The sequence below is a fragment of the Alteriqipengyuania lutimaris genome, assembly GCF_003363135.1.
GTDB classification, from domain to species: domain Bacteria; phylum Pseudomonadota; class Alphaproteobacteria; order Sphingomonadales; family Sphingomonadaceae; genus Alteriqipengyuania; species Alteriqipengyuania lutimaris.
The window spans coordinates 228,299-1,126,849 of record NZ_QRBB01000001.1; the positions used below are offsets into that span (position 1 = coordinate 228,299).

The window sequence follows — 898,551 nt, forward strand, 5'->3', positions numbered from 1 at the left end:
TGCTGTTCGCGCAGCACAACCTGCTCAGCGATCCGCCCTTCTCGCGGCTCGACCTGATCAGCTGCCGCAACCTGCTGATCTACCTCGACAACAAGCATCAGGAGCAAGTGCTCGAAAGCTTCCACTTCGCGCTCAAGGAAGGCGGGATGCTGGTGCTCGGCGCGTCGGAAACCCACGGTTCGCGCCAACGTGAATTTAGCACCATCGATTCGAAGGCGCATATCTACGGCCGCAAGCCCGGTCGATCGCTCGCCAGGCTGAGCCCGCGTGCGGGACGCACGCCAGGGGAGACCAATGCCGATCCCGCACGCCCCAGCCGCAGGGACAGGGAGCGCGACCTCAGCGGGCAGATACGCAGGTCGCTGCTCGATCGCTATGCCCCCGCCTCGGTCGCGGTGAAGCGGGACGGCGAAATTGCCTACTTCCACGGTCCCGTACGCCGGTTCATCGACCAGCCCGAAGGGTCGCCGACGCATTCGATCTTCGACATCCTGCCAACGCCCCTGCGCAGCCGCGCACGCGAGGCGATCAAGGAAGTCGGGTCGGGAGAGACGGCAAGGCACCGCAGCGCGCGCATTCACGATCCCGATCGCGACGGGTCGGTGTGTCTCGAATGCGTCAAGCTCGAGTCCGACGAAGGCGAGTTGTTCCTGCTCAGCTTCATCGAGCAGGAGGAAAGCCAGGCCGACCGCCCCCCGCCTCCGACCGACGACAGTTCCAAATATGTCCGCCAGCTCGAGAACGAACTGGCGATCGTGCAGGAAGACCTGCAGACGACGGTGGAGGAGCTGGAAACCTCGAACGAGGAACTGAAGGCGAGCCACGAGGAAGCGGTGGCCGCCAACGAAGAGCTGCAATCCGCCAACGAGGAGCTCGAAACCAGCCGCGAGGAGCTGCAGTCGCTCAACGAGGAGCTGGTGACGGTCAACAACCAGCTGGAAGAGAAGATCGACGAGATCGAGAAGACCAGCGACGACCTGCGCAACCTGCTCACCAGCACCAAACTGCCGGTGCTGTTCCTCGGCCCCGAACTGACCATCAGCGGCTTCACGCCGAGCGTGCGCGAGCTGGTCGAACTGCGCGAAACCGATATCGGGCGCCCCGTATCCGAACTGGCCTTCAAGGCCGATGATCCGACGCTGTTCGAGGATATCGAGCTCACGCTCGACAATCTCTCCGCGACCGAGAAGCAGATCAGGTCCGACGAGGGCAAGACCTATGTCCGCAGGGTGCAGCCCCACCGGACGTCGGACGAGCGCATTCACGGCGTCGTGGTGACCTATGCGGACATTACCGAGCAGGCCGAGATCGCCGCGCGGCTGACCGAGCGCGAACGGCAGCAGCGGATCATCGCCGAACTGGGCCAGAAGGGGCTGGCGGCGCGCAACACGCAAGCCTTCCTGAACGAATTGTGCGCGACCCTGCGCGTCGCCTACGACTGCGATTACTCGAAGGTCCTCGTATAGGAGCAGGACAGGTCGCAGTTTTTCCTCGCCGCGGGCGCGGGGTGGGACGATGGCGTGATCGGCAAGGCGACCGTGCCCGACAGCGTTCAGAGCCAGGCCGGCTTCACGATCCAGGACAAAGCGGTGCTGGTCACCGACTTCGCCAGCGAGCGCCGGTTCGAGGCCCCGCCCCTGCTCAAGGCGCACCACGTCTCTTCGGGCATCAGCTGCGTGATCGAGATCGGCGGCAAGCCGTGGGGCGTGCTGGGGCTGCACGATCGCGATCCCGATCATTTCCGCGAAGAGGATCTCCTGATCGTGCAGGCCGCCGCCAATGTGGCCGCGGCGACGATCAAGCAGGTCCAGCGCGAACAGCAGACCGCGCGCGAAGGCCTGATCCTGTCGATGGCGATCAAGACCGCCGAGATGGGCGTGTGGCAGTACGACGCAACGACCGGCGCAGTCGTATGGGACGAACGGCTGCGCGAGATCATCGGTCGCAGCGGATCGCGCGAGAAACCGTCGGCGGCCGATTTCTTCGCGATGATCCATCCCGACGACGTCGAACGGGTTCGTGCGGCGCTGGACGAGACGATCGCCAACGGCGCGCCCTTCGACGAGGACTTCAGGCTCACCCGCGCAGACGGCAAGCTGGCCTGGCTCGACGGGCGCGGCGAACGCATCGTCGAGGGCGACACCACGCGGGTGATCGGCATCAATGCCGACATCACCGAACGCAAGCTGGCCGAGGAACAGAACAGCTTCATCATGCGCGAGCTCGATCATCGCGTGAAGAACGTCCTCGCCATCATCCTCTCGATCGCGAAGATCACGGGCGCGAACGCACCCGATTTCAAGACCTTCAGCGATGCGTTCGAGAAACGCCTCTACGCGATGGCGCGCACCCACAGCCTGCTCGCCGAATCGCGCTGGCAGGGCGCCGACCTGCGCTCCCTCGTCACCGACGAGCTCGGCCATTCGGGCGACAAGGACGCGATCGAGATCACGGGGCCGAGCGTGAACCTCACGCCCAGCGCGGCGCAGAACATCTCGATGGCGCTGCACGAATTGACCACCAACGCGATCAAGTACGGCTCGCTGTCGGTGACCGGCGGGGTCCTGCGGGTCGCGTGGGACTGGCGCACGCAGGACGGGGGCGATCGCGTCCTCGCCCTCCGGTGGGAGGAATCGGGCGGCCCCCGGGTCGAGAAGCCCGACCGAAGGGGCTTCGGCTCGACCGTGATCGAGCGGATCCTGCGCGCGCAGCTGAGCGCCAGGACCGAGATCGACTACGCCCCCGAAGGCCTCAAGGTGCTGTGCGAAATCCCGGCCGGGCGGATCCTGCCCGGCTCGGCAAGCGAGGGCAAACCGACCGCAACGCCCACATCGGCGCTGCCGCGGGTCGATCTCGACCTGCTCGAAGGCTCGCGGATCCTCGTCCTCGACGACGAGTGGCTGGTGGCCGAACAATACGCCAATTCGCTGGTCGGCGCGGGTTGCGAGGTGGTCGGCCCGTTCCACGATATCGCGCAGGCGCGGCAGGCGGTCGAAACCGGCAAGCTCGATTTCGCGGTCGTCGATTTCAATATCGACGGCGAGGAAGCGACCCCGCTGCTCGAACTGCTCGAGGAGCGCGAGGTCCCCTTCCTCGTCGTCTCGGGTTACGGGACTGACCTCAACCTGACCGAGAAACTGGGCGAGCGTGCCTTTCTCGCCAAGCCCGCCTCGCCTGCGGCGATGCTGGCGCGCGTGGCGCAGGTGCTCGATCGCCGCGATGGGTGACGGGGACCATCGCCGCGACCTGATCGGCATCGGGGGCAGCGCGGGCGGCCTGCCCGCTTTGCTCGAATTGCTCGACAGCTTCCGGCCGCAGGAGCCCGCGTCGCTCTTCGTCGTGCTGCACCGAGCGAAAGAGGCCGGTCATCTGTTCGAGATCCTGCGGCGCCGGTCCCCCATCGACGTGATCGAGCCGGAGGATGGCACCCCCATCCGTCACGGCTGCCTCCACCTGGCGCCGCCCGATGCGCATATGTTGATCGGCGACGATCACGTGCACCTGCGGCGCGGCCCGAAGGAGAACAATTTCCGCCCCGCCATCGACCCGCTTTTCCGGTCGCTGGCGGTCTTCGGCGGATCGCGTGCAACGGCCGTGATCCTGTCGGGCTACCTCGACGACGGGGCGGCCGGGAGCCGCGCGATCGCGCGCGTGGGTGGGGGCGTGATCGTGCAGGACCCGAACGACGCGACCTCGCCCAACATGCCGCGCGCCGCGATCAGCGCGGTGGGCGAGCCGGAGACGATCGCGAGCGCGCGCGCAATCGGCGAGGCGCTGTCGGGCATCGTGGCGCAGCCCGCGGGCCCCGCGCACGATGCGCCGCAGAGCGTCCGGGTGGAGATGATGATCGCGGGACTGGAGAAGGCCAGCATGACGAGCGAGGATCGGCTGGGCGAACTCTCGCCCTATAATTGCCCCGACTGCAACGGGGTCCTGTGGCGGATCGAGGACGGCCCGCTCAGCCGCTTCCGCTGCCACACCGGCCATGCCTACACGCAGAGCGCGCTGGCCGAACGGCAGGACGAACTGCTCGAGCAGAGCATGTACGACACGCTGCGTTCGCTGAGGGAAAAGGCGCGGATGATGCGCGATCTGGCCGAGCGCGACGACATCAACCGCAAGACCTACCTGCAGCGCGCAACCGACGCCGACACCGATGCCGCCAATGTCGAACAGCTGATCCTGACACGCGGCAGACGCGCGTCCTAGGCGGGCGCCCGAGCGCCGCCCGCCACCGGGCATGTGGCCGGAGCGGTCGGGTCGTCTGCAAAAAAGCTGGATGCCCCGTGAGGATTCGAACCTCAATTGACGGAGTCAGAGTCCGTAGTCTTACCATTAGACGACGGGGCAATGCCTGCGCGCGGTAAGGCTCGTGGACGAGTCTTGCGCGCTTGCGGAGCGGCGCATCTAGAAAGCCGGGGGCGCAGCGTCAAGCGTTGAGATTGCGGGCGGCCTTGCCGGAATGCGCCCTTCCGGGTAGCATGTGCGACAGGTCCCCGCAGGATATCCGCTGCGGGCGGAATGGAAAAAGTATTATGGCGGACTTCGTGCCGCCGGACGATAGCAAGAGGGCTTGCAACACGGGGGGCAATAAGTCCGGCGAGGTAGCAAAGGATCGCTACCACCACTCTCCGAAGCCCAAGGGTTCGCACACGCGCCAGCGCCCCATCGATGCCAAGGTCGATGGCCGCGGCGATGGCAGGCGGCGCAATAGCGCATCGAACCATCGCCCCGCCCCGCGCAAACCCGAACGCCATGGTCGCCAGGCCTACGCGGCGCTCGACCTGGGCACCAACAATTGCCGCCTCCTCATCGCGCGCCCTTCGGGCCAGGATTTCACTGTCATCGACGCCTTCAGCCGGGTGGTGCGGCTGGGCGAAGGGCTCGCGCTGACGGGCAGGCTGTCTGACGAGGCGATGGACCGCGCGCTCGGCGCGTTGCAGGTCTGCGCGGAAAAGCTGCGCCGGCGCAACGTCTTCCTCGCCCGCTCGGTCGCGACCGAGGCATGCCGCCGCGCCGCCAACGGCGCCGATTTCATCGAACGGGTGCGCCAGGAAACGGGCATCGTGCTCGACATCATCTCGGCGCAGGAGGAAGCGCGCCTCGCGGTGCTCGGCTGCCACGTCCTGCTCGAACAGGGCGAGGGGCCCGCGCTCATCTTCGACATCGGCGGCGGCTCGACCGAGCTCATCCTCGTCGGGCCCGGCGACGGCGCGGTCCCGCGTATCCTCGACTGGCAGAGCGTGCCGTGGGGCGTCGTCTCGCTGACCGACACGATCATGCGCGAATGCGAACCCGCGCACGACGAGGCGGGGCGGCTTGCGCACTATGCCGCGATGCGCGCGAGGGTGGACGAGAGCTTCGCCCCCTTCGCGAGCCGCATCGAAGACGCCTCGCGCGAGGAGGATATCCGCCTGCTGGGGACCAGCGGCACGGTGACCACGCTGGCCAGCCTGCATCTCGAGCTGCCGCACTATGATCGCCGCGCGGTCGACGGGCTGATCGTGCCCTCGCATTCGATGCGCGCGATCTCCACCCGCCTCTCGCGCCTGAGCGAGCGCGAACGCGGGCAGGTGCCCTGCATCGGGCAGGACCGCGCCGAACTGGTGGTGGCGGGCTGCGCGATCCTCGAATCGATCCTCGACCTGTGGCCGGCGGACCGCCTCGGCGTTGCCGACCGGGGCATTCGCGAAGGCATCCTGCGCAGCCTGATGGCGGCCGACTCCGGCGGCGAGCAACCCCGTTCGCGCGCCGGCAACCCCTAGAATGGACCTGACAGCATGAGCCGATCCAGAGGCGACCCCGACAAGCGCGTGAAGACCGCGCGCGGCCGCACCGCGTCCTCGACCCGGTGGCTGGAGCGGCAGCTGAACGACCCCTACGTGCGCGAGGCGAAGGCCGCGGGCTATCGCAGCCGCGCGGCGTTCAAGCTGATCGAGCTGGACGAGAAATTCGGCATCCTGCGCGGATCGTCGCGGATCGTGGATCTCGGCATCGCGCCCGGCGGCTGGGCGCAGGTTGCGCGCAAGAAGCGCCCGCAGGCGACGATCGTGGGGATCGACCTTCTGCCGACCGAAGCGATCGAGGGGGTCACGATCCTCGAAATGGATTTCATGGCCGACGAGGCACCCGATGCCATCATGGGCCATCTGGGCGGTCCGCCCGATCTCGTGATGTCGGACATGGCGGCGAACACGGTCGGCCACAAGCAGACCGATCACCTGCGCACGATGGGCCTCGTCGAAACGGCGGCGGACTTCGCGATCCAGACGCTGGCCCCCGGCGGGCAATTCCTCGCCAAGGTGCTGGCAGGCGGCACCGATGCCGAGCTGCTCACGCTGCTCAAGAAGAACTTCAAGACGGTGAAGCACGCCAAGCCACCCGCGAGCCGCAAGGGCTCGTCCGAATGGTACGTCGTCGCCCAGGGTTTCAAGGGCTAGCGATCTCAGAATGCGGGGCGGGGCATGATGCCGCCGCCCTCGCCCGAAAGGCTTTGGTCTTCGCTGCCTCTAGTCCTCGCTGGACGTGGCTGCGGCCTGCTCGGCCACGGGCTGGTCGGCGCCCATCGCGCCGGCGGCCTCGGCTTCACCCGACTCGGCGCCTTCGACCGCGCCAGGGCCTTCGCCCGCACCGTCGACGTCATCGCCCTCGGCAGGCGCTTCTTCGGCTTCGGGCTCGGGCAGCGGCGGGCCGCCGCCGTTTTCGAGCAGGTAGAGAATCACGTTGGCGCGATCCTCGGGATTGGAAAGGCCAGCGAAGCTCATCTTGGTGCCGCTGGCGAAGGCGCGCGGGCTGGCGAGCCAGGCGTCCATGTTCTCGTAATTCCATTCGCCGCCATGGCCCGACAGCGCGGAGCTGTAGGCGAAGCCGGGCGCGTGCTGGCCGATGCCGGTGCCCAGCACACCGTAAAGATTGGGGCCGATACCATTGCCGCCGCCCTGCGCGATCGTGTGGCAGGCGGAGCACTTGGCGAACACACCTTCGCCCGCCGATGCGCTGCCCGAAGCGAGCAGATTGGCAAGCGAGGGTCCGCTTTCGGCGGCGCCTTCTTCCTCGGCACCTTCGATGAAGAAGCCCGGCTCTTCCGGAGCTTCCGGATCGTCGCCGTGGAAGTACTTCGCGCTGATGCTCGAAAGGCCGAGCGCCACCACGCCGGAAAACAGGATCCACCCGAAAGCGGTATTGCGATCGTCTTTCATCGAAATTTGCCTGGCCACATCTGCTGGGGAAGGTTGCGTGGGCGATCTAGCCACACGGCTTTGTGTGCGCAAGTGCCACGCGCCCGATAGGAACGAAGGTCCTATGTCCGCAATGCCTTGCGACGCAAGTGACCGCGTGCAATCCCTCGCCCCCGTGACGATAGGCGCAGGCACCGATGACGCGGCGGCGGACGCGTGGCGCAGCGTGCGCGACGATAGCGATATCCAGTTCGCACCCATCGAACCGCCCGCGCCGCGCGAAATGCCCGAGTGGCTGCGGGCCGTCGGCGAATTCCTGGTGGATGTTTTCGGTCCGCTCGCCCGCGCCTTCGTGGCCGCGTGGCCGGTGCTGCAATGGGTGCTGGTCGGCGTCGGAGTGATTCTGCTGGCGCTGCTGATCGCAAGGATCGCGGGGCTCGAGGTTTTCGCGAAGCGCGATGCCGCCCCGGACGAGGGCGCCGAGCCGGCGATCGATCCGGCCGAGGCGCGCGCGCTGCTCGACGATGCCGACGCGCTGGCGGCCAAGGGGCTCTACGGCGAGGCGGTCCGCCTGCTGCTCGCGCGCAGCATCGGCCAGATCGCCACGCGGCGCCCCGACCTCGTCCAGCCGTCGAGCACGGCGCGCGAACTCGCCCGGCTCGACGGCCTGCCCGAGGCGGCGCGAACCGCCTTCGCCGCGATCGCGCGCGCGGTGGAACGCGCGCTCTTTGCGCTCGAGGACCTGAGCGAGCCGGACTGGCGCACGGCGCGCGCCGCCTATGCCGATTTCGCGCAGGAGCGTGGCTGAGATGGCCGCATCCACCGATCGCGCCGCCTTCGGCAAGCGCGGCACCTTCGCGCTCGTCGTCTTCGCGGTCCTCGCCTTCGTCGCGTTCCTGTTCCTGGTCGGTCAGGGCGGGCTTTCGGGGAATGCCAATAATGGCCGCGCCCATGCCGCAGGCACGGGATTGACGGGCTTCGCCGCGCTGACCCGCATGCTCGAGGCGCAGGACGTGCCGGTGGTCCGCTCGCGCGACCGGGGCGCGATGGACACGCCCGGGCTGCTGGTGCTGACCCCGCCGCCCGAAGTCGACACCGACGAGCTGGCCGAGATCGTCGACCGGCGGCGCACCATCGGGCCGACGATGATCGTAGCGCCCAAATGGGCTACGTTTCCTGCACAGGGACGCGGCGTGAAACCCGGATGGGTCAACATTGTCAGGCCATCTGGCCGGTGGGATCTCACGATCGACACGCATGATCTGCTCGTCGACTTGGTCGACGTCGATCCGGGCGAGGGCCGGATGCGCGGCGCGACCGTCGCGGATGGAAACGCACGCTGGCGCGGTTTGGGATCGGCCGGCGGACTGCCCAGCCCCCGCTTCCTCACCGCGCTCCGCGCTCGCGATGCCGAAGGGGTCCTCAGCCCCGTGGTGGTCGACGACCAGAACCGCATGCTGGCCGCCCATCTTGCCGACGACGGCAGCTATCTCGACGGCGATCTCTACCTCGATCCCGAGCGCGGCGATGGCCGCCCAGTCTACAACGTGCTGATCGTGGCGGAGCCCGACCTGCTGAACAACTGGGGCCTCGCGGACGCGACCCGCGCCGCGCTGGCCTCGGATCTCGTCGCGCTCGCACGGCAGGGGACGGAAGCGCCGGTGCACTTCGACATGACGCTGAACGGGCTCGGCGCCTCGCGCAACCTCCTGACGCTCGCGTTCGAGCCGCCCTTCCTCGCCGCCACGTTGACGCTGCTGCTGGCGCTCGCCATCGCGATGTGGCGCGCCTTTGCGCGCTTCGGCCCGGCGCTGCGCCCGGCCCCCGCGATCCAGCCGGGCAAGAGCCAGCTGGTCGCCAATGGCGCGGATGTGATCGCGCGCAGCCGTCGCCTGCGGCTGCTGAAGACCCCGTACGAGGCGCTGGCGCGCGCGCGCATCGCGCGGCGTCTGGGCCTGCACGAAGCCGATGCCGAGGATATCGACCGCGCGCTCGCCGCGCGGGGGCACCCCGGCCTCGAACAACAGCTCGAACCCCTTCGCGGGGCACGGCGCAGCACCGAGATCGTCCGTGCCGCCCGCTCGCTCCGCGACCTCGAAAGGACCTTATGACACAGCCGCTGGAAACGCTTCGCACCCTCGCCGCCGACGTGAAGGCGCAAGTCGGCAAGGCCATTATCGGCCAGGAAGAGACGATCGATCACCTGCTCGTCGCGCTGATCGCGCAGGGCCACGTGCTGCTGGAGGGGCCGCCGGGCACCGCCAAGACCTTCCTCGCGCAGTGCTTCGCGCGCGCCACCGGGCTCGACTATGGCCGCATCCAGTTCACGCCCGACCTGCTGCCGGGCGATATCCTCGGCTCCAACCTGTTCAACTTCCAGACCAGCCAGTTCACGCTGACGCGCGGCGCGATCTTCACCGAGCTGCTGCTGGCGGACGAGATCAACCGCACCCCGCCCAAGACGCAGGCCGCGCTGCTCGAGGCGATGCAGGAACGCCGCGTGACGCTGGACGGCGAAACGCACGTGCTGCCCGACCGCTTCATGGTGATCGCGACGCAGAACCCGATCGAGAGCCAGGGCGTCTACCCGCTGCCCGAGGCGCAGCTCGACCGCTTTCTGTTCAAGCTGATGGCCGCCTATCCGAGCGCGGAGGAAGAGGCGAATATCGTCGCGCGCTTCGGTGCCGAGCAGGGCCCGCCCCGGCCCGAGACCTTCGGGATCGAGGCGGTGACGGGGCGCGACGCGCTGCAGGAGAGCATTGCTGCGGTGAAGGCGGTCACCCTCGCGCCCGAGAATGTCGACTATGTCGTGCGGCTGGTGCGCGCGACGCGCGACCACGCCGATCTCGCGACCGGCGCATCCCCGCGTGCCGCCGTGCTGCTGGGCAATGCCGCCCGCGTCCGCGCCGCGATCGACGGGCGCGACTACGTGGTGCCCGACGATATCAAGGCGCTGGCGACAGGCGTGCTGCGCCACCGCCTGATCCTGTCGGCCGCCGCCGAGATCGAGGGGCGCGAGGTCGAGGCGATCGTCGCCGACCTGATCGAAAGCACGCAGGCGCCGCGGTGAACCCGAACCACCAGATCCTCCCCGCTTTTGCCCGAAGGGCACAAGTGGGGAGGGGGACCACCCGCAGGGTGGTGGAGGGGTGTTTCCCTTCAAGCCCCCCTCCGTCAGACGCCTTCGGCGCCTGCCACCTCCCCATTTGCGCTTCGCGAAAACGGGGAGGAATGCGGGCGTGACCGCGCTGCTCCCCACCACCCGCACCGCGCGGATCGTGGCGCTCGCCGCGCCGCTCGCGCTGGCGGTCGCGCTGCTGGCGCCGGCGGCATGGCTCGCCGTGCCCGTCGCGGCGGCGGTGCTGCTGGTGCTGGTGCTGGTCGATGCGGCGCGCGCCGGAAACCTCGCGGACTGGAAGCTGGAGCACGAGAGCGATGTCGAGATCGGCCAGCCGACGCTGCTATCGGTGTCCGCCGACCTCACCGGTCGCGCAGGCGCGGTGCAGGCCGCGCTGGCGGCCGAGCCGCGGCTTGCCCCCGGCGGACGCATCACGCTCGATCTCGAACCCGCGCACGGCATCTGGCGGGGCGAGGCGGAGCTTGCCGCGACCCGGCGCGGCACCGCCGAGATCGATGCGCTATGGCTCGCGTGGGAAGGGCCGTGGGGCCTCGGCTCGCGCCAGAAGCGCATCGCGCTCGACCGCGAGGTCCGCATCTGGCCCGACCTCTCCCCGATCCGATCGCGCCCGCTGCAGGCGCTGCTGCGCGATGCCGAGCTGGGCGTCACCAGCCGCCGCCGCCGCGGCGAAGGCACGCAGTTCGAGGCGCTGGCGGAGTACCAGCCGGGCATGGACCGCCGCCGGATCGACTGGAAGGCCAGCGCCCGCCACGCGGCGCTCTATGCGCGCGAGAACGAGGCGGAGCGCAACAACCAGATCGTCTTCGCCTTCGACTGCGGGCAGGCGATGTGCGAGCCGATCGACGGCCTACCCCGGCTCGACCGTGCCGTCAGCGCGGGCCTGACCGCAGCTTACGTGGCGCTCAAGGGCGGCGACCGCACGATGCTGTTCGGCTTTGCGCGCAAGCCCCTGCTCGCCAGCCCCTTCGTGAGCGAGACGCGCAGCTTCGTGCGCCTGCAGCAGGCGGCGGCCGGGCTCGATTACATGCCGGGCGAGGAAGCGAACTACACGCTGGCGCTCGCCACCCTCAGCGCCCGGCTCAAGCGGCGTTCGCTGGTCGTGCTGTTCTCCGATTTCAGCGACACGACCGCGGCGGAGCTGATGATCGAGAGCCTCGGGCGGTTGCGGCAGCGCCATGCGGTGATCTTCGTGACGCTCGAGGACCGCGAGCTGGCCGCCTTCACCGATGCGCAGCCCGATTCGATCGACGCGCTCGCCCGCGCGGTCACCGCCGACGCGCTCGCCCGACAGCGCCAGCTGGTCATCACCCGCCTGCGCCGGATGGGTATCGACGTGATCGAGGCACCGCATGACAAGCTCGGCTTCGCGCTGATCGACCGTTACCTCGCCCTGCGCGCGCAGGAGGCGATCGCAGGATGAAGCCGCCCGTCATCCGCAACCCCTTCCGCGCGGCCCCCCCGCCCGAGGTGCCCGCGATCGAGGCGGCTGCCCTGCGCTCGGACCGGTTTCGGCTGGAGCGCGAGGGCGACTGGCGCCGGCTCGACCGGATTGTCAAGCGGCTCGAGCGCGGCAGCATCCGGCGCCTGTCGGACGAGGATATTGCCGACCTGCCGGTGCTCTACCGCCAAGCCGCCTCGAGCCTCGCCGTGGCCCGCGAAACCTCGCTCGACGCAGCGACGCTCGGCTTTCTCGAAAATCTGGTCGAGCGCGCATGGTACCAGGTCTACGGCCCGCGCAGCGGCGTCTTCCGCTGGCTCGCGGGCTTCCTGCGCGGCGGATGGAGCCGCGCGGTCCGCGCCATCGGCATCGACATCGCGCTCGCCTTCGCCGCCATGGCGGCCGGGGTGGCCGCCGGCTGGCTGCTCGTCGCGCGCAATCTCGACTGGTATTTCGCGCTGGTGCCCGGCGGCATGGCGGGGGGCCGCGTACCGGGCGCCAGCCGCGCGGAGCTGGCGCAGACGCTGGGCATAGCCGACAGCGCGGGCGGCCTTTCCGCCTTCGCCGCCTACCTGTTCTACAACAATGCCACCGTGTGCATCCTCGCCTTCGCGCTCGGCTTCGCCTTCGGCGTGCCGACGCTCCTGCTGCTGATCTACAACATGGCGATGCTCGGCGCGATGGCGTGGCTGTTCCATTCGGTCGGCCTGCTGCCCGAATTCATCGCCTGGCTGAGCGTGCACGGCACGACCGAGTTCGGCGCGATCCTGCTCGCGGGCGCGGCGGGCGTCCATGTCGGGCGCAGCATGGCCTTCCCCGGTAATGCCAGCATCCTCGCCGCGACCGCCGCGGCCGGGCGACGCGCCGCGCTGGTGATGCTCGGCTGCGTCATCATGTTGATCTTCGCCGCCGTGCTCGAGGCCTTCCCGCGCCAGCTCGCCGGGTTCGAGGCGCGCGTCGTCATCGGCGTCTTCATGCTGCTGGTGTGGACCGCGCTGTTCACGCTCGTGGGCCGCCGCGCGCCATCCTCGTCCGGGGAGGCCGCATGACCGCGCTGGCGGCCCCGGACAGCAAACGGCTGCGGCAGGTGATCACGCCCGAGGGCGTGCCGCTGCGGATCGTGCTCGCGACGCGCGGAGCCCGGCTGCTCGCGCTCGTCCTCGACTATGCGATCATCTTCGCCACCGTCCTGGCGGTCGCCATCGCGCTGATCCTGATCGGGATCAATCTGGGCACGCTCGAGCAGCTCGACAACGGGCCGGGCGAATTCCTTATCGTGATCTTCTTCATCGCGATGTTCGTGCTGCTGAACGGCTATTTCATCTTCTTCGAAATGGGGCCGAGAGGGGCGACGCCGGGCAAGCGGCTGGTCGGCATCCGGGTCGCCGCGCGGCCGCAGGGCCAGGCGGGCGAACGCCTGACCGCCGAAGCGATCATCGCGCGCAACCTGTTGCGCCAGATCGAGATCTTCCTGCCGCTGACCTTCTTCCAGAGCGCGGGCGACGGCGGCGCGGCGTGGATCGCCGGATCGCTGTGGTTCGCGACCTTCATGCTGTTCCCCTTCTTCAACCGCGATGCGCTGCGCGCGGGCGACGTCGTCGCGGGGACCTGGGTGGTCGTGGCGCCGCGGCGCAAGCTGGCCGACGTGCTCTCGCTCGCATCGGCGCAGGACAGCGCCGCCACGCCCGTCTACCGCTTCGGACCCGAAGAGCTGACGGTCTACGGCGAGTACGAGCTGCAATCGCTCGAACGCGTGCTGCGCGACGGCGATGAGGCGACGCTCGCCGCGGTCCACCGCGCGATCGTCCGCAAGATCGGCTGGGAAGCCGGATCGGGCGACGAGCGCGCATTTCTCGAAGCCTTCTACACCGCGCTGCGCGCCAAGCTGGAAGGCGACCTGCGCTTCGGCCAGCGAAAGGCGGACAAGCACTCGGCGCTGGAAGGCTAGCGCGCGGGCTAGCGCGCGCCATCGGCGCCGATTGCACGCTTGGCCCGGCTCCGGTATTATCCTTGCCGGAGAGAGACATGAAACACGCCCCCGCCATCGGCGAATACATCACCCGCGCAGAGATCGCCGAACTCAGCGCCAAGTCCGATGCACGCGCCGCCGCGACCGTGCTGTTCCAGAGCGCGCTTGCAGTGGCGGCCTTTGCGGTGGCGATCGTGTGGCCCAACCCGCTGACGATCCTCGCCGCGATCATCGTGCTGGGCGGGCGCATCCAGGCCTTCGGGATCATCACGCATGATTGCGCGCATGGCGCGTTCTTCCGCACGCCGAAGCTGAACGTGTTCGTCGGCAAGTGGGTGAGCGGCGCGGCGGCGCATGTCCCGCTCGACCTCTATCGCCGCTATCACCTCAACCACCACAAGTACGCGGGCACGCCCGACGATCCGGACAAGTGGATGGTGAAGTCCTACCCCGTCACGCGCGCCTCGCTGAAGCGCAAGCTGGTCCGCGACGTGACCGGCCAGACCGGCTTTCGCGACCTGCTGGGCGAGATCAAAAACTTCAAGTGGAGCCAGACCGGGCCGTCGGTGCTGTTCCACACGCTGCTCTTCGTGGCGCTGCTCGCGGTCGGTGCGCCGTGGGCCTACCCGATGTGGTGGGCCGCGCGGATCTTCGTCTATCCGCTGACGATGCGGCTGCGGCAGATTTCCGAGCATGGCGTGGCGAAGGACCGCGATGCGATGGATGCCCGCATCAACACCGGCACCACGATCCCGCGCTGGTGGGAGGCGCTGCTGCTGTCACCCTGCAACGTGAACTACCACTTGGAGCATCACATTTTCGCGGGCGTCCCGCCCTACCGGCTGGCGCGGTTGCACCACCTGCTTTCGGAGCGCGGCTACTACCGCGACCATGACTGCATCGCGCACGGCTTCGGCGACGTACTGCGCCGCGCGACGCGCCCGGCCTGACGCTCCAGATCCTCCCCGCTTTTCCCGGAGGGACAAGCGGGGAGGGGGACCGCCGGACCGCTAGGTCCGGGGGTGGAGGGGCCCAATCTGAGGCCGCAGCGCCTCACCCCCGCCCCTCCGTCAGATGCCTGACGGCATCTGCCACCTCCCCATTTGGCGCTCCGCGCAAAACGGGGAGGAACCTGCAGGCCTTCTGCTGTCCTACACGCGCCGCTCGCGCTAGCGTGGCGGCGGCTCTTTCCCATCGTCGTCCCTGCGTTTCCCTTCCGCGCGCCTCATGGAAAAAAGAGGCGCAAACCGGCAAAGTGTCACCCGGCCGGAAATATGTCTTTGTAAAACAGAGGCTTCCCGAGGTTTTTCGAGGGTGACACCAGGGTGACACGTGTCACCCTCGTCACCCCTGTCCGACAGGGAAGCAGGCCGCTATTCGCCCTCGCCGTAGATCGCGATCTCGCGCAGCCCTTCGCTGGTCGAGCGGGCGCGGTACATGCCGGGCGTGTTGAAGCTGAAGATCGCATCGCCTGCGGGCGTGACGAGGATCACGCCGCCGTCGCCGCCCAGCTCCTTCACCTCGGCCAGAACCTCATCGGCGACATTCTGAGACTTGGCACGGGTCCAGACCGGATGCGGTTCCACACCCGCTGCCAGCAGATCGAGGATTTCTTCCTGAAGCCGCAACCGCGTGCAGATCTCCTGCGCCACGCCGACGCGGATGAAGAACTCGCCCCAGCCGGTCGCGGAGACCGCGCAAGCGCGGTTGTCGGCATAGGTCCCGGCGCCGATCACCGGGGCATCGCCGATCCGGCCCCAGCGCTTGCCGGTCATCCCGCCGGTCGAAGTCCCCGCCGCAAGGTTGCCTTCCCTATCGAGCGCAACCGCGCCGACCGTCCCGAACTTGAGGTCGACGTCCAGCGCCGAAAGCGCCTCCGCCTTCATCCGTTCGAGCGACTCCCGGCGTGCCTCGGTCGCGAACCATTCGTTTTCCACTCGCTCCAGATCCGTGCCGTCGGCGAAGGTTTCCGCCCCCGCCCCGCTCAGGAAGACATGCCGCCCGTCGCGCATCACTTCTTGAGCGAGCAGGATCGGGTGGCGCACCGTGCTGGTGCCCGTCACCGCGCCCGCCGCGCGGTCGCGCCCATCCATCAGCGCGGCGTCATGCTCGATCGTGCCGTCCCAGGTAAACACCGCCCCGCGCCCGGCGTTGAACCTCGGCTCGTCTTCCATCAGCGTGATCGCGGCGGTCACCGCGTCCATCGCGCTGCCGCCATCGCGCAGGATGTCTTCGCCCGCTTTCAGTGCCGCATCGAGCGCGGCGCGATACTCGGTCTCCTGCTCTGCCGTCATGTTCGCACGCTCGATCGTCCCCGCCCCGCCGTGGATCGCGAAGGACCAGCGCGGTTCGCCCGGGTCGTAACCGTCCTGTGCAGCGGCGGGTGCGGCAAGCATGAAGGAAAGAGCGAGTGCGATGATCGCGCGCATGAAGGAAATCCCCTTGTTCTGGTCGGCGCCGTTCTGCCCTGTCGCCACCGCACGGTCCAGCGCTTCCCCGACGCGGATCCACGCGCTAGGCACCTCACCCATGATCCTGCGCCCCGCCACCCTCGACGATGCGCCCGCGCTGGCCGCGCTCGGCCGGGAGAGTTTCTGCGCCGCCTTCGCGCATCTCTACAAGAAGCAAGACCTCGATGCCTTTCTGGAAGAGGTCTATTCGCAAGCCGCGGTGGCCGAAGAAATCGCCGATGATTTCTGCATCCACCGGCTGGCGGATGATGGCGAGAGGCTGCTCGGCTTCGTCAAGCTGCGCGCGCCCAGCTGGTACGCGGAATATTCCGACGCGGCGAACCCGATCGCGCTCGGCCAGCTCTACACCCAGCCGGACCTCGTCGGGCAGGGCATCGGCGCCGCGCTGATGGACTGGGCGATGGCGGAGGCGCGCGAGCGTGCCCACGACGCGGTCCAGCTTTCGGTCTGGAGCGAGAACACGCGCGCGCAGAAGTTCTACCAGCGCTACGGCTTCGCGAAGATCGCCGATATCGACTTCTGGGTGGGCGACCACCGCGACGACGAGTTCCTCTACGAGCTGCGCCTGTAGGCGATCTCTCTCGCCCTTTCGTCGAGCGGACTCTTGCCAATCCGCGCCCGGCGGCGCACTCCTGCCCGCGACAATCCACACCGGGGAAACCGCCGCCAATGAAGACCTTCGCCGCCGCCATCGCACTCGTCGCGCTGCTGCCAGCCGCGCCCGCTTTCGCCCAGGCCACCGAAGCTGCAACGCCTGCCGCCCAGCCCGACTGGGTCGAGACCAGCAATGCCTACACGCAGAAGCTGATCGACTTCGAAGCGCAGTTCTACCCCGAAGGCGCCTCGTCCTCCGGCTACGAGCAGTATGACGGCCAGACCTTCGATTATTCGCTCGACGCGGACGAGCGCTACGTCGCGGGCGCGAAGGAACTGAAGGCCGAATTCACCGCAGCGATGGCGCGAGAGAGCAATCCCTTCGTCAAGCAGGACCTCGCCATCCTGATCGACAATCTCGACCGCAGTATCGCCTCGAACGAGCTGAACGAGCAATACATGCTCGAATGGACCGAGCTGCCGCAGAACATCTTCTATTCGATCGGCAGCATCCTGTCCGACCAGACCGCCGAGAACCGCCGCGCCTCGGCGCTGGAACTGCTGCGCAAATATACTGGCGTAGCGGACGGCTACGAGCCCTATACCGAGCAAGCCAAGACGCATTTCGAAGCCAGCCGGGGGGACGGGAAGATCGGGCCCTATCGGGTCGAGGTCGCGGAATCGATCGGCAAGATCCCGACCTTCGTCGCAGGCATTCGCGAGCTGTTCGACAAGTACGAGATCGAAGGCGCGGACGAAGCGCTCGACGCGATGGAAACGCAGTTCGCCGATTACGGCGAGTGGACCCAGGAAGAAGTTCTGCCGGAAGCCCGCGACACCGCCCGCCTCCCCGAAGAACTTTACGCGCTCAACCTGCGCAATGTCGGAATCGACATGGACCCGCGCGAGGCGATGAGCCAGGCGCGCCGCGGCTTCTACGAAATCCGCGCCCAGATGGAGGCGCTCGCCCCGCAGATCGCGGAGAAGAACGGCTGGCCCGAGACCGACATGGCCGGGGTGATGAAGCAGTTGAAGCAGCAGACCATCCCCAACGACGAGATCGAGGAATTCTATCGCGGCGTGAACCGCGAACTCGAAGCCAAGGCGCGCGAGAACGACATCGTCAGCATTCCGGACACCGAGTTGCAGATGCGCGTCGCGAGCGAGGCGGAAAGCGCCGCGCAGCCCGCGCCGCACATGCGCCCGCCGCGCCTGATCGGGAACACCGGCGAACAGGGCACTTTCGTGCTCACCGTCGGCAATCCGACCGCCAGCGCGGACGACGCCTACGACGATTTCAACTTCCCCGCCGCCGCGTGGACGTTGAGCGCGCACGAGGCGCGCCCCGGTCACGAGATGCAGTTCGCCGCGCTGGTCGAGCAGGGCGTGTCGCTCGCCCGCATGCTCTACGCCTTCAACAGCGTGAACGTCGAAGGCTGGGCGCTCTATGCCGAGGCGGAGATGATGCCGCACGAGCCCATCGAGGGCCAGTTCATCGCCCAGCAGTTCCGACTGCTGCGCGCGGCCCGCGCCTTCCTCGACCCCGCGCTCAACCTCGGCCTGATGACCCGCGACGAGGCCGAATACGTGCTGCGCGATGAAGCGCTGTTCTCGCCCGGCATGACCAAGCAGGAGCTCGACCGCTACCAGTTCCGCATGCCCGGCCAGGCTGGCGCGTACTACTACGGCTATCGCAAGCTGATCGACCTGCGCGTCGAGACCGAACTGGCGCTGGGCGAAGCGTTCGACGAGAAGGAATTCAACGACTTCCTGCTGGCGCAGGGGATCATCCCGCTCGAACTGATCGCACAGGCGGTGCGCGAGGGATTCATCCCCGCGCACCGGCCGGCGTCCGGCGGCGCCGGATGATCGCGGCGGGCCTGGCGCGAGCCGTCGTGTAACCGCTGGCAATGTCCGCGCGAAAGGCCGGGCATGATCGCCGAGGAAAGCACGCTGGCCGACCTGATGCGCCGCTCGCAGCGCGGCGACCGGCAGGCGTACAACGTCCTGCTCACCGAGAGCCGGATGTGGCTGGAGCGGTTCTTCCGCCGCCGGGTGCCCCCTTCGCAGATCGACGATCTGGTGCAGGACGTGCTGATGGCGGTGCATCGCAAGCGCGCCACCTGGGACCCGGCGCGCGCCTACCTGCCGTGGCTGGCCGCGATCGCGCGCTATCGCTGGGTCGATCACCTGCGCAAGGCCTACCGGTCCGCGACGAGCGAACTGGGGGACCACGATGTGGCGGAGGATAGCGAGGAAGACAGCACGATCGCGCGGCTCAGCCTCGACCGCCTGTTCATCGAGCTTCCCGAAAAGCAGGCCGAAGCGATCGAACTGGTCAAGATCGACGGCCTCTCGATCCGCGAGGCGTCCGAAAGGACCGGGCAGAGCGAGAGCCTGGTCAAAGTGAATATCCATCGCGGGCTCAAGAAGCTCGGCAAGATTATCGAGAAGGCAGACTGACAGTGTCCACGCAGAACCTGATCGCGCGGCTATCCGACGAGCTCGAACCGCGCACGCCGATGCGCCGCCGGCAGGGCCTCGCGCTGGTCGCCGCCGGGCTGGGGCTGACCGTGATCCTCGTCGCCGGGGTTCTGGGGTCGTGGCGCGCGGCCCTGGCGGGCCATGCGTCGCCCGAGTTCTACATCGTCAACGCCATGCTCCTGGTGCTCGGCGCAGCCGCTGCGAGCGCGGCGGTGGCAATGGCTGCGCCGCAGGTCGGCAACCGACAGGATGGCGCGCGCTGGGGCCTCGCGATGGTCGCGATCCTGCCGCTGGTCGCAATCGGCGTTGCCCTTTCGCAAGGCCTGAGCGCGCGCGAGATGATCGACGAGCACGCGGCCCGTTGCGTCGCATGGGGCACCGCCAGCGGCCTGCTCGTATTTGCCGCGCTCGGCGGGTGGCTGCGCCGCGGCGCGCCGGTCTCGATCGAGGCGGCGGGGCTTTACTCGGGTGTTGCCGCCGGGGCTCTGGGCAGCTTCGCCTGCGGCCTGTCTTGCCCGATCGACGATATGGTCCATCTCGGCCTGTGGCATGTCGCGCCGATCCCGCTCGCCGGGCTGGCGGGTCGGCTGATCCTCCCTCGCCTCATCCGGTGGTGAAAGTCTAGAGCCACTTCAATCGTTTGAAGATCGTCAGCAGCACCACGATGATCGCGATGCAGACCGCGGCAACCCACCAGAAGGCGTCACTGTCGTTCACCCCGGGCATCCCGCCGACATTGATGCCGAGCAGCCCGGTGAGGAAGCCCAGCGGCAGGAAGATGCCCGCGACGATGGTGAGCATGTAGGTCGCGCGTTCGTTGCTCGCGAGCGCGCGGGCGCGCAGCTCGTCCATCAGCACCACCGCGCTTTCCTTGCTGACGTCGATATCGTCGAGATAGCGGCGCAGGCGGTCGATCGTCTCGGCGATCTCGCGCCGGTCGTGCTCCTCGAACCAGGGCGGCGCGTCGCGGCTGATGGCCTCGAGCGCGACATGCTGGGGCCCCATGTGGCGTTGCAGGCCAAGGCAATTGCGCCGGATGGTGGCGATCTTCTGGAGCATTTCCTCGGGATCGTCGTCCATGTCCTGCGCTTCCAGCTCGTCGATATGGTCGTTCATATCGACGATCGAGGCGTTCATCCGCGCCACCATCGCCTCGGTCAGCGCGGTAACGATCGCACCCACGTCGCCCGGTCCCGCCCCGCGATCGATCCGGGCGAGGATCTGGCGCGGCGTCTGCAGCGGATGGCGGCGCAGCGTGATCAGCCGCACGCCGTCGCTCCACACCTGCATGCTGATCATGTCCTCGGGCTCGGCTCCGGGGTTGAAGTTGATCCCCCTGAGAGTCGCGACCAGCGTATTGCCCTCGCGGAAGGCGCGCGGGCGGGTCTCGTCGCTGGTCAGAAGTTCGGCGGTCGGTTCGGGAATGCCGAGCCGTTCCTGCAGCCATTCATAGACGCCGGGCGTGTTGCGACACAGGTGCAGCCACAGCACCTCCCCGCCAGCGCCCGCATCGCCCGGCTGCCAATGCTGGATCGCCGCCCAGTCGATCGGGCGGCCACCGCCATTGCCGTCGAGCACCCGTGCGAAAAGCAGCGGAGTGCCGGGTTCGGTATCGTTCAGTTCGGCCATCGCCCCCATCTGGTCTAAAGTGTCGCCAATAGACAATACCCGAGTACGGAACGCCGATCCTGCGGCAGACCCGTCTCTCGGAACGAGGAAAACTCGAAATTTACTATTGCAGCTCTGATCGTGTTGGCGTTTCAGGGCCGAAAGATTCCGGTAGGACACAGAAAGCATCATGACCAAATTCCTCGTTCACGGCCTGCGTGCCGCATCGGCGCTCGCGCTTGTCGGGGCTGCCAGCCCGAGCCTTGCCGGAGGCTTTCTCATCAACGAACAGTCGACCACCGCCACCGGCCGCGCGCTGTCCGGCGCAGCCGTGGCCGCCGATGGCCCGGGCGCAATTTTCTTCAATCCCGCCATCATGACCGAGCTCGAAGGCATTCAGCTCGAAGCGGGCGGCCAGATACTGCTGGCCAAGGCAGAGCAGATCGATCGCGGCAGCACGCGGACCATTCCCGGCTTGCCCGTCACGGCGCCGGTCGGAGGCAATGGCGGTGGCAATCCATTTCCCCAGCCGCTGCTCGTGCCCAATGCATCCGCCAGCGTGCAGGTGAGCGACCGCGTGTGGCTGGGCGTCAGCGTCAATGGCCCATTCGGCCTGATCAGCGATTACGACGAGGGGTTTTTCGGCCGTTACGACGCCGACCGCTCGAAGCTCTTCACGCTCAACGTACAGCCGAGTGCGGCGGTCAAGCTGTCCGACAACGTCTCGATCGGTGCCGGTCTCGACGTCCAATATGCCGATGTCGAACTGACCAACGCCCTGCCCAATCTTGCCCCGGGGTCGCCGGACGGACTGCTCGACGTGCAGGGCGACGATATCTCGTTCGGCTGGAATGCCGGGGCTACGGTCACCTTCGCTCCGGTTCGCTTCGGCGTCCATTACCGGTCGCAGATCAAGCACGATCTGGAAGGAACGCTCGAGATTTCCGGCCTCGGCGGACCACTTGCCGCGAACAACCGCACGGACGACGCGTCGGCGCCGCTCGACCTGCCCGATATCGCGACGGTCAGCATGCAGATCGGCATCGACACGCCCTACCGTTTCTACGCGACGTGGCGTCATTACGGCTGGAGCAGCTTCGAAGAGGTCCGGGTTCAACCCGCGACCGGTCCCGCATTGGTGGACGAGCAGGATTATCGCGATACGTGGTCTATGGCGCTCGGTGCCGATTACGACGTCTCGGACAAGCTGACCGTGCGCGCCGGGACCATGTTCGACCAGACCCCTGTGACCGACGAGCACCGCGGTTTTCGCATCCCCGATGGCGATCGCACCTGGCTGTCTGCCGGAGCCAGCTACGACCTCGGCCATTTCACCGCCAATCTCTCCTACGCGCATGTGTGGGTCGCCAGCGCCAGTGTCGATGTGACCGAGACGGTCTATGCCGGCTCGCCCGCAGCGATCGACATCCGCCGGCTCGCCCGATCGACCGGGTCGGTCAATATCCTCGCTGCATCGATCGCCAGCCGCTTCTGACCTTTCGCTTGTAACCTTCAGACCCTATAACGGGGTCATGTCGGTACGCCCCTGGAGAGACATCGAACGCCGCCAGTCGCGGCAGATCATGGTCGGTTCGGTCCCGGTCGGCGGCGATGCGCCGATTTCGGTCCAGACCATGACCAACACCCCGACCGAGGATGTGGGCGCCACGCTCGACCAGATCCGGCGGTGCGAGGATGCGGGCGCGGACATTATCCGAGTCTCCTGCCCGACCGAGGAAGCGACGCGGCATTTCGACAAGATCACCCGCGCGGCGAATGTGCCGATCGTTGCGGACATCCATTTCCACTACAAGCGCGCGCTCGAAGCGGCCGACAAGGGCGCGGCGTGCCTTCGGATCAATCCGGGCAATATCGGCTCCAGCGAGCGGGTGGCCGAGGTCGTGCGCGCGGCTAAAGCCAACGGCTGTGCGATCCGCATCGGCGTGAACGCGGGCAGCCTCGAGAAGGATCTGCTCGAGAAATACGGCGAGCCCTGCCCCGAGGCGCTGATCGAAAGCGCGCTCGACCATATCAAGCTGCTGCAGGACCACGACTTCCACGAGTACAAGGTGGCGGTGAAGGCCTCCGATGTGTTCCTCGCGGTCGCGGCCTATCACGGCCTGGCCGACGCGGTGGACTGCCCGCTGCATCTCGGCATCACCGAGGCGGGTGGGCTGATCGGTGGGACGGTGAAGTCCTCGATCGGCATGGGCAGCCTGCTGTGGGCGGGGATCGGCGACACGATCCGCGTCTCGCTCTCTGCCGAGCCCGAGCAGGAAGTGCGCGTCGGCTACGAAATGCTCAAGGCGCTCGGCCTGCGCACCCGCGGTGTCCGCGTCGTCTCCTGCCCCAGCTGCTCGCGCCAGGGCTTCGACGTGATCCGCACGGTGGAGGCGCTGGAGAAGCGGCTTGAGCACATCAAGACGCCGATGAGCCTCTCGGTCCTCGGCTGCGTCGTGAACGGCCCGGGCGAAGCGCGCGAGACCGATATCGGCATCACCGGCGGCGGCAAGGGCAAGCACATGGTGTACCTCTCAGGCGTGACCGACCACCACGTCGAAGACGAGAGCATGCTCGACCACATCGTACGGCTGGTGGAAGAGAAAGCCGCGAAGATCGAGGCGGGCGAGGCGACCGCCTTCGATCCGCATGCCGCGGCCGAGGCCGTAGCGGCGGAGTGACCCAGTTGGACTGGCTGACCGCGATACCGCTCTGGACGATATTGGCGGTATGGCTGGGATCGATCGTTATTCTCGGCATTCGTCGCACCCCGATCATGCCCCGTCATGACGGGGAGCCACTGCCGGCTTTTCAGCGTGGCCTGGTCGACACGCTGGCGTGGCTCGTCTTCGCCCTTGGGCCCTGCGTCACCGTCGTCCGGGTGACATTCGGCCCCGCAATGCTTGGCCATCCCGGCTTCGCTTTCATGAGTGCCCTGGCCATCATGTGCATGATGCCGGGTCTCGGCGGGCTCCTTCAGCACCTCATCTCAGCGCGCATGCCTGCGCCGCCGCCGCCCGGTTTCACGGTCGAGGGGGCGACGCTCAATGGAAAGCCGCTCGACTAGAACGTGCTCCACGTCGTCCACCACGTCGATTACATGGCCCCACGCCCAGAGCGCGGCACGTTCAAGTTCGACAAGTATTACCTCGTGATGGAAGCGCTGCGCGAAAGCGGCGAGGCGATCACCGAACACGCGCCCGAGCCCTGCCCTCGCGAATGGCTCGAGGCGGTGCATTGCCCCGACTACGTCGAGCAGGTCTTCACCGCCACCGTTCCGCGCGAGAAGGAGCGGCGGATCGGCTTTCCCGTCACGCCGCATATCGCCAGCAGGGTGCGCCATACCAATGGCGGCACGTGGCTCGCTGCGCAGCTCGCGATGGAGCACGGCTATGCCGCCAACAGCGCGGCGGGCAGCCACCACGCGCTTTACGATACCGGCGCGGGTTTCTGCGTGTTCAACGATCTGGCGGTGTGCGCCAACCGGCTGATTGCCGAAGGTGACGCACGCCGCGTGCTGATCGTCGACTGCGATGTCCACCAGGGCGACGGCACTGCGAGCCTCACCGCCGGGCGCGACGAGATCTTCACGCTCTCTATCCATGCGGAGAAGAATTTCCCGGTCAGGAAGGCCCGCTCGACACTCGACATCGCGCTTCGCGACGGGACCGACGACGAAGGCTATCTGGCGGTGCTCGACCAGCACCTGCCACGTGCGCTCGACGAATTCGAGCCCGATATCGTGCTCTACCAGGCAGGCGTCGATCCGCACGAACGCGACAAGCTGGGCCGGCTGGCGCTGACCGACGATGGGTTGGAGCGGCGCGACCGCTTCGTGATTTCAGAGGCCCGCCGGCGCGGCCTGCCCGTCGCCAGCGCCCTCGGCGGAGGCTATGGCGAGGACCAGCGCGAGGTGGCGGGGCGCCACGCGCGCTCGATGCTCGCGATGGCGCGGGAGAACGCAGCCGCCCCGTCCTCAAGAACGCAAACCGCCTGATTTACGACCGGCGGCGTCCGCCACCGGCGTGATCCACACGTCCGGTCAGAAATAGATATCGATATAGTCGGTCAGTTCGTCGCACCATTCGAACTCGCGCAGCCGGTAGTATTGCCGGTTGCCCGTGACCGCGAAGTGCCAAGGCTTGTCGGCCCGGCAGTTCCGTCCGGCATCGGGCGCCCCGCGGATCGACACCACGCCGTCGAGCGTGAAATAGCCTTGGCCGATCTCCAGTATCTGCCCTTCGACAAGGACCTGCTCTCCCCCCGGGCCGGACTGTCGGCCTGAAAGCCACCAGACGCCGCGCCGGTCCGGATAGACCGAGACCGGGCCCCGATCGTCCCACCCGATCCATTGCAGGGTCATCCCGCTCGAACCCAGCAGGCGATCCGCATCGGCCTGGCTGAGGATGCGCGTTTCCCGGAGCGGTTCGGGAGCGGCAGGGGCGGGCGGCGCAACGACAGCCGGTGCAGAGACGGAGGTGCCCGTATCGGGCGCCCCATGGTCCGCCACGCACCCGCCCAAGGCGAGCGCCATCGTCAAACCCATCAAGGCAATCTGTCGCATTCCGGAACCCCCCTGTCGCCCGGGCCGTAATTCAGCTTCAAGCATTCATTCAGCTCGGTTATATCACATGTCGAATATGAAACGTCGCGAACTTATCAAGACGGGCCTCGGCACCGGCATCGCGCTGGGCGCGGCGGCGAGCCTGCCGAGCCGGGTCTTTGCCCAGCCCATGGCGGGCAATCCGCGCGACCGCGAGCTGTTCGCGATCGCCAAGCGCGAGCTCGACAAGGCGGGCGACGTCATCTGGCGCAAGGACATCGTCGGGATCGCCGATTTCGGCCTCCACTCGGCCGAGCGGCGGTTCCACTTCGTGAACCTCGACCGGCAGGAAGTAAAAAGCTTCCACGTCAGCCATGGGACCGGATCGGACCCGGAGCACGACGGCTGGCTCAATACGTTCTCCAATGTCGAAGGCTCCAACGCGACCAGCCGCGGCGCCTATGTGACATGGGAATGGTACACGGGGCAGTTCGGCACTTCGGTGCGGCTGGGCGGGCTCGACCCGACCAACAATCATGCCCTGCAGCGCTACATCGTCATGCACCGCGCCACCTATGCCGAACCGTCGCATGTCGAGCGCTGGGGCCGGCTGGGCCGGTCGAACGGCTGCTTCGCGCTGGGCGAGGAGCAGTTCAAGATCGCGCTGCTGAATCTCTCGGGCGGACGACTGCTCTACGCCGAAGCGCTGGGTCTCAAGGAAGACGGCACGCAGGCCTATCCGCCGCAGGCGATCGTTGGCGAGCCGGAGAACGGCTATCACATCCTGCGCCAGCCGCAGCAGGGCACGTTCGAGCAGACCAACCCGGGCGTTTACTAGGGCAATGCCCTACCGACCGAGCTTCGATCGCGGGCATTTGTGGCCTCCGATTGCAGCCATGATCCCCGCGAGTGGATGCGCTGCCATTTTCGTTGCGCTTTCGGTATGGCCGGTAGCGCTTCTGGAACCCCTGTTAAAGGGTGCGACCCCTTTGGTTCCGCTGCCGGGATCACCTGGCGAGATTGCTGGGTTCGCAATGACGGCGGGCATGGTGCTGATGGCGACTGCCATAATCGCCTTCGTCACGATTGCGGCCGCGCTGCTGGTCGTGGGCGTGCCTACCGCATTGGTGATCGGTAAGCACATCGGTCACCCCGCCTCGCTGGTCCCCGCCATGCTAGCCGCAACGCTGGCCTTCTGGCTTGCGTTTGGCAGGACGGGGTCACTGACCGAGCAGCCGTATGTGTTGGCGCTAGGCCTTTGGTGTGCTTTCGGTTCGGCGATGATCTATCGTCATTTTCTCATCCGCTTTCGCGAAGAGATATTCGAGTAGATCGTCCCAGTTCACGCAATATCGCGCGGGTCGTTTACGATCTCGATGATTTCCTCGTCGGTCACGCGGCTGCGGTTGGCCTTGCGCGGTGCTTCGAACGACGCGAGCACAGCGCCGTCGCGTTCGTAGATGTCGTTGAAGGTCGTCATCTTGCCGTCGATGTTCGTCGCCATCGTGAAATAGGTGATGTAGGCGGGCATCTTGGAATTGAAGCCGACCCGCGTGTACTCGCCGCTGGCGAGGATTTCGGTCGCTTCGTCCGCGGTAATCCCGGCCTGCAGGATGGCGAGCGTGAAGGCGAGTTCGGTCGCGCGCTCGGTCCGGATGCAGCCGTGGCTGAGCGCCCGGTTCGCCTGTCCGAAGAGATTGCGCGACGGCGTGTCGTGGAAAAAGATCGCATGGCGGTTGGGCATGTCGAGCTTCATCCGGCCCAGCGCATTGCCCTCGCCTGGGCCCTGCACGACCGAAATCCAGCCATTGGCCCCGCGGGTGGCGGTGTAGCCCTTCGATTTCGCCCAGCCCGGATTGGCGAGCACGCGCGCGCCCAGCCCTTCGCCCTGCACGATCGACTGCGGGACGGTCCAGTTGGGGTTGAGGATCACGCCTTCGACCTGCTCGGCCAGCTGCGGCGTTGCGGTCCGCCCGGGCTTGCCCACGATCGTGCGGTAGGTCCGCATGATCTTGTCGTTGACCGTCAGGCGCAGCTGATACTCGGGCACGTTGGTGATGAGGTATTGCTTGCCAAGATCGCGCGGCAGCCACCGCCAGCGGTCCATGTTCGCCTGGATCAGCTTGTAACGCTTGGAGCCCGGCTGGGCCTTGGCGAGTTCATTGCGCAGCGCTTCGTAATCGGGATGAAGCGGGGCCACACTCTGGAGCGCGCCCATGATGTCACCGTCGGCCAGCGCCTGCTTGAGGATGGTCCCGCTGCGATAGCGATCGGCGTCCGGGTCCATCACGAACCACTGCTTGCGCGCGTCCATCGGAGTGCGACCGTCGCGCATGTCCTCGACCAGCCAGACGAAGCGCTGGCTCGCTTCTTCGTCGAGCATCGCCCCCGCGCCGCCGGCGATGGCCGCACGGAGCCCCGGCAGATCGTAATCGACGGGGAAGAGCCCCTCGGCCCCGATACCCTCGATCACGGCAGCCAGAGCTTCGGCCTGGCCGACCGTCCACTGCTGCACGACGGGGTCGAACTGCTGCACCACCGGCTCGCGAACCATCTCGACCGGCCCGCTCATGCTCGAGCTTACCGCGTCGTCGGCCTCGGGAGCATCCTCACGCGGTTCCTGCTCGCCCGGCAAGAGGTTGGCCGGCGCATTCTGAGCGACCAGCGATGCGGGCACCGCGAGCGCGGTACCTGCGAGTAGGGCAAACGGGAAAGCAAGCTTTTTCATAACGATCGTAGGATCCTGTTGTCGATCACGCAGCGAAGATAGGCGCTCATTCAGACGGACGCATTTGTCGTCAATTTGTGCCCGATCATCAAGGCGCAAGGCTTTATCCAGCCTGAATTGGCGACCATCTGCGGCGAAAGAGTGACGCTTGCCGTGCGCGTGGGCTAATGCGGCCCCGACATGCGCCAGGCCGACACGCTCGCTCCTTTCCTGATCGCGCTTGCTGGCGTCGCCATGCTGTCGCTCATGGACGCCTTCATGAAGGAGGCCGCTCTTGCTGTCGGCGCTTTTTCCGCTGCGCTCCTACGCGCCGTGATCGCAACCGCGATCGCCGCACCCTTGTGGCTCGCGCGGCGCACCCCTTGGCCCGACGCCGCAACCTTGCGGCTCCACGTGCTGCGCGGGGTGTGTTCGGCTCTGATGGGCCTCACCTTCTTCTATGCGCTGACCAAGCTGCCGATTGCCGAAACGATCGCGATCTCCTTCGTCGCACCGCTGATCGCACTTTATCTCGCCGCCATCCTGCTTGGGGAACGCGTGAGCCGCCGCGCGGTCCTCGCCTCGCTGGTCAGCTTTGCGGGCACACTGGTCATCGTAGGCGCGCGGCTGGGCCGGGGACGTATGAATGACGATGCGTGGCTGGGCCTCGCCGCGATCCTGACCTCGACCGTGCTCTACGCGCTCAACTTCATCATCATCCGCCAGCAATCGCAGCGGGCCGGGCCGCTCGAAGTCGCGGCGTTCCACGGCGGCGTATCAGCCCTGGTCCTGGGCGTGGCGGCCCCGTGGTTCTTCGTCGCCCCTCCCCTATCGATCCAGCCGGACCTGCTGGCTGCCGGCGCGCTGACCGTAGGCGGCGCGATGGCGATCGCCTGGGCCTATGCGCGCGCCGAAGCCCAGGCACTGCTGCCGGTCGAGTATTCGGGCTTCTGCTGGGCGGCGCTGTTCGGCTGGCTGTTCTTCGCCGAAAGCGTGAGCACGGGCACGCTGATCGGCGTCGTGCTGATCGTGATCGGAACCTATATCGCGGCCACCCGGGGCGATGCCCCGGCGCGCGCGGCGGGTGGGGCAGACACCGCCGCGCCCTGAAACGCCGCTGCGAAACTTGATTTTCACGCCGTATCGCGCCAAGCGCGGCACATCTTGGCGGCCCACCCGTTCATCGGGTGAACAGGACGCACGCAGCAGCAATAACAGAAAGGACCGCCCCGCTATGACCCAGGTCGGCAAGGACACCCTCGGCACCCGCAGCACCCTCACCGTTGATGGCAAGGATTACGCCTATTATTCGCTCGCCAAGGCGGCAGAGCAGCTCGGCGACGTTTCCCGCCTCCCCTTCAGCCTCAAGGTTCTGCTGGAGAACATGCTCCGGTTCGAGGATGGCGGGCATACCGTTTCGGTCGACAATGCGAAGGAAGTGGCGAGCCGGGTCGACAACCCGACCACGGGCGGCGAAATCCAGTACCGGCCGGCGCGCGTGCTGCTGCAGGATTTCACCGGCGTGCCCTGCGTGGTCGACCTTGCCGCGATGCGCGACGCGATCAAGTCGCTGGGCGGCGATACGCAGAAGATCAATCCGCAGGTTCCCGTGAACCTCGTCATCGACCACTCGGTGATGGTCGACGAGTTCGGCCATCCCAAGGCGATGGAAAAGAACGTCGAGCTCGAATATGCCCGCAATGCGGAGCGTTACGACTTCCTCAAGTGGGGTTCGAAGAGCTTCGAGAACTTCACCGCCGTGCCTCCGGGCACCGGCATCTGCCACCAGGTGAACCTCGAGTATTTCGCGCGTTGCACCTGGTCGAGCGAAGATCCGGACGGCCAGATGGTCGCCTATCCTGATACCTGCGTCGGCACCGACAGCCACACCACGATGGTCAACGGCCTGGGCGTGCTGGGCTGGGGCGTCGGCGGGATCGAAGCCGAAGCCGCGATGCTCGGCCAGCCGATCTCGATGCTGATCCCCGAAGTCGTCGGCTTCAAGTTCACCGGCAAGCTCGCCGAAGGCGTCACCGCGACCGACCTCGTGCTCACCGCCACGCAGATGCTGCGCGCGCATGGCGTGGTCGGCAAGTTCGTCGAATATTTCGGCCCCGGCCTCGAATCGCTCAGCCTCGCCGACCGCGCGACGCTCTCCAACATGTCGCCCGAATATGGCGCGACCTGCGGCTTCTTCGGGATCGACAACAAGACGCTCGACTACCTGCGCCTGACCGGCCGCGACGAGCACGAGATCGCGCTCGCCGAAGCCTATGCCAAGGAACAGGGCCTGTGGGTCTCGCCCGATGTCGAGCCGGTCTTCTCGAGCACGCTCGAACTCGACCTGTCGAAGGTCGTCCCCAGCCTGGCGGGGCCCAAGCGCCCGCAGGACAAGGTCGCGCTTCCCGAGGTGGACGAGCTGTTCAACCGCGACCTCAAGGAGGTTTACGGCAAGGACAAACCGCACCGCGTCGATGTCGAGAACACGCATCACGACGTGGGCGATGGCGACGTCGTGATCGCCGCGATCACCAGCTGCACCAACACGTCCAACCCGGACGTGCTGATCGCAGCTGGGCTGGTTGCCAAAAAGGCGCGCGAAAAGGGCCTCAAGCCCGCACCGTGGGTCAAGACTTCGCTCGCTCCCGGGTCGCAGGTGGTCACCGACTACCTCGTGAAGTCGGGCCTGCAGGACGATCTCAATGCGATGGGCTTTGACCTTGTCGGCTACGGCTGCACCACCTGCATCGGCAACTCGGGCCCGCTCGCCCCGCCGATCAGCAATGCGATCAACAGCAACGACATCGTCGCTGCCTCGGTCCTTTCGGGCAACCGCAACTTCGAAGGCCGGGTTTCGCCCGACGTGCGCGCGAATTTCCTCGCCTCGCCCCCGCTCGTGGTCGCCTATGCCATCAAGGGCACGGTGACCGAGGATATCACCGAAACCCCGCTCGGCCTCGACGAGCAGGGCAAGCCGGTGATGCTGGCCGATGTCTGGCCGACCAGCCAGGAAATTGCTGATCTGCGCGCTGCCAATGTCAGCCGCGACATGTTCGTCGACCGCTACGCCAACGTCTATGACGGCGACGAACACTGGCGGGCGATCACCGTCGAAGCCTCGGACACCTACCGGTGGAACCCGGGCAGCACCTACATCGCCAGCCCGCCGTTCTTCGAGGGGATGAAGATGGACCCGGAACCGGTGGCGGACATCGCGGATGCGAAGCCGCTGGCGATCCTGGGCGATTCGGTCACCACCGATCACATCAGCCCGGCCGGTTCGATCAAGGAAGACAGCCCGGCGGGCGACTACCTGAAGAGCCACCAGGTCGCGAAGGCGGACTTCAACTCCTACGGCTCGCGCCGCGGCAACCACGACGTGATGATGCGCGGCACCTTCGCCAATATCCGCATCAAGAACGAGATGGTTCCGGGGGTCGAGGGTGGCTACACCACCTACAAAGGCGAACAGATGCCGATCTACGACGCAGCGATGCGTCACAAGGAAGACGGCACGCCGCTGGTCGTGGTCGGGGGCAAGGAATACGGCACCGGCTCCAGCCGCGACTGGGCTGCGAAGGGCACGATCCTGCTCGGCGTGCGCGCCGTGATCGTCGAAAGCTACGAGCGTATCCACCGCTCCAACCTTGTCGGGATGGGCGTGCTCCCGCTGCAGTTCAAGAACGGTGACACGCGCGAGACGCTGGGCCTGACCAGCACCGACAGCTTCACCATCCGCGGCCTTGCCGACCTCAAACCCGCACAGGACGTGACGGTGGATGTGACGCGCGAAGACGGCAGCACCTTCAGCTTCACCGCCAAGTGCCGCATCGATACCGAGAACGAGCTGGACTACTACCGCAACGGCGGCATCCTCCAGTATGTGATCCGCAAGCTGGCCAGCCAGTAAGCGCATTCACGAACCGAACAGAGAAAAGGCCCGGTCGCGCGAAGCGATCGGGCCTTTTTCTATGAGCGGAATCGAAAGGGCGGTGGCTCCTGGCAGGCCGCCTCCGCCGAGGTCACAGCGTTTTTCGGCCTTGTGGCCGTGCGCCGATCAGTCTTCGCTGTTGCCGGTCCATTTGCGGCGGGTCAGAACCGCCAGCGCGGCTGCGCCGAACAGCAGGGTGATCGGCGGTGCCGGAACCGGCGTGCCACCGCTGCCGCCCGAGCTGGAATGGCCGCTGGTGCTCGAATAACTCCCACTCGTCGAATTATCGTTGTGATTGTTGTTTTCGTTATTGTTTTCATTCGAGTTGTTATTCTCGTTCGAGTTGTTATTCTCGTTCGAATTGTTGTTCTCGTTTGAGTTGTTGTTCTCATTCGAGTTATTGTTTTCGTTGTTATTATTGTTGTTGTTAGTGCTGTCCTGATTCTGTTCCTGCTCCTGGTTCTGCTCCTGGCTCTGCTCGTTCGAATTGTTGTTCTCGTTCGAGTTGTCGATATCGACATTTCCCGAACTGGAGCTGCTGGTAGAACTGGAAACATCACCGGAGGAAGAGCTGGACACATCGCCGGACGAAGAACTGGTGGTGGTAGAGGTCAGTCCCCCGGTCGAGGTCGAGGTCGAACCGCCCGACGTCGACGTGGAGGTCGATCCACCGGACGTCGAAGAGGTGGAGGAATTCTCGACGTCGATATCGATCACGATACCGCTGCTGCCGCTGGTGGTACCGGGGACGCCGGTCGTGCCGATGCCGCTCGTCGTCGTGCTGATCGAGATATTGCCGCCGCTGCCACCGCCGCCGAAGAAACCTCCGAAGAAGCCACCGCCGAACCCGCCGCCGCCATTGCCGCCGCCGATGACGGTCACGCCGCCACCCTGGCCACCGCCGCCGCCCGAGAAGCCGCCGCCGCGTGCCGCTGGCGGAGCGACCGCCACGACCGTGCGCGATGCGCCGTCGCCGAACTGCGCACAGGCTTCCGCCGCGGCGCGAAGATCGGCATCGTCGCTTGCGACGCGGGCGCGGCCTTCGCGCGCATCGTAGATGATTTGCTCGCCCGCATCGACGCCGCCGGCATAGGCATCTCCGTAGAGGCCGCCTTCCGCCAGGCTTGCCGGGACGCATTCGACAGTACGCTTGACCACGCGGCGCTTGCGCAGCGTGGTGCGCGGGATCTCGCGTTCGACGACGCGATCCTCCTTGATGTAGCGCAATGCGGGCGCCGGGGCCGAAGCCTCTTTCGCCGACTTGTAGTCGACATCCGCCACCTGCTCTTCGGCCACATGGAGCGCTCCGCCGGCGAGCACCACGGTGCCCGCGGCTACAGCGGAGAGTTTTGCGAGGGCAATTTTCATCGACATAAGTCAGGCTCTTTAATTGCGGATCGCTTTAAAAACCGTTGCCGTCGGCGACTCCGAGGGCAGGGGCAGGCTTTCCTGAGTGCCTTAGACCTTGATCGCCCCGGGCGGGGCAACGCGATTAACCACGATAAAGCATCGGCTTGCGTAGATTCATGCCATCAGGGCCCGCAGCGCGCCCTACCTGTCCCACGCTGGCACCCCGCTTGGCCGAAAGTTACCTGCCGGGCCTCAGGAATCGCCGCCGAAGAGATCGCCGGACCGATTCGCAGGCCCCTCGGGAGCGGGCGATTCGATGCCAAGATGCGACCAGCCGCCCGCGTTGAGGCAGCGGCCGCGCGCCGTCCTCGCGACCAGCCCCAGCTGGATCAGGAACGGTTCGACCACATCCTCCAGCGTATCGCGCGGCTCGGCAAGGCCTGCCGCCAGCGTCTCGATCCCGACCGGGCCGCCGCCATAGATCTCGGCAATCATCGTCAGGTAGCGGCGGTCCATCGCGTCGAGGCCCAGCGAGTCGACTTCGAGCCGGGTGAGCGCATCGTCCGCGACCTTGGCGGAGATGGTCGGAGCATCCGCCACGCTGGCAAAGTCGCGCACCCGGCGCAGCAGGCGGCCGGCGACGCGCGGCGTCCCGCGCGAACGACGCGCGATCTCGCGCGCGCCATCGGGCTCGATGCTCAGCCCCAGCTTGTTCGCCCCGCGCGTCACCACCCGCTCCAGCTCCTCGTGCGTGTAGAAGTTGAGGCGCACCGGAATGCCGAAGCGATCGCGCAGCGGCGTGGTCAGCAGGCCTTGCCGCGTGGTCGCGCCGATCAGCGTGAAGGGCGGCAGGTCGATCCGCACGCTTCGCGCCGACGGGCCCTCCCCGATCATGATATCGAGCGCGCGGTCCTCCATCGCGGGGTAGAGCACTTCCTCGACCACCGGATTGAGCCGGTGGATCTCGTCGATGAATAGCACGTCGTGCGGCTCGAGATTGGTCAGCAGCGCGGCGAGATCGCCCGCCTTGGCAATGACAGGCCCGCTGGTGGAGCGGAACCCCGCCCCCAGCTCGCGCGCGACGATCTGCGCCAGCGTGGTCTTGCCCAGCCCCGGCGGCCCGAAGAACAGCGTATGATCCATCGCCTCGCCGCGGCGTTTGGCGGCGGCGATGAACACGCCGAGATTCTCGCGCGCAGCCTCCTGCCCGATGAATTCGGTGAGCGTCTTGGGCCGCAGCGCCGCATCGGGATCGTCCGGGAGGCGTTCGGGGGTGTGGAGGGGTTGGTCGGTCACACCGCCCCCATAACGTCATGCTGAACTTGTTTCAGCATCCAGCCGGCGGCAATCTCCGGCTTATGCCGACCGAGAAGCAACCCTGCGTCTACCTGCTCGCCAACAAGCCCTTCGGTACGATCTACATCGGCGTCACATCCGATCTGGTCGCCCGCCTCTGGCAGCATCGCGAGGGCGCGGTCGAGGGCTTCAGCAAGCGCTACGCCGTGCATCGGCTGGTCCACTTCGAACTATTCGACACGATGGAGTCCGCGATCAAACGCGAGAAGCAGCTGAAGAACTGGCACCGCGACTGGAAGCTAAACCTGATTACTCGCGAGAACCCGGACTGGCGCGATCTCGCGGTTGGTCTGGGCTTTGATCCGCCTCGTTCGGACGAAAGGAAGGCTGGACCCTGAAACAAGTTCAGGGTGACGGAAGAGAGGTCGTCTGGCTGGCGTCCAGGCGCGTGGATGGAAACGGGCTCGATCATCAGATGCCTCCGCTCATGCCTGCCGCAAGGAACTCACCACCTTCGGATATGACCCAGTTTTCGTATCCGGAAGAGGTCACAATCAGCTCAAGCCACATGCCATTGCTCAGATGAAATGTAAGATCACCTGTCGGCTTCATCAGCTCCACCCTCTTAATTTTGGATCCGCCTGCGAGGTCGCTGAATTTCTCTTCGGCATCGACGGGGTCAGGTAGACCAAACGAATGTCCGTGGTCCTCGCTGCAAACCTCAATGCAGCTTTCACCAACAAGGCGCCAAAGCATCCAGCCATCGATACGAATCGTGGAGCCGATTTCGAACGACCATTGAGACTCGAGCTTGCGGACCTTGATTGACGCCCCGGTGCAATGCTTGCGGAGTTTGCACTCGAATTTGTTTATATCGGACACGGCCCTTTTGGTTTTGGACGAAACCATCAAAACGGGTTCACCGTATAGCCCTGCTGCTGGAGCAGCGCGTGGGCGGTCATGGCGGAGAGCGCCATCTCGACGCCGGGGATCAGCTCGGACTTCGCCACGCCCTGCCCCGCCGCGCTCTGGCCGCAGACGATGAAGCGCACGCCCTGGTCGATCATTTCGCGGACCGCTGCGACCGAGGGGTTCGCCTCGCCGCGATCGCGCGCTACCCAAGCGGCGTCGTTCAGAAGGTCGAGCACCGCAGCCCCGTGAACGACCACCGCCGCGCGGTTGTCCATCGGCTCGACCCCGGCGCGCGCGTGCATGTTGATGAGGCGCGCCGCGCTCTCGAAGCCGCGGTTGAGCTTGCCCTCCTCGGCAGCGCGCGACACGTCGAACGCGATGTGGAAGCTCGCGTCCTCGGGGATGGCGAAGTCGGCATCGGGCACGTCCGCCACGGGGCCGAACTCGGTAAACACCGGCCCGTAGGAGACGTCCTGCGCCACCGCAGGAGCGGCGATCGCCAGCGCCGCCGCCGCGATCAATGTCACTTGCATTTTACTCAGCACAATATGCCATCCTTACAGACCCACCGATCCAAGCGCCTCCGCAGTCCGAAATCTCCGCAATCAAAAGCAGCAAGCCGACCATCAGCACGATAACCACGAGCCCGGCGCGCCACCAAACCTTCAACAGACCCTTCAAGACAGGTCCATTCCATGCACCTGCTCAACAAGCGGCAGGATATGATCGCGGGTCAGCGGCGCAAGCGCGATGGTTGCCGGACGATCCGGATCGACCCAGGCCGCTTCAGCGATCTCGGCAGCGATCACGATTGGCCCGCACTGCGCAATCTCGAAGATCTCGGCGTGGACGAAAGTGTCCGGCTCGTTCGCTGCGGGTGCCTCGGCCTCGCCGATATAGCGCAAATCCGCAGACGACACCTGCAACCTCAATTCCTCCGCCAGTTCGCGGCACAGCGCGGCATCGGGGCGCTCGCCAGCCTCGATCTTGCCGCCCGGCTGCATGAAGGCGCGCGTGCCCGCCTTGCGGACCAGCAGGACGCGGCCCGCCTCGTCGCGGATGATCGCCACCGCGATCCGCAGGATGGTCTGCGCCTCGCCCATCACCCCGCCGCCTTCTTCAGCGCCACCCGGATCAGCTCACCCTCGCTCGCGCCTTCGCCCAGTTCGCCCATCGCCTCCGCCACGGCCTTGGCCGCGATCGCGGGCTTGAAGCCGAGGTTCTCCAGCGCGGAGACCGCGTCCGCGCTCGCCCCGCCCTTGGGAGCGGCAACCGCCACCCCGCCCGGCGCCACGGGCAGCGCGCCTGCCTTGTCCTGCAGCTCGTTGACGATCCGGCCCGCAAGCTTGGGCCCCACGCCGTTCGCCCGCGCGACCATCGCCGCGTCGCCGCTGGCGCAGGCCGCCTGCACCTCGCCCGCCGACAGGACGGAGAGGATCGCCAGCGCGACCTTGCTGCCGACGCCCTGCACCGATGTGAGCAGGCGAAACCAGTCGCGCTCCGCCGCTTCGGCGAACCCGAGCAGGCGCATGTCGTTCTCGCTCACCTGCAGGTCGGTGAACAGCCGCGCCTCGCCACCTTCCGATCCCAGCGCGTCGAGCGTGCGGGTCGAGCAGTGGACGAGGTAGCCCACCCCGCCCACGTCGATCACCGCCCAGTCCGGGCCGGTCGCGTCGAGCGTTCCTGTGAGCTTTGCAATCATGGTTTGTTCCTGCCCTACTCCGACTCGCATTGCCAGCGCAGTGCGCAGGTTTTGCCGATCCGGAGGTGGGCCTGACACACCTGACACACTGCCCAGGGGAGTAAATCCTCTCGATCAATGAGCGGGGTTTAATCGCATGAAGCGATCGCTCGGGAGGAACCCGCTGACCCGACGATGGGAAAGAGCGGCCCCACCCTACCGCGCCCCTGCGGAGTAGGAAAATGCGCCCGCGCGGCTCGGAGCGTGGACAGCACCGAGCTGTTGAGGCAACGCTTCGCGCATGAGCTGGAACACATTCGGGCGGGTCTTCCGCTTCACCACCTGGGGGGAAAGCCACGGGCCGGCGATCGGCGCGGTGGTCGACGGGTGCCCGCCGGGCATTGCTTTGAGCGAGGACGACATCCAGCCGTGGCTCGACAGGCGCAAGCCGGGGCAGAGCAAGTTCACCACCCAGCGGCGCGAGCCCGATGCGGTGCGCATTCTCTCGGGGGTGTTCGAGGGCCAAGATGGAATACAGCGCACGACGGGCACACCGATTTCGCTGATGATCGAGAACGTCGATCAGCGCTCGAAAGACTATTCCAACGTCGCGCAGGCCTATCGCCCCGGGCACGCCGACTACACCTACGACGCGAAGTACGGCTTCCGCGACTATCGCGGGGGCGGGCGGTCGAGCGCGCGCGAAACCGCGATGCGCGTCGCGGCGGGTGCGGTGGCGCGGCTGGTCGTACCGCAGGTGCGCATCCTCGCCTACGTGGCCGAGATCGGCGGTGACCGGATCGACCCGGCCAAGTTCGATGCCGGGCAAATCGGGCAAAACCCCTTCTGGTGCCCCGACGCCGACGCCGCGACCCGCTGGGAAAAGCTGGTCGACGACGCGCGCAAGGCAGGCTCCTCGCTCGGCGCGGTGGTCGAATGCGTGGCGACAGGCGTGCCCGCAGGCTGGGGGGCGCCGCTCTACGCCAAGCTCGACAGCGAGCTGGCGGCGGCGATGATGAGCATCAATGCGGTCAAGGGCGTGGAGATCGGCGACGGCTTCGACGCCGCGCGCCTCTCGGGCGAGCAGAACGCCGACCCGATGCGGCCCGGCGAGAGCGCGGATGGTGCGCCGCACTATGCATCCAACCACGCGGGCGGTGTCGCGGGGGGAATCAGCACCGGCCAGCCGGTAACATGCAGAGTCGCGTTCAAGCCGACCAGTTCGATCCTGACCCCGGTCGACACGATCACGCGCGACGGAGAAGCCACGCAAATCAGCACGAAAGGCCGTCACGATCCATGCGTCGGCATTCGCGGCGTGCCGGTCGTAGAGGCGATGATGGCGTGCGTTCTGGCCGACCAGTTCCTGCTCCAAAGGGCGCAATGCGGCTGAAGTAGCGGCGAAATATCCATTGCCGAGAAGGTTCCGAAAATTTCATCGATAATTTCGATTGTTGCCATCGCCACAAATCGCTTTTGTGCGTTGCAGCAGCCACTATCTAGGGCGTGAGTTTCAACCCCTAGAGGAGACACGCAATGGGTATCATCGGAAGCCAGATCACACCGTTCAAAGCCACCGCATTCCAGGCCGGCAAGGACTTCTTCGAAGTCACTGACGAGGACGTGAAGGGCAAGTGGGCGATCTTCTTCTTCTACCCCGCCGACTTCACCTTCGTGTGCCCGACCGAGCTGGAAAACCTCGGCGAGCAGTACGCAATGCTCCAGAAGATGGGCGTCGAAGTCTATGCGGTCAGCACCGACACGCATTTCAGCCACAAGGCATGGCACGACACGTCCGAGAAGATCGGCAAGCTGAAGTTCCCGTTCCTCGGCGACCAGCTCCACACGTTGTCGAAGAACTTCGACGTGCTGCGTGAGGAAATGGGCCTCGCCGACCGTGCGACCTTCGTGGTCGATCCCGACGGAGTGATCCAGATCATGGAACAGACCTGCGAAGGCGTGGGCCGCAATGCCAACGAACTCGCCCGCAAGATCAAGGCGGCGCAGTACGTCCGCGAGAACCCGGGCCAGGTCTGCCCGGCCGCGTGGGAAGAAGACAGCGAAACGCTGACCCCCTCGCTCGACCTCGTCGGCAAGCTCTAAATGATACTATCGGAGGCTCGGCACACGCCGGGCCTCCACTTGCCCGACCTCCACGGGTTACAGCCCCGACGCGATCCATCTTCCGACGCCTCGCACGATCGAGGAGTCCGACAATGGATTGCAACGCCGCCTTACGCGGCTCGCAATGACGAAATTTTGGATGGAGTTACCAATGCTCGACGCCCAGATGACCGATCAGCTGAAGCAGTACCTGCAGAACCTGCGCGAGCCGGTGGAGCTCGTCGCATCGCTCGGCGATGACGACACCTCGGCCAAGACGCGCGAGCTGCTGACGGAGATCGCGGCGCTGCACGACATGGTCAGCGTCGATTTCGACGGCGATCACGAACGCCGCCCCAGCTTCATCATCCGCCGCGGCAGCGATGCACAGAAGTGGGTTCGCTTCGCCGGCCTGCCGATGGGCCACGAGTTCACCTCGCTGGTGCTCGCGCTGCTGTGGGCGGGCGGGCATCCGCCGAAGGTTGAGGAAGACGTGCTCGAGGACATCCGCCGGATCGAGACGGATCTGGAGTTCGAGATGTTCTTCTCGCTCTCGTGCCACAATTGCCCCGACGTCGTTCAGGCGCTCACCCTGATGGCGCTGGAGAACAGCCGCATCACCGCGACGCTGATCGAGGGCGGCGCCTACAAGGACGAGGTCGAGGCGCGCGACATCATGGCCGTGCCCGCGGCCTTCCTCAACGGCGAGCCTTTCTACAACGGCAAGATCGAACTGCCGCAGATCCTCGAACGGCTCGATACCGGATCGGGCGCGAAGGCTGCGGCCAAGCTCAACGAGCGTGAGCCCTACGAAGTGCTCGTGATCGGCAGTGGCCCCTCGGGCGTCGCGACCGCGGTCTACACCGCCCGCAAGGGCTTCCGCACCGGCGTTGCGGGCGAACGCTTTGGCGGGCAGTTGCAGGACACGCTCGGGATCGAGAACCTGCCCGGCACCGCCTATACCGAAGGCCCCAAGCTTTCCGCCGACCTCGACGAGCAGGTGAAGGCCAACGAGATCGACAAGATCGACCTCGTCCAGGCCGAAGAGCTTATTCCGGCCAAGCAGGAAGGCGGGATGCACAAGGTGCGCTTCGCCAATGGCGGCGAATTGTCGGCGCGGGCGATCATCCTCGCGACCGGTGCGCGCTGGCGCAATCTGGGCGTGCCGGGCGAGCAGGACTATCGCAACAAGGGCGTGGCCTACTGCCCGCACTGCGACGGGCCGCTGTTCAAGGGCAAGCGGATTGCGGTGATCGGCGGCGGCAACTCGGGCGTCGAGGCTGCGATCGACCTCGCCAAGATCGTCGACCACGTCACGCTGATCGAATTCGACACGCAGCTGCGCGCCGATGCAGTGCTGGTGAAGAAGCTCGAGAGCCTCGACAATGTCGAGATCGTGACCAACGGCCAGACGACCGAGATCACCGGCGACGGAAGCCGCGTGAACGGCCTGGTTGTGAAGGACCGCGACAGCGGTGAAGAACGTACGATCGAACTCGCCGGCGTGTTCGTGCAGATCGGCCTCGTCCCCAACACCGAATGGCTGAAGGACTCCGGGCTCGAACTGTCGAAGCACGGCGAGATCGTCACCGACGAGCGCGGCGCGACCAACCTGCCCGGCATTTTCGGCGCGGGCGATGCGACGACCGTGCCCTACAAGCAGATCGTGGTCGCAATGGGCCAGGGCGCCGAAGCGGGCCTTTCCGCTTTCGACTACCTCATCCGCACCGAACCGGCGGACGAGATCGCGCAAGCCGCCTGAGACGCAGCGCGAACGGAACCAGGAGGCGTCATCCGCGAACAGCGGGTGGCGCCTTTTCATTTGCGAGAGCCCAATGTGCTGCAATCGCACGGATCGCAGGAATCAATCAATAAGACCCAATTAATCGATTGGACCAATCACCGGTCGACGGTCATTCTCTCGGCACAAGACGCGCGTAGAGCGAGTCGGAAATGCCAAGAGGAGAGATGCGATGGACGCGAAGACTGGTGATATGAGCGGTGGTTGCCCCTTTACCGGCGACGGCGGCGTGCGGGCGCTTCTGGGACGCACCAACAAGGACTGGTGGCCCGATGCGCTCGACCTGCATATCCTGACGCAAGGCGGGCAGACGCCCGATCCGATGGGCGAGGATTTCGACTATGTCGAAGCCTTCAACGCGCTCGATTACGATGCGCTCAAGGCCGATCTCAAGGCGCTGATGACCGACAGCCAGGAGTGGTGGCCCGCGGATTACGGCCACTACGGCCCGTTCTTCATCCGCATGGCGTGGCACGCGGCGGGCACCTACCGCACAGGCGACGGGCGCGGCGGCGCATCCAGCGGCCAGCAGCGCTTCGCCCCGCTCAATTCTTGGCCCGACAACGGCAACCTCGACAAGGCGCGGCGGCTTCTCTGGCCGATCAAGCAGAAGTACGGCAAGCACATCAGCTGGGCGGACCTGTTCATCCTGACCGGCAATGTCGCGATCGAGAGCATGGGCGGGCCGGTGTTCGGCTTCGGCGGCGGGCGCAAGGACGTCTACGAGCCGGAGAACGACATCTACTGGGGCTCGGAAGAAGAGTGGGTCGACCAGGGCGTCGAGACGCGGATCATTCCCGATGAGGGCAAGGCGCTCGAAAACCCGCTCGCCGCGATCCAGATGGGGCTGATCTACGTCAATCCCGAAGGGCCCGGCGGCAATCCCGACCCGCTCCAGTCGGCGCGCGACATGAAGGAAACCTTCGGCCGCATGGCGATGAACGACGAGGAAACCGTCGCGCTGACCGCGGGCGGCCACGCCTTCGGCAAGTGCCACGGCGCGGTGCCCGCCGACCAGCTGAGCGGATCGCCCGAGAGCGAGGCGATGCAGCACATGGGCTTCGGCTGGGCGACCGATGCCGAGCAGATCGAGAAGGGCCACATCACCACCTCCGGCCTCGAAGGTGCGTGGACGCCCAACCCGACGCAGTGGGGCGGCGACTATTTCCGCCTGCTGTTCAAGTACGAGTACGAACTGGTGAAGAGCCCCGCGGGCGCGCAGCAGTGGCAGCCGGTCGATCCTGATCCCAAAGACATGGCGCCCGACGCGCGCGATCCTTCGAAGAAGGTGCCGACCATGATGACCACCGCCGACATGGCGCTGAAGATGGACCCGGATTATCGCAAGATTTCCGAACGCTTCCGCGACGATCAGGCCGCGCTCGACGATGCCTTTGCGCGTGCATGGTTCAAACTGTGCCACCGCGATATGGGCCCCAAGGTCCGCTACCAGGGCCCCGAAGTGCCCAGCGAAGACCTGATCTGGCAGGACCCGGTCCCCGCCGGTACGCAGGCTTCGGACAGCACGGTTTCGGACTTCAAGGCCAAGGTGCTCGATAGCGGGCTGAGCGTGCGCGAACTCGTGAAGGCGGCGTGGGCCTCGGCCAGCACCTACCGCAAGAGCGACCATCGCGGGGGCGCCAATGGAGCGCACATCCGGATGGAGCCGATGAAGAGCTGGGAAGTCAACGATCCCGAGGAACTCGGCAAGGTTCTCGCCAAGCTCGACGAGCTGCGCGGCGACCTCTCGATGGCCGATGCGATCGTGATCGCCGGGTCCGCCGCGGTCGAGACGGCGGCGAAGGATGCGGGCTTCGACATCTCCGTTCCGGTCACCACCGGGCGCGGCGATGCGACCGAAGAGCAGACCGACAAGGAAAGCTTCGAACCGCTCGAGCCCTTTGCCGACGGCTTCCGCAACTACCTGAAGACCAAGGCGAGCGTGAAGACCGAGGACATGCTGATCGACCGGGCCAGCCTGCTCGGCCTCTCGATCCCCGAGATGACCGTGCTGGTCGGCGGGATGCGCGCGCTGGGTGCGCTCAGCAAGCATGCCAAGCACGGAAATAAGATCGGCGTGCTGACGGATCGCCCCGGCCAGCTGACCAACGATTTCTTCGTCAACGTCCTCGACATGGGTACCAGGTGGACCGTGGTCGACGAGAGCGGAGACGAGGAATTCGTCGGCACCGACCGCAAGTCGGGCGAAGAGAAGTGGCACGCGACGCGGACCGACCTCGTCTTCGGATCGAACTCGCAGCTGCGTGCCGTGGCGGAGGTCTATGCCGAGACCGGGCACGAGGAGAAGTTCGTGCGCGACTTCGTGGCCGCGTGGACCAAGGTGATGGACGCCGACCGCTTCGACCTGACCTACGCCAAATATCACTGATCGCGGGTCTAACCCTCATCGGGACAACAGGGCCTCCGGCAGCAATGCCGGGGGCCTTTTTCGTATCCGCGACGGCCATCTGCAGCGGCAAGATCGGCCCAAGGAAAAAACCGTGCGATTCCAGCATGCGTCCTAAAAAAACCGGCCTCCTCAGACTCTTACCCCGCCCTACGGTCCTAAGTAGGTAGTCGTGCGACCACGGGGGTCCGCTCAGGCATCAGGATAGCAAAGTGGCAGATCAGATACGTACCCGTCTCCAGTTCATGGAATTCGACGAAGCGCAGCGCGAAAAGCTGCGAACCGCACAGCCGGCCGTTCGCGCGGTGATCGGACCCGCGCTCGACCGCTTCTACGCCCGCGCGAAGCAGACTCCGGAGACGGCGGCGTTCTTCGACAACCAGGCCCATATGGACAAGGCCAAGGGTGCGCAGGAAAAGCACTGGGCGCATATCGCGCGCGCCGATTTCGACTCGACCTATTACGCGAGCGCGCGCCGGATCGGTGCGACCCACGCACGGATCGGCCTCGAGCCGCGCTGGTATGTCGGCAGCTACGCCATCGTGATCGAGGAACTGGTGCACGGCGTTGCCCGCCGCACACCGTTCTGGAAGCGGCTGCTCGCGGTGTTCAACCCGTCCGCCGCCCATGATACGACGATGGCGCTCATCAAGGGTGCGCTGCTCGACATGGAGCTGTCGCTCTCGGTCTATTTCGAGGAAGCGAGCGCATCGCGCGAAGCGGCCGTCGCACAGCTCGACGAGGTGCTGGCCGCCCTGTCCGAAGGCGATCTCACTCGTTCGCTGTCGGACATGCCCGAGAGTTTTGCGGGCCTCGAACACAGCTTCAACGGCGCGCTTGCCAAGATTCGCAAGATGATTGCGGCAGTGGCCGAAGGAACCAGCAGGATCGACTCGGGCGTCCACGAGATTGCGCAGGCATCCGAAGACCTGGCCCGGCGGACCGAGAGCAATGCGTCGAGCCTGGAGGAAACCTCCGCCGCCATCATGCAGATGGACGGGCGCCTCAAGACCACCGCCGAAGCATCGCGATCGACGGTGCAGCGCGCCGACCAGACGATCACGACCGTTTCCGGCGGGCGCGAGATTGCCGATCAGGCCGTGGGCGCGATGACGCGCGTGGCGGAATCGACCGAAGGTATCGACGGCGTGATCGAGGGTCTCGACAAGATAGCCTTCCAGACCCGGGTTCTCGCCATGAACGCCGCCGTCGAGGCGGGCCGCGCGGGCGAAGCGGGCCGTGGCTTCGCGGTGGTTGCCGACCTCGTCTCCGCCCTCGCCATGCGGGCCGAGGAAGAGGCGGGTCAGGCGCGCGAACAGCTTACCGCGATCCAGACCGACATCGGCACCGCGGTCGGCATGGTGAAACGGATGGACGGCGCCCTGTCCGACATCGCGCAGGATGTGGACCAGGTCCACGAACTGCTGGGCAGCATGGCTGCCGACAATGGCGCGCAGGCCGGTACCATCGGCGAAATCTCGTCCGCGATCAGCAGCATGGACACCTCCACCCAGCAGAACGCCGCGATGGTCGAGCAGACCTCTGCCTCCGCGCGAAACCTCGCCAGCGAGGTCGGTGCACTGGCCGAGCTCACCAAGGCGTTCCGCCTCGATGCAAATGCGGATGGGCTGCCCGCGGCCCATATCGCCCGCCCCCAGCGCGCGATGGCCGACCCCGTTTCGCTGCACCATCACTGACTCGGCCGCAGAATTCTGCGACCAGAAGGGCCCCCGGCAGGACTGCCGGGGGCTTCGTCGTGTGCGGGAAAAGCGAATGCAGTGAACGGTTTTATCGGTCCCGCGATTGCGGAACAGGACTGCGCGCCGCGCGCTATCCCCCTGTAACCTTTTACAGAAAGCTGCGCGCCATGGCCAAGACCGTTCCCCCCACCACCACCGATGCCGGTATCCGCGTCCAGAGCGACGAACATTCGCTGACGATCGGGCGCGACGGCCCCATCGTCCTGAACGATCACTATCTGATCGAGCAGATGGCGAACTTCAATCGCGAACGGATTCCCGAGCGCCAGCCGCATGCCAAAGGCTCGGGCGCCTTCGGCACGTGGAAGACCACGGCGGACGTGTCGAAATACACCAAGGCCAAGATCTTCCAGCCGGGCGCCGAGTGCGAGACCGCAATGCGCTTCTCCACCGTGGCGGGTGAGCGCGGCAGCCCCGATACCTGGCGCGATCCGCGCGGCTTCTCGGTCAAGTTCTACACCGAGGACGGCAATTTCGACATGGTCGGCAACAACACGCCGATCTTCTTTGTCCGCGATCCGATGAAGTTCCAGCACTTCATCCGCAGCCAGAAGCGCCGCGCCGACAACGGCCTGCGCGATCACGACATGATGTGGGATTTCTGGACGCTCAGCCCCGAAAGCGCGCACCAGGTCACCTACCTGATGGGCGATCGTGGCGTGCCCAAGAACTGGCGCGAGATGAACGGCTATTCGAGCCACACCTATATGCTGATCAACGAGGATGGCGAGAAGTTCTGGGTCAAGTTCCACTTCCACACCGATGTCGGTGACGAGAGCGGCAACGCCCACCTGACGCAGGACGAAGCGGTGAAAAAGGCGGGCGAGGACAGCGACTACCACCGCCGCGACCTGTTCGACGCGATCCACGAGGGCAACTTCCCGAGCTGGACACTCAAGTGGCAGATCATGCCCTACGAGGATGCCAAGACCTATCGCATCAACCCGTTCGACCTGACCAAGACCTGGCCGCACGAGGATTATCCGCTGATCGAGGTCGGCACGCTGACGCTCAACGAGAACCCCGTCGACTGGGACACACAGATCGAGCAGCTCGCGTTCGAGCCCAACAATATGGTGCCCGGCATCGGCCTGTCGCCCGACAAGATGCTGCTCGCCCGCGGCTTCTCCTATTCCGATGCGCACCGCGCGCGGCTCGGCGTCAATTACAAGCAGATCCCGGTCAATGCGCCGAAGAACGCGGACGAGGTCAATTCCTACAGCCGTGCCGGGCACATGCGAACGCAGAATGCGGTCGACCCGGTCTATGCGCCCAACTCCTACGGCGGGCCCGCTGCGCAGCCCGAAGTGGGCGGCGAAGCGACATGGTACGCCGACGGCGACATGGTGCGCGAGGCCTACACTTTGCGCGAGGACGACGACGACTGGTCGCAGGCCCGCGCGCTCGTAAACGACGTGATGGACGACGCGCAGCGCGACCGCTTCGTCTCCAATGTCGCGGGCCATCTTGCCGACGGCGTCAGCGAGAACGTGCTGGTCCGCGCGTTCCAGTACTGGAAGAACGTCGACGAGACGATCGGCCAGCGGATCGAGGACAAGGTGCGCGAGATGATCGGCGGGAAGTCGACTGCACCCGGCCTCGGCAGCGCCAGGTCGATCTCCGGCGAGGCCGCTCCTCTGAGCGAAGCGGCGGAGTAAGGGGGCGATCATGGCGGCTTACGAGAAGCTCGACAGGATTTTCGTTTCGGGCGAATGGCGTAACGGCTCGGGCGAAACGCTCACCAACATCTGCCCGTGGGACGAGAGCACGATTTTCGAAATGCCCTGCGCCACGGCAGACGACGTGGACGAAGCCTGCCGCAAGGCGGCCGAAGCGCAAGCCGAATGGGCGGCCATGCCGCCCTCGGCCCGCGCGGCCAAGATGCTCGCGATCGGCGACATCCTCGAAGCGCGCAAGGGCGAGATCGCGGACTGGATCGTGCGCGAGGTCGGCGGGACGCAGGTGAAGGCCGCGCTCGAACTCATGCTGGTGACGCAGGTCACCCGGCAGGAAGCGGCAGCGCTCCCCTACATGGTCGAAGGCGCGATCCTGCCCGAGGAGATTCCCGGCAAGGAAAGCCGTGCCTACCGCCAGCCGGCAGGCGTGGTCGCGCTGATCAGCCCGTGGAACTTCCCGCTGCAGCTCACCGCGCGCACGCTGTTCCCCGCGCTGGCGCTGGGCAATGCCGTGGTGCTCAAGCCCGCCAGCGATTCGCCGGTCACCGGCGGCACCGTGTTCGCCGCGATCTGCGAGGAAGCGGGCCTGCCCCAGGGGCTGGTGTCGGTCCTGCCCGGCAGCGGATCGGAGATCGGCGATGCACTGATCCGCAACCCCATTCCCTCGGTCGTCAGCTTCACCGGCTCGACGCCCGTCGGTCGCGGGGTCGGCAAGGCGGCGCTCGATGGCGACCGGATCAAGTCGCTCGAGCTCGAACTCGGCGGCAACTCGCCCATCGTCGTGCTCGACGATGCGGATATCGACTATGCGGTCGAGGCGAGTGTGTGGGGCAAGTTCATGCACCAGGGCCAGATCTGCATGATCGCCAACCGCATCGTCGTGGAAGACGCGGTCTACGACGAATTCGTCGAGAAGTTCGTCGCCCGGGTGAAGGAGCTGCCGGTCGGCAAGCGCGATGCGGCGGACTGCTTCATCGGCCCCGTCGTCAACCGCGACCAGTTCGACGGGATCATGGACATGATCGCCAAGGCCAAGGACCAGGGTGCAAACTGCGCACTCGGCGGTGAGCCCGACGGGCTCGTCATCCCGCCCCACGTCTTTACCGATGTTGGCGAAGACAATTGCCTTGTCGCGAACGAGATCTTCGGGCCCGTCGCGCCGATCCAGCGCGCGCGAGACGAAGAGCACGCGCTCGAACTCGCGAACAATACCGAGATGGGCCTGTCGAGTTCGGTTTTCAGCCGCGACGAAGGCCGCGCGCTCGCCTTCGCCAAGCGGATCGAAGCGGGCATGACCCACATCAACGACCAGCCGGTCAACGACAGCCCCTTCGCGCCCTTCGGCGCGGTCAAGAATTCGGGCGTTGGCCGGTTCAACGGACGCTGGGCGATCGAGGCTTTCACCACCACGCAGTGGATCTCGGTCCAGCACGAGAAGCGCCGGTTCCCCTTCAGCGCAGACGACCTGGGCTGAGCGCCAACGGCTTTTCAGCCGCCCCGTCTCAGCACGATATACAGCGCACCGTCGCCCCCGTGGCGGCGGTGCGCCTTGCGGATTGCCGCGATGGCTTCGCCGTGCTCGCTCGCCGCGAGCCAGTCGAGAATCTTGGCGCGGATCGCGCCGCGCCGCTCGCCCCGGTCCGCCGCATCGCCGCCGCGCGGCTTGCCCGTGACCACCAGTACGGTGCGCGCACCCATGCCGCGCGCCTGCGCCATTCCGCCCATCAGGCGACTATAGGCACGGTCGAGCCCGTGATCGTGCAGGTCGAGCGAGAGGTCGGGGACGATCTCGCCCGTTTTCAACCGGCGGTCCCAGTGCGAATCGAGATTGCCCGGCGGATTTCGACGCACCGGCCTAGCGGGGGGCGCTGGAGACCTTTCTGCAGCCTTGGGCATGGGCGGTGGGCTCGGCCTGGCCGTGGCGACCGGCGATACGCTCTTGGGAGGAGGAGCCGGAGCGGTGGCAGCGGGTTTCGGAGAACGCGGACCGAGCGGAGTCACGCTTTCGGCGAGCTTCGCCCAGGCAGCACTCTCTTCCTCGGACAGACCTCTCGGAAAATTGCGCGGCGGTCTCATCGCCCGTTGAGGCGTGCGACAGTCCCCTTGGGCAGCAGCACCAGCGCATTGCCGCGCGCGCTCATTCCGCCCGCAATCTCGCGCGCATCGCCGCCCCTGCCCGGGCCGTTGCCCCAGAAGGTGTCGAAGCGGTTGGCGCCCTTGATCGCGCCGCCGGTGTCCTGCGCCACCCACATGCCGTCCGCCACGTCGCGATCCATGTCGAGCACCACCGGCGCGCCATATGGCACGAAGCGCGGATCGACCGCCACGCTGTTCTCGCGCGTGACCGGCACACCCAGCGAACCGAGCGGGCCCGACGTGTCCAGCTCGCGGAAGAAGATCCAGCTCTCGTTCTCGCGCATCAGCGCCTTGCCCGCCACGGGGTTCTCGTTGAGATATTGCACGATGCCCTGCATCGATCCGGGGTACTGGCCCGGCCCGTCGCCCAGCAGGCCGCGCTCGCGCATCAGCCCGCCGATGCCGGTGTAGCCGCGCCCGTTCTGCCCGGCATAGCCGATCCGCATGCGGGTGCCGTCGGGCAGCCGCAGCAGGCCCGATCCCTGGATCTGGAGGAAGAACATCTCGACCGCGTCGGCCGCCCACGCGATTTCGAGGCCGCGCCCGGCGAGCGCGCCATCCTCGATCTCGGCACGCGTGTAGTAGGACACGAAGTCGCCGTTCTCGTCGTATCGGCCGAGCGGCGGGCGCCCTTCGCGCTCGCTTTCGGGCATGTCGGCAGGCAAGGCGCGCACCAGATCGTCCGGCATGCGGTAGACCGGGACGTCGTAGCCCGGGCGGCGCGTGCGGCTGCCGAGAATCTCGGGCTCGAAATAGCCGGTGGCGAAAGCTTCGCCACTGCCGATCCGCGCGGTTTCAAAATAGGTCTCGAAGAAAGTCAGCGCATCGCCTTCCCAGCGAAGCGCGGCGGTGCAGGTGGGCAGCCAGTCGCCGGGGCGTGTCAGGCCGCTCGCATCCTCTTTCTGCGACGCCCAGTCGCAGCTCGTGCGGAATGCGCCGAGCGCCGCGGCGGCATCGGCAGGAGCGATCCGGAGCGAGCGGAAGGCGGGGCCCGGTTCGACGCCGGCAGCCAGCGCACCTTCGACAGGCGGCGGGGGCGGGGTTTCGATCGGATCGAAGGGCGGCTTGTCGGCACCCGGGCCGACACAGCTCGAAAGCACCATCAGGGCCGCGAGGGGCCACATCCACTTGAACATCGGTCCCCTCCCTGCGCGCCGGACAGCGCGTTGGCTCGAATTCCTAGCCTTCGTCGGTTTCGACCAGCTGCCAGTCGGGCGTGCGCGAATCGACGCGGCGGGCGAAGGTCCAGATATCGCGGCTCTCAATCGCGTCGTCGAGCGATCCGGCCACCATCGTGCCCTCGCTGTCGCGCGTCACGGCTGCGATGTCGGCGACGAAGCGTACGGTGATGCGCGCTTCCTTGCGCTCCAGCTCGGCATCGCGAATGGTCGCATCCTCGATCCGGATGAGCTTGTTGTCGAGCGTTTCGCCCGCCTCCTCGCGCGCGTCGATGGCCTGGGCGAAGCCCTCGTAGACCGAATCGTCGCACAGTTCGCGCAGCGTTTCCTTGTCGCCCCGCCAGTAGGCCTCCAAGATCATGCCGTAGGCACCCTTGGCACCTTCGAGGAAGGTGACGATGTCGAAGCTGCGATCGGCCGAAAGGATCGACTGCACGCCGCGCTCGACCACCGGCAACACGTCGGGCTTGGCTTCCTGCTCGGTCACGGCGCGCGCCGGGGCCTGCGCATTCTGCGGTGCCTGCGACGCTCCGCGCGGGTCCTTGCCCTCGAATCGATGCGGCACGGGCTCTTCCTCATGCTCGGCACGGCGGCCGAGAACGGAGTAGAGCCGCAGTCCCAGAAAGACCGCGATCATGGCGAGAATGACGATTTCGGTGATCACTTGTAACGGCACCTGGCTTTCGCGGACGCGCAATATTCGGTGGGATGATCCGGACGCGCCCTTCGTGTTTTCTTTCATTCCCACACATAGGGGCCGATATCAAATGCACAACGTGGCCTTGTGGCTCCCTGAACGACGAGCGGGACGGCGATTCGTGCCCGTTGCGAGGCGCGAAGGCGGCTGCTAGGCGCCGGGGACGACTGCGAATGGCGGCCCACGGCGCGCCATGCGCAGGCCAAACAGATCACCGGGTTACCACCCAAATTCGAAAGAGTGAGTTTCATGGCCGACGAAGGCGACGTTCTGACCAATCTCGACACGCAGACCACCGGCAACGGCGCGGACAACCGCCCGTCCGCAGGCTTCCTCGCGCAGTACATCAAGGATCTCTCGGTCGAGAATCCCAACGCGCCGGCCAGCTTCCAGTGGACCGACGCGCCGAAGATCGACCTGCAGTTCAACATCGGTGCAGAGCCGGTCAACGACGAGGTCAGCGAAGTCGAGCTGAAGGTCAACGCCACTGCCATGTGCGAAGCCGGGCAGCTCTATGTGATCGAGCTGGTCTATGCGGGCCTCGTCGGCATCCGCAACCTGCCTGACGACCAGGCGCACATGTTCCTCTATGCCGAAGCGCCGCGTATCCTGTTTCCCTTCGCCCGCCGCGTGGTTGCCGACGCCACGCGCGACCTGGGGTTCCAGCCGCTGATGATCGACCCGATCGATTTCAACGGTCTGTACATGCAGCGCCTGCAGCAGAAGCAGCAGGAAGAGGCCGCCGGCGGCGCCCAGACCGGCAGCACACCCGGCAGCGACGCCTGACGGTTTTCGCATAGAAAGGCGGGCGGATGAGCCTGCTCAGGAATGTCGGCACGATCGGCGGACTGACCCTGGTCAGCCGCTTCGCGGGCCTCGCGCGGGAGATGATCTTCTCCCGCGTGCTCGGCGCGAATGCGGTTACCGACGCCTGGTTCCAGGCCTTCATCATTCCCAACGTCTTCCGCCGCCTGTTCGCGGAAGGCGCCTTTTCCGCCGCGTTCGTGCCGATGTTCTCGAAGCGCTTGCACGGCGCAGGCGACGCGGACAGCGGGCTGGAGGAGGCGCGCAGTTTCTCGAACGATGTGCTGAGCGTCTTCCTGCCGGTGCTGATCGCGCTGTGCGCGGTGATGATGCTGGCCATGCCACTGGTGATCCGCCTGCTGGGCGACGGCGATTCGCCGCCCGCAGATTTCGCGATGGAGGTCGACTTCGCGCGGATCATGTTCCCCTATATCGCGCTGGTCAGCCTGGTGACGCTGTTCACGGGCATGCTCAATTCGGTCAGCCGTTTCGCGCCGGGGGCGAGCTTCCCGATCATCCTCAACGTCGTCCTGATCGGCGCGCTGCTCTTCGGCGATTACGCGATGGGCGAGTGGGGCTGGACCGCGCGGCAGGTCGGCTACAGCCAGGCTTGGGCGGTGACGGTGGGCGGGGCGATCCAGCTCGCCTGGCTCTATTACTGGACGCGGGTCGAAGGCTTCCGGCCGAAGCTGCTATGGCCGCGCATCACGCCCGAGGTGAAGCGGCTGAGCATCATCGCGCTGCCCGCCGCGATCGGCGGCGGCGCGTACCAGATCAACACGCTGGTGCAGCTGTACTTCCTCAACCAGCTCGACAGCGGATCGATCAGCTACATGAATTACGCCGACCGGCTGAACCAGCTGCCGCTCGGCATCATCGGCATCGCGCTCTCGACCGCGATCCTGCCGACGCTGTCCAAATTCGTCGGCAGGAAGAACAGGGAAGGGACCGACCGAATCCAGTCCGACGCGATCGAAGTGGCGATGATGCTGACGATCCCCGCCGCCGTGGCGCTGGCGATCTGCGCGATCCCCTTCGTCACGATGATTTTCCAGGGCGGGCGTTTCAGCGTCGAACAGGCGGCCCTCACCGGCAACGTGCTCGGCATGCTCGTCCTCGGCCTGCCGGCCTACGTGCTGGTCAAGGTGCTGGTGCCCAATTTCTATGCGCGGTCGGATACGCGCACGCCGGTCTACGCGGCCTTCATCTCACTGGTCGTGTTTACGGCGATGAACTTCGTCCTCGTCGCCGACTGGGGCGTCGTCGGGGTCGCCTTCGCCAGCGTGATCGGCGCGTGGATCAACGTCGCCTATCTCTACGCCGTGCTGGTCCGGCGCGATTACTATAGGATACCGCTCAAGCTTGTGGGCCGTATCGCGCGCCAGATGCTTGCGGCGGGGGCCATGGGCGCGGCCCTGTGGTTCGCGCGCGACCTGCTGACCGGCTGGTACGATGCAGGCCTGTTCGCGCGGGCGGGCGCGCTGATCGCGCTCGTGATCTGCGCAGGCGCGGTCTATTTCGGCGTCGCCTTCGCCATCGGCGCGATCGACAAGCAGCGCATCGTATCGCTGACCCGCAAGAGCCCCATACCCGATACGGGCAGGTCCGAGGGCAGCGGGCCGGACGATCTTGCCCCCTAGCAGGCCTGTGCTATGCCCCGCAGCGATGACTGATACGCCAACCCCGACCCGTTCGGCCCCGGCGCGCTTCGTGCTGCGCGGGCGGGCGGCCCACCCTGATCCAACAGGGCGATGGCGCGGGCAAGCCTGACCCGGCTCACCCGATCCTTGCCGGCCGAAGCGCTGGCCCAATCCAGTCTTTCAGGGAGTATCCCACAATGCGCGTCGTTTCCGGCATCCAGCCCACCGGCAACCTTCACCTCGGCAATTATCTCGGTGCGATCCGCAACTGGGTGCGGATGCAGGACGAGCTCGACGACGAGAGCGAGGCCTTGTTCTTCCTCGCCGACATGCACGCGATCTCCATGCCGCACGATCCGGCGGAGCTGCACAAGGGTACGCTGGAGATGGCGGCTGCACTGATCGCCTGCGGGATCGATCCGCAGCGCTCGGTCCTGTTCAACCAGGCGCAGGTCCCCCAGCATGCCGAACTGCAATGGCTGCTGACCGGCACCGCACGGATGGGCTGGCTCAATCGCATGACCCAGTGGAAGGACAAGGCGGGCAAGAACCGCGAAGGCGCCTCGGTGGCGCTGTTCGCCTACCCGGTACTGCAGGCGGCCGACGTGCTGCTCTACCAGGCGACGCACGTGCCGGTGGGCGAGGATCAGAAGCAGCATCTCGAGCTGGCGCGCGACATCGCGCAGAAGTTCAACAATGATTTCTGCGAGCCGGACGCGCCGCTCTTCACCCTGCCCGACCCTTATATCCCTCCTGCCGCGGCACGGATCATGAGCCTGCGCGACGGCACCGCCAAGATGAGCAAGTCGGATCCGTCCGACATGAGCCGGATCAACCTGGTCGACGATGCCGACACGATCATGAAGAAGGTCAAGAAGGCGAAGACCGATCCCGATCCTTTGCCTGAGACCATGGCGGAGCTCGAGCCGCGGGCCGAAGCGCTCAACCTCGTGACGATCTTCGCCGCGCTGACCGAACGCGAGCCGCAGGCCGTGCTGGCCGAACATTCGGGCAAAGGCTTCGGCGCCTTCAAGCCTGCGCTGGGCGAAGTGCTGGCCGAAACCCTGTCGCCGATCTCGGCGCGCTTTCGCGAACTGCTGGCCGACCGCGAGGCGATCGAGGCGGCGCTGGCGCGCGGCGCGGCGCTGGCACGCGATCGCGCGGCGCCGACGCTGTCCGCAACCTATCGCGCGCTGGGCCTGCTCCGCGGCTGAGCCTGACAGGGGCCAAAAAGCACAAGGCCCTCAATGAGTTAAACGAACGTTCAGGGACGCTGGCCTATAACGCAAAGTATCTTGGCCCGGTAGCGAAAACCGGCCACACTATTCGGGGGCGCCCCCGCCCGGGTGCCCCTCCTAATAAAGGGGCCTAGACTCATGAAAACTCCACGCTTTCTCGCAGCCGTCGGCGCGCTGGGCCTTATGGGTGTCGGCCTGACCGGCTGCGCAACCGGCTTCCAGGCCGATGTCTCGCGCTTCCAGGCGCAACTTCCCGCACCGCAGGGCCAGACCTTCGCGGTGGTGGCGGACGATGCCTCGCTCGCGGGCGGCATCGAGTTCGGCCAGTATGCCGATCTCGTCTCGCAGGAGCTGACCCAGCTCGGCTACGCGCGCGGCAACCCCGAAACCGCCGACCTGCTGGTGCGCTTCGACTACGAGGTCGACAATGGCCGCGAGCGTATCCGCTCCACCGGCGGTGGCTTCCGTGATCCGTTCTACGATCCCTGGTATCGGTATCGCCGCTCGTTCCGGTCCTACGGCCCGTGGGGCTACGGCTTCTACGATCCGTGGTTCAGCGATCGCGACGTGACCAGCTACACGGTCTACACCAGCGAGATCGAGGTCGATATCGAGGATCGGCTGACGGGCGAGCGCCTGTTCGAAGGCACCGCCACTGCGGTTTCGCCGAGCGATCGCCTGCAATATCTCGTGCCCAATCTGGTCGATGCGATGTTCACCGACTTCCCCGGCAATTCGGGCGAAACGGTCCGCATCTCGATCAAGCCCGAAGAGCGGTAGGAACGGGCCACACTTCAGAATAAGGAAAAGGCGGGCCGCAAGGTCCGCCTTTTTCGTATCAGAGCTTCGCGTGCCCGCCGGTGGAGCCGAAACCGCCACTGCCGCGCGCGGTCTCGTCCAGATCGTCGACTTCCGAGAACGCCGCGCGCGTCACCGGCGCAAGCACCGCCTGCGCGATCCGGTCGCCGCGCGCGATGCTGAAGCTCTCCCCGCCATGGTTGATCAGCAGCACTTTCAGCTCGCCGCGATAATCCGAATCGATCGTGCCCGGCGTGTTGGGCACGGTCACGCCGTGCTTGAAGGCGAGGCCCGAGCGCGGACGCACCTGGATCTCGTAGCCATCGGGTATCGCGAGCGCGAAACCCGTTGCGACGGCGAGGCGCGCGCCGGGTGCCAGTTCGCAGTCCTCCGCCGCGCAGATATCCATCCCTGCCGCGCCATCGGTGGCATAGGCGGGCAGTGCCAGCCCCTCGCCATGGGGCAGGCGCTTGATCCGGACGGCCATGCTATCCGTCATCACGCGGCTCCAGCGCTTCGGCTATCCGTCCGACCAGCTTCATAGCGACTTCCTCCTTCGCCATTTCGGGCCAGTCCTCGACCCCGTTATCGGTGACGAGGTGGATGCGATTGTCCGCCCCGCCCATCACGCTCGCACCGACCGGGCCGGAGACGTCGTTGGCGACGATCCAGTCCGCCCGCTTCCGCTCGCGCTTGGCGAGGGCGTTTTCGACCACATCCTCGGTCTCCGCCGCAAATCCGATCAGCAGCGACGGCCGCTGCTCCGAGGTGCCCAGCGTGGCGAGAATATCGGGATTTTCCTCCAGCCGTAGCGCGGGCGGTGCGGACGACCGCTTCTTCATCTTCTGCCCCCGCGTGTCCGCCGCGCGCCAGTCGGCGACGGCGGCGGTCATCACTGCGACATCAGCGGGCAGCGATTGGCGCACCGCATCGGCCATGTCGCGCGCAGTCTGGACGTCGATCCGCGTGACGCCGGGCGGCGTCGGGAGGCTGACCGGTCCCGCGACCAGCGTGACCCGCGCACCCGCCGCTGCGGCGGCGGCGGCAATGGCGAAGCCCTGCTTCCCGCTCGAGCGGTTGGCGATGTAGCGCACCGGATCGATCGGCTCGTGCGTAGGCCCGGCGGTTACGAGCACGTGGCGTCCCTCAAGCGGCCGTCCGTCGAAGGCATAAGGGTTGGCAGGCGATGCGTCTGGGGGCGCAGCCGCGGCCGATCCCTTGCCTGCCAGCAATGGCGCATCCTCTTCGAGCGCAGCCGGTTTCCTGGTCCCGCGCGGGATGAGCGAGGCGATCAGGCCGTCCAGCCCGCCCTGTGCTTCCTTCGCCAGCGGCTCGGACCCATCGGCATCGGCTGGGTGCGTACCCGCCTGCGTGCCGCCATTCGCCCAGGCCTCGATCGCCCCCCAGATCGCTTGCGGTTCGGGCAGGCGCCCCGCGCCATATTCGCCGCAGGCCATCGGGCCTTCGTCGGGGTCGAGCACCATGACGCCCGCCTCGACCAGAGTCGCTACATTGGCCTGCGTCGCGGCGTGGTGCCACATGCGCACGTTCATCGCGGGCACCGCCATCACCGGCTTGTCGGTCGCGAGCAACAACGTGGTCGCCAGATCGTCGGCAATGCCCATCGCCATCTTGGCGAGCATGTTGGCGGTGGCGGGGCAGACCACCACCAGGTCCGCCTCGCGGCTGAGCTGGATGTGCCCCATCTCGACTTCGTTCTTCAGGTCCCAGAGCGTGGTGTGCACGGGATTTTCGGACAGCGCCGCAAGCGTCATGGGCGTGACGAACTGCGCTCCGCCGTCGGTCAGCACGCAGGTTACCTCGCCGTCGTTCTTGCGGATCAGGCGGACGAGCTCGCACGACTTGTAAGCCGCGATCCCGCCGCCGATCACCAGCAGCACCTTGATGCCGCCCGCCTCCTGCATCACCCGATCACTCCGAAACCAAAGAGCCCCGCCATGATCCCCGCGCCCGCGAGCAGCAGCGCGGCCTGGCCGAGCCATCCCGGGCCGGACGGGCGTTCCTTGCGGTCCCATACCAGCTCGATCTCGGGCAGGGGCGCCGGCTCGGGCGCGCCGCCCTTGGGCGGATATTTCTCTTCCAGCCGCCGAATCAGCCCGGGGATGCGCTGGAGTGTGTCGAAATCCTCGCGCAGCCGATTCGCAATCGCGGCTTCCGGGCCCAGCTCGTCGCGAATCCAGCTGCGCACGAAGGGCGCTGAGACGTCCCACATGTTGATCTGCGGATTGAGCTGGGTGGCGATCCCTTCGACCATCACCATCGTCTTTTGCAGCAGCAGCAGGTGCGGCTGCGTCTGCATGTCGAAATCGCGGGTGATCGCGAACAGCCCGTCGAGCATCTGGCCGACCGACAGCTCGCTCACCGGCTTGCCACGCATCGGCTCGCCCACCGCGCGCAGTGCGGTCGCGAATTCGCCGACCGAGTGGTGGCTGGGCACATATTGCGCCTCGAAATGGATTTCGGCGACGCGGCGGTAATTGCCCGTGGTCAAGCCGTAGAGGATCTCCGCCAGCCATTGGCGTGCGCGCCGGTCGATCCGGCCCATGATCCCGAAATCGATCGCCGCGATCGTGCCGTCGGGCTCCACGAACAGGTTTCCCTGATGCATGTCGGCGTGGAAATAGCCTTCCGTGATCGCCTGGCTGAGGAAAGCGATCACCAGCCGTTCTGCCAGCAAGTTCAGATCGTGCCCGGCCGCGACCAAGGCGGCCCGGTCGCTCATCTTGATCCCGTCGATCCATTCGATCGTCAGGACGCGGCCATTGGTCCGGTCCCAGTCGACCGCCGGAATGCGATAGCCCGCGAAACCCTTCATCGCGTCGGCCAGCTCGCTAGCGGCCGCCGCCTCGCGCCGCAGATCGAGCTCGGTATTGGTCCAGCGCTTGAAATTGGCGATGGTCAGCGCGGGCCGCAGGCGCGCCGCCTCGCCCCCCATCGCCTCGACATGCGCGGCTGCCCATTCATAGGTCGCGATGTCGCGCGCGAACTGTTCGCGGATGCCGGGGCGCAGCATCTTGACCGCGACCTGCCGTCCGTCGCTCGTGATGGCGCGGTGGACCTGCGCGATCGATGCCGCGCCGACCGGATTGGGATCGATTTCGCGAAACAGCTGGTCGAGCGGCTGGACGAAGGTCGATTCGATCACCGGGCGCAGGGACTCGAACGGCACCGGCGGCAGGTTGTCCTGCAGGCTCAGCAGGTTCTGCGCCGCCTCGTCACCTACGAGATCGGGCCGCGTGGCGAGCGACTGGCCCAGCTTGATCGCGGCGGGCCCGATCGCGCGAAAGGCCCCTGCATAATCGGGCGTCGCGGGCTGGCGGGTGCCCAGCCGCGCGATCCGGACCAGCCGCTTGACCGGGGCGGGCGTGTTGGGATCACTCTCTATTCCGCGCAGCGCACCGTGGCGGGCGGCGATCCGCCCCCATTTGAGCAAGCGCCAGATATGCCGGGCAGGACGTGTCACGCGTTCAAATTTTCCAGCCCGAGTGGATCGCGACCAGGCCGCCCATGATCGGCTCGACCTTCGTCTGGGAAAAGCCGGCGTCGCGGATCATCTGTTCGAACTCGGCCATCGGCGGGAAGCGGCGGATCGATTCGACGAGGTAGCGATAGGAATCCTCGTCCTGCGCGATGGCCTTGCCCAGCTGGGGCACGACCCGCTCCGAATAGAGATCGTAGGCATCCTTGAAGCCGGGCCATTCGACCGTGCTGAACTCGAGGCAGAAGAACCGCCCGCCATGCTTGAGCACCCGGTGCGCCTCGGCCAGCGCGCGATCGATGAAGGTCACGTTCCGGATGCCGAAGGCGATCGTGTAGGCATCGAACATGTGCGAGGGATAGGGCAGCTGCTCGGCGTTCTGGCACGACCACGAAAGCCCTTCGATCCCGCGCTCCATCGCGCGCTCGATCCCGCAGTCGAGCATGTCCTGGTTGATGTCGGCCACGGTCACTTCGGCACCTGTGGCGGCCATGCGGAAGGCGATGTCGCCTGTCCCGCCGGCCATGTCGAGAATCGCTTCCCCGCTGCGCGGTTTCACCCGGCGCACGAAGCGATCCTTCCACAAGCGGTGCATGCCGCCCGACATCGCATCGTTCATGATGTCGTACTTCGCTGCGACATTGGAAAAGACGCCGCCGACGCGCGCTGTCTTCTCATCGGGGCTGACGTCTTCGTAGCCGAAGGAAACGGTATCGCTCATGGCCCAGCGCCTTACGGCGAAACTGGTGTGGCGTCTATTCGGAGCTGTGCCTGTTGCCGCACAGGGCTGGCACCGCCCCGGGCGAACCTCCATATTCACGGCCGACACGTTGCCAATCGGCGGAAGACCAATGCCCGAACTTCCCGAGGTCGAGACCACCATCCGCGGGCTCGCCCTCCATCTCGAAGACCGAATCCTTACCTCGGTTCGCACCATGCGGCCCGACATGCGTCGCCCCTTCCCCGCCGGGCTGGGCCAGACGCTGGTCGGCGCGCGCGTGACCGGGCTGGGTCGGCGCGCGAAGTTCGGCCTCATCCACACCGACCGCGCGCGGACCCTGATCTTCCATCTCGGCATGAGCGGACGCTGGCGGATCGACCCCGAAACGCCTGACAAGCACGATCACCTGACAATCGAGACCGAGACGAATCGATTCGCGCTCAACGATCCGCGTCGCTTTGGCTGGGTCGATCTCGTCGACACCGCCGAGCTCGACTCCTGGCCCAGTTTCGCGAGCATGGGACCGGAACCGCTCGGCCCCGCACTCACGCCCGCCTATCTCAAGGGCGCGCTCGCCGGACGCAGGCAGGCGATCAAGCTGCTGCTGCTCGACCAGCGAATCGTCGCCGGGCTCGGCAACATCTACGTGTGCGAGGCGCTCTGGCGGGCGCGCATCAGCCCGAAGCGTGCCGGCGGACGCGTATCGCTGGCGGCGCTGGAGCGGCTGGTACCCGCTATTCGCGAGGTCCTGGAGCAATCGATTCGCGATGGCGGATCGTCCCTGCGCGATTTCGTCCGCCCCGATGGCGAACTCGGCTATTTCGCGACCCGGTTCGACGTCTATGGCCGCACCGGGCAAGTGTGTCGGCGCGAGGACGGCGGCCTGATCCGGCGATTCGAACAGGGTGGGCGAAGCAGCTGGTACTGCCCCCGCTGCCAGCGGTGACGAGGACCGGCCGCACCACGGCCGGTAATTTCTTGACGAAGAACCCCGTTCGGCCTATGTGCCGCGCCTTCCGGTGAGAAATCGCCGTTTCCAGGATTTGAAACACACGACAGGCGCCGCGCGCTTCGCGGCCCGAAACAAGGACGACCATGGCCAATACGCCGCAAGCCCGCAAACGCATCCGTCGCAACGCGCGCCGTGCCGAAATCAATGGTTCGCGCATGAGCCGCATCCGCACCTTCGTGAAGAAGGTCGAAGCGGCCATTGAAGGCGGCGACAAGGAAGCCGCGCAGAACGCGCTTCGCGACGCGCAGCCCGAACTGGCTCGCGGTGTCGCGCGCGGCGTTCTCCACAAGAACACCGCGTCGCGGAAGATGTCGCGTCTTTCGAAGCGCGTTTCGGCGCTCTAGCCGCTTCCATACCAACAGATCGACCGCGATTTCGGGGTCGCCGCAGTGTGCGGCGACCCTTTTTGCGTTGCTGTCACGAATCTGAAGCAGAGCGCACCGAGTCGGTGCTAGGAAGTCCGCCGATTCGAGAGTTGTGCAAAAGACGAAATTGCTCATTTACAGCCACTTAAACGGCGCTCCGCCACGCATGGTGTGTCAATCCGCTTTATTTCATTTCTGCGACCAATTGGCTCTTGCGATGTCCCCCGCAGACCTGCTTATTAACTCGCATCGCCGGGAAGGGGACTCTCCCGGCGCTACAAAGCAGATGGCTATGAAGGCCCGGGCAGATCCGCTCGCCAATCAGGCGATTGCGGCAACGGGCAAGCTATATGCAGCTGACTTGAGGGTACCAAGTCCGGGGGCGATAGGCGCTTCCGGAAACGGAGGCGTAGTAGCAGGTTATGGCACGGATTTCTGACAACGCAGGGCCCGCGCGCAAGCGCTCCAAGGGCGACGGCGAAGACGATATGGAGCGCGTCGCGCTGGCTGCCGACTGGGACGACATCAGTACCGGGCTGCGCAAGGATCTTGGCCACCAGCTGCATAGCCAATGGATCAAGCCGATCCAGGTCGGCGATTTCGACGCCGCGACCGGCACACTCGCGCTGTACCTGCCGTCGGAATTCGCCGCCGAATGGGTCCGCAAGCACTTTGCCGATCGCCTGTCGCTCGCCTGGAAGATTGCGCGTTCGGAAATCAAGACCGTCGCGATCGAGATCCACCCGAGCCGCAAGCGCATGGCGGACATCTCGCTGGGCGACTCGCGCCGTCCGGCCAATGACGGGCCGGATCTGCGGGTCGTGTCCGATGGCGGGTTCGGCGATCCCGGCTTCAGTAGCGTCGGCCTCGACGCCTCGCTCACCTTCGCCGCCTTCGTGACCGGCGATGCCAACGTACTGGCGCGCAATGCCGCGCAGCGCATGGCGGCGAACGACAAGCCGCAATTCTCGCCGCTCTACATCAAGGCCGCGACCGGCCAGGGCAAGACGCACCTGCTCCACGCGATCGGGCACCAGTTCCTCGCCGCGCACCCGCGCGCGCGCATCTTCTACTGCTCTGCCGAACGCTTCATGATCGAGTTCGTGCAGGCGCTGAAACAGAACCGGATGATCGAGTTCAAGACGCGGCTGCGCGGCTTCGACCTGCTGCTGGTCGACGATCTCCAGTTCATCATCGGCAAGGCCAGCGCTCAGGAAGAGTTGCTCTACACGATCGATCACCTGCTGTCGGAGGGCAAGCGGCTGGTCTTCGCCGCCGACCGCGCGCCGCAGGCGCTCGACAGCGTCGAACCTCGCCTTCTCAGCCGCCTGTCGATGGGTCTGGTGGCGGACATCCAGCCTGCCGACCTCGAACTGCGGCGCTCGATCCTCGAATCGAAGCTGACCCGGTTCGCACCACTGAGCGTGCCCGACGACGTGGTCGATTTCCTCGCCCGCACGATCACCCGCAACGTGCGCGAGCTGGTCGGCGGCCTCAACAAGCTGATCGCCTATGCCCAGCTGACCGGCCAGCCGGTCTCGCTGCAGCTGGCCGAGGAACAGCTCACCGATATCCTCTCGGCCAACCGCCGCCGGATCACGATCGACGAGATCCAGCGCACCGTGTGCCAGTTCTATCGCATCGACCGGTCGGAAATGAGCAGCAAGCGCCGCACCCGCGCGGTAGTGCGCCCGCGGCAGGTCGCGATGTATCTTTCCAAGGTTCTCACGCCGCGCAGCTATCCCGAAATCGGGCGCAAGTTCGGCGGGCGCGACCATTCGACCGTGATCCATGCGGTCAAGCTGATCGAGGATCTGCGCACCCGCGATGCCGACATGGATGGCGATGTGCGCAGCCTGCTGCGCCAGCTCGAGAGCTGATCCACCCACAGCCCAGCGACATGATGTGAGCCGCCCGTCGACGCCCCACTCCACAGGGCTGTCGACAGGCGCTGCACAGGCTGCCAACAGGCTTGTCCATGGTCGAGCCCGCCCACACCGCCATCCGCCCCAAACTCCCCGCTGCGCTTGGCGAGGCACTCTTGCGCGGCCTTCGCGGCAAGTGCCCGCGTTGTGGCGAGGGGCGCCTGTTCCGCACATGGCTCAAGCCCGCCGACACCTGCGCGCATTGCGGGCAGGACTGGTCGGTCCAGCAGGCCGATGATTTTCCCGCCTATATCGGCATCTTCGTGGTCGGCCACCTGCTCGCACCCATCGTGATCGCGATGATCGGCAGCTATGGCATGTCGGCGTGGCTGACGCTGGCAATCATCCTGCCGGTCGCGGTCGCGATGCTGATCGGCATGCTTCAGCCGGTGAAGGGCGGCGTCATCGCTTTCCTGTGGTGGTTCGGTATCGGCGCTTTCGTGCAGGAGCGCCCCGAGCCTGGCGCGGACCGATCGTGAGCCTGGCACCCGAGCGCCTCGAGCGATTCGCCCGCCATATCGTGCTGCCCGAAGTCGGGGGCGCGGGGCAGGCGGCGCTGGCGGGCAGGCACGTCGCGCTGGTCGGCCTCGGCGGGATCGGCAGCCCGGCGTTGCAATATCTTGCTGGCGCAGGCGTCGGCCGCTTCACGCTGATCGATGATGGCGATGTCGAGCTTTCCAACCTCCAGCGCCAGACGATCTACACAACGCGCGATGTCGGACATGCAAAAGCGGTCGCCGCGCGCCGCTGGCTCGCCAATTTCGACGGAGCGATCCCTGCGGATGTCTACGACGACCGGATCGAACCCGCCAACGCTGCCGCGCGAATCGCAGGTGCGGATCTGGTGGTCGACGGGACCGACAATTTTGCGACCCGGCTCGCGGTATCCGATACCTGCGTGGCGACGGGCGCCCCCTTGCTGAGCGCTGCGGTCGGCCGCTTCCAGGGCCAGGTGGGGGCCTTCGCGGGGCACCTGCCCGACCGGCCGTGCTACCGGTGCTTCGTCGGCGATGCCTTCGATGCGGACGACTGCGATACCTGTGCGGAGGATGGCGTGCTGGGCGCGATGGTCGGCTGGGTCGGCAGCTTTGCCGCGATGCAGGCGATTCGCGTTCTGCTCGAAGGAGCGAGCAGCCTCGGCGATCCGCAATGGGGCAAACTGTACCTGATGGACGGACTGGCCGCTGGAATGCGCACGCTCACCATCGCAAAGGACCCCGGCTGCAGCGCCTGCTCCACCCACGGAAGCAAGGCGCATCGATAATTGGTCCCGCGAGATGGACGGTTCGTCGCATTTTTTGCTGCATCTGCGAAACAAATTTCGAGCCCCGCAGTTTATGCGGCGTTAGGCAGGAGAATTAGAATTATGAAAATCGCGAAAATCTCGGCAGTTGCTGCCGCAGCATCGCTCGCCATTGCGCCGGTCGCCATTCAGGCCGCGCCCGGTTCGGCGCGCACCGCCGCGCCGGTCGAAGGCGAGTCCGAACTCGCTGGCGGCATCGGTGCCGCTGCGGTCATCCTTGCCATCGGTGCCATCGGCATCGGTGCATTGCTGATCGCCGAAGACGACGACGAGGATGCGGTCAGCCCGTAAAACGGCCGATCCGAACGCAAAAGGCGGGCCGGAGAGCGATTCTCCGGCCCGTTTTTTTTGCCTAATCGCCCAGCATCTCGTCGACCCATGCAGGAACAAGTTCGCCCGCGCGCCCCTGCCGCGATTCGTCGAACCAGTGCGATCCTTCGCTACGATCGAGATTGAGTTCGAGGGTGCGCGCGCCGTGCGCCGCGGCTTCCTGCACGAAGCCCGCCGCGGGGTAGACCGCCCCCGAAGTGCCGATCGACACGAACAGGTCAGCGCGTGCGAGAGCGTCGTATATTCGCGGCATTTCGTAAGGCATTTCGCCGAACCATACGACATCGGGCCTGAGTGCAGGTGCGCCGCATCCGGGGCAGGCGGGCGCATCGCTTAGCGAACCCTCCCAGCGCGACCGCGCGCCGCATGCAGCGCACAGGGCGCTGCGCAACTCGCCATGCATGTGGAGGACACCCCCCGCACCGGCACGCTCGTGCAAATCGTCGACATTCTGGGTGACCAGCAGCATGTCGTGCGGCCACTCCGCTTCGAGTCGGGCAAGCGCCGCATGCGCCGCGTTGGGCTCCACGGTCATAAGCGCGGCGCGGCGCGCGTCGTAGAAACCCTGCACCAGCGCCGGATTGCGGGCGAAAGCCTCGGGCGTCGCCACGTCCTCGATCCGGTGCTTTTCCCACAGCCCGCCCGCGTCGCGGAACGTGTCGATGCCGCTTTCGGCGGAAATCCCGGCGCCTGTCAGGATGACGATGTTGCGAATGTCTGCCATGGCGCGCATCAAACACTGACGAGGCGCGAGGGCAATGGCGGCAATCGGAATCATCGGGCGCGACGGGCGCATGGGACAGGCGATCGCAGCGGCGATCGAGGCGAGCGAGCATACGCTGGCAGGCGGCGTCGACCGCGGCGAGGATGTGGCCGGACTGGCCGACCGAAGCGATGCGCTGATCGACTTTTCCGCTCCCCAAGCGCTCGAGGGCAACCTTCATGCCGCGATCGGCGCGGGCGTGCCCCTGCTGATCGGCACGACCGGGCTGGAAGAGGGCCACCACCGCGCGATCGACGAGGCCGCGCGCGCCGTGCCCGTGCTCCAGACGGGCAACACCTCGCTCGGCGTGACCATGCTCGCAAAGCTCGTGCGCGAGGCTGCGGGTGCGCTCGGCCCGGCGTGGGATATCGAGATCGTGGAGATGCATCACCGGCGCAAGGTCGATGCTCCGTCGGGCACGGCGCTGCTGCTGGGCGAGGCGGCGGCGGATGCGCGCGGGATCGACCTGTCCGAAAATGCCGAGCGCGGGCGAGACGGGCACACCGGGGCAAGGGCCGAAGGCGCCATCGGCTTTGTCGCCCTGCGCGGCGGCACCGTGGCAGGCGAGCACAGCGTGATCCTCGCCGGCGAGAACGAGCGAATCGTCCTCAGCCATGTGGCCGAGGACCGCGCCCTGTTCGCGCGCGGAGCGCTGACCGGCACGGCGTGGCTGATCGGGCGCGAGCCGGGGCGCTATGGAATGGAGGACGTGCTGGGGCTGTGAGCAGGGTGACGGCAGCGCGATGCGCCTGGCGCGAGGAAGGCGGTGGCGCGGAGGCGGCTACGCGCTGCCTCGCCTTTCTCGACCATGTCGGCATCGAAGTCGACTGGATCGGCGAAGGCGACGAAACGCAATTGCTCGACGGGCTGGCGATCCTGGGCGGCCGCCTGCTGGTCGATCCGGACACGCCGATCTGGCCGAGCGACCTGCTGCACGAAGGGGGACATATCGCGGTCGCCCCGTCGGATAAGCGGGCGACGCTGGGTCCGCTCGAACCCGATCCGACCGATGAGATGATGGCCATCGCATGGTCTTTCGCAGCGGCGCGCCAGTGCCACCTGCCGCTCAAGCACCTGTTCCATTCGGGCGGCTATCGCGAAGACGGTGCGAAGCTGATCCAGTCCTTTGCCACCGGCCATTACATCGGCGCGCCGATGCTCGGCTATTACGGCATGTGCGCCGACATGCAGACCGCGCTGGCGCAGGGGGTCGCGTCGTTCCCCAACATGATTCGCTGGCTTCGGTAATGCGCGCAAGGCCGATGAACCCACAGACATGACCAAGGACCAGATCTTCGAATTCTTCAGCCGCCTGGCCGAGAGCAACCCCGCGCCCGAGACCGAGCTGGAATACGGCAACCCCTACCAGCTGCTCGTTGCGGTAACGCTGTCGGCACAGGCGACCGACGTGGGCGTGAATAAGGCGACCCGCGCGCTCTTTGCGCAGGTGCAGAGACCGCAGCAGATGCTCGATCTGGGCGAGGATGGCCTCAAGGATCACATCAAGACCATCGGCCTCTACAACTCCAAGGCGAAGAACGTGATCGCGATGGCGCGCCTGCTGGTCGACGAGCATGATGGCGAGGTGCCGGAGACGCGCGAGGCACTGGTCACTCTGCCCGGCGTCGGCCGCAAGACCGCCAATGTCGTTCTCAACTGCGCCTTCGGGCAGGAGACCTTCGCGGTCGACACGCATATCTTCCGGGTCGGCAACCGCACCGGGCTCGCCAAGGGCAAGACGCCCGAAGCGGTCGAGGCGAAGCTGGAAAAGCGCGTGCCCGGCCCCTTCCGCCTCCACGCGCACCACTGGCTGATCCTGCACGGGCGCTATGTCTGCAAGGCGCGCACGCCCGAATGCTGGCACTGCGATGTCGTCGACCTGTGCAGCTTCCGCAAGAAGGTGCTAGAAGCGCCCAAAGCGCGCAAATCCAAGGAGAGCGGATGATGAAACGGGTAGCGGCACTGTTCGGACTGATGCCTCTGGCATCCTGTGCGCCTGTCGGGGAGACCGGGCCGACCTATGCGCAAGCGAACGAAGACACCAATATCCGAGTGACGGGCGAGGCGGTATCCTGTCTTTCGGCATCGCGCATCCGCAGCTCGCGCGTGATCGGCGACGGCGTCATCGATTTCCACGTGACGGGGGGCGACACCTATCGCAATCACCTGCGCAGCGACTGCCCGGCCCTGCGTCGGAACGACGCGATCACATACGAAGTGCGCGGCGGCGAGCTGTGCCGGGGCGAGATCGTCTACGCGGTCGACAATTACGGCGGGCAGCTCGAACGCGGCCCGGGCTGCGGCCTCGGCGAATTTACACCGATCGAATATGTCGATTCGGTCAGCGACGCGCCGGAAACCATGGGGGAGTGACGAAAGCCCCCGCCGGCCCCGGCTAGAGTGTGACCGGCTCGCGTACGTAGTCGAACGCACCCGCCCCCGCCCACGCCGCTCCATCGGGAAAGCGCAGCTCCATGCCCGCCAGTCCCGCAGGATTTGCAAGGCGCATGTTGACGCCCATCATGGTGTTTCCATGCGCGGCGATGGCGCTTTCGGTGAGCACGAAATGCGTGGTCGACCCGCACGTCGGGCAGGAATGCGTTTCGGCGGAGGCCGTGTCCTTGTCCGCCCGCCGGTAACCCGTTGTCGAGCCCGAGACCGACACGTCGGCAGGATCGAGATAGCTCCAGCGCGCGCCCGATTTGCGGCACAAGGTGCAGTTGCATTCGTGGATGAAGTCGGGCCGCTGCTCCAGCGTTACCGAGACCGAGCCGCACAGGCATTCCAAAGTCATTCGTAGCGTCCTTCTCTAGATATCGTCCGCGCTGGCCAATTCCGCCTTGTCGACCTCGCCCAGCATGCTCGCGGTGGCCACGGTCACCGTCGCATCGCCGGTTACGTTGGTGGCGGTGCGCATCATGTCCATGATGCGGTCGACCCCGGCCACGAAGGCGATCGTTTCGAGCGGTACTCCGACTGCGGTGAAGATCGCGCCCATCATTACGAGGCCGCCGCCCGGAATGCCCGCTGCTCCGATCGAGCCGACCGTCGCCAGCAATGCGATCATTCCGTAATCCGCCCAGCTCAGGTCGACGCCGAAGATCTGCGCGCCGAACAAGGTCGCGAGCCCGAGATACATCGCGGTGCCGTCCATGTTGATCGTCGATCCGAGCGAGACGATGAAGCTGGAGGTCGGCTGGCTGACGCCGAGGTTGCGCTGGGTGCAGCGCAGGGTGACGGGCAGCGTCGCGCTGGAACTGGCCGTGGAATAGGCCACCGCGATCGCATCGATCATGCCGCGGAAGAAGCCCACGACGGAAACGTGCGAGAACAGCAGGATGAAGACGTACATCACGCCGATGATCAGCAGGCAGCCCGCGTAATTGAGCGCGACCAGCTTGCCCAGCGCGGCGACCGCATCGAGGCCGAGCGTGCCGACGACCCATGCGATCAGCGCGAAGACGCCGAACGGCGTCAGTTCCATGATCACCATCGTGATTTTCTGGAAGATCAGCGCGCCGGCATCGAAAGCGCGTGCCAGCGCCGCCACCGCACCATTGGTGGGCCCGTCCTTGTCCTCCTCCCGCATGGCGAGCAGGATGCCGATGCCCACCAGCAGCGAAAAGACGATCAGCGGCAGCACGTTGACGTCCGCCATGACCTTCACCGGGCTGACGGGGATCATCGATCGCAGCATCTCGCGCCATTCGAACGGCGCAGGCTCGGGCACCGCGCCCATCTCGATCCCCGAGGTGTCGAGGCCGACGCCGGGCGCGAAGAAAGTGCCGAGGCCCAGGCCCAGCCACACGGCAACCTGGCCGGTCACGACGAAGAGCAGGATGGCGCGCCAGCCGACGCTGCCCAGCTTGCCCAGATCGCCGATCGCGGTGACGCCCGCCACGATGCTGAAGAAGATCAGCGGGACGATCAGCATCTTGATGAAATCGATGAAGATATCGCCGACGATCTTGATGCTCTCGGCATCTTCGCCCCAGAAATATCCGACGACCGCACCCAGAAACAGAGCGAGCAGCACGCGCGCCCACAAAGGCGTCGCAAACCAGGCCTTGAACATCGATATCCCCCTGAGAGTCCTCAGCCCTTAGTGCCGGGCTGCGAGGGGGACGGCAAGCCCGCGCGCGCTCAGTTCGCCAGCGCCGCGCGCGCGATTCGCGCGTAGATGCGCGCCAGCACCGAAAGGTCCGCGACCGCGACCGCCTCGTCGCGCTTGTGCATCGTCGCATTGACCAGCCCGAACTCGATCACCGGGCACACGGCCCTCAGGAAGCGCGCGTCGGAAGTCCCGCCCGTGGTCGAGGCTTCGGGCGCGACGCCCGTCTCGGCCTCGACCGCTGCGCTGACCATCGCGGAGAAATCGCCCGGCGGGGTGAGGAATGGCTCGCCCGAGATCACAGGGCGCACCTCCACCTGATGGCGCGCGCAGATCGCGGCGACCTTCTCGCTGAGCGAAGCACCCGAATGCAGGTCGTTGAACCGGATCGAAAGGCGCGCGCGCGCCTCGCCGGGAATGACGTTGTGCGCCGGATTGCCGACCTCGATATCGGTGATCTCGAGATTGCTCGGCTGGAACCAGTCGGTCCCCTCGTCGAGCACGAGCGCCTCCAGCTCCGCCATCGCTGCCACCAGCCGCGGGATCGGATTGTCGGCGAGGTGCGGGTAGGCGACGTGGCCCTGCGTCCCCTTGGCGGTCAGCCACATGTTCACCGAGCCGCGGCGGCCGATCTTCATCATGTCGCCCAGCCGGTTGACGCTGGTCGGCTCCCCCACGAGGCACAGGTCGGGTGCGTAGCCCTCGGCGCGCATGTAATCGATCAGCGCGCGTGTCCCGTGCAGCGCAGGCCCTTCCTCGTCGCCCGTGATGATGAAGCTGATCGTGCCTGCTTCGGGCGGCACATCGGCGACGGCGGCGACCATGCACGCGATCGCCCCCTTCATGTCGACCGCGCCGCGCCCGTAGAGAAGGTCGCCTCTTATCTCTGGCTCGAATGCGTTGCTTTCCCAACCCTCACCCGGCGGCACGACGTCGAGGTGCCCGGCGAAAGCGAAATGCTTCGGCCCTGCGCCGACGCGGATGGCGAACAGGTTTTCGACCGGCGCCTCGTCGGTGCCAGCAGCGCCTTCACCACGCGTAAAACGGTGCACAGCGAAGCCTAGCGGGGTCAGCATCGCGTCGAGCGCGTCAAACACGGCGCCGGTGGCCGGAGTAACGCTGCGCGCGGCGATCAACCGCTTGGCGAGTTCGAGAACATCGGTCATGCTTGTCGCGCTAGCAGGAGTGCGCGCCCATGCCCAAGCTCGATCTCGACGCGATCCCGCAGACCAATGCGACCGGCTACCCCGCGCCCTACGATGCCGAAGTCGAGGGCCGCTGGTATCGCCGCCTCACGCCGGTAGCCGGTTTGACGCGCATGGGCGCGAGCCATGTCGTGCTGAAGCCCGGGGCGTGGTCGAGCCAACGGCACTGGCACAGCGCGGAGGACGAGCTGGTGGTGATGCTGGCGGGCGAGGCGGTACTGGTCGAAGACCCCGGATCGGGGTCCGGGGCAGGCAACGGTGAGAGCATCGTGCGCCCCGGCGATATCCTCGCCTGGCCCGCGGGCGAGGAAAACGGCCACCACCTCCAGAACCGCAGCGATGCCGATTGCGTCTTCGTAGCGATCGGCGCGGGTCCGAAGGACGAGGACTCGGGCGAATATCCCGATATCGACATGGTCTTCGATGCCGCAGGCTACGCGCGCAAGGATGGCACGCGTTACGCCGCGAAGCGGACGCCCTAACCCTCTTCAGGCTAGTTGTCTTCCGGCTCCGGCAGCGGGCCGGGCGCCATCGCACGGTCGAGCAGGTCCGCGATGCGCAGGCCCGCTTGCGTCACACGGCGCTGCGAGACCGGAATCGCCGCCTCGATATCCTCCTGCGTCAGCGCGGTCTCATCGGGCAGCGGGCCATCCAGCGGGCTGCGGTCGAAAGCATTGGGATATACGAAATCGCGCGAGGTCTCCCAGCTCTCGCGTCCCCAGTCGGCAGGATCGCCGCCCGCCAGCTCGGCACGCTCGGCGGCGGTGTAGCGACGCACGAGGGCTGGCCGCGCGGACGTGATCGCGCGTTCGGCCAGCGGGCCGTCCCAGATCCAGTGCAGGTTGAGCCCCGGCGCGATACCGTAAGCCGCCTCGCGGTCGTTCCCACCCCGGTCGTCGAGATCGCCCGAATGCAGCGGCATGTGGATGTCGCCCGCAAAATGGACCACGAAGGCGAGCGCTTCCAGACGCACATTGTCGGGCAGGCTCTCGTCGGCGAGGATGCGGAAATTGCGCGTCACCTGAGCGCTGACGCAATTGCCGCCGGAGCAGTTCTTGCCCGCGTCGTATTCTTCGGTGACCGGCTCGGTCTGGTAGTGCCAAGCGGCCGTATAGCCCCAGCGCCAGCCCTCGCGCCGGATGCAGTCGGGCCAGGTCGCGGCCTCAATCAGGTTGCCGAGCGGACAGTCGGGCGTGCCGATCTGCGACTCGGCCTTGAACAGCCGGTCGAGCTTCGCGCGCGTCTCTGGCCGGATATTCGCCAGCGCGATTTCGGCGGTGACGCCGTGGGCAAAGAAACCCCAGGCACTCGCCGGCGAGGGGAGCAGGATTGCAAGCGCAGCCAGCGCCGCAAGGATGCGCGCGATCAGGCGGCGGGTACGCTCTCGTATTGTTCGATGACCCATTGTTCGTCCTCTGCGGCGCCGATCCACTGCTGGAGCCAGTCGTGCGTCCAGACCGCCTGCATGTAACTCTGCGCGAAGCCGGGTACACCGAAGCCATAGGTGATGAAACGGCTGACGACCGGCGCGTAGAAGATATCCGCCGCGCCGAAGGTGCCGAACAGGAAGGGGCCGCCGCTGCCGAAGCGCGCGCGTGCCTCCGCCCACAGGCCGAGGATGCGGACCACATCCTGTTTCGTCGCTTCGGAAATCTTCACATTCTCGTGCCGGGTGCGGATGTTCATCGGGCACTCGCGCCGCAGCGAAAGGTACGAGCTGTGCATTTCGGCGACCATCGCGCGGGCCAGCGCGCGCGCCGCATCGTCCTTCGGCCAGAAGCGATCGCGGCCGACCTTGTCGCCAAGATATTCGAGGATGGCGAGACTGTCCCACACCACGGCCTCGTCATCCCACAGCACGGGCACCTTGCCCGATGACGGGGTCAGTTCGCCATCGCTGCGCTTCTTTGCCTCCCAATCCTCGCCGAACAGGGGCACGGTGATCTCGTCGAATGACAGACCCGCCTGCTTGCACGCGAGCCAGCCGCGCAGGCTCCAGCTGGAATAGTTCTTGTTGCCGATGATCAGTTTCATGTCGCTTCCCGGCCGGGCCTCTTGTCTACGGGCAATCGCGTAGAACGCCTCCTGAGTGCTGTCGAGCGCGCCCGAACCTAGGGCGTCAGCGCGTCAGCCACCACCGCAGCGCGCAGGGCCGCGATGCCCTGCCCCTTTTCGGCACTGGTTAGGTGGATTTCCGGAAAGGCGGCGGGGTGCTTCTTCGCCTCTGCCGCCACCATCTCGTGCACCGCGTCGAGCGCGCTCGCCTTGATCTTGTCGCTCTTGGTCAGGACGATGCGATAGCCGACCGCCGCCTCGTCGAGCATTTTCATCATCGCCCGGTCGCTGTCCTTCAACCCGTGGCGGCTGTCGACGAGGACGAGAGCGCGCGAAAGCACCTGCCGCCCGCGCAGGTAGGTGCGCACGAGGCCCTGCCATTTCTCGACCACCGATTTGGGCGCCTTGGCAAAGCCGTAACCGGGCATGTCGACCAGCCGGAACTGCGTCGGTTCGCCGACCTCGAAGATATTCAGCTCCTGCGTGCGTCCCGGCGTCACCGAGGCGCGCGCAATCCCCTTGCGCATGGTCAGCGCGTTGAGGAGCGAGCTCTTGCCCACGTTCGATCGGCCGGCGAGCGAAATCTCGGGCACGGTCGGTTCGGGCAGGAACTTGAGCTGCGGCGCGCTCAGCAGGAATTCGACCCGGCCCGACACCATCCGCGCCGCCGCGACCTCTTCCGGTGTCTGCGGGCCGTGGCCGGCGGCGCTCACGTCTTTCCTTCCGATGCGGTCTCGTCGCGGGCCTTGGCTTCCTTCTCCGCCTTGTCCCTGTCCATCGCCGCCTTGAGCTGGGGATGCTTGGAATAGAGGTATTTCTGCTGCGCCAGCGTCAGCAGGTTGGAGGTGTTCCAGTAGAGCAGCAGGCCTGCGGCAAACGGCGCCATCACGAACATCAGCACCCATGGCATGATGCTGAAGATCTGCTGCTGCATCGGGTCCATGCTCGACGGGTTGAGCCTGAAGGTCAGCCACATCGTGAAGCCGAGCAGCAGGGCGAGCGGACCCAGCGCGAGGAAGCCCGGCACTTCGTAGGGCAGCATGCCGAACAGGTTCAGGATATGCGCCGGATCGGGCGCGGACAGATCCTCGATCCACAGGACGAAGGGCTGGTGGCGCATCTCGATCGCGAGGACCAGCACCTTGTACAGCGCGAAGAACACGGGGATCTGCAACAGCATCGGCAGGCAGCCCGCGACCGGGTTGACGCCCTGGTCCTTGAACAGCTTCTGCATTTCCTGCTGCTGCTTGACCTTGTCGTCCTTGTGCTTTTCCTGAAGCTTTTTCATCTCCGGCTGGATCGCCTTCATGCTCGCCATGCTGGCGAAGCCCTTCTGCGCGATCGGGAACATGAGGCCGCGCACGCAGCAGGTGAGCAGGATGATGGCGACGCCGAAATTGCCGACCAGATCGAACAGCGTGCGCAGCAGCCACAGGATCGGCTTTTCGAACCAGCGGAACCAGCCCCAGTCGATCGCGAGGCCGAACTGCGCGATGCCCGCTTCCTGATAGGCGTCGAGCACCTGGCTTTCCTTGGCGCCGGCGAACAGCTGCGAGGTGCGGCTGATCTGGCGGCCGGGGCGCAGCGTGATCGGATCGTAGATCATGTCGGCGCGGAACAGGTCGTCGCCCAGCGAGCGGAAGCCGGTGTCGAGCCCCGTGCCGTTCTCGGGAATGAGCGCACCCAGCCAGTAGACGTCGGTAAAACCGAGCCAGGCGGCGTTGCCCTCGCCCGAAACCGCGCCCTCTTCGGCCAGATCGTCGTAATCGGGGCCGTAATCGACCGTCCCATCATACGTCCCGATCGGGCCCGAATGCGAAATCCACGTGCTCGGGCTCGCGGTCAGGCTCGTGCGTGTGATGGTCGCGAAGGGGGAGACGACCACCGGCCCGTCGCCGTAATTGGCGACCGTCTGCTGCGCGGTGATCATGTAATTGTCGTCGATCGACAGGCGGATGAGGAAACGCTGGCCTTCGCCATTGTCCCACCGCAGGTCGACCGGATTGCCGGGCGACAGGGTCCCGCCGCTCGCCTGCCAGACGGTGCGCGCATCGGGCACATCAGTGCCTTCACCCACGAAGCCGAACTGCGCGAAGTTCTGGATCGGCGTTCCTGCAGGCGCGAAGAGCTGCACCGGCCCGCTGTCCTCGTCGACCGTGGCACGATGATCCTTCAGCTCGATATCGTCGATCCGCGCACCCACGAGGTTGATCGAGCCTTCGACCCGCGGCGCGTCGATCCGCACGCGGTCGCCCGAGGAAAGCGCCTCGTCGAGATCGATCGCCTGCTGCGCCACGCTGGGCGCGACGCCCGACTCACTGGCGATTTCCTGTCCCGCACGCTGTTCGGGCGTGGTCGCACGCTCGGTCTGCTCAGTCTCGGGCGGGGCCGGATAGAAATAGCTGATCGCCGTATCGTACAGCAGGATCATGATGCCGCACAGAACCACGGCGAAGATGAGATTGCGCTGGTTGTCCAAGAAACTTCAGTCCTGCTTGCGCTTCACGCGTGATGAAACATTGTCGGGTCGGGCGGCTCGGGTGATTGGCCCCATGCCCCAGGGCCTAGGGCACCGGATCATGGCCGTGCCCGCCCCACGGATGGCAGCGCATTATACGCTTGAAGCCCAGCCATCCACCCTTGATTGGGCCATGCTTCTCGATCGCCTCGATGGCGTATTGCGAGCATGTCGGCTGGAAGCGGCAGCTGGGCGGCAGGATCGCGCTCGGCCCCAGTTGCCAGCCGCGAATCAGCAGCACCATTGCGCGCCTGACGATCGTCACCGGCTGCGCCTGCGCCGGGGCGGGCGGCCCTTCTGGCCCTCGCCTCTCGCCGCCCGGCCCAGGGCGTCGGCCAGTTCATCCGAAAGCTTTGCGAAATCCCGCTCCACCCCGCCTTCGCGCCCGATCAGGACGTGATCGTGATCGGGCAGGCCGCCGGCGGGCAGGTGTGCCCGGAGCAATTCGCGAAAGCGGCGTTTCATCCGGTTGCGGACGACGGCGTTGCCGATCTTTTTGGTGACCGTGATGCCGTAGCGCACGCCGTGCCCGTCGTTGGGCCGCGCCAGCAGCACGAATCCGGGCGTGGGCACACGCAGCCCCCGATTCGCCGCGAGGAAATCCGCACGTTTGGTCAGCACGCTACTGGCGGTCATGGGCCTGCGAATCTCGGGCCTGTCGGTCACGGCTGAATTCATGGCGCTCAGATAGGCAAACGGGCCCCCGATCGGGAGCCCGCAAGCAAATCGAATTGTCGCGTGGATCGGTCGGGCGATGCGCATGGCACCCCGCGACCGCTCAGCGAATCAGGCGCAGAGCTTCTTGCGGCCGCGCTTGCGGCGCGCGGCGAGAACCTTGCGGCCGCCGGTGGTGGCCTTGCGTGCGAAGAAGCCGTGGCGGCGCGCACGAACGAGATTGCTGGGCTGGAAAGTCCGCTTCATGGTAAACCTCTAGTCGATGAGCCGGATGGTGGCGCCTTTGCGAGCGGCCCATCCGCGAATTGCGTTTCACCGCAAGGCGAAACTTCAAGCGCGCGCTATTACGGCGTCGCGACGGTCAGGTCAAGGTAGGCAATGCGCGGCGCGATGCCAGTGGTGTTGTCGGTGCCGTTGTCGTTGGCGGCTTGCTCGATCGTCCGCGCCAGCCAGCCGCGCATGTCGCCCGCGTCGAGCCAGCGGGCCCCGGCATGCGGCACCGCATTGGTCATCGCGTAGAAGTCGCGCGCGCCTGCCTCGCTCATGCCCATCTCGCGGTAATAGTCGAGGTAGTAGCGATGCTCGGGCGCGTCGGGGGCGAAGTCGTCCGCCTCGCGCCCGCGATTGTCGCGCCACGAATGGACCGCGAAACGCGCGCCATCCTCGACCTCGCGCCTCGCCCCGGCGAGGAACAGCTCGACTGCGCCCGAGCGGACCGATCCGCCGCGCGGTACCCGCGTGGTCAGACCGGCATCGCGAATCATCCGCCCGACCTCGAGGTTGGCGCGGTCGTTCTCCGTCCCCGGCGCCTCCAGCATGTCGAGCGTACGCAGGCCCGGGAAGGCCCGCAGCAGCGCCGCGAACTGCGCCGGGGTGGCGGCGGTGGTGGTACCGACGAGGGCCGCGCGCGTCGGGTCGATCACGCGGAACGGTCCGTAAGCGGCAAGGGCATTGGGGGTGGTGGCACGGTAGGACGAGATCGCGCGGTCCGCGATGGCGTAGTCGATCCGCGGCGCATCGCCCGCCACGGTATCGGCGTAGGCATAGCTCGCGGCCGGCCAGGCATCGTCGAAGCGCGGATCGGTCTCGTCGATCCATTCCTCGCTCACCGTCACCCGCAGCACCCAGCCATCCGGCGCGCCCTGCGCCGCGAGCGGGGACGGGACCAGGCCGAGTGTCAGCATCAGGGCCGGAAGGAGGGCGACAAGCCAGCGCACCGGCAAGCATTTGCCGCCCGCGTGTTACCATCGGCCAAGCAAGCGTGGTTTCCGGCGCGCTAACCCTGTCGTCCGGCCCGCACAATTGCGCGCGATTCTGCGATCTCGACAAGCCTGCGACAAACCGGCAAACCCTTGCCGGGGCTGGAAGAAGGGGGATGGCCGCAAGTGGTCGCACTGGTACGCACGGTCGCCTATCTCGGGCTCGAGGCGCGCGCCGTCGAGGTGCAGTGCCAGCTCGCCGCCGGCCTTCCGCGCTTCAGCGTCGTCGGCCTGGCGGACAAGGCGGTGAGCGAGAGCCGCGAGCGGGTGCAGGCCGCGCTCGCCGCGATGGGCCTCGCGCTGCCGCCCAAGCGGATCACGGTCAACCTCTCGCCCGCCGACCTGCCCAAGGACGGATCGCATTACGACCTGCCGATCGCGCTCGCGCTGCTGGCCGCGATGGGCGTGGCGGACCGCGAGCAGCTGGCGGACTTCGTCGCGGTCGGCGAACTCGCGCTCGACGGGCGCGTGGTCGCCTCGCCCGGCGTGCTGCTGGCAGCATTGCATGCGAGCGAGGCCGAATGCGGGCTGATCTGCCCCGCCTCGCAAGGTGCCGAGGCCCGCTGGGCGAGCGGCATTCCCGTCCTCGCCGCGCCCGATCTCGTCAGCCTGCTCGGCCACCTCAAGGGCACGCACCAGCTGGCCACCCCCACCATCGGCACGGTCGAAGAGCGCGCGCCCGGCCCCGACCTCAGGCAGGTGAAGGGGCAGGAGAGCGCCAAGCGCGCGCTCGAGATCGCGGCGGCGGGCGGCCACAACCTGCTACCAATCAGATCGTAAAGACCCTTGCATGTTGTCTCTTTGTTCCTACCTGCTTAGAACCTGATGGGGGGTGCCGATGAAGCTTGTGAACCGCTTTAGTGACTTTCTAAGAGACACTGTAAATCTCAACCAAACCCGATTGGACTTTCTTGAAGGCAGCGCCGACGCGATTGAGGAGTTCATAAGAGAGGCCGAATGGGAGCCTAGGATTTGGAAGTTTGAACGCCAAGGCTCTTGGGCTGCAAAGACGATTATCAAGCCCGTGGAAGGTGCGGAATATGATGCAGACCTCCTCGCGATTGTCGCTCCCGTTGATGGGTGGGAAGCGAAGGACTACGTCAAATCCCTATACGACATCTTTTCGGCAAGCGGGCGTTATGGAGACAAGGTCGAGCTGTACGATTACTGTGTCACAATCGTTTATGCAGGCATGCGGCGAATTGACATCGCGCCGTGCGTACGCGGGCGTGAAGTAGCCGACCATCACGAAGTCTGTGATCGGTCCGCAAATGAGTTTGTTCCCTCAGAACCTACAGCCTTCACCGAGTGGCTTAAGGAACGAAACTCCCACTCCGGAAACGACTCATTTCGCAAGGTAACGAGGCTAGTTAAATATCTGCGCGATATCACGAGCCGGTTCGAGTGCCCGTCCGTATTGCTCACCACGCTGCTGGGCAATCAGATGCAATGGAATGATAAAGAGTTCGCGGGTTTTGAGGACGTACCCAGCGCACTCAAAACGTTGATTATTCGGCTCGATACATACCTTCAGACTCAACCGATCAGACCTACCGTAGCCAATCCCTCTCTCAACGGGGAAGATTTTGGCGAGCTGATCAGCCAGGCCCAATATGACACCCTCCGCAACGTGATTCACCAACTGCGTAGCGATATTGAGGAGGCCTACGAAAAGTCGGGCTTTTACGATAGCGTGTTGGCTTGGCGGCAGGTGTTCGGCGACGGCTTCGCCAAGGGCGTGACCGTCGCGCATAAGGCCGAAAGCGCCGATTTGACCGAGAACGTCGAGGCTGAACGGGCTCTGCTCGTAGCATCGGCCCATCATGACGATTCGCTGGCGGATAAGATCGTCTCATTTGGCCGATGGATCTGGTCGCCGGATTTTGATCGGCCCCCTCACATTCGGCCCCCTATCTGGAAAGTTGCCGAGAACATCAGTGACAATGTTCAAGTTCTGGCGAGGTGGCATCCAAGCCAGCACTCCCCAGAAGGGTCATCGAGGCAGGTGAGAGATTTTGAGGAGCTGCCCGCAGACGGAGGACTTTGGTTCGATGTTCGGGTCAATGGCGGCGAGCAAGTTCCTATCGGACACTTTGTGCGTTGGCGCATCACGAATACTGGCCGCATAGCGATGGCTATGGGGGCGGGACGGGGTGGGTTCGAGAGCCCCCAGTTGGGGCATAAGCGCTGGGAGCAGCTTAGCTATAAGGGTGTGCACTTGGCAGAAGCTTTTATCATACGCAGCGCTGATTCTCAGCTTGTAGGCCAGAGTTCCGCGTTCCACGTCCTTATAAGGTAGGACTGACATGCAAGATATCGCAGGGCGTCAAAACAAGGAGCCGTACTTTGGTCTCCTCCAAGCCCGTCAGTGGTTGTGGAAGATAGCCGAGCGTTGGCTGGTAATCCAGATGGTGGCGGTAATCCCAGTCCCAATCATAGGTGCGATAATCGCTCTGTCAGTTCCCGAACACCGTGCAAGTGTAGCAGTTGGCGCGATACTACTGACTCTGTTGGATGCTCTCTTTATTGACCGCCGCTATCGACACGCGGTCAAGGTGGCGGCGAAGGCTTCGGAGGCGTACGATACCAAACTATTTAAGCTTCCATGGAACGAGCTAGCGGCGGGCCCAAAACTCCAACCTGAGCAAATTACCTCCGCCCGACGCACGTGGGACGAGAAGAGGAGTTCTGATCAGCTGATTGATTGGTACCCAACTTCCGTGGACAATGCGCCGTTCCATGTCGCTCGGCTTATATGTCAGCGAGTAAATGTGACGTACGATAGCGCCTTGAGAATGATTTATTCTCAAATCCTTTTTTGGGGTGCAATCCTTGTTGCCCTCGCATTGACTGGCATTGCTCTACTGTCCGATGCATCGCTAAGCGAAGTGCTTCTCTCCTATCTCTTCCCAATCGCCCCACTGTTAATTTTCGCGATCCGAGAGGGTTTCAGGCAACGAGACGCTGCGGAGGCCAATCAACAAATTAGAAACGCCGCACAGGCCGTTGTCGAGGATGTGATCGAGCGAGGGTGCACTGCCGAGGAGTGCACGCACAAAAGCGTACAACTTCAGGCTGCCATTTATACCCGCCGAGCCCTCAATCCCCTCGTGGCCCCGGGCCTGTATGGCCTATTTCGGAATAAGCTGGAAAAGGACATGAACGAAGGCGCAGACCACTGGCTTCGCGAGGGTGGATACATAACCTAAAAAAGCAGGTCAGCTCGGACTTACCGTGTCCTCCAGCGCAGACAATCGAATGATCAGGTTCCGAACGGACGAGGCGTGCCATTTGCCCCCTCTTGGGGCCTTTATGTGCCGTTTGTTCAACTCTGCGGCCATTCCGACAAGGCTTAGTTCTCCACCTCGATGGAGGGTTTTGATCGTATTACGAAGGCTCTCCGCAAACTCGTCCGCGTTCGAACTGATTGACGCCAACGATGCCTTGTTTCCCTTTGCGGCCTTTCGGATGGCTGCGGTGCCGTTAGGATTGCCAAGCTTTACGCCCCTAGCCTTCGCGGCCTGAAGCGCCACCTTCGTGCGCTCCGATATACGCTCTCGCTCATCCTCGTTAATTACGGCTAAAAGACCGATGGTCAGGCGATTAACATCGGGGTTGTCGGCACACGTAAAGTCCACGCCGCTGTTCCGTAACTGGAGCGTAAATGCCGCATCGCGGCTAAGCCTGTCGAGCTTCGCCACTACCAGCTTTGATCCGGTGAGGCGGACATGCTCCAGCGCTGCGTTAAGTTCCGGCCTGTCATTGCGCTTGCCGCTTTCAACCTCCGTGAACTCCGAGACAATCTCCCAACCCCTTGCTTCGCAGAGTGCGCAGACGGATTGGAGCTGTGCCTCTAGCCCGAGGCCGGAGCGGCCCTGCTTGTCGGTGGAAACGCGATAATAGGCGGCAACTCGGCACATAATCAGGTCCCTTACAGAACAGCCAAATGGACGTTAGGCCATTTTGTATGGGCCGCTTTCCATCTGGTCCAGACGCCGCCGCCTCATCCCGTCTTGGGAACGACTCACTTGGACTCAGATCATGAGTCCGCGAGAGCACCAAGGTGCCCGTCAGTACGCAGCCGACGAATTAGCTGAGCGTAGTTCATCCTCGCCAACTCACCTTCACCCACAAAACCGGCTGAGTTGTTCAGATTGGGGTGTGCATCCCTTATCGCGATGTCGAGACCATCAACCGAACCGCCCAACTCCAACACTTGTGCTATAAGCTTCGCATTGGCGCGTTGTGCCAGTTCGCGCATGGTCCACAGAAGAAGAGCTGAGAGCAAGGCAAGAGCGATACCGGCCTGCGCCCACTCTGGTCGGAAGGCGGAAATGAGCGATGCGAGAAAAGTCAGCGCGAAAGCCGCTCTGCTGATCCATACTGGGTTACACATCTTTTTGCCTTCTCTTCATTGTGCGCTGCGAGGACCTTCTGGTTTGGTGTTATCAGAGCGCCGCCCCACCCCCTACGGGGGACGGCGCGCCTGTCGTATACGTATATCCCGCTTCGGATTTTTGCGGCAAAACTAACCGCCCCTCCAGTTCCTCGGTGCCCCGGCAGGAGCCCCGCCAGCGGCCATGACGCGGGTCTGCTGCGCAGCGTAACCTCGCACGCGCTCATAAGGAGCCCGAAGGGCGAAGATCGCGAAGCTGTCCTGCTGGTGCGGGCTTAGCTCGGCTGCGAAATCGGCGATGGGATAGCGGCTCATGGCAGGGCAACCGCGATCTCCTGCAAAGCGATTGCAGGGCGGGTAGCTGCCGAGGATTGGATGCGGTCGGCGGTCTCACGCACTAGCTGGCGAAGCTCACGCGAGCGCGCGGTAGATGCACGGGCACAGGGCCTACACAGCGAGTAGTGCCCGTCGTGGGAACGGCGATGCTTGCCGAACCTGTCGAGGGTCTTGAGCGTCTCACAGGAGAAGCAATAGCGGTGCCCTTCCGGCACCGGCACGGGCGGCGTCTTTGCCACGGGTACCTCCAATGACAGCATAGGGCTGTCTTTTTTGAACTTGGGATGATGAGCAGGCCCGAAGGTCCAAGGGCCACACCCTCTGCTGAGAATGTGGCCCTGACAGCGCTCTGTTCGGAACTGTGGGGGCGATCTACGCCGCTGCTCGCGGTTGTGTTCGCACAGACCAAAGCGGGCAGGAGTGCTCGCACGGGCATGCCGCCACTTGCTGACGCCAGCCGCCCGGTTCCTGCTTGTCGTAGACACAGTCCTTGCACTTCGCGTCGATAGCGGCGCGGAGCGAGCCCCGGTTTGAGGAAGCAGTGGCGGTCATGTGCTCTTCCTCAGGCCGTAGTCCTTACGCCAATCCGGCTCGGAGCCGGTGGGCTCCGATGGCGACGGCTGGGGGTTTTCGGTCTGCTCGGGCTTCGGTTCTTCCGCTGGGGCCTCTTCGGCTTGGCTCGGAACCGCCGCGACCGCTTGGGCACCTACGGGGGCACCGTAGTCGACGCGGGTCATGCCGCCGCCGATGCCGAAACGGTACTCGCGATGGCGGCTGTCATAGCCGGGAGAGCCGGGCCGGTTCATGTCCACGTAGGGCTCGCTGTTCTCTACCTGACGCGGGCCGATGACGCGGGGCTTGCGGCCTCGCATTAGCGCTTGCCCGTGCGCATGGTCTTCAGGGAATCGACGCGGCGGTTGATCCGCTCTTCGCGCTCGGCCTCAGCGGCGCGGCGCTTCGCTTCCGCCTCTTCCTGTTGAACCTGTGCGCGGTCGTAGAGAATGGCAGCGGACTTGCGCAGCGTCTCCTCTAGACGCTTCTGCGCCTCGATCCCGTAGGAGCCGTCGGGGCCCACGAGGAGGCGCATCTGGCGGTCGAGTTCGATCACCTGATCTTCGTATGCTGCGCGCCGTGTGCCGGTAATGGCCATGATCTCGGCAGGCTTGGCAGCGCCGGTCTCCGGGTCGGTTTCGGTGGTATACTCGCGTACCCGGTCGAGGTCGTCCTGGAGGGCGTCCCGCCTGCGCTGGAGTTCATAGTATCGGCCCGCAATCTCCGCCTGTTCCCGGTGGAAGGGAAGCGCCTCCTTGCCGACGCCGGTCATCGCTCTGATCTTGCCGCGCTTCGCCTTGATGGCCTCTGCGACGTACTGGGCTTCGAAACGGTCATGATCCTCGGGCCGGTGGTGGGCCAGCCGATCGCTAACTTCGCGCCGCATCTCGGGCGACAGAGCCTCGATAGAGACGGGCTTCTGATTTGGCAGGTTCGTGCCGCCGCTCACGTTGCCGGGCACATCGTCGAAGGGGTGCATGCCAAGGACCTTATCGAGGTACGGCTTGTGTTCCTCGGGGATCTCTTCGGTTCGCTGGGGTTGGAAGCCGCTGTACTCGACGACCGCGCGCATGCCGCCGTTCTCGCCTTCGGTGGAAGGGAGCGTGTTCATGGAAATCATTTCTGGCGGCCGGTGCCGCTCTCATGTCTGGAGATGCGCAAATCGCGCGGAGACAGGCGTTTCCTATCTCCAAGGGTGAGGGTTTATTGGCGCGCGTTCTGTGACGAAACATGGGGAGCCGAAAGCCGGATCGAGGGAGTTCGACGCGAAGGGCCGATTAACCCTCACCCTTGGGGGAGAGAGATTGGTGAGATATCCTGTTAGGGTACCTGAAGGGGATCGTATGGAGCCCCAAGGGATCATGCGGAGTCATCATGCCAGAGTTCAGCAAGGGGCGGTGGTTCGTCCTCCCCACTAACCCTCCCGCAGACATCGGTCAGTCAGGCTCAAACACTGAGCCGCCGAGTAGGTCACTATATCGAAGCTAAGAGCTGATAGGCGACAGCGATGCGTATCGGATTTCGACCATACCTCCCTGTCGCCAGAGGAAGCGAAGGACGCCCCTTTCGTAATCAACCACAACGCCCGCAAAGAGGGTCCGCAAGGCTGCATTGACCTTCGACAAGTTCGAAGCGTCCTGCTCCATCAGGTCTCCGAAGGCTTCAGCCCGAGCGGCAATCAGCCCATGGTCAGCGGCAACCCGTTCCCTCTCTAAAGCGCGAAGATCGCTCTGATAGGAAGCGAGAGACGCTTTGAGCGCACGATGGCGAGCCGCGAGCTCTCTTGAGGGAAGCTTTCTGTTGACTTCCGCCATCTCTTGGAGCTGATCGATGGTGACGTCGATCACCGCGTTCAGGTTATCGATCTCACCGTCGAGGTCTCCGCCACCCTGCCCTGCTGGAATGTCGATCAAGAGATGTTGCCACTTACCCAGAGCCGCTCGCTGGAGAACGTCCAACGGTACCGATCGATACCGGTGGCTAGCAGCTCCCGCCTTGGCTTTGGTGCATACCAGTTTGGGTTTGCCCGCCTTGGGGCCGCTCCCCTTCATTACGCGGGTCATGGTCGCTCCGCATTCAGGGCACCTCGCGAGACCCGCAAAGACATTGGCTAGCGCGCCCGTAGCAGCCTTCCCTCTAGGGGCAGGAGTTTGCTGATCCTTCAGGAGCTGTACGGCTTCCCAATCAAAGCGGCTAATAACCGCAGGGAAAATATCCGGTATCGGCTCTTCACTCACCCGCAACTTCCGGCCCGAGCTGTAATCCACTCGTCCCGGCACAAGCGTTCCGACAACCGCGCTATTTCGTAGGAGCTTAGAAACCGTGGACCGGTGCCACATCTTTCCACCACCCATGATGGGCACGCCTTCCTCATTAAACGTGCGCGCGATGCGGTGCTCTCCGACCCCTTCGAGCGTCATGCGAAACACCCGCCGGACAGTATCGGCGTGCGGCTGGCGTTCTGCCCAACCCTCTCCTTCCGGTTCGAGCCACGACGGCCCTTTGCGTGTCAGCCTCTGGGCCTCGCCAGCGCGGACCTGACGACGCTTCTCTTCCCAGACCTCCGAAAGCCTCTCGGCTTTCACCTTGCTCTCCTCGTGAGCACGCCAAGAGACCATGAGAGCGATGAGAAGGGCCGTCGGGTCGCTATCGAGCCGGTCGCTGTCGTATTCTTGACCATCTCCTAGCGTTGCGATGACCACCCCTGCATCCACGATATCGTCGAGTAAGCGCGAGACCTTTCGCGGCGTCATTCGGCTTACACGATCCAAGCTTTCGACGATCAGGTATGAACCTTCTGGAATGAGGCCTTCTCGGCAGGCTACCAAGAAACCGCCCAGCCCCTTGTCTGCGTTCGCGTTGCTCCCCCGGAAGGCGGAAACCCCTAGGTCTTGGAGGCTCAAACGCTCATCTAGAACAAGCGGCGGCAAACCCGAAGACTTCCGCTCTGCATTCTTACGTTCGATCCACCGAAGTGCTCCTGCGCTCTGACGGCGCTGGCTATCGCCCTCCATTTGCTCGGGCGTGGAGAAGCGGGTGTAACTGTAGACGCGTGGGGCGTTGGTCGCTTGCGCGGCTGCAAAGGCGGACTGGCTTTCGATCTGCAAGGGTATCTCCCGTGAATTGGTTCCTTCACCAATGGTGAGGGCTAATTGGGTCCACAGGTTCTCTACGAGCTGATGAGCGGGCCGCCGGGGGCGGGCAAGAGCCTGCTTGCCGCGTGCCTGCCCGGCATCCTCCCGCCGCTCTCCCCGGCCGAGGCGCTGGAGGTGAGCATGGTGCAGTCGGTCGCCGGGCTGCTCGAAGGCGGGCGGATCAGCCGCGCGCGGCCCTTCCGCGCGCCGCACCATTCGGCGAGCATGGCGGCGCTGACCGGCGGCGGGCTGAAGGTGCGGCCCGGAGAGGTCAGCCTCGCGCATCTGGGCGTGCTGTTCCTCGACGAACTGCCCGAATTCCAGCGGCCCGTTCTCGACAGCCTCAGGCAGCCGCTCGAGACGGGCAAGGTCGACGTCGCGCGGGCCAATGCGCATGTCAGCTTTCCCGCGCGGGTGCAGCTGATCGCGGCGATGAACCCGTGCCGCTGCGGGCATCTCGGCGATCCCGCGCTCGCCTGTTCGCGCGCCCCCAAATGCGCCGCCGACTACCAGAGCAAGGTCAGCGGGCCGATGCTCGACCGGATCGACTGCCACGTCGAGGTCGAGCCGGTCAGCGCCGCCGACCTCGCCCTACCCCCGCCTGTCGAGGGAAGCGCCGAGGTCGCCGCGCGGGTCCTTGCCGCGCGCGAGGTGCAGGCGGCGCGGGCGCAGGAGAGCGGCGCGCGCACCAATGCCGAGCTCGACGGCGATATGCTTGAGCGTTTTGCAACACCCGACGAAGCGGGCCGCATGCTGCTGATGCAGGCCGCCGAGGCGATGCGGCTGTCGGCGCGAAGCTATGTGCGGATGCTGCGCGTGGCGCGGACAGTGGCGGATTTGGCGGGCTCGGAGCAGGTCGGCCGCGTCCATGTGGCCGAAGCGCTGAGCTACCGGCGGCAGGCACCCAGAGCCTGAGGGCAGGCGCGCCAGTTGGGTTTCTGACACACCTGACACAGTGTCTAAGGGGTAAAAAGCTCCGGGACCGATGGCGGGGAATTTGCCTGGAGTTCCGGGGCGGATCGACGGTTTGAAAGAGCGCTGGGAGCGTAGTGTGACGAGGGCGTGTAGGACAGCGAGCCGAGGGGATCGGCGTACGCGTTAATGCCGAGCTAGACTGCACCATGCTGGAGCGCTTCGCGACGCCCGACGAGATGGGGCGCACACTGCTGATACAGGCCGCCGAGGCGATGAGGCTTAAGGCAGTGCGCGATCTGAACCGGGACGACCGCGCATCCAATCAAGCCATGCAGAAGCGCACTGGAGCCGCATCGCAATCGATCTGGCGTTTGTCGGCTCTCGTCTCGCCCACACGACGAAGCCTAGGAGGGGGGCGAATACGAGGCGGCGGCGCAACCGTGCTTATCCCCGATCCATACGCGCGCCTCACTAGCGAATCACGACACGGCCCGGAATCATGCTCACTAGACATGAATTGGGGCCGGGCTACCGACCCGAACCCCATTCATTCCACCTTGGTTTTAGTGCAACCGTCTGGTGGACTGAGCTTGTAACAGCACGGGCAAACTACCTGTGTGAACTCGAAGGTCAAGGCGGTTGCGATACGTTGAAAGGGTATCGCGATGATACACAATACTGCTGTTGCGGCGCTACAATCCGGCGTCGCCCTTGAGCTACGTTATGATGGCTTCTCTCGTATCGTGGAGGTCCATGCTGTCGGCATTTCTACCGCTCACAAGCCCTGTATGCGGGTCTTCCAAGTTCGTGGCGGGAGCGTCAGCAACGAGCCTGTCGGTTGGAAGATGATGAGCTTGGACAAGGCCTTCTCCATGCATCTCACGGAGGAAGTCTCCCATGCGCCCCGGCAGGGATACGCGAAGAATGACAGGGGTATGAGCGTAATCCATGCTCAGCTCTAAGCCTCCGCAATTGCAGGGGCCGTCAGGCATCCCCGGTTCGTTATGAACGGCGCAGTCTGACGAATGTCCTTGCATGACTAGATTGTAACGGGGGCAATCCGGAAAAGATTCCCCTCGTTACGATCTTTCCACTGTTTACCGCTGCCAGTACCACGCCCAAATCCGGCTCCGGCGGCTCACCATCGCTTCCGACGCCAGCATCAGTGATAGTGCCGGCCGCCAAGCCAGTAGAGGATAAGGGCGGCCGGGATTTGATACCTAAATCAACCCCGCCGTAAACCCGAGATAGACGCAATAGGCCGCCACCAGAACCGCGCCCTCCCGGCGCGACAGGCGCGCTCCGGTGAAGGCCAGCACCATCGCCAGCAGCGAGACGCCGACGAGCACCGGCAGGTCGAACCGCGCGATCGCTTCGGGCACCGGCGTGGGCGAGATGATCCCCGTGACGCCGCCGATGAAGAACACGTTGTAGATGTTCGACCCGAGCACGTTGCCCAGCGCCACCTCCGACTGCTTGCGGATCGCGGCGACCGCGGAGGTCACCAGCTCGGGCAGCGAGGTGCCGACCGCCACGATGGTGAGGCCGACCAGCGTTTCCGACATGCCGAACTCGATCGCAATCTTGACTGCGGCATCGACCAGCAGCGTGCCCCCGCCGACGATGCAGACCAGCCCCGCCAGCAGGAAGGCGAGCGAGACCGCCCAGCCCGTGCCGCGCCCCTGTTCCGGAGTCAGCGCCGGATCGACATTCTCCAGCGCCACCGCCTTGTCGAATGCGGCGCTATGCGCGGCGGCCTTGCGCTCCTGCCGGTAGGCGACCACGAGGTAGCCGATCATCATCGCCACCAGAACAAGGCCTGCCACGCGGCCGAGCCCGGTGGTCCAGGCGATCGCCAGCAGGGCGCAGGCCGCCAGCAGGCCCACCCCTCCGTCGCGCAGCAGCGTGCCCCGCGCCACCGCGATCGGCGCGAGAATCGCCGCGACGCCCAGGATGAGGAGCGTGTTGGCGATGTTCGAGCCGACAATATTGCCCAGCGCGATCCCCGGCGACCCGGCGAGCGCGGCCTGAAGGCTCGCCGCAAGCTCGGGCATGGACGTGCCCATGCCCACAATGGTCAGCCCGATCATCAATGGCGAGACGCCCAGCTTGCCCGCGATGACGACCGCCCCGCGCACGAGAAATTCACCGCCGAGCACGAGCAGGACCAGTCCGCCCAGAAGAAGAAGGAAAGTCATGGCCAGAAATCCAGAAGAACGCGCAGGCCCCCGAGCAGGGCGGCGGCGGCGGTTGCCTTGGCTGCCCTCGCATTGAGGATCTGCGCGCGGTTGAGGGCGACCACGAGGCGGTTGATATCCGCATGGTCGAAGGTTTCGTGCTTGCTCACCCGGCGCACCCGCTTGCCGCTGGCGCGCAGCCAGAACCACGCCGACATCACGGCCGCGACGACGATCAGCGCGTCGAGCAGGTAGGTCGCGAACTGCAGCATCCTACGCCTCGCCCCCGCATGGCAGGCATGGCGCGAGACTATCCTGCACGCTCGTCGATAGGTCGAATGGGAATGTCATCGAAAGGGCCCGGATTACGCACAAACTGCGTTCCGACATCACGAGCGCGCTGCGCGCTCGCCAGAGGGGCCCGGTAACGTGCGCTCGAAATACACCCGCTCCGGGGAGCAGGCAACAGATTTCACGCTTGGACGTGGTCGGTCCTCGCGCCCCGGGAACGTCCCCCGCGCCCTCGCGCTTGATCGTCATACTTTCCAGCAGCGAGGCGAGACGCGATGGGCTTTCTGAAGAACGGCGAATGGCACGACGAATGGGCGCATAATGACGAGGATTCGGGCGAGTTCGAGCGCGACGAGAGCGCGTTTCGCAACTGGATCACGCCCGACGGATCGCCCGGGCCGACCGGCGAAGGCGGCTTCGAGGCCGAACCGGGCCGCTACCGCCTCTATATCAGCCTCGCCTGCCCCTGGGCGCACCGCGCCAACGCCGCGCGGCATCTAAAAGGTCTGACCGACCAGATCGAGCTGGTGGTGGTCCACTGGCTGATGAAGGAAGGCGGCTGGTCCTTCCGCGAGGGATCATGCGTCACGCCCGATCCGCTGATGGATGCCGATCATCTCCACCAGGTCTACACCCGCGCCAAGCCCGACTTTTCGGGCCATGTCACCGTGCCCGTGCTGTGGGACACGAAGAAGGAGACGATCGTCAACAACGAGAGCGCGGACATCCTGCGCATGCTCGGCAGCGCGTTCGACCAGTGCGGCGCGAACGATCTCGACCTCTATCCGGAAGGCCATCGCGACGAGATCGATGCGCTCAATGACCGGGTCTACGACGCGGTCAATAACGGCGTCTACAAGGCGGGCTTCGCGACCTCGCAGGAGGCGTACGAGAAGGCGGTCGGCCCGTTGTTCGAGGTGCTCGACGAGCTGGAAGAGCGGCTGGAGGGGCGCGACTGGCTGGTGGACGACCGGCTGACCGAGGCGGATATCCGCCTGTGGACCACGCTGATCCGCTTCGACCCGGTCTATCACACGCATTTCAAGTGCAATATCCGGCGGATCGCCGACTACCCGAACCTCGCCGCCCTGACGCGCCGCATCCTCGCGCTCGACGGGATCGAGCAGACCGTCAATTTCGAGCATATCCGGCATCACTATTACGAAAGCCACGAGCGCATCAATCCGTACGGCATCGTCCCCGCCGGGCCCGAACCTCTGGTGCCGGGAGCCTGAGCGGGGCGCTCGACGCGCGCGGGCGACGGCGATAGTCAGCCGCCTCCGAGAGAATGCCTGTCAAGGATGCCCATGACCCAGCCCCCCGATCGACCGGTGACCCTGTGGGGCCTGCCCCACTCGCTCTATAGCGGCCGCGCGCGCGCCTACCTGCGCAAGCAGCGGATCGCCTATGTCGAGCGCGCGCCGACCGATCCCGCTTTCGCGGAGCGCATCCTGCCCGCCATCGGCCGCGCGATCATCCCGGTGGTCGAGCTGCCCGACGGCACGATCGTCCAGGACACGGTCGACATCATCGACCATTTCGAGGGCGAGGCCGCGCCGCCCGTGCCGCACCCCGCCTACCCCGGCGATGCCCGACTGCTGGCGCTCGCGCACCTGTTCGAGATCTACGCGGTGGTCGGGCTGACGCGCCATGCGATGCATTACCGCTGGAGCTATCTGGCCGAGCAGGAGCATTTCCTGCGCGATGCCTTCGCCACCGGCGGCGATGCGGACCGTGCCGAAGCGACGATGGGGCGGATGCACTCCTACCTGCCGATGCTGGGCGTCGATGCCGCGACGGTCCCGGCGATCGAGGAGAGCTATTCCGAGTTGCTGGCGAACCTCGATGCCCATTTCGCGGCCTATCCGTTTCTCCTGGGTTCGACGCCCAGCATCGCCGACTACGCGATGTTCGGGCCGCTCTTCGCGCATCTGGGCCGCGATCCCGTGCCGCTGGCGATCATGCAGCGCGAGGCCCCGCGCGTGTTCCGCTGGGTCGAGCGGATGCATGCGCCCGATCTCGACAGCGTGGACTATGCCGCGCCCGCGCCCGACTTTCCCGAGGGCGAGCTGCCCGCAACGATGGCGCCGCTGATGGCGCAGATCGCGCGCGAACTGGTGCCCGACCTGACCGACCGGCTCGCCTTCCTGCGCGACTACGTGGCGCAGCATTCGCCGCAGCCCGGCGAGCCTGTCACCGACAGGCCGCACCGCCGCGTGATCGGCACGGTCGAGACCTCGTTCCGCGGCGTCGCCTATACCGGCGGCGTCCAGCCCTACACGTTCTTCCTGTGGCAGCGGCTGATCGAAGCGGGACGCCACCCGGCGGCGAAAGCGCTCTTCGCCGAGCACGATCTGACGCCGCTGATCGACGCCGATCTGCCGATCCGCGTCGAACGCCGCGACCATATCGAGGTGTGGGGTCAGCGGGCGTAGGGGGTGTCGGCGAGCCTGCGCCGCGTCAGATCGGGCGCGCCGTCGCTCCACCACACCGGGCCGCGTTCGCCCAGCGCCACTTTTGCAGCATGGACTTGGCCGCGCGCGCGGCTCTCCGCGCGGGCATCGCCCGAACGTTTCGCCGCGCCCACCGCGCGGCGGGCGTCCATCAGCGCATTCACAAGATATTGCCGGCGCGCCTCGGGCAGGCGCGGATCGGTCGCGCGCCACAGCACACCGTCGACGATGATGTAGCGGCCGTCGGAAGTCTTCGGAGGCATGCGCGCGGCGTCGCGGGGCAGCAGCGGGGCTTTATTCCGCCGCTTCGCGCGGGGGCTCGATCGCGTGCGGGGTATCGGGCACCTCGCCCTCGCGCCGGTCGCGGCCCGCTTCGGGCAAGTCCTTGCGCGCGATCATGTTGAGATCCGCGGGGCCGAGGATGCGACCATCATGGGCGAGCATGGCGACGGGCCCGATCGGCATGCGGTCGCGTTCGTCGACGATCACCGGGTCCATCCCGGTCGTCTCGCTGCCGTATTTGAGGCCCCAGTGGCGCAGCGAGACCATCGCGGGCAGCAGGTCGAAGCCCTTCTCGGTCAGCGCATATTCCACGCGCCGCCGGTCCGCCTCGTCCTGCACGCGGTCGAGGATGCCGTGTTCGACCAGCCGGCTGAGCCGGTTGGAGAGGATGTTGCGCGCGATGCCGAGCTCGCTGAGGAATTCCTCGAAATGATGCACGCCGTTGAAGCTGGCGCGCAGGATCATGAAGCTCCACCGCTCGCCCATCACTTCGAGCGCTGCGGGCAGGCCGCAGGCGCTCAGTTCCTTCAGGGGCTCGCGGACATCAGTACCCATTATCAGACCTCTCCGAGTCCCGAGACCTACCGCAATTGCCGCGGGTCACAAAACTGAAACTAAGTTTTCGGTTGCAACCTAAAACCTATAGAGGTAGGTAGTGATTCGCAACCGAAACTTCGGCCGCCCATCGCGGCCACCGGGTTGCCCGGAAAATTCACAGAGAATGGAGCCCGACATGACCCTTCGCACCAACCCCCTCCGCCAGGTCGCCATCGGCGGCGTCGCGGCCCTCACCACCTTGCTGACCTTCGGCGCCACCGTGGCCCCGGCCCCGGCCCACGCGCAGTCGGGTGCCTATTATCGCGCCACGCTCGAACAGCCGGTGGAACGTCGCACCGAAATCATCCGCGGCGGCACCTTCATCTGCTCGGGCACGATCTGTGTCGGCACCAAGGCCCGTTCGCGCCCCGCGCTGGTGTGCGAGAAGCTGTCCCGCGAATTCGGCAAGGTCGCGTCCTTCTCGGTCGCGGGCAACGAAATCGACGCCGAAGACCTCGCGAGCTGCCGCGCCACCGAAGCGGCCTGACGATGCGGTCCCGGTCGGCCCGCTCCCCCAGACGGGCGGGCCGGCCCAGCAAAAAGCCCTCCGGCCACATGGCTCGGAGGGCTTTTTCATGCGCGCGATCACGCAATCGCGATGGCGCAGCCGATCGCGGCGCGGGGCGGCCTTCGCCACCCGCGCCGGATATCGACCTCAGCGTGCGAGTGCAGGCCGCATCGCGAGGGCTTAGCCCTGGCGCGCCTTCATCCGCTTGTTGGTCTTGTTAATCACATAGGTGCGCCCGCGACGGCGAATCACGCGGTTGTCGCGGTGGCGCTTCTTGAGCGACTTGAGGCTGTTGCGAATCTTCATGGCTTTACCCTGCAAACGATCGGCGGAAACTGTGGTTGTCCTGCGCGAAACACTCGCGCAAAACAAAGCGGCACCGGAGGACCAGCCTGCCGATGCCGACGTCATTGCCGTGCCATTTATGCCGCATCGCCGGAAAGTCAAGCAAATCGCATGGGCTTGCCTGCGCCCGGCCCCGCGATCGGGGCACGGATTGCAGGGTTCGTGCGTTCCCAGCGACAGAAGAACAACGCAACCTGAAAGGCCCACCCAATGAAGGCCCGCACACTCATTACTCTCGCCGCCCTCCCGCTCGCGCTTGCCGCGTGCAACACGACTCGCCCGGCAGGCCCGGTCGAGGTTACCCGCTTCGTCGCCGAGGATAGCCGCGCGCAGCTCGGCAATGCGCGGCTCTTCGTCGAGAGCGCGCCGGGCTCGCCCGAACAGGGCCTCGCGCTCACGCCATACAAGGCCGCGGTCGCACGCGAGCTGGCGACCTACGGCTATGCCGAGGCCGCGCGCAGCGGCGCGGGCCAGACCGCGCAGGTCAGCGTAGAGCGCACGCAGCGCGACGAGGCGGGCCGTGGCGGCCCGGTGAGCGTGGGCGCGGGCGGATCGACCGGCGGCTACGGCAGCGGCGTGGGCCTTGGCCTCGGCATCAATCTGGGCGGCGGATCGGACGAGCGCGTGATCACGCAGATGAGCGTGTCGCTGCGCGATGTGGCGTCGAACGAGGTTCTGTGGGAAGGGCGCGCCCGGCTCGATGCGCCTGCCAAATCGCCGCTCGCCCAGAACGAGGCGGCAGCGCAGGCCCTGGCCGACGCGCTGTTTCGCGGATTCCCGGGGAACAACGGAGAAACGATCGAAGTGGAGGTCAATCCTTGAGCAACATCATCATCGACAGTGCATTCGACAGCGGCAGCATCGACGTGATGACCGTCCATCAGGCCAGCGCCATGCTGCGTCTGAAGCCGGACAAGGACAGCGAATTCAAGCAGTGGTTCCATTTCCGCGTCGCCAATGCGGCCGGGCGCGAGCTGGTGATCAAGATCGTCGGCCTGAACGACAGCGCCTATCCGGGCGGGTGGTCCGGTTATAATGCCTGCGTGTCCGAGGATCGCGATTTCTGGGGCCGCGCCCCCTCGACCTTCGACAAGGACGAGGAAGGCGGCACGCTCACCATCCGCTACACCCCCGGCGCGGATCTGGTCTGGTTCGCCTATTTCGCGCCCTTCTCGATCGACCGGCACCACGACCTGATCGCCGAATGCGCGAGCAGCGAAGGCGTCACCCATCGCAAGCTGGGCGAAACGCTGGATGGCCGCCCGCTCGACTGCCTCGAAATGGGCGAAGGCGAGGTCGAAGTCTGGCTCTATGCGCGCCAGCACCCGGGCGAGAGCATGGCCGAATGGTGGATGGAAGGCGCGCTGCAGCTCTTGTGCGACCCGGCAGAGACGCTGGGCCGCGCGCTGCGGGAGAAATGCCGCTTCCACATCGTGCCCAACTGCAACCCCGACGGGAGCGCGCGCGGGCACCTGCGCACCAATGCCGAGGGCGTCAATCTCAACCGCGAATGGGCCGAGCCCACTGCGGAGAAATCGCCCGAGGTCCTCGCCATCCGCAATGCGATGGACGATACCGGCGTGCATTTCGCGATGGACGTCCACGGCGACGAGGCGATCGACGCGGTCTTCCTCGCCGGGTTCGAAGGCATCCCGAGCTGGAGCGACGAGCATGGCGAGCGGTTCTATCGCTACCAGCGCATCCTCGACCGGCGCAGCCCCGACTTCCAGACCGAGAAGGGGTATCCCAAGACCGCCCCGGGCAAGGCCAACCTGACGATCAGCACCAACCAGGTGGCCGAACGCTACGCCGCGACCGCGATGACGCTGGAAATGCCGTTCAAGGACAATGCCGACTACCCCGACGAATTGCAGGGCTGGAGCCCCGAACGCTCGCGCGTGCTGGCCCGCGACTGCCTCGGCGCACTGCTCGAATGGCTGGAGAGCGACGACTAGATACCCATGACCAGCAACCGCTCATCCTGAGCTTGTCGGACTCGAAGATGGGGCGAAGGCCCAACGATTGGACTTTCTTCTGAGCTGGCTCTCAAGAAGAAGGACAGCCCTTCGACAGGCTCAGGGCGAGCGGGTTGGGAATATGGCATGTGAGCCTCCCCCTTCCCCTTCCCCTGCCAGCAGGGGAGCGAGGCAGGGTGACACGTGTCACCCACGTGTCACCCCTGGAAATTGCCTATCGTTCAAAGCGTTACTGCCGGATGGGTGACACTTTGCGGTTTTTGGGCCCGCGATCCTGAGAGACGAGGTGCAGCAGGCAAAAATGACGACGATGGGAAAGAGCCTTCGCGATGCTAGCTTGCGCGATTGAAGTAGGAAAATGCCCGGCGCGGCATGCTCCTCCCCTTGAGGGAGAGGAGTAAGTCAGGCCCCGATCGAGATGGGTCTAATCCAGATGCGCCGGCCCGAAACCGTGCGGCAGCAGCTCGGACAGGCGCAGCTCCAGCACCTCGTTTGCACCGACGCACAGGATCGCTGGGTCGGTGCGGCCCAACTGCGCGATCTCGTTCAGCACCTGGCGGCATCGCCCGCACGGCGTGATCGGCGCGTCGCCCCCCTTGCCCGCCGGACCGACCACCGCGACCGCTTCCAGCCCGCCGCGCCGCCCCTCGGCCAGCGCTTTCGCAACCGCGAGCGTTTCGGCGCAGAGCGAGAGGCCGTAGCTCGCGTTCTCGACATTGGTCCCGGTCACGATCGCGCCATCGGCAAAGCGCAGCGCGGCGCCCACGGGATAGTCCGAATAGGGCGCATAGGCGGTCCGGACCGCCTCGCGCGCCGCGGCGATCAGATCTGTGTCTCGGGGTTCGCTCATGGCCTCACCACTGCCCAGGCGACGGGCTGTTCGCTCGCGCCGCTGTGAAATTTCTCGTTCGCCGTCCAGATCAGCCACGGGCGCCCGCCGTAATCAGGCTCGAACCGCGTGCGCACCAGCCACAGGTTGCGCTCGATTCGCGCCGCGACGCCGTGCGCGTCCTCGAATTCGCGCGACACCTTGAGGATCGCAGGGCGTCCCGCATGCGCCTCGATCTGGTTGGCGAGGATCGTCAGCTCGCTGCGGACCTGCCCGCTCGCCACGGGTTCGATGCAGTCCTCGCCCGTATCGACCAGCGCGATCGCCGGGGGCAGCAGCGTCTCGTCGCGCGGGACGATCGTCACGAAATTGGCGGACTGGCCGTCAGCCGGCACACAGGGATCGAAGCGGTGGACCGCGCCCACCTCCAGCCCGGCGGCGCGCGCGGCGGCCATGTCGCGGGTGAACCGGCCCGATCGCTCCGCCGCGCCCGAGGATGCGGGAAGGTAGACGAAATCCGCGCCCTGCCCGGCGAGCACCGCGAAATTGACCGAATCATTCGCGGCGGAAAGGTCCGCGCCCTGTTCGGGATATTCGCTTTCGGGCGGCTGCCACGTCCTGAGGTCGAGATAGAGCCATGCGCCCAGCGCCAGCGGGGCGACGATCAGCAGCGCGAGCACGAGCTTCAGCCACAGCGGGCGTCTGGTTTTCCGGGCCATGCGTTCGTCAGCCCCGGATGTGGAGGACGCAGATCAGCGTGAACAGCCGCCGCGCGGTGGCGAAATCGGTTTCGACCTTGCCTTCCAGCCGTTCGACCAGCAGCTCCGCCGCGCGGTTGTGAACCCCGCGCCGGGCCATGTCGATCGTCTCGATCTCCGATGGAGTCGCCTTGCGGATTGCCTGGTAATAGCTGTCGCAGATCGCGAAATAGTCGCGGATAGGGCGGCGGAAGCGGGCGAGGCCCAGCATGATCGTTTCCAGCTGCGCGCCCTGCTCGTCGGCGATGTCGAGCGCCAGGCGGTCGTCGCGCACCCCCAGGCCGAGGTGATAGGGGCCATCCGCGCCCTTCTGCGCCGAACGGACCGGCTTGAAGGTGTTCTCCTCGATCAGGTCGAAGATCGCCACGCGCCGTTCCTGTTCGACATCGGCATTGCGCCACAGGATCGTCGAGTCGTCGAGATCGATTTTCGAGATGCGGTGATCGGCCATGTCGTTGCGACCTGCCTTCGCAGAATTTACCGGCCCCCGGCAAGCGCCTTCGGGTCTTGTCTGCCTTTTGCACAGGCTCTTCGAAAATATCGGCGCGGAATCGAGTTGCGAGTGCCCGCGCGTTCGCACAATGTCCGCCGAATGTCCGAAGACAGCCTGCTTCTCTCCCCGCCCGCCGCCTCCAATCCCGCCGATCAGGGCGCGAGCGGCGATTCGGTCGGCCGTGCGCTTCCCTCCAACGTGGAGGCGGAGGCCGCTTTCCTCGGCGCGATCCTGATCGACAATTCGGTCTACGAGGAATTGCCCAACCCGCTGCGGCCGCAACATTTCTTCGTGCCCGCGCACCGCCTGATCATGGAACGCATCCTGACCATGATGGAGCGCGGCAGCACCGCCAGCCCGGTGACGCTGAAACCCTATTTCGAAGGCAGCGAGCATCTCGAGCCGCTCGGCGGCACACGTTATCTGGCGCAGCTGACGGCGGACGGCCACGGCCTGCTCGCCACGCGGCAGCTCGCCGAACAGATCTACGACCTCGCGCTGCTGCGCGAACTGGTGACGGTCGGCCGCACACTGGTGAACGACGCGCTCGACACGTCCGAAGCGGTCGAACCGCTGAAGCAGATCGAGGTCGCCGAAGCCTCGCTCTACGAAATCGCGGAAGGGACCAATATCGGTTCCGACGCCAGCACCTTCAAAGACGCCTCGATCGCGGCGCTGAAGCTGGCGCAGAAGGCGATGAATTCCGATCGCGGCCTGTCGGGGCGTACCACCGGCCTCTCGACGATCGAAGACAAGACCGCCGGTCTGCACAATTCCGACCTCGTGATCCTCGCCGGGCGTCCGGGCATGGGAAAGACTTCGCTCGCCACCAATATCGCGTTCAACACCGCCTACGAATATTTGAAGCAGATGCGCGATGGCGGGCCTGATTCGGGCGGCGCGCCGGTCGCGTTCTTCAGCCTCGAAATGAGCGCCGACCAGCTCGCCACGCGTATTCTTGCCGAACAGGCGGAGATCAGTTCGGAAAAGCTGCGTTCGGGCGACATCGGGCGCGACGAGTTCACGCGGCTTTCCGAAGCCAGCCAGCGCCTCGCCGACCTGCCGCTCTATATCGACGATACGCCCGCGCTCACCATCGACGCGCTGCGGATGCGCGCGCGGCGATTGAAGCGGAAGAACAAGATCGGCCTCGTCGTGGTCGACTACCTTCAGCTGCTGCAGGGCTCGGGCCGCGCCAACGACAACCGCGTGAACGAGATTTCGGAGATCAGCCGTGGTCTCAAGACCATGGCCAAGGAGCTGGAACTGCCGGTGATCGCGCTCTCGCAGCTCAGCCGCGCGGTGGAGCAGCGCGAGGACAAGAAGCCCCAGCTGGCCGACCTTCGCGAATCGGGCTCGATCGAGCAGGACGCCGACATGGTGTGGTTCATCTACCGCGCCGAATATTACCACAAGGCGCAGATGCCCAACGTGCCCGACGGCTCCGAATCGCCCGACGACGCGCAGAAATACCAGGACTGGATGGAGGAGCATCAGAAGCTGGTGAACAAGGCGCTGCTGATCGTCGCCAAGCAGCGTCACGGCTCGACCGGCAACGTGCCGCTGATCTTCCAGAGCGAATACACCAAGTTCTCGAGCCCCGAGTTCAGGGACTATTCGAGCTACGGCGAGGAGTGAGGCGGCAAGCCGCGGCGCGCGGCTTTCTGTTGAAAAACGGGCGGGACATGCCTATACTCCGCGCGATCCCGAAATTCACATGCTTATGGAGTGCCCCGCACTATGGCGCGCGTTACCGTTGAAGATTGCGTCGACAAGGTTCCCAACCGCTTCGATCTCGTCCTGCTCGCCGCCGAGCGTGCACGCGAAATCTCCGGCGGCGCCGAAATCACGCTGGACCGCGATCGCGACAAGAACCCTGTCGTGGCGCTGCGCGAGATTGCCGAGCAGACCGTGAAGCCCAAGGACCTGCAGGAAAGCATGGTCACCAACCTGCAGAAAATCCTGCCCGACGACGACGACGAGACCGATGAAATCGGCTCGCTCAGCCAGTCGGCCGAGGCGCTGCGCGTGACCGCGGCGACCCCGACCCGCTCGACCTCGGTGGGCGGCGACTACGACGGCTGATCGCCCGGCTGCAAAACCGGTGCTTCTATAAACGAAAAGGGGCGGGCCTTCCGGGGCGCCGCCCCTTTTTCATGCGCCTCGCGTGTCCCCCTCGCCTGTCCCTTTGCCGAACACCGGCGATTGCGACGCGGTTCACACTGTGTTTGTAACCGTCTCGACACAATCTGCGGGCCTCACGCGGGAAGGGAGATGCAGCTATGGCGGTCGTTGCGATTTACAGCGTCAAGGGCGGGGTCGGGAAGACGACCTTCGCGGCCAACCTGGCGTGGTGCGCGGCGACCCATTCCAGCCGGCGCACGCTTTTGTGGGATCTCGATGCGGCAGGCGGCGCGGGCTTCCTGCTCGGCGTCGACCCCAGGAAGAAGAGGCGCGCGACGAGCGTCATCAGCAAGGAAATCGATCCCGCCAAGCTCATCCGCAAGACCGCCTATCCCCGGCTCGACCTGCTGCCCGCCGACGAATCGATCCGCGCGCTCGACGTGCAGCTGGCAGAGATCGGCAAGAAGAACCGCATCGCGAAGCTGACCGCCGATCTCATGAAGAACTACGACCGGCTGGTGCTCGACTGCCCGCCGGTGCTGAGCGAGCTGTCGAGCCAGATCGTGCGCGCGGCCGACCTGATCATCGTGCCGATCCCGCCCTCGCCGCTATCCGCCCGCGCGCTCGATACCGTGCGCGAGGAGGTGGAGGCGGAGGGCAAGAAGGCCCCGCCGATCATGCCCGTCTTTTCGATGATCGACCGCCGCCGCACGCTCCACCGCGAGGCGGCGCAGGACCATGCGAAATGGCCGGTCGTTCCGGCGTCGAGCGCGATCGAACAATGTGCCACGCGCCAGGCGCCGGTCGGCACCTTCGATCCGCGCAGCCCTGCGGCCCGGGCGTTCAAGACGCTGTGGACCGATGTCGAGCGCAAGCTGGCGAAGCGCTAGGCCCCGCGTCCGGTCTTCTCCTGCAGCGCATCGATCCGCAGCGAGGCGTCGGCCTTGGACAGTTTCGGATCGAAGGCGTCGGGTTCGCCCGCCTCTTCGGCGAGCGTCTTGAGGTAACTCTCCTGCGCACCGGTCATCGCCTCGTCGCCGGTGGTCCAGTTCTCGGGGTCCTTTTCGGCATTGGATACCGGCTCTGCCTTGGGATGCTCGTTGATCGATTCCATGTGTCGTCTCCTTCGACCATCGAACGGATGATGTTCGCTATACGTTCCCGCAGCGTGCGCTGCTGCGAACTGGTCAACGCGCTGCGCATCGCTATGAGATGGGAACATGGCGAGCCCCGATCCCGAAACCCTGCAATTGCCCACCGCGAGACTTGTCTCGCGCGATCCGGTCGCGCGCACCCTGATGGTGTTTCTCGCCGGGATGATCCTGCTGCTGGCGATCGACCTGGCGAGCGAGCCGAGGGGGCGCTTGGGCGAGGATCGCGCGATCGAGAGCGCGCTTGCCGATGGCAACCAGGCATTTTCAAAGGTCACGCAGGCCGGCGAGCCGGGCGAACCGCCACCCGGCGATGCCGAACGGCACGAGCGTGCGCGCTCCGCCGCCTTCTTCCTCGAACAGGCAGGGCTTGCATGGCGGCGCGGCGAAGCGGCCCCGCCCGAGCAGCTTCGGGTGGAGCGCGGCGGTGCGGTCGCGCTCGCATTTCTCGGCAAGCTGTGGGTGCTCGGCTGGCTGATGCTGCCGGTCGGCGCGTTCGCCTCGCGGCTTGCCTGCCCGCATACCGAAGGCCGCGACAGGCGCTGGGCACTGCACTTCGGCGCGCGCGCGCTGGGCGGTTCGGCCGGTCTGATCGCGCTGGCGGTGACAGCCTATCGCCTCGGCGTGCCCGCTCCCTTCGCCTTCGCTCCGCTGGCGACCGCCATCGTCGTGCTCAACGCATGGCTGCTCGCCGAACATGCTCGGCTGGACCGCGCGGCAACGCTGTTGCGGCTCGGCCCGATCCTCGTCATCCTCACCGTCGCGCTGATGCTGGCGCGCGAACTGCTGCTGGGCCTCGGTCTGCTGCCCTGACGCGCGCGAATGCCTATCGACCTTGGAAAACACGATGCTAAGAATGCGCCGGGGGCTTGATACGAATGAGTGATATTCCCGAAGCGATCGGCACGGCAACCGAGGGCGGACTGTTCGCGCGCGCGATCTCGCGCAGGAACGGGTGGCGCGCAAAGGCGGACGGCGGAGGCGATGGTTCGGCCGGTCCCGGTCATTTCACCGAGGAAGACTGCCTCAACTGCGGCACCCATCTGATCGGCCCGCACTGCCACGAGTGCGGCCAGCAGGCGCACCTCCATCGCACGCTGGCGGCCGTGGGCCACGACCTGCTGCATGGCGTGCTCCATCTCGATGGAAAGCTGTGGCGCACCCTGCCCGAGCTCACCCTTCGTCCGGGCAAGCTCACCCGCCGCTATATCGACGGGGAGCGGGCGGATTTCGTCTCGCCCATGGCGATGTTCCTGTTCAGCGTCTTCCTGATGTTCGCGATCTTCCAGGCGATCGGCTTCACCACGCCGACAGACTTCGGCGGTGCGAGCATGTCCAAGATCGGCGAGGACATGGCCGAACTGCGCGAAGAACTGGTCGAAGACCGCGAGGAGCTGCGCGAAGAGCTGGCCGAAGCACAGGCAGACGCTGCGGCCGAGCGCGAGGCGGAGGCGCAGACGGGGACCGATACCGGGACAGGAGCAGAAACCGGGGCCGAAGCCGGCGCGGCTGCTGGAGACTCCGAAAATCAGGAGATCGCAGACCTCCGCAGCGAGATCGCCGAGATCGATGAGAGCATCTCAAGCATGGACCGGGGCCGTGAAATCATCATGGGCGACCCGGTGGCAGGCACCAAGACCGGGTATACCGTCACCGGCGATTCCAATTTCCCGCTGCTCAAGAAGCTGAACGAGAAGTGGCGCAAGCACCCGGAGCTGATGCTCTACAAGCTTCAGTCGAACAGCTACAAGTTCTCGTGGCTGCTGATCCCGCTCTCGCTGCCCTTCGTGTGGATCCTGTTCGCGTGGAAGCGTCGTTTCAAGGCATATGATCACGCGATTTTCGTGACCTATTCGCTGGCCTTCATGTCGCTGCTGTTCATCGCGCTATCGCTACTGGGCAAGGTCGGCGTGCATATCGGCTGGCTGGCGACGATCGGCACTTTCCTTCCACCGATCCATATTTATCGCCAGTTGCGCGGAGCCTACGATCTGTCACGCTTCAGCGCGGCATGGCGCACGATGGTGCTGAGCACTTTCATCATCGTGATCCTGTCGCTGTTTTTGCAGGCGCTGGTGGTGCTCGGCGCGTTCTGAACGCGCGGTGCCCCCGCCCCTCAGTCGGTCCCATCGAGCTGCTCGTCCGTCGTCGGCTCCGAAGCCTCGTCCTCGGCCATCTCGTCGCGCATTTCGGCGGCACCCTTGCTCACCTCGTCGCTCGCGACGATCGCGGCGTCCTCGACCTTTTCCTGCACGACTTCGGCATTGGCGGCCGTGTCGGCAGCCGCCCCTTCGGCGAAGGCCTCCGCATCCGCCTGCGTCTGTTCGGAACAGGCGGCAAGCGCCAGGGAAGCGGCGCCAAGCGTAACGAGCACGGCAATATTCGGACGTTTCACGGCAGGAACTCCCTCTCGAAATTTGCAATCGTTAACCATCGCCCGCGGATTTCGGTTCCCACGCCAGGCAGCTGCGCTAGGTGCAGGGATATTCGCGCTTCAATGCCGCCAGCCACGCCTGTGCGAGGGTGGAGCGCTTGCGCTCCGCCTCGGGCACGCGGCCGAGCAGCTTGATCGAATCCTGCGCGCTCATACCCTTCTTCCTTTGCTGGGGGCTGACGCAATAGAGCGGCGCACCGCGCTTTTCGGCCGCGGCATTGGCGCTCCTCGCCCGCTCGCCCGCGTCCTTCATCGACGCCATCATCGGCTTGGTCCGCTTGTCGAACATCGCCGCCACGCCCTTGCCGAGCAGTTCCTGCGCATCGAGGTAGAATTGCTGGGCATTGACGGAGGCCGGACCGGCCGAGGCCACGCCCGGCACCACCACCAGGCTCAACGCGCCTGCCGTCACGAGCCGTAAAATCATCCGCATGGGAAACCCCTTCCGATTGTCGAACCGGCGCAGGTTCTGTGCGGTTCGCGATGAACGGCAGCGAAACGCGGCGGCGCAGGCCGGAGCGTCGCGTCGGCGCCTCGCATCCGATGGCCTAAGATTTGCCCTCATGCGAAAGAGGCGCGTACCGAACCCGGTACGCGCCTCATGCGATATCGAAGCTTATCCGTTCAAGCCCTCTGTGGGCTTGGTCCGCCTTCCCCGCCGAAGCGCTTGCGTGCCATGGAAACAAGTCCGACCAACTGTCGATGTGATCGGACCCTAATCAGTATCCGTCGGGACCACTATCTCCTTCGTCTTCACCACCAGGAATGTCGGCTTCAGCTTCAGTCACTTCTTCCTCAGCATCGGCATAGGCACTGTCTTCGGTCATCGCGTCGTCGGCCACGATGTCTTCGGCCATGGCGTCTTCGGCCACGGTGTCCTGAGTGGAGAGGTCTGTCTCGGCGCCCTCGGGCTCACCGCAGGCAAAAAGGGCGATAGGAGTAACCAACAGAAAAGTAAGTCTTTTCATCTCATCCTCCAGCATTTGGTTCACAAGCTTCAAGGGGTTCGGACAATGCCTGTGCACGCCAGTTCAACTCCCGTTTCTCAGGATCGAAAAACCGAAGAAGGGGACTCGCCTTAATAGGGATATCGACTCTCACGGATGAAACCAAACCCGGCTCGCAAGGCACGATTGCCTTGAAATAAATCCGGTCGACCTCCCCGGACTCTACCCGCAGGTCCAGACCCTCCTTGAATACGGCACGGCGGGGCCACTTGGATGTATTGATAATTTCCAGATCGCCTGAATAAAGCCGATCTTTCGAAGCCTGCGCACGAAGCTTCCGCTCGTCCTTTCCGGTGAAGGGGATGGCTTGGCCGATTTCAAGCCGAACCGTATTTTCCGGCTCTAATGTAACTGCGGTGTCGCCGACGTTTTCAAGTCGCACTTCTACACGAACAAACGCCAAATCGCCCTCGATCGGCCAAGTGCGGATTTCTGGTTGTATGTTCAACTTCGGATAGCCGCGGCGTTCGACGAAATACCAATATCCCGCAAGAACCAGGGCGACGCACGAAAGAGCTGCTGCGAGACCCTCAACACTATGACGAGTGTCGTTCCCAGCCTTCAAAAGCACAGCGCCAAGACCGAGAATAATTAGAGCAAGTGCGAGGACCAGCGCGACGGACCTGCCGCCGTTCACGGCCAGTAGGAGCCACAATACTCCGACTGCCACCGCAGCCAAAGGCACTATTGTCCGCACCCGATGCTCGAAGATCTTTTTGATCACCCCCATCGGGGGGCAGACTAAATATCAGCCTCCGATTCGAAAGCCGGGTAATTTACCCAATTTATCTACAGGAGGTTCTTTCACGCCCCCTGCGGGCTCGTTCCGCCTTCTCCGCCGAAGCGCTTGCCGGCCTTGGGCACGGCCGATCCGCCAACGGGGCGCGGATTGCTCGGCCCCTTGGGCTCGTCGGGCCGATCGAGCTTGCCGTCCTTCAGAAGCTGGTCGATCTCGTCGCCGGTCAGCGTCTCGTACTCGAGCATCGCCTGGGCGAGCAGGTGGAGCTGGTCTTCCTTGTCGGTCAGGATCTGGGTCGCCCGCTTGTGCGCGCCTTCGACCAGCGCGCGGATTTCCGCGTCGATCAGCTTGTTGGTGTCGCCGGAACCCATCGTGCGCGCGGACTGCCCCATGCCGAGATAGCCTTCCTGCTGCTCCTCGTACTGCAGCGGACCGAGCTTCTCGCTCATGCCCCACTTGGTCACCATGTTGCGCGCCAGCGAAGTGGCGTACTGGATGTCGGACGAGGCGCCCGAGCTGACCTTGTCGTGCCCGAAGATGATCTCCTCGGCCACGCGGCCACCCATGGCGACGGCGAGGTCGGCATGCATCTTGTCGCGGTGGTAGGAGTAATTGTCCCGCTCGGGCAGGCGCATCACCATGCCCAGCGCGCGGCCGCGCGGAATGATCGTCGCCTTGTGAATCGGGTCAGAGGCAGGCTCGTTGATGCCGACGAGGGCATGGCCCGCCTCGTGATAGGCGGTCATCTTCTTCTCGTCGTCGGTCATAACCATGGAGCGGCGTTCGCTGCCCATCATGACCTTGTCCTTCGCGTCCTCGAATTCCTGCATCGCGACCAGCCGCTTGTTGCGACGCGCCGCCAGCAGCGCGGCTTCGTTCACGAGATTGGCGAGGTCCGCGCCCGAGAAGCCGGGCGTGCCGCGCGCAATGGTGCGCGGGTTCACGTCGGGCGCCAGCGGCACTTTCTTCATGTGCACGTCGAGGATCTTCTCGCGCCCGTCGATGTCGGGCACGGGCACCACGACCTGACGGTCGAACCGGCCTGGGCGCAGCAGCGCGGGGTCGAGCACGTCGGGGCGGTTGGTCGCCGCGATGATGATGATGCCTTCGTTGGCCTCGAACCCGTCCATCTCGACCAGCAGCTGGTTCAGCGTCTGCTCGCGCTCGTCGTTCGAGTTGCCGAGGCCGTGGCCGCGCGAACGGCCGACGGCGTCGATTTCGTCGATGAACAGGATGCACGGCGCGTTCTTCTTCGCCTGTTCGAACATGTCGCGCACGCGGCTGGCGCCGACGCCCACGAACATCTCGACGAAGTCGGAGCCCGAAATGGTGAAGAAGGGCACGCCCGCTTCGCCCGCGATCGCGCGTGCGAGCAGCGTCTTACCGGTACCGGGCGAGCCGACCAGCAGCGCGCCCTTGGGAATCGTGCCGCCGAGCTTGGAGAAGCGCTGCGGATCCTTGAGGAACTCGACGATCTCTTCCAGTTCTTCGCGCGCCTCGTCGATCCCGGCGACGTCCTTGAACGTCACCCGGCCCTGCTTTTCGGTCAGCATCTTGGCCTTGGACTTGCCGAAGCCCATCGCGCCGCCCGCGCCGCCGTTCTTCTGCACCTGCCGCAGCGCGAAGAACGCGATGCCGAGGATGAGCAGGAACGGGAGCGATTGCAGCAGGATGTAGAGGAGGAGGTTGGGCTCTTCGCTAGGCGTGCCCGAATAGGTCACGCCATTGTCTTCGAGCAGCGTCGTCAGGCTGGTATCGTTGCGCACCGGGACGGTGCTGAAGGTCTCGCCGTTCTTGAGCGTGCCGGTGATGCGATCGTCGGCGATCTGCACCTCTTCCACCGTTCCGCTGCCCACGCGTTCGCGGAAATCGGAATAGCTGATCTGCGTGCCCGCGCTCTCGCTCGCGCCGCCGAACATGCTCACCGCGAGCAGCAGGGCGAGGAATATCCCGCCCCAGATCATCAGGCTGCGGATCCAGGGGTTGGGGCCGCCCCCACCCGAACCATTGGGCCCCTGCCCGTCGGGCGTGTTCTGTTCGCTCATGAAAAACCGAGTCCTTTCGCTTGCGAATGTAGGCGCAAGGGGATGAATGACAAGTTGTGCCGGGGGTCAGGGGTCCAAGGAATGTACCCGCATGGCGCAAGGACGATCAGAAGCTGAAGGCGCGGCGGCTGAGACCTTCGCCGGCAGGCGGCGGAACCTGCCTCGCATCGGCCCGATCGGGGGCCGGGCGGGCGGGCCGCTGCGCCGCCGTGTCGCGGATCGCGACAACGCGCGATCGGTCGCTTTGCGGCGCGGGCGCGCGCCCGCTATCGGCCTGCGGCAGCGAGCGCTGCCCGCTGCCGGACGGAGGGCCGCCGAGACCCATCTGCGCGAGCTTGGCTTCGAGCGCGGCGTGCAGCTGATCGAACCCCTGCGAGGCGGGCGACCAGTTGGCGAAGGCGGCGATCGGCTCGCGCCGCACCGCGACCTGCTCGACATAGGAGCTTTGCGGGATCACCGGCCAGTTGGCGGCGGCATTCTCGCGCACCCAGCGGTGCAGCTTGCGGCGCTGGTCGTACATCGACAGCACCGGAAGAACCGGCGGATGCCCCGGGCGCTTCGCCAGTTCGTTGCGGATGAAGCCGAAGGCCCGCGCGGCGAGCGGCGAGGCGGGCAGCGGCACCACGATCAGGTCGGCCGCTTCCATGATCTGCTCGCTCACCTCGTTGATCATCGGCGGGCAGTCGAGCACGATCCGCGGATACTCGCCCTTCATGAAGCCCAGCATCTGCGCCAGCCGCTTCCTGGTACCGATCCGCGCCAGCTGGACCGGCAGGTCGCGCAGGCTCTGGTCCGCGCCGATCAGCGACAGCCGGTCGAACTTCGTCGGCTCGAGCAGGTCGCGCGGGGCGCGGGCGTGGTGGAAGGCGCAGATCGCGCGCTGGACCTTGCGCTCTTCGTGGCCCAGCAGGAACCCGGCCCCGCCCTGCGGATCGAGGTCGAAGAGCAGCGTCTCGTGCCCCCCGCGCTGCGAGAAGCGCCACGCGAGGTCGACCGCCATGGTCGTTTTCCCGACCCCGCCTTTCATGCTGTAAACCGCGATGACGGCCATCGATGCGCTCCCCTGTCCGCTGTGTCTGCGTACGTGATTCGGTGCGACCTGGCCCGTATGAAGGCGCAGGAAAAAGCCCCCGGCAAGCGTGCCGGAGGCTCCGTCCCATTCCGGGCACACGCCCGCCGCAACAGGTTAACGGCCCAGGTCGACGGCGGGTGCGATGCGGCATGCGGCAGCTCACATACTTCGCGCGATCACCATCTTCATGATTTCGTTCGACCCGCCGAAGATGCGGCTGATGCGGCTGTCGCGGAACATGCGCGCGATGGGGTAGTCGTTGATGTAGCCGCTGCCCCCGTGCAGCTGCAGGCACTTGTCGACGACCTCGCCCTGCAGTTCGGTCACCCAGTATTTCGCCATGCACGCGGTCGGCACGTCCAGCTTGCCCTCCAGATGCTTGGCAATGCAGTCGTTGACGAAGATTTTCGCCGCGGTGCCGCGCGCCTTCAGGTCGGCGAGAGTGAACTGCGTGTTCTGGAAATCCCAGATCGTCTTGCCGAAGGCCTTGCGCTCCTTGGTGAAGGCAATCGTTTCCTCCAGCGCGCGCTCGATCGTGGTCATCGCGCCCATCGCGATGATCAGCCGTTCCTGCGGCAATTCGCCCATCAGCTGGTAGAAGCCCTTGCCTTCCTCCCCGCCGAGCACGTTCTCCGCAGGCACGAACACGTCGTCGAAGAACAGCTCCGAGGTGTCCTGCGCATCGAGCCCGATCTTGTCGAGCTTCTTGCCGCGCTGGAAACCTTCGGCGCCCTCGGTCTCGAGCAGCATCAGCGAGATGCCCTTGGCCCGCTCGTTCGGGTCGGTCTTGGCGACGACGATGATGAAATCGGCGGTCTGCCCGTTCGAGATATAGGTCTTGGACCCGTTGATGCGGTAGCCGTTGCCGTCCTTCAGCGCGGTCGTGGTGATCGATTGCAGGTCCGACCCGACGCCCGGCTCGGTCATGGCGATCGCGCTCACCAGCTCGCCGCTGACCAGCCTCGGCAGGTACTTTTTCTTCTGCTCCTCGGTCCCGTGGCGCACCAGATAGGGCAGGATGATCGTGTTGTGCAGGCTGGCGGCAAAGCCTTCGACGCCATGTTCGCCCTGCTTGTCGATCACCACCATCTCGTGCCGGAAATCGCCGCCGTGGCCGCCATATTCCTCGGGCACCGAGGCGCCGAGCAGCCCCGCGGCCCCCGCCTCGTTCCAGAACTCGCGTTCGACCTGACCATCCTCGCGCCATTTGAGGACGCGCTTTTCGGGGGCGTGCTTTTCGTAGAACTTGCCCACGGCATCGGCGAAGATCGAAATCTCCTCGTCGTCCATGAAGGCGGGCTGGGGTACGTCGATCGCGGCCATGATATTCCTCTCCAAAGGTAATGTTTTGCCGGCGAGCCTACCAAATCGGTTGCGTTTCGCAATCTAGATTGGCCCGCGTGCGAGCCACGGCGTGGCCGGTGCGGTTACGCGATGGTGCCGGTTTGCCGCAGGCCCGCGATCTCGCTCTCATCGAGCCCCAGTCCGCCCAGGATCGCGTCGGTGTCTTCGCCCGGCATCGGCGCAGGCGACGGCGTATCGGTCGCCGTGCCCGAATAGCGCGGCGCGGGCGCGGGTTGGGGCGATCCGGCGACATCGACGAAGGTCTCGCGCGCCGCGTTGTGCGGATGCTCGCGCGCCTCGCTCATGGTCAGGACGGGGGCGTAGCAGACGTCGCTATGTTCCAGCAGCGCATCCCACTCGGCGCGCGTCCTGCTCCTGAAGATCCCGGCGAGCTTCTCCTTCAGCACGGGCCATTGCGCGGGGTTCATCTGCGGATCGAACTCGGTGTCTTCGGCGAGGCCCAGCCGCGCGCGCAGCTGCGCATAGAATTGCGGTTCGATGCTGCCGATGCTGACGAACTTGCCGTCTGCGGTCTCGTAGACATCGTAGAAATGCGCGCCGGTATCGAGCAGGTTGGCCCCCGCTTCCTCGCGCCACAGGCCCTGGTTCGCCATGCCGTGGATCATCGCCATCAGCACCGCGGTCCCATCGGTCATCGCGGCGTCGATGACCTGGCCCTCCCGTCCGCGCGCGACCGCGAGCAGCGCCGAGACCATGCCGAAGGCGAGCATCATACCGCCGCCGCCGAAATCGCCGACCATGTTGATCGGCGGCGTCGGTTTTGCACCCGCACGCCCGAAATGGGCGAGCGCCCCGGCGAGCGCGATGTAGTTGATATCGTGACCGGCATAGGCCGCATAGGGCCCGGTCTGCCCCCAGCCGGTCATCCGCCCGTAGACCAGCCCGGGATTGTCGGCGAGGAGCACGTCCGGCCCCAGCCCCAGCCGCTCCATCACGCCGGGTCGGAACCCCTCGATCAGGCCGTCGGCACTGCCGCACAGCTTGCGGGCAAGCGCGATGCCCTGCTCGCTCTTCAGGTCGAGCGCGATCGACTTGCGCCCGCGCGCGAGCACATCCTTGGTCGAGACCGGCTGCGAACCCCCGCGCCCGCCGCTCGCCCGGTCGATGCGGATCACCTCCGCGCCGTGGTCGGCCAGCATCATCCCACAGAACGGGCCCGGTCCGATGCCCGCGAATTCGACGATGCGCAGGCCCTCGAGCGGGCCGGGCATTACTTGCCCTTCCAGTTCGGCGCGCGCTTCTCGGCAAAGGCGGCCGCGCCTTCGCGCGCATCCTCGCTCATGAAGATCTGGGGCATCAGCTTGGCCTGTTCGTCCCACCGGGATTCGAGGCTCCAGCCGCGCGATTCCTCGATCACCTGCTTGGAGACCTTGACCGCGAGCGGGCCGTTGGCGGCAACTGCCTTCGCCAGCTCCATCGCGCCGTCCAGCACGCTGCCATCGGTCACCTTGTTGACGAGGCCCAGCTCATAGGCGCGGGGCGCATCGATGAAATCGCCGGTCAGCGCCAGCTCCATCGCGACCTTGTGCGGGATCTGGTCGGGCAGTTTCATCAGGCCGCCGGCCGCCGCAACGAGGCCGCGCTTGGCTTCGGGAATGCCGAATTTCGCGTTGGTGTGGGCGACCACCATGTCGCACGAGATCATCAGTTCGAGCCCGCCCGCCAGCGCGTAGCCTTCGACCGCCGCGATCACCGGCTTGGCCGGGCTCTTCTGCGTCAGCCCGCCGAAGCCGCGTCCTTCCACGATCGGGCTCTCGCCGCGCAGGAAGCCCTTGAGGTCCATGCCCGAACAGAACGTCCCTCCCGCGCCGGTCAGGATCGCCACCCGCAGATCGTCCTCGGCATCGAGCCGGTCGAGCGCTGCGGCAATCCCCTCCGCCGCCGCCTTGTTCATGGCATTTTTGGCGTCGGGCCGGTTGATCGTGATGATTATCATGCCATCCCTGACCTGCGTCAGCACGTCGTCGCTCATGTCTCTCTCCCATACGTAGCTGTTTGCAACCGATGCTGGAGAAAGCCGGTGTTGGGGTCAAGCCGCGATCGGCGACCGCTGGCGCCGGACATGCACTCGACCACCGCGAGATCATTGCGAAGGCATACACACCGTGCCGGGCGGTTGAAAAAGCCAACTTGCCGAAGAAAAATTAGATAGTCATAAGGGTAATCACATCAAGGCTAAGACCGATTTGTTGCGAAGCTCGTAGTATTTTATGACCGCGAGTGCGGTGAACGTCTTCCCGAGGCCGACGCTGTCAGCTAGGATGCAGCCATTCAAGGTCTCTAGCTTGTTGATCAAGCCAAGTGCCGCGTCCTTCTGAAACTTGTATAGCGTGTTCCAAAATTTGGTTTCACGAAATCCGATCCGATCATCAGGCAAAAGATCTTCGTTGGTGTCCTCCAAGAAAGTCCGGAAGATGATGGAGAGCATAAAGTGATATATGGATGCGGGAGAATTCTCGGCGTAAACCTGCTGAAGCTGCCCACAGAGCGCCTCGGTCACATCCTCTAGTCGATCGGGTTCGCTCCAGGTTTGGTCGAAGAAGACACTATATCTGCTGACCGCAGGATGATCTGTGATCTTGTTGATCATCGTTAAATTGCCAGGTTGGTAACCTAGGTCGGCCGTCGTGAAGCCATGAAGACCGGTATACAACGTACTGGATGACGCACCGCTTGCGCAAAGAAATGACGGGATTGGATCTCTGGCATTCGACTTGAACCTGCCTTCCGTGCGTATCCAGTCTGCACACTGACGCGCTAAAGCTCGCGTAGTCATCTTGTTTCGCAGGCGTATCTCGAACGGCGTTCCAGCAAGATCCCTTTGATTCTTGACGGGAGGGATTATAAATTCCCTATGCTGGGCCTTTCCGGACCAATGATCGGTAGCGAACGAGGGACCGGTGAAGACGAACTCAAACTGGTCCAGCTGCCGAAGCTGATCCTCCAATGCCGCAAAGGCATGAATTGAGAACGAAGCAGCGGCAATTTTGACCGATTGCTTATCGCGGAGCTCATTGAGCAAATCCTCTCCGAATAGCGAGCTGATATTGTCCAAGATTTCCATACAAGCCTTGGAGCGCGGAACGCGCGTTGAGGCAATATAAGTTCAGTCTCGCAGATCGTCGATTAGCTTGATTGCCTCCCGGAGAAGGTAGCTTTGCGCCCCAATTCTGGACCTTCAAGCCGCAAGGGCGACGCCCTGAAAGCTGCCGTTCTCTCCTTCCGGAATAAGGGGCCATCTGTTCTATGAGAAGCTTAGGCTTCTGCTGCCAAACGGTCACTACGCCGACCGCCGTGGCGCACCGCCCAATGACTCACACGCGCAGCGGGATAGCCATGGTCAAGAGCGCAGCCACAATGACGATCAGCGAGATGCCAACCGCATATTTCAGAGCAAACCGTTGCGCATCGCCGACCTCCACGCCCAATAGCCCGCAAGCCAGGTAGATCGGTGCGAGCAGCGGGCTGAGGGCATGAACCGGCTGGCCCAGCAGCGAAGCGCGAGCGATCGCATCTGCCGGAACGCCATATTCTGCGGCCGTCTGGGCGACCACCGGCACGATTCCGAAATAGTAAGCATCGTTCGACATCAGGAAGGTCAGCGGCAGGCTGAGCAATGCGGTGATTGGGGCGAGGTAGGCACCCATCGAAGGCGGCACGACGGTCACCAGGGCTCCACCCATGGCATCCAGCATCCCCGTGCCTTGGACGATGCCCGTAAAGGAGCCGGCGGCGAAGATGAGCGCCACAACCATCATCAGGTTCTCCGCGTGCGAGCCCAGCCGCTCACGCTGCTGATCGAGCGAGGGATAATTGACCGTCACCGCGATGGCGAAGCCGCCCATCATGAGGGCCGGCAGTGGCGCGATGCCAGTGATCATTCCGAGGACCAGCAGCAGGGTCAGCGCCAGATTGAACCAGAAGAGCTTCGGTCGGCGCTCGGGCCGCTCGCCGAAATCGATTTCGACCGGCTGCGCGTCTTCCGAAGCGGGCGAATAGGCAAGACGCTTGCGTTCGCTCAGTCCGAAGGACCACGCCAACCCGAATGTTGCTGCAAGTCCCACGAGAACGGCGGGGATGAGCGGGACGAAAATGCCGCTCACGAGATCGACGTCGAGCGCCGCAGCGGCGCGTGCGGCAGGCCCGCCCCAAGGGACAAAGTTCATGAGCGAGTTGGTCAAACCCAAAAGCGTCGCGAGGATCAGGACATTCATGCCGATATTGCGATAGACCGGGAGCAGCGCGGTAATCACGATCAGTGCGGTGGTGGTGCCATCGCCGTCGATCGATACCAGCGAAGCCATGATCGCGGTGCCCATCGCGATCTTTAGCGGATCGGTCCCCACGCGGCTCAGGATCGCCTTGACCAGCGGATCGAAAAGGCCGGCATCCATCATGATCCCGAAATAGAGGATCGCGAAAGACAGCAGCAGCGCGATGGGTGCGACCTGGAGGATGCCTTCCAGCATCATGTCGCCGATGCCCGAGCCGGCTCCCGCGACGAGACCGAAAACAATCGGCACCGCAATCAGCGCGACCACTGCGGATAACCGCTTGGTCATGATCAATGCCACGAAGGTCAATACAGTGGCGAAGCCGAGCCAGGCTAGCATTACGTCCTCTCCCTATTCCGTGTACGTCGCGCCTCTCCGTGCGCCTGATTGGATGCAATTTAGGCTTTCGCTCGACACAGGCGGAGCCTATCCTCATGCCTATGAAATCGATCGAAGACGGGGCGACCACGATGGACATGCCCAGCGCCGAACCCGCCACCACGACTGTTCTTACGCAGGTCCGCGAGCTTATCGTGACCGGCACGATCGGGCCGGGCGCCCGCCTCGCGGCGGAGGCGATCGCGAAGGATCTGGGTGTCTCGCGAACGCCCGTCCGCAGTGCACTGGCAGTTCTCACCGCCGAAGGCCTCGTCAGCCACAGCATGAATCGCGGCTACACGGTAAGAGATATCGGCTTTCGCGATATTCTCGATGCGGTCGAGGCGCGCGCGGTGCTCGAAGCGCGCGCCTGCGGGCTTTCCGTCGATTACGGATGGAGCGAAGAGGAGCTGGGCGCGCTCGAAGCGGATGTTGACAGCGGGCGAGCGATTATCGCCGGGGGCCGATGGTCGGAAGAGATCGAGCATGCCTGGTACGAAGCGAACCGCGGCTTTCACTCGCTGATCGTGAGGGCTTCGCGAAACGCGACCATGCGCAACGCCGTGCGAATGACGCTGATACACCCGATTTTCGGAGACATCGCGCGAACCTCGCCTGCCGTATCCAAGTTCGTCCCGAAACGATTCCGCGAGATACCGGCTGAGCCGCCGGAGCATATCGTCGACTCGCAAGCCGATCACGAAGCGATCCTGGCGGCGATACGCGACGATGATGCGGTGTTGGCGGAAAAGCTCATGCTCGATCACGTCTTGAAAGGGAAAGCCCGGCTGGCCGCCTGTGCGACCCGAAGATAGGGCATCCTGATCGCTGCATCTTGCTTCGTCAAGATTGCATCCACTTTTCCGCTGAAATGTCGAATTAGGTTCGAGAGGGATACTGACCTCTCGGGCCAGCACATCGCGCATGTAGTCAAAAATCCTAAGAGCTCGCCCCTTTCCCCTACGTGATCTATGAATCCACAGAATTGACAGATTGGATTCATTCTAGCAGATATGGCCCTAAGGCGTCCGTCAGTGGCGCTGCCAAACCAAGGAGAGGACGATGACCACGGCAATTTTTCGCCTGTCGCTGGGCAGCGCACTGATTGCGCTTGCATGGGCCGGCCAGGCAAGCGCGCAGGAAACGGTTTCGACCGAACGGAGGGACCCGGGCGATGACGACCGACCCGTTCAGGATATGGAGCGCGACCTTGCCGGGACGATCATCGTCACGGCGCAGCGGCGGACCGAGAGTCTGCAGGACGTACCCGTCACGGTGACGGTGTTCAGCGAGGAAGAAATTGCCGAGGCGCGCATCCAGGAAGTGTCTGACGTCGTGACCCGCACTCCCGGGCTCAGCTTCGACGCGTTTCCCGCATCGCAGCCGCGCCTCGCGGTGCGCGGCATCGGCTCTTCCGACAAGGGCGCGGCGGGGGACCCCAGCTCGGCGGTGTTCCTCGACGAAATCTATCTCGGCAGGCCGGCCGCAGTGGCGTTCGATGCCTTCGACGTGCAGCGGATCGAAGTCCTCAAGGGGCCGCAGGGCACGCTGTTCGGCCGCAATGTCGTGGGTGGTGCGATCAACGTCATCACCAATCGCCCCGAACCCGGCATCTTCGCGGCCGGCGCCGAATTCACCTATGGCAACTACGACCGCCTCGACGGGGCCGGGTTCATCAATCTGCCCTTCGGCGACAGGCGCGCCGCAGTGCGGGCAAGCGCCGCCTACCGTTCGCACGACGGTTATGTCTACAACCCGACCATCGACAGGAATGTCGACACGCAGGACCGCTTCAGCGGGCGCTTCCAGTTACTCGCCGAGCCGACCGATACGCTGCGGGTCCACTTCACTGTCGACGGCACCCGCGATCGCAATTCGGGCCCGGTCACCCGCGCCCTCGAGCTTGATCCCGACGATCCGCTTTCGGCGGGATACACGGTCAATCAGGAGCGTGAGGTCGTCTACGGGTCGACCGAAGGGTTCCAGGATCTCGACACACTCGGCGTGCGCGGCGAGGTCAACTGGGACCTGCCCTTCGCGACCCTGACTGTCTTGGGCTCCTATCGCGATCTCGACTACGCGAATGGCGGCGATTTCGACGGCGGCGTCGCCGACCCGGCCTCACCCGGGTTCAACCTCGTCAATATCGGCGGCGGCGAAGCCGAACGCTCGGAATTTTCGAGCCAGGAAGTCCGCCTGACGTCCTTGCCGGGCGGCGCGATCGAATGGGTCGTCGGCCTGTTCCACTACAACCAGCAGGTGGAACGCACGGATACCCTGACACTCGACTCGATGTTCATCGCTCCGATCCCGCTGACCGAGGTCTTCGCGCAGGACGCCTCGCTCGACAGCGTCGCCGCCTTCGCGGATGCCACCGTGCAACTGAGCGACGAGTTCAGTATCCTGGGCGGCTTGCGCTATTCGCGCGACGACAAGGCCTACCGGGTGGACAACCTGCAAAGCGTGGCGCCGCTGCGCAGCGAAGAATTCTTCGATGTTGCCGCCAGCGAAGTCTTCGACGACGTAACCTGGCGCGCAGGCGTCAATTTCGAGCCAAGCGAGGATCATCTGATCTACGCCCTAGTGTCGAGCGGCTTCAAGAGCGGCGGCTTTCAGGACAATCCGACCAACGCGATCGCTGCCGCGACGCCCTTCGAGCCGGAAACCGCGACCCAGTACGAACTGGGCCAGAAAAGCAGTTTTGCGGATGGGCGGCTTATCTGGAACAACACCCTGTTCTATCTCGATTATACTAATCTGCAGACCGATCAGGTGGATCCGGACACGGGAGCCAGCACCGTTATCAATGCAGGAAAGGCGACGATCAAGGGCTACGAGACGCAGCTGATCGCCAATCTGTTCGCGGGGCTCAGCCTCTCCGCAGCCTATGCCTATACCGACGCAACCTTCGGCGAATTCGTCGAGAACGGCAACGATCTGTCAGGCAATCGCATCTCGCGAACGCCCCGGCACAAGGTCACGGTCTCGCCGTCCTACAGCTATCTGTTCGCGAGCGGGGCCGAGCTGAAGATCGCGGCCGATTATCGCTACGAGAGCCAGATTTTCGACGACAACGCCAACACTCCCCCGGAAATCCGCGATGCGACGCACTTCCTCGACGCACGCATCGTGCTCGACAATATCGCGGACCGCTTCTCGGTTTCGGTGTGGGGCAAGAACCTGACCGACGAGCTGACCCGGACCTTCCAGGGCACGTTCCTCGGCGCGAATTTCGGCGCTTACAACCCGCCGCGCACCTACGGGGTGACGCTCGGCTTCCGCTACTGACGCGACGCACCGCAGCCTCCGCAATCCACCGATCGCGGGGCTGCATCGAGACAGGACTTGAGCACACGACTTATGGAGAAATTGGGGTGAGCACAGAGACAGCAAGCGAAGCCACTCGCCTTTCGGAGCCGATCAGGATCATCGTGCCCGTGGGGTCTCTCGGGGCCGGTGTGCGCGAGGATGAGGTAGCGTATGGGCTCTCCCGCGGTGCACAGGCGATTGCATGCGATGCAGGCTCGACCGATAGCGGGGCAGCGTATCTCGCGACGGGAAAGTCTAAGAACAACTACGGCGCGGTGAAGCGGGATCTGGAAATCCTGATGAAGGCGCAGGTCGAGGCGGGCATTCCCATCATCATCGGCACGTCCGGCCAGGCGGGCGGCGATATCAATCTGGACTGGACACGGGATATCGCCGTCGAAGTGGCAAAGGAACTGGGCGTCGAACCCAGGATCGCACTGATCCGCAGTGAGCAGGACAAGGATACGGTCAAGCGTCTCAACGCGCAGGGCCGGGTGAAGCCGCTCGCGCCGCTCGGGCCTCTCGAGGATGCGACAGTCGACGAATGCGATCACATCGTCGCGGTGCTCGGGGTGGAGCCTTTCGTCGATGCGCTGGAACAAGGCGCGGACATCATTCTTGCCGGACGCTCGACCGATACGGCGGTGCTAGCCGCTTTTCCCATCTGGAAGGGCGCGCCCTGGGGCGCCGCGTGGCATGCGGGCAAGATCGGCGAATGCGGCGCCCAGTGCGCCGAGGAGCGGGACGGCTCGGGCGTGCTCCTGTCGGTCTCGTCCGACGGCTTCAGCGTCGAACCCCTGAGCCGGACCAACCGCTGCACACCCCACAGCGTGTCGGCGCACATGCTGTACGAGAACAGCAATCCCTTCCGGCTTGTCGAGCCGGGCGGCATTCTCGACGTCACCGATGCGCACTACGAACAGGTCGACGAGCGGACCGTGCGGGTGAGCGGCGCGCGGTGGGACAAGCAGCCCTATACGATGAAACTGGAAGGGGCCGGTGGCGGTGCCTTCCAGACGATGATGCTCGTCGGGATCGAAGACCCCGATGTCCTGCGCGACATCAACGGGTTTCACGACCGCTTCCTGATGGCGCTCTACCAGCGCACCCAGCAATCGATCCCCGCCGAGCGGCTGGGCGAGTTCCATATCTCGCTGCGCATGTACGGGTGGAATGCGGTATCGGGCTTGCGGCCTCCCAAGGGCACCGCTCCGCCGCCCGAAATCGGTGTGCTGTTCGTCGCCACGGCCGAGACGCAGGAGCTGGCGAACGAGATTGCGCAGGCCTGCAACCCCTATTTCTTCCACTTCCCCGCCGTGATGGACAAGGAACTGCCCAGTTACGGCTTCGCATTTTCGCCGGCCGATGTCCCGCGCGGGCAGGTGTTCGAATTCAAGCTCAACCACGTGGTCGAAGTGAACGACCCCATGGAGCTGGTACGCATGGACTGGGTCGACCTCGGCGAAGCGAGCAAGACCAAGCTGGAGGTCGCCCATGACTAAGGTAAAGGAGGTCTGCCGCCACATCCGGTCGAAGCAAGCCGGGCCGTTCTGGGTCACGATCGACTTTTTCTTCAACGATCGCGAGGCGTTCGAGGAATTCTCGGGCAGCCCGTCGCTCGATCCGGACCTGTTCGCCCGCCTTTACGGCACCGATCCCGAGCAGGTGAAGCGCTTCCCGGTGCCCAGCCTCAATGTCCTCAAGGTCTCGTTTCCGCGCAAGCGACCGCAGGGCGGGATGATCGAGCGAGATATGCATTCGGGCCAGCAATATGTCCGCCTGCTGGAGAAAGAGCTCGTCTGAGAAAGAAGAGGTAGCGACAATGACAACCCGATTGAAAACCCCCGAGAACTTCCAGCCGCAGGTGTCCGAAGAGGAATGGGCGCTGCGCGTCGACCTCGCCGCGGCCTTCCGGCTGGTCGCGCTTTACGGATGGGACGATCTGATCTTCACGCACCTGAGCGTACGGGTACCGGGCCCCGAGCATCATTTCCTCATCAATCCGTACAATCTGATGTTCGAGGAAATCGACGCGTCTTCGCTGTTGAAGATCGACGTCGATGGACAACCGGTGATGGAGAGCCCGTTTTTCGCCAATCCCGCGGGCTTCACCATCCATTCCGCGATCCACATGGCGCGCGAGGATGCGCATGCGGTGATGCACCTGCACACGCCCTACGGCCAGGCGGTCAGCGCGATGGCGGAGGGCCTCCTCCCGCACACGCAGACCGCGATGATCGCCAAGCACAATGTCGCCTATCACGAGTACGAGGGCATCGCGACCGACCTCGACGAGCGCGAGCGGCTGGTGGCCGACATTGGCGACAAGCATGCGATGATCCTGCGCAACCACGGTACGCTGACCGTGGGCGAGACGGTGTCCGACGCCTTCATCCGCATGTATTTCCTCGAGCGTGCCTGCGAGACGCAAGTCCACATGCTCGCGGCGGGGCGCGACAACCTGCACACGCCCCCGGAGGGAGTGGAGCAGAAGGTCGCCGCGCAGACCGCGCCGCAGGCAATCGGCATGGCGAGCCGCGCGCTTGCCTGGCCGGCGCTGCTGCGCAAGCTCGACCGCATTGACGACAGTTTTCGCCGGTAGGAGGCGCCGATGTCTGCAAGCAAACGCGTCGTCGTTAGCCAACGGTTTTTCGATGCCGAAGCTCGCGATCTGCTCGAGGCTGCCGGCTGCGAAGTTGTCGAAGCCGAACTGCCTCCTGGCCAAGCAGATGGCGGGCTGTCGCCCGAGGCCCTGATCGAATTGCTCGATGGAGCGGCGGGTTGGATCGTCGGTCAGGCGCACGTCACCCGCGAAGTTCAGTCCGCGCTCCCGGATTTGCAGGTGATCTCGAGACGGGGGGTGGGTTACGACAGGGTCGATCTCGAAGCGGCCCGCGATCTGGGCAAGGTCGTGTGCATCGCTGCCGGCGGCAACGACGCGGCGGTCGCGGACCACACGCTCGCGCTGATGCTCGCCGCCGGGCACCGGCTGCCCGAAACGCAGAACCGGATGAAGTCGGGGGACTGGGCGATCCTCCAGGGAATGGATCTGACCCGCAAGACCGTCGGCATCATCGGCCTCGGGCGGATCGGGCGCAGTCTCGTCCAGCGGCTGCGCGGCTTCGAATGCGAAATCCTGGCGCTGTCCTCGCCGAGTGCGGAGACCTTCGCGGCGGATCATGGCATAGAACGGGTGGAGCTGGACGCGCTCCTGACCAGAAGCGATTATGTCACGCTGCACGCACCGCTCAAGGATGCGACCCGGATGATGATCGACGAGGCGGCTCTTGCCAGAATGAAAAACACCGCAATCCTCGTAAACACCGCCAGAGGCGGATTGGTGGACGATCGCGCTTTGCTTCGGGCCCTGAAGGACGGCACGATAGCTGCGGCCGGCCTCGACGTATTCCAGAGCGAGTCCGACCCCGGCTACAGGCCTGTGACGGACGAACTGATCGCTCTGCCCAATGTCGTCGCCACGCCGCATGCTGGTGCATCGACCCGCGAAGGCCTGGCGCGCACGAACAAGGTAGCGGCGGGCTGCGTGGTGGACGTGCTGGCAGGCAGGACCCCGCCCGAGCAATGCGTCGTGGCGGATGGGCGTGGCTGACAGCGAAGACGACCTGCAAGCGCGCGCGCTGCTGCACCGCATGTTCTACGCCGCAATCGACCGAGCAATGGCGGAACACTGCATTGCCGGGCACCTCCCCGAGCGCCCGTCGGGGCGGACGATCGTGGTGGGCGCAGGCAAGGCCTCGGCAGAGATGGCGCGTGCGTTCGAGCGCCGGTGGAGCGGTGAACTGACGGGCTTGGTCATCGTGCCTTATGGCCACAAGGTGCCATGCGAACGCATCGCGATCAGGCAGGCCGCCCATCCCGTGTCCGATCCAGCGGGGGTCGTGGCGAGCGGAGACATGCTCGCTCTGCTCGAAGACATGGCCGAAGGCGATCTGGTCGTGTGCCTGCTGTCGGGCGGAGGGTCGGCTCTGCTTTGCGCGCCCGAGGACGGCATCGATTTCGCCGAGCTTCAGACGATCGGCCGCGCACTGTTGAAATCGGGTGCCGATATCGCGCAGATGAACGCGGTTCGAAAGAAGCTCGCCAAACCGCTTGGCGGAGGAATCGCCCGCGCGGCAGCGCCTGCAAGGCTCGTTACGCTGGCCATCTCGGATGTCGTCGGAGACGATCGCGCATCGATCGCCTCCGGCCCTACCGTCCCCGACCATGCGAGTGGCGACGACGCACTGGCCATTCTGGCAAGCTATGGCGTCGAAATGTCGACGGCGGTCGAGACGCTTCTTCGCACGGCTGCCTCAGACGATCCAATACCCGATGCGTGCTACACCGTGATCGCCAGCTCGCGGTCCTCGTGCGATGCCGCCGCAGCAATCGCGCGCGACGCGGGCTACGCCATCCTCGACCTTGGCGAAGTGACGGGCGAGGCGCGTGAGGTCGGTCGCGACCACGCCGAACTGGTTCGCAAGGTCGTGCTCGCCGAGGCGGAAGTGAGCGCACCTTGCATCATCCTCTCCAGAGGGGAAACGAGCGTGACCGTGCGCGGCGAGGGGCGCGGGGGGCGCAACGGCGAATACCTGCTGTCCCTGCTCACCGCACTCGACGGGGCGGCGGGCGTCCATGCCTTGGCCGCCGATACCGACGGCATCGACGGGGCGGGCGACAATGCGGGTGCTTGGTTCGAGCCGGGTCTGGCGAGCCGCGCGCGAGAGAGCGGCCACGATCCGCGCGAATATCTGACGCGGCAGGATTCCTACGCTTTCTTCGAGGCGATGGACCGGCTCGTGATGACCGGCCCCACACGCACCAACGTCAACGATTTCAGAGCCATTCTCATTCAGTCAACGGAGACCCCGCAATGACGCGCAATGCCTACAGGATAGCGGTGATCCCCGGAGACGGGATCGGCAAGGAAGTGATCCCGGAAGGGCTGCGGGTGCTCGAAGCCGTCGCGCAGCGGTTCGATTGCGCATTCGCCTTCGACCACTTCGATTTCGCCAGTTGCGACTACTACCAGAAGCACGGCCAGATGATGCCCGACGACTGGAAGGAACAGATCGGCGGGCACGACGCGATTTTCTTCGGCGCGGTCGGCTGGCCCGAAACCGTGCCCGACCACATCTCCCTATGGGGTTCGCTGATCCAGTTCCGCCGCGAATTCGACCAATACGTGAACCTTCGTCCCGCCAAGCTGATGCCGGGCGTGACAAGCCCGCTGGCAGGTCGCGCTCCGGGCGAGATCGACTTCATGATCGTCCGCGAGAACACCGAGGGCGAGTATTCCTCCATCGGCGGGCGAATCTTCGAAGGCACCGAGCGGGAAACCGTGATCCAGGAGACGGTGATGACGCGCACCGGCGTCGACCGCATCCTCAAGTTCGCGTTCGAGCTGGCCCAGCGGCGCGAGGCGAAACACCTCACCTCCGCCACCAAGTCGAACGGCATCTCGATCAGCATGCCCTATTGGGACGAGCGTGTGGAAAAGATGGCAACGGCCTACCCGAACATTAGGTGGGACAAGTTTCACATCGATATCCTGGCGGCGCATTTCGTGCAGCACCCGGACTGGTTCGATGTAGTCGTCGCCTCCAATCTCTTCGGCGATATCCTGTCCGATCTGGGGCCCGCCTGCACCGGCACGATCGGCATCGCACCGGCAGCGAACATCAATCCCGAGCGCAGGTTCCCTTCGCTGTTCGAACCGGTCCATGGCTCCGCGCCCGATATTGCTGGCAAGGGTATCGCCAATCCGGTCGGCCAGATCTGGGCGGCTGCGATGATGCTCGACCATCTCGGCCACACGGAAGCGTCGGTGGCGGTCGTCGAAGCCATCGAGGCTGTCCTGGCGCAGGAGGAATTCCGGACGCCCGACCTGGGCGGCGCTTCAGACACTGGTTCATGTGGCCGTGCGATAGCGGGAGCCATTCTTGAAAAGCGCTAATGGTTGAGTGTCATAGCTTAAGGTTCGTCGAATAGCGGAAGAGCTATAACGCGGCATTTTAGGCGCTTTCGCAATCCAATCCGACAGCTCCGGTCTCTCGCAAGCGGACAGTCCTCAACCGGCCCAGTTGCCGTCCGGCGACTATCAGAAGGAGCAGTCGGTCCGCAAAGCGCCCCGATCCCGGTCATTCGAGATGCTCGCGCTTTGACCGGTAAGCTGCCGTTCGTGCAGTAATTAGCGGATGGCAGTTAGGCGTCCCAATCTTGGCCGCTATTGAATTGGTGAGCCGTCTTGGGAGCAGGTGTCTTTCCAGACCGGAACGCCGCTTGGCTGAACCCATATCGCAATGTCGGGCGTTTATGATCCGACTGTCCCGATAATTGGAAAGGCACCGGCTCTTCCTCGAGCAGCCGGAACCTTCCTATGTTCGAACGAACTGCTTTCCCCAATACCATTCTGCGAGATGCAATCCTCGGGCCGATCACGCTCGACTGCTCGATCCTCGTCGATAGTCCGATCGGATGGCGCAGGTTCCCGAACATGACCGCTTTCAGCCATGGTTCGCTTGAGGCGCTTATCGGCCAAGAAAGACCGTGAGCGACGGGTATCAGTCGGCCCGCGTAGCCTGTTCGCTGCCGCCAGAGGTCCAGCGCAACTTCGTCAGAACGCCTGCGCTACGCCGCGTTTCAATGGATCACCCGGCATGGTTGGCCGCATTGCTCGCAGATGCGCCATTCGATGGCCGAGCGACGCTCCGGCAATTCAGCCTCAACCCGGTGGGAGAATTCACGTTTGCAGTCGCGGTCCCGGTCCGCAACGAAGGAGAAATCCTTCCGCGGATGTTGGCGGCTCTGCTGAGCGCCATGACAGGCGTGAGCGAGCGGGGCTTGGCGGTGTTCGCGGTGAACGATACGCAGGACGCGTCGGCGCAGCTCATCAAGGACTGGCTCGGACTCAACGGATTACCGGGCGCTGTTGTCGAAGTCGGCTTCGCCCCGGCGATACGCAGCGCGCCGTATACAAGGCGGCTTGCACTGGATGTCGCCAGCCGCTTTGCACCGGGAGGCGCGCTGCTGACGACCGATGCGGATAGCGAAGTGGGACCGGGATGGGTCCGACAAGGCTTGGATGATCTCGCCGACGGGTTCGATCTGATCTGTGAAGACGTCCGCCTGGACGATGCCGGCCTCGCTGCATTGCCGGACCAGGTGCGCCTCGCCGGAGATGCCGAGCGGGCCTATTATGCGGCCTGCGATGTCCTCTGGCGCAGATGGAGCTGCGAGACAGGTGCCTTCGCGCATCGTGCTTCGGGGGCGAGCCTGGCGATCGCAGCCGCCACCTATCGCAAGCTCGGAAGATTGCCCGTCCCCCATCACGGCGAGGATGCGGCGCTGTGTGAGATGGTCCTGGCCGACGGAGGGCGTGTGATCACCATCGCCGATGGCGGCACACGCACGTCTGCCCGCCTGGAAGGTCGCGCCGCCGGTGGCTGCGGTGCGGCGTTGAGCAGACGCGCCAGCGAGATCGATCCGGTTTGCGACGCAGCGCTTGTCCCGCTCGCGGAATTGAGAAGGCTCGCTTCCTTCCGGCTGCGTCATGGGTATCGGTACGAAAGGGACCGGCCTGAAAAAGCGCTTCGCTACAGCGAGATCCTTGTCCAGCTGGCTCACGCCCGGACCCTGCTGGCAGAGGAGGCAATCGTTTGACCTTGCTATCCATAGCCGCGGTCGAGAAGGCTATCGCCGCGCGAGCCGCTGCGGTCGATTGCGACGATGGCGATCTCGCCGCGGATATTGGCGAGTTGCGCGACCATAATTGGCTTGTGTTCTGTCTCCCCCGGGAAGAGGGCGGGCAAGGCTGGGGGACGCAGGACGAGGGAACCTTGCCCGCCTTCGATGCGCTGCGCGCCCTTGGCAGGGCCAACCTCTCGGTCGCTCGGCTGTTCGAAGGGCATATGAATGCCGTCAAGCTGATCGTTCTCTATGCGCGCGGGCCATCGCGGGATGAGGCGTTCTCTGCGATCCGAAGTGGTGCGCTTTTCGGAGTGTGGGGTGCGGACGATCCGAATTGCCCGCTGACGCTCGATCCTGCCGGCGATACCCTGCGCGGAGCCAAGCGCTTCGCCTCCGGCCTCGGGCTGGTCGACCGGGCAATCGTCACCGTCGCGCACGAAGCCGGTCCGCAACTTCTTCTCGTGCCGAGCGACGATGCGGAACGGGCCGATGCATCGGGTTGGCGCATGGGCGGCATGCGGGCGACACGCTCAGGGCGTTACGACTTCGACGGGGTCAATATCTCGCGCAGCCAGAAACTCGGCGATCCGGGCGACTATCTGCGCGAGCCGTATTTCGAAGGGGGAATCTGGCGCTATTGCGCCGCCCATCTGGGTGGAGCCGAGGCGCTTTATCGCGCCATGCAACGCGAACTTCTGAATCGTGACCGCGCCGACGATCCTCACCAGCAATGCAGGATGGTGGAAGCGGCAATAGCCGTCGAAACCGCGCGGCTCTGGTTGCTGCGCGCAGCCCGCGCGGTGGAAGCCAAAGACGCCCCGGCCAATGTGGCCGCGCTGTCGCTACTCGCGCGTGAAGTGACGGAGCGAAGCTGCCGCACCGTCATCGAAACGGTCGAGCAGGCGCTCGGCATGGGCTCGCATATCGCCGGTTCGCTGGTCGAACGCATTCGCCGCGATCTGGCGCTGTTCCTGTGCCAGGCGGCGCCCGACGCCAAGCGCGCACGCGCGGCCAAGACACTGTTCCATCTCGAGCACGAACTGGAGTTCCTATGAGCCTGCCTTCTTCTGCGAAAGGCGCGCTCCTCTCGGCGGCTGCCGACGCGCGCCCCGTCGAAATCGACGAACTTGCTCCTCCCGGCGGCCTGCTGATCGTCGCGCCCCATGCCGACGACGAGACCTTTGGTTGCGGGGAAGCGCTCGCTTCTGCTGCTCAGGCCGGGCGAGAGATCGGGATCGTGCTGCTCACCGACGGCGAGGGATCGCATCCGCGTTCGGTTGAATACGGCCGCGACCGGCTCGTCGCGCTCCGCATGAGGGAAATGCGGGCGGCACTGGAGGTTCTCGCCCCCGGACAGAATATCCCGGTGATGCGCGCCGGGCTGGAGGACGGCAGCAGCGATCTCGAGCGGCTCGGCCTGCACCGGCTGCAGCGCATCTTCGCCTTCGCTTCGGCGCTCGATACCCGGTCGGTCTGGACGACCTGGAACGGCGATCCTCACTGCGACCACAAGACGGCCGCCACGCTCGGTCGCATGGTCGCGGACGAGGTCGGAGCAAAATTCTGGCGGTTTCCCATCTGGGGCCGGTTCGGAGAGCGCGACGTGCCTGACGGTCTGCGCATTTTCGCCGATCGGCAATATTGGGCCCGCAAACGCGAGGCGATCGCTGCCTACCGCTCGCAGGCGACCTCGCTGATCGCCGACGATCCGGATGGTGTCGTGATTCCGCAAGGGCTGCTCGATCACTTCGCCGAGAGCCCAGAGATTTTCATCGGTGGATGAGAGTGGCGCAGCCCGCGCGGAGACCTTCGACGCGCTCTTCGTGGACGATCCCGATCCGTGGGACTTCGAGAACAGTGCCTACGAACGTGACAAACGCGCAGCCACCATCGCCGCGCTTCAAGGTGCGCGTTTTCCCAACGCTCTTGAGATCGGATGTGCCACCGGGTTCCTGTCTCGTGACCTCGCCGCCCACTGCGATGCGCTTCTCGCGCTCGACGTGTCGGAACAGGCGCTTGCTATCGCCAGGTCGAAGTCCGTCACGAACGACACGGTTCTGTATCGCCGCGCTGAAGCGCCACGCGACTGGCCGGAGGGATCGTTCGACCTGATTGTCTTGTCCGAAGTCCTCTATTTCCTGTCTACGGAAGAGATCGCCATCGTCTCGCGGCGTGCTCACGAAACGCTGGTGGCAAACGGACTTTGCCTGCTGGTCAACTGGACCGGCCCGAACGATCTGGCAGTGGGCGGCGAGGAAGCTGCGCGGCTGTTCGCCGGCTCCGCTCGATGGCGTGGCGAGAAACCCCGGATCGAACCCTCCTACAGGATCGATAGGCTGCTAAAGTAGCCGACCTTGCGGGCACCCTGTCCAACATACGCCAATGCCCTGATCGCAGTTCATGCGATCCAGGTGTTTGCTTTGATGCGGGAAATGAAACCTGATCGGAGGGCGCGGCGGCATCAGCCACCGCCGCCCAACGAAATCAGTTCAATTGTCCTGCTTGGCGGCAAGGTTGACCGAGCGTTCGGCCAGTTCGCTGGCGAAATCGTCGGCACCGTAAATGTCGTCGACAATCTCATCGAGCTTTGCGGTATCGTCGTCGCGGCCGAGCGCATCGGAAAACGCCTTGGCAGTGCCGAAGCCGGCAATGCCGTAGTGGCTCATGCGCTGATACTGCGCGATAGCGGCCACAGCGCGGACCTCGTCGCTCACATCCTCGTCGATCACGTGGGCGCGGGCTTCGGCGACGAGGCCTTCCATTCCCTTGCAATGTTCCTTGGATTTATCCGCTCCGCCATTGTCGGCGAGCATTGCGCGCAGGGTCTGGGTGTGTTCCTCGATGCCGCCTACTGCATCGTCGAGCATCCCGGACAGGGCCTCGTCCTCGATCTTTTTCGCCATCTGCTTGACGATCTTCTTCATCTGATCATTCGCCGACACCAGGTCTTTGAGTTCCTCAACGTAGAGGTCTGAGAGATTCTTTGGAGCGCTCATGGGTTATCCTTCAAAGGGAGGGGCCGCGCACCGGAGCGGCTGCGTGGACGACTAGGAGTCGAAATAGAAGGAATTGGCGTTTCTCGATCGAACGCCCGAAACCGTCGAAAGCGGCTGGTAGCTGACTTTCCAATGTCAGGCGGGCTCACTCGTTCCTGCGGTGTGAGCGATCAAGGAACGCAATGCCGGATTTCCGCGAATTTCTATGGATTATATATATTTAGCAACCCGCGGCCCTTGTGACGGTGCATCAGCGCTACCATCTCCTGACCATCCACTGGGATGATAGAGAGATGGCTGTGACCCGTCCAAACACCGAAACCGAAAAGATCACCATCAACCTAGGCTTCGTCGATCTCGGCTCGATAGACTTGCTGGTGCGCGAAAGCGTCTTTGCAAATCGCACCGACTTCATCCGCACCGCCATCCGAAACGAGCTTGCCCGGCACGACGAGATTGCCCGGCAGGTGAAGGGGCGCGACACCCCCGTGCTGGGAATCCGCCACGTGGTTCGTGCCGATCTGGAAATGGCGCGCGATGCGGGTGAGATGCTCGATTTTCGCGTGCTCGGTCTGCTCAGCATTGCCAGCGACGTGGATGCGGACCTTGCGCAGGCGACCATTCGATCCCTGTCGATCCTGGGCGCCTTCCACGCGCCCCCAGACGTGAAATCCGCTCTTGCCGACCGCCTTGCGTAATTTTCGCGCGACAACCGAAGGTATTTGAAATGTCCAATCCCCTGAACGCTAGCATGTCGGAGGTTCTCGCCCTGACGCGGGCGGGCAGGCTCCGGCAGGCGACCTATCTTATCCAGCGCAATCTGAGCTTCAGGAACGCCCCGGTCACCGCTAGCGAGACCTCGGTCGACGAGATCGGCGATACCATCGCCTTGCCCGCTCCCGCTGCCAGGTCAGCAACCGAAGCCGGCAGTCGAAGACACGCGTCGGCCACCCCCGACCCTGCAAGCTTCGATCGGCGCACATTGCGCAATGCTGCCGGCTCCCTCGACTATCTGCTCTACAGGCCGAGCGGCCTGAACGATCCTGCTCCGCTCGTGGTCATGCTGCATGGCTGCACGCAATCTGCGGAGGATTTCTCGCGCGGAACGCGGATGAACGCGCTTGCGGACGAACTGGGATTCATTGTCGCTTATCCCGAGCAACCGAGGTCGGCGAATGTCCAAAAGTGCTGGAACTGGTTCCGGCCTGGCGATCAGGGGAAGGCCTCGGGCGAACCGGCGGTCATCGCTGCGATCACCCGCGAGATCATCGCAGCCGAAGGCGTCGACCCCGATCGCGTCTATGTTGCCGGGCTCTCCGCAGGCGGAGCTGCGGCCGCGATCATGGCGAGCGCTTTCCCCGACCTCTATGCCGCGGCCGGTATCCACTCCGGGGTCGCCTGCGGGGCGGCGAAGGACTTGCCGAGTGCGCTCGCGGCAATGCGTGGGAGCGGCGCGGTGCGCCAGCAGTCCTCTTCCCAGAAATATGTTCCGATCATCACCTTCCACGGCGATCGCGACAGCACGGTCCACCCGGTCAACAGCGAACGCATTCACGCGGCCTGGGATGCAGCTCCCGCGATGTCCGGTCTGGAGCGTAGTGTTACCAAAGGATCTGCGCCGTCTGGCGGCTCATATCGCAAGACCGCAATGCTCGCCGCCGACGGGCGCAGCATGTCGGAAAGCTGGTTGCTTGAAGGTGCCGGGCACGCATGGTCCGGCGGATCGGCCGCCGGGTCCTACACTGCACAAGACGGCCCCGATGCATCGCGGGAAATGCTTCGGTTCTTTTTCCAGCATCGGCTGGGGTGACAAGCCTAAGTTCCATTCGCGCCCTTCCCAGCTGCAATCGGTAAGTGCGGAGGGCGGCTCTTGGTGTTTGGTTTTCATGAAGGCTTGCGCTTGTGCGTAAGAATTGATTGCCTAGCGTTGTAAAAACGAGACCCCATCGTCATATATGTGATAACTAACAGTCGTAATAGACGGTCTATTGCGCTGCCTTATGGGCGACCATTTCGTTCATCTTCGTCTAATAGTCGTTCCGCAGCCTATTATGGCGCGCGGACCTCATTTGAAGGAACGACAATGCGCCATCTTAACAGGTCATTTCGCCAGCAGGTGTGCCAGTGAACACCCGACGCGCCGACGGCCCTAGCTATTTTGCTGGCATGTTTCCCGTCCTCTTCCTCGGAGCGATATTCTGGTGGTTTTCCTACTGATTACCGCAGCCTGCTCCGCCGAGGGAATCTCGCAAGACGCGCAAAGGAAATGATCATGAAGAACCTGCCTCTCCTGACGATCGCTGCATCGTCACTTCTCGCGGTGGGTGCCTGCGCTAACAATTCAAATGCGCCGCTGACGACAGGCGAACGAATTTCTGAGCGAGGAAGTCAGATCGGCCAGTATGGCGACGCGTGGTCTGCCGGTCAGGACGATGTGGTGCAGGGCGAGCGCGCAATCCAGAAAAGCAACGAGACCATCGAGCGAGCGCGGTCGCAGATCGCGGATGCCAACGAAGCGCTGGCGAAGGCTGAAGACAGGCTGCGCGAAGCACAGGAGGATAAGGAAAATGCCGAACGGCAGGTAGCCGATGGCAATGACCAAATGGATCGCGCCGAGGAGAGTTACGAGGAGGTTAGAGACGGTCCCTCAGCGGGCAATTCACCTTCCGACGAAATACAAGGTGATTAAACTATCTGCAGGATTCCATGACGCCGTGGCCTTGAAATTCGTATCTAAATCACCATCTTAATATCAGCTACCAGTCGCAATCGACGGTCACCGTTTCCACCATTCGGAAACTCTCTCCTTCAGTTTCGCCTCTTAGTCGCAGCCGGGTCAATTCTGGCGCGCTACACACTCGATCGAAGGAATGACAGATGACACATTACGGCAAGATCAAGAGCTACGACAGCAGCTCGGGCACCGGCTCCATCACCCCTGAAAAGGGTGGCGACGCGCTCCGCTTCAAGAAGGCGGACCTCCAGCAGGAAGGCCAGATGCCGAAGGTCGACGATCGTTTCAGCTACGAAACCAGCGAAGTCGACGGCGGCAAGAAGAGCGCCGTGAACCTGCAGCACCAGCAGGGCGACGGACAGAGCCAGAAGGAACAGGCCAGCGCCCAGCAGGGCTGACGCCGACAGCAGGGCCGGGGATCCACCTCCCCGGCTCTCGCTACGTCCCTCTGCCGAGGATCCTTCCGATGCCGATGAACAAGTTTCTCTTCAATCACCAGCTCGCGGCCATGAAGGCAGATCGCTCGGGTTCGCCCGAAGAGCGCAAGGAAGCCGCCGAGTCGATGGGACATCGTGCGAAACGGATGGCCGACTGGCGCAGGACGAATCGCCTGTCCAATCTTGGTTGGCCGGCTGACGAACGCTCCTCCTTTGAAAAGGATGATTGATGTGGAAACCGTGACAGATGCAGCAACCCCCAAGCAGCCCGGAACCGGCGACTGGGAAAGTGAAGGCGGAGCTCTCGAGCCGAAGCCCGCTCCCTCGCTACCGGAAGGGATCATCGCTGTGACGTCGGTCCATTATCGCGTCGGACCATATTCATACGCCAGGCTCGAAGACGCCTTGGCCGAGCACCGCTGCCAGTCTGGCGAGTGAAGCGCCGTCACTCCAGCAGAAGTGACCGCGGGGCATCGGCTCAAGTAGTGAGAGAACCTACGCAGAAGCCCTTCTTCGGGCCGGAATCGCCGAAGCTCGATCCGCCGGAGAGGCCGAACATCAAGCCCTGGCGCTCGGTCGCCAAGGCCATATCATGGCGGGCCGTCGGCACGATCGACACGCTCATCCTGTCCTATCTTCTCATCACGTATCTGGGGCCGATGTTCGGGGCGCCGGTCGCTCAGGCCGATGCCCTCGAGACGGCGAGCTATATTGCGATCACAGAGGTTGCGACGAAGCTTGTCCTCTATTTCCTGCACGAGCGTGCATGGTCGCTCACCGGATGGGGCATAGTGTTTCGCAAGGATCGGCACCGCGAAACCATTCGCCGAACGAGCATCAAGACAGGGCTATGGCGCCTGATCGCATCGCTCGACACCTTCGCTCTGGCGTGGTTCTTCACCGGGAGCGCAGCGACAGCCGCTTCCATTGGCGGCCTGGAAATTTTCACCAAGCTGGTGCTGTATTTCTTCCACGAGCGGGTCTGGGCGCGCCTGCCATTCGGGCTTGCAGATCAGCGCGCTGAAAGCACCGCATAGCGGTGAGCTGCCGATCGGATTGCTAATTCAGTCTTTCCAATGACTCATTCCCGAAATGATAGCCCAAAGTGCGCCGGTGCGTGCTACAGGAGAGCTATCGCGCACTGGTGACAACTGCCAGCGACGAGTCGGCCTGAGCCGAAAGACCCGGAATTACACGCAACCTGCGCTGTGCCGGTCAATCAAGGAAGGGGTATTCATGACCCCGCCACCAACCCAAGCTTCCGACCCGGTAACCAGTCTTGCCGATGCAATGGTCGTGAACTCGAACACGCCCTTGATCATGCTCGACGAAGATCTCACCGTGATCGCGGCGAGCCTCTCCTTCTGCCGCGCCTTTGGTCTCGACTGCGCGGTGCTGACGGGCAGTTCCATCCTCGAAATGGGCGATGGCGAGTGGGACGTCGCGCACCTGAAATCGCTCTTGCGAGCGACCGGTTCGGGCGGCGCGACTATCGATGACTACGAGATGGTGCTGCCCGCGGCAAAGGAGCGCTCGGAACGTTCGCTCAAGCTCTCGGCTCACAGGCTCGAATATCCTGGGTCGCAAAACATCCGTCTTCTTCTGACGGTAATCGACACGACCGAAGCCAAGACAGCCAAGAGGGAGATGGAGGACCTGGTCGCCAATAACATGATGCTGATGCAGGAACTTCAGCATCGCGTGGCCAACAGCCTTCAGATCATCGCTTCGGTGCTGATGCAATCCGCCCGGCGGGTCAGCAATGACGAGACGCGGAGCCACCTACAGATGGCACAGAACCGTGTTCTCTCGATCGCCACGATCCAGAAGCAGCTGTCGCAATCGGGCGCGGACGATGTCGAACTGCGCCCCTATCTCGAACAGCTTTGCGAAAGCATCGGAATTTCGATGATCGCGGATCCCGAGATATTAACGATCGAAGTCGATGTCGTGGAAGGCAGCGTAAGCTCATCCAAGTCCGTGAGCTTTGGGCTGATCGTCACCGAACTGGTGATCAACGCTCTCAAGCACGCCTACCCTGTCGATCAAGGCGGAATAATACGGGTTTCCTACGTGACCGATGGCAACGCGTGGACGCTGGAAGTCGAGGATGATGGTGTTGGCATGCCGCTCGATGACAGACCTGCGGCTGTCGCAGGTCTAGGGACCAACATCGTCGAAGCACTGGCACGGCAGTTGCAGGCCAGGGTTTCCATAACGGACGCCGACCCCGGAACGCGTATAACAATCCAGCACGAAGACGCGGAAAACCCGGAAGTCGAGCCGATGCCCACGGTAGCAGCCCTCTAGCCACCGGATGGCGGATGCCGGGGCGCGCCAGAGAGCCCTCAACTGAGATAAATAGAGGCGAACGACCGACAGTCGTCGAATGATGTGCCTGCCGGAGCAGGTCGGTCAAAAGCCGCATGGCACCTTTCCGGGTTCGGCCGACCAATACCGGACAGTCCGCCTCCGGCCCAAAAACGGACGCAAGTAGGGTGGCCGGGCTAGCAAACACGGCCACTCGCTCCTTCAAGAGGAGTGTCGGCTAGGTGCTTCTCGGCGATCCAGTCGTTGCTGGAGCCAGTCGAGCACTTCGTCCCCAATCCACCCCACTCGGCAAGGACCACGGTTTACCCACTTGGGAAATTGCCCGGACTTTTCCAGTCGTGCGATGTTTTGCGGCGAGTACAGAACCAACTCCTTGAGCTGACGCTTTGACAATATCCTCATCACGATGTCCCATTTGAAGAGGGCATCGCGATGCCCCGGTTACGACAATACCCAGGCGAATCGAAAGCTATTAGGAAGGCACGGCATCACCAAACGTCCAGCACATTTTGGAATATGAAGGCCCAAGCCAGCGTAAGAATAGGGGTAGACCAGAAGGTAGACTGGAAACCGGTACACCCCTCAACACATTGAAAATGAACGCTACATTGAGAATGGTGGCAGAAGAGTAACCATATTGACCGTTTAAAATTCTAAAATTCCACGATTTTTTCGACAATCGATTTGGCTTGCCCCTATCCTTGCCCCGGGACTTCTCGACTGGAGCGGTTCGATTGTTGCAATCATGATACTAGCAGATCAGCGGCTATGTAACGCCTCCGATACGGATTGCCCTCCGGTCCCAGCACAAAAACGGGACCGTCGGCAGCGCGGGTGTATGAGAGAAAGAGGCGCTACAGGAAACAGTGCCTGCGTATCTTTGGCGAGCAGCGATACTTATAGTGAGTGCCGTTTGGCTCAATCGATCCCTTGCATTTCAGCCAACCACAACATCTTCGAACTAGTTTAAGCTTGAGCCTCGTAAATCGTGCAGGCTTACCATAGGTCATGTGGAAGGTCAGCGCACGGGACAATAGACTAGAATGCTAGGTCGGTTCACTGCTCTGTTGGCTTCGCGTCGCGCAGGACAAGAACTCCATCGATGCCTGAGAATTTCTCGATCCCAGCAAACTCGCCGTCATCGGCACGTCGATCAGCAAAGCCGAGCGCGAGTTCTACGAGCGGATGCAGACCATCCCGCAAACCTAGAGCACCGCCATCGGGACGATCGCGCTCGATCGGATCGCGCAGGCGCGCGATACTACGTGCGGCCATCTCCGGCGTTCCACCGCCCGGGCGTGCTCCGCTTCCCTCGCTGCACAACAGACAATGCAGCGGTATTGAATGAGACCGATGTGTGTCGAAGGTCTCATCGGGCAGTGCCGCTTGAACCAAATGTGCATCAGCCAGACTGACGCCGAACCCGTGGACATGGTCGGGATCTCCCGACACAAGCGACCTGCAGGTTTTAGGGACGCGGCTCGCTTGGCCGACATGGTTGTAGAAAGCATAGAGCGCTGGCACCCCCTGCGCCGTTGCCGTTGCGATTAGCTGGTCAATCTGGCGGACAGGCGGAGGGCGCCTACCGATATTGCGTTTGATTCCAGGGTAATTCTCTTCTGCATCCTCGAGCCGTTTCGCTTGGACAAGCATCGTGAGCGACCGGTTGCCATCGGCGCTAACAAAAGACCACAACCAGTCGGCTCCGGTTTTGGCTTCCTGCGTCTTGTTAAAGGCCACAACTTGCACACTGCCGGGATACTCGGACTCGAGATCAAGCAGAAGCGTCTCGGTAACAGTCTCCTCATTGAACGAAAGGCCAGCGGCCTTGGCGGCAGCGCGCTTGGACCACACCATACGCGCAAGCGACAGCAGGCAGGCCTGCTCTGCGGTTAGGGTGCTCATGCCAGGCCTCCTTTATTTCTGGCGTTCTTGAGAGACATTTGCCGAAGCCAGCCAAATCCGAACGGTGAGCGTGGTGGGCCGAAGCATCTTATGGAAGATTGATGCTAGCCGATTGTCGCTCGTTCTACGGTATAAGGCAGACCATCGCTTGTAGACATTATATCAGGCCTCGAAACCCCATCGTCGACGATGGTCAGCCAAGTAGGTGCGCTGCCCTGGGCTTGGTTTCCGACGGAGCGGGCGTGGCACCTGGAGCAATGCGCGATCAGCTCTTCCTATCCCGTCCGCAATAATCATCGATGCGTCGTCGCAAAACGAAATTAAGCCATTATCGAATAGCGCATCCAACTCGGCGGTCAGGAGTAGGCCGTTTTCTCCGTCCAGCCGCTGCTTGTCAGTCCCGTGCTTCCAAGGAAGGATATGTGATGCGCGAAGAGCTTGACGAACGGTGCATCCCGAAACAGCGCAAGCCTCCCCCCAAAACGTTTCGACATCTCTGCGGAAACGTCCCTGGCCCAAACGGGCGTCAACTAAGCGTTGCTTCATAGTTTTGCTGAGGTCCGCACGACGACGGATCGCCGAAAGGTCTCGTGCTCCACTATCTTCTCCTGAGCTCTCAATATGACTGCGAATGCGATGCCAGGATTTGCTTCTCGAACCTTCTGGTACAACATCCATCATTCTTAGCGCCTCAGCTACGCCGATCTCGGTATGGCGTCCGAACATGGTTAACAGCTTGCTCGTTCCGCGAACTTTCTGCGCGTTGATCGGAGATGGCTCACTTAGCCATAAGAAGGAATCCGCGGGGCATCGCCAAGTCGGGATCCAGGCGAGATTCCTCTGCCACACCTCATTAAATGCTTCGCGGTTAAATTCGTGCAACTGCTGCACGAGGGGAACGGACCAGGCTTCCTTGCCGAGACGATCAAGACGGAGACGCTGGGCAAGTGTTGACCGCTGCGAAGGATCTTCTGCCAAACAGGTCGCGCTCCCGGCAATCCCTACGAGTTCCTGCACGCCATGATGAGAAGCGTACATGAAAACAACTGTCCGGCCGGCAGCCTCGTCGACCGGGGCGTTGCCGACCCCTTCGGTATGAAAAATCCGGTAGTTCGCGCCACCCTCACGGAAGGTAAGGGCATCTGACCCATTCCACTCCTCATGACCAAAGCCGTGCTCACGAGGAAAACCAGTGTTCACCTTGACGCCTGAAGGTCGCCGATAGCCCTCCCTGTTCCACATAACCGGCTTTGTGATGATTAGGCTCATCGTACTCCTTCTTGCGTTCTGTCCCGCCAATCGAGCGCACATTCCTGTTGAAGTGATCGAAGATATTTCCTGGTCATTGATGTCCGACGTCACCTTCGGCTTCAATCGGTATTTTTTGGACAACGCAATTGTATCTTGTCATCCCTCCCCTCGATGGATGAAATCACTCTCTATAAACTCGCACCGACCGATGATCGCTTGATCGATGCTGTTCTTGAATTCGACCGCATTGCGGAGACGGCCTCCGCGGTCATACTTCATAGCCGAAGCGGAGGCCCCCCGCGCAACAGCGAGTATCCTGAGGCACTCGGCCGCATCGTTGCGAAACTCGTCGAGCAAAATCGGATATCGGCGGTTCTTATTGACAGTTCGAGGCATGCCGCATTGCCGCGGGCGCAGCGCCTGCTTTTTGCCGGAGAAGATCTAGCGGATATGTCCGCGGGCGACGCGGCCGGTGCCATCCGCCAGGCTCTACTCAAATTTGGACAGGCAAGCGACACGAAGGGCGGAAATTCGACGAAACGTGTCCGCATCGAAACCACCTTTCCTCTCCACTCTCTGATCACTTCGCTGCATGTTCACAAGGTCGGTTCTCGTCGCGTGGAGACCCCTTCGAACAAGCCAGTTTCGCGCAAAGAGACGCAGCAACTTCTTGGTAGCGTCCCCCACACCGAAGAAGAGGTCGCCTGCGTTGAAAACGAAGTCCGCATGGTCGCGCACTTTCGAACTGAGCGATCCCGCTCTTCTCACCTGCCCAAGAAAAAGCGCGAGGCCGTTCGCGCATCTAATGGCGGAAGGCTTCGGTGTGAAAGTGAAAGCTGCGCGGTCGATTGGTACACGGTATTTCCGAAGCACATCGCAGATAGCGTGTTCGAAGTTCACCATCGTGTTCCGTTGTCCAGCGATGAGAACCCCGTCATCAATACGATCGCGGATCTGCAAGTCCTTTGCGCTTGCTGCCACCGCGCCGAACACCGAAAGCTTGCTTCGCTTTGATTGGCGGCACTCCGAAAAGCAGAAAAGTCTCGGTCTTCATCCCTGATCACTGATTGACCCGTAAGGACAATCCCCAGTCGCATTACAGACGGTGATTACCAAGAGTTTCGCACAGAAACAGTTTTTTAGATGACTTGCGACCTACCGCACGGCAGTATCCTAATTAGGGATAGTATGAGTGGGGGCGAAAGTGAACTCGAGTTCCGTAATGAAGGCCGCGCCTGCCCAGGCTTCGGAGCGGGTCCTCGCCGAGCACACAGCGATGCTGCTTGCCGCTCTCATCCATGCCGACGGCACGGTCGACGGCGACGAGGTCGCACTGGCGCGACAGGCGTGCGAGGAATTCGGCGTGCCGCTGGATCTGCTTGATGCAGCGCTCGGTACAGCGATGCATGATCCCATGGAAAGCTTCACCGCAACGCTACTGCGGGTCGAGCATCCTGCGGACCGCGAGCGCTTGGCGTCGATCCTCTTCGAAATCGCATCGGTCGACGAAAAGCTGGATGACCGTGAAGTCCGCATGCTGCGCGCAATGCAGCAGGCCTGGGGCGTCACGGTTTCTTTCCTCAACAAACCGATTGAATGGGACGAGGATCAGCTGCGCGTGATCGAGGCCGACCGCTCGGCGCGGCTGCTCGTCTCGGCGGGGCCCGGCATGGGAAAGACGGCGGTCGCCTGTTCGCGCGTGGCGCATCTCATCGAAAACGAAGATGTCGCTGATACCAATGTTTGGCTGGTTAGCTTCACGCGTTCGGCCATTGCTGAACTCAAGGGGCGGATCGGCGATTTTGCCGAAGATCCGAGCAACGTCTTCGCAGTCAAGATATCGACGATCGACTCGCAGGCATGGAAGATCCGTTACGGCTTTTCGCCTGAGGAAGTGGAAAAGCTTTTCGGCGGCTTCGAAACCGGGATCGATGCAGCGGCTGAGCTCATCGACGAGCGCATGGAGGACTTTCGCGACATCTTCGGCGATCTTGAGCATCTTATCGTGGACGAGGCGCAGGACATCACCGGCGGCCGTGCGCGCTTCCTGCTCAAGCTTATCGAGCTCCTACCTACAGACTGCGGCATTACCGTTTTCCATGACCCCGCGCAGGCGATCTATGACTATGCCGCGGGCGAGGAGCTGTTCCGCTTTACCGACGGCTTTGCGGCGCTGCTCGGCGATGATCTGCAGCAGCGACCGCTGAAGAAAATCTACCGCACGAACGAGGCTCCGCTGCTCAAGCTCTACGAGGACCTGCGGCTCGACATTTTGGGCAATGCAGATGTCGGGGCGGATTCGTTCAAATCGAAGGCTGAGCTGGTCAAATCGGCGGCCGTCTCGCAACAGCGGGGCTTCAATCACGATGCGCTCGACGGCTACGACGATGCCTTGGTATTGTTCCGCAAGCGGATTGAAGTGGCCCAGGCCTCGGCGTTTATGGCCGGCGGGGGACACCCTCACCGGCTCCGGATGTCGGGCATGGGCCGCTTTGCGCTGCCTTGGCTTGCGCTGGTTCTGGGATCAACCGAGGGCCGAGAACTGGAACGCTCGGAATTCGACGAGCGCTGGGCGCAGGCACGCGACCGTTGCCCTGCGCTGCTGTTCGGAGAGGATACCGAAGGCAACTCGGCCGATGCGCGGTGGGAAAGGCTCAACCGCTATGCAGCGATGCGCGGCGGCAGGATCGATCTCTTCAAGCTTCGGGGCCGGCTCGCAGGCGCTCCGCCGGACGAATTAATGGCGCCCGAGTTCGGTCATGCAGGACCGATCCTGGGGACCATCCATGCGTCAAAGGGCCGCGAAGCCGATCATGTCTTCCTCCAGATAAACGACAGCTGGGGCGCGCGGCACGGCGCCGACGAAACGGATCTGTCCGAAGAAGCGCGGGTACTGTTTGTGGGTGCGACCCGCGCAAAGCGCAGTCTTGCGGTACAGGGCGGATTTGCGATGAAGTTTGCCAGCAGCACCGAGAGCGGCCGCTGCTACCGCAAGGGCCGCAAGGGCAAGAACGGATATCAGTTCCAGATCGGTCTTCAGGGCGACTTCGATCCCTATTCGCCGCTCGCGCTGGCAAAGTCTTCGGACGAACTTCTGGGTATGGACCTTCCGCTGCGGTGCAGAGCGCGGCTCGAACCGGGCTCGTGGCTGTGGCGCGTGGAAACCGATGCCGGCGTTCCGTTGGGCACTTTGGGCAAGCGGGTGACGCATGATCTCTATGAGATATCGAAGAAGCATCACGGTTCGGGTCGGCGGCTCTACGATCGGATCGATAACATTTTTCTGATGGGCTTCGGGTCGACGGCGGCCGCTCCGGGCGACGACCGGCTGGCCGGTGCCAAGCGCAAAGGCGGAGCCAGCGGTTTCTGGCTGGTGCCCCAGATATGCGGTCTGCCGATGGTTTACGTATGAGCGGAGCGGCTGAGGCACGCGCGCACCTTCTGTCGCGCTTCAAGACCGATCTGATCGGACCGGGTGCCGAGGACGAGGTCCTGAACGAAAGGCCTTCGGCCCGTTATCTTACCGCGATCCTCTATCCCCAGCAGTCGGAAATCACCGAAGAGGAAGATGAGAGCATCGCTGCGGAGAACGGCGGCGGCGAAGCGGAGAATGAGGAACGCGACGCGGTTTCGCTGCTGCGCACATTCAAGCCTGCCACCTGTGGCTTGTCTTTTTCCGTCGCGGTCGCGGACGAAGACGCGCTGCTGGTGCTCGATCTTTCCTACGCGCGCTACAGCGCGGAAGAGAAAGTCGAGGAAGACGGCAAGGGCAAGGGAAGGCCGCGGCTCGAATGGGTGCGGACCGGACACAGACTGCCCGACGTTGCGGTTTCGCTCGCTGCGGGCCGCGACGATGTCGAACTCGCCGACGGTCTGCTCATGTACCGAAGAGTGCGGCGCGACGGGGCGCATGCAACCGTCACGATCCAATTCGTCAACGCTTATCGCGAATTGCCCCGCGGCTCCGCATCCGAATACGAACCGGCCGATCCGCTAATCATCCAGGGGCTGGTGGCGAGCGAAGAAGCGTCTTTCTTCCAATTCGCCGCAGATTTCCGCTGCTCGGACGGCTGTCGGTTCGTGCCGCGCCGCGCCTCGTTTCGCGGCAATGACGAAGATGAACGCGTCGCCGACCTGATCTACCGCGACTGCGCCGAATATGCTGTCGGCCATACCGCTTCGGCGTCCTGGTCGCCTAAAACCGCGCCCAATCAGGTCTCGCTGACATGGATGCCGGAAGCCGTCGTGCAGGGAATGGACGCTTCAGGCGATGCGCTGCTGCGCGACCGGATCGCGGCCACGTCACTCGGCCGGCTGCACGGCCTCGAGCTCGCTCTTGCCGAGGATGCGGCGCTGTTCGAAGCGCTCGACGCGCTTGCGCAAGGTTACGAAAACTGGATCGACGCGCGCGACACGGAGGTTCCGGGGCTGCCATCGGCGTTGCAGCATCAGGCGCGTGATAACCTTGCGCGCTGCAGGGAAGCGGCAGGAAGGATACGCGACGGTATCGCCTTCCTGCGTAAGGACCGCATGGGATTGACGGCATTTCGTCTCGCCAACCGTGCGATGTATATCCAGGCCGCCTGGGCAGCTAAGCGTCCGCAGGCGGCGGCGGACACGGACCCGAACGCGTTTAAATTCGAGTGGCGGCCGTTCCAGCTGGCCTTTGCGCTGATGTGCCTTCCCTCGGCCGCCGATCGCGGACATGACGATCGCGGCATATTCGACCTTATCTGGTTCCCGACCGGCGGCGGCAAGACCGAGGCCTATCTTCTGCTTTCGGCTTTCGTCCTGTTCCATCGCCGCTTCACCCACGGCGCGCGGGGAGCCGGGGTTAATATCATCATGCGCTACACACTGCGCACGCTGACGGTGCAGCAGTTCCAGCGCGCAGCGGCCTTGATACTCGCCTGCGAGACCCTGCGTTTGACCGGCAGCGAAGATTTGGGTGCCAAGCGGTTCTCGATCGGACTGTGGGTTGGCGGCGACAGCACGCCGAACCGCTTCGCCGATGCCGCCGAAGCGCTGCATGACTACGACGCGAAATCGACGCCGCGGCAACTGACGAAATGTCCCGTCTGCGCAAGCGAACTCGAATGGAGCAGCGACAAGCCGCGCCGGCGCATCGAATGTCGATGCCCCTCGGAAAGCTGCCGTTCCGCGCGGCCCGAAGGCGCGGTCCCGGTCATGACCGTCGACGATGATCTCTATGCCGAACCGCCTTCGCTGCTCATCGGCACGGTCGACAAATTCGCGCAGATCGTGCGCAAGGCGGAAAGCGGCGCGCTGTTCGGAACGAACGGCGCGGTCGAGCCGCCGGATCTCATCATCCAGGACGAGCTGCATCTGATCGGAGGGCCGCTGGGTTCGCTCACCGGGCTTTATGAAGCCGCGATCGACCGGCTTTGCAGCACGCCCAAGGGACCGCCGAAGATTGTCGGATCGACAGCGACGATCCGTCGGGCCGACGAACAGGTGCGCGCCGTTTTCAACCGCAGCGCGTTTCAGTTCCCGCCGCCCGCCCTCGATTGGTCGAATTCCTGCTTTGCCAAGGTGCGCGACGACGACGGGCGTCTTTACGTCGGATTGACGACGGCCGGGCGGTCGGAGAAGTTCGCCCTACAGGCTGCGTCGGCGTCGCTGCTGCAGGCCGAAATCGACCCCGCGGCGCACGGCAATCCCCACTTCGACGCCTACGCGACGCTGGTCGCCTATTTCAATTCCTTGAAAGTGCTCGGCGGTGCGCTGGTGCTGATGGAAGACGACGTTCGCATTACGATAGACGCGCTGGCATCGCGCAGGGGCGAGAAGGCGCGCGAACTCGGCAATCCCGAAGAACTGACGAGCCGCAAGGCATCCTCGGAAATTCCCCTCATTCTCGACCGCCTCAATCTCAAGCATTCGGATCCTGAAGCGGTCGATGTCCTGCTCGCCAGCAACATGCTCAGCGTCGGCGTCGATATTCCGCGCCTCGGGCTCATGCTCGTGAACGGACAACCCAAATACATGGCAGAATATATCCAGGCGACGAGCCGCGTCGGGCGCCGCGAGCCGGGCTTGGTGGTGACTCTCTTCAACAACAACAAGATCCGCGATCGCGCGCATTTCGAGACATTCGCATCGCGCCATGCCGCGCTCTACCGCTCGGTCGAACCGTCGAGCGTTACGCCCTTTGCGCCGCGCGCACGCGACAAGGCCCTGCATGCCCCGCTTGTCGCCTTGGTCCGCCACCTTATCAATCCGACCGCCGCCGCCGCCGCGGTCGCCGACCGTGCACAGGTAATGCAGCTGGTCGAAGAAATCATCGACCGTGTCCAGGACGTGGATTCCGGCGAGGTGGCGCAGGCGCGGACCGAGCTCACGCGCTTTGTCGACGCCTGGATCGAAGCGGTCGGCGACGGCCGGATCAAGAGCTATTGGGATGACCGCAGGCTGCAGACGAGTCTGCTCATGTCCGCCGAAGAGGCGGCTGCCCGGCGCGCGACCGGCAAGGCCGATGCGGCTGCCGTGCCGACGCCCAACAGCGTGCGCAATGTCGAGCCCGGGGTGGATTTCCTCATGAAGGAACGTGTGTGAGCCGCAACAATCATCTGGGTAAGGTAAGGCGGGGGCAGGTTCTCGGATACGGTCCAGGCGCGGTGATCGACTTCCGTGCAGGCGCCAAGGGCGGCGGGCCGGTTTCCGTCATTGCCGCGTCGCTCGACCGCTGGGAGCAGACCGCCAAGATCGCAGGCGGCCTGAACGATCCGCATGTGCTGCGCGAAGCGCGGCTCGAGAAGGTCCTCAACAAAGGCCATTTCCGCCTGCCGCCGGTCGACGATGCCGGACGCGATGCGGCCTTCCCCAACCGCTGGCTCAACGGCTACCGGTTTCCGGCGTGGCTGCAGTGCCCGAGCTGCAAATCACTCAAGCTCGCGGGCAAATGGGCAAAGGAAATGGGCGACCCATCGCGCTGGTGCGCGCGCTGCTCGAGCGACGAGCGGCGGGTCTTTGCAGTGCCCTCGCGTTTCGTGACGGCCTGCGAAAACGGCCATATCGATGAATTCCCTTGGGTCCGATGGCTGGCCATGCGCGGCGGACAGCCGCTCGCCTGCCTGTCGGACAGCGATGCCGAAGCAGGCGAAGAGGGTTTCAAGCAGTGCCGGCTGCGGCTCGAGAGCGTCGGCGGATCGGGCATCGAGGGCCTGCGCGTGAGCTGCTCGGCCGAAGGGTGCGGCGCTTCCGCCTCAATGGCGGGCGCGTTTTCCTCCAAGGGTCTCGAAGGCCACAAATGCTCCGGCCGCCGCCCTTGGCTGACCGACGACCGCGAGCCGTGCACCGCACCGCCGCGAACATTGCAGCGCGGGGCATCCAATCTCTATTTCCCGGTCACTTATTCAACGCTCAGCATCCCGCCCTGGACCGATGCAATCCAGCAGGAACTCAATGCCTATTGGGGCGCGCTGCGCGAATTGAGCTCCGATATGCGAGAGACGATGATCGCCAGCCTGGCTGCGACCAACGCGTCGATGCACAATATGTCCGTCGACGAATATGCGGCGGTGATCCGCGAACGCCTCAAACTGGACGAAGAAACGACGCTTGATACGCTACGCTTTGAAGAGTTCATCCGGCTCGAGCGCGATGCTGAAGGGGGCGACTTTCAGGTCAAGCAGGAAGCGGTCCCCGAGGAAGTGCAGCCCTATATCGCCAGGTTAGGCCGGGTCGAGCGCCTGCGCGAAGTGCGAGCGCTCACCGGGTTCAAACGCATCTATCAGAACGCATCGGTTGATGAGCCCGGCCGCGGCCGGTTCGGCGACTTGTCGCTTGCCCCTCTGCCGTGGCTTCCCGCAATCGAGGTGCGCGGCGAAGGTATATTTGTCTCGCTCAAAAACGAGGCGATTGATGCCTGGCTCGCCAATCCGGAAATACACGAGCGCGCCCGCTTGGTCGAGGAAGCTCGCGCCGCGGAATACGAGCGCATTCACGAAGATGAGAGCGTGGGTGATCCGATCACGCCGACATTCCTCCTCGTCCACTCGCTCGCCCACGCCGTAATCAAGCGCCTGTCGTTCGAATGCGGCTACGATGTCGCGTCGCTTCGCGAACGGATTTATGTCGGCGACAAACCGCGCATGGCGGGGTTCCTCATCTACACCTCGACCAGCGATGCCGACGGGACACTCGGCGGTCTGGAGCGTCAGGGACGGGCCGATCGTTTTATTCCGGTTCTCGCTTCGGCAGTGCGCGACGCATTCTGGTGCTCATCCGACCCGCTGTGCCGGACCGGCGTTTCCAGCCTTTCTGAAAGCATGAACCTTGCGGCCTGCCACAGCTGCCTTCTGCTGCCCGAAACCTGCTGTGAAGAGGGCAACCGCTATCTCGACCGCTCGATGCTAGTCGGCGACGGCGTGGGCGGGATGAAGGGCTTTTTCGATTCCTTCATCGAAACGGACGGTTGAGGCCGATGCCTGCGCGGATGATCCCGCCGATGCTCCCGCCCGAGATACGCAGAGATCCGAAGCGCAGCGGCGAAACGGCGGTCTATGACCTGCTCGCGGAAGATCCGATGCTGACCGGTGCGACGGTATTCTACTCCTGCGAATGGGTCGGGCTGGACGGCGGACTGCTGCGCGACGGTGAAGCCGACTTCGTCATCGCCCATCCGCAAATTGGTTTTCTCGTGCTTGAGGTCAAAGGCGGCCGCGTCCAGCGACGGGTGGCCGACGGAAAATGGACAACCAAGAACCGCGACAACGAGGTTTTCGAGATCGAAAACCCTGTGCGTCAGGCGATGAAGTCAAAGAAAATCATTCTCAATGCCCTGAAGGAGCGCTGGCCCGGCAATGCGCCGTGGCTTTCGGCGAGGCACGGCGTGATCCTGCCCCATTGCAGCAGACCCGCCAATGTCGCACATATGGGCGCAGCCGCTCCGCTTGAAATTTTCGCGTTCCGCGAAGACTTGCCCAATCTCGGCGCGCGCCTGCTTCAGATGATGGTTTGGAAACCCGACGGAGAACGGGAGACTTTGGGCGGCCTCGGACCAGCGGGTATCGCCATGCTCGAGGACTTTTACGGACGCGACATCGATTTCACACCGCGCCTGTCGTCGGTTATCGACGAATGCGAGGCGGCGATCGAAAGGCTGACTGAGACGCAATACCGCTACCTCGATTTCCTCGGAATCACGAAACGCGCGCTTATCCAAGGAGGCGCGGGTACCGGCAAGACCGTCTTGGCGGCGGAGAAAGCGCGGCGCGCCGCCCGGGCGGATCGGCGGGTTCTCATGCTGTGTTTCAATCGGCCGCTCCTGGTGCAGCTTCGCACCGAGCTTGAAGGCAGCCCCGCCTCGGTCGCGACGTTTCACGAATTCTGCGCCCGCATGTGTCTAGAGAAGGGCATTGATCTCAATTCCGAGCGCATGGCTTGCGAGGAGCAGCATTTCTGGTCGGTCCGCCTGCCCGAACTGCTCACCGACATCGGGCTCGATATCCCGCCGGAGCAATATGATGATCTCATCATCGATGAGGGACAGGACTTCAAGTCGGCCTGGGTCGAAGCTCTCCGCCTGTTTCTCGACCCCGAGGGCTCACTCTATGTCTTCCGCGACGATTTCCAGAATATTTACAGAGGCGATGATGCGGCCGCGGCAGTGCAGGCTGAACCGCTTGAGCTGACCGAGAACGTGCGCAACACTCAAGCGATTTTCCGTGCCGGAAGTGTCTTTCGACAAGGCCGCGAACAGACATGCCTCGGGCCGGAAGGCGCGCCTGTCAGCTGGGTGCCGTGCAACAAGGACCAGACCCTTCGAATAGTCGAAAGGGAATTGGGCCGACTGCTGACGGCGGACGACATCGCGCCTGGCGATATTGCCGTGCTGTGTGGCTGCGGTGCCGAAATGTCGGTCCTTCGGAAGGCGCCGACCTTGGCGGGGCGGCATTGGACCCCTGCCGACGAGCCTGCCGAAGATCGAATCATTGTTGACAGCATCATGCGGTTCAAAGGTCTTGATCGGCCGGTCGTAATCCTCTGCGAAATTGAGGAGATCGATGCGGAAGTCGCCTATGTCGGCCTGACGCGTGCCAAGAGCCATCTCATCGTAATCGGCGATGAAGCGACTGTAGACCGGCTGGGCCGCAATGACGCCGCAAAAGCAGCATTGATCTAGATCAGCAACACGCGTTGCTTGATACTGCTTAGACTTACTCCGGATTGTTTCGCTCAAGAATGTCGCGCAGGCGCTCACTGAGCGTTTCAGCATCTCGCGTTTCGCATTCCCAGATCACTTCAGGCTGCCACCCGGCCGCGCGCAGAGCTGCTGCCTGCTCGGCATCGCGTTCAACCGTTCGTGCGAACTTCGATTCCCAGAATTCCCTCCGCGTTGAGGGCATGGATGCGCGAGGACAATTTTCGTGACGGTGCCAGAAGCAGCCGTGCACGAAGATCGCCAGGCGGTTCTTGGCGAGCACGATATCGGGTTTGCCCGGAAGGTCCTTGCGGTGCAGGCGGAAGCGTCTGCCGAGTGTGTGCAGCGCGTGCCTAACCGTCAGTTCCGGTCCGGTGTCCTTGCCCTTGACGCGACGCATGTTCTCGCTGCGCCGCTCCGGATCGAGATGGTCCACAGCTAGAGTTCCAGCGTCAGGCGACCTGCGTGGACCTGGTCGTGATGGACGTTGCACAGCGTGACGAGATTCTCGCTGCTGTTTTCGCCTTTGTCCGCATGCGCCTTGAGATGGTGCAGTTCGAGGAATTTGCGCGGATCGTCCGGATTGAGCTGGTCGCGCGTCCATCCGCAGACCTTGCAGGCGAAGTTGTCGCGGATCAGGACTTCGACGCGTACGTCGTCGGGGATGCGCCGATCATGTTCGGGCGCCTGCTTGTCTTCTTCGAGAATATAAGTTCCGACCGGGAGATCCGACCGGCCCTGCATCCTGGTATAGATCGGCCAGCCGTCTTCGGTCCTCAGCTCGCGCATTCGTCGCGCCCATTCGCTCTTGTCGCCCGCGAGGTAACGCAGCTCCTCGATCGATACTGCGCTGCCGACATTTGCCCGCATATATTCGAGCAGCCGCGCTTTTACCGACAGCCGCTTCTTGCGGATGGTGTTCAACACGTTCCAACGCAGCGCGGCTTCGCGGTCCTGTTCCGGACTGATCAGCACATATTGGTCGGGCCGCAACGACAGCGGATCGGCGCCAAGCGCGGCCTCAAGTTCTTCGACCGTCTCGGGCTCATCTTCGGCCAGATCCTTGAACGTCACGCCGCTGCAGATCGACCAGCCGAACTGCACCCTCAGTTCGCGCAGGCGGCGCGCCCATTCGCCGATCCCGGCGACGACCAGCAGTTCGTCCCCCTCAATCACCTGCAGCGGATAGCGCTGCAGATAAACGAGAATACGTTCGCGCGCCGAAGAGGCCAGTTCGGGCGGGATGAGCGATTTGCCCAGATCGCGCACGGCGTGGAAGGCGGGGATCAGGCTGCGCACCTGCGCGCGCAGATCGTCGTCATCGATGCGCTCGAGAAATGTGTCGAGCAGATGCTTGATCTCATCGACAGTGCGCGCCGGGTCATGCACGGCTGTGCGCCTCGCCATAGTCAGGCGGACTTGGCCATTGGCGCCAGAAGATCCGCAACCATCCGCGCGATCGACCCCGCCAGCGCAGGCGGAACGGCATTGCCGATCTGGCGGGCGATTCCGACCTTGCTGCCGCAGAATTTGAAATCATCGGGGAAGCCCATCAGTCTCGCTGCCTCCCGATGAGTGATCGGGCGATGCTGCGTCGGATGCAGGTAGCGACCCTTTTCGGGTTTGTAGAACTCGGTGCGGATCGTGACCGAAGGTCTGTCCCACCAAAGCCGCCCGAACAGGTCGGTGCCGCCTGAGGTCTTCCTGATCCAGCAGTTCGGCGTGATCTCGGGCGCGTTGCGCTGCAGGTCGAAACGATTGCCGCCCGGCGGAACGGCCTTGTAACGGGCGATGCTCTTCTCGGTGGGATTGCGGCGGATATGCAGGTCGAGCGGCGCTTCGCCCTTAATCTCGGTTCGGCGCGGCCGCGGCAGATCGCCAATCGCGTCGCGCACGGTCAGCCAATGGGGTAGGTTACTGTCACTGCCCGGTTCAGCATGCGAGCGCAACGGAGGGAACTGCGGTTGCCAAGCGCCCGGCTTCCATCCGATGACGATAGTCCGGCGGCGGGTCTGCGGCGCACCAAAATCCGCAGCGTTGAGAATGGCGGCGTCGGTCCGGAAGCCGTCAGATTCTGCTCGTGCGCGGATGTCATCGAGCTCGGGCGAGCGAAAAAGTTCGGCGACGTTCTCCATAATGAAAACGCGCGCACCCGAGCGGGCGGCGACATCGAGGAATGGCTCCCACAAAGCGCGACGCGCATCACCGTCGCGCTTTTTGTTCAGCAGGCTGAACCCTTGGCAAGGCGGCCCGCCTATTACGACGTCAGCCTGCGGAATGTCCGCATCGAGCAGCCATGTTTCAATGTTTCCGCAAACGGCTTCGCCTGAGAAATTGGCTTGATGCGTTGCGATTGCCGCCTCGTCATTATCGACAGCAAGTACACACTCGAAACGGCCGCAAAAGCGCGGATCGACGAACCCGAGCGACATTCCGCCAGCACCACTGAATAAGTCGATCACTTTCCACGCCATAGCTCAAACCTTCTGTCATGTTGGATTCCGGCGCGCAACGGCACTCGGCAAGAACATAAATAGAACATAGTGGGTAGCCCAGTTGGCAGTCAAACGATCTTTGAAACGAGTTCTCGTCATAGGTTCTTTGCCCCGCCCAACTTGAGGCTTGGCTGACGACAGCCCAAGTCAGAAGATTGCAATCGCTCGGAAATTATTGGTTAGCTCGGGCTATTCTCGTACACTCAAGCGCTACCCTCTGCTTGATGCATGACAGTCAGCGAAATTCCGGTGCCCTTCATGAGCCCCCCCCTTGAAGTTTCGACCACGGAAGTTTTTTTGCCCCCCGCCGGTGTCTTCGCGAAAACCACCAAGGTTTTCGACGCCCCCCCGGCACTACCAAGCCTAGCTCGCAAAAAACTCGACATCCAGGTGGCGTTTCTCGGATTGAAATTGTGGTATTTCAATATGTTGCCAATGCACGACGTGCTTGCACCCCTATTGCCCCCACTCTTCCAGCCGCCCTTTCGCAGAAATTATTGATCATCTAGAAGAGCCAAGCTTCTGAATTTACAGCATAAGATTGGGTCGAAGCGGCGGTGCGCGCTTGGACACCCCCCCTCCCTAATTTCGCGGGCAGAATTTCGTAAGACCCCCGCCGGTGTCCGGTCTCAAATCCCAGGAGTTTTGCCTACCCCCCCCGGCTATGGGCCGTGGATACCGAAATGGCTTTGGAGTCGGGCCAACGACAAAGGGGTTAGTCCTAGGCCAGTCATCGCTGAGCGGCGGGCCCTCGAGTTGGATAGGCCCCGGCCCGTGGCTCGAGCACTTTGCTCGTCGGTAGCCACTCAGATATCGCTGCCTCTATGAGCGGGCAGCGATCCGAGCTTCGATCCACTCCTCAACCTCAGCTTCCACCCAGGCAACGCCGCGTGCACCTAAGGGAACCCGCGCAGGAAACGTTGCGTCGGCGTAGAGCCCGGAGCGCGAGAGCCCCGTTTTCTCCAAAACCTCAGGAAGTCGAATGAGTCGCATGAACCGATCCTTTTTAGTATCGGTCCGAGAGGGTATTCAGATGTCCTATGAATACCACAAGAGTCCTGGGGGGCTATCTAAGTTTTGCGACCCTTTGATCCCCGGATCTGAGCGCGTCCTTTACGGCCGAGCGGATGTCGATCTCGTGCCGCAAGGCGAGACCGTCGAGGGTCAAGGTCGTGAGCCTAGTCAGTTCCGGCTGGAACTTCTTATCCCACTCCCGACCCGCTAGGCGAAGCTGGAGCGCAAGCTTCACGACTAGGTCCGGCATTGGATGCGGGAGGCTCCGCGCATCAATCCCAGATGCGTGTGACGATAGCTCGTCTGTTCTTGTGAGGAGCGCTTCTACCATCTCACTGGCGCGCTCGTGCAGCGACGCGCTACCTGTAGAGGACTCAAGGTAGCCCAGCGAACGGCGAGCGGGCTCGCGACACGCCTCCAAAGCCTTGCGCAATCTCTCTGCAGCGGCAGAAACACCGCAGAGATCGTCGCGCCAGCCGACAAACCCATCCCGGTTGGATCCTCGCTTTGACCACGCGGATTCAAATTCCTTGGCCGCCAAATCAACCCATGTGAGATCAAGCTCAGGCCACAACGCGACCATCTTCTCGCGTGAGGTTTTGGAGATACGCCAGTCATCGTAAACGTAGCCGCCGGGCCCTTCGCGTTGTAAAAGCTTATCAGCGCTGGGATTGCCACTTGAGGGTATCTCGAAAGCCACGCCCTCTTCGTAAGGCTCTGAGCTGAAGAGTCGAGATGCGCTAACCTTGGTAGCGCTGCCGCCGGCTTGCCAGGTCGACCACGTTTCCAGCGGCGTCGAGCGACGAACCGCCATATTGAATGACCTCACCCCCATCTCGAAGTTGGTCGAGGTAAGTGCTCCACCATTGGTGCATGTCGACCCGTTCCTGCCAGTAGCTTGCGCGGTTGTAGGTTCCGCGCACAGCGTTCCGATCGGTATGCGCGAGCGACCGTTCGATTGCGTCTGGATTGAACTTGCCACTTTCATTGAGCAGCGTGGATGCAGTCGAACGCCAGCCGTGCGAAGTCATCTCGTCCTTTGAGTAGCCCATTCTACGCAGCGCTTGGTTCATGGTGTTCTCACTCATTGGTCGGCGCCGTGTGTGAAAGGCTTCGAATGCGTAGCCGTCAGGACCGGTCAGCTCATAGAGTTCGCGTAGATATGCGATCACTTGCCGCGTGAGGGGCACCATATGGGGTTTGCGCATCTTCATTCGCTCAGCTGGAATACGCCATTCCGCCTTTTCGAAGTTGAACTCGTCCCATGTTGCCATGCGCAACTCTCCAGGACGGGCCATGACATGCGGTAGGATCTGCAGAGCGAGGCGCGTTATTAGGTGACCGTCGTATTCGTCGATCGCGCGAAGCAGGTCCGCGACCTGCTCGGGTTTCTCAAGCGCCGCGTGATGCTTCGGCTTAGGGCTCTTTAAGGCTCCCTTGAGGACGGCAGCCGGATCGTTTTCAGCCCGTAATGTGGCAACCGCGTAGCGAAAAACGCGACTCACAAAAGAGCGACATCGCCTCGCCGTTTCGAACTTGCCATGGGCTTCGATGCGTCGAAGGGCGGCAAGCACGTCGGCAGGCCGGATCTGGCCAACAGGAAGCGGATGCAGCGGCTTGAGCTCGTCGAGATACCAAAGGGCCTTCTTGATGGTCTGTTGCGATAGCTCCTCATCCACCATCTTCTTTTCAATAAATTCGCGCGCTACCGATACGAAGGTGGTCTCTGCAGCGAGCGCCGCAACCAATTTGGCTTGTCGACGCTCAATCGCAGGATCCTTCCCTGCAGCGACGAGTGCACGCGCCTCATCACGAAACTTGCGAGCCTCCGCGAGCGAGACATCCGGATAGCGGCCAAGAGATTGTCGCTTTTCGACGCCGTGAAGACGGTATTTGACCCGCCATAGTTTCGAGCCATTGGGCATCACCTCGATGTAGAGCCCGCGCTCGTCAGCACGCTTATAGGGTTTCTCTGTAGGTTTGAGATTGCGCAAGGCGATATCGGTGAAGGCCAACGTCCTATTCCCTTTTCGGAGCCAGCCGAGAACTAGAGATTACAGCCAACCCAGTTTTGGGGGCAACTCAGGGTTCAGAGGCAGGTTCAAAATCGCCTACTTGCCCCCAAGCTGCCCCCAAAACTGGCTTGGCTGCCCTGATATCTCACTGGACATTCCAGGACTAACAACCCCTCGAAACTGGCAGATTTCTGCGGGTTTGTCGAGGCATCTTGGGATGCACTGGAATGGAAAAGTGGTGCCCAGAAGAGGACTCGAACCTCCACGACCTTGCGATCGCCGCCACCTGAAGACGGTGCGTCTACCAATTCCGCCATCTGGGCACACAGGGGCAGCGCGTCACGTTTGCGCTCGCCCGGGGTAGGGGCGGGCCATTAGCGAAGGGCGCCCTGCCCTGTCAACGCATTTGGCAGGCAATCCGCCATGGACGTGAGGGCGGTCTTGCAGCGCTGGCCGCCATCCGGCAAAGCGGCGACCATATTTCGGCTGGGAAAGCGCGTGCCTTCGTGCCGGTGCGGTTCAGCCCATGCTCGCAGGAAAGGCCCGATAACATGCCCATCACCAATCCGCTCGCCGACAAGCTGGTGACGATCTTCGGCGGAAGCGGGTTCATCGGCCGCCACGTCGCGGAAGACCTGCTGCAGCACAATGCGCGCGTCCGGATCGCGAGCCGCAATCCCGAAGAGGCCTTCTCGCTCAAGCCGCTCGCCAAGCTGGGCCAGCTCCAGTTCGCCCGCTGCAACCTGCTCGACGAAACCAGCGTGCGCGCCTGTGTCGAGGGCAGTCATGCGGTGGTCAACCTCGTCGGCAGCTTCGAGGGCGACCTGATGAAGCTGATGGGCGAGGCGGCCGGCGCGCTCGCCAGAGCGGCGAAGGAAACCGGCGCGCAGAACTTCGTCCAGATCAGCGCGATCGGCGCGGACCGCGATGGCGAAAGCGAGTACGCGCGCGCCAAGGCGCTGGGCGAGGAGCTTGTGCGCGACGCCTTTCCCGGCGCGACGATCCTGCGCCCCTCGATCCTGTTTGGGCCCGATGGCGGCATCCTCCAGATGTTCGCCGGACTGATCTCCAGCTTACCCGTCCTGCCCGTCTTCGCGCCCGAAGCGCCGCTCCAGCTGGTGCATGTGGACGATGTGGCGGCGGCGATCGCCAAGGTGCTGGTCGAGCCGGCGGTCCATGCCGGCAAGACCTACGAGCTTGCCGGGCCGGATCGCTGGACGATGCTCGACCTGAACCGGAGAATTGCAGGGGCCCAGCGGCGCAAGCGCACCTTCCTGCCCATGCCGGACCGGGCGAGCGCGGCCTTCGCCGCCCTGCCGGGCACGCCGATGAACAAGGACCAGTGGCGCATGCTCCAGCAGGGCAGCATCGCCGACGGGAGCCATCCGGGTCTGGACGCGCTCGGCATCCAGCCGCGCCCGCTCGAACTGGTGATCGACCGCTACATGGTCCATTTCCGCAAGCATGGGCGCTTTGCGGACAAGCTGGATACGGCGCGCTAGCGTCCCGCCGCCGGTTCGCTGCCGTCCGAAGGGGCCTTGTCAGCGATCAGGGCGATCGGCTCGACCAGCAGGATCGCACCGTCATTGCCGCTGATCCTTACGCGTTCGCCCGCGGCGGTGTCCGGCCCGCGCGCGATCCATTCGCTGTCGCCCACGCGCACCCGCCCGCTGCCGCTTTCGATCGGCTGCACCACTAGGGCAGTCTCGCCTACCATACGCCCGCCGCGCTGGTTGAGCAGCGGGTCCGAACTCACGATCGGCTGATCGCGCAGGTAGCGGCGCGCGCTGTAGACCGAGATCAGCGACAGGCTGACGAAGCTGATGATCTCCAACGGCCAGCCGAAGTCGAACAGGAAGCTGAGGCCCCCGGTGGCGAGCGCGGCCACCGCGAGCCACATGAGGTAGACGCCCGGGGCCAGCAGCTCGAGCGTTGCGAGGGCGAGGCCCAGCGCCAGCCACAGCCAGTAATTGTCGATCCCGTCGATCACGATGGGTCGCCGCTGCCCGTGCGCGGAACTCCGCTGCCCGACATGGGCGTGCGTTGCCGTTCCCGGGTCACGGGATCGCGTCCGCCGGAGAGCGGCACGCCATTATCGGGCGCGTTGCTGTCGCCCGGTTGCACCGCGCCGCGCACCAGCTCGCCGATGCCGCCGAGCGAGCCGATCAGCTGCGTCGCCTCGACCGGGAACAGGATCGTCTTGGCATTGGGGCTGTCGGCGAACTTGCCGATCGCCTTGGTGTATTCCTGCGCGACGAAGTAATTGATCGCCTGTTGGCCGTTGCTGGCGATCGCGTCCGAGACGAATTGCGTGGCCTTGGCTTCGGCCTCGGCCGCACGTTCGCGCGCTTCGGCGTCGCGGAAGGCGGCTTCGCGCTTGCCTTCGGCTTCGAGGATGGCGGACTGCTTGGAGCCTTCGGCGCGCAGGATGGCGGACGTCTTGTCACCCTCCGCCTCGAGAATTTCGGCGCGCTTGAGGCGTTCCGCCTTCATCTGCCGTGCCATCGCCTCGGAAATGTCGCGCGGCGGACGGATGTCCTTGATCTCGACCCGGGTGATCTTGATCCCCCAGGGCGACGTCGCGTGGTCGACCACGCTGAGCAGGCGCGCATTGATCTCGTCGCGCTTGGACAGGGTTTCGTCCAGATCCATGCTGCCCATGACGGTGCGCAGGTTGGTGGTGGTGAGCGCCATGATCGCATTGTTCAGGCCAGAGACCTCGTAGGCGGCCTTGGGCGCATCGAGCACCTGGAAGAAAACCACCGCGTCGACGCCGACCATCGCATTGTCGGCGGTGATGATTTCCTGACCGGGAATGTCGAGCACCTGCTCCATCATGTTGATCCGATGGCCGACGCGGTCGAACACCGGAAAGATGATGGTCAGCCCGGGCTGGGCCGCCTTGGTGAATTTGCCGAAACGCTCGATCGTGTAGACGTAGCCCTGCTTCACCGTCGTGACGGCTGCCATCACGAACACGAGCAGCAGGAAAACCAGCAGACCCAGTGCGATTGCCAAACCCATTGCGACCTCTCCCTAGATAGATCGCAAGTCTAGCCCGCGCGGCTCGCCCGGCCAAGGAAAACCGGATGCGCAGGGGCGCGAGGCGCACGAAAAAAGGGGCCGCCTCGCGGCAGCCCCTTCTTGAATACGTTCACTGATCGGTCTGGCGATCAGGCGCTGACCGCATCGTCGTCATCGTCGGTAAGTTCGATACCGGCAAAGATCGCGCCGGCGACGAGGGCGATGACTGCCAGCTGGCTGATCCCGGCCGAGCCGCCCAGTTCCGATTCACCGCCGACCGGAGCGGTCGTACGTGCGGTTTCGGCGTGTGCGGCGATCGAGCCGCCAGCCATGAGAAGTGCCGCTGCCGCGACGAAAGTTTTACCAAAACGCACAAGTTGTCCCCTAATCAAAAAACAATTTCGTTGCCGTTTTGCATGGGCTCGGCGCCGAACGCAAGCCCATCAATTCAATTGCTTCGGGCACGTCACATTCGCGCAACAGGTCCGGCGGTCACAGCGCCGCGTCGTACAGCGCCATCAGATCCGCATAGGCACGCTCCGCCGCGGCTTCGTCGTAGGCCGGGCTGTCGGGCACGGTCCATCCATGGTCGCCCGCGTAGACTTCGATCTTGGCAGGCCGCCCCGCTTCGGCGGCGGCTTCGCGCAAGATCGTCTTGTGATCGGGTGCTTCGGCATCGTCGTCCTGCGCGATTGCCACGAGGTAGCGCGCCTGCGTATCGTCGAAGGTGCGATGCGGGCTCAGCGGATCGTCGTCCCGCACCAGCCCGCCGCCGTGGAAGCTCGCCACGCCCTTGATGCGCGAGGGAACGGCCGCAGCAGACCAGAAGGTGAAGGGCCCGCCCATGCAGTAGCCCTGCGTCCCGATGCCGCGCGACGTATCGACCTCCGGCTGCGAGTCCAGCCAGCCGACCGCCGAGGCGGCATCGGCCATGATCGCTTCGGCGTCGAGCTTGCCGCGCCACGGGCGGACCTTCTGGAAACCGTCATTGCCCGCGAAATCCGCGAAGTCGGTAAATTGCTGACCGGACACGTCGCGGTAGTAGGGATTGACCACCAGCACCGCGTAGCCCCGCGCGGCGAGCCGGCGTGCCATGTTGCGCTTCGCCTCGCGCAGGCCCGCGATGTCGGGCCAGAAGAGCACGGCAGGCGACGGGCGCGAGACCGGCGCGACGAAAAAGCCGTCCATGGTCCCTGCGCTGGTCGTGAAGCTGACCTGACGCTCGCTCAGCGCAGGGGGCGCGATGGCGCCATCCCCGCTGGCGCCCATCGGCGCGCACGCGCCCACCGCGGCAACGCCGGTCAGCAGACCGAACTGCCGCCGGTTGAGCCCGTCCTTCGCCCAGCGGGCCAGTTTCGCTTCATCGCACATGTGCATCCTCCCCCATTCATCCGACGAGATGTCGTTCGGCTCTTACGTCGCCCGGTCGTGCCGGGTTACGCGCCTAGCGCTTTTCGAACGCGACGGTGATTTCCAATTCGACCTCGTCGCTCACCATCGGAACGGCATATGCGACGCCGAAGGCCGAGCGGTTGATGGTCGTTTCGCCCTGGAAGCCGATCGTCTCGACATCGCTCATCGGATTGGAACCCGCGCCGGTGAACTCGGTGTCGATCACGATCGGGCGCGTCACGCCGTTCATGGTCAGGTTGCCCCTGACCATGGCCGAGGTGCCGTCCTCACCCAGCTCGACCGAGGTCGACTGGAAGCGCGCCATGCCCGGTTCGGGGCCGAAGAAATCGGGCTCGGCACCGTCCTTGCCGGGGCGCAGCAGGTGATCGCGCAAGCCTTCGCTCACCACCGACAGGCTCGTGATCGGAAGGCTGACATCGACCACCGCTTCTTCGGGATTGGCGGGATCGATGGTGAGCGTGCCCTCGGCATCGCCGAAGAGGCCGAAATAGTCGTTGAAGCCGAAGTGATCGACCGTCCAGCCGACCAGCGTGTGCGCCGGGTCGGTCTGGTACGTCCCGCCACTGACGCGGCTTACGTCGACCTGTCCGGGCAGTTCGGGCGCGCTGTCCTGCAGCGCGAGGGCGGGGACGGTGGCGGCCCCGACAAGGGCTAGAACGGCGGCGGATTGATAGGTGCGCACGGCTGACTCCCGGAAATGATGTTCGTGAAGAAGTGGGAACGCATTCCCCTGCTCGACCTTTCAACCCTCCCGCTTCCCGCGCGTTCCGGAAAAATTGTTCCGAGCCTCTGCTAGGCCGAGACCGGATGCGCCTGCCCGGCCCCGATCGCCAGACCACGTGACAGCCCGGTCATTGCGATATAGCATCGACCCTTCGGCTACGAAGGGACGCGATATGAAGGGTTTGCACGGATTGGCGCTGGCGGCGGCGCTGGGCATTGCCGGAGGCTGCACACCGATCGCACAGGCTCCCGATGCTGTCGGCAGCCCGTCGATTTCTGCCGCAGCCGAGCTCGATCTCGCGGACTGGACGACGTTCGCCACCGAACCCTACCAGGGCAAGCGCGACGCGGTGAGCTTCGTCGATCGCGATCACGGGTGGTACGGGACCGGCGCCGGCGACCTCTTCCGTACGACCGACGGCGGCGCTAGCTGGCAGAAGATCGCGAGCAGGCCCGGTACCTTCGTGCGCAGCGTCGCCTTCCTGAACCGCACGACCGGCTTCATCGGCAATATCGGCACCGACTACTATCCCGGCGTGACCGACGAGACTCCGCTTTACCGGACCGACGATGCGGGCGAGACGTGGACCCGGGTCGACACGGGCGATGCGACGATCAAGGGCGTGTGCGCGATCGACGTGGTGGAGGCGCAGCGCATCCATCAGGGCCGGCTGGTGCCCCGCACGGTCATCCATGCCGCCGGGCGCGTGGGCGGCCCCGCGGGCATCCTGCGCTCGGTCGATGGCGGCGCGACCTGGACCATGATCGACCTGTCGGACCAGGCGGGCATGATTACCGACATCGCCTTCATGGATGAAAATGTCGGCTTCGTGTTCGGCTCCAGCAACGCCAACGTCCAGCTCTCCGAAGGTATCGTGCTGCGGACCGAAGACGGCGGGCGGACCTGGTCGGAGGTCTACCGCTCGGGCCGTCCGGGCGAGATCATCTGGAAAGGGCATTTCCCGAGCTTTGAGACCGGGTTCGGGACCGTGCAGAGCTACGATGGATCGAACGCGCAACAACGCGTCATCCGCACCCGGGACGCAGGTGCTACCTGGGAGGAGCTGAACCTCGTGCAGGATGCCGCGGCGCGCCAGTTCGGGATCGGCTTCATCGACGAACGGCGCGGCTTCGTGGGCACGATGAAAGGCGGCTTCGCGACCAACGATGGCGGCGAGACGTGGCGGAGCGTGCCGATCGCGCAGGCGGCCAACAAGTTCCAGATCCTGCGCGGCGAGGAAGAAGGGCGCGTCTACGCCATCGGCACCCAGCTGCAGGCGCTCGACTTCGCCTACGCGCGCTAGCGGCGGGTCAGCGCCTCTTCGCTTTCGGCCATCAGCGTCGCAATGATCTCGGCCGCAGGTTCCTCCGCCTTGACCATGCCGACCGACTGGCCGGCCATCAGGCTGCCGTTCTCGACATCGCCGTCGATCACCGCGCGGCGCAGCGCGCCTGCCCAGTAATGCTCGACCTGCAACTGCGCCTCCTGCATCGCGATCTCCTCGCGGTCTAGTGACCCTGCGATCTCGCGCTGCTTCGAGGTGAACTCCTCGGTGCCCTTGTTCTTGAGCGCGCGCACCGGGATCACCGGCAGGCGCGCGTCGACCTGCACGCTGGCCACCGCGTCGCGGGCCGATGCGCGGAAGAAGGCCTTCTTGAAGTTCTCGTGCGCGATGCTTTCGGTCGCGCAGGCGAAGCGCGTGCCGAGCTGCACACCGCACGCCCCCATTTCGAGGTAGCCGGCGATCGCAGATCCGCGGCCGATCCCGCCCGCGACGAACACGAGATGCTCTTTGCTCAGCTCGGGCAGGATTTCCTGCGCCAGCACGCTGGTGGAGACCGGGCCGATATGGCCGCCTGCCTCCATCCCTTCGATCACCAGCGCATCCGCGCCGCTTCGCAACAGCTTCTTGGCCAGCGCGAGAGTAGGCGCGAAGCAGATCACCTTGGCGTGGTTCTTGCCGCCCTTGATCGCCTCGACGCTGCCCTTGGGCGGGATGCCGCCTGCCAGCACCACGTGCGTGACGCCGTGCCGCTCGCACACCGCGATCAGGTCGAACAGATCCGGATGCATCGTGATCAGGTTCACGCCGAAGGGCTGGTCGGTCAGCTTCTTCGTCTCGGCGATCTCGGTATCGAGCAGGTCGGGCGTCATCGCACCGCAGGCGATCACGCCGAAGCCGCCCGCGTTGGAGATCGCGGAAACGAGGTTGCGCTCGCTCACCCAGCTCATCGCGCCGCACAGGATCGCGTGCTTGCTGCCGAGGAACTGGGTGCCGCGCGCCATCAGCGCGTCTGTCTTGGGAGTGTTGCTCATGCCAGCGCGGTTACGAGCGTCGGGCGCGGCGGGCAAGCGCCTAGAACCAGCCTGCCTGCTTCAGGTCCGCAACCTTCGCGCGCGCAACCGGCGCTTCCAGCCCGCCGGGCAGCACGAGGCGGATATTGCGCCCGTCGCGGGTCACGTCCTCCACCGCGTGGCGCGCGACCCACCAGCTGCGATGGACCTGCTCGCCCTCGATCCCCGCCAGCTCGCCCACGGCATCGCGCATCCGCATCAGGATCAGCTCGCTGCCGAGCGCGGTGTGTGCGCGCACGTAGTGGTCTTCCATTTCGAGCGCGATCAGGTCGCTGCCGAGGTGCGCGGGCAGGCGGTCGAGGAAGCGGGGCTCCGGCGGAGGGACGGCAGCGGGCGCAGGTTCGGGTGCAGGCGCAACGGCTGAGGTGGCGGGCTGCGCGGGCGGCGCGGGCGGCGGGGCCTGTTTGGATCGCTCGATCAGATTGAACAGAACGGTGATGCTCGCGCCGATGACCAGAACGTTGAAATAGGCTTCGAGCGCCTGCTCCCCGGTCGGCATCGGGACGGGGCGCGGCCAGAAGCCGATGGCCCAGACGATCGCCGTCATCGGGATGGTCGCGATCAGGCAGCCGGCGATCCACAGCCCGATCTCGGGCAGGTGCAGCATATGGTGCAGCCGGTCGACCACCCAGCCGATCGGGTTGTAGACCGCATAGCCGACCCAGGCGAAGAGCAGCCAGCTAGGAAGCCGCACCGCGAGCGGAGCATCGGCGCTGCCGAACGGGCCGATCAGCGCGAGGATCACGCCGACCACCGTCATGACCGACAGGTCGATCAGCAGCTTGCGCGCGAAGGGGTGCGGGCCGGTGGATGCGTCGTCGCTCATCGCCTGCGAACCTAGCGCCCGTTCGCGCTTCGTAAAGTGGCACGGCAGCGCAAATGCGCCATTTCGCGAAGGTGCGCGACACGCCGCGCAAGCCGCGTTGCGCACCAACGGGCGGCTGGCAGAACAGGCTCATCGAACGCCACACCGGCCAACCGGAGACACAAGATGACCAGCCTCGCCGCCTCCCTGCCCTTCTCTTCGCCCCGCTCCCGGCGCCCCGCCCGGTTCGATATCGGGCCGGTTACGCGTACGATCGTCGGCCTAGCGTGCTTTACGATGACCTTCGCCTGCGTCATCGCGCTGGGTAAGGCCGCGCTCGGCATGGTCGACAACCTGCAGCACTACGCCAAGCTGCCGATCATCATCCATGTCGCGACCGTGCTGCCCGCGATCCCGCTGGGCGGCTACCTGCTGCTGGCACCCAAGGGCACGCCGATGCACAAGATGCTGGGCAAGGTGTGGCTGATGCTGATGCTGGTGACCGCGACCAGTGCGATCTTCATCCAGTCGACCGGCGGCTTCAGCTTCATCCATCTCTTCGTGCCGATCACCTTCCACGCGGCATGGAGGGTCGTCGCCACCGCGCGCAAGGGCGACATCGCGGGGCACAAGAAGCAAATCGTGCTGATCTACCTGACCGCGCTGATGATCCCCGGCATCTTCGCCTTCGTGCTGCCCGGCCGCCTGATGAACGTGATGCTGCTGGGCTGATCCTGGAGTTAGGCGCGCCGGTCGCCGGTCGGACAAGGCGCAACAGATGAAACTTGTGACGGAGAAAATATTGCATTGTCACAGAAGATTATTTCCTCAGTCCGCAACTTGTCACCAAACTTTGCAAGAGGGGCCGCGGCGGCCGATCGCCCCCCAAGGGTCGGCCGCTTTCGATTTCGACGATAGGAAAGGCGCTGCCCCATGTTCACTCGTATCGTTTCTTCCGCTCTCGCCCTCTCGCTCATCGCGGGCGCCACCCCCGCAGCCGCGCAAACCAGCCGTGTGGAGGTCGCGTTCGGCGATCTCGACCTGACCAGCGAAGCCGGTCGTGCGACGCTCGACACCCGCCTCCAGGCCGCGGCACGCAAGGTATGCGGCGGTCGCATCAATGCCCGCGATCTGGGCTCCCGGCAGGCCTACCGGACCTGCGTCAACGAAGCGAAGCTGGGTTACGAGCCGCAGGTCCGCATCGCGCTGTCGCGCGCAGGCGAGACAACCACGGTCGCCGTGCTCACCTCCGGCCTGCGCAATCCGGCCTGAGCAGGCTCCGGCTGCGCGCACGCTCAGCCGTAGCTCATCCTGACCTTGCCCGCTGCCTCCTGCGCGAGGCGGCGGGCTTCGTCCGTATCGCCCGCCGTGGCCAGTGCGACGCCCATCCGGCGGAAGGGCCGCGTGACCGGCTTGGCGAAGATGCGGAGGTCGCAGCCATTGGCCATCGCCTCCGCCAGCCCGTCGAAGGAGACACTCTCGCTCTCGCGGTCGGCGAGGATCACCGCACTGGCCGCAGGGCGCGCGCGGATCTTCTCAGGCACGGGCAAGCCCATCGCCGCGCGGGCGTGGAGGTCGAACTCGGTCAGGTTCTGGCTGACCAGCGTGACCATTCCGGTGTCGTGCGGCCGCGGGCTGAGCTCGGAAAAGATCACCTCGTCTCCGCACACGAAGAACTCGACCCCGAACAGGCCGTGGCCGCCCAGATTGTCGACGACCTTGCGCGCCATCTCCTGCGCTTGGCCCAGCGCGGCCTCGCTCATGCCGTGCGGCTGCCAGCTTTCCTGGTAGTCGCCACGTTCCTGCCGGTGCCCGATCGGCGGGCAGAAGGTGATGCCATCCTTATGCCGCACCGTCAGCAGCGTGATCTCGTAATCGAAGTCGATAAACTGCTCGACGATCACCCGCGCCCGGTCGCCGCGCATATTGGCCACGGCGTAATCCCAAGCGGCCTCCAGCCCATCGGCGTTCTGCACCGTGCTCTGGCCCTTGCCCGAGGAGGACATGACCGGCTTGATGACGCAAGGGAAACCCGTGTCGCCCGCCGCCGCGCGCACTTCGTCGAGGCTGGTCGCGTAGCCGTAGCGCGAGGTCCGCACGCCCAGCTCCTGCGCCGCGAGGTCGCGGATCGCATCGCGGTTCATGGTCAGCTGCGCGGCGCGCGCGGTCGGCACGACATGCACGCCCGCCGCCTCGACCTCGGCCAGCACCTCGGTCCGGATCGCCTCGATCTCGGGCACGACATGGTCGGGCTTATGCTTCTCGATCACGTTGCGCAGAGCATCGCCATCGAGCATCGAGAACACTTCGCGCGCGTCGGCCAGCTGCATCGCGGGCGCATTGTCGTAGCTGTCGCAGGCGATCACGTAGGCGCCCAGCCGCTTGGCCGAGATAACGAACTCGCGCCCCAGCTCACCCGAGCCGAGCAGCAGGATCTTGGCAGTGTGGCTCACGCCGCCAGCCTCAGGCCGCGTCTTCCGCATCGAGGCCGTAGGCGGTGTGGAGCACGCGCACGGCCAGTTCGGTCTCGTCCTCGTCGATCATCACCGAGACCTTGATCTCGCTGGTGGTGATCGCCTGGATGTTGATGCCCCTGTCCGCCAGCGCGCGGAACATGTCGCTCGCGACGCCCGCGTGGCTCTTCATGCCGACGCCGACGACGCTGATCTTCGCGATGTGGCTGTCGGTGATGATCCGGTTGTAGCCGATCGATTCGCGCTTGTCCTCCAGCAGGGCCTGCGCGCGCGCGAGGTCGGTCTGCGGGATCGTGAAGGTCACGTCGGTCTCGCCCTTGTCGCGGCCCACGTTCTGGATGATCATGTCGACATTGATGCTAGCCTCGGCCAGCGGGCCGAAGATCTCCGCCACCGCGCCCGGCTTGTCGGGCACGCGGGTGAGGATGATCTTGGCTTCGTTCTTGTCGTGCGCGATGCCGGTGACGAGCTTGCGTTCCATAAGTCCCTCTTCGACCATCCGCTCCATTTCGTCCTCGGAGACGATCAGCGTGCCCGGCAGGTCGTCTGCGGGGGTCGCGTTGTCGTCCACGAAGCTGGAGAGAACCTGTATCCTGACGCCTTCCTTCATCGCGAGGCTGACAGAGCGGGTCTGCAGCACCTTCGCGCCGACGGAGGCGAGTTCGAGCATTTCCTCGTAGGTCACCGCCTTCAGCTTGCGTGCCTTGGCGACGATGCGGGGGTCGGTGGTATAGACCCCGTCTACGTCGGTGTAGATGTCGCAGCGGTCGGCCTTGACCGCCGCCGCCACCGCAACCGCGCTCGTGTCCGAGCCGCCGCGCCCCATCGTGGTGACGCGCCCTTCCGCGCTCAGCCCCTGGAAGCCCGGAATGACGGCAATGGTGCCCTCGGCCATGCTCGCGAGCAGCGCATCGCCGTCGATCGCATCGACGCGTGCCTTGGCATGCGCTTCCACCGTACGGATCGGCAGCTGCCAGCCGAGCCAGCTGCGCGCCTTTGTGCCGAGCGATTGCAGCGTGAGCGCGAGCAGCCCGCTGGTCACCTGCTCCCCACTGGCAACGACGACGTCGTATTCCGCCGGGTCGTACAGGGCGTGCGCCTCGCGCGCGAAATTGACCAGCCGGTCGGTCTCGCCCGCCATGGCCGACACGACGACCGCGACCTCGTTGCGCCCGCCATCCCTGGCAGCCGCCTGCTTGCGCACGATCTGCGCAACCCGGCGAATACGCTCGGTCCCGGCCATCGACGTGCCGCCGAATTTCATCACGATCCGCGCCAAGGGATAAGCTCTCCTCGCTGGTGCCCTTTCGGGCGCGGTGTTAGGGAGCGGGGATGAGCGATGCAACAGCCCAGAAGGCGACAACGATCCGCCCCGAAGAAGCGAGCCATTTCGGCGCGCTGGCCGCCGACTGGTGGGACCCGAAGGGATCGTCCGCCATGCTCCATCGCCTGAACCCGGTGCGGCTGGGCTTCGTGAGGGACGCGATCGACCGGCACTGGGGCGGCGATATCGAGGACGCGCGGCCGCTGGCGGGCAAGTCCGCCGTGGATGTCGGCTGCGGCGCAGGGCTGCTGTGCGAGCCACTGACGCGGCTCGGTGCGCAGGTGACGGGCGTCGACGCCGCGCCCGAGAATGTCGCGGCGGCGAGCGCGCATGCGCAGGCGGCGGGCCTCGATATCCGCTATGTCGCGGGCGAGGTGGGCGCGCTGGACCTCGGCAGTTTCGACCTCGTCACCGCGATGGAAGTGATCGAGCATGTGGCGGACAAGCCCGCTTTCGTGGCCGCGCTGGCAGGCAGGCTTGCCGATGGCGGGCTCCTGATCGTGTCGACGCCCAATCGCACGCTCGCGAGCCGCGCGCTGCTGGTCGGGGCAGCGGAGGCCGTGGGCGCGGTGCCGAAAGGCACGCACCACTGGGACGACTTCGTGACGCCCGAAGAGCTGACCGACCTGCTCGGCGCGGCGGGCCTGACCGTCACCCAGACCCGCGGCATCGCCTGGCGGCCGGGCAAGGGCCTGCACCTGTCGGACGATACCGGCCTCAACTACATTCTGGCGGCGCGGCGGGGGTAGCCAACCTTTTCCTACAAAAACCATTCGTGCCGAGCTTGTCGAAGCACTGTTCTTTTTCGAAGAGAAGTGCAGCCCTTCGACAGGCTCAGGGCTAGCGGGAATTGCTGCGGGTGGGGTCCTTACTCCCCCCGCACCAGTGCCGGATCGTCGGTGAAGTAGCCGTCGACCCCGGCGGCCTCGAGCAGCTTCACCAGCCCCATCATGTTGCCCACGCCGTTCTCGCTCGCGTCGGAGCGCAATGACGGCGGCAGGAAGACGTTTTCCTTGCGCACGGTCCACGGATGGACCTCGAGGCCGGCGGCGTGGGCATCGCGCACCAGATCGGTGGGCGTGCCATCGTCGTTCAGCACATGGCCCGTCCACGGCCCTATTCCATCGGCATAGGTCGCCACCTCGGCGAGGCCGGTGGGCGTCATGATGCCCGCCCAGGTCATCGCAGGCTCGTCGAACGGGCCGCCTTCGGGCCGGATCAGCAGGATCAGCGGCGTGTCGATCATCTTGTCGAGCCGCTGCAGCGGGCCGACCTCGAACACCTGCACGAAGACATCCGCGTCCGCTGCGTCGAGGCCTTCCTCGCGCAGCTGCGTCACCAGCAGGTCGACCGTGTCGATGCCCGTCTCCTGCAACAGCCAGGTCGGGTGCTTGAGCTCGGGATAGAGGCCGATTTTGCGACCCGTCTCGGCCTCCTTGGCGCGCTTGAGCGCGATGATCTCGGCAAAGGTGGGCACCTGATACAGCCCGTCGAAGCGCGTGTTGGCCGGGCGCAGCGCGGGCATCCGCTCCTTTGCGCGCAAGGATCGCAGTTCGGCCAGCGTGAAGTCCTCCGCGAACCAGCCGTTGACCAGCTGGCCCTCGATATTCTTGGTCTTGCGCCGGTCCGCAAATTCGGGGCGATCGGCCACATCGGTCGTCTCGCCGATCTCGTTCTCGTGCCGGGCGACCAGCACCAGATCCTTTGTCACGACCAGATCGGGCTCGATATAGTCCGCGCCCGCGTCGATCGCGCGCTCGTAACTGGCGAGCGTATGCTCGGGCCGCTCCCCGCTCGCGCCGCGATGCGCGATCACCAGCAGGTCGCCATCGGCGTTGACGGGGGCAAGATCGGGCACGGGGTCGGGCATGGGCTGAGCCATAGCGGGGCTCCAGGTCAGCGCCATGACGAGCGCGGCGATCGGTGCAAGCAGCGCCTTTTCCAGCACGGCAGTTCCTAACACGGACTTTTTTGACACCGCTTTTTCTAACACAGTGCATTCTCCCATTCGGTAGCGGCGAAGCCGACGATCACGCGATCGCTGTCCGCCGGCTCCAGCACGGGCCGCTTGATGAGGCTTGGATGTTGCAGCATCAGGGCAATCGCGCTCTCGCGCGTCAGATCGGCCTTGTCGCCCTCGTCCAGCTTGCGGAACGTCGTCCCGCGCCGGTTGAGCAGCACCTGCCAGCCCGCATCGTCCGCCCAGCGGCCGACCTCATCGGCGGTGGGCGGATCGGTCTTGAAGTTGCGGAAGGTGTGGTCGAGGCCCTGCGCCTCGAGCCATTTTCGCGCCTTCTTCACCGTGTCGCAATTGGGAATGCCGTTGATCCGCATCGTATATTCCGCCGTTCTTACCGAGCCTGTCGAAGTGCGAAGGCCCCTTGCACCATGCTCGCCCTTCGACAAGCTCAGGACGAGCGGTCGTAGGCCCCTTCGCTCACGGAAACCCGGTCACCTGCGGATCGAGGCAGGTGAACATCGTGTACTCGGCATAGTGGCTTTGCCGCCCCTCTCCCTGAACCCGCGCATGGTCGGGATGGCAACGCCACGCCTTTGCCGCCTCGCGCGTCGCCCATTCGGAAATGGTGACCGTTTCCCCATCGGGCGCGGCGTAGGTCTTCACCGCGAGGAAACCCGGCTGCTCCTTCGCGAGCCGCTCCATCGCCTGCGCATGTCCGGAATAGGCGACCGCATCGTAATCGGCGCGCTTTCGGCTGCGGAAGACGACGAGGTACATCAGCGCGCTCCGGCTCGGCTCGTCGCGCACGGGCAACGCCTGACACACCTGACACACTGTCCTGAGGTGAAAAAACCGCACCACGACACATCCCCGGCCAAAGCGATCGGGAGGGGAGGGCCACGAAAAGACATGGCCCATGCAATAGCGTGGCGGTACCGGTTAGGACAGCATTACCCGCGCCCGCGGGCCGGGTCGGCCATCAGCCGAGCTTGAAGTCGATGATCCGGCCCGAACTGGAGAATTCGCAGGTGAACTGGTCGCGCCGCCGATCGCGATTATCGGTCCGCCCCTGCACGGTATAGACGCCGCGATCGCGCTCCTCGGCATAGGTGATCTCCACCCGGCCATACCGGCTCGCCTCGCGCCCGCAGGCATTCACCGCCGCGCGCTCGAACTCCTGCTCGCCCCGGTAGGAATAGCCGTAGTCGCCGCCATAATTGCCGTAGCGGTCGCCATAGCGGTCGCCGTACCCATCGTCGTAGCCGTAACCGCCGCCCAGGCCGAAGCCCGAACCATAGGCGCAGCCGCCGAGCATGAGGATGCCAGCGAGAAGGGCGGACATCGTCGTCTTGCGCATGAAATCTCTCCGATGACAGTGCGAGACCACCATTCTCGCGGGTTTTCATGGGCTTTCTACGGTCGGAGCCTGTTGCCTGTTCCCGCTCGCGCGGCGCGATCAGCCGCGCGAATGTGCGTCGGCGATGGCCACCGCGAGCGCGTCAGCCGCGTCGGCGCCCGCGATCCGCGCGCCGGGAAGCAGCACCTTGAGCATGGCCTGGACCTGGCGCTTCTCCGCCGCGCCGGTGCCGACGACCGCTTTCTTGACGCTTCGCGCCGCGTGCTCGCGCACGTCCAGCTCCGCTGCGCCGCACGCGGCGAGCACCGCGCCGCGTGCCTGCGCCAGCTTCAGCGTCGATTGCGGGTTCTTGTTGAGGAAGATTTCCTCGCACGCGGCGCGCTGCGGCGCGTGCTCTTCGATCACTGCCGCCAGTTCGCGCTGGATCTGCGCCAGGCGTTCGACGATCGGCGCCTTGGCGTTGGTGGCGATCTGGCCATTGGCGACATGGCTCAGCCGCGACCCCTCGGCGCGGATCACGCCCCAGCCGGTGCAGGAGAGCGAGGGATCGAGGCCGAGGATGATCGTCATGGAATGAGCGCGCTTCCGTCACGCTGAACTTGTTTCAGCATCCAGTCCGGCACCCGCACCCCCTTTGCAACTTGCAGGGCTGGACCCTGAAACAAGTTCAGGGTGACGAGAGACGAAGCAAAGGCAGGCGGCGAGGGCAGCCTAGTCCATCTTCTCCATCACCTCGTCCGAGATGTCGTAATTGCCCCAGACGGTCTGCACGTCGTCGTCGTCGTCGAGCGCGTCGATCAGCTTCAGGAGCGTTCCCGCGTTCTTCTCGTCCATGTCGACGGTCAGGTTGGGCTTCCAGGCCAGCTTCACGGTCTCCGCTTCGCCGAGCGACTTCTCGAGGCTCTCCGCCACTGCGTGCAGGTCGTCGGGCGCGGTCCAGATCTCGTGCCCGTCGTCGCTGCTGGCAATGTCTTCGGCGCCCGCTTCGAGTGCGGCTTCGAGGACCTTTTCCTCGCCGCCCGCATCGGCGGGGTAGATGATCAGGCCCAGCCGTTCGAAGCCGTGCGCGACCGAGCCTTCGGTGCCGAGATTGCCGCCGTTCTTGGAGAACGCGGTGCGGATATTGGTCGCGGTGCGATTCCGGTTGTCGGTCAGCGCCTCGACGATGATCGCGCTGCCGCCGGGGCCGTAGCCTTCGTAGCGCACTTCCTCGTAGTTATCGCCGTCGGTGGCGGAGGCCTTGTCGATCGCGCGCTGGATATTGTCCTTGGGCATCGACTGCGCCTTCGCGGCGTTCACCGCGAGGCGCAGGCGCGGGTTCATGTCCGGATCGGGCATGCCCATCTTCGCCGCCACGGTAATCTCGCGGCTGAGCTTGGAAAACAGGTTGGAGCGCTTTTTATCCTGCGCACCCTTGCGGTGCATGATGTTCTTGAATTTGGAATGGCCTGCCATGGGGAACCTGCGATGTAAGTAGAATGCTGTTGGGCGGACCCCGGACGGGGCCCAGTGCGCCAGGCCTTACACCCGTGTTGCCGCACTGGGCAACCGCCCGGCAAGCAGGGCTAGAGAGCCTCGCGCCGGTAGCGTTCGAAGAAGGCCCACATCGCCTCGTTGTCGACCACCCAGCTGTGAGCGCCGTCGACGTCGATGCGCGAAGCGACGACCGTGCCGTCCGCGCAGTCGCCGTAGCGCTCCTCATAGGTGTCGTGGTCGACCCACTTGGTGGTGGGCGCCGCGCGGCAGGCGTTGATCTGCGCCCAGCGCTGTTCGGCCGCGTGCATGGAATAGCCCCAGCGCATTCCCTGCCCCCCGGCGAGCGGGTTGGTGTTGTCCTTCAGCCCGTTGAAGGCGAGCACCGGCATGGGCTTTTCGGGCGTGCAGGTGGCGGGATCGACCTCGGCCTCGTCCTCGGCCCGCGCCCGGCCCGCGCGCAGGCCGACGACCGGCGCGATCGCGGCATAGCGGGCGCTCTCGACGCAGCCGAGCCACGAGGTCATCCGCCCCCCGCCCGACAGGCCGGTGGCGTAGACGCGTGCGGTATCGGCGCAGCCACCGTCCGCCAGCGCATCGGCGATGCGGGCGATATATTCGACATCGTCGCGCTCTTCGGGTCCGGGCACTTCGCCCGCCACGGTGGGCACGCCGGGGATGTTCCAGGCAAAGCCGCGCTCCAGCGGGATACCCGCATCGGGCGCGACGAGGATGAAGCCGTGCGCGTCGGCGGTTTCGGCGAGCTTGCTGTCGCGCAGCATCGCCGCACCCGTGCCTCCGCTGCCGTGGAGCAGGAACACCAGCGGCACCGGGCCATGGGATGCATCGTAGCCAGCAGGCGTGTGAACCAGGACCTGTTGAACGGGCGCCTGCGGGCCGTCTTGCGAGCCGACCGGCACGACCGCGCTCTGCCCGGGGGCAGGAAGCAGGCAGGCGGCACCGGCGCTTGCGGGGACGAACAGCGAGGCGACGAGGGCGAGGGAGAACAGACGCATGCGGGACAAATGCACGCAGCGGGCTCGCGTCGCAACGGAAGATTGCGCAGGGGGCCGGCCAAACGGCACGCGTGTTACAGACTGCCATCGACCGCGAGCGAGAGCGCCGCGAATACGGCGTTGAACACGGCGTGCTGCGCGATCGCCGCGCGCAGCCCGAGATGCACCCTGGTGTAGGCGAGGAGCAGAGCGCCCGCCGTTTGCGAAAGGATCAAAAGCGCATCGAGCGGGCTCGAAACCCCCTCGAAATTGCTCAGATGGACGGCACCGAAGGCGAGCGTGCTGCCCCAGACGAACCAGCGGAAATTGCTTCGAAACCAGCCGGGCACCTGAGGCTCTTCATGGCGCCGGTCGCGGACCCGCAGCGCCGCAAAGATGGCCAACCCCAGCGCGAATAAGGTGATGAAGGCCAGAATGGCCCCCGGCAGTACGTCGACCGAAACGGCGGCCAAGGTGAGCAGGACGACCACAATAGCCATGTGCAGTCCGAAGCGCAGCCACGCACGCGTGCCCGCCAGCCATCCGCGAAAGATCGCCTCCTCGATCAGCGGCGCGAACAGGACGAGCGCGGCCAGTTCCCACCCCAGCGACCACTCGCTGTCGACATAGGCCGGCGGCTCGTATCCGGCCTCGGTCGCAAAGGTCTCCAGCGCGATGGCCCCGCCCGCCAGAGTGAAGTCGAGCGTCAGGAGAATCGCGAAGACGAAAGCGCAGGCGCGGCCCGGGCCGATCTTCGCCGCCGGCAGGCTGGGGCGCAGGACGAAGCGCCCCACGTCGTGCACGACCTTCCGCGCACCCCGTGCTCCGAGCGGCAGGTTTGAGTCGGTCAGCGCCCCGGGAGTCGATCCCGATCTTCCATCAGGCACGAGCTGACGCACGAACCCCTGGCGGGCAATGGAGGCGCAATATCAGATCCTGACCGCCGTGCCGCTGGCGCTCACCATCAGCATCGATCCGGTATCGCCGATCACCTCGTAATCGAGATCGACGCCGACCACCGCGTTCGCGCCCAGCTTCTGCGCTTCGGCCTGCATCTCCTCGATCGCGTCGTGGCGCGCTTCCTTGAGCACCTTTTCGTAGGAGCCCGCGCGCCCGCCCACGATGTCGCGGATGCCGGCGAAGATATCGCGGAACATGTTCGCGCCGATGATCGCCTCGCCGGTCACGATGCCGAGGTAATCCTGCACCGGGCGCCCCTCGACCGTGGGGGTGGTGGTGACGATGATGCCGCTCTCGGCGGTCTTCCACGGGCTAGCCATTGACGATGATCCCTCCGTTGGGGTGCAGCACCTGGCCCGACATATAGGACGAATCCTCGCAGGCGAGGAAGAGGAATGCGGGCGCGACCTCGTTGGGCTGGCCGGGGCGGCCCATCGGCGTGCCTTCGCCGAAATGCTCCAACTTCTCCTCACTCGCGCCGCCCATGGGGTTGAGCGGGGTCCAGATCGGGCCCGGCGCGACCGCGTTCACGCGGATACCGTCCTCGATCAGGTTGCCGCTGAGCGAGCGGGTGAAGGCGGTGATCGCGCCCTTGGTGGCGCTGTAGTCGAGCAGCTCGGGGGCGCCCTTGTACATCGTCACGCTGGTGCAGTTCACGATCGCCGCGCCTTTCTTCAGGTGCGGACGCGCGGCCTGCACCAGATAGAACTGGCTGAAGATATTGGTCTGGAAGGTGCGCTGCAGCTGCTGCGCGGTGATATTGGTCACATCCTTGTCGGGATGCTGTTCGCCCGCATTGTTCACCAGCACGTCCAGCCCACCGAACCGGTCCACCACCGCCTTCACCAGCCCCTCACAATGGTCCGGATCGCCAAGGTCGCCGGCGGAGAGCAGCACCTGTGCGTCTTCGGCCTCGCACGCCTCGCGCGTGATATGCGCGTCGTCGTGCTCCTCCAGATAGGCGATCGCCACGTTGGCGCCCTCGCGCGCGAACAGCACCGCAACCGCGCGGCCGATGCCGCTGTCCGCGCCCGTGACCAGCGCGGTCTTGCCCTTGAGCCGCCCCGATCCGGGATAGCGCGGCTGCCACTGCGGCTTGTCGTCGAGGTCGGTCTCGTGCCCCGGCATCCGCGGTTCTTCGGATGTCTCGCGCACGAAGGCGGTGTCGGTCTCGGTCGGGTCGGTCATCGGCGGGGCTCCTTGAAAAGAGGGTGTTTTCCCTTTTTCAAGTTCCGCCCCGCCCGACCGGTTCCGTCACCTGCCTTTGTTAAGCCCGGGCGGCACCCGAGCTCACCCGGCTCAGCCCATGCCGAGCGCGGCCTTGTAGGTGTCGAGGATCATTTCCTGTTCGCTGCGGTCGTCGGGCTTCATCTTCCGCAGGCGCACGATCTGGCGCATGATCTTGGGATCGTAGCCGACCGCCTTGGCCTCGGCATAGACGTCGCGGATGTCGTCGGCGATGCCCTTCTTCTCTTCCTCGAGGCGTTCGATACGCTCGATCAGCAGGCGCAGGCGGTCGTCGGTGGTCTCGGCCATGATGGGGTACTCCGGTATGATGAGAGAATCGGTTGGCGGCTGACTAGCCAGCGATCCGCGCGCGGTGAACCCGGCGCGCAGCTAATCCACGCGATTCTTCTTCACGCTCGCCTCCATCCGGTCGATCTGTTCCTGCGTGGCAGGCGTCTGGCGGGTCGCTTTCCACTCGTCCTGCGGCATTCCATGGATCAGTTCGCGCGCCTCTGCCTTGTCGCCGTCATAGCCCGCATCGCGGATCCAGTCGGCGAGGCAATTGCGGCAGAAGCCCGAGAGGCCCATCAGGTCGATGTTCTGCGCATCGTGGCGATGGCGCAGGTGGCGCACCAGCCGCCGGAAGGCCGCTGCGGCCACTGCGTCGTCGAGTGAGTCGAGCGGATCGGGTGATTGCGGCATGATCTGTTACCTTTCGGACTTGTGCTGAAACATTCGCCTGCCATAGCCTCGCGCCATGCCCAAGCTCGATCCACGCAACCGCAAGGTCAAAATCCTCGCCACCATCGGCCCCGCCAGCCGCGATCCCGAGATGCTCCGCCGCCTGTTCAGGGCCGGCGTCGACGCATTCCGCGTCAACATGAGCCATGGCGACCAGGCGATCCACGCCGAAACGATCAAGGCGATTCGCGACATGGAGGCCGAATTCGACCGGCCGATCGCGATCCTCGCCGACCTGCAGGGGCCCAAGCTGCGCGTCGGCACCTTCAAGGACGGCAAGGCGGTGATCCGCCATTCGGGCCACTTCACGCTCGACACCAATCCCGAGCCGGGCGACGAAACCCGCGTCCAGCTGCCGCACCCCGAGCTGTTCGGCATCCTCGAGAAGGGCCAGCGCCTGCTGATCAACGACGGCAAGATCAAGCTGAAGGTGATCAAGGCGGAAAAGGACGCGATCCTGTGTTCGGCCGAGGTCGGGGGGGTCATCTCTGACCGCAAGGGTGTGAACGTGCCCGATGCCGAAATCCCGATCCCCGCGCTGACCGACAAGGATCGCAAGGACCTCGCCTTCGCCTGCGAACAGGGCGCGGACTGGATCGCACTCTCCTTCGTGCAGCGGCCCGAGGACGTGGCCGAGGCGCGCAAGCTGATGAGCCCGACCGACGGGATGATGCCCGCGCTGTGCGCCAAGATCGAAAAGCCGAGCGCGGTGCGCCGCCTCGAGGAAATCGTCGAGCTGTCGGACGGGATCATGGTCGCGCGCGGCGATCTGGGCGTCGAACTCGATCCCGAGGATGTCCCGCCGCTGCAGAAGCGCATCGTCGACATGACGCGCCAAGCGGGCAAGCCGGTGATCGTGGCGACGCAGATGCTCGAATCGATGATCGAGAGCCCCGCGCCCACGCGCGCCGAAGTCTCCGACGTCGCCAATGCGGTCTACGACGGCGCGGACGCGGTGATGCTCTCGGCCGAAACCGCGGCGGGCGACTGGCCCGAGGAAACGGTCGCGATCATGGACCGGATCGTGACCAAGGTGGAGCGCGACGACGGCTATCGTGCGCGGATGCGGTTCCTCGAGACCAAAGCCGACCCGACCACCGCCGATGCGCTGGGCCATGCCTGCTCGACTATCGCCGAAACCGTTTCGGTCGCGGCGATCGCGGTGTTCACCTTCAGCGGATCGACCGCACGGCGGGTCGCGCGCGAGCGGCCCAAGGTCCCGATGCTGGTGCTGACTCCGCAGAAGCGTGTCGCACGGCGCGTCGCGCTGCTGTGGGGCGCGCATGCGGTGGTGACGCGCGACATCGAGACGTTCGAGGAGATGATCGGCAAGGGCAAGCGGATGGCGCTGCGCCACGGCTTCGGCAGGGCGGGCAGCAAGCTGATCGTGCTCGCGGGCGTCCCCTTCGGCACGCCGGGCAGCACCAACCTGCTCCATGTCGTCTCGCTCAGCGGAGACGAGTTGAAGGGGCGCTAGGGCGCGCGCCGGACCCCGGTCGGCGGGCGAACCCTCCGGCCCGTCATAAGAAAACCTTTATCCTATCGCGGTAGACCCGTTCCCCATGCGAAGGGGGCAATGGTGGCGATAGCGGTAGACCTGCATCTGATGATCCTGGGAGTCATCATCGGATTGCTCCTCGTCTCGTCGATGGTCCACCTTGCCCTGCGTCGTGGCTCGGCACTCGGCTGGATGGCGGCCGCGCTGCTGTGCGTGTCGGTCGAATTGCTGATCCTGCGATATGGCACCCCGTCGCGACTGGGCGTCGCGGCCATCGCCATGCTGATCCCCGCGATCTATTTCTGCGCCTCGCAGGCCGTTCGCCGGGGAGCGGGCCTGCCCCTTACAGGCCATCGCGTGGTTCTGGCCGCGACCCTCCTGACCGCGCTTTCGCTCGTGCTGCTGGCGATGCCGGTGCCGCCCACGCTGCAATATATGCCCTTCCAGCTCGCAGGAATCCTCGTCTTTTTCGACACCACCCTGGCGCTGGCCCGCAAACGCACCCGCGACAGTTTCGAAAACGGGCTGGTGGCGCTGTGCTTCGTCATCATCGCAGGCGTGGTCCTGCGCGTGCCGATGTTCCCCACCCTCCTGGGCGAGCCGACCCCCTGGGCGCCGTTCGATGCCGCCTCGTTCGAGCGCGTCTTCATCCAGTGCATGGGCGTGCTCAACACGAGTTTCGCCCTCCTTGTCCTCGCCCGGATCGTGACCGATGTGATCGCCGGCTACCGGCACAGCTCCGAACGCGACGGCCTGACCGAGCTTCTCAATCGCAGGGCCTTCGATGCCGTGGTGGATACCTCAGCCCCCTCTTCGGGTGCGATCGTCATGTGCGACATCGACCGCTTCAAGACGATCAACGACCGCTTCGGCCACCATGTCGGCGACGAGGTTATCCGCTCCTTCGCGCGCATGATCGGCCGGCGGGGGGAGCATGCGGGCGCGTCGGCGGGGAAGAGTTCGCGCTGCTGCTGCCCGCCACGCGGCTCGAGGATGCGGTCGCACAGGCCGAGCAAATCCGCAGCGACTTTTGTCGCCTGCGGCACCCGGCCATCGGCCCCGCGGCGCAGCTGAGCGCCAGTTTCGGGGTGGCGGCATTCGGGCCAGGCACCTCGATCCGCACGGCGATGCGGCAGGCCGACCGGGCGCTCTATGCGGCCAAAAGCAGCGGCCGGAACCGCGTCGAGGTCGCGCAGGAAGAACAGCGGGCGCATCCCCAGCCGATCCTCTCCGCCGCCTGATCGATCGGGCGGGGGGACGACTAGCCCCAGCCGCCCAGGAACGCCGCGACGTTCGCGCCCAGCGCATCGACCGCGTAGCCGCCTTCCATCACCACCAGCGTCGGCAGGCCGAGGCCTGCGATCCGCTGCCCCATGGCGGTGTAGTCCTCGCGCACGAGGCTGAAGTGCGAGATCGGGTCGCGGGCGAAGGTGTCCGCGCCGTAGGACACGATCAGCAGGTCCGCACCATGGCCCCGCACCGCTTCCAGCGCGGTGTCGAGCGCGGGCGCATAGGTCGACCAGTCGGTGCCCTGCGGCAGCGGGAGGTTGAGCGTTGCGCCCTCTCCGGCCCCCGCGCCGCGCTCGTCGGCATGGCCCCAGTAGAAGGGATAGTCGGTCTTCGGGTCGGCGTGGATCGAGGCGAACAGCACCTCGCCATCGCCGTAGAAGATGTCCTGCGTGCCGTTGCCGTGGTGGTAGTCGACGTCAAGGATCGCGATGCGCGAAACCCCGCGCGCCTGCGCCGCGCGCGCTGCGATGGCGGCGTTGTTGAGGTAGCAATAGCCGCCCATGTAGTCGGCCCCGCAATGGTGGCCCGGCGGGCGGCACAGCGCGAAGGCGGCGGTCTCGCCACCCAGCACCGCGTCGAGCGCGGTCAGCGCGCTTTGCGCGCCGCCATAGGCCGCCTCCCACGTGTGCTCCGCGATCGGGGTCGAAGCGTCCATGGCGAAGGCGCCGATCTTCGCATCGATCCGGTCGAGATCGAGCGCGCGGCGCCCGACCACCGGGAAGACGTAGCCCATCGCATCGCCCTCGCGCCCGGCGGCGCGCCAGAGGCGGTGCGCCTCGCGCAGGAAGGCGACATAGGCCGGGTCGTGGACCGCAAGGATAGGGTCGAGGCCGAAATCGCGCGCCGGCTCGCCCGGGCCGAGCGTGTCGAGCATCGCGGCGAAGCGCGCGGGGCTCTCCGCAAAAGCCGTCCAGTCGCCATTGTGGAGCTCGCGCGCAGGGGCGTGGCGGGCCTGCGCGGGGTCGGAGAAGTGGCGCATCATCCGCCCGGTGCCGCCGCCCGCTCCAGCCGCGCACGCGCCTCGTCCTCGCCGATCAGCGGCAGCAGCTCGCCCATGTCGGGGCCGTGATCCCTGCCCGTCAGCGCCTGGCGCAGCGGGAGGAACAGCGGCTTGCCCTTGCGCCCGGTGCGCTCCTTGAGGGTGGAGGTCAGCTTGGCCCACGGATCGTCGGACCATTCCAGCGCCTGCGCCGCATCGGCGAGGAAGCCGCGATCCTCGTCGGAGAAATCGGGCGGATCGATCGGCCCGGTCACCAGCCGCCACCACTCGGCGGCTTCGTTCACGTGCGAAAGATTGGGCCGGATCGCGTGCCAGCCCGCCTCGTCGATCCCGTCGGGCAGGCGATCCTTCACTGCGTCGTAGTCGAGCTGGTGCACGATCGCGGCATTGAGCCGCTCCAGCTCCGCCTCGTCGAACTTGGCGGGCGCGCGCCCGAAGCTGGCGAGATCGAAGCTTTCGATCAGCACGCCGCGATCGACGATCGGCTCGACCGGCTTGCTCGTCCCCAGCCGCGCCAGCAGCGAGAGGATCGCCTCGGGCTCGATCCCCTGTTCGCGCAGCGCCTCGCACGAGAGCGATCCGAGCCGCTTGGACAGCTTGCCTTCCTTGCCGACGAGCAGCGCGGTGTGGCCGAAACGCGGAAAGCTGTCGACGACCGAGCAATGCTCCGGGCCGACGCCCGCCGCATGCAGGGCGGAGAACATCTGAATCTGCACCGCGGTGTTGGAGACGTGATCCTCGCCGCGCAGCACGTCGGTCACGCCCATGTCGAGGTCGTCGACCACGCTCGGCAGCATATAGAGCCAGCTGCCGTCGGCGCGGCGAATGACGGGGTCGGAAAGCTGCGCGGGATCGAATTTCTGCGGCCCGCGCACTTCGTCTTCCCAGTCGATATGCTCTTCCCGGTCGAGCTTGAAGCGCCAGTGCGGGCTGACCCCGTCGGCCTCCTTCGCCGCGCGCTCATCCTCGCCCAGCTGCAGGGCCGCGCGGTCGTAGATCGGCGGCAGCCCGCGCCCCAGCGCGATCTTGCGCTTCAGCTCCAGCTCCTGCGCGGTTTCATAGGCGGGGTACACGCGCTCCGCCTCCTTCAGCCTGGCGAAGGCGTCCTCATACAGGTCGAGCCGCTCGGACTGGCGGAACTCCGCATCGGGTTCGAGGCCGAGCCAGGCGAGGTCTTCGCGGATCGCCTCGACATAATCCTCGCGGCTGCGCTCGGTATCGGTGTCGTCGATCCGCAGCAGGAAGCGACTCTCATCCCCGCCATCGCTTCCTCGCGCCCCATGGCGTGCGAGCAACCAGTTGTGGAGCGCGGCGCGCAGGTTGCCGACATGCAGGCGGCCGGTGGGCGAGGGGGCGAAGCGGGTGACGGTCATGGTCGCCAGCGCTACTCCCCGCAATCGCCCCCTTCAAGCGCTACGCGGTGCTCAGGCGACGTTGGTGCGCAGGCGATGGACGTTCGATCCGGCGGCCGACTGCGCCGGCAATTGGGCGAGAGCGGCAATCGGTTCGGCGGCCATGTGCGATTCGACCGGACGCGAGATGAGGTACCCCTGCGCCTCGGTGCAGCCATGCCGGGTCAGCCATTCGAGCTGCTCAGTCGTCTCCACGCCCTCGGCGATGGTTTCCATCCCGAGTTCTTCGGCGAGCGAGACGATGCTCCGCACGATGGCCTGGCAATCGGGCCGGTCGAGCAGTTCGGACACGAAGCAGCGATCGATCTTGATCTTGTCGAAGGGGAAGGCGCGCAGGTAATTGAGCGAGGAATAGCCGGTCCCGAAATCGTCGAGCGCGATCCGCAACCCCATTTCGCGCAGGCGGTAGAGTATCTGCACGTTGGCCTCGCTGTCGTGCATCAGCGCGCTTTCGGTGATCTCGATCTCGACCCGCTGCGGTGTGATCTTCGCGGTCGCGATGGCGCTGGCGAGCACGTTGACGAGATTGGGATTGCGCATCTGGATCGGCGACAGGTTGATCGCGATCGTATGCGGCTCTCCCCAGCTGGCCGCTTCCTCGATCGCACGGCGGATGATCCATTCGCCCAGCGGAATGATCAGGCCGGTATCCTCGGCAATCCCGATGAACTCGACCGGCATGATCCGGCCGCGGACCGGATGTTCCCAGCGGACCAGCGTTTCCTTGCCGGTCCAGCGCCCGGTCGCGAGGCAGATCTGTGGCTGGTAGACGAGCGTGAACTGACCTTCGGTGATCGCGGTCCGCAGGTCGAGCTCGAGGTCGCGGCGCGAGCGTTCGCTCTGGTTGAGCGAGGCGTCGTAGTCCGCGAAGGTCGAACGGCCCGCGCGCTTCGCGGCGTAGAGCGCAAGGTCGGCCTGACGCATGAACTCGTCTCCGTCGCAGCACCGCGTGCGGCCGAAAGCGACCCCGACCGAGGCCGAGACACGCACCGTCCGACCCATGAGGCTGAAGGGCTGGGCCATGGCGTCGACGATCCGCTGCGCGCAGGCATGCACGGTCTCGAGATCGCGCACACGCGTCAGCAGCACGGCGAACTCGTCGCCCCCCAGCCGGGCGGCGAGATCGTGCTCGCGAACCACGCCGGAAATACGCCTCGCCGCCACGCGGATCAGCTCGTCCCCGATATGGTGGCCGAGCGTGTCGTTGACCGACTTGAAATGATCGACATCGATGAAGAGGAGCGCGATCCGCTGGTTCTTGACCTGCCCGGCGAGCGCGGTTTCGAGCGATTCGTTGAACAGGTCGCGGTTGGCGAGGCCGCTCAGCGTGTCGTAGCGTGCCATGCGCGCGAGCCGCTGTTCGGCCTCGCGGCGATCGGTGACATCGCAGAGCACTCCGCGCATCGAGCCATCGACCGACGGGTTGCCCGAAATCGTCCACCAGCGCGTCTCGCCGGCGACCGTGATTTCCACGACAAGATCGCGGAAGGATGCGCGCTCGAGCAGCAATCCCGCCAGCTTCTCGCGCGCGGGACCCGAATCGAACAGGCCCACAAGTTCGCGCCCTTCGAGCAGATCGTGGTCGATCTGCGCCGCCTGGCCGAACCTTTCGCACACGTTGCGCAGGCAGTTGCCCTCGTCGACTTCCCACAGCCAGTCGGACGAGGAGGCTTCGTATTCGTGGAGCAGCAGCTTGATCGTCTCGGACGTGCGTTGCTGATGGATCTGTTCGTGGCACGATGCTTCGAACTGGCGGCCCTGTCGCCGCGTCGCGCGGATGAGCGCGTATCCGAAGGCGAGAGCAAGCGCGAGCGAGGGCCAGGAAAACTCGTCCCTCATGGTGAAGGACAGCACCGCCGCGGCGGCCATCGCCCCGCCGAGATAGCTGGTCATCGGGGCCGGCATGGAGCGGTAGGCGATCACCGAGGATGCCAGAAGGCCCGCGGTCAGCACCGCGAAGAAGACCGGATGCGCCTCGAACAGGGTCGGGAAGAACGCCACCGCGCCCGCCACCCAGCATGCGGTCTCGGTATTGGCGGCGATCTGCAACTGGCGGTGGTACTTGTGCAGGTGGCCGACGTCGATCGTCTCTGCATAATAGTCTTTGCTGAGCTGCCACTGGCGGAAATTGCAGGCCGCGATCGCGCCCGCCCAGGGCAGCCCGTAGACGGCCGCAGGCTGACCCCACAGGGCAAGCGCGCAGGCGAGCGCCGCAAAGGAATGCAGCGCGCACAGGGAAGGCAGATGCGATGTCAGTTCGCGCAGGCGCCAGGCGAGCAGAAGATTGCGCTCCCCCAATACCGCCATCTGTTTCTGGATCACACCGCGTCCCTCCCCGGGAAACGCGGTTAACCCGCAATTCTTAATGTATTATCAAACAGATTGTCTCGCACGCGTAACATTATTGCCGCGCGCCCTCACTTTCTGCCGGCCGACTGTGGAGACAATCGCAAAGCTCCATCTCCAGGATCGGAAATTGCGCCGCGACCGCTATTGGCTGAACCCCGCTACTGGCTGAATAACGTGAGGCTGTGGCCCTCGCCCGACAGCCTGATCCCGTTGGCAGAGGTGCGCTCGATCCGGTCGGCGGCGCGGATCGCCGTCATCACCTCGGGAAGGCGTTCGGGGAGTCCGATCAGGCAGACGACATTCGCGGGGGCGGGCTCGGCACCCGGTTCGGGGGCGGGCAGCGGCGGCGGCGGCACGGCTTCGAAACGGCCATCCGCGATCCGGTAACGGATGCTCTGTCCCGCGCACCGCGGCTCCCACCAGATTTCTTCCTCGTCGGCACTCAGGGCGAGGCCATAGGATTCGTCGAAGGCTTCGCCGTCGATCCCCGCCACCCGCCATTCGCCCGCGAGGGTGGTCGGCGCGAGAGCCCGGTCGGCGGAGGCCTGCGCAGCGTCGGAAGCGGCACCGTCGTTCTGGCCGGCCTGGGTCCCGGAGGGCCCGGCCTGCGGCGTGCACGCGGCGAGCAGGGCCGCAATCAGGATGGTCGCTCTCATCGTAAATTCTCCACGCAAAGAAAAAGGCCCCGAAGGACAAGCTCCTCCGGGGCCTTTCTCGATGTGTCGGTGAACCGGAGCTTACTCGCCTTCGGTCCCGGTTTCAGCCCCGGCTTCAGCTTCGTCGCTCGTCTGCAGGTAGTCGCCCGCATCGGCGTCGGTCCCGTGGGTCTCGCCTTCCATGCGCGCCAGCGGGTCGTCGCCCGTCGCCGCTTCGGCACCCTGCGCGAGTTCGGCCTTGCGCTCTTCCTCCGCGGTGTCGGCGGCGATGATCGCTTCCTGCGCCTTCTTCCACGAAGCCTTGAGCGCGGCGTCGCGGCTCGATGCCGTCACCCGCATGCGGTTCATGGTGGCACCGGTACCCGCCGGGATCAGGCGGCCGACGATCACGTTTTCCTTGAGGCCGATCAGCGTGTCCTTCTTGCCCTCGACCGAAGCCTGGGTGAGCACGCGGGTCGTCTCCTGGAACGAGGCGGCAGAGATGAACGAACGCGTCTGCAGCGAGGCCTTCGTGATCCCGAGCAGAACCGGCTTGCCCTGTGCGGGCTGCTTGTTCCGGCCCAGCTTCGAGTTGACCTCGTTCATCTCCTCGAAGTCGACCTGTTCGCCCGGCAGCAGCACGGTGTCGCCGCCATCGGTGATCTCGACCTTCTGCAGCATCTGACGAACGATCGTCTCGATGTGCTTGTCGTTGATCTTCACGCCCTGCAGTCGATAGACTTCCTGGATTTCGTTCACGAGGTACTCGGCCAGCGCCTCGACACCCAGAACGTCGAGGATGTCGTGCGGGTTGGGCGAACCGGAAATCAGGGTGTCACCCTTCTTCACGAAGTCGCCTTCCTGCACGTCGATCACCTTGGTCTTGGGGATCAGGTACTCGACGGGTTCGCCCTCTTCCGGAACGATCGCGATCTTGCGCTTGGCCTTGTATTCGCGGACGAATTCGATCTTGCCCGAAATCTTGGCGATGATCGCGTTGTCCTTGGGAATACGCGCTTCGAACAGCTCGGCAACACGCGGCAGACCGCCGGTGATGTCGCGCGTCTTGGCGGCTTCGCGGCTGGCACGGGCGAGAATGTCACCCGCCTGCACTTCCGCTCCATCTTCGACCGAAAGCGTGGTGCCCGGTGCGAGAAGGTAGCGCGCGGCTTCCGTCTCGTCCCCGGCATCGTTGAGAAGGGTGAGGCGCGGACGCAGCTCTTCCTTCTTCTTGCGGCCGGTCGCGCGGTTCTCGGTCACGACGCGCTGGGCAATGCCGGTGGCATCGTCGACGCGCTCTTCCAGGGTCGAGCCTTCGACCAGATCCTGGAAGCGGACCACGCCCGACTGCTCGGTGATGATCGGCAGGGTGAACGGGTCCCACTCGGCCAGGCGATCGCCTTCGGAAACCTTGGCGCCGTCCTTGTGCATCAGCACGGTACCGTAAGGCACCTTGTGGATCTCGCGCTCGCGGCCTTCCTTGTCGATCACTGCCAGTTCGCCGTTGCGGGCGAGCGACAGGATACGGCCCTTCTTGTCCTCGATCGTGGGCATGTCGCGATAGACGACCTTGCCGTCCGACACCGAGTCGAGATGGCTCGTTTCGTTGAGCTGCGCGGCACCGCCGATGTGGAAGGTCCGCATCGTCAGCTGCGTGCCCGGCTCACCGATCGACTGCGCGGCGATCACGCCGACGGCCTCGCCGATGTTGACCGGCGTACCGCGGGCAAGGTCACGCCCGTAGCAGGTGGCGCACACGCCCTGTTCGGCTTCGCAGACCAGCGGCGAACGGATTTTCGCGACCTGCACTTCGGCGGCCTCGATTTCCTTCACCATCGGCTCGTCGAGCAGCGTGCCCGCCTTCGCGATGACTTCGCCGGTGGCTGCGTTGACCGCATCTTCGGCCAGGGTACGGCCGAGGATACGCTCGCCGAGCGAGGCGATCACCGAACCGCCCTGCACGATGGCGCGCATTTCCAGCGCATTGTCGGTCTTGCAGTCGGTTTCGACGATCGTGCAGTCCTGCGACACGTCGACGAGGCGACGCGTGAGGTAACCCGAGTTCGCGGTCTTCAACGCAGTGTCCGCGAGGCCCTTACGGGCGCCGTGGGTCGAGTTGAAGTATTCGAGGACGGTCAGGCCTTCCTTGAAGTTCGAGATGATCGGGGTCTCGATGATCTCGCCCGAAGGCTTGGCCATCAGCCCGCGCATCCCTGCGAGCTGCTTCATCTGCGCCGGCGAACCACGCGCACCCGAGTGGCTCATCATGTAGATCGAGTTGATCTGCGCTTCCTTGCCGTCGTCGTCGATCGGGCGCGACTTGATCTTGTCCATCATGGCGTCGGCGACCTGGTCGCCGCAGCGGCTCCAGGCGTCGATCACCTTGTTGTACTTTTCCTGCTGGGTGATCAGGCCGTCCTGATACTGCTGTTCGTAATCCGCGACGAGGGACTTGGTCTTCTCGACCATGCCTTCCTTCGATTCGGGGATTTCCATGTCGTCCTTGCCGAACGAGATGCCGGCCTTGAACGCGTAGCGGAAGCCGAGGCTCATGATCGCGTCGGCGAACAGCACCGTGTCCTTCTGGCCGGTGTGGCGGTACACCTCGTCGATCACGTCGCCGATATCCTTCTTGGTCAGAAGGCGGTTGATGATGTCGTAGGGCACCTTGTGGTTCTTCGGAAGGCACTCGCCGATCAGCATGCGGCCCGGCGTGGTGACGAAGCGCTTCATCTCCACCTTGCCGTTCTCGTCGGTCTGCGGAACGCGCGTGATGATCTTGGAGTGCAGCGTCACCGCATTGGTTTCGAGCGCGTAGTGCACTTCGCTCATGTCGGCAAAGCGCGGCAGCTTCTCGATCTTCTCGCCGTCTTCCCCGTCGAGGAACTCGGGCGTCTTCTCCTGCCGTTCCATCGACAGGTAGTAGATCCCCAGCACCATGTCCTGCGAGGGCACGATGATCGGCTTGCCGTTGGCGGGGCTGAGGATGTTGTTGGTCGACATCATCAGCACGCGCGCTTCGAGCTGGGCTTCGAGGCTCAGCGGCACGTGGACGGCCATCTGGTCACCGTCGAAGTCGGCGTTGAAGGCCGAGCAGACGAGCGGGTGCAGCTGGATCGCCTTGCCTTCGATCAGCACGGGCTCGAACGCCTGGATGCCGAGACGGTGAAGCGTCGGAGCACGGTTCAGGAGAACCGGGTGCTCGCGGATGACTTCATCCAGGATGTCCCACACTTCCTTGCGCTCGCGCTCGACCCACTTCTTGGCCTGCTTGAGCGTCATCGACAGACCCTTGGCGTCGAGCCGGGCGTAGATGAACGGCTTGAACAGCTCGAGCGCCATCTTCTTCGGCAACCCGCACTGGTGCAGCTTGAGCTCCGGCCCGGTCACGATGACCGAACGGCCCGAATAGTCGACGCGCTTGCCCAGAAGGTTCTGGCGGAAGCGGCCCTGCTTGCCCTTGAGCATGTCGGACAGCGACTTGAGCGGACGCTTGTTGGCGCCCGTGATCACGCGGCCGCGACGGCCGTTGTCGAACAGCGCATCGACCGATTCCTGTAGCATGCGCTTTTCGTTACGCACGATGATGTCGGGCGCGCGCAGCTCGATCAGGCGCTTGAGGCGGTTGTTACGGTTGATGACGCGGCGATACAGGTCGTTGAGGTCGGACGTCGCGAAACGGCCGCCGTCCAGCGGCACGAGCGGGCGCAGCTCGGGCGGGATCACGGGCACGACCTCCAGGATCATCCATTCGGGGCGGTTGCCCGATTCGATGAAGCTTTCGACGACCTTGAGGCGCTTGATGATCTTGGCGGGCTTGAGCTTGGACTTGGTGGTCTCGAGCTCTTCCAGCAGGTCGGCCTTTTCCTGTTCGAGGTCGAGGTCCATCAGCAGGTGCTTGACCGCTTCCGCGCCGATCCCGGCGGTGAAGGCGTCTTCGCCGTACTCGTCCTGCGCTTCGAGGAGCTCATCCTCGGTCATCAGCTGGTAGCGTTCGAGCGGGGTGATGCCCGGCTCGGTGACGATGTAGTTCTCGAAGTACAGCACGCGCTCGAGCACCTTGAGCTGCATGTCGAGCAGCAGGCCAATGCGGCTCGGCAGCGACTTCAGGAACCAGATATGCGCGACCGGCGCGGCCAGTTCGATGTGGCCCATCCGCTCGCGGCGGACTTTCGTGACGGTCACTTCGACGCCGCACTTTTCGCAGACGACGCCCTTGTACTTCATGCGCTTGTACTTGCCGCACAGGCATTCGTAGTCCTTCACCGGGCCGAAGATGCGCGCGCAGAACAGGCCGTCACGCTCTGGCTTGAACGTGCGGTAGTTGATCGTCTCGGGCTTCTTGATCTCGCCGAAGGACCACGAGCGGATACGCTCGGGGCTGGCGATGCCGATCTGGATCTCGTCGAAGGTTTCGGGCTTCGCGAGCTGGTTGGTGAATTTGGTCAGTTCGTTCATGTCTGTGTTCCCTTTGAAGGGTGCATCCTGTTTCGTCGGCTACGCTTTTGAGCGATTCAACCAAGAAACGATCAGCAAGAATATTCCTAAGCCCAAGAAGATCAGCCCAAGGGTGGCATCGGATACTAGGAAGAGAATGAAGCCAATGAATGCGCTAAGGAGACCGCTCTCAAGCGCATATTTCCATTCGATCGTCCGAGGCCACCTCTTGGGCATCAATTACTCCGCCGCGATCTGCATGCCGTCTTCGTCGTCCTCGTCCGCGATGGACTTGAGTTCGACGTTGAGGCCCAGCGAGCGCATTTCCTTCACGAGCACGTTGAAGCTCTCCGGAATGCCCGCCTCGAAGGTGTCGTCGCCCTTGACGATCGCTTCGTAGACCTTCTGGCGGCCGACCACGTCGTCCGACTTGACGGTGAGCATTTCCTGCAAGGTGTAGGCCGCGCCGTATGCCTGGAGCGCCCAGACCTCCATCTCGCCGAAGCGCTGTCCGCCGAACTGCGCCTTACCGCCCAGCGGCTGCTGGGTGACGAGGCTGTACGGGCCGATCGAGCGTGCGTGGATCTTGTCGTCGACGAGGTGGTGCAGCTTGAGCATGTAGATGATGCCCACGGTCACCTTGCGGTGGAAGGCATCGCCCGTGCGCCCGTCGAACAGGACCGACTGGCCGTCCGCGTCGAGGCCGGATTTCTCCAGCTGCGTGGTCACGTCGCCTTCGCGCGCACCGTCGAACACCGGGGTGCCCATCGGCACGCCGCGCACGAGGTTGCCCGCCAGCTCCGCGATTTCCTCGCCCGAGCGGCCTTCGATCGAGTCGTGATAGTCCTCGCCGTAGACCTCCTTCAGCTTCTCCTTGATCGCCGCGGGCGGCTCTCCGGGTTCGGCGTCGGGGTTCTTGGCGCGCCAGTCTTCCAGCGCATCCTTGATCTGGTGCCCGAACTCGCGGGCCGCCATGCCAAGATGGGTCTCGAAGATCTGGCCGACGTTCATGCGCGAAGGCACGCCGAGCGGGTTGAGCACGATGTCGACCGGCGTACCGTCGGCGAGGAACGGCATGTCCTCTTCGGGCAGGATGCGGCTGATGACGCCCTTGTTCCCGTGGCGTCCGGCCATCTTGTCGCCCGGCTGCAGCTTGCGCTTCACTGCGACGAAGACCTTGACCATCTTGAGCACGCCCGGGGCGAGCTCGTCACCGCGTTCGAGCTTTTCCTTGCGATCCTCGAACTTGGCGTCGATGCCCTTCACGGCTTCGTCGTACTGGCCCTTGATCGCTTCGAGCTGCGCCTGGCGATCGTCGTCTTCCACCGCGAACTTGAACCATTCGTGGCGATCGACTTCGTCGAGGACGTCCTGCGTGATCTCGGTGCCCTTCTTGACGCCCTTGGGCGCGGCCGAAGCGGTCTGGCCGATCAGCATGTCGCCCAGGCGGTTGTAGGTCGCCCGGTTGAGGATCGCGCGTTCGTCGGCGCTGTCCTTGCGCAGACGCTCGATTTCCTCGTTCTGGATCGCCCGCGTACGGTCGTCGATCTCGATCCCGTGGCGGTTGAACACGCGCACTTCGACGACCGTGCCGGCAACGCCCGGCGGCAGACGCAGCGAGGTGTCGCGCACGTCGCTCGCCTTTTCGCCGAAGATGGCGCGCAGAAGCTTTTCTTCCGGCGTCATCGGAGATTCGCCCTTGGGCGTGATCTTGCCGCACAGGATATCGCCCGGGTGCACTTCGGCGCCGATGTAGACGATGCCCGCCTCATCGAGGTTGCGCAGCGCTTCCTCGCCCACGTTGGGAATGTCGCGGGTGATGTCTTCCGGCCCGAGCTTGGTGTCGCGCGCCATCACCTCGAATTCCTCGATGTGGATCGAGGTGAACACGTCGTCCTTCACGATGCGTTCGGAGATCAGGATCGAGTCTTCGTAGTTGTAGCCGTTCCACGGCATGAACGCGACGAGGCTGTTCTTGCCCAGCGCCAGTTCGCCCAGGTCGGTCGAGGGGCCGTCGGCGATGACGTCGCCTTCCTCGATCGTTTCGCCCACCTTCACCAGCGGACGCTGGTTGATGCAGGTGTTCTGGTTGGAGCGCTGGAACTTCTGCAAGCTGTAGATGTCGACGCCCGACTGGCCGGGTTCGACATCGCCGATCGCGCGGATGACAATACGCGTCGCGTCGACCTGGTCGACGATCCCGCCGCGCTTGGCGGTGATCGCCGCGCCCGAATCGCGCGCCACGGTCTCTTCCATGCCGGTGCCGACCCACGGCGCTTCCGCCTTGACGAGCGGCACGGCCTGGCGCTGCATGTTGGCGCCCATCAGCGCGCGGTTGGCGTCATCGTTTTCCAGGAACGGAATGAGCGATGCACCGACCGAGACGAGCTGCTTCGGCGAAACGTCCATCAGCGTGATGGTTTCACGAGGGGCCATGAGGTTGTCGCCGCTCTGGCGGGCGGAGACCAGCTCTTCCACGAAGGTGCCGTCCTCGTTGAGGGCGGCGCTCGCCTGCGCGACGGTGTGCTTCTGCTCTTCCATCGCGGAGAGGTAGATCACGTCGCTGGTGACCTTGCCGTCGACGACCTTGCGGTACGGCGTTTCGATGAAGCCGTACTTGTTGACGCGGCTGAAGCTGGCGAGCGAGTTGATCAGGCCGATGTTCGGGCCTTCGGGCGTCTCGATCGGGCAGATACGGCCATAGTGCGTCGGGTGAACGTCGCGGACTTCAAAGCCCGCACGCTCACGCGTCAGACCACCCGGCCCAAGCGCCGAAACGCGGCGCTTGTGGGTGACTTCGGACAGCGGGTTGGTCTGGTCCATGAACTGCGAGAGCTGCGAGGAACCGAAGAACTCGCGCACCGCGGCCACGGCGGGCTTCGCGTTGATCAGGTCGTTCGGCATCACGGTCGACACGTCGACGCTGCTCATGCGTTCCTTCACCGCGCGTTCCATGCGCAGCAGGCCGACGCGGTACTGGTTTTCGAGCAGTTCGCCGACCGAGCGCACGCGGCGGTTGCCGAGGTTGTCGATGTCGTCGACTTCGCCCTTGCCGTCCTTCAGGCCGACGAGCTCCTTCACCACCGCGAGGATGTCTTCCTTGCGCAGCGTGGTGACGGTGTCTTCGGCGTCCAGTTCGAGGCGCATGTTGAGCTTCACGCGGCCGACGGCGGACAGGTCGTAGCGCTCACCGTCGAAGAACAGGCCTTCGAACAGCGCTTCGGCGGTTTCCTTGGTCGGCGGCTCGCCCGGGCGCATCACCTTGTAGATGGCTTCCAGGCCCTCGTCGCGGTTCTCGGCCTTGTCGACCTTGAGAGTGTTGCGGATCCACGGGCCGGTATTGACCTCGTCGATGTCGAGCAGCTCGACCTGGTCGACGCCCGCGCCGTCGAGCGCTTCGAGATGCTCCGGCGACACTTCGTCGCCGGCTTCGATGTAGATGCGGCCCGTGCCCTCGTCGATCATGTCACGCGCGGCGTAGCGGCCGAAGATCTCCTCGGTCGGCAGCAGCAGCGTTTCGAGACCGTCCTTGCTCGCCTTGTTGGCGGCGCGGGGCGAAATCTTCTGGTTGGCGGGGAAGACTTCCTCGCCCGTGTCGGCATTCACCAGCGGGAAAGTCGGCTTGGAGCCGCGCCATTGCTCGGCGACGAAGGGAATGTTCCATCCGTCCTTCGCGCGCTTCCACACGACGGTGTCGTAGAAGTGGTGGAGGATTTCCTCCTGGTCGAGGCCGAGGCCATAGAGCAGCGAGGTGACCGGCAGCTTGCGCTTGCGGTCGATCCGGACGTTGACGATGTCCTTCGCGTCGAACTCGAAGTCGAGCCACGAACCGCGATAGGGAATGACGCGCGCAGCAAACAGCAGCTTGCCCGAGCTGTGCGTCTTGCCACGGTCATGGTCGAACAGCACGCCCGGCGAACGGTGCATCTGCGAGACGATCACGCGCTCGGTACCATTGACGATGAAGGTGCCGTTCTCGGTCATGAGCGGCATGTCGCCCATGTAGACTTCCTGCTCCTTGATATCGAGCACGGAGCGGGCTTCGGTGTCCTGGTCCACCTCGAACACGATCAGGCGCAGCGTGACGCGCATCGGCGCGGCATAGGTGATCCCGCGCTGGCGGCATTCGGTGGTGTCGTACTTGGGCGGTTCGAGTTCGTAGTCGACGAAATCGAGCTCGGCTGTGCCCGCGAAGTCGCGGATCGGGAAGACGCTGCGCAGCGTCTTCTCGAGGCCCGAGACATAGTCGATTTCCTTGTCGGAGCGCAGGAACTGTTCGTAGCTTTCGCGCTGAACCTCGATCAGGTTCGGCATCTGCACGACTTCGTGAATGTCACCGAAGATCTTGCGGATGCGGCGCTTGGCGGTGCCGGTCTTGGCCGTGCCCCGCTTCGCCGGGAGCTGTGCGTCGTCGTTCGCGCTCTTGGTCGCCATAAGTCGAAAGAACCTTTTTCGCCGTGTCGCGATGCGAACGAAGGCTTGCGCCGACGCCCGCATGGCGAGGATAAAATTGTCTCTGCACGAGAGGAATGGCCAGACATCAGTATCGGGCGGTCGGCATGCCGCGATGAGGCATGTCGATTGGGGTGCTGTCCGCCGCGATGGTCTGGCCGCGCCGCTTCCTTCCCTGGCATCGAATCTCGCGCGTGATTCGGCCTTGCTCGAAGCTGGCGTGTGCGCGGGATGTAGGAATATGCGCGCCGAATGTCAAAGGCCCGGAGCTTCGGGCGGGATTTTTTCGTTTATCGATCAGCGTCTTATCGTTTTTCGATATTTATCGATTGACGATATGTCGGCATGCGATTATTGAATATCGATATCGAGCACATAGGAGATCGATAAATGACCGAAGCAACCCAACGTATCGCCGCGGCGCTCGTCGCCGCTCTCATCGCCGGCACCAGCCTGACCGCCGTGGTCACCGTGCCCCCCGCCGACGACGGACAGCCCGTCGCCACGATCGCGGCGCCCGAAGTCGCCTGAGGCGCACTTCGCCGATCCGAGCCATCCATGGAGGCCATCATGACCAAGCTTGCCCAGAACCTTTTCGCCCTCACCCTCGCCATCATCGTCGCAGGGACCAGCATGACCGCGGTGGTCACCGTGCCCGACGCCGGCGATCGCACCGCCGCGATCCCGGCCACGGACAATCTCGCCTGACCCTACCCGACCGATGCCGGCCGGAAGACGACCGCCAACAGGGACATTTCCATCATGACCAAGACCCTCAACGACCCGCTGCTGCTGATCGGCAAGATCTTTACCATCGTCCTGCAGGCCGTCATGGCTCTCGGATCGGTCGCGCTGCTGATCGCCATTCCCGCCGTCCTGATCGCCCAGGGGCCGATCGAAGCCGAGATCGCCCAGGAACTGCCCGGCTTCACCCAGGACTTTCCCGGCATCCTGATCGCCGCGATCCTGGCGATCGGCCTCGCGTTCCTCGTGATGCTGTTCTTCTTCTTCGGGATGCTGCGACAGATCATCGGCACGGTCGGTGACGGAGATCCTTTCCAGCCCGCCAACGCACGCCGGCTCAGCAACATGGCCTGGCTGATGCTCGGGACACAGCTGCTCGTCATTCCCGCCGGGATCATCGCGTTCCAGCTGACCGGCTATGCCGATGCGATCGAAGCGGCCGGTGCCGAAAACTTCAACATGGACTTCGACGATGACGGCTTCGACATGACCGCGTGGCTGCTGGTCGTCATCCTGTTCATCCTCGCCCGCGTCTTCCGCCACGGCGCCGCGATGCGCGAAGACCTGGAAGGAACCGTGTGATGCCGCCCCGCACCGACGACTCGATCGAAGGAACACGCATCATGGTGAAACTCGACGACCTGCTGCACGACCGGCGCATGACGCTGACCGAACTGGCCGAGCGGGTCGGCATGACGCTCGCCAACCTCTCGATCCTGAAGACCGGCAAGGCCAAGGCGATCCGATTTTCGACCCTCGAAGCGATTTGCCGCGAACTGGATTGCCAACCGGGCGACTTGCTCGGTTACGAGACGGAAGCACCCGGGGGCTGACCGGCGCCCGGGCGACCGCAGAAGACAAGCGCTGAATAGGCTTGTGCCCTCGTCGGATAAACGCCCGACTTCTGCCATCGGGCAAAAACGAGTCGTTGACCCGGCCGAGGATTGCGCGCACTGGACCTGACGGCCATATTTTCGCCATGAGGCGGAACCGGCCTGACAAGCATGTATTAACTGTCGATCCGCGGGTGCGGACGCCAGGTTAGGGGAATACCACTATGAAGAAGATCATTGCAGTCGCCACCGTCGCCGCTTTCGGCCTTTCGCTTGCCGCATGCGACAGCGCAGCCGAAGAGCAGGCCGAAGACACCATGGAAGCCGAAGCTGAAGTGATCGACGAGCAGGCCGAGCTGAACGAAGCCGAAGCCGACCTCGCCGAAGAACAGGGCATGGAAGGCGAAGCAGAAGCTCTCGAAGCCGAAGCCGAGCAGATGGAAGAAACCGCCGACGAGATGTAATCTCGCGTCGTCTTTCGACCGAATTCGCGGCCGCGCAGTCCCCCGGGATTGCGCGGCCGTTTCTTTTCGGGCGCAGGCCGGTCGGCGTTGCGGTCAGCTCTCTTGGCAGCGGATCCAGTGGCGCTTGCCCCGGTAGGTGACCGTGCCGTCGTAGGTGGCGCCCTTGCGGGTCGCGCGGACCACCGCCAGCTCCTCGTCCGCCTGCGGATCGGTCAGCACGACGCGCAGCTCGCGATCGTCGAGCCACCATTGCGGCGCGGCGACCGCGATCTGTCTGCCGTCCACCTCCAGGCCCTGCGCGAAGAGCGCGCTGCCCGCCACGTGCCCGAAGCCGAGCGTGACGACGATCGCGGGCGTGCGCGCAGTGGCGCAGCGCATCCCGCCGGTCGCGTGGGCGGGCGCGGCCAGCAGGAGGATCGCAGCAAGGGCGAGCAGGCGGTTTCGCATGCCGGATCGGGTAGCGCGCCCGGCCTGAACCATGCGTGCACGCGCCGCGCCACCCGTGCTTTCGCTTGACTCCGAGGGCGAGGCCGCTAAGTGCGCGTCCGACCGTTTTCGAACGGTCATCCGTCCGAGACAGTTGGCGACCGGAATATGCCGGTCTTAATCTCCAGCCTAGACGGGGAAACGAGATTTCAGGCGGCCGGCGCTCCGGTGCATGTCCGCATTCGCATCCAGTCGATGGATGCACCTCCTTCCCCATCAAACGGACCCATGGCTGCGCGGCGCAAGCTGCGCGGTCGAACGTGAGCCGGTCGTTTCCGTTTGTGCGGATTCGGCCATAGTGAAGGAGTAAGCATGGATCGTTCGCAAAAAACCGATGCGGTCGCTCAGCTGAACAACGTCTTCAACGAGGCGGGCGTGGTGGTCGTCACCCGCAACCTCGGCCTGACGGTGGCGGAATCCACCGATCTGCGCGCGAAGATGCGTGAGGCCGGCGCGACCTACCAGGTTGCGAAGAACCGTCTTGCCAAGATCGCCCTCAAGGACACCGACTACGCAGGTATCGAAGAATACCTGTCCGGTCCGACCGCGCTGGCCTATTCGGCCGATCCGGTCGCCGCGGCCAAGGCCGTGGTGGAGTTCGCGAAGACCAACGACCGCATCGAAGTGGTCGGTGGCTCGATGGGCTCGCAGGTGCTCGACGAAGCAGGTGTCAGGGCTCTCGCCTCGATGCCCAGCCTCGACGAACTGCGTGGCAAGCTCGTTGGTCTGGTCAACGCCCCCGCGACGAAAATCGCGCAGGTCGTCAATGCCCCGGCGAACAAGCTGGCCCGTGTCTTCGGCGCATATGCCGCCAAGGACGCCGCGTAAGACGTTTTTCCGCACGACATTCCGGCCGCGGCAGACGCCCGGCCACGCTATCATTTGGAGTGAAATATCATGGCAGACATCGCCAAGCTTGTTGAAGAACTTTCGAAGCTGACCGTCCTCGAAGCAGCTGAACTCGCCACCGCGCTCGAAGAAGAGTGGGGCGTGAGCGCCGCTGCCGCCGTTGCGGTTGCCGGCCCGGCTGCCGGTGGCGACGCCCCGGCCGCTGAAGAAAAGGACGAATTCGACGTCATTCTCACCGGCGACGGTGGCAAGAAGATCCAGGTCATCAAGGAAGTCCGCGCCATCACCGGCCTGGGCCTCACCGAAGCCAAGGGTCTCGTCGAAGGCGCGCCCAAGCCGCTCAAGGAAGGCGTCAACAAGGCCGAAGCCGAAGAAATCAAGAGCAAGATCGAAGCCGCTGGCGGCACGGTCGAACTCAAGTAAGCTTCACGCTTCAGTTCGAAAGAACGAAGGGCGGTGCCAGCGATGGCGCCGCCCTTTTTCGTGCGCGGCCCTTTTTCGTGTGCGGCCCGGTCAGCTCTGCGCGCGCGATCCACGCAGCACGTGTGCGTCCTTGCCCGCAAACATGTCGCCCGCCGCGGCCTGCGATCGCAGCCGCTCCATGTCGGTCTCGCGGAACTTGCGCTCCAGCCCGTCGATCTCGGCTTCGTCGGTGTCGATCCAGCTCAGCGCGGCACGGCTCATCGCGATTGCCGATTCGCGCAGTTCGCGAACCTGGAACGCGATGTCCGAGCCCGCCAGCCTGATCGACGTGCGCCGGTCGTAACTGCGCACGAACAGCGCTGCCCCGGGAAAGGCCTCGCGCACCGAGGCGATGAAGTCGGGTTCGAGCTGGTCCCCGTCGATGCAGAAGCAGATGACTTCCGCCTCGCCCGCACCCGCCTGCCGCATGATGTCGAGCCGCAGCCCGTCGCCATAGAAGACCTTGATCCCGAAATTGCCCGCAGTGTCGATCGAATCCACCTTCCGGTCGATCATCGTCACGTCGAGCCCGGCGGTGGCGAGCATCTGGGCCACGGTCTGGCCGAAGCGGCCGAAGCCGATCACCAGCGCCTGCGACGTCTCGCCGTTGGGCCCCTCGCGCTCCTCTTGGGCACCGCGCGCGGGGGCGCGCAGCCGCCGGGTGGCCATCATCAGGAAGGGCGTGGTCGCCATCGAGATCGTGACGATGGCGGTGAAGAGGCTGCCGGTCCCGGCATCGATCACCCCGCCGCGCTGCGCCTCGTTGAACAGCACGAAACCGAACTCGCCGCCCTGGCTCAGCAGCAGGCCGAGCGCGAGCGCGCTGCGCCACGGCAGCTTCACCGCCATGCCCAGCCCGGTGATGATCGCGGCCTTGGTCGCGACCAGCGCCGCCGCCATCGCGAGCACGAACAGCGGCTGCGCGGCGATCGCTTCGAGGTCGAGCATCATGCCGACCGAGATGAAGAACAGGCCGAGCAGGATCGAACGGAAGGGTTCGATATCCGCCTCAAGCTCGTGCCGGTAGGGCGTGTCGGCCAGCATCACGCCCGCGATGAAAGCACCGAGCGCGGTCGACAGGCCGATCGCCTGCATCACCGCAGCCGACGCGACCACCGCGAACAGCGCGGCGACGACGAACATCTCGCGCTCCCCCAGCCGCCCGATCAGCCGCAGCAGCGGGCGCAGGGCGAACCGCCCGGCAAGGACGAGGCCGATGGTGGCGCCGAGCGCGATCAGCACCTCGACCAGGGGCGAAGTGCTGGCCTGGTCGCCGCCCTGCGTGCCGAGCGCGGCGACGATGGCCAGCAACGGAATGATCGAGAGGTCCTGGAACAGCAGGATGGAAAACGCCCGCTCGCCCACCGGCGTGCGCAGGTTGCCGCCCGATTGCAGCATCGGCAGCACCTGCGCGGTGGAAGAGAGGCCGAGCGAGAGGCCCACCGCCAGCGCGGTCGCCATGGGATAGCTCGTCGCCAGCCACAACACGCCGGTCAGCGCCAGCCCGCACAGCACCACCTGCGTGAGGCCGAGCCCGAAGATGGCGGCGCGCAGCCGCCACAAACGGCTCGGCGCGAGCTCCAGCCCGACGATGAACAGCAGCATCACGATGCCGAACTCGCCGATGACCAGCGTTTCTTCGGCCCCGCCTGCCAGACCCAGCACCTGCGGGCCGACGACTGCTCCGGCGACGAGGTAGCCCAGCGTCGCCCCCAGCCCCAGCTTGCGGAACGCGATCACGAACAGCAGCGCGGCGGCGAGCAGAACCACGCCGCTTCCCAGTGCGACATGCGCCGCCCCTTCGCCATGCTCCATGCTGCTGTGCCCCTTGCGCCTCACTGATGAAGCAATCGCAATGCAGCGCCGACGCGCTCTAGGCAAGCGAGGCTGTGGCACATATTCGGGCCGGCTTTTCATGACCGACACAGATCACCCTGCAGGGGCTGCGGCCCCCTGGCGCACCGAGATTATCGCCACGCTCCGGCTCAGCTGGCCGCTGGCGCTCGCCAACCTGTTGCAAATGCTCACCTATGCGATCGACGTGATCTTCATCGCGCGGCTGGGGGAGGAACCGCTGGCCGCGTCCGCGCTGGTCGTTTCGGTCTTCGGCCTGATCGTGTGGGCGCTGTCGGGCCTGACCGGCGCGGTCGCACCGGTGATTTCGGCGGCGCTGGGGGCACGCGCACCTGCGCTGCGGCCCGTCCGCCGGGCGACACGCATGGCCTTGTGGCTGGCGGTCATCAGCGGGGCGGCAGGAATGATCGCGATGCTGGGGTTCGAGCAGTTCGCGCTGCTGACCGGGCAGGAGCCCGCGCTCGCCGCGCTCGGGCAGAGCTACGCGCTGGTGCTGGTCTTCTCCACCATTCCATTTCTGATCAACAACGTGCTGCGCAGCTTCGTCTCCGCGCTCGACCGGCCGATCTTCGCGACAGCGATCACCGCGCTCGGCATCGGGGTCAACGCCGTGGGCAACTACGCCTTCATCTTCGGCAACTGGGGCGCCCCCGAGATGGGCCTGCCCGGGGCCGCGGTGGCGACGCTGATGACGTCGCTGTTCACGATGGTCGCCTACGTCATCGCGATCCGTATCGATCCGAAGCTGCACCGCTATCATATCTTCGGGCGCTGGTGGGTGCCCGACTGGAGCGCGTTCGGCCGGATCGTGCGCATCGGCACGCCGATCGCGCTTATGATCTGCGCCGAGGCCGGGGTCTTCGGTGCCGCCGCCTTCCTGATGGGCAATATCGGCGCCGCGCAGCTCGCCGCGCATACGATCGCCTTGCAGATCGCCGCGCTCGCCTTCCAGGTGCCCTTCGGCGTGGGCCAGGCGACGACCATCCGCGTCGGCTATTTCTACGGCGCGCGCGACCGCGAAGGGATGGCGCGTGCCGGGTGGAGCGGCATCGGCATCGCGCTGCTTTTCATGAGCTGCACCGCCAGCGCGATGGTGCTGATCCCCAAGCCGCTGCTCGCGATCTATATCGACCCGTGGGACGTCGCGAATGCCGGGCTGGTCGCCTTCGCCACGCGCTACCTGCTCGTCGCCGCCGCGTTCCAGCTGGTCGACGGGGTGCAGGCCGTGGCGGCGGGCGCGCTGCGCGGGTTGCAGGACACCCGCGTGCCGATGTGGATCGCCGCCTTTTCCTACTGGGTGCCGGGCTTCGGCCTGTCGCTGACGCTCGGCTTTGCCACCGGCCTTGCAGGGGTCGGCGTGTGGATCGGGCTCGCCACCGGCCTCGCCTTCGCCGCCGTGCTCCTGAGCTGGCGGTGGGCGCGGCGCGAGGCGCTGGGCCTGACGCGCTTTTCGCCCGACGAGGCTGCGATCAGGCCTATGAGCAGCCCGTGATCAGCCCTGTACCATAGTCACTTCGCGCTGCGGGTAGGGGATCGACAGGCCGACCTCGTCGAACTTCGCCTTGGCCGCCTCGGTCAGGTCCCATTGGAGCTGCATGTAATCGCTCGTTGCGCACCAGACGCGCAGCCCCACCCCGACCGAAGAATCGTCGAGCGAGGCGACGAAGGCCTGCGGCTCGGGATCGGCCATCACCCGCTCGTCATCTTCGGCCAGCGCGAGCAGAACTTCGCGCGCCTGCTGCATGCTGTCGTCGTAGCCGATGCCCACGATCAGCTCGATCCGGCGCGTGGGATGGCGGTGCAGATTGACGATCGGCTGGTTCCAGAGTTCGGAATTGGGGACCATCACGAACAGCCCGTCGAACTGCTTCAATTCGGTCGTGAACAGGCCGATCCGCTGGACGGTGGCGGTGAACCGGTCGACGCTGATCGCCTCGCCCACCACGAAGGGCCGCTGGACCAGGATCATCACGCCCGAGGCGACATTGCTGAGCGTGCCTTGCAGCGCGAGGCCGATCGCCAGCGCCATGCCGCCCAGCGCGGCGAGGATGCTGGCGGTCTCGACCCCGAACTGGCTCAGCACGGTGACCAGCACCACCGCCCACAGCGCGTATTTGACGATGTTGGACAGGAAGCTGGCGACCGTGGGGTCGAACTTGTGCGACTTGTTCAGCGCGCGCTCGGCGGCGCGCGAGAGCACGCTCGCGATCAGCAGGCCGATCACCAGCACCGCGACCGCGCCGATGATCTGCATGATGTTGGCTTGCAGCCACAGCCAGATGCTCTCGGCGAACGTCAGGTCGAGCGCGGCGGTCTGGCGGGGGGTCGGTGCGGCAGCGGGGGAAATGGCCATGCGGTTGGTCCGTTAACAGCTATCGGGTCGGTCTCAGGCAGCCGCCCCTAGCGAAGCGCGCTCGCGCTTGCAAAACCGGCCAGCGAACGGCTTGACGCAGGCGCGATGCGGGCCATCTCGGCAGGCGCAAGAATTTCGCCTCCCCCCGCTTGACGCATGAACGGCCGCTGCACATATGCGCCGTGCTGGCACTCTCCATATGGGAGTGCCAACCAACATCATTCACTCTAACAAGAGGTATCACGCATGGCATTTCGTCCGTTGCACGACCGTGTTCTGGTTCGTCGTATCGAAGCCGAGGAAAAGACCGCCGGCGGCATCATCATTCCCGACAGCGCGCAGGAAAAGCCCAGCGAAGGCATGATCGTTGCCGTGGGTTCGGGTGCGAAGGCCGAAGACGGCACGGTCACCCCGCTCGACGTCAAGGAAGGCGACCGCGTCCTGTTCGGCAAGTGGGGCGGCACCGAAGTCAAGATCGACGGTGAAGACCTGCTGATCATGAAGGAAAGCGACATCATGGGGATCGTTTCCTGATCCGCTGACCCCTCGCATGTACTTCATCAACTAACCCAATTTCTCAGGAGAAACTCACATGGCAGCCAAGGACGTAAAGTTCGGTCGCGAAGCACGCGAAGGCATCCTGCGCGGCGTCGACACGCTCGCAAACGCCGTCAAGGTCACGCTGGGCCCCAAGGGCCGCAACGTCGTGATCGACAAGAGCTTCGGCGCTCCCCGCATCACCAAGGACGGCGTCACCGTCGCCAAGGAAATCGAACTGAAGGACAAGTTCGAGAACATGGGCGCGCAGATGATCAAGGAAGTCGCATCGAAGGCGAACGACGCCGCCGGTGACGGCACCACGACCGCGACCGTGCTGGCGCAGTCGATCGTCAAGGAAGGCATGAAGTCGGTCGCAGCGGGCATGAACCCGATGGACCTCAAGCGCGGCATCGACCTCGCCGTGACCAAGGTCGTCGAAGACCTCAAGGGCCGTTCGAAGGACGTGTCGGGCACCAGCGAAATCGCCCAGGTCGGCGTGATCTCCGCCAATGGCGATCGCGAAGTCGGCGAGAAGATCGCCGAAGCGATGGAAAAGGTCGGCAAGGAAGGCGTCATCACCGTCGACGAATCGAAGGGCCTCGAATTCGAGCTCGAGACCGTCGAAGGCATGCAGTTCGACCGCGGCTACCTGTCGCCCTACTTCATCACCAACCCCGACAAGATGATCGTCGAGCTGGATGATCCCTACATCCTGATCTTCGAGAAGAAGCTGTCGAACCTGCAGGCGATGCTGCCGATCCTCGAAGCAGCCGTTCAGTCGGGCCGTCCGCTCCTCATCATCGCGGAAGACATCGAAGGCGAGGCGCTGGCCACGCTGGTGGTCAACAAGCTGCGCGGCGGCCTGAAGGTCGCAGCGGTCAAGGCTCCCGGTTTCGGCGATCGTCGCAAGGCGATGCTGCAGGACATCGCGATCCTGACCAAGGGCGAAATGGTCAGCGAAGATCTCGGCATCAAGCTCGAGAACGTCACGCTGAACATGCTCGGCCAGGCCAAGCGCGTCACCATCGACAAGGACAACACCACGATCGTCGACGGTGCCGGTGACGAGGGCGACATCCAGGCCCGCGTCAACGAAATCCGCACGCAGATCGACAACACCAGCAGCGACTACGACAAGGAAAAGCTGCAGGAACGTCTCGCCAAGCTCGCGGGCGGCGTCGCCGTGATCAAGGTCGGCGGTGCCACCGAAGTCGAGGTGAAGGAGCGTAAGGACCGCGTCGACGACGCGCTGCACGCAACCCGCGCCGCGGTCGAAGAAGGCATCGTCCCGGGCGGCGGTACCGCGCTGCTCTACGCCACCAAGGCCCTCGACGGCCTGAAGGGCGAGAACGACGACCAGACCCGCGGTATCGACATCGTGCGCAAGGCGATCCTCGCCCCGATCCGCCAGATCGCGACCAATGCCGGCCATGACGGTGCGGTGGTCTCGGGCAACCTGCTGCGCGAAGGCGACGAGTCGATGGGCTTCAACGCCGCGACCGACACTTACGAGAACCTCGTGAAGGCCGGCGTGATCGACCCGACCAAGGTCGTGCGCACCGCGCTGCAGGATGCGGCTTCGGTTGCCGGCCTGCTGATCACCACCGAAGCGGCGGTGAGCGAAGTGCCGGAAGACAAGAACGGCGGCGGCATGCCCGACATGGGCGGCATGGGCGGCGGCATGGGCGGCATGGGCTTCTAAGCCCTCCCCCAACCACGCCTGCCGTTACGGCAAAGAAAAGGCCCCGTCGGAGCGATCCGGCGGGGCTTTTTTGTGCCGCTATCCGGCGAGATGCCGCGCGATCTCGACCGTCCGCTCTCGCGCTGTCTCGACCGACTTTCGATGGCGTTCGTCCTTGAACTCCTGGTATTCGATCGCGACGGTTTGGATGCCATCGCGGGCGACGCCGAGATAATGCGCGCACGCCGCAATGGCCGGGTCCAGCATATTGCTGTCTGCACGAACCCCGCCTTCGGCGAAGCCGAACTCCCCTCTGGACGAGAGCACCACCAGCTTCTTGCCCGACAGCATCGGCTCTATCGGAAAGTCTCCCCGGTCGAGATCGAAGGAGAAGGTCCGGCCAATCCGCGCCACCTGATCGAACCACGCTTTCAGCGCGGCGGGCATGCCGTAATTGTACATCGGCGCGCCCATTACGATGATGTCGGCGGCGAGCACTTCGTCGATCAGCGCGTCCGAGGGCTTTAGCACCCCGGTCATCCACGGCTCGCGCTGCTCTGCCGGGGTGAAGGCAGCGTGGATGAAACGATGGTCTACGAAGGGCGGCGGCGCGCGCCCCACGTCCCGCGCGATCATACGAACCTGAGAGGCTTCTTCGCGCAAGGTGTCGGCGAACAAGGTTGTGAGTTGGCGAGTTAGCGAGCGGTCTTCGAGTTGCGCGCTCGCGTCGATCTTCAAGAGGGTTAACATAGGGTTCGTCCTTTTCCGCGTTTCGGTTGGGATCGCAGCTAGAAATGGACGCAGCCCTTGGCGAAGGGCGTTTCCTCAGGCAGTGGATGAGCCAGACTCATCATGAGAAAGCTTCCGCCACTCCATGCGTTGCGCGCCTTCGAAGCGGCGGCCCGTCACCTTCACTTCGGGCACGCGGCCGCGGAGCTGGGCGTCGATCCCACCGCGATAAGCCACCAAATCCGCAAGCTCGAAGCGATCCTGGGCGGGCCGCTCTTCATCCGTCGCCCCCGGCCGATGCGGCTGACCGCAGAGGGCGAAGCGCTGTATCCGGAGATCCGCGCCGCCTTCGACCGGATGGCGAATGCGGTCGAGCAGGGCCGCGCGACGGCCCGGCGCACGCTTACCATCTCCACCACGATGGCCTTCGCCGCCGAATGGCTGACGCCGCGGCTCACCCAGCTCTCGCAAGAGTTGGGTGTGGATGTGCATATTGATGCCGAAAATCGCCCGGTCGATCTCGATACGGGCGAGATCGATCTCGCCCTGCGCTCGCAATTCGACCGAGGTCATAAGGGACTGTGGCGCCACCTGTTCGACGATCGTCTGATCGCGGTGGCCGCGCCCGGCCTCTTGGAAGAGTATCCCAATAGGGGAAATGCGGAGGGTCCGATCGACCTGCCGCTGATCCAGTATCGCTGGACCTCGCAAAACCGCGAATCGCTCGATTGGTCAGGCTATTTCGCGCAGTCCGGTCAGGCGAACCGCGATTTGAACATCGTGGCATCGTTCAGCGAAGAGAGTCACGCCGTCGGGGCCGCGCTATCCGCAATGGGGGCGGCCTTGCTGTCCGAATGCCTGATTGCCGACCGGCTCGCACGAGGTGAGCTTGTACGCATCGGGGAGACGAGCTTGGCGGCGCCCGCGTTGTGGGCGGTCTCTCGCGACGACCATCCGCAGGCGGCGCAGATCGCGGCGGCGATCGCATGGATCGCCGCCGCGCGCCCCCTTGCCTAGCCCCCCTTGCGGCTCGCCTCCACCGCAGCGATCACATCTGCCGGCCAGGTCACCTGCGTCTGCGTTTGCGGATTGAACACATCGCCCGGATACTGCGCCGCCTCGGCCGCCGCGATTTCCTCTGCGGTGAGGAATTCGCTGGGTTCGAGCGCGAACACGTCGAGCCCGCGCGCGATCTCGGTCGCATAGATGCGGCCCTTGTACCAGTAGGCACTCCAGTAGCCGCCGGTGATCAACTGGTCCTCGTCCACCGGGCCGCGGTCGAAGTATGCGATCTCGACAGGATTGTCGGAATCGGTGAAGTCGATCACGCTGATGCCGCCCTGATACCAGGCCTGCACGAAGATATCGCGCCCCGGCACGGGGATGATGGAGCCGTTGTGCGCGACGCAGTTCTCCTTGTCGGACTGGACGCCGGGGATCTTGAAGTGGCTCTCGTAGGTCAGCTCGCCATTCTCGAGCGAGTAGATCGCATTGGCACCCCAATCCATCGGATCGCCGGCGAGGCAGCGCGGGCGGCCACCTCCGCCCCATTCATCGGTGAACAGCACCTTGGTGCCGTCGTTGTTGAAGGTGGCCGAGTGCCAGTAGGCGAAACCCTGGTCGGTCACGTCGTCGACGCGGGTCGGCTTCATCGGGTCCGAAATGTCGAGGATGATGCCGTTGCCTGAGCACGCGCCCGCCGCGAGGTTGAGGGAGGGGAACACGGTGATGTCGTGGCACTGGTTGGTGACAGAGGTTTCCTGCGTGCCGTCGCCGTGGTCGCCGCCGCGCCACAGGCCGGCAATCTGTCCATCGCTGGCGAAGATGCGCGGGCTGTCGACGATCCGCGAGGCCGCCGGATTGGCCAGCGGAATTTCGATGACGTCGATGCTGAACAGCGCGGTCTCGTCGCCTGCGGTATCGAAGCAGCCTTCGAGTTCGGCATCGTCGCGCACGTAGCTGGTGCCCGAATTGTACACCACGATGCGGGTCTCGTCGGCATCGACGACCGAATGCGTATGGCTGCCCCGGCAGGTCTGCACCTGGCCCACCTGGCGCGGGTTGGTGAGATCCGAAATGTCGAAGATGCGCAGACCCCGGAAGCGGTCTTCGCTCACCCGGCCCTCGACCCCTTCGAGCCCGCAATCGATGCGCGCGCGGCTGTCCTGCACGCTCATCACCAGAATGTCGCCGACGATCGAGACGTCGCCCTGCCCGCCCGGACACACGACCGAAGTGACGAGCTGCGGCACTCCGTCGTCGCCTAGGCGATAGGCGTTCCAGCCGTGATAATTGCCGGTCACCAGAATATCGTCGGAGAAGGCCATGTCGGTCTGCGCGAAGCTCAGCAGCGAGCCGCGCTGACCGAAGCGATCCTCGCTTTCCTCGTCTTCATCACGCGGATCGGGCGCGGCGGTGCTGACCAGTTCGGGCTCTTCCTCGCTGTTGACCGCTTCGCCTTCCTCGTCCTCGGGCGTCTCCTCCTCGATCCGCGGCTGAAGCTGCGCCGGGTTGGCGGGGTCGAAGAAGCCGGTCGGCTTGGGCATCGCTGTGACGAGGCGCAAGTTGCTGATCGCCTCGCCCGCATCGCGGAAACCGGCGGCGAGGCCGGCACGCGGATCGGCGGAGAGCGTGGCGGCGATCGCATTCATCCGGTCGATCTCGCCCTGCTGCTCGGTCTTGATGTCGTTGACGAACTCGAACAGCACCGGGTCGTAGGCGGTGCCCGGCTCGCGCAGCAGGTCGTCGACCATGTCGGTCGCGCCCTGGTGGTGCCGGATCATCAGTTCGAGGAACAGCGCGTCGAATTCGGTGCTATTGAGCGATGCGAGCCGCGCCATCTGCTCGGACGTCGCCATGCCCATCGAGGCCATGTGCTCCGCGTGGCTCAAGCCAGCCATATGCTCCATACCGAGCGGTTGCCCGCGCGAGGTCAGCCAGTCCCGCATGAACTGGATCTCGTCGGCCTGGCCGGCATCGATCCGGCCGGCGATCGCGACGATATCTTCGTTGTTGGTCCGCTCTTCGACCAGCTGCGTCATCTCGGTGGCCTGCGCATGGTGCGGGATCATCATCCGCATGAAACGTGCATCGGCCTGCGTGAAGGTCGTTGCCGCCAGCTTGGTCGCATCCTCGGCCTTCAGGGTCCGGTTTTCGGCCCCCGGTGCGCCAGGCTGGATGATCGGCGCGTCCTGCGCGGCCAATGGCGATGCGACGGCAAGAAGGCTGGCTGCGGCGGCGAGGGTCCGGATGGTCATCTTAGGCGGTCTCCTGTTTGGCAGGGACCTTACAAAGTTTGTCCCGCAGGGGAAGAGGGCGTTTTTCCGAGCGTTTCTCGCAACGAAACAGCCACTCGCGGATTGAAAACACGAAGGAGAGACAATCTATGAAATTACCCCACAACGCCCATGTCGCCGTCGTCGACGGCAACCGCTTCATGCTGCTGAAGAACACCGGCCAGATTTTCGAGCCGACGCTGGAAATGGTGGAGCAGCCCGATCTGGAAGCGAGCAATTACAGCGCGGGCGTGCGCCACCAGGACGATGTGAGCCAGCGGACCGGCGCGACCGACCTCGACGAGCTCGCTCACGGCGCTGCCGTGGCGGAGTGGCTGAACGCCAAGGCCATCTCGGGCGATGTCTCGCAGTTGCTCGTGCTCGCCGATCCCAAGACGCTGGGCGAGATGCGCAGGCACTATCACAGCGAGCTTGAGAAGGCCCTGGTGGGCGAAATAGACAAGACGGTCACCGGCGAACCTCTGGAAAAAATTGCCAAAGTCATCGCCGGAAGCTGACAATTGAAGCGGCCCGTCCATCGGTCCGTCGCAGGTTTTACAAGGCCGGTCGTGCCAAACTCGTGCAGACGGCCGTTTTGTGTTGAGACCTTGTTAAGGTCGCGCATTAATGCTGCGATCACGAGACACGGACTATGGACGGGCACATGTTTAAGAAATTCGGGTCGACATTCGCACTCGCGCTGGCCGCAGCCGCGCTTCCCCAGACTCCGGCTGCAGCGCAGGCTGTTTCGCTCGAAGCGCAGTTCGACCGGATGCTGGGTACCGAAGTGCGTGCTCCGCAAAGTTTCGAGGCCGTTTATGATTCGGCGTTCGAGCGTCAGATCGCCAACCTGGCCGATGGGTCGGACGGGCGCATCGGCGTCTATGCCATCGACCTCGTCACCGGGCAGGAAGTCGGAATCCTCGCCGACCAGCGCTTCCCCATGGCCAGCACCAGCAAGGTCGCCATCGCCGCGACCTTCCTTGCAGGCGTCGACCAGGGTCGCTGGAGCCTCACGAGCGAGTTCGAACTGCCCGGCCGTGGGAAATATATCTCCGCGCGCGAACATCTCGACCTCATGATCAGCCGCAGCTGCAACGACTGCACCGACGCGCTGCTCTATGCCGTCGGCGGGCCGCAGGCGGTCAACGCCTGGATGCGCAACACCGCCGGCATTTCCGAATTCGAGTTGACCCGCGATATCGCAACGCTGGTGCGCGAGGACGGGCGGATCGATCCCGCCAGCCAGATCGCCTTCGAAGACAGTGCGAGCCCGCGTGCCATGGGCCAGCTTCTTGCCGGGATCTACCAGGGCAAGTGGCACAGCAGCTATTCGCGCCAGGTGCTCATGAATGCCATGTCGGCCACGGTGACGGGCAAGCGGCGCATGACCTCGGCCCTTCCGATGAGCGCGAACCTCGCGCACAAGACCGGCACGCTCAGCCGCACGGCAAGCGATATCGGCATTTTCTACACGCCCGACGGCCGCCCGATCGCCGCCGCGATCTATGTGACCGGGCAGAGCCCGTCGATGGCGGTCGAAAACGGCAACCGCTCGCAGAAGCTCGCCGCGCGTGCCTCGCGAGACGAACGGATCGCATCGATCACCGGCGCGCTCTATCGCGGTTTCGGCCAGCGCGCGGTCAATGACGGCCGGATCGACGATGGGCGTGTGTATGCCACCGCGAGCTACGGCGGCGGGCAGCAGTAAGCTTGCCCGACTGCAGCGCTCCGTTGCGGGCGCAGCCGGGATGAAAAAAGGGCGGCGCCATGATGGCACCGCCCTTCTTTTTGTCCCGAAGGAAGCGTGCCTTAGTCGGCAGCGGCTTCGGCTTCGGTTTCGCCTTCGATGTCGGCTTCCGCTTCGGTAGCTTCTTCTTCGGCTTCGGCGGTCGCGTCTTCGGCAGCGGCTTCGGTGTCCGCAGCGGCTTCTTCCATTTCGTCGCCCATGGCGTCGAGGTTGGCTTCGGTGTCGGCTGCGGCGCCTTCGACGGTGTCTTCAGCGTTTTCTTCGGTGGTTTCCGAGCAAGCGGCGAGGCCCAGAGCGGAAACGGCGATTGCCGAAGCGAGAATGATCTTGCGCATGATTTTGATCCCTTTTCGAATTTGTCCTACCGCAACCAGGTGCGGCGGGATGAAACCCCCACCTGTGGGATGCTTCACGAGTCCCTAGATAATGGCAGGAATATGGCATGGCAAGGCCAAATTGGGCGGGATGACATCTTTTTGCCTTTTTGCTGCCTTTTTTCTGCGGACAAGCAGGCTGACGGGCCATCGCGGCGCTGCTAGCAGAAACTATGGCCGATAAGCAGCATCTCTACCTCGTCGATGGTTCCGCCTACATTTTTCGCGCATACCATCGCCTGCCCCCGCTGACCAATCCGCAAGGAACGCCAGTCGGCGCGGTTTACGGCTACACCACCATGCTGTGGAAGCTGGCCGAGGACCTCGACAAGGCCGCCGGACCGACGCACCTCGCCGTGGTGCTCGACAAGTCGAGCTACAGCTTCCGCAACGAGATTTACGACCAGTACAAGGCCAACCGACCAGACCCGCCAGAGGATCTGGTTCCGCAGTTTCCGCTGATCCGCGACGCGACCCGTGCCTTCAGCCTGCCTCTGATCGAGGAACCCGATGTCGAGGCCGACGACATGATCGCCTCCTATGCCCGCGCGGCGACCCGCAAGGGCTGGGACGTGACCATCGTGTCCTCCGACAAGGACCTGATGCAGCTGATCGGCCAATGCGCCGATGACGAGGTCGAGGACGGCGTCGAGACGGGCGGCTGCATCGACATGCTCGACACCATGAAGAACGCGCGGATCGGGCCGGCGGAGGTCGAGGAAAAGTTCGGCGTCCCACCCGAGCTGGTGGGCGACGTGCTCGCCCTGATGGGCGATTCGGTCGACAATATTCCCGGCATCTACGGTGTCGGGCCGAAAACCGCGACCAAGCTGATCCAGGACCACGGATCGCTTACCGCCGCACTCGACGCGGCGGCGGAGATGAAGAAGTCCAAGCTGAAGGAGCGCCTGATCGAGCATCGCGGCGATGCCCAGCTCAGCCGTGTTCTCGTGACGCTGAAGGAAGACTGCGGGCTGCCGATCGCAATCGAGGATATGAAACTGTCCTCGATCCCGCCCGAGCCGCTCGCCGCATTCCTCACCGATCATGGCTTCACCAGTCTGCTGCGGCGGCTGGAAGGGGGTAACGGCGGACCGGGCCCCAAGACGCAGCTTCATCCCGCAAAGCCCCAGCACAAGGGTGAGGCACATGCGCCTCAGGGCAATCGCCAGCCCCTGCCAGACATGCCCGCGGTGGACCGCAGCACCTACGAATGTGTCCGGACGATCGAGAGGCTGGAGCACTGGATCGAGAGGGCCTTCAAGGCACGGCTGGTGGCAGTCGATACCGAGACCAGCGATCTCGACTGCATGGTTTGCGACCTGGTCGGCATCAGCCTCGCCACCGGGCCGAACGAGGCGTGCTACATCCCGCTCGCCCATCTCAGCGTTGGCGAGGGCAGCGACGACATGTTTGCCGAGAAGCCCGAACAAATCCCGATGGACACCGCGCTCGGGGCGCTGAAGCCGCTGCTTGAAAGCGATGCGGTGCTAAAGATCGGTCAGAACGTGAAGTACGACGTCAATGTGCTGGCCCGCAACGGCATCGCGCTGGGACCGATCGACGATACCATGATCATCAGCTTCGCGCTCGACGCGGGCCGCTCGCAGGACGGGATCGGCGGCGGTCACGGGATGGACGAGCTGGCACAGCGCCACCTCGGCCATACCTGCCTGACCTTCAAGGAAATCTGCGGCACGGGGAAAAAGGCGATCCCCTTCGGCCATGTGCCACTGGACAAGGCGACCGAATATGCCGCCGAGGATGCCGACGTGACCTGGCGGCTTCACGCGCACCTCAAGCCGCGACTGGCGCTGGAAGGCGGCACCAAGATCTACGAGCGCGTCGACCGCCCGCTGATCCCGGTGGTGGCGGATATGGAACGTCACGGCATCCGGGTCGATCGCGACCGCCTTGCCGGCCTGTCGACCCGCTTCGCGACCGAGATCGCGCGGCTCGAAGGCGAGATCCACGAGATCGCCGGGCAGGAATTCGCAGTCGGCAGCCCCAAGCAGCTGGGCGAGATCCTGTTCGAAAAAATGGGCTACAGGGGCGGCAAGAAAGGCAAGAGCGGCCAATATTCGACCGACCAGTCGGTGCTCGAGAAGCTCGACGCGACGGGTGCGCCGATTGCCACCAAGGTTCTGGAATGGCGCCAGCTGGCCAAGCTCAAGTCGACCTATACCGATGCTCTGCAACAGGCGATCAATCCGAATACGGGCCGCGTGCATACGTCCTACAGCCTCGTCGGGGCGCAGACCGGGCGGCTCTCCAGCACCGATCCTAACCTGCAGAACATCCCCATCCGGACCGAAATCGGCCGCGAGATCCGCCAGGCCTTCGTCGCGGAAGAGGGCAACGTGCTGCTCGCCGCCGACTATTCGCAGATCGAGTTGCGGCTGGCGGCGCACATGGCGGACGTGGGCGCGCTGAAGGAAGCCTTCGCCGATGGCGAGGATATCCATGCCCGCACCGCGCGCGAAATGTTCGGCGAAGTCGATCGCGATACGCGCGCCCAGGCCAAGACGATCAATTTCGCGATCCTCTACGGCATCTCGCGCTGGGGCCTCGCCGGGCGGCTGGGCATCGAGTCGGACGAGGCGCAGGACCTGATCGACACCTATTTCGCGCGCTTCCCGGGCATCCAGCGCTATATCGTCAGCACGCTGGAGACCGTGCGCGAGCGTGGCTATTCGCAGACGCTGTTCGGGCGCAAGACGTGGTTCCCGCGGATCGGTTCGAAGAACCAGGCCGAACGGCAGGGGAGCGAGCGCGCGGCGATCAACGCGCCGATCCAGGGCACCAGCGCGGACATCATCAAGCGCGCGATGGCGCGGATGGGGCCCGCGCTGGCCGACGCGGGGCTGAACCCCGGCGCACCCGATGGCGTCCGCATGCTCCTGCAGGTGCACGACGAACTGGTGTTCGAACTGCCCAAAGGCCTCGTCGAGACGGCCCGCCCGGTGATCGAGCGGGTGATGGCCGAGGCCGCAACCCCGGCCGTCGAACTGTCGGTCCCGCTGGGCATCGACATCGGCACCGGACCGAGCTGGGACGATGCGCATTGAGGGCTGAGGGAACACCGAGCCCTCGTCCGGCGCCCTTCCGCGCCTTCATCCGGCGCTGGTTCAACTGGCTGGTGCTGGCCGCACTGGCAGGGGCGATCCTAGGCGCGGTGGCGCTGCTGCTGTCGACCGGCGCGGCCGAGCGTGCCGAGCGCGCGCAGGTCGAGCGGGCCAGCGAAGTCCTGCTGGACCTCGACCGGATCGAGCGCGCCGCATTGTCCGCAGAGAGTGCGCAGCGCGGCTATTTCATCACGCTCGACCAGCGCTACCTGGCTCCATACCGCAGCGCGCGGGCCATTGCCGAAGGCGGGCTCAAGGATTTGTCTGCGGAGCTGGGCGCAGACGCGAGCGAGGCCCAGCGCGCAGAATATTCGGCGATCGTCGGAGCGCTCGACGACAAATTCACCGAGCTCGACGAAACGATCGGACTGCTGGAAGAGGGCGACGTTCTCGACGCGCGTCGGCGCATTCTGGAAGGCGACGGCTTCGACGCGATGCAGCGGCTGACGGATGCGATCGACCGGCTGGCCACGATCGAGACCCGCCTGCTGGACCTGCAGAGCGACCGAGCCCAGGCCGCCGAGAACCGCATCTTCCCTATCCTCGGCCTGCTGCTCCTGCTGCTGGTCGGCGCGATCGTTCTCGGCGCGATCCTCGTAGCTCGCGCAGCGCAGGCGGAGACCGAGGCGGCGCAGGCGCGCGAGCTGAAGGTCGCCCGCGACCGGGCGGACCTGCTGGCGCAGGAGCTCAACCACCGGGTCAAGAACCTGTTCGCGATGGTGCTGGCAATCATTCAGATGAGCGCGCGCGAAGCGAGCGACGTGGCCGCGTACAAGGAACGGATCAGCGCGCGGATCCACGCGCTGCTGACCGCGCACGAGGTAACGCAGGGAACCGGCACGTCGGCGGATCGCCTCGTCCGCGAAGGCGGCGCATCGTTGCGCGCGCTGGTGGAAGCGACGGTCCAGCCGCACGTTTCCGAGGACAAGCGGCTGGAACTCGATGGCGAGGATATCGCGATCGGTCGGGGGCAGGTCACCCCACTCGGCCTCGTCCTGCACGAACTGGCGACCAACGCGGTCAAATATGGCTGCTGGCAGGATAGCGGCCTCCTGACCGTGCGCTGGCGCCAACAGGGCGAGCTGCTGAACCTCGAATGGCAGGAGGATCGCGAGCCCCCCGACAATCCGGAGGATGAGGATGCGGGGGCGCAGGGCGGCTTCGGCAGCACGATGATGATCGGTGCCGCACGGCAGCTGGGCGGCGAGATCGAGCGCACCTTCGGCCCGCGCGGCGTCACCGTGAGCATCGCCTTCCCGCCGCGCATCGATCTGCCGGAGTGATGGTGTGAGCCGGAGCAGCGACCGACCTCCGCTTGATCCGCGCACGTGTGCGCAATAGTCCGCTACCGATGATCCTTTCCTCAGCCAGCGACCTGTTCGATCCGGGCACTTGGTCCGTGCCCGTCGATTCGGTGCTGGTGGCCGCCGCCATTCTCGGCATTGCGGTCGCGATCGCATTGGTCGCGCACCGGATTGCCTTCGGCATGATCCGGCGGGCGACGGCGCATGGCCCCGGCAAGTACGGCCAGCCGATCTTCGATGCGGTCCGCGCGCCCTCGCGCTGGCTCGCCGTCGCCGTCGCGATTTCCGCTGCGGCGGAGCGGCTGCCCATGATCCGCCCCGTATGGGACGCGCTTTCGCAATTCGTCGCGCCGGTCATCCTAGGCTGGCTGGCGCTGGAATTCGTGCGCGGCGCATCGATCGCGCACGAGCGACGGATGGAGACCCGGCTCGATCCGATGCATATGCGCAGCCGCAAGACCCGGATCGAAATTTTTCGCCGTACGGCGTCGAGCCTGATCATCGTCATCACCCTCGCGCTGGTGCTGCTGAGCATTCCGGGCGTGCGGCAGGTCGGCGTCACGCTGATGGCCTCGGCGGGTCTTGCCGCGCTGGCCATCGGCGCCGCCGCGCAGCCTGCGCTCAAATCGCTGATCGCAGGAATCCAGATGGCGCTGACCGAACCGATCCGGCTCGGCGACATGGTCGTGGTCGACGGCGTGACGGGCCGGGTCGAGGAAATCCGCATGACCTTCGTCGTGGTCCGCGTGTGGGACGAGCGGGTGCTGGTGGTGCCGACGGGCAAGTTCTTCGAGGAAAGCTTCGAGAACTGGTCGCGCTCCGCCGACCGGCTGACCGGCGTGGTGATGCTCAACCTCGATCCGATCGCCGATGTCCCACCGATCCGGCAGGCGTTTCTCGACTTTCTTGCCGATCACCCGCTGTGGGATCGGCGCGATGCAGCGGCACTGGTGGTGGAGGCCCACCCCGAAAGCATTGCGCTCAGGCTGTCGATGACCGCCGCGAGCATCGGCGAGGCGTGGGACCTGCGCTGCGCGGTGCGCGAATACATGTTGCAATGGCTGCGCGAGAACCAGCCGGTCGCGCTGATCCGCCACCGGCTGGAGGTCGAGGCCGCGAACGAGCGCGCGGATTAGGGGACCCTGTTACCGCGCGTTCGTCCTGAGCCTGTCGAAGCGGGGAGCCAAGGCGATCCTAATCCCCGTGCTTCGAATCGCGCGTCGATTCGACCATGCCTTCGCTGATGAAGCCGATCGGCATGGGCTCTGCCGCACGCTTCTTCAGCTCGCCGCGCATCTTCTTGTACTCGGCCTCCATCTTCGACGTCACCGAAGCGCGGCTGTCTTTCAGCGCCTCTGTAAAGTCGGCCATGGTGACCTCCTGCACGTCCGAGCCGGCGCGATGCAGCGCGACCAGGCCCGCGCGGCGGACCACGTCTTCCAGATCTGCGCCGGTGAACCGTTCGGTCTCGCCCGCCAGTTTCGACAGGCTTACGTCGTCGGCCAGCGGCATGTTGCCGGTATGGATGCCGAGGATCTGCTCGCGCCCCTTGGCGTCGGGCGTGCCGACATAGACTAGCTCGTCGAACCGGCCGGGGCGAAGCAGCGCGGGATCGACCAGCGTCGGGCGGTTGGTCGCGCCGATGACGACGACCGACTGGAGTTCCTCCAGCCCGTCCATCTCGGCGAGGATCGTGTTCACGACACGGCCCGTCACCTGCGGTTCCATGCTGCCCGAGCCGCGCGCGGGAACCAGCGAATCGATCTCGTCGATGAAGATCACGCAAGGCGAAACCGCGCGTGCGCGGCGGAACATCTTGGCGATCTGCTGCTCGCTCTCGCCGTACCATTTGGAGAGCAGGTCGCTCGACTTCATCGAGATGAAGTTCGCGTCCGCTTCCTTGGCGACGGCCTTGGCCAGCTGCGTCTTGCCGGTTCCGGGCGGGCCGTAGAGCAGGAAGCCCTTGGCCGCACGAATGCCGAGCCGATGGAATGCGTCCCGATTCTTGATCGGGAGTTCGATCCCTTCCTTCAGCTTCTCGATCGCGTCGTCGATACCGCCCAGATCGTCCCAGCCGACATCGGGCACCTGGACCATCACTTCGCGCATCGCCGAAGGTTGCACACGCTTGAGTGCTGAAAGGAAATCGTCGCGGCCGACGTGCAGGTTCTCCAGCACTTCGGTCGGGATCGTCTGCGCGTCGAGGTCGATCTGCGGCATGATCCGGCGGACCGCGTCGATTGCGGCTTCGCGCGCCAGCGCGGCGATATCCGCACCGACGAAGCCGTGCGTGACCTTAGCCAGTTCCTTGAGATCGACGCCCTCGCCCAGCGGCATGCCGCGAGTGTGGATGGCGAGGATTTCGCGCCGTCCGCTCTCGTCGGGCACTCCGATCACGATCTCGCGGTCGAACCGACCGGGCCGGCGCAGCGCCTCGTCGATCGCGTCGGGGCGGTTGGTCGCCGCGATGACCACGATGTTGGCACGCGATTCGAGCCCGTCCATCAGCGTCAGCAATTGGGCGACCAGCCGCTTCTCCGCTTCGCCGGGCACCGAATCGCGCTTGGGCGCGATCGAATCGATCTCGTCGATGAAGATGATCGCAGGCGCGTTCTGATTCGCATTGTCGAACACCTCGCGCAGCCGCTTTTCCGATTCGCCGTAGCCCGAACCCATGATCTCAGGGCCATTGATGGCGAAGAACTCGGCATCGCTTTCATTGGCGACGGCCTGCGCAAGGCGCGTCTTGCCGGTTCCGGGCGGGCCGTGGAGCAGCACGCCTTTGGGCGGATCGACGCCGAGGCGGGTGAAGAGTTCGGGATAGCGCAGCGGCAGCTCGACCATCTCGCGCAGCTGCTGAATCGTCTCCGAAATGCCGCCGACATCGTCGTAGTTCACGACCGAGCGCCCGGCCTTGGGTTCCTCGAAATCGGGCCGCAGCTCGATCTCGGTGTTCTCGTCGATATGGACGATGCCCTTGGGCGCGGTGCTGATGACGCGCAGGCGGATCTGGGTGAGCGCGTAGGCGGGCGCGTTGAACATGCGCTGCACTTCGGCGGGCATGTTCTGGACCGGCTGCTGGCCGGTGGTGGCGACCAGATCGCCTGCGGTGATCGGCTTACGGAAGAAATTGCGCTTCAATGCCTGCGTCGGCCCCTGCAACCGCATCTCGCGGCTCGCGGGCGCGAAGACGACGCGGGTCGCGGGGCGCGACTGCGCGACCTCGATCTTCACATGCTCGCCCGAGCCGACTTCGGCGTTGGCGCGCTGGAGGCCGTCGAGGCGCACGACCGAGAGCGCCTGGTCCTCGTCGTAGGCGGCCATGGCGATGGCGGCGGTGGCGCGCTTGCCCGATAGCTGGACGACGTCGCCCTCGGTCACGCCGAGCGCCTGCATCGCGCTGCGCGGAAGGCGGGCGACGCCTCGGCCGCTTTCTTCCTGTCGTGCCGCCGCCACCTGCAGGCGCACGGTCTTCTCTTCGGTTGCGGCTTCGCTGTCGGCCATGATGTGCGCTGTCTCCCATTGGTCCGCGACACGATATCGGGTGCGCGGGCGTGGCGGCCTAGATAGGGCGCCTGCGCCGATTTCAAATGTCCCTTATGGAATGGGCGAAACGCCGGGAAGGTCCGCCCGCGAACGCATGCGATTCGCGTGGACAAGAAAAAACCCGGCTGAGCGAACCCAGCCGGGTATGAAGTTTGGGAGAGGATGCCTGAAAGGCCTCATTGTTGTGGCGCAACATCGATTCGTTCGCAAGTGCGAAAAGAACATTGGTAGTTGCGAAATTTGCAACTCATGGGTTTCATCGGATTTGCGCCATTGATACCGCTAACAGCTCCATCGAACATTGCTGCAACGCAGCATTACGTAGCGGTCGTTCGGGATGACAAGCCCGTGGCAAATCCCTAAACCTGCGTCCAATCCTCCCACTGCGATCCTCCGGAGAACCATGCAGAAACTCTTCCCCGATGCCGCTGCCGCCCTCGACGGGGTGCTCAAGGACGACATGCTGATTGCCAGCGGGGGCTTCGGCCTGTGCGGCATTCCGGAACGCCTGCTCGACGCGATTCGCGATAGCGGGGTCACCGGGCTGACCTTCGCCAGCAACAATGCCGGGATCGACAACGAAGGGATCGGCAAGCTGCTGCGGACCAAGCAGGTGAAGAAGATGATCAGCTCCTACGTCGGCGAGAACAAGGAATTCGAACGCCAGTTTCTCGCAGGCGAGCTGGAGGTGGAGTTCTGCCCACAGGGGACGCTGGCGGAGCGCATGCGCGCGGGCGGCGCCGGGATCCCGGGTTTCTACACCAAGACCGGCGTCGGCACGCAGGTGGCCGAGGGCAAGGAAGTGAAACGGTTCGACACCGGGGAAGGCCCGCAGGACTACATCCTCGAAGAGGGCATCTTCGCCGATCTCGCGATCGTGAAGGCGTGGAAGGCCGACGAGACGGGCAATGTCGTGTTCCGCAAGACCGCGCGCAATTTCAACGTGCCGGCTGCCACCTGCGGCAAGGTGTGCGTGGTCGAGGTCGAGGAAATCGTGCCCGCCGGCTCGCTCGATCCCGATTGCATCCATCTGCCGGGCGTCTTCGTGCAGCGCATGATCGTGGGCGCGCCCTACGACAAGAAGATCGAATTCCGCACCGTGCGCGAGGCAGCCTGACCGGGCTCGTGCGATGGTCCGCCCGTTCGGTTCGATCCTGCTCTGTGCTGCGGCCAGCCTGACCCTGTCGGGCTGCGCCGCACTCGCCGTGCCGGTCGGCACCAGCCTGCTTCTGGGCACGCGCATCAAGAGCGAGAATGCTCGCGATGCAGCGCTCGCTCAGGAAGCGCAGGCGAGCGCGTCGGCCGAATCGCCCGCCGCCGCGATACCCGCGGACGCGCAGGAGCAAGACGGCGAACTGGTGCTCACGCAACTCGATGCATTGCCCGCTCCGTCCACGAATGCCCTGCCCGACACGGGACGGTCGACCTATTCGGAGTTACAGGAAGCGGCGCTGGCGATCGCGCGGCGCGATCCCTTCGCGGAAGAAAAGCGCCTCTCCGCCATTCTCTCCGATCCGGCGAGCCTCGAGCCGGAGCGCGTGCCATGCGCCTTCGCGCAAACGGCCGTGCTGATCGACCTCGACCCCGCCGATGGCGAAGCTCCACTGGGCGATACGGTAACGGCTCCCGCCGACCTCGCGGAAGCGCTCGCGACCTTGCGCGCGCAGGAAGTCGCGGTGCTCTGGCTCACGCGGCACACGGCGGACCGGGCGGGGGCCGTGCGGCGCACTCTGCGCAACTCCGGGCTCGATCCGGACGGGCAGGACGAGCTCTATCTGGTACGCTACGAAGACGAGACCAAGGCGACGCGGCGGGCAGCCGCTGCCGACGATTACTGTATCGTCGCCATGCTGGGCGACGAGAAGCGCGATTTCGACGAGCTTTTCGCCTTCCTCAAGGAAGCGGACGCGGCCTTCGCGCTCGACACGCTTTTCGGCGAGGCCTGGTTTCTTGGCCCCCCGCCGCTGACCGCATCACCAACGACCACACCCCCTTCCGAACCCAAAGTTGCTGCACAGGATTGATAGCATGACCGACCAAACAACGGGCTGGACCCGCGACGAAATGGCCGCCCGCGCGGCGCGCGAGCTGCAAGACGGCTATTACGTCAATCTCGGGATCGGCATTCCCACGCTGGTCGCCAACCACATCCCCGAAGGCATGCACGTAACCTTGCAGAGCGAGAACGGCATGCTCGGCATCGGCCCCTTCCCGCTCGAAGGCGAGGAAGACGCCGACCTGATCAACGCGGGCAAGCAGACCATCAGCGAACTCGATCACAGCGCCTATTTCGACAGCGCGACCAGCTTTTCGATGATCCGCGGCGGGCATATCGACCTGACCGTGCTCGGCGCGATGGAAGTGGCGCAGAACGGCGACATCGCCAACTGGATGATCCCCGGCAAGATGATCAAGGGCATGGGCGGCGCGATGGATCTGGTCGCGGGCGTCAAGAAGATCATCGTGGTGATGGATCACACGTCGAAGCACGGTGACCCCAAGTTCCTCCCAGAATGCTCGCTGCCGCTGACCGGCACCAACGTGGTCGACATGATCATCACCAATCTCGGCGTGTTCCGCCGGCCCGACCATGACAGTGCTTTCCAGCTGATCGAGCTGGCGCCCGGCGTGAGCGAAGAGGACATCGCCAACAGCACCTCGGCCAAATACGAAGTGGCGCTCGAAAACGCGTGATGAAGTGGCTCGTTGCGTCTGGTGCGCTGGTGACGCTGCTGGCAGTCGGCGCGGCCATTGCCTTCACCTCTCCGCCCAGGCTGCTTTCGATCATCGATCGGATCGCGGGCGGTGGCGCTGATGCGGAGCGCGCGGGCACCGCGATCGCCTTCGGCAACCACGGACAGACACTCGACGTATGGGTGCCCGAACAGCCCGGCGATGCAGCGCGCCCGGTAATCGTCTTCTTCTACGGCGGTGGCTGGGTAAAGGGCGACCGCGACGCCTACGCCTTTGCGGGGCGCGCGTTTGCCGACCGGGGCTTCGTGGTCGTCATCCCGGACTATCGAAAGGTCCCCGATGTGCGCTTTCCCGCCTTTATCGAGGACGGGGCGGCGGCGGTCCGCTGGACGCGCAACAATGTCGCCCGCTTCGGCGGCGACCCAGAGCGGATCGCGCTGGCGGGTCATTCCGCCGGTGCGCACACGGCCGTTACCCTGGCGCTCGACCCGCGCTGGCTCGAGGCTGCGGAGGTTGGTCCGGATACCGTGAAAGCCGTGATCGGGCTGTCCGGCCCCTACGACTTCTACCCGTTCGACAAAAAGCGCTCGATCGATGCGATGTCGCGGTGGCCCGAGCCGCGCGACACCCAGCCGATCGAATGGGCGCGCGCCGCTGCGCCGCCGATGCTTCTGATCACTTCGAGCGAGGACACGGTCGTGCGCCCGTACAATACGGAAAATCTGGCGGCGAAATTGCGCGGACTGGGTGCCCCCGTCGAAACGGAGAACTACGAGGGCCTGAGCCACGAGGATGTGGTCGTGGCGCTCTCTAAGCCGTTTCGCGGCAAGGCCCCGGTGCTCGACCGCAGCGTGACCTTCCTCGATCGCGCAATGTAATCCGCCCGGCTTGACCTCGGCCCGGCGCTGGCCCAGCGAAGCGGGCATGTGGCTCGACAAACCCCGCAATCCCGACGCTCCGCTGGCAGGCCTGAAGGTGCTCGAACTCGCGCGCATTCTGGCCGGTCCCTTCGCCGGACAGACGCTGGCAGACCTCGGCGCGGACGTCATCAAGGTGGAGGCGCCCGAGGGTGACGGTACGCGGCTGTGGGGTCCGCCTTTCGTGGAGCGCGAGGACGGCGCGCGCGAGGCGGCCTATTACCACGGCTGCAATCGCGGGAAGCGCGGGATTACGGCGGATTTCCGGGACCCGGACGATCTTGCGCGCGTGATGGCGCTGGCGGACGAAGCCGACGTCGTGCTCGAGAATTTCCTGCCCGGAAAGCTCGCCAAGTTCGGGCTCGATTATGCGAGCCTTTCCGCCGCCAATTCGGCGCTCGTCTACTGTTCAATCTCGGGCTTCGGGCAGGATGGGCCGCGCCGGAACGAGCCCGGCTACGATTTCGTGATTCAGGCGATGAGCGGCTTCATGGCGCTCACAGGCGAGCCCGAGGGCGAGCCGATGAAGCACGGCATGTCGATCTCGGACCTCTTCTGCGGACTCTATTCGACCATCGCGATCCAGGCCGCCCTCGCAATGCGGCAGCGGACGGGGACCGGCCAGCATATCGACATGGCGCTCTACGATTGCTCGGTCGCGCTCCTCGCCCATCAGGCGCAGAGCTATTTCGCGACCGGTCAAAACCCGCCGCGCATGGGCAACATGCACGCGCAGGTCAGCGCCTATGGTGTGTTCCCGACTAAGGACGGCCCCGTCGTGCTCGCCCCCGCCAATGATCGCCTGTTCCGCAAGCTGCTCGAGGTGTTCGAACGGCACGACCTGCTGGGCGACGACCGCTTCGCCACCAACGAGGCGCGGATTGCCAACCGGGCCGAGATCGACGGGATCATTGCTGCCGAAACCGCGCAATGGGATCGCGAAGCGCTGCTGCGCCAGTGCCGCGAGGCGGGCGTGCCCGCAGGGCCGATCTACGAAGTCTCCGAAGTGTTCGAGGAGCCGCAGGTGCAGGCGCGCGGAATGACCTTTCAGATGTCCGACGGGCTCACCGGCCTGCGCAGCCCCTTCAAATTCTCCGCTGCCGAGCTTGCCCTGGGCGAGCCCTCGCCGAAGCTCGGACAGGACGACTAGCGCAAGAGCCTGCGTGGCTTGCCGCTCGCGAGGCTACGCCACAGCCACTCGAAGGGTCCCTGGCCGAAGCGGGCGAGCCAGGGCGGCGACCAGACGAGCATCAGCACGATCGGCACGAAGGCGATCGCGAAGGCCTGCCAGCGGGACAGCGCACCGAACAGCCCCGCTCCCCAACCGTAGAAGATCAGTGCGAAGGTCAGACTGGTGAGCAGGTAATTCGTGAGCGAGAGGCGCCCGACTGTGGCGAGCCTGCTGCGCAAGCCGCTCGCCCTGTCCGTCAGCAACCCCATCACCAGCGCGGCGTACCCCACCGCCAGCAGCAGATCGAACGGGATCGACCAGAAGAGGCCGATCGGGCCGACGATGCCTGCATCGAACCCGCTCGCCACATCGAGCGCGAGGCACAGCGCCAGAGCCGGAAGCGCGAGCAGCGCCATCCTGCGCGCCAGTGCGAAGGCACGTGCTTGCGGCCACTCGCCGCGCAGCAGGCCATTCTGCCAGAGCGCAGCCCCTACCAGCATCATGGCGAGCGTACTCGGGATGCCGGGAATTTGCGTCTCGAGCGCGTTCCAGAATCGCGTGATCCTGCGAACGATCCGTTCGTCGAAACCCTCGGTCCCGATCTGCTGCGCATAGGCAATCGCATCGGGAGCGGCCCCGAAGGCGCGCGCGGGATAGAGCGCGTTCTGCGACCCGGGGGGCGCGCTCGCCCACAACCAGGCCAGCAGGCTCCCGCCCGTGACATGCAACGCCATCAGCATGCCGGCGATCACGAGCATGTTCATCGGCGCAAGGCGCGTGAAAAGCGGCAGGAAAAGCCCGGCCATAGCATAGAGCCGCAGCACGTCGTTGTTGGCGAGCAGGATCGCGTGCGCTGCCCCGATGGCGAACAGAACCAGCATCCGTACCCCATGCGCGCGGATGCCATGCTTCTCGGCCCGTTCGAGCAGGATCAGGACGCCTGCGCCGAAGAGCATGGCGAACAGGCTGCGGAACTTGTCTTCGACAAATACGAAGCTCAGCCCCCAGACCAGCCAGTCGAGCAGGCTCTCGCTGCCCGCCGCCGCCGGGTTGAAATAGGCAGCCGAAGGCAGCGCGAAGACATAGACGTTCATCAGCGCGATGCCCGCGACGGCGATGCCGCGCAGCGCGTCGAGCGCGACGATCCGGCCGCTCCCCGAACGTGAAGGGCCCGGCGCCCCTGCCTCCCGCGCCCCCTGGGGTGCGGTCAGCGGAGTGCCGGGCCCGTTCATTGCGTCTTGTGGTGCGGCTTACTTGCCGACCGCAGCCTTCAGGTCGTCGGCCAGGTCGGTACGCTCCCACGGGAAGGCATCGCCGGTCGCCTTGCGCCCGAAGTGGCCGTATGCGGCGGACTGGCGGTAGATCGGCTTGTTGAGGCCCAGATGCGTGCGGATGCCGCGCGGGGTCAGGCCGCCCAGCTTGGTCATGCCGCGGATCGCGTCTTCGAGCGCCTCTTCGGACACCGTGCCGGTGCCGTGCAGGTCGACATAGACCGACAGCGGCTCGGACACGCCGATCGCGTAGGACAGCTGAATCGTGCAGTGCGTGGCGAGGCCCGCGGCAACGACGTTCTTGGCGAGGTAGCGGGTGATGTAGGCGGCCGAACGGTCGACCTTGGTCGGGTCCTTGCCGCTGAACGCGCCGCCGCCGTGGGGCGCCGCGCCGCCATAGGTGTCGACGATGATCTTGCGGCCCGTCAGCCCTGCGTCGCCATCGGGGCCGCCGATTTCGAACGCGCCGGTCGGGTTGATGTGCCACACCGTATCGTCACCGATGAAGCCTGCGGGCAGAACCTCGCCCACGGCCTTCTTCACATAGGCCTTCAGCTCGGCTTCCTTGTCGCCGGTGTGATAGCCCGGTGCGTGCTGGGTCGAGACGACGATCGCGACAGCCTTCGTGGGCTTGCCGTTTTCGTAGCGGAGCGTGACCTGGCTCTTGGCATCGGGCTCGAGGAAGGGCGCCGCGCCCGACTTGCGGTCGTCGGCCAGCTTCTGGAGGATCTTGTGGCTGTAATCGAGCGTCGCGGGCATCAGGTCCGGCGTCTCGTTGCAGGCGTAACCGAACATGATGCCCTGGTCGCCCGCGCCTTCGTCCTTGTTCGAACCTTCGGTGCCCGCGTCCACGCCCTGCGCGATCTCGCTCGACTGGCCATGCAGGTGGTTCTCGAAGGTCAGCGTCTCCCAGTGGAAGCCGCTCTGTTCGTAACCGATCTCCTTCACCGTATCGCGCACGACCTTCTCGATTTCTTCGGCCGCGCCCGGCTTCCATTCGCCATTGTCGTACATCGGTGCGCAGCGGATCTCTCCGGCGAGCACGACGCGCTGCGTGGTCGTGAGCGTTTCGCAAGCGATTCGCGATTCGGGATCCTTGCTGAGCATCAGGTCGACCACCGCGTCGGAAATCTGGTCGGAGACCTTGTCCGGGTGACCTTCGGAAACGCTTTCGGATGTGAAGATATAACTGCTGCGCATGGGGCTGTTACCTCGATATAAAGAGTTCTTTATGTCTGCATGAGCGCCCTAATGCGCAGTCCGCCGCTTTACAACCAGAGAGCCGCCGAGAAGCGCCAGAGCCCAGACGAGTGCCAGCCAGTTGCCCAGCAGCGCGAACGCGGTGGGCGACGCCGCAGGGGGCACCTTGCCTTCCAGCCGCGCCTGTTCGCCCATGCCGAGATGCTGGCGGACGACGCCACGCGCATCGATCACGCCGCTGATGCCGGTGGTGGTCGCGCGCAGCACGGGCAGCCCTTCCTCGATCGCGCGCATCCGCGCCTGAGCGAGGTGCTGTGGCGGACCCGAAGGGCCGAACCACCCGTCGATCGACGGGTTCACGATGTAATCGGGGCGGTCCGCACCATCGACGACCTGCCCGGAGAAGATGATCTCGTAACAGATCTGCACGCCTGCGCGGCCGTAGGACCCCAGATCGATCGTGCGCGGCCCGGGGCCGGGCAGGAAATCGATCGTCCCCGCGACCAGCCGCGACAGGCCGAGCGGTTCGAGCACGTCGCGAAACGGCAGGTACTCGCCATAGGGCACCAGGTGCGCCTTGCGATAGCTGCCCACGATCTCGCCCTCGTCGTCGACGATGCTGACCACGTTGTATGCCGCGACAGCGCGGTTATCCTCGATCTCGAGATCCATCGTCCCGGTCAGCAGCAAGCTGTCCTCGCCGATCACGCGAGCGATGCGTGCCCTCGCGAAACCCGGATCGCGCCCGGCGGTGGTCGCGGAATAGTAGCGCTGCGGATACCCTTCGCGCAGGTAATCGGGCAGCACGCCTTCGGGCCACAGGACCAGCCGGCGGCCGCTTTCCTCTGCCGGCCGCGCCGTGAGCGCGGCAAGCGTGAGGAAGCCGGGTTCGTATTGCCGGGGATCGTTGAGTTCATCCTGGTCGAGATCGGGCTGCACCAGCGTGTAGTCGAGCGTGCCCTCCGCCCCCGGGCCGGCCGGCCAATACATTGCCGCCGCCAGCAGCACCGTGGCGAGTCCCGCGCGGGTCCAGTTGCGGCGCAGCAGCAGATCGACCAGCACGACCGCGAGGAGTACGGCGAGGCCCGACAGGGCGTAGGTCCCGGTGAAGGGCAAGAGCGCGCCGAGGCCCGGCGTGTTGAACGGGCCGAGCATGGCGAGGCTGAACGGGCCCCAGGCATAACCGGTGAACAGGCTCGCCCGCAGCCATTCGGCCAGAATCCAGCAGCCGCCCAGCGCCAGCGCATAGGTCAGCGTGCTGCGACCGCGCGCAAGCCGTGATGCCGCGGCAAAGGCTGTCGCGGGGAAGAGCGCCAGATAGGTGGAGAGTAGCGGTACGGCGAGCCAGCCAAGCTCGGCCGGCATGCTGTCCTGATGCGTGAACGCGGTCGCGATCCACAGATTGCTGGCCGTGAAATGGGCGAGCCCGAACAGCCAGCCGCGGAAGAACGCGCTGCGGGTCGAGCCGCTGAAACGGATGAGGATCGCGGCCGCGCCGAGCCCCAGCAGGGACAGCGGCCAGAGATGCAGCGGCGGGAAGCCCAGCGCGGCGATCGCGCCGAGGGCGGCGATGACGATGCGCGGGTGCTGCAACGCCCGGCTCAGCATGCGCGATGACCTATGGCGATCGGCGCACGCCGTCTGCCGGGCATCACGCGCATGTCGTCAGCCACGCGAGGAGTGCGCCGTCCGAGCGGGTCAGCCGACCGCGCTCAGCGCCCCATCGCCCGAATCTTCGCCCCCGTCCTCGCTCGGAGCATCTTCCGTCGATTTGCGTGTGCGGCGCGGGGGCTTCGCAGCCTTGGGCTTGGCCGCCTTGGCGGGCTTGCCCTCTTCGGACGCGGTCGCCGCGGCAATCGCGGGCGGCAGGACCGAGGAATCGATCTCGCCCTCGTCCGAAGCATCGCCCGAAGTGTCGCCGTCATCGCTCTTGCGGGCGCGGGCGCTGCTGCGGCGGGGCTGTGCGCTGCGCTTGCGCACGAAGGGGTTCTCTTCGCTTTCGAAGACTTCCTCGTCGTCGTCGTCGGACGAATCGTCCGCGTCGGCGTTCTCGCGGTCCTTGCCGCGCTGCTTTTCGTTGCGGCCCGACTTCTTGGGCTTGCGACGATCGTCGCCACCCTTGCCGCTGTTGTTGCCATTGCCGCTGTTGTTGTTGCCGCGATCGTCGTCGTCGTCATCCGACGAATCGTCGTTCGCCTGGCCGCGTTCGTTGCTGTCGCGCTTGCCACGCTGCTCGTCCTGGCGGGCCTTGTTGTCCGCAATCACGCGGAAATAGTGGTCCGCGAACTGCAGGTAGTATTCCGCCTGCACGCGATCGCCATTGTGCTGGGCGTCCTGCGCCAGCTTCTTGTACTTGTCGAGCATCTGGGGCGCATTGCCCCGCGAGCGGCTGTCAATCCGGTTGGAGCTGTTGCCGCCCCCGCCCTGATTGCGGTTGTTGCCGCGGCCCCGCCGACGGTTGTTGTTGTTACGATTGTTGTTGTTCAAGGAATAGTCTTCCCTCGTGGTCGGGCCAAAAGTCGCGGCGTCGCAGCAATGCCGGATATTCCGCGCGGCCTACCTGTCCCTAAGCGTGATCCTCGATCTTGTGCCGATCGCAAGCCCTTCAAAAAGGCCCCGTCCACTTGCTGATGTCGGATCGCGACCCGTGCAAGAAAGTTCGTATCTTGCTCGGTCTTGACCGGACTTACCGGTTACCCGGCGCTTTGCCAACCCCCTGTCAAAAGCTTTGCGAAACAATCATCGCGCGTGGCCTTTTTGCAAGATCGTTGCAGAAACGTGGCGCAAGGCCTTGATTTCGGGCGATGCCGGAAACCGCATCCTGCTGCGTCGCGCCGATTTCGAAAATCGCGATGGCGTCCTTTGTTAACAAGTGCGCGATCTGCGGGAGCAGGATTCGATAATCGTCGAGCCCCTCTGCCCCTGCGAACAGGGCCGAACCCGGCTCGTGATCGCGAACGCAGGGGTCTAGCGGCGCGTCATCCTCCACATAGGGCGGATTGCACAGGACCAGATCGAACTGGCCGAGGTCGCGCCGCCAGCCGTCCCGCCGCCAGCTGCGCCGCAGGAAGCGGGTGCGCTCCGCCAGACCCAGCGTCGTCGCATTGCACTGCGCCACGCGCAGCGCGGGCATCGAGGCATCGAGCCCGACCCCTTCCGCCTCCGGCCACTGCGACAGCGCCGCCAGCAGCAGCGCGCCCGATCCGGTGCCAAGGTCGAGGATGCGCTGCGGGGCCTTGCGGGTCGCGAAGTAATCGCGCGCTGCGGCGATCAGCGTCTCGCTGTCGCCGCGCGGGATCAACACGGCGGGGGTGACCTTCAGCTCCAGCCCGTAGAACTCGGCGCTGCCGGTGATGTAGGCGACCGGCTCGTGGGCGGCGCGGCGCTCGACGAGCGGATCGAACGTCGCCGGAGCATCGTCGCGCATCGCCCGCAGCAGCATGTCCGAACGCGAGAGGCCCAGCGCATACCCCATCAGCAGCTCGGCATCGAGCCGCGGCGTGTCGCTGCTGGCGGCGAGAAGATCGGCCCCATCGCGAATGGAGTCGCCCACACTCCCCCTCCTCTTCAGAGGAGGGGGTCGGGGGGTGGTGGGACGCGCAGCAGCCCAACGATCGGGGGCATTCGCCAGAGCGAGACTCAGATCCTCCAGCACTCCATCGAGGTTCTGCATCACCTCTTCGTTCTCGTAACGCACCGTTCCGAAGCCATTCTCCGTCAGCATGCGATCATCGGCCAAGGCATCGCACTCCGGATCATGCGTCTCACCATCGATCTCGACGACCAGACCTTTGGACGGGCAGAAAAAGTCGACGATTCGGTCACCGATCACGGCCTGACGGCGAAACTTGTGACCACCCAGGCGACCGCCGCGTAACGCATTCCACATCCGGCGCTCGGGCTCCGGGGGATTGCGACGCATTTCGGAAGCGCGCGCAAGCATGGTTCGGCGTTCGCTTTCACCACCCCCAACCCCCTCCTCTAAAGAGGAGGGGGCTTTTGGCCCATTGTCCTCACTCATTCATCGCCGCGAGCCGCTTGGCCTCGTCCTCGGCGATCAGCGCGTCGACCAGCTCGCCCAGCCCGGGGCCGGCGATGATCTGGGGGAGCTTCTGGAGCGTGAGGCCGATCCGGTGGTCGGTCACGCGGCCCTGCGGGAAGTTGTAGGTGCGGATCCGTTCGGAGCGGTCGCCCGAGCCGACCATTGCCTTGCGCGCCTCCGCCTCGGCCCCCTGCGCGGCGTCGCGCTGCTGTTCGTAGAGGCGCGCGCGCAGCACCTGCATCGCCTGTTCGCGGTTCTTGTGCTGGCTGCGCCCGTCCTGGCAGGTGACCACCAGCCCGGTGGGCAGGTGGGTGATGCGGATCGCCGAATCGGTCGTGTTGACGTGCTGCCCGCCCGCGCCGGACGCGCGATAGGTGTCGATCTTGAGGTCGCCCGGATCGACCTGGACATCGACCTCGTCCGGCTCGGGCAGCACCGCCACGGTCGCCGCCGAGGTGTGGATGCGCCCGCCGCTCTCGGTCTCGGGCACGCGCTGCACACGGTGGACGCCGCTTTCGAACTTGAGCTTTGCGAACACGCCCTGCCCGCGCACGTTGGCGACGATTTCCTTGAAGCCGCCGACTTCGGACGCGCTGATGCTGACCGGCTCGACCTTCCAGCCCTGCTCGCCCGCGAAGCGTTCGTACATGCGATACAGGTCGCCTGCGAACAGCGCGGCTTCGTCGCCGCCGGTGCCCGCGCGGATTTCGAGCATCGCAGGCTTGGCATCGGCGCTGTCGCGCGGGAGCATGGCAACGGCGAGCTGCTGTTCGAGCTCGGGAATGCGCTGGTGGAGCGCCTCCAGCTCCTCTTCCGCCATCGCTTTCATCTCGGGATCGGCGAGCATCTCTTCCAGCCCCGCGACTTCCTCGCGCGCCGCCTTCAGCTCCAGCGCGAGCTTCGCGACCGGCTCCAGCTCCGCATAGTCGCGGCTTGCCTGGACGAATTCCTCGCCCTCCAGCTGGCCCGAGGCCATCCGCGCCTCGATCTCGGCGAAGCGGTTGGCGATCTGGTCGAGGCGTTCGGGAGGGATGGTCATTGCGGTCGTTCCGGGGGGCAGATTGGGTGACACAGGGTGACACGTGTCACCCTGGTGTCACCCTGATCAAGGTGCTGTTTATAAATGCGTATTTGGCGAATTTGCACTTAAGGCGACACTTTTGCGATGTGGCGGGAGAAGATGACTGCTTGCAGGGTGCAATAGCGCGGAAGAGGCGGCGTAGGAAAGGTGGCGCGGCCCTTACCTCCCTCTCAACCGTCATCCCGGGCGTGACCCGGGATAAGGCTTCTTTGGGTGCGGCGCCAAAAGGAAGCACCACCCCGGATCAAGTCCGGGGTGACGAGATGCCTAAAACGCCAAGATGCGTTCAAGGTCAGGATGCGCAGCTTCATCCCCACTGATCCCATGTCCATCCTCGCGAAAGCTCACAATCGCTTTAGGGGAACGCTTGACCGCCTTGTCGTAGCGCTTGCGGGGCGAACCGGTCGCGATCATCTCGGCGCTCAGACCGGCGGAGCGCAAGGACGCGAGCGCCCTGCTCGCGCGGTCGAGGGCGACGTCGCTGGTGTCTTCCACCACGATGATCGCCTCGGCAGGTTCCTCACCCTTCTCCCCCACCAGCATCGCCAGCCGCTCGATCCCCGCAGCCCAGCCGACCGCAGGCGTAGGCGCGCCGCCAAGGCTCTCGATCAACCCGTCGTAGCGGCCACCGCCGAGGATCGTGCTCTGCGACCCCAGCGCGTCGGCTGCTGCCGAGCCCTCGTCTGGAATGAACTCGAACGCGGTGTGGCGATAGTAGTCGAGCCCGCGCACGAGGCTCTCGGCACGCACCCACTTCACGCCCGCCGCGTCGAGCCCGCTGGTCACGGCATCGAAAAAGCCACGCGCCTCCTCGGTCAGGAAGTCGTCGATCTTCGGCGCGTCGGCCACGAAGCGCTGGTCGCGGCGATCCTTGCTGTCCAGAATCCGCAGTGGGTTCTTCTCCAGCCGCTCCTGCGATTCCTCGCTCAGCTCGTCCTTCACAGCTCGGAAGTGTTCGACCAGCGCGGCGCGCCATGCCTCGCGCGAATCGCCGTCGCCCAGCGTGTTGAGATGCAGCGTCACACCCTCGATCCCCAGTTCGCGGATCACCTGGTCGGCCATCGCGAGCAGCTCGACATCGGCCTGCGGTTCAGCAGCACCGATAATCTCCGCATCGATCTGGTGGAACTGGCGGTAGCGGCCCTTCTGCGGGCGTTCGTAGCGGAACAGCGGGCCGTGCGTTGCCAGCTTCACCGGCGCGTGCTGTTGCCAGCCGTTCGTCAGGTAGGCGCGCGCGATGCCCGCAGTGAATTCGGGCCGCAGGGTGAGCGATTCCCCGCCGCGATCCTCGAAGGAATACATTTCCTTGGAGACGATGTCGGTCGTCTCGCCGATCGAGCGGGCGAACACCTCGGTCCGCTCGAACACGGGAAATTCGGAGCGGCGGAAGCGGTAGAGCTTGCGTACCCGTTCGAAGGTTTCGACCACGAAGGCGAAGCTTTCCGCCTCGGCGCCGAAAATGTCCTGCGTGCCGCGGATCGCCTGCGGGGTTTTGGAATTGTTCTTGCCCATGGGCGGTGCAGTTAGGCGGGCATTGCCCCTTCCGCAATCGCCTCGCCTTCGTTAAGCCGCGCCGCAACTCGGGAGACGGGCCGTATTCTTCCGCCTGACGGCGGGTACCGCCAAAATTCAGCAAAGAGAGCCTTGCCACATTATGCGTATCGACAAAGTTCCGACCGGCGATAACGTGCCGGACAGCCTCAACGTGATCATCGAGGTCCCGACCGGCGGCGAGCCGGTGAAGTACGAATTCGACAAGGATTCGGGCGCGCTCTACGTCGATCGCATCCTGCACACGCCGATGCGCTATCCGGCGAATTACGGCTTCGTGCCGCACACGCTGTCGCCCGACGGCGACCCGCTCGACGCGCTGGTGATCGCGCGTAGCCCGTTCATTCCCGGCTGCGTCGTGCGCGCGCGCCCGATCGGCGTGCTCAATCTCGAAGACGAGCATGGCGGCGATGAAAAGCTGATCTGCGTGCCGGTCGACACTACCTTCCCCTATTATTCGGACGTCGCCGAAACCAAGGACCTGCCGAGCATCATCTTCGCGCAGATCGAGCACTTCTTCACCCACTACAAGGATCTCGAGAAAGAAAAGTGGGTCCGCATCGGCAAGTGGGGCAATGCCGCCGAAGCCAAGCAGATCGTGGTCGAGGCGGTCGAGCGGGCGAAGAAAGGCTAACTCAACTTCCTTGAGGGCGCGCCGCGGTCAATCCGCGGGCGTGCCCTCGAACAGCCCTTCGGGAAGCGGGCCGGAGTGGTGCAGACGACGGACCTTCCATCCGTCGTCGTAAGCCAGCAGGTAGGACATCATTCCGCTCGTGTGCGCTATGGTGCTGTCTTCGTAGACCGTTTCGTCATCGAACCGGACGGACACATAGGCGTGGTCGGGCTGCAGCAGCACTGCATGGAAATCCGACTCGTCGATCCTGTAGGAGGCCACGCCCACCAGCCAGCTGTCTGACAGGATCGCGGGAAAGGCGGAAGCTTCGATCACCTGCGAGAAGAAGATATACTCGAAGTCGGGAGAATGCGTTTCGGCGACCGCATCGAAGTCGAGCTCCTCCCACTCCCCATGATATTCGCGAATGGCTGCGATGGCGCCAGCCTCGGAGAAGGCCGGTTCTGCCTCTTGCGCCCCTGCGCTCGCGGCAAGTGCGGGGGTCAGAAGGAGTAAGGTGGTCGATATCAAGCGAAGCACTGATTGTGGCATATCGGCTCTCCTGTCGCGGGCCCGGCTCGCCTGACAGCGATCAATCGCCCCCTCGTCGATCCCGCCCGGGTCGCACATTACCGCTAATGTCCGCTCACTCCACCGGGCGGCGGTGGTCGAGCAGGTCGCGCTGGGCCTCGGGGCTGTCGCGCTCTTCCTCCACCATCTGGTCGATCTCGTCGCTGGGTGCCACATCGGGGGGCGCGGCCTCGGCCTCCGGCCTGGCCTTGCGCGGGCGCCCTGCCACACCGTCGCGGTCGGCGATGTTCTCGAACGGCAGACTGGCCGAGCGCGGGTCGAAGCGCAGGCGGTAGATCGGCTCGGGCAGGCCGAAGCCTGCATCTTCCAGCGCGGTCTTCACCGCCGGAATCGCCGCGCTCTGCGCCTTGAACCAGTCGGTTTTGCGCTGGTCGACCCAGCCGAGGAAGCGGATCACAACAGCTGAATCGCCCACCTCCACGATCCGCGCCTCCGGCGCAGGGTCTGCCAACATGAAGGGCAATGCCGCCAGTGTCGTACGGCCAAGCTCTGCTGCGGCGGTTGAGTCGTCGTCCGCATCGACCCCCAGGGTGAAATCGAACCGCCGCTGCGGATTGCGCGTGAAGTTGACGATCACCGCCTTGAACACGGTGGAGTTGGGAATGCGCAGGTGGTTGCCCTCCAGCGTCATCAGCACGGTGGCGCGGCTGGTGAGGCGGATCACGCGTCCCTCCATATCCTCGATCATCACATGGTCGTTGGCGCGGAACGGCTGGCGCAGGCTCAGCATCAGCGAAGCGACGTAGTTCTCCACCGTATCGCGCATCGCGAAGCCCAGCGCGATGCCGATCACCCCGGCTCCGCCCAGCACCGCGCCGAGCAGCGCCGTCGCACCGATGATGTCGAGCGCGATGACCGCAGCGAAGATGATCGCGATGAAGCGGATCGCGCTCGCCACCAGATCGGCGAGGAAGGCGTTGGGCGTGAAGATCCGCCAGACGAACTTGAGCGAGGCGAGCAGGTAGCCGGCCACCACGATCGCGAGGCCGATCAGCAGCGCAACACCGATCAGCGGCAGCAGGTTCGCCGCCTCGCGCAGCCGGTCGAGCAGCGCGGTGACGATATCGGCCGTGCCGCTGAGCGAGGTGTCGCGCGCGACCTCGTTCTCCACCGTCACCACGTCGAAACGCGCCGCGATCGCGCCCGCATCGTCGATCGCCTGCTGGCTGGGGGCCGAGCCGGTCAGCCGCACGACGCCTTCGCTGACCGCGACTTCGATACCGGAGAACGCGTCGACCTCGGCATAGATGTCGCGCAGGCGGGCGGCGATGCGGGCATCGGCCTGCGGATCGCGCTCGTCCGACAGCGCGCCGCTGGCGGTGGGCGTCGGCTCGGGTGCGGCGGCCTCGTCGGACGGCAGCGCAGGCAGCGCCGCCGCGAGCGGTGCGGCGAAGACGACGAGCCATGCGGCCAGACATGCCGCGATCGACCGGGCAGCCAGAATCCGCAGCATCGCCATCATTCCCCCTCGATTGCGGCGTAGGCCGTGCGCCCGCTCCCCACGCGCAAGCGGCTACTTGCCGCCGAAAGCCATGCCGAACCCGGCCGCGAGAAGCAGCGGCACACCCGCCGTCAGCAGCCATAGCGCCACCTGGTCGCGGCGGAATGCGCCGCGCAGCGAGACGTCGTGCGCCCGGTCGTCCGGCAGGTCCCGCCAGCGCTTCTCGAAGAAGCGCAGCACGGGAATGAACGCGCCGACCATCACCACCAGCAACAGGTAGACGGTGATCCCCTCGAACGCGTACTTCATCTTGGGCATGGTGATGAAGATCAGCAGCGCAGTGGTGACCAGCAGGGCCCACGCGATATTGTCGCTGATCGCGGCGCGCCAGTCGACTTCGCGCTCGCCGCCCAATGTTGCATCGCTCTTCATTTTCGGCACATCCTATCAGGCCCCGTCTCCACCAGCGATAGGGCGTGGCGCCCCTTCGCTCAAGCATCTCGCGCGACAGGCGGCGCCGGCGGCAAAGCATCGAGGCAAGCATTGTACCTTTCGCCGCGCGCACCATTTGCTAAGCAGCACGCCATGGCAGAGATCGACCCCGCCGAAATAGCCCAAAGCTCGCAAGAAGTGGAGGCGAACGCCGCCCCGCCGATTCCGCAGGGCGGGCTGGAAGTCGTGTCGATCGCCAAGAGCTACGACAAGCGCGCCGTGCTGACCGATATTTCGCTGTCGGTCGGCAAGGGCGAGGTGCTCGGCCTGCTCGGCCCTAACGGCGCGGGCAAGACCACGTGCTTCTATTCGATCATGGGGCTGGTGAAGCCCGATAGCGGCCGCATCCTGATGGATGGCGAGGATGTGACGCACCTGCCGATGTATCGGCGCGCGATCCTCGGCCTCGGCTACCTGCCGCAGGAAACCAGCATTTTCCGCGGTCTGACCGTGGAGCAGAACATCTCCACCGTCCTCGAACTGGCCGAGCCCGACCGGGACCGGCGGCGCGAGGGGCTGGAGCGTCTGCTCGACGAATTCGGCCTGACCCGATTGCGCACCGCGCCCGCGATGGCGCTGTCGGGGGGCGAGCGTCGCCGCTGCGAAATCGCCCGCGCGCTGGCGGCGAACCCTTCGATCATGCTGCTGGACGAGCCCTTCGCGGGGATCGATCCGCTCTCGATCAGCGATATCCGCGATCTCGTGATCGACCTGAAGAACCGTGGCATCGGTGTCCTCATAACCGACCATAACGTTCGCGAAACGCTCGATATCGTAGACCGTGCCTGTATCATCTACGGCGGCCAGGTCCTGTTCGCGGGCACCCCGCAGGACCTGGTCGAAGACGAGAACGTGCGCAGGCTCTACCTTGGCGAGAATTTTACGCTTTGATTTTCCGGCGGTCCGAAGGGTGATCGCTCGTGGAAAGCACCGGGCCGCCGGAGCGGTACCAGCCCGCACCCCCGCCCGGCCAACCCATGGGATTATCCTGTCGGGTTGGCCGGGCGGGGGTGCGGGCTGGTGCCGTGCGAGCCGACAGCTTCGCTGGCGGCGGACCACGCACTAATGTCGCTCGCCCCCCGCCTCGACCTGCGCCAGTCGCAATCGCTGGTGATGACGCCCCAGCTGCAGCAGGCGATCAAGCTTCTGACGCTGTCGAACCTCGAGATCGAGACCTTCATCGGCGACGCGCTCGAATCCAATCCGCTGCTCGAAATGGGCGAGGCTCCGCGCGCCGACGGCGAGGCAGATGGCGATCCCGGCGATGCACCCGAAACCCCGCGCGAGGAACGCGAGGCGGACACGCTGATCGCCGAGGGCGCGGCGGAAAGCGACGCGCCGACCGACCTGTCCTCCGCCGCGCTCGAAATCGACCGCGATACGGGCGACGGCAGCTGGGGCGCGAGCGAAGGCGCCGGGGGCGAGGACGATGGCTTCGGGATCGAGCAGCGCGGCGAAGCCTCGCTCTCGCTCACCGATCATCTCCACGCCCAGATCGGCGCGGCGGCGCGCGACGAGCGCGAGATCTTCATCGCCCGCGCGCTGATCGACCGGCTTGACGAGGCAGGCTACCTTGCCGAACCGCTGCTCTCGGTAGCCGAGGCGCTGGGCATTCCGCTGGCCGAAGCGGAGCGCTCGCTGGCGCTGGTCCAGTCGCTCGACCCGGCGGGCGTGGGCGCGCGCGACCTCGCCGAATGCCTCGCAATCCAGGCGCGCGAGGCGGACCGCTACGATCCGTGCATGGCGCGGCTGATCGATCACCTCGATCTGGTCGCGCGCGGCGAAGTCTCCCGGTTGCAGAAGCTGTGCGAGGTCGATGCCGAGGATCTGGCCGACATGCTGGCCGAACTGCGCGGTTACAATCCGCGCCCGGGGCTCGCCTTCGGGCAACAGGAAAGCGGCACGGTGGCGCCCGACATCCTGATCTCGCGCGAGGGCAGCGGCACCTGGCGCGTGGCGCTGAACGAGGCGACGCTGCCGCGGCTGGTGGTCAACCGCCCCTATCTGGTGACGCTGCGCGAAGGCTGCCGCGATCGCTCGAGCCGCGCGTGGCTGAAAGACAAGCTGGAGGATGCGCGCTGGCTGATCCGCGCGCTCGACCAGCGGCAAAAGACCATCCTTGCCGTTGCGAGCGAGATCGTGACGCAGCAGGAAGGATTCTTCCTCCACGGCGTCAGCCACCTGCGCCCGCTGACGCTGAAACAGGTGGCCCAAAGAATCGAGATGCACGAAAGCACGGTCAGCCGCGTGACGAGCAACAAGTTCCTCCACTGCCCGCGCGGCACCTTCGACCTCAAATATTTCTTCACCAGCGGGGTGGGCGGCGGCGAGGATGGCGAGGGCGCCAGCGCCGAATCGGTCAAGGCGCGGATCAAGTCGCTGATCGATGCAGAAGACCCCAAGAAGATCCTGTCCGACGACAAGCTGGTCGAACTCCTCAAGGCCGAAGACTTCGACATCGCGCGGCGCACCGTCGCCAAGTATCGCGAGGCGCTGGGCATCGGATCGAGCGTGCAGCGCCGCCGAGCCAAGAAGCTCGCCGCGATCGGCTGAGCGTCAGGCGCGCCGCAACACCGCGAACCAGGTCACGTTGTCGGCGCTGTCCTCGACATTTTCCGCGATCACTTCCAGCCCGTAGAGCTCGGCCGCGCGCGCCGATGCCAGCGCCGCGCGGGTCGGCAGACCGGCCTGCGCCACGTCGGCGGCAGCGCCTGCGGTATCGCCCGCTTCCTCGCGCCGCGCGCCGATCCGATCGAGGAAGCGCCCGCATTCGGCCAGCGCCATCGGGTGGCTCGCGACGACGGAGATGGCATCGAGCCGCGCGCCCGGCAGGGCGACGCAGTGGAACGCGACCGGCTGCGGATGGACGTCGATCCAGGTCACGGGAAGCGAATCGATCAGCTGCGCGACGCCGGGCACCTTGCCCGCGATCGAATTCTCGAACGGGATCACCGCCCGATCGCAGTCGCCTGCGACCAGCGCGTCGCACGCGCTGCGAAAATCGCTGTGGCCGATGGCTTCGTCATCGGGGAAATATCCGAGGCACGCCAGTTCGCCGAAGGCACCGGGGTGCCCGCCATATGCAATACGCATGTCCGGACCTGATCAGGCGGCGCGGCGCGCGAGCGGGACGACCCGCTCGATCGCACACAGGTACCATTCGCCCGAATGGGCCAGCGGGCAGACTGCTTCTCCGTGGCCGAGGCGGGTGGCCAGATCGCGCTGCTCCAGCACGGCGAAGCGCCGCTCTTCCGCAAGCCGCGTGTCGGACAGGCGCCCGATGGCGAGCGCGGAGCCCCTGCCCCCTTCGCCGAGCAGGCCGTCGATGATCGTCAGTTCGGGGTCGTCGGCAAGCTGGGTCCACCACCCGCTGTCGTCGATTTCGACCAGCGCGATGGCGTCGCCCGCGCGCGCCTTGGCGATCGCAGCTTCGGGCGAGGTCGTCTGCGTGATCGGCAGCACCGTGCCGAAGCGCGCGCGTGCCATCAGCTGGATCCGGGCCGGATGGCGCGTGGCGCTGAGCGCGATTTCGATCTTGCGCTGAGTCTGGAGGTTGACCGCCATCAGCTCGCGCCAGATCGCGGCGATGCTTTCGCCCGGGATGCGGCGGGTCATGTCGCTCAGCCGGGCGATCACCTGCGCTTCACGCGCGGGCCGCAGCAGCAGTTCGTCCTTGATCCCGTCGCCGGGGCCTTCCGCCGTATCGGCGGCCTTGGCACCGGCGATGGCCGCGGCAAGGTCCAGCCGACGCTCCATCAGGGCAAGCAGTTCCTGGTCGAGCTGGTCGATTTCTTCGCGCAGGCCGTCGATGGCGCGCGGATTGGTGTTGGCAGTGGTCATTAGGCTACTTTCGCTTCGCGGGGGCGCACCGATCATGCGTGGTGCGGCCGCGTTCGTTCTTCTGTCCTGGATGGTGGCCGCTTTATCGCGCAGGGCCTCGCGCCGGTCCCGATACGCCGCTCAGGCGTATCGGCCGCTAAACGAACCGAAGGTATAATAGCCGAGGGAATAGGAGGTGCGCGCCGCGCCGAGCGGTGCGACGGTGTGGGCCGGGGCGGATGCGGGGACGAAACGTTCCCGATGCCTGGTCATCACTGATCACTCCAGAGGCACGAATTGAAACGAAAGTGCTGCCTCGGACACTTTCGATGCAACGAATTATCGCATCGCACACCCTTTCGCAACCTCCGCGATTCCATCGCGTGCCCGCTGTGGCTTTCGGGCAACCCCGCCGCCTTGCAACCATTCGACTCGCGTGCGACCCGCTTCGCCGCAGGTTTGGCCGGATAAAAGTGTTTTACGCGATGTTAACCTTTTCCGTTCAGACCTTGTGTGGTTAATGAAACGCGGCACCTCGAAGGGACGAGGCGCAGCGGCACATCCACTGGGCTAAGGGGGCAACCCATGCGCGTACTGCTGATCGAGGACGAGCCGACGACGGCGAAGGCCATCGAGCTGATGCTGACGACCGAAGGCTTCAACGTCTATTCGACCGACCTGGGCGAGGAAGGCCTCGATCTGGGCAAGCTGTATGACTACGACATCATTCTGCTCGATCTGAACCTGCCGGACATGCACGGCTACGACGTGCTGAAGAAGCTGCGCGTCGCCAAGGTGCAGACGCCGGTGCTGATCCTGTCGGGCATTGCCGAGATGGATTCCAAGATCCGCAGCTTCGGTTTCGGCGCGGACGATTACGTGACGAAGCCGTTCCATCGCGAAGAGCTGGTCGCCCGCATCCATGCCGTCGTGCGCCGGTCGAAGGGCCACAGCCAGTCGGTCATCCGCACCGGCAAGCTGGCGGTGAACCTCGATGCCAAGACGGTCGAGGTCGACAGCGCGCGGGTCCACCTGACGGGCAAGGAATACGCGATGCTCGAGCTGCTTTCGCTGCGCAAGGGCACCACGCTGACCAAGGAAATGTTCCTCAACCACCTCTACGGCGGGATGGACGAACCCGAATTGAAGATCATCGACGTGTTCATCTGCAAGCTGCGCAAGAAGCTGAGCCACGCGTGCGACGGCGAGAATTACATCGAGACCGTGTGGGGCCGCGGCTACGTGCTGCGCGATCCGAACGAGGAGGCCGAGGCGGCCTGAACCCGCCCGGCCCTTACGGGCAAATCGTGAAATAGTTGCGGCGCCGAAGATTTTCTTTGGCGCCGTTTTGTTGTTCCAGACGTAAAGGTGCCGCTTCAACTGCGTAAGGTAGCGCCCGCGTGGACATATTCGGTTTCGATCTCGCCGAAATTCTTCCCTTCATCGCTGTCGGTTTTGCCGCCCAACTGGTCGACGGAGCGCTGGGCATGGCCTTCGGGGTCATCACCAACACGCTGCTGGTCGGCCTGCTGGGCGTGCCGCCCGCGCTCGCCTCGCAGCGGGTCCACCTGGTCGAGTGTTTCACCACCGCCAGTTCGGCGATCAGCCACCTAGTCAACCGCAATATCGACCGCAAACTGTTCTTCCGCCTGCTGATCCCCGGGGTGATCGGCGGCGTGGCAGGCACCACCGTGCTCGCCTCGATCGACGCCGCGGTCATCAAGCCCTTCGTGCTGACCTACCTGGCGGGCATCGGCATCTACCTGCTGGTGCGCGGCCTGCTCTATCCGCCCGTGATGCGCGAGGCGAAGCGCGTCGCCCCGCTGGGCCTGATCGGCGGCTTTCTGGACGCCGCAGGCGGCGGGGGCTGGGGCCCGGTCGTCACCTCCAACCTGCTGATTCAGGGGGCCGAGCCGCGCCGCGTGGTGGGCACGGTCAATTCGGTCGAGTTCTTCCTGACCGTCAGCGTCTCGATCGCGTTTATCTTCCATTTGGGACTGGGCGATTTCGTGGGTGCGACGCTCGGCCTCATTATTGGCGGAGTGGCAGCTGCACCATTCGGTGCGCTCGCCGCGCGACATTTCTCGCCCAAACTGGTGCTGATCCTCGTGGGCATCGTGCTCACCGTGACCAGCGCCTACGGTATCTACACCGCGCTGTCCTGATCGCCGTCTGTCGGGGCGGTCACCGCCTCGCGCCGCTCCCACTGCTTCAGCGTGCGTGGGTGCGACAGCCGGGCGAAGTCGACCCCGCTCGGCTCTTGGAACAGGCGCAGCCCGAATTCCGGCAGGATGGCGAGCAGGTGGTCGAAAATCTCGGCCTGGATGAACTCGTATTCGGCAAACTGCGTGGTCGCAGCGAAGGTGTAGAGCTGCAGCGGCAGGCCCGTCGGCGTCGGCTCGAGCTGGCGCACCATCGTCAGCATGTCCTGGTGGATCTGCGGATGGGTGCGCAGATAGGCCGTCACATAGGCGCGGAAGGTGCCGATATTGGTGATCCGCCGCGCATTGACCGGGTTGCTCTCCCCCGCCATCTCGCGCGCGTTCCATTCGCCCAGTTCCTGCTCCTTGCGGTCGAGATAGTCGCGCAGCAGGCGGAAACGCCGCAGATCCGCCACCTCCTCGTCGGTCAGGAAACGCAGCGTGTTCTGGTCGAGATGGATCGCGCGCTTGATCCGCCGCCCACCCGCATCGGTCATGCCGCGCCAGTTGCGAAAGCTCTCGTTGATCAGCTTGTAGGTCGGGATCGTGGTGATCGTCTTGTCGAAGTTCTGCACCTTCACCGTGTGCAGCGCGATATCGATCACGTCGCCGTCGGCGTTCTGCTGCGGCATCTCGATCCAGTCGCCCACTCGCAGCATGTCATTGGTCGACAGCTGGACCGACGCGACGAGGCTGAGGATGGTGTCCTTGAACACCAGCAGCAGCACCGCCGCCATCGCGCCGAGGCCCGACAGGAGCAGTAGCGGCGACTGTTCGATCAGCGCGGCAATGCCGAGGATCGTCGCGGCGGCGTAGACGAGGATCTTGATGACCTGGAGGAAGCCCTTGATCGGGCGGTTCTTGGCCTCCGGTCGGCGGTTGTAGACCTCGTTGACGTATTTGAGTGCGGTTGTGATCGCGAGCGCGAAGCTCAGCACGATCGTCGCGTTGGCGACATTGGCGACCACGGCTTCGATTTCTGCGGGCAAATACCGCACGAAGACGATCCCGCGCGAAATGATGAGCAGCGGAATCGCCGTGATCAGCCAGCCGACCGCCTTGTCGGGTGTCTTGGTCCGCCGGTCGAGGAAGGGCGCGGCCATGCGCAGCGCGATCTTCTTGAGCGCCAGATTGACGAGGAAGGCGATCAGCAGCAGCAGCGCGACGCCGCCCAGCGCCTGCACCAGCGGGGGTTGGCCGTTCAGCGTGGTGAAGAGTTCCTGCATGGCTTTGGCGCCTAACGCGAACCGGCCGCACGCGTCACCCCCTGAAGCAAAGTGCGTGCGTAGCACGGCCAGCCGAATTCGCTTGGAAAGATCGGGCGTCTCTGCGAATTCGAGGCCTGAAAACCGAACTGCAGGCTGGGCAAATGGCGATACTTTCGGACTACTCGGCCCAGATCGGGCTTGCGCTGCTCCTGCTCACATTCGTCGCCTTCATGCTGGAGCGGCGGCCGCCCGTCGTCATCGCGGTCGTCTCAGGTGCGATCATGCTCGCGCTGGGCTATCTCTCGCCCAAGGAGATGCTGGGCACCTTCTCCAACTCCGCGCCGATCACCATCGCGGCGATGTTCATCCTTTCGGGCGCGCTGCTGCGCACCGGCGCGCTGGAGGAAGTGTCGGGCTGGGTCATCCGCCGGACCATGCAGAGCCCCCGGCTGGCCACCGCCGAGATCGGGCTGGGCACGATCGCCGCCTCGGCCTTCATGAACAACACGCCGGTGGTCATCGTGATGATCCCCGTGGTCAAGAAGCTCGCGCAGGTGCTGAAGACGGGCGCGACGCGGCTGCTGATCCCGCTATCCTACCTGTGCATCCTCGGCGGTACGATGACGCTGATCGGCACCTCCACCAACCTGCTGGTCGACGGCGTGGCGCAGGAGGCCGGGCAGGCGCCCTTCGGCATTTTCGAAATCACCGCGGTCGGCTTCGTCGGTCTGGTCGCGGGTCTTGCCGTGCTGGTGCTGCTGGGCCCGCTGCTGCTGCCCAATCGCGGCCCGCGCATGGGCGACGAGACGCGCGAGAGCGACATCTACCTCACCCACCTGACGCTGATGGCGACCAGCAAATATGTCGGTCGCACCCTGGCGGAGAGCAATATCGGCAGGCGCCCCGGCGTGCGCGTGGTGGCGATCCAGCGCGGGACCGATCTCTACCGCAAGGATCTGGACGCGTTCGAACTGGCGCCCGACGACCAGCTGATCGTCAGCGCCAGCCCCGAGGAAATCACCTCGCTCGCCGAGGCGCCCGATTTTCGCACCGGGCTCGTCGGATTGGGGGGCGGAGTGGAGACCGCGCGCGACAAGCGCCCGGCCGACCTGAAGGTGATCGAGGCGGTGGTGTCCGCCACGCACCCGGTGGTCGGCCAGCGGCTGAAGGAAATCCCGCTGCTCTCGCGCCTGCGGGTCCGCGTGCTCGGCCTTGCGCGCCCGCACCACCTGCCCGGCCCCTCGCTTGGCGAGACGCGGGTGCGCGCGGGCGACCGGCTGCTGATCGCGGCGGGGCCCGACGCGGCGCAGGCGCTGCAGGGCAATGTCCAGCTGACCAATGTCGGCCTCACCACCGCGCAGTCCTTCCGCCGGACCAAGGCCCCGATCGCGATTGCCACGCTGGCCGCAGTGGTGGTGGGCGCGGCGGTGTTCGGCCTGCCGATCGAGGCGCTGGCGGTGGGCGGTGTGGCGCTCGTGCTGGCGACCCGCTGCATCGAGCCGAGCGATGCCTGGGCCAGCCTCGACGGCAGCACGCTGGTGCTGATCTTCGGCATGCTCGCCTTCGGCACCGGCCTCGACAATGCGGGCACGATCGGGCTGATCGTCGATTCGATCCAGCCGCTGCTGGGCGCGAGTTCGCTGCTGGTGCTGATCCTGCTGGTCTATGCGGTCACCAGCACGCTGACCGAGGCGATCACCAACAACGCCATCGCGGTCATCATGACGCCGCTCGCCATCGGGCTGGCCGATGCGGCGGGGCTCGACGCGCGGCCGCTGATCGTGGCGGTCATGTTCGGCGCCAGCGCCAGCTTCGCGACCCCGATCGGCTACCAGACCAACACGCTGGTCTATGGCGCGGCCAATTACCGCTTTTCCGACTTCGTGAAGATCGGCGTGCCGATGAACATCGTCGTCGGCCTGGCCGTGTCCTTCGCCATCTGGATTTACTTCGGCTGAGGCGCTAGCCGCACGGCCATGACCGCATACAAGGATGGCGACCCCACCACGCTGAGCAGACTCTACGGCCGCAGCGTCGGCAAGCCGCTGCGCGCGCGCCAGCAGGCGCTCGTGGACGACCTGCTACCCAAGATCGCCGTGCCCGAGGAAGGCCCGATCACCGCCGAGCGGCTGTTCGGCGAAGATTGCCCGCTGCATTTCGAGATCGGCTTCGGCGGGGGCGAGCATCTCGCCTACCGCGCGGATCTGCTGCCCAACCACGGCTTCATCGGGGCCGAGCCCTTCCTCAACGGCGTCGCGCAGGCGCTGACCCATGTCGAGGACCAGCGGCTCGCCAATATCCGGCTGCACGCGGGCGATGCGCTGCAGGTACTCTCTCGCGTGCCCGACGGCGCGCTTACGATGGTTTACCTGCTTCATCCCGACCCCTGGCCCAAGAACAAGCACGCCAAGCGCCGGATGGTGAACGACGGGCCGGTGCGGATGATCGCGGACAAGCTCAAGCCCGGCGGCGAGTTCCGCTTCGGCACCGATCACCCGGTCTATCTGCGCCACGCGCTTATGGTGATGCGGCGCTTCACGCAGGACTTGGAATGGCAGGTCGATGGGCCGAAGAGCTTCCAGAACCGCCCCTCGGGCTGGTGCGAGACGCGCTACGAGAGGAAGGCGCGCGAACAGATGGGCCACGAGGTGTGGTACTTCCGCTACCGTCGCAGATAAGGGGGCGCAAATAGCGAAAAGGCCGCCCGGTCGCCCGGACGGCCCTTCTCTCACCCGCCCAAGGTTGAAAGAATCAGAAGCGGACGCCGACGCCGGCCACCACCTGATCGGTGGTCACTTCGCCCACGTCTCCGCCGACATCGCCGTAGCGCGAGCGGCGATATTCCAGCCGCGCTTCGAGCGGGCCGGGCAGCTGCACCTGCACGCCGCCGCCGTAGCGCAGGCCGGTCGCGTTTTCCTCGATATCGGCAAAGGACCCGGCGGTGGTGAAGGACCGCGTGTCGAGCGCGGTGTAGCCGAACTTGCCATAGGCGGCGATGCCCGGCGTCACCGCGAAGCCCGCCCGCGCGCCCAGATAGTACTGGCCATTCGATTCGAGCCCGTCGCGGGCCCCTGCGAAGCTGTCGGGAAACTCGGTCGATGCATCGCTGGCCGAATATTCGCCCTCGACGCCGACGAAGGCGCTGCCGAACGACATGTCGTAGCCCGCAGCAATCCCGTAGACCACCGAATCGGCGTCGGCGGTCACGCTGCTATCCTCCGATTCCACGCCGAGGCCTTCGAAGCCCGCGAGAACGCCGACATGCAGCCCGCCGGGCGCGATGTCCTGCTCCGGATCCTGGGCGGCGGCGGGCGATGCCGCGAGCGCTGCCGTGGCGCCGAGGATGGCGCCCACCCTGACGATGCTTGCGATCGATCTGTTCATGCGTGTCCTTTCGCGTGCCTCGATTGGCACTCGCGCGCCTTCTGGACGGACTATGGTTATCGGAGGGTTAACCGGACGCACGACCGGGCGCGTGTCCGCACCCGCTGGTCCGCAGCCTTCTGCGCAAGTCCGGAACGATTGCCGCGTCCTGCGCGCTTCCTTGGTAGACCTTACGAAGGAGAGAAAGATCATGGCCCTCAATACCCTCAAAGACGTTTACATCGACCAGCTGCAGGACATCTACAGCGCCGACCGCCAGTCGCTCGAAGCGACCAAGAAACTGCACGAGCGGGCGAGCGACCCCGATCTGAAGGCAGCACTGAAAGCCGGCGTCGAAGGCATCCAGAGCGGGCTCGACACCCTCAAGCCCATCATCGAAGGCCACGGCGCCAAGCCGACCGGCGAATTCTGCAAGGGCATGGAAGGCATCGTGAAGGAAGTCGACGCGCATGTGATCAACACCGAGTTCGGCGACGATGCGGTGCGCGACGCGATGATCATCACGCAGTACCAGCGCATGACGCATTATGGCCTCGCCGGTTATGGCTGCGTGGTCGCCTTTGCCAAGCGCCTCGGCCTCGATGACGAAGCCGCCAAGCTCAACGAATGCCTCGACAACACCTACGAAGGCGACCGCCGGATGACCGACATCGCGGTCGGCGACGTCAACAAGCAGGCCGCCTGAGGCACACCATCTGCGAACCTTCGCGGGCGTCGGCATGGTCGGCGCCCGCATTGCATTGAGGAGCCATATTCATGAGCGAACCCAAGAGCATTCTCATCATCGGAGCATCGCGCGGCATCGGGCTGGGCCTCGCGCGCGAGTTCGCCAGCCGCGGCTGGCAGGTCACCGCAAGCGAACGCAGCCGCAGCGACGCGCTGCACGAGGCGGGCGAGATCGACATCGTGACCGTCGACGTCACCGAACCCGACAGCTACCTCGGCCTCAAGAACAAGTTCGCCGAGAAATCGCTCGACGCGATCATCGTCAACGCCGGCATCACGGGCGCCGACCACCAGTCCGCCGAAGCCGCGACCGACGAGGAAATCGCGCACGTCATGCAGACCAACGCCTACGGCCCCGCGCGGGTCGGCAAGGCGCTGCTGCCGATGCTGAAGGATGGCGGTACGCTGGCCTTCATGTCCTCGCTGATGGGATCGATCGCCGACAGTTCGGGCGGGTTCGAATTCTACCGCGTGAGCAAGGCGAGCCTCAACATGCTCGCCAAGGGCATCGCCGAACAACAGGCGAAGGCGCGCGACATCGAAGTCCTCTCGCTCCACCCCGGGTGGGTCCAGACCGACATGGGCGGGCCCAACGCCAAGATCACGGTCAAGGAAAGCTGCACCGGCCTTGCCGACGTGGTCGAGAAGGCCGGTGGCCCAAATTCCGGGGGCGGCTACCGCTTCGTCAATTACAAGGGCGAGGAACTGCGCTTCTAGCGCCTATTCGACCACTCCGGCCGCCGCCAGCACCGCCAGCGTCAGCACGTCGGGCACGTTGGCGGTGACCGGCACGATCTGGACGGGCTTTTCCATGCCCACCAGCATCGGCCCGATCGTGGCATCGCCGCCCAGCTCGCGCAGCAGCTTGGCGGAGAGGTTCGCCGATTGCAGGCCGGGCATGATGAGCACGTTGGCGGGGCCCGACAGGCGGCTGAACGGATAGAGCGCCATGACTTTCTCGTTCAGCGCGGCATCGGGCGCCATCTCGCCTTCATATTCGAAACCGGGCTGCTTCTTGTCGAGGATGTGCACCGCGTCGCGGATGTTCTCGAGCCATTTGCCCGGCGGGTTGCCGAAGGTGGAGTAGGATAGGAAGGCGACGCGCGGCTCGTGCCCCATGCGCCGCGCCACTTCCGCCGTCTCGCAGGCGATGTGGGCAAGGTCCTGCGACGTCGGACGCTCGTTGATCGTCGTGTCGGCGAGGAAGGTCGTGTGGTTCTTGCCGACCAGCATGTGGATGCCGAAGGACAACCCGCCGGGCTTGGGATCGAGCACGCGGCCGATCTCGCGCGCGGTCTGCGCGTAGGTACGCGTCAGGCCCGAAATCAGCGCATCGCCATGGCCCAGCGCGACCAGCAGCGACGCGAAGACGTTGCGATCCTGGTTGACCATCCGGCGCACGTCGCGCTCGGTATAGCCGCGTCGCTGGAGCCGCTTGTACAGGAACTCGACCATTTCGGGCACATGTTCGCTGTCGGCCGAATTCTGGATCTCGAAGCTGCCCGGGTCGGATATGCCGAGCATGTGCATCTTGTCCGCCACGGCCTTCGTCCGGCCAACCAGGATCGGCGTGCCGTACCCGAAGTCGCGGAACTGGATCGCGGCGCGCAGCGCCACTTCCTCTTCCGCCTCGGCGAAGACCACGCGCTTGGGATTGGCCTTCGCCTCTTCGTAGACCTGCGTAAGCACCGATGTGGTCGGGTTGAGCCGCGATTTCAGCGCCAGCCGGTAGGCGTCCATATCCTCGATATGATGCTGCGCGACGCCCGACTTCATCGCCGCCTCGGCGACGGCGGACGAAACCTCCTCCATCAGGCGCGGATCGAAGGGGGCGGGAATGATGTAGTCGGTGCCGAACTTGTGGCTTTTGCCATAGGCCGCGGCGACCTCTTCGGGCACGCGTTCGCGCGCGAGGCCGGCGATCGCATGCGCGGCGGCGATCTTCATCTCCTCATTGATCGCGGTCGCCCGCACGTCGAGCGCGCCGCGGAAGATGAAGGGGAAGCCGAGGACGTTGTTGACCTGGTTGGGGTAGTCGCTGCGCCCGGTGGCGATGATCGCGTCGGGCCGCACCGCCTTGGCTTCCTCGGGCATGATTTCGGGCACCGGATTGGCCATTGCGAAGATGATCGGCTTGTCCGCCATCTTCTCCACCCATTCGGGCTTCAGCGCCCCCGCAGCCGACAGGCCGAGGAAGATATCGGCGCCCTCCAGCGCCTCCTCGAGGCTGCGCGCGTCGGTTTCGACTGCATGCGCGCTCTTCCACTGGTCGACGTCCTTGCGGCCCGGATAGATCGGGCCGGAGCGGTCGCACACGATCACGTTCTCGTGCGGCACGCCGACCGACTTGATCAGCGCGGTGCACGCCAGCGCGCTCGCGCCCGCGCCGTTCACGACCATCCGCACGTCCTTCAGATCGCGGCCGGTCAGGTGGCAGGCATTGATCAGCCCGGCGGCGGCGATGATCGCGGTGCCGTGCTGGTCGTCGTGCATGATCGGGATGTTCATGCGTTCGCGCAGCGCCTGCTCGATGATGAAGCATTCGGGCGCGGCGATGTCTTCCAGGTTGATCCCGCCGAAGCTGGGTTCGAGCAGAGCGACCGCCTCGATGAACTTGTCTGGGTCTTCGGTATCGACCTCCAGATCGATCGCATCGACATCGGCGAAGCGCTTGAACAGCACCGCCTTGCCTTCCATCACCGGCTTGCTGGCCAGCGCGCCGAGATTGCCCATGCCGAGGATGGCGGTACCGTTGGAAATGACCGCGACGAGGTTGGCGCGCGCGGTATATTTCGCAGCGTTCGCCGGATCGTCGGCGATCGCCTGCACGGGCGATGCCACGCCGGGCGAATAGGCGAGGCTCAGGTCGCGCTGGGTCGCCATCGGCTTGGACGCGATGATCTCGATTTTCCCGGGCCGTCCGCTCTCGTGATAGAGCAGCGCTTCGCGCGCCTCGAAGCCGGAGTTGGCTCCGCCATTCGATCCCTTATCGCTTTCGTCAGCCATTCGCGCCCTCGTTGTTCTGCTTGTGCTTCGCCCTAGCCGTCACCTTCCGACAGTCAAAGACTCAATCCTGAAGGGAGTACTGCCGGCTTGACGACGCGCCGCCGCAGGATAGCAATCCCCGCATGGCCCCAAACGATCCCGAGTCGGACGCCGCGCAAAGCAGGATCGCAGCGCTGGAGGCGCGGCTCGATGCGATCGAACGGCTGGGCTCGCACGGGGGTGTCGTGGACCGCATCCTGCGTTACCTGCCGTGGCTGGCGATCGGCAACCTGGTGGTCGGAATACCGGCGGTCGCCATCTCGCTCTCGGTCGCCTATTTCGCCTTCGTTCAGGCCAATGCGACCGACAAGATGCAGGTCGCAGCCGTCTGGCCCAGCGTCAGCTACATCACCTCCAATCAGGGCGCGGAGGATGGCGCACCGGGGCCGATCCGCATGGCGCTGGCCAATAGCGGCGTGGGCCCGGCGATCGTGCGCGGGCTGCAGGTCGAATACGAGGGCAAGCGCTACGTCGGTTTCGAGGATCTTCTGCGCGCCTGCTGCGCATCCCCGGGCGAATCGGTGTCGACCGGGATCGGATCTATCAACGGCGAAGTGCTGCGCCCGGGCGAGGAAGCGATGTTCGCTATGGTCATCCCGGACGGAACGCCGCCCGAGGTTTTCGAGCGGTTCAACCGCGAACGCCTGCGGTTCAAGATAAGCCTTTGCTATTGCTCGGTATTCGACGATTGCTGGGTCGAAAGCTGGGACCTCGACCAGCCCAAACCGGTCGACCAGTGTCCCGCCGACTGGGTCCAGTATTCCGGTTTTCCCCAAGGGCCGCTCGAGGAGCGATGACCCCGCGCCGCTGACCCGGTAAAGCCCCACTCCCGATGGCCGCGAGCAAACCCACCCCGATGATGGAACAGTACCACGCGCTGAAGCGCGAGGCGGGCGAGTGCCTGCTGTTCTACCGCATGGGCGACTTCTTCGAGCTGTTCTTCGACGACGCCAAGGTCGCCGCCGGGGTGCTCGACATCGCGCTGACCAGCCGGGGTGAAAGCGGCGGCGAATCCGTGCCGATGTGCGGCGTGCCCGTCCATTCCGCGGATGGCTATCTCGCCCGCCTGATCCGCGCGGGCCACCGCGTCGCCATTGCCGAACAGGTCGAGACGCCCGACGAGGCCAAGGCGCGCGCCAAAGCGGAGGGTAAGCCCTCGTCCAAGGTGCTGGTCGCGCGCCAGATCATCCGCTTCGTCACCGCCGGCACGCTGACCGAGGATGCCCTGCTCGAGCCGCGCCGCGCCAACCGGCTGGCAGCGGTGTGCGACGTGCGCGGGCGCATGGGGATCGCGGCCTGCGACATCTCGACCGGGCGGATGGAGCTGGAAGAGGCCGATGCGGGCGGGCTGTCCGCCGCGCTGTCGCGCCTCGGCGCCAGCGAGATCGTGGCGCCCGAGGACTGGGCCATGGCGCCGGACGAGGCCACTTTGCGACCCGCGTCGGACTTCGCGAGCGAGCGCGGGCGGAAGCGGTTGCAGGACCTGCACGGCGTTTCCACGCTCGACGCGTTCGGCGATTTCTCGCGCGCCATGCTGGCCGCGGCGGGCGGTCTGCTCGCCTATCTCGAACATGCCGGGCGCGGCGCGATGCCGTTCCTCCTGCCGCCGACGGTCAATGCGAGCGATGCGCTGATGGCGATCGACGAGGCCAGCCGGACCAGTCTCGAGATCACTGCGACGCAGGCCGGTGCCCGGGCGGGCAGCCTGCTGGGTACGGTCGATCGTTGCGTGACGAGCGCGGGCGCGCGGCTGCTTGCCGAAGACCTGTCCGCCCCGCTCGCCCGCAAGCCCGCGATCGATGGACGCCTCGCGCTGGTGCGCTTCTTCCACGAGGATCCGATCCTGCGCAGCGACACGCGCGAAGCATTGCGTGCGATCCCCGATATCGCCCGCGCGCTGGCGCGGCTGGTCGCGGATCGGGGGTCTCCGCGCGATCTCGGCCAGGTGCGCGACGGGCTGGCGCAGGCGCGTATGCTCCATGCCAGCCTCTCGCGGTTGCCCGATCTTCCCGCGCTGCTGACGGAACTGCTGCCTCGATTGACCGGGCACGCCGGGCTGGTCGACGAGCTGGGTCGCGCGCTGGTCCCGTCTCCGCCGACCGAGCGCAGCAATGGCGGCTTCATCGCCGAAGGCTACGACGCCGCGCTCGATTCGCTGCGCGAGACATCGGGCAATGCGCGCCGCGCGATCGCCGCGCTCGAGGCGGGCTACCGCAAGGAAACCGGCGTCTCCTCGCTCAAGATCAAGCATAACGGCGTGCTCGGCTATTTCATCGAGGTGCCCGCGCGCCACGGCGATGCGCTGATGGCGCCCGACAGCGGCTTTACCCACCGTCAGACGATGGCGAATGCGGTGCGGTTCAACTCGCTTCACCTGCACGAGGAAGCGAACCGGATCGCCGAGGCAGGCGGCCGCGCACTCGCCGCCGAGGAAGCGCATTTCGAATCGCTGGCCCAGCTGGTCGTCGAGGCGCGCGAGGCCATCGCCCGCACCGCCGACGGGCTGGCCCGGATCGACGTGGCGGCAGGACTGGCAGAGCGTGCGGCGGAGGGCGACTGGTGCGCGCCGCAAATCGAGGATGCGCCCTGCCTCGATATCGTCGCCGGGCGACATCCGGTGGTCGAAGCGGCTCTGGCCAAGGCGGGTGAGCGGTTCGTGCCCAATGATTGCGGTCTCGACGATACCGGCCGCCTGTGGCTGATCGGCGGGCCCAACATGGGAGGTAAATCGACCTTCCTGCGCGCCAATGCGCTGATCGTGCTGCTGGCGCAGGCGGGCAGCTACGTGCCCGCGCAAAGCGCGCGGATCGGGCTGGTCGACCGGCTGTTCAGCCGAGTGGGCGCGAGCGACAACCTGGCGCGCGGTCGCTCGACCTTCATGGTCGAAATGGTCGAGACCGCAGCGATCCTCGCGCAGGCGACTCCGCGCAGCTTCGTCATCCTCGACGAGGTCGGGCGCGGCACCTCGACCTATGACGGGCTGGCATTGGCCTGGGCGGTGGCCGAGGCGATCCACGAACAGAACCGCTGCCGCTGCCTCTTCGCGACGCATTACCACGAGCTCGCGCGGCTGGCCGAGACCTGCGAGGCGCTGTCGCTCCATCACGTGCGCGCCCGCGAATGGCAGGGCGATCTGGTGCTGCTGCACGAAGTCTCGGAAGGCCCCGCCGACCGCAGCTACGGCCTTGCAGTCGCGAAGCTGGCGGGGGTGCCCGCAGGCGTGGTCGACCGGGCGAGCGCGGTGCTCGCAAAGCTTGAGCGTGGGCGTGAGGAAACCGGCGGACTTGCGGCGGGTCTCGGCGATCTGCCGCTGTTTTCCGCCGCTTTCCAGGCGGAAGAGGATGCATGCGACACGTTGCGCGAAAAACTCTCCGCACTCGATATCGACGCGCTGTCTCCGCGCGAGGCGCTCGACATGCTGTACGAATTGAAGCGCGAAGCGGGCGAAAGCTAACCTTAGCTGGATTTGCCATCGGGCGCAGGGCCGCTAGGTTCTTCTTTCATGGCACAGGACGATCCCCCCCAAGATCCGGACAAGAGCACCCAGTGGGCCGAATTCCGGACCGACCTGGCGGAGGACCGCAACATCATGGCGATGGAGCGGACCTTCGCGGGCTGGATGCGCACCGCCTTCGCCGCGATCGGTATCGGGCTGGGCTTCCGGGCGCTGTTCGGCAGCTGGGACCCCGCGTGGATGCCCAAGGTGATCGCGACCGCGTTCATCCTCGGCGGCGGCTGGCTCGCGATCACTGCGGAGCGGCGCGCGTGCAAGACACTGGCGCGTCTGAGCACGCACGAGTTCGAGCCGATCCCGACCCCCAATTTCCGCGTCATGGCGTATGGGGTCGCGATCGGCTCGCTCGTCGTCACCGTCGGTCTGTGGGTGCTGGTGGAAGGCTGAGATAGCCTTCCGGCAAAGCTCAGGTTCCGTCGCCGCGCAGGCCATCGGGCTTGGACGGCTTGCCGTACTTGTCGACATTGTCGTCGTGGTTGGGCTCGCCCGCATAGGCCGACATGTCGACCGTGTTGCCCCGCTCCATCTGGTTCATGTGATCGACCACGTCCTGCGCGTCGGGCGCGGTCAGGCCGCTGGGCGCATGGTCGCTGTTGGTGCCGAGGATCGAAGTCGAGACGTTCTGCGCCTGGTCGGACACGGTCTGCGCCTGCTCGTAGGACCCGACCTGCTCCGAATTCTCGTTCTCGGGTGCCAGCTCGTCGGTCTGGCGACGCTCGCCGTCGAAATCGGAGGGCAGCTCGTTCTTGTTCTTGTCGTTCATGGGGAATCTCCTTTCCTCATGAACGGGCGGGGGGTTTGCGCGGTTCCGGGGGGAGGAGGAGTCTTCGTCGCGGTGCCTGCGGGTCATCTTTGTTCGGTACCGGCCCGCACCCCCGCCCGGCCAACCCACAGCATAATAACGATGGGTTGGCCGGGCGGGGGTGTGGGCTGGTACCGAATTCCAAAAAACTAACGCGTGGGCACCGGCTCATCGCCCGAATAGTCGTAGAAGCCGCGGCCGGTCTTGCGGCCCAGCCAGCCGGCTTCGACATATTTCACCAGCAGCGGCGCGGGGCGGTACTTGGTGTCGCCGGTGGTCTCGTGCAGCACGCGGATGATGTCGAGGCAGGTGTCCAGCCCCACGAAATCGGCCAGCTGCAGCGGGCCCATCGGGTGGTTAAGGCCGAGGCGGCAGCCAAGGTCGATATCCTCGATGCTGGCGGTCGACTGGCCCAGCACGAAGACCGCTTCGTTGATCATCGGCAGCAGGATGCGATTGACGACGAAGCCGGGCTCGTCCTGCGAGAGGACCACTTCCTTGCCCAGATGATGCGCGAGGGCGATCGTGCGGTCGGTCACGTCCTTGTCGGTCGCGAGGCCCGGGATCACTTCGATCAGGCCCATCACGGGCACCGGATTGAAGAAGTGCAGCCCGATGAAGCGCGCGGGGTCGGGCGACCAGTTGGCCATCCGCGTGATCGGGATCGAGCTGGTATTGCTCGCCATGATCGCGCCCTGCGCCAGATGCGTGCCCGCGTTCTCGAAGATCGCCTTCTTGATCTCCGCCTTCTCGGTCGCGGCTTCGATGATCATGTCGGCTTCCGCCATCGGTGCGACATCGGCGACCGGCTTGATCCGGGCGAGCGCGGCGTCGGCATCGGCGGCCTCGATCTTGCCCCTGGAGACCAGCTTGCCGAGTCCCTTCTCGATCCGCTCGCGCGCCTGTTCGGCAATGGCGAGTTCGCGATCCGTCAGCAGCACGTCGATCCCGTTCTGGGCGATGGTCTGCGCAATCCCCGAGCCCATCTGGCCCGCGCCGATGACACCGATGGTTTTCATGACTCTTTTCCGTCCTTCGCAATTGCAGCAAAGGTGTCGGCTAGCGATCACCGACGCGCATGGCTAGAGGTTAGTTTTATTATGCAAGCTAGCGGTTGGCGCCCGGGACCCACGTTACGTCGGTGCGGCCTTCATCATTGGCGAGGCGCGCGTGGCAGAACAACAGGTCCGACAGGCGGTTGATATATTGCAATGCCGCAGGGTTCACCGGCTCATGCTGCGCCAGGTCGGTCATCGTGCGTTCGGCGCGGCGGACCGTGGCGCGCGCGACGTGCAGCCGCGCCGCTGCCTCGCTCCCGCCGGGGAGCACGAAACTGGTCAGCGGTTCGAGTTTTTCGGTCGCGGCATCGATCGCACGCTCCAGCCATTCGACCTGCGCGGGCACGACGCGCAGCGCCATGTCGCCCGGCTCGAACCCTTCGGCGTCGAGCGCGCCCTTGGGCGTCGCCAGATCCGCGCCGAGATCGAACAGGTCGTTCTGGATGCGCCGCAAATCGCCGGCATCGTCGAGCGCCGCGATCGCGAGGCCGAGCGCGCTGTTCGCCTCGTCGACCGCGCCGATGGCGGCGATCCGCGCGGCATGCTTGGGCGTGCGGCTGCCATCGACCAGCCCGGTCGTGCCGTCGTCGCCGGTGCGGGTGTAGATCTTGTTGAGCTTGACCATCGGGGCCCGATGGCCGGGTTACTGCGACACTGCAAGCAGGATGGCGACCACCAGGATCGCCAGCCCCTGGTACTTGATGCGGTCGAACATCGCCTTGTTCTGCATCATCTGCATCTCGGTCACGGTTTCGCCCGTATTGTTTTCCAGGTCGATCTTGGTGGTCTTCAGGAAGGCGATGATCCCGCGCACGAGCGAGACCACGACCATGATCGAGAGAAGGACGATTGCGATGATAAGAAGTGCGGTCATGAGCTAGATGTGGGTGTTACCCAATGAAATGCCACATGGCCATTGTGCGGTACGCAGTTTTTCCGCCCAGCCGCGCCCGTCCCCGCCCCGTTCGCGGTAATCCGCGATTGCAGGCGATCCGCGCCGCTTGGCGAGCTTGCGCCCGTTCTCGTCCAGCAGCAGCGGATGGTGGTGCCAGCGCGGCACGGGCAGGTCGAGCAGCGCCTGGAGCAGCCGGTGGATATGCGACGCGTGAAACAGGTCCTGTCCGCGCGTCACCAGCGTCACGCCGTCGGCCGCATCGTCGAGCGTCGCCGCAAGGTGGTAACTGGCGGGCAAATCCTTGCGCACCAGCACGACATCGCCGAATTCGCGGGGGTCGGCATGCTGCCCGCCCGCGAGCGCATCGTGCCACGAGAGATCCTGCCCGGGACGCGCCAGCGCGCGGTCGAGATCGAGCCTGAGTGCGGCCGGCTGCGCAGGATCGAGCAGGCGCCCCTTGCAGGTGCCCGGATAGATCGCGCCGTCGGGCCCCATGCGCGGCTCCAGCGCCTCGATTTGCCTGCGCGTGCAGGTGCACGGATAGAGCAGCCCTTCGTCGAGCAGGTGCCGCGCCGCCGCGCGATAGGTTTCCAGCCGCGTGCCCTGCGCGGGCACTTCTTCCCATTCGAGGCCCAGCCATTCGAGATCGCGGCGGAACTCGTCCGCCAGCTCCGGCCGGCTGCGCGGCCCGTCGATATCCTCGATCCGCAGCACGAAACGCCCATCCGCCTCCTGGGCCAGATCGTGCGCGATAATGGCCGAATATGCATGGCCCCAGTGCAATGGGCCATTGGGGCTGGGGGCGAAGCGGGTGACGATCATGACTCGACGCTCTTAACCCGCAAAATGCCCGACTCGCCAAAAAGGATTGTGGAAAGCCGATTTGTAACAGGCTTGACGCTTTTGCAGGCAAGTGGTCCTTTCATCGCATCAGGGAGGACACAAGCGAAGTGTTCAAGGCCGATCTGATCGAACGCGCGGCCCAGTTCCGCAGCGCAGATGAAGACCCGACGAGGAATTTGTCGGCATGCCCGACACTTGTTCTCAACGCGGACTATACGCCGCTGTCCTATTACCCATTGTCGATCTGGCCGTGGCAGACCGCGATCAAGGCGATCTTCCTCGAACGCGTGGACGTGGTGGCGAGCTACGAGCGCGAGGTGCATTCGCCATCGCTCGACATGAAGCTGCCATCCGTGATCGCGCTCCGGCAATTCGTGAAGCCGTCCGAGTTTCCCGCCTTCACCCGCTTCAACCTGTTCCTGCGCGACCGCTTCACCTGCCAGTATTGCGGCAGCCCCAGCCACCTGACCTTCGACCACGTCGTCCCGCGCCGCCTCGGCGGGAAGACCACGTGGGAGAACATCATCACCGCCTGCGCGCCGTGCAACATGAAGAAGGGCGGGCGCACGCCCAAGCAGGCCGGGATGAAGCTGATGCTCGAGCCGATCCGGCCGACCAGCTGGCAGCTGCAGCAGCACGGCAAGAGCTTCCCTCCCAACTACCTCCACGAAACATGGCGCGACTGGCTCTACTGGGACATCGAGCTGGAGGAGTAGGCGCCGCGGTGGCACACCGACCGGGGTGTTTTTCGAAACACCGCATGCTGATTTATCCTTTTGGAAGCAGCGGTTCGACTGCGCCGGCGCAACCTTCGGTGTCACCTTAGCGCAATGTCCGGGCTGTGTGCGAAAGCGAGCCATCGGCGCATGCCTCGCATGGCGGTCGGACTGTAGGACAGCGAAATCATGCCGCGAGCTGCGGAGGTTTTCGGCCTCCCGGTACCCTTGAGCCCGCATTTCGAGTAGCGTAATTTGCGCCGTCGAAGGAGAAAACCGCTGGCACAGCATCCCATCCTTGTTGCAACCGACTTCGAACCCCGCTCCGACCGCGCGGTGGATCGCGCCGTCCGGCTCGCGCGCGACACCGGGCGCGAGCTGGTGGTGGTCCATGCGGTCGAGGACCCGGACATCGCCCAAACCGGGCCTTCGCTGGAGGACCGCGTGGCCTCAGTCATGCCGGCGAATGCGGGCAAATATCGCTGCCTGTTCCCCGAAGGCTCCGCCCCCCGCGCGATCGCGCAGGCGGTGGAAGACGAAGACGCCTTCTGCCTCGTCATCGGTGTGGCGCGCTACAATTCGGTGGGCGACTTTTTCCTCGGCACGGCGGTCGACCTGCTGCTGCGCCGCTCGCCCTACCCCGTGCTGGTCGCCAAGGAGCGGCCGCGCGCGGCTTACGAGCACATCGTCATCGGAACCGACCTGTCCGATGCATCGAAGCGCGGCGTGGAGGCGGCGGTCCGCATGTTCCCGCAGGCGCAACTGCACCTCGTCCATGCATTCCACGTGCCCTACGAGGCATGGCAGAACGCGGAATATGTCCGCGACGAACTGGAATCCTCGGCGCAGGAAAAATGCGACGGCTTCACCGAGCAGCTGGACGTGTCCCCGGCATGCCGCGCGAAGATGACGATCGAGCTGGTCGAAGGATTGCCGCTCACCGCCATCAACAAGACGATCCGCAAGTATGACGCGCGTCTGTGTGCGCTGACCTCGCATGGCTACGGCGGCCTGCGCCAGGCGCTCATCGGCAGCACGGTGAGCGATCTGCTGAAGACCCTCACCGTCGATACGCTGGTGATCCACCCGGAGCACGAGAGCGGGGATTAGGACGGGGCGCGGGTCGTCATTCCGAGGAGCGCAGCGACGAAGCCATCCATGGTGCCGCGCTTATGTTACCGCCGCGCGCTCCTGAAAGCGCGGCTCCTGCCATTCGCCGGTTTCGAGAACTTCGGCCAGATGGCGCGCAGCCTCGGCGATATCCTCGAACCTGAGATAGGCGGGCGCGAAGCCGAGGCGCAGGATATCGGGATCGCGGAAGTCGCCGATCACACCGCGCGCGATCAGAGCCTGCGACAGCGCGTAGGCGTTGTCGTGCCGGAAGCTCAGCTGGCTGCCGCGATGCGCGGGGTCGCGCGGGCTGACCAGATCGAGGTCGAGATCGGCCACGCACTCCAGAAAGAATTCGCTCAGCGCACGCGATTTGGCGACCAGGGCGTCCATCCCGATCTCGGCGATCAGCTCCACGCCGCTTTCGAGCGCCGCCATTGCCAGTACCGGGGGGGTGCCCGCCAGCAGGCGGGTGACGCCGGGTGCGGGCTCGTATTGGTCGGAGAAGGCGAAGGGCTTCGCGTGTCCGAACCAGCCGGTCAGCGGCTGGGTGAAGGTGCCGTGGTGCCGCTCGGCGACGAAGGCATAGGCGGGCGCGCCGGGGCCGCCGTTGAGGTACTTGTAGCCGCAGCCCACAGCGAGATCGGCACCCGCGCCGTTCAGGTCCACCGGCACCGCGCCGCCCGAATGCGAGAGGTCCCACAGGACGATCGCGCCGACATCGTGCGCTGCCTTGGTCAGCGCCGCCATGTCGAACATTTCGCCGGTCTTGTAGTGGACATGCGTGAGCAGCAGCAGCGCGACGCTTTCGTCCAGCGCCTCGATCATCTTGTCGCGCTGCGCCAGCCTCTGCTCGACGCCCGGCTGGCCCTGGATCATGTAGAGGTCGGTCGGGAAATTGCCCGGCTCGCTCAGCACCACCTTGCGGTCCGGATTGAGCGAGAGCGCCGCGCCGATCAGCTTGGCAAGGTTTATCGAGACCGAATCGCATGCGATCACCTCGTGCGGCTGGGTGCCGATGAGCGGGGCGATCCTGGCGCCGACGCGCTGGGGCATACCGATCCAGTCGGCGTCGTTCCAGCTACGGATCAGGCCTTCGCCCCACTCGCCGTCGATCACGGTGCGCAGCCTCTCGCGCGTCGCCCTGGGCAGGGGGCCGAGCGAATTGCCGTCGAGGTAGATCACTCCCTCGGGCAGATCGAACCGGTCTCGGAAATGCGCGATGGCGTCGGTTGCATCGCGTTCGCGCGCACGGTCCAGCATGTCACTCATCGGGCAGCTCCCGCAGCACCGCGCGGCACAGGCCCGCGTCGCCGCCGCCGACTTTCAGCGGGAGCGCGATCAGCTCGTAATGGTCCTCGGGCACGTTATCGAGGACCAGCCCTTCGAGGATGCGCATGCCGTGCTTCAGCACCGCGAGATGCGCGTCCATCGTCTTGCTCTCCTGCGGGTCGACCGAGGGCGCGTCGGTGCCGATCAGGACCACGCCATGCGCGGCGAGCCACTCGATGACCTCTGCGGAAATCGGCAGCCAGTCGGATCGCCATTCGTCGTGCGGAAACGCATCCCACGTGCGGAACAGCACGCGGTTGGCGTAGTCGAGCCGCGGCAGGTCGCCGATATCGATCTCGCCTTCGACGCCGCGCGCATCGACCACGATGCAGGTGCCCAGATACGGGTCGAGGCTCATGCTGGCCGCATCCGCTCCATCCGCCGCGTAATGCAGCGGCGCGTCGGCATGGGTGCCCGAATGGGTGGACATGGTCATCCGCCCGACATTGACCGGCGATCCTTCCTCCATTTTCCACGTCCGCTCGAACGCGAATTCGGTATCGCCCGGCCACACGGGCAGCCCGGGGCGCAGGACCTGCGAGATATCCCAGATCTTGCGGCTCACAACGCCGTCCTGACCGACAGCAGTTCGGGGAAGAAGACTTCCTTCAGCACGCCCTCGAGATAGCCGACGCCCGCGGTCCCGCCGGTGCCCTTCTTGAAGCCGATAATGCGCTCGACCGTCTTGAGGTGTCCGAAGCGCCAGCGCTGGAAGTGGTATTCGAGGTCGACCAGCTTTTCGGCCAGCTCGTACAGGTCCCAGTGATCATGCGGGTTGGAATAGATTTGCGCCCACACCGCCTCGACCGCCTCGGACTTGTCCCAGCTTCCCTCCCGATCGCGGGTCAGCACCTTGTCGGGAATGGCGAAGCCGCGCCGGGCGAGCAGCTTCATCGTCTCGTCGTAGAGGCTGGGCCGGGCAAGCTCGGCGCGCAGCTTCTCCGCCACGTCGGGCACCGCCTCGTGCATCGTCACCATGTTCGGCTTGCGCCCGCCGAGGATGAATTCCATCAGCCGGTACTGGGCGGACTGGAACCCGCTGGATGTGCCCAGATGCGGGCGCAGCAGCGAATAGTCGTGCGGGGTCATCGTGCTCAGCACGTTCCAGCTCTGGATCAGCTGCTCCTGCGCGCGGGCCACGCGGGCGAGCATCTTGAAGGCGGGGCGCAGGCGGTCGGCCGCAATCGCCTCGCGCGCCGCGAACAGCTCGTGCAGGCACAGCTTGAGCCACAGCTCGCTCGCCTGGTGGACGATGATGAACAGCATCTCGTCCTGCGCATCGGAACGTGGATGCTGCGCGGCGAGGATGCGGTCGAGATCGAGGTAGGAGGCGTAGGTGACGTCTCCTTCGGGTGTATCGGTTGGTGTGTCTGCTGCCATGGGCACAGGCTCTAGCGTGCCGCCGCGCGCGCGCCAAATCCGCTCAGCGATCGATCACGGTCACGTGCGGGTGGTGCTTCGACAGGTATTTCTTGACGATCCTGAGGTTGCGCGAATTGGACCGGAAGGCGAAGTCGAACGCGTCGCCCAGAAACGGAACGAAACCGATCACGCCGTCGAAGGCGACATTCCCCGCCATGCGCGCCATGTGCCGCTTCGGCATTTTGAGGTTGCGGGCCTCCCACACGATGTAGGTCCCCATCGCGACGCCGAAAATGTCGCCGAGAACGGGGATGAGGCCGATCAGCGCATCCATCCCGACCTCATAGTTGAGCCCGGGGATCGTCATGCTGCGCTCGGTCAGCTGCTCCATCATCTGGATGCGGCGATAGATCGAAGCCGGGTCACTGCCTGCGGGCACTTCCATGCCCATCAGATTCATCGTTCGCGTATCGTCCATTCGATTCGTCCCCAAATGAAAGAGGCCCGTACGAAAAAGGCCGTTCAGGAGGTCCGGTTTACCATAGCTCTACCCCTGCCAACGCAGAAAGCGGATGTCGGGCCCACGGATTTTCCGAAAATCCTTCAAGCCCGCTGCGCACCAGCGACCAGCGGACCGGCGCGCCCAGCGGAATATACGCCTCCTGCGCGATCAGCGCCCCCTCGGCCTCGACCAGCAGGTTTGCCGCTTCGTCTGCGTTGGCCGCGAACAGCGACTGGGTGACGAGCGAATCGGCATCGGGCGAACAGGGGCCGGGCAACAGCGCGCAGTTGAACTGGTTGAGGAACCAGCGCGCGCTGGGATAGCGGGCGGTCCGGTCGATCATGACGAGGTCCGCACCTTCGGCGAACTGGACCCGGCGCAGCTCCACCCCGATCGCCGCCAGGTCGAGCGAGAGGGCATTCATCAACCGGTCCGAGCCGGGCCCGTCGGGCAGCCACAGGCGCAACCGTGCCTCCTGTCCGGTCGCACGGCTCCATTCGGTGACGCGGGTACGGGCCTGCTCGCGACGCGCATCGAGCGAAAGGCCCGGCCACCGCTCCGTGAGTGCCCCCGCTTCGGAGGGAAGGTTGCGAGGCACGATCTGCGCGCTGGGCTGCCATCCGCCCACGCTGAACTGTTCGAGCAGGGCCGGCCGGTCGATCGCCATCGAGATCGCCTCGCGATTCTCGGCCTCGGCGAGGAAGCCCTGATCGTTGGTGACCACCATCCCGAACAGCCCCAGTGCGGGATCGAGCCGGATCGTCCCGCGCGACAGCGGGCCGGTGTCGGCCAGGGGCAGGGTGAAGATGGTGCCGTCGAGCAATGCGGCCGCCTGCCCCGCGGCGAAGGCGCGGTTGGCATCCTCCCCGCCCATTGCCCTCAGGCGAAGGGTCATGCCGCGAACCTCGTCCTCCATTTCCGGCAGGCCGATCTCTTCGGGCTCGGTCGGCTCCAGCACCGCCACCGCGCCTTCGCGCGTCAGCCGCATCGGACCGATCGATTCGCCGTCGCGGGTGATCGCCAGTTCGGGCTGGGCGAGCAGCTGGAGGAATTCGGGCATCGGCCCGGTCAGGCGGATCTCGATGACCCGGTTGGTCATCGCGCGGATCTCGTCGACCTTGCGCAGGTCGAGACCGAGCGAGGTGCCCCGCAGCTCGCGAATGGTGTCGAGCAGGCTCGTGCGCGCCTCCTGCGCGGTCAAAGGCTCGCCGTCGGGCCAAGTGACCTGCCGCAGGCGGAAGATGAAGCTGCGGCCGTCCTCGGTCACGATCCAGCTTTCGCCGAGCGCGGGCACGACCTCGCCTTCCGCGTTGAGCGCGACGATGCCCGAGCTGGTCGCGTCGCGCACCATCTGCGCGCCGGGCGAGAGGCGCAGGCCATCCTCGAAGATCGATTCGGGCGCGGCGATGGTGACGACCGGCAGGCCGTCCGCATCCTCGCTGCTGCCGCAGGCTGCGAGCAGCGCGGCGAGCGCAAGGGTTACAATGGAATGTGGAAGCAGTCGGGCCATGTCGGCCAAGGCTCTAGCAGCCTCGCGCGCGCCGGTCAGCGCGCTAATCGTCAGATCTTGCGCAGCGATCCCTCGGGCTTGGCCGAACTCGGCGCAATGCTCGACGGGCGGGTGTAACGGGGCGTCTTGTCCCCGCCGGTTACGGTCCCTCGGACCTTCTTCGAATCGATCTCGTGGTCGAAGACGACGCCGAATCGATTGTCCTGCGTCCATGCCACCGAACCCTTGATCCGGCCGATATTGCGCAGCTCGATCCCCAGCCGCATGCCCCGTTCGACGAAGATCGGTGCCTCCGCCATCATGCCCCCATCCGACAGGTTGCGCACTTTCACGCGTACGGGCTCGTCCGAGTCGGCAAGCGTGAGATCGGCGGACAGGAAAAGGCTGTCGCGCTTCAGCGATCGGGTCTCGATGGCAGTCATGAAGCGTAGGTAACCTTCGGCGCTAGAATGGACAAATCGCGAGCATTGCCGGTGCTCCTCGTCCTTCTAGACCACGACAGCCTAAAGAAGTTTAAACGTCGCTTTACCGAGTTTGCTTGGGCGGCAGGGCCCGCCCGCACCCGCGCGTCAGTCGTTGCGGGAAATCTTCTCGCGCCGCTCGTGCGCCTCCTGCGCCTCGACCGTCATCGTCGCCACGGGGCGCGCGATCAGGCGCTGCAGGCCGATCGGATCGCCGCTCACTTCGCAATAGCCGTATTCGCCTTCGTCGATCCGCCGCAGAGCCGCTTCGATCTTGGAGATCAGCTTGCGCTGCCGGTCGCGCGTGCGCAGTTCGATACCCCAGTCGGTCTCGCTCGATGCGCGGTCAGTCAGGTCGGGTTCGCGCAGCGGCGTGTCCTGCAGGTTCTGCAAGGTGCCGCCCGCTTCGGAATGCAGCGAACGCTTCCATTCGATCAGCAGCTTTCGGAAGAACTGCTGCTGGCGTTCGTTCATGTACTCTTCGTCGTCGTGCGGCACATAATCTGCCGGCAGGGCCTGGTTTGCCCGGGCAAGAATTTCACCGTCGGAAAGCGCCGTTGCGGCCATGCCAGTCCTCTACCTTTGCGGTCCCACCCGTGACCGACGCCGCGCCGCCGTTGGGGACTGCGGCACAAACGTCGCGCCGCGGCTCTTAGCAGGCATCGATGTGCGAACAAGCGCTTATCCCGGACGCGGCCATCTGAAAGCGCTCTATAATGCAATATGAAGGCATACGGCGGTTCGGTGTTGCAGAGCTGCCGCAGGACGGCGGCGTATCTGATCTGCGACGCCTTAATCGCTTGTTTACCATAACTCGCTTCAAGGGGTCAGCCGGTGAAGACCTGCACGTGAAGGGGACGCAAAAACAATAAGGGGATAATGATGCGACTGACAGCGATTGAGACGGCCACCGCGCAACCGGCGGCCAACGACGTGGCCGACCTGGCGATCGCACGCCTGATCGCCGCCGCCGCCGACGGCGATATCGAAGCATGCTACGAACTGGGGGTCACCTGGTCGACCGGCGCACATGGCGTCGATTGCGACCTTGTCGAAGCGCACCAATGGTTCAATCTCGCCGCTTCGCAGGGCCATCGCGAGGCCGCATGGTGCCGGGCCGACATCTCCGACGAGATGACCGCGCGCCAGATCGCCGAAGCGCAGCGCCGTGCGCGCCAGTGGCTAAACGACCAGCGCCGCTGCGCCTGACCTGCGCCTGATTCGCTAGCCCTTCCGGAAAGGCGTTCGCGCCTCGAGGAAGTTCTGCTCTGCGCTGATGCCCTGCGCCTCGCGCTCGAGAAATTCCGCGACCGCCGCGTGCAGGCCTGGGTCCGCGATGTAATGCGCCGAGCGGGTCTGCACCGGCGCGTATCCGCGGGCGAGCTTGTGGCCGCCCTGCGCGCCCGCCTCCACCCGGGCGAGCCCGCGTTCGATCGCCGCGTCGATCGCCTGGTAATAGCACAGCTCGAAATGGAGGAAGGGGATGTCGGCGAGGCAGCCCCAGTAGCGCCCGAACAGCGTCGATCCGCCGATCACGTTCATCGCGCCCGCGACCGGCTGTCCGTCGATGAAAGCGAAGATCAGCAGGATTTTCTCGCCCATCCGCTGCCCCAGCAGCGAGAATGCCTCGCGCGTGAGATAGGGCGTGCCCCACTTGCGCGCGCCGGTATCCTGGTAGAATTCCCAGAACACGTCCCACACATCCTCGGTCAGGTCGTCGCCGGTCAGGTGGCGAATCTCGACCGCCTCCTGCGCCTTCGCGCGCTCCTTGCGCAGATTCTTGCGCTTGCGGCTGGCGAGACTGTCGAGGAAGCCGTCGAAATCGACGTAGTCCTGGTTTTCCCAGTGGAATTGGAGGTCGCTGCGAATCAGCCATCCGGCGCGTTCGAACAGCGCCTCCTGCCCGGGCGCGATGAAGGTTGCGTGGGCGCCCGACAGGCCATGCTCGTGGCATATCTGCTCGGCGGCGCGCAGCAGCGGCGCGGCGAAGGCCTCGCCCCCCTCTTCCTGTCCCAGCAGCAGCCGCGGACCGGTCGCCGGGGTGAAGGGCACCGCGATCTGCAGCTTGGGGTAATAGCGCCCGCCCGCGCGCTCGTAGGCTTCGGCCCAGCCTTGGTCGAAGACGTATTCGCCGCGGCTGTGCATCTTGAGATAGGCGGGCAGCGCGGCGTGCATGGTGCCGGTATCGTCGGCGATCGTGATCGGCGCGGCCTGCCATCCGGTGCCTGGCCCGACGCTGCCCGAATCCTCCATCGCGGCCAGGAAGGCGTGGGCAACGAAGGGATTGTCGTCGCCCGCCAGCCGATCCCATGCGACCGGATCTATCGCGGAAACGCCACCGTGTATTCTGGCCGTGAGTTCGAGATCCGCCATGCCGGCAATATAGGCGCGGCGAGGCCTCGCGTGCAGGCCCCGTCGCGCCTCCCTGCCCTAATGGCGGTGGTGCAGCGCGATGATCGCGTCGATTTCCACTGCGACTCCCAGCGGCAGGGTCGGCACGCCGACCGCCGCGCGCGCGTGGCGGCCCGATTCGCCGAAAATGTCGAACATCAGTTCGGACGCGCCGTTGGCGACCTTGTGCTGCTCGACGAAATCGGGGGCCGAGTTGACGAAGGCGCCGAGCTTCACGATCCGCTCCACCTTGTCGAGCGAGATGCGCGCCTTCTGCAGCTGCGCGAGGATCATGAGCCCGCAGGCGCGCGCCGCCTTGACCCCGTCGGGAAGGTCGACGTCGTCGCCCAGCCGGCCGGTGATCAGTTCGCCATCCTCGTCAAACGGCAGCTGGCCCGAGACATAGGCGATGTCGCCATGCACGGCGACGGGGATGTAGCTGGCCAGCGCCCCCGATGCCTCGGGCAGCGTGATCCCGAGCTTGTCGAGACGTTCTTGGATACTCATGATTTGTCCTCCAGGCGTTCCATGATCCAGGGCAGCGCGGCGTCCCACCGGTCGATCCGCGCGTGCGCATCGCCGGCCTCGGCGCCGCAGGCGATGTGGGGGGCGAGACCGGGCTCGCCGCACAGGTGCAGGCGAACCGTATCGGGCACATGCTCGCGCGCCGAGCTGTGATGCTGCGAAAGGTCGTCGATGAACACGGTCTTGCGGGGGCCGTATTCCTCGATGATGCGTGCGATCGCGCCGCCCTTGGGCCCCTGGTTGGTATAGACCTTCGCATCGATCCCGTGCCGCGCGAGCTGGCGCGTGCGGTCTTCGCGCCGGTGGTCGAGCAGGTTGGTAAGGACCACGACGTCGGCCTTTTCGGCAAGCTGTCCGTAGGCTTCGACCGCGCCCTCGATCGGCCGCTGGCGGTCCATCTGCGTGTCGAAGAAGCCGTTGAGCAGGTTCCAGATTTCCCTTTGCTCCACCGTCTCGCCGCTCTCGCGACGGGTCAGTGCTTCGGTGAAATCGGGAGAGTCGAAGGCGAAGTCGATCGCGTGCTCCTCGCCCAGCCAGTCGCGGAAATGCGTGACCATGTGGAGCAGCACTTCGTCGCAATCGGTGATGACGAGCGGGCGGGCGGCGAGGTTTGCGGGGGCGTTCATCGGATCAGTTCATCTCTTGCGGCGATGATCGCCGCGGGTTCGACATTGAGCGCATCGGCGGCAAGCACGAGGTCGGGTTCGTGCCCTGCGAGAAAATCGAGCACGGCGGCCTGAACGCTGCGCGTGCCCAGCCCTTCGCGAAGGACATCGGGGGTGAGGCCGGTCAGCGACAGCAGCCGATCCGCCCGCCGCTCGTCCGTCAGCACCCAGCCGAGCGCCGAGAGCGCGAGCGCCGATGCGTCGTGATGCGCGGATTTATCGGGCGGAAGCGTTGTCATAGGGCGCGCGGCTGGCCTATCGGTAGAGGTAAGGCAAGGGAGTGGGGGCGAGACGTGGCAAAACGGATCCTTGTTGTCGAGGACAACGATCTCAACCGCAAATTGTTCTGCGACGTCCTGCGCGCCAAGGGGTACGAGGTCCTGGGCTGCGCCGATGGCAATGTGGTGATCGAGTCCGCGAGGGCGTTCCTGCCCGACCTCGCGATCATGGATATCCAGCTGCCGCATGTCTCGGGCCTCGACCTGATTGCGCAGATGAAGGCCGACGCGCAGCTTTCCGCCGTTCCGGTGCTGGCCGTCACCGCCTATGCGGGCACGGGTGACGAAGACCGCATCCGGGCGGCAGGGGCGGAGGATTACCTCGCCAAGCCCGTCTCCATCGGGCCATTCTCGGCCAAGGTCCTCGCCCTGATCGGGGAGTAGGACACAGGGGGCACCCCGACCCCGAGGTATGCTTGACAAATGTGGGCCGAAAGAGCTTTGCCCGCCCTCACGAAAAGGCAACGAAAAGGATGCCCGATGGACCGTGCCGATATCGACCGGCAAATCCGTGAGCTTATCGCCCCCTTCAACAAGAACGGCGTGACGATCACCGAAGAGACGACCTTCCAGGGCGACCTCGAGTTCGACAGCCTGACGGTGATGGATTTCGTCGCCGCGATCGAGGACGAGTTCGACATCATCATCAGCATGAACCAGCAGGCCGAGATCGAGACCTACGGCCAGCTCGTCGATGCGGTGAAGAAGATGGTCGACGCCAAATGAGCGAAGGCGTCAGCCAGCCGGACGCGCCGGTAACCCGTGAAGGCCGCGCGAAAGGCGACCTTTTCGCCAAGTTCGACGAGTTGATCGCGATGCGCGAGGGCCTGCTCGCCAGCGGGGTGGAAGACCCGTTCAACCTGGTGATGGAAAAGGTCCTCTCCCCCACCCGCGCGATCTGCAACGGGCGCGAGACGATCCTGCTGGGCACCTACAACTACATGGGCATGACCTTCGATCCCGACGTGATCGAGGCGGGCAAGGACGCGCTGGAACAGTTCGGCAGCGGGACCACCGGCAGCCGCGTGCTCAACGGGACGTACCAGGGCCACAAGGAGTGCGAGGACGCGCTCAAGGAATTTTACGGGATGGACCACGCGATGGTCTTCTCCACCGGCTACCAGGCCAACCTCGGAATCATCTCCACCATCGCCGGCAAGGGCGATTACGTGGTGCTCGACATCGACAGCCACGCATCGATCTACGATGGCTGCGCGATGGGCCGGGCCGAGATCGTGCCCTTCCGCCACAATGATATCGAAGCGCTGGAAAAACGGCTGAAGCGCATTCCCGCCGACGCGGGCAAGCTGGTCGTGCTCGAAGGCGTCTACTCGATGCTGGGCGACGTTGCTCCGCTCAAGGAGATGGTCCGCATCTGCAAGGAAGCGGGCGCGATGGTGCTGGTCGACGAAGCGCACTCGATGGGCTTTATCGGCGAAAACGGCCGCGGCGTGGCCGAGGACCAGGGCGTGCTCGACGATGTCGACTTCGTGATCGGCACCTTCTCGAAGAGCGTGGGAACGGTCGGCGGCTTCTGCGTCTCCAACCACCCCGATTTCGAGATCCTGCGGCTGGTCTGCCGCCCCTACGTGTTCACCGCCAGCCTGCCGCCAAGCGTGGTCGCCACCGCCGCGACCAGCATCCGCAAGCTGATGCACGGCGGCAACAAGCGCGCGCATCTGTGGGAGAATTCCAAGCGGCTGCACGGCGGGCTCAAGCATATGGGCTTCCAGCTCGGCACCGACGAGCCGCAGAGCGCGATCGTCGCGGTGATCATGCCCGATCTGCAGCGCGGCGCGCAGATGTGGGAGGCGCTGCTGAAGGAAGGGCTCTACGTCAATCTCGCCCGCCCGCCCGCAACGCCCGCCAACATGACCCTGCTGCGCTGTTCGCTGTGCGCGGAGCATAGCGAGGAAGAGGTCTCGACCATCCTCGGCATGTTCGAGCGCGCGGGCAAGGCGACCGGGATCATCTGATACGGGTCATCTGATACGGGGAGGATAGCGGCGCATGGAGGGGCTGGTTTTCGGCTGGCGCAGCGCGATCCTCCTCGCCGCCCTCGCTCCGCTGGTGCCGATCGGCATTGGCCTCGTCACGACGCTGCGCAACCGCATCGCCAACCGCACGCTGGCCGCGCTGCTGCTGGTGCTCGCGGGGATCGCGACGCCGTGGATGATCGGGTTTGCCGGGTTCTACGACCGCTGGCAGGGCCTCTCCTTCGTGCCCTTCTCGCTCCCGCTGGCGGTACCGCCGCTGCTGTGGCTGTTCGCCCACGCGCTGACCGGCGGGCGCTGGCCGCCCCGGGGCGCATGGCACCTCGCGCCGGCACTGGTGCAGGCGGCGGCGAAGGTGGCGCAGGTGTGGACCGGCTACCTGCCCGCGCTCGCCACCGCGCTCGACATCGCGCTCCTGATCTCCGCCCTCTTCTACGGCTGGCGCTCGCTCGCGCTGCTGCGCGCGTTCCGCGCCTTCCTCGCGCAGGAGCGCTCGGACGACCGGCTCTACGCAGGGATCTGGCTCAGCCGCGCGATCGTCGCGGTGCTGGCGCTGATCGCGATCGCCTTCGCCTACAAGCTCGCCGGGCTGTTCGTCCCACTCGGCTACCGGGGCAACATGGGGCAATATGTCGCGGTCGCCTTCTTCGCGCTCTATCTTGGGGTCGAGGGCTGGCGCCACGCGCGGCTCGATTATCCCACGCTGTCCGATGAGGCGCACGCCCCGCCTCCACCCGAGGCGCGGGACTGGCGCGCGCTGGGCGAAGAGGTCGCGCGCCGGATGCGCGCGGAGGGCTGGGCGCGCGATCCGCAGCTCTCGCTCGACCGGCTGGCGCGCCACATGGGCCTCAACCGCGCCTACCTCTCACGCGCGCTCAACGAGGGGCTGGGCACCGGCTTCTCCGCCTTCGTCAACGGCCTGCGGAGCGAGGAGGTCGCGCGCGCGCTCGAGGCGGGGAGCGAGGCGACGCTGCTCGACCTCGCGCTGGAGGCGGGCTTTGCCTCCAAGGCGACCTTCAACCGCGCCTTCGTGCAGCGCTACGGCATGTCGCCCTCGGCCTACAGGGCGCGGCTCGGATCGTAAAAAGCCGCGGCGATTGACGCTTTGCAGCGCATCGCACGGCGTGTCGCGCCATGCCTGCCGCTTCCCACACGAGAGGAGCGGACATGGATCGACGGATGTTTCTGGGGGCAAGCGGCGCGCTGGCCGCGTGCGCAGCGCTGCCATTGCGCGCCGGGGTAAGCTCCAGTCTTGCGATAGATATGGACGTGGTCCGCGCGGCCATCTCGATCCATCCGGGAGCGCGGCGCTACCTGAGCGAGGCGCAGCTGGCCGACGCGCTCGACGAGCTGGAGCGCACCTATCTTCGCGCCGGGAGCCTTCCCGCGCGCTTCCTCGCCCTCTCTGCCTTCCTCGCGAAGCTGAAATGCGGGCACACGCACTGCAATTTCTATAACCAGGGCGACGCCGTCGCGAAGGATCTGTTCGACCTGCGCACCCGGCTGCCCTTCCTGTTCCGCTGGATCGACGGACAGATGGTCGTCACCCGCGACCTGTCGGGAAGCGGCCGCCTGCCGCCGGGCACGATCGTCACCGCGATCGACGGGCGCGCGCCCGCCGCGATCCTCGCCGCGCTGCTGCCGCTGGCGCGCGCCGATGGCGGCAACGACGCCAAGCGGGTCGCGCAGATGGAGGTGACCGGGGGCGAGCGCTTTCCCGCCTTCGACATCTTCCAGGGCCTGCTGTTCCCGCCGCAGGACGGAGCCTTCTCCATCGCCTTCACGCCACCCGGCAGCGCGCCCGCGACCGCGCGCCTGCCCGCGCTCTCGCCCGAGGAACGGCTCGCCGCCGCGCCGCCCCTGCCCGACGACGGCACCCCGCTATGGTCGCTGGCGCAGTGCGAGGACGGGATCGCGGTGCTGACCAAGCCGACCTGGGTGGTCTATCGCAGCGGGTGGGACTGGCAGGCGTGGCTCGCCGAGCGCGCGCCCGCGCTCTACGCCGCGCGCGGGCTGGTGATCGATATTCGCGGCAACGAGGGCGGGCTGAGCTGCGGCGACCCGATCCTCGCGCGGCTGGCGGGCGAGGACATCGTGCTCGACGAGTATCGCCAGCAGGTGCGCTTCCGCACGCTCCCCGCCGAGCTCGATCCCTACGCCGTCACGCCGGTCCCGTCCTTCCGCACGCTGGGCGTCGGGGCGGTCCCGCTCGGCGACGGGTTCTTCGGGCAGGACCCTGCGACGACGCCGGTGCCGCGCATCGCCGCGGCAAGCCCCCGCCTGACCACGCCCACCGCGATCCTCGTCGATGCGAGCAACAGCTCGGCGACCTTCCTTTTCGCCCTGCGCGCGAAAGAGCATGGGCTCGCCACGCTGGTCGGCTCGCAAACAGGCGGCAACCGCAGGGGGATCAACGCGGGCGCGGTCGCCTTCGTCACGCTGCCCGGCAGCGGGATCGAGTTCGACCTGCCGCTGGTCGGCTACTACCCCGCCTCGCCCCAGCCCGATCGCGGCGTGCTGCCCGATATCGCGGTGGCGACGAGCGCGGCGGACATTGCCGCGGGGCGCGACCCGCAGATCGAGGCGGCGCTCGCACACCTGCGCTGATCAGCCGCCGTCGACCTTGTGCCGCACCGGCTTCACCGGGATGCGCAGGTAGGCGACGCCGTTGTCCTGCGCCTCGGGGAAGCGCCCGGCGCGGATGTTGACCTGGACCGAGGGGAGCAGCAGGCGCGGCACCGCGAGGTCGCTGTCGCGCGCCTCGCGCATGGCAACGAACTCGTCCTCGCTCACCCCTTCGTGCACGTGGACGCTGTTGCGCTTCTGCTCGCCCACCGTGGTCTCCCATGCGTAGTCGTCGCGCCCCGGGGCCTTGTAGTCGTGGCACAGGAACAGCCGGGTATCCTCGGGCAGCGCCAGCAGGCGGCGGATCGAGTGGTAGAGCTGGCGCGCATCGCCGCCGGGGAAGTCCGCCCGCGCGGTGCCGAAGTCGGGCATGAACAGCGTGTCGCCGACGAACACCGCGTCACCGATCTTGTAGGCAATATCCGCCGGAGTGTGACCGGGCACGTGCAGCACTTCGACGGTCAGCGAGCCGATCGCGAAGGTCTCCCCATCCTCGAACAGGTCGTCGAAATCGGACCCGTCGGTCTTGAGGTCGTCCATCCCGAAAACCGGGCGGAAGATCTTCTGCACGTCGCGGATATGCGCGCCGATCCCGATCCGTGCGCCCGTCTGCGCCTTGATGAAGGGGGCCGCGCTCAGGTGGTCGGCATGGGCGTGGGTTTCGAGCACGCGCGCGATCGTCACACCTTCCTCCTGCGCGGCGGCGAGGATCGCTTCGGCAGAGCGCACGTCCGCCTCGCCCGCGGCAAGGTCGAAGTCGAGCACGGGATCGATCACCGCGCCCTGCCCGGTGGCCGGGTCCCAGACGAGGTAGCTGACCGTCTTGGTCGGCTCGTCGAAGAAGGCGCGGATCTCTGGCTGCGTCATGGCTGGCTCCTATGGTGACGCTTGACATATATTAGCGATTGCTTATTTAGCAAGTGCTAATGGAAAACGACAAACTTCTCGCCCCCGCAGACCTCGCCGCTTTCGAGGCCAATGCATCTTCCGTCGCCGAGCTGCTCAAGGCGCTCGGCAACACACGTCGCCTGATGGTGATGTGCAAGCTGGCCGAACATGGGGAGATGCGGGTGAACGCGCTCGCCGAGGAGGTCGGCCTGTCGCAGTCCGCGCTCTCGCAGCATCTTGCGAAGATGCGGGCCGAGGGGCTCGTCGACTCCCGGCGCGAGGCGCAGACCGCCTGGTACCGCATCGCCGATCCGCGCTGCCGCACCCTGCTGGCGACCCTTCACGATCTCTATTGTCAGGAGTGACCCCCCATGACTGCTACACCTACGACTGCTACCCCCAACACCCCCAAGACCGTCTCCCCCACCGAAGCACGGCGCATGATGGCCGAAGGCGCAAGACTGGTGGATATTCGCGGGACCGACGAGTTCGCCCGCGCCCGCGCTCAGGGTGCCGAGAATCGCCCGCTCGACCAGATCGAGCGGATCGATTGCGACGGGCCGATCGTGTTCATGTGCCGCTCCGGCATGCGGACCGGCAGCAATGCACAGCGGCTCGCCGCCTGCCATGATGGCGAGGCCTTCCTGCTCGAAGGCGGGCTGGAAGGCTGGCGCAAGGCCGACCTCCCGGTGGAGGAAGACCGCAGCCAGCCGATCGAGATCATGCGGCAGGTTCAGATCGCCGCCGGATCGCTGGTGCTGCTGGGCGTGATCCTGGGCCTCGCGGTCGCGCCGGGTTGGTTCGCGCTGTCGGGCTTCGTCGGCGCGGGGCTGGTCTTCGCGGGCACCACCGGCTGGTGCGGGATGGCCTACCTGCTCGCAATCATGCCGTGGAACCGGCAGGCTGCAGCAGCCTGACGCGATCGATGGACGCGGCTCATGTCCTCATCGCGCTGCTTTCGGGCGGCGTGATCGGCTTCGTGCTGGGGCTGGTCGGCGGCGGGGGCTCGATCCTCGCCGTGCCGCTGCTGGTCTATGCGGTGGGGATGAAGTCGCCGCACATGGCGATCGGCACCGCCGCGGTGGCGGTGGCGCTCAACGCGCTGGTCGGGCTCGTCGGCCACGCGCGCAGCGGCAATGTCCGCTGGCAATGCGCGCTCAGCTTCGCGCTCGCTGGATCGGCGGGTGCGGCGCTGGGTGCGGAGGCTGGCAAGGCGGTCGATGGGGAAAGTTTGCTCGGCCTGTTCGGCGGGCTGATGGTAGTGGTCGCGCTGCTGATGCTGCGCGGTCGCTCGGCAGCCGAGAACCCGCTGGTGCGGATGACGCGGGAGAATGCGAAATCCATGCTCTCGCGCATCCTGCCGATCGGGTTCGGCACGGGCCTGCTAGCTGGTTTCTTCGGGATCGGCGGCGGCTTTCTGATCGTGCCGGGGCTGGTCTTCGCCACCGCGATGCCGCTGTCGCTGGCGATCGGCAGCTCGCTGGTCGCGGTCAGCGCCTTCGGGATCACCACTGCCGGGTCTTACGCACTCTCGGGCATGGTGGACTGGACGCTTGTCGCCTGGCTGGTCGCAGGCGGCATCGGCGGCAGCGTGCTGGGTCGCGGCGCCGGGGCGAAGCTCGCCACGCACAAGCGCGCGCTGGAGATCGGATTTGCGGTGCTGGTCGCGGCGGTCGGCGTGTGGGTGATCGTCAAGTCATTCGGCTGAGATAGCGCGGAACCGCTCGCCACGCCTTTCGTCTGACAGGGCAGAAGGAGATTCTCTAATGGCGAATATCAGCACTGGCAGCGCAAAATACGAAGGCTTCGGCAAGGACGGCAAAGGCCATGTCTCGACCGGGTCGGGCGCGCTCAAGGACCAGCCCTACGGCTTCAAGACCCGGTTCGAGGATGAGCCGGGCACCAACCCCGAAGAACTGATCGCAGCCGCGCATGCCAGCTGCTTCACCATGGCGCTGTCGTTCCAGCTGGCGGGCAAGGGCCACTCGGACGGCACGATCGAGACGACCTGCAAGGTCACGCTCGAAAAGGATGGTGAGGGCTTCAAGGTCAGCAAGTCGGCGCTGTCGGTGACCGGCGGCGGCGACGGGCTCGACCAGGCGACGTTCGAGGAATGCGCCAAGACCGCCAAGGAAAACTGCCCGCTCTCCAAGCTGCTCGATACAGAGATCACGCTGGAGACGACCTTCAACGGCTAACCGGCTTCCCCTGTGGGCGGGTCGGCACTCAGCCATCCGCCCACCAACACCGCCAGCAGCATGCCCGCCAGTTGCGCCACGATGAATCCGGGCACATGCGCCGGGTCGATCCCGGCGAAAGTATCGCTGAGGCTGCGCACGATCGTGATCGCCGGGTTCGCAAAACTGGTGCTCGAGGTGAACCAGTAGGCGGCGGTGATATAGAGCGCGACGCTCGCCGGGACCGAGCCGGGCAGGCGCCGCAGCGTGACGAGGATCGTCAGCACGAGGCCGAAGGTCGCGATTCCCTCGCCCGCCCACTGGCCCACACCGAAGCGCGCTTTCTGCGAGACTTGCAGGATCGGCAGGTCGAACATGAGGTGCGCGGCGAAGGCCCCCAGCGCGCCGATGCCGATCTGGACGAGGATATAGAGCACCGCAGGACGCGCCGCGATCTCGCGCCGCATCAGGAAGGCCAGCGTCACCGCCGGATTGAAATGCGCGCCCGAGATCGGCCCGAGCATGGCGATCAGCACATAGAGGATCGCGCCCGTCGCAATCGTGTTCGCCAGCAGGGCCACCGCGGCGTTATCGCCCGACAGGCTCTGCGCCATTATCCCCGAGCCGAGCACCCCGACGAACAGAAAGAAGCTCCCGATCCCCTCCGCCGCCAGTCGGCGCGAGAGCGAATGCTCGGCCGGCGGCACGGGTTCGGGCAGCGCGGTCAAAAGTCTTCGAGCGTGGCCGACGCGCACGGATCGTTCGCGTCGCTCTCGCCATCGTCATGCGCCAGCTGCGTGACGAGCAGGAACCCGCCGACCACCAGCGCCACGAACAGCGTGGTCAGCGGGACGAGGTACTTGTCGATGAAGAGCTTGATCGGCGCACCGAACAGCCGGAACAGCACGCCGACGGTCATGAAGATCAGCCCGCGCCCGGCGATGCTGGCGATGATGAAGGTGGCGAGGTTCATCGAAACGAAGCCCGCCGTGATCGTCATCAGCTTGTAGGGGATCGGCGTGCTGGCCGTGGTGAACACGGCCCAGCCGCCATTCTCGTTAACCGTGCAGGCCGCCCACGGGAAGGCGTCTGCATAGCCGAGCGCGCCCAGAAGCCACAGGCCGATGCTTTCATAGAGCACCGCACCGATGAGATAGCCGAACAGCCCGCCCACGACCGACGCGATGGTGGCGATAGCAGCGAAGCGCAGCGCCTTTTTCGGTTCGGCCAGGCACATCAGGCCGAGCAGCGGGTGCGGCGGGATCGGGAAGAAGCTCGATTCGACGAAGGCGAACAGCGCGAGCCACCCCTGCGCATGGGGGTGCGCAGCCTTCTGCATCGTCCATTCGTACAAACCGCGCAGCATGACCTGATGAGACCCCTCGTCCGTGAACGCCGCCGCTTAGGCGAGCGGGTGATGGCGCGCAAGCACCGGCGTGCTGCGATCAATTTACCTATTAGGTTATTTTTCGATTGACATCGCGACGCTCTTCGGTTAGGCAACAGGAACATCGCGATGGTGCGAACGGCCCGGACGGGCCCGGCCCGCCGCCTTTGCCCACGCCAAGCATTTCGGGGCGCTCTCACATGACCAGCAATATGCGGACTTCGCCCCCTGCCTGGGTGAAGCGTAAGAACGTGCGCTTTACCGACGCGCAGAAGGCGGCCGAGGGCGAAGGCCCGGTCAACAAGCACTGGCGGAGCTATTTCCTCCAGCACCTGGCCGCCACGTCCAACGTCAGCGCGTCGGCGAAGAAGGCGGGTATCTCGCTCAGCCGGGCGTACAAGACCCGGCGCGAGCACGCGGACTTCGCCGCCGCATGGCGCGCCGCGCTGTACGAAGGGTACGAACATCTGGAGATGGAAGTGCTCGCCTGCCTTCGGGGGCACGATCCGGAGCGCAAGCTCGACATCGCCAACGCGATCCGCCTGCTCGCCGCGCACCGCACCACGGTGGCGGAGGAGCGCGCGCGCCGCGGCGGGCGCGACGAGGCGGCGGTGTTCGCGGCGCTCGACCGCAAGCTGGACGCGATCCGCGCCCGCCGCCTTCCCGCACCGGCGGAGGCGCAATCGCAGGCACAATCGCAGGCTGGGGCCGATGAAGCCTGACCGGCTCGACGCTCTCGCCAAGCTGTCGGATGCCGCGCGGGGCGACTGGTACGCCTCGCTGACCGAGGAAGAGGCCGACGCGCTCGGTCTTCGCTGGCCCCTGTGGGCGCGGCCCGAGCAATTGCCGCCAACGAGCGACTGGCACATCTGGCTGATCTGCGCCGGGCGCGGCTTCGGCAAGACGCGTGCGGGGGCCGAGTGGGTGCGGGCCATCGCGCGCAGCGATCGGCACGCGCGGATCGCGCTGGTCGGTGCCTCGCTGGCGGAGGTACGCAACGTAATGATCGAGGGGGAGAGCGGTATTCTTGCGGTGTGCGCACCGAACCATGCTCCGGTCTGGGAACCCTCTCTTCGGCGGCTTACCTGGCCCGGCGGCGCGCGCGGCTATTGCTACTCCGCCGCCGAGCCCGAAAGCCTGCGAGGGCCGCAGCACAGCCACGCGTGGTGCGACGAGATCGCCAAGTGGGACAATGCAGGCGAGCGTGCCACGGCGGCGTGGGACAACCTGCAGATGGGCCTGCGTCTGGGCGATTGGCCCCGCGCGATGGCGACGACCACGCCGCGCGCCGTGCCGCTGGTCCGGCGTCTGCTGGAAAATGGCGAGACTCGGGATGTCGCGGTGACGCGCGGCACGACCTGGGACAACGAGAGCAACCTCCCCTCCCGCTTCGTCGAGCGGATGCGGCGCCAGTTCGGCAGCACCACGCTCGGCCGGCAGGAGCTCGACGGCGAACTGCTGACCGATGTCGAAGGCGCGCTGTGGAGCCGCGCGCTGATCGAGATGTGTCGCACTGCTCCTCCCCTTCACCGGAGGGGGTCGGAGGGCGGGAACGAGGCACTCGCCCGGATCGTCATCGGCGTCGATCCGCCCGCCAGCGCCCAGGGCGACGCCTGTGGGATCGTGGTGTGCGGCGTCGATGGCGAAGGTTTCGCCACCGTCCTCGCCGACGCCAGCGTCGAGCGCGCCTCGCCCGAGACATGGGCGCGCGCCGTGGCAAGGGCCGCCGAGCGCTGGGCAGCCGACCGCGTGATTGCCGAAGCCAACCAGGGCGGCGCGATGGTCGAAAGCGTGCTGCGCGCGGCGGATGTGTCGCTCCCGGTGAAGCTGGTCCACGCCAGCCGCGGCAAGGCCGCCCGCGCCGAGCCGGTCGCCGCGCTCTACGAAGCAGGCCGCGTGCGCCACGCCGGCCTGTTCGCGAAACTGGAGGACCAGCTATGCGGGCTCACCATCGGTGGAGGCTACGAAGGCCCGGGCCGCTCGCCCGACCGCGCCGACGCGCTAGTGTGGGCGCTGACCGAATTGATGCTGGGGCGCGGGGGTAGGCCGCGGGTGCGAACTCCCTAGAACGAGACGTCCATCTTTGCTTAAAGTGCCCTTGTAAAACTTTTATTGGACTGCAAAAGGCGTGGTCCTTCGAGGGGGAGCCAAATTGAATCACGCCAGCAGGGTCGAGCTTTACAAAATTATTGAAGCGGATCGGAAGAGCCGAGTGCTAGCGCTCGTAAACAGCGAGCGTATTGGCCTCCAAACCCAGATTGCCAAGGATGCAGTCGTGCCGTTCGTCAATCTTCTAGATGACATTGGACCGGTTGAGAAGCTGTCGGTCATCCTTGACACCAACGGGGGGCAGACGTCCGCCGCGTGGCGACTAATCAACTTAATCCATTCGTTCTGCGAAGACCTCGAAGTGATCATCCCCACCAAGGCGATGAGCGCGGGGACCTTGATGTCTCTCGGCGCTGATCGGATTTTGATGACAAAACAAGCCGCGCTTGGTCCAATCGATCCCAGTCTTGATGGGCACGCTTTGGCCCCGATGACACAAGGCCCGACTGGCCATCCACTGAGGGTGTCAGTGAGCGCCGAAGCAGTCAGAGGATACATCGATGAGGTCAAAAAAGACATCACAGATCCCACTGGCCTCGCGGCGGTTTGGACCCATCTGGCCACGCAAATTCACCCACTCGTTTTGGGAGAGGTGTTCCGGGCAGGAACTCAGATTAGGCTACTGGCTAACAATCTGATCAAACGGCAAGTGAGTGACGAAGCTAAGCAAGAAGAGATCATTCAGCTTCTTTGCTCGGACTCGGGCAGCCATGACTACACGATCAATCGTCGACAAGCCGCAGAAATCGGACTCAACATCGAAAAGCCAAGCGGTCCCCTCTATAAGATTCTGGTTGAGGTAACGAAATCTTATAATTCGGAGCTCAAAACGCTTGAGCCATATTCGCCACAGTCGATCTTGGCTGGGCAGCAGTCCGCTCAGTATGAGCTTGTGCGCGGGCTTATTGAGAGTACAGAGGCGAGCTATGGGTTTATGACGGAAGGGAGGCTGTCAGTGGATCCCAATGGTGCCGTCGGAACCTACACCGACCAGAAATCATTTGAGGGATGGAGAAGGCTATGATGCAATCTGCGGATTCCAGCTTATTTTTTATTCCTTCCTCGGACGCGCCACGATTTGATCATAGCGCAGCCTTGGAGTGTGCCCCGGCAAATGCAACTGCAGCAGCTCCATCGTGGGGAACATGTCCCTTTGAAGCTAATCCAGTCAAATCGACGGAAATGGAGCGCACTTCGTATTAGCTGCCTCCTGCGTTAGACGAAAGAAGAAGTAACCTGAGGGCCGGCGCACGACATCGTGCGCCGGCCCTCTTGCGTAACCAGTCCTCCTAGCCGGAGAACCCCATGTCCTTCCTCACCTCCATCACCTCCGCCTTCAAGGGCGGGGGGAGCGCCCGTGTGCCTATCGCGCGCGGGTTTGCCTCGCCTTGGGCCAGCGCGTTCGAAATGCGCGGGGCGTCTGCTCCGCCGTTCGATTATGCGACCAGTCTCGAGGCCGGGTACGCGTCCAACCCGGTCGCGCAGCGGGCGGTGCGGATCGTGGCCGAGGGGGTGGGGGCCGCGCCCGTCTCCACCGATTCCGAAGACCTGCTCGCGCTCGTCACCGCGCCCTCCGCAGGCCAATCGCTGGTCGAGACCATCGCGGCGCACCTGCTGCTGCACGGCAATGCCTTCGTGCAGGTGCTCAAGGACGCGGGCGGCAGGCCGGTCGAGCTGTTCGCGCTGCGGCCCGAGCGGGTGACGATCCGCCCTCGCGCCGACGGCTGGCCGGAGAGCTTCGCCTATCATCTCGGCGCGCAAACGCATGTGATCCCGCTGGAAGACGAGGATGGCTGGCCCGGGCTGATCCATCTCAAATGCCTCAACCCCGGCGACGATCACTACGGCGCGGGGGCCTTGAGCGCCGCCGCGCAGGCCATCGCCATCCACAACGCGGCCAGCCGCTGGAACCACGCCCTGCTGGAGAATGCCGCGCGGCCCTCGGGCGCGCTGGTCTATGCGCCCAGCGACGGGCAGGGGCTGAGCGCCGACCAGTTCGAACGGCTCAAGGCCGAGCTCGCCAGCGCCTTCCAGGGCAATGGCAATGCGGGGCGGCCGATGCTGCTCGAAGGGGGGCTGAGCTGGCAGAGCATGGCCCTGAGCCCCGCCGACATGGATTTCGCGACGCTCAAGGCCGCCGCGGCGCGCGACATCGCGCTCGCCTTCGGGGTGCCGCCGATGCTGCTCGGCCTGCCGGGCGACAACACCTATTCGAACTATCGCGAGGCCAACCGCGCGCTGTGGCGCCTCACGCTGCTGCCACTGGCGGACAAGATCTTCTCCGGGCTCGCCGCCGGGATGGGACCGTGGTTCGACGGGGCCGCGATCTCGGTCGATCTCGACCGGGTGCCAGCGCTCTCCGAAGACCGCGAGCGGCTGTGGAAGCAGGTGAGCGAGGCGACCTTCCTGACCGACGAAGAGCGCCGTGCGATGCTCGGCCTCGCCCCCGTGGAGACGAACCCATGACCAATGACGACATGCTCGCCCGGTTGCTGTCGCAGGCGAATGGCGAGGGGGCCGAGCTGATCACGCTGCGCGCCATCGCCGAGGAGGCGAGCGAACTGGGTGCGCAGCGCGCGCTCACCCGCATCGGCCTGTCCGACGAGGGCGCCTCGGGCGATATCGGCGAACTGCGCGAGCTGCTGCAGGCCTGGCGCGATGCCAAGGCGAGCGCGTGGAAGGCCGCGATCGAGTGGCTGGTGCGCGGGATGTGCGCGCTGCTGCTGCTCGGCATCGCGGTAAGGCTCGGCGTGCCGGGGGTGCTCAAGTGAGGGCAGTGGCCAACCTTCCCGGACCCGTTCGTGGTGAGCCTGTCGAACCGCGAACGGATGAGCCAGTGCTGAGGATCGCGGGTTACGCCGCGCTGTTCGATATTGCCGATGCCGCGCGCGATACGATCCGACCGGGAGCCTTCACCGCCACGCTCGCCCGAAACAGCGAGCCCCTGCCGCTCTACTGGCAGCACGACCCGCGCCAGCGGATCGGCTGGGTCGAGCGGATCGGGGAGGACGCGCGCGGGTTGCGGGTGATCGCGCGGGTCGACCGGCCCGCCAGCCGCGCCGCCGCGATGCTCGCGGCGCGCTCCGTCACTGGGCTGAGCTTCGGATACCGCGCCCGGCAAACCCGGCACACGCCGCACGGCCGCGAATTGCTCGCGGTCGAGCTGCTCGAAATCAGCCTCGTCACCCATCCGCTGCAACACGGTGCTCGGGTGCATCTGATCGCCTGAGGCGGACCACCCGCACTTCCGTCTGCCCCACCCCCAACCCCTCGCCTTCAAGGAGAGGGGGCTTTTCCCGTGCCCGAAAGAAAGGTTCTTTATGGATATCCAGACCCCCATTATCGACACCGCCCCCGCCACGCCCGCCGACCCGCTCGACGCCAGCTTCGACATCGTTGCCCGGCAGGACGCGCTGGAAGAGAACGTCGCGACGATCCGCTCAGATCTCGACGAGGTGAAGGCGCGCGTGGACAAAATCGGCCGCGCGGCGCAGCGCCCGGCGCTTGCCGCCACCGACAGCGCGCCTGCCGAGGTGAAGGGCTTCGTCGACGGCTACCTGCGGCGCGGTGCCACGCACGAGATCAAGTCGCTCTCCGGCACGGTGCCTGCGGACGGCGGCTATGCCGTGCCGCGGCAGATCGATGCGATGATCGCCCGCGCGCTCACCGATATCAGCCCGATCCGCGCCATTGCGCAGGTCGTACAAACGGGCAGCGCGGGCTATCGCAAGTTGATCGCCACCGGCGGCACCGCCAGCGGCTGGGCGAGCGAGACGGGATCGCGCGACAAGACCGACACGCCGACCTTTGCCGAGATCGCGCCGCCGACGGGCGATCTCTACGCCAATCCGGCGGCATCGCAGGCCATGCTCGACGATGCGGCCTTCGATCTCGAAGCCTGGCTCGCTAGCGAGATCGCAATGGAGTTCGCGCGCGCCGAAGGGGCCGCCTTCGTCAAGGGCACGGGCATCAACCAGCCCAAGGGCTTCCTCACCGCGACCACTTCGACGCTCGGCGATGACAGCCGCGCCTTCGGATCGCTGCAATATATCGGGACCGGCGCTGCGGGCGGGTTGGGGAGCGATCCGGACCTGACGCTGATCGACCTGGTCCATTCGCTCAAGGCCGGGCACCGGCAGGGCGCGAGCTTCGTGATGAATTCGGCGACGCTGGCCGAGGTGCGCAAGCTCAAGACCGTCGACGGCGCATTCCTGTGGCAGCCCGGCCTGGTCGAGGGACAGCCCGATCGGCTGCTGGGCTATCCGGTGGTCGAGGCCGAGGACATGCCCGATATCGCGGCGGGCGAATATCCGATCGCCTTCGGCAATTTCCGCCACGGCTACCTGATCGCCGAACGCTCGGCCACGCAGGTGCTGCGCGATCCGTTCACCAACAAGCCGTTCGTCCACTTCTACGCGACCAAGCGCGTGGGCGGGCAGGTGCTCGACAGCGCGGCGATCAAGCTGCTGCGGATCGAGGCCTGACGCCGACCGGGTGGGGGAGGTCCGTCCCGCACCCCGCGCCCGCGCCGGATGCCCCCTTCGTCCGACGCGGGCGCCTTCCCCTTTGACGATTTCAGGAGACCGCCATGACACGCCCATCCCTTCGGCGCGTTCTCGCCGGTGGCGATCTCGCGCCCGCGCTCGCCGAACTGAAGCACTGGCTCGGCATCACGCGGACCGCCGACGATGCGCAGCTGACCGTTCTGCTCGGTGCAGGGCTGGAGGCGTGCGAGCGCTTTACCGGGCTCACCCCGCTCACCTCCACCATCGAGGAAACGCGCGATGCGAGCCACGAATGGGCTCGGCTGACGACGCAGCCGATTGCGCAGGTCGCCGGCGTCGAAACGCTGGCCGACGACGGCACGCGTTCGGCGCTGGGCGGGGATGCCTACGACCTGCACCTCTCCGGCGACGGTTCGGCGGAGCTGCGCCTTCGTGGCGGGCCGTACCTGCGCCGGGTGGTCGTGACGCTCGAGGCAGGGCTCGCACCGGACTGGGCGAGCCTTCCCGACGGGCTGCGCCACGGCATCCTGCGCTTCGCCGCCTTCCTCCTCCGCGACGGCGAGCAGGGCACGGCCGAGCCGCCCGCCGCGATCGCCGCGCTGTGGCGCGCGTGGCGGCAGGTGCGCCTCGCATGATCCGCGTGAAGATCCCTGCGCTCGACCGGCTCGGCCGCGCGCTCGAACGCCGCGCGCGGCGGCTCGCCCGCCGACGCGCCGAGAGCGGCCATCCATGGCGCACGCCAACGAAGCTCTGGCCCCACTTCGGAGACGACTGATGGAAACGCTGCTGCGCGCCGCGCTGCTCGACCACCTGCGCGCCGATCCGGCGATGGCCGAGCGCTTCAACATCGTCGACGAGGCGGAGATCGAGCGTGCCTCGACCCCGTGGCTGGCGCTGGTCGCCAGCGCCTCGATCGACTGGAGCACGAAGACCCATGCGGGGCGCGAGGTGCGTATCGCCTTCGAGCTGCGCCTGCACGGCGACGATCCGTCAACAGGGGCGCAGAGCGCCGAGCGGGTCGATGCCAGCATCCTTTCCCTGCCGCCCGAGCAGTCCGGTTTCCGCGTGGCGAGCGCGACGTTCCTGCGCGGCCGCGCCGAGCGTGGCGCGCGCAACACCCGCGCGATCCTGCGCGAATACCGCTTCCGCCTGCTGGCAATCTGATTTTCGCTCGCGGCCGATCGCCCTTCGGGCGGCCTGCGCGGGCGCGGCGCAAAAGCGCCGACGGGCAGTCGCCCTTGCGGTTCGTCTTTCGACGGACCGATGCTTTCTCCATCGAAAGGACATCTCCATGACCGGGCAAAAAGGCTCCGCCTTCCTCCTCAAGATCGGCGATGGTGCCGCACCGCCTACCTACGAAACCGTCGCCGGGCTGCGCACCACGCAGATGTCGATCAATGGCGACAGCGTGGTCGTCACCCACAAAGACTCGGGCGGCTGGCGCGAATTGCTGTCGGGAGCGGGCACCCGCTCGGTCTCGGTCAGTGCGGGCGGCATCTTCTTGGGCTCGGCTGCGGAGGCGCGGGTGCAAACCCATGCGCTCGCCGGGACGATCGCCGAATACGAACTGTCGTTCGAGGATGGCGCGCGCCTGCGCGGCCGCTTTCTCGTCCAGCGGCTCGATTTTTCGGGCGATTTCAACGGCGAGCGCAATTACACGATCCAGCTCGAAAGCTCGGGCGCGGTGGCTGCGGTATGAGCGCGAACCAGTTACGCGGCGAGGCCTCGATCCGCATCGCGGGCGAAGTCCGCACGCTGCGCCCCAGCTTCACCGCGCTGGTCGCGGCGGAGGAAGAGCTCGGCGCGCTGTTCGCGCTGGTCGAGCGGGCGGGCGGCGGCGAACTGCGCCTGACCGAAATCGCGGCGCTGTTCTGGCATTGCCTCGAGGATCGCGCAGGCCTGACGCGCGAAGCGGTGGGCGAGGCGATCCTCGCCGGCGGTCTCGCCGCCGCCACGAAGCCGCTGCGCGCACTGCTCGGCGCGATCCTGCAGGGTCGCTGAAGGGGCCGGTGATGAACGATTTCGCCAGCGGCGTCCCGCCGCTCGCCGCGCTCGCCGCACAGGCGCTCGGCTGGCCGCCCGACGCTTTCTGGCGCGCCACTCCGGCCGAACTGGCCACCGCACTCGGCCCCGCGACCCCTGCGCCCGAAGGCATCGGCCGGGACGATCTCGAACGACTGATGGAGCGCGAAGCCCATGGATGACGACCTCGACACGATGCTGATCGACGTGCGCGCGAATACGCAGGATTTTGCCGATGACATCGCGCGGATGCGGCGCGATCTGGACACAACGCTCGTGTCCGGCTTCGCGCAGGCGGGCAATGTGCTCGAACGCGGGCTCCTCTCGGCCATCCGGCGCGGCAGCCTCGGCTTCGAGGACCTGCAGGCCTCCGCGAGCAAGGCGATCGACCGGATCGCAAGCCAGGCGCTGAAGCTCGGCCTCGGGCAGGTCTTCGGCAACGCCAGCCCGCTCGGCGGCATCGTCGGCACCTTGCTGTCCGGCGCCCTCGGCCTGCCCGGCCGCGCGACCGGCGGGCCGGTGAGCGCGCAGCGCGGCTACCTCGTCGGCGAGCGCGGGCCCGAACTCTTCGTGCCGCCGTCCGATGGCCGCATCCTGCCGGTCTCGCAGGATGGCGGGCCGCGCCGGGTCGAGGTCTCGATCCAGCTGGCCGCGCCTTCCGGGACGAGCGCCCCCGTCGCGCTCGAACGTTCCAGCCGCCAGATCGCCGCCGCGGTACGCCGCGCGATGGAGAAGAGCTGATGGCCTACTGGCTTTGCGCACAGCGAAACGGGCAGGAAACCGACCACATCCAGCGCTTCGATCCACGCTTCTGGACGGTCAATTTCCCGCGGCCGATGATGACGAGCGTGGTCACCACCGCGCCCGATGCGCTGCGGGTGACCTGCGAATTCCACCACGAAGGCGAGCTGGCGGGGCTGATCTGGGAAAGCGAGGACACGCTCGACCACCCGCTCCACGCCTATGCGACCCATCGCGACTATGCGCACACGGTTCTCTCTTTCCGATGGCGCAGCGGCGGGGTGATCGCGCTCGATGCAGTGCACGGACCCACGCTGACGATCGAAGGCCGCGATGCGAGCGGAAACCCGCGCGCCTGGTATGTGCGCCTGTGGAACTATGCCGAAGGGTCGCCCGAGGATGCACGGATCACGCTGGCTTTCTCCGCACTGGAAAGCGGGTTCACTCTCCCCGGCGAAGCGGTGCATCCGGGTGCCATCGATCGCATGTTCGTCTCGATCGCGCCGCCGGGATACGCGCCGGGCAGCACCGCGCAGCTGGCAGCGCGCGCCGACGGCTGGGTCGAGCTGAGCGAGATCGCCTGCGACGGCAGGCATGCCATGCTCGAAATCGGTGACTGCATGCTGCCCGAGCATGGCGAGCAGATCGCCACCGCCTACGACGACAGCTTCAACCAGACGCCCGCGCGGCTCGTGCGCCAGATCCGCCACCTCGGCTATCGCGGGCGCGTGGTCCACTATGTCGGGATGAGCCATTATTTCCGGCTCGAGCGGCTGGGCAATGCGCATTACGTCAGCCTCGCGGGCGGCGCGCTCAACGATGCCTGCGCCGCATGGCATCGTGCCTATGCAGCCGAGGCGAAGGCGGGCGGCCTCGCGATCATCTGGTCGCTGTCCTACGAATTGTTCGACGCGCATTGCTGGAACGACTGGAAGCAGCGCTCGCACGACGGCAGCCCGGCCCAGACCGGGTGGGTGCCGCCATCGGCGCTGCTCTCTCCGGCTCACGAAGGCGCCATGGGCTATCTGCGGCAGGTCGCAGCCGCCTTCGTCGCGATTGCCGAGGACGCGGGGCTGCCGGTGCTGTTCCAGATCGGCGAGCCGTGGTGGTGGGTGACCCCCGGCAGCTTTGCGCCGTGCCTCTACGACGATGCCGCGCGCACGGCTTTTGGGGGCAGTCCGCCGGTCATTTCCGACATGCGCGAGCCGCTCGATGCCGGACAGATCGCGCTGCTCGACCATGCCGGCGCGCTGCTTGCCGCCTCCACCGCCGCGCTGGCGCAGGCGGTTCGCGATGCGGCCAGCGGCCCGACCGAGATCCTGCTGCTCGCCTTCACGCCGACCATCCTCGACGGGAAAATGCCCGAGATAGAGCGCGCGAACCTGCCGCTGGGCTGGGCCTGGCCTGCCTTCGACCGCTTGCAGCTCGAAGACTACGACTGGCTGACCGCAGGCGCCGATGCGCGCCGGCGCGCCGCCTACGATCATGTGGACGCGCGGCTCGGCTACCCGATCGACCGGCAGGACTACTTCGCCGGCTTCGTGCTGCTGGCGGAGGATGCGCAGGCCTACTGGGCACGGATCGATGCGGCATTGAACGAGGCGCAGGCGCGCGGCGTGGAGCAGCGCTTCGTCTGGGCGCTGCCGCAGATCGCGCGCGACGGATACACCCGGCTCCGCCCACCCGAAGAGGACGATATGCGCAATTTCGACGATGTTTCCTATCCGCTGGCGCTGGGCACCGACACCGGCGTGAGCCCCGAATTCTCGACCTCGGTGCTGGTGACCGCCTCGGGGCACGAGCGGCGGACGGCGCAATGGGCGGATGCGCGGCTGCGCTTCGATGTCGGCCCCGGCATCCGCTCCGACGCCGAACTCGCCACGCTGCTGGCATTCTTCCGCGCGCGCCACGGCCCGGCGCGCGGCTTTCGCCTGGCCGATCCGTTCGATCATTCCTCGGGCGCAGCGGTGCCGGAGCCGGGCGACCAGTTGCTCGGCACCGGCGATGGAGAGCGCACGCGCTTCGCGCTGGGGAAGGCCTATGGCGAGGCACCCGAGCTGCAGATGCGCCGCATCACCCGGCCCCGTGCAGGCACGGTGCGGGTGGCCGTCGATGGTACGGAGACGAGCGCCTTCACGCTCGATCCGCTCGGCGAGATCGTGCTCGACGCTCCGCCCGGGGAGGGCGCCGAGGTGCGCGCGGGCTTCCTGTTCGATGTGCCCGTGCGCTTTGCCGAGGATCGCCTTGCGATCAGCGCGGCGGGCTTCGCCGCGGGCCAGGCGCCGAGCGTGCCGCTGGTCGAAATCAGGGAAGCCACATGAGCGCGCCCGCAGGCGAAGACCGCCTCGATACCCGCGCCTTCTTCTGGCGGATCGAGCGGCGCGACGGCGTGGCGCTGGGTTTCACCAGCCACGACCGCGACCTGCAGCTCGACTGGCTGGCGCTGCGCGCCGCGCCCGGCATCCGCCCCGCCGCGCTGCGATCGACCACCGATGTCACGCGCGACGATGCGCAGATGGAGGGCGCGCTGACGCACGATGCCATCTCGGCGCGCGACCTTGCCGCCGGGCGCTTCGACGGGGCGGCGGTCAGCGTAGGCACCATCGATTGGCAGAGCGGCGAGGCGGAAGTGCTGTTTCGCGGTGCCATCGGCCAGACGGAAGCAGAGGAAGACGGGTTTTCCGCCGAACTGCGCTCGCTCAAATCCGCGCTCGAATTCGATCCGGTCCCGCGTACCAGCCCGGGCTGCCGCGCGCGTTTCTGTGGGCCGGGCTGCAATCTCTCGCCCGCGCGTTTCCAGCGCGAGGCGTCGGTCGCCGCGCTCGATCGCTCGACCGACAGCGTCACCTTCGAGGGGATCGCGGCAGGCGATGTCCTGTTCGGCGGGCTGCGCTGGCTGGATGGCCCCGCCACCGGACTGCGCCACGCGATCATCGCCCAAGAGGATGGCGCGCTCGTGCTCGACGGGGCCATCCCGCAAGGCGTCGGCGCCGACACGCGCGCGCAATTGCGCGAAGGCTGCGACCGCACGATCGCGACCTGTTCGACGCGCTTCGGCAATGCGGTGAACTTTCGGGGCGAGCCCTTTCTGCCGGGCAATGATCTCGTCGCACGCTACCCCTCGCGCAGCTGAGCGTCTTGGCATGACCTCGGCACTTGCCGCCGCGGCACGCGGCCTCGTCGGCACGCCCTTCCGCCTGCAGGGGCGCGATCCCGCCACCGGGCTGGACTGCGTCGGACTGGTGCTCGCCAGTCTGGCACAGGTTGGCGTGCGCCTCGACCTGCCCGCCGACTACCGCCCCCGGCGGCGCAGCTTCGTCATTCCTGAAGTGGCCCTCCTCAATGCCGGACTGATCGCAGTCACCGGGCTTCATGGAAGTGGCGACATCCTGCTTCTGCGCACCGCACCGGCGCAGGTACATGCCGCGATCGCGCATGACGGGGCGAGTGTCATCCACGCGCATGCCGGGCTGGGGCGCGTGGTTCTCGGCCCGATACCGCCCGACTGGCCCACCATCGCCGCGTGGCGGCTCGCACCCCTTTCTGCCCTCAAGGAGACACCCCAATGGCCACGCTGATCCTTTCCGCCGTCGGCACGGCGGTCGGCGGACCGATCGGCGGCGCGGTCGGCGCGCTGCTCGGCCGCGCGGTCGATGGCGCCGTCCTCGGGGAGCCGACCCGCGAAGGGCCGAGGCTGACCGAACTCGCGGTGACCACGTCGAGTTACGGGCAGGCGGTGCCGCGCGTCTACGGGTCGATGCGGCTGCCCGGAACGATCGTCTGGGCGACCGACCTCGTCGAAAGCAGCGAGACGAGCGGCAGGAAGGGTCAGCCGAAGACGAGGACCTACAGCTATTCGATCTCCTTCGCGGTGGCACTGTCGAGCCGGCCGATCGCATCGCTCGGACGCATCTGGGCCGATGGGGCGCTGCTGCGCGGGAGCGCCGGAGACCTCAAGGTCGGGGGGAGGATGCGGCTCTATGCCGGGCACGGCGACGAGCCGCCCGATCCGCTGATCGCAGCGGACATGGGCGCGCAGACCGTCGCCTTTCGCGGCCTCGCGCTCGCGGTGTTCGAGGATCTGGAGCTGGCAAGCTTCGGCAACCGCATCCCTGCGCTGAGCTTCGAAGTGCATGCACCGCCCGGCACGATCGACCTCGCCGCGCTCGTGCCCGAAATCGATTTCGCACCGCTCAGCTCGGCGCCGCTCACGGGCCTCGCAGGATTTGCGGATTACGGCGGCACGCGGTCGAGCCTGCTGCAAGACCTCGGCCGGATTTACCCGATCGCCGTCACATCGACCGCTGCCGGCCTGCTGATATCGCAGGAAAGACCGGCCGCCCCGGCAATGCTCCCGGCTGCGATTGTCGGTCGCGAGGGGGGTGAGGATCGCGCGGTGCCGGTCGTGCGTCGGAGCGGCACTGGTGATGAGGCGCCGACGGGGCTGCGCTATTACGACGCGGCGCGCGATTTCCAGCCCTCGCAGCAGCTCGCGCCAGCGGCGTCGGGCATGCAAGGCATGGCCATCGAATTTCCCGGCGTCTTCACCGCAGAGACCGCCCGGGCGCGGATTGCCGACGTCCGGCGCCGCGCGCTCACCAGGCGCGAGACCCTGTCCTATCGTATCGGCACGCCCAGCGCCGAATATGCGCCCGGGCGCTGCGTCCGTCGAATTGGCGACAACAGGATGTGGTTCATCCGCAGTGCCGATTGGCATGCGGACGGCGTCGACCTGCATCTCGAAAGGATCGTCGCGGACGTGGACAGCGCTTCGATTGCCGATCCCGGTACCGCTCTGGGTCCGGCGGACGAGCAGGCGGGCGCGATCGTCCTGCGCTATTTCGAGCTGCCGTGGGACGGCATGGGCACCGGCACGGTCCCGCAGCGCTTCGCCGCCGTGAGCATGTCGGGCGTGCGCAGCAGCATCGCCCTGCTTGGGGTCGAGAACGATGCGCTGGTGCCACTGGGAATTTCGGCACGCGGCGATGCGGTGCAGGGGCAGAGCCTGACGGCCCTCAGCGGATCGCCGGGCCTCCTGTTCGAACCCGAAGCCACCCTCGACGTGATGCTTTCCAGCGTGGCCGATCGTCTTCTCTCGGTCGAAGAACGCGCGCTGCTGGACGGGGCGAACCGCCTGTTGCTGGGGGAGGAAATTCTGCAATTCCGTTTCGCCCTTCCCCTCGGGGGCGGCGCATGGCGCCTTTCCGGTCTGCTGCGCGGGCGCGGAGGGACCGAGCATCACGCCGCAGCGGGCCACGCGCCGGGCGTGCCGGCCGTGCTGCTCGATTCCGCGCTCATCGCGCTCGGGCAGGAAGATTATGCCGAGATCGGGGCGCAGAGCGGACTGGCGCATTCGGAACCGGTCTACGCCAGGCTCGCCTCACCCGGCCGCAGCATGCGCCCCCTGCCGCCAGTCCACCTCAAGCATCTGATGGCCGAAAACGGCGACCCGCTGTGGCGCTGGGTCCGGCGCGCACGCGGAGCATGGCGCTGGCTCGATGGCGTCGACGCCCCGCTGAACGAGGAAAGCGAAGCCTACCGCGTCGGACTGGGGCCCGAAGACAGCCCGCACGCCAAGTGGGACGTTGCCGAAGCCCGCTTTTCGCTCCCCGCCGCCGAGTGGGAGAACTTGCAGGGGGCATATCCTGCTGCCCCGCTCTGGGTCCGGCAGATCGGCACCCATGCGCTCTCCCGACCCACGCTCCTGCCATCCCGATCCACTGCTCCGGAGACCCGCCCATGACCACCCCGCTCACGTTCACCGGCCGTACCGCACACGCCGACCTGCCCTTTCTCTTTGCCGGTCAGGCGCAGAAGGAGGCGAGCGTCAACGAAGCGCTCGCGCGCATCGACGCGCTTCTTTCCCCCTCGGTCGAGGGCGAGGCGAGCATGCCGCCGGCAGACCCGGCGGACGGGGAGGGCTGGATCGTCGGCCCGAGTGCGCAGGGCCTCTGGGACGGGCGCGATACGCAACTGGCGTTTCATGCGGCCGGCACATGGCTGTTCGCCGTGCCCCGCGAAGGCCAGCGGGTGTTCGACCGGTCCAGCGGCTGCCTTCGCGTCTGGCGCGATGGCTGGCTGGCGCTTGTCCTGCCTCCCGCGCCCGAGGGCGGGGCGCTTGTCGATACGGAGGCGAGGGCGGCATTGGCGGCGCTTGTCGAGGGGCTTCGCTCAACCGGTTGGGGCTCTTGAACGGTTCCGGGAACCGTCGCGGACACAAGACGTTGGCAGCACGGGAGGAACAGGGTTGCACCCGGCTTCCGTAAAAATCGCCCTTGCTTCTGAGGCAATCGTGCAACAGTGTCTTCGCTTTGCTTGAACGAAGGCCTGTCGGCTTGCCTCGGAACTGGGGAAAAGTTAAGTGGGGGCCTCCTGGTGGCTCCCAATCATAACAAAGGGGATTTTCAGTAATGCGCAATATCGTCATCGGAATGGCGATGGCTTCGACGATGCTCGCATCGCCGGCACTTGCACGCGAAGACTCGTTCTACGTGCAGGTTGAAGGTGGTCCGATGCTGGTCGAGGACATCGATTTCGCCGTGAATGGCGTCGACAGCGGTGTGATTGCCGACTACGACTCCGGTTACGACTTCGGTGGTCTGGTTGGCTACGATTTCGGCCCGGTCCGTCTCGAAGCCGAAGGCAGCTTCCGCGAAGCGGATCTCAGCGAACTCAATGTCGGCACGCAGGGTTTCCCCGTCGCTGCCGGCACCGCGCCCGCAGGCCTTTACCCGGCGACCGGTTTCGCCAACTCGCTTAGCTTCATGGTCAACGGTCTCGCCGACTTCGGCGACGACGATGGCCTGCAGGGCTTCGTGGGTGGTGGTGTCGGTGTTGCCCGCACCAAGGTCAACGCCGCCGCCGAGCTCAGCGGTCCCGCCGCGATCGACGATTCGGACACCGGCTTCGCGTGGCAGATCCTTGCGGGCGTGCGCGCTCCGCTGACCGATCGTATCGACGCCGGCCTGAAGTATCGCTTCTACAACGCCGAGAACGTTGATCTCGTCAACATCGTCGGCGACACCATGGAAGGCCGTTTCCGCTCGCACTCGCTGCTCGGAACGCTGACCTACAACTTCGGCGAGCCGGCTGCACCGCCGCCCCCGCCGCCGCCGCCGCCGCCGCCTCCGCCCCCGCCGCCCCCGCCGCCTCCGCCGCCGCCTGCGGTGCAGTGCAACACGGGGCCGTACATCGTGTTCTTCAACTGGGATCGTTCGGACATCACGCCGGAAGCGGCTTCGGTGCTCAACAACGCGATCTCGGCTTACCAGAACTGCGGCAACGCTTCGGTGATGCTCGCCGGTTACACCGACCGTTCGGGTACCGTGCAGTACAACCTCGGCCTCGCGGCACGTCGTAACGCTTCGGTCCGCGAGTACATGAGCGGTCGCGGCGTTCCCGATGGTCGCATCAGCAGCGAAGCCTTCGGCGAAGCGAACCCCCGCGTTCCCACCGCCGACGGTGTCCGCGAACTGCAGAACCGCCGGGTGGAAATCACCTACGGTCCGGGTTCGGGCATGTAATCGAGCGGTTCACCGCTACGAAATCGAAAGGGGCCGGAGCAATCCGGCCCCTTTTTCGTTGGGCGGGTAGAAGAAGGAGAACCGCACATGATCAACCCGATCGCCACTGGCCTGAAGGCCGCCGCCGTCATCGCTCCCGCCTGCCTGCTCGCCGCCTGCGCCACCACCTCCCCCATGGATGGCGGCACGGTCGCCACCGCCGACCTTGTTGACCGCAGCGGCTCCCCGATGGGAGAGGCGCGGTTGATGCGGATCGGGGATTCGCTCGAACTGGCGGTTACGGCCCGCGGCCTCGAACCGGGCGAGCATGGCTTCCATCTCCACACGACCGGTCGCTGCCAGGTGCCCGACTTCACCTCCGCTGGCGGGCACCTCAATCCCACGAACGAGGGCCACGGACTGCTGGACGACGATGGCAGCCACCTGGGCGATCTGCCCAACCTCGAAGTGCGCGCCAACGGCACCGCGAGCGTGCAGGTGCCCATTCGCGGCATGCGCTCCACCGTGATGGACCAGATTTTCGATAGCGACGGCACTGCCATCGTGATCCACGCCGATCCCGACGATGGCCGCACAGATCCCTCGGGCAATGCCGGAAACCGCATGGCCTGCGGCGTGCTGATGCGCAGCTGAGGCAATTTCGCGCGCACCCCACGCGCCACAAACGGGCGGCCTCTCCTTCCTGGAGGGGCCGCCCCTTTTTGTTGGAGGAGCTGCCTAGCCGCCCCGGCCCATGGCGAGCACCCGCTCCTGCGCGGCCGGCACCAGCTTGAGCGCGAACAGCAGCAGGACCAGCCCGATCGGCGCGGCCCACAGCAGGCTGAGCATCCCCAGCGACAGGTTCTCGCCCGCCTTGGCGGAGATCAGCCCGGCAAGGTACGGCCCGAGCGCCAGACCGACCAGCGTCGTCGCGAGGAAGAAGGTCGCGGTCGCAACCCCGCGCATGCGCGGAAGCACCAGCGACTGGCTGGTCGCGGCGGCGGCGCCGAGTGCGCTGGAGGCGAAGAGCTGGGCGATCGCGGCGCAGATCAGGAACACCGCCTTGCTTTCGGTGGTGAACATTACCCAGACCACCGGAACCGGCGCCAGCAACCCGAACAGGACCACGTAGAGCCGCCCGCCGGGCAGCTTGGTGAACAGCCAGTCCGCCACGCGGCCGCCCAGAACGACGCCAAGGAACCCGGTCACGGCGGCAGGTGCGCCGAGCAGCAGGCCGAGTTCGCTCTTGGAAATCTCGAACACGCGCTCGCCATAGGGCGCACCCCAGTAGGATGTGGCGTAGGAGATGAACGCGACCATGCCGTAGCCGAGGATGGTGCACAGGAAGGCCGGCGAGCCCCATGTCAGCGCGAAGGTTTCCGCATCGCGCGAACGCAGCGCGCTCGCCCAGCTGAAGATGGCGTAATAGCCGACCGCAAGCAGGAACCACTGGTCCGAGATGCTCGTCTCGAAACCGAATGTGCTCATGATGAAGCCCTGGCCGGAGCCCACCAGCGCCGTGATCGCCCAGGCTGCGACGAAGAACCCGACCAGACCCGCAAGGTTCACCGCGAGCGGGCCGAGGCCGCGCCGGGCCGCGCCCACGATCGTGAAGGGCGGGATGATCTGCAGGAGCTCCTCGAAGAACCCGCGAAACGGTTTCTCGACCGGCTCGGACGGCATGCCGTCGATCAGGCCGCGGACGGGCTCCTTGAGCGTGAACACCCAGACCGCCAGCAGCAGCCCGGGCAGGCCCACGGCGACGAAGGCCGCCTGCCAGCCCGCCAGGCCCAGCGGTCCGCCCTGCGGATAGGCCGCATTCCACTGCTCGACGATCAAGCCGCCGATCAGCAGCGATATGCCGCCCCCGACGTACAGGCCCGAGGAATAGATCGCGAGCGCGGTGGCACGCAGCCGTGCGGGAAACCAGTCCGAAATCAGCGAATAGGCAGACGGGCTGGCCGTCGCCTCTCCGATCCCGACCCCGATCCGTGCGCCAGAAAGCATGCCGGCATTCTTGGAAAAGCCCGACAGCGCGGTCATCGCCGACCACAGCGCGAGGCCGATGGTCATCAGGCGCACGCGGTGCCAGCTGTCGGCCAGCTTGCCGAGCGGGATGCCGAACAGCGCGTAGAAGATCGCGAAGGCCGTGCCGTACAGGAAGCCCAGGAAGGCGTCGTCCACGCCCAGATCGGCTTTGATGTCGTTCGCGAGGATCGAAAGGATCTGACGGTCGACGAAGTTGAGCACGTAGACGAGTACGAGCACGCTGAGCGCATACCAGCTGTAGGCCGGGACGCGCGCCTCGGCCGCCGCCTCCGCTGGCTTGTCCGTTTCGCTCATCGATCCCCTCTCCCTATGTGAATTCTTATTCTGTTTCGGGCGGATAGGTGAGCCCGTCGGTCAACCCGGCCGCCGCGAAACCTCCCATGCGCAAGCGACAGCTATCGCACAATCCGCACGGCAGGCCATCCCCCCTGGGATCGTAACACGACCAGCTGAGCCCGGTGTCGAGGCCGAGCCTGTCCGCCTCGCGCGCAATGTCGGCCTTGCTGAGGAATTGCAGGGGGGCATCGATGGCAAAGCCCTGGCCCTCTATCCCTGCCTTGGTGCCCAGGCGCGCAGCCTCGGCAAAGGCGGCGATGAATTCGGGGCGGCAGTCGGGATAACCCGAATAGTCGAGCGCATTGACGCCGATCACGATCCTGCCTGCGCCGATGCTCTCCGCAAAGGCCGTGGTCAGCGCGAGGAAGACGAGGTTGCGCGCGGGCACGTAGGTGACCGGGATCGTCTCGCCCACGCCATCCTTGGGCACATCGATATCGGCGGTCAACGCGGATCCGCCGAACTGCCGCAGATCGAGCGCGATTTCGGAATGACCGGCAAGGCCAAGCGCGCGGGCGATGGCGCGTGCCGCCTCCAGTTCGCGCTTGTGCCGCTGGCCATAGTCGATCGTCAGGGCGTGGACGTCGTGCCCCTTTTCCCGCGCCAGTGCCGCCGCGACCATCGAATCGAGGCCACCGGAAAGCAGGACCGCGGCTTTTTCTTGGCTATTCTCAGGCATCGGGCGGCGCTAGCGCTTTAGGCCGATTGACCGCAAGCCCGCATGCGCGCCCCGGGCTAGCGGCAATCGCCCACCCGGCGCCCTTCGGCTTCGAAGGAGAACGGGGCGCCGCCATCGAACCCATCGGTGCGGAGCTGGACGAGATCGGGCGATTCGCGGCGAATGGACGTCCGGCCATAGCCCGAACCTCCACAGCTATACTGGATCGTCGCGGCGCTCGCATTGTCCTCGATCACGATCCGGCGACACGACTGGCCGCGGTGGCGCAGTTGCACCAGATCGCGTTCCGAACGGAGACACACGCGCCGCGCGCGGTCTTCCCCGCGTTCGCGGATTCCCCACGTCCCCGGCCGCAACTGTCCGAACACGGCGACCGACAACGCGTTCGCGGCGGCCGGTACAAAAACGGCCGCACCCGTCGCCAGAGCAAGGACGGCGGCGGCTTTGAGCCCTATACTTCGCACGACGTGTCTCCCACCATCATGGCGCAAACCCGTTTCATTATCTTGCGTCTTACCAGCTCAACACGCCACGCAACCTGAACGGATCATGCGGCGATCCTGAAGATACGCGAGCAGAACGCACAATCGACCAGAATGTCCCCGCTTTCATCGCGCATCTCCGCGCGCTCTTCTTCGGGGAATCGACGAATGACCGATTCGTAGTGTTCGACGCTGCACCGGCACCCGCGTACCAGCGGCTCTCCGGGGAAAACCCGCACTTCGCTTTCCTCGTGGAACAGCCGCCAGACGAGCCCTTCGAGCGCAAGCCCCTCGTCCAGCAATTCCTCGTGACGGATGGAAGACGCCATCACCTCGACATGCTCCCACTGCGGATGCGACAGCCGGACATGGAGCCGTTCGCGCCCGACCTCGCCATCGGGCAGGTGTTGCGCGAGCAGGCCCGCGGCGATCGTACGCTCGCCCTCGGTCCGGATCGCGACGCGCAGCAACGTGGGCACCTGTTCGGACTGCATGAAATAGGCTTCGCACGCCTCGGCCAGGCTTTCGCCTTCGAGCGGGACGATCCCCTGGTAGCGTCCGCCGCGTTCGGGCACGTCGAAGGTAATCGCGAGATAGCCTTCGCCGAACAGCGCGGCGAGCGAGGGATTGGCGCCGAGTTCCGCCAGCCCTTCGCGATCGAAATCGGCATAGCCGCGGATCGCACCCTGCCGGTAATCGCACACAAGCAGCTTCACGACGCCGGCCTTGGTCTGCGCCTGCATCGTCATCTGGCCTTCGTCCTCGATCAGGCTGCCGATCAGCGCGCCGAGCACCAGCGCTTCGGCCAGCAGGTGCCGGATCGCAGGCGGATAGGCATGCACGTCGAGGATGTCGGACAGCGTCCGGTCGAGCCGGACGAGCCGCAGGCGCGTGTCGCGCTCCGGGATCGAGGCACCCAGCCAGTGGTCGGAGAAGGTTTCGCTCTGCGCAGCTGCGCGTGTTTCGGAGTTCTGTGTCACGCCGCGCTATATGGGGGCGATTGCGCGGGGCCCAACCCCACCCCGAAGCCCGTTGAGCTCAGAGCTTGCCGAAGGCCCAGAGAAGCACCGATTTCTGTGCGTGAATGCGGTTCTCCGCCTCGTCGAAAACGCGCGATTGCGGCCCTTCGATCACGCTTTCGCTCACTTCGTCGCCCACATGCGCGGGCAGGCAGTGAAGGAAATCTGCGTCGGGCTTGGCCAGCGCCATCAGCGTATCGTCGACACGGTAGGGCTGCATCGCGCCGAGCTTGTTCTCGACATTCTCCTGCCCCATCGAAACCCACGTATCGGTCACGAGGACATCGGCCCCGCGCGCGGCCTCCTGCGCATCCTGCGTCAGCGTCACCGTCGCGCCGCCCGCGCGCGCCATTTCGACGAAGGCGCTATCGGGCTCGAACCCGGCGGGCGTGGCGATCCGCACGTTGAACTTGAAGATGCCGGCAGCCTCTAAAACCGAATGCAGCACGTTGTTGCCGTCCCCGAACCAGGCGAGCTCGAGCCCGGGCAGCGCCTTGCCCTGTTCGATGATCGTCAGCAGGTCGGCCACGATCTGGCACGGGTGCGACTTGTCGGTCAGCCCGTTGATGACCGGCACGCTGGCGTAGCGCGCCATTTCCTCGACCTTGGCGTGATCGTCGGTCCGGATCATGATGGCATCGACCATCCGGCTGAGCACGCGTGCAGTGTCCGCCACGCTCTCCCCCCGGCCCAGCTGCATCGCGCCGCCTTCCATCACCATCGCAGATCCGCCCAGCTGGCGGATCGCGATGTCGAAGCTGGCGCGGGTGCGGGTGGAGCTTTTCTCGAAGATCATCGCGAGGACATGGTCCTTGAGCGGCGCGTCGGCATCGGCGCGCCCCTTGGGCCAGCTGGCGCGCGCAGCCTTGCGGTCCTGCGCGTCGTTCAGCATCGCGGCGATCGCGTCGCCACCCGCATCGGCGAGGTCGAGGAAGTGCCGCACGCCCATCATGCAGGCTCGGGGATCGTGTAGTCCCCCGCACCGGCGGACAGCTTGTCGAAGAATTCGTCCATCTCCGCATCGCCGATAACCAGCGGCGGCAGCACGCGCAGCGTGTTGTCGCCCGCCGCCACGGTCAGCAGCTGGTGCTTATCGCGCAGGTGCTGGAAGAAGGGCCGGCTTTCGACCTTCATCTTGATCCCCAGCATCAGGCCTTCGCCGCGCACATGATCGAACAGCTCGGGGTAGTTGCCGATGAACTGTTCGAGCCGCGCCTTGAGCCGTGCACCCTTGTCGCGCACGCCGGCGAGGAACTCTTCGTTGGCCACCACGTCCATCACCGCCTGACCCGCCGCCATCGCGAGCGGGTTGCCACCATAGGTGGAACCATGCGTGCCGAAGGTCATCCCGCGCGCGGCATGCTCGGTCGCCATGCAGGCCCCCAGCGGGAAGCCGCCGCCGATGCCCTTCGCGGTCGCGACGATGTCCGGCTTGATGCCGTAGAGTTCGTGCGCATAGAGCCTGCCGGTGCGCGCCATGCCGCACTGCACCTCATCCAGCACCAGCATCAGGCCGTGCTCGTCCGCCAGATCGCGCAAGCCCTGCATGAATTCGTGGCTGGCGGGGCGGATGCCGCCCTCGCCCTGGATCGGCTCGACCAGGAAGCCTGCGGTCTTGGGGCCGATCATCTTGCGCGCCGCTTCCAGATCGTCGAACTCGCAATAGGCGAACCCTTCGAGCAGCGGCAGGAAGCCGTTGTGCATCTTCGCCTGGTTCGACGCGCTGATGGTGGCCATCGTGCGCCCGTGGAACGCGCTGGTGAAGGTGATCAGCTCGGTCCGGCCCTTGTCGCCATCCTCGTGCTGGTGGAAGGCGCGCGCGGTCTTGATCGCGCATTCGACCGCTTCGGCCCCCGAATTGGTGAAGAACACGGTATCGGCGAAGGTATTGTCGACCAGCGTCTGCGCCAACTTTTCCTGATGCGGGCTGCCATAGAGATTGGAGACGTGCATCAGCGTTTCCGCCTGCTTCTGGATCGCGCCGATCAGCCCTTCGTGGCTGTGGCCCAGCAGGTTGACCGCAATGCCGCTCGCAAAGTCGAGATAGCGCGTGCCGTCCTCGTCGATCAGGTGGCAGTGATCGCCCTTCACGGGGCGGACGTCGCAGCGGGGATAGACGGGCATCAGGGCGGGGATCGACATGGCAACTCCAGAGAACTCAAACGGGTAAACGACAAATGGCGGCCCCGTGAGGGAACCGCCATCTGAAATCCTAGTCGGCGATCTATTGCCTTGCCCCGCGCGGGTCAAACCCGCCGGGGCCAAGGCATCATTCCTGCACGGGAACGAGGTTGACCGCCGAATACTTGCCTCGTCGGTCGACCTCGAGATCGAACTCGTAACGTTCGCCCTCGTTGATTTGGCTGAGGCCCGAACGCTCGACCGCGCTGATATGCACGAAGGCATCGGGCTGGCCGTCGTCGCGCACCAGGAAGCCGAAGCCCTTCATCGAGTTGAAGAACTTGACCGTGCCGGTCGCCTTTTCACCGGTCAGCTCGCGCCGCGGCGCGCCAGCGGCACCGCCTTCGCGCGGAGCGGCGACGGCACCACCGGTAACCGGAATGACGTCACCCACGATCTGAAGATCCTGGGCGGAAATCTTGCCGCCGCGATCGACGAGGTTGAATTCGAGCTCCTGCCCTTCGGCAAGCCCTTCGAGCCCGGCACGTTCGACGGCGCTGATGTGTACGAACACATCGTCCCCGCCGCCTTCCTGCTGGATGAAGCCGAAGCCCTTCTGGCCGTTGAAGAATTTCACCTGGCCCTTGCCGGTACCGACGACCTGCGGGGGCATACGGTTGAAACCGCCGCCACCTCCGCCGGCGCCGCCGCGCGGAGCACCGCCGCCGCCGAAGCCGCCACGGCCTCCGCCGCCGCCACCGCGATCCTGGAAACCACCGCGGTCATTGAAGCCGCCGCGATCCTGGAAACCGCCTCCGCCGCGATCGTCGAAGCCGCCGTGATCCTGAAATCCGCCCCCGAAATCGCCCCCGGGAAACGGCTCGAAGCCGTCTTCGCCGATATTGTCCCGCTTGTCGCGCCCGCGCCGACGTCCTTTATCGTAACCCATAACTCGCCAAAAACCTTGTTACTTCCATCCGTCCTCATATCGAAATGTCGGACGGTGCGGACGGCCACCTCCCGGCATTGCTCCGTGGCAAATTATCGACGTCCGTGACGCAAATCCCCCGCCAGGCTGGTGCTACCCTTACCGCAGAATGAACCTGCGCGCGAACCAAATCGCAATGAACCCATGATTCAGCAATAATGTGACAATTTCGAACGCGGTTCGTGCGCCCGCGCTTGCGCGGGCCGGAACGCCGCGCCATGGCAAAGAGCATGGATATCCTTGCTCTGCTGACCGATCCCGCCGCCTGGGCCGCGCTGGTCACCCTCATCACGCTCGAAGTGATTCTCGGCGTCGACAACCTCATTTTCATCGCGATCATCTCGAACAAGCTGCCCGAGGACCAGCAGCAGCGCGCCCGGCGAATCGGTCTGGCGCTGGCGCTGGTCATGCGGATCGCGCTGCTGTTCCTGATCGGCTGGCTGGTCACCTTGCAGACGCCGCTGTTCGACCTCGGCATCGTCGGGCCGGAAACCGAACATGGAGGGCCGAGCTTCGAAACCGCCTTTTCGGGCCGCGACCTGATCCTGCTGACGGGCGGGCTGTTCCTGCTGTGGAAGGCGACCAAGGAAATCCATCACAATGTCGAGCCGGACGAATCGGACGACATGTTCGACAAGACCAAGAAGGTGGCCTCGCTGACCTTCGGCGCGGCGATCGCGCAGATCATCGCGCTCGACATGGTGTTTTCGGTCGATTCGATTCTGACCGCGGTGGGCATGACCGACGAGCTGCCGATCATGATCGCGGCCGTGACCATCACGGTCGGCGTGATGATGGTCGCCGCCGATCCGCTGGCCCGGTTCATCGAGGACAACCCCACGCTGGTGATGCTGGCGCTCGCCTTCCTCGTGATGATCGGGCTGGTGCTGATCGCAGACGGCTTCGGGTTCCACGTGCCCAAGGGCTATGTCTACGCGGCGATGGGTTTTTCCATCGCGGTCGAGCTGCTCAACATGTGGCGGCGCAACGGCCGCCGCGCGACGACGGCTGCCGGGAACGGCTGACGCGCGGTGGATCCGCAGCTCGTCCAGTTCGGTGGGTCGCTTGCGGCCATTCTGGTCCTGGCGGGAATTGCGTGGGCGTTGAAGCTGGGCCATCCGCCCCGGATCGAGAGCGAGGAGCATGCGACGGCGCTCGGCTGCGAAGCCGACACGGCCTTCGTGCCCGAGAGGGCCGCGGTCTGCGAAGGGGGCGCCGCGGCGATCCTTGTCGACGCGGCCGGCCGCGTCATGGTGCTGCGCCGCCACGGGGTGCACTTCGCCGCGCGCGTGCTCGAACCCGGGGCCGGCGCGCAGGTGGAGGACGGCGCCCTCACCGTCGTCCCGACCGACAGGACCTACGGCCCCGTCACCCTGCAGCTTGGCGAGCATGCGCAGACTTGGGCCGCACGTGTCGATGGGGTAAGCAAGGCGCACGATGCCTGACTTCGATCCCACGGCCTATGCGATCCCCGGGTTCGTCGCGCTCGTCCTGATCGAGATGGTCTGGGCGCGCTTCCGCAATCCCGCAGCCTACGAGCCGAAAGACACGCTGGTCAGCCTCGCCTTCGGACTCGGCAGCTCCGTCGCCGGGCTGCTGTTCGGCGGATTTGCGGTGTGGGTGTTCCTCAACGCCTACGAATACCGGCTGTTCGACATTGGCTTTGCGTGGTGGGCGTGGCCGGTGTGCTTCGTGCTCGACGATCTCAAATATTACTGGGTCCACCGCGCCGGGCACCGCATCCGCTGGATGTGGGCGAGCCACGTGAACCACCATTCGAGCCAGCACTACAATCTCAGCACCGCGCTGCGGCAGACCTGGACCGGCGCGTTCACCTTCGGCCTGGCATTCGCGCTGCCGCTGGTGCTGCTGGGCTTCCACCCCGCGATGATCGCGATCTGCGGCGGGTTCAACCTGGTCTACCAGTTCTGGATCCATACCGAGGCGATCGACCGCATGCCGCGCTGGTTCGAGGCGGTGATGAACACGCCGAGCCACCACCGCGTCCACCACGCCACCAACCCGCGCTATCTCGACCGCAATTACGCGGGCGTCTTCATCGTATGGGACAGGATGTTCGGCACCTTCACGCCCGAACTGCCGCGCGGGGAGGAGCCGATCCGCTATGGCATCGTCAAGCAGCTGGGCAGCTTCAACCTGCTGTGGGCGGTGTTCCACGAATGGATCGGCATGCTGCGCGACATCTGGCGCGCGCCCTGGAAGCACAAGCTGTCTTACCTGCTTCGCGAACCGGGCTGGAGCCACGATGGCAGCCGCGAGACGTCGGACACGATCCGCGCACGCTGGCTCGCCAGCGAAGGCGGCGGCGGCGGCGAGGACGATCCCGGCGAGAAGCCGCCGAAGAACCCGATTGCGGCGCCCCGCCACGCCGCCTAACCTTTCCGTAAACGGAGAGGACAAACCCATGAACCAGTACGACTACATCGTCATCGGTGGAGGCAGCGCGGGCTGCGCGGTGACCGGACGGCTCGCGGTCGACGGCAAGCGCAGCATCTGCCTGGTCGAGGCGGGCGGTCGCAACAACAACATGCGCGTGAAGACGCCGGGTCTCATGCCCTTCCTCGGCTCCAAGCCCAACTATCTGTACCAGACGATCGCGCAGAAGGGCCTGAACGGCCGCATCGGCCACCAGCCGCGCGGGAAGGGGCTGGGCGGGTCCTCGGCGATCAACGCGATGGTCTATATCCGCGGCAACGCGTGGGATTATGACAACTGGGCCGCGATGGGCTGCGCCGGCTGGAGCTACGAGGATGTGCTCCCCTGGTTCAGGAAGGCCGAGGCGAACGAGCGCGGGGCGGACCAATATCACGGCGCGGACGGCCCGCTGTTCGTGTCCGACCAGCACTGGGTGAACGAGTCCAGCCGCGCTTTCGTCGAGAGCGCCGCCGCGCTCCAGTTCCCCGAACGCGACGATTTCAACGGCGAGCGGCAGGCGGGCTTCGGCATCTATCAGGTGACGCAGCGCAAGGGAGAGCGATGGTCCGCCAGCCGCGCCTATGTCGAGCCGATCCGCAACCAGTCCAATCTCGACATCCGCACCAACACGATCGTCGAAAAGCTGCTGATCGAAGGCGGCCGGGTGACGGGCGTCGCGATCCGCAGGGGCCGCCGGCACGAGATCATCACCGCGCGCAAGGGCGTGATCCTCTCGGCGGGCGCGTTCAACTCGCCGCAGGTGCTGATGCTCTCTGGCGTCGGCCCGGCGCGCCACCTGCGCGCGATGGACCTGCCCGTGGTGCTCGACCGCCCGGCGGTCGGCAGCAACCTGCAGGACCATATCGACTACGTTTCGAGCTGGCAGACCGAGAGCTGCGTGCCGATCGGCAACAGCGCCGAGGGGACGCTGCGCATGGCCAAGGCGCTGGTCGAACATCGGCGCAAGCGCTCGGGGCTCATGACCACGCCCTATGCCGAGGCGGGCGGCTTCTGGACCGTGATGCCCGATGCGCCCGCGCCCGACGTCCAGTGGCACTTCGTGCCCGCGATGCTGGAGGATCACGGGCGCGAGAAGGTGAACGGCCACGGCGTCTCGCTACATGCCTGCGTCCTGCGGCCCGAGAGCCGCGGGACGGTGCGCCTCGCCACGCCCACGGCGGGCGAGCCGCCCGCGATCGATCCCAATTTCCTCGATGACGAGCGCGATATCGCCACCCTGCGCGAAGGCGTGCGCCTGTCGCACCGGATCGCCGATGTCATGCCGCTGGCAGGCTATGGCCTGACCGACCGGCACCCGGTCGATCTCACCGACGACGATGCGCTCGATGCGCTGATCCGCAAACGCGCCGACACGGTCTACCACCCGGTCGGCACCTGCCGCATGGGGTCGGACGAGGATGCGGTTGTCGATCCCACCCTCAAGGCGCGCGGGCTCGACGGGCTGTGGATCGCCGATGCCTCGATCATGCCGCGCATCGTCTCCGGAAACACGAACGCTCCCTCGATCATGATCGGGGAGCGTTGCGCCGACTTCGTGATGGAGACCGAGAAAGCGGCCTGAGCGGCCCGACGCCGCCGCTCCGCTAGCATTCCTGCGCGCTGGCGGGCGTCGCGGCGAAGTCGAAGAATTCCTCGTCCGCCTCGAGCGTGGGCGGCAGCGAGTCGATCGGGCGGCAATATCCCTGCTCGACCGAAGTCTCGAGGCAGACGAAGCGGTCATATTCGAACCGCGCCCGCGCCCAGGCGCTCGCCCCGTTGATCCGGGTGTAGTCGCCGGTGACCGAATAGACCGGGCTGTTCTTCTTCTCGCTCTCACGCTCGACATTGCGCAGCGTGCCGGGGCGATAGGCCTCGCCCGGTTCGACGAAATAGCCGTGCAGCTGCAGGATCGCATCGAGCCGCGATTCGCCCGCACCTTCGCCGAAGGCGATCCCGCCGAAGCGGTCGTAGGCGGCGATCAGCTCGCGCGTGCGATCGCGCTCGGTGAAGTCGACCGTGTTCACGCCGACCGTCTCGAACACCAGTTCGATCTGCTCGGGCGCGTTGGGCACGCTGCGGACCGTGCCGATGAAAGCCTCGCGGTCGCAGCGCCCGCTCCATACCGAACCGTCATTGGTGTCGAACAGGCGGCAATTGGCGCCTTCGCGGCGGCCGATCAGCGTCGAGGGGCGCATGCCCCCCGTCCCGCGATACTCTCCCTTCACGATGTCGCCGTCGAATTCGAGCTCGGCCTGGAAGCTGCCGCCGATCAGTTCGGGGCAGCCGCCCTCGCGCTTGGGACATTTCGTCTCGGTGCGGCGGGGCGTGCCCGGCACCGTCGCGACGACTTCGCCGCTGTGATTGCCGAAGTACTGGACCTTGCCGCGAAACTCTTCCGGAAGACCACCGGTCGCCGCCGGAGTGACAACCTGCGCGGAAGCGGGCGCGAGGCCCAGTACGGCAAGCGAAAGTGCAAGCATCAGTGAACGCATGGAAGGCTCACTCCCCATCGTTGCATATGGCGTTAACCATATCATGATCCTGCCACATTCAGAAGCATTGCTTTGCTGAAGCCAGGATTTACGCGGGTGTCGAAGCGTAGGTACGAATGCCTTCTTCGGCCTAAGTGCCTGGTTCGGTTAACCGATAAATCGATCGGTGGGCCGCGTCGGCAGCCCGTCTATGCTGCTGGTCCGCTGGGCCATCTTCGCTGCCCACTGGTCGGGGTCGGACTGGGCATGCGCCTTCTTGAGCGTCGGCCGCTCCGTCTCGTAGGCCATGAAGGGTACGCCCCAGCCGCACGAGGTCTGCACGCTGTCGACCGCGATGTCGAAGATCTGCCGCGTGCCGGGCAACAGCGTGAAATGCTTGGCCAGTGCGGCCCACCCGTCGTCCTGCGGCAGCACGGGCACGCCCCGCCCGTAGAATCGCAGGATCAGCGCGGGCTGTTCGAAATTGCAGAACATCAGCGTGATTCGCCCATCCGCCGCAAGATGCGCGTGGGTCTCGTTGCCCGATCCCCCGAGGTCGAGATAGGCGACGCGATCGGGCGCGAGCACGCGGAACGCGTCGTAACCCTTGGGGCTGAGGTTGATCCGCGCATCCTCTGCGGCAGTCGCGACGAAGAAGACCGGCTGCTTCGCGATCATCGCGATATGCTTGTCGGTCAGCGTGTCGGTGAAATCGGCCATGGGGCAGATTTACCCCACCCCCGTTCATCCGTCACCCCTGCGAAGGCGGGGGTCCCGCTCGTTTGCAGGAAGCGGGATTCCCGCCTGCGCGGGAATGACGGGATGTTACCGCTCCTTGGTCGCCGAGAACTTCAGGTCGGGGTTCTTCTCGGCCTGGTAGTTCACGTCCCACGGGCTCTTGGCGAGGAACACCATGTCCCCGTCGCGGTCCTTGGCGAGGTTCGCGCGGTTGAACCTCTCGAATTCGTCGAGCGCCTTGTCCTCGCCCTTCACCCAGCGCGCGGTCGCGAAGGGCGCGGGCTCGAGGGCGGCCTCGACCTTGTACTCGGCGGCGAGACGCGAGATCAGCACTTCGAGCTGCAGCTGGCCGACCACGCCGACGATGTGGTTCGCGCCCAGTTCCGGGTAGAAGACCTGGATCACGCCCTCTTCGGACAGATCGTCGAGCGCCTTGCGCAGCTGCTTGGTCTTGGTCGGGTCCTTCAGCTGGACGCGGCGCAGGATTTCGGGCGCGAAGTTGGGCAGGCCGGTGAAGCGCACCTCGTTCTTCTCGCTCAGCGTGTCGCCCACGCGCAGCGTGCCGTGGTTGGGGATGCCGATGATGTCGCCCGGATAGGCATTGTCCGCGATCTCGCGGTCCTGCGCGAAGAACAGGATCGGCGAATGCACCGCGATCGGCTTGCCGAGGCCCGAAGGCGTCAGCTTCATGCCGCGTTTGAAGGTGCCCGAAACCTGCCGCATGAAGGCGATCCGGTCGCGGTGGTTGGGGTCCATATTGGCCTGCACCTTGAAGATGAAGCCGGTCACCTCGTCGCGATCCGGCGCAATCTCGCCCTCGTCGGTCGGCTGCGGGCGCGGGGCGGGCGCATATTTGGCGATCGCATCGATGATCGCGGTGACGCCGAATTCCTTGAGCGCGGAGCCGAAATAAACAGGCGTCAGGTCGCCATTGCGATAGGCCTCGAAATCGAACGGAGCATAGCCCTCACGCGCCAGAAGCCCTTCCTCGGCCACCCGCGCGACGCCATCGGCGCTGAGGTACTCGCCCAGCTTCTCGTCCTCGGGCCCGTCGACCTTCACGGTCTTGCCCTGAAATTCCTTGCTGTCGCCTTCGGGCAGATACAGCTCGTTCTCCTCGAAGTCGTAGACGCCTTCGAACAGCCCGCCCATGCCGACCGGCCAGCTCATCGGCGCGGTATCGAGCGCGAGCTTTTCGGCAATCTCATCGAGCAGCTCGAACGGCTCGCGCCCCTCGCGGTCGATCTTGTTAATGAAGGTGATGATCGGGACCGAGCGCAGGCGGCAGACCTCGAACAGCTTGAGCGTCTGCGCCTCGATACCGGCAGCGGCATCGAGCACCATGATCGCCGAATCGACCGCGGTCAGCGTGCGGTAGGTATCCTCGGAGAAATCCTCGTGCCCCGGCGTGTCGAGCAGGTTGAAGGTGATGCCGTTCCGCTCGAAGGTCATCACCGAGGACGTGACCGAGATACCGCGCTGCTGCTCGATACTCATCCAGTCGGAGCGCGCCCGCCGCGCAGCCCCGCGCGCCTTGACCTCGCCCGCAAGATGGATCGCGCCGCCGCGAAGCAGCAGCTTCTCGGTCAGCGTGGTCTTACCCGCGTCGGGGTGCGAAATGATCGCGAAGGTACGGCGTTCGGAGGTCATAGGTGTCTCGTTACAAAATTCTCGTCACCCCTGCCCCCGAGCCGGGGTTGGTGCTTCCTTCTGGTGTGACGCAAATGGCAACGACTCGGACCGAAGAAAAGCACCGACACCGGGTCAAGCCCGGGGTGACGTTCTGTGGGGTCAGTTCTCGTCCCGCGCCACGCGGAAGCCCGCGAAGTCCTGCGTCACCGGCATGATCTCCAGCCGGTTGACGTTGAGGTGCGCGGGCAGTTCGGCGACCCAGCGGATCGTCTCGGCAATATCCTCGCCCGTCATCGGGTGCGCGCCCGAATAGAACTCGTCGGACTTGTCCCGGCTGCCGGTGCGCACGGTGGTGAATTCGGTTTCGACCATGCCCGGCTCGATGCTGGTCACGCGCACGCCGGTGCCGTGCAGGTCCGCACGGATCGCCAGCGTGAAGTGGTTCACGAAGGCCTTGGAGCCCGCGTAGACGTTGCCGCCGGGATAGACGTAGCTGCCCGCGACCGAGCCGATATTGACCAGCGCGCCCTTGCGCTCGATCAGGCCGGGCAGCATCTTGCGCGTCAGCCGGACCATCGCGGTCACATTGGTGTCGATCATGGTCTGCCAGTCGTCGAGATCGGCGTCCTGCGCGGGGTTGAGCCCCTTGGCGAGGCCGGCATTGTTCACCAGCAGGTCGATCCCGCGCCAGTCCTCCGGCAGCCCGTCGATCGCCGCATCGCGCGCCGCATCATCGGTGATGTCGAACGCCAGCCCGAGGAAGCGGTCCGCGCCCAGCTCCTGCCCAAGCGCATCGAGCCGCTCCTGCCGCCGCCCGGTGCCGATCACGCGCCAGCCGTTCTCGACCAGCAGCCGCGTGGTCGCCCGGCCGATCCCTGCGGTGGCTCCGGTAATCAGGGCTGTCCGTTCGACAGTGCTCACGACAGGCTTCATGCTCTCAACTCCGCTCCGGTTTTCGCGGCGGCCTTCACGACCGCGTCGGAAATCGCCTTCAGTTCCTCGTCGGTGAAGCTCTTCTCGCCCGGCTGGAGCGTGACTTCGAGCGCGAGCGAGGTCTTGCCCTCTGGCACGCCCTGCCCGTCGAACCGGTCGAAGATGCGCGCGTCGACGATCCGCTGCTTGTCAGCACCGCGCACCGCCTTGACCAGATCTCCGGCAGGCATTGCGCTGTCGACCAGGAAGGCGAAGTCGCGCGTCACCGGCTGGAGCGCGGGCGGGCTGTAGGTCGAGCGGGCGAACTCGGCATTCTTCTTGGCGGGGATCGCGTCGAGGAAGATCTCCGCCGCGACCACCGGCCCGTCGATGTCGAACGCCTTGAGCGTGGCGGGATGCAGCGCGCCGAAGCGGGCGAGCACCTTCTTGGGGCCGAGCCGCAGCGTGGCCGACTGGCCCGGGTGGAACTGCGGCCCTGCCTCGCCCATCACCATCAGGTTGTCGACCGGAGTGCCCGCCGCTTCGAGCAGCGCGAGCGCCTCTGCCTTGGCGTCGTAGGCGTCGAAGCCCTGCGCCTTGCCATTCGCCCAGCCGCGCGGCGTCTTCTCGCCCGCGAGGACGAGGCCGAGCGTCGCACGCTCGTCGCTATGGCCGGCTTCTCCACGGAAATAGCGCCGCCCGATCTCGAACAGCCGCGCACCCGCCGCGCCGCGATCCGCAGCGCGCTTGGCGGCGGTGAGCAGGCCCGGCAGCAGCGAGGGGCGCATGGCCTTCAGATCTTCGCTGATCGGGTTATCGAGGACCCAAAGGGCCCCATCATCCATGAAGTGTTCGGCGTCTGGGACAGGAAGGAAGCTCCACGTCACCGCTTCGTGCAGGCCGCGCGCAGCCGCCGCGCGGCGCAGCTTGCGCTGGACCAGTTGCTCGGGCGTGGCGGTCGGCTTCGCGACACCGGGCGCGCGCGTCAGCGGAACGCTGGCGACCTTGTCGAGCCCCTCGATACGGACGACTTCCTCGACCAGATCTGCCGGCCCTTCGATGTCGTGACGGCGCGGCGGGCAGGTAACTTTCCAGTCGTCGGCCACCTTGAAATCGAGCGCGGTCAGGATCGCGCGCTGGCGGTCTTCCGACACCTCGACCCCGCCCAGCTTTGCCGTGCGCGCCGGGTCGAACTGGACGACCTTGGGCTCGACCGGCGGCTGGCCTGCACGCACCACTTCGGTCGGAGTGCCGCCGCAGGTCTTCACGATCAGATCGGTCAGGATCGCGAGCCCTTCGTCGAGGAATTCGGGGTCCACCCCGCGCTCGAACCGGGTGCGCGCGTCCGAAGTCAGCCCCAGCTTGCGGCCGGTCACGCCGATCCGCGCCGGGTCGAAATACGCGATTTCGAGCAGCACGTCGGTCGTGGCTTCGGTGGCGCCCGAATGCTCGCCGCCCATGATCCCGGCGACATCGTGCACGCCCGCATCGTCGGCGATCACGGTCATCGTGTCGTCGAGCGTGTAGGTCTTCTCGTTCAGCGCCTCGATCTGCTCGCCGTCCTTGGCGCGGCGGGCGACCACCGGGCCACTGAGCTTCGCAAGATCATAAACATGCGCAGGCCGCCCGAAGGCGAGCATCAGGTAGTTGGTGCAGTCGACCAGTGCGGAGATAGGCCGCTGGCCCGCCGCCTTCAGGCGACGCTGCATCCACTCAGGGCTCGCGCCGTTGGTGACGCCGCGAATCACGCGGCCGTAGAAGGCAGGGCAGCCCTCGGCATCGTCGGTGCGGATCTCGACCGGGCAGGCGCCTTCGCCCGCGATCTCGTTCGCTTCGACCGGCAGATAAGCGCCGAGGCCCGCCGCCGCCAGATCGCGCGCAATGCCCATCACACCCATGCAATCGGGCCGGTCGGGGGTGATCGCCACGTCGATGATCGGCGAGGCGGCGTGATATTCGGCGAAGCTCGCGCCGACCGGCGCATCGTCGGGCAGCTCGATAATTCCGTCGTGCTCCTCGCCCAGTTCCAGCTCGCGCACCGAGCACATCATGCCGTTCGATTCGACGCCGCGAATCTTGGACTTGCGCAGTTCCATGCCGTTCGCAGGCACGACCGCGCCCGGCTGGCCCAGCACGCCCTTCATCCCCACGCGCGCATTGGGCGCGCCGCACACGACCTGCAAAGGCTCGCCCTCACCCGTGGAAACGGAAAGCACCTGCAGCTTGTCCGCATCGGGGTGCGGGCCGGCAGTGAGCACTTCGGCGACGGTGAACCCGGCGAGCTTTTCGGCCGGATCCTCGATCCCTTCGACCTCGTGGCCGATCGCGTTGAGCTTGTCGGCGATCTCCTGCACCGAGGCGTCGGTCTCGAGGAAATACTTCAGCCATTCGATCGAGAACTTCATGCCCGCGCTCCCACTCCGCCCGAAAGCGTCGGTTGGTCGAAGGGCGAGAAGCCGTAGTGCGACAGCCAGCGGGCGTCGCCATCGAAGAAGGCACGCAAGTCGTTCATTCCGTATTTGAGCATGGCGAGGCGGTCGATCCCGAGGCCGAAGGCGAAGCCCTGCCACTCGTTGGGATCATAGCCTGCGAATTCGAGAACGCGCGGATTGACCATCCCGCTGCCGCCCAGTTCCATCCAGTCGTGCCCCTCGGCGTCGCCGTGGCCACCCACGACGCGGCGACCGCCTTCGTTCGAATAGCCGACGTCGAACTCGACCGAAGGCTCGGTGAAGGGGAAATAGGAGGGGCGCAGGCGAAGGACGATATCCTCACGCTCGAAAAGCGCCTTGAAGAAGGTCTCCAGCGTCCACTTGAGATTACCGAGGTGGATGTCGCGGTCGATCGCGAGCCCTTCGACCTGGTGGAACATCGGCGTGTGGGTTGCGTCGCTGTCGCTTCGATAGACGCGGCCCGGCGCGATGATCCGCACCGGCTCGCCGCCATTGGCCGACGCCGCCTTCATCGTGCGAATCTGCACCGGCGAGGTGTGCGTGCGCAGCAGCATGCGGTTGCCGTCGCCATCGCGGTCGGGGAAATAGAACGTGTCCATTTCCGCGCGCGCGGGGTGCGTTTCGGCCATGTTGAGCGCGGTGAAATTGTGCCAGTCGTCCTCGATCTCGGGGCCGGTGGCGACCGCGAAGCCGAGGTCCGCGAAAAGCTCCGCGATCTCGTCCATCACCTGGCTGACCGGGTGGACGCTGCCCTGCGGCATCTGCGGCGCGGGCAGCGTGAGGTCTATCACTTCGGTCGCGAGCTTGGCTTCGAGCGCGGCGGCTTCGAGCACCGCCTTGCGATCCTCGATCGCATCGGCGACGCGCGCGCGCATCCCCTGCAGGCGCGGCCCTTCGGTCTGGCGTTCCTCCGGGCTCATCTTGCCCAGCGTCTTCATCAGCGCGTTAAGCCAGCCCTGCTTGCCCAGCGCCTCCACCCGGATCGCCTCGAGAGTGTCGAGATCGTCAGCGGCATGCAGCCGTTCCAGCGTCTCGGTGACTTTTGCTTCGTGTTCGGAAGAATCTGTCATGCTCGTCATTCCTGCGCAGGCAGGAACCCATCTCCATCGTTCAAGGCCGGTGTGACGGGATCGGTGGCAACATCGCGAAGCCCAGATCGACCGCCAGATCGCGCCAGTCGGCATTTGTCTCGCGAATGAGATTGATCTTCCATTCGCGCTTCCATTTCTTGATCCTTTTTTCGCGCAGGATCGCTGCGTCCATCGTGGCATGCTGTTCGAACCAGACGAGACGCCTGACGCCGTAGTCTTTCGTGAACCCTTCAATCAACCCGTCGCGGTGCTCGGCGATGCGTTTGATCAGGTCCGACGTCGCGCCGACATAGAGCGTGCCGTTGCGGCGCGAGGCGAGAAGATAGACCGTCGGCTGAAACGCTTCACACATAGGCTCGTCCGGAGTTGGGTTCCTGCCTGCGCAGGAATGACGAGCAAATTGCGAAGCGCAAAGAAAAAGCGCCTACCCGGGTGGGCGGCGCTTCCTCTTTTCAAACGGCTTCGATCAATCAGGCGGGAAGCGCCCCGGATCGCGGTCCGGGGCAGGCTTCCGCCCGACCTGCTTTACGCAGGCAGGGCGTCCTTCGCCTGCTTGATGATCGCCTTGAAGGCCGCTTCCTCGTTCATGGCGAGGTCGGCCATCACCTTGCGGTCGAGTTCGATGCCGGCCAGCTTGGTGCCGTGCATGAACTGCGAATAGGTCAGGCCTTCCTGGCGGACCGCAGCGTTGATGCGCTGGATCCACAGGGCGCGGAAGCTGCGCTTCTTAACCTTGCGGTCGCGATAGGCGTACTGGCCGGCCTTTTCGACCGCCTGGCGCGCGACGCGAATCGTGTTCTTGCGGCGACCGCGATAGCCCTTGGCCTGGTCGAGCAGCCGCTTGTGCTTCTGGCGCGTGGTGACGCCGCGTTTGATGCGAGGCATTTCGTATATCCTTTCGAAAAAGTCAGGTGTCGCGAGAGACGTGTCTCTCGAGCGATCACTTCAGCCCGTAGGGCGCCCACTTCTTGATGTGGTCGACATCCTGCTTGGCAAGCAGGTCGGTGCCACGGTGCTGGCGGATATACTTCGCATTGTGGCTGATCAGGCGGTGCCGCTTGCCGACGGCGCCGTGCTTGACCTTGCCGGTCGCGGTGAACTTGAAGCGCTTCTTCACACCGCTCTTGGTCTTGAGCTTGGGCATTTTCATCTCCTTTACAGAGACACGTCCGAACCAGCCCTGGCAGCCCTTACAGCCAGGCCGGTGGTGAAATACGTGTCGGTGAAGCGCGCCACATAGCGCTTTTGCGCGCGTTTGCAAGCGATTCGCGTAGGCGGCCCGCAGCTCAGAAGTGGGCGAGGTAGCCGCCGTCCACTGCCAGCACCTGCCCGGTGATGTAGCCCGCGTCGGGCGAGGCAAGGAAGGCGACCGCGCCTGCGATCTCTTCGGGCCTGCCCCACCGGCCGAGCGATGTACGGCGTTTCAGATGCGCGGCGATCTCCTCGTCTGCGACCATCTGCGCATTGGTCTCGGTCGCGAAATAGCCCGGGGCGACCGCGTTGACGGTGATGCCGTGCGGGCCCAGTTCTGCCGCCAGCGCACGGGTCAGCGCGTCGAGGCCGCCCTTGCTGGCGGTATAGGCCACGTCGCCGCGTGCGATCTGGCCCGCGATCGAGCTGACGTTGACGATTCGCCCCCAGCCGCGCTCGATCATCCCCGGCGCCACGCGGCGCGCAAGGTCGAACGGCGCGGCGAGGTTGGTTTCGAGCATCGCGGAGAACGCCTCGCGCCGCAGGTCGGCGAGCGCGCGGCGGTCGCGCATCCCGGCATTGTTGACGAGGATGTCGATCGCGCCCGCCTCGCTCAGCGCGGCCTCGCAGGCGCGCGAATCGTCGAGGTCGAAGACGAGCGCCTCCGTCCCGCCACCGACGTCGCGCAGCGCCGCCTCATCGCGACCCGATACGAACACCCGTGCGCCGTTCTCGGCCAGCCGCAGGGCGATGGCCTTGCCCAGACCGCGCGCGCCGCCGGTGACCAGCGCGCTCTTGCCGGTCAGATCGAGATGTCCCCCCGCACTCATGGTCAGTGCTCGTAGATCATCTTTCGCGTCATGCCACCATCGACGTTGATCGCCTCGCCGGTGACGAAGTGCGATCCGATCAGCCAGTCGACCGTGGCGACGATATCGGCTGGCCGCCCGACGCGCCCGGCCGGGTGCTGTGCCTTGTCCTTATCGCGGTGTTCGACCTTCTCGCGCGCCCCTTCCTTCTGCCAGTTGCGCGTCTCGATCCAGCCGGGGCGGATCGCGTTCACGCGGATATCGGGGCCGAGCGAGACGGCCAGCGCATGGGTCAGCGCGTCGAGCCCGCCCTTGGCGGCGGCATAGCCGAAGCACTCGGGCTCGCTCATCACCGCGCGGGTTGAGGAGATGTTGACGATGCAGCCCGATTCTCCGCGCCGCAGCAGGGGAAGGCAAGCGCGGCTGCACAGGAAGGCGGCGGTCAGGCTGGCGTCGATCCAGCTCTGGAAATCGGCGAGCGAGAGATCTTCGAGCGGGCCGGAATATGGATCCGCGATCCCCGCATTGTTGACGAGGCAGGTCAGCGGCGCCCCGTCGAGCCATTCGGACATGCGATCCGCACAGGCGATCACGTCCGCCTCGCGCCCCGCGTCGCCCGCGACCAGCAGGAGGTCGCCGTCGAGCCCGTCGCGCAGCTCGTCCAGCGCTTCCGCATCCGGGTCGAGCCCGGCGACCCGCCAGCCGAGCTGGGTGTAGAAGACGGCGAGGGCGCGGCCGATGCCATTGCCGATGCCGGTGATGAACATGGTTTTTTCGGTCATGCCGCTTCAATGCAGCAGCGCCGTGCAAGTGCCGGGAACTCTTCGCAAACCTGCCGCTTTCCCCTTCGGCGGGGGCAAGACGACGAGGTAACGGCGATGTCCGCAATCCAGCTACCGCTCCTGATCGGGTTCGCCATCATGGCGATCGGATCGATCGCGATCTTCCTCCACGGCCCCAAGGGCCGCGAGTTCCGGCACGATACGCAGTTCCACTCGGTCGTGCCCTTCATCGCCGCGACCGCCTACCTCGCGATGTTCCTCGGCACGGGCGTGGTCGAGATCGGCGCGACGCAGACCTTCTTCCCGCGCTATGCCGACTGGGCGGTGACGACGCCGATCCTGCTGGCGGGCCTGATCCTGACCGGGCTGCACGAACATCCGCGCCATTCGACCTTCATCCTGCCCGCGATCATCCTCGACGTGATCATGATCGCCACCGGCCTGCTCGCCGCGCTGAGCGAGGGCGATGCGCGCTGGATCTGGTTCGCATGGTCGTGCGCCGCCTTTTTCGGCGTGCTGTTCATCCTGTGGGGCCCGGTCAAGGCGATCGGCGACAACCTCGGCGGCGGGATCGAGCGCGTCTATCGCCGCAACCTCGTGTTCCTGACCGCAGTGTGGCTGGTCTATCCGGTCGTCTTCGCGTTCGGCCCCGAAGGCCTGCAGTCGATCTCGACCGTGGCCAGCGTGTGGATCGTCCTCGCGCTCGATGTGGTCGCCAAGGTGGTCTACGGCTTCGTCGCGACCGCGCGGTTCAACACCCTGCCGGGTGCGCATGCGAACGAGGCGGGGAGCGCCGGTTAGGCCCCCAGCGCTTCCAGCACATCCTCCAGCCGCGCCGGATCGCCGAGCGCGATGACCGAACCATCGCTCTCGGCATCCAGCGGGTTGCCCTGCCAGTCGGACATGGTCCCGCCCGCGCCTTCGACCACCGGTACCAGCGCCGCGTAGTCAAACAGCTTGAGGCCCGATTCGCACACGATATCGAGCTGGCCGCTGGCGAGCAGGCCGTAATTGTAGCAGTCGCCGCCATAGACGATCATGCCCTGCCGCTTGTTGCCGCCGACCGCGTGGGCCAGCTTCATGTAGGCATCCGCGCCGTGCGCATCGAAATAGTGCGGGCTGCTGGTAGCGAGCACCGCGGCGTCCAGACTCTTGCACGAACGCGTGCGCACCTCGCGCCCGTTGAGCGTGGTCGGCATGCCGATCCGCCCGACCCACCGCTCGCCGATGATCGGCTGGTCGATGATGCCGAGCACCGGCCAGCCGTCCTGCAGCAGCGCGATCAGCGTGCCGAAGATCGGCCTCCCGGCGAGGAAGCTGATGGTGCCGTCGATCGGGTCGAGCACCCATTGCCGGCCCGAGCGCCCCTCGTGCTCAGGATATTCTTCCCCCACGATGCCGTCCTGCGCATATTCGGCCATAAGGATCCGCCGCATCGCATCCTCGGCCTCGCGGTCGGCCACCGTCACCGGCGACGCATCGCCCTTGAATTCGGCGCTGGCCTTGCGGAAATGCGGCCGAATCGCCTCGCGCGCGGCATCGGCCAGCCGGTGGGCGACTGCGAGTTCGTCGTCGAGTTTCATGCGCCCACCTTCATAGAGACGATATCAGTCGAACAGGCTCGAGACCGAGCTTTCGTCGGCGATGCGGCGGACCGCTTCGCCGATCAGCGGGGCAATGGTGAGGTAGCGGATGCGCTTGGCCTCCTTGGCGATCTCGGTCGGGGGGATCGTGTCGGTCACCACCAGTTCGGTCAGCTGCGATCCGTCGACCCGCGCCACCGCGCCGCCCGACAGCACGCCGTGGGTGATATAGGCCGCGACCGATTCCGCCCCCTGCTCCAGCAGCGCGTCGGCCGCGTTGCACAGCGTGCCGCCCGAATCGACGATATCGTCGATCAGCACGCAGTGGCGGCCCTTCACCTGGCCGATGATGTTCATCACCTCCGATTCGCCGGGCCGGTCGCGGCGCTTGTCGACGATGGCGAGCGGCGCGTTGTCGAGCCGCTTGGCCAGCGCGCGCGCGCGGACCACGCCGCCCACGTCGGGCGAAACCACCATCAGGTCCTTGTCGCCGTAGCGCGCCTGGATATCCGCCGCCATCACGGGGGCGGCGAACAGGTTGTCGGTCGGGATGTCGAAGAAGCCCTGGATCTGGCCGGCGTGCAGGTCGACCGCCAGCACGCGGTCGGCACCCGCCTGGGTGATGAGATTCGCGACCAGCTTGGCCGAGATGGGCGTACGCGGGCCGGGCTTTCGGTCCTGCCGGGCATAGCCGAAATAGGGGACCACCGCCGTGATCCGCCGCGCCGAGGCGCGCTTCAATGCATCGATCGCGATCAGCAGCTCCATCAGGTTGTCGTTCGCCGGGAAGCTGGTCGACTGGAGCACGAACACGTCCTCGCCGCGCACGTTCTCGTGAATCTCGATGAAGACCTCCTCGTCGGCGAAGCGCCGCACGCTGGCATCGGTCAGCGGGATTTCGAGATAGCCTGCGATCGCGCGGGCGAGGGGCAGGTTCGAATTGCCGGCCATCAGTTTCATCGGGCGAGCGGTCCTTTGACGAAGGGGAGGGGTCCCCGCAGCGGCTAACCCCCGCGTCACACGAATGCAATCTATCGATGGAGCGGAATGCCCGACGCCCCGGTGCGAGTCCGCATGTGAATCGGCGAGCGAAAAGTCTTTCCTACTCGCCGCACCGCGTGGCTTATGCTGGCGGATGGGACGCACAGCCCCGCCCCCTCACCGATGCCGCCGCCGCCCCGGCTGGTTTCGCCCCGTGCCGCTGCGCACGCGGCGCGACGGGTGGAGCGAGGCGCGCCAGTGTTCTTTCCTCGCCCGGCTCTACCTCACCGGATCGGTCGCCGCCGCGGCGCGCAGCGTCGGGATGAGCCGGGCGAGCGCCTATCGCCTGCGCGCGCGCGCAGGCGCGGCGTCCTTCGCCGCCGCGTGGGACCGGGTGCTGACGCCGCCCGGCACCGGCCATGTGCAGGCCACGCGCGAGGATGATCGGAAGGTGACACTTCGCGCGCTGCTCGCGCGGCTGGAGGCGGGGCTGGTCCAGCCGGTGGTCTATCGCGGGCGCACGGTCGCGATCCGCAGAAAGCCCGACAGACCGGCGCTCGTGCGCCTGCTGCGCCGGACCGCGCCGCGGGCTGCATCGCGGCGGGTGAACGGGCCGGTATTGTTTCGAAAAAGGGGGCGTGGGTGTGTCACGAAGGAGAGCGCCGCGCGAGCGGCCAGCGGAAGCGCGAATGACGTCCGCGTGGCCAAGAACGAGGAACACACCACCCCACCATCCGTCACCCCGGGCTAGACCCGGGGTCGGTGCTTCTTGCGAAATGGCGACGGTCCAGGAAGAAGAAAGCACCATCCCGGCTCGGGGGCCGGGATGACGAGGTGGCGATGTTCGGCCACCCATTCGGAGAGCGCGAAGGCCGTCGCTCCAGAGGAACCCGCGGCGCCTCCCCACGTCTTACCGCGCGCGGTGCTCGCTCTTGATCCAGCGCACGGTGCCGCTGGAGGAGCGCATGACCACGCTTTCGGTCGTCATCCGCCCGCCCGGCAGGCGCTTCACGCCGTCGAGCAGCGAGCCCGAGGTCACGCCGGTGGCGGCGAAGATGCAGTCGCCCTTGGCGAGGTCTTCCAGCTTGTAGATCCGGTCGAGGTCCTCGATCCCCCACTTGGCGGCGCGGGCGCGCTCGTCCTCGTTGCGGAAGACGAGGCGGCCGTTGAACTGGCCGCCGACGCAGCGCAGGGCGGCTGCGGCGAGCACGCCTTCGGGTGCGCCGCCCTGGCCCATGTACATGTCGATCGTCGTGTTCGGATCGGTCGTCGCGATCACGCCGGCCACGTCGCCGTCGCCGATCAGGATGACGCCGCAGCCCAGGGCGCGCAATTCGGCGATCATGCCTTCGTGGCGCGGGCGGTCGAGCACGCAGACGATGATGTCGCCGGGCTCCACGCCCTTGGCCGCGGCGACCGCCTTCACATTCTCGGTCGGCGATTTGGCGAGGTCGATCACGCCCTGGGGATAGCCGGGGCCGACCGCGATCTTGTCCATGTAGGTATCGGGCGCGTTCAGCAGGTTGCCCTTTTCCGCCGCGGCCAGCACGGCGAGCGCGTTGGGCCCGGCCTTGGCGGTGATCGTCGTGCCTTCCAGCGGATCGAGCGCGATGTCGATCTTGGGGCCGGTCCCGGGCGCACCGCCCACCTTCTCACCGATATAGAGCATCGGCGCCTCGTCGCGCTCGCCCTCGCCGATCACCACGGTGCCGTCGATATCGAGCTTGTCGAAAGCGCGCCGCATCGCCTCCACCGCGGCGGCATCGGCGGCTTTCTCGTCCCCCCGGCCGACCAGCTTCGAGGCCGCGATCGCCGCTTTCTCGGTGACCCGCACCATTTCGAGCACCAGCACGCGATCGAGTTCGTTTGCGAGCTCGCTGGACTTGCCTGAGGTGTTCATAGGTAATTCAGCCCTTCTGGTCTGGTTGGAGGTTTCAGCAGCGCCTAGTCGGGGAGTGGGGCCGTGTCGATAAGGTCGGGGATTTTCGTGCTTGCCCATGCGGCCGTCGCACTCGCGACCCCGGCGGCGGCGCAGGATGGCGAGGACGACGTCGTCGGGCCGCTCCTCGAACGTTCGCGCGAGGCCTACACCATGCCCGAACCCGAGCCCGAGAGACCCGCCGATTGCGCGGTTTCGCGGGACGACACGATCATCATCGTGTGCGCCCCGATCGAGGACGATCCGGACCGCTACCGCGTGAGCTCGCGGCTGGAGGATGGCGACGACAGCCACCTGTCGTGGAACGGCGAGGCGCCCGATGTCTCCGGCCCCGGCATCTTCAAGGGTCCGGCGACCGTCAGCGGCTTGTGCATCATTCCGCCGTGCCCGCCCCCGCCCGTCTACATGATCGACGTGACCGCGCTGCCCGAGGCGCCGCCGGGTTCGGATGCGGACCGGATCGCACGCGGCCTCTCCCCGCGCGGCAGCCGCTACGACGAGGGTGAGGCGGCACTCGATGCGACCGCGCAGCAGGATGGCGAGAGCCCGCCGGACGCACCCACTCCGGACACGCCCACCCCCAACGAGCCCGCCCCTGACGAGCCCGGAGGATGAGCGCTCAGTTCTGCAGGATCGGCATCGCGAGCGGCGGCTGCACGACGCTGTCGGCACCCTGCAGGCGCATCAGCGCGTCGCGCACGTTGCGCGCGGGTGCCTTGTGCGTGACGAGCGCGATCATGATCCCCGCCTCTTCGGGATCGACGCTCTCGCCTTCCTGGATCAGGCTCTGGATGCTGACCCGCGCATCGCGCATCGCCGCCGCCAGCTCGGCCAGCACGCCCGGGCGGTCGGCCACGACGAAGCGGAGGTAGTAGCGCGCCTCGCGCGCACCCGAATCGGCACGCTCGGCGGTGGCGAGCGCGTCGGCCGCCACGGCGAAGGGATGGCGCGCCTGTCCGCGCGCGAGCGAGACGAGATCGGCGACCACGCCGCTGGCGGTCGCCTCGCGCCCCGCGCCCGCGCCCTGGATCAGGATCGGGCCGGAGAAGTCGCCCTGCGCGAGCACTGCATTGGTCGGCCCGTCGATCGCGGCGAGCGGGTGATTGGCAGGCAGCAGGCAGGGCCGCACGCGCTGCAACAGCCGCTCGGGCTCGCCGCCCTGCCGCTCCAGATCGGCCATCGCGACCAGCCGGACGACATAGCCGAGCCGTTCGGCCTGCATGATGTCGGCGGCGCGCACCGCGCGAATCCCCTCGACCTCGACGCTGGCGAAATCGGGGCGCACCCCGAAGGCCAGCGCGGCGAGGATCGCGAGCTTGTGCGCCGCGTCGCCCCCGTCGACGTCGAGCGCGGGATCGGCTTCGGCATAGCCTAGCTGCTGGGCCTCGCGCAGCGTGTCGGCAAAGTCCTCTCCCGAGCGCTCCATCGCGGACAGGATGTAGTTGCTGGTCCCGTTGAGAATGCCCTCGATCCGGTCGAACCGGTTGCCCGACAGGCCATCGCGCAGTGTCTGGAGGATCGGCGTGCCCGCGCACACTGCGGCTTCGAACAGCATCGCCGCACCGTTGTCGCCCGCAAGTTGCGCAAGGTCGTAGCCATGCTCCGCGATCATCGCCTTGTTGGCGGTGACGACCGCGCGCCCGTTACCCAGCGCGGCGCGCGCCAGATCCAGCGCCGGGCCATCCGCGCCGCCGATCGCCTCGACCACGACATCGAGGCCGGGGAGTGTCGCCAGCTCGACCGGATCGTCGCACCATTGCAGCGCCGACAGGTCCATGCCCCGCTCGCGCGATCGGTCGCGCGCGCTCACCGCGACGACCTCGATCCTGCGGCCGCTGCGCGCGGCAAGCAGGTCCCCATGTTCGCTCAGCAGGTGCAGCACGCCCGTGCCCACGGTGCCGAGCCCGGCGATTCCGATCTTCAATGCGTCATCCATGGCCGCACGCGATTAGGGCCGCGAGACGCGTTGGCAAGCCCCCTGCGGCCCCGGACGTGCAGACTAGTAAGGCAACGTGGGCGCTTCGCGCAGGCGCTCGCACTGGCCCAGCTGCGACAGGACGTAGCGATAATCGTCGCTCGCCCGGGCTCGGTCGGCCGGCTCGCGCGCCAGATTCGCCTCGCTCGGCAGGCTCCGCGGCAGCGCGCAGGACAGGCGATAGTAAGCGAGCGAACCCGTCTCGGGCACACGCACCGCCTGGTCGACGATTTCGGAGAAGGACACGCCCCACACCGGCGCCATGTTCGGCCGGCGGACCACGCTGATGGCTGCGGGGGAGTTGTCGACGGTCTCGAGGAAGATCTGCGTTTCCGATTCGCCAGCAAGCGTTCCGGCGACCGACAGCGCGTCGCGAATGCCCACGATCTTGGGCGCGGCACCGGGCGCGACGAGCTGTTCCAGAATGAGACGGGTGCGCCGCTCCAGCCCCTCGTCCCAGAGCAGCTGGGCATCGGGCGCGACCAGTTGCAGCTGGCTCGGGCGGCCGGCCACGGGGCGGGCGAAGAGCAGCACCTCTTCCTTGCGCAGCTTGGGCTTGCGACCGCGTGCGTCGAGCGGGAGATCAACGAGATAGTTCACGCGCTCGCCCAGCGAAGTGGACCCGGCGATCAGGCCGAGCGTCTCCGCCTCGATGTAGAAGCGCGCGTATCCCGGCCGCAGCCCCGGGGCCCGTTCCGGCTCTACCTCACTCTGGCGGCGGACTTTGGCGCGCACGACGAGGTCGGCATAATCCGCCAGATCGATGAGATCGGCATCGCTCGCCTGCCTGGGCGCTTGCACGCCCTGGCTCGCATTCTGGGCCGCGAGGGGCGCGGCTGCGGGGACGCCGGTGGCCAGCATCGCGGCGCATATGATCGACGGGAGGAACTTCAAGGCGCTCTCCATGATTGAACAGGTCGGAACGATATAGGGTTTCGACCGGATGATTTTCAGGTGGCAGACACATCCGGCCGTGAATCCCGACTGAACCGACAAAGGGTTTGCAGAGGGTAATCATCCTGTTTAAGACCCGGCGCGTCTGGGTGGACGGTATGAAATTACCCGGACACGGCCCTTCCGGCTAAAGAGATTGCGCCTTCGGCATCGCCCGGGGATGCAATCGAATTGGCTGGAGAGGTTTGAACAATCGCCGTCCGGTGCAGCCGCCGGACATGATCGCCGGGCCGCGCCCGGTGCTTGATGGAGTGATGCGACTGCATGGCTTATTCAGATCAACAGATGAGCGGTAACAAGATTGTCGCTATCATCATCGTCGGTCTCATTCATGTCGTCATCGGCTACGTCCTTATTACCGGCCTGGCTTACGAAGCCGCCAAGAAGGTCGTGGAACGGGTGACGACAGTCGATATCGAGGAACCGCCGCCGCCGGAGCCGGAGGAAGAACCCCCGCCCCCCGAGCCGCAACAAGAGACTGCGCCTCCGCCGCCGGTAGCGCCGCCGCCGCCGATTTCGGTCGCGACGAACCCGCCGCCCGTGCGGACACAGCAGACGATTCCGCCGCCGGCTCCGCCTGCGCTGCGGATCCCGCCTGCTGCGCCGGTTGCGCCTCCGGCGCCTCCGCCCCCGCCGCCTCCGCCGCCGCCGCCTCCGCCCCCGGCGGAACCGCTGCGGCCGACGAACAACGCGGGTACGTGGATCACGACCTCGGACTACCGTTCGAGCTGGGTCTCCCGCGATTACACGGGCACCGTGTCCTTCCGCCTCACTATCGGCGGCAATGGCCGGGTGAGCGGGTGCACGATCACCGGCGGTTCGGCGCCCCAGGCGCTCAAGGATGCGTCCTGCCGGCTGATCGAGCGTCGGGCCCGCTTCAACCGGGACGGTACCTTCAACGGGACGGTGCAGTGGGTGCTTCCGGACTGATTTAAACGGCGCGCATCCCACATCCGGCGACAAGGGATGCGCGCCAGATTTTGTTAACAGCCATACTTTTTTGGAGAGTTCGCGATGTTCATTAATCTTATGGCGGCCGCTGGCGAGGCAGGCCCGCAGACTGAATTCGGCTTCATGGAAGCCATGGAACAGGGCGGTCCGATCGCCTGGACCATCCTGGCCGTCCTGGTCATCATGTCGGTCGGTTCGTTCTACATCCTCATCACCAAGCTGCTCGAGCAGAACAAGGTGCTGGGCCAGTACAAGAAGGTGCGTTCGCAGTTCTGGCGTGCCAACACCCTGGACGAAGGCGCAACCAAGCTCGACAAGAACAGCGCATGGCGCCAGATGGTCGACGACAGCCTCGCTGCCCGCGACCAGCACGGCAAGATGACCGACAGCATGGAAGCGCACGACTGGATGCACGGTTCGCTCGCCCGCTCGCAGGACGCGATCATGTCGCGCCTCAACGGCGGTCTCGCGTTCCTCGCCACGGTCGGTGCAACGGCACCGTTCGTCGGTCTGCTCGGTACCGTGATCGGGATCTACCGCGCGCTGATCAACATCGGCCTTGCCGGTTCGGCCTCGATCGACAAGGTCGCCGGCCCCGTCGGTGAAGCCCTGATCATGACCGCCATCGGCCTGCTCGTCGCCGTGCCGGCCGTGTTCGCGTACAACTGGCTGATGGCCCGCAACAAGCGGATCGCCGAACTGCTGACCGGTTTCTCGACCGATCTGCTGGCCTACATCAACTCGAACGGCTCGGTGAAGCCGATGACGGCGACGTCGACCGCGCAGGCAGCCAAGACGACTGTCAAGAAGTAAGCGACTGTCGGGGCCGCACGCGGTGCGGCCCCGTTCAGTTCCTTCACAGGTCAACTAGGATAGGACGGAAACCATGGCGATTTCCACGGGAGGCAGCGGCGATACGCCGATGGCAGACATCAACACCACTCCGCTGGTGGACGTGATGCTGGTGCTTCTCATCATCTTCCTGATCGCGGTTCCGGTCGCGATCCAGACGATCGAGAAGCTCGAAATTCCCATTTTCGAATCGGTCGAATCGAAAGACAAGGTCGAGAACCTGCTGCTGACGGTCAGCACCACCGACGGTTCGGGCAATGCGGCGGGCGAAAGCGGCTATACCGGCGCAGCGCGCGACGGCGAATGCCGCGTCTATTTCAATAACACCACGCCGGTGACGTCGGAAGAACTCTACGACCAGTCGTTCGAGCGCCTCGACAGCATCGTGCAGCGTGCCGGTGGACCGGAAGCGATCATGGAAGACCCCGATCTCATTCCGCAGGTCCACATTCGTGGCGACGTCAACGCGCCGTGGCGCTGTGTTGCGGGTGCGATCTACAACGTGCAGGCTGCCGGCTATCCGACGGTCGGGTTCATCTCGAACCCGGTCGATCCGAACGGCTAAGCGGCCCGCGATAAAGATTTAGGAGACCACAACCATGGCTATGTCAGGCGGCAGCGATGATGGCACGCCGATGATGGACATGAACATGACGCCGTTGATCGACGTCCTGCTCGTGCTCCTCATCATGTTCATCATCACGATCCCGGTCGCGACCCACGCGGTCAATATCGACCTCCCGCAGCCGAACCCCAACGATCCGCAGCAGGATATCGACCCGATCAAGAACAAGATTGTGTTGACCCAGAACGGCGAGATCCTGTGGAACGGCGAAGCGATCAACCAGGGTCAGCTGGTGCGCAACCTCGAACTCACCCGCGAGATCGAGCCCGAGCCCGAACTGCAGTTCGAGCCGGAACCGCTCGCCAGCTACGACATCTCGGCGCGTACGCTCAACATCATCAAGGCGTCGGGCGTCACCAAGTTCGGCTTCGTGGGTAACGAGCAGTACCGGACCTTCGGCAAGTAGAAATGCCTGCATAACCGGCCCCGCCACGGCGCAGGCCACCCGATCGAGGGGCGGAGCGATCCGCCCCTTTTTCGTGTCCGCCCCTTTTTTTGTGCCCGCCAGCAACGATTCTACAGACCACTGGCGCGCCACGCCAGAATGTTATACTTTCACATCTCCAACATGGGAGAGTGATGATGGCTTACGCGCAATCCACCCCGACCGGCCCGCTGGCCGACATGAACATGACACCCTTGATCGATGTCCTGCTCGTCCTCCTGATCATGTTCATCATCACCATCCCGCTCGCCGCCCATTCGGTCGATATTGATGTCGGCACCGGTGAGGGTACTTTCGATGTCGATCCGGTGGTCAACAAGGTGGTGGTCACCGAAAGCGGCATCGTGCTGTGGAACGGCGAGCCCGTAACTCAGCCCGAGCTCAAGGCCAATCTCGCCCTGGCCAGCGAGATCGCCCCCGAGCCGGAACTGCAGTTCGAGCCCGAAGCCAATGCGAGCTACGAGCTCTCGGCGCGGACGCTCAACCTGATCGAAGCATCGCCGGTCACCACTTTCGGCTTCGTCGGCAACGAAAAGTATCGCCAGTTCGAAGCCCGATAAACGCCAGTAGGAGTGACGCGCGCCTAGTCCCCGGGGCGCATCGCCTCTCCGGCCAGGCTTTCGGCCTCGAGCAAGAGCTCGTCGTCGACCGAGCCCTGCGGTACGCTCTCGCGGCCGATCATCACCATGACGGGGACCGCGAGCGGGCTGACACGGTCGAGCTCGACATGGACGAGGTCGCTCTGCGCCCGGTCGAGCAGGTCGCCCAGCCGCCCGACGTCGGTCATCCGCGTGCGCGCATCGGCCCACGCGGCTTCCAGCAGCACGTGATCGGGCTCGTACTTGCGCAGCACGTCGTAGATCAGGTCGGTCGAGAAGGTCACCTGCTTCCCGGTCTTGCGCTTGCCCGGGTGCTGCCGATCCACCAGCCCGCCGATCACCGCAACTTCGCGGAAGCTGCGCCGAAGCAGGTGCGAATCCTGCACCCAGTCGACGAATTCATGCGCGAGGATGTCGGGTGACAGCAGCGGCGCCGGGTCGGTCACCGGCTTGAGGCCCCATACCGCCAGCGAATAGTCGTTCGCCACGAACCCGCCGGGCACCAGCCCGCGGTCCTCCATCCGCTTGGTGATCAGCATGCCGAGCGACTGGTTCGCATTCCAGCCGATGAAGGTGTAATACACGGTGTAGTGCCGCTCGGCGCGCGGGAAGCTTTCGACCAGCAGGTTGTCCGGACCCGGCATCTGGCTGCGCCAGTCCTGCATTTCGAGCCATTCGCGCACATCGTCGGGGAAGCGCGCCCAGCCTGCGCGGTCGACCAGCATGGCGCGCACGCGGTCCGCCAGATGCGTCGTCAGCGGCATGCGAGCGCCGCCATAGCTCGGGATCATCGCCGCCTTGGTCGACGCACGCACGATAATCTCCATGTCGCGCAGCTGTTCGACCTCGAGCGACGTGCCGGCAAAGGCGAAGGTGTCACCGGGAGAAAGCTGCGCGGCGAAGTTCTCTTCCACCCGGCCGAGCGAGCGACCATTGCGGAAGCGCACCTCCAGCATCTCGGCATCCATGATGATCCCGGCATTCAGGCGATGGCGCGCGGCGTGCTGCGGGTGGGTGAGCCGCCACTCGCCCGAACGGTCGCGCACGATCCGCTGGAAGCGGTCATAGGCCTTGAGGGCATAGCCGCCGGTGGCGACGAAGTTCAGCACCCGCGCGAAAACCTCCTCGTCCACCCACGCATAGGGCAAGGCGCTGCGCACCTCGCGCAGGAGCTCCGCTTCGTCGAAGGGCGCGGCGCAGACGCAGGCCATCACGTGCTGCGCGAGCACGTCGAGCCCGCCCTCGCGAAAATCCTCGCCATCGCGCTGGCCTTCGTCGACCGCGTCCTTGGCGGCCTGCGCCTCGAGAAATTCGAACCGGTTGCCCGGCACCAGCACCGCACGGCTCGGCTGGTCAAGCCGGTGGTTGGCACGCCCCACGCGTTGCAGCAGGCGCGAGGATCCCTTGGGCGCCCCCATCTGGACCACGCAGTCGATATCGCCCCAGTCGACACCCAGATCGAGGCTGGCGGTCGCCACCAGCGCGCGCAACTCGCCCGCCGCCATCGCACCCTCGACCCGCTCGCGCGCTTCGCGGCTGAGCGAACCGTGGTGGATGCCGATCGGCAGCTTGTCCTCGTTCACGTCCCACAGATGCTGGAAGATATATTCGGCGAGAAAGCGCGTGTTGGTGAAGACCAGCGTCGTGCGGTTCGCGCGGATCAGCTCGTAAAGCTGCGGGATCGCCCAGGTCGCGGCATGGCCGCCCCAGGGCACGCGGTTCTCGTCCGGCAGGAGGATCTCGACTTCGGGCGGCGCACCGGGCTCGCCCTGCACCACCGCCACGCGATCGATCTCGCCCCATGGCGCGAGCCATTCGCGGAAGCCTTCCTCGTTGGCGACCGTCGCCGAAAGGGCAGCGCGCTGCATGTCCGGCGCGAGCGCCTGCAAACGTGCGAGGCACAGCGCGAGCAGATCACCGCGCTTGCCGGTGGCGAAAGCGTGGATCTCGTCGATCACGATGCGCTTGCATCCCGCGAACATCTCGAAGCTCTCGGGATAGGAGAGCAGAAGCGATAGGCTTTCGGGCGTGGTCAGCAGGACATGGGGCGGCTTGTCGCGCTGGCGCCGCTTGCGGTCGGAGGAGGTGTCGCCGCTGCGGGTCTCCGCGCGGATCGGCAGCCCCATCTCCTCGATCGGCGCGAGCAGGTTGCGCGCGACATCCTGCGCGAGCGCCTTCAGCGGCGAGACGTAGATCGTGTGCAGGCCTTCGGGCGGTTTTGCTCCGTCCAGCCGCGAGGGCGTGAACGCCGCCAGCGTCGGCAAGAAACCGGCGAGCGTCTTGCCCGCGCCTGTATCGGCCACCAGCAGCGCATGGTCGCCCGCATCGCTCGCATCGAGCATGGCGCGCTGGTGGCTGCGGATGCGCCAGTCGCGCCCCGCGAACCACTGCTCTATTTCTGGCGGTACGCCGCTGCCCGTCATGCCTTCACAATGCACGGGGAGGCGGTTGGAGCCGAGCGCTTATTGCGCGCCGGGAGCCTCACCCAGATCTTCCATGGCGTCCTCGAAGCTTTCGGGCTCTTCTTCGCGCTCTTCCTCCCCCGCTTCGAATTCCTCCGCAGCCATTTCGGCCTCGTCGGCGGCAATCTCGGCCATCGCATCGACATTGGCTTCGGCGTCGGCAGCCGCTGCGTCGGTCATGGCATCCACATCCGCCATGCTTTGCCGCAGCGTCATCTGGTCGACGCCGAGAATCTCGGACGCGCGCCGCTGTTCGGAGGGCGTCAGGTCGTCGTAGCGGCGCGGCTCGGGCAGGCCGGCTTCCGCCTCCTCGATGCCTTCGAGGAGCACCGGCAGTTCCTGCAGCATGCTCGGGATCGATTGCATCATGCCCGAGATGACCTGCGGGTCGGTGTTGATGACGAGGCTCTGGCGCGCATATTTCGCGCCCACCGGGGTGGCGAAGAAGGCGTTGAGCGCCACAAGCTCGCCGCTTTCGAAGCGGCTGGCATAGGCCTTGGCCAACCCGTCGCGCACACCGGGTTCGAGCGCGGCGAATGCCGTGTTCGCGGTGCTCAAGATCATGTCGAACTGCGCCCTCGAGCGCGTTTCGTAGACCGGATCGAACATCTGCGTCAGCTCGACACGCTCTTCGGGCGAAAGCCTGTCGAGGTCTTCGCCGTAGAGCCCGGTATATTCGGCGAGGTCGCCTGCACTCATCCCGCCGCCGTCGCTTTCGGCCATTTCGAGGATGGGCGAGAGGAAGGATTCCATCATCTGGCCCATCATCTCGCCGTAGACGCCTTCGGGCACCAGGCTCGCGGCAACGGCGGTCGCCTCGGGCAGCCGCGCCTCGGCCTCGGGCGTCAGCGGGTCGGCCTGGAACATCGCGGCGAACATCGAGCTGATCATGGCCAGCGCGGCGGGGTCCATGTCCTCCTCGCCGCCGGACGCGTCACCGTCCGGCTCGGTGACGATCTCGGTCGGGGCGTCGGGATCGATTTCCTCCATGGCGCCATCCTGCGCAAAGGCAGGCTGCGCCAGAGCGAGCGCACCCAGCGCGGCGGAAATCGCGAATGTCTTCATGTCCGTTCCCCCTTAGACGTCAGTGCCCGGCCTGCTCACCCCGCTCCAGCCCGGACAGCGCCAGCTGCTCGTCGATCTGTTCCATCAGCCGGGCGAGACCTTCCTCGCTGTCGCTCTCGGCGCGCGCGACGAGCACGTCCTGCGTGTTCGAGGCGCGCAGCAGCCACCAGCCGTCGTCGGTGGTGACGCGCACGCCGTCGGTGCCGTCCACCTGCGCCGGGCTGTCCGCCAGCCGCGCCTTGACCTCGTCGATCGCCGCAAACTTGCGCGACTCGTCGACCTGGAAGCGCATTTCGGGCGTGTTGACCATCGCGGGCATCGCGCCGCGCAGCTGCGTCACCGACTGCCCCAGCCGCGCCGACGCCGCGATCAGGCGCACGCCTGCGTAGAGCGCATCGTCGTATCCGTAATAGGTATCCGCGAAGAACACGTGCCCGCTCATCTCGCCTGCGAGCGGCGAGCCAGTTTCCTTCATTTTGGACTTAATCAGCGAGTGCCCGGTCTTCCACATCAGCGGCTTGCCGCCATGCGCCTCGACATGGTCGAACAGCGCGCGGCTGGCCTTCACATCCGCTATAATCGTGGCGCCGGCGCGCCTTTGCAGCAGGTCCTGCGCGTAGATCATCAGCAGCTGGTCGCCCCAGATCACCCGCCCTTCGCCGTCGATCGCGCCGATCCGGTCGCCATCGCCATCGAAAGCCACTCCGAAATCGAGCCCGTTCTGCGCGACCAGATCGCGCAGGTCGGCCAGATTGGCCTCGACCGTGGGATCGGGATGATGATTGGGGAAAGTGCCATCGACCTCTGCGTAGAGAACGTGATGCTCGCCGGGCAGCAGGGTGACAAGCTTTTCGAGCGCGGGGCCGGCTGCTCCGTTGCCCGCATCCCAGCCGATCTTGAGGCTTTCGAGCGTGTCGCGATCGATCCCGTCGATAGCCTCGAGCAGGCGCTCGACATAGGCGTCGAGGAGCGGGCGGTCGATCGCCGAACCGCTGCCATCCTCCCAGTCGCCCGCCGCCGCCATTTCGCCCAGCCGCTGGATATCGGTGCCGAAAAAGGGTCGGCCCTGAAACACCATCTTGAAGCCGTTGTAATTGGGGGGATTATGGCTGCCGGTTATCTGGATGCCGCCATCCACGTCGTCGGCTGAGGCTTCCGCGTAATAGAGCATCGGCGTCGCCCCCAGCCCCACGCGCACGACATCGCACCCGCTCGCGGTCAGGCCCTCGACCACGGCATGCTCCAGCATCGGGGAGCTTTGCCGCCCGTCGTAGCCGACCGCGACGCGCGATCCGCCCGCGCGCCTGATCAGCGTGCCGAAGCTGCGGCCGATGGCGCGCGCATCGTCCGCCTCCAGCGTTTCCCCGATGATGCCGCGAATGTCGTATTCTCTCAGGATGGTCGGGTCGAAACTGTGACTCATGACGGCTTTTCACTCTCCGGCAGATGTTCGATTAGCGTGTCGCGCGCGGCGTTGGCTTCGTGGACCTGCGCGCTCGTCCCGCCCATATCGGGATGGACCTGCCGCACAAGGCGTTTGTGGGCTTCGATGATCTGGGCGTGGCTGGCGTCGGACGAAACGCCGAGCAGCTTGCGCGCACGAAACACCGACTGGCCCCTGGTCGGCGGCGGCCTGAGGAAATCCCACGGCCAGCGTCCGAAAATCCAGCGGCAGACTATGCTGAGCACCGCAGCGATGACCAGCAGGCGGAGCATCAGGCCGCTTCCAGCGCGCGGTCCGCGCCGTCGGGTACGGGCAGGCGCAGGTTGTGCACCAGCTGGCGCAGCTCCTGCCGCGCGACGAGGTGGCTGGTGCCGAGATCGCCGAGATAGCCCTTGTCGAGCAGCGTGAGCCCCGAGGGGAAAAGCTCGCGATAGATCACGCGCTCGGACATGCCCGACGATACGCGGAAGCCCACGCGCTTGCTCAGTTCGCTCAAGGCGCGTTCGATCCGAACCATGTTGCGCGCCTCGGTGTGGCCGGTACGGTTGCGCACCACGACCCAGTCCATCTGCGGGCGGTCCTGTTCGATCGCGGTCTTGCTGCGCGCCAGCCGCGCTTCCCAGATGAGTTCGGCGTAGAAGCTCAGCCGGCGGACCTTGAAGCTTTCCGCATCCACCTGCCCGATCAGGTCGAAATCGACGAAGCTGTCGTTCAGCGGCGTCACCAGCGTGTCGGCTTCCTGCGCCACGTGGCGCGCGAGCGGATCGTCGCGGCCGGGCGTGTCGAAGATGAGGAAATCCGCGCCTTCGCTCAATTCGCGGGCCTTCTCTTCCAGCGCCTGTTCATCGCCGTCGGAGAAGACCGAGGATGCTGCGGTCGGCAGCGAAATGCTCCGCCGCCGCGCGGTTTCGTCCCGGTTTTCGAAATAGCGGTCCATCGTGCGCTGCCGATGGTCGAGATCGATCGCGACGACGCGCGCGCCCTGATAGGCAAGCGCGACCGCCACGTGCACGGCGGTGGTCGATTTGCCCGTGCCGCCCTTTTCGTTGGCGAAGACGATCCGGTGCGTGCGGCGACCTGTCACTTCGTGCAATCCTTTGCTGATGGCGATCGGGCCTGTTGCGCGGGCGTGTCGGGCACCGCTAGGCCGGTTGACGAATTGTTTATCGAAGGCCCCGGACCCATGCAATCCATACACCGGCTGGAACACTTGAGAACCGCGATCGACGGCTGGCGCGCGGCGGAAGAGCGTATCGCCTTCGTCCCCACGATGGGCGCGCTGCACGAAGGGCACCTGACGCTGGTCCGCGCCGCGAAGGCCCGTGCCGATCGCGTCGTTGTGTCGATTTTCGTCAATCCGACGCAGTTCGGCCCGAACGAGGATCTGGACGCCTATCCGCGCACGCTCGCGGCGGATTCCGCGCTGCTCGAAGCCGAGGGGGTCGATGCGCTGTGGGCGCCCGATGCGGCGACGATGTATCCCGACGGCTTTGCGACGAGCATCAGCGTCGAAGGCGTCAGCGCCGATTTCTGCGGAGCGAGTCGGCCGGGGCATTTTGCGGGCGTCGCGACAGTCGTCTGCAAGCTGTTCAACCAGGTGCGGCCGGACATCGCGCTGTTCGGGGAGAAGGACTGGCAGCAGCTTGCAGTGATCCGCCGCATGGCGCGCGATCTCGACCTTTGCCTGCCGCACGCCGACGCGATCATAGGAGTACCGACCGTGCGTGAGGACGACGGCCTCGCCCTGTCGAGCCGCAATCGTTACCTCGATGCCGAGCATCGGGCCAAGGCCGCAGTGCTGCCCCGCGCCATGCGGCAGGCGATCGCACGGATCATGGCGGGCGCGCCGGTGGGTGCGGCGCTTCGCGATCTGGAGCACATGCTGACCGAAGGCGGCTTTTCGAAGGTGGACTACGCCGCGCTTGCCGATGCGGCGTCGCTCGAACGGATCGATAGTCTGGGAGACCGCCCCGCGCGCCTGCTCGTCGCCGCACATATCCAGGGCACGCGGCTGATCGACAATATGGCGGTGGGAGAGGGTTAGACGCTCGCAAGTAAACTTGGTCACGGCAGCCAAAGGGCGACCGCCCGTCGGCCGGTTAGGCCGGACCCGGCAGGGGGCCGATGGCCAACCCAAGCGGGCCGCATGGTCCGCGCCACGCGCCTGAGGGGCCAAACACAAGCCCGGTCTGCCGTCAGGAAGATGGAGCGGGTAAGGGGAATCGAACCCCTCTAGCCAGCTTGGAAGGCTGGAGCATTACCACTATGCTATACCCGCATTCGCCGGGTGTCCTTGCCACCACCAGGGCAGGCCCGTCAATCATCCTCATGCGCGGATAATCGCTGCGGCGTAGCGCCTACTGCGTCGCGATCGACTTGGGCGCGCCGCTCGTGGGCGGTGCGCTGGGCGGGCCCGACGGGCCGGGCGTGGCCGTGGGTCCGGGATCGGGGATCGTCGCGCCTTCGGGCACGAGGATCGTCACTTCGACCCGGCGGTTGGCGGCGCGCCCGCGTTCGTTGGGCTCGCCATTGGGCAGGAGATTGGGCTGCACCGGGTTCTGCGCTCCGAAGGCGATCACGCGAATCGAGTCTTTGTCGAGCCCCTGTTCCTGCAGCCAGTCGGCGACGGTCTGCGCGCGCTCTTCCGATATCCGCATGTTGACCGCATCGGACCCGCCGGCATCGCTGTGGCCGCGCAGGATCACTCGCTCGACCTGCTGCCACTGGTCGGTTTCGACCAGGTTGCGCAGTTCGCCGAGGCTTGCGTCGTCGAGTTCGGAACCGCCGTCGGCAAAGGGGATGGTCGCGCGCAGCGGCTCGAGCGCGATCGGCGGGCGTTCGACTTCCATTTCTGGGCGGATGATGGAGGCCTGTTCCTGGCCCGCCCCGGTCGCAGTCGCGGTCGGCGTGGGTTCGGGTGCCGGTGCCGGCTCCTCCCGTTCACAGCCTGCCACAAGAGCGCCGAGCGCCAAGATGATGATGGGGCCACGCATGGCCAGCCTCCCTGTTCTTTCGTTCATGCGGGCTTCGCCTTCCCGGCCGCAGGATCATTGGCCCGCTTTGCCGATTCCGCCTCCGCCCTCTTCAGCTGTTGAGGTGAATAGGTAATGACGATGTCGCCCGCCCGCGGCTCGGGCTTGGCGGCGTGGGTGAAGAAACGCATCACGCCGTTTTCGCGCAGCAGCAGGAGCATCTGGGCCTTGTCGCCCAGCTTCTCGCGCGCATCGTCGATGGTGAATTCCTCGGTCAGCTTGGTCCGGCGGAAGGTCCACCCTTCCTGCTGCCGCTGCTCCACTTCGGCCACCCCGAAACCCGAGGCGAACAGCGCGCGCCCGCGCAATGATTCGGGCAGCGCGCGCCGATCGTCGTCGGCCGCTTCGCCCAGCTGGTAGACGCTGTCGCGACCGATCTCGTAGGCGAACTCGTTGCAGACGAGGGCATTGTACGCCTCGTTCTCGGTCGCGGCGACGAGCACCTCGTAAGGGTTGAGGTCGAGGTTGTGCTCGGTCGCTTCGTTCAGGATTTCGCCGTGGTAATAGGGCAGGCCCTCGCGCCGCGCCGCGGCGAGACGCTGCCAGCTCGAATCGACGATCATAACCGGCGTGCCCAGCGCATGCATCTGCTTGGCGAGCGCGATCGTCCACGAGGTGCTGCCCGCGATCAGCAGCCCGGGACGCGCCGTGCCCCTCACCTTCAAGAGCCTCGCGGCGAGGTTGATGGTAAAGCCATGCGCCACGATCGTCGCGACCACGACCGCGAAGCTGAGGCCGATCAGCACGTTGCCGTCGCCATAGCCCAGCTCGCTCAGGCGCAGGGCGAACAGGCCCGAGATCGCGACGAGCACGATCCCGCGCGGGGCGATCCACGCGAGGAACAGGCGCTCGTTCCAGGGTATGTTGCTGCCCAGCAGGCTGATGAGGACCGTGGCAGGCCGCACGAAGAACAGCAGCACGACCAGGAACGCGCCGAAGCGCCAGTTGAGATATTGCAGGTCGTCCCACGACAGCGAGGCGGACAGCAGGATGAAAATTCCCGAAACCAGCAGGACCGCGATGTTTTCCTTGAACGGGTGAATGCTGCGCAGCGAAGAGACGTCCATGTTGGCGAGCGCGACGCCCATTACGGTGACGGCGACCAGCCCCGCCTCGTGCTCGATCATGTTGCACAGCACGAAGACCGCGATCACCATCGAGAAGAGCACCGGCACCTTCAGATATTCGGGCACCGCACCGCGCGGGAAGAGAAACGCGATGAGCCAGGCGGCGGCATAGCCGATGACGCCCGAAATCAGTGCGGCGAAGATCAGCGGCGGCACCACTTCGAACAACGAAGCGCCCGGTGCCTCGGCAACCTTTCGGAAATATTCGTAGGCGATGACCGCGGCGAGAGCGCCGGTCGGATCGTTGACGATCGCTTCCCACTTTAGGATCGAGGCGGGCCGCGTCTGGACCGAGGATTGGCGCAGCAGCGGCAGGACCACCGTGGGGCCCGTCACCACCAGAATACCGCCGAAAAGAATGGCCACCGGCCACACGATCCCGGCGACGTAGTAGCCCGAGATCGCGCCGAGCGCCCAGCCGACGATCACGCCGATCGTAGCCAGCCGCCAGACGGCGCTGCCCGAATGTCGCAATTCGCGGAAATCGAGGCTCAGGCCGCCTTCGAACAGGATCAGTGCAACCCCGATGCCGATCATTGGCTCGAGCAGCGATCCGAAAGTGGCTTCGGGGTCGAACAGGCCGAGCACCGGTCCCGCGAGAAATCCTGCGGCGAGCATCAGGACGATCGCGGGCCAGCCGGTCCGCCATGCGATCCACTGCGCACCGATGCCCAGCGCGCCGATTGCGGCAATCACCAGTGCGCTCGATTCCATGGCCAGATCAGTCCCCCTTAGACCCGCACTCAACGGCAGGGCTGCCGATTGTGTTCCGGCGCCCGCCTTTTGGCAAGGTCACTCGCCTTCGAAGGCGAGCAGCGTGGACACTTCGACACCCGCATCGCGCAGGCGCCGTGCGCCGCCCAGGTCGGGCAGATCGACGACGAAGTGCGCTGCCGCGACGTCCGCCCCGGCGAGCCTGACGAGCTGCGTTGCGGCAAGAGCGGTGCCGCCGGTCGCGATCAGATCGTCGACCAGCGCCACTTTGGCATCAGCGGGGATAGCGCCCGGATCGAGTTCGAGCCGGTCGCTGCCATATTCGAGGGCATAGTCGACGCCGATGGTCTCGATCGGCAGCTTGCCGGGCTTGCGGATCGGCACGAAACCGAGGTCCGCCTCGATCGCCACCGCCGCGCCGAAAATGAAGCCGCGCGCTTCCATCCCGGCGACGAGCGTCGCGCCCGACGCCTGCACCTGCTCGGCGAGCATCGCCACGCTGGTCCGCAGCGCGGCGGGGTTGCTCAGCAGCGTGGTGATGTCGCGGAACTGGATGCCCGGCTTGGGGAAGTCGGGGACCGTGCGGATGCTGGCACGCAATTGCTCTGCCGAAAGCAGCTCGCGCCCCGAGACGCGCTCTGCCTTGGGTGCATCCGCCCGGATCGGATCAGTCCTTCTTCGGCTTCACGCTGGACCAGATCTGGCGCTTGGCGAAATAGGCCAGCACGGTCGCGAAGAGCAGGAAGATCAGCACCGGCCAGCCGGTCTGCTTGCGCTCGATCAGCTTGGGCTCGGCCGTCCAGGTCAGGAATGCGGCCACGTCCTGCGACATCTGGTCGACGCTCGCTTCGGTGCCGTCGTCGTAGGTCACCTGCCCGTCGGACAGCTGCGGCGGCATGCCGATCACCAGCGATGCGAAGTAGGGGTTGTAGTAGCCCGATTCGGGAATGACGAAATCGGGGAACTCCTCGGCCAGCTCGGCCGGGGGATCGGTGTAGCCCGCCAGCAGCGACGCGACATAGTTCGTGCCGTCGTGACGCGCCTTCGTCATCAGCGAGAGGTCGGGCGGAATCTTCCCGCCATTCGCGGCAGAGGCCTGCACGGCGTTGGCATAGGGCGAGGGGAAATAGTCGGTCGGCTCCCCGGGGCGGGAAATCTGCTCGCCAGTATTGGGGTCGACGCCCGGAACCTGCTTGCTCGCCGCGAAGGTTTCCACCTGCGCTTCGCTGTAGCCGAGATCCTGGAGATCGCGGAAAGCGACGTAGTTCAGGCTGTGGCAGGCCGAACAGACTTCGCTGTAGACCTTCAGGCCGCGCTGCAGCTGGGCGGTGTCCCAGGTCCCGGCGACGCCTTCGAACTGGAAGTCGAAATCGCGCGGATGCTTGTGAAACTCGTGCTCGGCCGACTCCACCTTTTCTTCGGTGAGGAAGGTGGTCGCGCCCGCGACGAACGAGATCAGCGCCACGCCGGCAAATACGAGTCCCGCAAGGGCAGCTAGAATGCGGATCATCTGAAGTTCCTAATCTCTTATCCGTCGTCTCAGGTGGCGGGCTGGGTGTTTTCGCCCAGCACGGCCTTCTTGTCCGAACCCAGCACGGCCTCCGTGATCGAGAAAGGCAGCGGCTTGGGCTTCTCGATCGACGAGACGACCGGCAGGATCACGAGGAAGTGCAGGAAGTAGTACGCCGTCGCGAGCTGGCTGAGCATCACGTAGGGCTCCGCCGCTTCCTTGCCGCCGAGGTAGAACAGCAGCAGCATGTCGGCCACGAAGATCCAGAAGAAGGTCCGGAACAGCGGGCGGTAGTGGCCGCTGCGGACCTTCGAACGATCGAGCCAGGGCAGCAGGAACCAGATCAGGATCGCGCTGAACATGGCGAGCACGCCCCACAGCTTGGCGGGCAGGATCAGGTCGAAGGTGAAGGCGCGCAGGATCGCGTAGAACGGATAGAAATACCATTCGGGCACGATGTGCGCGGGCGTCGAAAGCGGGTTCGCCTCGATATAGTTGTCCGGGTGGCCCAGCACGTTCGGCATGAAGAACACGAAGATGCAGTACAGGATCAGGAAGATGCCCAGCCCGAAACCGTCCTTCGCCGTGTAATAGGGGTGGAACGGCACGGTGTCGCTTTCGCTCTTCACCTCGACCCCGGTCGGGTTCGACGACCCCGGAATGTGCAGCGCCCAGATGTGCAGGATGACGACACCCGCGATCACGAAGGGCAGCAGGAAGTGCAGGCTGAAGAAGCGGTTGAGCGCGGCGTTGTCGGGCGCATAGCCGCCCAGCAGCCACACCTGGATCGGCTCGCCGACCAGCGGAATGGCGGAGAACAGCCCGGTAATCACCTTGGCGCCCCAGAAGCTCATCTGGCCCCACGGCAACACGTAACCCATGAAGGCGGTCGCCATCGCGAGCAGGAAGATGACCACGCCGAGCAGCCAGATCATCTCGCGCGGGGCCTTGTACGAGGAGTAGAAGAAGCCGCGGAAGATGTGGAGATAGAGCACGAGGAAGAAGAAGCTGGCGCCGTTGGCGTGCATGTAGCGCATCATCCAGCCCCAGTTGACGTCGCGCATGATGTGCTCGACCGTGCCGAAGGCGACCTGCGCATTGGCGGCGTAGTGCATCGCCAGGATGACGCCGGTGACGATCTGCAGGACAAGACAGAAGCCCGCCAGAACGCCGAAATTCCACATGTAATTGAGATTGCGCGGCACGGGGTAGCCCGCGCCGACCGCGTTATAGACGAAACGCGGCAGGGGCAGCTTCTCGTCCACCCACTTGGTGAACCCGCTCGCCGGGGTATATTCCTTGGCCCAGGGAAAACTCATCGCATCTCTCTCTTAAGCTTCGCCGACCACGATCGTGGTGTCCGAGGTGAAGGAGTAATCCGGCACTTCGAGATTGGTCGGCGCGGGGCCCTTGCGAATGCGGGCCGCGGTATCGAACTGCGAGCCGTGGCAGGGGCAGAAATATCCGCCGAACTCGCCCTTGTTCTCGCCTTCGGCGGCGCCCAGCGGGACGCAGCCGAGGTGGGTGCACACGCCCATCGTCACCAGCAGGTCGGTATGGCCCGGCTTGGTCCGGTCTGCCAGGCTCTGCGGATCGCGCAGCGAGCTCAGCGGCACGGCGTTGGCCGCTTCCATTTCCGCAGGCGTCAGGCGGCGGACGAACAGCGGCTGCTTGCGGAACACCGCCTTGATGGCCTGGCCCGGTTCGATCGCGGAAACATCGACCTCGGTCGTGCTTTCGGCCAGCACGTCGGCCGAGGGCGCCATCTGGCTGATCATCGGGTAGATCACCGCCACGCCGCCGACGCCGGCCGCGCTCAGCGCGGCGATGTTGATGAAGTCGCGGCGGCGCACGCCGCCAGCGCCCATGTCGGTGGTATCGCCGTGTTCTTGGGGTTCCGCGGCTGCGGCACCGGTTGCGTCTGCCATCGTTCCTGCCTTGTCGCGAGCGCGATTGCCCATTCCGAATGGGCCGCGCCCCGTGTTACTCTACCGTGGGAATGCGGGCGTCAGGCCCGGCACGGTGGGCACCGGAGGGCAGTGCCCCCTTCCCATTAGCGGGGGCTGTTAGCGCCTAAGCCCCATGCTGCCAATGGCCTTTTGCGCAATTGGCATGCGCAAGCGTGCAAGAAGATACCGACTTTGGGGAAGCCGACTAGCGCAGCCCGATAAACGCGCCCTGCCGCCCGTAGGTCGCTTCACCGCGATGGGTGGCGCGGCGGAAGGAGTAGAACGCACCGGGCGCGGCATAGGTATCGAGCGCGAGGTCCTCCACCTGCCCGACACCTGCAGCGTGCAGGCGCGATGCGATGAAGCCGGGAAGGTCGAACTGGAAATGGCCCGGCTTTCCATCCGCGAAGAAGGCCTGCGTGGCAGCGTCGTCCGCAAGGAAGGCGTCGCGAAAGCCCGCGTCCACTTCGTAGCTGGCCTGCGCGATGGTCGGCCCGATGGCGGCCACGATCCGGCCCCTGTCCGCGCCGAGCGACACCATCGTCTCGACCGTATTGCCGAGCACGCCGTCCTTCGCCCCGCGCCAGCCCGCATGCGTGGCGGCCACCACGCCCGCTTTGGCATCGGCGAGCAGGATCGGGCCGCAATCGGCGGTGACCACGCCGACCAGCAGGCCCGGCGTGGCGGTGACCAGCGCATCGACGCGCGGGCGCGCATCGCCCTCGACCGGTTCGGAGACGGTGGCGACGTCCGCCGAATGGATCTGGTAGGGCATCGCGAGCTGCGCGCCCGGCAGCACCGCCGCGATCGCGCGGCGCCGGTTCTCGGCGACGGCTTCCGGATCGTCCTCGGCCCCGTAGCCGAGTTGCAATCCCGCGACCGTCCCGGTCGAGACGCCGCCCTCTCTGCCGAAGAAGCCGTGCGCTACGCCATCGAGAACGCCGGCGCGGTAGGGAGCCGGTTCCTCAGCCAAGACTTGCCTCGACCTGTTCGGCGACATCGCGGGAAAGCTTGGGCGCGGCCGCAATCCGCTCCAGCTCGGCCCGCATCAGCGCGGCGCGCTTCGGCTCGACCCGGCGGAACCGCCCGAGCGAAGGGACGAACCGCGCCGCCAGCTGCGGATTGCGCAGATTGAGCTCGAGAATGACGTCGGCGATCATGCGATAGCCCGCGCCGCTTGCATCGTGAAAGGCCACCGGATTGCCCGCCATCGCGGCATAAAGCGCGCGGGCACGGTTGGGATTGGCCATCGTGAAGGCCTGATGCTGCGCCAGCCGCTCGACATCCTCCAGCACCCCGTCGCGAAGAGCCGAGGCCTGCAGGGTGAACCATTTGTCGACCACCAGCGCATTGTCGCTGAACCGGTCGTAAAAGTCGCCCAGCGCCGCATCGCGCTCCGGACCATCGAGCCCTGCAAGCACTGCCAGCGCGCCCTGCCGGTCGGTCATGCCGGGCGCGTCGCGATATTGCGCGGCAGCCCGCTTTGCGCCCTCGGCCGGGTCGGCCGCCGCGATGTAGCCGAGCGCGAGCGAACGCATCCGGCGGGCCTGCTTGCCCGCCAGCCCGGCTTCGCGCGAGCGCGCCTCCAGATCGTCGTGGAGCGCGGCGAAGCGATCGGCGAACCGCTCGCCCAGCCACGTCTTGAGCCCCTCGCGCCGTTCGACCATCGCGCCCGGATCGTAGGACTGCGATCGCTCGGCCAGATAGGCGAAGGGCGGCAAAGTGAGCAGCTCGGCACGCATCTCGTGGTCGAGCGAGCCGTCGTCGAGGATCGCATCGGCAGCGATCCCGATGGCTTCGCGCGCATCCTCGTCAGGCTCGTCGAGCAGATAGCCCAGCAGCAGCTCCTGCATCGCCTCGTGCCGGGCGAAGCTGTCGTCGTCCTTCGCCGCAAGGAACACCAGATCGTCGCGCGCAATCTCGCGCTCGATCGCGACCGGCGCGGTGAAGCCCCGGTTGATCGAAAGGATCGGCGGGCTGGAATGGCCCTCGAAGGTGAAGCTCTGCTCTTCCTCGTTCAGGACGATCAGCTGCTCGCCCGAATGGGTTCCGCCCTCGCGATCGAACAGCGCGACGCGCAGCGGAATCGGCACGGGCGCCTTGTCCGGCTGTCCTGGCGTCGCAGGCACGCTCTGTCGCACGGTCAGCACCGTCTCGCTGCCCTTGTGCATCTGTTGAAGCACGATGTGCGGCGTTCCGGCCTGCTCGTACCAGCGGCGGAATTGCGTGAGGTCGAGCCCCGCGCCATCCTCCATCGCGCGCACGAAATCCTCGCAGGTCGCGGCCTCGCCATCGTGCCGTTCGAAATAGAGATCGCTGCCTTTGCGGAAAGCGTCCTCCCCCGCCATCGAGCGCATCATCCGGATCACCTCGGCGCCTTTGTTGTAGACGGTCGCGGTGTAGAAGTTACTGATTTCCTTATAGGAATCAGGCCTGATCGGGTGTGCGAAAGGCCCGCTGTCCTCGGGGAACTGAACCGCGCGCAGCACCTTCACATCGCCGATCCGCTTGATCGCAGCCCCGTGCAGATCCTGGCTGAACAGCTGGTCGCGCAGCACGGTGAAGCCTTCCTTGAGGCTCAGCTGGAACCAGTCCCGGCAGGTCACGCGGTTGCCCGACCAGTTGTGGAAATACTCGTGCCCGATCACGCCCTCGACCGCGTCGAAATCGGCGTCGGTCGCGGTTTCCTCGTCCGCCAGCACGTATTTCGTGTTGAAGATATTGAGGCCCTTGTTCTCCATCGCGCCCATGTTGAAATCGCCGACCGCGACGATGTTGAACACGTCCAGGTCGTATTCGCGCCCGAAGGTCTTCTCGTCCCATTCCATCGAGCGTTTGAGCGATTCCATCGCGTGCTCCGTGCGCGCGAGATCCTCCTCGCGGACCCAGACGCCCAACTGCACCTCGCGCCCGCTCCTGGTCGTGAAGCTATCGGTGCGCGCGACCAGATCGCCCGCCACCAGAGCGAAAAGATAGGACGGCTTGGGCCACGGATCGTGCCACTCGGCGAAGTGCCGCCCGCCGTCGAGCGTGCCCTCGCCGGTGAGGTTGCCGTTCGACAGGAGCACGGGGAACGCCTCGCGGTCCCCCTCCATCCGCACGGTATAGACCGAGAGGACATCGGGCCGGTCGGGGAAGAAGGTGATGCGGCGGAAACCCTCGGCCTCGCATTGCGTGCACAGCATTCCGCCGCTGGCATAGAGCCCCATCAGCTGCGTGTTCTCGGACGGCGCGATGCGCGTGACGATGGTCAGCTTTTGCGCGCCCTGCCCCACCGGCACGACCAGCGACTCGCCCTCCCGCCGCCAGTCGTCGCGCGGACTACCGTCGACCGCGACGCTTTCGAGCACCAGCCCGTCGCCGTCGAGGCGGATTTCGTCCGAGGGTTCGGCATCGGGATTGGGCTCGATAGTCAGCGTCGCTTCCACCCGCGTGGTCTCGAGCCCCAGATCGAAGTCGAGCCGGATTTCGGGTACGCGCCAGGCGTAAGGCTGGTAATCCTCGCGCCGTATGACGGCGGGGGCTTGCGGATCGGGTGCAGCGTCGGGCAGCACAGGCGCCCCGGAGGGGGCGTTCGTGGCGGTCTGCGGATTGCTGGGCTGGTCCATCACTCTCTCGTTCCTTTGCGCCCTATTGTTTCTTGGGCCATTTATGGCAGCACGCGGGGCGATGCCAAAACTCTTCATCTTCGGGCTCGGCTACACGGCCAAGCGGATCGCGCATGGCGTGCAATCGCTTGGGTGGGAAGTGGTTGCGACCGGCAGCGACGGCAAGCTTTCCTTCGACGATGCGGGCGGCGTCCGTGCCGCGCTCGCCTCGGCCACCCACGTGCTGTCCTCCGTCCCGCCCGATCGCGAGAGCGGCCTCGATCCGGTGCTGAGCACCTATGGCCGCGAGTTTCCGCGCGCCTGGTATGGCTACCTGTCCTCCACCGGTGTCTACGGCGATGCCGCTGGCGCGTGGGTGGACGAATCCTCCCCCACCGGGACCGGGCGGCGATCCGCGCGGTCCGATGCGGACGCGCTGTGGCTGGAGCTGGGCGCTCGGGTCTTCCGCCTGCCGGGCATCTACGGACCCGGACGCAGCATTTTCGAGCGGATACGAGAAGGCAAGGCGCACCGGATCGACATGCCCGGGCAGGTCTTCAGCCGCGTGCATGTGGACGATATCGCCAGCGGCGTGATTGCTGCGCTGACCGGCGATGCACCCAAAGGCGCCTACAACCTCGGCGACGATCTCCCCGCGAGCCAGAACGCCGTAGTGGAGGAAGCCTGCGCGTTGCTGGGGGTCGAGCCGCCGCCGCTGCTCACTCTGGAGGAGGCCGACCTGTCGCCCATGGCGCGCGGTTTCTATGCGGAGAACCGCCGGGTCGCGAACGGCAAGGCGAAACGCGTGCTCGGTTGGGAGCCCGAATATCCGACCTACCGGGAAGGCCTCAGGGCACTGCTGCCCCCTCGGCCTTGACGATCGCGGGCTTGCGCCTGCGCGCCCGCAGCGCCAGCACCATGCCTATCACCGCCAGGCCCATCCCGCTCGCGGTCAGCCAGGTCCAGCGATAATCCTCGAACAAGGTCGAGAGCAGCATCGCGACCGAAATGGTGAGGATCGAGTTATAGGCGGTGCGCCCCGCGCCGATCTCGCGCACGAGATTATAGTGCAGCGGGAAGGTCACCACCGATCCGATCAGCGCGAGATAGACGATCCCCGCCCAGTAACCGGGTGCAGCGGGCACCGGCGGCGGGCCCGCCGTGACCCACGCGAAGCCGAGGTCGAACAGCGTGCCGTACAGCATCGCCCAGGCCAGCAGGCTGACCATCGGCACCGCGCGCCCGGTCGGGTTGGCTTGCACCACATTGGCGACCGATGCGGCGAGAATGCCGAGCAGCGCCAGCCCGATGCCGAGCAGCACGTTCCCGCCCAGCACGCCGGCATCGGGATTGGCCCGCCACTCGTGCACCAGCAGGAACGAGACGCCGATAATCGCGACCGCACTGCCGAGGACGAATCCACCCTGCACCCGCTCGCCAAGGAAGGCGCGTGCGAACAGCGCATTGGGGACCATCAGCAGGCCGAACATCATCGCGACGATGCCCGAGGTCACATAAAGCTCGGCATGGTAGACGAACAGGAAATTGCCGCTGAACTGGAACAGCCCCACCACCAGCGCGAGGAGATGCTCGGGCCGGGTCAGCTTCAACCGCCGCTTCATCAGCGCCGCGACGAGGAACAGCGCCGGGGTGGCAAGCGCGAAGCGGTAGAAGACCGACCAGGCCGCCGGGACACCGTCGATCTGGCCGGTGATGACGAGCCAGGTCGACCCCCAGATCGAACCTGTGATGAGAAACGGCAGGATGACGCGGGGCCGAAGCATCCCGCCTGCGGGATCGCTCATAGGTCGGCGATTGCCTGGCCGAGCGCGCGCGCCTCGCCCAGATCGCTGTCCCACGAGGCGACGAAGCGCGCGGCATCGGCGCCCCAGTCGTAGAACTGGTAGCCGATCCCGCGAAGCACCTCGCGTTCATCGGGCGAGAGCCGGATGAAGACCTCGTTGGCCTCGACCGGATGCATCAGCCGCTCGCCGCCCTGTTCGGCAATCGCCTGCGCCGCGGCATTGGCGGCGCGCGCATTGTCGAGCCACAGGTCGCCCTCGATCATCGCCAGCAGCTGCGCGGCGAGGAAGCGGCCCTTGCTCTGCATGTGGCCCGAACGCTTGCGGCGATACCGGACGACGTCCGCCATAACCGGATCGAAAAAGAGGATCGCTTCGGCGTTCATCGCGCCATTCTTGACGCAGCCGAAGCTGAGCGCGTCGATATCGCCCGCAGCCTCTGCCGCGGAGGCGCCCAGAAACGCCGCCGCATTGGCGAAGCGCGCGCCATCCATGTGCACTCCGAGGCCCCGCTGCCGGGCGAGCGCGGATATCGCCGCGATCTCTTCGGCGCGATACACCCGTCCATATTCGCTCGCCTGCGTGATCGAGATCGCATGCGGTTGCACCTGGTGCACATCGTCGCGGATCGGCTCGATCACCGCCGAGATCGCCTCGGGCGCCAGCTTCGCGCCCTCGCCTTGCGCCAGCATCAGTTTCGCGCCGTGGAGGAAGAAGCCGGGCGCCCCGCCCTCGTCCATCTCGATATGCGCCTCACGGTGGCACACCACGCCGCCGTGCGGCGGCACCATCGCACTCAGCGCGAGGCAGTTGGCGGCCGTCCCGGTCGCCACCCACAGCGCCGTGACCTCGCGTCCGAACAACGCGCCGAACGCCTCGTCCAGCCGCTGCGACAGCGCATCGCCATCATAGGGGAAATCGTCTGCATCGGCAGCACGCAGCGCCTCCCACACCCTGGGGTGGACGCGCGCGGCATTGTCGGAAAGGAATCGCATCGGAACGCGCTGACGCAGCGCAGCGTTCGATGCAAGCGTATCGAAAGGACACTGCGACAATGCCGAGTACCACCATCACCCATCATGTCATCGGCCAGGGCGGCAAGTACGTCGCCCATCTCCAGGGCGAGGATGCCCAGGGCACGCTTGAGTGGGAGCCCGGGAGCGATAGTGCCGGCAAGGACGTGCGGGTCGCCACGCACACAATCGTGCCCGAGGCGATCGGCGGGCGTGGTGTCGCCGCCGAACTGGTCGACCGGTTCGTGGCCGATGCGCGCGAGCAGGATTTCCTGATCCGGCCCGATTGCTCCTACGTCGCGAAAAAGTTCGACGAAAACCCTGGGTGGAAGGACCTGCGGGTCTGATCGCCTAGCGCACGAGGCGGGAGAAGTCGGTCTCGACCATGCTTGCCAGGAGCGCTGCCCGAAGGTCTTCGGCCTTGGCGCGAGTGATGCCCGGCAGCGCATAGCTTCCACCTGCGAGGCCGAGATTGACGGTGACGTAGCCGAACAGGCGGCCGAGGGGCCCGCGCGAGATCTCTACCGACTGCAGCTTCACCCGGTCCGCGATCGCGAAACCGGGCGCTAGCCAGCCGCTCCGCTTGTAGAGGTGGCTGGGCGACAATGCATGCCGCTCCACGTGCCATAGGAAAATCTGTCGGAACGCAGCGAAGGCGGACAGGACCACGAGGCCCAGCACCACCAGCCATCCCCAGTCATAGCGCGGCTCGTCCAGATACAGCACCACGCCCGCAGCAATCAGCGCGAGCAGTGCGTAGCCCGCCGCGCCGAACACCGCCGACACGATGCGGTAGCTGGCGGTGGTGCGGTGCCAGTCGAGCCCGCGCGGCGGCAGGGGAAAGCCCGCGACCTTGAGGATCGGGGTCAGCTCGTGCGCCTTGGCAAAGGGCGCGACCACGTGGCTGGCATTGCCCGAATCCTGCGCGAGGCTCACGAGCATGAGGCTCTTCCAGCCGAACCTGTGCCGCACCGCGCCGGTCCCGATCCGCACCGCCTGCACGCGGTGGACCGGCATGACGACATCGGTCCGGGTGAACAGTCCACGCCGCCTTCGGAAACCCTTCGGATTGCGCTCCAGCCGGAAATCCCACTCGCGCGTGAACGTCCGGATGATGCCCGTCAGCAGACCGACGATCAGCAGCGAGACGACCGCCGCAATTCCCCCCAGCGCCTGCCCGATCGGCCCGAGCTGCGCGATCTGCTCGCCGGGTCCGGCCACGAGACGCTGCCACGTCTCGAAATCCCAGATGTCGAACGGCAGGATGAAATCGACCTGCTGCGCCGCCGCACCGAGGAATGCGACCAGCGCGAGCGAGAATTCGAAGAGGCCGAAGACGAACAGGCGGCGGGGCCCCATGGCGAACAGGACCGGCGCCTCCGCAGTGTCCGGAGCGGGGTCTTCAACCTGCGGCGAGGGCGCGACCGTGCTGCCGTCTCCGGCCTCATCGCGCAATTCGCGGACGAGTTCACGCAGCGCCGCGCCTTCCTCGTTTGTGAGGTATGCGAGCTTGATCTCGTCCGATCCGCCCGCCCCGGTTTCGAACTTCACCATCGTCAGGCCGAACAGGCGCGGGACGAATCCCTGCTCGAGGCTGACATCCTGGATCCGGTCATACGGAACAGAGCGCGCCGCGCGCGACAGCAGCCCGCTCTCCAGCCGGATGTCGCTCTCCCCCACGCGATAGGTCAGCCGCCACCATGCGAGGAAAGTGAAGAAGGTACTGATGACGAGGAACAGGGCGCCGAGGCCCAGGAGGATGGGAATCGCAAGGGGGCCGTCGTCGCGCATCGTGAAGGCGATCGCGACCAGTGGCAGGATCATCCGCGGGAAAACTTCGACCGCCTGGACGAGGAAGGTGCGCGGATCGGTACGCTTCGGAACGCCATCCGCCGCATCGGAGGCTTCGGGGGCGGCGGCTTCGGGGGCGGCGGCGGCGGCCTCCTGAAAGTCCGGCCGCGCGGGAGCCTCTGAGGGATTTTGAGTCACAGGGCCTCGCGCTTGATATGCGCGCGGATCGTTTCGCGCATATCAAGCGCATCCGCGTGGGAGAGGCCCGGCAGACCAACGACGTCGCCATGCGATCCGGCGGTGTAGAGTTGCAGCGTGGCAAGCCCGTAATAGCGCTCAATCGGGCCGCGATCGACGTCGATATGCTGGACCCGGCCGAAGGGCACCACGGTGTCGGAATGGAACATGATCCCCCGCACCACGCGCAGCCGATCATCGCTCATCGCGTGGCCGCGCGCGGCGTAGCGGCGATGCGGCAGGAACACGACCACGACAAGCAGGATCAGGGCCACCGGCCCGGCGATGAGGAAGTTGGGGAACTCGGTCAGATATTCGGCCACGAGCGCGCCGATCAGCAAAGGCAGCGCCGCCAGCAGAGCCGCCACCCGCATCGCCTTGGGATGGTTGGGATGGCCCTGCGTGAGCGGCTGGTCATCCGGATCGCTGCGCGCGTCCATAAGCGAATGTTCCCCCTCGTCATCCATAGGCAAGCAATGGCCAAGCCGCCGGATCGCGGCAAGCCCCATTCGGGCTCCCGATCGATGGGCCAATATGCCGGATCGATGACGCCATCATTATCGAAGAGATGTGGTGCTGCTGGGGAGGATTGAACTCCCGGCCTCACCCTTACCAAGGGTGCGCTCTACCACTGAGCTACAGCAGCATAGGGGATTCGCGGCGGAACATGCCCGCCACAGGCCGCGCGCTATTGTCGCGTGCGACCGTCAAGTCAAGCAAAGCTTGCGTCGGCGGCAAGCAAATAGCATTCCGTTGACCGATGAGCCAGCGTTCCAGAGACGAGAGCCTGACCGGCGAGCGTGCCGAACGGCTTGCAAAGCAGCTGCGCGCCAATCTGCGGCGGCGCAAAGCCGGAACTCGCGAAAAGGGCGATCCTGCCCCCGACCTTTCCAAAGAAGACAACGCGCGCTAACCGCTCGCTCCACGTCCAAAAAGGAGTGAATTCTTGCCGACGCTGATCCTCGTCCGTCACGGGCAATCCGAATGGAACCTCGCAAATCGCTTCACCGGCTGGTGGGATGTCGATCTGACCGACAAGGGCGTGGACGAAGCGCGCGCCGCAGGCCGCCTGCTGAAAGAGAAGGGCGTGTTGCCCGACCTTGCGTTCACCTCGCTCCAGACCCGTGCGATTCGCACCCTCAACCTGGCGCTTGAAGAATGCGGGCGGGTGTGGATTCCGGTAACCAAGGACTGGCACCTGAACGAGCGGCACTATGGCGGGCTGACGGGCCTGAACAAGCAGGAAACGCGCGACAAGCATGGTGACGAGCAGGTGCACATCTGGCGCCGCAGCTTCGACACCCCGCCCCCGCCGATGGAGGCGGGCAGCGAGTACGATCCCGGCGCCGATCCGCGTTACGAAGGCATCGACGTGCCCGATACCGAAAGCCTCAAGCTGACCATCGAACGTGTCCTGCCCTACTGGGAAGAGCACATCCTGCCCGAACTGGCGGGGGATCGCACAATCATCATCTCCGCCCACGGCAATTCGCTGCGCGCGCTGGTGAAGCACCTCTCGAACATTTCGGACGACGACATCACCGGGCTCGAAATCCCGACCGGCCGCCCGATCATCTACCCCTTCGAAACCGGCAAGGTCGCGGGGGAACGCCGCTACCTGGACGAAGCCTGATGGCAGACCAGGCTCCGGTCGCAATCGTCATGGGCAGCCAGTCCGACTGGCCGACCATGCAGCGCGCCGCCGAAACGCTGGACGAGCTGGGCATCGCCTACGACGCGCGGATCGTTTCCGCCCACCGCACGCCCGAGCGGATGTACGACTTCGCGAAGGGCGCGGCGGACGAAGGCTTCAAGGTGGTGATCGCAGGCGCGGGCGGCGCGGCGCACCTGCCCGGCATGATCGCATCGATGACGCCGCTGCCCGTGCTCGGCGTACCCGTCCAGTCGAAAGCGCTTTCCGGCATGGATAGCCTGCTCTCGATCGCGCAGATGCCCGCGGGCATTCCCGTCGGCACGCTCGCCATCGGCGAAGCAGGCGCGACCAATGCCGCGCTGCTCGCCGCGTCGATCCTCGGTGCGCACGATGCGGAGGTGATGGACCGGCTGGTGGCATGGCGCGCCGCGCGCACCGCCAATGTCACGGAACGGCCGGAATGATCGCGCTTTCATGATTGCTCCGGGCGGAACCATCGGCATTCTGGGAGGCGGCCAGCTGGGCCGGATGATGGCGGTCTGCGCCGCGCATCTGGGCTATCATGTGATCGCCTACGCGCCCGAAGACGACGCGGTGATCGCACAGGTGTGCGACGAATATATCAGCGCCGACTGGTACGATGCCGCCGCGCTCAAGGCCTTTGCCGACCGGTGCGACGTGGTCACGCTCGAATTCGAGAACGTGCCCGCCGCCCCTCTCGAAGCGATCGCCGACAAGCTCGCGCCGCATCCGCGCGCGCTGGCGATCGCGCAGGACCGGTTGGCGGAAAAGCGCTTCGTGAAGGAGCTGGGCGGCACGCCGGCGGCTTTCCACGCGGTCGATTCGCGCGAAGACCTGCTCACCGGGATCGACGAGGTGGGCGCACCCGCGATCCTCAAGACGCGGCGCGACGGCTACGATGGCAAGGGCCAGTGGCGGATCGCCTCGCGCGAAGAGGCCGAAGCGCTCGACCTGCCCGATCAGCCCTGCGTTCTCGAAGGGTTCGTTAACTTCGAATGCGAATTCTCGGTCATCCTCGCGCGGCGCGAAGATGGCGCGGTGGTCTTCTGGGAAAGCCCGCAGAACGGGCACGAGGACGGCATTCTCGCCCGCTCGACCCTGCCGGGCGCGGATATCATCGGCCAGCAGGTGGGCGAAGCGCGGCGGCTGGCGCAGGCGGTGGCCGAAAAGCTCGGCTATGTCGGCGTGCTGACGCTCGAATTCTTCGCCGGCAAGGACGGCCCGATCTTCAACGAGATGGCGCCGCGGGTCCACAATTCGGGCCACTGGACGATCGAGGGCGCGGCGACGAGCCAGTTCGAGAACCACATCCGCGCGATTCTTGGCCTGCCGCTGGGCGACATCCGCCGCGTGGCGCCGCGCGTGGTGATGGAGAACGTGATCGGCCCCGCCGCCGCGACCGCACACGAGGCGCTCAACCATCCGGGCGCACACCTGCACCTCTACGGCAAGACCGACGCGCCCGAGGGCCGGAAGATGGGCCATATCACGCGACTGGAGTGGCCGGACGAGGGCCCCGAAGAGGATAACGCCTGATGGTCGAAGACACGCTGTTCCTCGTCTATGCGCGCGCCGCCAATGGCGCGATCGGCAAGGATGGCGGGCTGCCCTGGCACATCCCGGCGGACCTGAAGCACTTCAAGGACGTGACCATGGGCAAGCCGATGATCATGGGCCGCAAGACCTTCGAGAGCTTTCCCTCCCCGCTCCCCGGTCGCCGCCACATCGTGCTGACCCGTGACAGCGAGTGGCAGGCCGACGGGGCGGAACGCGCGATGTCCGTGCCCGAAGCGCTGGCGGCTGCGGGGGGCGAGGAAACCGCGGTGATCGGCGGCTCCGAAGTCTTCGTGCTGTTCGAACCGCAGGCGGAGCGAATCGAGCTGACCCAGATCCACGCCGACTACGAAGGCGACACTTTCATGGACGCGCCCGACGAATCGCGCTGGCAGGAGGTCGCGCGCGAAGATCACGAGGCGAGCGGCGATACGCCCGCGTTCTCGTTCATCACCTACGAGCGGCGCGCGTGAAGAAAACCGTCCTGATCATCGTCGGGCTGGTACTGCTGATCGGCATCGCAGGTTTCTTCCAGTTCGCGCCCGGTATTGCCGAGCGGGGCATGAACCAGATCGACGGCGAAGAACTGATCGCGGTGTCGGACGAGGCGAAGGCGCTGCACGAGACGCTGACCATCGTCGATCTGCATTCGGACACGCTGCTGTGGAACCGCAACCTGCTCAGCCGCGCGAATCGCGGCCATATGGACCTGCCGCGCCTCGAAGAGGGCAATGTCGCGCTGCAGGTGTTCTCCAGCGTCACCAAGACGCCCAAGGGCCAGAACTACGACGCCAACACCGCCGACAGCGACAACATCACGCTGCTCGCCGTCGCGCAGCTGCAACCCGCGCGCACATGGACCAGCCTGCTCGAACGCTCGCTGTGGCACGCCGAGAAGCTCGACCGGGCTGAGGCGAATTCGGACGGCGAACTGGTGAAGGTCGCGGACCTGGGCGATCTGGATGCGCTGCTGCAGGCCCGATCCGGCGACGGGCCCAAGCCGGTCGGCGCGCTGCTCAGCATCGAAGGGCTGCACAATCTCGAAGGCAATATCGCCAATCTCGGCAAGCTGCGCGAAGCGGGCTTCCGCATGGCCAGCCTGACGCATTTCTTCGACACCGATCTCGCCGGTTCGATGCACGGGGTCGAGAAGGGCGGACTGACCGATCGGGGCCGCGCGGCGATCAAGCGGATGGAACAGATCGGCATGATCGTCGACATCGCACATTGCAGCCATGCCTGCGTGGCGGACATTCTCGCGATGGCGCGCCGCCCGGTCGTCTACAGCCACGGCGGGGTGCAGGCAACCTGCCAAGTCAACCGCAACCTGACCGACGAGGAAATTCGCGGAGTCGCGAAGACCGGCGGCGTGGTCGGCATCGGCTACTGGGACGGAGCCGTGTGTGGCACGTCCCCGCGCGATACGGCCAAGGCGATGAAGCATGTGCGTGATCTGGTGGGTATCGATTACGTCGCGCTGGGCAGCGATTACGACGGCGCGGTGACCGTGCGATTCGACACTTCCGAACTGGTGCAGGTCACACAGGCGCTGATCGACGAAGGCTTTAGCGCCGACGAGGTCCGCGCCGTGATGGGCGGCAATGCGCTTCGCGTGCTGCGCGAAGACCTCGGCCCGATGCGCGCGCCGGCGGAGCAGGCGGAAGCGGTATGAGGTGGCTCGATCACCGCGAGCCGGTGCCCGCGCCCTTGCGCGGGGCGATCGTGGCGCTCGGCAATTTCGACGGGTTCCACAAGGGCCACCAGGCGGTCGCGGGCGAGGCGATCCGCTGGGCGCGCGAGGAAGAGCGCCCGGTGATCGTCGCCACCTTCGATCCGCATCCGGTGCAGTTCTTCCGGCCCGACACGCCGCCCTTCCGCCTGACCAGCCTCGAACAGCGGCACGAGCTCTATCTCGCCTTCGGGGCGACCGCGATGCTGGTGTTCCACTTCGATGCCGAGCTGGCTGGCACCAGCGCGGAAGACTTCATCGAGCATATCCTGGTCGAGCGGTTCGGCGCGCACGGCGTGCTGACGGGCGAGGATTTCACTTTCGGCAAGGGTGCGAAGGGCAATGTCACGCTGCTGAAAGAGCACGGCGCGAAGCATGGGCTCGAAGCGCGCACCGTATCGGCGGTGAGTGAGGGCGACACGGTCGTCTCCTCCAGCCGGATTCGCGATCTCCTGAAGGATGGCGAGCCGCAGGCCGCCGCCCATCTGCTCACCCGCCCCTTCGCGATTCGCGGGATCGTGGAGCATGGTGACAAGCGGGGGCGCGAAATCGGCTACCCCACCGCCAACCTCGCGCTCGAGGATTACCTGCGCCCGCACTACGGGATCTATGCGGTGACGGGCCGCATCCTGTCCTCGGGCGAAGAGCTGCAGGGCGCGGCCAATATCGGCATCCGCCCGCAGTTCGAACCGGCCAAGGAACTGCTCGAGCCCTATTTCTTCGACTTTTCGGGCGACCTCTACGGGCAGGAGATCGAAGTCGCGCTGCACCACTTCATCCGGCCCGAAGCCAGGTTCGACGGGCTCGACGCGCTGATCGCGCAGATGGACCGGGATTGTGCGGCAGCACGTCGACTGCTGGCGAAGTAGGTTTTGGTGCCAAGGGCGCGGAGCGGCTTCTGACACACTTGGCACACTGTCCTGGGGTCAAAAACCGGCTGCTGTTGTGGGGGTGAATCTCATGACGCGAGAATTGCCGGACAGGCCATGATGGCCCGCCCCTTTTTGCGTGCGGCTCAGCTGCGGTGCGTGAGGATCCACGGTATGAAAGAGCGAAGCGAAATTAGCGGGTCGGGGGCATGTAGGACACAGCATAGCTTCGAGGCCCGCATGGCATTTGCGCGCCTCCCCTAGAATCTCTGCGCGAACCGATGTCGGACGCCGACCATCGAAAAATTGCGCGATGCACAAGGCCCCGCTAAGGCCTCGCGCCTGATGAGCGACGATACCAAGAAGGACTGGCGGGACACCGTCTTCCTGCCGAAAACCGATTTCCCCATGAAAGCCGGGCTCCCCCAGAAGGAGCCGGGCATTCTGGCCGGGTGGCAGGACAGCGACCTACACGCCGCGCTGCGCGCCGAGCGTGCGGGCGCGGAAAAGTTCATCCTCCACGATGGCCCGCCCTATGCGAACGGCGATATCCACGTCGGCCACGCGCTCAATCATATCCTCAAGGACATGGTCGTGCGCACGCAGAGCCTGCTAGGCAAGGATGCGCCCTACGTACCCGGGTGGGACTGCCACGGCCTGCCGATCGAGTGGAAGGTCGAGGAACAGTACCGCAAGAAGAAACTCAACAAGGACGAGGTCCCGCGCGCCGAATTCCGCGCCGAATGCCGCGCCTATGCGCGCAAGTGGGTCGATACCCAGCGCGAACAGTTGAAGCGCCTCGGCATCCTGGGCGACTGGGACAATCCCTACCTCACCATGGACTACGACAGCGAAGCGACGATCGTCGCCGAGCTGATGAAGTTCGCCGAAGCGGGTAATCTCTATCGCGGCTCCAAGCCGGTGATGTGGAGCCCGGTCGAAAAGACCGCACTCGCCGAAGCCGAGGTCGAGTACGAGGACATCACGAGCACGCAGATCGATGTGGCGTTCGAGATCGTCGAATCTCCGATCCCGGAACTGGCCGGCGCGCATGCGGTGATCTGGACGACCACGCCGTGGACGATCCCGGTGAATCAGGCTTTGGCTTACGGGCCTGAGGTTGAGTACGCACTCATCAGCTGGCCTAACGTGAAATATCTTGTCGCTCGTGAATTGGCGGCGGAGTTTATCACTCGGATAACGAGTGTTCCGAGCGGACAGCCCATGGAGCCGTGGCCGGAGGCCGATCAGTGGGATGAGCATCTGAAGCTTTTCAAAGGCTCCGACCTCGCCGGCACCAAGGTCCGCCACCCGATGCACACCCTCGGCGGGTTCTACGAAAAACTCCGCCCGATGCTGCCGGGCGACTTCGTCACCACCGACTCCGGTACCGGCCTCGTCCACATGTCGCCCGACCATGGCGAGGACGATTTCTACCTGTGCCGCGAGAACGGGATCGACCCGGTCTTCGCGGTCGACGATGGCGGCGTGTACCGCGACGACTGGCCGTGGCTGGGCGGGGACGACGAGCGCCGCCGCGCGGTCATCAACCCCAAGTTCAACGCGCCCGACGGGCCGATCTGCTCGGACCTCTCCGAAGCAGGCGCGCTGCTGAGCGCGAGCGCGGACTACAAGCACTCCTACCCGCACTCGTGGCGCTCCAAGGCGAAGATCATCTATCGCTGCACGCCGCAGTGGTTCGTGCCGATGGACAAGCCCTTATCGCCCTCTCCCCTTGAGGGGAGAGGGTTGGGAGAGGGGGCCTCGAGGGATGCCCTCGGCCAGCCCCTCCCCCCAACCCCCTCCCCTGAAGTGGAGGGGGAGAATACGCTGCGCAGCCGCGCGATGGGCGAGATCGAACGCGTGCGCTTCGTGCCCGAGCGAGGGCGCAATCGCATCCGCTCGATGGTCGAAGGGCGGCCCGACTGGGTGCTTTCGCGCCAGCGCGCGTGGGGCGTGCCGATCACGCTGTTCGTCCGCAAGGACGGCACCTACCTGCAGGACGCTGCCGTGAACCAGCGCGTCGTCGATGCCATCCGCGAGGGCGGCGTCGATGCGTGGGACGAGGGGCGCACGGCCGAATTCCTCGGGACCGAGCACAACCCCGACGATTTCGAGATGGTGCACGACATCCTCGACGTGTGGTTCGATTCGGGCTGCACGCATGTCTTCGTGCTCGAAAGCGATCGCTGGCCCGCGCTCACCTGGCCCGCCAACCTCTACCTCGAAGGCAGCGACCAGCATCGCGGCTGGTTCCAGTCCTCGCTGCTGGAAAGCTGCGCCACGCGCGGCCGTGCGCCCTATGACCAGGTGCTGACCCATGGCTTCACCATGGACCAGAACGGGCGCAAGATGTCGAAGAGCCTCGGCAACACGGTCGATCCGCTCAAGATCGTCGACCAGTACGGCGCGGATATCCTGCGGCTGTGGGCGCTGAGCGTCGATTCGACGATGGACCACCGCATCGGCGACGAGATCCTGAAGGGCGTTGCCGACCAGTACCGCAAGCTGCGCAACACCTTCCGCTACATGCTCGGCGCGCTCGAGGGCTACGAGGCGTCGGAAGCGGTCGATTATGCCGAGATGCCCGAGCTTGAGCGCTATACGCTGCACCAGCTGGCGCAGCTCGATGTCAGGCTGCGGCAGGCGATCACGGAATACGACTTCAACGAATACACCCGCCTGCTGACCGAGTTCGCGAACGAGGACCTGTCGGCCTTCCTGTTCGATATCCGCAAGGACCGGCTCTATTGCGACGATCCGGCGTGGACCCAGCGGCGCGCGTATCGCACAGTGCTCGATACGCTGTTCCAGGCGCTGGTGCGCTACGCCGCGCCGGTGCTGGTCTTCACCGCCGAGGAAGTGTGGACCACCCGCTTCCCCGAGGCGAAGAGCATCCACCTGCAGCAGGTCCACCCGCTTCCGGGTGAGTGGCTCAACGAAAAGCTAGCTACGCGTTTCGCCGCGCTGCGCGAGCTTCGCGAGGATGTGACCGAAGCGATCGAGCCGCTGCGGCGCGAGAAAACGATCCGTTCCAGCAACGAAGCGGCAGTGTCCGTGCCCGCCAAGTCCGTGCCGGAAGGGTTCGACATGGACGACCTTGCCGAACTGTTCATCGCCGCGTCAGTCGCCACGCACGAAGGGGAAGGGGTGACCGTTACCCGATCCTCCTGTAACAAGTGTGGCCGTTGCTGGCGCCTTCTGCCGAGCGTTTCGGAAGATGGCGACCTGTGCGATCGCTGTGAGAAGGTGGTAGACTGATGGACGGTGCCTGGAACCGGCGGATGGCGGGCTTTGCGCTCGCGGGCCTGATCTTCGGCCTCGACCAGCTGGTGAAATGGCTCGTGCGCGTTCCGCTGGAGCTGGAGCAGCGCGCGGTGATCGAGCTGCTGCCCTTCTTCGACCTGCGCTGGACGCAGAATTTCGGCATTTCGCTCGGCCTGTTCGAAGCCGACAGCGTGGAAACGCGCTGGATTCTCGTTTTCGGGACCGCCGCCATCGCGGTCATCGTGCTTTTGTGGATGCTGCGCGAGCGTGCCGCAGGCGACATCTTCGGCCTCGGGCTGATCCTCGGCGGCGCATTCGGCAATATCCTCGACCGCGTGCTTTGGGGCTACGTGATCGACTATGCCGACCTGCACTTCGGCACCTTCCGCCCGTTTCTCATCTTCAACATCGCCGATGCCGCCATCACCATCGGCGTCCTCATCATCCTTGCCCGCTCGTTTTTCCTGCGCGACAAGAGCGCCGAAGAAAACGACATGCAGTTAGCTGCGAAAGAGAGCTGAAAATGCGCACGAAGAGCCTCCTCATCCTGACCACCTTCGCCATGGGGCTGAGCGCCTGCGGCAGCGGTGGCGGCATTCTCGCCCGCGAACGGCCCGACGAATTCGCGGTGCAGCGGCAGGCACCGCTAGTGGTTCCGCCCGACTTCAGCCTGGCACCGCCCGCGCCCGGCGCCCCGCGCCCGACCGAGGGGACTGCGGCCGAACAGGCGCTCGAAGCGATCTTCGGCGGGCCTGCGGCGCGCAGCGAAGTCGAAGCTGCGGCGCTCAGCCGCGCGGGAGAGGCCGCTCCCGGCATCCGATCGTCGGTGGGCGACACCCAGACGCAGACGGTCGCCAAGGGCCGCGTGACGCGCGACATCATCGCCGCGCCCGAAGGCGATGGCGGCTCTGCCCAGGCAGTCATCCCCGGCTGACCCGCCTGTCAGCCGTCGCAGCGGTGCGGCGATACCTCTCCCTAGTCTTTCCGAAGCGAATCGGTCTGGCATCTCCGCGCCTTGGCGACTAACGACTACAATTGTAGTTCGTCGATGCGAGATGGTCGTTTATCCCTGATTCCGTAGCGTCCGTCGACGAATCACGGCGCCCGTCGAAACGGGCGTGCGGCGCCGCAAACGATGCCGCACATCGGTGGCTGCGGCGCACGACCCTTTTCCCCCAATGTGCGCCGCAACCTTGGAGGAAAGACCATGAAAACGTCCCTAGTCCCCGCCCTCTCGATCTTCGCGGCCCTCGGCCTTGCCCTGCCAGCGGTCCCCGCTGCGGCGCAGAGCCAGTCGGTCCAAGTCGACTATGCCGACCTCAATCTCGCCACCCCAGAAGGACAGGCGCAGCTCGATCGGCGCATCGACAAGGCCGCGCGTGAGGTCTGCGGTACCGACCGCGCGGTAACCGGCACCCGCTTGAAGAACCCTGCCGCGATGAAATGCCTCAAGTCGGCCAAGGAGCAGATCGGCGAGCAGATCGCCGCGCGGATCGAAGAGCAAAAGCTCGGCGGATGACGCAGCCCACACGCTCCACTGAACCCCCGCCGGCGCAGCCGACGGGGGTTCCTTTTTAATCGGTTCGCCCGAATATCGCCGCCTCGTGCGGCGCGCTCGGCTCAGCGGCCGGCCATCGCCTTGACCTTGGGCAGATAGGTCCGCCCGATCCTCAGCGTCTCGCCGTCACCCAGCTCGACCGACCAGACCCCCAGCCCGTCGTGGCGCAGCCCAGCGATGTGATCCTTGCGCAGGATCGTGCTGCGATGGATGCGGATGAACTGCTCCGGATCGAGCTTCTTCTCCAGCCCGGCGATGGTCTGCAACAGCAGGTAGGTCTTGTCGCCGACGAACAACCGCACATAATCGCGCTCGGCATCGATCCGGCGCACATCGGCCACCGATACGCGCACCAGTTCGGATCGGTGCGGGACCCACAATTCGCGCAGCCATCGCGTCTCGCTGGTCTGCGGTGCCTCGCCCCGCTTGGCCAGGGCCCGCGCGATCGCGCGTTCGAGCCGCTCGCTCGCAACCGGCTTGAGCACGTAATCGACCGCGTCGAGATCGAACGCCTCGACCGCGAAGCTTTCATGCGCCGTGACGAAGATGATCGCGGGCGGCGACGCCATCTTGGCGAGCCTTTTCGCGACCTCGATCCCGTCCAGCCCGGGCATGGTCAGATCGAGCAGCACGAGATCGGGAGCGCCCGTCTCGACCACGTCGAGCGCGGCCTCTCCGTGATCGGCGGTGCCGACGACCTGCACGTCGGCGATCCGCCCGCACAGGGTTTCCAGGCGCTCGATCGCGAGCGGTTCGTCGTCGACGAGGACGACGCGCAAGGGGGCATTATTTTCCATCGTTCACATCCAGCGGCATGATGAGTTCGGTGCGATAGCCTCCACCTTCGGCCTGGCCGGAGAGGACCTCTGCCCGGTCGCCGAAGCGCGCGCGCAAGCGATCGCGGACATTGGTCAGGCCGATGCCGAAGCCGCCCCCGCCGCTATCGCCCAGGCCCGGGCCGTCGTCGGCGACCACGAGGTGCAGACGCTTGTCCCGCGCGAAGGCTTCGATCGTGACGTTGACGGGCGTGGTGGAGCGCGCGACGGCATAGCGGACCGAATTCTCGACCAGGGGTTGCAGGATCATTCCCGGCACGCGCGCCCGCTCAAGATGTTGGGGCAGGTCGATCGTGGCCAGCAGGCGCCTGGGAAAGCGCACCTCCTCGATCGCGAGATAATCGCGCTGCAGCGCGATCTCGTCTTCCAGTGCAACATCCTCGGTCGGTTCCTCGGCCAGGCTGTGGCGATAGAAGTTGGACACTGCCTGGATCATCGCCTCGGCCCGTGTGTCCTTGCCGGTGATGACGAGCGAAGACAGCGAATTGAGCGTGTTGAACAGGAAGTGCGGATTGATCTGGTAGCGCAGGGATCGCAGCTCTGCCGCCTTCGCCGCCAGGCGGAACCGCTCCTCGCGCGCCTGCGAAGCGCGGGCCTGCGCCCCGGCCAGCAACGCCAGATAGAGGGCCGCCCATGCCAGCAGCAGGAAATAGCGGCCGATCGCGATGTCGGTCAGCTGGCGCCAGCGCTCGATCCCGATCGGCGCGGGAGCGATCACGAAGGTCCGGGTGTCGAGATCATCGTCTTCCAATGTCTGGGCGTCCGGGGTTTCGGCCGGGGTAGGTACCGGCGGGATATCGACCAGCAGGTTGCCCGCCTCGTCGCGGCGGAAGATCACGCCCTGCTGTTCGCCGATCTTCTGGATCATCTGTTCCTGGACGTCGGCGAAAACCATCTGGTTGGTTTGCGCGATCATCAGCGCGGCGGGCAGGGCCACGACGAGCGCGGTGGCCGTCTTCACGGCGAGTGAGCAGGAATCGACCAGCCGCAGCACCAGCCACATGCCAAAGGTAATCCCGCCCCCGGCAAGGCACACCATCAACCGCCGCCACAGCAGCGCCTCCTGCAGTTCCAGCCCCACGATCAGCCCGCGTACGGTGATCAGCACGAAATAGGTAAGCCAGAGCCCGGCGATCGAGATCAGCACCAGCCTCAACGGCAAGCGGCTGGATTCGGCTGGGTCTGCGCGGTCCGGTTGGTCTTGTGTCACGATCCGTCCTGCTTGGCCGCCCGCGCGCGGAAATGCCATGCCCCCGGTCGAGTGGGGCAGTGCGCCGGTCGAGACGCGGTCACGACCCCTCGAGCAGCTTCTCTTCCGCGATTCGCTTGCGCCACTGCGCGGGCGCCAGGGTGTGAACGTTGTTGCCATCCGCATCGACCGCGACCGTCACGGGCATGTTCTCGACCGTGAATTCGTAGATCGCCTCCATCCCCAGTTCCTCGAACGCGACGACCTTCGCTTCCTTGATCGCCCGCGCGACGAGGTAAGCGGCACCGCCGGTCGCCATCAGGTAGGCGGTCTTGAACCGGCTGATCACGTCCACCGCATCCGCCCCGCGCTCCGCCTTGCCGATCATCGCGAGCAGGCCGAGGTCGAGCATCATCTCGGTAAACTTGTCCATCCGCGTGGCGGTGGTGGGGCCGGCCGGGCCGACGACTTCGCCCATCACCGGGTCGACCGGCCCGACATAGTAAATCGCGCGTCCTTTGAAGCTCACCGGCAGCTCCTCGCCCGCTTCCAGCATATCCTTGATACGTTTGTGTGCCGCGTCGCGGCCCGTGAGCATCTTTCCGGACAGCAACAGGCGGTCGCCGTGCTGCCAGCTTTCGACCTCTTCCTTGGTCAGCGTATCGAGGTTCACGCGCTTGGCAGCGCTGTCCGGCTGCCAGTTCACCTTGGGCCACTGGTCGAGATCGGGCTTTTCGAGATAGCTGGGCCCCGACCCGTCGAGCGTGAAATGGGCGTGGCGCGTGGCAGCGCAGTTGGGAATCATCGCCACCGGCTTGCCCGCAGCGTGGCACGGCCAGTCGAGAATCTTGACGTCGAGCACCGTGGAGAGGCCTCCGAGGCCCTGTGCGCCGATACCCTGCGCATTGACCGCATCGAAGATGTCGATCCGCAGCTGCTCGAGATCGGTCTGAGCGCCGCGTGCCTTCAGCTGGCTCATGTTGATCGGATCCATCAGGCTCTGCTTGGCGAGCTTGACGCAATGTTCCGCCGTGCCGCCGATGCCGATGCCGAGCATCCCCGGCGGGCACCAGCCCGCGCCCATCGAAGGGATCTGCTCCACCACCCAGTCGACGATATTGTCGCTGGGGTTCATCATCTTGAACTTGCTCTTGTTCTCGCTCCCCCCGCCCTTGGCCGCGACATCGATGCCGACCGTGTTGCCCGGGACCATCTCGACCGAGAGGACGCACGGCGTATTGTCGCGCGTGTTGCGGCGGGTGAAGGCCGGATCGGCGAGGATCGAGGCACGCAGCTTGTTCTCGTCGTGATTATAGGCGCGCCGTACACCCTCATCGACCACCTCCTGCAGCGACCGCTTGCTGTCCAGCCGACACTCCTGCCCCCATTTGACGAACACGTTGACGATGCCGGTGTCCTGGCAGATCGGCCGGTGCCCTTCGGCGCACATGCGGCTGTTGGTCAGGATCTGCGCAATCGCGTCCTTCGCCGCCGGGCCCTGCTCGGCTTCGTAGGCATCTCCCAGCGCGCGGATGTAATCCATCGGGTGGTAGTAGGAGATGAATTGCAGCGCATCGGCCACGCTTTCGACGATGTCGTCTTCGGTAATAATGGTCATGTCGCTCATCGACGGGGCGCTCCTGCTGATCGAAACCGATGCGCCGATAGAGCAGCATCGGTCTATGCGACAAGCCATGCGGGTCTTGGCGAGCCTTTCCGCCCCCTATAAGGCACCCTGATACGGCAATGCCGGGACCCGCAGCCGACCGCGTGACGAGCGGCCCAAAGAACGAGACGAGACGTATGATCGATACTGCGCAAAAAGCGCCTGATTTCGCGGCCGCCCGCCGCCACATGCTCGAAAGCCAGCTGCGCACCAGCGGGGTCAACGACCGCTACGTGCTCGATCGCATGGCCGCAGTGGCGCGAGAGGATTTCGTGCCGGAAAATGCGCGCGCATCCGCCTATGTCGACCGGACCATCGCGCTTGGCGCGGGTGCCTTTCTCGCGCCGCCGCTGGCGCACGGTCAGATTCTGACCCAGGCGCGCCCCTCCGCCGACGAACGCGCGCTCTTGGTGGGCCCGGCGACCGGATATCTTGCAGCGCTGCTCCGGCCGCTGGTTGCGGACCTGCGCGAAGCGACCCCCGATGCGGTTCTCGCCGGCGATATCGACGGCACTTTCGACTTGGTGATCATCGACGGCGCGCTCGAGGAAATCCCCGCGCAATTGCGCGCGACCCTCGAGCCCGAGGGACGGCTGGTGACGGGCGTCGTCCGCAACGGCGTCACCCGGCTCGAAATCGGCCGCCGCAGCGGCGATGCCGTGTCGCTGATCTCGCTCAACGAAACGCAGCTTCCCCGTCTCGCAGCCTTCGACAAGCCCCAGAGCTGGACTTTCTGAGCATGATCCGTCCCGCACTTCTCGCCTTTGCGGCCTCTGCTGCCATCGCAGCCGCGTCTCCGGCACAGGCCGATACGCTGCGCGAGGCACTGGCAGAGGCCTACCGGACCAATCCGACCCTGCAGTCGGCGCGGGCGCAGTTGCGGGCAACCGACGAGACCGTGCCGATCGAGAAGGCCGACGGGCGGCCCAGCCTTACGGGCAGCGCCAGCCTGACCGAAGTGCTCATTCAGAATTCCACCAGCTTCTTCGCCCCCGCACGCGCACTGAACCTCGGCGCGGATGCGAGCGTGCCGATCTATTCGGGCGGGGCGGTCAAGAATTCGATTCGCGCTGCCAAGGAGCGGGTCGAAGCGGGTCGGGCGGACCTTCGCGGCACCGAGAGCGCGATCTTCAGCCAGGTTGTCGCCTCCTATATGGACGTGCTGCGCGGCGAAGCGCTCGTCGGGCTGAATGCCAACCAGGTGCAGGTGCTCCAGATCAATCTCGAAGCAACCAGCGACCGGTTCGAAATCGGCGATCTCACGCGTACCGATGTCGCACAATCGCAATCGCGCCTCGCGCTGGCGCGCGGCGATCTGCGACAGGCCGAAGCAGCGCTGATCCAGGCGCGCGAGACCTATATCCAGCTGGTCGGATCGGCGCCTGGCGAGCTCGAGCCGCCGCCGCCGCTGCCCAATCTCCCCGAAGATCCGCGCATGGCGGTAGACGTAGCACTCGACAATAATCCGGATCTCATCGCCGCGCGCGAACGCGCCGCTGCAGCGGGTTACGATATCGACGTTGCAGGCGCGAGCCGCCTGCCGCGCCTCTCCGCTTTCGCCGGGTACGACTACCAGAATTTTCTCGGCAGCATTCCCGGCCAGCCGATCGACCCGAGCGATCCCAACGGCCCATCGATCCCGAGCACACAGACCGCGCAGGGCTCGCAAGCCGGGCTGACCCTTTCGATTCCGCTGTTCCAGGGCGGCAGGCCCGCTGCGCTGCGCCGCCAGGCGCAGGCGCGTGCATCCTCCGCGCTCGATCAGGTGATTGCTGCCGAACGTGACGTGATCGCGCAGGTCCGCGCCGCCTTCGCCAGCTATTCCGCCTCGCTCGCCATCATCGAAAGCTCGCGCGAAGCGGTCGCTTCGGCCGAACTCAGCCTCGAAGGCGTGCGGGCAGAGAATTCGATCGGCAACCGCACCGTGCTCGACGTGCTCAATGCCGAGCAGGAGCTTCTGCTTTCGCGCGTCGAACTCGTGACCGCGCGCCGCAACGCCTATGTCGCCGGCTTCACGCTGCTCGCGGCGATGGGCCGGGCCGAGGCGCGCGACCTCGGCATCGAAGGCGGGGCGCTGTACGATCCGCTGGTCAATTACGAACGCGTTTCGGGCAAGTGGAACGACTGGGACCGCGATCCCGACCCCGAGGCGGGCGGCACCCGCACCATTGACATTCCGCCCGCCGACGCGGAAGTCGGAGAGGTCTACGGCCCGGAAATCGGGCAGGACGGAAACTGAGCGACGGCAAAGGGGGCGCTGCGCGTGCGAGACGGCGAAGCATCGGTCGAAGAAATCCTCGATTCCATCAAGAAGGTCATTGCGCGCGACAATCGCGCAAGCGCACTCGAAGCGCGCCGTCGGCGTGAGCGAAATACACCCAAGTCGCAGGATTCCGTTCAGGATGAAGAGGCGGACGAAGTCTTCGATCTCGCCGAAGCCGACCAGGTCGACTCGGACGACGAGTGCACGGGCGAGCGCGAGGCCGACTCGCTGCTGAGCGCGACCGCACGCGATTCGATGCGCGACAATCTCGCCACGCTAGCCTTGCTCGCCGAGCCCGGTGCTTCACCGCAGATCGTGCGATCGGGCGAAACCTCCCTCGAAGGGCTGGTCCGCGAAATGCTGCGGCCGATGCTCGCCGAATGGCTCGACGCCAACCTCCCGCCCATGGTCGAGGATATGGTGCGGCAGGAAATCGAACGGATCGTCAAGAAGCAGGGCTGATTGCCAGAATTCGCTTGCGGGCGGCGCGCGGAGGCGTAGTTTCCGCGCCCATGCGCAAAGCCTTGCAACCGCTCGCTCTTCTCGCCGCTTCGGCAGCGTTCTTCACCACCCCCGCCACCGCTCAGGATGCCGTCAGCCAGGACAGCGGACAAACCGCCCGTCCGATGACTGCGCGCGACCTCGTCACCATGCCGCGCCTCGGCGGGCCGAGCGTGAATGCGAGCGGAGAGCTCGCGCTGTACTCGGTCACGCAGACCGACCAAGAAGCGCTAACCCGCAGCACGACCTATCGCGTCAAGACGCTCGATACCGGTGAGGATGTCGTCCTGACCTTGCCCGAAGGCGCGAGCTCGCCGGTTTTCGTCGATGACGAACGGATTTTCTTCCTCGCTCCCGGTGGCCGCAATTCGGAAGGCATGCAGGTCTTCAGCGGACACTACCTGGGCGACGGAAGGCTTGCGCAAGTGACCCAGGTCACGCGGCTGAACAACACGGTCGGCGGTTTCAAGGTGTCGCCCGACGGGCAGGCGCTCGCCATCTTCGGCAATGTTCCGCGCGAATGCACCAGCTTCGACTGCGCTCAGGCAACGCCGACCTATGCGCCGGGCCCCGGCAGCGGGATGCTGTTCGATGCCGCGGACGGGTTCGTGCGCCACTGGGATACGTATGAAACTCCAGGCACGTTCAGCCGCGTCTTCGTCTACCCGATCGAGGATGGCTTGGTGCGCGGCGCGGGCACGGCGGCAGATGGCCCTGCAGGCGAGGGTGCCTTGGTGGGCGACACGCCGCTCCAGCCCTTCGGCGGGCTCGAGGACATGGCGTGGGGCGCCGATGGCGAAACGCTCTATTTCGTGGCCCGGCAGGCCGACAGCGACGAGCCGACCTCTACCAATACCGATATTTACCGCTTTGCGATGGTCGACACGGGCCCGGTCAATCTGACCGACTCGAACGAGGCGAGTGACGGCACCCCCGCGCCCTCGCCCGACGGACAGAGCCTCGCCTACCTCGCGATGGAGCGCCCCGGCTACGAATCGGATCGCCAGCGGATCATGCTGCGCGACCTTGCAACGGGCCAAACCCGCGCGCTGACGGAGGATTTCGACCGCAGCTTCGGCTCGCTCGCCTGGACGCCCGATTCGCGCTGGATCATCGCGACGGCGCAGGACGTGCTCGATACGCCCGCTTTCCGGATCGACCCGCGCGACGGGACCGTGACGCAGCTCAACCTCATCACCGGTGACGAAGCGCATATCGGCAATGTGACCCCGGCCGGCGAGACCCGCCTGCTGTTCACGCGCGATTCGATCGCGGCCCCTGCCGAGCTCTACGTGTCGGAGAACTGGAACCAGGCGACGCGCCTCACCGACGTGGCGGCGAGCCGGATGGCCACGCTTGCCCCGGTCCAAACCCGCCGCTTCGAGTTCGAAGGCGCCGATGGCGACACCGTCTGGGGCCAGATCACCAAGCCCTCGGACGCGGCACGCGAATTGCCTGCCATTCTCTACGTCCACGGCGGACCTCAGGGCTCTTTCAACGATGGTTGGTCGAGCCGATGGAATCCGCGTGTGCTCGCGAGCCAGGGCTACGCCGTGATCTCGGTCGATTTCCACGGCAGCACCGGATACGGGCAGGACTTCACCGACGCCATCAATCGCGACTGGGGCGGCAAGCCGCTCGAAGACCTGCAAAAGGGCCTCGCCGCCGCGCTCGCGCTCGACCCGCAGATCGACGGGGACCGCGCCTGCGCCATGGGTGCGTCCTACGGTGGTTACATGATGAACTGGATCGCCGGAAACTGGCCCGACCGCTTCGACTGCCTCGTCCAGCACGACGGCCTGTTCGACATGCGCAGTTTCTATTACGCGACCGAGGAATTGTGGTTTCCCCGCTGGGATTTCGGCGGCAGCTATTCAGAAGCGCGCGACACCTACGAGCGCTGGAACCCCGTCAATTACGTCGACAACTGGCAGACCCCGATGCTCGTGATCACGGGCGAGAAGGATTACCGCGTGCCCTATACGCAGGGGCTGCAGAGCTTCACCGCTTTGCAGGAGCGCGGTATTCCATCGCAGTTGCTCGTCTTCCCGGACGAAAACCACTGGGTCCTCAAACCCAAGAACTCGCTGCAATGGCACGACACCATCTTCGCCTGGCTGGATCGCTGGCTGGCAGAGGACGCCGAATGAGCGGCGAGAAGGAACTACGCAAGGCGCGGCGGGCTCTTGAGAAGACGGGTGGAGAGCGTGCCGCCCGCCATATCTTCCTGTGCGCAATGCCCGAAAAGGCGAAGTGTTGCGGCCGAGAAGAGGGCAAGGAATCCTGGAATTTCCTGAAGAAGCGCCTGAAGGAGCTGGGCATCGGCCCCGCGCGCAAGGACGGTCAGGATCTGGTGATCCGGCGGACCAAGGCCGATTGCCTGCAAATCTGCGAAGCGGGGCCGATCGCGGTCGTCCAGCCCGATAGCGTCTGGTACCATTCCTGCACCCCGCAGGTGCTCGAGGAGATCATCCAGCAGCACCTGATCGGAGGCGAGCCGGTCGAGGCGTACCGCCTCCACCCAGCCGACTAGCTGATCAGTCCTCGCCGCGCTTGTCCTGATCCCACCCGTCTTCTTCCGCGAGCGGATTGTGGATCGATTCGTCGTGGCCGGTGCCGTTCGAAAGGAAGACGAGCCCCATCAGCGCGCTCGTCAGCATCATTGTGAAGCCGATCCCCAGCGCCACCGCGATGAAGAAATGCGGGCTGACATCGGCATCGCTCGAGAAGATCACCACCATCGCCGCACCGACCACGATGATGGTCAGCGCCAGCATGAAGCGCATGATCCGCTTGTAGCGCGCCCAGGCAAAGGCGGCATTTTCGGGATCGTCGAGCGGTGATCTGGGCGCCATGGGGCCCTCCTGTGCAGCATATGGGCACGATTCGCCAAAGGTCGGCACCCGTGGCATTATCTGCGCGTGAGGGAAAGGAGGACCAAAGGCATGACTATTGCCCGACTTATGTCCAATCGCGACGCGGGGGACGTCGTCACCTGCACGACGGGCGCGGTAATGCGTGACGCCGTTGCGATGCTTGCCGAGAAGCGGATCGGGGCACTGCCGGTGATGGAGGGAGAGCGCGTAGCCGGAATTTTTTCGGAGCGCGACGTGATCTATTGCCTTGCCAAGCAGGGTCCCTCCTGCCTGGACCGGCCAGTGGGCGAGGTGATGACCGCGCCTGCGATCACCGTCGACGGCACCGAAACGGTCGACCGCGCGCTGGCGCTGATGACCAAGCGCCGTATCCGCCACCTGCCGGTCGTCGAGGATAGCAAGCTGGTCGGCTTCGTTTCGATCGGGGATCTCGTGAAATATCGATTCGACGAGATCGAACGCGAAGCGGCGGCGATGCGCGACTATATCCAGACCGCGTGACGCAGCATCGTGCGCGAAGACGGCGCTTGAGAGAGGGGCCCATCGCGCCCATATTCGCAATATGAGCAATATTCCCTCTCTGACCGAAGCCGCCGCCGCGCGTGTTTCCGCCATCGCGAGCAAGCAGGGCAAGCCTGCGATCCTGCGCCTCGCGGTCGATGGGGGAGGGTGCTCGGGCTTCCAGTACCGCTTCGAACTCGCCGAGGCCGCCGATAGCGAGGATGCGACGAGCGAGACCGACGGCGTGAAGCTGGTGGTCGACCCTGTCAGCCTCGATTTGGTCGCCGGAAGCCAGGTCGACTTCGTCGAATCGCTCGGCGGCGCAGCTTTCCGGGTGGAGAACCCGCAGGCGGCCGCAGGCTGCGGCTGCGGCTCCAGCTTCGGGATTTGAGTTAGACTAGAGCGCGCATGTCGGGCAGGAAACCGGCATGAAAATCGCCACCTTCAACATCAACGGCATCAAGGCGCGGCTGCCGCGCCTCATCGAATGGCTCGAAGAAACGAAGCCCGATGTCGCGTGCCTGCAGGAAATCAAATCGCAGGACGATGGCTTCCCTGCGGATGAATTCGAAAAGGTCGGATACCAGGCCATCTGGCACGGCCAGAAGAGCTTCAATGGCGTCGCGATCCTCGCCAAGTCCGACCACGCGCTGACCGAAAGGATGCGCGGCTTGCCGGGGGACCAGAGCGACGAGCAGGCGAGATACCTCGAGGCCGAGGTGGGGGGCGTGATCGTCGCCAACCTCTACCTGCCCAACGGCAACCCGCAACCGGGGCCCAAATTCGACTACAAGCTGGCATGGATGGAGCGGCTGCGTGCGCGCATGCAACGGCTATGGGCGGAGGAGAAGCCGGTAATCGTGCTCGGCGATTTCAACGTGATCCCCGAGGACAAGGATGTCTGGTCGCCGCCTGCGATGGAGGATGATGCGCTGATGCAGCCAGCCTCGCGCGATGCCTACCGCCGGTTGCTGACCGATGGCTGGACCGACGCACTCGACACGCTCAATCCGCGCGGCGGCGTGTGGACCTTCTGGGACTATCAGCGGGGCGCATGGCAGCGCGACCACGGCTTTCGGATCGACCATTGCCTGCTTTCGCCCGAACTGGCGGACCGGCTGGAAGCTGCCGGCGTCGACAAGGACGCTCGAGGGCGCGAGAAGGCGAGCGATCATGCGCCCGTCTGGGTCGAGGTCCGCTCCTGACAACGCAAAAGGGGCGTGGCACCCGCCCGGCACCACGCCCCTCTCGTCAATTCGGCGGTCTATCAGCGATAGAAGATGTGGGTCTTGATGGTGGCGCGCGCCTGTTTCGAGCGCGCCCAGCGCGGGCTCACGTAATTCGCATGGAAGTAGAGCGAATCGTCCGCCTCGCTGTCCCACAGGCCCTCATGGGCGATGCGGGCAATCTTGCGCGCGCGTTCCCAGGCGCCCGCATTGGTGCGGCGGCTGGGGATGCGGCCATTCTTCACGAAAGAGAACTGCGACCGCTGGGTGACCACGCCGCAATAGTCCGATGGGAAGACTGCGGATTCGGCGCGATTGATGACGACCTGAGCGACGGCCAGCTGGCCCTCGATCGGCTCGCTGCGCGCTTCGAAGTAGACGGCCCCTGCCAGGCATTCGAGCTGGCGAGAGAGCGTCTGCGGCGCGTCGACTTCCGCGATCAGTTCGCGGAGCGAGGATGCTTCGGGCATGGCCGGCGCGGCGGCCATGGTGGCCTCGGGCGTTTCCTCGGCCTCGGGCAGCGGCTGGACCACTACTTCCGAGATGAAAACAGGTTCAGCCGAAGCTTCGAGCTGCGGCGCGTCTGGAATTGCGATTTCGCCATGCTGGGCTTGCGCATCCGCATAGCTGAAGCCTGCGGAAGCGATCAGTCCGGTGGCGGCACACGCCGCAAAGCCGAAAGTCTTCTTGTTACCCATTGATCCCGTTCAAAGGGCGGTGAACGAACACAGACGCAGGCGGGAACCATCACGCGCCGAAGCGCTTTTATCGATTGTACAAGTGTGAGGGTTCGGATGGCCTGCCGGCCGTTCCCCGACTGCGTGCTAACCAGAGCGGCCGTATTGCCGCTCCCGATCGCCTGCGCAAATTCGAAGTCGCGGGCCATTTGACCATGAACGCTCGCGGGTCAAGTTAAGAGCGCAGTTGTGCGACGAACCGTTCGATATCGTCGACCTGCGCTTCGACAATCCATAAATCGGGATCCTGCGTGCTTCTGCGATCGCAGTATTCGTAAATTTTCCCCTCTTTTTCAGCGGTTTCTTCCTGCGTTACTTGCCATTCGAAGGCAAAATCGGCCGAGGGCCGTCTTTCGACTAATTTCACCGTTCCGGCGCGATCGCGCAGCAATAGAACATAGGTACCGCTTTCGCGGTCACCTTTGGCAAGGATAACTCCATTGCCCCCTTCTGCAGTGATTTGGCGCAAAAGACCGCTCACGACGAGATGGGTCGGCAATCGCGAATCGCTCATCACAGACTATTCCGCGTATCCATCGAGGCCCGAAAGCGCGATTCGCGAACGCATAAAAGTACCCGTTCCGCGGCCGATCTCGTCGCCTTCCTCGTCCACCAGCCGCGATTCTGCCACCAGCACGCGCCGTCTGCCGCTGATCCACACGCCCGAAGCGGTTACCCGCCCGCTGCGGACCGGCTTGGTGAAATGCACGTTGAATGCGGTGGTGAGCAGGAAGCGATCGGTGACGAGGCTGTTGGCGGCGTAGAAGGCCGCATCGTCAAGCATTTTGAAATAGATCGTCCCGTGCGCGGCACCCGCGGCGTGGAACACGTTCTCGGTGACGTCGAATGCGATTTGCGCGCGCCCCTCTCCGGTTATGGTCAGCGAGGATGCGAATGTACCGTTGATCGGGGCCGAGCGATAAAGCCGCTCGAGCGCGCGAAAATGAGCCGTCGGCCCTGGCTGCGCTTCAGGCTGCGTCACGCAGGCCCGAACCGTCGATCAGCGCGAAGAGCTCTTCTTCGCTTTGCGCCTCGAACAACAGGTGAAGCAGGCGGTCGTCACGGGTGAGGCGCGACATCGCGGCGAGAGCGTGGAGATGCTGCGCCCCCGCATCCGTCGGCGAGATCAGGCCCATGACCAGCCGAACCGGCACGCCGTCGGCTGAATTGAAATCGACATCGCGATCGAGGTGGACGAGCATCGCCACGGGCGCGTCGACCACGTCGAGTCTCGCGTGCGGCATCGCCACCCCGCGTCCGAAGCCCGTGCTGCCAAGCGTTTCACGTTCAAGAAGCGAGTCGAGAACCTCTTCCGCATCGAGACCGTAAGCGGCGGCAAATCCCTCAGACAACACGGACAGGATCGCGTTCTTGCTGCCGCAGGATACGCGACGCACGGCTTCGGGGGTCAATCGAAAGGGACTCGACACGGAAGGCTGGCCTGTCTTGCTAGCGTGTTTCGGAGCGATCCCGGCAGGATCAATCCTGATGCAGATGGCGGCGCGTCTGCCTTCTTGGCTTTCGACGCGCCCGTGCGTCAGTGCGGCTCAACCCATCCGATCGTGCCGTCGTGGCGGCGATAGACCATATTATGACGACCGGAGCCAGCATTTTTGAAGAACAGTGCGTTCGTGTCGCGCAAATCGAGCATCATGACCGCATCGGCCACCGATACTTCGGGGATGTCGGTCTTCGTCTCGGCGACCACGGGCGCTGAATCTTCCACCTCGCTCTCGTCCTCGTCGGACCTCGCAGCGAAGATCCGGTAGGCGGCTTCTTCTGCTTCGGGGGAGAGCACGCGATCAGTGTGCCGCTCGCTCAACCGCCGCTTGTACCGACGGACCTGTTTCTCCAGCTTGCCTACCGCCGCATCGAGCGCCTGATGGATATCATGCGCTTCGCCGCGCGCCTTCAAGGTCAGTCCCTGCATGATGTGGGCGACGATATCGCACGAAAATGCGCCGCCTGGCTGCTTGCCGAAGGTGACATTCGCGGAGATCGCGCGACTGAAATACTTCTCGACGATGGCGGAAAGGCGATCGGTCGCGCTGTCTTGCAAAGCTGCGCCAGTATCGATCTGATGGCCGGAAACTCGGACGTCCATTATGAGAATTTCTCCCTTTGTTCCTGCGCCGACGGGAAGCGTGGCGCCGCCTATCTATTCCAGATAGGTCTTGCGATACGCTCAAGAAAGGCCGCGTGCCGTGCAAGTTCCGCATCGCTTGCACAATGGGGCCGGGCCGGTCGGCGCGGACGGTCGGCGGAGGGGACGAGCTGAACGACTTCCGCCTCGCCTGACTCGCCATCGTCTTCCCGAGATTCGGGGATGAGGCCCATCGCGATCTGCCGCCCGCCGGTCAGCTCGATATAGACCTGGGCGAGCAGTTCCGCGTCGAGCAGTGCGCCGTGCAGCACGCGGTGGCTGCGATCCACGCCATAGCGCGAGCACAAGGCATCGAGCGAGTGCTTGCCGCCGGGGTGCTTGCGCCGCGCGAGCTCCAGCGTATCGATCTTGCGGCTCAGGCAGATCGGCGTGCGGGTACACAATTCGAGTTCTGCATTGAGAAATGCGAAATCGAACCCGGCATTGTGCGCGACCAGCTTGTCGTCGCCCACGAACTCGAGAAATTCGTCCACTCCGTGCGAGAACAGCGGCTTGTCAGACAGGAACTGCGCGCTGAGGCCGTGAATCGCCTCGGCCTCGGTCGGCATGTCGCGCTCGGGATTATAATAGGCGTGAAAGGTTTTTCCGGTCGGCATCCGGTCGATCAGCTCGACGCAGCCGATCTCGACCATGCGGTGGCCCTGCCTGGGGTCGATGCCGGTGGTTTCGGTATCGAAGATTATCTCGCGCATGGCCCGACTATCGGCCTCGAAATGCCCGCTGGCAAGGTCAGGTACGCGAACGTTTCTCAGCAGCCAGCGCGTCGACGAGCGCAGCGACGGCATCGCGTGTTTCGCCCAGGCTCGTCCCGGTATCGATCACATGATCCGCGCGCGCGCGCTTCTCCGCATCGGGAGTCTGAAGCGCTAGGATCTGCTCGAATTTCTCCGGTGTCATGCCGGGTCGGGCAAGCACACGGTCACGCTGCACGTCCGGTGGTGCGGACACGACGATCACGCGATCCATGGCGTCGGCACCGCCCTTTTCGAACAGCAGGGGAATGTCGAACACCACCAGCGGCGCCTGCGCATTATCCGCGAGGAATGCCGCACGCCGTTCGGCAACCGCGGGATGCACGATCGCTTCGAGCCGGGCGAGCTGGGCCGGATCGCCGAAAACTTCGCGGCCCAGCATATCGCGGTCGACACCTTCGGGCCCGGTCGTGCCGGGGAAGGCCGCTTCGATCGCCGGTAGCAGCGCGCCATCCGCGCCTTGCATCCTGCGAACTTCCGCATCGGCATCGAAGACCGGCACGCCGAGGTCCTCGAGCATCGCGGCCACTGTCGACTTGCCCATGCCGATCGAGCCAGTCAGTCCGATGATGCGCGGGCCGCTCATTCAGCCAGCTTTTCGCGCAATTCGAGGTCGAACTGGCGGGGCGCGGCGTGACCAAAAAAGAGCCGGAATGCCTCCGCCGCCTGACCGATCAGCATGGCGAACCCATCGATCGTTTCATGTCCGGCCTCGCGCGCGGCCTTGAGAAACTCGGTTTCGACCGGGTCGGTCACGATGTCATAGGCAATGCTGCCCGGTGGCGCGTGGCTCCAGTCGAATGCCAATGGCGGCTTTCCCCGCATACCGAGCGGGCTGGCGTTTATTACGAGATCGAGCAGGCCGATCCGGTCATCGAAGACGAAATCGGTCGGGCTCGCAAAATAGTCGAGCGAGGTCGTATGGGTCTGGGCCTCGCGTGGGAGGCTTTCGGCCAGCGCATCCGCCTGCTCGGTCCGGCGTGCGGCAATGACCAGAGTGAAATTATGCGCGGCGAGGGCATGGGCCAATGCCTGCGCCGCGCCGCCTGCACCGAGAATGCGCGCCATGCGAAACAGGTGCGAGGCCTGCAGGACCTGCCTCAGCGGTTCGAGAAAGCCCGCCGCGTCGGTATTGGTGCCTACAAGCGCGCCGCCCGCAGTTCGCGTGATCGTGTTCACCGCGCCGATGGCGTCGGCTGGCGGGTCGATCCGATCGAGATGCACCATGACCGCTTTCTTCAGCGGCATGGTGACGTTGCAACCCAGCCAGTCGGAGTTGGCTCGCCGATCGCCGAGATAATCCGCCACTTCGCCCTCGCTCACGCGGGTCGCGCCGTAGTCGCCCTCGATCCCGAGCTTCTCGAGCCAAAAGCGATGAATGGTAGGCGATTTGGACTGGCTTATCGGCTCCCCGATAACCTCCGCGTAGCGCGTCATGACGGCAGCAGGCCTTCCTCGCGCAATGCGCCGAGTACCTGCAGCAGTGGCATGCCGAGAATCGTGAAATGGTCGCCGAAGATACGGTCGAACAATTGGACGCCCATTGCCTCGATGCGGAAGACTCCGACAGTCTGGCCCACCGCAGGCCACTCGACATCGAGGTAACCGGCGATGAAATCTTCGCTAAGCTCGCGCACATGGAGCGCGGCGGCATCGCTTCCGATCCAGACGATGCGCCCGTCTCGCGCCAGCGCTGCGGCGCTGTGCAAGTGCATGGCCTTGCCTGAGAAGTATCGAAGGTGCTCGGCTGCTTCTTCGCGGCTTCCCGGCTTGTCGAAGCGCCGTCCGCCGCACACCACCAGGCTGTCCCCGCCCAGCACCAGCGCCCCGGGCCGCGCCTGCGACACCGCGCTTGCCTTGGCTGCGGCGAGCGCCTGAGCGATCTCGGACGGCTCTGCATCCGCCATCTCCGCTTCGAGCGCGCGTTCGTCGATATCGGCACCAACCGGTTCGACGCGCACGCCCGCAGCTTCGAGCATGGTCCGGCGCGAGGCGCTGTTCGATGCAAGAACAAGGGTGGTCTGCTCGGTCAGATCGGCTTCTCCGGGGGTTTCGCGCGTGTGGTGCGCTCGCCCATCAACTTGATGATCGCGGCCGCCGTTTCCTCGATCGAGCGGCGGGTGACGTCGATCACCGGCCAGTTGTTGTCCGCAAACATGCGCCGCGCAAAACGTACTTCCTCTTCCACCCGCTCATGCTCGGCATAGGCGGTTTCGGACGCCTCGTTGAGCGAGAGCAGTCGGTTGCGACGGATCTGCACCAGCCGTTCGGGCGCGGTCGTCAGCCCGACGATCAGCGGACCCGACAGTTCGAACAGGACCGGGGGAGGGGGACTTTCCATCACCAGCGGGATATTGGCGACCTTGTAGCCCCGGTTGGCGAGGTAGATGCTGGTCGGGGTCTTCGAGGTGCGCGACACGCCGGTCAGCAGGATATCGGCCCGGTGCCATTCCTCGCTCCCCGCGCCGTCGTCATGCGCAATCGTGAAGTGAATCGCGTCGACCCGGTTGAAATAGGCCTCGTCCATCCGGTGCTGGCGCCCGGGCCGCCCGTGCGCTTCCTGCCCGAACTGGCTCTCGAGCACCGCGGTGACCTCGCCCAGCGCATCGACTGCCGGCAGCGCAAGCTGGCAGCACTTTTCCTCCAGCGCCTGGCGGGTGTCTTCGTTCACCAGCGTATAGAGGATCAGCCCGGGCGCTTTCTCGAGTTCGGGGACAATCCGCTCGAGATGCTGGCGAGAGCGGACCATCGGCCAGAAATGGCGTACGACATCCACGCCTTCGAACTGGGCGAGCGCGGCGTTCGCGACCATCTGCAGCGTTTCGCCGGTCGAATCGGAAAAGAGATGAAGGTGGGTGCGCGACAATCGGCCTGTCCGGGCTGTGGAAAGACCACGGGATAAACCACTTCACAAATGCGAGGACAAGTCCGGCACGCAGATCATGCCCGGCACGCACCGGAATTGCCGGGGGAGTCTGCCAACAGGGATGGCGCTTATCGACACGATGGTGAGAACGGGGACAAGTTTCGATTGACCATGCATTCCCAACGAGTCGAGGAAGCGTGCCGGGAGGAGTCTTTTCCCCCAAGGGGTGTGCAGCACCGAGTTGTCCGCCCTGTCCACAGGGCCAACTTCCTACATCCATCTATTAATATTATTAGATATTGGGTTAGTTAGAGAGATGCCCGGTCCGCTTCTCGATTGCCTGCAAGGCAGGATTTCCGCCGTTCCCCCCGTCTGGTTCATGCGCCAGGCAGGGCGATACCTCTCCGAATACCGCGCCTTGCGTGAGGAGAAAGGCGGGTTCCTCGATCTCGTCTATGACAGCGAGGCGGCGTGCGAGGTCACGCTGCAGCCGATCCGGCGCTTCGGTTTCGATGGCGCGATTCTCTTTTCCGATATTCTGATCGTGCCGCACGCAATGGGTCAGAAGCTGGAGTTTCTTGCCGGAGAGGGACCGAAGCTGTCCCCCCCGCTTGCCGAGAGTGAAATGCAGCAGCTGAGCGGCGATCCCTCCCGCTACGATCCGGTTTATGAAACCGTGCGGCTATGTCGCGAGCAGCTCTCGCCCGATGTCACCATGCTCGGTTTTGCGGGATCGCCCTGGACCGTCGCGACCTACATGATCGCGGGCGAGGGGAGCCGGGACCAGCACGAAGCGCGTGCGATGGCTTATCGCGATCCGGGCAAGTTGAGCGCCATCATAGGCGCGGTTGCGGATCAGACGATTTCCTATCTGCGCGGGCAGATCGACGCCGGCGCCGAAGCGGTGCAGCTGTTCGACAGTTGGGCGAGCAGCCTTGCGCCGGACGAATTCGACCGCTGGGTGATCGAGCCCAACGCCGCGATCGTCGCAGCGCTGAAGGAAACGCATCCCGGTGTCCCGGTGATCGGTTTTCCCAAGGGCGCGGGCGAGAAGCTTCCCCGCTACGCAGCGCGCACGGGCGTCGATGCGATCGGGCTCGACGAGACGCTGGATCCCGAATGGGCGCACGCCGCCTTGCCCAAGGGAATGCCGGTGCAGGGCAATCTCGATCCGCTGCTGCTGCTCGCCGGCGGCGATCGGTTGGATGCCGCCGTGGTCCATATCCTCGAGAGCCTGAAGGGCCGGCCGCACGTCTTCAATCTCGGCCATGGGATCGACCGGCGCACGCCCATCGCCCATGTCGAGCAGGCGCTTTCGACTTTGCGCAATTGGCAACGCCCGGCTTAGGCGATAGGGCGAGGACATGCAGGAAACGCTCGGAATGCTCTATTTCTGGATGAAGGCCGGCCACATCATCTTCATGGTGTTCTGGCTCGCCGGCCTTTTCATGCTGCCGCGCCAGCTGGTCTACATGCATGGCGCAGCGCCCGGATCGGACGAGGAATCGCTGTGGGCAGGACGCACCCGCCAGCTGGCGAAGATCATCCTGACGCCCAGCATCGTCGTGACCTGGATTCTCGGCCTGACGCTGTCGGTCACAATCGGCGCATGGGACCAGGGCTGGTTCCACGCCAAGCTGTTGCTGGTGCTGATCCTGAGCGGTTATCACGGTTACATGATCGCGCTGTCGAAGAAGATGGCGCGGGGGGAGCGTCCGCTGGCCGAAAAGCGGCTGCGCCTTTTTGGCGAAGTCCCTGCACTGCTCCTCGCGCTGATCGTCGTGCTGGTGATCGTAAAGCCCTTCTGATCGAGTTTTTGTGCGCCAAGCTCGATTGACCTGAGCGGGCGGGCGGCCTATTTCCGTTCCAGACCCGTCCGGGTATCTGGTGGCACAAAGCTGCTGCCGCACACTGCTTTCCCCAAGCGTCACATACGGCACCTGGCATTCCTGCGCCTCGGGCACGAATTTCCTCGGATAAAATATCTATGCATCTCAAAGATTTGAAAAAGAAGGCTCCGGCCGAGCTGGTATCGATGGCGGAAGAGCTCGGGGTCGAGGCCGCGGGCACGATGCGCCGGCAGGACCTGATGTTCTGCATCCTGCGCGAGCTTGCGGAGGACGAGGAATACGACGAGCAGATCATGGGGATCGGCACGATCGAGGTGTTGCAGGATGGCTTCGGCTTCCTGCGCTCGCCCGAAGCGAACTACCTTGCCGGACCCGACGACATCTATGTTTCGCCCAACCAGATCCGCAAATGGGCTTTGCGCACCGGGGATACGGTGGAAGGCCAGATCCGCGCACCGCGCGAGGGCGAGCGCTATTTCGCGCTGACCAAGCTGACCTCGGTCAATTTCGACGAGCCCGAAGCGGTCCGGATGCGCACCAATTTCGACAATCTCACGCCGCTCTATCCGGAACAGAAGCTCAGCCTCGATACGCTCGACCCCACGGTGAAGGACAAGAGTGCGCGGGTGATCGATATCATCTCGCCGCAGGGCAAGGGCCAGCGCGCGCTGATCGTCGCGCCGCCGCGTACGGGTAAGACCGTGCTGCTGCAGAACATCGCCAAGGCGATCACCGACAATCACCCCGAAGTGTTCCTGCTCGTCCTGCTCGTCGACGAGCGGCCCGAGGAAGTTACCGACATGCAGCGTTCGGTGAACGGCGAGGTCATCTCCTCGACCTTCGACGAACCCGCGCAGCGTCACGTGCAAGTCGCTGAAATGGTTATTGAAAAGGCCAAGCGCCTCGTCGAGCACAAGCGCGACGTCGTGATCCTGCTCGACTCGATCACGCGCCTCGGCCGTGCCTACAACACCGTCGTTCCCAGCTCGGGCAAGGTGCTGACCGGTGGTGTCGACGCCAACGCGCTCCAGCGGCCCAAGCGCTTCTTCGGCGCGGCGCGCAATATCGAAGAGGGCGGCTCGCTCTCGATCATCGCCACCGCGCTGATCGATACCGGCAGCCGGATGGACGAAGTCATCTTCGAAGAGTTCAAGGGCACCGGCAACTCGGAAATCGTCCTCGACCGCAAGGTTGCGGACAAGCGCATCTTCCCCGCACTCGACGTCGGCAAGTCCGGTACGCGCAAGGAAGAGCTGCTGGTCGAGAAGGACAAGCTCTCGAAGATGTGGGTGCTGCGTCGCATCCTCATGCAGATGGGCACCATCGATTCGATGGAATTCCTGCTCGACAAGATGAAGGATTCGAAGACCAACGAGGACTTCTTCGACACCATGAACCAGTAGCGGCATGTGCCGTGCCGTGATTACCGGGGCGCCGGGGTCGGGCAAGTCGACCCTGCTTGCCGAGGTGGCGCGGCGCGGAATTGCTACGGGGGACGAGGTCGCACGGAGGATACTCCAGGTTCCCGGTGGGATGGAAATGCGTGCGGAGCGGCCGACCGACTTCGCGCTCGCGATGCTGGAGGCGCAGCGCGCGTTGTGGGACTGCGCAGGGAAGGGCGACTTGCCGATCCTGTTCGACCGGGGCTTCCCCGATATCGTCGGCTTCCTGAGGCTGGAGGGGCTCGCTGTGTCGCCCGAGGTCGATGCGGCATGCCGCAATTACCGATACGGAGGTCCGGTCTTCCACGCTCCGCCTTGGCGCGAGATCTATCGACAGGACGACGAGCGCATCCAGACATGGGAAGAGGCGGTCGAAAGCGATTCGGCGGTGCTCGGCGCTTGGCGCGATTACGGCTACAGCCCGGTCACATTGCCCTTCGCTGACCCTGCAACCCGCGCCGATTTCGTGCTCGAGAGGCTATGAGGCGGATGCTTTCCCAAGCTGCGCCGCCATCATCTCCCAGACCTTGTTCACCGCCTTGATCGGGCGGATCATCACCTTGAAATCGGTGATTTCCCTTCGTCTGAGAAACTGATGATATCGACGCCGTTCACCGTGATATCATCCAGCACGCAGGTGAATTCGAGCATGGCGTGATTGCCCTGCACGATTTCGCGCTCGTACCGGAACTGGCCTTGGCCGAGCGTCGCGGCGGCAGCCGATAAATAGGCGACCACCAGCGCGCGACCCTCCTGAGGGGTGTGCACGACCGGCGAATGGAACACGGCATCCTCTGCCACGAGCCGCGCCAACCGCTCCGGGTCGGGAGCGGTGGCGAGGGCGTGCCATTCGGCGAGCCCCTGCTCGGCCGGTGTCATCCCAGATGCTCGGCGAAGAAGTCCATCGTGCGCTTGTCGGCGAGCTGCGCGTTCTCTTCGTCGCGGCGTTGGCCGAACTGGGTTGCGAAGCCGTGATCCATTCCCTCGTAATCATGCAGCGTCACCTTGGGGTGATCGTCGAGCCCGTCGTGCATCGCCTTTTGCGTGTCCTTGTCGACGAAGCCGTCCTCTGTCGGGATGTGCAGCATCAGCGGGTTGGCGATGGCGTCCTTCTCGCGCAGCAGCTCGTCGACGCCGACCGCGTAGTAGCCAACCGTGGCATCGGAGTCGGACCGTGCCGCAGTCATGTAGGCAAGCCGCCCGCCGAGGCAGTAGCCGACAGCGCCGACCTTCTTGCCGCTGTCCTCGCGCGCCCATTTGATGGTCGCCTCGATATCGCGCACTCCGGCGTCCTGATCGAACTTGCCCATGAGATCGAGCGCCTTCTGGAATTCGGGCTCGATATCAGGATCGAGCTCGATGCCTTCGCCCAGCTGCCAGAAGAGATCGGGGGCGACCGCGAGATAGCCGTCTTCGGCCAGCAGGTCGCACTTGCGGCGGATACCGGCGTTGACCCCGAATATCTCCTGGATCACAACGATGGCGGCACGGGGCGTGCCTTCGGGCCGGGCGACGTAGGCCATGAAGTCCTTGTCCCCGTCGAGGGTGGTGATGCGTGTCGTTTCGCTCATCGAATTGCTCCCGTCCTTGGTCGATACCGGCGCTTGCGCGCCTGCTTTGTGCGGCCCACATAGCCTTCAACAGAGGCAACGGAGAAGTCCCGATGAAGGTCCACGTGGAAATCGACTGCACGCCCGAAGAAGCCCGCGCCTTCATGGGCCTGCCCGATCTTTCCAAGGCACAGGCGGCCTATTCCGAAGGGATGGAGCGGGCGATGCGGGGCGTATCCAACCCTGACCAGCTACAGGAGCTGGCGCGGACGATGGCGCCGATGGGGCAGGCGGGGCTCAAGATGTTCCAGGCCTTCATGGAAGGCAGCACCGGGGCCGGTTCGCGTGGGAAGTCCGGAAGCGAGACGAAAACTGGCGACTGATCCGCGCGACACGATTTTCGCGCTGTCCTCCGGCTCTCCGCCTTGCGGTGTGGCCGTCATCCGCGTGTCCGGTCCGCGCGCAGGCCAGGCGCTCGAGACGCTGACGGGGTCGCTGCCCGAGCAACGGCGGGCGAGCGTGCGACAGGTTGTCGATCCGCAGGCCGGCTGGCTGGATGAGGCGCTGGTGCTCTGGATGCCGGGCCCGCGAAGCGCGACAGGTGAGGATTGTGCCGAGATCCATTGCCATGGGGGTCGCGCGGTCATTCGCGCGATCGAGGCCGCGCTTGAGCGCTCCTGCGATCTGCGCGCGGCGGAGGCGGGGGAGTTCACGCGCCGCGCTTTCCAGAACGGCCGGATGGACCTTCTCGAGGCCGAGGCGCTGGGCGACATGCTGAGCGCCGAGACCGAACTGCAGCGCGCGGTGCTGGCCCGCTCGCTGGGCGGGCATGCCTCGGCGGTCGTCGGTCGCTGGCGCGAGGCGGTCCTTGGTGCGTCCGCCGTCGTAGAACAGGAGCTCGATTTCTCGGACGAGGACGAGGAGGGCGTGGCGCCTCCTGCGGTCTGGCGGGGCGATCTGCGGGGCGTAGTTGATGAAATGCATGCGTGGCTGGCTGCTCCGTCGGCGGACAAGCTGCGCGAGGGGCTGCGGATCGTGCTCGCCGGGCCGCCCAACTCGGGCAAATCGAGCCTTTTCAATGCGATCCTCGACGAATCGGCGGCGATCGTCTCGCCGATAGCGGGCACGACGCGCGACGCGATCGAGCGGCCGATCGCGCTGGGCGGGGTGCCGTTCCTGCTGGTCGATACGGCCGGTCTGCGCGCCGACAGCGCCGATGCGATCGAGCGGATCGGCATTTCACGTGCGGAGGAAGAGCTGGCGCGCGCGGATATTGTCCTGTGGCTGGGTCCGGAAGGGGAGGGGCCGCAAGGCGCGCTCGAAGTGTCGAGCATGGTCGATCTGCCCGACGGCCCGCGCAAGAGCGATGGCGCGCTTCGGGTCTCTTCGCTGACGCGGCAGGGGCTGCACGAAATGCTCGATGCGATTGCGGAGGCGGGTCGGGACCGGCTTCCGCGACCGGGTCAGGTCGCGGTCTCGCGCCGCCAGCGAGAGCACCTCGTCGCGGCGAGCAACGCGATCGCGAGCGCCATCGAAGAGAGCGATCCGCTCTTGGCAGGCGAAATCCTGAGGCAGGCGCGACATGCGATGGACCGGATGCTGGGCAATGTCGCGACCGAGGACATGCTCGACGCGCTCTTCGGCCGCTTCTGCATCGGCAAGTAGTGTTCCACGTGGAACATCATCGCCTCTGGCAGACGTCTCCCGTCGCCCCTATAAAGACCACATGCGGCATTATCCGATCATCATCATCGGCGGCGGTCACGCCGGCGTAGAGGCAGCTTGTGTTGCCGCACGCATGGGCGTGCGCGTGGCGCTGGTGACGATGGACGCCGCGAAGATCGGTGCGATGAGCTGCAACCCGGCGATCGGAGGGCTCGGCAAGGGGCACCTCGTGCGCGAGGTCGATGCCTTCGATGGTGTGCTCGGCAGGGCCGCCGATGCGGGTGCGATCCATTACCGCATGCTCAACCGATCGAAGGGCAGCGCGGTGTGGGGCCCGCGTGTCCAGGCCGATCGCACGCTTTTCGGCGCAGCGGTGCGGGCTCAGGTGGCCGCAGAGCCGACGCTCGACGTGCTCGAAGGCGAAGTCACCGGTCTGCGGATCGAGGGCGACCGCATGCGCGGCCTAACCTTGGGCGATGGGGCCGAGATCGGGTGCGAGGCCGCCGTATTGTGCACCGGCACTTTCCTCGGCGGCATCCTCTTTCGCGGCGAAGAACGGCACGTCGGGGGCCGCTTGGGCGAGGGGTCCGCGGCGACGCTCGCCGCGCAACTACGTGAAGTCGCGCTTCCTCTTGCGCGACTCAAGACCGGCACGCCGCCGAGGCTCGACGGACGAACGATCGACTGGGCCCGGCTCGACGTGCAGCCATCGGACGCGGACGGGTGGACGATGTCGCCGCTCTCCAGAGGGCGGAGCAATCCGCAGGTGTTCTGCGCGGTGACCCGGACCAACGCGCAAAGCCACGATATCATCCGCGCCAATCTCTCGCGCTCGCCGCTCTTTTCGGGAGCGATCGGCGCCAAGGGGCCGCGCTATTGCCCCTCGATCGAGGACAAGATTCATCGCTTCGGCGACCGCGACGGCCATCAGATCTTCCTCGAGCCCGAAGGCCTCGACACGCCGCTCGTCTATCCCAACGGGATCAGCACTTCGTTGCCGGTCGACGTCCAGGAGGGTTTCCTGCGCGCCATCGAAGGCCTCGAGCAGGTGAGGGTGGCCGAGCCGGGTTATGCGGTCGAATATGATCACGTGGATCCCCGCTCGCTGGACCGCGGGTTGCAGATGCGCAACCTTCGTGGGCTCTATTGCGCGGGCCAGATCAACGGGACGACCGGTTACGAGGAAGCGGCGGCACAGGGGCTGATGGCGGGGCTCCACGCTGCGTGCGCCGTAGCCGGTCGCGATCTTCCCGCGCTCGATCGGGCGAATTCCTATATGGCGGTGATGGTCGATGATCTGACGCTGCACGGGGTGAGCGAGCCCTATCGGATGCTGACCGCGCGCGCCGAATATCGCCTCCGCCTTCGCGCCAATAATGCGAGCACCCGACTGACCCCGCTGGCGATCGCCAGCGGATGCGTTTCGGGTGAAAGGCGCGCATGGTTCGAGGCACGTGAAGCAGAGCGTGAATCGGTCGAAGGCGCGCTCGCCACCGAGCGTTCGCCATCCGAGATGCGCGCGCTGGGCTTCAGCGCGAGCGACGATGCGGGCCGACAGCCGCTGCGGGACTGGGCCCGCTTTCCAGGGTACGATTTGGGTCGGTTTGCGCAAGAAGGGCTTGTTCCACGTGAAACAGACGCCGAGTTGCGCGAAGAAATCGCCGAAGACCTCCATTATGCGCCCTATGTTGCGCGTCAGGATGCCGAATTGCGCGAACTGCGCGCGAACGAGCGGATCGGTCTCGCGCCGAACTTCCCTTTCCCCCAGGTTCCGGGACTTTCGAACGAAATGGTCGAACGGCTGACGGCGTCTCGCCCCAATAGCCTCGCACAGGCGGCGCGCGTCCCCGGTGTGACTCCGGCCGCGATAGCCGCGCTGCTGGTCTTCGCGCGCAAGCACGCCACCGCAGCATGATGATCGAGACCGAAGAGCAGGCGAGGGCGTTCGTAGCCGACCTATGCAGCAGCGACGCATTTTCCGCATTGGAGCGATTTGCTGCCGAATTGCTGATCGAGGCGGCAAAACAGAACCTCATCGCACGTTCTACCACCGATACGCTGTGGCAGCGCCATTTTGCGGATAGCGCCCAGCTTCTCGATCATGTTCCACGTGAAACGGACGGCGCCGATGCCCATCCCTGGCTCGATCTGGGCAGCGGGGCAGGCTTTCCCGGGATCGTCATGGCGATCATGCGGCCCGAAGTCCCGCATGTTCTGGTCGAATCGCGCGCACGCCGCGTCGAGTGGCTCGAGCGCATGGTGGCGCTGGCGGGGCTCAAGCAGTGCCGAGTCGTTCACTCGCGGCTGGAGAAGGTGGAGAGCTTTCCCGCGGGTGTCATAACCGCACGCGCCTTCGCTCCGCTGCCACAACTCATCAGCTTGTCCGCACGCTTTTCCACCACGGGCACCACTTGGCTCTTGCCCAAGGGGCGCTCGGCAGCGCAGGAAAGGGATGAGCTTGATTCTCCGCAGCGCGCGATGTTTCACGTGAAACAATCGGTCACGAGCCGCGACGCTGCCATTCTGGTCGGAACGGGCCGGCCCAAAACGGGGAGCCGCACATGATCCGGATTGCGATTGCCAATCAGAAGGGCGGGGTCGGCAAGACGACCACGGCGATCAATATTGCCACGGCCACGGCCGCGAGCGGCTGGCGGACGCTGCTGGTCGATATGGATCCGCAGGGAAATGCTTCGACCGGGCTCGGGATTCACAGCTTGGACCGCGACTATTCCACGTATGACCTCCTCCTCGACGAGGGAACGGTCGAGCAGTGCACGCAGAAAACGCGCATTCCCAATCTCGACGTGATGCCCGCGACGCAGGATCTCAGCGGCGCCGAAGTCGAGCTGGTGAGCGAACCCGACCGGGTCGAACGGCTGAAGCGCGGTCTGGCCGCGGCGGACGGGGCCTATGACGTGTGTTTCATCGACTGCCCGCCGTCGCTCGGCCTGTTGACACTCAACGCGCTGAGCGCGGCCAATTCGCTGCTCGTGCCGCTCCAGTGCGAATTTTTCGCGCTCGAAGGGCTCAGCCAGCTGCTCCAGACGGTCGAACGCGTGCAGCAGGGCATCAATCCCACGCTCAAGATCATCGGCGTGACGCTTACGATGTTCGATCGCCGCAACCGCCTGACCGATCAGGTGGCGGAGGACGTGCGCGAATGCCTCGGCGGGCTGGTGTTCGACACGGTCATCCCGCGCAACGTGCGCCTGTCCGAAGCGCCGAGCCACGGCCTGCCGGCGCTGATCTACGATCACTCCTGCGCCGGAAGCCAGGCCTATATCTCCCTGGCGCGCGAATTGATCGCGCGCCTCCCCGCCCAGAGGAAAGCAGCATGAGCGCAAAACCCGCAGCCGAATCGAGCGCCGTGAAAGCCGACGCAGCCCCCGATCGCAGCAAGCGCAAGCTCGGGCGCGGGCTCGGCGCCCTGCTCGGCGAGACGCAGCGCGAGGAGAGCATCGCGCCCGCGGAAGGCGGCACCACGATTATCGCTCCCACGAAGCCGGGCGATGCTGCCGGGGCTCCTACTTCGGGCCTCGCCTCGATCCCCGTGGCGCGGATCGAGCCGCTGCCCGGGCAGCCGCGCCAGTATTTTGAGGAGGATGCGCTCGAAGAGCTCGCGCAGTCGATCGCCCGGCGCGGCGTCATCCAGCCGATCATCGTTCGCCCGCTCGAGCGCAAGGGACGCTATCAACTGGTGGCGGGGGAACGTCGCTGGCGCGCGGCGCAGCGCGCCAAGCTGCACGAGATTCCCGCGATCATCCGCGACCTCGACCAGCGCGAGGTGATGGCGATCGCGCTGATCGAGAACATCCAGCGCGAGGACCTCAACCCGATCGAAGAGGCGCGGGCGTACCAGCAGCTGGCCGAGGTCGAGGACATGAGCCAGGCGGATATCGCGGCGCTCGTCGACAAGTCGCGCAGCCACGTCGCCAACCTCCAGCGCCTGCTCGCGCTGCCCGAGCCGGTGATCCGGCTGGTCGAGATCGGCAAGCTCAGCATGGGCCATGCGCGCGCGCTGATCGGGAATGATCGCGCGCAGGAACTGGCCGAGGAAGCGGTCGAGAAGAACCTGTCGGTGCGCGAGATCGAGAAGCGCGTGCGGGCCAGGCCGCCGCGCGAGGCCACGGGCTCGGCGAAGAGCGAAGTGGAAGGTGCGCCTCCGGGCACCAATGCGGATATCGAGGCGGTCGAGAAGCACCTCGAGGAGTTTCTGGGTATGTCGTTGAACATCAAGCCCGATGCGGACCCGCGCTCGGGCGCGATCACGATCCGTTACAAGACGCTCGACCAGCTGGACCTGCTTTGCCAGCGCCTCACCGGCGGAGAGATCTAGGCCTCTCCGCCCCACCGGCGGGCGGTCGCGGGTACTCCCCTACTTGGTCTTGATGTACTTGATCCGCTTGTCGCCGCGGGGCTGGACCGGACGCGGGTGCACGATGCGCTCGCGGACGACCTCGCGCTCCTCGACCTCGTAGTATTCCTCGACGATTTCTTCCCGGATTACAGGGACATAGCGCTCGGCGTGCTGGTGCTCGATCGTGACCACGACGGCGCCAACCTGGCTCGATGAATAGCCCCCGCCATAGGCATAGGCGCCGCCCTGCGCGTAGCCATAGTTGTCGCCCCGGTAGCCGTAATCGTCCCCGCCATAGGCATAGCCCCCGCCGTTGATCGCCTGGGCGGCGAGCGCCTGCTCGTAATGGGAGAGCCATTGCTTGCAGTCGCGCTTGGCGTCGTCGCGACCGGCGAGCCCGATGAGCGTGCCGATGGCAACCCCGGCGAGGCCGCCGATTCCGCCTCCGATGAGCGATCCGGCAAGCCGCGATCCGTCGTCGGCCAGCCGGTTCCCGGCATAGGCACCTGCGGCCCCGCCGATGATCCCGCCCACAACGCCGCCCGTCTCGCCGCGCCGCCGCCGGTCGCGCAGATAGACGCGGCAGTCGCGGATCCAGTCGTCGCGGTCGTAGGTCGGCGGGAGGGGCGGGAGCGTCTGCGCATATTGGGGCGGCGCATAGTGCGGCGGCGCATATTGCACGGTCGGAGCGGCATAGGCCGGGGGCGCCGTATAGGTCTGCGGCGCGCGGTAATACTGGGCTGACGCGGGCGCGGCGCTGATGCCGAGCATGGCCGCACTGGCGAGAATGATGGAACGCATGACTGGCAGACCCTTTCGAGGAGGGTCGAAGAATTCGCCCTCGCAGTGTGGTTAAGAAAGGGTTACCATTTTGGGTCCCGTCGCGGAGCAGGGTCGCAAGGCCCTGTCCCGCGCTGGGGCAGGGGGCGTCAGATGCGCCCGGCGATCCGCGCCGCCATTGCCTCGATCCCGCGCGCATCCGCATCGCCGAAGCGCGCCTTGTTGGGGCTGTCGAGATCGATCACCGCGATCACCCGGCCGTCGCGTATCACCGGCACGACCAGTTCCGAAGCGCTCGCCGAATCGCAGGCGATGTGGCCGGGGAAGGCGTGGACGTCCTCGACCAGCTGCGTCTCGCCGCTCTGCGCCGCGGTGCCGCAGACGCCCTGGCCCAGCGGGATGCGGATGCAGGCCGGATTGCCGATGAACGGGCCGAGCACAAGTTCGCCGTCTACCATCCGGTAGAATCCCGCCCAGTTGAGATCGGGCACGAAGCTCCAGATCAGCGCGGCAAGGTTGGCCATGTTGGCCACGCCGTCGCTCTCGCCGTCGGTCAGCGCGTCGGCGGCATTGGCAAGCTCGCGGTAGCGTTCTTCGTCGCTGGTATCGGCGGGGAGGGTGAAATCGAACATCGGGAAACTCCTGGGGCGGACACGGGGGACGGGGGCGGTGGATGCCAGGAATGGTTTGGCGATTGCCGCCCGGGCGATCGCCGCCTATTTCGGGTGCATGAAGATCCTTCGCAACATCGGCATCGCAATTCTCGTCATCCTCGTGCTGGCGGCGATCATCATCGCCCTGCTGCTGCGCGGCAGCCGCGCCGAGCTGACGGTGGACGAGGTCTCGGGCACCGATCCGACGCTGGTCGAGCCCGATGAGGAATGGTTTCCCACGATCAACGTGGCCGAGCCGGTGGGCTGGGCCGAGGGTGAGACGCCAGACGCGGCCGAGGGGCTGGAAGTCGTCCGCTTCGCCGAAGGGCTCGATCATCCGCGCATCCTCTATCGCCTGCCCAATGGCGATATCCTGGTCACGCTGACCAACAGCCCCCCGCGCGAGACCGGCGGGATCGAGGGCTTCATCATGAAGACCCTGATGGGCCGCGCGGGCGCGGGCGTGCCTTCGCCCGACGCCCTCGTCCTGCTGCGCGACAGCGACGGCGACGGGCGCGCCGATATCCGCCGGGTGCTGCGCGAGGACGGCCTCGATTCGCCCTCGGGCCTCGCCTACGCCGACGGCACGCTCTACGTCGCCAATCACAATGCCCTGCTGGCCTTCGATTACGAGCTGGGATCGCCCAACCTGACGGGCGAGCCGCGCAAGCTGATGGACCTGCCGGGCGGCGGCAATCACTGGATGCGCAACATCATCCTCTCGCCCGATGGCGAGCGGATCTATGTCGCGGTCGGTTCGGCGAGCAATATCGGCGAGAACGGCATGGAGGCCGAGGAAGGCCGCGCCGCGATCTGGGAATATGATCTTGCCGACGGTTCGCAGCGGATCTGGGCGACCGGCCTGCGCAATCCCAACGGGCTGGCGTGGAACCCGATGTCCGACGAATTGTGGACCACGGTGAACGAGCGCGACATGCTCGGCGGGGATCTGGTGCCCGATTACCTGACCAACGTGCCGATCGGCGCGAATTACGGCTGGCCGTGGGTCTATTACAAGAACACGCTCGACATGCGGGTCGAGGCGCCGATGCCCAATTTCCTGACCGAATATGCGCGCTACCCCGAATACGCGCTGGGCCCGCACGTCGCGGCGCTGGGCCTCGCCTTCAGCCGCGAAGGACACCGGTTGGGCGACGATTACGCGCGCGGGGCCTTCATCGCGCGGCACGGTTCGTGGAACCGCAAGCCGCCTTCGGGCTACGACGTCGTCTTCGTCCGCTTCGACGCGCGGGGCAATCCGCTCGGCAAGCCCGTGCCCGTGCTGCGCAGCTTCCTGAATGGCGACGGCGAGACGCGCGGGCGCCCGACCTGGGTCGAATGGACCGATCGGGGCGGCCTGCTGGTGAGCGACGATACCGCGGGGATCATCTGGCACGTGATCGATCCCGATGCGCAGCCTGCCGACGCGATCGAGCAGATCGAGGGCGAGCGGCTCGAAGCGCAGACCGAGCTGCGGGGCGACCCCCGCGACGCCTTCACCGACGAATTCGCGCGCGAGTTCAACCCGCTAGGCAATACCTCCGGCGAATAGTCTCAGGCGCCCAGCACGGCCCCGTCGAGTTCGTAGAGCAGCGCCGCACCGGCGGTGGCCGATGCCTTGAGGCCGGTCGCCTCGGGCACGATGTGGTCGAGGAAAAAGCGCGTCGTCACGCGCTTGGCATGCTTGCGATCGCTATCCGCCGCATCGTCCAGCGCTTCGACCTGCTTGAGCAGCGTCCAGCCCGACACGGCGACCGCGCACATGGTGGTGAAGGGCACGCTGCCCGCGAGCCGGTCGTCGAGCGAGGCATCCTCGCGCATCCACTTGGCGATGGCCGCGCATTCGCCTGCGAGCGCCTTCAGCTGTGGCTCGTCCGCCGCATCGCGCGCGATATCGGCGAACAGCGCCTGCAGCACCTCGCCATTCTCGAGCCCGAGCTTGCGCGTCACGAGGTCGGCGGCCTGGATGCCGTTGGTCCCTTCGTAGATCGGTGCGATCCGCGCATCGCGATAATGCTGCGCTGCGCCGGTCTCTTCGACGAAGCCCATGCCGCCATGGACCTGGATGCCGAGCGAGGCGACCTCGATCCCCGTATCGGTCGCCCAAGCCTTCAGCATCGGCACGAGGACCTCGGCGCGCGCCTTGGCGGCAGCATCGCCGATATCGCTGCGGTCGACCTGCCCGGCGGTGTAATAGAGCAGCCCGCGCATCGCCTCGGTCAGGCTGCGCATGCGCAGCAGCATGCGGCGCACGTCGGGGTGTTCGCTGATCGCCACCGGCGTGCGGTCCTCCGCACCGGCGCGGGCGGACTGCACGCGGTCCATCGCGTAGGCCAGCGCGCCCTGCGTCGCGCGCTCGGCGATCTGCACCCCCTGCGAGCCGACATTGATGCGGGCGTTGTTCATCATCGTGAACATCGCGGCGAGGCCGCGGTTCTCCGCCCCCACCAGCTCGCCGATGCATTCGTCATTGTCGCCGTAGGACATCACGCAGGTAGGCGAGGCGTTGATGCCGAGCTTGTGTTCGAGGCTGACGCAGCGAAGATCGTTGCGCGCGCCCAGCGATCCGTCGTCCTTGAGGTGATACTTGGGCACCACGAACAGCGAGATGCCCCGGCTGCCCTCGGCCGCTCCCGGCAGGCGCGCCAGGACGAGGTGGACGATGTTCTCGGCCAGCTCGTGCTCGCCCCAAGTGATGTAGATCTTCTGGCCCTTGATGCGGTATTTGCCCGCGTGTTCGCCATCCTCGATTTTCTCGGCCGTGGTGCGCAGCGCGCCGACATCGCTGCCTGCCTGCGGCTCGGTCAGGTTCATCGTGCCCGACCATTTCCCGCTGATCAGATCGGGCAGATAGCGGTTCTTCTGATCCTCGCTGCCATGTGCCTCGAGCGCTTCGATCGCCCCGACCGACAGCATCGGCAGCAGGTTGAAGGCGTAGTTCGCGGTGCCGAGATTTTCGAGCACGTTGCACGCCAGCGTGAAGGGCAGGCCCTGTCCGCCATGCTCGGCCGTTCCGGCGATGGCGTTCCACCCCTGCTCGACATAGGCCTGGTACGCCTCCTCGAACCCGTCGGGCAGGCGGACCACGCCGTTTTCGAGCTTGGCGCCCTCGAGGTCGCCCTTGCGGTTGAGCGGAGCCCATTCGCCCGCCGCGAACTGCCCGACACCCTCGACGATCGCTTCGACGAGGTCCGGTTCGGCGGCGGCGAAATGCTCGTGCTGCGCGAGCTCGGCGATGCCGGCATTGGCACGAATGGCGAGCAGCTGGTCTTGCGTGGCGGGCTTGTAGGGGGTCACTTCGGGGGCATCCTCTTGGCTTTGTTGCCCCCCGGATATAGCGCGCGGGGATGGACCGCAAATACGTTACGGAAACGGTATTGGCCGACGAGGCCGGAATCGCGCGGGCGGCGGATATCCTGCGCGACGGCGGCCTCGTCGCCGTGCCGACCGAGACGGTGTACGGCCTCGCGGCGCGCGCGGACAGCGAGGAAGCGGTCGCGCGCATCTTCGCGGCCAAGGGCCGGCCGAGCTTCAATCCGCTGATCGTCCATGTGCGCGACGAAGCGCAGGCGGCGCACTACGCGCAGTGGGACGATGCGGCCAGGGTTGCGGTGGCGACGACGTGGCCCGGTCCTCTGACGCTGGTCGTGCCGCGCAGGCCCGATGCAGGCTTGGCGTCAGCCGTGACGGCAGGACTGCCCACGGTCGCGCTGCGCTGTCCGGCGCACCCGGTGATGCAGGAATTGCTGGGCCGCGTCGATTTCCCCCTAGCTGCGCCGTCGGCCAATCGCAGCGGCTTCATCAGCCCTACCTCGGCGCAGCACGTCTTGACGTCACTCGACGGGCGGATCGACATGGTGCTCGATGGCGGGGTGACGCAGGCGGGGGTGGAATCGACCATACTTGCGATTCGCGGCGACGGATCGTGGGAAGAGCTGCGCGCCGGCCCCGTCGATCTCGATGCGCTTCACCGCCAGCATCGCGATGCCGACATGCCGGGCCGAACGGGTCGAGCGACGCTCGAAGCCCCCGGCCAACTGGCGAGTCACTATTCACCCGGCAAACCGATGCGGCTTGGCGTCACCGATCCTCACGCCGACGAATTCATGATCGGCTTCGGGGCAGTGGAGGGTGACGTCACGCTGTCGGCTGGCGGCGACCTGACGGAGGCTGCGAGCAACCTCTACGCGTGCCTGCATCTTGCAGCCGTGTTCGGCAAGCCGCGCATCGCGGTCGCGCCGGTGCCCGAGGAGCGCGTCGGGCGCGCGATCAACGACCGGCTGCGCCGCGCCGCGACGCCGCCCGGTCAGTCGTCTTCGGGTTCGTAAGGGACCGTCGGCAAGAGGCGCTGGATTTCCGCGTAGGTCTCGCGCGCCTCGTCGCAGGCCTTGCGGTCGCCATCCTCGCAATCCTCGCGCTGGTCGCGATAGCGGCGCTCCAGCTTGCCGAGCTGTTCCTCGCGCCGCCGGATCTCGCGCCCGCGATTCTCGTCCGCCTCGCTCTGGCTGGTGGTCGCGAGGTCGACCGCCTTGCTGCCGGCCTTGACCGGCAGAGTGGCCACATCCCAGGCCGCCTTGGCGAGGCAGCCCTGAAGGGCGAAAGCGGCGAGCAGGGCGAGCGGGACGATCGGTTTCATACCCGCTATCTATGCCCTGCCGCGCCGTTGGCGGGAAGCCTATTCCTCGGCCTGCGCGCCGGCCTGCTGGCTACGCGAGGCCCGCGCGGTGCAGCGCACCTCGCCCGAACCCATCGAACTGACATCGCAACGGGCATTGCCGATCACCTCGACATCGCCCGATCCCATTATGCTCGCATCGACCGTCCCGTCCGAGGAGAAGACCGCATCGCCGGAACCCGCGATGGCGATATCCGCATTGCCGACCTCGACCTCGCGCATGTCGAGATCGCCCGAGCCCGCGATCGACAGGTCGAGCGTTTCGACGCGGCCCGCGGCGGTGAGCGAACCCGATCCCGCGACGCTGATGTCGAGCACGTCGGCGTCGATCCGCGCGATCCGCGATTCGCCCGAACCGGCGATCGAAATGTCTACATTGCCCCCGGTGCCGAGCCGGTCGAGCCCGATCTCGCCCGATCCCGCGAGCGAGAGCCTGGTCGGCGTGGGCATGGTCACGCGGATGGTCGCGACGCCCTTCTGACGCCAGCTGCCCTCGCGACCGATGCCGAGCGTATCGTCGTCGAGATCGAAGCGCAGCGTCTCGGTAACGTCGCGGTCGCCTTCGACATCGATGGCCAGCGTCTCGCCCGATGTCACGATGACGCGGTCGGGGCCGGTGAGCGAAATGCCGGTCGGCGTGGCGCCTTCGTAATCGAGTTCGGCGAGCGGAACGCCGCTGCTGCCCGAGCTGATGTTGAAGTCCGCATTGCAGGCCGACAAAAGTGTCGCGGCCGCAGCGATCGCAAGTCCTGACCAGAATTTCATGACAGTCTCCACCCTTTGGCTGTGTTAAGGCTCTAATACACGATGCGGAGCGGCCAAAGCAAGAGGGCCGCCCCTCGCGGGACGGCCCTCGTCGAATACCGTCGGCAGCCCGTCGATCAGGCTTCTTCGGTGTTCTCGTAATATTGCGGTGCGTGTTCGCGCAGGACCGAGAGGATCTTTTCCAGCGCAGCCGGCTCGTCGGTCTTTTCCATCGCGGCCAGCTCGCGCGCGAGGCGGCTGGAGGCCGCTTCGAAGATCTGCCGTTCGGAATAGGACTGTTCGGGCTGGTCGTCGGGGCGGAACAGGTCGCGCGTCACTTCGGCGATGCTGACGAGATCGCCCGAGTTGATCTTCGCTTCGTATTCCTGCGCGCGGCGGCTCCACATGGTCCGCTTGACCTTGGGCTTGCCCTTGAGGGTCTCCATCGCTTCCTTCAGCGTCTTGTCGCTGGAAAGCTTGCGCATGCCGATCGATTCGACCTTGTTGACCGGTACGCGGAGCGTCATCCGCTCTTTTTCGAAGCGCAGGACGTAGAGATCGAGCTTCATGCCTGCGATCTCTTCGCTCTGCAGTTCGACCACGCGGCCGACGCCGTGCTTGGGATAGACGACATAATCGCCGACATCGAAGGCGAGTGCCTTGGCTGCCATGAAAATTCCTTTCAAACGAAGGCGGGGGTGTGCATCGAAGGCACTAAAAGACCGGCCGCCCCGGAGGGGCGAAGGTCAAGTTGCGTCGTGATGCGGGGGGGACCTGCCTTTCAACTTCCATCGACCGCCACGACCGAAATCACGGCGGAGCGCGCTATATAGCATCTTCCGGCGATTATTGCGAGTCGCTGAAACAAATCGGGCCGATCAGTCCGCTTCCATCCTCGCCTGTACGAATTCGCCGCCCAGCATCAGCAGGAAGGCGCTGAGGTAGAACCAGGTCAGCAGGACGACGACCGCGCCCAGCGAGCCGTAAGTGGCGTTGTAGCTGGCGATATTCGCGACATAGCTGCCGAACAGCGCGGTCGCCCCGACCCACACGAAGCTGAACAGCGCGGCGCCCGGCAGGACGGCGCTCCATGGCGGATCCGGGCGATTCGGTGCGACGCGGTAGAGAAACCCCGCGCCCAGCATTCCAACCACGAACATGAGCGCGAAACTGGCGACCGGTGCCGCCGCACCGGGCAGCGCCGTCGCGAGCGAGATTGCGGTCCCTGCGATCGCGAGCGCGAACACGGCCCCCACGGTGATCGCAACCGCGATCGCGTTGCTTTTCAGGAAGCCGCGATCTTCCTCGGCATTGAAGACCACATTGAGCCCTCCGATGACCGAACGCGCGGCGTTGCGCGCCCCGAAGAGTGCCACCGCCAGCGCGATGAGCAGGCCCAGTCCCTTGGCATCGTCGTTCGCCTCGGTCACCGATTGCAGCTGGTCGCCGATCAGCGAAGCCGCGCTCTCGGGCAAGCCGCGGCCCAGCGCGGCGACGTCGCGCGCAACCACGTCAGGCGTCGCCACCAGGCCGTAGAGCAGCACGCTCACCGCCAGCAGCGGCACCATCGCGAGAAAAGCGTAGTAGGATACTCCGGCGGCAACGAGGCCCGCATTGTCCTGCGAGGCGCCCTGCCAGGTCCGTTTGAGCAGTTTCAGCATAACTCCCCTTCCAGGGAGTCGACTCAGTCCCCTTCGCCGGGTTCCTCGCTGAAGAACTTCTCGAACTTGCCCTCTTCGTCCTTATGCTCGTCCGCGTCGGCGGGCGGATCCTTCTTTTGCGTGATATTGGGCCACTCGTTGGAGAATTTCGTGTTGATTTCCAACCACTTCTCCAGCCCGTCCTCGGTGTCGGGAAGGATCGCCTCGGCCGGGCACTCGGGTTCGCACACGCCGCAGTCGATGCATTCGCTCGGATTGATCACCAGCATGTTCTCGCCCTCGTAGAAGCAGTCGACCGGGCAGACCTCGACGCAGTCGGTATACTTGCATTTGATACAGGCGTCGGTGACGACATAAGTCATGGGCGGGTTCCTTGGGCGCCGTTTGTTTCTGGCGGTGCTGCTAGTGGGTCGGAGCCTTGCCGGTCAAGCAGACTGTAACAGCTAAGTGCCTCGCATGGCGGGCCGCGACGCTCCGGCAGGCTCTCGATCCGGATCACGACGACGCCCTGTCCGCGCGGAATGGTGAGCACGTCGCCCGGCGCCACGGCGCGCGCCACACGCTCGACCCGCTGGCCGTTGAGCCGCAGATATCCGCTTTCGACGAGGCGACGGGCGGCGCTGCGCGTGCGCACGAAGCGCAGCCGGCACAACGCCAGGTCGAGCCTCATCGGGCGGGTACCCGCATCAGCCGAGCATGTCCTTCAGCGCGGCAAAGGCATTCTCGGGGCGCGGCTCGGCAGGCTTGCCGGACTGCGGGCGATTCTCCTTGGGACCGCGCCCCTTGCCCTGCGGCTTGCCCTTGCCGCGGGACGGGTTGCGCGGCTGGCCGCCGTTCTTGGCCTGATGCGGTTTGCCGCCACGCCTATCCTGCTGCCGCCCATCGCCGCCGCCCTTGCGCGAGGGCAGCCAGCGCCAGCGATCGGGTATTGCGGGGCCATGCGCGCCTTCGGCCAGCGGCCTGCCTTCGACGAAGCGGAACCCCGCCGCGCCCAGCAGGCGCTTGATGCTGTCGGGGGTGAGGCCGGTCGAAACCGCCAGCGCGGGGTCGAGCACGAAGGGCGCGCCGCGCCCGCGTGTGCTCGCCCTGCTGCCGGCGCGCGCCTCGTGCGCCTGCTTGAACAGCTTTTCGGCGATGTCGACCCGCACGAGCTGCTCGCCCGCCGGGCGATACCCGGCCGGAAGCGGCCTGGTCGCGGGGATGACCGACCGCATCGTCTCGTCCACCGGACGGCTGTCGATGCCCGCCTGCTTCAGCGCGAGGCGCGGAGCGGGCTTGAGCAGCGCGGGCGCGAAGATGTCGAGCGCGCCGAACACCACCCCGACCTTGCGCAGGAAGGGGCGCGCTTCCTTGGGCAGGTTTTCGATTCCCGCGCTCTCACGCGTCACGATCCCGTGCCCGTCGAGCAGGTTGAGCAGCAGCGCGCGCGCCCACGATGTCGCATCCTCGCTCTTCGAGGCCAGTTGCAGCTTGCGGTAGGGCTCGAGCGGGGCGAGCAACTCCTTCACCTTTGCCTCGATCGCGGCGAGGAAGGCCTCGCGCGCGCCGTCGGGCAGGCGGTCGAGCTCGCGCGCGGGCTGGAGCCGCGGCTCGGCCGGATCGACCGGATGGTCGAGCCGCGCGATCTCCTGCGTCCCCCACATCACCCGGCCCGCTTCGAGCGTGACGCCTTCGAGCCCGCTCTCGCGCAGCTTTTCCGCCTGTGCCGCGAGGATTCGCGGCAGCGCCTTTTCGCCGGCGGAGAGCAGCATCTTGCGGTCGCCCGCCGCCGCATGCGGATCGATCGCGAAGCGGAATCCCTCCAGCTTGCCGATCGCCTGGTCCTCGACCAGCAGCGTGCCGTCATCCTCGAGGCTAATCGGGAGGAGGGCAGGGTCGTTGCCAAGATGCTTCATCAGTACGGAGGTCCTTCGATTCACGAACCGCTCGGTCAGGCGCGCATGGAGCGCATCGGACAGGCGGGCTTCGACCGCGCGGGCACGCGCCGCCATTTCGTCGCGCGCGAGCACCCAGTCGGGCCGCTGGCAAATATAGGCCCAGGATCGGATCGCGGCTATCCGCCCCTGCAGCACGGCGATATCGCCGCGCACCGTGTCGAGTTCGGCGATCCGCGCGGCGACGTAATCCGCCCCGATATAGCCGCCTTGCAAATCCTGCCACAAGCGCGTGACGAAGCGGGCATGGGTATCGACGCCCGACGCGCGGAAATCGGGGAGCGAGCAGACTTCCCAGAAACGCCGGACATTGGCGTGCCCGCGAATCGAATCGGTGAAGGGCTGCTCGGCCAGCTTGCGCAGCACGGCAAGGTCGATCGCCTCGGGCGCCGGGGCGAGCTCATGCTCGCCGGGCTTCGCGCTCAGGTCCGCGATCAGCGTGCCGAGCGAATCGAAGCGCGGTTCGGCCTCGCGCCAGTAGAGCCTGGTGAGCGGCTGGAAGCGATGTTCCTCGATCGCGTAGATCTCTTCGTCGGTGAATTCGGCGTGCTGCCCGCCCATCCCGACCAGCGCGCCGAAGCTGCCGTCGCTGTGGTGCCGCCCCGCGCGGCCCGCGATCTGCGCCATCTCGGCGGGCATCAGCCGCCGCCGCTTGACGCCGTCGAACTTGGCGAGGCTGGCGAAGGCGACATGGGTGACGTCGAGGTTGAGGCCCATGCCGATAGCGTCAGTGGCGACGATGTAGTCGACCTCGCCGTTCTGGAACAGTTCGACCTGCTTGTTGCGTGTTTCGGGGCTCAGCGCGCCCATCACCACCGCCGCCCCGCCGCGATGACGCCGCAGCATCTCCGCGATGGCGTAAACCTGCTCGGACGAAAACGCGACGACGGCGCTGCGCTTGGGCAGGCGCGAAAGCTTGCGCGCGCCGGCATGGGTGAGGGTGGAGAAACGCGGCCGCTCGGTCATCTCGACATGCGGGATCAGCGACCTGATCACCGGCGCGGCGGTAGCCGAGCCGAGCAGCATGGTCTCCTCCCGGCCGCGCGCATTGAGCAAGCGGTCGGTGAAGACATGCCCGCGCTCGCGGTCCGCGGCGAGCTGCACTTCGTCGACCGCGACGAAGGCGTGCCCGCCGCCGTCATGCGGCATCGCCTCGACCGTGCACAGCGAATAGCGGGCATCCGGAGGCTCGATCCGCTCCTCGCCGGTGATCAGCGCGACCGCCTTCTCGCCCTTGATCGCCACCACCCGATCGTAGACCTCGCGTGCCAGCAATCGCAGCGGGAAGCCGATCGTGCCGCTCGAATGGCCGCACATCCGCTCGATCGCCAGATGCGTCTTGCCGGTGTTCGTGGGGCCGAGGACGGCTTTGATGGCGGAAGCGGACATCGCGCCCCTGCATGTGGCAAGCCTGCGCGCATGTCGCAAGCGTGGTGCCCGTGAGCGCCCTTGGCCGGTTCGGCGCGGATAGCGCCCGGATCGTCGCGCATCCGTGGGATCACGGAAGCAGGATTAAATGCCGATTAAGAATGCGATGGCACAAGGCCCGCTCACCCGATATGCGCCGCCACTTCGACTGACTGGAGTATCGCGGCTGCGCCAGACTATCGGAGACGGGATCTGACCTACGCCGACCAGGCGGATGCGGACGTGCCGGAGACGCACGACGCAGCCGCTACAGACGATAACAGCGAGACCGCTGGCCCGCAGGAGCCTCGCGCGGTGCCGGCCAAGGAATCGCCGAGCCTTGGCGCGCGCCTGGCCACGCTGTCGCGAGCGGGGCGGAGCCGGCTGCGCGCGGGGGTCGCCCGGCTCGAACAGGTCGATCTGGCCCCCGATCTTGCACAGAATATCGGCAGCCCGCGCTGGTTTCGCGGCGCGGCCACGTTCCTCTCGCTCTCCGCCGTCGCGCTGGCCTTCTGGCCCGACTTCTCGCCGGTCGAGGCGGCACCCGCCGTGCGGCTGGACCAGATGGCGCGCGACGAGTTTCGCAGCCAGACGATCATGCCGCTGGCGCTGGGCGGCGATACCGGCGCGCGCATGGCGCCCACCGCGCTGGTCCGCCCGCTGGCCGACGCGCCCGAACGCCCGCAGCTCGACATGACCGCCACCTTCGGCCGCAGCGACAGTCTGGCCAGCATTCTGGCACGCCAGGGCGTGGGCCAGGCCGACGCAACGCGCGCGGAGCAGCTGGTCGCGCAGGCGATTTCGCTCGACGAGATCGAGCCGGGCACGCAGCTGGACATGACGCTCGGCCGCCGCACCGCGCCGGGGGAACCGCGCCCGCTCGACGAAATGCGCTTCCGCGCGCGGTTCGATCTGTCGCTGGCGGTGGCACGGGGAGACGACGGCAATCTCGCGCTGATCCGCGAACCGATCGAAGTCGACGAGACGCCGCTGCGGCTGCGGGGAACCGTCGACGGCAGCGTCTATCGCTCCGCCCGCGCGGCGGGCGCTCCGGCCAGCGCGATCCAGGCCTACCTCAAGGCGGTCGGCGATCACGAGGATCTCGACAGGGCGCTCCAGCCCGGCGACACTTTCGACATGATCGTCTCCTACCGCCGCGCCGCGACGGGCGAGCGGCAGGCGGGCCGCCTGCTCTACGCGGGGGTCGAACGCGAGGGCGAGCCGACCATCCAGCTGATGCGCTGGGGCAAGGACGACCAGTTCTTCGAAGCATCGGGCGTGGGCGAGCAGCGATCGGGCCTGCTGGCACCGGTGCCCGGCTCGATCGGCTCGCGCTACGGCGTGCGCCGCCACCCGATCCTGCGCTACAAGCGGATGCACGCGGGCGTCGACTATCGTGCGCGCCACGGCACGCCGATCGTCGCACCGACCGATGGCCGCGTGACGAGCGCGGGGCGTGCGGGCGGCTGCGGCAATGCCGTGCGCCTGTCGCACGAAGGCGGCCTCGGCACGCGCTTCTGCCACATGAGCCGGATGGCCGTGTCGCGCGGTCAGTATGTCCAGCGCGGGCAGATCATCGGCTATGTCGGCTCGACCGGCCTGTCGACCGGACCGCACCTGCATTACGAGATGTATCGCGGCGGCCGTCATGTCGATCCGCTGTCGGTCCGCTACGTCACCCGCGCACAGCTGAGCGGGGAAGATCTGCGCCGCTTCCGCTCGACGCTCGAGGCGCTGAAGACGGTCGACGCGGGCGCCGCACTCGAAGACATGCGGCCGACCAGGCCGGTGGCCGAACAGCCGCTGCGCGAGATCGACCGGATCGCGCTGGTCGCACGACACAAAAGCGGCGGCTGACAGCGCGGGTGAACCTTGCAGGCGGAGCAGGCTTGGGCCACACCGCACACCCATGACAGCAGCTTTCCCCGCAACCCGCTTGCGCCGTACCCGCACCCACGAGTGGAGCCGCCGTCTCCACCGCCAGACGGTGCTTTCGCCCGCCGACCTGATCTGGCCGCTGTTCGTGATCGATGGCGAGGGCGTGGAACAGCCGGTCGCCAGCCTGCCCGGCGTCAGCCGCTGGTCGGTCGACCTGCTGCTCGACCGCGTCGGCGAAGCGAGCGAGCTGGGCATCCCGTGCGTTGCGCTGTTTCCGAACACGCCCGCCGGGCTGCGCAGCGAAGCGGCGGAAGAGGCGTGGAATCCGGACAACCTGATCTGCCAGGCGGTCCGCGCGATCCGCGACCGCTACGGCGATTCGATCGGCGTGATCTGCGACGTCGCGCTCGACCCCTATACCAGCCACGGGCAGGACGGCCTGCTCGACGAACACGGCTATGTCGCCAACGATGCCACGCTGGAGGCGCTGGTGAAGCAGTCGCTCAACCAGGTTGCGGCAGGCACGGACATCGTCGCCCCGTCGGACATGATGGACGGGCGCGTGGGTGCGATCCGCCAGGCGCTGGAAGACGCCGGGCACGCCAATATCCAGATCATGAGCTACGCCGCCAAATACGCCTCCGCCTTCTACGGCCCGTTCCGCGACGCGGTGGGATCGGGTGACCGCCTGAAGGGCGACAAGCGCACCTACCAGCTCGACGCGGGCAATAGCGACGAGGCGATGCGCGAGATCGCGCTCGACATCGCGGAAGGTGCGGACAGCGTGATGGTGAAGCCGGGCCTCGCCTATCTCGACATCATCCGCATGGCGCGCGATCGCTTCGACGTGCCGGTGTTCGCCTATCAGGTCAGCGGCGAATATGCGCTGATCGAAGCGGGTGTCGCCGCCAACGTGGGCGACCGCGAAGCGCTGGTGATGGAGAAACTGACCGCGTTCAAGCGCGCGGGCTGCGCCGGGGTTCTGACCTACTATGCACCCTTCGCCGCCCGCATCCTCAATGGCTGATTTTCACCGCGAGACCGCTCGCCTGACCCTGCGCGACTGGCGCGAGGAAGACTGGCCGCGTTTCTGGGAAGCGACCAACACGCCCGCCGTCATGCGCTGGCTGGGCGGGGTGTGCGATGCGGAGAAGCGCGCGGGCGCGCAGGACCGCCTGCTGTCCTACGAGCGCGACCATGGCCACACCTTCTGGGCGGTGGAGCGCAAGGAAGACGGTGCGATCCTCGGCTTTTGCGGGCTCAAGCGCTGCAACCAGGCGGGCGGCCCGGTCGGCACGATGGAGGTCGGCTGGCGGCTGCGCGAGGATGCGTGGGGGCAGGGCTATGCGAAAGAGGCGGCGTCCGCCTCGCTCGACCTCGCGTTCGAGCGTTTCGAGGCCGACGAGGTCGTGGCGCTGACGGTGGCGCGCAACGATGCCAGCTGGGGCCTGATGAAGCGGCTGGGCATGCGCCGGCGCGAAGATCTCGACTTCGCCAATGCCGATTTCGACCCCGAGGACCCGACGATCATCGTCTATTCGATCGCGGCGGAAGAATGGGAACGGGCGCGTGGCTGAGTGGCTGCTCGAGACCGAACGCCTGCGGCTGCGCCCGATTCGGCCCGGCGATGCGGAGCTGCAGATCCGCCACCTCAATTCGGTGGAGGCGACGCGGCACCTGGGCGGCCCCGCGACGCTGGAGCTGATCGAGGAGAAGCACGCGAAGTCGATGGCGTTCCACGCGCGCGAAGGCTTCGGCTGGATGCTGGTGTTCGAGCGTGAGAGTGGCGAGCCGGTCGGCCATTGCGGCCTGAAGCGCGTCGACAGCGAGGGGGCGAAGAACCCCGGCGATGTCGAGATCGGCTGGATGATCCGGCAGGACCGCTGGCGCCGCGGATATGCCAGCGAAGCGGTGCGCGCGGTGCTGCGGTGGGCATTCGTCGACCATCGCGTGCCGCAGGTGGTCGCGCTGACCTCATACGCCAACGAACCGAGCTGGCGGCTGATGGAGCGGCTGGGGATGGAACGACGCCCGGACCTCGATTTCGAAGACCCGCGCTTTTCGCCGGAAGACAACCCCACCATCCTCTACGCGCTCGGCCGAGAAGGCTGGGACGCGGGCGAAAGCGACGCGACATGAGTGGCCTGAAGCCTTTCCGCGTGCTGTTCGTCGGCACGATCCTGCTGAGCAGTTTCCTGCTGTTCCTCGTCCAGCCGCTGGTCGCGCGGCTTGCATTGCCGCAGCTGGGCGGTGCGCCCAATGTCTGGAACAGCGCGATGCTGGTCTATCAGGCGCTGCTGCTGGGCGGCTATGCCTATGCCCACGCGATTTCGCGCCTGGCGATCCGGCGGCAGGCGGTGATCCACCTCGCGCTGCTGCTAGTGGCGCTGATCTTCCTGCCGATCGCGCTGGCGGACGTGCCACGGCCCAGCGGTTACGAGGTCTTCTGGGTTCCGCTGCTGCTGCTTGCCACCATCGGCCCGCTGTTCTTCCTCGTGTCCGCGCAGGCCCCGCTGATCCAGCGCTGGTACGCCGCGGACGAGGCGACGGGCGATCCCTACTGGCTCTACGCCGCGTCCAATGTCGGCAGCTTTGCCGGATTGCTGAGCTATCCGCTGCTGCTCGAACCCAATCTGCCGCTCGCCGGGCAAAGCGCGTTCTGGGCGGCGGGCTACGTGATCCTGATCGCGTGCATGGCCGCGCTGGCGTGGACCCGGTGGAACGCCGCCGACATGCCTGTCGAGGATCCGGCGGCGCAAGAAGGCGAGGCGATCGGCTGGCGGCGCATCCTCTTCTGGCTTGCGCTGGCGGCGGTGCCCTCTGGCCTGATGCTCTCCACCACGACGCATCTCACGACCGACATCGTCGCGATGCCGCTGCTGTGGGTGCTGCCGCTGGGCCTCTACCTCCTCAGCTTCGTGTTCGCGTTCAACGAACGCAGTTCGCTTGGCTTCGCGCTTGCCCGGACCGCGCCCACGATCCTGCTGCTCGCGGGTTCGATGGCGATGGTGAGCCGCGGGGCGGACGGCGTTTCGATCGCGCTGGCGGCGGTGCTGATGCTGTTCGTGGTTGCGACCGCGCTCCACCGGCGGCTCTATGCCGACCGGCCGAGCCCGGCCAGGCTCACGCTGTTCTACCTCGTGATGAGTGCGGGCGGCGCGCTGGGCGGGCTCTTCGCCGCCATCGTCGCGCCGCTGGTGTTCGACTGGGTGTGGGAGCACCCGCTGCTGGTCCTCGCCGCCGGGGCGCTGCTGCCGCAGGTCCCGCTGATCGGGTGGATGGACCGGCTGGGGCTGGAGCCGCGCGCGCGGCTGCTTGCGCGGCTGGTACTGGTCGCGGGCGCGCTTGCGCTGGGCCTGTGGATGCATGCCGCAGTCGCCGCGCAGCAGAGCCTCACCGTCCACGCGCTGCTGATCGCGATCGCCGCGCTGGGGGTGCTCGCGCTCGGCAATCGCTGGGCCTTCCTCGCGATCCTTCTCATCCTGATGCTCGCGCGCGGCGGGTGGGAGACGCTGGAAGACAGTGCCGCGGGTATTCGCGAGCGCAGCTATTTCGGCGTCTACACCGTGCGCCAGTACGACGATCCGCCCACGCGCGCGCTGCTTCACGGCACGACCCTCCACGGGCGGCAGTTCATGGACCCGGCGCGCCGCAACGCGCCGACCACCTATTACGGGCCGACCTCGGGCGTGGGCCTCGCGCTGAGCGCCGCCGGGGAGATCTACGGCGAGGGCGCGGATGTGGGCCTGATCGGGCTCGGTACCGGCACGCTCGCCTGCTATCGCGAGCCGGGGCAGGACTACACCTTCTACGAGATCGACCCGATGGTGGTCGAATATACGCGCGACGGCGTGTTCACCTTCGTCGACGATTGCGCGCCGCAGGCCGAGATCCGGCTGGGCGACGCGCGGATCGAACTCGAGGCCGAGCCTGCGCAGCAATACGACGTCCTCGCCGTCGATGCCTTCAGCTCGGACGCGATCCCGCTCCACCTGCTGACGCGCGAGGCGATGCACGCCTATGGCCGCGCGCTGAAGCCCGACGGGCTGATGCTGATCCACATCTCCAACCGCTATGTCGACCTCAGGCCGGTGCTCGCCGCGCACGCGCTGGAGAATGGCTGGATCGCCCTGATGCGCGACGATGCCAGCGACACCGAGAGCGGGGTTAGCGCGAGCTTCTGGGTCGCCATATCGAGTGACGCGCTGCCGATGGCCAAGCTGCTCCAGTCGAACACGCAGGCCGACTGGATCGAGCTGGGCGACCCGGTGGCCGAGCCGTGGACCGACGACTATGCCTCGATCCTGCCCTACCTCGACTGGGGCGCGATACTGGGAGAGAGATGATGACCGAGACGACACAAGACAGGCCGCCCCAAACCAGAGCGGGCGTCCGGCTGATCGCGATCCACGGCAAGGCGCCGCAGATCCACGAGAGCGCGTTCATCGCGCCGGGCAGCGTGATCGTAGGCGACGTCACCATCGGGGCGGGCAGTTCGATCTGGTACAATTGCGTGCTGCGCGCCGATGTCAGCCGCATCGTGATCGGCGAGCGGACCAATGTGCAGGACGGCAGCGTGCTCCATTGCGACGGGCCCTCGCCGCAATATCCCGACGGCTGTCCGCTGCTGATCGGCGACGACGTCCTGATCGGCCACATGGCGATGGTCCACGGCTGCCGGATCGAGGATCGCGGCTTCGTCGGTCTCGGCGCGATCGCGATGAACAACGCGGTCATCGCGAGCGATGCGATGCTGGCGGCGGGTGCGATGCTGACCGAGAACAAGGTGATGGGCGAACGCGAGCTGTGGGGCGGGCGGCCTGCACGCAAGATGCGTGATCTCGACGACGCGGCGGTGGCCGGAATGCAGCTGGGCGTCGCGCATTACGCCGAGAATGCGAAGCACCACGCGGCGGCGGTTAAGGCCGAGTAGGGTTTCTGACACACCTGACACAGTGTCCAGGGGTCGAAATTCAACCGATCGAATGGCCGCGAACAATCGATTGCGCCGATCAATACGGAATTGGACAAGCGGACGATGCGAAAGAGCGCCGACCTTATGCCACGATCGCTCGCCTGTAGGACAGCAGTCCGAAGCGCGGCACTGTCCCGCGCGGGCACCGATGACGCGCCCTGCCGCTGACCTCCCCGATGCCACAGCGCTGCGCGCGCTGATCAGTGGGGAAGAGCTGCGCGTGCGAGTGACGCCGGGCGCGCGCACCGAATCGGTCTCGATCATCGACAGCGCAGTGCAGGTGAAGGTGCGCGCGAAGCCGCAGGACGGTGCTGCCAATACGGCGGTCGAGGTGCTGGTGGCGAAGGCGCTGGGCATTCCGAAGTCGCGTTGCGCGGTGTTGCGCGGCGCAACTTCGCGCGAGAAGGTGCTGGCCGTTACGCTGTAGGGCTCATCATCCTGGCACGCGCGCGCGCATGCGGGTCGCCGCGAAGCACAGGGTACCCGCGCCGCCCGCCGCAATCCACAGCGAGGCCGTGCCCCAGTTCATGCCGACCAGTGCACCGCAGACCGCGCCTGTCAGCAGGCTGGCCCAGAGCCCTGCGAAGGCGAGCGGGTTCGCGCTGCGATCCCCGCCGATGCGTTCGGCCAGCAATTGCCCCGTGCGCACCAGCGCACCGGTCATATAGGTCAGCCCCACCGGATTGGCGCGATTGGCGCTCATCACGATGTTTAGCGCGCCCATCGCGATCACCAGCAGGCCGAGCGAGATTTCCGACTGATCGGCAAGCCTCGCAAGCGCCGCGCACACCAGGCAGGCGGTCACCATCGCAGTCACCACCACCTTGCGCCGCGCCGCCCACCTGTCCCCCACCAGCGTGCCGAGGGTCACGCCGATGACGAAGCCCGCGATAAGCAGCGCGGGCACCGCCACGCGTTGCATCCCGCCTGCCAGATCGCGCGCGAGCAGCGTGGTGTTGCCGGTCATGAACGAGACGAAATAGCCGTCGAGCTGAAGGAAGCCGGTGATGTCGACGAAGCCCGCCAGGCCCGCCACGGCAAAGGCGAAACGGCGCTGGCCCGGAGTGAAGCGTTGCATGGGGACGTCGCTACACCCCCGGTGCGCCGGATTGAAGGTGCGACATGGCGCGGCCTACCCGCCCATTTCACCAGTGACGTCATGCATGGCGATTGAGCCGCGACGTCGTGACGTCAATCCCTCACCAGCGCCTGCAATGCCGCGATCCGGTCGGCCTCGTGCGGGGGCTTGTCCCAGCGGATGCGGTGGATGCGCGGGAAGCGCATGGCGAGGCCGCTCTTGTGCCGGTTCGACGAGTGCACGCTGTCGAACGCGACTTCGAACACCAGGCTCTTGTCGGTCTCGCGCACGGGGCCGAAGCGGTTGACGGTGTTCTGGCGCACATGGCGGTCGAGCTTCTTGAGCTCGGCATCGGTGAAGCCCGAATAGGCCTTGCCCACCGGCAGCAGGTCTGCGCCTGCATCGGGGTCGCCATCCCAGCAGCCGAAAGTGTAATCCGAATAGAAACTCGAACGCTTGCCGCTGCCGCGCTGGGCATACATCAGCACGCAGTCGATCAGCAGCGGATCGCGCTTCCACTTGTACCACAGGCCCGTGCGGCGGCCGGGCACGTAAGGGCTGTCGCGTCGCTTGAGCATCAACCCCTCGATCGCGTCGTCGCGTGCGCCTTCGCGGATCTCGGCCAGATGTTCGAAATCGCGCGCCTCGACGATTTGCGAGAGGTCGAAGCGGTCGCCGGGCAGCCGCGCCATCAGTTCCTCCAGCGCCGCGCGCCGCTCGTGCCACGGCCGCTCGCGCAGGTTCTCGCCGTTGAGCGAGAGGACGTCGTAGACGCGCACGAAAGCGGGGCTCTCGGCGAGCATCTTCTTGCTCACCGTCTTGCGCCCCAGCCGCTGTTGCAGCGCGTTGAAGCTCGCCGCGCCGCCCGCTTCGCCGCCCTGCGTGGTCCCCTGTACGAGCAATTCGCCATCGAGGATCGCGGGAAAGTTCAGCGCGGGCAGCATCTCGGGGAAGCTGTGCGAGATATCGTCGCCGCCGCGCGAATAGAGGCGTGTCTCGCCGCCACCCTCGGGGCCGGCATGGACAAGCTGCACGCGGATCCCGTCCCACTTCCACTCGGCGACATAGTCGTCGAGGCTGACGACGAGGTCTTCGAGCGGGTGGGCGAGCATGAAGGGCTTGAACAGCGGGATATCCGCCATGTCGGGCGGGTCCGCGCCTTCGGCGGCCCAGGCGAACAGTTCGGGGTAGGGCGGTTTGAGCCCATGCCAGTATTCCTCGACGTCCTCCACGGAGACACCGAAGGCCTCGGCAAAGGCGACCTTGGCCAGCCGCGCCGAGATGCCGATCCGCATCGCGCCGGTGGCGAGCTTGAGCAGCGCGTAGCGGCCCGACACGTCGAGCCGGTCGAGCAGCGCGGGCAGTTCGGTCACGACCGACTTGCGCGTCATGCCCTGCAGCAGATCGACCGTCTCGCTCACCGTCGGTGGGGAGGGCGCGTCGTCGGGCTGAGGCCAGAGCAGGCTGGCGGTCTCTGCCGTGTCGCCCACGAAATCGCGGCTGAGCGACCACAGAACCGGGTCGACGCGTTCTTTCAGCAGGTTGCGGATGGTGGAGGATTTGACCGCGGGAAAATCGAGCCCGTCGGAGAGCGCGGCCAGCGCCCAGCCGCGGTCGGGATCGGGCGTGCGCTGCAGGTATTCGCCGATCAGCCGCAGCTTCTCATTCCGGCTACGGGTATAGACGAGCGCGTCGATCAGGGCGGCGAAGTCTTCCATCACGCAAAAACTCTTGCTTCCGGACGGCGGCGTGCGATGCTCGGCCAGGGGCGTGCCGCGCGCGCCCGTGTTTCACCGGAGAGAATGCCATGAAGACCGCGCTGCTTGCCCTGCCGCTGCTGCTTGTTGCGGCCCCGACCCTCGCCATGGATGATCATGCTACCGAAGCTTCCGCCGATGCCCTCTCGCTCGATACGCCGATCGAGACGCTGATGGCCGACGAGGACGCCCGCGAAGTCGTCCTCGCCGAAATCCCCGGCCTCGACGAACACGAGCATTACATGCATTTCAAGAGCATGAGCCTCGCGGCGATCCAGCCGATGTCGGGCGGAATGATCACCGACGAGATGCTGGCGAACATCGCGGCGGGCCTCGCCGAACTCGACTAGCGTCTTGCAGGGGGCGGGGGCCGGATGATGCAATCCGGTCACTCGTCCTCGTCCTCGTAACCGACCATCGCGAGCGCGCGGGCGCGGCGCTGGTGCAGCTGGCACCAGCGCAGCAGCGCTTCCTCGCGGCCATGCGTGATCCACGTCTCCTGCGCGTCGATCTCTTGGATCGTGTCGGTCAGCTCACCCCAGTCGCAATGGTCGGAGATTATCAGCGGCAGCTCGACATTGCGCTGGCGGGCGCGCTGGCGCACCCGCATCCAGCCTGACGCCATGGCGGTGATCGGATCGGGCAGGCGGCGGCTCCAGCGGTCGTTGAGCGCCGAGGGGGGCGAGACGACGATCTGCCCCCGCATCTCGTCCTTCGAATGATCGGCGACCAGCCGCAGCTCGCCCAGATCGACGCCGTGCTCCTCGTACAAGCGGCACATCTTCTCCATCGCGCCGTGGAGATAGATCGGGTCGGTATGGCCCGCGCGGCGCAGCTCGGCGATCACGCGCTGCGCCTTGCCCAGCGCATAGGCACCCACGAGCACGCAGGAATCGGGATGCGCCGCAAGCCGGTCGAGCAGCTTGGCGATCTCGCCTTCGATCGGCGGATGGCTGAAGACGGGCAGGCCGAAGGTCGCCTCGGTGATGAAGATGTCGCAGGCGACCAGCTCGAACGCAGGGCAGGTCGGGTCGGGCCGCCGCTTGTAGTCCCCGGTGACCACGATCCGCTCGCCCGCATGTTCGAGCAGGATTTGCGCACTGCCGAGCACGTGGCCCGCGGGGATATAGGTCGCATCGACGCCGCCCTTCAGACGGACCGTCTCGCCATACTGCACGGCCTGCGCCCGGTGGGGGATTTCGCCCGCATCGTCCTCAGCCCCGGTGCGATAGCGCAGCTCCATGATCGCGAGCGTTTCGGGTGTGGCCCAGGTCGTGCCGTGCCCGCCGCGCGCATGATCCGCATGGCCGTGGGTGACGAGCGCGGTATCGACGGGTCGCGAGGGATCGACCCAGGCATCGGCGGGCACCACGTGGATGCCGTGCGGATGTGGCTGGATCCAGGAGAAGGGCGCGGCGGGCATGGGCGATCAACCGCCCGCCGCCACGCCCCGTTCCCGTCCTAGCTTTCGGAAGCGTCGTCCGCGTCTGCCGCGCCTTCGCCTGCCTTGCTCTCGGCCGCCTTTGTCTTCGGAGTGGCCTTCTTGCGCTTGCTCGCCTTGGGCGGGGCGGGCGTGAGCTCGAAATGCGGCTTGCCGTCCTTCACCGTCACATTGACCTCGCCGCCGTCGGCCAGCTTGCCGAACAGCAGTTCCTCGGCCAGCGGCTGCTTGATCTTTTCCTGGATCAGGCGGCCCATCGGGCGCGCGCCGTACAGCCGGTCGTAACCCTTGTCGCCGAGCCATTTCTTGGCGGCATCGTCGAACTGGATGTCGACGTTCTGATCGGCCAGCTGGAGCTCGAGCTGGATGATGAACTTGTCGACCACCCGCGCGATGGTGTTCTTGCCGAGGTAGCCGAAGGGCACGATCGCATCGAGGCGGTTGCGGAATTCGGGGGTGAACATGCGTTTCACCGCCTCTTCGCTCGCATCCTCGCGGCTGACGTCGCCAAAGCCGATACCCTGGCTCGCCATGTCCGCCGCACCCGCATTGGTGGTCATGATCAGCACCACGTTGCGGAAATCGACCGTCTTGCCGTGGTGGTCGGTCAGGCGGCCATTATCCATCACCTGCAGCAGGATGTTGAACAGGTCGGGGTGCGCCTTCTCGATCTCGTCGAGCAGAAGCACGCTGTGCGGGTTCTGGTCGACCGCGTCGGTCAGCAGGCCGCCCTGATCGTAGCCGACATAGCCCGGAGGCGCGCCGATCAGGCGCGAAACGCTGTGCCGCTCCATATATTCGGACATGTCGAAGCGCTTGAGCTCGATCCCCATGATGCTGGCGAGCTGGCGGGCGACCTCGGTCTTGCCGACGCCGGTCGGGCCGGAGAACAGGAACGAACCGATCGGCTTGTCCGGATCGCGAAGCCCTGCACGGCTCAGCTTCATCGCGGTCGAGAGTTTCCTCACCGCCGGGTCCTGTCCGAAGACGACTTGCTTCAGGTCGCGTTCGAGGTTTTCGAGCGCGGTCTTGTCGTCCTTGCTCACCGATTTCGGAGGGATGCGCGCCATCGTCGCGATCACCGCCTCGATCTCGCGCGCGGTGATCTTCTTGCGCCGCTTGCTGGGCGGCACGAGCATCTGCATCGCGCCGACCTCGTCGACCACGTCGATCGCCTTGTCGGGCAGCTTGCGGTCGTTGATGTAGCGCGCGCTCAGCTCCACCGCGGTCTTGAGGGCATCGGCGGTGTAGGTCACCTTGTGATGCTTCTCGAACGCGCTCTTGAGGCCCTTGAGGATCTTCACCGTATCCTCGATCGTCGGTTCGTTGACGTCGATCTTCTGAAACCGGCGCAGCAGTGCGCGGTCCTTTTCGAAGTGGTTGCGGAATTCCTTGTAGGTGGTCGACCCGATGCAGCGGATCGCGCCGCTGGAAAGCGCGGGCTTTAGGAGGTTCGAGGCATCCATCGCCCCGCCGCTGGTCGCGCCGGCGCCGATCACGGTGTGGATCTCGTCGATGAACAAAATCGCATGCGGCATCTTCTCGAGCTCGGAGACGACCTGCTTGAGCCGTTCCTCGAAATCGCCGCGATAGCGCGTGCCCGCCAGCAGCGCGCCCATGTCGAGCGAATAGATCACCGCTTCCTCGAGCACTTCGGGCACGTCGCCTTCGACGATCTTGCGCGCCAGACCCTCCGCAATCGCGGTCTTCCCGACGCCAGGATCGCCGACGTAGAGCGGGTTGTTCTTCGACCGGCGGCACAGGATCTGTACCGTGCGATCCACTTCGGGCCCGCGGCCGATCAGCGGGTCGATCTTGCCGCCTTCCGCCTTGGTGTTGAGATTGACCGTGAACTGGTCGAGCGCGGTTTCCTTCTTGTTCTTGGTGTCTTCCTTTTCCTCGGCAGCCTCGTCCTCGGCCCCGCGCGGCGATCGCGGCTCGACCGCCTGGCCGCCCTTGCCGATGCCGTGGCTGATGAAGCTGACCGCATCCAGCCGGCTCATGTCCTGCTGCTGGAGGAAATAGACCGCGTAGGAATCGCGTTCGGAGAACAGCGCGACGAGCACGTTGGCGCCCGTCACCGTGTCCTTGCCCGAGGACTGCACGTGCAGGATCGCGCGCTGGACCACACGCTGGAAACCGGCGGTCGGCTGCGGTTCGCCCGCCTCGTCGGCCTGGAGCGACTGGTATTCCTGGTCGAGATAGGTGCGGACCACGTCCGCCAGTTCGGCGAGATCGACCCCGCATGCGCCCATCACTTCCGCCGCGTCGTCGTCCGCGATCAGCGCGAGCAGCAAATGCTCGAGCGTGGCGTATTCGTGGCGCCGTTCGCGTGCCCCGTCGAGCGCGGCGTGGAGGGTCTTTTCGAGATTCTGGGCGAAGCTAGGCATCAGGTATCCTGCAGGGTTTGGCAGCCCGAAAGCGGGCTGCGGATCATCGCCGGGGGGAAACGCGAGGCAAGGCACGCGCTGTACGGCGAACGGGTCAGATATTGGTTGCGGACCGACGCATGTGAAGGGGGCGCTTGTGAAGGGCGCGCCACGGTTCAGTCCTGATTTTTCTTGGCGAACAGCGCTTCGGCGGCGCTGCGCTGCTGCGAATAGCGCAGGCGATGCTGCTCCACCCGCGCAATTTCGAGCTGCAGCATGCGGATTCGCTCGTCCAGTTCGAACTGCGACAGGCGCGAAAGATCGTCGGCAACCAGCAGGCTGGCGGCATCGCTTATGGGGCGGGGGCCGACGTCTTCTTCCATAACGCAGTCAGTGTCCTCCCGGCGGCGGTTGCTGTCAATCCATGGCGCAGCTAACGGGCGGGTTCGCAAAGGCTGCGATGCAACGAATGCGAATGGGGGGATAGTGATGACAGGGGTTCCCGAAACGATGCGCGCGATCGGCTTTGCCGAACCGGGTGGGCCCGAGGTCCTCTCGCTGGACGAGGGCGTGGCGGTGCCGCAGCCGGCCGCGGGCGAGGTCCTGCTCAAGGTCGCCTATGCCGGGGTCAACCGGCCCGACTGCATCCAGCGCGCCGGGCACTATCCCGCGCCTCCCGGTGCGTCGCCGATCCTCGGGCTGGAAGCCGCAGGCGAAATCGTGGCCGTTGGCGAGGGTGTGGACGAGGCGCGGGTGGGCACGCAGGTCTGTGCGCTGACACCCGGCGGTGCCTATGCCGAATATTGCGTCGTACCTGCCGGGCATGTGCTGCCGGTGCCCGATGCGCTGACGCTGGCCGAGGCGGCGGCGCTGCCCGAAACGATGTTCACCGTGTGGCACAACGTCTTCCAGCGCGGACTGGCGCGCGACGGGGAGACGCTGCTGGTCCATGGCGGTACCTCGGGCATCGGCACGATGGCGATCATGCTCGGCAAGGCTTTCGGCCTCACCACGATCGTGACGGCGGGCAGCGAGGAAAAATGCGACGCCGCCAGGACTGTGGGTGCGGACCATGCGATCGACTACAAGACGACCGATTTCGTCGAGGCGGTGGGGCTCATCACCGGGGGCGAAGGCGTCGACATGGTGCTCGACATGGTTTCGGGCGATTACGTCGCGCGCAATCTCAAGTGCCTCAAGCCCGAAGGGCGGCACGTGACCATCGCGGTGCTCGGCGGGATGAAGGCCGAGATCAACATGGCCATGGTCATGTCCAAGCGCCTGACGCTGACCGGATCGACGCTGCGTCCGCGCTCCGATGCGTTCAAGACCGCCCTGCGCGACGAGATCGAGCGCGAGGCATGGTCGCTGGTGGAGGAAGGCGCCGTCCGTCCGGTGATGGACGAGATCTTCGCCTTGGGCAATGCGGCCAAGGCGCATGCGCGGATGGAAAACGGCGACCATATCGGCAAGATCGTACTCGCGGTCGACGAGGATCTTTAAAGTAAAGCCGGTCAAGGCTGTGGCCGAAACTGTGGAAATTCACGGTATTGTCACGCGGCTGTGAGTCGCGTGTAACATTACGCACCTAAGTGTCGTCGAATATATCCCGAAAAGGATATGTCCATGGACGATCACGAGGCTGCTTGACGCAATGCTCGACTTACCTTCGCCCGACGGCCTGCCCACGGCAATTTCCGACCTCGCAGGCGAGTTCCACAATGTCTCCGCCTTCCCGCCGGTCGCGCCCTCGGTGCCCGAGCCAGAGGATGGCAAGCGCCGCCGCTATCGCACGATCTGGATCAGCGACGTGCACCTCGGCACCAAGGGCTGCAATGCCGAGATGCTGATCGATTTCCTCGACAGCACCGACAGCGAGACGATGTACCTCGTGGGCGACATCATCGACGGCTGGCGCCTGAAGAAGAAGTTCTACTGGCCCGCCGCACACAACGACATCGTGTGGCGGATCCTGAAACGCGCCAAGCGCGGCACGCGGATCGTCTACATCCCCGGCAACCACGACGAGGTCGTGCGGCCCTTCTGCGGGATGAATTTCGGCGATGTCGAAATCCGCCGCGCCGCGTTCCACACCACCGCCGACGGGCGCCGGCTGATGGTGCTGCACGGCGATGAATTCGATACGGTCATGCTCACCCACAGGTGGCTCGCTTTCGTCGGCGACACTGCTTATCATCTGATGATGGCGCTCAACGGCTGGGTCAACAAGGCCCGGCAGGCGCTGGGGATGCCCTACTGGTCGCTGTCGAAGGCGGCCAAGCACAAGGTGAAGAATGCGGTCGAGTTCATCTCGAAATACGAGGAAATCGTGGCCCGCGCAGCCGGAGAGCGCGGCGTCGACGGTGTCGTGTGCGGCCACATCCATACCGCCGAACACCGCATCTTCCAGCATAATGGCCGCGACATCGAATACTGGAACGACGGCGACTGGGTCGAAGGATGCAATGCGCTGGTCGAGCATTTCGACGGGCGGATGGAGGTGCTCGACTGGGCGGACGAGATCGCGGGGCGGACCGTCAGGGAAGCCGGGCCCGAGGACGACGAGCGCGAGCGCGCGGCCCGGGCGGTCGCCTGATGCTGCTGCTCGAACCGGGCGGGCTGGCTGAGTTGGTCGATACGCCGCCGAAATCGATCGCGATCGTCAGCGATGCCTGGCATCCGCAGATGAACGGCGTGGTTCGCACGCTGACGACCACCTGCAACATCCTGCGGGCGAGCGGCCACCGCGTCGATGTGATCACGCCCGATCAGTACCCCTCGGTCCCGTGCCCGACCTATCCCGAAATCCGCCTCGCGCTGACCCTGCCGGGCACGGTCGGGCGGCGGCTGTCCGAACTCCAGCCCGACGCGGTGCATATCGCCACCGAAGGCCCGTTGGGCCTGTCCGCAAGACGATATTGCCTCGCCAAGGCAGTGCCCTTCACCACCGCCTATCACACGCAGTTTCCCGACTATGTCTCGCGCCGCACCTATCTGCCGCCCGATGCCTTCTGGCCCTATATCCGCTGGTTCCACCGCCCCGCACAGCGCGTGATGGTCGCGACCGAGAGCATTCGAGAGGAGCTGCGCGCACAGGGCCTTACGCGGCTGCACCACTGGGGCCGCGGCGTCGATCTGGAGGTGTTCCGCCCCGATGTCGGCCCTTGTGCTGATTACGAGGGGCTCGAAGGTCCGATCCAGCTCTATGTCGGGCGGGTCGCGGTCGAGAAGAACATCGAAGCCTTTCTCAAGACCAGCCAGCCGGGCACCAAGGTAGTCGTGGGCGACGGGCCCGCCTTGTCGGACCTGCGGGCCCGCTACCCCGAGGCGAAGTTTCTCGGCAAGCGCGGCGGCGACGATCTGGCGCGCTGCTACGCCAATGCCGACGTGTTCGTTTTTCCGAGCAAGACCGACACCTTCGGCCTCGTGATGATCGAGGCGCTGGCCTGCGGCACGCCTGTCGCGGCCTACCCGGTGTCCGGCCCGCGCGACATCCTGACGCCCGAGGTGGGCGCGATGGCGGACGATCTCGACACCGCGATCGCCGCCGCGCAGGCGTGCGACCGCGAGACGTGCGCGGCATTCGGTCAGGAGTTCAGCTGGCACGCTGCCACCGCGCAGTTCCTCGCCGGGCTCGAGGAGTTCGACGGCGAGACCCTCACGCCTTGAGGGGGACGCCCTGAAGGGCTTCGCAAGGCGCCTTCTCGCACTCCATGACGGTGCCGCCTTGCCCGCAGGCCCTGCATAGACTATCTGATGCGACAAGCGGCCGCTCCGAAAGGGGCGGCCCTTGTCTTTTAAAGCCCCCGCGCCCGTGCCGGGAGGCGAGCTTTCAGGATGACCGACCATGGCCGACCAACCCACCCCGCTGATGCCGCATGCGACCGCCACCTGGCTGGTCGACAATACGGGGCTTAGCTTCGAGCAGATCTCGCAGTTCTGCGGACTCCACATCCTCGAAGTGCAGGCCATGGCGGACGATCTCGCGGGCAGCAAATACACGGGGCGCGACCCGGTCTATGCCGGCGAACTGACACAGCAGGAGATCGAGCGCGGCCAGGCCGACAGCAATTACAGCCTCAAGATGCAAAAGGCCCCGGCCGAGGTCACGCGGACCAAGGGCCCGCGCTACACGCCCGTGTCCAAGCGGCAGGACAAGCCCGATGGCATCGCGTGGATCCTGCGCAACCATCCCGAGATGTCCGACGCGCAGATTTCCAAGCTGATCGGCACCACCCGCAACACGATCGGCGCGATCCGCGACCGCACGCACTGGAACATCCAGAACATCCAGCCCAAGGACCCGGTGACGCTGGGTCTTTGCTCGCAGCGCGAACTCGACGCGGTGGTCAAGGCCGCCGCGAAGAAGGCGGGTATCGAAGATGCCGCCGCCGACCCGACCGTCGAGGCGAACGACAAGGCCAAGCTGATCGAGGAACTGCGTCGCGAACGCCAGGAAAGCGAGAAGGCCGCCGCCGAGGCCGCGCAGGAAGCCGAAGCCGCCGCATGGCTCGAAGCCAAGCGCGCGAGCGAGGAAGAGCAACTGGGCGGCGCCCCCGTCGACACTGGCACCGCTACCGATACCGATACCGAAGCCGAGCCGGGCGACCCCGCCTGAGGCTTCACCTCGCCGTGTGCGGCGGCGCATCCAGGCGCCGCCCACCCGGCGGGATCGACGTTCCCAGCGGACGGCGATTCGCCGCAGCCGCCCTCAGAGCGTCAGGTAGGCGACCAGCCCGAGGCAGGCGACCGACACGCCGATGAACGAGCCCTTGGCCAGGGTCTTCACGCGGCGTTCCCGTCTCGCGCGGCGGCGCCTGCTTTCTTCTTTCGACATGGAAATCCATCGATTGATCGGAAAATGGCCCGCACCGGTTGCGGAAATCCCCTCGGCGGTCAAGCCGCCCCGATAGCTTCCCCCCAAGTGGGCGATCGGCCTGCCAACGACGTTTGCGAATCGATCCGTCGGAGCGCTCCCCTCGTGAAATCCCCTCGCAAAAGCGCGGAACCTGCAAGCAAATCCTTGCAGCGCGCTCGCTCGCCCGGCATCAGGCTTACATGGATGTAAGCAAGCTGCCCTATCACCACCCGCGCCCGTGGGACTCCCCGATCGCGACCACGACCATGCCCGCGCTGTTCGGGCGCGCGGTCGAAGCCCATCCCGATCGTACGCTGGTCGAATTCATGGGCCGCAAGCTCAGCTATCAGGCGCTGCATGCCGAGGCGCGGCGCTTCGCGGCCGGGTTGCAGGAGGCGGGGATCGGCCGCGGCGACCGGATCGGTCTGTTCCTGCCCAACGTGCCGATCTACCTTTCGGCCTATTACGGCGCGATGATGGCCGGGGCGACGGTGGTGAACTTCTCGCCGCTCTACTCGGTCGACGAACTCTCGCACCAGGTCGAGGACTCGGGCACGCGCCTGCTGGTGACGGTGGACGTCGTGCAGCTCTACGACACGGCGGCCGCGGTACTCGAGAAATCCTCGCTCCAGACGCTGGTCGTGGGCGAGCTTGCAGGCATGCTGCCCACGCTCAAGGGCCTGGGCCTCAAGCTGTTCAAGCGCAGCGCGGTGGCGAAACCCGCCTATGGCGAATCGATCCGCAAATGGGCCGACATGCTGCCGCGAAGCGAGCCCCAGCCGCTCGACATCGCACCCCACGAGATCGCGCTGCTGCAATATACCGGCGGCACGACCGGGCGGCCCAAGGGCGCGATGCTCAGCCACGCGAACCTCGCCGCCAATGCGCAGCAGGTCGATGCGATCGATCCGTTCGACCGCGACGATCCCGATGTCATCATGGGTGCGCTGCCGCTGTTCCATGTCTTTGCCAACACCTGCGTGCTCAACCGCAGCATCGTGCGCGGGGCGACCATCGCGATGGTCCCGCGCTTCGACGCGGGCGACGTGCTGAAGACGCTACAGCGCGCGCGCTGCACCGGTTTTCCCGGCGTGCCGACGATGTTCCAGGCGCTGCTCGATCATCCCAAGGCGGCGCAGGCCGACTTCTCGCAGCTCAGGATCTGCATTTCGGGCGGCGCGCCACTGGCCGATCCGCTGCGCGAGAAGTTCGAGAGGGTGTCGGGCGTACGGCTGGTCGAAGGCTACGGCCTGACTGAAAGCTCGGGCGTGGTCTCGACCAATCCCTACGTCTCGCAGCGCAAGGCAGGCACCATCGGACAGGTCATCCCGCAGACCCGGCTGCTGCTGCTCGACAAGGAGGACGAAACGAAAATCGCCCCCGAGGGCGAGCCCGGCGAACTGGCAATCCATGGCCCGCAGATCATGCAGGGCTATTGGAACCTGCCACAGGCCGATGCCGAGGTCTTCGTCGAGCACGATGGCCGCAAATGGCTGCGCACCGGCGATGTCGCGCGGATCGGCCCCGATGGCTTCGTCGAGATCGTGGACCGCATCAAGGACATGATTTCGGTCGGCGGCTTCAAGGTCTTCCCCAGCCAGGTCGAGGATGTGCTGCAGGGTCATCCCGCGATCCGCGACGTGCTCGTGATCGGCGTGCCCGATGATTACCATGGCGAGATGCCGCGCGCCTACGCCACCCTCCAGCCCGACGCCAAGGCGCCGAGCGCCGAGGCACTGCGCGAATGGCTCAATGGCCGCGTGGGCAAGCACGAGCGGGTGGACGAGATCGTGATCCGCAAGGAACTGCCGGTGACGATGGTCGGCAAGCTCGACCGCAAGGCGCTGCGCAAGGAAGTGCTGGGCTGATCCCCGCCGGGCAGTGCACACGAAAAAGGGCGCGCCGCTTGCCGCGACGCGCCCTCGATAACCCTGTCCGGTATCAGTAGTAGTTCGAGCTCGTCTCGGTCTCGCCGTCGGTGTCGTTGTCCGAGGAAAACGGCGAAATGCCGAGGTCGGCGGTGGTCGAGGATGCCGGTGCATGGCTGGCGGCGCCGTTGCTCGAAGACGTCTCGCTCGCGCCGGGTGCCTCCCTGCTGGGTGCCGGTGCGGCGTCGCGCGGGGCGAAGCGGCCCTGTACCGAAGCGCCCTGTTCCACGGTCAGAGCTTCGTAATGGACATCGCCGTTGATGTTGGCGCTGCGCAGGATCACCAGCTCGCGCGCATGGATCGATCCCTCGACCCGGCCCGCAAGCCGCGCACTCTCGGCGGTGACTTCGCCGGTGATCTGGCTGCCTTCGCCCTGGACCAGCGAGGAACAGTCGATGTCGCCTTCGACGTTGCCGTCGATATGCAGTTCGGTCGAGGCGGTGATGTTGCCGGCGATGGTGACGTCTGACCCCAGCACCGAGAAGCTGCCCGAGGAGGATGAGCCCTTAGACACTGGCGCCGCCTTCGGCGTCGCCGGCCGCGCGGGTGCTTGTGCCGGGGTTTCGACGGGCTTTTTTGAGAACATCGGGGGCTAACTCCAAGAATGTGCGCGGGTTGACTGCGGTGCCGTTCACTCGAACCTCAAAATGCAAGTGCGGGCCGGTCGATCGACCCGTGCTTCCAATAGCGCCGATCACCGCGCCTGCTTCAACCCGGTCTCCCACGCGCGCCTCAAAACGCGACATGTGGGCGTAACGGGTTAGGAGACCCTGCCCGTGACTGATTTCGACCACGTTACCATAACCGCCTCTTCTGCCGACGAAGGTCACTTTCCCGCGCGCGGTCGCGTAGATCGGCGCCCCCATCGCGGCCGGGAAGTCGAGGCCCTTATGCATCGCCGCCCGCCCGGTGAAAGGGTCGCGCCGCAGGCCGTAGGAGGAATTCGCGGCCCTGGTATCGGTCGGCTTGATCTGCGGCACGCCTGCCAGCGTCGATTCGAGCGCGGCGAGCCGCGTGAGGCTGAGGCCGAGGCGTTCGAAGCGGGGATCGATCTGTTCGCCGCCGAAGACCGTCTCCAGCGGACCGCCGCGTGCGCCCTGTTCCGCCGATGCGAGCATCTCCTGCGGGTTGAGCCCCAGTTCGCGCAGGGCCCACATGGCCTGCTGCGAGCGCTGGTCGGCATAGCGGGTCAGTCCTTCGACGAAGGCGATCTGGCGCGCTTCGATCCGCGCGAGCGCCGCCGCTTCGGGTATGGTGGAGGAGACTTTCTCGATCAGGTCGTCGTGTTCGCCGGTGGCCTCGCCCGTCGCCTCGTGCTCGACCGTATCGGAGGGCATGACCTTCATCATCTCTTCGATGAAATCCTGCCGCTTCTGCAGATCCTCGGTCACCGCGCCGATATCGGCCTGGTAGGCCTTCAGCCGGTCCTCGGCCGTTGCGACGCTCGCTTCGCGCTGCATCAGCGAGGCGCGCTCGACGCTGGCCTGATATTGCAGCACGCTCATCACGCCCATGCTGCCGACGAAGGCGGCCGTGGCGGTCAGCGCGAGCGCGGCGGTGCGCTTCTGCAAACCCGAACTGATCTTGATAAAGCGGACTTGGCCCTGCGAGCGCATGAAAAATTCGCGCTCCGGAAACCATTTTTCCATGCGCTGCGCCCACGTGAGGCGATCGTCGGTACGATGTTCCAAAGCTACCCCTACCGCTGTTCCGGTCCCACGATTCGCGCTAGCAAGCGTGAGGGGTGAGGTCGAATCCCAGCCCGAGTGGACAGGATGAACGGATCATTACCTACGACGAACCGTGGAACGGAATGAGTTTACATAGGAATATTAGGGAACCGTTCTGCAAAAAGATGGTTGTCTGCGCTTGACCGATTCCCCCGTTCCGATGCCCGGGCCGACCAGAGTCCCCTTCGCGTTTTCCGCGGCGGGACGCCCCCCTGCGAACAGATCTACCGCACCGCGCACGAGGGGCCGCAGGCGCATCGGTCTGCTGGGGGGCAGCTTCAACCCGGCGCATGGCGGCCATCGCAGGATTTCGCTCTTTGCGCTCGACGCGCTCGGCCTCGACGAGGTCTGGTGGCTCGTCTCGCCTGGCAATCCTCTCAAGCCAAAAGAGGGGATGGCACCGCTGCCCGCCCGCTTTGCCTCGGCGGTCATACAGGCGCGGCGTGCGCGCATCCGCGTGACCGCGATCGAGCGCGAGTTCGGCACCCGCTATACCGTCGACACGATCCGCGCGCTGCAATCCCGCTTTCCCAAGCACGAATTCGTGTGGCTGATGGGGTCCGACAATCTGGCGACATTCCACAGGTGGAAAGACTGGGAGCGCATCGCGCGCAGCCTGCCGATTGCGGTTATCGCAAGACCGGGGTATGAGATGGCAACCGTCGCAAGCCCCGCGGCGGCCATGCTGCGTCGCTTCCGCATGGATGCGCCGCGGTTCAGGAACATGCGGTTCCGGACGAGGGGCGAAGGGAGCGCACCGATTCTGGTGACCCTGCGATTCGATCCCGACGGCCGATCCGCCACCGCGATCCGCGATGGCGGTCCGGACTGGGCCTCGAATTGGGCCAAAAACGGGAATCGCGATCTGGCGCGCTCTCATATCCGCGATCAGATAACCCATCGGCCCATTGTGCCCGATGCGGCCGACACGGAGCCGGGAAGCGCATGACTCGCATATGCTCCCGGCCATTCTTATCTTTCAGGAATGACAGGAGTATCGACCTCGCCCATGACAAACGCGCAAGCCGCAACAGCCGTTTCCCGTGCGCCCGCCGCACCCCGGGCGCCGGGCGGAGCATCTTCTTCGATGACTGACCGGTCCGAAGCCCTCCATGCGCTCGTGATGCAGCATCTGGACGACGACCAGGCGCAGGACATCGTGAGCATCGATCTCGATGGCAAGTCGAGCATTGCCGACCATATGGTCGTCGCCTCGGGCCGCTCGACCCGCCAGGTCGCCTCGATCGCGCAGAAGCTGGCCGACAAGCTCAAGCAGGAAGGCCACGGGCCTGTGCGCCTCGAAGGGCTGCCTGCCGCCGACTGGGTCGTGATCGACGCGGGCGACGTGGTCGTCCACCTGTTCCGTCCCGAAGTGCGCAGCTTCTACAATATCGAGCGGATGTGGTCCTTCGGCGACGACGAGAAAGCGGCCGCCGGCGGCAACGCCTGAGCGCGGCGTATTTAAGGCCGGTAACGCCCGCCCCCGGGCTGGCATAGCATCCCGCAACGCGCCGCCAACCGACGGAAAGTGCCATGCTTCTCCATATAGTTGCGCGCGGCAAGATCGGCCGCTCGCCCGAAGCCGAACTGGTCGACCGCTATCTCGCCCGCATCGCTTGGGACACGAAACTGACCGAATTGCCCGAGATCGGCGGTCGTATTCCCGCCGAAAAGACCCCGTTTCGCACCATCGCGCTCGACGAGAAGGGCCGCGATCTCTCCTCGGAGAATCTGGCGAAAGTGCTGGGCGACTGGCGCGACGGCGGCATTCGCGAATGCCGCTTCCGGATCGGCGCGGCCGACGGCCATAGCGACGATCAGCGCCGAGAGGCCGACCTGCTGCTCGCCTTCGGCAAGGCGACCTGGCCGCACCTGCTGGCGCGCGCGATGCTCGCCGAACAGCTTTTCCGCGCCACGAGCATTCTTGCCGGGCATCCCTATCATCGGGCAGGGTAGCCCTGCCGATGTTCAAGCGTTTCGCCCTCATTGCCGCACCCTTCGCGCTCCTCGCGACGATCGCCATCGTGCCGCAGGCCTTCGGCCAGCGCGCCGAGCAGTTCGAGGATGCCGACGCCGTTCGCGCCGCGATCGCGCGAGCCGAGCGTGCGTCCGAGCGTGCCGCGCAGCGCGGTCGTTCGCTCGAGGCGGCGGCCGAGCAGGCCGAGCAGGAGGCGGAGCGGGTTGCGAACCAGGCCGCTGCGCTCGCCGCGCGCATCCAGGAAACCGAAGCCGATATCGAAGCCGCGCAAGGCGAGCTGTCGCTCATCGCGCGCCAGCAGCGCGCGCTCGACGCCCGGCTGGGCGAGCGGCGCGAACCGCTGATCCGGCTGACCGGCGCCCTGCAGAATTTCTCGCGTCGTCCGCTGATCCTCTCGGTCTTCCGGCCCGGTTCGATCCGCGAGAGCATGTATCTGCGTGCGGTCCTCGAAACCACCATCCCGCAGGTGCGCGGCCGCACGGCTGCATTGCGCGCCGAAATCGATCGCAGCCGCGCGCTGCGCGACGCGGCGCAGGGCGTCCTCGCGCAACTGGCGGAGCAGGAGGAGCGGCTGGAGTTTCGTCGCACCCAGCTGGCCGCAATCGAGACCCGCAAGCGGCTGGCCGCGCGGCGTCGCGGGGGCGAAGCCGACCGGCAGGAGGAACGCGCGCTCGCTTACGCCGAAGAAGCACGCGACCTCGACGGCCTGATCGCCCGGATCGATGCGGCGGGCACGATGCGGGAAGAGCTTGCTGCGCTTCCGGGCCCGGTGATCCGCCCGGCACGGCCCTCGCAGGCGCGCGTGAGCGGCACGACATCGCGGATCCCCGCGGCGGACAGCGGCAGCGTGCAGTCGCCCGCAGACCTGCGCCTGCCGGTGAACGGTCGCACATTGCGGGGCTTCGGCTCGGTCGACCGGACGGGCATGCGCTCGCAGGGCCTGTCGATCCTCGCGCGCGGCGGCGCACAGGTGGTGACGCCCGCGCCGGGCCGGATCGCCTTCGCCGGGCCGTTCCGCGGGTTCGAGCGAATCGTGATCATCGAACATCCCGCCGGCTGGACCAGCCTCATCACGGGCCTCGCGCGGACCGACGTCACCGTGGGCGAACAGCTGACCGAAGGCGCGCCCATCGGCGTGGCACCGCCCGAGGGCGGGGCGATCGGCTTCGAATTGCGCCTCGGCGGACGTCCCGCCAATCCCCTCGACCACCTGACCCGATAGAGGTCTGTCGGGCCAGGTTGCGCGCAGGTAGACGATCGGGAGGCTTAAATCCCCGCCCGCGCTCCATCTGGCGTTAATCCCTTGTGCGCGATACATGGAGTCGAATGTCCGGAAGGCTTGAGAATATGAAACTGCCCGTCGTCGCCCGCTCGCTCGCTTTCGTGTCGGCGCTCGCCATGATCCCCATCGCCACCGCCGGCGTCGCGCAGGTCGACAGCCGCGTGGCGCCCGAATTCGCCAAGCTGTTCGCGACCTACCAGCGGGTGAAGGCGAGCTATGTCGATCCGGTCGACGACGAGAAGCTGATCCGCGGCGCGATCGACGGCATGCTGGCCAGCCTCGACCCCCACTCCGCCTATCTCGACGGCAGCGATCTCGAGCGGCTCGAGACGCTGATCGACGGCAATTACTCGGGACTCGGCCTGTCGGTCGTGATGGAGGACGGCGCGGTCAAGGTCATCAGCCCGTTCCGCGGAAGCCCGGCGGAAAAGGCGGGCATCAAGGCCGGCGACTTCATCACGCATCTCGACGGCAGGCTGATCTATGGCGGCGATCTGGACGAGGCGGTCGCGCAGATGCGCGGGAAGGCGGGCACGTCGATCAACCTGACGATCTTCCGCCCCGGTTCCGACGAGCCGATCGAAACGAGCGTGACGCGCGGCGTGATCGAGCTCGAACCGGTGACGCACTCGGTCGCCGAAGGCGGCATCGGCATCATCACGGTCAACGAATTCTCGCGCGATGTCGGTGCGGACGTGTTCGCCGCGTGGGGCGAAATCCAGAAGGAGGCCACCGGCCGGGTCAACGGCCTCGTGCTCGACCTGCGGTCCAACCCCGGCGGCTCGCTCGACGAAGCGGTCGCGCTGTCGGACCTGTTCCTCGACAGTGGTCGCATCGTCTCGCAGCGGGGCCGCGCGCAGGGCGAATCGCTCTCCTACAATGCGGAAACGATCTATCGCGGGCAGATAGCGCAGGACGTCCCGCTGATCGTGCTGATCGATGCAGGCTCGGCCTCGGCCAGCGAGATCGTGGCGGGCGCCTTGCAGGATCACCGCCGCGCGCTGGTGATGGGCGAGCGCAGCTTCGGCAAGGGCAGCGTGCAGTCGCTGGTCCCGCTGGGCAACGATGCCGCCCTCAAGCTGACCACCGCGCGCTATTACACGCCCGACGGGCATTCGGTGCAGGAAGGCGGGATCAAGCCCGATATCCGCGTGCCGCAGATATCCGACCCCGACATGGAGCGGCGGATGAAGTACCAGCTGCGCGAAAGCGACCTGCGCGGCCACCTGATCAACGAGGCGGGCCTGCAGGACGACGACATGGAGCGTGACCTGAAGCAGGATCCGCGCTTCTCGCAGACCGCCGACGAACTGAAGGAGCAGGGGATCGAGGATTTCCAGCTCGACTACGCGATCAAGACGCTGCGTCGCACCACGCCGAGCGCAATGGCCCTGCGCAACTAGGGCCGGCAACGGGCCCGCAAGGAGCGTGAAGGCATGATCGGCACTCCATCCGCACGGGCGGCGCGCTGGATCGTCGCCGTGGTGCCCCCCCTGCTGCTCGGCGGGGCCTATGTGGGGCAATATGCCTTCGGGCTGTACCCGTGCGAGATGTGCTGGTGGCAGCGCTGGCCGCATTTCGCCGCGCTGGGCTTCGCCGTCCTCGCCTTTCTGGCGCCCCCGTACAAGCTGTGGGTCGCCCTTGCCGCGCTGGCGATCGTCGCATCGGGGCTGATCGGCGGCTTTCACGCGGGCGTCGAATATGGCTGGTGGGAAGGGATCACCGGATGTGCGAAGATTCCGACGGCGAGCGAGGGCAGCGCGCTCGACGCGATCCTCGCCACTCCGTTGATCCGCTGCGACGTGGCACCATGGTCGTTCCTGGGCGTTTCGCTGGCAGGCTTCAATTTCATCATCTCGGTGACGGCGGGCATCGCCGCGCTGGCACTGCTCGCACGCAAGGGGAACGCATCGTGAGAAACGACATCAAGCGCATGATCCGGGTCGACCAGGCGGGCGAATTCGGCGCCACGCGAATCTACGCGGGCCAGCTTGCCGTGATGGGCGATCGCGCGCCCCATTCGGGCGAGGTCGCGGCGATGGCGCGGCAGGAGGACGAGCATCACGAGGCCTTCAACGCGCTGATGGCGGAGCGCGGCGTGCGCCCGACCGCGCTCCATCCCTTCTGGTCGGTCGCGGGATATGCGCTGGGCGCGGCGACCGCGCTGATCGGGCCCAAGGCCGCGATGGCCTGCACCGCCGCGGTTGAGACCGAGATCGACAAGCACTATTCGGACCAGCTCGACGCCTTGCAGGACGCCGACGAAGAGCCCGAGCTGCAGGCGATGATCCACCAGTTCCGCGAGGAAGAGCGCGAGCATCACGACTCCGCGATCGCCGCCGGGGCCGAGGAAGCGCCCGCCTATCCGATTCTGTCCGCCGCCATCCGCTTCGGCTGCCGCGCCGCCATCCGCATCTCCGAGCGGGTATGAGCGCCGGGAACCGTGCCTCGGCGCGGAACGCTTCAGTCACAGTTCAGCCATTTGCGTCGCTTATGGCGCCCAACCACGAAGTTTCGCCGCAGAGGCCCGTCATGAAGATTTTCGCCACCGCAACATGCGCCGCCATTCTCGCGTTCGCATCCGCCAACCCCGCCGCCGCGCAGGACGAAGCTGGCGACCGGGTCAACATGGTCATCGCCTACAGCGAGGCCGATTGCCCCGAGCAGTCGGCGGAGAACGAGATCGTGGTCTGCCAGATCGTGGTCGAAGCCGACCGCTATCGCATCCCGCCCGCACTGCGTTACAGCGACGATCCCGAGAACAATTCCTGGGCCCAGCGGGTCGAGGCCTTCCGCTTCGTGGGCGATTTCGGCGCGATGAGCTGCTCGCCCACCGGGGCCGCCGGCTTCACCGGCTGCACGCAGAAAATGATCGACGCGGCCTACGAGGCGCGCGAGGGCGGTTCCGCCGCGCGCTTCAGCCAACTCATCGCCGAAGCGCGTGCCGAGCGTCTCTCGACCATCGACGAGGATGCGGCCGCCGAGCAGGAGCGGGTCGAGCAGATCGAGCGCGAATATATGGAGCGGCTGGAGCGTGAGCGGCAGGCGGAAGTGCCTGCGGAGCCGCTGCCCCAGCCCGAGTCCTCCGCCGACGACTGATCCATGCGATGATCGCGCTCCGCGAATGATCCGGCGCGAGGGTTGCGTGCTCTTGGCGGCGCGGCCATAGCCAGGCGCGGGTTCCGCAAAGGCGGACGGAGCGGAAGGGGCATCGCAAGTGGCGCGGATCTTGGTCGTCTTCGGAACCCGGCCGGAAGCGATCAAGATGTTTCCGGTGGTCCATGCCCTGCGTTCAATCGACGCCCTCGAAACGCGCGTGGCGGTGACCGCGCAGCATCGCGAACTCCTCGACCAGGTGCTCGATATTGCCGGAATTCGCCCGGACATCGATCTCGATCTCATGAAGCCGGGCCAGTCGCTCGATGAACTGGCTTCGCGAATACTGCTTTCTTTCGGGCAGGTGCTGGACGAGGTGCGGCCCGACCGCGTGCTCGTCCACGGCGATACCCTGACCACGATGATGGTGACGCTTTCGGCCTATTTCCGCCGGATCCCGGTCGGCCATGTCGAAGCCGGCTTGCGCAGCGGCAATATCTATTCACCCTGGCCCGAGGAGGTAAACCGGCGCGTGACCGGGGTGGTCAGCGACCTCCATTTCGCCCCTACCGCGCGCGCAGCCGAGGCTCTCCGAGCCGAGAATATCACGCCACAGACCGTGCACGTCACCGGCAATACCGTGATCGACGCCCTGTTGAAGACCCGTGAGATCGTGCTCTCGCGCCCCGCCCTCACGGCGCGACTCGATCCGATCGCCGCGCGCTTCCAGGGGCGCCGGATCATCGCGGTAACCGCCCACCGGCGCGAGAATTTCGGTGAAGGCATGGCCAGCATCGCCGGCGCGATCCGCGACATTTCGGAACGAGAGGGCGTCGCGGTCATCTTCCCGGTCCATCCCAATCCCCAGGTTCGCCCGATCATGGAGCGGGAGCTGGCGGATCGTGAGAACGTCGCGCTGATCGAGCCGCTGGATTACCCGCAATTCGTCAGGCTGATGGAGATGTCCGACATCGTGCTGACCGATAGTGGCGGCGTGCAGGAAGAGGCACCGAGCCTCGGAAAGCCGGTGCTGGTCATGCGCGACACGACCGAGCGGCCGGAGGGAATTGCGGCGGGCACGGCTCGGCTGGTGGCGACGGATCGCGCGCGGATCGTGGCCGAAACCGTTCGTCTCTTGGACGATCGTTCGGCCTACGATGCGATGTCCCAGGCCCACAATCCCTACGGAGACGGCACCGCAGCCGAACGCATCGCCCGTCTCGTCGCGCGGGCCCACGGTCTGTGAAGGGCCATACTTCGCAACGGCCCGATCGACTCGGTCCGGTAGATGAGGCCCGCACGCTCCCCGCGCACCGCCGCAATCATCCCGGATCGAAATCGGAACAGGGGGCGATCTGCAACAGATAGCAGCATTCGCCCTTTATTCCTTGCCACGCGTTGACCTCCACCTCCGTTTCCGAAGGCTTAGACACCCGTTGCCTGGTACCCGCGGGGCACCTCTTCAAAAAGTTTGTCAAAAAACGAGCTCTGGCGTACTGCGAATTCGAATGCGCGGGGAGACGGGAGCGTCCTGCGGCTGCTTGTCTGATCGAGTTCAAACTCGACTGAGAGCCGCCCCTTTGTTGTTTGGTTGGCGAAGCATCTGGAAATGCAATGCAACAGAGCAGAGAGGGTATACCTGTATTAGACGCCTGGGCGCTCAGGCTTCTCGGCGCCTCGCGCGCGTTCGCCAGCGTGGTCGTACGCGCCGATCGCAAGGTCAAGCGGATGGTCGTGGCAGCTACCGACCTCGTGCTGCTGGCCGTCGCCGTCATCATCAGCTTTTCGCTTCGGCTGGGTTACTGGGACCTTTTTTCGCAGCCGATCGTCACCGTTCTTGCGATCGAAGCGGCGCTTTTTCTGGCCATCTTCCCGGCAGGCGGCATCTATTCCAACCTGTTCCGCTTTCTGGGATCCCGCGGGATGAGTCAGCTTGCTCTCGCGAGCATCGGCTTGGCCATACCCAGCGTGATCATCATCGGATTCTACGCCCCACCCGGAGTGCCACGTACGGTGGGGGCCATCTTCCCGCTGGTTTTCTTCCTCCTGGTGACGCTTTCGCGCGTTGTGGCGCGCTATATCCTCATCGATCTTCTGGGAGAGCGTAGCGAGCTGCGCCGGGTGATCGTGTTCGGCGCGGGCGACGAAGGCCGCCAGCTGGCCGCATCGATCCGGCGCGAGCGCGCCTACAAGCTCGTCGGCCTGCTCGACGACGACCCCGGGCTTGCCGCAAGCCGGCTCGACGGAATTCCGATCTTCGGGACCGACATGCTCCAAGAGGTCATCGACCGGCTTGGTGTTGATATCGTCTTCCTCGCCGAGCCGGGCCTCTCGCGGGTGCAGAAAACGGCCTTGATCGACAAGCTGCGGTCGCGTGCGGTCCGCGTGCTCACATTGCCTGCCATTTCCGAAATCGTCGACGGTAGCGTGTCGGTCAGCGATCTGCGCGAAGTCGATGTGACCGAACTGCTGAGCCGCGATCCGGTGGCGCCCGATTGCGAGCTGTTGGCCCAGTCGATCCGTGACAAGGTTGTGCTGGTGACCGGTGCGGGCGGGACGATCGGAGGCGAACTGGCACGCCAGATCGTCAAGCAGAAACCCCGGCGCCTGGTTCTGCTCGATATGAGCGAGGCCGCGCTGTACCAGATCGACGGGGAGATCCGCCATATCCTGGCCGACGGCGATCACGGCGATATCGACATCGTGCCCGAACTCGCTTCGGTCGAAAAGAAACTCGCCGTGCGCAGGATTTTCGAACGCTTCCGCCCCGACACGGTCTATCATGCCGCCGCATACAAACACGTTCCGATGGTCGAGGCGAATGTCATCTCCGGCGTGAAGAACAACGTGCGCGGCACGTTGAACGTGGCTCTGGTCGCGCGCGAGACGGGGGTGGGGCGGGTTACGCTGATCAGCACCGACAAGGCGGTGCGCCCGACCAATGTCATGGGCGCATCCAAGCGGGTTTGCGAGATGATCTTTCAGGCATTCGCCGCCGATACGCGCGGACAGACGGTTTTCTCGATGGTCCGTTTCGGCAATGTGCTCGGCTCGTCCGGCTCGGTCGTCCCGCACTTCAGGCAGCAGATCGAGACAGGCGGCCCGGTGTCGGTCACCCATCGCGACATCACCCGCTATTTCATGACAATTCCCGAAGCGGCCGAGCTGGTCATCCAGGCTGGCGCGATGGCGAAGGGCGGCGAGGTATACCTGCTCGACATGGGCGAGCCGGTGAAGATCATGGATCTCGCCAAGACGATGATCCTGCTGTCGGGGCGCACGCTCCGCGATGCGGATAACCCGGACGGCGATATAGAGATCGTGGAGACCGGCCTGCGTCCCGGTGAGAAGCTCTACGAAGAGCTGCTGATCGATGGGCATGCGGAGCCGACCCGTAATCCGCGGATTTTCAGGGCCGAAGAGGGCTTCATCCCCTGGGAAAAACTCGAACGGGACCTGACCGAGCTCGAGCAGTACGGCGATGACGGGAAGGACATGCTCGTGCGTCGCAAGCTCGCGCAACTGGTTCTGGGCTATCGCAACCGCGCGGACCAGGGAATGGTAGCGAACCTGTGACGACGATTGACCGCTGTCGTTTCCCGTGTCTTCCAGCGGCGGCGTCACCGGCGCGAACCGCGGGGCCGTCACGCCGTCCGCCGCCGGACCGCTAGACCGGTTTTTGCAATTCTGACCCCAGGGCAAGATTATGGCGGGCGCGGCACCCGCCTCGGCAATCCCGCACCTTCGACCGCACAGATCCCTTTCCCCGTCCAATCCATGCGGGGGCCGATACGAGGCCACTTAGAATGACCATCTTCCGCCAGATATTCATCGCATTCGCGCGGGTATCGAAACGCTTCTCGCGAGAGAACCTGTACGAATGGCTGACCATCGAGCTCGACAGGCTCCCCGAGGGGAGCAAGGTGCTGTGTATCGGCGGCGGTGGCGGCCTCGATGGAATGATTGCCAGGCATCCGGCGACCGACACGATTTCGATCGACATCGACCCGGATCGCAAGCCCGACATGGTGATGGACGCCACGCAAATGACCTTCGCCGACGATGATTTCGACGCAGTTTTCATGATGGAAGTGCTCGAACACGTGCGCGAGCCGCAAGCTGCGCTGAGCGAGATCGAACGCGTTCTGAAGCCGGGCGGACCCTTCGTACTCAGCACCCCCTTCGTGTTCGGCATTCACGAGGAGCCGTGGGATTACTGGCGCTTCACGCGCCACGGCCTCGAAGAACTTCTGCGTTCCTTCGAGGTCGAACGGATCGCGCCGCGAAACTACTACTACCGCTCGATCATCGTGCAGTTCATGCGTACGATCTTTTCCCCTGGGCGCAAACGTCAGGTGGTCGGCATGTTCGCGATCCTGGTCGGCAGCCCGTTCTTCCTTCTCCTCATGCTGCTCGACAAGATCGCCCCTGACGATCGCTCTACCACCGGCTATTTCGCCGTCGCTAAGAAGCGCGTAGCAGGCTGAGGCCCCGGCCCGACCGCCTTGCCAGACCAGCGATGAACTTGCGCACATTCAGATCCACGCCTGCCGGCATCGCGAGCGGGAAAGGCCTTAAGGGACAGCTCGTTCGCGCAGGCGCGGGCGGTATGGGAGTGCGCATCCTTTCCCTGTTCGCCACGCTGGCGTCATCGGTGGTGTTGGCCCGCGTCTTGGGCGATGTCGATTACGGGATCTACGCTTTCGCGCTCTCTGTCACGGCATTGCTGGCGCTGCCGGTCCAGGCAGGCCTGCCCCTGCTCGTCATCCGCGAGACCGCCAGCGCGGATTCGGCCCGTGACGGGACGGCGATGCGCAGCATCATCGGATGGGCGCTGCGGATCAACATCATCTTCGCGCTTGTCGTCGTCCTCGCCGTACTGGCGGTGACGCTCGTAGCGGGCGACGGCATTTCGACCCAGGACCGCCTCATCTTCTGGCTCGCGGCGCTGCTCATCCTGCCGGTGGCGCTGTGCAGCACGTTGGGCGCAATCCTGCGGGGCCTGCGCAAGGTGATGTCGGGCCTTTACCCGATCGAGGTCGTGCGGCCCCTGCTCATCAGCCTGCTGGTCGCAGCCGGTGTCGTCCTCGCCGCACCCAATCTCGATGCGACTGCGGCCCTGGCGCTCAACTTGGTGGCCACTCTGGCGGTGTTGGCGTTGCTGGTCGTCCTCGTGATGCGCGCGCTTCCGCCGGAGAGCCGCCGGATGAGTGGAATGCAGTTCCAGACGTCCAGCTGGCTCAAAGCGCTAGTGCCGCTTGCCCTGATGTCGAGCCTCCATCTCGTCAACCAGAACGCCGACATGGTCATGCTGGGGATCTTTCGCGAGCCGCAAGAGGTCGGCTACTACAAGGTCGCCGTGTCGGGCGCCGGCTTCGTGATCTTCGGCCTGTCCGCGATCCAGGTGGTCGCAATGCCCTATGTCAGCCGGTTTCATGTCGAGCGGGACCCGGTCCGCATGCAACGCCTCGCCGCGGCCTGTGCGGGCGGCTCCGTGCTGCTGGCAGTCCCCGTCTTCGCGCTCTACCTGGCAGTTGGCCGGCCCCTGATCGGCCTGGTTTACGGGGCGAGCTTCGAGGCAGCGTGGGAGCCGCTCATGCTGCTGTCCATCGCGCAGATCATCAACGGCGTCTTCGGCATCGTCTGGCCGCTGCTGGTGATGACCGGCAACGAGAAGGCGGGTTTTCGCGGAATGATAGTGGCCACCGCCATCAACGTGACTCTCAATGCCGTCCTGATACCCGACATGGGTGCGGTCGGCGCAGCCATCGCCACCGGCATTTCGGTCATCGTGTGGAACGTGTTGTTCTGGATCAGCGCCCGGCGGCTGATCGGTATCGACGCCTCCCCTCTGGGCCTGCTTCGTCGCGCGCGGCCGCCTCATAAGGAAGCGCCATGACTGCGTCGCGGATCCCTGCGATTTCGGTGACGATGGCGGCCTATAATGTCGCGCCGTTCGTCGGCGAATGCCTCGACAGCGTTCTCGGGCAGGAGTTCGCCGACTTTGAGCTGATCATCGTCGACGACGCCTCGCAGGACGGGACCTTCGCGATCCTGCAGGATTATGCCGAGCGCGATCCGCGGATCCGCCTCCTGCGGCAGGAGCGCAACCAGGGTCTGTCCGTCGCCCGCAATATCGGCATCGCGCAGGCGCGCGGCGAATGGGTGACTTTTCTCGATGCCGACGATCTCTTCAGCCCCGCAATGCTGCGCCGTGCGATCGAGAAGGGACGCCAGGCCGATGCGCAGATGGTCCTGTGGGACTATGCGGCCTTCACTGACCAGGCGCGGATAGCCGGACTGGCGGCAAAGCCGTCTTCGCTGATCGCAAGCGGAGGCGACGATCGGGTCGCGCTGCTCGATCGCCCTGCCTTTGCGTGGACCCGGATGGTACGACGCGACGCGTTGGAGCGCCTGGATATCGCCTTCGCGCCGGGACTTACCTATCAGGACGTGCCGGTGCACTGGCAGCTCGTCACGCAGCTCGATACCATCGCTGTCGTGCCCGAACGGCTTGCTTTCTACCGCCAGCAACCTGCCGCGACGACCGCCGGCAAGGGCATCAAGCGGGCCGACTATTTCCATGTCCTCGATCTCGTGGAGCAATATCTGATCGAGGCTCATCTGCTCGAAACCTATGCCGATGTGCTGACCGGGCTGCAGCTCAACGCATGGCACGGGGTCTATGATGTCGTCGCGCCCAAGCATCGCATGAAGGTGCGGGCCATGATCGACGAACGCTTCGAAGATCGCCACCGCGCCTACCTCGCGGCGGGCAAGCCGCTGCGGTGGCAGGCGCGCGCATTCTTCCGCGCCCGCGAGGGGAACGTCGTGGCGGCCTCGGCCCTGGCGGCACGGAACATGGCTCGCGCGCTTTACCGGCGCCTGGGGAAGGGTGGCTGACTTGGAAGTTCGCGGATCCTCCCCCGCTGCGCGGTTCAAGCGCGCCATGAGGCGCTGGAAGGGCGCCAGCCCGGCCGGTCACCTCCTGTGGCTGGAATGGCTGCGCGCGCGCGGAGCGGTGAACCTGCGCCGGTTTTCGGACCGCGAGGCGATCATCAAGCTCTACCGCGATTACAGCGGACGCGAGCCGGACCTCGAGAATCCGGTGCGCTTCAGCGAGAAGCTCCAGTGGCTCAAGCTCAACAACCGCGATCCGCTGCAGACCGTGCTGGCGGACAAGCATGCGGTGCGCGGCTATCTGGCCGATCGCGGTTACGGCGACCTCCTGTGTCGCCAGATCGCCTGCGTGGAAAACGCGCGCGAGATCGATTTCGATGCCTTGCCCGATCGCTTCGTGGCCAAGGCCGCGCATGCCAGCGGCTGGAACCTGATCTGCACCGACAAGTCGCGCTTGAATCGCGGCCATGCGCGGCGGCTCTTCGCCGCCTGGCTCCGCCAGGGCATTTTCTGGAACGGGCGCGAATGGCCGTACCGCGACATGCCTCGCCGAGTCGTAATCGAGGAATTCCTGTCCGACTCGAGCGGCGGCTTGCGCGATTACAAATTCTATTGCTTCCACGGCGAACCGCGCTTCATCCAGGCGAACGCGGGGCGCGGCTCGAGCGACCACGCGCAGAATTTCTACGATCTCGACTGGAACATCCTGCCCTTCGGCAAGGATCTAGCTCCGCGGCCCGACATCGCAATTTCTCCGCCGGCTTCGCTGCAGCGGATGGGCGAAATTGCCCGCGAGCTTGCCGCCGGACATCCCTATGTCCGCGTCGACCTGTACGATCTCGACGGGAAGGTGGTGTTCGGCGAACTGACCTTCTATCCGGCGAGCGGGCTACCCGATTTCATCCCCGACGGGCAGGATTTCATCTGCGGCGACATGCTCTCCCTCTCAGCACTCTGAGGACACTTCGATGATGCACACCTTGCAGGACGAACAGAAGGTACAGGAAAGCTGGTATTCCTTTCCGTATCACTATGTCTCCGCATTGCCGCCGCAGTTCGGCGTTGCGCGCACCTACGACTGGTGTCTCAACTATGTCTCGGCCATCACCTTTTTGCTCGACCGGATCGGGGCCGAGGAAAGCCGGAGCAAGATCATCGACATCGGATGCGGTGACGGGCGCTTGACGCATGAGCTGGCGAAGCGGTTTCCCGACTCGCAGCTGACCGGGATCGACTATTCCGCGCAGGCGATCGGGCTTGCGCGGGCGCTCAATTCGGGCGCGAATCTTCGTTTCGAGGCGCGCGATCTCATTGCCGATCCGATCGAAGCCGACAACGACGCCGCGGCGCTGATGGAGGTATACGAGCATATCGAGCCGTCGAAGGCGGACGCCTTCCTTCGCGGTGTGCGCGATACGCTGCGGCCCGGCGGCGTGCTGCACCTGACCGTGCCGCACGTGAACCAGCCGCTCGCTCCGCATCACTTCCGTCACTTCACATCCAGCGTTCTCGCTGCGGAAATCTCGCAATATTTCGAGATCGAAGAGCTCAAGCCGTTCGAACGCATCTCGGGCAAGCGCCGGTGGATGAACCGGCTGCTGATGAACCGGTTCTTCGTGCTCAATCACCAGGGCGCGTTGAACGCGGTTTTCCGCCATTACATGAAGACGATGTTCCACTGCGAGGGCGAGGACCAATGCCAACGTCTGTACCTGAGAGCGATCCGGCGCTGACCGGCCGGCTCAGGGTCTGGCACGTCGTTGGACCGATGGACCAGGGCGGGGCCGAGGTGATGATCATGGAGCTGCTGCGCCACAAGGCACCAGGCACGAAGGTCGATTTCCTGGTTCACCAGACGCGCGGCCATGTTTCCGGAAGCGCGGATTTCGATGCGGAGATCCGTGCGTCGGGCGCGCGCCTGCTGCCCATCCTCACTCCGGCGCAAAGCGGGGTCATCGCCTATCTGCGCGATTTTTTGGCCATCGTTGCCGCGCACGGGAAACCCGACGTCGTGCACACCCATCTCAACGCGCGCAGCGGGATCGTCGCGCTGGCGGCAAGGCGGGCGGGAATCCGCAGGATCATCGTCCACGCACATGCCGCACTGACCTTTCGCGGATCGCTTGCCTATCGGGCCTTTGCCAATATCGAGCTGGCCCTGAGCAAGATGATTTTCGCCGGTCTGGCGAGCGATTTCTGGGGTTGCTCGCGCGAAGCGATCGACAGCCAGTTCGCGCGCTGGCCATCGCGCGGCCAGCCGCGCGTGGTGATCCGCAATGCGATCGACACGCAGGCCTACTCCACCATCGATGCCGATCAGATCGACCGCGCGCGCGAGGCCTTGTCAGGCGGGCGGCCGGGGCTGCTCATCGGGACCGTGGGGCGGATCGTCCGCCACAAGAATGCCGCACTGCTGGTCGACCTGATCCACACGCTCGAGATGCGCGGGATCGATGCGACCCTCGCCATCGTCGGGCGCGAGCAAGACGCGGGATATTGCGCGGAAATCCGTGCACGCGCCGCAGAACTGGGCCTTTCCAAGAGGGTTCGGCTGGTTGGCCCGCACAGCGATATGCCGGCCGTGATGGCGGCGCTCGACGTGTTCGTCTCGCCCGCGCTTCGCGAAGGCTTCGGCCTGGTCGCGCTCGAGGCGCAGGCCGCCGGCACGCCGTGCGTGTTGTCGGAAGGCTTCCCAGCGCTTATCGATATGGGGCTGGGGCTGGTGTCGCGGCCCGAAGGCTATGACATCGATCGGTGGGCAGATGCGGTGGAGATGGCCGCTCGGCAGGATCGCCCCTCGCGCGCGGCAGCGGCTCGGGCCATCGAACAGCGGGGCTTCTCGGCCCATGAAAACACGCGGCGGATCGAAAGAGCCTGGCGCGATCCGTCCTTCATGCCCGGAGAGACCGCATGAGCGCACAAGTTTCGGCCTCGTTGCTGCTGTGCGGCGATATCTGCCCTACGGACGATACCCGGGCATTGTTCGACGGCGGCAATCCGGAGGCCCTGATGGGCGGCCTCGCGCACAGGCTCCGCGCGGCGGATCTCGCGGTCGCCAATCTCGAATTCGTGATGAACCGCTCGGCACCCGCTGCCGAAAAGATCGGACCGGTCCTCGCAGGAAAGCCGCGGGACGCACAGTTTCTGGCCGCCGCAGGCTTCGGGATGCTCACCTGCGCGAACAATCATATCAAGGACTACGGCGAGGCAGGGGTGCTCGAAACGCTCGCGGCATGTCGCGAAGCCGGTCTGCGGACCACCGGTGCCGGGCATGACGCAGCACAGGCGGCCGAGCCGGCAAGGATTATGCTGAACGGTCGCAAGATCGGCATCTTCGCGCTCTCCGAACGCGAATTCAATGCAGCGACGAAGGCCGAGGCCGGAGCCCATGTGTTCGACCCGCTGACCGACCTCGAAACGCTGCGTGCACTGGCCGAGGAATGCGATTTCGTCGTCGCGATCTACCATGGCGGAATCGAGTACTACCAGTATCCCAGCCCGCTCCTTCAGCGGACCTGCCGTTCCTTCGTGCGGCATGGGGCCGATCTGGTGCTGTGTCAGCACAGTCACGTGATCGGGACCATGGAAGCCTATGAGGGCGGCCATATCCTCTATGGTCAGGGCAATTGCATCTACGGGTATCGCGCCGGCAAACCCCAATGGAACGAGGGGCTGGCAGTCTCGGTCAAACTGCCGGGCGGCGATGACAGCGCGCCCGAGATCGACCTGATCCCGATCGGTTGCGACGAGAACGGCGTTGTCGATCTCTTGCCGCCGGAGCATGCAAAGGCTTGCCTCGATGCGCTCGGAGAACGCTCGCGCCAGGCAGAGGACGAGGTTTGGCTGGAGCAGTCCTGGAACGCCTTTTGTGACCGTCTGGCCGGGAACCAGTTGCCGCATGTGCTGGGTCTGGGGTTGTGGCCGACGCGGCTCAACCGGGTGCTCGGCGGGCGTCTCGTGCGCATGCTTTACAATCGGCGCCAGCGGATGATCGCGATGAATGTCGTGCGGTGCGATGCCCATCGCGAAGTCGCCCTCACGGCCTTCGAACAATCGCTCGGGCGACGCGATCGCGCGATACCGCCGGGAAGCGGCGAGCCATGATCCCCTATTTCCTCCATCTGGCCTGGACTACTCTGCTGGCCTTTTGGGCGGAGCGGCGCGCGATGCCGCGCTTCGCGGCGATCGCACTTGCGGGTATCCTGATCCTCTCGCTGGTGCTTTTCGCGGGGTTGCGCGCAGTACCGGTGGGGGCCGACACCATCGCCTATGTCAACCGGTACGAATATCTCGTCGGGAACGGCCTTGTCTGGGACGCTGACGGAACCGCGGAGGTGGGTCACAAGCTGCTGTTCGCCATTGCACGTCTGCTGTCCGACGACTGGTCCGTAGCTCTGATCGTCACGTCCGCGTTCGCGATCTTCTTCTATCTGCGCGCAATTACGCGGCTGGCGGCGAGCCGGGCGATAGCCATCTTCACGTTCATCGCTTTCGGATATTTCGTCTTCCACATGAACGGCCTGCGCCAGGGAATTGCGCTGGCGGTCTACTTGAACGCGCTGCCCGCGCTGATCGCCGGTCGGCCGGGGAGGTATGCCTTCTGGGCGATATTGGCCTCGTGCTTTCACATCACGGCCATCTTCACATTGCTTGCCTATCCGCTGCTGCGCGAGAGATTCTCGGCCCGGGCGATCTTCCTGCTCCTGACCATCGGTGCCGTGGCGCTGATCGGGCTGGATGCGGTGTTCGGGCTCGCCGGGCTCGCCAACGAACGGTACGAAAGCTACGCGGAACGTACCGAGACGGGCGGCGCCCTGCTGGCACTGTTCTACGGCACGATGAGCGTATTCTTCATCGTCATGCGCCCGATCATCCGCCCGCAGTGGGCCCGCGCCTATGATGTGTTCCTGCTGATGCTCGTTCTGGGGGCGACGATCCACGCGATGGTGTCGGCAACCGGCATCTATATCGAGATTTCCCGGATGGCGCTCTATTTCCACGCCGGCATGATTTTCCTGTGGCCGATAGCCATTCTCTCCCTCCCGGATCGCCGATCGAGAGCCTACATGCTGCTCGTCATGGCGGCGCTGGGGGGGGCCTTCTATTTCGTCTATCTGCGCGAGATCGGCAACCTCATCCCCTACCAGACCGCCTGAGGGAAGCTTCTGCTTCCCGGTGCCGCAACATCAGAGGCCTGCCGTCATGAAAGTCACCATCGGATTGCCTTTCTACAATGCCGAAAAGGACCTGCCCGATGCCATCCGGTCCATCTTTGCGCAGACCCATCAGGATTGGGAGCTGATCCTGGTAGACGACGGCTCGACCGATCGTTCGCTCGACATTGCGCGATCGGTCGACGACCCGCGCGTGCGCGTGATTTCCGATGGCGAGAACCGCCGGCTTGCCGCACGCCTCAACCAGATCGTGGACGAGGCACAGACGCCGGTCATCGTGCGCATGGATGCCGACGACCTGATGGCGACCGACCGGATCGAGCGCCAGCTGGCCGTGCTCGAAAGCATGCCGCAGGTCGACCTCGTTTCCACCGGGCTGGTGTCGATCGACGATGACGACCAGCCCTTCGGAGCCCGCAGCCACCCAGCCTCGACAATGACGCGCGAGGATCTGCTGCGCAAAGCCGGGACGGGGATCGTCCATGCCTCGGTCATCGGGCGGCGCGCGTGGTTCCAGCGCAACCGGTACGATCCGACCTATCCGAGCGCGCAGGATTACGAATTGTGGCTGCGGTCGAGCTCGAAGGACGATCTCGCCGTTCACATCATCCGCGAGCCACTCTATTTCGTCCGCGAGCTGGGCAGTGTGACCGCCGCGAAGATGTTTCGCGCCTACCGGATGGATCGTCGCTCCCTGCGCCGCAACCGACGCACCGTGGGCGAAGCGCGCTATATCCTGCGCTCGTTCCTAAAGACCGGGGCGCTGGCCGCCATCGTCGCGACCGGACGGCTCGAATGGCTGACCCGGCGCCGGTCGCAACCGATGGACGATCCCGCGCTCGCCGCGTGGGTCAGATCCGAAATTGCCAAGATCAGGGCGCATGATGTCCCGGGCCTCTGATCGCGCCCGCGGATCCCATGACCGTCCCCGGGCGGTGGTGATCATGCATTCGGTGCTCAACCTGAAATGTTTCTGGGTGCCCATTCTCGAGGCGATGTCGCGCGAGTTCGACGTGACACTTTATATCCGAAACGACATGCCCGAAGTACTCGACCGACTTTCGCTGCCCTGCCGGGTGGAGTTCATGCCGATCCACCGGCAGATCGCGCCGCTCAGGGATTTGCAGGCGATCTTCGCGATCTGGCGTCAGCTGCGGCGCGACCGGCCGCAGCTCCTGCAGACGATAACGCCCAAGGCCGGTCTGGTCGGGATGATCGCTGCCTGGCTCGCCCGCGTGCCTATTCGCATTCACACCTATCAAGGGGAGGTCTGGTGTCTTTCGACCGGTCCGAAGCGAAAGCTTCTGAAGGCGATGGACTGGCTCGTCGGTCGACTTGCGAGCGACATACTCGCCGTCAGCCAGACCGAGTTGGAATTTCTTCGGCGCGAGGGCGTGCTCGGCAAGGACCGGGGAAGGGTGCTCGGTTCCGGTTCGATATCCGGCGTGGACCTGGTCCAGTTCGATCGGTCGATCGCGCCCGATCAAGCCCTGCGCGAAGCGCTTGGCCTCGGCGGGGATGAATTCGTTTTCGTCTTCATCGGGCGCTTGCAGCGCGACAAGGGCCTCCATGTGCTGGCCAAAGCCTATGCGAGCGTCATCCGCACCGTTTCGCGCCCCACCAAGCTGATCGTAGTGGGCGAGGACGAGCAGGATCTGGGGGCGATGATGCGCGCCAGGCTGGGCGACAAGGTTGCCGTCGAGCCGTTCAGCGATCGTCCGCAGGATTACCTGCGGCTGGCCGACGCGGTCGTCCTGCCGAGCTTTCGCGAAGGGTTCGGGTCGGTCCTCATCGAAGGTGCGGCAATGGGCGTGCCCGCAGTCGCCTCGCGCATCTACGGCGTCGACTGCGCGGTGAAGGACGGGGAAACGGGCCTGCTGTTCGAGGCCGGCGATCCGGCTGCCCTTGCCGAGGCGATGACCACGCTAGTCGAGCAACCCGATCTTCGCCGCAGGCTCGGCGATGCGGCGCTGGCACGAGTGCAGAGCGACTTCGATCAGCGCAAAGTGATCGCGAATCTCGTCGCTTACTATCGCCGCCAGCTCGGCGACAGGAAGGTCTGACGATGCCGTTCTGGAAGCGATCCTTCGACCTCTTGTTCGGCCTGACGCTCGCGCTGGTGCTCGCGCCGGTGATGCTCGCGATCGGCCTTGCGATCCTGCTCGTCGATGGCGGGCCGGTGTTCTACGTTTCCGACCGGGCCAGGACACCGGACGAGACCTTCCGCCTGGTCAAGTTCCGGACGATGCGCCCCGATCCCGGCGACCGGGGCGCTTCGGGCGGCCACAAGGAGCACCGCGTAACGCGCACGGGGCGATTCCTTCGACGCTCGCGGATAGACGAACTGCCGCAGCTCTGGAACATCCTGAGAGGCGACATGAGCTTCGTCGGCCCACGTCCGCCGTTGATGTTGTATGTTCGGCGTTTTCCCGAAATCTACCGCGAGGTCCTCTCCTGTCGGCCGGGCGTTACCGGCCTCGCCTCGGTGTTCTATCACGAACACGAAGAGCGGTTGCTGCGCACGACCACCGGCGATCAGGACAACGAGACGATTTACGAACGGCGCTGCATTCCACGCAAGGCCCGGCTCGACATGATCTATGCCGAGAACCGCAGCCTGCGCTTGGACATCTGGCTGATCCTGGCCACACTTTCCCGCCGCTTCAGATAGGCAGCGAACGGCGCCTGGCGGGTTCGCGACAGGGGCGCATCTCGGGCTGAATTCTCCGGTCGCTCACGTCGCCTCGGACTGGAGACGCGCAATATCCGCGTATAGCTGCGATGGAATGCCGAATTCGTGCGCGAGGTTGTCTGTCTCGCGCAGGCGGCTGTCTCCGAACATCCGTTTCCCGGTGGCGCCGGTGATGCTCAGCAGGGGTACTCTGAGCGCTTCGGGGATGGCGACGGTCCTAAGGCCGCTGCTGGCGCGTGCGGCTTTGCGATAGGCGAAGGGCTCTGCATCGGCGGCATGGACGGTGCCGCGCCTGGGCGGGCGGGCGAGCAGCCCAAGGATGGTCTCTGCCGAAAGATCGGCCGAAATCATTGCGCGCTCGATGTCGTTGGCGGGAATAGGGAGTATCCGGGTTTTCTTCCAGAGGCGCAGCAAGCTGCCGAGCTTTCCTGGCTTCGCGAAGGAATAGACCAGCGGAAGCCGCAGGCAGGTCACCGCGAACGCGTCGTTCGACAGCTCGTTCAGCGCATCGTCGGCATCGCGCTTGGATCGACCATAATCGCTCGTCGGATTCTCCGGCGTCGACCCATCGACCAGCAGGGCATCGCCGTAGACCGAAAAGGAGGAAATATGGACGAAGTGCGCGACGCCGGCCTCCCGCGCGTGACGGGCAATCTCGCGCGGGAGCGAGACGTTCACGTGGCGCAGAAGCTCGGGCGGGCCACTGCTTTGCCCGATGCAATTTACGACCCGATCAACATTCACGAAATCGGTAGATCCGAGGTCCTCGTAGCGAGCGACAATGCGCTCTCCCTCGTGTCCCTGAGGAGAGCGAGACATGGCGACGCAATCGCGACCCAGACGCCGGGCCAGCGCGGCCCCGATCTGGCTGCCCGCGCCCACGATTGCCACTTTGGGTTCTGATATCACCACCGGCTGCTTCTAGTCCCTCAATATCGCCCCTCGTCCCACGGTCATAGCAGACCGAAGACGAACGGGTATTCTTTCCGCCAACCAGGGATTTTCGGGGGGCGTGGAAAAGTGCCTGGCCCGCGCGCCTTTCCCGGCCTCAACACCGATATCGCCTCGATGATGCGAGGATTTTCTCGCCGGAACATGGATGCAAGGTGGGCCGCGACGAGGTGGGATCCGGGTGCCCGGCCTCAGCGGATGAATACGATCGCCTCGATAGCCCCATCTATCGGCTGCGCGGTCGTCCACGCGCGACCCGCAATAGCCAGACGGACCGATTCGCAAGCGACGACCGCCGCCGGCAGATCGAGCGTGAAGCGTGCGGGGACGAAGGCACGCGTCGTCGACGGGCCTCCTTGTGCGCAGGAGACCGAAATTTCCACCTCGCCGAGCTGATCGGCCGGCTGAAGATCGTGCGCGATGCGCAGGCCGGTCACGTCGTCCGGCAGATCGAGCAGGCGCTCCGCGAGCATGCCCCCATTTCCCGGCCTGATGCGAATCGTCAGCCCGCCACCGTCGCGCGCCCGGGCATAGGCACCATACTCATCGGTCAGTCGCCAGTCGAAGGGCGGAAACTCGGCCTGCCAGTCGAGGCCGGTGTCGGACGGGCCGCCCCCGCCCGCACTGCCATCGCCATACGCGCGGTAGAGTGCGAACGCTTCGGCCACGCGACCTGTCCGTGCCAGATTGGCAATCATCGCCCGGTCGGTAACGGGGTCGATCGCCGCGCTTTGCGGAAGCGCCAGACGGATGGCGGCAAGATTGGATGCGGACTGCTCGTCGAGGGAGCTGGCAAGGAGGAAATCCTCTCGCCAGGGAGAGGGTCGAGACAGCAGCCGGACGAATTCCGCAACCAGCGTCTCGTCGCGCATGAGTTCGACCACCGACGGGGTGATCTGCCGACTGATCGAGGGCGATACCAGCAGCAGATCATTGACCGTGCGCAGAACCTCTTCGGACTGCCCGGTTTCGCTGTAATGGCGCAGCAGCGCCGATTGAGTGAAGGCATCGCGGCGGCTCAGCCGGGTGGCCGCAGCCAGAAGCTCGCCGCGACGCGCGGGCGTTGCATCCCAGGAAAGGATTGCGAGCGGCAGGGGGTTGAGCAGCGAACGATCGAGCGTATCCCGCGCGAGATCGCGTGCCTCCCCCACGCGGATAGTGTCCACTCCACCGCCCGATGCGGGCACGCGTATCGCCTGCCGCGTCAAAATCAGGGTCGGTATGGGCACCGTGTCGGAAAGGTCGGCGGCGAGTTCGGGCATGCGGTAGGCAAGTGCCATCGCCATCGAATGCTGGAGGGATGCAACGGCAGCCAGAAGCGCCATTGCAGCAACGGCGACCGGCAGGATCAGTCGGGAGCGCGGCGCTTCGGTCACGCGCCTAGCGCCGTCCCGCCCTTCGAATCGTAGTCGTATCCGTAGCCATAGCCGTAACCATAGCTGTAGCTCTCATTGCGCTTGTCCAGCTTGGTCACCACTACGCCCAGGATCTTGCCCTGCGTCGCGCGCAGTCGCGTCAACGCCTGTGTGATCGAACGGAAGGTGCTGGCATTGGCCTGTACGACATAGACGATCGCGTCCGCCGCATCGGCGAGCTGCGGGGTGTCGGCCAGGCCGAGGATCGGCGGCGCATCGAGGACGATGTAGTCGTAATGCCGCTTGAGTTCGTCCAGCACCATTTCGGTGCGTGAGGTGGCGAGGATATCGGCCGGATTGAGAGTCGACTTGCCGGCCGGGATGAAGTCGAGGTTGAACTTGTCCATCCGCACGCTGGGCAGGTTCTCCGTCTCGCCTGCCAGATAGGTCGCCATGCCGATGGCCTGCTTCGACTGGTTGAGGCGGATCGAGATGCCCTTGCGCCGCAAATCCATGTCGACGAGCAGCACCTTCTTGCCCTTGCGGGTGAAATTGTACGCCAGCGCGAGCGAACTCAAAGATTTCCCTTCATCCGGACGGGTGCTGGTGACGATGATGATCTTGTCCTCGGTCGCGGTGGCATAGTCGATCGCGACACGCGCAGAGGCATAGGCTTCGGAAAGCTGGGATTTGGGGTCGGCGAGCTGCCGGTCGATATCGTCGGGTTCGAACTTGGGGATCAGGCCCAGCAGCGGAACCTGGAGCCGCCGCCGGATTTCGGACGGGTCGCGCACGGTATCGTCCACCACATCGCGGACGAACACCAGTCCGCCGCCCGCGACCGCAGCCGCGGCCAGCGCAATCAGGAGGTTGGTGAACAGCTTGGGACTATACGGAGAAACGGGCGGTTCCGCCGCCTCGATCAGCGTCATATTGTTGCGACCGCTCGTGGCGACGCCCAACTCCTTGTACCGCTGCAACAGCGCGTTGTAGAGTTCGCGATTGGTCAGCACTTCGCGCTGGAGGATGCCGTACTCCACGCCCTGGTCCTGCTGCGCGAGATAGCGTGTCCGCGCCTGGTCGAAACGTTGTTGGAGTTCGGCTTCTTCGCGCTGAGCCGCGCGCAATTGTGCTTGGAGCGCCGAGCCGCTGAGACTCTGTTGCTCATTGAGCGCAGCCCGGAGCGAGTTGAGCTCTGCCTGTGCCGCCTCGACCTGGGAATTCTGCGGGCCAAGCGTGGTCCGCAGCCGCGCGAGCGTCGCCTCGACCTCCGAGATGCGGGTGCGTATCTCTTCCTGCCCGTTTGACTGCGAGGTCCCGACGCTGGCGGTGCTGGCGGCGGCGATCCGCCTTGCTGTGGCCTCCGCCAAGGCCTGATTGAGCGCCGCCAGCTGGTTCTCGACCAAGGTCTGCTCGGCCTGTTGGTCACCCGACGATCTCTGCTGGAGGACGACGATGCCGTTGGCATTGGCGAATTGAATCAGTTCCGCTTCCGAATTCTCGAGCCTGGCACGCAGTTCGGCAAGCTGGCTGTCCAGCTGGCGACGCGCTTCGACCGTGTCACCGAAACGCTTGTCATAATTCGCCTCGAGAAACTGCCCGGCCCAGGCGTTCGCCAGCCGGGCCGAGACCTCCGCGGATCCGCTGCGCACCGAAACATCGACTAGGTTCGACATTTCGAGCGGACTGACTTCGACATGGTTGAGCAGACTGCGCGCGACCTGGCGTTCGTTCGGGCCTGACCCTTCGGCGAAGCCCAAGGCGGCAAGGGCGGCTCGATCCTGAACCAGGTTTTCCGCCTCCACGACCCGGTCGGCGAGGAAGCGCGAGCCAAGCAGGACATATTGCGTCGCGTAATACTGGCGGTCGCGCGCCTCGCCTTCTATCGCAATTTCCTCGATCTCGGCCGCACCAGAGTCTACGCGGCTGATCTCGATCCGCGCAGTGGCAAGATATTGGGGCGTCTGCAGCAAGGTGAAAATGACGGCGAGCGTGAGCGCGATCGCGAGAATGGCGATGAGCCAGACGCGCAGCTCGATCGCACGCTGCCACAAGCGCTGCGGATCGATCATGTCGATCATGCCGGTCCCGAACGCCCGGCTTTGCTCGTTCTCCTGAGTTTCGAGTGCGGTGCGCTCCCTTGCGTCGATCAGGCCATTGGGAATAGTCATCAAGGGGGCTCTCAGTTCGTCGCCCGGTCTATCAGGACCGAGGCCGTGGCAAGGGCCGGCAGCAGTTGGAGGATCGTCTCCAGCCGCCGACGCGCCGGCGAATCGCCGACCATCACGATATCGTTGGGGTAGAGTGCCGGGTCCTGATAATTGCCGCGTTGGATGGCGCCAATGTTATAGACACCGATGTACTGTTCGCTGCCGACTTCGCGGAACACGAGCACGTCGTCCAGCTGCGCATACTTCGTGGTCCCACCGGCCGTATTGATCGCCCGCATGAGCGTGGTGGTCGAATCGACTGGGAAATTGCCAGGCTTGTTGACCTGTCCGCCTATCGAAAGCGTGGGGTGGCGATCGACGGTCGAGCGGACGATGACATCGGGATCGAGGACGAAGCGAGGCGATAGGGCCCCCTCGATCCGGTCGGCCAGTTGGCCCGGGAGGAGCCCCGCTGCGGACACGCTGCCCAGATAGGGAAATTCGAGATTTCCATCGGTATCGATAGTGTAGGTGCCGTTGAGCGACTCGTCCTGACGCACCGAAATCTCGAGGATGTCGAGCCGCCGAAGGCCGTAATAGCTTTCGGTGCTGGGGGTCGGGAGCGTTTCGAGGTCCGTGACCTCGATTTGCGGAGCCATGCCTAGGCTGCGATCGGTCGCACACGCGGCAAGCAGGGTCGACGCGCATATGATGAGCGCAATCCGCCTTACCAAATCCGTCATTCGATCCCCTCCAATTCTCGACGTGCCTTATCCCCCTTGGCTGCCGGAGGGAAGGATTGATCTGGCGTCCCGGCCCGACCAATCGCACTGCGCGAGACGACCGCGAATGTTGCGATCATCCATACCGCCAGGAACTGGAAGAGCGGCGCTCTCAACGGGTAGTCGACCGCGCTTCCCACAATCAGCGACACGACCACGCCGGCACCGGCAATCGCGAGGATACGAGCGCGCGGTCCGCCGCGCACGAGCCGCAGGATTGTCCAGCCCAGCCAGTGGAGCGCAAGCAGCGCGATCGCGAGAGCGGGCAAGCCGCCTTCGATGACGATCTGGAGCAGGTCGTTGTGCGCCTGGTTGATGTAATCGGGCATCAGCAGCGAGGATGGTTCGTGAATCTGATAGACGATTTCGAAAGAGCCCATTCCCGAGCCCCAGGGTAAATAGGTTCCTGCCATGTCCCACAAGACCGGCAGGATCTCGACCCGCATGTCGTCGAAGGTCTGTTTCATCAAGAGCTCGTCGACGCCCGCGATGCGATCGGCCGAAAGGAACAACGCCGCAATCGCGACGCCGCCGCCCAGGAGCGGAAGCGCGGTCTTCCAGCCGCCTGGCAGCTGTTGCCCTTGCCGCTCCGCGCGATCGCCTTTGCGGGCGGGCGCGTAGGACCGGGCCAACAAGGCGATGAGCGCGGAGGCGAAAAGCGCGATCACGGCCAGGCCAAGCCCCGCGCGCGATCCGTTGATCAACTGGAAGGTCAGCAGCAGGAAGAAGCCGGACCCGAGCACCGGCATATGCCAGAAGGGCCCCGAACGCGGCATGAGCGCCGCGGTCGCCGCGATCACGATCATTCCGATCGCGCTCAGCATGGCGGCGTGGTTCGCATTTGCGAGCAGGCCGACGGCAGCGCCCCGGTTGGTCACGGCATAGACGTACAGCATGCTGTCCGGGCCCAGCGTGATTTGGACGATGCCCAGCAGTGCGCTTGCGAGGATCACGGCGATCACCACTTGGATCGCTACCGGCACCGCGCTTTTTCGCATGGCAACGAATAGGAAAAGGGCAGCGAGGGGAATCGAAAGCGCCCAGAGCGCATGTTCGGTACGCCATGGAACCATCGAAAGCGGGCGCCAGCTTTCATCTCCGATGGCATCGGCCACCGCTGCCATGGGCTCTCTTCCGGCAAGCGAACGCCACAGATCGGGCGGCAGCGGAACGAGCTGCAGCAAGGTGAGGATGGCCCAGGCGGCCAGCAGCCAGAGTGGAACGCGCAGTGCGCTCCAGTCCGCATGCCACGCCCGCCACAGGCCGAAGCCTGCGGCAAGGCAGGCGAGGGGCAACAGGATCACGAGTTGCAGCATGTCGAAGCGCGAGCTGCCACCAAGGGTCGCGATGCAAAATGCGAAGAATACGGCGGCGCCTACGGCCGGGCGCGCGGTACGTTCTCCACGATCGTCAGCCGTCCGCGCCCGCTTCCTCGGGTAGCTGTCCGCAAAAAGCGCCATCGCAATCGGTATTCCCTGCCCGTGTCCCAAAGTGTCGGTGCGGCCCTATCGGCGACCCACAAAACAGTCAGACGCGCGCAGATCGTCTAGGCCGCGCGGCGTGGCGAATGTCAACCGCAGCATGGGTACAAGACGGCCTAGCCGCGCACGGGCGGTTCCTCCGACCATGTGCCTATCCGGGCAGCCGTGCCGCAACCTCCTGAGCGAAGGATCGTGCGGCCTGGCGCGCCGAGGCGATTTCCAGGCTGGAGCCGTCGAGATAGGCGACCGGCGCCAACTGTCCGGAAATCTCGAAGTTGGTGCGATTGCCCAGTCGCAGACCGGTGTAATCGGAAAAGACCACCCCGATCAACTCTACGACATGCACCGCGCCGTCGGCCACCGCGCTCGCCAGCTGGCCGCGGGTCGCCGCCCGAAAACTGATGTCATCGACGATCAGATCCTCCATCGACGAGCCGGCCGACACGGCAGGTCCCGGATCGCCCGCGTCCCACACGCCTTCGAAGGGCACGTTCGGCAGCGACGGCAGCAGGATGCCCTTCTGGTCGGTCCCGCGATAGGCAATGATGAAATCGCCGCGCGCAAGGCGTGTATCGTCGCTAAAGGCGAGCCGCCATTCATCCCCCGATCCGTCGAAGCGTGCAGGCGAGAGCGGCCGTTGGCTGTTGCTCGGCGCAACGAAATGCAGGACACCCTTGAGGTCCGCCACCCGACCGACAGGCTGGCCGTCCGCAGCGACCGGGACGGCGCCTCCCGCATCCTGGCGCAATGTCGCCCTGTCCGTCACGTCCCACACGGCGATCGCTGCCGGCTCGGCCAGCAGCCTTGCGAGCGGAGTGGGGGCCGCGCCATGACCGCCCAGCAGTGCGCGAAAGGTCCGGCGCGCGGCGCGATGGGTTCCGAAACCGAGCACGTTCAGGCCAACCCGACGATATTGGTGGCGCTGGTCCCGGTGGCGCGGATCGCGCTTGCGCGGACATCGAGTATGCCGCCGCCAGGGAACGCTGCGAACAGCACGTCTTCGGTGCCGTCCAGTGGCCGCAGGACAATATCGCCGCCGCCGCCGACGTAAATGGCTTTCGTAACCGAAGGCAATTGGGCGCTATCCGACGGGGCGATGGCGAATGCGCATGCGGCCGGCGCCATCGGGCTGTCGGCATGGCGGCGGAAACGGTCGTGCATGGGGGATGCTCCTCCTGGTCGATTGCGAAGAAGCAAATCCGTTATGCACGCCGATGCGAGTAGGAAAATGGTTTGTTGTGCGAGCGTCCCGCGGCCTCAGACCTGATAATAGTCGCGGTACCACGCCACGAATTGCCTGATCCCTTCGCGAACGTCGGTCTGCGGGGCGAAGCCGGTGAGATTGTGCAGGAGGTTGGCATCCGCCCAGGTCGCGGGAACGTCTCCCATCTGCATGTCCATGTAGTTGCGCTGAGCCGGACGACCGCACTCCTCCTCGATCGCGTCGACGAAATCTTCGAGGCGAATCTTGTCGTTGTTGCCGATATTGACGATCCGGAACGGTGCGACCGGACTCAAGCTGTCCCATTCCGGAACATCTTCGGGCGCTGCGGGCCGCTCGGGAATAGCATCGATCAGCAGACGGATGCCGTGCGCCAGATCGGTGACATAGGTGAAATCGCGGTACATCCGGCCATGATTGTAGATGTCGATCGGCTCACCATTGAGGATCCCGCGGGTGAACTTGAACAATGCCATGTCCGGCCTTCCCCATGGGCCGTAGACGGTGAAAAAGCGGAACATGGTGGTCGGCAGGTTCCACAAGTGCGCGTAGGAATGCGCCATTGCCTCGGTCGCCTTCTTGGTCGCGGCATAAAAGGTCAGCGGAGTGTCCGCCTTCTGATTTTCGTCGAAGGGCATTTGATCGTTCGCCCCATAAACCGAACTCGTCGACGCCATCAGCAGGTGATCGACCGCCAGCTCGCGCGCACATTCCATGAGATTGAAAGTGCCGACGACATTCGCGTCGAGATAGGCTCGCGGGTTCTCGAGACTGTATCGCACCCCCGCCTGTGCCGCGAGATGGACGATGACGTCGGGCTTGAACTGCGTGCACGCCGCGTTGAGCGCTTCGGCATCCTCTAGCATCGCCTCGCTCGAGGTGAAACGCGGGTTCTGCGCCAGCATCGCGTGCCGGCGCCGTTTGATCCGCACATCGTAATAGTCGGTCATCCCGTCATACCCGTGGACCGCAAAGCCTTCGGCAAGCAGTTCGCGTGCGAGATGAAAACCGATGAAGCCGGCGGTTCCAGTGATGAAGACCCTGATCTTGTCTCTCCCGATGCCCTTATCGCGCGCTTCGCGCGGCGCGCGTTACAGCGACCAATACACGTAACTCCGTGCAAACACCTGCGGATCGAGGGCCGACTTTATATCGACGAAGACCCCTCCATCGCGAAGACTGCGGCGCGTAAGTTCGACAATCTCGTCCGCATATGCACGGTGCGGAACGGCATAGACCAGCGCATCGAGCTCGGTGAATGCGTCGAGTCCGACGAGTGGCAGGCCATAGTCCGCTTCGAATTCCTCGGGCGAAGCGAGGGGATCGTGGCACATCGCATTCATCCCGAAGCCGCGCAGTTGCTCGAGCAGTTCGGCCGATTTGCTGTTGCGCACGTCGGGCACGTTTTCCTTGAACGTCGCACCCAGCACGCCGACGCGGGCGCCCTGAATGGCGACGCCTGCAGTTGCCATCTGGCGGAGCAATTCGGTGGCGATATATCGCGGCATGCCGTCGTTGATCCGCCGCCCGGCAAGGATCACTTCGGGGTGGTAGCCCAGCCGCTCTGCCTGTGCCGTCAGATAATAGGGATCGACCCCGATGCAGTGCCCCCCGACCAGTCCGGGTGTGAAGGGCAGAAAATTCCACTTCGTGCCCGCGGCTGCGAGGACGTCGGCCGTGCGAATGCCCGACAGGTGGCAGATCTTCGCCATCTCGTTCATCAGCGCGATGTTGATATCGCGCTGCGTGTTCTCGAGAACCTTGGCCGCCTCGGCCACCTTGATCGAAGAGGCGCGGTGCACGCCGGCGTCGATAATGGCTTCGTAGGTGCGCGCCACCGTCTCGAGCGTTTCCGAATCCTGGCCTGCGACGACCTTCGTGATCTGCTCGATCGTATGGACCTTGTCGCCCGGGTTGATCCTTTCAGGACTGTAGGCGAGCTTGAAATCCTTGCCTGCCTTGAGGCCCGAGACTTCCTCCAGGACGGGGCCACAGATTTCTTCGGTCGCTCCGGGATGGACGGTCGATTCGAAGACGATGATGGTGCCCGGTGCCAGGTGTTCGCCCACGGCGCGACAGGCGCTGCGCAATATCCTGAAATCGGGATTGCGGTCGACATTGATCGGAGTGGGCACCGCAACGACGACGAAATTGCAATCGGCTACGCGCCCAGCGTCGGTGCTGAATTCGAGTTCCACTTCGGCGAGCTGATCGTCCGTAAGCTCGCCCGTGGAATCGGTGCCGCCACGCAGCTCCGCCACGCGCGCTTCCGAAATATCGTAACCGATTACGCCGGAAAATTTTCGCGCGAACGCATGCGCAACGGGCAGGCCCACATACCCGAGGCCAACGACGCAGATGCGTGGATCGTGTGCGGACAAATCATCAGACATCTTATGCTTTCGCCCCGAACCGCCCAAAAGTCGCCGCCCCGCAGCGAACGCCCGGGGCCGAAATGCCAACTTGCGCGACATAGAGGAAGGCCTTCGCCAAAGTCGAGCTTGGTATTCGACGCCCGCTTCGATCGTCTTGCTGTGCCCGCCCATGCCGGCCGGTCCCACCTCGGGTCCGACTGGAACCGGGCGGGCTGCATCCTTATTCCTGTCCACGATCATCGGCCGCTTGCAGGTCCGCCGCCAGCCACTGGTGCAATTCGAGATCGCGATTCACCTCGGACCGAAAGCCTCGATCCGCCTTTCCCGCCAGAATGAGGCGGCTCCGGTCAAAGAGCCATGCCGGGTAATGCAGCCAGACAAGGCGCGCATCGGCGTCAATTCCCGTCGCTGCGGAAATCTTGGCGCGGCTCGGGCGGAGAGCGCCGGCCAGCAAGGCCAGCAGCTTGCGACCGAGTGGCCTATCTTCCTGCAGATCGCGTGCGAACTTGCGCGCTCTGATCGTATCCGGCGGAAGGACCAGCAGGGCAGCCACGTGATCGACCAGCCCTCGCGATACGGGCGCGGGATTTGATCCGGCACGTTTCGCCAAGCTGCTGTGCCGAATGAGCACCTGCGAGAGTAGCGCCTCGGTTCGCGCCAAGCCGAAGGATTGCGCGGCGCGGGCGAACTCGTCGCGCAGTTCGGGGTAACGCGCATGGAGAAAGGCGAGATCGGCGAGCACGAGTGGTCCGCAATCGAACCGGGACTTGAGTCCGGCATGCAGCAGGAGGTGGCAATAAAGCGGGATCGGCGCAGCGCATCGCACCGGCTTTGCCGCGATGTCATGATCCTGGGCGGTTTCCAGAAGCATGCTGGCCAGCGCACGAAAGTCGAACCGGTCGGTGCGGATCAGGGCACGATGCACTTCCACCGCAAGCCCGGATCGCGGGTGGCGCAGGAGCGGCATCTGATAGGCTGCGGAAGTGATTTCTTCCGGGACGCCGGGAAGCCTGCGATACCCCATCGACATGATGATCCGCTGCGCCCTTTCGGCATCTGGCGGTCGAACGAGAAGGTCAAGATCGCGCAGTGGCCTCTGCCCTCCTTCGGGGTAGGCAACCAGGTTGAGCGCCGCGCCTTTCAGAAACACGTGATCGATCGACTCGTCGCGCAGTGCGCCGCCGATGACGACCATCGCGGCTTGCCAGGCGAGCCATCGGCGCGACTGCTTTCTGAAAGCACGCTCGCAAGCCGCCGCGAAATCGTCTGGGAAATCGCCCGGCGCGGCGTCGCGTATCACGCAGTGCAGCAGCGCGCGAAGCCGGTGCTCGCGCGCGGTCTGCGCGATCCAGTTCCATTGCTCGGCTTCGAGATTGGGCTGCGGCGCGCGCCCATGCGGCGCGCCGCAGAGCCAGTCGAACAGCGCGCTGCGGGCTTCGATCATGGCACTATGTCCGTGCGGCGATTCGTGCGTCACGGGGCCGCCAATTCGACCACCCGGTCGGCAAAGGACCAACCCTGGCTGCGGTGCGTGACATAAATCAGGGTGGGGCGACCGGAATGATCAGCAAGCCGCGCGACGATCCGGTCGGCGCCCTCCTCGTCCACCGCGCTCAGCGCTTCGTCGAGGATCAGGAGCCGTGGTTTGGCAAGCAGCGCGCGGGCCAGGCACAGCCGCTGGCGTTCCCCGCCCGACAGGGCCTGCCCACGTTCGCCCACGCGCGTTTCGAGCCCGTCGGGCAAGGCGGCAATCGCCTCCCCCATCTCCGCCCGATCGAGAGCTTCGTCGATGTCGTCCGGGCCTGGCGCAGCGGTGAACCATCGCAGGTTCTCCGCAATCGTCGCATCGAACAGGAACGGATCCTGCGGCAGGTAGGCGATGTCCTCGCGCCAGCGACGCCAGTCGGCCTCGCTGTGCAATTTCTCACCATCGACCCGGACCGAGCCCCTCGTCGCCGGAAGCAGCCCGGTGGCGATATCGAGCAGTGTGGTCTTGCCCACGCCCGACGGCCCCGCAAGCGCCACGAATTCACCCGGCTGCGCGTGGAGCGATGCACCACGCAGCGTCCACTCGCCTTCGCGGTGCGCATACCAGACCTCTTCCACCGCGATGCTCGCGGGGCCCGAGCGTCGCGCAAGGGTCGAAGGCCGGGCAGGAGCAGGTGCCGGTGCGGCCTCCCCGCCGAGCGCCGTGAGTGTCTCGCGCATGGCGGCGAGAGCGGGCAGCATGCTTGCGATGGCTTCTGCGGCCTGCAAGATCTGCTGCCCGGACCCCGCGATGCGGACCACGATGATGACCACGACCAGCAGAACCGGCAGCGACAGATCCATTGCGAAGAAGCCGGTCAGCAAGGTCGCGGCGACCGCTCCGGCAGAGACCAGCTGCAAGGTGCCGCGCATGGCGGACTGGAGCCGGGTGAAGGAGAGCTGGTTTTCGCGCACCAGATCGGTCGCGGCGATCAACTCACGGTTGAACGCCTCTTCCGCATTGTTGAGCCGCGCCAGCTTCTGCCCGCTGAGCAGGTTGCCGAGCGTGCCATGCAGGTGGCGGCCGGTGCCCGTCATGCCCGTGCCGCGGCGGTTCGCCCGCCGCAGCATCGGCATGCCGAGCCAGTAGAACGTGCCGAGCAGAGCGATCACGAAGACCAGCATTGCGGGCGAGAGCGCGGCCAGCACCGCCAGCTGCGCGACGACCACCGCAATCGTGGCACCGCAGCGCATCAGTCGATCATGGCCGATTGCGAGGCGGGAAACGTCCGACAGCACCGTATGCTCGAGGTCCGCCCGGCGCTGCGCGACGATCGCCTTCCACGGCGCATGACGGATGGCGTCGAACAAAATCCGGCGCCAGTGATCGACATATTCGAGTGTGAGGCGCCGCAGATAGACGTCGCGATGGTAGATCGTGAGCGCGCGCAGTACGATCAGCGCGAGGAACGCCGCAGTCACTGCAAGCGCCTTGGCGAGCGCGGTTTCGAGGCCGAAATCCGCGAAAATCTGGTCGAGGCTCACCCCGCCGAACCGGCCCCCGTCGCCGATCGCGGCGGAAAATAGCGGCACCAGCGCAACGACACCAACGGCCTCCAGAACCGCACCTAGGGCGACCAGAAAGGCGCACAGCAGCAGGCGAGAGCCCGCGAAGGCGCGAAAGTCCGACACATAGAAGGTGAACTGGCCGAGCACCGCGGGAATCCTACGCGCGCAGGCCGCAGGAATGGGAGGCAATGCTCATACCGATGCCATACGAGGTGCGACGACTTGTACCTTTTGCACCCTTACGCATGGCCGAAGAGGTCCTGTGCGCGCTGGTGCACCGCCTGGCCAACGCTGCGCCCCATCTTCAGGCCTTCGATATTGTCCGCCTGGATGTGGTAGCCCCCCATGATCCGGCTGATGCCCGCCATCTCGGCCGCCCCGGTGAGCGTGGGCAGCCACAGGGTCACGTCCGGACCCAAAGCATCGGGCTCGGTAATCTCGCCGGGTCGGCGGACCAGCTCCACCTCCAGCCGGTCCGATCCGGTGAACAGGCGCATGGTCTCCGCGCAGGCCGCGCTGACGGTCGAATGGCCCGAGACGTAGCTGGGGAAGGGCGGGCTGACGAAGACGTAAGGGGAGTAGGGATACCACTCGCTCCCCTTCATCACGATCACCCCCCTGCCGGGTCCGCCCCACCCCCGGATCGTGCGATCGCCGTAATAGTGGCGCACCAGCGTCCACGGCCGCGAGGTATCCCAATGGCGCTTCGAATCCCACGACGCGACGAAGGCATCGTGCGCGCACTGGCCGACCTGGAAGAACAGCTTCACGTCGCGGTCCAGATCGTAGCCGTCGCGGCGCGAGATATCCTGCGCGAAGCGCAGCCAGTGACCCGACTGCCCGGTCGATCCGGGCCCGTCGCGCATGAATTCGACGATCGCCTTCTGCCGGTCGGTCAGCCCTGCATTATAGGCGAGCACCTCGTCGACCTCCGCCCTGAGCCGATCCGATCCCACGCGCGGCGGTTCGGGCGCGCGGAACTGGTCGGGGCGGGTGAGCGCGAAGGTTTCGACCCTGTACCAGTGCGGGGTGAGGAAGCCGGGCGCGAAGGTAGAGCCATCGGCGCGGCGGAAGGTGATGGGCTGCCACCGGTCGGGATTCCAGACCTTGTCCGGCGGGTTGACCGGGACATAGCCGGTATAGTCCGAATAGGGCGCCCCGGCCGATCCGGGCTCGTCGCCCAGCTGGTTCGCGCCATCCGAATGGCGGGCGGCACAAAGCCGCTCCGCCACGAGCACGCCGATCCCCGCCGCGCTTGTGCGCGAGGCGACGCCCATCGCGGGATCGTAGCCGAACCGCCGCAGGGCCACGTCGACCATTGCGCGCGATTCGGGATAGATATCCATCAGCGCGCAGGCGGCAGCGTAGCTGATCGCGGCTTCCCTGTTCTCCCGCGTGCGCAGCGCCTCGGGCTGGCGCAGCGAACCGCCGAACATTGCGCCGCGTGCGCGATCGTCGAACGGTGCCCAAGCCTCGTACATCGCGGCGGTCACAAGGGCCATCGCGCGGGCGAGGATAGTCGGCCGGGCGGAGTGCCGCTCCACGTCGCGCACCGCCACGTCGAGCAGCACGTCGAGCCAGTGATAGACGAGCGACTGGCCCGGCCCGCCGACGGAGGTTCCGGCATGCTGGAAACGCCCCTGCGCGCCAAGCGCGCGGTGCGGGAGCATGGTCCCGGCGACGGCCACGCCCATCGCGCTTCCCGACCTCAGAAAAAACCGACGGTCCATCTCGCCATTCCCCCTCAATTCGCGTGGCCGGGCCTACCTGCCCGCCTCGTCCATGGCGCCATTCGGGGCCCCACGGGCGGGCACGAAGGCGCGGTAGGTCTCGCGCTCCTTGCGCCCGACGACGCAGCTCTCGCCGACCATCAGCCAGGCATGCAGGTCCATCGAGGGCGTTTCGCCACTGCGCCTTGCGCCGATCACGATGTGCGAGCCGATGCCGCGGCGCGAGAGCATGGCCGAGGCCGCGAGCGCGCGTGGCAGGCACTTGACCTGCCACGGGAAGGCGTCCCCGATCCGCTCGACCTGCTTGCCGAGCCCGCGCGCCCGTTCCCGCGCACCCGCCGGAAATGCGGCATCGTATCCCGGCTTGCGGCGCAGGAGGCTGCGCCAGTGGCGGGTCGGAACGAAGGTGACGAGGCCTTGCGCGAGGAGCAGCGCGACCCCCGTCTCGAGGCGCGAACCAAGGCTGCGGACCTTCCGGAAGGGCCTCGCCGGACCCCGGCCGATGGTGCGGTGCTCCATCGTCAGGCCCCGGCGGCGCGGGTGACGACGATCTCGCCCCCGGCCAGCGCCTCGGGCCGGATGCGCGAGCGCGATCCGTCGGGCCAGTCGACCACGATCAGCGACACGTTGCGCGCGCGGCCCAGCCCGAAATGCGCGGCGATCGGGTCGAAGGACTGATAGCCGCCACTCGCCTTGACCGGGCGCACCTGGCACGGGCCGACGCGCACCCGCGTGGCGCCATTCGTGCAGATCGTCACACGCGCGCCGATCGCCATGCTGTTGCCCCCGGGCTGGCGCAGGTGGACCAGCAGCCCGCGACCGGCCGGGCGATCGTTGCGATGGGCGATCACATTGGGGCCGGATAGCGACCGCACGAGGTCGACATCGCCGTCGCGGTCGAAATCGAGCCGCGCCGCGCTGAGCGAAGGGATCGGATCGTCGAGGCCGAAGGCGGCGCTCGCATCCTCGAACCGGCCTTCGACATTGCGATAGAAGGTGTTGCGATCATCCTCGGGCGTGCGGGACCAGAAGCCGGACATCACGAGCAGGTCCTGCCAGCCGTCCTGATCGAGATCGGTAAAGCGTGCATCCCAGGTCCAGCCGGGCCGATCGACGCCCTGCGGGGCGGCCACTTCGTCGAATCCGCCGCCCGCACGCCCGGTCAGCAAAATATTGCGATCGAAATAGCTGGGGCCGAGCGCCTTTTCGAGCTCTTCCGCGCTAGTCTGGGGTTTCTGGCGCAGCAGCAGCGAGTCGCAGAGCTCGAGGAAGCGGGGGTTCTTGCCCATATCGCGCCGGCACCGGGCGTGCAGCGCCCGGTCGGGAGCGTCGCTGCGCTCGGCGGAGTAATATTGCGTGAAGGCGCGCGCCGCGCACTGGACCTGCAGGCCCGGGTCGCGGAAGGTTTCGCAGCCCGATTGGAGCCCGGTCTGGTATCCGCCCTTGAGCTGCGAGATTTCGTTCAACCGCCCGACGCAGGCCTTCCGGGCGCGCGCATCCCAGCGCTCGTCCGCGCCGATCTGCTCGCAGATCGTGGTCAGGTTCGCGATTCGCTCCGCGGTCGAGCCCGACTGGTCGGCGGATGCGATCTGCCCGCCGTAATAGTCGGGGATCAGGTCGTTGTTGATGTCGCCTTCGTCGTAACTCATCGACGTGCGCAAGCGGTACGGGAAGGGCACGGCCGTGCCGCGCGCCGAACTCATGACGCCGTTCGCGTCGAACATCTGGAACTCGTCGGTCCACGCGACATCGTCGCCCGAAAGCAGGTCGATCGTCCCGTTGCGGTCGAAATCGCTCGCCAGCAATGTCAGGGTCTGCCCGGGGAAATCGCCGAAGGAGCGCCGCTCGAACGTGCCGTCGCCCTGGCCGAGGAGCAGGAAATTCTGCTGGCTTTCGGCGGTATGGCGGCCGAACCCGGGCGAGGACAGGCCAATGCCCGCATTGCCCAGCGCGATGTCGAGGATGCCGTCGCGATTGAAATCGGCGAAGGCGACCGACTGCGTGAGCGCGCGATCGTCGCCTTCCAGCTTGACCGATGCGGCGGCATCGAAGCTGCCGTCGCGGTTCCAGAACAGGTAATTGCCCTTGTTCTGGGTCGAGACGAACAGGTCGAGCGCGGCATCGCCGTTCAGGTCCGCCAGCGCCACCGCATGCACGATCGCGTCGTCGACCGGGCCGAGATCGGTCTGCTGGCGAACGAATTTGCCACCGATATTGGCATAGATCGCGGCGCCGGTACCGAGGAAGCTCTTGCGCAGCACGAGGTCGGCCCAGCCGTCGCCATGAATATCGCCCGCTGCCACGCCACCGTCGAACTGGTGGAAGAAGGACCGCGCCATCGAATGGAGCGGCTCGGCGATTCCGATGCCGAGGTCGCGACCCACGATGCGGGTGAAGACCGGCCCCTGTGCCGTCGCCGCCTGATTGGCGCCCAGGGGCAGGGAGAGGAGGCCCGAAATGCGCGCGCCGTCGTGGGTGAAGGCAATCGCTTCGCCGCGCACCGCCTGCGCGTCGAGTTGCGGCTGGAGCTCGGTCAGGGGCGTGGCGCGCTCCGTATCGGGCGCCTCGGGCCAGGCGACCACCGGGTTGTTCGCCACCAGCGTGCGATAGCTTGCCATGCGAAAATCGCGCGCCGGCCCGCCAAGAATCTGGGCGAGCAGGCCCGCGCACACGGCCGCGGCGACGACCATCAGCCAGATCGAGACCGCCGTGCGCCACGAAATCGCGCGGCCGATCACGATGAAGGCGTAGACGCTGAAGGATCCCAGCGCGACCACCGCCGTGGCGCCGTAGGAATCCTTCATCCCGATGCTCAGCAGAATCGCGGTGAGGATCACGTCGAGCGCGATCGGCGCGGGCGCGAAGCTGAGGAACAGCGCGGCGAGCAGCATGCCCAGCGCAAGCGCTGCGTAGCTTCCGCCGGGAAGGACGCCGACGAAGGCGTAGGGGCTGAAGACTTCGACGAACAGCGCGCCCAGCAGGGCCGCCGCGAACATCATCGGGACGGTGACGATGAAGATGAAGAACAGGTTGCGCGCGTAGTTGCGCACGAACCATTGCAGCGTGGCGAGAGGGCCGTATTCCCCGGCCTCGTAATCCTTGGGCGCCAGGTTGCGCATCAGCCAGCCCGACAGGCCGCCCAGCTTCTGGTCGATCGCGCCCGTGGCGCGCCCCTCGAACGTCGCGTTGGTTTCGTCGCGCAGGAGGAAGCGGCAGATCAGCGGCACGCCGACAAGCACCATCATGAGCGATGCGAACAGCTTGACCGCCGCCACCTGCAACGGGAGCAGGGCGAAGCTCATCGTGACAACGATCACGTTCAGCGTCGGACTGGCGAGCATCGCGGACAGCGTCGTTTCCAGCCGCAGCCGCCCGGTATGCAGGCCCAGCGCGATCGGCACCGCGCAGTTCACGCACACGCCCAGCGGCGCGCCGATGACCGCGCCCATCGCCGAATTGGCGAAGCCGTTGCGGAAGGAGCGCTTCTGCAACAGCGACAGCAGCGTGAGCGCCATCGCGCCGAACAGCACGCCGAAGGTCATGCCCTTCAGGTTGGTCACGATCCAGTTGATCGTATTGGCCCACAGGACCGAGAGGAAGCTGGCGCCCGGGATCACTTCGATCGCGATGTCGAAGGACAGGCCCGAGAGCGGCGTGTCGGCACCCATCAGCGCCTTTTCGCTGAGCGAGGGATAGCGGCTGCTCGACCAGAAGAAGAGCGCGAGCGCGACGGTCAGCGCGATCACCAGCAGCAGGCGGTAGTCGGGCTTCTTCTCGCCCGTCAGGTCCAAGGTGGGAAAGACCGCCTGGTTCATGCGCAATTCTCGATCGGGTTGTGAAGCGTGGAGCGGCGGGCTTCCCGGGCGCGCGCCATCGGGGAATGATGCCGGCGCACGATGGCGAGCAGATCGGCATGCCGCGCGGCGAAACCTGCCAGTCTTTCGCCGGGGGCTGGCGTATATTCGCGTGCCTGACCGACCCAGCGCGCCTTCGCATCGCCCGCGCTCGACCAGCGCGGCCCCCCGTGTCGATCGAGGCCGAGATGGTCGAGGATGTCCGGATACGCGTCCGCGAGGTCGTCGTAGTCGACGCGCAATACGGTGTCGGGGGCGGTCTGCATGGCGGACACCGAACGGATGTAGCGATCCGCCGCGATCAGAAGCGACCGGTCCTCCTCCAGCGGGCGCAGCTCGGGCAGGAGGGCGGAGGGCTGGCGCTCCCCTTGCGCCCGCAGGCTCACGCTCGGACTGCGGTCGAGCGATTCGAGCACCGCCAGCGGCTCGCGGTGAAGCGCAAGGGCCCGTGCACCCGGCATCGCTTCGAGGAGCGCGGGCATGAAGGGATTGAGGCTGCTGCTGAGTTTGAGAACCAGCCGCTTGCCCATTGCCTTCGCCCGCAACCGCCAGGGCTCGAGCATGGCGAGCGACACCCGCATCGCGGCGGGCCCCTGTTCGATTGCGGCAAAGCGGCCATGCAGCGCCGCAAAGAACGGCGGCTCGCTGAGCACCAGCGCGTCCTCGTGCTGCGCGATATTGCGCGCGAGCAGCGTGGAGCCGCAGCGCGACACCTGGAAGATGACCGATATGTCGGAATAGTCGGGCTGCGGCGCGACCTGCCTCGGCAACCATTGGGCGAGCGGCGCCATGCTCCGGTCCCGGGCATCGCGCGGCAGCCCCTCACGGAAGAACGGCGCGGCGGCATCCATCGCGGCAGGGTCGGCCATCGAGACGAAGAGATGCCTGCCCGGCTGTTCCACATACACCGGAAGATGCGCCGGATCGCTCACGGGTAGGTCCATTCCAGCGTGTCGGCAGGTTTCCACAAATGGCCGCTGACCGCGAAACGCCCGTCGGCAAAGCGGTTGCCGGGCACGCGCGTCGGGCCGACCGCGTGAAAATACCAGCTGGGGAAGGCGACGAAGCGGTTGGGCCGTGGGACGACCTTGGTGAAGAAATTCTCGGCCGCCCTGCCGTTGGCCGGATCGGAATCGAATATGAAAAGCTCGCCGCCCGAGAAGCGCGGCGGATCGGCGCCGAAGTAATAGAGCCAGGTGATTGCGCGCCCGGCATCGTTCGGCCCTTCCAGATTGTCGCGATGCAGGTTGAAGAAGCCGCCATCGACATGGTTGGTCAGCTTGATGCCCGACTTTTCGATGGTGAAGGTGGGCATGCGCAGCGCGGACTGGAAACGGGCGAGATTGCTTGCGATGAAGTCGAGGAAGAACTGGCGCTTCACCTCGAAGTTCGCGGTCCACAGAGTTTCCCGCTTCTGCGGATCATAGGGGCCTCCCCGCCGCGAGATGCCGGCCTTGCCGAACTTCGTCTCCAGCGAACAGGCATGACGATACAGCGCCTCCATCTCGTCGCGCGGCAACAGATCGTCGATGACGATCAGCGGCGCGACGCTGGTTGCGTTCTCGCTTTTGAGCCCGGGTGGGATCGCGAGAATGTCCGGCATGGTATCGATCGCCAGATGCGCGCGGATGGCCTCGCGCGCGTCGGCGATCCTGCCGCTGCGCCGGAGGAGGTTGGCGCGCATCATGTGCCCTTCGTCCGGGGCCGTCCCGGAAGCGATCTTCTTGTCGAGCTGTGCGAGAAGCGCGGCGTTGATATGCGCATCGCCGATGCGGTCGAGTGTCGCGTACCGGGTTCGGGCGGCTTCGTGCATGCTGCCTGCGATCAGTCGACGGGTGCGATCAGGCTGTGATCGCGCAGATCGGTGAGGAATGCGCAGACCTGCGCTTCGCAAGCCTCTTGCGGGATATCGTAGAGCGTCTGCAGCTCGCGCACGATCTCTCCGACCGATTTCTTGCCGTCGAGCCGCTCCCAGATTGCGCTGCCCGTGGCGTTGAGCTCGACGAACTGGCCACGCTCGATCGACATGAGCACTTTGGTGTCGTCGATGTCCGAGACCAGCACATCGTGCGCCGGAACATAGACCCGCTCGCTCGCGCCTGATTCCATCACCCTTCCATCCCCTGCCCCGACCGTGGCGACCGTGCGATCGCCGCGTGCCGAATCCGTGCTTCGGCCAGGAGCTGCTCGACAATGTCGACGATTTCTGCGCGCGAGTCACGCTCGGCAGGGCGCGCTATCCGCCAGACCGGGATCGCGTTCGCCAGCTCGTTCCAGCGTGCGAAAAGCGAGGGTGCGACATCGTCGGTAATGCAGCGTTTGCGGAAGGTATTCTCGCGCAGCTCGGCGAGCGCCTGTGTGGCCGACAGCCGCCTGACGTCCACCTCGCGACTTGCGCCGGGCTTCGCGATCACCACGATCCCCGCCAGCGGCACGGGCGCGGTGGCAAAGCGGCTTGCGGTCCCGATAATGGCCTTGCCGCTGGGGCATGTGCCTTCTCTCGGCAGACAGCTGTAAAGCGGAAGCGCGGCCAGCGACTGTTCGGCGAGCTTGGTCGACGGCGGACCGGGGTGGACCAGGAATTGCGGCGCATCGCCGATGACGCTGACATCGTCGCCCAGCGTCGTTCCGTCCCGTTCGAGCATATGCGCGGCGATGGTCGATTTGCCCGCTCCCGATGGCCCGCAGATGAGCAGTGCCCGGCCATCCCTGCAAATGCTCGCGCCGTGCAGCGCCACTCTGCCGCGCTGCTGGTGGATCACCGCGCATCCGCTGCCGAGAATATGCGCCGCCATGTCCTGCGCGCTGCCGGTGGAGGCAAGCTCGTAACGTATGTGTCTGCCCTCGTGGATATGCATGCGGCCCACACCGCGCGTCCGCATCAGAACCTCGCCGGGGGCGGCTTCGTAATACCGGCGTTTAATCGTCGGTTTTGCCAGCTTTTCGGGAACCGATCCCGCCGTCACGATGACCGGATCGCCCGAAGCATGGCTCGCGCCATCCGCCTCCAGAAGAAGCGGCAGCTCGCTCTCGATCGTCAGGTCGTGAACGCGGAAACGTGGCATCGGATCGTAGCGGAAAGGTTACGGAAAACGGGCTCAGGACCGTACGAGCCGCTTGGCTCTCAGGCCGACGGTAACCTGATCCGTTTCGGACGCAGCGGACTGGCGTCCGTCCGACAACCGTTCAGGATGGAAACCCGTCGAAATCTTCGTCCACTGTCGGACCGATCTGGCTTCGAACGTCGCTGGTCATCGCTACCACTGTCAGCGTGGGCTCGACCCACGTCTGCTTTTCTGTGGCTGGCATCTGCTGCATCATCCCACGTATACCCCAGTTTACACCCCAGTTATCGCCGTCAGGCGCTGCCATTGCGCCTCATTCTTGTCAATGTAGGAAAATCGCTGAATAACCGGTTCTTACCGCCTCATCATTTCATGCGGTCCTGTTCTTCGACCCACAAGCAGAGCTGCGCAGCGCGCCGGATCTGTTGGTTCCCGAACGGGTTTTGCGATTTGTCGGTAAGCGCGTAACGACCGAGAGATGCTTGCAGGCTCTTCAGATCGAGCAGGCGCGACAAAAGCGGATGATCGGCGCATCGAGAGAACAGCGCGGCAAATTCGTCCAGCCCTTCATGGAAGCCGGAGAGCGCGACCGGCATGACCGCGCCATCTTTGTCGGTTCGCTCCCGCACCCGATCGGGCAGGCGGCCCTCCATCGCCTTGCGGATCAGCACACGCTTGTGATCCCCATCCTGCTTGAGGAGATCCGGGAGCCGCAGGACGAAATCCACCAGCCGCGTGTCGAGCATGGGATAGGCATGGGCAAAGCCGCTCGGCCCGCTGCCGACCGCACAATCCTGCGTCCGGTGCGCAATATGCGATCCCGTAATCACGGCCCGCTCGCGCTCGGCGAAAGTGCCCCAGGCCGGTCGATTGGGAAAGGCATACCTGCTCGCCAGAAGCTGAGCATCGGGCTTGTAGGTCGGCAGCGTGAAGCGCGGGGCGGAGCGAATGCGCGCGCGTTGCGCCGCCACGATCCGCGCCCGCAGCACTGCGCGACCGGCTGCGCTGCGCCACAGCCAGCGTGCTTTCCAGCTCACCCGCCGGTCAAGCAGCTGCCACGCACCGGCCGCCGCAAGGCTCTCATGATAGCCTGCGCCATGCGAGGTCACGCATTCGTCCCCGCCATGACCGGACAGCAGCACGCGGCAGTCGCGCTCTTCCATCATGACGGCAAGCCGAGGCTGGCCGCTACTGAAATCGCGCCGCTGCGGGCCGCCGTGCTTGGCGATCATCTCTCCCAGCACTGCGATTTGCGAATCCGGGCTCGTGTCGAGCCAGCAGTGCTCGACGCCATCGGGCAGCACGGAAAGGGTCGAGGAAATCTCTTCCCGCTCCTCGACGATCGGCAATCCCTGCGAACGTTCGGGATCATTCACGTGGGAGAGCGTGAGCAGGGGATCGCCGCGTTCGACCAGCAAGGGCGCCGCGGTGACCGCGATGCTGGAGGAATCGAGGCCGCCGCTCAGCTCGCACGCAGCGATGCCCCTTTCGGGCAGGCGGCACGCGACCGCCTGGTCGAACAGGCGGCGGTATTCGCGTACCGCCTCTTCGCGCGTGATGGAGAGCACCGTATCGAGCGGCGGCACGGACCAGTGCGGCGCCAGCCGGTCCTCCCCGTCACCATGTCGCGCGGCATGCGCCGGCGGCATGATCGCGATCCCGCGATAGGGCGTGTTGGTGGCGTCGGTGCGGATCGCTTCGAGAAAGTCGACCAGCCAGGAATGATCGGGCGTGCGATCGACGAAGGGCAGGGCGAGCAGCACGTCCATATTGCTCGCAAAGGCGACGAATTGCGCTGTCTGCGCCACGAACAGCGGGCGGACCCCCATCGCATCGCGCGCCAGCGTGAGCGTCGGCCGGCTTTCGCCCATCACGGCCATGGCGAAATCGCCGATCAGCCTCGCAGCGAAATTTTCGCCCCAACGGTCGAAAGCGGCCAGCGCAATCTCGGCATCGTGCGCCTGCCCGAGCTCCAGCTCCGTGCAGAGCTCGCGACGATTGTCGAGCCGACCGTCGAACACGAGCGCGTGGGCTGCATTGCTCGCGAAACCGGCGCTTGCCGCACCTGCAAAAGCGCTCCGCTCGCGCAGGGCGACGAAGCCGTGGCTCGCGGCGTGCCTTGCCGCGTGATCTGCGGGCCAGGCCGAGGCGCGCCTTTCCATCGCGTCACGCCATTCCTGCCGGACCGGTTCCGCGCCGCGCGCCAAGACGCCGAAAATCATGCTCATGCGTATGGTTTGGCGAGCGCCCCGGAGCAAGGCAAGGGCACGCGCTCGCTTGCTTGCGAAACCGCGCGCGCGACCGGGCGGCGATAACGGCCTTACCGAATAATTTACCGCCTTCGTGCCATGTCACCGCACCATGACATTCGCTACTGCTTCGGGACCCAACCACATGACGAAGGATGCACCGACCGTCGCCGTGATTGGGCTCGGCTATATCGGCCTGCCGACTGCTGCGATCATCGCGCGCAGCGGATGTGAAGTCGTTGGCGTCGATACCTCGCAAACGATCGTCGAGACGATCAATCGCGGCGATATCCATATCGAGGAAGTCGATCTCGACGGACTGGTCCAGGCGGTGGTTGCGCGCGGCAGCTTGCGCGCAACGACGCAGGTGCCGGTCGCCGACGTCTATGTCATTGCGGTGCCGACCCCGTTCGAAAAGGACGAGGCGCACACGCCCGACACCGGCTACGTGATGGCGGCGGCGGATGCGATCGCGCCGGTGTTGCAGGCCGGCGCGCTGGTGATCGTCGAATCGACCTGCCCGGTGGGCACGACCAGCGCCGTGCGCGACCGGCTGGCGGCCCTGCGGCCCGACCTCGCGATGCCCGGCATTGCTGCCGGCACCCCCGATATCGCGGTTGCCTATTGCCCCGAGCGCGTGCTTCCCGGGCGGATCCTCGAAGAGCTGGTCCATAACGACCGCTCGGTCGGCGGCATCACCCCCCGTTGTGCGCGAAAGGCGCTGGCCTTCTACAAGCGCTTCGTGCGCGGCGAATGCGTGACGACCGATGCGCGCTCGGCCGAAATGACCAAGCTGGTCGAAAACGCGTTTCGCGACGTCAACATCGCCTTCGCCAACGAATTGTCGATCATTGCCGACAAGCAGGGGCTGGACGTGTGGGAAGTGATCCGCCTCGCCAATCGCCATCCGCGGGTGAACATCCTGCAGCCCGGACCGGGCGTGGGCGGGCACTGCATCGCGGTCGATCCATGGTTCATCGTCCACGGCGCGCCCGAGGATTCGCGCGTCATCCGCACCGCGCGCGAGGTGAACGATGCGAAGATGCACCATGTGCTGGAGCAGGCGAGCCGGATGATCGCCGATAATCCGGGCGTGCCGGTCGCCTGCCTCGGCCTCGCCTTCAAGGCCAATATCGACGATTTCCGCGAAAGCCCCGCGCGCTTCATCGCCGCCCGGCTGGCGCGCAAGTTCGGCGAGCGGGTCAATATCGTCGAGCCCTACGCACGCCAATTGCCCGTAGAATTCGGCGATACCGGTGCGCGGCTGGTCGATATCGACACCGCGCTCGAAACCTGCGGGATCCTGATCGTGCTCGTCGATCACGACCTGTTCCGCTCGATTCCCGCCGCCGAGCGCGCCGATGCACTGGTCTACGACACGCGGGGGATATGGGGCGGCGAACGGCGCTCCGAAGGCGGTCCTACCAGGCTCAGGCTCGCGAGCTAGAGCGTCATCACGTCAGGTCGCGAAGGCAGCCGATCGCGAGCCGCGCGCGGTCGCTCTCTTCGGGCATGACCTCCTCGGCCGCCGTGCGCGCCTCCTCGGCTTCCGCAGCCGACAGGCCGACATTCGCCCTCGTCGTGTAAATCTCCCGCGCCTGGTTGAAGGCCTGGATCACCTCAGGGGCAAGGCCGCCCCCCTGCATCAGCCGACCCGACAGCGATTCGAGTGCGAGGCTGCACGCCAATGCGCGGTTCACATCCGCAAGCTCGGTCTGGTCGCCACTGCTGCCGAGCGAAAGCTTGCCGGCGATGCGCTTGGCCTCCGCACCGAAGGTCTGCTGCGCCTCGGGTTCCCCGATCTCCATGCTGTCGTCGGGTGGCGAGCAAGCAGTCAGAGCGGCGCAGGTGGCAAAGATCGCCAGGGGGCGGACGGACTGATGTTTCATGCTCCGGCGTCTAGCCCAGCCCATGCCCGCCGCCAAGCATTCCCGCGCTCATCGCGGCGCCCGCCTGGGCCTTGACGCCAGAGGGCTTTTGCCCTTGCGGGCATCGGGCACGCTGCCTATTCCCCGCGCTCCGATACGGCGCGGCGGAGCCATCGAGGGAAGCGGCTACCGAAGATGAAACTGTTGGTTCTGGGCATCAATCGGACACCCGAGCCGATCGGCATCGCGCCTTACAGCACGGAATTCGCACGCGGGATGGCGGAGAACGGCCACGAGGTCGCGATGGTGGCCGCACAGCCCTACTACCCGGCATGGCGCGTGGCCGATGGCTATTCGGGCAAGCGCTGGACGCGAACCGTGGAGGATGGCGTCGCTGTCACACGGTGCCCGCTCTACGTGCCGGCAAATCCGAGTGGGGCCCGCCGGATCGTCCACCATGCCTCTTTCGCTGCGAGCGCGCTTGCACCCACGCTGCGACGCGCGCGCGCCATGAGGCCGGATGTGGTCTTCACCGTTGCCCCGTCGCTGATCGCCGCGCCGGTGGCACTCGCGGCCGCCCGTGCTTCGGGTGCGGCTAGCTGGTTGCACGTGCAGGATTTCGAAGTCGACGCAGCCATCGCGACCGGGCTCATGCAGCCCGACGGCGGGGTCGCGCGCCGCGCTCGGGCGTTCGAGGCAAACCTGCTGAAAAGGTTCGACAAGGTCAGCACGATTTCCCCGCGGATGTGCGAGCGGCTGGTGGAGAAGGGCGTCGCCCCCGAGCGCGTATACGAGTTTCGTAACTGGGCCGATCTCGAGGCGATCCGCCCGCTCGATCACCCATCGTCGTATCGCGAGCGCTGGAACATCACCACGCCGCACGTGGCGCTCTATTCGGGCAACCTGGCGAACAAGCAGGGGATCGAGATCGTGGTCGAAGCGGCCCAGCGTCTCGCCCACCGCGCCGACGAGATCAGCTTCGTTGTCTGCGGCAACGGGCCGAGCCGGGATCGCATCGCGTCGGAAACCGCCGACCTGCGGAATGTGCAGGTCCACGACCTCCAGCCGCGCGAGATGCTCAACGAGCTGATGGGCCTCGCGACGATCCACCTGCTGCCGCAGGTTGCCGGAGCCGCCGATCTGGTCCTGCCGTCCAAGCTGACCAATCAGCTGGCATCGGGTCGCCCGGTGGTCGCGACGGCCGCCCCCGGAACGGGCCTGGCGGCGGAGGCGGAAGGCTGCGGTATCGTGACACCCCCCGGCGATGGTCCGGCTTTCGCGAGCGCGATCGAGGCCCTTGTCGACGATCCTTCGCGCCATGCGGCGGCATCGCGACAGGCGCGCATCCGCGCCGAAGAGCGCTGGTCGCGCGACGCGATCCTGAGCGGGGTGGAGCGCGAGCTCGAGGCAATGTGAGGGTGACCCAAGGTCCAGACGTCTTGCCGGAGGTCCTGTTCGTATGGGACCAGTTTGGTCCGTACCACATGGATCGCTGCGAAGCGGTGGGCGCGGCGTTGGAAGGGCGCGCCCATGTGGTCGGCGTCGAATTGGCCGAAGCCAGCTCGACCTATGCATGGTCGGCGAGCGGTGTCGGCAAGAACTTCGAGAAGCGCACGCTCTTTCCGGGCGCGACCATGGAGACACTGTCGACAGTCGCGATCGCCCGCGCGCTCATGTCCGAAGTAACCCGGCCGGCGACAAGCGCAGTATTTTTTGCAGGTTACGAGCGCCCGTCGCATTTCGCGGCAGCCATCAGCGCGCGAATGCGGGGCGTGCGAACCATCGTCATGCTCGATTCCAAATATGACGACAAGCCGCGCAAAGCCTGGCTGGAGACGGCGAAGAGAGGGCTTATGCTGCCCTATTCGGGCGGGTTTGCTTCCGGGCGCCGTTCGCGCGAATATCTCCACCATCTCGGCCTCGGGCATCGCCTGGTAACCGAAGGATACGATTCCGTTTCCATCGCACGGGTCCGCCATCTTGCAGCTTCGATCGAGCCGCAGCCGTGGGATGCGAGGCCGTTCCTGGCCGTGGCACGCTTCGTACCGAAGAAGAACCTGTCGTTACTGCTGGATGCCTATGCGCTCTATTGCGCGCGCGTCGATCGCCCGAGGGAACTGCAGCTATGCGGCGGTGGACCCCTCGAAGGCGAATTGCGCCAGCAGGCCGAGCGGCTCGGCATCGGCGAGCATGTCCGCTTCTTCGGATTCGTAGGACCGGAGAAGGTTGCCGGTCTGATGCGGGGCGCATTGTGCCTCGCCCTTCCAAGTGTCGAGGAGCAGTGGGGGCTCGTGATCAACGAGGCCTTGGCCTTTGGCCTGCCCTTGATCGTGTCCCCCGGGATCGGCGCGACCGATACGCTCGCGCTGCATGGGGAAAACGCCCTTACGGTCCCCCCCGGCGACACGTCGGGCTGGGCCGATGCCCTTGTCCGGCTGGGATCGGACCGGGAATTGCACGATCGCCTTTCGGCCCGTTCCGCTCAGCTGGCACCGTCGGGAGATGTCGCGGCATTCGTCGACGGCGTCCGGCCGCACATCGCCGATCTGGTGCGCAACCCGCTCTGACGGGTCTCCTCGGCCGAGGACTATCTTTGCTGCCGGACTTCGAGCGACGGGCAGCCGGTGGAAAACCGCCTTCCTGGCAGTGTCTATCGAAGCTCTGGCTTTTCGCCCGTAGCGAAAGAGCTCACGACTCGGGCAGAGTAACGAGCAATCCGCCAGTGACTGCGAATTGCGTCGGAGCGAAATCCGTGAACCAGCGTATGTCCGCGCCGACCTTGTCCGCATGCGCCAGCAGGATTTCCCGAGCGAGTTTCGCGTCGCCGTCGCGCGGATCGGTATGACTGCGGTCCGCGTTATCGAGGTAGATCATTCCGCCGGGGTTGATCAGTTCGAGCGCCTTTTGCGCGCATGTATCGCGATAGCTGCCATCGATCATGATGAAGTCGAACCCGCCGTCGCGTTCTTGCTCGGTCGGGGAGCAATAGTCTTCCACACCCTCGGCGTAGCGATAGGTTACGTTTTGCACACCCCGACTCTCGAGATTGGCTTTCACCTTTTCGTACCAGGGGTGGAAGTCATCGATCGATACCACGTGGCCCACGCGCTCGGCATACCACACGGTCGACATGCCCGAGCCGTACTCGAGCATTCGCATCGACTTGTTGAGCCGCATATCGAGAAGAGCCTGCGCATCGTAGGATATCCACGGTACCGATGGGCGCTTGTCGACCGAGATCCGCATCAGGCCACTGACCACCGCCGACGGCCCGTTTCTGACCAAGCGTCCCAAGGGCAGGCGTTTGCCTTGCTGATCGTGCAGCCTGGATCTGTTGTTAGGCGAACCCGTAACCAGCTTCTGCCACCGCCCGAATGCCACACTCGCCTCCTGGTTCACTAAGACATCCTTCTGCGATGACCCCGGGGCATTCTTCGCGAAGGCCCCTAGGCCGAGTCCGTATCTCGGGTCTGTTACCGCTGTCAACTTGCCCCGACCGCCGAGGCTATCTCATCTCGTGGAACGATTGAATCGCAAGACATCCAGAACGATGACGAGCAGGATCGACAGCCCGAGAACGCCCGAGAAGGTCGCCATCACCTCGTGGGGCGTGAAGAAGGGTATGAGCAACGTGCCTACCGACAGGGCAGCAAGGGTTGCACCCGTGAGGATCAGCGAAAGTCTCTGGCTATCCATGATGACAAAGGTGACGGCGGTGTAGCTCTTGAAGACGATCACCCCGCCGAACATTGTCAGGATGAGTGCAAGCTCAAAAACGCTCCCCTCGAACGCGATGCCCATGATCTGGCCGACATAGACTTTTATCAGGATCAGGAGCCCCGCGCCGACAACCAAGCTGTAGAGCATGCTGATGCCGAAAACCCCGTTTATTATCAGCCGCTTGCGCTTGCTCGTCGATCCACCCCAGATGAGGCGGATGTAACTGGAGACCGGCACGAGTATCAGTATGACAGGCACCAGAACGACCATGAAGATACGCAGCGTCGTTGCAAACCAGGCACTGGCGTTGGTTGCGCCGACGAAGTCCAGGCCCAGAACCACGAAATTGAGACTGGCCATCAGGAGGCCTTCGCCGAGGCCCAGGACGAGGCCCTCGCGAGCGATCGATTTCACGTTCAGCGAAGCCCCGGTGAGAAGATAGGGACGTTTGTAGAGGAGATCGACCAAGGACAGGATGCTCGTGCCGAGCGCCGGCCCGATAATCACCAGCAAGCCGAGCAGGATGCCGTAGGCGGACGAGGGCAGTATCAGGAGCGCCACTCCATAGGCGACCGACTGCAGGACGAACAGGATAGAGGCGGTGACGTAATGCTCATTATAAGCGGCACGGATGCCATCCTGCTGTTGAACGAGAATCGCGAAAGCCGTGAACAATGCGCCGCCGTAAAGTATCGGCGGGCTGTCGCTCACGACACCATAGGCGACGATGCAAAGGGCCGACACGATTGTAACGATGAATACGCAGTCGAATATCGCGCGCAAACTGTTGGCTTCAGCCTCACGATCGTCGCGGCTGAAAGCTTCTCCGACGAGCCTGCGCCCCAGGTACCCGAAGCCCGACATCACGAATGTGACGCCGGCCCCGAGGGAGAGAGCGGCCATCATGGTGGCGAAATCGGTAAGGCCGATCTCCGCCTTCAGCTTGGGCAGGAAAAAAAGAATCCCGAAAAGGCCCGGGATTTTGGTTCCGAAACTGGTCATCAACGACAATGCCAGGCGCCGTTGATGCGGGGTGGTATTCCTGAGACGGGTCAGCAAGGCGGGCCTCAAGGGTTCAGGCGTAATCAAAAATCGTGCCTCCTGCCGAACGTCCTACGGCAATTGATTGATCAGACAACTGACCGGTCGGTCGGGCATGTGAAGAGGCCTCGCGAAGACGAATGCCGACGACCTTCGACCTTTTTGGGTTCATTTTTGAGATCGCGTTTCGCTTGAGCGCAATCCTCACGCGGATGTCTTCAGCGTTTGCCAGCGCGACCCCGACTCATGCCTTTTGCATCGCGTTGTTCATGCCCACCGGTGCGGGCCTCGCCACTGCGGATGGAAGCCGCGCCGTTCCGAATAGCCAAATCGCGAGGAGGCTCGGGATGAGCAACGCGATCGGTGCCACGACCCCGAGAAGACTTCCGCGGTAGAGGATGAGAGCGAAACCGAGGAAAAGCCCGGCAACAAGCCGCGTACGGATATCCAACGTCCAACGATTGTGAAACCACCGGTCGAGGTGGAAGAAGCACCATCCCAGCAATGCCGCCCCCACGACGACGCCATACCAACCGAAATCGACAAAGAATTCGCTGGGCAGCGGTTGCGATATGTTCACGAAGCTGTAGCCGGCCGCTTCGGCAGTGATCGAGCCCGTAGCCTCCGCCTTTCCCGACCAGATCGATCTCGGCACAAAGAACAGAATCGCGGACGCAAATTGTCGTCCGAACTCGAAGCCTACCGTTTCGACATACACCACCGCATTGTTGATTGACTGGAATCCGTCGAAATCACCGGTGCTGAAATATCCCGAGAGCAAGCGACGAAAATCGAGGTCCGCCAAAGTGCCGCCCTGGCGGGTAAAGTGATCGGCAAGCGGCAGGGCCACAAGCGCGCCGCCGATGAAGCCGAGACTGATGGTCGCGCGGCGAGAGACGCGTCGAAAATCGATTACCAGCATGAGAAACAGCAGGAAGTAGCCGAAAAGCTGAAAGCGTGCGATCGCCAGTGGAAAATTGAGAACCAGGAAAATCGGCAGATTGATAGCCAGCATCACGAGCGCCATGCTCTTCGTGCGATGATGTGCAAGCAAAAGAATCCCGTATATCACCGGAGCGACAACCAACGTCCGCGGCAACTGGACGGTTACACCGGCCTGCGCGGCCTCCAACCCAAGTGTATCCTCGGCAGATCGAATGGCGAAAGCATATTCCAGGCCGACGGTCTCGATGAAATAGAGCGCCGAAGCAATCGAGATAATCGTCAGCGCAACTCCGAGCAGGATATTTTCTTTAATTACGACGGGCTTCTTTATTACAGGCTCGTTCGCTACCTTGCTGGAAAGGTAGTAACTTGCAAGGAGGATCAAAAGAAAGACCGCAACAATCAGAGCAGCGGTCGTCCTGATCTCCATGGGGTAGGAAAAGCCATAGAATGGGAAGCGATTGATCGTGTGGTGGTTGTAACCCGGAAGCAGGAGGTAGATCGAAAAATAGATTGCAGTGATCTGGAGGGTGAGGCGTATCTTGTCGCCAACCGAAGCAATCGTCAGCAGAACGATCGTCAGTATAAAGCCCGCGCCGAGCACGATCTGTGTTTGATCGTTGAATAGGCCCCCCGCACTATCGTTGGACGCGACAAGTGCGAGCAAGGCGAATAGCGCTGCGACGATACTCAGGACCCCGGTCGACAGGCTTTGGGGCATTTGCTCACCTATTTGCTTGCGTGGCTGGGGTGCACGTCAGGCAGATTGCACTTCGATTCGAGGGCGCTGGGCATAGCCGAATGCGGCGAAGCCCGGGTTCGTCAGGCTTTGTTTTCAAGGAACCACCGGTAGACCGCTTCGACACCGCTTTCGAGCGAGATCTTCGGTTCCCAGCCTCTTGCCCGCAAGGTGCTGCTGTCCATCAATTTTCGCGGCGTACCATCGGGTTTCGTCGGATCGGTTACGATGGCGCCGTCGAACCCGACCGCCGACGATACAAGCTGGGCGAGATCCACAATCGCCACGTCGTCACCGAAACCGACGTTGACGTGCGCATCTTCGGAGTAGTTCTTCATCAGGAAAATGCATGCGTCGGCCAGATCGTCGACATGGAGGAATTCGCGCCGCGGCGTGCCCGTGCCCCAGATCGTGATGCTGTCCGCACCGGTCATCTTTGCCTCGTGCGCCTTTCGGATCAACGCGGGAAGCACGTGGCTGGACTGGAGATCGAAATTGTCGCCCGGGCCATAGAGATTGGTTGGCATCGCGGATATGAAGTCGCGGCCGTGCTGGCGGCGATAGGCTTGGGCGAGCTTGATCCCGGCGATCTTGGCGACTGCATACCACTCGTTCGTCGGCTCGAGCGGACCAGTCAGAAGCGCGTCTTCGCGGATCGGCTGATCGGCAAATTTGGGATAGATACAACTTGATCCGAGGAACAGGAGCTTGTCGACACCGCTGCGATGCGCCGCCTCTATGACGTTCGCCTCGATCATCAGGTTATCATAAAGAAAATCGGCGGGCAGCGTGTCGTTGGCAAGGATGCCCCCGACCTTGGCGGCGGCAAGGAAAACGCCATCGGGACGCTCACGGGCAAACCATTCCCGCACTGCCCCCTGATCCTTGAGGTCGAGGATGTCTCGCGTGGCGGTGAGCACTTCGCAGTTCTCGCCAGCAAGGCGGCGCACAATGGCGGAGCCGACCATGCCACGATGACCGGCCACGAATATGCGACGATTGGCTAATTCGAACACGCGTTTGTCCATATTTGATCGAGTTGAGATATAGGCCGGGCTTGCCGCGTCCGTAATCAATGCCGCTTGCCTTTGCCAGCCGCATTTGGAGGCTTTTCCCGATGGCTCCGGCGATGCACCGCCGAGCGCCGCGGGGGGGCGTTCCGCAAATTCGCCACTATCCGAGCACGCATGTGGACGGTGCGATGCTTGTATTCCATGAACGCACGCCTAAGGACACTCGCCATGACGCCAACCATCGACAAGTTGCTGAAGGCCGGGGCATCGCTGCCGCGGCGAATGTGGCGGCGAAGCCTTCGTTACGGAGTGGCCCCGGCTATCGAGCATCTCCGCGCGATCGAGATCGCGCGCCCGGCAAGCCTGATCGATATTGGGGCCAACAAGGGCCAGTTTAGCGCTGCCGTGCGGGGTTTGTTCCCTGAAGCCCGCATCATTGCATTCGAACCGCTCGAATCCGAAGCCAAGCTCTACCGACAGGTGTTTCGCGGCGAGAGAGACGTGACGCTCCACCCAGTTGCGATCGCCGAAGAAGCTGGCACATCGACCTTTCATGTCGCGGACCGGGCCGACAGCTCATCCTTGCTCAAAATCGAGCAGGCGCAAACCGATGCATTCGGTGTGCGGGAGAGTTCGGAAATCACGGTGCAACTGAAGCGTCTCGACGAATGCATCGATCTGGGCCAGCTGCCGCGACCCATCCTGGTCAAGATCGATGTTCAGGGTGCCGAGGGAAGCGTGCTCCGAGGTATCGACGATTTCAGCGTGATCGATTTCGTTTATGTGGAACTCAGCTTCGTCACGCTTTACGAGCAGCAGCCGCTGGCGTCAGAAATCATCGAACTGCTCCGCTCGAAGGGCTTGGAGCTTCAAGGGGTGTTCAACCAGGTTACTACGGACCGGTTCGGCCCGACCCAGGCCGATTTCCTGTTCGGTCATGTCGCCGGCTGATCTAGCGGATACCGCCCGATGATATGTTTTGTCGGTCCGCTGCCGCCACCGCACCACGGAATGGCCAGCGTGAACGTGATGATGGTCGAGCGGTTGTCGCGCAGAACCCGGGTGAAGGTCGTCGACCTCGCTTCGGGGATCGAGGAACGGGGCCTTTTTGCCAAACTCCGACGGCTCGGAAGAATCGGAGCGGCCATTCCCAAGCTCGTGAGCGCTCGATTGAGCGGTGCGACCGCAGCCTATGGCTCGGTCGACGATGGCAGCGGTGGCTGGCTGACCGTCATCTGGGTAGGGACGGCACGTCTGCTCGGCATGCGCGTGTTCCTACATCATCACAGCTTCCGATACCTGCTCGCCTCAAGCGCGCCGATTGCAACGCTCGCGCGCGTGGCGGGCCCTGCAAGCGAGCATGTCGTACTGTGTTCGAAGATGGAGGCGCTGCTGCGTCAGCGCTACTCTGGCGTGGGAACGGTGCGCGTTGTGCCCAATACGGTCCCTTTGCCGGAACCGATCAAGCCTGCTCCGATAGATCGACCGTTTACCATCGGCATGCTCTCTAACCTCACCTTCGAGAAGGGCGTCGGTCGCTTTCTGAACGTGGTGACGGCGTTGTGCGAAAGCGGGTCCGACATTCGCGCGGTTCTGGCAGGGCCGGCGGTCGGCACCGATGTGGAGGAAGCGATCCTTGCAGCGCAGGCGAGGCTAGGGGAACGGCTCGACTGGCGTGGGCGCGTGACGGGCGAAAGCAAGGAAGCGTTCTTCGAAGCAATCGATCTCTTCGTCTTCCCGACACGCTACGAGACCGAAGCCTATCCTCTCGTCGTCGTGGAAGCGCTCGTGCGCGGCGTTTCCGTGTGCACTACGGATCAGGGGTGCCTCAATGAATTCGCATCGCTCGCCTCGGTAACGGTACTCGGTCGCGAGACGAGTTTCGAGGAAAGCGCAGTGGCGCTGATCAATACGCTGGCGAAAGAAACGGGCGAACGTGCGAACCATCGCCAAGCCGCTCGTGCCGAAGGCGTGGATCTTGTCGCCGCGAGCCAGACGGAACTGGAGGCGCTGATTGATCGTATTTGCGACGCCGGTTCTTGAGCATCATTGCACGTGCGAAGCTGAAGATGCGACCGTGGGATATTCATCCGCCAAGAGCCGCGTGAAACGCCGGGCCGCCGTCATGCTCTGTTGCGGACTTCCCTCTCGGCAATTTGTCGTTCGGGAAACGGGCCCTTCCCCGGAGCCCACGGGTTTACGGTGATGGTCATCATGTCTGGCGCGATCAGCGCCGAGATGGCCGAGAAATAAGAGCACGTCCGCACGCAGATCGGCGCGCGCGCCAGCAGGAAGATATTGACCAGAGCTTCGATGGCTTTGTCTTCCGGCGGCAAATCGGAAAAATGCCGGGGCACGTCAGGATCGAGCTGGGCCATGTCGTAGGACACCCAGGTCGCTTGCGGATAGCGCTCTCTCGCGGCGCGAGAAAAGCCTTGATCGTCGGTGGCGAGGAAAATCGAAGGCTTGGGGAGATCGGCGAGTATCCTATCCAGCTCGCGGAACATGCGATCATATTCGGGGATCGACGATTCCAGATATTTGTCCGTGCCGCGAAAGTGGATCGAGACGTCGAAGGTCTCACGCCCCTGCGATGCGCTCGCAACTGCATTGCGGAGGGTCTCGCTCGGCTGAAAATATTTTGAAAATGTCGCGCTGGCAGTTGGCAGATCCAGATGTTCGTCGCGAATGTACTGGGTCACGAACGCCTTTGCGGCAGAGGACACCGGGCGAGCACCGGCGGGCCATGGCGGGCGTTCGAAATAGGTCGAGAAAATGTCCTCGTCGCCCCGCGAATAGAGTGGGCTACTCGCCCTGACGAGGCATGACCGACCTTGGCTATCGTAGTGGCTATGAAGCTGGATGGCGTGCACGAGCAGGCCGCCCATTCCGATGGGAGTATCGAGATCGAAATGGAAATTTCCCCGCCGCCGGACCCGCAGATAGGGCAGGGCGCCAAGTGCCGCGTAGGCGAGGCGGACCGGCGGTGAATGCCGCCCTTTGACCAGCGGCTCATAGAGGGCACCCAGCTTGCGACGGATTTTCGGATCGAGCAAAACCAGAGTCCTTCTGATGCGGTCAGCCGCCTAACATTGCACAGCTACTTGGAAATCGGCACCGATCCCAAAGGCTTGCGATCCGTACGCCGACATGTGCTTCAGGTCTTCGGACCTCGAAACACGGCCGGAAGATCATAGTCCGCGAGTTCCGGTACGTTGGGTCGGTCGAGAGGGTGCGGGAATTGGGCCGCGTAACCGCGTGCGTCAGACCGGTCTTTCCGCAGGAGCGTCACTTCGAGATATGGCGGGAGGGCAATCTCATTCAGAACCCGCGGCGGGAAACAGTTGTTGGGATGGAGATGGACGACGTGGAACACGTCCCCGAGCCGATCCATCAGTGCTTCCAGTATGGTAAGCACGGTCGGCTGGAAGATCTCGGTGAGCGAGTGCAGCTCGAGCACGATGATCCTGAAGGAGCGAAGGATCTCGTCGCTGCAGTTCAGCAGGACCGGCAGTTCCGCGCCCTCGATATCCATTTGCAGGATCATGTCCCTGCCGGGTGCGGCGATCTTGCCGTTTACCCAGCTGTCGAGGGTTATCAGATCCCCCTTGTCCACCACGCCGACGAACTTGCGTTCAAAGTCGATCAGCGGATTCTCTATCGGCGGACCCTCGACCGAAGCATCCGCCAGAAAGCATGGTATTCCGCGCGCAAGCATATCGCGCTCGAAGGTTGCGGTCGTGTCGACCCCGGGCGAAAAACAGGCGGTCAGGCCGTCGAGATCGTCGGGTACGAGATAGCCGCCGTCGCTATCCCCGCCCACCCGCACCAGCGGGATGTCGGTCTCGACCGGTCGGAACCTTGCAATCAGATCGCGAACGCGTTGCTCGTCCGCGTTCCGCGAAAGATTGATGCCGTTGCGATGGGCGAAGCGGAGAAGCGTCTCTTTGAGCATATGATATTTCACAGGTGCGCAATCGGCATGCCGATTGTTCAGCTGCCCTTTGCAATCGGTTCGACGGCCATGACTTCCAGGTCCGCGCGAACCATCTCCCGCGCCAGTTCGCGCACGGGCGTTTCATGCGACCAGCCGAGCTTTTCCTTCGCCTTGGTCGGGTCGCCAATCAGCAAATCGACTTCGGTCGGGCGGAAATAGCGCGGATCCACTTCGACCAGGCAGCGGCCGGTCGCCTGACAATATCCCTTTTCTTCCGCGCCTTCGCCTTCCCAGCGGAGCGAAATGCCGACGTCCTCGAACGCCCATTCGACGAAGGTGCGCACGGGCGTCGTCTCGCCCGTGGCGAGCACGTAGTCGTCCGGTTCGTCCTGCTGCATCATCATCCACATGCCGCGCACATATTCGCGCGCATGGCCCCAGTCGCGCTTGGCATCCAGGTTACCGAGATAGAGCTTTTCCTGCCGGCCGAGCTTGATGGCGGCCGCGGCACGGGTGATCTTGCGGGTCACGAAGGTCTCGCCGCGCAAGGGGCTCTCGTGATTGAACAGGATGCCGTTGGAGGCGTGGATCCCGTAGGCTTCGCGATAATTGACCACGATCCAGTAGGCATAGAGCTTGGCCACCGCATAGGGGCTGCGCGGATAGAAAGGCGTGGTTTCGCGCTGCGGGACCTCCTGAACCAGTCCGTAGAGTTCCGATGTCGACGCCTGATAGAAGCGGGTCTTCTCCTCCAGCTTGAGGATTCGCATCGCCTCGAGCAGGCGCAAGGCGCCCACGGCGTCGGCATTGGCGGTATATTCGGGCGTTTCGAAGCTGACGGCGACATGGCTTTGCGCAGCCAGATTATAGATCTCGTCGGGCTGGGTTTCCTGCACCAGCCGGATGAGGTTGGTGCTGTCGGTCAGGTCGCCATAATGAAGATGGAAGCGGGCGTCCTTCTCGTGCGGATCCTGATAGATGTCCTCGATCCGGCCCGTATTGAACGACGACGAACGGCGCTTCACCCCGTGGACCTGATAGCCTTTGTCGAGAAGCAATTGTGCAAGATAGGCACCGTCCTGCCCGGTGATCCCGGTAATCAGTGCTGTTTTCTGGTTCAACTCGGTCACCTTTGAACATCTGGAATTCGGAGGTGATTTGCCCCCTTCGCTTGGCGCGATTAATCATGCGCTCGATGCATGGCAAGCTCGATGCGTCTCCGGTTCGTGTATCGGAGAATCTTCCCGCAGTGTGGGGAGAGAGCGATCAACCCGCTGCCAAGTTTGCCGTTCCGCATTGCCGAGCCCCAGCAGACTCGCTAGTGCCGGGACCCGACGGGGCGCAGTGCCGGAGCAGGGATCGGGCGCAAAGCATTCGCATATTCGTTACCGGAATGGGATTTGGTGTTAAGATTTGTCGCTAACCAGGGTCGACCGATCACGGCTTCGCCGATCCCGATCCGATCGGAGCAATCTCTCGCCACGCGGACCCGACGTGCGCGATATAACCAAGAGGTGTGAAGGCGCGCGCGATATGGGCTCTCCCAAGGATGTTCCGACCGACCGCTTCTCGAATGCTGCCACGCGCCTGACCTTTAGCGAGATCGAACCCACCGCAGCGACGATGCGGCGGCGTATCGTCTTCAATCTGCTCGCGCTCGATCTTCTTTGTATTCTCTTGAGTTTCGGATTTGCCGCGATGTTGCGCGCTGCCGTTCTCGGCGACGCCGATTGGGTGCCAATGGTCTTGATGACCATGGGCGTATATGTCGTCGCCGCGTTCAATTCGCATTCGCTCTCGCGGGAAGGGGCCCGAGACCCATTCGTCGTGGTGCGCGGCGGCTTGCAGGCGCTGGTCACAACCGCAGGCGTCCTGCTTCTGATCGCCTACGTATTCAAAACCAGCGATACGCTCCCCCGGTTCATCGCGATCAGCGGTTTCGCTTTCAGCGCGATCTTGATTACCACGGCGCGATACAGCTTTTCCCGCAATCTCGAATGGTTCGTCGAAGGCGATCCGTTCAAAATCGTTCTGCTTACCGACAGGGATCGGCGGCCAGATTCAGATACCAGCCATGTCATCAATATCGCCTCGCTCAGCTTCGATCCCGCCACGAGCGATCCGGCTGCCTATGATCACTTCGCGCGAGCAATCCGGCATGCGGACCGGATCATTGTCGATTGTAAACCGGATCAGCGAACCGCCTGGGCGCACGCGCTGAAGGGCGCGGGTATCGACGGTGAGATACTGATGCCGGAGCTGGACAAGCTCGCCCCGCTGGCGGTTGGCAGTTACGACGGCAAGACCAGCTTGGTGATTTCTGCCGGTGCGCTCGGCTGGTACGATCGCTCTGCCAAACGCCTGTTCGATCTCGTTCTTGCAGGGTTGGGAATAGTGGTGCTGGCCCCTGTTTTCCTTCTCATAGCCTTGGCCGTCAAGATCGACAGCCGGGGGCCCGTGCTTTTCCGCCAGACACGGATCGGCCGCGGGAACGAGATGTTCGAGATGCTGAAATTCCGCAGCATGCGTATCGATCAGACCGACACCGCGGGCGATCGTTCGGCGTCTAGGGATGATGACCGGATCACTCGGGTGGGCAGGATCATTCGCGCGACGAGCCTCGATGAGCTGCCGCAGCTTTTCAATGTCATATCGGGTAAGATGAGTATCGTCGGACCGCGACCCCACGCGTTGGGATCGCGCGCAGCGGACAAGCTGTTCTGGGATATTGATACGCGCTACTGGCATCGCCACGCTGCCAAACCCGGACTGACCGGACTGGCGCAAGTCCGGGGATTTCGCGGGGCCACGATGGAGGAAGACGACCTCCGCAACCGGCTCCAGGCCGATCTAGAATATCTCGAAAGCTGGTCGATCTGGCGCGACATGGTGATCGTCGCGCTCACGTTCCGCGTGCTGCTTCATCGGAACGCCTTCTAGGGAGCCGGCGCGGCCTACCGGGGTGATTGGGCCCTGCTTGTGTCCCTGGTCCGCCTGTCTGCGCGTTCGATGGCCGAGGTCGTATCGGCTGAGGTGTCGGCGTTACGATCGATCCTGGTCTGCAGGCGATTGCGGACCCTGTTCTCGATCCGATTGTCTATGCGCGCAATCGGACTGATGGCATCGGTATCGCTCGCCTCCAGTCGCTCGCCCACGTCATCGCCGGCGGTTTCCACAGACCGGCCTGCACTTTCCCGCAGTGTCTCGCGAAGCGCCTGTTCCTCCATCTCCTCGATGGTCACCGGCTCGTCCAGATCTTCAGGTGAAATCGGCACGGCCGACCGCTCGATCGCGTCCGTCACGAACGTATCGGCAGGCTGTTCTTCCTGCGTCTGGGCCCGGGCAGCGCTGGCAATTGCGAACATCGCTATAAGGGCCGCAATGCGGATATTGGAACAGGGAGAAGCGATGGCCACGGCTTTAATCTACCGGCTCGAGCTGAACAGAGTCAATCTGCCCGCTGACCCCGGCGATGTCGGCGGTCGGCCGGATGATCAGCGCCAGCGTTTGCACCGGGCAGTTTCCGGGAACGTCGAACCGGCCTTCGAAAGGCGTGGAGCGCTCCGCCGAATTCGTGAGCTCGACCCGGCCGAGTTCGCGTCCGTCCGCGCAATTCAGGGACCAATAGGGCCGGGTCAGATCGGACTGGTCGACGGCAGTGCCCCGCCCGAAAAGGCGATAGGACCCCGGCGGCAGGACCTGTTCCTGCCTCACGGCAATGCCGCCTACTTCGGGTGGGACCATGAAGTCGAGGATTCCGCCGTCAGCCTCCGGCAGGATCGAGGCCGATACGCCGCGATCCTGACCGGCGAGCCAGTCGAACGGCGTGCGAACCGGAGAGTCGAACCGGAAATCGGCGTCGCGCGATTGACCACGGCTGACACCAGCCCTGATCTGCGCGTAATAATTCCAGGCCTGCGCATATTGCCCGGCACGGAAAAGACTGGTGACGAGCAGGTTCTGCATGTCGGAATCGATCGGCAGACCCGCCCGCTCGATATCCATGAACAGCGCACGGGTGGCCGCCGGATCTGAAGCCTGACTGGCCGCGAATTGCAGGAAATCCTCGCGCCAGACGGGGTCCGTCCGCAGGATCGGGATGAGGGCCTCGCGAATTTCAGGTTCCGATACGGCTTGCGACAGCGTGGGGAAGAGCAGCTCGGAAGCGCTCGAAGCCGTCCTGAGCGCGATATCATAGTGCCTTAGGGCATCGACGATGTCGCCCCGCGAAACCGCCTCTTCGATCGCGAACAGTTGCGGCCGCAGTTCTCTGCGAGAGAGCACGTTCGAATAGGCGAACGCGCGCATCGCGGCTTGGGGATCGTTGCGCAACTGAGCTGCAAAGCCGAGCGTGGTCAGGGCATCGACCGCCGTGGGATCCTGCCGGAGCGCTTCCCGCGCCAGTTGCGAAGCGCGCCCGTTGGGATTCCCGTCGGGCTGGATGAACATCTCGCTCAGCGCGTAGGCCGCAGTGATCTTGCCATCATGCGCGGCGAGCGCGTGGGCGCGTTCGGGGTTCACGCGCACCAGGATATCGGCGAAGCTCGCCGAGACGAGGACGTAGGCCAGCGCACACAGCCCCAAGCCGGCCAGAATGTGCGCTTGCCAGTCCTTGGACGAGCGGTTGCCCGTAAGGCTGGTCAGTCGGGTGGCCAGATCAGGCCGCCTCCGTCTCGGTTTCGCGGCCATAGGTGTATCCGTACTCGTATCCGTAGTCGGAGCGCTTGGCTTCGAACTTGGTCAAAACCGCGCCGAAGATGCGCACATTCGCCGCCTCGAGGCGCGAAACCGCCATTTTCACCGTGTTGAGGCGCGTGCCATGCGATTCGACCGCATACACGATGCCTTCGACCTTGCTGGCGATGAGCGGCGCGTCGGCGAGCCCCATCACCGGCGGAGAATCGATCACGACATGATCGTAGGTTTCCAGCAGCCGGTCTATGAGAGTGCTCAGGCGGTTGCCGGTCAGAAGTTCGGCGGCGTTGGGTGGGATGGGTCCGGCAGCCATGGCGTCGATACCCAGGTCTTCGATCTTGAACGTAAGCGGTTCGATCTGCTCATCGCCGGTGAGGAAGTTGCTAAGTCCGCGCTCGTTCTTGACCTTGCCGAGATGGTGTACCGAAGGCGAGCGCATGTCGCCATCGATCAGGATCACCCTCTTCTTGGCGCGTGCAAGCACTGTGGCAAGGGCGAGCGATGTGGTCGACTTGCCTTCCGCCGGACGGGTCGAAGTAACCGACAGTGCGCGCGGGAACCCATGCTCTGTCGTGAAAGCGAGGTTCGTCTGGAGCGCAATATATGCATCCACCAGTGCGGACTTTCGGTCGAGCAGGGCGACGCGCGGTTCGCTTTCCTCGTCGACCTTGGGGACGGTTCCGAGCAGAGGCAGGCCAAGCCTCTGTGAAACCTCGGACGGGTCGCCAATCGCATCGTCGAGCTGTTCCTGAAGCAATGCCAGGCCCACGCCCAGCGCAAGTCCCCCCATCGCCGCGACAAGCAGGTTGAGGATCAGTTTTGGGCTCGACGGGTCCCTGGGAACGTCGGCCAGGTCGACAATCGCGACATTGTTGATCCCGACCCCTCCGGCCACGCCAATTTCGTTGAACCGCTGAAGAAGGCCATCGTAGAGCGCGCGGTTGGTATCCACTTCCTGCTGATAGATATTGTACTGAATCGAGCGGCGGCGCAGGTCGAGAAACTCGTCCTGCAGCCGGTTGACTCGGGTCTGAAGCGTATTCTCGCGCTCCACGGCCTGGCGGTACTCGGCGGTCACCGAGTTGGTGACGCGCGCCTCTTCACGGGCGATGGAGCGATCAAGATCGTCGATCTGGGACTGGATCGCCTGCGCTGCCGGATATCCCGGCTCGAAGCGGACCATCAACTGCTGGTAATCGGCGGCCAGTTCGGCGCGGCGCTGCCGGAGGTTGTTGATCGTGGTGCTGTCGAGCGCTGCGGCAGAACTCTCTGCCCCGCCGACGCGATTATACCGCGCCTCGGCTGCGATCCGATCGGCTGTCGCTTCGTTCAGCGCAGAGTTGATCGCAGCGAGATTGTCAGCGACGAGCGATCTTTCCTGCGTAGCCTCGGACCCGTCTCCCGAGCTTTGTGACGGAAGATTGATGATCCCTTCGTTCTGAGCGTAGCCGACCAGTTGGCGCTGGGATTCATCGAGCCGCTCCTTGTAGGTAGCAAGCTGCCGCTGAAGCGCTTCCCTGCCATAAGACGTCGCCTGACTCTTTCGTTCGAGATTGGTCTCGATGAAGTTTTCCGCCCAGGCATTGGCGATCCGCGCGGAAAGCTCCGGATTGGGGCTTTCGAAACTGATCGTGACCAGGCGGGATAGCCGCTCTGGTTCGATAGCGACATTGTCGAGCAAAATCTGGCCCGCGTCGCGCAGACGCTCGCCCCGCCCCTCGGCCTGGTAGCGGCCATTGCGAATTTGATAGGCGCCATCGCTCGTCGCTTCGATGCCGAAGAGCGCGAAGAAGTCGGGATCGTCGACCAGGCCCAGTTCCGAAGCGATGCGCTCGGCAAGGGATCGCGCTACCAAGAGGCCGTACTGGGTCTGATAGAATTCCTGATCCATCACGCTGGTCTCGCGCTCGGCACCCTCGAAGCCGCTGACCTGGCTCGATTCCCGCGAAATTTCGATCGTCGATTTGGCGGTGTATTGCGGTGTCATCAGCAAAGTGGCGATCAGCCCTGCAATAATGCAGGCACCGATTGTACCGAGGATCACCCACCTGCGACGCCGCAGGATGCGAAGATATTGCTGGATCGGTGATGACTTGGCTCGCTGCGCTTCAGCGGTGCGTGGCCCGAACGGCATGGGATCGGGCGTCCAGGTATCGGAACTATAGGTCAAATTCGTTCAGCCTGCGGAGTTCTCAAAGGTTGTCGAGGAGCGCGATGACAGGGGATGCCAGGAGCGGCGCCACACCGACCAAGTCACGGAACATGCGCCGTTGGGGACTGTCGCCGACAACGATGATGTCGTTCGCGTATATCGCCGGGTCGGCGTAGAGACCACGGCGGATGGCAGATATGTTGTAGAGGCCTGCAAGGCGCTGACCGTTTACCTGACGCAGAATGACGACATCATCTTCCTTCGCAAATTCCGTCAGCCCCCTGGCAGATGCCACCGCACGCAACAGGGTCATTTGATTGGTGACCGGATAGAGGCCGGGCTCGACGACCTGTCCGTCGACCGTGACCACCTGGCTCACCGAACTGTCGATATTCACGCTGACACTGGGGTTGCGCACATAGCGACCCGCTAGCGACCGTTCGATGTCGCTTGCCAGCTCCGCGGCCGTCTTGCCGCCAGCATCGACCGTGCCGATCAGCGGCATCGCGATCCGCCCACCCGAGTCGACCTGAACCTCGCGGCTGAGTTGCGGTACGCCAAACACGTCCACGCTGATCGTATCGAGCGGCCCGATCAGCGCCAGACGCGGCGCAACCGTCAGATCGCTCCGGTCGGGCGAGGGCAACAGGCTCTCGCCCTCGATAACCGTCAGATCGGCAGTCGAGCGGATAGGTTCTCGACCGGCGCATGCCGCTAGCAGCATGGAGGCGCTGAGCAAGAGGATCATCGAGCGCAATTCTTGTCTCATTATCAGAGTTCTCGGGAACTTGCCGCCCTATAGAAGTGGGGCCTCGAAACGTAAAGTGCGTTGGAAGCTCACTCCGCCCGCTTCTTGGACCCGCGGTCGGCAGCTCGACCGGTCAAGTTTCGCCCGGAGCGGGCGAGCCAGACAGCGCAGACGATCACCAACCCCATGACCATCGGAGTTCGCGCAGGATAATCGACGATGCTTGCGATCATGATCAGCAGCAGGGCCGCACTGCCAACTCGCGCCAGCGCCCCGGTGGCCTGCGAGCGGAACCAGGCGCCGATGCTTGCATAGATCCACCAGCCGACAGCACCGAGCAACAGCAGAATTCCGGCAAGGCCGCCTTCGAGCGGAACCTGCAGCCAATCATTGTGCGCCTCGTTCATGTAGGAAGTGCGAAGCACTTCGTCGGATTCCATGATCCGGTATATCGGATCGAAAGTGCCGAAGCCCGCACCAACTGGAAAATAGCGTCCGATTGCCTGCAAAACGAATGGCAGGGCCTCAACTCTCAGATCTTCGGCAAGCACGTCGATTCCCGATCGCTCGACGGAATATGCGCGGTCGAGCACGATGCTCAAGATCACGCCGCCGATCAGTATGGCTACCGCGGTCACCACAAGCGCGATAGCCACGGGGCGCGACAGGCGTGAAAGCTCCTGAGAGACGGGCACGCGCACGGCGGCCAATCCCAGCGCGATTCCCAAGGCGCCCGTCACCAGACCCATGCGCGAACCGGTCGACAATATGATCAAGGCGAAAAACGGGATCAGCGCCAGCGAAGTCACCATTTTCCACTTGGTCTGGCGGCCAACCGCAAACCCCCAGGTGGGTGCTATCAGACAGCCGAGTGCGGCGAACAGCGCGAAATGGTTCCGGTTTGCGAAATTGGCCGTGACCAGTCCGGCCGAGTCATTGATCAGGGGATTTTCGAACCGGCTGCCCGAGAACTGGATCGCGCCAAGAAGGCTACCGGCGACGACTGCGAGCAGAATGACCGTGAGAAGACGCCAGTCTTGGTCCCTTCCGAAATGAGCCATCAGCGCGAGGAAGAGACATGGGACGACGAGCGAACCGAGCGCATTGACGGTACCTTCAGGGACGATCGAAAGCGGACGCCACGCCTGTGGTTCGTTGCTGACCAGAGCGGCCTGCCAGAAAAGGTCGCGCCCCGGCAGACTGCCCCACATGGACGGGGGTAGAGGGACGAGCTGAAGCGCAACGAGCAAGAGCGAGAGGCCGAGCAGAATCGCGACCGGTTTCAAGCGTTTGAGGTCGGGCAGCGGCAACAGCACGAACACCGGGATCAGGATCGCCCACGCAGCGAGGCGTGTGAGCGGCTGACCGAGCTGGTCGGGTCGTGAGGCACCGCCGGCGATCCACAGGATCGCGATAAACGTCGTCAGGAGCCAGAACGAGATGGTCGCCGGAAGGTCGGCATTTTTCGGGTTGCGAGTGCGCATTCGGCGGCCTTAGCCAGAAATCTCGTGCTTTGAAATCCATTGGATAAGGGCAGCCGATATGTTGCCCGCGCGGCATGGCTTGAGTACCGAACCCGGTATGTCCGACCAAAGCCCAGCGCCCGTTCTCGTCACCGGCGGTGCGGGCTATATCGGCAGCCATGCGGTGCACGCCCTGCGCGATGCGGGCCGCCCCGTTGCCGTCATCGACGATCTTTCGACAGGGTTTCGCTTCGCGCTCCCCGACGATGTTCCCTTCTATGACGGCGACATCGCCGATGCCGACCTGCTGGCGCGCATCTTCGAAGAGCAGGCAACCGCAGCGATCATGCATTTCGCGGGCTCCATCATCGTGCCCGAATCGGTGGAGAAGCCGCTCAGCTATTACGAGAACAACACTGCGAAGAGCCGCGCGCTAATCGAGGCGGCCGTTACCGCGGGTGTTCGCCACTTCATCTTCAGCTCGACCGCCGCAACCTATGGCGTGCCCGAAGCCTCTGTGGTGACCGAAGCGACGCCGACGGTGCCGATCAATCCCTATGGCTGGTCGAAGCTGATGACCGAGCAGATGCTGGCCGACACTGCAGCGGCCTACCCGATCAATTTCTGTGCTCTGCGCTATTTCAATGTGGCCGGCGCTGATCCGCAGGCCCGTACCGGCCAGTCGACCAAGGGCGCCACGCACCTCATCAAGGTTGCGGTCGAGGCCGCGTCGGGCAAGCGCGATGCGGTGAGCGTGTTCGGCACCGATTACGACACGCCCGACGGCACCGGCGTGCGCGACTATATCCACGTCAGCGATCTTGCCGATGCCCACGTCCTCGCGCTCGACGCGCTGATCGCGCAACCCGACCGTTCGGTGACGATGAACTGCGGATACGGGCGCGGTTTCTCGGTCCTCGAAGTGCTCGATGCGGTCGATCGTGTGACCGGCGGCAGGATCGATCGCATCTTCGAAGGCCGCCGCCCAGGCGATCCCGCACAGCTTGTCGCCGACAGTTCGCTGCTGCGCGAAACCGTGCCCTGGACCCCGCGCTACGACAATCTGGACACGATCATCGAGCACGCGCTGGCGTGGGAGCAAAGGCTCTCCCGGCTCCGCAACTAGGCTGGCACGAGCGCGGCCGCGCTAGTCCAGCGCGATGTCGGGTGCGTCTTCCTGCTTCATCCCGACCACGTGGTAGCCGGCATCGACGTGATGGACTTCGCCGGTCACGCCTGCCGACAGGTCGGAAAGGAAATAGAGGCCCGAGCCGCCGACATCGTCGATCGTCACGTTGCGGCGCATCGGCGAGTTGAGCTCGTTCCACTTCAGGATATAGCGGAAATCGCCGATCCCGCTGGCGGCCAGCGTCTTGATCGGCCCTGCGCTGATCGCGTTCACGCGGATATTGTCCGGCCCCAGGTCGTTAGCGAGATACTGCACGCTCGTTTCGAGCGCGGCCTTGGCGACGCCCATCACATTGTAGTGCGGGATGACCTTTTCGGCGCCGTAATAGGTCAGCGTCAGGATGCTCCCGCCGCCCGTGCCGTCGTCCGCCCTGGGCGGCATCATGGCCGCCGCGCGTTTGGCCACCGCCACGAGGCTGTAGGCGGAGATGTTCATCGTCATCAGGAAATTGTCGAGGCTGGTGTCGACATATTTCCCGCGCAGTTCGCTCTTGTCGGAAAATCCGATCGCGTGGACCACGAAGTCGAGGGTCTCCCAATGCTCTTTCAGCGCGGCGAAAGCGGCATCGAGATTGTCCATGTCGCTGACATCGCAGGGGATGACGATGTCCGAACCCAGCTGGTCGGCGAGCGGGCGCACGCGCTTTTCGAGCGCCTCGCCCTGGTAGGTGAAGGCAAGCTGCGCGCCATGTTCGGCCAGCTTCTTCGATATGCCCCATGCAAGCGACTTGTCGTTGGCGAGGCCCATGATGAGCCCGCGCTTGCCCTGCATTAGTTCGGTCATGGTTCTTTCCTTTCATATGCCAGCGCTTCCGGCGCGATTCGTGGCTCGCCGCCGGTCCGGCTGAGCCGTTCCTCTTCTGGTGTTTCCGCGAGCGCGGCGTTCAGCTGCGCCCCGATCACGAGGCCGAGGCCGACCAGCCAGAAGAACAGCAATGTGATGATGATCCCGGCGAGCGATCCGTAGGTGAGATTGTAGGCGAAGAAGCTGCGCAGCACCGGCGGCAGTGCGACCGTGACTCCCACCCACCACAAGGTGGTCGCGACCGCCCCGGGCCATTTGGGATAGCGTTTCTGGCGATAGGGGCCGGGGGTAAGGATATAGAACAGCGCATAGATCGATCCGAAAAGGCCGAAACCGGGCACGAACCGCGCCAGCGCGAGCTTGGCCAGCGCGTCGCTCAGCAAGGGGAAATAGGCCCCGATCACCTGCTGCGCCGCACCGATCATGACCTGCGCGATCAGCGAGAACATGAGGAGGATGACCGCGCCGATGATCATCGCGGTGGAGGCAAGCCGGTAGAGCCAGAAAGCCTGCGTCGGCTCGGTGCCATAGGAACGGCGGAGCAGATCGCGGATCGTCTCGATCAGGCTGCCGACGGTCCACAGCCCAACCGCGCCGCCGACCCACAAGAGCCAGCCCTGGCGGGATTCGATCACATTGCGCGCGACCGGTTCGATCACCTCGGCGACCACCGGTGGGGTCGCCAGCAGGATCGCGTTGATGCTCGCCGCGCGATCGCTGCCTTCGCCCAGCGCCGCGAAGATCGCCGCGCCGGTGATGAAGAAGGGGAAAATCGCGAGCATCGACATGTAGGCGATGTTGCCGGCGTAGAGAAAACCGTCGTTGAAGGTGCCGACGACCACGCGCCTGGCGACTTCCAGGGAGCGCCGCTGCGTATCGCTCGGTCCGCGCAAACCGCTGCGCAGTGCCACCGCCTCGCGCCGCCGGTCTTCCGGAGTCAGCGAGTTGATGACGCGCGACTCGGAGTCGGGCAGCGTCTGCTTGATGCGGGGGATGAGGCGGCGCATAGGGCGCCTCAGGTGCCGATCGCCGCACGCGGATTGGCGCTGTCGGTCCAGCCCTCCAGCGCTTGCGCCAGCGGACCGAGATCGTCGGGCAGGACGATCTGGATCGTGACCAGCTGGTCGCCGCGTCCACCGCCCTTGCGTGAAAAGCCCTTGCCCGAAAGGCGCATCGTCGTGCCACCCGAGGTGCCGGGCTTGATGGTGAGCATCACCGGGCCGTCGACCGTGGGCACGCGCACCTTGCCGCCGCGCACCGCCTCGGTCAGCGTGATCGGCAGGTCGAGCCGCACCCGGTCACCGTCGCGCTCGAAATGCGGATGTCGGTCGATCTCGATCGTCACGATGGCATCGCCCGCGCCGCCGGGGCCTTGCTGGCCCTTGCCGCGGAGCCGCATCTGGGTCCCGCTCTCGACACCGGCGGGCAGTTTGAGGTCGATCGTCTTGCCGTCCTCCAGCGTGATCCGCTGTTCATCGAGGCGCGCAGCGTCGACGAAGGGCACGCGCAGGCGATAGGCCATGTCGGCACCCTTGCGCGGTGGCGGAGCGCCGCGCCCGAATGCTCCCGAACCGCCGCGGCCGCCCGTGGGCCCGGCGCGGCCGCCGCCGAACAGCCCTTCGAACAGGTCGCCCAGATCGACCTCCTCGCCGCCGAAGCCGCGAAAATCGTCGCCCGAATAGCTAGCGCCCGCGCCGGGCCGACCACCACGAAACCCGCCGCCACCGCCGAAGGGGTTGGTCGGATTGCCTTCGAGATCGATCTCGCCCCGGTCGTAGCGTGCACGCTGCTCCTTGTCGGACAGCAGATCGTACGCCTTGGTGATGTCGGAGAATCGCTCGGACGCCTGCGGATTGTCCTTGTTGCGGTCGGGATGGAGCTGCTTGGCGAGCTTGCGATAGGCGCTCTTGACCTCCTGCTCGGACGCGGAACGCCCTAGTCCGAGAATGTCGTATGGGTCCGCCATGCCCTGCTAGCTAGAATTCGGGCGCGTAACGTGCAAGCCGCTTGGGCGCATTGACGAGCATGGGAATTGCAAAAGTTGCGTCTTTTCGTGTCTTTGGGGCCTCTCGAAGTCTGCAGTTTCCATTTGGCGTGTGCCTCGATCGGCTAACCCTGGCGGACCGAAGAGGAGGGCGGTCGCGAACATTCTGAGCCTTACTCGCCCAAAGCCATTCTATCTTTGAAACGGCGATCGCCCGACCTACACCGCCCCGTCATGGCCAGGCTTACCCATCTCGAACGGCTCGAAGCCGAGAGCATTCACATTTTTCGCGAGGTCGTCGCGGAGACCGAAAATCCCGTCATGCTCTACTCCGTGGGCAAGGACAGCTCGGTGATGCTGCATCTCGCGCGCAAGGCCTTTTATCCCGCCCCGCCACCCTTCCCGATGCTGCACGTGGCCAGCGGGTGGGATTTCCAGGCGCTGCTCGACCATCGCGACCGGACGGTGAAGGAATACGGGCTCGAACTGATCATCGCGCAGAACGAGCAGGCCGAGGAGCAGGGCATCAACCCCTTCGATACCGGCAGCGCGCTCTACAGCCAGGCGCAGCTGACCGATCCATTGAAGCGCGCGCTGAGCGAACATGGCTTCGATGCCGCCTTCGGCGGGGGCCGCCGCGACGAGGAGAAGGCGCGTGCGAAGGAGCGGATCTTCAGCTTCCGCACCGCGTCGCACCGCTGGGATCCCAAGAACCAGCGGCCCGAATTGTGGAACCTCTACAACGCGAAGAAGAACAAGGGCGAGAGCATCCGGGTGTTCCCGATCTCGAACTGGACCGAGCTAGACATCTGGCAATATATCGCGCTCGAGAAGATCGACATCGTTCCGCTCTACCTTTCGCAGAAGCGCCCCACCGTGGAACGCGACGGGCTGATCCTCGTGGTCGACGATGATCGCTTCCGCTTCGAAGAGGGCGAGGAGGTGGTCGAGCGATCGGTCCGGTTCCGTACGCTGGGCTGCTATCCGCTGACCGGTGCCACGATCAGCGAGGCGACCGACATGAGCGCTATCATCCAGGAAATGCTGCTGGCGACCGGGTCCGAACGGCAGGGCCGCGCGATCGACAAGGGGCAGTCCGCGTCGATGGAAGACAAGAAGCAGGAAGGATACTTCTGATGGCGGATCAGGAGCCCACCCTAGAATCGTCCTTCCGCACCGATGCCCTCATCGCCGAGGATATCGACGCCTATCTCGAGCAGCATCAGCACAAGAGCCTGCTGCGCTTCATCACCTGCGGCAGCGTGGATGACGGAAAGTCCACGCTGATCGGGCGGCTGCTCTACGATTCCAAGATGATCTTCGAAGATCAGCTCGCCGCGCTCGAAAGCGACAGTGCGAAGCACGGCACGCAAGGGGCCGAAATCGATTTCGCACTGCTGGTCGACGGGCTGGCGGCCGAGCGCGAGCAGGGCATCACGATCGATGTCGCCTACCGCTTCTTCGCGACCGAGAAACGCAAGTTCATCGTCGCGGATACGCCTGGGCACGAACAATACACGCGCAACATGGTGACGGGCGCCTCGACCGCGGACCTTGCCATCATCCTGATCGATGCGCGCAAGGGCGTGCTGCAGCAGACGCGCCGGCACAGCTATCTCGTCCACCTGCTCGGCATTCGGCATGTCGTGCTGGCGGTGAACAAGATGGATCTGGTCGATTACGACCGCGAGACCTACGATTCGATCGTCGCCGATTATCGCGCCTTTGCGACCGGCATCGGGATCGAGGATTTCACCGCGATCCCGATCTCGGGCTTCAAGGGCGATAACATTACGTCGAAGGACGATGGTGCCCCGTCGCCCAACACGCCCTGGTACGAAGGGCCCTCGCTGATCGAGCATCTCGAGACCGTCGAATTGGCGAACACCGCCGCGCAGGAACGCTCGTTCCGCATGCCGGTGCAATGGGTCAATCGCCCCAATCTCGACTTCCGGGGCTTCGCGGGCCTCATCACCGACGGCACCGTGAAGCCGGGCGACCCGGTGCGGATCGTGCCTGCGGGCAAGACGAGCACCATTGCGCGGATTGCGACTTACGATGGCGATCTAAAAGAAGCGGTGGCGGGCCAGTCGGTCACACTGACGCTGGCGGACGAGGTCGATTGCAGCCGCGGCGACGTGATCGCGGCGGCCGGCGATCCGCCCGGAGCCTCCGACCAGTTCAATGCGACGATCGTGTGGCTGGACGAAGAGGCGCTGAAGCCGGGACGCGGATACTGGCTCAAGCTTGGCTCGCAGATGGTCACCGCGACGGTCCAGCAGCCCAAATACGAGATCGACATGGGCAGCCTCGAGCGGCTCGCGGCGACGACGCTGTCGCTCAACGCGATCGGAGTCGCCGAATTCGCGACCGATCGCCCGATCACGTTCGAGCCTTATGCGAAGAGCCGCCAGCTGGGCGGCTTCATCCTGATCGACAAGTTCACCAATGCCACTGTCGGGGCGGGGATGATCCAGTTCAGCCTGCGCCGCGCGCAGAACGTGCACTGGCAGCCGACCGACATCGGGCGCGACCATCATGCGGCGCTGAAGAACCAGGTGCCGCGGGTGCTGTGGTTCACCGGGCTTTCGGGGTCGGGCAAGTCGACCATCGCCAATGCGGTCGAGAAGAAGCTGGCCTTGATGAACCGCCACACCTTCCTGCTCGACGGGGACAATGTGCGCCACGGGCTCAACCGCGACCTCGGCTTTACCGAGACCGACCGGATCGAGAATATCCGCCGGATCGGCGAGGTCGCCAAGCTGATGGCGGATGCCGGCCTGATCGTGCTCACCGCCTTCATCAGCCCCTTCCGGGCCGAGCGGCGCATGGTGCGCGACATGCTGCCCGAAGGCGAGTTCGTCGAGATTTTCGTCGACACCCCGCTCGAAGTGGCGGAGGAGCGCGACGTGAAGGGTCTCTACAAGAAGGCGCGCAGCGGAGAGCTCAAGAACTTTACGGGCATCGACAGCCCCTACGAGCCGCCCGAGAGCCCCGAGATCCGGGTCAACACTGTCGGGATGAGCGTCGACGAAGCGGCCGACCACATCATCTCGAAAATCCTGCCGCTCAAATAACGTCTGACCGGGGGGCTGCGATGTTTCTGTTCAATGGTCTCGAGGCGCATTCGCGTTCCTTGGCCAAGGCGCTCAGCTGGCGCGTCCTGGGCAGTTTCGACACATTCCTGCTCAGCCTGCTTTTACCCGCAACCTGGAGGCGGCAGGAGCTATCGCTATCACGGAAGTCCTCACCAAGATGTCCCTCTATCATTTCCATGAGCGCCTCTGGGCCAACATCTCCTGGGGAATCTCCGGCGGCGGAACACAGCCCGCCCCGACTTTGAAGGACGCCGAGACATGACCGATCTGGAACTGGCCCGTACCCTCGCCGAACAGGCGGGCAAGATCGCGCTCGCGATTCGCGCCACCGGCCTGATCGAGGGCAAGGCCCTGGGAAAGGCGGGGGACCGGGCGGCCAACGCCTTCCTCGTCCCGGCAATCGCCCAGCACCGGCCCGACGACGCGCTTCTGTCGGAGGAGAGCGAGGACGATCGTTCGCGGCTCCACAAGGGTCGCGTCTGGATCGTCGATCCGGTCGACGGGACGCGCGAATATGGCGAGGAGCGTGCCGACTGGGCGGTGCACGTGGGGCTGGCGATCGACGGAGTCGCGCATACGGGCGCGGTCGCTTTGCCGGGTCTGGGCCTGGTTCTCGGCAGCGATGCCGGTGCGCGCGCGGATCATGCGCCCACCGGCAAGATCGTCGTCAGCCGCAGCCGACCGCCCGCCGAGGCCGAGCGGGTCGCCGCCGCGCTGGGCATGGAACTGGTCGGCATGGGCTCGGCCGGGGCCAAGGCGATGGCCGTGGTGCGCGGGGACGCCGATGCCTACCTCCACAGCGGAGGCCAGTACGAGTGGGACAATTGCGCCCCGGTCGCGGTGGCCCAGGCGCACGGCCTGCACTGTTCGCGCATCGACGGTGCGGCGCTGCGCTACAACCGGGCCGACGTGTCGCTGCCCGATCTGCTGATCTGTCGCGAGGAACTGGCGAAACCCATCCTCGATGCTATCGCGCGGTAGGTCGCTCGCTCTCCTCGACCAGCGCGACGGCGGCGCCATCGGCCAGCGCCAGGCCATCGACGCCCTCGGTCAGCGTGCAACTGCCCTTCGCGAGCGGTCGTCCGCCTACCGAAACACCGTCCGAAAACGGCAGGACGAGCGTTTGCCCCTCAAATCTGCCTGCCGGGATTTTCGCGCTGCCGCTCACCCGGGCCATGCGGAAAAACGGCCCGTCGATGAATTCGACGTAATCTCGACCGGACGTGTCAACGCGCGGCCCCGGGTCGTAGACGCCCCTTTCGGATACCTGCAGGCCGTCTTCGAGATGGAGTTCGCGCGGGCGGCCGTAATCGTAAAGCCGGTAGGTGATACCGCTGTTCTGCTGCACTTCGAGCAGGCTGATCCCGGCACCGATCGCATGGATGGTGCCCGCCGGGATGGAGAAGAAATCTCCCGCCCGCACATCGAAGTAGCCGAGGTTGCTCTCGATCGAACCGTCGAGAGCGGCTGCGCGCAATTCCTCGACAGACATCTCGCGCTTCAGGCCGACCGCGATCTGCGCCCCGGGTTCCGCATCGAGGATGTACCAGCACTCGCTCTTGCCGCGATGGCCCGCCGGTGCCTGCGTATCGTTGGGGTGAACCTGGACAGACAGCGCTGCGCTCGTGAAAATATACTTCACCAGCAGGTTGGAAAAGTCGGGCGGGGGATCGAACCAGATTTCGCCCAGCGGTTCGCTCGAAGGATTGGTAAAAGGTGCTGGCGGCTCGTGCCGGCCCCAAACCTTCTGCACCCTGTGGATGGGGAGCTCCCGCATCAGCGCGAAACGCCTTCCAGCTTGCCGACCGACTGTGCGCCCTTGGCGTTCGTCACCAGGATATCATCGCCATCGACGATGACGATCACATCGTCGAGCCCGACGACCGAAACGCGGGGTCCGTCGCTGTCGACCATCGCATTGGTGCTATCGAGCAGTTCGTGCGGGCCGCTGCTCGCGCATCCTCGCGCTTCGCGCAACGCGTCCCAGTTTCCGATATCGGACCAGCCCATCGACACGGGCACCATCGCGGCGCGGTCGGTGTTTTCCATCACCGCGTAATCGATCGAGTCCCCGTCGATCCGCGCGAATTGATCCTGGGCCGGAGTGAAGATGCCGTCCTCCAGGGCCCCTTCCTCCACCGCAGCCTCGCACAGCCTTGCCATTTCGGGCCGATGCGTGCGCAGTTCGTCCAGCAGGGCCTCCCGGCCGAAAGCGAAGATCCCGCCGTTCCAGCTATAGCGGCCATCGGCAAGGAAGGCCTTGGCCGTCTCGAGATCGGGCTTTTCGACGAAGGCCTCGAGCGCGTAGCCACCATCCAGCGCGTCTCCGCGCTTGAGGTAGCCGTAACCAGTGTGCGGGCTTGCCGCCTCGATCCCGAAGCTGACGAGATGATTCTTGCGGGCAAGCTCGGCCGCGGCGGCTGCGGCGGCGCGGAAGGCGGCTTCGTCGGCAATGTGATGATCGCTGGGGCAGACGAGCAGCACGCTGCCCTCGGGGGCTCGCAGTGCTGCGAGTGCAATGGCGGGGGCGGTGTTGCGCCCGACCGGCTCGGCAATGATCGAGAGAGATTCGCCGCCCTGTTCGCGGATGAAGGAGATATGCGCTTCGCCTGCGACCACGATCGGCGCGCGGAACAGGGCGTCGTCGGCCACGCGCTCGAGCGCTTGCTGGAACAGGGTGCGTTCGCCCAGCAGGGGAAGGAAGGGTTTCGGTTTGGTCCGCCTGCTGCGCGGCCAGAGGCGTGTACCCCCACCTCCGCACAGGATCACGGGCTGAATCGTCGCTGCCATCCTTGCAGGCTCTAGCGACCGTGGATGGCAAATCAATTGCTCTGATTGCTCGCCACCCCCGGCAGGGCTAGAGCATCGGGAGATGAAGCCAGACCAGCCCACTGCCGACGCGAGCGCACTGCCGACGACCGATCCCCTCGGCCTGTTCGAGGAATGGATGCTGGAGGCGCGCGAGAGCGAGCCGAACGATTCCAACGCGATGGCGCTGGCCACCGCGACTCCCGAGGGGCGGCCGTCGGTGCGGATGGTGCTGCTGAAGGATCACCGGGATGGCGGCTTCACCTTCTATACCAACGCGCAGAGCCGCAAGGGCGAGGAGATCCGCGCGAACATGCACGCCGCGCTGCTGTTCCACTGGAAGAGCCTGCGCCGCCAGATCCGTATCGAGGGCCCGCTGCGCCAAGTGTCGGACGCGACGGCAGATGCCTATTTCCATTCGCGTTCGCGCGCGTCGCAACTAGGGGCGGTCGCCTCGGCCCAGTCACGCCCGCTCGACGATCGCGCGCTCTTCGTCGAGCGCTATGAAGCGGCCGAGCAACGCTTCGCTGGCGGAGAGGTAGAGCGGCCCGCGCACTGGACCGGCTTCACGCTCGATGCCCAGCGGATCGAATTCTGGCTCGATCGCGAGAATCGCCTGCACGACCGGCGCCTGTTCGTCCGCGACGGGGAAGGTCCGGGCGCAGGATGGACCAGTTCGCTGCTTTATCCATGAGCGGTACGGCCCATCTGGGGCGCGGGGCGGCCATCGCCTCGATCACGACCGCGCTGTTCCTCGTCGCGCTCAAACTGTGGGCGGTGTGGCAGTCCAACTCGATGGCGATGCTCGGCAGCCTCGCCGACAGTGCGCTCGACCTCGTGGCCAGCCTGGCCACCTTCGCGGGAGTTATCATAGCGGCGCGTCCGGCCGATCGGACCCACCGCTTCGGCCACGGCAAGGCCGAGTCTCTCGCCGCGATCTTCCAGGTCATGCTGATAGCGCTGTCGGCAGCCGGGATCGCGATGCAGTCGGCCCGCGTGCTGATCGCGGGCAGATCGGTCGCCGCGGCGGAGGAAGGTATCGCGGTCAGCGTGGTCGCGATTGTCGCGACCTTCGCACTGCTCGCCTACCAGCGCTACGTGATTGCGCGCACGCGGTCGGTGGCGATCCAGGCCGACCATGTTCATTACCAGTCCGACCTGCTGCTCAATCTGGCAGTGATCGTCGCGCTGGTTCTCGAGACCTATGCAGGACTGACGGGCGCCGACCCTATTTTCGGTCTGGCGATCGCTGCCTGGCTGCTGTGGGGGGCCTGGCGGGCAGGGGCCGAGGCTATCGACCACCTGATGGACCGCGAATGGTCCGAAGAGAAGCGCGCCCGCTTCGTCGCGGTGGCCGCGCGCCATCCCGAACTCTCCAAGCTGCACGACCTGCGCACTCGTACCAGCGGCGGAATCGACTTCGTGCAATTCCACGTGGACCTTCCGGGCGATTACACCGTTAGCAGGGCACACGACATCCTCGAACGGGTGGAACAGGACCTTCTGGCCGAGTTTCCCGATGCCGAGGTGCTGATCCACGTCGATCCTTCGGGGCATGTGGACGAGCCGAGCAACAGACTGGTCGAGGAAGACCAGTTCAGCCGATTTGGAGAGAGACCGGTGCCCCAAGATAGAAACGGACCCGATACGAGCGGACCGGCAACGTGAGCGCGCTGCCCTACTGGCATGTCGATGCCTTTGCCAACCGCCCCTTCGGGGGCAACCAGGCGGCGGTCATGCCGCTCACAGGCTGGCTTCCCGATGCCACGCTGCAGGCCATCGCCGAAGAGAACAATTTCGCCGAGACCGCCTTCCTCGTCCGCGATACGAGCGGCAATGCCGACTGGGACCTGCGCTGGTTCACGCCGACCAGCGAGGTCGCGCTGTGCGGTCATGCGACCCTGGCGGCGGGCCACGTCCTTCTCGACAAGGCCAATGGCTACCACTCCGGCGATTCGGTCACTTTCCGCACGCGCAAGGCCGGCGGCCTCGAGGTGCGGCGGATGGACGAGGGTTATGAGCTGGCGCTCCCGATCACGACGGTCGAAGAAGCCGAACTTCCCTCGCTCCTGAACGCGCTGCACGTGAAGGCGCCGCTGTTCGAATCGGTCAGCGGGGCCGAGCAGACAACGATCGTGCTGCTGGAAGACGAAGCCGCGGTCCGTGCGCTCCACCCGGATATGCAGGCTCTGGCGAAGATCGACCGGATGGTGATCTGCACCGCCCCAGGTACCGAGACCGATATCGTCAGCCGGGTTTTCGTGCCTGCATGGGGCGTGCCGGAAGACAGCGTTACCGGTTCCGCGCATGCGGCGCTTGCCCCTTTCTGGACCAAGCGGCTCGGACGCGACACCTTGAGCGCTTTCCAGGCATCGAAACGAGGCGGCATGCTCCACTGCCGTATGGATGGGGAGCGCGTGTGGCTCGGCGGGCCGTGCGTCACCGTGGTGGAAGGCAGGTTCAACCTGCCCGAATAGCACTTATGGGGACGGGTAGAGTTCGACCACGTCGTTGATCTGGCGCAGGAGCGCGCGCCGCTGGTCCGCATCCGAATGGCCGAGGCGCACGATCGTCAGGCGCTGCTGCGGCGAGACGACGATATACTGCCCCATATGGCCGATTGCCGCGAAAATTCCTTCCGGGCTGTCGATCGGATAGAGCTGGTTCTGTGGATCGCCTGCCTGTGTATTGAGCCAGGTCTGCCCGCCATAGAAAGGCGCGGGCGGGCTCGGCTCGAGCATGAACTCGATCCACTTGCGTGGGACCAGCTGGGTGCCGCGATAGCTTCCGCGGTTGCGCAGGAACTCCCCGAACCGCGCCCAGTCGCGCGCCGTTGCATGGATGGCGCTGCCGCCGATCAGCGTGCCTGCCGCATCATATTCGGGCACCATCGAATCCATACCCAGCGGCCCAAACAGACGCGTCTTGAGATAGGTGTCGACCGCAATCCGCCGTTCCTCGGGATCGTCGCTGCCGCCCGTCAGCGCATTGGCGGCGATATCGGCGAGGATCACGGTCGTGTTGCTCGAATATTCGAACGTTTCGCCCGGCTCGGCTTCGAGCGGCTGCTGCTCCGCAAAGGTCGCCATGTCGTCGCGCTGGTCGAGGAAGAGCATTCGCACCTCACTTGATTCGTAGGGCACTTCGCCGCCTTCGGTATGATCGAGGCCCGAGCGCATCTGCAGCAGGTGGCGAAGCGTGATGTCGGCACGCGCGTCCCCCGGGCGTTGCCAGCTGGCGATGGGCGCGGGCGCGTCGAGCTCCAACGCGCCATCGGCGACCAGCATCCCGATCATCACGGCGGTGACGGTTTTCGCCATCGACCAGCTGATGAAGCGCGTGTCCGCATCGTAGCCTTCGCCGTAGCGCTCGGCGACAATCTCGCCTGCGTGCATGACCAGCGCGGCGCGGGTATCGCCTAGCCCCTGTTCTTCCTCGAACAGGTCGCCGAACTCCATCGCCAGTCTCTGCCGACCGACGCCGGGGTTTTCCTCGACGGCGGCCAGTTCGGCCTCGGTCGGGCCCGGATCGGGCTCCGCCCCTCCACCGCACGCGGCAAGCGACAAAACGAGGGGCAGGGGGGTTGCAAGCAGCAATGCGCGGGGCGACAACATGGGCGAAGCAAATCGCACGAGAGAAGCCCGCTTGGCAACGACCGAAACCAATATCCGCGACCGCGGCAAAAAGCGCCTGTGGCCGCGCATCCTGCTCGTCATCGCGCTGGGGCTCGTCACCGTGCTCGCGGTCGCTTGGTACGCCAATCGCACCACGATCAACGGCTATGCCATGACCGGGGCGTCATATGCCGCCCGGGTCGGCTGTTCCTGTCGCTATATCGGCGGGCGGTCGATCGGCGATTGCGCGAAAGACAAGGTGGCGGGAATGGAGCTCGTCCGCCTCTCGGACGATCCGGCGACCAGGAGCGTCACCGCGACCTTCCCGCTCGTCGCCAGCCAGACCGCGACATTTCGTGAAGGCTACGGCTGCGTGCTCGAGGAATGGGACGGCTGAGGCCGCGCCGGGTATCTTATACGGCCGAGGTTGTCTCGTTGATCCAGCCGCCGCCGACCACGCGTTCGCCCGCATAGATCACGGCGGCCTGCCCCGGCGCCACGCCGAATTCGGGCTGATCGAACCGCAAGGTGACGGGCGCGCCATCGCCCAGCGAGCCTTCCACGCGGACCGGGATGGCCTTGGCGAGCGAGCGGACTTTCGCAGATAGCGGCATGTCGGGCAGCGGGCCGATGCGGTTGGTTTCGATCAGTTGCGCGCTGGCGGTCGCGAGCATGGCTTTGGGCCCCACCCGTACCTCCGCCGCATCGGCATCGAGTTCGACCACATAGAGCGGCTCCGGCTGGCCGCCGATCTCGAGCCCGCGGCGCTGGCCGACCGTGAAATGGATCACGCCCTGGTGCTCGCCCAGGGGCACGCCGGTCTGGGCATGGACGATCCTGCCTGGCGTCGCGCCTTCCGGGCGCAGACCCGTGACGATCTTGGCGTAATTGCCGTCGGGCACGAAACAGATGTCCTGGCTGTCGGGCTTGCCCGCATTGCGCAGGGATGCGCCTTCGGCCAGCTCGCGCACCAGCGTCTTCGGCATCCCGCCCAGCGGGAAGCGCAGAAAATCGAGCTGATCCTGCGTCGTTGCGAAGAGAAAATAAGACTGGTCACGGCTAGCGTCTTCGGCGCGATGCAATTCGGCCCCGCCGGCGCCCATCACCCGCTTCACGTAATGGCCGGTAGCGAGGCAATCGGCATCGAGCTCTCGGGCCATCGCGAGCAAATCGGTGAACTTGGGCCCCATGTTGCAGCGAATGCAAGGCACGGGAGTGCGGCCCGCGAGGTAATCGTCGGCGAACTGCTCGACCACGGATTCGCGAAAGGCGCTTTCGTGATCGAGGACGTAATGCGCAATGCCCAGCCGGTCGGCGACGGCGCGTGCATCGGCGATGTCGTCGCCCGCGCAGCACGCGCCCTTGCGCCCCGTGGCGGCGCCGTAATCGTATAGCTGCAGCGTCATGCCGACCACGTCCGCACCGGTCGCCGCGGCGAGCGCGGCCACCACCGAGCTGTCGACCCCGCCCGACATCGCAACGACGATCCGGCACTCGGAGGCCGGACGCGGCAGGTCGAACAGGTCCGTCGCCGCCTGGGCGCTGGAAAGGAGGGTAGGATCGGCCATGATTGCTTGCCCCCGCATATAGCCTGCGAACGACGCGAAACAAGCAAAGTGCGTGGCTCCACCAACCGCGCCTTTACCCAATATTGACCATCGGCAGGGTAGGGCAGATATATGTTCGAAGGAATGGAACCCATTGCAGCGCAAGACGAAACGCGCGGCAAGGACAGTCTGCGAAGGGTGCGTTGGGCGGAGCTTTCGGCTGCGATCGGCCTGTCGCGCGACCTGCGGAAGGGCGACGAGGGCCTGCTGTCCGGCGCTGGCCCATCCTTCGACAGCACCGATGACGGCGCAGACGTGGCTGCCGACGGAAAAGACGAACGCGGCATTAACCTTAGCTCTTTAGCGAGCCGCAAAGCGCCGGGGGATACCGATATTCGCAGCGCAGACGACTCCCCCTCGCGCGACCGAGAGAAACGATGATCGAGAACCAGAAAATCAAACCCGACCAAGTGATCGGCCCGCTCGGCGAGCCGCTGACGCTGGAAGACCTTCCGAGCCCGAAGACCAAGCGCTGGGTGATTCGCCGCAAGGCGGAAGTGGTCGCCGCAGTAAATGGCGGTCTCCTCACGATCGACGAGGTTCTCGAACGCTATGGCCTGACGCTCGAGGAATTTGCCTCGTGGCAGCGTGCTGTCGACCGCTCGGGCATGCAGGGCCTGCGGGTCACGCGCATCCAGCACTACCGCGATCTGTACGAGCGCCAGCTCAAGTACTGACGCCGGTCGGGGCTTCGGCCGGCGAGGCAATTCGTCGCGCGCCGGGAACCTGCTGTCCCCCGACTCCGTTGCAAAGCCGTAGTTGAAACGAATGCAACAATAACAGGAGTTGGGACATGCTGAGTTGGATTATCGCGATTATCATCGGTGGCGTCGCGGGCTGGATTGCCAGCATGATCATGGGCCGTGACGCGTCGATGGGCATCTTCTGGAATATTATTGTCGGCCTGATCGGTTCGCTTATCGGTAACTGGGTCGGCAACACCTTCTTCGGCGTCGGCGGTCCGATCGGCGAATTCAGCCTGACCGGGTTCATCGTCGCTATTCTCGGCGCGGTAATCCTGCTGGCGATCGCCAATCTGGTCCAGCGCGGCCGGGTTCGCTAACCGGAACCAGAACTTTCTAGCGAGAAGGGCGGTGCAGCTGCGGGCTGCGCCGCCCTTTTTCGTGGCTGGGGCCTGGCATCGGCGGCAGTCCCCTTTTCGTCAGGCTTGCTTTGCCGTTGGTAGAGCAGCCGATTGCCTGCCGGGTACGGTCGGCCTAAGGCGAGCGTGGATGAATGGACCCCCCGGGCATGACGGTCGGGCGAGGCTGACACACCAATGCAAACGGACCCCGCGCTGATGAATTACCAAACCCCGCTGGGCGAAAAAGACGATGGAACGAGTGTGACCCAGACTTACTCCACGACCACGATCGACGAACCGGCCGGTCGTTCGCGCACCTTGATCTACGTCGGCATCGCGGCGGTGATCGTCGCCGCCTTGGTTGCGGGATGGTTTTTCCTCAGCTCGACCAACGCGGCACCCGAGACAGCAGGCGGAAACGAACAGGCCGCGCAGATCACGGTGATGCAGCCGGGCAGCGGAACGATCGAGGGCACGATCACCGCGACCGGCACGATCGGCGCGCGCCGCGCGCTGCCGGTGGGCGTCGTCGGCGAAGGGGGCCGGGTGGTCTCCGTCAATGTGGAGCAGGGCCAGTGGGTCGAAGCGGGCCAGGTTCTCGCCTCGATCGATCGCTCGGTCCAGAACGAGCAGGCGCGCGCCCAGGCGGCTCAGGTGCAGGTCGCCCGGGCGGATGCGGAGCTGGCGCAGAACAATCTCGACCGCGCATTGCAGCTGGTCGAGCGCGGGTTCATTTCCAGTGCCGAGGTGGACCGGCTGACCGCGACGCGCGATGCCGCGCGCGCGCGGGTAAACGTGGCACAGGCGCAGCTCGGCGAATTGCGCGAGCGCAGCGCGCGGCTGAACATCGTCGCTCCCGCTTCGGGGCTGGTCCTCGAACGCAATATAGAAGCGGGCCAGACCGTTGGCGCGGGAACGCCGTCCGTCTTCGTCATCGCGCAGGGCGGCCAGATGGAGCTGCGCGCGCAGGTCGGTGAGAGCGAACTGCAGCGGCTGGGCGTCGGCGTCGAGGCGGACGTGTCGCCGGTCGGCTCGTCGCAGACCTACACGGGGCAGATCTGGCAGATCGAACCGACAGTCGACGAACAGAGCCGCCAGGGAGTTGCGCGCATCGCGCTGTCCTACGCACCGGGACTGCGCCCGGGAGGCTTCGCGACCGCGACCATTCGCAGCGGTACCACTGTCGCCCCGCTATTGCCGGAAAGCGCGGTCCTTGCGGATGACGACGGCAGCTATGTCTATATCGTCGATGCCGACAACACGGTGCAGCGCCGCCCGGTCGAGACCGGTATGGTGACGGGCGGTGGTATCGCGATCCAGAGCGGTCTTTCGGGCAATGAACGCATCGTCGTGCGCGCGGGCGGGTTCCTCAACCCCGGCGAACGCGTGAACCCCGTGATGCAGGACGAGTAAGCGACCATGGATTTCCGCAATATCTCCGCATGGTCGATCCGAAACCCGGTCATCCCGCTGGTCCTGTTCACCGCGCTGCTGTTCGCTGGCCTGCTCAGCTTTCGCACGATGGACGTGGTCAACAACCCGGAAGTGGAATTTCCCGCGGTTAACGTCTCAATCTCGCAGCCGGGTGCCGCGCCGACCGAAATCGAGAACCAGATCACCCAGCTGGTCGAGTCCGCCGTGCGATCGATCAATGGCGTGAAGACGATCAATTCGACCGCGTCGGAAGGCAGTTCGAGCACCTTCATCGAATTCGAGATCGGCACCGATCCCGACGATGCGGTGTCCGAAGTGACCAATGCGATCGACACCATCCGCGGGTCGCTGCCCGACGGCATCCTCGAGCCGCGCGTGTCGAAAGAGGAGATTTCCGGCGGCTTCCTCGGTATTTATGCCGTCGAAGCCGACGACATGACGCTGGAGCAACTGAGCTGGTTCATCGACGACGTCGTGGCCAAGCGGCTGCTCGGCGTCGAGGGCATGGCCGAGGTCAATCGCTTCGCCGGGGTGGACCGCGAGATCGAAGTGATCCTCGATCCGCAGCGCATCCAGTCCTACGGCGTGACCGCCAGCCAGCTCAACCAGGTACTGCGTCAGAACAACCTGAACGCGGCGGGCGGCGCAGCCGAAGTCGGCGGCACGCGCCAGTCGGTCCGCGTGCTCGGCAACAGCCAGGATGCCTATGCCCTCTCGCAGCAGCAGATCCAGCTGGGCGACGGGCGCACGATCAAGCTGGCGGACGTGGCGACCGTGCGCGACGGCTATTCCGAGCAGACCTCGATCAGCAAGGTCCGCGACAAGGAGGTCGTCAACTTCGCGATGTCGCGCGCCAAGGGCGCATCGGACGTCTCGACCTTCGAGGGCGCGCTCGAAGAGATCGCCGAAATCGAGGCCGAGAATCCCGGCGTGCGCTTCATCCAGCTGACCGACTCGGTGAAATATACCGAGGAGCAGTACGAAAGCTCGATGGCGATGATGATCGAGGGCGCGCTGCTCGCGGTGGTCGTCGTGTTCTTCTTCCTTCGCGACTGGCGCGCGACCTTCATTTCCTCGGTCGCCATTCCGCTCTCCGCGATCCCGACCTTCTGGTTCATGGACCTGCTCGGGTTCAACCTGAACTCGCTGTCCCTGCTGGCACTCGCGCTGGTGGCAGGCGTGCTGGTCGACGACGCGATCGTCGAGATCGAGAACATCGTCAGACACATGCGAATGGGCAAGAACGCCTATCAGGCATCGATCGACGCGGCGGACGAGATCGGCCTGCCGGTGGTCGCAACCAGCTTCTGCATCGTCGCGGTGTTCCTGCCGGTCGGCCTGATGCCTGGCATCTCGGGGCAGTTCTTCAAGAACTTCGGCATCACCGTCGTGATCGCGGTGCTGATGTCGCTGGCGGTCGCCCGCCTGATTACTCCGATGCTGGCGGCCTACTTCCTCGAGGCCAAGGGGCACGCCGAACATGGCGAAGGCCCGATGATGGACCGCTACATGCGCATCCTCCACTGGTCGCTCGAACGCGGCAAGATGCGCCGCCGCCGCGACGGGATCGAGCCGCCGAAAAAGCGCTTCGTCTACCTGCCGATGCTGCTGATGACGGTCTTGCTGCTGATCGGGGCGACCGGCTTCGTGTTCTTCACCGCAAACGGGATGCTCGCGGGGCTCGGCCTGGCCGATGCGGCGGGCAGCGCGGTGGCGTCGTCGCCGGAATCCATCGCGGGCACGTTCTACAATCGCATCGTGGCCATCGTGCAGATGGTCGTGGCCGGTATCCTCGCGTTCGCGGCTGGATGGATCGTGCTCAAGCTGCTGGGCATGGGTGCGGCCCTCTTCGGGCGGCGCATGCGCGATGTATGGCGCTATCTCGAGGCGCGCTTCTACGATCACCGCGTCTGGATGCTGATGATCGGCTATTTCGCGCTGTTGCTGACCGTCCAGCTGTTCATGAGCGTGCCTACGCAGTTCCAGCCGCTTACCGACAGTGACAACAGCCAGGTGCAGATCGAAATGGTCCCCGGGACCACTCTGGAGGATACCGAGCAGGTCGCCGATCGTGTGGCGGCGATGCTTTACGAACAGCCCGAGGTCGAGCGCGCGCTGGAGCGCGTGCGGATGGGCAACGCCACGCTTTACGTCACGCTCTCGCCCGATCGCGAACGCACGTCCTTCCAGTTCGAGCGGCAGCTGGCTCCCGAGCTTGCCAAGATTCCCGACGCGCGAGTCCGCTTCCAGTCGCAGGGCGGCGGCGGTGGCGGCAGCGGTCGCGACATCACGGTGATGCTGGCCGGGTCGGACCCCGAATTGCTGCAGGATACCGCTTCGCAACTGGTCGAGCAGATGAAGGGGCTCGACACGCTCGTCGCCCCGCGCATCGATGCCGATCTCAGCCGGCCCGAACTGATTATCGAGCCGCGGCCCGATATTGCTGCCGACCTTGGCGTATCGACCGCCTCGCTCAGCCAGACGATCCGCATCGCGACGCTGGGCGAGATCGAACAGAACGCGGCGAAGTTCTCGCTCTCGGACCGGCAGATCCCGATCCGGGTGAAGCTGCCCGAAACTTCGCGCGAAAGCCTGACGACGATCGAGAACCTGCCGGTCCCCACGCTGGGCGGCGGCACCGTGCCCTTGAGCCGGGTGGCGGACATCCGCTTCGGCTCGGGCCCCACGGCGATCCAGCGCTACAACCAGAGCCGCCGGATCCTGGTCGGTGCCGACCTCGCCGAAGGCGTCGTCAGCGGGACCGCGCGCGAACAGATCGATGCGTTGCCCGCGCTGCAGGACCTGCCGCAGGGCGTCACCCGCGATGCGGTGGGCGAGGAGCAGTGGCAGCAGGAACTGGTCACCAGCCTGATGTACGCCGTGATCTCGGGCGTGCTGCTCGTGTTCGCGGTGCTGGTGCTGCTCTACAAGCGGCTGATGAGCCCGCTGGTCAACATGACCAGCCTCGCGCTCGCGCCGCTGGGCGGCATCTTCCTCGTCTGGCTGGTCGGCCAGCCGCAGTCGATGCCGGTCTATATCGGGGTGCTGCTATTGCTGGGGATCGTCTCCAAGAACTCGATCCTGCTGATCGACTTCGCGATCGAGGCCATGGCCGACGGGCGCGAGAAGATGGAAGCGATCATCGATGCGGGCCACAAGCGGGCGCAGCCGATTGTGATGACGACCTTCGCCATGACCGCCGGCATGATCCCGACCGCGCTTTCGGGCGTGCTCGGATCGGGCGACGGCGCGTGGCGCGCGCCGATGGGGACGATGGTGATCGGCGGGCTGGTCGTCTCGACGCTCCTCACCCTGCTGATCGTCCCTGCGGGCTTCAGCCTGGCGGACGGGTTCGAGAAGCGCGTCGGGCCGTGGCTGCGCGACCGCGTGCTCAGCTATCGCCCCGGCGATGAAAGGGATGGTCGGCACCGCAGGGCTGGCGGGGCGGAGCCAGAACCGGCCGAGTGACGCGCGCTCCGATCCTTGCCTCGTCCGGCGCGCCCGTAACCGCGGACCGCGCGCGGGCGATGCGCCGAACCGCCACGCTGATGCTGGTCCTGATGGCGGCCCTGTTCGCCGCCAGCCATGCGCTGATCGAGACGTATCCCGCGCAGGAGCCGTGGCTGGGCTTCCTCAACGCCTTTGCCGAGGCCGCGATGGTCGGCGGCTTGGCGGACTGGTTCGCGGTGACCGCGCTGTTCCGGCACCCGCTGGGCCTGCCGATCCCGCACACGGCGATCATCCCGAGGAAGAAGGATCGTATCGCGGACACGATGGCGCAATTCCTGCGCGAGAATTTTCTCACCCCGACGGTCGTCGCGCGGCGTATGCGCAAGATGAACCTTGCCGCGAGTGCGGGGGATTTCCTCGTCAAACGCCAGGGCAAGGAGCGGACCCGGCTGATGGGCGGCGGCGCGGACCTTGTCGCAGAAGTGCTCGAATCGCTTGATCCCGAACGGCTGGGCATGCGCGTGCGCGCGGGGCTGGCGAGCCAGCTTGCCAAGGTCGAGATGGCGCCGCTGCTGGGCAGCCTGATCGAGAACCTGATCGCCGACGGCCGCCATCGCCCGCTGCTCGATGGCTTCATCCGCTGGGCGGGCCTGACGCTCGAAGACAACGAGGATGCGGTGCGCGAAATCATCCGCTCGCGCACCAATTCAGTCCTGCGCTGGACCGGACTGGACGAGCGAATCTCGAGCTCGGTCCTTGACGGTGTCTACCGCCTGCTCGCCGAAGTGCTGGTCGATCCCGACCATCCCATGCGCGACCGGATCGAGGCCGGCCTCGTAAAGCTCGCCGCGCAGCTCAAGACCGATCCCGCGATGCAGGCCAAGGTCGAGGCGGTGAAGATGGACGTGCTCGAAAACCCAGCGCTGGCCGACTGGTGGATGGGCGTGTGGGAGCGTATCCGCCTGGCCATGATCGCGCGCGCGCGCGATCCGGAAAGCACCCTCGGCGACGAATTGCGCGATGGCCTGCGCGAAGTCGGCGCCGCCTTGCAGGAAGATCCCAGGCTGCAGGCCCAGATCAACCGTTTCGCCCGCCGCACTGCCGTGGGGCTCACCTCACGCCACGGCGAGCAGATCGTCGCCTTGGTGTCTGAGACCGTGAAGCGCTGGGACGCGGGCACCGTGACCGACCGGATCGAGAGCGCTGTGGGCCGCGACCTTCAGTTCATCCGCATCAACGGCACGCTGGTCGGCGGGCTGGTGGGCGTGACGCTGCACGCGATCGTGCAGGTGGTTTGAGCGACTCGCCTCAGCGCCGGGTCTCGGTGAACCGTTCAGCGTGCCAACTGGAACCGGACCGATCCGGTATAATAGCTCTTTACCGGATTGCCTTGGGCATCGAGTGCCGGAGCAAATTCCGCACGCCGCATGAGCGCGTCGCAAGATGCCGTCTCGAACCCCTCGGGCCGGGTCGAGCCCTGGATGGAGCACTGCAGCGGGCTGCCATCAGTGTCCACCGTCAGTCGGAAACGAACGATGCCTTGCGCGCCCTGGATCAGCAAGCCTCGCGGATAGTCGCTCGAAAGGATCCAGCGTGCCGGATCGGACGTCGGCATCGCGCGACGGGTCAGCGACCGATGTTCTTCGAGGTCCACGCCCCAGTCGCCCAGCAGATCGTCCGAACACTTGCGCAGCGCGGCCAGAGGAGCTCCCATCGGACCTGTCGCGAGGTAGACGATGCGCCGCCCGCGCGAGATCGATATCCATTCGGCTTTCGCCTCGCGGGCGATCAGCTTTTCTTCATCGAGCGGGTCGACATCATAGTTCGCAGGGTCGTCCCAGGCGTACTCTTCATCGTCGGCTTGCTCGGGATCCGGTCCAAGGCCGGTGCCCGCGATGATGAGCGCGGGCTTGAATTCTCCGAGGTCGCCGGCGAACGCGTCCGTTTCCATCGCCTCTTCGTAGGGGCCGAACCGTGTTTCGACCTCTATAATGGAATCCCCGGTCGTCAGACGGCGCACTTCCTTGCCCGCGACGATCATCTGGAAACCGCCACCCGGCCCGAATCGGTCGAGCGCCAGCACGATCCGGTCGTCCCCCTCGCCGAAGATCCGTGCCAGGCGGCAACTGCTCGCCGCATATTCGAGGTTCCAGTGGGACGAGGGCTCGAACATATCCGGCCCCTCGGCATCCTGGGCACGCGAGGGAGACGAAAAAGCCGCCGCCGAGGCAAGGACCCCGGCGGCGGCTATGAATTTTGCGAAGGACCCGATCATGGAACGTAAGGCTATCCGCGCTCCATTACCGGATCAAGTCACTGATTGCGCGATCAAAGCTTCTCGGTCAGTTCGGGCACGGCCTTGAACAGGTCCGCGACCAGGCCGATGTCCGCGACCTGGAAGATCGGTGCATCCTCGTCCTTGTTGATGGCGACGATGACCTTGGAGTCCTTCATGCCGGCCAGATGCTGGATCGCGCCAGAGATACCGATCGCGAAATAAGCTTCGGGAGCGACGATTTTGCCGGTCTGGCCGACCTGGTAGTCGTTGGGGACATAGCCCGCATCGACCGCCGCGCGGCTCGCGCCGATGGCGGCGCCCAGCTTGTCGGCCAGCGGCGTGATAAATTCCTCGAAGGTCTCGGCGTCCTTGAGCGCGCGACCACCCGACACGACCACGCTCGCGCTGGTCAGTTCGGGGCGGTCGCTCTTGGCCAGTTCGCGGTTCACGAATTCGGACGTGCCCGCAGCCTCGGCCGCATCGACCGATTCCACCGTGCCGCTCCCGCCTTCGGGCTCGGCCTTGTCGAAGGCCGTACCGCGGACCGTGAGCACGAGCTTGTCGTCGGTGCTTTCGACCGTCGCGATGGCGTTGCCGGCATAGATCGGGCGGGTGAAGGTCTTGTCGCCTTCGACCGACAGGATGTCGGACACCTGCATCACGTCGAGCAGCGCGGCGACGCGCGGGGCGATGTTCTTGCCGGTGGTGGTGGCGGGGGCCACGAACGCATCGTGCCCGTCCATCAGCTTGACCACCAGCGGGGCCACGTTTTCTGCCAGCATGTCCTTGTAGGCCGCGTCATCGGCGCAGTAGACCGTGCCGACGCCGACGATCTTGGCGGCGGCATCGGCCACGCCCTTGCAGTCCGCACCCGCGACGAGAAGGTCGACGTCGCCGAGCTTCGATGCGGCGGTCACCGTGGCGAGAGTGGCGTCGGCCACCTCGCTGTTGTCGTGTTCAACCAGAACCAGAGTTTTCATGTTCGTCTTTCCTTGCTGGCCGGGCCGCGCGAGTGGCGCGCGATCCCCGGCGTCGAATTACGCGATGCCCAGCGCCTTGATCTTGGTGACCAGCGCATCGACATCCTCGACCTTCTCGCCCGCCTGGCGGACCGGCGGTTCGGCGACCTTGTGGGTCTTGAGACGTGGCGCGACATCGACTCCGAAATCGCCCGGCGTCTTGGTGTCGAGCGGCTTCTTCTTGGCCTTCATGATGTTGGGTAGCGACGCATAGCGCGGCTCGTTCAGGCGAAGGTCGGTGGTGACGATGGCGGGCAGCGTCAGCTTGACCGTCTCGAGACCGCCGTCGATCTCGCGCTTCACGGTGACCGTGTCGCCTTCGAGGGTGATCGTGTTGGCGAAGGTGCCCTGCGGCCGGTCGAGCAGCGCGGCGAGCATCTGGCCCGTCTGGTTGCTGTCGTCGGAAATCGACTGCTTGCCGAGCAGCACGAGACCCGGCTGTTCGTCGTCCACGATCGCCTTGAGAATCTTGGCCACCGCAAGCGGCTCCAGATCATCATCGGTTTCGACGAGGATGGCGCGGTCGGCGCCCATTGCAAGCGCGGTCCGCAGCGTTTCCTGCGCCTTTGCCGGGCCGATCGAGACCGCGACGATCTCTTCGGCGTTGCCCGCTTCCTTGATCCGGATCGCTTCCTCGACCGCGATCTCGTCGAACGGGTTCATGCTCATCTTGACGTTGGCAAGGTCGACGCCGGAGCCGTCGGCTTTTACCCGCGGCTTGACGTTGTAATCGATCACCCGCTTGACGGGGACGAGTATCTTCATCGTTTTTCCCTTTCGCAGCCGGCCCGCCGGCCCGCTTAAAATGTCTCGTTCATGGCAATGGCTGGGGGTGGTGTTGCGTTCCGGAAACAGCGCCGTCAAGGGCGTGTGCGCGGGCGCGCAATGGCGTAGCGTAAGCTAGCGCCGCACTCGCGACCCGGCCCGGCGAAGTCGCATGCGAATCACCTCAAAAGTGCGGTCTGGAACCATCGCGGGGCAGAATGCTTGCAGTCTCATGGCCGATACGCCCAAGAACGTCTGCGGGATCCTCGACCGCCTCACCGAGATCGGTGACGGCCAGGATCAGGTGTCTATCGGCGATATCGTGAGCGCGTTCGGCACGCGCACCTATGGACCGGTTCTGCTGGTTCCCGCGCTCGTTGGAGTCTCTCCGGTCGGCGGTATCCCCGTCGTGCCCACCATCCTTGCCGCCACACTCCTCCTGATCGCGGTGCAACTGGTGTTCGGCAAGGAAACCCTGTGGCTTCCCGGCATCCTCAAGAACCGCTCGGTCGAAGGCGAAAAGCTCGCCAACGCGGCCGAGGATATGGAGAAGGTCGGCAAGTGGATGGACAAGCTGTTCCACGGCCGGCTCAGGATGTTCACCGGTCCGACCGCGGCCCGGATTGCTGCTGGGGTGATCGCGCTGCTGTGCCTTGCAGTGCCCCCGCTCGAACTGGTGCCCTTCGCGGTGGCGCTGCCGATGGCGGTGATCGCGGCGTTCGGTATTGCGCTGACCGTGCGCGACGGGCTGCTGATGCTCGTCGCCTTCCTCGGCAGCGGCGTCGCCTTCTACATCCTGGTCACCCAGGTGCTGCTGGGCAGCGGCGGGGGTGGCGGCGGCGGGATGTTCTAGCCCCGCCGCCGGTTTCACAGCTTACTTGGCCTTGTTGACCTCGGCCACGATCTTACGGGCGGCATCGCCCAGATCGTCCGCAGGGACGATCGCGAGGCCCGAATTGGCGAGGATTTCCTTGCCCTTTTCGACATTCGTGCCTTCGAGGCGGACGACCAGCGGAACCTGGATGTTCACTTCCTTGGCGGCCGCGACGATGCCTTCGGCAATGATGTCGCACTTCATGATGCCGCCGAAGATGTTCACGAGGATGCCTTCGACCGCCGGATCCTTCAGGATCAGCTTGAAGGCCGCGGTCACCTTCTCCTTGTTGGCGCCGCCGCCGACGTCGAGGAAGTTGGCGGGGAAGGCACCGTTCAGCTTGATGATGTCCATCGTCGCCATGGCGAGGCCGGCGCCGTTGACCATGCAGCCGATATTGCCGTCGAGCGTGATGTAGGCGAGGTCGTATTCGCTCGCTTCGACCTCGGCAGCGTCTTCCTCGGTCACGTCGCGCAGCGCTTCGACGTCCTTGTGGCGATACATCGCGTTCGAATCGAAGCTCATCTTCGTGTCGAGCACGGTCAGGTTGCCGTCGGCGGTTTCGACCAGCGGATTGATCTCCAGCATCGCGCAGTCATAGGCCATGAAAGCCTCGTAAAGCTGCTTGGCGACCTTCTGCGCCTGCTTGTTGAGCTCGCCTTCGAGCTTGAGCGCGAAAGCCACGGCGCGACCGTGGTGCGGCATGAAGCCCTGTGCGGGGTCGATGGTGATGGTGGTGATCCGCTCGGGCGTTTCGTGCGCGACGGTCTCGATATCCATGCCGCCTTCGGTCGAGGCAACCATCGCGACTTCGCCGCTGGCGCGATCGACGAGCAGCGCGAGGTAATATTCCTTCGCGATATCGACCCCGTCGGTGACGTAGAGGCGGTTCACTTCCTTGCCCGCGTCACCCGTCTGCACGGTGACGAGCGTGTTGCCGAGCATTTCCTTGGCGTGGCTTTCGACCTCTTCGATCGACTTGGCGAGGCGCACGCCGCCCTTCGCATCGGGGCCCAGCTCCTTGAAGCTGCCCTTGCCGCGGCCGCCCGCATGAATCTGCGCCTTCACGACATAAAGCGGCCCGGGGAGCTGCTTCGCGCCTTCTACCGCCTCTTCCACGGTCATGGCGGGGATGCCCTTCGGAATGGCGATCCCGTGCTGGCTGAGGAGGTCCTTGGCCTGATACTCGTGAATATTCATGGGTGCGGTTCGTCCTTTTCGGATTCGTTCGGAAGCGAGGAATAATGGTTTGCGACGCGCATAAGCATGGATGCGCGCGCTTGAAAAGGGCGCGTTCCAGACGCACATGCCGCGCGCCACCATGATCGATTACGCACGCCTCGATGCGATCGTCCGCGAAGCCGGGCGGATCGCCATGAACTCCTGGCCTGGAGCGGGGAATACCGTGCGCAGTTGGGAGAAGTCCAAGGGCGACCCCGTCTGCGAGGCCGACCTCGAGGTCGACACCTTCCTGCGGCGCGAACTCGGCGCGCTTTTGCCGAGCGCCGGCTGGCTGTCCGAAGAAACCGCCGACGCTGCGGATCGCCTGACCGACCGTCTGGTCTGGGTGGTCGATCCGATCGACGGCACGCGCGATTATCTGCGCGGCCGGACGGGCTGGGCGGTGTCGGTTGCGCTCGTATCCTCAGGGCGTTCGCTGATCGCGTGTCTCGAATCGCCGCCGCGCGGAGAAAGCTGGCAGGCGACGGCGGGGAAGGGAGCGATGCGCAACGGCAAGCCGCTGACTGCCTCCGCCCGCAGCGATTTTTCGGGCGCACGCGTGCCTGCCGCCGACCTGTCGAAGGCCGACGGCATGCTCGTTTCGGTAGACCAGCCCAACGGCATCGCGCTGCGCGCGGCCATGGTCGCGGCAGGCGAAGCGGACCTCCTCGCCACGATGCGCTGGGGTTACGAGTGGGATATTGCCGCCGCATCGCTGATCGCGCGCGAGGCCGGCGGGGCGGTCAGCGATATTTTCGGCCAGCCGCTGGGATACAACAAGCGCGATCCGCGCAGCTTCGGCCTGCTGGTTTGCGCGCCGAAGATCCATCAGGCGGCGGTCGAACATTTCGGGCCGCGTGCGCGCGAGAAGCTGGGTCAGGCGAAAGGCCCCGCCTAGGGCTTGGGGCGCAAGAAAAAAGGGGCCGACGCACCGCTGCGCCGACCCCTCTTCCAATTTCAGCGCTTGCGCTGCTTAGCGGCGCGCGGCGTTGACGTCCTCTTCGCTGATCGGGACGATCTTGATCTCGACGCGGCGGTTGAGCGGCTCGTTTACATTGTCGCCGGTGCGCACCCGCAGATACTGCGGATCTTCGCCGTAACCACGCGTCGCGATGCGCGCGCGCGAAACGCCCTGACTGACGAGATAGTCGGCAACCGCCTGCGCGCGTTGCTCCGACAGCTGCTGGTTGTAGCCCGGGCTGCCGGTCGTGTCGGTGAAGCCGTAGACGTCGATCAGGCTGTTCGGATAGCGGATCATGCTGTCGGCCACCGTGCTCAGCGTGCTGCGGAAGTTCGAATTGATGTTGGCCGAGTTGGTCGCAAAGGTCACGCCATCGGGAAGGCGGACGAGGATCGCTTCCTGGTCGCCGATTTCCTCGACGTCGACGCCGCTGCCGGCGGTCTGTTCGTCGAGTTCGCGAATCTGGTCGTCGAACTGGTCGCCGATGACCGCGCCTGCGGAGCCGCCGATGCCTGCGCCGATGATGCGTGCGGCATCGCCGCCGATCACGCCGCCCAGGAGGTAGCCGAGCGTGCCGCCTACCGCAGCGCCGACGGCGGTGCGCGAGAAGGTCTTTTCGCCGGTATTGGGGTCGGTGACGCAAGCGGAGGTGCTCACCAGGGCCGCAACGGCAACCGAGGAGAGAATGATACGGGGGGTCTTCATGGTAGGTTGTCCCTCTTTTCGTTTTCGTGGCGCGATTGGTTCGCGCACGGTTCGGGGCTCGCGTTCCACCTACGCTCGCCGTACCCCCCAACGTGCCCCGCTTGTGCGAGTTCCCGGACCGCAATTGCAGGGTCCCGGCGAATGACGGGTGGCGATGACGGCTGGCGCGGCGCCACTTTTGTGCTAGCGCAGCATTCGCCGTGACACCTTTCCCCTGGACAGACCTGCTCATCATCGCCGGGCTCATCGTGCTCAACGGCGTCTTTGCCATGTCCGAGCTGGCGATCGTCTCGGCCAAGACGACGCGTCTGCAGGCCAAGGCCGAAGCGGGCAGCAGCGCGGCGGCTACGGCGATGGATTTGGCATCCAATCCCGGCAAGTTTCTGTCGACGGTGCAGATCGGGATCACGCTGATCGCGATTCTCACGGGGGCCTTTTCGGGCGCGAGCCTCGAGGCACCGGTGGGCGAGCGACTTGCCGCGCTCGGTATTCCGGCAGACATCTCGCGCGAGGTTGCCTTCGTGGTGGTGATCAGCCTGACCACCTATTTCAGCGTGGTCGTGGGCGAACTGGTGCCCAAGCAGCTTGCCCTGCGCGCCGCCGTACAGATTTCGATGGTCATGGCGCGCCCCATGAAATGGCTGGCAATGCTTGGCGCGCCCATCGTCTGGCTGCTCGACACGTCGTCTGCGACGATCGTCCGCCTGTTCGGCGTGCGTCCCGGCGGACAGAACAGCGTGACGGCCGAGGAACTGCAGATGCTGTTCGCCGAAGCGACGCGCAGCGGCGTTCTCGAAGCCGAGCAGAGCGCGATCCTTAAGGGCGTGGTGCGGCTGGCCGATCGCCCGGTGCGCGAAGTGATGACGCCGCGGACCGAGCTCGACTGGATCGATACCGACGCCGATCGCGCGGAGATCGAAGCGACGATCGCGGAGAGCCCGCACTCGCTCCTGCCCGTCGCCGAAGGCTCGCCCGACAGGATCGTCGGTGTGGTCAAGGTGCGCGAAGTGCTCGCGGAGATGGTATCGGGCAAGCCCTTCAAGCTCACCGACCTCGTCAAGCGGGTGGAGGTGGTGCCCGACCAGCTCGACGCGATGGATGCGTTGCGCGTGCTCCAGCAGGCCGACGTCGCAATGGCGATGGTGCACGACGAATATGGCCATCTCGACGGCATCGTCACTCCGATCGACCTGCTGACCGCGATCGTCGGCCAGTTCGAAAGCGACAAGGACCAAGGCGACATACCCGAGGTGATTGAGCGCGCGGACGGTTCGCTGCTCGTCTCGGGCAGCCTCTCGGCCGAAGACCTCGGCGACCGGCTGAAGCTCGATTACGGAGAGGACCGCGAATTCGCGACCGCCGCCGGGTTCGCGCTTTCCGTCCTCAAGCATCTGCCCGAAGAGGGCGAAGTCTTCACCCATCAGGGCTGGCAGTTCGAAGTGGTCGACATGGACGGCCGCAAGATCGACAAGCTGCTGGTCAACGAGATCGAGCAGCCGGAAGATCGGCATGCGGCGCACTCCGGCGGCGCGGGCTGACGGAACCCGGGCGGCTCCGGCGGCTTTGGTTACCATGACAGACAAAGGCGATATCTGGCTGATAACGAATGCGGGCAGCGGCTCGGTACACGAAGAGCTGCTCGCGACGCTGCACGAAACCTGCGCACGAGCCGAGCTGTGCATCGCGGAGCATACCGAGTTCCCGTCCGATGACCTCCCGAAGCCGGAGGAAATCGCCAGGCGCGGGATCGAAACGGTCCTCGTCCTCGGCGGAGATGGCACGATCAATGCCGCGATTTCCGCGTTGCAGGGGTGGGAAGGCGCGATCCTCCCGCTGCCCGGCGGCACCCAGAACCTCCTGACCAAGCGGCTTCACGGCGATGCGGAAGTCGATGCGGTGGTCCAGGCTTTCGCGCGCGGCCAGGCGAGCAGGCGGCGCCCCAAGATTCTGCGGTCGTCCAAGGGGCTCGCGCTGGCGGGCCTCCTGATCGGACCGGGCACGAGCTGGAACGCCGTTCGCGAGGCCATGCGCGATGGCGATGCGGGTGCGATGCTTTCCGCCGCAGGCACCGCGCTCGACGGGACGACCAACAAGCCGCCCGTGCGGATCGCCGATCCCGAGGCGGGCGACCGCGATGGCTACCCCATCCTCGAGCTGGTGCCGCACGCGGAGGGGATGGACATTGCCGCCTATCATGCGCGCAATGGTGCGGATTTCGTGGCCCAGACTTGGGCCCTCCTGCGGCAGGAATTTCGCGACGGTCCGCACGAGACATATGGCCCCTTCGACCGCGTCGTGCTCGCCAGCACCGGGGAGGAGCCGCTCGACCTGCTGCTCGACGGCGAGCCTGCCCATGGCGACGCGCGCGAGACCGTCACGCTCGAAACCTGCCCGGTCGATCTGATCGCGACCGATCCCGGGGACGACGCATGACCGAGACGCTGCTTTTCCATGTCAGCGACATTCACTTCGGGCTCGAAAACAACGAAGCGATCGACTGGTTCTCGGCCGAGGTGACGCGGATGCAGCCGGCGGCGCTGGCGATCACTGGCGATCTCACCATGCGCGCACGGCATCACGAGTTCCGGGCCGCGCAGCAATGGATCGGTACGCTCGACGCGCCGGTCACGCTCGATGTCGGCAATCACGACATGCCCTATTTCAACCTGATCGAGCGGTTCTTCGATCCCTACAAGCGGTTCGGGCGGCTCCGCGAGGTGGTCGAGCGCGAGATCGACCTGCCGGGCATCGCGCTGGTGCCGCTCAAGACGGCGGTGCGCATGCAGCCGCGCTTCAACTGGTCGAAGGGCTGGGTTACCGGCGAGGCGCTGGAAAAATGCCTCGCGCGGATCGATGCTCTGCCCAAGGGAACGCGCGCGCTGGTGACCGTGCACCATCCGCTGCGCGAGGTCGGCACGCAGGGAACCGCGCTGACCCGCGGCGGCTCCAAGGCGCTGGACGAACTGGCGAAGCGCAACGTGCTCGGCGTGCTGTCGGGCCATGTGCACGATGCCTTCGACATCATGGAGGATACGCCGCACGGCCCTGTCCGCATGATCGGCGCAGGCACGCTGTCGCAGAGGCTGCGATCTACGCCGCCGAGCTTCAACGAACTGCACTGGGATGGCGAAACCCTGCGGGTCCATATCCGCACGCTCGAGAATATCGAGGACGAGGCGATGAAGATCGACGACGTGCCCGAAGATGCGCAGCCGCCGCGCGAGGAAGGCGAACCGGTCGCGCCCGTCGGTGCCGTCCCCCGCACCGATCCGCCGGTCAGTTAGGCGGGAATTTATTGGCGGCCCCAACCTGCCGCACGCTTCTCAAGCAAAGCGTCTTGCGAGTATCAGAGTGGTTGTGATCGTGAAGGGTAGGTTCACGAAAGCCAGAAAGCCCAACACGATCATCATCCAACCATGCGGGTCCGGATTCCAGACCTCCACGTAGAGGGTCAAGGCTAGAAGCAGCGCAGGAAACGCCAGCGCGCTCGAAAGCCTCAGCGCGATCGGACCGATTTTCAGCATTCGTAGGATCAGAAATACCGCTGACGTCATCAAGACAGCGACCGCGATGGCAGCTGCCAGCAGCGGCAGGTCTCCGGCGTTCATCATCGAGAATGTTTATATGAAAGTGCAGGCGTCCGCCACAAGGTCGCAGTCCGCCTAACAAAAAAGGGCGGCACCTTCCGGTACCGCCCCTCCTGGTGATCCGTAGCTGTTGTAGCGTAATGCTACGCAGCCATCAACGCTTGCTGAACTGGAAGCTACGACGTGCCTTGGCACGGCCGTACTTCTTACGCTCCACGACGCGGCTGTCGCGGGTCAGGAACCCGGCCGACTTGATCGTGCTGCGCAGCTTCGGCTCGTACTTGCTGAGCGCTTGGCTGATGCCGTGCTTGACCGCACCGGCCTGGCCCGAGAGGCCGCCGCCGCGCACGGTTGCGATGACGTCGTACTGGCCCTGCCGCTCCGTGATCGAGAACGGTTGGTCGATGATCAGGCGCAGCGTCGGACGCGCGAAGTAGATTTCCTGATCCTTGCCATTGATGGTGACCTTGCCGCTGCCCGGCTTGAGCCAGACGCGCGCGGTCGCATCCTTGCGGCGGCCGGTGGCGTAGGCACGGCCATGCTGGTCGAGCTCCTGCTCGCGCAGCGGCGCGGTGCTTTCGGCGACGACGGCTGCATCGGCGGTCGGCGCATCGCCCGCGATATCGCCCAGGTCGGCGAGGTCGCGAACGCTCTCGGCCTTGGGCTCTTCCTGGTTGTTCTTTTCGTCGGCCATTATGCGAGAGCCTTGTTCTTGCGGTTCATGGAAGCAACGTCGAGCACCTCGGGCTTCTGGCCGTCATGCGGATGCTCGGTACCGGCATAAAGGTGCAGCGCCTTCATCTGCTGGCGACCCAGGGGCCCGCGCGGAACCATCCGCTCGACCGCCTTTTCCAGCACGCGCTCGGGGAACTTGCCTTCGAGGATCTTCTCGGGCGTCGTTTCCTTGATGCCGCCGGCATAACCGGTGTGCTTGTAATACTTCTTGTTGCCCATCTTGCGGCCGGTGAACTTCACCTTGTCCGCGTTGAGGACGATCACGTGATCGCCGCAATCGACATGCGGGGTGTAGATCGGCTTGTGCTTGCCGCGCAGATGATTGGCGATAATCGCCGCGAGACGGCCAACGACGAGGCCGTCGGCATCGATCACGTACCAGTTCTTTTCGACCTCGGCCGGTTTGATCGACCGGGTCACCTTGCTCAGCGCCTTCATGGCTATCAATTCCCTTGGTATTCGGGGTCTCGCCGGACGACGCGCCGTGAATTCACGGATTCGCTCGACCGGGCGTGGAGCGCGCTAATGCGTGGCAGCGGCGTTCAAGTCAAGCATTCATGCGGGATTGCGAAGAGGTATCATGATACCGCAGGCGAAAGCGTCCAGTCATCCCGGCCCCTGCGGGTGATGCTTTGCGTGCTCGTGCTGACCGTGCGGGCGAAGCTTTCGAGAAGGCCGCTTTCGCTTCTCGCGCGCACTGTTTCCGTCATCTCGACAACACCTTCGGTCCCGTCGGGCAGGGTTACCGGGCGGCTCGCGCTGCGCTCGCGCGGTGTCGGAAAGAACAGGTCGGGCGGGAGACGCGTCAGCCAATGGTCGCCGCTGCTCGCCAGGTCGGCGACGAAACGGCGCGAGGCATCGGTCGTGGTTGCCTCGCCCTGTCGCGAGCGTGCGAAGGCGAGAGCTTGCGTCATGGCCTCTTCGGGCAGGGGCGGCACAGCTGCATCGGTGCCATCGCTCATGATCCTGCCTTCCCGGTCGAGCGTCAGCGGGAGGAAGCCCGTCTCGCTCCGGTTCTCCTCCATCCGCGCGATCGCGGCCAGCGCCTCCGGAGCATCGACGCGCGCGAAGTCCTGCTTGCCCACGACCCGCAGGAGACCATCGGCATCTGCGGAAAAGCCGATCGACCAGCGCCGGGTGACGCGCAACTCGTGTCCGTCCGCAAGGCTCCGCACGAGTACGCGCTCGAGTTCGAAAGCGCGGTCGGTAAACGCCCCGTTCGCCTGTGCCAGCGCGGGAAACAGCGTCACCGCGCCCAGTCCGAACAGGAAGCTGCGCCGCTTCATCGGCGAACTCAGCTCGCGAGCCCGGCAAGCCAGTCGCGCGTGGCGCTTCCGCTTACGGGGGTGGGCCAGCCGAGAATCGCGGGCGTATCGTAGGGGTGCAGTTCCTCGAGCCGCGCCACAGCGGCATCGAGTCTGTCGGCATGGGTCTTGAACAGGACCGCGACCTCCTCGCCGCTACCGCGCTCCCCGTCCCACTCGAACAGCGCCTCGACCTGTCCGATCACGTTGGCACAGGCGATCAGCCGTTCGTCGAGCAGGTGGGCGGCAACCGCACGCGCATCCTCGCGGCTGGCAAATACGGTGTAGACGAGCGCGCTCACGCTTCCGATCCGGCAGGACGCCGTCCGATCGCATGGGCCGAGGCGGCGGTCGCGGCCACCAGCAGCGCGCCGGTCACCTGGTGTGCGACCGCGATCCACAGCGAGACTCCGGTGACGACGGTCACGATGCCGAGCAGCACCTGAGCAATGGCAAAACAGATGAGCGCCTTCCCGGCATTGCCGTCGCGCGGCAGTGCGCGCCAGCCGAGCCACAGCAGAACCGCGAAGGCGGCCCAAGCGAACCAGCGATGGATGAAATGCAGCAGAAAGGGATCATGCGTCAGCGCGTAGAAAGCCCCTTGCGCCCAGTTGGCCTCGGGCAAGAACCGCTCCTGCATCAGCGGCCAGGTGTCCGAAGCGAGGCCGGCATTGAGCCCCGCGACCCAGGCGCCGAGCAGGATCTGGACAAACAGGACTGCCGCGGCAATCGCCGCCAGCGGTCGCAGCAATGCCGGGCGCGTATCGCCGCTCCGGTCGAGCGCGTGCAGGTCCAGCGCGGTCCACACGAGCCCCGCCAGCGTGAAAAGCGCGGTGCACAGGTGGATCGACAGCCAGAAATGGCTCACATCGGTCATGTCGCCGCCGAGGCCCGAGCGCACCATCAGCCAGCCGAACACGCCCTGCAGTCCGCCGAGTGCCAGCAAGGCGAGCAGGCGCGGCTTGTAGCCCTTGGGGATCCAACCGCTGAGCCAAGCGAAGGCGAGCGGCAGCGCGAAAGCGAGCCCGATCACGCGCCCGAGCAGGCGATGAAACCACTCCCAGAAGAAGATGTTCTTGAAATCGGCCAGCGTCATTCCGGCGGGCCCCGCCTCGAGCCGGTATTCGGGGGTGGCGCGGTATTTCGCGAATTCGGCATGCCACTGCGCGTCGTTGAGCGGGGGAAGGATGCCAGACGCGACGTTCCATTCGGTGATCGACAGGCCCGATTCGGTCAGCCGCGTAATCCCGCCGACCGCGACGATCAGCACGACCATCGCGGCCACGATCAGCAGCCACCAGGCGAGCCAGCCCGGACGTGCGGCATCGCTGGCGGTTTGATCGCCTCGGCGGAAGAATGCGGTGGCCATGGCGCATGAATGCGTATTGCCGCCGAAACTTGCAAGCGCGCAAAGCTGCACGGGGGTTGAGCATCCTGCATCGCACGAAACCGGCACGCCGCACTTGTAAAATGAAACAACATCACATACCTGAAACCGTGATGGCGCAGCGCTACACCTCCAACCGCATGAAACTCGATGCGATGGGCATTGCCCTGTCTGCGCTGTGCGCGGTCCACTGCCTGTTGACGATCGTGCTGATTTCCTCGCTCGGGGTGGCGAGCAGTTGGCTGCTTGCGCCCGAATTGCACTGGTGGGGCCTTGCCGCGGCCACTATCATTGCAGGCGTCGCGATCGGGATCGGCGCGGTTCGCCACCGGCGCCGGATGCCCTTCGTCGTGGCGATGACGGGGCTGACCTTCATGGGCGGTGCGCTCGCGGCTCCGCATGGCATGGAGGAGGCGATCCTCACGATCATCGGCGTCGCGCTGGTATCGCTCGGCCACATCCTCAATTTGCGACGCACGTCGGATGCCAAGCCGGACAGCTTGCACGAAACGCGCTGAGGCCTATGTCGCTCTGGCAATGAGCGATACGACATCGATAGTCCTGAACGGCGAAAGCCGGACCACGTCAGCCTCCACCATCGCCGCGCTGGTGCACGATCTCGGCCTCGTACCGGAAAAGGTCGCGGTCGAGCATAATGGCGAGATCGCCCCGCGATCGCAGCTGGATGCGATTGTGCTGGCCGACGGCGACACTCTCGAGATCGTGCATTTCGTCGGCGGTGGCGACCATAAAGGCGACGACACCTGGTCGGTCGCGGGCCACACCTTCCGCTCGCGCCTGATCGTGGGGACCGGCAAGTACAAGGACTTCGCGCAGAACGCTGCGGCGCTGGAGGCGAGCGGGGCGGAGATCGTCACCGTTGCCGTGCGGCGCGTGAACGTGTCCGACCCCAACCAGCCGATGCTGACCGATTTCATCGATCCCAAAAAGGTCACCTACCTGCCCAACACCGCCGGCTGCTTCACTGCGGACGAGGCGGTGCGCACGCTGCGCCTGGCGCGCGAGGCGGGCGGCTGGGACCTCGTGAAGCTGGAAGTGCTCGGCGAGGCGAAGACGCTCTACCCCGACATGCGCGAGACCCTGCGGGCGACCGAGACGCTGGCGAACGAAGGCTTCCACCCGATGGTCTACTGCGCGGACGATCCGATCGCCGCGAAGCAGCTTGAGGACGCGGGCGCAGTCGCGATCATGCCGCTGGGCGCACCGATCGGCTCGGGCCTCGGCATCCAGAACCGCGTGACGATCCGCCTGATCGTCGAAGGGGCGAGCGTTCCGGTGCTGGTCGACGCCGGGGTCGGAACAGCTTCCGACGCGGCGGTCGGCATGGAGCTGGGTTGCGATGGCATTCTGATGAACACAGCCATCGCCGAGGCGAAGGACCCGATTCGCATGGCCCGGGCGATGAAGCTGGCGGTGCAGGCGGGGCGCGATGCCTATCTCGCCGGGCGGATGGCGACTCGCAAATATGCCGATCCTTCGAGCCCGCTCGCGGGCCTGATCTAGCTAAAAACTCCGCTTCCGACCCGATCCTGCGGCTTACGGTGTTCCTCCACGCACAAGCTTAGGGGATTGTTTACCAAGATCGGCGACACATGCTCCTTGACACATGGACACTGGTCCTTGGAGGGGCACGATGGCGACCACGAATACCACCAGCCTGAGCATCGCCGAGATGCGCGAGTTCGCGAATTTCAGCGCGTGCGAGCAGCGTTTCATCCGGCGCAATCTCGATATCGGGATGGGCCGGTGCGACGCCTTCAAGCTCTGGGCCCGCAACGCGGGCGAGAACGTGGCGATTCGCCGCCAGTACGTGGCCTATCAGGATCTCAAGGCGCTGCGCCACGCGATCCCCGAAGCCGACGCTGGCGAGGCGGTGTCGCCTTTCATCGGCCAGCTTTCGCGCCTCGCCGCGTTCGATCTGGCGCAGGAGCGACTCGATGGCTTCTCGCCCTTCCGCTTCCTCTACGAACGCTTGCTCGGCGCGGATGTGCGCCCGTGGCTGCCGAGCGCGTTCTGCGCCGGTGCCGCAATGCCGCACCTGCGTCCCGCGCGCCGCAAGCTGCTGCTGCAAAGTCTCAGCGAAGCCGCCGCAACCGCGCCCGCATGGTCGAACCGCGCGCCGACTTTCTATCCCGAATATGTCGATCTGGAAGACGAGGCGGCATGATTCGCGCCTAGCGCTCTTGGACGATCAGATAGTGGCCAGATAGCAGCGCGGCTTATCGCCGCCGCCGGGCGATCAATATCCAGCGCGCATTGGGCGATGGATCAATGCCGATACAAGCCGTCGAGCCGGTCGCCGTAGCGTTCGCGGATCTTGTGCCGCCTGATCTTCATGCTCGGCGTCATTTCCTCGTTCTCGATCGAGAAGGGCTCGTCCGCGAAGGCGAAGCCGCGCACCTTCTCGACCACCGAGAGCTCCTTGTTCACCCGGTCGACCGCATTGCGGATCGCCGCCCGGAATTCCGGGTGCTCATGCACCTTGCTGCAATCCATCTGCTTGCCGTTGGCCTTGCACCAGTCGAGCGCCCATTCGGCGTCGGGAACGATCAGGCCGACGATGTAGGGTCGCCGGTCGCCTGCGACCATCGCCTGCCCGATCTCGGGCTGGAGCGTCAGCATCCCCTCGACCTTCTGCGGCGCGACATTGTCGCCCTTGTCGTTGACGATCATGTCCTTCTTGCGGTCGGTGATGACGATCCGGCCACGCTCGTCGACATGGCCGATATCGCCGGTATGCAGCCAGCCGTCCTGCAGCGCCCGATCGGTTTCGGCCTGGTTCTGCCAGTAGCCATGCATCACCAGTTCGCCGCGGCACAGGATCTCGCCATCCTCGGCGATCTTGATCTTGACGCCCTTCATCGGCGGGCCGACCGTATCCATCGACACTCCGGCTGAGGGCCTGTTGCAGCTGATGACCGGCCCGGCCTCGGTCTGGCCGTAGCCCTGCATCATCGGCAGGCCGAGCGCCTGGAAGAAGGTGCCGACTTCGGGGTTGAGCGGCGCGCCGCCCGACACCATCGCCTTGATCCGCCCGCCGAACTTCTGGCGAATCTTGGGCCGCAGCAGCCGCCCGACGAGAAGGTCCATCGGCTTGTCGCGCAGCCGCTTCTTGCCGTTCGCATCCGTCCGCTCCTCGATCTCCAGCGCGCGGTCCATCAGGAAGCTCGCGGCGCCGCCCTGCTTGCCGATCTGCTTCATGATCCGCGTACGCAGCACTTCGAAGAGGCGCGGCACGACGACCATCACCGTGGGGCTCGTCTCCTCGATATTGCTCGCAAGCTTTTCCAGCCCCTCGGCATAGTAGATCTGCGCGCCGACGCCGATCGGCAGGAATTGTCCGCCGGTATGCTCGTAAGCGTGGCTGAGCGGGAGGAAGGAGAGAAAGCGCTCGTCGTCCGACAGGTTGAAGTCGTCGATCAGGATGTCCGCCGCGCCCGCCACATTGCACAGGATCGCGCCGTGATGCTGGAGGACGCCGCGCGGTGCGCCGCCCGTGCCGCTGGTATAGATGATGCAGGCGGTATCCTTGCGCCCGATATTCTGGAGCCGCGCCTCCACCGCCTTGCGCGCGGCCCCGGCGTCACCCTCGATCATGCTCGACCACGAATGGCAGGCCAGATTGCCGCCCTGATAGCCGCGCACGCTCTCGATCGGGATGATGTGCTCGGCGATGCCGGTGTGGAAGATCGCGGGGATCAGCGGACCCGATAGCTTGTTGCTCGACACGATCACCGCCTTCGCGCCCGAATTGTCGAGGATATGGATGTGATCGCGTTCGGTGTTCGTGATGTAGGCAGGCACGGTGATGCAGCCTGCGGCCATGATGGCGAGATCGGCGATGCACCATTCGGGGCGATTCTCGGACACCAGCATCACCCGGTCGCCGTCGGTGATGCCCAGACCGCGCAGGTTTTCCGCGAGAATGCAGACCTGATCGGCCACCTCGCGCCAGCTGATCGTCTGCCATTCGCCGGCGACCTTGCGTCCGAGGAAGGGTTTCTCGCCCCCTTCGTCGGCGCGTTTCAGAAACAGCGAGACCAGATTGCTCGCCCGCTCGATCTCTTGCAGCTGGGTCAAACGCGCACCCTCTTTCCCGGTTTTCGTTGTCTTTATAACGGCGCAGCGCGCTCTAGGCTCCCCGCGACCCTACGGCAAGTTGCCGGAGGGGAGCAGCATCGTGTCCTCGTGCCGGTCGTAGGCGAGCCCGTCGAGACGCGGATCATAGGCCGCGACCCAGCCGTCCGGCGTCCGCAGCGCGCCATTGGTGCGGAACAGGAAGTCGCTTGTCGAGACGTTGGCGTGGCCGAGCGCCTGCCACTGGTCCTTGGCATCCGCGAGCCAGCTGCCTTCCTCCACGATCAGCCGGTCGCCGAAGCCCATGACCATCGGCAGGGCGAGCGCGTCTTCCAGGCTGAGCCCGAAATCGATCACGCCGATGATGGCACGCGCGGTCTGGATCGGGATCGTCGTGCCCCCGGCAGCACCCAGCGCGAGGAAGGGCTCGCCCTCCCGGTCGTAGATGACGGTGGGCGACATCGAACTGCGCGGGCGCTTTCCGCCCTGCACGCGGTTGGCCGAGAGCGTGCCATCCTGCACCGGGGCGAAGTCGAAATCGGTCAGCTCGTTGTTGAGGTAGAACCCGCCGAAGCGCAGACCAGATCCGAACGCGCCCTCGATCGTGCTGGTATAGCTGACCATCGTGCCATCCGCGCCGACGGTGACGAAATGGGTCGTGCCGCTTTCGGGATAGGCTTCGCCCGCCGGAGTGGGCTCGGGCGCCCCCGGCGGGGTGCCCGGCTCGACCTGTGCCGAGCGCTGCTGCGGATCGATCAGCTCAGCGCGGCTGGCGAGGTAAGCGGGATCGATCAGCCCCTGCGTGGGCACATCGACGAAATCGGCATCGCCGGTGTAGATCGCGCGGTCCGCGTAGGCGAGCCGCTGTGCTTCGACGAACAGGTGCCACGCCTGCACCGAACGCGGGCCGAGCGCGGCGAGGTCGAACCGTTCGAGCTGTTCGAGGATGCCGATCACGGCGATCCCGCCGGACGAGGGCGGGCCCATGCCGCACACCTTGTACCCGCGATAATCGCCGCAGACGGGATCGCGCAGCTTGGCCCCGTAGGCGGCGATGTCGGCGGCGGTCATCGCGGGCTCGCGCGGGGTCTCGGCGGCGACGGTCGCGGCAAGGCCTTCGGCGAAAGCACCCCCGTAGAAAACCTCGGGTCCCCGCGCGGAAATCTGCGCCAGGGTCTGCGCCAGTTCGGGCTGGACAATGCGCGTGCCCACCGGCTTCGGCGACCCGTCGGCGGTGTAGAACAGCGCGCGTCCCTGGGCCGTGTGGCCTGCGCGTTCGACCTGCCCCTCCAGCGAGGAATGCAGCCGGGCGTTGAGGACGAACCCGTCGCGCGCAAGCCCGATCGCCGGCTGGAACAGCGCGCTCCACGGCAGTTTGCCGTGCTCGGCATGCAGTTTCGCTGCGACCGCGATATTGCCCGGTACGCCGACGCTCAGGCCGCTGATCGTCGCTTCTCGCCCGGGCAGGGGCTTGCCCTCTTCGTCGAGGAACCACGCGGGCGTGGCGCCCGCGGGCGCGGTTTCGCGGCCGTCGTAGCTTTGTACCGTGCCATCGGGCTGGCCGAGCAGGATGAAGCCGCCTCCGCCGATGCCCGAGCTTTGCGGTTCGACCACGGTCAGCGCGATCATCGTGGCGAGGGCCGCGTCGACCGCGTTGCCGCCTTTTTCGAGCATCGCCTCGCCCGCGACCGTGGCGCGCGGATCGGCCGAGGCGACGACGCCCGCCGATGGCGGCAGCGCTGCGACGGGCGCAGGGGGTGCATCAGCCTCGGGCGCGGTGGCGCACGCGGCGAGCGACAGGGCGGCGGCGATGCTGGCAGTGGTGCGGAAAAGCATAATCATCCTTGGGCTTGCGATCCGATCGCGTCTTCAATCGAGGCAAAGCCTTCGCGCTGCAACCTCTTGCTGAGGCCACGCGCGATCCGCCGGCCCAGCGTCGGCCCTTCGTAGACCATCGCCGAATAGAGCTGAACGAGGCTGGCGCCCGCAACGATCCGGTCCCAGGCGGCATCGGCGCTGTCGATCCCGCCGGCAGCGATCAGCGGGATCGCGCCGCCGGTCGCCTTGCGAAAATCCTTGAGGCGCTGGAGCGCGATCGGCGCGAGCGGCGCACCCGAAAGCCCGCCTGTTTCGCCTGCATGTTTCGACCTCAGCGGGGGCCGGGCAAGCGTGGTGTTGGAGATGATCAGCGCGGCCAGCGGGCTGTCGAGCGCGACCCTGGCGATCGCGTCGATCTCGTTGGGATCGAGATCGGGTGCGAGCTTGAGGAATACCGGTGGGCCGTCGGACCCCCGCGCTTCGAACACGCCGTCGAGCAGGTGCTTGAGCGCATCGCCCGCCTGCAGGTTGCGCAGCCCCGGCGTATTCGGGCTGGAGATATTCACCGTGAGATAACTGGCGAGAGGCGCCATCAGTTCGGTCAGCAGCGCATAGTCGGCGATGCGATCATCGCTGTCCTTGTTCGCGCCGATATTGACCCCGACCACGCCTGTCCTGAGCGAAGTCGAAGGGCCCGTGCGCTTGCTCAGTCGTTCGCGCGCGGCTTCCGCCCCGCCATTGTTGAACCCCATGCGGTTGATCACCGCGCGGTCTTCCACCAGCCGGAACAGGCGTGGTTTCGGGTTGCCCGCCTGCGGGAACGGCGTGATCGTGCCCACCTCGACGAAGCCGAAGCCGAGGCTCAGCAGCGCGTCGGGCACCTCGGCATCCTTGTCGTAACCAGGCGCCACGCCCACGGGCGAGGGGAAGGTCAGCCCGCCGATCGTCACCGCCAGCGCGGGATCGTGGCGCGGCGGCGTGCCCGTGGGCATTCGTTTCAATCCGGCGAGCGAGAGGCGATGCGCGCGCTCCGGGTCGAGGGTGAAGAGCAGCGGGCGGAGTGCGGGAAACAGCATGCGATCCGCCCTATTGCGCCGCCGCCGCCAAGTCGAGCGTTCGGCGCAAGGCCCTCCTCACCGGCTCTCCGGTGCGCCCCTTTCCACTGGCCCTTTTCACTATCGTCGCCTTGAGGCAGGGTGCGCGCCAAGCATCATTCTGGAGAGAGCCTGCATGAAGACCGCCCCCCAAACTGCCCTGATCCTTCTTGCAAGTCTGGGCCTCGCGGCCTGCGCAACCACTCCGGTCGACACGACCGCCATGACGCCGCCCGCGCCCGTCGCTGCGCCCGAACAGGCGCCCGCGGACATCAACACACTGTTCGATTCCTACGACGAAGCGCAGCTCGCGACGAGCCCGCTGACCAAGGCCTATCGCGGCATTCGCGACGAGGATTACGGCGAGTGGGGGGACTTCACCGACGCGGCGCAGGTGCGCGAAGAGGCCATGCTGCAATCCTACGCGGACCGGATGCGCGCGGGTTACGAGGTCGCGAGCCTGCCGGAAAAGGACGCCCTTTCCTACCGCCTGTTCGAGGCCGTGGCGCAGCGTTCGGCGTCGCTCTTCCCGTACCGCGACTACGGCTACATCTTCGACCAGATGAACGGCGCGCAGAGCCAGCTGCCGGCCTTCCTCATCAATATCCACGCGGTGCAGAATGTCGATCACGCGCGCGATTACGTCTCGCGGATCGAAGGGCTCGGCGGCGTGATGGACACGCTGACCGCGCAGTCGCGCGACCAGGCCGATGAAGGCATCATGCCGCCCGACTGGGTCTACCCCTATGTCATCTCGGACATTCGCAACCTGCTCGAAGCGGGCGAGGACAGCGCAGTGCTGGAGGATTTCCGCGACAAGGTCGATGCGCTCGATGGTGTCGATGCAGATACGAAGGACGGGCTGAAAGCCGATGCGACCACGGCCTGGACCACCTCCGCGGTGCCCGCCTACCGTCGCCTGCTCGCCGAAATGGAGCGCCAGCAGGCCATGGCGCCGACCGATGACGGCATCTGGCGCTTCCCCGAGGGTGAGGCCTATTACGCCGCTCTGCTGAAGAACTACACGACCACCGACCTCACCGCGGACCAGATCCACCGGATCGGGCTGCAAAATGTCGAGCGCATTCATAACGAGATGCGCGAGATTATGGATCGGGTCGGCTTCGAAGGCACCTTGCAGGACTTCTTCGAATTCACCCGCACCGACGACCGCTTCTATTACGACACGCGCGAAGCCTATCTCGCCGATGCGCAGGAGAAGCTCGACGCGATGGAAGCGAAGCTGCCCGAATTCTTCGCCACGCTTCCCAAGGCAGCGCTCCGGGTGAAGCCGGTCGAGGCGTTTCGCGAACAGAGCGCGGGCAAGGCCTTTTACCAGAGCCCCGCGCCTGATGGTTCACGACCGGGCACCTATTACGTGAACCTGTATAACCTGAAGGATATGTCCAAGAACGAGCTGGAGGCGCTCGCCTATCACGAAGGCCTGCCCGGCCATCACCTCCAGCGCTCGATTCAGACCGAGCTGGGCGACGTGCCGCCCTTCCGCCGCTTCGGCGGGGTGACCGCCTATACCGAGGGCTGGGGCCTCTATTCGGAGGAGCTGGGCAAGGACATGGGCTTCTACACCGATCCCTACGCCGACTTCGGTCGGTTGCAGATGGAGCTGTGGCGCGCCTGCCGGCTGGTGGTCGACACCGGGATCCACGACAAGCGCTGGAGCCGCGAGCGGGCGATCCAGTATCTGTCCGACAACACGCCGAATCCCGACGGCGACATCCGCAAGGCGATCGAGCGCTACATCGTCTATCCGGGCCAGGCGACCGCCTACATGATCGGCAAATTGAAGATCATGGAGCTACGCGAAGCTGCGCGCGCCGAGCTGCGCGAGGATTTCGACATCCGCGCATTCCACGATGTCGTTCTGCTGCCCGGCCCGGTGCCGCTCGATATCCTCGAGGAGAATGTCGAGGCGTGGGTGGCGAGCGAGAAGGCATCCTAGAATCCTCCCCGTTTTTCCCGAAGGGACAAATGGGGAGGTGGCGCGCGCCGAAGGCGCGCGACGGAGGGGCAATGGCGTTGGCTCTTCCCCTCCACCACCGCCTGCGGCGGCGGTCCCCCTCCCCATTTGCGACTTCGTCGAAAACGGGGAGGATCGGTTGCTAACGACTCGCAAGTGTCGGGTTTTGGTTGAAATCGGACTGATTTAGTCCGAATTGGCTGGCATGCGCCTCAGCAACCTTGCCGACTACGCCATCGTGATCATGGCCGCGACCGCTCGCAAATGCGGTGGCGGGCGTGTGTCGTCGGCCGATCTGGCGCAGGAAACCGGCATTCCCGTGCCAACCGCGCAGAAGATCGTTAGCAAGCTGAGCGCGGCTGGCCTGCTGCGGTCCACGCGCGGAGCGGGCGGCGGCCTGCAGCTGGCGCGGCCTGCGGCGGCGATCAGCATGGCCGACATTGTCGAGGCGATCGAAGGTCCGATCGCGCTCGTCAGCTGCATCGAGACCGGCGATTGCGCGGTCGAGCACGAATGCAGCGTCAAACCGCACTGGCCTGTGGTTAATGCCGCAGTGCGCGGCGCGCTGGCCGACGTCTCGCTGGCGAAAATTGCAGGCGCAGTCCCTGCGCAGAAAGAAGTGGCATGAACGAAACAGTCGACCTCAAGAAGCCCGAGCAGGATCAGGAAGCCAGGGAAGCGGCCGCGAAAGCCGCCGAATACGAGTTCGGCTGGCATTCGGATATCGAGACCGACTACGCGCCCAAGGGGCTCAGTGAAGACACGGTCAGGTTCATCTCGGCCAAGAAGAAAGAGCCCGAGTGGATGCTCGAATGGCGGCTCAAGGCGTTCCGCAAATGGCTGACCATGGACGAGCCCGACTGGGCGAAGATCGGCTATCCGGCGATCGACTACCAGGACGCCTATTACTACGCCGCGCCCAAGAAGAAGGAAGAGCTCGAAAGCCTCGACGAGCTCGATCCCGAGATCAAATCGGTCTACGACAAGCTCGGCATCCCGATCGCGGAGCAGGAAGTGCTCGCCGGGGTGAAGGGCGCGAAGAAGGTCGCGGTGGACGCGGTGTTCGACTCCGTGTCGGTCGCCACCACCTTCCGCGAGGAGCTGGAGCGTGCGGGCGTCATCTTCCGCTCGATCTCCGAAGCGATCCGCGAATATCCCGATCTGGTGAAGAAGTGGCTCGGCAAGGTCGTGCCGCAGAACGACAACTACTTCGCCTGCCTCAACTCGGCGGTCTTTTCCGACGGCACCTTCGTCTACATCCCCGAGGGCACGCGCTGCCCGATGGAGCTCTCCACCTATTTCCGTATCAATGCGGAGAACACCGGCCAGTTCGAGCGCACGCTGATCGTGGCCGAAAAGGGCAGCTATGTCAGCTATCTCGAAGGCTGCACCGCTCCGATGCGCGACGAGAACCAGCTCCACGCCGCCGTGGTCGAGCTGGTCGCGATGGACGATGCCGAGATCAAGTATTCGACCGTGCAGAACTGGTATCCCGGCAACTCAGAAGGCGTCGGCGGGATCTACAATTTCGTCACCAAGCGCGGGCTGTGCCAGGGCGCGCGCAGCAAGATCAGCTGGACCCAGGTCGAAACCGGCAGCGCGGTGACGTGGAAGTATCCGAGCTGCGTGCTGAACGGTGAGAATTCCGTGGGCGAGTTCTACTCGGTCGCGGTCACCAACAACCACCAGCAGGCCGATACCGGGACCAAGATGATCCACAACGGCAAGGGCAGCCGTTCGACGATCATCTCCAAGGGGATCAGCGCCGGGCAATCGAACAACACCTACCGCGGGCTGGTCCGCGTGGCCGCCAATGCCGAGGGCGTTCGCAACCGCACCGAGTGCGATTCGCTGCTGCTGGGCGACCGCTGCGGCGCGCACACCGTGCCCTATATCGAGGTGAAGAACCCCACCGCGCAGATCGAGCACGAGGCGACCACCAGCAAGATTTCGGACGACCAGCTGTTCTACGCGCAGCAGCGCGGGCTGGACGAGGAAGCGGCGATCGCGCTGATCGTCAACGGCTTCGCCAAGGAAGTGCTGAAGGAGCTGCCGATGGAATTCGCAGTCGAAGCGCAGAAGCTGCTGGCGATCTCGCTGGAAGGGAGCGTGGGGTGAGACACGCTATCGCGCTGGCAATCGCACCGATGCTGGCTATCGGCTGCGCGGATGCGTCCGACGCGTCGGAGTTGCCGTCAGTCCTTCCGCACGTAGAGACCCTGCGCCCGTTGATCGCGTGTATCGCGGAAAGAGTCGAGCAGAGCGACGAAACCGAAGAATGGAGCGGGGGTGCGCCTCGCGGGCCGGCGCAAAGCTCGGCGACGGTCGCTGCCTGCCAAGCGGAGAGCGGGGTCACCATCAGGCAGGTCAGCAATCGCGAGCCGACCGACTTCACCGATCCGGAATTTGCCAAGCAGGGCGTGTTCTTTATGGCATTGATGACGTTCGGCGACCACCGCGATCATCTGACCGTCGAGGAGTTCGACGAGGCAATGGCCATCGCTCGATGTCTGCAGCAGGAGCAGATCGTCAAGGGACAGATTCTTCGCAAAAGCCCCGGGGAAGCGCACGAAATCACAATGAGTGCGATGGATAAATGCGTGCCGAACCATCGAGAGTATCTTCGGAATCCGGAAGATATGTCGCTGCTAGGTCGCAGCGGGTTCCTCGGCAACACGATCGGGCGATTGAACCTGCGATATGTTGAAGCGGCGAGTGCGGGAGAAGGAACATGACCGACCGCAAAACTCTCCAGCTCCGCGACCCGTCCGAGAGCGATTCCGCCACCCCCGCCGTCAAGCGCAAGGGCCGCGGGTGGGAGATCTCGGAGAAGCGCCTCGATGCGCTGCACGATCGTGCGCGCGAGATGCGTCGCCGGAAGAACGAGTCCCCAAGGCCGCTGGCGATCTCGCTGGAAGGGAGCGTGGGGTGAAGCGCTGCCTGACCATCGCGCTTCTCGCGCTCGTGCCCTCCACGGCGTTTGCCAAAGACGTCGAGCGATATTCTGTGCCCGAGATCGTGCGGAACTCTTTGCCTGGCCTGCAATGCTATCATGACGAGGTCGAAAAGGCGGGCCTGTACAATGAGCCCGAGGCTCAGACGGATCAAAGCACCAAGGGGGGGCAGGGACGACTTCAGAATATCGTCGAGAGTTGTCAGCTCCGCGAGGGTGCCGACAATTCGAAACAGTTGCTGGCAGCTGCGAACCCGTCATTGACTGCGCGGGATGTCTCGCAAACTGTCGATCGGGTGTATGGAACCCTTATCCAGTTCCACCGCATGAGAATGGATGTTCGCACGGAATATAGGTGGGTTACTGGCAGGCGCGGGAATCGAGGTATTTTTGAAACAAATGGGTGTCGAACCTCCGCGCAAAAAAAGATACGTCACAACCGTACCGATTGCGCCCTCATCACAGGATCGCGAACCGGACGATGACTGACCGCAAAACGCTCTGTCTTCGCGAAGCCTCGGAAAGTTTCGCCGCGCGCGCGACGCAGCGCCGCAGTCGTGCACCTGCCGCCAGTGTAGCAGTGCTCGCGTCGATCTCGCTCGGTGCGTGTGCTGGCTCGCCCGATGATGAAGCCGCGCGGATGGCGGACGCGATGGCCGAGCCCTATCTCCGATGTTACGAAGACGTGCGCGAGCGCGACATTGCGGTTCTTGGATCCGACGAATGTTTCGCTTTTGTCGAGGCCCATCGTGAATTGCAGAATCATTTTTCCGATCGCGCTTCATCGTTTCATGATTCGCTCGGCGCTCGGATATCTCGCAAGCTTGGATGGGAGCGCGAACCTCCCTGCAGCAGAAAGTGTTTGCGCACCCACTTCCGCACGAGCCTGATGCGCGAGCAATTCGCCTTCCTTATCGTTGAGGAAGTGGGCGTGGAGGATGGCCGGGCCTATCTCGTTCCCCAGGCATGGGACGCGCTGCGGGAGCGGCAGAACGCACCGCGCGCTCTCGAGGACAATTCCAAATGACTGACCGCAAGACCCTCCAGCTTCGCGAAGCATCCGAGGACACAACCGCGCCCGCCGTCAAGCGCAAGGGCCGCGGGTGGGAGATCTCGGAGAAGCGCCTCGATGCGCTGCATGATCGTGCGCGCGAGATGCGCCGCCATGCGAGCCCGGCGCACAAGGCGCTGGCCGAAAAGTTCTCCAAGGCCGATTTCGGGCGTTACTCCTTCAGCCGCTTCGCGGTGGTCGGAAGCGCGATCGTCGATTTCAACTCGCACAACATGGGCCTCGCGATCCTGATCGACGAGGAGGGCGTCGAACCCGCCATCGCCACCCGGCGCGACAAGAGCCTCGAAGCGGTCGGCATCCGCGTGGTCCACGTGCCCGCCGCCGATATCCTTGCCGATATCGACGCGGTGCTGGCCAAGCTGACGCAGGAAATGCGCGCCGCCATCGCCGACCGCAAGGAAGCGCGCCGCCGCCACGAGGCCGAAAATCCGCGCCAGACCAAGCCGCGTTACGACCGCGCCGGCAACGGCCCGCCGCGAAACCAGCGCAATTCCCATCCCGGATCGAACACCACGCGCAGCGATCGCACGCCGCGCGACGACAACAGGACCTAAAATGCTCCAGATCGATAACCTCCACGCCGAAATCGACGGCACCAAGATCCTCAACGGCCTCACGCTCAGCGTGAATGCAGGCGAGATTCACGCCATCATGGGCCCCAACGGCGCAGGCAAGTCGACGCTTGCCTATGTGCTCGGCGGACGGCCCGGATACGAAGTCACCGAAGGAAAGGTCTTCTTCCGCGGCGAAGACCTGCTGGCGATGGACCCGCACGAACGCGCGGCGGCCGGCCTGTTCCTCGGCTTCCAGTACCCGGTTGAGATTCCGGGCGTCTCCAACATCCAGTTCCTGCGCGAAGCCTTGAACGCACAGCGCACTGCGCGCGGGCAGGAGGCGATGACCGGCGGCGATTTCCTCAAGCTCGCCAAGGAAAAGGCGGGCCTGCTCAAGCTAGACATGGAAATGCTCAAGCGACAGGTGAATGTCGGCTTTTCGGGCGGCGAGAAGAAGCGTGCCGAGATGGTCCAGATGGGCATTCTCGATCCGTCCTTCGCCGTGCTCGACGAAACTGACAGCGGCCTCGACATCGATGCGCTGCGCGTCGTGGGCGACGGGATCAACGCGATCATGCGCAATCCCGACAAGGGCGTGCTGCTGATCACGCACTACCAGCGCCTGCTCGAGGTGGTCGAGCCGACGCATGTCTCGATCCTCAGCAAGGGCCGTATCGTGAAGACCGGCGGGCCCGAACTGGCCACCGATCTGGAACGCGAAGGCTACGACGCGGTCATGGAGGACGCATGATTACCGCACTCGCCCTGCTCCTCGCCGCCCCCGCAGCGCCCGTCGCTTTGCCTGCCGCCAATGAACCGGAGGTCGACATCGTGGTGGTGGCCCGGAGGCTCGACCGGATCGCCTTCAACGTCGCGCAGGACCGCGAGGGCAGCTGGCACTGTTCGATGAACGGGTCGAGCGGCAACCCGAAGCTCGATTCGCGCATGTGCAAGGAAGTGACCGATTGCGTGCGCAAGAAAGGCGCCGCCGATGCTCAGGTAAAGGCCTGCGTCACCGGCACGAAAGAGAAGGTGCTCGCGCGCTTTCGCAAGGAAATGGCGAGGCGCAAATGACCGACAGCATTCTCCTCCCCACCCGCAAGGATGAAGCCTGGCGCTATTCGGATATCGACGCGATCCAGGACACCCCGCCCGCGACGTTCGAGGCATGGGAAGACGTGCACGTCGCCGCCGGCGAGACGTGGCGCGACTTCATCGTGATCGACGATGCGGACGGCCTGCAGATGCGCCGTCTGCGGATCGTGATCGAGGAAGGCGCGCGCGCCGAACTCGCCGCGCTGGTCGCAGGCGGCCAGCTCGGGCGGCTCGAAGTGGTCGTCACGCTGGCCGAGGGCGCGCATTTCGAGCTCGGTGGCATCACGCTCGGCGGGCACGACACCACGCGCGAGATCGTCACCCGCATGGCGCACGAGAAGCCCGGCGCGACCAGCAACCAGACCGTGCGCAGCGTCCACTGGGGCAAGGGCACGGGCAATTTCCTCGGCCGGATCGACGTCGTGCGCGATGCGCAGAAGACCGACGCCGCGCAGAGCTTCAAGGGCCTGCTGCTCGAGAAGGGCGCGAGCGTGAACAGCGTGCCGCAGCTCGAAATCTATGCCGACGACGTCCAGTGCGCGCACGGCGCGAGCGTAGGCCAGCTCGACGAGAATGCTCGCTTCTACATGGCCGCGCGCGGCTTGCCGCCCGAGACCATCCGCCGCCTGCTGGTGCAGGCCTTCATCGGCGATGCGACGCGGGAACTGGCGGACGAGGCCACGCGCGAGGCGCTGCTCGAAAAGGCGCTGGGCAAGCTGGAGGAGCGGGCATGACGCAAGCGGATACGCTCACCCGGTCGGATGGGGCGGTCGGCAAGGGGGCGGTCGGCAAGGCCGACTTCCCCGGCATGTTCACCGAGGACGGCGAGCCGTGGCACTATCTCGATAGCGCGGCCTCGGCGCAGAAGCCGCAGGCCGTGATCGACGCGATGAGCCGTGCGCTCGGCAAGGAATACGCCACGGTCCATCGCGGGGTCTATTCGCGCAGCGCGCAGATGACGCGCGGCTACGAAGCGGCGCGCCAGCGCGTCGCGGACTTCATCGGCGCGGCCTCGCAAGACGAGATCGTCTTCGTGCGCGGCGCGACCGAAGGCATCAATCTGGTCGCCAGCAGCTGGGGCGATGCGAATATCCGCGAAGGCGATCGCATCATGCTTTCCATGCTGGAGCATCATTCGAACATCGTGCCGTGGCAATTGCTGGCCGGACGTGTAGGCGCGCAGATCGACGTCTGCCCGCTGACCGAAGACGGCCAGATCGACCTCGATGCGCTGGAGCGCATGCTCACGCCCGACCACAAGATCGTGGCGCTGTCGCACCTGTCCAACGTGCTCGGCGGCCGGCTCGATGCAAAACGCGCGGCGGGTCTCGCGCATTCGGTCGGTGCCAAGCTTCTGCTCGACGGCTGCCAGGCGGCCCCGCGCGAGCCGCTCGACATGCAGGCGCTCGATTGCGATTTCTACGTATTCTCCGGCCACAAGCTCTACGGTCCGACCGGGATCGGCGTGCTGTGGGCGCGCGAGGATATTCTGCAGGCCATGCCACCTTATCAGGGTGGCGGCGCGATGATCGACCAGGTGAGCTTCACCGGCACGACCTACGCGCCCGCGCCGCAGCGCTTCGAAGCAGGCACGCCGATGATTACCGAGGCGATCGCGCTGCATGCTGCGATCGACTATGTCGCACAGATCGGTACGGCCGAGATCCGCGACCACGAAGCCGCGCTGGCGAAACGGCTGCGCGAGGAGCTCGCCCGCATCCAGGGTGTGTGCGTATTCGGGCCCGCCGACGGGCTCGGCATCGTGTCCTTCGAACTGCCGGGGGTTCACCCGCACGATCTGGGCACCATATTGGATGAAGAGAACGTGGCGATCCGCGCCGGGCACCATTGCTGCCAGCCGCTGATGGACCACCTGGGCGTGCCCGCCACCGCCCGCGCCAGCTTCGGTCTCTACTCCGACGAGAGCGATATCGAGGCGCTGATGCGCGGGATCGATCGCACGCTGAAGATATTCGCCTGAGGACTATGACGATGAGCGAAGACAACGAAAAAGACTTCATTGCGGCCCCGTCGCCCGCCGACTCGGTGACCGACCTGCCGCCGCATCTGGCGCGCTCGGAAGGCAATGCCGGGCAGGCGGCGGAGCAGGTGCTGCCGCAACATGTCCAGGACATGCCGGAAAAGCCGCCGCGCGCCCGGGTCGAGGATGCGGTCGATCCGGACGAGGAAACTGCGGGAGAGAAGCTGTCGCGCAAGCGCGACTATCTCGACGGCTTCCTCAAGAAAAAGCCCGAAAGCGCGGGCGAGGCCGGTGCGGGCGGTGAGCTGCAGCAGGCGGTGGTCGAAGCATTGAAGGAAATCTACGACCCCGAAATCCCGGTCAATATCTACGATCTGGGCCTGATCTACGGGGTCGAGGTGTCCGAGGACAAGGACGTGGTCGTCACCATGACGCTCACCACGCCGCATTGTCCGGTCGCCGAGAGCATGCCCGCCGAGGTCGAAATCCGCGCGGGCTCGGTACCCGGCGTGCGCGATGCCGAGGTCAACCTCGTCTGGGACCCGCCATGGGGGCCCGACAAGATGACCGACGAAGCGCGCCTCGAACTGGGAATGTTGTAATGGCCGAAACGAAAATCCGTGAACGCCCCGCCGCCGTCACGCTGACCGAAGGTGCCGAAGCGCGCATCGCCGCGCTGATGGCCAAGGCGCCCGAGGACGCGATCGGGGTGAAGCTTTCCACGCCGCGCCGCGGCTGCTCGGGGCTGGCATACTCGGTCGACTACGTTTCCGAGGAACAGGGCTTCGACGAGAAGATCGAGACCCCGGGCGGCACGTTCTATATCGACGGCGCTTCGGTGCTCTATCTCGTCGGCAGCGTCATGGACTGGGTGGAGGACGATTTCTCCGCCGGGTTCACGTTCGAGAACCCCAACGCCAAGGGAGCATGTGGCTGCGGCGAAAGCTTCATGGTATAGCAAAGCCATGAACCCCGCCGCCAACCTCGTCGCCCGCGTCGTAGCGCTTGCCGTTGCGCAGGGCCTGAGCAGTCGGTCGCGGCGCAGCGTGGAGCAGCAGGCTCCATGGCTTTTCGATAAGCGCATCACGCCGAAGCGGCGTCGCAAGCCGCCCGAGGCGGGCATGCCCGTTCCCGCAATCCCGCCGAAGGGCCCGCTGCCCATGCAGGGCGGGGCGCAGGCGCCGCTCGATTTCCGCGAGGACTAGGGGCCCGGCGCTAGCGCCGCAGTGCCTGCGCGCAGGCGACCCGGTCCACATCCAGCGCATCGCTCGCCCGGCGGGCCTCGACATAGGTCGCGGTCGGCTCGGCGCCCGGCGCAAGCGGATAGAGGAACACGTCGAGCACGCATTGCTCGCCCACGAATTGCAGCTTGCGGGCGTCCCCTTCCAGCACGTCGAGCCGGGCGGGGCCGAAGATCTGTTCGAGCTGGCGCGCGCGCGATCCGATCACGTATTCCAGACCCGCCACATTCATCACCCGCGGCGCGATGAACGCGCCCGGGGCCGCGGGCCGCGGATCGGCCGGCGGGATCGGCACCGTGCGCGGCGGCGCGCGCCCCGTGCCTTGCTGCGGAACGTTCGGCGGGGCCGGCGTCGCGCAGGCGGCGACCAGCGGCACGAGCGCAAGGGCGAGGGCAATCTTCGAAAACTTATGCATCGCGCATGCGTCCTTGCACGAGATGGGTTGCAGCAGCCGCGCCGATGATCGGCGCGAGGAAATTGAGGCCGGGGATGGTCAGCATCCCGGCAATGACGAGGCCCAGCGCAAAGCGGGTGCCGCGCCCGATCGGCGGCTTCTGGTCACGGTCGTGCCGATGGCGCAGCCACGCCATGTCGCGCAGTTCGCGCCCCAGCAGCCAGGCATTGACCACCGCGAACAGCACCACCGTGCCCACCCCGGTCACCAGCAGGACGAGCGCCAGCGGCAGGATCGCGATGTTGACAAGCACCACCCGGACCGCGCCCTTGAAGCCGATCCACATGCTCTCGCCAAAGCCGATCCGCCGCGCATCCGCGAGCGCCTGCGGATAATATTCCGCCTCGACCACTTCGACCACATCGTCGGCGAAGAACTGGATCGCGGCGAGTGCGGTGACGCGGAACAGCAGCCAGCCGCCCAGCACGACCGCCAGCAGCGTGCCGATCGTCGCCACGATCTCGGCGGATGCCGGCGGCAGGGTGTCGTCGAGCAGCGATCTCAGTCCGCGGTCGACCAGCCACATCAGCCCCAGATAGAGCAGCGCGCCGACGGCCACGAACAGCAGCAGCGTGACGATCAGCGATTTGAGCAGGAGCCACAGGACACGGCGGTCCGCCAGCTGCGCGAAGGCACGGGCAAGGGATGCGGGCAGCGACGTCATGGACCCGGGCTTTTCCGTGTGTCGGCGTGCCAAGTCAATCGCCTGCGCACCATCACCGGCCTTGGCCCCGGCTCGCTTGGTCGCTAGGCCGTGCGGCAATTCGCAATTCACGCCCAGTTACCCGGAGACCGACCCATCATGGCCGACCCCAAATACGACGTCATCGCCATCGGCAACGCCATCGTCGACGTGATCGCCCCCGTCACGCACCAGTTCCTCAAGGACGAGGATCTGCCCGCCGGGTCGATGCGCCTGATCGATGCGGAGCGTTCGGTCGATCTCTACGCCAAGATGGGCGCGACCAAGGAAATCTCGGGCGGCGCGGCCGCCAACACGCTGACCGGCGCGACCATGCTGGGCCTCAAGACCGCCTTCATCGGCCAGGTCGCGGACGACCAGCTGGGCGAAATCTACCGCCACGATCTCACGTCGGTGGGCGTCAGCTTCGAAACCCCCGCGCGCGCCTATGGCGACAGCGAGGACGAGCCGCCCACGGGCCGCTGTCTCGTGCTGGTCGATCCCGATGGCGAGCGTACGATGAACACCTCGCTGGGCGCATCGCAGTTCCTGCCCGCCGCCGCGATCGACGACGATCTGATCGCCAGCACCAAGGTGCTGTTCCTCGAAGGCTACCTGTGGGACCCCGAAGAGCCGCGCGCCGCGATGCGCCGGGCGATCGAGGTTGCGCGCAAGGCGGGCGTCAAGATCGCCTTCGCCACCTGCGCCGATTTCTGCGTCCACATGCACGGGAAGGATTTCCGCAAGCTGATCGACGACGGACTGATCGACATCCTGTTCGTGAACGAGGAAGAGGCCGGCATCCTCGAAGGCACCGATCCCGATGCCGCGTTCGAAAGCCTGGCGAAGGACGTGCCGGTCGTGGTGATGACCCGCGGGGCCGACGGCGCGATCGCGGCGCGCGGCGACGAACGCGCCAAGGTCGCGCCCGAGCCGGTCGACAAGGTGCAGGACCTGACCGGGGCAGGCGACCTCTTCGCCGCCGGCTTCCTCTCGGGCTATTGCCGCGATGCCAGCCTCGAAGAGAGCCTCGTGCGCGGCGCGGTGGCGGCAGGCGAGGTCATCTCGCACTGGGGCGCGCGGCCCGAGGCGGACCTGAAGGCGCTGGTGGCGAAGCGGCTGGAGGCCTGAGCGCCGGGCAGCGCGACCGAAGGGGCAGCCCCCCGTATCAGTCGCGCTTGTCCTCCGGCTGGACCAGCTGTGCCTCGGCGATGATCCGGGCCCGCAGCTGCGCCACTTCGGTCCGCAGCTGCGCGATGCACGCCTGCGCTTCGGAAGCTGTCCGGACCGAGCGTGAGTGGGGCAAGCGGCACACGGCCTTGACCGCATCGTCGAGCCTGCGGTCGAGCCGTGCCTGTCCCGCAGAACTCCCCAGATCGAGGTCGTTATAGCTGACGAGAGCCCGGTTCTCGCCGGGGTCTGCCAGTGTCGGACTGCTGCCAGCGGTGAGCGTGATGGCAACGGCGAATGCGAGCGCTTTCATGATGGTTTCCTTTTTGCTGACCCCGCAGGAATGACGGGTCGCCGCGCGCAAAACCAATCGAAAGGCTGGCCATAGATACAAGCTGAGCTTATGCTTGGCGTATGCGCCAGCTTCCTCCGCTTGCAGCCGTCAGGGCGTTCGAAGCCGCCGCGCGGCATCGCAACTACACCCGCGCCGGGGAGGAACTGGGGCTGACGCAGGCGGGCGTGAGCTACCAGATCAAGAGCCTCGAACAGCGCGTGGGCACCGTTCTGTTCGTGCGCGAAGGCCGCGCGATGCGGCTGACCCCGGCGGGCGAGGCGTTGGCGCAGCGGGTCTCGCAGGCCTTCACGACGATGGAGAGCGCCTTCGCCGCGCTCGCCAAGACCGAGGAGCAGGTGCTCTCGATCGCCTGCTTCCAGACCTTCGCGACCAAGATCCTCGCGCCGCGCCTCGGCTCCTTCCAGCTTGAGCATCCGGAAATCGCGGTGCGGCTGGTGGTGGGGGACGCGTTCGTCGATCTTGAGGCGGGCGAATGCGACCTCGCGATCAGGCTGTCGCGCGAAGAGCCGGTGGGATTGCAGGTGCATCGACTCAACCGCCTCGGCATCGCACCTTTCGCCAGCCCGGGGTTCGTCGCGGCGCACGAAATCCTGCAAGCGGAAGATCCGGACATCGCGGAAGACCAGCGCATCTCGCCCAATAATGTCTGGTGGCGCGAATGGGACGATGCGCGCTGCGCCTCGCACGAGATGACGGAGCGGCAGCCGCGCGGGCTCGAATTCGATTCACAGCAGCTCGATGCCGCCGCCGCGATCAGCGGAAACGGCGTCGCGATCCTTGCACCGACACTCTTCCACACCGAGCTGACCGATGGCCGGCTCGTCCGGGTCGGCACCCGCATCGTGCGTCCGGGCGGCTATTTCCGCCTGCTCTACCCCGAGGTCCGCGGTCATTCCCCCAAAGTGCGCGCCTTCCGCCAATGGCTGATGCGCGAGATCGAGCCGTGCCTCGCGGCTGACCCGGGGTGCCGGGAGGATTGGGAGAGAGCGAGCCGGGGGTGACGTGCTCTCGAAGGTTTCGGAGCAGTGCGGACAAGTCTGCGTCAAGTCGCTTAGGGCTGGCCTGTCAATGAAAGGGCGGCATCCAGCAATGTCTCGCTCGACAAGAGCCAGATCTGCGGCGCTGTGATCGCAGCCGACATGATCTCGCCTTTGCCCGCGCGGTCCAAGGGGACGTAAAAGCGCTGGTGGCGAGCCGCTGGCTAGAGCGAATCGAAACGCGTGAAGGGGCCAGAAGTCAATTGGAAGAGCGTTCTTGAAGCAACGCCAAAGCCCATCGACGAAGCACTCGCTGTGGATAAGCACAGTTATCCACCGTCAAAAGAAATTACTTGTATTGTCGAGGGCGCAGGATTTCCGCCGAGTCCCGAGTAGGCTTCGGTGCCCCTAGCTGGCAATATTACTTATCCGCGATTTCCACAGGCTTGTGCCCCTTGCGTGAGGCGGCAGCCTGATTCACATTAAGTATAGACAACGAAAAGCCGAGCCTCTTTCGAGGCCCGGCCCATCGTTCGCCGGGAAAGCCCTGAGGCCATCCGGTGCGAAACAGCTGCGTCAACAGCGTGTGCAACGTGCGCACGTTTGCTGCTTCGGTCAAGGCCTCGTAGATCGAAGGAGGTCCCCATGGGACGTAAGGTGCCGCGCCAAACGGCGCATCGTAGTTCGGTGAACGGTCGTTTCGTAACCGAAAAGTTTGCAGACAGAAATCCACGAGAAACCGAAAAAGAGCGGATCAAGCGACCCGACTGGACTCGCTGATGTTACGCGCAACATTTAGTTCCTCGGCGATTTCAAGCGCGAGCTACAACCCGGTAACAGGTGGCTTGCACATCGTTTTCACAAGTGGTCGGGGCTACGACTTTTGCGGTGTCCCCGAGGCGGTATGGCGGGGATTATGTTCCGCCGGGTCGACGGGCACTTTTTACAACGAGGTCATCCGCGACCACTACCAATGCTAACTTGGCGATGGAGGCTCTTTATGGGCCTCCATCACCCCCGCTCCCGCTCCATTTCGCGCCAGCCGATATCGCGGCGGCAGAAGCCGTCGGGGAAGGTGATCGCGTCGACCGCCTGGTAGGCTGCGGCCTGCGCCTGCGTCACATTGGCCCCGCGCGCGGTCACGTTGAGCACGCGGCCTCCGCTCGAAACCAGCGTGCCGTCCTCCGTTCGCGCAGTGCCCGCGTGGAAGACCTTCGCGTCCTCGCTCTCCGCCGAGCCCAGATCGATCGTGCCGCCCTTCTTGGGCGTGCCCGGATAACCTTCTGCCGCCATCACCACGGTCAGCGCGGTGTCGTGCGAGAAGCGCACCGGGCCGGCGCTGGCCAGCTTGCCGGTCGCGCAGGCCATGAGCAGCGCGGCCAGATCGCCCTCGAAGCGCATCATCAGCACCTGGCATTCGGGATCGCCGAAGCGGATGTTGTATTCGACCAGTTTCGGCCCCTGCTCGGTCAGCATCAGCCCGGCGTAGAGCACGCCCACGTAAGGCATGCCCTCGCTGCCGAGCGTGCGCACGGTGGGCGCGACGATTTCGCGCATCGCGCGGTCGATCAGGTCCTCGCTCAGCACCGGGGCGGGGCTGTAGGCGCCCATGCCGCCGGTATTGGGCCCGGTATCGCCTTCACCCACGCGCTTGTGATCCTGCGCGGTGCCGAAGGGCACGATGATCTCGCCATCGGTGAGTGCGAAGAAGCTCGCCTCCTCGCCCGCCATGAACTCCTCGATCACGACCTCCGACCCGGCGGAGCCGAACCTGCCGTCGAACATTTCGGACAGCGCCTGTTGCGCCTCCTCGCGCGTTTCAGCGATCACCACGCCCTTGCCCGCGGCCAGACCGTCGGCCTTAAGCACGAAGGGCGCATCGAAATGCTTCAAGGCCCCCCATGCCGCCTCGAGCGAGGTCGCGCGTTCGTAGCGCGCGGTGGGGATATCGGCGCGCGCGCACAGGTCCTTGGTGAAGCCTTTGCTGCCTTCGAGCTGCGCGGCGGCCTTCGAGGGGCCGAAGACCGCGATGCCCTCGGCGCGCAGGTCGTCCGCCAGCCCCGCGACCAGCGGCGCTTCGGGGCCGATCACGACCAGCGCGATGTCCTTCTCGTGGCAAAAGCCGATCACGGCCTTGTGATCGCCCGCATCGAGCGCGACAATGTCTGCCTGTTCTGCGATGCCCGGGTTGCCGGGCGTGGCATAAAGCCTGGAACAGGAGGGTGCGGCAGCGAGCTTCCATGCGAGGGCATGTTCGCGGCCACCCGATCCGACCAGAAGGATGTTCATGAGCGCTTCCCAATTCGACGATTCCGATCCCTCGCTGCTAGCCGAGAGCCGCCCGGGCGACAATTCCGAGCCGCTCAGCGTCACCGATCTCTCGCGCAGCCTGAAGCGCGTGGTGGAGGACCGGTTCGGCTTCGTGCGGCTGCGCGGCGAATTGTCGGGCGTGAAGCGCGCGGCCTCGGGCCACCTCTATTGCAGCATCAAGGACGAGAAATCGGTCATCGACGGGGTGATGTGGAAGAGCGCGGCCCCGCGCCTCGCCTTCCGACCCGAGGATGGGGTGGAGGTGATCGCGAGCGGCAAGATCACCACCTATGCCGGGCGCAGCAAATACCAGATCGTGATCGAACGCATGGAGCTGGCGGGCGAGGGCGCGCTGCTCGCGCTGCTGGAGAAGACCAAGGCGCGGCTGGAGGCGGAAGGGCTCTTCACGCCCGAGCGCAAGAAGCCGCTGCCGTTCCTCCCGCGCACCATCGGCGTGGTCACCTCGCCCACCGGCGCGGTGATTCGCGATATCCTTCACCGCCTGTCGGACCGATTCCCGAGCCACGTGATCGTGTGGCCCGTGGTTGTACAGGGAGAGACCGCTAAGGGGCAGGTGAGTGCGGCTGTGCGTGGTTTCAACGCGCTTGAACACGCTGGTGCGGTGCCTCGGCCCGACCTGCTGATCGTGGCGCGCGGGGGTGGCTCGATCGAGGATTTGTGGGCCTTCAACGAGGAAGAGGTGGTCCGCGCGATCGCCGAATCGGAGATCCCGGTGATCTCCGCCGTGGGACACGAAACCGACACGACGCTGGCCGATTTCGCCGCCGACCATCGCGCGCCCACCCCTACCGCCGCTGCCGAACGCGCGGTGCCGGTGCGCGCGGAACTGGCGAGCGCGATCGCCGATCTCGGCGCACGGCAGATGCGCTGTGCCTCGCGGCCCGTCACGCTCGGTCGCGAGCGGCTGGAAGCCTGTTCGCAGCGCCTGCCGCGGCCCGAGGCGCTGCTGCAGGCTTCCGCCCAGGCGCTCGACGAGGCGACCGAGCGCCACCGCCGCGCGCTGGTCGACCGGGTCGGCATCGGACGCGCCGCGCTCGACCAGGCGGCGGCGCGGCTGACACCTGCGACGTTGGAATGGCGGGTCAATCAGGCAAAGGAGCGGCTCGCAAATGCGCGTCTGACGCCTGCCAGCCTGACGGCCCGTCTGGAGCGTGCGACCGAACGTCTCGGCGCGCGGGTCACGCAGTTGCGCTCGCTCGATCCCGACGCGCCGCTCAAGCGCGGCTATGCGATGGTGTTCGAAGGGGCCGATGCACTCGTGCGCAGCGCAGCCGAGGCGAGAGCGGCAGGCGCGCTCAGCCTGAAATTCGCCGACGGCCGTGTGGCCGCCACCGCCGGCGACGCACCGCCCGCTGCCCCGCCTGCTCCCCGCCCGAAGTCGAAGCGGAAAAGCCCTCCGCCGCCCCCGGGGCAGGGCGACCTGTTCTGAAGAGGGTGTTTCGGCGCGGCAGGATTGCTATATCACCTGCATGCTTACCACTTCCAGCGATCAGCCCGCGCGGCTCCAGTTCGGTCCCAACTCCTTCCGCGTGCTGCGCAGCGGGCGCTTCGTGCCCTGCGCGGTGACCGGCGAGCCGATCCCGCTCGAAAACCTGCGCTACTGGAGCGCGGAGCACCAAGAAGCCTATGCCAGCTGCGAGATCGCGACCCGCCGCCTGACCGGCCAGGCGTGAGCCTCTCCTTCCCGAAAACGGCTGTCGGCGCGCTTGCCGTTCTGGTGCTGGCGGGCAGCTGCTCGACCGCCGACTCGCTCGAAACTCCGAGCGAGACGGTCCAGCCGGTCGCCGCGCCGGCCAGTCCGACGCCTGCGCCTACCGCCAGCCCCACTCCGACACCGGCTCCTGCCCCCGCTCGCGCGACCTTCACTTTTCGCGGTGAGCTGGAGCAGGGAGGCTGGATTCGCGGCCGCGTGCCGAGCAATACGCGCAGCGCGCGGCTGGGCGAGCAAGCGATCGGCTTCGACGAGGATGGCTATTTCTTCGCCGCATTCGATCGCGACCAGGGCCCGCAGGCGGAGCTGGTCGCCGTGCTCGACGATGGCCGCACGGTTTCGAGCCCGCTGACCGTCGCGCCGCGCGACTGGAATCTCGAATATGTGAATGTCCCCTACCGCGCAGGCCGCAGCAGCGCCGAATTCCAGCGGCTGCGTGAGGGCGAGATCGCGCAGATCGTCGCCGCGCGCGCGCAGGAGACCGGCGCGCAAGGGTGGCGGCAGGATTTCATCTGGCCCGCGACCGGGCGCATTTCGGGCCGCTTCGGTTCGCAGCGCGTCTATCAGGGCAAGCCAGGCCCCTATCACTCGGGGCTCGACATCGCACAGCCGACGGGAACGCCCTATCAGGCGCCCGCCGACGGGGTGGTGACGCTGGTGGCGCAGGACCCCTTCACGCTGGAGGGCAGGCTGCTGATGATCGACCACGGGATGGGGTTGAACAGCGCCTTCCTGCATTCGGCGACCACCGTGGTGCGCGAAGGCCAGAAGGTGCGGCAGGGGCAGTATCTCGGGACGATCGGCGCCACCGGACGCGCGACGGGGCCGCATCTGCACTGGAGCCTCAAGTGGCGCGATTCGCGGCTCGATCCGCTGCTGTTCCTGGGACCGATGCCGGACTGAGCACCGACGGAAAATGCCGAATCAGGCGGGTATGGCTTTGCGGCCTGACACACCTGACACACTGTCCAAGGGGAGAAAAACCGCGCAGCCGAACGGCGCGGTTTGCTAGCGGAATCGACGGTGTGAAAGAGCCGCGTCTCAGCTAGCGCGGCAGGGCAATGTAGGACACCGGCGACCAGGACTGCTCAACTGACGACGGGCGCGATCGCTGACTATGCGAACGCGCCCAGGTCGTTTCCGTAATGCGAAAGCCGGGAAGGCTCAGGCGGCTTCCTTGGCCGCCTTCTTCAGCTCGCGCTTCACCTTGAGGGCGCGCGCGGAAAGCTTTTCGTCCTTGGTCTTGAGCAACCAGTTGTCGAGACCGCCATTATGCTCGACCGAACGAAGACCCTGCGTCGAAACGCGGAACTTGAAGCTGCGGTCCAGCTTCTCGCTCAGCAGCGTGACGTTCTGCAGGTTGGGCAGGAACACACGCTTGGTCTTGTTGTTCGCGTGGCTGACATTGTGGCCGACCTGGCGGCCCTTGCCGGTCAGTTCGCAGATGCGCGACATGGCTTATCTCTTCTCAAAAAAGGTGATCGGTCTGTGCCGGAAAGTCGCCGCGCTTAGCGGCCATTTTCCGAATTGTCAACCAAAAGCGCTCTATTTGCTCGGCCCAAGTGCGGCTTTACGCATGAGACAGCCTGCTTTACGCCGCATTTGTCGAGCGGCCAAGCCGCGTTTGACCTAGCAGGAGACTTATCCATGAAAGCCATCATCACCGCCGCAGCACTTGGCACCGCCGCCCTCGCCCTTGCCGGCTGCGACGTCGAGCAGACCGAAGAAGCGGAAATGCCCGAAGTCGAAGGCGGCAACATGCCCGAATACGACGTCGATACCGCGGATGTCGACGTGGACACCGACACGACCACCGAAGAGATCGAAGTGCCGACAATGGATGTCGACGTCGAAGAACCCGGCGAAGAAGCCAACGCCGAAGCGGAAGACTGATTTCCGAACATCGGGGGGAGCGTACGGCGCGCTTCCCCACCCCCTTCATGCAGGCCGCGCTGGAACAGGCGCGCAAGGCTGCCGAGGCTGGCGAAGTTCCGGTGGGCGCGGTGGTCACGCGGCGTGGCGAGGTGATCGCCGCCGCGCATAACACCCCGCGCGGGCTCGCCGACCCGACCGCCCATGCCGAAATCCTCGCGCTGCGCGCGGCGGCCCGGGCGCTGGGGCAGGAACGGCTTGAGGGCTGCGACCTGTGGGTGACGCTGGAGCCGTGCGCGATGTGTGCCGGTGCCATCGCCCATGCGCGAATCGCGCGGCTGTATTACGCTGCTGCCGATCCCAAGGGCGGCGCTGTGGCCCACGGCGCCCGGGTCTTCGAGCATCCGCAGTGCCATCACCGGCCCGAAATCTATTCGGGCATGGGTGAGGAGGCGGCGGCTGGGTTGCTGCGCGATTTCTTCGGCACGAGGCGCTAGAGTCCACGCCAGATTTTCGCGGGTGTCTCGTCGCTCGCGCCGCGAGCCGACCGCTCGCACGCCGCCGGAAGCCAGTCGCGTCCGTAACACAGCCGGATTTCTTCCAGCCAGCCGCGCTCGTTGAGCTGGACGGAGATCATCTCGCGCCGCCAGTTCGTGTTTGCGGCGATCCATGCCTCGCGGATGCGCCCTGCGGTGAGGTCGTCCTCGCGCGAAAGCCGGTCGAGGTCGGGCCAGTCGAGGCTGCGGTTGAGGATGCGGGTGATGCGGAAATAGAGGTCGGGCCGGTCGGCCATGCAGCTGCCGTGCTTGGCCCATTGCCGCATCGCGAGGCGGGCCGAGGGCTGGACGCACATCTGCCGGGCAAGCTGTGCGCCCGTGGGCCGGGCCCGGCGTGCGGAGCACCATTGCGGCCAGCTGCGCGCGCCCTGCGGCCACAACCCGTGCACGATCAGCCCGAAGCTCCCCCAGCGGCCCGAGCATTGCCGCGCGTGGCGCGGCGATTCGGTACGCGTGCGACAGAATTCAGGGCTCCAGCTCAGCGACAGGATATAGCCGGCGACGGGCATGGTCCGTGTCGGCCCATCGCGCGTGACGCCGGGCACGGACACGTTGCGCGGCAGATCGCACTGATAGCTCTGGGCCACGGCAGCGGCGGGCAGGGTTGCGGCGATCCACGCCAGCATCCCTGCGGCGCGCCGCAAGGCGCTAGGCCTCGTCGTGCGGGGTACCGGTTGCGGTCGGCTCGACCACATCGTCGGCGGGCTTTTCGTTCAGCCACCGGATCGCATCTGCGCGGAAGAGCAGGGCGATCGCAATGGCATTGGCGATCAGCGAGAGCAGGCCGTAGATTTCGTAGAGCGGCGTCGGCCCCACGAAATAGCCGCCGACATTGACCAGCGAGAGGAGGAACAACGCGACCAGGATCCACTTGGCGATGGTGGAGCGCCGGCGCGACACGAAATACCACAGCGCCAGCCCGATCAGCGCGCCGATCACATAGCCTGCAATGCTGACTTCGGGCGGAACCGTCACTCCGCTTTCCGCCGATTGCCGGGCAAACTCTGCCTTCACGCTCGGATAGCTGGCGATGAAGCCGAGGGCTCCGAGAAACATAGAGCCGAGATAGAACAGGTCGAAAAGCTTGATCGATTGCGGCCGCACGGGCGGAATCCCCCTAAGTTATTGCAAACGCAGTCGTGCAACATGCCGCGTGCCGGGGCAAGCGTCGCTTCAATCCAGCGGGGTGAAATCGAGACCGATATCCGCCGCCGGAGCGCTCTGCGTGAGCCGCCCGACCGATACGTAGTCGACGCCGCTGGCCGCCTTGGCCGCGATCGTCTCCAGCGTGATGCCGCCCGATGCCTCGGTCGGGACGCGGCCCGCGACGATTCTTACCGCCTCGCGCAGCATGTCGGGCGCCATGTTGTCGAGCAGCAGCCGGGTGGCGCCCGCGTCGAGCGCGGGCTCGATCTGGTCGAGCCGGTCGACCTCGCAGATGATCTCCCCCACGCCCGCCTCGCGCGCGCGGCGCACCGCTTCGCCGACCGATCCGGCAACCGCGAGGTGGTTGTCCTTGATCATCGCCGCGTCCCACAGCCCCATGCGGTGGTTGGCCCCGCCACCCATCCGAACCGCGTATTTTTCGAGGTGACGCAGGCCGGGCAGGGTCTTGCGCGTATCGAGCAGGGTGCACTCGGGATTGTCCATCCGGTCGACATAGTGGCGAACCAGCGTGGCGATTCCCGAGAGGTGTTGCACGGTATTGAGCGCGGCACGCTCCGCCGTCAGCAGTGCACGCGCGTTGCCCTCGATCCGCATGAGATCGGTGCCGGGCTCGGCTTTCGCGCCTTCTTCCACCAGCAGTTCGACCGTGCAGTCGGGGTCCAGCGCGCGGAAAAACGCCGCTGCGACCGACAGCCCGGCGACGCTGATGGGATCGCGGCTGTCCATCACGCCGGTGAACTTCGCATCCGCCGGGATGACGGCTTGCGAGGTCACGTCGCGCCCGCCTCCGGGCAGGCCTTCGCCGAGATCCTCGGCCAGGGTTGCGCGCACGAAGTTGTCGAGGTCGAAGCCGTCGATCTGGAAAGCCATGTCTACTCCCGTTCGTCCCGATCCTGTCGGAGGGATCCACGTCGTTTTCGGGGCATCGTGCTAGAAGGAAAAAAGATCCTTCGACAAGGCCGGCATGAGCGGTGCGGGAGCAATCTCAATGCACGAAGCGCGCGACCACGTCGCGGTAGGAGCGCGAGACCTTCACCTCGGCACCCGATCCCAGCACCAGGAAGCATTCGCCGTTGGTATGCGGCTTCACCTGGCGCACCTGATCGAGATTGACGATCGTGCTGCGGTGGACGCGCTGGAACTTGCGCGGGTCCAGCCGTCGTTCGAGATCCTTCATCGTCTCGCGCAGGATCAGCGAATTGTCGCCGGTATAGATACACATGTAGTCGCCCGCCGCCTCGATATGCTCGATCGAATCGACTTCGACGCGGAAGATCTTGCCGCGGTCCTTCACGTTGATCAGCTTCTCGAACCGCTCGGCGCCGTCGGGGGAGCCTTCCTGCAATTCCTCGGCCGCTTCGGGGGCGACTTCGGCCAGCACGTTCATCAGCTTTTCCGCCTCGTCCGCGCCGCGCTTTTCATTGAGCCGCTGGCGTACGCGCTCGATCACGTCGGCCAGCTTGTCCTCGTCGACAGGTTTCATCAGGTAATGCAGCGCATTGGCTTGGAAGGCGCGGATCGCGTGTTCCTGATAGGCGGTCACGAAGACGAACAGCGGCGGTTCGATATCCATCACACCCTGGACGACGCCGAATCCGTCGAAGCCGGGCATCTGGATGTCGAGGAACACGAGGTCGGGTCGCAAGGTCTTGATCTTGCGAATGGCCTCGCGGCCATTCGAGCAGGTGTCGATTATCTCCACGTCCTCGAAGGGTTCCAGGCGCAGCTGGAGCCCCTGAACCGCGAGCTTTTCATCATCCACGATGATCGTCTTGATGGTCATTTTCACACTATCCTATGGCGCGGGGGTACGCCGTATCGTCAACGGGCGGGGCATTGTCCTGTTTCCCGCTACCCGTTCCGACAGAACCCGTTCCATCGCGCAAGGAGGGATGGGTCGTCAATTCGGGCGGCGGGACTAGCGGGGCGACCTCTTCCTCTCCCTCGCGCTCGAAGGGGAGTTCGATGATCACCGTGAAGCCTCCGTTGGCCGGTGACCTGATCTCGAACAGGTGCTGATCGCCATAGGCTTGCGCCAGACGGTCCCGTATATTCGTCAGGCCGACGCCGGTCGAATCGGGGCTCGCGCTGGCGGGGACTTCGCCGCGGGTCGATTCCACGGGAGATTTCAGTCCCGGGCCCGTATCGGACACCACCAGCCGCAGCCGCTTGCCCGATACTTGAGCCGACAGCGAAATCTTGGCGCCCTCTTCGAGGGGGGAGACGGCGTATTTGATCGCATTCTCGATGAGCGGCTGGAGCAGCAGCGAGGGAAGCACTCCCTCGGCGGCTTCCTCGGCAATGTCGAATTCGGTCTGCAACCGCTCCTCGAACCGCATGCGTTCGATATCGAGATAGAGCTTCAGCGTCTCGACCTCCTGCTCCACCGTCACCGTTCCGCCGGGTTGCGACACCAGCGTATGGCGCAGGAAACGCGAGAGGCGCGTCAGCATCGCATTGGCGGGCTCGGTCTGTTTCAGCAGCACCAGCGTGCTGATCGAATTGAGCGTATTGAACAGGAAATGCGGATTGAGCTGGTAGCGCAGCATCGCGAGCTGCGCGCTGGTCGCCTGCGCCTCGAGCCGCTCGAGCCGGTCGGCCTGCTCTTCCAGCTGGAGGAAATAGTTGATCGCGTAATAGAGCCCGGTCCATGCGCCGAGCAGCGGCAACTCGACGAACAGGTAGAGGAAAAACAGCTGCGTGAGCGTGGTCTCGCGGTCCGAGTAATAGAGGCCGACCACCCACGCCTCCACCAGCACCTGCGTGCTCACCGCAGCGGCGAGAGCGAGCGTGGTGAAGCCCCATGTGACGAGCGGGGGGCGACCGATCAGGTTGCGGTAGACCACCGATAGCAGCAGGCTGAGCGAGAAGCCCGTGACCGTGGCGATGAAGACCAGCATCAGGAAGCCGAGGCCCTGGTCGTTCACCACGCCTTGGATGCCGCGCAGCACCATCGCGCCGCCCCAACCGGCGAACTGGAGGTTCCAGAACGCGCGGTTCTTGTTCGCGAAAAACGGCGCAGGGCGGGAGGGCAGCACGGCCATCATGCGCGTTCCCTAGCGCAACCAAGGCGTTTCTCCCAAACTTTTGCGCGAGGTCCCGCGATAGGATAGCGTGCGCCTGAGAGGAGAGGACATATGCAGCCGGCCGATACGCTTCATTCCGTCGCCGCACGCGCGAAATTTCGCGAAATGAAGGAAGGCACGCAGGACGACTGGGCGATCATCGGCAGCGAATACCGCGCCTTTGCCAAGGGTCTGCCCGACCGGGTGCTCAACCATCTCAAACTGCTCGACGGCGATTTCGGCGGCTTTCCGGTCTGCCGGCTCGAACATTCGCTGCAGACCGCCACGCGCGCGCATCGCGACGGACGCTCCGAGCAATATGTCGTCATGGCGCTGCTGCACGATATCGGCGATACGCTGGGCAGCTACAATCATCCCGAAGTCGGCGCGGCGATCATCAAGCCCTTCGTGACCGAGGATATCCACTGGATCTGCCAGAACCATGGCGCCTTCCAGGGCTACTACTACTTCCACTTCCTCGGCATGGATCGCAACGCGCGTGAGGCGTTTAGCGACAATCCGCATTACGAGGCGTGCAGGCATTTCTGCGAAACCTACGACCAGGCCGCCTTCGATCCCGACTACGACAGCGAGACGCTGGAATTCTTCGAACCGATGGTGCGCCGCGTGATGGCGAGGCCGCTCGCCTCGGCCAGCGCCTAGCGCGTGGCGCGCTTCGATCCGGGCAGCTCTTCGCGGCTGAAATGCTGCGCCCAGTCGAGTTCGCGCTCGCTTTGTTGCAGGCTCTCGATCAGGGGGAGCTCGGCCTCGATGAATTCGACCCGCTCGTCCCAGCCGTCATGCGTGCGTGCGCGGAAGATCCAGCCGCCGTGGCGCGGGCCCCATTCCTCGAAGAACCGCATCGCGGCGCGCGGGTCGAAGCCCGCATTGGCGAGCAGCCACGGCATCAGCCGGTCGGCCTCGCGCTCGGTCAGGCGCACCGCCTTGCGCTTGCGGCCGCCATTGGCATCGAACCACGCGCGATGGCGCAAAAGGTTATGCGCGAGCTCGTGCGAGAGCACGGCGGCCAGCAGCGGGTCGGGATAGTCGATCCCGGCGAAATCGGGGCCGATGACGATGCGGTGCCCGTCGGCCACCGCGCGGCCGCCTTCGCCGATCTCGAACCTGCTGCGGCAGGCGGGCACGCCATCGATCTCAATCGTCGCCGGTCCTTCGGAACGCATGACGGTGATCGGCAGTCGGCCGGTTTGGGCGAGCAGTCGCTCGGCCTCCGCCCGGATCGTCTCGATCCGCTCCCACGGTTCGGCGCCTTCGGTCGCAATGTCGGCGATCCGCATCGCCCCGATCGCAAGCACCGTGTCGTCGACCACTACTCCCGCACGCTCGGCCGGGCCGCCGGGGACCAGTGCCTGCACGCCGACATCGCCCGTGAGGCCGAGCACGCGGCGCAGCCGGTCGCCCGCGCCGTAGGCGGCCATGTCGTGGAGCAGGAGCCCCGCCGACGAGGTCGCGTCCTCGCAATAGCGCGCATTGCCCGTCAGCAGCCGGTACCCGAGCACGAGCACCCGCGCGTCCTGCGCCCGGAGCTGCGCCACATCTTCGGGAAGCGGAGCGCGCGTTGCCTCAACTTCGGGCGCGGGGACCGCCGGCAGCTGGACCCGGGGATTGGCTTCGACGCCGGCTTGTGCTTCGACCTGCGCAAAAGTCGGCGATCCTGCCGCCACGATTGCGAGTGCGGCGAGCCAGCGCGTCATACTCCGAACGGCGAAGGTCATGACGCGTCGGTCGTATCGCCGATCGCTTCGGCAAGCGCCTCGACGCCCTGTGCGCCCTGGAGGATGCGGTTGCCCGTGATCCATGCGGGCGTGCCGGTAAAGCCGAGCTCTTCGGCCAGCAGCGCGTTGCGCATCAGCTCCATCGTCACATCTTCGCCCTGCGCTTCGGTCCGTGCACGTCGAACGTCGAGCCCGGCTGCCTCGGCCGCGCGCGCGATGGCTGCATCGTCGGCGGTTTCCTGCTCGAACAGCGCGCGGTGGAAGGCGGCGAACTTGTCTTGCTTGGCCGCCGCCAGCGCCATGCGCGCCGCCGCCTCGCTGCCTTCGAAGATCGGCCATTCCTTGATCACCACCCGCAGTTCGGGATCCTGCGCGACCAGCTGTTCGACATGCGCGTGGCTCAACCGGCAATAGCCGCAATTATAGTCCGAAAATTCGAACAGGGTTCGGCTCCCCTCCGGGTTGCCCAGCACCGCGCCGGGGAAGGGCGCGCGCCATTCCTCGCCCGCCGCCGCCAGGCGCCTTTCCGCATCGCGCGCCTGAAGCTCGCTCGCCATGCGCTGGAGCATTTCGGGATTGTCCAGCAGGTAGGCTTCGGTCTGCCGGTCGGCCCAATGCTGGCCGATACCGGTGATCGCAAACAGGCCCGCACCCAGCAGCCCGCCCAGCAGGGCGAGCGCGAACACCCCGATGCCGCGCAGAATCGATTCTTTCATGTTTGCAGGCCCTTAGCTGTCTTCGCGCGCACGTTCGAGTGCGGCCTGCGCCTGCATTCGCACATCCTGCGCGCGCAGCCAGTCGGCCGAGCCGACGGGCAGGGCGGACTCGGCCAGCTGCGCGCTGCGCAACGCCGCGAGGTAATCGCGCGTCATCACCTGCCGCTCCGCGCTCGCCAGATGCGCGCGCGGCATGTCGCCGCGTTCGGCATAGACCACGCCCAGCTGGTACCACGCGAAGGGATTGAGCCGGTCCTTGGCGACCGCAGCGCGCAGAACCTGCTCGGCCTCTTCGAAATTGTCCGAATTCTCGGTCGCGATCAGGGCGTGACCGAACATCGATGCGATCAGCGGCTGGTTGAAGGTGAGCTCGGTCGCGCGGCGAAGGTCGGGCAGCGCCTCGTCAGGGCGGCCCGACTCGAGCAGGATCTGCCCGCGCAGCTCGAGGAAATAGGGATTGTCGGGATTGGCCGCGAGCAGCGCGTCCGCCTCGTCCAGCGCGGCGTCGATCTGCGCGTCCTTGTGGTAGGCATAGGCGCGGGCATAGCGCGCGGGCACGCTGGTGTCCGACCGCGGATAGGTGCGCAGCGTCCGGTCCGTTTCGGACAGGTAGCCGAAAAGCTTGGCGCGGGCGCGTTCGAAGCGGACCTGCAATTCGGGATCGGGCGGCGTGTCCCACGCCGCGTCGCGCTGGTAGACCTCGCGCAGGCGCGCGATCCGGTCGCCCGAAAGCGGGTGGGTGCGGTTGAAGCCCGCCTCGTCGCTCTGGCTGCGGCTGTAGCGGTATTCCTGGTTGAGCAGCTTGCCGAAGAACTCCAGCGAACCCTTGCCGGTGACGCCGGCCTTGGAAAGATATTCCGCGCCCGCCGCGTCGGCCGCCGATTCCTGTACGCGGCTGAAGGCGAGGTACTTGCCCATCGCCGCGCGCTGGCCCGCCATCATCGCACCGATCGCCGCATCGCCCGCGCCTGCGGCGGCGGCGGCGATCCCGATCAGCAGCGACAGAATGGAAATGGTCTGCGCGCTGCGCATCCCGTCGCCCGAACTGATGACGTGTCCGCCGGTGATATGGCCGAGCTCGTGGGCGATCACGCCCTGGACCTCGTTGGCGCTGTCCGCCGCGTTGATCAGCCCGGTGTGGATGTAGACCACCTGGCCCCCTGCAACGAAGGCGTTGATCGACGGATCGTTGACCAGCACGACTTCGACATTGCCCGGCCGGAGCCCCGCCGCCTCCGCCAGCGGAGCGGCCATGTCGTTCAGCAGCGCCTCGGTCTCGGCGTCGCGCAGCACGCTTTGCGCCATGGCGGGCTGCACCGTGAGGGCAAGCGCCAGCAGGCAGGCGAGGAGTCTGGAAAGGAACGCCATGATGCGTCCACGCTAGCCCCCGGAGGGCTGAATGTCTCCTGAAGCTTCGTCCTCATTGTCAGTGACATCCGCCTGGGGTTCATCGGCCCCCGGCGCGGGTTCACCCGTCGCCCGCGCTTCGCGCAGGCGGCGGCGCGTCTCGATCCGCTCGCGCGCACCCTCGCGAACCCGTTCGCGCAGGAAGCCGGTGACCTCGTCCTTGACCCGCGCATCATTGTCGAAGGGCCGGGCGAGCGTCATGAGAATGCCCGCGTGGCCCATGTCGTTGAACACGACATGCCGCGCGCGCGCGCCCTTTGCCGCGAGGGCATTGAAAAGCACTTCGGAATTCTCGCGTTCCACGCTCTCGTCGTAGAACCCGGTCGCCAGCAGCATGGGCGGGGCATCGGCGCGTGCAAAACGCACGGGCTGCGTTGCCGCAAGCGGCCGCGCCTCGCCAAAGGCTTCTTCGGTGTTTTCGCTGTCGAGCGGTAGGAAATCGTATGGCCCTGCCAGCCCGATCACGCCGTCGATCGTGTCGTCGGGCAGGCCCAGGCGCCGGGTCCAGCGCCGGTCGAGACCCAGCATGACCGCGTTGTAGGCCCCTGCCGAATGACCCATGAGGTAGATACGCTCCGGATCGCCGCCGTATTTCGCGATGTTCTGGGTGGTCCAGCGAAGCGCCGCCGCGCTGTCGGCCAGCATCGCGGGATATTTGCCTTCGGGCAGCAGGCGATAGCCGACATTGACGACCACGAAGCCCCTGGGCGCGAAATTGCGGCCGATGAAGCCGTAGGAAGCCGGATCGCCATCGGACCAGCCGCCGCCGTGGAAGAAGACGAGCACCGGCTGCAGCGCATCCTCGGGCGCGTCTTCGCTGCGATAGATGAACAGCTTGCGATCCTCGTGCCGGCCATAGGCCAGCGGGCCCCGCTCTTCGACCGGCGCATCGAAGGTAAAGGCGAGGTCGGCCTTGTCGAGCAGGTCGTGCCGCAGGTCCGGCCAGATCCAGTGGTAGAGGTTGTAGGCGAGGATCGTCAGCGCGAGGACGAAGAGCATCTGGAACAGACAGCAGCCGCCCGGTTCCTTAGGCTTCCTCTCCATCTCCCGGGCCCACCGTTTCCACGATGCGCGATGTTTCCCCATGCGGTGCAACCCCTGCTGCTCTCAGGAAATCCTTGCCGACCGCATAGCTGTTTCCCAACCACAGCGGGACTCCAAAGCTTTCGATGACCCGTTTCGCGTCAAGTTCGACTTCCGACAGCGCCTTTTCGGTCGTGCGGATGAAGACCGCGGCGATCCTGTCGGGCTGGCGCGCCACCGCTTCGGCGAAGGCGGGCAGGTCGCCCTGCGTATCGTCGCCGATGAAGGCGAAGCGCAGGTGCCCAAAATGATCGAGGATTTCGGCAATGGCGCGACGCTTGTGCGCGCCGTGGCTCTTCTTGCCGATGGTCGCCATGTTGAAGCCCCAGTTGCGCAGGAACAGCGCACCCAGCGGCATCTCGCGCGATTGCTGGAACGCGACGAGGTACGAAAACAGGTTCCACGGGGATGACGAGATATAGAAGAAGGGGCGGTGCGTGGCAGGGATGAAGCTGCCGGTCGGCTGGTCCTTGCCGGCCCCGGCAACCCCGCCGCCGATGGCGCCGTAGAAGACGTCGGCCCCTTCGACCAGAATCCGTTCGTGCGGCATCTGTGCGAAGATGCGCTTCCAGTTGCGGACCACGTTGTGCCAGCCGCCGGTGATGCCGGTTTCCATGATCGTGTCGTCGATGTCCGAGATGACACCGATCTGCGCATCGGCTCCGGGCACCAGCACGTGACCCGTCACCGTCTGGTGGCCATCGACATTGTCCCACCCCAGCCGCACGATCTCCCATGCGGTTTGGGCGGGATAAGGCCAGTCGCCTTCCAGATCGACTTCGAACCTGAAATAGCCGTCATCGCCGGATGTGGCGTGGTGCGTGAAATCCTTGCCGTCGGCCCGGGTAAGGCACAGCGTCACGTCGACTCCCGCCACTTCGCTGGCGAAGAACTGAGACATCATGACCCGGATGGTGCCCCAGCGACTGCGGCCCTTCTCGAATTCGGGAGCGCGCGACCGCTGGGTCCTGCCCACCAGAACCAGCCGGTCGTGGCTGCGATAGCCGAAGAATGGCTGCACGCGGGTAGGTCTGCGCCGGAAAATCCCCATGCGCAGCGAGCTAGCGTGCCGACGGGCCCGCGTGAACCCCCGCAAGAGGCTCTGTCGTCAGACGCGAATAAGCTGTGCCTAGTCGAAGAGATGCCTGGCCGCGCGCGCCAGCAATCGCTCGTCTTCGGCGACCTCGCCAAGAAACGCGATCTCGCCTTGCTCGTCGCGGCGGATCACGCACAGCGAGAAAGCCGCGCCCTGAGCGGGTATCTCGCTGAGCGACTGCCCTTCGAGCGTGGCGAGCCTGCGATAAACCCGCGGTGTCCTGGCCGATTGTGCTGGCGTCGCCTCGTCGCCACCGCGCCGGATCGCGCGTTCGCGGGAGACCAGGCCTTTCAGGCCGCCATCGCTGTTTTCCAGATATTCCGCCAGTGCACCTGTTTCCAGCCCCTGGCGGTGGGCGAAGGACAGGACGCAGGAATATTCGGCAATGCGCGACTTATCGTAATCCGCGCCGAAAACGAGTTTGACCACCGGCGTCATCGGCGCACGGGGAACGGCGGCAATGTTATTGTCCTCCAGCAGTTGGGCGAAGGCTTGCCCATCCTGTTGCGCCGCGAGGCTCACATCATAGGCGCGACCGACTGCCCGATAGAGCGCGGAGCGGCTGCGAACATCGGCGTCGAGCGCCGCCTGGGCGAGCGCGCGCGCATCGGCGAGGCAGTCCTTCAGGCCAACCGCATGAGACGGTTCGCGCAGCCCGCAAAGCGGATCGAAATCGGCGCTCTCGTCTTCCTCGAAGGTCGCGTCTTTGGAGAATTGGCTGGAGAAGGCGATGCTGGCGTCATTTGCCGCTTGGTGCCCGCGCTCCGTCTTCGACGAGCCGCCGCCCAGATAAGCATCGAGACGTGCGAAAGAAGGTGTGGGAATGGCCTTGCCCGACGTGCCGCCGCCGGCGTGCGAATCGGGGCGGGCGGCCTCGGCGCTGGCATCGTCGCTGTCCGAGCCGGGGCCGTCGGCCCAGCGCGTGATCGAGGGCGCGGCGACCCGGCGCGGTGTTCCCCGCAACAGCGGGTCATCGTCGCCGTGCTCTTCCGCTTTGTCGTCGAGCGCATGATCGATTTCGAGGAGCAGCTCGTCCGTCGTCAGCTGGTCGGCCACTTCCTTCCAGTTGATGACGCCATAGATGAAGTCGATCGTCTCGTCGTCGGTCGAGAAAGGAAGCAATATGCCGCGATAGAGAATCGTGGCGCCGCTGTGATTCGAAAACTCGGCTTCGAAACCGATCGGCGCCTCGTTCGCGAGGATCTGCATGTAATGGTCGGTGATTCGGCTCAGCAGCGACCGCGCGGGCACGTCGGCCAGCGTCTCGATCACGGTGTCGCTGCCGCACTCCCCGGCCAGCTTGTCGCCGAGGAAGGCGATGGCCGGGTTCTCGATCCCTGCGGTGAAATCGAGCAGAACGCTGTTGCTCGCGAAATCGGGCATGTTGTCGGGCTCGATATCCTCCACGCTCGGGAAACCGCGCTCTCCCAGCAGGCTGGCCCAGTAATTATAGGCGCGGACCTGCATCCGGCGCTCGTCCTGAGCGACGGGAGCGGGTGGCACCTCGTCGATCGTGAGATGGCTTTCATCGTCGCCATCACCCCACGAGACGTTGTCGTCCTCGTCGGAAAAGCCGAATTTACTCCGCAAGCTGTCCATGCGTCACCAAAACCCTTGAATGTCCGGTGACCGTTGTGACGGGCCATGGTAAACATTGCGTTATGCCGACCGGCAATCCGGGACGGCAAATGGAGTGGCGCGATCAGCGACCGATATAGCGCATGCGGATCGTCTGGTAGACGGGCGCATCGGGCTGCACGCGAAATGCCGCAGAGGAAAAGCGGGGCGGGCCGAAATTCGCCTTGGCATCGCGCGAGAAGCCGAAGCCCTCTTTCGGCAGGAACAGCGTCGTGTCTGCCTTTCCGTTGCCGTTCTCGTCATGCAGCAGCGAAATCGCGTATTCTCCTGGCGCCACGTCGTTGAACACGATGGTGACGCGCGAATTGGCCCGGACCACGCGGCGCTGCGCGTTCTGGTCTTCGCCGCAATCGGGGAAAGCGCCGTGATCGGCGGTGAGGCAGGCGAGGACCGTCCCTTCGGTAGAGCGAAGATCGACCACCGTCACGACGACGTCCTGCCGCGCATCGACGGAATTGCCCATGATGAACGGCGCAAGCGCGCCCAGCGCTAGCGCAGGAAGCTTTCCGATAGACCTCGGTCGGTTTTGCATAAGCGATCCCAAAACCTGAAATAGAGTCCGTAATTGCACTTGTAGCGCTCGTGATGCAGCTGGTGATGGCTCGCCGTGATGATCCATCCGCCTACGGCCGAACGGACCAGCCAGCGCGGAAACATCTCCCACCCCATGTGGTTCGTCACGCCCATCACCGTCATCACGGCCAACACCACCCCTAGCATAGCAATATGTATCGGCACGATGAACACGAGGACGGGGACAACCACCGCACCGGTGAGTGCTTCTATCGGATGGAAGCTCATCGCGGCCCACGCGGTCGGCGGGCGGCTGGCATGGTGCACGGCGTGCGCGGCGCGGAACACTTTCGGCCGGTGCATCAGGCGATGGGTCCAGTAGAACCACGTGTCGTGTGCGAACAGGTAGATGAAGACCGACAGCGGCAGATACCATAGCGGGTAGTCCGTCCAGTCGCTGTAGATCAGCGTCCAGCCGAAGCGATCCCAGCCGAAGGCGACGACGCCCGCGGGGATGCCGAAGATCGCGGCCGAGGCGAGCGACCAGCCGATCTCGCGCCGGATCTGCGGGCGCAGACCTGCATGATAGCCGGGCCGCACGCGCGCCGTGAGCACCGCGAACGCGCCGCTCACCGCCAGATAGCGCAGCGCCACGATCGCGATCATGGCGAGTGTCGAAAGGAGGAGGGCGCTCAGCATGTGACGCCGACTTATGCAGCACTCGCGCGGCAGAGGCGAGCCTCTATCGCGCGGGTCGGGCGTCGCGTGTGCTTCGCGCCTATCGCTCGCCCCCGTAGGGCGCGCAGTCGGGATCGCAGGCGACCGTAGTGCGCCGAAGCGCGGTGCGCGCAAGCCGCTCGATCTCCACCTTGCGCCGCGCCGGGGCCAGCGGGTGTCGCGGTGCGGGCCGCAGGATTTCGGCATCGTAGCCATCGGCCACGATCAGGCCGCAGCGTTCGGGCAGGAAGGCCTCGCCATCGAGGATCGAGGCATCGAGATGCGAGCCGATCCCCCAGTAGAACTTGTCGCAATGGTCCAGGTAGTCGGTCCACTTGCCGTCTCCGGTCAGGTCGACGCGCGAGACCTTGATCTCCACGATAATGACGTGGCCCTTGGCATCGATGCCCATCAGGTCCGCCCGCCGCCCGCCGCGCAGCGGCATTTCGGTGCAGCACCAGATGTCGTTGCGGGCGAACAGCCGCATGATGCCGCGGGCGGCCTGGCCGGCATCGCACAGGCGCTCCGCCATCGGTGTATCGGTGTCGAGAAGGAAGGGAGTGTCGGCCATGCCTTCTAGGAACAGAACGGAAACAGGGTGTCAAGCGGCGGTGTCTAGCATGCCGCAAGAGGCGCCCCACCGGGGCTTCAGCGCGCGAGTGCGATCGCGACCTCCGACAGCACTTTGGCACGCCCACGTTCATATTCGGTCCACAGGCGGCGTGCCGCAACATGCGGATCGGCGTCGGTCCCGTGTGCGCCGAGAAGCGCGTCGAGCCCGGCGCGCATGGTGGCCACGAGCTCGGCCAGCGCCTGGGTCGCATCATTGCTGCGTGTGCCGTCCACCTGGGCCAGCTGTCCGATCTGCGCTTCGCCAATCGCGTCATGCCGCGGTGCCGGACGACCGGCGAGCATCGCGACCACGCGCGCCGAATCCTCGATCGCGGCCCATTGCTCGACCAGCGTCGATTCGCCCGAGGCGGCGGGGGCCGTTTCGAAATCGGTACGGGGTGCCAGCTCGCTCATCACCAGTGCATGCTACCGCCCCGAGTCTTGCCAGGATGCTAACGCGCTACGGGCACCCGCCAGCGAACCGCGCTGCCTGCAAGATTTGTCGTGGCGCGACGCGATCCGCTTTGCTAAGCGCGCTGCTCGCTCAGGCGATGCACCCGTAGCTCAGCTGGATAGAGCGCTGCCCTCCGAAGGCAGAGGTCACAGGTTCGAATCCTGTCGGGTGCGCCATTTTCTCGATCGATAGGCGCCGTCAGTCGCGGTAGCGCATGGTGATGCGCATGTCGGCCACGCCCGAACCGGCCGTGAAGCTCGCCTTGCCCACCGATGGCGGCAGCGGGATGCCGATGAAATTGCCGATCTTGGGATTGTTCGACATGCCCGCGCCGTCGATTGAAAAATCGACTTCGCGGTTGCCGTTCACGTCGTGCTGGACGGCGATCGCGAAATTGCCGGTGCTGGGCAGCGGCACGCACACGGTCATGCTGCCGGCGCGCGGGCTGGTGTCGAGACGGGTCAGGTACCGCTTGGACTTCAGCCAGTCGGAACTGCGCGCGTAATAGGTCCGCACGAACAGGTTGCCGCTGTTCGAGCGCAGGCCTTCGATGGTCAGGCGCACGGCCGGTCCTCCACCATTGCTGCACAGGCTCATGTCGTTGCCGATGACCTGGGCGTAGCGCTGGGCCTGCGCCACTCCCGGAGCCAGCGTGAGGCTCAGGGCGAGCGGGAAAAGCGCGGCGCGCGCGCCGAGAGTGATGAACTTCGCGGTCATAATGTCTGTCCGTATTGCGGAAATGCTGGTGCGCTGCCCGGTTCGGGGCGCTGCGCATTTTCGTCAGGTGCAATTGCCCGAAGCCGGTGAATTGACCATGAATTGGCCTGAAGCGCGAAGAAGGCAGCGGCTGGCGGTGGAAAACATGCGTCTACGTGTCACATTCCGATTCGCAAACAGCTAAGGCAGGGTGCCCGATGAAAATCGGTCGCCCTCGACGCCCCCGGCTTCCACGCCCAACGAAGTGCTCGCATGACCGTTCCGCTGATTGCCCCCTCCATCCTTTCTGCCGATTTCGCGCGGCTGGGGGAGGAAGTGCGCAGCATCGACGCGGCCGGGGCGGACTGGATCCATGTCGATGTGATGGATGGCCATTTCGTGCCCAATCTCACGATCGGCCCGGCGGTGGTCAAGGCGCTGCGCCCGCACAGCGACAAGCCCTTCGACGTGCATCTTATGGTCAGTCCGGTCGACCAGTGGCTGGAGGCCTTTGCCGAAGCCGGGGCGGATCACATCACCATCCATCCAGAAGCGGGGCCGCACGCGCATCGCACGCTGCAGACGATCCGCGGGCTGGGCAAGAAGGCCGGGGTGGTGATCAATCCGGGCACGCCCGAAAGCGTGCTCGAATACCTGATCGACATGGTCGACCTGGTGCTGGTGATGAGCGTCAATCCCGGGTTCGGCGGGCAGAGCTTCATCGACAGCCAGTTGCGCAAGATCGAGGCGATCCGCGCCATGATCGATGCGACCGGACGTGAAATATGGCTCGAGGTCGATGGCGGGGTCGATCCGCAGACCGCGCCGCGATGCGTCGCTGCCGGGGCCGACGTGCTGGTGGCGGGTTCGGCGACATTCAAGGGCGGGGCTGAGCGCTACGCCGCCAATATCGCAGGCCTCAAAGGGAAAACGGACTGATGGCAGATTCGATGGGGCACGAGCCGGTTCGCGACCCCGTTGAAGACGGGATGGGCGATGTGTCCGAACGCCCGGAGCAGGATAGGGCCGGGCTAGATCGCCTTGGTCTCGATCGCGAAGAGCGCGCCGCGCGGCAGCTGATCATGACCCTGGGAGACAAGCCCGAGCCGACCGCGCTGAGTGCGCGCGAAACCGAAGACGAGCGCGTCGCCTCCCCTGCATCGGCGGCAAAATCGCCGGACGAGGACAGCTCCGCGGCGCCTGCCCCGGTGGATCGCGTCGAGGTTCTCCCGCCCGCGCGCGCGCTGGTTCCGCAGGAAATAGGCGCACCGCGTGTCGGACCGGGCGAGCGACTCGTCCGGATCGCTTATGCTGCTGGCGTGCGCGGCCGACTGATCACGTCGCCTTTCTCCAAGCCCGACAAGCGCCGCATCCTGTCGACGGTCAATCCGCCCCTGGTCGGCGACCGGGCGGCCGGGATGGCTCTGCGCGCGGGGCATTTCCTCGTCCACGGAATCAAGCTGCCCATCGCACAGCTCGATTTCGGGCCCGGGCACCGGATGGCTCCGGCGCTCGAACGCACGATCCACGGCTATTCGTGGCTCCGTGATCTGGCCGGATCGGGCGCGCGTCCGCAGGTCGAGGCGACCGCGCTGAGGATCCATCGCATGTGGCTCGATGCGCATCCCCTGCCGGGCAAGGGGCCTGCGTGGGAGATCGAGGTCGTCGCGCACCGGATGCTGGCGTGGCTGGTCCATGCGCCGCTGCTCCTTTCGAACAAGGCGGTGCGCGGGCGCACGCTCGCCGCGCTGGACAAGACGGCGGGCTGGCTCGATGGCCAGGTCACCAAGGCGCCCGACAGGCAGGCGGAGGTGTTCGGCTGGGGCGCGCTGATTGCGGCGGGGCTGCTGCTGCCCGAAGGCAAGCCGCGCCGGCTCTTCGCCGAGGCGGGCCTCGCGCGCGCTCTGGGCGATTTCGTAGGCGAGGACGGGGGCGTGCAGTCGCGCAGCCCGCTGGCCCAGATCGAACTGATCGAACTGCTTACCGAGCTTGCCGCCTGCTATCGATCGGTCAAGGTCGAGCCGCCCAAGTTCATCGGTGCCGTGTCCGAACTGATCACGCCGCCACTGCTTGCGGTGATGCACGGCGAAGGCGGGATGGGCAATTGGCAGGGCGCAGGCGCGGTCTGTGCGGAGCGGATCGAGGAACTGATCCGTGTCAGCGGCGTGCGTGCCCGTCCGCTGAAGGAACCGCGCGGCTGGGGCTATCACCGCGCAAGCGCGGCCAAGACGGTGTTGCAATTCGATGCGGCCCCGCCGCCGCTCGCCAAATATGCACGCTCGGGCTGCGCCTCCACCCTCGCCTTCGAACTTTCCGCGAAGGGCCAGCGCATCATCGTCAATTGCGGCGGTGCCGCATGGGCCGGCGGCCAAGTGCCCGCGCGGATCGAGCAGGGCCTGCGCGCCACGGCGGCGCATTCGACACTGGTGCTGGAGGACGTCAATTCGACCGCGATCCTGGTGAAGGGCAAGCTGGGCGCGGGCGTCACCGAGGTCGAGGTCGACCGCCGCACGGTCGGCGGCAAGCGCGGCGGGGCCACGCGAATCGAGGCCAGCCACGATGGCTATGCCAGCCGTTTCGGCCTGCTTCATCGCCGGGTCCTCGTGCTCCGCGAGGACGGGACCGAACTGGCTGGCGAGGATGTGCTGCTGCCCGCAAGCAAGCGCGGCAAGCGCGGGAAGGTCGGCTATGCGATCCGCTTCCACCTCGGGATGGGCATCGCCGCGCGCCTGTCGGAGGATCGCAAGGGCGCCGGTCTCGCGCTGCCCGACGGTTCACACTGGCAATTCCGGGTCGCGGGTGAATATACGGGCACGCTTTCGATCGAAGAGAGCCTTTTCGTCGATGGACAGGGTCGGCCGCAGCCGATCCAGCAGCTCGTTTTGCAGGGCATGACGCCGCGCAGCGGCGGCAGTTTTGCCTGGCTATTCAAGAAGATGGGATAGATTTTGACTCATATTGCGATCCGCAGGGCCCTCCTTTCCGTATCGGACAAGGAGGGACTGGCGCAGCTTGGCCAAGCGCTCGCGAGTCGCGGCGTCGAACTCGTCTCGACCGGCGGCACCGCGAAGGCACTGCGCGATGCGGGGCTCGAGGTGCGCGACATTTCCGACCTGACGGGCTTCCCCGAGATGATGGACGGCCGGGTCAAGACGCTTCATCCCAAGGTACACGGCGGGTTGCTGGCGCTGCGCGACAACGAACAGCATGTCGCTTCGATGGAAGAGCATGAAATCGGCGCGATCGATCTGGTGGTGGTCAACCTCTACCCCTTCGAAGCGACCGTCGCCAAGGGGGCCGAGCGTGCCGAGGTGATCGAGAACATCGACATCGGTGGGCCGTCGATGGTCCGCTCGGCAGCGAAGAACCACCAGTTCGTCACCATCGTCACCGATCCGGCGGATTACCCGGCGCTGGTCGAAGAGCTGGAAGGCGGCAAGGGCGCAACCAGCCTCGGTTTCCGCAAGAAGATGGCGGCCAAGGCCTTCGCCGCCACCGCCGCCTATGATGCGATGATCAGCCAGTGGTTCGCCTTTGCCGACCAGCAGCAGCAATTCCCCGACTACCTCTCGGTCGGGGGCAAGGCGCCCACCGTGCTGCGCTATGGCGAGAACCCGCACCAGCAGGCCGCGCTGTACACGCCCACCGGGCCGCATGCGCATGGCATCGCGCAGGCCGAGCAGCTGCAGGGCAAGGAGCTGTCGTACAACAATTACAACGACGCCGACGCCGCGCTCGAGCTGTGCGCCGAATTCGCTGGCGAAGAGCCTGCAGTCGTCATCGTCAAGCACGCCAACCCCTGCGGTGTGGCGCAGCGCGGCACTCTGATCGACGCGTGGAACGAAGCGCTGGCGTGCGACAGCGTGTCGGCCTTCGGTGGCATCGTCGCGGTCAATCGCGAGCTCGATGGCGAAACCGCGCGCGCGATCTGCGAGATCTTCACCGAAGTCGTCATCGCCCCCAGCGTGACCGACGAGGCGCGCGAAGCCTTCGCGAAAAAGAAGAACCTGCGCCTGCTGACCGTGGGCGACCTGCCCGATCCGCGACGCGGCGCCCTGACCGTAAAGCCGATCACGGGCGGCCTGCTGGTGCAGGGCCGCGACAACGCGACGATCTCTGCCGATGACCTGAAAGTCGTCACTAAGCGCGAACCGAGCGAGCAGGAACTGAAGGATTGCCTGTTCGCCTGGACCGTGGCCCGCCACGTCAAATCCAATGCGATCGTCTACGCCAAGGACGGCGCGACCGCCGGGATCGGCGCGGGCCAGATGAACCGCCGCGATTCGAGCCGGATCGCCGCAATCAAGGCAGCCGAAGCGGCGGAGAAGTATGGCTGGGACACCGCGCGCACCGTGGGCAGCGCGGTCGCATCGGACGCGTTCTTCCCCTTCGCCGACGGCCTGCTAGCCGCTGCCGAGGCAGGGGCGACCGCGGTGATCCAGCCGGGCGGTTCCATTCGCGACGACGAAGTGATCGCAGCGGCCGACGAGGCGGGACTGGCGATGGTGTTCACCGGGATGCGCCACTTCCGGCACTGATTCGCGCGCATCGCGATGTAACCGATCGGGTGCGTTGCACGGATTGTCGTGCGCGTCCGTCGAATTCACCGAAAAGTCAGCGGATGCACCCCATATGGGATGCAACACAGAAAATAAGCCGCAGGACCACCGCCATGAAATTCTTCAAGTCAGACCTCTTCCGCAGCTTCGGCATCGGTTTCGCCGTGACCGGTGTCGCGCTGTTCGTCACGCGTTTCGACGGTGTGGACGGGCTCGTCGCGGGGCTGATGTAATGCGGCAATTGCCGCCTGGAATCCTCGCACTCGCTGCGGCGGGTTCGCTCGCGCTGTCGGGTTGCGGCCCGGCGCTGGCGGCGGAAAATCACGTCCGCGCGCCGGTCGCGCAGGTGAAGGCGCAGGAAAGCGGCCTCAAGACCGCGATCTTCGCGGGCGGCTGTTTCTGGGGCGTCGAGGCGGTCTTCAGCCATGTCGAGGGCGTGAAGAGCGCGGTCGCGGGCTATCACGGCGGGACCAAGCGCCAGGCCGATTACAAGCTCGTATCCAGCGGGATTACCGATCACGTCGAAGCGGTGAAGATTACCTATGATCCATCGCAGATCCGTTACGACCAGCTGCTGCGCATCTTCTTCTCGGTCGTCGCCGACCCGACCCTGCGCAATCGCCAGGGCCCGGATCGCGGCGCGCACTACAATGCCGAGCTGATCCCGGTCTCGGCCGAGCAGCGCGAGGTCGCGAAGGCCTATCTCGCGCAGATGAAGCGCGACAACAAATGGGGCGGTCCGATCGTGACCGGTATTTCGCCCGCGAAAACCTTCTACCCCGCGGAAGACTACCACCAGAACTTCGCCGCCAAGAACCCGCGTCATGGCTATATCGTGCGCTGGGATGCGCCCAAGGTCGCCGCGCTCAAGGAATTCTACCCGGGCGTCTACCGCGCCAGCTTCCTCAGGGACTGACGGCAGGCGCACCTAAGCGCGATCTGGAATCTTGCGCGCCCACACGCTATCTGCACTGACATGGCGACGGCACACAGGCACACCCACAAGGAACACGAGGGCGAGGCCCTGATCGATGCGGCGAAGCGATCGCTAGAGGATCAGGGCGAGCGCTGGACCGGCATGCGCTCCGAAGTGTTCGAGGAACTGGCGAAGCACGCGCGCCCGGTGTCGGCCTACGACATCGCCGAAAACCTGAGCAACCAGCGCGGCAGCCGCGTGGCGCCCAACAGCGTGTATCGTATCCTCGACATCTTCGTGCGCAACAACCTCGCCAACCGGATCGAGAGCGCGAACGCGTTTCTCGTCAATTCGCACCCCGGCTGCCGCCACGATTGCATCTTCCTGATCTGCGACGATTGCGGGGCGGCGGATCACATCGACGACGACCGGCTGACCGGCGCTTTGCGCGAGGCGGGACAGGGCGCTGGATATGCCGACCTGCGTCCGGTGGTCGAACTGCGCGGACTGTGCGGCGACTGCGCCAACTAGGGCCAACTAGGTACGAACCACGCGGTTTATCGACAGCCGCGATTCCACGCTGTAGGAATGGCCCCCATGGATAAACGCCCCGAAACGCCGCTGCTCGATACGGTCGAGTACCCTGCGGATCTCCGCAAGATCGACCGAGAAAAGCTCCGCCAGCTGGCGGATGAATTGCGCACCGAAATGATCGATGCGGTCGGCACGACCGGTGGGCACCTGGGCTCGGGCCTCGGCGTGGTCGAGCTGACCGTGGCGATCCATTATATCTTCAACACGCCCGAAGACCGGCTGATCTGGGACGTGGGCCACCAGTGCTACCCGCACAAAATCCTGACCGGGCGGCGCGACCGCATCCGCACCCTGCGGCAGGGCGGTGGCCTCTCGGGCTTCACCAAGCGTAGCGAGAGCGAGTACGACCCGTTCGGCGCGGCGCACTCTTCCACCTCGATCAGCGCAGGTCTCGGCTTTGCCATGGCCAATAAGCTGCAGAACAAGCCCGGCCGCGCGATCGCGGTAATCGGCGACGGCGCGATGAGCGCAGGGATGGCCTACGAGGCGATGAACAATGCGGAACAGGCGGGCAACCGGCTGGTCGTGATCCTGAACGACAACGACATGTCGATCGCGCCGCCCGTGGGCGGGCTCTCCGCCTATCTGGCGCGCGTCGTTTCGAGCGGCGAATATCTCGGCCTGCGCAGTCTCGCCTCCAAGGTCGCCAAGAAGATGCACCGCCGCCTGCACTCCTCGCTCGGCAAGGCGGAGGAATTCACCCGCGGCATGGTGACCGGCGGGACCTTGTTCGAGGAGCTGGGCTTCTACTACGTCGGCCCGATCGATGGGCACAATCTCGATCACCTGATTCCCGTGCTGGAGAATGTGCGCGATAGCGACCAGGGTCCGGTGCTGATCCATGTCGTGACCGAGAAGGGCAAGGGCTACAAGTTCGCCGAGGAAAGCGCGGACAAGTACCACGGCGTCTCGAAGTTCGACGTCATCACGGGCGAACAGAAGAAGAGCAAGGGCGGCCCGCCCAATTACCAGAACGTGTTCGGCGAAACCCTCGCCAAACTGGCCGAGACCGACGACCGCATCTGTGCGATCACCGCCGCGATGCCCGGCGGCACGGGGGTCGACAAGTTCGCCAAGGCGCACCCCGAGCGCAGCTTCGATGTCGGCATTGCCGAACAGCACGGCGTGACCTTCGCCGCCGGCCTCGCTGCGCAGGGCATGCGGCCTTTCGCCGCGATCTATTCGACCTTCCTGCAGCGCGCCTACGACCAGGTGGTCCACGACGTCGCGATCCAGAACCTGCCGGTCCGCTTCGCGATCGATCGTGCGGGGTTGGTCGGCGCGGACGGCGCGACGCACGCAGGCAGCTTCGACGTCACCTATCTCGCCACGCTGCCCAACATGGTCGTGATGGCCGCCGCCGACGAGGCGGAGCTGGCGCACATGACTTACACCGCCGCCGAATACGACGACGGCCCCATCGCCTTCCGCTACCCGCGCGGCGCGGGTACGGGCGTCGAGATTCCCGAAACGCTCGAAAAGCTGGAGATCGGCAAGGGCCGGATCGTCAAGCACGGCAGCAAGGTCGCGATCCTCTCGCTCGGCACGCGGCTGGGCGAAGCGCTAGACGCGGCCGAGCAGTTGGAGGCACGCGGCCTGTCGACCACCGTGGCCGACATGCGCTTCGCCAAGCCGCTCGACACCGCATTGATCGAGAAGGCGATGCGCGAGCACGAAGTGGTGCTGACGATTGAGGAAGCCGCCATCGGCGGTCTCGGCGCGCATGTGCTGACCCACGCCAGCGACCATGGGCTGCTCGACGAGGGGCTGAAAATCCGCACGATGCGTTTGCCCGACATTTTCCAAGATCAGGACGATCCCAAGAAGCAGTACGACGAAGCGGGCCTGAATGCTCCCGATATCGTCGACACCGTGCTGGCCGCGCTACGGCACAATTCGGCGGGGGTTGAGGAAGCTCGGGCGTGATCGCGCTGCTGATCGCATCGGGGGTTGCCATCGGTGCTGCGCAGCCGGCTTCCGACGCGTCGCTTCACGAGCGGTTCGGGGAAGCGGCGAAGTGCCGTGTCCACACCGAGATGCTGCCGGCGCTGTTCGAAGGCGACGAAGCGCGGGTGCGGACCGGCCGCCGCATATATCGCTACTGGGTCGGCGAAAGCGACCGCTTGGGGAGCGAGCTCGACCTGGAGGGCGACGAGCTGTCCCTGCGATATCTCCTCATCCCGATAACTCCCGACGAAGCGCTCCTGCGCGAATGCTCTACCATCGCTCTCGATGCGATGGACGGGGACTGATCCTTTCGACCGGCATTTCCCGCCGGTCCGATGACCACCGACGCCTCCTGCGGTTGACTCCGTGTATTAGACGTATAGCACACCAGTCTTCGTCAGTGGCTTCGGGGAATGGTCCGATCAAGCACCTCATCCTTATCGCAACGCTCGGCGCATGCCTGGTCGGATGCGCCGTTCGGCAGGATGTGGCGCAAGCCGTCTCTGCGCCCGCTCTTGCCCCGGCACCCGTGCAAGCTCGGCTCGATCAGGCGCTGGCCGATACGCCTCCCCTAATGCAGCTCCATCGCCTGAATGGGCTGAGCGTCGCCGTATTCGACGATTACGGCAATGTGCACACGTACGCCTTCGGGGTGAAGCGTGCCGACGGCGATCAGCCGGTCACCCCCAGCACCGCCTTTTCCACCGCGTCGATCTCCAAGCCGGTAACCGCGCTCCTCTGCCTGCTGCTGGACGCGGAAGGCAGGATCGACATCGACGCGCCGATCGCGTATTCGCTGACTCGCTGGCAGCTTCCGCACAGCGAGTTTCCGGGCGCTGCCGACATCACCTGGCGGCAGTTGATGACCCATACGGCGGGCACTTCCCAACACGGATTCGCGGATTATTACGAGGGTGACGCGCTGCCCACGCTGGTCGACAGCCTCGAAGGGCGGCTGCCCCGCTACGATCGCCCGATCGCGTTCGAGTTCGTGCCCGGAACCGACTGGCAATATAGCGGCGGCGGCTATGTGATCCTGCAAATGGCGCTGGAGGACGAAGTGGGCGTGCCCTTGCACGAGCTTGCCCGGCAGCGGATTTTCGAGCCGCTGTCCATGACGCACACCACGATGATCCAGCCCGGCGAGCCCGGCTTTCCGGGCGACGTCGCCTCGGTGCACGACGAAGCGGGCGCGCTCATCCGCAATGGACTGCCGATCACCCCGCAGGTTTCCGCCTCGGGCATGTGGTCGACGCCGAGCGACCTTGCGACCTTCGCCATCGCCATCCAGCGCGGCCTGCGCGGCGAGACGGTCGACCCGGTCACGCCGCAGATCGCGCGCACCATGACGGATATCATCTCGCTCGACTATGTCGGCGGAATGGGCACGCCGTTCTTCCGTGGCTTCGGCCTGGGCAACACCGAATGGTTCCGGCACGATGGGTCCAACACCGGGGTCAATTCCGATTTTTTCGCCGCGATGGAGGGCGGTTACGGGTTCGTCCTGATGGGCAATGGCGACGACGGCAACACGGGACCGGTGTTCGCGGAGCTGCGGCGCGAAATTATCGCATCAATGGGCTGGCGCGGCCACCACCCGATCGCCGATGCGCCGTTGGACGACACGCTTCGAAACGCCGTGCAGGGCGACTATCGCGGGCTGCTTTACGATCTGGGTCTCGACTACACGATCGAGCAGCGGGACGAAGGCCTGGTGATCGCTTCGGAATTCTTCACGCAGTTCCTCGGCACGGATGCCAGCCCGATGCACCATCTGGGCAACGGAGTCTTCCGGATCGAGGACTATCCCAACCTCCTGACCTTCGAGCTGGACGCACAGGGCGCGGTTGCAGCGGTGAGCATCAGTCGACCGGGCACCGAAGCGCCGGCATTCCGCAGGCCGATCGCTGACCTGCGATAAGGCTTTGGGCGCGCTCGCAGGGCTGGCATTGGGGACATGATCGAAAGGAACCCGCATGCCCCTGCTAAATGTCATCATCGACAACCACGTCGCCACCCTCACCCTAGACCGGTCCGAGAGCATGAACGCACTCGGCCTGGCGGGCGATGGCGATGCCTTCGTCGAGGCTTGCGACGCGATCAATGCGGACGCCGACGTTCGCTGCGCGATCCTGACCGGGGCAGGGCGTGCGTTCAGTGCGGGCGGGGACATCAAGGCGATGCAGCAGCGGACTGGCAATTTCGCGGGTTCCCCTGTCGAAATCGCCGACGGGTACCGCACCAACATCCATCGGATACTGCGCGCGCTCCACAACTTGCGCGTTCCATTGATCGCGGCCATCAACGGGCCCGCGATCGGCCTGGGCGGCGATCTCGCCTGTCTGGCCGACATGCGCATCGCGAGCACGCAAGCGAAGTTCGGGGTCACCTTCCTCAAACTCGGCCTCGTCCCCGGCGACGGCGGCACCTGGCTGCTGCCGCGTGTGATCGGCGAGGCGCGCGCCGCAGAGCTGTTCTTTACCGGCGAGGTCATCGACGCCGGGACCATGCAGGACTGGGGCTTCGTCTCCCGCGTGGTCGCACCCAACGCGCTGATCGACGAGGCGCAGGCACTGGCAAGCAAGGTCGCCGCGATGCCGCCCGCCGCGCTGCGCCAGACCAAGATGCTGCTGCGGCAGGGTCGCGGGCTGAGTTACGACGGCGCGCTCGAGCTGGCCGCCAATACGCAGGGGCTGATGCACCACACCGTCGACCATGCCGAAGGTGTTGCCGCGCTGATCGAGAAGCGTTCTCCTAATTTCACAGGCGAGTAGAACCGGCTCCCAGCCCCCGCGCTTGGTTGCCCGAAGGGAGCTAGATCCAGCGCCACACTCCGGCCTCCATCTCGTGGAGCCAGCTGGCGCCAAGCCATATGGCGATTCCGCCGATCCACGGCACCAGTCCGACCGCGAGGATGCGATGGAACCTGGGCCAATAGCTCGTGCTGCGCTCCCACTGTTCCCACGCATCGCCCATCAGCACCTCCTTCTTGCGGTCCTGGAAATGCGCGCCGACGAGCGCGAGCGTGGCAATTGCCAGCGCGACCACGACGGTGCGTGCGGTCGGCGCCGCGATCAGATGCGCAAGCGCCCATAATGCAAAGCCCCACATCATCGGGTGGCGGGTGACCTTGAACACGCCGCGCGCGGGCTTGCGCGCAGCCTGTGCCGCGCCCGGTGCGGGCAGGGCGGGATTGCCGATCAGCGATCCAGCGAACAATACCATCGCCGCCAGCGTGATCGCGCTCGCCGCGATCCACACGGCATCGCCGTAACCACCCCACAGCGGGGCGCCTGCCGGGGTCGCGACGAAGGCGAAGTACATCCACGCCATCGCGGCGGCGCTGACCAGCGTGTAAACGAGCGAAAAACCGGCACTGCCGAGCGTGCGGACCATGGGCCCGCGCAAGGGATGGGACATCGCGAAATGCGTGCCGACGAAGGCGATGCTTGCTGCGATCAGCGAAGTCAGCGGGTCCATCATCTCGTCACGCCTCCCCTTGCGGCCTTATTCGATTCCGAGCAGCTCCACCTTGAAGACCAGCGTGGCATTGCCGGGTATCGGCCCCTTGCCGACCGGACCATAGGCAAGGTCGGCGGGGGCATAGAGCTCGATTGTGTCGCCGACCGCCATCTGCGGGATTGTGAGCTGCCATGCCTTGATCAGCCGGCCGAGCGGGAAGGTCGCGGGTTCGCCGCGCTCGTAGGAACTGTCGAACTGGGTTCCATCGTGGAAGCGGCCCGCATAATGCACGCTGACCGTATCCTCGACCGTCGGCTTCGGACCCTCGCCGTCGCCCGCAAGGCGACGATAGTGGAGCCCGCCGGGCAGGACCTGCCAGCCATCCTCGGCCCGCAGCTCGGCCACCGCGACCTGTTGCCGGTTGTGCCAGGCGAGATCGTGCTCCGCCGCGTCCGACGAAGGGGCGTCCTGCGCGAAACCCGCACCCGGCATCGCACCGAGCGCGGCGAGCGCCAGCGCGGCCGGGGCGGCCCTCACCAGTCGTAGGCCTTGGGCAGATCGCTCTCGTCGAGATCGCGGTAGCGCTGGCGGAGGCGCGTCTGGTGGTTGTCGGTCGGCTGGCGGACGCCGTCGATGAAGACGGCTTCGGCCGCGCTCCCGACTTCGAGCGGGTCGCCATCCCACATCACGACGTCGGCGGTCGCACCTGCGGTCAGCGTGCCGAGGCGCCCGTCGAAGCCCGCGATTCGCGCGGGGACCGAGGTAATGGTCGCCAGTGCCTCGCCCCAGCTGAGCCCGGTCGCGCCGGGCACGCGGGTCAGCGCCACGAGGTTGCCGGCATATTGGCGCGCGTTGCGGGGCTGATCGCCCGTGCCGCCCGACATGCGCCCGATGGCGACGGTCACGCCCGCCGCGCGCATGCGGCCGACATTGCTCTGCGTCGCGGCGAGCTGGTCGAAGCCGACCGGCAGATCGTCGAGCGGGTCGGCGATCACCGGCACTCCGGCGGCGGCGATGTCGTTCGCGACCAGCCAGCCCTCGCTCGCGCCCAGCAGGACGAGATCGAGGTTCGGGAAATCGCGCGTCAGCTTGAGGACTTCGCGGATGTCTGCCGCGCGTTCGACCACGACGTAGAGCGGCTGTTGGCCGCGCACCACGGGCACCAGCGCCGCGGCGTCGAACCGGGTGAGCAGGACGTCGCCCGCACGCTCGCTGTCGCGCCCGTCGAGGCGCGGGTCGAGCGGAACGTCGTCGCCGAAGCGGGCTTCCGCAGGCCGCGCGGTGGCGGCGCCGATCGCGGCGCGGTCGCCCAGCTGGGTCGCTTCGCGCAGCGCATTGCGCAGCAGCGCGTGGGCGCTTGTGCGGCTGCCGCCGGAAATGCGAGCACCGCGCTCACCGAGATCGACGACCTGGAAGGCGCGCGTGCGGGTGACCATCTCGGGATCGGTGCCCAGATCGATCACTGCACCCTGGCCACCGAAGATCGAGGCGGAAGGGCTGGAATAGACGCTCGCCCGCGTGATGCCCGCGGCGCGGGCCACCAGCACGTCCTGCGAATTGGGGTTGAGCGCGGTCGACGCGTCGAGCGCGGCGCTGAAGGGCGAATTGCCCGCCGCCGCGTCGTTGCTTTCGCTCACGCCGTCGACATCGGACAGACCGAGGTCGGTGACGGCGGAGAAGATGCCGGGCGTGACCCACTTGCCCGTGCCGTCGATCACTTCGAGGCCAGCGGGCGCGGCGGTGCCGACACCTGCCGAAACGACCCGGCCGTTGCGCACCACGACGGTGGCGTTCTCGATCGGTTCGGATCCGTCGCCGGTGGCGACCGTCGCATTGGTGATCGCGAAGTCCTGCGCTGCCGCCGGAGCGGCCAGTGCGAGCGCGGCGGCGCTGCCGAGAAGGAAGCGGGGGATCATTTCACATCTCCTTCACCGGGCTGGCCGAGCTCGAAATCGCTCACCGGGCGGCGATTGCGGTCCATCGCGTCGTACATCAGCGCGCCGTCGATCCAGACCTTCTCGGGCCGCGAATAGACGCTCAGCGGGTCGCCGTTCCACAGGACGACGTCCGCCATCTTGCCGGGTTCGAGGCTGCCGGTCATGCTGTCGATGCCCATCGCTTTCGCGGCGTTCAGTGTGAACCAGCCGATCACCTCGGCATCGGGAATCTCAATCCCCATGCGCGCGCCCGCAGCCTGCGCCTTGGCGGCTTCCTGGTTGAGCCGCTGGATGCCGTTTTCATCGTCCGAATGGATGACCACGCAGGCCCCTTCGCGGCGCAGCAGCGCGGCGTTCTCGGGAATGCCGTCGTAGCTTTCCATCTTGAAGCCGTACCAGTCGGCCCAGATCGCGCTGCACACGTCGTTCTCGCGCAGAAGATCGCCGATCTTGTAAGCCTCGACCGCGTGGTGGAAGGCAGCAACCTTGTAACCCATCTCCTTGGCCATATCCATCACCAGCGCCATCTCGTCGGCGCGGTAGCAGTGATTGTGGATCAGGATTTCGCCATCGAGCACGCCGGCGAGCGTTTCCTTCGCAAGGTCGCGCTTTGACCGATCGCCATCGGCATAGGCCTTGGCGTCGAGCCACATCTGCCGGTTGACCGCGAAGTTGCCCATCCGCGTCGAGGGCATGCGTCCGCGGCTGCCATAGACCCGCTTGGGGTTCTCGCCGCAGGCCATCTTCATGCCGTAGGGCGCACCGGGGAACTTCATTCCCTGCACCGTGCGCGAGGCCACGTTCTTGAGCGTGACCGAGCGCCCGCCGGTAAGGTTGGCGGAGCCGGGCAGGATCTGCAGTGCGGTGACGCCGCCATTGGCGAGCGCGCGGCTGAAGCCCGGGTCCTGCGGCCAGACCGAATGCTCAGCCCAGACTTCGGGCGTCATCGGGCTGGTCGCTTCGTTGCCGTCGCTATGCGCGTCGACCGACGGGGTAGGGTAGTCGCCGAGGTGGCTGTGAATGTCGATCACGCCGGGGGTGACGAACTTGCCGCTGCCGTCGACCACGTCGTAGCCATCGGTAGACAGCCCTGTGCCCACCCCGACGACTTCGCCATCGCGAAACAGCACGATGCCGTTGTCGATCCGGTTGCCCGCACCGTCGTAGACGGTCGCACCGACCAGCGCGGTCGGGCGGCCCGGATAGCGCTCATACGTCGAGGCGAAGGGCGCGCGGCCATCTTCGCCCACCGTGGGCGAAGATGCGGAGGCCGCGGCGCTGCTTTCGCCCGTGTCCATGGTGGAACATGCCCCCAGCGCCAGCGCGCATCCCAGGACGGTCAGTGTTCTTGCCAGCATTGTGCTTCCCCCCGTGGTCGTCGTTCTGGGTCAGTGGGTCGTGCGCGTGGTCGGGTGGATGCCCGCACCCTGCGGTTCGCCCGGACCCTCGGCCTGGCCTTCCAGATCGTCGTCGACGCTCTCGTCCACCAGCGTGTCGAGGTGCATCAGCTTCTTCACCAGAGGGCTGATGACCATCACGACCACGCCGACGCCAACCGCGAACCAGCCGACGGTGGAGTAGACATCGAGCACGACCTGCTTGCCCGCTTCCTCGCCGACACCTTCGGCACCGGTCGCTGAGGCGATCAGGCCGGCGGCGAAGTTGCCGGTGGCGGATGCGAAAAACCAGGTGCCCATAATCAGCGATGCCATGTGGCCGGGGCTCAGGCGGTTCATCGCCGACAGGCCCACGGGCGACAGACACAGCTCACCGGTCGTGTGCAGCAGGTAGATCAGGAAGATGAAGATCACCGGCGTCGGCACATTGAGGCCGACGCTCTGTGCGCCCCAAACCAGCACCAGGAAGCCGAGGCCGACCTGAATGACGGCGAGGCCGAACTTCATCGGGGTCGACGGTTCCGCACCCCGCTTCGCCAGCAGCTGCCAGAGGCCGGCAAACAGCGGCGCAAGCAGGATGATGTAGATCGCATTGATCGACTGGAACATCGATGCGGCGACGCCCTGCGTGTCGACATGGCGATCGGTGAACAGGTTGAGGCTGGAGCCGGCCTGTTCGAAAAGCGCCCAGAAGACGATCGAGACGAAGATCAGGAAGATCGCCGCGAAGATGCGGTCGCGCTCTTCGCGCGGAAGGCGGCCGATCGCGATGTAGAGGACGTAGGCGACCAAGCCGAGGCCGAAGACGCCGAGCACCCAGCCGACCAGCTGCTGGTACTGGATCGCGAGCCAGCACAGGCCGACCATCGCCAGGCCGATGCCGTAGATGCCGAATTCTCGCCCGCCCGCGATCTTCGCGGGATCCTTGGGCTCGCCCTTGCCGAGCAGCAGCGGCTTGCCGATCACGAAGAAGACCAGGCCCAGCAGCATGCCGATGCCCGCGAGGCCGAAGCCGTAGGCCCAGCCGACCGTCTGGCCAAGGAAGCCGCAGATGATCGATGCGGTCGCCGCGCCGACATTAATGCCCATATAAAAGATGGTGTAGGCCGGGTCGCGGCGGATGTCGGTGCGCGGATAGAGCTGGCCGACCATCACCGAAATGTTGGCCTTTAGGAAACCCGAACCGACGATGATCAGCGCCAGCGCCAGCCAGAAGATGTTGATCGTGGCGTCGGCCTGCCCCCCGTCGCCCTCGAAGGCCATGAAGAAGTGCCCGAAGGTCAGCAGCACGGCGCCGAACAGCACCGCCTTGCGCTGGCCGAGGAAGCGGTCGGCAAGGAAGCCGCCGACCACCGGGGTGATGTAGACCAGGGCCGTGTAGGCCCCGTAGATCACGCTCGCCTCGCTATCGGTGAACAGCCAGTGCTGCACGAGATAGAAGATCAGCAGTGCACGCATGCCGTAGTAGGAAAAGCGTTCCCACATTTCGGCCATGAACAGCAGAAACAGGCCCTTGGGATGGCCGATGACTTCAGGCTGGGGTCGGGTGGTGAGGAAAACGCCTCCGAGAAGGAAGGTGGCAAGCGCTACCACCGCGATCCAGAATGCCCACAACTCGTATGCCGAGTCGAACAATGCATTAAATTCGGCCATGTATTCCCGATCCCCAAAACCGCCGCGTCCCTGCGCGGGTCATATGAAAGCGCGCACCCTAGCGCTCAAAAACGGTGTGTGAAGCCCAAGTCACACCTGCGGCGATGATTATCCTCCGAACATGCGCGTCGCGCGAAGTCCTTGTGTGTCGGGCGGGAACCTTGACCTGCTCCGCTGTATTATGTCACTGAAGCACCATGAAATCCCCAGCCTCCCCTTCCTCGGCGCGCCCCGTATACCTGCGCCTGCGCGACCTGATCGCCGCCGCGATTCTCGATGGCGAGTTTGCGGAAGGCGAGATGCTGCCCTCGGTCCGCACCTTCGCGGCGCAGCAGGGTGCCAATCCGCTCACCGTGGCGAAGGCCTTCCAGCAGTTCCAGGACGACGGCCTCATCGCGGTGCGGCGCGGGGTCGGCATGTATGTGGTGGAGGGCGCGGCACGGCGCTTGCGCGCGGCGGAACGGGCCAGCTTCCTCGAAGAGGAATGGCCGCAGATTCGTGCGCGGCTCGATCGGCTCGGGCTCTCGGCGGAGGATCTGCTGGCCGACCGATCGCTGGCGACGGGCTCCGGCAGCTAACATTTATCATTGTTGCGCATTGCACAATCGTACTAATTCTGGCACGCAGAATGCGGGATTTGGGTCGCACCGTTGAATTAGACCCGGGCCGCGTGCGCGGATAACCGGGCCGGCGCTCTATTGGGAGGCGCAAGACATGATCAGGTCCGAGCTGCTGCAGAAGCTGGCGCACGACAATCCGGAACTGCGTGCGCAGGAGATCGAGCAGGTGGTCGATATTTTCTTCGACGAGATCGCCGGTCGGCTGGCCGAAGGCGGCCGGGTCGAACTGCGCGGCTTTGGTGCCTTCTCCACGCGCGAACGCGAAGCCCGCACGGGCCGCAACCCCCGCACGGGCGAGGCGGTTGATGTCCCGGCGAAGCGCGTCCCCTATTTCAAGCCCGGCAAGGAAATGCGCCAGGCGCTCAATCCCGATTGAGTCGCTGGCGTCTCGCCAAAACCGATCGCGCCCGCTATTCGCACCGCTTCTTCCGCCGATGCCCACGGGCATCGGTGAGCGCGGGTGTGGCGGAATGGTAGACGCCGGGGACTTAAAATCCCCTGATCTGTGATCGTGTGGGTTCGAGTCCCACCACCCGCACCACCTTGCAGATCGCAGGCCAGCGCCCTTCGGGGCCAAATGTTTACGGCTCCCTAACCATTTTCCTTCACTCCCCGGTCGAGCAACGCACCACCGGGGGCCCGATGACCGAAGCCAATGCCAGCACAATCAATGTCGACGTAGCGATCATCGGTGCGGGTCCGGCAGGGCTGACCGCCGGCTATCTGCTGACCAAGGCGGGCAAGCGCGTCGCGATCATCGAGAAGGACGAAACCTATGTGGGCGGCATCAGCCGCACCGTGGAACACGATGGTTACCGCTTCGACATCGGCGGGCACCGCTTCTTCTCGAAATCGCAAGCGGTCGTCGACCTGTGGAACGAGATCCTGCCCGACGATTTCATCGAGCGCCCGCGGATGAGCCGCATCTATTACGAGGGCAAATTCTACTCCTACCCGCTGCGCGCCTTCGAAGCGCTGCGCAATCTGGGCCTCTGGCGCTCGACTGCATGCATGGCGAGCTACCTGCGGGCGCGCGCCTTCCCCAACCGCAATGTGAAGAGCTTCGAGGACTGGACCACCAACCAGTTCGGCAAGAAGCTCTACTCTATCTTCTTCAAGACCTACACCGAGAAGGTGTGGGGCATGCCCTGCGACGAAATGAGCGCGGACTGGGCGGCGCAGCGGATCAAGGGGCTTTCACTGATGGGCGCGGTGGTCGACGGGCTGAAGCGCAGCTTGGGCCTCAACAGAAAGCCCAACGACGGGATGCAGGCCAAGACCCTGCTCGAAAGCTTCCGCTACCCGCGCCAGGGCCCGGGCATGATGTGGGAAGCCGCGCGCGACAAGATCGAGGTGAGCGGCAAGGGGCAGGTCATCATGGGTCACGCGCTCGACCAGCTTGCCCATGTGACCACCGGGGATGGTCGTGGCGGCTGGCGCATGACCGCCAAGGGCCGCGACGGCATCGTGACCATCGAAGCGCACCACGCGATCAGCTCCGCACCGATGCGCCAGCTCGCGCGGCGGATGCACCCGCTGCCGCAATCGACCTTCCAGGCGAACGAACTCAAGTATCGCGACTTCCTCACCGTCGCGCTGATGGTGGAGGGCGAAGACCTGTTCCCCGACAACTGGATCTACATCCACGACAGCAAGGTGAAGGTCGGCCGCGTGCAGAACTTCCGCAGCTGGTCGCCCGAGATGATCCCGGACGAAGACATGGCCTGCGTCGGCCTCGAATATTTCTGCTTCGAAGGCGACGGGCTGTGGTCGATGGATGACGACGACCTGATCGCGCTGGCGACGCAGGAGATGGAAATTCTCGGCCTGCTCGACCCACGCAAGGTCAAGGGCGGCGCGGTCGTCCGGCAGGAAAAGGCCTACCCCGTCTATGACGAGGATTACGCCGCCAACGTCGCGGTTATGCGCGAGGAGCTCGAGGCGAAATACCCGACGCTCCACCTCGTGGGGCGCAACGGGATGCACCGCTACAACAACCAGGACCATGCGATGATGACCGCGATGCTGACGGCCGAGAACATCCTCGCCGGTGAGCGGGTGTACGACACCTGGTGCGTCAACGAAGACGCCGAGTATCACGAGGCTGGCGATGAAGGCGCCGAGACCGCGCTGCCTTCACGCGGTGTCACGCAAGACCAGGCCGCGGCGCTCAATTCGATGCGCGACGTGCCGACCCGCATCGTCGAAGACGTCGACGCCGCCGACGACGACGATGCGGCCAAGCGCCGCGCCGCCTGACCGCACCGCAGGAGAGCACCTTAATGCAGGCCATGCTGCACCGGCTGATCGATCTGACGATCCTGCGCTACCTTCTCGCCAGCGTGGGCGCGCTGGCGGTCGACATGGCGTGCTTCCTCGGACTGATGGCGGCCGGCATGCTGCCCGCAGCCGCCTCGGCAATCGGCTACGCGACGGGAATTGCGGCACACTGGCTGCTTTCCAGCCGCGCGGTCTTCACCGGACGCGTCGCAGGTAGCGGACTGGCACGCACGCGGCAGAAGGCGCTGTTCGTCGTCTCCGCCCTCGCGGGGCTGGCGCTGACCACGGGCATCGTCGCGACCTGCGACGCGCTGGAGATCGATCCGCGTGGCGGCAAGCTGGTCGCGATCGTGCTGAGCTTCGCGCTGACCTGGTGGCTGCGCAACCGGGTGGTCTTTCGTGCTCTCGCCTGACGGCACGCTCGATCGCCGCCTGCCATCGCGCGTTCGGCACGACATGTCGTACCTGGTGCGCATGTGGCTGCTGCTGGCCGTCGTCATCCTGTGCGCATCCGCCGGGCGCATCCTGCATTGGCAGTTTCCCGACCCCGACGACATCATGCGCCTGGTCCAGGTGCGCGACCTGCTGGGCGGGCAGGGCTGGTTCGACGTTTCGCAGCACCGGGTCGATCCCCTGCGCGAAGTCCCGATGCACTGGTCGCGACTGGTCGATCTCCCGCTCGTGCTCGTCATCGGCGCGCTGACCCCGCTCGTGGGGCAGGCGGCGGCCGAGGCGGTCGCGCTGATCGCCATTCCGCTGCTCACGCTGCTCGTCGCCATGCTGTTCACCGGTGCCGTCGCGGTGCGCCTGCTGGGGCGCGAGACCGGCGGCTGGGCGGTTCTCGTCGCCGGGCTGATGCCTCTCCTGATGCATCAGTTCCAGCCGCTCAGGATCGACCATCACGGCTGGCAGATCGCCTGTTTCGCCGCGTGCCTCTACGGCCTCTACGAGCGCCGCGGCATGCGCGGCCCCATCATGGCGGGGCTGGCGATGGCGTGGGGCCTGACCATTTCGATCGAGATGCTGCCACTCGCGGCGCTCGTGGGCGCGATCCTCGCACTGCGTTGGCTGCGCGATCACAATGCCCGGCTCGACCTGACGCATTACCTTCAGGCGCTGGCGGGCGGGCTGGTGGTGCTCCATCTCGCGACGCGCGGCTGGACAGCAACTTCGGCCTTCTGCGACGCGATCGGCCCTCAGCATATCGGGTTCTTCCTGGTCGTCGCACTGGGCACCACCGCGCTGCGCCATGCCCGGCCCCTTCCGCCGATCGCGCTGGTCGCTGGACTGGGAGCGACCGGGCTGGCGGGAATTGCGCTGTTCGGCTGGGTCTCGCCCGGCTGCGTGGGCACGCCGTTCGGCGCGCTGGATCCGGTCGTGCGCGACTTCTGGTACGTCAATGTGAGCGAGGGGCGCCCCTTGTGGGAGCAGGACGCCATGTTCCTGTTTCCCTTCGCGCAATTGCTCGTCGCTTTCATGGCCGCATTGGCGCTGTGGGCGCGGGCACCGCGCGAGACGCGGGCGTGGTGGCTCGAATTCCTGATCCTGTTCGCGGGCACGCTGGCGCTCGGCATGCTGGTGGTGCGCTCGCTCGCCTTTGCCTCGCTGCTCGCGACGGTGCCCTTTGCATGGCTGCTCGGCATCGCGCTCCACCGGCTGCGCACCAGCGGCGGAGCGCTGACGCGCATCGCCGTCGTGCTGGCGACCGTGCTGCTGGTCCTCCCGACCGCGCCGATGGCGATCGCGCAGAACCTCGCCCCCGACAATGCGGCGAAACCCGAGCCCGAGGAGATCGCGATGAGTTCGTGCGGCCTGCACGAAAGTGCGCGACGCATGGCCACGCTTGCCCCCGGTACGGTGTTCGCGCCGCTGGATATCGGCCCGACGATCCTGCTCGAAACACGGCACGGCGTGATCGCGACCGGGCACCACCGCGCGGACAAGGCGATGCGCGACGTGATCGGCGCCTTCGCTTCGCGCGAGGATGTCTCGCGCCAGATCGTGGACAGCTATGGCGCCGATTATCTCGTGCTGTGCACCGACCTGATCGAACCGTCGATCTACGCTACCCGCGGCGGCAAAGGCAGCCTCGCCGCGCGTCTGATCGAGGGCGATGCGCCCGACTGGCTCGAGCCGATGGCGCTGGGCGGGCCCGACACCTTCCGCGCGTGGCGCGTCAGGCGCTAGGCCGGACGGAAGTCCATCGCCACGCCGTTGATGCAGTGGCGTTTGCCGGTCGGCTTCGGGCCGTCGTTGAAGATGTGCCCCAGATGCCCGCCGCAGCGCGCGCAGTGCACTTCGGTGCGCGGCACGCCGATCTTGTAATCGGTCGAGGTGCCGACCGCGCCGGGCCGGATCGCCTGCCAGAAGCTGGGCCAGCCGGTGCCGCTGTCGAACTTGTGCTTCGAGCTGTAGACCGCCTGTCCGCAGCCTGCGCATTCGAAGGTGCCCGCGCGCTTTTCCTTGTCGAGCGGCGAGCTGTAGGCGCGTTCGGTGCCCGCTTTGCGCAGCACGTAGAATTCTGCGTCGGTCAGCTTCCGGCGCCATTCGGCCTCGCTGCGCTGGACGGGGAAGCTCTTCGCATTCGCGCTGCGCCCGCAGGCGACCAGCGCGAGGCTGGCGACCCCGCCACCCATCATGGCGAGCGCGGATCGGCGGTGGGGGCGGTTGGGGTTTGCTGGATCGGTCATGGCTTCGTCCTCTCGCATGGTCCCCATTTAGGGAGCCTGAAGGCGATTTCGAACCTGGCCCCGAGGACGTTACGCGCGGCCAGCGTCAGAACTGCGTCACTTCGACTTCCAGCTTGCGGAAGCCCTCGACGAAATTCGCCCGCACGCGGCTCACCTCGCCAGCGACATGCACCCGCAGCCGCCGCTCGTGCATTTCTTCGAGCAGCACGCGGAGCTGCAGTTCGGCGAGCCGCGCCCCCACGCAGCGGTGGATGCCGTAGCCGAAGGCGATGTGGCGGCGGGCATTCTCGCGCCGGATGTCGAGCTGCTCGGCGTTCTCGAAAACGCTCTCGTCCCGGTTGGCCGAATTGTACCACAAAACCACCTTGTCGCCCTCTTTGATGGTCTGGCCGAACAGCTCGGTATCCTGCGTGCAGGTGCGCCGCATGTGCTTGAGCGGGGTCTGGTAGCGGATGCATTCCTGCACCGCGTTGGGGATCAGGCTCGCGTCTTCCTCGAAAAGCTTGCGCTGGTCGGGGAAGCGGTCGAGCGCGTGGACGATCCCGCTCATCGTGTTGCGCGTGGTGTCGTTGCCGCCGACGATCAGCAGCACCAGATTGCCCATGAATTCCTGCGGGTCCATCTGGTTCATTGCAGGCGAGTGGATCATCCGGCTGATCAGATCGGGCGCCTCGCCCTTCTGCGCGCGGTCCGCCCACAGGATCTGGAAATAGGCCGCCATCTCGCGCAGCATCGTGCGCCGCGTATCGTCGAGCCCGCGCGCGGTGGCGAGTTCGGTGTCGCCCGCCCAGTCGGACCAGTGGGTGAGGAGATCGCGGTCCTCCCACGGGAAATCGAACAAAATCGCGAGCATGTCCGTAGTCAGAGGGATGCTCACCGTGTTCACCCAGTCGAAGGTTTCTCCGCGCGGCAGCGCGTCGAGCGTTTCGCCCGTGCGCTGGCGGATATCGCCTTCGAGCCGCGTCATCTCGGCAGGCGTGAAGGCAGGGGCCACGGTCTTGCGCTGGCCGGTGTGCTTGGGCCGGTCCATCGCGATGAACATCGGCAGTTCGAGGCGCTGTTCCTCGGGAATGTCGTCGAGCCGTTCGAGGATCGTGATGCCGCCATATTCCCAGCTCGACGAGAAGATGTCGGGCAGCGCTTCTGTATGCTGGATCGCCTTGTGGCCCACCACCGACCAATAGGGGCCGTAGGGGCTTTCGGGGATGTAATGCACGGGCCCCGCGGCGCGCATTTCCTTGAAGATCGGCTCCCACCGGTTTTCCGCGTAGATGTCGCTGCGGCTGGTGTCCCACTTGTAGAGGTGCTGCGGGCGGGTGTCGGGATGGGCGGCGTAATGCGCTTCCAGCGCCTCGTGCGCGCTCGGCGAACGCTTCCACGGATGCGCGCGAGCGGCCTCGGGGGGCAGGGTCTGCGTGTGCTGCTGGGCGGCGGTGGCCATGGCTGTCTCTCCTCGTCCGGCGCGCCTTCATGGGCGTGCCGTGACGCGAGCCATCCTGAACCATGGGGCCCTCAAGTCAAGATAGGTTCCTAATCGGGACCGATCCTTGGCGGCCGTCCGCGCCGCGCCGTCAGGCAGGGGCCTTGCGACGCCTGCCCTTCTTCTCGCGCCCCGCGCCGCCCGACTTGAGCACCCTCCGCCGGAACAGCGTCGCACCGACCTTCACGAAGATCGCGACCCACAGCACCTGCCACGCCAGTGCGACGAGATGCCACCACAGCACACCTTCCTTCGCCGCGCGCGCCAGCATCATGTACGGGCTCGACAGCGGGAAGATCGCGGCGAAGATTTCCAGCGGCGATCCGGTCTGGCGCATCGCGAAATTGGCGAGGAAGAAGATCAGCAGCTGCAGGATCGTGGCGGGCAGGCTGATCGTCTGCACGTCGCGCACGGTCGGCGCCATCGAACCGACCGTGAGGAACACCGACCCGATCAGCAGGTACGCCATCGCGAAATAGAGCACGAACAGCGCGAAGAACAGCGGCCAGCCGACCGCCGGCGGCGGGATCACGGGCAGGGCGCTGGCGCCCAGCACGAGGATCAGCCCGGCCACGCCGCCCCAGACCGCCAGCCCGACGAGGCTGACGCCGAGCATCGCGAACAGCTTGCCCACGAACACCGCATCCATGGGGATCGCGGCGGCGAGGATCTCGATGATCTTGTTGCCCTTTTCCTCCACGAGATTGGACAGCACCATGCCCGCCAGCAGCATCGTGAGCATGAACAACAGGACGAGGCCGATCTGCGCGGTGACGTCATTGGCGGTCTGGCGGTTGATGAAGCCGCTGTCGGTGGTGTCGATCGCGAGATCGGCCTGAGGCACGGCAACGCCGCGTGCGGCGCCGACCATCACGGCGACCTCGCCTTCCCAGCGCTCCACATCCTCCTTCGGCCCGGTCAGCAGCGGCGCGTCGAGGCTGCCGGTGAGCACGGCGAACAGATTGCGGTCCTCGTCGTCGAGCAGCGCGCGAGGGTCCGCCGGGGCGGCTGAATCGACCAGCGCGAGGTCGGGCATGCCGACCAGCGGATCGAGCTCTTGCTGCGCGCCCGCCAGCGCAGCGTTTTCGTCCGCCGACATCGCGACGCCCAGTTGCGGGTCGTCGATATTGCTCGCGGCCATTCCGCCCACCACGCCGCCGCCGGCGGTGATCGCGAGGAAGAAGAGGGGGCCGACGAGGAACAGCAGGAACACCTTGCTGAAGACGATCGCGGTGAAATCGCGCCGCGCGATGACGAAGGCGGCCTGCCACAGCGGAAGACGTGCGGAATCGCTCATGCCACCTCCTCCGTCGCCGGCTCGGTGCCCGCCATGGCCTTGGCCGCGGCTTCGCCCGCAATCGTGACGAAGGCGTCGTGCAGGCCGGCGCGCTCGATCGAGAGCGAGCGGATGCCCGCATTGCCTTCGATCAGCGCGCGCAGCAGCGGCTCGATACCGCTCTCGGGCAGTTCGAACACCCACGCCTCCCCGTCGCGCCTGGCCGTTTCGGGCAGGGCGGCGCGCCACCGGCCGTCCTCGTTGCGCGTCTCCAGCCGCACCTGCGGCGGCAGCCGGTCGCGCGCAACCTCGACCGATCCCGCATAGGGCACCTTGCCGCCCGCGATGATCGCGACGTCGCTGCACAGGCGTTCCGCATGGTGGATCACGTGGGTCGAGAAGATCACCGTGGTGCCGTCCTGTGCCAGCTGTCGGATCAGCGCCTCCAGCTTGCCCTGGTTGATCGCGTCGAGGCCCGAGAACGGCTCGTCGAGGATGACCAGTTCGGGCCGGTGGACCAGCGTGCCGAGCAGCTGCACGGTCTGCGCCATGCCCTTGGACAATTCCTTGATCTTCTTGTCGACCGCGTGGCCGAGGCCATGGGCCTCCATCAACTCCGCACCGCGTCTGCGACCCTCGGCCTGCGGGAGCCCGCGCAAGGATCCCATGAAGCCGATCGCTTCGGTCGCCTTCATCGCCGGGTAGAGCCCGCGTTCCTCGGGCAGGTAGCCGATCCGCCGGGCGATGCGCTGCGGGCGATCCTCGCCGAAAATGCGCCGCACGCCCTCGTCCGGGTCGATGATGCCCAGGATCATTCGCAAGGTCGTGGTCTTGCCCGCGCCGTTGGGGCCGAGGATGCCGTAGATCGCGCCGCGCGGCACCGTCAGGTCTACCCCGTTCACCGCCAGCGTGCTGCCGAAGCGCTTCACGAGGCCCCGGGCCTCGATCGCGGGTTCGTTCGTTTCCATATGTTTGTCGCGTCCCCGAGCTTCGTCTAGCACGTCGTTGATCGGCGGCGAACCTGCCGCCCCGCGCGCGAAGGAGCAAGCCCGTCCATGAGCGAAGCGGGTAAAATCGACCGACTGCAAGCCGATCTCGTCGAAAAGGCGCGCGATCTCGGCTTCGCGAGCGTGCGCTTCGCCGATGCGCACGACGATCCGGCAATGGCCGAGCGGCTGCGGTCGTGGCTCGAGGCGGGCTATCACGGCAGCATGGGGTGGATGGAGCGCGACCCGTCGGTACGCGCCGGGCCGCAGGGCATGTGGCCCGAAGCGCGCAGCGTGATCGCACTGGGGGCGAACTACGCCCCGGCGCAGGACCCGCTGGAGGCGGCCGAGCCGAAGGACCAGGCGCGCATATCGGTCTATGCGCAGGGGCAGGATTACCACGTCGTGCTCAAGAAGGCGCTCAAGGCGCTCGCCCGCTGGCTGGTGGCGGAGGCGGAGACGCGCGGCCTGGGCGAGGCGCGAATGAAGCTGTTCGTCGACACCGCGCCGGTGATGGAAAAACCGCTGGCGCAGCGTGCGGGGGTGGGCTGGCAGGGCAAGCACACCAACCTCGTCAGCATGGAGCACGGCAGCTGGCTGTTCCTCGGCGCGGTCTATTGCACGCTGCCCTTCGTCGCCGACGGCCCGCACGAGGACCGCTGCGGATCGTGCCGCGCATGCCAGGATGCGTGCCCGACCAATGCCTTCCCGCGTGCCTACACGATCGATGCGCGCCGTTGCATCTCGTACCTCACGATCGAGCATGACGGGCCGATCCCGCACGAATTCCGCGAGGCGATCGGCAACCGCATCTATGGCTGCGACGATTGCCTGGCGGTGTGCCCGTGGAACAAGTTCGCCGAAAGCGCGGCGGCCAACCGCGCCTTCCTCCCACGCGCAGAGCTGGTCCGGCCGCGCCTCGCGGACCTGTTGCAACTCGACGATGTGGGGTTTCGCAAGCTGTTCTCGGGCTCGCCGATCAAGCGGATCGGGCGCGACAGGTTCGTGCGCAACTGCCTGATCGCGGCGGGCAATAGCGGCGAGCCGGGGTTGCTCGATCAGGTCGAGCCGCTGCTCGCCGATCCCGATCCGGTGGTGGCGGAGGCGGCGCAGTGGGCTGCGGAGAGGCTGAACCTTCCTTCACCGTCGCCCGAGGCTTGATCCGGCAGCCCTGCGCAAGAGCTGCTGGTCCGCAGGCGACCCTAAAAATGGCCGTAGGACGATCAACCCACCCCCCCGGAAACCGGTCACTTATCGCGAAAATTTATGGCCGAGCTGCTATTGGCGCTGGCAGCACAATAAGCTCAATCGCATGGCTATGCCGATACCCTCGTAAGCCTGCGTTGTAGGCGATGGCAAAGCGCTGGATGACGTGCAGAACTTCGGCAACTCCCGCATTGGGCAAATCCCCATCGCGGATAGGATCGAACCCGGCAAAGTCGGGAGCGTCCGGCGCAATGACCGTCATTGCCCGGATGCGATGCTCGGAGCAATTCTCGACTGCGACCTCTACCAGATCGTCAAGCGCAGATTTTGTGGCCAATTTACTCTCGTCTGCTGAGCGAATTTGGCGATCAAGGCAATTCCAGTAGCCATCAAGAATATTAAGCGCCAATTCTGCGCGACCTTGATCCTCTTTGGAGAAGCTTGGATCGATCCGAGGGCGGATCTTCTGCTCGAGCAAATAACGCGCCAGCCCGTTTTTGTAGCCTTCAACATATTGGTTGCCGCCAGTACCGAACCAGCGCGCGTCATCGATCTCTTGTTGAAGTTCCTGCCAAGGATTTCCGGGAACTACGCATAGCATGTGATCATCGACCGTACTTGTCATACGCCGATAAGCGCAATCGGCATTCAAGCGCGCAACAATCAGAACAGTCTCGAACTGAGGGCCAAAATCAAGTTGCTCAGATTGAGCTGACGCAGGACCACTAAAGCTCATTGAAATCGCAGCCAGCAGGATAGTTAGAGATTTCAATTTGCTGGCCCCATTTTTGCTACCCCGAATTTGCGCCCGATCGCTTGAGGACGCTTTCTTCATTCCTAATTCGCGAATGTCCGCTCTCTACGGCGCCCGCTCTAAAGCCGACAGTCGCAAAACTACCCCGATCCGGACGTTTGCCACCAATTCAACATCTCGCGATAGCCGACTGTCCGCTATCCAGGCAGTTTCATACCCCAAAGGGGTGACGGCCAGTCTCGGTAGAGGCTTTAAAGCAAACTCTTCAGCGCCACTTCGGGATCGGCCAGCGCATCGCGGTCGGGTTCGCTGCGCGCCTCGATCAGGCGGCGCCCTTGGGCATAGTCGCGCGTCGCGTTGACGCAGTCGAGCGCGGCCACGCGCCCCTCGCGCAGGTACACGACCGAGAAGCTGCGGCTGTCCGGATCGCCCCGGACCACCGCCTCGTCGTCCTCGCTCGAAAAGCCGACCGTCTGCAGCCGCAGGTCGTACTGGTTGGACCAGAACCACGGCACGACGTTGTAGGGCACGCGCTCGCCGGTCAGGTGCTTGGCGACCGTGTTGGCCATGTCGGTCGCGTTCTGGACCGATTCGAGGCGTATCACCTTGTTGTCGGCATAGGGGTTTGCATGGGCCGCGCAGTCCCCGATGGCGTAGGTATCGTCGAGGCTGGTGCGGCACAGATCGTCGACGTCGACGCCGTTGGTGCCTGCCGCGCCCGCCGCCAGCAACGGCCCCACTGCGGGCACGATCCCGATGCCGACGATAACCAGATCCACCTCGACCTCGCCGCCATCCTCCAGAGCGACCGCGCGGACATTGCCGTTGCCATCGCCCAGCAGCCTCTCGACCGTGTGGCCGAGCATAAGGTCGACGCCCTGCCGCCGATGCTCCGCCTCGTAGAAGGTGGACAGCTCCGCGCCCGCAACCCGGCTGAGGACGCGGGTCTCGCGCTCGATCACGGTGACCGGCAGGCCGAGCCCGCGGAAGACCGCCGCGGCTTCCAGTCCGATATAGCCGCCGCCGATCACCACGACGCGCCGGGCCCCGCCATCGATCTGCGCGCGGATGCGGTCGACATCGCCGCGTGTGCGGATCGAATGCACGCCGTCGAGGTCCGCGCCTTCGCACGGCAGCCTGCGCGGATCGCCGCCCGCCGCCCAGATCAGCGTGTGATAGTCGATGCGGTTGCCATCGCTCAGCTCCACGCTGCGCAATTGCGGGTGGATCGCGACCGCTGCGCAGCCCGTGCGGATATCGACGTTGCGCTCGGCCCAGTAGGTTTCGGGCCGGATCAGCAGCTTCTCGAACGGGCGGCTTCCGGCGAGGTAGTCCTTGGACAGTGGTGGGCGCTCGTAGGGGAGAAATGCTTCGCGCGTCACCAGGACCACGCGCCCTTCGAAGCCGCGCTGCTTGAGTGCGAGCGCGGCCTGCGCGCCGCCGTGGCCGCCGCCCACGATCAGGACGTCCGCAAAGCTCATGCCGGGTTTCCCACGCGCATTGTCGTCAGCGGGATCATGACCGGGGCCATCAGCGGGCCAGCAGGTTGCGTGCCTGGCTGGCCACCTGCGCCAGCGTGGCGGGTGCGACCGGGTTCTGCGCCTGCGCGCGGCGGATCATCGCGCGGAACTGCCGGACGGCGGGTTCGTGCGCTTCGACCCAGGCTTCCACCCGCTGGCACGGGCTGCCCGAGCCGCCGCCCGGCTCGCAAATGCGGCGCAGGAATTCGAGCCGCATCTGCTGGAAATCGCGCGCCAGCCCGGCGACCAGCAAGCGGTCCCAGACATCCGACGGCGACATCAGCGCCGCGGTGCCCTGCGCCCAGTCGAGGCCGAGCTCTCCGCCGATATCGCTGAACGCCTTGGCGACGCTGCGCGGCTCAAGCTCCAGATCGCTGGCAAGCTTGGCAATGCCGATCCCGCCATCGAGATCGAACAGGTGCGCGACCTGCGCGGCAACCGCTTCGGGTGCGCCCTGCTTGACGAACTCGGCGCGCATGCGTGCCGACCGCTGGCGGGTTTCCGCCGCCAGCAGGTCGACCGTGCCCTGCCGCAGGATGTCGAGCGTCGGCCGCAGCTCCTCGACCACGGTGCTGGGCGCGGAGGAACCGCACATGCGGATCGCATCGGCCATCTGGATGCGCATGGCGGTCGCCACGCGGTCGAACAGCAGCAGGCGCGCATCCTCGGGCATCTCGCTTTCGTCGAGCGCGTCCCAGATTTTCTGGATGTCGAGCAGGCGGTCCGCGGTGACGAAGGCGCTGGCGACTTCGTGCAGGCCGACGCCTTCTTCCTCGGCGAGCTCGAACGGATGGACCATGCCCATCCGGTTGACGATCCGGTTGGCAAGATCGGTCGCGATGATCTCGTTACGCAGGCGATGCTGGCGGATCTGCTCGGCGAATTTTTCGCGCAGCGGCGCCGGGAAATAGCCGAACAGCGTGCTTTCCATGGCCGGATCGCGCGGCAGGCTGCCCGCTTCGATCGCGTCCTGCAGCGTCAGCTTGGCGCTCGACAGCAGCACCGCGAGCTCGGGCCGGGTCAGGCCGATCCCTTCGCCCGCGCGGCGGGTGAAGGTCTCGTTGTCGGCAATGCCTTCGGTCCGGCGGTCGAGCATGCCCGATTCTTCGAGCGTCTCGATCAGGCGGATGGTCGATGCGGTCGCCGCGTCGCCGCCCTGCTCGGCGATCGAGATCGCGAGCGCCTGCAGCCGGTTGTCCTCGAGCACGATGGCGGCAACGTCCTCGGTCATAGAGGCGAGCAGCGTGTTGCGCTTTTCCTCGGTCAGCTTGTCGGCGCGGCGCGCGGCGGCGAGCGCGATCTTGATGTTGACCTCGTTGTCCGAGCAGTCGACCCCGGCCGAGTTGTCGATGAAATCGGTGTTGAGGCGCCCCCCGGCGAGCGCGTATTCGATCCGGCCCGCCTGGGTGACGCCCAGGTTCGCGCCTTCGCCGATCACCTTGGCGCGCAGGTCCTCGCCATTGACGCGCAGCGCGTCGTTGGACGGGTCGCCGACCTGGATGTTGTTTTCCCTCTCGGCCTTCACATAGGTGCCGATGCCGCCGAACCAGAGCAGGTCGGCCGGCGCCTTGAGGACCAGCGAGATCAGCGTCTCGGGATCGGTTTCCTCGATATCGGTGCCCAGCGCGCTGCGCGCCTGCTTGGACAGCGTGATCGACTTCTCGGTCCGCGGGACGACCATCCCGCCCTTCGAGATCAGGCTCTTGTCGTAGTCGTCCCAGCTCGACCGGGGGAGCTCGAACAGGCGCTTGCGCTCTTCCCAGCTCTTTGCCGGATCGGGATCGGGATCGATGAAGATGTGCCGGTGGTCGAAGGCGGCGACGAGGCGGATCGCCTTGGACAGCAGCATCCCGTTGCCGAACACGTCGCCCGACATGTCGCCGCAACCCACGACCTTGGTCGGCTGGGTCTGCACGTCGACGCCCATCTCGCGGAAATGCCGCTGGACCGAGACCCACGCGCCGCGCGCGGTGATGCCCATTTCCTTGTGGTCGTAACCGTGGGAGCCGCCGCTGGCGAAGGCATCGTCGAGCCAGAAGTCCTTCGATTCCGCGATCGCGTTGGCGACGTCGGAGAAGCGCGCCGTGCCCTTGTCCGCCGCGACGACGAAATAGGGGTCCGGATTGTCGAGGATGCGCACGCCTTCGGGATGGACGACGTTGTCGTCCACGATGTTGTCGGTGATCGACAGGAGCGAGCGGATGAAGACCTCGTAGCTCGCCTGTCCTTCGGCCGCCCAGCCGTCGCGGTCCACCGCGGGGTTGGGCAGTTGCTTGGGATAGAAGCCGCCTTTCGCGCCGGTCGGCACGATCACCGCGTTCTTCACGCGCTGCGCCTTCATCAGGCCGAGCACTTCGGTGCGGAAGTCGTCGCGCCGGTCGGACCAGCGAAGCCCGCCGCGCGCCACCGCGCCGGCGCGCAGGTGGATGCCCTCGACTCGGCGCGAATAGACGAAGATCTCGCGGAACGGGATCGGCTTGGGCAGGCCCGGAACCTTCGCCGAATCGAACTTGAACGACAGCGCGATCGCCGGCGTCAGCGCAAAGGCGTTGGTGCGCAGCATCGCCTCGATCGTGCTGCGGTAGAGGCGCAGCAGGCGGTCGTCGTTGATCGCCGCGACATCGTGCAGCCCTTCCTTGATACGCTCCTGAGCATCGCTTTCCGCCGCCTCGCGGTCGCCTTCGAACGCCGGATCGTGCCGCGCGACGAACAGCGCGATCAGGGCCCGCGTCACCTTGGGGGCGTGCGCCAGCGCGTCGACCACGGTGTAGATCGTGAAGCCCATGCCCGTCTGGCGCAGATAGCGGTAGATCGCGCGCAGCCATTCCGCCTCGCGCGCCTCCAGCCCGGTGCTCAGCACCAGGCGGTTGAAGGGATCGTCCTCGGCCAGCCCGTTGAGGACCGCGGCGATCGCGCCCTCGATCGCGGGCGCACGCTCGAGCAGGTCGCCGGGTTCGACCCCGGGGCCGAGGCCGCAGTGGAAATCGTGGATCGTGCCGAGCGTCCCGTCGGCCAGCGGCGTGGGCAGTTCGCTGATCGTCCTGAGCCCGAAATTCTCGAGCGCGGGCACCGCTTCGGACAGCGGCAGCGTGCCTTCGTTCTGGTAGATCTTGAGCCGCAGGTTGGCGCCGTGTTCGGCCGAGGTCCGCCGCAGGCGCACCGCGCGCTTCAGCGCGTCACCTTCGGCCCCACTTGCCGGATCGTCGCTCGCATTGCCGGCATGGCTGGCGAGATCGCGCATCCGCACGATGTCGAGCGCAGCCTCCGCCGCGCCGCTATCCGCGCGGTAGAAGGTCGGGAAATTGTCGGCATAGCGCCGCGCCAGCGATGCCGCCTCGTCCGGATCGACATGCGCGCGCAGTTCGTTCTCGACCGCTTCGGACCATGCGCGCAGCATTTCCTGCAGGCGCGACTCGAGATCGGCTTCGCTGTATTGTGCGCGGCTGTCGCGGAAATCGAGCACGAAGCGCAGCAGCGCCAGCGCGCCGCCTTCGATCTCGACGCTCCAGTCGAGCAGGCTCGATCCCGTGCTGTCCGCCAGCAGCGTCTGGATCTGCAGCCGCACGTCGGTCGACATCAGGTCGCGCGGCAACCATACAAAGGCGAACAGGTGCCGCGCGAGCGGCGCCTCGACCAGCGCGAGGCGCGGGCGCGGCCGGTCGGTCAGGCTCATGGTGGTGGTCGCCACCCGGCGCACGTCCTCGTCGCGGAAGCCGATCACGAGGTCGTGCGGCAGCGCGGTCAGCGCATGGACCAGTGCCTTGCCCGCGTGCCCGTCGGGATCGAAATCGAGCTCGTCCATCAGCTCGCCCAGCTGGCGGCGCAGGCGCGGCACGGCATGCGGATCGGTCGCCAGCGCGGCGCTGGTCCAGATCCCGGCATGGACCGACACCGCCACGATCTCGCCCCCCTCGTGCCCGCCTTCCCTTACCGGCACGAGGAACAGGTCGAGCGGCACGCGCCGGTGCACGTTCGACACGCGGTTGGCCTTCACGATCAGCGGCATGCGTGCGTTCGCATTCGCGGGATCGTCGAACCAGGCGAAGGCCCGGTCGAACGACGGATCGGCGAGGATCGCGCGCGTGCTTGCACGGCAGATGCCCAGCGCTTCGTCTTCGCGCCCGTCGCGGTAGCGCACGAGGTGGCCGAGCTGGGTCAGCATGCCCCCGCTCAGCCATTCGAGCAGGCTCGCGCCTTCGGCGTCGTCGAGCTTCGAGGCGTCCTGCTGCATCGCCTTGCGCATGGCGGACCAGTCGGTCACCGCCGCACGCACGTCGGCCAGAGTGGTGCGCAATTCCTGCTCGAGCGTGTCGCGCGTTGCCGGATCGGCCGGCTCGGTCTCGAGATAGATCATCGATTCGCGCGGGGCGCCGCTGTCCCTGCCGGGCAGGTCGCGCAGCACGCCGTCCTCGTCGCGCTGCACGCGCAGCACGGGGTGCACCAGGCGATCGATCGAAAGACCCAGGTCGGCGATCTGGGCGGAGACCGAATCGACCAGGAAGGGCATGTCGCCGTTGATGAGGGCGATCCGCAGGCGGCGGTTGCCGTCCTCGCCGCTGCGCATCGCGATCGCGGGTTCCCCCGCAGGGCGGCGTGCCGCGGTTTCGAGAACGAAGTTCGCCGCCTCGTCGAGGTCGCCGTTCGCGAAGGGCTGGTCGACCGGCAGCAGCGATTCGCGAATCCGCGCGCTCAGCTGCTGCAGCAATCGATCGTCGGCCTGCTTAGTGTCGCCTGCCATTCTCGTTCCGTCTCCCATGCCGGACCATCAACGGTCCAAGGCATTATAGTATCCTCGCGCGCCCTTTACGGCGGCGCCACATGCCTCGCGCCGTTAGGCGCTTGCGGAAGACGCCGCAAGGATGGGGGCAGGGATCAGGGCAAGCTCAAGCGGCAGGCAGCATCGCATCTACGGCCGCCAGCAGGCGGGCAATATCGTTCGGGCGCGACAGGCGATGGTCGCCATCCTTGGTCAGCTGGATCACCACGCTTTCCGAGGCGAGCATTTCCCCCAGTTTCATGCTCTTGTCCCACAGCACCTCGCGGTCGGCCTGGCCGTGCAGCAGCGTGGCGGGGCAGGTCAGCGGGATGGGCGCATGGAGCAGGCGGTGGGCCTGCGCATCGGCCCAGAAGGCGGCGTGCGTCGGCGTCGGTTCGGGGCCGTAGGGGTTGTCCTCGTAGACGCTCTCCCCCGCCTCGAGCTGCGCCTTCTGTGCATCGTCGTAGCCCCAGTCGGAAAAGTCGGGTGCGCTCGCGATGCCGACCATGCCCGCCAGCTTGCCATCGAGGGCCAGCGCCACGAGCAGCATCAGCCAGCCGCCCATCGACGACCCGACCAGCAGGACCGGCCCCTCGATCGTCGCCTCGATCAGCGCGAGCACGTCGTCGCGCCAGCGGCTGAGCGTGCCGTCCGCAAAATCGCCGCTGCTTTGTCCGCAGCCTGAATAGTCGAGCAGCAGGCAGGTGCGCCCGTGCGCCTGCGCCCAGTCGAACAGCGCGGTCGCCTTCGATCCCGCCATGTCGGACATGTAGCCGGGCAGGAAGACGATTGCAGGGGAGGCGGCGTCGGCGCCCCGGGTGAGGCGGTAGGCGACGCGGCGGCCGTCGGGCATGGCGTGGAATTCGGTCATCGCCTAAAGGGGTAAGGGCGTCGCCATGCGCTGTCCATCGGCGGCCCGGGGCATCATGGCGGGCAGCCACCGATTCCCGTCCGACTTTCCTACTCGACTGTTGCGCGTTATGCACCTTGCGAGTGACGCGGTTTGTTGCCTCACACCCGCAGAATAGCGCGCCTTGCGATGCGTTTCGGGCAACCGGCTTTTTTGCTTCTGGACAGTGTGTCAGGTGTGTCAGGCGACGGGTCCTTCGCGCCCGTCTCGGTTCTTTCACGAAGAGCGGATAGGCGATCGTCCATGAGCAACCTTCTCGCACCCCCGCCCGCCGCCACGACGCACACATCCTCCGGTCTTTCGCTCGACCGCCGCACGCTGCTGGCGGGCGGTGCGCTGGGCGCCGGGCTCGCCGCCATGCCGCTGTCGGCCCAAGGCGCCGCGCGCGGTTTCACCCACGGCATCGCCAGCGGCGAGCCGCACGCCAACGGCGTGCTGCTCTGGACCCGCTTCGTCGGGTCGAACGAGGCGAAGCTAGCGTGGGAGGTAAGCGACAGCGCGCAGTTCACGCGGGTGGTCGCAGAAGGCGAAACGCTGGCCGCGCCAGGGAGCGACTGGTGCGCGAAGGCGCAGGTGACCGGGCTCGAACCGAACCGCTGGTATTACTACCGCTTCACCGGGCCGGATGGCTCGCGCTCCGCCATCGGGCGCACCCGTACGCTGCCGGTCGGCCCGACCAGCCGTTACCGGCTCGGCGTGTTCTCCTGCTCCAACATGGGCTTCGGCTATTTCAACGCCTATGCCCACGCGGCGGAGGCGAACGAGTTCGACCTGCTCCTGCACCTGGGCGATTACCTGTACGAGTACCAGGTGGGCAAATATCCCGAGATGGACCAGATCGTGGAGGGACGCGCGATCGCGCCGACCAGTGAGATCGTGCAGCTGGCCGATTATCGCCTGCGGCATGCGACCTACCGGATGGACCCGGACCTGCAGCGGCTCACGCAGCTCTATCCGATGATCCTCATCCCCGACGATCACGAGAGCGCGAACGATTCGTGGACAGGCGGGGCGGAGAACCACCAGAGCGCCACCGAGGGATCGTGGGATGCGCGCAAGGGTGCGGCGATGCGCGCCTATCGCGAATGGCTGCCCGTGTCGGACGATCCGTGGAAGGCCTACCAGCTCGGCGATCTCGCCACGCTGTTCCGGCTGGAGACGCGCCTGACGGGCCGCGATGAGCAGCTGAACGTCGCGAGCGTGCTGGCAGGCAAGTCGACCCCCGACGAGATGATGGCCGCACTTACCGCGTTCCGCGACGGTGCGTGGGCCGATCCCTCGCGCCACATGCTGGGCGCGGCGCAGGAGGCGTGGCTGGCCGGGCAACTGCGCGCCTCGACCCGCAACGGCACGCGCTGGCAGGTGCTGGTCCAGCAGGTGCTGATGGGCAGCCTTTCCACCCCGACCGCCTTCGCCGATGCGCTTCCCGCGAATGCGCCCGAGGCGCTGCGCCAGCGGGTCGTCGCCGGGGCCATGGCGACACGGGCGGGCCTGCCGCTCAACATGGATGCGTGGGACGGCTATCCGGCGGCGCGTGCGCGCGTGTTCGAGGCGGCGCTTGCGGCCGACGCGAATCTCGTCGTGCTGGCGGGCGATACGCACAATGCGTGGGGCTTCGACCTCGCGCATGATGGCCGCGCGGTCGGCGTCGAATTCGGCGTCAGCTCGGTGACCTCGCCGGGGTTCGAAGGCTACATCGCGCAGGTCCCGCCCGCGCTGATGCAGGCCGCGCTGGTGGGGGCCAATCCGCAGCTGCAATGGGCGGACACCGCGCAGCGCGGCTACATGGCGCTGGAGCTGACGCCGCAGGCCGCGACCTGCGAATGGCGCTTCATGTCGGGCGTGCGCCAGCGCGGAACGCAGCTGGCGGGCACGCACCGTATGACGAGCGCGCTGGGGTCGGGCACGCTCGCGAAGGGATGACCGGCGGCTATTCGCGGATGAAGATTTCCTCGATCGCGAGGCCGAAGACCTCGGCGATCTGGAAGGCGAGGGGGAGCGAGGGATCGTAGCGGCCGGTCTCGATCGCGTTGACGCTCTGGCGGCTCACGCCCAGCTCGTCGGCAAGGGCCTGCTGGCTCCAGCTGCGCTCGGCGCGCAGGACCTTGAGCCTATTCTTCACCGTCGGGCTCCGCGCGCTGGGCCAGGCTCTGCCACGCCTGCCCCAGCCCCATGCCCATCGCCCAGATCGGCACCGCCCACCAGCCGGGCACGTGCGGCACCAGCTCGAAGGTTTCGAGGAAGCCCCAGAAGCTGCCGATGGCGAGCACGAAGCCCAGCCCGATCAGCGATGCCATGATCGCGCGGTGGCGCAGGTACTCGTCCTGCTCCTCCACGATGTAGCGGCCCATGACATAGATCATGGCGAGGATCGGAAGGATCGGAAGCATCGCGAGCAGCCACGTCAGTTCGACCGACGGATCGAGGTTGTTGAACACCCACATCGCTACGCCCAGCCCGAGTACGTAGGCGATCGAGGTTGCCATGATCCCGAACGTGTATCGCACCCCAGCCCGGCTCGCACTCCCGCACCGGTTCTCGCGCTGGTTGGCCAGCGAACGGAACAGTGCGAAAAGGAGCGCTGTCGGGATTATGGCGAGGATCGTTGTGGTTGTCTCGTTGATCGCGCCAGACGCCTTCAGGCCGAAGATCAGGCCGGAGGTTCCCAGTATCAGGCCGACCCACAGTCCGGGCCGCGATGTTCGCGTGACTGTCTGGCTCATGCCCGCCCCCCGCAGCGCGACCGGGTGGCGACAGCGCCGATGGTGACGACGGCGAGCGCCGGCATCACGATCAGCAACGTCTGGGCATTGTCTCCGGGAATCAGACCGGTGCGGCCCGCTGCGGCAATGCCGATCATCACGGCGGCCCAGGCGAGGGCGATGAGGAGAGTGCGTTTCATGATCGGTTTCCTTTCTATGTCGCTGTCGGCGAGGCTTGGCCTCAGGAGCGAGCACGCGCCGCGTCGGTCCGGCGCGCGATGCACCCGATCGCTGTCATCAGCGGCAGCGAGAGTACGGCGGCGAAGGTCGCCCAGTCGGGCAGCACATCGGCTATGTTGAGCAGGGCCACGACGACGATGAGGACGCCCCAGAGAAATTGAATATTGCGGGTCATGGTCAAGCTTCCTTTCTGCTATGGAAAGGGTACTTGTCAAACTTTTCGGGAATTGTCAAGTGACCTTGCCATAAAAGAAAGCGTGCTTGCCACCGGCCTCTCTGGACCCCGTGCGAAAACGCGCTATATCCTTCCGCATGGCCATAAGGATCGCCTCGACTACGACCACTACGACCTCGGGGTACCGGGGGCGGATGGTCGTGGCCTGACACGCGATCGCCGCCGCCCGGGTTCGGGTGGCGATGCGCCGGCTTCCCCGAACCTGCTCCAGCTTGGCGGCGCAACGGGAAAGCGAACATGCGATATTACATCGATACCGAATTCAATGGCACCGACGGCCAGCTGCTCAGCCTTGCGCTCGTGCGGCAGGACGGCGCCCATTTCTACGAGGTGTTGCACGCGCACGAGCTGATCGTGCCGTGGGTGCGCGAGCATGTCGTGCCGCATTTCGACCGGGAGCCGGTCACGCGGTTGCAGGCGGTCAAGAAGATGCAGAAGTTCCTGCGAAAGGATGATGGCCCGCACGTCTTCATCGCCGACTGGCCCGAAGACCTCGTGCACTTCAACCGGATGCTGCTGCGCGATCAGGGCAAGCGCAATGATCCGTTCCGCTATGCTTGCCTGCTGCTTAGCCTGCCCGGCTTCGATACCGCTGGCGCGAGTGCGGTGCCGCACAACGCGCTCGCCGATGCACAGGCGCTGGCGGCCTATGTCGAAGGCAACCTATCGGGCGAACGCAGCGGGATGGAAGAGGCGGACCTCACGCTGCTACGCAATACCTGCGGCGAGACCACCGTTGCCTAGCCGCGCCGCGCCGACCATAGGCGCTTGACCTCATTCTCCCGAACACTGCTCGGACGAAAGCACGACAAAATGACCGAACTGCTCAAGATCAGCCTGCCCGATGGCTCCGTGCGCGAGATGCCGGAAGGATCGACTCCGGCGGATGTCGCCGCCGCGATCGGCCCCGGTCTCGCCAAGGCGGCGATCGCTGCCCGCGTGAACGGCGAACTGCGCGACATCACGCGGCCCTTCGAAGGCGATGCGCAGCTTGCGCTGGTGACCAGCAAGGATGTCGACGAGGCGTTGGAGCTGGCCCGGCACGACTATGCGCACGTGCTTGCCGAAGCGGTGCAGAACCTGTTCCCCGGCACGCAGATCACCTTCGGTCCGGCGACCGACGACGGCTTCTACTACGATTTCGCCCCCGCAGAGGGGCGTGGTGCCTTCACCGAGGAAGACCTGCCGAAGATCGAGGAGGAGATGCGCCGGATCATCGCCGCGGATACGCCTCTCGAACGCGAAGTCTGGACTCGCCAGCAGCTGATCCAGTGGTTCAACGATCATGGCGAGAGCTTCAAGGCCGAATGGGCCGCTGAGCTTCCCGAGGGCGAGGAACTGACGATCTACCGCCAAGGCGACTGGCTCGACATGTGCCGCGGGCCGCACCTTGCCAGCACCGGCAAGCTCGACCCGCAGGCGTTCAAGCTGACGCGCGTTTCGGGCGCCTACTGGCGCGGCGACCAGAAGAACGCGATGCTCAGCCGCATCTACGGCACCGGCTGGCTCAACAAGAGGCAGCTCAACGAACACCTCCACCGGATGGAAGAGGCCGCCAAGCGCGACCACCGCAAGCTGGGCCGCGAGATGGACCTGTTCCACCTGCAGGAAGAGGCGCACGGCAGCGTCTTCTGGCACCCGCAGGGCTACAAGATCTGGCGCCAGCTCGAATCCTATATGCGCCGCAAGATGGACGGTGCGGGCTATCGCGAGATCAAGACCCCGCAGGTAATGGACGCGCGCCAGTGGGAGCAGTCGGGCCACTGGGGCAAGTATCGCGAGAACATGTTCGTCATCCCCGACGAGGTGCCCAATACCGAGGATGAGGGCGATCTGGTCTCCAAGGACGCCGACTGGATGGCGCTGAAGCCGATGAACTGCCCCGCGCACGTGCTCGTCTTCAAGCAGGGCATCACCTCCTATCGCGAGCTGCCGATCCGGCTGGGCGAGATGGGCTGCTGCCACCGCAACGAACCGCACGGCGCGCTCCACGGGCTGATGCGCGTGCGCCAGTTCACGCAGGACGACGCGCATATCTTCTGCACCGAGAAACAGGTGGTCGAGGAAGTGCGCGCTTTCATCGAGCTGGCCGACGCGGTCTACCGCGACTTCGGCTTCAAATATGCGATCAAGCTGGCGCTGCGCCCCGAACAGCGCTTCGGCTCGGATGCCGATTGGGACAAGGCCGAGCAGGAAATGCGCGATGCCGTGGCCGAAGCTGGCATGATGAACGACGAGTACGGCTGGGAAGAGCTGCCCGGCGAAGGTGCGTTCTATGCACCCAAGCTCGAATGGCACCTGACCGACGCGATCGGCCGCACCTGGCAGGTCGGCACGATCCAGGGCGACCGCGTGCTGCCCGAGCGTTTGGACGCGAGCTATATCGGCGAGGATGGCGAGAAGCACCGCCCGGTGATGCTCCACCGCGCGATCTTCGGTTCGTACGAACGCTTCATCGGCATCCTGATCGAGCATTTCGCCGGCAAGCTGCCCGTGTGGCTCGCCCCGACGCAGGCGGTGGTGGCGACGATCGTCTCTGACGCGGACGACTACGCCAACGAAGCGCTAGCCAAGCTGCGCGCGGCGGGCATTCGCGCCGAGAGCGATCTTCGCAACGAGAAGATCAACTACAAGGTGCGCGAGCACTCGCTCGCCAAGGTCCCGCACCTGCTGGTGGTCGGCAAGCGCGAGGCGGAGGAAGGCACGGTCGCGGTCCGCACGCTGGGCGAAAAGGAACAGCGCGTGATGAGCCTCGACGAGGCGATCGCGATGCTGCGCGACGGCGCGACGCCGCCAGACCTGCGCGACTGACGCCTTGGAACTCCTCGCCGGATTTACCTGGCTGCAGCTTGCAGTCGCGCTCGGCACGGGGCTGGTCGCGGCGTTCATCCGCGGGCTCGCGGGCTTCGGCCTCGCGATCCTGCTGGTGCCGGTGCTCGCGCTGGCGCTGACCCCGGTCGAGGCGGTACTGACCACCAACGTGGTCGCGATGCTGATCGGCGGGCTCGAACTGCCGCGCCTGCTGCGCGAGGCGGAGCGCAGCGTGTGGGCGATCATCGGCCTGGTGTTGCTGACGACGCTGCCGGGCTTGGCGCTGCTGGCCGCGACCCCGCCCGATCTTGCACGGCTGCTGATCGCACTGGTGGCACTTTCCGCCTTCGTCGCGATCCTTTTCCCCGTACGCGAGCCCGAGCGGCCGGGCATCCTCACCACGGGGCTGACCGGCGCGGCGACCGGCATCCTCACCGGCTTCGCCGGGATGCCCGGACCGCCGGTGGTGCCCTATTATGTCGGGCGCGCGATCCCCCGGCATGTGGCGAAAAGCTCGATGATCCTGATCTTCACCTTCGCGGCGCTGATCGGGATCGGATCGGGCGTCGCGCTCGGCCGGATGGAATGGCGGCTGGCGCTGCTGGGCGCGATGCTGCTGCCGGTCGTGATCCTCGGCACGTGGCTGGGGCGCAAGGCGGACGGGCACGTGTCCGACCGCGCGTGGCGCATTTTCGTCGGGGTCGTGCTGGCGGCGGCGGCGATGGCCGCGCTGGTCAAGCTGTTCGTTTGAGCGCGCTCAGAAGATCGGCACGAAACGCTCGGCCACGATCAGCGCGATTGCGCATCCCGACACCACGAGGGTGCGGGCCGTGTTCAGCGGATCGCTGGTGATGGTGCGGGCAAGAGTGCGGGCCATGCCAGGCACCCTGAGACCCGCAGATTAAGAAATCCCTACCCGGCGCCTTTGTATCGGGCCGGGCATCTGCATGCTCGCGCAGTGGAAGCCGCCACCGCCCGCCAGCACGCTGCGCATCGGCAGTCCGATCGCGGTGCGGGTCGGAAACAGCGAGTCGATCGCGGCGACCGCGTCGGCATCCTGTGGCAGCCCGAAGGTCGGCACCGCGATCACCGAATTGCAGATCGCGAAATTGGCGTAGCTCGCGGGCTCGACGAATGGCCCGCGCGAAATTCGTCCGGGCGAGGGGATGGACGCGACCTTAAGGCCTGCCTCTCCCAGTCGTGCCTTCGCGTCGGCGTAGACCTGAGCATTGGGATCGTCTTCGCCGAAGGGCTCGGCCAGCGCGACAGTGCCGGGGGCCACGAAGCGCGCCAGGTTGTCGACATGGCCGTCGGTGTGATCGTTGAGCAGCCCGTCGCCCAGCCACACGATCCGCTCCGCCCCGAAATCGTGCTTGAGCCGCGCTTCGATATCGGTCCGCGAGAGGTCGGGATTGCGGTTGGGGTTGAGCAGGCACTGGTCGGTCGTCAGCAGCGTGCCCGCGCCGTCGGTGTCGATCGCTCCGCCTTCGAGCACCCAGTCGGGCCGGTCGAGCGGCAGGCCTGCATCCCTCGCCAGCTCCCCGCCGATGCTTTCGTCGCCCGCCATTCGGTATTTGCCGCCCCAGCCATTGAAGCCCGGACGCACGGCGTGGCGCGCTCCGCCGCGATCGACCACGATCGGCCCGGTGTCGCGCAGCCAGACATCGCCGTAGCTCCGCCGCTCAAGCGTCACGTCGCCCGAGACCAGCGCCTTCGCCCGCGCCTCGTTCGCCGCATCGCGGACCAGCAGGCGCACCGGCTGGCCGCTTTCGGCAACGGCATTCGCGAAGCCTGCGATCTCCTCCTGCGCGGGGGCAAGAGCATCGCCCCATTCGGCCGGATCGTGCGGGAAGCCGATCCACAGCCATTCCTGCGGCTCCCATTCTGCGGGGTGCCGAACGCTCTCGATGCTCATGACGGGCGCGCAGTGCTTGCGATCAGCAGCCCTGATTGGTCGCGGCGCAACTTTCGTCGCGGATGGAGCGGAATTCATCGCCTTCGACCCAGTTGGGCCAGCTGGTCGACATCGCCATCATCCGGCCGAGGCGGTAGTAGAGCTGCAGATCGGCCATCACGCCCGACCAGTCCCACTCCTCGTCGAACTCGTCCTTCGGCCCGTGATAGCGGCTGTCGCGATAATCCGCGGCGAGCGCCGCGCCCGCTTCGCTGCCACCCTCGATCAGGTCCTCGCCGCCGTCGATGTAGAGCATCGGGACCCCCTGCTTGGCGAAGGGGAAGTGGTCGGAGCGGTAATAGTACCCCGCTTCCGGATTGGGGTTGGCGGTGGAGACCCGGCCATCGGCCTCGAGCGCGGCTTCGAGGAACTGGTCGAGCTGCGACTTGCCGGGGCCGACCACGGTCACGTCGCGCGCCGGCCCTGCGATCAGGAAGGCGTCCATGTTCACCCCGCCAACCGTCTGGTCGAGCGGGTAGACCGGGTTCTGCGCATAATAGGTCGAGCCGAGCAGGCCCTGTTCCTCTGCGGTCACCGCCAGGAACACCATGCTGCGATCCGCCGCGCCCGCCTTCGCCTGGGCTTCCGCCAGCGCGACCAGCGCCGCGGTGCCGGTGGCGTTGTCGACCGCGCCGTTGCAGATGTCGTCGCCGTCGTCGGCGGGCGTACATCGGCCGAGATGGTCCCAATGCGCCGTATACAGCACGTATTCCTCGGGCCGCTTCGCGCCCGGCAGGATGCCGATGACGTTTTGCGACATGTATTCGCGGCTCTCGTTGGTGAAGCTGGTCGAGGCGTTCAGCCCCAGCGCGACCGGAGTGAAGTCCTCATTGCGCGCCGCTTCCTTCAGCGCATCCAGGTCCTGCCCGGCGGCGTCGAAGATCCGTTCTGCGACGGCGTTCTGGATCCAGCCGTTCATCTTCGTGGTCGGCGGCGCATTATCGCCCCTCTGGGGGTAGCCCTGCGGCCCCGACCAGCTGCTTTCGACGACGTTCCAGCCATAGGAGGCCGGCTCGCTCTCGTGGATGATCAGCGCGGCGGCCGCGCCCTGCCGCGCGGCTTCCTCGTACTTGTAGGTCCAGCGGCCGTAATAGGTCATCGCCTTGCCGTCGAACGGCCCTTCGAGGTCCTCGGCGCCGAAATCGGGATCGTTGACGAGGATGACCGCGGTCTTCCCCTCCATGTCGATGCCTTCGTAATCGTTCCAGCCACGCTCGGGCGCGTTGATGCCGTAGCCCACGAAGACGAGCTCGCTGTTGTTGATCCGCGTCCGCTCGGTCTCGCGATAGCTCACGCCGACCCAGTCGTCGCCATGCTCGAATGCCATGCCGTTCGCATCGCCGCCGGTGATCGAAAGCGGCGCGTAATCGCTGCCGGTGATTTCCACCAGCGGCACGTCCTGCGTCCACGAACCATTATTGCCCGGCTCCAGCCCGGCGGCCTCGAACCGCTCGGTCAGCAATTCGACTGTCATGCGCCCGCCCTCGGTGCCGGGCATGCGGCCTTCGAATGCGTCGCTCGACAGCTCGCGCGTCACGTCGACCATGGTCTCCTGCGAGATATCGCCTACGCCGACGTCCGGAATGTCGAGCGCGGCTTCGCTGTCGCCACCCCCGGAAAGGACGGCCGCGTCGCAGCCGGCAAGAGCGAGGGCGAGCGTCGCCACAGCAAGAATGCGTTTCATCGCTTGGGAAAACTCCGGAAATTTGTCGTCGCGCGCTTGTTGCAAACCCGAGCCTCGAGGGCAAGCGAACAGGCTTGCGAGCGCGGGAAACGACGGGCAGGGCGCAAGTATGACGACGATCGGCTGGTCAGATGCGATTGCCCGGGCACGCGAGAACGCTCCTTTCCTGGAGCGTAGTCTCGACCGCTTGCCTGATCTGGCCGCGATCCTGGCGGCGGGCGACACCGGCGCCGCTTTCGCATTCTGCGAGCAGGCCGGGGCCGACCAGCCGGTCGGAATCGCGCTGCGGCGCCAGCGCCTCGCGCTCGCCCTAACGCTGGCGATCGGCGATCTGGCCGGGGCCTTCACGCTCGACGACGTGATGCAGCGCCTCTCCGCCTTCGCGGACCTCGCGCTCGATACCGCCATCGCGGAGGCGGCGCAGGCCCGCACCAAGCTCGACAGTGTCGACGGCTTCTTCGCGCTCGCGCTGGGCAAGCACGGGGCGCGCGAGCTCAATTACAGTTCGGATATCGACCCGATCCTGCTGTTCGATCCCGAGGTGCTGGCCGAAGGCGAGCGGTCCACGCCCGCCGAAACGGCGCAGCGCATGGCGCGAGACATCGTCCGCCTGCTCGCCGACCATACCGAGGAAGGTTATGTCTTTCGCGTCGACCTGCGGCTGCGCCCGGCGGCCGAGGTGGCGCCGCTGGCAGTCTCGGTCAATGCGGCGGCGTCGCATTATGGCAGCGCGGCGCTGGCGTGGGAGCGGGCAGCCTTCATCCGCGCCCGCTCGGCGGCAGGGGATGTGGAGCGCGGCGCGCGCTTCCTCTCGGGCATCCGGCCTTTCGTGTGGCGCAGGTCGCTCGATTTCGGGACGATCGACGATATCGCGCAACTGCGTGTGCGCATTCGCGAGGCCTATAGCGGGGAAAGCACGCTCGGCTCCGGCTTCGACCTGAAGCGCGGGCGCGGCGGGATCCGCGAGATCGAGTTCTTCGCCCAGACGCACCAGCTGATCCATGGCGGGCGCGATCCGCGGCTGCGCAGCAGCGATACGCGCGCCGCCCTGCTCACGCTCGCACGCGCGGACATCGTGGAGGAGGAGACCGCAATCCGGCTGGCCGAGGCTTACACCCGGCTGCGCGTGGTCGAACACCGTATCCAGATGCTCGAAGACCGGCAGACGCACGCCATTCCCGAGGGCGAGGCGCTCGATCGGCTGGCGCGGCTGGACGGATACGCCGATGGAAATGCGCTACTGGCGACGCTCGAGCCGCATCTTGCCGCGACCGCACGCGCGTTCGACGACCTGCTCGAGAGCAGCAGGACCGGCGCGGCGGAGGATCGCCCGGTGCGCGAGCTTGTGGCGGACAGTCCGCTCGCACAGGAGGGCGACATTTCGGATCGGGTCGCGAACTGGCTCGACGGGCGCTACCGGGCGTTGCGCGGGACCGATGCGCAAAATGCCTTTCGCCGGCTGCTGCCATCGCTGCTCGAATCGCTTGCGCAATCCGCCGAACCGGACCGGGCGATCGTGCGGCTCGAACGTCTGCTCGAAGCGCTTCCCAGCGGGATCAACCTGTTCCGCCTGCTCGAGGCGCGGCCCGCGCTGCTAGACCAGTTCCTCTCGATCATCACGCTGGCCCCGCCGCTCGCCAACGATCTCGCTTTACGTCCCGCGCTGCTCGATGCGCTGATCGACCGCTCCGCGCTCGACCTGCCCGAACGCGTGTCCTCGCTGCGGTCCTCGATGATGCGGGCCGAGCCCTTGGGCAATTACGAGGCCCTGCTCGACCGGATCAGGGTGGTGACGGGGGAACAACGCTTCGCGCTCGGCGTGCAGCTGATCGGCGGCACGCACGACCCGCTCGATATCGCGCGCGGCTTCGCGACCGTTGCCGAGGCTGCACTGCAGGCGGCGATGGCGGGGGCGAAGGCGGAGTTCGCGCGCGCTCACGGCGAGGTCGAAGGCAGCGAGATGGTGATCCTGGGCCTCGGCAGGCTGGGCGGCGAGGCGCTGACGCATGCTTCCGATCTCGATATCGTCTACCTGTTCACCGGAGACTATTCCGCCGAAAGCAATGGCGAGCGGCCGATGGGCGCCTCGCGCTACTTCAACCGGCTCGCCCAGCGCGTCAGCGCCGCGCTCAGCGTGCCGACCGCCGAAGGCCCGCTCTACGAAGTCGACACACGCTTGCGGCCGCAGGGCGCGCAGGGGCCGCTCGCGGTCAGTGTGGAAAGCTTTTCCCGCTACCAGCGCGAATCGGCCTGGACGTGGGAGCATATGGCGCTGGCCCGGGCGCGGACGGTGGCAGGCTCTTTCTCCGCCCGGGCGCGAGTCGAGGACATTATTCGCGAGGTGCTGTGCGCCCCGCGCGACCCGGCGACCTTGCGCGAAGACGTTCTCCGGATGCGCGCCGAGATGGCGCAGCACAAGCCGGCGAAGGGGCCGCTCGACGTCAAACTGCTGCGCGGCGGGCTGGTCGACATCGAGTTCATCCTGCACTTCCTGCAGCTGCGCGACGGGATCGCGCTCGACCCCCGCCTGTCGAAGGTGTGCGAGACGCTGGTGCACGCAGGCGAACTGCCGGCGGAATTCGCGCAGGCGCAAGATTTCCTGACCCGGCTGATCGTCGCCGCGCGCCTGCTCGCGCCCGATCTTTCCTGTCCGCCGGGCGCGGCGGGGGAAGCGCTTGCGAAGGCATGCGGTTGCGCTGGACCCGCGGACCTCTTGCAAGCCGTGGCGAAGGCGCGGCAAAGCGTCGCGCAGACATGGCAGCAGATATTCGAAACAAAGCTGGAGTTGGACCGATGAGCGTAAGCGAAGGGGATACGATCCCCGATATCGAGATGGTGCGGCACGACGGCGAAAGCGTGAAGCCGTCCGACTATCGCGGGCGCAAGCTGGTGCTGTTCTTCTATCCCAAGGACAATACCCCCGGCTGCACGACCGAGGCGAAGGACTTTTCCGCACTGAAAGCCGATTTCGAACAGGCGGATTGCGCGCTGCTCGGCATCAGCAAGGATTCGAGCAAAAAGCACCAGAACTTCATCGCCAAGCATGACCTCACGGTCGATCTGGCAACCGATGCGGAAGAGAGTGGCCTGTCCGACGAACTCGGCGTCTGGGCCGAGAAGACAATGTACGGCAAGACCTTCATGGGCATGGTGCGCAGCACCTATCTGGTGAACGCGGACGGCAAGATCGCCCGCATCTGGCCCAAGGTGAAGGTCGCCGGGCACGCCGAGGAGGTTCTGGCGACCGCCCGCGAACTGTGAGCGGAAGCGAGCCGGCCACCCCTGCGCCTTCTACTCTTTCGGAGGCGATCCGCGCCGCGTTGCTCACCGGGCCGGCCAGGGCCAAGATATTCGCCGCCAGGCAGGTGGCGCGCGACTGGCGACTGGGGCGGCTGGTGCACGAATTCGATGCGGCGATGCCCGATTATCCGGCGCGGCCCGCACGGCCCGAGTTGCTGCCGCCCGGCAAGATGCCCAAGCGCGGCAAGGGCGGATCGCAGCGCGGACAGATCGCGCTGTGGCATGCGCTCGCGCATATCGAATTCGTGGCGATCGATCTTGCGCTGGATATGGTCGGAAGGTTCGGCGGCCAGATGCCGCGCGGCTTTACCGACGACTTTATGGCAGTGGCGGCGGACGAGGCGATGCATTTCGCATTGCTGGAGCGCAAGCTGGCTTCGCTCGGATCGTTCTACGGCGCGCTGCCGGCCCACGCGGGACTGTGGCAGTCGGCGCACGAGACGCGGCACGATGTCGCCGCGCGGCTCGCCGTCGTTCCCATGGTTCTCGAAGCGCGCGGTCTCGATGTGACCCCCGCGACGCTCGAAAGAGTGCGCGCCAAGGGCGACCTGACCGGCGCGAAAATCCTCCAGCGCATCCTTGACGACGAAATCCGGCATGTGGCGATCGGCACAAGGCATTTCGTCGCACATGCCCAAAGGCACGGTTTCGACCCGCCGAAACGCTGGCACATCTTGGTTAAACAGCACTTCAGGGGGGTGTTGAGGCCGCCATTCAACGACTCAGCGCGTTACGCAGCCGGTTTGTCGCGAGACTTCTACGGTTCGGTTGCCGTTTCGACCTAACGCCGCCTAACAAACATACAGACGAAGGCGGGAAAGGTTCCCGTCATGATTTTTCGGGGTCTCGGCGCTTCCACCGGATCGAGGAAGCACAAGGGATCGGAACCGCGGGGCATGCCCCCGCCGCCGACAGAGGACGGATATTTTGCTGACCACTGATCGACTTTTCAGCCGCGCGACGATGATTGCCACCGCGGCACTTGCCACCTTCGCCGTGCCCGCGCACGCCAACACCAGCGCCGCAGCCGCGGCCGACGTTACCGATGCCGTCGAGGAGGCCCAGAGCCCGCTCGGCAACGGTGATGCGCAGTTCCGGCAGCTCTTCGCCAGCTGGCAGACGATGGATATCGAGCGCAGCCCGGAGCCTGAAATCGCCATCTCGGTCGCCGTGCCTTCGCGCATGCCGGTCAATGATGCGCGAATGAGCAGCAGCTACGGCATGCGCAACCATCCCGTTCTGCGCAAGCGCGCCAACCACAATGGCGTCGATCTGGCCGCCCCCTCGGGGACCCCGATCTACGCGACCGCCGACGGTGTGATCGAGCGTGCGAATTACTGGGGAAGCTACGGCAACTACATCCAGATCGGCCACGGCAACGCGATCGAGACCCGCTATGCGCACCTTTCGCGGATCGTCGTTTCCGACGGCGCGCAGGTCCGCAAGGGCGACCTGATCGGTTATGTCGGCTCGACCGGCCGTTCGACCGGGCCGCACCTGCACTACGAAGTGCGCATCGACGGCAAGGCGGTCGACCCGCGTCCCTTCATGGTCGAAACCGAAGCGCAGGAGGCTTTCCGCCTCGCGATGGGCCCCGGCGGCATGGGCGGCGGCGACGAGGAATAGGTCGCACGACCCCCAACGACACCAAGGTTCGGGAATTGAAGAAGGCGGTGCTGCGGCGCCGCCTTTTTTATGCGCGTTTTCCCCTTGCTCTCCCCCGGCCCATCGGAAAGACTGCGGCCCGGGAGAGAGAAAAATGCATCCGATCCATCACGCTGCCACGCGGCCCGATCACGCGGCCATCGTCAACGCGACGAGCGGCAGGACGATCACCTATGGCGAGCTCGACGCCTTTGCCAATCGCGCGGCGCGGTGGCTGCGCGCGCGCGGCGCCGCCCGCGGCACGAGCGTGGGCTTGCTGCTCGAGAACCGCCCGCTCTATCTCGAGATGGTCTGGGCCACGCAGCGGATGGGCGCGATGCTGGTGCCGATCGCGACCCGGCTCACCGCGCCCGAGATCGCCTATATCCTCGCCGATGCGGAATGCACCCTGCTGCTGACGTCGCGCGCGTTCGCCGACGTGACCGGGGAGCTCGCGCGGATCGCGCCCGGCCTCACCATCATCGACGTCGACAGCGACGCCTTCACCGGAGAAATCGCGGAGCAATCCGCCGAGATGATCGAGGACCCGGTGCCGGGGCAGTACATGCTCTATTCTTCGGGCACGACGGGGCGGCCCAAGGGCATCGTCCCCCCGCCGCCGCCGAGCGAGGATATCACTACTCCCAATGCGCTGGTCGGCCTTGCGACGATGGGCGTGGGCATGCCGAGCGACGGGAGCATGGTCTATCTCTCGCCCGCGCCGCTCTATCACGCCGCGCCGCTCGGCTGGTGCACCACGGTCCACCGGCTCGGCGGGACGGTGGTGATCATGGAGAAGTTCACGCCCGAAGGCGCTCTCGCCGCGATCGAGAAATATCGCGTGACCGACAGCCAGTGGGTGCCGACCCATTTCGTGCGGATGCTCAAACTGCCTGAGGAAGAGCGGACGAAATACGATCTCTCCAGCCACCAGCGCGCGATCCATGCCGCCGCGCCGTGCCCGGTGCCGATCAAGCAGGCGATGATCGAATGGTGGGGGCCGATCATCCAGGAATATTACGCCGGGTCCGAAGGGATCGGCATGTCGCTGGTCAAGAGCGAGGAGTGGCTCGCCAGGCCCGGCACGGTCGGGCGGATGATCTACGGCAAGGCGCATGTCTGCGCCGAGGACGGCTCCGAACTGCCGCCGGGCGAGACCGGCCTGCTGTTCTTCGAGAATGAGACCCTGCCCAGCTATCACAAGGACCCGGGCAAGACTGCCGACGCGATGCATGAACGCGGCTGGATGACTCTGGGCGATATCGGGCACGTCGACGAGGACGGCTTCATCTTCCTCACCGACCGCAAGAGCCACATGATCATCTCGGGCGGGGTGAACATCTACCCGCAGGAGATCGAGAACCTGCTGGTGGCGCACGACAAGGTGCTCGACGCGGCGGTCATCGGTGCGCCCGATCCCGATCTGGGCGAGCGCGTCGTGGCGGTGATCCAGCCCGTCGATTTCGATACTGCGGGCGAGGCACTGGAGGAGGAGCTGCGCGCCTTCCTCGAACCCCAGCTCAGCCGGGTGAAAATGCCCAGGCGCTTCGACTTCCGGCCCGAGCTTCCGCGCGAGGCCAATGGCAAGCTCTACAAGCGCGAATTGCGCGAGGAATATGCCAAACAGGCAGAGCTGACAGGGTGACACGTGTCACCCATGTGTCACCCTCGGTTCGCCGTCGGCAACTGCTTGAATACAGGCGTTTTTAGCGTGGATCGCCTCCGCCAGGGTGACACATTGCCTGCTTTCGGGCATTTTTTTGGCGGATGAACTCATCCGCCTGCGGATCGCCGCTCGGATGCAGCGGCACGATTGACGGTGTGAAAGAGCGGATCGCGCCCTATCAGACCCCGCGAATGTAGGAAAATCAACGTCCTGCCGCGCGTGAACGCGCTTACGCCTTGAGCAGACGCTCCGCCATCGCGCGCACTTCCGCGCCCATGTCATCGCGCTCCAGCGCCAGCGCGAGCGTCGCCTCGACGAAGCCGGTCTTGCTGCCGCAGTCGTAGCGTGCGCCGTCGAAGGTGACCGCGTGGAATGCCTGGTTGCCGATCATCTTGGCCATCGCATCGGTCAGCTGGATTTCGCCGCCCGCGCCCTTGCCCTGGTTTTCGAGCACGCGCATCACTTCGGGCTGGAGGATATAGCGGCCCGAGATGATCTTGTTCGACGGCGCCTCGGCCACCGGCGGCTTTTCGACGAGGCCCGTGACCTCGGTCAGCGTGTCGCTCTTCGTTTCGCCCGGCGCGATCACGCCGTAGCTCGACACGCTTTCCTGCGGGACTTCGAGCACGCTGATGAGATTGCCGCCGACCTGCTCGTAGGCATCGACCATCTGCTTCATGCAGCCGGTGCTGCCTTCCTTGCCGATCATCAGCTCGTCGGGGAGGAAGATCGCGAAGGGATCGTCGCCGACGATTGCACGCGCGCACCAGATCGCGTGGCCCAGGCCCATCGGCTCCTGCTGGCGCACGGTGATGATGTCGCCCGGCGTCGCGCGAGTCGAATCGAGGATCGAGAGGTCCTTCCCGCGCTCGGTCATCGTGCGTTCGAGCTCGAAGGCGATATCGAAATGTTCGACGATCGCGGTCTTCCCGCGCCCGGTGACGAAGATCATCTGCTCGATCCCCGCCTCGCGCGCCTCGTCCACCGCGTACTGGATCAGCGGCCGATCGACGATCGCGAGCATTTCCTTGGGGATGGCCTTGGTCGCGGGGAGAAAGCGGGTTCCCAGTCCTGCGACGGGGAAAACGGCCTTGCGGATCGGTTTATGCGCCATGGGGTATGGCTATGTCCGGGGCGGACGGGCGCGTCAACATGACGTATGTTGCGTAGGCCCCGCGGGTGCGGCTTGTTTTGCTGCACACGACCGCTAAACGGCCATGCAATGGACAAACTACGCATTATCGGCGGGCACAGGCTTTCCGGAACCATCCCGATCTCGGGCGCGAAGAACTCCGCGCTGACCCTGATCCCCTGCGCACTGCTGACCGACGAGCCGCTGACGCTGCGCAATCTGCCGCGGCTGGCGGATATCGACGGCTTCCAGCATCTGATGACGCAGTTCGGCGTCGCGGTGAACATCGCGGGCACCCGGCCCGAGGATTTCGGCCGCGTCGTCACTTTCGAAGCGACCCGCCTCACCTCGACCACCGCGCCTTACGATCTGGTGCGCAAGATGCGCGCCTCGATCCTCGTGCTGGGGCCGATGCTGGCGCGCGCGGGAGTCGCCACGGTGTCGCAGCCGGGCGGCTGCGCGATCGGCAACCGCCCGATCGACCTGCATCTCTCCGCGCTCGAAGCTCTCGGTGCGGATATCGAGCTGGCGCAGGGCTATGTCCGCGCCCACGCGCCCGACGGCGGCCTGCCGGGCGGCGAGTTCGATTTCCCCGTCGTATCGGTCGGGGCGACCGAGAATGCGCTGATGGCGGCGGTGCTCGCCAACGGCACCTCGACGCTGCGCAACGCCGCGCGCGAGCCCGAGATCGTCGACCTGTGCAACCTGCTGGTGGCGATGGGCGCGCAGATCGAGAATATCGGCCAGTCCGACCTCGTCATCCACGGCGTCAAACGGCTTCACGGTGCGACCTACCGCGTCATGGCCGACCGGATCGAGGCGGGGTCCTATGCCTGCGCCGCCGCGATCACCGGGGGCGAGGCGCTGCTCAAGGGCGCGAAGGCCGACGACATGTCCGCCACGCTCCACGCGCTGCGCAATATCGGCGTGCATGTCGAGAACGAGAAGGACGGCGTGCGGGTCGCCGCCAATGGCAAGCTCAAGGCGGCCAACCTCTCGACCGCGCCCTATCCGGGCCTCGCGACCGACATGCAGGCGCAGCTGATGGCGCTGCTGACCGTGGCCGAAGGCACCAGCGTGCTGACCGAGACGATCTTCGAAAACCGCTACATGCACGTGCCCGAACTCAGCCGCATGGGCGCGGACATCGATGTGTCGGGGCGCACCGCGATCGTGAAGGGGCAGGATGGGCTGACCGGGGCGGAAGTCATGGCGACCGACCTGCGCGCTTCGATGAGCCTCGTCATCGCCGCGCTGGCTGCCGAGGGCGAATCGCAGATCCGGCGAATCTACCACCTCGACCGCGGCTACGAGCGGCTGGAGGAAAAGCTCCAGGCGATCGGTGCCGATATCGAGCGGGTCGGCGACGAATAGCGCCGATTTTCAGGACCTAACGCCGCGCTCCCTCGTTCGCCAGATAACGACACTTTTCTGGAGACGTGACATGGGTTTGATTCGTACCGCAATTCTCGGTGGCCTCGGCTATCTGGGCTACCAGGCATACAAGAACCGCAAGGACGAGAACGGCGTCGCCTTCGCCAAGGGTCAGCCCGAAGGGCAGTTCCGCGAAGCCGGTTCGGCTGCCACCGCCACCAAGGGCGACAAGATGAGCAGCACCGACGAAGCGCTCGACGAGACCTTCCCGGCGAGCGACGCGACCGCCAAGTACTAAGCGAAATTTCGGGACGCGGGGCGTGGTCTAGGCCATGGCCCCGCGCCTGAGCTCCTCCACCAGATACTGACGTATCGCGCTGGCGAGCCCCGTGGGTTCGTCGGCTTCGAGCCGTGCCGCATCGACCCGCGCGACGATGGCGTTGACCGGCACGCGGCGTGCGCGCGCATGGTCGCGCAGCAGATCCCAGAACACCGGCTCGAGCGTGATGCTGGTCTTGTGGCCGGCGATCTCGACCGATCGCTTGACGGGCGGGTGATAGCGGGCGGTCATCGCGCCAGCCTATCCTGCGCGCCGCCGCGACACCAATAATTTGGGGTGGGCACCTTCCTGACGGGCCCATAGGATCGCGCGCATGGCAGAGGGCATCGACGCGCTTACCGACAAGGAGAAGGAGACGCTTCGCCTCATGCTCCACGGGCACGATGCGAAGTCGATGGCGCGCACGCTCGACCTGTCGGTCCACACGATCAACGACCGGCTGCGCGCCGCGCGGCGCAAGCTTTCGGTCACCAGCAGCCGCGAGGCCGCGCGCCTGCTCGGCCGTGCCGAGGGCCCTGCCGCCGAAAATCCCGCCCCCGAAAATTGTGTGCCCAAGGTTTTGGGGGAAGCCGAAGCGGGCGAGGCGGCGCAAACCTCACCTCCATCGAACGGGCAACAATCCGCTGCCCGCCCGGCCGCAGCAACACGCGGCCGGATCATCGGAGGAATAGCCGTCATGACACTTCTGCTCGCAATCGCTCTCGCCGCCGCCGCCACCCATAACGAACCGCCCGCCGACAGCCCGCCGGAACAGGTGGCGCTCGACCATGCCACCGAAGACGCCGCGCGCGAATGGCTGGCGCTGGTCGACGCGAAGGACTGGCAGGCGAGTTACGATGCCGCCGGGTCGGCCTTCCAGGAACCCAACACCGTTGCGACGTGGCGCGAGGCGTCGCAGCTCGCGCGCGTGCCGCTGGGGCAAGTGCGATCGCGCGAGGCGATCGGCTACCAGTCCGTCAATGCGCCGCCCCGCGGATACCGCGTCGTGCAGTTCCGCAGCGACTTCGCGCAGCGCGAGGGCGTGATCGAATCCGTCACGCTGGAGCGCGAGGATAATGCGTGGAAAGTCGTGGGCTATTTCATCGAGTGACCGCAGGGTCGGTGCCACGGCGCGGACCGCGCGCCATGGCACCGGTCGCGGTCAATACATGTGCTGGCCGCCGTTGATGCTCATGGTCGACCCGGTCACGAACTCGCCGTGATCGGCAGTGAGGAACGCGACCCCGCGGGCAATCTCGCTCGCCTGACCAAGTCGCCCGACCGGGATCTTGGCCACGATCTTGGCCAGGACATCGTCCGGCACTGCGGCGACCATGTCGGTGTCGATATAGCCCGGCGCGATCGCGTTGACGGTGATGCCGTAGCGCGCGCCTTCCTGCGCCAGCGCCTTGGTGAAGCCGTGGATGCCCGATTTGGCGGCGGCATAGTTCACCTGACCGTACTGGCCTGCCTGCCCGTTGATCGATCCGATATTCACGATCCGGCCCCAGTTGCCTTCGCGCATGCCGGGGAAACAGGCCTTGGCCATGTTGAAGCAGCCGCCAAGATTGACGCGCATGACCTCGTTCCAGTCGTCGAAGCTCATTTTGGCGAGCGTGCCGTCGCGGGTGATGCCCGCATTATTGACGACGATCTCGACCCGTCCGAATTCCTCGGCGATCCTTGCGCATCCGTCGAGGCATGCCTGGTGGTCGCCGACATCCCACTTCATCACATCGATGCCGGTCCGGTCGGAAAATTCGCGCGCGCGCTCGTCATTGCCGGCGTAATTGGCGATGACCTTGCGACCCTGTTCCTTGAGCGCCAGGCTGATCGCCTCGCCAATACCGCGCGTTCCACCCGTCACCACCGCGACACGTGCCATAGTTACTCTCCCAAGCGTTCGTCCGACCCGTTTTGTCCGGCCTTGCGCCAAGACGTAGCGTCAGGCGCGCGCTCGGGCAAAGCAAAACCGGCTGATGGCTCTGGAAATGGGGAGGATTCGACGCGCCGGCAGACGCGCGGCGATCAGAAGCGCAGCTGCGTACCGATATAGACCGACTGGCTGTCGTCGCTTGAGTCGGTCAGCGGGGTCAGGCGATCCTGCTCTTCGGAATAGCGCACCCCGGCGGTCACATCGAGATTGCGCGAGACGCGGTACGATCCGCCGACATCCAGCCTGCGATCGCCCTGGCCTTCGAGCGTGCGCGGCGCGCGGCCGGGGGTCGCTTCCTGATCGACCGAGATCCGCGGCTGGAACCGGCTCGGCTTGTCCCGTGCGCCTTCCGACGGGCGGAACTGCGCGAGATCGGGCATGGCGATGCGCGAGACCGACTTTGGCAGTTCGGAGGCCGGCTTGGTGAAGCTCTGATAGCCGCGGGCAACGCCGAGATCGAATGCCGAGGGGGCGACCGCGACCTCGCGGCGGCCGGGTTCGCTGCGGGTCGAATCGATTGCGGAGCGAATCGAGATCGCGCGGGCCGAATCGTCGTCGACTCGGACGGCGACTGTCACCGTGCGATCGGAAATCGCCTTGCCCGTCGCGGGCGTGAAGGGAAGCGCTTCGCGCCGCGCGGCATAATGCTCGGTCACGCGGCGGGCGAGAGCGGGATCGACCGTCGCCGGGGTAAAGAGCGCGCCACTGCCCGAGATATCGGAGACGAGCGAGGGCGTCGTGACTTCGGCCAGAGCAACGCCTGCCACCGGAACCGCGACGAGCGCCAGCGCACCGCCGAGGGCGGGTGCAAGCAGCTTGCGCAGTCGAGAGGCGGTCCTGTCGCTCATTACCCTCAATCCTAGCACCGCAAACCTTACGGTGAGTGAACACTCTTACCTAACGTACCAAACCGTCTAACGCACGGAACGAACAGTACGATCCTCCCCCCGTGCGAATCCTTGAATATGCCCTCGCACACCTGCTTGCTAGCTTTTCCACAAGCCCCGGCGCGCTTGGTGAGGCAGGTGTTGCACACGGCACACATATTGCCCCTCGAACTTCGAGTCGGCGCTAAGTTACGCGGAGTGCGGCAAAGTTCAGGATGGGTACAGCCGCGAACGCCAGCTTGGCGGGCCACGGTAGGGCCGCGCCCTTGCTGCGGTCGGTTCGCGGCGATAAAGGCATGTCATGCGCGGTCTGCCGACCTGTTTCATCGCATCTTCACACGGAAAGCCAGCCATAATGATCAAGCGCCGCCTCCCGATTGCCACCGTCAGCCTGCTGGGCGCCTGCACCGCGCTCGCCGCGTGCGCGAGCGGCAACGACTTGCCCGATGCCGATGTCGCCGCCAGCCAGGTGACCACCATCGGCGTCAATTCCTACCTGTGGCGCGCCAGCCTCGAAGCGGTCAGCTTCGCGCCGCTGCTGCAGGCGGACAGTGCGGGCGGCGTGATCGTGACCGACTGGTACGCGAACCCCGAAAACCCGGGCGAACGCGTGAAGTTGACCGTCTCGATCCTCGACCAGGACCTGCGCGCCGATGCGCTGCGCGTCGCCGCCAGCCGCCAGGTCAACCAGGCGGGCAACTGGGTCGATGCGCCGGTGCAGGCCGCGACCGTGCAGAAGCTGGAAGACATCATCCTGACCAAGGCGCGCGAATTGCGCCGCCAGGCGATCGCCAGTTAACCCACTCATATTTCTCATAAAGACCCGAGCATGAACGATACGCGGTTCGATCCGTCCCAGGCAGATGGCCGCTGGCAGAAGGCCTGGGACGAGGCGCAGTGCTTCCGCGCCGACAGCGCGAGCGACAAGCCAAAGAGCTACGTGCTCGAGATGTTCCCCTACCCGTCGGGGCGCATCCATATCGGCCACGTGCGAAATTACACGATGGGCGACGTGCTCGCGCGCTACAAGACAATGCGCGGCCATGAGGTCTTGCACCCGATGGGCTGGGACGCCTTCGGCATGCCGGCGGAAAACGCGGCGATGGAAAAGGGCGTCCATCCCGGCAAGTGGACCCGCGAAAACATCGAATCGATGAAGGCGCAGCTGAAGCGCCTCGGCTTCGCGCTCGACTGGAGCCGCGAACTCGCCACCTGCGAGCCCGACTATTACGGCCACGAGCAGGCGCTGTTCATCGACCTGTACGAAGCGGGCCTCGTCTATCGCAAGGAAAGCGAGGTCAACTGGGACCCCGTCGACCAGACCGTGCTGGCCAACGAACAGGTGATCGACGGGCGCGGCTGGCGCTCGAACGCGCTGGTGGAGAAGCGCAAGCTCGCGCAGTGGTTCCTCAAGATCACCGACTTCGCGCCCGAACTGCTCGACGGGCTGGGCGATCTCGACCAGTGGCCCGACAAGGTCCGGCTGATGCAGGAGAACTGGATCGGCAAGAGCCGGGGCCTCGAATTCTCCTTCGACCTCTCCAGTGGCGAGCGGCTGCCGGTCTATTCGACCCGGCCCGACACGATCTACGGCGCGAGCTTCGTGGCCGTCGCCGCCGATCACCCGATCGCGCGCGAAGTGGCCGAGAACGACGCGGACGCCGCCGCCTTCATCGAGGAATGCAAGCGCGGCGGGACGACCGCGGCCGATCTCGAAACGGCGGAGAAGAAGGGTTATCTCACCCCGATCACCGCGGCCCACCCGCTGCTCGAAGACACCGACCTGCCGCTCTACATCGCCAATTTCGTGCTGATGGATTATGGCACCGGGGCCGTGATGGGCGTGCCGGGCCACGACCAGCGCGACTACGAATTCGCGCGCAAATACCACCTGCCGATCATCCGTGTGGTCGGCTCCAAGCCATCGGACGCCGACCGCCCGATGGGCACCGGGGCGGAACCGGGCGACGGGATCATGGTCAATTCCGGCCCGCTCGACGGGATGGCCGCCGCCGACGCCAAGGCGAAGGTGATCGCCATGGCCGAGGCCGACGGCTGGGGCGAGGGCAAGACCGTATGGCGCCTGCGCGACTGGGGCGTCTCGCGCCAGCGTTACTGGGGCACGCCGATTCCCTTCGTCCATTGCGAGGCTTGCGGCGTGGTGCCCGTGCCCAAGGCCGACCTGCCCGTGACCCTGCCCGAGGATGTCGACTTCAAGACGCCAGGCAATCCGCTGGTGCGGCACGAAAGCTGGAAGCACGTCGCCTGCCCCAAATGCAGCGGCGATGCGGTCCGCGAGACCGACACGCTCGACACCTTCGTCGATTCGAGCTGGTACTTCCTGCGCTTCGCCAGCCAGCCCGCCGACCGTCCGTTCGACCCGGCCGAGGTCAACGCCTGGCTGCCGGTCGAGCAGTATATCGGCGGGATCGAGCATGCGATCCTGCACCTGCTCTACGCCCGTTTCTGGACCCGCGCGCTGGCCCGCATCGGCCAGATCGACTTCACCGAACCCTTCGCCAGCCTGTTCACGCAAGGGATGGTTACGCACGAGACCTATTACCGACGCGAGCCCGAAAGCGGGCGCGTGGTCTATTTCGCGCCCGACGAGGTCGAGCGGGACGCAAAGGCCGCGGTGCTGAAGGAAGATGGCTTCCCGGTCAGCGTCGGGCGCGTGGTCAAGATGTCGAAGTCCAAGCGCAACGTGGTCGATCCCGATACGATCATCGCGCAATACGGGGCCGACGCGGTCCGCTGGTTCATGCTGTCCGACAGCCCGCCCGAGCGCGACCTGCCGTGGTCCGAAAGCGGGATCGAGGGCTGCGCACGCTTCGTCCAGCGCATCTGGCGGCTGGTCTCCGAAGCCTCCGACGCTTCGCAGGATGGCGAGGACCTCGACCTGCGCCGCAGGACGCACAAGGCGATCGTCGCGGTGGCGGAGGATATCGAGGCGCTGTCGTTCAACAAGGCGGTCGCCCGCCTCTACGAACTGACCGGTGCGATCGAGAAGGCAAGCCCGAGCGCCGACCGGCGCGATGCGATCCTGACGCTGACCAAGCTGGTCTCGCCGATGATGCCGCATCTTGCCGAAGAAGCATGGGATCGCGCGGGGGGGGAGGGCCTGATCGCACAGGCCGACTGGCCCGAGCACGAACCGGCGCTGCTGGTCGAGGACGAAGTCACCATCGCCGTCCAGCACAAGGGCAAGCTGCGTGACACGCTGACCGCGCCCAAGGGCGCGTCGAAGGAAGCGCTCGAGGAAATGGCGCTGGCGAGCGAGAAGGTTCAGCGCAGTCTCGACGGGGCGGAAATCCGCAAGGTCATTGTGGTGCCGGACCGGCTGGTGAATATCGTCACCTGATGCGATTCGTTTTCGTCCTGCTCTGCGCGCTCGCGCTTCCGGCCTGCGGTCTCCAGCCGATCTACGCCGGGGCCAGCGGCTCGGGCGCGGTCGCGGACCTGTCCGCGGTCGAGGTCGCTCCGATCGAGGGGCGCACCGGCTGGCTGGTCTCCACCGCGCTGGAGGACCGCGTCTCGCTGCGCCAGGGCGATGCCGCGCCGCGCTACCGCCTAGACGTACAGCTCGACGAAAGCCTCCAGAGCCTCGGCCTGCTGAGCGACGAGACCGTGACGCGCGAGCGGCGGGTGCTGCGCGCCCGCTACCAGCTGGTCGACCTGTCGAGCGGGGCGATCGTGCTCGACGCCACGGCAGGCTCCGATTCGGGGATCGATGTCGTATCGAGCGACTATGCGACCATCGCGGCCGAGCGCGCGGCGGCCGAACGGCTGGCGCAGGTGGTCGCGGACCAGATCGTGACCCGGGTGTCGCTGGCGCTGCGCCAGCGCAACTGAGCGCCGGGGCCCGCAAAATGGCCAAGAGCCCGTCCCTCAAGGCGAACCAGAACAGCTTCGGCCGGATGGCCGGGCAGGCGGCGCGCGAGTGCCACACCTTCTTCTTCTGCGGGCCCGACGAAAGCGCGGCCTCCGCCGCCGCCGCCCGGATCGTGAGCGGGCTCGAAAACCCGGGCGAGCGGATCGACATGGCGGGCGCGGACCTGCGGCGCGATCCCGTGCTGCTGGCGGACGAGGCGCGATCCTCCTCCCTGTTCGGCGACGCGCGCCACATCCTCGTGCGCGCCAATGGCGAGGAAGCGCATGATGCGCTCAAGCTCCACTTCGAAGCCGAGGGCGAGGCCTGCCCGGTACTGGTCGTCGCGACCAGCGCCACCGACAAATCGCGCACCGCGAAGCTGGTCGCGGGCGCGGGCGGCACGCTGGTCGCGATGTTCTACCCCCCCAACCTGCGCGACATGGCGGAGACCGTGCGCGATCTTGCCGACCGTTCGGGGCTGCGGCTGGGCGGAGACCTCGCTCAGCGGATCGCGCGGGGCTCGGGCCTCGACCGGCGGCTGGCCGAAGCCGAGGTGGAGAAGCTGGCGCTGTTTCTCGATGCCGCGCCCGATTCGCCCAAAACCGCGGACCTTGCCGCGTGGGACGCGATCGGCGCGTCGAGCGAGGAGGACGGCTTCATGCCGCTGGTCAACGCCGCGCTGGGCGGCCATGCAAAGCGCCTGCCCGAAGAGCTGGCGCGGCTTCAGACGCTGTCGCTCAATCCGGTCGGCGTGGCGCTGGCGTTCGAGCGGCGCGCGGCGCAGCTCGCCCAGCTATCGGCGCGGATGCGCCCGGGCGAGGATGTCGCGTCCTTCGTCGAGTCGCAGAAGCGCGCGCGGCGCATTTTCTTCAAGGACGAGCGCGATCTGGCCGAGCAGTTGCGGATCTGGCGGGGCAAGCGGCTCGACCGGCTGGTCTCGCGGCTGACCGCACTCCATCAGGCGCTGCTCGCCAACAGCCAGCAGGCCGAATTGCTGCTGTCGCAGGAAATCGCCTCGATCGCGCGCGCCGCTTCGCGTTAGTTTTCCAGATGAGGCGGTGCCGCCCACACCCCCACCCGGCCAACCCATCGGTAGTATTGTGGGTTGGCCGGGTGGGGGTGTGGGCTGGAGCCGTAGCCCTACAACTTAATCCTGCGGGACGGAGAAGGAGCCGGTCACGCGGCCTCCGTCGGACGAGGAGCCGCTTGCGCCGCCGTCGATGCTCGACAGGCCCGAGCGCAGGTCGATCGTCAGCCGCCCGCCATTGAGCGTATCGCCTCCGCGCTGGAGGCGGACGTCGCCCGTCATCGTGATTACGCGGCGGTTGAAATCGTAGACCGCCACGCTGCCGCGCGCGCTCTCGTTCCCGCGCGTCACGGTGACGCCGCCGGTGGCCGAAATCCGCTGGATGCTGAGCGAGCCCGCGTCCGAATAGTCGACGATCGTGCGCCCGGCGGTCATCCGCAGGTTGTCCTGATCGATCCGGACATTGCCGGACAGCACGACGCGATTCTCGCGATCCTGCAGCTCGATCCGGTTGGCGGCGTAATTGACGGGAGCGTTCGAATTGTGGCCCGCGATCGCCTGCGCGTGCAGCTGGAGCCCGGCGAAGGTGCACGCCGCGAGCGCCAAACCGGCGAAGCCGGAGCGCAGCGCGAGGCGGAAATTGTTGCGGGTGCGGGGGTGCGTCATTCCATGCTTTCCAATGCGCCGGGAACCATGCGCAGGCGGGCATTGCCGTCAAGCGTAATCGTCCGGCTGTCGAGGTCGACGCGCAGGCTGTCGGCCGAGAAGGTGCCCGCCGGGACCGCGCCCGACACGCCGTCCTCGCCCAGCAGCAGCTGTTCGCGCAGGTTCACCGAGACGCCGCGCGCGGTCAGGCTATAGCCATCCGCCGCGCGCAGCATCACCGGGCCGTTCACGTCGAGGAGTTCTTCCGAAATGTCGTAGGCGCCGCCCTCTGCCGCGATCCGCGCCGGGCCGTCCTGCAGCAGGATGCGCGCGACCACGTCTTCCAGCCGCACGATGCCTTCCGCGCTCGATCGCTGCACCGCCTCGTCCGCGCTGAGCGAGAAGGGGCGGCCCTCATTGTCCGACCCGCGATAGGTCGCGCTGTCGATGCGCAGGCGTTCGTCGATCTGTTCCACTTTGTCGCGGTCGAGGATGAAGGACACCTCGCTGCGCGGGGAGAGCGGCGTGAGCACGAGGAAGGCGACGATCGCACCCGTCGCCATCGGCAGGCCGATAGCGAGGATCCTGATCAGACGATCGTGGAAACCCCCGGGCGCGGCCTGGCGCTGGCGCCCGCGGCGCTGGCGCTGTGCGGCGCTGGTTTCTTCCACGTATTCGCTGGTCATGGCCTCACTCGTGGTTGCAACGCCCTTACTCGTGGCTGAAGATGTCGGCGTTCGGCCAGCCTGCCAGGTCGAGGCGCGCGCGCGTGGGGAGGAAATCGAAACAGGCCTGCGCGATTTCCATACGCCCTTCGCGCAGCAGCCGTTCCTCGAAAATGTCGCGCATCCGGTGGAGGAAGCGCACGTCCGACGCGGCATATTCGCGCTGCGCATCGTTGATGACGGGCGCTCCCCAGTCCGAGCTTTGCTGCTGCTTGGAAATATCCTCGCCCAGCAGTTCGTTGACCAGCATCTTGAGCCCGTGGCGATCGGTATAGGTGCGCGTCAGCTTGCTCGCGATCTTGGTGCAGAACACGGGCGCGGCGGTGACGCCCAGCCAGTGTTCGATCGCGGCGAGATCGAAGCGCGCGAAATGGTACAGCTTGATCCGGCCCGGATCGGCCAGCACGGCCTTGAGGTTGGGCGCATCGAAGGTGCTGTCGACGCCGAAGCGGACCAGGTGCTCGTCGCCCTGGCCGTCACTGATCTGGACGAGGCAGAGGCGGTCGCGGTGGGTGACGAGGCCCATCGTCTCGGTATCGACGGCAAGCGGCGTGCCTTCGGCGAGCACGCCCGCGGGCAGGTCTTCTTCGTGGAAATATACGGCCATGAATGTCCTTGCTTCTTGCGGTGCCAGCCCTCTCCCCCGCCAGTCGCCTGCCCTGGCACCCGGCACGGTAGCGGGCATCCTATCGGGTGGCTGGGCGGGGGGAGAGGGCTGGCACCGTCACCAAACACGACACGCACCTAGGCCGATTGGGGAAAGAGGGAAAGGGCATCTGGCGCGCGCGCTCCGCACGCAATAGCGAGGGCCCATGGGCACAGACCTCCCGCCAGGCTGGCAGGCCGTTCTCGAACCGGTTCTCGCAACGCCCGAGGCGCGTCGGCTGGGCGGCTGGCTGCGGGCCGAAAGCGATGCGGGCAAGGCGATCTACCCGCCCGAAGGGAGCCGGTTGCGCGCGCTCGAGCTGACGCCGCCGGACGATGTGAAGGTGGTGATCCTGGGGCAGGACCCCTATCATGGGCCGGGGCAGGCCATGGGGCTGAGCTTTTCGGTGCCCGAGGGCGTGCCGCCGCCGCCCTCGCTCAGGAACATATACAAGGAACTGGCGCAGGATTGCGGCATCGCCGTGCCCGCTTCGGGTGATCTTACTGCGTGGGCACGTCAGGGCGTGCTGCTCCTCAACAACACGCTGACGGTCGAGGCCGGGCAGGCGGGCAGCCATACGGGGCGCGGGTGGGACGCGATCACCGATGCCTGCGTCGCGGCGGTGGCACGGCGCGATCAGCCCGCGGTGTTCGTCCTGTGGGGCAGCCATGCGCAGAAGAAGGCGGCGCGGATCGGCGAACTGGCCGAGCCGACGCGGCACCTCGTGATCCGATCGCCGCATCCCAGCCCGCTCTCGGCGCATCGCGGCTTCTTCGGATCGAAGCCCTTCAGCCGCGCGAACGAATTTCTGGAGCGTAGCGGGCGCGGCCCGATCGACTGGGCGGCTGTCCTCTAGTCGGGACGGTTACGCGACGTCGTCCAGCCGCGCGAGGCGGTCGAGCGCGGAGCGCAGGGCCTGATCGACATCGCGCGCAGGCGGGGGCATCTGCGACAGCGCGCTGTCATGGCGATGCTGGCCCGAACGCGCCGGGGACATCTCGGGCGAAGTGCGCCTCCGGGGCCGGTCGCGGTCCTGCCGCCCGTTCTCGTGCTGCAGGGCGCGGGCCAGTCGCTCCACCAGTTCGGCAACGCCCAGATCGCTCAGCGCAGGTTCCTGCGCGCGCGGTTCGGGCCAGGCCGGGGGTGGAGGCGGAGGCGCGGGCGGGACGAAGCGTGCGCAGCGCTGCTTGTGCTCCCCCTCATCGGGGGTTTTCTCGAATGAAGAGCGTTCGACGTGGTTGGCGCAGCGCGCTTGCGGCGAGTCGCGCAAAACCGCAGGCTGAATGTCTTCGGGCTCCTCCTCTTCGGGCCCATCTTCCGGAAGAAGATGGTCCGCGAAGGGATTGTAGCGAGAGGTCCTGGCGTGCCAGGCGGGCATGTCCGGCTCGTCGCTCCGGTGCTCGAGCGTGCGATTCGCTACGAATTCCTCGTCGCCGCCAAGCAGCGCGAAGGGATCGCGCGTCTGCTCTGCGGGTTCGATATCGAACTGCACGTCGCTCGCCTCGGGTTCAACCGGGAATGCGGTTGCCTCGGCGTCGCTCCATGCAGAGGCGAAATGGGGGTCGTCGATCGGGGCCTTGAGGCTAACGACCGGGTCTTCGCCCGTATCGAGATGCTCGTCCGACAATTCGTATTCGATCTCGTCGGCCGCTGTCGGCTGGGGTGTCGGCTCGGGTGCGGGTGCACGCTCGTCCTCGTCGTCGTCCTCGGGCGGCAGGCCGAGCGCGGCGCGCACGTCGAGCGGGGGACGGGCATCGCGCTTCGATCTGCGCGGCTTGGCGGGGGCGACATCGACCGGCTGATCGCTGCGCACGCGATTCGCGATGAACAGCCCCAGCAGCAGGCCCACGCCTGCGGCACCCACCGCAACGGCAAGGCGGGTCTGCACGCCCGGGATTGCAAGCTCCCCGAACAGCGCATCGAACAGCACCGGCGGCAGGAACAGGAATCCCGCGCCCAGCAGCGCCGCGAACCACGCCGCGACAAGCACGGGGAACACCGCGCTCGCGATCAGCCGGTCGGCACCGGTTTGGGTCTCTTCAGGGGCGTGTTCCGCCACGACGGCTTCCTTCAATCGGCCTTCTTCAGGATCGGCCGCTGTGGCGGGCGTGGACGCGTTGGGGCATCCACGCCGCGCTTTCACGCGACCGATCCGTCCGATTCGGTAGCAGGAGATGGTAAACGTCGAGATAAAGACGGCTGTTTATCTGCCAGTCGCGGCTGGCAGCGACGAAACGGCGCGCGCGTTCGCGCATCGCGGGCAGCGAATCCGTGTCGTCGAGCATGTTGGCGAGCATGTGCGCCAGCCCCTGCGAATCGTCGGCGGGGAAGAGCACGCCGGTCTCTTCATGGTCGATCAGTTCGCGATGGCCGCCGACATCCGAAGCGGCGACGATCCGACCCTGCGCCATCGCCTCGAGCGGCTTGAGCGGCGTGACCAGCTCGGTCAGGCGGCTGCGCTTGCGCGGAAAGGCGAGGATGTCGACGAGCGCGTAATACTTCGCAACCTCGTCGTGCGGGACACGCCCGGTAAAGACGATTCGCCCGCGGTCGGGCGACGCGGCGGCCTGCGCGCGCAGCGCCGCGTCTTCGGGCCCGCCGCCGACCAGCAGCAGTGTCGTGTCCGGATGGCGGCGGCGCAGAAGCGGGAGGGCGTCGATCAGGTCGTCGAGCCCCTCGTAGGGATAGAAGCTGCCGATGAAGCCGATCACGGGGCCATCCCCCACGCCGAGCTTCGCGGCCAGCGCGGCGTCGCGCGGTGCGGGCGTTCCGAACTGCGCCATGTCTACCGCATTGGGCGAGAGGCCGATCTTGTCGGGCGCGAACCCGCGCTCGACCAGGTCCTGCCGCAACCCCTCGCAGATCGTGAAGACGGCGTCGGCCCCGGCCACGACATGGTTTTCGAGCGCGCGCGTCAGTCGGTATTTGGGCGAGCCTTCGGTGCCGGTCCCGTTGCCGACCGCCGCATCTTCCCAGAAGGCGCGGATTTCGTAGACCACCGGAATGCCGAGTCGCTTGCCCGCCCGAATCGCGGCGAGGCCGCACAGCGCGGGCGAATGCGCGTGGAGCACGTCGGGACGCCAGTCGCGCGCCAGCCGCTCGATCGCGTCGGCCTGCGCGCGCACCTCGCGCCATTCGTGAAGGCCCGGCGGGCCGCTTGCCGTGCCGGCGGTGCGATGGAAGCGCAGGCCCTCGCAGACATCATCCTCCGGCCCATCGGCCGTATGCCGCAGCCCCGTCAGAGCGCGCACGTCGAGCCCGTCGGCCAGTTGCGCCCGCATGATCGCGCGGGTGCGAAAGGCGTAGCCGCTGTGCATCGGCAGCGAGTGATCGAGGACGTGGAGAACGCGCATGTCGCCCGATGGCCTAGCGCAGGCGTACTTAACGCCGCGTCAACTCCGCGCTGCTAGCGCATCGGGCACGATGGCCCGCGATGTGTCGCGCGGCCCAACCTTTGCCGAACGGGGACCATACCAGCCGTGATCGACATGATCGTCCTCGTTTCGATCCACGGCCTGCTGGTGCTCGCGGGATACCGCCTGATGCTGCGCGACGATCTGGACGAGGATCCGCTGCTGGACGAGCCGGACGGCGATCCCGGGCCCGGAGCAGACGGCGGGCGCGGCGCGCCATGACCGACCTGTTCCTGCTCGGCTTTTTCGGCCTCTTCCTGCTCTTCGGGCTCAAGCGCCCGTTCCTGTGGGTGTGTCTCTATCTCTATGTCGACATCCTGATCCCGCAGAAGATCGGCTTCGGCCCGATTACCGGGGTTCCGCTGTCGCTGATCGCCTTCGCGGCAGCCTTCGGCGGGTGGCTCGCGCTCGACAAGAAGACCCGCCCTACCTTCACCTTCCGGCAGGGCATCATGCTGTTCCTCGTCGTCTGGGCATTCTACACCCTGCAGGGCGCGCAGTTCGCCGAACCGGCCGCGAACAAGTGGGACTGGGTGTGGAAGACGATGGTCTTCGCGATCTTCCTGCCCTTCACCGTCACCACCAGACTGCGCTTCGAAACCGCCGCGCTGGTGATGGTGCTGACGGTCGGGGCGATCATCATTTCGGGCGGGATCAAGACCGTGCTGGGCGGGGGCGGCTACGACAGCCTCTCGCTGTTCGTGAACGAGAACTACGGGCTCTACGAAAGCAGCACGCTCTCGACGGTCGCGATCGCGATCATCCCGCTGCTGTTCTGGTTCACCCGCCACGGCACGATCTTTCCGCCCGGTATCCTGGTCAAGCTGTTCGCGCTCGGCCTCGGTGGCGCGTGCCTGCTCATTCCCGTTGGGACCGAGGCGCGCACGGGCCTGGTGTGCATCGCGATGCTCGGCCTGCTGGCCCTGCGCGAAAGCAGGCACAAGCTGCTGGTGATCGTCGGCGGCGTGGTGCTCTGCGTCGCGGCTTTTCCCTTCCTGCCGCAAAGCTACGCGGATCGCATGGCCACGATGATGACGGCGGAGGAGGACGAAAGCGCATCCACCCGCGTCGCGGTGTGGCAATGGACGCTCGACTACGTGGAGGAAAAACCGCTGGGCGGCGGGTTCGAAGCCTACCGCGCCAACAGCTTCACCTATCGCATGCCGCAGACCACGGGGGAGGGCAACATGACCTCAACCCGGTTCGAGAAGGTGACCGACGAGGGCCGCGCCTATCACTCGGCGATCTTCGAAATGCTGGGCGAGCAGGGCTGGCCGGGGCTGGGCGCATGGCTGCTGTTGCAGGCGATCGGGCTCGTCAGCATGGAACGCCTGCGTCGCAAGATGCGCAAGCGCGGCGATCTGCGGCTCGAATGGCTCGGCCATCTGGCCATCGCGCTGCAATATGCGCAGCTGATCTACCTCGTCGGCGCGCTGTTCCAGGGGATCGCGTGGCAGCCCTTCATCATGATGCTGGCGGGGCTCCAGATCGCGCTCGCGATCTATGCCAGGCGCTTTGATTCGCCGCGCGCGGCGACGGTGGGAGAGCGGCTGGCGGCCCAGCGCCGCGCCGCCGCGCCCGATGCCGTAGCGACAGGCCCCGCTCCATTGCGCTAGCGCCCGGCATCCGGCATGGAGCGGGCACAAATCCAAGCAAAGGAGAGGCGCGCATGAGCCCGCAGGATATCGCTGCAAAGGTCGGCGAACAGATCGGCACCAGCCCCTGGGTCGAGATCAGCCAGGAACGGATCAACCAGTTCGCGGAAGCGACCGGCGATCACCAGTTCATCCATGTGAACGAGGAAGCGGCCAAGATGACGCCGTTCGGCGGCACTATCGCCCACGGCTTCCTGACGCTGTCGATGATTCCCTATCTCAGCGCCGAGGCAGACCTGCCCAAGCCCGACGGGATCAAGATGGCCGTCAACTACGGCGGCAACAAGACGCGCTTCATCAACCCGGTGAAGAGCGGCAAGAAGATCCGCGGGCACTGGAAGCTGCTCGAAATGACCGAGAAGCGCCCCGGCCAGTGGCAGCAGACGGTCGAGATCACGATCGAGATCGAAGGCGAGGAAAAGCCCGCCCTGATCTGCGAATGGATGACGATGTTCTTCGTCTAAAATTCCTCCCCTCTCCTTCGGGGGAGGGGATCGAGGGGTGGGGGATGCCCGCGCAACGCGGGTCAGCCCCTCCCCGCTGCGACTAGGGCTTGCTTCGCAAACCCAAGTCTCGCTGCCCCTCCCCTGAAGAGGAGGGGGAAGTTCAGTTTCGAGGAGTTCACGTTATGCGCAGCGCAGTTATCGTTTCCACCGCACGCACCGCCATCGGCCGCGCCTACAAGGGCGGCTTCAACAACACCAAGGGCGCCACGCTCGGCTCCTACTCGCTCGCCCCGGCGATCGAGCGCGCCGGGATCGACGCCGGCGAGATCAACGACGTCGTGTGGGGCGCCGCGCTCCAGCAGGGTGCGCAGGCGGGCAACCTCGGACGCCAGGTCGCGCTGCGCTCGGGCTGCCCGATCGGCGTTTCGGGTATGACGATCGACCGCCAGTGCTCCTCGGGCCTGATGGCGATCGCCACCGGCGCGAAGCAGATCATGGTCGACAACATGGATATCGTCGCCGCGGGCGGGCAGGAATCGATCAGCCTCGTCCAGACCCCCGAAATGCGCGTGATGCCCGATCCCGAGCTGATGGCGATGCACGGCGCGATCTACATGCCGATGCTGCAGACGGCCGAGACGGTCGCCCAGCGCTATGGCATCAGCCGCGAAGACCAGGACGAATACGCGCTCCGCTCGCAGCAGCGCACTGCGGCCGCGCAGGAAGCGGGCAAGTTCGACGACGAGATCGTGCCCGTCACCGTCACCATGAAGGTGAAGGACAAGGAAACCGGCGAGGTGTCCGAGAAGGAAGTCACGGTCGCCAAGGACGAGGGCAACCGCCCCGACACCAAGCTCGAAGGGCTCGCCTCGCTCAACCCCGTGCTCGGCCCCGACACCACGATCACCGCGGGCAATGCCAGCCAGCTGTCCGACGGTTCGTCGGCCAGCATCCTGATGGACGAAAAGCTCGCCGAAAAGCGCGGCCTGACCCCGCTCGGCCGCTATGTCGGCATGGCGGTCGCGGGCACCGAGCCCGACGAGATGGGCATCGGCCCGGTCTTCGCGATTCCCGCGGTGCTCGAACGCACCGGCCTGAAGATGAGCGATATCGGCCTGTGGGAGCTGAACGAAGCCTTCGCGGTGCAGGTGCTCTACTGCCGCGACAAGCTCGGCATCCCCGACGAAGATCTCAACGTCAACGGCGGCTCGATCTCGATCGGCCACCCCTACGGCATGACGGGCGCACGCTGCGTCGGCCACGCGCTGATCGAAGGCAAGCGTCGCGGTGCGAAGTATGTCTGCGTCACTATGTGCGTCGGCGGCGGCATGGGCGCGGCGGGCATCTTCGAGGTCCTGTGACGCTCACGTAGATTTGCCATGGCAAAGAGCGGCCCTCCGGGTTCCGGAGGGCCGCTCTTTTCAATTTGTGCCGCGCGCAACGCTCACACGTTGCAGAGGCGGGTCTCCGCGGAGTTGCAGCCGGGCAGACCGGGGGTAGGCGGGGTAGGCGGTGTACCGTCGGGGACGCAGATTCCCCCACCGCACCCTGGCGAGGTCGGAGGCTGCAAAAGGTTTTGATAGGTTTCGGCAACGCAGATCGCAAAATCCGGATATCCCAGGTTGTTGCCATCCTGGCACATCAGAAAAGCCTGATTATAGAGCTGGAAATTGTCGGCCTGGGCGCTCGCCGCAGAAGCAAGGGCGCAATTCGTGATCATCAAAGAGGCTGCATAGACGATGTGGCGTCTTTTCACGGGTGTCTCCTTCTTGAGGGGACCGTCCGCCCCCATTGCGAGAGGTGTTCTGCGCGCGTTGCGTATTCGTAACCGATAGCGGTAAAAGACCCTTAGCTTTGTTGCGGCAACGATCTTTGAAAGGGGCGCTGTGTGGGCATCATCGAACTCCTCGGCCTTGCCGGCAGCGTCAGCCTGCTGTCGGGCTGGCGGCTCTATGCGACGGTCCTGATCACCGGCATCGCGATGCGCAGCGGCTGGGTGCCGCTGCCCGAGCAGTTGCAGATGCTCGACGTGCTCGCCAATCCGTGGGTGCTCGGCATTGCCGCGGTCGGAACGGTGATGGAGTTCCTTGCCGACAAGGTGATGTGGCTCGATAGCGTGTGGGACGGTGTCCACTCGCTGATTCGGCCCGTCGGCGGCGCGCTGTTGGCTTTGGCGATCGTCGATCCGGGCGATCCGGCGTGGCAGGTGATCGCCTTCCTGCTGGGCGGAGGTGCCGCCTTCGCCGCGCATGCGGGCAAGGCGAGCGCGCGGGCGGCGGTGAACACCAGCCCCGAGCCGGTGAGCAACGTGGCGGTCTCTGCTGCGGAAGATGTCGCCACCGTCGGATTGCTGGCGCTGGCATTCGCCAATCCGGTCGCCGCCGCCGTGATCGCCGCCGCGCTGCTGGTGCTCAGCATCGTGCTGATCGTCGTGGTCGGGCGCGCCGTGCGCGGGCTGCTGCGCAGGCGCGCGCGAGAACCCGGCGCGCCCTGACGCAGACCTGACGCGACCCGGTGGGCAGGGCGTGCCTAGCCGTGGGTTTCCATGAACTCCTCGATCACCGGCGCGACCTTGGTGCGCCACTTGCTGCCGTTGAAGATGCCGTAATGCCCGGCATCCCTGGCGAGGTAGTAGCGTTTCTTGTCCTCGGACAGGTTGCGCGCCAGCGGCAGCGCGGCCTTGGTCTGGCCGATGCCCGAAATATCGTCGCGCTCGCCCTCGACCGCCAGCAGCGCGGTCTGTTTGATGTCGCCGAGATCGATCACCGTTCCGCGATGTTCGAAGCTGTTGTTGGGCAGCGAGTGTTCCTGGAACACCTCCTCCACCGTCTGGAGGTAGAATTCGGCCGTCATGTCGCAGACCGAGCGATATTCGTCGTAGAAATCCTTGGTCATCTGCGCGCTGTCGTCGTCGCCTTCGACGAGGTGCTTGAACATCTCGTAATGGCTCAGCATGTGCGCGCCCAGGTTCATGCTCATGAAGCTGGCGAGCTGCATGAAGCCGGGATAGACGCGGCGGCCCGCGCCCGAATACTGGGCAGGCACGGTCGCGATCACGTTCTGCTTGAACCAGCTCAAGGGCCGCTTCATCGCGACATCGTTGACCGTGGTCGGGCTTTCGCGCGTGTCGATCGGCCCGCCCATCATGGTCAGCGTCCTGGGCGCAGCCTTGTCCTTCGCCCCGTTCATCAGCGCGGTCGCGGCGAGCGCCGGGACCGACGGCTGGCAGACCGCGACCATGTGCGCAGGCCGCCCCTCGTTCCGCTCCGCAATCACCTGCAGGAATTCGACGAGATAATCGATATAGTCGTCGAGGTCGAAACGCCCTTCGCTCAGCGGGACGTCGCGCGCGTCGTGCCAGTCGGTGATGAAGACTTCGGAATTCTCGACCATCCGCTCCACCGTGCCACGCAGCAGGGTCGCGAAATGTCCGCTCATCGGGGCGACGATCAGCACGGCGGGCGCATCTTCGGGCAGGTCGGCGCGGCGGAACCGCTTCAGGTCGCCGAAGGCGCGGTGCAGCACCAGCGTTTCGGACACCGCGTGGTCCTTGCCGCCGACTCGCACGCTCTCGATGTCGAACTCCGGCTTGCCGCGACGAATGGTGGCATGAGCGAAGACCTCAAGCGCTGAGCCCGCGATCGGGCCGATGCCGGCATAGGCCATCGGATTGCGCGGATTGGTGAGCCATTCGGAGCCGATCGAGGCCATCGCGCTGGCACTGTTGAGCCAGGCGGCCTGGAGTTCGTAGGCGTGATAAAGCAAAGCAGACCTCTTGACGTGACGTCGCCGGCAGGGGGCGGCAAGGGCAATGTGGGCATTACCTGCTCTTCTTGCCATCATTGTGCAATGCACAAGGTGGATTGCGGGTCCTTGGCCGTGGATTTCCCCGGCCCGTGGCGCTAGGCGCAAAGCCCCATGGATCGCGAACATCAGACATCCGCACGGCGCAGGCGCAAAGCCTTGTCGAAGGGCGCCGCAAAGGACGCCGCCGAAGCCGACAACGCGCGTTCGCTCGCGCCGCTGCGGCTGATCTTTCGCGAGGCCTTCAGCTATCCGGACAAGGTCGCCTATGCGCTGCTGGCGCTGGTGATCACCGCTGCCGCGACCCTGGCGATTCCCGCCGCGCTACAACTGGTGATCGACCGCGGCTTCGCCGATGGAGGCGATCCGGGCTCGATCGCGCGCTGGTTCCGCTACCTCTTCCTGATCGTGTGCGTGCTGGCACTGGGCACCGCGCTGCGATTCTATTTCGTCAGCTGGCTGGGGGAGCGGGTGGTCGCGAACCTGCGGCTGAAGGTGCAGCGCAACCTGCTGCGCCAGGAGCCCGGCTTCTACGAGGCGAACAGCCCCAAGGAGATTTCGAGCCGACTGACGAGCGACACCGCGATCATCGAACAGGTGGTCGGCACCACGCTGTCGGTCGCGCTGCGCAACGTGCTGATCGCGGGCGGCGGGACGATCTACCTGTTCGTGCTCGCGCCCCGGCTCACGATCATGCTCGCCATCGCGATCCCCGCGATCATCGTGCCGGTCACCCTGTTCGCCCGCCGCCTGCGTTCGGTCAGCCGCGCGAGCCAGGACCGGGTGGCGGACGTGGGCTCGCTTATCACCGAGACGCTCTCGGCCATGGAGATCGTCCAGGCCTTTACCCAGGAACGGCGCGAGCACGAGCGGTTCGCGGGCGCGGTGGAGCGGATTTTCGATACCGCGCGCCGCCGTATCCTGATCCGCTCGATGATGACCGGGGTGGTCATCACATTGGGCTTCGGCGCCCTCGTGCTGCTGATGTGGCGCGGAGCGGTGGGCGTGGCCGAAGGGACGATCACCGGCGGAACGATCGGCTCCTTCGTGCTGACCGGCGTGTTCGTTGCGGGCGCTTTCGGCGCGCTGACCGAGGTCTATGGCGATCTTCTGCGCGGCGCGGGCGCGGCGGACCGGCTGGCCGAGCTGCTCCGTGCAGAGCCGCAGATCGCGCCCCCGGCCAAGCCGCAGCCGCTGCCCGTGCCCGCCCGAGGCAGCCTCTCCTTCCGCAATGTCGGTTTCGCCTACCCGACGCGGCCCGGCGAGCGCGTGCTCGAAGACCTCACGCTCGAGGTGCAGCCGGGCGAAACGGTCGCGCTGGTCGGGCCCTCGGGCGCGGGCAAGTCGACGCTCTTCCTCCTCGCCCAGCGCTTCTACGACCCGCTCGAAGGCACGATCCGGATCGACGGCATCGCCTTGCCCAGCGCCGATCCGGCGGACATCCGCGAGCGGATCGCCTATGTGCCGCAGGCGGGGACGCTGTTCTCCGCCAATGCGCGCGACAATCTGCGCTACGGCCGCTGGGACGCGAGCGACGAGGAGATCTGGGAGGCCGCGAAGCTCGCCAATGCCGGCGAGTTCATCGAGAACCTGCCCCACGGCCTCGACACCGACCTCGGCGAGGACGGCACCCGCCTCTCGGGCGGGCAGCAGCAGCGCATGGCGATCGCGCGGGCCATCCTGCGCGACGCGCCTATCCTGCTGCTCGACGAGGCGACCAGCGCGCTCGACGCGCAGAGCGAGCGGCTGGTACAGGATGCGCTGGCCCGGGTGATGCGCGGGCGCACCACGCTCGTCATCGCGCACCGGCTGGCGACCGTGCGCGAGGCGGACCGGATCGTGGTGATGGATGGCGGGCGGATCGTGCAGCAGGGCACGCATGACGAATTGCTGGCACGCGGTGGCCTCTATGCGCGGCTCGCGAAGCTCCAGTTCGCCGAGGCGCCCGAAAACGGTGCCGCCTGAACGCGATTCTGATCGACGAGCGACATAGCCGGCCCGACGGGCGTCGATGCTTTGGCGGTCTGAAAGTCTATGGCAATATCGCGCGTAATCGGCCGTTCATCGTGGGCGGCGATATTGCAAATGTTTGAACACAGGGGACAATCATGATCCGCACCATCCTTGCCACCACCGCCAGCGCCGTCGCGCTGTCTCTCGCCGCACCCGCTCTCGCGCACGATCACGCGGCGGGCGAAACCGAATTCCTGCTCCAGGACGGCGCCGCAGACGAGGGCGCGGCCCAGACCCCCACGATGAGCTTCGGCGAATGGGGCGTCGATACCGCGTTGCTGTCCGACAGCATCGATCCGGGCGACGACTTCTTCGCCTACGTCAACCAGGAGTGGCTCGACGCGAACCCGCTGCCGCCCGAATACAGCCGCTTCGGCGCGTTCAACCTGCTGCGCGAGAAATCGACGAGCGATGTGAAGACGCTGGTCGATAGCCTGCTGGCGAAGCCCGCATCGCAGCTGACCGGGGACGAGAAGCGGATCGTCGATGCCTATAATTCCTACTACGACACCGACGCTATCGACGCCGCCGGCCTCGCGCAGGCGCAGCCTTATCTCGACAAGATCCGCGACGCCGGCACGCTTGCCGAACTCGCCACGCTGTGGGGCACGCCGGGCTATTCCTCGCCGCTGGGCGGGGGCGTGAACGTCGATTCCAAGGAACCGACGCGCTATTCGGTCTATATTGGTTCGGGTGGCCTCGGCCTGCCCGATCGCGACTACTATCTCGACGAGAGCGAGAAGGGCCGCGAGATCCAGGCGAAGTATCGCGAATACCTCACCTTCCTGATGACCGAGGCCGGGTACGACGATCCCGCCGCGATGGCGCAGTCGGTCTATGATTTCGAAGACCAGATCGCGCGGACCGTCTCGTGGGATCGCGCGACCCGTCGCAACCGCGACCTGACCTACAACGCGCTGACCCCGGTCGAGCTGGGCGAATTGTCGGGCGCCTTTCCGCTCACCGCGCTCCTGACCGCGAGCGGCTTTGCCGAGACCGACCGTTTCATCGTCGGCGATCTCCCGCCGAGCCTCGAAGAGGTCGAGGAGCTTGGCCTGACGCAGGAAACGCTCGACAAGATCGGCGGCGGCACCCCTGCGATGATGGCGCTGATCGCCGATACTCCGGTGGAAATGCTGCAGGCCTGGACGATCAAGGAATTCCTCGAGAACAACGCCTCGGTCCTGCCTTCGCGCTTCGACGAAGCGGACTTCGAATTCTACGGCAAGACGCTGCAGGGCACGCCCGAACAGCGCCCGCGCTGGAAGCGCGCGATCGGTGAATCCGAAGGCCTGCTCGGCGAACTGCTCGGCAAGTCCTACGCCGCCGAGTATTTCCCGGCCGAGAACAAGGCCGCGATGGAAGAACTGGTCGCGAACCTGCGGGTCGCGCTGCGCGAATCGATCGGCGACATCGACTGGATGGGTGAAGAGACCAAGGAAGAGGCGCTGGCCAAGCTCGACGCCTTCGATCCGAAGATCGGCTATCGCGACAATCTGGAAACCTACGAAGGGCTGGAGATCACCCCTGGCGATCCGATCGCGAACCGGATGGCCGCGGCGCGCTGGCAGTGGCAGGACAGCCTTTCCAAGCTCGGCGGCCCGATCGATCGGACCGAGTGGTTCATGCTGCCCCAGACGGTCAACGCCTATTACAACCCGACCAAGAACGAGATCGTCTTCCCGGCGGCGATCCTGCAGCAGCCGTTCTTCGCACTGACCAACGATCCGGCGGTCAACTACGGCGGGATCGGCGGCGTGATCGGACACGAAATGGGCCACGGCTTCGACGACCAGGGCTCCAAGTCCGATGGCACCGGCATGCTGCGCAACTGGTGGACCGACGCCGACCGCGCGGCCTTCGACGAACGCGGCAATGCGCTGGTGGAGCAGTACAACGGCTTCTGCCCGCTCGGCGATGGCGAGACCTGCGTCAACGGCCGCCTCACGCTGGGCGAGAATATCGGCGACCTTGGCGGCCTGAGCCTCGCCTACCGCGCCTACAAGCTCAGCCTCAATGGCAAGGAAGACAAGGTGATCGACGGCCTCACCGGCGACCAGCGCTTCTTCCTCGCGTGGGCGCAGGTGTGGCGCAGCCAGCAGCGCGAAGAGGCCGCGCGCCAGCGTCTGCTGACCGACCCGCACAGCCCGGAGGAGTTCCGGGTCAACGGCGTCGTGCGCAACATGGACGCCTGGTACGAGGCGTTCAACGTGACCCCGCAGGACGATCTCTATCTGCCGCCGGAAGAGCGCATCAGCATCTGGTAAGGCCGTAAAAGCCTGCCGGAATGGCATTCGGGGGCCGTGCAAGGTTGACTTGCGCGGCCCCTTCGCTTTGAGCGCTGGCCATGGACACCATCGTCACCGCAATCCTGCTCGGCATCCTCGAAGGGCTGACCGAATTCCTCCCCGTTTCATCGACCGGGCACCTGATCCTCGCCCAGGCGTGGTTCGGCTACGATCCCGCCGTCTGGCGCCAGTACAATATCATCATCCAGCTGGGCGCGATCCTGGCGGTCGTGGTGACCTATTTCAAAACCTTCTGGACGATGGGCATGGGGCTTCTGCGGGGCGAGCGGGCATCGATCATGTTCGTCCGCAACATCCTGCTCGCCTTCCTGCCCGCGGCGGTGATCGGCCTGCTGATCCTCGACGTGATCGACGCCATGCTCGAAAGCCCGGCGGTGGTCGCAACCGCGCTGATCATCGGCGGGATCGCGATCCTCGTGCTCGAAAAGGCGATTCCGACGCGCGAGGAGCAGGGGGTGGAAACGCTTTCGTGGAAGACCGCGATCGGCATCGGCTTCGTCCAGTGCCTTGCGATGATTCCCGGCACCAGCCGCTCGGGCGCGACGATCATGGGCGCGCTGGCGATGGGCGTGGGCCGCAAGACCGCGGCCGAGTTCTCCTTCTTCCTCGCGGTACCGACCATGCTCGGCGCATCGGTGGTCAAGATCTTTCAGGAGCCCGAGCTGCTGGCGGGCACCGCCGCGATCGGCTGGACCCACATCGCGCTCGGCTTCTTTGCGAGCTTTCTCGTCGCGCTGGTCGTGGTCCGCGCCTTCGTCGCCTATGTCAGCAAGCGCGGCTTTGCGCCTTTCGCCTGGTACCGCATCGTGGTCGGCTCGGTGACGCTGATCTGGCTCTTTGCGCTCTGAGGCTCGGACAGTCCCACCGGCCGATGGCGTGTTTTCGGGAACCAAGCGCGGAAAACCGGGTTCCCTGAAAGCAAACTTAACACAGGTTTACGTTCTTACGGCCCATGGGACTACTCATTCTTCTTTGCAGCGGCGCAGTGCTCGGCTGGCTGGTCGCGTTGATCACCGGGGCCGACAATAGCCGTGCCGCGTGGCTGCGGGTTGGCCTGGGCGCGGCCGCAACCGTTCTTTCCGGCGCCGCGGTAAGCGAAGTTCCCCTGATCGAGACGCTGGGCGTGAGAGCGCTGCTGGTGTCGCTTGCGACCGGATGCACGGTCCTCGCCCTGATTTCGCTTATGGATCCGATCGCGCGTCGCTGAAATCCGCATTTCGCGCGTACAATACGGCAATTGCAGGGTATCCGTGTGGCGAAAAGATGGCTAAGCGAGTCTCCCAACCAATTTAGGGGAAGACTCATGAAGACCACTTTCAAGACCGCTCTGCTCGCTTCGACCGTCGTGCTGGGCCTCGGTCTCGCCGCTTGCGCCGAAACCGAAACCACCGAAGCCGAAGACACGATGGCTGAAGACACCATGGCCGAAGACACCATGGTCGAAGAGCCGATGGCCGAAGACGCGATGGCTGAAGATGCGATGGCCGAAGACGCCATGGCCGAAGACGCGATGGCCGACGACGCGATGGCCGAAGACACCATGACCGAAGAAGGCATGGAAGAAGAAGCAGCTGAGTAATCGCGCTTCGTCTTCGCGATGAATCAGACCGGCCCCGAAGCGATTCGGGGCCGGTTTTCTTTTGTCCGAAGGGCGTCCGCTCCCCGCAGGGAGGGAGGGGTCAGACCGGCTGCGCGCCGCTCCCCCGCCCGCCGCGCAGCAGGTATTCCTGCGTGCCGACGTTCACCACGTTGTCGACGTCGATGACGGCCGAATTGGCGTAGGTGAAGGCAGGCGGCAGCTTCTGGTAGAGCGTCTCGAAATCCCGCTCCACGGTCTTGCGGTACAGATCCTCGAAGCTTTCGATCACGAAGTAGGTCGGCTGCAGGTCGCTGATGACGTAATCGGTGCGCATCACCCGGTCGACGTTGAGCATGATGCGGTTGGGGCTTTCCGCCTCGACCGAGAACACCGCCTCGGTCGGGCCTGACAGAATGCCCGCGCCATAGGCGCGCAGATCGTCGCCGCCTTCCATGATCAGCCCGAATTCGACCGTGTACCAGTACAGCGCGCCGAGCGCCTTGAGGCGGTTGTGCTTCATCGCCCGCCAGCCCGCGCGGCCATATTCCTGCATGTAGTCGGCGAAGACCTGGTTGGTCAGCATCGGCACGTGGCCGAACACGTCGTGGAAGACGTCGGGTTCCTGGATGTAGTCGAAGGTTTCGCGCGTGCGGATGAAATTGCCCGCCGGGAAGCGGCGGTTGGCGAGGTGCCAGAAGAAGATGTGATCGGGGATCAGCATGGGCACCGGCACCACGCTCCACCCCGTCATTTGGCCGAGATCTTCCGACAGGACCTTAAAATCGGGCACGCCGCCCGCACCCAGATCGAGCCGTTCGAGCCCTTCGAGAAACGCGGTCGCCGCGCGCCCGGGGAGGACCTCCATCTGGCGCGCGAACAGGTCGTCCCAGATCGCGTCGTCTTCGCTGTCGTACTCGGTCTGCTTGGGCTCAAGCCAGTCCTCGCCGACATGCGAGGGGCGCTTGAGCGGCGCGGTGAAGACATCGTCCGGCATGACCGGGATGTCGGCAAATTTGTCGTCGCGGTTGAGTACTGCTTCCATGCCGGGGCAGATAACATCTCGGACGCTGACAAACAATTTATCCCGGCGCGCCCCGATCGCGACTTTATTAGTCTACGCGCGCGTGAGCCTGTGTCAGTACAGTGCCTGCGTCGTCGAGCGCCGCCAGCTCCAGCGCGTCACCACTGTGCCGCAGCGCGAGATGCAGCTTGTCGCCGACGATTGCAGGCGAGCGGGCGCTGAAACCGAAATGGCGAACCCGGTTCTCGCCGAGCACATCGCCGGCCAGCTTCAGAAGAAGCGTCGCGATCAGCGGGCCATGGACCACCGGGCCGCGATAGCGCTCGACCTCGCGCGCATAGGGCGCGCCGTAGTGGATGCGATGCGTGTTGAAGGTGAGCGCGGAGAAGCGGAACAGCAGCGCTTCGGTGGGCGCGATGGTTTCTATCCGGTCCCACGCGGTCGGATCGAAGCGGCTGTCGGTTACTTCGGGCGGCACCAGCGGCGCATCCGCCGGCGCGGCTTCGCGATAGACCAGCGTCTGCTCTTCGCGGATCGCGGGCTCGCCATTGGCGGTGATCGCGTGTTCCAGCTTCAGGAAGGCGAGGCGGCCGCTGCGCCCCTCCTTCTCCTCGATCGAGACCACGCGGCTGAGCTTGTCGATCCGGTCGCCCAGCGCGAGCGGGGTCAGAAACTCGATCTCGCTGCCCGCCCACATCCGGCGCGGCAGGTCGATCGGCGGGTAGAGGCTGGCGGGATCGTCGCTGCGCGCCGGGTGCCCATCCTCGCCCAGCATCGCGGTGGGGGCCTGCGGGGTGCACAGGCAGAAGTGGATACCCTGCGGCATCGCGGGCGTCTCCGGCGGCGACCGGTCGAGCGTCGCGAGCCAGCGGGCGGCCAGCGCCTCGTCGAGCCGGTCGGCGGCGCGCGCCTCGCGCCCGACCCAGTCGGACCAGTCGGCCATCAGGCCGCGCATTCGAAGATCGCGGCGAGCCCCTGCCCGCCGCCGATGCACATCGTCTCGAGCGCGTAGCGCCCCTGCCGCCGGTGCAACTCGTGCGCCATGTCGGCAAGGATACGCACGCCGGTCGCGCCGATCGGGTGGCCGAGCGAGATTCCCGAGCCGTTGACGTTGAGGATGTCGCGGCGCGAATCATCCTCGCTCCAGCCCCAGCCTTTCAGGACCGACAGGACCTGCGGTGCGAATGCCTCGTTCAGCTCGATAAGGTCGATATCGTCCCAGCTTCTGCCGCTGCGCGCGAAGAGCCGCTCGGTCGCGGGGACGGGCCCGATGCCCATGCGTGCCGGGTCGCAGCCTGCGGCCGCCCAGCTGTCGAACCACAGCATCGGCTCGAGGCCGAGCTCCTCCAGCTTGTCTTCCGCGACGACGAGGCACGCGGCGGCGGCATCGTTCTGCTGGCTGGCATTGCCTGCGGTGACGATCCCGTCCTTCTCGATGGCACGCAGCGCGCCGAGGCTTTCCATCGAGGCGTCGGGGCGGAAGCCCTCGTCACGGTCGAACGTGACCGGGTCCTTGCGCCGCTGCGGCACTTCGACCGGCACGAGCTGCGCATCGAACTTGCCCGCATCCCACGCGGCTGCGGCCTTCTGGTGCGAGGACACGGCGTATTCGTCCGCCGCCTCGCGGCTGATGTCGTAATCCTTCGCGAGGTTTTCGGCGGTTTCGATCATGCCCGAGATCACGCCGAAGCGCTCGATCGGCTGGCTCATCAGGCGGCCGCGCGTCAGCCGGTCGTACAGCGAAATATCGCCCATCTTCGCGCCGTGGCGCGCCTTTGTGGTGTAATGCTCCACGTTGGACATCGATTCGACGCCGCCCGCCAGTACGCAATCGGCCGCGCCGGTCTGGACCATCATCGCCGCTTCGATCACGGCTTGCAGCCCCGAGCCGCAGCGCCGGTCGAGCTGGAAGCCGGGGACCTCGATCGGCAAGCCCGCAGCGAGCCACGCCCAGCGCCCGATCGCGGGCGCCTCGCCGCTGCCATAGCCTTGCGCGAGCACGACATCGTCGACCCGCGAGGGATCGACGCCGCTGCGCGCCACCAGCGCCTTGATGATCTGCGCGGCAAGGTCGCCTGCTTCGAGCGGGGTCAGGGTACCGAGGAAGCGCCCCACCGGCGTGCGCAGGGGCGAGACGATGGCGGCGCGGCGCAGCGCACTCATGCCGATGCTCCCGCGGCGAATTCGCGCAGCATGTGCTTGGCGACCTGCAGTTGCAGAATCTGCGTGGTCCCTTCGTAGATGCGGTAGAGCCGCGCATCGCGGAAGAAACGCTCCGCGTCGTATTCGGTCAGGTAGCCCGCGCCGCCGTAGATCTGCACCACCCTGTCGACCACCCGGCCGCACATTTCGGAGGCGAAGACCTTGAACGCGGCGGCGTGCTTGATCGTGTTCTCGCCCCGGTCGACGCGCGCGGTCACGTCCGCCATCATCGCCTCGGCCGCGTAGATCTCGGTCCAGCTTTCGGCCAGCATCGCCTGGATCAGCTGGAAATTGGCGATCGGTTCGCCGAAGGCCTGGCGCTCGTTGGCATAGCGCAGCGCGCTGTCGAGCGCGCGCTTGGCGTAGCCCGTGCTTGCCGCGCCCACGGAAATGCGGCCATTGTCGAGGCTCTGCATCGCGAAGCGGAAGCCCTGGCCGGGCTCGCCGCCGAGCAGCGCGTCGGCCGGCACGTGCACGTCCTCCAGATAGACGTCGGACACGTGGCTGCCCGCCTGGCCCATCTTGTGATCGGCGCTGCCGGTCGACATGCCGGGGATGTCCATCGGCACGATGAAGGCGCTGACATGCGCGTTCTTGGGCAGCGCCTCCTTCTCGGTCCGCGCCATGATCAGCGCGACGTCGGCATGGGGTGCGTTGGTGATGTAGCGCTTGGAGCCGTTGAGGATCCAGCCATTGCCGTCGGGATCGCGCTTGGCGGTCGTCTGCATTGCCGCGCTGTCCGATCCGCTGCCCGGCTCGGTCAGGCCGAAGCACGCGATTTCGCCGCTGGCGATGCGCGGCCACCACTCGGCCTTCTGCGCGTCCGTGCCGCCGTTCTTGATCGCCGAATTGAACATGCCGACATTGATCGAGAAGATCGAGCGGAAGGCGGGCGCGGCATAGGCCATCGTCTTCACTGTCTGCGCATATTGCGTCACGCTGAGTCCCGCGCCGCCATATTCCTCGGGCACGGTCAGGCCGAACAGGCCCATGTCCTTCATTTCATCGACGATGTCGGCAGGGATCTTGTCGTTCGCGATCACATCCTTCTCGGCCGGAATCAGCCGTTCGCGCACATAGCGCTGCAACTGCTCGTGAAACTGCTCGAAAGTGTCTGCATCCATTCCCGACATTGTGATCCTTTAGCGTTCGCGTGTTCGCCAGATAGGCTGGGGACGCCGGACGAAGCCGCATGCTCCGCCCGGCGGGAGCCTCAGTTCTCTTCTTGCGAGCCTTCGATCTCGGCCATGATGTCGGCGGCGGCAGCTTCGGCCGCGGCGGCATCGTCCTCGACCGAGCGACGCACTTCCTCGGCCCGATCTTCGGCGGTCTGGGTTTCGACCGGCGGGGGCGGCGGGGCCGCAGTATCGACGGTGTCGTCCTCGAGCGGTTCGTCGGTCACGTCTTCCAGCGCTTCGTCGGCAACGATCTCGACATCCTCGGCGACCACTTCGTCGCTGGCATCGTCGGAATCGCCGCAGGCCGAAAGCGCGAGAGCGCTTGCGCCGACCAGCCCCATGCGAATCATGAATTTCATCTGCCCATCCTCCATTGGAAATGTCTCGCGCGATGCGGCGTAGCACCTGTTCGCGCTGTGCCAAGCTAAGCAGAGCGGGGCCGCGGAGCAAAGGGAAATGCGAAGCGAGCGGGCCGGAGCGGGGAGCTTTGCGGGCCATGCTTAGCTGCTTGTTAACCACTCGCCTCTAAGCGTAATGCGCATGGCCCAAGCTCGCGAACAGATCCCCGCCCATATTGCCAAGCGCCCGTCGCTTGGCCGTCCCTCGATGATTATCGGCGGGCTGATCGCGGCCGCCGCGGTGGCGTCGATGCCGGTCGCGGCGCTGATGGCGCAGCCGGCGTCCGCGCCCTTCGTCGTGGTGGAGACCAATCGCGGCTACGCGACGCTCCAGTCGGCGGTCGACGCGATCGGATCGAGCGAGGGCAGCATCGCCATTCAGCCGGGCACTTATCGCCAGTGCGCGGTGCAGGAGGCGGGGCGCATCGCCTTTCTCGCGACCGAGCCGGGCGAAGTCGAATTCACCGGCACCGCCTGCGAGGGCAAGGCCGCCCTCGTGCTGCGCGGCGACGAGGCCAGCATCTCGGGCCTCATCTTCAGCCGGATCGCCGTCGACGATGGCAACGGCGCGGGCATTCGCCACGAGGCGGGCAAGGTCACGATCGCCAATTCGTGGTTCCGCGACAGCCAGCAGGGCATTCTCACGGCGAACGATTCGATGCTGCGACTGGTGGTCGACCGCTCCACCTTCACGCGGCTCGGCACCTGCGAATATTCGGGCGGGTGCGCGCACTCGATCTATACCGGCGATATCGGCCATTTCCGCGTGACCCGCAGCCGGTTCGAGCAGGGCACCGGCGGGCACTACGTCAAATCGCGCGCCGCGATGGTCGAAATCGCAGCCTCCAGTTTCGACGATTCGGCCGGACGGGGGACCAATTACATGATCGACCTGCCTGCCGGAGCGCGCGGGCAGATCACCAACAACTGGTTCGTGCAGGGGCAGGACAAGGAAAACTACTCGGCCTTCATCGCGGTGGGTGCCGAAGACCAGCTCCACAGCTCCGACGGCCTGACGATCGCGGGCAACGACGCGCGTTTCGTGCCCTCGGTGTCGCGCAACTCCACCTTCGTGGCCGACTGGACCGGCGCGAGCCTGCGGATCACCGACAACCGGCTTGCGGGCGGCCTCCAGCCGTTCGAGCGCCGCTAGGCCACCGGCCTGGCGCTGAAACCCGGCGCGTAGGAGACTTCGCCTTTCGGGCGCGGACCCGAGCCGATCATCCGGACCTGGAAATATCCGGGCAGCGCTCCGGGCAGGACGAGCTCGGGGTCGGCACTGAACCCGAAGCGCGTGTAGTACCCGGGGTCGCCGAGCAGCACGAGGCCGCGCGCGCCGCGCGCCTCAAGCCGCACCAGACTTTCTTCGACGAGCTGCGAGCCGATGCCCGTGCGTTGCCGCGTGGGCATCACCGACACGGGGCCTCCCGCGAACCATCCCGCCGAGCCATCCGAGATCGTGATCGGCGAAATGGCGATATGGCCGACGATCGCCTCGTCTAGATTGGTCGCCACCAGCGACAGCACCAGATCGCCGTCGGCGCGCAGCGAATCGACGATGTCGTGTTCGTTGCCGGACGAATATCCGTCATTTGCAAAGGCGGCGCGGGTCAGTGCGTGGATGGCGGGTGCATCGCCTTCCACTTCATCGCGAATTGTCAGCTTGCGCATTACAGCAGATGACCGGACCGGTCGCGCTTGGTTGCCAGATAGCGTGCGTTGTGCGGATTTGTGCCCGTATCCAAGGGGACCCTTTCGACGATTTCGATACCTTGCCCTTCGAGCGCGGTAAGCTTCGCCGGATTGTTCGTCAGCAGCCGGATACGTGAAATCCCCAGTAGGGAAAGCATCCGTCCCGCAATGGGAAAGTCGCGCGATTCGTCGGGCAGGCCGAGCCGCTGGTTCGCTTCGACCGTGTCGTACCCCTGCTCCTGCAACTGGTAGGCGCGCAGCTTGTTGACCAGCCCGATCCCGCGCCCTTCCTGCCGCAGGTAGAGCACGATCCCATAGCCGCCATGCTCGGCCTCGCGGGCGGATGCGGCGAGCGCGTGATCGAGCTGCGGGCCGCAGTCGCACTTGAGGCTGCCGAAGACGTCGCCGGTGAGGCATTCGGAATGAATCCGCACGAGCGGAACCCGGTCGGCGCTCTGCCGCCCGATGGTGATCGCGGCATGTTCGCGCAGGTCCGCAGGGGAGCGGAAGATAGCTATGTCGGCCTGCTCGGCGACCGAGATCGGCAGGCGCGTGCGCGCCGCGATGCGCAAGGATTCGGGTGCGGCAAAGGCCTCGAGATCGCGCGTGGCGACTTGCACGGGTTCCTCCTCGGGCACGGCGTCGACGAGGAAGGCCGGCAGAATGCCCGCCTGCCGGGCGATCTCGAGCGCGGTCGCGGGCCATGCGCCATCGGGCAGCGCGAGCGCGCGGAACGGGCCCTTCATCGGATTCGCCATGTCGAGTGCGGGATCGGCGACGGCGCGCGCCAGATCGAGCGCGAAGGGCTCCCCACCCTCGATCAGGACCGGCGCATGGGGCAGCGCGGCGGCGCGCTGGTTGGCGAGCTTGAGCGTCTGTGCGCGGGCCGCCGAAATCAGCATCGCATCGCTGCGGATATCGGGCACGGCGACCGTTTCGACCGGGGTCAGCATGGGCCCGCCGTCGCCCGCGTCGACCCGGATCGGCCAGCCGTGCCGCAGCGCGTCGATCGCCTGGGCCAGCGCGCGCGGGTTGCCGGGCGCGGACCCGTTCAGAGTGCAAACTCCGTGGTCAGCGGGACATGGTCCGACGGACGCTCCCAGTTGCGCGCTTCTTCGAGAATGGTGTGCCCGGTCGCCTGCTTCGCGAGCTCGGGGCTGGCCCACATGTGGTCGAGCCGGCGCCCCTTGTCGTTGGTCTGCCAGTTGGGATTGCGATAGCTCCACCAGCTGTAATAGCGCTGAGGCGCGGGCACATGCTCGCGCCCGATATCGGTCCAGCCGTGCGCGTCCATGAAGCGCTGCAGCGCCTCCACCTCGATCGGCGTATGGCTCACCACTTTCAGCAGCTGCTTGTGGCTCCAGACGTCGCTTTCGAGCGGGGCGATGTTGAAATCGCCCACGATCAGCGTCGGTTGGTCCACCTTGTCCGCCCACTGCGCCATCCGCTCGAGGAAATCGAGCTTCTGGCCGAATTTCGGATTCACGTTGCGGTCGGGCACGTCGCCGCCCGCGGGGACGTAGACGTTCTCGATCACCATGCCCTGATGCGCAGGGTCGGTCAGACGCACGCCGACGTGTCGCGCCTCGCCATTATCCTGCCAGTCGTAGCGGGAGATTTCCTCGAACGGCAGGCGGCTGACGGTGGCGACACCGTGATAGCCCTTCTGCCCGTGGATCGCGATATGCTCGTAGCCGAGCTCTCGGAAAGCCTTGGCGGGGAAGGCTTCCTCGACGCATTTGATTTCCTGCAGGCACAGCACGTCGGGTGCGTGGGCGGTGAGGAATTGCTCAACCAGCGGCATGCGCAGGCGGACCGAATTGATGTTCCAGGTAGTGACAGAGACCATGCCCCGGCCCTATCCCGCGCGTCCGCACCCCGCAAGACGGGCGCGACTGGCTGTGTCCACACGCCATTCGCGAGATTGTCTTACACGGCCGCCAAAGGCATGGGATCGCCTAGATCCGCAGTCCGGGAGGAAAGCCTTCATGATCCGATTTACCGCCACCCTTGCGAAGCGCCGCGCCGTAACGCTTGCCGCAATCGCCGCCCTGCCGCTGGGTGCCTGCACGAGCACGACCAACTATTACGGGCCGGAAGATGCCGCACGATCTGCCGCCGCGCCGCAAGCGGGCACCGCGAAGAACGTGATCCTGTTCGTCGGCGACGGCATGGGCATCTCGACCATCACCGCCGCGCGGATCCTCGCCGGACAGCAGCAGGGCCTTGCGGGCGAGGAATACCGGCTGAGCTTCGAAGAGTTCGACAATGTCGCGCTGGTCAAGACCTACAACACCGATGCGCAGGTGCCCGACAGTGCGGGCACGGCGTCCGCCCTCAACACGGGCAGGAAGACGCGCATCGGCGTCATCAACACCGACCCGGACGCCCCGCGGGGCGATTGCGCCGGCGCGCAGGGCCACCTGATGCAGCCGATCGCGCAGGAGGCGCACGAGCGTGGCAAGGCGATCGGCATCGTCAGCACCGCGCGGATCACGCATGCCACCCCCGCCGCCGTCTATGCCAACAGCCCGGACCGCAACTGGGAGGCCGATTCGGACATTCCCGAAAGCCAGCGCGGCCTCGGCTGCAACGACATCGCGCAGCAGCTGGTCGAATTCCCCTTCGACCTCGCACTCGGCGGCGGCTCGCGCGCCTTCTTCGGCGAAGCGAAGGGCGGGGCGCGGCTCAACGCCGATGCCGACCTCCCGGCGCAATGGGCGGCGCGCACGGGCGGGAGCTTCGTGACCGATACGGCCGCCATGCGGCGTGCACCGCTCGATCGGCCGGTGCTCGGGCTCTTTTCCGGCAGCCACATGACCTACGAGCTGGACCGCGAGGAGGACACGAAAGAGCCGACGCTGACCGAGATGACCGCCGAATCGATTCGCCGGCTAGCCGACGATCCCGAGGGGTTCTACCTGATGGTGGAAAGCGGGCGGATCGACCACGGGCACCACGCCGGGCAGGCAGGCTACGCGCTGGAAGAGACGATCGAGTTCGCGCGCGCCATCCAGTACGCGGTCGAGAACACCGATCCGGAGGAAACGCTGATCCTCGTCACCGCAGATCACAGCCATGTCTTCACGATCGCGGGCTATCCGCAGCGCGGCAATCCGATCCTCGGGCTGGTCTATCCGCCCGCCAGCGGCGACGAGGACCATCCGGGCGGCACCGAGGGCCCCTCGCTGGCGGCCGACGGCAAGCCCTACACCACGCTCGGCTATGCCAACGGGCCCGGCGCGGTACAGGGCGAACGCCCGGTGCCCGAAACCGGGGCAAGCGCGCGCCAGCAGGCGCTGATACCGTCGGGATCAGAAACTCATGGGGGCGAGGATGTCGCGCTGTTCGGAACGGGGCCGGGCGCGCAGCGCGTGCGCGGCACGATCGAGCAGAACGTGGTCTACGACATCATGCGCGCCGCCTTCGGCTGGGAGGAGTGAGTCCTTTCCGCTCGCGGTGAATGCGCTAGCGCGCATCACCGCTGCGGGGCACTGCCCTGGATGGCGCCAGACCGGTCCGCCTGCGGATCGCGTCGGCGCCTAGGGCCGATAACAAAGGAAAACCCCCGTGCCGGGGGCATTGGCACGGGGGTTCCTTACGAGCGTTCGTCACGCTTGCGACAAGGCCTGTGGTATGAAGGGGAACCGCGGGGCAACAGGGGGGAAACCCGCTGGTTCTTCAGGCCTTGTGTGATCGAGAATAGGGTGGGTCGCCTTGCCTGCCAATGAACGTAGCCGGCATTCGACCGCACATCTCGGGCATCACTCGACGAACGGTTTACTGGGGCCGACGGGATGCGCGACGCGGATCCTTGTAGGTAAAGCTCGAGTCGCTGACAGAGAGGCCGTAGCGGTGGTTCGACAGCCGCACCGTCGTCCGGTTGTTCTGCGCATCGAGCGCGACCCAGTTGGTCAGTTGCCAGCCTGCCGGCGCGTTCGCATTGCGCACGAAGATCAGCGTGATGGTGCCGTATTCTGGCTTGTTCGGATCGCGCACCTCGACCGACAGGACGTCCGGGTTGCCGGTGCTGACCAGCTTCCCGTATTTCTTCACGTCGCGATTGGGATCGAGCAGCGCGCCCAGCGGCGAATTGCCGATCGGCCAGCGCTGCACCTGGTTGACCTCGTAGTCGATCATGGTGAGCGACTTGCCGTTGGACACGACCAGCAGCGGCACGCCCTTGGCGTATTCGAAGCGGATCTTGCCCGGACGCTTGAGCGTCATCACCCCGCTCACGGTCTGCCCGGCGCGGTCGGTCTGGGTGAAATTGGCGCGCATCGTGGAGATGCCGCGCAGTGCGCTCACCGCATTGTCCAGCTTGTCGGACTGGGCCACCGCAGCCGTGGGCAGGGCGACGGTCGCAACCGGCGCTGCACCCAGCATCGCAAGAGTGGCAAGCCCGGCGAGCGGGCGGCGAAGCATATCTTTCATGGTCGTCATGACGGCCTCCGTACAGGTCTCGGAGTGAACCGCGCGTGAGCGGCGCCGGTTCCGCGCCGCAAGCTTTTAAAAGCCGACCTTACTTGATCTTGGCTTCCTTGAACTCGACGTGCTTGCGCACGACGGGGTCGTATTTGCGGAAGGTCATCTTCTCGGTGATGTTCCGAGGATTCTTCTTGGTCACGTAGTAGAAGCCGGTGTCCGCAGTCGACACGAGCTTGATCTTGACGGTTGCGGGCTTCGCCATAACTCAATCCTGCCAGTTCAAGGGCCCGGCCATCGGTGCTTCGCCCCGACGGGGCTTCGCGATGTGCATCGGGTAAAAAAACAATAGGCGGCGCACGCGGCACCGCCCGATTGCACGCGCTATTGGCGGCGAGGGCGTGAAAAGTCAAGCTGCGAGTGGCGCTGCCGGCCGCCTACCAATCCTGGCGCGTGGGCTTGGAACGCTTGGCCTTGATATCGCCGCGCGCTTTCTTGGACTTGAGGCGCTTTGCCTTGCCCACGCGGTTGAGCCGGGTCTTCGCGCGCGTCTTGGGCCGGCGGTGCGCCTCGCGCAGCAATTCCTCCAGCTTCTCGCGCGCCAGCCCCCGATTCGCGTCCTGCGTGCGGTGCTCGCGCGCCACGATCAGGATGTCGCCGCTGTCGGTCAGGCGGCTGCCCGCAACCTCGCCCAGCCGGCGGAAGGCGAAGGGGGAGAGGCGCAGCTTGTAGGCATTGACCCGCAGCTGGACTTCGGTGGCGACCTTGTTGGCATTCTGCCCGCCGGGGCCCGAGCCTGCCACGAACCGCTCCTCCGCCAGAGTGTGTGCGCGTGCGATGACGTCGTCGATCATCGCGGTCCGATCACGATTCGCTAAATCCCAGCGCGGCGAAATCGGCCGGAAGCGGGCTGGTCGCGGCAATATCGGTCTTGCCCTCGCGCGCGACGGTGATGGCGCTGGCATGCAGCATGGTGCGCGGTGCGCCCGCCTTGCTGCCGTAGACCGGGTCGCCGAGCAGCGCGTGGCCGATCCCGCTGGCGGCATGGACACGAATCTGGTGCGTGCGCCCGGTCGCGGGATGGAATTCGACGAGCGTGTACCCGCCCTGCGTGGCGATCACCTTCCAGTCGGTGAGCGAGGGCTTGCCCTTCTTCGCGGGGATCATCCGCCAGCCTTTCTCGGCGCTGCTGATCTTGGCGAGCGACAGTTCGACCCGCCCCTCCTGCTCGGCGGGAATGCCCGCCAGCACGCCGTGGTAGACCTTGGTCACCGCCTGCGCCTCGAACGCGGCGGCGAAGCGCTTGTGCGCCTTGGGATTGCGGGCGAGCAGCAGGCAGCCGCTGGTGTCTGTGTCGAGCCGGTGGACCGCGCTGGGCGGACGCTGGAAGCCGAGCTTGAGCTGTTCGAGATGGTCCTCGAGGCACTCGCCGCCCCGGCGCGGGCGGTCGATCGGCAGGCCGGCAGGCTTGTCGATCACCAGCGCTTCGCCGTCTTCGTAGAGGATGGGAATGTTCATACCAGTTGTGCCTGCATCAATCCGCGCAGCGCGTTTCCGATCCAGAAACCGTTTTCCAGATCGCCCAGCGTGACTTGGCCTTCGACCGCGCGGCCTTCGGCAATCAGCGAATCGCGCAGCACGCCGGGCAGCAGGCCGAGCGCGAGCGGCGGCGTGACCAGCGTGCCGTCACGCTCCACGAACACGCTCGTCCAGCTGCCTTCGGTCACCAGCCCGTCGTCGCGCACCAGCAGCGCCTCGTGCGCGTCCAGCTCGTGCGCGGCGGCGAGAGCGTCGGCGTAGAAGCCGCGATCGGTCGTCTTGTGCCGCAGCCGCCAGTCGCCGGGCGCGACGGGCAGGGGCAGGGCGATGCAATCGAGCGGCGCCGTGGGCGTGGCGGGCAGCGGGGCGACCTCGATCGCCGTGGTGCCCGAGCGTGCGCAGACCAGGCGCACGCGCGCGGGGTCGGACAATTCGAAGCACAGCGCCTGGATCTGGTTGCGCGCGGCATGGCGGTCGAACGCAAAGCCCAGTTCGTGCGCGCTGGAGGAAAGGCGCGCGAGGTGCCCTTCGAGCAGCGGGATGCCCTCTTCGGGGTCGAAGCGCATGGTCTCGATCAGGTCGAAGGCGGGGGCGCGGCATTCCGGCCCGCTCGCCCGCGCAAAGCCCGCCTTGATCTGTGCCTCGCGCCATTCGGCCAGCGGTTCGCTGTCGGCCACGATCCCCGCGCCGACACCCAGCACGGCGGTGCCGTGGCCATTCTCGGTCGGGGTGATGCGCAAGGTCCGGATCGCGACGTTGAAGCTGGCCGTGCCGTCGGCGCCATAGGCCCCGATCGCGCCACAATAGGCTCCGCGCGCGTCACGCTCGAGCCGGTCGATCAGCTCCATCGCGCGGATCTTGGGCGCGCCGGTGATGGAGCCGCAGGGGAACAGCGCCGTCACGATATCGCGCAGGCCCGCATCGTCGCGCAGGTCGGCGCGCACCGTGCTCACCATCTGGTGGACCGTGGGGAAGGACTGGACGGCGAAAGGCTCTTCCACCCGCACCGACCCGGCTTTCGCGACGCGCGACAGATCGTTGCGCATCAGGTCGACGATCATCAGGTTCTCGGCGCGATCTTTCTCCGATTCCGCCAGCTCCTGCGCCGCCTTGCGGTCCTCCGCCGGGTCGGCATGGCGCGGGCGGGTGCCCTTCATCGGGCGCGCGGTGAGGCGGCCGTCGGCGGCTTCGAAGAACAGTTCGGGCGAGAGGCTGACGAGCGCATGGCTGCCGTCCCACACCACGCCGCCGTGCCCCGCATCGGACGCCTTGCGCAACTCGCGGTAGAGCGCCAGCGGGTCGCCGCGGCACGCGCCCGTCAGTGGCAGCGTGAGATTGGCCTGGTAGAGGTCGCCTGCCGCGATCGCCTCCTGCAACTGCGCAAAGCGCGCCTGCCACTCGCCGATCGTGATCGCAGGCTCCAGCGGCCCGAGGCTCGCCGTGCCGGGCGCGCGCTCCGCCAGCCAGGCATCGACCTCGCCCGCAGGGATCGCACGCTCCGATTCGAACAGCCCGAGCCACACGAGCGGGCCCGCCGCGCCGGTGCGGCCATCGGCGAGCGGGCGCAGCTTGGGTTCGAGCGCGAGGCCCGCCTCGTAGGCGAGATAGCCCGCCAGCACGCCGCCGCTTTCGGCCTGCGCGGCCTCGGCCTGCGCCAGCACGTCCTCGACCTCGTCCGGCCGCAGCGCGCGGAAGACCTTCAAAGGGTCCTCGAACAGGCGCGCGCCACCCGTCGCGCCGCCATGTTGGGCGGGGCGCGCATCGTCGAGCAGGATGAAGGGAGCCGCTGTCGCCATCGCATTCCCGCTCTATCGAAAGGGCAGCGAATTGGAACCACCTTGACGCTCCGCCGCACGCTCGCGCAGACCATCTGGCGACTGGCAAGGGAGGGTTCGGCGGTGAGCGCGTTATTTCTGGGTCGCAACGAAGCGGGCGAGGCGCAGGAACTGCTGCTGAGCCGCGCCAATCGCCACGGGCTGATCGCCGGGGCGACGGGTACGGGCAAGACCGTGACGCTGCAGGGCCTCGCCGAAAGCTTCTCCGCCGCCGGGGTCCCCGTCTTCCTCGCCGATGTGAAGGGCGATCTCGCCGGTCTCGCGGTTCCGGGTTCCTCCACCTTCAAGCATGCCGACAAGATCGAAGGCCGGGCGAAGGCGCTGGGCATGGACGATTTTGCCTATGCCGATTTTCCGGTCGTCTTCTGGGACCTGTTCGGCAAGCAGGGCCACCCGGTGCGCACGACCGTGTCCGAAATGGGCCCGCTGCTGCTCGCGCGGCTGCTCGACCTCAACGAGACGCAGGAAGGCGTGCTGCAGATCGTCTTCCGCTATGCCGACGAGAACGGCCTGCTGCTGCTCGATTTCGCGGACCTGCGCAGCATGCTCGCCTTCGCGGCGGACAATACGGGCACCGTCTCGGGCGAATATGGCCGGATCACCAAGGCTTCCATCGGCGCGATCCAGCGCGCGCTGCTGACCTTCGAGAGCGAGGGGGCGGACCGCTTCTTCGGCGAGCCTGCGCTGGAGGTGGACGACCTGTTCCGCGTGGATGCGAAGGGGCGAGGGTTCATCAACATCCTCGCCGCCGACACACTGATGCGCAGCCCCAAGCTCTACGCGACCTACCTGTTCTGGCTGCTCGGCGAATTGTTCGAAACGCTCCCCGAAGTCGGCGACCCGGACAAGCCGAAGCTGGTGTTCTTCTTCGACGAGGCGCACCTGCTGTTCGACGATACGCCCAAGGCGTTCCAGGACACGATCGAGACGGTGGTGCGCCTGATCCGGTCGAAGGGCGTGGGCGTGTTTTTCGTGACGCAGAACCCGGTCGACATTCCCGAGGAGATCGCGGGCCAGATCGGCAACCGCATCCAGCATGCGCTGCGGGCCTTCACGCCCAAGGATGCGCGCGCGATCAAGGCGGCGGCGCAGACCTATCGCACCAATTCCGATCTCGACGTGGCCGAGGCGATCACGCAGCTCAAGGTGGGCGAGGCGCTGGTCTCCACGCTGGACGAGGACGGCGCGCCCTCGGTGGTCGAGCGCACGCTGATCAGGCCGGCGCAAAGCCGCCTCGGCCCGCTGTCGCCGGGCGAACGCGCGGTGATCCTCGGCGCCAGCCCGCTGGCGGGCAAGTACGATCACGCGGTCGATCGCGAGAGCGCAGCCGAGGCGATCGCGCAGAAGATCGCCGACGCGGCCGAGACTGCGCAGGAGGTCGAGGAGAAGGGCGAGGCGGAGGTCGCCAAGCGTGCGCGCAAGAGCACCAGCATCTGGGGCAAGGCGATATCGCGCGGCAGCAAGGTCGCCGCGGGCTCCGCCGCGGGGATGGCGGCGCGCAAGGTGCTGGGCAAGCGATCGCGCGCCAACCCGGTGGCCTCGGGTGTCACCTCGGCAGCCGGTTCGATCGCCACCGATCTTGCAGGGCCGGTCGTCGGCAGTTTCGTGCGCAATCTCGTCGGCGGGCTGATGCGTTAGGGTGGCTGGGGCCGGATCCCGGCAACGCGACGCGCCGCGATCGATCTCGTCCCCGTTCGTGCTGAGCTTGTCGAAGTGCGGGTAGGGACGCTCTTGCGCATTCACCCTTCGACAGGCTCAGGACGAGCGGAGTGGTTTATATCCGCCGGTCGAAAGACGTCGAAGCACTACCCTCGCAAAGGAAACCGCATCTCGGCGCGCAACCCGCCTTCGGGCCGGTTGGTGAGTACCAGATCGCCGCGATGTTCGCGCATGATCGCGCGGGTAATGGTGAGGCCGAGGCCCGCGCCGCCCGTTTCGCGATTGCGGCTGGCCTCGCCGCGCTGGAAGGGTTCGAGCATGGCGGCGACCTTCCCGGGCGCGATGCCCGGCCCCTCGTCCTCGACCGCGATCACCGCGACATCGCCCTCGCGCGCGACCGAGACCATCGCCGTGCCGCCATAGCGCAGCGCGTTCTCGATCAGGTTGCGAAGGACGCGGCGCATCCAGGTGACCTGCACCGGGGCGACCACCCGCTGGGTCCCGGCGATCGTCACCGGTCGCCCCATATCCTCGAACTCCTCGACGACCGCCTCGACCAGCGCGGCAAGCTGGGTCGCTTCGGGCGGTTCCTTCGCCCGGCCGATCCGCGCGAGCGAGAGAATGTCGTCGAGCGATCGGCGTAGGTCCTCGATCACTTCGGCCATCCGCGCGCGCTGGGTCTCGTCGGGCACGCTCTCGATCCGCACCCGCAGCGCGGCGAGCGGGGTCTTGAGATCGTGCCCGATCGCGCCGAGCATCACGTCCTTCTCGTCCAGCAGCGCCGCGATCCGCGCCTCCAGCAGGTTGTGCGCCACGATCAGGCGGCTGACATCCGCCGGGCCCTCGGGCGGGAGCGGTTCGCCCGCGGTCTGCGTGGTCGCGAAGGTCTCCACCCGGCCGGTCAGGCGGGCGAGCGGGCGCGTGATCCGGCGCAGCACCAGGTAGGTGGCCCCCAGCAGAACGAGGAACAGCAGCACGGTCTGGATCGCGATCAGCTGCAGCGCGCCGGCTTCCATCGGGATACGCGCCGCGCGCGCGACGATCCATTCGTCTTCCCCGGTCCGGCGCAGGCCCGCCACCAGCAGCTCCTGCCGTTCGTCCATCAGGCGTGCGCCCAGGCCCGGGCGGGCGCGGATCACTTCGGCCAGCACCGGATCCTCGGCGAGCGGGCGGACTGCGACCACCAGTTCCTCGACCCCGATGCCCTGCCGCTCGAGAATGGAGCGCAGGCGTTCTTCAATCCCGCGGTCGCGTTCCTCACCGGGCCGCAGGGGAGACTCCGAGGCGACGATGCCGGCCATGCGGCGGGGCAGGCGCGCCCCGCGGCCCTCGCCGATGCGCCCGAATTCGAACCCCCGCCCGCGTGCCTCCTCGCGCATCTCGCGGCGCAGCGCGCGGCGCGCCTCGCGCCCCTCGGGCCCGGTTTCGGCAGTGCGCATGAGAACGAAGGCCGCCGCGTTGGCAGTCGCGAAGTCGCGCCTTTCCTCCACCGACCGGTAGAGCAGGAAGGCGGACACGGCCTGGCCGATCAGCAGCGTGATCGCGATGGCGAGCAGGCTCTGGCCGAGAAGGCTCTTCGGCATTGCGCGGGGTATCATGCGGAGGATGCGCGGGTGACGTCGGCGGCGAAGCGGTATCCGCCGCCGCGCACGGTCTGGATGAAATGCGGATTGCGGCTGTCTTCCTCGATCTTGCGGCGCAGGCGGCTCACCTGGTTGTCGACCGCGCGGTCGAACAGATGCGCCTCGCGCCCTTGCACCATGTCGAGCAGCCGGTCGCGATCGAGCACGGCGCGCGGGTGATCGAGGAAGGCGCGCAGCATGCGGAATTCGGCGGTCGAGATCGGGTGGACCGTGCCGTCGGGATCGGTCAGCCGCTGCTTGAGCGGATCGAGCCGCCAGCCTTCGAACAGGTAATGCGCGTCCTCGTTCTCGGCGGTGTCCGCGTGGCGGCCCGCGCGGCGGAGGACCGAGCGGATGCGCGCCACCAGCTCGCGCGGCTCGAACGGCTTGGTGACATAGTCGTCCGCGCCGATTTCCAGCCCGACGATCCGGTCGGTTGCCTCGCCCATCGCGGTGAGCAGGATGGTCGGCATGTTCTGCGCTTCGATCAGGTGGCGGGTGAACGAGAGCCCGTCTTCGCCCGGCATCATGATGTCGACCAGCGCGATGTCGGCGCTTTTCTCGCGCAGGATGGAGCGCGCGGCGGCGGCGCTTTCCGCCTCGAGCACGACGAACCCCTGGCCGACGAGATAATCGACCAGGGGTTCGCGAAGGGCGCGCTCGTCATCGACGAGGAGGACGGTGACGGCCGGTGGGGTGGGCGTATCGGCCACGGTAGCGGCGGTTACTGTCCGGCGCGCTCGGTGCGCCTCTGCTGCATGCGTTCCCGGCGCTCGGCACGCATGGCGTCGCGCGCGGCCTTGCGTTCCTCGGCGGTCACGGTGCCGTCGCTGTTCGCATCGGCGCGGTCGAAACGGGCGAGGGCATGCGCCGCGAACTCGGCCTGCGTGATCCGGCCGTCGCCATTGCCGTCGGCGCGGGCCATCATGCCCATGCCGCGATGGCCGCCGCGACGGCCCATCCGCATGCCGCGCATGCCGCGCCCGCGCTTTTCGCTGCGAGCATTCGCATCTTCGCCGCGGGCCACGCGACGTTCGGCACGGCGTGCCTGCCGCGCTTCGTCGGCGGCTTCGCGTTCGGCCGCGCTGATCGCGTTGTTGCCGTCGGTATCGATCCGCGCGATCCGCTGTTCGCGGCGCAGCTCGCGATCGGCGAGGTCGAGCACGCCGTCGCTGTTCAGGTCCATGCGGGCGAACCGCTCGGCAGATTTTGCAGAGATTTCGGCGCGGGTCATGGGGCCGGGGTTGCGTTCGCCGGGCTGGGCGAGGGCGGCAGTTCCGGCCAGCAGCGATGCGCCGGTGAGAGCAAGGACGAGAGTTTTCATGGCGGGGGTTCTCCTGGGGGCGGTTGGAGAGCTGCGGAACGGGAGGGGGATTGGGGGAAGATCGAAACCCGCTCCGCAGCTCGTGAAACCCGTTATAGACCTGCTTTGTCGCACGGGTTTGCCGAACCCGAGGTGAATTGTAACGCCTTGTCGCAGGATCGGCGCACCGTTCATCGGCCTGTCAGATCGCGCCCTCGGATTCTCGCAAGGCTAGCTGCGCGGGCGATGCTGCGTGCCCCCGCCCGCAGTGATGAACAGCGCGGTCGCCGCGGCCTTCACATCGGCGGTGTGCCACACGCCTGGCGCATTGATCGCATAGTCGCCGGGGCCGAGCGTAACCCGCTCGGTCCGGCCATCGGAATGCTCTTGGATCAGCACGATCTCGCCGGCGGTGCACACCACCACTTCGTGCCCGCTGGGGTGCATTTCCCAGCTGTCCCAACTCTCGGCGAAGCTGTGCATCGAGACCAGCCGACCTTCGGTACCATCGCTCGCATTGCGCCGCCCGTAATCCTCGTACCAGTCCATCCCGGTGAAGGGCGGCTGCGCTTCGGCAGTGGCCCCCAAGCCGAGATGGATCGGATGTTCGCAGAGCTGGCGCGGCTCAGCCATCGGCGCCTTCGCTCGCGGGTGCCATGCAGAAGGCGTTGAGCTTGTTGCCGTCGCGGTCGCGGAAATAGGAGGCATAGAAGACCAGCCCGTTCTCGTCCGCCTCGCCGCGCGGGCCGGGCGCGCCCTCGTCGGTCCCGCCATTCGCCAGCGCGATCTCGTGCAGGCCGTGGACCTGCGCGGCGTCTTTCGCTTCGAGCGCGACCATCGTCCCGTTGCCCACGCTCGCCGCGTTGCCATCGTAGGGCTTGGTCAGCGCGACGCCGGGTGCGCCGCCGGGCTCGCCCCAAGCAATGAAGCTGTCGAACTCCATCATCCGGCCAACGCCCATTTCCTTCGCAAGAGCATCGTAGAAGGGCGCATTGCCCTGCAGGTCGTTCGTGCCGAGCGTTACGTATCCGATCATGGTCTCATCCTTCCGAGTCGCGACCCTCACCAGGACTGGAACATTACGTGAACAAGCGACGCCCGGCAAGCATCCTCAGAGCGGCTTCGTATGCCGCTCCAGCCAGTCGGCAGCCTGGCCGTCGAGCTGCGGGGCGAGGATTTCGCGGCAGCGGGCGTGGTATTCGTCGACCCACACGCGTTCCTCGTGACTCAGCAGCGAAGGTTCGATCAGCGTGCGGTCGATCGGCACCCAGGTCAGGTTCTCGAACCCGAACCACGTGCCGTCGTCGGCGCCGTCGATATGGCGTTCCTCGATCAGGATCAGGTTCTCGATCCGGATGCCGAATTCGCCCGCCTTGTAGTAGCCGGGCTCGTTCGAGCAGATCATGCCGCCCGCCAGCGGCTCCATCGTGCCGCCCTGCGATCCGGTGGTCTTGGCGATCCGCTGCGGGCCCTCATGGACGCCCAGCGCGCTGCCGACGCCGTGGCCGGTGCCATGCGCATAGTCGCAGCCCGCCGCCCACAGGAACTGGCGCGCCATCGTGTCGAGCTGGCCGCCGGTGGTCCCTTCGGGGAAGATCGCCTGGGCGATCGCGATATGGCCCTTGAGCACGCGGGTGAAGCGGTCCTTCATCTCCGCCGTGGGCGCGGCCTTGCCGTCCGCGCTGCCGACCCACACGGTGCGGGTGATATCGGTCGTGCCCGCGCCGGTTTCGCCGATATACTGGCCGCCCGAATCGCACAGGAAGATGCTGCCCGGCGGGATCGCGATATTGCTGTCCTCGTCGACCTTGTAGTGCGGCAGCGCGGCGTGACCCGCGGCCGCCGAAATCGTATCGAACGAGGTGTCCTTCAGCCCGCCGTCCATCTGCCGGAATTCGAGCAGCTTGGCCGCCGCCGTCAGCTCGTCGATCTCGCCCGAGGGGGCTTCGGCCTCGATCCAGGCGAGGAAGCGCGCGAGCGCGGCACCGTCGCGCGCCTGCGCGTCGCGGTGGCCCGCAATCTCGGCCTGGTTCTTGATCGCGCGCGGGAGGATCGTGGGGTCGCGCACCTCGACCACGCTCGCGCCGCACGCTTCGAGCGCCTGCGCGATTCCCGCCACGCCATATTCGGGGTCGAGCGCGATCCGCTTGCCGCCGATCTGGCCCAGCGCGCCTTCGAACTCGCCGCGAGGGCGGATGCTGACCGCATTGCCGAGGTGCTGCTTGAGATCGGCACCGACCTTGTCCTCGTCGATGAAGAGCTGCGCCGTGCCGTCCTGCTGCACCAGCGCGAAGGCCATGGCGACGGGGGTGTGGGCAATGTCGCCGCCGCGGATGTTGAACGCCCAGCCGACCGAATCGAGCGCGCTGAGCACAACCGCGTCGAGCTTTTCCTCGGTCAGCCAGTCGGCGATGGCCGCGCGCTTTTCCTGCGCGTTGGCACCTGCATGCTCGTCCGAATGGACGCGCGCGGGCGCATCGCTCTGCGCGGGCTGGTCGGCCCACACGGCGTCGATCGGATTGCCTTCGACCGGCACGAGCTTGGCGCCGACCTTGTCGAGCGCCTTCTGCGTCGTGCGGACCCAGCCGGGCGTCGCGAGCCATGCGTCGTAGCCGATCTGCGCGCCCTCACTGGCATTCGCGGCGAGCCAGTTCGCCGGATTGTCCTTGGGGACGGAGCGATATTCGAACAGGCGTTCCTCCACCTGGTCGCGCACCTGCACGGTGTAGCGCCCGTCGACGAAGATCGCAGCCTTGTCCTGCAACACCGCCGCGCTGCCCGCAGAGCCGCCGAAACCGGTCAGCCAGCGCAGCCGCTGCGCGTCCTCGCCGACATATTCGCTCATATGCGCATCGGCGATGGGGACGCAGAACCCGTCGAGCCCGCGCTTCTTCAATTCCTCGCGCAGGGCGGAAAGGCGGGCTTCATGGGTCTGCATCAGCATTTGGTCGATCCTGTCGTTTTTTGAGTCTGGCTATCTGTCTCGATCTGGGGTCATACCCCGCCAAAGCAAGGCTTTCAAAGCCGGGTGGCTTAGCCCTAGAGGGGGGACCGATCGCATGACCAAGCTATTTACCGCCGCATTCGCCGTGACCGCGCTCTGTGCGCCCGGCCTTGCAGCGGCCCAATCCAACGGAGCCGAAACCAGCGTGAGCCAACCAGCGCCTACTTCTCCCCCCGTCGCCGAGACGCGCGAACATACCTACACGCATCACGGGATCACCCTCACCGATCCCTATCACTGGCTGAAGGACCCGTCCTATCCGAAGGTCGATGACGAGGATGTGCTCGCTTACCTGAACCAGGAAAATGCGTGGTTCGAGGCGCAGATGGCCCCCCACCAGGCGCTGGTCGACACGCTGTTCGAAGAGATGAAGGGCCGCATCAAGGAAGACGATTCCACGGTCCCGCAGAAGGATGGCGACTGGCTCTACTGGTCCGAATTCGAAGAGGGCAAGGAATACCGCCTGCACTATCGCCGACCGGTTGCGGGCGGTGAGCCGCAGCTGCTTCTCGACGAGAACCAGTTGGCGCAGGGCAAGGACTACTTCCGTCTCGGCTCCTTCTCGATCAGCAAGAACGGCCGCTACCTCGCCTATTCCGCCGACGACAACGGGTCCGAACGCTTCACCGCGCGGGTCAAGGATCTCGAAACCGGCGAGCTGCTCGACGACGTGATCCCCGAAACGCTCTCCGGCCTCACCTGGCTCGCGAACGACACCATGCTCGCCTACGGCAAGGCGAACGAGAACTGGCGGGTCGACAATGTCCGCCTGCACAAGCTGGGCACCGACGTGTCCGAGGACGTCGAGATCTTCCGCGAGAAGGACGAGGGTTTCCGCGTCGGCGCGGGCCTTTCCGCGCAGGAAGACTGGCTGGTGATCGGCACCGGCGACAACGAGACGAGCGAAGTCTGGCTGGTCCCCGCCGACAATCCCACCGCCGAGCAGATGCTGGTCAAGGCGCGGCAGAAGGGCGTCGAATACGACGTCGATGTGCGCGACGACACGCTGTTCATCCACACCAACGATAATCACATCAATTTCCGCCTCGCGACCGCGCCGCTTGCCAATCCGGGCGAGTGGACCACGCTGATCGAAGGCTCGGACGATTTCTACCTGACCGATTTCGAGCTGTTCAAGGACTTCTACGTGACCGAAGGGCGGCTCGCCGGGCTCGATCAGGTGCAGCTGCGCGCCTACGACGATGCGGGCGACGTCACTCCGATCGCCTTCCCCGAGGCGAGCTTCGTCGCGGGCCTGTCGAACAACCCCGAATACGACATGCAGAAGCTGCGCCTGTCGTACCAGAGCATGGTCACGCCCGGTTCGGTCTATGATTACGACGTGAAGACCGGCGCGCTCGAACTCCTGAAGCAGCAGGAGATTCCGAGCGGCTACGACGCGACCCAGTACAAGACGGAGCGGCTGACGATCACCGCGCGCGACGGCACGCAGGTGCCGGTCAGCGTGGTGATGCGCAAGGATCGCCCGGCAGGCGCCGGCCCGCTGCACCTCTATGCCTATGGCGCCTATGGTTATGCGGTGCCGCCGGGCTTTTCGACCAGTCGCCTGAGCCTGGTCGATCGCGGCATGGCCTACGCCATCGCGCATATCCGCGGCGGGGACGATCTGGGCCGCCGCTGGTATCTGCAGGGCAAGCTGAATGAACGGACCAACACGTTCGAGGATTTCGTCGATGTCGCCAAGGGCCTGATCGACGCGGGCTATACCGAAAAGGGCAAGATCAGCGCCAGCGGCGGCAGCGCCGGGGGCGAGCTGATGGGCGTGGTGGTCAACACCGATCCTGACCTGTGGGGTGCCGTGGCCGCGCACGTGCCCTTCGTCGACGTGCTCAACACCATGCTCGACAAGGACCTGCCGCTGACGCCGGGCGAGTGGCCCGAATGGGGCGATCCCATCAAGAGCAAGCAGGCCTTCGCCTACATGCTCAGCTACTCGCCTTACGACCAGGTCGTGGCGCAGGAATATCCGCCGCTGCTGGTCACCGCGGGCCTCAACGATCCGCGCGTCACCTACTGGGAGCCGGCCAAGTGGGTCGCCAAGCTGCGCGCGACCAAGACCGATACCAACGCGCTGCTGCTCAAGACCAACATGGGCGCAGGCCACGGCGGCAAGTCCGGCCGCTTCGCCTCGCTGTACGAGACGGCGGAGGAATTCGCCTTCATCCTGACGCAGATGGGCGTGGTGGACAGTGCCGGCGCGACCGAAGGAGCCGACTCAGAATGACCATCAGGAACGTCGTCTTCGATGTCGGTAACGTCATCGTCCGGTGGGAGCCGGAGGCCATCGTCGAGCTCGCCTTCGGCAAGGACCTGCCCGACGGGATCACCAGCAGCGACCTGTTCGGCGGCGAAATCTTCCGCGCGCTCAATCGCGGCGCGATGAGCCTGACCGAGACGCAGCGCATGTTCGGCGAGCGCCACGGCTTCGACCGGAAAACCTGCGACCGGCTGGTCTCCGCGCTGTTCGAAAGCCTCCACCTGATCGAGGAAACGCCCCCGCTGATGCGCCGCCTCAAGGCGAGCGGCTACGGCATCTACGCGATCACCGACAATGTGCACGAAATCGTCGCCTACCTGCGCGGTCGCTACGATTTCTGGCCGCTGTTCGACGGCGCATGCGTTTCCGCCGATCACTCCACGCTCAAGCCCGATCCGCGCATGTATACCTGGCTGACGCAGACCTACGGCCTGGTGCCAGAGGAATGCGTGTTCTTCGACGATCTGCAAAAGAACGTCGACGGCGCCAAGGCGGTGGGGATGGAAAGCTTCGTCTTCACCACCACCGCGCAGGCCGAGGCGGACCTGCGCAGCATCGGCGTCGATCCGGACGCCAGGCTGGAGGCAGCGTGAGGGGGCTGGCGTGAGCGAGAGCTGGGCCTTCGAGCGCGACTACACCGCGGGCGCGGAGCATATCGACGAGCTCGGCCACGTGAACAACGCGGAATGGGTCCGCTGGATTCAGGACATCGCGGTGTCGCACTGGCACGCGGTCGCGCCCGATAAACACCGCGAGGCCTATATCTGGGTCGTGACCCGGCACGAGATCGACTATCGCGGCAATATCCGCGAAGGCGAGGTCGCGCACGGCAGCACCCGCGTTTCGGGCCAGCCGCGCGGCGCGCAGTTCGACCGCGAGGTGCAGTTCGTGGACGATACAGGCAAGGTGCTCGTCCGCGCGCTCACCCGCTGGGCGATGCTCGATGCGAAGACGCTGCGCCCGCAGCGCGTCACCGCAGAGATCGCCGCGCCGTTCGTGTCGGGTGGCTGATGTATGTGGTGCGCCCAATTCCGTTGAATTGATGCCCAAGCGTTCGGGATGGCGCGGCACTTGCGGACCGCAGTGCATTGCCTCACCGTTCCGCCTAGCTATCACGGTCGGATGATCGACACCCGCGCGTTTCCCGCGCTGAGCGCGCTTGGAATTTTCGCGATCTACGCGATCACGATGACGATCGCGGAGGGCTTCGACGCCCGTCACCTCTACTCCGCCGCCGTCAATGTCGCGGCGCTCTTTGCCTGCTTCGCGATCGCCTCGGCGATACTCGACGCGATTGCACCCGCCCGGCGGGCCCCGGCGGCTCGCGCGGGTGTACACGTGATTCTGGCGATCCTGTTCACCTTCGGCTGGTACGCCCTCGTCCTCGCCGGATTCGCACTCGGCAGCGGCTGGTTGCGGGACGGCGTGGTCGCCCGGGCCTTCACCGAGAACACGATGGTCTGGCAGCTCCATTACGGGGCCATGATGTATGCGATGCTGATTCTGTATCGCGCGTGGAGAGCGGAACGCGATGCGCGATCGATCGCATCGCCGCCGCCGGGCTCCCGGCCCGATGTCGAGCCCGAGCACCTCCTCCTGCGGCATGGCAACGAGATGATCCGCATATCGCCCGACGAGATCGTCAGGATATCCGGCGCAGGCGACTATGCGGAGATCGTGACGCGAAGCGCGCGCTACATGTCCACACGGTCGCTGGACCACTTCGAAGATACGCTTTCGCCTGAACTCCTTCGCGTCCACCGCTCCCATCTCGTCCGGCTCGGCGCGATCGAGCGGACCGAGCCTGCGGGCAACGGGCGCCTGCAACTCCACCTCGTGAACCGGGATACGGTGACCACCAGTCGCGATGGAGGAAAGCGTCTGCGCGCATTGGTGCGTTAGGTTCGTTCACCGGCAGCCAGGGTCAATTCACGGAAAAATCGCGAGGCTGCAGGGCACGAAGGGCAGGGATAGGGGATGATGAAGTCCGTTCCACGAAGCGCCCGTTCGCTGCTCGTCCTCGTCGGCGCCTCTCTCATGTCGGCAGGCTGTGCCACGCCAGGCCCGCCCGGCGAAGCTCATGCCGAGATGCGCGGTCAGCGCGAAGCCATCGAACGCGTCCTTGCCGAACATCGGCCGCAAGCGGCCGCGATCGGCATCATCACGCACGGCCATCTCTATCGCGAATACTATTTCGGGCAGGAGCGCGAAGGGGTTGCCGTGAATGCGGACAGCAGGTTCGAGGTCGCCTCGATTTCCAAGATGATTGCCTCAGAAACCTTTCTGCGGATGGTCGCGGCAGGCGACGCATCGCTCGACATGAAACTGGCGGATTACTGGACCGACCCCGATCTTGCCGGAGACCCGCGGCTCGACATGCTCACCGCCCGCCATGTGCTGACCCACAAGACGGGCTTTCCCAACTGGCGCTTTTTCCGGGCCGACGGGAAGCTGGCGTTCGAAGCCGATCCGGGCGACCGCTATGGCTATTCGGGCGAGGGCTTTCAGTATCTCTTCCGGGCGCTCGAACAAAAGACCGGCCTCACCTACCCCGAGATGGTCGAGCGCTATTTGCTGGAGCCGCTGGGGATCGACGACGCGGTCGTGGGCTTCGAAGAGCAGGTCGGCCCGGCGATGGTCTGGAACCGCACGCCGGAGGGCGAATGGCTGCGGCCCGATTGTCGGCCCGGATTCTGCTGGCAGGCAGGCGACTGGTCGGCAGCCGGCGGCCTCAAGATCTCGCTGGAAGATCTGTCGCGGATCCTGATTTCGGTCGGTTCCGCAGATGGTTACGATGCCGCGCTGGCCAAAGAGCGCGACCGGATCGTCACCGATCGCGGAGCCGAGGCAATCATCGATTGCTCGCTGGCGCCGACCCGATGCCCGCTCGCACAGGGCTACGGCCTTGGCATGCTCCGCGTCGATGGCCCGCAGTCCCGCTGGATCGGGCACGAGGGCGGCGACTGGTCGCAATTGACGCTGGCGGTGATCGACCGCACCGACGGCGATGGGATCGTCGTCCTGCTGGCCGGGCCGATGGAACAGAATGTCGGGCTGATGAGCGATCTCCTCGAGCTTCTCGACCCCGACAATCCCTGGACCGTGCGGTTCGCCCAGTGGCAGGCGCAGATCGCTGCGGATCGATAGGCGCGCCGCGCCGTTTCTGCCCGGTTCGTAGCGCCCCCGTCAGTCGGGCAGGTCGTCGTCGGAAATCTCGTAATCGAGCAGGTCGCCCGGCTTGCATTCGAGATAGCGGCAGATCGCGGCCAGCGTGGCGAAGCGCACCCCCTTCACCTTGCCCGATTTGAGCAGCGAGAGATTGCTTTCGGTAATGCCGATCGCGGCCGCCAGCTCGTTCGAGCGGACCTTTCGCTTGGCCAGCATCACGTCCAGATTGACCACCACCGGCATCAGACGATCTCGGCCAGATCGCGCTGGGCGCTGTGTCCTGCGTCCAGTGCCCACACCACCGCCATCGTGGCGAACGCCAGCAAGGAATGCAGCAGCAGCGGTCCGCCCTCGACCTCGATCGCGTAGCCGGGCCCGTAGGGAGTGCCGGGGAGCAGCAGCACGCTTTGCAGCAGCCCGATGACCGGTGGCGCGAGCGCAGCCGCCAGTGCCGCCCAGGCGACCAGCCGCAGCCACTTGATTGCCGCGCCAATTCCCCTGGAAGTGCCGAAGCTGCGCAGTGCCATCGCAACACCGAACATCAGCGCCGCGAAGGGCAGGCTCGACAGGATCGACAAGAGCGCCAGCCCGCCGTGGATGGGCACGCGATCGAGGTGATCCGCAAAGCTTTCTTGCGCAGACGGTGACGCGGCGACCTGTGCCCGCACCTCATCGTCCAGCACCGCCAGAGCTCCATTTTCGAACGCGCAGTCCCGATCGCTTCCGCACTGCCAATTCGTCAGCGGATCGCCGGTGATGGCGAGAAGGGCGATGGGCGCGGCCAGCGCGATCGCGGCGATGAGGCCGAAGAACAGCGCCGCCCAGCGACAGGCGCGTGCTCGGCGCGGAGGAAGGTCATATCCGTTAGGCATGAATATCTTTTCGTTTTACAGAAAGAAATGTCCGTGTCAGAAAAACCCTACGGAGCGAATCGTCGATCCGCAACGAAGGAATTTCGATGGGCCTTTCTTCCCCCTTCCGCACTGCCTGCGCCGCCGTGTCCGTCGCCGCAGCTTCGCTGGTCCTCGCGCCTGCCGCGCACGCGCAGGAGGTGCCGTTCGAAGGCGCCTACGCCGGGCCGCTGGTCGGCGTACTCGAACACCATTTCTACCTCGAGCTGACCGACGAGCAGACCGGCGCGAGCGACGGCGGATACACGCGCGACTGGGACATCGGCGGCGGTGCGATGGCGGGGTACGACCTGGCCGTGAGCGATCGGGTGCGGATCGGCGCCGAAGTCTCGCTGCTGAAAGGTGGCGGGTCGCCCGAGATTTTCCTCAACGGCGGCCGCTACCAGCAGAACGAACGGTTCGGCTATCGCGCGACCGGGCGGCTTGGCGTGGTCGCGGCCGACCGGGCGCTGTTCTTCGTCAAGGGCGGCTTCGGCGGCGATCGCTATGCGATCGACAACTCGGCCGGTGTGGAGGACGCGCGCGAGTGGCGAACCAGCTTCGTCGTGGGGGCGGGCGCGCAGGTCAGGCTCGACGAGCGTATCGACCTTCGCGTCGAATACGAGCATCTTGATAGCTCCGCCCACGCGTTCTTCGTCGGGTTGCCGATACGGTTCTGAGGAGACAGCGATGCTCGCTTACCTGGCACCCGTGCTGCTGCTCTCGCTCCAGGCCCCAACGACGGAGCCCGGCACCGCGCAGCAGCCATCCGCCGACGAGGATGCGCCCATCGTCGTCACCGCAGAGCGTCTGCGCAAGTTCCGCGCGCGGGTAAAGACCCGCCGCAAGACCGGCGAGGTCTATTGCGACATGCGCCGATCGAGCGGCGACGCCGCATTTGACCGCGCATTGTGCGGTCAGCTGGTCCGGTGCCACGCCGTCGTCGATCGCTCCTCCGCGGTGCGGCAGGTCAAGGCTGGCGACGGCTCCCGCAAGGAGCTGGAGCGCGCCGGGACGATCGAATTCGAACGCTGCCTCGCGCCATTCTTCGAAAGCCACGGCATCGATAGAGAGTAGGCGCGGCGGCCCCTCACACTTCCGCGACCATCTCCTCGCTCATCGCCCACAGGCGCTCGGCGCTGTCCTCGTCCACCGCGTAGGGCTGGACCTTGTCGAACCGGCTGGGCTCATCCGCGTCCGCCAGTGCGGCGATGTCGCAATCCTCGCAATATTCGCCGCCGCGGTTCTTGAGCGCAGGGCTCGTCGCGGCCCACAGCGTGGTCGAGGCGCCTTGGGTCACGCTCTTGAACATCTTGGCCGCGCGTTCGGACGGCTCGCCGTCCTCGTTCATCCAGCCCATCGCGACCATCTCCTCTTTATCGAGGTGACGCTGGAGCGGCGTCATGATGCCGCCCGGGTGGACCGAGAAGGCGCGTCCGCCGTGTTCGGCAAGCCGCTTGTTCATGCCCACGGCAAACAGCGCATTGGCGGTCTTCGCCTGGCCGTAGGCTTTCCACTTGTCGTACTCGCCATCGGTCCAGTGCGGATCGTCCCAGCGGATATCGCTCAGCTTGTGGCCGGTGGAAGACAGCGCAACGAGGCGCACGTCGCTCCCCGGCTGCTTCGCCGTCTTCTCAAGCAGCGGCATCAGCGCCGTGGCCAGCGCGAAGTGGCCGAGGTGGTTGACCCCGAACTGCTGTTCCCACTCCGGGCCGACCCGGGTGAGCGGGCAGGCCATGATCCCGGCATTGTTGATCAGCAGGTCGAGGCGGTCATGCTGCGCAGCAAAGTCCGCAGCAAACTTGCGGACCGAGGCGAGGTCGGCGAGGTCCATCTCCATGATGGACACATCGCCCTGAACGTCCGCGAGGTTGCCGACCGCCTTCGCGTGGTTGCGCGCGGGCACGATCATCTTCGCACCCGCACCGGCGAGGCCGCGAACAGTCTCGACACCCAGCCCCGAATAGCCGCCGGTGACGATCGCCACCTTGCCCGCCAGGTCGATCCCTTCGAGCACGTCCTGCGGCTCGCTCGTCCGGCCGAAGCCCGAATGGGTGGGGCGCTGGTCCGGCATCGTCGTTCTCCCGTGTCGCCGGCGACTCGTCAGATGAGCGCCTTGCCGACCGGAACGTACTCGTAACCGAGGTCCTCGGCGACCGCCTTGTAGGTCACCTTGCCGTCCCACACGTTGAGCCCTTCGGCGAGGTGCGGATTCATCCGCATCGCGCCCTTCCAGCCGTGGTCGGCGATCTGCAGCGCGTGTGGCAAGGTCACGTTGTTGAGCGCGTAGGTGCTGGTGCGGGCGACCGCGCCCGGCATGTTGGCGACGCAATAGTGCACCACGCCTTCGACCATGTAGGTCGGGTTGTCGTGCGTGGTCGGCTTGCTCGTTTCGAAGCAGCCGCCCTGGTCGATCGCGACGTCGACCAGCACCGCGCCCTTCTGCATCCTCGTGAGCAGTTCGCGCGTGACGAGCTTGGGCGCCGCCGCACCGGGAATCAGCACCGCGCCGATCACGAGGTCCGCGCCCGACACTGCGTCTTCGAGATTGGCCGCGTTGGAGAAGCGCGTCGCCGCGCGCGCTTCGAAATGCGTGCCGACCTTTTCGAGCACTTCGGGATCGCGGTCGAGGATGGTCACGTCCGCGCCGAGGCCGACCGCCATCTGCGCGGCATTGAAACCGACCACGCCGCCGCCGATCACCACGACCTTGCCCGGCATCACGCCCGGCACGCCGCCGAGCAGCACGCCGCGCCCGCCATGCGCCTTTTCGAGCGCGTTGGCGCCGGCCTGCACGCTCATCCGCCCGGCCACCTGGCTCATCGGCTTGAGGAGCGGGAGCGAGCCACGCGGGCCGGTCACGGTTTCGTAGGCGATCGCGGTCACGCCCGACTCGACCAGATCGACCGTCTGTTCGCGGTCGGGGGCGAGGTGCAGGTAGGTGTAGAGAATCTGGCCTTCGCGCAGCTTCTTGCGCTCGTCCGCCTGCGGCTCCTTCACCTTCACCACCATTTCGCATTCGGCGAAGATCGGGTCGGGGCCGTCGACGATGTGCGCACCGGCGGCTTCGTATTCGGCATCCGTCGCATCGATGCCCAGACCCGCCCCGCTCTGGATCCAGACCTCGTGCCCGTGGCGGGCCAGCTCGCCCGCGCTTTCGGGCGTCAGGCCGACGCGATATTCGTGGTTCTTGATTTCCTTGGGACAGCCGATGCGCATGGGGGAACAAACCTCTGTGACGTTACGTCGCGCTCGTTAGGTTGGCGCGCGTTGAACGGCAAGGCATAGCGGGTGCTTGCGATGGGGCGAGCATCGCCTATGGCCATCGCAGGCGGTCACGCACCTGTCACATCGCGCCGCTACGCGGGCCCGATTTGCACTGCCTGACGAAGAGAAGAGAGGCGTTTTTCCCATGAAGTTCACGCATGTTCTGGCAATGGCGGCAGCCGCCGGGCTGACGCTCACCGGCTGCGACAGCTCGGGTGGCTCGCGCGAGTCGATCCGCGCGGTCGGATCCTCCACCGTCTATCCCTTTGCCAAGCTGGTTGCCGAAAGCTTCTCCCGTTCCAATCCCGACATGCGGTCCCCGCTGATCGAATCGACCGGCACGGGCGGCGGCATCGCGCTGTTCTGCCAAGGCGTGGGCGCCGACACGCCCGACATGGTCAATGCCTCGCGCCGGATGAAGGTGAGCGAGTTCGAGACCTGCCAGTCGAACGGCGTAACGGACATCACCGAAATCCAGGTCGGGCTCGACGGGATTGCCTTCGCCAGCACCGAGGGCGGCATCATGATGAACCTGACGCCCGAGATCGTCTACGAGGCGCTGGCCGCCAATCCCTACGGCGAAGAGCAGACCAACGAGACGTGGTCCGACATCGATCCGTCGCTGCCCGACACGCCCATTCTCGTTTACGGCCCGCCCTCGACCAGCGGCACGCGCGACGCGCTCAAGGAACTGGTGCTGACGCCCGGTTGCGAGAGCAATGCCGACATGGCCGCGCTGAAGGAAAGCGACGAGGACGCGTTCGAGCGGACCTGCACCGAGGTGCGTTCGGACGGCAAATATGTCGACCAGGGCGAGCAGGACAACCTCATCGTCCAGAAGATCCAGGGCAACCGGAACGCCGTGGGCATCTTCGGCTATTCCTACCTCGAGGAGAACGAGGGCCGCGTGCAGGGCCTGCCGATGAACGGGGTCGAGCCGACCTACGAGAACATCGCCAGCTTCCAGTACCCCGGTGCCCGGCCGCTCTACGTCTACGTCAAGCAGGCGCATCTCGAGGCCATTCCGGGGCTGCAGCAGTATCTCGACCAGTGGATGGAGATGTGGGAACGCGGCGGGCCGCTGGCCGACATCGGCCTCGTCGCGCTGCCGGGGTCTGCCGAGGAGCAGAATGCCGACAAGATCCGCAATCACACCGCGCTGACCGCGGCCGAACTCGAAAGCGAGACGCGGATCGACGAATATCGCGCCGGTGCTGGAGCCGGTGCCGAAGAGGAAGGGGCGGAGACGCCCGCCGAATAATCTTCACGCCGGTGAGGAAAAAGGCCGCCCGCTCTGGTTCGAGCGTGGCGGCCTTTTTCGTCCGGAGCGATGGGCGCTGCGTGCCCGCATGGCGACCAGGGGCGGGGTGATGGGACCGATTGCGCGGGGGTCGGAGGAGCTCCAAGGGCGCCGCGCGCTACCGCGCCCGCCCGTGGCACGGCGCGAGGCGTATCACTCGCCGCTTTCGCTGCGCTTCTTCTCGTCCTCGCGGGCGTGCATCTCCGCCCAGAGCTTCTCGGTCCCCGCTTCGACCGAGCGGTTGACGTATTGCGATGCGACCAGCCAGCCCTTGATCGGGCGCAGCGGCAGCAGGCAGCCCAGAGTCATCACGGGGATCGCGATCGCCAGCAGCACCAGCACGGGCGGCTGGACCGCGACCTGGAACCAAACCATCAAAAACGTCAGCGGGAACGCGACGAAGCACAGCGAGAAGAACGCCGGGCCGTCATCGGGCGAGGCGAAGCGGTAATCCAGCCCGCACACATCGCACTTGTCGCTGACCTTCAGCCACGACTTGAACATGTCGCCTTTGCCGCAGCGGGGGCACAGGCCCTTCCAGCCGGACTTGAATATCCAGGCGGCGTGTTCGTTGATCTCGGGTTTCATTCGTCGCCTTTCGGGTCTTGCCCCGCCTTGTGTCCGGACAACTCTGACGTGTGCGGGCATGCCGCACAATTGCATTGAAGCGCAGGTCGATTGCACCCGAAGCATGTGCCTCGGCAGCGATGCCCACTGTCCTGCAATCCGGTTCCAATATAGCTTGCGTGCCGCTCCTTGAACCGTCGATCCCTTGAGAATCTCCCTGCGGAGGGAGCCGGAGTTTTCTCTCCTGAGCAGTGTGTCAGGTGTGCCGGGACCCCTACATGGCCATGCCGCCGCTGCGCGCCCGCGATTTCGCGGTCCGCGCCCGCGCTAGAGCGGGTTGCCCTCCTTGTCGCGGTAGACGTCGCGGCGCCCCACGTGGTTGGCGGGGCCGACGAGGCCTTCGCTCTCCATCCGCTCGATCCACTTGGCGGCGGTGTTGTAGCCCACGCCCATCTGCCGCTGGAGCCAGCTGCCGCTCGCCTTCTGGTTCTCGAACACGACCTGGCAGGCCTGCCGATACTTGCGCTCGTCCGGATTGTCGCTCGCGGTGAGTTCGTCCTCGAAGGCGAAGCCGCCGCCGCTCTCGGGTTCCTCGGTGACCGCGTCGACATAGGCGGGCTCGCCCTGCTTGCGCCAGTGCTCGGCCACGGCCTCCACTTCCTCGTCGCTCACGAAGGGGCCGTGGACCCGGGTCAGGTTGCCGATATTGGGCTTGAACAGCATGTCGCCCTTGCCCAGCAGCGTTTCCGCGCCCTGTTCGCCCAGGATCGTGCGGCTGTCGATCCGGCTGGTCACCTTGAAGCTGATCCGGGTGGGCAGGTTGGCCTTGATCACGCCGGTGATGACGTCGACCGACGGGCGCTGCGTCGCCATGATCAGATGGATGCCCGCTGCGCGCGATTTCTGCGTCAGGCGGCGGATCAGGATCTCGATATCCTTGCCCACCACCGCCATCAGGTCCGCGAGCTCGTCGACGATCACCACGATCAGCGGCAGCTCTTCGTAGTCGAGCTCCTTCTCCTCGACGATCTCCTCGCCGGTTTCGGGATCGTAGCCGGTCTGGATGCGGCGGCCGAGCGGCTCGCCCTTGGCCTTGGCGGCGCGGACACGGTCGTTGAAGCCGGTGAGGTTGCGCGCGCCGACCTCGCTCATCTTGCGATAGCGCTGCTCCATCTCCTCGATCGTCCATTTAAGCGCACGGATGGTCTTCTCCGGCTCGGTGACGACGGGGGAGAGGAGATGCGGAATATCCTCGTAGCTCTTCAGCTCCAGCACCTTGGGATCGACCATGATCAGCCGGCATTCGGCAGGCGTGAAGCGGTACAGAAGCGAGAGGATGATCGTGTTGAGGCCGACCGATTTACCGCTGCCCGTGGTCCCCGCGACCAGCAGGTGCGGCATCGCGGCGAGGTCCACGATGATCGGTTCGCCCGCGATGTCCTTGCCCAGGATGATCGGCAGGTCGCCCGGTGCGTCGACGAAGTCGGAACATGCGGCGAGCTCCTTGAAGCCGACCATCTGGCGTTCGGCATTGGGCAGTTCGATGCCCATCACGGTCTTGCCCGGGATCGTGCTGACGCGCGCGGAAATCGCGCTCATGTTGCGGGCGATGTCTTCGGACAGGCCGATGACCCGCGCGGCCTTGGTGCCGGGTGCGGGCTCGAGCTCGTACATCGTCACCACCGGGCCTGTGCGCACCGCGGTGACCTCGCCCTTCACGTTGAAATCGTCGAGCACCGATTCGAGCAGGCGCGCATTGCGCTCCAGCGCCTGCCGGTCAAGCGGGACGATATTCCCCTCGCCGCGATCGGACAGCAGATCGAGCCCGGGCAGCTCGAAATCGGCGAACATGTCCTTCTGCCGCGTGATCGCATGGGCATCGGCCTTGCGCGCCGCGGTCTTCGGGTCGACGATCCTGGGCGCGCGCCGTTCGGGCGCAGGCTCGGCCGCGGGCGGTTCGGTCACGTCGCGCATCGCGGGTTCCGCGCGCTTCGCCTTGCGGACCTTGGGCTTCGCGGGTGCGGGCGCGGCGCGTTCGCGGGCCAGGCCGCGCGGCATGCTGGGCAGGGTCAGCAGCCCGCGCCAGTCGATCGCGAAGACGCGCGCGACCAGCATTGCGCCAGCCGCCAGCATCCCGAGCGCGACGAACAGGATCACCCATCCCGACGCGCCGCCCGCGATCCGTGTCGCGACCGCTTCGGTTGCGCCCGCGCCCAGCAGGCCGACGAGGCCACCGGCCCCCGCCGGCAATGCCATGGCCACGTCCGACAGGCCGAGCGCGACCACGCTCGCCAGCAAGGCCATCGCCAGCAGCAGCAGGCCGAGCGGGCGCCACCAGCGCGTGTGCGCAGCCGCGCGATCCTCCTCGTTCGCGGCGCGCCACAGGCTGCGCGCGCCGATATAGAGCAGCGGCAGGACGAGGACCGAGGTCCAGCCGAACGCGAACAGCGCGCGCTCCGCCGCCCAAGCCCCGGCGATGCCCATCCAGTTGCCCACGGGGCCGTCGGGCGCGGCGGCGGTGGAGGGGCTGGGGTCGGTCTGCGTATAGCTCGCGAGCGCGAGTGCGAGGAACACCAGCCCCGCGAAAAGCATCAGTGCGCCGGCCATCTGCAGCGCACGCTTCAGCGACTCGCGAAACGCCGCGCGCCAATCGACCTGTTCGGTCGTTACGAGTGCTCTGCTGGCCATGGCGATGCCTTTCGGGGCATGGGAATGGGGACGGAACGCATCATGAATCCTCGGGGAGTCCCCCGTCAAGGAAAATGGCGCCTGCCGTGGCGAGCTTCAGGAGAGTCCGTCGATCGCCGCCCAGCGCGTCACGCCGAGGTCGCTCGCCCGCTCGGCCGTCATGCCGCCGAGCGCGATTACCGGGAGGCGCGTCCGGCCCGCCAGCGCGCGGAAACCCTCCGGCCCGAGCACCGCGCCGCCCGGATGGCTGCGCGTGGGGTAGACGGGCGAGAGCATGATCGCGTCGGCGCCCGCAGCCTCCGCCGCCGCGATTTCCGTCGCGTGGTGGGCCGTGGCGATCCTGATTTTCGAGTGCAGCATCGGCGCAGCATTACCGATTGCATCGGCCGGGCCGTAGACCCCCTCGGCCTCCCAGTCCCGCACAAGCTCGGCCGCACCCGACAGCACCGCCAGATGGTTTTTGCTGCGGCATATGCTGCGCAGCATTTCGAAGCGTTCTCGCCGCCGGGCCTCATCCAGATGATAATGCCGGAACACGAAACCCGAACCTTCGGGCAGGCGCACGAGGGCATCTTCGAGCGCCGCATCGTTGCGCGCGTCGGACAGAAGCCACAGGTCGGGGAGGGGCTGGATCGGCATCGCATCCCCGCTATAGCGGCGCGCGATGGATAGCGCAGCAGCCCTCGAGCAAGTTCACGAACGGATCGCCCACGCGTGCAGGATCGCCAAGCGTGAGCGTAAGGACGTCGACCTCATCGCCGTCAGCAAGACACGCCCTGCGGAGACGATCGAGCCGGTGCTTGCCGCAGGCCATCGCCTGTTCGGCGAGAACCGCGTGCAGGAAGCGGCGGACAAATGGCCCGCGCTGCGCGAGCGCTACGACGGCGTCGAACTCCACCTGATCGGCCAGCTGCAATCGAACAAGGCGGAAGATGCCGCCGCGCTGTTCGACGTGATCCACTCGCTCGACCGGCCCAGCTTGCTCAAGGCGCTGGCGAAGGCGTACGACAAGCTCGGCAAGCGCGTGCCGTGCTTCATCCAGGTCGACGTGGGCGAGGAAGAGCAGAAGGGCGGCTGCGCGATTGCCGACCTGCCAGATCTGATCGAGCGGGCGCGCGATGCCGACATCCCGATTGCGGGCCTGATGTGCATCCCGCCGCAGGACAAGGAGCCAGCGCCGTTCTTCGCGTTGCTGGGCGAACTGGCACGGCGCCACGAGCCCGAGCCCGGTACGTGGGGCCTCAGCATGGGAATGAGCGGCGACTACGAGACTGCGTGTCTGCTCGGCGCGACGCATATCCGCGTCGGCTCCGCGCTGTTCGGCGAGCGGGGGTGACGGGGCGGGGGGGCTACTTCCGGGCCGAAAGCGGACCGCCCGCGTTGGCCTCACCTTGGGAGATATAGGCATCCCCGGGCCTATAAGTCGGTGCGAGACGTTACCACTGCATGACCATGCACTACACGCGCACGGGGCGCGGAAAACCCCTCCTCCTTGTCCACGGACTGGGGGCAACCTGCGGCTCGTGGGATACGATCTCGCCTGCGCTTTCTCAAGTCAGGGAGGTAATTGCCGTAGACCTGCCCGGCCATGGGCAGACACCCGAAGAGGCCGACAGCGGCACGTTCGACGGGCTGGCGCGCAGTCTGGACGACTGGCTCGGCGCGGAGAATCTCACAGGCATCGATATGGTGGGCAGCTCACTGGGTGCTCGCCTGGTGCTCGAGATGGCACGGCGCGGCCAAGCGGGCGCGGTTGTCGCACTGGATCCGGGCGGCTTCTGGCAGGGGTGGGAGCGCACCTTCTTCAAAGCCACCCTAACGCCATCGATCGCTTTGGTTCGCGCGCTGCGACCCGCGCTTTCTGCCATCACCGGAAATGTCGCAGGCCGGACCGCGCTCATGGCCCAGCTCTCTGCAAGGCCGTGGGCGCTCGATCCGGCATTCGTTGCGCGTGAACTGAAGTCATTGGCTGATACGCGCACCGTCAATTCGCTTGTGAAGAATCTCGCCAACGGCGCAATGCAGGAGGGCCCTGCGAAAACGGCTGCGCCCGTTGTCATCGGCTGGGGACGCAAGGATCGGTTGTGTCTACCGCGGCAGGCGGATCGCGCGATCAAAGCCTTCCCTGAAGCGACGCTGCACTGGTTTGAGCGTAGCGGACACTTCCCGATGTGGGATCAGCCAGAGGAGACCGTTCGCGTGGTTCTGGATGCAACGGGCATTTCTGAATCGAAATAATACTGCAACTGGGCGGTAAGTAAATCGGGGGCCTATGCAGGGGCTGGTCCCATTACGAGGTCCTTTGTTGGGCCGGGAGCGGACTGTCCGCCTTTGGCGAAAGCCGACGAGCCGCGGACATCCATTCGGCTTCGATGGTCTGTGCCAGAAGAAAGCAACAGGAACGTCGCCACAACGCTTGCAAAAAGGAGAAGCCCATCGTGTGCCATCGTATGGGTATTGCAATTCCGACTTCGCCATTTAGGCTACCGGCACGATGCTGTGTCGCGCTATCTCCAAACATTTTTTGGAAGAACACCATTGGAAAGACAGTTCGCAGGTCAGCGTTGGATGTTCCAGATAGGGAACAGTTTGGTTAAAGTCGACAACGCTTACGACTCTAATAATTGGGGTAAAGAGCGACTGTTAGTCAATGACGAGGTCGTAAAAGAGAGCTGTGGTAAGGATCGGACGCAGCAAATTTTCGAGGAGCCCTGGCTTACGCCAGACGGGGAAGTCGAATTCACAGTCAAATTGAAATCCGGCTTTTTCAGCGTTGGTTGCTACGCCGTAATAGGAGAGAAAGAAGTAAGCGCGGATAAGTATTTCGAAGCCATGTGGTTCAGCGAGGGGGACGCATGGCCCGAAGAGGACGCCTGGCTCGAAAAGGCTGTGCCCGGATCTGCGACCGAAAAGCCGGTTGGGCTCTTGCCCAGGCTTCTCAAGGCCATAACTTCAAAGAAGGGGTGGTAAGGGGGATGAGAACCCCCCTTACCTGATTGTCAGTCATCCATGACCGCACTTGCGACCGCTACCGCGGCCACGAACGCTCCGGCTGCAATCTTCTTTCCGGTAGCGGATGTTGCGGCAGCTTTGGCACCCGCCCAAAGAAGCGCCCCGAGCGGTAGGGCTCCACCACCGACAAGTTCGACTTCGTGCGTGTCCAATTCGACGATCTGCATTCCATTCTGTGGCATTGGCATGATTTCCTGTTCTCGTGTGGCGCGATCTTTAGTCTATGGCTTTGGCGATCTCTTTGACCGCTTTCGTGAAGGCAATACCGGTGGCAGTGCCCGCCGCTGCCGCGACGCCATAGCCTATTGCCTTGCCTACCAGGTAGGCTCCGACTGGAGCGAGGGCACCGTTGACGGAACCAACCTCCTCGAAGGTCAATTCCTGGATTCCAAGGGCGGGGGAGAATTCTGAATGTTCGAGATACGACATTTTGTCTCCAATTTTCTTGAGTTGATTTGTCGCTCTGGAAACTTTTTTCTGAAGAGGGCCATATTCACATTAGTAATCAGAGCGCCTTCTGGATGTGAAATTCCCCTCCGCGGGTCAAATACATGTTATCATAGCCACTCATAGGCGTTCCCTATGGGAACGGACATATCGGCTGAAGCTGGCGGGGTGTGCGGTCTACGTGATCGACACATTTAGGAGAGTTCGATTGCCCACCCTCAAGCAGCTGGAGTATTTTCTCGCGGTGATCGATCACGGCGGCGTCGGTCGCGCTGCAAGAGTGCTGAATGTTTCGCAGCCGAGCCTGAGCCAGCAATTGAAGGAACTCGAGCGACGACTCGGGGTGAAACTGATCGAGCGGAAGGCTGGCAAAAACCACACAACCCCGATCGGACGTCTGATCATCGATGATGCACGGGCGATGGCCGCAAGCGCCGAACGGATACGCAGGACCTGTTCCGAGGGCGCGCGGGGGGGTATCGGCCAGCTTAACCTCGGCGTCACGCCAACGATCGGCCCCTATTTGATGCCGGAGGTGATCAGAACCATCAAGGCGCGCGACATGGAGCTCGAGTTGCGTATCTTCGAGGGCCTTCCGCACACTGAGATCGACTTGCTCAGAACCGGTGAGCGCGACATCGTCATTGCCCAGGATGTGGACTTCGCGCACGACTTGTCGAGAGTGGACGTTGTATTCGAATCCTTGTTTTTCGTGGCCTCGAAACAGCATAGGCTGGCAAAGCGGAGCGAGCCTGCGCAGATGTCCGACCTGATCGGGGAACAGCTCTTGTGCATGGACGTGAACCACCCACTGGGCAGGCAATGCTACCTGATCGCCGAGCAAATCGGCATGATACCGAACACTTCGTACGGGGGAACAAGCCTCGACACGCTTCGCAAGATGGCCGGCGTGGGGCTTGGCTTGGCTCTTCTTCCCGACCTTTATCTAAGGTCGGAAGGCGTGAACATGGTCCAGACCCGGCGCCTTGAAGTAGCGGACTGGACGGTGGGGCGCGAGATCGCGGCGTATTGGAGACAGGAGGGTGGCAATAGCCCAATTTTCGACGTCGTGACCGACCTGTGCAGAGAAGTCGCGACCTCCATGATGGAGTCCGAGTCGGCTACCGGGGCGCGCGCGTCATTTCACGCTGATCGCGGCGCGCCCGCGGCGCGACAAATCGAGGTATGAATGCCACCGGTGATCCAGCTGCACCAAAGACGACGAAAAGTCCGCTTTCGAAAAGTGTAGGTTTGGGCTGGATGACGGATAAGGGCGCGCGAACCCGCCATTCGCCTCCCACCCCAGTGGCCCCTCCACGTTTTCCTACTCGCCAACCCGGTGCTAGCGTCGCTGGCCCGCTCTTTCACATCGTAATCCGCGACGTCTTCATGCGCGCTTCTTCACACGCACTGCGCTGTATGTACTTCATCAACTTGCGTTTCGTGCAACCGGGCGTCGCCCCGGGTTTTCAGGCTGGCTCCAGCTCCGCCTGGCGCGCATCGCTGGCCGCGTCCACCAGCGCAGTGCGGATCGCGGCGAGCCTTGCGGGATCGACGATCTTGTCCCCGGTCAGGTCGGTCACGTAGAACGTATCGGCCGCCCGCTCGCCATAATGCGTGACATGCGCCGAACGGATCATCGCCTGCTGTTCGAACAATCCGCGTGCGAGGCGGTTGAGCAGGGCGGGGCGGTCGCGCGCTGCAACCTCGACCACGGTGAAGCGGTGCGACGCTTCGTTATCGAATGCCACGGTCGGCCGAACTTCGAACGCGTCGGCGCCGCGTCGCGGTAGCGGACGCTGGGCGAGCCTCGGCACGAGGCGCTCCCCGCTCTCGAGCGCTTCGGCGATGCTGCGCTCGATCCGCTCGATCTGGTTGTCCTCGCCGAACGGACGCCCGAGCGGGTCCTGCACGAGGAAGTTGTCGATCGCGTAGCCGGTGCGCGTGGTGTGGATCCGCGCGTCGATGATGTTCCCGCCGACGAGGTGGATCGCGCCTGCGATGCGCATGAAAATGCCGGGGTGGTCGGCGGCGATCACGGTGACGAGCGTCGCCCCGCGTTCCTCGTCGGCCTCGCAATGCACCGACAGCGCGTGGCCGAGTTCGCGCGCGACCGAATATTGCACCAGATTGCGTGCCGCGATGTCGGGCGGTTCGGCGATCCAGTAGGGCGCGGTGAACAGGTCGCCCAGATCGTCCATCAGCGCGTCCTTGTCGCCCAGCGCCGCGCGAACCGCTTCCTTCTTCGCCGCGACCCGCTCCTTGCGCCCGCGAGTCACGTGCCCCAGGCGCAGGCGCTCGTGCGCCAGATCGTAAAGCTCGGTGATCAGCTGCCCTTTCCAGCTGTTCCAGGTGCCAGGGCCGACCGCACGAATATCGACCGAGGTAAGTATTGCGAGCTGGCGCAACCGCTCGAGGCTCTGCACCTCGGCGACGAAATCCTCGACCGTCTTGGGATCGGCGAGGTCGCGCTTGAAGGCGGTGTGGCTCATCAGCAGGTGCTGGCGGACAAGCCACGCGACCAGCGCTGTCTCATCCTCGTTCAGCCCGAAGCGCGGGCACAGGCGCTCGGCCACCTCGGCACCAAGAACAGAATGGTCCCCGCCACGGCCCTTGGCGATATCGTGCAGCAGCGTGGCGACGAATTGCGCGCGCCGGCTCTTGAGCTTGTGAATCTCCTTGGTCGCGCGCGGATGCTCGTCCGCCAGCGCGCCCTTTTCGATCTGGTTGAGGAAGCCGATGGCGCGGATCGTGTGCTCGTCCACCGTATAGTGGTGGTACATGTTGAACTGCATCTGCGCGTTGACCCGCCCGAAGTCGGGCACGAAGCGGCCGAACACGCCCGCCTCGTTCATCCAGCGCAAGACCATTTCGGGATCGTTGCGCCCCGCCAGCAGGTCCAGGAAGACCGTATTCGCGTGCGGGTCCTCGCGCACCTCGTCGTTGATCAGGCCGCTGTCGCGATCGGCCTGGCGCATGGTACGCGGATCGATTTCCAGCTGCTCGGTCTCCGCAATCTGGAAGATTTCGATCAGCCGCACCGGGTCCTTGCGGAACCAGTCGTCGCTGGGGGCCGACAGCTTGCCCGCGAAGACGCGGTAGCCGCGCAGGGTTCTCGGTTTCGCGGTAAAGCCGGCGAGCAGTCCGCGCCGTGCCCGCTTCTTGGCGAACTGCTGCTCCAGCTCGCCCAGGAAGACGCCGGTCAGCGAACCGACCCGTTTCGCCTGGACGAAGTAATATTGCATGAAGCGTTCGACCGCGCTCTTGCCCTGCCGGTCGGCAAAACGCATCCGCCGCGCGATTTCCTTCTGCAGGTCAAAGGTCAGCCGGTCTTCCGCGCGCCCCGTGATCTCGTGCAGGTGGCAGCGCACGGCCAGCATGAACCCCTCTGCCCGGCGGAACCTGTGATACTCCTCCGGCGTGAACAGCCCGGCGTCGACCAACTCCGCTGCGTCGCGCACGCGGTGGATGTACTTGCCGATCCAGTACAGCGCCTGAAGGTCGCGCAGGCCCCCCTTGCCTTCCTTCACATTGGGTTCGACGACATAGCGCGTGTCGCCCATCCGCTTGTGCCGCTCGTCGCGCTCGCGCAGTTTTTCGGAGACGAACTGCTTTTCGTGGCCGGTGACGACTTCGGCATAGAAGCGACGGTTGGTCGCTTCCCACAAGTCCTGCTCGCCCCATACGAAGCGCGATTCGAGCAGGGCGGTGCGCACCGTCAGGTCGTCGCGCGCCATGCGGATCGATTCATCCGGCGTCCGCACCGAGTGGCCGACCGTCAGGCCGAGATCCCACAAAAGGTAGAGCATCGCCTCGATCTGGGCGACGGTCGCCTCGTTCGGCGACTTCGCGCACAGGAAGGCGATGTCGACGTCCGAATGCGGCGCCATCTCCTCGCGCCCGTAACCGCCGACCGCCAGCACTGCGATCGGGCTGGCCGCGTCGGAGGGGGCGATGTGTTCGACCGCGTAATCGTGGATCAGCCGGACCAGCTGGTCGAGCAGGAAGCTGTGCCCCCCGGTATGCGCATGGCCCGCCGAGGGCTTCTCGGCGAGACGATGCGACAATTCCTCGCGCCCCGCGTCGAGCGCGCGACGCAGGATCGCCAGGACCGCGTCCCGATTGCTTGCACCGCCCCCTTGGTCGCCACCGCCACGCTCGCCGATTTGCTCGGCGATTTCCTGGGCGAGACTGCGCCGATCGATGATGGCGCGCTGGTTGGAGAGGGGCGGTGCGCTCAAGCTTCCGTGTGAACCTTCGAATATTGCTCGCGCAGGGCCTTGCGGTCGATCTTCTGCGTGCCAAGACGCGGCAGCGCCTCGGTCTCGCGCCAGATGTGCGCCGGGCGTTTGAATTTTGCGAGCTTGGTTTCGAGAAACGCGGCCAGCTCGTCCTCGGTAAGATTCGCGCCCGCGCGGGTCAGGTAGACCGCGCCGACGACTTCGCCGTAGCGCGGATCGGGCAGTCCGAAGACCGAGCATTCGGCGACATCGTCATGCGCATAGATCGCATCCTCGACCTCGAGACAGCTGATGTTTTCGCCGCCGCGGATGATGATGTCCTTCTTGCGATCGACGATGAACAGATAGCCATCCTCGTCCAGCCGGCCAAGGTCGCCGGTGCGGAAATACATGTCGTCGGTGAAGGCCTGGCTGGTCGCCTCGCGGTTGTCCCAGTAGCCGAGGAAATTGGCGACCGTGCGAATGCAGATCTCACCGATCTCGCCGGTCGGCAGCTTGGCGCCCTTTTCGTCGAGGATCGCGAGGTCCACCAGCGGGCGGCTCGCCTTGCCGGTGCTGGAAGGCTTGGCGAGATAGTTCTCGTTGAAATTGCCGCAGCCGATCGCGTTGGTCTCGGTGAGGCCGTAGCCGAGCAGCGGGAAACCGCCGGGGAAGGCCTTGTGGATGGCATCGACATGGTCGACCGGTCGCGGCGCGCCACCGGCGGCAAACGAAGTACAGCTCGACGTGTCGTATTTGTCGCGATCCGGGTGGGTCGCCATTTCGTAGCTCATCAGCGGCACGCCGGTGAAGTAGGTCACCTTCTCGCGGTCGATCAGCCGCAGCGCCTCGGTCGCATTCCACTTCTTCATCAATACCAGCTTGCGGCCCAGCGCAAAGCTCTGGAGGAAGACCGGGATTTCGCCGGTCACATGGAACAGCGGCACGGCGACCAGCGCGCATGGCTGCAGCGAAGGCGCGTCTCCCTTCTTCGTCATGTAGCTCAGCGCCATGAGGCTCTGCACGACATAGCTCATGACGCCGTGGATCACGCCGCGGTGGTCCGAATAGGCACCCTTGGACCGGCCGGTGGAGCCCGAGGTGTAGAGCAGCGTCGCGTAATCGTCGGGTGAGGGCATGGGGAGCGGCGTTGCGGCGGGATCGCCCCAGACCGAAATCAGGCCTTCGGCCGGATTGCAGTCATGCGTCAACGGCAGGATCGTCGATCCGTGGTCCGTCCCTTCGAGCCGTTCGGCACGCTTGCGATCGGCGAGTACCGCGCGGCAGCCGACCATCCTGATCGCATCCGCCATTTCCTCGCCGCTGGAAAAACCGTTGACCAGCGCGGCACAGCCGCCGGCCATCACGATACCCATATAGGCGACTATCCAGTTGGCAGAGTTGCGCGCGGCGATCCCGATCCGGTCGCCCTTGACCAGCTTGTGCTGCGACAGCAGGCCCGCGGCCACGTGGCGCGCGGCATCGTAGGCTTCGCCGAAGGTCAGGCGGCAGCCATCGTCGACCAGGAACTCGACGTCCTTATGCTGCTCGCAATAATGCGCGAAGTAGTGCGCCAGGCTGGGCGGGGCATTCTTGAACGCGGGCATCGTTACGCCGTTGCGCGTGAAGGGCACTGTCTCGGCGGGGCCGCCGGGGGCCACCAGCGTGTCCATGATGGTATCCAGCGTAGTGTCGAGCTCGGTCGGCATGCATGTCCTCTCTTCTCGCGCGCGCTCTTGGGCTGCACGTCGCATTGTCCCTTTTGTCTGCCCCGTCACTGTGCCAATGCAACCCGCACCGACGCAAGACTGGACCGTTCAGGCGCTATCTCTAAGGGGTCGACGAGATGCTGTCACTACTGGCCGAGGCCGCCACTCAGCCGATCTACTGGTCCGACCTGGGCCTGACGCCGGGCATCGACCTCGGTATCTTCACGCTGCGCTGGTATTCGCTCGCCTACATCGCGGGCATCGTCCTCGCCTATTGGCACCTCACGCGCATGATCAAGGCGCCGGGCGCGCCGATGGCGCAGCCTCACGTCGACGACCTGCTGTTCTACTGCACGCTCGGCGTGATTTTCGGGGGGCGGCTGGGCTATGCGCTGTTCTACCGGCCCGAGCTGTTCGTCGATTTCAGCTACGATGGGTGGATGCCCTGGGGCCTGCTGCGCCTGTGGGACGGCGGCATGAGTTTCCATGGCGGCGTGATCGGCGTGGTTCTCGCGCTGCTGTGGGTCAGCCTGCGCAACAATCTGAACTGGTTGCGCGTGGCGGACTATATCGCGGTCAACGTGCCCTTCGGGATGTTCTTCGGGCGGCTGGCGAACTTCGTGAACGGAGAGCTCTATGGCCGCCCGACCGATGTTTCCTGGGCAATGGTTTTCCCGTCGGACCCGACGGGCCTCGCGCGCCATCCGAGCCAGCTCTACCAGGCGGGGCTCGAAGGGCTGGCGATGGCGGCAATCATGCTTTCGCTGTTCTGGCTTACGAAGGCGCGGTGGAAGCCAGGCGTGCTGGTCGGCGTCTTTACCGCAGGCATCGCGACAGCGCGCTTCATCAATGAATTCTTCCGCCAGCCCGATGCGCACCTGACCGAATTCGCGGCATCGACCGGCCTGTCGATGGGCCAGTGGCTGAGCATCCCGATGATCCTCGTCGGGCTGGGCGTGGTCGTCTACGCGCTGTCCAGCAAGCGCGACCGGGCTCCTTCGGGCATGGCGAGCGAATCCTGAGCGAAGGGCGGGCATCGCACGACCTCGCCGAACGGTTCCGGCGGCTGATCTCAGCGCACGGGCCGATCCCGGTTGCCCGCTTCATGGGCGAGAGCAACGCGCATTACTACGCAACGCGCGATCCTCTCGGCTCGGGAGGGGATTTCACGACTGCGCCCGAAATCAGCCAGATGTTCGGCGAACTGGTGGGCCTGTGGCTGGCCGACATCTGGTCGCGCGCGGGCGCGCCGCCCGATCCGCTCTACTGCGAACTGGGCCCGGGGCGCGGCACGCTGGCCGGCGATGGCTTACGCAGCATGGCGCGCTTCGGCCTGGCGCCGCAGGTCCATTTCATCGAGGGATCGCCCACGCTGCGCAGCTTGCAGGCGCAGGCGGTACCGGGCGCGCAATTTCACGAGGACCTCACCAGCGTGCCTGAGGATCGCCCGCTGCTGCTGGTCGCGAACGAGTTCTTCGATGCGCTGCCGGTGCGCCAGCTGGTGCGGATCGAGGATGGCTGGCGAGAGCGGATGGTCGGCCTGGGCGACGACGGCGCGTTCCGCTTCGTGGCGGGCGACCAGCCGATGCATAGCGCGGTCCCACCCGAACTGGTGGATGCCGACACCGGGACGATCGTCGAGACCTGCCCCGCGGCGAGTGCGATCATGCACGAGATCGCGCGGCGGCTCGTGACGCAGGGAGGCGTGGCGCTGATTATCGACTACGGCCACCTCGGCCGGCGGACGGGCTCGACGCTCCAGGCGATCAGGGCGCACCGCAAGGTCGACCCGCTGGCCGAACCAGGGGCGGCGGATCTGACCGCGCATGTCGATTTCCCGGCGCTGGCGGACGTCGCGCGGCACGAGGGCGCGCGGGTGCTGGGCAGCGCGACGCAGAACGAATGGCTGACCGCGTTGGGGATCGACGCGCGGGCAGGCGCGCTGGCGAAGGCCGCCCCGCATCGCGCCGAAGAGGTCGAGGCCGCGCGCAGCAGGCTCGTTGCGCCGGAGCAGATGGGCGCGCTGTTCAAGGTGATCGCCTTCGCGGACGAGGCGTGGCCCGACGGTTCGGGGCTGAACTGACCGTTCAGGTCGCGGAACGGCGCGCCCGGATATTGGTTCGAACGCTATGAAGAAAACTCTTCCGACCATGCTCGCGGGTGCCGCCACCATCGCCGCGCTCGCCGTCCCCGCACTTGCCGCCGACCCGATTTCCGGGCGGTGGGTGACCGAAGACAAGGATGCCGTGATCACGATCGGCAATTGCGGATCCTCCCTATGCGGCAAGATTTCGAAATTCCTCGAAACCCCGCCCGACGGCGCGAACCAGCGCGACGTCAACAACCCGAAAAAGAGCCTGCGTAGCCGCAAGCTGATGGGTCTGCCCGTGCTCACCAACCTGCGACAGGACGGCGACGTCTTTCGGGGCGACATCTATGATCCCAAATCGGGCAAGACCTACGAGTCGATCGTCGAGCGTACCTCCACCAACAGGCTGAGCGTGAAGGGCTGTGCCCGGGTCATCGTCAAGGTCTGTCAGGAACAGACCTGGACCCGGCCCTAGGCTATAGTCCGACGTCTTCAGCCAACCGGCGCGCGGCCTCGCGCGGGGTCTTCTTCTCGCCATCGGTCCGGTCGACCGAGAAGTTCGCCTCGCGCATTGCATCGACGTTGATGCTGCCCAGCAGCGGTTCGAGCGCGGCCTTCATCCGAGCGTCGTCGGCGCGTTCGGGCGACAGGATGATCAGCGTGTCGTAGCTCGGCAGCGCCTCGCGCGGGTCGTCGAGGATGACGAGGTTGTCCGCCGCGATCCGCCCGTCGGAGGTGTAGGCGCTGATGACATCGGCGTCACCGGACCTGAGCGCGTTGTACATGAAGGTCGGCGAGAAATTGCGTTCATTGGCGAAATTCAGTCCGTAGGCATCGCGCACCGCGAACCATTCGGGCCGTTCGAACCATTCGGGATCGCCGCCCGCCACTAGTTGCGGCGCGGCGCGGGACAGATCCTCGATCGTCTTGATCCCCAGTTCCGCCGCCCGGTCCTCGCGCATGGCGAGGGCATAGGCATTTTCGAAGCCCAGCTTGCCCAGCACGCGCGTGCCCTGAACATCGCGCTCCCACTCGACGATCGCCTCGTACATCGCATCGCGACCGGGGTTGTCGGTCCGCTTCATCTGGTTGGCCCAGATCGTGCCGGTATAGTCGAAATAGAGGTCGATCGATCCGTTGGCGACCGCCTGCGCAACCACCGCCGAACCGAGTCCCTCGCGATATTCGACGTTGTAGCCCGCTTCCTCCAGCTGTTCGCCGACCAGTCGCCCGAGGATGAGCTGTTCGGAAAACTGCTTGGTCCCGATCACGATGGTGTCGCGCCCATCGTCGCTGCTCCAGTCCGCCTGGCTGGCGAAGGCTGCGGCCACGCCTAGCGCAACCGCGATGGCGCCGCCCAGCCACAGCCGCCGGTCGCGCCGCCGGAAGCCCGCCTCGATCGTGCCGAGCAGAGCATCGGCGATGATCGCGAGGCCTGCGCTGCCGATGCAGCCCGCCAGCACCAGTGACCAGTTCTGCGTCTGGAGCCCGGCAAAGATCGGATCGCCGAGGCTCGGCTGGCCGATGGTGGTGGACAGCGTCGCCGCGCCGATGGTCCACACCGCCGCCGTGCGGATGCCCGCCATGATGTAGGGCGCGGCGAGCGGCGCCTCGACCAGTCGCAGGCGCTGCCAGAAGCCCATGCCCACGCCATCCGCAGCCTCGATCACGCCGGGGTCGAGATTGGTCTGCGCGGTCACCGCGTTGCGCAGGATCGGCAGCAGCGCATAGAGCGCCAGCGCCAGCAGCGCGGGCAGGAAGCCCAGCGTGGGCAGCCGCTCGCCGAAGACAGCGCGCAGGCTCAGCAAAATCGGGAAGAACAGCGCCAGCAGCGCAAGCGCGGGGATCGTCTGCACGAGGCTGGCAAAGCCCAGCGCGCCGCGCGCCACCGCCTGGCTGCGGCTCGCCCACACCGCCAGCGGCAGGGCCACCGCGATGCCGAGGCCGATCGCGCAGGCGGCAAGGATGACGTGCTGTGCCAGCACGTCGCCGAGCCCCATCAGCGCGTCCCACACGCCGCTCATGATTCGAGCGCCTTGAGCTTCTCGGCTTGGTGCCGCGGCACCGAGACCAGCTCCTGCGCAACCTCGCCGCCTCTGCCGCTGGCGAGGCTTTGCGGCGTCTCGTCCGCGACGATCCTGCCCTTGTCCATGACCAGCACGCGGTCGGCCAAGATTAGCGCCTCGGCCATATCGTGCGTGACCATGATGGTGGTCAGGTCGAGTTCGTCGTGCAGCGCGCGCACCCGATCGCCCAGGGCGTCGCGCGTGACGGGATCGAGCGCGCCGAACGGCTCGTCCATCAGCAGCAGGGTCGGATTGCCCGCCAGCGCGCGCGCCACGCCGACGCGCTGCTGCTGCCCGCCCGACAGTTCTTCGGGCAGGCGGCCCGCCATTGCGGGATCGAGATCGACCAGCGTCAGCAATTCGCCGATCCGTTCCTCGCCCAGCTTTTCGCCGACGAGCCGCGGCCCGATCGCGATGTTTTCGCCCACCGTCATGTGCGGAAACAGGCCGATCCGCTGGAAAACGTAGCCCATTGTGCGGCGCATTTCGGTCGGGTCGCCGATCGCGACGTCCTTTCCGTCGAGGAGCACGCGGCCCTCGGTCGGCGCGACGAGGCGATTGATCGTCTTGAGCAGCGTCGACTTGCCCGATCCCGATGCGCCGACCAGCGCCACGAAGCTGCCCGGCGCGACGTCGAGGTCGATGCCTGCGAGCGCCTCGGTACTGTCGTAGCGTTTGGTGACGCCTTCAAACGCGAGCGATGATGCCATGCGGCGGGACGCTAGCCCGCAAGCACGGGAAGCGAAAGGTCGAGCGTCACGACCAGCCCGTCGTCGTTCCATTCGCGCGCGATCGTACCCTGGAGCTGGCCTTCGACGCTCATCCTCAGAAGCCGCGAGCCGAAACCCTCGCCTTCCTCGCCGATCGGTGCGACCCCGGGTTCGCGCCAGACGATCTCGAGGGTCTTCGAATCGGTCAGCGAAATCGCGACATCGACCTCGCCCTCGTCGCGCGACAGCACGCCGTATTTGGCCGAATTGGTCGCGAGCTCGTGGAAGACGAGTGCCAGCGGCGTGGCGGAGCGTGCGTGGATGGCGGGGTTCTCACCCGAAACGATCACCCGGTCCTGCTCCGCGTCGCAATAGGGCGCGAAAATCTGCCGCAGCAGGCCATGGAGCGATCTTTCGTCGTTGATCCCGGTCGGGGCGACGAATTCATGCGCGCGGCCGAGCGCCGCGATCTTGTCGGTCATCTCCTGCGCGAAGGCCCGCAGCTGCGGATCGCGCCGGGCGGACAGGGTGATGAGGCTCGACATCACGGCGAAGATGTTCTTGATCCGGTGCGACAGCTCGCGCGCCAGCAGGTCGCGATTTTCGGACAGGCGATGCGCGTCGTCGATGTCGATGATCGTGCCGACCCAGCGCCAGCTGCCGTCGGCCGACTGGATCGGCACGGCGCGGCTCAGCACCCAGCGATAGGACCCGTCGCTCATGCGCAGACGGAGCTCGTCGCTGAAGACCTTCTTGGTGTCGGACGCCCGCTCCAGCGCAGTCTGCGTTCCCTCGAAGTCGTCGGGATGGATGAAGTCGCGCCATTCCTCGATCGTGCGCGGCGGCTTGGTGCCCGTCACCTCGCCCCAGCGCGCATTGAAGAAATCGAAGGTCAGTTTCTCGTCCGCCGACCAGGCGATGCCGGGCACCGAATCGAGCACCAGTTCGAGCATCCGGGTCCGCTCGCGTGCATCCTCGCGCGAACGGAGCGCCTCGCGTTCGTTGACGAAGCGGCGCACGGCGGACCTGGCGAGGACGCGCAGGCCGTCTGCCTGCAACTCGGTCAGGCCTTCGGGCCGCGGCGCGGTATCGATCACGCACAGCGCGCCGAGCTCGGTCCCATCTGCGGTGACGAGCGGTGCGCCAGCATAGAAGCGCACGCCCAGTTCGCCGGTGACGAGAGGATTGTCGGTGAAACGCGGGTCCTTCGTGGTGTCGGGCACGACGAACAGGTCGCGGCCCTGCATCGCGTGCGCGCAGAAACTGACCGAGCGCGGCGTTTCCCGGCCATCGATTCCGTGCCGGGCGAGGAAGCGCTGGCGGCTCTGTTCGACGATGGTGACGCTGGCGCTCGGCGTCTCGCAGAGCTTGGCGGCGAAATTGGCGATTGCGCGCAGTTCGGGATCGTCTTCGAGCGCATCGATCCCGTAGCGGCTCAGCTCGCGCTGGCGCTCGTTCGGCCCGCCGGCCGCGCCTTCCGGATGATTCGCATCCGTGCTCGCCTGGTCTATCGGTGAATCCATCGCCCCCTGTCCTGACGCGAATATAGGGCTCCCTCACGGCTTGCCTACACAAGCTTTGCCTTCACTAACCATTATCAAGTCTTTCGGGGCGCCCAGTTGCCGTGTTTGCGCGTGCTCTTGCGCTTGCTATGCGCTCCCCAAACAGGAAGGATTCCCCGATGCGCGCAACTCCCCAATTCGATTTCCAGCTTGGCGAGAGCGCCGACATGATCCGCGAAAGCGTGTCGCGCTTCGCGGACGAGCAGATCGCCCCGCTGGCCGAAAAGATAGACCGCGAGGACTGGTTTCCCCGCGACGAGTTGTGGCAGCAGATGGGCGAACTTGGCCTGCACGGCATCACCGTGGCCGAGGATGATGGCGGCCTCGGTCTCGGCTATCTCGAACATGTGGTCGCGGTCGAGGAAGTCAGCCGTGCCAGCGCCTCGCTCGGCCTCAGCTACGGTGCGCATTCCAACCTGTGCATCAACCAGATCGCCCGCTGGGGTAACGACGAGCAGAAGGCCAAGTACCTGCCCGCCCTGGTCAGCGGCGAGCATGTCGGCAGCCTCGCGATGAGCGAAGTGAACGCCGGCTCCGACGTTGTCTCGATGAAGCTCAAGGCCGACGCCGTTCAGGGCGGCTATGTGCTCAACGGCACCAAGTTCTGGATCACCAACGCGCCCTACGCCGACACGCTGGTCGTCTATGCTAAGACCGATGCCGACGGTGGCAGCAAGGGCATCACGGCCTTCCTGATCGAGAAGGACGATCCCGGCTTCTCCATCGGCCAGAAGATCGAGAAGGTCGGCATGCGCGGCTCGCCCACCGCAGAGCTGGTGTTCGACGATTGCGAGATTCCCGAGGATCGCGTGATGGGCCCGGTCGGCGGCGGCGTGGGCGTGCTGATGAGCGGGCTGGATTACGAGCGCGTGGTGCTCGCCGGGTTGCAACTGGGCATCATGCAGGCCTGCCTCGACACCGTGATTCCCTATCTTCGCGAGCGCACGCAGTTCGGCAAGCCCATCGGCAGCTTCCAGCTGATGCAGGCCAAGGTGGCGGACATGTATGTCGCGCTGCAATCGGCGCGCGCCTACACCTACGCGGTGGCGAAGGCCTGCGATGCCGACCAGACGACCCGCTTCGATGCGGCGGGCGCGATCCTGCTGGCTAGCGAAAACGCCTTCCGCGTCGCGGCGGAAAGCGTTCAGGCGCTGGGCGGGGCGGGCTATACGCTCGACTGGCCGGTGGAACGCTATATGCGCGATGCCAAGCTGCTCGACATTGGCGCGGGCACCAACGAAATCCGCCGCATGCTGATCGGGCGCGAGCTCATCGGCGCGGCGGGATAAGGGACCACACGATGTTCAGGAAATTCGCCATCACCCTCGGCCTCGCCGCAGCGCTGGCCATGCCCGCCGCCGCGCAGGATGCCGCGCGGCTCACGATCGAGACCGTCCACAGCCCCGCGATCGAGGGCAATCTGGAGGGCAACACCGCCGACCGCGAAGTCTACGTCATCACCCCGCCGGGCTATGACGAGAACCCGGACGCGCAATATCCGGTGGTCTATTTCCTGCACGGCTACTGGGGCTCGCCCAAGCGCTATGCCGAGCATCACATCGAGTTCACGGCCGCGGTCGACAAGGCGGCCGAGGCGGGGCACCCGATGATCCTCGTTGTGCCCAACGGCGACTCGAAGTGGAAAGGTGCGTTCTATTCCTCCGGCCCGACCGTGGGCAATTACGAGGGCTTCGTCGCGCATGACCTGGTGTCGTGGATCGACGCCAATTACCGCTCGATCCCGGCAGCCGAGAGCCGCGGCCTCTCGGGCCATTCGATGGGCGGATACGGCACCGCGCGCGTCGCGATGAAGAACCCGGGCATCTTCTCCAGCATCTACATGATGAGCGCGTGCTGCCTCGACCCGCAGGCGATGACGCCCGAGATCGCGCAGCGGATCGAAGCGATGAGCCCGGAAGAAGTCGCGAACGCTGAGTTCTTCCAGCTCGCCGCGATCTCCACGCTGGTCGCCTGGTCGCCCGATCCGACCGACGAGGGCTTCCTGAAGGCCGACACCGGCCTGCGCGAAGACGGCACGATCGACCCGCTGGTCAACCAGCGCATCGCCGCCAACGCGCCGGTGGTGATCCTGCCGCAATACCTGCGCTCGCTGACCACGCTCGACGGGTTCGCGATGGATATCGGCGACAAGGATTTCCTCCTCGAAGGCAACCGCATCTGGCGCGCCGAGCTCGACCGGTTCGGCGTCGACTATGATTTCGAGCTCTACGAAGGCGATCACACCAACCGCGTGAATGAGCGTTTCGCCGATCACGTGATGCCCTTCTTCGCCGAGCATCTCGACGGTGCAGGCGAATGAGTGCGGACGAGGACTACGTCTACGACGAGGACAGCGGCGAATGGATGCCGGCCTCCGAACTTGCGGCCAAGCAGGCGGCTGCGGACACGGTCGAGGTGCGCGATGCGGTGGGCAACCTGCTGGCCGACGGCGATCAGGTGACGCTGATCAAGGACCTCGCCGTGAAGGGCGCGGGCCAGACGCTCAAGCATGGCACGCTGATCAAGTCGATCCGCCTGACCGGCGACGCACAGGAGATCGACTGCAGGTATCCCGGCATCAAGGGCCTCGTCCTGCGCGCCGAGTTCGTGAAGAAGCGGTGAGCCTTAGCAGGCCGATCGGCCGCGATCCGATCACCGTGGCAGCTTAGTACTGGGCCGGGGGCAATCCGGGCCGCAACGGGGGGAGGATAGATTGGTCGATCAATTCGGCGGGAAACCGCATCCGCGAAGCCAGGTACCCGATCTGTCGAACGTCGATCTCGACACTCTGCCGGTCACGCCGCCGGATCCGCTGCGCGACTATTACGAACCGATGCAGGTCGGCGCATGGGCGCTTCGCGTGGTGCCGATGGCGGTATGCGAAGGCTACTGGACCGGCCTCCAGGTAGTCAACGGCCTCGTCCTGCTCAGGCGCCGCACCAGCGTGTGGATGTCGATCACGCCGATGGAGACCGAGAGCCAGCTGATCGGGGTCGATTTCGCGCGCGGGCACGTGGTGATCCACGGCCTCGGCATGGGCTGGGTCGCGGCGATGACAGCTCTCAAGCCCGAAGTCGATCGGGTGACGGTGGTCGAGATGGACGACGAGGTGCTCAAGATGCATCGCCAGCTCGACCTGTTCGCGCGCCTGCCGGACGGCGCGGGCGACAAGGTTCGCATCGTCGAGGCCGACGCGCTCGACTGGATGCCGGACAGTCATGTCGACCTGCTTATGCCCGACATCTGGCTCGACATGGTAAGCTGGGGCCGCGCCGAAGAGGTCCACGACATGCAGGCCAACGCGAAGGCGGACATGGTCTATTTCTGGGGGCAGGAGCTGGAGTTGGCGCGTCACGCGGTCAAGGCGGGGCGCGACCTCGACGACGCAGGCCTTGCGCTGACTGCGAAAGAATTCGATCTCCCGCTGGTCGGGCTGGACACGCCCGACTATGCCGCCCGCACGCGCATTGCCACGAAGCAATGGATGAAGGGCCGCTGGCTCGAAGGGAGCACCATCCCTGCCGACCTGCGCAGCTCTGCCGACGAAGAAATGGAAGCCTGAATGACCGCACCCACCCTCACCTCGATGCTCGACCGCGACGCGCCCGACGCCAAGGCGCGGTTCGAGCATAACAGGGCGCTTGCCGAAGAACTGCGCGGTAAGGTCGCCGAGGCCGCGCTTGGTGGCTCGGAGAAGCATCGCGAGCGGCATGTCTCGCGCGGCAAGCTGCTGCCCCGTGAGCGGGTCGAGCGGCTGCTCGATCCCGGCTCGCCTTTCCTCGAGATCGGCCAGCTCGCCGCCAACGGCATGTACGAAGGCGACGTCAACGGTGCCTCGATGATCTGCGGCGTCGGGCGCGTGTCCGGTCGGCAGGTGATGATCGTGTGCAACGATCCGACGGTCAAAGGCGGGTCGTACTACCCGATGACGGTCAAGAAGCACCTGCGCGCGCAGGAAATCGCGCAGGAGAACCGCCTGCCGTGCATCTACCTGGTCGACAGCGGCGGCGCGAACCTGCCCTATCAGGCAGAGGTTTTCCCCGACAAGGAGCACTTCGGGCGCATCTTCTTCAACCAGGCGCAGATGAGCAGCCTCGGCATTCCGCAGATCGCCTGCGTGATGGGTTCCTGCACCGCGGGCGGGGCCTATGTGCCCGCGATGAGCGACGAGAGCGTGATCGTGCGCAATCAGGGCACGATCTTCCTCGCCGGCCCGCCGCTGGTGAAGGCCGCGACGGGCGAGGAGATCAGCGCCGAGGACCTTGGCGGCGGCGACCTTCACGCCAAGAAATCGGGCGTGGTCGACCATCTGGCGGAGAACGACGAGCACGCGCTGACCATCGTGCGCGATATCGTCAGCCATCTGGGTGCGAATACCGGCGTGGCGACCGATGTGGAGGTGCAGGAGCCCGTGCCGCCCAAGTTCGACGCCGAAGACCTCTACGCGCTGATCCCCGAGGATGTGCGCGCGCCCTACGACGTGCACGAGGTGATCGCGCGGCTGGTCGACGGCAGCGAATTCCACGAGTTCAAGAAGGACTACGGCTCCACGCTGGTGTGCGGTTTCGCGCATATCTGGGGCATGCCGGTGGCAATCCTCGCCAACAACGGCGTGCTGTTCTCCGAAAGCGCCGTCAAAGGCGCGCACTTCATCGAACTGGCGTGTCAGCGGCGCATCCCGCTGCTGTTCCTGCAGAATATCTCCGGCTTCATGGTCGGCGGGAAGTACGAGGCGGAAGGCATCGCCAAGCATGGTGCGAAGCTGGTCACCGCGGTCGCAACCGCCACCGTGCCCAAGGTCACGATCCTGATCGGCGGCAGCTTCGGCGCGGGCAATTACGGCATGGCGGGCCGGGCGTACTCGCCGCGCTTCCTGTTCAGCTGGCCCAACAGCCGCATCTCGGTGATGGGCGGCGAGCAGGCGGCTTCGGTGCTCGCCACCGTCCACCGCGATGCGGATTCATGGACCGAGGAGCAGGCCGAGGAGTTCAAGGCCCCCATCCGCCAGAAGTACGAGGACGAGGGCAATCCCTACTACGGCACCGCGCGGATGTGGGACGACGGCGTAATCGACCCGGTGCAGACCCGCGACGTGCTGGGCCTCGCCTTCGCCGCCTGCCTCGAAGCCCCGATCGAGGATCGCCCGCGCTTCGGCGTGTTCCGGATGTAGGCTCGATACGGGTGACACAGGGTGACACGTGTCACCCTCGTGTCACCCTCGAAAATCGCCGTTGTTTCAGGCTCTTGTGCCCCACAGGGTGACATATTGCCGTTTTTGCGCTCCGCAGGGCGTGAAAGCGTACCCGAGCGAGTAGTTGCGAGACGACGATGGGAAAGAGCGACGGCGATCCTAGCGCCGGATGCGCGGGTAGGAAAATCGGGCTGCCCGCGTGCAGCCGAGCGACGAAGGCCTCGGTGACGGCTCTGTCGATCCGTGAGGGGCCTTCGACGCGGTCGACTTGACGGTTCCCCCGACCTCGGGTGCATTCGCAACCAGAAATGGGGGAATTCCGATGCTGCATCTTGCGAAACAGGTTGGCCTGACCGCCGCGATCGTGCTCGTCTGCAATGCGCTGCACGAGATCGGGCATTTGGTAGCCGCCAAGGCGCTCGGTTATGAAGCGGCCATCCGGATCAACAGCGTCTCGCTCGTCGGCGGGGCGCAGGACTGGCGGGACGCGGCGCTGGTCGATGCCGCCGGGCCGCTGGTCACCGTTCTGCTGGCAATTATCGGAGTGGCGCTCAGCAAGCGCGGCGGCACGCTTGGGCCTACCATCGTCTTCGCTGCGCTTATGATGCGCATTCTTGCGACCGCCGTGAGCGTGCAGGCGCCGAACGACGAGGCGCGAATCAGCGAGGCACTGGGGCTGGGCACATGGGGCGTGCCGGCCATGGTGGTGGGTCTGCTGGCGATCCTCATGCTTCTCTCCGCGCGCCGGTCCGCCATCGGCTGGAGATGGCTGCTCGGCGCATGGATCGGCGCATCGCTGGGCTTCGTGGTGGTGGTGTTCGGGGAACCCCACCTGCCTGCGCTAACCGTCTGAGCGTTACTCGACCGCGGTGATCCGGCCCGTCGCGGGAAGCGTCGTGACCGCCGCGCGCGCCAGAAAAGCCTCCATCGCGTCCAGATCGACCGGCCCGGCGACCACGTCGGTACCATCCTCGAAGATGGTGAAGCTGTCGCCGCCTGCGGCGAGGAAGCTGTTCATCGTGATGCGATAGGCGGCTTCGGGATCGATCGGGTCGCCGTCGAGCGTTGCCGAGACCACGCGCGATCCGACCGGTTCGCTCAGGTCGTAGGTCATCGCGAAGCCTTCCGACACGCTGAAGGTCTGCACGAAGCCTTCGCCATCGAACTGCTGTTCGAGCAGGGCGAGCAGCTGCCTGCCGCTGAAGGTCTTGGTCACCAGCGTGTTGCCGAAGGGCTGGACCGAATAGATCTGCCCGAAGGTGATCGCGCCGTCCTGCGCCGGTTCGAGCCCCGCGCCGCGAATGCCCGAATTGTTCATGAAGGCGATCTGCGCGCCTTCCTCCCGCGTGGCGAAAAGCTGTGCGTCGGCGATCAGGTTGCCCAGCTGGGTCTCTTCCGTGGCAGGGCCGGGCGCCGCGCCGTTGCCGAGGATCCGGCCGACGGGCCTTCGCTCCGCCGCGCTCGCTGCATCGGCATAGCGCGCAACATATTCGATCAAGTCGCTGCGCGGGATCAGTGCGGCGAAGTCGGGATTGGCGTCTTCGGGCGCGGCGCTCTGCACCACCACATTGTCCGCCGTGATGCCCACCACGTCGTGGGTGACGGGATCGAAGGACACCGCAATGTCGGTCAGCAGCGATCCGCCATAGCCTGCGCTCGTGACCAGGAAGCTGCGCGAAGGATCGATCTGCGCGAAATCGCAGACATAGGCGGCATGGGTGTGGCCCGACAGGACGAGATCGACGCGCGGATCGACCTGCTCGAGAATGCCGATTAGCGGGCCGGAGACGCCGCCGCAGCTTTTGTCGTTGAAGCCGACATCGGTGTAGAGCCCCTGGTGGATCGCGACGAGGATCGCGTCCGCGCCCTGTTCCTCCAGCAGTGGCACGGTGCGGTTGATCGCCGCCGCTTCGTCGCCGAAGGTCAGCCCGTCGACCCCGCTGGGCGTCACCAGCGTGGGGGTCTCCTTCAGCGTCAGGCCGATCACGCCGATCCTGATTTCGCCCGCGGGGGTCTCGAACGTCTTGATCCCATAGGCGGGGAACAGCGTGCCGCCGCCCTCCATCGCGACGTTCGCGGCCAGGAAGGCGAAGTCCGCGCCTGCAAAATCGGGCTCCACCGCGCAGGGCTCGCGCAGGGTCAGCTTCTCGCAGCCGCCATCCTGCACGCGTTGCAGTTCTCGCCAGCCGCGGTCGAATTCGTGGTTGCCGACCGCATTGAAATCGAGCCCGATGCGGTTCATCGCGCCGATCGTCGGCTCGTCGAGGAAGAGCGAGGAGACAAGCGGGCTCGCGCCGATCAGGTCGCCCGCCGCGATCACCATCGTATTGTCGTGCTTGGCGCGCACCGCATCGACCGCTGCGGCAAGATAGGCCGCGCCGCCCGCCTGCACTTCCAGCCCGTCGCCCAGCTTCACCGGACGTGCGATGGGCTTGAGGTTGCCGTGGAAGTCGTTGAGCCCGACGATGCCGATGGTCACCGGCTCGGGCTCGGGTGCGGGCTGCTGCGTTGCCGGGACGGTGGCGCAGGCGCCCAGCGACAGGGCCAGCAAGGCGGCGAGGGTTTTGCGTGCGATCATGGTGTGCGGCGTTGCTCCGCCCAGGTTGCAACTTCAAGAAGGCAATTGCGGATCATGGAGGTTTCCTGGCGTCAGAGCGCGCTGCCGCAGGCCTGTCCGCTCGCCCAGGCCCACTGGAAGTTGTAGCCGCCCAGCCACCCGGTCACGTCGACCGCTTCGCCGATGGCGTAGAGGCCGGGTAGCTTCTTCGCCTCCATCGTTTGCGAGGAGAGTTCGGCGGTAGAGATGCCGCCCGCGGTCACCTCGGCCTTGGCGAAGCCTTCGGTGCCGTTGGGGTGGAACTGCCAGCCGCGCAGCCGCTCTTCCGTGCGGTTCAGCGCCTTGTCGGCAAGACCCTGAAGCGGACCGGGAAGCGCGAGCCGGTCGGCCAGCGTGGTCGCCAGCCGCTCGGGCAGGGTCTCGCGCAGCACGCCCGCCAGCGTCGCCTGCGGCGTCTGCGCCTTGCGTTCGATGAGCCAGCCGCGCGGCGCATCGGGCAGGAAGTCGATCCGCAGCACTTCGCCGTGCCGCCAGTATGAGCTCGCCTGCAGGATGGCGGGGCCCGACAGGCCCTTGTGCGTCAGCAGCGCCGCCTCGCGGAATGTCGCCTTCCCGGCGCGTGCCTCGACCGGAGCGGACACGCCCGACAATTCGCGGAACAGCACGTCCTCGCCGCCCAGCGTCAGCGGGACGAGCGCGGGGCGCGGCTCGACCACCTTGAGGCCGAACTGGCGCGCGAGGTCGTAGGCGATCCCGGTCGCGCCCATCTTCGGGATCGACGGACCTCCGGTGGCGATCACAAGCGTGGGCGCGCAATGCGTCTCGCCGTTCGCCTCGAGAGCGAAGCTTTCGCCGTCATGCGCAACGTCGCCGATCTCCTGACCGGTGCGGATATCGACCGCGCCTTTCTCGCACTCGGCGAGCAGCATCGCGACGATCTGCTTCGCCGAGCCATCGCAAAACAGCTGGCCGAGGGTCTTTTCGTGCCACTCGATCCCGTAGCGCTCGACAAGATCGAGGAAATCGCGCGCAGTGTAGCGGGCGAGCGCAGACTTCGCGAAATGCGGGTTGGCCGAAAGGTAGTTCGCCGGCCCCGCGCCCAGATTCGTGAAATTGCAGCGCCCGCCGCCCGAGATGAGGATCTTCTTGCCCACCGCATCGGCCTTTTCGAGCACCAGCACGCGCCGCCCGCGCTGGCCCGCCACGCCCGCGCAGAACAGGCCGGCCGCCCCGCCGCCGAGGATGATCGCATCGTAATCCATGCGCGCCAGCGCTGGCGCTTCGCCCGGCACTTGGCAACCGGCTTGGCAGTTGACGCAAGGGAAGGGTGCCCTATCGCCGGGGAGGGGGATCGAGGAAAAATTCAATGCGATCGATGATGTGAACGCCGCAGACCCATCCCGCTCGGCCCTGTCGCGGGTCACGTTTGCGGTGTTCCTTTGGCTTTACCGGCGGGGAAACTGGCGCGCGAGCGTCAGCGGCCCTGCGACCCGCGTGCTGCCCCGAAAGGCGGTGATCATCGCGGTGCCGCACGCGACCAACTGGGATCTGGTCAATTATCTTGGGCTGACCCACGATCTGGGCCTGCGCACGCGGGTCATCGCCAAGGCGAGCCTGTTCCGCTGGCCGATCGCACGCTTCATGCGAGACATGGGCGGGGTGCCGGTCGATCGCAGCCGCCGGGCCAATCTGGTCGAGCAGATGGCGGAGCAGTTCGCCGCGCGCCACGATCTGCTGCTGACGATCGCGCCCGAAGGTTCGCGCGCCGTCACCGGCAGCTGGAAAAGCGGTTTCTACCAGATCGCGCTGGCGGCAAACGTGCCGATCCTGTGCGGCTGGATCGATTACGATGCGAAGCGCGGCGGGATCGGCCCCGCGATCATGCCGACCGGCGACTACGCCGCCGACATGATCGAAGCGCAGCGTTTCTACGAGAGCAAGGGGATCGCAGCGCCCGACTTCGCGTCGATGAGCGAAGCGGGCGACAAGCCGATATAGCCTTGCCTAGATATCGAGGTTCGCGACATTGAGAGCATTATCCTGGATGAACTCGCGCCGGGTTTCGACCACGTCGCCCATCAGCCGCGAGAAGATCTCGTCGGTCACGTCGGCATCCTCGATTTTGACCTGCAACAGCGCGCGGTTGTCCGGGTCGAGCGTGGTCTCCCACAGCTGTTCCGCGTTCATCTCGCCAAGACCCTTGTAGCGCTGCACCGACAGCCCCTTGCGGCCCGCCGCGATCACCGCGTCGAACAGCTGGGTCGGGCGGATGATCGTGCCCTGTCCTGCGGTGGGCGAGCGATCGGGTGTGGCGTTCTCTTCCTCGCCATCGGGCTCGGGCGTATCCTCGACCGCGCTCGGCTTCACCAGCTTTGCCGCGCTTTCATAGGCGTCGAGGTTTTCGGCCGCGACCTTGTGCAGCTTGCGCGCTTCGGCGCTTTCGAGGAACTTCTCCTCGATCAGGTGGGCGTCGGTCACGCCGCGCCACAGACGGCTCATCAGGATGCCGCCATCGGGCGAGCGTTCGCCGCTCCACTTCGCTTCGGTGTCGCCCATCTGCAGGCGCGCCGCCGCGCGGTCGAGCGCATCGCCCGCAGCGAGGTTTTCCGGATCGAACGCACCCGCCATCGCGAGCGTCTCGACGATCGCGGTGTCGTATTTGCGCGGCGCGTAGGCGAGCAGGTTGCGCATCCGCAGCGCGTGATCGACCAGCGCGGACAGGTCCGCCCCGGCGCGCACGCCGGTCGGGCTGTCGAGCACGCGGTCCTGCAGCCCTTCGGCGACGAGGTAGCGGTCGAGCGCGCGCTCGTCCTTCAGGTACACCTCGCTGCGCCCGCGCGCGACCTTGTACAGCGGCGGCTGGGCGATGAAGAGATGGCCGTTCTTCACGATCTCGGGCAGCTGGCGGTGGAAGAACGTCAGCAGCAGCGTACGGATATGCGCGCCGTCCACGTCGGCGTCGGTCATGATGACGATCTTGTGGTAGCGCAGCTTCTCTAGGTTGAAATCGTCGCGGATGCCGGTGCCCATCGCCTGGATCAGCGTGCCGACTTCCTTCGACGAAATGATCCGGTCGAACCGCGCGCGCTCGACATTCAGGATCTTGCCCTTGAGCGGCAGGATCGCCTGCGTCTTGCGGTCGCGGCCCTGCTTGGCGGAACCGCCGGCGGAGTCACCCTCGACCAGGAAGAGTTCGCACTTGCTCGGATCGCGTTCCTGGCAGTCGGCCAGCTTGCCCGGCAGCGAAGCGACGCTCATCGCGCCCTTGCGGCTCATTTCGCGCGCACGGCGTGCGGCTTCGCGCGCGGCGGCGGCATCGACGATCTTCTGGATGATCGTCTTGGCGTGGTTGGGGTTTTCCTCCAGCCACTCGGTCATCTTGTCGCCCATCAGGCTTTCCAGCGGAGAGCGGACCTCGGACGAAACCAGCTTGTCCTTGGTCTGCGAAGAGAACTTAGGATCGGGCAGCTTGACCGAGACGATCGCGGTCAGCCCTTCGCGCATGTCTTCGCCCGAGAGCGTGACCTTCTCTTTCTTCAGCAGGCCCGAGGACGCGGCGTAGTTGTTGAGCGTGCGGGTCAGCGCGGTGCGGAAGGCGGCGAGGTGCGTGCCCCCGTCGCGCTGCGGGATGTTGTTGGTGAAGGCGAGCACGTTCTCGTAATAGGAATCGTTCCATTCGAGCGCGACGTCGATACCGATCCCGTCCTTCTCCGCCGAGACCGAAATCGGCTCGGGGATCAGTGCATCCTTGTTGCGGTCGAGATAGTTGACGAAGGCCGCAATCCCGCCCTCGTAGAACAAGTCGTGTTCCTGCACATCCTCGCCCCGGCGGTCGCGCAGCTTGATGTGTACACCCGAGTTGAGGAAGGCGAGCTCACGGTAGCGATGTTCGAGCTTGTCGAAATCGAATTCGGTGACGTTCTTGAACGTCTCTTCGCTCGCCTTGAAGGTGACGCGCGTGCCCTTCTTCAGGCCATTTTCGTCGCCTTCCGATTCGACCGGCGGTGCATCGCCCGTGACGCGCAGCGATTCGACGGCGTTGCCGCCTTCGAAGCGCATCCAGTGTTCCTTGCCATTGCGCCAGATGACCAGCTCGAGCCATTCGCTGAGCGCGTTGACCACCGACACGCCCACGCCGTGCAGGCCGCCCGAGACCTTGTAGGCATTGTCGTCGTTCGTGTTCTCGAACTTGCCGCCCGCGTGCAGCTGGGTCATGATGACTTCGGCGGCGGAGACGCCTTCGCCCTTGTGCATGTCCACCGGGATGCCGCGGCCATTGTCTTCCACCGAGACGCTGCCATCGGGGTTGAGCTCGATCAGGACGAGGTCGCAATGGCCTGCCAGCGCTTCGTCGATCGCATTGTCCGACACTTCGAACACCATGTGGTGCAGGCCCGAACCATCGTCGGTATCGCCGATATACATGCCGGGGCGTTTGCGGACCGCGTCGAGGCCCTTGAGCACCTTGATCGAATCCGCACCGTACTCGCCGGTATTCCGGCCGTTTTTCGTGTTCTCGTCCATCGTGCGAATATAGGCACACGGGGGCCGAAACCCAAGCCAATCATCGCGAAAGCGCAGGCTTTTCCACGGGGTCTCGCCCGGCGGCCGGGCACGCGATCGCACCGGGCGCGTTAGGCCTGTGATGATGATGACCCTGATCGTGGTGGCGGTGGTCTCCGGCGCGCTCCTCCTGGGGGCGGCCTGGGGGCTCTATGCGCCGCTCGGCAAACGGACCGAAGGCTTTCTGGTCGCGCTCGCCGGGGGCGCGCTGCTCCTGTCGGTCACCAGCGAACTGATCGAACCTTCGATCGAGCGGGGATCGCTGACCGTCGCCGCGCTGGCGGTGCTGGCGGGTGCGGGCGTCTTCACGCTGGCCGACTGGCTGGTGAAGACGAAATGGGGAGGCGGTTCGGGCGGCGGGCTGCTGGCCGCGATCACGCTCGACGGAATCCCCGAAAACCTCGCACTCGGCGTCGCGCTGATCGGTGCGGGGCCGATGGAGGTCGCGGCGCTGGCTGGCTCCATCCTCCTGTCCAACCTGCCCGAAGCGGCGGGCGGAGCGAAGGAAATGCGCGGCGACGGGCGCTCCAGAGGCAAGATCTTCGCGCTGTGGGCGGGCACCGCTGTGCTGCTTTCCGTCGCTGCGATCGCCGGCAACCTGCTGCTCGAAGGGGCGAGCGAATCGCAGCTGGGCGCGATCCGCTGCTTCGCCGCCGGGGCGGTGATCGCGAGCCTCGCCATCGAGGTCTTTCCGCAGGCCTTCAAGGAGGACGACTACTGGGCCGGCATCGCCACCGCGATCGGCGCGGTCCTCGCCTTCCTGCTCGGTTCACTCGGCGGGGGTTGAGCCACGCTCAAGCGAACCGGCGGGACTGCAGTAATGATGTCGCGCGGGTCGTGTCGTCATGGTCGGCTCTGGCGCCGCCTGGTGCATGTTGGGCGCGTATGCAAAAAGGCCCGCCTGCAGTGAAGCGGGCGGGCCATTGCCATCCTCGGAAAGGAATTAGACCGTCACGGCGGCGCCGATTGCGACGGCGCTGATCGTTACGGCCACGAGGAAGGCGAAAAGATGGGTGGTCACGTTGCGCACCGCTTGTTCTCCTTCGATGATGGCCGGGGGTGGGCTAGGGGGGGGAGAGGACAGCCCACCGCCCGGCTCGAGGCGGGAAATAATCTTACGTCGCGCTTTGTTAAAGTGAGAAAACATGCAGCATTGTGCACTTTTTTGCACTATTCACCGATGCGTGCGGCTCAACTGAGTATAGTTTGTTGCAATCGCGCCCCGGATGGCCACCCCCGGCTTGCGCAATCGCGCGGCCCGAGCCTAACGCAGCCGCATGGACCAGCAAGCGCTCCCCGATTCCATCCTTATCGTCGATTTCGGCAGCCAGGTGACCCAGCTGATCGCGCGCCGCGTGCGCGAGGCGGGCGTCTATTCCGAGATCGCGCCTTTCACGCAGGCGGAAGAGGCGTTTCACCGCCTCAAGCCCAAGGGCATCATCCTTTCGGGTTCGCCCGCCGGGGTGCCCGACGAAGGATCCCCGCGCGCGCCCGACATGCTGTTCGACGCAGGCCTGCCCATCCTCGGCATCTGTTACGGCCAGCAGGTGATGACGCACCAGCTCGGCGGCGAAGTGCGCCCCGGGCACGAGACGGGCGAAGGCGGCGAGTTCGGCCGCGCCTTCCTTACCGTCACCAAGTCCTGCGCACTGTTCGACGGGCTGTGGCAGGAAGGCGAGCGGCACCAGGTGTGGATGAGCCATGGCGACAAGGTCACCCGCTTTGCCGAAGGATTCGAGATCGTCGCGGTCAGCGATGGCGCGCCCTTCGCGGTGATCGCCGACGAGGCGCGCCGGTTCTACGGCACGCAGTTCCACCCCGAAGTGGTCCACACGCCCGATGGCGCAAAGCTGATCGCCAATTTCGCGCACAAGGTCTGCGGGCTGGCGGGCGACTGGACCATGGCCGAATACCGCGCGACCAAGATCGCCGAGATCCGCGAACAGGTCGGCGACGGCAAGGTCATCTGCGGCCTGTCGGGCGGGGTCGACAGCTCGGTCGCCGCGATCCTGATCCACGAGGCGATCGGCGAACAGCTGACCTGCGTCTTCGTCGACCACGGCCTGCTGCGGCTGAACGAACGCGAACAGGTCGAGACCATGTTCCGCGATCATTACAACATCCCGCTGGTGGTTGTGGACGCCGAGGAGCGCTTCATGGCGGGGCTCGCGGGCCAGACCGACCCCGAAAAGAAGCGCAAGTTCATCGGCGCGGAATTCATCAACGTGTTCGAGGAAGAGGCGAACAAGCTCGGCGGCGCGGATTTCCTCGCGCAGGGCACGCTCTATCCCGACGTGATCGAATCGGTCTCCTTCACCGGCGGGCCGAGCGTCACGATCAAGAGCCACCACAATGTCGGCGGCTTGCCCGAACGCATGAACATGCAGCTGGTCGAACCCTTGCGCGAACTGTTCAAGGACGAGGTGCGCGAACTGGGGCGCGAACTGGGACTGCCCGACATGTTCGTCGGCCGTCACCCGTTCCCCGGCCCCGGCCTCGCCATCCGCATCCCCGGCGAAGTGAGCAAGGACCGCTGCGACATCCTGCGCAAGGCCGACGCGATCTATCTCGAGGAAATCCGCAATGCGGGTCTCTATGACGCGATCTGGCAGGCCTTCGCGGTGCTGCTGCCGGTCAAGACCGTCGGCGTGATGGGCGACCACCGCACCTACGACAGCGTGTGCGGGTTGCGCGCGGTCACCAGCACCGACGGGATGACGGCCGACGTCTATCCCTTCGACGCGAGCTTCCTCACCAACGTGGCGACCCGCATCGTCAACGAAGTGCAGGGCATCAACCGCGTGGTCTACGACTACACCAGCAAGCCGCCGGGCACGATCGAATGGGAGTGACCGGAGTTATCCGATGAACGGCACTTTACGCCTGATCGTCAAGGATTTCGGCTGGATCCACAACTCGCTCGGCCTGCTGGGCAACGTGCTGTTCTTCGTCGGCAGCATCCTCTTCCTGCCCGCATTCGAATCGCATCAGACGCTCGGCGTGTGGCTGTTCATCATGGGGTCGTTCCTGATGCTGGTCGGCGCGCTGGGCGAGCTGGGGGTGAAGATCGTCGACAGCCGGGAGTAGCCCGGCGCTGCACTGCAAAATGAACGGAACGCTCCGCTTCGCGCCCGCGTTGTGATCGGCAAATGGCCGCGTGTTTTTGCGCGGCGCATATCTATGCCGGAGCTTTCCATGACCAATACCCACGCACCGCTGCTCGACCCGCTCGACATGGCGGATATCACCACGCCCAACAGGGTGTGGATGGCCCCGCTCACCCGCAGCCGCTCGACCGCAGGAGACTGCGAGCAGACGCCGCTCCACGCGCTCTACTATGCGCAGCGCGCGGGCGCGGGCCTGATCGTTTCCGAGGCGACGCAGATCAGCCACGAAGGGCAGGGCTATGCCTGGACGCCGGGGATCTTCACCGACGATCAGGTCGAAAGCTGGAAGCTGGTGACCGACGCGGTGCATAATGCCGGCGGGCGGATTTTCTGCCAGCTCTGGCATGTCGGCGCGATCAGCCATCAGGTGTTCCAGCCCGAAGGCGGCGCGCCCGTCTCCGCCAGCGTGTGGACGCCCGAGGGCGGGGCCTTCGTCGGCGACAGGCTGAGCGAAGGTCCGACGGTGCCGTTTCCCGAGGCGCGCGCGCTCGAGCTCAGCGAGATCCCGCGCCTGCTCGACGATTATCGCCATGCGGCGCGCTGCGCGGCCCGCGCCGGGTTCGACGGTGTGGAGGTGCACGCGGCAAACGGATACCTGATCGACCAGTTCTTGCGCAGCAGCACCAACCGGCGCGATGACGAATATGGCGGCAGCCTCGAGAACCGGCTGCGCCTGCTGGACGAAGTGGTCGCCGCGGTGACCGAGGTACTGCCCGCAGGCCGCGTCGGCGTGCGCCTTTCTCCGATGGGCGGTCCGGGCGGTTCGTCCGATGCCAGGCCGGAAGAAACCTACCCCGAAGCCGCCGCCAAGCTCGCCGGGCGCGGCCTCGCCTACCTGCACGTCGTGCGGCCCAACGGGCATACCGGCAGCGGCGGATCGGACGAGGGCAACGCGATCGTGAAGGACATGCGCAAGCGGTTCGACGGCGTGTTCGTCGCCAATGGCGAATTCTCGACCGAGGAGGCCGCGCAATGGATCGCCGACGGCCATGCCGACGCGATCGCTTTCGGCCGGCTGTTCATCGCCAACCCCGATCTGCCCGCCCGCATCGCAGCGGGCGGCCCCTACGAAGAGGCGAACGAGGACACCTTCTACGGCGGCGGGGCCGAGGGGTATGTCGATTATCCCACGCTCGATCGCGTGTCCGACACCCTGCCGGTCCCTGCCTGAGCCTCCCGCCGATACCCGATTCCCCTCCCGACACCGGAGCCCGATATGAAAGCCGTCAAAGTTCGCAATCCCGCCAGCCTCGACAGTCTCGACGTGGTCGAGATGGATGAGCCCCGCGATCCCGCAGCAGGCGAGATCAAGGTGAAGCTGCACGCCTCCTCGCTCAACTTCCACGACTATGCCGTGGTGGCGGGGATGATCCCAACCGACGACGGGCGCATTCCCCTGTCGGACGGTGCGGGCGAGGTGATCGCCGTGGGCGACGGCGTGGAGGATTTCGCGGTCGGCGACCGCGTGATCTCCACCTTCTTCCCGCACTGGGTCGACGGCGATTCGCCGCTCGGCAGCTTCGAGGGAACGCCTGGCGACGGGATCGACGGATTCGCGCGCGAAATGGTGACCAAGCCGACCAGCGCCTTTACCCATGCCCCCGAAAGCCTCGATTTCGTCGAAGCGGCAACGCTGCCCTGCGCCGGGGTGACGGCGTGGCGCGCGCTGATGGAGGACGGCAAGATGCAGCCGGGCCAGACCGTGCTGATCGAAGGCACGGGCGGCGTATCGCTGTTCGCGCTGCTCTTCGCCAAGGCGGCGGGCGCGAAGGTGATCGCCACCTCCAGTTCGGACGAGAAGCTGGAGACGGTGCGCAAGCTGGGTGCCGATCACACGATCAACTACAAGTCGAACGAGAAGTGGGGCGAGGAAGCCTATGACTGGTCCGGCGGCGGGGTCGATCATGTGGTCGAAGTCGGCGGGCCGGGCACGCTCAACCAGGCGATCTCCGCGATCCGCGCGGGCGGCCATATCCACCTGATCGGCATCCTCACCGGGATGTCGGGCGAGGTGCAGACCGCGGCGCTGATGCGCAAGATGGGGCGGCTGCAGGGTCTTACCGTGGGCAGCCACGCGATGCAGCGCCGGATGATCGCCGCGATCGACGCCAATGGCCTCAAGCCGCAGATCAGCGACCGCTTCGCGCTGGGCAATCTGGCCGACGCCTTCCGCCACGAAGAGGACGGCGGGCACCTGGGCAAGATCGCGATCGAAATCTGAGCCGGGGCGGGCGGTGGAAAGCTTCGACCTCGGGCCGGACCCGCGGACCGAAACGCTTCGCCGCCTGCAACCGCTGCTGATCCAGCGCTTCGGGCGGATCGAACGTGCGCCACGGGAGCGGCGCGCGCCTGAGTGGGTGCTGGTGCAAGGCGTGATCGGTGCGCGCACGAAATCCGAAATTTCCAACGCCGCCACCGACCGTTTGCTGGAGCGCTACCAAACGTGGGAGGCGGTCGCCAGGGCGCCGCTGGAGGCTTTGCAGGCTGAGCTTTCGACCCAGACCTATTCCAACATCGCGGCGGAGCGGCTAAAAGCCTCTCTGACCGAACTGATCGCGCGGCGCGGACGCGTCGATCTGTCGCATCTCGCGCCGATGGCGACCGAAGATGCGATGGACTGGCTCGAACAGCTGCCCGGGGTCGGGCGCAAGATCGCCGCAGGGGTCTTGAACGCCTCGACGCTCGACCGGGCGGTGCTGGTGCTCGACAGCCATCACCGCCGCATCCTCCAGCGCATGGGACTGGTCCCGCCGAGAGCCGATACCGCGCGCGCCTATGCGGCGATCATGCCCGCCATGCCGCCCGAGTGGAGCGCGGCGGATTACGACGAGCATCACCTGCTGATGAAGAAGGTGGGCCAGACCTGGTGCCGCCCCAGCTCGCTCGATTGCGCCAACTGCGCCGCGCAGGCGCCGTGCGAGACCGGGCGCGCGGCCTAGCGCGCCCAGCCCGAATCAAGCCCGGTCCGAATCAAGGAGATGGGTGCGCCATCGCCGAAGCTCGCCCACGATGACGACGCTATCCGGTCAGCCTTCGTCTTCGATCCGCTTGTAGGGGATGAACTGCGTCAGCTGGAGGTTGCCGCTGTAGAAATTCCCCGATCGATCGCGCGTGGTCACAGTGTCGGTCCGGCAAAGCCGCGTGGAGAAGCTGCGCACGACCAGATAGTCGTCGTCGTCGAGATATTCGGGGCTGCGGGTGTAGTTCACGTAAACCGTCGAACCCTGCTCGTAGACGATCGCCGTCTTGTCGATGATGCTCGAGCGCACGTTGCGGCTGGTCGGCAGGCATTCCACCGGATCGCCGGCGACGCGCCCTTCGAGCTTCATCGCAAGCTTCCGCTCGCCCTTGGTCATCTCTGCAGCGGGATCGTCCGACTGGGCGCTGGCCGGGATCGAAAGCCCGAGCGCGAGCAGGGGGGCGGCGAGTGCGGGGGCAAGAAATCGCATGGTCATGTCGTTATCCTTTCCGGACGCACGTCTAACGTGCCCTGGCTGAACAACGGCTGATGGCGGCAGAAGGCTTCCGCAGGGCACGGGCGCGGTCAGTGGCCCGGGTCGGCGCCTTCGGAAATATCGGGCAGCGCGCTCTGGTCGACCCCGTCGGCGGGCCCGCCTTCGAGCACGAATCGCCGGTCGCAGTAGCCGCAATCGACATAGCCATGCTCGTCGATCTCGAGATAGATCTTCGGGTGGCCGAGCGCGGCGGCGCGATAGAGCTTGCCGCTGCGAATATCGGTCGCGCCGTCGCACCAGACGCGGCGGGTGGTCACCTTGGAGACTTCGGGGGGCGGCGGCATGATCATGGGGCAGCCGCATATCCGGGTGTCCGCGACACGGCAAGAGGCCAGCGGAGGAGACCGATCGTGTTCATAACCGGTGGTCAAGTGCGCCGGAGCGGCCTAGAGCCTCGCGCATGGACAACCGCCCGGCGATTTCGATCAAGGATCTGACCAAGCGATATGCCCCCGCGAAGGGCGAATCGGAGGGCAAGCTCGCACTGAAGGGCGTCAGCTTCGATGTCCCGCAGGGCGGGATTTTCGGCCTGCTCGGCCCCAATGGCGCCGGCAAGTCGACGCTGATCAACATCCTTGCGGGGCTGGTCGGCCGGACGAGCGGCAGCGCGGAAATCTGGGGCTTCGACACCGCGAAGAACCCGCGCAACGCCAAGCGCGCGATCGGCATCGTGCCACAGGAAATCGTGTTCGACCCCTTCTTCACGCCGTTCGAGGTGCTCGAGAATCAGGCCGGCTTCTACGGCGTGCCCAAGGACGAACGGCGCAGCGAGGAACTGCTGAAGGCGGTGCATCTGTGGGACAAGCGCGATGCCTATGCCCGCACCTTGTCGGGCGGGATGAAGCGCCGCCTGCTGATCGCGAAGGCGATGGTCCATTCGCCGCCGATCCTCGTCCTCGACGAGCCGACGGCGGGCGTCGACGTCGAACTGCGACGGCAGCTGTGGGAACTGGTGACCGACCTCAACGCGCAGGGCGTCACCGTGGTGCTGACCACGCACTACCTCGAAGAGGCCGAAGAGCTGTGCGACCGGATCGCGATCATCAACCACGGCGAACTGATCGCGGACAAGCCGACGCGCGAGCTGGTGAGCATGGCGCGCGAGAAGATCATCAGGCTGGACGTCGACAAGGACCTTGCCGGCCCGCCGATGGACGAAATGTTCACCCGCGCCGAAGTGACCGCGCCGCGCACGCTGGAAATCACCTATGATCGAGACAAGGCGACTGCGGGACAGGTGCTCACCATCGTGCAGGGCCACGGCTACGCGATCGAGGATGTCTCGACGCTGGAACCCGATCTCGAAGACGTTTTCGTCCAGCTGACCGGCGCGGGCTGAGCCCGCGGCTCTCCGCGCCGGCATCCAACGCCGTTGCAGTACTTTATCGGATCTGCGCGCTAACGTTTGTTCAACCCGTCGTCGCTAGTGCGTCGGGGTGAGAAAAATCTCATCTTTTTTCAGGACATTGCGGCCCTCATTCGCTTTGGCCTCGATGGCCGTTGCGCTGCTGGCCAGTCCCGTGGCGGCGCGGTGCATCGGCAGTTCCGATCCGCTGATCTACCGGATGGAGCTGGAAATCGGGCGGGATCCGGCCGCTGCGGTCGAATTGATAGACAAGGAAATCGCACGCACAGCTCCGGCGCGAACGCGCCGGCTGGCGGAGCTGAACCTGGCCAAGTCGCAGGCCCTCTACATGAGCGGCTCGCCCTATCTGGCCCCGGTGGAGAAGGCGCGCAGTATCGCGGACGACTTCGCCCCGACCGACAATATCGGCCTCTATCTGCGGATCACCGACGCGGTGGAGCAGGAGCCGGGGCAGAAGATCGCTGCGGATTTGCGAGCAATCGCCCCCGATATCGAAGCCCTGCCTGCCGGGAGTCGCGCCCGAACCTGTCGTGAGACCGATCTCGCCTTTTACAACGACATGGTGGAGCAGCCGCGCGAGGCGATGCAGTTCGCGATCGAGGCTTACCGCAATGCCGATGGTCACGCGACGACGATCGAGCGCGCGAAGGCTGCTTCGGTCCTCGCCTATCTGATGTCGAGCGGCCATGACTTCGATTACGCCAACGAGCTGCATTCCGAAGCCTACGCGATCCAGCGCGAACTCGGCCTGAGCGATCTTGCTTCCAACGAGGTGCTGCTGCGCGGCTACACGCATCTCGAGCGCGGCGACTGGAAGAGCGCGGTGGCAGATTTCCAAGCCTCCGCCCGCGAGGCGCGCAGCTATGGCAACCAGTATGCGATCGATTACGCGTTGCTGGGCGTGTGCGAAGCTGCCCTCGAAGGTGATCTGATCGAGCTCGCCGCGCCGGCTTGCGAGCGCGCCCACGAGGGGCTGGCCGTGACCGGCGACAGGATGGGCTTCCCCGCGACGAGGCTGCTGGCGAAACTGCGGGTGGAGCAGGGGGACAGTGCCGCAGCCCTGCGATTGATCGACCCGCTGGTCGCCGGGGGCAAGGGCGCGGCCTCGACGCTGGACTGGATCATGGCGCTGAAGACGCGCGCGCAGGCCCTGTCGAACCTCGGCCGCAATGCGCAAGCCTATGACGTGATGCGTCGGGCAGATGAAATCTCGTCCGAGATGTGGGAGGGGGAGGTACAAAGCGGCGTCGCCGCGATGCAGGCACGGTTCCAGAACGAGGAACTGCAACGACGCCTGTCTGCCGAAGAGCGCGCAAGCAATGCGCGCCTGCGGCTCGCCATCGCAGTGATTGCGGGTTCCGTCACCACGCTCGCGCTGCTCGGCGCGCTGATCTTTTCGCTCCTGCGTCACCGCCGCAAGTTCCGCCGTCTCGCGATGACCGACCCGCTGACCGGTCTCGCCAATCGGCGCGCGACGCTGGAGAGGGCGGAGGAGGCGCTGCGGGCGATCGGAATGGGCAGGCCTCGCGCGTCCATCGCGCTGCTGGACATCGACCATTTCAAATCGTGCAACGATCGCTTCGGTCACGATGCGGGCGATGCAATCCTGCGCGAGTTCGCGCGGATCGTGCAGGACTGCGTTCGCCCGACCGACATTGTCGGGCGCTGGGGCGGTGAGGAGTTCGTGCTGGTTTTCCCCGCCACGCACGTGCGGGAGGCGGCCATGATCATCGACCGGATCCGCGTCCGGGCCGCGCGCAAGCCGTTCGACTTCGCGAACGAGTACCGGCTCGAATTCAGTGCGGGGATCGCGATGCTGCACGAGAGCGACGACAAGGTGGGCGCGTGCATCACGCTGGCGGACAAGCGGCTCTATGCGGCCAAGGCGCAGGGGCGCGACCAGACCTGTATCGCAGGGGCCGAAAGCGCTGCCGCGCCGCCTTTGGAGGCCCGCGCAAAGCCCGGCGATGTTGAGCGAAGGGCCGGCGCCGCCCGGGCGGCCTGATCTTCGCTCCCCACGCTGACGAGGTGCGCTTCCGCTTGCGGCCTCCGCGCGCTCCCGCCATGACGCGGGAATGACCGAGAAACATGACGATACCACGCACGACGTGCTGGTCATCGGGTCCGGCGCCGCAGGCCTCACCGCCGCACTCGCGCTGGCCGAAGAGAAGAAGGTGCTGGTCCTCGCCAAGGGATCGCTCACCGGCGGCAGCACTGCCTGGGCGCAGGGCGGGATCGCCGCCGTACTCGACGCGGGCGACACCTTCGAGGATCACATCCACGACACGATGGTGGCGGGCGCCGGGCTGAACGACCGCGACACGGTGGAGTTCGTGATCGAGCGCGCGCCCCACGCGATCGACCGGCTGATCGAGCTCGGCGTGCCATTCAACAAGGAAAGCGGCGCGCTCCACCTTACGCGCGAGGGCGGCCATTCGCACCGTCGCATCGTCCATGTGGACGACGCGACCGGCTGGGCGGTGCAGTCCGCGCTGCTCAAGGCGGCGGAGGCCAATCCCAACATCACCCTGCTGCCGGGCCGATCCTGCATCGACCTGATCACCGGGCGGCACGAGCTGCGGTACTCGGGCGCGGGGCAGGTCTGGGGCGCCTACGCGCTCAACGAAGCGACCGGCGAGGTCGAGCGGCATGTCGCGCGCGCGACCGTGATGGCCGCAGGCGGGGCGGGGCGCTGCTACCTTTTCTCCACCGCGCCGCGCGGGGCGACGGGTGACGGGATCGCGATGGCGTGGCGGGCGGGCGCGCGCGTCTCCAACATGGAGATGATGCAGTTCCACCCGACCTGCCTCTACAATCTCGAGGTCAAGAACTTCCTCATCACCGAGGCGGTGCGGGGCGAGGGCGGGCGGCTGTTCAACCCGCGCACGGGAGAGCGGTTCATGACCGCCTATGACCCGGAGCGGATGGAGCTGGCCCCACGCGACGTGGTTGCGCGGGCGAACGACGACCAGATCAAGCGCTACGGGCTCGATTACGTCCATCTCGACATCAGCCACAAACCGCCCGAGTTCGTGCGCGAGCATTTCCCGACCATCCACGAAAAGCTGCTGGGTCTTGGAATCGACATGACGAAGGAACCGATCCCCGTGGTGCCCGCGCAGCATTATACCTGCGGCGGCGTGCTGGTGGACCTGTTCGCGCGCACCGACCTGCCCGGCCTGTGGGCGGCGGGGGAATGCACGGAAAGCGGGCTGCACGGGGCGAACCGGCTAGCGTCGAACAGCCTGCTCGAATGCTTCGTCTTCGGCGAGGCCGCGGCGCGCGACATCCTGTCGATGTGGGACGAGCTCGATGCCCCGCCCGAGATTCGCCCGTGGGACGCCAGCCGGGTGACCGATTCGGACGAAGAGGTCGTGATCAAGCAGAACTGGACCGAGATCCGCCGCTTCATGTGGAACTATGTCGGCATCGTGCGCACGACCAAGCGGCTGGAGCGTGCAGCGAACCGCATCCGCCTGCTCCAGTCGGAGATCGAGGATTACTACGGATCGTTCCGCGTCACGACCGACCTGATCGAACTGCGCAACCTCGTCCAGTCGGCCGAGCTGATCGTGGGCTGCGCGCTCAAGCGGCAGGAAAGCCGGGGGCTGCACTTCACGCTCGACCACCCGCAGACCGATCCGATCGCGAACGATACCGTCCTGCTGCCGCGCTGAGGGGACCGGCCGCGAGGCCCCGCAGGGCGGCGACCGGTCCGCGCTCCGATCGACTTAGAAGTCGAAGGTCGTCGGCGTCGGCTCGGGGAACATTCCCCAGGTCGTGCCGTCGCCGCCGGTGGGATCGCCCTTCACGAGGCTGACGATATCGATGCCGCCGGCCACGGTGTCGAGCGCTTCCGCGTCGAGCTTGGCGATGCGGGCCCGGGCGCCGGTCGATGCCGCGGTGAGGCTCGCCTGGAGGTCGGTTGCGCCCAGCCGCGCGGCTTTCTTCATGCTGCTCATGGTCTTCTCCTTTGGTACGATGATCCGGACATTCAGATGCGAACCGTGGCCCCACCGTCCGGATCATGGGCGGGTGACGGAACTTTTTCCGGGCGCACCGGGCCGACGGGCGATCGCGGAACGTGGATTGGCTGCGACCGGTGGCGCCTGGTGGTGATCTGCGGGCAGCGCACGCAGCTGGCGGTGCCGTTTTCGGCGAACCACCGGCAGGTGGCGCGCAGGGTGCATGCGGGTGCCACGTCGACGACCGGCTGCATCTGCTCGATGATGGCCTTGCCGAGGCCGCAGCCGCCATCGCGCCACTGGCCGCAGCCGTTGTTCGCGCACGGCGCCGAAAAGCGCAGGGCATGGCCGGGATCGACCCCGAGGCTCTCGGGATCGAAATCCTCCGGCAGTGCGACATCCTTTTCGAGGTAAGAGACCCGGGCCTCTGCCCCTCCCTTGCCGTCGTCCTCTTCCAGCACCACCCCGATGAGCTTCGCTTCGGGATGCTGGTGCGGCGCGCTCGGGCAATCGAGCACCTTCTCGTCGGCCATGTTCGCTCCCCCCTTCTGGTCGATCGCGAGTCCTTTGGGGCAGAGTATCGCGGGGGGATCGCGCTGTTCATCGGGCAAGCGTGCTAGTGCAGCTGTACTAGCTCCCAGCGATGCGCGTGCGCGGGCATGCGGCGCGGCGGGTCGATCATGTACGAACGGGACCGTGAAACTTGATGCATATTAGTTTATGGCCGGATCGTGGCGGGCGGCCATTGGTGGGGTGAGCCGCCCATCTGGGCGGAGGCAACAGAAGGACAGATATCATGAAGAAGCTCGCACTTTTCGCCGCTCTCCCGGTCGCTGCCCTGGCGCTGAGCGCCTGTGGTGAAGACAGCGCCGTCGAAGAGCAGGGCGACATGCTTGAAGAGCGTGCCGACGAAGTCGAAGATTACGGCGACGACACTGCCGCAGCGCTCGAAGAGCAGGCCGACGAAGCCTCCACCGATGCGCGCGAAGACGCTCTGAACGAGCGTGCCGAGGAAATCGACGACATCGGCGACGAACGCGCCGACGAGCTCAACGAAGCCGCCGACGAAATGGAATAAGGCCAAGCGCCTGATTAAAGCCGATTTTCGGTAGAAGGGCCCTCGTCAGCAATGGCGGGGGCCTTTTTGTCGGCGCCAAAGCCGCTAGGCGCCCCGGTGACGCAACTGAATCCGCCCGCGAATTTTTCCCACAGTTTGATGTCGCCCGGCGGAGCCTTCCGAATCGGCGCGACCGGTGCCTTTACCGACTCGTCCAGACCTTTCGGCGCGTCGTCCGATCCTTTTTTGCAGCGGCTCGCCCTTGCGCGTGTCGCCTCGCTGATTCATGTTTGTCCTCCTTCGCGATCCGGACGGTAACCGGGCGACCGCGAAACAGTCTTTCGCGAGGGCGTATCGACGTCGTGGGCCAGGCCTGCCGATGCGCGACAAATCAGACACGGCACGGCGGCGTATCTGCGTCACCGGTCGCAATTGCTTTAGGGGCGGTTCATGGAATTCAGCGCAGGCGAAACCGATATCTCCACCACAGGTGACGAGATGGAGCAGCCCAAGAGCAAGACCGGGCAGCCCGCCAGCGCACCGTCCTCCGACAAGGGCGTGACGCAGGCGAAGTCCCCAGCAAAGGCAGTGACGATGGAACAGGACGACAGCGGATCGGAAGACCTGGTGGCAGAGGTCGCCGCCGAAGCGGTGGCCAAGGCCGCGGCAGCGAGCATGGGCGATGATTCCGACAGCAAGAAGGTCAATCCGCGCCGGTTCGAGATCGTCACCGACCATTCGCGCGATGCGAACCTCACCGAATTCGGCAAGGAAACGCTGAAGGACCGCTACCTGTTGCCGGGCGAGGACTTCCAGGATCTGTTCGCGCGCGTCGCGGATGCCTATGCCGACGATCAGGCGCATGCGCAGCGGCTCTATGATTACATCTCCAACCTGTGGTTCATGCCCGCGACCCCGGTGCTGTCGAACGGCGGCACCGCGCGCGGACTGCCGATCAGCTGCTACCTCAACTCGGTCGAGGACAGCCTCAACGGCATCGTGAACACCTGGAACGAGAACGTGTGGCTCGCCTCCAAGGGCGGCGGCATCGGTACCTACTGGGGCAGTGTGCGCGGCATCGGCGAGCCGGTCGGCCTCAACGGCAAGACCAGCGGCATCATCCCCTTCGTGCGGGTGATGGATTCGCTCACGCTGGCGATCTCGCAGGGCTCGCTGCGGCGCGGATCGGCTGCCTGCTACATCGACATCAGCCATCCCGAGATCGAGGAATTCCTCGAAATCCGTAAGCCCTCGGGCGACTTCAACCGCAAGGCGCTGAACCTCCACCACGGCGTGCTCGTCACCGACGAGTTCATGGAGAAGGTCCGCGCAGGCGAGGAATTCGACCTCGTCTCCCCGCGCGACGGTTCGGTCCGCAAGACGGTCGACGCGCGCAGCCTGTTCCAGAAGCTGGTCGAGACGCGCCTCGCCACGGGCGAGCCCTACATCGTGTTCTCCGATACGGTGAACCGGATGATGCCCAAGCATCACCGCGACCTCGGCTTGAAAGTGTCGACCTCCAACCTGTGCAGCGAGATCACGCTGCCCACCGGGCGCGACCACCTGGGCAACGATCGCACGGCGGTGTGCTGCCTCAGCTCGCTCAACCTCGAGAAGTGGGACGAGTGGAACGGCGACAAGCAGTTCATCGAGGATGTCATGCGCATGCTCGACAACGTGCTGCAGGACTATATCGACCGCGCCCCGCCCGAAATGGCGCGGGCCAAGTATTCTGCGTCGCGCGAGCGTTCGGTCGGCCTGGGCGTGATGGGATTCCACTCGTTCCTCCAGTCGAAAAACCTGGCGCTCGAAGGGCCGATGGCGAAAGCGTGGAACATCAAGATGTTCCAGCACATCTCCACCGCCGCCAACGAAGCATCGATGATGCTCGCGCACGAGCGTGGGCCGTGCCCCGATGCCGAGGAAATGGGCGCGATGGAGCGCTTCAGCTGCAAGATGGCGATCGCGCCGACCGCGTCGATCAGCATCATCTGCGGCGGGACCTCGGCGTGCATCGAGCCGATCCCGGCGAATATCTATACCCACAAGACGCTGTCGGGCTCGTTCGTCGTCAAGAACCCCTATCTGCAGGAACTGCTGGCGAAGAAGAGCAAGGATTCGACCAATGTGTGGAATTCGATCCTCGAACGTGGCGGTTCGGTTGCCCACCTCGACTTCCTGACTCCGGAGGAAAAGGCGACCTACCGGACCAGCTTCGAGGTCGACCAGCGCTGGCTGCTCGAATTCGCGGCCGATCGTGCGCCGATGATCGACCAGGCGCAGAGCCTCAATCTCTTCATCCCCGCCGATGTCGACAAGTGGGACCTGATGATGCTGCACTTCCACGCGTGGGAGAAGGGCATCAAGTCGCTCTACTACCTGCGCTCCAAGAGCGTGCAGCGCGCGGGCTTCGCCGGCGGCGTGGAGGCGGACAACACCTCCGAAGCCGCGAAGTACGAGCTTGCGGCAGGCGCCACTGAAGAGACTGACTACGAGGAATGTCTCGCTTGCCAGTAAGGGCTTTCGGCAGGAACGTGTCGCAAGTTGCGCCGGCTGCGGTTGGCCGCCAGGCCTTGCCGGAGGTGCGCGGAAGAGGGGGCTGAAGCGTGCGTAACCCTGGGTTGATTCTCATCCTGCTGGTCGTAGGCGCTTTGCTGCTCCCCCTCGCGATGTGGGGCGTGCCCCAGTATCGGCTCTATTCCGAAAGACTGGCCGGAGAGGCGCGACTGGCCGAAGCCCAGTCTTCTCGCAGGATCGCGATTCTCGAAGCCGAAGCGCGCCGCGAAAGCGCGGTTGCGCTCGCCGAGGCGGAAGTGCTGCGAGCCGAAGGCGCGGCGCGGGCCAACCAGATCTTGCAGGATTCGCTCGGGGGACCCGAGGGATATCTTCGTTACCTGCAGATCCAAGCGCTCGAACGGGCGAACGCGAACCTCATCTACGTCCCGACCGAAGCCGGTCTGCCCGTGACCGAGGCATCGCGCCTGCGGAGCCCGCGGGCGGTGGTGGCGGACTAGAGCCGCGCAAGCTCACCGACCTTGCGAGGTTGGGGGCATAGCACTCCCGTGCAGAGCGGTTGGGAAAAGGAATAATCTTGGACCTGCTTGCAATCGCTACGATCATCGTCGCTGTGCTGGTCGTCGGCGTGGCAATCGCCGTCTTCCGAATGCCGCAGGAAAAGCGGTCGAGGGTCATGATGCTGCTTGCATCGCTCTTGATGCTGATGACGGTGATGCTGCTGTTCGGTTCGCAAGGCGATTGAGGTTGCGCACGAAAAACCCCGGCGCGCAATGATGGCGGGCCGGGGGTTTTCTGATCAATGAGCCGATACTCCGACTCTCCGTTTGGTTCGGTCAGGCAGTGGTCGCCTTGTTGCCGAGGCCCACGGGCAGCGGCGTGCCTTCCTTCAGCACGACACGGTTGTCTTCGAGCTTGTCCACCGCGTCGAGGGCGATGAAGTGGTGCTGGCTGTCCATCGCGTCGGACTTGGTCAGCTTGATGCGCTCGTCTTCGACTTCGTCCACCGTACCCACGTGCTGCTTGCTCGCGTCGACGATTTCCATGTGTTCCTTGATGCGAATTTTCTCGAACATAAATTGCTCCGATCTTGTCTTGTTTTTCAAGGGCCTGCTTCGGCCCGCCTTACATAAAACCAACGGCTGGACCGGCTGAATCGTTCCGCAGTTCGTCGCTGTAGAACAACGCCTTGCGAAACGGGCGGCTGAGTTCAGTCCTTCTCGGCCGCCGCGTTCTTTTCCTTTTCGCTGTCGCGCTCTTTTTCGACACGCGGTCCGGTGCGCGGCGGCTCGATCGGTCCGCTCTCCTTCTTCAGAGTCACGCGGCGGCTGTCGCCGGGCTCGTAGGTCTGGTCGGTCATTTTTCGATCCTTTCACCTCACCAAACCATTGAGCGAAAAGCCCCGTTCCTTCATCCTTTAGGCCATGGCGGAAGACGAGATCATCCGTATCGGGGCCTTCACGCTCGCCGATGGGGACGTGGGCTGGGCGATAGGCTTCGGCGTCGTCGTGGTGGCATTCGTCATGGCACCCGCCGCGCGCTGGCATTGACGCGAGTGGCGTATCCGCCGCGCCCTTGCGCAAGGCGATGGCGATCAGGCCGAATATCTGATGATCGAGCGTGACGAAGCCCGGTCGCCCGGATCGATCGCGGGCACGGTCCTGCTGGCTCTGCTGGCCCCGTTCGCCCTGATCGGCTTGCTGATCTTTCAGGAGAACTTCGCAAGCGAGCTCGAGCAGATGCTGGGCGAGGGATGGGGGGTGGGGGCGGCTTTACTCACCGTCGGCTTCATGACGGGGCTGAGCTACCTCGTCGGGCGCATCGGCCGGAACATGATGTCGCCTGCCGAACTCGCCGCGCTGGAGGAAGAGGAGGAGCACCGACGCTGGATGCAGTCGATCGACGGGGATTCGATGCCCGGTCTGATCTTTGCAGTCGCAGGCGGGGCTGCGATCCTGACGGCCATCTATTTCCTCGCCGAAGCGATCACCCCCGGCTAGCCGCGCCTCCCGGCCCAAAGGCGGTAGCGCGGCGACCGCTTATCCCCGACCCATTGATCCGGCTTGCTATCGAATCACCGCTGTGATTCCTTATGTTGGTACATCCAGTCAGATCGCCAACACCGAAGAAGGCCCCCGCGCCCGGAGAACACCAATGTCGCTGCTCGAAGCCCGCAAGACCTACAAGCCCTTCGAATATCCGTGGGCCTACGACTTCTGGAAGCGCCAGCAGCAGATCCACTGGATGCCCGAGGAAGTCCCGCTGGGCGAGGATTGCCGCGACTGGGCGCAGAAGATCACCGAGCACGAGCGCAACCTGCTCACGCAGATCTTCCGCTTCTTCACCCAGGCCGACGTCGAGGTGCAGGATTGCTACCACGACAAGTACGGCCGCGTGTTCAAGCCGACCGAGGTCAAGATGATGCTGACCGCGTTCTCCAATATGGAGACCGTGCACATCGCGGCCTACAGCCACCTGCTCGACACGATCGGCATGCCCGAATCCGAATATTCCGCCTTCATGGAATACGAGGAAATGAAGGACAAGCATGACTACCTGCAGGTCTTCGGGGTCGACACGGACGAGGATATCGCCCGCACGCTGGCGGCATTCGGCGGCTTCACCGAAGGCATGCAGCTGTTCGCCAGCTTCGCCATGCTGATGAACTTCCCGCGCTTCAACAAGATGAAGGGCATGGGCCAGATCGTCAGCTGGTCGGTCCGCGACGAAAGCCTCCACTGCGAAGGCATCATCCGCCTGTTCCACGAATTCGTGCGCGAGCGGGACTGCTACACCAAGGCGGTGAAGGAAGACATCATCGACATCGCGCAGAAGTCGGTGCGGCTGGAAGACAACTTCATCGACCTCGCCTTCGAGATGGGGCCGGTGAGCGGGATGACCGCGAAGGAGATCAAGAAGTACATCCGCTACATCGCGGACTGGCGGCTGGGCCAGCTGGGCCTGCAGCCGATCTACATGATCGACGAGCACCCGCTCCCCTGGCTCGCCCCGCTGCTCAACGGCGTGGAGCACGCCAACTTCTTCGAACAGCGCGCGACCGAATATTCCAAGGGCGCCACCAAGGGCGACTGGAACACGGTGTGGAGCACCTTTGACAAGCGCAACAAGGCCAAGGCCGCGAACGAGGAAGAGCTTGCGGCGGACGACGGGCCGGGGCTGTTCGGGGATGATGCCGGGGGCGTGCAGGCGGCGGAATAATGAATCCCGATTATTCGACCACTGCGCAATCAGCTTTTGAAAGCGCGACAAAAACCGAAAGCGGTTTGGTCTGTGGGACGAAAACGAAGTTCGTCTGCCCATTCCCCAGTTGCCGCACCTACGCTGTTCAGCATTGGGGTAATCATCTCAATCCAGTTCAAATCCATAGTGGAGGTCATTATCCTCGTCAGACTGGCGATTTAGTACCGCTTTGTACCTCAAGATGCGAAGCATGTAATCAGGAAGCCATCTATATTGGAGGCAAGATTGCTTTCCCTGCGGATAGCGACGCTCCAATGCCCGCTGCTGACCTGCCCACCGACTGCATTGCCGACTTTCAGGAAGCGCGAGAAATTCTACCCCGATCACCTCGAGGCTCCTCAGCACTTCTAAGGTTGGTTCTGCAAAAACTCTTACCTCATCTCGGGGCAACGAAATCTAAGATTGACTCTGCCATTGGTGAGTTGGTTGCTGCGGGCAAGATAAAAGAGCCCATTCAGAAGGCGTTGGATATCGTTCGTGTCATCGGTAACGAAAGCGTACATCCCGGAGAGATGGATCTCCAAGACGATCGGGACACCGCCCTTGGCCTTTTTCGAATAATCAACTTGATTGTCGAAACAGAGATAACTGAGCCAAAGCGTTTGAATGCTTTGTACACCTCGCTACCAAAGTCGAAGCTTGATGGCATCGCAAACAGAGACGGGAAGGCAGCTCAGCCTTAGACTTACCCGCTCCACCTTTCACCGCCAATAATCCCGCCGCTCGGCGCCGTCATAGCGGCCCGAGCGCAGGCAGCAGCGCTTGAAATCTCTTCCCCGAACCGCACGGGCACGGGTCGTTCCGCCCGAGCTTTTCGAGCAGTTCGATCTGGCCACCCTTGATCGTCCGCAGCTTTCCGTTCTTGGCGCGCTTCACGCGCGTCTCGCTGGGGAAGCCCGTACGCCGTTTGCTGGTCCGCTCGAAAGCTGGGGCCGGTGTCGTGGTTTTCGTAATCGTGGGTCATCGTAACCTCCTGTTTTTGTGCCCGGACGCGTCGCGTGCCCGGGCATTCACTCAATGGACCGGATGCCGATCCGGTATGGCGACGATCTGCCAGCGGTCGCGGTAGAGCAGCTAGCCCGGGTCGCGGGTCCAGTTGCGCTCAACCGGCCCGCCGCATTCCTCGACCAGGCTGACGAGCGCTTCCATATGGGCAAGCATCTCGCGCGCATTGTTACGGAACCAGAAGATGCCCTTGCGTTCCGCATGACGGGCGTGAGGATCGGAAGAGCGCTTAACTACACTCGCATTCACCATTCATCGTTACGCATTACACACCAAGCGCCGTCTATCCTGAGCGATATGAAACGCGCGCTTGAAGCAGTTGGGACCGTTGGCCTGATCGGCGTGGTGGCAGTCGCCAATTTCGGCCTGCCCGACTTCTCAGGCGCTTCCGAGCAAGACGCACTCGCCGCGCGCCAGGCCTCGTTCGAACAGCGCTGGGGCGATCCGGCTGACCGGATCGACTACAGCGCAGCCTCCTACCCGAATTGCGATGCCGCTCGCGCCGCCGGGGTTGCACCTTTGTATGCAGGCGAGCCCGGCTACGGACCACATCTCGACCGCGACAATGATGGTGTCGCTTGCGAGCCTTATCGGGGGCGGTAGCCCTGCCTCAACACCAGCTCCGCCCGGCGCCGCCCCAGCGCGTTGCAACCCCCTCCGCTGCCAGCATCTCGACCGCGCTCTCGCCGCCGCGGGCCAGCACGCGCAGCTTGCGGCCGTAGCGGTCCTCTTCGTGGCCCTCGGGGTGGGGGTGGACCTCGAACGCGCCTGCGTTGAGCCATGCCGTCAGCCGCTCGGTCGCGCGCATTCCCAGCGCGCGTTCGGCTTCGCAGTCGGGGCCGAAGATCTCCGGCGCGTCGATATCGGCGATGCGGATCTTCTCGCCGTGAAGCCAGATCGTGTCGCCATCGACCACGCAGGTCGTCCGCGCGCCCGCAACGCAGCGGTGGAACGTGGCGGAGACCGGCGCAATCGCCGCCTCGGTCTCGGCTTCGTCCTGCGTCAGCGCGCTCCACGGGAAGAGCACCGCCAGCACGGCCAGCGGCAGCACGATGGTGAGCGGCGTGACCGCATTGCGCCACGAGGATACGCGCGGCGCGGGCGGGGGCGGCCCGACGCGGCGGTACTCGCGGAACGCTGCCCGCCGATAGTCTGGAACTTCGCGACCCATCCCGCCGATATGGGCGGGCAGGAGTCAAGGATTGGTGAACGCGAGGGGCGGAATAGGCATTCCTAAGCCATTCAGAACAGACATGTTTTCGGGTGGGGCATGGGGCGGGCGCCGGCGGCGTTGGCAAGCGACACGATGCTGCGCACGATCGACCACAGGCAGATGACGAGTGCGATGCCGACGCCGTCAAGCGAGCCCTGGGCGGATCGCCCTGCCGGCGCCACCGCGATCTTGCCTTGCGCCCGGTACGGTGCGAGGTTCGGCGCGGATCTTGTCGCAACAGGAGCATTGCCATGACCGTCCGTTTCGCAGCCGCCCTATCGCTCGCCGCCGCGCTCGGCCTCGCCGCCTGCAGCGGGGAAGCCGAGGAGGAAACCTACGAGGTCGACGCCACCGACGAGAGCGGGGGCGAGCTGATCGTCGCCGACGAGGAGGCGCAGGGCGTGCCGGTCGACGTGCCCGAAACCGAAATGACGAACGTGCCGCCCGAAGAGATGGAAGAGGGCATGCCGCAAGAGACGAACGCGCCCGACGAATAGGCGGGGCGACTGCCCGCCGGGGTCACCAGCCCCAGGCGGGCGGCGGCACGCTGTCCATCGGCTCGCTCGCGTCGAACACCACGCGGAACAGCCGCGAGGGATCGCCCCGCCGCGTCAGCTGGTAGACGAATTGCGCGTCCGGCTCATGCGCCGGATCGACCTCGATCCGCCACACATTGGTGAGCGATGCGTCGAACGCGCCTTCGTGTTCCGGGCGCCCGAACAGCGCGATGCTTTCCGCATCGACGGGGAAATCGCGCGCCCGGGCCGTGCCCGCGGCATCGCTCGTCCCGCCATAGAAGGTCACCGCGTCCGCCTCGCTATCGGCATGGCGGTGGTCGTGCTTCAGGGTGACCGGTGCACCCGGCCCCTCGCGCGTCACGATCCATGTGCGGCTGCGGTTCCAGCCGCCCTCGTGTCCTACCGCTTCGCTGCTTGAGGACGTCGCTTGGGCATCGCCCTCGTAGATATGAAACGCGATTGCGATCCGCGTGTCGGAGCATTGCGCCCAGTGCGCGATCATCGGCTGCCCGCGAAAGGCCGCGTCGCGCGCATCCTCGCTCGCCAGCGCGCCGCGATAGGCATTGCCGCAATGGCTGGAGAGCGCGCTCCAGAACGAGGCGGGCTCGCGCGGCTGCACGGTGGCGCAGGCGCACAGGGCAAGGGCGAGCGGGGCGAGAGCGAGGGGCGCGAAGTTCATGCGGCGGGAGACTGCGCAGCTGCGCGGCATAAGGCAAGCGCGCCCGCCTCCGCGACCTGTCCTGCCACCGCGCGGGCGCGGGTTTCCGCGCTTTCGGAACAAGGCGCGCGGCTGGACCATTTCTCCCCTGACCATTGCAACAGGAGAGACGAGAATGGCCGATCTGAACGACGACGCACCGATCCAGAAGCAGGGCACGAGCAAGTGGTTGTGGGTCGCGGTGATCGTGGTGCTGGCGATCGCGGCGGTGATCGTGTTCCTGAATGCCGATGGCGAGGATCCCGATCTGCCCGACAGCGCGGTAACCACGCAGGAAGAGCGGCTCGATACCGATCTGACCGACGAAAGCGAAGTCACCGACGAGGCGCTGGAAGATGTGAACGGGGTCAACCAGATCGACACGGTGACGCCCGAGGGCATGGACGCCACGGATGACGCCGCCACCGACGACGACGAACCGGTGGTCGAGACGCAGGCCGAATAACACGGTGTTCGGCAGGGCGGGGCTCGGCAGGGGGGCGCGCGCTCCGCCTTTGCCAAACCGCACATCCCTCGCTAGCGCGCATGGCATGAGCGAGACCGAAACCGACGCCCCCGATGCAGGGGCGAAAGCCAGCGTCCTGATCGAGGCGCTGCCCTTCCTGCGCCGCTATGCCGGGCGCACCTTCGTGGTGAAATATGGCGGGCACGCGATGGGCGATACCGCCGCCGCGGCCAGCTTCGCGCAGGATGTCGTGCTGCTCAAGGCGGTCGGCATCAACCCCGTCGTCGTCCATGGCGGCGGGCCGCAGATCGGTGCGATGCTGGGTCGCCTGGGCGTCGAAAGCCGCTTCGTCGACGGCCTCCGCGTGACCGACGAGGCGACGGTCGAGGTTGCGGAGATGGTTCTCTCGGGCGCGATCAACAAGCAGATCGTGGCCGCGATCCAGGCCGCCGGGGGGCGCGCGCTGGGCGTATCGGGCAAGGATGCAGGGCTGGTGACGGCCCGCAAGGTCTCTCGCGAGACGCGCGCCGCCGATTACGAGAGCGACAGCGCGATCGAGGCACTGGTCGATCTCGGCTTCGTGGGCGAGCCTGCGGCGATCGATACGACGGTGATCGAGATGGCGACCGCCAGCGGCCTCATCCCGGTGATCGCGCCGATCGGCTCGGGCGAGGCGGGCGAAACCTTCAACATCAATGCCGACACCATGGCCGGCGCCATCGCCGGCGCGCTGGGCGCGGCGCGGCTGCTGCTGCTGACCGACGTCGCGGGCGTGCTCGGCGGCGATGGCCAGCTGGTGCCCGAGCTCGACGCGGACAGCATCGCGAAGCTTCGCGCAGCGGGCGTCATCAAGGGCGGGATGATCCCCAAGCTGGAGACCTGCCTTGCCGCGACCCGCGAAGGGTGCGAGGCGGCGGTGATTCTCGACGGGCGTGTGCCGCATGCGATGCTGCTCGAGTTCTTCACCGCCAGCGGTGCCGGCACGCTCGTAAGAGCAGCCGAAAACGGCTAGGCAAAGCTTGCACTCACCCCCAGGCGTCTTACCCTCCTAAGACGCCCATCGGAACACATCAGGAGACCGGGCCGCCATGGAAGCCCTCTATACAATCTACCGGATCATCGAACTGCTCACGAACGTGCTGGTCATGCTGATCATCGTGCAATTCGTGATCGGCCTGCTGCTGGCGTTCAACGTGGTCAGCCGCGGCAATGATTTCGTGCTTGCCGTCTACCGTTCGATCAATTCGCTGCTCGAGCCCGTGCTCGGGCCCATCCGCCGGATTATGCCGCAGACCGGCGCGATCGACTTCTCGCCGCTGGTTCTGATTATCGGGCTGCAGATCATGCTCATCATCCTCAGCTCCATCATCCGGAGCGTGGGGTGAGCGCAGAGCTGATCGACGGAAAGGCCTTCGCGGCAGACCTGCGCAAGACGGTTGGCCGGCATGCGGCCGCCTTCGCGCAGAAGGCGGGGCGCAAGGCCGGGCTCGCGGTCGTGCTCGTCGGCGCAGACGCCGCGAGCGAAGTCTACGTCCGCTCCAAGGGCAAGGCGACGATTGCCGCCAATATGGAAAGCTTCGAGCATCGCCTGCGCGCCGATACCAGCGAGGCCGAGCTGATCGCGCTGGTCGAAAAGCTCAACGCCGATAGCGCGGTCGACGGCATCCTCGTCCAGCTTCCGCTGCCGGGCGATCTCGACGAACAGGCGGTCATCGCGGCGATCGATCCGGGCAAGGATGTCGACGGCTTCCATGTCGAGAGCGCTGGGCGTCTGATGGTCGGGCGCGAAGGCTTCGTACCCTGCACCCCGCTCGGCTGCATCATGCTGCTGAAGGACCGCCACGGCGATCTTTCCGGAATGGAGGCGGTGGTCATTGGCCGCTCCAACATCGTCGGCAAGCCGATGGCGCAGCTGCTGCTCGATGCGAATGCCACCGTCACCATCGCGCACAGCCGCACGAAGGATCTGCCCGGGGTGGTCAGGCGCGCCGATATCGTGGTGGCGGCAGTGGGCCGGGCGGAAATGGTCAAGGCCGACTGGCTCAAGCCCGGCGCGACGGTGATCGATGTCGGGATCAACCGGCTCGCGCCCGCAGAGGGCGAAACCAAAGGCAGGCTGGTCGGCGATGTCGACTTCGACGGGGCGAAGGAGGTCGCAGGCGCGATCACCCCCGTTCCCGGCGGTGTCGGCCCGATGACGATCGCCGTGCTGCTGCGTAACACGCTCGTCGCAGCGCATCAGCATGAGGGGCTCGAACCGCCGGAGGGATTGTGACCATCACTTTTCGAAAATGCACGATCCTGCTCGCAGCGCTGGCGCTGGCGGCCTGCGCGTCCGGATCCGGATCGCGCGCACGCACCGTGATCGACCGCGCGCTGGCGAGCGTACCCCCTTCAGCGCAGCCGAGCGAGGTCGTCGCGCGCGAAATCGCCTTCGGTCAGGCGGCGCGCGAGCGCGGGCAATATACCGCTGCGCTCGACTTCGCGACCGGCGACGCGATGCTCCACGGGCGCAACGGCCCCGTGCTCGCGCGGCCGGTCTTCTCGCAGCTAGACAACCCCGAAACCGCGGCCAAGTGGAGCCCGCGCACCGTGATGATGAGCTGCGACGGAAGGCTGGCGGTCAGCCGTGGCCGCTTCCTCGATGCCGACGGGATGATCGGCACCTACGTCACCGTGTGGCAGCGCGACTCGCTCGACGACGAATACGAGTGGTCCTACGACGTGGCCGGGCTCGACGATCCGCAGCCGGTTGCCGAGGAGGCGGAGGAAAGCCTGATCGTCGTGACCGCCTCCGACGATATCCAGGGCCTCGTCGCCGATTGCCCGCGTAGCGGCGACACGCCTGCCCCGCCGCCCGCGCTTGCTCCGGCCGCCGATGCCAGTCGCGGGGTCACCCTGTCGCGCGACGGTACGCTGCGCTGGCTGTGGGAGCACCGCGAGGATGGAACGAAGTATGTCCGCGCGGACTACTACACGTCCGGCGCGTGGGAGATGGTGATCGAGGAAGAGCTCGCCTCGCCGCCCGAATAGCCGGACCGACCTTCCCCCCTCTCACTGCGAGGCCGTGCAGCACGCATCATGTTCGAACTGTTCCTCTCTGCTTTCGTCACCTTCTTCGTCGTGGTCGACCCGCCCGGCTGCGCGCCGATCTATGCCGGGCTGACGCGCGATGCGACGCGCAAGCAGAGCGTATCGATGGCGGTGCGCGCGACGATCATCTCGGGACTGATCCTGCTGGTCTTCGGCCTGTTCGGCGAACAGCTGCTGTCGACGCTGGGGATCGAGCTCGACAGCTTCCGCATCGCGGGCGGGATCATGCTGTTCATCATCGCCATCGAGATGGTGTTCGAGAAACGCACCGAGCGCCGGGTCGAGCGCGCGGAGAAAGTCAGCGCGGACCCTGAAATCGAGGATGTGTCGGTCTTCCCGATGGCGATGCCGATGATGGCAGGGCCGGGTGCGATCGCCGCGATCATGCTGCTGATGAACCAGGCCAACGGGATCGAGCAAAGCGCAATCGTGTTCGCCGCCGCAGCGCTGGTGCTGCTGATCACGATGCTGTCGCTGATCGCGGCGCGCCCTCTGATGAACCTGCTCGGCACCAAGGTGGAAGCGGCGATCACGCGGCTTCTCGGCGTGGTGCTGGCCGCGCTCGCCGCGCAATTCGTGATCGACGGCATCCGCGGGACGTTGTTGACTTAGATCGGACCTCCCGGGCTAGGCGGTCCGCAAAAAAAGAAACTTACTGCAGCGTCACCCGGTCGTCGGTGCCGTTCTGGCGACCGAAGAAATACATCAGCTGGATCAGCAGCTCGCAGCGCGCGGCCAGGTCGGGCGCTTCGAGCAGCGCCTGCTTCGAAGCCCCGTCGAAGGGTGCGATCTGGCTGACCCCGTTGATCAGCGACTGGTCGTCGAGCTGCGCGACCGCATCCCAGTCCACCGAATAGCCCTGGGCATCGGCGAAACGCCGCGCCTCGCGTTCGAACCCGGCGCGCTCGATCCCGCTGAGCACTTCATCGCCATCCTCCGGGATCAGCTCGCCCTCGACCTGCCGGAACGACGTCGTCACATCGAGCTCGCGCGTCAGGCGAAAGCGGCTCTCGCCTTCGAGCACGAGGTTGTACCGCCCGTCGTCCAGCGCTTCGATCTCGCCGATCTTGCCCACGCAGCCGACATCGTAGAGCGGCGCGCCCTCGCGTGCCTGCTTGGGCTGGATCATCGCGATCCGCCGGTCGCGCGCCAGTGCATCGCCGACCAGCGCGCGATAGCGCGGCTCGAACATGTGCAGCGGCAATTGCAGGCCGGGGAACAGGATCGCGCCCGTCAGCGGAAAGATCGAGAGCCGCATGCGCGCTACCCGAACAGAATTCTGGAAAGGCGGCGCCGCGTGGCGACCACCCACGGATCTTCGAGGCCGACGGCTTCGAAGATCTGGAGCAATTTCGCGCGTGCCGCGCCATCGTTCCATTCGCGATCGGCTTCGATCATGGCGAGCAGCTCGTCGGCGGCGGCGTCGCGCTGGCCTGCGGCAAAGGCGGCTTCGGCATAGGCGTAGCGTGCGTCCATATCGCCGCCCTGCGCCTTGTGGCGCAATGCGGCCAGTTCGCCATCGTCGACCTTCTCGCCCGCCAGATCGACGGCCGATCGCGCCTGCTTGATCGCCGGATCTTCGGCCAGCGTCGGATCGAGGCTGTCGAGATGCTGGCGCGCCTCGGCGGCCTTGTCCATCGCCACCAGGGCGCGGACCAGCCCCGCATGCGCCGCGGCATTGTCAGGCGCCATGTCGACGACCTGTGCGAAGATGCCAAGCGCACGCTCGTTGTCGCCTTCGGCCAGCACGCTCTCGCCCATCTCGACGAATTGCGCGACATCGGGCTTCGCGTCGCCTTCGTTGCCTTCCCCGATGGGAATCTGGGCGAGAATCTGGTCGAGCGCTTCCTTCAGCTGGCTTTCGCTACGCGCGCTGGTGAGGTCCGCCACGGGGCGGCCCTGGAACATCGCGTAGACCGTGGGAATCGACTGCACCTGAAACTGGCTGGCAATGAACTGCTCTTCATCGACATTGACCTTCTTCAGCACCACGCCCTTGTCGGCATATTCGGCGGCGACCTTTTCCAGCATCGGGGCGAGCGCCTTGCACGGCCCGCACCATTCGGCCCAGAAATCGAGCACCACCAGCTTGGACATTGAAGGTTCGACGACCTCCTGCCGGAAGCGGTCGACGGCTTTCTGTTCCTCGATATTGAGCCCCATGCTGGCCAAGTGCTTGTCCCCTTAGAAATGCGGTTGTCTTCCTGCTCAATGTGGGCCTTCGCCGATGGATGTGAAGGGTGCAAGGCCGACGCGCATTTTGCGCTTGCGATGGGGCCGATGCGTTGCTAGGTGCCCGCTTCCCGTTCCGGCGAAGAGGCTTTGCGCCCCGCCGGAAACGCCAAGTGAGCGGGCGTAGCTCAGGGGTAGAGCACAACCTTGCCAAGGTTGGGGTCGGGCGTTCGAATCGCCTCGCCCGCTCCATTGAAACCACCGGAAATCATAGCTTTTTTCCGAGTGGTTGGGCGTCGCGCCTCGCGCCATCATGCAGCATTCGACAGGAACAAACGGCGAATTTCGCCTCGCCTTCGTACAATTCCCGTACAGGCAATGCCGGGCCTAACGAGATGGTCGGCGAACCGCTTCCGCACGCAGTTCGAGTATCAGACCGACTCGATGCTGAAGTACGCGCGCATGTGCGACAGCGCCTTGGGTGTCATGCGTACAAGCCTCGCCCGAGCGTCGGATCGATCGGGCATGAATTGGATCAGGCCGGCTTCCTCCAACAGCCCCAGATGCCGAAGAGCCGTGGTGCTGGGGGCTGCCGAACCGATGCAGGCGCTTGTCGTCCTGAGGCACCCGTCGACACCTGCGGATGCAAGCAGATCGAGAAGAATATCCCACCCAGGCTCGTTGTCGAACCGGTACCCATCGAAGAGGCGCGCCCGCCATCGCCGCCTACGATATTCGGACCTTGCCAGCAGCCTCAGTGCCGACAGGTCGTACTGGCCCCCGCGGTCGGGCGCCGAGCTTGTCAGAGGGACCGCTTCCCGTTCCTTGATCGTTCGGCAGCATTCCTTGATCAGGGCCAAGGCGAGCAGGGAGGCGCGGTCTTCCTCCCTACCGGGTCCGAATGTGACCAGTTCTGTCGCTTCCATCGATCCGGACTCCTGCGGGCGACCGGGCGCCCAAAGCTCCAAAGAGAAGAAGCATGATGTCCAGCCAGAACGGGAGGCGTGTGAAGATCGAATAGACCAGGGGATGGTGGGTCAGGCCTACCAAGCCCAATAGGTGGCCTATGACCGCGATCAGCTGCGACGATGCGAGCCAAAGCGTCCAGTACCTGTCGGCCTTCAGTGCAACCGCCACGAAGATCCCAAGGGCTACGAGGTCCGTCGCGAAGATCCAGACCTCGAACGATCGGTACGGGGAAATGCCTATGAAACTGCGAACGATGGCATTCCCGACGAACCACAGCATCAACACACTGGCTATCAGCTTCTCCGGACCGCCGCCCCGCGTGCAAGCGAGGAGGGCGGCCACAAAGAGAAGGGCCGCTTGCGCGAAGAACAGCATCATCGCGCGCGGCCCACCATCAGGCGACGAGCTGCTTTCCCTCGTCGACCGTGGCCATCGTCGCCCACTTCGGGCAACCGCCCTCTTCCGGGCCGCTGGTCACGGTCTGCGCCTTCTTGAGTTCAACATGCGCGCGCAGGATCTCGCCTTGTGCGGAGATGATGGCGGTGGTTGCCCTCTGCAGCCGGATCAGGGCAGGCTGGGCATGGATGGCCGCCGGGTGATCGCGGAACTCCATACGGGTAGTCACAACCTCGCCCATCGCGGCGATGGCCTTCAGAAGCGATTCGTCGGCGCTCGCTTCGGCGTCGTGGAGCGAGCGGGTTAATCTTTGCGAGGCGGCAGGAACTGTCAGCATTGTCGTACTCCCGAACGGTTTATCCGGGCCCGGGCTCTCCGCGAAGCATGGTGAGGAGCGTGTAAAGTCCGCTCATCAGGGCGGTCGCGGCGCCCAGCATCAGAATAATGCAGAGCGCCCCCGCCAAGATCAGGGCAATCCTCGTTCCTGGACCAATATTCGAAGGATCGGGCCATAGTGTCCGCCCGGAGGGAGGTCGCCAGTGGGATTCAGGAGGTTGGTACACGATGCCCTCGTCCGTCTGGCGCTCCCCTCGAGCGGCAGGCCCATAAGGCTCCAAATCGGACCGATCGACGACTGGCAACGATGCCTTAGGTAGCGATTCCCAGTATGTGCGAGCAGCCTGCAAGCGGGTGGAACTGTGCAGCAACCTGCGCGCGATATCCAAATGATGGTCGACCGTTTTCGGGGAGATATCGAGCTTCTGTGCAATCTCTTTCGAAGAGTGCCGCTGGTAGACGAGCACAAGGATTTCCTTCTGCCGTTCGGTCAGCCGATCGAACGACGAAGGCACACATTCGAGATCGCTATCGATCGTTTCGGTCACGCATTCCCCACAATGCATCCAGATCGGCGCTGATCGCCCCCGTAACCCGGAGCGTAGAAACCCTTATCATGGTTAGCAAACGTGAAATCTCGTCGCGCTTTCCTACAGGGGTGGGCTTGTGCCAGTCCGATTCGCATGAAGACCGCTGACGAAAGAGCCGCCTCCATCCGCCGCCGCGCAACGCGCTGCGACGACCCCCGCCAATCCATGATGCTGCATCGGCTCGCCGATGAGGCGCAGAGTATTCAACTTCTGCCGCCGCATTGAGCGGGGCGTTCTTCGGATATCCTACAGCGGATAAATGATAAAAAACTTATCTTTTTGCTTGCGAAGTCCGTAGGAGCGGGCTATCACAGTCTCACCGGGCCGGATGGTCCGGCCCGGAAAATCCGGAGATCGAAAGATGGAAACATTGATCGGTTGGTTGGTCCGGAGGCTCAAGAAGATGAAGCTGCAAGTCCACATTGCCTTCAAGATCGACTTGAAACTCTGACTACCCGGGGGCGGGTCCACACCGCCCCCTTCTCCGGATAGCGCGGAGGCGGAAATGGAAGGCAGCGAACTCAGACAACGCAGGAAAGCACTCGGCCTTACCCAGGCCGAGATGGCTGCACGTCTTCATTGCTCACGGGTCCATCTCGGGCAAATGGAGCGCGGTAAATCGCCAATCACTCACGCTATGGCCGATCAGGTGCTGAAGCTTCAGCCTCCTAGTCTCAATCGCAAGGCCCGTGCACACGATCCGCTGGAGCGGATTGTCGAGCAGGCGTTGATCGACGCGGGCGTCCGCTTCGAGCTCGAGCAGGAGACATCCGCAGGCCATCGCCTCGACTTTCACCTTCCCGATCACGACATCGCGATCGAGGTGAAGGCGTTCCATACTCCTCGCGTAGAGCAGCAGCTCGCCCGTTATGGGGACGTCATCCTCTTGCAGGGCCGCAGAAGCGTAGAGGCCTTCGCGCATCTCGTGCGCGCAGGACTGTTTCCATTCCCGGAAAATCGTGAAACGAACACTCCCCCTGCCAGCGTCGAATAGGAACAAAGCCTCCAACTGTTATCCGAGACATGAAATACGCGATTGCGATGTCATGACTCTGTGGTAGTCCCAAGAGACGAGCGTGGGGACGCTCGAACTACTGGGGGGGGATTTCCGTGAAAAATACGTGCATCGCGTGCGCGCTTCTTTGTCTTGCCACGACTGCTTGGGCCCAAGATGTGCAGCCTGAGCCAACGGACACCGCGTCGCCTGTCGTGGCCGGTCAGTCCGCAGAGACCGCGCTGGCACCGCTGGAGGTATACAAACGCGACGAGCGGCCGGGCATGGCGCAGCTTCCGGCCAACACCGAGATCATCGTCCGAATGAACCAGGAGGTCACAACCAAAGGGAAGACTTGGGAAGAAGGCGATCAGTTCGATCTGACCGTCGAGGAAGACGTCATGCTTGGCGAGTACATCGTCATTCCCAGGGGGACGCGAGCGGTCGGCAAGATTACTTGGATGACCAACAAGGGCATGTTCGGCAAATCCGGGAAGATGGATATCGAGATCGAATACCTCGATCTTGGCGGTCGCCGGATTCCCCTCAACGGTACCTACCGCCAGGAAGGCGAGGGCAACACACTTGCGACAGTTGGCGGGGTTGTGCTCGTGCCGATCAGCGGTTTCTTCATCACTGGGAAGAGCGGGACCATTCCCGAGGGCCGAGAGATGACGGCCTACACCGAAGACGCGATCGAACTCGCGATTTCAGCCGATGCAATTACAGCACCGAAGCGGGCGGAGATCGCGACACCGGGCGGGAACGCCACGCTTCCTGTGAGTTCACAAGCCACGGACCCCGTCGATGAACAAGTCACGGAACAGAACTGATCGAAATCGGGCTAGGCCATCCGACCATCTGCGGGACGCCGCATTGATGGTCGGAGCGGCGGGCTTCTATCTGCTGCTGATCCTTTTTCCGTCGTTCTGACGACTTCGCATCGTGCATTTTTGAAGGGTCGCGGCTTTCGCCGCGGCGTTGGTGAGCATAAGTAGGTCCGTAACTGAATTCGGCCAAGGAGTCGGTTATGGAGCGAGAATTGGCGTCCGCTGGGCTTGTACTAAGTCTCGTTGGTGTATTGCTGCTTTTCCGCTTCGGAATGCCCTTCGCGATCGCTACCGGCGGAGCATTGCTGCTAAGCACAGAGCCGCGAACCGCGGATGAGAGGCGTGAAAAGCGCTACAAGGTTCTTGGATATCTTGGCCTGTTCGCAATCGTCGTGGGAACAGCCCTTCAGATCTGGGCAATCTGGTCTCACTAGGGACAATCGAGCCGGATAATCCCTCCGCCTCATCCGCGCACGAATTCGTGACAAATACGTGCCTCGCGGGCATTCCGGCGCGGAGCCATACCCCCAGCGATACCCCCATTTGAGGCGCGGATTTTCCGCGCTTCTATCTCTTCCCCCAGCGCTCGGACGTGCGCTCGACTGTCAGTGACCCCTGGTACGGCAAGCACAGGGCCCGCGCATCCTCCTCCGCTCCGCTCGTCCAGGTGTTGCGATCGTCGCCGGCCAGGATCACCGGCATGCGATCGTGCACTGCCGCGGCGTCGCCGGCAGCATCGGTCATGACCATGGAATAGCAGTCGCCCCACTCGTCGCTGGCGCGCCAGATCGCGGCCGCGGTGAACACCTCTTCGCCCGGAACGGACAGCCATGTCCGTGTCATCTCGCCTTTCGATCCCTCAGCTTCCGCCCAGGCCGTCAGCGGGATCAGGCAACGCCGCTCGGCAAAACTGTACCGCCACATGAAGCTGTCGAGCTTGTCGCTGCGTGTATTATTGACCGGTCGCGGTTTGAGCGGCTCACCCGTCACTTTCGATTTCTGGGCGAGCGGGAAGCCCCACGTCATCGATCGCAGACCGCCTTCGGCGATCACCAGTCCGTTGCTTTTGGGATAGAGCTCGCTTGCCACATTGAGGCCGAGCGGGGCGGCGAGGTCGAAGGCCCGCGCGACCTCGTCGACGCTCCGGTTCATCCGGTAGAGATTGCACATGCCGCTTGCCCTTTGTTCCGCTTCCGTTCCACAGGACCCATGGTTCGCCATCGACTCGATTCGGTCAACGACTTCGGACGTCAGGGATATTGGCTGCGCATCCTGTGCAAGAACTGCGGCCACGTCGCGGAGCGCAATCCGACGCCGCTACTGCTGGAACTGCACGCTCGCGAATTGAACCGGTCGATCGAAAGCTTGGAGGCGCGTGCGAAATGCTCCGATTGCGGGCACAGAGGTGCGACGATCAGCGCGTGCGAACCCTCCAGCTAATCGGGTTCGGCATTCGGATCGACCGCCGTCTGCCGCTCCACCCAGTCGATCAGCGCGTCGAGCTGGATCGCCTGCTGGGTGGCGACGATGTCTCGTTCGAGTTGCTCTTGGGGCGAACGGTCCAAGCTTCCGGCGTTGGTGTTTTCTCCTTGGTAGGGAGGAAGTCTATGATCGCCGGGCGCTGCATCAGCTCGCCCGGTGGTGGAGCGAACGGCGGTGCTTCGCTGGTCTGCGGACGAACCGTCAGGCTGGCTTCTGGCTCGTAGTTCGTCGCGCAGCCGCTGAGCGCGAGCGTCAAGCTTGCCGAGGCGAGCGCGATAATTCCTTTGGATTGCATCGGTGATTTCCTCCTGCTGGGTCCGAACGCGCTCGAGCCGAGCCGTTTCAAGTCGCTGCGCTTTTTCCTGCGCGGTGCGGTAGTCGTCCTTGGTCTTGCGGTGGGCCGTTCGCTCGCTATCCCTCTCGCTTTTGTACGTGCGGGCTTTTTCGATCCACCCGGTGGTCTTGAACGGCCGCACTTTGAGGCCTTCGAGTCTGAGGGTCTGCACGGCAGCGGCCAGCAACACGATGATGAACAGGCCGCCGATGATCGCGGCGCGCAGGCCGGACATGGCGATGCGGGCGGAGGTCCATGCGGGCAGGGTCATGTCAGCGGTCCTCCGCTTGGTCGAGCCCGTGCATCGCAGACGCCTCGGGGTCGGGCTTGCTCGCATGCATTCGGGCATTGGCGAGGTCCGTGCCGCGTTGCTCCCAACGCTTCTGGATCGCCTCGACGATGCGAACGAGTACCAGCAGACATGCGGCCACGTCCCAGCCTTCCGGCTCGCGCACGGCAACCACCGCCAGCAATACCAGTACGCCGACGCCAAGCGCGCCGAGAAGGATGATTTCGCTGCCGTGGTTCGAGATCAGCGGGGCGCGCGTCATGCCTCGTTCCGCGACACCGCGGCCCCCGCGCTGGAAAGGCCCGGCAGCACCGGCAGGTCGCCGAAGGTCAGGGGAGCACGGCAGCCCAGCATCCGGTCGCTATCGAGCCAGACATCGCTCACGCTGTTGCGCTGGTTGCCGCCGCGAACCTTGATCCGGCGGCGTGCGGCGTCCCATGCGACCGCAAAGCCGACGTGACCGGAAATGCCGTGGTAGCTGCCACGCCAGAACACGGCGACCGCACCGAACCGGGGCGGGCTGTCCTTGCCGAACAGCATCCAGTTCCGCGCGAGATAGGGGTTCTGCGCCAGCTTGTCCTTGCGCGGCTCCTCCGGCAGCGTCAGCCGCAGGCAGGTATCGACGAAATCGCCGCACCACGGCAGCTTGCGCGGGTCGCCCAGCGCCTTGCCGTCGCTGCGCAGGAATCGGCTCAGCACGCCGTGATCGCGATGCTCGTGCAGGCCGATGTGCTTCGCCGCCTCGTTCATCCACGGCACGTCGTGCGAGAGGTCGGGAGCGAGGCCCAGCGCCTCGAGGGTCAGCGGGCCGACATAGGGCCGGGCACGAAGGCCCTGTGCCGCCTTGAAGGCGACCACGGCCGCATCGGTCTTGGGGCCATGGATGCCGTCGATCGGGCCGGGATCGAAACCGGCAGCAGCAAGCGCACGCTGCAAATCGCGTGTCGTCATCGTCTTTCTCCTGTGAGGGTAGAGGTCGTTCAGCCGCCTTCGGGCGGGTCGTCGAGTTGGCGCGCCAGCTCCTCGAGCTCAGAGTCTGGCTCTTCGGGCGTGCCGTCCTGCCGAACCCTCGTTACCTTCGGAGGCTCGCCGGGCGGGGTGGGCGTGATTTCCAGATAGCTTCGGGCGATACCGGTCAGCGCGGCCGACGCGATCGAGGGCACCATGCGCGCCACGGTCAGGATTAATGCCGTCCCGCCGAGCGCGGTCATCCCACCGATCAGCGCGGCGAGTTCCAGCGAAGTGCCGCTCGGCAGCAGCGCGCCGGCGAACAGGCACAGCAGAGGCGCGGTCATCGCCCCCACCATCACCGACTTGCCATAACCCTTCCGGGGACCGTCGAGCGCGATCAGCGCCAGCGAACCGAATGCGACGCCCACGAGGACGGCCCACCACTTCGGCGGGATCTCACGTAGCAGGCTCACCCATTCGCTCCGGCCACCGTCAGCAGCCAGACGAAGCCCACTCCCGGCAAGAGCAGCGCCATTCCGGACAGCAGGGCCGCCCGCGCCTTCTCGGGCCCGCAACGAAGCGCGCGACGATAGAACCCAGTCAGGGTCGCCACCAGGAACATGCCGAGGCCCAGATTGACGATGGCAAGCCGGGTCTCCCGGGCAATGGGCAGGCCCGCATCGGGGAACACGTTGACGCTCGATATGATCGCCCCGGCGATCACCAGGCCGGTGAAGATCGCCGTGGAAAGGTGGCGCTTCCAGCCCGGCTTGCGCCGGATCACCGACCAGAGTTCGCCGCGGAAGGCGATGAGCATGGCACAGGCAAGCAGGATCAGCGCCACCCGCAGGGCCACGGCGATTGCAGCGAGAATGGTCATAATTCGCCTACGCCGCCATCTCGTCGAAGGTGCCCACGCCGTTGTCGACGTAGGGCCTGCCGGCACGAACGCCGCCGCGCACGCCCGCTTTCAGGATCGTGCCGGTCGACGCGGTTCCCCCGGTCCCGGCCCCGATGATGAAGTCCACGCCGCTTCCCTGCGGATAGCTGTGCGAGAGAGCGACCACGACATCGTCTGCAGAATCCACCTGGACGGAAGCGACGCTTGCGCCGCGCGCGGCCTCGACCACGACGTTGTTGCCATCGCGCACCTCGGGTCGTCCGATCTGCCCGGTGACGGTCAGGCTCTTGCACCGGCCATTGTCGTTCGCGCCCTGGTTGAGGATGTGGACGCCGATCTGGCCCTCGAAATCGGGCGCATCGATATGCACGCGCCCGCTGCTGCACCGGGTAATCTCGGCCAGCTTGGTGCCCAGTGCGCCGCGCACCTGCATCGCGATGTCGAAGTGCGCCCCGCTGTCGGCCTTGAGGATGCCTTTCTTGTTGCCGATCGACTGTGCGCGGACGAAGAGCATGCCCTTGGAGCCGACGATCTGGATATCGGTATCGCAAGCGACAAACTGCCCGTTGGTGATGTGGACATCGCCATCGGTCGGATCGAGCTCGCGAATAGCGACCTCCGCATTGCGAATGGTGAAGCCGTCCAGGCGCGTCTTGCGATTGTACTGGCAGAAATAGAGACCATCGATCCCGCCCTCGGTGTCGTAATCGCGGATCGAGACCGCGTCCGAGGTGAAGCCGATATGCCCGCTGTGCCAGTAGCTGGCGCGCACCCGCACCTTCTGGAACACCGACAGGCCGCTGCTCTGGTCGGAGAAGCCGTCTGCCGCACTGTTCTTCGATATCACGTTAAAGGTGTAGGCGCCGTTGGTGACCACCGGGTCCCAGTGCCAGTTGGAGCAGGGGTAGGCATTGATTTCGCCGGGCTGGCGGTTTCCGTCGAACCCGATGTTGGCGAGCATCGGTTCGATCACGCCGACGCCGGGCGTGATCACCTTGTCGGTGTAGACCAGGGGGAAGCTGGTCGAGAGCACCACCTTGGTCGCATCGTTCGTGGCGAGGGCATAGCCGCGCTTCAGGCCGGTGCTGTCCGGGTTATTGTAGCTCTCGATATCGATCGAGTTGGCGTTGACCGCCGTGATCTTCCCGCGCGTGTTGTCGTAGGTGTTCGTGGAATCAGAGAAGCCGAGGCAGAAATCTGCACCGACCTTGCCGGCTAAAGTGGTGGCCGCATTCGGTACCGGGATATTCGTCTGATCCTTGCTCACGACCACGTCGATCTCGACGCTGACCGCAGGGATTTTCTTCAGCGCCGATTCGATCGGGTCGTCGCCCAGGATCGTCATCGTGCGCGGCACGTTGATCCCGCGGTCCATCATGTAGGGACCGGAGGATCGCGGGAAATAGAGATCGCGTCCGAAAGCAGCCGCAATGTCGCGCGCGTAGAGCACCTTCTCGGTATCGTTGGTGACGCCGTCCCCCTTCGCGCCATGATCCTTCACGTTGATCGGATACATCCGCTCCATGCGGTTGAGACGCCCACCGAGCAGCAGGTCTTCGATCGTCGTCTCGGACGTGCGCGCCGCCACCACCTCGGGATTGCTGTCGCCGGCATCGAGGAGGAGATTGTCGATCTGGGTCTGAAGCGCGGTGGCGAGCGCGGTGAGCGAGGCGACGTTCTGTTGCAGCGTCGTGATCTGCGTGCTCGATCCGCCAGCGGTTCCGGCCTTGATTGCGTGGAAGGCGATCTCGTGCGTCGCGGCGCCGGTCGCATCGAGCTGGATCGACCCGCCGCCGGGCAGCTCGATCATGCCGCCCGCGACGCGCTCGGTATCTGACCAGCTGCCGGCATCGAAGAACACCTCGACCGGATTGGCATTGAGATAGGCAGTGAACTTCGCGACCAGGTCCGCTCCGGCCGTCCCGTCTACGTCGGCCTTGGGCAACACGATCCGCGCGTCGGTCAGCGAGGTCCAGACGCCGCGCGCCTGCGTGTCAGAGGCAGGATTGACCGCGTAGACGGCCGCGCCAGATCGGCCGCCGAGCATGCGGTTGATTTCGGCCGCGAAAGTTGCCGCGCTCGCAACCTGCATCCGGTAGAAATTGCCGAAGGTGTTGACCGGACCCGTCATATGCCACGCGCCCGCCTGCGCGGTGCCGCGCAGTGTGCGGCGAACGATCCGGCGAGTGACTTTCCCGTCCTCCAACGTGTCGCTAACGCCCGCATAGCCGTAGAGTTCGATCCCGCTGTAGGTTCTCCTGTCCTCTCGATAAGGCTCGTAGGTCGTGGCGACCGCGCCCTTTTCGAGCTGGACCTTTCGATCGGCGGCGTAAGCGGGTCGCGCGTCGATTATCCCGAACAGCTCAAGGTCGACCGCAACCTCGTTCGGCCCCGCGACGAAACTGTCCGGTATTCCATCGGTCTGTCCGATCACGCGGGTGACGACGTCGTTCGCGTCTTTGATCGTAATCTCGGGCTTGGTCAGGCCGCTGCGGACATATTCGGTGCCGGGAGTAATCGGGATCGAGGTCTTCGTGCGCAGGCTAGATCCTGAACCGGTGGGGTCGCCCGTTGGGGCGTACTGCCCGATCTCCCACTTCGAAGGCGAAAGATCGACCAGGTTCTTGCCGGTCGCCGAAATGCTGATCGGCACCACCGGTGTGTCGGGATCGGTCCCCACGAAGCGCGGGTTAACGATGGTCTGCTCGCCCGTGTCCGGATGTGCGCGGCCGGGCGCGACATCGAGCGTCTGGATCGCGTCTCCGCGCAGGATCGCGTTGGCAGCGTCGGAGAGATCGTAGAACGCTCCCGCGTGGGTCGCGGCCTCCTGCGCAAAGACCTCGGCCGCATCGACCTTCTCCTGTCCCACCGTCTGCACGGTCGCCAACGCGGTCGCAGCTTCGGTGCCGAAGTCGTCGACAATGGTTTGCGCGGCGATCCGCTCATCACGCGCGCGGTCGGCCTGACGTGCGGCTTCCACCGTGTTCTCGCCCAGTTTCAGGACCGTTCCGCCCTCGACCAGCTTCAATGTCGTCGAACTCATTATTCGGTGCTCCCGGCTTGGACGTTGAACGGCCCCCGCATCCAGATTTCCGGCATTCCTGCGGTGCGTTTGACATGAATGTCGTAGACGCAGCTCACGTCCGCATCCGGATCGAGCCCCGCACCCTCGGCGCTTATGGCCTGCATCGTGGTCTCGTTGATGCGGATACCGATTTCGCTGGTCGGGATGCCGTCATCCCAAGTGACATCGACGAGCCGAAGGCCCTGCGCGCTCGCGGTAGTAACCGTGTCGAGATCGGCGCGTATCTGCCCGCCATTCCATCGATCGCGCACCTGCATGGCGAAGCTTGCGGTGGTCAGGTCCGCGCCTTCGACGAAGATCGAATGGACGAACGGAACCCACCGCCCCGCAGTGAGCGGGCGGGTGACGGGGTCTGGCATCAGGTATGGTTCCTACTGTGGTTGGATGGTTTCTTCGTAGGGATTGCGGCCGCCGCTGCCCGGAGGAAGGGCCCCGCCGCCCGAAGTGCCGGAACCGCCCACCGTGTCGGTCGTGATGTAGCCGCCGTAATGCCGGGCCGGATTGGCGGGGGTGTTCTGCGCTACGAAGAAATCCTCGGTCACCTGCCAGATGACAGCACCGCCGGCGCGCTCCGGGTCTTCGTAGAAGAGGTAGTATGTCGTCTCTGGGTCGAGCGAGGCGATGGTGTCGCCGGTCACGGCGACCGACTTGTCGGAATAGAGGCGCTCGTGATCGCCGATGGTGACGGTGGTGTCGGTTGCGGATATGGCGACGGGCGACTGGCTGCTGGTCGAGATGAGCAGTTCGTAGAGCGAGGCCGGGCCGCTCGCCGATGCCACCACCCCGTCGCGTTCTTCCGCGCTAGGCGTGTCGACCACCGGCGGTGCCGTACCCGCCCGGCCCAGCGCCAGAGCGTGCTTCGCATCGCTTTCGGTCTCCACCAGCAGGTTAACCGTCATGGTCTGGAAATCGATCGTGCGGTCGATCACCACCACCTTCACGCCGGCGAGGTTGTAATCGGCCATGTCGTCGGCGCAGACCAGGCAGGTCCCGATGCGATAGCGCCGCATCCGGGGCCCGCAGGGGATCTCGATCGGCCCGCGCTCGCGCAGCCGCGCCAGCTTGTAGGTGCACAGTTCGGCCGCCTGCTTGGCCTTGTTGCACAGATTGATCTGCGTTTCGCCCGCGCTGCGCTTCTCGCCTTTGTCGGCCGCGACATACTCGTCGATCACGATCTCGTCGCCGGGCACGAACTCCCACTGGTGGGCCTCGCTCGCGAATTTCGGTGTGATCGCATTGACCCGTTCGGCAATGCTCTTGCTGCTCGGCAGGCGAACAGGCGCGCCGGCCAGGTCCTTGGCGCTGATCGTGTCGACCGCCACGCGCGGCGCCTGCCACACGACGCCCAGCTTGCCGCCGGTCACCACCGGAATGCCGCCGCCCGCCGCGCAGATGTCCTTCAGGTTGTCCCAGCGGGGCGGGGCGCCTTCGCCTTCGTAGACGACACCGCCGCCTTCCCAACCGTTCGCATCGCAGACATTGGCGAATGCGGCCCAGTCGTCCCACCAGATGCCCTCGACCGGCCCGATGCCGTCGATCACAACCTCCTGGAACCCGATGCCGACACCCATGGTCAGCTTGCCGTTCTGGACCCTGCCCATCGCGTAGGTGACGGCCTGCACGGCGGGGCACTTGCTGAACTCGTAGGTCGATTCGACGAACTGCCGATGATCGCCCGATCCGTTCGGCAGTGTGCCGTCCTTGCGCGGATCGTAATTCAGCGCACCCAGCCACACGCCGCCCAGCGCGGCCATGCCGGATGCGAACCGCTTTCCCTTCTTGTCGAACACCGCGATGAACGCCTGCGCGGCCTGGCCGGAAAGCTTCGCGCTCGCACCCCATCCCGGGATCGGCGTATTCGTGCCCTGCGCCAGCGCGGACGGTTCCGGGCATTGGCCCAGCTGCGAATAGGCGAACAGCCAGTTGTTGTAATAGCCTACAGCGTCCCTGCCGGTGAAGGCGACCGGCTTGTAATCCACCTGCACCGATTCAAGCGCTTCGTAGGGCCCGCCGCCACCCGCCACGATCGCCCGGAAATAGAACGGGTTCTCGACATCGTTCGTCTTCGGGCCGTAACCGATCTCGTGCCGTATCACCCCGCCGAAATAGGTCCGGCCGAGCAGGTATGGCTGCGGTGGATTGACCGCCAGGATCGTGTCGGTGACGCTTCCGATGCGCGGCGGCTCCTTCGCCGTCAGCTGCGCACCCACGCTCGCGGCAGCGGTAATGACAGTGGCGATGCTGGTTACGCTCGCCGCAGTTGCCGCGAGTGCAGTTCCGGCCGCCGCGAATGCACCGATGCCGGTCGCGCCCAGCGCCACCACGCCGGCGATGGTCGCGACCTTGCCCAGTGCCCCCGACATCAGACCCTCCAGGCCCCCACATATTCATGCACGATCATCGGCACGATACGGCTGCCATTTTCGTGCCAGCCCAGCGCCTCGTTGCCGGCGTGCAGCAGGATGGCATCCAGCCCCTGATCGCCGCGCACCACGGCGAGGTCACCTAGCAGCATCGCCAGCGGCGCAATGCGAGCGCCCGGCAGTACTGCATCGAGCATCGCGGCCACATCGTCCCATCTGCGCTTCTTCAGAGCCCGGCGCGCACCCAGCGCCGAACGGATGTCCGGCATGGGCGGCGGGCGGTGGCCCATCTGGCGGAGGTGAAACCGCGCCATATGCACGCAGGTGGTCCGCGACGCCCAATCCAGCGGACGCTCGCGATACTTCGCCAGCGTGGCCTCGGTCGCGTGCTGGCGACGCAGAAGGTCGGGCATCATCGCAACACCTCTCGCTGGTAGAAACCACCGCCACCACCACCACCGCCGCCGCCGCCGCCGACGACACCGCCCGGAGGTGCCGCGACGCCCCAGGCAACCGGCGTCTTCAGCCCTGTCGCTTGGTCGTGGCCGGTCTCGCCCGGCCACACGGACTTGTGCCACGCGCCGCTCAGCGAATTGCCGCTGTTGCGCAGCAGCAGCCGCTCGATCATCGTCCCGACTTCGAAGTCGACCTTGCGCAGGGCCCTGCCGATCTCCAGCACGCTGCGATCGATCCGCCCGTCGTAATACTGCTCGGCGCTCGTGATCAGCCCGCTCGGCGCGTCGAACTCCGCTATCCAGACCTTCAATCGCGATCCCTGTATATCGTCGCTGTCGAGCGTCGCGACCGGCGTTCCCTTCGCAGGAAACACGCCGAAACCGGTGCTTGGCAGTTCATCCCCGAGGCCCTCGGAAATCGCATCGACCGCGGCGATCGATCCCCACACGGGATCCCTGCCGCGATAGGTCTCGCCCTCGAACACGAAGAACCCGCCATCGCACCAGCGGGCAGGGCCGGTCGGGAAGTCGACCCGCATCAGAACGGTCAGCCCGATCCGGCGCATCAGGCGACTTCCCGGATCTCGAATTCGGTCAGCAGGTGATGGGCCAGGCTGACTTCCCAGCTGCGCTCGTCACCCGAGACCATGCCTTCGATCATCGGTTTCGCCAGATGAACGCGCGCACCATCCGCAAAGGGCGCGCGGAGCATTTCGCAAAGCGGCAGCACGGCTTCACCGTTTGCATCCGCGGCCACTCCGCCGGCGACATTGTGCAGGTAGTGCTGCGCCTCGCCCTCGCTCTCGTCGACGATGGAAAGCCAGAAGCCCTCCTTCGCCGCGTAGTGCGGGGTCAAATTGCGCACGGCGAGGAACATGCCCGCCTGCCCCCCACCATCGACCACCGGCAGGCCCGGATTTCCCTGGTGCACGCCCGCCAGCTGGAACGGCACGCGCAACCCCTCGCTCTTGGCCCGGATCAGGCGCGAGACGATGACGCGCCCGTGACGCGCCATCTGGTGCGGCGGCAGGCCGAACTGGCAGCGATAGCGGTTCCCCGGCCGGTCGATCCGAATGGCCGATGCCCCGCTCGATGGTTCCTGCATCGCGCCGAAGTCCATCAGCGCCGGGGCCATCGCATTCGGCACCACGCCCTCGGGCAATTCGATCATCGGATAAAACTCCGACCGTCCTGAGCCTGTCTAAGGGTCATGACATCCTCCGCTTGCGCGAGCGCGCGAAGCTCATCTGCGCGCCCGCCGAACCTGCGCTGGCCGCCAACGACGCCATCGGGGCGGCCACCTGCGCGGCACGGCCATCGACGCGAACGTCGAAGTATGGGGAGGGTACGATCTCGACGCGCGAGCTGCGGCCCATGGCCCTGCTTTCCCGATTGGTGAAGACCTGCGATCCCCGCGGCATGGAGACCAGTTCCGGCCCGCGCTCGCCGACCAGCGCGAGGCCACCCGGATGGAAACTGGTGCCCGATGCATAGGCCGGGACACGATTGATGTTCGTCGCCAGCGTCTTTCCGAACAGGCCGGTGGAGCCGAGCTGGAGGAACAGATTGAGGGCGCTCTCGAAAATGCCGAGGAAGCCGCCGCTCTTGATCGCATCGGCCATCCCCCGCAGGCTGCCGACCGTCTTTTCGGCCATGTCCTTGAAGCTGTCAGCGATGCGCACCGCCTGTACGCGGGTCTTGTCCGCTGCCTCACGCGTCAGATCGGGGATCGTCAGGATGTCGGGCAGCTCTTCGACCTTGGTCCGCAGGGCGATCTTGTCGTCGAAGCCGTAATATTCGTTCCGCAGGCGACGGCGCGCCTCCGACTTCTGCCGGTCCGACAGTTGCGAAGCATCGATCGTCGCGAGATCATCGGCCATCGCGCGCGCCTTCTCGATTTCCGGGAACAGCCGGGCGAGTAGCGCGCGGGTGTTCCCGGCCATCTCGCGCATGGCATCGTCGACCGACTGCGTCGCCTTGCGCGCAGGGTCGACCATCAGGCTGTCGAGGCGCGCCATCTCCGATCCGATCGAGGCGACCATATCGGGCACCCAGCTGTTGCCGACGACGCGGTCGTACAGCCAGGCAAAACTGTTTTCGACCGCGGCGACCTTCTCCTGCACCCAGTTCAGAACCCCGCCCAGCTTGTCCATCAGCCAGGTCTTCACCCCGGTGTAGAGCTTCTGCATCGCGGCGATCGATCCGGGCGCCAGCGCTTCGATGATATTGAGCACGGCGTTGACGGCGTTGGTGACGAACCCCTTCGCAGATTCCCACGCCCCCCTGAAATCCCCGTTGAGCAGCGCGTTGATCGTGTCGATCGCGGTACCCATCTGCTCGAACACGTAGGTCACCAGTTCGAGCGCGGCCGACAACACCCGGATCAGCGCTTCGCCGAGCACCGAACCGACGATCCCGCCGAACTTCTCGACGACGCCCATCGCCATGCGGATGCCGTCGCCCAGCGGGCCTTGCCACAGATCGTTGAACGCGGCGGAGATCGTCGCGACCAGACGTTCCAGAGGCGGTCCGATTGCCTCCTTCGCGCGCGCCGCGAACGTCGCGAACACTTCCGAAATCCGATCCCAGTTCTTGTAGATCAGCAGGCCGAGCGAGGCGATAAGTCCAACCGGCCCGGCGAAGCGCAGCAGCAGCGCTCCCACAGTCTTCAGCGCCGTCATACCGGCAAGCTGCACGGCGAACTGGGCGAGGAATGATATCGCCGTGCCCAGCGGGTTGATGAACGCAGAGATCGCAATGCCGATCGGTCCGAACTTCGCGGCGAAGAGGGGCAGCAACGTCGCCGCGAGCGTGCCCATGATGAGCATCATCGGCCCGATCGCCGCCATCATCGCGCCCACCGCCACGATGGCCGTCTGCACCCCGCCGGGGAGATTGTTGAACCCGTTCACCAGATTGGTCATGCCCTTAACCATCGGCGTCAGAAGCGGCAGGAGCCGTTCGCCGATGACGACCCGCAATTCGTCGAGCGCTTCGGTGAAGCTGCGCCACTGGTTGGCTGCTCCCCCGCTGGTCCGGGCGACATCGCCTTGAGCATCGCGGGTGCTTTCGAGGATCAACTGGTACCGAGCTAGGATCTTCTCCTGCTCGGTCAGCTCGTCGCCCAGACCGGTCAGGCCCATTTCCATGGCTTTGGCCTTGACCGTCGCTTCGGTCAGGAACACGCCGAAATCGCGAAGGGGTTCGCTTTCTCCCGACAGGCCGGAACGGAGCTTCTGCAAGGCCTCGTCCCCTGAGACGTTGTAGAAGCTCGACAGGTCCTGCGCGAGGACGGTGAACGTCTTCGACATTTCCGCCGCCTCCTTGCGGGTCGGCGCGGCCTGGTTGAAGAATATCCCGAACGTGTTCGCCATCTGCTGCATGGCCTGCGTGCTGCGGCCCATGGCATCGCCGGTTTCACGCGCCCAGTCGCGCATCTCGCCCGAGAGGTTGTCGAACGTCGCCGTAAATGCGCTATCGAGTTCCTGCGCGTCGCTGGCGGCCTTCGCCGACAGGAGGCCGAAGGCGGCGATGGGCGTCGTGACGCCGATCGTCAGGCGCTTGCCGGTCTGCATCCACTTGTCGCCCAGCGCCTGGAACGACGCCTGAAGCCGGCCGAGGTCTCGCTGAACCTTCGTGCTCCCCGTCGCGAACTCGCTCGAATCCATCGACAGGGAAACCGCGAGGCGGGCGATCTCTTCACCTAGTGCCATCTTCAGTCTCCTGTCGTTTTGCCATCCGGGCGAACATTGCCCGCAGCTCGCCCGCGCCGGCATCGCGGTTTTTGGACTTCGCCGGCCTGAGCCAATGGGCCGGGTCCTTGATATCCTTGGTCCGGGCGAACCTCTCAGCCTGCCACCCGATCGTCAGGCTTTGCTCGACGCGCGCTTTCATGCGTGCGCTGACGATAAGGGCGAAGGTGCGCGGCGTTGCGGACCAGAAATCTTCCGGCTCTAACCCCGCTTCGCACCATTGCGCCCAGAGGTCTTCGTAGGTCGGCGGGGCTTCGGCTTCCCCGCCGCTCCGTTTCCCCCATCGGCCTTCGGTGCAGAATCGTTCGCCGCGCGCTGAACGGCTGTGGTGAAAGCGTCCGCATGGTCGTCCAGAAGCTCCTGGACATCCTCGATCGACATTTCGGAGTGATGCTTCCGAAGCGCCGCCCAGACGATGGTGGCGATGGCGCTGTGGAACCCACGCTGCGCGCGCTCCCCCAACTCGTGGAACGGGAGGCCGCTTTTCTCTTCGGCAGCAGCACGAGAGCCGAAGGGGAGGGCCAGCGTGAACGAGCCGACCCCTTCGATGTCGAGCGACGCTTCGCCCTTGGTCCGGTTGGCCATCAGGCGGGCTCTACGTAAGCGGCGCTGGCGACGACGGCGTTCACCGAAACCGTGATCGTCATCTCCATGTTGCTGTCCGGCGCGACTTCGCCTTCATCGATGCTGGTAACCTCGCCCAGCACGTCGTCGGTCCACACCAGCACGCCCAGCTCGGGATAGTTGAAGCGAATGAACCGATCGCCACCATCCTCCAGCGCCGCCTTCAGCGCGATATAGGTGTCGGATCCACGGCGGGCGTTGATGACGATCTCGGCTTCGCCGCTGTCGATCATGCCCTTCGTGTACTGGCGGCGGCGATTGGGCGACTTGAGCGTGGTCGTTTCGACCCGCTCCGCAGTCGGGCTTCCGGGGGTGAAGCTGCGAACTTCGCTCAGTTCGGTGAGATTTGCCGCGGTGTCGTCGGACGACATCCACACTTCGCCGTTCCAGCCAGTGCTGGCTTCCTGCGTCTCCGCCATATCGATTACTCCTGATTGGACCTAGGCCAGTGAATGTTCGGTCAGCAGGTCCGTGCTGAGCCGGTGAACGAAACCGATTCCGTCGACATCTTCGCCGAGGTCGCGCGGTCCTTGCGCGCGCGTGCGGCCGAACTTGATGCCGGCGACGATCTCAGGCTGCGCAACCCCCGCGATGATCGCTGCAGATGCCGCCCGCGCCTCGGCGTAGGTCTTGCTGAAGCTGTCGGCCTGCACGCGCGTGGAGCGCGATGAGGTGTATCCGCCCAGATGCTGCGGACGGGGATCGCTGATGGTCTGCAGCCGGACGTAGGGTAGGGCCGTGGCCTGGGGCACCAGAGACCAGAAGACCCGGTCGTGGCCCACTGCCGCCACGATGCGCTGGCGCAGAGCCATCTGCATATCCGCCATGCCCTACGCCCTAGCCTCCTTGAGTATGTCCGATCGCAGCTGTCCGGCGATCACGGCTTTCATATTGTCCTTTTCGCCGTCGAAAGCGGGCCGGATGAACGGCTCAGCGGGCATGTTGACCGTTCCCAGTTCGACGAAGTGTGCCCTCCAGGCCGCCCCGCCGACCGGTCCGATAGACACGCTCAAACCATCGTCTGCGAGCACGATCGAAAGCGAATCACGCAACTCGCCGCTACGAACCGGCACGAGCTGCTGCATCCTCGCGAGGACCGGCTCGGCTGCCTCCTCGAGCGCAGCACCTTGCCTGCGACCGTCCACTGCGGCGACGGTCCGATCTATCTTGCTCTCTAGCTTTCCGAACCCGTCAATCTTCGCCCGAAACTTCATCGCCCTGCTTCTCGTCGCGGTGTTCTTCGACCTGCCCGGTCTCGATGAGGATGCGTGCATCGCGATCGAGCGGCTCGTAGATCCGGCCAAGGTTCTTGACGAACTTCGGCGGATAAGGGTTACAGTGCTTTCTCTTCGTTCTGACCTTCACCGGAGCCTCCTATGCGCGCGATCTTGGCTATTGCCGCTGCGACCACCCTCTCCGGCTGCGCAACCAGCGCAGCCGGGTTGGCCGCCACTGAAATTGATGCGTCCTACTCCAGCGAGAAGAGCCCAAAGGATTGGGCGCTATGCGTTGCAGAAGCCTTCCAGGGCTCGAACATGCTTCGCGACGACGGTACGAACTGGTGGATCATCCGACCCAACAGCTATGGCGTTCCGATCTCTCGATGGGACTTCAAGCCCACTCCCACCGGATCGGTCGCGGAGCTGCGATCGTCCATCGGCCTGAGCGATGGAGACGATAAGGTTCGAAGCTGCGCCTAGCCTCCGCGAACGGCCGTAATCTCGATCTCGCCCCGCCGCGGCGTATCGGGTGCCATACCCTCTATATCCCACACCGTGCCGGCATGCTGGATGCGGTCGGTCACCTTCAGGCCTAGGGTGATCGGATTGGCGAGCATGCCGAACGTCGCCGGCTGCGAACCCTGTTCCATCGCCGCCTGCCGCCGCTCGTCGCCGCGACCGTAGAACACGGCGGCCCATTCCTGCCCGATGGCCGACCAGGTCGGCACTTCTTCGCCGTAATCGTTCTGCGCCATCGTCGCCCGTTCGAGAGTGACGAGCTTATCGCGCCGACCGATCCGGACCATGTCAGATCATCACCGGGCGGAAGGGTGTGCAAAGGTGCGATACGCCGAACGGAACTACGCCCCCCGCGCCAGTCGTCACCACCGCCTCGCGATTCATGTAGAGATGGCCCAGCATCAGTCTGACGGCCGAGAGGAGGGCAGGCGGAGCCTCGCCTTCCGCGTAACCGGCGTCGAAGGTAACGACGACATCACAGCCCACATCGGACGGCCACTGTCCGCCCACGATGGGCCGCAACTCGCCCGCTTCGGAAAACCGGAAAGCGCCTGGGTCCGCGCTGACCTCGCTGCCTTCGTCCCCAAGCCATTCCATCGCCGTGACGGCCGTAACCGGACGAACGGCCAGGTCGATGGAGGCGGACGCGAAGGACGGGAGAGCCTGCGCCCGCCAAGTCAGCCCGGTCACCGGCCCGAGCTTCACGCCGCAATAGAGCTCCACATACTCGATCGCCGCATCGCGCAGCGCCCTAATCAGATCGTCCTCCGCATCATGGGACACCCGCAGATGCGCCTTGCACGCGTCGAGCGAAAGGATGGCGTCCCCATACCCGGAAGGCATGGGGACGTGGCCGAGCTCGAACAGCATGGGAGGGCCTCGATCAGCCTTTGCTTGCTTTAGTGGCCGGATCAGCGGCCTTTCTCTTCACCTTGGATCTGGCTGCCGCGCCTTCCTCAAGCGCGCCCATATCGATCAGCGGCTTTGCATCGGCTTCCGACATCGTGCGGGTATCGCCGCGTGCGTAATCCTTCGTGCCGTCGGTTTGAGCCTTCAGAACGGTGTACTTTTTGGTGCTCATGTCACGCTCCCGAAAGAGGATGGGCGGAGCCGCGACCCCGCCCATAGTGAATTAGGCAGCAGGTGCCGGGAAGGCGCCGTCGACGAAGGCGTCGGTGCGATAGACCGTGAAGGCCAGGCGCTCTTCCGCCAGGATCGTCACCATGTTCTTGATGAAGTCGTCCTGGTTCTCGGTCGACGCGACGACCTGCGACTGCATCCGGTCGAACAGTTGGGCAGCGGTGCCCCATGCCCCGACGGTGAATTCGCCCACAGTCTGTGCCTGGGTGGGAACCACGGGCAGGCCCCAGAGGGTCGGCGCCGCCGTGCCCTGCGGGTTGCCGATGATGTAACGACCCTCGCCGTCCTTCGTCAGTTCGATCTCCGCCCAGTCGATCGGGTGCAGCACCTGACCGTCCGCCGGATATTCGGCCAGAGCGACCTGCAGCTGCGCGATGCGCAAGATGTCGATCTTCGTCAGCGGATCCGGGCCGGTAAAGCCGTCCGGGGCGGCATAGTCGGCGGCCTGCGGCTTGATACCGAGAAGGTTCTGACCCGTGCCATCGCCCTTGAGCAGCTGCACATCTTCGACGAAAGCGAGGCCGTAGCGCAGGCGGCTATCGATCATCGACCGAAGGGCCGGTGCATCCGAAAGAATCTCGGCAGAGGCCTTCATCCAGTGAGCGATCTTGCGAACCGGGGCTTGCTTCAGATCGAACTTCAGCGACGACTCCGGCTTGGCCGCGCCTTCAGCGGTCATGCCGGCGTTGTTGGTGAAGCCCGTTTCCTGTACGTATTCGATCGAGGATGCGCTGGTCTGACCGGCCGCCACGAGCCCGCGAATGGTCAGGCGACGATCGGGCAGATTGGGATAGGCGGCCTGCACCCGCTCGGCTCGGACCAGATCGCCGGCCGAACCGTCCGCATCGGTAGTCAGCGAAGTAATCGCTTTGGTCTCGACGCTGACCGAACGGCCCTGTTGCGCCCCGTTCGGGAACGCGGCCTTGAATTCGGCGCTTTCGACGAAAGCCTGGCCCGGCGTCTTCGGCGCTTCGTCACGGCTGCCGCCACGAGTCATTTTCTGCTCGAGTTCGGAGAACGCACTTTTCAGTTCGTTCATCTCGGTCAGCGCGCCGTCGATCTGTTCCTTCTGCGAAGCGGTCAGGCTCTCGTTAGCCTGAGCCTTGCCAAGGGCGTCCTCGGCGAACGCCTTGACCTCGTCCAGTTTCGTTTCGAACGCGCCTTTGAGTTCGGTGGCCAGCTCGGCCACCGATTTTGTTTCGGTCGTCATGTTATGGTCCTTCAGGTTACGCGGGCGAGTGCCCGGAAAGCGTGGCAAGGAACTCCCTCGCCTCGTCATCGGATGCACTGCCGGGCTCACCCCGGAGCAGATGCGACAGGCCCTTGCCCGCGATCGCGGTGGCCTGTGATTTCGAGAACCCGGCCTCGCGCAGGAAGTCCTCGAATTCAGGCAGGGTCGGCAACTTGCCTTCGCCCGCAATATCTTTCACGTTAGTGATCAGCGCCTTGCTGTTCATCGGAATGGTGACCAGCGATATCTCGTGCAGAGCTACCTCGACGAGTTGCCGCGCCTTCCCGATCACCCTGTCTTTCAGCGTGCGGTAGCCGACCGAAAGCCCGCCTAGCGCGCCGTCTTTCGTCATCGCATGAGCATCCTGACCTGCGACGCTGGACATGCTGAAGCGGCCCTTCACATGCAGCCCTTCGGAGGTCTCGGTCCATTCGCGCCACACGCCAACCGGGCGGCGCTGATCGTGAAACAGCAGCATCGGGATCGACTTGCGACCCTCGAGGCTTTTGCCGATCGCTCCAGGCAGCATCACGTCACCGCCGAAATCGAGATTGCCATAGCCGGAAGCTATGCCTTCGATGGCGCCGTCGGCATCGATGCTCTTGATATCGAGGGGGAAATCAAGCGCGTCCATCGTCACCCTCCACCGCTCGCGACAGTGGGACGTCCTGCATCTGTGCCATGATAGTATCTCCGCCTTCGATCGGCGGCAGACCCTCGAGGCGCCGCACTTCATTGGTCGTCATGAAAGGCCGCATCTTGTCGTAAAATTCGGCTCGGCCCGCGCTATCTGCGCGCAGGAACCCCTCCACATTGAATTCGATCGATACTCCGGCCGCCCGATCGCTCGCCGTGAGTAATTGATGCTCAAGCGCACCCTCAATGCGCTTCAGCCGCTTCCGCATCTTGAACTTCATCAGGCTCAGGGTCTGATCTGAGATACTGCTCCCGAGCGTCGTATTGCCATGGACATGCCCGATGAGGTGTGGGTCCACCTCGAACGCGCGACCGACTTCTTCAACGCTGAAGTATCGGCTTTCCAGCATCTCGGCATCGGCCGCATTCATCGAAAGTTGCGACCACGATAGTCCGCCGTCGAGCAGCATCGGCCGTCCGGCTTTCATCGCACCTTGGAACCGTTGCTGTAAGCGGTCCTCCAGTACGGCGCGCTGCTCTTTCGTCAGCGGTTCACCGTCTTTCGTCAATATGCCGGAGGGGCGGGCGCCGTTCTCGAATGTTGCACCTGCGGCGCGCTCGGTCGCCAGCGCAGTACCGAATGTTTGCCGTAGGACGGTCAAAGGCGCGGCGCCGCCGAGGGGGCCGCCGAGTGCACCTCGAATGTGCAGAACCTCCTCTTGTGCACGACGCTGCGCCACACCGCGCTCGTCGGTCCAACGGTACTCCAGAGCGCCAGTATCAAGGCGTTTAACGGTGACGATGTCGGGCCGGATGGGCGTTAACGAACGCAAGATGCCGCTCTGTCGCCGGTCGAGGAAGGCGAACGCATTGCCGCGCAGCTCGAGACTGGCGACCATGAACTCCCAGAAATCGAAAGCAGACTGATCGAAATTGGGGCGGGTGTGCAGCAGTTCGAACAGCGGGTGCCGACGGTCTTCGACCGGCACGCCATCGGCGCCGCGCCGGTAGATGGTGAGCGGTAGCGCAGCGATGTTCCCGGCCCAGAAGTTCACGCACGCCCACGCCGCGGCGAGCCCGACTACACTGTCGGCGGTCACACGCTCTCCCGAAGCGATCGAGATCTCGGGCAACCATCCATCGGGCTTCACGAGCGACAATGAACGAGATCCATATGAGGCATCTTTGGTCTCTAGCCCGAGGGCCTTACGCAGCGACCAAGCCATCAGGCGTAACTCTCGATCCATTCATCCACGTCGACGCCAGCGCCCGCCGCCTCCGGGTTCAGTTCGAGGAGCTTGGTCGCGTTCATGCCTGCCATCAGCGGGTCGATCTTGGCGTCGCCGGAGGAATACTTCACCAGCATCACCGATTGCCGTCCCACTTCCTCCTTCGCGTTCGAGACACACCAGGCCATCATCGGCGATCCGTCATGGACCGCCTGACCGAACTTGAGTTTGCGGGCGAGGCCCACCACGGCGGACATCAGCCGGAAACCCTGCGACAGGCCGACCAGCTGCTCCGCTTCGATTCCTATGTTGACCAGCTCGTCGGTCAGGTCGCTCACGCCCTGCGGGTCCAGTCCGATCGCGCCCCGCTCGGGCAGCAGACCGGACGCCTGAATTTCGCGGACCAGGTCGACGATTTCCGCGATATCCTGCGGAAGTTCGTATTCCTCGTCCTCGGGCGGAGCGTCCTTGCAGATGACCAGGTCGCCATCCGCCTCGAAATCCTTCAGCAGCGGAGCGATCTGCTTGCGCCGCTCGAGCACCTCGGGCCACGCCCATGCCCTGAAGTGGTACAGCCAGCGGTTCGTCCCGCGCTCTCGTCCAGCGACGCACAAGCCGTAGAGGTCGTCCATCCCGCCGCCGTCGATCCCGATCACCAGCACTTCGCAGCGCGCGATCATCGTCTCGATCGTCAGCGTCCGGTCCGCCGCCGCATCCCAGTAATCGCCGCCGCGCCACCGGTCGCGCCGCAGCCTCAGCCCGATCTCGACGTTCAGGTGCTTGGCGAGGAATATCTGCAGGTCTTCGCCATCGCCCCGGCTCGCCTTGGTCAGCTCGCTCTCGAGATACTCGGTCGAGACCGACCGGCCGAGATGCGGGTTCGTGACGTGGAAATTCTTGGGCTCGAGATACGCCTCGGCCTCTAGCATCTCTTCCGGCCACTCGTAGAGCACGCCGAGCGTCTCGGGATCTGCGATCACCCCGTCGCGCACGTCGCGGAAATATTCCAGCTCGCTCTTGAACACGCCCGATGGCGGCTCGTCGCTATGCGTCGTGACGAACAGCACGAAGCCTTCCGGCCGCGCCGCCAGCCCGCCCAGCGCCTCGCGCAGCATCGCCGCGCTCTTCGGCCGCTTGCCGAACAGCCAGAGCTCTTCGACTAGCACCATGCCGGCCTTCTTGCCCGACTGCGTGTCGCTGTCCGCAGCCACCACCTTCAGCGACGCCCCGGTGACCCGATGCCGGATCGTCCGGCGGTTCTCGATCACGTGCAGCATCGTGGACAGTTCCGCGTCCGCGCGGATCATGCCCACTGCCGGCTCGAAACTGTTCCCCGCGACCTCGATCGTCGGGGCGAGGATCATCAGCTCGGCATTGTGCCGCCAGTTGACGATCAGCGCCGTCAGCATAACGCCAGCAGCGATCGTCGACTTGCCGTTCTTCTTGCTGATCAGCAGCATGAAGCGACGGATCAGCCGCCGTCCTGATTTTGGGTCCTCCGCGCCGAAGATCGCCTCGACCAGGTCGAGAACGTCCGGGTCGACCACTTCGCCCAGCGTCGGCCAGGACATGTCTTCCTTCCGCGGCAGGTCGGTGACCTGTAGGCTGCGGAACACGCCCATCGCGTCCGCCGCCTTGTCCGGGAACAGGGGCGCGATCGGCACCAGGCTCTCACCCGCGACGATCCGCTCCCGCCAGTCCAGGCAGGCGGTCGACCACTTCATGGCGCGACCCTCAGTTTATGTGCGTCGGCGCGGGCCGCGGCGCGAACACGCCTTCGACCTTCCCCGCGTCTTCGATCCGCTGCGCCTTCACGCCCTTGGACGCGGGCTTCGCCTTGGGTTCGCGGCGATCCTTGATCACCGCCGACGCGCGACGCGCATTGCGCACATCGTCGCACCGGTCGAGCAGCGCCTTGGTCGCGCTGGTCGATCCGGCTTCCGATTGCTCCCACAATTTCGCGAGCTGCGCGGCCTCGACCTTGTCGAGCATCGCCTCGCGCTGCTGCACCTCTGAAAAATAATGCTTCCGCAAAGTCGGCTGAGTGATCCCCAACGCGGCGGCAACCTGTTTCACGTCTCGCCCCATGGCGAACAACATGCTGACCCGCTTGGCTTTTTCGTCCGTGCGGACATGCTCCGGCCGCCCGCGCTTGGCATTCCGGATGATCACGGGATCGCCGAACAGGTCTACGACCCCGGAATTCTCATCGTCCGCCAAAAAAAATCTCCGAATGGGAGAACCGGCGGTGTTTCGCCGCACGGTCCTCTGAACTTTCGACCAGCCCCCCTATCGTCGGGATTTTGCGCGCTCAGCCCGCACTCGGGCGGTCTTTGCGTTGTGGCAAGGCCAGCACATCAGCATGACGTTGGCTGGATCGAGCTCCGCTCCGCCGTCCTTCCGCTCGACGATGTGATCTCCGATGATCCTGCCGCCAGCACCGCACCGCTCGCAGAAGGCGCCGCGCTCGGTTTTGATCTTGCGCATCAGCCCGCGCCACTCGGGCGACTGGTAGAACCGCTCGGCCCGCTTCGGCAGCGCGCGGAGCTTCGCCTTGGGCGGAGCGAGCCGCGGCTTGAGCATCGTCAGCTTCGCCACGTGGTACTCCAATCGCAAGGCGGGCACCGCAGCCCGCCGTCAAGGGCCGCAGTGCCCGCTCCCTTGGCAGCGTATCGATCCGGCTCAGGGGGGGAGGGGGACCGGCTCGTACGCCAGCGCCAAGCCTACCTTCTGAGTACCCCCATTCGGCTGCACAAACGAAATGCTAAATTTGCTGCACAAAAATGTTGTGCAATTGACTTTTCGCAACGCTCGCGCGGCGGCGGGCTAGACCTGCACACTTTTCCGCGCTCGGTCGAAGCGCTTGAACAGAACGACGCGCTATCCCGCTCAGTCGCGCGCGCGGTCGATCCCCTTCAGGGCAATGGCGCGGGCACGATTGACGGGCCATCCGTTCAACTGGCACAGGATCAGCGCGAGGCCACGCAGATACCTATGCTCGAGGGCGCGCGGGGTCCGCTCGCTCTTGGCCCAGCGCCTGATCTTAGACCAAGGCACACACGCCTCGCCCTTCTGGAGCCGCGCGGTCGCCATCCACACCACCTGCCGGTCGAGCGGATCCTCCAGCAGGTCGAGCCACGCCGTCACCCGATCCCGCTCGCTCACCTCGGCCGCGTCGAGAGCGGTGCGCGGCGCACGCTCCACCGCAACGCCGTCCACGCCTTCGCCGCCATAATCGCCCGCCACAACCGACCGCTGCATCAGATGCCAGGGCGCATCGCCCGCGAAGGGCCAGTGCGTGCCGCCCGGGCTGCGCCACCACAACACCTGACAATCGATCAGCGCGGCTTCCACCTCAGCAAGCGTGGAAGGAGCAGCGATGAACCCCATGGAAGTCTGCGCAGAAGCCGAAGCGGCGGTCATTTTCTCAACCCTTTCAATATCTTGATACTCATCTTCATCCACCTCGGAAGGAAGGATGGAAGGAATGGAAGCGAAAGTGAGGGCAAAGGCGCTGCGAACCGCATCCTGAATGTTGTGCGGGAGAACCGCACAATTCGCTTCCACACTTCCAGAGCCGCAAGAAACCGCGCCAAATTCGCTTCCGAGGGACAAATCCGTAGGGTTACGTGGTGTGGAAGTTGGAAGCGCAGCGCGCTTGCTCAATCCGGCTCAGGGCGGCACTCTCTCCAGGTTCAGTGCGGAAAAAGATGGGTGGTAGTCCGCGATCCTATCGGAGGAGAACCGACCGTGGCCGATACGTTGCTCGATGCCGACAATGCGCCCATTCATTTTTCTGAGGAATTTCGCCGTGCGAAGCGCAACGCACTGTTTTGGGCGTCCACCACGATCCTCTTTGCCTTGGGAACCGCCGCAATAGACGGTCGGCTCGAATTGAAGGCGATCATCGAAGGCGTCAGCTTTCCTTCTGGTCTCCTGACCACAATCTGTTTCTTGGCAACGTCGTACATGCTTTTTGGCTATCGGCGCGCCGAGAAGCGACTGCTGAATTTTCACACGCCTTTCGCGATCGAATTGGCGATGGGCGACGCGGCCGAGCAAAGTCGTGTTCTGGCGGACAGGTTGCGCAAATATAACGAGATGGTCGCGCAACGTATCGAAACTTTCCGCCCCGCGGTGGAATCCGTTCGAGCGTATCTCGACGATTTCGAGACTGGTTGGCTTAGGAAGATTTCGAGTGAGTTCGTGCAAAATCCATGGCGCGATGCAACCACCACGATACCACCGCCAAGAACGGTCGCCATGATGTCCGATGAGCAACGGGCAAATGCTTACACGGCATGGGCACACCAGCTGCAAGAGCGGTTGTCGCAGACCGAATCCAGCGCGCGAGCCTTCCTGAATGAAAAGCTTGCCGCAGTTGAAAGAGGCTTGGGCGAAGCCACAAACCAGATCAGACAGATCGAGATCCAGCAGGTCGAAATCACAGACACGGACGTCGCCGGAATATCGGCCGAGTTTGTCTTGGCAGCCGAGCGTATGCAGGGTTTCGCTGCTAATATAGGGAAGGTCGAACGACGGTGGTTCACAGGGTTCGATCGCGGCATCGTATGGGGTCTCGGCAGCCTTGCTCTTATATTGGCAGTGGTTCGGCTTGTTGCGCCGGACGCGCTGGCAGCAGGCGTCGATTTCTTTTTTGCCAGCGAGCAATACGCTCCCGCGGGCCCGGCGTCCTTGCCGCCCCCCGCTACGACCGTCTCCTCGACCCCCCGCTGACGCTTTAGTTCCCTCGCTAATCATCGCCCGGCACCCATTCATTGGGCACCCAGTCGTCCGCGGAACTCCGCGGCGGAGCATCGCCCGCCGCCATATCGACCGGGCCTGACCAGTCGCCATCGCGGATCGCTTGCGCGCTGACCCCGTCGCGTAGATGGATGCCTATCCACCACACGCCATTACTGGTCTTCTGCTCGAACCCCTTGTCCAGCATCGCGGCCTTGAAGCCTTTGTTGGTCCAGCTGCTCGCGCCCGCCTCGTCGGCCCACGCACAATAGGCGTCGAACAGAGCCTTCGCCTTCACACGGCAGCGCCCGGGCGGATCGTCCTCACCCACTTCGCAGGTGGCGGACAGGAAGCGGCCCAGATCGTCGCTCTGGTCGCGATAGGCGGCGGTCGCCTTGCGGACCGCGTCCGGCTCGATCAGTCCGTGCGCGCGCCAGTCGACCAGGCCCTCCAGCAACCGGTTCAGGATCCCGCTCGCCTCGCCTTTCAACGTTTCGGGCAAGCTGCGATCCACCTCGGAAGCGTCGATCGTAACCCCCCAGGGGACCAGCTGCATGCGCCGCCAAATGCCATCGCTGGTGTCCTTCACCTGCGGCTTGTGGTTGCCCGAAATCGTCATCTTAAAGTCGGGCAGGAAGGTGAAGAAACCCTTGTTCAGATGGCGCGCGTCGACCGGGTCGCCTCCGGTCACCATCTTGATCAGGCCTTCGTTCAGCCGCGCGTTCTTTTCCGGCTCGGATACCCGCAGGAACCGTACACCGGGCAGGCGGGCGATGTCCGGCGTCGCCTGGTCGCCGCGGCGCTTGATGCCGGAGTCGAGGAAGCTTTCGATCGGGATGCTGCCGGCATAATCGCCCGCCAGGTGCGCCACCGCCTCCACCCAGGTGCCCTTGCCGTTCCGGCCCGAGCCGTAGAAGAACGCCAGCTTCTGTTCGCCGATGTCGCCCGTCAGCGAAAGACCACCCCACTGGTGGATGAACCGCCGCATCGCGGCATCGGGTTGCACCCGCAGGATGAAGGCATCGTACACGGGCGACGTCGCTGCGGGGGAGAACTTTACCGGCGCCAGCTTCGTGATCAGGTCCGCACGGTCGTGCGCAAACCGTTTGATCCGCCAGCCATCGGTCTTCCACTTGCTGACATCCCGCTCCCCCTGGGCGCGCCTTTGGGCAATCTCGTCTAGCGACCTCTGCACACGGTTCGGTACGATCCGCAGCGTGCCGTTCAGCACGTTGATCGCCATGCGATCCTGGTCGAGCTGCTCGGGGCGGATCGCGATATCGGCGAAGCTCTTGGCCAGCTTCGCCACGCTGGCCAGCTTGCCGCTCGTCTCGCTCGCCTTGGCATGTGCGGCGATCGCGTCGCTCCAGAGCTTGCGCTTTCCGGGCGCGGTCGCCAGCGCGAAATCGCGCACGTCGCACTCGCGCACGAATTGCGCGCGCGATCCGTCCTCGTCACCGCGCAGATAGGCATCGATTGCATCGTCCTGCTTCTCGCCCGCCCACTCGAGGAACGTCTCGAGCTGCGCGTCGGACAGCCCCTGCGGGCGATTGCACCCGAGCGCGGCGATGAGGTTTGCCTCGTTCCGGATCGCGCGGATCGCATGGAACACGCTCTGCATCACCTCGGCCGGCAGTGCGTCCTTTTCCTCCGACAGCAACTTCCACCGCCGCCCGTCCCACCGGAACCAGCCCATCACGTCGCAGAACCGGAAATCGTCGCCGTGCCGCAGGCGCCACCGCTCCGCATTGCCGAGGTCGGTCAACGGCAGGTGCGCGCACGCTAGATCGGCTTCGGGTTCGGGCAAGGCACGAATGCGGCCGGACTTCCTACCGTCGGCGCTGCGTGAAGGCCCCTCGACCGCGGGCGTGCTAGCCCCAGCTCCAAACACAGTGGAGCCCCCAAATGGATTACGTGAAGTCATGCTGAGGGCTGGCCGAGGTCAGCAGGTTGCGGCAACAACGTGCTACGGCCGCACAAAAGGGGTAGGAAATGCTGTTGCTCTTGCTGGATTTTCAAACTGTCGAGTTTCGCCTCGAAACCAACGAAGCGATTCCGGCAGAACTCTCTCTCGCGATAACCGCCGAGATCGTGCGATTGGCGAAATTGAAGTCTGCCTTTGGCCGCGACACCCCCATCGAGATCGTCGAGATTGGTCGAGGCAGTTTGGTCATCAGGCTCAATATCGCTGCGGCGATTGCCACAATTGCGAGCTTCGCGCTCATGCTGGAGGATCGGGTGCGTTCCAACTCTGGCAGATTGCCCGAATTGGTGGCCGAGGCATGTGTCGATCACGGAGCGACAGAATGTCGTTTCAAAGGCGGTGACGTCGAATTTTCTATCACGCGGCATGAGATGCCGGCGGTCCAACAATATATGGACGTGCCAGGTGAGAGCTTCCAAGAGAAGCGTAGCAATTTGCTGAGGCCTGAAGAGAATCAAATACCAAAGAGGACAGTGGGCGTAGCGCCTGCTGAACTGCGCGTGGCGGGCGGGGAGGCGCATTTTTCGCGGCGACCCCGGCAAGCTTTCGTCGGAAGCTTCGTTCATCAGGGGGTCGAGCCGGTTTTCGTCAACGCGCGGGATGAACGAACGTTCGTTCCGAAGGGGAAGATCGACTGGGAAACGATAAACTTCGGTAATCAGTACGTGGTGATCGGCCGGTTGGTCGAGGGTGCCGAACCTGCTTTGAGGATTCTCGAAGTCGAAGAATATTTTGAGGGGACGGGCTGATTTCCAGTCTTTTCTGTTCGTCGCCATCATGCCGCCCTCCGCTCGTTAGCCGGACGGATAGGACCAATCTCGCGCACGCCGGGTACACCACCAAATCGCAGCAGCCCGCGTAGTGCCGCGCCCGCTCCGCGATCGCAGCACAGCTGCACATCTTCACCGAGGCTGCGCAGGTGATGTGGCGCCACGCTCCAGTCGAGCACGCAAATGCCCTCTCCGCCCGATCGCATCCAGTCGATCGGTGTTGCTTGTATTCGCAGCCTCTGCGCGTGGTCCCAATGAACAGCCGGATCGCACCGCTCGAATGCTTCGTGCCCCAGGCACCATGCCGCGCCGCGCCGCAGAGCCCAGCTATCCGGGTTTTCGGTCGATAGCGAGACGATATCGACCAGTACGCCTTGTTCGCGCACGCCCACCAGCAGGCGCGGTTCGGTACCTTCCGGCTCCCACAACATCGGCCCGCGCGCGGGTGATGTAATCGCAACCCTGGCCACGGCGAGATCGCCGGCACCGTGCAGCACGCCGAAGATGCGGGGTGCCACGCCAAGTTCGAACAGGCGCTGCATTCCAGCTGCGCTCATCGGTTGCGACGTCGCCAGTCCCAGCAGCTCGTCACGCAGGTCGCATCCTCCGGCCAGCGCCGCGTCGAAATCCGCATCGTTCGCCAAGGCAAGATAATCCATTCCGATCATGCCGGCACCTGCGGGCGGCGATCCGTCGACCGCTCTCGCCCGTGCGTTTGCGCATGGTGATCGATCCAGTACCGCTCCCACGCCAGCAGCGTGTCCGCCACCGCGCCGCTCCCGCAAAGGAGGTCCGCAGGTCTCATGCTTTGTCCGCCTCGCTCTGCGCAACGCGCGCCAACAGGGCGTCGGCCTCGGCATCCACATCCGCCTGGATCGCGGCGAGTACGCGGGCCTCGTCATCCGAGACCTCATTTTGCGAAACGCTCTGGGTAGCGGTCTTCGCGCCTCCGAAGGCTCGCAGAGCGATTTCGTCGAGACGTTCGGGCGAGAATGCAGCGGACTGCCCCCGCGCGGCATATGGCCGCGCCGCCTCCAGGATCGCGTCGGTCTGGCGGCGGAAGGTCTCGCACGCATCGCGGCGCTTCTCGACCTTCTGGATCGCATAGATAATCGTCGAATGGTCCCGGCCCGCCATTACGCGGCCGATCATCGGATAGCTGAGGTCTGGAAACAGGTTGCGCAGAACCCAGCAGCAGATGAAGCGTGGCACGCCGAGGTTCCACGTCCGGCTTCTGCCGAGCAGCATCGCGGGCTCCAGATGGTGTATCTCCGCAACATAGGCGATCACCGCGCGATGCTTTGCGCCGGGCGTCCAGTTATCGAGCCAGCTCTTACTCATGCCGCAGAGTCGTAGTCCGCCGCGCGCTCTAGGCGCTTGCGGCAAGGGGCTATCCAGTCGAATGTGGTGTCACAGTCATCTCGATCGTCGAGCCAGACTAACCAGGCATAGGCCGTGGCCGTGGATCCATCGGGCGAAAGCTTGCCCTTGTGCATCACCACCCGTTCCGAGAACTGGAGTACATGCGATGGCGGATTTGCCGAGAACAGCCTCTCGTGCCGCCCGACACCCTCGAGGAACGCAGTTCGCACGATCATCGCGAACCCGAACTCACTGGTCAGAGCAGCCTGCGCAACGAATTGCTCTGCCAGCTTGAACGGCGGGTTTGTAATCGTGAAATGGACCGGCTCGGGCTGCCCGAAAAGATAATCCCGCACCGGGAAGCCGACGCCGTAGTCGTGCACGTCCGATGCTTCGACTCGATGGAAAAACTCCCGGAGCGCCGCGACCATGTGCCCCCGATTCGCGGCAGGTTCGCGCACCGTGAACGCGGAAAGGTCCTCGCCGCGTTCGCTAAGCCACTCGCACAGTGCGCGGGTCGCCCACGGCGGCGTCGGAAAGTCGTCTAGCGAATCGTGCGGCTCGCTACGCTGTTGCATTACTGCGGAGGACCGGTTCTGGCTCATCAGGCAGCCTTCCGCAGGCTGCAGAACCGGCTCTTGCAGCCCTCCGCCTGGTCGCGTCGCACGCGCATGTCGCACTGGTCGCACCACGCCATGCCATCGGCATCGGAGGGGAACACGATTCCTCCGCGCGGATCCTTCGGCGCCTGACCCACCGTCGCATGCGCGCGCGAGGGCCAGCGAATTTCACGGATGACCTGCCTCGCCGCTCCGGCCCGGCCAAGGTCGGGCCGTGCGGCGCTGCGTTCCAGCACTCGCTTGCGGAGGCCCTGCTGCCCGATCGATCCGAGATCGGCGGTGAACTTCGCGAAGTCGCCTTCCGGAAACGCCCGGCCGTCATCCATCTGCTCGGCGCAAACCGAAACGATGCCGGGCCACACCGTGCCGGCATATTGCAGCACCGTCCCCGCGAACGCCGTCGCCAGCACCTGCAGGGCCTCGCTCGTGACCCGCGAACCTTCGCGGCGCCAGCTGCGCTGGATGCCGCCGATGATCGAAAGCTGGCCGGGCTTCCATGCGGTGTAATTGCTGTGCGCGGCCAGCGCGAGGTCAGCATCTGTCATCGCACGCATGATCGCGCAGGCTTCGTCGTCCTCGCTCGCCAGCGCGGCCTTGAACAGGTCGAGCGGGCCCAACGGTCGCCGCTGCTGGTTCAGGTGAACGAAACTGGCCGCCTCATCTTCCGCGCCCGAGGAATCCACCACGACGCACGGCAGTTGCAAGATATCGCCGCGCATCCGCGCCGCCGCGAGGCGATGCTGGCCATCGATCACGTACAAGCCCTGATCCGGACGCCGCGCGACGACGAGGGGCTGGCACAGGTCCCAGTTCCAGTGTTGCGCGATCCGGCGGATCAGCGCTTTGGATTCCCCGCTCTCGATGCTGCGCTGGTAGCTACCATCGATCGACAGCTCGGATGGCTGCAGGAACTGCAGCACCGGCATCCGGCCGAGCGGCGGATTGACTTTGAGACGTGACGTCGCAGCACGTGGCATCAGACCCCTCCCGTTTGAGTAAGCGCGCCGAGCGGTGCAAAGGGCTTGGCCCCGTCGACCTCGGCCATGTTGCGATGCTTGCGGAACGGGTAGGGCTCGCTGATCGCGGTGCCCGCAGGCGGCACCAGCGCCTCTCCCTCGTGAAGACCGCCGGTCAGATCGTCGATCAGGATCGACAACGCCCGCGCCGTGTGATGCGCGTAATCGTGCTCGTCATGCCCGCGCGATGCGATCCGCAGCGCGTTCTCCCGCTTGCGCGTCATGTAGGCCAGCACGTCGCAGCGCTCCGCACGCTGCCCGGCTCGCTCGCCCACGCTCTCTCCCGCCTCGAAATCAACGAGGTCGGCGGGGACATGGCAAACCAGACCGTTCACGACCTTGCCCCCCGCGTCCGCCCATTCGGAATCACGATCGCCGGGCGCTTCGCATCGCTCCGGTCGATCCGCACACGCCCTTCGCTTTCGAGCGTCTCGAGCAGGTACTGCGCCCGCCGCCGACCGCGGCTTCCGCGCGGCAGCTCCAGCACGCGCGCAATATCGGCGAAGCTCGGGCAAGGGCGCTTCTGCGCGGCGAGGCTGCGCAGGTGACGCGACAGGCGCGACAGCTCGCCCCGCGCATCCTTGCCCCGCGCACCGCGCGGCTTGGGCGCCGTGCGCGGCCCGGCGCTCGCCTTGCGCGCGCAGTAATCGAAGCAATGCGCCCGCGTGGAGCGCCGCTGGAACAGTGCGGCTTTGCCGCTACGCTCCCACTGCCGGGCGAGGCGGGCAACCGCATGATCGCCGAGCACGGGGCCGGTGGCATAGACGATCTCGTGCCCCTGCGCGGCAGCCTCGAGCCACTTCGCCATCGCCTCCGGATCGGCATAGGTCGTCAGCGGGCCGATTTCGTAGCGCGCGGTATCGGATGGGGTGACGGCGGCACGCATGGTTCATTCGCGCCCCTTGTCTTGCGGAGGCAGCACCAGCGCCTTCATCCGCGCCAGCGCGGCCTGCGCGTCATCGATCTCGCGCGCGACATCGTTCCGCTCCATCCGTTCGAACGTGCCGTCGCTCAGCGCGTCGCGCAGGCGCGCGGCGATATCGCCGACCTCGCAGGTCACCGCGATCATCGCGCCGGTCACCGCGTCCGCGCCCATGTCGGGATCGGGCAGGCGGATCGCGACATGCCCAAGCTCGGCGGCAAGCGCAGTCAGGATCGGCGGCACGCGGCCCTCGGCGATGGCGATCTCGTCCAGCGCCAGCGCATCGTGCACCATCGGCAGGTCGGCATGGTTGAGATTGTTCCACCGCCCCACCTGGGCCTGCCCGACGCGATCGACCGTCGCCCGCGCACCGTCGATCCCGCCGCAAAGCGCGATGGCGGCGCGGGTCGCGCGCTTGAGGCGCCCGAACGCGCTCATGCCGCGCGCTCCCTCTCCTGTCCTGAGCCTGTCGAAGGGAGGAGAGAAACATCATCCGTCTTTATCGAAGACGGAGTGCTGGTTTCGGCGGTAACGCCTACCACATGAGCCAGCTCGACCGCCTCCTGCGAAACCGCACCCTCAGGCCAGTTCGCCGGATCGATCAGGTAGCGCGCGAACTTCTCGAGCGTGTCCGTGCTGGGGCCGCGCGGCATCCGGTCGAGGTCGTTGAAGAACCCGCTGTGGTTCACCACAACCCGACCGAGCTTCGCCAGAGTGGCATCGGATTCTTGGGCCCACGCGTCGGCGGCTGTTCGCAGACGGTCGACAAGCGAAAGAGGGGGTGCGGGCTTGTGCATGGGCGGTACGTATGATGGGTATCCCCATCGCCTGTCAACCGGGAATTCCCACTATTCCCGTGAGCGGGATTTCGTGGGAAAACCCGCCAATGGCAGAACTGGCGGAAATCCTGCCGTCGCGCATTCGCGAACGGCTCGAGAAGACCGGCAAATCGATGCGCGCCGTGAGCGTCGCAATCGGTGCGAACACTGGTTACGTCCGCGATCTTCTCGATCCGGATCGTTTCAACGTGCCTTCCTCGGCCCGGCTACATGCGTTGGCAAAAGCTCTGGAAACGTCGACCGAATATTTGCTCGGCGAGGCGGCTTCCCCCGATCAACTCAAAAGCGAAGTCTCGATCGGCGCGGGCGAGATTGATTTTGACCGCGATCGCAACGCAAGCGAGCCGATTCCCTTGATGGGAACCGGTGACTGCGCGGATCTGTCGGTGACCGATGATCAGGGGCGGGAAGTCGCCATCGAGCGCTCCAGCTTCGATCCCGATTTCCACGTTCGCTATATCCGCCGTCCCGCGATGCTGGCCGGTCGGCGTGGCGTCTATGCCATCTATTTCCACGGATCGTCGATGGAGCCACGCTTCTACGCCGGCGAGGTCGGCCTGGTCGATCCCAATCGCCCGCCCGGCCCGGGAGAATACGTACTGGTCCAGCTCAATTCTGGCGACAGCGACGAGGTGGTCAGCGTGCTCGTCAAGAAGCTCGTCCGCCGCAACGCGCAGGAAATCGTTCTAGAGCAGTACAATCCGGCACTCACCTTCACCCTGCCGCTCAGCAAGGTCCAACGCGTCCATCGCATCATGCCGCAGACCGAGCTGCTGTTCGGTTGATCCGTCCCGTCGGCGGGCCACCTGCCGTGATTCCAGTCTGCTGAACGACCCCGGCCTCATCCATCTTGCTTATCGCGCGTGGTCTTGCGCCCGTGGTGTATCGTCCAGGCGAGGGCGATCAGTGCGATCAGCACCCCGATAAAGCCCCAAATCGTAGCGGGTGAAGTTACGTAGTGATGCAAGAGGTCGACATTGGTGACCTCTACCTGCATCGGCTTCTCGTAGATTTTTCTGTCCTCGTCGGGTATGGACCGGCCGCCATAATCGATGATGTTCCGTGCGATTAGCCGCAGTGTGAAATCTTCGGTGCGCTCGGCCCTGACCGACCATTCGACCGTGGTCGAACGGTTCGGCAGTACCGTCACCCGCCTCGCGCGATCTGGCGCGATCGAGACGTCGGAATCTCCGGTCGTGAGCTCGACTTCGACCAAGTTCGCCATAGGGTCCGCTCGCGACACCTTTTTGCCGCTCAACCCGATCAGCTCCTGGAACTTCTCGCCTTGCGGATTGAGGACGAGCCGGACGGTCTCGGGCTGGTTGTAGCGCACGGTCTGAAGCTGATTGAACTCGCTCTCACGGACCGGCAGAGCTTCGAATATTCGCTCGGTCAACTCACCTTCGCGCTCCATTCGGACTATTTCGGTCATCGCCTCATCGACCACCGTATCTTCGATCATCTTGTCATCGACGATCGCGTCTTCGGCCATTGCATCTTCGGCCATCGTGTCTTCGGCCATCGTGTCATCAACGATCATGCCTTCGGTCGTTGAGGTTTCACCCCTCCGATCGTCGCTATAGCGCGCGAGCAGTCTATCTTCCGGAGTGTTCCAAATCCCTCTTAGCGTCGCGGCAAGCAATGTCGCCGCGATGATGACACCGACCGCGCAGCCGATTGCCTTAGCCTTGTTGCTCGGCTCCTCTGCCATACGCAGTTCCCCCTAGCTTGCTTCGTCTCCCAGCAGTTGGTCGAGGTCGGCGCCCGCCTTGGTCGCAACCGCCGCTCCCCCGGCCGCACATGCAAGTGTCGCAGAGTTCGCGCTATCCAGATCGGATCGGATGCCCTCGACAACCGAGGGGCGCATGTCGCCATCGAACAACTCAGCTGCCTTCCCCGCAGCATCGCCTTTGAGCATGGCAGCAATCTGGCACGATTCGCGGGCTTCATCAGCCTCTTCTTCGAATGGTTCGAGCACTTCGGGCAGCGAGATCTCGCGATATGCAGACCAGGCCGATTCGCAGCCGCTCTCGGCTTCGCGGGCGACGCGGTAGCCACTATAGACATCGCCCGACCCGTCGCCGACCGCAGTCATCGCGGTGCCCAGCTCGCCTATCCTGCTGTCGCATCCCTGCATCCGGGTGGTGAGCTGAAGATACCACTGCGCAATGTCGGCCTGCTCGGTGTCGCTGAGCTCTGCCGTATTAGGCGCCGCGGTCGCCACAGTCTCGGCACCCTCGGTCTCTTCCGGATCTGGGCCAAACAGAACCCCGAGTACTACCAGTCCGAAAAAGGCTCCGCCTGCGACCAGGCAACCCTTGCCAAGTTTGCCGGACTTTTTTCCCTCGCCCCCGCCTTCGTCGGACATTTTTGACCTCCCCTGTTGCCGGAACATTGCGGCACGACCCGCCCCAACACAACTCCGATGGGTATTCCCGCCATTTGTTATTGACGATGGTAAAACCCATCATTATCTCCCGCCGCCATCGCAAGGGAGACCATCATGCTCGCCACCATTTCCGAATTCCCCCACGCAGGCAGTCGGGGCTACTGCGTCGGCACCGCCGATCCGGTCACCATCATCCGCCACAATGCGGACGGTACCGCGCTCGTCCGCCGCGAGCCGCGCGCGCACGAACTGCGCAACCGCGATGCGAGCGGCAACACAACCATCGCACTCGACGATCTCTTCGCGACCGAGGGTGAGGCGTTCGATGCCTCGGTCGCCCGGAAGCCGAAGCCGCGCCGCACGAAGCGGAAATCTCGGGCATGACCCGCGCCGCCGCAATCATCGCCGCGCAGGAAACCACCCGCCGCATCGCCATGATCGACGAGGCGGAGGATGCCGCGCGGATCGATGCCGGTCAGGCGCGCACCCTGCGGGCCTGCTGGCTCGCGATCGCCGCCGCCTGCGGCGCGCACCGCGAGCTGCCCCAGCTGGTCGGTCACACGAAGCTCGCCTATCCGCCCCATCGCGCGGGTGAGCCCGCCACCTTCCACTACGCGCCCGAGGATTTCATCCACCGCAGCGCCTGGCAGGGCGAGCTGCGCCGCGCACTCGCCACCGCCCGCGGCAAGGCCCGCGCCGACACGAGCGAGGCGAACTGCCGCCGCGTCTCGGTCCTCCTGATCATCGCCATCGCCGCCGGCGTCGTCCCGCTTCCGGCGCGTGAGCGACCACCGATGGAGATGGCCGCATGATCCCCCGCCTGCTCGACCTCGCGCAGGACGCGCTCGCCTTCCTCGCCACCGCCACCGGCATGCTGCTGGTGCTCCACATGATCGACCGGATCGTGTTCGGCCTCACCCTCAACGGAGTTCTGTCATGACCTTCGACACACCCGACCGTTACTGGGACCGAAAGGACCGCCGCGAAATGCGCCGCCGCATCGCCGTCGCCGTCGCAGGGGGTGCGCTGGCCTTCATCCTGGTCATCGCTCTCGCCGCCGGCATGGGGCTGGTCCGATGACGGTCACGATCGACAGCGAAAGCCCGGCGGGCGCGCGCCGCGCGGTACATCAGCCCGCCGCGACCTGCGCGGCCTGCCGCCTGACCAGCTGCAACCATCCCGATCCCGTCTACAAGGGCATCGTTCCGCTGCGGGAGCGGAAATGACGACCGGCTGCCAGACGCTCGACGCGGGCAAACCACCCGCCAAGTGGGTCGAAATCCTCGGCGAGCGCGGGATCGAAGTGTCCGAACGCACGCTGCGCCAGCGCGCGAACGAGCTGGGGGCTTGCCACAGGCTCGGTCGAGCGATGATTATCACCCCCGCGCAGATGGACGCGATTCTCAAGGCAGGTGAACAATGCCCCTCGAACCCTACGCCCGTGGCTCTACCTGCTGGGCGCGCGGCCGCATCGAATACAACGGCCGCAAGATCGGGCGGTACATCCGCTGTAGCACTGGAGCAGCTTCGGAAGCGGGCGCATGGGACTGGTGCCGGGAAGAAGAAGAGCATCGCATCCGTGCATTCCTTATCGGCGAAGAGGCGGCAGAACGGCCGCTGACCTTCGCCGATGCGGTAATCGCCTATGATGCGGACCCGCTGACAGCCAAGTTCCTGATCCCGATCGTCGAACAGATCGGCGACATGCCGGTGAACGACATCACGCCCGAACAGGTGCGCGATCTTGGCCGGGTTCTCTATCCCCACACCGGCACCGATCTCTGGCACCGACAGGTCATCACGCCGGTGCGCGCGGTGATCAATCACCTGCACCATCGCGATCGCAAGCGCTGCAACCCGATCAGGATCCGCGCCTACACGCAGAAGGAAAGGCTCGACCAGGACAAGCGGCGAGGGCGCAGGAGCCGGCGCGAGCGGCGGCCGGGAAGCTGGCCATGGCTGACGAAGTTCTGCGCCCACGCTCCCCCGCGGGTCGAGGCGCTGGCACTGCTGATGTTCGTCACCGGGGCGCGGGTAGGGCAGGCGATCGCCATGCACCCGCACAAGCATCTCGACCTTGCCAATGCTCGCGTGTGCATTCCCGGCGCCAAGGGGCTCGACGATCGCTGGATCACGATCCCGGATTACCTCGTGGCAAAGCTGGAGGGGATCGCGCCGCGCGTCCCCCGGGGCTGGGATCGCCGCCCGGCGAATTTGCGCGTGTTCGGCTACGCCGATCGCGGTGGGCCGCGCAAGGAATGGAATAAGGCGATCGAGGCGGCGGGCATTGAACCGCTGTCGTTCCACGAGGCGGGCCGCCACGGCTACGGGCAGGAAATGAAGGTCCGCCAGGGCGTCGATAGCGAGGCTGCGAAGGCCTACGGCGGGTGGTCGCGATCGAGCCGCGTGTTCGACGAAACCTATACCCACGCCGAGGATGCCGAGGCCAAGATCTTGGCCGCATCTCGTACAGGACGCGTACAAGCCGGAATCGAAACACTCCCGCAACCCAAGGAAAAGCTGGCCTAAGCGCCGATTGGCGCGATTCCTTGCCAAGGTTGGGGTCGGGCGTTCGAATCGCCTCGCCCGCTCCATTTTCTGCGACATCGATTGTCCCGTGTTTGCGGGCCGGATTTTCCGGCGCCGCGACGCGTCGCGCACGAATCGCGCCCGCGCGGCCATCGGATCACGCTTTCGTCCCGTAACCCGACAAACCGACCGGCGGCTGACGAGACCGGACCAGCGCCCTCGCAGCGGGGTTGCGCCAGCCCGATCGCGCTGCTAGCGGCGGATGATATATTATCACTAACTCACGGGATCGCCCATTCAATGAAGAAGACCGCAACCGGCAGCCTCCCGCTGCTCGCTCTCGCAATCGCGCTCGTGCCGCAGAGCGTTCAGGCTCAGCAGGCCGAGCCCGAGGCGCAGACCAATCCGGGCAGCGAGGATGTGGACGACGATTTCCACAATCGCGCCGATGGCGGCGTCGACATCATCGTCAGTGCCGGGCGATCGATCCAGGATCTGGACGTGCTGGCGGGCACCTCGGTCGTCGAGGGTCTGGAGCTTCAGAGCAATATGGACGGGCAGGTCGGCGAGATCCTCGAAAGCCTGCCCGGCGTTTCGGGCACGGGCTTCTCCCCCGGCGCCTCGCGCCCGATCCTGCGCGGTTTCGGCGGCGAGCGTATCCGAGTCCTGACCGACGGCGTCGGAACGCTCGACGCCTCCAACACCTCGGACGACCACGCGGTCAGCATCGACCCGCTGACGGTCGAGCGGATCGAGGTTCTGCGCGGGCCCGCCGTGCTGCTCTACGGCAGCCAGGCGATCGGCGGCGCGGTCAACGTGATCGACAAGCGCATTCCGCGCAGCATCCCGGACGAGCCGATCCATGTCGACGGTCTGGCAAGCTACGATTCGGTCAACGACGAATACCGTGTGGGCGCATCGGTCGACGCGCCGCTGGGCGGCGGCTTCGTGGCCCACGTCGACGGCAGCTACCTCGATGCCGGCGATGTGAAGATCCCCGGCTACGCGCTCACCGAAGATCTGCGCGCAGACCTGCTTGCCGATGCCGCCGCGGAGGAAGGCGAGGGCGAGCTGGAAGAAGCCGAGGAACTGCGCGAGCAGGCCAATGCGCGCGGCGTCGTGCCCAACACCTTCGTCGAGACCTATTCGGTCAACGGAGGCCTTTCGCTCATCAGGAACGGCAGCCGCTTCGGCTTCGGCGCGGGCTATTACGACACGCTCTACGGCGTGCCCGAGAACCCGACGGGCGGCCATCACCACGAGGAAGAGGGTGAAGAAGACCACGAAGGCGAGGAGCACGGCGAAGAGGGCGTATCGATCGGCCTCCAGCAGTTCCGTGCCGACTACAGCGGCGATATCGAGCTGGGCTCGGGTTTCCTCGGCCGGCTCGTGACCCGCGTCGGCTACAGCGACTACACGCACACCGAATATGAAGGCGGCGAGGTCGGCACCGTATTCGATGTCTCCGGCTTCGAAGGCCGCGCCGAATTCGTGCAGAACCCGCTCGGCAATCTGCGCGGGTCCTTCGGCGCGCAGTTCTACATCCGCGATTTCGAGGCGGTGGGCGAAGAAGCGTTCGTCGCGCCTAACGAGACAGAGCAGTTCGGCTTCTTCACGCTGCAGGAACTGAGCTTCGGCAATCTGCAGGTCGAGGGTGCAGGCCGCTTCGAAACGAACAGTGCGTCGTCCGTCACGCTGGGCGTCGACCGGCAGTTCGACATCCTCTCGGGCGCGCTCGGCCTCTCGTACGATCTCGACGGTTTGCGGATCGGCGTGAACGGATCGCGCGTGGGCCGCGCACCGGCGGGCGAGGAGCTGTTCGCCAATGGCCCGCACGTCGCGACCGGCCAGTACGAGGTCGGCGATGTCGACCTCGACATCGAGCGCGCCTGGGGCCTTGAAGGCTTCGTCCGCGGCAATCTTGGCCCGGCGAGCGTGAACCTGACCGTCTTCGGCAGCTGGTTCGACGATTACATCTACCTCGACAACACCGGCAGCTTCGTCGACGAGGAAGGCGATGCGGTCCCGGACGGCGACGAGGAAGCGATCCCGCTGTTCGCCTACCTCCAGCAGGATGCGCGCTATCTGGGCGTCGAGGCGGAATTCAGCCTGCCCCTCGTCGAGAGCGACGGTTTCGCGGTCATCGGCGAAGCGAGCGCCGAGTACGTGGAGGCCGAGCTCGACGACGGTTCGCCCGTTCCGCGCATCCCGCCGCTGGGCCTGATGGGCGCGCTCACGGTGCAGACGGGGGCCTTCGACATCCGCGGCGAGGTCGAATATTTCGGCGAGCAGAACGACGTGCCCGCCTTCGAAAGCACAACCGACGCCTTCACCTTCGTCAACGCATCGGTCGCCTGGCGCCCGGTGCGCGGCGACAGCAATGTCACCCTGCTGGCGAAGGTGGAGAACATCTTCGACCAGGAAGGCCGCCGCGCCACCAGCTTCACCCGCGATTACGTGCCGCTGCCCGGGCGCAACCTCTCGGTCAGCGCGCGCTTCAGCTTCTAGGCCGGACCTCCCCCCTCCTCCGGCCCGGACCGGGGCGGCTTCGCGAGAGGCCGCCCCGTTTTTCGTTCGCGCCGCGCTCAGCCGCCGGACGGTTCGGCGGCCAGCCGCGCTTCGGCCTCGCGCGCGCCTTTCTCGCGCGCCTGCGCCTTCGCCGCGCGGATCTCCGCCCGCCGGGCCCGATCACGCTCGCGCCAGATGTCGAGCGAACCGCGAGCCTGCCCGTAGGCGAAGACCATCAGCAGCCCGCCCGCGATCGCCAGATTGCGCAGCGCGGCCTGGAGCACTGCCGGTTCCGACACCTCGCTGTGGAAGACGACGATCGTCGCCAGTTTGAAGCCGCACAGTAGCACGCTGCTGATCCGCGTCATGAAGCCGATCGCGAGGAAGACGCCGAACACCAGCTCGAAGATGCCCACCGGCAGCGCGATATCGGCCGGCAGGGCGATCGCCTTGTCGATGAAGGCCTGCGTCTGCGCCACGTTCATCACCTTGGTGACCCCCGAGACGATGAAGATCAGCGCCAATAGGATGCGCCCGAAGACCGAAGCAAGAAACGCCATCTCGAACCTTTCTCCGTTGCCACGCCCCGTTTGCGATTCGCCGAAAAGCTATTCCTCGACCGCGAAGGTTAGCGCGGCGTGTTCGCGCAGCCGCACGACCAGATCCTCGCCGAGGATCGAGCCCGGCGTCCCGATTCCGCCCGGCGCATCGCTTTCGAGGAGCGCGATACCCGTCTCGCCGATCATGCGGCTGGTCGAGCCATAGCCCGGATCGTAGCGGCCCTTGACCGCGTAGCGCAGCGTTTCGCCAGCGGCAGTCTCGCCCACGAAGAGGACGTCGTAATAGCCGTTCTCGCGCTCTTCGGGCGTGGGGCCTTCGCCCGGCTTGGGCGGCTTGGAACCGAAGGGGTTCTTCATCATCTCGGCAGCTGCATTGGCCGCCGCCTTGCCCGCTTCCCCGGGGCTGGTCAGCACCATCTCGTCGTAGCGGAAATCCTCGCCGTAAGGGTGCCCGCGCAGGAAATTGGTGCGGTGGACGTTCTTGGTGTTGATCGGCGCCATCACGAAGGGCGCGGCCCACTTGCCCAGATCGCTCTCGTATTTGGGGATCATGCCGTTCGCCTGATCGGGCCCTTCGAAACCGGGCGTCAGGCCGAAGGGGCTGCGCATGATCTTTATGAGCGAGGGATCGCGCGCCATCGCCTTCATGCTCTCGGCAAGGCTGGCGGCGGTGCCGCCGCTGAAGGTGCCTTTCATCGCCCGCACGCGCCCGCGCACGCGGCTGCAGGGCTTACCGAACCGGTCCTGCGCCTCTTTCTGCAGCATCAGCACGCCCAGATCGAAGGGGATCGAATCGAAGCCCGAGGAAAAGCTGATCCGCGCCCCGCTGGCCTTCGCGTCCTCGTGATACTTGTCGATCATCTGCCGCATCCACGCGGGCTCTCCGCACAGGTCGGCATAATGCGTGCCGGACTTGGCGCAGGCGGCGAGCAGCGGTTCGCCATAGAGCTGGTACGGCCCGACCGTGGTGATGATGACCTTCGCCTGCTCGCACATCTGCGCGAGACTGGTGGCGTCGGCGGCATCGGCGACGATCGTGGGGGTGGAGTCGGGCGCGCCGATTTCGCGCTTCACCTCGGCCAGCTTGTCCGGATTGCGACCCGCCATCGCCCATGTGGGAGCATCGGGCCTGTCGCCATATTCGCGCAGGAAATGCTCGGCGACGAGGCGCCCGGTATACCCGGTTGCGCCGTAGATCACGATGTCGAATTCTCGTGCCATATCTCAATCCTCATTCCCGTTCGCACCGAGGCCTTTGCAGGCCTTCATCTCTCCCACGTCACCCCCGCGCAGGCGGGGGTCCCGCTTGACTGGATGGCGCGCACCATAAGCAGAAGCGGGATTCCCGCATTCCCGGGAATGACGGAGGTGTGAGGTGTGTGTGCTTTGGAAGGGCTGGCGAGTCAAAGCTGCACCGCCCCCAACCTGCGTCGCACTGCCAGCCTTCGCCCATAGACGAGCGAATGACGGCGACATGCGCGCGGTGACAAGGGTGACACGTGTCACCCGAGTGTCACCCTGAAAAGCTCGTGGGGAAACAAGGCCATACGGGCTGAAGGCGACACTTTGCCGTTTTTTGGCGGGAGATTCCGCACCTGCGCGCGAAAGCGGATCGATAACCGGCATGGGGCGCTGGAGGAATGCGGCAGTCATGGCTGGTGCACCATCGCAGGCGCGCTGCGAGTAGGAAAATGGGGAATGGATAGGGCATCGCGCAATCGCCGGGGCTCTGTGACCTCCGCTACCGTCTCGTTGCCAATTTATACTAGAAGGGCGGGAAGTGGGTGGGGAGCGGACACCAGTAAGTCAGGTCTTGGGACTTCTATACGAGGCTATCGCTGCCATAGCTTCATCATAGCCACGATCGGTGCCCGTCAAAGAAATGGCAATGTCGCCACCTGTCAGCATTCGACTTGCCCCCCTTAGCTTTGCGGCTAGGCCTCGCCCCGGGAAGCAGGTGGGCTCGTTTAGGTGCAAGACGATGGTATTCTGACCGTTGTAACTCCAAGAAGTCACATCCGATATCTCCGACCACGGAATGATGTCGTCGGACCATGGACACCACTGTATTCCTGAGGGACCGATCTGCAACTGCGGCCGGTCATCGAAGAATTTCTTGGCGATCGCGAGGGCGCATAGACCAAAGAAAAATATGCAGAGCCAACCAATGGCAATGCCGTAGGTGGTAGGACGCCTAGTTGAGCTTGGAGCCTCGCCGAACCCACCAACAAACCAAATTCCGAGCGCGACAAAGCCTGCCGCGATTAGAAAAATCGCAGCCAGACGCCAACGAGAGTTATGCGCGACAAATTCCTGCATCAAAGCGATGATGAGCGTATCTGATAGTGTCCGCAATGGGGTCGCAAGCGGACAGTCGGCTCTGCGTCAAAAGGGCAGTTAAGTGGCTGCGTCTGAACTCTCCCCCCTACAACCGCGGCAGCGTGACCCCGCGCTGGCCCATATATTTGCCCGCGCGGTCCTTGTAGCTGGTCTCGCAGCGTTCGTTGCCCTGCAGGAACAGGAACTGGCACGCGCCTTCGTTGGCGTAGATCTTGGCGGGCAGGGGGGTGGTGTTGGAAAATTCCAGCGTCACGTGGCCTTCCCAGCCCGGCTCGAGCGGGGTGACGTTCACGATGATGCCGCAGCGCGCATAGGTGCTCTTGCCGAGGCAGATAACCAGGACATCGTCGGGCACGCGGAAATATTCGACCGTGCGCGCCAGGGCGAAGGAGTTGGGCGGGATGATGCACACGTCGGTCTGCCGGTCGACCAGGCTGTTCGCGTCGAAGGCCTTGGGGTCGACGGTCGCCGAATTGACGTTGGTGAAGATCTTGAACTCGTCCGCCACGCGGGCGTCGTAGCCGTAGCTCGACAATCCGTAGGAGATGCAGCCGTCACGCCGCTGCGCCTCCTCGAACGGTTCGATCATGCCGTGCTTTTGCGCCTGCTCGCGAATCCAGCGGTCCGATTGAATGGCCATGACCGAGTGATGTGGAACGCCATGCCCCAGCGCAAGTCCATGCGGACCGATTATCCGCCGCGCGGGCGTGCTAGAGCTGTTTCGCGCCGAGCTTCGGGTTGAGCTTCGCCACGTGGTTGAGCCACATCTTGGGGCGCCGCAGCATGGTGGCGGGGTAGGTCACCTTGAGTCCTGCGAGCTGCGCCATCCGGCCCACGAAGTGGATGCAGTTGCGCCGGTCGAGGTCGTAGAACTTGCCCGGCGCGTTGCGCCATGCGGCGACCTCGCGCTTCACCCGCGCATATTGCGCATCGCTGAGCGTGACGGTGAAGTGCCGGTTGGTGCTGCGGATGCTCTTCTCGCTCTCGGTCATGATCGTGTGCTCGACCGGGCCGTTGAGAATGGCGGGAGTGGTGTTCTTGGCGGTGAAGCCGAAATTCTCGTCCACCCGCGTGCCGTCGTCGAGCGTGCCTTCGAGGACCACGAAGGCGTGCGGGTAGCGGCCGAAAAGGACCGACCCGTCGAACGAGTGGAAGTGCATCTGCACGTCCGCGAAGGCGACATGGGACCAGCACAGCGTGACCAGTGCGACGAGCAGCTTGAGCGACTTGAGCATGGCGGCCGCGTTATCAGATTCGCGCGTGAAGCGGAACTGAATGCTTTTGCGTCAGAGGCTTGCCAGCAAGGTCGCGTTGCCGCCCGCCGCGGTCGTGTCCACCGTCACCACGCGTTCGGTCGCGAAGCGGCTGACATAGTGCGGGCCGCCCGCCTTGGGGCCGGTGCCCGACAGGCCTTCGCCGCCGAAGGGCTGGCTTTCGACCACCGCGCCGATCTGGTTGCGGTTGACGTAGAAATTGCCGACCTTGATCTTCGATTCGACCAGGCGGCGGGTTTCCTCCACGCGGCTGTGCAACCCGCAGGTCAGGCCGAAGCCGACCGCGTTGATGTCGTCGACGACCTTGCCCAGATCCTTCGCCTTGAACTTGGCGACGTGCAGCACGGGACCGAAATTCTCGCGCTGGAGATGGCCGATGCCTTCGATCTCGATGATCGTGGGCAGCACGAAGCTGCCGCGGGCGAAGGCCGGATCGTCCTCGGCGCGCCAGATCGTGCGGCCGATCGTGGCCGAACGCGCGACGTGCCGTTCGAGCGCGGCCTGCGCGTCGTGGTCGATCACCGGGCCGACATCGGTCTCCAGATCGGTCGGGTCGCCCACGGTCAGCGCCTGGAACGCGCCGCGGATCATCGTCAGCATTTCCTCGTAGACGTCTTCCTGGATGTACAGGACACGCTGTGCCGAGCAGCGCTGGCCCGCGCTCTGGAAGGCGGATGCGACGACATCGCGCGTCACCTGTTCGGGCAGCGCGGTCGAATCGACGATCATCGCGTTCTGGCCGCCGGTCTCCGCGATCAGCGTGGCGATCGCGCCTTCGCGCGCGGCGAGCGAGCGGTTGATGGCATGCGCGGTCGCGGTGCTGCCGGTGAAGGAGACGCCCGAGATGCGCTGGTCGCTGGTGATCAGCTGGCCGACTTCGCCGCCGCCGGGCAGCAGCTGGAAGACTTCCCTGGGGATGCCCGCCTTGTGGCACAGGTCCACCGCCAGCGCGGCGATCAGCGGGGTCTGCTCCGCCGGCTTGGCAACCACCGTGTTGCCCGCCGCCAGCGCGGCCGCGGCGGGGCCGATGAAGATCGCGAGCGGGAAGTTCCACGGGCTGATCGTCGCGAACACGCCGCGTCCGGCCAGCTTCAGGTAATTATGCTCGCCGGTCGGGCCGGGCAGCTCGGTCGGCTGCGTAAACAGGCGCCGCGCTTCCACGGCATAATAGCGCAGGAAATCGACCGCCTCGCGCAGTTCGAGCACCGAGTCGACGATCGTCTTGCCCGCTTCGAGCTGGCACAGCGACAGGATCTCGTCGGTATGCGCTTCGAATTCGTCCGCCGCCGCTTCGAGCAGGCGGGCGCGCTTCTCGCCGCCCAGCGCATCCCAGGCCGGCTGGATAGCTTCGGCGCGCGCGAGTGCATCATCCACTTCCTCCGCGCTCGCGTCGCGCCGCGTGCCGATCCGCATGCCGTGGTCGAAGGGGGCGGTGATCGGTGCGATCTCGCCCGGCACCTCGGCCTTGAAGGTCGGCGCGGCTTCCCACTGCCGTTCGCGCATGTCGTGCAGGCGCTTGAGCAGCGGCTGGCGCACCAGCGGATCGGCGAGGTCGATCCCGGCGCTGTTCCTGCGCCCGGGGAAGATATCCTTGGGCAGCGGGATCGCGGGATTGCGCTTGGGTTCCATCGCGGCAAGCTCGGCCACGGGGTCGCCCGCGAGCTCTTCGGCCGACAGGTTGGAGTCGGCCATGCGGTTCACGAAGGAGCTGTTGGCGCCGTTTTCGAGCAGGCGCCGCACCAGATAAGCCAGCAGGTCCTTGTGCCCGCCGACCGGCGCGTAGATGCGCACGGGCGTCTTGTCGTTGCCCTCTGCTTTGGCGAGCGCGGCGTAAAGCTCTTCGCCCATGCCGTGCAGGCGCTGGAATTCGAACTTGGTGTCTGCCGCCGCGCGGTGCTTGATCGCGGCGATGGTATAGGCGTTATGCGTAGCAAAGGCGCCGTAGATACGGTTCGGCGCGCCCAGCAGCACGTCGGCGCAGGCCATAAAGGATACGTCGGTCGCGACCTTGCGGGTGAAGACGGGGAAATCGTCGAGCCCCGCCACCTGCGTCACCTTGATTTCGGTATCCCAGTACGCGCCCTTCACCAGGCGGACCATGAACTTGCGATCGTATTTTTCGGCCAGGTCGATGACCCAGCGGCACAGCGGCACCGCGCGCTTCTGGTAGGCCTGCACCGCGAGGCCGAAGCCTTCCCAGCGCGAGCCGTCGGGCCGCACGAACAGCGAATCGTCGGCGGCCATCGCCTCGATCACGTCGAGCGAAGGCTCGAGCCGGTCGGCCTCTTCGGCGTCGATCGTGAAGTGGATGTTCGCGTCGCGCGCACGGCGGGCGAGATCGCTGAGGATCGGCACCAGCGTGCTGACCGCCTTCTTCGCGTGGAAGATGTCGTACTTGGGATAAAGCGCGGTCAGCTTCACCGAGATGCCGGGGCTGCCGGTGATCGTGCCGTCGCTCTCGCTCTGCAGGCGCTCGATCGCTTCGATATAGGATTTGCGGTAGCGTTCGGCGTCGGCGAAGGTCATCGCCGCCTCGCCCAGCATGTCGAAGCTGTGCGTCAGGCCCTTGGCGCGCTCGGGTCCCGCGCGCTTGAGCGCTTCGCCGATGTTGCGGCCGAAGACGAACTGGCCGCCGAGGATGCGCATCGCCTGCCAGGTCGCATTGCGGATCACCGGTTCGCCCAGGCGGTTCGCCGCGCCGCGCAGGGTGCGTTCCATCCGCTTGTGATGCAGATCGGGCTTTTCGAGCACTTCACCCGTCAGCATGAGCGAGAAGGTCGCGGCGTTGACGAAGGTCGAATCGGACTTGTTGAGATGCTCGCGCCAGTCGATCTCGCCGATCTTGTCGCGGATCAGCGCATCGGCGGTGCGCGCATCGGGCACGCGCAGCAGCGCCTCGGCAAGGCACATCAGCGCAATGCCTTCCTTCGTGTTGAGCCCGTACTGATAGAGGAATGCGTCCATCCCGCCGACGTCGCGTTGCCGGGCATCCCGGATGAGCGAGACCGCGGACGCATGGATCTGGTCATGGTCGCGGCTGTAATCCGCCGCCTCCGCGAGGCGTTCCTCGACGCAGGCTTCCTCCTCCTGCCGGAACGCGCGGCGTACGGCGTGCCGGTCCAGCGCTTCGGTGCTGGAGATCGGGCTGTGGTCGGCGGGCGGATTCTTCGTCAACATGTCCATACTGGTGTGGGAGGTGGACCCGACCCGGTCGCATATCAAGCTTTGCGTAACCTTTGCGAAACCTTTGCCCGATCGGCAAGGCAGACCGCGCGCGGCAAGAGGGCGGCCCCTCGACGTTTCGCGCAGGACGTTCTAGGCCGGAAGAATATTCTATCGTCGGCGCCGGACGGGGCCGGAGGGGCTATGACACTCGAAGACGAAATGCGGGATTTCCCGCTGACCGGCCGTTTTCTGTTCGGCCGCCTGCGCGATACGCTGACCCGCGAAGAGCGCGAGAGGCTGGAGCAGCTGCCCGAGGAAGTCGCGACCTACGAAAGCAGCTCGCGCATCGTGGAGTCCGGAACGGCCTGCGGGCGCAGCACGCTGCTGGTGGAAGGTTTCATCATTCGCGGGCTCGAGCGGACCAATGGCAGCGGCACGCGGCGCTCCGCGCTCAGCGTGCACGTGCCCGGCGATTTCGTCGACCTGCACTGCTTCGCGCTCAAGCGGCTGGATCACAATGTCGATACGATCGGCCCGGCCAAGCTCGCCTACGTCCCGCACGAGAAGCTGCGCGAGGTTCTGCGCGACGCGCCGAACCTCGCACGCCTGCTGTGGTCGTCCACCCTGCTCGATGCCGCGATGCACCGGCAGTGGATCCTGAAGCTGGAGCAATTGACCACGCCGGGGCGCATCGCGCACATCTTTGCCGAACTCTGGCGGCGGCTGGAGATGATCGGGATGGCCGGGAACGACGGTTTCAGGACCCCGCTCACACAGGCGGACCTGGCGGACATGAGCGGCGCGACCGCCGTCCACGCCAACCGGGCGCTGCGCGAATTGCGCGAAAAAGGCGTGGCCGAGTTCAAGCGCGGGCGGGTGACGGTGGCTGACCGCGCAGCGCTTGAAAAATATGCCGGTTTTGCGCCTGACTACCTCTACGGAGAGGGCGAGCTGGCGCTCCGGCGCGAACATTTCGCAATCTGATGGGGGTAATTGGGGGTATTGCCAGCTAATACCCCGAAGCTAACATGCATCAGTAGACGATACCTGCGACGCCTGTCTATCGCGACAGGCAGTACGAAACGAGTGGAAAGACAGGGGGCGATGGAGTTTCCGAACACCGGGGATTTTCTCGCTGGTCGACTTCGTGACAAGCTCGATCACGAAGATCTCGCTTTTATCGAATCGCTGGTGACCGAGCGGCGCGATGCGGCGACGGGCGATGTCCTGCTGGAACGCGGGAAGGTCGCCAATGTCAGCACGATCCTGCTCTCGGGCTATATCTTCCGGACGATCCAGAGCAAGGATCGGCGGTTCATCGTCGGTATCCACGTGCCCGGCGATTTCGTCGACCTGCACGGCTTCGCGCTCAAGCGGCTCGATCACGATGTGGTCGCGGCGGGACCGATCTCCTACGGCATCGCCCCGCACGAGCGGCTGCGCGAGGCGCTGGAAGAGCGGCCCCGGGTGGCGCGCGCCCTGTGGTTCGCCACGCTGCTCGACGCGGCAATCCATCGCAAGTGGATCCAGATGCTCGAACAGCTCGATGCGCCGCGCCGGATCGCGCATATCTATTGCGAGCTGCACCGCCGGTTCGAACTGATCGGGCAGTCCAATGCGCGCTCGCTGCGCACGCCGTTCACGCAGATCGATCTCGCCGACATGTGCGGGGTCAGCGCGATCCACGCCAACCGCGCGGTCGGCAAGCTGCGCGAGCTGGGGCTCGCCGAAATCCGTCGCGGCGACCTCTACACCTCGGACTGGGATGCGCTGCGCGACTATGCGCAGTTCCAGCCCGACTACCTCTACGGCGACGGGCCGCTGCGCTTCGACCAGGACTGGCTCTGACGCCGCTCGGCCCGGCGTATCTCCCGGAAGTGGGAGATACGCGGTTGCCGCCGGTGCATCCATTTGCCACAAGCCGTCGCCAGAGGGAGGCATCGGGGCGCTGCCTCGCCCGGCGCGCCCATCGTCCGAGAGTCGCGTGCGACGCCGCGGCAATGCCGCCACCAACAGCACGACTGCAGGAGCGCATCTTGGCCGAACCATCCCTTGCGAGCGACGACGGCAAGATGGCCGAACCGCTCACCGACCTGCCGATCGGCACCGCCGACAGCGGCTTCTATCGCGGGTTCAGCACGCATGTGACGATCCCTGGCAAGCTTGCCGTGGCGATCCTCATCGGTTGGGTGATCTTTTTCCCGGACATGGCGTCCGAAGCGCTGAGCGTGGCCAACACGACGCTGATCGCGGCCTTCGCGGGCTGGTACGTGTACCTCGTCGCGGCGCTGACGCTGGTCGCGCTGGTGCTGGCGATCATTCCGCAATCGGGTACGCTGCGGCTGGGCGCGCCGGGCGAAGAGCCCGAGTTCGGTGCCTTCTCATGGTTCGCCATGCTGTTCGGCGCCGGCATCGGCATCGGCCTGCTGACCTATTCGACCGGCGAGCCGCTGTCGCATTTCCAGACCAACCCGGACACGATCCGCGGGCTGGTGGAGCCGGCCTCGGCGGGCAACGTGCGCACGGCCTACATGTACACCTTCCTCCACTGGGGCTTCGCCGCGTGGTCGACCTATGCGCTGGTCGGGCTGGCGGTGGGCTACGTCGCCTATCGCCGGGGCCTGCCGCTGACGATCCGCAGCGCGCTCGCGCCGCTGTTCGGCACCCACATGTCGGGAATCGTCGGCCATCTGGTCGACGTGGTGGCAGTGGTCGCGACCATCCTCGGCGTGGCGGTGACGCTCGGCTTCGGGGTCGAGCAGTTCGTGACGGGGCTGGATCGGTTGGGGATGGGTGGCTGGCTGCTGACCGGCGACGGCTCCGCATCGCCAGCGGCGATCATCATCGCCGTAACGGTGCTGGTCGGGGCATCGACGATCTCCGCGATTTCGGGCGTCGGCAATGGCATCCGCCTGCTCTCGAACCTCAATATGGCGCTCTCCTTTCTCCTGCTCGCCGTGTTCCTGATTTTCGGGTCGGGGCTGTTCGGCCTCGAACTGCTCGGCGTGGGGCTGTTCGACTACATCCGCACGCTGCCCTCGCTGGCGCTGACGCTGTTCTCGCCCGAAGGATCGCCGATCAATGCCGAGCTGTCGCAATGGCAGCTCGACTGGTCGGTGTTCTACTGGGCCTGGTGGATCGCCTTCGCGCCTTTCGTGGGAATGTTCATCGCCCGGGTCTCGCGCGGGCGCACGGTGCGCGAATTCGTGCTCGGCGTGGTGCTGGTGCCTTCGCTGATGGGCTTCGTGTGGATGACCATGGTCGGCGGCACCGCGATCGATCTGGAGCTGAGCGGCGCTGCCAAGGGCGCGATCCTCGATGCGACGATGTCCGACCAGCTCTATGCCACGCTGTCGGTCATGCTGAGCGGTCCTGCGGCGAACCTGATGGCGGGGCTGGTCGTGCTGCTGCTGCTGACCTACCTCATCACCTCCGCCGACAGCGCGATCCTGATCATCAACACGATCAACGGCGCGGGCGAGGACGACAACGAGCGGCGCCGCCATATCCTGTTCTGGGGCGCCGCGCTGGGCCTCGTGGTGGCGAGCATGCTGATCCTGGGCGGGATCGACGCGCTGCAGACGACGATGATCATCGGCGCGCTGCCGTTCTCGGTCGTCGTCGCGCTGATGGCGGTCGCGCTGATCAAGGCGATCGTGTTCGATATCCTGCGCAAGCGGCAGGGGGTGGCGACGCATGGCGAAGCGATCCTGTCGGCGCACGCCGCCGCGACCGGGGATCGTCCCCGAGGAGGCTAGCCGATCACGCTGCCGGCATCGCCGTCGCCCGATCCCGGCTGGTCCGTAAGTGTTTCATCTGCCGGCAACCCGTCGAAAACGCCGCCTTCGGCCGCAATCCGGATCGCCTGCGCACTGTTGGCGACGCCGAGGCGAACGAGGATCGCCGCGCGGTATTTCTCGACCGTGCGCGGACTGATGTCGAGCTGCTTGGCGATCGCCTTGTTGGTCCCGTGGGTGACGAGGCTGGCGAGCACTTCACGCTCGCGCCCGGTCAGTCTGGCCAGGCGCGATTGCGCGACCGCGCTACGGCGCTTGCGTTCCAGATCGGCGCGCATCGCGGGTTCGATCCGCGCGATCTCCTCGGAAAAGCCCGCGAAGGTGAAGGGCCATTCGAGGTAGCTCTGTGCGCCTGCCTGCATAGCGGCGACCACGTGTTCGAGCCGCGGCGCATCGGCATAGGCGAGTACCGGGACCAGCCGCGGGTCGTCCCGCAGCCGCTCGCACAGGCTGGCGGCGGCACCGTTCGTGTCGGCGACCAGCGCGAGCCCCTGCGGGCCGCCATCGACAGCGCCGAAGGCCACGAATTCCTCGCTCGCTTCGAAAGGTTCGGCGTGCAGTCCGCCCTGGAGCAGCACGCGGCCGACCTCGGCGCGCCGTTCGGCATCGGTATCGATCAGGAAGATCGTGTTCATCAGGCCCCCGGTTCGCCGCGCGCGCGGCGAAATCTGGGGCGGAGTGTCCGGGACCGAAGCGGGGCCTGTCAATGCCTGAGGCGCTTCGGCCTCGGGATACTTGATCGAAAACCGATCTTTAGTCGGTCCCGCTGCGGGCGAGCATCAGCGCATCGCGGATGTCGATCACGTCGGTCCGCAGCGCCTCGATCGCCTCGACCTGCGTTTCGGCGATCGACCCCAGCAGCAGCCTGCGCGAGCCTTCGTAGAAATGCAGCAGGCTGCCCGCGAGTTCGTTTTCACGGTCGACGCCCATTTCAAGCGCGGTGAGAATCGCGATGGCGCGCGTGATCGCCGCACTGCGGCCCGCGCGGTTGCCGCGCATGTCCGCCTGGCGCAGCATGCCGATGGTGAGCGAGAGTTCGTCGAGGCAGTAGACCACGATATCCTGCGACGTGCCGCCGCGCACGCGGGCGTCGAAATTGCTTTGCTGGTACGCGGCGCGCGGTTCGTTCGATGCCAGCATGATCAGTTCCGCTGCGCATTCCAGACGTCGATCTGGGACTTGAGGAAGTCCAGCGTCGACTGCGACGAGCTCACGCGCGCCTCCGAAGCGGAGAAGCGGGCGACCATCGAGGCGCGCAGCTTCTCCTGCTTTTCCGCCAGTTCGGCGAGATCCTCGGTAATGTCCTGCGACAGCGTCGTGTAGCGCTTGACCGATCCGGCGAGCGAGCCGGGATCGGTGGAGACCGTATTGTTGCGCGCGATCCGGTCGATCGTGGCGAAGATGCCGTTGATGCCCGGAGTGAACATCGCCGCCACCGCGTCCGGGTGCTCGGTCAATGCCCGTTCGAGCCGCGCGCTGTCGAGCTTGAAGGTGCCGTCGCGCTGGATGCCGACGCCCAGTTCGGCGAGCGTGCGGGGCGTGCCTTCGGCGGCGTTGGGCATGATGATCTTGCTGCCGAGCGCGGAGAATTCGCGGCGCAGCGCGCGTGCGCCGTAATCGCGCGCGAGATCGCCGGTCAGCGCATCGGTCGCCGCGTTCAGCTCGCCCGCAATCTCGTTGAGCGCGCCCACGATGTCGGTCATCGCGCTGGTGACGGCGGCCTTCGGATCGCCGAAGCCGATGGTGGTCGGCGCGCCGGCATTGGTGCCGGTCAGATCGAGCGAGAGGCCGGGGGCCGCGCTGGCGATCGTGTTGCTGGCGCTGCTGCGCGAGAGGCCGTCGAGCTTGTAGAGCGCATCCTGCGAGGTTGCGAGCAGGCGGGCCGGATCGCTGCCCGGTTCCCATGCCAGGTTCGCAAGGCCGGGGTTTGCGGCATCTTCGGCGACCTCGATCTGAAAGCCGTTCTGCGCGCCCTGGGGCCCCTTCATCACCAGCTGCGCGCCGGCGGTGGTTTGCGAAATATAGGCGGTGACGCCCGACCCGGTGGCGTTGATCGCGCGGGCGACGTCGGCCAGCGACGCGCCCGGCTCGATCGCGATGTCGACCGTCGCTTTCGAGCCATCGGCGGTGAAGCCGCCATTGCCGGTCTGCCCGAAGCGGATCGTCAGGGTACCGGCGCCGACGACATCGCTCGATGCGGCATAGGCTGGCGAAGCCAGCGTCTGCGCGCTCGCCAGTTGCGAGACTTCGAGCGAATAGGTGCCCTTGCCCGACGTGCCGAGCGGCGCGGAAACCTTCGCCACGCTGGGATTGGCAATATTGGGCTGCGCGGACAGGTCGCCGGTGCGCACGCGGTCACCCAGCGCGCTGGCGAAGGAGGACAGCAGGCTGCGCAGCGTCGAGGCGAGCGAAATCTGCCGCTCCAGCACTTCCGACTTGCTTTCGAGGCGCTGCTGGCGCGGTTCGAACTGCGCCCGCGCGAGGTCCTCGGCAAGCGAGATCATGTCGACACCGCTGCCCACGCCGAGGCGGCTGGCGATCGAGGACGTATTGCTGCTGGTCGTTTCCATCACCCGACAGAACGGCGCGCCGGGCCGCTATTTAATGGGAAATCGGAAGGATTTTCCTGAGCTCCGGCCGCGCGTGGCGGGCGGTCTGAAATCTACCAGCTAATTCAGCCGTCCGTCGGCGTCGAAGCGCAATGCCACGGGCACTTCGATCGCGGGCAGGGGCGGCAGTTCGCCGCGCTTCAGCGACATGACATAGGCGAGCACGGAGGCGATCGCGCCGTACAGATCCTCGCAGATCATCTGCCGCTCGCGGCTGGTGAAATAGACCGAGCGGGCGAGCTGCGGATATTCGAGCGTGGGCAGGCCGAACTCGTTGGCCAGCTCCTTCATCGCCAGCGCCTTCTCGCCGCGCCCCTTGGCGAGCACGATCGGCGCGGACGCCTTCTCCGGATCGTAGGCCAGCGCGACCGCGAAGTGGGTCGGGTTGGTGATGACGAACTGCGCCTCGCGCATCGCGCCCGAGACCGAGCCTGCGGCGATGTCGCGCTGGCGCTGGCGGCGGGCGCCCTTGGCTTCGGGCGAGCCTTCGCTCTCCTTGTTCTCGTCCTTCATTTCCTGGTGGCTCATCTTGAGCTTTGTGTTGCGGCGGACCCACTGGATCGGCAGGTCGACCGCCGCGATCACGATCAGGCCTCCGCACAGCGCCACGAACAGCGACAGGATCGAACCCCACGCGGTGGTCAGCTGCGCCGCGAGGTTGCCGCGCCCGAGGCCGAGCAGGTTCTCCCACGAAGTGTACCACCACAGCCCCGCGATCCCGCCCAGCAGCGTGACCTTGAGCAGGCCCTTGCCCATCTCGATCAGGCCGTTGGGGCCGAACATGCGCTTGAGGCCCGATGCCGGGTTGATCCTCGTGTGCTTGAATTCAAGGTTCTTGGTGACGAAGCGCCCCTTGCCGAACGCGAGCTGGCTCGCCAGCGTGACGAGCAGCACCGGCACAGCGAGCGCGAAGATCGGCGGCAGCGTGGCCGAGAGCCCCTGCGTCATCATCCTGCCGGGTTGAAAATCGGCGAGCTCGGCGTGTCCGAACTGGAAGCTGTCGCGCAGCAGGCTGGACATCTCGGTCAGCAGCCACGGGCCGCCGAAGGCCAGCCAGCCCGCGCCGACCAGCATGACCACCGCCGTGCCCAGGTCCTTGGAGCGCAGCACGTCGCCCTTGTTGGCGGCATCGCGCAGGCGCTTTTCTGTCGGTGCATAAGTCTTTTCGCCGGCGGTCTCGCTCATGGTGTCACCACGCTCTCGGCCTGTGCCAGCCCCAGTTCGACGAGGTCGGTGAACTGGTCGTAGATCAGCGGCGCACTGATGATGAGCGCGGCGATGCCCGCGAGCACGCCCGCCGGCAGGCCGAGCGCGAAGAGGTTGAGCGAGGGGGCCGAGCGGCTGAGGATGCCGGTGAGGATCTGCACCAGCAGCAGGATCAGCGTGACGGGCAGCGCGATGCGTAGCGCGGTCTCGAAGGTCGCGCCGCCGAACCCGGCGATGGCCTCGAAGCGTTCGGGCCCGAGCCAGGTCTCACCCGGCGGGAAGGCGCGGTAGCTTTCGGTGACGAGCGCGATCCAGTGCAGGTGCGCGCCGGTGGCGAGGAAGATCAGCGTCAGGACGATGATGAAGTACTGGCCGAAGGCGGTCGTCGTACCGCCGGTGCCGGGATCGCTCGTCTGCGCCATGCTCATCCCCATGCTCCCGCCGATCACCTCGGCGGCGATGGTCGGCGCGGCGAAGGCGAGCTGGAGCACGAAGCCGAGCAGCAGGCCGATCAGCGCTTCGCCCGCGAGCGCGAGCATCCCCTCGAGCGTCAGCAGCGCAGGCGGGGTGGCGACGTCGGGCAGCCAGATCGAGATGAAGATCGCCATCGCCCCGGTGAACGAAATGCGCACCATCACCGGCACGTTCGACGCGCCGAAGAACGGTGCGGCGAGCAGCGCGGCACCGATGCGCGTCATCAGGAAGACGACCCGCCAGATGTCGGCTTCCAGCCCGCCAAGTCCGAAGTCGAGCGCGATCATGCGTGTGCCCGGAGCCTAGCGCCCGGTCCGTGCGATCTCGACGAAGATATCCTGCATGAAGTCCATCACCAGCGCCATCATCGACGCGCCGAAGATGACGAGGACGAAGGCGACCGCCGCAAGCTTGGGGACGAAGGTGAGCGTCTGTTCGTTGACCGAGGTCGCCGCCTGGATCAGCCCGATGACGAGGCCGAGGGCCAGCGCGGCCAGCAGGATCGGCGCGGCCACCAGCGCGGTGGTCCACAGCATCCGGTCGGCCATCGAGAGGAGGAGAGAGAGTTCGTCCATGGTTCAGCTCACAAGAAACTCGAGGCAAGGGACCCCATCAGCAGCGACCATCCGTCCACGAGGACGAACAGGAGCAGCTTGAAGGGGAGCGAGACGAGCATCGGGCTCATCATCATCATGCCCAGACTCATGAGCACGGATGAAACGACGAGATCGATGACGAGGAAGGGCAGGAACAGCATGAAGCCGATCTGGAACGCGGTCTTCAATTCGCTGGTGACGAAGGCGGGTAGCAGGATCGAGAAGGGAACGTCCTGCGGGCTCGCGAACTTGGGCGCATCGGCGATATCGGCGAACATCTGCAGGTCGTTCTCGCGCGTCTGGCGGATCATGAAGGTGTGGAACTCGCCCCCGGCGCGCTCGATCGCGACCTCGGCGTTGATGCTGCCCGCCGAATAGGGCTCGATCGCGGACGCGTTCACGCGCTCCAGCGTCGGCGCCATGATGAACAGCGACAGGAACAGCGCGATCCCGATGAGCACCTGGTTGGGCGGCGATTGCTGCAGGCCCAGCGCCTGCCGCAAAATCGCCAGCACCACGATGATGCGCGTGAAGCTGGTCATCATCAGGATCAGCGCGGGCAGGATCGTCAGCAGCCCCATGATGAGGAGCAGCTGGAGCGACAGGCTCAGCGGTTCGCCGCCCGCGCCGCCGAGTTCGCCGAAGGCACGGTCGAGCGCACCGGCAGCGGCGCTGTCGGTCGGCATCGCCGTGGCGGCATGCGCCGCGCCGGTAAAAGCCAGCGCGCCGAGCGCGGCGGCCAGCTTCGCAATGCGGGACATCATGCAGCCAGTTCCGTGCCTTCGGCGGTGTCGTGGGCGGCGGGCTTTGCGCGCGCCGGTGCCTCGGCCAGGCGGGTCAGCCCGCCCTTCGAGGTCGAGACGAGGATTTCCTTCCCGTGAAACTCGATCACCGCGAGGCGCAGCGTGGGCGAGAGCATCGTGGTCTCGACGATGCGCACGGCCTTCTCACCCCCGCCGTTCGGCCCGCCGAGCTGGCCCTGCATCCGCTTGGCCAGTTTCAGGCTGCCCCAGATCATCAGCCCAATCAGCGGCAGCAGGATCAGCAGCTTGAGGATGAAGAGCAGCATCAGATCTGTTCCACCGTCGGCGGAGGTGCGCGCCGCTCTTCGACCGGGGCGTGACCCTGACCCTGATGGCCCTGGGCGACCTGCGGCGTACCGTGGGGCGCACCTGCATTGGTGCCGGAGCCGACGAGTTCGAGGATGCGGATTGCGAAGCGGTTGCCCTGTGCCACCACCTCGCCGCGCGCGATCAGGCGGCCATTGACCATGATGTCGAGCGGCTCGTCGGTCAGCCGCTCGAGCTCGACCACGCTGTTCTCTCCCAGCGCGAGGATCTCGCGAAGGGGAAGATTCTTGCGGCCGAGTTCCACCGTCAGGCGGACGTCGATTTCCTGGATCAGGCCGTAGCCATCGAATGGCATGGTCATGGTTTAGTTGCCCTTCGCAAATGCGGTGTGGTGGATTTCGAGTGCGACGCGGTCGTCCAGCGCGCCCACGGTGCCGTGGGCGATGGTCGTGTCCGCGATGGAAAGGGGGATGCTGCGGTGGATCGGCACCGGCAGCAGCGTGCCGACCTGCAGCGCGACGATCCGGTGCAGCGGGATCGCCATGTCGACCAGCGTGGCGGTGGTCGCGAGTTCGACCCCGGCGAGGGGCGATTCGTCGATCGGCGTCTCGCCCATGCTGCGGCGGACCGGCTTGCCCACCGGCGTTTCGCCCGCGAACTGCACGAAGGTTGCTTCGCAGGTGGCGAAGGTGACGGTGAGCCGGGGAATGCCCGGGCGCAGGACCGCAATGGTCGCGACATGCACGGGTGCGCGTGCGCCGGACGGAACGATCTCGCCCAGATCGCTGCCGCGCTCCGCCGCGGCAAGATCGCCGCGCCCGCATGCCTCGATACAGGCGGCGATCAGTTCGCCCTCGATCTCGCGCGCGAAGCGGTTGGCGGAGGCGGGCAGGGCGACAGCCTCTGCCAGGTTTTCGCCGTCGCCGCCCAGCATCCGGTCGAATTCGCCGATCAGCGCGCCGACATTGGCGGAGGCGAGCACGCCCAGGCCCTTGCCCGGAAGCGCGAAGCGCGCGTGGTGCTGGCGCTCGCCCAGCGTTTCGCCCAGCGCAGCGGCGGGGCAGGCGGTGCATTCGACCAGCTCGGTCTCGAGCTTGGGCGCATCGAACAGCCGCGCGAGGCGCGGCTGGATCGCCCGCGCCAGCCGCGTGCCGAAGCGCGCGAAATCGCCCGCCACGTCGGCCGCGTCGAGCGTGTTCGACAGCAGCTCTTCGCAGTGCTTCGCCGTGCGACGCCCGGCCACAGGAGGCTCGCCTTCGGTCATTGCACGATGAGCGAGCGGAAATAGACGTTGTCGACCCCGCCGAAGCCTTCATGCGCGATCAGCTCTTCGTTGATCGCACCGGTCAGGCGCTTCTGCAGCGCGGCCTTGCCTTCGGCGCTCGCGATGTCCTCCATCTCGGTCGAGGCAAGCTCGACGAGGATGCGCGAACGGATCGCGAGCTCGTGATCGTGGAGCCACATCAGCACGCGCCCGTCCCTGTGGGTCGAGGCCGCGAGGCTGATCTGGACGAGGTTCGCCCCGCCCGCGAGGTTGGAGGTGAACTCTTCCTGGAATTCGTAATAGGCGGTGCGGTACTTGCTGCCGCCCGAGCCGTGGACGACCTTGCCGCCCTCGTCCTTCTTGTCGCTCTTCACGGCGTAGGGATCGGCCTCGCCCTTGAGCACCAGTTGCGGGCCGGTGTCCTTCTTCGGCTCGCCCGGATCGCCGATCATGCCGGTGGCGAAGGCGGCATAGGTGCCGCCGCCGCCAGCGGCGAGCAGGACGACCCCGATCAGGACGAATTTGATGATCCCCCTCTTCTTCTTCGGCTTCGCGTCGGTCTTTTCGGCTTCGGTGCTCATGGTTAATTCCGTCTATGTCTCGATGGTTAATCAGGCGTAAATTCCGCCGTCCGATTTCGGCTGGCGCTGGGCGTTGACGTGAGTGTCCTGCCCGGATGGGCTGTTGTCGCCGCGTCGTTCGCGCCGGTCCTGACGGGAATCGCCGGTCGTGCCCGACGGGTCGGCCATGCCCGCGCCCGACCCCTGCGTACCGGCCTGCCCGGATGATCCCCCGGACTGGGCGTTCGCCTGACCATTCGGCTGTGCCAGTGCCTCGGTGGCCCGCAGCTGCGGCCTGTCGGCGGCGATCGCGGCGGCCAGCGCGCGCTGCGTATCGCTGTCCTGCGCGGCGACCTCGACATCGAGCGTGCGGCCACTGGTCTCGAAGGTCAGCGAGAGATTGCCGAGTTCCTTGTGTGCCAACGCGATCGTGGCCGATGCGCTGCCCGCACTGTCGCGCGCGGCGGCGATGCGGTCGACCATCGCGGCCAGCTCTGGGAAGTGCGGCATCTGCCCGGCCGGCGCAGCGACACCAAGAGAGGCACTCGCCGGAAGGGCGCCGAGTGTCGGCGCGGCGATCATCGAGGCGGAGGTGGAGAGTGTGCTGCCGAGCGACAGCGACTGCCCGGGGTCCGCCACCGGCCTGTCGGCGGCCCGGAGCTGGAAGGTCAGGCCGGTCTGCGTGGCCTCCTGGCGGACCTGTTCTATGCCACGGGCGGCGACCGGCGCGCCGCTCGCGTCCCTCGTCGCCGGGCTCGCCGCAGGCTTTGCCTCGCCTTCGCTCCGACGCCCCTGCTCCCCCGATGGCGAATCCTGGCCGGGACGGCGCTGATCGTCCGATTGCGTCCCGGCAGCTAGCGCAACCGGAGCCTGCGAAGCGGAAGCGACGGATGATGCTACCATCGGTGTCCCGGTCGATGCTGGCTTCTCGGGCTGCGCCGTCGACCCCGTCCGAGGAGCGGTGCCGGAAGCCATCGGTGCGGCCACTACCAGCGCCGGGGCGGATTCCGCCAGGCTGGCCTGCACGACCGGCATTTGCGTATCCTGAGCAGCGGTTCGCGCGGGATGGTCCGGGGCGCCTTCGGGCTCCGGCTCTACCTCGATATCGGCAGGCGCGCGCTTTCCGGGCTGCGACGCCACGACCGCTTCGGCTCCGGTTTCGACATCGCTGCCGTCAGGCGCGCGCGTGCCGGGCTCCCCCGCCTCGATCGGCAGATCGTTGTGCATTGCGGCAAGATCGCTCCGCCCGACCGGCAAGGCCTTGCCGCTTGCCGCTGCGCCCGCGTCCTCCACGCTTGCCGGGTCCGTACCTTCGGGAAGCGCCGGCACCCCGTCCGTCCCCTCCGAAGCCGCCTCTTCGGCCATCGGTTCGCGGCTGCTGGCGGTCAGCTTTTTCAGCGCTTCGGCGAAGTCCGCAGGCACGCTGCGGCCCGCCTCGAGCGTCGGCAGCCCTTCGAGGGCGATGCCCGATGCGTCGAGCGGTCTGGCAGGAGTGAGGTTGAGAGATAGCGCTGTCATCGAGGCCCCGTCGGTTGGTCGGGGGCGGATATTCAAGATGCGTGCCAAGCGCGGCGCACGCGGCCCAGGTTTCAGCGGGAAGCGAGTTTTTCGCGCAAGGTCTGCGCGGCCTCGCGGTAATCCTCTTCGGCCCGCTTGCGCCTGCGCTCGGTCTGCGCGAGCGCGGCGAGCGAGGCTTCGGACTGGCTGCGCGCATCCTTTGCATGGCGCTCCGCCATGTGGCTGAGATCGCGCAGATGGCTGCTCATCGCGCCCGCCCGGCGCAGGCTTTGTGCGTCGGTCGCGTCGGTGGCGCTGGCATAATGCGCGGCGAGGGCGCGGGTCTTGGCCGACACCGCATCGAGCCGCGCGCGCTGCGCCTCGGCCTCGGCGGCGGCGAGCGCGGACTGGCGCTGCTCGACCGTGCGGACCCGCTCGATCAACCGGGTGCGTCTGAGGCGGCGCTGTTCAGCCGTCATCGCCCATCAGGTCCTGCAAGCCGCCGACCGCTTCGAACAGCGAGACATGCTCGGCGAAATCCTGGCCGAGAAAGTCCGACATCGGCCCGTGCATCGCGATCGCCCTGTCGAGCGTCGCGTCCTGTCCGGGGCGATAAGCGCCCATCAGCACCAGGTCGCGGTTCTCCTCGTACACGGCGTTGAGCGCGCGGAACTTGCGCGCCGCGACAACATGTGCGGGCGGGACGATATCGTTCATCACGCGGCTGAGCGATGCGCCGACGTCGACCGCGGGGTAACGCCCGCGCTGGGCGATATCGCGCGAGAGCACGACGTGCCCGTCCATGATCGATCGGGCGGTATCGACCACCGGATCGTTCTGGTCGTCGCCATCGGCAAGGACTGTGTAGATGCCGGTTATGGCCCCGCCGCTTTCGGCCGAATTGCCCGCGCGTTCGATCAGCTTGGTGATCGTCGAAAGGGCCGAAGGCGGATAGCCGCGCGCGGCGCCGGGTTCGCCCAGCAGCATGCCGATCTCGCGCGCGGCGTGCGCCACGCGGGTCAGGCTGTCGAGGATGAGAAGGACCTTCTTGCCCTGCGCGCGCATTTCCTCGGCAATCGAGGTCGCGAGCATCGCGCCGCGCAGGCGCAGGTTTGCGGCGTGGTCTGCCGGAACCGCGACGATCGCGGTGCGCTTGCCGGCTGGCCCGCTCATGTGACGGGCGACGAAATCGGAGACTTCGCGGGCGCGCTCGCCGATCAGGCCGACGACGATCGCGTCGGCTTCTGCGCCGCCCACGATCATGTCCATCAGGACCGACTTGCCGACGCCCGAGCCCGCCATGATGCCCACGCGCTGGCCGACGCCCAGCGTCGTCAGAGCGTTGAGCGAGCGGATGCCGGTATCGAAGGGCTGCGAGACGCTGGTCCGGTCGAGCGCGCCGGTGCGCCGCCCGCCCGCCGGCCATTCGCGGCTGGCATGGACGGGGCCGCCGCCGTCGATGGGTGCGCCCGAGGCATCGACCGCGCGGCCCAGATATTCCTTGCCGACCGAGAGCATGCCGGGCTTGCCTTCGGGCCGCACCATCGCACCCGGGCGCAGCAGCACCGTGTCGCCCAGCATCATCATGATCGTGTGGCCGTTGCGAAAGCCGATCGCTTCGGCGAGATGCGGCTGTCCGCCGCCATGGACGATCGAACACAGCGTGCCGATCGGAACGCCGAGCCCGCTGACCTCGATCAGCCCGCCATCGCAGGCGACGACGCGCCCGAAGCGCCGCGGGGCGAGATCGACCGAACCGCCCGAGAAACCGTCGAGCGTGTCATCGAGCAGGTCCAGCATGGGGTCGGTCGGCATCGGGCCGGTCAGCATTGCGTCGGTCAGCATTGCGCGAGCGCTTCGGCGATGGCCTGGCGCCACTGCGCCGGGCCGTCCTCTACCCCGCCATCCTCGGTATCGATCCGCAGCGCGCCGCGTTCGATCGCGGGGTCGGGCACCAGCGTCAGCTTCGGATCGACCAGCGGCAGGACCAGCGCATGGTCGCTCGGGTTGAGGCGGATGATGCGCTCGTCGGTCTTGCGCTGGAGCAGCGCGGCGGCCGCTTCCACCCGGCGGTGGAGCCCGTCGATATCGAGCGCGAGCGGCAGGACGGCGTCTTCGCACAAGGCGATCACGGTTTCCCGCAGGCGTTCGCGCAGGGCCTGGCCGCTCTCTTCGTCGAAGCGGGCGAAGGCGAGCGTGATGGCCTCGCGCGCGGCGTCTTCCTCGGCACGCTGCGCGGCTGCTTCCTGCATCGCCTCGGCGCGTCCTTCCTCGCGGCCCCGGGCATGCGCATCGGCGACCGGGTCGACCGTGTCGGCACCCTCGGTCTTTGCCGCCGCCATCGGGGCATGGTCCGCGTAATAGGCCGAGCTGCGGGTGAAGCCGCGCCGTTCGCGCAGTTCGCTGACCGGCAGCCTATACGTAGTCATCGTCGGCATCGCCCATGATCAGTTCGCCGTCCGCGATCAGCCGCTTGGCGACCGCGATCACCTCGCGCTGGGCGGCTTCGACATCGGCGCGCTTGATGCGGCCCATCGTCTCGATCTCGTCGCGCAGGCCGTCGGCGGCGCGGGTCGACATGGCGCCGTAGAACAGCTCGCGATCGTCCTCGGCCAGGCCGCGCAGCGAGTTGATCAGCGTCTCGCTCTCGACCTCGCGCAGCAGCATGCCGATCTGCTTGGTGTCGAGCGCGAACAGATGCTCGAACTTGAACATCTCGTTCTCGAGCTGCTGGTGCAGCAGCTTGTCGATCTGGCCGATCTTCGGCATCACTTCCTTTTCCACGCTGCGATGCGCGCGGTTGATGATCTCGGCCGCGTTCTTGACCCCGCCCATGGTCAGCGGGACCGAGCCGTGACGGCGCTCGATCATCCCCTCGATCGTTTCTTCGAGGATCGCGATCGCCTGGCGCGAGACCGGGCCCAGCCGGGCGACGCGGTGCAGGACAGGCGTGTGCAGGTGGCGCGGCAGCGCGGCGAGCGTGGCGGCGGCGGTGTCCGTATCGAGCTGCAGCAGCAGCACCGCGATCGCCTGCGGATGCTCTTCGGCGAGCATTTCCGCGATCACCTCTGGATCGAGCCAGCGCAGCACGGCGAGCGTCGGCGAGGGCTCTTCCTTCTGTTCGGGCGCGACCTGCCGGATCAGGCTGTCGGCCTTCATGTCGCCGACGGCGCTGGTCAGCATCCGCTTGACGCTGCTGATCCGGCCATGCGCGGAGATCGCGCCATTGTCGATCGAGCGCGAGAAGCCGGAGATCGCATCGGAAATCGCATGCGGGTCGATTTCGCCCAGCGAGCACATGCGCGCGGCGAGCTGGCGCAGTTCCTCGGGCTCCATCTGAGAGAGGATCGCGGTCGCGTCATCCTCGCTCATCAGCATGATCATGATCGCCGCGCGGTCGATCCCGGCGATCGTTGGCGGGAGCGGGGGCTGGGCCGGGCTCTGGGGTGCCATGTCGCTCATCGTGCGGCCCCTTCGGCCATCTGGCCCGGCACGGGTTCGGCGAGCATGCGGCGCAGGGCGAGGACCGCGTCCTGCGGCTGTTCGCGCGCGAAGCGCTGTGCCAGCTCGATCTGCGCGTCGAGGTCTTCGCGGTCATAGCCGCTTTCGGGCGGCATGATCCGGACCGCGCTCTCGCCATCGGCGCCGGGAAGGGCGTCGGCTTCGGCCTTGCCGGCCTTGCCGCGCGCCATCTTCATCAGCGGACGGACCACGAAGATCAGCACCAGCAGCACCGCGATCAGCGCGACGCCGTTGCGGACCATCATCGCGAACCAGCCGGTTTCGTAGAAGGGCGGTTCCTCGGCGACGACCTCGGTGAAGGGGCGCATGACCACGGTGACGATATCGCCGCGTTCCTCGCGCGCGCCCACGGCGGCGGAGACGAGATCCTCGATCTTCTGGATGTCCGCCGCGCTCGTATTCTCGAGCGCATTCTGGTCGATCGCCACCGCGACCGAGACATGCTTGAGCGCGCCGGGCGTGAGATTGGACACCGAGACTTCGCGGCCCAGTTCGTAGGTCCGCGAGGCGGAGACGTCCGCCGGGCCCTGCTGCGCCTCTGCCGGAGGAGTGTCCTCCGGGGCGCCGTCGCGCAGCTGCGGATCGGCGGGCGGCTGGTTGGCGGTCGCGCCCGGAATGCCGCCGGCCTGCGTCTGCGGCATCTGCGTTTCCTGCGTCGTCTCGCGCCGCACCGCGCCATCCTTGTCGTAGCTTTCGCGCGCCGAAGTGACCTCGTTCATGTCGAGCTCGACCTGCACCTGGCTGGAAAAGGCCTGCGCGCCGATCATGGGGGCGAGCAGTTGGTCGACCTGCGCGGTCAGCTTCGCTTCCATCTGCGATTGCAGGTCCAGCCGTTCGCTGTTCGCGCCGCTGCTGCCGCGGTCGGTCAGCAGCTTGCCGTGCTGGTCGACCACGCGCACCGCGTCGATCGACAGGCCGGGGACCGAACCCGCGACCAGATTGACGATTGCGGCAACCTGGCTGTCGGCCAGCTGGCGACCGCGCGCCATGCGCACCATGATCGATGCCGAAGGGGCCACGTCCTCGCGCACGAAAACCGACCGTTCGGCCTTGGCGACATGGACGCGGACCGATTCGACGCCCTCGATTTCCTGGATGGTGAGCATCAGCTCACGCTCCTGCGCCGCGCGCAGGCGATCGCCCTCCAGCGTCCGGCTGGCGCCGAGCGGGAGGTTTTCGAGCATGTCCGAACCGGTCTCGGGCGCGGCGACCGCGCCGTCGGAGGCGACCAGCATGCGCGCGCGATAGAGGTCGCCCTCGCTGACGGTCAGCGTGCCGGTATTGTTGTCGATCTGGTAGCCGATGCCCGCCTGATCGAGGCTGGCGACCACGGCGGCCCGGCTCGCATCGTCGAGCGAGGAATAGAGCACGCGCTGCGGCCCCGGGGCGAGCGTCGCCCACAGCAGGGCCGCGACGCCGAGGCCGGCCATGCCGACAAACCACGGCAGCACCTTGCGGACCAGCGGCTGGCCGACGAAGGCCCGCGCGCGATCCCCCATGCCGCCGCTGCCCGAGGTCAGCGGTTCGAGGATCGAGCCGCGTCCGGGAGGCGGAGGCGCGCCCTGCGGAGCATTATTGGCGGGAACGAGACCGGCCATCTATCAGACCCCCATCCGCATGATTTCCTGATAGGCGCTGAGCAACTTGTTGCGCACCTGCAGGGTTGCTTCGAAGGCGACGCCCGATTCCTGGCGGGCGAGCATGACCTTGGCGATGTCGGTGACTTCGCCGCGTTCGTAGGCGGCGGTGATCTCGCCCGAGCGCTGCTGCGCGGCGTTCACGCCGTCGAGCGCGCTTCTGAGCGAATCCGCGAAGCCCCCGCTTTCCTGCGTCGGTTGGACCTCGGTCGGCGCGGCCGCCTTGTCCTGGTGCAGCTCCTGCAGGACCGAGGATCGCTCGATGATCTGCTGGCGCAGCGCCATCACCTGATTGATGGCCCCGCCCGCACCGGCACCCGATACGGGGTTCATCGTGCACCCCCTACGGCGATGCCGGCTTCACGGAACGAGGCGAGGCGATAGCGCAAGGTGCGCTCGGAGATGCCGAGCTGCTTTGCGGCTTCGGCGCGGCGGCCGTTGCACGCATCGAGCGTTTCCATGATCGCATTCGCTTCGGATTCGCGGACGATCTTCGAAAGCCTGCGCGCGCCGCTCTCCTTCACCTCGTAGACGCCCTGATAGACCGGCTGTTCTGCGACAGGGGCAGGGGACGCTTCCTGCGCCGCGACCGAGCGGACCGGCGTGTCGAACACGATGTGCTCGGTCGAGATCGCGCTCTTGCCCTGCGCCAGCAGCAAGGCGCGACGGATGACGTTTTCCAGCTCGCGCACGTTGCCCGGCCACTTGTGGCTGCGCAGGACCGACAGCGCGCTTTCGGACAGCCACGGAACGGGCTGGCCCTTGGTGCGATGGCGCAGGATCATCGCAAAGGCGAGCGGGGCGATGTCGCCCGTACGTTCGGCCAGCGGATTGAGCGTCATCGGAAAGACGTTGAGCCTGTAGAAAAGGTCTTCGCGAAACCGGCCGGCAGCCACTTCGGTGGGCAGGTCGCGGTTCGCGCAGGCGATGACCCGCACGTCGACCTTGACCGGGCTGGTCGCACCGATCGGCACGACTTCGCCTTCCTGCAGCGCGCGCAGCAGCTTGGCCTGCAGCGGCAGCGGCATTTCGGCGATCTCGTCGAGCAGCAGCGTGCCGCCGTCGGCGGCGCGGAAGAAGCCTTCGCCGTTCGCATTCGCGCCGGTGAAGGAGCCTTTTTCATGGCCGAAGAGCAGTGCTTCCAGCATGGTTTCCGGGATCGCGGCGCAATTGAACGCGATGAAGGGCTTGTCGCAGCGCTCGCTGCGCTGGTGGATGAATTTAGACAGAACTTCCTTGCCGGTGCCGGTCGGCCCGTGGATCAGCACGGGAATGTCGGTCCGCGCGAGGCGATCGGCCAGCGAGAGGACCGCCAGCGACACCGGATCGGCGGCCACGGGGCCGCCATCGGCGCACAGCAGAGCGACCAGCGCGCCGATCGTCGATTCGCTGGCAGCGTCGGTGTAGCGGATCGTGCCGCCCTTGCCGGCCAGTTCGATCCCGTTCGCATCGCCTTTTTCGAGCACGATGGTGCGTCCCTCATGGGCGCTTTTCGGATCGGCTGCGTCGACCAGCTGGACCGGTCGATCGAAAAACAGCGATGTTGCGATCCCCGTCAGTCGCGATGCCACGGCACCATGCGCACGCGCACAGCGCGCCGTTTCGTTAACCCCAATCATGACCGCCCCGTTCCACCCTATTAGCGTCGTTTCCCCGAGGCAGGTTTTTGCCGGTGGACGAACAAGATGTACTTACTTTTAGTCCCCGTGATTTTACCCTGGGTAGAAACACCTAGGCGAGGATGTTTTTCGGCCCAAGCCCTTAACTTCCCGAGATGCGTGCCGGTCTGTGTCCCAGCTGCTGCGAACCGATCCACCCCACGGCAGTGACCTTTTTTGTCAGGGAGACTACGGAAATGAGCGTAATCAACACCAACATCAGCGCGATGAAAGCTGCGAATGCGTCGTCGTCGGCCAACAAGGCTCTGGGCGTCGCGATGGAGCGTCTGTCGACCGGCAAGCGCATCAACTCGGCCAAGGACGACGCGGCCGGCCTCGCGATCGCCACCAGCATGACCTCGCAGGTCCGCGGCATGAGCCAGGGCATCCGCAACGCGAACGACGGCATCTCGATGGCGCAGACCGCCGAAGGTGCGCTGAACGAAGTGACCAACATGCTGCAGCGTCAGCGCGAGCTGACCGTCCAGGCGTCCAACAACACCTATGCGGCGGGCGACCTCGCGAACCTCAAGTCCGAAATGGACGCACTGAACACGCAGATCGGCAACATCCTCGGCAACACAGAATTCAACGGCCAGAAACTGTTCGACGCGTCTGCCGGTACCGCCGGCGTCGTGACGATCCAGGCCGGTGCGAACGAAACCGACACCGTCGACATCGACCTGTCGGCCGACCTCACCGCCGACGCCGATCTCGCCGCTGCTGCCGCAGTCGACGTAACCGCGCTGGCGGCGGGCGACATCGCCCTCTTCGACACCGCGATCGAAACGGTCTCGACCGTTCGTGCGGGCCTCGGTGCCACGCAGAACCAGCTCGAATCGGCGGTGACGAACCTCAACAACAACATCACCAACCTCTCCGATGCGCGTTCGCGGATCGAAGATACCGACTACTCGGCCGAAACCACGGCTCTCGCCAAGGCGCAGATCCTCAGCCAGGCTTCGGGCGCCATGCTGGCCCAGGCCAACCAGAGCCAGCAGAACGTCCTTTCGCTGCTGCGCTAAGTCCAAGCTTACCAACCAACAACAAGGCGGATGGCCCGTCGCTTTCGAGCGGCGGGCCATTTGCGTTTGCGGGGTCGAGGCATCCGCCTCCGGCATGAGTCTGCCGCTGGCATGTGGCGAGCGACGCCGGGGCAGGCGCAGGAGCAATCCAGGGGGCCTGCCGGGTTTCGCCGACTGAGGGGGGCAGCCGGGGCGCCCGCAGCCCGATGCAACCCCTCCCGCTCCCCTGACACGAAGACGCAATCTGCCTTCTGCATGCAGGGGCATCGGTCGATAGCGGAACGTCGTAAGGCGAAGTCATTTCCGGCCTGCGAGGCGGCCACTCACCGGCTGGATCGACGTCGGTGCTCCGGTGCCACGGCACTGGAAATGCCTGCACCTGTGCGAAGTGGAGGCAGGGGCGGCTGGCTGGCCGAGGCCCTGTAGCGCCCCCGGCATCAAGCGGCGGAGGCCCCGGGTTCGGCGCCCGGTTCGGGCGGCCGGCTTCGCGGTCGCGGAGCTTGGAAAGGCCATTCCTTCCCGCTTCATTTACTTTCGATGTTCACCGCAACCCTTAACCAGTTGCGTTAAGCGGGAAGCGAAACCGTATTCGGCGCGCTTTCCCTGCCTCTCCCGCGGCTGAACCCCGATAATCCCTACCGGCTCCCGGGGCCTATCGCCGGGCCGCTTCAGCCCACGTGCGGACCCGCCCTCAGTTGGCGAGTACGATCGAGATCCGGCGGTTGCGCGGGTCGGACGGATCGTCCTTCACGAGGAGTTCGGTATCGGCCACGCCCTCGATGCGGCGGAAGCTCGCATCGGGAATGCCTTCGTTCATGAGCGTCTGGCGCGTCGCCTCGGCGCGCCCGGCGGAGAGCGACCAGTTGTTGATCCGGCCCGGGTGCTTCCACGGCAGGCTGTCGGTATGGCCGCGCACGATGATCTTGCGGTCCTCCGGCTCGATCGCCAGCGCGATCGCTTCGAGCAGCGCGGTCGCCTCGCGCGTGAGCACGGTCGTGCTCAGATTGAACATCGAGAAATCGGCATCGTCGACCAGGTCGATCCGCACGCCCTCGGTCGTGTCGACCATCTTGATCTGGCTCATCAGCTTGGCGAGCTTGGGATCTTCGGCGAGCTTGTTCCGGGTCCGCGCCGTGATCCGCTCGATCATGCGCGCCGCTTCCTTCGGCCCGCCGATCGAATCGCGCGGGATCGTGATGCCCTCGTTGCCCGTCTGACCCTGCCGGTTCGGATAGTCGTCGACATCGGTCAGCGAGGCTCCGGCAAGAAGGCCGTTCGCGCCTGCGCCGCTGTCCTTGATCTTGACAAGGGTGGGCGTGAAATAGTCGGCCAGCCCCCGGCGCTGGTCGTCGGTCGTCGCGCCGAGCAGCCACAGCAGGAGGAAAAAGGCCATCATCGCTGTTACGAAGTCCGCATAGGCGACCTTCCAGGCCCCGCCGTGATGCCCCGCTTCGATCACCGTCACTTTCTTGACGATGATCGGCGGGCGGTTGTCCCCGTCGCTGCCCATGTCAGCGACCCCGCAGCGCGTCGAGCAGTTCGGTCAGGCCGGGGCGCACGCTGTGGCCGAGGCTGGAGCGCGCGCTTTCCACCACCAGCGGTTGCGGATGGCCGTAGAGCGAGGCGATGATCACCTGCTTGACCGCGTGGAAGATCTGCTCGTCCTGCTCGATCACCTGCTTGAGGCGGCTGGCCAGCGGGCCGACCACGCCATAGGCGAGCAGCACGCCGAGGAAGGTGCCGACGAGCGCGGCGCCGATCATCTTGCCCAGCACTTCGGGCGGCTGGTCGATCGAGCCCATCGTCTTCACCACACCCAGCACGGCGGCGACGATGCCGAGCGCGGGCAGCGCATCGGCCAGCGATTGCAGCGCATGCTGTGGTTCGTGCAGTTCGTGGAAATGCGTCTTCATCGCATTGTCCATCACCTCTTCGACCGCATGCGTTTCGAGCGTGCCCGACGACACCACCAGCAGCGTCAGCGTGTCGCTGACCAGCGCGATCAGCGGCTTGTTCTTCAGGAGGTTGGGATATGCGCTGAAAATGGTCGAGTTCTCGGGCTCGTTCACATGGCTTTCGAGCGCCACGGGCCCGTCGGTCTTGAGCACCTTCATCAGCTGGGTGGTCAGCGCGATCGCGTCGATATGGTCCTGCTTGGTGTGCCGCGGGCCCTTGAAGATCTTGCCGAAAGCGCCGCCGATCGCCTTGAGGTGGTGGAGCGAATTGCCCGCGACCAGCGCACCCACGGCCGCGCCGCCGATGATCATCATCTCGTAGGGCAGGGCGTGCAGCACCGGGCCCATAGCCCCGCCGCTGAGCACGAAGCCCCCGAAGACCATCACCATCAGAACAAGAATGCCGACAATCGCGTACATGAATCGAAATCCCCCTAGGCCCGCGCGATCAGCGCAGCATCGAAAACAGGTTGAGGTTGGCGAGTCGCACGAAGCTCGACTGGCTGGCCTCTAGGACGGTCAGCATTTCCTGAAGGCGGGTCATGGTCACCGCCGGGTCGGCACCGCCGACGCTCGAGCGTTCGTCCGCGATTCGCTCCAGATTGCCGGTCCGCCGATCCGACATCAGCTCGAGCCACGCCATCCGCGAGCCGAGCACGGTCTGGGCGGTCGTCACCTTCTCGAAACCGGTGTCGAGCGTCGAGAGGCCTTCGCGCGCCGCGTCGGCCGCCGCCTGGCCGCCGCCGCGCAGCGCCGCGGAGAGCGCGGAAAGCTCGGCAAACAGGTCGGTCTTCGTGCCGTCCGGATTCTCGAAGGCGAACACTTCGGGGCCGGTATTGCCAGGCGTGATCGCCTGGCCGTCGCCGATCTCGATCTCGTCGAGCGTGGCGGTGCCGACATAGGTCGCGGCACCGGTGGCGGCGTCGATATCGTAGGCAGAGCCGATCGCCTGGCCGCCGAACAGCGCATGGCCTGCGGCGTTGCGTCCGTTCGCGACGCCGAGCAGATTGGTCCGCAGCCCGTCGAGTTCGGTCGCGATCGAGACGCGCTGTTCGTCGCTCGTGGTCGCGTTGGCCGCCTGCAGCGTCAGTTCGCGCGCGCGGCTGATCATCACCGCGACCTGGCCCAGCGCCTCGTCGGTGAACTTGAGATTGTTCTCGGCGCTTTCCGAATTGCGCGTGTCGACCTTGCTCACGCGCTCTTCGCGCTCGAGCATCCGCAGGCGCGCCGCGGCAACCGGATCGTCGGAGGATTTCTCCAGCCGCTCGCCCGTGCCGATCTGCTTCTGCAGGGTTTCGGCGCGCCCGCGCAACGACGAGATCTGGGTCGCCGAACGCTCGTAGAAGGCGCCGGTGCTCAGGTTGATCATCGGCCGACTCCCAGCAGCGTGTCGAAGATATCGCTCGCGACCTGCATGGCCCGGCCCGAAGCCTGGAATGCCTGCTGGTAGCGGATGAGATTGGCGGCCTCGTTGTCGAGATCGACGCCGGACTGTTCTTCCAGCGCGATCCGCGCGGAGGAGGCGATCGTTTCCAGCGCGCCCTGGGTGACCTGCCGCCCGGCGACCTTGCTCGACACGTCGAACAGGATCGTGTTGATGCCCTCGGCCGGGTTGGCCGCGCTCAGCGCCTGGCGCATCTCGGTCAGGTTCTGCTGGTTGCGATCATTCGCGGGCGAGCCCGCGGGTGCCGTCGCCAGCCCGGAGCCGCTCGTCAGGACCACTCTCAGCGAGGCCGCGGTGGTGCCTGCGAACATCGGCTGGCCGGCACTGCCGTCCAGCGCGACGCCGTTCGCCTGCGCTGCGTTGATCGTGGTCGCGATCGATTCGGCCGCCGCGTCGAGCCGGGTGCCGATCGCGGCGAGGTCGCCGAGCGCAAGGGCCGCGCCGGTCAGGCTACCCGATGCCGGCGAGACCGCCTGCCCGTTAAGGGTGAAGGACATCGTGCCGTCGGCAGCGATCGCTGAAGCCACCTTGCCCGCCGTGCCGCCTGCGACGAACGGCGTGCCCGGACTGGCGCCGAGGCCGACTGCAACCGTGCCGTCGGACGCGAAGGTCGTGCTGACGCTGGCCAGCGCGCTCATCCGTTCGAGCAGGTTGTCCCGCTGGTCGAGCAGCGCGGCCTGATCGTTGCTGCCGAAGCCCGACCGCGCGAGCCGCAGGTTCACCCGTGCGAGTTCGGCGCCGTAGGTGTTGAGGTTCTCGACGTCGGCCTGCGCATTGAAATGCAGTCCGTCGCGCACCGAGGCGAGGCTGCCAGCGGTGATGTTGAACTTGCTCGCCAGCGTTTCGGCTTCGGCAACCACCGCCGCGCGGCGTGCGCTGTCGGTCGGATCGCCGGTAAGCTGCTGCAGCGTGGCTTCGAATTCCACGATCGAGTCGAAGATGCCCGCCTGTTCGACCGCGGCTTCGATGTTCTGCAGGCCCGACAGCTCGACATTGGCGCGTTCGAGATCGGCTTGCGTGCGGCGCAGCTCGGCCTGGCGGAAGGAATCGGCGTTGCGGCGGACCTCGCCCACGCGCGAGCCGGAGACCGAGATGTCGCTGCCACGGCCCGCGATGCTGCCGCCCGAGACCTCCTCGATCCGGACGCTGCGACGCACGTAGCCGTCGGTCGAAGCATTGGCGATGTTGTTCGCCGTGACTTCGAGCGCGCCGCGCGCCGCACGGGCGCCGCTGGCGCCAATGGAAAGGAGATCGGAAGCCATCTACTCGTTCGCCCCCGGCGAGTGTTCGTGTGGCAGGAAGCGTGCGAGCTGCCGCTCGATCGCATCCGCGAAACCGAGCTGGCCGGACGACGCGGCAATGTCTGCAAACCGCTCATCGCGCATTTCGGTAAACGTCTCGTCACCATTTTCGAAAAGGTCGTTCCCGCCGAAATCGGTCGAGCGCGCCGAGGAGAGCATCTGGCGCAGCAGGATCGCTTCGAACTGCTGCGCGGCTTCGCGCAGTTCCTGCCGCTCGGTGGCAGCTGCGGAGCGCTCGCCCCCGATTGGCGTGGGCTGGCGTACCAGCGAAAAATCCATGGGTGTCAGCGCGGTCATATCACCACCACCTCGGCGGTCAGCGAACCTGCCTGTTTGAGCGCTTCGAGGATCGCGACCAGATCGGCCGGGCTGGCACCCAGCATGTTGAGCGCGTCGACCACGTCGGCGAGGTTGGCGCCCGCGGGCAGCGGGGTCACATAGCCGCCGCTCTGGCTCGCCTCGATATTGCTGTTCGGTTCCAAGGCCGTGCGACCGCGCGAGAAGGGCGCGGGCTGCACGATCGTGGGGTTCTCGTCGATCCGCACCACCAGGCTGCCGTGGCTGACGGCGGCGGGCGCGAGTCGCACCGCGCTGGAGATCACGATCGTGCCGGTGCGGGAGTTGACGATCACCTTGGCCGCGCGCTCGGCGGGCGTGATGTCGAGCATCTCGATCTCGGCCATGATCGTGGCGCGCGTGTCGGCACCGGGCGGCAGGGCGAGGGCCAGCGTAACCCCATCCTCGATCCGCGCCATGCCGGGGAAGCGATCATTGATCGCATCGCGCACGCGGCTGATGGTGAGGAAGTCGGCATGGAACATGTTCCAGCGCAGCACTTCGGTGAAGTCGAAATTGGTGCTCACCGCGCGTTCGACGCTGGCTCCATCCGAAATGCGGCCCACGGTCGGCACGTTGACGGTCAGCTTGGATCCGTCATTGGCCGAAATGCCGAGCCCGCCGACGGTCAGGTTGCCCTGCGCCATTGCGTAGATCTCGCCGTCGGCACCATAAAGGGGCGTCAGGATCAGCGCGCCGCCGCGCAAGGACTTGGCCTTGCCGATGGTCGACACGGTGATGTCGATCCGCTGGCCGGGCTTGGCGAAGGCGGGCAGGTCGGCGGTGATCAGCACGGCGGCCGCGTTCTTCAGCGCCGGATTGACGCCGGGTGGCAATTGCAGGCCGAGCCGGCCCGAAACGCCGCGCATGGCCTGCGTCGCATAGGCGAAATTGTCGTCGCCCGTGCCGTCGAGGCCGACCACGATGCCGTAGCCGGTCAGCTGGTTGGAACGAACCGACTGGAACTGGCCGATGTCGCGTACCCGCTCCGCCGAGGCGGCGGAGGGCATAGCCAGCGCGAGGCAGGCGGCGATCAGGGTGAAGATGCGGATCATGGCTGTCGGCTCCGGATCAGAACGGCGAAACGACGTTGAAGAAGCGCGACAGCCAGCCGGGTCTGCTCGACTGCTGCACGGCGCCTTCGCCGCTGTAGGAGATGCGCGCGTCGGCGACGCGGATCGAGGAGATGCGGTTGTCCTGATCGATATCGGCCAGCCGGATGATGCCCGACACTTGGACCCATTCCTCGCCCTGGCTCAGCTGCATCACCTTCTCCCCGCGCACGAAGGCCGTGCCGTTGGGGCGGACATCGGCGATGGTGACGGTCAGGTCGCCGCGCAGCGTCGAGGTCTGCGCCGCATTGCCCTGTCCGTTGAACGACGACCCGGCCGAGGCGCTGAGGTCGCCCTGATCGATCCCGACGAAATCGGGCAGCGTCAGGCCGGCGCTGCCGTCGCGCGTGGTCTTGCTGCTGGTCGCCTTGCTCGTGACGGTCCGCTCGACCAGCACGATGGTGACGAGATCGCCGACCTGCGAGGCGCGGTTGCCGTTGTAGAGCGGTGCATAGCCGTGCGAAGCCTGGTAGATCGCGCCATCGGTGCTCGGCGGCGCGGCATAGGTGGGCGGCGGGGCCGGCGGCAGCGCCGCGGCAAAGCCCGCTGGGCGCGTGCTTGCGCCACAGGCGGCCAGCGCAAAAGCGATGGGCAGGGCGATGAGGATGCGGGTGTTCATATGAAGAGGCCTCACAGCGTCTGGTTGGCGTTGCGCAGCATCTCGTCGACGGCGGACACCATCTTGGAGCTGATCTCGTAGGCGCGCTGCGCCTCGATCATGGCCACCAGTTCCTCGACGATGTTGACGTTCGACCCCTCGAGCATGCCCTGGCGGATCTGGCCGCGCCCGCCTTCGCCCGCGACGCCCAGTTCGGCCGCGCCGCTGGCCGCGGTTTCGGCGAGGAAGTTGTCGCCCAGCGCCTGCAGGCCTGCGGGGTTGGTGAAGCGCGCGATCTGGATCTGACCGAGCTCGGTCGGCTCGGCTTCGCCGTTGATGGTCGCGGAAACGGTGCCGTCGGGCGAGATCGAGATCGCGGTCGCGCCTTCGGGCACGGTGATTTCGGGCTGCACGGTGAAGCCCTGCTGGGTGACGAGCATGCCCTCGGCGGAGCGGGTGAAATTGCCCGCGCGGGTGTAGGCGGTGCGCCCGCCCGGCATCGCGATCTGGAAGAAGCCATCGCCGTCGAGCGCGAGGTCGAAGGCATTGCCCGTGGTGTCGAGCGTGCCCTGCGTCATGATCTGGCTGGTCGACTGGATCGCGACCCCGGTGCCCAGGTTCAGGCCTTCGGCATAGGCGGTCTCGCCCGAGGACTGCTGCCCCGCCACGCGCGCATCCTGATAGGCGAGCGTCGCGAAATTCGCGCGGTCGCGCTTGAAGCCGGTGGTGCCGACGTTCGCCAGGTTGTTGGCGATCACGCGCATCCGTGCGTCTTGCGCTTCGAGCCCGGTGCGGGCGACCTGGAGAGCTGAGGTGGGCATAGTATTGGTCCTCTGTGAGCTTTTACGCTTAGGTCATGCGCATCAGTTGGGCGCCGCTCTCGTCGAGCTGGCGGGCGGTCGACACCATCTTGGAGCGCATGGCGAACAGCCGCTGCTCTTCGATCATGGCGACCAGAATTTCGGTCGGCTTGACGTTGGATTGCTCGAGCGCGCCGGTGTGCACGCGCGCCTCTTCGTCGGTCGGCAGGATGCCGCCGCCTTCCACCCGGAACAGGCCGTCGAGGCCCTTGGCGATCGGCGATCCTTCCCAGCTGGCCAGCTTGATCCGCCCGACTTCGGCGGGCGGCGCTTCGGGCGCATCGGGATCGGTCCGCGTTACCGTGCCGTCTTCGGAAATGGAGATGCGGCCACCCGGTGGGACCGTGATCGGTCCCGTGTCCCCCAACACCGGGTGGCCTCCTCCCGTCACCAGCAGCCCGGTGGCCGTCAGCGACAAATCTCCGCGGCGGGTATAGGCTTCGGTGCCGTCCTGCGCCTGCACGGCCATGAGCGACTCGGTCGCCATCGCGATATCGAGCTCGCGGCCGGTTTCCATGATTTCGCCGCCAGACATGTCTGCGCCCGTGACCCGCGCGACCTGCATCGCGCGCGCCTCGTTCGGGTGGCCTTCGATGGTCATCGCGCGCTGCTCGATCAGCTCGGCCCGGAAGCCCAGCGTGTTCGTGTTCGCCATGTTGCTGGCGATCGCGCGCTGCCGATCCATCGAGGCCTGCATCCCCGAAAGCGCAGTATAGATGAGGCGGTCCATCTATCAGGTCCGCAGGTTGATGACGGTCTGCGAGATCTGGGTGGCGGTGTCGATCGCCTTGGCGTTGGCCTGGAAGTTGCGCTGCGCGGTGATCAGACCGACCAGTTCCTCGGCAATGTCGACGTTGGAGCGTTCGAGCGAACCCGACAGCAGCGCGCCGTACTGGCCGGAGCCCGGCGCGCCGTAGCTTGCCGCGCCCGAAAAGCCGGTGCTCTGCCAGTTGGCCGAACCGATCGGCTTGAGGCCGTTGGGCGCCATGAAGGATGCGAGCGCGACCATCCCGATCGGCTGCACGGATCCATCGGCATAGGAAGCGCGCACCACGCCATCCTTGCCGACCGACACGCCCGCATAGGCGGCATCGGCATCGTTGGTGGCAGGGATATGTGCATCCTGCAGCGTCGGGTTGGCGAGATCTCCGGTAGGTGCGCCGAATTCGTCGACCGCGTAGACCTGCAGCCGGTTGCCATTGGTGTCGACGATGCCGCCGTTCTCGTTCATCGCGAACGAGCCTGCGCGGGTGTAGATCGTGCCGCCGTTCTCGTCACGCAGGGTGAAGAAGCCGTCACCGGTGATCGCGACGTCGAGCGCCGAGCCGGTCTGTTCGATCGGACCCAGCGAGAAATTCTGCGAGATCGCTTCGACCGAGGCACCGATGCCCTGGATCGTGCGCGGGTTGGCATTGGCCGAACCGGCGACGATTTCGGCGAATTCGGTGCGTCCGCGCTTGAACCCGTAGGTTTCCGAGTTGGCGATGTTGTGCGCGATAGTGCCGAGCGAGGACTGCGCGTTCTTGAGTCCGTTGAGCGAGGTGTAGAAGGACATGTGCGGTCTCCCGTTAGGCGTCGTTGGCGGCCGGGCTGTCGCCCTCGGCCTTGGAGGCGGTGATCAGCGCGTCGAGCTTGTCGACGATCTGTTCGAGCGTGGCGTTGGTTTCGGAGCTGTTCGCGAGCGAGGAGAACTGCGCCATCTGCGCGAGCATGTCGGTGTTATCGACCGGCTCGAACGGGTCCTGCTGCTGAACCTGGACGGTCAGCAGGCGCAGGAAATCGGTCGAGCCGAGATCGTCCATGCCGCGTCCCGGGTTGCGGGCAGCGCCGGTTGCGCCGTCGCTCAGTGGATTGACTGGTGTGATCATTTCATCCTCATCGTTTCGAGCATCAGTTGCTTGGCGGTCGACATGGCCTCGATCATGTTCGAATACTGGCGCGAGGCTTCGAGCATCTCGATCATCTCGGCGTTCTCATCGACCGGCGATTCCCAGACATCGCCGTTCTCGTCGGCCAGCGGGTGGCCCGGATCGTGGCGGCGGGTCGGCATGGCGTCCGATCGCACGACGCGATCGACCGCGACCGAGCTCATGCCGCTCGCCTGGTCGAGCTGTTCGGCGAAGACCGTGCGCATCGGGCGATAGGCCTCGTCCGCGCTGCCGGCGACGCTGCCCGCATTGGCGAGGTTGGAGGCGGCTGTGTTCATGCGGACCATCTGCGCGGACATCGCGCGATAGCCCATTTCGAACATGGTCATGGGGCCGCTCATGCCTATTCGCCCCTCAACGCGCGCGTGACGGTCTCGACCCGGCCACGCAGAAAGCCGAGCGTGGCGGTGTAGGCGACCGCGTTTTCGGCGAAGGCGGCTTGCTCTGTCCCCATCTCCACGGTGTTGCCGTCGAGGCTCGCCATGGTCGGGATGCGATAGACGGTCGCGCGATCGGTGGCGTTACCACTGTCGTTGCCCGCGAGGCGCGCCTGCAGCGCGGCATCGAAATCGATGTCGCGCGCCTTGTAGCCGGGCGTCCCCGCATTCGCGATGTTGGAGCCGAGCACGTTCATCCGCTGGGCGCGGATTTCCAGTGCTGCTCCATGAATGCCGAAAAGGCCTTCGCTCATCGTTGTTCTCCGCCAAGACGTTTGGGGTGTTCGTATGCCCCGATATGTAAGCAAGCAGCGTGCCAGTTCGCTCGAAAGGCCCGGTTTCGTGCGATTTGCCGGGTGGGGCGGCAAGCGATTGCCGGGCGGCGGCAAAAATCGGGCGGACGACACTGAAACTGGCCGGACAGCTGCCGTTCTTGAGCCGTGGAGAATTTTCTGACCCTCATCGATCGGTGGTTCGATCCGGTCTCGCTGGCGATCGTTCTTGGCGGGACGGTGCTCGCGACACTCCTGCGCTGCGGGCCTGCGCAGGTCCGGCTCGGGCTGGGCAGGATCGCGCGGCTCGGGAGACGCCCCTTCGATCCGGCGCGCGCAAAGGCGCAATTTTCCCGCCAGTTGCGCGATATCGCCGACCACGGCCCGCTGCGCGCGGAACCGGTGCGGACCGACGATCCCGACCTGGCGAAGCTGTCGCAAGTCCTGTCCGGCCCCCGTCCGCGCGAAGAGCTTGCCGCCGCGCACGCACGCGACACGCGGGGACGGACCGAGGCTGCGCGGGCGGCGATCGAGGTATTCCATCAGGCGGCCGAGCTCGCGCCGGTCCTCGGCCTCGCGGGCACGCTGATCGCGCTGGGCACGATGCCCGCCGACGGGGGCGAGGTCGGGATGGCGGGCGCCATCGCGATGGCCGTCGTCACCACGCTCTACGGGCTTGCCACGGCGAACTTCCTTTTCGGCCCGCTTGCAGCCGCGATCGAGCGCCGCTCCGCGCGCGAGGAAGAAGACCGCCAGGCCATCGTCGACTGGCTCGAGCAGTCGATCCGCGGCGATGGTGTGCCCCTGCGCGGCGCGGTCGAACATGGTGCCGAGATCGCGCACTTCCCGGCAGAGCTGCGCAAGGCATCATGATCCGCGGGCTCAACACCTGGCAGACCTCGCTCGCCGATCTCTCGCTGATCCTGTTCCTCGTGGTCGCGACCGCGCATCGCGAGGATGCGGGCGAGGGGCAGGACAATGCGCGCACGCAAGAGGAACGCGCGATCGACATCGCGCAGGGCCAGCCGATGGCGGTGTTCCGCCCGGGGGGCGATGCGGATCTTGCGCGCTGGCTGAAGCTGCAGGGGATCGGCGAGGGCGAGGTCGCGACGGTGATCGTCCGGCATGCGCCCGGCGCGGCGGCGCAGGCCGCTGCACAGGCGGCACAGCTGGCGGGCCAGATCGAGGAAGCAGGCCATTTCGCGCGCCTGATGGTCGAGCCGGGCGCTTCCCCGGAAACACTCGTGGTGATCGCCCACGACCGGCAGGACGTCGCCGGGATTTCGGATGGCACGATAATTGCAGATACGCGGGCAGATTAAGAGGGCCGACGGCCCGCCGCGTACTGCAATTTCGGGAGATCCGACCCATGACCAAGCTTTCGCTTCTTGCCGGCCTGCTGGCCGTCACCGCTACCCTTGGCGCACCCGCAAGCGCCAATGCCCCGATGGATGCGGCCGAAATCGACCGCGCGGTGATGCATTTCACCGGCGCGGGGATCGGCCAGCCGGGAGGCGCACGCCTGCCGGTCGATCGGCGCATGCGCCTCAACCCGTGCGGCGCCCCGCTCCAACTCGAATGGTACGGCTCGTCGCGCGAGAGCGTGCAGGTCCAGTGCCCCGATGCGGGCTGGCGGATCTATGTCGCCGTCGCGCAGGCCCAGCCGCAGCCGGGCCAGGCCGAGACGTACGAGATCGTCGTCAGCCGCGGCGAAACCGTCTCCATCGTCGTCGAAGGCGGCGGCTTCTCGCTTTCGCGTCAGGCGGTCGCGATGGAAGAAGGTGCAGTCGGGTCGTGGATCCAGGTGCGCCCCGCACAGGACAGGAAGGCCGATCCGGTGCGCGCACAGGTCGTGCGCCCGGGCCAGGTCGCCGTGCGGGTCCGCTGAGGCACGCTTTTTTCGGGCGGGCGGGAAAAAAGTTTCCGCACCCTTAAAACGGCGCTCGTGGTGCCGTTCTCCACTATGAAGCGACCGTTCCGCCGAACGGGAAGAAGAAGGACACACAGCAATGCGAGACTTCGGATTGCCGGACATCGGAGGCCCAGCGGGATTGCGCCGCGGCGTTGCGCCGATCGAACGCGCGTCCGCAGTGCGCAAGCCCGCAGACGACGCGACCGCGACCGAAGGCATGGCCGCGGTGGCCAGCGTTTCCGCAGGCGACCAGGCGCCGGTCGATGTCGATCGGGTCGCCGAAATCCGCAAGGCGATCGAGCAGGGCACCTACCCGCTGATCCCGACCGAGATTGCCGACGGCATCATCGCCGCCGGCCTGTACCAGAGCGCGGGCGAGTAAGGGCACCGTGATGACGACGCGTAGCGCCCTGCGGCAAATGCTTGCCCTTCTGGAAGGCGAGCGGCAGGCACTTGCCGCCCTCGATATCGAGCGCATCACCACCTGTTCGAACGGCAAGATCGAATTGTGCGAAAGGCTGGACAAGGTCCTCCCCCACGAGCTGGACGAGGAATGTCTCGGCCTGCTCGACGCGGTCCGCCGCCTGAACACGATCAACCGCCGTCTGCGCAACCTCATCGCCACCAATGTGCAGTCGCGGATCGACGCGATGGCGGGCGCCGCCGGCACCTATCAGGGCGCAAACGGCCTCTCTGCCTCACAACCGGTCTGATCTGCCGCCGCGTCGAGAGACGTTTGGCACGACAATTGCTTAGCCTGTCCGGATAGTTCAATCCGGGAGGTCAAGTGCCCACCGCAAGTCCAGTATCCGGCACTCCAGTCGCGAATGCCTCTGCCACGAGTGCCGACGTGCGCGCCTCGATCGCGCGCGCTTCGCAGAGCACGGGCGTCGACTTCGACTACCTGCTGGCGCAGGCGCGCCTCGAATCGGGTCTCGATCCCGATGCCAAGGCGCGCACCTCCAGCGCGACCGGCCTCTACCAGTTCATCGATTCGACCTGGCTGCGCACGATGGACCGGCACGGCTCCAAATACGGGCTCGGCTGGGCTGCGGACCAGATCAATCCCGGCGGCGGTGTCGCCAATGCGGGCACGCGCTCGCAGCTCCTCTCGCTGCGCTACGATGCCGATGTCTCGGCGCTGATGGCGGCCGAGCTGGCACGCGACAACTCCAACGGCCTGCAAGGCTTCCTCGGGCGCGAGCCCGACGCGACCGAAATGTACCTCGCCCATTTCCTCGGCCTCGGCGGGGCGCAGAAATTCCTCGGCGCCTATCGCACCGATGCCGGGCAGTCGGCAGCCGCGCTGATGCCCAAGGCGGCGTCGGCCAACCGCGCGATCTTCTACGACGGGGGCCGGCAACGCTCGGTCGCCGAAGTCATGAGCCTGATGCAGACCAAGGTGGCCGATGCGATGGATCGGGGCGGGGCGATGCCTTTCGCGCCCGGTTCCGCGCCCGGCGCGGGCGGGATCACAGAGGAATTCGCTGCGGCGCGCTACGCCAGCACGGCCATGATGCCGGGCCGCGCCACGCGCACCGCCGCGGCGGTGGCACCCGCAGGGCCTGCTCAGCGTCCCTCGATGGCGGACACGCTGCGGTCGACCTTCGGCACCGGCGATATCGGCGGGCGTGCCCGCGCGCGCATCGATGAAGCCTACGGCAAATTCGCGGCGTTCGGCCTGTGAAGCTGCCCGCCATCATCTCGCCCGCGCTCGCGCTTCCCGCCGGCATCCTCGCGATCATCGTCCTGATGGTCGTGCCGATCCCGGCGCTGATGCTCGACCTATTCTTCGTGCTCAATATCGCGCTCTCGGTCTCGATCCTGATGGCCGCGATGAACGCGCAGAAGCCATTGGACTTCTCGTCCTTCCCCTCGGTCCTTTTGTTCGCGACGCTGATGCGCCTCGCCCTGAACGTCGCCTCGACCCGCATCGTGCTCCTCAACGGGCACGAGGGCGGCGATGCGGCGGGCAAGGTGATCGAGGCCTTCGGCGCCTTCCTCATCGGCGGCAATTTCGCGGTCGGACTGATCGTGTTCATCATCCTGACGATCATCAACATGGTCGTCGTGACCAAGGGCGCGGGCCGCGTGTCCGAAGTGACCGCGCGCTTCACCCTCGACGCCCTGCCCGGCAAGCAGATGGCGATCGATTCCGATCTCGCCGCCGGCCTGCTGACCGCCGACGAAGCCAAGGCCCGCCGCCGCGAGATCGCGACCGAGGCCGATTTCTACGGTTCGATGGATGGTGCCAGCAAGTTCGTGAAGGGCGATGCGATCGCCGCGCTGCTGATCCTGATCGTCAACGTGCTCGCAGGGCTCGTCCTCGGCATGGCCAGCCACGGCCTGTCAGCGGGCGAGGCGGGCGCGATGTACGTCACGCTGGCGGTGGGCGATGCGCTGGTCGCCTCGATCCCCGCGCTGCTGCTGTCGATCGCCGCCGCGGTGATCGTCACCCGCGTCTCCGACACGCGCGACCTGACCGGCCAGATCGGCGGGCAGCTGGCCGATTCGAAAATCTGGCTGCCGGTCGGCTGCATCCTAGCCGCGATCGGCGTGATCCCCGCGATGCCGCAGATGATCTTTCTGCCGCTGGCAGCGGGCGCCCTGATGCTGTGGCGCGGGCTTTCGAAGCGCGAGCAGGCGGCTGCCATCTTCGTGCCCGAACCTGAGGAAAAGCCCGATCCCTCGCGCATCACCATCGGCGAGGTGTCCGACCAGACGCTGGTGACGATCCAGCTCGGCTATGGCCTCGTCCAGCTCGCAGACGACAGGAAAGGCGCCCCGCTCGTCGCCCGCCTGACCGGCCTGCGCAAGCAGATGTGCCAGGCCTTCGGTTTCGTCGTGCCGCAGTTCCGCATCGCCGACAGCTTCGACATCGCGCCCGATCAGTACCGCATAATGCTCGGCGGCGCGCCGGTCGGTTCGGGCATTCTGCGCGCGGGCAAGCTGCTCGCGATCGACACCGGCGAAGTGCTCGACGCGCATGTGCTGCAGGGCGAGCCGACCAAGGACCCGAGCTTCGGCTGCGACGCCAAGTGGATCGACGCGGGGTCGCGCGATCTGGCCGTCGCCGAAGGATACCTCGTGGTCGATCCCGAAAGCGTCATCGCCACGCAGGTCCACCAGCTGCTGGCGGGCCGCGCGGCGGAACTGCTGGGGCCGGATCAGGTCCGCGAACTGCTCGACCTGCTGCGCGAGCGTCATTCGCAGCTCATCGACACGATCACGCCGCAGCCACTCTCGCTCGCCGCGGTCACCACCGTGTTCAAGGCGCTGCTGGCCGACGGGATTTCGCTCACCCATTCGGTGCGCGTGTTCTCGAGCCTGTCGCAGGCCGCGCAGCGGACGACCGATCCGGCGCAGATCGTGGAGCTGATGCGCGCCGACCTGGGCACGATGCTGGTCGGCAATATCTGCGGGCCGGACGAGCGTCTGCCGGTCGTCACGCTGGCCGCGCAGCTCGAAGAAATGGTCGTGGGCGGGATGCAGGATCCCACCACCGGCGAAATCGTCATCGAGCCCGATCTCGCCCGCTCGATCGGAGAGCGGATAGCGGCGCTGTTGCAGAGCCGCCCGCCTGCCGCGATCACCCCTGCACTGGTGGTCCAGCCACGCGCACGGCGTGCCATGGCCGGCCTGCTCAAGCTGCGCGCGCCCAACATGCTCGTCCTCTCGATCAACGAACTGCCCGCCGCCCAGCCGATCGAGGTGGTCGCGGTAATCGGCGACGAGGCCGCGCACGCCCAGCACGGCGGCCAGCCGCAGCTGCCCGCGCCCGATCGAGAGCAAGACATGCAACCCGAGGCGCTTGCCGCATGAAGCTAGACCAGTCCTCCTTCAGCGTTCGCCAGGCCTACGGCTCCAGCGTGTCCCAGAAGGTCACGCAGTTCCTGCCGCTCGTGCGCAAGCTCGCGTGGTATTACGAGGGGCATGGCAGCGCCACGATCGATGTCGACGACCTGATGCAGGCGGGCATGATGGCGCTGACCGAGGCGGCGCAGCGGCACGACCGGCCGAGCGACGACGGCTTTGCCGCCTATGCCAAGATGCGCGTGCGCGGGGCGATGGTCGACCTGCTGCGGGGCCAGTCGCACCGCCCGCGCGGTGCTGCATCCTGGTCGCGCAAGCGCGATCTGGCCGAACAGAAGCTGCGCACGCAGCTGGGCCGCATGCCCGACGCGAGGGAAATGGCGCAGGCGATGGAAATGCCGCTCGACCGGTACGAGGCGATGCGCTTCGCCGCCGCGACCAGCGCGACCTCGATCGAGGAATGCTATTCGGACAGCGACACCGCCTTCAGCGACGCGCGGCCCGATCAGGAGCAGAACCTTCTCGCCAGCGAGGACAGCACGGTGCTCGCGCAGGCGATCGGCGCATTGCCCGAACGGCTGCAAGTCGTCCTCAAGCTCTATTTCATCGAGGAATTGAACCTGAACGAGATCGCGGCGGTCCTGGGGGTCAGCGTGCCGCGCGTGCACCAGCTCAAGGCCGATGCGCTCAAGAAGGCGCGCGTGGCGATGCAGGGGCAGGGCGGGTAGCCTTTACCACACACTGGCGATTGCGCTGCACCGCACCATCGTCCTATGTGCGGGCCCATGGCCCCAGGCTCATCCAACTCGAGCGACCTCGCTCCCCCGCCGTCGCTTGGCGATATCGACCGGCCCTCACTGTTTCTCGACTTCGACGGCACGCTGGTCGACCTTGCCGAGACGCCCGACGGGATCACCGTGCCCGACTATCTCGAAGCCGCGATCATGCGGCTGGCCGAACGGCTCGACGGCCGACTCGCGATCGTGACCGGCCGCTATGTGGCCGATCTGCGCAAGCATCTGCCGCAATGCTCGGTCGTGATCAGCGGATCGCACGGCGCGGAGATCGAGAGCCCCGAAGGCTCGCCGGTCTCGGGCAAGGAGCCGCCCCGGGTCGACGAAGCCCTGCTGGCCGAGGCGCGCGCCTTCGCGCAGCGTCATGAGCGCCTGTTCCTCGAGGAAAAGGAACTGGGCCTCGGCTTCCACTACCGCGCCTGCCCCGACAAGGGCGAGGACGTGAAGGCCTTTGCGCAGGATCTGGCACGCAGGCACGATCTGTTTTTCCGCGACGGCAAGATGATCGCCGAACTCTCGACGACCGACGACAACAAGGGCGACGGGGTGCGCGCGATCATGGAACAGACCCCCTTCAAGGGGGGCACACCGATCTTCGTCGGCGACGACGTGACCGACGAGGACGGCTTCGCGGCGGTCGACGCGATGGGCGGCTACGCCATCGTGGTCGGCGACCGAGAGGAAACAAAAGCCCGCTTTCGCCTGTTCGGTGTGAGAGCGGTACACCAATGGCTGGAGCTTGAATGAACCAAATCCCGCAAAGCACGCTCGAACTGTCGCCCATCGGCAATTGCCAGGTCACCGGGCTGATCGACGAGACCGGCGGGCTGTTATGGGGCTGCGTGCCTCGGGTCGACGGCGATCCCGTGTTCTGCGCGCTGCTCAACGGCGATAACCAGCACCAGGGCGTGTGGCGGATCGAGCTGGAGGATTTCGCCTCCGCCACCCAGAGCTACCAGCGCAACACCGCGATCCTGACCACGCGCCTCGAATCGAAAGACGGCAGCGCGATCGAGGTGATCGACTTCGCGCCCCGCTTCCGCCGGTCGGGCCGGATGTATCGCCCCGTCGCCTTCGTGCGCATCGTGCGCCCGGTGGCGGGAACGCCGCGGATCACGGTCAACTGCACGCCGATGAAGAACTATGGCGAAGCCCTGGCCGAGACGACCAACGGCACCAATCATATCCGCTATCTCGCGGGCCAGCACGCGCTGCGCATGACCACCGACGCGCCGGTCGGTTATGTGCTCGAAAAGCGCACCTTCCGGGTCGAGAGCGACCTGCATTTCTTCATCGGGCCGGACGAGCCCTTCGGCGGCAATGTCGGCCACGAGATCGAGACGATGCTCGAGCTGACCGATCATTACTGGCGGCACTGGGTGCGCGGCCTCGCCACGCCGATGGAATGGCAGGATGCGGTGATCCGCGCGGCGATCGCGCTCAAGATCTGCCAGCACGAGGAAACCGGCGCGATCGTGGCGGCGCTGACAACCTCGATCCCCGAGGCGCCGGGGAGCGAGCGCAACTGGGACTATCGCTTCTGCTGGATTCGCGACGCCTATTACACCGTGCAGGCATTGAACCGGCTGGGCGCGCTCGACGTGCTGGAGAAGTATCTCGCCTACCTGCGCAACATCGTCGACAACGCCAAGGGCGGCGCGGTGCAGCCGCTCTATTCGGTCATGGGCGAGCCCGAACTAACCGAGAGTTTTGCCGAGAACCTCGCGGGTTATCGCGGGATGGGGCCGGTGCGCAAAGGGAATGCCGCCTTCAGCCAGGTGCAGCACGACGCCTATGGCCAGATTGTGCTGCCGACGGTGCAGGCCTTCTTCGACCAGCGGCTCTATCGCATGGCGGGGGAGGCCGATTTCGACAGCCTCGAACAGGTCGGCGAGATGGCGTGGAAGATGCACGACCAGCCCGATGCGGGCCTGTGGGAGTTCCGCACCCGGCAGGAGGTCCACACCTATTCGGTGCTGATGAGCTGGGCCGCCTGCGGGCGCATCGCGACCGTGGCGCAGCGGCTGGGCAAGACCGAGAAGGCGGAATTCTGGCGCGAACGTGCGGCGATCATCCGCGCGAAGATCGAGGACGAGGCATGGTACGAGGAAGGGCAGCACTATGCCTCCTCGCTCGGCGGCACGCATCTCGACGCCAGCCTGCTGCAAATGATCGATCTGGGCTTCCTCAAGCCCGAGGACGAACGCTTTCAACTGACCTTCAAGGCGATCGAGAACGGGTTGAGACGGGGCGAGCACATGCTCCGCTACGATGCGGAGGACGATTTCGGCCTGCCCGAGACCGCGTTCAACATCTGCACCTTCTGGCTGATGGAAGCGCTCCATCTAGCCGGGCGCGAAGACGAGGCGCGCGAGCTGTTCGAGACGATGCTGTCGCACCGCACGCGTTCGGGCCTGCTCTCCGAAGACCTCGATTTTAACAATGGCGAACTCTGGGGCAACTTCCCCCAGACGTACTCTTTGGTGGGTATCATCAACTGCGCCACGCTGTTGTCCAAACCATGGAGTGTCATAAGATGAGCCGACTGATCGTGGTGTCGAACCGAGTATCCGTCCCCAAGGCGCGGGGTGCGGCCGGTTCCCAGGGTGGCCTCGCGGTGGCGCTGGGGTCTGCCCTGAAAGAGCGGCGGGGAATCTGGTTCGGCTGGTCGGGCAAGGAAACCGACACCTTCACCGGCGATCTCAACATGCAGAAGAACGAGGGCGTCACCACCGCGACGATCGACCTCGAATCGCAGGATGTGGACGAGTATTACAACGGCTATGCCAACCGCACGCTGTGGCCGCTGTTCCACTACCGGGTGGACCTGGCCGAATACGAAAGCGGCTTCGGCAAGGGGTACGAACGGGTCAACCAGCGCTTCGCCGACAGCCTCGGCCCGCTGATCGATCCCGAGGACATGGTGTGGGTGCACGACTATCACCTGATGCCGCTCGGCAGCCGACTGCGCGAACGCGGCAACAAGAACCGGATCGGCTTCTTCCTCCACATTCCGTGGCCGCCGCGCAACCTGCTGGTCGCACTGCCGTTTCACGAACGGCTGGTGCTGACCATGCTCGACTACGACCTGATCGGTTTCCAGGACGAGGAATCGGTCGACAGCTTTCTGGGCTATTGCCGCAAGGAACTGCAGGCCGAGGTCGGCGAAGATGGCACGGTCACCTACGACGGCCGCACGGTGAAGGTCGCCGCGTTCCCCATCGGGCTGGACTACGAGGAGTTCCTCGAAGGCGGGACGACGGGCGATGCGCGCCAGATGGAACAGCGGATGCGATCGAGCTCGCGCCATCGCAAGGTCATCATCGGGGTCGACCGGCTCGACTATTCCAAAGGCCTGCCCGAACGCTTCGACGCGCTGGGGCGGTTCTTCGACACCTACCCCGATCGGGTGAAGCAGACGCTCTACGTCCAGATCGCACCGCCCTCGCGCCAGGACGTCGCCACCTATCAGCGGATCCGCAACACGCTCGAACAGAAGGCGGGGCAGATCAATGGCGAGCGGTCCGAAGTGGACATGGTGCCGATCCGCTACGTCAACCGCGGCTATTCGCGCCAGGAGCTGTTCGGTATCTACCGCTCCGCCCATGTCGGGCTGGTGACTCCCTTGCGCGACGGGATGAACCTTGTCGCGAAGGAATACGTCGCCGCGCAGGATCCGGAAGACCCCGGCGTGCTCGTCCTCTCGCGCTTCGCGGGCGCGGCGGAGCAGCTGACCGACGCGCTCCTCATCAACCCGCACTCGATGGAAGAGATGAGCGAGGCGATCCGCGAGGCGATCGACATGCCTCTGGACGAGCGCAAGGCGCGCTGGGAGAAACTGAATGAGGTCATCAAGACCACCAATGTCGAGAAATGGCGGGCCGATTTCGTCGAGGCGCTGAGCGCCTGAGGGCTAGCGCGCCAGCAGGTCCCTGCGGCCGTCACCGGCGAGCCGCACCAGCAGCCAGATGATCAGCGGCACGAACACGAAGCTGAGCACCACCTTGGCGATCGCCTGCCCTATCAGCAGCGGCACGATATCGAACTGGCCGTAGAAGGCCACCGTGATGAAGATCAGCGTGTCGACCGCCTGGCTGATGGCGGAGGCGAAACCGCCGCGCAGCATCATCCACAGGCCCCCCCTCTCGCCGTGCCCCTCTCCGGACCCACGCAGCCGCTCGAACAGCCAGACATTGAGGAACAGCGATACGCCATAGGCGATCGGGCCTGCGATCATGATCCGCCCCGTCTGGCTCAGCACGGTTTCGAAGGCGGCGAGGTTTTCCGCCGGCATCTGCGGGCTGGGCGGGAAGGCGAGGACCAGCTGGATCAGCAGGATCGACAGGCCCAGCGGCGCGAATCCCCACAGGACCAGCCGGTTGGCGACCCCGCTGCCGTAAAGCTGGGCCAGCGTGCTCGAAATCGCGACCAGCATCAGAAAGGCGAGGATTCCCGCTTCGACCGCCAGCGTCGTGAAGCCGAGCGGCAGCGCGATCTGCTTGAAGCCGAGCACACCCGCCAGCACGGTCATCCCGCCATAAAGCAGGGCATAGACGAAAAGCGGGCGGGGAATCGCCTGGGGCGGCGCGGAAGCGGTCTGATCCATCGTCCCCCGCTTATGATCGGGCACGGCAAAAGAAAAGGGAAGAGCGTGGGAACCGCTTCGACCCGCACGAATTGACTACCCTTCGCGAAAAGGCGAAGGGGGCGGCTTCCTGAAGGGACGATCCGAAAGCCCATATGCCGCCCGTCATCGCCAGCCTCCTCGGGATCGTCGCGATCCTCGCCTTCGCCTTCCTGCTGTCCAACGCAAAGACCAAGATCCGCTTGCGGGTCGTCTTGTCCGCCTTTGCGCTGCAGGCGCTGCTCGCCTTCCTCATCCTGCGCACCTCGGGAGGGCGGATGGTGATCCGCGAGATGAGCAACGGAGTCGCGGCGCTGCTGTCTTACGCCGATGCCGGCACCGCCTTCCTCTTCGGTGCGGACAATCCGCTGTCGAACACCTTCGCGCTCGGTGCGCTGCCGGTGATCGTGTTCTTCGCCGCGCTGGTCTCAATTCTCTACCACCTCGGCATCATGCAGCTGATCGTGCGCTGGCTGGGCGGCGCGATCGGCTTCATCACCGGCGTGAGCAAGGTCGAGGCGCTGGGATCGGCCGCCAACATCTTCGTCGGCCAGTCCGAAAGCCCGCTGGTGGTGCGCCCCTATCTCGCCGCGCTTGCGCCCAGCCGGCTGTTCACGCTGATGACCGTGGGCATGGCGGGCGTCGCAGGCACGATCCTCGCCGCCTATGCGGGCCTGCTCGGCAACGAATACCTGCCCTTCCTGCTCGCCGCGGCCTTCATGTCCGCCCCCGGCGGGATCCTGATGGCCAAGATCATCATGCCCGACACGGGCGAGGCTTCGCCCGAGGCGGAGGGTGAGCTGGCCCTGCCGCGCGGCCGCATCAGTGCAGAGGGTCCGGCAGCGATCACCGAGCGTGAGCATGCTCATGAGGTCGAAATGGCCGAAACCTTCGAGGAGGGCGAACGGCCTGCCAATGTGATCGAGGCGGCGGCGCAGGGCGCGCAGACCGGCGTGAAGCTGGCCGTGGCCGTGGGTGCGATGGTGCTGGCCTTCGTCGCGCTGGTGGCGCTGGCCAACGGCCTGCTCGGCTGGGTGGGCGGCTGGTTCGGCTATGGCGACCTGTCCTTCCAGCAGCTGCTCGGCGTCGTGTTCGCTCCGATCATGTTCCTGATCGGCGTGCCGTGGGAGGATGCGGGCGTGGCCGGTGGCCTCTTTGGTACCAAGATCGTGCTCAACGAATTCGTCGCCTTCATCGAACTGGGCCAGATCGGAGCGGCCGATATCTCCGAACGCACCCGCGCGATCATCACCTTCGCGCTGTGCGGATTCGCCAATTTCAGCTCGATCGCGATCCAGATGGCCGTGACCGGCGGCCTCGCGCCCAACCAGCGGCCCGTCATCGCCAAGCTCGGCATCCGCGCACTGGTCGCCGGATCGCTCGCCAATCTGATGAGCGCGGCGCTCGCCGGGCTCTTCCTCCCGGCCTGAAAGGTTTCGCATGTCCGATATCGCATCCGTCTCGCTCGACCGCCCGCTGGAAGACATCGCCCGCGAACTGGGCGAGAGCTTCGCCGAATACGGCTTCGGCATCGTGCGCGATCACGGCGTGCCGGACGATCTGATCGCGCGCGCCGAAGAGACGAGCCGCGCCTTCTTCGCGCTGCCCGAAGAGACCAAACGCGCCTACAAGATCGAAGGGATCGCCGGGGCGCGCGGCTACACGCCCTTCGGGCAGGAGCAGGCGAAGGATGCGCAGGTCTTCGACCTGAAGGAGTTCTGGCACGTCGGGCGCGATCTGCCGGGCGACCACGCGCTGGCGAAATTCATGGAGCCCAACGTGTGGCCCGCCGAGGTGCCTGCGTTCGAGACGACCATGCGCGAGCTGTTCCTTGCGCTCGAGGCGAGCGGGCGGCGCATCCTCTCCGCGATCGCGATCCACCTGGGCGAGGACCGGCACTTCTTCGATTCGACGATCGAGGACGGCAATTCGGTGCTGCGCCTGCTGCGCTATCCGCCGCTGCCCGAGGATGCGCCCGACGGCGCGATCCGCGCCGCGCCGCATGGCGACATCAATGCGATCACGCTGCTGCTGGGCGCCGAGGAAGCCGGGCTCGAACTGCTGAGCAAGAAGGGCGAATGGCTGCCGGTCAGCCCGCCCCCCGGCGCGCTGGCGGTCAATATCGGCGACATGCTCGAACGCCTGACCAACGGCCGCCTGCGCTCGACGACGCACCGGGTGGTCAACCCGCGGGGCAAAGCGGTGCGCAAGAGCCGCTATTCGATGCCCTTCTTCCTCCACTTCCGGCCCGACTTCGAGATCGCTCCGCTCGATTCGTGCATCGAAAACGGACGCGAAAGCGAAGCGCCCGAGCCGATTCTGGCGCATGATTTCCTGATGCAGCGTCTGCGCGAGATCAAGCTGGCCTAGGTTCCCGCATTTTCGCGCGCGCGGCGGCCCTAATCGCACTTTGCTGGGTTATGTTGCACTGCGGCAACACCTTAAGGTGCTTGATTTGCGCCACTTTTGTGCGTCGTTGCAGTAATTGCACCACGGTCGGCGTTTTGCGTAATTCCCCTGTCACAAATCGAGCGTTAGGCGCCCTCAACCGGCCCGGGGGGTCGGTCCGCGCACATCTCAATTTTTCGCTAGAGCGTCTTCAAAGGGGTTTTCCATGAAGCTCAAGTATCTGCTGGCAGCGAGCGTTGTCAGCCTTTCCGCCGCCGCGATCGCACCCGCACCGCTGGCCGCACAGCAGATCACCTCGGGGATCGAAGGCTTCGTGACCGACGCCGACGGCACGCCGATCGTCGGTGCGACCGTGACCGTGACCGACACGCGTACGGGCCAGACGCGTACACTGACGACCAGCAATGGCGGTGCGTTCCGTGCCAACAACCTGGTCTCGGGCGGCCCCTACACGATCACCGCGACCGCGCCGAACTTCGAAGGCCAGACGGTCGAAGATCAGGACATCAGCATCTCGGGCAACACGCAGTACACCTTCGAGCTCGCCAGCTCGGCCGGTAGCGCCGACAACGTGATCGTCGTGTCGGGCCAGCGCGCCAATGCGACGCAGCTCGCGGTGGGCCCGGGTCAGGCGTTCGGCAGCCAGACGCTGGAGAACTTCCCCTCGATCACCCGCGACGTGCGCGACTACATCCGCATCGATCCGCGCGTCCGGCTGGAGCGGGACGGCGAAACCGATCGCGTATCCTGCCTCGGCGCGAATGATCGCAACAACACCTTCACCGTCGACGGCATCGTCCAGTCCGATACTTTCGGCCTCTCGGGCACGCCCTTCGCCGCGCGCAACTCGCTGCCCATTCCGTTCGACACGATCCGCCAGACCTCGATCGAATTCGCGCCCTACGATGTCGAGTACGGCCAGTTCACCGGCTGCCTCATCAACGTCGTGACCAAGTCGGGCACGAACGAATTCACCGGTTCGGCCTTCTTCACCTACACCAGCGACGACCTGCAGGGCTCTTCGGTTGCCGGACAGGACCTAGCTCCGACCGAGTTCGACCGTCGCCGCTGGGGTGCGACCCTGGGCGGTCCGATCATCCCCGATCGCCTTTTCTTCTTCGCCGGTTACGAGGAAACCGATCTTGGCGACGTGCAGGAAGTCGGCCCGCTGGGCGCAGGCTTCGCCAACGAGCTCGAGTTCGTGACTCCCGAAATCTACCAGCAGTTTTCGGACATTCTCGCGTCCACCTACGGCATCGACGCCGGCCCGATCGCGACGACCAACGCCCAGTCGGACCGTCGCTTCTTCGGTCGTCTGGATGCCTACATCACCGACAATCATCGCCTCGAAGTGACCTACCAGCGGCTGGAGGAAACCAATATCCGCGATGACGATCTGACCACCAGCGCGAATGGTGGCCCGGTGTTCACCGGCCTGAATTCCTTTGTGAACAACGGCACGACGTCCGACTACGGCTCGGTGCGCCTCTATTCCGACTGGTCGGACAGCTTCAGCACCGAAGTCCGCCTGTCGCGTTCGGAAGTTACCGACCTTCAGGATCCGGTCGGCGGCGGCGAAGCGCAGTCGGCGAACCCGACCCCGCGGATCGTCGTCGGCTTCACCAACCCCTCCAATGGCGAGCAGGGCTTCCTTCAGGCCGGCCCCGGCTTCTCGCGCACGGCCAACGCGCTGTTCCAGCAGGTCGACCAGGCCAAGCTTCAGGCGACGATCCGCAACGACGCCCACGAGCTGAAGCTCGGCATGGAGGTCAACGAGCTGGAGGTATTCAACCTCTTCGCTCAGAATGCGACCGGCACGCTGATCTTCGACGGTCTCGACAATCTGGCAGCGGGCCTGACCACGGGCGGCACCAATGTCACGACGCTGCCGCAGATCGGCGACGTCACCGATGGCAACCCCGCGAACGATCCGGCCGGCATCGTGACCGCGGTCGCACCGGGCAACGACATCAACAATGCCGCAGCATCGTTCACGCGCACCATCTTCGCCGCCTATGTCCAGGACGACTGGCAGGTCACCGACCGTCTCAACCTGCTGAGTGGTGTCCGCGTCGAATTCTACGATGGCGATGCTCCCGGGGCGAATGCCAATTTCCAGTCGCGCTACGGTTACTCGAACCGCGTGCCGTTCAGCGTGATCGACCCGGTGATCCTGCCGCGTATCGCGCTGACCTATGACGCGAGCGATTTCCTCTTCTTGTCGAACACAACGCTGCGTGCCGGCTTCGGCGTGTTTGCGGGCGGCGATCCGACCGTGTTCTTCTCCAACGCGTTCTCCAACAACGGGTTCAACACCGGCACGGGCAGCTCGGCCTTCGCTGGCTGCGCCCCGATCCGGAATGCCCAGGGGCAGATCGACGTCGTTCAGAACGGGCAGTACACCGGCATTCCCGGCTGCGTCATCGCGCAAGGTCAGACCAGCGCCGAGCGCGGCACGGCCGACACCCAGTCGACCGATCCGAACCTGAAGGCACCGACCGTCCAGCGTTTCAACGCCGGACTGGAGACCACGCTGCGGCCGTTCGGCGGCAACGGGTTCTTCGATAACTGGAACCTGCGTCTCGACTACATCTATTCGCGCTTCGAAGACCCGTTCAACCTGGTCGACCTGTCGCAGACCGTGAACCCGGCGATCGGCCTCAACGGCTTCACGATCGACGGTCGCCCGATCTACCGCGCGATCGATCCGACCGTGGCCGGTTGTACCGCTGAACTGGTTGGCCAAGGCGGCACCCCGCCGACCTACATCAACGTCAATGCTCCGTGCTTCAGCACCGGCCGCGACGATGAAATCCAGCTGACCAACACCGGCGGGTATGACAGCCACGTGGCTTCGGCGGTGCTGAGCAAGCGGTTCCAGGGCCCGATCACCCCGGGTGGCTCGATCCTGTTCAACCTGGGCTATGCGTTCAGCGATGCCGACGACCGCCGCAACTTCCGCAGCTCGACGGCGACGTCGAACTTCGACCTCAACGCGGTGTTCGATCTGCAGGATCCGGTCGCGGGCCGTTCGGTGTTCGAAACCCGCCACAACATCACCGCCGCGCTCAACTGGCGCGAGGAGTTCGTGGACGATCTCGCATCGAGCATCGGCCTGTTCTTCCAGGCACGTGCGGGTAGCCCGTACAGCCTGACCTTCGCCGGCTCGGGCGACTTCGCGGACTCCTCGTCGGGTTCGGGCAACCAGTTGCTCTACATCCCGACCGGTGCGGGCGACCCCAACATCTCGCCGCTTTCGAACGCAGCTGCCGTCCAGTCGCTGGTCGACTATACGAGCGGTTTGAACTGCGCGCGCGATTATGCGGGCCGGACGATCGAGAAGAACACCTGTACGGGTGACTGGTATTACGATCTCGACATTCGTGTGAGCCAGGAAATCCCTGGTCCCGGTCGCCTGTTCGGCCTCAGCAACGACAGGATCGAATTGTTCGCCGACTTCGACAATTTCCTGAACCTGATCGACGAAGACGCCAACGTTCTGCGCAACCGCGACTTCTTCGGACTGGTGTCGGTGGCGGATGCGGGCATTTCCGGCGTCAACGGCGGCGCCCCGGTCGACTCGGAAGGCCGGTACATCATCGGCAATTTCGACCCCAATGATGACGAGGATCTCTCGATCGGCGGATCGCTCTGGCGCATCCAGTTCGGCGTCCGCTACGAATTCTAGTTCGCAGCGGCTCGACAGCCGAAAAGGAAAGGCGGCGGTCTCCCATCGGGAGGCCGCCGTTTTTCGTTGGCGGAACGCGGCGCGGGGCGCGGAGTTTTTCCTCCATGGACGACTCCCGCGGATTTTCGGATGCCACGACCCGGCCGAGCGTGCCGGTGCTCGCCGCGATCGTGCTGCTCCATGTCCTGCTGTTCTACGGCCTGATCCGGGCGCTCGCGCCCGATCTGGTGAGCGAGGCGATCGGCCCGCAGATTTCCGCCTTCGATGTCGATAGGCCCCGGCCGCCGCCATCGCCCACGCCCACCCCGACACAGGAGGCTGCGCCTGCGCAGGCGGCAGGCCCGCCCGAGGATGCTGCGGGGGAAGAGGGCGATCCGGGCGAACGCTCCACGGCGCGCGCCGTCTCCGCGCCCGAGCCGCCGATCCCGCTGCCCAGCCGCAGCGCCGCACCGCGCGCGCCCTCGACCGGCAGTGCCAACCAGTCGGGCGCCGCCGACAGCGGCGATGGCACGGGCGCACAGGGCCAGGGGACGGGCACGGGCGCGGGCGGCGAAGGGCAGGGCGGCGGAGGCGGCGGCGTTGCTACGCAGCCGAGCCTGACCCGCTCGATCAGCGACGTCTCCGCCTTTCCGATCCCACCCGGCGGGCGCGAGGCGCGGGTGGGCACGCGCACGATCGTGAGCCTCGACGTGTCGGCGCAAGGCCGCGTGACCGGCTGCCGCATCTATCGCTCGAGCGGTTTTCCCGCGAGCGATGCCAAGGTCTGCGAACTTGCCTACGACCAGATCAGATTCGAACCCGCGCGCGATCGTGCGGGCAATCCGGTGCCCGCGCGCTTCCTCTACCAGCAGGAATATTTCGAACGCGGCAACCGCTAGCGGGGTGGCTCAGGCGTCGTCGCCGGCGAGCGCCTTGCCCAGATCCGCCTTGTCGTAGGGTTTCTTGAGGATCGCGCGCGCGCCCAGTTCCTCGAAACGGACTTCCTTGGCGCTGTAACCGGTCGCGAGGACGAAGGGCACGCCGGTGCGGGCCAGTTCGCGCGCCACCGGTTCGCTCGATTCCTCGCCGAGGTTGAAATCGAGCACCGCGAAATCGGGCCGGTCCTTCTCGATCGCACGCAGCGCTTGCGTTACACTGCCGGAAACCAGGACGTCCTCGACGCCGAGCTCGCGCAGCATTTCCTCCGTATCGAGCGCGATGATCATGTTGTCCTCGATCAGGAGCACGCGCTTGGGGATGCTGCCGGGGCTGCCGCTACCGGGTCCGCCATCGGTATGTTCCACATGGCTGGTCATTTCGTGATCCTTTTCCGCTTCCTCCAGGAAGCGCGCAGGCACGACGAAGCGCGCCTCCAGTCCGCCCACTGCGAAATTGACATCGGCCTCCCCGTGCAGCTCGTGCGGGATCGACTTTTCGATGATGGTGGTGCCGAAACCGCGCCGACTGGGCGCCTGGACCGGCGGCCCGCCGCGCTCCCTCCAGCCGAGGATCAGGTCGCGGTCGTCGTTGCGCTCGAGCGTGATCAGCAGGTCGCCGGAATTGTCCGAAAGGCTGCCGTATTTCGCCGAATTGGTGACCATCTCGTGCAACACCAGCGCCAGCACCGTATAGGCCTGCGGAACGATCAGGACGTCGTGCCCCTCGACCGCGAGGCGCGCGGTCTTCGAACCCAGATAGGCCTCGGCCTCCTCCTCGAGCAGCTTCTTGAGCGAGGTCGGGCCCCAATTGTCGCGCGTGAGGTTGTCGTGCGCGGCCGCCAGCGCGCCGATCCGGCCGCCGATCAGCTTGGTCAGCGTGGCCGCATCGCCGGTTTCGTGCCGCGACTGGTTCACGAGGCCGCGGATGAGATTGAGGATGTTGCGCACGCGGTGGTTGAGCTCCGCGATCAGCAGGTCCTGCTGCTCGTTCGCGCGCTTGCGATCCTGCGCAGCGGCGTCGGTCAGGCGCAGGATCACTTCCAGCAGCGTGATCCGCAGCGTTTCCGCAAGATCGCGCTCGGGCTGGGTCCAGTCGGCGCTGCGCCCCTCGACCGTCTGCTGCCATGCGGCAAAGCTCTTGCGCGGGGTCAGGCGGTCACCCTGCGGGCCCGCTTCGACGGGTTTTTCGGGATTGCCCGCCCAAGTGATCACCTGCTTGAGCTCGCGCCGCCACAGCACGAAGAAATCGCGCGGGCTGCGCGATACGGGAATGATCATCGCACCCGCGGCGCGCGAATCGAAGGCGCTCGCTGCGTCGATCTCCTGCGCCAGCGCATTGGTGGCGAGGATCTTGCCCGCCGGCCCGGAGCGCAGCGCGGGGACGATCGCGGCGAATTCCTCCTCGCTCGGCGCGTGGCCGGTCGCGACATATTCGCCGTCGATGAAGATGCTCGCGCCGTCGTGCGGGATCGATTCGCCGATCGAGGCGCCGACCTGGGTCAGCGTGTCGCGCAGCGAGGCGCCTTCGGCGAGGCGGGTCATCAGCCGCTCGTGCAGGCTCTGCCCCAGCGCGCGGCGCGCCTCGCCCTGATCGTGCAGCGCGCGGTCGAGCGTCAGCGAGAAGATCTGCGAGAAGACTTCGGCGGCGGTGCGGTTCGAGAATGCGAGCGCGCGCGGGCGATAGTGGTGGCACGCGAACAGGCCCCACAGGCGCCCACGCACGATGATCGAGATCGAAAGCGAAGCACGCACGCCCATGTTGCGCAGATATTCGATATGGATCGGCGACACCGAACGCAGCGTGGAGAGGCTGAGATCGATCGGCTCGCCCCCGAACTGCTTGCCGGGCACGATCGGAACCGGCGTGTCCGTCACGTCGGCGATGATCCGCAGGCGATTGCGCAGGTAGAGCTCGCGCGCCTGCTGGGGAATGTCGCTCTTGGGATAGCGCAGGCCCGAATAGCTATCGACTTCCTTCTCGCGCGCTTCCGCCACCACTTCGCCCGACCCGTCGGGGTGGAAGCGGTAGACCATCACCCGGTCGAACTCGAGCAGCGCTTTCAGGCGCTTTGCGGCCGCTTGGCACAGGTCGTCGACATTGCCGATGGCATCGAGGCCGGCCATCATCGGGCGGATCGATGCGATGTGGTTGCCGAAGCCCGCCGGATCGTGCCGCTCGAACTCGAGCACCAGCTGGCCACCGCTGCGGTGGACCGAACAGTCGAAACGCTCGGAGGAATTTGCGTCGAGCGCGATCGAGAACAGCCGTTCGGTATCGTCGGGTTCGGCCAGCCGGTTCGCCGCCTCGCGTAGCGCGGCAAGCGTTTCGGCGGGCAGGAGCAGATCGAACTGCTCTCCCTGTGCGATCCGCTCCAGACCCAGGAATTCGGCCGCGTTGGCAGAATGATGCGCGATGAAGAAGTCGGACGAGACGACCAGCATCGCGCCGAAAGGCTGGATATGCCCGAGCTGGTGGATCGGCTCGCGATCGCAGCTCGTTAGATCGACTTGCATCTCGGCAGCGCTCATGCCGCGACCTTATCGAGCTGCTGCCGGGCTTCGGCCATGAAATGGTCGAACACCGCCGTCGCCGTGCGTTCGGCGCCTGGGTTCACGTCGATCGCTTCGAGCAGCGGGCGCAGCGCCTTGAAATAGGCGGGCATCGCGCTGTCGCGCAGGAACGCCATCGGCCAGCCGGACGGCGCACGCGCGGAAAGATCGCGCTCCATCATCCGGTTGCCGAGCGAGGATCCCGCCAGCACCCATGCCGCGCCGAGCCATGCGACCGGGCCTTCGTCACCATGCGCGAAGGCGGGCGTGGTGCGGAGCGGCGCATGGCCGAGATCGGAGATATCTCGCTCTAGGGCTGCGGCCTGCGAAGGCGGCATCCACTCGGGCGGGCAGTAACGCGCAAGCCACGTCTCCACCCCCGCGCGCGCGCGCGCCTGGACCGTCAGGAAACGCACGTAATCCTCCCGCTCCGCGAGGTCGAGACGACCCAGCGCGGTGTCGAGCGATTGATGATGATCCTGTGTGGCGGCGCGCAATTTCGCGCGCAGCGCGGGTGCATGGTCGCACCTGGCAGACATTCGCGCGTTCCTCTTTAACCGACCCAAAACCTAGCTCCGCGGCACCACTCGCGAAAGCCCATAAATAGCAAGAAGGCCCTAAAGAGACGTAAGTTCCGCCAGTAACAATTATCAAGTCAGGATTTTGTGCCCCGATCACTGTCGGGCCCGGAAAGAAGCCTGGTGCCCTTGTCAGCCACCGCCGCCGCGATGAGCGGCTTGAAGAAGGACAGCATCGGCGGAAGGTCGAGGTCGACGATCACCTGTTTTTCCTCGATCTCGATCGCGACGCGCACCGTCTGGCCCACCGCGGTGACGGCCAGCTTCATGCAGTCCTCGCTGGGCCATTCGGACGACATCTCCGCCGCGCCGCCGGGCATGTGCTCGGGCAGTTCGGGCATCCGCTCGCGCAGGCGGCGGCGGACCTCTTCCTTCGGCAGGTCGTGCTTGATCGGAACGCGCATCAGCCTTGCGCCGCCCCGTCGGCGCCGGACGCCGCGCCATCGCCGTAGCGATAGCCGAGATAGCGGGTCTGCACGGCAAGGTCGTCGAGCGCGCCGTCGGCGATCTTGCGATTGATCGCGTCGATCTCGCCGCTGATCTTGCTCAGGCCTTCGATCAGCCGCTCGTCCGCGGTCGCCCCGACATGCTCCTGGTGCCGCATGGCGGCGGGGACGCGGGTGTAGGACTGGACCATTTCGGGCAGCGTCTCGCCCACCAGTTCGCGGATGTCGCGGATCGCGTCATGGCCCGCAGGCGCGGTTTCGAGCTGCTGACCCAGAATGTCGAGCTTTACGCCGAGGTCGTCGACCAGCTGCACCGCGGGCGCGGGCAGGGCGGGGCGCTGCTGCTCCAGCCACAATTCGGTGCGCGCCACCATCTGGCGCGGGGTGCCCTTGTTGAGATCGCCCGCCTGCGGGATCGAGATGCGCGGATAGACCGAGAAGATGCCCGCTGCCGCGATCAGCGCGAAGAACGTCAGCACGATGCCGAGGAAACCGATCCCGTCGATCACGAGGCCCGTGAGGATTGCTATGGCGAAGATCGCCACCGCCGCGATGGCGATGTTGCGCAGTTTCTTCAGCCGGTGGCGATTGCGCACCGCCGCCGACTCGCGTCCGATCGGGGCGACCCGGCGATGGCGGCCGCCGACCCGGTTGTCGATCAGCAGCTGGCGGCTGTCGCTGAGCAATCGCTCGCTGTCTCGGGTCAGGTCGTTCATTGCGTCGCCTTACCCCTCCAGCTTGAGCAGCGATTCTTCGGAGGCGTCGATCTGCGCCTGGGCCTGCGCCTGGCTTTCGGCCCGCGCGATGTATTCCTTCGACTTCTCGACCTCGCCCGACAGCGTGTCGACCGTCTGCTTCATCGAATCGAGCGCCTTCAATTTGAACGTGTCGACCTCGTCCATCGTGGCGTAGATGTTCTGGAAGGCGCGCTGCAGCGTTTCCATCGGGATGGTGCTGGCGGCGGCCTGGCGGTGGATCTCGCCGGTCTGTTCGCGCAGCAGCTTGCCGGTCGAATCGATGATTCCGGCGGTGGTGTCGTTCAAGGCGGTGATCTGCTTCAGGACCAGCCGCTGGTTAGTCATCGCCTCGGCCACGGTCACCGCGGTGCGCAGCGCGCTGACGGTGGTGGTGCTCGCGCGGTCGACGCCCTTCACCAGCTCGACATTGTTCTTCTTGACCAGATCGAGCGCGAGGTAGCCCTGCACGCTCACCGCCATCTGCGTCAGCAGGTCCTGCGTGCGCTGGCGGACGTAGAACAGCGCGGTCTCGCGGATCGCCTTGGCCTTGGCCGGATCGGTCGCGTCGAGCTCGTTCGCCTTTTCCTCCAGCTTCGCATCGAGCGTCTTGGAGATGTGGATCATCTGTTCGAGGCTGCCCATCGCCTCCCACAGCTTTTGCCGTTCGACATCGATCGCCGCATTGTCCTTCTGCAGTTCGGTGCGTCCGGAATGGAGCTTGTCGAGCACCGCCTGGATGTGGCTCTGCGCGCTCTGGTAGCTGCGGAAATAGCTTTTGAGGCTGTTGCGGAAGGGCAGCTTGGAGAGGATCCCGCTCTTGCCACGCTTCGCCGGGTCGAGCTCTTCCACCGTGCTGCGCAGTTCGGCGAGGTTTGCGCCCACGCCCTGGTCGCGGTCCATCGCGCGGATCGGGCGGTCGAGGAAGCGGTTCGAATGGCTCGCCGCCGCCGCGATTTCCTTGCGCCCCATGTTGGAGATTTCGTCCACGCGCTTGCTGAAGGCGGGCGACTGCGTGTCGTGCGCCAGCAGGTCGGCGACGAAGCTGTCGACCTTGCTGTCGAGCTCGCTCTTCTTGCCCTCGTCGACCGGGACCAGCCCGACCGCCTGCTCCACATCCACGCTCGGGATGGGTTCGGGCGGGGTCAGGTTCAGCGCGGTTGCGGTCGCGGTTTCGGTCTGCGTGGCCATGCCGGTCAAAATCCTTTTTGGTCCTGTGACTGTATTAGTCGCACAAGACACGTGTTTCAAGTTTTGGCACCTGCCACTTTCCGCGATAAAGCCCGCCTATGCAAACCCCTTCGAGCGCGCCGGAAAACAGCGGCGCAGATGTTTCCGACGGATCGTCCGACCCGGCTGCCGTGCAGCGACGGCGGATCGGTATCGATTACGTGGTCACCGCCTTCACCCGGTGGTGGACGATCGAGGTCTCCGGAACGGTCGACCAGGCCGCGGTGATCGAGAAACGCCGCGCCGAATGCGAGCTGACCGCGCGCTATGTCCTGATGGTGTGCATGTCCGCCGGGATCGCGATCCTCGGCATGCTGCTGTCATCGCCTGCGGTCGTCATCGGCGCCATGCTCATCGCGCCGCTGATGGATCCGATCATGGGCGTCGGTTTCGCGCTGGCGGTGGGCGATTTCTCGTGGTTGCGGCGCGCGGTCCGATCGCTGGTGCTGGGCGTCGTGCTGGCGATCCTGGTCTGCGCCGCGCTGGTCGTCTTCTCGCCGATCCAGATCGTCACGCCCGAGATCGCCTCACGCACGCAGCCCAACCTGTTCGACCTGATGGTGGCGATCTTCTCGGCCATTGCGGGCGCCTATGCGGTGATCCGGGGGCGCGAGGGGACCATCGTGGGCGTGGCGATCGCGACCGCCTTGATGCCGCCGCTGGCCGCGGTCGGATACGGTCTCGCCACGCTCAACATGACGGTCTTTTCGGGCGCGCTGCTGCTGTTCGTGACCAACCTCACCGCCATTGCGCTCACCGCGACCGCGATGGCGCGCGGCTACGGCTTCAGCACCAGACTGACCGAGAAGCAGAGCCAGCTGCAGGCCTTCCTGATCTTCGGCGCCTTCGTGGCGCTGTCGGTGCCGCTGGGCCTCTCGCTCTACCAGATCGGGTGGGAGTCGCAGGCGGAGCGCACGATCCGCGACAATCTGGTCGACGTGTTCGAGGGCAAGGCGCAGAGCGTGGAGCCGACGGTGAGCTTCGCCGACGACGCGATCAGCGTCACCGCCGAGGTCTATACCGACACGCTGTACAGCACCGCGCAGGTCGAAGACCGCGCGCGCCGTTCGCTGGAGGCGGCGCTCGGGCGGCCGGTCAGCGTGCAGATCATGCAGGTCGAAAGCGCCGATGCGGTCGAGGCGCAGCGGCTTCAGCTGCGCGAAGCGAGCCAGCGCGAGGAGGCGACGATGGCGCGCGCGCGCACGATCGCCCAGCGGCTGGCGATGGTCGCGGGCGTGCCGGACGATGCCGTCACGGTCGACCGGCAGCAGCGCCGCGCACTGGTTGCCGTGCGCCCGATCGAAGGCGCGGGCCTTGCCACCTATCGCGAGCTGGAGCGGCGGGTCGATGCGACCGAACCCGAGTGGGATATCCGTATCGAGCCGCCGCTTCGCGCGCTGCCGCCGATCCCCTTCGACGAGGAGGGCGAACTGACGGGCGAGGGCCGCAGCGCGCTCGGCTTGACGATCTGGGCGCAGCGCCGCGTGGGCATTCCCATCCGCCTCAGCGGCAGCGAGGCGCAACTGGATGCCGTGCGCGACAGGCTCGCCCGGACCGGCGTCGATTACGAGGAAGAGGTTGCCGGGACCGCCACGGGCGCGATCGAAACCGCTTGGGCGATCCCGGAAGATTGACGCCCGGAAGAATGAGGCCCGGAAGAGTGAAGGTGGCTCAGGCCGCGAGCTTGTAGGGCTGGATTTCGCCCGAGAGATAGAGCCGCTTCGCCTTGGCGCGGCTGAGCTTGCCCGAAGAGGTCCGCGGCAGCGTGCGCGGCGGGACCAGTTCGACGAGGCAGGCCATGCCGGTGACCGACTGGACCTTTTCGCGGATCCGTTCGCGCAGGATCCGGCGTTCCTCGGGGTCGGAGACGCGGCAGTGGACCAGCACCGCAGGCGCTTCCTCGCCATCCTCGCGCTCGACCGCAAAGGCCGCGATGTCGCCGTGGTTGAAGCCGGGCAGCTGCTCCACCGCCCACTCGATATCCTGCGGCCAGTGGTTCTTGCCGTTGATGATGATCATGTCCTTCGCACGGCCGACGATGAACAGGTAGCCATCGGCCATGTAACCCATGTCGCCCGTATCGAGCCACGCGCTCCCGCCGTCGGTGCTGGGCACGAGGCAGTCGCGCGTCGCTTCCTCGTTGCGGAAGTAGGAATGCATGATGCTGGGGCCGCGGCACCAGACCTTGCCGATCTGGTGATCGCCCTTGATCTCGTCGTTCTCGCCCCGGATCTCGACTTCCATCTGGGGCAGCGGCTTGCCGCAATTGACGATCGCGCGGTAGCGGGCCGGGCGGTTGAGATTGCGGCGCGCGCCCGAAAGCCGCTCTTCCTCGACCAGCTCGACCCGGATACCTTCGCCCGGCGGCATGACGGTGACCGCCAGCGTCGCCTCGGCCAGGCCGTAGCTGGGGGTGAAGGCGGACGCCTTGAAGCCCGCATCGGCAAAGGCGTTGACGAAATTCTGCATGACGTCGGGCCGGATCATGTCCGCGCCGTTGCCCGCGGTGCGCCAGCGCGACAGGTCGAAGCGTTCGGCGACGTTGCTCTGGCTGGAAATGCGACGCGCGCAGATATCGTAGCCGAAGGTGGGCGAGTAGGAGAGCGTGTTGCCCTGATTACGGCTGATGAGGTCGAGCCAGGCAAGCGGGCGGCGCGCGAAATGCTCGGTCTTGAGATAATCGACCGACACCTGGTTGGCGATCACGCTGAGGAAACAGCCGACCAGCCCCATGTCGTGATACCACGGCAGCCAGCTGACCACGCGGTCGTCGGTGCCGAGGTCCATCGCCTGCGCATGGCCGTAGAGATTGTGGAGCAGCGCCGCGTGGGTGACTGCGACCCCGGTGGGGAAGCGGGTCGAGCCGCTCGAATATTGCAGGTAGCAGATGTCTTCCGGCCGCGCGGTGGGCAGGTCCGTCTTGGGCGCCTCGCGCGCGGCGAACGTGTCCCAGTCGATCCCCTCGCAGCCCTGCCGATCGGCTGCGGTCTTCGCCATTTCTTCGATCTCTGGCGGATAGATGAGCATCTTGGGGTCCGAGCTTTCGAGCTGGACCGCAAGCTGATCGATATAGCCTTCCTTGCCGCCGAACCCGGTCGGCAGGGGCAGCGGGACGGGCCAGGCTCCGGCGAAGATGCAGGCACTAAACAGCGCCGCGAATTCGGGGCCCGTTTCGGCGATCAGCGCGACGCGGTCCTTCGGGCCGATCCCGGCGTCGACCAGCCGATAGGCCATGCCGACCGCGTCCTCGCGCATCTCGCGATAGGAATAGGCGCGCTCCAGCGTGCCGCGCATGTCGTGGAAATTGAGGCCCTTTTCGCTCAGGGCTGCGTAGTCGATCGCCTCGCTGAAGGTCGCGAAGTCCGCGCGACGGCGCGGAAGCGCGCAATCATTCGGCGTCGGGGCCAGTTTTTCTGTGAGCATAGGAGAGAGCAAAACCCGTTTTCTGAACAGTGTTGAGGCCAGCGGTCAGGAGCGCTTGGGCCGGGAAGGCGAGCCTTCTTCTTTCACATTCATCACTCCCTTCATGAGGGCGGTTCCAATCCTCAAGGAGTGTGGCATCATTATGTCCAATGGCCCCATCCCATCCGACCTCCCGATCGGGGACACGGCGTCCCCGCAAACCGGCGCGGCCTCTGGACGAGGTTTCTTTGCGTGATCTCGCGCTGGCCTATGCGGGCCGCTACGCTACCACCGCCGCCAAGCTCAAGCACTATTTGCAGCGCAAGATCCGCGAGCGTGGGTGGGCGAACGACGATGAACCGCAGGTGGATGGGCTGATCGCGCGCTTCGTGGAGCTGGGATATATCGACGACGAGGCCTTCGCCGAAATGCGCCAGCGCGAGCTGCTGAGGCGCGGATACGGCGCGCGCCGGGTCGAACAGGCGCTGCACCACGCGGGTGTCGACAGCGACCGGATCGACCTGCCGCCTCCCAGCGAATCGGAGACGCGCTCGGCCGCACTCGCCTTCGCCCGCCGGCGGCGGCTGGGGCCCTTCGGTGCCGAGCCGCCCGACCCGCGGACGCGCGAGAAGCAGCTTGCCGCGCTGGTGCGCGCCGGTCATGACTTCGAAGCGGCGCGCGCCATGGTCGACGCCCGAAGCGAGGAAGAAGCGGAAGAATGGGCATTCGGGGACGGCGAATGACGTGGGCGGCGAAAGGCGCGGCGGGCGTTCTTCTTTGTGCGCTCATGGCCTGCTCCCCGCAGCAGGGCGGGGAGAACGCGAGCGCGGTCACGGCGTCTGCGACCCACCCGGTATCGGGGCTAGAGCTGGTTCCGGTGACCGTCGAGACCGACGATGGTGCGCACCGCTTCACCGCCGAGGTCGCGCGCTCGGCGGAAGAGCAGGCACGCGGCCTCATGTTCCGGACCGAGCTGGGGCCGGACGAGGCGATGATCTTCCCGCGCGATGGCGACATCGCCAGCTTCTGGATGAAGAACACGCCGCTGCCGCTCGATATCGTGTTCATCGGGCGCGACCGGCGGATTCTCAATATCGCGGCGCGGACCACGCCCTATTCGCTCGACAGCGTGACCGCCGTCGGGCCGACGTCCGCGGTGCTGGAAATTCCCGGCGGTCGCGCGGAAGAGCTCGGCATCGAGCCCGGCGACCGGGTCGAATGGTAAGTTGGCTTTCTCTCGCGGCATGTTCGCTTCGCGAACGCCTCCGAGGGGCGGCCTGACCGGCCGTCACGCGGTCGCGTTCTGGCTACCGCGACTTTGGTTCGACCGTTTGATTAGACTTGGCGCATCGGAGGTGATCGGCTAGTTCGCCACCGGTCATGAGCATCCTCGGAAAAATCTTCACCTGGTGGGACGGCGCCACCATCGGCACCGCGATCTTTACCTCGCGCAGGGGCGAACATGTCGGCACCGACGCGTTCGGCAACAAGTATTACCGGGCGAAGCCCAAGCGCAAGCACGTGCCCACCGCAGGCTCCTACATCGGAACCGAGCGCCGCTGGGTGATCTACGACGGCGCCAATGATGCGAGCCGCGTGCCTGCCGAATGGCACGGCTGGCTGCACGGGGCGGGCGAAGAGGTGCCCGAGAGCTTCCTCCCGCCGCCGCGCATCTGGGAAACCGACTATTCGCCCAATGCCACCGGTTCCGCCGATGCCTACCTGCCGAGCGGCGCACTGCAGCGTGGCGGTCGCCGCGCCTCGGCCAGCGGCGATTACGAGGCCTGGGCACCGGGCGAGTAATGTCCCTGCGCATCCCCGCCATCTCCCTCGCTCTCCTGCTGGCGCTTGGCGGGTGCGACAATGATGCGCCCGATCCCGAACCGATCGAGACCGAAGTGCCCGAAGAGCTGGCACAGGGCGGATCGGCGGAGCGCCCCGACGCGGCCGAGGACGAGGGAACCGGCACCCCGATGGCGGAACGTGTCGCCACCATCGGCCTTCTCAACAAGCGCAACAATGTCAGCCGCGATTTCGAGATGTCGCCCGGCGAGGCGGTGCGCGCGGGCGATGTCGTCATCCGCATGGAAGCCTGCGAGAAGACCGCGCCGTGGGAACTGCCGCAGGAAGAGGGCGCCTTCGTGCAGGTCTTCGTGCGCGAACGCCGCGGCAACGAGCGCGAGCCGGCCTGGCAGAAAGTCCATTCGGGCTGGCTGTTCCGCAACTCGCCCAGCCTCAACGTGGTCGAGCACCCGGTCTACGACGTGTGGGTCAAGGAATGCGCGATGAGCTTCCCCGGCGAAGAGGACGTTGTTGAAGAGGACGTTGAAGAAGCCGCGTGAGCGCGCGCTTCGTCCTCCACTTCGCGCAGCGCCTCGGGCAGCGAGATGCGCTGCGTGCCGCGCGCTCTCTCCAGCCGCTCCAGATATTCGCTCTGCGGGATCGGAATCGCGCCCAGCGATGCGAGATGGCCGGTCATGAACTGGCAGTCGAACAGCTCGCATCCCGCACGCTCCAGCAGCGCGAGCAGCCATGCAAGCGCCACCTTGGAACCGTCGCGGCGGCGGCTGAACATGCTTTCGCCGCAGAACACCCGGTCGAAGGCCACGCCATAGACCCCGCCGACCAGTTCGCCAGCCTGCCAGCATTCGATCGAATGGGCATGGCCCACCTCGTGCAGCCGCTGGTAGCTTGCGGCGATTCGCCCGCTGATCCAGGTGCCTTCGCCCTCGCCGTCCTTGCCGCGGCGCGGCGCCGCGCATTCGAGCACGGTGGCCGCGAAGTCACTGTCCACGCGAATCGTGAAGACCTCGCGCCGGATCGTGCGCGCGAGCGAGCGCGAGCAGTGGAATTCGCCGATCGGGATGATCGCGCGCTCACGCGGTTCGACCCAGAAGATATCCTGGTCGCGGCGGCTCTCGGCCATCGGAAACAGGCCCTGCCGATAGGCGCTAAGCAGGACCGGAGGTGGGACGATCGGTAGCATTGCTCTACCTTCCTTAGCACGATCCGCCGCCGGGCATACCTTCGCGCGCGAGTTTTGCTTGCGCCCGCTGCACTCATTCCATAAGTCGCGCCCTCGGGCTGCAGGGGTGTAGCTCAGCTGGTAGAGCATCGGTCTCCAAAACCGAGGGCCACGGGTTCGAATCCTGTCACCCCTGCCATTCCTCTCTCGTCACACGCCGACCAGCGGGAATCGCACATGGAATATCTTCATACGATGGTCCGGGTCCGCGACCTGGACGAATCGCTCGATTTCTATTGCAACAAGCTTGGCCTGACCGAAGTCAGCCGCACCGAGGTGGAGGCAGGGCGTTTCACGCTCGTCTTCCTCGCCGCACCGGGCGACGAGGCGCAGGCGCGGCAGAACAAGGCCCCGATGGTCGAGCTGACCTATAACTGGGACCCGGAGGAATACGACGGCGGCCGCAATTTCGGCCATCTCGCCTACCGCGTCGACGATATCTACGCCGCGTGCCAGCGGCTCAAGGACGGCGGCGTGACGATCAACCGCCCGCCGCGCGACGGGCACATGGCCTTCGTGCGCTCGCCCGACGGCATCTCGGTCGAACTGCTCCAGAAGGGCGAGGCGCTGCCCCCGGCAGAACCCTGGGCGTCGATGGAAAATTCCGGCAGCTGGTAACCGGCGGACGCGCGCAGCGTCCTATATATCACAATAGGCGAATTTTGCGTGGCGGTGGGAACCCCGGCGGTCTCGCGCGGCTGGCGTGGTTTTCGCGATACGCCCGTTTCGTTCCCGTGGGCGCATGGGGAACTCTCCATGCGACATGTGCATTTTTCACGGCACAACGCACGAGAGTGCTCATTTCAGGAGTTGACCAATGTCGAGCATGCCTTTTCGGAGCAGCCGTCCGGACAGCTGGACCACCCCGCGTTCGTACACTGATGCGAGCTATCGCATGATGAAGTACGGGAAGATCCAGCCGATGCACCAGCCCTCTTTCTGGGAGCGTCTGTTCGGCGCCGTCTGAACCAGTATCCTAAGCAAAATGAAAAAGGGCCGGGGCGCATCATCGCGCTCCGGCCCTTTTCGTGTCCGATCGGACTTTGTGCGGCTCAGACCTCGGCCTCGACCGCGGCGGGCGGTGCGTCGGCATCGTGCGTCGGCCCGGCTTCCTTCTCGCCGCGCGCAAGCTTGAACACCACGCCCGACAGCAGCGCGAGGGCGAGGATGTTGGGCAGCAGCATCGTGGCGTTGGAAATGTCGCCCAGTCGCCAGACCAGCTCGCTCGGCTGCGCGGCGCCGATGAAGATCACCACGCACCACAGGATCCGCCATGCGACGTGCAGCTTCTTCTCGTTCGCCCGCGTGGAGGACTTGCTGACCCGGTCATAGATGAAGGTGATCGCGCGTTCGCCGTAATAGCTCCAGGTCAGAAGCGTGGTGAACACGAACAGGATCAGCACGATCGAGGCCACCAGCGTCCCGATCGGGATCGTGCCGAGCATGGCGGGGAAGGCGGCGGCAAAGGCACCGCTGGTCATCTCGAAGCCGACGCGGTCCGATTGCCAGGCATGCAGCACCGCCTGGCCTTCGTGCATGAAGTCGCCGCGCACGGTCAGGATGACCAGCGCGGTCATGGTGCAGATCACGATCGTGTCGATGAAGGTGCCCAGCATCGCCATGCGGCCCTGCACCTCGGGGTCGTTGGTCTGCGCCACCGCGTGCGCGATCGGGGTGGAACCCTGGCCCGCCTCGTTCGAGAACAGGCCGCGCGCCACGCCTGCGCGGATCGCCATGATGATCGCCGCGCCGGTGAAGCCGCCGACCGCGCTCTGCGGGTTGAACGCGCCGCTGAAGATCAGGCTGAAGGTTTCGGGCAGATCGCCGAAATTGAGGATCAGCGCGATCACCGCCATCACGATATAGGCCAGCGCCATGAAGGGCACGACGCTTTCCGCCACGCGCCCGATCGACTTGATCCCGCCGATGATGACGATGAAGACCAGGATGGCGACGATCAGCCCGCCGAGCCATTCTTCCAGCCCGAACAGCTCCTGCAGCCCGTCCGCGACCGCATTGGCCTGGATCGAGTTGCCGGTGACGAGCGCGGAAAACAGCGTGCCGATGCAGAACACGACCGCAAGCCACGTCCATTTCGGGCCGAGGCCCATGGTGATGTAGGTCATCGGACCGCCGCGATAGACGCCGTCCTCGGTCCGTTCGCGGTAGCGGATGGCGAGCGAACCTTCGGCGAAGGCGAGCGCCATGCCGAACAATGCGGTGATCCACATCCAGAAGATCGCGCCCGGCCCGCCCAGCGCGATCGCCGTCGCAACGCCTGCGAGGTTGCCGGTGCCGACCTGGCCGGACAATGCGGTGGAGAGCGCGGCGAAGGGCGAAATCTCGCCGCTGCCTGCGCCCTTGCGGCCCGGGAACAGGCCCTTGATGGCGCTGCCCAGCTTCACGATCGGGTAGAAGCGCAGCCCGATCATGAACCACAGGCCCACGCCCAGCAGGATCAGCGCGAGCGGCGGGAAAGGTACCACCTCCACGCCGTCCCATGTTCCGCCCCAGATCAGATCGGATACGTTGGTGACCGGTGCGACCATGCGATCGCCGAAAGACATCTGCGTGTCCGCAGCCATGTAGGAATTCCCCCGAATGCGTCCCTAAAGCGCGTGACGCTATAGTCGCGCGATAAGCAGCGCAACGCATTTTCTGGAGCGCTTGCTTTTGCGTCCACCGCCGCCTAGATGCGGTCGGGTCTCTCGACATCGAAGCTCAAGACCCGCCCTCGGATCGAACGATCTTGAAGGCGATCCCGGCTTCCCGAAAGAGACGCGAAATTTGGTCGAACAGTCATCGAATGGAAGCGGCGCACATGGCCGAAGGCAAAGTCGAAACGAAGAAGCGCAAGACGTCGCCGGGTGAATTCGCCCGCCAGGTGCGCGCCGAGGCGAGCAAGGTCGTCTGGCCGACGCGCCAGGAGACCGTGCAGACCGCGATCTTCGTCAGCATCCTCGTGCTGATCCTCTCGCTCTTCTTCCTCGGTATCGATTCGCTGTTCGGCGCGGTCGTCCGCTTCCTTCTCACGCTCGCGTAAGCACTCGCAGGACTTTTCATGGCACGCTGGTACATCATTCACGCCTATTCCGGTTTCGAGAACAAGGTTCGCGACGCGATCATTTCCGAGGCGGAGCGGCTCGGCCTGTCCGAAGGTGTCGAGGAGGTCGAAGTGCCGACCGAGACCGTGACCGAGCTGAAGCGCGGCAAGAAGGTTCAGGTCGAACGCAAGTTCATGCCCGGCTACGTGCTGGCCAAGCTGAACATGACCGACGATGTCTATCACCTCGTCAAGAACACGCCGAAGGTCACCGGCTTCCTCGGCGCGGGCAACAAGCCGCAGGCGATTTCCGAGAAAGAGGCCGCACGCTATTTCGGCGGTGTGGAAGAGGCCAAGGCGACGCCCAAGCACCAAGTTTCGGTCGATTACGAGATCGGCGACCAGGTCAAGGTGCTCGACGGGCCCTTCGCCAGCTTCAACGGCGTGGTGGAAGAGCTCGATTTCGACAAGTCCAAGGTCAAGGTCTCGGTCTCGATCTTCGGCCGCGCGACCCCGGTCGAGCTGGACTTCGAGCAGGTCGAACTGTCGAAATAAGGCGCGCGGGGGCCGAAGCCCGCGCTATTCGAGCACGCCCATCTCGATCCGCAGCCAAACAGGCTCGGCTCCGAAGTTGAAGCCGTAGTCGATCTGGTCGCCGTTCCAGCGGCGGCGCATCACCCATTCGCCATCGACGAAGCGCCCTTCCTGCGCCTCGATGATCTCGCCCTGCTGCCCCGCGCCGGCTTCGGCGAGGGCGATCCGCAGCTTCACGTTGCGCCCGCCGACGAGGAACACGTTTTCCGCAAGCTGCGCGGCGACGAGGCCGCCGGTCGGCACGTCCGCCAGCGGATGCGGATCGCGCTCTATCCAGGTCCAGTCGTCCTCCCCGAAGGCCCAGCGGCCATATTGCGCGGTGAGCGCCCAGCGGCCCATCCGGTGCGTCTGGTCGGCCCCGTCCTCGCCCCTCGCAGTGCCCCATAGCGGGCGATCGCGCGCGATCCGCGCCCACTCGCGCGGCATCTGCGCGAAAAGGCGGTAGGGCGCGGCAAAGGCTTCGAGCGTTTCCTCGTCCAGTTGCTTCGCGCCCAGCGGATAGTTCGAATAGCCGGTGCCATCGATCCCGAAGGGAGAGAACAGCACCGCACCGCGCCCCATCGCGGGCCAGACGAAGCGCGCGTATTCCGCCGCATTGCCGATCTCGGGCACCATCAGCGGGCCCGCTGCGGCATAGCGGTCGAGATATTTTACCACCGCCGCGGGATCGCGCGAATAGATATCGGGCGCGAAGGCTGAGATGTGCGGCGCGGCGATCCGCCAGACCGGCAGCGCGTTCCAGTTCGGCCCACCCGAGGGCCCGACATCGCCGCCCTCGTCGCTGAAGGCATCGCCCAGCGCGGCATTGACGAACATGGGCAGGTTCTTCTGCGCCTGCCCCGCCGCCGCGACCGTGTCGATATAGCGCGCGACGTACCAGCTGTTGAAGAACTGCGCGGCGCGCGTCCCGAAGGCCCCGGTCCACGATTGCCGTTCGATCCCGAGGCCTGCGGCAAGCTCCTGCGGGATCGGCCCCGCGAACAGCGCCTGTGCCTCGGGAGCATGGTCCCGGTCCAGCCCCCAGCTGCCGCTCTCGTTCTCGACCTGCACCATCACCACCGTGTGCTGCGGGTCGACCTGCGCCAGATGCCGCATAAGCGCCGCAAAGGCGCGCGCATCGGCCTGCATGGTCGCCTGCCCGTGCGGGCTGAGCACGACATGGGCGGACCCGTCCGCCTTGCGCATCCGCGTAAAGCGCGCCGTGTCGCGCTTGACCCATGCGGGGACGTAGGAGGGGCCGGTGTTCTTCCAAGTGCCGTACCACAGCAGCACCAGCCGCATGTCGCGCGCCCGCGCCTGATCGAGCAGCACGTCGACGAAGGAAAAATCGAACCGGCCTTCTTCCGGCTCGACCTGCTCCCACGCCACCGGCATCAGCACCGTATTGGCGCCGAGCCGCTCAACCGTCGGCCAGACCTCATCCAGCATCGCCGCATAGTTCGAGGAATTGTTGGGTTGCGCGCCGAGCATCAGGAACGGCTCGCCATCGACCAGCAGCGCGTCCTCGTCGAAGCGCGGCAGCGGCGCCTGCGCGCTTGCCTCGACTGCCAGCAAAGCCGCCAGTGCAGCGGCGATCACGCCGAGAATCTTCGCCAAATCCATCCCCCCGTTTCGAGGTGGTTGCGCTATCATGGACGGCTAACGGGCGAAAGTGGCCAGCTTGTGAGCGCGGACCGTGACCCGGGCAGATGCCTTTCCGGACAGAGTATCAGCTCTCTTTCGGACCCTTTTTCAGCGTATCGCCTGTGCCGGACCGGTGAACTCCGATAGAGGCCTTACCGCCGTGCGCACACGCCCCCGCATCTGCAACCGCAAGCAGCGCTACGCGACTCGCGAGGCCGCCGAACTCGCCGCGCGCGACGCGCCATTCAAACTGCGCGCCTATCGCTGCGAATTGTGTCGCCGCTTCCATCTCACCAGCCGCACCAAAGGGATGAAGACCCCACGGCACGAGCTCGATCGCGACCTCTAGGAAATCCAGCCGAGGCTCTCGCCATAGGCGAGGCTGAGCATGATCGTGTCGACCGCCGCATGGGCGAGGATGCAGGCCCACAGGTTGCCGCGATTGGCGAAGCGCAGCCAGGCGAGGAACAGGCCGATGCTCGCGGTCACCAGCACGCCGCCCCAGCCCTGGTAGAGATGCGGCAGGCCGAACAGCGCGGCCTGGATGATCGCGGCGGGCCACTTGCGCCCGCGCATTCCGCGCAGCCGCATCAGCCGGTCCATCAGGAAGCCGCGATAGAGCAGCTCTTCACCGAAGCCTGCAGCAAACCACGCAACCAGCACGATCCACAGAGCGAAGCTGAGCGGGCTTTCGGTCACGTAATCGAGGATGAGGCTGACGTCGATCGGCGGCAGGCCGAGCGCGTCGATCGCGATGGCGCCGAGCGCGAACAGCGCGATGATCGCTCCCGTACCCAGCGCGGCGAGTGCCAGCGTGCGGCCCATGTTGACCGGCGGGCGGATGCTCCACGCCTGCCTCACACACCCGTCGGCGCCGAGCCACAGCCGCGCGACCAGCAGCGCGGCCACCATGCTCGCCACCACCGAGCCGAGGATGCCGGCACTGGTTTCGCCGAGGATGAGGATGGGCGGGATGCTGGCGAGGAAGTAGGCGAGCGCCACGCTGCCCAGTTGCACGAAGAACCGCAGCCAGCTCAATCGGCGCAGGCGGTTTCTGGCGAGGGAGCGCTGCTTCATCTCACCCTATACGTGTATGATCTGCTGAGGTTTCGCAACCGCCCGCTTGCAGGCCTGGCCCGCCTCGGGACGGATCGGGGCGAAACCGGTGCAAGTCGATGAAAAGGCTGCGCTTGCCAGGCGGCGGCAGGAGTGCGACGCAGGGTGTGTCCGGGGACGGGGGAGAGGTTTCGATGCGACGCAGGGACTGGCTGAAGGGGGCCGCAGCGCTGCTCGCTTCTTCCCCGGGCAGGCTGCGGGCGCAGGCGAGGCTTGCCCCGGGCCCGGTCGAGCCGACGATGGAGAGCCTGCGCGAACACTTCGTGGTGCCCGACTGGTACCGCGATGCGAAGCTGGGCATGTGGGCCCACTGGGGCCCGCAATGCGCCCCCGAAGCGGGCGACTGGTACGGGCGGCACCTCTATCTCGAAGGCGAAGCGCAGGCCGCGATCCATCGGAGGCTCTACGGCCATCCGGCGGACCACGGCTTCATCGACGTCATTGCCGGATGGCGCGCCGAAGAATGGGACCCGGACGCGGTCTTCGGTGCCTACAAGGCGGCGGGTGCCCGCTTCCTCGTGGGCATGGCGTGCCATCACGACAATTTCGATCTCTTCGCCAGTCCGCACCCGTGGAACGCGACCCGCATCGGGCCGGGGCGCGACCTCGTCGCGGGATGGGCCGCCGCCGCGCGCCGTCTCGATCTTCCCTTCGGTGTGAGCAACCATGCCAGCCACTCATGGCACTGGTGGCAGACCGCCTATGGCTACGACACCGTCGGACCGCGCGCGGGCGAACGCTATGACGCATGGCGGCTGACCGCTGCCGAAGGGGCGGGGACTGCGTGGGAAGGGCTCGATCCGCAGGCGCTCTATACCGGGCCGCGCATGGTCCCCCCTGCCGGGCTTGAAAGCCCCGAGGCCATGCGCCGGTGGCACGACGACACCTCGGGCCAGTGGATCGAGGCCGCGCCGCCGGGCGATCCCGGCTATGCGCTGCACTGGCTGGCGCGGCAGATGCAGCTGGTCGAGCGCTACGAGCCCGATTTCCTCTATCAGGACAGCCACTACCTGCCCTTCGGTGCCATCGGGCAGATGGCGGCGGCGCATTTCTACAATCGCGCGATCGCGCGGACCGGCGCCTTCACCGGGGTGATGAGCGCAGGCTTCCGGCAGGGGGAGGGGACGCTCCATAATTTCGAGCGCAAGGCGGCCGGGGACATCCTGCCCGAACCCTGGCAGGCGGCGACCTGCATCGGCGACTGGCACTACAACCGCGCGCGCTTCCGCGACCGCTCCTATGTCGGCGCGGCGGACGTGATCCGCCAGCTGGTCGATATCGTATCGAAGAACGGCACGCTGCTGCTCTCGGTCCCGGTTCGCGGCAACGGCACGCTCGACCCGCTGGAACACGGCATCCTCGCCGCGCTGGGCCGATGGATGGGCCGCGAGGGCGAGGCGGCGATCTACGGATCGCGTCCGTGGCGCGTGTTCGGACAGGAGCAGGGCGGCGGCGTGCGGTACACGCGCAAGCGAGAGACGCTGTCTGCGAGCCTGCTCGATCCGCAGCCGGGCGAACTTGCGCTGACCTCGCTCGGGACCGGCCAGCTGCGCGGCGCGCGCATCGGCGCGGTCCGGCTGGTGGGCGGCGGCCCGGTTCCGTTCGAGCAGCGCGACGATGCTCTTGCCGTGAGCATCGATGCGCGCACGGCCGGCGGGACGGTGCCGGTGCTCGCCATCGAAGGCGTGTCTGCGAGCTTTGCGGGTCTCGCCGCCTGACGGACCGGCGTTAGTCTTGAAGAGGGTTTCCTACTCGGACCTGCGCTGCGATGATCGGCCTGATCGTTCTTCGACGCTGGCGAAAAAAATACGCCGAAAAAGCGCAATGTGTCACCCAAGGGCCGAATCTGGCGAAGGAACATGAGGTATTTCAGGGTGTTGAAGCGGAGCTGCCCAGGGTGACACCTGGGTGACACGTGTCACCCTGTCGCCCGGCCATTGCGGCTCGCAAACCCGCTTGCGGCGGGCCCGCATCGCTGCGCTTAGAGGCGGCGAATCGCTTGCAATCTGCCGCAAAATCGCTATCTGCGCCGCTTCCCGAGCACAGCTTTGGAAAACCCGATGCGGGAGGCGATCGTGGATCGCCGTTGACCGCTTACCATGAGCGTGGGGCCAAGCCCTTCGCGACAGTGAGAAAAGGAGGCCTCCCATGGCCAAGAAGATCGAAGGTTACATCAACCTTCAGGTGCCCGCCGGCACCGCCAACCCCTCGCCGCCGATCGGCCCTGCGCTGGGTCAGCGCGGCGTGAACATCATGGAATTCTGCAAGGCGTTCAACGCCGCGACGCAGGATCTCGAAAAGGGTGCGCCGATCCCGACCAAGATCACGGTCTACGCGGATCGCAGCTTCACGTTCGTCACCAAGTCGCCGCCCGCCAGCTTCCTCATCAAGAAGGCGATGAAGATCAAGTCGGGCTCGAAGGAGCCGGGCAAGAACATCATCGGCTCGATCAAGATCAGCCAGCTGGAAGAGATCGCCGAGACCAAGATGAAGGATCTCAATGCGAACGACATGGGCCAGGCGGTCAAGATCATCGCAGGTTCCGCCCGTTCGATGGGCATCGAAGTGGTGGAGGGCTGATCATGGCGACGCTTAGCAAGAAGCAGAAGACGCTGGCCGAGAAGCTCGACGCCGAAAAGCTGTACACCTTCGACGAAGCGCTCAGCACGCTGCGCGATCACAAGGCGAAGTTCGACGAGACCGTCGAAGTCGCGATGAACCTCGGCGTCGATCCGCGTCACGCGGACCAGATGGTGCGCGGTATGGTCGCGCTGCCCTCGGGCACCGGCAAGGACGTGCGCGTCGCCGTGTTCGCCAAGGGCGACAATGCCGAGAAGGCGCTGGCCGCCGGTGCCGACAAGGTCGGCGCGGAAGACCTGATGGAAGACATGCAGGCCGGCAACCTCGATTACGACCGTGTGATCGCGACGCCCGACATGATGGGTGTCGTCGGCCGTCTCGGTAAGGTGCTGGGCCCCAAGGGCCTGATGCCGAACCCGAAGCTGGGCACCGTGACCCCGAACGTGGAACAGGCCGTGAAGGACGCCAAGGGCGGCCAGGTCGAATTCCGCGTGGAAAAGCAGGGCATCATCCACTCCGGTCTCGGCAAGCTGTCGTTCAAGGACGAAGACCTGAAGACCAACTTCAAGGCCTTCACCGACGCGATCGTCAAGGCGAAGCCGTCGGGCGCGAAGGGCAAGTACGTCCAGAAGATCACGCTGACCTCCTCGATGGGCCCCGGCCTGAAGATCGACCTGGCGGAAGTCGAAGGCGCGTAAGCCTTTTCAACACGACGAATTCGAAACGGCCGGGGGAGCGATCCTCCGGCCTTTTTCTATGCCCTCAGCAGCTTTCTCGCCGAAGCAAGCGAGCCGCTGCGCTCGGCCAGGCGCTTGATCCGTTCGACGCCTGCATCGAAGCCGTCGCGGGCACTGAGCAGCAGCCGGTTCGCCAGCGTCCGCCGCAGCAGGACGAACGAACAGCAGTCGATGGAGTGCGTGCCGAACAGCGCCTTGTGCGCGCCTTCCCCCTCGGTGAAGTCGAAGAAACGGAAGCGCTCCTCGGCAAAGAGCATCCGCAGCGCCTCCATCTGCAGGACCGTGCCCGGCGACAATGCGCCATGGGCGGGATCGTAGCCGAGATGCGCGTAGACCAGCGTGTCCCCGCGCACCGGCAGCGCCAGATAGGCGACCGGCTCGCCGTGCAGGAACAGCAGGAAGCAACGCATCTGCCCAGCCTCCGCCGCCGCGAGCATGGCCTTTCGCGCATCCTCGCTGTCGGGCAGTCCCGCATCGAGCAGGCGCGCCTGGTACGTCTTCTCGGACAGCGGCAGCGCGAGATCGAGGAACCGGGCGACCTCGCCTGGCGAGGTGTAAGCCCGCACGTCCAGGTCACCGCCATCGGCCGTCGCGAATTTCCGGACCTTGCGCCGCAGCGTGCTGCGCGTCTTGCCCGAGAACCGCGCGAGGTAATCCTCGAAGCTGCCGTCCATCAGTATGTAGTGCCGCCGAAAATCCTCGCGTGCGCCGGCGATGTGATCGGGAAAGGCCGCAAGCAGCCGCGCGGCCATCGGCGCGGGCGCCGACTGCACGCGCAGGCCGTCCGCCCCCTCGGTCGCGGTGCGGGGCAGCGTGTCCGCCAGCGCATCCTCGAGCGAAAAGCCTATCGGGCGGAGCGATCGCTCGACGCGGAAGAGCCGCCGCGATCCGATGGTGAAGTCGATGCTGGTCGGCTGGGCCGTCATCGCCCGCTCACAGCGCGCCGTAAAGCGTGTTCGATACCGCCTGTTCGGCATAGCGCCAGCCGACCTTCATGGGGTTTGCAGGCACGGGCTCGGGCATGTCCGAGCGCTTGAACATCTTGACCGGCGGCGAGTTGGCGTAGTCGGCCGTCCAGATGCCCGGCGTGTCCTGCAGCACCCGGCACAGCGCCTCGAACCGCTTGCGCACCACCTTGTTCACCGCGAGACGGCGACGGTTGATCAGCTCGAAGCTGTGCGAGACCAGCGTGAAGCAGGTCATCCGCCCATCGCGCGCATGAAGCAGGGCATTGCGCATCTCGCCGATCGAGAGCGCGGTGATCTGGGCATGCCGCAGCCGGCCTGCGAGATCGCCGACGCACGACACCGGCACTTCGACGATGCCTTCGTGCAGCAGCGGCTGCGTATCGGTGGAGCGCAGGCCGAGATCGCTGTCGCCCCCGACGATGCCGGGCGTGTGCGACGTGTCGTAGAACAGCCCGATCTCCTTGAGCGCGCGCAAGGTATCGCGGTTGGCGCCGTAATTGCCCGCACGAAAGGCGACCGGTGCGGGCGCGCCCGCCGCGACCAGCGTGTCGCGCGCCCATTCGAGGATGCGGCATTGATCCTCGAACGCGAAATCCTTGATGTTGCGCCCCGTCATTCCCGCGAAGGGGCCGCCGGGCGGCGCCTTCTCCAGCCATTCGGTGTGGCAGTGGAGCTGGACGTCCTGCCCCGCCTTGAGGATCGGTGCGACCACGTCCTCTATCGCGGCGACGCCCCACAGCAGCGCCGGCATGGGATCGACGAAAAAGACCGCGCGCTGGCCATAATGGGCGAGCAGGTCGAGCTTGTGCGTGACCCCGGCCGGTCCGTCGGGGGTGATGCAGGCGATCGAGCGTGCGAAATTCTCCGCCCGGTCGACCGGGCAGGGCCCGTGCGGCAGAGCAGCCGAATATTCGGTGTCGATGGTGAGATAGACGCTCGTCATGACGCGGCGAGCCTAGCGCAAGACGGTTAAGGCGAAGTTCCACCCATCAGATGCCGCCCGCCACCGGGGAATGGCCCGCCTCCATCAGCGCATTACGCAGGTCCTTGGAACATGCAGCCAGCGCCTGCGCATCGGTCGATCGGACGACGAAATTCGCGCCGACCTTGCCTTCGCGGAAGAACGGGTAGCTGCCGATCTGGCATTTCTCGTGCCGCGCGACGACTTCGCGCAGCAGCCCCGCGACTTCGCTCTCGGCGGTCCAGCAGCCCATCGTCTCGCTCTTGAGCGGCGCGCCGCCTTCGAGCGTTCCGGTCAGCGCGTCGAGCATGCCAGCAGTGATGTGCGGCACGCCCGCCATCAGGTGGATATTGCCGACCTTGATCCCCGGCGCGCCCGACATGCGATTGGGGATGAGCTCCGCACCTTGCGGTACGCGCGCCATCCGCAGCCGGTCTTCGGTCAGCCCGCCGGGCTTGTCGGCGTAATAGCGTTCGAGCAGCGCGCGCGCTTCGGAATGGACGATCACATCCACGCCCAGTGCGGCGGCTACCGCGTCCACGGTGATGTCGTCATGCGTGGGGCCGATCCCGCCGGTGGTGAAGAGATAGTCGTTGCGCGCCCGCAGCGTGTTCACCGCTTCGACGATATGGTCCTGCTCGTCCGCCACCACGCGCACTTCGGCCAGCCGGATGCCCTGCACCTGCAGCCACTGCGCGACCTGCGCGATATTCCTGTCGTGCGTTCGGCCCGAGAGGATCTCGTCGCCGATCACGACGAGCGCGGCAGTCCAGATACGCGTGGTCATGACGGGCTCGGCAATCCTCAGCCTGCGGTGCGTGCGGTGCTGGAGCGTTCGGGCGCGACTTCGTCTGCCGGTGCGTGGGACAGCGCCTTGAAATGGAGGATGCCGTCGTCGATCGGATCGCTCTTCATCTGTTTGCGATCGACCCGGTAATCCTGGTTGAGCCGCCACGGGAAGCTCACCGCGTTCTTCGGCATGATCGCCTTCGAGCGCTGGATATAGCCCGAGGAGAAATCGAAGATGTCATCGTCCTCCAGCGCGGCGGCCTCGTGCCCGGTAAGCTGCGGGACCGCGATATCGACGCCCCTGGCGTCCATCTCGTTCAGCACGTCGCACACATAGGCCGCGTTGAGATCGGCGCGCAAAGTCCAGCTGGCATTGAGATAGCCGAACACCACCGCGAGGTTGGGCAGGTTCGAGAACATGCAGCCCTTGTAGTAATAGCGCTGCGCGAAATCGACCGGTTCGCCGTCCACCGAAACCACGATCTTGCCCGCAACGGCAAGCTTCAAGCCCGTCGCGGTGACGAGGATGTCGGCTGCGATCTCGCGTCCGTCCTCCAGCACCACGGCGTTCTTCGCAAAGCGTGCAATGCGCCCTGTGACGATCTGCGCCCTGTCGCGCTTGATCGCTTCGAACAGGTCGGCGTCGGGCACCAGGCACAGGCGCTGGTCCCACGGGTCGTAGGGCGGGGTGAAGGCGCGCGCGTCGTACTTGTCGCCAAGGTGCCCCTGAACCTTCTTGATCAGGAATTCCTTGACCTTTTCGGGCCTGCTCTGCGCGCGTTTGAAGCCGATGTCCTGCATCACCACGTTTTTCCAGCGGGTGATCTTGTAGGCCGTGTCCTCGGGCAGGATCTTGCGCAGGAAATTGGCGAGCCCGTCGCGCGCCGGGCGGCTGAACATCCAGGTCGGCGTGCGCTGGAGCATCGTGACCGATGCGGCTTTTTCCGCCATCGCGGGAACGATGGTGACGGCGGTGGCGCCGGACCCGATGACGACGACGTTCTTGCCTTCGTAGCCGAGATCGTCTGGCCAGAATTGAGGATGCACCACTTGCCCCTCGAATTCGCCGAGTTCGAAACCGGGGTCGTAGGGCTCGTCGTAGTCGTAATAGCCCGATCCGAGGTAGAGCCAGTTGCCGGTCAGCCGCTTGCGCTCGCCTTCTTGCGTGACGACCGTGACCACCCACCGCGCGGTCGCGCTGTCGAAATCGGCGGTTTCGACGCGCATGCCGAAACGGATGTTCTCGCGAATGCCGCGCTCGTCCACGATCCGGTCGAGATAGTCGAGGATCGCGGCGCCATCGGCGATGCTCTTCTCGTGCCGCCAGGGCTCGAACACGAAGCCGAGCGTGTGCATGTCGCTGTCGGAACGCACGCCGGGATAGCGGAACAGGTCCCATGTCCCGCCCAACCGTTCGCGCCGTTCGAGGATGGCATAGCGCTTGTCGGGGCATTCCGTTTCGAGATGGGCGGCCATGCCGATGCCGGAAATCCCCGCGCCCACGATCAGCACGTCGAAATCGGTGTCGCTGTTGTCCATCGGGGCGTCCATCATCTGCATCGCTCTCTCGTATCGCTTCGCAGCCTATCGCATGGCCGCAGGCTTGGCGAGGGGGCCATTGGGTCACGTCCTTTCGGCCCGGATGACGCGGGGGCGATGTGCGGCTAGAGCGCGCGGCATGAAAGCCCCCCTCCTTCGCGCCGCCGCCCTGATGCCGCTGTGCATCGCTGTACCCTCGCTCGCGCAGGAGAGCGATGGTGCCGACCGCGAGCGAGGCGATGCGCCGGTCATCATCGTCACCGGGCGCGGGCTGGAGGATACGCCTGCAACCCCCGCCTACGGAACCGTCGAGGTGGACCGCGAGACGGTGCTGACCGTGCCATCGGGCCGGATCGAGGAGGCGCTGGCGAGCGTCGCGGGCTTCCAGCAGTTCCGCCGGTCGGACAGCCGTTCTTCCAATCCGACCGCGCAGGGCGTGACGCTGCGCGCGCTGGGCGGCAATGCCACCAGCCGCGCGCTGGTCACGCTGGACGGGGTGCCGGTGGCGGACCCGTTCTTCGGTTACGTGCCCTTTGCCGCGCTGCTGCCCGAGCAGGTCGGGCGGATCGCGGTGACGCGCGGGGGCGGATCGGGCCCGTTCGGCGCGGGCGCGCTGGCGGGTACCATCGCGATCGAGAGCCTGTCGCCCGACCGGCAGGCACCCTTCGGCGCGAGTGTGCTCGCGAACGATCGCGGCGGCACCGAGGCCGCCGGTCAGTTCGCCGCGCCGCTGGGCGGCGGCTACGCGACCGGGGCGATCCGGTGGGACCGCGGGCCGGGCTTCTTCACTGCGCCCGAGGACCAGCGCGTGCCCGCCAGCGTGCTCGCGAAGTTCGACAGCGTGTCGGGCCAGCTGCGCGCGGTCGCCCCGCTCGCGCAGGATCTGGAGCTTCAGGCGCGTGTGCTTGCCTTCGACGATGCCCGCACGCTGCGCTTCGAGGGCGCGGACAGCTCCGCCAGCGGGCAGGACTACAGCATCCGCATCGTCGGGCGCGGGCGCTGGCAGGTCGATGCGCTGGGTTACGTGCAGGCGCGCAATTTCAGCAATCTCGTCGTCAGCTCCAGCCGCTTCGTTCCCGTGCTCGACCAGCGCAGCACGCCTTCGACCGGGCTCGGCGGCAAGCTGGAAGTGCGCCCGCCCGTCGGCCCTGCGCACACGCTGCGCCTCGGCGTCGACTATCGCCGTGCCGAGGGCGAGTTGCAGGAAGAGCCGATCAGCTCCTTTACCGGCAATGTCACCGCGCGGCGGCGCGCGGGCGGCGTCACCAGCGATCTCGGCCTCTTCGTAGAGGACGACTGGGAAGTAGGACAGCTGGTCCTGACCGGCGGGCTTCGCGCGGATCGCACGGTGATTGCCGATGGCTTCTTCACGGAGCGCGATGCGGCTGGTGCGCTGGTGGAGGACAACCGCTTCGCCGACCGCAGCGACTGGACGCTGACCTATCGCGCGGGTGCGCTGTTCCGGGCAGGGCCTACGCTAGACCTGCGCGCGGCTGCCTATAGCGGGCTGCGGCTGCCCACGCTCAACGAGCTGTACCGCCCCTTCGTGGTCTTCCCCGTGGTGACGCAGGCCAATGCGGCCCTCGCCAACGAGGAGCTGCGCGGGTTCGAGGCGGGGCTCGACTGGCGGCCCGTGCAAGGCGTCGCATTCAGCCTGACCGCCTTCGACAACCGGCTGGAGAACGCGATCGCCAACGTCACCATCGGCGAGAACCTGCGCCAGCGCCGCAACCTGCCCGCGATCGAAACGCAAGGGATCGAGGCGGGGCTGCGGGTGGCGCGCGGTCCGATCCGCTTCGACGGCAGCCTGTCCTACTCCGACCCGCGGATCGAAGGCGAGGGCGCTTCGCTATCGCTCGACGGCAATGCCCCGCCGCAGAGCCCGCGCTGGTTTGCGGCGGCCTCGCTCACCTATGAGCCGAAACCCGACACCCTGTTATCGCTCACGCTGCGCCATGTCGGCGACCAGTTCGAGGATGACCAAGAGAGCGACATCCTGCCCGCCTTCACCACGCTGGGGGCCTACGCGCAGCTGCCGCTTGTAGGACAGCTCGATCTCGTCCTGCGGGCCGAGAACCTGTTCGACGAGGAAGTCGTCACGCGGGTGTCGGGCGGCGACGTCGATCTGGGTGCCCCGCGCACGCTGTGGGCAGGCGTGCGCTACGGCTTCTGAAACGCGGGCGCGGGATCGCGTGCGTCGTCAACGCCTTCGAGGATCGCGGGGTCGAGCTTCGGCCCGTGCAGCACCGAAATGTCGCCGGTGGTTTCGAGCACCACCGCGCGCACTTCGTCGAAACTCGTGGTGTTCGATTCGCGCAGCTTGGCGATGATGTCGGACCGCGAGACGCGGGTCTGCGTCATCGCTTCGGTACAAAAGCGGCCATCGACCATCAGCAGGACGGGATCGTTCTGGATCGCCTCCTCGAACGTATCGGACTGCTTGCGGATCTTCGCGATGATCAGCTGCACCGCGAAGAGCGCGAACATCACCACGGCGGCCTGGACGAAGCCCTGCCAGTCGGTTGCGCGGCCCATGCCTGCGAGAACGGTGCCGCTGGCGACGGTGATGACGAAGTCGAAATTCGTCATCTTCGAAAAGCTGCGCAGGCCGACGATCCGCGTCAGCAGGATTACATAGAAGATGCCGATCGCGGTCAGGATGGTCCCGCGCGCAATCAGGTCGTAGGTTGTGTCGTCAAAGAACATTGGTGTGCCTCCTGTGGTCGACGCAGAGATGACGTTCGCGGCGCGCCACAAGCTCGCTGCGAACGGGAGGCGGATGAAGGTCTAGGCCTGCACGACCTTCTGTTCGATCGAACCGAAGATCGACTTGCCGTGATCGTCCTCCATCCAGATCTTCACCGTGTCGCCCGGCTCCATGAAGCGCGTCTTGGCTTCGCCGCTGGCGATGGTTTCGATCATGCGGATTTCCGCGATGCACGAATAGCCCTTGCCGCCTTCGCTCACCGGCTTGCCGGGGTCGCCATCGGGCCCCTGGTTCGAGATCGTGCCCGAACCGATGATGCAGCCCGCGCCCAGATTGCGCGTCTTGGCCGCGTGCGCGACCAGATCGGCGAGGCTGAAGGTCGCGTCCTGGCCCACATCGGCGCGGCCGAACGGGTCGCCGTTATAATCGACCATCAGCGGCAGCTGGATCACGGCGTCCTTCCACGCATCGCCCAGCTCGTCGGGCGTGATAGCCACGGGGCTGAACGCGGTCGCGGGCTTGGACTGGAAGAAGCCGAAGCCCTTGGCCAGTTCGCCCGGGATCAGGCCGCGCAGGCTCACGTCGTTGACCAGCATCAGCAGCTTGATGTGATCCGCCGCCTCGTCCGAGGACACGCCCATCGGCACGTCGTCGGTGATGCAGGCGATCTCGCCTTCCATGTCGCAGCCCCAGCTGGTGTCCTTGAGCGGAATGTCGGCGCGCGGGGGGAGGAAGTCGTCGCTGCCGCCCTGGTACATCAACGGATCGTGATAGAAGCTCTCGGGCACCTCGGCGCCGCGCGCTTTGCGCACCAGCTCGACGTGGTTGATGTACGCGCTGCCGTCGGCCCACTGGTACGCGCGCGGCAGCGGCGAATGCGCCTCGCGCTCGTGGAAGCGTTCGCAGGGAACGGCTTCGTTATTCACGTCGCGGTACAGCGCCTCGAGCTTGGGCGCCGTATTCGCCCAGTCGTCCAGCGCGTCCTGCATCGTCTCCGCGATATTGTCCGCCGCGCAGTAGCGGGTGATGTCTTTCGAGACGACCACCAGCTTGCCGTCGCGCGTTCCGTTATTCAGCGTCGCGAGTTTCATTGGACTGTCTCTCCTTCGGGGGTGTCGTTCTGGTTGTCGGGGTGCGCCCTTTGCACTTCATCCAATGCGAGGCAGGCGGCTTCGATCCGGGTTGTATGCGGCGCATCTGAGAAATCGTAACCGAAGCGGCGCGCGTTGTAGATCTGCGGCATGAGCACGACCTCGAAGAAGCCGGGCGCATCGAACAGGAAATCGCCGGTATTCAGCTGGGCGAGCCGTTGCTCCACCGGCACCAAGGTGCGGGCGAGCCAGTGGCGATACCAGGTTTCGACGCCCTCCTGGTCCTGCCCGTATTCGCTCTTGAGATACTTGAGGACGGGCAGGTTGAGCGGCGCGTGCAGCTCGGTCGCGATGGCATAGGCGAGTTCGCGCGCGAGGTAGCGCTGTTCGATCTCGACCGGGAGCAGCGGCTTTTCGGGGTAGGCTTCGTCGAGCCATTCGATGATCGCCATCGACTGCACGCGATCCTTGCCGCCCGCTTCGAGCATGGGCACCGTGGCGAAGGGATTGCGGCTGGCAAAGGCTTCGCCCTTCTGCTGGCTCTCCACCAGATTGACCGGGCAGTTCTCGTATTCGAGCCCCTTCAATTGCAAGGCGAGGCGAAGGCGGTAGCTGGTGGAGCTGCGGAAGTAGCCGTAGAGTTTCATGCATTCGTCCCGTGGATTGCGGCGCGGCCTGACACACCTGACACACTGTCTAAAGGCAAAAAACCGGGCTGCCGTTCCGCGCCTCGGGACGGCGTGGTGGAGACGGGCGAAGCAAAGTGCACGCCCGGCTTTTCGCACTTTTCGGCCGTGTAGGACAGGGCTTGGCGCCCCCTACCAGCCCTGCACGTGACCCGCGGCAATCCAGTTTGGTGCATGAAACGCAATGCCGGTTGATGGACCGGTTGATGGATCGCCGCGCTCGCCCCGCTGTTCCCCCGGATCGGGTGTCCGGTGGCTCGCGATGACGCGAATTGCATCAGAACGCGGCAATACCCGTGATCGCACGCCCCAGGATCAGCGCGTGGACATCGTGCGTGCCCTCGTAGGTGTTGACCGTCTCGAGGTTAATCATGTGGCGCATGATCTGGTATTCCTCGCTGATACCGTTGCCGCCGTGCATGTCGCGGGCAACGCGCGCGATGTTCAGCGCCTTGCCGACATTGTTGCGCTTCACGATCGAGACCATGTCGGGCGACCAGTTGCCTTCGTCCATCAGGCGACCCACGCGCAGGGAGGCCTGAAGCCCCAGCGCGATCTCGGTCAGCATGTCGGCGAGCTTCAACTGGTAGAGCTGCTTGGAGGCGAGCGGCACGCCGAACTGCTGCCGGTCGAGCCCGTACTGGCGCGCGGCGGCCATGCAATATTCGGCCGCACCCATGCTGCCCCATGAGATGCCATAGCGCGCGCGGTTGAGGCAGGAGAACGGACCTTTGAGTCCCTGCACTTCGGGGAACATGGCGGAAGCGGGCACGCGCACCTCGTCCATCACGATCATGCCCGTGGTGCTGGCACGCAGCGAGAGCTTGCCCTCGATCTTGGGGGCGGAGAGGCCTTCCATACCCTTTTCGAGCACGAAGCCGCGAATGGCGCCGCCATGTTCTTCGCTCTTGGCCCACACCACGAAGACGTCGGCGAACGGCGAGTTGGAAATCCAGGTCTTGCTGCCCGAGATGACGTAGTCGTCGCCGTCCTTCTTGGCGTGGGTCTTCATCCCCGCCGGGTCCGAGCCCGCATCGGGTTCGGTCAGGCCGAAGCAGCCGATCAGCTCGCCGCTGGCGAGGCCGGGGAGGTACTTCTGCTTCTGCTCTTCGGTGCCGAAGGCGGTGATCGGGTACATGACCAGGCTCGACTGCACGCTCGCCATCGAACGGTAGCCGCTATCGACCCGCTCGATCTCGCGCGCGACGAGGCCATAGGCGACGTAGCTGGCACCTACGCCGCCAAATTCCTCAGGCGTGGTCACGCCGAGCAGGCCGGCCTTGCCCATCAGCGGGAAGAGTTCGGGCGCGCTGGCCTCCTCGCGAAAGGCGTCGATCACGCGCGGCTGGAGTTCGCTCTGCGCGAAGGCGTGCGCGGACTCGCGGATCATCCGCTCGTCCTCGGTCAGCTGGTCGTCGAGGCGGAAGGGGTCGGTGGCGTCGAAGGGGATCATGGGTGTGGGGCTCGCTTCTCTTGTCGCCCGGTCCCATGGCAAATCGAGGCATGGCCCGGCAAGCCCTGCATTGGGCAATGCGGGCGGACGGCAAGTTGAACGTCAGGCGGTTTCGACGCTGACCGATACTGCGAGGGACTTATCAGTCCCGGCCGGTTGAGCCTCGTCCTGCTCGCGCGTCAGCACGGTGTGCACCTGCGTCAGGATATCGCCGGGAGGGCAGGGCTTGGCCAGCGCCAGCGTGCCGGGGAAGCGGGTCGAGACTTCATCCAGCGGCAGGTGGCCCGAATGGAAGATCACCGGCACGTTTTCCGCGATCAGCTTTTCCGCGAAGGGATAGACGACGGTATCGTGCAGCCGGATATCGAGGATCGCAAGATCGGGGCGCTGCTTCTGGAAGGCGAGCATGGCGGAATTCAAGTCGCCGTGCGGGCCTTCGACCTGATAGCCTGCTTCGGCGATGGTATCGCACAGGTCCATCCCGACGATAGGCTCGTCTTCCGCGACAAGGATGATTGGCTGTTCCATCTGCTCTCCACCAGCGACCGCAATCTTTCAGAACGGTTCCACAACAGGATCGTTCCAAAACGGGCGCCGTGGCAAGCGAATTCTTGCCTGTACTCTTTTTTACAGCTTGCCGAAGCGGGATTCGTACGCGGCGGTATCCCCGCTTTCGAGCAGCCTGGCCTGTTCGATCCAGTTGTCGCGCCGGATGCGGCCCTTGAAGCGGCCCAGCTGGTCGTCGATCCGGTCGATGTCTGCCTCGCTCCAGCTGGCGATCTGCCCGAAGGAGGTGACGCCCAGCGCGTTGAGCTGCGTGGCGAGTTTCGGGCCGACGCCCTTGAGCCTGGTCAGATCGTCCGCGGCGCCTGTGTCCGACGCGGCGGGCGGGGTCTGCGCCGCTTCCCTTTCCTCGGCGACGACGCCGCCAACGGCGGCTCCGGCACCCCCGGTCGCGGTCGCGGCGGGTTCGGCGCGCGGTGTGGGGACCGGAGCCGGGGCCGGGGCAGGTGTCGGAGCGGGTGTCGCCGCTGTCGATGCGGGAGGCGGAGGAGGGATGGTCTCAGCTTCCGGAGCGGGCGCCGGAGCGGGCGTGGCGGCGGCAGGCCGTCCGCTTGCAGCGGGCGGCGCGGGGTCCTTCGCGGCTGCTGGCGGAGCATCGATCAGCGCCTGATTGCGTTTCGTCCCGGTCTCCTCGGGGCTATCCTCGCGCGTCACCCTGGTCTTGCGCGAGCCTGACAGGAGGAACCAGGCAACCACGAACCCGACCAGCACGGCCAGCAGGATCAGCAGCCAGTTCGCCTCGATCAGTTCAATCATCTTGGGCTTTGCCTCTTTTCGTTACCTGTCGCGCGCATTAACGCGAAAGGCCTGTCCGCGCAAAGTCCAAAGCTTGGCCGTGCCTGCGCCGAGCCCCAGGCCCACGACATATCCGGCTAGGGCAAGCGCCACCAGTTCCAGGGAAAGAGCCATGTTTCGTCTCGTGCCTCGCGTGCTGGGCCCGCGCTAGCGTGCCGCGGGTGTGTCGATCGGGGTGGGGCTGGGCGTCTCGCCGGAAATGACGCGGAATTCGATCCGCCGGTTGGCCGGATCGGCGGGGTCGAGACCTTCGATCGTGCGCGAACTGCCGTATCCGGTCGCGCGCAGGCTCTGCCCCGGGATGCCGCGGTCGATCAGCTCGCGCCGCACGATCTGCGCGCGGTCCTGCGACAGCGCCAAGTTGACCTGCGGCGAGCCCGAGGTGTCGGTGTGGCCGGAAATGGCGATGGTCGTGCCGACACACGGGCGCAGCGTGTTCGCCAGCTCGTCAAGCAATTCCTCGCTGCCGGGGATGAACTCGGCCGAGGATTCCTCGAACCGGATCGTGCGTTCGGCCAGCACGGTCAGCAGCTCGCTCTCGCAGCGCAGCGATTCGATGTCGGTATCGCCGGAGGCCAGCATGGTCCCGTCGGTCCAGTGCACGCCGCCCACGCCCGGGATGTCGTAGATGGCCTGCGCGATCCGTGCGCGTTCCAGCTCGGTCAGATCGCGATTGGGCGTCAGCATTGCGTGGCGGGTCGGCCAGCCGCCGGCGGTGTAGAAGCGCACCTCGACCGCCGGATCGGGGCCCTGCTGCGCGGGCAGTTCCCGGGTCGCTGCGGCCAGCCGCTCGACATAGCCCACCGCCGTCTGGCTCGCGAACAGCAAGGCGATGGCGCAGACCAGCATGGCACCGGCGGAAAGGATGATCGCGGGATGGAGGGCGGGGCGAATTGTCACCCCGCCCCGATAGCGGCCCGTGGGTCGGGGGGGAAGGCCTCAGGGTTGGTCGAGGCTGTCGGCAACGCCGACCAGCTTGACGAATTCCTGCCGGTAGAAATCGCTCTGCGCGCCCGCCAGCGCGCGGATCGCGTCGTAATCGAAGTCCGCCAGCAGGGTATCGCCGCGCAGCTTCTGCGCGAATGCGGCGACCGATGTCGCGAAGGCGAAGTCGCCCGATAGCGGCCCGGCATTCGCCAGCGCGTTCGCGGGCAGCACCTGCGTGATCAGCGTCGAGGTGTCGCCATCGGGCTGCTTGTAGCGCAGCTTGACGAAGGCCGCCTCCGCCGCCTGCCCGGTCGCGGCCTGCGGAATCCGGTCCTGATAGCGGCGGCCGGGGATCCAGCCGTCGGCCTGCGCGGGCACCACCTCATAGATCGCGGTCACCTGGTGGCCCGATCCGATATCGCCCGCATCGACCGCGTCGTTGTTGAAATCCTCTTCGCGCAGGATGCGGTTCTCGTAGCCGATCAGGCGGTACTGGCTGACGACCGCGGGATTGAACTCGACCTGGATCTTCACGTCCTTGGCGATGGTAAAGAGCGTCGCGCCGAGCTGTTCGCCCAGAACTTTGCGCGCCTCGATCGCGCTGTCGATATAGCCGTAATTGCCGTTACCCCGGTCGGCGATCTGCTCCATCAGCGCTTCGTTGATATTGCCGCGCCCGAAGCCCAGCACGCTCATCGCGATGCCGTTGCGGCGCTTGCCTTCGACATATTCGAGCAGCGAGTCGTTGTCCGACAGGCCGACGTTGAAATCGCCGTCGGTCGCCAGGATCACGCGGTTGATGCCGTCGACCTTGCCCGCTTCGGCCACGCGATAGGCGAGCTCGAGCCCCGCACCGCCGGCGGTCGAGCCACCGGCCTGCAGATCGTCGAGCGCGGCCATGATCTCGCGCGGGTCGCTGGTCGGCTCGAGCACGAGGCCCGCCGCGCCCGCATAGACCACGATCGAGACGCGATCGCGCAGGGTCAGCCGGTTGACCAGCGTCTTCATCGCGGTCTTCACCAGCGGCAGCTTGTCGGGCGAACCCATCGAGCCCGACACGTCGAGCAGGAAGACGAGATTGGCCGCCGGGCGCTCTTCCTTGGGTGCGTCATACCCGGCGAGGCCGATCCGTACGAGGCGCGTGTCGGCATCCCACGGGGTGCGCGCGACATCCATGTTGACCGTGAAGGGCGCGGCGTCCGCGCTCGCCGGGCGCGGATAGTCGTAGCGGAAGTAGTTGACGAATTCCTCGGTCCGAACTGCCGCTTCGGGCGGTAGCTCCCCGTCGGTCAGCATCCGGCGCGCATTGGAATAGGAGCCCGTGTCGACATCGACCGAGAAGGTCGAGACCGGCGCTTCGAGCGTCACCGCGACGTCCGAGACGTCCTTCCCGTCATAGCGTTCGCGATCGGGCTGCGTCGGCACGACGATCGAAGGGACGTAGCGCAGGTCTTCGGACGTGCGCGGCTGTTCGCCAGGGGTCTCGGCCTGTTCCCGGGTCACGCGCGATCCGGTGACCGTGACCGGTGCGGCCGCCATCATCTGCGGTGAGGGTGGAGGCGGCGGCGGGGGAGGGGGCGGCGGAGGAGGTGGCGGGGGGATACTGCTCTCGCGGTCGGCGATGGCGCCGTTGCTCTTATCGGCCATTCCATCGGCGGTTGCGCATCCGGTGAGTGCGAGGCCGCTGATCGCGACGACGGCGAAAGTCTTCATCCCCATTACGATTGTATCCCCTCTGTCTTTTCTTTCGGGTCGTGCGACCAAGCTCCTCCGAAACGCGTGAATGCCTTCTGAATATTTCAGGAGGATCGGGGCGCGGTCTCGTCCTGCGCCAGGTTCCGGCGGAACAGCACGCGGTCTTCCTCGCGGAAGCCGACGAACCAGATGATCGTCCCGTAGGTCAGCAGGATCGCGGGGATGCCGACGATCAGCTCGAGCCACTCGGGCACCTGCGTGGCGGCCCAGCCGAGCACTGCTGCGGGGATCGCGGCGGCGAACAGACCCCAGCGGAAATTGCTGACCGTTTCGCCCAGGATGCGGCCCAGCAACATGCTCTTGGCGATGCTCGCCCCGGCCAGCGCGATCGCGAGCGCCAGCGCGGCGGCGGGCGCGCGCCAGTGTTCGGGCAGGCCGTAATCGCTGATCGCGACCATGAAGGCGATGGTCAGCGCGGCCTGGAAGACGATCGTGGCGATCGAGATGATGAGGTTGCGCATGCGCGCGATGTAGATGAGCGCGCTTTCGGAGACGACCGCCAGCGCCGCGACCACTTCGGCCACCAGCAGGATCGACAGCGCGCCGGTGCCGCTGACGAAGTCCGGCCCCAGCAGACCCATCACCGCCTCGCCCGGAATGGCGAGCGCCAGTGCCACGCCCGCCTGCACCGCGACGATCCAGAAGCCGACTTGGCACACCTGCCTGGCAATGGCGGATCGGTCGCCGACCTTCAGCGCGGCAGTGATGACGGGGCCCAGGATCGGGTCGAAGCTGGTCTTGAGCTTCTGCGGCAGCGTGGCGACCTGCTGGACTGCGTAATAGACGCCGACCTGCGAGGGCGAGGCGAACTGGGCGAGGATCGCGAGGTCGAGCTTGCGCGTGCCCCATTCGATCGCGTCGGCACCGGCGAGCGGCAGGTTGCGCACCGCCAGACGGAAGACGCGGGTCGGGTTCGGTTTCCAGCCGCGCGGCAGGCCGTAGTGCCGGATCACCGGCATGAACGCGGCGACCGAAGCGGCGATAATCGAGATCACATAGGCGACCTCAAGCCCGCTTTCGGGCACGACGAAGAACAGCGCGCCCGCCGCGATCGAGATCGCCCACGGCTCAACCACCGCACGGCTGCGTACCGTCGCCCCGATATCGTAGCGGTAGGCGCAGGCGGCCAGCGCGACCTCGGTCAGCGCGAAGGGCAGGATCGTGAAGACGAGCAACCACGACAGGTCGCCATTCGCGCCGTTGGGAAACATCGGCTGCGGGAAAGCGAGCAGCAGCCCGGTGAACGCCAGCGAGGTAAGGATGCTGAGCGTCATCCCGTCGGCCACGATATGCGCCGGCGGGCGATCGTCGTTCTCGCTCAACTGCTGGGCGAGCCCGCGTTTCTGGCCGAGCACCGCCACCTGGCTCGCCAGTTCGATCACCACGAGCGCGGCGGCGAACCGGCCGAGCATGTCGTCGCCGTAGAGCCGTCCGGCAATCAGCAGGAAGGGGATGCGCGCAGCCAGCCGGATCAGGAAGCCGAAGAAATTGGTCCGCCCGCCTCGCGCCAGCGCGGCCATATCGTCGCGCGGGGTCCCTCCTGGAGGCTTTTCGGCAGGCGCGGTGGAGCCGGGCTCGCTCAAGCGGGGCGTCTTTCGGTGGTGAGCGGGCGGGCGAGCAGGTCGGTGACAACATCTTGCGCGGGCGCCCCGTCGAGCAGCGCGACCACCGCATCGACGATCGGCATGTCGATGGCTTTCTCATGCGCAAGCTTTTGCAGCACCGGCGCGGTGTGCGCGCCTTCGGCCACCGTGTCGCGATTCTCCATCAGGTCGCGCGCGCTCTGGCCCTCGCCGATCGCCTTGCCGAGCGAGAAATTGCGGCTCGAGGTGGAGGAACAGGTAAGCACCAGATCGCCCAGCCCGCACAGGCCGGTCAGCGTCGCACGCTCCGCCCCCAGCGCCTCGCCGAAGCGGACCATTTCGGCAAAGCCGCGCGCGATCAGCGCGTTGCGCGCGTTCTGGCCCAGCGCCAGCCCGTCGACCACGCCGCAGGCGATCGCGAGCACGTTCTTCACCGCGCCGCCGATCTCGGCGCCGATCAGGTCGTCGGAGTAATAGGGCCGGAAGGCGGGCCGGGCGATCACGGGCGACAACCGCTCCCACTGATCCTCGCCCCCGCCGCACGCCAGCGTCACCGCGGCGGGCAGCCCGGCGGCGACTTCGTGCGCGAAAGTGGGACCCGAGAGCGCGGCGAGCGTCGCGCGCGGGCAGGCTTTCGCGGCGACGTCGCTCATGATCGCGCCGGTCGCCTGCTCGATACCCTTGGCGCAGATGACGAGATCGCCCGAGAAGCCGGGCATCTGCGCCAGCACGCTGCCGAGGTGCTGTGCGGGCACCACCGCCAGCACAACCTGCGCCCCGGCGACCTCATCGAGCAAACCGGTCGCTCGGATCGTCGGCGCAAGCTGCGCATCGGGCAGGAAGCGCGCGTTGCGGTGGTTGGCATTGATGTCCTCGACCACGTCGGCTTCCAGCACCCACATGGTGACGTCGCGCCCGTCGGAGGCGAGCATCTGCGCAAGCGCGGTGCCCCATGCGCCGCCGCCGAGGACTGCTACGGACTGTTGTTCTGGGGTCATTACGCTTTCACTCCGGCCCCGCGTGCTGGTTCCGCATCGGGATCGAGCGGCCAGCGCGGGCGTGCCTTGTAGTCGAGCGGATCGCTTTGGCCGAGCCTTTCGCAGCCCGCCCATGCGATCATCGCCGCATTATCGGTGCACAGTCGGGGTGGTGGCGCGACGAAGCGCATCGCGTGGCGCTGCGCCAATGCCTCGAGCGCGGCGCGCACGCTTGCATTGGCCGCGACCCCGCCAGCGACCACGAGCGCGGGGGCCTGTCCGCCATTGGCGATCGCCCGTTCCAGCCGGTCGACAAGGCAATCGATCGCAGCCTGCTGGAAGCTCGCGGCAATATGGGCGGTGGCATGCTGGCCGCTCTCGTGCGCGCGCAGGACCGCGCTCTTGAGCCCGGCGAAGGAGAAATGCGGTTCCTTGCCGCCCACCAGCGGGCGCGGCAGCGGCACGGCCTTCGGGTCGCCTTCGCGCGCCAGTCTTTCGACCGCCGGGCCGCCGGGAAAGCCCAGGCCGAGGATCTTCGCGGTCTTGTCGAACGCCTCGCCCACCGCATCGTCGATCGTGGTTGCGAGGCGGCGATATTGCCCCACGCCTTCGCAGCGCAGGATCTGGCAGTGTCCGCCCGAAACGAGCAGCAGCAGGTAGGGAAATTCGAGCTCGGCATCGACCAGCCGGGGGCTGAGCGCATGGCCTTCGAGGTGATTGACCGCGATCAGCGGAGCTTCGCTGGCCATGGCCAGCGCCTTTGCGCTTACCAGCCCGACCATCACCCCGCCGATCAGCCCCGGCCCGGCGGTGGCGGCGATGGCGGCGCAGTCGGACAGCTCCATCCCCGCCTCGTCCATGACCTCGGCGACCATCGGCGCGATCCGCTCCGCATGGGCGCGCGCGGCAATCTCGGGCACCACCCCGCCATAGGGGCGATGCGCCTCGTCCTGCGATGCGATGCGCTGCGCGATGATCCGCCGGTCGGTGCTCACCAGCGCCACCGCGGTCTCGTCGCAGCTGGATTCGATCCCTAGTACCACCTGCATGGTGCTTTCCCTTAAAGCAGCGCGGGGCTAGGGCAAGGAAAGCCTATGCAGTCAGAACCTCTCCTCAAGCTCGGAACCCGCCGCTCCCCGCTCGCCATGGCGCAGGCGCACGAAACGCGCTCGCGGCTGTGCAAGGCGCACGGGTGGGACGAGAGCGCGGTCGAGATCGTCCCCGTGGTGGCCGGCGGGGACAAGATTCAGGATCGCCCGCTGGCCGAGGTCGGCGGCAAGGCGCTGTGGACGCGCGAGCTCGACCAGTGGCTCGCCGAAGGCCGGATCGACGTGGCGGTCCACTCGCTCAAGGATGTCGAGACCCTGCGGCCCGAGAGAATCGCGCTCGCCGCGATCCTGCCGCGCGCGGACCGGCGCGACGTGCTGCTGGGCGCAGGTTCGATCGCCGCGATCCCGCAAGGCGCGCGGCTGGGCACCAGCGCGCCGCGCCGTGCCGCGCAGATGAAGAACCTGCGGCCCGATATCGAGGTCGTTCTGTTTCGCGGCAATGTCGCCACCCGCATGGCGAAGCTGCAGGCGGGCGAGGCGGATGTGACGCTGCTCGCCGCCGCCGGGCTCGAACGGCTGGGCGAGCGCGGCGTCGGCACCCCGCTGGAGGTGGATGACTGGTTGCCCGCCCCCTCGCAGGGCGCGATCGGGATCGAGTGCCGTTCGGACGACGAACGTGTGCGCGAACTGTTCGCGGCGATCGATCACGCCGAGACCCGCGCCGAGATCGCGGCGGAGCGCGGCCTGCTCGAAGGGCTCGGCGGCTCGTGCCACAGCCCCGTGGGCGTGCTTGCGCAGCTGCAGGGGAAGCACATCCACCTCACCGCCGCGCTGTTCAGCGAAGACGGGGCAGAGCGGGTCGACGCCGCCGGCACCATCGCGGTGGGAGACGACGACGCGGTGCGCGCCTTTGCCGCCGATCTGCTGGCGCGCGCGACGCCCGGTGTCGCGGCGCTGTTCGGCGGCGCGGACTGACGGATGGGCTTGCTGGCATGAGCATGCCGGTCTTCGTCCTGCGGCCCGAACCGGGCCTGTCGGCGACCATGCGGCGCGGGATCGCGATGGGGCTTGCGATGGAGGCCATGCCGCTCAGCCATGCAGAGCCGCTCGACTGGGACATGCCCGGCGGGCGTTTCGACGGCATCCTGCTCGGCAGCGCCAATGGCCTTCGCCATGCCGGCGAAGCGATTGCACGGCATACCGACCTGCCCGTCTATGCCGTGGGGCAGGCGACCGCCGAGAAAGCGCGCGCGCTCGGATTCACGGTTGCACAGGTCGGCAGTGGCGGGCTCCAGCCGCTGGTCGACAGCCTGCCCGACGACAGGGCGTTTACCTTTCTGCGGCTGGCCGGGGCCGAGCATGTGCCGCTCGATCTGCCGCCGCATGTCTCGATCACCACCCGCACCACCTATCGCATCGTGCATGCTTCGCTCGAAAACGCACAGGTCGCGCGACTCGCGCAAGGGGGCGTGGTGCTGCTCCATTCGGGCGCGGTAGCCGCCCATTTCGCGAGGGAATGCGACCGGGCCGGGCTCGACCGTGCATCGCTGGCGCTCGCGGCCCTCGCGCCACGGATTGCGCGAAGTGTTTCAGATGGCTGGAAAAGCGTCGAGCTTGCGGCTAGTCCGGACGACGGTGCATTGCTTTCCCTCGTTAAGGATATGCGCCATTAACCAATCACCGCTAAGCTCCGGTGCGGGATCTCGGGGCGAAACGGGAATGAAGTGCAATGGAATCTGAAGACGCCCAGTCCGACAGCGCGCGACCCTCGCGCGCGTGGCTGGGCCTTGCTCTGGTGGTCTTTTTGCTCGTCGCGGCGGGGGCTCTGTTCCTCGTCTGGCGGCCCGAAACCTATACGCAGACCGTCGCCGCGCTGACCGAGAAGTCGGAAGATGCGAACGAGCCGATGAGCCGCGCGGGAGCAACGCCGGTCGCGAAGGCCGCGACGCCGTCAGCGGCCGAAGGCACGCTGGTGCCGCGCGCCCGCGCATCGCAGCCGTCTCCCACTCCCGCTGCCACGAAGCGGAACGCCGACGATGCCCGCGTCGAGCGCGTGGCCGAGCAGCAGGGCGGGCTCGAACAGCGCCTCAACGCCGCCGAGCAGCGGCTCGCGCGGCTCGATCTGCAGGCGCAGGCGGCGGCGGGCAATGCCGCGCGCGCCGAAGGCCTGCTGATCGCCTTCGCCACCCGCCGCTCGATCGAGCGCGGGGCCGAACTCGGCTATCTCGCGGACCAGCTGCGGCTGCGGTTCGGCGATGCGCTGCCCAATGCGGTGCGCACGCTGGTTGGCATGTCGCGCGAACCGGTGACGATCGACCAGCTGCTCGCGCGGCTGGAGGGGCTGGAACCCTCGCTGCGCGCCTCGCCCGAACAGCCGGGCCTCGAACGCCTGCGGCGCGAGCTGTCCAATCTCTTCATCATCCGCCGCCAGACCGCGCCCTCGCCGCAGCCGCAGCGGCGGCTCGATCGCGCGCGCATGTTCCTCGAAACCGGGCGTTACGAAGCCGCGATCGAGGAAGTGCAGAACATGCCCGGGGCATCCTCCGCCGACGGTTGGATTGCGGATGTGCGCCGCTATGCCGCCGCGCAGCGCGCGCTCGACCTGATCGAGACCGCCGCCGTGCTCGAACCGCGCCGCCTGCGCGATGGCCAGGGCGAGCGGATCGAGCAGCCCAGCCCGGTCGTGTCGCCCAGTCCGGCGGAGTAGTCGACAGGCTATCGGACCTTGGCGGACGTCAGCCGTCCGCCAATCCTTCAGCCCCGCATCAGTTCGGGCACGTCTCCGCTCACCCCGCGCGCTTCGTCCATGAACCAGCGCTTGAGCGGATCGAGCCGCTGCACGCCCGCCATGCCGAACCGGCGGACCGCCGATGCGCCGGGGCCGCCGATGCCGAACAACCGCGTCAGCCCGTCGGTCGCCAGCGAGACCATGAAGGCATCGAGCCCGCGCCAGCTCTCGTAGCGCTTGAGCATCTCCGGATCGGCCGCGTCGAGCCCCAGCCGCCTGCCTTCGGCAAGCACTTCGACCAGTGCGCCCGCATCGCGCAGGCCGAGGTTGAGACCCTGGCCCGCGATCGGGTGGATGCCATGCGCCGCGTCGCCGACCAGCGCGAGCCGGTGGTCGATCACCTTCGCGGTATGGTGGAACCCCAGCGGATAGGAGCTGCGCGGGCCATTGGCTTCGAGATCGCCGAACATGCGGCCCATGCGCTTGCCGACCTCGTGGATGAAGGCGCGGTCGCCCATCGCGAGAACCCCGTCCGCGTCCTTCTCGTCCACCGTCCAGACCAGCGCGCTGCGATGGCGGCCCTGCTCGTCGTCGAGCATCGGGAGCAGCGCAAAGGGCCCTTCGGGATAGAAGATTTCCCACGCGACATTCTCGTGCGGTTTGGAATGGGCCAGCCCGGCGATGATCGCGCGGTGGTTGTATTGCCAGTTGGCGATCTTCACCCCCGCTTCCTCGCGCGTCGGCGAACGGCGGCCTTCGGCGGCGACCATCAGGTGCCCGTGCAACTCGCTGCCGTCGGCCAGCGTCGCCGAGACCCTGTGATTGCCGCGCGTGCGCTGCGTTACTTCGACGCCCGCATGCCACGCGATCAGCGGTTCGGCCTTCGCCGCTTCGAACAGCGACAGCCGCAGCTGGCGGTTGGCGAACATCCGGCCGAGGCTGTCGTCGCCTTCGTCGGGCACGAAGTCGATCTGGCCGGGCTTGAGCTGGTCGGTCACCGCGATCTTGGCGATGGGGCAGCCATGCTCTTCGAGCGCGTCGGCCAGGCCGATATTGGTGAAGAGATTCCAGCTCGCGGTGGAGATCGCGGAGGCGCGGCCGTCGAACCCCTCGGCAGTAAGCGTTGCAGGATCGGCGCGGTCCACCACATGGCTCGACAGACCCTTGCGGGCGGCGGCGAGCGCGAGAGTCATCCCGACCAGCCCGCCGCCCAGAACCAGGAGATCGCGCGTGTCGGTTGGGGAAGGCTTGCTGGGCATGGCGGGGGCTTGCGTCTCTTGCTTGTTTGCGCGGGTTGCCCGTCCTAGGCCCCTCGCGATGATGCGCGCAAGCCTCACCAAGGTCCATCATGGCCTCGCCATGCTGCTGGCGCTGCTCGTGGCCCTGCTGCTGCCCGCTATCAGCCATGCGCAACAGACCTATATCGACGCGGCGCTGGCGGTCGAAGGGCAGGTAGCACCGGGCGGAGAGACGCGCATCGCGATCCGCTTCTCGCCGGTGGCGAGCGAATGGCACGGCTACTGGTCCAATCCCGGCGATGCGGGGCTGGGCATGCGGATCGAGTGGGACCTGCCCGACGGCGTGACCATCGGCGAATTCCGCTATCCCGCGCCCCAGCGCCTGCTGATCGGCGACCTGATGAACCACATCTTCGAAGGCGATTACGCCGTGGTCGCCCCATTGCGGGTGGCCGAAGATGCGGCACTCGATGGGCCCTTCGAGCTTGCAGGCACCGCCTTCTACCTCGCCTGCACCGACGAGATCTGCGTGCCGCAGGAGGCGCAGTTGCGCGCGGTGGTCGGGGTGGGAGAGGGTGCGGCCGACCCGCGCTTCGCACAGTACCAGAGCGCACTCGCCGCCCCGCTCGACCGGCCCGCGCGCTTCGCGATCGGGCAGGACCGCCTGCGCATTGCGATCCCGCTGCCCGCCACGCTGGATGTCGGCAGCCCGCACGTCTTCGTCGCGAACCGCAATCTCGTCGCCTACGCGCAGGAACAGAGCTTCGCGCGCGAGGGCGACACCCTGATTGCGCAGATCCCGCTGGCCGGGACCGGCGAGCGTCCCGAGCGCATCACGGGCATCGTGCGACTGGGAGATGGCACCGGATTGTCCTTCGAAGCCGAGCCGGGCGAGGTGGCTGCGGGCGGCGAACCGCTCCGCACCGGCGGGGATGCCCCGCCGCTCTGGGCGCTGCTGGGCGCGGCGCTGCTGGGCGGGCTGGTGCTCAACATCATGCCCTGCGTGTTCCCGATCCTGAGCCTCAAGGCCCTGTCGCTCGCCAAGGCGGGCGGCGAGGAGCGCGCGGCTCGAAAGGACGCACTGGCCTATACGGCGGGCGTGATCCTCGCCTGCCTTGCGCTGGGCGGGCTGCTGCTCGCCCTGCGCGCCAGCGGCGAGGCGGTCGGCTGGGCGTTCCAGTTGCAGGAGCCGGGCGTGGTCGTCGCGCTGTTCCTGCTTGCGGTCGCGCTGACCGCCAATTTCCTCGGCGCGTTCGAGATCCCGGGCATGGCGATTACCGGCGGCGGAGCGAGCCGCCGGGGCAGCTTCGCCACGGGCCTGCTCGCGGCGTTCGTGGCGACGCCGTGCACCGGGCCTTTCATGGCTGCGGCGCTGGGCGCGGCACTGGTGTTGCCGTGGCCGAGCGCACTGGGCCTGTTCGCGGCGCTGGGGCTGGGGCTGGCGCTGCCCTTCCTCCTCATCGGTCTCGTCCCCGCGATCCGACAGCGCCTGCCGCGACCCGGCGCGTGGATGGAGACCTTCCGCCGCTGGATGGCGCTGCCCATGGGGCTGACCGCGCTGGCGCTGGCGTGGCTGGTGTGGCGGATCGGTGGAGACATGTTTGCCGCAGGCGCGCTTTTCCTGGCGGTGCTGGTGATACTGGCGCTGCTCTACACCGGGCGACAGCAGGCGAGCGGAAACAGCACCCACTTCCTCTGGCCGGTGCTCGCCCCTTTCGTGCTTGTGGTGGTCTTCTTCGTCTTGCCGGGCGGCGTGTCTCCAAATGCCGGTGGCCCGTCGGCCGATATTCTCGACAGCCAACCCTTCAGCGAGGTCGCGCTCGCCGAAGCGCGCGACGAGGAACGCCCCGTCTTCCTCTATTTCACCGCCGACTGGTGTGTGACCTGCAAGGTGAATGAGAGTGTCGCGATCGAACGCGAGGAGACGGCGGAGGCGCTCGAAGCAGCCGATGCGCTCGTCCTGCGCGGCGACTGGACCCGGCGCGATCCCGAGATCACCGCCTTCTTGACGCAGCAGGGCGTCGCGGGCGTGCCACTCTACCTGTGGTATGCGCCCGGTGCGGCCGGGCCGCAGCGGCTGCCGCAGGTGCTCACTCCGGGCTCGGTTCGCGATCTGGCGGTTGCTTCCGCGCGGCGAGGCGACACGTCTCGATAAGGTCGCGCGGCGCGTCGCTGGCGTTGAGCGCCAGCGTGCCCGCGCCCGGAATCGTCAGTTCGGACCTGCGAAGCCCCGTCAGCACGTCGAGCTTTTCGGAGGCGAGCAGGATCGTCCCCTCCCAAAGGAAGGCGCGGCCATTATCGACCGCTTCGACCGGGAAGCGTTCCCTGTGGCCGTTGCCGATGATCGCCATCAGCGCCTGCGCGCCTTCGTCCGCCCGCGCGAAGCGCGTCACCCGCAGCTGCGGCTCTGCCGCCTCGTCCCCCTGCTCCATCTCGCACGCGATCGCCGCGAAAGGCGTCTGCCCCGGCACGCCGTAGAGCAGGCGCAGCGGAGTGCCGCTGGGCGCCCAGATCGCATTTTGGGCGTCGGGAGAGGGTTGCGGCTCGCTCGCATAGGTCGCGGGCTCGGGCGGCTCGACGCGCCCTTCGTAGCTGTCCGCGGCGGGCGGCTTGCACGCGGCCAGTGCGCAGGTCGTGGCGAGGGCGAGGAAGTGGATCGCGTGCAAAACCCGGCCTCAGCGATTGCGGATGAAGGCGCGGATATCGGCGGAAAGCTTCGCCCGGTCTTCGTCGCGAATATACATCATGTGGCCTGCGTCGTAGTAGTGGAACTCGACCCGATCCTGCGGGATGCCGATCCGGTTGAGCGAATATTCCGCGCCGAAGAAGGGCGTGGCGAAATCGTACCAGCCCTGGCCCACGAAGGTGCGCAGCTGCGAATTCTGGCGCATCGCATCGCCGATGAAGGGCGCGACGTTGAGATAGGCTCCGCGTCCCCGGCCCGACAGCGTCCAGTCCCAGTTGCGGCCCGGATCGCTGCCGATCGCCTGGTACTCGCGGTCCGTCTCGAACCCCAGCGTATCGCGTGCCCAGGAATTGATCGCAGCGGTGTAGCCGGCATCGATGCCGTAGAAGCTTGGGTCGTTGTCAGGGGATTCGCCTGCATCGTCGTAGTCGGTGCCGGTATAGCGACTGTCGAGCCGGCCAATGGTCAGGCCGCGATCGCGCAGCAGCTCCTTGTAGAAACGCTGGGGTGTCACGCGCAGCTCGGCCTGGTCGAGGTAGGTTTCGGACAGGCCGGTGAGCCGAGCAAGCTCCGCACGCACAATGGCGCGTTCGGCTGCGGACAGGTCCTGCCCTTTGAGCAGCGCGGTCACATAAGGCCCGATGGCGAATTTGCGCGCTTCCTCGGCGATCGCCTCCACCGAAGGCGCGGTCGCCTTGCCGTAGTAGTAGGCGGCGGTGGCCATGTTGGGCAGCGCCATCACATAGGCCATCTCGTTGCCCGGCGTCGGCTCGCGCGCGGCGAAATCGAGGATCGTGGAAACGAGGATCAGCCCGTTGAGGCCGACGTCGTTGTAGGTCGCGCCCTCCAGCTCGCGCACGACCATCGCGGTGCGTGTGGTGCCGTAGCTTTCGCCGCCGAGATATTTGGGGCTGTTCCAGCGTCCGTTGTCGTTGATCCAGCGGCGGATCACCGTGGCGACGGCACGCGCGTCCTGCTCCAGCCCGTAATATTTCTCCGGGTCGCCCTCGTCGGTCAGGTAGCTGAAGCCCGTGCCCGGCGGGTCGATGAAGACCAGATCCGCCACGTCGAGCAGGCTCTCGGGATTGTCGAGGATGGGGTAGGGCGGCGCACCATCGTCGCGCGCGTCCGAAGGTATCGCGACCCGCTTGGGCCCCCACGCGCCCATCTGCAGCCAGACCGAGCCCGAGCCCGGCCCGCCATTGTAGATGAAGAACACCGGGCGCGAGGTATCGCGCGGGCGTTTCACGTAGCTGGTGGTGACGATCACCGCCTCGGGCGTGCCGTCATTCGAAGACAGCACGTTCTCCTTGATAGTGGCGGTGTAGTTTATCCGCTGCCCGCCGAAGGTGCCTGAGAGGTCGCGCGACTTCACCTGCGGGGTGATGCTAGCGGCTTCGGCGGAGGCTTCGTCTTGCGCAAAGGCTGTGGCGGGAAGGACGGCGGCCAGCGCGACGGCGCCGACGATGTGACTGAGCGTGCGGAAGGTCATCGCGGCGCTATGCCAGCCCTTCGCGGCGCGGTAAATCCACCTGCGGCCTGCGCCTGCGGGCTATGCGCAGGCCTCGATCCGTCTGAGCTTCATCGCGAAGGGTCCGTCGATCCCGTCGGCGATAATCAAGCCGATGCTATGCGCGTTTTCCGGCGCGAAAGCGGGCGCGTCGACCTGCTGCCCGAAGAGCGAGGTCTCCATCTCGCCCAGATCGACGACCGCGACGGACCAGTCCCCGTCGCTCTCTCCGGCCGTCAAAGGAGCCCGATAGGCAATGCGCCGCCCGCGCGTCCTGGCATCGGAGCGCAGCGTCGCTTCATAGGTGCGCCCATCGCCCGAATAGACGATCCGCAGGGTCCGCGCCCCGGCCATCACGCCCTCGGGCACCGCGCGCCGCAGCGAGGTGAAGCCGCCGCCGTCGGTGTTGATCGTACCGGTGAAGGAAAGCGCGTCGTCGACCTGCTCGATGTGGCCCTTGGAGAGGCCACCCATCACTCCGTCGTTGATGATTTCCCACAGCGCGAACTCGTCAGGGTCGGTGAAATCGACCAGCGTGCGGCAGGTCCCGGGGTCGATGTCGACGAGGCTCATGGCGAGGGTCGCGGAAAGTATCAGGCCGCCCGCGGCGTGATGCGGTCCAGCTCGCCGTTCAGTGAGCGCTTGGCGGTGCGCAGTTCGGCGCTGGCTTGCAGGCGCAGGAAAAAGCCTTCCGACATGCGGAAATAGCGCGAGAGACGCAGGTCGAGTTCACCATCGACCCGTTCGCTGCCATCGATCACGGAGACCAGACGCGCCTGATCGACCTCGATAGCATCCGCCAATGCGGCAGCATCGAGTTCCAGCGGTTCCATGAATTCCGACAAGAGCAGCTCCCCGGCATTGGGGATGGGCAGCCAGTCGGGATTAACCAGCGGCATAGATGGCGGGTCGATAGCGCGGTTCAGGCACGGGCAGGTCGCGGTCACGCGCGACCTCCAGCCAGCCCTGAATAGCATCGTTGATATTGGCGATCGCTTCGCTGCGGGTATCGCCATGCGCAGAGCAGGGCTTGAGATCGGGAACGTCCGCGATCCAGCACTCGTCCTCAGCGGACCAGAACAGATTGATATGGTAATGGGGCTCGTTCACGGCTCGATATATAGGCCGTGTTCCTCCACCAATTCAAGAAATTCGCGGACCTGATAGCGCTTTGCGTCCTTGCCGGTGGGCTGAACGGGGAAGGGTCGGCTGAGCTTGGGATGGACGTATTGACGATGGCTCCCGACCGTTCGGGCATGCTCGAACCCGAAAGAGCTCAGCAGCTTCTCGAAATCGCGAAAGCTGATGCCCGCGCGAGGGTTGGCGAGCAATTTCGCGTAAAGTTTGTCTGGACGGGTCATGGCTGTCTCTTGAACTGAAGGAAAAACCGACAGCTCGTGAAGTGGTGGTCAGCCGAGCAGTGCATCTGTGAGGTGATCTTCAACCAGATAGGTAGAAAATATGGTTGTCCGGGCGACCGGTCAAGCTTGCCGATCCGGTTGTTCCCAAGGGCAGCGGCCATGCAGTACCGGATCAGGTAGAGGGCTGGATGCCGAAACAACTTCGGCGTGACAGTGGAGGGAGGGGCGCTCACTTCTTCTCGCCGAGCGACTTGCCGATCTGGATGCCCGCAAAGGTGAAGCCGCCCGCGAGCATAATGATGGCGACGATCAGGGAGACGATTTCGAAAGGGGTCATGACTGCCTCGTTGAAGGTTCTGCCACGAACATATGAACTTTCGCAGTGGGGCGTCTACTTGACGGCTTTACGGGTCACTTGCCCCACTTTTTCTGCGTCCGCCCGTATCGCAGTTTGCGCGTCCCCGGCTTGCCCTCGTTACTCCGCCCCACGCGCGCAGCCTTCTGCTCTCCCTCCGGCAACCCAAGCTCGTCGGCCTCCAGCGAACGGATCTCGTCGCGGATACGCCCTGCCTCTTCGAACTCGAGGTTCGCGGCGGCTTCGCGCATCTTCTTTTCGAGGTCCTCGATGTAGGCGCGCAGGTTGTGGCCGACGAGCGGCATCGCCTCGTCCTCGGGTTCGCCATCCTCGCCCTTGGTCGCGTGGGCGGTGATGTCGGCGATGGCGCGGCGGATGGTGGTCGGGGTGATCCCGTGTTCCTCGTTATACGCGCGCTGCTTCTCCCGCCGCCGGTCGGTCTCGGCCATGGCGCGTTCCATGCTGCCCGTGATGCGGTCGGCGTAGAGGATCACGCGGCCATCGACGTTGCGCGCGGCGCGGCCGATGGTCTGGATCAGCGAGGTTTCGGAGCGCAGGAAGCCTTCCTTGTCCGCATCGAGGATGGCGACCAGCCCGCATTCGGGAATGTCGAGGCCTTCGCGCAGCAGGTTGATCCCCACCAGCACGTCGTAGACGCCCAGCCGCAGGTCGCGGATCAGCTCGATACGCTCCAGCGTCTCGACGTCGGAGTGCATGTAGCGGACCTTCACGCCCGCTTCGTGCATGAACTCGGTCAGGTCTTCGGCCATCCGCTTGGTCAGCGTGGTGACGAGCGTGCGGTAGCCCTTGGCGGCGGTCGCCTTGCACTCCTCGATACAGTCCTGGACCTGGTCCTCGACCGGTCGGATCTCGACCGGCGGGTCGATCAGCCCGGTGGGGCGGATGACCTGTTCGGCGAAGACGCCGCCGGTCTGCTCCATCTCCCATCCGCCCGGAGTTGCGGAGACGGCGAAGGTCTGCGGGCGCATCGCGTCCCACTCGTTGAACCGCAGCGGCCGATTGTCGATGCAGCTGGGCAGGCGGAAGCCGTATTCGGCCAGCGTGATCTTGCGGCGGTGGTCCCCACGCGCCATCGCGCCGATCTGCGGCACGGTCTGGTGGGACTCGTCGACGAACAGCAGCGCGTTTTCGGGCAGGTATTCGAAGAGCGTGGGCGGCGGCTCGCCGGGCAGGCGGCCGGTGAGGAAGCGCGAGTAGTTCTCGATCCCGTTGCAGCTGCCGGTCGCGGCGATCATCTCGAGGTCGAAATTGGTGCGTTGCTCCAGCCGCTGGTGTTCGAGCAGCTTGCCTTCCGCCTCCAGCTCCTTGAGCCGTTCGGCCAGCTCGAACTTGATGGCTTCGGCGGCCTGTTTCATCGTCGGCCCGGGCGTGACGTAGTGCGAGTTCGCATAGACCCGCACCTTGTCCAGCTTGGTGCCGGGCTTGCCGGTCAGCGGATCGAATTCGACGATTTCCTCGATGTCGTCACCGAAGAACGAAATCCGCCAGGCGGTGTCTTCGAGGTGGCTCGGGAAGAGCTCGAGATTGTCGCCGCGCACGCGGAAATTGCCGCGCGCGAAGGCGACATCGTTGCGCTTGTATTGCAGCGCGACGAGCTTGCGGATCAGCTCGCGCTGGTCGACGCTCTCGCCGGTCTTGATGTCGAAGATCATCGCCGAATAGGTCTCGACCGAGCCGATACCGTAAAGGCAGCTGACCGAAGCGACGATGATAACGTCGTCGCGTTCGAGCAGCGCGCGGGTGGCCGAATGGCGCATCCGGTCGATCGCCTCGTTCACCGAGCTTTCCTTCTCGATGTAGGTGTCCGACCGGGGCACGTAGGCTTCGGGCTGGTAGTAGTCGTAATAGCTGACGAAATACTCGACCGCGTTGTTGGGGAAGAAGCTCTTGAACTCGCCATAGAGCTGTGCGGCGAGGATCTTGTTGGGCGCGAGGATCAGCGCGGGCCGCTGCAGTTCCTCGATCACCTTGGCCATGGTGAAGGTCTTGCCGCTGCCGGTGACGCCGAGCAGCACCTGCGTCTTCTCGCCGCCCTCGGCCTCACGCACCAGTTCCTCGATCGCGGTCGGCTGGTCGCCTGCCGGCTCGTAGTCGCTGACGAGTTCGAAGCGCTTGCCCGGCATCGACTTTTCGGGGCGCGCGGGCTTGTGCGGCGTGAAGTCGCCGGTTGTGTCGGGCTCGTCGAGCCCTCTGCGGATTACGAGTTCGGCCATGTCGCTCATATTGGCGCATCGCCCGCCCGTCGCAATGGCAGTTGAGGGGTGAGGCGCGCAGGCGTAGAACGAATGGCGGCAATCCGGATGGGGAGAGAGACAATGCGAACCATGCTTTTCATCACCACGGCGGCATTCGCGCTGGCCGCGTGCAGCGATGGCGGTGCCGACGCCGACAAGGACGGCACGATCACCGGCGAAGAAATGGCGGCCGAGGCATCCTCGGGCGAGAGCATCAGGATGCGTGCGGGCGAATGGGAGAATACCATCGAGGTCACCGAATTCGATATTCCCGGCGTCCCCGAGAACATGAAGGACATGATTGCAGGGCAGATGGGCCAGTCGATCACCAGCACCTCGTGCATCACGGCGGAGGAGGCGGACCAGCCCGATGCGAGCTTCTTCGGCGGCGAGCGGAACGACGATTGCAAGTACGAGGAATTCGACCGAACGGCCAACAAGCTGACGCTGCGGATGACCTGCGCGACCGGGGATGGCGGCACCGCCAAGGTGGCGATGGATGGCGAATTCGGCGAGGACAGCTTTACGCTGAGCATGGACAACACGGTTTCGGGGACCCCCGGCGGCGATGTGACCATGAAGGGCACCGTTTCGGGCCGCCGCATCGGCGATTGCCCCGGCTGATAGCGCCCGCTAACGCCCGCTCCTCGGCAACCGGAAGCGGGACATCTCGATCATGCGTATCGCATCGCTGGGCGGACTGGCCCTGTGCTTGATCCCGCTCCTTTCGGGCTGCGGTGAGACGCCGTACGCTCCCGAGGTCGGGGAGGACGCGCCGCTGGAGGGCGACATCCGGTTGCAGCCTGGCCTCTACCGGATGCAGATCACCATCGGCGGCCCGCAAGGCGGCCCGACAGGCAGCCAGTTCGCCGACGATACGACCTGCCTCACTGCCGAAGACGTCGCGGGCGGGAATCGGGACATGCTGCTTGCCATGCAGGGGCGCGGTTCCTGCCGCTTCGAGACCTATAATCTCGACGGGGAGACGCTCGACGCGGTGATGGTCTGCGCGGGCGACGGCTTCCAGCCGGAGACGACGGCGCGGATTTCCGGCACGGTCACCCCGACGGCGACCGACCTGACGATGAGCGTGGAGGGCTTCGGCGAGGGCGCCGGGGGTGTCGAGATGCAGGTCGCGAGCGAGCGGATCGGCGATTGTCCCGCGGACGCGGAATGACCCGCGCGTCCCCGCCGGACGGCGGATGAACCAAACCAACATATGCTGTTCCGGAAACCCTAACCCGAAAATGGCATTGTGAGAGTGTGCGCATACAACTTCCGACACTGCGGCCGACCGCACAGGAAGCGTCCCCATCGGGCGCGATCCTGGGCGTGCCTGGCTTCACTGCGCTCGCCGACAGCGAATGGGCGCGTCGGCTCGAGCTCGCGCGCGAACCCGATCCCGACGGTGCGCGCAGCCCCCGGCTCTGGTACCTGATCCGCGAACTCGGCTACCTTCTCGAACCCTTGCGGCGGCTGTACCGCAGTCTGTTCAAGCCTTTCCGCCTCGCACAGGCCGCACGCCCCCGGATGGTGATGATCCTGCCCGGCTTCGGCACCAATCCGATCAAGATGCGCTACTTCGCCCGCCGGCTCGAAGATGCGGGACACACTGTCAAGCGCTGGGGCTGCGGCTATAACTGGGGCTTTTCGGACGAACTGTTCGGCCAGCTGGAAGAGCGTCTGCTCGACCTGCACTCACGAGCCGGTGAACCCGTGGTGCTGGTGGGATGGAGCCTCGGCGGGCTCTACGCACGGGAACTTGCCAAGCGGCAGCCGGACGCCGTCGCCAAGGTGATTTCGATGGGCTCGCCCTTTTCCGGGTCCCCGCGCGCCAACAATGTGTGGCGGATCTATCAGATGGTCGCCGGTCACCGGATCGCCGATGTGAAGCTCGCCGGTCAGCTTTCGAGCAAGCCCCCGGTCGAGACGGTGGCGCTCTGGAGCCCGCGCGACGGTGCGATCGACCCGCGCTCCGCCGCAGGCTATCCGGGCGAGCGTGACCGGGCCGTGGCGCTGCGATGCAGCCACATGGGCTTTTCCTATGCGCCCGAGGCGATCCGCGCGGTGGCGCGGGAAATCGATCGGGCCGCCACCGTCTGATCGCCGCCGACATCAGCGACAGAAGCTGCCGCCGCCGACTTCCAGATGGAGATGGTCGGCATGGGCGGCATCGTAATCGGGGCTGAGTACGGTCCCGAAACGCTTGCAGGCGCTGTCGCGCACCACGCGCAGGAACTCGCGTTCGTCCGCCGTGCCGCCGCTCCAGTCGCCATCCACCACGATGCGCCGCCCGTCGGCCAGCACGAAGGCGGCAACGTCGATCGCCTCGGCGCGCGCATGCGCGGAGCGGCGCGTGCTGCCCGCCACGTTGCGGCACGAATAGCTGCCGTATGTCTCGATCCGCGCCAGCGTTGATCCGAGATAGGCGCGCGCCGCGCGATCCACGCCGTAGCGTGTCCATCCGGCGAATGTGCTCGCGGTCTCGCAGGTAACCGGGCCGAGGTTGTCGGTGGCAAAGCTGCCGACATCTCCCTGCAGCCCGCTCAGCGTGACCGAATCGATCTGCGTGCAACCCGGCGCGTCGAAGCGGTTGGGCAGCGGTGAGTAGGTCGCCCCGGTGGCGCTCAGCCGCGCGAGGCATTGCTGGCCCGGAACGCTGGGAGCCGGCCCCGACCCGCGATTGATCGTCGGCGGGATGCGCCGATTGTCGCCGCTATCGCCCGAGGGAAGCAGCTGGCAGCCCGACAGCGCGACGAGGCACACAGCGGGCAGGAGGGGGCGAAGGACACGCATGACGAATCCGATATTGCGCATGATGGCTTAACGCTCGCCGAAGATGCGACCGACGAGAGGGGGCGGACGAACGGAAACATTCGCCCATCCGGCCTGTTGCTAGAGCGAACACGCAATTCGAAAGGACACGCCATGCAGCGCTTCACCGACCGGACGGTCATCGTCACCGGCTCTTCCTCTGGCATCGGGGAGGCCATTGCCCGCCGCTTTTCGAGCGAAGGCGCGAACGTTGTCCTCAACAGCCGCAGCCGCGAGGATCTGGAGGGTGTCGCAGCCGACCTCGACGAGAAACGCACGCTGCTGGTCGAAGGCGACGTCTCCAGCGCCGATTTCGCGAACGGCATTGTCGGCAAGACGATCGAGACGTTCGGCGGGCTCGACTGCCTCGTCAACAATGCAGGCACCGCCGCAGCCGGCCCGCTTGCCGAGGCGAGCGACGACGACATCGACAAGGTCATCGACATCAACGTGAAGGGCCTCCTCTACCTATGCCGCGCCGCCATCCCGCACCTTGCCAAGAGCGATGCGCCGGGCGGCGGCACGATCATCAATACGTCGAGCGTTTCGGGCACCGGCGGCGACTGGACCATGCCGATCTACAACGCGAGCAAGGGCGCGGTGACCAACCTGACGCGCGGGCTCGCACAGCAACTGGGCGGACAGGGCATCCGCGTGAACGCGGTGTGCCCCTCGCTCACCCGGACCGCGATGAGCGAAGGCATACGCGACGACGAGCAACTGCTCGAAGCGTTCGTCCAGCGCATTCCGCTCGGTCGACCGGGCGAACCCGACGACGTGGCGGGCGTGGTCGCCTTCCTCGCCAGCGAAGACGCGCGCTTCGTGACCGGCGCGAACATTCCCGTCGATGGCGGGGTCAGTGCGTCTAACGGCCAGCCCAATTTCCAGGCCTACCAGTAGGATCGCTCGGCATGGGGGAGGGGATCGAGGTCTGGCCGACCTTTGCCATGGCGCTCGCCTTTTGCGGCGTGCACCTGTTCGTCGGCCGCCTGCGCTTCCTCGAGGTCACGCCGCGCAGCCGCTGGCTCAGCTTCGCAGGCGGGGTCGCGGTCGGCTACGTCTTCCTGCACGTGCTGCCCGAACTCGCCGCGCATGTTTCGACCTTCGAGCGTGCGATGGGGCTCGATGCGGCTGCGGCGGAGGGGTGGATCTACGCGCTCTCGCTCCTCGGGCTGGCGCTGTATTACGGGGTCGAGCGCGCGATCGTGGCCAGCCGCAACGAACGCCGCGCCGACGACACGCCCGACAGCGGCGTCTTCTGGCTCCATATCGGCGCCACCTCGGTGCTCGTCGCGATCATCGCCTATCTGCTCAATCACCGCGAGGATGCCTCGGCGATCGGCCTGGCGCTCTATTTCGGGGCGATGGTGCTGCATTTCGTCACCGCCGATTTCGGCACGCGCAGCCACCATCCCGAGATATACGACGCGCGCGGACGATGGGTGCTCGCCGGCGCGACGCTGGCCGGGTGGGCGACGGGCCTGCTGGTCGAGGTGTCCGAGCTCGTCATCGGCGGCCTGTTCGCCTTCGTCGGCGGCGGCATCATCCTGCTCGTCCTGAAGGAAGAGCTGCCCGAAGAGCGGCAGAGCCGCTTCGTCCCCTTCGCGGCGGGCGCGGGGGCCTATGCCCTGCTGGTGCTGGCCGAGCGCATCCTCGTCTGACGCCTAGCGCGCAGCAATATCCTCGGGCGTCTGGACCTGTTCCCACAGCTCGATTTTCACGCCATCGGGGTCGAGCAGCCAGGCGAACTTGCCGTAGCCTTCGTCGACGGCCCCGAGGATTTCGACGCCCTTGGCCTTGAGCTGTTCGACCATGACATCGCAATCGTCGACGCGCAGGTTGATCATGAAGCCGCCCGTGCCGGGCTTGACATACTGGTCGTCGGGGAAGTGGCTGATGAGCGAGTAGGGCTTCTCGTGCGGTTCATCCGCCCATGCGAGCTGGGGGCCGTATTCGCCGCTCAGGCCGAGCGTCTCCTCGTACCATCGCCGCGTCGCCGCAGGGTCCTTCACCACATAGAAAACCCCGCCGAGGCCCGTCACTTTCGCCATATCCCGTCCTCCTGAAGCCGCGCCCGCCGCAGATCCTATACCCAGCCTTGACGAATGCAATTTAGGCATTTAGCTAAATGCCTATGAACAAGGTCTTCGATGCACTGTCGCACCCTATCCGGCGGGAAGTGCTCGAACTGCTCAAGTCGGGCGGGATGACCGCGGGCGAGCTCGCCGATCGCTTCCCGGTGTCCAAGCCGACCATGTCCGGCCACTTCGCCAAGCTGAAGGAGGCGGGACTGATCCACGGCGAGAACCGCAAGGGATCGGTGGTCTACTCGCTCAACATGTCGACGCTGGAAGAGGCGCTGCACGGTTTCATGGGCCGGGTCGGGATCGGCGCGGTGCCCGGCACCGCGCAGGATGCCTCCGCGTCGACGACCGGGCGCGACCCGACCGAAGGAAAGGAAAGCACATGAAGATCCGATCGCTGCTGATCGTCAATCTGCTGGTCGTGGCCGCGATGTCCGCGTTCGCCCTCTGGGCTGCCGGGATCGCGCCGGAGGAAATGGAGCTTCCAACCCACTGGAATGCCGCCGGAGAGATCGACCAGACCATGGCACCGCTGCCCGCGCTGCTGATGCCGGCCGGACTCTCGCTGTTCGTCGCGCTGGTCTTCGCAGTCACGCCCATGCTCGAGCCCCTGCAGCACAAGCTGGAAGGCTCTGCTCCGCTGCTGCGCGCGGTGTGGATCGGGACGATGGCTCTCGTGGTGGCGATCCAGGGCATTATCGCCGCACCGATCTTCGGCTATTCGCCCGGCGCGGGCGCGATCCTGGTGCTGGTCGGCTTGCTGTTCCTGGTAACCGGCAACATGCTGCCCAAGTCGCGGCCCGGCTTCTTCGTCGGGATCAGGACCCCGTGGACCATCACCGATGCGGACAACTGGGTGGCGACCCACCGGCTGGGCGGCAAGCTCTTCATGCTCGCCGGGATAACGCTGGTCCTGGTCGGACTGCTCGACGTGCCCGCAGATCTGCGCATGGTCGCCATGCTGGGCGGCGTGTTCGCTGCCGCCCTGATCCCCATTGCCTATAGCTGGTGGTTCTGGCGCACCAGCAACCGGTCCGGAAAAGGAGCCTGAGATGCGCAAGCTCGCCACATTCGCGGCTGCCCTGATGCTTTCGACAGCGGCGGCTGCTCCATTGGCCGCGCAGCAGACGATCACGACGACCCACGCCGGGTTGCAGGGCGAACTCGCCGGAACGCTCGAAGGCGACCCTGCCGAGGGTGCGCCCGCGGTCCTGATCGTCCCCGGTTCGGGTCCGACCGACCGCGACGGCAACAGCCCTCTGGGTGTCGCGGCGCAGAGCTACAAGCTGCTCGCCGAAGCGCTGGCGCAGCGCGGCATCGCATCGGTCCGGATCGACAAGCGCGGCATGTTCGCGAGCGCGGGCGCCATCCCCGATCCCAATGCCGTCACCGTTGCCGATTACGTTGACGATCTGGAGGCATGGTCCGACACCATCGCGCAGCGCACGGGCGGGCATTGCGTCTGGCTGCTCGGCCACAGCGAGGGCGGCCTAGTCTCGATGGCGGCAGCGGCGAAGGACCCTGCGCGCTATTGCGGGCTGCTGCTGGTCGCGAGCCCGGGGGTGAACACGGGCGACGTGATCCGCGCGCAGCTGGCCGCGAACCCGGCGAACGCGCCGATCTTGCCTCAGGTCGACGAGATCATCGCGAAGCTGAAGGCGAGCGAGAACGTCCCGCTGGGCGAGATGCATCCCGGCCTGATCCCGCTGTTCGGGCCCCAGGTGCAGGGCTTCGTCGGCAGCATGCTGCGTCTGGAGCCTGCCGAGCTGATCGCGAAGCACGACCTGCCGGTGCTGATCCTCAACGGGCGCGAGGACCTGCAGACCCCCGCCGCCGATGCCGAAGCATTGGCTGCGGCGCGGCCTGACGCGACGCTGGTCCTGCTCGACGGTGTGAACCACGTGCTCAAGCAGGTGCCAAATGGCAGCCGCGCCGAGAACATCGCGAGCTATTCGGACCCCGAGCTGCCGCTCGCCCCCGGCGTGGCGGAGGCGATCGCGGACTTCGTGGCGGCGGAGCGCTAGCTAGGTCGCTTCGGCGACCATGTAGCGGCCCAGATCCTCTTCCTTCGTCGCGAGGCTGACGAGGACGATCGCAACCATCGCCGCGATGAAGCCGGGGATGATCTCGTACACGCCCGGGCCGCCCATGAATTCGGCGTTCCATCCCTGCGAAATCCAAATACCGACCGTCGCCGCGCCGACGACCAGGCCCGCCAGCGCGCCCGTGCCGGTCATCCGCGGCCAGGTCAGCGCGAGCAGGATCAGCGGTCCGAAGGCCGCGCCGAAGCCCGCCCATGCATTCGCGACCAGACCCAGCACTTCGCTCTCCGGATCGCTCGCGACCCAGATCGCGGCGAGCGCCACCAGCAGCACGCTCACCCGGCCCACGTTCACCGCCTCGCGCTCGCTCGCATCGCGGCGCAGGAACAGGCGGTAGAAATCCTCGGTCAGCGAGCTGGAGCTGACCAGCAGCTGCGAGGAGATCGTGCTCATGATCGCGGCCAGCAGCGCGGCGAGCAGGAAGCCGGTCACCAGCGGGTGGAACAGCAGATCCGCCAGCACCACGAAGATCGTCTCCGGATCGTCGACCACGATCCCGTTGCGCTCCGCATAGGCGCGGCCGGCGAGCCCGATGCCGAGCGAGCCGAGCAGGCACACGAACATCCACGCCAGCCCGATATTGCGCGCGGTCGCCACTTCGGGGACGGAGCGGATCGCCATGAAGCGCACGATGATGTGCGGCTGCCCGAAATAGCCGAGGCCCCAGGTCACCGCGCTCAGGAACCCTATGAAGGTCAGCCCCTGCGTCAGGCTGAGGAAGCCAGGCTGGATGTCGGTCAGGCTGTCGCCAGCGCTCCCGCCGGGGCCGAACATCACCACCAGCGGCATGACGACCAGCGCCAGCAGCATGATGACGCCCTGCACGAAGTCGGTCAGGCTGACCGCGAGGAACCCGCCGACCATCGTATAGGCCAGCACCACGCCCGCGGTGATCCAGATGCCGAGCATGTAGTCGCTCATCCCCACATCGGGCAGCAGCGCGGGGAAGGCGGTCTCGAACAGCTTGCCCCCGCCGACCAGCCCGGCCGCCGAATAGACCATGAAGAACACCACGATCACGATCGCCGAGACGACGCGCAGCGCGGTCGCCTGGCTGGGGAAGCGGTTGGCCATGTATTCGGGGATGGTCAGCGCGTTGCCCATCCGCTCGGTCTGTTCGCGCAGGCGCGGGGCGACGACGGTCCAGTTGACGACCGCGCCGACGAACAGCCCGATCCCGATCCACGCCTCGACCAGCCCCGCGGCGTACAGCGCGCCGGGCAGGCCCAGCAGCAACCAGCCCGACATATCCGATGCGCCCGCGGAAAGCGCCGCCACCCCGGGCGACAATCCGCGCCCGGCGAGCAGATACCCTTCCGAGGTATCGGTCGATTTTTTCCAAGCAAATAGCCCGATCGCCAGCATCAGGACGAAATAGGCCGCGAGTGAGATAAGGACGCCTGTCTGCATGGGCGCGTTGCCTAACGCAGCTTTTCCGATTTGACCACAGGGAGCCGGGAAGTGCCTCACGCAGGGTAAGATGCGGGGTGATCTGTGAGATGGCAGCGCGGATGTTGCGCGAAACGCATCGGCCCAAACACATCGAGCACGCGCAGGCCCCGGTTTTGCGGCCCAAACGCGCCCGCGCGTAGGGTTTCTGACACACCTGACACAGTGTCTAGAGGCAAAAAACCGATCGACCGGCGAGGGGCGGCTGATCGACCCGGTCGATGGCCGGGCGAGCGGGGTGGACGAACGGTGCGAAAGAGCAGCGGCGAGGGTAGCGCGGGGATGGGGAGTAGGAAAATCAGACGGCTTGATCCGCTTAAGCCCCGAGTGAGCCTCGTGACTGTGGATGAACTCTCTATGTTCTTCGTATGTTCTTGCGCGCTGGGCGGAATTTTGGCATGGCGCTAGAAATTGACCCAGAGGTGGCCATGGCGAATATGTCTTTTACGGAATTGCGGCAGATGGCAGGCCTGTCGGTCGAGGATGCGGCGAGAGAGCTGGATTATTGCCCAAGCACGATTTATCGCTGGGAGCGAGGTGAAGCGAAGCCGAAGGCCTCCGTATATCGTGCACTGGAGGTGCTTGCGCAGTTTGGCCCAGATCCTTCCGTGACCGATCCTGACAGGGATCTGCATTTCCGGTTTATCGATCTGTTTGCCGGGATTGGTGGATTGCGCATCGGTTTCCAGGGCATTGGTGGCCATTGCGTGTTCACTTCCGAGTGGGACAGGTTCGCCCAGGAAACCTACCGTGTAAATTTTCGCGACAACCACAAGTTGCATGGTGACGTACGCGAGTTCGCTGAAAACCCCGAATTGATCCCCGAGCATGACGTGCTGCTAGGAGGGTTTCCCTGCCAGCCATTTTCGCTTGCGGGCGTTTCCAAGAAAAATGCGCTGGGTCGCCCGCATGGTTTTATGTGCGACACCCAAGGCACCCTCTTTTTCGACACCGCACAGATCATTGCCCACCACCAGCCCGCAGCTTTCGTGCTGGAAAACGTCAAGAATCTGGAGGGGCATGACAAGGGGCGCACGTTTGCGACCATCATGCATGTTCTTGAGAACGAGCTGGGCTACCATGTGCAGGCGAGGGTGATCAGTTCGGCACCCTGGGTGCCGCAAAAGCGAGAGAGGGTATTTATCGTCGGCTTTCGAGAGAAGTCGGCGTTCAACCTCAGAGAGCTGGAAATTCCGGCAGTCGCAGACGGGCCGAAGCTTGGCAGCATTCTTGAGCCCCATGATCAGGTCGATCCTAAATATACGCTCACTCCGCGCCTCTGGGAGTACCTCCAAGAGTACCGGAAGAAGCACGAAGCCAAGGGCAACGGTTTCGGCTACAGCCTTTTCGGTCCCGGCGATGTGGCAAGAACCCTGTCGGCACGTTACCATAAGGACGGCTCAGAAATTCTCATCGCACAGGAAGACAAACGGCCTCGCCGGCTGACGCCGCTCGAATGTGCACGCCTTATGGGTTTCGATCGTGGGGAGCGCCGCTGGGCAATTCCTGTTTCCGATACGCAAGCCTACCGGCAGTTCGGCAATGCAGTCGTGGTGCCTGTGGTGGAGTTTCTGGCTAACGCCATGAGAGATCATCTGGCGACCGCGTTGGGGGCGACCGGACCGGTGAAAGACCGCCAGACTGTTTCCATCTCGCGGCCTGACCGCAAGCTGGCTGCCATTGGCTGATATAGTTTCGCCGGAAGTTCGCAGCCGGATGATGGCGGGAATCCGGTCGAAAGACACGAAGCCAGAGATGGTGTTGAGGCGTGGCCTCCATCGGCTGGGTTTTCGTTACCGTCTTCACGACCGGAACTTACCAGGAAAGCCGGATCTAGTGTTTCCGAAGTACAATGCGGCTATTTTCGTGAACGGATGCTTCTGGCACGGTCATGATTGCCACCTCTTTAAAGTTCCATCGACCCGAAGAGATTTCTGGCTTGAAAAGATCGGGAGAAACCGCACCCGTGATGCCGAGGTCAGAAAGGCTTTGAGCGCGATGGAAATGCGACATCGTACCGTCTGGGAATGTGAACTGAGAGGAAAGAGCCTTGCTGAAATCGACGGGGTGATCGAGGAATGCGCACGCTGGCTTAAGAATGAAATAGGATAACCTCAATGAAGCGGGGGCATCTTTCCGAATATATCACTGGGGTCGTGGTCAAACGACTGAGTGCGGTCGAGGTGGATCCAGGCACATCCAACCAGCACGAATTCAATGGCTCGGTCGATTTGAAACGCCTTCTGGGCGAGGGCGACAGAAAGAACATACCGACCCGGTTCCTGTGGATCGATGGCGAGCAAGCCTCTTCGGACGCGATCGAGGGCTCAATTTCTTGGTATGACGCCCGCAGGAGGCATCCGACCAGAAGCGAATATCGGCTATACTATCAAGGAAACGCCGTAACGCGCCTGATGCGCGCCGAGGATTCTTTCTTTCTCGCCATGCGCAACGACGGTGAAGGGCTGGTAGTTATTACCCCGACTGGCGGGACAATGTTCAA

Annotated in this window: 925 protein-coding genes, 8 tRNA genes and 4 pseudogenes (2 of these 937 only partly in view); 453 read left to right on the forward strand and 484 right to left on the reverse strand. The window is 65.7% G+C overall.

The annotated features are described in order from the left end of the window. The 4 genes and pseudogenes from DL238_RS16275 to DL238_RS01040 all read left to right on the forward strand — a co-directional run. Positions 1-1,466 carry the 3' portion of a chemotaxis protein CheB gene (locus DL238_RS16275; RefSeq protein ID WP_234030910.1) on the forward strand. Its footprint begins 1,183 nt before the window's first position, so the window shows 1,466 of its 2,649 coding nt (coding positions 1,184-2,649); its start codon lies beyond the left edge, outside the window; the stop codon is at positions 1,464-1,466. A 36-nt stretch (positions 1,467-1,502) separates the two neighbouring features. Further along, a pseudogene (locus DL238_RS16575) lies at positions 1,503-1,787 on the forward strand (GAF domain-containing protein); the annotation flags it as partial. 84 nt (positions 1,788-1,871) lie between these two features. Then, a complete protein-coding gene (locus tag DL238_RS16580) occupies positions 1,872-3,227 on the forward strand; it encodes an HWE histidine kinase domain-containing protein (protein WP_267903918.1) in 1,356 nt (451 codons plus the stop codon). Further along, the gene (locus DL238_RS01040; protein WP_115490569.1) at positions 3,220-4,209 is read left to right on the forward strand and encodes a chemotaxis protein CheB; all 990 of its coding nucleotides are present in this window, start codon (positions 3,220-3,222) and stop codon (positions 4,207-4,209) included. Before DL238_RS16580 ends, DL238_RS01040 begins: the two co-directional genes overlap by 8 nt. Positions 4,210-4,276: 67 nt before the next feature. Here the strand turns inward: DL238_RS01040 and DL238_RS01045 are convergent. Continuing rightward, a tRNA-Gln gene (locus DL238_RS01045) sits at positions 4,277-4,350 on the reverse strand. A 185-nt stretch (positions 4,351-4,535) separates the two neighbouring features. On the opposite strand from DL238_RS01045, the gene DL238_RS01050 reads away from it, so the two are divergent. Beyond that, positions 4,536-5,765: a Ppx/GppA phosphatase family protein gene (locus DL238_RS01050; protein ID WP_181883776.1), complete on the forward strand. Its 1,230-nt coding sequence runs from the start codon at positions 4,536-4,538 to the stop codon at positions 5,763-5,765. A 15-nt stretch (positions 5,766-5,780) separates the two neighbouring features. Further along, positions 5,781-6,440, forward strand: a complete 660-nt coding sequence (locus tag DL238_RS01055; protein ID WP_115490570.1) for an RlmE family RNA methyltransferase — start codon at positions 5,781-5,783, stop codon at positions 6,438-6,440. 69 nt (positions 6,441-6,509) lie between these two features. Here DL238_RS01055 and DL238_RS01060 read toward each other — a convergent pair whose 3' ends face one another. After that, a complete protein-coding gene (locus tag DL238_RS01060) occupies positions 6,510-7,199 on the reverse strand; it encodes a c-type cytochrome (protein ID WP_115490571.1) in 690 nt (229 codons plus the stop codon). 154 nt (positions 7,200-7,353) lie between these two features. Here DL238_RS01060 and DL238_RS01065 point away from each other — a divergent pair, with 154 nt between their 5' ends. The 7 genes from DL238_RS01065 to DL238_RS01095 all read left to right on the forward strand — a co-directional run bounded on the left by DL238_RS01065 (position 7,354) and on the right by DL238_RS01095 (position 14,674). Then, the gene (locus DL238_RS01065) at positions 7,354-7,986 is read left to right on the forward strand and encodes a hypothetical protein (protein WP_115490572.1); all 633 of its coding nucleotides are present in this window, start codon (positions 7,354-7,356) and stop codon (positions 7,984-7,986) included. Between the two features lies 1 nt (position 7,987). Further along, entirely contained in the window at positions 7,988-9,289 is a 1,302-nt protein-coding gene (locus tag DL238_RS01070) for a DUF4350 domain-containing protein (protein WP_115490573.1), read from the forward strand. Beyond that, positions 9,286-10,248 (forward strand): AAA family ATPase, encoded by a 963-nt coding sequence (locus DL238_RS01075; RefSeq protein WP_115490574.1) that lies wholly within the window; start codon positions 9,286-9,288, stop codon positions 10,246-10,248. The genes DL238_RS01070 and DL238_RS01075 overlap by 4 nt, the downstream gene beginning before the upstream one ends. Positions 10,249-10,417: 169 nt before the next feature. Then, on the forward strand, positions 10,418-11,737 hold the full coding sequence (locus DL238_RS01080; RefSeq protein ID WP_115490575.1) for a DUF58 domain-containing protein: 1,320 nt from the start codon (positions 10,418-10,420) through the stop codon (positions 11,735-11,737). Next, entirely contained in the window at positions 11,734-12,804 is a 1,071-nt protein-coding gene (locus DL238_RS01085; RefSeq protein ID WP_115490576.1) for a stage II sporulation protein M, read from the forward strand. The genes DL238_RS01080 and DL238_RS01085 overlap by 4 nt, the downstream gene beginning before the upstream one ends. Next, positions 12,801-13,703, forward strand: a complete 903-nt coding sequence (locus DL238_RS01090) for an RDD family protein (RefSeq protein ID WP_115490577.1) — start codon at positions 12,801-12,803, stop codon at positions 13,701-13,703. Before DL238_RS01085 ends, DL238_RS01090 begins: the two co-directional genes overlap by 4 nt. Positions 13,704-13,780: 77 nt before the next feature. Beyond that, positions 13,781-14,674: a fatty acid desaturase family protein gene (locus DL238_RS01095; protein ID WP_115490578.1), complete on the forward strand. Its 894-nt coding sequence runs from the start codon at positions 13,781-13,783 to the stop codon at positions 14,672-14,674. Between the two features lie 423 nt (positions 14,675-15,097). On the opposite strand, the gene DL238_RS01100 is transcribed toward DL238_RS01095, so the two are convergent. After that, the gene (locus tag DL238_RS01100) at positions 15,098-16,153 is read right to left on the reverse strand and encodes an isoaspartyl peptidase/L-asparaginase family protein (RefSeq protein ID WP_115492696.1); all 1,056 of its coding nucleotides are present in this window, start codon (positions 16,151-16,153) and stop codon (positions 15,098-15,100) included. A gap of 100 nt (positions 16,154-16,253) precedes the next feature. On the opposite strand from DL238_RS01100, the gene DL238_RS01105 reads away from it, so the two are divergent. From DL238_RS01105 to DL238_RS01120, 4 genes are all read left to right on the forward strand, one after another. Next, entirely contained in the window at positions 16,254-16,766 is a 513-nt protein-coding gene (locus DL238_RS01105; protein WP_115490579.1) for a GNAT family N-acetyltransferase, read from the forward strand. A 98-nt stretch (positions 16,767-16,864) separates the two neighbouring features. Next, entirely contained in the window at positions 16,865-18,658 is a 1,794-nt protein-coding gene (locus DL238_RS01110) for a DUF885 domain-containing protein (RefSeq protein ID WP_115490580.1), read from the forward strand. 63 nt (positions 18,659-18,721) lie between these two features. Beyond that, on the forward strand, positions 18,722-19,252 hold the full coding sequence (locus DL238_RS01115) for a sigma-70 family RNA polymerase sigma factor (protein ID WP_115490581.1): 531 nt from the start codon (positions 18,722-18,724) through the stop codon (positions 19,250-19,252). Positions 19,253-19,254: 2 nt separating this feature from the next. Then, the gene (locus tag DL238_RS01120) at positions 19,255-19,890 is read left to right on the forward strand and encodes an NrsF family protein (protein ID WP_234030912.1); all 636 of its coding nucleotides are present in this window, start codon (positions 19,255-19,257) and stop codon (positions 19,888-19,890) included. A gap of 4 nt (positions 19,891-19,894) precedes the next feature. Here the strand turns inward: DL238_RS01120 and DL238_RS01125 are convergent, their stop codons facing one another. Further along, positions 19,895-20,902, reverse strand: coding sequence for a zinc transporter ZntB (locus tag DL238_RS01125; RefSeq protein ID WP_115492698.1), 1,008 nt, complete (start codon positions 20,900-20,902; stop codon positions 19,895-19,897). A gap of 169 nt (positions 20,903-21,071) precedes the next feature. Between DL238_RS01125 and DL238_RS01130 the strand changes: the two genes are divergently transcribed. The 4 genes from DL238_RS01130 to DL238_RS01145 are packed head-to-tail and all read left to right on the forward strand — an operon-like array spanning position 21,072 to position 24,878. Beyond that, positions 21,072-22,376: an OmpP1/FadL family transporter gene (locus DL238_RS01130; RefSeq protein ID WP_115490582.1), complete on the forward strand. Its 1,305-nt coding sequence runs from the start codon at positions 21,072-21,074 to the stop codon at positions 22,374-22,376. Between the two features lie 37 nt (positions 22,377-22,413). Next, positions 22,414-23,562, forward strand: coding sequence for a flavodoxin-dependent (E)-4-hydroxy-3-methylbut-2-enyl-diphosphate synthase (gene ispG, locus DL238_RS01135; protein ID WP_115490583.1), 1,149 nt, complete (start codon positions 22,414-22,416; stop codon positions 23,560-23,562). A gap of 5 nt (positions 23,563-23,567) precedes the next feature. Next, positions 23,568-23,948 (forward strand): hypothetical protein, encoded by a 381-nt coding sequence (locus DL238_RS01140; RefSeq protein WP_147290962.1) that lies wholly within the window; start codon positions 23,568-23,570, stop codon positions 23,946-23,948. 33 nt (positions 23,949-23,981) lie between these two features. Continuing rightward, complete coding sequence (locus tag DL238_RS01145) at positions 23,982-24,878, forward strand: histone deacetylase family protein (RefSeq protein ID WP_181883777.1); 897 nt, start codon at positions 23,982-23,984, stop codon at positions 24,876-24,878. Between the two features lie 45 nt (positions 24,879-24,923). On the opposite strand, the gene DL238_RS01150 is transcribed toward DL238_RS01145, so the two are convergent. Further along, entirely contained in the window at positions 24,924-25,415 is a 492-nt protein-coding gene (locus DL238_RS01150) for a hypothetical protein (RefSeq protein ID WP_234030913.1), read from the reverse strand. A gap of 106 nt (positions 25,416-25,521) precedes the next feature. On the opposite strand from DL238_RS01150, the gene DL238_RS01155 reads away from it, so the two are divergent. Then, on the forward strand, positions 25,522-26,262 hold the full coding sequence (locus tag DL238_RS01155) for a murein L,D-transpeptidase catalytic domain-containing protein (RefSeq protein ID WP_115490587.1): 741 nt from the start codon (positions 25,522-25,524) through the stop codon (positions 26,260-26,262). Positions 26,263-26,458: 196 nt separating this feature from the next. Continuing rightward, positions 26,459-26,755, forward strand: coding sequence for a hypothetical protein (locus DL238_RS01160; protein WP_115490588.1), 297 nt, complete (start codon positions 26,459-26,461; stop codon positions 26,753-26,755). 11 nt (positions 26,756-26,766) lie between these two features. Here DL238_RS01160 and DL238_RS01165 read toward each other — a convergent pair whose 3' ends face one another. Next, a complete protein-coding gene (locus tag DL238_RS01165) occupies positions 26,767-28,152 on the reverse strand; it encodes a L,D-transpeptidase family protein (RefSeq protein WP_115490589.1) in 1,386 nt (461 codons plus the stop codon). Between the two features lie 180 nt (positions 28,153-28,332). Here DL238_RS01165 and DL238_RS01170 point away from each other — a divergent pair, with 180 nt between their 5' ends. After that, positions 28,333-29,241 (forward strand): DMT family transporter, encoded by a 909-nt coding sequence (locus DL238_RS01170; protein ID WP_115490590.1) that lies wholly within the window; start codon positions 28,333-28,335, stop codon positions 29,239-29,241. A 124-nt stretch (positions 29,242-29,365) separates the two neighbouring features. Next, positions 29,366-32,041 (forward strand): aconitate hydratase AcnA, encoded by a 2,676-nt coding sequence (gene acnA / locus DL238_RS01175; protein ID WP_115490591.1) that lies wholly within the window; start codon positions 29,366-29,368, stop codon positions 32,039-32,041. A gap of 147 nt (positions 32,042-32,188) precedes the next feature. Here the strand turns inward: acnA and DL238_RS15970 are convergent, their stop codons facing one another. Further along, on the reverse strand, positions 32,189-33,430 hold the full coding sequence (locus DL238_RS15970; protein ID WP_181883778.1) for a hypothetical protein: 1,242 nt from the start codon (positions 33,428-33,430) through the stop codon (positions 32,189-32,191). A 234-nt stretch (positions 33,431-33,664) separates the two neighbouring features. Next, positions 33,665-34,708 carry a Holliday junction branch migration DNA helicase RuvB gene (ruvB, locus tag DL238_RS01185; RefSeq protein WP_115490593.1) on the reverse strand — a complete coding sequence of 348 codons (1,044 nt, stop codon included), beginning with the start codon at positions 34,706-34,708 and terminating at the stop codon, positions 33,665-33,667. Between the two features lie 62 nt (positions 34,709-34,770). On the opposite strand from ruvB, the gene DL238_RS01190 reads away from it, so the two are divergent. Then, positions 34,771-35,106: a GIY-YIG nuclease family protein gene (locus DL238_RS01190; protein WP_234030914.1), complete on the forward strand. Its 336-nt coding sequence runs from the start codon at positions 34,771-34,773 to the stop codon at positions 35,104-35,106. Between the two features lie 73 nt (positions 35,107-35,179). On the opposite strand, the gene DL238_RS01195 is transcribed toward DL238_RS01190, so the two are convergent. The 4 genes from DL238_RS01195 to ruvA all read right to left on the reverse strand — a co-directional run bounded on the left by DL238_RS01195 (position 35,180) and on the right by ruvA (position 37,322). Next, positions 35,180-35,590 (reverse strand): hypothetical protein, encoded by a 411-nt coding sequence (locus tag DL238_RS01195; protein WP_147290965.1) that lies wholly within the window; start codon positions 35,588-35,590, stop codon positions 35,180-35,182. A gap of 26 nt (positions 35,591-35,616) precedes the next feature. After that, on the reverse strand, positions 35,617-36,153 hold the full coding sequence (locus tag DL238_RS01200) for a DsrE family protein (protein WP_115490596.1): 537 nt from the start codon (positions 36,151-36,153) through the stop codon (positions 35,617-35,619). A gap of 144 nt (positions 36,154-36,297) precedes the next feature. Then, the gene (locus tag DL238_RS01205) at positions 36,298-36,723 is read right to left on the reverse strand and encodes an NUDIX hydrolase (RefSeq protein WP_115490597.1); all 426 of its coding nucleotides are present in this window, start codon (positions 36,721-36,723) and stop codon (positions 36,298-36,300) included. After that, positions 36,723-37,322 (reverse strand): Holliday junction branch migration protein RuvA, encoded by a 600-nt coding sequence (ruvA, locus tag DL238_RS01210; protein ID WP_029140348.1) that lies wholly within the window; start codon positions 37,320-37,322, stop codon positions 36,723-36,725. Before ruvA ends, DL238_RS01205 begins: the two co-directional genes overlap by 1 nt. Positions 37,323-37,602: 280 nt before the next feature. Here ruvA and aroC point away from each other — a divergent pair, with 280 nt between their 5' ends. The 7 genes from aroC to DL238_RS01245 all read left to right on the forward strand — a co-directional run bounded on the left by aroC (position 37,603) and on the right by DL238_RS01245 (position 48,522). Continuing rightward, positions 37,603-38,694, forward strand: coding sequence for a chorismate synthase (gene aroC / locus DL238_RS01215; protein ID WP_115490598.1), 1,092 nt, complete (start codon positions 37,603-37,605; stop codon positions 38,692-38,694). Between the two features lie 143 nt (positions 38,695-38,837). Continuing rightward, complete coding sequence (gene ahpC, locus DL238_RS01220; RefSeq protein WP_115490599.1) at positions 38,838-39,404, forward strand: alkyl hydroperoxide reductase subunit C; 567 nt, start codon at positions 38,838-38,840, stop codon at positions 39,402-39,404. Positions 39,405-39,576: 172 nt separating this feature from the next. Then, complete coding sequence (gene ahpF, locus DL238_RS01225; protein ID WP_115490600.1) at positions 39,577-41,166, forward strand: alkyl hydroperoxide reductase subunit F; 1,590 nt, start codon at positions 39,577-39,579, stop codon at positions 41,164-41,166. Positions 41,167-41,377: 211 nt separating this feature from the next. Beyond that, a complete protein-coding gene (katG, locus tag DL238_RS01230; protein WP_115490601.1) occupies positions 41,378-43,594 on the forward strand; it encodes a catalase/peroxidase HPI in 2,217 nt (738 codons plus the stop codon). A gap of 230 nt (positions 43,595-43,824) precedes the next feature. Continuing rightward, positions 43,825-45,309 carry a methyl-accepting chemotaxis protein gene (locus DL238_RS01235; protein ID WP_234030915.1) on the forward strand — a complete coding sequence of 495 codons (1,485 nt, stop codon included), beginning with the start codon at positions 43,825-43,827 and terminating at the stop codon, positions 45,307-45,309. 170 nt (positions 45,310-45,479) lie between these two features. Next, positions 45,480-47,030 (forward strand): catalase, encoded by a 1,551-nt coding sequence (locus tag DL238_RS01240; protein ID WP_115490602.1) that lies wholly within the window; start codon positions 45,480-45,482, stop codon positions 47,028-47,030. 10 nt (positions 47,031-47,040) lie between these two features. Further along, a complete protein-coding gene (locus DL238_RS01245; RefSeq protein WP_199801342.1) occupies positions 47,041-48,522 on the forward strand; it encodes an aldehyde dehydrogenase family protein in 1,482 nt (493 codons plus the stop codon). A gap of 14 nt (positions 48,523-48,536) precedes the next feature. Here the strand turns inward: DL238_RS01245 and DL238_RS16545 are convergent, their stop codons facing one another. From DL238_RS16545 to DL238_RS01260, 3 genes are all read right to left on the reverse strand, one after another. Continuing rightward, the gene (locus DL238_RS16545; protein ID WP_325048428.1) at positions 48,537-48,899 is read right to left on the reverse strand and encodes a Smr/MutS family protein; all 363 of its coding nucleotides are present in this window, start codon (positions 48,897-48,899) and stop codon (positions 48,537-48,539) included. A gap of 221 nt (positions 48,900-49,120) precedes the next feature. Further along, complete coding sequence (mltA, locus tag DL238_RS01255) at positions 49,121-50,320, reverse strand: murein transglycosylase A (RefSeq protein ID WP_115490605.1); 1,200 nt, start codon at positions 50,318-50,320, stop codon at positions 49,121-49,123. A 43-nt stretch (positions 50,321-50,363) separates the two neighbouring features. Then, a complete protein-coding gene (locus DL238_RS01260; protein WP_147290966.1) occupies positions 50,364-51,026 on the reverse strand; it encodes a Tim44/TimA family putative adaptor protein in 663 nt (220 codons plus the stop codon). Positions 51,027-51,308: 282 nt separating this feature from the next. Here DL238_RS01260 and secB point away from each other — a divergent pair, with 282 nt between their 5' ends. The 4 genes from secB to DL238_RS01280 all read left to right on the forward strand — a co-directional run bounded on the left by secB (position 51,309) and on the right by DL238_RS01280 (position 55,521). Beyond that, positions 51,309-51,845: a protein-export chaperone SecB gene (gene secB, locus DL238_RS01265; RefSeq protein WP_115490606.1), complete on the forward strand. Its 537-nt coding sequence runs from the start codon at positions 51,309-51,311 to the stop codon at positions 51,843-51,845. Positions 51,846-51,871: 26 nt separating this feature from the next. Further along, positions 51,872-53,503 carry a murein biosynthesis integral membrane protein MurJ gene (gene murJ / locus DL238_RS01270; RefSeq protein ID WP_115490607.1) on the forward strand — a complete coding sequence of 544 codons (1,632 nt, stop codon included), beginning with the start codon at positions 51,872-51,874 and terminating at the stop codon, positions 53,501-53,503. Between the two features lie 197 nt (positions 53,504-53,700). Next, positions 53,701-54,717, forward strand: coding sequence for a tryptophan--tRNA ligase (gene trpS / locus DL238_RS01275; RefSeq protein WP_115490608.1), 1,017 nt, complete (start codon positions 53,701-53,703; stop codon positions 54,715-54,717). A 162-nt stretch (positions 54,718-54,879) separates the two neighbouring features. After that, positions 54,880-55,521, forward strand: coding sequence for a DUF4136 domain-containing protein (locus tag DL238_RS01280; RefSeq protein ID WP_234030916.1), 642 nt, complete (start codon positions 54,880-54,882; stop codon positions 55,519-55,521). A gap of 58 nt (positions 55,522-55,579) precedes the next feature. On the opposite strand, the gene dut is transcribed toward DL238_RS01280, so the two are convergent. The 4 genes from dut to DL238_RS01300 are packed head-to-tail and all read right to left on the reverse strand — an operon-like array spanning position 55,580 to position 59,759. Then, on the reverse strand, positions 55,580-56,038 hold the full coding sequence (gene dut, locus DL238_RS01285; RefSeq protein ID WP_115490610.1) for a dUTP diphosphatase: 459 nt from the start codon (positions 56,036-56,038) through the stop codon (positions 55,580-55,582). Then, positions 56,028-57,464 (reverse strand): bifunctional phosphopantothenoylcysteine decarboxylase/phosphopantothenate synthase, encoded by a 1,437-nt coding sequence (locus DL238_RS01290; protein WP_115490611.1) that lies wholly within the window; start codon positions 57,462-57,464, stop codon positions 56,028-56,030. Before DL238_RS01290 ends, dut begins: the two co-directional genes overlap by 11 nt. After that, entirely contained in the window at positions 57,464-59,023 is a 1,560-nt protein-coding gene (ubiB, locus tag DL238_RS01295) for a 2-polyprenylphenol 6-hydroxylase (protein WP_115490612.1), read from the reverse strand. Before ubiB ends, DL238_RS01290 begins: the two co-directional genes overlap by 1 nt. A 4-nt stretch (positions 59,024-59,027) precedes the next feature. Next, positions 59,028-59,759, reverse strand: coding sequence for a class I SAM-dependent methyltransferase (locus tag DL238_RS01300; protein WP_115490613.1), 732 nt, complete (start codon positions 59,757-59,759; stop codon positions 59,028-59,030). A gap of 130 nt (positions 59,760-59,889) precedes the next feature. Here DL238_RS01300 and mutM point away from each other — a divergent pair, with 130 nt between their 5' ends. From mutM to DL238_RS01330, 6 genes are all read left to right on the forward strand, one after another. Then, positions 59,890-60,705 carry a bifunctional DNA-formamidopyrimidine glycosylase/DNA-(apurinic or apyrimidinic site) lyase gene (gene mutM, locus DL238_RS01305; RefSeq protein ID WP_115490614.1) on the forward strand — a complete coding sequence of 272 codons (816 nt, stop codon included), beginning with the start codon at positions 59,890-59,892 and terminating at the stop codon, positions 60,703-60,705. A 149-nt stretch (positions 60,706-60,854) separates the two neighbouring features. Next, the gene (gene rpsT, locus DL238_RS01310; RefSeq protein ID WP_115490615.1) at positions 60,855-61,115 is read left to right on the forward strand and encodes a 30S ribosomal protein S20; all 261 of its coding nucleotides are present in this window, start codon (positions 60,855-60,857) and stop codon (positions 61,113-61,115) included. A 443-nt stretch (positions 61,116-61,558) separates the two neighbouring features. Beyond that, entirely contained in the window at positions 61,559-63,016 is a 1,458-nt protein-coding gene (gene dnaA, locus DL238_RS01315; RefSeq protein ID WP_115490616.1) for a chromosomal replication initiator protein DnaA, read from the forward strand. Between the two features lie 98 nt (positions 63,017-63,114). Continuing rightward, positions 63,115-63,540 (forward strand): DUF983 domain-containing protein, encoded by a 426-nt coding sequence (locus tag DL238_RS01320; protein WP_115490617.1) that lies wholly within the window; start codon positions 63,115-63,117, stop codon positions 63,538-63,540. Beyond that, a complete protein-coding gene (locus tag DL238_RS01325) occupies positions 63,537-64,325 on the forward strand; it encodes a HesA/MoeB/ThiF family protein (protein ID WP_181883779.1) in 789 nt (262 codons plus the stop codon). The genes DL238_RS01320 and DL238_RS01325 overlap by 4 nt, the downstream gene beginning before the upstream one ends. Before the next feature lie 102 nt (positions 64,326-64,427). Next, on the forward strand, positions 64,428-64,655 hold the full coding sequence (locus DL238_RS01330) for a hypothetical protein (RefSeq protein ID WP_115490618.1): 228 nt from the start codon (positions 64,428-64,430) through the stop codon (positions 64,653-64,655). Positions 64,656-64,716: 61 nt separating this feature from the next. On the opposite strand, the gene DL238_RS01335 is transcribed toward DL238_RS01330, so the two are convergent. Continuing rightward, positions 64,717-65,418: an NAD-dependent deacylase gene (locus DL238_RS01335; protein ID WP_115492701.1), complete on the reverse strand. Its 702-nt coding sequence runs from the start codon at positions 65,416-65,418 to the stop codon at positions 64,717-64,719. A 34-nt stretch (positions 65,419-65,452) separates the two neighbouring features. On the opposite strand from DL238_RS01335, the gene dapB reads away from it, so the two are divergent. From dapB to DL238_RS01355, 4 genes are read left to right on the forward strand one after another with little or no spacing between them, the layout of a single operon-like run. Then, positions 65,453-66,181, forward strand: coding sequence for a 4-hydroxy-tetrahydrodipicolinate reductase (gene dapB, locus DL238_RS01340; protein WP_115490619.1), 729 nt, complete (start codon positions 65,453-65,455; stop codon positions 66,179-66,181). Next, positions 66,178-66,705, forward strand: a complete 528-nt coding sequence (locus DL238_RS01345) for a hypothetical protein (RefSeq protein WP_115490620.1) — start codon at positions 66,178-66,180, stop codon at positions 66,703-66,705. The genes dapB and DL238_RS01345 overlap by 4 nt, the downstream gene beginning before the upstream one ends. Positions 66,706-66,733: 28 nt before the next feature. After that, positions 66,734-67,402: an endonuclease III gene (nth, locus tag DL238_RS01350; RefSeq protein ID WP_115490621.1), complete on the forward strand. Its 669-nt coding sequence runs from the start codon at positions 66,734-66,736 to the stop codon at positions 67,400-67,402. Further along, a complete protein-coding gene (locus tag DL238_RS01355) occupies positions 67,399-67,830 on the forward strand; it encodes a hypothetical protein (protein ID WP_147290967.1) in 432 nt (143 codons plus the stop codon). The genes nth and DL238_RS01355 overlap by 4 nt, the downstream gene beginning before the upstream one ends. A 22-nt stretch (positions 67,831-67,852) precedes the next feature. Here DL238_RS01355 and DL238_RS01360 read toward each other — a convergent pair whose 3' ends face one another. The 3 genes from DL238_RS01360 to dapE all read right to left on the reverse strand — a co-directional run bounded on the left by DL238_RS01360 (position 67,853) and on the right by dapE (position 70,734). After that, positions 67,853-68,251, reverse strand: a complete 399-nt coding sequence (locus DL238_RS01360; RefSeq protein ID WP_115490623.1) for a GFA family protein — start codon at positions 68,249-68,251, stop codon at positions 67,853-67,855. A 15-nt stretch (positions 68,252-68,266) separates the two neighbouring features. Next, the gene (locus tag DL238_RS01365; protein WP_115490624.1) at positions 68,267-69,532 is read right to left on the reverse strand and encodes a dicarboxylate/amino acid:cation symporter; all 1,266 of its coding nucleotides are present in this window, start codon (positions 69,530-69,532) and stop codon (positions 68,267-68,269) included. A gap of 68 nt (positions 69,533-69,600) precedes the next feature. After that, positions 69,601-70,734: a succinyl-diaminopimelate desuccinylase gene (dapE, locus tag DL238_RS01370; RefSeq protein ID WP_115490625.1), complete on the reverse strand. Its 1,134-nt coding sequence runs from the start codon at positions 70,732-70,734 to the stop codon at positions 69,601-69,603. 29 nt (positions 70,735-70,763) lie between these two features. Here dapE and DL238_RS01375 point away from each other — a divergent pair, with 29 nt between their 5' ends. Continuing rightward, entirely contained in the window at positions 70,764-71,255 is a 492-nt protein-coding gene (locus tag DL238_RS01375) for a cupin domain-containing protein (protein WP_115490626.1), read from the forward strand. Between the two features lie 11 nt (positions 71,256-71,266). On the opposite strand, the gene DL238_RS01380 is transcribed toward DL238_RS01375, so the two are convergent. The 8 genes from DL238_RS01380 to DL238_RS01415 all read right to left on the reverse strand — a co-directional run bounded on the left by DL238_RS01380 (position 71,267) and on the right by DL238_RS01415 (position 77,205). Then, positions 71,267-72,178, reverse strand: coding sequence for a S1/P1 nuclease (locus DL238_RS01380; RefSeq protein WP_115490627.1), 912 nt, complete (start codon positions 72,176-72,178; stop codon positions 71,267-71,269). Then, entirely contained in the window at positions 72,139-72,807 is a 669-nt protein-coding gene (locus DL238_RS01385) for a glutathione S-transferase family protein (RefSeq protein ID WP_115490628.1), read from the reverse strand. The genes DL238_RS01380 and DL238_RS01385 overlap by 40 nt, the downstream gene beginning before the upstream one ends. Before the next feature lie 77 nt (positions 72,808-72,884). Next, positions 72,885-73,487, reverse strand: coding sequence for a ribosome biogenesis GTP-binding protein YihA/YsxC (gene yihA / locus DL238_RS01390; protein WP_115492702.1), 603 nt, complete (start codon positions 73,485-73,487; stop codon positions 72,885-72,887). Positions 73,488-73,537: 50 nt separating this feature from the next. Next, a complete protein-coding gene (gene yidC / locus DL238_RS01395; RefSeq protein WP_115490629.1) occupies positions 73,538-75,307 on the reverse strand; it encodes a membrane protein insertase YidC in 1,770 nt (589 codons plus the stop codon). An 85-nt stretch (positions 75,308-75,392) separates the two neighbouring features. Beyond that, complete coding sequence (yidD, locus tag DL238_RS01400) at positions 75,393-75,590, reverse strand: membrane protein insertion efficiency factor YidD (RefSeq protein ID WP_199801452.1); 198 nt, start codon at positions 75,588-75,590, stop codon at positions 75,393-75,395. Positions 75,591-75,607: 17 nt separating this feature from the next. After that, positions 75,608-75,982 (reverse strand): ribonuclease P protein component, encoded by a 375-nt coding sequence (gene rnpA, locus DL238_RS01405; RefSeq protein ID WP_115490630.1) that lies wholly within the window; start codon positions 75,980-75,982, stop codon positions 75,608-75,610. A gap of 150 nt (positions 75,983-76,132) precedes the next feature. Then, complete coding sequence (gene rpmH / locus DL238_RS01410) at positions 76,133-76,267, reverse strand: 50S ribosomal protein L34 (protein ID WP_010235936.1); 135 nt, start codon at positions 76,265-76,267, stop codon at positions 76,133-76,135. A 98-nt stretch (positions 76,268-76,365) separates the two neighbouring features. Beyond that, positions 76,366-77,205, reverse strand: a complete 840-nt coding sequence (locus tag DL238_RS01415; RefSeq protein ID WP_234030917.1) for an alpha/beta hydrolase — start codon at positions 77,203-77,205, stop codon at positions 76,366-76,368. Positions 77,206-77,406: 201 nt separating this feature from the next. Here DL238_RS01415 and DL238_RS01420 point away from each other — a divergent pair. The 3 genes and pseudogenes from DL238_RS01420 to DL238_RS01430 form a co-directional block, all read left to right on the forward strand. Beyond that, positions 77,407-78,045: pseudogene (locus DL238_RS01420) on the forward strand (magnesium chelatase domain-containing protein); the annotation flags it as partial. A gap of 73 nt (positions 78,046-78,118) precedes the next feature. Further along, positions 78,119-79,579 carry an SMODS domain-containing nucleotidyltransferase gene (locus tag DL238_RS01425; RefSeq protein WP_115490631.1) on the forward strand — a complete coding sequence of 487 codons (1,461 nt, stop codon included), beginning with the start codon at positions 78,119-78,121 and terminating at the stop codon, positions 79,577-79,579. 7 nt (positions 79,580-79,586) lie between these two features. After that, positions 79,587-80,489: an S-4TM family putative pore-forming effector gene (locus tag DL238_RS01430; protein WP_115490632.1), complete on the forward strand. Its 903-nt coding sequence runs from the start codon at positions 79,587-79,589 to the stop codon at positions 80,487-80,489. Positions 80,490-80,498: 9 nt separating this feature from the next. Here DL238_RS01430 and DL238_RS01435 read toward each other — a convergent pair whose 3' ends face one another. From DL238_RS01435 to DL238_RS01465, 5 genes are all read right to left on the reverse strand, one after another. Further along, a complete protein-coding gene (locus DL238_RS01435; protein ID WP_115490633.1) occupies positions 80,499-81,200 on the reverse strand; it encodes a recombinase family protein in 702 nt (233 codons plus the stop codon). 119 nt (positions 81,201-81,319) lie between these two features. Continuing rightward, positions 81,320-81,676, reverse strand: coding sequence for a hypothetical protein (locus DL238_RS01440; protein ID WP_115490634.1), 357 nt, complete (start codon positions 81,674-81,676; stop codon positions 81,320-81,322). 884 nt (positions 81,677-82,560) lie between these two features. Then, positions 82,561-82,884 (reverse strand): hypothetical protein, encoded by a 324-nt coding sequence (locus DL238_RS01455; RefSeq protein WP_115490637.1) that lies wholly within the window; start codon positions 82,882-82,884, stop codon positions 82,561-82,563. Continuing rightward, a complete protein-coding gene (locus DL238_RS01460) occupies positions 82,884-83,636 on the reverse strand; it encodes a hypothetical protein (RefSeq protein WP_147290968.1) in 753 nt (250 codons plus the stop codon). Before DL238_RS01460 ends, DL238_RS01455 begins: the two co-directional genes overlap by 1 nt. 412 nt (positions 83,637-84,048) lie before the next feature. Then, positions 84,049-85,671 carry a recombinase family protein gene (locus DL238_RS01465; RefSeq protein ID WP_115490639.1) on the reverse strand — a complete coding sequence of 541 codons (1,623 nt, stop codon included), beginning with the start codon at positions 85,669-85,671 and terminating at the stop codon, positions 84,049-84,051. Between the two features lie 69 nt (positions 85,672-85,740). On the opposite strand from DL238_RS01465, the pseudogene DL238_RS01470 reads away from it, so the two are divergent. Then, a pseudogene (locus tag DL238_RS01470) lies at positions 85,741-86,613 on the forward strand (YifB family Mg chelatase-like AAA ATPase); the annotation flags it as partial. 1,220 nt (positions 86,614-87,833) lie between these two features. Here DL238_RS01470 and DL238_RS01480 read toward each other — a convergent pair. Then, positions 87,834-88,811 (reverse strand): calcium/sodium antiporter, encoded by a 978-nt coding sequence (locus tag DL238_RS01480; protein ID WP_115490641.1) that lies wholly within the window; start codon positions 88,809-88,811, stop codon positions 87,834-87,836. Continuing rightward, positions 88,808-89,062: a hypothetical protein gene (locus tag DL238_RS01485; RefSeq protein WP_115490642.1), complete on the reverse strand. Its 255-nt coding sequence runs from the start codon at positions 89,060-89,062 to the stop codon at positions 88,808-88,810. The genes DL238_RS01480 and DL238_RS01485 overlap by 4 nt, the downstream gene beginning before the upstream one ends. Positions 89,063-89,356: 294 nt before the next feature. Between DL238_RS01485 and DL238_RS01490 the strand changes: the two genes are divergently transcribed. Then, a complete protein-coding gene (locus tag DL238_RS01490) occupies positions 89,357-90,316 on the forward strand; it encodes a glutathione S-transferase family protein (RefSeq protein WP_115490643.1) in 960 nt (319 codons plus the stop codon). 72 nt (positions 90,317-90,388) lie between these two features. Beyond that, entirely contained in the window at positions 90,389-91,516 is a 1,128-nt protein-coding gene (locus DL238_RS01495; protein ID WP_115490644.1) for a glutathione S-transferase family protein, read from the forward strand. On the opposite strand, the gene DL238_RS01500 is transcribed toward DL238_RS01495, so the two are convergent. Together DL238_RS01500 and DL238_RS01505 are read right to left on the reverse strand one after the other, a co-directional pair. After that, on the reverse strand, positions 91,504-91,797 hold the full coding sequence (locus tag DL238_RS01500; protein ID WP_115490645.1) for a hypothetical protein: 294 nt from the start codon (positions 91,795-91,797) through the stop codon (positions 91,504-91,506). The two genes, DL238_RS01495 and DL238_RS01500, sit on opposite strands and share 13 nt — an antisense overlap. 31 nt (positions 91,798-91,828) lie before the next feature. Continuing rightward, positions 91,829-92,371 carry a winged helix-turn-helix transcriptional regulator gene (locus DL238_RS01505; protein WP_115490646.1) on the reverse strand — a complete coding sequence of 181 codons (543 nt, stop codon included), beginning with the start codon at positions 92,369-92,371 and terminating at the stop codon, positions 91,829-91,831. A gap of 178 nt (positions 92,372-92,549) precedes the next feature. On the opposite strand from DL238_RS01505, the gene DL238_RS01510 reads away from it, so the two are divergent. After that, complete coding sequence (locus tag DL238_RS01510) at positions 92,550-92,900, forward strand: CC_3452 family protein (RefSeq protein ID WP_115492705.1); 351 nt, start codon at positions 92,550-92,552, stop codon at positions 92,898-92,900. A 201-nt stretch (positions 92,901-93,101) separates the two neighbouring features. Here the strand turns inward: DL238_RS01510 and ykgO are convergent, their stop codons facing one another. After that, positions 93,102-93,227, reverse strand: a complete 126-nt coding sequence (gene ykgO, locus DL238_RS01515) for a type B 50S ribosomal protein L36 (protein WP_010410131.1) — start codon at positions 93,225-93,227, stop codon at positions 93,102-93,104. 249 nt (positions 93,228-93,476) lie between these two features. Here ykgO and DL238_RS01520 point away from each other — a divergent pair, with 249 nt between their 5' ends. Together DL238_RS01520 and DL238_RS01525 are read left to right on the forward strand one after the other, a co-directional pair. Continuing rightward, positions 93,477-94,088 (forward strand): DUF4136 domain-containing protein, encoded by a 612-nt coding sequence (locus DL238_RS01520; protein ID WP_115490647.1) that lies wholly within the window; start codon positions 93,477-93,479, stop codon positions 94,086-94,088. Then, positions 94,085-95,221: a M14 family metallopeptidase gene (locus DL238_RS01525; RefSeq protein ID WP_181883780.1), complete on the forward strand. Its 1,137-nt coding sequence runs from the start codon at positions 94,085-94,087 to the stop codon at positions 95,219-95,221. The genes DL238_RS01520 and DL238_RS01525 overlap by 4 nt, the downstream gene beginning before the upstream one ends. A 445-nt stretch (positions 95,222-95,666) precedes the next feature. On the opposite strand, the gene DL238_RS01530 is transcribed toward DL238_RS01525, so the two are convergent. From DL238_RS01530 to DL238_RS01540, 3 genes are read right to left on the reverse strand one after another with little or no spacing between them, the layout of a single operon-like run. Then, the gene (locus tag DL238_RS01530) at positions 95,667-96,110 is read right to left on the reverse strand and encodes a cytidine deaminase (protein WP_407640848.1); all 444 of its coding nucleotides are present in this window, start codon (positions 96,108-96,110) and stop codon (positions 95,667-95,669) included. Then, positions 96,089-96,790 (reverse strand): glycoside hydrolase family 25 protein, encoded by a 702-nt coding sequence (locus tag DL238_RS01535; RefSeq protein ID WP_115490648.1) that lies wholly within the window; start codon positions 96,788-96,790, stop codon positions 96,089-96,091. The genes DL238_RS01530 and DL238_RS01535 overlap by 22 nt, the downstream gene beginning before the upstream one ends. A 7-nt stretch (positions 96,791-96,797) precedes the next feature. Next, positions 96,798-97,280, reverse strand: a complete 483-nt coding sequence (locus DL238_RS01540) for a UPF0262 family protein (RefSeq protein WP_115490649.1) — start codon at positions 97,278-97,280, stop codon at positions 96,798-96,800. 141 nt (positions 97,281-97,421) lie between these two features. On the opposite strand from DL238_RS01540, the gene DL238_RS01545 reads away from it, so the two are divergent. The 3 genes from DL238_RS01545 (at position 97,422) to DL238_RS01555 (ending at position 100,336) form a co-directional block, all read left to right on the forward strand. Then, the gene (locus DL238_RS01545) at positions 97,422-98,960 is read left to right on the forward strand and encodes a replicative DNA helicase (protein ID WP_115490650.1); all 1,539 of its coding nucleotides are present in this window, start codon (positions 97,422-97,424) and stop codon (positions 98,958-98,960) included. Positions 98,961-99,062: 102 nt separating this feature from the next. After that, entirely contained in the window at positions 99,063-99,407 is a 345-nt protein-coding gene (rpoZ, locus tag DL238_RS01550) for a DNA-directed RNA polymerase subunit omega (protein ID WP_115490651.1), read from the forward strand. 197 nt (positions 99,408-99,604) lie between these two features. After that, on the forward strand, positions 99,605-100,336 hold the full coding sequence (locus tag DL238_RS01555) for a ParA family protein (protein ID WP_115490652.1): 732 nt from the start codon (positions 99,605-99,607) through the stop codon (positions 100,334-100,336). Here DL238_RS01555 and DL238_RS01560 read toward each other — a convergent pair. Next, the gene (locus tag DL238_RS01560; protein ID WP_115490653.1) at positions 100,333-100,560 is read right to left on the reverse strand and encodes a DUF3072 domain-containing protein; all 228 of its coding nucleotides are present in this window, start codon (positions 100,558-100,560) and stop codon (positions 100,333-100,335) included. The two genes, DL238_RS01555 and DL238_RS01560, sit on opposite strands and share 4 nt — an antisense overlap. A gap of 106 nt (positions 100,561-100,666) precedes the next feature. Between DL238_RS01560 and DL238_RS01565 the strand changes: the two genes are divergently transcribed. Together DL238_RS01565 and DL238_RS01570 are read left to right on the forward strand one after the other, a co-directional pair. Then, entirely contained in the window at positions 100,667-101,410 is a 744-nt protein-coding gene (locus tag DL238_RS01565) for a hypothetical protein (RefSeq protein ID WP_115490654.1), read from the forward strand. Positions 101,411-101,475: 65 nt separating this feature from the next. Then, complete coding sequence (locus DL238_RS01570; protein ID WP_115490655.1) at positions 101,476-102,693, forward strand: DUF3667 domain-containing protein; 1,218 nt, start codon at positions 101,476-101,478, stop codon at positions 102,691-102,693. Between the two features lie 20 nt (positions 102,694-102,713). Here DL238_RS01570 and DL238_RS01575 read toward each other — a convergent pair whose 3' ends face one another. The 11 genes from DL238_RS01575 to DL238_RS01625 form a co-directional block, all read right to left on the reverse strand. Beyond that, positions 102,714-102,992 (reverse strand): hypothetical protein, encoded by a 279-nt coding sequence (locus DL238_RS01575; protein ID WP_115490656.1) that lies wholly within the window; start codon positions 102,990-102,992, stop codon positions 102,714-102,716. A gap of 76 nt (positions 102,993-103,068) precedes the next feature. Next, entirely contained in the window at positions 103,069-103,464 is a 396-nt protein-coding gene (locus DL238_RS01580) for a hypothetical protein (RefSeq protein WP_115490657.1), read from the reverse strand. Positions 103,465-103,750: 286 nt separating this feature from the next. After that, positions 103,751-103,999, reverse strand: a complete 249-nt coding sequence (locus tag DL238_RS01585) for a hypothetical protein (protein ID WP_147290969.1) — start codon at positions 103,997-103,999, stop codon at positions 103,751-103,753. Between the two features lies 1 nt (position 104,000). Then, positions 104,001-104,768, reverse strand: coding sequence for a hypothetical protein (locus tag DL238_RS01590; protein ID WP_115490659.1), 768 nt, complete (start codon positions 104,766-104,768; stop codon positions 104,001-104,003). Positions 104,769-104,842: 74 nt separating this feature from the next. Continuing rightward, positions 104,843-106,822, reverse strand: coding sequence for an ATP-dependent zinc metalloprotease FtsH (gene ftsH, locus DL238_RS01595; RefSeq protein ID WP_115490660.1), 1,980 nt, complete (start codon positions 106,820-106,822; stop codon positions 104,843-104,845). 106 nt (positions 106,823-106,928) lie between these two features. Further along, positions 106,929-107,873 carry a ParA family protein gene (locus DL238_RS01600; protein WP_115490661.1) on the reverse strand — a complete coding sequence of 315 codons (945 nt, stop codon included), beginning with the start codon at positions 107,871-107,873 and terminating at the stop codon, positions 106,929-106,931. A 180-nt stretch (positions 107,874-108,053) separates the two neighbouring features. Continuing rightward, a complete protein-coding gene (locus DL238_RS01605; RefSeq protein WP_115490662.1) occupies positions 108,054-109,217 on the reverse strand; it encodes an acyl-CoA dehydrogenase family protein in 1,164 nt (387 codons plus the stop codon). A gap of 104 nt (positions 109,218-109,321) precedes the next feature. Further along, positions 109,322-110,470, reverse strand: coding sequence for a CaiB/BaiF CoA transferase family protein (locus DL238_RS01610; protein WP_115490663.1), 1,149 nt, complete (start codon positions 110,468-110,470; stop codon positions 109,322-109,324). Further along, on the reverse strand, positions 110,470-111,231 hold the full coding sequence (locus tag DL238_RS01615; protein ID WP_115490664.1) for a crotonase/enoyl-CoA hydratase family protein: 762 nt from the start codon (positions 111,229-111,231) through the stop codon (positions 110,470-110,472). Before DL238_RS01615 ends, DL238_RS01610 begins: the two co-directional genes overlap by 1 nt. Before the next feature lie 192 nt (positions 111,232-111,423). Continuing rightward, the gene (locus DL238_RS16285; RefSeq protein WP_115490665.1) at positions 111,424-112,323 is read right to left on the reverse strand and encodes a hypothetical protein; all 900 of its coding nucleotides are present in this window, start codon (positions 112,321-112,323) and stop codon (positions 111,424-111,426) included. A 250-nt stretch (positions 112,324-112,573) separates the two neighbouring features. After that, entirely contained in the window at positions 112,574-113,872 is a 1,299-nt protein-coding gene (locus tag DL238_RS01625) for a CitMHS family transporter (protein ID WP_115490666.1), read from the reverse strand. Positions 113,873-113,973: 101 nt separating this feature from the next. Here DL238_RS01625 and DL238_RS01630 point away from each other — a divergent pair, with 101 nt between their 5' ends. The 13 genes from DL238_RS01630 to DL238_RS01685 all read left to right on the forward strand — a co-directional run bounded on the left by DL238_RS01630 (position 113,974) and on the right by DL238_RS01685 (position 127,257). Further along, positions 113,974-114,726 (forward strand): GntR family transcriptional regulator, encoded by a 753-nt coding sequence (locus tag DL238_RS01630; protein WP_199798025.1) that lies wholly within the window; start codon positions 113,974-113,976, stop codon positions 114,724-114,726. A 247-nt stretch (positions 114,727-114,973) separates the two neighbouring features. After that, positions 114,974-117,199 carry a TonB-dependent receptor gene (locus tag DL238_RS01635; protein ID WP_115490668.1) on the forward strand — a complete coding sequence of 742 codons (2,226 nt, stop codon included), beginning with the start codon at positions 114,974-114,976 and terminating at the stop codon, positions 117,197-117,199. Between the two features lie 86 nt (positions 117,200-117,285). After that, positions 117,286-118,722 (forward strand): acyclic terpene utilization AtuA family protein, encoded by a 1,437-nt coding sequence (locus DL238_RS01640; RefSeq protein WP_115490669.1) that lies wholly within the window; start codon positions 117,286-117,288, stop codon positions 118,720-118,722. After that, positions 118,715-119,023: a DUF4387 domain-containing protein gene (locus DL238_RS01645; RefSeq protein ID WP_115490670.1), complete on the forward strand. Its 309-nt coding sequence runs from the start codon at positions 118,715-118,717 to the stop codon at positions 119,021-119,023. Before DL238_RS01640 ends, DL238_RS01645 begins: the two co-directional genes overlap by 8 nt. 19 nt (positions 119,024-119,042) lie before the next feature. Then, entirely contained in the window at positions 119,043-119,822 is a 780-nt protein-coding gene (locus tag DL238_RS01650) for a class II aldolase/adducin family protein (protein WP_115490671.1), read from the forward strand. Between the two features lie 9 nt (positions 119,823-119,831). Next, positions 119,832-120,830 (forward strand): phosphoglycerate dehydrogenase, encoded by a 999-nt coding sequence (locus tag DL238_RS01655; RefSeq protein ID WP_115490672.1) that lies wholly within the window; start codon positions 119,832-119,834, stop codon positions 120,828-120,830. Further along, positions 120,823-122,097 (forward strand): glycerate kinase type-2 family protein, encoded by a 1,275-nt coding sequence (locus DL238_RS01660; protein WP_234030919.1) that lies wholly within the window; start codon positions 120,823-120,825, stop codon positions 122,095-122,097. The genes DL238_RS01655 and DL238_RS01660 overlap by 8 nt, the downstream gene beginning before the upstream one ends. Continuing rightward, positions 122,094-123,176 (forward strand): tartrate dehydrogenase, encoded by a 1,083-nt coding sequence (locus DL238_RS01665; protein ID WP_115490673.1) that lies wholly within the window; start codon positions 122,094-122,096, stop codon positions 123,174-123,176. The genes DL238_RS01660 and DL238_RS01665 overlap by 4 nt, the downstream gene beginning before the upstream one ends. Before the next feature lie 423 nt (positions 123,177-123,599). Further along, positions 123,600-123,773, forward strand: a complete 174-nt coding sequence (locus tag DL238_RS15975) for a hypothetical protein (protein ID WP_181883781.1) — start codon at positions 123,600-123,602, stop codon at positions 123,771-123,773. Continuing rightward, positions 123,770-124,882 (forward strand): hypothetical protein, encoded by a 1,113-nt coding sequence (locus DL238_RS01670; RefSeq protein ID WP_147290970.1) that lies wholly within the window; start codon positions 123,770-123,772, stop codon positions 124,880-124,882. The genes DL238_RS15975 and DL238_RS01670 overlap by 4 nt, the downstream gene beginning before the upstream one ends. Before the next feature lie 176 nt (positions 124,883-125,058). Then, positions 125,059-125,964, forward strand: coding sequence for an acyl-CoA dehydrogenase family protein (locus tag DL238_RS01675; RefSeq protein WP_234030920.1), 906 nt, complete (start codon positions 125,059-125,061; stop codon positions 125,962-125,964). Next, the gene (locus DL238_RS01680) at positions 125,961-126,692 is read left to right on the forward strand and encodes a PIG-L deacetylase family protein (RefSeq protein ID WP_115490675.1); all 732 of its coding nucleotides are present in this window, start codon (positions 125,961-125,963) and stop codon (positions 126,690-126,692) included. The genes DL238_RS01675 and DL238_RS01680 overlap by 4 nt, the downstream gene beginning before the upstream one ends. A gap of 40 nt (positions 126,693-126,732) precedes the next feature. Next, positions 126,733-127,257, forward strand: coding sequence for a class I SAM-dependent DNA methyltransferase (locus DL238_RS01685; RefSeq protein WP_181883782.1), 525 nt, complete (start codon positions 126,733-126,735; stop codon positions 127,255-127,257). Between the two features lie 141 nt (positions 127,258-127,398). Here DL238_RS01685 and DL238_RS01690 read toward each other — a convergent pair whose 3' ends face one another. After that, positions 127,399-127,905 (reverse strand): YciE/YciF ferroxidase family protein, encoded by a 507-nt coding sequence (locus DL238_RS01690; protein WP_115490677.1) that lies wholly within the window; start codon positions 127,903-127,905, stop codon positions 127,399-127,401. A 299-nt stretch (positions 127,906-128,204) separates the two neighbouring features. Between DL238_RS01690 and DL238_RS01695 the strand changes: the two genes are divergently transcribed. From DL238_RS01695 to DL238_RS01725, 7 genes are all read left to right on the forward strand, one after another. After that, positions 128,205-128,603 carry a hypothetical protein gene (locus DL238_RS01695; RefSeq protein ID WP_199798027.1) on the forward strand — a complete coding sequence of 133 codons (399 nt, stop codon included), beginning with the start codon at positions 128,205-128,207 and terminating at the stop codon, positions 128,601-128,603. A gap of 29 nt (positions 128,604-128,632) precedes the next feature. Further along, positions 128,633-129,715: an extracellular catalytic domain type 1 short-chain-length polyhydroxyalkanoate depolymerase gene (locus tag DL238_RS01700; protein ID WP_115490679.1), complete on the forward strand. Its 1,083-nt coding sequence runs from the start codon at positions 128,633-128,635 to the stop codon at positions 129,713-129,715. 462 nt (positions 129,716-130,177) lie between these two features. Next, positions 130,178-130,594 carry a hypothetical protein gene (locus DL238_RS01705; RefSeq protein ID WP_147290971.1) on the forward strand — a complete coding sequence of 139 codons (417 nt, stop codon included), beginning with the start codon at positions 130,178-130,180 and terminating at the stop codon, positions 130,592-130,594. Positions 130,595-130,782: 188 nt separating this feature from the next. Beyond that, positions 130,783-131,037: a cold-shock protein gene (locus DL238_RS01710; RefSeq protein WP_115490681.1), complete on the forward strand. Its 255-nt coding sequence runs from the start codon at positions 130,783-130,785 to the stop codon at positions 131,035-131,037. 74 nt (positions 131,038-131,111) lie between these two features. Further along, positions 131,112-131,306 (forward strand): hypothetical protein, encoded by a 195-nt coding sequence (locus DL238_RS01715; RefSeq protein ID WP_115492710.1) that lies wholly within the window; start codon positions 131,112-131,114, stop codon positions 131,304-131,306. Between the two features lie 204 nt (positions 131,307-131,510). Then, on the forward strand, positions 131,511-132,113 hold the full coding sequence (locus tag DL238_RS16290) for a DUF2061 domain-containing protein (RefSeq protein ID WP_115490682.1): 603 nt from the start codon (positions 131,511-131,513) through the stop codon (positions 132,111-132,113). Between the two features lie 199 nt (positions 132,114-132,312). Beyond that, positions 132,313-133,386: a sensor histidine kinase gene (locus DL238_RS01725; protein WP_115490683.1), complete on the forward strand. Its 1,074-nt coding sequence runs from the start codon at positions 132,313-132,315 to the stop codon at positions 133,384-133,386. A gap of 222 nt (positions 133,387-133,608) precedes the next feature. Here DL238_RS01725 and DL238_RS16585 read toward each other — a convergent pair whose 3' ends face one another. From DL238_RS16585 to DL238_RS01740, 3 genes are all read right to left on the reverse strand, one after another. Further along, the gene (locus DL238_RS16585) at positions 133,609-133,809 is read right to left on the reverse strand and encodes a helix-turn-helix transcriptional regulator (RefSeq protein WP_115490684.1); all 201 of its coding nucleotides are present in this window, start codon (positions 133,807-133,809) and stop codon (positions 133,609-133,611) included. A 654-nt stretch (positions 133,810-134,463) separates the two neighbouring features. Continuing rightward, a complete protein-coding gene (locus tag DL238_RS01735; RefSeq protein WP_115490685.1) occupies positions 134,464-135,312 on the reverse strand; it encodes a DUF6615 family protein in 849 nt (282 codons plus the stop codon). Positions 135,313-135,474: 162 nt separating this feature from the next. Continuing rightward, entirely contained in the window at positions 135,475-136,581 is a 1,107-nt protein-coding gene (locus DL238_RS01740) for an HNH endonuclease (protein ID WP_181883783.1), read from the reverse strand. Positions 136,582-136,734: 153 nt separating this feature from the next. Here DL238_RS01740 and DL238_RS01745 point away from each other — a divergent pair, with 153 nt between their 5' ends. Next, complete coding sequence (locus DL238_RS01745; protein WP_115490687.1) at positions 136,735-137,577, forward strand: HNH endonuclease; 843 nt, start codon at positions 136,735-136,737, stop codon at positions 137,575-137,577. Positions 137,578-137,785: 208 nt separating this feature from the next. Further along, complete coding sequence (locus DL238_RS01750; protein ID WP_115490688.1) at positions 137,786-139,975, forward strand: UvrD-helicase domain-containing protein; 2,190 nt, start codon at positions 137,786-137,788, stop codon at positions 139,973-139,975. Here DL238_RS01750 and DL238_RS15890 read toward each other — a convergent pair. After that, the gene (locus DL238_RS15890) at positions 139,966-140,475 is read right to left on the reverse strand and encodes a hypothetical protein (RefSeq protein ID WP_147290973.1); all 510 of its coding nucleotides are present in this window, start codon (positions 140,473-140,475) and stop codon (positions 139,966-139,968) included. The genes DL238_RS01750 and DL238_RS15890 overlap by 10 nt on opposite strands. 99 nt (positions 140,476-140,574) lie before the next feature. Here DL238_RS15890 and DL238_RS01755 point away from each other — a divergent pair, with 99 nt between their 5' ends. Genes DL238_RS01755 through DL238_RS01765 form a run of 3 tightly spaced genes read left to right on the forward strand, consistent with a single transcriptional unit; the run spans position 140,575 to position 146,710 of the window. Further along, positions 140,575-143,139 (forward strand): helicase-related protein, encoded by a 2,565-nt coding sequence (locus DL238_RS01755; RefSeq protein ID WP_199801338.1) that lies wholly within the window; start codon positions 140,575-140,577, stop codon positions 143,137-143,139. Beyond that, positions 143,136-145,004, forward strand: a complete 1,869-nt coding sequence (gene drmB / locus DL238_RS01760) for a DUF1998 domain-containing protein (protein ID WP_147290974.1) — start codon at positions 143,136-143,138, stop codon at positions 145,002-145,004. The genes DL238_RS01755 and drmB overlap by 4 nt, the downstream gene beginning before the upstream one ends. 17 nt (positions 145,005-145,021) lie before the next feature. Then, positions 145,022-146,710 (forward strand): NERD domain-containing protein, encoded by a 1,689-nt coding sequence (locus DL238_RS01765; RefSeq protein ID WP_181883784.1) that lies wholly within the window; start codon positions 145,022-145,024, stop codon positions 146,708-146,710. Between the two features lie 34 nt (positions 146,711-146,744). On the opposite strand, the gene DL238_RS01770 is transcribed toward DL238_RS01765, so the two are convergent. From DL238_RS01770 to DL238_RS01780, 3 genes are read right to left on the reverse strand one after another with little or no spacing between them, the layout of a single operon-like run. Then, on the reverse strand, positions 146,745-147,164 hold the full coding sequence (locus DL238_RS01770; RefSeq protein ID WP_115490691.1) for a very short patch repair endonuclease: 420 nt from the start codon (positions 147,162-147,164) through the stop codon (positions 146,745-146,747). Positions 147,165-147,166: 2 nt separating this feature from the next. Beyond that, complete coding sequence (locus tag DL238_RS01775) at positions 147,167-148,135, reverse strand: HNH endonuclease (RefSeq protein ID WP_115490692.1); 969 nt, start codon at positions 148,133-148,135, stop codon at positions 147,167-147,169. Positions 148,136-148,137: 2 nt separating this feature from the next. Beyond that, a complete protein-coding gene (locus DL238_RS01780) occupies positions 148,138-149,202 on the reverse strand; it encodes a DNA cytosine methyltransferase (protein ID WP_115490693.1) in 1,065 nt (354 codons plus the stop codon). A 249-nt stretch (positions 149,203-149,451) separates the two neighbouring features. Between DL238_RS01780 and DL238_RS15895 the strand changes: the two genes are divergently transcribed. Further along, entirely contained in the window at positions 149,452-149,724 is a 273-nt protein-coding gene (locus DL238_RS15895) for a hypothetical protein (protein ID WP_147290975.1), read from the forward strand. Positions 149,725-150,045: 321 nt separating this feature from the next. Here the strand turns inward: DL238_RS15895 and DL238_RS01785 are convergent, their stop codons facing one another. The 4 genes from DL238_RS01785 to DL238_RS01800 all read right to left on the reverse strand — a co-directional run bounded on the left by DL238_RS01785 (position 150,046) and on the right by DL238_RS01800 (position 152,575). Then, entirely contained in the window at positions 150,046-150,216 is a 171-nt protein-coding gene (locus DL238_RS01785) for a helix-turn-helix transcriptional regulator (protein ID WP_115490694.1), read from the reverse strand. Between the two features lie 73 nt (positions 150,217-150,289). Continuing rightward, the gene (locus DL238_RS01790) at positions 150,290-150,937 is read right to left on the reverse strand and encodes a hypothetical protein (protein ID WP_147290976.1); all 648 of its coding nucleotides are present in this window, start codon (positions 150,935-150,937) and stop codon (positions 150,290-150,292) included. Positions 150,938-150,977: 40 nt separating this feature from the next. Further along, the gene (locus DL238_RS01795) at positions 150,978-152,252 is read right to left on the reverse strand and encodes a tyrosine-type recombinase/integrase (RefSeq protein WP_115490696.1); all 1,275 of its coding nucleotides are present in this window, start codon (positions 152,250-152,252) and stop codon (positions 150,978-150,980) included. A 236-nt stretch (positions 152,253-152,488) separates the two neighbouring features. After that, positions 152,489-152,575, reverse strand: a tRNA-Leu gene (locus tag DL238_RS01800). 228 nt (positions 152,576-152,803) lie between these two features. On the opposite strand from DL238_RS01800, the gene DL238_RS01805 reads away from it, so the two are divergent. Further along, on the forward strand, positions 152,804-153,754 hold the full coding sequence (locus DL238_RS01805) for a complex I NDUFA9 subunit family protein (protein WP_115490697.1): 951 nt from the start codon (positions 152,804-152,806) through the stop codon (positions 153,752-153,754). On the opposite strand, the gene DL238_RS01810 is transcribed toward DL238_RS01805, so the two are convergent. The 5 genes from DL238_RS01810 to DL238_RS01830 all read right to left on the reverse strand — a co-directional run bounded on the left by DL238_RS01810 (position 153,751) and on the right by DL238_RS01830 (position 157,371). Beyond that, positions 153,751-154,242: an NfeD family protein gene (locus DL238_RS01810; RefSeq protein WP_115490698.1), complete on the reverse strand. Its 492-nt coding sequence runs from the start codon at positions 154,240-154,242 to the stop codon at positions 153,751-153,753. The two genes, DL238_RS01805 and DL238_RS01810, sit on opposite strands and share 4 nt — an antisense overlap. Further along, positions 154,239-155,276, reverse strand: coding sequence for an SPFH domain-containing protein (locus DL238_RS01815; protein ID WP_115490699.1), 1,038 nt, complete (start codon positions 155,274-155,276; stop codon positions 154,239-154,241). The genes DL238_RS01810 and DL238_RS01815 overlap by 4 nt, the downstream gene beginning before the upstream one ends. Before the next feature lie 149 nt (positions 155,277-155,425). Then, complete coding sequence (locus tag DL238_RS01820; protein ID WP_115490700.1) at positions 155,426-155,608, reverse strand: hypothetical protein; 183 nt, start codon at positions 155,606-155,608, stop codon at positions 155,426-155,428. A gap of 160 nt (positions 155,609-155,768) precedes the next feature. Continuing rightward, positions 155,769-156,647, reverse strand: a complete 879-nt coding sequence (locus DL238_RS01825) for a dienelactone hydrolase family protein (protein WP_115490701.1) — start codon at positions 156,645-156,647, stop codon at positions 155,769-155,771. A 73-nt stretch (positions 156,648-156,720) separates the two neighbouring features. Then, entirely contained in the window at positions 156,721-157,371 is a 651-nt protein-coding gene (locus DL238_RS01830; RefSeq protein WP_115490702.1) for a YceI family protein, read from the reverse strand. Between the two features lie 214 nt (positions 157,372-157,585). Here DL238_RS01830 and DL238_RS01835 point away from each other — a divergent pair, with 214 nt between their 5' ends. Further along, on the forward strand, positions 157,586-158,716 hold the full coding sequence (locus DL238_RS01835; protein ID WP_115490703.1) for a WD40/YVTN/BNR-like repeat-containing protein: 1,131 nt from the start codon (positions 157,586-157,588) through the stop codon (positions 158,714-158,716). Here the strand turns inward: DL238_RS01835 and DL238_RS01840 are convergent. Then, positions 158,713-159,729: an NAD(P)H-dependent flavin oxidoreductase gene (locus DL238_RS01840; protein WP_115490704.1), complete on the reverse strand. Its 1,017-nt coding sequence runs from the start codon at positions 159,727-159,729 to the stop codon at positions 158,713-158,715. The genes DL238_RS01835 and DL238_RS01840 overlap by 4 nt on opposite strands. Positions 159,730-159,769: 40 nt before the next feature. Further along, entirely contained in the window at positions 159,770-160,594 is an 825-nt protein-coding gene (locus DL238_RS01845) for a LytTR family DNA-binding domain-containing protein (RefSeq protein WP_115490705.1), read from the reverse strand. Positions 160,595-160,759: 165 nt separating this feature from the next. Here DL238_RS01845 and DL238_RS01850 point away from each other — a divergent pair, with 165 nt between their 5' ends. Then, a complete protein-coding gene (locus tag DL238_RS01850; protein ID WP_115490706.1) occupies positions 160,760-161,305 on the forward strand; it encodes a DUF2306 domain-containing protein in 546 nt (181 codons plus the stop codon). Between the two features lie 201 nt (positions 161,306-161,506). Further along, positions 161,507-161,845, forward strand: a complete 339-nt coding sequence (locus DL238_RS01855; protein ID WP_115490707.1) for a UrcA family protein — start codon at positions 161,507-161,509, stop codon at positions 161,843-161,845. Between the two features lie 23 nt (positions 161,846-161,868). Here the strand turns inward: DL238_RS01855 and purT are convergent, their stop codons facing one another. Together purT and DL238_RS01865 are read right to left on the reverse strand one after the other, a co-directional pair. Then, on the reverse strand, positions 161,869-163,026 hold the full coding sequence (purT, locus tag DL238_RS01860; RefSeq protein ID WP_115492712.1) for a formate-dependent phosphoribosylglycinamide formyltransferase: 1,158 nt from the start codon (positions 163,024-163,026) through the stop codon (positions 161,869-161,871). 10 nt (positions 163,027-163,036) lie between these two features. Continuing rightward, on the reverse strand, positions 163,037-164,326 hold the full coding sequence (locus DL238_RS01865; protein WP_115490708.1) for an aspartate kinase: 1,290 nt from the start codon (positions 164,324-164,326) through the stop codon (positions 163,037-163,039). Between the two features lie 53 nt (positions 164,327-164,379). Here DL238_RS01865 and ubiG point away from each other — a divergent pair, with 53 nt between their 5' ends. After that, positions 164,380-165,120 carry a bifunctional 2-polyprenyl-6-hydroxyphenol methylase/3-demethylubiquinol 3-O-methyltransferase UbiG gene (ubiG, locus tag DL238_RS01870; protein WP_115490709.1) on the forward strand — a complete coding sequence of 247 codons (741 nt, stop codon included), beginning with the start codon at positions 164,380-164,382 and terminating at the stop codon, positions 165,118-165,120. A 119-nt stretch (positions 165,121-165,239) separates the two neighbouring features. Here the strand turns inward: ubiG and DL238_RS01875 are convergent, their stop codons facing one another. The 12 genes from DL238_RS01875 to DL238_RS01930 form a co-directional block, all read right to left on the reverse strand. Then, the gene (locus DL238_RS01875; RefSeq protein ID WP_407640849.1) at positions 165,240-166,253 is read right to left on the reverse strand and encodes a glycerophosphodiester phosphodiesterase; all 1,014 of its coding nucleotides are present in this window, start codon (positions 166,251-166,253) and stop codon (positions 165,240-165,242) included. Between the two features lie 104 nt (positions 166,254-166,357). Then, positions 166,358-166,705, reverse strand: a complete 348-nt coding sequence (locus tag DL238_RS01880; protein WP_115490710.1) for an arsenate reductase — start codon at positions 166,703-166,705, stop codon at positions 166,358-166,360. A 103-nt stretch (positions 166,706-166,808) separates the two neighbouring features. After that, positions 166,809-167,138, reverse strand: coding sequence for an antibiotic biosynthesis monooxygenase family protein (locus tag DL238_RS01885; protein WP_325048429.1), 330 nt, complete (start codon positions 167,136-167,138; stop codon positions 166,809-166,811). A gap of 172 nt (positions 167,139-167,310) precedes the next feature. After that, positions 167,311-167,688, reverse strand: a complete 378-nt coding sequence (locus tag DL238_RS01890) for a hypothetical protein (RefSeq protein ID WP_234030921.1) — start codon at positions 167,686-167,688, stop codon at positions 167,311-167,313. 99 nt (positions 167,689-167,787) lie between these two features. Further along, positions 167,788-168,258 carry a crossover junction endodeoxyribonuclease RuvC gene (gene ruvC, locus DL238_RS01895; protein WP_115490711.1) on the reverse strand — a complete coding sequence of 157 codons (471 nt, stop codon included), beginning with the start codon at positions 168,256-168,258 and terminating at the stop codon, positions 167,788-167,790. Positions 168,259-168,399: 141 nt separating this feature from the next. Beyond that, complete coding sequence (locus DL238_RS01900; RefSeq protein WP_115490712.1) at positions 168,400-169,143, reverse strand: YebC/PmpR family DNA-binding transcriptional regulator; 744 nt, start codon at positions 169,141-169,143, stop codon at positions 168,400-168,402. Positions 169,144-169,253: 110 nt separating this feature from the next. After that, positions 169,254-170,177 (reverse strand): alpha/beta hydrolase family esterase, encoded by a 924-nt coding sequence (locus DL238_RS01905; RefSeq protein ID WP_115490713.1) that lies wholly within the window; start codon positions 170,175-170,177, stop codon positions 169,254-169,256. 74 nt (positions 170,178-170,251) lie between these two features. Next, positions 170,252-171,043 (reverse strand): CPBP family glutamic-type intramembrane protease, encoded by a 792-nt coding sequence (locus DL238_RS01910; RefSeq protein ID WP_234030922.1) that lies wholly within the window; start codon positions 171,041-171,043, stop codon positions 170,252-170,254. Between the two features lie 42 nt (positions 171,044-171,085). Then, on the reverse strand, positions 171,086-171,436 hold the full coding sequence (locus DL238_RS01915; RefSeq protein WP_181883786.1) for a YbjQ family protein: 351 nt from the start codon (positions 171,434-171,436) through the stop codon (positions 171,086-171,088). Next, on the reverse strand, positions 171,429-172,304 hold the full coding sequence (locus DL238_RS01920) for an SDR family oxidoreductase (protein ID WP_181883787.1): 876 nt from the start codon (positions 172,302-172,304) through the stop codon (positions 171,429-171,431). Before DL238_RS01920 ends, DL238_RS01915 begins: the two co-directional genes overlap by 8 nt. A gap of 111 nt (positions 172,305-172,415) precedes the next feature. Beyond that, complete coding sequence (locus tag DL238_RS01925) at positions 172,416-172,652, reverse strand: DUF2312 domain-containing protein (RefSeq protein ID WP_010233163.1); 237 nt, start codon at positions 172,650-172,652, stop codon at positions 172,416-172,418. Between the two features lie 81 nt (positions 172,653-172,733). Then, a complete protein-coding gene (locus DL238_RS01930; RefSeq protein WP_115490715.1) occupies positions 172,734-173,045 on the reverse strand; it encodes a DUF1244 domain-containing protein in 312 nt (103 codons plus the stop codon). 55 nt (positions 173,046-173,100) lie between these two features. On the opposite strand from DL238_RS01930, the gene pyk reads away from it, so the two are divergent. The 3 genes from pyk (at position 173,101) to DL238_RS16480 (ending at position 175,823) form a co-directional block, all read left to right on the forward strand. Beyond that, complete coding sequence (gene pyk, locus DL238_RS01935) at positions 173,101-174,561, forward strand: pyruvate kinase (protein ID WP_115490716.1); 1,461 nt, start codon at positions 173,101-173,103, stop codon at positions 174,559-174,561. Positions 174,562-174,663: 102 nt separating this feature from the next. Then, positions 174,664-175,656 carry a GGDEF domain-containing protein gene (locus DL238_RS16475; protein ID WP_267897114.1) on the forward strand — a complete coding sequence of 331 codons (993 nt, stop codon included), beginning with the start codon at positions 174,664-174,666 and terminating at the stop codon, positions 175,654-175,656. Next, positions 175,554-175,823 carry a GGDEF domain-containing protein gene (locus DL238_RS16480; protein WP_267897140.1) on the forward strand — a complete coding sequence of 90 codons (270 nt, stop codon included), beginning with the start codon at positions 175,554-175,556 and terminating at the stop codon, positions 175,821-175,823. The genes DL238_RS16475 and DL238_RS16480 overlap by 103 nt, the downstream gene beginning before the upstream one ends. Before the next feature lie 20 nt (positions 175,824-175,843). On the opposite strand, the gene DL238_RS01945 is transcribed toward DL238_RS16480, so the two are convergent. The 6 genes from DL238_RS01945 to rpoB all read right to left on the reverse strand — a co-directional run bounded on the left by DL238_RS01945 (position 175,844) and on the right by rpoB (position 190,139). Next, positions 175,844-176,851, reverse strand: coding sequence for a histone deacetylase family protein (locus DL238_RS01945; protein WP_115492718.1), 1,008 nt, complete (start codon positions 176,849-176,851; stop codon positions 175,844-175,846). Beyond that, positions 176,851-178,245 carry a glutamate--tRNA ligase gene (locus DL238_RS01950; protein WP_115490717.1) on the reverse strand — a complete coding sequence of 465 codons (1,395 nt, stop codon included), beginning with the start codon at positions 178,243-178,245 and terminating at the stop codon, positions 176,851-176,853. Before DL238_RS01950 ends, DL238_RS01945 begins: the two co-directional genes overlap by 1 nt. 51 nt (positions 178,246-178,296) lie before the next feature. After that, positions 178,297-180,606, reverse strand: a complete 2,310-nt coding sequence (locus DL238_RS01955; RefSeq protein WP_234030923.1) for a putative bifunctional diguanylate cyclase/phosphodiesterase — start codon at positions 180,604-180,606, stop codon at positions 178,297-178,299. A 185-nt stretch (positions 180,607-180,791) separates the two neighbouring features. Then, positions 180,792-181,289 (reverse strand): hypothetical protein, encoded by a 498-nt coding sequence (locus DL238_RS01960; protein ID WP_115490719.1) that lies wholly within the window; start codon positions 181,287-181,289, stop codon positions 180,792-180,794. 81 nt (positions 181,290-181,370) lie between these two features. After that, complete coding sequence (gene rpoC / locus DL238_RS01965; protein ID WP_115490720.1) at positions 181,371-185,726, reverse strand: DNA-directed RNA polymerase subunit beta'; 4,356 nt, start codon at positions 185,724-185,726, stop codon at positions 181,371-181,373. A 219-nt stretch (positions 185,727-185,945) separates the two neighbouring features. After that, positions 185,946-190,139 carry a DNA-directed RNA polymerase subunit beta gene (gene rpoB / locus DL238_RS01970; RefSeq protein WP_115490721.1) on the reverse strand — a complete coding sequence of 1,398 codons (4,194 nt, stop codon included), beginning with the start codon at positions 190,137-190,139 and terminating at the stop codon, positions 185,946-185,948. 408 nt (positions 190,140-190,547) lie between these two features. Here rpoB and DL238_RS15980 point away from each other — a divergent pair, with 408 nt between their 5' ends. From DL238_RS15980 to DL238_RS01985, 5 genes are all read left to right on the forward strand, one after another. Then, positions 190,548-190,688 carry a hypothetical protein gene (locus DL238_RS15980; protein ID WP_181883788.1) on the forward strand — a complete coding sequence of 47 codons (141 nt, stop codon included), beginning with the start codon at positions 190,548-190,550 and terminating at the stop codon, positions 190,686-190,688. 39 nt (positions 190,689-190,727) lie between these two features. Next, positions 190,728-190,865, forward strand: a complete 138-nt coding sequence (locus DL238_RS15985) for a hypothetical protein (RefSeq protein ID WP_181883789.1) — start codon at positions 190,728-190,730, stop codon at positions 190,863-190,865. A 54-nt stretch (positions 190,866-190,919) separates the two neighbouring features. Next, a complete protein-coding gene (locus DL238_RS01975; RefSeq protein ID WP_115490722.1) occupies positions 190,920-191,483 on the forward strand; it encodes a DUF2975 domain-containing protein in 564 nt (187 codons plus the stop codon). Then, the gene (locus tag DL238_RS01980) at positions 191,483-191,734 is read left to right on the forward strand and encodes a helix-turn-helix domain-containing protein (protein WP_115490723.1); all 252 of its coding nucleotides are present in this window, start codon (positions 191,483-191,485) and stop codon (positions 191,732-191,734) included. The genes DL238_RS01975 and DL238_RS01980 overlap by 1 nt, the downstream gene beginning before the upstream one ends. 224 nt (positions 191,735-191,958) lie before the next feature. Next, positions 191,959-192,198 (forward strand): hypothetical protein, encoded by a 240-nt coding sequence (locus tag DL238_RS01985; protein WP_115490724.1) that lies wholly within the window; start codon positions 191,959-191,961, stop codon positions 192,196-192,198. 93 nt (positions 192,199-192,291) lie between these two features. Here the strand turns inward: DL238_RS01985 and DL238_RS01990 are convergent, their stop codons facing one another. Next, positions 192,292-192,645 carry a hypothetical protein gene (locus DL238_RS01990; protein WP_115490725.1) on the reverse strand — a complete coding sequence of 118 codons (354 nt, stop codon included), beginning with the start codon at positions 192,643-192,645 and terminating at the stop codon, positions 192,292-192,294. Positions 192,646-192,996: 351 nt separating this feature from the next. Here DL238_RS01990 and rplJ point away from each other — a divergent pair, with 351 nt between their 5' ends. Then, positions 192,997-193,512 (forward strand): 50S ribosomal protein L10, encoded by a 516-nt coding sequence (rplJ, locus tag DL238_RS01995; RefSeq protein ID WP_115490726.1) that lies wholly within the window; start codon positions 192,997-192,999, stop codon positions 193,510-193,512. 69 nt (positions 193,513-193,581) lie between these two features. Continuing rightward, complete coding sequence (gene rplL / locus DL238_RS02000; RefSeq protein ID WP_010409889.1) at positions 193,582-193,956, forward strand: 50S ribosomal protein L7/L12; 375 nt, start codon at positions 193,582-193,584, stop codon at positions 193,954-193,956. Between the two features lie 90 nt (positions 193,957-194,046). Here the strand turns inward: rplL and DL238_RS02005 are convergent, their stop codons facing one another. Further along, positions 194,047-195,810: a cation:proton antiporter domain-containing protein gene (locus DL238_RS02005; protein ID WP_115490727.1), complete on the reverse strand. Its 1,764-nt coding sequence runs from the start codon at positions 195,808-195,810 to the stop codon at positions 194,047-194,049. A gap of 100 nt (positions 195,811-195,910) precedes the next feature. On the opposite strand from DL238_RS02005, the gene DL238_RS02010 reads away from it, so the two are divergent. Next, positions 195,911-197,341, forward strand: a complete 1,431-nt coding sequence (locus DL238_RS02010) for an MATE family efflux transporter (protein ID WP_115490728.1) — start codon at positions 195,911-195,913, stop codon at positions 197,339-197,341. Here the strand turns inward: DL238_RS02010 and DL238_RS02015 are convergent, their stop codons facing one another. Further along, complete coding sequence (locus DL238_RS02015; protein ID WP_115490729.1) at positions 197,342-198,202, reverse strand: mechanosensitive ion channel family protein; 861 nt, start codon at positions 198,200-198,202, stop codon at positions 197,342-197,344. Positions 198,203-198,448: 246 nt separating this feature from the next. Here DL238_RS02015 and groES point away from each other — a divergent pair, with 246 nt between their 5' ends. Then, positions 198,449-198,736 (forward strand): co-chaperone GroES, encoded by a 288-nt coding sequence (gene groES / locus DL238_RS02020; protein ID WP_115490730.1) that lies wholly within the window; start codon positions 198,449-198,451, stop codon positions 198,734-198,736. Positions 198,737-198,794: 58 nt separating this feature from the next. Further along, complete coding sequence (gene groL / locus DL238_RS02025) at positions 198,795-200,444, forward strand: chaperonin GroEL (protein WP_115490731.1); 1,650 nt, start codon at positions 198,795-198,797, stop codon at positions 200,442-200,444. Between the two features lie 78 nt (positions 200,445-200,522). On the opposite strand, the gene DL238_RS02030 is transcribed toward groL, so the two are convergent. Continuing rightward, a complete protein-coding gene (locus DL238_RS02030; protein ID WP_115490732.1) occupies positions 200,523-201,173 on the reverse strand; it encodes an FMN-dependent NADH-azoreductase in 651 nt (216 codons plus the stop codon). A 102-nt stretch (positions 201,174-201,275) separates the two neighbouring features. Here DL238_RS02030 and DL238_RS02035 point away from each other — a divergent pair, with 102 nt between their 5' ends. Next, a complete protein-coding gene (locus DL238_RS02035) occupies positions 201,276-202,169 on the forward strand; it encodes a LysR substrate-binding domain-containing protein (protein ID WP_115490733.1) in 894 nt (297 codons plus the stop codon). Here DL238_RS02035 and DL238_RS02040 read toward each other — a convergent pair. Beyond that, a complete protein-coding gene (locus tag DL238_RS02040) occupies positions 202,166-204,409 on the reverse strand; it encodes a DUF305 domain-containing protein (RefSeq protein WP_115490734.1) in 2,244 nt (747 codons plus the stop codon). The genes DL238_RS02035 and DL238_RS02040 overlap by 4 nt on opposite strands. 128 nt (positions 204,410-204,537) lie before the next feature. On the opposite strand from DL238_RS02040, the gene DL238_RS02045 reads away from it, so the two are divergent. Beyond that, positions 204,538-204,945, forward strand: coding sequence for a baeRF12 domain-containing protein (locus DL238_RS02045; protein WP_115490735.1), 408 nt, complete (start codon positions 204,538-204,540; stop codon positions 204,943-204,945). Between the two features lie 146 nt (positions 204,946-205,091). After that, positions 205,092-206,138, forward strand: a complete 1,047-nt coding sequence (locus tag DL238_RS02050; protein WP_234030924.1) for a serine hydrolase — start codon at positions 205,092-205,094, stop codon at positions 206,136-206,138. A 101-nt stretch (positions 206,139-206,239) separates the two neighbouring features. On the opposite strand, the gene DL238_RS15990 is transcribed toward DL238_RS02050, so the two are convergent. After that, complete coding sequence (locus tag DL238_RS15990; RefSeq protein ID WP_181883925.1) at positions 206,240-206,512, reverse strand: hypothetical protein; 273 nt, start codon at positions 206,510-206,512, stop codon at positions 206,240-206,242. A 212-nt stretch (positions 206,513-206,724) separates the two neighbouring features. Between DL238_RS15990 and polA the strand changes: the two genes are divergently transcribed. The 3 genes from polA to DL238_RS02075 all read left to right on the forward strand — a co-directional run bounded on the left by polA (position 206,725) and on the right by DL238_RS02075 (position 212,116). After that, positions 206,725-209,619, forward strand: coding sequence for a DNA polymerase I (polA, locus tag DL238_RS02065; RefSeq protein ID WP_115490737.1), 2,895 nt, complete (start codon positions 206,725-206,727; stop codon positions 209,617-209,619). After that, positions 209,616-210,959 (forward strand): sensor histidine kinase, encoded by a 1,344-nt coding sequence (locus DL238_RS02070; RefSeq protein ID WP_115490738.1) that lies wholly within the window; start codon positions 209,616-209,618, stop codon positions 210,957-210,959. The genes polA and DL238_RS02070 overlap by 4 nt, the downstream gene beginning before the upstream one ends. 68 nt (positions 210,960-211,027) lie before the next feature. Beyond that, on the forward strand, positions 211,028-212,116 hold the full coding sequence (locus tag DL238_RS02075; RefSeq protein ID WP_115490739.1) for a mechanosensitive ion channel family protein: 1,089 nt from the start codon (positions 211,028-211,030) through the stop codon (positions 212,114-212,116). A gap of 58 nt (positions 212,117-212,174) precedes the next feature. Here DL238_RS02075 and DL238_RS02080 read toward each other — a convergent pair whose 3' ends face one another. Continuing rightward, a complete protein-coding gene (locus DL238_RS02080) occupies positions 212,175-214,484 on the reverse strand; it encodes a CDC48 family AAA ATPase (protein ID WP_115490740.1) in 2,310 nt (769 codons plus the stop codon). A gap of 445 nt (positions 214,485-214,929) precedes the next feature. Here DL238_RS02080 and DL238_RS02085 point away from each other — a divergent pair, with 445 nt between their 5' ends. The 5 genes from DL238_RS02085 to DL238_RS02105 are packed head-to-tail and all read left to right on the forward strand — an operon-like array spanning position 214,930 to position 219,287. Further along, positions 214,930-215,643 (forward strand): CoA transferase subunit A, encoded by a 714-nt coding sequence (locus tag DL238_RS02085; RefSeq protein ID WP_115490741.1) that lies wholly within the window; start codon positions 214,930-214,932, stop codon positions 215,641-215,643. A 13-nt stretch (positions 215,644-215,656) separates the two neighbouring features. Further along, complete coding sequence (locus DL238_RS02090; RefSeq protein WP_115490742.1) at positions 215,657-216,550, forward strand: hypothetical protein; 894 nt, start codon at positions 215,657-215,659, stop codon at positions 216,548-216,550. Between the two features lie 4 nt (positions 216,551-216,554). Then, on the forward strand, positions 216,555-217,220 hold the full coding sequence (locus DL238_RS02095) for a CoA transferase subunit B (protein WP_115490743.1): 666 nt from the start codon (positions 216,555-216,557) through the stop codon (positions 217,218-217,220). Continuing rightward, positions 217,220-218,098, forward strand: coding sequence for an alpha/beta hydrolase (locus DL238_RS02100; RefSeq protein ID WP_115490744.1), 879 nt, complete (start codon positions 217,220-217,222; stop codon positions 218,096-218,098). Before DL238_RS02095 ends, DL238_RS02100 begins: the two co-directional genes overlap by 1 nt. A gap of 46 nt (positions 218,099-218,144) precedes the next feature. After that, positions 218,145-219,287, forward strand: coding sequence for a CaiB/BaiF CoA transferase family protein (locus DL238_RS02105; protein WP_115492719.1), 1,143 nt, complete (start codon positions 218,145-218,147; stop codon positions 219,285-219,287). Here the strand turns inward: DL238_RS02105 and DL238_RS02110 are convergent. The 7 genes from DL238_RS02110 to hisS form a co-directional block, all read right to left on the reverse strand. Then, positions 219,284-220,540, reverse strand: a complete 1,257-nt coding sequence (locus DL238_RS02110) for a DUF418 domain-containing protein (protein ID WP_181883790.1) — start codon at positions 220,538-220,540, stop codon at positions 219,284-219,286. The genes DL238_RS02105 and DL238_RS02110 overlap by 4 nt on opposite strands. A gap of 18 nt (positions 220,541-220,558) precedes the next feature. After that, positions 220,559-221,779, reverse strand: coding sequence for a methionine adenosyltransferase (gene metK, locus DL238_RS02115; RefSeq protein ID WP_115490745.1), 1,221 nt, complete (start codon positions 221,777-221,779; stop codon positions 220,559-220,561). Between the two features lie 48 nt (positions 221,780-221,827). After that, complete coding sequence (gene lnt, locus DL238_RS02120) at positions 221,828-223,387, reverse strand: apolipoprotein N-acyltransferase (protein WP_115490746.1); 1,560 nt, start codon at positions 223,385-223,387, stop codon at positions 221,828-221,830. Between the two features lie 90 nt (positions 223,388-223,477). After that, positions 223,478-224,266, reverse strand: coding sequence for a DUF4167 domain-containing protein (locus DL238_RS02125; RefSeq protein WP_115490747.1), 789 nt, complete (start codon positions 224,264-224,266; stop codon positions 223,478-223,480). A 232-nt stretch (positions 224,267-224,498) separates the two neighbouring features. Next, a complete protein-coding gene (prmC, locus tag DL238_RS02130; RefSeq protein ID WP_325048430.1) occupies positions 224,499-225,800 on the reverse strand; it encodes a peptide chain release factor N(5)-glutamine methyltransferase in 1,302 nt (433 codons plus the stop codon). Beyond that, the gene (gene prfA / locus DL238_RS02135) at positions 225,793-226,860 is read right to left on the reverse strand and encodes a peptide chain release factor 1 (protein ID WP_115490748.1); all 1,068 of its coding nucleotides are present in this window, start codon (positions 226,858-226,860) and stop codon (positions 225,793-225,795) included. Before prfA ends, prmC begins: the two co-directional genes overlap by 8 nt. Positions 226,861-227,169: 309 nt before the next feature. Continuing rightward, the gene (gene hisS / locus DL238_RS02140) at positions 227,170-228,414 is read right to left on the reverse strand and encodes a histidine--tRNA ligase (protein WP_115490749.1); all 1,245 of its coding nucleotides are present in this window, start codon (positions 228,412-228,414) and stop codon (positions 227,170-227,172) included. Between the two features lie 142 nt (positions 228,415-228,556). Between hisS and ppa the strand changes: the two genes are divergently transcribed. Further along, a complete protein-coding gene (gene ppa, locus DL238_RS02145; RefSeq protein WP_115490750.1) occupies positions 228,557-229,087 on the forward strand; it encodes an inorganic diphosphatase in 531 nt (176 codons plus the stop codon). Between the two features lie 27 nt (positions 229,088-229,114). Here the strand turns inward: ppa and DL238_RS02150 are convergent, their stop codons facing one another. The 3 genes from DL238_RS02150 to DL238_RS02160 all read right to left on the reverse strand — a co-directional run bounded on the left by DL238_RS02150 (position 229,115) and on the right by DL238_RS02160 (position 231,530). Beyond that, complete coding sequence (locus DL238_RS02150) at positions 229,115-229,597, reverse strand: hypothetical protein (protein WP_115490751.1); 483 nt, start codon at positions 229,595-229,597, stop codon at positions 229,115-229,117. Between the two features lie 115 nt (positions 229,598-229,712). Then, on the reverse strand, positions 229,713-231,110 hold the full coding sequence (locus DL238_RS02155) for a mechanosensitive ion channel domain-containing protein (protein ID WP_115492722.1): 1,398 nt from the start codon (positions 231,108-231,110) through the stop codon (positions 229,713-229,715). Positions 231,111-231,170: 60 nt separating this feature from the next. Then, positions 231,171-231,530 (reverse strand): hypothetical protein, encoded by a 360-nt coding sequence (locus DL238_RS02160; RefSeq protein ID WP_115490752.1) that lies wholly within the window; start codon positions 231,528-231,530, stop codon positions 231,171-231,173. A gap of 153 nt (positions 231,531-231,683) precedes the next feature. Between DL238_RS02160 and lptB the strand changes: the two genes are divergently transcribed. Next, positions 231,684-232,481 carry an LPS export ABC transporter ATP-binding protein gene (lptB, locus tag DL238_RS02165; RefSeq protein WP_115490753.1) on the forward strand — a complete coding sequence of 266 codons (798 nt, stop codon included), beginning with the start codon at positions 231,684-231,686 and terminating at the stop codon, positions 232,479-232,481. 174 nt (positions 232,482-232,655) lie between these two features. Further along, positions 232,656-234,143 (forward strand): RNA polymerase factor sigma-54, encoded by a 1,488-nt coding sequence (gene rpoN, locus DL238_RS02170; RefSeq protein ID WP_115490754.1) that lies wholly within the window; start codon positions 232,656-232,658, stop codon positions 234,141-234,143. A gap of 3 nt (positions 234,144-234,146) precedes the next feature. Here rpoN and DL238_RS02175 read toward each other — a convergent pair whose 3' ends face one another. Both DL238_RS02175 and DL238_RS02180 read right to left on the reverse strand, forming a co-directional pair. Beyond that, the gene (locus tag DL238_RS02175) at positions 234,147-234,683 is read right to left on the reverse strand and encodes a prephenate dehydratase domain-containing protein (RefSeq protein ID WP_115490755.1); all 537 of its coding nucleotides are present in this window, start codon (positions 234,681-234,683) and stop codon (positions 234,147-234,149) included. Positions 234,684-234,695: 12 nt separating this feature from the next. Next, positions 234,696-235,430, reverse strand: coding sequence for a chorismate mutase (locus DL238_RS02180; protein WP_115490756.1), 735 nt, complete (start codon positions 235,428-235,430; stop codon positions 234,696-234,698). A gap of 564 nt (positions 235,431-235,994) precedes the next feature. Here DL238_RS02180 and ctrA point away from each other — a divergent pair. Both ctrA and DL238_RS02190 read left to right on the forward strand, forming a co-directional pair. Further along, entirely contained in the window at positions 235,995-236,690 is a 696-nt protein-coding gene (gene ctrA, locus DL238_RS02185) for a response regulator transcription factor CtrA (RefSeq protein ID WP_115490757.1), read from the forward strand. Positions 236,691-236,809: 119 nt separating this feature from the next. Continuing rightward, positions 236,810-237,574 carry a sulfite exporter TauE/SafE family protein gene (locus DL238_RS02190; RefSeq protein ID WP_234030925.1) on the forward strand — a complete coding sequence of 255 codons (765 nt, stop codon included), beginning with the start codon at positions 236,810-236,812 and terminating at the stop codon, positions 237,572-237,574. Here DL238_RS02190 and DL238_RS02195 read toward each other — a convergent pair. Beyond that, on the reverse strand, positions 237,556-238,836 hold the full coding sequence (locus tag DL238_RS02195) for a mechanosensitive ion channel family protein (RefSeq protein WP_115490758.1): 1,281 nt from the start codon (positions 238,834-238,836) through the stop codon (positions 237,556-237,558). The genes DL238_RS02190 and DL238_RS02195 overlap by 19 nt on opposite strands. Positions 238,837-238,979: 143 nt before the next feature. On the opposite strand from DL238_RS02195, the gene DL238_RS02200 reads away from it, so the two are divergent. Then, complete coding sequence (locus tag DL238_RS02200; protein WP_115490759.1) at positions 238,980-240,776, forward strand: SLC13 family permease; 1,797 nt, start codon at positions 238,980-238,982, stop codon at positions 240,774-240,776. 18 nt (positions 240,777-240,794) lie between these two features. Then, the gene (trmB, locus tag DL238_RS02205; RefSeq protein WP_115490760.1) at positions 240,795-241,496 is read left to right on the forward strand and encodes a tRNA (guanine(46)-N(7))-methyltransferase TrmB; all 702 of its coding nucleotides are present in this window, start codon (positions 240,795-240,797) and stop codon (positions 241,494-241,496) included. A gap of 73 nt (positions 241,497-241,569) precedes the next feature. Here the strand turns inward: trmB and DL238_RS02210 are convergent, their stop codons facing one another. After that, the gene (locus DL238_RS02210) at positions 241,570-242,202 is read right to left on the reverse strand and encodes an outer membrane protein (RefSeq protein WP_115490761.1); all 633 of its coding nucleotides are present in this window, start codon (positions 242,200-242,202) and stop codon (positions 241,570-241,572) included. Positions 242,203-242,392: 190 nt separating this feature from the next. On the opposite strand from DL238_RS02210, the gene DL238_RS02215 reads away from it, so the two are divergent. Both DL238_RS02215 and DL238_RS02220 read left to right on the forward strand, forming a co-directional pair. Continuing rightward, positions 242,393-242,887: a ferritin-like domain-containing protein gene (locus DL238_RS02215; protein ID WP_115490762.1), complete on the forward strand. Its 495-nt coding sequence runs from the start codon at positions 242,393-242,395 to the stop codon at positions 242,885-242,887. A gap of 71 nt (positions 242,888-242,958) precedes the next feature. Further along, positions 242,959-243,645, forward strand: coding sequence for an SDR family NAD(P)-dependent oxidoreductase (locus DL238_RS02220; RefSeq protein WP_115490763.1), 687 nt, complete (start codon positions 242,959-242,961; stop codon positions 243,643-243,645). 3 nt (positions 243,646-243,648) lie between these two features. On the opposite strand, the gene DL238_RS02225 is transcribed toward DL238_RS02220, so the two are convergent. Next, on the reverse strand, positions 243,649-245,934 hold the full coding sequence (locus tag DL238_RS02225) for an NADP-dependent malic enzyme (protein WP_115490764.1): 2,286 nt from the start codon (positions 245,932-245,934) through the stop codon (positions 243,649-243,651). 122 nt (positions 245,935-246,056) lie between these two features. Between DL238_RS02225 and DL238_RS02230 the strand changes: the two genes are divergently transcribed. Genes DL238_RS02230 through DL238_RS02240 form a run of 3 tightly spaced genes read left to right on the forward strand, consistent with a single transcriptional unit; the run spans position 246,057 to position 249,874 of the window. Next, the gene (locus DL238_RS02230) at positions 246,057-246,770 is read left to right on the forward strand and encodes a hypothetical protein (protein ID WP_115490765.1); all 714 of its coding nucleotides are present in this window, start codon (positions 246,057-246,059) and stop codon (positions 246,768-246,770) included. Positions 246,771-246,829: 59 nt separating this feature from the next. Next, entirely contained in the window at positions 246,830-249,427 is a 2,598-nt protein-coding gene (gene mutS, locus DL238_RS02235) for a DNA mismatch repair protein MutS (RefSeq protein WP_115492724.1), read from the forward strand. A gap of 48 nt (positions 249,428-249,475) precedes the next feature. Then, positions 249,476-249,874 carry a YidH family protein gene (locus DL238_RS02240; protein WP_115490766.1) on the forward strand — a complete coding sequence of 133 codons (399 nt, stop codon included), beginning with the start codon at positions 249,476-249,478 and terminating at the stop codon, positions 249,872-249,874. Between the two features lie 19 nt (positions 249,875-249,893). On the opposite strand, the gene DL238_RS02245 is transcribed toward DL238_RS02240, so the two are convergent. From DL238_RS02245 to gluQRS, 5 genes are all read right to left on the reverse strand, one after another. Beyond that, positions 249,894-250,250 carry a hypothetical protein gene (locus DL238_RS02245; protein ID WP_115490767.1) on the reverse strand — a complete coding sequence of 119 codons (357 nt, stop codon included), beginning with the start codon at positions 250,248-250,250 and terminating at the stop codon, positions 249,894-249,896. A 188-nt stretch (positions 250,251-250,438) separates the two neighbouring features. Beyond that, complete coding sequence (locus DL238_RS02250; RefSeq protein WP_115490768.1) at positions 250,439-251,308, reverse strand: 3-hydroxyacyl-CoA dehydrogenase NAD-binding domain-containing protein; 870 nt, start codon at positions 251,306-251,308, stop codon at positions 250,439-250,441. 88 nt (positions 251,309-251,396) lie between these two features. After that, complete coding sequence (locus DL238_RS02255; RefSeq protein WP_115490769.1) at positions 251,397-251,972, reverse strand: cob(I)yrinic acid a,c-diamide adenosyltransferase; 576 nt, start codon at positions 251,970-251,972, stop codon at positions 251,397-251,399. An 18-nt stretch (positions 251,973-251,990) separates the two neighbouring features. Then, complete coding sequence (locus DL238_RS02260; protein ID WP_115490770.1) at positions 251,991-252,221, reverse strand: hypothetical protein; 231 nt, start codon at positions 252,219-252,221, stop codon at positions 251,991-251,993. A 3-nt stretch (positions 252,222-252,224) separates the two neighbouring features. Further along, a complete protein-coding gene (gluQRS, locus tag DL238_RS02265) occupies positions 252,225-253,064 on the reverse strand; it encodes a tRNA glutamyl-Q(34) synthetase GluQRS (RefSeq protein ID WP_115490771.1) in 840 nt (279 codons plus the stop codon). A 128-nt stretch (positions 253,065-253,192) separates the two neighbouring features. Between gluQRS and DL238_RS02270 the strand changes: the two genes are divergently transcribed. After that, a complete protein-coding gene (locus DL238_RS02270) occupies positions 253,193-253,801 on the forward strand; it encodes an HNH endonuclease (protein WP_115490772.1) in 609 nt (202 codons plus the stop codon). A gap of 255 nt (positions 253,802-254,056) precedes the next feature. Next, the gene (locus DL238_RS02275; RefSeq protein ID WP_234031599.1) at positions 254,057-254,911 is read left to right on the forward strand and encodes a universal stress protein; all 855 of its coding nucleotides are present in this window, start codon (positions 254,057-254,059) and stop codon (positions 254,909-254,911) included. A 60-nt stretch (positions 254,912-254,971) separates the two neighbouring features. On the opposite strand, the gene kynU is transcribed toward DL238_RS02275, so the two are convergent. The 7 genes from kynU to dksA all read right to left on the reverse strand — a co-directional run bounded on the left by kynU (position 254,972) and on the right by dksA (position 260,645). Continuing rightward, entirely contained in the window at positions 254,972-256,174 is a 1,203-nt protein-coding gene (gene kynU, locus DL238_RS02280; RefSeq protein WP_115490773.1) for a kynureninase, read from the reverse strand. 1 nt (position 256,175) lies between these two features. Beyond that, the gene (gene kynB, locus DL238_RS02285) at positions 256,176-256,808 is read right to left on the reverse strand and encodes an arylformamidase (RefSeq protein ID WP_115490774.1); all 633 of its coding nucleotides are present in this window, start codon (positions 256,806-256,808) and stop codon (positions 256,176-256,178) included. After that, positions 256,805-257,623 (reverse strand): tryptophan 2,3-dioxygenase, encoded by an 819-nt coding sequence (locus DL238_RS02290; protein WP_115490775.1) that lies wholly within the window; start codon positions 257,621-257,623, stop codon positions 256,805-256,807. Before DL238_RS02290 ends, kynB begins: the two co-directional genes overlap by 4 nt. A 43-nt stretch (positions 257,624-257,666) precedes the next feature. Then, positions 257,667-258,083 (reverse strand): DUF4112 domain-containing protein, encoded by a 417-nt coding sequence (locus DL238_RS02295; RefSeq protein WP_115490776.1) that lies wholly within the window; start codon positions 258,081-258,083, stop codon positions 257,667-257,669. 58 nt (positions 258,084-258,141) lie between these two features. Next, positions 258,142-259,617, reverse strand: a complete 1,476-nt coding sequence (locus DL238_RS02300; RefSeq protein WP_115490777.1) for an ABC transporter substrate-binding protein — start codon at positions 259,615-259,617, stop codon at positions 258,142-258,144. Positions 259,618-259,667: 50 nt separating this feature from the next. Further along, positions 259,668-260,039 (reverse strand): PilZ domain-containing protein, encoded by a 372-nt coding sequence (locus DL238_RS02305; RefSeq protein ID WP_115490778.1) that lies wholly within the window; start codon positions 260,037-260,039, stop codon positions 259,668-259,670. A gap of 147 nt (positions 260,040-260,186) precedes the next feature. Next, positions 260,187-260,645 (reverse strand): RNA polymerase-binding protein DksA, encoded by a 459-nt coding sequence (gene dksA / locus DL238_RS02310; protein WP_115490779.1) that lies wholly within the window; start codon positions 260,643-260,645, stop codon positions 260,187-260,189. Positions 260,646-260,960: 315 nt separating this feature from the next. Here dksA and DL238_RS02315 point away from each other — a divergent pair, with 315 nt between their 5' ends. Then, complete coding sequence (locus DL238_RS02315) at positions 260,961-261,287, forward strand: SEL1-like repeat protein (protein ID WP_115492726.1); 327 nt, start codon at positions 260,961-260,963, stop codon at positions 261,285-261,287. 15 nt (positions 261,288-261,302) lie between these two features. On the opposite strand, the gene DL238_RS02320 is transcribed toward DL238_RS02315, so the two are convergent. Genes DL238_RS02320 through DL238_RS02335 form a run of 4 tightly spaced genes read right to left on the reverse strand, consistent with a single transcriptional unit; the run spans position 261,303 to position 263,898 of the window. Then, positions 261,303-262,451 carry a GNAT family N-acetyltransferase gene (locus DL238_RS02320; RefSeq protein ID WP_115490780.1) on the reverse strand — a complete coding sequence of 383 codons (1,149 nt, stop codon included), beginning with the start codon at positions 262,449-262,451 and terminating at the stop codon, positions 261,303-261,305. 57 nt (positions 262,452-262,508) lie between these two features. Continuing rightward, a complete protein-coding gene (locus tag DL238_RS02325; RefSeq protein WP_115490781.1) occupies positions 262,509-262,976 on the reverse strand; it encodes a RidA family protein in 468 nt (155 codons plus the stop codon). Then, complete coding sequence (locus DL238_RS02330) at positions 262,973-263,620, reverse strand: HAD family hydrolase (RefSeq protein WP_115490782.1); 648 nt, start codon at positions 263,618-263,620, stop codon at positions 262,973-262,975. The genes DL238_RS02325 and DL238_RS02330 overlap by 4 nt, the downstream gene beginning before the upstream one ends. Beyond that, entirely contained in the window at positions 263,617-263,898 is a 282-nt protein-coding gene (locus DL238_RS02335) for a DUF3572 family protein (protein ID WP_115490783.1), read from the reverse strand. Before DL238_RS02335 ends, DL238_RS02330 begins: the two co-directional genes overlap by 4 nt. A gap of 54 nt (positions 263,899-263,952) precedes the next feature. Here DL238_RS02335 and DL238_RS02340 point away from each other — a divergent pair, with 54 nt between their 5' ends. The 5 genes from DL238_RS02340 (at position 263,953) to DL238_RS02360 (ending at position 268,538) form a co-directional block, all read left to right on the forward strand. Further along, positions 263,953-264,321 (forward strand): response regulator, encoded by a 369-nt coding sequence (locus DL238_RS02340; RefSeq protein ID WP_115490784.1) that lies wholly within the window; start codon positions 263,953-263,955, stop codon positions 264,319-264,321. A 96-nt stretch (positions 264,322-264,417) separates the two neighbouring features. Next, positions 264,418-264,663: an acyl carrier protein gene (locus DL238_RS02345; RefSeq protein WP_115490785.1), complete on the forward strand. Its 246-nt coding sequence runs from the start codon at positions 264,418-264,420 to the stop codon at positions 264,661-264,663. Then, positions 264,660-265,913 (forward strand): serine palmitoyltransferase, encoded by a 1,254-nt coding sequence (spt, locus tag DL238_RS02350; RefSeq protein WP_115490786.1) that lies wholly within the window; start codon positions 264,660-264,662, stop codon positions 265,911-265,913. Before DL238_RS02345 ends, spt begins: the two co-directional genes overlap by 4 nt. A gap of 34 nt (positions 265,914-265,947) precedes the next feature. Then, entirely contained in the window at positions 265,948-267,015 is a 1,068-nt protein-coding gene (locus DL238_RS02355) for an AraC family transcriptional regulator (RefSeq protein WP_115490787.1), read from the forward strand. A gap of 83 nt (positions 267,016-267,098) precedes the next feature. Continuing rightward, entirely contained in the window at positions 267,099-268,538 is a 1,440-nt protein-coding gene (locus DL238_RS02360) for a S41 family peptidase (RefSeq protein ID WP_115490788.1), read from the forward strand. Here the strand turns inward: DL238_RS02360 and DL238_RS02365 are convergent, their stop codons facing one another. Further along, on the reverse strand, positions 268,539-269,423 hold the full coding sequence (locus DL238_RS02365; protein ID WP_115490789.1) for an MBL fold metallo-hydrolase: 885 nt from the start codon (positions 269,421-269,423) through the stop codon (positions 268,539-268,541). A gap of 59 nt (positions 269,424-269,482) precedes the next feature. Between DL238_RS02365 and DL238_RS02370 the strand changes: the two genes are divergently transcribed. The 4 genes from DL238_RS02370 to DL238_RS02385 are packed head-to-tail and all read left to right on the forward strand — an operon-like array spanning position 269,483 to position 271,642. After that, on the forward strand, positions 269,483-269,809 hold the full coding sequence (locus DL238_RS02370) for an ArsR/SmtB family transcription factor (protein WP_115490790.1): 327 nt from the start codon (positions 269,483-269,485) through the stop codon (positions 269,807-269,809). A 6-nt stretch (positions 269,810-269,815) separates the two neighbouring features. Further along, positions 269,816-270,361: a rhodanese family protein gene (locus DL238_RS02375; RefSeq protein WP_115490791.1), complete on the forward strand. Its 546-nt coding sequence runs from the start codon at positions 269,816-269,818 to the stop codon at positions 270,359-270,361. Between the two features lie 8 nt (positions 270,362-270,369). Then, positions 270,370-271,152, forward strand: coding sequence for a sulfite exporter TauE/SafE family protein (locus DL238_RS02380; protein WP_115492727.1), 783 nt, complete (start codon positions 270,370-270,372; stop codon positions 271,150-271,152). A 58-nt stretch (positions 271,153-271,210) separates the two neighbouring features. Beyond that, positions 271,211-271,642, forward strand: a complete 432-nt coding sequence (locus DL238_RS02385; RefSeq protein WP_115490792.1) for an OsmC family protein — start codon at positions 271,211-271,213, stop codon at positions 271,640-271,642. Here DL238_RS02385 and DL238_RS02390 read toward each other — a convergent pair. Together DL238_RS02390 and DL238_RS02395 are read right to left on the reverse strand one after the other, a co-directional pair. After that, a complete protein-coding gene (locus tag DL238_RS02390; protein WP_115490793.1) occupies positions 271,639-272,349 on the reverse strand; it encodes an aquaporin in 711 nt (236 codons plus the stop codon). The two genes, DL238_RS02385 and DL238_RS02390, sit on opposite strands and share 4 nt — an antisense overlap. Beyond that, positions 272,346-272,987, reverse strand: coding sequence for a YqaA family protein (locus DL238_RS02395; RefSeq protein WP_115490794.1), 642 nt, complete (start codon positions 272,985-272,987; stop codon positions 272,346-272,348). The genes DL238_RS02390 and DL238_RS02395 overlap by 4 nt, the downstream gene beginning before the upstream one ends. A gap of 221 nt (positions 272,988-273,208) precedes the next feature. On the opposite strand from DL238_RS02395, the gene DL238_RS02400 reads away from it, so the two are divergent. The 21 genes from DL238_RS02400 (at position 273,209) to DL238_RS02495 (ending at position 290,541) form a co-directional block, all read left to right on the forward strand. Next, positions 273,209-273,730, forward strand: a complete 522-nt coding sequence (locus tag DL238_RS02400; protein WP_234030927.1) for a hypothetical protein — start codon at positions 273,209-273,211, stop codon at positions 273,728-273,730. Continuing rightward, on the forward strand, positions 273,720-275,075 hold the full coding sequence (locus tag DL238_RS02405) for a DNA-packaging protein (RefSeq protein ID WP_115490795.1): 1,356 nt from the start codon (positions 273,720-273,722) through the stop codon (positions 275,073-275,075). Before DL238_RS02400 ends, DL238_RS02405 begins: the two co-directional genes overlap by 11 nt. A gap of 85 nt (positions 275,076-275,160) precedes the next feature. Continuing rightward, entirely contained in the window at positions 275,161-276,141 is a 981-nt protein-coding gene (locus tag DL238_RS02410; protein ID WP_181883791.1) for an SDH family Clp fold serine proteinase, read from the forward strand. 281 nt (positions 276,142-276,422) lie between these two features. Next, positions 276,423-277,583 (forward strand): phage portal protein, encoded by a 1,161-nt coding sequence (locus DL238_RS02415; RefSeq protein ID WP_115490797.1) that lies wholly within the window; start codon positions 276,423-276,425, stop codon positions 277,581-277,583. Next, positions 277,580-277,888 carry a DUF6127 family protein gene (locus DL238_RS02420; RefSeq protein ID WP_115490798.1) on the forward strand — a complete coding sequence of 103 codons (309 nt, stop codon included), beginning with the start codon at positions 277,580-277,582 and terminating at the stop codon, positions 277,886-277,888. Before DL238_RS02415 ends, DL238_RS02420 begins: the two co-directional genes overlap by 4 nt. Positions 277,889-277,956: 68 nt before the next feature. Continuing rightward, the gene (locus DL238_RS02425) at positions 277,957-278,346 is read left to right on the forward strand and encodes an HK97 family phage prohead protease (RefSeq protein ID WP_181883926.1); all 390 of its coding nucleotides are present in this window, start codon (positions 277,957-277,959) and stop codon (positions 278,344-278,346) included. A gap of 91 nt (positions 278,347-278,437) precedes the next feature. Further along, positions 278,438-279,601 (forward strand): phage major capsid protein, encoded by a 1,164-nt coding sequence (locus DL238_RS02430; RefSeq protein ID WP_115490800.1) that lies wholly within the window; start codon positions 278,438-278,440, stop codon positions 279,599-279,601. 104 nt (positions 279,602-279,705) lie between these two features. Next, positions 279,706-280,257 (forward strand): head-tail connector protein, encoded by a 552-nt coding sequence (locus DL238_RS02435; RefSeq protein ID WP_115490801.1) that lies wholly within the window; start codon positions 279,706-279,708, stop codon positions 280,255-280,257. Further along, a complete protein-coding gene (locus DL238_RS15995; RefSeq protein WP_181883792.1) occupies positions 280,254-280,397 on the forward strand; it encodes a hypothetical protein in 144 nt (47 codons plus the stop codon). The genes DL238_RS02435 and DL238_RS15995 overlap by 4 nt, the downstream gene beginning before the upstream one ends. Beyond that, entirely contained in the window at positions 280,397-280,786 is a 390-nt protein-coding gene (gene gp17, locus DL238_RS02440; protein ID WP_115490802.1) for a tail completion protein gp17, read from the forward strand. Before DL238_RS15995 ends, gp17 (DL238_RS02440) begins: the two co-directional genes overlap by 1 nt. 127 nt (positions 280,787-280,913) lie before the next feature. After that, positions 280,914-281,321 carry a phage major tail protein, TP901-1 family gene (locus DL238_RS02445; RefSeq protein WP_115490803.1) on the forward strand — a complete coding sequence of 136 codons (408 nt, stop codon included), beginning with the start codon at positions 280,914-280,916 and terminating at the stop codon, positions 281,319-281,321. Continuing rightward, entirely contained in the window at positions 281,318-281,623 is a 306-nt protein-coding gene (locus tag DL238_RS02450; protein ID WP_115490804.1) for a gene transfer agent family protein, read from the forward strand. The genes DL238_RS02445 and DL238_RS02450 overlap by 4 nt, the downstream gene beginning before the upstream one ends. Positions 281,624-281,634: 11 nt before the next feature. Further along, the gene (locus DL238_RS02455; RefSeq protein ID WP_115490805.1) at positions 281,635-281,826 is read left to right on the forward strand and encodes a phage tail assembly chaperone; all 192 of its coding nucleotides are present in this window, start codon (positions 281,635-281,637) and stop codon (positions 281,824-281,826) included. Continuing rightward, positions 281,819-282,385: a tail tape measure protein gene (locus tag DL238_RS02460; RefSeq protein ID WP_115490806.1), complete on the forward strand. Its 567-nt coding sequence runs from the start codon at positions 281,819-281,821 to the stop codon at positions 282,383-282,385. Before DL238_RS02455 ends, DL238_RS02460 begins: the two co-directional genes overlap by 8 nt. Continuing rightward, complete coding sequence (locus DL238_RS02465; protein ID WP_115490807.1) at positions 282,385-284,706, forward strand: DUF2460 domain-containing protein; 2,322 nt, start codon at positions 282,385-282,387, stop codon at positions 284,704-284,706. The genes DL238_RS02460 and DL238_RS02465 overlap by 1 nt, the downstream gene beginning before the upstream one ends. Continuing rightward, the gene (locus DL238_RS02470) at positions 284,703-285,518 is read left to right on the forward strand and encodes a DUF2163 domain-containing protein (RefSeq protein ID WP_115490808.1); all 816 of its coding nucleotides are present in this window, start codon (positions 284,703-284,705) and stop codon (positions 285,516-285,518) included. The genes DL238_RS02465 and DL238_RS02470 overlap by 4 nt, the downstream gene beginning before the upstream one ends. A 10-nt stretch (positions 285,519-285,528) precedes the next feature. Further along, positions 285,529-285,963 (forward strand): NlpC/P60 family protein, encoded by a 435-nt coding sequence (locus tag DL238_RS02475; RefSeq protein WP_115490809.1) that lies wholly within the window; start codon positions 285,529-285,531, stop codon positions 285,961-285,963. Beyond that, positions 285,951-288,128, forward strand: coding sequence for a GTA baseplate fiber-binding domain-containing protein (locus DL238_RS02480; RefSeq protein WP_115490810.1), 2,178 nt, complete (start codon positions 285,951-285,953; stop codon positions 288,126-288,128). Before DL238_RS02475 ends, DL238_RS02480 begins: the two co-directional genes overlap by 13 nt. Beyond that, positions 288,125-288,577, forward strand: a complete 453-nt coding sequence (locus DL238_RS02485; RefSeq protein WP_115490811.1) for a DUF2793 domain-containing protein — start codon at positions 288,125-288,127, stop codon at positions 288,575-288,577. Before DL238_RS02480 ends, DL238_RS02485 begins: the two co-directional genes overlap by 4 nt. A gap of 218 nt (positions 288,578-288,795) precedes the next feature. Continuing rightward, positions 288,796-289,908, forward strand: coding sequence for an OmpA family protein (locus DL238_RS02490; RefSeq protein ID WP_115490812.1), 1,113 nt, complete (start codon positions 288,796-288,798; stop codon positions 289,906-289,908). 87 nt (positions 289,909-289,995) lie between these two features. Then, the gene (locus tag DL238_RS02495; RefSeq protein WP_115490813.1) at positions 289,996-290,541 is read left to right on the forward strand and encodes a superoxide dismutase family protein; all 546 of its coding nucleotides are present in this window, start codon (positions 289,996-289,998) and stop codon (positions 290,539-290,541) included. Between the two features lie 84 nt (positions 290,542-290,625). Here DL238_RS02495 and DL238_RS02500 read toward each other — a convergent pair whose 3' ends face one another. The 7 genes from DL238_RS02500 to DL238_RS16550 all read right to left on the reverse strand — a co-directional run bounded on the left by DL238_RS02500 (position 290,626) and on the right by DL238_RS16550 (position 297,522). Further along, positions 290,626-292,230, reverse strand: a complete 1,605-nt coding sequence (locus tag DL238_RS02500) for an MFS transporter (protein WP_115490814.1) — start codon at positions 292,228-292,230, stop codon at positions 290,626-290,628. 25 nt (positions 292,231-292,255) lie between these two features. Next, a complete protein-coding gene (queC, locus tag DL238_RS02505) occupies positions 292,256-292,951 on the reverse strand; it encodes a 7-cyano-7-deazaguanine synthase QueC (protein WP_115490815.1) in 696 nt (231 codons plus the stop codon). A gap of 56 nt (positions 292,952-293,007) precedes the next feature. After that, positions 293,008-293,226, reverse strand: a complete 219-nt coding sequence (locus DL238_RS02510) for a hypothetical protein (RefSeq protein WP_234030928.1) — start codon at positions 293,224-293,226, stop codon at positions 293,008-293,010. A 272-nt stretch (positions 293,227-293,498) separates the two neighbouring features. Continuing rightward, a complete protein-coding gene (gene hslO / locus DL238_RS02515) occupies positions 293,499-294,413 on the reverse strand; it encodes an Hsp33 family molecular chaperone HslO (protein ID WP_115490816.1) in 915 nt (304 codons plus the stop codon). A gap of 58 nt (positions 294,414-294,471) precedes the next feature. Further along, the gene (argF, locus tag DL238_RS02520; RefSeq protein ID WP_115492729.1) at positions 294,472-295,401 is read right to left on the reverse strand and encodes an ornithine carbamoyltransferase; all 930 of its coding nucleotides are present in this window, start codon (positions 295,399-295,401) and stop codon (positions 294,472-294,474) included. Beyond that, the gene (locus tag DL238_RS02525; RefSeq protein WP_115490817.1) at positions 295,401-296,594 is read right to left on the reverse strand and encodes an aspartate aminotransferase family protein; all 1,194 of its coding nucleotides are present in this window, start codon (positions 296,592-296,594) and stop codon (positions 295,401-295,403) included. The genes argF and DL238_RS02525 overlap by 1 nt, the downstream gene beginning before the upstream one ends. Positions 296,595-296,721: 127 nt before the next feature. Beyond that, positions 296,722-297,522 carry a cold-shock protein gene (locus tag DL238_RS16550; protein WP_115490818.1) on the reverse strand — a complete coding sequence of 267 codons (801 nt, stop codon included), beginning with the start codon at positions 297,520-297,522 and terminating at the stop codon, positions 296,722-296,724. Between the two features lie 269 nt (positions 297,523-297,791). On the opposite strand from DL238_RS16550, the gene DL238_RS02535 reads away from it, so the two are divergent. Genes DL238_RS02535 through DL238_RS02550 form a run of 4 tightly spaced genes read left to right on the forward strand, consistent with a single transcriptional unit; the run spans position 297,792 to position 301,579 of the window. Beyond that, positions 297,792-298,586 (forward strand): TerC family protein, encoded by a 795-nt coding sequence (locus DL238_RS02535; RefSeq protein ID WP_115490819.1) that lies wholly within the window; start codon positions 297,792-297,794, stop codon positions 298,584-298,586. Positions 298,587-298,592: 6 nt separating this feature from the next. Then, positions 298,593-299,006, forward strand: coding sequence for a hypothetical protein (locus tag DL238_RS02540; RefSeq protein WP_115490820.1), 414 nt, complete (start codon positions 298,593-298,595; stop codon positions 299,004-299,006). Then, positions 298,999-299,958 (forward strand): sterol desaturase family protein, encoded by a 960-nt coding sequence (locus DL238_RS02545; protein WP_115490821.1) that lies wholly within the window; start codon positions 298,999-299,001, stop codon positions 299,956-299,958. The genes DL238_RS02540 and DL238_RS02545 overlap by 8 nt, the downstream gene beginning before the upstream one ends. A gap of 28 nt (positions 299,959-299,986) precedes the next feature. Continuing rightward, positions 299,987-301,579: a GMC family oxidoreductase gene (locus DL238_RS02550; RefSeq protein WP_115490822.1), complete on the forward strand. Its 1,593-nt coding sequence runs from the start codon at positions 299,987-299,989 to the stop codon at positions 301,577-301,579. Positions 301,580-301,601: 22 nt separating this feature from the next. On the opposite strand, the gene DL238_RS02555 is transcribed toward DL238_RS02550, so the two are convergent. The 11 genes from DL238_RS02555 to DL238_RS02605 all read right to left on the reverse strand — a co-directional run bounded on the left by DL238_RS02555 (position 301,602) and on the right by DL238_RS02605 (position 312,076). Then, a complete protein-coding gene (locus DL238_RS02555) occupies positions 301,602-302,489 on the reverse strand; it encodes a DNA-3-methyladenine glycosylase (protein ID WP_115490823.1) in 888 nt (295 codons plus the stop codon). A 147-nt stretch (positions 302,490-302,636) separates the two neighbouring features. Further along, positions 302,637-303,188, reverse strand: coding sequence for a pyridoxamine 5'-phosphate oxidase family protein (locus DL238_RS02560; RefSeq protein ID WP_115490824.1), 552 nt, complete (start codon positions 303,186-303,188; stop codon positions 302,637-302,639). Between the two features lie 105 nt (positions 303,189-303,293). Further along, on the reverse strand, positions 303,294-304,856 hold the full coding sequence (locus DL238_RS02565) for a peptide chain release factor 3 (protein ID WP_115490825.1): 1,563 nt from the start codon (positions 304,854-304,856) through the stop codon (positions 303,294-303,296). A 141-nt stretch (positions 304,857-304,997) separates the two neighbouring features. Then, entirely contained in the window at positions 304,998-305,771 is a 774-nt protein-coding gene (locus tag DL238_RS02570; protein ID WP_115490826.1) for an SDR family NAD(P)-dependent oxidoreductase, read from the reverse strand. Beyond that, positions 305,768-308,155, reverse strand: coding sequence for a phenylalanine--tRNA ligase subunit beta (gene pheT / locus DL238_RS02575; RefSeq protein ID WP_115490827.1), 2,388 nt, complete (start codon positions 308,153-308,155; stop codon positions 305,768-305,770). Before pheT ends, DL238_RS02570 begins: the two co-directional genes overlap by 4 nt. Further along, the gene (gene pheS / locus DL238_RS02580; RefSeq protein WP_115492730.1) at positions 308,152-309,273 is read right to left on the reverse strand and encodes a phenylalanine--tRNA ligase subunit alpha; all 1,122 of its coding nucleotides are present in this window, start codon (positions 309,271-309,273) and stop codon (positions 308,152-308,154) included. The genes pheT and pheS overlap by 4 nt, the downstream gene beginning before the upstream one ends. A gap of 40 nt (positions 309,274-309,313) precedes the next feature. Next, positions 309,314-309,646: a GIY-YIG nuclease family protein gene (locus tag DL238_RS02585; RefSeq protein WP_115490828.1), complete on the reverse strand. Its 333-nt coding sequence runs from the start codon at positions 309,644-309,646 to the stop codon at positions 309,314-309,316. A 173-nt stretch (positions 309,647-309,819) separates the two neighbouring features. After that, positions 309,820-310,179, reverse strand: a complete 360-nt coding sequence (gene rplT / locus DL238_RS02590) for a 50S ribosomal protein L20 (protein WP_115490829.1) — start codon at positions 310,177-310,179, stop codon at positions 309,820-309,822. A 55-nt stretch (positions 310,180-310,234) separates the two neighbouring features. Continuing rightward, positions 310,235-310,438 (reverse strand): 50S ribosomal protein L35, encoded by a 204-nt coding sequence (gene rpmI / locus DL238_RS02595; protein WP_115490830.1) that lies wholly within the window; start codon positions 310,436-310,438, stop codon positions 310,235-310,237. Positions 310,439-310,580: 142 nt separating this feature from the next. Continuing rightward, a complete protein-coding gene (locus tag DL238_RS02600) occupies positions 310,581-311,315 on the reverse strand; it encodes an SDR family oxidoreductase (protein WP_115490831.1) in 735 nt (244 codons plus the stop codon). A gap of 2 nt (positions 311,316-311,317) precedes the next feature. Continuing rightward, complete coding sequence (locus DL238_RS02605) at positions 311,318-312,076, reverse strand: SDR family NAD(P)-dependent oxidoreductase (RefSeq protein WP_115490832.1); 759 nt, start codon at positions 312,074-312,076, stop codon at positions 311,318-311,320. A gap of 96 nt (positions 312,077-312,172) precedes the next feature. On the opposite strand from DL238_RS02605, the gene DL238_RS02610 reads away from it, so the two are divergent. After that, on the forward strand, positions 312,173-312,877 hold the full coding sequence (locus tag DL238_RS02610; RefSeq protein WP_115490833.1) for a bacteriorhodopsin: 705 nt from the start codon (positions 312,173-312,175) through the stop codon (positions 312,875-312,877). On the opposite strand, the gene DL238_RS02615 is transcribed toward DL238_RS02610, so the two are convergent. Together DL238_RS02615 and DL238_RS02620 are read right to left on the reverse strand one after the other, a co-directional pair. Next, positions 312,874-313,659, reverse strand: coding sequence for an inositol monophosphatase family protein (locus DL238_RS02615; protein WP_115490834.1), 786 nt, complete (start codon positions 313,657-313,659; stop codon positions 312,874-312,876). The genes DL238_RS02610 and DL238_RS02615 overlap by 4 nt on opposite strands. A gap of 24 nt (positions 313,660-313,683) precedes the next feature. Further along, the gene (locus tag DL238_RS02620) at positions 313,684-314,619 is read right to left on the reverse strand and encodes a ribose-phosphate pyrophosphokinase (RefSeq protein ID WP_115490835.1); all 936 of its coding nucleotides are present in this window, start codon (positions 314,617-314,619) and stop codon (positions 313,684-313,686) included. Between the two features lie 175 nt (positions 314,620-314,794). Here DL238_RS02620 and DL238_RS02625 point away from each other — a divergent pair, with 175 nt between their 5' ends. Continuing rightward, positions 314,795-315,391, forward strand: a complete 597-nt coding sequence (locus DL238_RS02625) for a hypothetical protein (RefSeq protein ID WP_147290977.1) — start codon at positions 314,795-314,797, stop codon at positions 315,389-315,391. Between the two features lie 159 nt (positions 315,392-315,550). On the opposite strand, the gene glpX is transcribed toward DL238_RS02625, so the two are convergent. Next, the gene (glpX, locus tag DL238_RS02630; protein ID WP_115490837.1) at positions 315,551-316,540 is read right to left on the reverse strand and encodes a class II fructose-bisphosphatase; all 990 of its coding nucleotides are present in this window, start codon (positions 316,538-316,540) and stop codon (positions 315,551-315,553) included. A gap of 63 nt (positions 316,541-316,603) precedes the next feature. Between glpX and DL238_RS02635 the strand changes: the two genes are divergently transcribed. Continuing rightward, entirely contained in the window at positions 316,604-317,194 is a 591-nt protein-coding gene (locus tag DL238_RS02635; RefSeq protein WP_234030929.1) for a hypothetical protein, read from the forward strand. A gap of 4 nt (positions 317,195-317,198) precedes the next feature. Here DL238_RS02635 and DL238_RS02640 read toward each other — a convergent pair whose 3' ends face one another. Both DL238_RS02640 and DL238_RS02645 read right to left on the reverse strand, forming a co-directional pair. Continuing rightward, positions 317,199-318,515 (reverse strand): homoserine dehydrogenase, encoded by a 1,317-nt coding sequence (locus tag DL238_RS02640; protein WP_115490838.1) that lies wholly within the window; start codon positions 318,513-318,515, stop codon positions 317,199-317,201. Between the two features lie 63 nt (positions 318,516-318,578). Continuing rightward, positions 318,579-319,448, reverse strand: coding sequence for a hypothetical protein (locus DL238_RS02645; protein ID WP_115492731.1), 870 nt, complete (start codon positions 319,446-319,448; stop codon positions 318,579-318,581). 324 nt (positions 319,449-319,772) lie between these two features. On the opposite strand from DL238_RS02645, the gene DL238_RS02650 reads away from it, so the two are divergent. From DL238_RS02650 to DL238_RS02670, 5 genes are all read left to right on the forward strand, one after another. After that, positions 319,773-320,438, forward strand: a complete 666-nt coding sequence (locus tag DL238_RS02650; RefSeq protein WP_234030930.1) for an energy transducer TonB — start codon at positions 319,773-319,775, stop codon at positions 320,436-320,438. A gap of 84 nt (positions 320,439-320,522) precedes the next feature. Then, positions 320,523-321,272, forward strand: a complete 750-nt coding sequence (locus DL238_RS02655) for a MotA/TolQ/ExbB proton channel family protein (RefSeq protein WP_115490840.1) — start codon at positions 320,523-320,525, stop codon at positions 321,270-321,272. 73 nt (positions 321,273-321,345) lie between these two features. Then, positions 321,346-321,876 (forward strand): ExbD/TolR family protein, encoded by a 531-nt coding sequence (locus tag DL238_RS02660; RefSeq protein ID WP_181883793.1) that lies wholly within the window; start codon positions 321,346-321,348, stop codon positions 321,874-321,876. A gap of 34 nt (positions 321,877-321,910) precedes the next feature. Next, entirely contained in the window at positions 321,911-322,342 is a 432-nt protein-coding gene (locus DL238_RS02665) for an ExbD/TolR family protein (RefSeq protein ID WP_115490841.1), read from the forward strand. Between the two features lie 176 nt (positions 322,343-322,518). Next, on the forward strand, positions 322,519-322,941 hold the full coding sequence (locus DL238_RS02670) for an ExbD/TolR family protein (RefSeq protein WP_234030931.1): 423 nt from the start codon (positions 322,519-322,521) through the stop codon (positions 322,939-322,941). Positions 322,942-322,964: 23 nt separating this feature from the next. On the opposite strand, the gene DL238_RS02675 is transcribed toward DL238_RS02670, so the two are convergent. The 5 genes from DL238_RS02675 to DL238_RS02695 are packed head-to-tail and all read right to left on the reverse strand — an operon-like array spanning position 322,965 to position 329,035. Then, complete coding sequence (locus DL238_RS02675; RefSeq protein WP_115490842.1) at positions 322,965-325,403, reverse strand: ligase-associated DNA damage response DEXH box helicase; 2,439 nt, start codon at positions 325,401-325,403, stop codon at positions 322,965-322,967. Between the two features lie 39 nt (positions 325,404-325,442). Continuing rightward, positions 325,443-326,507, reverse strand: a complete 1,065-nt coding sequence (locus DL238_RS02680; RefSeq protein WP_115490843.1) for a DUF2059 domain-containing protein — start codon at positions 326,505-326,507, stop codon at positions 325,443-325,445. Between the two features lie 19 nt (positions 326,508-326,526). Then, positions 326,527-327,930, reverse strand: coding sequence for a phosphoglucomutase/phosphomannomutase PgmG (gene pgmG / locus DL238_RS02685; protein WP_115490844.1), 1,404 nt, complete (start codon positions 327,928-327,930; stop codon positions 326,527-326,529). After that, entirely contained in the window at positions 327,927-328,223 is a 297-nt protein-coding gene (locus DL238_RS02690) for a J domain-containing protein (protein WP_115490845.1), read from the reverse strand. Before DL238_RS02690 ends, pgmG begins: the two co-directional genes overlap by 4 nt. Continuing rightward, positions 328,223-329,035 carry a division plane positioning ATPase MipZ gene (locus tag DL238_RS02695; RefSeq protein WP_115492734.1) on the reverse strand — a complete coding sequence of 271 codons (813 nt, stop codon included), beginning with the start codon at positions 329,033-329,035 and terminating at the stop codon, positions 328,223-328,225. Before DL238_RS02695 ends, DL238_RS02690 begins: the two co-directional genes overlap by 1 nt. Positions 329,036-329,134: 99 nt before the next feature. Here DL238_RS02695 and panC point away from each other — a divergent pair, with 99 nt between their 5' ends. Further along, a complete protein-coding gene (gene panC / locus DL238_RS02700; protein WP_115490846.1) occupies positions 329,135-329,995 on the forward strand; it encodes a pantoate--beta-alanine ligase in 861 nt (286 codons plus the stop codon). A 160-nt stretch (positions 329,996-330,155) separates the two neighbouring features. Here panC and DL238_RS02705 read toward each other — a convergent pair. From DL238_RS02705 to pepN, 9 genes are all read right to left on the reverse strand, one after another. Next, positions 330,156-330,229 (reverse strand) — tRNA-Gly (locus DL238_RS02705). Between the two features lie 79 nt (positions 330,230-330,308). Then, on the reverse strand, positions 330,309-330,944 hold the full coding sequence (locus DL238_RS02710) for an OmpA family protein (protein ID WP_115490847.1): 636 nt from the start codon (positions 330,942-330,944) through the stop codon (positions 330,309-330,311). Between the two features lie 23 nt (positions 330,945-330,967). After that, the gene (locus DL238_RS02715; RefSeq protein WP_115490848.1) at positions 330,968-332,824 is read right to left on the reverse strand and encodes a cation:proton antiporter; all 1,857 of its coding nucleotides are present in this window, start codon (positions 332,822-332,824) and stop codon (positions 330,968-330,970) included. 78 nt (positions 332,825-332,902) lie between these two features. Beyond that, a complete protein-coding gene (locus DL238_RS02720; protein ID WP_234030932.1) occupies positions 332,903-333,424 on the reverse strand; it encodes an adenine phosphoribosyltransferase in 522 nt (173 codons plus the stop codon). Positions 333,425-333,491: 67 nt separating this feature from the next. Continuing rightward, entirely contained in the window at positions 333,492-334,334 is an 843-nt protein-coding gene (locus DL238_RS02725; protein ID WP_115490850.1) for a cytochrome c1, read from the reverse strand. A 29-nt stretch (positions 334,335-334,363) separates the two neighbouring features. Then, positions 334,364-335,653 carry a cytochrome b gene (locus DL238_RS02730; protein ID WP_115490851.1) on the reverse strand — a complete coding sequence of 430 codons (1,290 nt, stop codon included), beginning with the start codon at positions 335,651-335,653 and terminating at the stop codon, positions 334,364-334,366. Between the two features lie 12 nt (positions 335,654-335,665). Beyond that, complete coding sequence (gene petA, locus DL238_RS02735; protein ID WP_181883794.1) at positions 335,666-336,262, reverse strand: ubiquinol-cytochrome c reductase iron-sulfur subunit; 597 nt, start codon at positions 336,260-336,262, stop codon at positions 335,666-335,668. A 226-nt stretch (positions 336,263-336,488) separates the two neighbouring features. Further along, positions 336,489-337,256, reverse strand: a complete 768-nt coding sequence (gene pgeF, locus DL238_RS02740; RefSeq protein WP_234030933.1) for a peptidoglycan editing factor PgeF — start codon at positions 337,254-337,256, stop codon at positions 336,489-336,491. Beyond that, entirely contained in the window at positions 337,249-339,891 is a 2,643-nt protein-coding gene (gene pepN, locus DL238_RS02745) for an aminopeptidase N (RefSeq protein WP_115490853.1), read from the reverse strand. Before pepN ends, pgeF begins: the two co-directional genes overlap by 8 nt. A 61-nt stretch (positions 339,892-339,952) precedes the next feature. Here pepN and DL238_RS02750 point away from each other — a divergent pair, with 61 nt between their 5' ends. Further along, the gene (locus DL238_RS02750) at positions 339,953-340,747 is read left to right on the forward strand and encodes a Rossmann-fold NAD(P)-binding domain-containing protein (protein ID WP_115490854.1); all 795 of its coding nucleotides are present in this window, start codon (positions 339,953-339,955) and stop codon (positions 340,745-340,747) included. Here DL238_RS02750 and DL238_RS02755 read toward each other — a convergent pair. After that, positions 340,719-341,675, reverse strand: a complete 957-nt coding sequence (locus DL238_RS02755; protein ID WP_115490855.1) for a DMT family transporter — start codon at positions 341,673-341,675, stop codon at positions 340,719-340,721. The two genes, DL238_RS02750 and DL238_RS02755, sit on opposite strands and share 29 nt — an antisense overlap. Beyond that, entirely contained in the window at positions 341,672-342,667 is a 996-nt protein-coding gene (locus DL238_RS02760; RefSeq protein WP_115492736.1) for a threonine aldolase family protein, read from the reverse strand. Before DL238_RS02760 ends, DL238_RS02755 begins: the two co-directional genes overlap by 4 nt. Positions 342,668-342,726: 59 nt before the next feature. On the opposite strand from DL238_RS02760, the gene DL238_RS02765 reads away from it, so the two are divergent. Beyond that, complete coding sequence (locus DL238_RS02765) at positions 342,727-343,032, forward strand: GNAT family N-acetyltransferase (protein WP_115490856.1); 306 nt, start codon at positions 342,727-342,729, stop codon at positions 343,030-343,032. A gap of 4 nt (positions 343,033-343,036) precedes the next feature. Here DL238_RS02765 and DL238_RS02770 read toward each other — a convergent pair whose 3' ends face one another. From DL238_RS02770 to DL238_RS02780, 3 genes are all read right to left on the reverse strand, one after another. Continuing rightward, on the reverse strand, positions 343,037-344,674 hold the full coding sequence (locus DL238_RS02770; RefSeq protein WP_115490857.1) for a PH domain-containing protein: 1,638 nt from the start codon (positions 344,672-344,674) through the stop codon (positions 343,037-343,039). After that, positions 344,671-345,180, reverse strand: coding sequence for a PH domain-containing protein (locus DL238_RS02775; RefSeq protein ID WP_115490858.1), 510 nt, complete (start codon positions 345,178-345,180; stop codon positions 344,671-344,673). The genes DL238_RS02770 and DL238_RS02775 overlap by 4 nt, the downstream gene beginning before the upstream one ends. A 104-nt stretch (positions 345,181-345,284) precedes the next feature. Further along, positions 345,285-345,359 (reverse strand) — tRNA-Thr (locus DL238_RS02780). A gap of 114 nt (positions 345,360-345,473) precedes the next feature. On the opposite strand from DL238_RS02780, the gene DL238_RS16000 reads away from it, so the two are divergent. The 11 genes from DL238_RS16000 (at position 345,474) to DL238_RS02830 (ending at position 355,326) form a co-directional block, all read left to right on the forward strand. Next, positions 345,474-345,626 carry a hypothetical protein gene (locus DL238_RS16000; RefSeq protein ID WP_181883795.1) on the forward strand — a complete coding sequence of 51 codons (153 nt, stop codon included), beginning with the start codon at positions 345,474-345,476 and terminating at the stop codon, positions 345,624-345,626. 33 nt (positions 345,627-345,659) lie between these two features. Then, a complete protein-coding gene (gene gpmA / locus DL238_RS02785) occupies positions 345,660-346,346 on the forward strand; it encodes a 2,3-diphosphoglycerate-dependent phosphoglycerate mutase (RefSeq protein WP_115490859.1) in 687 nt (228 codons plus the stop codon). Further along, positions 346,346-346,831 (forward strand): 5-(carboxyamino)imidazole ribonucleotide mutase, encoded by a 486-nt coding sequence (gene purE / locus DL238_RS02790; protein ID WP_115490860.1) that lies wholly within the window; start codon positions 346,346-346,348, stop codon positions 346,829-346,831. The genes gpmA and purE overlap by 1 nt, the downstream gene beginning before the upstream one ends. Before the next feature lie 10 nt (positions 346,832-346,841). Beyond that, positions 346,842-347,924 carry a 5-(carboxyamino)imidazole ribonucleotide synthase gene (locus tag DL238_RS02795; RefSeq protein ID WP_115490861.1) on the forward strand — a complete coding sequence of 361 codons (1,083 nt, stop codon included), beginning with the start codon at positions 346,842-346,844 and terminating at the stop codon, positions 347,922-347,924. Continuing rightward, entirely contained in the window at positions 347,924-348,415 is a 492-nt protein-coding gene (locus tag DL238_RS02800; RefSeq protein WP_115490862.1) for a dihydrofolate reductase, read from the forward strand. Before DL238_RS02795 ends, DL238_RS02800 begins: the two co-directional genes overlap by 1 nt. Further along, positions 348,412-349,614 (forward strand): dipeptidase, encoded by a 1,203-nt coding sequence (locus DL238_RS02805; protein ID WP_115490863.1) that lies wholly within the window; start codon positions 348,412-348,414, stop codon positions 349,612-349,614. The genes DL238_RS02800 and DL238_RS02805 overlap by 4 nt, the downstream gene beginning before the upstream one ends. Continuing rightward, on the forward strand, positions 349,611-350,540 hold the full coding sequence (locus DL238_RS02810) for a bifunctional riboflavin kinase/FAD synthetase (protein ID WP_115490864.1): 930 nt from the start codon (positions 349,611-349,613) through the stop codon (positions 350,538-350,540). The genes DL238_RS02805 and DL238_RS02810 overlap by 4 nt, the downstream gene beginning before the upstream one ends. Positions 350,541-350,885: 345 nt before the next feature. Next, entirely contained in the window at positions 350,886-353,801 is a 2,916-nt protein-coding gene (gene ileS, locus DL238_RS02815; RefSeq protein ID WP_115490865.1) for an isoleucine--tRNA ligase, read from the forward strand. Then, complete coding sequence (gene lspA, locus DL238_RS02820) at positions 353,801-354,328, forward strand: signal peptidase II (RefSeq protein ID WP_115490866.1); 528 nt, start codon at positions 353,801-353,803, stop codon at positions 354,326-354,328. The genes ileS and lspA overlap by 1 nt, the downstream gene beginning before the upstream one ends. 2 nt (positions 354,329-354,330) lie before the next feature. Next, on the forward strand, positions 354,331-354,741 hold the full coding sequence (locus DL238_RS02825; protein ID WP_115490867.1) for a DUF3035 domain-containing protein: 411 nt from the start codon (positions 354,331-354,333) through the stop codon (positions 354,739-354,741). A 273-nt stretch (positions 354,742-355,014) separates the two neighbouring features. Further along, the gene (locus tag DL238_RS02830) at positions 355,015-355,326 is read left to right on the forward strand and encodes a UrcA family protein (RefSeq protein WP_181883796.1); all 312 of its coding nucleotides are present in this window, start codon (positions 355,015-355,017) and stop codon (positions 355,324-355,326) included. 101 nt (positions 355,327-355,427) lie between these two features. Here DL238_RS02830 and DL238_RS02835 read toward each other — a convergent pair whose 3' ends face one another. The 3 genes from DL238_RS02835 to DL238_RS02845 all read right to left on the reverse strand — a co-directional run bounded on the left by DL238_RS02835 (position 355,428) and on the right by DL238_RS02845 (position 359,008). Continuing rightward, the gene (locus DL238_RS02835; RefSeq protein WP_115490869.1) at positions 355,428-356,162 is read right to left on the reverse strand and encodes a LytR/AlgR family response regulator transcription factor; all 735 of its coding nucleotides are present in this window, start codon (positions 356,160-356,162) and stop codon (positions 355,428-355,430) included. Further along, positions 356,152-357,348, reverse strand: coding sequence for a sensor histidine kinase (locus DL238_RS02840; RefSeq protein ID WP_181883927.1), 1,197 nt, complete (start codon positions 357,346-357,348; stop codon positions 356,152-356,154). The genes DL238_RS02835 and DL238_RS02840 overlap by 11 nt, the downstream gene beginning before the upstream one ends. Before the next feature lie 142 nt (positions 357,349-357,490). Beyond that, the gene (locus DL238_RS02845; RefSeq protein ID WP_115492737.1) at positions 357,491-359,008 is read right to left on the reverse strand and encodes a fumarate hydratase; all 1,518 of its coding nucleotides are present in this window, start codon (positions 359,006-359,008) and stop codon (positions 357,491-357,493) included. A 185-nt stretch (positions 359,009-359,193) separates the two neighbouring features. On the opposite strand from DL238_RS02845, the gene DL238_RS02850 reads away from it, so the two are divergent. From DL238_RS02850 to DL238_RS02870, 5 genes are read left to right on the forward strand one after another with little or no spacing between them, the layout of a single operon-like run. Continuing rightward, complete coding sequence (locus DL238_RS02850) at positions 359,194-359,793, forward strand: protein-L-isoaspartate O-methyltransferase family protein (RefSeq protein ID WP_115490871.1); 600 nt, start codon at positions 359,194-359,196, stop codon at positions 359,791-359,793. 2 nt (positions 359,794-359,795) lie between these two features. After that, on the forward strand, positions 359,796-361,295 hold the full coding sequence (locus DL238_RS02855; RefSeq protein ID WP_115490872.1) for a TolC family outer membrane protein: 1,500 nt from the start codon (positions 359,796-359,798) through the stop codon (positions 361,293-361,295). Between the two features lie 24 nt (positions 361,296-361,319). Then, positions 361,320-361,781: a DUF2497 domain-containing protein gene (locus tag DL238_RS02860; RefSeq protein ID WP_115490873.1), complete on the forward strand. Its 462-nt coding sequence runs from the start codon at positions 361,320-361,322 to the stop codon at positions 361,779-361,781. A 50-nt stretch (positions 361,782-361,831) separates the two neighbouring features. Next, a complete protein-coding gene (locus DL238_RS02865) occupies positions 361,832-363,970 on the forward strand; it encodes a dipeptidyl-peptidase 5 (protein ID WP_115490874.1) in 2,139 nt (712 codons plus the stop codon). Next, on the forward strand, positions 363,967-364,353 hold the full coding sequence (locus DL238_RS02870; protein WP_115490875.1) for a (2Fe-2S) ferredoxin domain-containing protein: 387 nt from the start codon (positions 363,967-363,969) through the stop codon (positions 364,351-364,353). Before DL238_RS02865 ends, DL238_RS02870 begins: the two co-directional genes overlap by 4 nt. A 4-nt stretch (positions 364,354-364,357) precedes the next feature. On the opposite strand, the gene DL238_RS02875 is transcribed toward DL238_RS02870, so the two are convergent. Then, positions 364,358-364,675 carry a hypothetical protein gene (locus DL238_RS02875; RefSeq protein WP_115490876.1) on the reverse strand — a complete coding sequence of 106 codons (318 nt, stop codon included), beginning with the start codon at positions 364,673-364,675 and terminating at the stop codon, positions 364,358-364,360. A gap of 90 nt (positions 364,676-364,765) precedes the next feature. Between DL238_RS02875 and DL238_RS02880 the strand changes: the two genes are divergently transcribed. The 3 genes from DL238_RS02880 to xth all read left to right on the forward strand — a co-directional run bounded on the left by DL238_RS02880 (position 364,766) and on the right by xth (position 366,402). Further along, the gene (locus DL238_RS02880; protein ID WP_115490877.1) at positions 364,766-365,197 is read left to right on the forward strand and encodes a CBS domain-containing protein; all 432 of its coding nucleotides are present in this window, start codon (positions 364,766-364,768) and stop codon (positions 365,195-365,197) included. 61 nt (positions 365,198-365,258) lie between these two features. Beyond that, on the forward strand, positions 365,259-365,588 hold the full coding sequence (locus DL238_RS02885; RefSeq protein WP_115490878.1) for a HesB/IscA family protein: 330 nt from the start codon (positions 365,259-365,261) through the stop codon (positions 365,586-365,588). Between the two features lie 37 nt (positions 365,589-365,625). Then, entirely contained in the window at positions 365,626-366,402 is a 777-nt protein-coding gene (gene xth, locus DL238_RS02890) for an exodeoxyribonuclease III (RefSeq protein ID WP_115490879.1), read from the forward strand. 62 nt (positions 366,403-366,464) lie between these two features. Here the strand turns inward: xth and DL238_RS02895 are convergent, their stop codons facing one another. The 10 genes from DL238_RS02895 to DL238_RS02940 form a co-directional block, all read right to left on the reverse strand. Then, positions 366,465-367,121, reverse strand: a complete 657-nt coding sequence (locus tag DL238_RS02895; protein ID WP_115490880.1) for a cell wall hydrolase — start codon at positions 367,119-367,121, stop codon at positions 366,465-366,467. A gap of 214 nt (positions 367,122-367,335) precedes the next feature. Continuing rightward, positions 367,336-367,674: a DUF1491 family protein gene (locus tag DL238_RS02900; protein ID WP_115490881.1), complete on the reverse strand. Its 339-nt coding sequence runs from the start codon at positions 367,672-367,674 to the stop codon at positions 367,336-367,338. Positions 367,675-367,680: 6 nt separating this feature from the next. After that, entirely contained in the window at positions 367,681-368,142 is a 462-nt protein-coding gene (locus tag DL238_RS02905) for a PaaI family thioesterase (protein WP_115490882.1), read from the reverse strand. Further along, a complete protein-coding gene (locus DL238_RS02910; RefSeq protein ID WP_234030934.1) occupies positions 368,129-368,557 on the reverse strand; it encodes a PTS sugar transporter subunit IIA in 429 nt (142 codons plus the stop codon). The genes DL238_RS02905 and DL238_RS02910 overlap by 14 nt, the downstream gene beginning before the upstream one ends. A gap of 140 nt (positions 368,558-368,697) precedes the next feature. Further along, a complete protein-coding gene (hpf, locus tag DL238_RS02915; protein WP_115490884.1) occupies positions 368,698-369,264 on the reverse strand; it encodes a ribosome hibernation-promoting factor, HPF/YfiA family in 567 nt (188 codons plus the stop codon). A 50-nt stretch (positions 369,265-369,314) separates the two neighbouring features. Continuing rightward, a complete protein-coding gene (gene dnaQ / locus DL238_RS02920; RefSeq protein ID WP_115490885.1) occupies positions 369,315-370,016 on the reverse strand; it encodes a DNA polymerase III subunit epsilon in 702 nt (233 codons plus the stop codon). A gap of 37 nt (positions 370,017-370,053) precedes the next feature. Further along, the gene (gene coaE / locus DL238_RS02925) at positions 370,054-370,662 is read right to left on the reverse strand and encodes a dephospho-CoA kinase (RefSeq protein ID WP_115490886.1); all 609 of its coding nucleotides are present in this window, start codon (positions 370,660-370,662) and stop codon (positions 370,054-370,056) included. Further along, on the reverse strand, positions 370,659-371,513 hold the full coding sequence (locus tag DL238_RS02930) for a shikimate dehydrogenase family protein (protein WP_115490887.1): 855 nt from the start codon (positions 371,511-371,513) through the stop codon (positions 370,659-370,661). Before DL238_RS02930 ends, coaE begins: the two co-directional genes overlap by 4 nt. Further along, positions 371,510-372,109 carry a Maf family protein gene (locus DL238_RS02935; RefSeq protein ID WP_267897141.1) on the reverse strand — a complete coding sequence of 200 codons (600 nt, stop codon included), beginning with the start codon at positions 372,107-372,109 and terminating at the stop codon, positions 371,510-371,512. Before DL238_RS02935 ends, DL238_RS02930 begins: the two co-directional genes overlap by 4 nt. Continuing rightward, positions 372,106-372,942 (reverse strand): pyruvate, water dikinase regulatory protein, encoded by an 837-nt coding sequence (locus tag DL238_RS02940; RefSeq protein WP_115490889.1) that lies wholly within the window; start codon positions 372,940-372,942, stop codon positions 372,106-372,108. Before DL238_RS02940 ends, DL238_RS02935 begins: the two co-directional genes overlap by 4 nt. A gap of 316 nt (positions 372,943-373,258) precedes the next feature. On the opposite strand from DL238_RS02940, the gene hemE reads away from it, so the two are divergent. From hemE to DL238_RS02960, 4 genes are all read left to right on the forward strand, one after another. Further along, positions 373,259-374,290, forward strand: coding sequence for a uroporphyrinogen decarboxylase (gene hemE / locus DL238_RS02945; protein WP_115490890.1), 1,032 nt, complete (start codon positions 373,259-373,261; stop codon positions 374,288-374,290). Between the two features lie 16 nt (positions 374,291-374,306). Beyond that, positions 374,307-374,750 (forward strand): CopD family protein, encoded by a 444-nt coding sequence (locus tag DL238_RS02950; protein ID WP_115490891.1) that lies wholly within the window; start codon positions 374,307-374,309, stop codon positions 374,748-374,750. 179 nt (positions 374,751-374,929) lie between these two features. Then, the gene (gene rho, locus DL238_RS02955) at positions 374,930-376,195 is read left to right on the forward strand and encodes a transcription termination factor Rho (RefSeq protein ID WP_115490892.1); all 1,266 of its coding nucleotides are present in this window, start codon (positions 374,930-374,932) and stop codon (positions 376,193-376,195) included. 16 nt (positions 376,196-376,211) lie between these two features. Then, positions 376,212-376,718, forward strand: coding sequence for an AAA family ATPase (locus DL238_RS02960; protein ID WP_234030935.1), 507 nt, complete (start codon positions 376,212-376,214; stop codon positions 376,716-376,718). On the opposite strand, the pseudogene DL238_RS02965 reads toward DL238_RS02960, so the two are convergent. Both DL238_RS02965 and DL238_RS02970 read right to left on the reverse strand, forming a co-directional pair. Beyond that, positions 376,713-377,113, reverse strand: a pseudogene (locus DL238_RS02965) (nuclear transport factor 2 family protein). The gene DL238_RS02960 and the pseudogene DL238_RS02965 sit on opposite strands and share 6 nt — an antisense overlap. Further along, entirely contained in the window at positions 377,110-377,805 is a 696-nt protein-coding gene (locus DL238_RS02970; protein WP_115490894.1) for a dienelactone hydrolase family protein, read from the reverse strand. The pseudogene DL238_RS02965 and the gene DL238_RS02970 overlap by 4 nt, the downstream one beginning before the upstream one ends. Positions 377,806-377,897: 92 nt before the next feature. On the opposite strand from DL238_RS02970, the gene DL238_RS02975 reads away from it, so the two are divergent. The 6 genes from DL238_RS02975 (at position 377,898) to DL238_RS03000 (ending at position 383,788) form a co-directional block, all read left to right on the forward strand. Next, positions 377,898-378,167, forward strand: a complete 270-nt coding sequence (locus DL238_RS02975; protein WP_115490895.1) for a DUF6489 family protein — start codon at positions 377,898-377,900, stop codon at positions 378,165-378,167. Next, entirely contained in the window at positions 378,157-379,449 is a 1,293-nt protein-coding gene (gene mnmE / locus DL238_RS02980; RefSeq protein ID WP_115492738.1) for a tRNA uridine-5-carboxymethylaminomethyl(34) synthesis GTPase MnmE, read from the forward strand. The genes DL238_RS02975 and mnmE overlap by 11 nt, the downstream gene beginning before the upstream one ends. Positions 379,450-379,510: 61 nt before the next feature. Continuing rightward, the gene (mnmG, locus tag DL238_RS02985; RefSeq protein WP_115490896.1) at positions 379,511-381,364 is read left to right on the forward strand and encodes a tRNA uridine-5-carboxymethylaminomethyl(34) synthesis enzyme MnmG; all 1,854 of its coding nucleotides are present in this window, start codon (positions 379,511-379,513) and stop codon (positions 381,362-381,364) included. After that, the gene (gene rsmG / locus DL238_RS02990) at positions 381,364-382,014 is read left to right on the forward strand and encodes a 16S rRNA (guanine(527)-N(7))-methyltransferase RsmG (protein WP_115492739.1); all 651 of its coding nucleotides are present in this window, start codon (positions 381,364-381,366) and stop codon (positions 382,012-382,014) included. Before mnmG ends, rsmG begins: the two co-directional genes overlap by 1 nt. Then, positions 382,011-382,790 carry a ParA family protein gene (locus DL238_RS02995; protein WP_115490897.1) on the forward strand — a complete coding sequence of 260 codons (780 nt, stop codon included), beginning with the start codon at positions 382,011-382,013 and terminating at the stop codon, positions 382,788-382,790. Before rsmG ends, DL238_RS02995 begins: the two co-directional genes overlap by 4 nt. Next, the gene (locus tag DL238_RS03000) at positions 382,787-383,788 is read left to right on the forward strand and encodes a ParB/RepB/Spo0J family partition protein (protein ID WP_115490898.1); all 1,002 of its coding nucleotides are present in this window, start codon (positions 382,787-382,789) and stop codon (positions 383,786-383,788) included. Before DL238_RS02995 ends, DL238_RS03000 begins: the two co-directional genes overlap by 4 nt. 39 nt (positions 383,789-383,827) lie before the next feature. Here DL238_RS03000 and DL238_RS03005 read toward each other — a convergent pair whose 3' ends face one another. Then, positions 383,828-384,610 (reverse strand): hypothetical protein, encoded by a 783-nt coding sequence (locus tag DL238_RS03005; protein WP_115490899.1) that lies wholly within the window; start codon positions 384,608-384,610, stop codon positions 383,828-383,830. Positions 384,611-384,738: 128 nt separating this feature from the next. Beyond that, positions 384,739-385,221, reverse strand: a complete 483-nt coding sequence (locus DL238_RS03010; RefSeq protein WP_115490900.1) for a GAF domain-containing protein — start codon at positions 385,219-385,221, stop codon at positions 384,739-384,741. Between the two features lie 97 nt (positions 385,222-385,318). Between DL238_RS03010 and DL238_RS03015 the strand changes: the two genes are divergently transcribed. Then, positions 385,319-386,794, forward strand: coding sequence for a PQQ-dependent sugar dehydrogenase (locus DL238_RS03015; RefSeq protein WP_115492740.1), 1,476 nt, complete (start codon positions 385,319-385,321; stop codon positions 386,792-386,794). A gap of 2 nt (positions 386,795-386,796) precedes the next feature. Here DL238_RS03015 and DL238_RS03020 read toward each other — a convergent pair whose 3' ends face one another. Further along, a complete protein-coding gene (locus DL238_RS03020; RefSeq protein WP_115490901.1) occupies positions 386,797-388,539 on the reverse strand; it encodes an acyl-CoA dehydrogenase in 1,743 nt (580 codons plus the stop codon). 50 nt (positions 388,540-388,589) lie between these two features. Between DL238_RS03020 and DL238_RS03025 the strand changes: the two genes are divergently transcribed. Beyond that, positions 388,590-389,570 (forward strand): L-threonylcarbamoyladenylate synthase, encoded by a 981-nt coding sequence (locus DL238_RS03025; RefSeq protein ID WP_115490902.1) that lies wholly within the window; start codon positions 388,590-388,592, stop codon positions 389,568-389,570. Here DL238_RS03025 and DL238_RS03030 read toward each other — a convergent pair. The 7 genes from DL238_RS03030 to DL238_RS03060 all read right to left on the reverse strand — a co-directional run bounded on the left by DL238_RS03030 (position 389,549) and on the right by DL238_RS03060 (position 395,645). Further along, entirely contained in the window at positions 389,549-389,878 is a 330-nt protein-coding gene (locus DL238_RS03030; RefSeq protein ID WP_115490903.1) for a hypothetical protein, read from the reverse strand. The two genes, DL238_RS03025 and DL238_RS03030, sit on opposite strands and share 22 nt — an antisense overlap. A gap of 39 nt (positions 389,879-389,917) precedes the next feature. Next, positions 389,918-390,682: a head GIN domain-containing protein gene (locus DL238_RS03035; protein WP_115490904.1), complete on the reverse strand. Its 765-nt coding sequence runs from the start codon at positions 390,680-390,682 to the stop codon at positions 389,918-389,920. Positions 390,683-390,798: 116 nt separating this feature from the next. Beyond that, positions 390,799-391,332 (reverse strand): CarD family transcriptional regulator, encoded by a 534-nt coding sequence (locus tag DL238_RS03040; RefSeq protein WP_115490905.1) that lies wholly within the window; start codon positions 391,330-391,332, stop codon positions 390,799-390,801. Positions 391,333-391,539: 207 nt separating this feature from the next. Further along, positions 391,540-392,322: a YihY/virulence factor BrkB family protein gene (locus tag DL238_RS03045; RefSeq protein WP_115490906.1), complete on the reverse strand. Its 783-nt coding sequence runs from the start codon at positions 392,320-392,322 to the stop codon at positions 391,540-391,542. 23 nt (positions 392,323-392,345) lie between these two features. Then, positions 392,346-392,684 (reverse strand): ferredoxin FdxA, encoded by a 339-nt coding sequence (fdxA, locus tag DL238_RS03050; RefSeq protein WP_115490907.1) that lies wholly within the window; start codon positions 392,682-392,684, stop codon positions 392,346-392,348. Next, positions 392,681-392,992, reverse strand: a complete 312-nt coding sequence (locus DL238_RS03055) for a S4 domain-containing protein (protein ID WP_115490908.1) — start codon at positions 392,990-392,992, stop codon at positions 392,681-392,683. Before DL238_RS03055 ends, fdxA begins: the two co-directional genes overlap by 4 nt. Before the next feature lie 16 nt (positions 392,993-393,008). After that, positions 393,009-395,645 (reverse strand): helicase-related protein, encoded by a 2,637-nt coding sequence (locus tag DL238_RS03060; RefSeq protein WP_115490909.1) that lies wholly within the window; start codon positions 395,643-395,645, stop codon positions 393,009-393,011. 261 nt (positions 395,646-395,906) lie between these two features. Here DL238_RS03060 and DL238_RS03065 point away from each other — a divergent pair, with 261 nt between their 5' ends. The 7 genes from DL238_RS03065 (at position 395,907) to DL238_RS03095 (ending at position 402,943) form a co-directional block, all read left to right on the forward strand. Continuing rightward, the gene (locus DL238_RS03065; RefSeq protein WP_115490910.1) at positions 395,907-397,520 is read left to right on the forward strand and encodes a M23 family metallopeptidase; all 1,614 of its coding nucleotides are present in this window, start codon (positions 395,907-395,909) and stop codon (positions 397,518-397,520) included. A gap of 52 nt (positions 397,521-397,572) precedes the next feature. Further along, positions 397,573-398,568, forward strand: coding sequence for a porphobilinogen synthase (gene hemB, locus DL238_RS03070; protein WP_115490911.1), 996 nt, complete (start codon positions 397,573-397,575; stop codon positions 398,566-398,568). Beyond that, positions 398,561-399,118: a GNAT family N-acetyltransferase gene (locus tag DL238_RS03075; RefSeq protein WP_115490912.1), complete on the forward strand. Its 558-nt coding sequence runs from the start codon at positions 398,561-398,563 to the stop codon at positions 399,116-399,118. The genes hemB and DL238_RS03075 overlap by 8 nt, the downstream gene beginning before the upstream one ends. Next, entirely contained in the window at positions 399,111-399,680 is a 570-nt protein-coding gene (locus DL238_RS03080; RefSeq protein ID WP_115490913.1) for a GNAT family N-acetyltransferase, read from the forward strand. Before DL238_RS03075 ends, DL238_RS03080 begins: the two co-directional genes overlap by 8 nt. Further along, positions 399,677-401,887, forward strand: coding sequence for a fused MFS/spermidine synthase (locus DL238_RS03085; RefSeq protein WP_115490914.1), 2,211 nt, complete (start codon positions 399,677-399,679; stop codon positions 401,885-401,887). The genes DL238_RS03080 and DL238_RS03085 overlap by 4 nt, the downstream gene beginning before the upstream one ends. Further along, complete coding sequence (locus tag DL238_RS03090) at positions 401,887-402,474, forward strand: gamma carbonic anhydrase family protein (RefSeq protein WP_115490915.1); 588 nt, start codon at positions 401,887-401,889, stop codon at positions 402,472-402,474. The genes DL238_RS03085 and DL238_RS03090 overlap by 1 nt, the downstream gene beginning before the upstream one ends. A gap of 190 nt (positions 402,475-402,664) precedes the next feature. After that, the gene (locus tag DL238_RS03095; protein WP_115490916.1) at positions 402,665-402,943 is read left to right on the forward strand and encodes a DUF167 domain-containing protein; all 279 of its coding nucleotides are present in this window, start codon (positions 402,665-402,667) and stop codon (positions 402,941-402,943) included. A gap of 6 nt (positions 402,944-402,949) precedes the next feature. Here DL238_RS03095 and DL238_RS03100 read toward each other — a convergent pair whose 3' ends face one another. Both DL238_RS03100 and DL238_RS03105 read right to left on the reverse strand, forming a co-directional pair. Next, on the reverse strand, positions 402,950-403,594 hold the full coding sequence (locus DL238_RS03100) for a YoaK family protein (protein ID WP_115490917.1): 645 nt from the start codon (positions 403,592-403,594) through the stop codon (positions 402,950-402,952). Between the two features lie 113 nt (positions 403,595-403,707). Further along, a complete protein-coding gene (locus tag DL238_RS03105; protein ID WP_115490918.1) occupies positions 403,708-405,312 on the reverse strand; it encodes a cisplatin damage response ATP-dependent DNA ligase in 1,605 nt (534 codons plus the stop codon). Positions 405,313-405,401: 89 nt separating this feature from the next. Here DL238_RS03105 and DL238_RS03110 point away from each other — a divergent pair, with 89 nt between their 5' ends. Continuing rightward, positions 405,402-405,701 carry a hypothetical protein gene (locus DL238_RS03110; RefSeq protein WP_115490919.1) on the forward strand — a complete coding sequence of 100 codons (300 nt, stop codon included), beginning with the start codon at positions 405,402-405,404 and terminating at the stop codon, positions 405,699-405,701. Between the two features lie 38 nt (positions 405,702-405,739). Here DL238_RS03110 and DL238_RS03115 read toward each other — a convergent pair whose 3' ends face one another. The 3 genes from DL238_RS03115 to DL238_RS03125 all read right to left on the reverse strand — a co-directional run bounded on the left by DL238_RS03115 (position 405,740) and on the right by DL238_RS03125 (position 409,544). Next, positions 405,740-406,774 carry a ligase-associated DNA damage response exonuclease gene (locus DL238_RS03115; RefSeq protein ID WP_115490920.1) on the reverse strand — a complete coding sequence of 345 codons (1,035 nt, stop codon included), beginning with the start codon at positions 406,772-406,774 and terminating at the stop codon, positions 405,740-405,742. Positions 406,775-406,812: 38 nt separating this feature from the next. After that, the gene (clpA, locus tag DL238_RS03120) at positions 406,813-409,182 is read right to left on the reverse strand and encodes an ATP-dependent Clp protease ATP-binding subunit ClpA (protein WP_115490921.1); all 2,370 of its coding nucleotides are present in this window, start codon (positions 409,180-409,182) and stop codon (positions 406,813-406,815) included. Between the two features lie 155 nt (positions 409,183-409,337). Then, complete coding sequence (locus tag DL238_RS03125) at positions 409,338-409,544, reverse strand: DUF1192 domain-containing protein (RefSeq protein WP_115490922.1); 207 nt, start codon at positions 409,542-409,544, stop codon at positions 409,338-409,340. 106 nt (positions 409,545-409,650) lie between these two features. Between DL238_RS03125 and DL238_RS03130 the strand changes: the two genes are divergently transcribed. The 4 genes from DL238_RS03130 to DL238_RS03145 all read left to right on the forward strand — a co-directional run bounded on the left by DL238_RS03130 (position 409,651) and on the right by DL238_RS03145 (position 413,779). Next, positions 409,651-410,664: an NAD(P)H-quinone oxidoreductase gene (locus tag DL238_RS03130; RefSeq protein ID WP_234030937.1), complete on the forward strand. Its 1,014-nt coding sequence runs from the start codon at positions 409,651-409,653 to the stop codon at positions 410,662-410,664. A 151-nt stretch (positions 410,665-410,815) separates the two neighbouring features. Continuing rightward, positions 410,816-411,757 carry a UDP-2,3-diacylglucosamine diphosphatase gene (locus DL238_RS03135; protein WP_234030938.1) on the forward strand — a complete coding sequence of 314 codons (942 nt, stop codon included), beginning with the start codon at positions 410,816-410,818 and terminating at the stop codon, positions 411,755-411,757. After that, on the forward strand, positions 411,757-412,830 hold the full coding sequence (locus tag DL238_RS03140) for a glycosyltransferase family 4 protein (RefSeq protein WP_115490923.1): 1,074 nt from the start codon (positions 411,757-411,759) through the stop codon (positions 412,828-412,830). Before DL238_RS03135 ends, DL238_RS03140 begins: the two co-directional genes overlap by 1 nt. A 178-nt stretch (positions 412,831-413,008) precedes the next feature. Then, complete coding sequence (locus tag DL238_RS03145) at positions 413,009-413,779, forward strand: DUF1013 domain-containing protein (RefSeq protein ID WP_115490924.1); 771 nt, start codon at positions 413,009-413,011, stop codon at positions 413,777-413,779. Between the two features lie 93 nt (positions 413,780-413,872). Here the strand turns inward: DL238_RS03145 and DL238_RS03150 are convergent, their stop codons facing one another. Next, positions 413,873-414,061, reverse strand: coding sequence for a hypothetical protein (locus DL238_RS03150; protein ID WP_147290978.1), 189 nt, complete (start codon positions 414,059-414,061; stop codon positions 413,873-413,875). A gap of 158 nt (positions 414,062-414,219) precedes the next feature. Here DL238_RS03150 and DL238_RS03155 point away from each other — a divergent pair, with 158 nt between their 5' ends. Continuing rightward, positions 414,220-415,887: a long-chain-fatty-acid--CoA ligase gene (locus tag DL238_RS03155; RefSeq protein ID WP_115490926.1), complete on the forward strand. Its 1,668-nt coding sequence runs from the start codon at positions 414,220-414,222 to the stop codon at positions 415,885-415,887. Positions 415,888-415,960: 73 nt separating this feature from the next. Here the strand turns inward: DL238_RS03155 and DL238_RS03160 are convergent, their stop codons facing one another. Together DL238_RS03160 and DL238_RS03165 are read right to left on the reverse strand one after the other, a co-directional pair. Continuing rightward, positions 415,961-416,461: a bactofilin family protein gene (locus tag DL238_RS03160; protein WP_325048432.1), complete on the reverse strand. Its 501-nt coding sequence runs from the start codon at positions 416,459-416,461 to the stop codon at positions 415,961-415,963. After that, positions 416,454-417,596, reverse strand: coding sequence for a M23 family metallopeptidase (locus DL238_RS03165; RefSeq protein ID WP_115492743.1), 1,143 nt, complete (start codon positions 417,594-417,596; stop codon positions 416,454-416,456). Before DL238_RS03165 ends, DL238_RS03160 begins: the two co-directional genes overlap by 8 nt. Positions 417,597-417,816: 220 nt before the next feature. Here DL238_RS03165 and DL238_RS03170 point away from each other — a divergent pair, with 220 nt between their 5' ends. From DL238_RS03170 to DL238_RS03270, 21 genes are all read left to right on the forward strand, one after another. Next, positions 417,817-418,626 (forward strand): nicotinate-nucleotide adenylyltransferase, encoded by an 810-nt coding sequence (locus DL238_RS03170; RefSeq protein WP_234030939.1) that lies wholly within the window; start codon positions 417,817-417,819, stop codon positions 418,624-418,626. Between the two features lie 138 nt (positions 418,627-418,764). After that, positions 418,765-419,127 carry a ribosome silencing factor gene (gene rsfS, locus DL238_RS03175; protein ID WP_115490929.1) on the forward strand — a complete coding sequence of 121 codons (363 nt, stop codon included), beginning with the start codon at positions 418,765-418,767 and terminating at the stop codon, positions 419,125-419,127. A gap of 83 nt (positions 419,128-419,210) precedes the next feature. Further along, positions 419,211-419,633: a 23S rRNA (pseudouridine(1915)-N(3))-methyltransferase RlmH gene (locus tag DL238_RS03180; RefSeq protein WP_115490930.1), complete on the forward strand. Its 423-nt coding sequence runs from the start codon at positions 419,211-419,213 to the stop codon at positions 419,631-419,633. Positions 419,634-419,641: 8 nt separating this feature from the next. Continuing rightward, complete coding sequence (locus tag DL238_RS03185; RefSeq protein WP_115490931.1) at positions 419,642-420,877, forward strand: murein hydrolase activator EnvC family protein; 1,236 nt, start codon at positions 419,642-419,644, stop codon at positions 420,875-420,877. A 125-nt stretch (positions 420,878-421,002) separates the two neighbouring features. Further along, the gene (locus DL238_RS03190; protein WP_115490932.1) at positions 421,003-422,340 is read left to right on the forward strand and encodes a S41 family peptidase; all 1,338 of its coding nucleotides are present in this window, start codon (positions 421,003-421,005) and stop codon (positions 422,338-422,340) included. Between the two features lie 33 nt (positions 422,341-422,373). Continuing rightward, a complete protein-coding gene (locus DL238_RS03195) occupies positions 422,374-422,853 on the forward strand; it encodes a disulfide bond formation protein B (protein WP_115490933.1) in 480 nt (159 codons plus the stop codon). Positions 422,854-422,870: 17 nt separating this feature from the next. After that, positions 422,871-423,368, forward strand: a complete 498-nt coding sequence (locus DL238_RS03200) for a demethoxyubiquinone hydroxylase family protein (RefSeq protein ID WP_115492744.1) — start codon at positions 422,871-422,873, stop codon at positions 423,366-423,368. Positions 423,369-423,469: 101 nt separating this feature from the next. Beyond that, positions 423,470-424,036 carry a hypothetical protein gene (locus tag DL238_RS03205; protein ID WP_115492745.1) on the forward strand — a complete coding sequence of 189 codons (567 nt, stop codon included), beginning with the start codon at positions 423,470-423,472 and terminating at the stop codon, positions 424,034-424,036. Positions 424,037-424,154: 118 nt separating this feature from the next. Then, a complete protein-coding gene (gene wecB / locus DL238_RS03210) occupies positions 424,155-425,279 on the forward strand; it encodes a non-hydrolyzing UDP-N-acetylglucosamine 2-epimerase (RefSeq protein WP_115490934.1) in 1,125 nt (374 codons plus the stop codon). Between the two features lie 368 nt (positions 425,280-425,647). Continuing rightward, entirely contained in the window at positions 425,648-427,609 is a 1,962-nt protein-coding gene (locus tag DL238_RS03215; RefSeq protein WP_115490935.1) for a polysaccharide biosynthesis protein, read from the forward strand. A gap of 230 nt (positions 427,610-427,839) precedes the next feature. Then, positions 427,840-428,520: a class I SAM-dependent methyltransferase gene (locus DL238_RS03220; protein WP_115490936.1), complete on the forward strand. Its 681-nt coding sequence runs from the start codon at positions 427,840-427,842 to the stop codon at positions 428,518-428,520. A 128-nt stretch (positions 428,521-428,648) separates the two neighbouring features. Further along, on the forward strand, positions 428,649-429,932 hold the full coding sequence (locus tag DL238_RS03225) for a flippase (RefSeq protein ID WP_181883797.1): 1,284 nt from the start codon (positions 428,649-428,651) through the stop codon (positions 429,930-429,932). Beyond that, on the forward strand, positions 429,929-430,936 hold the full coding sequence (locus tag DL238_RS03230) for a glycosyltransferase family 2 protein (protein WP_115490938.1): 1,008 nt from the start codon (positions 429,929-429,931) through the stop codon (positions 430,934-430,936). Before DL238_RS03225 ends, DL238_RS03230 begins: the two co-directional genes overlap by 4 nt. Before the next feature lie 46 nt (positions 430,937-430,982). Next, positions 430,983-431,891, forward strand: coding sequence for an ATP-grasp fold amidoligase family protein (locus tag DL238_RS03235; RefSeq protein ID WP_115490939.1), 909 nt, complete (start codon positions 430,983-430,985; stop codon positions 431,889-431,891). Between the two features lie 10 nt (positions 431,892-431,901). Further along, positions 431,902-432,666 (forward strand): class I SAM-dependent methyltransferase, encoded by a 765-nt coding sequence (locus DL238_RS03240; protein WP_115490940.1) that lies wholly within the window; start codon positions 431,902-431,904, stop codon positions 432,664-432,666. Then, positions 432,630-433,847, forward strand: a complete 1,218-nt coding sequence (locus DL238_RS03245) for a glycosyltransferase (protein ID WP_115490941.1) — start codon at positions 432,630-432,632, stop codon at positions 433,845-433,847. The genes DL238_RS03240 and DL238_RS03245 overlap by 37 nt, the downstream gene beginning before the upstream one ends. Next, a complete protein-coding gene (locus DL238_RS03250) occupies positions 433,844-435,037 on the forward strand; it encodes a CapA family protein (RefSeq protein ID WP_115490942.1) in 1,194 nt (397 codons plus the stop codon). The genes DL238_RS03245 and DL238_RS03250 overlap by 4 nt, the downstream gene beginning before the upstream one ends. Further along, positions 435,034-436,089: an EpsG family protein gene (locus tag DL238_RS03255; RefSeq protein WP_115490943.1), complete on the forward strand. Its 1,056-nt coding sequence runs from the start codon at positions 435,034-435,036 to the stop codon at positions 436,087-436,089. The genes DL238_RS03250 and DL238_RS03255 overlap by 4 nt, the downstream gene beginning before the upstream one ends. Before the next feature lie 46 nt (positions 436,090-436,135). After that, positions 436,136-437,008 carry a glycosyltransferase family 2 protein gene (locus DL238_RS03260; RefSeq protein WP_115490944.1) on the forward strand — a complete coding sequence of 291 codons (873 nt, stop codon included), beginning with the start codon at positions 436,136-436,138 and terminating at the stop codon, positions 437,006-437,008. Between the two features lie 43 nt (positions 437,009-437,051). Beyond that, entirely contained in the window at positions 437,052-438,170 is a 1,119-nt protein-coding gene (locus tag DL238_RS03265; RefSeq protein WP_234031081.1) for a glycosyltransferase, read from the forward strand. A 2-nt stretch (positions 438,171-438,172) separates the two neighbouring features. Then, a complete protein-coding gene (locus tag DL238_RS03270; RefSeq protein WP_115490946.1) occupies positions 438,173-438,778 on the forward strand; it encodes a sugar transferase in 606 nt (201 codons plus the stop codon). Positions 438,779-438,841: 63 nt separating this feature from the next. Here DL238_RS03270 and DL238_RS03275 read toward each other — a convergent pair whose 3' ends face one another. The 20 genes from DL238_RS03275 to DL238_RS03360 all read right to left on the reverse strand — a co-directional run bounded on the left by DL238_RS03275 (position 438,842) and on the right by DL238_RS03360 (position 463,028). Then, positions 438,842-439,708: an NAD-dependent epimerase/dehydratase family protein gene (locus tag DL238_RS03275; RefSeq protein WP_181883799.1), complete on the reverse strand. Its 867-nt coding sequence runs from the start codon at positions 439,706-439,708 to the stop codon at positions 438,842-438,844. Between the two features lie 233 nt (positions 439,709-439,941). Beyond that, a complete protein-coding gene (locus DL238_RS03280; protein ID WP_115490948.1) occupies positions 439,942-441,126 on the reverse strand; it encodes a hypothetical protein in 1,185 nt (394 codons plus the stop codon). Beyond that, a complete protein-coding gene (locus DL238_RS03285; RefSeq protein WP_115490949.1) occupies positions 441,123-443,276 on the reverse strand; it encodes a GumC family protein in 2,154 nt (717 codons plus the stop codon). Before DL238_RS03285 ends, DL238_RS03280 begins: the two co-directional genes overlap by 4 nt. 11 nt (positions 443,277-443,287) lie before the next feature. Next, on the reverse strand, positions 443,288-443,914 hold the full coding sequence (locus DL238_RS03290) for a polysaccharide biosynthesis/export family protein (RefSeq protein WP_181883800.1): 627 nt from the start codon (positions 443,912-443,914) through the stop codon (positions 443,288-443,290). A gap of 80 nt (positions 443,915-443,994) precedes the next feature. Further along, the gene (locus DL238_RS03295) at positions 443,995-445,353 is read right to left on the reverse strand and encodes an O-antigen ligase family protein (protein WP_181883801.1); all 1,359 of its coding nucleotides are present in this window, start codon (positions 445,351-445,353) and stop codon (positions 443,995-443,997) included. A 316-nt stretch (positions 445,354-445,669) separates the two neighbouring features. Continuing rightward, positions 445,670-446,410 (reverse strand): hypothetical protein, encoded by a 741-nt coding sequence (locus tag DL238_RS03300; RefSeq protein ID WP_115490952.1) that lies wholly within the window; start codon positions 446,408-446,410, stop codon positions 445,670-445,672. Between the two features lie 2 nt (positions 446,411-446,412). Further along, a complete protein-coding gene (locus DL238_RS03305) occupies positions 446,413-446,679 on the reverse strand; it encodes a spike base protein, RCAP_Rcc01079 family (RefSeq protein ID WP_115490953.1) in 267 nt (88 codons plus the stop codon). A gap of 96 nt (positions 446,680-446,775) precedes the next feature. After that, on the reverse strand, positions 446,776-447,786 hold the full coding sequence (locus DL238_RS03310) for an NAD-dependent epimerase/dehydratase family protein (RefSeq protein WP_115490954.1): 1,011 nt from the start codon (positions 447,784-447,786) through the stop codon (positions 446,776-446,778). Positions 447,787-447,831: 45 nt separating this feature from the next. After that, on the reverse strand, positions 447,832-449,133 hold the full coding sequence (locus DL238_RS03315; protein ID WP_115490955.1) for a nucleotide sugar dehydrogenase: 1,302 nt from the start codon (positions 449,131-449,133) through the stop codon (positions 447,832-447,834). A gap of 202 nt (positions 449,134-449,335) precedes the next feature. Then, complete coding sequence (locus tag DL238_RS03320) at positions 449,336-450,559, reverse strand: nucleotidyltransferase family protein (protein ID WP_115490956.1); 1,224 nt, start codon at positions 450,557-450,559, stop codon at positions 449,336-449,338. Positions 450,560-450,588: 29 nt separating this feature from the next. Beyond that, positions 450,589-452,298 carry an ABC transporter ATP-binding protein gene (locus tag DL238_RS03325; RefSeq protein ID WP_181883802.1) on the reverse strand — a complete coding sequence of 570 codons (1,710 nt, stop codon included), beginning with the start codon at positions 452,296-452,298 and terminating at the stop codon, positions 450,589-450,591. Positions 452,299-452,390: 92 nt separating this feature from the next. Then, the gene (locus tag DL238_RS03330; protein WP_115490958.1) at positions 452,391-453,881 is read right to left on the reverse strand and encodes a vanadium-dependent haloperoxidase; all 1,491 of its coding nucleotides are present in this window, start codon (positions 453,879-453,881) and stop codon (positions 452,391-452,393) included. 33 nt (positions 453,882-453,914) lie between these two features. Continuing rightward, positions 453,915-454,400, reverse strand: coding sequence for a lasso peptide biosynthesis B2 protein (locus DL238_RS03335; RefSeq protein ID WP_115490959.1), 486 nt, complete (start codon positions 454,398-454,400; stop codon positions 453,915-453,917). A 2-nt stretch (positions 454,401-454,402) separates the two neighbouring features. Continuing rightward, positions 454,403-457,696, reverse strand: coding sequence for an FG-GAP-like repeat-containing protein (locus tag DL238_RS03340; RefSeq protein ID WP_181883803.1), 3,294 nt, complete (start codon positions 457,694-457,696; stop codon positions 454,403-454,405). Further along, positions 457,693-458,667, reverse strand: coding sequence for a sulfotransferase family protein (locus DL238_RS16005; RefSeq protein WP_181883804.1), 975 nt, complete (start codon positions 458,665-458,667; stop codon positions 457,693-457,695). The genes DL238_RS03340 and DL238_RS16005 overlap by 4 nt, the downstream gene beginning before the upstream one ends. Then, positions 458,664-459,548, reverse strand: a complete 885-nt coding sequence (locus DL238_RS03345) for a 2OG-Fe(II) oxygenase (RefSeq protein ID WP_115490961.1) — start codon at positions 459,546-459,548, stop codon at positions 458,664-458,666. The genes DL238_RS16005 and DL238_RS03345 overlap by 4 nt, the downstream gene beginning before the upstream one ends. 11 nt (positions 459,549-459,559) lie before the next feature. Next, positions 459,560-459,844 (reverse strand): PqqD family peptide modification chaperone, encoded by a 285-nt coding sequence (locus DL238_RS03350; protein ID WP_115490962.1) that lies wholly within the window; start codon positions 459,842-459,844, stop codon positions 459,560-459,562. Then, on the reverse strand, positions 459,844-460,800 hold the full coding sequence (locus DL238_RS03355; RefSeq protein WP_115490963.1) for a phosphoenolpyruvate carboxykinase (ATP): 957 nt from the start codon (positions 460,798-460,800) through the stop codon (positions 459,844-459,846). Before DL238_RS03355 ends, DL238_RS03350 begins: the two co-directional genes overlap by 1 nt. A 121-nt stretch (positions 460,801-460,921) precedes the next feature. After that, on the reverse strand, positions 460,922-461,044 hold the full coding sequence (locus tag DL238_RS16485) for a hypothetical protein (RefSeq protein ID WP_267897116.1): 123 nt from the start codon (positions 461,042-461,044) through the stop codon (positions 460,922-460,924). Positions 461,045-461,165: 121 nt separating this feature from the next. Beyond that, positions 461,166-463,028 carry an asparagine synthetase B family protein gene (locus DL238_RS03360; protein ID WP_115490964.1) on the reverse strand — a complete coding sequence of 621 codons (1,863 nt, stop codon included), beginning with the start codon at positions 463,026-463,028 and terminating at the stop codon, positions 461,166-461,168. 166 nt (positions 463,029-463,194) lie between these two features. On the opposite strand from DL238_RS03360, the gene wecC reads away from it, so the two are divergent. Beyond that, on the forward strand, positions 463,195-464,496 hold the full coding sequence (wecC, locus tag DL238_RS03365) for a UDP-N-acetyl-D-mannosamine dehydrogenase (protein ID WP_115490965.1): 1,302 nt from the start codon (positions 463,195-463,197) through the stop codon (positions 464,494-464,496). A 7-nt stretch (positions 464,497-464,503) separates the two neighbouring features. Here the strand turns inward: wecC and DL238_RS03370 are convergent, their stop codons facing one another. Next, positions 464,504-464,938 (reverse strand): hypothetical protein, encoded by a 435-nt coding sequence (locus DL238_RS03370; RefSeq protein ID WP_147290979.1) that lies wholly within the window; start codon positions 464,936-464,938, stop codon positions 464,504-464,506. Between the two features lie 174 nt (positions 464,939-465,112). Between DL238_RS03370 and DL238_RS03375 the strand changes: the two genes are divergently transcribed. Further along, on the forward strand, positions 465,113-466,333 hold the full coding sequence (locus tag DL238_RS03375) for a WcaI family glycosyltransferase (protein WP_115490967.1): 1,221 nt from the start codon (positions 465,113-465,115) through the stop codon (positions 466,331-466,333). 68 nt (positions 466,334-466,401) lie between these two features. Beyond that, positions 466,402-467,484 (forward strand): glycosyltransferase, encoded by a 1,083-nt coding sequence (locus DL238_RS03380; RefSeq protein WP_115490968.1) that lies wholly within the window; start codon positions 466,402-466,404, stop codon positions 467,482-467,484. Between the two features lie 121 nt (positions 467,485-467,605). On the opposite strand, the gene DL238_RS03385 is transcribed toward DL238_RS03380, so the two are convergent. The 4 genes from DL238_RS03385 to fcl all read right to left on the reverse strand — a co-directional run bounded on the left by DL238_RS03385 (position 467,606) and on the right by fcl (position 472,390). Further along, positions 467,606-468,163, reverse strand: a complete 558-nt coding sequence (locus DL238_RS03385; protein WP_115490969.1) for a class I SAM-dependent methyltransferase — start codon at positions 468,161-468,163, stop codon at positions 467,606-467,608. Between the two features lie 264 nt (positions 468,164-468,427). Next, complete coding sequence (locus tag DL238_RS03390) at positions 468,428-469,726, reverse strand: hypothetical protein (RefSeq protein WP_147290980.1); 1,299 nt, start codon at positions 469,724-469,726, stop codon at positions 468,428-468,430. A gap of 196 nt (positions 469,727-469,922) precedes the next feature. Beyond that, positions 469,923-471,344 carry an O-antigen polymerase gene (locus DL238_RS03395; RefSeq protein ID WP_115490971.1) on the reverse strand — a complete coding sequence of 474 codons (1,422 nt, stop codon included), beginning with the start codon at positions 471,342-471,344 and terminating at the stop codon, positions 469,923-469,925. 101 nt (positions 471,345-471,445) lie between these two features. Next, entirely contained in the window at positions 471,446-472,390 is a 945-nt protein-coding gene (fcl, locus tag DL238_RS03400; protein WP_115490972.1) for a GDP-L-fucose synthase, read from the reverse strand. A 213-nt stretch (positions 472,391-472,603) separates the two neighbouring features. On the opposite strand from fcl, the gene DL238_RS03405 reads away from it, so the two are divergent. Further along, positions 472,604-473,326 (forward strand): FkbM family methyltransferase, encoded by a 723-nt coding sequence (locus tag DL238_RS03405; RefSeq protein WP_181883806.1) that lies wholly within the window; start codon positions 472,604-472,606, stop codon positions 473,324-473,326. A 78-nt stretch (positions 473,327-473,404) separates the two neighbouring features. After that, positions 473,405-474,418: a glycosyltransferase family 4 protein gene (locus DL238_RS03410; RefSeq protein WP_234031082.1), complete on the forward strand. Its 1,014-nt coding sequence runs from the start codon at positions 473,405-473,407 to the stop codon at positions 474,416-474,418. A gap of 80 nt (positions 474,419-474,498) precedes the next feature. On the opposite strand, the gene DL238_RS03415 is transcribed toward DL238_RS03410, so the two are convergent. The 3 genes from DL238_RS03415 to gmd form a co-directional block, all read right to left on the reverse strand. After that, positions 474,499-475,431, reverse strand: a complete 933-nt coding sequence (locus DL238_RS03415) for an O-fucosyltransferase family protein (protein ID WP_115490975.1) — start codon at positions 475,429-475,431, stop codon at positions 474,499-474,501. A 101-nt stretch (positions 475,432-475,532) separates the two neighbouring features. After that, positions 475,533-476,330 (reverse strand): FkbM family methyltransferase, encoded by a 798-nt coding sequence (locus tag DL238_RS03420; protein WP_115490976.1) that lies wholly within the window; start codon positions 476,328-476,330, stop codon positions 475,533-475,535. Positions 476,331-476,368: 38 nt separating this feature from the next. After that, complete coding sequence (gene gmd, locus DL238_RS03425) at positions 476,369-477,433, reverse strand: GDP-mannose 4,6-dehydratase (protein WP_199798031.1); 1,065 nt, start codon at positions 477,431-477,433, stop codon at positions 476,369-476,371. Between the two features lie 412 nt (positions 477,434-477,845). On the opposite strand from gmd, the gene DL238_RS03430 reads away from it, so the two are divergent. Continuing rightward, positions 477,846-479,252, forward strand: coding sequence for a sugar transferase (locus tag DL238_RS03430; protein ID WP_115490978.1), 1,407 nt, complete (start codon positions 477,846-477,848; stop codon positions 479,250-479,252). A 14-nt stretch (positions 479,253-479,266) separates the two neighbouring features. On the opposite strand, the gene DL238_RS03435 is transcribed toward DL238_RS03430, so the two are convergent. From DL238_RS03435 to DL238_RS03455, 5 genes are all read right to left on the reverse strand, one after another. Then, positions 479,267-479,728, reverse strand: coding sequence for a hypothetical protein (locus DL238_RS03435; RefSeq protein WP_147290982.1), 462 nt, complete (start codon positions 479,726-479,728; stop codon positions 479,267-479,269). Positions 479,729-479,732: 4 nt separating this feature from the next. After that, complete coding sequence (locus DL238_RS03440; protein ID WP_147290983.1) at positions 479,733-481,001, reverse strand: tetratricopeptide repeat protein; 1,269 nt, start codon at positions 480,999-481,001, stop codon at positions 479,733-479,735. After that, on the reverse strand, positions 480,970-483,177 hold the full coding sequence (locus tag DL238_RS03445; RefSeq protein WP_234030943.1) for a GumC family protein: 2,208 nt from the start codon (positions 483,175-483,177) through the stop codon (positions 480,970-480,972). Before DL238_RS03445 ends, DL238_RS03440 begins: the two co-directional genes overlap by 32 nt. A gap of 22 nt (positions 483,178-483,199) precedes the next feature. Then, complete coding sequence (locus DL238_RS03450) at positions 483,200-483,907, reverse strand: polysaccharide biosynthesis/export family protein (RefSeq protein ID WP_199798032.1); 708 nt, start codon at positions 483,905-483,907, stop codon at positions 483,200-483,202. Between the two features lie 89 nt (positions 483,908-483,996). Continuing rightward, positions 483,997-485,391: an O-antigen ligase family protein gene (locus DL238_RS03455; RefSeq protein ID WP_115490982.1), complete on the reverse strand. Its 1,395-nt coding sequence runs from the start codon at positions 485,389-485,391 to the stop codon at positions 483,997-483,999. A 97-nt stretch (positions 485,392-485,488) separates the two neighbouring features. Here DL238_RS03455 and galE point away from each other — a divergent pair, with 97 nt between their 5' ends. Beyond that, the gene (gene galE / locus DL238_RS03460; protein ID WP_115490983.1) at positions 485,489-486,496 is read left to right on the forward strand and encodes a UDP-glucose 4-epimerase GalE; all 1,008 of its coding nucleotides are present in this window, start codon (positions 485,489-485,491) and stop codon (positions 486,494-486,496) included. A 21-nt stretch (positions 486,497-486,517) separates the two neighbouring features. On the opposite strand, the gene fabI is transcribed toward galE, so the two are convergent. The 3 genes from fabI to DL238_RS03475 are packed head-to-tail and all read right to left on the reverse strand — an operon-like array spanning position 486,518 to position 489,329. Beyond that, positions 486,518-487,342 (reverse strand): enoyl-ACP reductase FabI, encoded by an 825-nt coding sequence (gene fabI, locus DL238_RS03465; protein WP_115490984.1) that lies wholly within the window; start codon positions 487,340-487,342, stop codon positions 486,518-486,520. After that, positions 487,339-488,370, reverse strand: coding sequence for a YihY/virulence factor BrkB family protein (locus tag DL238_RS03470; RefSeq protein WP_115490985.1), 1,032 nt, complete (start codon positions 488,368-488,370; stop codon positions 487,339-487,341). The genes fabI and DL238_RS03470 overlap by 4 nt, the downstream gene beginning before the upstream one ends. An 8-nt stretch (positions 488,371-488,378) precedes the next feature. Further along, a complete protein-coding gene (locus DL238_RS03475; protein WP_115490986.1) occupies positions 488,379-489,329 on the reverse strand; it encodes a DnaJ C-terminal domain-containing protein in 951 nt (316 codons plus the stop codon). A gap of 252 nt (positions 489,330-489,581) precedes the next feature. Between DL238_RS03475 and cysD the strand changes: the two genes are divergently transcribed. The 4 genes from cysD to DL238_RS03495 all read left to right on the forward strand — a co-directional run bounded on the left by cysD (position 489,582) and on the right by DL238_RS03495 (position 493,426). Then, positions 489,582-490,484, forward strand: coding sequence for a sulfate adenylyltransferase subunit CysD (gene cysD / locus DL238_RS03480; RefSeq protein ID WP_115490987.1), 903 nt, complete (start codon positions 489,582-489,584; stop codon positions 490,482-490,484). Then, complete coding sequence (gene cysN / locus DL238_RS03485; RefSeq protein ID WP_115490988.1) at positions 490,484-492,424, forward strand: sulfate adenylyltransferase subunit CysN; 1,941 nt, start codon at positions 490,484-490,486, stop codon at positions 492,422-492,424. The genes cysD and cysN overlap by 1 nt, the downstream gene beginning before the upstream one ends. A 157-nt stretch (positions 492,425-492,581) precedes the next feature. After that, on the forward strand, positions 492,582-492,707 hold the full coding sequence (locus tag DL238_RS16310; RefSeq protein WP_234031083.1) for a DUF2061 domain-containing protein: 126 nt from the start codon (positions 492,582-492,584) through the stop codon (positions 492,705-492,707). Then, a complete protein-coding gene (locus DL238_RS03495) occupies positions 492,704-493,426 on the forward strand; it encodes a 3'(2'),5'-bisphosphate nucleotidase CysQ (RefSeq protein WP_115490989.1) in 723 nt (240 codons plus the stop codon). The genes DL238_RS16310 and DL238_RS03495 overlap by 4 nt, the downstream gene beginning before the upstream one ends. On the opposite strand, the gene DL238_RS03500 is transcribed toward DL238_RS03495, so the two are convergent. Further along, entirely contained in the window at positions 493,413-494,222 is an 810-nt protein-coding gene (locus DL238_RS03500) for a class I mannose-6-phosphate isomerase (RefSeq protein ID WP_115490990.1), read from the reverse strand. The genes DL238_RS03495 and DL238_RS03500 overlap by 14 nt on opposite strands. Further along, a complete protein-coding gene (locus tag DL238_RS03505; protein ID WP_115490991.1) occupies positions 494,222-495,235 on the reverse strand; it encodes a mannose-1-phosphate guanylyltransferase in 1,014 nt (337 codons plus the stop codon). The genes DL238_RS03500 and DL238_RS03505 overlap by 1 nt, the downstream gene beginning before the upstream one ends. Before the next feature lie 82 nt (positions 495,236-495,317). Between DL238_RS03505 and pdxH the strand changes: the two genes are divergently transcribed. Genes pdxH through DL238_RS03520 form a run of 3 tightly spaced genes read left to right on the forward strand, consistent with a single transcriptional unit; the run spans position 495,318 to position 497,730 of the window. Then, complete coding sequence (pdxH, locus tag DL238_RS03510; RefSeq protein ID WP_115490992.1) at positions 495,318-495,947, forward strand: pyridoxamine 5'-phosphate oxidase; 630 nt, start codon at positions 495,318-495,320, stop codon at positions 495,945-495,947. Next, positions 495,944-496,921, forward strand: a complete 978-nt coding sequence (locus tag DL238_RS03515; protein WP_115490993.1) for a cation diffusion facilitator family transporter — start codon at positions 495,944-495,946, stop codon at positions 496,919-496,921. Before pdxH ends, DL238_RS03515 begins: the two co-directional genes overlap by 4 nt. Beyond that, positions 496,918-497,730, forward strand: coding sequence for a PhzF family phenazine biosynthesis protein (locus tag DL238_RS03520; protein WP_115490994.1), 813 nt, complete (start codon positions 496,918-496,920; stop codon positions 497,728-497,730). Before DL238_RS03515 ends, DL238_RS03520 begins: the two co-directional genes overlap by 4 nt. A 3-nt stretch (positions 497,731-497,733) precedes the next feature. Here the strand turns inward: DL238_RS03520 and DL238_RS03525 are convergent, their stop codons facing one another. Continuing rightward, positions 497,734-498,867 (reverse strand): serine hydrolase domain-containing protein, encoded by a 1,134-nt coding sequence (locus DL238_RS03525; RefSeq protein WP_115490995.1) that lies wholly within the window; start codon positions 498,865-498,867, stop codon positions 497,734-497,736. A gap of 31 nt (positions 498,868-498,898) precedes the next feature. On the opposite strand from DL238_RS03525, the gene DL238_RS03530 reads away from it, so the two are divergent. Then, a complete protein-coding gene (locus DL238_RS03530) occupies positions 498,899-499,264 on the forward strand; it encodes a hypothetical protein (protein WP_115492747.1) in 366 nt (121 codons plus the stop codon). A gap of 16 nt (positions 499,265-499,280) precedes the next feature. Here DL238_RS03530 and mnmA read toward each other — a convergent pair whose 3' ends face one another. Next, positions 499,281-500,435 (reverse strand): tRNA 2-thiouridine(34) synthase MnmA, encoded by a 1,155-nt coding sequence (gene mnmA / locus DL238_RS03535; RefSeq protein WP_115490996.1) that lies wholly within the window; start codon positions 500,433-500,435, stop codon positions 499,281-499,283. A gap of 111 nt (positions 500,436-500,546) precedes the next feature. On the opposite strand from mnmA, the gene DL238_RS03540 reads away from it, so the two are divergent. From DL238_RS03540 to DL238_RS03565, 6 genes are all read left to right on the forward strand, one after another. Next, entirely contained in the window at positions 500,547-500,855 is a 309-nt protein-coding gene (locus DL238_RS03540; protein ID WP_147290984.1) for a hypothetical protein, read from the forward strand. After that, entirely contained in the window at positions 500,852-501,151 is a 300-nt protein-coding gene (sciP, locus tag DL238_RS03545) for a CtrA inhibitor SciP (RefSeq protein WP_115490998.1), read from the forward strand. The genes DL238_RS03540 and sciP overlap by 4 nt, the downstream gene beginning before the upstream one ends. Before the next feature lie 116 nt (positions 501,152-501,267). Further along, on the forward strand, positions 501,268-501,537 hold the full coding sequence (locus tag DL238_RS03550) for a GlsB/YeaQ/YmgE family stress response membrane protein (protein WP_115490999.1): 270 nt from the start codon (positions 501,268-501,270) through the stop codon (positions 501,535-501,537). Positions 501,538-501,774: 237 nt separating this feature from the next. After that, a complete protein-coding gene (locus DL238_RS03555) occupies positions 501,775-502,971 on the forward strand; it encodes an efflux RND transporter periplasmic adaptor subunit (protein ID WP_115492748.1) in 1,197 nt (398 codons plus the stop codon). Between the two features lie 6 nt (positions 502,972-502,977). Beyond that, the gene (locus DL238_RS03560) at positions 502,978-506,460 is read left to right on the forward strand and encodes an efflux RND transporter permease subunit (RefSeq protein ID WP_115491000.1); all 3,483 of its coding nucleotides are present in this window, start codon (positions 502,978-502,980) and stop codon (positions 506,458-506,460) included. Between the two features lie 59 nt (positions 506,461-506,519). Further along, the gene (locus DL238_RS03565) at positions 506,520-507,740 is read left to right on the forward strand and encodes a DUF445 domain-containing protein (protein WP_115492749.1); all 1,221 of its coding nucleotides are present in this window, start codon (positions 506,520-506,522) and stop codon (positions 507,738-507,740) included. A gap of 35 nt (positions 507,741-507,775) precedes the next feature. On the opposite strand, the gene DL238_RS03570 is transcribed toward DL238_RS03565, so the two are convergent. The 3 genes from DL238_RS03570 to DL238_RS03580 form a co-directional block, all read right to left on the reverse strand. Further along, positions 507,776-508,615 carry an energy transducer TonB gene (locus DL238_RS03570; RefSeq protein WP_181883808.1) on the reverse strand — a complete coding sequence of 280 codons (840 nt, stop codon included), beginning with the start codon at positions 508,613-508,615 and terminating at the stop codon, positions 507,776-507,778. A gap of 155 nt (positions 508,616-508,770) precedes the next feature. After that, positions 508,771-509,700 (reverse strand): electron transfer flavoprotein subunit alpha/FixB family protein, encoded by a 930-nt coding sequence (locus DL238_RS03575; protein WP_115491002.1) that lies wholly within the window; start codon positions 509,698-509,700, stop codon positions 508,771-508,773. 57 nt (positions 509,701-509,757) lie between these two features. Further along, positions 509,758-510,504, reverse strand: coding sequence for an electron transfer flavoprotein subunit beta/FixA family protein (locus DL238_RS03580; protein ID WP_115491003.1), 747 nt, complete (start codon positions 510,502-510,504; stop codon positions 509,758-509,760). Positions 510,505-510,736: 232 nt separating this feature from the next. On the opposite strand from DL238_RS03580, the gene DL238_RS03585 reads away from it, so the two are divergent. Next, entirely contained in the window at positions 510,737-511,357 is a 621-nt protein-coding gene (locus DL238_RS03585) for an exopolysaccharide biosynthesis protein (RefSeq protein ID WP_115491004.1), read from the forward strand. Positions 511,358-511,378: 21 nt separating this feature from the next. Here the strand turns inward: DL238_RS03585 and sucC are convergent, their stop codons facing one another. Further along, the gene (sucC, locus tag DL238_RS03590) at positions 511,379-512,578 is read right to left on the reverse strand and encodes an ADP-forming succinate--CoA ligase subunit beta (RefSeq protein ID WP_115491005.1); all 1,200 of its coding nucleotides are present in this window, start codon (positions 512,576-512,578) and stop codon (positions 511,379-511,381) included. A gap of 121 nt (positions 512,579-512,699) precedes the next feature. On the opposite strand from sucC, the gene DL238_RS03595 reads away from it, so the two are divergent. Continuing rightward, positions 512,700-513,497: a 3'(2'),5'-bisphosphate nucleotidase CysQ gene (locus tag DL238_RS03595; RefSeq protein WP_115492750.1), complete on the forward strand. Its 798-nt coding sequence runs from the start codon at positions 512,700-512,702 to the stop codon at positions 513,495-513,497. Between the two features lie 75 nt (positions 513,498-513,572). Here the strand turns inward: DL238_RS03595 and DL238_RS03600 are convergent, their stop codons facing one another. Beyond that, a complete protein-coding gene (locus DL238_RS03600; protein WP_115491006.1) occupies positions 513,573-514,265 on the reverse strand; it encodes an OmpA family protein in 693 nt (230 codons plus the stop codon). A 200-nt stretch (positions 514,266-514,465) separates the two neighbouring features. On the opposite strand from DL238_RS03600, the gene DL238_RS03605 reads away from it, so the two are divergent. The 3 genes from DL238_RS03605 to DL238_RS03615 are packed head-to-tail and all read left to right on the forward strand — an operon-like array spanning position 514,466 to position 517,549. Continuing rightward, a complete protein-coding gene (locus DL238_RS03605) occupies positions 514,466-515,803 on the forward strand; it encodes a hemolysin family protein (protein WP_115491007.1) in 1,338 nt (445 codons plus the stop codon). A gap of 34 nt (positions 515,804-515,837) precedes the next feature. Then, positions 515,838-516,698, forward strand: a complete 861-nt coding sequence (locus DL238_RS03610) for a diacylglycerol/lipid kinase family protein (RefSeq protein WP_115491008.1) — start codon at positions 515,838-515,840, stop codon at positions 516,696-516,698. Then, positions 516,695-517,549, forward strand: a complete 855-nt coding sequence (locus DL238_RS03615; protein ID WP_115491009.1) for a metallophosphoesterase family protein — start codon at positions 516,695-516,697, stop codon at positions 517,547-517,549. Before DL238_RS03610 ends, DL238_RS03615 begins: the two co-directional genes overlap by 4 nt. A 39-nt stretch (positions 517,550-517,588) precedes the next feature. Here the strand turns inward: DL238_RS03615 and DL238_RS03620 are convergent, their stop codons facing one another. From DL238_RS03620 to DL238_RS03645, 6 genes are all read right to left on the reverse strand, one after another. Continuing rightward, positions 517,589-517,876 (reverse strand): hypothetical protein, encoded by a 288-nt coding sequence (locus DL238_RS03620; RefSeq protein ID WP_115491010.1) that lies wholly within the window; start codon positions 517,874-517,876, stop codon positions 517,589-517,591. Between the two features lie 130 nt (positions 517,877-518,006). Beyond that, on the reverse strand, positions 518,007-518,546 hold the full coding sequence (rpsI, locus tag DL238_RS03625; RefSeq protein WP_115491011.1) for a 30S ribosomal protein S9: 540 nt from the start codon (positions 518,544-518,546) through the stop codon (positions 518,007-518,009). Next, on the reverse strand, positions 518,546-519,025 hold the full coding sequence (gene rplM / locus DL238_RS03630) for a 50S ribosomal protein L13 (RefSeq protein WP_115491012.1): 480 nt from the start codon (positions 519,023-519,025) through the stop codon (positions 518,546-518,548). Before rplM ends, rpsI begins: the two co-directional genes overlap by 1 nt. Positions 519,026-519,165: 140 nt before the next feature. Beyond that, positions 519,166-519,873 (reverse strand): hypothetical protein, encoded by a 708-nt coding sequence (locus DL238_RS03635; protein ID WP_115491013.1) that lies wholly within the window; start codon positions 519,871-519,873, stop codon positions 519,166-519,168. Between the two features lie 8 nt (positions 519,874-519,881). Next, positions 519,882-520,193, reverse strand: a complete 312-nt coding sequence (gene cutA, locus DL238_RS03640; protein ID WP_115491014.1) for a divalent-cation tolerance protein CutA — start codon at positions 520,191-520,193, stop codon at positions 519,882-519,884. Then, positions 520,190-521,260 carry a COX15/CtaA family protein gene (locus DL238_RS03645; RefSeq protein WP_115491015.1) on the reverse strand — a complete coding sequence of 357 codons (1,071 nt, stop codon included), beginning with the start codon at positions 521,258-521,260 and terminating at the stop codon, positions 520,190-520,192. The genes cutA and DL238_RS03645 overlap by 4 nt, the downstream gene beginning before the upstream one ends. Positions 521,261-521,361: 101 nt before the next feature. On the opposite strand from DL238_RS03645, the gene DL238_RS03650 reads away from it, so the two are divergent. From DL238_RS03650 to DL238_RS03660, 3 genes are all read left to right on the forward strand, one after another. Further along, a complete protein-coding gene (locus DL238_RS03650; protein ID WP_234030944.1) occupies positions 521,362-521,796 on the forward strand; it encodes a MerC domain-containing protein in 435 nt (144 codons plus the stop codon). Positions 521,797-521,815: 19 nt separating this feature from the next. After that, the gene (gene thiS / locus DL238_RS03655; RefSeq protein WP_115491017.1) at positions 521,816-522,802 is read left to right on the forward strand and encodes a sulfur carrier protein ThiS; all 987 of its coding nucleotides are present in this window, start codon (positions 521,816-521,818) and stop codon (positions 522,800-522,802) included. 130 nt (positions 522,803-522,932) lie between these two features. Next, complete coding sequence (locus DL238_RS03660; RefSeq protein WP_115491018.1) at positions 522,933-523,466, forward strand: hypothetical protein; 534 nt, start codon at positions 522,933-522,935, stop codon at positions 523,464-523,466. 101 nt (positions 523,467-523,567) lie between these two features. Here the strand turns inward: DL238_RS03660 and DL238_RS03665 are convergent, their stop codons facing one another. The 3 genes from DL238_RS03665 to DL238_RS03675 all read right to left on the reverse strand — a co-directional run bounded on the left by DL238_RS03665 (position 523,568) and on the right by DL238_RS03675 (position 528,270). After that, positions 523,568-525,379 carry an AMP-dependent synthetase/ligase gene (locus DL238_RS03665; RefSeq protein WP_115491019.1) on the reverse strand — a complete coding sequence of 604 codons (1,812 nt, stop codon included), beginning with the start codon at positions 525,377-525,379 and terminating at the stop codon, positions 523,568-523,570. A 69-nt stretch (positions 525,380-525,448) separates the two neighbouring features. Further along, positions 525,449-527,212 (reverse strand): gamma-glutamyltransferase, encoded by a 1,764-nt coding sequence (gene ggt / locus DL238_RS03670; RefSeq protein WP_115491020.1) that lies wholly within the window; start codon positions 527,210-527,212, stop codon positions 525,449-525,451. A 2-nt stretch (positions 527,213-527,214) separates the two neighbouring features. Further along, the gene (locus DL238_RS03675) at positions 527,215-528,270 is read right to left on the reverse strand and encodes a quinone-dependent dihydroorotate dehydrogenase (protein WP_115491021.1); all 1,056 of its coding nucleotides are present in this window, start codon (positions 528,268-528,270) and stop codon (positions 527,215-527,217) included. A gap of 154 nt (positions 528,271-528,424) precedes the next feature. Here DL238_RS03675 and DL238_RS03680 point away from each other — a divergent pair, with 154 nt between their 5' ends. The 14 genes from DL238_RS03680 to DL238_RS03745 all read left to right on the forward strand — a co-directional run bounded on the left by DL238_RS03680 (position 528,425) and on the right by DL238_RS03745 (position 539,126). Then, entirely contained in the window at positions 528,425-530,248 is a 1,824-nt protein-coding gene (locus DL238_RS03680) for a DUF885 domain-containing protein (protein WP_115491022.1), read from the forward strand. Between the two features lie 223 nt (positions 530,249-530,471). Further along, positions 530,472-530,894: an SUF system Fe-S cluster assembly regulator gene (locus DL238_RS03685; protein ID WP_115491023.1), complete on the forward strand. Its 423-nt coding sequence runs from the start codon at positions 530,472-530,474 to the stop codon at positions 530,892-530,894. Next, the gene (gene sufB, locus DL238_RS03690) at positions 530,891-532,384 is read left to right on the forward strand and encodes a Fe-S cluster assembly protein SufB (RefSeq protein WP_115491024.1); all 1,494 of its coding nucleotides are present in this window, start codon (positions 530,891-530,893) and stop codon (positions 532,382-532,384) included. The genes DL238_RS03685 and sufB overlap by 4 nt, the downstream gene beginning before the upstream one ends. Further along, positions 532,381-533,001: a hypothetical protein gene (locus DL238_RS03695; protein WP_147290985.1), complete on the forward strand. Its 621-nt coding sequence runs from the start codon at positions 532,381-532,383 to the stop codon at positions 532,999-533,001. Before sufB ends, DL238_RS03695 begins: the two co-directional genes overlap by 4 nt. Continuing rightward, positions 532,998-533,198 (forward strand): hypothetical protein, encoded by a 201-nt coding sequence (locus DL238_RS03700; protein ID WP_115491026.1) that lies wholly within the window; start codon positions 532,998-533,000, stop codon positions 533,196-533,198. The genes DL238_RS03695 and DL238_RS03700 overlap by 4 nt, the downstream gene beginning before the upstream one ends. A 502-nt stretch (positions 533,199-533,700) precedes the next feature. Next, positions 533,701-534,246, forward strand: coding sequence for a hypothetical protein (locus DL238_RS03705; protein WP_115491027.1), 546 nt, complete (start codon positions 533,701-533,703; stop codon positions 534,244-534,246). Further along, entirely contained in the window at positions 534,243-534,845 is a 603-nt protein-coding gene (locus DL238_RS03710; protein ID WP_234030945.1) for a DUF559 domain-containing protein, read from the forward strand. The genes DL238_RS03705 and DL238_RS03710 overlap by 4 nt, the downstream gene beginning before the upstream one ends. A 1-nt stretch (position 534,846) precedes the next feature. Next, positions 534,847-535,596, forward strand: a complete 750-nt coding sequence (sufC, locus tag DL238_RS03715) for a Fe-S cluster assembly ATPase SufC (protein WP_115491028.1) — start codon at positions 534,847-534,849, stop codon at positions 535,594-535,596. After that, complete coding sequence (locus tag DL238_RS03720; RefSeq protein ID WP_115491029.1) at positions 535,593-535,919, forward strand: hypothetical protein; 327 nt, start codon at positions 535,593-535,595, stop codon at positions 535,917-535,919. Before sufC ends, DL238_RS03720 begins: the two co-directional genes overlap by 4 nt. Beyond that, positions 535,916-536,674 carry a SufD family Fe-S cluster assembly protein gene (locus DL238_RS03725; RefSeq protein WP_115491030.1) on the forward strand — a complete coding sequence of 253 codons (759 nt, stop codon included), beginning with the start codon at positions 535,916-535,918 and terminating at the stop codon, positions 536,672-536,674. The genes DL238_RS03720 and DL238_RS03725 overlap by 4 nt, the downstream gene beginning before the upstream one ends. Continuing rightward, positions 536,671-537,921: an aminotransferase class V-fold PLP-dependent enzyme gene (locus DL238_RS03730; RefSeq protein WP_115491031.1), complete on the forward strand. Its 1,251-nt coding sequence runs from the start codon at positions 536,671-536,673 to the stop codon at positions 537,919-537,921. Before DL238_RS03725 ends, DL238_RS03730 begins: the two co-directional genes overlap by 4 nt. A gap of 152 nt (positions 537,922-538,073) precedes the next feature. Next, on the forward strand, positions 538,074-538,523 hold the full coding sequence (locus DL238_RS03735; protein WP_115492751.1) for an SUF system Fe-S cluster assembly protein: 450 nt from the start codon (positions 538,074-538,076) through the stop codon (positions 538,521-538,523). Continuing rightward, the gene (locus DL238_RS03740; protein ID WP_115491032.1) at positions 538,523-538,879 is read left to right on the forward strand and encodes a HesB/IscA family protein; all 357 of its coding nucleotides are present in this window, start codon (positions 538,523-538,525) and stop codon (positions 538,877-538,879) included. The genes DL238_RS03735 and DL238_RS03740 overlap by 1 nt, the downstream gene beginning before the upstream one ends. A 7-nt stretch (positions 538,880-538,886) precedes the next feature. Further along, complete coding sequence (locus DL238_RS03745; RefSeq protein ID WP_115491033.1) at positions 538,887-539,126, forward strand: hypothetical protein; 240 nt, start codon at positions 538,887-538,889, stop codon at positions 539,124-539,126. A gap of 10 nt (positions 539,127-539,136) precedes the next feature. On the opposite strand, the gene DL238_RS03750 is transcribed toward DL238_RS03745, so the two are convergent. Together DL238_RS03750 and DL238_RS03755 are read right to left on the reverse strand one after the other, a co-directional pair. Next, the gene (locus DL238_RS03750) at positions 539,137-539,577 is read right to left on the reverse strand and encodes a hypothetical protein (RefSeq protein WP_115491034.1); all 441 of its coding nucleotides are present in this window, start codon (positions 539,575-539,577) and stop codon (positions 539,137-539,139) included. Then, a complete protein-coding gene (locus DL238_RS03755; protein ID WP_115491035.1) occupies positions 539,570-540,280 on the reverse strand; it encodes an EI24 domain-containing protein in 711 nt (236 codons plus the stop codon). Before DL238_RS03755 ends, DL238_RS03750 begins: the two co-directional genes overlap by 8 nt. A gap of 138 nt (positions 540,281-540,418) precedes the next feature. Between DL238_RS03755 and DL238_RS03760 the strand changes: the two genes are divergently transcribed. Further along, positions 540,419-541,429 (forward strand): adenosine kinase, encoded by a 1,011-nt coding sequence (locus DL238_RS03760; RefSeq protein WP_115491036.1) that lies wholly within the window; start codon positions 540,419-540,421, stop codon positions 541,427-541,429. A gap of 37 nt (positions 541,430-541,466) precedes the next feature. Here DL238_RS03760 and DL238_RS03765 read toward each other — a convergent pair whose 3' ends face one another. After that, complete coding sequence (locus DL238_RS03765) at positions 541,467-541,781, reverse strand: UrcA family protein (protein ID WP_115491037.1); 315 nt, start codon at positions 541,779-541,781, stop codon at positions 541,467-541,469. A gap of 101 nt (positions 541,782-541,882) precedes the next feature. On the opposite strand from DL238_RS03765, the gene DL238_RS03770 reads away from it, so the two are divergent. Beyond that, a complete protein-coding gene (locus tag DL238_RS03770; protein WP_115491038.1) occupies positions 541,883-542,824 on the forward strand; it encodes a LysR substrate-binding domain-containing protein in 942 nt (313 codons plus the stop codon). 755 nt (positions 542,825-543,579) lie between these two features. Next, positions 543,580-543,780, forward strand: a complete 201-nt coding sequence (locus DL238_RS16590; protein ID WP_115491039.1) for a KTSC domain-containing protein — start codon at positions 543,580-543,582, stop codon at positions 543,778-543,780. Positions 543,781-543,811: 31 nt separating this feature from the next. Here DL238_RS16590 and purD read toward each other — a convergent pair whose 3' ends face one another. Next, on the reverse strand, positions 543,812-545,089 hold the full coding sequence (gene purD / locus DL238_RS03780; protein ID WP_115491040.1) for a phosphoribosylamine--glycine ligase: 1,278 nt from the start codon (positions 545,087-545,089) through the stop codon (positions 543,812-543,814). Here purD and xseA point away from each other — a divergent pair. The 3 genes from xseA to DL238_RS03795 are packed head-to-tail and all read left to right on the forward strand — an operon-like array spanning position 545,088 to position 547,745. After that, entirely contained in the window at positions 545,088-546,560 is a 1,473-nt protein-coding gene (gene xseA / locus DL238_RS03785) for an exodeoxyribonuclease VII large subunit (protein WP_115492752.1), read from the forward strand. The genes purD and xseA overlap by 2 nt on opposite strands. A 40-nt stretch (positions 546,561-546,600) precedes the next feature. Next, positions 546,601-546,804 carry a DUF2093 domain-containing protein gene (locus DL238_RS03790; RefSeq protein ID WP_115491041.1) on the forward strand — a complete coding sequence of 68 codons (204 nt, stop codon included), beginning with the start codon at positions 546,601-546,603 and terminating at the stop codon, positions 546,802-546,804. Beyond that, a complete protein-coding gene (locus DL238_RS03795; RefSeq protein WP_234030946.1) occupies positions 546,801-547,745 on the forward strand; it encodes a M23 family metallopeptidase in 945 nt (314 codons plus the stop codon). The genes DL238_RS03790 and DL238_RS03795 overlap by 4 nt, the downstream gene beginning before the upstream one ends. A 261-nt stretch (positions 547,746-548,006) precedes the next feature. Here the strand turns inward: DL238_RS03795 and rpmB are convergent, their stop codons facing one another. Continuing rightward, a complete protein-coding gene (gene rpmB / locus DL238_RS03800) occupies positions 548,007-548,297 on the reverse strand; it encodes a 50S ribosomal protein L28 (protein WP_115491042.1) in 291 nt (96 codons plus the stop codon). A 192-nt stretch (positions 548,298-548,489) separates the two neighbouring features. Between rpmB and DL238_RS03805 the strand changes: the two genes are divergently transcribed. Together DL238_RS03805 and DL238_RS03810 are read left to right on the forward strand one after the other, a co-directional pair. Beyond that, complete coding sequence (locus tag DL238_RS03805) at positions 548,490-548,735, forward strand: hypothetical protein (RefSeq protein WP_115491043.1); 246 nt, start codon at positions 548,490-548,492, stop codon at positions 548,733-548,735. Between the two features lie 47 nt (positions 548,736-548,782). Beyond that, positions 548,783-549,211, forward strand: a complete 429-nt coding sequence (locus DL238_RS03810) for a nucleoside deaminase (RefSeq protein ID WP_115491044.1) — start codon at positions 548,783-548,785, stop codon at positions 549,209-549,211. Here DL238_RS03810 and DL238_RS03815 read toward each other — a convergent pair. The 5 genes from DL238_RS03815 to DL238_RS03835 all read right to left on the reverse strand — a co-directional run bounded on the left by DL238_RS03815 (position 549,208) and on the right by DL238_RS03835 (position 553,482). Continuing rightward, positions 549,208-549,915, reverse strand: a complete 708-nt coding sequence (locus tag DL238_RS03815; protein ID WP_115491045.1) for a ribonuclease T2 family protein — start codon at positions 549,913-549,915, stop codon at positions 549,208-549,210. The genes DL238_RS03810 and DL238_RS03815 overlap by 4 nt on opposite strands. A gap of 4 nt (positions 549,916-549,919) precedes the next feature. Further along, positions 549,920-550,375 (reverse strand): hypothetical protein, encoded by a 456-nt coding sequence (locus DL238_RS03820; protein WP_115491046.1) that lies wholly within the window; start codon positions 550,373-550,375, stop codon positions 549,920-549,922. 69 nt (positions 550,376-550,444) lie between these two features. After that, positions 550,445-551,308: a carboxylating nicotinate-nucleotide diphosphorylase gene (nadC, locus tag DL238_RS03825; RefSeq protein ID WP_115491047.1), complete on the reverse strand. Its 864-nt coding sequence runs from the start codon at positions 551,306-551,308 to the stop codon at positions 550,445-550,447. 115 nt (positions 551,309-551,423) lie between these two features. Beyond that, positions 551,424-552,221 (reverse strand): LytR/AlgR family response regulator transcription factor, encoded by a 798-nt coding sequence (locus DL238_RS03830; protein WP_115491048.1) that lies wholly within the window; start codon positions 552,219-552,221, stop codon positions 551,424-551,426. Positions 552,222-552,228: 7 nt separating this feature from the next. Then, positions 552,229-553,482: a sensor histidine kinase gene (locus DL238_RS03835; RefSeq protein WP_115492754.1), complete on the reverse strand. Its 1,254-nt coding sequence runs from the start codon at positions 553,480-553,482 to the stop codon at positions 552,229-552,231. 93 nt (positions 553,483-553,575) lie between these two features. On the opposite strand from DL238_RS03835, the gene DL238_RS03840 reads away from it, so the two are divergent. Continuing rightward, complete coding sequence (locus DL238_RS03840; protein ID WP_115491049.1) at positions 553,576-554,166, forward strand: HD domain-containing protein; 591 nt, start codon at positions 553,576-553,578, stop codon at positions 554,164-554,166. Here the strand turns inward: DL238_RS03840 and DL238_RS03845 are convergent. The 10 genes from DL238_RS03845 to DL238_RS03890 all read right to left on the reverse strand — a co-directional run bounded on the left by DL238_RS03845 (position 554,163) and on the right by DL238_RS03890 (position 563,435). Further along, positions 554,163-555,239: a hypothetical protein gene (locus DL238_RS03845; protein ID WP_234030947.1), complete on the reverse strand. Its 1,077-nt coding sequence runs from the start codon at positions 555,237-555,239 to the stop codon at positions 554,163-554,165. The two genes, DL238_RS03840 and DL238_RS03845, sit on opposite strands and share 4 nt — an antisense overlap. Next, positions 555,236-555,955: a DsbA family protein gene (locus DL238_RS03850; protein WP_115491050.1), complete on the reverse strand. Its 720-nt coding sequence runs from the start codon at positions 555,953-555,955 to the stop codon at positions 555,236-555,238. The genes DL238_RS03845 and DL238_RS03850 overlap by 4 nt, the downstream gene beginning before the upstream one ends. Positions 555,956-555,967: 12 nt before the next feature. After that, positions 555,968-557,323, reverse strand: a complete 1,356-nt coding sequence (locus DL238_RS03855; RefSeq protein ID WP_115491051.1) for a M48 family metalloprotease — start codon at positions 557,321-557,323, stop codon at positions 555,968-555,970. A gap of 12 nt (positions 557,324-557,335) precedes the next feature. Continuing rightward, positions 557,336-558,406 carry an alpha/beta hydrolase gene (locus DL238_RS03860; protein WP_234030948.1) on the reverse strand — a complete coding sequence of 357 codons (1,071 nt, stop codon included), beginning with the start codon at positions 558,404-558,406 and terminating at the stop codon, positions 557,336-557,338. Continuing rightward, positions 558,390-559,466: a phosphatase domain-containing protein gene (locus DL238_RS03865; RefSeq protein ID WP_234030949.1), complete on the reverse strand. Its 1,077-nt coding sequence runs from the start codon at positions 559,464-559,466 to the stop codon at positions 558,390-558,392. Before DL238_RS03865 ends, DL238_RS03860 begins: the two co-directional genes overlap by 17 nt. Positions 559,467-559,574: 108 nt before the next feature. Next, positions 559,575-561,140 carry a PAS domain-containing protein gene (locus DL238_RS03870; RefSeq protein WP_115491054.1) on the reverse strand — a complete coding sequence of 522 codons (1,566 nt, stop codon included), beginning with the start codon at positions 561,138-561,140 and terminating at the stop codon, positions 559,575-559,577. Between the two features lie 103 nt (positions 561,141-561,243). Then, a complete protein-coding gene (locus tag DL238_RS03875) occupies positions 561,244-561,642 on the reverse strand; it encodes a DUF2141 domain-containing protein (protein ID WP_234030950.1) in 399 nt (132 codons plus the stop codon). 26 nt (positions 561,643-561,668) lie between these two features. After that, complete coding sequence (locus DL238_RS03880; RefSeq protein ID WP_115491056.1) at positions 561,669-562,391, reverse strand: sterol desaturase family protein; 723 nt, start codon at positions 562,389-562,391, stop codon at positions 561,669-561,671. 79 nt (positions 562,392-562,470) lie between these two features. Continuing rightward, the gene (locus DL238_RS03885) at positions 562,471-562,980 is read right to left on the reverse strand and encodes an MmcB family DNA repair protein (RefSeq protein WP_115491057.1); all 510 of its coding nucleotides are present in this window, start codon (positions 562,978-562,980) and stop codon (positions 562,471-562,473) included. A gap of 77 nt (positions 562,981-563,057) precedes the next feature. Beyond that, positions 563,058-563,435 (reverse strand): hypothetical protein, encoded by a 378-nt coding sequence (locus DL238_RS03890; protein ID WP_115491058.1) that lies wholly within the window; start codon positions 563,433-563,435, stop codon positions 563,058-563,060. Between the two features lie 139 nt (positions 563,436-563,574). Between DL238_RS03890 and DL238_RS03895 the strand changes: the two genes are divergently transcribed. Beyond that, positions 563,575-563,651, forward strand: a tRNA-Arg gene (locus DL238_RS03895). 22 nt (positions 563,652-563,673) lie between these two features. On the opposite strand, the gene DL238_RS03900 is transcribed toward DL238_RS03895, so the two are convergent. Next, on the reverse strand, positions 563,674-564,192 hold the full coding sequence (locus tag DL238_RS03900; protein ID WP_115491059.1) for a DUF2141 domain-containing protein: 519 nt from the start codon (positions 564,190-564,192) through the stop codon (positions 563,674-563,676). A 252-nt stretch (positions 564,193-564,444) separates the two neighbouring features. Between DL238_RS03900 and rpe the strand changes: the two genes are divergently transcribed. The 9 genes from rpe to DL238_RS03940 all read left to right on the forward strand — a co-directional run bounded on the left by rpe (position 564,445) and on the right by DL238_RS03940 (position 574,961). Next, positions 564,445-565,110 (forward strand): ribulose-phosphate 3-epimerase, encoded by a 666-nt coding sequence (gene rpe, locus DL238_RS03905; protein ID WP_115491060.1) that lies wholly within the window; start codon positions 564,445-564,447, stop codon positions 565,108-565,110. Positions 565,111-565,253: 143 nt separating this feature from the next. Beyond that, entirely contained in the window at positions 565,254-567,116 is a 1,863-nt protein-coding gene (locus DL238_RS03910) for a heparinase II/III family protein (protein ID WP_407640850.1), read from the forward strand. Positions 567,117-567,128: 12 nt separating this feature from the next. Continuing rightward, complete coding sequence (gene purH / locus DL238_RS03915; protein ID WP_407640851.1) at positions 567,129-568,709, forward strand: bifunctional phosphoribosylaminoimidazolecarboxamide formyltransferase/IMP cyclohydrolase; 1,581 nt, start codon at positions 567,129-567,131, stop codon at positions 568,707-568,709. A 253-nt stretch (positions 568,710-568,962) separates the two neighbouring features. Then, complete coding sequence (gene msrA / locus DL238_RS03920; protein ID WP_115491062.1) at positions 568,963-569,646, forward strand: peptide-methionine (S)-S-oxide reductase MsrA; 684 nt, start codon at positions 568,963-568,965, stop codon at positions 569,644-569,646. Between the two features lie 60 nt (positions 569,647-569,706). Next, positions 569,707-570,177, forward strand: a complete 471-nt coding sequence (locus DL238_RS03925; protein ID WP_115491063.1) for a Fur family transcriptional regulator — start codon at positions 569,707-569,709, stop codon at positions 570,175-570,177. 66 nt (positions 570,178-570,243) lie between these two features. Beyond that, on the forward strand, positions 570,244-572,166 hold the full coding sequence (gene dxs / locus DL238_RS03930) for a 1-deoxy-D-xylulose-5-phosphate synthase (RefSeq protein ID WP_115491064.1): 1,923 nt from the start codon (positions 570,244-570,246) through the stop codon (positions 572,164-572,166). After that, entirely contained in the window at positions 572,163-572,492 is a 330-nt protein-coding gene (locus DL238_RS16010) for a hypothetical protein (protein ID WP_181883809.1), read from the forward strand. The genes dxs and DL238_RS16010 overlap by 4 nt, the downstream gene beginning before the upstream one ends. 224 nt (positions 572,493-572,716) lie before the next feature. After that, positions 572,717-574,108 carry a serine hydrolase domain-containing protein gene (locus tag DL238_RS03935; protein ID WP_181883810.1) on the forward strand — a complete coding sequence of 464 codons (1,392 nt, stop codon included), beginning with the start codon at positions 572,717-572,719 and terminating at the stop codon, positions 574,106-574,108. Between the two features lie 55 nt (positions 574,109-574,163). Further along, positions 574,164-574,961 (forward strand): crotonase/enoyl-CoA hydratase family protein, encoded by a 798-nt coding sequence (locus tag DL238_RS03940; protein WP_115491066.1) that lies wholly within the window; start codon positions 574,164-574,166, stop codon positions 574,959-574,961. 40 nt (positions 574,962-575,001) lie between these two features. Here the strand turns inward: DL238_RS03940 and DL238_RS03945 are convergent, their stop codons facing one another. The 5 genes from DL238_RS03945 to DL238_RS03965 are packed head-to-tail and all read right to left on the reverse strand — an operon-like array spanning position 575,002 to position 580,636. Beyond that, positions 575,002-575,667, reverse strand: coding sequence for an NnrU family protein (locus DL238_RS03945; protein ID WP_115491067.1), 666 nt, complete (start codon positions 575,665-575,667; stop codon positions 575,002-575,004). Between the two features lie 27 nt (positions 575,668-575,694). Continuing rightward, on the reverse strand, positions 575,695-576,186 hold the full coding sequence (locus DL238_RS03950) for an FKBP-type peptidyl-prolyl cis-trans isomerase (protein WP_325048435.1): 492 nt from the start codon (positions 576,184-576,186) through the stop codon (positions 575,695-575,697). Next, complete coding sequence (locus DL238_RS03955) at positions 576,183-577,565, reverse strand: amidohydrolase family protein (RefSeq protein WP_115491068.1); 1,383 nt, start codon at positions 577,563-577,565, stop codon at positions 576,183-576,185. The genes DL238_RS03950 and DL238_RS03955 overlap by 4 nt, the downstream gene beginning before the upstream one ends. After that, the gene (locus DL238_RS03960; RefSeq protein ID WP_115491069.1) at positions 577,562-578,944 is read right to left on the reverse strand and encodes an amidohydrolase; all 1,383 of its coding nucleotides are present in this window, start codon (positions 578,942-578,944) and stop codon (positions 577,562-577,564) included. Before DL238_RS03960 ends, DL238_RS03955 begins: the two co-directional genes overlap by 4 nt. 30 nt (positions 578,945-578,974) lie before the next feature. After that, positions 578,975-580,636, reverse strand: coding sequence for a peptide MFS transporter (locus DL238_RS03965; RefSeq protein WP_115491070.1), 1,662 nt, complete (start codon positions 580,634-580,636; stop codon positions 578,975-578,977). A gap of 197 nt (positions 580,637-580,833) precedes the next feature. Between DL238_RS03965 and DL238_RS03970 the strand changes: the two genes are divergently transcribed. From DL238_RS03970 to DL238_RS03995, 6 genes are all read left to right on the forward strand, one after another. Next, positions 580,834-581,214: a GntR family transcriptional regulator gene (locus DL238_RS03970; protein ID WP_115491071.1), complete on the forward strand. Its 381-nt coding sequence runs from the start codon at positions 580,834-580,836 to the stop codon at positions 581,212-581,214. Positions 581,215-581,350: 136 nt separating this feature from the next. Continuing rightward, on the forward strand, positions 581,351-581,632 hold the full coding sequence (locus tag DL238_RS03975; protein ID WP_115491072.1) for an integration host factor subunit beta: 282 nt from the start codon (positions 581,351-581,353) through the stop codon (positions 581,630-581,632). Between the two features lie 80 nt (positions 581,633-581,712). Then, positions 581,713-581,797, forward strand: a tRNA-Leu gene (locus DL238_RS03980). A gap of 101 nt (positions 581,798-581,898) precedes the next feature. Beyond that, positions 581,899-583,515 (forward strand): NAD(P)/FAD-dependent oxidoreductase, encoded by a 1,617-nt coding sequence (locus DL238_RS03985; RefSeq protein WP_115491073.1) that lies wholly within the window; start codon positions 581,899-581,901, stop codon positions 583,513-583,515. A gap of 23 nt (positions 583,516-583,538) precedes the next feature. After that, entirely contained in the window at positions 583,539-583,949 is a 411-nt protein-coding gene (locus DL238_RS03990; protein ID WP_115491074.1) for a GtrA family protein, read from the forward strand. Next, positions 583,936-585,723, forward strand: coding sequence for a hypothetical protein (locus DL238_RS03995; protein ID WP_234030953.1), 1,788 nt, complete (start codon positions 583,936-583,938; stop codon positions 585,721-585,723). Before DL238_RS03990 ends, DL238_RS03995 begins: the two co-directional genes overlap by 14 nt. Here the strand turns inward: DL238_RS03995 and msrB are convergent. The 4 genes from msrB to DL238_RS04015 all read right to left on the reverse strand — a co-directional run bounded on the left by msrB (position 585,720) and on the right by DL238_RS04015 (position 589,950). Then, entirely contained in the window at positions 585,720-586,226 is a 507-nt protein-coding gene (gene msrB / locus DL238_RS04000) for a peptide-methionine (R)-S-oxide reductase MsrB (protein WP_234030954.1), read from the reverse strand. The genes DL238_RS03995 and msrB overlap by 4 nt on opposite strands. 85 nt (positions 586,227-586,311) lie before the next feature. Further along, positions 586,312-587,667, reverse strand: coding sequence for a cytochrome P450 (locus tag DL238_RS04005; protein ID WP_234030955.1), 1,356 nt, complete (start codon positions 587,665-587,667; stop codon positions 586,312-586,314). A gap of 130 nt (positions 587,668-587,797) precedes the next feature. Next, positions 587,798-589,003, reverse strand: a complete 1,206-nt coding sequence (locus DL238_RS04010) for an ABC transporter permease (protein WP_115491076.1) — start codon at positions 589,001-589,003, stop codon at positions 587,798-587,800. After that, positions 589,000-589,950 (reverse strand): ABC transporter ATP-binding protein, encoded by a 951-nt coding sequence (locus tag DL238_RS04015; protein WP_115491077.1) that lies wholly within the window; start codon positions 589,948-589,950, stop codon positions 589,000-589,002. The genes DL238_RS04010 and DL238_RS04015 overlap by 4 nt, the downstream gene beginning before the upstream one ends. 87 nt (positions 589,951-590,037) lie before the next feature. Here DL238_RS04015 and queG point away from each other — a divergent pair, with 87 nt between their 5' ends. Continuing rightward, positions 590,038-591,129 (forward strand): tRNA epoxyqueuosine(34) reductase QueG, encoded by a 1,092-nt coding sequence (queG, locus tag DL238_RS04020; RefSeq protein WP_115491078.1) that lies wholly within the window; start codon positions 590,038-590,040, stop codon positions 591,127-591,129. Positions 591,130-591,232: 103 nt separating this feature from the next. On the opposite strand, the gene DL238_RS15905 is transcribed toward queG, so the two are convergent. From DL238_RS15905 to DL238_RS04045, 4 genes are all read right to left on the reverse strand, one after another. After that, positions 591,233-592,009, reverse strand: a complete 777-nt coding sequence (locus tag DL238_RS15905) for a hypothetical protein (RefSeq protein ID WP_147290987.1) — start codon at positions 592,007-592,009, stop codon at positions 591,233-591,235. A gap of 170 nt (positions 592,010-592,179) precedes the next feature. Further along, positions 592,180-593,409 (reverse strand): NAD(P)/FAD-dependent oxidoreductase, encoded by a 1,230-nt coding sequence (locus DL238_RS04035; RefSeq protein ID WP_115491081.1) that lies wholly within the window; start codon positions 593,407-593,409, stop codon positions 592,180-592,182. 49 nt (positions 593,410-593,458) lie between these two features. Continuing rightward, a complete protein-coding gene (locus tag DL238_RS04040) occupies positions 593,459-598,186 on the reverse strand; it encodes an NAD-glutamate dehydrogenase (RefSeq protein ID WP_115491082.1) in 4,728 nt (1,575 codons plus the stop codon). 145 nt (positions 598,187-598,331) lie between these two features. Then, positions 598,332-599,075 (reverse strand): alpha/beta hydrolase, encoded by a 744-nt coding sequence (locus DL238_RS04045; RefSeq protein ID WP_115491083.1) that lies wholly within the window; start codon positions 599,073-599,075, stop codon positions 598,332-598,334. 282 nt (positions 599,076-599,357) lie between these two features. Between DL238_RS04045 and DL238_RS04050 the strand changes: the two genes are divergently transcribed. Beyond that, complete coding sequence (locus DL238_RS04050) at positions 599,358-601,037, forward strand: alkaline phosphatase D family protein (RefSeq protein ID WP_115491084.1); 1,680 nt, start codon at positions 599,358-599,360, stop codon at positions 601,035-601,037. Positions 601,038-601,044: 7 nt separating this feature from the next. Here the strand turns inward: DL238_RS04050 and DL238_RS04055 are convergent, their stop codons facing one another. From DL238_RS04055 to DL238_RS16015, 4 genes are read right to left on the reverse strand one after another with little or no spacing between them, the layout of a single operon-like run. Next, positions 601,045-601,236 carry a helix-turn-helix transcriptional regulator gene (locus DL238_RS04055; protein ID WP_115491085.1) on the reverse strand — a complete coding sequence of 64 codons (192 nt, stop codon included), beginning with the start codon at positions 601,234-601,236 and terminating at the stop codon, positions 601,045-601,047. Further along, positions 601,226-601,837 (reverse strand): hypothetical protein, encoded by a 612-nt coding sequence (locus DL238_RS04060; protein ID WP_115491086.1) that lies wholly within the window; start codon positions 601,835-601,837, stop codon positions 601,226-601,228. Before DL238_RS04060 ends, DL238_RS04055 begins: the two co-directional genes overlap by 11 nt. Continuing rightward, complete coding sequence (locus tag DL238_RS04065) at positions 601,834-602,016, reverse strand: hypothetical protein (RefSeq protein WP_115491087.1); 183 nt, start codon at positions 602,014-602,016, stop codon at positions 601,834-601,836. Before DL238_RS04065 ends, DL238_RS04060 begins: the two co-directional genes overlap by 4 nt. A gap of 41 nt (positions 602,017-602,057) precedes the next feature. Continuing rightward, on the reverse strand, positions 602,058-602,231 hold the full coding sequence (locus tag DL238_RS16015; protein ID WP_181883811.1) for a hypothetical protein: 174 nt from the start codon (positions 602,229-602,231) through the stop codon (positions 602,058-602,060). A 297-nt stretch (positions 602,232-602,528) separates the two neighbouring features. Here DL238_RS16015 and DL238_RS04070 point away from each other — a divergent pair, with 297 nt between their 5' ends. The 3 genes from DL238_RS04070 (at position 602,529) to DL238_RS04080 (ending at position 605,853) form a co-directional block, all read left to right on the forward strand. Further along, positions 602,529-603,035, forward strand: a complete 507-nt coding sequence (locus tag DL238_RS04070; RefSeq protein WP_115491088.1) for a hypothetical protein — start codon at positions 602,529-602,531, stop codon at positions 603,033-603,035. Positions 603,036-603,104: 69 nt separating this feature from the next. Further along, positions 603,105-605,102 carry a threonine--tRNA ligase gene (gene thrS, locus DL238_RS04075; RefSeq protein WP_115491089.1) on the forward strand — a complete coding sequence of 666 codons (1,998 nt, stop codon included), beginning with the start codon at positions 603,105-603,107 and terminating at the stop codon, positions 605,100-605,102. Positions 605,103-605,106: 4 nt separating this feature from the next. Further along, complete coding sequence (locus tag DL238_RS04080) at positions 605,107-605,853, forward strand: sulfite exporter TauE/SafE family protein (RefSeq protein ID WP_115491090.1); 747 nt, start codon at positions 605,107-605,109, stop codon at positions 605,851-605,853. 150 nt (positions 605,854-606,003) lie between these two features. On the opposite strand, the gene DL238_RS04085 is transcribed toward DL238_RS04080, so the two are convergent. Both DL238_RS04085 and DL238_RS04090 read right to left on the reverse strand, forming a co-directional pair. Then, entirely contained in the window at positions 606,004-607,017 is a 1,014-nt protein-coding gene (locus tag DL238_RS04085) for an agmatine deiminase family protein (RefSeq protein ID WP_115491091.1), read from the reverse strand. A gap of 22 nt (positions 607,018-607,039) precedes the next feature. After that, positions 607,040-608,740 carry a M28 family metallopeptidase gene (locus DL238_RS04090; protein WP_115491092.1) on the reverse strand — a complete coding sequence of 567 codons (1,701 nt, stop codon included), beginning with the start codon at positions 608,738-608,740 and terminating at the stop codon, positions 607,040-607,042. A gap of 109 nt (positions 608,741-608,849) precedes the next feature. On the opposite strand from DL238_RS04090, the gene DL238_RS04095 reads away from it, so the two are divergent. The 5 genes from DL238_RS04095 (at position 608,850) to DL238_RS04115 (ending at position 615,329) form a co-directional block, all read left to right on the forward strand. Then, on the forward strand, positions 608,850-611,537 hold the full coding sequence (locus tag DL238_RS04095) for a bifunctional [glutamine synthetase] adenylyltransferase/[glutamine synthetase]-adenylyl-L-tyrosine phosphorylase (protein WP_115491093.1): 2,688 nt from the start codon (positions 608,850-608,852) through the stop codon (positions 611,535-611,537). Beyond that, positions 611,534-612,001 (forward strand): peroxiredoxin, encoded by a 468-nt coding sequence (locus tag DL238_RS04100; RefSeq protein ID WP_115491094.1) that lies wholly within the window; start codon positions 611,534-611,536, stop codon positions 611,999-612,001. Before DL238_RS04095 ends, DL238_RS04100 begins: the two co-directional genes overlap by 4 nt. After that, entirely contained in the window at positions 611,998-612,825 is an 828-nt protein-coding gene (locus tag DL238_RS04105) for a ferritin-like domain-containing protein (protein ID WP_115491095.1), read from the forward strand. Before DL238_RS04100 ends, DL238_RS04105 begins: the two co-directional genes overlap by 4 nt. Before the next feature lie 178 nt (positions 612,826-613,003). Beyond that, the gene (locus DL238_RS04110) at positions 613,004-613,666 is read left to right on the forward strand and encodes a M23 family metallopeptidase (RefSeq protein ID WP_181883932.1); all 663 of its coding nucleotides are present in this window, start codon (positions 613,004-613,006) and stop codon (positions 613,664-613,666) included. 133 nt (positions 613,667-613,799) lie between these two features. Continuing rightward, the gene (locus tag DL238_RS04115) at positions 613,800-615,329 is read left to right on the forward strand and encodes an acyl-CoA synthetase (protein WP_115491096.1); all 1,530 of its coding nucleotides are present in this window, start codon (positions 613,800-613,802) and stop codon (positions 615,327-615,329) included. A gap of 250 nt (positions 615,330-615,579) precedes the next feature. Here DL238_RS04115 and galU read toward each other — a convergent pair whose 3' ends face one another. Then, positions 615,580-616,464, reverse strand: coding sequence for a UTP--glucose-1-phosphate uridylyltransferase GalU (gene galU / locus DL238_RS04120; protein WP_115491097.1), 885 nt, complete (start codon positions 616,462-616,464; stop codon positions 615,580-615,582). 108 nt (positions 616,465-616,572) lie between these two features. Here galU and murA point away from each other — a divergent pair, with 108 nt between their 5' ends. Together murA and DL238_RS04130 are read left to right on the forward strand one after the other, a co-directional pair. Continuing rightward, positions 616,573-617,856, forward strand: coding sequence for a UDP-N-acetylglucosamine 1-carboxyvinyltransferase (gene murA / locus DL238_RS04125; protein ID WP_115491098.1), 1,284 nt, complete (start codon positions 616,573-616,575; stop codon positions 617,854-617,856). Positions 617,857-617,926: 70 nt separating this feature from the next. Next, positions 617,927-618,154 carry a hypothetical protein gene (locus DL238_RS04130; protein WP_115491099.1) on the forward strand — a complete coding sequence of 76 codons (228 nt, stop codon included), beginning with the start codon at positions 617,927-617,929 and terminating at the stop codon, positions 618,152-618,154. A gap of 27 nt (positions 618,155-618,181) precedes the next feature. Here the strand turns inward: DL238_RS04130 and DL238_RS04135 are convergent, their stop codons facing one another. After that, on the reverse strand, positions 618,182-618,427 hold the full coding sequence (locus tag DL238_RS04135; protein ID WP_115491100.1) for a ribbon-helix-helix domain-containing protein: 246 nt from the start codon (positions 618,425-618,427) through the stop codon (positions 618,182-618,184). An 82-nt stretch (positions 618,428-618,509) separates the two neighbouring features. Between DL238_RS04135 and DL238_RS04140 the strand changes: the two genes are divergently transcribed. Further along, positions 618,510-619,286, forward strand: a complete 777-nt coding sequence (locus DL238_RS04140) for a helix-turn-helix domain-containing protein (RefSeq protein ID WP_115491101.1) — start codon at positions 618,510-618,512, stop codon at positions 619,284-619,286. A gap of 51 nt (positions 619,287-619,337) precedes the next feature. Here the strand turns inward: DL238_RS04140 and phbB are convergent, their stop codons facing one another. Further along, positions 619,338-620,060, reverse strand: a complete 723-nt coding sequence (gene phbB / locus DL238_RS04145) for an acetoacetyl-CoA reductase (RefSeq protein WP_115491102.1) — start codon at positions 620,058-620,060, stop codon at positions 619,338-619,340. Between the two features lie 143 nt (positions 620,061-620,203). Then, positions 620,204-620,959 (reverse strand): Rho GTPase-activating protein, encoded by a 756-nt coding sequence (locus DL238_RS04150; protein ID WP_115491103.1) that lies wholly within the window; start codon positions 620,957-620,959, stop codon positions 620,204-620,206. 394 nt (positions 620,960-621,353) lie between these two features. Between DL238_RS04150 and DL238_RS04155 the strand changes: the two genes are divergently transcribed. Genes DL238_RS04155 through DL238_RS04170 form a run of 4 tightly spaced genes read left to right on the forward strand, consistent with a single transcriptional unit; the run spans position 621,354 to position 625,911 of the window. Next, positions 621,354-621,797, forward strand: coding sequence for a DUF3576 domain-containing protein (locus DL238_RS04155; RefSeq protein ID WP_181883812.1), 444 nt, complete (start codon positions 621,354-621,356; stop codon positions 621,795-621,797). Between the two features lie 30 nt (positions 621,798-621,827). Beyond that, positions 621,828-624,359 (forward strand): leucine--tRNA ligase, encoded by a 2,532-nt coding sequence (leuS, locus tag DL238_RS04160; protein ID WP_115491104.1) that lies wholly within the window; start codon positions 621,828-621,830, stop codon positions 624,357-624,359. Beyond that, entirely contained in the window at positions 624,359-624,850 is a 492-nt protein-coding gene (gene lptE, locus DL238_RS04165; RefSeq protein ID WP_115491105.1) for an LPS assembly lipoprotein LptE, read from the forward strand. Before leuS ends, lptE begins: the two co-directional genes overlap by 1 nt. Before the next feature lie 17 nt (positions 624,851-624,867). Further along, the gene (locus DL238_RS04170) at positions 624,868-625,911 is read left to right on the forward strand and encodes a DNA polymerase III subunit delta (RefSeq protein WP_115491106.1); all 1,044 of its coding nucleotides are present in this window, start codon (positions 624,868-624,870) and stop codon (positions 625,909-625,911) included. Between the two features lie 105 nt (positions 625,912-626,016). Here DL238_RS04170 and DL238_RS04175 read toward each other — a convergent pair whose 3' ends face one another. Genes DL238_RS04175 through DL238_RS04185 form a run of 3 tightly spaced genes read right to left on the reverse strand, consistent with a single transcriptional unit; the run spans position 626,017 to position 627,873 of the window. After that, entirely contained in the window at positions 626,017-626,562 is a 546-nt protein-coding gene (locus DL238_RS04175; RefSeq protein WP_115491107.1) for an LptA/OstA family protein, read from the reverse strand. After that, positions 626,559-627,227 carry an LPS export ABC transporter periplasmic protein LptC gene (gene lptC, locus DL238_RS04180; protein ID WP_115491108.1) on the reverse strand — a complete coding sequence of 223 codons (669 nt, stop codon included), beginning with the start codon at positions 627,225-627,227 and terminating at the stop codon, positions 626,559-626,561. Before lptC ends, DL238_RS04175 begins: the two co-directional genes overlap by 4 nt. Before the next feature lie 25 nt (positions 627,228-627,252). Next, on the reverse strand, positions 627,253-627,873 hold the full coding sequence (locus tag DL238_RS04185; RefSeq protein ID WP_115491109.1) for a ribonuclease D: 621 nt from the start codon (positions 627,871-627,873) through the stop codon (positions 627,253-627,255). A gap of 205 nt (positions 627,874-628,078) precedes the next feature. On the opposite strand from DL238_RS04185, the gene DL238_RS04190 reads away from it, so the two are divergent. Then, positions 628,079-628,768 carry a uracil-DNA glycosylase gene (locus DL238_RS04190; RefSeq protein ID WP_115491110.1) on the forward strand — a complete coding sequence of 230 codons (690 nt, stop codon included), beginning with the start codon at positions 628,079-628,081 and terminating at the stop codon, positions 628,766-628,768. 9 nt (positions 628,769-628,777) lie between these two features. Here DL238_RS04190 and DL238_RS04195 read toward each other — a convergent pair whose 3' ends face one another. Both DL238_RS04195 and DL238_RS04200 read right to left on the reverse strand, forming a co-directional pair. Further along, positions 628,778-629,971 carry a hypothetical protein gene (locus DL238_RS04195; protein WP_147290988.1) on the reverse strand — a complete coding sequence of 398 codons (1,194 nt, stop codon included), beginning with the start codon at positions 629,969-629,971 and terminating at the stop codon, positions 628,778-628,780. 25 nt (positions 629,972-629,996) lie between these two features. Continuing rightward, a complete protein-coding gene (locus tag DL238_RS04200) occupies positions 629,997-631,265 on the reverse strand; it encodes a TIGR04063 family PEP-CTERM/XrtA system glycosyltransferase (protein ID WP_115491112.1) in 1,269 nt (422 codons plus the stop codon). 135 nt (positions 631,266-631,400) lie between these two features. On the opposite strand from DL238_RS04200, the gene DL238_RS16020 reads away from it, so the two are divergent. The 4 genes from DL238_RS16020 (at position 631,401) to DL238_RS04215 (ending at position 634,787) form a co-directional block, all read left to right on the forward strand. Further along, on the forward strand, positions 631,401-631,547 hold the full coding sequence (locus DL238_RS16020; protein WP_181883953.1) for a hypothetical protein: 147 nt from the start codon (positions 631,401-631,403) through the stop codon (positions 631,545-631,547). Then, entirely contained in the window at positions 631,544-632,941 is a 1,398-nt protein-coding gene (locus DL238_RS04205) for a DUF5935 domain-containing protein (protein ID WP_115491113.1), read from the forward strand. Before DL238_RS16020 ends, DL238_RS04205 begins: the two co-directional genes overlap by 4 nt. 53 nt (positions 632,942-632,994) lie before the next feature. Then, the gene (locus DL238_RS04210) at positions 632,995-633,444 is read left to right on the forward strand and encodes a MaoC family dehydratase (protein WP_115491114.1); all 450 of its coding nucleotides are present in this window, start codon (positions 632,995-632,997) and stop codon (positions 633,442-633,444) included. Between the two features lie 164 nt (positions 633,445-633,608). Further along, positions 633,609-634,787 carry an acetyl-CoA C-acyltransferase gene (locus tag DL238_RS04215; protein ID WP_115491115.1) on the forward strand — a complete coding sequence of 393 codons (1,179 nt, stop codon included), beginning with the start codon at positions 633,609-633,611 and terminating at the stop codon, positions 634,785-634,787. An 83-nt stretch (positions 634,788-634,870) separates the two neighbouring features. Here the strand turns inward: DL238_RS04215 and DL238_RS04220 are convergent, their stop codons facing one another. Further along, positions 634,871-635,182 carry a hypothetical protein gene (locus DL238_RS04220; protein ID WP_147290989.1) on the reverse strand — a complete coding sequence of 104 codons (312 nt, stop codon included), beginning with the start codon at positions 635,180-635,182 and terminating at the stop codon, positions 634,871-634,873. Positions 635,183-635,314: 132 nt separating this feature from the next. Between DL238_RS04220 and DL238_RS04225 the strand changes: the two genes are divergently transcribed. Beyond that, positions 635,315-635,920: a DUF4126 domain-containing protein gene (locus DL238_RS04225; RefSeq protein WP_115491117.1), complete on the forward strand. Its 606-nt coding sequence runs from the start codon at positions 635,315-635,317 to the stop codon at positions 635,918-635,920. Positions 635,921-635,955: 35 nt separating this feature from the next. Here the strand turns inward: DL238_RS04225 and DL238_RS04230 are convergent, their stop codons facing one another. Then, positions 635,956-637,191, reverse strand: coding sequence for a polyhydroxyalkanoate depolymerase (locus DL238_RS04230; protein ID WP_115491118.1), 1,236 nt, complete (start codon positions 637,189-637,191; stop codon positions 635,956-635,958). Positions 637,192-637,344: 153 nt separating this feature from the next. Here DL238_RS04230 and DL238_RS04235 point away from each other — a divergent pair, with 153 nt between their 5' ends. The 5 genes from DL238_RS04235 to DL238_RS04255 all read left to right on the forward strand — a co-directional run bounded on the left by DL238_RS04235 (position 637,345) and on the right by DL238_RS04255 (position 643,131). After that, complete coding sequence (locus DL238_RS04235; RefSeq protein WP_234030956.1) at positions 637,345-639,195, forward strand: ABC transporter transmembrane domain-containing protein; 1,851 nt, start codon at positions 637,345-637,347, stop codon at positions 639,193-639,195. 143 nt (positions 639,196-639,338) lie between these two features. Beyond that, on the forward strand, positions 639,339-641,510 hold the full coding sequence (locus DL238_RS04240; RefSeq protein ID WP_115491119.1) for a M13 family metallopeptidase: 2,172 nt from the start codon (positions 639,339-639,341) through the stop codon (positions 641,508-641,510). Positions 641,511-641,590: 80 nt separating this feature from the next. Further along, positions 641,591-642,400: an undecaprenyl-diphosphate phosphatase gene (locus DL238_RS04245; protein ID WP_115491120.1), complete on the forward strand. Its 810-nt coding sequence runs from the start codon at positions 641,591-641,593 to the stop codon at positions 642,398-642,400. A gap of 137 nt (positions 642,401-642,537) precedes the next feature. After that, positions 642,538-642,759 carry a hypothetical protein gene (locus DL238_RS04250; protein ID WP_234030957.1) on the forward strand — a complete coding sequence of 74 codons (222 nt, stop codon included), beginning with the start codon at positions 642,538-642,540 and terminating at the stop codon, positions 642,757-642,759. A 96-nt stretch (positions 642,760-642,855) separates the two neighbouring features. Beyond that, complete coding sequence (locus tag DL238_RS04255; protein ID WP_115491122.1) at positions 642,856-643,131, forward strand: pentapeptide MXKDX repeat protein; 276 nt, start codon at positions 642,856-642,858, stop codon at positions 643,129-643,131. Positions 643,132-643,231: 100 nt separating this feature from the next. On the opposite strand, the gene phhA is transcribed toward DL238_RS04255, so the two are convergent. The 5 genes from phhA to DL238_RS04280 all read right to left on the reverse strand — a co-directional run bounded on the left by phhA (position 643,232) and on the right by DL238_RS04280 (position 647,891). Continuing rightward, the gene (gene phhA, locus DL238_RS04260) at positions 643,232-644,125 is read right to left on the reverse strand and encodes a phenylalanine 4-monooxygenase (RefSeq protein ID WP_115492762.1); all 894 of its coding nucleotides are present in this window, start codon (positions 644,123-644,125) and stop codon (positions 643,232-643,234) included. A gap of 115 nt (positions 644,126-644,240) precedes the next feature. Then, positions 644,241-645,095: an FAS1-like dehydratase domain-containing protein gene (locus DL238_RS04265; RefSeq protein WP_115492763.1), complete on the reverse strand. Its 855-nt coding sequence runs from the start codon at positions 645,093-645,095 to the stop codon at positions 644,241-644,243. Continuing rightward, positions 645,095-646,315: an acetyl-CoA C-acetyltransferase gene (locus DL238_RS04270; RefSeq protein WP_115491123.1), complete on the reverse strand. Its 1,221-nt coding sequence runs from the start codon at positions 646,313-646,315 to the stop codon at positions 645,095-645,097. Before DL238_RS04270 ends, DL238_RS04265 begins: the two co-directional genes overlap by 1 nt. Next, a complete protein-coding gene (locus DL238_RS04275) occupies positions 646,312-647,478 on the reverse strand; it encodes an acyl-CoA dehydrogenase family protein (RefSeq protein WP_115491124.1) in 1,167 nt (388 codons plus the stop codon). Before DL238_RS04275 ends, DL238_RS04270 begins: the two co-directional genes overlap by 4 nt. A gap of 89 nt (positions 647,479-647,567) precedes the next feature. Beyond that, positions 647,568-647,891 (reverse strand): hypothetical protein, encoded by a 324-nt coding sequence (locus DL238_RS04280; protein ID WP_234030959.1) that lies wholly within the window; start codon positions 647,889-647,891, stop codon positions 647,568-647,570. A 181-nt stretch (positions 647,892-648,072) separates the two neighbouring features. Here DL238_RS04280 and DL238_RS04285 point away from each other — a divergent pair, with 181 nt between their 5' ends. Next, on the forward strand, positions 648,073-649,083 hold the full coding sequence (locus DL238_RS04285) for a right-handed parallel beta-helix repeat-containing protein (RefSeq protein ID WP_115492764.1): 1,011 nt from the start codon (positions 648,073-648,075) through the stop codon (positions 649,081-649,083). Here DL238_RS04285 and DL238_RS04290 read toward each other — a convergent pair. The 3 genes from DL238_RS04290 to DL238_RS04300 all read right to left on the reverse strand — a co-directional run bounded on the left by DL238_RS04290 (position 649,080) and on the right by DL238_RS04300 (position 651,471). Continuing rightward, positions 649,080-649,601 (reverse strand): GNAT family N-acetyltransferase, encoded by a 522-nt coding sequence (locus DL238_RS04290; protein WP_115491126.1) that lies wholly within the window; start codon positions 649,599-649,601, stop codon positions 649,080-649,082. The two genes, DL238_RS04285 and DL238_RS04290, sit on opposite strands and share 4 nt — an antisense overlap. Next, complete coding sequence (gene ribA / locus DL238_RS04295) at positions 649,601-650,575, reverse strand: GTP cyclohydrolase II (RefSeq protein ID WP_234030960.1); 975 nt, start codon at positions 650,573-650,575, stop codon at positions 649,601-649,603. Before ribA ends, DL238_RS04290 begins: the two co-directional genes overlap by 1 nt. 98 nt (positions 650,576-650,673) lie before the next feature. Continuing rightward, positions 650,674-651,471, reverse strand: a complete 798-nt coding sequence (locus DL238_RS04300) for an exodeoxyribonuclease III (protein WP_115491127.1) — start codon at positions 651,469-651,471, stop codon at positions 650,674-650,676. A 139-nt stretch (positions 651,472-651,610) separates the two neighbouring features. Here DL238_RS04300 and DL238_RS04305 point away from each other — a divergent pair, with 139 nt between their 5' ends. Continuing rightward, positions 651,611-653,065, forward strand: coding sequence for an alkaline phosphatase (locus tag DL238_RS04305; protein WP_115491128.1), 1,455 nt, complete (start codon positions 651,611-651,613; stop codon positions 653,063-653,065). Positions 653,066-653,402: 337 nt separating this feature from the next. Here the strand turns inward: DL238_RS04305 and DL238_RS04310 are convergent, their stop codons facing one another. The 5 genes from DL238_RS04310 to pabB form a co-directional block, all read right to left on the reverse strand. Then, a complete protein-coding gene (locus tag DL238_RS04310) occupies positions 653,403-654,065 on the reverse strand; it encodes a LolA family protein (RefSeq protein ID WP_115491129.1) in 663 nt (220 codons plus the stop codon). Positions 654,066-654,144: 79 nt separating this feature from the next. Then, positions 654,145-654,312: a 50S ribosomal protein L33 gene (gene rpmG, locus DL238_RS04315; RefSeq protein ID WP_010233410.1), complete on the reverse strand. Its 168-nt coding sequence runs from the start codon at positions 654,310-654,312 to the stop codon at positions 654,145-654,147. Positions 654,313-654,484: 172 nt separating this feature from the next. Further along, on the reverse strand, positions 654,485-654,901 hold the full coding sequence (gene arfB / locus DL238_RS04320; protein WP_115491130.1) for an alternative ribosome rescue aminoacyl-tRNA hydrolase ArfB: 417 nt from the start codon (positions 654,899-654,901) through the stop codon (positions 654,485-654,487). A gap of 10 nt (positions 654,902-654,911) precedes the next feature. Continuing rightward, positions 654,912-655,565: an RluA family pseudouridine synthase gene (locus DL238_RS04325; protein ID WP_115491131.1), complete on the reverse strand. Its 654-nt coding sequence runs from the start codon at positions 655,563-655,565 to the stop codon at positions 654,912-654,914. Continuing rightward, positions 655,562-657,382 (reverse strand): aminodeoxychorismate synthase component I, encoded by a 1,821-nt coding sequence (gene pabB / locus DL238_RS04330; RefSeq protein WP_115491132.1) that lies wholly within the window; start codon positions 657,380-657,382, stop codon positions 655,562-655,564. The genes DL238_RS04325 and pabB overlap by 4 nt, the downstream gene beginning before the upstream one ends. A 102-nt stretch (positions 657,383-657,484) precedes the next feature. Here pabB and DL238_RS04335 point away from each other — a divergent pair, with 102 nt between their 5' ends. Then, a complete protein-coding gene (locus DL238_RS04335) occupies positions 657,485-659,059 on the forward strand; it encodes a helicase HerA-like domain-containing protein (RefSeq protein ID WP_115492766.1) in 1,575 nt (524 codons plus the stop codon). Between the two features lie 167 nt (positions 659,060-659,226). On the opposite strand, the gene DL238_RS04340 is transcribed toward DL238_RS04335, so the two are convergent. From DL238_RS04340 to DL238_RS04365, 6 genes are all read right to left on the reverse strand, one after another. Continuing rightward, complete coding sequence (locus tag DL238_RS04340; protein ID WP_234030961.1) at positions 659,227-660,663, reverse strand: sensor histidine kinase; 1,437 nt, start codon at positions 660,661-660,663, stop codon at positions 659,227-659,229. Between the two features lie 11 nt (positions 660,664-660,674). Further along, positions 660,675-661,415, reverse strand: a complete 741-nt coding sequence (locus tag DL238_RS04345) for a response regulator (RefSeq protein ID WP_115491133.1) — start codon at positions 661,413-661,415, stop codon at positions 660,675-660,677. A gap of 11 nt (positions 661,416-661,426) precedes the next feature. After that, a complete protein-coding gene (locus DL238_RS04350; RefSeq protein WP_115491134.1) occupies positions 661,427-662,026 on the reverse strand; it encodes a hypothetical protein in 600 nt (199 codons plus the stop codon). A 210-nt stretch (positions 662,027-662,236) separates the two neighbouring features. Next, positions 662,237-662,638 carry a cupin domain-containing protein gene (locus DL238_RS04355; protein WP_115491135.1) on the reverse strand — a complete coding sequence of 134 codons (402 nt, stop codon included), beginning with the start codon at positions 662,636-662,638 and terminating at the stop codon, positions 662,237-662,239. Next, positions 662,631-663,041 (reverse strand): VOC family protein, encoded by a 411-nt coding sequence (locus DL238_RS04360; protein WP_115491136.1) that lies wholly within the window; start codon positions 663,039-663,041, stop codon positions 662,631-662,633. The genes DL238_RS04355 and DL238_RS04360 overlap by 8 nt, the downstream gene beginning before the upstream one ends. A gap of 75 nt (positions 663,042-663,116) precedes the next feature. Further along, positions 663,117-664,949, reverse strand: a complete 1,833-nt coding sequence (locus DL238_RS04365) for an aminopeptidase P family protein (protein WP_115491137.1) — start codon at positions 664,947-664,949, stop codon at positions 663,117-663,119. A 115-nt stretch (positions 664,950-665,064) separates the two neighbouring features. On the opposite strand from DL238_RS04365, the gene DL238_RS04370 reads away from it, so the two are divergent. The 5 genes from DL238_RS04370 to DL238_RS04390 all read left to right on the forward strand — a co-directional run bounded on the left by DL238_RS04370 (position 665,065) and on the right by DL238_RS04390 (position 670,434). Continuing rightward, positions 665,065-667,254 carry a S9 family peptidase gene (locus DL238_RS04370; protein WP_115491138.1) on the forward strand — a complete coding sequence of 730 codons (2,190 nt, stop codon included), beginning with the start codon at positions 665,065-665,067 and terminating at the stop codon, positions 667,252-667,254. Continuing rightward, complete coding sequence (locus DL238_RS04375) at positions 667,251-667,880, forward strand: HAD family hydrolase (protein ID WP_115491139.1); 630 nt, start codon at positions 667,251-667,253, stop codon at positions 667,878-667,880. The genes DL238_RS04370 and DL238_RS04375 overlap by 4 nt, the downstream gene beginning before the upstream one ends. Positions 667,881-667,890: 10 nt before the next feature. Further along, positions 667,891-668,298: an acyl-CoA thioesterase gene (locus DL238_RS04380; RefSeq protein WP_115491140.1), complete on the forward strand. Its 408-nt coding sequence runs from the start codon at positions 667,891-667,893 to the stop codon at positions 668,296-668,298. A gap of 111 nt (positions 668,299-668,409) precedes the next feature. Continuing rightward, positions 668,410-669,189, forward strand: coding sequence for a LytR/AlgR family response regulator transcription factor (locus tag DL238_RS04385; protein WP_181883814.1), 780 nt, complete (start codon positions 668,410-668,412; stop codon positions 669,187-669,189). A gap of 78 nt (positions 669,190-669,267) precedes the next feature. Next, on the forward strand, positions 669,268-670,434 hold the full coding sequence (locus DL238_RS04390) for a serine hydrolase domain-containing protein (protein WP_183312840.1): 1,167 nt from the start codon (positions 669,268-669,270) through the stop codon (positions 670,432-670,434). A gap of 39 nt (positions 670,435-670,473) precedes the next feature. Here the strand turns inward: DL238_RS04390 and DL238_RS04395 are convergent, their stop codons facing one another. Together DL238_RS04395 and DL238_RS04400 are read right to left on the reverse strand one after the other, a co-directional pair. Beyond that, positions 670,474-670,698 (reverse strand): helix-turn-helix domain-containing protein, encoded by a 225-nt coding sequence (locus tag DL238_RS04395; RefSeq protein ID WP_115491143.1) that lies wholly within the window; start codon positions 670,696-670,698, stop codon positions 670,474-670,476. Continuing rightward, on the reverse strand, positions 670,698-671,327 hold the full coding sequence (locus tag DL238_RS04400) for a hypothetical protein (protein ID WP_115491144.1): 630 nt from the start codon (positions 671,325-671,327) through the stop codon (positions 670,698-670,700). Before DL238_RS04400 ends, DL238_RS04395 begins: the two co-directional genes overlap by 1 nt. An 86-nt stretch (positions 671,328-671,413) precedes the next feature. On the opposite strand from DL238_RS04400, the gene DL238_RS04405 reads away from it, so the two are divergent. Both DL238_RS04405 and DL238_RS04410 read left to right on the forward strand, forming a co-directional pair. After that, positions 671,414-672,025 (forward strand): outer membrane protein, encoded by a 612-nt coding sequence (locus DL238_RS04405; RefSeq protein WP_115491145.1) that lies wholly within the window; start codon positions 671,414-671,416, stop codon positions 672,023-672,025. 10 nt (positions 672,026-672,035) lie between these two features. Further along, a complete protein-coding gene (locus DL238_RS04410; protein ID WP_115491146.1) occupies positions 672,036-672,422 on the forward strand; it encodes a hypothetical protein in 387 nt (128 codons plus the stop codon). Positions 672,423-672,435: 13 nt separating this feature from the next. Here DL238_RS04410 and DL238_RS04415 read toward each other — a convergent pair whose 3' ends face one another. Next, positions 672,436-673,419, reverse strand: a complete 984-nt coding sequence (locus DL238_RS04415) for an oxidoreductase (protein WP_115491147.1) — start codon at positions 673,417-673,419, stop codon at positions 672,436-672,438. A 29-nt stretch (positions 673,420-673,448) separates the two neighbouring features. Beyond that, positions 673,449-674,564 (reverse strand): alanine dehydrogenase, encoded by a 1,116-nt coding sequence (gene ald, locus DL238_RS04420; RefSeq protein ID WP_115491148.1) that lies wholly within the window; start codon positions 674,562-674,564, stop codon positions 673,449-673,451. 193 nt (positions 674,565-674,757) lie between these two features. On the opposite strand from ald, the gene DL238_RS04425 reads away from it, so the two are divergent. Next, entirely contained in the window at positions 674,758-675,873 is a 1,116-nt protein-coding gene (locus DL238_RS04425; RefSeq protein WP_115491149.1) for a substrate-binding domain-containing protein, read from the forward strand. A gap of 192 nt (positions 675,874-676,065) precedes the next feature. Here DL238_RS04425 and DL238_RS04430 read toward each other — a convergent pair whose 3' ends face one another. From DL238_RS04430 to DL238_RS04440, 3 genes are all read right to left on the reverse strand, one after another. Next, a complete protein-coding gene (locus tag DL238_RS04430) occupies positions 676,066-676,500 on the reverse strand; it encodes a DUF983 domain-containing protein (RefSeq protein WP_115491150.1) in 435 nt (144 codons plus the stop codon). Between the two features lie 306 nt (positions 676,501-676,806). Continuing rightward, positions 676,807-679,167, reverse strand: a complete 2,361-nt coding sequence (locus DL238_RS04435) for an FtsK/SpoIIIE family DNA translocase (protein ID WP_115491151.1) — start codon at positions 679,165-679,167, stop codon at positions 676,807-676,809. Positions 679,168-679,263: 96 nt separating this feature from the next. Continuing rightward, positions 679,264-679,806, reverse strand: coding sequence for a thiamine phosphate synthase (locus DL238_RS04440; RefSeq protein WP_115491152.1), 543 nt, complete (start codon positions 679,804-679,806; stop codon positions 679,264-679,266). Positions 679,807-679,831: 25 nt separating this feature from the next. Between DL238_RS04440 and DL238_RS04445 the strand changes: the two genes are divergently transcribed. The 3 genes from DL238_RS04445 (at position 679,832) to DL238_RS04455 (ending at position 682,137) form a co-directional block, all read left to right on the forward strand. Next, entirely contained in the window at positions 679,832-680,503 is a 672-nt protein-coding gene (locus DL238_RS04445) for a YggS family pyridoxal phosphate-dependent enzyme (RefSeq protein WP_115491153.1), read from the forward strand. Positions 680,504-680,613: 110 nt separating this feature from the next. Continuing rightward, a complete protein-coding gene (locus tag DL238_RS04450) occupies positions 680,614-681,405 on the forward strand; it encodes an alpha/beta fold hydrolase (RefSeq protein WP_115491154.1) in 792 nt (263 codons plus the stop codon). 330 nt (positions 681,406-681,735) lie between these two features. Next, entirely contained in the window at positions 681,736-682,137 is a 402-nt protein-coding gene (locus DL238_RS04455; RefSeq protein ID WP_115491155.1) for a hypothetical protein, read from the forward strand. Between the two features lie 29 nt (positions 682,138-682,166). Here the strand turns inward: DL238_RS04455 and DL238_RS16320 are convergent, their stop codons facing one another. Further along, positions 682,167-682,346 carry a hypothetical protein gene (locus tag DL238_RS16320; RefSeq protein ID WP_115491156.1) on the reverse strand — a complete coding sequence of 60 codons (180 nt, stop codon included), beginning with the start codon at positions 682,344-682,346 and terminating at the stop codon, positions 682,167-682,169. A 49-nt stretch (positions 682,347-682,395) separates the two neighbouring features. Continuing rightward, positions 682,396-682,608, reverse strand: a complete 213-nt coding sequence (locus DL238_RS04465; protein ID WP_115491157.1) for a hypothetical protein — start codon at positions 682,606-682,608, stop codon at positions 682,396-682,398. Between the two features lie 226 nt (positions 682,609-682,834). Here DL238_RS04465 and DL238_RS04470 point away from each other — a divergent pair, with 226 nt between their 5' ends. Then, positions 682,835-683,815, forward strand: a complete 981-nt coding sequence (locus tag DL238_RS04470) for a LysR family transcriptional regulator (RefSeq protein WP_147290990.1) — start codon at positions 682,835-682,837, stop codon at positions 683,813-683,815. Between the two features lie 280 nt (positions 683,816-684,095). Here the strand turns inward: DL238_RS04470 and DL238_RS04475 are convergent, their stop codons facing one another. Both DL238_RS04475 and DL238_RS04480 read right to left on the reverse strand, forming a co-directional pair. Further along, positions 684,096-686,867, reverse strand: a complete 2,772-nt coding sequence (locus DL238_RS04475; RefSeq protein ID WP_115491159.1) for a [protein-PII] uridylyltransferase — start codon at positions 686,865-686,867, stop codon at positions 684,096-684,098. Then, a complete protein-coding gene (locus DL238_RS04480; RefSeq protein WP_115491160.1) occupies positions 686,864-688,555 on the reverse strand; it encodes a class I adenylate-forming enzyme family protein in 1,692 nt (563 codons plus the stop codon). The genes DL238_RS04475 and DL238_RS04480 overlap by 4 nt, the downstream gene beginning before the upstream one ends. A gap of 137 nt (positions 688,556-688,692) precedes the next feature. Here DL238_RS04480 and lgt point away from each other — a divergent pair, with 137 nt between their 5' ends. From lgt to DL238_RS04495, 3 genes are all read left to right on the forward strand, one after another. After that, positions 688,693-689,577 (forward strand): prolipoprotein diacylglyceryl transferase, encoded by an 885-nt coding sequence (lgt, locus tag DL238_RS04485; RefSeq protein ID WP_115491161.1) that lies wholly within the window; start codon positions 688,693-688,695, stop codon positions 689,575-689,577. 83 nt (positions 689,578-689,660) lie between these two features. Then, positions 689,661-690,638: a class I SAM-dependent methyltransferase gene (locus DL238_RS04490; protein ID WP_115491162.1), complete on the forward strand. Its 978-nt coding sequence runs from the start codon at positions 689,661-689,663 to the stop codon at positions 690,636-690,638. A 46-nt stretch (positions 690,639-690,684) separates the two neighbouring features. Next, the gene (locus DL238_RS04495) at positions 690,685-691,119 is read left to right on the forward strand and encodes a DUF2147 domain-containing protein (protein ID WP_115491163.1); all 435 of its coding nucleotides are present in this window, start codon (positions 690,685-690,687) and stop codon (positions 691,117-691,119) included. Position 691,120: 1 nt separating this feature from the next. Here DL238_RS04495 and DL238_RS04500 read toward each other — a convergent pair whose 3' ends face one another. The 3 genes from DL238_RS04500 to DL238_RS04510 are packed head-to-tail and all read right to left on the reverse strand — an operon-like array spanning position 691,121 to position 694,943. Then, the gene (locus DL238_RS04500) at positions 691,121-692,668 is read right to left on the reverse strand and encodes an ABC transporter permease/substrate-binding protein (protein WP_115491164.1); all 1,548 of its coding nucleotides are present in this window, start codon (positions 692,666-692,668) and stop codon (positions 691,121-691,123) included. After that, complete coding sequence (locus tag DL238_RS04505; RefSeq protein WP_115491165.1) at positions 692,665-693,420, reverse strand: ATP-binding cassette domain-containing protein; 756 nt, start codon at positions 693,418-693,420, stop codon at positions 692,665-692,667. Before DL238_RS04505 ends, DL238_RS04500 begins: the two co-directional genes overlap by 4 nt. Before the next feature lie 11 nt (positions 693,421-693,431). Then, positions 693,432-694,943, reverse strand: a complete 1,512-nt coding sequence (locus DL238_RS04510; protein WP_115491166.1) for a sensor histidine kinase — start codon at positions 694,941-694,943, stop codon at positions 693,432-693,434. A gap of 158 nt (positions 694,944-695,101) precedes the next feature. On the opposite strand from DL238_RS04510, the gene DL238_RS04515 reads away from it, so the two are divergent. The 6 genes from DL238_RS04515 to DL238_RS04540 all read left to right on the forward strand — a co-directional run bounded on the left by DL238_RS04515 (position 695,102) and on the right by DL238_RS04540 (position 701,026). Next, on the forward strand, positions 695,102-696,271 hold the full coding sequence (locus DL238_RS04515) for an acyl-CoA dehydrogenase family protein (protein WP_115491167.1): 1,170 nt from the start codon (positions 695,102-695,104) through the stop codon (positions 696,269-696,271). 11 nt (positions 696,272-696,282) lie between these two features. Next, positions 696,283-697,302: an alpha/beta hydrolase gene (locus DL238_RS04520; RefSeq protein ID WP_115491168.1), complete on the forward strand. Its 1,020-nt coding sequence runs from the start codon at positions 696,283-696,285 to the stop codon at positions 697,300-697,302. Continuing rightward, a complete protein-coding gene (locus DL238_RS04525; RefSeq protein WP_115491169.1) occupies positions 697,299-697,604 on the forward strand; it encodes an alkylphosphonate utilization protein in 306 nt (101 codons plus the stop codon). Before DL238_RS04520 ends, DL238_RS04525 begins: the two co-directional genes overlap by 4 nt. Positions 697,605-697,695: 91 nt before the next feature. Then, on the forward strand, positions 697,696-698,544 hold the full coding sequence (locus tag DL238_RS04530) for a hypothetical protein (RefSeq protein WP_115491170.1): 849 nt from the start codon (positions 697,696-697,698) through the stop codon (positions 698,542-698,544). Then, a complete protein-coding gene (locus tag DL238_RS04535) occupies positions 698,545-700,152 on the forward strand; it encodes a carboxyl transferase domain-containing protein (RefSeq protein WP_115491171.1) in 1,608 nt (535 codons plus the stop codon). Positions 700,153-700,495: 343 nt separating this feature from the next. Further along, on the forward strand, positions 700,496-701,026 hold the full coding sequence (locus DL238_RS04540; protein ID WP_115491172.1) for a zinc metalloprotease: 531 nt from the start codon (positions 700,496-700,498) through the stop codon (positions 701,024-701,026). Between the two features lie 3 nt (positions 701,027-701,029). Here the strand turns inward: DL238_RS04540 and DL238_RS04545 are convergent, their stop codons facing one another. After that, a complete protein-coding gene (locus tag DL238_RS04545; protein WP_115491173.1) occupies positions 701,030-702,751 on the reverse strand; it encodes a bifunctional metallophosphatase/5'-nucleotidase in 1,722 nt (573 codons plus the stop codon). A gap of 71 nt (positions 702,752-702,822) precedes the next feature. Further along, positions 702,823-703,992: a BaiN/RdsA family NAD(P)/FAD-dependent oxidoreductase gene (locus DL238_RS04550; RefSeq protein WP_115492768.1), complete on the reverse strand. Its 1,170-nt coding sequence runs from the start codon at positions 703,990-703,992 to the stop codon at positions 702,823-702,825. Positions 703,993-704,110: 118 nt separating this feature from the next. Here DL238_RS04550 and DL238_RS04555 point away from each other — a divergent pair, with 118 nt between their 5' ends. Next, the gene (locus DL238_RS04555; RefSeq protein WP_234030963.1) at positions 704,111-704,728 is read left to right on the forward strand and encodes a 1-acyl-sn-glycerol-3-phosphate acyltransferase; all 618 of its coding nucleotides are present in this window, start codon (positions 704,111-704,113) and stop codon (positions 704,726-704,728) included. A gap of 6 nt (positions 704,729-704,734) precedes the next feature. On the opposite strand, the gene gyrB is transcribed toward DL238_RS04555, so the two are convergent. After that, a complete protein-coding gene (gene gyrB / locus DL238_RS04560; protein WP_115491175.1) occupies positions 704,735-707,254 on the reverse strand; it encodes a DNA topoisomerase (ATP-hydrolyzing) subunit B in 2,520 nt (839 codons plus the stop codon). Positions 707,255-707,378: 124 nt separating this feature from the next. Here gyrB and DL238_RS04565 point away from each other — a divergent pair, with 124 nt between their 5' ends. The 6 genes from DL238_RS04565 to DL238_RS04590 all read left to right on the forward strand — a co-directional run bounded on the left by DL238_RS04565 (position 707,379) and on the right by DL238_RS04590 (position 713,399). Further along, entirely contained in the window at positions 707,379-708,080 is a 702-nt protein-coding gene (locus DL238_RS04565; protein ID WP_234030964.1) for a ZIP family metal transporter, read from the forward strand. A 490-nt stretch (positions 708,081-708,570) separates the two neighbouring features. Then, entirely contained in the window at positions 708,571-710,145 is a 1,575-nt protein-coding gene (gene guaA, locus DL238_RS04570) for a glutamine-hydrolyzing GMP synthase (protein ID WP_115491177.1), read from the forward strand. Between the two features lie 13 nt (positions 710,146-710,158). Continuing rightward, a complete protein-coding gene (locus DL238_RS04575) occupies positions 710,159-710,380 on the forward strand; it encodes a YrhK family protein (RefSeq protein WP_115491178.1) in 222 nt (73 codons plus the stop codon). Positions 710,381-710,488: 108 nt separating this feature from the next. Then, positions 710,489-711,631 (forward strand): alkene reductase, encoded by a 1,143-nt coding sequence (locus tag DL238_RS04580; protein ID WP_115492769.1) that lies wholly within the window; start codon positions 710,489-710,491, stop codon positions 711,629-711,631. A gap of 45 nt (positions 711,632-711,676) precedes the next feature. Further along, complete coding sequence (locus tag DL238_RS04585; RefSeq protein ID WP_115491179.1) at positions 711,677-712,681, forward strand: zinc-dependent alcohol dehydrogenase family protein; 1,005 nt, start codon at positions 711,677-711,679, stop codon at positions 712,679-712,681. A 13-nt stretch (positions 712,682-712,694) separates the two neighbouring features. Beyond that, positions 712,695-713,399: an endonuclease III domain-containing protein gene (locus DL238_RS04590; protein ID WP_115491180.1), complete on the forward strand. Its 705-nt coding sequence runs from the start codon at positions 712,695-712,697 to the stop codon at positions 713,397-713,399. Between the two features lie 87 nt (positions 713,400-713,486). Here DL238_RS04590 and DL238_RS04595 read toward each other — a convergent pair whose 3' ends face one another. After that, a complete protein-coding gene (locus tag DL238_RS04595; RefSeq protein ID WP_234030965.1) occupies positions 713,487-713,915 on the reverse strand; it encodes a hypothetical protein in 429 nt (142 codons plus the stop codon). A gap of 89 nt (positions 713,916-714,004) precedes the next feature. Next, positions 714,005-714,265 carry a zinc-finger domain-containing protein gene (locus DL238_RS04600; protein ID WP_407640839.1) on the reverse strand — a complete coding sequence of 87 codons (261 nt, stop codon included), beginning with the start codon at positions 714,263-714,265 and terminating at the stop codon, positions 714,005-714,007. 110 nt (positions 714,266-714,375) lie between these two features. On the opposite strand from DL238_RS04600, the gene DL238_RS04605 reads away from it, so the two are divergent. From DL238_RS04605 to nadB, 3 genes are all read left to right on the forward strand, one after another. Then, entirely contained in the window at positions 714,376-715,314 is a 939-nt protein-coding gene (locus DL238_RS04605) for an ABC transporter ATP-binding protein (RefSeq protein ID WP_115491181.1), read from the forward strand. 154 nt (positions 715,315-715,468) lie between these two features. Beyond that, positions 715,469-717,346: a GGDEF domain-containing protein gene (locus DL238_RS04610; protein ID WP_115491182.1), complete on the forward strand. Its 1,878-nt coding sequence runs from the start codon at positions 715,469-715,471 to the stop codon at positions 717,344-717,346. A 70-nt stretch (positions 717,347-717,416) separates the two neighbouring features. After that, positions 717,417-719,018, forward strand: a complete 1,602-nt coding sequence (nadB, locus tag DL238_RS04615) for an L-aspartate oxidase (protein ID WP_115491183.1) — start codon at positions 717,417-717,419, stop codon at positions 719,016-719,018. Between the two features lie 54 nt (positions 719,019-719,072). Here nadB and DL238_RS04620 read toward each other — a convergent pair whose 3' ends face one another. Then, positions 719,073-719,303 (reverse strand): hypothetical protein, encoded by a 231-nt coding sequence (locus DL238_RS04620; protein ID WP_115491184.1) that lies wholly within the window; start codon positions 719,301-719,303, stop codon positions 719,073-719,075. A 32-nt stretch (positions 719,304-719,335) separates the two neighbouring features. Continuing rightward, positions 719,336-719,839 (reverse strand): hypothetical protein, encoded by a 504-nt coding sequence (locus DL238_RS04625; RefSeq protein ID WP_115491185.1) that lies wholly within the window; start codon positions 719,837-719,839, stop codon positions 719,336-719,338. Positions 719,840-720,102: 263 nt separating this feature from the next. On the opposite strand from DL238_RS04625, the gene DL238_RS04630 reads away from it, so the two are divergent. The 4 genes from DL238_RS04630 to DL238_RS16025 all read left to right on the forward strand — a co-directional run bounded on the left by DL238_RS04630 (position 720,103) and on the right by DL238_RS16025 (position 723,622). Continuing rightward, the gene (locus DL238_RS04630) at positions 720,103-720,384 is read left to right on the forward strand and encodes a hypothetical protein (RefSeq protein WP_115491186.1); all 282 of its coding nucleotides are present in this window, start codon (positions 720,103-720,105) and stop codon (positions 720,382-720,384) included. A gap of 429 nt (positions 720,385-720,813) precedes the next feature. Continuing rightward, positions 720,814-722,880, forward strand: a complete 2,067-nt coding sequence (locus DL238_RS04635; RefSeq protein WP_115491187.1) for a ribonucleoside-diphosphate reductase subunit alpha — start codon at positions 720,814-720,816, stop codon at positions 722,878-722,880. 89 nt (positions 722,881-722,969) lie between these two features. After that, positions 722,970-723,377 carry an SPFH domain-containing protein gene (locus DL238_RS04640; RefSeq protein ID WP_115491188.1) on the forward strand — a complete coding sequence of 136 codons (408 nt, stop codon included), beginning with the start codon at positions 722,970-722,972 and terminating at the stop codon, positions 723,375-723,377. 77 nt (positions 723,378-723,454) lie between these two features. Then, positions 723,455-723,622, forward strand: a complete 168-nt coding sequence (locus DL238_RS16025; protein ID WP_181883816.1) for a hypothetical protein — start codon at positions 723,455-723,457, stop codon at positions 723,620-723,622. Positions 723,623-723,713: 91 nt separating this feature from the next. Here the strand turns inward: DL238_RS16025 and DL238_RS04645 are convergent, their stop codons facing one another. Together DL238_RS04645 and DL238_RS16030 are read right to left on the reverse strand one after the other, a co-directional pair. Continuing rightward, the gene (locus DL238_RS04645) at positions 723,714-723,953 is read right to left on the reverse strand and encodes a DUF2171 domain-containing protein (protein WP_115491189.1); all 240 of its coding nucleotides are present in this window, start codon (positions 723,951-723,953) and stop codon (positions 723,714-723,716) included. Positions 723,954-724,087: 134 nt separating this feature from the next. Continuing rightward, positions 724,088-724,237, reverse strand: a complete 150-nt coding sequence (locus DL238_RS16030) for a hypothetical protein (protein ID WP_181883817.1) — start codon at positions 724,235-724,237, stop codon at positions 724,088-724,090. Positions 724,238-724,301: 64 nt separating this feature from the next. Between DL238_RS16030 and DL238_RS16490 the strand changes: the two genes are divergently transcribed. The 4 genes from DL238_RS16490 to DL238_RS04660 all read left to right on the forward strand — a co-directional run bounded on the left by DL238_RS16490 (position 724,302) and on the right by DL238_RS04660 (position 726,821). Continuing rightward, a complete protein-coding gene (locus tag DL238_RS16490; RefSeq protein WP_267897118.1) occupies positions 724,302-724,427 on the forward strand; it encodes a hypothetical protein in 126 nt (41 codons plus the stop codon). A gap of 60 nt (positions 724,428-724,487) precedes the next feature. Continuing rightward, positions 724,488-724,877 (forward strand): hypothetical protein, encoded by a 390-nt coding sequence (locus tag DL238_RS04650; protein WP_115491190.1) that lies wholly within the window; start codon positions 724,488-724,490, stop codon positions 724,875-724,877. A 154-nt stretch (positions 724,878-725,031) separates the two neighbouring features. After that, positions 725,032-726,096 (forward strand): ribonucleotide-diphosphate reductase subunit beta, encoded by a 1,065-nt coding sequence (locus DL238_RS04655; protein WP_115491191.1) that lies wholly within the window; start codon positions 725,032-725,034, stop codon positions 726,094-726,096. Next, a complete protein-coding gene (locus tag DL238_RS04660) occupies positions 726,096-726,821 on the forward strand; it encodes a DUF4145 domain-containing protein (protein WP_115491192.1) in 726 nt (241 codons plus the stop codon). The genes DL238_RS04655 and DL238_RS04660 overlap by 1 nt, the downstream gene beginning before the upstream one ends. 49 nt (positions 726,822-726,870) lie before the next feature. Here the strand turns inward: DL238_RS04660 and DL238_RS16595 are convergent, their stop codons facing one another. After that, on the reverse strand, positions 726,871-727,014 hold the full coding sequence (locus DL238_RS16595; protein ID WP_407640840.1) for an SEC-C metal-binding domain-containing protein: 144 nt from the start codon (positions 727,012-727,014) through the stop codon (positions 726,871-726,873). A gap of 141 nt (positions 727,015-727,155) precedes the next feature. Between DL238_RS16595 and DL238_RS16330 the strand changes: the two genes are divergently transcribed. Further along, positions 727,156-727,746, forward strand: coding sequence for an excalibur calcium-binding domain-containing protein (locus DL238_RS16330; RefSeq protein ID WP_234030966.1), 591 nt, complete (start codon positions 727,156-727,158; stop codon positions 727,744-727,746). A 7-nt stretch (positions 727,747-727,753) separates the two neighbouring features. Here DL238_RS16330 and DL238_RS04680 read toward each other — a convergent pair whose 3' ends face one another. After that, positions 727,754-728,314, reverse strand: coding sequence for a thermonuclease family protein (locus DL238_RS04680; RefSeq protein WP_115491195.1), 561 nt, complete (start codon positions 728,312-728,314; stop codon positions 727,754-727,756). A gap of 293 nt (positions 728,315-728,607) precedes the next feature. Here DL238_RS04680 and DL238_RS04685 point away from each other — a divergent pair, with 293 nt between their 5' ends. Continuing rightward, the gene (locus DL238_RS04685) at positions 728,608-728,853 is read left to right on the forward strand and encodes a hypothetical protein (RefSeq protein ID WP_115491196.1); all 246 of its coding nucleotides are present in this window, start codon (positions 728,608-728,610) and stop codon (positions 728,851-728,853) included. A 22-nt stretch (positions 728,854-728,875) separates the two neighbouring features. Here DL238_RS04685 and DL238_RS04690 read toward each other — a convergent pair whose 3' ends face one another. Further along, a complete protein-coding gene (locus tag DL238_RS04690; protein WP_115491197.1) occupies positions 728,876-729,553 on the reverse strand; it encodes a hypothetical protein in 678 nt (225 codons plus the stop codon). 154 nt (positions 729,554-729,707) lie between these two features. Here DL238_RS04690 and DL238_RS04695 point away from each other — a divergent pair, with 154 nt between their 5' ends. From DL238_RS04695 to DL238_RS04720, 6 genes are all read left to right on the forward strand, one after another. After that, positions 729,708-730,037, forward strand: coding sequence for a hypothetical protein (locus DL238_RS04695; RefSeq protein WP_234030967.1), 330 nt, complete (start codon positions 729,708-729,710; stop codon positions 730,035-730,037). A gap of 85 nt (positions 730,038-730,122) precedes the next feature. Further along, positions 730,123-731,049, forward strand: a complete 927-nt coding sequence (argB, locus tag DL238_RS04700) for an acetylglutamate kinase (RefSeq protein WP_115491198.1) — start codon at positions 730,123-730,125, stop codon at positions 731,047-731,049. Between the two features lie 76 nt (positions 731,050-731,125). After that, complete coding sequence (locus tag DL238_RS04705) at positions 731,126-731,422, forward strand: YggT family protein (RefSeq protein WP_115491199.1); 297 nt, start codon at positions 731,126-731,128, stop codon at positions 731,420-731,422. Next, entirely contained in the window at positions 731,419-732,312 is an 894-nt protein-coding gene (gene folD / locus DL238_RS04710; protein ID WP_115491200.1) for a bifunctional methylenetetrahydrofolate dehydrogenase/methenyltetrahydrofolate cyclohydrolase FolD, read from the forward strand. Before DL238_RS04705 ends, folD begins: the two co-directional genes overlap by 4 nt. After that, positions 732,309-733,070, forward strand: a complete 762-nt coding sequence (locus tag DL238_RS04715) for a hypothetical protein (RefSeq protein ID WP_234030968.1) — start codon at positions 732,309-732,311, stop codon at positions 733,068-733,070. The genes folD and DL238_RS04715 overlap by 4 nt, the downstream gene beginning before the upstream one ends. A 48-nt stretch (positions 733,071-733,118) precedes the next feature. Continuing rightward, positions 733,119-733,742: a MarC family protein gene (locus DL238_RS04720; RefSeq protein WP_115491201.1), complete on the forward strand. Its 624-nt coding sequence runs from the start codon at positions 733,119-733,121 to the stop codon at positions 733,740-733,742. A 40-nt stretch (positions 733,743-733,782) separates the two neighbouring features. Here DL238_RS04720 and DL238_RS04725 read toward each other — a convergent pair whose 3' ends face one another. Both DL238_RS04725 and DL238_RS04730 read right to left on the reverse strand, forming a co-directional pair. Then, entirely contained in the window at positions 733,783-734,388 is a 606-nt protein-coding gene (locus tag DL238_RS04725) for an LON peptidase substrate-binding domain-containing protein (RefSeq protein ID WP_115491202.1), read from the reverse strand. A 5-nt stretch (positions 734,389-734,393) separates the two neighbouring features. After that, positions 734,394-735,293, reverse strand: a complete 900-nt coding sequence (locus tag DL238_RS04730; RefSeq protein WP_115491203.1) for a tetratricopeptide repeat protein — start codon at positions 735,291-735,293, stop codon at positions 734,394-734,396. A gap of 186 nt (positions 735,294-735,479) precedes the next feature. On the opposite strand from DL238_RS04730, the gene DL238_RS04735 reads away from it, so the two are divergent. Further along, positions 735,480-735,554 (forward strand) — tRNA-Gly (locus DL238_RS04735). A 179-nt stretch (positions 735,555-735,733) separates the two neighbouring features. On the opposite strand, the gene DL238_RS04740 is transcribed toward DL238_RS04735, so the two are convergent. The 4 genes from DL238_RS04740 to DL238_RS04755 are packed head-to-tail and all read right to left on the reverse strand — an operon-like array spanning position 735,734 to position 737,551. Beyond that, positions 735,734-736,228, reverse strand: a complete 495-nt coding sequence (locus DL238_RS04740) for a helix-turn-helix domain-containing protein (RefSeq protein ID WP_115491204.1) — start codon at positions 736,226-736,228, stop codon at positions 735,734-735,736. Continuing rightward, positions 736,191-736,649: a hypothetical protein gene (locus tag DL238_RS04745; RefSeq protein WP_115491205.1), complete on the reverse strand. Its 459-nt coding sequence runs from the start codon at positions 736,647-736,649 to the stop codon at positions 736,191-736,193. The genes DL238_RS04740 and DL238_RS04745 overlap by 38 nt, the downstream gene beginning before the upstream one ends. A gap of 16 nt (positions 736,650-736,665) precedes the next feature. Next, the gene (locus DL238_RS04750) at positions 736,666-737,004 is read right to left on the reverse strand and encodes a hypothetical protein (protein WP_115491206.1); all 339 of its coding nucleotides are present in this window, start codon (positions 737,002-737,004) and stop codon (positions 736,666-736,668) included. A 19-nt stretch (positions 737,005-737,023) separates the two neighbouring features. Beyond that, positions 737,024-737,551 carry a helix-turn-helix domain-containing protein gene (locus DL238_RS04755; protein WP_181883818.1) on the reverse strand — a complete coding sequence of 176 codons (528 nt, stop codon included), beginning with the start codon at positions 737,549-737,551 and terminating at the stop codon, positions 737,024-737,026. A gap of 135 nt (positions 737,552-737,686) precedes the next feature. Here DL238_RS04755 and DL238_RS16495 point away from each other — a divergent pair, with 135 nt between their 5' ends. The 3 genes from DL238_RS16495 (at position 737,687) to DL238_RS04765 (ending at position 739,420) form a co-directional block, all read left to right on the forward strand. Beyond that, positions 737,687-737,818: a hypothetical protein gene (locus tag DL238_RS16495; protein ID WP_267897119.1), complete on the forward strand. Its 132-nt coding sequence runs from the start codon at positions 737,687-737,689 to the stop codon at positions 737,816-737,818. A gap of 280 nt (positions 737,819-738,098) precedes the next feature. Then, positions 738,099-738,587, forward strand: coding sequence for a helix-turn-helix domain-containing protein (locus DL238_RS04760; RefSeq protein WP_115491208.1), 489 nt, complete (start codon positions 738,099-738,101; stop codon positions 738,585-738,587). A 215-nt stretch (positions 738,588-738,802) separates the two neighbouring features. After that, on the forward strand, positions 738,803-739,420 hold the full coding sequence (locus tag DL238_RS04765; protein WP_115491209.1) for a hypothetical protein: 618 nt from the start codon (positions 738,803-738,805) through the stop codon (positions 739,418-739,420). A 564-nt stretch (positions 739,421-739,984) separates the two neighbouring features. Here DL238_RS04765 and DL238_RS04775 read toward each other — a convergent pair. The 19 genes from DL238_RS04775 to DL238_RS16040 all read right to left on the reverse strand — a co-directional run bounded on the left by DL238_RS04775 (position 739,985) and on the right by DL238_RS16040 (position 755,018). Continuing rightward, complete coding sequence (locus tag DL238_RS04775; protein ID WP_325048436.1) at positions 739,985-740,710, reverse strand: SOS response-associated peptidase; 726 nt, start codon at positions 740,708-740,710, stop codon at positions 739,985-739,987. Between the two features lie 143 nt (positions 740,711-740,853). Continuing rightward, positions 740,854-741,504, reverse strand: coding sequence for a hypothetical protein (locus tag DL238_RS04785; RefSeq protein ID WP_115491213.1), 651 nt, complete (start codon positions 741,502-741,504; stop codon positions 740,854-740,856). A gap of 1 nt (position 741,505) precedes the next feature. Next, a complete protein-coding gene (locus tag DL238_RS04790) occupies positions 741,506-741,784 on the reverse strand; it encodes a hypothetical protein (RefSeq protein ID WP_115491214.1) in 279 nt (92 codons plus the stop codon). Next, positions 741,781-742,473, reverse strand: a complete 693-nt coding sequence (locus DL238_RS04795; protein ID WP_115491215.1) for an NlpC/P60 family protein — start codon at positions 742,471-742,473, stop codon at positions 741,781-741,783. The genes DL238_RS04790 and DL238_RS04795 overlap by 4 nt, the downstream gene beginning before the upstream one ends. Before the next feature lie 29 nt (positions 742,474-742,502). Then, positions 742,503-742,946 carry a hypothetical protein gene (locus DL238_RS04800; protein WP_147290991.1) on the reverse strand — a complete coding sequence of 148 codons (444 nt, stop codon included), beginning with the start codon at positions 742,944-742,946 and terminating at the stop codon, positions 742,503-742,505. Beyond that, on the reverse strand, positions 742,943-743,353 hold the full coding sequence (locus tag DL238_RS04805) for a hypothetical protein (protein WP_115491217.1): 411 nt from the start codon (positions 743,351-743,353) through the stop codon (positions 742,943-742,945). Before DL238_RS04805 ends, DL238_RS04800 begins: the two co-directional genes overlap by 4 nt. Positions 743,354-743,360: 7 nt before the next feature. After that, entirely contained in the window at positions 743,361-746,417 is a 3,057-nt protein-coding gene (locus DL238_RS04810; RefSeq protein ID WP_115491218.1) for a glycosyl hydrolase family 28-related protein, read from the reverse strand. Then, positions 746,417-746,818: a hypothetical protein gene (locus tag DL238_RS04815; protein ID WP_115491219.1), complete on the reverse strand. Its 402-nt coding sequence runs from the start codon at positions 746,816-746,818 to the stop codon at positions 746,417-746,419. Before DL238_RS04815 ends, DL238_RS04810 begins: the two co-directional genes overlap by 1 nt. 12 nt (positions 746,819-746,830) lie before the next feature. Next, positions 746,831-748,822 carry a phage tail protein gene (locus tag DL238_RS04820; protein ID WP_115491220.1) on the reverse strand — a complete coding sequence of 664 codons (1,992 nt, stop codon included), beginning with the start codon at positions 748,820-748,822 and terminating at the stop codon, positions 746,831-746,833. Continuing rightward, complete coding sequence (locus DL238_RS04825; protein WP_181883819.1) at positions 748,822-749,235, reverse strand: DUF6950 family protein; 414 nt, start codon at positions 749,233-749,235, stop codon at positions 748,822-748,824. Before DL238_RS04825 ends, DL238_RS04820 begins: the two co-directional genes overlap by 1 nt. Next, positions 749,235-749,843, reverse strand: a complete 609-nt coding sequence (locus DL238_RS04830) for a hypothetical protein (RefSeq protein ID WP_115491222.1) — start codon at positions 749,841-749,843, stop codon at positions 749,235-749,237. The genes DL238_RS04825 and DL238_RS04830 overlap by 1 nt, the downstream gene beginning before the upstream one ends. Beyond that, complete coding sequence (locus tag DL238_RS04835) at positions 749,843-750,448, reverse strand: hypothetical protein (protein ID WP_115491223.1); 606 nt, start codon at positions 750,446-750,448, stop codon at positions 749,843-749,845. The genes DL238_RS04830 and DL238_RS04835 overlap by 1 nt, the downstream gene beginning before the upstream one ends. A gap of 37 nt (positions 750,449-750,485) precedes the next feature. After that, a complete protein-coding gene (locus tag DL238_RS04840) occupies positions 750,486-752,990 on the reverse strand; it encodes a phage tail tape measure protein (protein ID WP_181883820.1) in 2,505 nt (834 codons plus the stop codon). Next, a complete protein-coding gene (locus tag DL238_RS16035) occupies positions 752,977-753,171 on the reverse strand; it encodes a hypothetical protein (RefSeq protein ID WP_181883821.1) in 195 nt (64 codons plus the stop codon). The genes DL238_RS04840 and DL238_RS16035 overlap by 14 nt, the downstream gene beginning before the upstream one ends. Before the next feature lie 59 nt (positions 753,172-753,230). Continuing rightward, a complete protein-coding gene (locus DL238_RS04845; RefSeq protein ID WP_115491225.1) occupies positions 753,231-753,614 on the reverse strand; it encodes a hypothetical protein in 384 nt (127 codons plus the stop codon). Then, positions 753,614-754,072 (reverse strand): phage tail tube protein, encoded by a 459-nt coding sequence (locus DL238_RS04850; RefSeq protein ID WP_115491226.1) that lies wholly within the window; start codon positions 754,070-754,072, stop codon positions 753,614-753,616. Before DL238_RS04850 ends, DL238_RS04845 begins: the two co-directional genes overlap by 1 nt. 21 nt (positions 754,073-754,093) lie before the next feature. Continuing rightward, positions 754,094-754,480 carry a tail completion protein gp17 gene (gene gp17, locus DL238_RS04855; RefSeq protein WP_115491227.1) on the reverse strand — a complete coding sequence of 129 codons (387 nt, stop codon included), beginning with the start codon at positions 754,478-754,480 and terminating at the stop codon, positions 754,094-754,096. A 3-nt stretch (positions 754,481-754,483) separates the two neighbouring features. Continuing rightward, the gene (locus DL238_RS04860; protein ID WP_181883822.1) at positions 754,484-754,867 is read right to left on the reverse strand and encodes an HK97-gp10 family putative phage morphogenesis protein; all 384 of its coding nucleotides are present in this window, start codon (positions 754,865-754,867) and stop codon (positions 754,484-754,486) included. Then, positions 754,845-755,018: a hypothetical protein gene (locus DL238_RS16040; protein ID WP_181883823.1), complete on the reverse strand. Its 174-nt coding sequence runs from the start codon at positions 755,016-755,018 to the stop codon at positions 754,845-754,847. Before DL238_RS16040 ends, DL238_RS04860 begins: the two co-directional genes overlap by 23 nt. Before the next feature lie 11 nt (positions 755,019-755,029). On the opposite strand from DL238_RS16040, the gene DL238_RS04865 reads away from it, so the two are divergent. Further along, on the forward strand, positions 755,030-755,353 hold the full coding sequence (locus tag DL238_RS04865) for a hypothetical protein (RefSeq protein ID WP_115491229.1): 324 nt from the start codon (positions 755,030-755,032) through the stop codon (positions 755,351-755,353). On the opposite strand, the gene DL238_RS04870 is transcribed toward DL238_RS04865, so the two are convergent. The 10 genes from DL238_RS04870 to DL238_RS04915 all read right to left on the reverse strand — a co-directional run bounded on the left by DL238_RS04870 (position 755,350) and on the right by DL238_RS04915 (position 763,051). Then, complete coding sequence (locus DL238_RS04870) at positions 755,350-755,679, reverse strand: head-tail adaptor protein (RefSeq protein ID WP_115491230.1); 330 nt, start codon at positions 755,677-755,679, stop codon at positions 755,350-755,352. The two genes, DL238_RS04865 and DL238_RS04870, sit on opposite strands and share 4 nt — an antisense overlap. A gap of 1 nt (position 755,680) precedes the next feature. After that, a complete protein-coding gene (locus DL238_RS04875) occupies positions 755,681-756,262 on the reverse strand; it encodes a head-tail connector protein (RefSeq protein ID WP_115491231.1) in 582 nt (193 codons plus the stop codon). Positions 756,263-756,275: 13 nt separating this feature from the next. Beyond that, positions 756,276-756,473 (reverse strand): hypothetical protein, encoded by a 198-nt coding sequence (locus DL238_RS04880; protein ID WP_115491232.1) that lies wholly within the window; start codon positions 756,471-756,473, stop codon positions 756,276-756,278. Positions 756,474-756,524: 51 nt separating this feature from the next. Next, positions 756,525-757,742, reverse strand: coding sequence for a phage major capsid protein (locus DL238_RS04885; RefSeq protein ID WP_115491233.1), 1,218 nt, complete (start codon positions 757,740-757,742; stop codon positions 756,525-756,527). 16 nt (positions 757,743-757,758) lie between these two features. After that, positions 757,759-758,397, reverse strand: a complete 639-nt coding sequence (locus DL238_RS04890) for an HK97 family phage prohead protease (RefSeq protein ID WP_181883824.1) — start codon at positions 758,395-758,397, stop codon at positions 757,759-757,761. Then, positions 758,384-759,550 (reverse strand): phage portal protein, encoded by a 1,167-nt coding sequence (locus DL238_RS04895; RefSeq protein WP_234031086.1) that lies wholly within the window; start codon positions 759,548-759,550, stop codon positions 758,384-758,386. Before DL238_RS04895 ends, DL238_RS04890 begins: the two co-directional genes overlap by 14 nt. A gap of 74 nt (positions 759,551-759,624) precedes the next feature. Next, positions 759,625-761,352: a terminase large subunit gene (locus tag DL238_RS04900; protein ID WP_115491236.1), complete on the reverse strand. Its 1,728-nt coding sequence runs from the start codon at positions 761,350-761,352 to the stop codon at positions 759,625-759,627. Positions 761,353-761,362: 10 nt separating this feature from the next. Beyond that, positions 761,363-761,848, reverse strand: a complete 486-nt coding sequence (locus DL238_RS04905; protein ID WP_115491237.1) for a hypothetical protein — start codon at positions 761,846-761,848, stop codon at positions 761,363-761,365. Between the two features lie 69 nt (positions 761,849-761,917). Continuing rightward, positions 761,918-762,226, reverse strand: coding sequence for an HNH endonuclease signature motif containing protein (locus DL238_RS04910; protein ID WP_199798033.1), 309 nt, complete (start codon positions 762,224-762,226; stop codon positions 761,918-761,920). A 291-nt stretch (positions 762,227-762,517) separates the two neighbouring features. Beyond that, on the reverse strand, positions 762,518-763,051 hold the full coding sequence (locus DL238_RS04915) for a hypothetical protein (RefSeq protein WP_115491238.1): 534 nt from the start codon (positions 763,049-763,051) through the stop codon (positions 762,518-762,520). A 327-nt stretch (positions 763,052-763,378) separates the two neighbouring features. Here DL238_RS04915 and DL238_RS04920 point away from each other — a divergent pair, with 327 nt between their 5' ends. After that, positions 763,379-764,365 (forward strand): hypothetical protein, encoded by a 987-nt coding sequence (locus DL238_RS04920; protein ID WP_115491239.1) that lies wholly within the window; start codon positions 763,379-763,381, stop codon positions 764,363-764,365. 16 nt (positions 764,366-764,381) lie between these two features. On the opposite strand, the gene DL238_RS04925 is transcribed toward DL238_RS04920, so the two are convergent. Beyond that, the gene (locus DL238_RS04925; protein ID WP_181883825.1) at positions 764,382-766,178 is read right to left on the reverse strand and encodes a DNA primase family protein; all 1,797 of its coding nucleotides are present in this window, start codon (positions 766,176-766,178) and stop codon (positions 764,382-764,384) included. Positions 766,179-766,363: 185 nt separating this feature from the next. Here DL238_RS04925 and DL238_RS04930 point away from each other — a divergent pair, with 185 nt between their 5' ends. Then, positions 766,364-767,104, forward strand: a complete 741-nt coding sequence (locus DL238_RS04930; protein ID WP_115491241.1) for a hypothetical protein — start codon at positions 766,364-766,366, stop codon at positions 767,102-767,104. Between the two features lie 26 nt (positions 767,105-767,130). On the opposite strand, the gene DL238_RS04935 is transcribed toward DL238_RS04930, so the two are convergent. The 9 genes from DL238_RS04935 to DL238_RS04970 are packed head-to-tail and all read right to left on the reverse strand — an operon-like array spanning position 767,131 to position 771,842. Further along, entirely contained in the window at positions 767,131-767,793 is a 663-nt protein-coding gene (locus DL238_RS04935; RefSeq protein WP_115491242.1) for a hypothetical protein, read from the reverse strand. Continuing rightward, positions 767,790-767,930, reverse strand: a complete 141-nt coding sequence (locus DL238_RS16045; protein WP_181883826.1) for a hypothetical protein — start codon at positions 767,928-767,930, stop codon at positions 767,790-767,792. Before DL238_RS16045 ends, DL238_RS04935 begins: the two co-directional genes overlap by 4 nt. Beyond that, positions 767,927-768,466 (reverse strand): helix-turn-helix domain-containing protein, encoded by a 540-nt coding sequence (locus DL238_RS04940; RefSeq protein ID WP_115491243.1) that lies wholly within the window; start codon positions 768,464-768,466, stop codon positions 767,927-767,929. The genes DL238_RS16045 and DL238_RS04940 overlap by 4 nt, the downstream gene beginning before the upstream one ends. Further along, positions 768,463-769,092 carry a methyltransferase gene (locus DL238_RS04945; RefSeq protein WP_115491244.1) on the reverse strand — a complete coding sequence of 210 codons (630 nt, stop codon included), beginning with the start codon at positions 769,090-769,092 and terminating at the stop codon, positions 768,463-768,465. Before DL238_RS04945 ends, DL238_RS04940 begins: the two co-directional genes overlap by 4 nt. Further along, on the reverse strand, positions 769,092-770,033 hold the full coding sequence (locus DL238_RS04950) for a ParB/RepB/Spo0J family partition protein (RefSeq protein ID WP_181883827.1): 942 nt from the start codon (positions 770,031-770,033) through the stop codon (positions 769,092-769,094). Before DL238_RS04950 ends, DL238_RS04945 begins: the two co-directional genes overlap by 1 nt. Positions 770,034-770,083: 50 nt before the next feature. Then, the gene (locus tag DL238_RS04955) at positions 770,084-770,458 is read right to left on the reverse strand and encodes a hypothetical protein (RefSeq protein ID WP_115491246.1); all 375 of its coding nucleotides are present in this window, start codon (positions 770,456-770,458) and stop codon (positions 770,084-770,086) included. After that, positions 770,455-771,009: a hypothetical protein gene (locus DL238_RS04960; RefSeq protein WP_115491247.1), complete on the reverse strand. Its 555-nt coding sequence runs from the start codon at positions 771,007-771,009 to the stop codon at positions 770,455-770,457. The genes DL238_RS04955 and DL238_RS04960 overlap by 4 nt, the downstream gene beginning before the upstream one ends. Before the next feature lie 3 nt (positions 771,010-771,012). After that, positions 771,013-771,483 (reverse strand): phage regulatory CII family protein, encoded by a 471-nt coding sequence (locus tag DL238_RS04965; RefSeq protein ID WP_115491248.1) that lies wholly within the window; start codon positions 771,481-771,483, stop codon positions 771,013-771,015. Next, the gene (locus DL238_RS04970) at positions 771,480-771,842 is read right to left on the reverse strand and encodes a hypothetical protein (protein ID WP_115491249.1); all 363 of its coding nucleotides are present in this window, start codon (positions 771,840-771,842) and stop codon (positions 771,480-771,482) included. Before DL238_RS04970 ends, DL238_RS04965 begins: the two co-directional genes overlap by 4 nt. An 89-nt stretch (positions 771,843-771,931) precedes the next feature. Here DL238_RS04970 and DL238_RS04975 point away from each other — a divergent pair, with 89 nt between their 5' ends. Beyond that, entirely contained in the window at positions 771,932-772,669 is a 738-nt protein-coding gene (locus DL238_RS04975; protein WP_234030969.1) for a S24 family peptidase, read from the forward strand. A 56-nt stretch (positions 772,670-772,725) separates the two neighbouring features. Here DL238_RS04975 and DL238_RS04980 read toward each other — a convergent pair whose 3' ends face one another. Next, a complete protein-coding gene (locus tag DL238_RS04980; protein ID WP_147290992.1) occupies positions 772,726-773,595 on the reverse strand; it encodes a hypothetical protein in 870 nt (289 codons plus the stop codon). 12 nt (positions 773,596-773,607) lie between these two features. Further along, on the reverse strand, positions 773,608-774,252 hold the full coding sequence (locus DL238_RS04985) for a hypothetical protein (RefSeq protein ID WP_115491252.1): 645 nt from the start codon (positions 774,250-774,252) through the stop codon (positions 773,608-773,610). Positions 774,253-774,387: 135 nt separating this feature from the next. On the opposite strand from DL238_RS04985, the gene DL238_RS04990 reads away from it, so the two are divergent. The 7 genes from DL238_RS04990 to DL238_RS05010 all read left to right on the forward strand — a co-directional run bounded on the left by DL238_RS04990 (position 774,388) and on the right by DL238_RS05010 (position 779,310). Next, complete coding sequence (locus DL238_RS04990; RefSeq protein ID WP_115491253.1) at positions 774,388-774,657, forward strand: hypothetical protein; 270 nt, start codon at positions 774,388-774,390, stop codon at positions 774,655-774,657. Then, entirely contained in the window at positions 774,654-775,085 is a 432-nt protein-coding gene (locus tag DL238_RS04995) for a hypothetical protein (protein WP_115491254.1), read from the forward strand. The genes DL238_RS04990 and DL238_RS04995 overlap by 4 nt, the downstream gene beginning before the upstream one ends. Then, on the forward strand, positions 775,082-775,213 hold the full coding sequence (locus DL238_RS16500; protein ID WP_267897121.1) for a hypothetical protein: 132 nt from the start codon (positions 775,082-775,084) through the stop codon (positions 775,211-775,213). The genes DL238_RS04995 and DL238_RS16500 overlap by 4 nt, the downstream gene beginning before the upstream one ends. Beyond that, the gene (locus tag DL238_RS16050) at positions 775,210-775,353 is read left to right on the forward strand and encodes a hypothetical protein (RefSeq protein WP_181883829.1); all 144 of its coding nucleotides are present in this window, start codon (positions 775,210-775,212) and stop codon (positions 775,351-775,353) included. Before DL238_RS16500 ends, DL238_RS16050 begins: the two co-directional genes overlap by 4 nt. Further along, on the forward strand, positions 775,350-775,499 hold the full coding sequence (locus tag DL238_RS16055) for a hypothetical protein (RefSeq protein WP_181883830.1): 150 nt from the start codon (positions 775,350-775,352) through the stop codon (positions 775,497-775,499). Before DL238_RS16050 ends, DL238_RS16055 begins: the two co-directional genes overlap by 4 nt. A 193-nt stretch (positions 775,500-775,692) precedes the next feature. Further along, the gene (locus DL238_RS05000) at positions 775,693-776,802 is read left to right on the forward strand and encodes a tyrosine-type recombinase/integrase (protein WP_115491255.1); all 1,110 of its coding nucleotides are present in this window, start codon (positions 775,693-775,695) and stop codon (positions 776,800-776,802) included. Between the two features lie 300 nt (positions 776,803-777,102). After that, positions 777,103-779,310: a TonB-dependent receptor gene (locus tag DL238_RS05010; RefSeq protein WP_115491256.1), complete on the forward strand. Its 2,208-nt coding sequence runs from the start codon at positions 777,103-777,105 to the stop codon at positions 779,308-779,310. Between the two features lie 77 nt (positions 779,311-779,387). Here the strand turns inward: DL238_RS05010 and DL238_RS05015 are convergent, their stop codons facing one another. The 6 genes from DL238_RS05015 to putA all read right to left on the reverse strand — a co-directional run bounded on the left by DL238_RS05015 (position 779,388) and on the right by putA (position 786,667). Then, positions 779,388-779,870 (reverse strand): DoxX family protein, encoded by a 483-nt coding sequence (locus tag DL238_RS05015; protein WP_115491257.1) that lies wholly within the window; start codon positions 779,868-779,870, stop codon positions 779,388-779,390. Between the two features lie 48 nt (positions 779,871-779,918). Beyond that, positions 779,919-781,091: a saccharopine dehydrogenase family protein gene (locus tag DL238_RS05020; RefSeq protein WP_115491258.1), complete on the reverse strand. Its 1,173-nt coding sequence runs from the start codon at positions 781,089-781,091 to the stop codon at positions 779,919-779,921. A gap of 585 nt (positions 781,092-781,676) precedes the next feature. Next, on the reverse strand, positions 781,677-782,189 hold the full coding sequence (locus DL238_RS15910) for an STM3941 family protein (RefSeq protein ID WP_147290993.1): 513 nt from the start codon (positions 782,187-782,189) through the stop codon (positions 781,677-781,679). 106 nt (positions 782,190-782,295) lie between these two features. Beyond that, the gene (gene dcd, locus DL238_RS05025; RefSeq protein WP_115491259.1) at positions 782,296-782,850 is read right to left on the reverse strand and encodes a dCTP deaminase; all 555 of its coding nucleotides are present in this window, start codon (positions 782,848-782,850) and stop codon (positions 782,296-782,298) included. A 70-nt stretch (positions 782,851-782,920) separates the two neighbouring features. Continuing rightward, positions 782,921-783,445: a hypothetical protein gene (locus DL238_RS05030; RefSeq protein ID WP_115491260.1), complete on the reverse strand. Its 525-nt coding sequence runs from the start codon at positions 783,443-783,445 to the stop codon at positions 782,921-782,923. A 51-nt stretch (positions 783,446-783,496) separates the two neighbouring features. Continuing rightward, a complete protein-coding gene (gene putA, locus DL238_RS05035; RefSeq protein WP_115491261.1) occupies positions 783,497-786,667 on the reverse strand; it encodes a bifunctional proline dehydrogenase/L-glutamate gamma-semialdehyde dehydrogenase PutA in 3,171 nt (1,056 codons plus the stop codon). A gap of 183 nt (positions 786,668-786,850) precedes the next feature. On the opposite strand from putA, the gene DL238_RS05040 reads away from it, so the two are divergent. The 3 genes from DL238_RS05040 to DL238_RS05050 all read left to right on the forward strand — a co-directional run bounded on the left by DL238_RS05040 (position 786,851) and on the right by DL238_RS05050 (position 790,407). Continuing rightward, a complete protein-coding gene (locus tag DL238_RS05040; protein WP_115491262.1) occupies positions 786,851-787,633 on the forward strand; it encodes a Crp/Fnr family transcriptional regulator in 783 nt (260 codons plus the stop codon). A gap of 120 nt (positions 787,634-787,753) precedes the next feature. Further along, complete coding sequence (locus DL238_RS05045) at positions 787,754-788,497, forward strand: Crp/Fnr family transcriptional regulator (protein WP_115491263.1); 744 nt, start codon at positions 787,754-787,756, stop codon at positions 788,495-788,497. A 188-nt stretch (positions 788,498-788,685) separates the two neighbouring features. Beyond that, positions 788,686-790,407 (forward strand): BCCT family transporter, encoded by a 1,722-nt coding sequence (locus tag DL238_RS05050; RefSeq protein ID WP_234030970.1) that lies wholly within the window; start codon positions 788,686-788,688, stop codon positions 790,405-790,407. Here the strand turns inward: DL238_RS05050 and DL238_RS05055 are convergent. From DL238_RS05055 to DL238_RS05145, 19 genes are all read right to left on the reverse strand, one after another. Further along, entirely contained in the window at positions 790,404-791,081 is a 678-nt protein-coding gene (locus DL238_RS05055; RefSeq protein ID WP_115491264.1) for a response regulator transcription factor, read from the reverse strand. The genes DL238_RS05050 and DL238_RS05055 overlap by 4 nt on opposite strands. Before the next feature lie 118 nt (positions 791,082-791,199). Further along, positions 791,200-791,586: a flagellar export chaperone FliS gene (locus DL238_RS05060; protein ID WP_115491265.1), complete on the reverse strand. Its 387-nt coding sequence runs from the start codon at positions 791,584-791,586 to the stop codon at positions 791,200-791,202. 2 nt (positions 791,587-791,588) lie between these two features. Further along, positions 791,589-793,016, reverse strand: coding sequence for a flagellar filament capping protein FliD (gene fliD / locus DL238_RS05065; RefSeq protein WP_115491266.1), 1,428 nt, complete (start codon positions 793,014-793,016; stop codon positions 791,589-791,591). A gap of 99 nt (positions 793,017-793,115) precedes the next feature. Continuing rightward, on the reverse strand, positions 793,116-794,240 hold the full coding sequence (locus DL238_RS05070) for an EscU/YscU/HrcU family type III secretion system export apparatus switch protein (RefSeq protein ID WP_115491267.1): 1,125 nt from the start codon (positions 794,238-794,240) through the stop codon (positions 793,116-793,118). Further along, the gene (gene fliR / locus DL238_RS05075; protein ID WP_115491268.1) at positions 794,237-795,022 is read right to left on the reverse strand and encodes a flagellar biosynthetic protein FliR; all 786 of its coding nucleotides are present in this window, start codon (positions 795,020-795,022) and stop codon (positions 794,237-794,239) included. The genes DL238_RS05070 and fliR overlap by 4 nt, the downstream gene beginning before the upstream one ends. 15 nt (positions 795,023-795,037) lie before the next feature. Continuing rightward, the gene (locus tag DL238_RS05080; RefSeq protein WP_115491269.1) at positions 795,038-795,310 is read right to left on the reverse strand and encodes a flagellar biosynthetic protein FliQ; all 273 of its coding nucleotides are present in this window, start codon (positions 795,308-795,310) and stop codon (positions 795,038-795,040) included. 8 nt (positions 795,311-795,318) lie between these two features. Then, a complete protein-coding gene (fliP, locus tag DL238_RS05085) occupies positions 795,319-796,092 on the reverse strand; it encodes a flagellar type III secretion system pore protein FliP (protein WP_407640852.1) in 774 nt (257 codons plus the stop codon). Next, a complete protein-coding gene (locus DL238_RS05090) occupies positions 796,092-796,400 on the reverse strand; it encodes a flagellar biosynthetic protein FliO (protein WP_115491271.1) in 309 nt (102 codons plus the stop codon). The genes fliP and DL238_RS05090 overlap by 1 nt, the downstream gene beginning before the upstream one ends. Continuing rightward, positions 796,400-796,762: a flagellar motor switch protein FliN gene (gene fliN / locus DL238_RS05095; protein WP_115491272.1), complete on the reverse strand. Its 363-nt coding sequence runs from the start codon at positions 796,760-796,762 to the stop codon at positions 796,400-796,402. Before fliN ends, DL238_RS05090 begins: the two co-directional genes overlap by 1 nt. Positions 796,763-796,765: 3 nt before the next feature. Continuing rightward, positions 796,766-797,665: a FliM/FliN family flagellar motor C-terminal domain-containing protein gene (locus DL238_RS05100; protein ID WP_115491273.1), complete on the reverse strand. Its 900-nt coding sequence runs from the start codon at positions 797,663-797,665 to the stop codon at positions 796,766-796,768. Continuing rightward, positions 797,662-798,246 carry a flagellar basal body-associated FliL family protein gene (locus DL238_RS05105; RefSeq protein WP_115491274.1) on the reverse strand — a complete coding sequence of 195 codons (585 nt, stop codon included), beginning with the start codon at positions 798,244-798,246 and terminating at the stop codon, positions 797,662-797,664. The genes DL238_RS05100 and DL238_RS05105 overlap by 4 nt, the downstream gene beginning before the upstream one ends. A 30-nt stretch (positions 798,247-798,276) precedes the next feature. Further along, positions 798,277-799,743 carry a hypothetical protein gene (locus tag DL238_RS05110; RefSeq protein ID WP_115491275.1) on the reverse strand — a complete coding sequence of 489 codons (1,467 nt, stop codon included), beginning with the start codon at positions 799,741-799,743 and terminating at the stop codon, positions 798,277-798,279. A gap of 71 nt (positions 799,744-799,814) precedes the next feature. Beyond that, the gene (locus tag DL238_RS05115; RefSeq protein ID WP_115491276.1) at positions 799,815-800,201 is read right to left on the reverse strand and encodes a hypothetical protein; all 387 of its coding nucleotides are present in this window, start codon (positions 800,199-800,201) and stop codon (positions 799,815-799,817) included. After that, complete coding sequence (locus tag DL238_RS05120; protein ID WP_115492776.1) at positions 800,191-801,522, reverse strand: FliI/YscN family ATPase; 1,332 nt, start codon at positions 801,520-801,522, stop codon at positions 800,191-800,193. The genes DL238_RS05115 and DL238_RS05120 overlap by 11 nt, the downstream gene beginning before the upstream one ends. A gap of 38 nt (positions 801,523-801,560) precedes the next feature. Continuing rightward, positions 801,561-802,151 (reverse strand): FliH/SctL family protein, encoded by a 591-nt coding sequence (locus DL238_RS05125; protein ID WP_115492777.1) that lies wholly within the window; start codon positions 802,149-802,151, stop codon positions 801,561-801,563. Then, the gene (locus DL238_RS05130) at positions 802,138-803,184 is read right to left on the reverse strand and encodes a flagellar motor switch protein FliG (protein WP_115491277.1); all 1,047 of its coding nucleotides are present in this window, start codon (positions 803,182-803,184) and stop codon (positions 802,138-802,140) included. The genes DL238_RS05125 and DL238_RS05130 overlap by 14 nt, the downstream gene beginning before the upstream one ends. Beyond that, complete coding sequence (fliF, locus tag DL238_RS05135; protein WP_115491278.1) at positions 803,181-804,842, reverse strand: flagellar basal-body MS-ring/collar protein FliF; 1,662 nt, start codon at positions 804,840-804,842, stop codon at positions 803,181-803,183. The genes DL238_RS05130 and fliF overlap by 4 nt, the downstream gene beginning before the upstream one ends. 3 nt (positions 804,843-804,845) lie before the next feature. Next, the gene (gene fliE / locus DL238_RS05140; protein WP_115491279.1) at positions 804,846-805,214 is read right to left on the reverse strand and encodes a flagellar hook-basal body complex protein FliE; all 369 of its coding nucleotides are present in this window, start codon (positions 805,212-805,214) and stop codon (positions 804,846-804,848) included. Continuing rightward, complete coding sequence (locus tag DL238_RS05145) at positions 805,211-806,500, reverse strand: sigma-54 interaction domain-containing protein (RefSeq protein WP_115491280.1); 1,290 nt, start codon at positions 806,498-806,500, stop codon at positions 805,211-805,213. The genes fliE and DL238_RS05145 overlap by 4 nt, the downstream gene beginning before the upstream one ends. A 236-nt stretch (positions 806,501-806,736) precedes the next feature. Here DL238_RS05145 and DL238_RS05150 point away from each other — a divergent pair, with 236 nt between their 5' ends. After that, on the forward strand, positions 806,737-807,564 hold the full coding sequence (locus tag DL238_RS05150; RefSeq protein WP_115491281.1) for a flagellin N-terminal helical domain-containing protein: 828 nt from the start codon (positions 806,737-806,739) through the stop codon (positions 807,562-807,564). A gap of 691 nt (positions 807,565-808,255) precedes the next feature. On the opposite strand, the gene DL238_RS05155 is transcribed toward DL238_RS05150, so the two are convergent. The 13 genes from DL238_RS05155 to flgB are packed head-to-tail and all read right to left on the reverse strand — an operon-like array spanning position 808,256 to position 817,789. Continuing rightward, positions 808,256-809,074 carry a flagellar motor protein MotB gene (locus tag DL238_RS05155; RefSeq protein WP_115491282.1) on the reverse strand — a complete coding sequence of 273 codons (819 nt, stop codon included), beginning with the start codon at positions 809,072-809,074 and terminating at the stop codon, positions 808,256-808,258. Between the two features lies 1 nt (position 809,075). Next, on the reverse strand, positions 809,076-809,939 hold the full coding sequence (gene motA / locus DL238_RS05160; protein WP_115491283.1) for a flagellar motor stator protein MotA: 864 nt from the start codon (positions 809,937-809,939) through the stop codon (positions 809,076-809,078). Positions 809,940-809,967: 28 nt separating this feature from the next. Then, positions 809,968-810,888 carry a flagellar hook-associated protein FlgL gene (gene flgL, locus DL238_RS05165; protein WP_115491284.1) on the reverse strand — a complete coding sequence of 307 codons (921 nt, stop codon included), beginning with the start codon at positions 810,886-810,888 and terminating at the stop codon, positions 809,968-809,970. Continuing rightward, positions 810,885-812,225, reverse strand: a complete 1,341-nt coding sequence (gene flgK, locus DL238_RS05170) for a flagellar hook-associated protein FlgK (RefSeq protein ID WP_115491285.1) — start codon at positions 812,223-812,225, stop codon at positions 810,885-810,887. Before flgK ends, flgL begins: the two co-directional genes overlap by 4 nt. Continuing rightward, a complete protein-coding gene (locus DL238_RS05175) occupies positions 812,226-812,561 on the reverse strand; it encodes a rod-binding protein (RefSeq protein ID WP_115491286.1) in 336 nt (111 codons plus the stop codon). Then, positions 812,558-813,655, reverse strand: a complete 1,098-nt coding sequence (locus tag DL238_RS05180; protein WP_115491287.1) for a flagellar basal body P-ring protein FlgI — start codon at positions 813,653-813,655, stop codon at positions 812,558-812,560. The genes DL238_RS05175 and DL238_RS05180 overlap by 4 nt, the downstream gene beginning before the upstream one ends. A gap of 16 nt (positions 813,656-813,671) precedes the next feature. Continuing rightward, on the reverse strand, positions 813,672-814,331 hold the full coding sequence (locus tag DL238_RS05185; RefSeq protein WP_115491288.1) for a flagellar basal body L-ring protein FlgH: 660 nt from the start codon (positions 814,329-814,331) through the stop codon (positions 813,672-813,674). Positions 814,332-814,342: 11 nt separating this feature from the next. Then, on the reverse strand, positions 814,343-815,131 hold the full coding sequence (gene flgG / locus DL238_RS05190; protein ID WP_115491289.1) for a flagellar basal-body rod protein FlgG: 789 nt from the start codon (positions 815,129-815,131) through the stop codon (positions 814,343-814,345). Positions 815,132-815,159: 28 nt separating this feature from the next. Next, positions 815,160-815,900 (reverse strand): flagellar basal body rod protein FlgF, encoded by a 741-nt coding sequence (locus DL238_RS05195; RefSeq protein ID WP_115491290.1) that lies wholly within the window; start codon positions 815,898-815,900, stop codon positions 815,160-815,162. Positions 815,901-815,903: 3 nt separating this feature from the next. After that, positions 815,904-816,725 carry a flagellar hook-basal body complex protein gene (locus tag DL238_RS05200; protein ID WP_115491291.1) on the reverse strand — a complete coding sequence of 274 codons (822 nt, stop codon included), beginning with the start codon at positions 816,723-816,725 and terminating at the stop codon, positions 815,904-815,906. A 13-nt stretch (positions 816,726-816,738) separates the two neighbouring features. Beyond that, entirely contained in the window at positions 816,739-817,038 is a 300-nt protein-coding gene (locus tag DL238_RS05205) for a flagellar hook assembly protein FlgD (RefSeq protein WP_115491292.1), read from the reverse strand. After that, on the reverse strand, positions 817,035-817,439 hold the full coding sequence (gene flgC, locus DL238_RS05210) for a flagellar basal body rod protein FlgC (protein ID WP_115491293.1): 405 nt from the start codon (positions 817,437-817,439) through the stop codon (positions 817,035-817,037). Before flgC ends, DL238_RS05205 begins: the two co-directional genes overlap by 4 nt. A 2-nt stretch (positions 817,440-817,441) precedes the next feature. After that, a complete protein-coding gene (gene flgB, locus DL238_RS05215; protein ID WP_115491294.1) occupies positions 817,442-817,789 on the reverse strand; it encodes a flagellar basal body rod protein FlgB in 348 nt (115 codons plus the stop codon). Between the two features lie 186 nt (positions 817,790-817,975). On the opposite strand from flgB, the gene DL238_RS05220 reads away from it, so the two are divergent. From DL238_RS05220 to otsA, 11 genes are all read left to right on the forward strand, one after another. Beyond that, positions 817,976-818,680 (forward strand): MotA/TolQ/ExbB proton channel family protein, encoded by a 705-nt coding sequence (locus DL238_RS05220; RefSeq protein WP_234030971.1) that lies wholly within the window; start codon positions 817,976-817,978, stop codon positions 818,678-818,680. Beyond that, positions 818,677-819,129, forward strand: coding sequence for a hypothetical protein (locus tag DL238_RS05225; protein ID WP_199801333.1), 453 nt, complete (start codon positions 818,677-818,679; stop codon positions 819,127-819,129). The genes DL238_RS05220 and DL238_RS05225 overlap by 4 nt, the downstream gene beginning before the upstream one ends. A 47-nt stretch (positions 819,130-819,176) precedes the next feature. After that, the gene (locus DL238_RS05230) at positions 819,177-819,695 is read left to right on the forward strand and encodes a flagella basal body P-ring formation protein FlgA (RefSeq protein ID WP_115491295.1); all 519 of its coding nucleotides are present in this window, start codon (positions 819,177-819,179) and stop codon (positions 819,693-819,695) included. A gap of 202 nt (positions 819,696-819,897) precedes the next feature. Further along, positions 819,898-820,101: a flagellar biosynthesis anti-sigma factor FlgM gene (locus DL238_RS05235; protein WP_234030972.1), complete on the forward strand. Its 204-nt coding sequence runs from the start codon at positions 819,898-819,900 to the stop codon at positions 820,099-820,101. 10 nt (positions 820,102-820,111) lie between these two features. Beyond that, on the forward strand, positions 820,112-820,432 hold the full coding sequence (locus DL238_RS05240) for a hypothetical protein (RefSeq protein ID WP_234030973.1): 321 nt from the start codon (positions 820,112-820,114) through the stop codon (positions 820,430-820,432). 74 nt (positions 820,433-820,506) lie between these two features. Beyond that, positions 820,507-821,406 carry a transglycosylase SLT domain-containing protein gene (locus DL238_RS05245; RefSeq protein ID WP_234030974.1) on the forward strand — a complete coding sequence of 300 codons (900 nt, stop codon included), beginning with the start codon at positions 820,507-820,509 and terminating at the stop codon, positions 821,404-821,406. After that, positions 821,403-823,541 (forward strand): flagellar biosynthesis protein FlhA, encoded by a 2,139-nt coding sequence (locus DL238_RS05250; protein WP_115491299.1) that lies wholly within the window; start codon positions 821,403-821,405, stop codon positions 823,539-823,541. Before DL238_RS05245 ends, DL238_RS05250 begins: the two co-directional genes overlap by 4 nt. Further along, positions 823,538-824,260 carry a sigma-70 family RNA polymerase sigma factor gene (locus DL238_RS05255; protein ID WP_115491300.1) on the forward strand — a complete coding sequence of 241 codons (723 nt, stop codon included), beginning with the start codon at positions 823,538-823,540 and terminating at the stop codon, positions 824,258-824,260. Before DL238_RS05250 ends, DL238_RS05255 begins: the two co-directional genes overlap by 4 nt. A gap of 57 nt (positions 824,261-824,317) precedes the next feature. Further along, entirely contained in the window at positions 824,318-825,073 is a 756-nt protein-coding gene (otsB, locus tag DL238_RS05260) for a trehalose-phosphatase (protein ID WP_115491301.1), read from the forward strand. Next, positions 825,070-826,866: a glycoside hydrolase family 15 protein gene (locus DL238_RS05265; RefSeq protein WP_115491302.1), complete on the forward strand. Its 1,797-nt coding sequence runs from the start codon at positions 825,070-825,072 to the stop codon at positions 826,864-826,866. The genes otsB and DL238_RS05265 overlap by 4 nt, the downstream gene beginning before the upstream one ends. After that, a complete protein-coding gene (otsA, locus tag DL238_RS05270) occupies positions 826,863-828,236 on the forward strand; it encodes an alpha,alpha-trehalose-phosphate synthase (UDP-forming) (protein WP_115491303.1) in 1,374 nt (457 codons plus the stop codon). Before DL238_RS05265 ends, otsA begins: the two co-directional genes overlap by 4 nt. Before the next feature lie 3 nt (positions 828,237-828,239). Here otsA and DL238_RS05275 read toward each other — a convergent pair whose 3' ends face one another. After that, positions 828,240-828,932 carry a queuosine precursor transporter gene (locus DL238_RS05275; RefSeq protein WP_115491304.1) on the reverse strand — a complete coding sequence of 231 codons (693 nt, stop codon included), beginning with the start codon at positions 828,930-828,932 and terminating at the stop codon, positions 828,240-828,242. Between the two features lie 134 nt (positions 828,933-829,066). On the opposite strand from DL238_RS05275, the gene DL238_RS05280 reads away from it, so the two are divergent. The 4 genes from DL238_RS05280 to DL238_RS05295 all read left to right on the forward strand — a co-directional run bounded on the left by DL238_RS05280 (position 829,067) and on the right by DL238_RS05295 (position 835,925). Continuing rightward, positions 829,067-830,380: a NupC/NupG family nucleoside CNT transporter gene (locus tag DL238_RS05280; protein ID WP_115491305.1), complete on the forward strand. Its 1,314-nt coding sequence runs from the start codon at positions 829,067-829,069 to the stop codon at positions 830,378-830,380. A gap of 10 nt (positions 830,381-830,390) precedes the next feature. Next, a complete protein-coding gene (locus tag DL238_RS05285; protein WP_115491306.1) occupies positions 830,391-831,320 on the forward strand; it encodes an isopenicillin N synthase family dioxygenase in 930 nt (309 codons plus the stop codon). Between the two features lie 244 nt (positions 831,321-831,564). Next, the gene (locus DL238_RS05290; RefSeq protein WP_115491307.1) at positions 831,565-835,047 is read left to right on the forward strand and encodes a TonB-dependent receptor; all 3,483 of its coding nucleotides are present in this window, start codon (positions 831,565-831,567) and stop codon (positions 835,045-835,047) included. A gap of 104 nt (positions 835,048-835,151) precedes the next feature. Continuing rightward, the gene (locus DL238_RS05295; protein ID WP_115491308.1) at positions 835,152-835,925 is read left to right on the forward strand and encodes a TonB family protein; all 774 of its coding nucleotides are present in this window, start codon (positions 835,152-835,154) and stop codon (positions 835,923-835,925) included. Between the two features lie 9 nt (positions 835,926-835,934). Here DL238_RS05295 and DL238_RS05300 read toward each other — a convergent pair whose 3' ends face one another. The 5 genes from DL238_RS05300 to DL238_RS05320 form a co-directional block, all read right to left on the reverse strand. Further along, positions 835,935-838,493 (reverse strand): HWE histidine kinase domain-containing protein, encoded by a 2,559-nt coding sequence (locus DL238_RS05300; protein ID WP_115491309.1) that lies wholly within the window; start codon positions 838,491-838,493, stop codon positions 835,935-835,937. Continuing rightward, the gene (locus DL238_RS05305) at positions 838,490-839,053 is read right to left on the reverse strand and encodes a biliverdin-producing heme oxygenase (protein ID WP_115491310.1); all 564 of its coding nucleotides are present in this window, start codon (positions 839,051-839,053) and stop codon (positions 838,490-838,492) included. Before DL238_RS05305 ends, DL238_RS05300 begins: the two co-directional genes overlap by 4 nt. Before the next feature lie 116 nt (positions 839,054-839,169). Next, positions 839,170-839,496: a polyhydroxyalkanoic acid system family protein gene (locus DL238_RS05310; protein WP_115491311.1), complete on the reverse strand. Its 327-nt coding sequence runs from the start codon at positions 839,494-839,496 to the stop codon at positions 839,170-839,172. Next, positions 839,496-840,254, reverse strand: a complete 759-nt coding sequence (locus DL238_RS05315; RefSeq protein WP_115491312.1) for a hypothetical protein — start codon at positions 840,252-840,254, stop codon at positions 839,496-839,498. Before DL238_RS05315 ends, DL238_RS05310 begins: the two co-directional genes overlap by 1 nt. Before the next feature lie 9 nt (positions 840,255-840,263). Continuing rightward, positions 840,264-841,463, reverse strand: a complete 1,200-nt coding sequence (locus DL238_RS05320; RefSeq protein WP_115491313.1) for a toxic anion resistance protein — start codon at positions 841,461-841,463, stop codon at positions 840,264-840,266. Between the two features lie 98 nt (positions 841,464-841,561). Here DL238_RS05320 and DL238_RS05325 point away from each other — a divergent pair, with 98 nt between their 5' ends. Next, on the forward strand, positions 841,562-843,136 hold the full coding sequence (locus tag DL238_RS05325) for a TIGR00341 family protein (protein ID WP_115491314.1): 1,575 nt from the start codon (positions 841,562-841,564) through the stop codon (positions 843,134-843,136). 37 nt (positions 843,137-843,173) lie between these two features. On the opposite strand, the gene DL238_RS05330 is transcribed toward DL238_RS05325, so the two are convergent. Beyond that, a complete protein-coding gene (locus tag DL238_RS05330) occupies positions 843,174-844,925 on the reverse strand; it encodes a fatty acyl-AMP ligase (protein ID WP_115491315.1) in 1,752 nt (583 codons plus the stop codon). A 227-nt stretch (positions 844,926-845,152) separates the two neighbouring features. Between DL238_RS05330 and DL238_RS05335 the strand changes: the two genes are divergently transcribed. The 4 genes from DL238_RS05335 (at position 845,153) to DL238_RS05350 (ending at position 847,246) form a co-directional block, all read left to right on the forward strand. Further along, positions 845,153-845,647, forward strand: a complete 495-nt coding sequence (locus tag DL238_RS05335; protein ID WP_115491316.1) for a regulatory protein RecX — start codon at positions 845,153-845,155, stop codon at positions 845,645-845,647. Beyond that, positions 845,644-846,129: a DUF192 domain-containing protein gene (locus DL238_RS05340; RefSeq protein ID WP_115491317.1), complete on the forward strand. Its 486-nt coding sequence runs from the start codon at positions 845,644-845,646 to the stop codon at positions 846,127-846,129. Before DL238_RS05335 ends, DL238_RS05340 begins: the two co-directional genes overlap by 4 nt. Before the next feature lie 155 nt (positions 846,130-846,284). Beyond that, on the forward strand, positions 846,285-846,707 hold the full coding sequence (locus DL238_RS05345) for an NADH:ubiquinone oxidoreductase subunit NDUFA12 (RefSeq protein WP_115491318.1): 423 nt from the start codon (positions 846,285-846,287) through the stop codon (positions 846,705-846,707). Then, positions 846,707-847,246 carry a DUF2155 domain-containing protein gene (locus tag DL238_RS05350; protein ID WP_115491319.1) on the forward strand — a complete coding sequence of 180 codons (540 nt, stop codon included), beginning with the start codon at positions 846,707-846,709 and terminating at the stop codon, positions 847,244-847,246. Before DL238_RS05345 ends, DL238_RS05350 begins: the two co-directional genes overlap by 1 nt. On the opposite strand, the gene aat is transcribed toward DL238_RS05350, so the two are convergent. Then, the gene (aat, locus tag DL238_RS05355; RefSeq protein WP_181883832.1) at positions 847,162-847,890 is read right to left on the reverse strand and encodes a leucyl/phenylalanyl-tRNA--protein transferase; all 729 of its coding nucleotides are present in this window, start codon (positions 847,888-847,890) and stop codon (positions 847,162-847,164) included. The genes DL238_RS05350 and aat overlap by 85 nt on opposite strands. Positions 847,891-847,992: 102 nt before the next feature. Here aat and DL238_RS05360 point away from each other — a divergent pair. The 3 genes from DL238_RS05360 to DL238_RS16060 all read left to right on the forward strand — a co-directional run bounded on the left by DL238_RS05360 (position 847,993) and on the right by DL238_RS16060 (position 848,896). After that, positions 847,993-848,068 (forward strand) — tRNA-Trp (locus DL238_RS05360). 38 nt (positions 848,069-848,106) lie between these two features. After that, the gene (gloA, locus tag DL238_RS05365; RefSeq protein WP_115491321.1) at positions 848,107-848,547 is read left to right on the forward strand and encodes a lactoylglutathione lyase; all 441 of its coding nucleotides are present in this window, start codon (positions 848,107-848,109) and stop codon (positions 848,545-848,547) included. 199 nt (positions 848,548-848,746) lie between these two features. Continuing rightward, a complete protein-coding gene (locus DL238_RS16060) occupies positions 848,747-848,896 on the forward strand; it encodes a hypothetical protein (protein ID WP_181883833.1) in 150 nt (49 codons plus the stop codon). A gap of 85 nt (positions 848,897-848,981) precedes the next feature. Here the strand turns inward: DL238_RS16060 and DL238_RS05370 are convergent, their stop codons facing one another. Next, the gene (locus DL238_RS05370; protein ID WP_115491322.1) at positions 848,982-850,514 is read right to left on the reverse strand and encodes an alanine/glycine:cation symporter family protein; all 1,533 of its coding nucleotides are present in this window, start codon (positions 850,512-850,514) and stop codon (positions 848,982-848,984) included. Positions 850,515-850,750: 236 nt separating this feature from the next. Between DL238_RS05370 and secE the strand changes: the two genes are divergently transcribed. Beyond that, positions 850,751-850,972 carry a preprotein translocase subunit SecE gene (gene secE / locus DL238_RS05375; protein ID WP_115492779.1) on the forward strand — a complete coding sequence of 74 codons (222 nt, stop codon included), beginning with the start codon at positions 850,751-850,753 and terminating at the stop codon, positions 850,970-850,972. An 18-nt stretch (positions 850,973-850,990) separates the two neighbouring features. Beyond that, positions 850,991-851,527: a transcription termination/antitermination protein NusG gene (gene nusG, locus DL238_RS05380; protein ID WP_115491323.1), complete on the forward strand. Its 537-nt coding sequence runs from the start codon at positions 850,991-850,993 to the stop codon at positions 851,525-851,527. Positions 851,528-851,551: 24 nt separating this feature from the next. On the opposite strand, the gene DL238_RS05385 is transcribed toward nusG, so the two are convergent. Beyond that, positions 851,552-853,168: a DUF5597 domain-containing protein gene (locus DL238_RS05385; protein WP_234030975.1), complete on the reverse strand. Its 1,617-nt coding sequence runs from the start codon at positions 853,166-853,168 to the stop codon at positions 851,552-851,554. A 181-nt stretch (positions 853,169-853,349) separates the two neighbouring features. Here DL238_RS05385 and DL238_RS05390 point away from each other — a divergent pair, with 181 nt between their 5' ends. After that, complete coding sequence (locus DL238_RS05390; protein ID WP_115491324.1) at positions 853,350-853,538, forward strand: hypothetical protein; 189 nt, start codon at positions 853,350-853,352, stop codon at positions 853,536-853,538. Here DL238_RS05390 and DL238_RS05395 read toward each other — a convergent pair. Beyond that, entirely contained in the window at positions 853,535-854,266 is a 732-nt protein-coding gene (locus tag DL238_RS05395; protein ID WP_115491325.1) for a CPBP family intramembrane glutamic endopeptidase, read from the reverse strand. The two genes, DL238_RS05390 and DL238_RS05395, sit on opposite strands and share 4 nt — an antisense overlap. Positions 854,267-854,439: 173 nt before the next feature. Between DL238_RS05395 and DL238_RS05400 the strand changes: the two genes are divergently transcribed. The 4 genes from DL238_RS05400 (at position 854,440) to rplA (ending at position 857,583) form a co-directional block, all read left to right on the forward strand. Then, positions 854,440-856,023, forward strand: coding sequence for an alpha-L-fucosidase (locus DL238_RS05400; RefSeq protein WP_115491326.1), 1,584 nt, complete (start codon positions 854,440-854,442; stop codon positions 856,021-856,023). A 50-nt stretch (positions 856,024-856,073) separates the two neighbouring features. Further along, the gene (locus tag DL238_RS16065) at positions 856,074-856,217 is read left to right on the forward strand and encodes a hypothetical protein (protein ID WP_181883834.1); all 144 of its coding nucleotides are present in this window, start codon (positions 856,074-856,076) and stop codon (positions 856,215-856,217) included. A gap of 236 nt (positions 856,218-856,453) precedes the next feature. Beyond that, positions 856,454-856,885 (forward strand): 50S ribosomal protein L11, encoded by a 432-nt coding sequence (rplK, locus tag DL238_RS05405; RefSeq protein WP_115491327.1) that lies wholly within the window; start codon positions 856,454-856,456, stop codon positions 856,883-856,885. Positions 856,886-856,887: 2 nt separating this feature from the next. Continuing rightward, positions 856,888-857,583 (forward strand): 50S ribosomal protein L1, encoded by a 696-nt coding sequence (rplA, locus tag DL238_RS05410; protein WP_115491328.1) that lies wholly within the window; start codon positions 856,888-856,890, stop codon positions 857,581-857,583. Between the two features lie 56 nt (positions 857,584-857,639). On the opposite strand, the gene DL238_RS05415 is transcribed toward rplA, so the two are convergent. From DL238_RS05415 to DL238_RS05430, 4 genes are read right to left on the reverse strand one after another with little or no spacing between them, the layout of a single operon-like run. Beyond that, positions 857,640-858,548 carry a GNAT family N-acetyltransferase gene (locus DL238_RS05415; RefSeq protein WP_115491329.1) on the reverse strand — a complete coding sequence of 303 codons (909 nt, stop codon included), beginning with the start codon at positions 858,546-858,548 and terminating at the stop codon, positions 857,640-857,642. 7 nt (positions 858,549-858,555) lie between these two features. After that, positions 858,556-859,533, reverse strand: a complete 978-nt coding sequence (locus tag DL238_RS05420) for a polysaccharide deacetylase family protein (RefSeq protein ID WP_115491330.1) — start codon at positions 859,531-859,533, stop codon at positions 858,556-858,558. Between the two features lie 46 nt (positions 859,534-859,579). Next, a complete protein-coding gene (locus DL238_RS05425; protein WP_115491331.1) occupies positions 859,580-860,338 on the reverse strand; it encodes a competence/damage-inducible protein A in 759 nt (252 codons plus the stop codon). Between the two features lie 17 nt (positions 860,339-860,355). Then, a complete protein-coding gene (locus DL238_RS05430) occupies positions 860,356-861,879 on the reverse strand; it encodes a flavin-containing monooxygenase (protein WP_115492781.1) in 1,524 nt (507 codons plus the stop codon). A gap of 139 nt (positions 861,880-862,018) precedes the next feature. Here DL238_RS05430 and DL238_RS05435 point away from each other — a divergent pair, with 139 nt between their 5' ends. Then, entirely contained in the window at positions 862,019-864,052 is a 2,034-nt protein-coding gene (locus tag DL238_RS05435) for a TonB-dependent receptor (protein WP_115491332.1), read from the forward strand. Here DL238_RS05435 and DL238_RS05440 read toward each other — a convergent pair. From DL238_RS05440 to tsaD, 11 genes are all read right to left on the reverse strand, one after another. After that, positions 864,040-864,585 carry a DUF421 domain-containing protein gene (locus DL238_RS05440; protein WP_115491333.1) on the reverse strand — a complete coding sequence of 182 codons (546 nt, stop codon included), beginning with the start codon at positions 864,583-864,585 and terminating at the stop codon, positions 864,040-864,042. The genes DL238_RS05435 and DL238_RS05440 overlap by 13 nt on opposite strands. 81 nt (positions 864,586-864,666) lie before the next feature. Next, positions 864,667-865,677, reverse strand: coding sequence for a fumarylacetoacetate hydrolase family protein (locus tag DL238_RS05445; protein ID WP_115491334.1), 1,011 nt, complete (start codon positions 865,675-865,677; stop codon positions 864,667-864,669). Then, the gene (gene maiA / locus DL238_RS05450) at positions 865,674-866,324 is read right to left on the reverse strand and encodes a maleylacetoacetate isomerase (protein WP_115491335.1); all 651 of its coding nucleotides are present in this window, start codon (positions 866,322-866,324) and stop codon (positions 865,674-865,676) included. The genes DL238_RS05445 and maiA overlap by 4 nt, the downstream gene beginning before the upstream one ends. Before the next feature lie 316 nt (positions 866,325-866,640). Then, positions 866,641-867,816: an acyl-CoA dehydrogenase gene (locus DL238_RS05455; RefSeq protein WP_115491336.1), complete on the reverse strand. Its 1,176-nt coding sequence runs from the start codon at positions 867,814-867,816 to the stop codon at positions 866,641-866,643. A 102-nt stretch (positions 867,817-867,918) separates the two neighbouring features. Beyond that, the gene (locus DL238_RS05460; protein ID WP_115491337.1) at positions 867,919-868,344 is read right to left on the reverse strand and encodes a response regulator; all 426 of its coding nucleotides are present in this window, start codon (positions 868,342-868,344) and stop codon (positions 867,919-867,921) included. Between the two features lie 99 nt (positions 868,345-868,443). Then, complete coding sequence (locus tag DL238_RS05465; protein ID WP_115491338.1) at positions 868,444-869,136, reverse strand: hypothetical protein; 693 nt, start codon at positions 869,134-869,136, stop codon at positions 868,444-868,446. A gap of 186 nt (positions 869,137-869,322) precedes the next feature. Next, positions 869,323-870,075 (reverse strand): OmpA family protein, encoded by a 753-nt coding sequence (locus DL238_RS05470; protein WP_234030976.1) that lies wholly within the window; start codon positions 870,073-870,075, stop codon positions 869,323-869,325. Positions 870,076-870,114: 39 nt separating this feature from the next. Further along, positions 870,115-871,815, reverse strand: a complete 1,701-nt coding sequence (locus DL238_RS05475) for a vWA domain-containing protein (RefSeq protein WP_115492782.1) — start codon at positions 871,813-871,815, stop codon at positions 870,115-870,117. A gap of 86 nt (positions 871,816-871,901) precedes the next feature. Then, entirely contained in the window at positions 871,902-873,440 is a 1,539-nt protein-coding gene (locus tag DL238_RS05480) for a lipopolysaccharide biosynthesis protein (RefSeq protein ID WP_115491340.1), read from the reverse strand. Further along, positions 873,437-874,438, reverse strand: a complete 1,002-nt coding sequence (locus DL238_RS05485; RefSeq protein ID WP_115491341.1) for an NAD(P)H-dependent glycerol-3-phosphate dehydrogenase — start codon at positions 874,436-874,438, stop codon at positions 873,437-873,439. Before DL238_RS05485 ends, DL238_RS05480 begins: the two co-directional genes overlap by 4 nt. Beyond that, a complete protein-coding gene (gene tsaD, locus DL238_RS05490) occupies positions 874,438-875,466 on the reverse strand; it encodes a tRNA (adenosine(37)-N6)-threonylcarbamoyltransferase complex transferase subunit TsaD (protein WP_115491342.1) in 1,029 nt (342 codons plus the stop codon). Before tsaD ends, DL238_RS05485 begins: the two co-directional genes overlap by 1 nt. A gap of 45 nt (positions 875,467-875,511) precedes the next feature. Between tsaD and hemC the strand changes: the two genes are divergently transcribed. From hemC to DL238_RS05505, 3 genes are read left to right on the forward strand one after another with little or no spacing between them, the layout of a single operon-like run. Next, on the forward strand, positions 875,512-876,441 hold the full coding sequence (hemC, locus tag DL238_RS05495) for a hydroxymethylbilane synthase (RefSeq protein WP_115491343.1): 930 nt from the start codon (positions 875,512-875,514) through the stop codon (positions 876,439-876,441). 17 nt (positions 876,442-876,458) lie between these two features. Next, on the forward strand, positions 876,459-877,139 hold the full coding sequence (locus DL238_RS05500; protein ID WP_115491344.1) for a uroporphyrinogen-III synthase: 681 nt from the start codon (positions 876,459-876,461) through the stop codon (positions 877,137-877,139). 56 nt (positions 877,140-877,195) lie between these two features. Further along, entirely contained in the window at positions 877,196-878,173 is a 978-nt protein-coding gene (locus tag DL238_RS05505; protein WP_115491345.1) for an MICOS complex subunit MIC60, read from the forward strand. Between the two features lie 47 nt (positions 878,174-878,220). Here the strand turns inward: DL238_RS05505 and DL238_RS05510 are convergent, their stop codons facing one another. Continuing rightward, the gene (locus tag DL238_RS05510; protein ID WP_115491346.1) at positions 878,221-879,453 is read right to left on the reverse strand and encodes an FAD-dependent monooxygenase; all 1,233 of its coding nucleotides are present in this window, start codon (positions 879,451-879,453) and stop codon (positions 878,221-878,223) included. A gap of 58 nt (positions 879,454-879,511) precedes the next feature. Between DL238_RS05510 and DL238_RS05515 the strand changes: the two genes are divergently transcribed. Further along, on the forward strand, positions 879,512-881,587 hold the full coding sequence (locus DL238_RS05515) for a protein-disulfide reductase DsbD family protein (RefSeq protein WP_115491347.1): 2,076 nt from the start codon (positions 879,512-879,514) through the stop codon (positions 881,585-881,587). Here the strand turns inward: DL238_RS05515 and DL238_RS05520 are convergent. The 7 genes from DL238_RS05520 to uvrB all read right to left on the reverse strand — a co-directional run bounded on the left by DL238_RS05520 (position 881,523) and on the right by uvrB (position 887,578). Continuing rightward, the gene (locus DL238_RS05520; protein ID WP_115491348.1) at positions 881,523-882,098 is read right to left on the reverse strand and encodes a hypothetical protein; all 576 of its coding nucleotides are present in this window, start codon (positions 882,096-882,098) and stop codon (positions 881,523-881,525) included. The two genes, DL238_RS05515 and DL238_RS05520, sit on opposite strands and share 65 nt — an antisense overlap. A 9-nt stretch (positions 882,099-882,107) precedes the next feature. Beyond that, positions 882,108-883,610, reverse strand: coding sequence for a S10 family peptidase (locus tag DL238_RS05525; protein WP_115491349.1), 1,503 nt, complete (start codon positions 883,608-883,610; stop codon positions 882,108-882,110). Between the two features lie 60 nt (positions 883,611-883,670). Then, a complete protein-coding gene (locus tag DL238_RS05530) occupies positions 883,671-884,201 on the reverse strand; it encodes a CIA30 family protein (protein ID WP_115491350.1) in 531 nt (176 codons plus the stop codon). Positions 884,202-884,221: 20 nt separating this feature from the next. Then, positions 884,222-884,527, reverse strand: a complete 306-nt coding sequence (locus tag DL238_RS05535) for a HigA family addiction module antitoxin (RefSeq protein ID WP_115491351.1) — start codon at positions 884,525-884,527, stop codon at positions 884,222-884,224. Beyond that, on the reverse strand, positions 884,514-884,738 hold the full coding sequence (locus DL238_RS05540) for a type II toxin-antitoxin system HicB family antitoxin (RefSeq protein ID WP_115491352.1): 225 nt from the start codon (positions 884,736-884,738) through the stop codon (positions 884,514-884,516). Before DL238_RS05540 ends, DL238_RS05535 begins: the two co-directional genes overlap by 14 nt. Next, positions 884,735-884,989 (reverse strand): type II toxin-antitoxin system HicA family toxin, encoded by a 255-nt coding sequence (locus DL238_RS05545; protein ID WP_115491353.1) that lies wholly within the window; start codon positions 884,987-884,989, stop codon positions 884,735-884,737. The genes DL238_RS05540 and DL238_RS05545 overlap by 4 nt, the downstream gene beginning before the upstream one ends. A gap of 411 nt (positions 884,990-885,400) precedes the next feature. Next, positions 885,401-887,578 carry an excinuclease ABC subunit UvrB gene (uvrB, locus tag DL238_RS05550; protein WP_115492783.1) on the reverse strand — a complete coding sequence of 726 codons (2,178 nt, stop codon included), beginning with the start codon at positions 887,576-887,578 and terminating at the stop codon, positions 885,401-885,403. A 102-nt stretch (positions 887,579-887,680) separates the two neighbouring features. Between uvrB and DL238_RS05555 the strand changes: the two genes are divergently transcribed. From DL238_RS05555 to DL238_RS05565, 3 genes are all read left to right on the forward strand, one after another. Further along, a complete protein-coding gene (locus DL238_RS05555) occupies positions 887,681-888,223 on the forward strand; it encodes a DUF3617 domain-containing protein (RefSeq protein ID WP_115491354.1) in 543 nt (180 codons plus the stop codon). Between the two features lie 52 nt (positions 888,224-888,275). Beyond that, positions 888,276-888,776 carry a DUF3617 family protein gene (locus DL238_RS05560; RefSeq protein WP_115491355.1) on the forward strand — a complete coding sequence of 167 codons (501 nt, stop codon included), beginning with the start codon at positions 888,276-888,278 and terminating at the stop codon, positions 888,774-888,776. A 155-nt stretch (positions 888,777-888,931) separates the two neighbouring features. Beyond that, complete coding sequence (locus DL238_RS05565; RefSeq protein WP_115491356.1) at positions 888,932-889,702, forward strand: esterase/lipase family protein; 771 nt, start codon at positions 888,932-888,934, stop codon at positions 889,700-889,702. A 12-nt stretch (positions 889,703-889,714) separates the two neighbouring features. Here DL238_RS05565 and DL238_RS05570 read toward each other — a convergent pair whose 3' ends face one another. After that, positions 889,715-890,395: an extensin-like domain-containing protein gene (locus tag DL238_RS05570; RefSeq protein ID WP_115492784.1), complete on the reverse strand. Its 681-nt coding sequence runs from the start codon at positions 890,393-890,395 to the stop codon at positions 889,715-889,717. 132 nt (positions 890,396-890,527) lie between these two features. On the opposite strand from DL238_RS05570, the gene DL238_RS05575 reads away from it, so the two are divergent. Both DL238_RS05575 and DL238_RS05580 read left to right on the forward strand, forming a co-directional pair. Beyond that, complete coding sequence (locus tag DL238_RS05575) at positions 890,528-891,313, forward strand: SDR family NAD(P)-dependent oxidoreductase (RefSeq protein ID WP_115491357.1); 786 nt, start codon at positions 890,528-890,530, stop codon at positions 891,311-891,313. An 11-nt stretch (positions 891,314-891,324) separates the two neighbouring features. After that, positions 891,325-892,074 (forward strand): hypothetical protein, encoded by a 750-nt coding sequence (locus tag DL238_RS05580; protein WP_115491358.1) that lies wholly within the window; start codon positions 891,325-891,327, stop codon positions 892,072-892,074. Positions 892,075-892,077: 3 nt separating this feature from the next. On the opposite strand, the gene DL238_RS05585 is transcribed toward DL238_RS05580, so the two are convergent. After that, on the reverse strand, positions 892,078-892,464 hold the full coding sequence (locus tag DL238_RS05585; protein WP_115491359.1) for a VOC family protein: 387 nt from the start codon (positions 892,462-892,464) through the stop codon (positions 892,078-892,080). An 83-nt stretch (positions 892,465-892,547) separates the two neighbouring features. Here DL238_RS05585 and DL238_RS05590 point away from each other — a divergent pair, with 83 nt between their 5' ends. The 3 genes from DL238_RS05590 to DL238_RS05600 are packed head-to-tail and all read left to right on the forward strand — an operon-like array spanning position 892,548 to position 894,521. Next, entirely contained in the window at positions 892,548-892,883 is a 336-nt protein-coding gene (locus tag DL238_RS05590) for a metalloregulator ArsR/SmtB family transcription factor (protein WP_115491360.1), read from the forward strand. Continuing rightward, positions 892,880-893,548, forward strand: coding sequence for an SdpI family protein (locus DL238_RS05595; protein ID WP_115491361.1), 669 nt, complete (start codon positions 892,880-892,882; stop codon positions 893,546-893,548). The genes DL238_RS05590 and DL238_RS05595 overlap by 4 nt, the downstream gene beginning before the upstream one ends. Position 893,549: 1 nt before the next feature. Further along, positions 893,550-894,521: an alpha/beta hydrolase gene (locus tag DL238_RS05600; RefSeq protein ID WP_181883835.1), complete on the forward strand. Its 972-nt coding sequence runs from the start codon at positions 893,550-893,552 to the stop codon at positions 894,519-894,521. Here DL238_RS05600 and putP read toward each other — a convergent pair whose 3' ends face one another. Then, complete coding sequence (gene putP / locus DL238_RS05605; RefSeq protein WP_115491362.1) at positions 894,522-896,009, reverse strand: sodium/proline symporter PutP; 1,488 nt, start codon at positions 896,007-896,009, stop codon at positions 894,522-894,524. It abuts the gene before it with no gap. A 437-nt stretch (positions 896,010-896,446) separates the two neighbouring features. Between putP and dcm the strand changes: the two genes are divergently transcribed. The 3 genes in view from dcm to DL238_RS05620 are tightly spaced (at most 5 nt apart) and all read left to right on the forward strand, a layout consistent with a single transcriptional unit that may run on beyond the window. Further along, entirely contained in the window at positions 896,447-897,736 is a 1,290-nt protein-coding gene (gene dcm / locus DL238_RS05610) for a DNA (cytosine-5-)-methyltransferase (RefSeq protein ID WP_234030978.1), read from the forward strand. Further along, the gene (locus tag DL238_RS05615) at positions 897,729-898,160 is read left to right on the forward strand and encodes a very short patch repair endonuclease (protein WP_115491363.1); all 432 of its coding nucleotides are present in this window, start codon (positions 897,729-897,731) and stop codon (positions 898,158-898,160) included. Before dcm ends, DL238_RS05615 begins: the two co-directional genes overlap by 8 nt. A 5-nt stretch (positions 898,161-898,165) precedes the next feature. Further along, positions 898,166-898,551, forward strand: the beginning of a protein-coding gene (locus DL238_RS05620; RefSeq protein WP_115491364.1) for a type II restriction endonuclease. Its footprint extends 910 nt past the window's final position; the window shows 386 of its 1,296 coding nt (coding positions 1-386); it begins with the start codon at positions 898,166-898,168; its stop codon lies off the right edge, out of view.

Coding starts and splice junctions, on each gene's coding strand:
- DL238_RS02660 (WP_181883793.1), top strand. CDS start 321,346: ATGGCGATTTCCACGGGAGGCAGCGGCGATACGCCGATGGCAGACATC.
- DL238_RS02810 (WP_115490864.1), top strand. CDS start 349,611: ATGAGGTGGCTCGATCACCGCGAGCCGGTGCCCGCGCCCTTGCGCGGG.
- wecC (WP_115490965.1), top strand. CDS start 463,195: ATGACGAAGGATGCACCGACCGTCGCCGTGATTGGGCTCGGCTATATC.
- DL238_RS02470 (WP_115490808.1), top strand. CDS start 284,703: ATGAGCGCGCCCGCAGGCGAAGACCGCCTCGATACCCGCGCCTTCTTC.
- DL238_RS03030 (WP_115490903.1), bottom strand. CDS start 389,878: ATGAAACCGATCGTCCCGCTCGCCCTGCTCGCCGCTTTCGCCCTTCAG.
- DL238_RS03990 (WP_115491074.1), top strand. CDS start 583,539: ATGCAGGCCATGCTGCACCGGCTGATCGATCTGACGATCCTGCGCTAC.
- DL238_RS02625 (WP_147290977.1), top strand. CDS start 314,795: ATGGGACGCACAGCCCCGCCCCCTCACCGATGCCGCCGCCGCCCCGGC.
- cysN (WP_115490988.1), top strand. CDS start 490,484: ATGGCGGATCAGGAGCCCACCCTAGAATCGTCCTTCCGCACCGATGCC.
- aroC (WP_115490598.1), top strand. CDS start 37,603: ATGAGCTGGAACACATTCGGGCGGGTCTTCCGCTTCACCACCTGGGGG.
- DL238_RS05000 (WP_115491255.1), top strand. CDS start 775,693: ATGCCCCTCGAACCCTACGCCCGTGGCTCTACCTGCTGGGCGCGCGGC.
- DL238_RS04045 (WP_115491083.1), bottom strand. CDS start 599,075: ATGACCGAATTCCACGCCATGCCCGACGGCCGCCGCGTCGCCTACCGC.
- DL238_RS02050 (WP_234030924.1), top strand. CDS start 205,092: ATGTTTAAGAAATTCGGGTCGACATTCGCACTCGCGCTGGCCGCAGCC.
- DL238_RS02445 (WP_115490803.1), top strand. CDS start 280,914: ATGACCGGGCAAAAAGGCTCCGCCTTCCTCCTCAAGATCGGCGATGGT.
- DL238_RS05300 (WP_115491309.1), bottom strand. CDS start 838,493: ATGAGCGCTGCCGAGATGCAAGTCGATCTAACGAGCTGCGATCGCGAG.
- flgL (WP_115491284.1), bottom strand. CDS start 810,888: ATGATCAACCTGAGCACCGGCGCCTTCTACGAGCGTTCGGCGACCCAG.
- DL238_RS03470 (WP_115490985.1), bottom strand. CDS start 488,370: ATGCGCCGCCTCATCCCCCGCATCAAGCAGACGCTGCCCGACTCCGAG.
- DL238_RS04995 (WP_115491254.1), top strand. CDS start 774,654: ATGACCCGCGCCGCCGCAATCATCGCCGCGCAGGAAACCACCCGCCGC.
- DL238_RS02045 (WP_115490735.1), top strand. CDS start 204,538: ATGAAATTACCCCACAACGCCCATGTCGCCGTCGTCGACGGCAACCGC.
- DL238_RS04880 (WP_115491232.1), bottom strand. CDS start 756,473: ATGAGCACCAAAAAGTACACCGTTCTGAAGGCTCAAACCGACGGCACG.
- DL238_RS15975 (WP_181883781.1), top strand. CDS start 123,600: ATGTTCGAACGAACTGCTTTCCCCAATACCATTCTGCGAGATGCAATC.
- DL238_RS04585 (WP_115491179.1), top strand. CDS start 711,677: ATGAAAGCCGTCAAAGTTCGCAATCCCGCCAGCCTCGACAGTCTCGAC.
- DL238_RS01125 (WP_115492698.1), bottom strand. CDS start 20,902: ATGGCCGAACTGAACGATACCGAACCCGGCACTCCGCTGCTTTTCGCA.
- DL238_RS02005 (WP_115490727.1), bottom strand. CDS start 195,810: ATGGAGCATGGCGAAGGGGCGGCGCATGTCGCACTGGGAAGCGGCGTG.
- rpmB (WP_115491042.1), bottom strand. CDS start 548,297: ATGTCGCGCATCTGCGAACTGACCGGCAAGGGCCGCCAGGTCGGCCAC.
- sucC (WP_115491005.1), bottom strand. CDS start 512,578: ATGAATATTCACGAGTATCAGGCCAAGGACCTCCTCAGCCAGCACGGG.
- DL238_RS16500 (WP_267897121.1), top strand. CDS start 775,082: ATGATCCCCCGCCTGCTCGACCTCGCGCAGGACGCGCTCGCCTTCCTC.
- DL238_RS16485 (WP_267897116.1), bottom strand. CDS start 461,044: ATGCCAGCCACAGAAAAGCAGACGTGGGTCGAGCCCACGCTGACAGTG.
- groES (WP_115490730.1), top strand. CDS start 198,449: ATGGCATTTCGTCCGTTGCACGACCGTGTTCTGGTTCGTCGTATCGAA.
- DL238_RS01365 (WP_115490624.1), bottom strand. CDS start 69,532: ATGTTCAAGGCCTGGTTTGCGACGCCTTTGTGGGCGCGCGTGCTGCTC.
- DL238_RS01430 (WP_115490632.1), top strand. CDS start 79,587: ATGCAAGATATCGCAGGGCGTCAAAACAAGGAGCCGTACTTTGGTCTC.
- DL238_RS02850 (WP_115490871.1), top strand. CDS start 359,194: ATGATCGATACTGCGCAAAAAGCGCCTGATTTCGCGGCCGCCCGCCGC.
- DL238_RS04095 (WP_115491093.1), top strand. CDS start 608,850: ATGACGACGATCGGCTGGTCAGATGCGATTGCCCGGGCACGCGAGAAC.
- DL238_RS04200 (WP_115491112.1), bottom strand. CDS start 631,265: ATGCGCGTTCTCCACGTCCTCGATCACTCGCTGCCGATGCACAGCGGC.
- DL238_RS02600 (WP_115490831.1), bottom strand. CDS start 311,315: ATGAGTGCGGGGGGACATCTCGATCTGACCGGCAAGAGCGCGCTGGTC.
- rpoB (WP_115490721.1), bottom strand. CDS start 190,139: ATGGCGACCAAGAGCGCGAACGACGACGCACAGCTCCCGGCGAAGCGG.
- lnt (WP_115490746.1), bottom strand. CDS start 223,387: ATGCTGAGCCGGGCGTTGCAGCACCCGCGCATCGTCATCGCCGCCCTC.
- DL238_RS05240 (WP_234030973.1), top strand. CDS start 820,112: ATGACGACGCGTAGCGCCCTGCGGCAAATGCTTGCCCTTCTGGAAGGC.
- sufB (WP_115491024.1), top strand. CDS start 530,891: ATGAACGAAACAGTCGACCTCAAGAAGCCCGAGCAGGATCAGGAAGCC.
- DL238_RS02755 (WP_115490855.1), bottom strand. CDS start 341,675: ATGAGCGATCCCGCAGGCGGGATGCTTCGGCCCCGCGTCATCCTGCCG.
- DL238_RS05120 (WP_115492776.1), bottom strand. CDS start 801,522: ATGCTGGACCTGCTCGATGACACGCTCGACGGTTTCTCGGGCGGTTCG.
- pgmG (WP_115490844.1), bottom strand. CDS start 327,930: ATGAGTCACAGTTTCGACCCGACCATCCTGAGAGAATACGACATTCGC.
- DL238_RS02455 (WP_115490805.1), top strand. CDS start 281,635: ATGAACGATTTCGCCAGCGGCGTCCCGCCGCTCGCCGCGCTCGCCGCA.
- msrB (WP_234030954.1), bottom strand. CDS start 586,226: ATGACCGATCCAGCAAACCCCAACCGCCCCCACCGCCGATCCGCGCTC.
- DL238_RS03395 (WP_115490971.1), bottom strand. CDS start 471,344: ATGCCCCAAAGCCTGTCGACCGGGGTCCTGAGTATCGTCGCAGCGCTA.
- DL238_RS03380 (WP_115490968.1), top strand. CDS start 466,402: ATGGATCGCTGCGAAGCGGTGGGCGCGGCGTTGGAAGGGCGCGCCCAT.
- DL238_RS03560 (WP_115491000.1), top strand. CDS start 502,978: ATGGATTTCCGCAATATCTCCGCATGGTCGATCCGAAACCCGGTCATC.
- DL238_RS01355 (WP_147290967.1), top strand. CDS start 67,399: ATGATGAAACGGGTAGCGGCACTGTTCGGACTGATGCCTCTGGCATCC.
- DL238_RS04040 (WP_115491082.1), bottom strand. CDS start 598,186: ATGGCAGGCGACACTAAGCAGGCCGACGATCGATTGCTGCAGCAGCTG.
- DL238_RS03135 (WP_234030938.1), top strand. CDS start 410,816: ATGCTCGACTTACCTTCGCCCGACGGCCTGCCCACGGCAATTTCCGAC.
- flgK (WP_115491285.1), bottom strand. CDS start 812,225: ATGGCTTCCGATCTCCTTTCCATTGGCGCCAGCGGCGCCCGTGCGGCG.
- DL238_RS01915 (WP_181883786.1), bottom strand. CDS start 171,436: ATGGCTAGCCCGTGGAAGACCGCCGAGAGCGGCATCATCGTCACCACC.
- DL238_RS03750 (WP_115491034.1), bottom strand. CDS start 539,577: ATGCATAAGTTTTCGAAGATTGCCCTCGCCCTTGCGCTCGTGCCGCTG.
- DL238_RS05430 (WP_115492781.1), bottom strand. CDS start 861,879: ATGGACAACAGCGACACCGATTTCGACGTGCTGATCGTGGGCGCGGGG.
- DL238_RS05325 (WP_115491314.1), top strand. CDS start 841,562: ATGCAAACCCCTTCGAGCGCGCCGGAAAACAGCGGCGCAGATGTTTCC.
- DL238_RS03250 (WP_115490942.1), top strand. CDS start 433,844: ATGAGCGCACAAGTTTCGGCCTCGTTGCTGCTGTGCGGCGATATCTGC.
- DL238_RS02880 (WP_115490877.1), top strand. CDS start 364,766: ATGACTATTGCCCGACTTATGTCCAATCGCGACGCGGGGGACGTCGTC.
- DL238_RS04660 (WP_115491192.1), top strand. CDS start 726,096: ATGAATCCCGATTATTCGACCACTGCGCAATCAGCTTTTGAAAGCGCG.
- fliD (WP_115491266.1), bottom strand. CDS start 793,016: ATGGAAACGACCAGCAGCAATACGTCCTCGATCGCCAGCCGCCTCGGC.
- DL238_RS03595 (WP_115492750.1), top strand. CDS start 512,700: ATGATCGATTACGCACGCCTCGATGCGATCGTCCGCGAAGCCGGGCGG.
- DL238_RS01780 (WP_115490693.1), bottom strand. CDS start 149,202: ATGGCGTGGAAAGTGATCGACTTATTCAGTGGTGCTGGCGGAATGTCG.
- DL238_RS01460 (WP_147290968.1), bottom strand. CDS start 83,636: ATGCGCGCGGTCGTCGAGTACAGCGGCTTCCAACCCCAGCGAACCGAA.
- DL238_RS02180 (WP_115490756.1), bottom strand. CDS start 235,430: ATGACCACTGCCAACACCAATCCGCGCGCCATCGACGGCCTGCGCGAA.
- DL238_RS04545 (WP_115491173.1), bottom strand. CDS start 702,751: ATGATCGCACGCAAAACCCTCGCCGCCTTGCTGGCCCTGTCGCTGGGC.
- guaA (WP_115491177.1), top strand. CDS start 708,571: ATGGACCAGCAAGCGCTCCCCGATTCCATCCTTATCGTCGATTTCGGC.
- DL238_RS05030 (WP_115491260.1), bottom strand. CDS start 783,445: ATGCTCAAGTCGCTCAAGCTGCTCGTCGCACTGGTCACGCTGTGCTGG.
- DL238_RS03355 (WP_115490963.1), bottom strand. CDS start 460,800: ATGCCACGTTTCCGCGTTCACGACCTGACGATCGAGAGCGAGCTGCCG.
- DL238_RS03245 (WP_115490941.1), top strand. CDS start 432,630: ATGCCAACGTCTGTACCTGAGAGCGATCCGGCGCTGACCGGCCGGCTC.
- DL238_RS04235 (WP_234030956.1), top strand. CDS start 637,345: ATGGATCGCGAACATCAGACATCCGCACGGCGCAGGCGCAAAGCCTTG.
- DL238_RS02775 (WP_115490858.1), bottom strand. CDS start 345,180: ATGGATGACGAGGGGGAACATTCGCTTATGGACGCGCGCAGCGATCCG.
- DL238_RS02010 (WP_115490728.1), top strand. CDS start 195,911: ATGACCGACACAGATCACCCTGCAGGGGCTGCGGCCCCCTGGCGCACC.
- DL238_RS02110 (WP_181883790.1), bottom strand. CDS start 220,540: ATGAACGGGCCCGGCACTCCGCTGACCGCACCCCAGGGGGCGCGGGAG.
- DL238_RS02795 (WP_115490861.1), top strand. CDS start 346,842: ATGATTGCTCCGGGCGGAACCATCGGCATTCTGGGAGGCGGCCAGCTG.
- DL238_RS01745 (WP_115490687.1), top strand. CDS start 136,735: ATGGATGAAATCACTCTCTATAAACTCGCACCGACCGATGATCGCTTG.
- DL238_RS01145 (WP_181883777.1), top strand. CDS start 23,982: ATGGCCCCACGCCCAGAGCGCGGCACGTTCAAGTTCGACAAGTATTAC.
- DL238_RS05145 (WP_115491280.1), bottom strand. CDS start 806,500: ATGATTGGGGTTAACGAAACGGCGCGCTGTGCGCGTGCGCATGGTGCC.
- DL238_RS02175 (WP_115490755.1), bottom strand. CDS start 234,683: ATGCGTATTGCATATGGCGGGCACCCCGGTGCCTTCGGCGAACTGGCG.
- DL238_RS01890 (WP_234030921.1), bottom strand. CDS start 167,688: ATGCGCAAGACGACGATGTCCGCCCTTCTCGCTGGCATCCTCATGCTC.
- DL238_RS02655 (WP_115490840.1), top strand. CDS start 320,523: ATGTTCATTAATCTTATGGCGGCCGCTGGCGAGGCAGGCCCGCAGACT.
- DL238_RS05200 (WP_115491291.1), bottom strand. CDS start 816,725: ATGTCCTTCTACACCTCGCTCAACGGACTCAAGAACGCGCAGTCCTCG.
- DL238_RS02015 (WP_115490729.1), bottom strand. CDS start 198,202: ATGGCCATTTCCCCCGCTGCCGCACCGACCCCCCGCCAGACCGCCGCG.
- DL238_RS01280 (WP_234030916.1), top strand. CDS start 54,880: ATGAAAACTCCACGCTTTCTCGCAGCCGTCGGCGCGCTGGGCCTTATG.
- DL238_RS05535 (WP_115491351.1), bottom strand. CDS start 884,527: ATGCCGCTGGTTAATCCCGACTGGCTGCCCATCCCCAATGCCGGGGAG.
- gloA (WP_115491321.1), top strand. CDS start 848,107: ATGGAATATCTTCATACGATGGTCCGGGTCCGCGACCTGGACGAATCG.
- murJ (WP_115490607.1), top strand. CDS start 51,872: ATGAGCCTGCTCAGGAATGTCGGCACGATCGGCGGACTGACCCTGGTC.
- DL238_RS03500 (WP_115490990.1), bottom strand. CDS start 494,222: ATGCGGGAGCTCCCCATCCACAGGGTGCAGAAGGTTTGGGGCCGGCAC.
- DL238_RS04625 (WP_115491185.1), bottom strand. CDS start 719,839: ATGGCCGACGAGAAGGTGCTCGATTGCCCGAGCGCGCCGCACCAGCAT.
- rplL (WP_010409889.1), top strand. CDS start 193,582: ATGGCAGACATCGCCAAGCTTGTTGAAGAACTTTCGAAGCTGACCGTC.
- DL238_RS16590 (WP_115491039.1), top strand. CDS start 543,580: ATGTTACGCGCAACATTTAGTTCCTCGGCGATTTCAAGCGCGAGCTAC.
- DL238_RS04465 (WP_115491157.1), bottom strand. CDS start 682,608: ATGTCGTATCTCGAACATTCAGAATTCTCCCCCGCCCTTGGAATCCAG.
- DL238_RS03475 (WP_115490986.1), bottom strand. CDS start 489,329: ATGGCGGACCCATACGACATTCTCGGACTAGGGCGTTCCGCGTCCGAG.
- DL238_RS03985 (WP_115491073.1), top strand. CDS start 581,899: ATGACCGAAGCCAATGCCAGCACAATCAATGTCGACGTAGCGATCATC.
- hisS (WP_115490749.1), bottom strand. CDS start 228,414: ATGGGCAAGAACAATTCCAAAACCCCGCAGGCGATCCGCGGCACGCAG.
- DL238_RS04185 (WP_115491109.1), bottom strand. CDS start 627,873: ATGGCCGTATATTTCCACGAAGAAGACCTGCCCGCGGGCGTGCTCGCC.
- glpX (WP_115490837.1), bottom strand. CDS start 316,540: ATGAACACCTCAGGCAAGTCCAGCGAGCTCGCAAACGAACTCGATCGC.
- DL238_RS05265 (WP_115491302.1), top strand. CDS start 825,070: ATGAACCAAATCCCGCAAAGCACGCTCGAACTGTCGCCCATCGGCAAT.
- secB (WP_115490606.1), top strand. CDS start 51,309: ATGGCCGACGAAGGCGACGTTCTGACCAATCTCGACACGCAGACCACC.
- DL238_RS02490 (WP_115490812.1), top strand. CDS start 288,796: ATGCGCAATATCGTCATCGGAATGGCGATGGCTTCGACGATGCTCGCA.
- yidD (WP_199801452.1), bottom strand. CDS start 75,590: ATGGTGCTGCTGATTCGCGGCTGGCAACTGGGGCCGAGCGCGATCCTG.
- DL238_RS02680 (WP_115490843.1), bottom strand. CDS start 326,507: ATGAAGACATTCGCGATTTCCGCCGCGCTGGGTGCGCTCGCTCTGGCG.
- DL238_RS04990 (WP_115491253.1), top strand. CDS start 774,388: ATGCTCGCCACCATTTCCGAATTCCCCCACGCAGGCAGTCGGGGCTAC.
- DL238_RS01815 (WP_115490699.1), bottom strand. CDS start 155,276: ATGGGTTTGGCAATCGCACTGGGTCTGCTGGTTTTCCTGCTGCTCGTG.
- petA (WP_181883794.1), bottom strand. CDS start 336,262: ATGGCAGACGCAACCGGTGCCGCAGCCGCGGAACCCCAAGAACACGGC.
- DL238_RS04525 (WP_115491169.1), top strand. CDS start 697,299: ATGAGTGCGGACGAGGACTACGTCTACGACGAGGACAGCGGCGAATGG.
- DL238_RS03855 (WP_115491051.1), bottom strand. CDS start 557,323: ATGGCGTTCCTTTCCAGACTCCTCGCCTGCCTGCTGGCGCTTGCCCTC.
- DL238_RS02435 (WP_115490801.1), top strand. CDS start 279,706: ATGACACGCCCATCCCTTCGGCGCGTTCTCGCCGGTGGCGATCTCGCG.
- DL238_RS01385 (WP_115490628.1), bottom strand. CDS start 72,807: ATGAAACTGATCATCGGCAACAAGAACTATTCCAGCTGGAGCCTGCGC.
- DL238_RS02995 (WP_115490897.1), top strand. CDS start 382,011: ATGATCCGGATTGCGATTGCCAATCAGAAGGGCGGGGTCGGCAAGACG.
- DL238_RS05275 (WP_115491304.1), bottom strand. CDS start 828,932: ATGGATCAGACCGCTTCCGCGCCGCCCCAGGCGATTCCCCGCCCGCTT.
- DL238_RS03550 (WP_115490999.1), top strand. CDS start 501,268: ATGCTGAGTTGGATTATCGCGATTATCATCGGTGGCGTCGCGGGCTGG.
- DL238_RS02895 (WP_115490880.1), bottom strand. CDS start 367,121: ATGGGTAACAAGAAGACTTTCGGCTTTGCGGCGTGTGCCGCCACCGGA.
- DL238_RS03045 (WP_115490906.1), bottom strand. CDS start 392,322: ATGCTGAAACTGCTCAAACGGACCTGGCAGGGCGCCTCGCAGGACAAT.
- DL238_RS16550 (WP_115490818.1), bottom strand. CDS start 297,522: ATGGGTTACGATAAAGGACGTCGGCGCGGGCGCGACAAGCGGGACAAT.
- queG (WP_115491078.1), top strand. CDS start 590,038: ATGAGCGAAGCGGGTAAAATCGACCGACTGCAAGCCGATCTCGTCGAA.
- DL238_RS01570 (WP_115490655.1), top strand. CDS start 101,476: ATGAGTGATATTCCCGAAGCGATCGGCACGGCAACCGAGGGCGGACTG.
- DL238_RS05525 (WP_115491349.1), bottom strand. CDS start 883,610: ATGACCTTCCGCACGCTCAGTCACATCGTCGGCGCCGTCGCGCTGGCC.
- DL238_RS01075 (WP_115490574.1), top strand. CDS start 9,286: ATGACACAGCCGCTGGAAACGCTTCGCACCCTCGCCGCCGACGTGAAG.
- DL238_RS15980 (WP_181883788.1), top strand. CDS start 190,548: ATGACCGAAGCAACCCAACGTATCGCCGCGGCGCTCGTCGCCGCTCTC.
- DL238_RS04845 (WP_115491225.1), bottom strand. CDS start 753,614: ATGGCCAACCGGACCAAGGGCGAAGCGTCGCTCGACATCGAAGGGGTC.
- DL238_RS04520 (WP_115491168.1), top strand. CDS start 696,283: ATGTTCAGGAAATTCGCCATCACCCTCGGCCTCGCCGCAGCGCTGGCC.
- rpmI (WP_115490830.1), bottom strand. CDS start 310,438: ATGCCCAAGCTCAAGACCAAGAGCGGTGTGAAGAAGCGCTTCAAGTTC.
- DL238_RS04300 (WP_115491127.1), bottom strand. CDS start 651,471: ATGGTCTCTGTCACTACCTGGAACATCAATTCGGTCCGCCTGCGCATG.
- DL238_RS04275 (WP_115491124.1), bottom strand. CDS start 647,478: ATGGATGCAGACACTTTCGAGCAGTTTCACGAGCAGTTGCAGCGCTAT.
- DL238_RS04605 (WP_115491181.1), top strand. CDS start 714,376: ATGGACAACCGCCCGGCGATTTCGATCAAGGATCTGACCAAGCGATAT.
- DL238_RS03525 (WP_115490995.1), bottom strand. CDS start 498,867: ATGTTGTCGCCCCGCGCATTGCTGCTTGCAACCCCCCTGCCCCTCGTT.
- DL238_RS04960 (WP_115491247.1), bottom strand. CDS start 771,009: ATGCGTGCCGCCGTCACCCCATCCGATACCGCGCGCTACGAAATCGGC.
- lspA (WP_115490866.1), top strand. CDS start 353,801: ATGGACGGTGCCTGGAACCGGCGGATGGCGGGCTTTGCGCTCGCGGGC.
- trpS (WP_115490608.1), top strand. CDS start 53,701: ATGCGCGTCGTTTCCGGCATCCAGCCCACCGGCAACCTTCACCTCGGC.
- DL238_RS04595 (WP_234030965.1), bottom strand. CDS start 713,915: ATGACCATGCGATTTCTTGCCCCCGCACTCGCCGCCCCCCTGCTCGCG.
- DL238_RS05175 (WP_115491286.1), bottom strand. CDS start 812,561: ATGACCGCGCTGACACCCATGGATTTTTCGCTGGTACGCCAGCCCACG.
- sciP (WP_115490998.1), top strand. CDS start 500,852: ATGATCGAGAACCAGAAAATCAAACCCGACCAAGTGATCGGCCCGCTC.
- DL238_RS05115 (WP_115491276.1), bottom strand. CDS start 800,201: ATGACGGCTGAACAGCGCCGCCTCAGACGCACCCGGTTGATCGAGCGG.
- DL238_RS04150 (WP_115491103.1), bottom strand. CDS start 620,959: ATGAGCGACAGGACCGCCTCTCGACTGCGCAAGCTGCTTGCACCCGCC.
- rpsI (WP_115491011.1), bottom strand. CDS start 518,546: ATGGCCGACGAAAAGAACAACCAGGAAGAGCCCAAGGCCGAGAGCGTT.
- DL238_RS04820 (WP_115491220.1), bottom strand. CDS start 748,822: ATGTCGGGGGCACTGGGCAAGGTCGCGACCATCGCCGGCGTGGTGGCG.
- DL238_RS05590 (WP_115491360.1), top strand. CDS start 892,548: ATGAACAAGGTCTTCGATGCACTGTCGCACCCTATCCGGCGGGAAGTG.
- DL238_RS04965 (WP_115491248.1), bottom strand. CDS start 771,483: ATGAGCGCGTTCGGGCGCCTCAAGCGCGCGACCCGCGCCGCCATCGCG.
- DL238_RS05445 (WP_115491334.1), bottom strand. CDS start 865,677: ATGAAACTCGCGACGCTGAATAACGGAACGCGCGACGGCAAGCTGGTG.
- DL238_RS01590 (WP_115490659.1), bottom strand. CDS start 104,768: ATGGGGGTGATCAAAAAGATCTTCGAGCATCGGGTGCGGACAATAGTG.
- msrA (WP_115491062.1), top strand. CDS start 568,963: ATGCGGCAATTGCCGCCTGGAATCCTCGCACTCGCTGCGGCGGGTTCG.
- DL238_RS02715 (WP_115490848.1), bottom strand. CDS start 332,824: ATGGAATCGAGCGCACTGGTGATTGCCGCAATCGGCGCGCTGGGCATC.
- DL238_RS01700 (WP_115490679.1), top strand. CDS start 128,633: ATGTCCAATCCCCTGAACGCTAGCATGTCGGAGGTTCTCGCCCTGACG.
- DL238_RS04305 (WP_115491128.1), top strand. CDS start 651,611: ATGATCCGATTTACCGCCACCCTTGCGAAGCGCCGCGCCGTAACGCTT.
- DL238_RS04510 (WP_115491166.1), bottom strand. CDS start 694,943: ATGGATTCACCGATAGACCAGGCGAGCACGGATGCGAATCATCCGGAA.
- clpA (WP_115490921.1), bottom strand. CDS start 409,182: ATGCCTAGCTTCGCCCAGAATCTCGAAAAGACCCTCCACGCCGCGCTC.
- DL238_RS01705 (WP_147290971.1), top strand. CDS start 130,178: ATGAAGAACCTGCCTCTCCTGACGATCGCTGCATCGTCACTTCTCGCG.
- DL238_RS01505 (WP_115490646.1), bottom strand. CDS start 92,371: ATGGGTACTGATGTCCGCGAGCCCCTGAAGGAACTGAGCGCCTGCGGC.
- purD (WP_115491040.1), bottom strand. CDS start 545,089: ATGAACATCCTTCTGGTCGGATCGGGTGGCCGCGAACATGCCCTCGCA.
- DL238_RS16065 (WP_181883834.1), top strand. CDS start 856,074: ATGATCGGCCTGATCGTTCTTCGACGCTGGCGAAAAAAATACGCCGAA.
- DL238_RS02375 (WP_115490791.1), top strand. CDS start 269,816: ATGACTGCTACACCTACGACTGCTACCCCCAACACCCCCAAGACCGTC.
- DL238_RS04505 (WP_115491165.1), bottom strand. CDS start 693,420: ATGGCATCATCGCTCGCGTTTGAAGGCGTCACCAAACGCTACGACAGT.
- mutS (WP_115492724.1), top strand. CDS start 246,830: ATGATGGAACAGTACCACGCGCTGAAGCGCGAGGCGGGCGAGTGCCTG.
- DL238_RS04455 (WP_115491155.1), top strand. CDS start 681,736: ATGTTCCAGATAGGGAACAGTTTGGTTAAAGTCGACAACGCTTACGAC.
- DL238_RS03830 (WP_115491048.1), bottom strand. CDS start 552,221: ATGACCATCAAGACGATCATCGTGGATGATGAAAAGCTCGCGGTTCAG.
- DL238_RS02085 (WP_115490741.1), top strand. CDS start 214,930: ATGCAGAAACTCTTCCCCGATGCCGCTGCCGCCCTCGACGGGGTGCTC.
- tsaD (WP_115491342.1), bottom strand. CDS start 875,466: ATGCAGGTGGTACTAGGGATCGAATCCAGCTGCGACGAGACCGCGGTG.
- DL238_RS01820 (WP_115490700.1), bottom strand. CDS start 155,608: ATGGCTGGCGGCTCGATCGCCGCACACGCCGAAACCGCACGTACGACC.
- DL238_RS16050 (WP_181883829.1), top strand. CDS start 775,210: ATGACCTTCGACACACCCGACCGTTACTGGGACCGAAAGGACCGCCGC.
- DL238_RS03845 (WP_234030947.1), bottom strand. CDS start 555,239: ATGACCTTCGCCGTTCGGAGTATGACGCGCTGGCTCGCCGCACTCGCA.
- DL238_RS05305 (WP_115491310.1), bottom strand. CDS start 839,053: ATGTCTGCCAGGTGCGACCATGCACCCGCGCTGCGCGCGAAATTGCGC.
- DL238_RS04725 (WP_115491202.1), bottom strand. CDS start 734,388: ATGCGGCTCTCGATCTTTCCGCTGACGGGCGCGATCCTGTTCCCCGGC.
- DL238_RS03940 (WP_115491066.1), top strand. CDS start 574,164: ATGCCCCTGCTAAATGTCATCATCGACAACCACGTCGCCACCCTCACC.
- secE (WP_115492779.1), top strand. CDS start 850,751: ATGGCCGAAGGCAAAGTCGAAACGAAGAAGCGCAAGACGTCGCCGGGT.
- DL238_RS04850 (WP_115491226.1), bottom strand. CDS start 754,072: ATGGCGGAGACGCAGGAAGCCAGCACTGGCTGGAACGGCGAAGTGTGG.
- DL238_RS03060 (WP_115490909.1), bottom strand. CDS start 395,645: ATGTCCGCTTCCGCCATCAAAGCCGTCCTCGGCCCCACGAACACCGGC.
- DL238_RS05040 (WP_115491262.1), top strand. CDS start 786,851: ATGACACTCGAAGACGAAATGCGGGATTTCCCGCTGACCGGCCGTTTT.
- DL238_RS01330 (WP_115490618.1), top strand. CDS start 64,428: ATGAAAATCGCGAAAATCTCGGCAGTTGCTGCCGCAGCATCGCTCGCC.
- DL238_RS03580 (WP_115491003.1), bottom strand. CDS start 510,504: ATGAAGATACTCGTCCCCGTCAAGCGGGTGATCGATTACAACGTCAAG.
- DL238_RS02485 (WP_115490811.1), top strand. CDS start 288,125: ATGACCACCCCGCTCACGTTCACCGGCCGTACCGCACACGCCGACCTG.
- DL238_RS16060 (WP_181883833.1), top strand. CDS start 848,747: ATGTCGAGCATGCCTTTTCGGAGCAGCCGTCCGGACAGCTGGACCACC.
- DL238_RS05400 (WP_115491326.1), top strand. CDS start 854,440: ATGCGACGCAGGGACTGGCTGAAGGGGGCCGCAGCGCTGCTCGCTTCT.
- DL238_RS16035 (WP_181883821.1), bottom strand. CDS start 753,171: ATGAAAGCGCGCGTCGAGCAAAGCCTGACGATCGGGTGGCAGGCTGAG.
- DL238_RS02565 (WP_115490825.1), bottom strand. CDS start 304,856: ATGACCTCCGAACGCCGTACCTTCGCGATCATTTCGCACCCCGACGCG.
- DL238_RS03945 (WP_115491067.1), bottom strand. CDS start 575,667: ATGGACCCGCTGACTTCGCTGATCGCAGCAAGCATCGCCTTCGTCGGC.
- DL238_RS16285 (WP_115490665.1), bottom strand. CDS start 112,323: ATGGAAATCTTGGACAATATCAGCTCGCTATTCGGAGAGGATTTGCTC.
- DL238_RS01170 (WP_115490590.1), top strand. CDS start 28,333: ATGCGCCAGGCCGACACGCTCGCTCCTTTCCTGATCGCGCTTGCTGGC.
- cysD (WP_115490987.1), top strand. CDS start 489,582: ATGGCCAGGCTTACCCATCTCGAACGGCTCGAAGCCGAGAGCATTCAC.
- lgt (WP_115491161.1), top strand. CDS start 688,693: ATGCTGTCACTACTGGCCGAGGCCGCCACTCAGCCGATCTACTGGTCC.
- DL238_RS03345 (WP_115490961.1), bottom strand. CDS start 459,548: ATGCACGAAGCCGCCCGAACCCGGTACGCGACACTCGACCGCATCGGC.
- yihA (WP_115492702.1), bottom strand. CDS start 73,487: ATGGTGTCGGGCCGGGTCGAATTCCTGCTGAGCGCGCCGCAGCTCAAG.
- putP (WP_115491362.1), bottom strand. CDS start 896,009: ATGCAGACAGGCGTCCTTATCTCACTCGCGGCCTATTTCGTCCTGATG.
- rplA (WP_115491328.1), top strand. CDS start 856,888: ATGGCGACGCTTAGCAAGAAGCAGAAGACGCTGGCCGAGAAGCTCGAC.
- DL238_RS02105 (WP_115492719.1), top strand. CDS start 218,145: ATGTGGCTCGACAAACCCCGCAATCCCGACGCTCCGCTGGCAGGCCTG.
- DL238_RS04135 (WP_115491100.1), bottom strand. CDS start 618,427: ATGACCGCCCGCTATCACCCGCCCGTCAAGCGATCGGTCGAGATCGCC.
- rplT (WP_115490829.1), bottom strand. CDS start 310,179: ATGCCTCGCATCAAACGCGGCGTCACCACGCGCCAGAAGCACAAGCGG.
- DL238_RS04635 (WP_115491187.1), top strand. CDS start 720,814: ATGGAATTCAGCGCAGGCGAAACCGATATCTCCACCACAGGTGACGAG.
- dapE (WP_115490625.1), bottom strand. CDS start 70,734: ATGACCGATGTTCTCGAACTCGCCAAGCGGTTGATCGCCGCGCGCAGC.
- DL238_RS01115 (WP_115490581.1), top strand. CDS start 18,722: ATGATCGCCGAGGAAAGCACGCTGGCCGACCTGATGCGCCGCTCGCAG.
- DL238_RS01060 (WP_115490571.1), bottom strand. CDS start 7,199: ATGAAAGACGATCGCAATACCGCTTTCGGGTGGATCCTGTTTTCCGGC.
- DL238_RS03965 (WP_115491070.1), bottom strand. CDS start 580,636: ATGGCCGAATTTAATGCATTGTTCGACTCGGCATACGAGTTGTGGGCA.
- DL238_RS05560 (WP_115491355.1), top strand. CDS start 888,276: ATGCGTATCGCATCGCTGGGCGGACTGGCCCTGTGCTTGATCCCGCTC.
- DL238_RS04805 (WP_115491217.1), bottom strand. CDS start 743,353: ATGACCATTCTCGCTGCAATCGCCGTGGCCCTGCGGGTGGCGCTGATC.
- DL238_RS03860 (WP_234030948.1), bottom strand. CDS start 558,406: ATGGAGAGGAAGCCTAAGGAACCGGGCGGCTGCTGTCTGTTCCAGATG.
- DL238_RS03155 (WP_115490926.1), top strand. CDS start 414,220: ATGGATGTAAGCAAGCTGCCCTATCACCACCCGCGCCCGTGGGACTCC.
- DL238_RS01425 (WP_115490631.1), top strand. CDS start 78,119: ATGAAGCTTGTGAACCGCTTTAGTGACTTTCTAAGAGACACTGTAAAT.
- DL238_RS02040 (WP_115490734.1), bottom strand. CDS start 204,409: ATGACCATCCGGACCCTCGCCGCCGCAGCCAGCCTTCTTGCCGTCGCA.
- gp17 (WP_115491227.1), bottom strand. CDS start 754,480: ATGGCGGATATGCAGATGGCTCTGCGCCAGCGCATCGTGGCGGCAGTG.
- DL238_RS04745 (WP_115491205.1), bottom strand. CDS start 736,649: ATGATGCTGTTCTTCGCGCAAGCGGCCCTTCTCTTTGTGGCCGCCCTC.
- DL238_RS04205 (WP_115491113.1), top strand. CDS start 631,544: ATGACCGACCTGTTCCTGCTCGGCTTTTTCGGCCTCTTCCTGCTCTTC.
- DL238_RS01585 (WP_147290969.1), bottom strand. CDS start 103,999: ATGAAAAGACTTACTTTTCTGTTGGTTACTCCTATCGCCCTTTTTGCC.
- DL238_RS01855 (WP_115490707.1), top strand. CDS start 161,507: ATGTTCACTCGTATCGTTTCTTCCGCTCTCGCCCTCTCGCTCATCGCG.
- galE (WP_115490983.1), top strand. CDS start 485,489: ATGTCCGACCAAAGCCCAGCGCCCGTTCTCGTCACCGGCGGTGCGGGC.
- DL238_RS02200 (WP_115490759.1), top strand. CDS start 238,980: ATGGCGATACTTTCGGACTACTCGGCCCAGATCGGGCTTGCGCTGCTC.
- DL238_RS01665 (WP_115490673.1), top strand. CDS start 122,094: ATGACGCGCAATGCCTACAGGATAGCGGTGATCCCCGGAGACGGGATC.
- DL238_RS01095 (WP_115490578.1), top strand. CDS start 13,781: ATGAAACACGCCCCCGCCATCGGCGAATACATCACCCGCGCAGAGATC.
- fdxA (WP_115490907.1), bottom strand. CDS start 392,684: ATGACTTATGTCGTCACCGACGCCTGTATCAAATGCAAGTATACCGAC.
- fabI (WP_115490984.1), bottom strand. CDS start 487,342: ATGACCGAACTAATGCAGGGCAAGCGCGGGCTCATCATGGGCCTCGCC.
- DL238_RS03350 (WP_115490962.1), bottom strand. CDS start 459,844: ATGGAATCAGGCGCGAGCGAGCGGGTCTATGTTCCGGCGCACGATGTG.
- DL238_RS04390 (WP_183312840.1), top strand. CDS start 669,268: ATGAAGTCCGTTCCACGAAGCGCCCGTTCGCTGCTCGTCCTCGTCGGC.
- DL238_RS04705 (WP_115491199.1), top strand. CDS start 731,126: ATGGAAGCCCTCTATACAATCTACCGGATCATCGAACTGCTCACGAAC.
- DL238_RS02950 (WP_115490891.1), top strand. CDS start 374,307: ATGCAGGAAACGCTCGGAATGCTCTATTTCTGGATGAAGGCCGGCCAC.
- DL238_RS02615 (WP_115490834.1), bottom strand. CDS start 313,659: ATGAAACTCGACGACGAACTCGCAGTCGCCCACCGGCTGGCCGATGCC.
- DL238_RS01785 (WP_115490694.1), bottom strand. CDS start 150,216: ATGCGACTCATTCGACTTCCTGAGGTTTTGGAGAAAACGGGGCTCTCG.
- DL238_RS04935 (WP_115491242.1), bottom strand. CDS start 767,793: ATGATCGGAATGGATTATCTTGCCTTGGCGAACGATGCGGATTTCGAC.
- DL238_RS03555 (WP_115492748.1), top strand. CDS start 501,775: ATGAATTACCAAACCCCGCTGGGCGAAAAAGACGATGGAACGAGTGTG.
- DL238_RS02930 (WP_115490887.1), bottom strand. CDS start 371,513: ATGACGCGCTACGCGGAGGTTATCGGGGAGCCGATAAGCCAGTCCAAA.
- DL238_RS05575 (WP_115491357.1), top strand. CDS start 890,528: ATGCAGCGCTTCACCGACCGGACGGTCATCGTCACCGGCTCTTCCTCT.
- DL238_RS03010 (WP_115490900.1), bottom strand. CDS start 385,221: ATGTTCGATTTCACCCTCCCCGCCGATACCAGCGACGAAGAACGCTAC.
- DL238_RS05105 (WP_115491274.1), bottom strand. CDS start 798,246: ATGAGCACCGAAGCCGAAAAGACCGACGCGAAGCCGAAGAAGAAGAGG.
- hemE (WP_115490890.1), top strand. CDS start 373,259: ATGCCCGGTCCGCTTCTCGATTGCCTGCAAGGCAGGATTTCCGCCGTT.
- DL238_RS02230 (WP_115490765.1), top strand. CDS start 246,057: ATGGCCCCAAACGATCCCGAGTCGGACGCCGCGCAAAGCAGGATCGCA.
- DL238_RS03745 (WP_115491033.1), top strand. CDS start 538,887: ATGAACCCCGCCGCCAACCTCGTCGCCCGCGTCGTAGCGCTTGCCGTT.
- rpe (WP_115491060.1), top strand. CDS start 564,445: ATGACCGTTCCGCTGATTGCCCCCTCCATCCTTTCTGCCGATTTCGCG.
- DL238_RS03055 (WP_115490908.1), bottom strand. CDS start 392,992: ATGAGGCTCGACCTGGCGTTGTGCCGGCTGCGCTTCGTGCGCACGCGC.
- DL238_RS04110 (WP_181883932.1), top strand. CDS start 613,004: ATGATTGCCACCGCGGCACTTGCCACCTTCGCCGTGCCCGCGCACGCC.
- DL238_RS04290 (WP_115491126.1), bottom strand. CDS start 649,601: ATGCGCAAGCTGACAATTCGCGATGAAGTGGAAGGCGATGCACCCGCC.
- DL238_RS02535 (WP_115490819.1), top strand. CDS start 297,792: ATGGATATCCTTGCTCTGCTGACCGATCCCGCCGCCTGGGCCGCGCTG.
- DL238_RS04970 (WP_115491249.1), bottom strand. CDS start 771,842: ATGCACAAGCCCGCACCCCCTCTTTCGCTTGTCGACCGTCTGCGAACA.
- DL238_RS04405 (WP_115491145.1), top strand. CDS start 671,414: ATGGGCCTTTCTTCCCCCTTCCGCACTGCCTGCGCCGCCGTGTCCGTC.
- DL238_RS03680 (WP_115491022.1), top strand. CDS start 528,425: ATGAAGACCGCCCCCCAAACTGCCCTGATCCTTCTTGCAAGTCTGGGC.
- DL238_RS04170 (WP_115491106.1), top strand. CDS start 624,868: ATGGCCAAGAGCCCGTCCCTCAAGGCGAACCAGAACAGCTTCGGCCGG.
- DL238_RS03575 (WP_115491002.1), bottom strand. CDS start 509,700: ATGAAAACTCTGGTTCTGGTTGAACACGACAACAGCGAGGTGGCCGAC.
- DL238_RS04515 (WP_115491167.1), top strand. CDS start 695,102: ATGCGCGCAACTCCCCAATTCGATTTCCAGCTTGGCGAGAGCGCCGAC.
- DL238_RS01245 (WP_199801342.1), top strand. CDS start 47,041: ATGGCGGCTTACGAGAAGCTCGACAGGATTTTCGTTTCGGGCGAATGG.
- DL238_RS04215 (WP_115491115.1), top strand. CDS start 633,609: ATGCGCAGCGCAGTTATCGTTTCCACCGCACGCACCGCCATCGGCCGC.
- hemC (WP_115491343.1), top strand. CDS start 875,512: ATGCAGTCAGAACCTCTCCTCAAGCTCGGAACCCGCCGCTCCCCGCTC.
- DL238_RS05600 (WP_181883835.1), top strand. CDS start 893,550: ATGCGCAAGCTCGCCACATTCGCGGCTGCCCTGATGCTTTCGACAGCG.
- dcd (WP_115491259.1), bottom strand. CDS start 782,850: ATGGCCATTCAATCGGACCGCTGGATTCGCGAGCAGGCGCAAAAGCAC.
- DL238_RS01715 (WP_115492710.1), top strand. CDS start 131,112: ATGAACAAGTTTCTCTTCAATCACCAGCTCGCGGCCATGAAGGCAGAT.
- DL238_RS05580 (WP_115491358.1), top strand. CDS start 891,325: ATGGGGGAGGGGATCGAGGTCTGGCCGACCTTTGCCATGGCGCTCGCC.
- lptB (WP_115490753.1), top strand. CDS start 231,684: ATGGCAGAGATCGACCCCGCCGAAATAGCCCAAAGCTCGCAAGAAGTG.
- DL238_RS05180 (WP_115491287.1), bottom strand. CDS start 813,655: ATGATCCGCATCTTCACCCTGATCGCCGCCTGCCTCGCGCTGGCTATG.
- DL238_RS03760 (WP_115491036.1), top strand. CDS start 540,419: ATGGCCGACCCCAAATACGACGTCATCGCCATCGGCAACGCCATCGTC.
- polA (WP_115490737.1), top strand. CDS start 206,725: ATGGCCGATAAGCAGCATCTCTACCTCGTCGATGGTTCCGCCTACATT.
- DL238_RS02480 (WP_115490810.1), top strand. CDS start 285,951: ATGGCCACGCTGATCCTTTCCGCCGTCGGCACGGCGGTCGGCGGACCG.
- DL238_RS03570 (WP_181883808.1), bottom strand. CDS start 508,615: ATGTTCGAGCCCTCGTCCCACTGGAACCTCGAATATGCGGCGAGCAGT.
- DL238_RS04355 (WP_115491135.1), bottom strand. CDS start 662,638: ATGGCTGAGCCGCGCCAGCTCTGCGAACATCCGATCCATCTCGGCTTG.
- DL238_RS01535 (WP_115490648.1), bottom strand. CDS start 96,790: ATGGCCCGGAAAACCAGACGCCCGCTGTGGCTGAAGCTCGTGCTCGCG.
- DL238_RS04685 (WP_115491196.1), top strand. CDS start 728,608: ATGACCGTCCGTTTCGCAGCCGCCCTATCGCTCGCCGCCGCGCTCGGC.
- DL238_RS05455 (WP_115491336.1), bottom strand. CDS start 867,816: ATGATCCCCTTCGACGCCACCGACCCCTTCCGCCTCGACGACCAGCTG.
- DL238_RS03455 (WP_115490982.1), bottom strand. CDS start 485,391: ATGCGCACTCGCAACCCGAAAAATGCCGACCTTCCGGCGACCATCTCG.
- otsB (WP_115491301.1), top strand. CDS start 824,318: ATGGCCCCAGGCTCATCCAACTCGAGCGACCTCGCTCCCCCGCCGTCG.
- DL238_RS04575 (WP_115491178.1), top strand. CDS start 710,159: ATGAACGGCACTTTACGCCTGATCGTCAAGGATTTCGGCTGGATCCAC.
- groL (WP_115490731.1), top strand. CDS start 198,795: ATGGCAGCCAAGGACGTAAAGTTCGGTCGCGAAGCACGCGAAGGCATC.
- rpoC (WP_115490720.1), bottom strand. CDS start 185,726: ATGAACGAACTGACCAAATTCACCAACCAGCTCGCGAAGCCCGAAACC.
- DL238_RS01600 (WP_115490661.1), bottom strand. CDS start 107,873: ATGGCCGTCATCGCGGTTTACAGCATGAAAGGCGGGGTCGGGAAAACG.
- xth (WP_115490879.1), top strand. CDS start 365,626: ATGAAAATCGCCACCTTCAACATCAACGGCATCAAGGCGCGGCTGCCG.
- DL238_RS04445 (WP_115491153.1), top strand. CDS start 679,832: ATGGATAGCGCAGCAGCCCTCGAGCAAGTTCACGAACGGATCGCCCAC.
- rplJ (WP_115490726.1), top strand. CDS start 192,997: ATGGATCGTTCGCAAAAAACCGATGCGGTCGCTCAGCTGAACAACGTC.
- ahpF (WP_115490600.1), top strand. CDS start 39,577: ATGCTCGACGCCCAGATGACCGATCAGCTGAAGCAGTACCTGCAGAAC.
- DL238_RS01690 (WP_115490677.1), bottom strand. CDS start 127,905: ATGAGCGCTCCAAAGAATCTCTCAGACCTCTACGTTGAGGAACTCAAA.
- DL238_RS05370 (WP_115491322.1), bottom strand. CDS start 850,514: ATGGCTGCGGACACGCAGATGTCTTTCGGCGATCGCATGGTCGCACCG.
- flgC (WP_115491293.1), bottom strand. CDS start 817,439: ATGAGCGGCCCCATGACCATGTTCGAAATGGGCTATCGCGCGATGTCC.
- dcm (WP_234030978.1), top strand. CDS start 896,447: ATGGCGCTAGAAATTGACCCAGAGGTGGCCATGGCGAATATGTCTTTT.
- DL238_RS03650 (WP_234030944.1), top strand. CDS start 521,362: ATGAAACAACATCACATACCTGAAACCGTGATGGCGCAGCGCTACACC.
- prmC (WP_325048430.1), bottom strand. CDS start 225,800: ATGAGTGAGGACAATGGGCCAAAAGCCCCCTCCTCTTTAGAGGAGGGG.
- DL238_RS04480 (WP_115491160.1), bottom strand. CDS start 688,555: ATGCCGACCGAGCTCGACACTACGCTGGATACCATCATGGACACGCTG.
- DL238_RS02855 (WP_115490872.1), top strand. CDS start 359,796: ATGATCCGTCCCGCACTTCTCGCCTTTGCGGCCTCTGCTGCCATCGCA.
- DL238_RS02750 (WP_115490854.1), top strand. CDS start 339,953: ATGCCAAAACTCTTCATCTTCGGGCTCGGCTACACGGCCAAGCGGATC.
- DL238_RS03105 (WP_115490918.1), bottom strand. CDS start 405,312: ATGGAAGACTTCGCCGCCCTGATCGACGCGCTCGTCTATACCCGTAGC.
- DL238_RS04240 (WP_115491119.1), top strand. CDS start 639,339: ATGATCCGCACCATCCTTGCCACCACCGCCAGCGCCGTCGCGCTGTCT.
- DL238_RS01650 (WP_115490671.1), top strand. CDS start 119,043: ATGACAACCCGATTGAAAACCCCCGAGAACTTCCAGCCGCAGGTGTCC.
- DL238_RS01710 (WP_115490681.1), top strand. CDS start 130,783: ATGACACATTACGGCAAGATCAAGAGCTACGACAGCAGCTCGGGCACC.
- DL238_RS04825 (WP_181883819.1), bottom strand. CDS start 749,235: ATGCCCGACCTTCTGCGTCGCCAGCACGCGACCGAGGCCACGCTGGCG.
- flgG (WP_115491289.1), bottom strand. CDS start 815,131: ATGCCCACCTCAGCTCTCCAGGTCGCCCGCACCGGGCTCGAAGCGCAA.
- DL238_RS01835 (WP_115490703.1), top strand. CDS start 157,586: ATGAAGGGTTTGCACGGATTGGCGCTGGCGGCGGCGCTGGGCATTGCC.
- DL238_RS02395 (WP_115490794.1), bottom strand. CDS start 272,987: ATGCTGCGCGGTTTGTACGAATGGACGATGCAGAAGGCTGCGCACCCC.
- DL238_RS01160 (WP_115490588.1), top strand. CDS start 26,459: ATGACGGCGGGCATGGTGCTGATGGCGACTGCCATAATCGCCTTCGTC.
- mnmA (WP_115490996.1), bottom strand. CDS start 500,435: ATGGCCGATCCTACCCTCCTTTCCAGCGCCCAGGCGGCGACGGACCTG.
- DL238_RS01240 (WP_115490602.1), top strand. CDS start 45,480: ATGGCCAAGACCGTTCCCCCCACCACCACCGATGCCGGTATCCGCGTC.
- DL238_RS05385 (WP_234030975.1), bottom strand. CDS start 853,168: ATGGATTTGGCGAAGATTCTCGGCGTGATCGCCGCTGCACTGGCGGCT.
- DL238_RS05320 (WP_115491313.1), bottom strand. CDS start 841,463: ATGGCCACGCAGACCGAAACCGCGACCGCAACCGCGCTGAACCTGACC.
- DL238_RS05570 (WP_115492784.1), bottom strand. CDS start 890,395: ATGCGTGTCCTTCGCCCCCTCCTGCCCGCTGTGTGCCTCGTCGCGCTG.
- DL238_RS03015 (WP_115492740.1), top strand. CDS start 385,319: ATGAAGATCCTTCGCAACATCGGCATCGCAATTCTCGTCATCCTCGTG.
- DL238_RS04890 (WP_181883824.1), bottom strand. CDS start 758,397: ATGGACGCGCTTGATTTCCCCCTCGATATCAAGAGCATCGATGCCGAC.
- DL238_RS03700 (WP_115491026.1), top strand. CDS start 532,998: ATGACCGACCGCAAAACTCTCCAGCTCCGCGACCCGTCCGAGAGCGAT.
- DL238_RS01290 (WP_115490611.1), bottom strand. CDS start 57,464: ATGCAGGAGGCGGGCGGCATCAAGGTGCTGCTGGTGATCGGCGGCGGG.
- DL238_RS01300 (WP_115490613.1), bottom strand. CDS start 59,759: ATGAGCGATACCGTTTCCTTCGGCTACGAAGACGTCAGCCCCGATGAG.
- DL238_RS03330 (WP_115490958.1), bottom strand. CDS start 453,881: ATGGACCGTCGGTTTTTTCTGAGGTCGGGAAGCGCGATGGGCGTGGCC.
- DL238_RS04490 (WP_115491162.1), top strand. CDS start 689,661: ATGGGCGAGAGCAACGCGCATTACTACGCAACGCGCGATCCTCTCGGC.
- DL238_RS16330 (WP_234030966.1), top strand. CDS start 727,156: ATGGACCGGATGCCGATCCGGTATGGCGACGATCTGCCAGCGGTCGCG.
- hpf (WP_115490884.1), bottom strand. CDS start 369,264: ATGGACGTCCGAGTTTCCGGCCATCAGATCGATACTGGCGCAGCTTTG.
- DL238_RS02975 (WP_115490895.1), top strand. CDS start 377,898: ATGAAGGTCCACGTGGAAATCGACTGCACGCCCGAAGAAGCCCGCGCC.
- maiA (WP_115491335.1), bottom strand. CDS start 866,324: ATGAAACTCTACGGCTACTTCCGCAGCTCCACCAGCTACCGCCTTCGC.
- DL238_RS01990 (WP_115490725.1), bottom strand. CDS start 192,645: ATGCGAAACCGCCTGCTCGCCCTTGCTGCGATCCTCCTGCTGGCCGCG.
- DL238_RS03620 (WP_115491010.1), bottom strand. CDS start 517,876: ATGATGAACGCCGGAGACCTGCCGCTGCTGGCAGCTGCCATCGCGGTC.
- leuS (WP_115491104.1), top strand. CDS start 621,828: ATGAACGATACGCGGTTCGATCCGTCCCAGGCAGATGGCCGCTGGCAG.
- DL238_RS01155 (WP_115490587.1), top strand. CDS start 25,522: ATGAAACGTCGCGAACTTATCAAGACGGGCCTCGGCACCGGCATCGCG.
- DL238_RS02870 (WP_115490875.1), top strand. CDS start 363,967: ATGAGCGGCGAGAAGGAACTACGCAAGGCGCGGCGGGCTCTTGAGAAG.
- DL238_RS02090 (WP_115490742.1), top strand. CDS start 215,657: ATGGTCCGCCCGTTCGGTTCGATCCTGCTCTGTGCTGCGGCCAGCCTG.
- flgB (WP_115491294.1), bottom strand. CDS start 817,789: ATGAGCGAAGGCCTTTTCGGCATTCATGGAGCAGCACTGGAAATCCGC.
- DL238_RS02030 (WP_115490732.1), bottom strand. CDS start 201,173: ATGTTAACCCTCTTGAAGATCGACGCGAGCGCGCAACTCGAAGACCGC.
- DL238_RS03255 (WP_115490943.1), top strand. CDS start 435,034: ATGATCCCCTATTTCCTCCATCTGGCCTGGACTACTCTGCTGGCCTTT.
- DL238_RS03290 (WP_181883800.1), bottom strand. CDS start 443,914: ATGGCTCCGCAAATCGAGGTCACGGACCTCGAAACGCTCCCGACCCCC.
- DL238_RS02360 (WP_115490788.1), top strand. CDS start 267,099: ATGGATCGACGGATGTTTCTGGGGGCAAGCGGCGCGCTGGCCGCGTGC.
- DL238_RS02605 (WP_115490832.1), bottom strand. CDS start 312,076: ATGACCGAAAAAACCATGTTCATCACCGGCATCGGCAATGGCATCGGC.
- DL238_RS04010 (WP_115491076.1), bottom strand. CDS start 589,003: ATGAGCGATTCCGCACGTCTTCCGCTGTGGCAGGCCGCCTTCGTCATC.
- DL238_RS02560 (WP_115490824.1), bottom strand. CDS start 303,188: ATGGCCGATTTCACCGACACGCTGACCGACAAGCATATCGCGATGATC.
- DL238_RS05155 (WP_115491282.1), bottom strand. CDS start 809,074: ATGGGCAGCGACGGGGACAACCGCCCGCCGATCATCGTCAAGAAAGTG.
- DL238_RS04090 (WP_115491092.1), bottom strand. CDS start 608,740: ATGAAACGCATTCTTGCTGTGGCGACGCTCGCCCTCGCTCTTGCCGGC.
- DL238_RS03450 (WP_199798032.1), bottom strand. CDS start 483,907: ATGATCCTCTTGCTCAGCGCCTCCATGCTGCTAGCGGCATGCGCCGGT.
- rpoZ (WP_115490651.1), top strand. CDS start 99,063: ATGGCGCGCGTTACCGTTGAAGATTGCGTCGACAAGGTTCCCAACCGC.
- DL238_RS05010 (WP_115491256.1), top strand. CDS start 777,103: ATGAAGAAGACCGCAACCGGCAGCCTCCCGCTGCTCGCTCTCGCAATC.
- DL238_RS02475 (WP_115490809.1), top strand. CDS start 285,529: ATGACCTCGGCACTTGCCGCCGCGGCACGCGGCCTCGTCGGCACGCCC.
- DL238_RS03140 (WP_115490923.1), top strand. CDS start 411,757: ATGCTGCTGCTCGAACCGGGCGGGCTGGCTGAGTTGGTCGATACGCCG.
- rsfS (WP_115490929.1), top strand. CDS start 418,765: ATGACTGACCGGTCCGAAGCCCTCCATGCGCTCGTGATGCAGCATCTG.
- DL238_RS04830 (WP_115491222.1), bottom strand. CDS start 749,843: ATGCGCCGGATCGGGCTGACCGTTCTGATGCGGGTCGACTTCCCGACC.
- DL238_RS04690 (WP_115491197.1), bottom strand. CDS start 729,553: ATGAACTTCGCGCCCCTCGCTCTCGCCCCGCTCGCCCTTGCCCTGTGC.
- DL238_RS05280 (WP_115491305.1), top strand. CDS start 829,067: ATGCCGCCCGTCATCGCCAGCCTCCTCGGGATCGTCGCGATCCTCGCC.
- DL238_RS04500 (WP_115491164.1), bottom strand. CDS start 692,668: ATGAGCGGCGTGTGGGACGCGCTGATGGGGCTCGGCGACGTGCTGGCA.
- DL238_RS03610 (WP_115491008.1), top strand. CDS start 515,838: ATGACAGACAAAGGCGATATCTGGCTGATAACGAATGCGGGCAGCGGC.
- rpmG (WP_010233410.1), bottom strand. CDS start 654,312: ATGGCGAAGCCCGCAACCGTCAAGATCAAGCTCGTGTCGACTGCGGAC.
- DL238_RS03710 (WP_234030945.1), top strand. CDS start 534,243: ATGACTGACCGCAAGACCCTCCAGCTTCGCGAAGCATCCGAGGACACA.
- DL238_RS01165 (WP_115490589.1), bottom strand. CDS start 28,152: ATGAAAAAGCTTGCTTTCCCGTTTGCCCTACTCGCAGGTACCGCGCTC.
- mnmG (WP_115490896.1), top strand. CDS start 379,511: ATGCGGCATTATCCGATCATCATCATCGGCGGCGGTCACGCCGGCGTA.
- DL238_RS03975 (WP_115491072.1), top strand. CDS start 581,351: ATGATCAGGTCCGAGCTGCTGCAGAAGCTGGCGCACGACAATCCGGAA.
- DL238_RS05425 (WP_115491331.1), bottom strand. CDS start 860,338: ATGACCACGCGTATCTGGACTGCCGCGCTCGTCGTGATCGGCGACGAG.
- DL238_RS01105 (WP_115490579.1), top strand. CDS start 16,254: ATGATCCTGCGCCCCGCCACCCTCGACGATGCGCCCGCGCTGGCCGCG.
- nth (WP_115490621.1), top strand. CDS start 66,734: ATGACCAAGGACCAGATCTTCGAATTCTTCAGCCGCCTGGCCGAGAGC.
- DL238_RS01655 (WP_115490672.1), top strand. CDS start 119,832: ATGTCTGCAAGCAAACGCGTCGTCGTTAGCCAACGGTTTTTCGATGCC.
- DL238_RS02300 (WP_115490777.1), bottom strand. CDS start 259,617: ATGGCCCGACTGCTTCCACATTCCATTGTAACCCTTGCGCTCGCCGCG.
- DL238_RS05505 (WP_115491345.1), top strand. CDS start 877,196: ATGGAATCTGAAGACGCCCAGTCCGACAGCGCGCGACCCTCGCGCGCG.
- DL238_RS01495 (WP_115490644.1), top strand. CDS start 90,389: ATGACCCAGCCCCCCGATCGACCGGTGACCCTGTGGGGCCTGCCCCAC.
- DL238_RS01875 (WP_407640849.1), bottom strand. CDS start 166,253: ATGGCTCAGCCCATGCCCGACCCCGTGCCCGATCTTGCCCCCGTCAAC.
- DL238_RS04385 (WP_181883814.1), top strand. CDS start 668,410: ATGATCGACACCCGCGCGTTTCCCGCGCTGAGCGCGCTTGGAATTTTC.
- arfB (WP_115491130.1), bottom strand. CDS start 654,901: ATGATCGACGACGTCATCGCACGCGCACACACTCTGGCGGAGGAGCGG.
- DL238_RS03740 (WP_115491032.1), top strand. CDS start 538,523: ATGGCCGAAACGAAAATCCGTGAACGCCCCGCCGCCGTCACGCTGACC.
- DL238_RS02585 (WP_115490828.1), bottom strand. CDS start 309,646: ATGTGTGAAGCGTTTCAGCCGACGGTCTATCTTCTCGCCTCGCGCCGC.
- fliN (WP_115491272.1), bottom strand. CDS start 796,762: ATGACCATGCCATTCGATGGCTACGGCCTGATCCAGGAAATCGACGTC.
- gluQRS (WP_115490771.1), bottom strand. CDS start 253,064: ATGATCGTCACCCGCTTCGCCCCCAGCCCCAATGGCCCATTGCACTGG.
- DL238_RS15910 (WP_147290993.1), bottom strand. CDS start 782,189: ATGCAGGAATTTGTCGCGCATAACTCTCGTTGGCGTCTGGCTGCGATT.
- DL238_RS03540 (WP_147290984.1), top strand. CDS start 500,547: ATGTTCGAAGGAATGGAACCCATTGCAGCGCAAGACGAAACGCGCGGC.
- DL238_RS16580 (WP_267903918.1), top strand. CDS start 1,872: ATGGGCGTGTGGCAGTACGACGCAACGACCGGCGCAGTCGTATGGGAC.
- acnA (WP_115490591.1), top strand. CDS start 29,366: ATGACCCAGGTCGGCAAGGACACCCTCGGCACCCGCAGCACCCTCACC.
- DL238_RS01360 (WP_115490623.1), bottom strand. CDS start 68,251: ATGACTTTGGAATGCCTGTGCGGCTCGGTCTCGGTAACGCTGGAGCAG.
- otsA (WP_115491303.1), top strand. CDS start 826,863: ATGAGCCGACTGATCGTGGTGTCGAACCGAGTATCCGTCCCCAAGGCG.
- DL238_RS05045 (WP_115491263.1), top strand. CDS start 787,754: ATGGAGTTTCCGAACACCGGGGATTTTCTCGCTGGTCGACTTCGTGAC.
- DL238_RS04930 (WP_115491241.1), top strand. CDS start 766,364: ATGCTGTTGCTCTTGCTGGATTTTCAAACTGTCGAGTTTCGCCTCGAA.
- DL238_RS05545 (WP_115491353.1), bottom strand. CDS start 884,989: ATGACCCGTCCAGACAAACTTTACGCGAAATTGCTCGCCAACCCTCGC.
- rsmG (WP_115492739.1), top strand. CDS start 381,364: ATGATCGAGACCGAAGAGCAGGCGAGGGCGTTCGTAGCCGACCTATGC.
- DL238_RS01900 (WP_115490712.1), bottom strand. CDS start 169,143: ATGGCAGGCCATTCCAAATTCAAGAACATCATGCACCGCAAGGGTGCG.
- DL238_RS02210 (WP_115490761.1), bottom strand. CDS start 242,202: ATGAACAGATCGATCGCAAGCATCGTCAGGGTGGGCGCCATCCTCGGC.
- pepN (WP_115490853.1), bottom strand. CDS start 339,891: ATGGACCAGCCCAGCAATCCGCAGACCGCCACGAACGCCCCCTCCGGG.
- DL238_RS04655 (WP_115491191.1), top strand. CDS start 725,032: ATGTCGCTGCTCGAAGCCCGCAAGACCTACAAGCCCTTCGAATATCCG.
- DL238_RS03585 (WP_115491004.1), top strand. CDS start 510,737: ATGGCCGATACGCCCAAGAACGTCTGCGGGATCCTCGACCGCCTCACC.
- DL238_RS04915 (WP_115491238.1), bottom strand. CDS start 763,051: ATGACCGCCGCTTCGGCTTCTGCGCAGACTTCCATGGGGTTCATCGCT.
- DL238_RS02245 (WP_115490767.1), bottom strand. CDS start 250,250: ATGAACGACAAGAACAAGAACGAGCTGCCCTCCGATTTCGACGGCGAG.
- DL238_RS05100 (WP_115491273.1), bottom strand. CDS start 797,665: ATGACCGAAGGCGAGCCTCCTGTGGCCGGGCGTCGCACGGCGAAGCAC.
- DL238_RS05475 (WP_115492782.1), bottom strand. CDS start 871,815: ATGAAGACTTTCGCCGTCGTCGCGATCAGCGGCCTCGCACTCACCGGA.
- DL238_RS03890 (WP_115491058.1), bottom strand. CDS start 563,435: ATGAGCGAGCTGGCACCCCGTACCGATTTCGAAACGGCCCCCGCCGCC.
- DL238_RS02650 (WP_234030930.1), top strand. CDS start 319,773: ATGGCTTATTCAGATCAACAGATGAGCGGTAACAAGATTGTCGCTATC.
- DL238_RS03755 (WP_115491035.1), bottom strand. CDS start 540,280: ATGACGTCGCTGCCCGCATCCCTTGCCCGTGCCTTCGCGCAGCTGGCG.
- DL238_RS05195 (WP_115491290.1), bottom strand. CDS start 815,900: ATGGACCGCCTCATCTATACTGCGCTTTCGGGGATGCAGGCCTCGATG.
- DL238_RS01200 (WP_115490596.1), bottom strand. CDS start 36,153: ATGCAAGTGACATTGATCGCGGCGGCGGCGCTGGCGATCGCCGCTCCT.
- DL238_RS16020 (WP_181883953.1), top strand. CDS start 631,401: ATGATCGTCCTCGTTTCGATCCACGGCCTGCTGGTGCTCGCGGGATAC.
- DL238_RS03180 (WP_115490930.1), top strand. CDS start 419,211: ATGCTTCTCCATATAGTTGCGCGCGGCAAGATCGGCCGCTCGCCCGAA.
- pheT (WP_115490827.1), bottom strand. CDS start 308,155: ATGAAGTTCTCGATCGAATGGCTGAAGTATTTCCTCGAGACCGACGCC.
- DL238_RS16000 (WP_181883795.1), top strand. CDS start 345,474: ATGAGCCAGCGTTCCAGAGACGAGAGCCTGACCGGCGAGCGTGCCGAA.
- DL238_RS02825 (WP_115490867.1), top strand. CDS start 354,331: ATGCGCACGAAGAGCCTCCTCATCCTGACCACCTTCGCCATGGGGCTG.
- DL238_RS05130 (WP_115491277.1), bottom strand. CDS start 803,184: ATGAGCGACATGGCACCCCAGAGCCCGGCCCAGCCCCCGCTCCCGCCA.
- DL238_RS04580 (WP_115492769.1), top strand. CDS start 710,489: ATGACCAATACCCACGCACCGCTGCTCGACCCGCTCGACATGGCGGAT.
- DL238_RS04005 (WP_234030955.1), bottom strand. CDS start 587,667: ATGGCCACCGCCGCCCAGCAGCACACGCAGACCCTGCCCCCCGAGGCC.
- DL238_RS03205 (WP_115492745.1), top strand. CDS start 423,470: ATGAAGATTTTCGCCACCGCAACATGCGCCGCCATTCTCGCGTTCGCA.
- DL238_RS03025 (WP_115490902.1), top strand. CDS start 388,590: ATGGACCGCAAATACGTTACGGAAACGGTATTGGCCGACGAGGCCGGA.
- ispG (WP_115490583.1), top strand. CDS start 22,414: ATGTCGGTACGCCCCTGGAGAGACATCGAACGCCGCCAGTCGCGGCAG.
- DL238_RS04650 (WP_115491190.1), top strand. CDS start 724,488: ATGATCGAGCGTGACGAAGCCCGGTCGCCCGGATCGATCGCGGGCACG.
- DL238_RS02225 (WP_115490764.1), bottom strand. CDS start 245,934: ATGGCTGACGAAAGCGATAAGGGATCGAATGGCGGAGCCAACTCCGGC.
- DL238_RS02155 (WP_115492722.1), bottom strand. CDS start 231,110: ATGCTGCGGATTCTGGCTGCCCGGTCGATCGCGGCATGTCTGGCCGCA.
- rpoN (WP_115490754.1), top strand. CDS start 232,656: ATGTCGCTCGCCCCCCGCCTCGACCTGCGCCAGTCGCAATCGCTGGTG.
- argF (WP_115492729.1), bottom strand. CDS start 295,401: ATGGGCGTGCGGCACTTCCTCGACCTCGCCGATGCGGGTGGCGACGCG.
- DL238_RS03260 (WP_115490944.1), top strand. CDS start 436,136: ATGAAAGTCACCATCGGATTGCCTTTCTACAATGCCGAAAAGGACCTG.
- motA (WP_115491283.1), bottom strand. CDS start 809,939: ATGTACGCGATTGTCGGCATTCTTGTTCTGATGGTGATGGTCTTCGGG.
- spt (WP_115490786.1), top strand. CDS start 264,660: ATGAGCGAAGGCGTCAGCCAGCCGGACGCGCCGGTAACCCGTGAAGGC.
- queC (WP_115490815.1), bottom strand. CDS start 292,951: ATGCCTGAGAATAGCCAAGAAAAAGCCGCGGTCCTGCTTTCCGGTGGC.
- DL238_RS01725 (WP_115490683.1), top strand. CDS start 132,313: ATGACCCCGCCACCAACCCAAGCTTCCGACCCGGTAACCAGTCTTGCC.
- DL238_RS01625 (WP_115490666.1), bottom strand. CDS start 113,872: ATGCTAGCCTGGCTCGGCTTCGCCACTGTATTGACCTTCGTGGCATTG.
- DL238_RS03420 (WP_115490976.1), bottom strand. CDS start 476,330: ATGCTCAAAGAGACGCTTCTCCGCTTCGCCCATCGCAACGGCATCAAT.
- DL238_RS05205 (WP_115491292.1), bottom strand. CDS start 817,038: ATGATCACACCAGTCAATCCACTGAGCGACGGCGCAACCGGCGCTGCC.
- DL238_RS04100 (WP_115491094.1), top strand. CDS start 611,534: ATGAGCGTAAGCGAAGGGGATACGATCCCCGATATCGAGATGGTGCGG.
- DL238_RS04835 (WP_115491223.1), bottom strand. CDS start 750,448: ATGATCGAATTGCCCGAGGGCGTGGTGCCGAATGCGATGGCCCCGGCG.
- DL238_RS04270 (WP_115491123.1), bottom strand. CDS start 646,315: ATGAGTGCGCTGCGCCGCGCCGCCATCGTCTCGCCCCTGCGCACGCCG.
- rnpA (WP_115490630.1), bottom strand. CDS start 75,982: ATGACCGCCAGTAGCGTGCTGACCAAACGTGCGGATTTCCTCGCGGCG.
- DL238_RS05555 (WP_115491354.1), top strand. CDS start 887,681: ATGCGAACCATGCTTTTCATCACCACGGCGGCATTCGCGCTGGCCGCG.
- DL238_RS01850 (WP_115490706.1), top strand. CDS start 160,760: ATGACCAGCCTCGCCGCCTCCCTGCCCTTCTCTTCGCCCCGCTCCCGG.
- DL238_RS04265 (WP_115492763.1), bottom strand. CDS start 645,095: ATGGCCGACTGGTCCGACTGGGTCGGGCGCGAGGCGCGCGCCGCCGAC.
- DL238_RS04065 (WP_115491087.1), bottom strand. CDS start 602,016: ATGAAACGCACTCTCCTCATCGCCCTCGCCTGGGCCGCCGTGATGATC.
- DL238_RS04175 (WP_115491107.1), bottom strand. CDS start 626,562: ATGACGCACCCCCGCACCCGCAACAATTTCCGCCTCGCGCTGCGCTCC.
- dnaQ (WP_115490885.1), bottom strand. CDS start 370,016: ATGCGCGAGATAATCTTCGATACCGAAACCACCGGCATCGACCCCAGG.
- rpsT (WP_115490615.1), top strand. CDS start 60,855: ATGGCCAATACGCCGCAAGCCCGCAAACGCATCCGTCGCAACGCGCGC.
- DL238_RS05055 (WP_115491264.1), bottom strand. CDS start 791,081: ATGAACACGATCTTCCTGATCGATACCGATGCCGAACGGCGCGCCGAG.
- DL238_RS02640 (WP_115490838.1), bottom strand. CDS start 318,515: ATGGATGACGCATTGAAGATCGGAATCGCCGGGCTCGGCACCGTGGGC.
- DL238_RS02550 (WP_115490822.1), top strand. CDS start 299,987: ATGAACCAGTACGACTACATCGTCATCGGTGGAGGCAGCGCGGGCTGC.
- DL238_RS02075 (WP_115490739.1), top strand. CDS start 211,028: ATGATCCTTTCCTCAGCCAGCGACCTGTTCGATCCGGGCACTTGGTCC.
- DL238_RS03195 (WP_115490933.1), top strand. CDS start 422,374: ATGATCGGCACTCCATCCGCACGGGCGGCGCGCTGGATCGTCGCCGTG.
- DL238_RS01205 (WP_115490597.1), bottom strand. CDS start 36,723: ATGGGCGAGGCGCAGACCATCCTGCGGATCGCGGTGGCGATCATCCGC.
- DL238_RS03190 (WP_115490932.1), top strand. CDS start 421,003: ATGAAACTGCCCGTCGTCGCCCGCTCGCTCGCTTTCGTGTCGGCGCTC.
- DL238_RS04015 (WP_115491077.1), bottom strand. CDS start 589,950: ATGGAAACGAACGAACCCGCGATCGAGGCCCGGGGCCTCGTGAAGCGC.
- DL238_RS05510 (WP_115491346.1), bottom strand. CDS start 879,453: ATGCCCAGCAAGCCTTCCCCAACCGACACGCGCGATCTCCTGGTTCTG.
- nusG (WP_115491323.1), top strand. CDS start 850,991: ATGGCACGCTGGTACATCATTCACGCCTATTCCGGTTTCGAGAACAAG.
- DL238_RS05255 (WP_115491300.1), top strand. CDS start 823,538: ATGAAGCTAGACCAGTCCTCCTTCAGCGTTCGCCAGGCCTACGGCTCC.
- DL238_RS03600 (WP_115491006.1), bottom strand. CDS start 514,265: ATGAAGACCCCCCGTATCATTCTCTCCTCGGTTGCCGTTGCGGCCCTG.
- DL238_RS04860 (WP_181883822.1), bottom strand. CDS start 754,867: ATGAAGTTTCGGGCGAAGATTGACGGGTTCGGAAAGCTAGAGAGCAAG.
- DL238_RS03110 (WP_115490919.1), top strand. CDS start 405,402: ATGAAGACCGCGCTGCTTGCCCTGCCGCTGCTGCTTGTTGCGGCCCCG.
- pyk (WP_115490716.1), top strand. CDS start 173,101: ATGCCCAAGCTCGATCCACGCAACCGCAAGGTCAAAATCCTCGCCACC.
- DL238_RS02865 (WP_115490874.1), top strand. CDS start 361,832: ATGCGCAAAGCCTTGCAACCGCTCGCTCTTCTCGCCGCTTCGGCAGCG.
- DL238_RS16055 (WP_181883830.1), top strand. CDS start 775,350: ATGACGGTCACGATCGACAGCGAAAGCCCGGCGGGCGCGCGCCGCGCG.
- DL238_RS04760 (WP_115491208.1), top strand. CDS start 738,099: ATGGAAGGCAGCGAACTCAGACAACGCAGGAAAGCACTCGGCCTTACC.
- DL238_RS04285 (WP_115492764.1), top strand. CDS start 648,073: ATGGCCCAAGCTCGCGAACAGATCCCCGCCCATATTGCCAAGCGCCCG.
- DL238_RS03145 (WP_115490924.1), top strand. CDS start 413,009: ATGGCCGACCAACCCACCCCGCTGATGCCGCATGCGACCGCCACCTGG.
- DL238_RS03810 (WP_115491044.1), top strand. CDS start 548,783: ATGCAGGCCGCGCTGGAACAGGCGCGCAAGGCTGCCGAGGCTGGCGAA.
- DL238_RS04415 (WP_115491147.1), bottom strand. CDS start 673,419: ATGCCGGACCAGCGCCCCACCCATTCGGGCTTCGGCCGGACGAGCGAG.
- DL238_RS01765 (WP_181883784.1), top strand. CDS start 145,022: ATGATCCCGCCGATGCTCCCGCCCGAGATACGCAGAGATCCGAAGCGC.
- uvrB (WP_115492783.1), bottom strand. CDS start 887,578: ATGGCCGAACTCGTAATCCGCAGAGGGCTCGACGAGCCCGACACAACC.
- DL238_RS02385 (WP_115490792.1), top strand. CDS start 271,211: ATGGCGAATATCAGCACTGGCAGCGCAAAATACGAAGGCTTCGGCAAG.
- DL238_RS04395 (WP_115491143.1), bottom strand. CDS start 670,698: ATGCCGGTGGTGGTCAATCTGGACGTGATGCTGGCCAAGCGAAAGGTC.
- thiS (WP_115491017.1), top strand. CDS start 521,816: ATGAGCGATACGACATCGATAGTCCTGAACGGCGAAAGCCGGACCACG.
- DL238_RS02570 (WP_115490826.1), bottom strand. CDS start 305,771: ATGAAGCCTGTCGTGAGCACTGTCGAACGGACAGCCCTGATTACCGGA.
- DL238_RS03850 (WP_115491050.1), bottom strand. CDS start 555,955: ATGAAAGAATCGATTCTGCGCGGCATCGGGGTGTTCGCGCTCGCCCTG.
- DL238_RS01380 (WP_115490627.1), bottom strand. CDS start 72,178: ATGGGTCATCGAACAATACGAGAGCGTACCCGCCGCCTGATCGCGCGC.
- lptC (WP_115491108.1), bottom strand. CDS start 627,227: ATGACCAGCGAATACGTGGAAGAAACCAGCGCCGCACAGCGCCAGCGC.
- fliR (WP_115491268.1), bottom strand. CDS start 795,022: ATGATCGCGCTCGACTTCGGACTTGGCGGGCTGGAAGCCGACATCTGG.
- DL238_RS01880 (WP_115490710.1), bottom strand. CDS start 166,705: ATGCGGATCAACGGCATTCCCAATTGCGACACGGTGAAGAAGGCGCGA.
- DL238_RS04810 (WP_115491218.1), bottom strand. CDS start 746,417: ATGAGTTCGACGACATTGAAGCTGGTCGAGGGCGGAACGGTCCTGAAA.
- DL238_RS02420 (WP_115490798.1), top strand. CDS start 277,580: ATGACCAATGACGACATGCTCGCCCGGTTGCTGTCGCAGGCGAATGGC.
- DL238_RS04035 (WP_115491081.1), bottom strand. CDS start 593,409: ATGAGCTTTGCGGACGTCCTGATCGTGGGCGGCGGCCACGGCGGCGCG.
- DL238_RS02330 (WP_115490782.1), bottom strand. CDS start 263,620: ATGAACGCCCCCGCAAACCTCGCCGCCCGCCCGCTCGTCATCACCGAT.
- DL238_RS05090 (WP_115491271.1), bottom strand. CDS start 796,400: ATGCTGCTCTTCATCCTCAAGCTGCTGATCCTGCTGCCGCTGATTGGG.
- DL238_RS01950 (WP_115490717.1), bottom strand. CDS start 178,245: ATGACCGTCACCCGCTTCGCCCCCTCGCCCACCGGCCGCCTGCATGTC.
- ggt (WP_115491020.1), bottom strand. CDS start 527,212: ATGCTTTTCCGCACCACTGCCAGCATCGCCGCCGCCCTGTCGCTCGCC.
- DL238_RS04535 (WP_115491171.1), top strand. CDS start 698,545: ATGACCGCACCCACCCTCACCTCGATGCTCGACCGCGACGCGCCCGAC.
- ctrA (WP_115490757.1), top strand. CDS start 235,995: ATGCGCGTACTGCTGATCGAGGACGAGCCGACGACGGCGAAGGCCATC.
- DL238_RS02325 (WP_115490781.1), bottom strand. CDS start 262,976: ATGAGTATCCAAGAACGTCTCGACAAGCTCGGGATCACGCTGCCCGAG.
- DL238_RS03765 (WP_115491037.1), bottom strand. CDS start 541,781: ATGAAAGCGCTCGCATTCGCCGTTGCCATCACGCTCACCGCTGGCAGC.
- DL238_RS03385 (WP_115490969.1), bottom strand. CDS start 468,163: ATGCGGATCTCGGTCGACAAGCGCCCATCGGTACCGTGGATATCCTAC.
- DL238_RS01750 (WP_115490688.1), top strand. CDS start 137,786: ATGAAGGCCGCGCCTGCCCAGGCTTCGGAGCGGGTCCTCGCCGAGCAC.
- dnaA (WP_115490616.1), top strand. CDS start 61,559: ATGGCACGGATTTCTGACAACGCAGGGCCCGCGCGCAAGCGCTCCAAG.
- fcl (WP_115490972.1), bottom strand. CDS start 472,390: ATGGACAAACGCGTGTTCGAATTAGCCAATCGTCGCATATTCGTGGCC.
- DL238_RS03315 (WP_115490955.1), bottom strand. CDS start 449,133: ATGTCTGATGATTTGTCCGCACACGATCCACGCATCTGCGTCGTTGGC.
- ruvA (WP_029140348.1), bottom strand. CDS start 37,322: ATGATTGCAAAGCTCACAGGAACGCTCGACGCGACCGGCCCGGACTGG.
- DL238_RS05460 (WP_115491337.1), bottom strand. CDS start 868,344: ATGGAACAGCCAATCATCCTTGTCGCGGAAGACGAGCCTATCGTCGGG.
- DL238_RS05185 (WP_115491288.1), bottom strand. CDS start 814,331: ATGAACACCCGCATCCTCATCGCCCTGCCCATCGCTTTTGCGCTGGCC.
- xseA (WP_115492752.1), top strand. CDS start 545,088: ATGAGCGCTTCCCAATTCGACGATTCCGATCCCTCGCTGCTAGCCGAG.
- DL238_RS03075 (WP_115490912.1), top strand. CDS start 398,561: ATGGCTGATTTTCACCGCGAGACCGCTCGCCTGACCCTGCGCGACTGG.
- pabB (WP_115491132.1), bottom strand. CDS start 657,382: ATGGCGACAGCGGCTCCCTTCATCCTGCTCGACGATGCGCGCCCCGCC.
- DL238_RS01415 (WP_234030917.1), bottom strand. CDS start 77,205: ATGCTGACACTCGGCCTGGTCCCGTCCCCGCTCGCGGCGCAGGGCGCG.
- DL238_RS01130 (WP_115490582.1), top strand. CDS start 21,072: ATGACCAAATTCCTCGTTCACGGCCTGCGTGCCGCATCGGCGCTCGCG.
- DL238_RS02335 (WP_115490783.1), bottom strand. CDS start 263,898: ATGACAACGCTTCCGCCCGATAAATCCGCGCATCACGACGCATCGGCG.
- ykgO (WP_010410131.1), bottom strand. CDS start 93,227: ATGAAGATTCGCAACAGCCTCAAGTCGCTCAAGAAGCGCCACCGCGAC.
- DL238_RS03735 (WP_115492751.1), top strand. CDS start 538,074: ATGCCGGAAAAGCCGCCGCGCGCCCGGGTCGAGGATGCGGTCGATCCG.
- DL238_RS01740 (WP_181883783.1), bottom strand. CDS start 136,581: ATGAGCCTAATCATCACAAAGCCGGTTATGTGGAACAGGGAGGGCTAT.
- DL238_RS02900 (WP_115490881.1), bottom strand. CDS start 367,674: ATGAGCGATTCGCGATTGCCGACCCATCTCGTCGTGAGCGGTCTTTTG.
- DL238_RS01520 (WP_115490647.1), top strand. CDS start 93,477: ATGAAGGCCCGCACACTCATTACTCTCGCCGCCCTCCCGCTCGCGCTT.
- DL238_RS02195 (WP_115490758.1), bottom strand. CDS start 238,836: ATGCAGGAACTCTTCACCACGCTGAACGGCCAACCCCCGCTGGTGCAG.
- coaE (WP_115490886.1), bottom strand. CDS start 370,662: ATGAGCGGCCCGCGCATCATCGGACTGACTGGCTCGATCGGCATGGGC.
- DL238_RS02610 (WP_115490833.1), top strand. CDS start 312,173: ATGTCCGCAATCCAGCTACCGCTCCTGATCGGGTTCGCCATCATGGCG.
- DL238_RS04360 (WP_115491136.1), bottom strand. CDS start 663,041: ATGATCGGATACGTAACGCTCGGCACGAACGACCTGCAGGGCAATGCG.
- DL238_RS04430 (WP_115491150.1), bottom strand. CDS start 676,500: ATGAAACCCGAGATCAACGAACACGCCGCCTGGATATTCAAGTCCGGC.
- DL238_RS02355 (WP_115490787.1), top strand. CDS start 265,948: ATGGAGGGGCTGGTTTTCGGCTGGCGCAGCGCGATCCTCCTCGCCGCC.
- DL238_RS03125 (WP_115490922.1), bottom strand. CDS start 409,544: ATGGAAGAAGACGTCGGCCCCCGCCCCATAAGCGATGCCGCCAGCCTG.
- DL238_RS04400 (WP_115491144.1), bottom strand. CDS start 671,327: ATGCCTAACGGATATGACCTTCCTCCGCGCCGAGCACGCGCCTGTCGC.
- DL238_RS02095 (WP_115490743.1), top strand. CDS start 216,555: ATGACCGACCAAACAACGGGCTGGACCCGCGACGAAATGGCCGCCCGC.
- DL238_RS03675 (WP_115491021.1), bottom strand. CDS start 528,270: ATGCTGTTTCCCGCACTCCGCCCGCTGCTCTTCACCCTCGACCCGGAG.
- DL238_RS04940 (WP_115491243.1), bottom strand. CDS start 768,466: ATGAGTAAGAGCTGGCTCGATAACTGGACGCCCGGCGCAAAGCATCGC.
- DL238_RS02845 (WP_115492737.1), bottom strand. CDS start 359,008: ATGACCATTATTACCGAAGACGACATCGTCGAAAGCGTGGCCGATGCG.
- DL238_RS05465 (WP_115491338.1), bottom strand. CDS start 869,136: ATGATTGAACTGATCGAGGCGAACTGGCTGCTGATCCTGCTGGCCGTG.
- thrS (WP_115491089.1), top strand. CDS start 603,105: ATGACCGAACTGCTCAAGATCAGCCTGCCCGATGGCTCCGTGCGCGAG.
- DL238_RS02430 (WP_115490800.1), top strand. CDS start 278,438: ATGGATATCCAGACCCCCATTATCGACACCGCCCCCGCCACGCCCGCC.
- hemB (WP_115490911.1), top strand. CDS start 397,573: ATGACAGCAGCTTTCCCCGCAACCCGCTTGCGCCGTACCCGCACCCAC.
- DL238_RS01335 (WP_115492701.1), bottom strand. CDS start 65,418: ATGGCAGACATTCGCAACATCGTCATCCTGACAGGCGCCGGGATTTCC.
- DL238_RS01040 (WP_115490569.1), top strand. CDS start 3,220: ATGGGTGACGGGGACCATCGCCGCGACCTGATCGGCATCGGGGGCAGC.
- DL238_RS16490 (WP_267897118.1), top strand. CDS start 724,302: ATGGCGGAAGACGAGATCATCCGTATCGGGGCCTTCACGCTCGCCGAT.
- rpmH (WP_010235936.1), bottom strand. CDS start 76,267: ATGAAGCGGACTTTCCAGCCCAGCAATCTCGTTCGTGCGCGCCGCCAC.
- DL238_RS03230 (WP_115490938.1), top strand. CDS start 429,929: ATGACTGCGTCGCGGATCCCTGCGATTTCGGTGACGATGGCGGCCTAT.
- DL238_RS03095 (WP_115490916.1), top strand. CDS start 402,665: ATGACGCGCCCTGCCGCTGACCTCCCCGATGCCACAGCGCTGCGCGCG.
- DL238_RS05440 (WP_115491333.1), bottom strand. CDS start 864,585: ATGTTCTTTGACGACACAACCTACGACCTGATTGCGCGCGGGACCATC.
- DL238_RS05315 (WP_115491312.1), bottom strand. CDS start 840,254: ATGAACGACCTGACCCGAGACAGCGAGCGATTGCTCAGCGACAGCCGC.
- DL238_RS02295 (WP_115490776.1), bottom strand. CDS start 258,083: ATGGACGATACGCGAACGATGAATCTGATGGGCATGGAAGTGCCCGCA.
- DL238_RS03370 (WP_147290979.1), bottom strand. CDS start 464,938: ATGAAACATCAGTCCGTCCGCCCCCTGGCGATCTTTGCCACCTGCGCC.
- DL238_RS04375 (WP_115491139.1), top strand. CDS start 667,251: ATGACCATCAGGAACGTCGTCTTCGATGTCGGTAACGTCATCGTCCGG.
- DL238_RS03495 (WP_115490989.1), top strand. CDS start 492,704: ATGACCGATCTGGAACTGGCCCGTACCCTCGCCGAACAGGCGGGCAAG.
- DL238_RS04280 (WP_234030959.1), bottom strand. CDS start 647,891: ATGAAATTCATGATTCGCATGGGGCTGGTCGGCGCAAGCGCTCTCGCG.
- DL238_RS01845 (WP_115490705.1), bottom strand. CDS start 160,594: ATGAGCGACGACGCATCCACCGGCCCGCACCCCTTCGCGCGCAAGCTG.
- DL238_RS01980 (WP_115490723.1), top strand. CDS start 191,483: ATGCCGCCCCGCACCGACGACTCGATCGAAGGAACACGCATCATGGTG.
- DL238_RS04155 (WP_181883812.1), top strand. CDS start 621,354: ATGATCAAGCGCCGCCTCCCGATTGCCACCGTCAGCCTGCTGGGCGCC.
- DL238_RS02240 (WP_115490766.1), top strand. CDS start 249,476: ATGGCACAGGACGATCCCCCCCAAGATCCGGACAAGAGCACCCAGTGG.
- DL238_RS03040 (WP_115490905.1), bottom strand. CDS start 391,332: ATGGCAGCCAAGGCACTCGCCTTCGATGTCGGCGATTATGTCGTCTAT.
- DL238_RS04565 (WP_234030964.1), top strand. CDS start 707,379: ATGATGACCCTGATCGTGGTGGCGGTGGTCTCCGGCGCGCTCCTCCTG.
- kynU (WP_115490773.1), bottom strand. CDS start 256,174: ATGCTGGACCGTGCGCGCGAACGCGATGCAACCGACGCCATCGCGCAT.
- ribA (WP_234030960.1), bottom strand. CDS start 650,575: ATGCTGACCCCGGTCGAAACGGTCGCCGTGCCCGATATCCGCAGCGAT.
- DL238_RS02460 (WP_115490806.1), top strand. CDS start 281,819: ATGGATGACGACCTCGACACGATGCTGATCGACGTGCGCGCGAATACG.
- DL238_RS05345 (WP_115491318.1), top strand. CDS start 846,285: ATGAGCATCCTCGGAAAAATCTTCACCTGGTGGGACGGCGCCACCATC.
- DL238_RS05595 (WP_115491361.1), top strand. CDS start 892,880: ATGAAGATCCGATCGCTGCTGATCGTCAATCTGCTGGTCGTGGCCGCG.
- metK (WP_115490745.1), bottom strand. CDS start 221,779: ATGCGCAGCAGTTATATCTTCACATCCGAAAGCGTTTCCGAAGGTCAC.
- DL238_RS01050 (WP_181883776.1), top strand. CDS start 4,536: ATGGCGGACTTCGTGCCGCCGGACGATAGCAAGAGGGCTTGCAACACG.
- DL238_RS05230 (WP_115491295.1), top strand. CDS start 819,177: ATGACCAAGCTTTCGCTTCTTGCCGGCCTGCTGGCCGTCACCGCTACC.
- DL238_RS04730 (WP_115491203.1), bottom strand. CDS start 735,293: ATGGGGCTCAATATCGAGGAACAGAAAGCCGTCGACCGCTTCCGGCAG.
- DL238_RS05125 (WP_115492777.1), bottom strand. CDS start 802,151: ATGACTACGTATAGGCTGCCGGTCAGCGAACTGCGCGAACGGCGCGGC.
- DL238_RS03720 (WP_115491029.1), top strand. CDS start 535,593: ATGATTACCGCACTCGCCCTGCTCCTCGCCGCCCCCGCAGCGCCCGTC.
- DL238_RS05015 (WP_115491257.1), bottom strand. CDS start 779,870: ATGGCGTTTCTTGCTTCGGTCTTCGGGCGCATCCTATTGGCGCTGATC.
- DL238_RS03270 (WP_115490946.1), top strand. CDS start 438,173: ATGCCGTTCTGGAAGCGATCCTTCGACCTCTTGTTCGGCCTGACGCTC.
- DL238_RS02765 (WP_115490856.1), top strand. CDS start 342,727: ATGCCGAGTACCACCATCACCCATCATGTCATCGGCCAGGGCGGCAAG.
- DL238_RS03615 (WP_115491009.1), top strand. CDS start 516,695: ATGACCGAGACGCTGCTTTTCCATGTCAGCGACATTCACTTCGGGCTC.
- DL238_RS02670 (WP_234030931.1), top strand. CDS start 322,519: ATGGCTTACGCGCAATCCACCCCGACCGGCCCGCTGGCCGACATGAAC.
- DL238_RS01100 (WP_115492696.1), bottom strand. CDS start 16,153: ATGCGCGCGATCATCGCACTCGCTCTTTCCTTCATGCTTGCCGCACCC.
- DL238_RS02800 (WP_115490862.1), top strand. CDS start 347,924: ATGGTCGAAGACACGCTGTTCCTCGTCTATGCGCGCGCCGCCAATGGC.
- DL238_RS01615 (WP_115490664.1), bottom strand. CDS start 111,231: ATGAGCGACGACGTGCTGACGCAGGTCAGGGATGGCATGATAATCATC.
- DL238_RS02835 (WP_115490869.1), bottom strand. CDS start 356,162: ATGGAAAATAATGCCCCCTTGCGCGTCGTCCTCGTCGACGACGAACCG.
- DL238_RS03770 (WP_115491038.1), top strand. CDS start 541,883: ATGCGCCAGCTTCCTCCGCTTGCAGCCGTCAGGGCGTTCGAAGCCGCC.
- DL238_RS04340 (WP_234030961.1), bottom strand. CDS start 660,663: ATGCCGAAGAGCCTTCTCGGCCAGAGCCTGCTCGCCATCGCGATCACG.
- DL238_RS01510 (WP_115492705.1), top strand. CDS start 92,550: ATGACCCTTCGCACCAACCCCCTCCGCCAGGTCGCCATCGGCGGCGTC.
- sufC (WP_115491028.1), top strand. CDS start 534,847: ATGCTCCAGATCGATAACCTCCACGCCGAAATCGACGGCACCAAGATC.
- DL238_RS05395 (WP_115491325.1), bottom strand. CDS start 854,266: ATGAAGCAGCGCTCCCTCGCCAGAAACCGCCTGCGCCGATTGAGCTGG.
- DL238_RS01555 (WP_115490652.1), top strand. CDS start 99,605: ATGGCGGTCGTTGCGATTTACAGCGTCAAGGGCGGGGTCGGGAAGACG.
- DL238_RS04950 (WP_181883827.1), bottom strand. CDS start 770,033: ATGCCGGTGCTGCAGTTCCTGCAGCCATCCGAGCTGTCGATCGATGGT.
- DL238_RS04885 (WP_115491233.1), bottom strand. CDS start 757,742: ATGACGACCGAAACAAAATCGGTGGCCGAGCTGGCCACCGAACTCAAA.
- DL238_RS05350 (WP_115491319.1), top strand. CDS start 846,707: ATGTCCCTGCGCATCCCCGCCATCTCCCTCGCTCTCCTGCTGGCGCTT.
- DL238_RS01580 (WP_115490657.1), bottom strand. CDS start 103,464: ATGCGGATGATTTTACGGCTCGTGACGGCAGGCGCGTTGAGCCTGGTG.
- DL238_RS01605 (WP_115490662.1), bottom strand. CDS start 109,217: ATGGCCGCGATCGACGTACCCCAGCCCGCCTTCATGGACGACGAGGAG.
- DL238_RS03730 (WP_115491031.1), top strand. CDS start 536,671: ATGACGCAAGCGGATACGCTCACCCGGTCGGATGGGGCGGTCGGCAAG.
- nadB (WP_115491183.1), top strand. CDS start 717,417: ATGACCGAGAAACATGACGATACCACGCACGACGTGCTGGTCATCGGG.
- DL238_RS05020 (WP_115491258.1), bottom strand. CDS start 781,091: ATGGCACGAGAATTCGACATCGTGATCTACGGCGCAACCGGGTATACC.
- DL238_RS03515 (WP_115490993.1), top strand. CDS start 495,944: ATGAGCGGTACGGCCCATCTGGGGCGCGGGGCGGCCATCGCCTCGATC.
- DL238_RS01375 (WP_115490626.1), top strand. CDS start 70,764: ATGCCCAAGCTCGATCTCGACGCGATCCCGCAGACCAATGCGACCGGC.
- DL238_RS02315 (WP_115492726.1), top strand. CDS start 260,961: ATGCGACTGACAGCGATTGAGACGGCCACCGCGCAACCGGCGGCCAAC.
- DL238_RS03165 (WP_115492743.1), bottom strand. CDS start 417,596: ATGGAAAAATGGTTTCCGGAGCGCGAATTTTTCATGCGCTCGCAGGGC.
- purE (WP_115490860.1), top strand. CDS start 346,346: ATGGCAGACCAGGCTCCGGTCGCAATCGTCATGGGCAGCCAGTCCGAC.
- ftsH (WP_115490660.1), bottom strand. CDS start 106,822: ATGAGCGAACAGAACACGCCCGACGGGCAGGGGCCCAATGGTTCGGGT.
- DL238_RS01920 (WP_181883787.1), bottom strand. CDS start 172,304: ATGACCGACCCGACCGAGACCGACACCGCCTTCGTGCGCGAGACATCC.
- DL238_RS04740 (WP_115491204.1), bottom strand. CDS start 736,228: ATGGAAGCGACAGAACTGGTCACATTCGGACCCGGTAGGGAGGAAGAC.
- DL238_RS01805 (WP_115490697.1), top strand. CDS start 152,804: ATGCCCATCACCAATCCGCTCGCCGACAAGCTGGTGACGATCTTCGGC.
- DL238_RS02620 (WP_115490835.1), bottom strand. CDS start 314,619: ATGAAACTGATGGCCGGCAATTCGAACCTGCCCCTCGCCCGCGCGATC.
- gyrB (WP_115491175.1), bottom strand. CDS start 707,254: ATGGACGAGAACACGAAAAACGGCCGGAATACCGGCGAGTACGGTGCG.
- DL238_RS01545 (WP_115490650.1), top strand. CDS start 97,422: ATGTCCGAAGACAGCCTGCTTCTCTCCCCGCCCGCCGCCTCCAATCCC.
- DL238_RS03115 (WP_115490920.1), bottom strand. CDS start 406,774: ATGCCCGCCGCGCCCTTCTCCTGGATCCAGCCACATCCGCACGGCATC.
- DL238_RS05340 (WP_115491317.1), top strand. CDS start 845,644: ATGACGTGGGCGGCGAAAGGCGCGGCGGGCGTTCTTCTTTGTGCGCTC.
- DL238_RS04600 (WP_407640839.1), bottom strand. CDS start 714,265: ATGATCATGCCGCCGCCCCCCGAAGTCTCCAAGGTGACCACCCGCCGC.
- DL238_RS04785 (WP_115491213.1), bottom strand. CDS start 741,504: ATGACCCTGCCCGCATGGACCTCCGCCCGCATCGCCATGTCCGGCCTG.
- DL238_RS01960 (WP_115490719.1), bottom strand. CDS start 181,289: ATGAGAGCGACCATCCTGATTGCGGCCCTGCTCGCCGCGTGCACGCCG.
- DL238_RS03840 (WP_115491049.1), top strand. CDS start 553,576: ATGCAGCCGGCCGATACGCTTCATTCCGTCGCCGCACGCGCGAAATTT.
- DL238_RS02365 (WP_115490789.1), bottom strand. CDS start 269,423: ATGACGCAGCCAGAGATCCGCGCCTTCTTCGACGAGCCGACCAAGACG.
- DL238_RS04115 (WP_115491096.1), top strand. CDS start 613,800: ATGCATCCGATCCATCACGCTGCCACGCGGCCCGATCACGCGGCCATC.
- DL238_RS02400 (WP_234030927.1), top strand. CDS start 273,209: ATGACCAGCAATATGCGGACTTCGCCCCCTGCCTGGGTGAAGCGTAAG.
- DL238_RS03035 (WP_115490904.1), bottom strand. CDS start 390,682: ATGAAATTCTGGTCAGGACTTGCGATCGCTGCGGCCGCGACACTTTTG.
- DL238_RS04645 (WP_115491189.1), bottom strand. CDS start 723,953: ATGTTCGAGAAAATTCGCATCAAGGAACACATGGAAATCGTCGACGCG.
- DL238_RS05310 (WP_115491311.1), bottom strand. CDS start 839,496: ATGCGCGTTCCGATCAAGCACGACCTGCCGAAGGAAGAGGTCCGCCGC.
- DL238_RS04720 (WP_115491201.1), top strand. CDS start 733,119: ATGTTCGAACTGTTCCTCTCTGCTTTCGTCACCTTCTTCGTCGTGGTC.
- DL238_RS05415 (WP_115491329.1), bottom strand. CDS start 858,548: ATGACGGCCCAGCCGACCAGCATCGACTTCACCATCGGATCGCGGCGG.
- DL238_RS04750 (WP_115491206.1), bottom strand. CDS start 737,004: ATGCTGACAGTTCCTGCCGCCTCGCAAAGATTAACCCGCTCGCTCCAC.
- DL238_RS03725 (WP_115491030.1), top strand. CDS start 535,916: ATGACCGACAGCATTCTCCTCCCCACCCGCAAGGATGAAGCCTGGCGC.
- DL238_RS01435 (WP_115490633.1), bottom strand. CDS start 81,200: ATGTGCCGAGTTGCCGCCTATTATCGCGTTTCCACCGACAAGCAGGGC.
- dksA (WP_115490779.1), bottom strand. CDS start 260,645: ATGGCCGCAACGGCGCTTTCCGACGGTGAAATTCTTGCCCGGGCAAAC.
- DL238_RS05080 (WP_115491269.1), bottom strand. CDS start 795,310: ATGGACGAACTCTCTCTCCTCCTCTCGATGGCCGACCGGATGCTGTGG.
- DL238_RS05150 (WP_115491281.1), top strand. CDS start 806,737: ATGAGCGTAATCAACACCAACATCAGCGCGATGAAAGCTGCGAATGCG.
- DL238_RS03295 (WP_181883801.1), bottom strand. CDS start 445,353: ATGCTGCAACTCGTGATCCTGTTGCCCCTCGCCTGCCTTGCCGCAGGC.
- DL238_RS15890 (WP_147290973.1), bottom strand. CDS start 140,475: ATGCGCCCCGTCGCGCCGCACTCTTCGGTACATGAGCAGACCGTCGGC.
- DL238_RS05295 (WP_115491308.1), top strand. CDS start 835,152: ATGGACGACTCCCGCGGATTTTCGGATGCCACGACCCGGCCGAGCGTG.
- panC (WP_115490846.1), top strand. CDS start 329,135: ATGCAATCCATACACCGGCTGGAACACTTGAGAACCGCGATCGACGGC.
- DL238_RS01440 (WP_115490634.1), bottom strand. CDS start 81,676: ATGTGTAACCCAGTATGGATCAGCAGAGCGGCTTTCGCGCTGACTTTT.
- dxs (WP_115491064.1), top strand. CDS start 570,244: ATGGATAAACGCCCCGAAACGCCGCTGCTCGATACGGTCGAGTACCCT.
- DL238_RS03000 (WP_115490898.1), top strand. CDS start 382,787: ATGAGCGCAAAACCCGCAGCCGAATCGAGCGCCGTGAAAGCCGACGCA.
- DL238_RS03635 (WP_115491013.1), bottom strand. CDS start 519,873: ATGAAGCGGCGCAGCTTCCTGTTCGGACTGGGCGCGGTGACGCTGTTT.
- DL238_RS04815 (WP_115491219.1), bottom strand. CDS start 746,818: ATGCCAGACCCCGTCACCCGCCCGCTCACTGCGGGGCGGTGGGTTCCG.
- fliE (WP_115491279.1), bottom strand. CDS start 805,214: ATGAACCCCGTATCGGGTGCCGGTGCGGGCGGGGCCATCAATCAGGTG.
- DL238_RS01110 (WP_115490580.1), top strand. CDS start 16,865: ATGAAGACCTTCGCCGCCGCCATCGCACTCGTCGCGCTGCTGCCAGCC.
- DL238_RS01565 (WP_115490654.1), top strand. CDS start 100,667: ATGGCGAGCCCCGATCCCGAAACCCTGCAATTGCCCACCGCGAGACTT.
- pdxH (WP_115490992.1), top strand. CDS start 495,318: ATGAAGCCAGACCAGCCCACTGCCGACGCGAGCGCACTGCCGACGACC.
- DL238_RS05585 (WP_115491359.1), bottom strand. CDS start 892,464: ATGGCGAAAGTGACGGGCCTCGGCGGGGTTTTCTATGTGGTGAAGGAC.
- pheS (WP_115492730.1), bottom strand. CDS start 309,273: ATGACAGATTCTTCCGAACACGAAGCAAAAGTCACCGAGACGCTGGAA.
- DL238_RS03505 (WP_115490991.1), bottom strand. CDS start 495,235: ATGGCAGCGACGATTCAGCCCGTGATCCTGTGCGGAGGTGGGGGTACA.
- DL238_RS02885 (WP_115490878.1), top strand. CDS start 365,259: ATGAGCAATATTCCCTCTCTGACCGAAGCCGCCGCCGCGCGTGTTTCC.
- DL238_RS05290 (WP_115491307.1), top strand. CDS start 831,565: ATGAAGCTCAAGTATCTGCTGGCAGCGAGCGTTGTCAGCCTTTCCGCC.
- DL238_RS01485 (WP_115490642.1), bottom strand. CDS start 89,062: ATGCTGCAGTTCGCGACCTACCTGCTCGACGCGCTGATCGTCGTCGCG.
- DL238_RS02080 (WP_115490740.1), bottom strand. CDS start 214,484: ATGGCCGACAGCGAAGCCGCAACCGAAGAGAAGACCGTGCGCCTGCAG.
- fliP (WP_407640852.1), bottom strand. CDS start 796,092: ATGTCCCGCATTGCGAAGCTGGCCGCCGCGCTCGGCGCGCTGGCTTTT.
- DL238_RS02710 (WP_115490847.1), bottom strand. CDS start 330,944: ATGCGTGGCCCCATCATCATCTTGGCGCTCGGCGCTCTTGTGGCAGGC.
- murA (WP_115491098.1), top strand. CDS start 616,573: ATGGACAAACTACGCATTATCGGCGGGCACAGGCTTTCCGGAACCATC.
- aat (WP_181883832.1), bottom strand. CDS start 847,890: ATGCTACCGATCGTCCCACCTCCGGTCCTGCTTAGCGCCTATCGGCAG.
- DL238_RS04620 (WP_115491184.1), bottom strand. CDS start 719,303: ATGAGCAGCATGAAGAAAGCCGCGCGGCTGGGCGCAACCGACCTCCAG.
- DL238_RS04680 (WP_115491195.1), bottom strand. CDS start 728,314: ATGGGTCGCGAAGTTCCAGACTATCGGCGGGCAGCGTTCCGCGAGTAC.
- DL238_RS03440 (WP_147290983.1), bottom strand. CDS start 481,001: ATGGCCGCGAAACCGAGACGGAGGCGGCCTGATCTGGCCACCCGACTG.
- DL238_RS03215 (WP_115490935.1), top strand. CDS start 425,648: ATGCAACAGAGCAGAGAGGGTATACCTGTATTAGACGCCTGGGCGCTC.
- DL238_RS01930 (WP_115490715.1), bottom strand. CDS start 173,045: ATGCCGCAATCACCCGATCCGCTCGACTCACTCGACGACGCAGTGGCC.
- DL238_RS02160 (WP_115490752.1), bottom strand. CDS start 231,530: ATGAAGAGCGATGCAACATTGGGCGGCGAGCGCGAAGTCGACTGGCGC.
- DL238_RS03240 (WP_115490940.1), top strand. CDS start 431,902: ATGATGCACACCTTGCAGGACGAACAGAAGGTACAGGAAAGCTGGTAT.
- DL238_RS04790 (WP_115491214.1), bottom strand. CDS start 741,784: ATGACGCGCGCCCCGCTGATCTCGAACCACGGCAGCGAAATCATCCTT.
- DL238_RS15990 (WP_181883925.1), bottom strand. CDS start 206,512: ATGCGCAAGATCATTCTCGCTTCGGCAATCGCCGTTTCCGCTCTGGGC.
- DL238_RS03130 (WP_234030937.1), top strand. CDS start 409,651: ATGACAGGGGTTCCCGAAACGATGCGCGCGATCGGCTTTGCCGAACCG.
- DL238_RS03085 (WP_115490914.1), top strand. CDS start 399,677: ATGAGTGGCCTGAAGCCTTTCCGCGTGCTGTTCGTCGGCACGATCCTG.
- DL238_RS01540 (WP_115490649.1), bottom strand. CDS start 97,280: ATGGCCGATCACCGCATCTCGAAAATCGATCTCGACGACTCGACGATC.
- DL238_RS03870 (WP_115491054.1), bottom strand. CDS start 561,140: ATGGACAGCTTGCGGAGTAAATTCGGCTTTTCCGACGAGGACGACAAC.
- DL238_RS15905 (WP_147290987.1), bottom strand. CDS start 592,009: ATGAAGAAAGCGTCCTCAAGCGATCGGGCGCAAATTCGGGGTAGCAAA.
- DL238_RS02760 (WP_115492736.1), bottom strand. CDS start 342,667: ATGCGATTCCTTTCCGACAATGCCGCGCGCGTCCACCCCAGGGTGTGG.
- argB (WP_115491198.1), top strand. CDS start 730,123: ATGAGCGAGACCGAAACCGACGCCCCCGATGCAGGGGCGAAAGCCAGC.
- DL238_RS01925 (WP_010233163.1), bottom strand. CDS start 172,652: ATGGCCGAGACCACCGACGACCGCCTGCGCCTGCTGATCGAGCGTATC.
- DL238_RS03360 (WP_115490964.1), bottom strand. CDS start 463,028: ATGAGCATGATTTTCGGCGTCTTGGCGCGCGGCGCGGAACCGGTCCGG.
- ahpC (WP_115490599.1), top strand. CDS start 38,838: ATGGGTATCATCGGAAGCCAGATCACACCGTTCAAAGCCACCGCATTC.
- DL238_RS03960 (WP_115491069.1), bottom strand. CDS start 578,944: ATGCTGGCAAGAACACTGACCGTCCTGGGATGCGCGCTGGCGCTGGGG.
- DL238_RS05225 (WP_199801333.1), top strand. CDS start 818,677: ATGATCCGCGGGCTCAACACCTGGCAGACCTCGCTCGCCGATCTCTCG.
- DL238_RS02555 (WP_115490823.1), bottom strand. CDS start 302,489: ATGCGTTCACTGATGCTTGCACTTTCGCTTGCCGTACTGGGCCTCGCG.
- DL238_RS03185 (WP_115490931.1), top strand. CDS start 419,642: ATGTTCAAGCGTTTCGCCCTCATTGCCGCACCCTTCGCGCTCCTCGCG.
- DL238_RS03880 (WP_115491056.1), bottom strand. CDS start 562,391: ATGCTGAGCGCCCTCCTCCTTTCGACACTCGCCATGATCGCGATCGTG.
- DL238_RS05285 (WP_115491306.1), top strand. CDS start 830,391: ATGTCCGATATCGCATCCGTCTCGCTCGACCGCCCGCTGGAAGACATC.
- DL238_RS04985 (WP_115491252.1), bottom strand. CDS start 774,252: ATGTCCGACGAAGGCGGGGGCGAGGGAAAAAAGTCCGGCAAACTTGGC.
- DL238_RS04495 (WP_115491163.1), top strand. CDS start 690,685: ATGAAGAAAACTCTTCCGACCATGCTCGCGGGTGCCGCCACCATCGCC.
- DL238_RS05070 (WP_115491267.1), bottom strand. CDS start 794,240: ATGAGCGAGACCGCCGGCGAAAAGACTTATGCACCGACAGAAAAGCGC.
- DL238_RS04945 (WP_115491244.1), bottom strand. CDS start 769,092: ATGAGCCAGAACCGGTCCTCCGCAGTAATGCAACAGCGTAGCGAGCCG.
- DL238_RS01905 (WP_115490713.1), bottom strand. CDS start 170,177: ATGCGTCTGTTCTCCCTCGCCCTCGTCGCCTCGCTGTTCGTCCCCGCA.
- DL238_RS03265 (WP_234031081.1), top strand. CDS start 437,052: ATGCATTCGGTGCTCAACCTGAAATGTTTCTGGGTGCCCATTCTCGAG.
- DL238_RS03805 (WP_115491043.1), top strand. CDS start 548,490: ATGAAAGCCATCATCACCGCCGCAGCACTTGGCACCGCCGCCCTCGCC.
- DL238_RS05110 (WP_115491275.1), bottom strand. CDS start 799,743: ATGACAGCGCTATCTCTCAACCTCACTCCTGCCAGACCGCTCGACGCA.
- DL238_RS01630 (WP_199798025.1), top strand. CDS start 113,974: ATGAAATCGATCGAAGACGGGGCGACCACGATGGACATGCCCAGCGCC.
- DL238_RS01680 (WP_115490675.1), top strand. CDS start 125,961: ATGAGCCTGCCTTCTTCTGCGAAAGGCGCGCTCCTCTCGGCGGCTGCC.
- DL238_RS04060 (WP_115491086.1), bottom strand. CDS start 601,837: ATGAGCCAGACAGTCACGCGAACATCGCGGCCCGGACTGTGGGTCGGC.
- DL238_RS04190 (WP_115491110.1), top strand. CDS start 628,079: ATGGGCACAGACCTCCCGCCAGGCTGGCAGGCCGTTCTCGAACCGGTT.
- DL238_RS02220 (WP_115490763.1), top strand. CDS start 242,959: ATGAGCGAACCCAAGAGCATTCTCATCATCGGAGCATCGCGCGGCATC.
- DL238_RS01320 (WP_115490617.1), top strand. CDS start 63,115: ATGGTCGAGCCCGCCCACACCGCCATCCGCCCCAAACTCCCCGCTGCG.
- DL238_RS03410 (WP_234031082.1), top strand. CDS start 473,405: ATGATGGTCGAGCGGTTGTCGCGCAGAACCCGGGTGAAGGTCGTCGAC.
- DL238_RS04875 (WP_115491231.1), bottom strand. CDS start 756,262: ATGCTGTTCGAGCTCGGCCACGTCCCCATGCCTTCCGGGTATGGGGAC.
- DL238_RS05330 (WP_115491315.1), bottom strand. CDS start 844,925: ATGCTCACAGAAAAACTGGCCCCGACGCCGAATGATTGCGCGCTTCCG.
- prfA (WP_115490748.1), bottom strand. CDS start 226,860: ATGACCATCCCTCCCGAACGCCTCGACCAGATCGCCAACCGCTTCGCC.
- DL238_RS01480 (WP_115490641.1), bottom strand. CDS start 88,811: ATGACTTTCCTTCTTCTTCTGGGCGGACTGGTCCTGCTCGTGCTCGGC.
- DL238_RS03660 (WP_115491018.1), top strand. CDS start 522,933: ATGGCGACCACGAATACCACCAGCCTGAGCATCGCCGAGATGCGCGAG.
- DL238_RS01055 (WP_115490570.1), top strand. CDS start 5,781: ATGAGCCGATCCAGAGGCGACCCCGACAAGCGCGTGAAGACCGCGCGC.
- DL238_RS04130 (WP_115491099.1), top strand. CDS start 617,927: ATGGGTTTGATTCGTACCGCAATTCTCGGTGGCCTCGGCTATCTGGGC.
- DL238_RS04310 (WP_115491129.1), bottom strand. CDS start 654,065: ATGACGACCATGAAAGATATGCTTCGCCGCCCGCTCGCCGGGCTTGCC.
- DL238_RS02525 (WP_115490817.1), bottom strand. CDS start 296,594: ATGTCGATCCCCGCCCTGATGCCCGTCTATCCCCGCTGCGACGTCCGC.
- DL238_RS04140 (WP_115491101.1), top strand. CDS start 618,510: ATGGCAGAGGGCATCGACGCGCTTACCGACAAGGAGAAGGAGACGCTT.
- DL238_RS02260 (WP_115490770.1), bottom strand. CDS start 252,221: ATGACCGCACTTCTTATCATCGCAATCGTCCTTCTCTCGATCATGGTC.
- DL238_RS01735 (WP_115490685.1), bottom strand. CDS start 135,312: ATGAGCACCCTAACCGCAGAGCAGGCCTGCCTGCTGTCGCTTGCGCGT.
- phbB (WP_115491102.1), bottom strand. CDS start 620,060: ATGGCACGTGTCGCGGTGGTGACGGGTGGAACGCGCGGTATTGGCGAG.
- DL238_RS04435 (WP_115491151.1), bottom strand. CDS start 679,167: ATGGCCAGCAGAGCACTCGTAACGACCGAACAGGTCGATTGGCGCGCG.
- DL238_RS03285 (WP_115490949.1), bottom strand. CDS start 443,276: ATGACTATTCCCAATGGCCTGATCGACGCAAGGGAGCGCACCGCACTC.
- DL238_RS04630 (WP_115491186.1), top strand. CDS start 720,103: ATGAAGAAGCTCGCACTTTTCGCCGCTCTCCCGGTCGCTGCCCTGGCG.
- DL238_RS01645 (WP_115490670.1), top strand. CDS start 118,715: ATGACTAAGGTAAAGGAGGTCTGCCGCCACATCCGGTCGAAGCAAGCC.
- DL238_RS05420 (WP_115491330.1), bottom strand. CDS start 859,533: ATGACGAGCGTCTATCTCACCATCGACACCGAATATTCGGCTGCTCTG.
- DL238_RS02830 (WP_181883796.1), top strand. CDS start 355,015: ATGAAAACGTCCCTAGTCCCCGCCCTCTCGATCTTCGCGGCCCTCGGC.
- DL238_RS02255 (WP_115490769.1), bottom strand. CDS start 251,972: ATGGTCAAGCTCAACAAGATCTACACCCGCACCGGCGACGACGGCACG.
- DL238_RS03305 (WP_115490953.1), bottom strand. CDS start 446,679: ATGCACGACCGTTTCCGCCGCCATGCCGACAGCCCGATGGCGCCGGCC.
- DL238_RS02500 (WP_115490814.1), bottom strand. CDS start 292,230: ATGAGCGAAACGGACAAGCCAGCGGAGGCGGCGGCCGAGGCGCGCGTC.
- DL238_RS05060 (WP_115491265.1), bottom strand. CDS start 791,586: ATGCTGGCATCGAACGAACCGCGCGCCGCGTACCAGCAAAGCAATTTC.
- DL238_RS03090 (WP_115490915.1), top strand. CDS start 401,887: ATGACCGAGACGACACAAGACAGGCCGCCCCAAACCAGAGCGGGCGTC.
- galU (WP_115491097.1), bottom strand. CDS start 616,464: ATGGCGCATAAACCGATCCGCAAGGCCGTTTTCCCCGTCGCAGGACTG.
- dapB (WP_115490619.1), top strand. CDS start 65,453: ATGGCGGCAATCGGAATCATCGGGCGCGACGGGCGCATGGGACAGGCG.
- DL238_RS04365 (WP_115491137.1), bottom strand. CDS start 664,949: ATGCTGATGCAGACCCATGAAGCCCGCCTTTCCGCCCTGCGCGAGGAA.
- DL238_RS15970 (WP_181883778.1), bottom strand. CDS start 33,430: ATGAAAATTGCCCTCGCAAAACTCTCCGCTGTAGCCGCGGGCACCGTG.
- DL238_RS01985 (WP_115490724.1), top strand. CDS start 191,959: ATGAAGAAGATCATTGCAGTCGCCACCGTCGCCGCTTTCGGCCTTTCG.
- DL238_RS03005 (WP_115490899.1), bottom strand. CDS start 384,610: ATGCGTTCCATCATTCTCGCCAGTGCGGCCATGCTCGGCATCAGCGCC.
- DL238_RS02665 (WP_115490841.1), top strand. CDS start 321,911: ATGGCTATGTCAGGCGGCAGCGATGATGGCACGCCGATGATGGACATG.
- DL238_RS04050 (WP_115491084.1), top strand. CDS start 599,358: ATGAGCAACCTTCTCGCACCCCCGCCCGCCGCCACGACGCACACATCC.
- DL238_RS04370 (WP_115491138.1), top strand. CDS start 665,065: ATGACCAAGCTATTTACCGCCGCATTCGCCGTGACCGCGCTCTGTGCG.
- DL238_RS16030 (WP_181883817.1), bottom strand. CDS start 724,237: ATGACCGACCAGACCTACGAGCCCGGCGACAGCCGCCGCGTGACTCTG.
- DL238_RS04255 (WP_115491122.1), top strand. CDS start 642,856: ATGAAGACCACTTTCAAGACCGCTCTGCTCGCTTCGACCGTCGTGCTG.
- DL238_RS03220 (WP_115490936.1), top strand. CDS start 427,840: ATGACCATCTTCCGCCAGATATTCATCGCATTCGCGCGGGTATCGAAA.
- DL238_RS04550 (WP_115492768.1), bottom strand. CDS start 703,992: ATGGATTACGATGCGATCATCCTCGGCGGCGGGGCGGCCGGCCTGTTC.
- DL238_RS03645 (WP_115491015.1), bottom strand. CDS start 521,260: ATGGCCACCGCATTCTTCCGCCGAGGCGATCAAACCGCCAGCGATGCC.
- DL238_RS02730 (WP_115490851.1), bottom strand. CDS start 335,653: ATGAGTTTTCCCTGGGCCAAGGAATATACCCCGGCGAGCGGGTTCACC.
- DL238_RS02690 (WP_115490845.1), bottom strand. CDS start 328,223: ATGCTCCGCCTGCTGGTCATCGCTGCGGTGCTCAGCATAGTCTGCCGC.
- mltA (WP_115490605.1), bottom strand. CDS start 50,320: ATGTTCAAGTGGATGTGGCCCCTCGCGGCCCTGATGGTGCTTTCGAGC.
- ruvC (WP_115490711.1), bottom strand. CDS start 168,258: ATGACGATCATCCTCGGCCTCGATCCCTCGCTCTCCTGCACCGGCTGG.
- DL238_RS04980 (WP_147290992.1), bottom strand. CDS start 773,595: ATGGCAGAGGAGCCGAGCAACAAGGCTAAGGCAATCGGCTGCGCGGTC.
- phhA (WP_115492762.1), bottom strand. CDS start 644,125: ATGCCGGACGATGTCTTCACCGCGCCGCTCAAGCGCCCCTCGCATGTC.
- DL238_RS01560 (WP_115490653.1), bottom strand. CDS start 100,560: ATGGAATCGATCAACGAGCATCCCAAGGCAGAGCCGGTATCCAATGCC.
- DL238_RS04540 (WP_115491172.1), top strand. CDS start 700,496: ATGCTGCATCTTGCGAAACAGGTTGGCCTGACCGCCGCGATCGTGCTC.
- DL238_RS04070 (WP_115491088.1), top strand. CDS start 602,529: ATGCGATATTACATCGATACCGAATTCAATGGCACCGACGGCCAGCTG.
- DL238_RS02545 (WP_115490821.1), top strand. CDS start 298,999: ATGCCTGACTTCGATCCCACGGCCTATGCGATCCCCGGGTTCGTCGCG.
- DL238_RS16320 (WP_115491156.1), bottom strand. CDS start 682,346: ATGCAGATCGTCGAATTGGACACGCACGAAGTCGAACTTGTCGGTGGT.
- DL238_RS02405 (WP_115490795.1), top strand. CDS start 273,720: ATGAAGCCTGACCGGCTCGACGCTCTCGCCAAGCTGTCGGATGCCGCG.
- DL238_RS01825 (WP_115490701.1), bottom strand. CDS start 156,647: ATGTGCGATGAAGCGAAACTGGCCCGCTGGGCGAAGGACGGGCTCAAC.
- putA (WP_115491261.1), bottom strand. CDS start 786,667: ATGGACATGTTGACGAAGAATCCGCCCGCCGACCACAGCCCGATCTCC.
- DL238_RS02290 (WP_115490775.1), bottom strand. CDS start 257,623: ATGGCAGCAGACACACCAACCGATACACCCGAAGGAGACGTCACCTAC.
- DL238_RS04410 (WP_115491146.1), top strand. CDS start 672,036: ATGCTCGCTTACCTGGCACCCGTGCTGCTGCTCTCGCTCCAGGCCCCA.
- DL238_RS03875 (WP_234030950.1), bottom strand. CDS start 561,642: ATGGGCAATTCCGTCGATGCGCGGCAGGACGTCGTCGTGACGGTGGTC.
- DL238_RS03705 (WP_115491027.1), top strand. CDS start 533,701: ATGACTGACCGCAAAACGCTCTGTCTTCGCGAAGCCTCGGAAAGTTTC.
- DL238_RS03375 (WP_115490967.1), top strand. CDS start 465,113: ATGAAACTGTTGGTTCTGGGCATCAATCGGACACCCGAGCCGATCGGC.
- katG (WP_115490601.1), top strand. CDS start 41,378: ATGGACGCGAAGACTGGTGATATGAGCGGTGGTTGCCCCTTTACCGGC.
- DL238_RS02465 (WP_115490807.1), top strand. CDS start 282,385: ATGGCCTACTGGCTTTGCGCACAGCGAAACGGGCAGGAAACCGACCAC.
- DL238_RS02215 (WP_115490762.1), top strand. CDS start 242,393: ATGGCCCTCAATACCCTCAAAGACGTTTACATCGACCAGCTGCAGGAC.
- DL238_RS01775 (WP_115490692.1), bottom strand. CDS start 148,135: ATGGCGAGGCGCACAGCCGTGCATGACCCGGCGCGCACTGTCGATGAG.
- DL238_RS03885 (WP_115491057.1), bottom strand. CDS start 562,980: ATGGCCGACACTCCCTTCCTTCTCGACACCGATACACCGATGGCGGAG.
- DL238_RS03340 (WP_181883803.1), bottom strand. CDS start 457,696: ATGAACCAGGCGGTCTTTCCCACCTTGGACCTGACGGGCGAGAAGAAG.
- DL238_RS03430 (WP_115490978.1), top strand. CDS start 477,846: ATGGGCTCTCCCAAGGATGTTCCGACCGACCGCTTCTCGAATGCTGCC.
- DL238_RS03405 (WP_181883806.1), top strand. CDS start 472,604: ATGACGCCAACCATCGACAAGTTGCTGAAGGCCGGGGCATCGCTGCCG.
- DL238_RS03335 (WP_115490959.1), bottom strand. CDS start 454,400: ATGGAGCACCGCACCATCGGCCGGGGTCCGGCGAGGCCCTTCCGGAAG.
- DL238_RS05530 (WP_115491350.1), bottom strand. CDS start 884,201: ATGAGCCTCGTCGACATCGACCCCGGGACCTGCCGCACGCTGGTCGAT.
- DL238_RS02875 (WP_115490876.1), bottom strand. CDS start 364,675: ATGGCGCCCAGATCACCGCTCGACGATCCCGAAAATGCCGCCTTTGCC.
- DL238_RS02100 (WP_115490744.1), top strand. CDS start 217,220: ATGAAGTGGCTCGTTGCGTCTGGTGCGCTGGTGACGCTGCTGGCAGTC.
- ubiG (WP_115490709.1), top strand. CDS start 164,380: ATGAGCGATGCAACAGCCCAGAAGGCGACAACGATCCGCCCCGAAGAA.
- DL238_RS04610 (WP_115491182.1), top strand. CDS start 715,469: ATGGCCGTTGCGCTGCTGGCCAGTCCCGTGGCGGCGCGGTGCATCGGC.
- DL238_RS01070 (WP_115490573.1), top strand. CDS start 7,988: ATGGCCGCATCCACCGATCGCGCCGCCTTCGGCAAGCGCGGCACCTTC.
- DL238_RS04795 (WP_115491215.1), bottom strand. CDS start 742,473: ATGACGACACGCGATTTGCAGCGTGCGCTTGCTGCTGCCGGTTTCGAT.
- DL238_RS01840 (WP_115490704.1), bottom strand. CDS start 159,729: ATGAGCAACACTCCCAAGACAGACGCGCTGATGGCGCGCGGCACCCAG.
- DL238_RS03955 (WP_115491068.1), bottom strand. CDS start 577,565: ATGATCCCCCGCTTCCTTCTCGGCAGCGCCGCCGCGCTCGCACTGGCC.
- dut (WP_115490610.1), bottom strand. CDS start 56,038: ATGACGGATAGCATGGCCGTCCGGATCAAGCGCCTGCCCCATGGCGAG.
- DL238_RS04440 (WP_115491152.1), bottom strand. CDS start 679,806: ATGCCGATCCAGCCCCTCCCCGACCTGTGGCTTCTGTCCGACGCGCGC.
- ald (WP_115491148.1), bottom strand. CDS start 674,564: ATGCGCATCGGCTGTCCCAAGGAAATCAAGAACCACGAATATCGCGTC.
- DL238_RS04975 (WP_234030969.1), top strand. CDS start 771,932: ATGGCAGAACTGGCGGAAATCCTGCCGTCGCGCATTCGCGAACGGCTC.
- DL238_RS04900 (WP_115491236.1), bottom strand. CDS start 761,352: ATGAAGTGGTCGACCGCCTGCCTGGACTGGCGGGAGCGGATCGTCGCG.
- DL238_RS04450 (WP_115491154.1), top strand. CDS start 680,614: ATGACCATGCACTACACGCGCACGGGGCGCGGAAAACCCCTCCTCCTT.
- DL238_RS04870 (WP_115491230.1), bottom strand. CDS start 755,679: ATGGTCCGGATCGGTCGGCGCGATAAGCTCGTCACTCTCGAACGGGCG.
- DL238_RS03685 (WP_115491023.1), top strand. CDS start 530,472: ATGCGCCTCAGCAACCTTGCCGACTACGCCATCGTGATCATGGCCGCG.
- DL238_RS02305 (WP_115490778.1), bottom strand. CDS start 260,039: ATGACTGCCATCGAGACCCGATCGCTGAAGCGCGACAGCCTTTTCCTG.
- ppa (WP_115490750.1), top strand. CDS start 228,557: ATGCGTATCGACAAAGTTCCGACCGGCGATAACGTGCCGGACAGCCTC.
- DL238_RS03100 (WP_115490917.1), bottom strand. CDS start 403,594: ATGCAACGCTTCACTCCGGGCCAGCGCCGTTTCGCCTTTGCCGTGGCG.
- DL238_RS02970 (WP_115490894.1), bottom strand. CDS start 377,805: ATGAGCGAAACGACACGCATCACCACCCTCGACGGGGACAAGGACTTC.
- DL238_RS04425 (WP_115491149.1), top strand. CDS start 674,758: ATGAAGTTCACGCATGTTCTGGCAATGGCGGCAGCCGCCGGGCTGACG.
- DL238_RS02675 (WP_115490842.1), bottom strand. CDS start 325,403: ATGACGGGCAGCGGCGTACCGCCAGAAATAGAGCAGTGGTTCGCGGGG.
- DL238_RS03910 (WP_407640850.1), top strand. CDS start 565,254: ATGACCCTGGGAGACAAGCCCGAGCCGACCGCGCTGAGTGCGCGCGAA.
- DL238_RS01635 (WP_115490668.1), top strand. CDS start 114,974: ATGACCACGGCAATTTTTCGCCTGTCGCTGGGCAGCGCACTGATTGCG.
- DL238_RS02250 (WP_115490768.1), bottom strand. CDS start 251,308: ATGAAAACCATCGGTGTCATCGGCGCGGGCCAGATGGGCTCGGGGATT.
- DL238_RS16585 (WP_115490684.1), bottom strand. CDS start 133,809: ATGAGGATATTGTCAAAGCGTCAGCTCAAGGAGTTGGTTCTGTACTCG.
- DL238_RS01085 (WP_115490576.1), top strand. CDS start 11,734: ATGAAGCCGCCCGTCATCCGCAACCCCTTCCGCGCGGCCCCCCCGCCC.
- DL238_RS02035 (WP_115490733.1), top strand. CDS start 201,276: ATGAGAAAGCTTCCGCCACTCCATGCGTTGCGCGCCTTCGAAGCGGCG.
- DL238_RS16015 (WP_181883811.1), bottom strand. CDS start 602,231: ATGACCCGCAATATTCAATTTCTCTGGGGCGTCCTCATCGTCGTCGTG.
- DL238_RS02345 (WP_115490785.1), top strand. CDS start 264,418: ATGGACCGTGCCGATATCGACCGGCAAATCCGTGAGCTTATCGCCCCC.
- DL238_RS01610 (WP_115490663.1), bottom strand. CDS start 110,470: ATGCCCGGCCCGCTCGAGGGCCTGCGCATCGTCGAATTCGCGGGCATC.
- DL238_RS01500 (WP_115490645.1), bottom strand. CDS start 91,797: ATGCCTCCGAAGACTTCCGACGGCCGCTACATCATCGTCGACGGTGTG.
- DL238_RS04245 (WP_115491120.1), top strand. CDS start 641,591: ATGGACACCATCGTCACCGCAATCCTGCTCGGCATCCTCGAAGGGCTG.
- DL238_RS05435 (WP_115491332.1), top strand. CDS start 862,019: ATGAAAGCCCCCCTCCTTCGCGCCGCCGCCCTGATGCCGCTGTGCATC.
- DL238_RS01190 (WP_234030914.1), top strand. CDS start 34,771: ATGCCGACCGAGAAGCAACCCTGCGTCTACCTGCTCGCCAACAAGCCC.
- DL238_RS15895 (WP_147290975.1), top strand. CDS start 149,452: ATGACAGTCAGCGAAATTCCGGTGCCCTTCATGAGCCCCCCCCTTGAA.
- DL238_RS04695 (WP_234030967.1), top strand. CDS start 729,708: ATGGCCGATCTGAACGACGACGCACCGATCCAGAAGCAGGGCACGAGC.
- fliF (WP_115491278.1), bottom strand. CDS start 804,842: ATGGCCGGTCTCGTTCCCGCCAATAATGCTCCGCAGGGCGCGCCTCCG.
- rplK (WP_115491327.1), top strand. CDS start 856,454: ATGGCCAAGAAGATCGAAGGTTACATCAACCTTCAGGTGCCCGCCGGC.
- DL238_RS02370 (WP_115490790.1), top strand. CDS start 269,483: ATGGAAAACGACAAACTTCTCGCCCCCGCAGACCTCGCCGCTTTCGAG.
- lptE (WP_115491105.1), top strand. CDS start 624,359: ATGCGATTCGTTTTCGTCCTGCTCTGCGCGCTCGCGCTTCCGGCCTGC.
- nadC (WP_115491047.1), bottom strand. CDS start 551,308: ATGGCTTTCCAGATCGACGGCTTCGACCTCGACAACTTCGTGCGCGCA.
- DL238_RS03565 (WP_115492749.1), top strand. CDS start 506,520: ATGCGCCGAACCGCCACGCTGATGCTGGTCCTGATGGCGGCCCTGTTC.
- DL238_RS03970 (WP_115491071.1), top strand. CDS start 580,834: ATGAAATCCCCAGCCTCCCCTTCCTCGGCGCGCCCCGTATACCTGCGC.
- ileS (WP_115490865.1), top strand. CDS start 350,886: ATGAGCGACGATACCAAGAAGGACTGGCGGGACACCGTCTTCCTGCCG.
- mutM (WP_115490614.1), top strand. CDS start 59,890: ATGCCCGAACTTCCCGAGGTCGAGACCACCATCCGCGGGCTCGCCCTC.
- trmB (WP_115490760.1), top strand. CDS start 240,795: ATGACCGCATACAAGGATGGCGACCCCACCACGCTGAGCAGACTCTAC.
- DL238_RS01150 (WP_234030913.1), bottom strand. CDS start 25,415: ATGGCGCTCGCCTTGGGCGGGTGCGTGGCGGACCATGGGGCGCCCGAT.
- DL238_RS01975 (WP_115490722.1), top strand. CDS start 190,920: ATGACCAAGACCCTCAACGACCCGCTGCTGCTGATCGGCAAGATCTTT.
- DL238_RS04085 (WP_115491091.1), bottom strand. CDS start 607,017: ATGAGCATCGAGAGCGTTCGGCACCCCGCAGAATGGGAGCCGCAGGAA.
- DL238_RS15995 (WP_181883792.1), top strand. CDS start 280,254: ATGATCCGCGTGAAGATCCCTGCGCTCGACCGGCTCGGCCGCGCGCTC.
- DL238_RS03790 (WP_115491041.1), top strand. CDS start 546,601: ATGCTTACCACTTCCAGCGATCAGCCCGCGCGGCTCCAGTTCGGTCCC.
- DL238_RS01455 (WP_115490637.1), bottom strand. CDS start 82,884: ATGCGAGGCCGCAAGCCCCGCGTCATCGGCCCGCGTCAGGTAGAGAAC.
- DL238_RS04840 (WP_181883820.1), bottom strand. CDS start 752,990: ATGGCACTAGGTGAAGAGATCGCCCGCCTCGCGGTTTCCCTGTCGATG.
- DL238_RS02320 (WP_115490780.1), bottom strand. CDS start 262,451: ATGGCGGATCTCGAACTCACGGCCAGAATACACGGTGGCGTTTCCGCG.
- DL238_RS15985 (WP_181883789.1), top strand. CDS start 190,728: ATGACCAAGCTTGCCCAGAACCTTTTCGCCCTCACCCTCGCCATCATC.
- DL238_RS01945 (WP_115492718.1), bottom strand. CDS start 176,851: ATGCGCCACTTCTCCGACCCCGCGCAGGCCCGCCACGCCCCTGCGCGC.
- DL238_RS03320 (WP_115490956.1), bottom strand. CDS start 450,559: ATGATCGAAGCCCGCAGCGCGCTGTTCGACTGGCTCTGCGGCGCGCCG.
- DL238_RS02450 (WP_115490804.1), top strand. CDS start 281,318: ATGAGCGCGAACCAGTTACGCGGCGAGGCCTCGATCCGCATCGCGGGC.
- DL238_RS02380 (WP_115492727.1), top strand. CDS start 270,370: ATGGACGCGGCTCATGTCCTCATCGCGCTGCTTTCGGGCGGCGTGATC.
- gp17 (WP_115490802.1), top strand. CDS start 280,397: ATGGAAACGCTGCTGCGCGCCGCGCTGCTCGACCACCTGCGCGCCGAT.
- DL238_RS05515 (WP_115491347.1), top strand. CDS start 879,512: ATGATGCGCGCAAGCCTCACCAAGGTCCATCATGGCCTCGCCATGCTG.
- DL238_RS02725 (WP_115490850.1), bottom strand. CDS start 334,334: ATGATCCGCATTCTAGCTGCCCTTGCGGGACTCGTATTTGCCGGCGTG.
- DL238_RS04865 (WP_115491229.1), top strand. CDS start 755,030: ATGCGCGCGATCTTGGCTATTGCCGCTGCGACCACCCTCTCCGGCTGC.
- rho (WP_115490892.1), top strand. CDS start 374,930: ATGCATCTCAAAGATTTGAAAAAGAAGGCTCCGGCCGAGCTGGTATCG.
- DL238_RS05500 (WP_115491344.1), top strand. CDS start 876,459: ATGAGCATGCCGGTCTTCGTCCTGCGGCCCGAACCGGGCCTGTCGGCG.
- rplM (WP_115491012.1), bottom strand. CDS start 519,025: ATGAAGGCGCTGAGCAAGGTGACCCGGTCGATCAAACCGGCCGAGGTC.
- DL238_RS01490 (WP_115490643.1), top strand. CDS start 89,357: ATGGGCTTTCTGAAGAACGGCGAATGGCACGACGAATGGGCGCATAAT.
- DL238_RS03900 (WP_115491059.1), bottom strand. CDS start 564,192: ATGACCGCGAAGTTCATCACTCTCGGCGCGCGCGCCGCGCTTTTCCCG.
- DL238_RS16495 (WP_267897119.1), top strand. CDS start 737,687: ATGAAGACCGCTGACGAAAGAGCCGCCTCCATCCGCCGCCGCGCAACG.
- DL238_RS04350 (WP_115491134.1), bottom strand. CDS start 662,026: ATGAAAACTCTCGTCCTTGCTCTCACCGGCGCATCGCTGCTGGCCGGA.
- DL238_RS01090 (WP_115490577.1), top strand. CDS start 12,801: ATGACCGCGCTGGCGGCCCCGGACAGCAAACGGCTGCGGCAGGTGATC.
- DL238_RS04210 (WP_115491114.1), top strand. CDS start 632,995: ATGAGCCCGCAGGATATCGCTGCAAAGGTCGGCGAACAGATCGGCACC.
- DL238_RS05485 (WP_115491341.1), bottom strand. CDS start 874,438: ATGACCCCAGAACAACAGTCCGTAGCAGTCCTCGGCGGCGGCGCATGG.
- DL238_RS02415 (WP_115490797.1), top strand. CDS start 276,423: ATGTCCTTCCTCACCTCCATCACCTCCGCCTTCAAGGGCGGGGGGAGC.
- DL238_RS02495 (WP_115490813.1), top strand. CDS start 289,996: ATGATCAACCCGATCGCCACTGGCCTGAAGGCCGCCGCCGTCATCGCT.
- DL238_RS03200 (WP_115492744.1), top strand. CDS start 422,871: ATGATCCGGGTCGACCAGGCGGGCGAATTCGGCGCCACGCGAATCTAC.
- DL238_RS16045 (WP_181883826.1), bottom strand. CDS start 767,930: ATGAGACCTGCGGACCTCCTTTGCGGGAGCGGCGCGGTGGCGGACACG.
- DL238_RS04325 (WP_115491131.1), bottom strand. CDS start 655,565: ATGAACATTCCCATCCTCTACGAAGACGGCGAAGCGCTGGTGATCGAC.
- DL238_RS03235 (WP_115490939.1), top strand. CDS start 430,983: ATGAGGCGCTGGAAGGGCGCCAGCCCGGCCGGTCACCTCCTGTGGCTG.
- DL238_RS03925 (WP_115491063.1), top strand. CDS start 569,707: ATGGCGACGGCACACAGGCACACCCACAAGGAACACGAGGGCGAGGCC.
- DL238_RS03835 (WP_115492754.1), bottom strand. CDS start 553,482: ATGGCCGTGCTGCCCTCCCGCCCTGCGCCGTTTTTCGCGAACAAGAAC.